Below are 922746 nucleotides of genomic sequence, written 5' to 3'. Positions count from 1 at the left end.
CATTCCTGCGGCATAAGCAGGGGAGATAGGCCCGTATACCACTTCCGGTACCCCCATGCGAACAACTTCTGCTATTCGGCGCAAACTGCTGAAAGCAGACGGTCGTTGGGGTTACTGTCAGTTTCGTGTTCGCTGCAGAACGTCGTCAATTGATCCTCGAAATGGTGCGTGCCAATGGAGCCGTGTCGCTCCGTGAGCTCGCCCGCGTCGTCCAGACCTCCGAAGTGACCGTACGGCGGGACGTGCGCGCACTGGAGGCAGAAGGACTCCTCGACCGCCGGCATGGCGGTGCGGTATTGCCGGGCGGGTTCACGCGAGAATCCGGCTTTCCGCAGAAATCCCATCTCGCGACCGCCGAGAAGACGGCCATCGCCGACCTCGCCGCGAGCTTCGTCGAAGAGGGCGAGGCCATCGTGGTCGGGGCGGGGACCACCACGCAGGAGCTGGCCCGCCGGCTCGCGCGGGTCCCCGGGCTGACCGTCGTCACCAATTCCCTTCTGGTGGCCCAGGCGTTGGCCCACGCGAACAGAGTGGAGGTCGTCATGACCGGTGGCACTCTGCGCGGTTCCAACTACGCCCTGGTCGGCAGTGGTGCCGAGCAGTCCCTGCACGGGCTGCGGGTGTCCAAGGCCTTCCTCTCCGGAAGCGGGCTCACGGCCGAACGCGGGCTGTCCACCTCCAACATGCTGTCGGCGTCCGTCGACCGCGCGCTGGTGCAGGCCGCCGCCGAGGTCGTCGTGCTCGCCGATCACACCAAGCTCGGTTCGGACACCATGTTCCAGACCGTGCCCACGGACGTGATCACCCGCCTCGTCACCGACGAACCACCCGTCCACGACGACCGTGCCGGTACGGAACTGCAGGCCCTGGCCGACCAGGGAGTCCAGATCGCCGTGGCCGGATCGTCGGGCTCCGGCAGCAACTCCCCGGGAAACGGGCCGCAGAGCGGTGAGCAGGTCCCGACGCGCCAACAGCGCCGGGACGTGCCCCTTCCCAACCCGCGCCGGGGACAGCTGCCCGGCGGCGCGGCGGGCCATCCGCTGCGCGGCACGATGCTGGGCGAGCAGCCCGGCGGACCTGGCGAGCGCGAGCGGGAACGGGCCCGGGTGGCGGACCTCCGCCGCCGCTGACCGCCGTACGGGCCGGGCCGTCAGAACCGGGCCGTACGAACCGGGTTGCCTGCGGACCGGGTTACTGGGGTACGGCCTTCAGGCCCCGCAGTGTCAGGGTCAGGAGGCGGTCGGCCAGCTCCGGGTCGTCCGGGGTCGCCTCGGCCGCCAGCGCGATGGCGTTGGTGAGCTGGAGCAGGTCGCCGATGGAGACGTCGGCGCGCAGGGTGCCGGCCTGCTGGGCGCGGGCGAGCAGGGCCGCGCCCGCCTCCCGCATCGGGTTGCTGCACCTGGCCAGGGCCGAGTCGGCGTCGTACGACACCGACATGAGCGCCCGTGCCAGACCTCGGTACTCGCCGGCGTGCCTGACGATCTCGCGCAGCCAGGTCACCAGCGCGGCGCACGGCTCCGGGTCGGTCAGCAGTTCGCGGGAGCGGGCCAGCAGGTCGCTCACCGCGTCCTCGAAGACGGCGCTCATCAGGGCGTGCCGGTTGGGGAAGTGGCGGTAGAGCGTGCCGATGCCGAGGCCGGCGCGCCGTGCCACGTCCTCCAGGGATGCGTCCGTTCCGTGCTCGGCGAAGGCGGAACGCGCCTCGGCCAGCAGCCGTTCGTAGTTGCGGCGGGCGTCGGCACGGAGGCCTGCCGGTGGCTGGGCCATGGGTTCACCTGCCCTTCGTTTGTTTGTTCCGTGGGTTCAGCATGCCACTGGCCAGCCGCCGTGGGGGTGCGGTGCGTGGCGGGCTGACGGTCCGTTGTGGCTTGTCGCGCAGTTCCCCGCGCCCCTGGCTTACGGGCGCTGCGCGCACCGTAAGCCATGAAAAGAGGCGCCCGGCGGACTGATCGCTCAGTCCGCCGGGCGCCTCGCAATCTTGTACGGGTCAGTCCTTGATCTCGCAGATCGGGGCGCCCGAGGTGAGGGAGGCGCCCACCTCCGCTGCCAGGCCCTTGATGGTGCCGGCCTTGTGCGCGTTGAGGGGCTGTTCCATCTTCATGGCTTCGAGGACGACGACGAGGTCGCCCTCCTTGACCTCCTGGCCCTCCTCGACGGCGACCTTGACGATGGTGCCCTGCATCGGGGAGGCCAGGGTGTCGCCCGAGGCGGCTGGGCCGGACTTCTTGGCGGCGCGGCGCTTGGGCTTGGCACCGGCGGCGAGGCCGGTGCGGGCCAGGGACATGCCCAGCGAGACGGGGAGGGAGACCTCCAGGCGCTTGCCGCCGACCTCGACGACCACGGTCTCGCGGCCCGCCTCCTCGTCCGCCTCGACATCGGCGGGCGCGGCGAAGGCCGGGATCTCGTTGACGAACTCGGTCTCGATCCACCGCGTGTGGACCGTGAACGGGTCGGTGGAGCCGGTGAGTTCGGGCGCGAACGCGGGGTCGGCGACGACCGCGCGGTGGAAGGGGATGGCGGTGGCCATGCCCTCGACCTGGAACTCGGCCAGCGCGCGGGCGGCCCGCTGGAGGGCCTGGGCACGGGTGGCGCCGGTGACGATCAGCTTGGCGAGGAGGGAGTCCCACGCCGGGCCGATGACACTGCCGGACTCGACGCCCGCGTCGAGGCGGACACCGGGCCCGGAGGGCGGGGCGAAGGTGGTGACGGTGCCGGGGGCGGGCAGGAAGCCGCGGCCGGGGTCCTCGCCGTTGATACGGAACTCGATGGAGTGACCGCGCAGTTCGGGGTCGCCGTAACCGAGTTCCTCGCCGTCGGCGATACGGAACATCTCGCGGACGAGGTCGATGCCGGAGACCTCCTCGGTGACCGGGTGCTCGACCTGAAGACGCGTGTTGACCTCCAGGAAGGAGATCGTGCCGTCCGTGCCGACCAGGAACTCCACCGTCCCGGCGCCGACGTAGCCGGCCTCCTTCAGGATCGCCTTGGAGGACGAGTACAGCTCCGCGACCTGTGCCTCGGACAGGAACGGGGCGGGGGCCTCCTCCACCAGCTTCTGGTGGCGGCGCTGGAGGGAGCAGTCACGGGTGGAGACGACGACCACGTTGCCGTGGGAGTCGGCCAGGCACTGCGTCTCCACATGGCGGGGCTTGTCGAGGTAGCGCTCGACGAAGCACTCGCCGCGCCCGAAGGCGGCCACGGCCTCACGGACCGCCGAGTCGTACAGCTCGGGTACCTCTTCGAGGGTGCGGGCGACCTTCAGACCGCGTCCGCCACCGCCGAAGGCGGCCTTGATCGCGATGGGCAGGCCGTGCTGCTCGGCGAAGGCGACGACCTCGTCCGCGCCGGAGACCGGGTCGGGGGTGCCGGCGACCAGGGGCGCGCCGGCACGCTGGGCGATGTGCCGGGCGGCGACCTTGTCACCGAGATCGCGGATCGCCTGCGGGGGCGGGCCGATCCAGGTCAGCCCGGCGTCGATGACGGCCTGGGCGAAGTCCGCGTTCTCCGAGAGGAAGCCGTATCCGGGATGGATCGCGTCCGCCCCGGAGTCCTTGGCGGCCTGCAGCACCTTGGCGATGTCGAGATAGCTGCTCGCCGGGGTGTCACCGCCCAGAGCGAACGCCTCATCCGCGGCACGCACATGGAGCGCGTCCCGGTCCGGGTCGGCGTACACGGCCACGCTCGCGATTCCGGCATCCTGACAGGCCCGGGCAACGCGGACAGCGATTTCGCCACGGTTGGCGATGAGCACCTTGCGCACGATTGAGGCTCCCTCCTTGAAACAAGCTGAGTTTAGGGACTGCCGACACGGCGCATCGACCCGTCCCCACTGGTGAGCTTGCCCACACGGAGCGTGATGCGAGGCTCGCCCTACCCGTGAAATCCCTTGTCGCACCTATGTACGCGGGACTCCATCGGGAAACCCTAGCCCCCTGATGTGGTCAAGGTCTCTGTGAGAGCGTGCTGCGGCCCACTCGGTTTTTTTGTGGACACCCTACGAACGGCCCAATGATTCTTCGCCTGCCGAGGAACCTCTCCCGAACCCTTGTCCGCACGTTTACCGGTTAGTAGCGTTCACGATGTACCGAACGTAGTGCCAACTGAACGTACTAGTGGTAACAAGAGCCTTGCTCGTGCGGCGCCCGTGCGGCGTCCGTGCGCAGTCGAAGCGCAGTCGAAAGTGGGTGGGGGCCGGTGGTCCGCAGACCGGTGGCATGGATCGTCGCGATCGTCCTCTTCGTGGAGGCGTTCGGCATAGCCGCCCTGAACTGGCTCCTGGGGATCGTGGCCGACAACCAGCGGATGTCCCTCGCCGGCCTCGACCCGGACATGATGTCCGTGTCCTCGAAGGTCGGCGGCGTGGTCTTCGGCGCCTACTTCGCGCTGTGCGGCGTGGTGGCCCTGCTCGTCGCCTGGCGCGACCGCTCCCCGGCCGGCCTCGGCCGCGTCCTCCTGATCAGTGTGGCCGTCGTGCACGCGCTGCTGGGCGCGTTCGCCTGGGGGCTGGTGGGCGTGCCGGCGTTCCTGACCATGGTCGTGGTGCTGGCGCTGGTCGTGCTCCTGCTGATGACGTACGACAAGCAGACCCCCGCCGCGCCCCAGGCACCCGAGGCACCCGATGCCCCCGATGCCCCTGCGGACACCTCCCCGCTGACGCCCCCGCCGACCCCCAGCACCACCTGACCGTCGGCCGCCTCGATCCCTGCGACTACGCCTCCTGGGGCGTCCACAACTCCGTGATGCCGACGCCCAGTTCGGCGAGCAGCTTGCGTACGAGCGGCAGGCTGATGCCGATGACGTTGCCGTGGCCGCCGTCGATGCCGTCGATGAACGGCGCCGAGCGGCCGTCGAGCGTGAACGCCCCGGCGACGTGGAGGGGCTCGCCCGAGGCGACGTACGCGGCGATCTCCTCGTCCGTCGGCTCGCCGAAGCGGACCACGGTGGACGCGGTGGCGGAGACGGAGCGCCCCGACGCGGTGTCGTGGACGCAGTGCCCGGTCTCCAGGGTGCCCGCCCGGCCGCGCATCGACTTCCAGCGGGCGGTGGCCTCCTCGGCGTCGGCGGGTTTGCCGTACGCCTCGCCGTCCAGGTCGAGGACGGAGTCGCAGCCGATCACCAGGGCACCGTGTGCCTCGGGCCGCGCGGCCACCACGGCGGCCTTGGCCTCGGCGAGAGCGAGGGCCAGTTCGGCCGGGGTCGGCGCGGTCACGGCGTCCTCGTCGAACCCGCTGACGATCACCTCGGGGTCGAGTCCGGCCTGCCTGAGCAGGTTGAGCCGGGCGGGGGACTGGGAGGCGAGCACGAGACGGCGGCGCGGCTGATCATCGGTCATGCGGCCAGGGTATCGGCGGGGTAAGGCGCCCGGACAGGTCCTACAGAACGCCGAGCACGATCATCGCGAGCAGCATGGCCAGCGCCATGAGAAACCCGAGCCGCCGAAGCATCTGCTGCGCGTCGCGCAGTTCCTTCGGCGGCTCGTTCTCGGGGTCGGACCACAGCATGCCACCAGCGTGGGGCTTGGCGGGTGGGGTGCGCCTGAGTAGGGGTACTCAGATCGGCGCCCTTTCCTGTCCTTCTGTGCGCGGTTCCCCGCGCCCCTGAAAGGTCTAGCCCGGCCAGTAGGTGCGGGTCCAGGATGATGGGCCGGGGTGGGGCAGGCGGTGGGTGGCGAGCCTCGCCGGGTCCGCCCACGCGTCCTTCGTGCCCGGTGTGCCGGGCGCCGTGGAGGACGCCGCCACGGCGCGGGCCCGGACCACCGCCAGGGCGGCGGCCAGCTCCTCGGGGGTCGGATTGCCCCGTACGACCTTGATGTTCACAACGGCTCCTGAACGGTCTAGAGGGGGATGTTGCCGTGCTTCTTCGGGGGCAGGGACTCGCGCTTCGTACGGAGCTGGCGCAGCCCCCGTACGACCTGGCGGCGGGTGTCGGACGGCAGGATCACCGCGTCCACGTAGCCGCGCTCGGCCGCGATGTAGGGGTTGAGGAGGGTGTCCTCGTACTCCTGGATCAGCCGGGCGCGGACGACGTCGAGATCCTCCCCGTTCGCCTCGGCCTCGGCGATCGTGCGGCGGTGCAGGATGTTGACCGCGCCCTGGGCGCCCATCACGGCGATCTGCGCGGTCGGCCAGGCGAGGTTGAGGTCGGCACCGAGGTGCTTGGAGCCCATGACGTCGTAGGCGCCGCCGAAGGCCTTGCGGGTGATGACCGTGATGAGCGGGACGGTCGCCTCCGCGTAGGCGTAGATCAGCTTCGCGCCCCTGCGGATGATGCCCGTGTGCTCCTGGTCGACGCCCGGGAGGAAGCCGGGGACGTCCACGAAGGTGATGACCGGGACGTTGAAGGCGTCGCAGGTACGGACGAAGCGGGCCGCCTTCTCCGACGCGTCGATGTCGAGACAGCCCGCGAACTGCATCGGCTGGTTGGCGACGACACCGACCGGACGGCCCTCCACCCGGCCGAACCCGGTGAGGATGTTCGGCGCGAACAGGGCCTGTGTCTCGAAGAACTCGGCGTCGTCCAGGACGTGTTCGATCACCGTGTGCATGTCGTACGGCTGGTTCGCGCTGTCCGGGATCAGGACGTCCAGCTCGCGGTCCTCGTCCGTGACGGCGAGGTCCGCCTCCTCCGGGAACAGCGGGGGCTCGCTGAGGTTGTTGGACGGCAGGTACGACAGCAACTGCTTGACGTACTCGATGGCGTCCTTCTCGTCGCCGGCCATGTGATGGGCCACGCCCGAGGCGGAGTTGTGGGTGCGGGCGCCGCCCAGCTCCTCGAAGCCGACGTCCTCGCCGGTGACCGTCTTGATGACGTCCGGGCCGGTGATGAACATGTGCGAGGTCTGGTCGACCATGACCGTGAAGTCGGTGATGGCCGGGGAGTACACGGCACCGCCGGCGCAGGGGCCCACGACGAGGCTGATCTGCGGGATGACCCCGGACGCGTGGGTGTTGCGGCGGAAGATCTCGCCGTACGCGCCCAGGGACGCGACGCCCTCCTGGATACGGGCGCCGCCCGAGTCGTTGATGCCGATGACCGGACAGCCGGTCTTCAGCGCGAAGTCCATGACCTTGACGATCTTCTGGCCGTACACCTCGCCCAGCGCACCGCCGAACACGGTGAAGTCCTGGGAGAACACGGCGATCGGACGCCCGTCGACGGTCCCGTAGCCGGTGACGACACCGTCGCCGTACGGGCGGTTGTTCTCCAGCCCGAAGTTGGTCGAGCGGTGGGTGGCGAACTCGTCCAGCTCCACGAACGAGTCCTCGTCGAGGAGCAGTTCGATCCGCTCACGGGCCGTCAGTTTGCCCTTCGCGTGCTGCTTCTCGACAGCCCGTCCCGATCCGGCGTGCGTGGCCGCCTCCACGCGGCGCTGCAGGTCGGCGAGCTTGCCCGCGGTGGTGTGGATGTCGATCTGCTGCGGCTGTACCGGCTCGGCCATCGGGATGCGGCTCCCTGCAAAGAGTGACGTGCTCAGAAGGGGGATTGGCTACTCATCCGTAGCGTAGTGGCGCGCCTACCCATCGGCAGTGCGGCGTTTACCACACTCCTCTCCTCTTCACAGAGGGGCAGGGAATATCTCCAGAAGAAGCCACGTGAGCACGCGGCCACGCATATGCTCAAGATGTCGCGGCGGGACACGCCGGAGAGGTGACATCGCGAGAGCGGTCGAGCGCTTGTGAACCTCAGCCCTCACGGGCTGGAATCCATCCCCCTCTGCGGGATGGAGGATGTCAAACCTAGTGTGGCTTGCATGATGGAGACGCCACCGAACGATGAAGGCAACCCGCCCGACGGGCGCGGTGAGCCGAGGTCGGACCGCTGGTCCGACCTCGACCGCCCCCCTCTGAACGCCGTCGGCCTGCGCAGGGCCCTCGTGCGCGAGGGCAGCCTGTGGTCCCAGGTGAACGTGGTGCGGAGTACCGGCTCGACCAACGCCGACCTTGTCGCCCTCGCGGACGCGGGCAAGGCGGAGGAGGGACTGATCCTGCTCGCCGAGGAGCAGACCGCCGGGCGCGGCCGACTGGACCGGCAGTGGACGGCGCCCGCCCGCTCCGGGCTGTTCCTCTCCGTGCTGCTGAAGCCGACGCAGGTCCCGGTGGCCCGCTGGGGCTGGCTCCCGCTGCTCACCGGGGTCGCGGTGGCGACGGGACTGTCACGCGCGGCGGGCATCGATACGTCCCTCAAGTGGCCCAACGACCTGCTGGTGACCGTGGACGGCGCGGAGCGCAAGGCGGGCGGGATCCTCGCGGAGCGGTCCGGTACGGACGCGGTGGTGATCGGCATCGGCATCAACGTCACCCTGCGCGAGGACGAGCTGCCGGTGCCGACCGCGGGGTCGCTGGCGCTGGCCGGGGCGGTGGGCACCGACCGGGATCCCCTGCTGCGGGCGGTGCTGCGGTCGCTGGAGCAGTGGTACGTGCGGTGGCGGTCGGTGGAGGGGGATCCCGCGTCGTCGGGGCTCCAGGAGACGTACGCGGCGGGGTGCGCGACGTTGGGGCGGACGGTGCGGGCGGAGCTGCCGGGGGACCGGAGCGTCGTGGGGGAGGCGGTCGCCGTGGACGGGGACGGACGGTTGGTGCTGGCTACGGGGGAGGGGGTGCAGGAGCCGGTGGGCGCGGGGGACGTCGTGCACCTGCGGCCGGCAACTCCTTAGCCCGTCTGGGGGTCCCCCTCTGGGGGAGTTTGAGGACAAGGCCCGTTCAGGGCCGTAGGGGGTCTGGGGGCGCAGCCCCAGCGAGGCTCACACCAACTCCGGCGCGTCGTCCCTGCTGAACCCGGCGGAGCGAGGCCGTATCGTTGAGGGCGGTCGATATCTGACCGTGACAGATCGGAAGGGCAGCAGGCGTGACCGTCGACGACACGGGCTCCGACACGGCGGGCAGGCGGGCGGACGCTCCCCCACTCTCGACTTCGTTCGAGCGGGGGGACTCCCATGACGCCGACTCCGGCGAGGACCCGCTCGCCCTGCGCCTCGAACAGCTCATCCTGGGTGCCGAGCGGCGCTACACCCCTTTTCAGGCCGCCCGCAGCGCCGGTGTCTCCATGGAGCTCGCGTCCCGTTTCTGGCGGGCGATGGGCTTCGCCGACATCGGGCAGGCCAAGGCGCTGACCGAGGCGGACGTCCTCGCGCTGCGCCGGCTCGCCGGTCTCGTCGAGGCGGGTCTGCTCAGCGAGGCGATGGCCGTGCAGGTGGCGCGGTCCACGGGGCAGACCACCGCCCGTCTGGCCGAGTGGCAGATCGACTCCTTCCTGGAGGGGCTGACCGAGCCGCCCGAGCCCGGAATGACGCGCACCGAGGTGACGTACCCGCTGATCGAGCTGCTCCTGCCCGAGCTGGAGGAGTTCATCGTCTACGTCTGGCGGCGCCAGCTCGCCGCCGCGACCGGGCGGGTCGTGCAGGCCGCCGACGACGAGGAGATGGTCGACCGGCGGCTCGCCGTCTGCTTCGCCGACCTCGTCGGGTTCACCCGGCTGACCCGGCGTATGGAGGAGGAGGAACTCGGCGAACTCGTCGAGGCCTTCGAGACCACGGCCGCCGACCTGGTGGCGGCGAACGGCGGGCGGCTCGTCAAGACGCTCGGCGACGAGGTGCTGTACGCGGCGGACGACGCGGGGGTGGCCGCCGAGATCGCGCTGCGGCTGATCGAGACGATGGCGCACGACGAGACGATGCCCGAGCTGCGGGTCGGGATGGCCTTCGGCACGGTGACCACCCGTATGGGTGATGTGTTCGGGTCGACGGTGAATCTGGCCTCGCGGTTGACGTCGATAGCGCCTCGGGACGCCGTGCTCGTCGACGCGGCGTTCGCCGAGGAGCTGATCCGCACCGGGGACGCGCCCGCCTCCGAGGCGGAGGCCGCCGAGGCCGCCGCCACCGCGGAGAAGGAGGGCGAGGAGCCGCCGCTGTACCGCTTCGCGCTCCAGCCGATGTGGCAGCGGCCCGTGCGCGGGCTTGGCGTGGTCGAGCCCTGGCTGCTGACCCGGCGGACCGGCCCCGTCGCGTAGGACCGGCCGCGCTGCCCGCTTTCCCCCTCCCGCTCAGTGGCGGTGGTCCAGCGCGTCCACGCACAGGCCGATGAGCGGTACGCACACTCCGCCCGGCTTGGCGGGCTGCGGGGCCGGTGCGGGTGCCTGCGGGGGTTCGGGCGTCGGCGCGGGCGCCGGTGTCGCCTGCTGCGGGGGCTGCGGCTGGGGCTGAGCTGCCACCGGGGCCGGTGCCGATGCCGCCGGGCGCGTCTGGCCGGGCGTGGCGGCGGGCGCCGGTGCGTCGGGCCGCTGCGGGATCGTGGTGGCGTCGGCGGCGGGCCCGAGGGACGTGGGGAACGCGCCGACGGGGAAGGGCCGCAGCGGGCCCGTCGCGCTCGGCAGCGCGGTGGGGAGTGCCGTCGGGGGCGTGGTCGGGACGGGGGTCGCGCCACCCATGGGAGCGCTCGCCGACGGGTTCGCCGTGGGGCCGCCGCCGACGGTGGCCGCCGCGTTGCCGGTGCGGTCGGCCGAGGTGTCCGCGCCCGTGTCCGGGTCCGAGTTCGCCCCTGTGTCCGCGTCCGGTTCGGACTGGGCCTGCGCCCTGCCGACGCCCACTCCGCCGTCGGGTGCCAGCCGGACGAGGCTCAGGACCCCGGCGGCCAGCGCGAAGCCGCCCGCCGCGAGCAGGACCTTGCGGGGGCGGGGCTTGCGGTGCCGGCCCCGGGGGCGGTTGAGGAGGGGCGTGGACGGGGCCTCGGGCACGGCAGGCGCGGCGGGAGGCGGGGGCGGGGTCCACGGCCGGGCGGGGGCCTGGAACTGCGGCGGGATCCGCGGCGGGACCTGGGGTGGAGCCTGGGGCGGGAGCTGCGTGTGCCTCGGTGTGCCTGTCCCGACCGGCCTTGTCGTCGTGTCCGTCACGCGATCCCTCCCCGTTGCGCTCGCGCCCCGGGTGCGCCGTGGCGGAGCGCACGTTATGCGCTCCCGGGAGCCGAATTTCAGGAGATCGGCGCCATGTCACCCGAACGAGGAGAGGGTCCCTCCGGGTCCCTTCCCCGCCGCCCGTTCTTCCCCTGGGGGTGGGCGGGCTGCGATGATCGGGGCGGCCGTAGTTAACCTGCGTTAACCAGGAGGGTGTCATGGGCGAGGGACGGTCCGAGGAGCGGTCCGAGGGGCGGCCGGAGGAGCGGTTCGGGGAGTTCGTCGTCGTGCGGCGGCACGGGTTCGTCGCCGAGCTGGTCCTCGATCGGCCGAAGGCCATGAACGCGGTCTCCTCCGCCATGGCCCGGTCCGTCGTCGGCGCGTGTGCCGCGCTGGCCGCCGACCGTGACGTACGCGCGGTGGTGCTCAGCTCCACCCATGAGCGGGCGTTCTGTGTCGGGGCCGACCTCAAGGAGCGGAACTCGATGTCGGACGCCGAACTGGTCCGGCAGCGGCCGGTGGCCCGGGGCGCCTACACCGGCGTACTGGACCTGCCGATGCCGACGGTCGCCGCGGTGCACGGGTTCGCGCTGGGGGGCGGGTTCGAGCTGGCGCTGTCCTGCGATCTGATCGTGGCCGACTCCACGGCGGTGGTGGGGTTGCCCGAGGTCTCCGTGGGCGTGATTCCGGGAGGCGGCGGCACACAGTTGCTGCCCCGCCGGGTGGGCGCGGCGCGGGCCGCCGAGCTGATCTTCACCGCGCGGCGCGTGGAGGCGGGCGAGGCGCGGGAGCTGGGGCTGGTGGACGTACTGGTGGAGGAGGGCCGCGACCGGGCGGAGGCGCTGGCGCTGGCGTCCCGGATCGCCGCGAACTCCCCGGTGGGGGTACGGGCGGCCAAGCGGGCGTTGCGGGTGGGGTTCGGGCTCGATCTGCGGGCGGGGCTTGAGGTGGAGGACGCCGCGTGGCGTTCTGTCGCCTTTTCGGGTGATCGGGCGGAGGGGGTCGCGGCCTTCGCCGAGAAGAGGGCGCCCGTCTGGCCGGGGGAGTAGCCCTCCCGCCTCCGGCGGCCTTGGGGGGCCTCTGTTCGCCCTCTCGATGTCTCAATTACACCCAAACCTTCCTAACCTGGATCAATGGGTGAGGAAAGCCGGCTCCACGCCGTCGTGACACTCGCGCAGGGGATGGCCGCGGCGCAGAGCCCCCGCGAGTCCTGGCGTGCCGCCGCGCTCGGTGCCCGTCATGCCCTGGCCGGGAACTTCGCCGCTCTGTCGGTGTGGGAGCGGGAGCTGGGGCGGCTGCGGGTCCTGGTGAACGTGGGGGAGCGGGCCGCCGACGAGGAGGAGTTCCCGGAGGGCGAGGCCTACCCCGTGCACCAGTTCCCGGAGATCACCGAGTTCCTGCACGAGCGATGGGCGGGCGGCGGTGGGCCCAACGCCTGGGTCGAGACCGCCGAGGGGCCCGCGCGCGGGTCGTCGGCCGGCCGCGCCGGGTACTGCCATCAGCGGGTCGCCGCCCTGCGGCGCAGGGGGCGCGGCTGCTGTGTCGTCGCCCCCGTCGTGCTGCACGGCCGGGCCTGGGGCGAGCTGTACGTCGCCCGGCCCGTCGGTGCCCCCGTCTTCGGCCGCGCCGACGCCGACTTCGCCACCGTCCTGGCCTCCGTCGTCGCCGCCGGGATCGCCCAGACCGAGCGGCTGGAGGAGGCCCGGCGGCTCGCTTTCACCGACGCGCTCACCGGGCTCGCCAACCGTCGTGCCGTGGACGCCCATCTCGACGAGGCGATCGAGCGGCACCGGCGGGAGGGGGTCGTGGTCAGCCTCGTCGTCTGCGACCTGAACGGACTCAAACGCGTCAACGACACCCTGGGGCACGCGGTCGGCGACCGGCTCCTCGAACGGTTCGGGTCGGTGCTGTCGCTGTGCGGGGCCATGCTGCCCGGCGCCCTCGCCGCGCGTCTCGGCGGTGACGAGTTCTGCCTGCTGGTGGTCGGCGCGCCCGCGGACGACGTGGTCCGGGCGGGTGCCGAACTGTGCCGTCGTGCCGCCGAGTTGGAGCTGGGGGAGGGGGTCGCGTGCGGGATCGCGTCCACCGGTGACGGGATCGGGCCGGTGCGGACGGCTCGCCGGTTGTTCCGGCTCGCCGATGCGGCGCAGTACCGGGCGAAGGCGGTGCACGCGGACCGGCCGGTGGTCGCGGGGCGTGAGGGTCCCGACGACCCGGTCGTCCGGCTCGCCGAGGAGCCCTCCGGGGAGGGGGTTGTCGAGCGGCGGCGGTTCCGGGGGCGTCGGGCGTGAGGTGCGGGGTGTGGGTGCGGGCCTCGCTGGGGGCTGCGCCCCCAGACCCCGCTCCGGCCCTGAACGGGCCTCGTCCTCAATCGCCGGACGGGCTGGGGGTGCGGGCCGGTGCTTTGGGTGCGGGCCGGCGCTGGGAGTGCCGGTAAGGGGTGTACCAGCCATCCGGTAGTGACATCTTCGAATTCAGTGGTTACGCTCCTGAATATGGATATGCACACTGTGGTGGTGGGGACGTCCGGGACGTCCGCGGCCGACGTGCTCGCCGTCGCGCGCGGCGGGGCCCGGATCGAGCTGTCCGGGGAGGCCGTCGCCGCTCTCTCGAAGGCCCGCGGGATCATCGACGCCCTGGCCGCCAAGCCCGAGCCCGTGTACGGCGTGAGCACCGGGTTCGGCGCCCTCGCGAGCCGGCACATCAGCCCCGAACTACGGGCCCAGCTCCAGCGCAACATCGTCCGCTCGCACGCCGCCGGCATGGGACCGCGGGTCGAGCGCGAGGTCGTACGGGCGCTGATGTTCCTGCGGCTCAAGACCGTCTGCTCGGGGCACACGGGCGTGCGGCCCGAGGTCGCGCAGACCATGGCCGACGTGCTCAACGCCGGGATCACCCCGGTCGTCCACGAGTACGGCTCCCTCGGCTGCTCCGGCGACCTCGCGCCCCTCTCCCACTGCGCCCTCACGCTCATGGGCGAGGGCGACGCCGAAGGGCCGGACGGCGTCGTACGGCCGGCCGCCGAACTCCTGGCCGAGCACGGCATCGTCCCCGTCGAGCTGCGCGAGAAGGAGGGCCTGGCCCTCCTCAACGGCACCGACGGCATGCTCGGCATGCTGATCATGGCCCTCGCCGACCTCGACACCCTCTACAAGTCCGCCGACATCACCGCCGCACTCTCCCTGGAAGCGCTCCTCGGCACCGAGAAGGTGCTCGCGCCCGAGCTGCACGCCATCCGGCCGCACCCGGGGCAGGCGGCCAGCGCGGCCAACATGCTCGCCGTGCTGAAGGACTCTGAGCTCACCGGGCATCACCAGGACGGCGCGCCGCGCGTCCAGGACGCCTACTCCGTGCGCTGCGCCCCGCAGGTCGCCGGCGCCGGGCGCGACACCATGGCGCACGCGCGGCTCGTCGCCGAGCGGGAACTCGCCTCGTCCGTCGACAATCCCGTCGTCCTGCCCGACGGGCGGGTCGAGTCCAACGGGAACTTCCACGGCGCTCCGGTCGCCTACGTCCTCGACTTCCTCGCCATCGCCGCCGCCGACCTCGGGTCCATCGCCGAGCGGCGCACGGACCGCCTCCTCGACAAGAACCGCTCGCACGGGCTGCCGCCGTTCCTCGCGGACGACGCCGGTGTGGACAGCGGTCTGATGATCGCCCAGTACACGCAGGCCGCCCTGGTCAGCGAGTTGAAGCGGCTCGCCGTGCCTGCCTCGGCGGACTCGATTCCCTCCTCCGCGATGCAGGAGGACCATGTGTCGATGGGCTGGTCGGCGGCGCGCAAGCTCCGTACGGCCGTCGACAACCTCGCCCGGATCATCGCCGTCGAGCTGTACGCGGCCACGCGTGCCATCGAGCTGCGGGAGGGGCTGACGCCCGCGCCCGCGTCCCGGGCCGTCATCGACGCCGTACGGGCGGCGGGTGTCGAGGGGCCCGGACCCGACCGGTTCCTGGCGCCCGACCTCGCCGCGGCGGACGCGTTCGTGCGGAGCGGCCGGCTGGTCGCGGCGGTGGAACCGGTGACGGGGCCGTTGCGGTGACCCCGGTGCGGCAACTCCTCGTGCGGTAACTCCCGTACGGGGGAAGGTGAGCGGGGCCCTGCCGGTGTCGCCGGACAGGGCCCCGAATCGCTTCTTTCGGCTGCTCGCGCTACTTCAGCTTGGCCGACTGTGCCTTCACGACGGGGGCCGAGACGGCGTAGGGCTTCCCGGACACGACCTTGCTGAGGTTGACCGTGGTGTACGCCGCGATGGTGTTCCCGTAGCGCACGACCTCGCCGTACGTGAAGCCGGTCGCGCCGTCCGACTCCTCCGGTTCGCCGGCCGCGGAGAACGCCACGGCCTCGTCACCGGCCCCGGACGTCTTCACCGGCGCGATCTTCGAGTACGTCGTCTTGTCCGTGCCGCCACTGATCGAGAAGCCGCCCGCGCAGCCGGCGACCGCGTCGGAGACGGCCTTCATGGTCTTCTCGGCGCCGTCACCGTCGTACGAGGAGAGCGTGAGGAAGGTGATGTCGATGTTCATGGACTCCGCGAACGAGGCCTGCCACTCCGCGTCGGACAGGTCGTCCGTCGACCCGGAAGCGGCGTCGGCGGGCGTCTTCGCGTCCTGGGTGACCTTGCGTTGCACGACGGCCGCCTCGTCGCCGGGCGCGAAGCCCGAGACGGCGTACGCGATCGGCGCGCAGGCCTTGTCGGCGATCCTGAGGTCGCTCTTGGAGTCCGCGGCCTTCTCCTCGGCCTCCGCCTCAGCGGTGAGCGGTGCGACCTTGTAACCGACCACGTCGGCCGTGGTGACGAGCAGCTTCTCCAGCTCGGCGCCGGTCGCCGCCTTCGCGGTCTTTCCGGCCTGCGTCGTCGCCGACGCCCCGGAGCCCCCGGACTCGCCGGAGTTCCCGCCGCCACACCCCGTGATGAGGGCCAGCGCCAGTACGCCCACGGTTGTCGTGGCGCACACGCGCACCCTCGATGATCTCTTCATGGGCGGACTATGAACCGACGGTCAAATAAACGTCAAATCCTTAAAGTTCCTCAAAAGCCTGACTGCCGGCTCGGAGGCCTGTCAGAACCCCAGACGTTCCCGTCGCAGCGAATACACCACGAACCCGGCGCCCAGAGCGAGGCTGAAGGTGCCCCCGACGACGTACGGCGTGGTGTCGAAGCTGCCGGTGTCGGCGAGGCGGGTGCCGTCGGCGGCCGAGTCCGAGGTCGTGGCGGCCGTGGCCGTGGTGGCGGTCGTACTCGTGCTCGTCCTCAGGCCCGTGCTCGTGCCCGCACTCTTCGCGGTGCCCGTTGTGGAGATCTGCCGGGTCTGTTCCGACATCGTGGACATGGACGTGTCCGCTCTGTGTCGCTGCTGCACCGGCTGCTCGGCCGTCGCGTTGGCGGACGGGACGAACCACAGGGCACCCAGCAGGGTGCCCGCGGCGGTGGCGGTCAACAACGATCGACGTGCGGATGACACGGAATATCGATCCCCTTGTGGCGCTGGCGAATTGGCCGTGACCCCGATGTTAATGACAGGCGTGGGTCGTGGGAAAGTTGCGGGAGCTGTGAGCCGTACGCTCTCCGACCATGAGTACATCAGAGACATCACGTTTTGTACGGCTTCGGCTGGAACTGGTCGTCGAGGTCGACGACGTGGACGCGCTGACGAAGGCCGCGTTGCAGCGGATCGCCGGTGACACCGAGATGCCCGCCGACGAGCGGGTGCACGCCGAGGACACGGTGACGGAGGACACCGCGGAGGCGCTCGCGTACCTCGTGGACCCGTTCGACCTGGTCGGCGAGGTGCCGGGGACCGAACTGGCGCAGGCCTCGTGGAGCAGCGAGGAGATCGACTACGACCCGGATTCGCCGGATTGGGATCTGGACGAGGATGATGAGGCGGACGGCGACGAAATGGTCGGCGAGCGGGTGGACGGCTGAGGCCGCCGGGGAAAAAAGTGACCCCGGGCGGCAACCGCCGACCGGGGTTTCGTCGTCTCAGGAGAAGCAGTGACCGGCAGTGGCACCATGCGACCCGGTGGAGTACGGGACGAGCGGACAGCTCCCTGTGACCCGCGCGACGTGGTGTCCCCCACACATCGATCGAATGTGGAACGGGATGTACCGGTCGTAGCGTTGGGTTGAACCGTGTTACGGGGATCTACAGGTTTCGTACGGGGACCCTCGCTGGTTCTGGTTGGGGATTCGGCAACGATGGAGAAGCGTGTGATGACGGACAGTAGGCGGCGCAAGGGTCTGATGGCCGCGTCCGCCCTGCTCGGTGGCGTGCTGGTGCTCTCTGCGTGCAGCGGAGGCGACAGCGACAGTGCCTCCAAGGGCGACAGCGGCACCGACACCTCGCAGGCCAAGGCCGACGAGGCGGCGGCGGAGAAGGCCTCCGAGGCCCAGATCAAGATCACACCCGGGGACGGTTCGAACAACGCCTCCATCAACAACGCCGCCCAGGTGGCGGTGACCAAGGGCACCCTCACGTCCGTGCAGATGACGACGGCGGACGGTACCGCCGTCGCCGGTGAGATATCTGCCGACAAGACCAGCTGGAAGCCGAGCGCCCAGCTCGAGCGCGCCACCACCTACAAGGTGACGGCGGAGGCCAAGGACGCCGACGGCCGCGCCGCGCACGAGAACGCCTCGTTCACGACGGTCGCCGCCGCGAACAGCTTCGTCGGCTACTTCACCCCCGAGGACGGCTCGACCGTCGGTGTGGGCATGCCCGTGTCGATCAACTTCGACAAGGCGATCACCGAGAAGGCGGCCGTGCAGAAGGCCGTCACGGTCACCTCGACCAGCGGGCAGGAAGTCGTCTGCCACTGGTTCAACGACACCCGCATGGACTGCCGCCCCGACGACTACTGGCAGGAGAACTCCACCGTCACGCTGAAGCTGGCGCTCGACGGCGTGGAGGGCGCGAAGGGCGTCTACGGCGTGCAGCAGAAGACGGTCACCTTCGACATCGGCCGCAACCAGGTCTCCATCGTCGACGCCAAGACGAAGACGATGAAGGTCATGCACAACGGCACGGTCATCAAGACCATCCCGATCTCCGCCGGTTCGCCCGAGAACAAGACGTACGAGGGCAAGATGGTGATGTCGGAGAAGTTCAAGGAGACGCGCATGAACGGCGCGACCGTGGGCTTCACCGACGACGACGGCAAGGGCGAGTACGACATCAAGGACGTGCCGCACGCCATCCGGCTGACCACCTCCGGCACCTTCGTGCACGGCAACTACTGGAGCTCCGACGGCACCTTCGGCAGCGCCAACGTCAGCCACGGCTGCGTCGGCCTGAACGACACCAAGGGCGCCAACGACAAGAACTCCGCGGGCTACTGGTTCTACGAGCACTCGATCATCGGTGACGTCGTCGACGTCCGGAACACCGGCGACAAGACCGTCGACCCGGCCAACGGCCTCAACGGCTGGAACCTGAACTGGGCGGACTGGAAGGCGGGTTCGGCGGTCTGAGTTCCGCACGGCCGGTCTGACACACAGTCACCGCACAGCTTCTCCGATGCCGCCCCCAGGGGCGGCATCGGTGTTTGCCGGGACTTTCCTTGGCTGATCACAGCCTTCTCATGCATCTCTTATGCAGGACTTATCCCGTCATCACGCGGTGTACCTAGCTTGCGGCCATGTTCTTCACCTACCTGAGGCGCGAACTGCGCCGCCGTCGCAAAGCGGCACTCGTCGTCGCCTCCGGGCTCGCGCTCGGCATCGCCCTGGTCATCGTGGTCACCTCCGTGTCCTCGGGCATGTCGAAGGCGCAGGACAAGGTTCTCGAGTCGCTGTACGGACTCGGTACCGACATGACCGTCACCAAGGCCGCCGCGGCCCAGACCGGCACCGCCGACACCCAGCGCCGGCGCTTCCAGTTCGACGCGCAGGACAACGACTCCGACGCGGAGCAGAGCAGCGACCGGGTGATGGTCCAGGGCTTCCAGACCCTGGCCGCCTCCACGGTCACCAAGGTCGGTACGCAGCAGGGTGTTTCGGACGCCGTCGGCGGACTGAGCCTTCAAGTCATCAAGGTCAGCGGCCAGTTCCGCCAGGGCCAGTTCCAGCAGGACCAGCAGGGCAGCGGCGGCAACCAGGGCGGCGGACGCCCCGGCGGGGACTCGACGGCCGCTCCCCAGGGGCGCGTCGAAGGCGGCGGCGCCGAGTTCGACGTCAACAACTACTCGGTGTACGGCACCGACGTCACCAAGCCGGCCCTCGGCCCGCTGACCTCCTCGAAGATCACCAGCGGCCGTACCTTCACGACCTCCGAGACCGACGCCAAGGTCGTGGTCGTCGACGCCTCCTACGCCAAGGAGAAGAAGCTCAAGGTCGGCAGCACGGTCACCATCAAGAGCGTCAAGTACAAGGCCATCGGCATCGCCACCCCCGACAGCGGCGACGCGGCGGCCAACCTCTACATCCCGCTGAAGCAGGCCCAGACCCTCAGCGACTCCAAGGACAAGGTCACCACGATCTACGTCCAGGCGACCGACTCCCAGCAGATCGACGCGGTCAAGTCGACCATCCAGAAGAACATCTCGGGTACGACCGTCACCACGTCCGCCGATCTCGCCAGCACCGTCTCCGGGTCCCTGTCCACCGCGTCCGACCTGGCCTCCAACGTCGGCAAGTGGCTGTCCATCGCGGTGCTCGTCGCCGCCTTCCTGGTCGCGGGCCTGCTCACCTCCTCGGCCGTCTCCCGGCGGGTGCGCGAGTTCGGCACGCTGAAGGCGCTCGGCTGGAAGTCGGGCCGGGTCACCCGGCAGGTCGTCGGCGAGGCCGTCGTCAACGGGCTGGTGGGCGGCGCCCTCGGTATCGCGCTCGGCCTCGCCGGGGCGTACGTCGTCACCGCGATCAGCCCGGAACTCCAGGCTGAGGTGGGCAGTTCGGGCGGCAACGCCGGTCCCGGCGGAGGCGGCTTCCCCGGCGGTGGCGGCTTCGGCCGACAGGCCGCGACCAAGGCCCTGACGGTCGCGCTCACCGCGCCCGTCGCGCTCTCCACCATCACCCTCGCGGTCGGCCTCGCCGTCGCCGGCGGCCTGATCGCCGGTGCCTTCGGCGGCTGGCGCGCGTCCCGCCTGCGCCCGGCGGACGCGCTGAGGCGCGTCGAGTAGCGCGGGGTTCGGCTGTGACCGGAGGGGCTGGACTTTCAGGCACGCGGGGAACCGCGCGACCAGCCCCCACGGCCCGCAGCCGACAAGTGACCGCTACCACCCGAATCCCAGGCAGGAGCCACCATGTACGAACTCAAGGGCGTAACCAAGCGCTACATCCGAGGCAAGGAAACCGTGGACGCCCTCGCGGGCATCGACCTCACCATCGCCGACGGCGACCGCCTCGTCATCCAGGGCCCCACCGGCGGCGGCAAGTCCACCCTTCTGCAAATGCTCGGCGGGCTCGACCGCCCCACCGAGGGCAGTATCGACCTCGACGGCACAGATCTCGCCAAACTGTCCGAGAGCCGCCTCACCAAAGTCCGCAGCGAGAACATCGGCTTCGTCTTCCAGAGCTTCAATCTCATTCCGACCCTGTCGGCCCAGGAAAACGTCGAGACCGCTCTCGTCCCGCTCGGAGTGAAGGGCCGGGAACGGCGCGAACGGGCCGCCGAGGCACTCAAGTCGGTGGGGCTCGGGGAGCGGCTCGGGCATCTGCCCGGGGAGATGTCCGGCGGTCAGCAGCAGCGCGTCGCCATCGCTCGTGCGCTGGTGAAGCAGCCGAAGGTGCTGCTCGCCGACGAGCCCACCGGGAACCTCGACGAGTCGATGCGCGACGAGATCATGGACGTACTCGAAACCATGTGGAAGGAGCTCGGGCTCACTTTCATCATGGTCACGCACGATTCGGCGATCGCGAAGAAAGCCCCGCGGCTGGCCGTCATCCGCAAGGGGAAGATCACCGTGAAGGAGAACGCCGGTTCGTAAAGTCCGTAAGGTCCGTAAGATTTCGTAACTGGCTCGTAACAGCCAAAAGCGCAATCCTCCAGTCTATTGAGCGGCTGATCACCCCTCGGCATAATTCACGGTCGGGGGGTGTGCGCGCATGCGTACGGGACTCCCCCCGGCCGGGTGAACGGGGAACTGCCCGGCACTTCAGCCAGCGCTCCAGGGGGAGACTTGCGCACAGAAGTGAAAAGAGCATGTGCGGCAACCGTGGCCACGGCCGCCGCAGTTGCCCTCGCGGCGGGCATGACCGGCCCGGCGTCCGCGAAGGCCGACGTGAAGGCGGAGCAGCAGCGTGCGACCAGCGCCGCACAGAAGCTCCAGCCCGCGCACCGCATCACACTGATCACCGGTGACCGTGTCGCCGTCGACGCCAAGGGCCGCGTCGTCGGCCTGGAACGGGCGGCGGGACGCGAGAAGATACCCGTGCAGATCCGCAAGGCCGACGGGCACACGCTCGTCATACCGGCCGACGCGGCCCGGCTGGTGTCGAGCGGCAAGCTCGACCAACGGCTCTTCGACGTCACGGAGTTGAACAAGGCGGCGACCCGTAGGTCCCAGCAGAAGGGGCTGAAGGTCATCGTCGGCTACACGGGGGCGGCGACCGCCACCAAGGCCGACGTCCGTGACGCGGGCACACTCCGCCGGACGCTGAAGTTCCTCAACGCGGACGCCGTGCAGACGCCGCAGAAGGACACTCCCGAACTCTGGGACGCGGTGACCAACGGGGACCGGACCGCCGCCGGCATCGCGCACGTCTGGCTCGACGGCACCCGCAAGGCAAGCCTCGACAAGTCCGTGCCGCAGATCGGCGCGCCGAAGGCGTGGGCGGCCGGCTACGACGGCAAGGGCGTCAAGATCGCCGTCCTGGACACGGGTGTCGACGCCACCCACCCGGACCTCAAGGACCAGGTGATCGCGGCCAAGAACTTCTCCACGGCCACGAGCACCACCGACAAGTTCGGCCACGGCACGCACGTCGCGTCCATCGCGGCGGGCACCGGCGCCAAGTCGGGCGGCAAGTACAAGGGTGTCGCACCCGGCGCCAAGATCCTCAACGGCAAGGTCCTGGACGACACCGGCTCCGGTGACGACTCGGGCATCGTCGCCGGTATGGAGTGGGCGGCCGAGCAGGGCGCCGAGGTCGTCAACCTCAGCCTCGGCGGCCAGGACACCCCCGAGGTGGACCCGCTGGAGGCGACGGTCAACAAGCTGTCCGCCGAGAAGGGCATCCTCTTCGCCATCGCGGCGGGCAACTCCGGTCCGGAGTCGGTCGGTTCGCCGGGCAGCGCCGACAACGCGCTCACCGTCGGCGCGGTCGACGACAAGGACCTGCTGGCCGACTTCTCCAGCACCGGCCCGCGGGTCGGCGACGGCGCCATCAAGCCGGACGTGACCGCGCCCGGCGTGGACATCACGGCCGCCTCCGCCAAGGGCAGCCTGATCGAGTCGGAGGTCGGCGAGAACCCGGCCGGCTACCTCACCATCTCGGGTACGTCGATGGCGACGCCGCATGTGGCGGGCGCGGCGGCGATCCTCAAGCAGGAGCACCCGACCTGGACGTACGCCGAGATCAAGGGCGCGCTCACCGGGTCCGCGAAGGGCGGCAAGTACACGCCGTTCCAGCAGGGTTCGGGCCGTATCCAGGTCGACCAGGCCATCAAGCAGACCGTGATCGCCGACCCCGCGTCGGTGAGCTTCGGCACGCAGGCGTGGCCGCACACCGACGACACCCCGGTCACCAAGCCGCTGACGTACCGCAACCTCGGCAAGACCGACGTCACGCTGAAGCTGACGGCGACCGCGACCAACCCGAAGGGCCAGGCCGCTCCGGCCGGCTTCTTCAAGCTGGCCGCGACGACCCTGAAGGTCCCGGCGAACGGCAGTGCCACGGTCGGCTACACCGTCAACACCAAGCTGGGCGGCACTCTCGACGGCGCGTACTCCTCGTACGTGACGGCGACGGCCGGCGCCCAGAGCGTCCGTACGGCCGCGGCGGTCAACCGTGAGGTCGAGTCGTACGACGTCACGATCAAGCACATCGACAAGGCAGGCCAGCCGACGGGCGAGTACAACACGATCCTCCTCGGCTACAGCGGCCTGGCCACCGACCGCGGCTACCAGGTCCCGACGGCGGCCACCGGCACCACGACGATGCGTCTGCCCAAGGGCACGTACCTCCTGGACGGCTGGATCGCGAAGGACTTCACCAAGCCCGACCTGGGCGGCGAGGGCCTCGACTGGGTGGTCCAGCCGAAACTGGCGGTCACCAAGAACCTCTCGGTGACGATCGACGCCCGTACCACCAAGGCGGCCGACATCACGGTGCCGGACGCCGACGCCAAGCCGCAGAGCGCGATGATCAACTACATGTACGACACCCCGGGCATCGGTATCGGCGTGGCTCTCGACTCCTTCGCCAACGTGCGGATGGCCCACCTCGGCGCCGAGGTCACCGGCCTCTCGCAGACCTGGTTCGGCCAGTTCAGCAAGGGCGCGGGCGCGGAGTACGACGCGATCACCACCGCCAAGGTCAAGAAGATCACCGGTGACAAGGTCCGCCACTTCAAGGCGAGCGAGTTCGCCAAGGTGTCGAACCGTCTCGGTGCCGGAGCGCCCAACAAGACCGGCGCCCTCGGCGTGATCGCCTTCCTGCCCGAGGACTTCGCCTTCGGTTCGCTCGTCGAGCAGGCGCTGCCGGGCACCCGTACGACGTACATGTCCACGGGCGAGAAGGTCCAGTGGCTGTTCGACTTCACCCAGTTCAAGGGCAAGGACGCACAGGGCTTCCCGATCCCCGAGGCCTACTACACGCTCGGTATGGCGCAGACGCTGAAGGCGGGCGGCACCTACGCGCGCACCTTCAACACCGCGGTCTTCGGTCCGCGGCTGCTTCCGGACTTCGGCGTCTTCCGTGACGGCAACTACATCTTCGGTGTCGTCCCGCTGTTCTCCGACGGCGCGGGCCACCCCGGCTCGTCCGACTTCACGTCGGTGACGACGACGCTCTACCGCAACGGCCAGAAGATCGGCACGAACGACGACCCGCTGTTCGGCGGGAAGGCGTTCACGGTTCCGGCGGGCGACGCCGCGTACAAGCTGACGACGTCGGTCAAGCGCAGCGTCAAGGTCGCCCAGGCGTCCACGCGGATCGACGCGAGCTGGACGTTCCGGTCGAAGAAGCCGGGAGAGGACGGGGCACAGCTCCCGGTCTCCTCGGTCCGCTTCAACGCGGCCGTCGGCCTGGACAACAAGGTCGCGGCGGGCACGAAGGTCACCTTCCCGGTCGTCGTCGAGGGCGCGGCGCGCGGCAGCAACCTGAAGTCGCTGTCGGTGTACGCGTCGTACGACTACGGCAAGACCTGGAAGAAGCTGACCGTGAAGAACGGGAAGGTCACTGTCGTGAACCCGGCGAAGGGGGCGGCGATCTCCTTCCACGCGAAGATCAGCGACAAGAAGGGCAACAAGTCGACGATCTCCATCTACAACGCCTACTACGGAAAGTAGGCCGCCTCCGACGGAGGCGCCGAGGTGAGGCGTTGACGTCGGTGTCGGCGGACGGCCGGCCGGGGAATCCCCCGGCCGGCCGTCCGTGTGTTTCGGCCCGTCAGGTCAGGAAATCGTGCCGGCCCTGGTCGCGTCCCGGCCCCAGCTGGCAAGCAGGCGCAGGCCCTCCGCCGACGAGGACCCCGGTTCCGCGTGGTAGACGATCAGGGCCTGGTCGCCGTCGTCCGGGAGCCTGAACGACTCGTAGTTCAGGGTCAGTTCGCCCACCAGGGGATGCCGGAACCGCTTCACCCCGTAGTTCTTCTCCTTGACGTCGTGGGTCGCCCACAGCCGCCGGAACTCCTCGCTCTTCACCGACAGCTCACCCACCAGCGCGGACAGCCTCGGGTCCTCCGGGTAGCAGCCGGCGTCCATGCGCAGATGGCAGACGATGTCGATCGCCTTCTGCTCCCAGTCCATGAACAGGTCGTGGTACTCGGGCCGCAGGAACACCAGCCGCGCCCAGTTCCGGTCCTGCGGCGGCAGCTCGGCCCAGTCCCCGAAGAGGGACGAGGCCATCGCGTTCCACGCCAGGACGTCCGTACGCCGCCCGGCGATGTACGCCGGCACCCCGTCCATCGTGTCGAGCAGCTGCCGCAGCGTCCCGCGCACCACCTGTGCCCGTACCGACGGCTTCTTCTTGTGCTGCTTCGGCTTGGCGAGGTGCGTGAGGTGGGCGTGCTCGGCGCTCGTCAGCCGCAGGGCGCGGGCGATGGCGTCGAGGACCTCCGCGGAGACGTTCCGCCCGTTGCCCTGTTCGAGCCGCGTGTAGTAGGCGACGGACACCCCGGCCAGCTGGGCCAGCTCCTCGCGGCGCAGCCCGGGCACCCGGCGGTGCCGCCCGAAGTCCGGCAGCCCCACGTCCTCCGGCTTGAGCCGGGCCCGCCGGGTGCGCAGGAACTCACTGAGCTCGGCACGCCGGTCCAGGGCACCCCCGGCCCCGGCCCCGGCCCCGGGGGTCCGCCCGTTCCCGGAGGCGTCCACCGGATAAGCGCGATCGGCGCGGTCGGGGAGATCGGGGCGATCGGGATGTTCGTCCATACGGTCCATTATTCCCGGTCGTACGAACACGAGCCTGACCCCGCCAGTGGTAGGACCGCTGGACGTACGCAGAAGTGTGGACTGGGTGGATGCAGAAACGTTGGGCACACTGGGTGTCGCACCCGGTCAGAAGGCGGCCGGGCGCGGAATCCCCCTAGGAGAACCCCCGGCATGACCACTGTCGCTGCATACGCCGCCCCCTCCGCCAAGGCTCCCCTGGAGCGCACCACCATCGAGCGTCGCGAGGTCGGCGAGTTCGACGTCCTGATCGACATCAAGTTCGCCGGCATCTGCCACTCCGACATCCACCAGGCCCGCGAGGGCTGGGGCGAGGCCATCTTCCCGATGGTCCCCGGCCACGAGATCGCCGGTGTCGTCGAGGCCGTCGGTGCCGGTGTCACCAAGTTCGCAGTCGGCGACCACGTGGGTGTCGGCTGTCTGGTCGACTCCTGCCGCGAGTGCGAGAACTGCGAGGCCGGCCTGGAGCAGTACTGCCTCAAGGGCGGCGTCGGCACCTACAACGCCCTCGACAAGAACGGTGAGCCGACCTACGGCGGCTACTCCGAGAAGATCGTCGTGGACGAGAGCTTCACCGTCCGCATCCCCGACGGCCTCTCCCTCGACGTGGCCGCGCCGCTGCTCTGCGCCGGCATCACCACGTACTCCCCGCTGAAGCACTGGAACGCCGGCCCCGGCAAGAAGGTCGCGATCCTCGGCATGGGCGGCCTCGGCCACATGGGCGTCAAGATCGCGAACGCGCTCGGCGCCGAGGTCACCGTCCTCTCGCAGTCCCTCCGCAAGAAGGAGGACGGCCTGAAGCTGGGCGCCGCGCACTACTACGCGACCAGCGACGAGGCCACCTTCAAGGAGCTGCGCGGCACCTTCGACATCATCCTGTCCACGGTCTCGGCTCCCCTGAACCTGGACACCTACCTGTCCCTCCTCAAGACGGACGGCGCGTTCGTGAACGTCGGCGCCCCCGAGGAGCCCGTCGCGCTGAACCTCTTCTCGGTGATCGCCGGCCGCAAGACCCTCGCGGGCTCCGGCATCGGCGGCATCCAGGAGACCCAGGAGATGCTGGACTTCTGCGCCGAGCACGGCCTGGGCTCCGAGATCGAGCTGATCAGCGCCTCGGAGATCAACGACGCGTACGAGCGGGTCCTCGCGAGCGACGTCCGCTACCGCTTCGTGATCGACGCGGCGACGATCTAGCTCCGCTGGGTGCGCGTATTCGGCTGCGGGTTCGTTGTGGTTTGGCGCGCCCACGCGGCGGAGCCGCATATCGATACAGCCCCGCGCCCCTGGAGGACGGGGCTGCGCCCCATGTCCCCTAACGAGCTCGTGCACGGTTGGCCGTGCACGAGCTCTTTAGTCGGTCGCCGGGTCCAGGGAAATGGGGGTGTCCTCGCGGAAAGGAACTTCATACACCACCGATACGACGCAGCAGTACTCCGGCGCCGTATCGACGTAGCGCACGATGTGCTCCACCGAACCGTCCCGTGGGCGGGAACACCGTCCCCGGGCCACCCCATCGTGGTATGCGGCGTGCCGGGCCGGCTTGCGGCCCCGCAGCCATGCCTCGCGGTCGGGTCCGTCGGTCACGGCGAGCCCGAGCCCGACGGGGAAGCGGCTGACCGCGTACACGACGAGATCCCCTCGCCCGGCGGTGGCGAAGTGCAGTCGACGGCCGGCCGGGGAGGACGCACTGCGGCCATGGAGTCGACCGCAGTGCGGACAGGGGCCGTCGTCCATGACGACGGCCCCTGGGTCGGCGTCCAGCAGTTGCCCGAGGAGCAGCCGTAGCCCCGCGCGGACCGTGAGGAGGCGCTCTCCTTCCGGGCCTGCCGTCCCCGCGGTGAGGCGGGCCCGTTCGTCGGGGGCAAGCCCTTCGCGCAGGCCTCGACGCTCTTCGGGCGGCAGCGTGGACATCACGAACGTGCGCAGTGCGACGTAGCCGAAGCCTCGGTCGCGCTGCGCGGGGTCGAGATCGAGCGGTGGCGCGGGCAGCGGAGTCCGCTGCCTACCCCAGCCGCCGTCGGGATTTGTCGCGGGCACGATGGGAAATGTCGCAGACGCGGGAGAGGGGTTCGGTTCCAAGGGGTTCATCAGGCCTGGCGCTCCCTCTGTCGGTGCTGCGTCCAGGCTACGAGCTCGTGCCTGGTTAGTGGTGAGACGTCGAGCTCTTGATCGTTGATCATGGTTGTGTGGTCGGGAACTCGACTCGTGCACTGGTCATCGGCAACCGGCGGATCACGGGCCTGACGGCCGATGTGATCGCTGAACTCGCTGCCGAGGTCGGCCCGTTGTGGCATCAACGCCACCAGGCCAGGCTTGCCTCCCGGCAGCGGGAGCGGGCCATAGGCGCCGGCGCGAAGCACCGGCTGGTGTTCGTCGACCGACTGCTGGCCACTCTCGTCCATCTCCGTCACGGAGCCACCCACGACGTGCTGGCCTGCTGGTTCGGCGTGGACCGCTCGGCCATCACCCGGGCCGTCAACGAGGTGCGGCCCCTGCTCGCCGAGCGAGGGTGCACCATCAGCCCCGACGTACGGCTGCGGACTCTGGCCGAAGTCATCGGCCATCTCGGCGGGACCGGAAAGACCGGCATCATCGACGGCACCGAGATCCGGGTCCGGCGCGGCCCAGGGGCGCAAGGACCGGGACAAGTTCATCTCCGGGAAGAACAAGCAGAACGCCGTCAAGTCCATGGTGGTCACGGACGGCGAAGGACGCGTGCTGTGGTGCAGCCCGACCGAGCCCGGGAGTTGCGCGGACATCACCCACGCACGCCAGTTGGGGCTGGTCGGGCTCCTGGCCGGTGGGCCCGCGGTCGAGATCCTCGCCGATGCCGGCTACCAGGGGCTCGGCGCGCAGACCGGCGGACGTGTAGTGACACCACAGCACCGCAAGTTCAAGAAGAACGCCCCGGACTGGTACGAGGAGATGTACGAGCGCCAGCGCAAGGCGCATTCCTCACGCCGCATCCGGGTCGAGCACGGCATCGCACATCTCAAGAACTGGCGGGCGCTGGCCCGCCACCTCGGCCGCCGCGAGCACATGAGCGACACGGTGCAAGCCATCGCCGGCCTGCTGTCCCACCAGCGGACCGCGGATCTGACATCGGCTCAGCAGATGTGACCCCCGGACCCCACCGATGCCCTCGACGTCTCACCGCCAACCATGCACGAGCTCGTAAAGGGTGTCCCGTAAATGATCGTTCTCCCGGGCGAGGTGCGTCCTGCCGACGCGGCGACCGGCCCCTACTCGGCGAGCATGAGGTTGTGCATGCGGGCAATGCCGGATATCGCATGGTGGACGCCGTCACCGCGTAGGCGACAATCGCGCAGGATCTTCCACGCCTTCATGCGGCCGAGGACGTGCTCGACGCGGGCTCTCACCTGCTTGTGACTCTTGTTGTGGGCCTGCTTCCGAGCCGAGAGTTCCTCGCCCTTGCGGCGGCGGTGCGGGAGGACCAGGCCGGTGCCCGGATAGCCGCCGTCGGCGATCGTAGTGGTGTTCCCGACGGCGGCCTTGGCGCCGGACTCGGCCCAGGCTCGGCAGTCGTTGCGATTCCCCGGCAGCGGTCGGCCGACCACGACCACCCGTCGGGTGTCGGCGTCGATGACCACCTGATGGTTGGTGGAGTAGCGGTAATTCTTCGACTGCTCGGCCACCTTGTGGTCCCTGGTCGGGATCAGGGTGCCGTCCACGATCAGCACCGTGTCCTTCGCGCACCGCTTGCGTGGCTGGAGCGCGAGCTTCGGGCCGAGGTGGTCGATGACGCGGTCGGCGGCAGACTTCGACACCCCGAACAGCAAGGCCAGCTGTCGCAGTGTCAGGTTCGTTCGCCAGTACGCCGTCACCAGCAGCACTCGGTCCTCCAGCGACAGCTTCCACGGTCGTCCCCGGCCGGACGCGTCGGCGCCCTCGCGCCGCAGCTGCGCCACCAGCTTGCCGAAGGCCGACGGGCTCAGCCCAGTGAACGGAGCTATCCAGGACGGTTCCGACGTCGTAATCACACCACTCACGTAGTGATCATTCCACTGAGACTATGCATGGCCGCTGTCGTCTCTGACCTGAAAGTCCCATTCCCTACAGGGAATTGTCGGTCTCCACCGTGCCCCGCAGGATCTGGTCCGAATGGACCTGCCCGGGCGAGGAGACGAAGATGATCGAGATCGACCCGCAGGAGCCGGCCGACCGCTACATGGCTCAATGGAATGTGCCCGATGCCGCAGAGCGCCGCGCTGCCATCGAGCGACTCTGGGCCGAGGACGGCACCCACATCCTTCACCCGCCTGCGGAGATACGGGAGACCGCCGCGGAACTCGGCTTCGACCACCCGACTCTGGAGGCACAGGGATACGACGCCATCGAGACCCGAGTGGCGCGAAGCTACGAGCGGTTCGTCGAGAAACAGGGGTTCGCGTTCCGGGCGCGCCCCGGTGCGATACGTCTCGATGGCGTGGTCAGGATCGGCTGGGAGGCGGTGTCCACCGCAACTGGCGACGTGGTGGGTGGTGGTTCGGACGTCCTCGTACTCGACGACAACGGCCGCATCAAGATGGACTACATGTTCCCGGGCTCCTGAGCGGCGGCAGCACAAGCCATTGCCCCGGCGGCTGCTGAGAGAGCCTCGGCAGTCGCCGGGTCGGCCGGCAGGAACGCCTCCAGCTTCAGCTCGGCAAGCGTCACGTCGACGGCGGTCGCGAAGGTTGTCACAGTCGTCATCAGGCGGAGCTCACCGTACGAGGACCGCAGGCGGAGTGGCACCGCGAAACCGAGTTGCCCGGCGGACGGCTCCAGCTCGGGAACGTACCTGGTGAGCTCGGCGCGCAACTCCTCCAGGTGGCCAAGGCGCACCAGGATGTGGCGCGCCCACTCGGCGAGATTGAGGATGCGGGGAGCCAGTCCGTCGGGATGCAGCGCCAGGCGGTAAATATTCGTGCCCGGACCCACCAGCTCGTCAGCCGCGCCCTCGGTGATCAGGTCGAAAGCGGAGTTCGCGGCGATCAGGTCACCGCCCCGGTCCACAACCAGCGCCGGATACGGCAGATGCCCGCGGAGGATGTGGTCGATCGCAGTACGCACGGGGGCCAGCACCGGATCGTCCAGTGAGCTCTCCGGGTAGGCGGGCGCATACCCGGCGGCCAGCAGCAGCTCATTGCGCTCCCGCAGCGGCAGCTCCAGCGACTCGGCCAGGCGCACGACCATGTTCCGGCCCGGAACAGACCTGCCAGATTCAATGAAACTGAGGTAGCGCTGGGTGGTGCCAGCTCGCAGCGCCAGATCGAGCTGGCTGACATGACGGCGGGTACGACGTTCACGAAGCGTACGAGGGAAGTCCACGGGCCTGTTGTAACGGTGGCGGAGGGTCCCAGGCCATTCCCCGCAGGGAATTGTCGCCACTCGTACCGGTCGTGAACATTGCCGCATGAACATCGGTGTACTGCTCCCGACCGGAACCGCCCAGTGGGGCCCTGCCGACGACCCTCGCGAGCTGATTGCCTTCGGCCGCTACGCCGAACGCTCGGGCTTCTCCTCGCTCTTCGCCAACGATTCTCTCATCAGCCCACGCATCGAGGCGCTCACGATGCTGGCCGCACTTGCCCCGGTGACCGAGACCGTGACACTGGGCACAGCGGCACTGATGCCGTTCCTCCGTCGGCCGATCCAGGCCGCGCAGGCACTTGCGTCGATCGACCTGCTGTCCGGTGGCCGGCTCACCGTGACCGTCGGCGCCGGCTTCCCCGGCCGCTTCGGGCGGCCCCTCTACACTCTGTCCGAGCTGCCGTGGGAAAGGCGCTTCGCCCGCCTGGACGAGACTGTTGCACTGTGGCGGGCCCTGTGGGACGGAGCCGACGCCTTCCACGGCGAGATCCTCCGGTTCGATGACGTCCCGCCCACGACCAGGCCGCCCCGAGCCGGCGGCCCGCCCATCTGGCTCGGCGGCGCGTCCCCCGCAGCACTGGCCCGCACTGGCCGACTGTACGACGGATGGCTGCCCTACCCGCCTGACCCCGCCGACTACGCGTCCGGCCTCCGCAACGTCCACAAAGCGGCGACCGAAGCAGGACGCGAGACCGAGGACATCACCCCCGCACTATTCTTCTCGGTACGGATCGACAACGACATCGAGAGCGGCCGTCGGGCACTGGACGACTACGCGCGGGCCACATACGGCATGCCACTGGAGGAGCTGGAAAAGATCCAGGCAGTGGTCACCGGCTCCACGGACCAGGTGCTTGAGCACCTAGGACAGTACGTCGCCGCCGGTGCTCGGCACATCGTCGCCCGCCTCGGTGCCCTGGACCTGCACTCCCAGCGCGACCAGCTCGAACGGATCGCAGACCTGATCCCCGCCGTCCAAGCGGCAGCGGCTCACGCCTCCACCTCGGAAAGCTCCTGAGCCTGGCCCAGCAGACACGAAGCGACGATTACGGGACATCGCTAGGGCTTGCAGATCATCAAGGTGTTGCTTCCCGTCCCATGGCTCGTTGATGTGGTACGCGCATCCCGGACGAGATCTGTGCCCAACTCGCCATGAAGTTCGGGGTGTTGTTCCCGCGTCTGGATGAGCGGCAACGACGGCTGCTGATGGCCGCAGAGGCCCGTGTTCTGGGACACGGTGGTGTTCGGGCCGTCGCGCGGGCGGCTTCGGTGAGTGAGACCACGGTCCGCAAGGGCGTGTCCGAGTTGGAGGCCGGCGAGGAGCCTCTGGGGCGGGTTCGGCGGCCGGGCGGAGGCCGCAAGAGGGTCGCAGATCTCGATCCGGGGCTGCGGCCGGCTCTCCTGGCGCTTGTCGAGCCGGACGAGCGAGGCGATCCGATGTCGCCGCTGCGGTGGACGGTGAAGTCGACCCGCACGCTGGCGCGGGAGCTCGCCCGGACCGGACACAAAGTCAGTGCGGACACCGTCGCGGACCTGCTGCGGGAAGAAGGTTTCAGTCTCCAGGCCAACGCCAAGACCATCGAGGGAAGCCAACATCCCGACCGAGACGCCCAGTTCCGCTGTCTCAACGAGCAGGCCCGTGATCACCGGGACGCCGGCCAGCCCGTGATCGGCGTGGACACCAAGAAGAAGGAACTCGTCGGCGAGTTCAAGAACAACGGCCGCCAGTGGCGGCCTGCGGCTGATCCGGCACCGGTGAATGTCCACGACTTCGCCGACCCCCAGCTGGCCAAGGCCGTCCCGTACGGGATCTACGACCTCGCGGCGAACACCGGCTGGATCAACGTGGGGCACCGATCACGACACCGCCGCATTCGCGGTGGAATCGATCCGCCGCTGGTGGTGCGGCCAGGGTCGGGTCGCCTACCCGCAGGCGACGCGACTGCTCATCACCGCCGACGCGGGCGGCTCGAACGGCTACCGCACCCGGGCCCGGAAGCTCGAACTCGCCCGGCTCGCGGCCGAAACAGGACTGACGATCACCGTGTGTCACCTGCCGCCGGGCACATCGAAGTGGAACAAGATCGAGCACCGGCTCTTCTCACACATCACCATGAACTGGCGCGGCCGCCCGCTGACCAGCCATGAAGTCATTGTCCAGTCCATCGCCGCGACCACCACCCGCACCGGACTACGTGTCATGGCCGAGCTGGACAACAACGTCTACCCCACCGGAGTCCAGATCGGCGACGCGGAGATGGCGTCCCTGCCACTGACCCGACACGCCTTCCACGGCGACTGGAACTATGCCCTGCACCCCCAGCTCTGCCCAGCCATCCCAGCACCCCGGGCTCCGCAGAAGCCGGCCCCGGAGTGGGACCACGCTCTCCTGTCCGACCCCGACCTGACCGGCATGTCCCAGCAGCAACTGAGCGAACTCACTGACACTTTGGCCCTCCACGGCGACGTCAAGCGCGGCCGCCCGCCCCGGCTCACCTTCCCCGACCAAGTCCTGGCAGCCGTCCTTCACCTGCGGGCTGCCCTGGCCGCAGAACCCCTCGCCGTGCTGTTCGACAGCAGTCGGACCGCCATGCACCGCACCCTGCTGAAGATCAGGACGCTGCTGAAGGCGCACAGCATCGTCATCCCGCCGGCGGCCACTCCGCCCTCTGCCCTCACAGCCCTCCAGTCTCGGGTTCGAGCCCTGAGCAGCGACGCCAGCAGCACGATCAAGACAACGTGTTGATGATCTGCAAGCCCTTAGGCGTGATCCAGGCGACGGTTTCCAGGGGCGGCCAGGAGCCACAGCAGGTACGGGCCGCCCACCAGCGCCGTGAGTGCCCCCACTGGGATTTCCAGTGGGGGCAGCAGCGTGCGGGACACCAGATCGGCCCCCACCAGCACCACCGCACCCGTCAACGCCGAGCCGAGCAAAGGCAGTTGAGGCGTACGGGTGAGCCGCCGAGCCAGCTGGGGCGCGGTCAGCGCGACGAACCCGATCGGCCCGGCGGCGCCGGTCGCGGTGGCGGCGAGGACGACCCCGAGAACGGTCAGCCCGAGCTGCGTCCGCTGCACCCGCACCCCGAGAGCGGCGGCGGTGTCGGCGTCGAGCCCTAGGGGCCGCAGCGCCCGGCTCGCCCACACCAGCGCGGGCAGACAGAGCAGCAGTACGACGCCCAACGGCCCCGCCTGCTCCCAGCCCCGCCCGTTCAGACTCCCCGTGAGCCACAGCTTGACCTGCTCGGCGGCCTCCAGCTCGCTGTCGGTGAGGTAGAGCTGGACCACCGCGGAGAGCGCGACGCCGATCCCCACCCCCGTGAGCACGAACCGGCTCGCCTGCATCCCGCGCCGCCAGGCGAGCACGTACACCAGCGTGGCGGCCGCGAGCCCGCCCGCGACGGACACGGCGGGCATGGCCCCCGGGGAGGCGGCCACCCCGGTGGCGAGTGCCAGTACGGTCGCGGCGGCGGCCCCGTGCCCGACGCCGATGACGTCCGGGCTGGCCAGCGGATTGCGCGTCACGCTCTGCACGAGCGCCCCGGCGAGCCCGAGGGCGGCCCCGACGAGCGCCCCGAGCACGATCCGCGGCACCCGCAGCTCGTTGACGACGAGGTCGTACGCCCCGCCCCCGTGCCGGACGGTCGCCCACACCTCCCCGGGCGGAACGTACGTCTGCCCGGCGCACGCGGACACCCCCATCACCAGCGCGAGCAGCGCGAGGAGCCCGGCGGTGACGGCGGCGGACCGCCGGTGCAGGAGAAGGGAGAGCCGGGGCCGCAGCCGCAGGACGGTGACCCCGCGAGGAAGGGAGCCGTCCCGGGCGACGGACGGCCGTACGGGAGCGCCGGTCACGTGTCCGCCACCTTCTTCCGCCGTACGAGCACCACCAGCACCGGTACGCCCACCAGCGCCGTCATGACACCGGCGGGCACTTCGGCCGGGGCCCGTACGACGCGTCCGGCTACGTCGGCTGCCAGCAGCAGGGCCGCGCCCAGCAGGGCGGACAGCGGGAGGACGTGGCGGTGGCCGCCGGGGACGAGGCGCCGGGCCAGGTGGGGCACGGCGAGGCCGACGAACGCGATCGGCCCGGCGGCGGCGACCGCGGCGGCCGTCAGCAGGGTGGCGCCGAGCGCCGCAGCCCCCCGTACGGCATGCACCCGGTGTCCGAGCGCCCGGGCCGTGTCGTCGCCGAGCGCGAGGGCGTCGAGGCCACGGGCGCAGCCCAGCACGAGCAGCGCCCCGCCGAGCAGGAACGGCAGCATGCGCCCCACGGTGTCGGCGTCCCGGCCACTGAGCGCGCCCACCTGCCAGAAGCGGAACTGGTCGAGCGTGGCGGAGGAGGAGGTGAGGACGACGGTGGTGGCGCCGGCGGTCATCGCGGACAGGGCGGTACCCGCCAGCGCGAGTTTCACGGGTGAGGCGCCGCCACGGCCGCGCGCGGCGATGACGTACACGAGACAGGCGGCGGCGACGGCACCGGCGAACGCGTACCGGACGTACCCGCCGAAGCCGTTCGCGAGCCCGAGCGCGATGGCGATCACGACCCCGGCCGCCGCGCCCTGGCTGAGCCCGAGGATCCCTGGGTCGGCGAGCGGATTACGGGTGACGCCCTGCAACGCGGCCCCGGCGAGCCCGAGGGCGGCCCCGGCGGTCAGCCCGATCTCGGTCCGGGGCACCCGCAGCGAACGTACGACCAGCGCGTCCGGAGTGTTCCCGCCGTGCAGCAGCGCGTCGAGGACGGCGGACGGCGGCACGGGACGGGTGCCGACGGCGAGGCTGAGGAGGGCGACGCCGGCGACGGCCAGGAGGGCGAGGACGGCGACGGCGGTGGTGGCCGCGGTACGTCGTGCTGTACGGGCGGTACGCGCTGGACGTGCGGTCACTTGCCGAGGTGCTCGGCGAGCTGCCGTACGACGAGACGGGCGGCGGTCGGACCGGCGTTGAGGTACCAGGGGTCGTCGTCGACCTTGACGGCGTGCCCGGCGGTGACGGCCTTCATCGACTTCCAGAGCGGCCCGGCGACAACACTCGCCGCGTCGGTCCTGTCGGCGTCGCCCTGCACGGAGTAGAAGATCCAGTCGCCGTCGGCGGTGTCGATGCTCTCGGCCCCGATGTCCTCCGAAATGGCCCTGAACTGCTGGGACTTGGGCCGACCGAGACCCATGTCGACGGCGATGGACCCGGTGAAGGAGGAGACGCCGAACATCCGGGTACGGTCGGGTGTGAAGCGGACCATGGAGACGGTGGTGGAGCCGACCGCCTTCCCCTTCTCGGCGGCGTCGGCGGCGATGGTCTCGACGAGCTTCCGGGCTTGCTCCCCCTTGCCGACGGCGTCCCCGACGAGCAGCAGATCCCGCTTCCAGTTGATGCCGTTGCCCGCGGTGACGACGGTCGGGGCGATCTTGGAGAGCTTGGGATAGAGGTCGCCGAGGGAGTCGTTGGCGAGGATGAGGTCGGGCTTGGCGGCGGCGAGGGTTTCGAGGTTCGGCGCCTGCCGGGTGCCCGCGTCGGTCATGGCGGCGAGCTTCGCCTTGTACTGCGGGAAGGCGTCGGCGAGGTAGTCGGGGACGAGCCCGGCGTTGCCGGCGCGGGTGGTGGCGGTGGGGACGAGCCCGAGGGACAGCAGGTCGTCGAGCTGCCCGGTGCTGAGGACGGCGACGCGGGTGGGCGCGGTCTTGAGGGCGGTGGAGCCCTTGAAGTGGGTGACGGTACGGGGGAAGGCGCCGTCCGTGGCGACGTCGGAGCCCATGCCGGTGGCGAGGGCGGAGGGTGCGGCGGAGGGCCCGTCGGAGGAACCCTCCGAGGCCCCGATGACGGGGTGGCGGGCTTCGGCGCCGGCCGCCTCGGCATCGTTGTCAGAGGCCGACGAGCAGCTGGTCAGCAGCCCTCCGGCGAGGATCGCGACCACGAGGGACTGCCACTTCGACGTACGCACTGGTTCACTCCGCTGCTCTGCTTTTCAGCCACTCCGGTATTTCTAAGGCAAGGCTTACCTTAACTTCGCTTTCTGTGTGGAACGGACCCGGGGTCGTGACGTGGACAGGCGGACGAAGTGCGTCCCCCGACGCCGGGAACGCGCGGGGGACGCACTTCGAGGATCGGTCCTCATGGCGGCGGGGCGTGAGCGGGCCTTCGGCCGTCACGTCCCGCCGGTGTCGTCGAACGTCCACACGGCACGGGTGCCCGGGCCGACCACCAGGGCCGAATGCCCGAGCCGTTCCTCGTGCCGGTGGCTCACGGGCCGGTTGAGGGACATCTCGACCCGCCGCATCCCCGCGTGTTCGCGCGCGACGACGTCGTACCGGATCGTGGTGCCGCCGCCCTTCGCGACGATCCCGCCGTCCGCCACCGGCCGGACGGCGAAGCCACCGGCCCGCAGCAGCGGCACGGTGGCGGCGAGGTCGCGTGCGGTGACCGCGAGACGGACCGAGGTGATGTCCCGCATCAGACGGTCGCGGTAGAGGTCGGACAGATAGCGCTCCCGGCCGACGTCACCGGGGAAGGCGGCCGGCTCGGTGTTGCTGCGGGGGTCGGCGAAGTACTCGGGCGTGTACTCCATCGCCCAGGCGCCGTACGCGTCGTACTGGACGGTGGTGAGGACCGCGTCGAACCACGGCACCGGGACGCCGTCACCGAAGTCCCGCGTCTGCCGGAAAAGGACCGGGTCGCTGACCCCCTCCGCCCGCAACCGCTCGATGACGGTGGCCTGATCGCCGGCCCGCTCGGTCGACAGCCCCGTCCCGGCGGAGCCGAGGGTGCCGTCCTGGCCGGGTACGTCGCCGACGCCGAACAGTTCGAGGTAGGTCTCACGGCCCGTCAGATACCGGCCGGTCCAGGTCTCGCCGCCGGCCCCGGTCGTGGTGCGGACCTGGAAGTTGGCGAACTCCCGCAGATAGGCGGAGTGCTCGACGGCGTCGGCGGTCTCCCGGTCGAACACCCCGTAAGCGTGGTTGTAGTAGAGCAACTGCCGTTCGGGTGACGGTGGTTGGTTCCCCCGGGCAGGCGTCGCGCTCGCGACCCCACCCTGCACCGCCGCTGCGAGGGCCACCGCGATGACCATGATCATCCGTAACGTTCTTCGAAGCAGCATGACAGCGATCGTAGGACGGAGGATCTGCGTCCGCCGTTGATTTTCGTGTCGATTCCCGTGACACGCGGGCGCGCAGGTTCGGCCTGCTCAGGGCATCGTGGCGCCGCCGACGAGCACGAACGGGGCGCGCCTCTCGCTGCCGTCCGGCAGGCGCCAGGCGGCGGTGACGTGACCCCGAGCCCCGGTGGTGCCGATGTCGGGGACCTGCTGTGCCGACTCCTCCGGCGGGAGGACGCGGGTCACCTGAACGGTCAGGGTGGCACTCCCCGCCTCGCTGTTTCCCGCAGCCCCGGTCTCCACCACGACGACGGTGCCGCACTCCCCATCGGTGGCGGCGACGGACCCGACCTCGGCGGAAACCCCGGCCCCCGTGAAGGAGCCGGTGACAGAGGGGTCGGGAGTGTCGCTCACGCTCTGGGCCTGCGCCTCGGTACGGCCTTGGAGGAACGCGAGCAACTGGCCGACGAGCACCGGGTCGTGGGCCCCGTCGTACACCCACCGCTTGCCCAGCACCCCGTGCTCGGACGTGCCCACGAGCGCCTCGTCGGCTCCGTCGAGCGGCGCGCCCCGGTAGCTGAGCGGCACGTGATAGGAGACCGGCTCCTCACCCGACGAGTCCGTGACCACCAGGAACTCGATACCCACCTCCCCTTCCGGATCGTCGAGCCGAAACCCCCCGGCCTTGCTCAACTCCGGCCCACGCGCCGCGCCGACATACCAGGGCCGCGTGGGCAGCCATGCCGTGAGGAGCTCCAGCTTGCCGGGGGTCATGGTCGTGCGGTGGATGACAGCCATGCCCTTGCGAACCTCCTCGCCGAACGGAAGATTCCCTGTTCATGCCGAGCCTTGTTCGTCACCCTTCGGGCGCCGCAACCCGCGGTGTCAGGCTGCCCTGACGGTACGTCGGACGTCCGGAGTGCGCCTCGGCGTGCCCGTCCACGTGCCCCGCAGGCCCTCGTCGGGCTGAAACCCGTACGGCGATACTCCCTACTCGTGAGACGTGATGATCTCCGCCGGGGCAGTCCCGGCAATTGGGGGCCCCACGGTCGTCACGCTCAACCAGGCCGTGATGCACACGAGTTGTTCATGTTCTCGTAGCTGATCCTCACACGACGGCGCGGAGCCGAGGACGCGGGACCGATTAGCGTGCCCGGAGGGCGGCGAACCGCACAGTCCCGGCACAGGGACCTGCGTGACATCCGTGCCGCACTCACGACCTGGTTCAGATTTCCGAGTTCAGAGTTCAGAAAACGTTCTGGAGACAAACCCGATGAAACTCGCCAAGCGTCTCATCCTCACCACCGCGACTCTCGCCACCGTGGCCGCCGGTACGCTCCTGAGCGCGACCGTCGGCCAGGCCGCGCCCTCGCAGTCCGCCCGCCCCGGCGTCGACGCTCCCGCCGCACTGAAGGTTCCCGACGGCAACCGGCTGACCGGCGTCTTCTCCGCCGAGGGCGTCCAGACCTACACCTGCACCGACGGCGTCTGGAAGCTGCTGGAGCCCGCCGCCATCCTCTGGGCGAAGAACGACCGCTCCCACCGCACCGTTGCCCTCCACTCCCGCGGCCCCGTCTGGGTCTCGACGGTGGACGGCAGCGCGGTCAACGCCGCCGCGATCGCCAACTCGCCCAAGGCCGGCACGATCCCGGAGCTCCTCCTGCAGTCCACCGCCACTCGCGGCACCGGAGTCTTCGCCGGCGTCTCCTACATCCAGCGCCTCAACACCCACGGCGGCGTCGCCCCCGCCACGGCCTGCACCGGCACCGACCAGGTGAGCGTTCCCTATTCCGCGACGTACGCGTTCTACAAGCCCGCCAAGTGAGGCGGTAGGCGGTAGAGCCATGAGAGGCAGGGCCCTCGGGGCGTTCTCAACGGGCCCTGCCCTGTCGTATGGGCGGGACGAGGTCACGGCAATCCTTCTTGACGCACCGTCGAGTTCGATTTCCCTGGGTCGAAGCTTCCCCTGTGGACTTGGGCACCTGGAGACTGGGACGTGAGGTTCCGGAGGAAACAGAGCCAGGTGGGCAACAAGCAGGGCAAGCGGTACTCGGAGGAGTTCAAGCGGGACGCCGTGGCGTCGGCCCGGTCCGGACGGTCACCGAGGTGGCTCGGGACCTGGGCGTGAGTCCAGCCAATTCGCCACCGGGACAGCAGAGTTGACGATGAGGGCAAGCACCGTACGCACTGGCTGGCGCCACGACATCGCCGCAGCCGAGAGCTTCGGGGCATGTGGGGGCAGGTAGCCCCGCATGGGTTGCTGTCGCAGCCGGGGGCGGTTGCAGAAGATCTCGGATGAAGGAGAAAACCGCGGCGCGGACGGCGACCTGGGTGGGCCGGTGCCGGGTACCGATTTCGGCTTTCCGGACGGACCCAACAACGACATACCCTCGCCGAACAGGAGCGAATGTTCGAGATCGTGGGGAGGGTGCGAGGAAGCACCTCCATGCCTACCGGGCCGACGTGGCCCGTCACGGTTCCAGCGGCACCGTCCGTGGTGCCTGCAGCCAGCGAACCGGCTGTTCCAGGCGTCGTACCGCATGATCGGCAAAGCCGCTAGCCGCCCCTCGGACCGCGTTTGAGATCTGCCGACCAGCTCGCCCGGACGGGCCTCGGGCCGCAGAAGTCAGGTCGTAACCAGCCATGCCAGGTACCAGTCCCGGAAGTCCGGCCCCGGTGTCAGGCCACCCCAGTCAGGATCGTCGAGCCAGACCTGGCCAGCGTTTCTCCCCGTGACGACCAGCCGGTGGAACGTGCCGCAACCGCACTCCCCGATGACCAGACTCCCTCCGACCGAGTAGTTGGCATCACCCTCCTTGCCCCGCCCCGACCACTCGGTGGTGTGCGTAAACGGCGTGGACAGGAAGCCCGTGCGTCGGCCGCCCTCTCGAAGGTCGTGCAGGGACTCTTCGGCGTCCACTTCCTCGGTAAGGCCCAGGAGGCCGTAGTGGGGTCCCGCTCCTCCGTCGGCGACATCCTTGAGGAAGCTGCGGTAGGAGGCGGGCAGCCGGACACCGTGCTGCTGCTCGAACAGCCAGATCGTGTCCTCTGCCAGAGGAGGCCGAAGTCGATATCCATGGTGTGAGGACCCGAAACGCTGGCGCCCAGGGTCTCCTTGGGCCATGGCGGCGATACGGGCACGGACCGCAGCGGCGTCCCAGAGCCCGCGGCGGTCGGCTTTGTCACTGGGCACAGCGGCACGGTACTGGTGTTCTGGCGCGTCACCGCAGCTGGGTAAGCGGTTTGGGTCCAGGCCGAGTTGCAGGTCTGCCCCGCGTCAGGCGGCAGACCATGACCCCGATCATCGCCCAACGGATCATGGGTCTCCGAGTGAGCCGGGCTGCTCTCGCAGTCGCGAGTCATGCGCCGGCGGGCAGTGATCCACGACAGCGTGCGCTCAGTCACCCACCGCTTCGGCTGCACCTGGAAGCCGCGCTGGCCAGCGCCTCAGCCGACGATCCCGAGCTCGCGGCCGAGGATCTGGGAGGTCCAGTCGACCAGACGGCCAACGATGCCCTGTTCGGCCCAGACCTTCCGCACATCAGGGTGGTCGAGGCGGGTCCACAGCAGTGGGTGCTTGGCACCATCGCGATCTTGGATGCCGACCGCTACGACGTGGACCGCCAGGAGCAAGCCGAGGGTGTCGGTGACGAGGAACCGTTTGCGACCTTTGACCTTCTTGCTCGCATCGAAGCCCCGTGTCACCGCAGGGACGGTGTCGGCGGTGCGGACGGACTGGGCCACGGCGCGAAGTCCTTCGGAAGCTGACGCCAAGCGCAGCCGGTCCGCACCGCGTAGAAGATCGCGTCCACGGTCCGTCGCCGCGGATGCTTCTCCCGCCGCCCACCCTTCGGGCCCGCACTCGCCGGCGGCAGCAACGGCTCGACCAACGCCCACGGTTCATCCGCCAGGTCCGACGGATACCCGCCCCCAGTACTGCCCACAGCAAGCTCAACGACCACATCAGCACGGTGACACGACAGATCCCAAACGCGGTCTCAGCAAGTCGAGCCGGGCTGAGGGTGGAATACGTTTGATTGAGGGTCAGCCATCCTGAAGCTGCCGTTGGCGTTCCATGGCCAGATCTTCCGCTTCGCCGGTATCGGACGAAGACCCGGTGCGCGTTCGACCAGGCGTCTTGCCAGGGATTCCCGGATGATCTCGGATGCCCTCTTTCCTCTCTCTGTTGGCATGGATATTCTTGCACCTGCTTTCGCAGCGGCACGGAGTCGGCACTTCGGAGGGGGCGGGCATGGGGTCTCATGCGTATAGCGTGGTTGTGGACGCCTTCGAAGTGTCGGGAGGTTGGCGTGTGCGCTTGTCCGGTCCGATCCACGAAATGCCGAATCGGCTGAAGAATATTGCCCATCGAATTAGTGAAGTTGAGCTCCTCGAGTATCGTGGAGATTCACTCCCGACCTGGTTGAACAGTCTTCCGCTGCTCACCAATCTGGCTGTCTCTTTCGTTGGAGGCGAGCCGCTGGGTGAATTGGCCAATCTTCCGAGGACGCTAACGTCTGTGACGCTTCGAGGTCAGAGATTGACGGATGTTCCCAGCGGAATCATGGAACTTCCACACCTGCGGCGTCTTTCCTTGCAGGGTGTCAGCGTGAAGACGCTTCCTGACTTCTTGGGGAATCTCGGCTCGCTGACAGAATTGATTGTAAATGCGCCACTACTGGAAAGCCTCCCTGGTTCGCTCGGTCGTCTTCAGTGCCTGCGGTCGCTGCGTATAGCGAGCCAACGACTCAAAGTGCTGCCGCCACGACTGGGTCGACTTCCTGACACGATCGACCTAAGGCTCGAATGTCCAGCTCTGTCGGACTCCATCGCCAAATTGTTGGGCAGGGGAGTGCCGGCTCTCCTCACCTACCTCACGAGCCTGGAAGAGCGGGTCGAGGAATTGTATGAGGCGAAACTGGTGGTCATCGGAGAGGGGAATGTAGGAAAATCTTCCCTGGTAGGCGCCTTGCGTGGTCAGGAATTTGTGGCCGACAGGCCAACCACCCACGGAATCGAAGTGGAAGATCTAAGACTCCCTCACCCGGACGGAATAGTGAAGTCTGCCCGGCAACTGCACCTCAATGTCTGGGACTTCGGGGGGCAGGAAGTTTATCGAATCAGTCATCAGTTCTTCTACAGTCAAAGGTCCCTCTACCTGTTGGTCTGGCGTCCACGTGATGGACAGGAAGAGAATGCGGTCGAGGGATGGATAAGGCGCGTCCGGCTGAGAACTGGAGATGGTGCACGGATTATCGTGGTGTCTACCTACAGTGAGTCGGAGGGGCGTCAGCCCGAGTTGGACTACCCCGAACTGAAGAGGAAGTTTGGGCCGGTCCTTGTGGGCCAGTACGCAGTCGACAGCCTCACTGGCGCCGGGATTGGGACGCTGAAGGAGGCGATAGCTCGGGAGGCGGCAAAGCTCCCCCAGATGGGGGAGCTGCTGAGCCAGTACTGGATCCAAGCTCGTGACGTCGTGCTCGAACGAGCCCAGCGTGATCCGTGGATGGGCTGGGAAGAGTTCATCTCCATGTGTCAGTCGATAGGTCTCGAAGATGCTGCCACGGAGACATTGGCGGCGCTGCTTCACGATCTGGGGCACATTATCCACTTCGATCAGGATCAAGGGCTGCGGGACATCATCATCCTGCAACCTGAATGGTTGACCAAAGCCATCGGATACGTGCTGGAAGACAAAATAACGCGGGATGAGGACGGGGTCCTGCGTTACGAGCGGCTGGGTGAAATCTGGGGAAATTCGGCAGGGAGGGAAGGGTACCCTGCCTCATTTCATCCCTACTTTCTGAGGCTTATGGAGAAATTCGACGTCTCCTACCGACTTCCTGGGCGACGGGCTGCCCTTGTCGGTCAACTGGTGCCATACAGTAGACCCTCGGTGCCATGGGATCCGCGACGTCCTGTCCCTTCCGGTGAGCATTCGGCCGCACTCCTGTGCAGTTTCTCCGAGCCCCCGGTCGGTCTTATTGCTTGGCTAACTGTGCGAAACAACAAGTACTGGACCAGCCTGCGGTGGCGTCGTGGTGTCTATCTTCTGTGTGAAGAGTACGGAGCTGGCGCCCTGCTGGAACTGATTAATGACCGCGAGTTGCGTATTTCGGTGCACGGGCCGTCTCCTTATATGTTCCTTGCGCTGCTTCGAGACTCCACCCAGCACCTTGTCAGTGAAAGATGGCAGGGTCTTTCTCCGCAGTTTGCAGTACCGTGTCCCACTCGTTCTCTGCAGGGGGATTCTTGTGCTGGAAGCTTTCCGGTTCCCATATTGGAGAAGCTCAAGAGTAAAGGCGTGGCGTCTGTGGCCTGTCACGCCTGCGCGGAAACCCACGACATCGTAAGTCTTCTGACCGGATTTAGTCCTGATTCGACTTCGGTAGTAGGCCTGCGGGCCCTCAGTCAACAGATTAAAGCGGCGGAAGTACGCACGCAAGAAGGCTTCCAAATGCTTGCCGGGGCCCAGTTGGCCAGTGACTTGCAACTGAAGCGTGGGCTCTCTGAAATCGCCTTTCAGTTTCGCGCGATTCGGCACATGCTCGCCAATGAAATGCACGACTGTCCCAGTCTTTTCGCGTTGTCACGGCAGCGCAGCAAAAATCCACTGGCGAGACGGTATGTGCTCACCTTGTTCTGTGAGGAAACCAATCAGACGCATGCCTGGGTGCCGGCCACATATGAAATCAGGTGTTCCAGATCCGTCGTGAGCGAGATTCAGCCTTTCCTGGCCCTGGTGGTTCCTCTGCTTTCGCTTGCTGTGCCTATCGTGGGGACTCTGGCTTCGAGTTCGGTCTCTGAAAATATGAAGGCTGGTGTGGAAACGCTTGCCACTGGCCGGGATTTTTTGAACGCGCAGGGAAGTGCGACCGAAATTGAGGCGGCTGTGGGTCGATTGGGTGGATCCGCGCATGATGAGGCACGCAGGGGATATCGAACTTTTCGGTACCTTCTGTTGCAGGTGGACCCGGGTCGTGAGTTCGGTGGCCTCATGCGTAGGACAACAGCCGCAGGCGACAGCCTGTGGCTGTGCCCTGAACACCTTCAGGCCTATGACCCAGGGCTCCCTGCCATTGACTAAAGGCTGTCCCGCAATCTCTGGCTGGTTGTTCCAGACGGCGCCTATGGTGCGGCGGCCGACATGCTTGTTGGGTTGGGAGGCGTAGTTGCCTGGCCCGGGATGTCCAGCCATGCGCCGATGCGGGTGACTGCGTCTTCCACGGTGGCGCGCGGGGCGCCGGAGGCTTCGAGCGAGGTACGGGCCACGGCGGCGAGTTGGGGGTCGGTGAGGGCGAGCGCGGTGCGGGCTGTTTCGTACTCCTGCAGCAGACCCGGCCCGAACAGGAGAGGGTCGTCGCGTTGAGGGTGCACCGGACTCCTGCTTGCAGGAGCCGCGCCAGGGGATGCGCAGACAGGGATGCGACGACCCCGAGGGCGACGTTGGAGGTGGGGCAGACGTCGAGGACTATGCCTTCCGCGGCCAGGCGGGCAAGAAGAGCCGGGTCTTCGACTGCCCGTACGCCGTGGGCGATCCGTCGGGCGCCGAGTACGTCGAGTGCGGCGCGCATGCCGGCCGGGCCGGCAAATTCCCCTGCGTGCGGGGCGGGAATCAGCCCGGCATCGCGGGCGATGGCGAACGCCTCAGCGAACGGCTCAGGGGCATGGCGGGCCTCATCTCCGGCCAGGCCGAAGCCGACCACCCCATTATCCGATCGTCTAGCCGCCAGGCGGGCGGCCTCGACCGCTTCCGACGGGTCCGCGTTGCGTCGGGCGAACAACAGGACGCCGAAGCCGACGCCCAGCCGCGCGCCCGCGCGGCGGCCCTCGTCGATCACCGCGTCCAGGACGTCGAGCGCGGCGTCCGGATCGCCCTCATAGGTCAGGGGGTTGAAGTGCGGCTCGATCCATACCGCTCCGTCCGCGGCGGCGTCCTCGACCACCTCGCGTACCAGCCGCAGAAGGTTCCTGCGCGGGCCCTCGCGCACCACCCGGGCAGCGGCGCCGTACAAAGCGCCGAAGTCCTCAAACGAGGTGAAGCCGATTGAATCTGGCAGTCGTTCGCCACGCTCGCCCGCCAGCTCCGCGAGCGTGGCGGGACGCATCGCACCTTCGAGATGGAGATGGAGATGGGCTTTCGGCAGATGGTCCAGGCTTCGCATGGCGCCTCACTCTATGGCCAGCCTCTTGACGGCCGTTGGGAGGTGCAACCATCACTGCGTGGCTGGTGTGATCACGGCGTCGGTGCCGTCATGGATAGAGCCCTTCACGGGTCTGACCCCGCGCTGCTTCGCCAAGCTGGTAGCCGAGGTTCGACGCGAGCAGGCTGCGGATCAACAGCGCGGGCGTCCCTGGAGTCTGCCGCTGGAGGACCGTGTTCTGCTGGTCACGGCTTACTGGCGTACGAACTTGACGATGCGACAGCTGGCTCCGTTGTTCGGGATTTCGAAGTCGGCCGCAGACCGGATCATCGACCGCCTCGGTCCGCTGTTGGCGCTCCGGCAGCGAAGACGGTTCCGTAAGGACACTGTGCTCATCGTGGACGGGACCTAGGTGCCGACCCGCGACCGCACGGTCGCCGAGCAGTCCAAGAACTATCGCTACTCCACAGCCCACCAGGTCGTTATCGACGCCGACACCCGCTTGGTCGTCGTGGTCGGCCGGCCTTTGCCCGGTAGTCGACACGACTCCCGTCGTTGGGAAGAGTCCGGAGCCAAGGCTGCCGTCGGTACCACCATGACGATCGCCGACGGCGGCTACCAGGGGACCGGCCTGGTCATCCCACACCGACGCGAAAAGGGGAGCTACCTGCCGACCTGGAAGGAGGAACACAACCGCTCACACAAGCGAGTTCGCGCCCGCGTCGAGCACACCTTCGCCCGGATGAAGGGCTGGAAGATCTTGCGTGACTGCCGCCTCAAGGGCGACGGCGTCCACCTCGCCATGCTCGGCGTCGCCCGTCTGCACAACCTCGTCCTCGGCGGATAGACAGCGAACAGCCGGTCTCGTCCGCACCAAATCGAAGATCACTTACGGGACAACCTTTAGGGACATCTTCCCTGTGGTGGTGAGCAAGAACATGCTGGGGCGAGGTCCCCGCGCACTTCCTGGATCGATCTGGCCTTTCCTCAAACGCAGTTGGATGTGGCCTGCTCTCGTCGTGCAGCCGCTCAGGCGGCGGCACTGCGCCGAGTGCCGACGGGGGGAAACGGTCGCCCCGCCGAGCCTGTGCGGCCATGTGATCCGAAGAGCCTGATCAGCAGATCTCCCATGCTTCTCCGGGGAGGAACCGCGAGGGATCGTCAGCCCTTCGACGGGGAGGAACACCGGCCGTGTTGTCAGGTGAGCGCCTGCCCGCTGTACACCGATCACCACGCCCGGAGTCGTCAGCCCGTCAGCCATCGAAGACGCCGACGGAGTCGTCGTACACGCGTGGCCCTACGACGGGACGGTGGCGCCCGTGTCCGACTCGTCGGTCCCCGGGTCCTGTGACGGCTCTTGGAGCTGCTCGCGCACGTAGTTCCAGACCACCGCGATCAGTGCGGCGACCGGAACCGCGAGCAGGCTGCCCACGATGCCGGCCAGGTTCCCGCCCAGCGTCACCGCCAGCAGGATCGCCCCTGCGTGGAGGCCGAGTCCGCGACTCTGGATCATGGGCTGGAACACGTTGCCCTCAAGCTGCTGCACCACGACGATGATGGCCAGCACGATCAGCGCGTCCGTCAGGCCGTTGGAGACCAGCGCGATGAGGACCGCGACGAAACCGGCGAACAGGGCACCGATGATCGGCACGAACGCGGAGACGAAGGTCAGGACCGCCAGCGGGAGCACCAGCGGTACGCCGAGAATCCACAGTCCCAGGCCGATCAGGACGGCGTCCAGCAGGCCGACGACCGCCTGGGAACGTACGAACGCCCCCAGCGTGTCCCAGCCGCGCGCGGCCACGGTCGGGACGTCGGTGGCGAGCCGGCCGGGCAGCTGACGGGCGAGCCACGGCAGGAACCGCGGGCCGTCCTTGAGGAAGAAGAACATCAGGAAGAGGGCCAGGACGGCGGTGACCAAGCCGTTGACCACGGTGCTCACTCCCGTGACGGCAACGCCGACCACGCTGCCCAGGCCGTCCTGCGCGCGGGAGACCGCGGTGTCGAAAGCTTTGTCGATCTGGGCGTCACCGATGTTCAACGGTGGCCCGGCGGCCCACTCGCGCAGCTTCTGGATGCCTTCGACCACACCGTCGGTCAACTCGCCGGACTGGGACGCCACCGGAACCGCGATCAGTGCCACGAAGCCCAGGGCGACCAGGAGGAACAGCACGGTCACGGCCGATGCGGCCAGGGCGGGTTTCCATCCGCGACGACGCAGGAAACGGGTCGGCGGCCAGGTCAGTGTGGTCAGCAGCAGGCCGACCACGAGCGGCCAGACGACCGACCACATCCGGCCCAGGATCCACAGAGCCACGGCGAGCGTCAGCAGGACGAGGAGCAACTCGGCGGACGCGCGCGCCGTCGTGCGGAGCGCTGAGCGGGCTCTTGTGGAACTCAACGTGGCAGTCACGGATGCACCCTATGGGTACTCACGTCACACCGACATGGCTGCTCACTTCCGGCCCGGGACCACGCCCGTCGTGCACATCTCCACGGCAGCCGGAGCCATCGCCCCCGCAGCCGCCGGAAGAGCGTGCGCCGTTGCCTGATCGGCCGGCAGGAACGCCTCCAGTTTCAGCTCGGCGAGCGTCACGTCGATCGCGGTGGCGAAGGTCGTCACCGGCTCCGCCGCCCAGGTCAGAGAGCGTCTGGGACAGTACGCAGCCGCCGGTGCTCGCCACGTCGTCGCCCGCCTCGGGGCCCTTGGCCTGCGCTCCCAGCGCGATCAGCTTGAGCGGCTCGCAGAGCTGATTCCCGCTCTGCGAGAGGAGACAGCAGGGTCACCAGCCTCCTGAGGCACTGCTCTCCCGGGCCTCCAGAAGCTCGTCGGCGTGTTCGATCGCCCAGCGGCCGAGCACCGTCATCGGGCCCTCGACCAGACTCTGCCCCAGGCCGGTCAGGACGTACTCGACGCGTGGCGGGGCCTCGGCGTGTGCGTGGCGGTCGAGCAGTCCGGCGGCGAGCAGACGGCGCAGGGACTCGGTGAGGACCTTGTCGCTGATGCCGCCGATCGCGGTGCGCAGCTCACGGCGTCGGCGCGGCCCCAGGCGAAGAGCCGCCAGTACGACGGGATCCCAGGTGTGCGTGAAGAGGTCAGTGGCCGCGCGCAGACGGCAGTCGGCGACGAAGTCGAGGCAGTGAACGTCGTGATCAGTCATCTCGCGGCCCATCATCCCGTGGTGGTCACGTACCGATCGGTGCGCAACGCCCCGCATACCGTGCCTACCCGACCGAGCACTGTTTGAGAGGTGGCGACGATGCGTATCGGGATCCTGGGAACAGGGGTACTTGCGGCGGCCCTGGGCGAGGGGTGGGCGCGGGCGGGGCATGAGGTGGCGATCGGCGGGCGGTCGCGGGTGAAGGCGGAGACGCTTGTCGGGCGGCTGGGGCACGGCGTGCGCGCCGTCCCGCCGCGTGAGGCGGTCGTCGGGCGCGATGCGGTGCTGCTGGCCGTGTCATGGGACGGCGTCGAGGACATGCTGGAATCGGTGCGCGCGGCAGACGGCGTACTCGACGGGACGCCGTTGATCGATCCCACGAACGCTGTGGCACATGGTGTCGGCACCCTGCTCACGGGAAACGGGGAGTCGATGGCGGCGCGGATCGCCGGGCTCGCTCCCGGGGCCCGGGTCGTGAAGGCGTTCCATCTCTTTCCCGCCGGCCGGTGGACGAGCCCGCCCGACGGCGGCCACTCCCGGGTGACGGTGGCGATGTGCGGCGACGACCCGGCGGCGCTGGACGTCGTCGGCGAACTGGTCCGTGACGTGGGCGGGATCCCGGCGACTCTGGGGGCGCTGGATCGCGTCCGCCAGTTGGAGGAGGTGGCGGGCTTCGTCATCGGCCTGGCTTTCGCGGGGTTCGACCCCAACTCCGCCGTCCCTCAAGTCCCCCAAGTCCCCCAGGATCCTCAAGTTCCTCAGGTTCTCTGAGTCGCTTCAGTTCTTTCAGTTCCCTCAGTTCCCTCAGTCCCTTCAGGTGACGGGCTCACCCGCTCACAGAGGTGGCCATGGTGCTGCCTCCGGTTCCGGCGCGATGCCTGCGGGCCCGGCGCTGCCGGTAGTCCCGGTGAGGGGAACGGAATCGCCTGGAGCCCTCGCGTGTTGAGGAGAATGGCCGAGGGATGCCAGGTGGTGTACGAGCCGGGCAGGCCGAGTGGACCGAGTGGACCGAGCCGACAGGAATTGGAGGGGCCTCGATGACTGCGCAGACGCAGAGGGCGGTGCTGGCGGGTGGATGCTTCTGGGGGATGGAGGAGCTGATCCGCCGACTCCCGGGCGTGACGGCGACCCGGGTCGGCTACACCGGCGGGGACGTCCCGAACGCGACGTACCGGAACCACGGCACGCACGCGGAGGCCATCGAGATCCTTTTCGACCCCGCGGGCACCGATTTCCGCGCGCTCCTGGAGTTCTTCTTCCAGATCCACGACCCGAGCACCAAGAACCGCCAGGGCAACGACATCGGCCTCAGCTACCGCTCGGCGATCTACTACGTCGACGACGAGCAGAAGCGCATCGCCGAGGACACGATCGCGGATGTGGACGCCTCCGGGCTGTGGCCGGGCAAGGTCGTCACCGAGGTGGAGCCGGTCGGCCCCTTCTGGGAGGCCGAGCCCGAGCATCAGGACTACCTGCAGCGTTACCCGAACGGCTACACCTGCCACTTCCCCCGCCCGGGATGGCGGCTGCCCGCCCGCACGGAGGGCTGACGAGAGGCGGTTCGCCGGAAGCCGGAAGCCGGAAGCCGGAAGCCGGAAGCCGGAGGGTGGAAGGCGGAAGCGCATGCTGACTGGTCTGGGTCCCGGCGAGCCGCAGTGAGCCGAGTCCACCGGGCGCGGCCGGTATCGGTGGCAGCACCATCGATACCGGCCGCGTTCTGTCGCTCCGGCCGACCCCGGTCAGCTCGCCCCGGCTCCCGCCCCCGCCGCCGTGGCCTGCTGTTCAGCCGCCGCCGACACGACCGCCTGCGCCGACAGGTTCCGGATGTGGCAGTAGCGGGCCGTCATCCGGGTGCCGCGGTAGCGCCACGGCAGGGCGTTCACATGCCCGTCGACCAGCCTGAACTGCTCGATCGCGGCCTCGTCACGGTCCTGGAGGGAAAGGTAGTACGCCAGGAGGTGGCGCAGTTCCGACAGCCGCGGATGGGCCGGGTCGGCCGCCGCGGCGTCGGCGAGACCGGCGTTCACGCGGGCGATCATCTCGGGGGTCCGGTCGGCTTCGACGTCGTCCGACTCGTCATGCTCGAAGTGGGCGATCAGCGGCAGGGCCGTCAACAGGCTGCCCAGCGGTGCGGAGGCCGCCGCCCGCTCGGCGAACCCGGTCGCGAGCTCCTCCGAGCCGCGCCACTTCTTGCACCAGTACTGCAGCGCCGAGAAATGCGCCTCGTAGTGGTGGGGGTCGCGGGCGGTGAGCTCGGACCACAGCCGGTCCATCTCGGAGTGCGGGTAGCCGAGCCCGAGCGCGGTCCAGATCTCCGTGATGTACGGCGTCGGGTCGTCCGGGCTGAGTGCCGCCGCCCTGGCTATCTCCTCGCGGGAGCGCTGCAGCAGGCGGTGGAAGCCCGCGAACTGCTCGCCCGTCGTGTTGTCGGCCCGCTGGGAGCCCCGGATGTTCCAGGCGAGGTTCACCGTGCTCTTGGCGCGGACCATGGCCGCGTCCGGGTCGTCGGGGCCGTCCGGTCCGTCGGCCTCCCAGGCGAGCAGCCAGCTGTCGTCCTCGGCCGCGAGCTTCGCCAGCAGGTTGACGGCGCAGGAACGGCTTTCCCAGTCCCGGCCGATGTCGCGCAGCAGTCCGGCGGCTGCCTTCCAGCCGTCGCCGCCACCCCGGACCGTGTTCAACGCCGCCTCCCAGTCGTCGGGCAGCGGTCCCGCGTACTCGGTGTTCTGCCGTTCGGCGGGCAGCAGCCCGAGTTGTTCGGCCGCCTCGGCACCGCCGTCACCTTCACCGTCCTCGCCGCCGCCCGTTCCCCTGGTCTGGGCGATGAACTCCTTGACGAACACCCCGCCCAGCCAGAGCACGAAGATCAGTGTGGGCACGGCCAGGATGCCCAGGATCCACAGCAGTACGGTCATCGGGGGGCGTCCGTTTCTCGGGGGGAGCGGGGAGCGGGGGGAAGCAGGGAGCGCAGCGGGGCGGTGTCCGGGGAGTCGGCGAGAGCCGTGTCCACGGCGAGGGCGATCGCGGCGTCGAGCCCCGGGGCTCCGTCCTCGGGCGTGCTGCCCGGTGGCGGGAGCAGACGCGCTTTCGCCGACTGTTCCCAGGAGAACTCCCAGCGCATCCGCGACCGCGCGCTGAACTCCGCCATCACCATGCTGTGCAGCGAGTTGTGCAGGGTCGGGCGTACGAACTCGCGGAACGCACGTCCCTTCGCCGCGACCGCCTCGTCCGACAGCGGCAACCGGCGCGCCAGCTGCCACAGTTGGCCGTTGTCGATGAGGGTGAGCAGGGCCGGGAGGGTGGGGCGGTCCTTCGTGTACAGGGCCAGGGCCCGGTGCAGCGGGGTGTTGAGCGCGGCGAGGTTGGCCGCCATCGCTCCGTCGAGGAGCTCCGGCCAGTCGGCGGCGCGCCGCAACTGCCGTACCTCGTCCGTCAGGACCGCGTCCTCCAGTGCGGCGAACGTGCGCTCCTCGTCGGCCAGGACGGCGATGGCCGCGCCGTGGGCCTCGTCCGCGCGGCCGTCGGCGGGAAGCAGCTCGATACGGCGTACGCGGTCCGCGACGGGCGGATGGGAGTCGTACGGCGAGGCCGGCTCCGTGGGCAACTCGCTGCGCAGGCCCGCCAGTTCGAGCTGGCGGGCGGTCAGCATGCGGCCGAAGCCGCCGAACACCTGACCGCGTGGCGGCAGCAGCCCGGCGTCGGTGCCCAGGGTGGCGTAGCTGCGCGCGTAGAACCCGAACGCGCCGGTCAGCACCGGGATTTCGCGCAGTGCGGAGGCGGTCGCGTCGCGTCCGGCGATCCGGGCGGCCGAGGCGTCGGCGGCGTACTCCTGGCGGCGGGAGTCGGCGAGCGTGGCGCGCAGGTACAACTCGGCGTACGCGGTGTAGACCCGGGCCAGTACGCGGTACGTGATGCCCGCGCCGCCCGTGTCGATCTCCCGGCCTTCCTTGCCCCTGGCCACGGCCCTGGCGTTCTTCCGCTCCTGCCGGACCCGCTCCCGGGCCTCCGTGCTGCCGGCTCGCTCCTCGAAGTTTCTTATGGTGCGCAGGAGTTGGACGCGCCCGCGCAGGGTGAGGGCGGCCAGGCGGGTGTCGGAGCCGGCGTAGTGGCCGAGTTCATGGGCGAGGACCGCGTGCAGCTGGGCCTCGGTCAGACCCTGCATGAGAGGTACGCCGAGACAGAGCAGGCGACGGCCGGGGAGGAGGCCGAGCAGCCGGGCGTCCTCGCTGACGGCGGCGTTGACGTCACCGGTGAGGAGAATGCGGGACGGGGCGCGGGTGCCGACCTGGTCGGCCAACTCCCGCACGGTACGCCAGAGTTCCGGCTCGTCCGCCTCGGACACGGGCAGGCCGGCGGGCTCCTCGCCCTTCGGTGTGCGCAGCATGAGCAGGCCACGGACCAACGGAATCGCCAGCAGTACGGAGACGACCGCCAGCTTTGTCGCGACGGCGGCCGGGGCGTGCGCGAAGAGCAGGTAGTCGGTGCCGGCGAGTACTGCCAGCAGGAGCACGCCGAGCAGATAGAAGCCGGCGAGCAGTACGAGAGCGCGCAGCGCGCGCAGGGTCGAGCCCATCGGGCCGGGATCCCTCCACGGGAACGGGGACGGTAGGAAGGGCGCGCGGCCGAGCGGTGGGGACATGACCGGCGGGTGGGGGAAAGCGGAGTATCGCCTACGGGCACGCGGGCAGGCAAGACATGATCATGCCACCGGGTACGGAGCAGGAAAGAAGGCGTCAGGACGGACGATCTCCGCCCCGCTCCCTTCTCCCGGGGCTCTGACTGTCCCCGTCACCCGTCACCCGTCACCGGTCACCGGTCCGCTCCCGTCCTCATCGCAGGAGCGTCGCCGGGCTTCCGCCGTTCGCCTCGTACCCCGCCACCGCCAGCGCCCGGTACACCGCGAACTCCGACGCCGGGTCGGCGGTGAGGGTCCAGGGGAGGGCACCCACGTGGCCGTCGACGTGCACCAGCTGGTTCATCGCCTCCGCCCAGCGCTCGGAGCGCACCAGGAAGAAGATCAGTAGATGGCGTACGTGAGCGAGCATCGGGTCGCCCGGCCGGGCCGCGTGGACCGCGTACAGCGCGCCGTGGATCGACTTCGTCACCACCTCGCTCTGGTAGAAGCCGCTGACCAGGTTCACCTCGGGCATGTGCTCGAAGACCGCGAACAGCGGCATCGCCGCCAGCAGGGAGCCCTGTGGAGCCCGGGCCGCCGCCGCTTCCGTGAACGACATCGCCAGCGCGCGCGAACCGTGCCACTTCTCGCACCAGTAGTGCAGGGCCGCGAGATGCGCCCCCATGTGTTCCGGCGCGCGGTCGAGGATCTTCAGCCAGAGCTGCTCGAACTCCGGCCGGGAGTACCCCAGTCCGCGCGCCACCGACAGTTCGACGATGTACGGGACCGGGTCGCCGGGGGAGAGGAGGGCCGCGTCGGCGCACGCCGCCTTCGCCTCCTCCATGATGATCCGGAACTCGTCCGTCCCGGGCGACGACGTCCGCCACGCCTGCTGCACCAGGAACTCCGCGTGCACCGCCGCGCCGCCCGGGTCCTTGGGCGCCTCCGTCCGCCACACCCGCAGCCACTGGCCGCCCGGCGTCTCGCTCACCCCGCCGGGGCGCTGCCGCAGCTCCAGCGACGCGGCGCCCGCGAAGGCCTGCACGCGCTGCCAGCGCTGCTCGCCGTCCTTCTCCGTGCCGGCGAGCAGCTGCGCCGCCGCTCTGTAGTCCTGCGTGCGCTGCACGACGTCCAGTACGTCCAGCAGGTCCTGGTCGGGGCCGGGCATACGGATGTCCAGCGCCTCCTGCCGGACGAAGCCGTAGTTCGCCGGGTCCGCGGCGTCCGGGTCACCGGGGGCGACCTGCTGAATACCGGCACTCCTGCGCCGCACGAACGGCAACACCACGAAGCCGAGCATGACCAGTGCCATCAGGACCCAGAGAATCTGCATGCCTCCAGCGAACCAGACGCCTCTGACAATTGGCCAACCCGGTCGGGACAAAGGCCTCAGGAAGCCTCCCGGAGCCCCCGGAAACCGCCTCTGACCGGCTGCCCGACCGGCTGCCCGACCGGTCGCCCGACAGGTGCCGACGGGCCCGCCGGCACCCGGCCCGCCCTCAGCCGCCCCGGAAACCCCGGGTACACCCCGGAGAGCCGCTCCGGCCCGCCCCGGGCTCCTTCCGGCCCGCCCGGCCCCGCGCCCCGGGGGCGTGGACGGCAGTGAACGCGTGGGCGGACTACCCTCGGTCCACATGAGCGACAGGCACATCAGTCAGCACTTCGAGACCCTCGCGATCCACGCGGGCAACACCGCGGATCCCCTCACCGGCGCGGTCGTCCCGCCGATCTACCAGGTCTCGACCTACAAGCAGGACGGCGTCGGCGGGCTGCGCGGCGGCTACGAGTACAGCCGCAGCGCCAATCCGACCCGTACCGCCCTCGAAGAGAACCTCGCGGCCCTGGAGGGCGGTCGCCGCGGTCTCGCGTTCGCGTCCGGACTGGCGGCCGAGGACTGCCTGTTGCGTACGCTGCTCAGCCCCGGCGACCACGTCGTCATCCCCAACGACGCGTACGGCGGCACGTTCCGTCTCTTCGCGAAGGTCGTCGCCCGGTGGGGCGTGGAGTGGTCGGTCGCCGACACCAGCGACCCCGCGGCCGTACGGGCCGCCCTCACCCCGAAGACCAAGGCCGTGTGGGTGGAGACGCCCTCCAACCCCCTTCTCGGCATCACCGACATCGCCGCCGTCGCCCAGATCGCCCGCGAGGCCGGCGCCCGGCTCGTCGTCGACAACACCTTCGCCACGCCCTACCTCCAGCAGCCGCTGGCCCTCGGCGCCGACGTCGTCGTGCACTCCCTGACCAAGTACATGGGCGGCCACTCCGACGTCGTCGGCGGTGCGCTGGTCACCGGTGACCAGGAACTCGGCGAGGAACTGGCGTACCACCAGAACGCGATGGGCGCGGTCGCCGGGCCCTTCGACTCCTGGCTGGTGCTGCGCGGCGCGAAGACGCTCTCCGTGCGGATGGACCGGCACAGCGAGAACGCCACGAAGATCGCCGACATGCTCACCCGGCACGCGCGCGTGACGCGCGTTCTCTACCCGGGGCTCCCGGAGCACCCCGGTCACGAGGTCGCCGCCAAGCAGATGCGGGCGTTCGGCGGCATGGTGTCGTTCCAGGTCCAGGGCGGCGAGGAGGCGGCCGTCGAGGTCTGCAACCGCGCCAAGGTGTTCACGCTCGGCGAGTCCCTCGGTGGCGTGGAGTCCCTGATCGAGCACCCGGGACGTATGACGCACGCGTCCGTCGCCGGGTCGGCCCTGGAGGTGCCGGGCGACCTGGTACGCCTCTCCGTGGGCATCGAGAACGTCGACGACCTCCTGGAAGACCTCCAGCAGGCCCTCGGCTAGGGACTGGCCGGGACCCGGTCCCCGCGACCGGCTCTCACCAGCCGTTCAGCGGTGGAGTCGTCTCCGACGGCGGCTCCACCCAGGGCTGTACCGTCGCCGCCCACAGGCTGAAGGCGACCACCGCGACGAACAGCAGCAGCCACATCAGCCGCCGCGCCGCCCGCCTGCGCCGCAGCATGCGGGTGCCGCGCCGTACGACCTCCACGTACAGGTCCGGTGGCACCGGAGGCGGCGTACGCTCCATCCGCTGCCGTGCGGCGGCCTCCCGGTCCCGCCGGCTCACGACGGCACCGCCTTCGGCCCGGCCACGGCCGGCGCCGGGCCCCGCGGCGGATGCAGAAGCGTCGCTGTCGCCCGGTCGCAGATCGCGTGGACGCGCTCCGTGGGCAGTCCGAGCAGCGCCCCCGTCTGCTCCTCACCAACCCCCTCGTACAGCCGCAGGACCAGGATCAGCCGCTGTTGGGGGGTGAGCCGGGCCAGGGCACTGTCGGGGTGCGGGCGGGCCCGGCCGAGACCGCCGTACTGGTGCCAGGCCCCGCGCGCGAAACGAACGGCGAGATACTGGCGGGCCAGGTCGTACGGGTCCTCGCCGCGCATCCGGTCCCAGCACGCGTACGTGTGCGCCAAGGCGTACGTGAGCAGCCGCCGCGCGCGCGGGTTGTCGTGCGGCGCCTCCGCCGTGAGCAGCGTGGCCGTGTGCAGCAGCCGGCCCGCCGCGCCCGCGACGAACGCCTCGAAATCCCTGGCCGCTCCGGCACCTCGGGACACCTGCCGTGCTCGCACCGTGCCTCCCGCCGTGCGACAAGGACCCGGTCTCATCTGAGGCCAGATGCCGCCCGCCGGTCAAGAGCCGGGAAGCAGGAGCTGCCGGGAGCCGGTCAGGAGGCGGACTCCGGCTCGCCCACCGGGATGCCCTGGGAGGCCTGGCGGGCGGAGAGCGCGGTGTTGAAGCGCGTGAGGAGCGTGCAGAACACCTCGCGCTCCTCCGGCGCCCACTCCTGCGTCAGTTCGGCCATCAACTGACGCCTGGACGACCGTACTTCCTCCAGCCGCGAGAGCCCGCGCGGGGACAGCTGGAGGACCACGGCCCGCCCGTCCTCGGGGTGCGAGGTCCGCTTGACGAGGCCCGTGTCGACGAGCGGAGCCACCTGCCGGGTGACCGTCGACGAGTCGATGCCCATGCTCGCGGCGAGCGCCTTGACGCCCATCGGGCCTTCCTTGTCGAGGCGGTTGAGCAGCAGATACGCGGCGCGGTCCATCGAGTTGCGCACCTGCCCGACTCCCCCGAGCCGGGTCTGTTCGGCACGGCGCGCGAACACCGCGACCTCGTGCTGCAACGTGTCGAGGAGACCGCTGTCACCGACGGTCGTCATGTCCATCGACATTTCAGGTGTTGTGGGCATGGCCGGGGGCTCGCTTCATCAAAGGGGGTGCTGGGTTGGGGGACAGGGTACGCGGGAGAAAGGCGGCCCGTACCGACGCTGCGAAAACCGATCTCGGAGCTTGGTCACACCGCGAGCCCGCGCCTGTGAACTGCGAGACTTGGGTCATGAGCTACAGCACGGCTGACTCCTTGCACTCCCTGAGGCCCGTCACCCTGGACGACGTACGCGGTGCCCAGAAGATGCTCATGGGCGTTGCGCGGGTGACGGCCATGGAGGGCAGCCGGTACCTGTCCCAGCTGGTGGGCGCCCCGGTGCACCTCAAGTGCGAGAACCTCCAGCGGACCGGTTCCTTCAAGCTGCGCGGCGCGTACGTCCGTATCGCCGGGCTGCTGGCCGAGGAGCGCGCCGCCGGTGTCGTCGCGGCCAGCGCCGGCAACCACGCGCAGGGGGTCGCGCTGGCCTCCGCGCTGCTCGGTGTCCGTGCCACCGTGTTCATGCCGCAGGGCGCGCCACTGCCGAAGATCAGCGCCACCCGCGAGTACGGCGCCGAGGTGAGGCTGCACGGTCAGGTCGTCGACGAGGCGCTCATCGCCGCCCAGGAGTACGCGGACCGGACGGGCGCGGTGCTGATCCACCCCTTCGACCACGCCGACATCATCGCCGGACAGGGCACGGTGGGCCTGGAGATCCTGGAACAGTGCCCCGAGGTGCGCACGATCCTCGTCGGGATCGGCGGAGGCGGCCTGGCCGCCGGGATCGCGGTCGCCGTGAAGTCGGTGCGGCCCGACGTAAGGATCGTCGGTGTGCAGGCGGCGGGCGCGGCGGCGTACCCGCCCTCGCTGGCGGCCGGTCGGCCGGTGTCGGTCGCCAACCCGGTCACGATGGCCGACGGGATCAAGGTCGGGCGGCCCGGAGACGTGCCGTTCGGAATCATCCGCGAGCTGGTCGACGAGGTCCGCACGGTCAGCGAGGACGAACTGTCGGCCGCGCTGCTGCTCTGCCTGGAGCGCGCCAAGCTCGTCGTGGAACCGGCGGGGGCGAGCCCGGTCGCCGCGCTGCTGAGCGAGCCCGGGGCCTTCGAGGGGCCGATCGTCGCCGTGCTGTCCGGCGGCAACGTCGACCCGGTGCTGCTGGAGCGTATCCTGCGCCACGGCATGGCCGCACAGGGCCGCTACCTGGCGGTTCGGCTGCGTCTGACGGACCGGCCGGGCGCCCTCGCGACGCTGCTCGGGGTGTTGTCAGTGGTGGACGCTAATGTCCTCGACGTGAGCCATGTCCGGACCGATCCGCGGCTCGGGCTCACGGAGGCGGAGGTCGAGCTGCATCTGGAGACCAAGGGGCCGGCGCACTGCGCCGAGGTCGGTCTGGCGCTGCGCGAGGCCGGTTACCTCGTCATCGACTGAGGTCACTCACTCGGACGGGTGGCTCTGGGAAAATGCGTTGAGAGACGCGATACATCGCGTTATGGTGTGTGTCACGCCACTGCGCCGCTCTCTCATCCGCTCCCTGTCCACCTCCCATCCGCTCTCTCGCCCTTCCTTCGCTCGCCGGGCGGGGCGAAGGGGAAAAATCTAGGCTTTTGCGGTAATCCTCAACCACGTGGAGAACTGATATGCCAGGTGCCATCTATGCCGAAGGCCTGGTGAAGACCTTCGGTGACGTAAAGGCTCTGGACGGCGTCGATCTGGACGTCCCCGAGGGCACGGTCCTCGGTCTGCTCGGGCCGAACGGAGCAGGCAAGACCACCGCCGTCCGTTGTCTGACGACCCTGTTGCGGCCCGACCGCGGCTCGGCGGTCGTCGCGGGCATCGACGTCCTGAAGCACCCCGACGCCGTCCGCCGCTCGATCGGGCTCTCCGGCCAGTTCGCGGCGGTCGACGAGTATCTGACCGGCCGCGAGAACCTCCAGATGGTCGGTCAGCTGTACCAGATGAAGTCGAAGGCGGCGAAGGCCCGCGCGGACGAACTGCTGGAGCAGTTCCACCTCACGGACGCCGCCGACCGCCCAGCGAAGACCTACTCAGGCGGCATGCGCCGCCGGCTCGACCTCGCGGCGGCCCTGGTCGTCTCGCCCCCGGTGATGTTCATGGACGAACCGACGACCGGCCTCGACCCGCGCAACCGCCAGCAACTGTGGGAGGTCATCAAGCAGTTGGTCTCCGGAGGGACGACGCTGCTGCTGACCACGCAGTATCTGGAGGAGGCCGACCACCTCGCGCACGACATCGCGGTGGTCGACCACGGCCGTGTCATCGCCCGCGGCACCTCCGACCAGCTCAAGGCCCGTACCGGCGGCGAGCGCGTCGAGGTCGTCGTGCACGAGCGCGAGCACATGACGACCGCGTCCGAGGTGCTCAACGTCTTCGGCAAGGGCCAGGGCGAGGTCACCGTGCAGGAGCACATGCGCAAACTCACCGTGCCCGTCACCGGCGGCGCGAAGCTCCTCGCGGAGGTCATCCGCGAACTGGACAGCCGCGGCATCGAGATAGACGACATCGGCCTGCGCCGCCCCACCCTCGACGACGTCTTCCTCTCCCTGACCGGCCACCTGGCCGAGGTGAAGGACCAGGAGAACGGCAAGCAGAACGGAAAGGAGACCGTCCAGTGAGCGCCGTGAACGATTCCCTGGTCATCGCACGCCGGAACTTGATTCGCATGACCCGGATTCCCGAAATGATTCTGTTCGGGCTCATCCAGCCCATCATGTTCGTGGTGCTGTTCACCTACGTGTTCGGCGGATCCATGCAGATCGGCGACAGCAGCGATCTGGACGTCTACAAGAACTTCCTGATGGCGGGCATCTTCGCGCAGACGGTCACGTTCGCCACCGCCAGTTCCGGCGCCGGCATCGCCGACGACATGCACAAGGGCCTGATCGACCGCTTCCGCTCACTGCCCATGGCGCGTGGCGCGGTGCTGACCGGGCGTACGGTCGCGGACCTGGTGCAGACGGCTCTGACACTGCTCGTCCTCTCGGTCGTCGCACTGCTCGTGGGCTGGCGCCCCGGCTCCGTCGACCCGACCAACGTCGGGAAGATATTGGGCGGCTTCGGCCTCCTGCTTCTCCTGGGATACGCCTTCACCTGGATCGGCGCGCTGATCGGCCTGTCGGTGCGCACCCCGGAGGCGGCCACCTCCGGTGGGCTGATCTGGCTCTTCCCGGTGACCTTCATCTCGAACGCGTTCGTGGACTCCAGCAAGATGACGCCCTGGCTGCGACACATCGCCGAGTGGAACCCGTTCAGCGCGACCGTGCAGGCGTGCCGCCAGCTCTTCGGCGACCCCGGCCTGTCCCCTTCGGACGCCTGGCCCATGCAGCATCCGGTGTGGGCCTCGCTGATCTACTCGGTCCTGATCATCCTCGTCTTCCGCACCCTGGCGGTCCGCAAGTACCGCTCGGCCACGGCATGACGGCGCCTCGGTCGTCCCCGTTGTCCCGGTCGTCCCGGGTATGACGATGTCCCCGGCGCCAGGAGGGCGCCGGGGACATCGCAAGGGCCGAGGCAGGGGATTCCGTCAGGTCCGACGGATCGGTTCCGACAGGTCAGGCCTGGTAGGGCACTGCCTTCAGGATCTTCACGGAGGCGAGCTTGCCGTTGGGCAGCTCGTACTGGGCGTCCGCGCCGACCTTCTTGCCGCTCACCCCGCTGCCGAGCGGAGACTGCGGAGAGTAGGTCTCGATGTCGGAGCTGGCGTACTCGCGCGAGGCGAGCAGGAAGGTCAGCGTGTCGTCCTCGTCGCCGTCGAAGGCAATGGTCACGACCATGCCGGGCGCGACCGAGCCGTTCGCCGCCGGAGCCTCGCCGACCTTCGCGTTCTCCAGGAGCTGGGTCAGCTGGCGCACACGGAGCTCTTGCTTGCCCTGCTCCTCCTTGGCGGCGTGGTACCCGCCGTTCTCGCGCAGGTCGCCCTCCTCGCGTGCAGCGGCGATCTTGGCCGAGATCTCCGTGCGCGCAGGACCAGTAAGGTGCTCAAGCTCGTCCTTGAGCTTGTTGTACGCCTCCTGGGTCAGCCAGGTGACGTTCTCGCTGGTCTGGGTCACAGGTGCTCCTCGTAGGTACTGGGAATACAAAGCATCGCCCTACCAGAAGAATGTTCCTCCACGGATGGGCGAAACCACGAGCCTAACAATTCAGCGGCGGCAGGGGGAGGACATAAGCCATCAGAAAAACGTCGGCGCAGGTCAGTGCTTGTGTGATGAGTGCGACCCCGCCGATGACCCGCGCTGATGACCCGGCGGCTGCCTCAGTCGCTGTGACAGCCGAGCAGCTCGGCCGTGGTCCCCTGGGACGTCGTACGGAGCGTGACGAGCCTGTCGATGCGGGTGGCGTCACCGTCGAAGCGGAAGTCGGCGCGGCCGACCTCGGCGCCGTTCTCGGCCTGGGAGCGGACGGTGCAGTAGCCGTTCGTGCCGGAGTCCTTGCGGACCTCCAGATGAACCTTGACCGAGTCGTCGTACGTCTTGAAGGTGATGATCTCGGCGCTGATCTTGTTGCCGACGACGTAGTGGTAGCCGAACCAGCCGACCACGACGAGCAGTACCGACCCGAGGACCGCGGCGGCGATCCGGAGCCTGCGGTCGGCGCGCTCGTCCGTGGAGCGGCCGTACCGTCCCTCGGGCAGTCGCGTGGTCGCCGTACTCATGATCGTCCCCTCCGCGAGGGCCCTGGAAAGCCGGGCCCCGGAATTATTGGCCGCTCGGTTCGGTCACTATAGAAGTCTCCCACCCGCCACCCGACCGCCGCCCCTCATCGACGTCCCTACGGGACGGCCCCTATTGAATGTCCGCTCACACCGGATGCCGACTTACGAGGATTGAGTCTTGACTGACCAGCTGCGACTGATGGCCGTGCACGCGCACCCCGACGACGAGTCGAGCAAGGGTGCGGCCACCATGGCGAAGTACGTGTCCGAGGGGGTGGACGTGCTCGTCGTGACCTGCACGGGCGGGGAGCGCGGATCCATCCTCAACCCGAAGCTGCAGGGCGACAAGTACATCGAGGAGCACATCCACGAGGTACGCAAGAAGGAGATGGACGAGGCCCGCGAGATCCTCGGCATCAAGCAGGAGTGGCTCGGTTTCGTCGACTCCGGCCTGCCCGAGGGCGACCCGCTGCCGCCGCTGCCCGAGGGCTGCTTCGCCCTGGAGGACGTGGACAAGGCGGCCGGTGAGCTGGTGAAGCAGATCCGCGCGTTCCGCCCGCAGGTGATCACGACGTACGACGAGAACGGAGGGTACCCGCACCCCGACCACATCATGACCCACACGATCTCGATGGCGGCCTTCGAGGGCGCCGCGGACACCGAGACCTACCCCGAGTCGGAGTACGGCCCGGCGTACCAGCCGCAGAAGCTGTACTACAACCAGGGCTTCAACCGGCCGCGCACCGAGGCGCTGCACAACGCGCTGATCGGGCGCGGCATGGAGTCGCCGTACGGGGACTGGCTGAAGCGGTGGGCGGAGTTCGAGCGCACCGAGCGCACGCTGACCACGCATGTCCCGTGCGCGGAGTTCTTCGAGATCCGCGACAAGGCGCTGCTCGCGCACGCCACGCAGATCGACCCCGACGGGGGCTGGTTCCGGGTGCCGCTGGACCTTCAGCGGGAGGTCTGGCCGACGGAGGAGTACGAGCTGGCGAAGTCGCTCGTGGACACATCCCTCCCCGAGGACGACCTCTTTGCGGGCATCCGCGACAATGCCTGACATGAGCGCAAGCGCAAGCCTGGCAATGACGCATCTCCTTCCGTTCGCGGCGGAGGTCGACGAGGACAAGGTCACCCCCGGTGTCCTCGGCTTCATCGTGTTCGCGGTGATGGCTCTCGCCGTGTGGGCCCTGATGAAGTCCATGAACAAGCAGATGGGCAGGATCGAGTTCAAGGAGGCGCCGGACCCCCGGAAGACTCCCGACGCCGCCAGTGAACAGGCCGGGCAAACGGCCACGGGAGCGGCCAAGGGAACGGTCAAGGGCTCCGCGCAGGAGTGAGGCGCGGTCGCCGGGTGCCCGGCACCGGGTGACCACGCTTCCCCTACCGTCGGCCGGCCGCAGCCACCGGCACCCCCATGACCTCCCGGGCGTGCCGGTTCGGGATCATGCCCAGGCGCCACCCCTGCCAGCCCGACTCCAGGGCCACCCCGCGCTCCAGCAGGAGCTGATAGGCATCGACGAAGTCGTCGAGCTTCTCGTCGCGGGACGGATGGCGGCCACGGGAGAGCTGGGCCAGCTCCTCCTGGGCCACCGCCGTGCCGATCTCGACGCCGCCGGGGGCCGCGTACGGCAGGAGCGTGCAGCGCAGGAAGCGCGCCCAGTCCTCGCCGCGCCGGTCGCCGTACGACGTGAACAGGCCGATCGCCTCGTCGCACAGGGCCAGCGCCTGCTGGGTGCGGGCGTTGCCCGCGTCGACGACGGCCAGCTCCAGGCAGGTCCAGGCCTCGCCGTGGGCCACCCCGATGCGCTGGAAGTCGGCGCGGGCGTCCACCAGGAGCTGGCGGGCGAAGCCCGAGTTGCGCAGCGAGCCCGTCTGGACGGCCCGCTGGTCGCGGGTGACGCGGGCGGAGTGATGGCGGGCGCAGGCCAGGCCGTAGACGTCGCGGATGCGGGAGAACATCGTGCGGGAACGTTCCAGCTCGCGGACCGCCAGATCCAGGTTGCCGGTCTCCTCCAGGGACTGGCCCAGGTAGTAGACCGACCAGGCCTCGCCGCGCGCGTCCTCGTTGTCCCGGTGGACCGCCGCCGCCCGGCGCAGCCCGTCCACCGCCGCCGACGCGTCCCCGGCGACCAGCCGGGCCCGGGCCAGCTGGGTCAGCGCCCAGGCCTCGCCACGGGCGTCGCGCGTACGGCCGTACAGATCGAGGGCCGTACGCAGTTCGGACTCGGCGCGCGGGACGTCGCCCATCCGCAGGCCCAGCTGGCCGAGCTGGAAGTGGGCCCACGCCTCGCCGTGGATCGACTCGCCCTCCTTGTGCAGGACGAGGGAACGGGTCAGCAGGTCCCAGGCCTCGGCGAGGCGGGAGCGGTCGCGTTCGACGGCGGCGAGGGCGTGCATCGTCCAGGCGCGGTCGGTCGCCAGCTCGGGCGCCTGCTGGAGGTCCAGGGCCTCCTGGAGCTTCGCCGCGGCCTCGCCCAGGTTGCCCTGGTGGTGCAGCGTGATGCCGAGCGAGCACAGCGCCCGCGCGGCGCCCGCGTCGTGGTGGGCCTCCATGTACAGCTCGACGACCGAGGTGAGCGTCGTACGCGCCTTGTCCAGCTCGCCCAGCTGACGGGCCGCGATACCCGTACGCCACTGCACCGAGCGGACCAGCAGACCCTGGTCGACGGACTCCGCGAGCTCACTGATCTCACCGAGCCGGTAGAGGTCGCCGCGCAGCAGGCAGTAGTCGCACAGGGCGCCCAGCAGGTTGAGCACGGCTGCCCGGTTCACGCCCTCCGCGTGCCGCAGCGTCGCCGTGATGAAGCTCGACTCGTCGTCCAGCCAGCGCAGCGCCTCGTCGAGGGAGGTGAAGCCGTGCGGGCTGAAGCGGTCCGAGCGGGTCGACATGTTGCCGTCGACCAGGCGCAGCACCGAGTCGGCCAGCTCGCCGTAGCTCACGATGAGACGTTCCTGCGCGGCCGTGCGCTCCGCCGGTTCCTCCTCGTCGAGGAGACGGGCCTGCGCGAAGGCGCGGACCAGGTCGTGCAGACGGTAACGGCTGCCTCGGACATGGTCGATCAGGCCCGCGCGGGCGAGCGCGTCCAGCTGACGGGTCGCCTCAGTCCGGTCCGTGGCCAGCAGGGCCGCGGCAGCCGCCGCGCCGAGGGAGGCCCGCCCGGCCAGCGCCAGCCTGCGCAGCAGCCGGCGGGCGGGTTCCGGCTGATCGGTGTAGCGCAGCCACAGCACGCGCTCCACCGGCTCGACCGGACCGTACGCGCCCAGATCGGCGGCCAGCCGGCGCCTGCTGCGCGGGCCGAGCGAGGAGCCCGCGAGGCGCAGCGCCAGCGGCAGCCCACCGCACAACTCCCTTATTCGCTCGGCGGATTCGGCGTCATACGGATCTGATGGACTCGTTGACCCTGAGGACCCTGAGGACCCTGAGGACCCTGAGGACCCTGAGGACCCTGAGGACCCTGAGGACCCTGAGGACCCTGAGGACCCTGAGGACCCCGATCCCGGTTCCGTCTGCGCGGACGCGTTCAGCAGTTCCTCCGCGCCCGCCGCGTCCAGGGGGGTGACGGGCAGCTGATGCACCCAGAAGGGCAGGTCGGCCGGAAGGGCGAGGGGCTCGCGGGAGGTGACGACGACGAGGCTGTCGGAGCGCTCCGGGACGAGGGTGCGGACCTGCTCGGGGTCCTGCGCGTCGTCCAGGACGATCGTCACCGGGACCCCGGTGAGATGCTGGTTGTACAGCTCGCTCAGCCTTCTGACCTGCTGGTCCGGTGACGAACGCTCACGGAAGAGCGACTGCTCGCGGGAGGCGCCGAGCCGGTTCAGCAGGTAGAGAAGGGCGTCACGGGTGGGCAGCGGCGGCTCCTTCGGACTGTCGCCGCGCAGATCCACCACGCACGCGCCCCGGAACTGGTCCCGCAGATCGTGCGCCGCGTGGATGGCGAGCGCGCTGCGGCCACTGCCGGACGCGCCGTGCAGGACGACCAGGGTCGGCCGGGTCTCGGTACTCGCCCGGGCCGCGTGCACCCACTGCCGGATACGGGTCAGTTCCTGCCGTCGGCCCGCGAACGGCTCGTCCGGGTCCGGGAGTTGGGCGAACGACTGCTCAAGGACACTGCGTGTGCGGGCCGCCGCGCTCTTGTCACTGCCGCGCAGCCTCGGCCCCGGCTTCTTCGTCGGCCCGGTGGACGCGCTGAGCACCCGCTGCTGGTCGAGGAACGGCCGGATGCCGCGTACCTCCAGCGCCGTCAGCCAGGCCAGCCGCAGCTGCTCGGGACCGCCGGGCTGGCTCACGGCGCCGGCCCGGTGGTGGGCGGCCGGCACATGGGAAGCGGTCACCTTGAGGACGGTCGCGGCGGCGCCCACGACGCCCACGGTCAGCGCCGCGCCCACGGCGGTGCCCGTGCCGGTGCCGAGGGCCAGGTCGGCGACGCCCGCCGCGAGCGCGGCGACAGCCGCCACCAGCAGGGGAGTTCCGGCGCCCTCCCGGGCGTAGCGCTGCCCGAAGGTGAGCTGTCCGGCCTTCGCCTCGTCGAGCGCCCGCGTGTACGCGGCGTACTCCTCCGCGGACGACTGCGCCATGGTGTCCAGTGCCCCGCGCGCCCGCGTCAGCAGCACACTCCCGTCCGTACGCCCCCCGGACCGCCGTACCTCTTCCTCCACGGCCCGGCCCAACAGCCGCTCGGCTTCCGCCCGGTGGCTGTCCCGCATGGTGTGTCCCCCTCTGGCAGCGATCTGACGGTGATCCGACGGCGATCTGACAGCAACGGCCTGTCCTCGGTGGTTCCTTGGTCAAGTGTCCTGCGGACGGCGCATTGGTGCGAGGGGGCGTGTGGACCTGATCGCCGTGCCGGGCACGCCGGCGATCTGCTCGTGCCGGGCCGACGGGAAGCGGGGCGACCGCTTCCGCCTGACGGCCGACAGGGGCCGCGTCGCCTGCCCCGGCGTCGTCAGCGCGCCGGACAGTGGCGTCGGGAAGCCGGACGTCATCGTCCGGGATACGCCTGCCGTCCGACGGGCCGGGTACTGCGGCAGGATGGACCCCATGCCGAACCGACTGGCCCATGAGACGTCCCCCTACCTCCTCCAGCACGCCGACAATCCGGTCGACTGGTGGCCCTGGTCGGCCGAGGCGTTCGAGGAGGCGCGGCGGAGCGGCAGACCGGTCCTGCTGAGCGTCGGGTACAGCAGCTGCCACTGGTGCCACGTCATGGCTCACGAGTCCTTCGAGGACCGGACCACCGCCGACTACCTCAACGAGCACTTCGTCAGCGTCAAGGTCGACCGCGAGGAGCGGCCCGACGTCGACGCCGTCTACATGGAGGCCGTCCAGGCGGCGACCGGCCAGGGCGGCTGGCCCATGACGGTGTTCCTCACCCCCGACGCCGAACCCTTCTACTTCGGTACCTACTTCCCGCCCGAGCCCCGCAGCGGCATGCCCTCCTTCCGGGAGGTGCTGGAGGGGGTCCGCGCCGCCTGGACCGACCGGCGCGACGAGGTCGCCGAGGTCGCGCAGAAGATCGTGCGGGACCTCGCCGGGCGCGAGATCGGGTACGGCGCGTCCGAGGCGCCCGGTGAGGAGGAACAGGCGCGGGCACTGCTCGGGCTCACCCGGGAGTACGACGCCCAGCGCGGCGGATTCGGTGGGGCGCCGAAGTTTCCGCCGTCCATGGCCCTGGAGTTCCTGCTGCGGCACAGTGCCCGTACGGGTGCCGAGGGGGCGCTCCAGATGGCCCAGGACACCTGCGAGCGCATGGCCCGGGGCGGGATCTACGACCAGCTCGGCGGCGGCTTCGCCCGGTACTCCGTCGACCGGGAGTGGGTCGTGCCCCACTTCGAGAAGATGCTGTACGACAACGCGCTGCTGTGCCGCGTGTACGCGCACCTCTGGCGCGCCACCGGTTCCGAACTCGCCCGGCGCGTGGCCCTGGAGACCGCCGACTTCCTGGTGCGTGAACTCCGCACGAACGAAGGGGGTTTCGCCTCCGCGCTCGACGCCGACAGCGACGACGGGACCGGCAAGCACGTCGAAGGCGCCTACTACGTCTGGACGCCGGCCCAGCTCACCGAGGTGCTCGGCGCCGAGGACGCGGAGCTTGCCGCGCACTACTTCGGGGTGACGGCGGACGGGACCTTCGAGGAAGGGGCGTCCGTTCTCCAACTTCCGCAGCACGAGGGCGTGTTCGATGCCGAGAAGATCGAGTCCGTCAAGGCGCGGCTGCTCGGCGCCCGTCGCGAGCGGCCCGCTCCCGGCCGGGACGACAAGGTGGTCGCCGCCTGGAACGGGCTCGCCGTCGCCGCGCTCGCCGAGACCGGTGCCTACTTCGAGCGGCCCGACCTCGTGGACGCCGCGCTGGCCGCCGCAGATCTCCTCGTACGGGTTCACCTGGACGACCGCGCGCATCTCGCCCGTACCAGCAAGGACGGCCAGGTCGGTCCGAACGCCGGTGTGCTGGAGGACTACGCCGATGTCGCCGAGGGGTTCCTCGCCCTTGCCTCCGTGACGGGGGAGGGGGTGTGGCTGGAGTTCGCCGGGTTCCTGCTCGACCATGTGCTCGCGCGGTTCGTCGACGCCGGGTCGGGGGCCCTGTACGACACCGCCAGTGACGCCGAGCAGCTCATCCGGCGGCCGCAGGATCCGACCGACAACGCGGTGCCCTCCGGGTGGACGGCCGCCGCGGGGGCGCTGCTCGGTTACGCCGCCCAGACCGGGTCCGAGCCCCATCGGGCCGCCGCCGAGCGGGCGTTGGGGGTCGTGAAGGCGCTCGGGCCGCGTGTGCCGCGGTTCATCGGGTGGGGGCTCGCTGTCGCGGAGGCGCTGCTGGACGGGCCCCGGGAGGTGGCGATCGTCGGGCCGGCGCTCGGTGATCCGGCCACGACCGTTCTGCACCGTACGGCGCTTCTGGCCACGGCTCCGGGGGCCGTGGTCGCCGTGGGGGTCGCGGGCGGGGAGGAGTTGCCGTTGCTTGCCGGGCGGCCGCTCGTCGGTGGTGAGCCCACCGCGTATGTCTGCCGCAACTTCACGTGTGACGCTCCGACGACCGATCCGGAGCGGTTGCGTATCGCGCTGGGGGGCTGAGTTCGCTCCCGCCGGCCCTACCCGTCCCGTCCCTGGGGGCTGCGCCCCCGGACCCCCCTTTCGCGCTGATCGCGCTCGTCCTCAAACGCCGGACGGGCTGAGGGTGCGGGACGGCACTGCAGGGGTGCCGACCCGCTGGATGGATGCAGCAGGCGGGTAGGTGCGGTGGGAAAAGAGGTGCTGCCTCGGCTCAATCCGTCGGGAGGCCGTGTTCGAAGACGTTCACCGCGCGGTCCACCAGGTCGGCCAGGTTGTCCCTGAAGTCGTTCTGCGCCCAGTGGACGGTGACCTCCGACAGGCCACCGATCAGGGACATGGCGTAGACGCGGACCTCCAGGTCGGCGGGGTCGCGGCCGGTGCGCTCCGCGATGACACGGCAGAGGAGGCGCCCGATTTCGGACATGCTCTCGATCATGCGGGAGCGGACCGCGGGTACCTCCAGCATCAGCCGGCTGCGCAGCCGGGTCACCTCGGGCTCCTCGGTCCAGTTGGCGCCGACGGCCTTCTTCAGGATGTACCGCAGGGAGTCGAGCCACGGTTCGTCCGCCGGGCGCGCGCGCAGCTCCTCCTCCAGCACGGAGTCGTACTCGTCGGTGAGCACGATGTCCTCCTTGGTGGGGAAGTAGCGGAAGACCGTGGACTGCGACACCTCGGCGCGCTCGGCGATCTGCTCGATCGTCGTGGCGTCGTACCCCTGGTCCTCGATCAGTTCGTACGTCGCGGCACGGATCGCCATCCGGGTCTTGATCTTCTTCCGCTCACGGAGACCCAGCTGGGGGCGGTCGGCGAGGGGAGAGGTGCGTGCGGCCGTCATGCGTTCATTGTCGGCCATCGGGCCGGCCGGCAGGCATGTCGGGGGTTGTGCCCTTGGCTGCGCCAGTAGTTGTGTCCGTGTCCGTGTCGGGTGTGGTGGCAGGGGTGGGGGGTGCCGGGTCCGTCGGTGCGGGAGCGGTGTGCGTCGGAGTGTTCGGGAGGAACGCCCCGGCCAGCAGCGCCGTCACCAGAGCAGCCACCCCGCTCACCAGCAGGACGACTCCCATGCCGTGGACGTACGCGCTGTTCGCGGAGGTCAGCAGCTGTGCCGAGCCGGTCCGCTCCGCGATCAGGTGGGCCGCGACCACCGAGTCGCCGGCCGTGTCCGCGAGGTCGGCGGGCAGACCCGTGACGTCGAGGCGGTCGCGGAAGGTGCTCGCCAGCAGGCTGCCCAGCAGGGCGATACCGATCGCGCCGCCGACCTGGCGCAGCGTCATCAGGAGTCCTCCGCCTCCCCCACTGCCTCAAGGGCGTGGGGGGACCCCCAGCCCGCGCGGTCGGCGGGCAGGGTGGCCAGGGCGCCGTCCATCGCCGGGACGACGGCGAAGCCGAAGCCGAAACCGGCGACGGTCAGCCACAGGGCCGTGTAGCCGTAGCCCGCGTCGACCGTCGTACGGCTGCCCAGGATCGCCGCGAAGGCCAGGACCACCAGGCCGGCGGCCACCGTCGCCCGCGAGCCGAACCGGGCGCCCACGGGCTGTGCCGCCCGTGCGGCCACCGACAGGCCGGCCATCAGCGGCAGCAGCCGTACGCCCGTGCCCAGCGCGTCACCGCCCAGTACCGCCTGGAGATACGGCGGCAGTACGAACATCAGGCCGGACAGGACGAACATCACCAGCGTCGCCGCGATCGTGTTCAGCAGGAAACCCCGCTGGGAGAGCAGCGCCATGTCGAGCATGGGCCGGGTGGCGCGGCGTTCGCGCAGGACGAGGGCCGTCAGGAGTACGGCCGCCAGGGCGAACAGGGTGAGGACCAGCGGGTCGGTCCAGCCCCGGGTGGGGGCTTCGATGATCGAGTAGATGAGCGCGCCCAGGCCTGTCGCCGTGAGCGCCGTGGAGGCCACATCCACCTTGGGGGAGGCCGGGTCACGGGTTTCGGGGAGCAGGAACACGCAGGCCGCGATGCCGATGGCGACCATCGGGACGTTGATCAGGAAGACCGAGCCCCACCAGAAGTGGTTGAGCAGCCAGCCGCCGATGATCGGGCCCAGCGGCATGCCGAGCGCGGAGTCGGCCGAGATGACGCCGACGGCCTTGGTGCGCTCGTGGGGCGGGAAGAGCGAGGGCAGGACGGAGAGGGCCAGGGGCATGACGAGGGCCGCGCCCACGCCCATCAGCGCTCGGGCCGCGACGATCCAGTTCACGTCACCGGCCAGCGCTCCGACGAGCGACCCGGCGAGAAAGACGCCGAGCCCGGCGATCAGCATCCGGCGCCGCCCGAAGCGGTCGCCGAGGAGTCCGGCCGGGAGCATCAGCGCGGCGAACACGACGATGTACGCGTCCGCCATCCTCCCCCAGTGCTAAATGCCTGGGGGGACCCCCAGCTGCTCGCCGGTGGACGCGCCGAGCTGTTCGGCCATCGTCGGCAGCGCGACGTTGAGGATCGTCATGTCGAAGCCGAGGACGAGCATGCTCGCGACCAGGGCGCCCAGGGCCCACCAGCGGCGGGGGTCGAGGGGTGGGGTGGTGTCCGTGCCGGTGTCCGGCCCAGTGACAGTAGCCATGAAATGAGAGTAACTCTCAAAAGGTGGTGACTGTCAATAAGGTTGGGGTGCAAGCGTGCGGAATCTGGGCGCGAGGGCGCGCGAATCGGATGTGCGGGCACAGAAAATGGCCGCGGCTCGGAAGCCGCGGCCATCTCGGGTGAGGGTGAGGGGAAGGGGGTGGAAGGGGAGGGGTCGGGGGGATCACCCGTGCTGGTAAGCCACCATCGAGATGCCGATGTAGTGCGCGACGAAGGCCGCGAGGGTGAGGGAGTGGAACACCTCGTGGAAGCCGAACCAGCGAGGTGACGGGTTGGGGCGCTTGAGCCCGTAGATCACGCCGCCGGCGCTGTAGAGGAGTCCGCCGACGAGGACCAGCACCAGGACGGCGATGCCGCCCGCGCGCATGAAGTCCGGCAGGAAGAAGACGGCCGCCCAGCCCATCGCGATGTAGCAGGGGGTGTAGAGCCAGCGCGGGGCGCCGACCCAGAACACCCGGAAGGCGATGCCGGCCACGGCGGCGCCCCAGATGCCCCACAGGAGCCACTGGCCCTTGCTCGCCGGGAGCAGCAGCATCGTCAGGGGGGTGTAGGTGCCCGCGATGATCAGGAAGATGTTGGCGTGGTCGAGCCTGCGCAGGACGCCGTCCATGCGCGGGCTCCAGGTGCCGCGGTGGTAGAGCGCGCTCACGCCGAACAGCAGGCACGCGGTGAGCGTGAAGATCCCGCAGGCGATGCGGGCCCGGCTGGAACTGGCGAGCGCGGTGAGTACCAGGCCGGAGATGAGTACGGCCGGAAACATGCCGAGATGCAGCCAGCCGCGCAGCTTGGGCTTGATCTCATCGGAATGTGGCAGCGAGAGCGCCAGGGGACCGCGGCCGACGGCCGGCGAATCCAGGGGCGCGTCGGGGACGGACGCAGTCATGACGGCAATCGTACCTACGGAACCGTAAGTTACGCGTCAGTCCGGCGACGGGCCGGTGGAGAAGTGGCCAGCCTCTCATGTGCGATGGGTCGCGCCGCGCCAGGTGAATACGTGGTGGCCCGGAGGAAACGCCTGGGCGGGCGGCGAATGAGTGGTGATGGTCACGTCGCTCAGGTGTGGGGCCCTCTGGACAGATGGGCGCAACGGTCGGATGATCAAATGAGTGCGGTCGGCACCGGATGAGCGCCATTGATCAATACCGTGAAGCATCCGGGTCGCAGCCCCCAAGGGGCAGTCAACAAAAAACCCTCATTCAAGGAGCAGATCGTGGCGCGCGACATCGCGGCTCCCGTTCCCCCTGACACCTTCCTCTCAGGCACCGTCCCGACCAACCACAAGCAACTGGTCTCGTGGGTCAACGAGATCGCAGAACTGACGCAGCCGGACAACGTGGTCTGGTGTGACGGATCCGAGGCCGAGTACGAGCGTCTGTGCGAAGAGCTCGTCGAAAAGGGCACCTTCAGGAAACTGGACCCGATCAAACGCCCCAACTCCTACTACGCGGCCTCCGACCCGACCGACGTCGCGCGTGTCGAGGACCGCACCTTCATCTGCTCCGAGAAGGAGGAGGACGCGGGCCCCACGAACCACTGGAAGGACCCCGCCGAGATGCGGGACATCTTCGCGGGGGACAAGGGCGTCTTCCGCGGCTCGATGAAGGGCCGGACGATGTACGTCGTCCCGTTCTGCATGGGCCCGCTCGGCTCGGACCTCTCCGCCATCGGCGTCGAGATCACCGACTCGGCGTACGTCGCCGTGTCCATGCGCACGATGACGCGCATGGGGCAGCCGGTCCTCGACGAACTCGGTACCGACGGATTCTTCGTGCGTGCTGTACACACGCTCGGGGCGCCGCTGGCCGAGGGCGAGGCCGACGTGCCGTGGCCGTGCAACTCCACGAAGTACATCTCGCACTTCCCGGAGAGCCGCGAGATCTGGTCGTACGGCTCCGGGTACGGCGGCAACGCGCTGCTCGGCAAGAAGTGCTACGCCCTGCGCATCGCGTCCGTCATGGCGCGCGACGAGGGCTGGCTCGCCGAGCACATGCTGATCCTCAAGCTCACGCCTCCGCAGGGCGAGTCGAAGTACGTGGCGGCGGCCTTCCCGTCGGCCTGCGGCAAGACGAACCTCGCGATGCTGGAGCCGACGGTCGGCGGCTGGACCGTCGAGACGATCGGCGACGACATCGCCTGGATGCGCTTCGGTGAGGACGGCCGTCTCTACGCCATCAACCCCGAGGCGGGCTTCTTCGGCGTCGCGCCCGGCACCGGTGAGCACACCAACGCCAACGCGATGAAGACCCTGTGGGGCAACTCGGTCTTCACCAACGTGGCGCTGACCGACGACGGCGACGTCTGGTGGGAGGGCATGACGGAGGAGACTCCGGCCCATCTGACGGACTGGAAGGGCAACTCCTGGACCCCGGAGTCGGGAGTCCCGGCCGCCCATCCCAACGCCCGTTTCACCACCCCCGCCGCCCAGTGCCCGATCATCGCGCCCGAGTGGGAGGACCCGAAGGGCGTGCCGATCTCGGCGATCCTGTTCGGCGGGCGGCGCGCCACCGCCGTACCGCTCGTCACCGAGTCCTTCGACTGGAACCACGGTGTCTTCCTGGGCGCGAACGTGGCCTCCGAGAAGACGGCCGCCGCCGAGGGCAAGGTCGGTGAGCTGCGCCGCGACCCCTTCGCCATGCTGCCGTTCTGCGGCTACAACATGGGCGACTACATGGCGCACTGGATCGACGTGGCGAAGGACAAGGACCAGTCCAAGCTGCCGAAGATCTACTACGTCAACTGGTTCCGCAAGAACGACGAGGGCAAGTTCGTGTGGCCCGGCTTCGGTGAGAACAGCCGGGTCCTGAAGTGGATCGTGGACCGGCTGGACGGGAAGGCCGAGGGTGTCGAGACGCCGATCGGTGTGCTGCCGGCCAAGGGCGCGCTCGACACGGACGGTCTCGAACTCTCCGAGTCCGACCTCGACTTCCTGCTCACGGTCGACAAGGAGGTGTGGCGTGAGGAGGCGGCGCTGGTTCCCGAGCACCTGAACACGTTCGGCGAGCACACTCCGAAGGAACTGTGGGACGAGTACCGGGCGCTGGTGCAGCGCCTGGGCTGAGGCTCGCCCCCATCACTCCGCGGCCGGTCGGACTTGCCCTGACCTGCGACGTCGTCACGACCGGCCGCGGTGCCTCTTCTCGCCCCCGCCGTCCCTACCCGTCCCGTCCTCGGGGGCGCTGCCCCCGAACCCCCGCTCCTCAAACGCCGGACGGGCTGATCTTCAGCCCGTCCGGCGTTTGAGGACGAGGCCCCTTCAGGGCCGAAGCTGGGGGCGGCGGGGGCGAAGAACGTCCGGGTGTGGCTCGGCTACGCGCGGTCCTCCAGGTAGCGGGTGTGTGTCTCCTGGCGTCGGGCCTCCGCCTCCCGGAGGCTCACCGCCAGCCGCTCCGCCTCCTCGTACAGCAGCCCGAGCTGCCGTTCCAGGTGCCGTTCCGGCGCCTCCGCGCCCGGGGCCAGCCGGGTCCACCACCGGGTCCGTACGAAGGTGTCGACGGCCTCCGGCACGTCCTGCCGTACGGCCCGGGAGAGCGTGTGGACGCCCTCCGGGTCGGTCGCCAGCACCTCGCCGGACCAGCCGGGGTCCAGCAGCGCCGTGAGGAGTCCGGTCAGCTCGGTGAGCCGGCCGGCGGCGGCGGGCGGCAGTTCGACGCCGTCGAGGTATGCCAGCAACCGGCCGAAGTCCCCCCGCAGCTCGTCGAGTTGGGCGGAGAGCTGCGCGGACGGGTCCGGGAAGTCCGGCACCGGCTGCCGCTCCGGCGGTGCGATCAGCGCACCCGCGCCGTACAGCCCGGCGACGACGACCGGCCAGTACGGTCCCGCCACACCGGTGAAGGTCAGGCCCAGGCCGACCAGCCCGCACGTGCTCCCGGCGATGTTCTTGCGGGACTCCAGGAACCCCACGATTCCCGTGAACCTACTGGTAGCCACGGATCTCCTTGAACGCGCCGTCGAGCGAGCCGTCCTGGGCGTCGAAGAGACGACCGCCGGTCAGATCGGCGATGTGCGCCAGCTCGGAGCGGTCCGAGTCGCCGAAGAGGATGGGGAAGACGGGTATCTCCCGCTGCCGGACCGGGAGCCGGCGGTAGAAGCCGTCGAACTCCGCCGCCTTCGCGCCCGCCGTGTTCTCGCCGTCCGTCATCAGCACGATCGACGTGAACGTGTCGCGGTCGGCGCCGAGTTGCTCGTACGCCTGCTCCAGTGACGTGTAGATCGCGGTGTCGCCGTCCGCCGCCAGCCCGTCGGTGTCCCGGCGGATCGCGTCGAGTCCGCTCCGCGGATCGGAGGGGCTCACCACATGCGTCCGTACGCTCTTCACGTCCGAGCCGAACGGCATCAGCGTGACCTCCTCACGCTGCCGGAAGTCCCCGGTGAGGCCGCGCAGCGCCTGCTTCAGCCCGGCCAGCCGCCCGCCCTCCATCGAGCCCGAGGTGTCGAGGACGTACACCGTCCGCGAGGGGCGGCGCAGCTCGTTCTCGTACGCGTCGAGCAGGCCGTCGGCGACGGATCGGCTGCCGGGGAAGGGGAGTTCACGGCGGCGGGAGGTGTCGAGACCGGCCGCGGGCGGTACGGAGGCGACGACCGGGCGCCGGTGGGTGACGTCGGTGATCTGACGCTGGATCGCCGGGGTGCGCAGGGCCTCCGTCAGCCGGCGGACCTCCTCCCGGGTCGCGGCGTCCGTCGACGCGAGGGAGGTGACCGGGTAGTCGGCGGTGACGACTCCGTCGCGCGGGCGGATCACCGTGAGGCCCGGAATGCCCTTGAGGACGGACTCGTAGTTGAGCAGGGCGTCGACCGTGCCGCGCCGCTGGTACGCGGCGGCCAGCCAGCCCGACGAACCGGACGTCAGCTTCTGCCCCTTGAAGAACTCCTTCAGGCGCGGCGACGCCTTCGTCACCTCGGCGTCGGTGAGCGCGGACTGTGCCCCCGACAGACCCGAGGCGACCGAAACCAGCGTGGAGAAGCCGGAGTTGGAGCGCGCGGGGTCGGTCATGCCGTACGTCAGCCGCCCGTCCCCTACCGCCTCCTCGACCTGGGACCAGGTGACCTGGTCCGGCTTCCAGCCCAACTCCCTCACCGTGGCGGCCCGTACGCCGATCGCGACCGGGCTCGACATGACGGACGTCTCCGACACGACCTTCTTCGCCGCGTCGGGACGCAGCCGCAGATAGTCGTTGGAGGACAGCCACAGGGCGTCGTACGCCCCGTCCGTCCTCCCCTTCGCCAGCAGGTCGACGGCGTCGAGGGTGCCCATGTAGGTGGGCCGGACCTTGATGCCGGTGTCCTTCTCGACCCGGGCGAGCACCGGCTTCATGTCGGAGAGTTCGCTGGAGGCGAGGACACGGAGGGTGCCGGGCTCCGCGGCGGCCGCGGCGGCCGGGTCCTGGGACGACTCCTGCGCCGTACAGGCGGAGGCGGTCAGGAGGGCGGCGAGTGCGAGAACCGTGGTGGCCGTGAGCCGGCGTCCGATGCTCATACCTGGCCCCCGTCCAGAGCGCTCCGGGACCGGCTGCGTTCCAAGTAGGCGCTCGCGTGCTGGAGTTCGGAGGTCAGCGACTCCACCGTCGCCGCCATCGCCTCGGTCGCCTGGACCTTGTAGGTGTCGATGGTGTCGAGGGTGCGGTAGATCTGCTGGAAGGCGTTGCGGAGGGTCTCCGCCCCGACGGCCGGATCGGCGGCGATCCGCTGGATCTCGCCGCTCTGCGTGGCGAGCATCTCCGCGTTGCCCCGGATGAGGTCCTCGGTCGTCCCGCGCAGCGCGTTGACCTGCTCGATGACCTTCTTCTGGTTGTCGAGGGCGGTGGCCAGCATCACGGAGATGCGCAGCGCGGACACGGTCGTGGTGGCCGCGCGGTCGACCCCCTTGATCAGTTCGTCGTTGTTGCGGCGTACGACGTCCATGGCGAGGTAGCCCTGTGCGCACACCGCGAGCTGGGTCAGCAGGTCCTGGTGCTTCTGCCGGACCGGGAAGAGCACGTCGGCGCGCAGGTTGTCGGCGACCGCCGGGTCGGCCGCCTCGACGCCGCCGATGTGCTGTTCCACCGCGGAGTCCAGGGCTTCCGTCAGGACGACGTACTCCTGGAGCTTGCCCATGGTCTCCCAGAGGCGGACACGTTCGGTCTGCAACGCCGCGCTGTCCCTGCGCAGTTCGTCCTGGCCGCCGCGCAGCGAGCCCACGATCTTGTTCAGGTTCGCCTGCGAGGAGGCGTACTTGGCGACGTGGTCGCGCAGTCTGTTGCCGCCGGGCAGCTTGGAGAGGAACTTCCGCCCCTTGCCCGTGGGCAGGTCACGCGGGTCCAGGTCCTCCACCACGCGCCGGAGTTCGACGAGTGAGCCCGCCACCTGGGACTGGGCGTCCCCGCCCTTGCCCGGCAGGCTGCGGACGGCCCGTTCCAGCATGCGGTTGGACTGCGCGGCGGCGGTCCGCATCTCACCGGCGCCGAGGCCGGTGATCTCCCCTACCCGGCCCGCGAACTCGGGCGAGCGGGCGTCGAGAGCGGCCAGTTGTCCGACGTACTCGGCGGCCTTGCGGGCCATGTCCGTACGGACACCGTCGTCGACGGGGACGAGACCGCCGGCCTTCTCGCGCGGCACGGCCGCGACGGGCTCGGGCGGGGTGAGGGTGAAGATGTCGTCGGCGCTCCGACTGCTGTCCTGGCTCGTGTTCTCGCTCGTGTGCTGTCTGGGCTTCTGGAAGTTCATGTGTGATCCCCCCTGGTTACGACTGTCCTCGGGCCCGGCGCGCCATCTCGTGCAGCACCTCGGAGGTGGGCACGGGCGCCTGCCGGACGCCGGTCAGTCTCTGGTTGAGGTAGGCGGCGTGGGCGGCGGTGGCCGCGACGAACTCGGCGGCGTCACCCTGCGGCCGGAACCCGTGCCGGACGGCGAGCTTGCGCAACACCGGGTCGTCGCTGAGGAGTTCACCGAGTGCGCGGCCCTCTTCGGTCAGCGGTACGACGGTGTGGTCGCTGTTGGCGGTGGTGTCCGGGTAGAGGACGGTGAGGTCGCCGCCGGCGCCCTGCTGACCGTCGGTACCGAGGAGCGAGGCGACCTGCGACTCGTAGACGAGCACCAGCGGGTTTCCGGCGCCGCTCACGAAGTCCCGGAACGCCGCGTCGGAGCTGGGCTGTTGGGCGCCCTGGACGCTGACCAGCTTGTGCATCAGGGGCGCGGTACGGCCGATGTCCGCGTCGCTCGCCACCACCCGGCCGCCGTTCGCCACATAGCTGGTGGCGGCGAGGTAGAGAGCACCCGAGCTGGAACTCTCCGGGTCGGTGGAGGCGATGTAGAGGGTGCCGGTCAACTCCCCGTACTTTGCAGTGCCCTTGAGCTGCTGCCAGGTGCGGTCCTGGTCGGCGGCGGCGAGATAGGCGGCCATCCTCAGGGTGCCGCGGTGCTGCCCCTTGTCGAGCGTCGCGAGTCCGTTGGCGGCCAGCACCTCGGCGGCGTTTCGGTGGGCCACGACGACGAGCGGCGAGTAGAAGGGGCGCGGCAGGGGCTGCCGTGCCTTGTACTTGGCGGCCAGTTCGTCGGCGGGTGCCTGGCTGGACGGGAAGGCGAAGTCGTACCCCTTGAGGTCCAGCCCTTCCATGGCCCACGACCCGGAGGTCTCCGTCCGCACGGTGTAGCCCTTGGCGGCGAGGGCCTTCACCACGTCGGGATCGGCGAAGAACTCCGCCTTCTCCGACCCGATCACTCCACGCACGGTCTTCGTTGCCGTGCTCCGGTCCCCGTTGTCCCGGCCCGCCACGACGGCTGCCACCACGCCGCCGATCAGCAGGACCGCGAGGACAATCCCTGCGATTCGTCTCACGCCCGGAGCGTGCTCCCGGAATCCAACGTTCCCCGGCGAGATGGGTGAACAGAGGGTGAAGCACCCGTCCCGGTACGCCACGCCGCCTTTAAGGGGCGCGGGGAACTGCGCGACAAGCCACAACGGGCCCGCAGCCGCATGCCACGGAACCTCTTAAGGCGAACCGCACCCCGGCCAACGGCACCTCACAACCCGGCGCCACAAGAACCCCCTGCTCAAGCGAACGCGGTGCGGTGGCACCCGGTCCGCGCGTCGCTGCGGGAGCGCGCGGACCGGGGCCGTAGAGGGGAGCCCTGGAGAGGAGTCGGGGGCTCAGCGGGACGCGAGGGCGCGGGGTCCGGTGGCCTCGGCGTGGGCGTCCATGCGCTCGGCGGCGAGAATCGCGGCGGCCGTGTCGGCGCGGGAGGCCGCGACGACCAGGGCCCGTCCGGCGAGCGCGAGGGCGCGCTGGTGCAGGGCGGCGAGGTCGGGGGCGACGGTGGCGGGAGCGGGGGCGCGGACCGGCGTACGGCCGTGGCGCAGTCGGCTCACCTGGCCGGTGAGGCGCTCGGCGGCGTTGTCCAGGTCGGCGGACGGTGCGAGGGCGCGCAGCTCGTCGGTCGCGGTGAGGAGTGCGGCGAGATGACCGGCCAGCTGGATGTCCAGCTCCTCCTCGCGCGACCTGTGGGGGAAGTCCGAGGCGGTGCCGGCCGGTGCGCTGCGGGTGCTGTGGACCGACGGGGTGCGGATCGGTTCGTACATGGGAGACGGCCTCCTGTGCGCTGACAGGAAGCCATCCTAGCTTAGATTCAGTCTAAAGTTGAGCCCGATCGGGGACGGAGGTTTACCGACGCTTTCCGCGGTTTCCACCGCTACGGCTGGCTGTAGCCGTCCAGGAACTTGCCGATGCGGGTCACCGCGTCCCGCAGGTCGCCGACCGTGGGGAGCGTGACGACGCGGAAGTGGTCCTGTTCGGGCCAGTTGAAGCCCGTACCGTGCACGACCATGATCTTCTCGCGGCGGAGCAGGTCCAGGACCATCCGCCGGTCGTCCTTGATCCTGAAGACGTTCGGGTCGAGGCGCGGGAAGAGATAGAGCGCGCCCTTCGGCTTCACGCAGCTGACGCCCGGAATCTGCGTGAGCAGCTCGTAGGCGACATCCATCTGCTCCTTCAGCCGCCCGCCCGGCAGCACCAGGTCGTTGATGGTCTGCCGTCCGCTGAGCGCGGCGACGACACCGTGCTGCCCCGGCATGTTGGCGCACAGGCGCATGTTCGCCAGGATCGTCAGGCCCTCGATGTACGAGTCGGCGTGCGCGCGGGGCCCGGAGATCGCCATCCAGCCGACCCGGTATCCGGCGACGCGGTACGCCTTCGACATGCCGTTGAAGGTGAGCGTGAGGAGGTCGGGGGCGATCTTCGCGGTCGAGGTGTGCGTGGCGCCGTCGTAAAGGATCTTGTCGTAGATCTCGTCCGAGCAGACGAGGAGGTTGTGGCGGCGGGCGATGTCCGTCAGCCCCCGGAGCATGGCGTCGTCGTACACCGCGCCCGTCGGGTTGTTCGGGTTGATGATGACGATCGCCTTGGTGCGGTCGGTGACCTTGCGCTCGATGTCCGCGAGGTCCGGCATCCAGTCGGCCTGCTCGTCGCAGCGGTAGTGGACCGCCGTACCGCCGGAGAGGGAGACCGCCGCCGTCCACAGGGGGTAGTCGGGGGCGGGGACGAGCACCTCGTCGCCGTCGTCGAGGAGGGCCTGCATCGCCATGACGATCAGCTCGGAGACGCCGTTGCCGACGAAGACGTGCTCGACGTCCGTCTCGATGCCGAGGGTCTGGTTGTGCATGACGACCGCCCGGCGCGCCGCCAGCAGCCCCTTCGCGTCGCCGTACCCGTGGGCCGAGGAGACGTTGCGGAGGATGTCCTCCAGGATCTCGGGCGGGCACTCGAAGCCGAAGGCCGCCGGGTTGCCGGTGTTCAGCTTGAGGATCCGGTGCCCCGCCGCCTCAAGCCGCATCGCCTCTTCGAGAACGGGGCCCCGGATCTCGTAACAGACGTTGGCTAGCTTGGTCGACTGGATCAGCTGCATGTCCGTGAGCTTACGGCCGGGTAACGCGTGCCGCCCCGTGTTTTCCACCACTTGGGACGAGGAAAAACAGGACACCGGTCGTCGGCGACCATCGGGTGTCGCGGCCGTCGGGGGCGGGGATGGAGCAGCTCAGGGCACTGCGGCCGGATCGGATCGGGAGAGCCTTCCACTCGACCGAACCTGTCGATTTCCGCTGGGCGATGCGCCGGCTGCGCAGAGTGCCGCAGCCGCGCCGGAACGCGGCTCGCCGGCTGGTCCGCCTGATGTACCGGCCGCTGACGGCAGGGACCAAGATCCGGCTGCTCGGCCTGGCCTCCTCCGTCGCGCTGCTGACCCTGGCCGGAGTCGCCGGAGTGCTCGGGGCGCCGGCCGACACGGACAGGCGGTGGGCCCTGGACTACCTGTTCGCCGACAACACCGATCTGCGGGGCGTGAGCCTGTCCCTGCTTCAGGACCCGGCCGGCCTCGTCGTGCTGGCGGTCGTCTTCGTCACTCCGGTCTTCTGCTGTCAACAGGTGCTGGCCATCCGGGACTTCGTGCAGATGAACGTGCGCAACGGAGGTGCGGAGAGACTGTCCGAGGCGCAGGTCCGGCGGCTCAACCTGCTGGTCAGGCGGACCAACCGGTGGCTGGCCGCGCTCGGCCGCCGGGACGTCTCGCTGGCCGTCGCGGTGGCCATGGCGACAGCCACGTACTTCCTCCACGCCTTCGTCAACACCCATGGCCTCCTGGAGGCGTGGAACCCGACCGGGCTTCCCGACCCGGTCTGGCGCTCCGCGGTCTACGACGGCTGGTGGGCCAACCGCCACACCCATCCCGAGATGGCGGTGGCCCTGTGCGCGGCGGGCACGTACGCCTTCTACTTCCTGGCCAAGCAACTGGTCATGGGTGTGGTCTTCACCGTCTACCTGTACCGCTCCGCGGTGATCGGCTTCGGAGTGACCCCGAACATGAGGTTCGACAGCGACGGCTTCCGGGGGCTGCGTCCCCTGCGCCAGTTCATGCTGTGGACCTACGGCTCCGCGCTCGCCCACCTGATCGGCCTGCTGGTCTTCTTCACGGTCTGGCTGCCGGCGGCGTCGTGGATGGTGTTCGTCGTGCTGGTGGTGATGGTGGTGGACATGCTCGTGATCGTCTACCCCTCCTCGATCGGCTACCACTCCGCGCTGCTCGTCAAGCAGAAGCACGTCAAGTGGCTCTACCGGACCCTCCCCGAGAACGAGCGCGACCCGGCGACAGCCCAGGTCTGGGCCGTCCCGGTCCTCCCGGTCACCACCCGCAGGGCCACAACCGGAATCACCCTCTACCTACTGGTCCCCGCGGTGCCCGCCCTGATCCCCATCATCTTCCAGCGGCTCTGAGCGCGCCGGCGGCGGGCGTGATCGCCCGGTTCGTCGGCCTGGTCGGGTGCGGGGGTCGCCGTCCTGCGGTGGTCGGCGCCCCCGTGTCGGTCCTCAGTCGTGGTGGCGACGCCTGTGCGCAATCTCGCCAACTTCCGGCCGGAAACGATTCCTTGCCCCAGCGGTCCCTTCCGCATCACAATGCGCATGACAAAAAGCGAGCGGCCGGAAAACCTCCGGTCGCTCCTTCGTACGAGGGGACCCCCACATGAACAAGCCTCTCCTTGCCGCGCTCGCAGCCCTGGTGATCACCGGGGCGGGAGCGGCACCCGCGGTCGCCGCGCAGGCCGACACGGCCGCGCCCGTCGCGAAGAGCGCCTCGGTCAAGGCAGCCGCCGCGCCCGCCATCCAGGCCGTCAACTTCGCCGGCACCGTCTCGCTCTCCAACTGTTCCGGCTCGCTCGTCCGCTTCCCGAACTCCGAGGCCGACGACCCGGCGCTGGTCATGTCCAACGGGCACTGCCTGGAGACGGGCTTCCCGGAGGCCGGCGAGGTCATCGTCGACCAGGCGTCCACCCGTACCTTCGGGCTGCTCAACGCCTCGGCGACCCGCGTCGCCACCCTGCGCGCCAGCAAGATCGCGTACGCGACGATGACCGACACCGACGTGTCGATCTACCAGCTCACGACCACCTACGCGGCGATCAAGAGCTCGTACAACATCAGCCCGCTCACGCTCAACACCACCCACCCGGTCGTCGGCACCGCGATCACCGTCGTCTCCGGCTACTGGAAGCGCACGTACGCCTGCAACGTCGACGGCTTCGCCTACCGCCTCAAGGAAGGCGAGTGGACCTGGAAGGACTCGGTCCGCTACACCTCCGCCTGCCAGACCATCGGCGGCACCTCGGGCTCGCCGGTCGTCGACAACGCCACCGGCAACGTCGTCGCCGTCAACAACACGGGCAACGAGGACGGCGGGCGCTGCACCGACAACAACCCCTGCGAGGTGGACGCCAACGGCACGGTGACCGTCCGCCAGGGCATCAACTACGCCCAGGAGACGTACCAGATCCCGGCGTGCTTCGGGCTCGACAACAAGCTGGACCTCAGCGCTAGCGGTTGCACCTTGCCTAAGCCGTAGCGCTCCGCGGCGGGCGGGACCGGTTGTTGCGCGATCTGCTGCGCCGTCGTGGCTGGTCGCGCCCACGCGGCGGAGCCGCACATCGACACAGCCCCGCGCCCCTTAAGGGCGCGGGGCCGACCGGACCGCCCGGCCCGCCAGTACGTCCGTCCTGCGGCCGTCCTCCATCACGAACCGGCCGTCGATCAGGACGTACGGGATGCCCGTCGGGAGTGTGCGCGGCGCCTCGAAGGTGGAGCCCGCCGCCACCGTCGCCGCGTCGAAGAGGACCAGGTCGGCGCGGTAGCCCTCGCGGACCAGCCCCCGGTCCGGCAGCCGTAGCCGGGCCGCCGGGCGCGAGGTCAGATGGGCCACGCACTCCTCCAGGGAGAGGATGCCCAACTCCCTTACGTACCTGCCCAGATACCGCGGGAACGTGCCGTACGCACGCGGATGCGGCTTCGTGCCCTGGAGGATGCCGTCCGAGCCGCCTGTGTGGACGCGGTGGCGCATGATCGCGCGGACGTTCTCCTCGTGGCCGACGTGCTGGAGGATCGTCGTGCCCAGGCGGTCCGCCAGCAACAGGCCGCGCGCCGTCGACCAGGGGGTTTCCCCGCGCGCCCGCGCCGACTCCTCGACCGTGCGGCCCACGAACTCGCTCAGCGCCGGGTCCGTCACCCCCGAGATCTCGATCGTGTCCCACTCGATGGGCACGCCGTGGCAGCCGTCAGCGCCGACCACCTCCAGGTGGTGACGGACACGTTCGGCGGTGTCGGTGTCCGCCAGGCGCTTCAGGACCTCCTCCGGACCGCCTTCGCCCGCCCAACTCGGCAGCATCGCCACGAGCGTTGTGGAGCCGGGCGTGTAGGGATACGTGTCCAGGGTCAGGTCCGCCCCCGCCGCCAGCGCCTCGTCCAGCAGCGACAGCAGCTCCGGCGCCCGGCCCTCGTTCTCACCGAAGTTCATGGTGGCGTGCGCGAGATGGAGCGGGCAGCCCGCCTCGCGGGTCAGGCTCACCATCTCCGCGTACGCCTCCAGCGCCCCCGCGCCGTACGAGCGGTGGTGGGGGCAGTAGTAGCCGCCGTACGACGCCACCACCCGGCACAGCTCGGTCAGTTCCGCGTCCTTGGCGTACATGCCGGGTGTGTAGGTGAGCCCCGACGACATGCCCACCGCACCCTGTTCCATCCCCTCCGCGACCAACTGCCGCATCCGGTCCAGCTCCTGGGGTGTCGCGTCCCGGTCGTCCCAGCCGACGGCGAGCATCCGTACCGTGCCCTGCGGGATCAGATAGGCCGCGTTGACGGCGATGCCCCCGCCGTCGAAGCCGTGGTCGAGACGGTCCAGGTACTCGCCCACGGAACGCCAGTCGAAGTCGATGTCGTCGCCGTGGCCGTTCCAGCCGGCGATCGCGCGGCGGACCTCGGCGAGGGTCCGGTCGTCGACCGGGGCGTACGACAGCCCGTCCTGGCCCAGGACTTCGAGGGTCACCCCCTGCGCGGCCTTCGCACTGTGGTCGGGGTCGCGGAGCAGGGCGAGGTCGCTGTGGGCGTGCATGTCGATGAAGCCGGGGGACAGGGTCAGCCCCTCCGCGTCCAACTCCCTGCGTGCCTCGGGGCGTTGGCAGCCCGCTGCCGCCGCCTCCTGGACGATCGACACGATCCGGCCGCCGTCGACCACCACGTCGGCGCGGTACGACGGCCCGCCGGAGCCGTCCACGACGTCCGCGTCCCGAATGACGAGCTCATCCACGCCGGGCCTCCTCAGCGGTTGGGGATCGTAGATCAGAAGAACGTGCGGATGTATTCGACGACCGTGCCGTCCGCCTCCGCGACCGGGATCAGCTGCCACTTGTCGAACGACGTGCACGGGTGGGACAGGCCCAGGCCCAGCCAGTCGCCGACCTCCAGGTCCGCCTCCGGGGCCGTACGCAGCCAGGCGTGCTGGTCGGAGAGGCCGGTGACCGAGATGCCGGTGGCGGGCCGCTCCGGAGCCCCCTCCCTGCGGACCGCCCGGGCCAACGGCAGGTCGAGGTCGTACGCCGCGTCCCGCTTGCCCGCGTTGACGAAGGCCTGCTCGGGGGTGGGGCGGGAGACGACCTGCGTCCACAGGAGGAAGGCGGGCTCCAGGGCACCCTCCTCGGGAACCCGGTTGAACGGCGTGACCTCGCGGTAGCGGCCGTCGTCGTGCGAGACGTACGCCCCCGAGCGCAGCAACTTCAGTACGGGGAGCGACAGTTCGGGGATCTCCACGAAGACGTCGGCGACCACGTCGAACCAGGCGCTGCCGCCCGCGCTCACCACGATCTCCTCGAGCGACGTGCCGGCGAACCGCCCCGCCTTGTCGAAGTCCGCCGCCAGCGCCACCAGCCGCCGCAGCCACGCCCGCACCCGCTCCGGGTCGGCCCGCGGCACCTCGCCCTCGTACCCGGCGACCCCGACCAGCCGCAGTGACGGTGCGGCGGCCACGGCGTCCGCGACCGCCGCGCACTCCGCCTCCGTGCGCACGCCGGTCCGGGCGCCCTCGCCGGCGCCGAGTTCGACGACCACGTCCAGCGGACGGGTGCCCGCCCCCGCCGCCGGGAGAGCCGCGTCCATCAGTTCCACCCCGCGCACGGAGTCGACGTAACAGACGAAGCGGAAGCCGGGGTCGGCGGCCAGCTCGGCCGCGATCCAGCGCAGGGCCGCCGGGTCGACCAACTCGTTGGCCAGGAAGACCCGTTGGATGCCGAAGGCGCGGGCGACGCGCACCTGGTGGGGGACCGCGAGGGTGATGCCCCAGGCGCCGTGCCCGATCTGGCGGTGGAAGAGCTGCGGGGCCATGGAGGTCTTGCCGTGCGGGGCGAAGGCGAGGCCGTGGCGGGCCGCGTACGTCTCCATCAGTTCCAGGTTGTGGGCGAGACGCTCGGCGGAGAGGGCCAGTACGGGCGTGGTGAAGCCGCCGGTGAAGAGGTTGCGGCGCTGGGCGGCCAGCTCGCCGACGGTCAGACCGTCGGCGTCCGGCGGGAGACCCTTGAAGCGGGCGTCGACCAGTTCGGTGGCCAGCCCGGCGAGCGCCGCCCCGGTGCTCCCGGCACCCTGACCGCCCCCGACGCGCTCCACCTGACCGAAGTGCTCAGCGTGCCCGATGCGCCCGATGTGACCGACGTCCTCGGTGTCCTCTGCGCCCATGGGGTCTCCCTCGTCCAGGTCGTTGCACTCTTTGCAACGCTCATTGCGCATATCGCTTGTCGCTGTCTAACATCTCGCCAACGCGGGGTCAACGGAGCCGCCGTCTCCCCGCACCATCCAGGAGCTACGACGATCGTGACCATCACCGGACCCTGCAATGCCCCCGACGTCGTGGACGTCGTCGCGCTCGGTGAGTCCATGGTCACCTTCCTGCCCTCCCGGCCGGGTCGCCTCGCCGACGTACCGTCCTTCGAGCGTGCCATCGGCGGCGCCGAGTCCAACGTGGCCTGCGCCCTCGCCGCCGCCGGCCACTCCGCCCGGTGGATCGGCCGTGTCGGCGACGACGGCTTCGGCGACCACCTGATACAGGCGATCGGGTCGTACGGCGTGGACGTGGCGTCCGTACGGCGTGATCCGACGCGTCCGACAGGGGTGTACTTCCGTACGGCGGGGGACCGGGCGACCGACGCGCACGAGGTGGCGTACTACCGGGCCGGGTCGGCGGCCTCGGTGATGTCCGCGGCGAACATGGATCTGGCGGCGGCGCGCGCCGGGCGGGTGCTGCATCTGTCCGGGATCACCGCGGCCCTCTCCGCCGACTGTCTCGACCTGCTGTGGGAGCTGACCGAGCCCCGGGCGGGCCGGCCGCTCGTCTCCTTCGACGTCAACTTCCGGCCGGGGCTGTGGGCCGACAGCGACGGTCCCCGGGTGCTGCTGGATCTGGCGCGGCGGGCCGACATCGTCTTCGTGGGCTCCGACGAGGCGGAGGCCGCGTGGGGGCTGCGTGGCGCCGGCGACATCGCGGGGGCGCTGCCCGAGCCGGGACTCGTGGTCGTCAAGCAGGGCAGGGGCGGCGCCGTCGCCTTCGACAAGGGCCCCGGCGCAGTGGCGGGGCCGGCAGGGCCAACGGGCTTGGCAGGACTGGCAGGACTGGCGGGACTGGAGGACGCCGACCGTGTCGCCACGCATGCCCGGGCGCCCCGCGTCGACGTCGTCGCGGCAGTGGGGGCCGGCGACGCCTTCGCCGCCGGGTTCCTCGCCGCGACCCTGCGGGGCCTCCCCGTACGGGACCGTATCCGGCACGGCCACCTCATGGCCGCCGCCGTCCTCACCGTCCCCGGCGACCTCGCCGCGCCGCCCGCCCGCGACCACGCCGACCGGCTGACCGCTCTCGACGAGCGCGCGTGGGAGACACTTCGACTCGGGCCCGGCTGGACGCAGGCCGAGCAGGCCCCGGAGGAGGTACGCACCCCATGAGCCAGACCGTCGACCGCGCGCTGAGCATCCTGCCGTTGCTCGCCGAGGGCCCCGCCGACCTCGGCCGGGTCGCCGACCGGCTCGGCGTCCACAAGTCCACCGCGCTGCGGCTGCTGCGCACCCTGCACGAGCACGGACTCGTCTACCGCCAGTCCGACCAGCGCTACCGCCTCGGCGCCCGCCTCTTCGCGCTCGCCCAGGAAGCCGTCGAGAACCTCGACATCCGGGAGATCGCCCACCCCCACCTCGTACGCCTCAACGAGCACTGCGGGCACACCGTCCACCTCGCCGTGCACGAGGAGGGCGAGGTCCTCTACATCGACAAGGTCGAGAGCCGCTACCCGGTACGCATGTACTCGCGGATCGGCAAGCCCGTCGCCATCACCGTCGCCGCCGTCGCCAAGCTGCTGCTCGCCGACCTGCCGGAGCCCGAACGGCGTGCCGTCGCCGACAAGCTCGACTACCCCATGTACACCTCCCGCTCCACCCCCAACGCCCCTGCTTTCCTGAGGGAGTTGGAGAAGGTGCGCGACCAGGGATGGGCCACCGACCTGGGCGGTCACGAGGAGTCCATCAACTGTGTCGCGGCCCCCATCAGCGGTGCCGACGGACGGGTGGTCGCCGCCATGTCCGTCTCCGCCCCCAACGTCGTCGTCACCGCCGACGAACTCCTCACCCTGCTGCCACTGGTCCGCCGTACGGCGGATGCCATCAGCGGTGAGTACTCCGGAAGAACCCCAGCCGTTTAGGAATCCAGCTGATGACCGAGAAGTCCGAGAAGATCGCCCTCACTCCCAGGACCCACACCACCCCACCCGCCAAGTTCTCCCACGGTGTGCGGAAGGGGAACATCCTGCAGGTGGCCGGGCAGGTCGGCTTCCTGCCCGCCGTCGAGGGGCAGCCCCCCACGCCCGCCGGGCCGACCCTGGCCGAGCAGACCCTCCAGACGCTCGCCAACGTCAAGGCCATCCTGGAGGAGGGGGGCGCGAGCTGGGACGACGTGATGATGATCCGCGTCTACCTCACGGACGTGGACCACTTCGCCGAGATGAACGGCATCTACAACACGTACTTCGAGGAGCAGGCCCTCACCGCGCCCCCGGCCGCCCGGACCACCGTCTACGTCGGTCTGCCCGCCGGCCTCCTCATCGAGATCGACGCGCTCGCCGTACTCGGCTGACCCCCGGCGCTCGTCGACTCCCGCACAGCACACCCCGCGCACCCCGAACGCTGCGCACCCCGCGCACTCCGCACGACGCACCTCGTAAACCGGTACGGCACGGCACGGCGCCCGCCCCGAAGCACCCCTGGGCCGCCGTGCCGCGATCCGCGAGGCCGGCGGGGTCGCGCGGGCGCTCTCCGGATCTCGCCGGATCTCTCTGGCCCCTGCTGTCCCATGACACAGCAATGTCCGCCATACTTCCGCCTGTGGAGCAGCGCATAGGTTCGAGCAGCAAGCCCCTGGAAACCGCCGCGGTCGACCCTGCGGCCATCCCCGGGCTCACTTCACCCGTGCCGGCGAAGCCGGAGGACGGGATTCCGGACCCGGTGAAGGAGGCCGCACCGGAGGATGTTGCTCCGGAGGGGGCCGCCCCCGAGGAGGCCGCCCCCGAGGCGGAAGCGGAGCCGGCGGCAGAGGGAGAGGCGGCGGCCCCCGAGGTCGACGGCCCCGTCTTCGAGGCGTCCGACCGCCGGGCGAAGATCATCGCCGACCACAGTGGCGTACGGCTCTACCTGGACGACCAGGAGTGCGAGTTCCGCTGGGACGAGATCGGGGCCGTGGAGACGGAGACGTCCCGCTTCGGCAAGCGGTTCACGGTGACGGTCCACACGCCGGACCGCCGCTGGTACCCGGTCGAGATCGAGGCGAAGGCGAAGTCCCAGTACCAGGAGTGGGAAACGGAACTGGACGCGGTTCTGGACGCCTACTTCGAGGACTCCGAGGACACAGAGGACGCGGAGGACGCAGCGGACTCGGAGGGCGCAGAGCCCTCAGGGGACTCGGACGCCTCGGACCCCTCAGGGGACTCAGGGGACGCACAAGACACAGAGGGCCTTGAGAAGAGCGCCCCGTAAGGGACGTGGGGAACTGCGCGGCCGGTCACAGCCGGCCCGCAGCTCCCCACCACTTCAGGCGCCCGTCAGGAGCAGTACTGCGTCTGCTTCCCGATGGACCGGTACATGCAGTCCGAGTTCTCCAGCAGTTGCAGCACCGCGTCCCGGTTGCGGGCCGTCTCCCGGTCGATCACCTCGTCGGGCGGATAGAAGCCGCCCCCCGAACTGGACGTCGGATACATCTCGAAGGTGTACGCGAAGATCTTCTGACTGCCCCAGAGGTAGTCGTCGATCGAGCCGTCGGTGATGTACAGGTCGCTGGACTGCTCGGGCGTGTAACCGTTGCTGGCGGCCATCTTCCCGCCGACCGTGGCGAAGGCGTCCCGGTCGTCCTGGGTCATCCCCGTCGTGGTGTTGGCGGTCGTGTACCCGAAGGGCCACAGCACCAGTTCGCTGTACGTGTGGAAGTCGATGCCCGTCTTGATCTGCTGGACGCCGCCCACGACCCGGCTGCGGACGAAGTCGGCGACCACCTTGACCTCGGGCGCGGACTCGGCGGACGGACCGCGGTACGTCTCCGACGAGGTCGAGCCGGAGGAACCGCCACAGCAGCCCCAGCGATAGTTCCAGTTGCGGTTCATGTCCGTGCCGACGTACGACGAACCGCTGTTGGGCTGGCGGTTCTTGCGCCACGAACGGTACTGGCCGCTCGCGATGTCGTACTCGCCGCCGTCCGGGTTGAGGTCCGGGATGATCCAGATCTCACGGGAGTCGATCATCGACTTGACCCGGGAGTCGGTGGCGTAGGTGGAGGTCAGATTGCGCAGCAGGTAGAGCGCCATCTCGACGGTGAGGTGCTCACGGGCGTGCTGGTGGTGGGTGAACAGCACCTCGGGCTCCGCCTCGTCGGTGCCGACGTTGTCGCTGAGCTTGATGGCGACGATGTTCCGGCCCGAGTACGAGGTGCCGATGACCCGCTGGCTGGCGATGGAGGAGTTGGCCGAGACGAGGGAGTTGATCTCCGACGTCATCTCGGCGTAGTTGTGATAGCGGGAGTCGGCGGTGGGGAAGTCGAGCAGCCGTACGTCGTCGGCGCTGCTGGAACGGTCCGGCGCCGAGCCCAACAGGGTGATCTCATAGCCGCGTTGGGCCAGTTTCCTGGCCTGCTCGGCGCGGCCGGAGACCACGACCCGCTCCTCGTCGGCCTCGTCCACGGTCACGCCCGACGCCATGATGTCGGTGCGGACGTCGGACGTGGAGTTCGCGAAGTTGATCTCGTACTGACGGATGTCGTCCGCCGAGGCCGCCGGGCGTGCGGCGCTGGTCGCGGTGGCGTCGTCGGGTGCCGCGGACGTGAGGCCGACGGCGAGGGCGAGCGACAGCAGGCCGACAGCGGCGGCGGACCGTCTGCCGCTGCGGGCACCTGAGCCTCGTGTGCGTAGTCGCATGAAGTCTCCTGTTTTCTCCGGGAGTTCCGGGATCTCCGGAAGCTGGGGAGTGGAGCGGGGGGTGGTTCTTCGGTGCGACGGACTGGTGCGGGTGTGGCGCCATCGTGCGGCTATGACATGGCCAGGTCAAGAGCGCCTGAAGGGTGATGGCGTGAACCGGCTGACGCCCTCTTGTGCACCCCGGCCTCTTTGCGCTTCCTTTACGTACATGGCGGACACCACAGGAAACACCACGGAATCAGGGGCCACGGGCGCCCCAGGTCCCCACTCGGCTCCCCGTAAATCCAGTTGGAAGTACATCGGCCCGGGGATCGTCGTCGCGGCGACCGGGGTCGGCGCCGGCGACCTGGTGGCGACCCTCATCGCCGGCAGCAACTTCGGCTACACCCTCCTGTGGGCCGCCGTACTCGGCTGCCTGGTGAAGATCTCCCTCGCCGAGGCCGCCGGCCGCTGGCATCTCTCCACCGGACGCACCCTCTTCGACGGCTGGGCGAGCCTCGGCCGCTGGACGACGTACTTCTTCGTCGCCTACGTCGTGATCTGGGGCTTCGTCTACGGCGCGGCGGCGATGTCGTCGAGCGCGCTGCCGCTCCAAGCCCTGTTCCCGGACGTCATGGACCTCAAGGCATGGGCGATCCTGTGCGGGTTGTCGGGCCTGGTCTTCGTCTGGTTCAACAAGTACGAGGTCTTCGAGAAGGTCATGACCGTGCTGGTCGGCGTGATGTTCGTCGTCACGGTCTACCTGGCGATCCGGGTCACCCCGAACCTCGGGGACGCCTTCGCCGGCCTGCTGCCCGTCCTCCCCGACGAGAAGGACTCGATCCTCAACACGCTCGGCCTGATCGGCGGCGTGGGCGGCACCATCACCCTTGCGGCGTACGGCTATTGGGTCAACGCGAAGGGCTGGACCAACACCGGCTGGATGAAGGTGATGCGCCTCGATAACCGTGTCGCCTACGCGACGACGGGCATCTTCGTGGTCGCGATGCTGTTCGTGGGCGCCGAGTTGCTGCATTCGGCCAACATCGCGATCGCGAGCGGCGACAAGGGCCTGATCCAGCTGAGCGACATCCTGGAGGACAAGTACGGGACGGCGACCGCGAAGTTCTTCCTGATCGGCTTCTTCGCCACCTCCTACACGTCGCTGATCGGCGTCTGGCACGGCGTGAGCCTGATGTTCGCGGACTTCGTGGAACGCCTCCGCGGTACCCGGACGACAGGCGAGGAGGTCGCCTCGGGCACCCGCGAACGGTCGTGGCCGTTCCGCGCGTACCTGCTGTGGCTGACCTTCCCGCCCATCGTCCTGCTCTTCCAGGGCCAGCCCTTCCGCCTGATCATCCTGTACGGCGTCCTGGGCGCGGCCTTCCTCCCGTTCCTCGCGGGCACCCTGCTGGTCCTGCTCAACTCCTCCCGCACGCCCGCCGAATGGCGCAACCGGCTGCTGAGCAACACGATGCTGGTGATGGCGGGCCTGCTGTTCCTGGTGCTGTGCGTGAAGCAGATCTGGGACCAGCCGTGGTCGGAGTTCTTCTGAGTCCCTCAGGGACCGAGAAGCCCCTCCGCGAGGCTCAGTTGGGGGGCGGCAGCAGTCCCTGCCACTTCGAGTCCGTAGCGATCGTCTTGAGCTGGTCGAGGGTCAGAGCGGGCTTGTCCCGGGTCGGGCCGGTGATCTGGCTCGCGGAGTTGAAGGCGCTGACGACCACCCGCAGACCGTCGGGCCAGAGGGTGTCGGCGGTCCGCATGACGAGCCCCAGACCCTGGTCGTCGCCAACCCCCTGACGGACGACGACCTTGATCCCGTCGGGCCGGGTCACGGCGCCCGAGCCCTCGCCGAAGAGCTGGTCCTCCACGTCACTCATGTTGGGCTGCACATTGATCTGGACGAAGCTCCTGCCCTTGCCGTCGTCGACGACGACATAGGCGTACTCGCTGTCCTCACCACTGCTCTTGCCGACCACGGAGAGGCCCTTCGGGAGCAGACCGGTGAGCGTCGACAAGACGGTGCCGCTGCCGGCCCCCTGAGTCGGGCTCGACGAGGCCGAGGGGACCGACGGGGTTCCCGTCGCGGTGACCACGGGAATGGCGTTGGCCGCCCTGAGCCACGCGGGATCGGTGACGAAGGTCTTCAACTGGCTCTTCGACAGGGGCGGTTCGGGGCGAGTAATGGGCGAGCCCTTCTCGGCGGCGGCGTTCCACTCGCTCACCGACACACGCTCCCCGCCAGGCGTGACCAGGTCCGCCGTCCACAGCTTCGTGTCGACGCGGCGGTCCGGATACTCGTACCCCTTGAGGATCCTGAGCGCCGTGCCGCCGGACAGCGTGCTCCTCGCGCAGTCGTCGTACGGAGTGAACGCCGTGTCCGGGCACTCGGTCGCCTCCCGGGCCTGCACGCTCCCCGGCTCGACCCGGCCGAGGCTGACGGAGAGCGCCGCGGCGCCCTTCCCGTCGTCGAACACGGCATACACGTACGGACCCTGCTTCGCGTCCGTGCCGCGCGCCGACTCCTTGCTGAGTGTGCCCTTCGGCAACAACTCCTTCAGGGTGCTGAGCAGTTGGGCGCCGGAGACGGGGGAGGGCGTGGCGGTGCCGGTGGCATCACCGGGCCCGACCGTGGTCCCGCCGGCCCCCACGGCCCGCTGTCCGCTCCCGTCACCGCCCCAGGGCGCGACCAGCGCACCGCCCACCCCCACCAGCGCGATCGCGGCGGCGCCGCTCACGACAGCGGTCCGGCGGCGCATCCGGAGCCGACGCCCCCGGCTCTCCCCGCCGGCGACGAGGGCGGCACGATCGGCGTCGAAGGCACCGCCGGCGTTGCGCAGGGCGGCGCCGAGCCGGTCCTCGAACTGGTCGTCTCGATGTTCAACGGACATGGGGAACCACCACTTCTGCTGTGTACGGGAATTGTGTACCGGGACGGGGCGGAGCGGGGCGGAGAGAGGTGGGGGAGGGGAGGCGGACGTCAGCGGATCGCGTACTCGCCGAGTTCCTCGCCCAGGAGGGTGCGCAGCCGGGCGAGTGCGCGGACACAACGGGTGCGTACGGCGGCCGAGCTGACGTTCATCGCACTCGCCGTCTCCTCGATGGAACGGTCCTCCCAGTAGCGCAGGACGACCACCGCCCGGTCCTTGGGCGGGAGTTGGGCGAGCGCCTCGACCAGGGTGAGCCGCATGGTCACGTCGGCTCCGGCGGACGGGGCGGGCACCTCGGGCAGCACGTCGGTGGCCCGCTCGGTACTGCTGCGGCGCCGCTGATGCGTGAGAAAGGCGCGGGTGAGCACGGTCTGCGCGTACCCCGCGGGATTGTTGGCCCGGGAGACGCGCCCCCAGTGGACGTACAACCGCCCGAGCGTCTCCTGCACCAGGTCCTCGGCGAGGTATGTGTCCCCGGCGGTGAGCAGACACGCGGAGCGGTACAGATGCCCCGCGCGCGCCACCGCGAACTCCGCGTACTCGTCCGCGCGGACCTTCCTCATACGTTCCCCCTGTTGCCTGCGCCGCGCTCAGGTCGTCAGCGCGTGGACTGCACTCACCTCATTGACGCGGTGGGCACGGGGAAATGTTGCAGGGAACCTCGGAGAGCCTCGGAGCAGCTTCAGAGGAGGTGGTCGGCCTTCCCCGCCTTGATGTCGAGGATGAGCGTACGGAGCGCTTCACGGGTGTCGGTGAGGTAGGCGTCCTCGGCACCGGCTATGGCTATGTAGGCGTTGCCGGTGGGGTCGGTGCCGAGGCGGAAGCAGGAGTTTCCCTCGCCGCAGAACGGCTCTTCCCAGGTGATGTCGTTCATGGATGGCTCCCTCAGAGTTGGCCGGCGATGTCCTGGATGAAGTCGCGCGACGCCTCCGGTGACAGGGCGAGGCCCTCCATCCAGTCCAGGTGGGCACGGTACTTCGCCAACTGGCCCTCTGCGTGGTCGAGGGCGGCGACAGGGGCGTTCCCGCGTGCGTACGACCTGGCCGACATGCTGGCCCCGGCCCTGCAAGCCGTTTCCGAACTCACCGCAACGGCATGCCAGTTCACGGAGTCCATGGACTTCCACCTCGCCCTCCGCTACCGGGCCGCCACGCTCCGAGTGATCGTCTACGACAGCCACCCCCGCCACACCCAGCCGAACCTCGCGACAGCGTGCGACACCCGCCGCCGAGCCTCCCTCCGCGTCCTGGCCTGCGTATGCAGGTCCTGCGAGGGCGACTGGGGCTTCGGCGCGTCCCGCGAACCGGGCGGCGGGACGCGCATGTGGGCGACGCTGCCGCGAGAGACGGCGGCGAAGTACGGGTCGGCGGCGAGCGGACAGCCGCCTCAGCGGTTGACGGCCTGGATCTCCTGAACGACGACGGCCTGCTCGGCCCCGAACTCACCGTCGGGCAGCGGCTGTTCCTGGGGAACACCCGTACCGGTCCAGTGGATCTTCCAGGTGATGGTGGCGCGGAGCGGATAGGTCCCGTCACCGGAGGAACGCAGGTACTTCACACCGCAGGGCGGGGTCTGCTTCGCCTTCCCGGCGGCGTACGGTTCCCCGATCCGCCCGTTGACGAACGTACAGACGCCCGACGCGGGGTAGACCTGCGCGTCGGCGGTACCGGGTTCGATCCTGAGAGAGACAGGCTCGGCGACGGTGGTGGCCTCCATCTGGAGAACCGGGACGGACGCGGTCACGGAGACCGGCTTGAACTGAGCCGCGTCCAGCCAGGCCCAGGTCGGGAGGTTCACCTTGGTGGGGCCGGCGGGGGCGAGGGTCACCTTGGTGGAGGGGACGCGGATCTCGTTGTAGGCGAGTCCGGCGAGGATTTCCGGCGTGATGACGTTGTCGATGTTGGCGGGCGGGGCGTCACCGGTGTCGACCCAGAAGTAGTCCTCCTTGCAGGAGTCCCAGCCCGGCGGGAAGGACTTGTTGACGTAGGAGCCCCACCAGTAGCCCTTGCCGGTCTTGTCCTTGTTGAAGTCCTTCGTGTGGTCGTCCTCGTTGAGGTACTTCTCCCGCTGCTCGGCATCCCACTCATACCCCGTGGACCCCGCCTCCCAGACCGGCACCTTGACCTTCTCAAGCTCCTCGGGGCTGTACGTCGGCGCATACCAGCAAGCGGGCGGCGTCCAACTGCCAGTCGCGGTCACGGGACCGGCCGACTGCCCGGACCCGTTCTTGGAACGGTCGTAGACGACGGCGCCGGCGGTTGCCGTGAGGTTCTGGCCGTCCTGGCCGCCTTCCACGGTCTCGTTGCCGTTGCTGCTGCCGCCATGCCCGTAACCCGCGAACGCCTGCACGGGGCACAACAGCAAGGCGCCCACGGTCAGCGTGACCACTGCAGGGCACCGGTACGTCAGGACTGGCATGCTGAACTCCCCCGTTGCGACGTCAGCGTCTCCGTGATCCAAATGCCGTTCTTGTCGACCCGCAGTCGGCTGGCGTAGAGGACATAACTGTCCTTCGATGCCGGGGTCACATCGGTTTTGCCGGTCTTGAGGCTTTTGTTGTACGCCTTGGTCTGGTCCTCGCAGTAGACCAGACCGGCGGTTCCGTCACCGTTGACGCTCACCTTGGCGTCGAAGTAATGCTTGGCGCCGGTGATGCGGTCTTTGTAGTCCACGAACTCTTGAATGAACTTCTGGGATCCGGCCGCAGCCTCGCCTTCGGAGTAGAACTGGTACGCCTTGTCCAGCGGGTCCTGATTGGCGATCGCCATGTCCACGGCCTTGATGAACTGCTCGCTGTCGTTGAGGACCGCGTCCTTGTCCTTGTCACCCGTCTTGGGCCATTCGAAGGTGTAGGTCAGGTCGGACGGCAACTCGATCTTCGGCCGGTCGGCGGATGCCGCCGAATCCGAGGCGGACGCTGTCGGCGATGCCGAGGTCTCGCTCCCGGTGTCGGCCCCGGCGATCTTGTCGTTGTCCTTGGATCCGCTGTCGTCGCCGCCACAGGCAGTCAACAGCAGGGCGGCGGACGCGACGAGCGCAGCAGCAACGGGCAAAGAGCGGCGCTTCAAAATGGACTCCCCGTGAGACAGATGTGCCAACAAAACCAAGACGCTATCGGTGGGGCCGGTGGTTCCGCCAGGCGACCCAGGTTGCACTGTGGCAACGGCAAAGGACTGGTCGCCGTACACGCTGCTTCGGCTCTACGCTCAGGCCCTGCGCCTGACGCCTCCACAAGTGGACGTGATCTTCGCAACCTTCTGCGCCGCACAGCGTGACCCACATCGCTTCTGATCGGTTCCTTGCCCGTTCCGAGCTTTCCGTCGAACGCTGAAGCGCAGTAAGTTCGCGTGTGTGTACGGGTGTTGTTGAGGATGTTGGCGTGACGGGGGTTGCGGGATGGCGGGGTATCGGCCGGCGGACTGGCATGTGCTGGATCTGGACAGGGACCCGACGCCGGGTGATCCGGATCGTGTCCGTCAGCTGGCTCGTACGTTGCATGACTTCGCGGATGATGTCGCGGATGCGTTGCGGTTGGTGAAGGGGATGGCGTCGGAGAACGAGACGCTGGAGTGGGCGGGGAAGACCGCTGAGGTGTTCCAGGACGAGTTCTCGGATGTGCCGAAGAATCTGAAGAAGCTGAAGAGGTCGTACGACCTGTGCGGTGACGCGCTGGTGGATTACTGGCCGAGGCTGGAGCGGGCGCAGGCGCTGGCGGACCGGGCTTTGGCGAAGGGGCGGGAGGCGCAGGCGGATCTGGCGTCGGCCAAGTCGCGTCTGTCGTCGGCTGATTCGTGGGTGTCGCGGGCGGCGAAGGAGTCGGACAAGTACAAGGACGATCCGACGGGCAGCAGGGCGGCGGAGAAGCCGGACGAGGCGAAGGTCCGGGCGGCCACCCGTGACGCGCAGCACGCCAAGACCGCGCAGGACAGTGCCCGGTCGGACGTCGGCAGCGCGCAGTCGGCGTTGGATGCGGCGAAGAAGATGGCCGAGGACGCGCGGAAGATGCGTGAGGACGCGGCGGGGGAGGCGAAGCGGAGGATCGGCGAGGCGTCGGACGCGGGTATTCAGAACCGGAGTTGGTGGGAGGAGGTCGGGGACTGGTTCGTCGACAACTGGGACACCATCGTCGCGGTCTGCAAGATTGTCGTCGCTGTCGTCGGGGTTGTGGCGATGATTATCGGGGGGCCGATTCTCGGTGCGATCGTGCTGATCGCGGCCCTCGTCGTGTTGGCGGACACGCTCTACAAGTATTCCAAGGGGCAGGCGTCCCTGTGGGATGTGGGTTTTGCCGCGCTGGACTGCATTCCGGGGATGAAGGGGCTGACCACCCTCGGTGGGCTCGCCAAGGGGCTGAAGGCGTTCGGTAAGACCGGTCTCAAGGGCATGGCCATGGGCGTCAAGGGGCTCGGTCCAGGTATGAAGAACCTGGGCCGCCAGATGAAAACGCTCTTCACCTGTGGCGACCCGATCGACATGGCCACGGGCCAGATGGTGATGTCGATTACCGACGTCACTCTGCCCGGAGTCCTGCCTCTGGTCATCGAGCGTAGTCACCGCACTGGGGTGCACTCGGGGCGTTGGTTCGGCGCCGACTGGACGTCCACCCTTGACCAGCGGATCGTCATCGACCGCGACGGCCTCCGGTTCATCGGCGCAGACGGCACCATGCTCTACTACGCGGTTCCGGAGCCGGGCGAGCCGATGCCGCCGGTCTTCGGTCCCAACTGGCCTCTGCGCTGGGACGGCACTCCGGACGGAGAGGTCACCGTCCACCAGCCTCAGAGTGGTACGACGCTCCATTTCCGCCGAGCGCCCGGCGGCCCCACCGCGGAACTCCCGCTGGTCGGCCTCCGGGACCGCAACGACAACGCGATCGACATTCGATACGCGGAGGACGGCTCCCCCTGCGAGGTGGCGCACCGGAGCGGCTACCGGCTCGGAGTCACCGCCTCGTCCGGCCGCGTGACATCCCTGACGCTCCTCAGCGCTCCGGACCGGCCCCGCCTCATGACGTACGAGTACGACGCACAAGGCCGTCTGGTCGGTGCCACAGACTCGTCCGCGGTGCCTCAGCGCTACAGCTACGGCGACCAGCAGCGGCTTACCGGCTGGAGAAGCAGGAACGGCGACTGGTACCGCTACACATACGACGAAGTCGGCCGCTGCGTCCGTACGGGCGGCGACAGCGGTGTGCTCGCGTACTCCTACGCGTATGACGATGAGACACGCACCACCGTTGCGACAGATTCCCTCGACCAGCGAATCACCTACACCTTCGACGGGGACCTCCGCCCTGTCACCGAGACCGATCCGCTGGGACACACCACGACCCGAGACTGGGACGATCACGGTCGGCTGGTGTCTCTGACCGACCCCCTGGGCCGTACGACCCGCTTCGGCCACGACGACGCCGGCAACACCACGCAAGTAGTCCGTCCGGACGGCTGTGTCGTAGCCAAGCGGTACAACGAGTTCGGGCAGGTCACGAAGGTGACCCAGCCGGACGGCAACACCTGGGAGTCGGTCTACGACGAGCGTGGCAACCGTGTGGCGGTCGTCGATGCACTCGGTGCCACAACGGCCTTCACGTTCGACGAGCACGGCGGTCTCACCTGTGTCACTGACGCGCTTGGCCACCGACAGCAGACGCTGACCAACGACGCCGCCGGACTCGTGGTCGCCATGGTCGACACATTGGGGGCGCGGAACTCACTCGTACGTGACGCGTTCGGTCGGATCGTCGAACTCGTCGACCCCTTCGGTGCCGTAACCCGGGTCGGATGGACCACCGAGGGCCGGATCGCGTGGCGCCACTTGCCGAACGGGACCATGGAGGACTGGTCGTACGACGCAGAGGGCAACCCGCTGGACTACACGTCGTCGAACGGCCGCCACACCCGCTTCGAGAACACCCACTTCGATCTCTGCACGCTGCGGGAGAGCGAGGACGGGACACTGGAACGCTTCCGGTACGACACCGAGCTGAGGCTACGGAGCGTCATCAACGCGGTTGGCCAGGAGTGGATTTACACCTATGACGGGGTAGGCCGGGTGACATCCGAAACGGACTTCAATGGTCGGACCTTGACCTACCGTTACGACGCCGGCGGACAGTTGGTCGAGCGAACCAACGGGGCCGGTCAGGTTACCGAGTTCCGGTACGACGCCATCGGCAACGTCATCGCCATGGAGGCTGATGGCACCAACACGACGTATGAGTACGACGTGCTCGGCAGGCTCGTAAAGGCGTGTGGCACGGAAGTCGAACTCTGTACGGAGCACGACGCAATGGGCCGGGTACTCGCGGAGTCGTGGAACGGACGAGAGGTGCGCTCCGAGTACGACCTCATCGGACGGCGCCTCGCGCGTCGTACGCCGAGCGGCGCGATCACCCGGTGGAGCTACGACGCCGAACAGCGCTCCGTCGTACAGCGATCCGGGCGACGCGACGTCATGTTCCAGTACGACATCGCCGGCCGCGAGATCGAACGGGTGCTAGGGGACGCCGTACGTCTGACCCATGAATGGGACGCGGATCAGCTGCGCACCACGCAACGGCTCGTAACGGAGTCCGGCGACGTCCGGCGGCGCACGTTCCAGCACCGTCCCGACGGCATGCTCTCCTCGGTCACCGACTCACGTCTCGGTGAGCGGACCTTCTTGTTCGACGCCGCCGGGAGGGTGACGGCCGCGAGAGGCGGCAGCGACGGCCTGGACGAGATCTACCGGTTCGACGACCTCGGCAACCTCACCGAGTTCAGCACATCAGCTCCGGTGAACGATGAGGAGACCGGTCCCGGCGAGCGTACCTACTCCGGCACTCTGATCGAGCGGGCGGGCCGAACCCGCTACCGTCACGACGAACAGGGCCGCGTAGTGAAGCGGACCACAAAACTGCTGTCCGGCGGCACACGCGTCTGGCGCTACACCTGGAACGCCGAAGACCAGCTCACCGACGTCCTGGCCCCTGACGGTCGCCGCTGGCACTACGTCTACGACCCGGTGGGCCGACGTGTCGCCAAGCAGTTGCTGGGGGACGACGGGGCCACCGTGGCCGAGCAGGTCTCCTTCTTCTGGGACGGTGACAACCTCGCCGAACAGACGGACGGAACCGTCAGCCTGTCGTGGGACTGGGGAGACGGCCCGATCCCGATCGGCCAGCGGGTACGCGCCACCGGTCCGATGATTGGGCCGGACACGGCGCAGGACGAGATCGATGAACGCTTCTACGCCATCGTCACCGACCTCATCGGGACGCCGACGGAACTCGTCGATCCCGGCGGGGCGGTCGTGTGGACGCAGTCGTCGACGCTCTGGGGTGTTCCCACGGAACGGGCCGACGCACCGCGCGTCGACTGCCCACTGCGCTTTCCGGGCCAATATTTCGACGAAGAAACCGGGCTGCACTACAATCTTCACCGCTATTACGAACCTGGTACGGCACGTTATCTGAGCCCCGATCCGTTGGGGCGGACGCCAGCGCCCAACCATTACGCGTACGTGAAGAATCCGCTGCAGTGGAAGGACCCGCTGGGTCTGAAAGCGCCCTGCATGGTGGACCTCTACCACGGGACGACCGGATCCGGAGCGGACAACATTCTTGCTCGCGGGATCGACCCCGGATTCAAGCCGCGGAAGATGGACTTCGGTTCATACGGTTTCTATGTCACCAACAGTCCGCAGCAGGCCGTCGACTGGGCGAAGAGGCTGGGGACCAAGTACAACGATGTTCCTGCGGTTCTGCACTTCCGTGTGCCCAGGAGTGAGCTGGACAACCTGAACAGCAGGATTTTCGAGGGTCCAAGTGATGAGCTCGCCGACTTCATCAGGCATCACCGAAGCGGTGGCGACATGCATGGATATGACATGGTCGAAGGCCCTATGCTGAGAAACGTCCCAGCGTTCCTCAAGGGGAAACCTGGTGTATTTGATGGGCATCAAATTGCGATCTTCACCGATCGTGCAGCCCAGTTGTTTGACAATTCATTCGTACGGAGAGTGGGTCCATCGTGAAGACTGAGGAGTTCCTCATCGAACTTGATGGGGAGATGCTCGAATATTTCCGCGAGATCGCCGAGGAGATGGTCAGCCGGTTCGGAATCTCCCGAGCCGAAGCTGTGGCCAGGATCAACTCGACGTACGAGGGCGCTCGGATCGAGCCGTACCCCGACCTCATGTGTCATGAGATGCCGGAGTACTGGGCCTACGGCCTCTACTTCGAGCCACGGGACGGTCAGTTGCCGTACGGCGCGCCTGGCGAAGATCTCTCCGAGTGGGAAGTGAGGCCCGCTCCTCCCGAGGACTCGCCTTTTTGGACGATCGGAACGTGATTCGCAGCAGCTCCCGCCACTGCGTAACAGCTATGGGCGAAGGTCGGGTATGGCGACCGTTGAGAGCTTTATCGTGAATCCGGAAGCACTCGATTCGCTCTATGGCCATGTCCCGGACCTCGTTGACGTCAGGATCAGATCGATCAATCTGAACTGGCGCGGGCCCACGGTAACGCTCCGCATCGACCTGCCCTACTTTCCCGCTTCGGCACCACAGGAGTGGATCGATGCGGTTATGGACACGGTGCAGTGTCAATTGAAGTTTCTGGCGGTGGAGAACTGACGAGTGCGATCTCTTCTGCGTGCACATCGACGAACGGGACGACTCGGTGACCCTGGGCTTCGACACCAGGGCCTTCCCGGTGAACCTGCCTCCTGAATGGAGGGGGAAGGGCTTCAACGCCTTCGAGTTCCACCTCTTCTTCACGGGTGTGACCGGTCTCCGGGTAACGGGCTGGGGAGCTTCTGAGGCCAGCTGATCGACCTGACCGTCCGCGATGGAGGACACCTCGACGTGGCCCTCGGCTCCGAGGCTTCCGGTATCGCCTTCCTTGCGGCTGCGGTCCGCCTGACCAGAACGCGTGCCTATCTCGCTTCGGACAGCCCCTGAAGGCGAGGGAAAGGCTCCCAGTGCCCGGGTATGCCCTCGAACCGCACCCGCACTCGAACCGCACCCGCACCTGTCTCCAGTGAGGCGCGGAGTATCAGGCTGACCAGCATCCGGGCAGCGGATCAGACGCGAACTGCTCGCACTGTGATGGAGGCCACAATTCCGGAGGTGAGGTTTACGCGCGAAGTTGTCGAAGGTGTGAAAAATCTTGGCAGACCTGCCCTCGAAAGGTGCATCGGCTTCGTCGGGCGCCTCCCGTCAACTACCCTCCCCGGCACCCGACTTGTGGCATATTCGCCTCACTCTCCGTGGATCAAGCTCCACCTTCCGTTAGTTGATCTAGAAGATTCGGTGTTGAGCGGGCCATGCCGTGGATAAGGTGCTGATGCAAGAGGACGTCACAGGGGCGATCTGAGGCGGTGGCCGACCACCCCGCCGCAGTGAACGGGGTGGTGTGCAGCGTGCCGACCGCGATAGCCGTCACCAGTTCCGACCTGGTGCTCCCACCGCATGACCGGCAGACCCCGCCCGCCGCCGTCCCGTCCCTCGACAGCCTCGACGGCGCCCTCATGGGGATGCACACGCTCATCGAGCAGCACGGGTACGTCATCGCCCTCTACCCGGCGTCCACGGACCCGGCTGTCACCCGGCGGCTGCACACGGTGCGTTCCGTCCTGGAGAGCGACCGTATCGCGCTGCTCGCCGTCGATCTGCCGCCGCTCGGACTCGCCCTGCTCGCCCAGCAGTTGCGGCAGCTCTCCATGTGCGACTTCAGCCCGGGGGTGCTCGCCTCCTCCGCCCGGCTGCTCGCCCACTACATCTACGCCGGCGCTCACCTCGGCTCCGTCACCAAGCTCGACCGGGTGCCCGTCTCCCTGAAGTCGCACGCCAAGTCCTGGGTGCCGGGCGCGCAGTTCGCCGTACTGGCCAACCCGCGCGCCCAGCTCGTACGGGTCGGCCAGGAGGAGCTGGCCGGCCCCGAGTTCGGGACGCGGCTGCTCGTGGCGCAGGGGCAGCCGCCCTCCGACTGGGTCACCTCGACCCTCGCACCCGCCTGGCGCGTGCAGGGAGTCGCCCCGGTTCCACTGCCGGCGGAGTCCGCGCGCTGGTGGGGGACCGGGAAGATCGTCGAGTTCGCGGCCGGGCTGCACGATGTCTCCGTGCTCTACCAACTGGTCTCCTCCGTGCGCCGCGAGGAGTGTCACTGGTGCGGCCTCGAACTCATCGGTGACCGCTGCGGATTCTGTGCCGCCCCACTCGCCACGACTTCTGAGCTTCCCGCGGCCCTCGGGCGGGCAGGAACCCCGGCAGGAGCATCAGGAACACCAGTACGAGCACTGCCCCGAGGTACGACGTAAGAGACGTAGAAGACGTGTCCGTCCCCACCCCCGATCGAGGTTGTCCGCGTCATGAACTCACGCCAGCGCCGCGGCGTCATCCTGCTGGTCCTCTCGGTCCTGTGCGCCATCGGCGCCTTCGTCGGAGTCCTCTCGGTGATCCGCGACGTGAACTCCAAGGTCGGTCCGGAGGTGACGGCGTACCGCCTCAAGAGCGACATCGCGCCCTACAAGGAGCTCACGGCCGACCAGTTCGAGAAGATCTCCATGCCGAAGCGGTGGTTGTCGGAGACCGCGGTCACGCGCGTCTCCCAGATCCGCGGCAAGATCGCGGTGACCCGGCTGGAGAAGGGCTCCCTGCTCCAGACCGACATGATCGTCGACCGGCCCGAACTGGAGGCCGGTGAGCAGGAGATCGCGATCCTGATCGACGCGTCGACAGGAGTGGCCGGAAAGATCAACCCGGGGTCGCTCGTCAACATCTACGCCACCTTCGAGTCCAAGGACAGCGAGAAGGGCGTCGACGAGGCCAAGCTGCTCGTCACCAACGCGCGCGTCATCGACGTCGGCAAGCTCACCGCCCTCGAACCGGGGCAGTCGACCAACGAACGCCGGCGTACGGCTACGGAGGCCGTCCCGATCACCTTCGCGCTCAAGACGCCGGACGCCCAACGCGTCGCGTACGCCGAGTCGTTCGCCGAACACGTCCGTCTTTCCCTGGTCGCGGGCGGCGAACTGACGGCCGTCCCCGGTGCCGCCGACCGTACGTACACCCTCGACAAGGACAAGTAGGAGGCGGGCATGAGGTCCGTACGTACGAAGCCGCAGCCCCGGCGGCGGTCGCAGCCGCAGCCTCAGCGGCGGTCGGCGTCGCAGCAGTGCCTGCCGAGGGCGCGCCGATGACCATCCGCATCCTTCCCGCCACCGCGGACATCGAGTCCGCCCGCGCCCTGAGCACCCTCCTCAGCAGGCTCCCCGACGCCGAACCCGCCCCGCCCGTCGCCGACTCGACCGCGCTGCTCGACACCCTGGCCCGGCTGGCCGCCGAGTCCCTCGACGAACTGCCGGAAGTCGTCCTCGTGCACGAGCGGATAGGGCCGGTCCCGGCCCTCGACCTCGTCCGCGATCTCGTGATGCGCTTCCCGGCCGTCGGCGTCGTCCTCATCACCGCCGACCCCAGCACCGGCGTCCTCACCGCCGCCATGGACTCCGGCGCCCGCGGCATCGTCCAACTGCCTCTCAGCTACGAGGCCTTGGCGGAACGCGTCATGGCCGCGGCGGCCTGGTCGTCGGGCATGCGGCGCCATCTCGGCAGCACCGCACCCGAGTTGTACGCGGGACCGGGCGGCACGGTCGTCACCGTCACCGGCGCCAAAGGCGGCGTCGGCGCCACCGTCACCGCGGTGCAACTCGCCCTGGCCGCACGGGCGTCGGGCCACACCGTCGCGCTCCTCGACCTGGACCTCCAGTCGGGGGACGTGGCCTCCTACCTCGACGTCCAGTTCCGCAGGTCGATCGCAGACCTGGCCGCCATCACGGACATCAACCCGCGCGTCCTCCAGGACGCCGTCTTCATCCACGACACCGGCATCGGCCTGCTCCTCGCTCCGGCCGAGGGAGAACGCGGCGAGGAGGTCACCGACAGGGTGACCCGGCAGGTCGTCGCCGCCCTGCGCTCCCGCCACGACGTCGTGATCGTCGACTGCGGCGCCCGCATGGACTCGGCCACGGCCGCCGCCGTCGAGATGGCCGACCACGCCCTGCTCCTCGTCACCCCGGACGTCGTCGCCGTACGCGCCGCCAAACGCATGGTCCGCCTCTGGGACCGCCTCCAGATCCGCAAGGCCGAGGAGACGTTGACGGTTGTCAACAGGCAGTCCAAGGGTACGGAGATCCAGCCCTCCCTCGTGGAGAAGGTCACCGGCACCAAGGTCGCCCGCGCGACGATTCCCGCCGCTTTCAAGGAACTTCAGGGCGTCGTCGACGCCGGACGACTCCAGGACCTGGACGCCCGGTCGACGGTCAAGCAGGCGCTGTGGGCGCTGGCGGGGGAGTTGGGGCTGGTCGTCGTCCAGGAGGGGGGCGGCGGCAAGCGGCGTAAGTCGTCATCGTCGTCCGACCGGGGCGCAATGAGCCTGCGCCGACGAGGGGAACGCGGCGACCGAGGGGCCGTGACGCTCGAATTCGCCGGCATGTTCCCGCTGTTGCTGGTCGTGATGAGCATCCTGTGGCAGTGCGTGCTGTACGGCTACACGTACTCGCTGGCCGGCAACGCGGCGGACGAGGCGGCGCGCGCGGCCACAGCGGCGTACGCCCTCGACCCCGGCGGCTACGAGGGAGCCTGCGAGAGCGCGGGCGGCGAGCACCTCCCCGGAGCCTGGAACGGCGCGGCCATCAGCTGCGGTCCCGAGGGTGAGGTCATGAAGGCCACCGTCAGTGCCCAAGTCCCCCTGTTCTTCCCGGGGTTCGACGTCAACTGGACGGTGAACGGCGAGGCGGGAGCGGCGCTGGAGGGGGACGAGGACTGATGAGGGCGACGACGAGGACGACGACGGGGACGACGACGGGGACGGGAAGCCTTCAGGGCCGACTTGCGAACCGCGTCCGGGAAGGCGGGGACCGGGGTTCCTCCATCCTGGAGTTCACCGGTTTCCTCCCGATCCTCATCCTCATCGGCCTGGCCTGCATCCAGCTCGGCCTGATCGGCTACGGCCTCAGCCAGGCCGGTACGGGAGCCCGCGCGGCGGCACGGACCGCCTCCCTCGACGGCGACGGGGTGGCGGCCGGAGTCGCCTCCGTCAGCGACTGGCTCGATCCGGAGGTGGACGCACCGCTGGGCGCCGGCGACACCACGACCGCCACCGTGGTCGTCCACGTGCCCGCGATCATCCCGATCTTCGGCGACTTCGACCTGGACGCCTCCGCCACCATGCCCAACGACCAGGACGACTGACCGTGCACCGGCAATCAATCGAGAGGAGTTGAGACAGAGACCATGAGCCTGCGCTCCCGCATAGCCTCCGCCGACGACAACGGCAACGGAACCGCGCGCGAGGACGGCCACCTCGTCGCCGTCTACCGTGCCAAGCTCCTCGAAGAGATCGACCTCGCGGAGATGTCCAGCCTCGCGGCAGCGGAACGCCGTGTCCGGCTGGAACGCGTCCTCGGCCACATCATCAGCCGTGAGGGCCCGGTCCTGTCCTCCGCCGAACGCTCCCAGCTCATCCGGCGAGTGGTCGACGAAGCCCTCGGCCTCGGCGTGCTCGAACCGCTCCTCGCCGACGCGTCGATCACCGAGATCATGGTCAACGGCCCCGACTCGATCTTCGTGGAACGGGCAGGACGCGTCGAGCAGCTCCCCATGCGCTTCGCGTCCAGCGAGCAGCTGATGCAGACCATCGAGCGGATCGTCTCCACGGTCAACAGGCGTGTGGACGAGTCGAATCCGATGGTCGACGCCCGACTGCCCACCGGCGAACGCGTCAACGTCATCATCCCGCCGCTGTCCCTCACCGGCCCGACGCTCACCATCCGCCGCTTCCCCCGCGCCTACACGCTCCCGGAGCTGATCGGCCTCGGCTCACTGGACGAGCAGATGCTGATGCTCCTCGCCGCCTTCGTCCGGGCCCGCTTCAACGTCATCGTCAGCGGCGGCACGGGCACCGGCAAGACGACACTTCTCAACGCGCTCTCCGGCCTGGTCCCCTCCCACGAACGCATCATCACCATCGAGGACTCGGCCGAACTCCAGCTCCAGCAGGAGCATGTGATCCGCCTCGAATCGCGCCCGCCGAACGTGGAGGGCAAGGGCCAGATCACCATCCGCGACCTGGTCCGCAACTCCCTGCGCATGCGCCCCGACCGCATCATCGTCGGTGAGGTCCGAGGCGGCGAGACCCTCGACATGCTCCAGGCGATGTCCACGGGCCACGACGGTTCCCTGGCCACCGTCCACGCCAACTCGGCGGAGGACGCGCTGATGCGCCTGCAGACCCTGGGCTCGATGTCCGAAGTCATGATCCCCTTCGAGGCGTTGAAGGACCAGATCAACTCGGCGGTCGACGTGGTCGTCCAACTCGCCCGCCACGTCGACGGCACCCGCCGGATCGCGGAGATCGCCCTGCTGGTGTCCCACGGCCGCGAACAGTTCCGCATCGTGACCGTCTCCCGCTACGTCACCCGCCCGACCGGCCCCGACCGCGTCGCCCAGGGCTACTTCCAACACCTCCCGGTGCCCCGCCAGGTCGCCGAGAAGCTGTACCTGGCGAACGAATCGCTGCCACCGGCGTTCGGAGTGGCCGAGGTACTCGACGTACTGGACTCGAGGCAGGCGATCGGATGACGACCCGGACGAACACAAGGACCACCATGCGTACGGCTCCGGGGACGGCGCCGAGGGCGGCCATGAGGGTGACTACGACGACTGTGCGGAGCGAGCAGCCATGAACAACTCGGTCCCGCTGGCATTGGGCGCCACCATGCTGTGCGGCACGCTCGCGGTCGCGGGCGTGCACACGTACGCCACCGGTCGCGCCCAGCGCCAGGCACTGGAAGACCGCCTGGCCGGCGGCGGTGCCCTGCGTACGGCGGCCGGTCGCGTACGCCGGTTCGCGGCCCTCGACCGCAGGCTGCGCCGCACCCGCCTCGGCCGCACGATCCACCTCCGCCTCTCGGCGACCGGACTGGACCTGACGGCGGGCGAGTTCTTCACGTACGTCGCCGCTGTCGGCGTCGCGCTGTGGCTGCTGGCGGCCACCGTGCTGGCCCCGTTCTTCGGCCCGATCGCCGCGCTGGTGACGATCTGGGGCGCGGCGATCTTCCTCAACTGGCAGCTCCAGAAACGCATCGAGGCGTTCATCAACCAACTCCCGGACGTGGCACGCCTGCTGGCCAACGCCACGGCGGCCGGCCTCGCCCTGCGTACGGCGCTGGCGATGGCGGCGGAGGAACTGGAGGCCCCGGCGGGTGAGGAACTGGCCAGGGTCGCCGACCAGTTGACCATGGGCCGGACGGTCGACGACGCACTGGGAGAACTGGCGGAACGCCTGCCGTCCCGCGAACTGGTGGTTCTGGTGACGACGTTGATCCTCGCCAACAAGGCGGGCGGCTCGGTGGTCAGCTCCCTGCGCAACCTCACCCAGACCCTTGAGGACCGCAAGGAGACGCGCCGAGAGGTCCGCACGATGCTGTCGGAGGTCAACGCGACGGCCTTCACGGTCCCTTGCCTGGGCCTGGGCTCCCTCCTCCTCATCAACTCCTCGAACGAGGGCGCGTTGGAGAAGGTGACCGGGTCCGGCCTCGGCCAGGGCCTGATCCTCCTCTCCCTGGGCCTGTACACGGTCGGCTTCTTCGTCATCCGCCGCCTGGGCAAGATCGAAGTCTGAGGGGAGTGAGTGACCGGATGCTGCCACTGCTACTGGCCTTGGTGATGGCGATCGCCGTCGCGGGCGTCCTGCTGGGCATCCGCATGATCCGAGCCGACGCCAAACTCCCCTCCGACCTGCTCCTCGCCCTGGAGGTGGGCGGCACCCGGGTCTCGAAGGCCGACTCGGCGGTGGACCGCATGGGCATGCGCTTCGCCCCCCTCGTCCTACGCCTGATGGGCCCCCGCCGGGTCGACGCGAAACGCCTGCGCATCGACATGGCGGGGAACCCCGGCGGCCTCACCATCACCCGCTACGCGGCCCGCCGGGCGGTCTACTTCACCTTCGGCATCCTCCTCGGCCTGATCTTCCTCAGCAACGGTCAACTGGTCCTCGCGGTCATCACGTTCGCCTTCGGAGTGACGGCCGCGGACGCGGCGATCTGGCAGGCGGTACGGGAACGCAAGGACGTCATCGACCGCACACTCCCCGACTTCCTGGACGTGCTCGCGGTCGTGGTCTCGGCGGGCCTGGGCTTCCGCCAGGCCCTGGACCGGGTCGCGGAGAAGTACGAGGGTCCCTGGGCCGACGAACTCCGCATCACCCTCCGCCAGATGGACATGGGCGTCAGCCGCCGCCAGGCCTTCGACCAGCTCCGCAAGCGCAACTCCAGCGAACAGGTGGCCCAGTTCGTCTCGGCGCTCCAGCAGGGCGAGGAACTCGGCTCCCCGATCGCCGAGACCCTGATCCAGATCGCCGCGGACATGCGCCGCACGGACGCCCAGGAATCCCGTCGCCGCGCCGCGAAGACGATCCCCAAGGCAACCCTCGTCACCCTGGTGTTCATGCTCCCGGCAACGATGATCCTCATCGCGACGGGCATGTTCCTCGGCTCGGGTACGAACTTCGGCTCCATTCTGGGACGTTGAGGGCGGTGCGGCCGATGAGAGGCACGAAGGCAGAGCAACCCGAGGGACGACAGGGCCGGAACCGGAACCGGAGTCGGTACGGGAACCGGATCCGGAGCCGGGTCCGGGGCTACGACCCGACCGCCGGCTACCTGGCCGACGACGCCCCGGCCCCCGCCACCATCCGCCTCCAACTGAACGCCCTGCAGGCCCTGTGCCGCCAGGCGTTCGCGGTACGCATGACGATGCTGGCCCTCGGCACCCCCTTCGCGATGACCAACACCGCGGAAGGGCCCCCGCGTTACGCGGTCCTGGCGGCGGCGGTCCTGGGCATCACCGCCTCGTACGCCATGTACCGCGACTGGGACCGTCTGGCCCCGCGCCTCCTGGCCCACCCCACTCTCATGGCGGCGGACCTGACGTTCGCGGCGATACTCCTCCTCACCGCGTCCCCGGCCTCCCCCCTCGCCTACGCCACGGTCTGCACCCCTCTTCTCGCCGGCCTCCTCTACGGCTGGCGCGGCTCCGGCGTCTTCACGGGCCTGCAACTGGTGGTGCTCCTCACGGTCTTCCGGGCCTGGGAACACCGGCCGGGCACAGGCACCAGCACCCTCCTCATAGCGGGCTTCTGCGTCGGTGCCGGAATCATCGGCGTCACGTTGCGCAACCTGATGTTCCGCTTCGGCACGGCGAGCGAGGCACTGGCGGAGGCGAACTCCCGGCTGGCGGTGGCCGAGGCGGTGGAGTCGGAACGGGCGCGCCTGGCAAGGGAGATGCACGACTCGGTCACGAAGACCCTGCACGGATTGGCACTTGCGGCGCAGGCCCTGGCGACATCGGCGACGGCGAAGGACGGCACGGACCCGGAGACGGTGGGGCGCAACGCGACCCTGGTGGCCTCGGCCGCCCGCCGAGCGGCAACGGAGTCCCGCGACCTCCTGAAGGACCTGCGTCACCACACGGACCTGACGTCGCCGGACGTGGACCTGATCGCGGAACTGGCCCGGAGGGCAACGGAGTTCGAGCGGAACACGGGCATCCGTACGAGCCTGGCGACGAGCACCGCACGGATCGGCGCCCTCCCGCACCGGACGGCACACCACCTTCTGGCGATCGTGTCGGAGGCACTGGAGAACACGCGCAGGCACGCGAACGCGACCAGGGTGACGCTGGAGGCGACCGCCTCGGGAGAGTGCGTGACCCTCCGCATCCGGGACGACGGAGTGGGCCTGCCCGGCCCCCTGAACCTCGAAGAGGCGGCCAGATCAGGCCACTTCGGCGTGCTCGGCATGGTCGAACGGGCGAGGTCGCTGGGGGCGGTGATTCACGTGGGCCGAGGTGAGCAGGGCGGCACGGAGATCCGCGTGGACGTGACGCCACCCGGACTCGACCACATTCCCCGGCCCCGCCGACAGAAGGAGGCCGCATCCCATGTCCACAGATGAACGGCAGCGGGACCTGCTGAGGGTGCTGGTCGCGGACGACAACCCAGTAGTACGGGCGGGACTGGCGGCGCTGCTGAGCGGTCACCCGGACATGGAGGTGGTCGCGGAGGCGTCGAACGGCACCGAAGCGGTGTCGGCGGCGGAGCGAGTGCACCCTGACGTGGTCCTGCTGGATGTACGCATGCCAGGCACCGACGGCCTGACCGCACTCCCCCGACTGGCCCTGCTGGCCCCGGTGATGATGCTGACGTACAGCAGCGAACCGGAAGTGGTCAGGCAGGCACTGCACAGGGGCGCATCAGGCTATCTGGTCCACGGAGGCTTCACGACAGAGGAGTTGACGGAGGCGGTACGGGCGGTGGGACGCGGGTCGCGGGTCGTGACACAGCCGTCGAGGACCCCGCATGCCTCTGCGGTCCCGAAGATTCCGAGAACTCCGCCCGTTCCAGGTGCTCCTGGTCCGGGTGCCGAGGATTCACTCGGTGTTTCCTACGAACCGACCGAAAGCTCTTCGCATCTGCAACCGCTTATGGCATCGTTGCGGCAGACTCCAAAGACCCGGCTCGGCCAAGCGACGACACTCGCCGCGCGCAACCGCAACCGACCGGACTTCGGCCTGAGTTCAAGGGAGGTGGAGGTCATGGATCTCATCGCCGCCGGCGTGAACAACCAGCAGATCGCCGCCACCTGTTTCATCAGCGAGAAGACCGTCAAGAACCACATCAACCGCATCTTCGCAAAGCTGCACAGCACGACGCGGAGCGAAGCGATCGCTCGGTGGCTGGGTACGGCTCGGGAGGGGTGGGAGTGATGGGGCGTGCTGCGGAGGGAAGTTGGGCCCATGGGCCCACGCGCAGTAGGCGGTGTCTCACATACTGTGCTGAGGTCGGTAGTGGTGTCGGGCGGGAAGGCGCAAGCCATGCTGAAGACAAACAGGTGGATGCGGATCGTTGCCTCCCGGATGCGGGGGAAGGGGCGGGACGCGGGGGCCGGGTTCGTGGAGTACGCGGGCCTCATGATCATCATTGCGGGGATCTTCACGCTGATCGACGGGTTGGGGCTGGACGGGTTGATCTCGGACGCCATCCTCAACGCCGTCCAGGACGTCATCGGAGGCTGACCTCCGCGCACTTTTCGAGCGACAGAGGCCAGACTCTGCCCATCTATATCTGGCTGACGGGGATTCTGCTCTTCGCCGCCGTCGCGTTCTTCGTTTTCGCTCAAGCAGCGTCTGTCCGCAATGGAGCTCAATCCGCGGCAGACGCTGCTGCGTTGGCGGCGGCACAAGACGCCCGTGACGAACTGGTGGAAGCCCTGACGGGCGCGATCGGACAGGGTGACGACTGGCTCGATTGGTTGAACGGTCAGGATCCACCGGGTGCCGGGGCGACCGAGGCCGCACAGGCACTGGCTGCCGAGAACGGCTCAACTGTCCAGGGTGGCGCAGAACCTGTCGTGATGGACGGATACCCGGGGTTCCGCGTCGCCGTGGAGACCATCAACACGGTTGGCGCGTCGATCATTCCGGGCACGGAGGGCATGCACGCCAAGGCCGATGCCATCGCCGTCATCCAGCCTCGCTGTGATTTCGACCCTGCCGCGGATCCCACGCAGCCGATCGTGCTGGACTGCGACGGCCAGATCGTGAACATCGACCCCGTAGATTTCGACCCGGACGACTTGCCCGACGCGTCCGTGCTGTTCGCTGTGCATCTGGCCGAGTGAGAGGAAGCCGTACCGATGGATTTCCGGCGCACCAAGAAGAGCCGCAGGGCGCTGTCGACACTGGCGATTACGACCGGGTTGCTTCTCGCGGTGGCCGGCTGCGGTGGGGGAGGTGACGACTCCGACAATGGCGGGGCGTCCTCGGCCCCTTCGCAGACCAAGAGTGCGAACAGTGACAACGCGGACAAGGAGTCGAAGGCCCCCGAGCCGGAGACGGTGCTGGCCGAGGTCAAGGGCGAGAACGGTGTGACGCTCACGATCGCCTCAGCCGAGCGTGACGAGGGTGGGTTCGTCACCGTCGAAGGCACAGTGACCAACGGCACGGGAAGCGCCTGGTCCGTGGGCAACTGGCGTGGCGACGAGCGCGAGTTGTCCAAGAACGGCGGGTCCATGGCCGGGGCCAGCCTGGTCGATCAGACCGGCAAGAAGAAGTACCTGGTCCTGCGTGACACCGAAGGCCGCTGCCTGTGCACGAGGTTCGAGGGCGGTCTCAGCGAAGGTGAGACAACCCAGTGGTTCGCGCAGTTCCCGGCGCCTCCCACGGATACCGCCAAGGTCGACTTCCAGGTCGGCGGCATGCCCCCGGCATCCATCGAGATCTCTGGGGGCGAATAGTCGTGCTGCCCCGCACTCACTGCCCCACCGCAACCACCCTCACGGCGCTGGCAGTCCTGGTCACCCTCACCCTGGCTGCCCCCGTAGCCCATGCTGACGACGACGACCCGAGCGCACCCCCGGGCAGCGTCACCACATCTCCACCCCCCGAAGTGGACCCGAACAGCCCCGGCCTGAAGCTGGCCGACGGCGCCACGCTCGCCCCGGCCAAGGTCCTCGACATCAAGTCGGTCGTGGAGGACATGGGCGGCGAGGAACGCCGAGTGGAGACGAACGAGAACGTGACGTTCGCGCTCCAGGCGGAGGTCCTGTTCCCGAAGGACAGCTCAAAGCTCAACCCGGAGGCCAACTCCCGCATCCAGGCGATCGCGGACGAGATCAAGGCCCAGAAGGCCACGACCGTCAGGGTCTTCGGCTTCACCGACAACCTGGGCTCGTACGCCCACGGCCTGACCCTCTCCAAGAACCGCGCGGAGCAGGTCCACGACCAACTGGCCGCCAGCCTCGGCGCGGACGTCACCTTCCAGGTACGCGGCTACAGCGAGGACTACCCGATCGCCGACAACTCCTCGGAACAGGGCCGGCGCAAGAACCGGCGCGTGGAGGTGACGTTCCAGAAGGGGGAGTGAGGCCGAATCCTGTGCGTCCTTCCCATGCTGACTGGACGCGGCAGACCGCACCTCCCGAGGCCGATTGCCTCACTCGGTTTCGGCTCGCCGAGTCACGCGCCTTCGGTGGGGCGTCGTGATCCTCCGGTGCGAGCGTGTCAGCAGCGGTGGCCGGCACCAGTAATGGTGTTGTACTGCGCTGCCGCGCTCGATAGGAAGGCCCCATGACCAGCCTCGGCGTCGTCTTCCGCCCCCAGCTCCCGCCCGAACGGCTGCGTGCCGTCGCTCGACTCGCCGATGCCACCGGGATCGAGGAACTGTGGCTCTGGGAGGACTGTTTCCTCGAAGGCGGTGTCTCCGCCGCCGCGGCTGCCCTTGCCTGGACCGAACGTGTTCGAGTCGGTGTCGGCCTGCTCCCCGTACCCCTCCGGAACGTCGCTCTGACCGCGATGGAGGCCGCCACCCTGCACCGTCTGTTCCCGGGGCGGGCCATCCTCGGCCTCGGGCACGGTGTGCAGGACTGGATGGGGCAGGTCGGGGCACGTGTCGCGTCGCCGCTTACCCTGTTGCGGGAGTATCTGCTCGCGTTGCGCCCACTGCTCGACGGTGAACGGGTCACCGTCGACGGGCGGTACGTGAAGCTTGACGACGTCGGCCTCGGCTGGCCGCCCGAGCCGGGGCTGCCCCTTCTCGCCGGGGCCACCGGGCCACGATCGCTGCGGCTGGCCGGTGAGGTCGCCGACGGGACCGTCCTCCATGCCGGTACCGCTCCCGACGGGGTGCGACGGGCCCGGCAACTGATCGAGGAGGGACGAGTGGCCGCCGGCCGGACGGAAGCCGCCGGGTGGACCCACCGTGTCGTCGTCTATCTCCTTGCCGCCACTGGGCCGCACGCCCACGAACGGCTCAGCGCCGAACTGGCCGCCGAAGGACTCGCTTCCGTCCCCGATCTCGGCGTCGCCGGGGACGCCGGTGCCGTTGCCGAGGCTGTGGGGCGCCTCGTCGAGGCCGGTGCCGACACCGTCATCCTTCAGCCGACCGGGGACGACCCCGATCCCGAGGGCTTCGTACGGTTCGTCGCGGAGGACGTTCGGCCGCTGGTCCCCTGACCCACCCCCGGTTCCCCTGACCCACCCAGGTTTCCCGGCCCGTCCCGGTTCCTCTGGTCCCGCTCGTCTTCCACGTCTCCGTCTCAATGTCAGTCCCCCCTGCCAGACTCCCCACCATGACCGACAACGTGACCGGCGACGCGACCGGCGACCTGACCGACGGTGGGTCCGGCAACGACGTGCGGCTCCGTGATGTCGTGGAAGCCGACCTGGAGTTTCTGCTCGCGTGCGAGAACGATCCCGAAGCCGTCCGGCGGTCCCGGTTCACGCCACGACCTCGGGACGCCTTCATGGCGCACTGGAAGTCGAAGATCCTCGGCGACAGCACCGTGTTCGTGCAGACGGTCACCGTGGACACCGAGCCCGCCGGCAGCATCGTCGCCTGGTGGGAGGACGAACAGGGGGAACACGGCGAACTGGGGGAACAGGGCGTCGGTGGACGCCGCCGTCGCTTCATCGGGTACTGGCTCGGGCGGTCGTACTGGGGGAGAGGGACAGGGAGCGTCGCCCTCGGGCAGTTCCTGTTGCGTGAGACCAACCGGCCCCTCTATGCCGATCCCTTCGTCGGGAACACCGCCTCCGTCCGCCTCCTCGAAAAGCACGGCTTCCGTCGCACCGGTACGGTCCGCCACGGCGACATCGAGCACATCCTGCTCGTCCTGGACACCGAGAGGTCATGAAGCCCTCCCTTGCCCGCGTCTCCACTGCCCCCGGTAGCCCGCACCGTCCGCACCGCCTGAACCAGGCAATGAGCATGAGCCCCTGACCTACGACGGTTCGTACTCCCCCGTCGCCCCGTCGATCAGCTCCCGCACGATGTCCATGTGCCCCGCGTGCCGTGCCGTCTCCGCCGTCATGCGGACCAGGACCCAGCGCAGCGAGCACTCGTCGTCCCGCCATGTCGGCTTGCCCAGGGTGTCCAGGGGAAGTTCCGTCAGTACGCGGTCGGCGGCGGCTCGGGCGCGCGCGTAGAAGTCGGTGATCTGGGCCGTGGTCTCCTCCGGGCCCGCGGTCATGTCCTCCCCCAGATACGGGTCGAACCAGAAGGGTTCCGTCTCGCGGCCGAACGTCTCCACGAACCAGCCGTACTCGACCGACGCCAGATGCTTCACCAGCCCCAGCAGACTCGTCCCCGACGGTGTCATCGGCCTGCGGACCTGCTCCTCGCTCAGTCCCTCCAGCTTCCACAGCACCGAGTCCCGCTCCTGGTCGAGCTTCGCGCGCAGCGTCGTCGTCTCGTCATCGGCGTACAGCATGTCCCGGACCACCTCTTCTTCCGTTCTGCTTCCGTCGTGCGGCGGAAATTATCAGCGGCCAGTGACAACTGCCTGCGAACATCGCCCTCATGTCCGCGCCCGAGCCCACCAGCCCCGAGCCCGCCACCCCCGAGCCCGCCACCCCCGTACACACCTCGGCCTTCGAACGACTCCTCGCCGAAGGCGCCGCCGTCCCCACCGACGGATGGGACTTCTCCTGGTTCGAGGGCCGAGCCACCGAGGCGCGGCCCTCCTGGGGATATGCCCGGGCCATGGGGGAGCGGCTGGCCCGTGTGTCCGCCGCCCTCGACGTGCACACCGGGGGCGGCGAGGTGCTCAACACCGCCCCGAAGCTGCCCCCGCTCACCGTCGCCACCGAGGGCTGGCCGCCGAACGTCGCCAAGGCCACAGCCCTGCTCCATCCGCGCGGTGCGGCAGTCGTCGCCGTGCCGGACGACGCGCCGCTGCCCTTCGCCGCCGACGCTTTCGACCTGGTCGTCAGCCGGCACCCCGTCGCCCCGCACTGGACCGAGATCGCCCGCGTCCTGCGACCCGGCGGTACGTACTTCGCCCAGCACGTCGGGCCCGCCAGCGCGTACGAACTCGTCGAGCACTTCCTCGGACCACAACCGGCCGAGCAGCGCGGCGCCCGCCACCCCGACCGTGAGCGGGCCGACGCGGAAGCCGCCGGGCTGGAGATCGTCGAACTGCGCGCAGAGCGGTTGCGGATGGAGTTCTACGACATCGCGGCCGTCGTGCACTTCCTGCGGAAGGTGATCTGGATGGTGCCCGGGTTCACTGTCGACGCCTACCGCCCCCAACTCCGGTCCCTGCACGAGCGGATCGAGGCCGAGGGGTCGTTCGTGGCACACAGCAGTCGCCATCTCTTCGAGGCCCGCAAACCGTCCGGCTGACTGATTCACAGGCCGACCGACCAGCCGACCAGCCGACCAGCCGACCGACCGACCGGCTGCCCCGCAGATCCAGCCGGCTTTCCCGCTCGGCCGGATCGTTCGTCGCCGAATCCCGCCGAATCCCGCCGAATCCTGATTGATCCCATGGAATGGCATGTACTAGCACCGGCCCACACGGCCCCGTCCCGAGCGGCGGCGCCCCTTCCGCCAGAGAGGCAGAACTGGCGAGTAACTGTCGTCCGAGTCGCCGGAGGCCGTCTTGGCTCAGGTGATAGGCAGGGTTCCTCTCCCGTCATACCGTGAATATTTCGGGCGAAGTGTTGCATCTCCCTGCTTATCATCCGCAAACATCCGGATATCGCTCCCACCCGTCCGAATATTGGCGAGAACTCGGCGGAGGGGGTGCCGTCCGGTGTGGCCGCACTCCTCACCTGTGAGACATGTGGGCATATGCCCGAAAAGGTTTCACGAGGTTTCCACATCGTTATCGCGGTGGCCCACAAGTCCGGCGAGGCGTCGCGTAAATTTGGGCAAAGGTAATTCGCGTGAGCAAAGTCGCGCGGACGGCACCGCGCAGAGGAGGGGCCTGCGCGGTGCCCTGCCTCTTCACCCGGCGCTCGCGCCAGGCGGCTCCGCGCCTGTTCAGCAGCCCTCCGGCACTGAATCGTCGGTCAGGATCGTGAGTCGTACACCCCGGCGTACGCCCCACCTCTCCAGAGACCCGGCCTCCGCCTCCAGGACCGAGCGCACCCAGGGGCGGGGCAGTCCAACTCGGCCCGGTCGCATGGTCCTTACCGCCCGGACCCGCGCCTTTCCGTCGAGGTAGGCGACGTCGATCGCGAACCGCATCCCGAACGTGTGCACAGAACTCGCGGGCGTCAGCAGTAGCGCGCCCTCGATTCCGTCCCGGCCCAGCAGCCCGCGTCGCCGTGCCCGTCCCGACTCGGCGACCTCCAGTGGAATCGGCTCCGGTGTCTGAGTGGTGGTGAACGTGGCCATGGCTGTGAAGTTAGCGAGGACGTCAAGCGAGCGTTCGCGACCGGGTCGCTCCTGGGAGGGATGCCGGGCCCGGCGACCCGCGCGAACCCGTCCGGCACCCGAATGGCGGTGGGACGGTCCGGGGTGTTCGACAGGGGGGTGAAACCCGCCCGGTCCCTTTGGATCTCCATAGATCCCGCGATATTTCCTGGGAATCAGCTGCTTTTCAGCCATGATCCGACCGTGAAAACGTACTTCCGAGGCCATCCACGCGTTGCCGGACGACTTCGGAGAGTAGTTTTCCGCGCCGATGTACGCAGCATCACTTACGAAGGGTTATGGTGGAAGCCCCCCCTCGGGCCGGTCCGTCTCCCCCCCACGGACCGGCCCGTTTTTTGTGCCCGGCCGGAGCAGCCGGATACCGCCGCTCTCCGACCCTCTTCCCGACGGCCCCCTTCTCCCTGCCTCTCGGGCGGCAAGCTCCCCTTTCGTGCCCGCGGCCCACGCCCGGCCCATGCCTGGCGCAGCCGTGGCACACCCGGGTGCGAGGCCCCCGTTCCCCCGGGCGCAGGACGCCCCTTCCCGCAGCGGTACGCTTCCCCTCCGGGGATCGCCAACCCCGAGGACCACCACACGGGCAGGAATCGCGCCAGGGATTGCGCCCGGCCGCGCCTGTCCGATCCGTACGGAGGGGCTGACAAAAACGTGAACCTGCGCGACAACCTGCGCCGACTGCTGGTCAGGGTCTACACACGCAGGGTGGAGGGCCACCTCGACCACGACCAGGTGCCGAAGCACATCGGTGTCATCGTGGACGGCAACCGGCGCTGGGCGAAGGCGGCGGGCTCCACCACCGCCCAGGGACACCGGGCCGGCGCGGACAAGATCGAGGAGTTCCTCGGCTGGTGCTCCGAGACCGATGTCGAGGTCGTCACCCTCTGGCTGCTCTCCACGGACAACGTGAACCGTCCGCCGGAGGAACTGGCACCACTCCTGGAGATCATCGAGAACGTCGTGACCTCCCTCGCCGCCGACGGCCGCTGGCGCGTCCACCACGTCGGCAACCTCGATCTGCTCCCCGGGCAGTTGCAGACCCAGCTCAAGGAGGCCGAGGAGGCCACCGCGCACGTGGCGGACGGGATACTGGTCAACGTCGCCATCGGCTACGGCGGCCGGCAGGAGATCGCCGACGCCGTGCGCTCGATGATGCTCGACGCCCACGACAAGGGCACCTCGCTGGAGGAACTCGCCGAGACCGTCGACATCGACCTGATCGGCAAGCACCTCTACACCAGCGACCAGCCCGACCCCGACCTCGTCATCCGTACCAGCGGCGAGCAGCGGCTGTCCGGGTTCATGCTCTGGCAGACGGCCCACTCGGAGTACTACTTCTGTGAGGTCTTCTGGCCGGCCTTCCGCAAGGTCGACTTCCTGCGCGCCCTGCGCGACTACGCGGCCCGCCACCGGCGCTACGGCGGCTGAGCGCTCCGCTGGACGTGCGGTTCTTCCGCCGCGGTCCGATGAGGGCAGGCCGCCCGGTTCGTCGCGCCCTTCGAGGGCTCTGGGACAGAAGTAACAAGGAGTTCACCAGCGCGCCGTCCCGCGGTGTGGCATGGCCGCGCATGTTCGAGGGCATAAGCCAAGCAGGTCGACACCCGAACCACGGGTGTCGTATCTCAGCGGACGGCACGGGGCCGTCCGCCCGGGAGGCCCTTTGCACCAGCCCGACCGTGTGGTCACAGCACGGGCGAACAGGCGGAGGGCCGGTTCTCGGCCCGCGCACAGCGGCCGTCGACCGGTCCAGATCTCCTTCGTCGCTCCCCGACCTCATCCGAGGGGGTACGTCCTTCCGTGGTGACCAGCACAAAGCGCCGTATGCCAGACCGGCGCACCTATGTCATCGACACCAGCGTCCTGCTGGCCGACCCAGGCGCCCTGAACCGCTTCGAGGAGCACGAAGTCGTGCTGCCGATCGTCGTGGTCACGGAACTGGAGGCCAAACGGCACCATCCCGAACTCGGGTACTTCGCCCGGCAGGCGCTGCGCCTGCTGGACGAGTTCCGGGTCCGGTTCGGTCGTCTCGACGCCCCGATTCCGATCGGGGAGCTGGGCGGGACCGTTCGTGTCGAACTCAACCACTCGGACCCCAGCGTGCTGCCAAGCGGCTATCGCCTGGGGGACAACGACTCCCGCATCCTCGCGGTCGCCCGCAATCTGCAGGCCGAGGGGTACGACGTCACGGTCGTGTCGAAGGACCTGCCACTCAGGATCAAGGCCTCGTCCGTCGGGCTCCTCGCCGAGGAGTACCGCGCGGAGCTGGCCATCACGGGCTCGTCCGGCTGGACCGGAATGTCCGAACTGACCCTGCCGGGCGAACAGGTGGACCTCCTCTTCGAGGAAGGGCACGCCTACGTCCCCGAGGCCGCCGACCTGCCGGTGCACACCGGTCTGACGATCCAGTCGGAGCGCGGCAAGGCCCTGGGGCGAGTCACGGCCGAGGGCAACGTCCGCCTGGTGCGCGGGGATCGCGAAGCGTTCGGTATCAAGGGGAGGAGCGCCGAGCAGCGGATCGCACTCGACATCCTTCTCGATCCGGACATCGGGATCGTGTCGATGGGTGGCCGGGCCGGCACCGGCAAGTCGGCGCTGGCGCTGTGCGCCGGTCTGGAGGCCGTGCTGGAGCGGCGGCAGCACCAGAAGGTGATGGTCTTCCGGCCGCTGTACGCGGTGGGCGGGCAGGAACTCGGCTATCTGCCCGGCTCCGAGTCCGAGAAGATGGGTCCCTGGGCGCAGGCGGTCTTCGACACGCTGTCCGCGGTCACCAGCCGCGAGGTCATCGAGGAGATCACCTCGCGCGGCATGCTCGAAGTGCTGCCCCTCACCCACATCCGCGGCCGGTCGCTCCACGACGCGTTCGTGATCGTGGACGAGGCACAGTCGCTGGAGCGGAACGTCCTGCTCACCGTGCTGTCCCGGATCGGCGCCAACTCCCGGGTGATTCTCACCCATGACGTGGCGCAGCGGGACAATCTGCGGGTCGGCCGGTACGACGGTGTCGTAGCCGTCGTCGAGAAGCTGAAGGGACACCCGCTCTTCGCGCACGTCACCCTCAACCGGTCCGAGCGGTCGCAGATCGCGGCCCTGGTGACCGAAATGCTGGAGGACGGGCAGATCTGACCCTGTTGGTCAGATGTTGGGCAGGTGTTGGGCGGATGGGGACCCGCTCGGGCAATTGGGCAATTGCGTCCGGTTACCGGGGAGTTCACAGAACGGGCGCCGTCCGGCAAAGGCGTAGAGCCTAGCCGGGCGGCGCTTCCGCGTCTGCGGCTTTCCTCAAATCACCAGGGACAAACGAGGTGTGAGCTTTCACACGCAACTCGGAATTGCCACCCGGCGTCCGGGTGCGGCAGAGTCTCACTCCTGTCAGGCCCCGCATACGACACATCTGTACCACCAGTAGTACGGCAGCACCGAAGCACCGCCTTCAACTCCATACCGTCGTCGTATGCCGCCCGCGCACCATGCGGCGCTCCCCGTAAAGGAGTTGCCCACCGGGCCCGTGTCTCCCGTGACCCCGCAGTTGGGAGGCCAGTGTCTTGGGGGCAAGATTGCGTCCGCCAGGGTCACCGAAGCGGGCGATGCTGGAAGGAAACCGTGTGAGCCGGATTTCGGTCCGGGGACTCGCAGTGGCTTCGGCCACCGCGGTCACCGCTGTCGGCGCAGTTACAGGTGTGGCCTCGGGCAGCACCGGGACCCCCAACGACGCCGAGGCCCTGGTAGGCGACACCACGCTGCTCACGGACATTCCCGTGGGCTCCCAGGCCGAGGTGCAGACCGCGTCCCTGACGCAGCAGGCCGACATCCAGGCCATCGCCGCCGACGCCACCGCCAAGAAGGACGCCGAGGAGTCTGCCCGCAAGCAGGCCGCCAAGGACGCGGTGGCCAAGCAGAAGGCCGCCGAGAAGGCCGAGGCCGAGGCGAAGGCGCGCAAGGAAGCGGAAGAGGCCGCCAGCCGTTCCGCGACGCGCGACGCGTCCAGCTTCCCGGTGCAGTCCTCGTACACCGTTGCGCAGGTCCAGGAGATGGCGCGCCAGATCGTCCCGGCCGACCAGTTCCAGTGCTTCAGCAACATCGTGGACCACGAGTCCAGCTGGAACTACCAGGCGGACAACCCCAGTTCCGACGCGTACGGTCTCATGCAGGCGCTTCCGGGCTCCAAGATGTCCTCGGCGGGTGCCGACTGGGCGACGAACCCGGCCACCCAGATCAAGTGGGGCCTGAGTTACATGAACGACCGCTACGACAGCCCGTGCGGCGCGTGGAACTTCTGGCAGGCCAACAACTACTACTGAGCCTGCTGCGGCTGCTGCGCCTTCCGCGCGCGGTTGTCTCAACCTTTCCGAGCCCCTCACCGTCCTTCGGTGAGGGGCTTCGGCCATGTACGGTCGCATGTGGACCACTGCTCCCGAGGCTCAAGAGGCTTTGGGGAGAAGGATGGGCAGAGGGAGATACGGGGGACGAGGGCGCATCATGTCGCGAGTGCCGCAGTGGCTCGGCCGGGTCGGAGTCCGGCTCACCGAGATGGGTGAGCGGTTGGACGCGCGCCGGGCCGAGGTGGAGAAGGAGCACGCGGACGACGGGGACCCGTCGTACGGCACTCCCTCGCCGCCGGACACCTCACTGCCGGACACCTCGCCGCCCGAGAGCCGGCAACCGCACCAACAGCACCAGCCCCAGTACGAGTACGAAGGGGAGGAGCAGCCTCCCCGCGCGGCCACGACCACCACCCCGACGGGCCCGGGCATGCTCGCCGTCCGGCCCGAGCCCGCCTCCGTCGTTCCGTGGGGCGTACGGGTCGCGGCCGAGGCGGGCTGGCGGCTGCTGGTGCTCGCGGGCACCCTCTGGGTGCTGATGCAGGTAATCGGCGCGGTCCAGCTCGTCGTCTTCGCCTTCGTGGTGGCGTTGCTCATCACCGCGCTCCTCCAGCCCACGGTCGCCCGCCTCATCCGGTGGGGCGTGCCGCGCGGGCCCGCGACCGCGCTCACCGCGGTCCTCGGGTTCGTCGTGATGGGGCTGATCGGCTGGTTCGTGACCTGGCAGGTCATGGAGAACATCGACAACCTCGCCGACCAGGTCCAGGACGGCATCGACGAACTGCGCAACTGGCTGCTCCGCAGCCCCTTCCACGTCACCGACAAGCAGATCAACAAGATCGCCGAGAACCTGCGCGACGCGGTCGGTGCCAACACGGACCAGATCACGTCGATGGGCCTGGAGGGCGTCACGGTCATCGTCGAGGCGCTGACCGGCATACTGCTGGCCGCCTTCTCGACCCTCTTCCTCCTCTACGACGGCAAGCGCATCTGGGAGTGGACGCTGAAGCTGGTCCCGGCGGCGGCCCGGCCCGGTGTCGCCGGCGCGGGCCCGCGAGCGTGGCGCACGCTGACGGCGTATGTGCGGGGCACGGTGATAGTGGCTCTGATCGACGCCATCTTCATCGGTATCGGCATCTATTTCCTGGACGTGCCGATGGCCGTCCCGCTGGCCGTCTTCATCTTCCTGTTCTCCTTCATCCCGCTGGTCGGCGCGGTCGCCTCGGGCGCCCTCGCGGTGGTGGTGGCGCTGGTGACCCAGGGCGTGTTCACGGCGGTGCTGGTGGTCGCGGTGGTGCTGGCCGTGCAGCAGATCGAGGGCCACGTCCTGCAGCCGTTCATCCTGGGCCGGGCGGTCCGGGTCCACCCGCTGGCGGTCGTGCTGTCCGTGGCGGCGGGCGGCATGGTGGCCGGGATCGGCGGCGCGGTGGTCGCCGTACCGCTGGTCGCGGTGACGAACACGGTCGTCGGCTATCTGCGCGTGTACTCCCAGGCCTACAACAACGCGACGGACGTGCTGCGCCACGCACCGAAGCCGCACGGATCCACGGCGGTGGACATCGCGCTGAACAGGGCCCAGCAGGCTGCCGCGCGGCCCGAGCGGGAAGCGCCGCCGTCCGACGAACCGCCGCCTTCCTAGGCCGCGGGTCCGCACTCGACCTGCCGCCCCCCCCCGCGTGGGCGTCCGCCGACGGCGCCCTCTCAGCGGGTCAGTTGAGGACCTTCAGGGCCGGGCCCAGCGCGATCAGCAGCGGGATCAGCGGTGCCAGGGCCGCCGCGAGCGTCGTCGCCGCGCGATACGGCGCGTCCAGGCGGGGCGGGGGCGCCAGGAGACGCTCGACCCGGTCGCCGAGCTGCCCGCGGGTGCACGCGCAGGACAACACGCCCCGGTGCCGGTTGAGTTCGATCAGGGCGAGCGCGGTGGTGCGGTGGCCGCAGCGCCGGGACGCGGTGTCGTCGGCGGCCAGTTCGATCAGGCGATGCGTCTGGTCCCGGAAGTGCGTGAAGACCGGGACGCGCGGGAAGCCGGTGGCCAGCGCCTGCGAGAGATGCAGCAGCCAGTCGTGGCGGGCGCGGGCGTGACCGAGTTCATGGGCGAGTACGGCGTCCAGCTCGTGGTCGGACAGCCGCCGCAACGCGCCCGTGGTGACGACGAGCTGGGGTGTCGGGCCGGGCAGCAGCCAGGCGTCCGGGTACTCGTCCTCCAGGACCAGCAGCGGCCCCTTGGCGGCCGGGAATCCGGCGGGCAGGTCCGGCGCGCGCTCCCGCAGATGGACGCGCCGCAGCCGGCGCCGCCTGCGCGCCTCGGCGAGTTCCCGGGCGAGCATGGCGACCGTCCAGGCCGCCCCGCAGGCCAGCAGCAGCGTCAGTACGGTGAGCCACACGGGCACCTGCCCCACCTTGTAGGCGGCCGTGACCGAGGGCGGCGTCGGCGCGAAGGCGTGGGCCCGGACGGTCCCGAACGCAGCCGTCGCACCCAGCAGCAGCGCGGCGAGGCAGCACACCAGCACGGTGGAGACCAGGCACTGCCACACCCACAGCCCCAGCACCGGCTCCCGGTCGGGCCAGCCGGCCCGGGTCAGCACACGCGGCAGGACGGCGGCGGCGGTCAGGGCGACGGCGGCCATCAGCGCCAGGGCGACGGTCATTGCGGGTGGCTCCCTCAGTCGGAGGAGGACGGTCCTCGCGGCCGGTACGACGAGGCGGCGACGAACGGAGTGAGGGTCCGCCCATTGTCGGACGTACCGCCTGCCGCGTCCAGTCACCCGCCCAGCCGGGCAGTCACGCGGTCGGCCGGGCGGCTACTCGGCGAGGATCGCCTCCGCGTCCAGCGTCGTGCCGACGGCCTGGACGACCGCCGCGATCCTGAACGCCTCCTGCACCGTCGTCCGGTCGACGCCCGCACCCCGCAGCACCCGCTCGTGCGCGTCGAGACAGGCGCCGCACCCGTTGATCGCCGACACGGCCACCGACCACAGCTCGACGTCGGTCCGCTCGACGCCCGGGTCGCCGAGCACGTTGGCCCGCAGACCGGCGCGCAGTCGCCCGTACTCCGGGTCGGACAGCAGATGGCGGGTGCGGTGGAAGACGTTGCTCATCGCCATCATGGCCGCGGTCGACCGGGCGGCCGTGTACGCCTCCGGGGAGAGGTGCTCCCTGGCCTCCGGACCCAGCTCGCGCAGCACACGCGGTGAGCGGGACGCGATCGCGCAGACCAGCAGGGTGCCCCACAGCCGCTGCGGGGTGAGCCCGGAGCCGTCGACGACCGACCCCAGATTGAGACGCAGGTCCGCCGCGAAGTCCGGCAGCGCGGACTTCAGTTCCGCGAGGCCCATACCCACCCACCGCCATTGATCAGAGGAATCGCTACACTCGGTCGCCTTGATCAGTGAAACCTATCAGTCGAGTGGAGTGTGGGCATGACCGCGGCCAGGAACACCGACGGGCGCCGCCGGCCCAGTCTCGCCCAGCTGCGCGCCTTCGCCGCCGTCGCCGAGCATCTGCACTTCCGGGACGCCGCCGCCGCGATCGGCATGAGCCAGCCCGCGCTCTCGGGCGCCGTCTCCGCGCTGGAGGAGGCCCTCGGCGTCACCCTGGTCGAACGCACCACCCGCAGGGTGCTGCTGTCGCCAGCCGGTGAGCGGCTCGCCGTACGCGCCCGGGCCGTGCTGGAGTCGGTGGCCGCGCTGATGGAGGAGGCCGAGGCCGTGCGGGCGCCCTTCACCGGGGCCCTGCGGCTTGGCGTGATCCCGACCGTCGCGCCCTACCTCCTGCCCACCGTCCTGCGCCTCGTCCACGACCGTTACCCGGACCTCGACCTCCAGGTCCACGAGGAGCAGACCGCCGGACTCCTCGACGGGCTCACCACCGGCCGCCTCGACCTGCTCCTGATCGCCGTCCCGACCGGGCTGCCCGGCATCGTCGAACTGCCCCTCTTCGACGAGGACTTCGTGCTCGTCACACCCCTCGGCCATCCCCTCGGCGGGCACACGGACATCCCGCGCGAGGCGCTGCGCGACCTGGACCTGCTCCTTCTCGACGAGGGGCACTGTCTGCGCGACCAGGCGCTCGACATCTGCCGGGAGGCCGGGCGCGCGGACGCCCCCGCCTCCACCACGGCCGCCGGTCTGTCCACCCTCGTCCAGCTCGTGGCCGGCGGCCTCGGTGTGACGCTGCTGCCGCACACCGCCGTCAGGGTCGAGGCGGGGCGCGGCGACCAGCTCCGCACCGGCCGGTTCGCCGCCCCGGCCCCGGCCCGCCGGATCGGCCTCGCGATGCGCGCGGGCGCCGTGCGGGGCGTGGAGTACGAGGAACTCGCGGCGGCCCTGCGGGAGGCGCTGCGGCCGTTGCCCGTACGGGTCTGGGGCGACTAAAAGAGTGACAGTTCGATCAAATGAGCGTCGAACAAAGACCGTTGAACGGCGAGAGACTTCAACTTCCGTCAGGTAACAAGACACCGGTCTGAATATGCGCCCGGACTGATACACATACCCCCTCAGTGCTACGCGTCAGGCGTCTGTGCGAAATGCCGATGAGCAAGGCCAAGGGGAGTGATGTCGGTCATCCGCGATTCCGTATCCGCATCCGCCCCGGATCCCGAATCCGAATCCGTGTACGCGTCCCCGGATTCCCTTGGCCGGATCGGCTACGACCTGCTGTTGAACGCCCTGGCCGAGTGCGGGCGCGAGGAGTTCACCGGGGCACTGCGCGCGGCCGGCAGCCCCGGCGGGACCTTCCATCTCCGGCGCGGACTCGTCGTCGCCGCGGAGAGCCCCGGCGCCCCCGGCCCCGAGGCGCTGCTGCTGCGCTCCCGCCGGATCAGCGGTGAGGAGTGGGCCGAGCTGGTCCGCGAGGCCGGGGGAGCGCGCTGGCCGGGCACGGAACTGATCAGGCACGGGTACGCGGGCGCCGCCCAGCTGCGGGTCGTCTGCATGATGGCGTTGCGGGACGCCGTCTTCGCGATCGTCGCCGGCCGCGTGGACGCCTGCGAACGCGACCTCGGGGCCGAACCCCTCGCCCCCGTCCCCGTGGGCGAGGGCCCGATCCGCCTGCTCCAGGACGCCAACCGCAAACTGGCCGCCCTCGCCGCCCTGTCCCACCCGGTACGCCCTAACCGCGAGCGCCCGAGCCCGAGTTCGGCGCCGGCCGCGGTGGACGAGGGCCAGCTCACCCCCGTACAGCAGGAGTTGCTGGCCCAGGCCGACGGCCGCCGGACCGCCCGTGACCTCGCGTTCCGTACCGGACGGGGGGTGTACACGGTGACGGTCGAGCTGGCCCGGATGCTCGGTGCCGGGCTCCTGGAGTGCACCGAGGGGGCCGCGCCGCTGCCGGTCGTACGGGTGCCGGAGGGGGGTCTGTGGCAGCGCAGGCCGCCCCCGCCGCCACCGGCCCCGCCACCTCCGCCGATCCCGTACGTCGACCCGGCCGTCGTCACCGCGCTGGCCGCCGTCCTCGCCGCCGACGCGCAGCCGCTTCCCCGGCCGGCGGCGCCACCGCAGGCTCCCGCCTCCGCGCCCGCACTGCCCCGCCGCGACCCCGGCGCCAGTGGCATCACCGAATCTCTCGCCCCGGAAAAGCGCGGGGCGAGCTGGAAAGGGTTCTTTCGCATGAGGAACGGAACCGCCAAATAAGTCCCGACAGAACGCAGAGACGCATGGAAGCTCATGGAAACCCGTAGAAATTCATAGAAACCCATAGGGGAGTTGAGTACATGGACCACAAAGCGCTGGCCATGGAAATGCGCGACCTGCGCGAAAAAGTGGACGGAATCACCGACACGGCGATCGCCGCGACCGACGGACTGCTCATCGCGGCGGACACCGCCGAGTCGATCGACCCCGAGAGCCTCGCCGCCATCGCCGCCGCGGGACTCGGCCTCGCCCGTCGGGCGGCCCAGGCGACCGGCCGGGGCACCCTGCGCCGGACGGTCACCTACGGCAGCCAGGGCTGCGCCGCGTTCTACGCAGTCGGGGACACCGCGCTGATGGTCGTACTCGGAGACGAGGGCGTCGACCTGGACCGGCTGCACCGTGCTACCCAGCCGGCGCTGCGCCGTATCGGCTCGATCCTCACCGCGACGGAATCAGCCGTGGCGACCGAAGGAGTGTGAAGGAAGGATGGCGACGAAACGCATGACCACAGGTTTCTCCGACCAGGTCATGAGCCTGGTCAAGGCGCTCCGTACAGATGCCCCCGAGTGTGTCGCGTCGGGGGTGGTCGACATGTCCACCGGGATGCTGCTGTCCTACGAGACGGTCGACAACCATCCGCCGGAGGTCCTCGACCTGCTGGCGGGCGCGACCCTCGACCTGTTCCAGGGCCGTACGGTCGTGATGATCGAGGACGTCTTCAAGGAACGGCGGGGCACCCCGGGCGATCAGCACTTCTTCCAGGAGATTCTCGTCAACAGCGAGAACCTCACTCACCTGTTCGTGCGGTTGAACGAGCAGCAGGACGTCGTCGCCGTGGTCGTCTGCCGCAAGTCGGTCAACGTCGGCATGCTCTTCGCCCAGGTACGGCGGGTGGTCAAGGAGTACAGCCTCTGAAAGGACCGGATCCGCGAGGAACCGAGGGCGGCTGAGCGGATCGCGGACGGGCCCCTCCCCAGCAGACCGAGGTCCGGGGGAGGGGCCCGTCGGGGGCGGGCACCGCGTGGGCACCGGGCGGACGCGGAGGCGCTACTCCGTGCGCAGACCGTCCGGCCGCATCAGCCGCAGCAGCGGCGGCAGACTCAGCACCGTCACCAGCAGCACGACGCCCGCGCCGATGCCGGTCATCATCAGTACGGCGCCCCAGTCGACGTGGACCGACCTGCTCGTCATCCTCAGCAGGACGGAGCCCAGGGTCAGCCCCACCGCCGAAGACAGCACCAGCCCCAGTCCGATCGGGATCGCGGTCTGCCACAGCACCGACAGGCTCAGGGTGCGCCGCCGGGTGCCGAAGGCGACCAGGGACGACAGCAGCTTCCGGCGCTCGCGCAACTGCTCCAGCTGGGAGACCAGCAGGCTCACCCCGATCAGCAGCAGGACACAGGTCGCGCCGACGAAGAGGCCCGTGCGGATCGAGTTGAACTGCTTGGTGCGATCGCTCGACGTCCAGGTGTCGGGCGAGGTGAGGGGATCGATCAGCGCCGCCGTGTTGCGGACGCGGTCGCGGGCGTCCGGCACCCCGGGATCGATGCCGATGAAGATCCGGCCGGCCGCCCGCGCCACGATCTCCTTGGGCAGGGCACCCGGCGTGGCGAGGATGCCGCCGTGCTCGCTCCCGGACGGGTCCTCGCGCACACCGGACTGTTTGAGGCCGGCAGGCACCGTCCAGGCGACCGACCGGTTCGCCGACTGCGTGTAGTCCGGGCTGATCCACAACTCCCGTCCCGGCTTGACCAGTCGGGGCGTCTGAGTGTCGTACTCGGCGCCCCGCACGGTGAAGGCGTCGCCGTCGCGGCACGAGGGCAGACGGCCCATCTCACGCAGGGCGGCGCAGTCGCCGATGGTCAACTCAACATAGTTTTCCGGGTCCTTGGCCTTCTCGCCGACCGAGGCGAAGGAGATCACGGTGATCTTCCGTACGCCCCTGGTGCTGGAGAGCTGCTGGGCCGCCGAGGCCGGGGAGACGTTGTCGGGAACGCTGAACTCCATCTGGGCCCGGTCGAGGTCCTGGTCCGACGCGGTCGTGTAGGCACCGGAGACCCCGGCGAAGAACATCTGCAGCGCGATCGCACCGGCCACCGCCACCGCGATGCCGTTCACCATGCGAGCCGCTGTACCGCTGCTCAACTGGAGCCGTCGGACGGCCAGTTGCCAGGAGAGCCCGCCGGAGCCGAGCCGGGCGACGGCCGCCTCGACGACCCAGGGCAGCAGCGCGGTCACCCCGATGAGGAGCAGCGTGACACCGGTGATGACGAGGAGGTCGTTGAACTGCCCGGCGTCGTTGCCCTGTCCGATCATGGGGGAGAGCGCCGCGACCCCGCCCAGCGGCATCAGCAGCCGCCACCACAGCCGGCGGCGCGGCGGCCGGGCCGTACGCACCACGCCGAGCGGTTCGATCACCACTCCGCGCAGTGCGAACAGGGTGACCAGCACCGCCGCCACCGGCACCGTGACGCCGACCAGGACGGCCAGCGCGGGCTCCGGATTCACATCGCTGGGGAAGACGCTCATGTCGAGGATCTCGACGTGGCCCGCGGCCTGCCGGCCGATCAGGAAGAAGACGGCGCCGAGGACGAGCCCGACCGCGGCGCCCGCGAAGGCCTCGCCCGAGGCGATCCGCCGGGTCATCCCGACGTCGGCCCCGACCAGCCGCAGGGCGGCCAGCCGCCGGTCGCGCCGCTCACCGCCGAACCGTACGGCCGTGGCGATGAAGACACCGACCGGCATCAGCAGCACCACGAAGACGACGAGGGTGAGGAGGAGCAGGACGGGGTCCATCCCCTCGGAACTCGGATTCAGATCCCCGAACCGGTTGATCCGCGTGTTCACACCGTTGGTGAGGCGCTCCGCGAGATGGTCGGCGCCCCGGTAGAAGGCGAGTTCGGCCGGTCCCCTGAGCCCGTCGCCGTCGATGGTGCCGACGATCCGGTCGGGCAGCCGCTCCCGCAGCAGCTTGCCGTCGCCGGACTTCAGCAGCCGTTCGAGAGCGGGCGAGACGATCATCTCCCCGACCGCGGGGAACCTGTCGACCCCCGGTGGCAGGGGCGCCCGTACGCCTTCGGGTTCCAGTGCCCGCCCGCGTATGTCGTCGGAGCGGTAGGTCGTGTCCGCCACGGCGACGAGCAGCGTGTTGTCGGCCTTCGGCATCTGCTTGTCGACGTACATGATGTTCGTCCGGGCGCTCTCGCGCTCGTGCCGGGCCGACAGGGCGCTCGGGATGGCGGTCGTCAGCAGCAGCAGCGCCACCCCGAGCCCGACCCCGACGGCCGTCAGCAGGACCCGGCCCCAGCCCTCGCGCCCGCCCGTGAAGGCGAACCGGATCCCCATGCCCAGGTCCCTGCTCCGCCCCCACGCGCGGCTCCGCTCGCGCGGGAGGTCCCCCCGTCGAGCACTCATACGACGCGCTCCATGTCCCGCGACTTTCCGTCCCGTACGACGATCTCGCGGTCCGAGTAGGCGGCCACCCGTGCCTCGTGCGTGACGAGCACGACGGCGGCGTTGGTCGACCGGGCCGCCTCGGTGAGCAGCTCCATCACGCGCTCGCCGTTGAGCGAGTCGAGGGCGCCGGTGGGCTCGTCGGCGAACAGCACCCGCGGGCTGGTGACCAACGCCCGTGCGACAGCCACCCGTTGACCCTGGCCGCCGGACACCTCGCCGGGCCGCTTGCCCCTGAGGTCGTCGACCTCCAGCCGCTCCATCCAGGACAGCGCGGTCCGCTCGGCCTCCTTGCGGGAGGTCCCGTTGAGGCGGAGGGGAAGCGCCACGTTCTCGACGCAGGTGAGTTCCGGCACGAGCTGCCCGAACTGGAACACGAACCCGAAGTCGGTGCGCCGCAGCTGACTCCGCTGCCCGTCGCTCATGCCGGCCATCTCGCGGCCGTTGTACGTGATGGACCCGGAGTCGGGCGGCACGATCCCGGCGAGACAGTGCAGCAGGGTCGACTTGCCGGACCCGGACGGGCCCATCACGGCGACGACCTCGCCGGGGTGGATCGAGAACTCGGCGCCGTCGAGCGCGTTGGTCGGGCCGTAGGCCTTGCGCAGTTCGCTCGCGACGAGCAGGGAACCGGGAGGAGCGCTCTTCGGAGAGGTCATCGGGACGTCACCGCCAGAGCGAGCTTGTCCAGACGCGCGGCGGTCAGTTCCAGCCAGCGCAGATCGGCTTCGAGGTGGAACAGGGCGTGGTCGCAGACGAGCTGGTCGGCGAGGTCGCCCCGGCGCTTTCGGTCGGTGAGGATGCGCATCATCCGCAGGTGCTCGGCGCGCTGCGTGTCGAGGATGTCGGCGGCGTTCCGGTGCGTGAGCAGCGCGAGGACGACCTTGGTGTAGAGGGTCGACTGCAGATACGGCTCGGGCTTCTCGGGCGTCGCGAGCCACTGCTCCACGTCGGTGATCCCGGCGTCGGTGATCGCGTACCGCTTGCGCTCGGGCCCGTCGCCGGACTCGACCCCGTCGACCTCGACGAGTCCGTGCTTCAGCAGCCGGGACATCGTCGCGTAGACCTGCCCGTAGTGCAGCGGGCGGTCCTGACCGAACTTCTCGTCGAAGGCCCGCTTCAGGTCGTAACCGTGTCGCGGGCCGGACTCCAGGAGTCCCAGAAGGGTGTGACCGATGGACATGGGGAGGACTATACACAGCAGGTATACGTGATGTGTATACCTGCTGTGCATAGATCGCTGTGCATGGATCGGAGGGGGCATGATCGGCCCGTCCGGCGGGTGAGGGCGAGGCCTTTCAGGCCGACGGGGGTTCGGGGGCGGAGCCCCCGGGTGGCCGCCCGCGGCGCGGGATCGGCCCCGCTTCCCCCGGCAGCCTCCCCGCCTCCGCCAGCGCCCGCCGCAACAGGAACTCGATCTGTGCGTTGGCCGAGCGCAGCTCGTCGCCGGCCCACCTCGCCAGTGCCTCGTACACGGCGGGGTCCAGCCGCAGCAGCACCTGCTTGCGCTGCTGCTGCGGCCGACGCGCGGGACGCTCGGGACGTTCGGGGTTCTCGGCGGCCGGACCCCCGGAAGGGGCGCTCACTGGTACAGGGACCCCGTGTTCACGACCGGCTGCGCCGCGCGGTCGCCGCACAGCACCACCAGCAGGTTCGACACCATCGCCGCCTTCCGTTCGGAGTCCAGCTCCACGATGTCCTGCTCGGCGATGCGGGCGAGCGCGGCCTCGACCATCCCCACCGCGCCGTCGACGATCAGCCGTCGCGCCGCGACGACCGCCCCCGCCTGCTGCCGCTGGAGCATCGCCGAGGCGATCTCGGGAGCGTACGCGAGGTGGGTGAAGCGGGACTCGATGATGTGGACACCGGCCGCCGCCACGCGCGCGTGCAGCTCGACGGCCAGCTTCTCGGTGATCTCCTCGGCGTTGCCGCGCAGCGAGAGCCCGTCCTCCTCGTGGGCGTCGTACGGATACTCGATGGCGATGTGCCGGACGGCCGCCTCGGTCTGAGTGGCGACGAACTCGATGTAGTTGTCCACCTCGAACGTCGCCTGTGCGGTGTCCTTGACCTTCCAGACCACGACCGAGGCGAGCTCGATCGGATTGCCGTAGGCGTCGTTGACCTTGAGGACGGCCGTTTCGTGGTTGCGGACCCGGGTGGAGATCTTCGTGCGGGAGGTGAACGGGTTGACCCAGCGCAGCCCGTCCTGCCGGATCGTTCCCCGGTACCGCCCGAAGAGCTGGACCACCCGGGCCTCACCCGGCGCCACCGTGTTGAGCCCGCGCAGCGAGATGAGAGCCGCGACGAGTACGACGACACCTCCCGCGGGGAATCCCGGGTTCACCGAACCGGCGGCGAACAGGAAGACGGCCGCCAGGAGTCCGGTCAGCCCGAGGAGGAGGGCGAGTCCGCCCCCGATGCTGTGGGCCGCGAACTCCCGGACCTGTGGGTCGGGCATGTCGGGCAGATCGACGTCGGGATCGGTGGGCGGAGTGGAGTCGTGCGTGGTCATGGCTGGTTCCCCCGTTTCGTGGCTGTCGTTGCCGGAGCTTAGCAGGATTCTAGCTAAGTGATATCACTTTAGTAGGTTCGGCAACCTTCCGCAGCCCCCAGCAGTCGGTACCTGTGAGGCAGGTGCTGATTGTCACGTCCGGAAAAGAGGGGATCGAAAGCTCGTCGTCTTATCCGCCGGTGTTAGTTTTCTGAGCTGACCTGTGCCACGAACCTGTGTGAAGAAGGAAGCGGAGCGAAGCGACCCATGGGACGAGCGGACGAGAGACGAGCGCGGCAGCATCGCGGTGGCCGCCGCGCGGCGCCCAAGCGCTCCTCCAGGAATGCGACGACCGAGACCGATACCGGAGCGGGGACCGGTACCGAGGGCGGGCTCGCGACCGCGACCGCGCCGGTGGCCGAGCCGGGAACCACGGGCAGGGCAGCGAGCAGGGCGGCGGCGCGCGGCAGGAGTGCCAAGAACGGCAAGGAAGGTAAGAGTTTTCTCCGTCGGCTCTTCACCTGGAAGAAGATCCTCGGCGCGTTCTTCGGCTTCCTGCTGCTCGGCATGGGCGCGTTCCTCGTGCTGTACATGATGATCGACGTGCCCGCGGGCAACGCCGCCGCGGAGAAGCAGAGCAACGTCTACAAGTACAGCGACGGCACCGTCCTCGCCCGCACCGGCACGGTCAACCGCGAGATCGTCGACCTGAGCGAGGTGCCCAAGAAGGTCCAGCTGACCTTTGTCGCGGCCGAGAACAAGTCCTTCTACAAGGACTCCGGCGTCGACCTCAAGGGCACCACCCGCGGTCTGATCAACACGCTCTCCGGCAAGGGCAAGCAGGGTGGTTCGACGATCACCCAACAGTACGTCAAGAACTACTACCTGGAGCAGGACCAGACCATCTCGCGCAAGCTGAAGGAACTGGTCATCTCGCTGAAGGTGGACCGCCAGAAGACCAAGGACTACATCCTCGCCGGCTACATCAACACCAACTACTACGGCCGCGACTCCTACGGCATCCAGGCCGCCGCCCAGGCCTACTACCGCGTCGACGCCAAGAAGCTCACCGTCGCGCAGGGCGCGTACCTCGCCGCGCTCCTCCAGGCGCCGAGCCAGTACGACTGGGCCGTCGCCTCCGACACCGGCAAGAAGCTGGTCACCGCCCGCTGGAACTACGTACTCGACAACATGGTCGGGGAGGGCTGGCTCGACAAGTCCGAGCGCGACGCCATGAAGTTCCCGGTGCCGAAGGACCCGAAGGGTGCCCCGGGGCTGGAGGGCCAGACCGGCTACCTCGTCGACGCCGCCAAGGCCGAGCTCGCCAGGCAACTCGTCGCGGACGGCACGGCGGACGACACCAACAGCGCGAACGCGCTGGTCGACAAGGGTGGTTGGACGATCACGCTCAACATCGACCGGAAGAAGCAGACCGAGCTGGAAGAGGCCGTCAAGAGCCAGCTCACCAGCAAGCTCGACGCGAAGAAGCGCAAGGTCGACGGCAACGTCCAGGCCGGTGCCGCGTCCGTCGACCCGAAGACCGGGCGGGTGCTCGCGCTGTACGGCGGCACCGACTACTTCAAGCACTACATCAGCAACGCGACCCGGCGTGACTACCAGCCCGCGTCCACCTTCAAGCCGATCATCCTCGCGGCGGCCATGGAGGAGCAGGCGCGTACGCAGGACGGCGATCTGATCACCCCGGACACCAAGTACGACGGCACGAGCGGCCGGCAGGTCGTCGACGACGGCAAGAAGGTCGGCTTCGGCCCGCCCAACGAGGACGACTCGGACTACGGCAACGTCACCGTCCAGACCGCGATGAACAAGTCGATCAACTCGGTGTTCGCGCAGATGGGCGTCGACGTCGGGATGTCCGAGGTCATGAAGGTCGCGGACGAACTCGGCCTGGACACCACCGGGTTGCAGGCGGTGCCCGCGCAGACCCTCGGCACGATGGGCGCGAGCCCGCTGGAGATGGCCGCCGTCTACGCCACTTTCGACAACCACGGCCGCAAGGTCACCCCGGCCGTCATCAAGTCGGCCGAACACAAGGACCGTACGGTCGAGTTCGACTCCCCGATCGGCGAGCAGGTCATCACCCGCGAGGCCGCCGACACGGTCACGTCGGTGCTGACGGGCGTGGTCGACGACGGTACGGCCAAGGTCTCGGTGGCCCAGGCGAAGAACCGCAAGGGCCAGCAGGTGGCCGGCAAGACGGGCACCTCCGACGAGAACAAGTCGGCCTGGTTCACCGGCTACACGCCCGGTCTGGTCACCTCGGTCGGCTTGTTCGGCGAGGACACGAAGGCCAACAAGCAGGTCTCGTTGACGGGCGCCACGGGCCTCATCCAGGCGGGCGGCGGCCGGATCAACGGCGGTGGCTACCCGGCGAAGATCTGGGCGACGTACACCTTCGGCACGATGGGCAAGGTGACCAAGTTCGACCTGGACACCACCCTGGGCGCGGGCGTGAAGCCCACGGCGACGCCGTCCGTGACCCCGTCCGTCACTCCTTCGGTGACGCCGTCCGTGACCCCGTCGGTGACGCCCTCGGTGACCCCGTCGGTGACGCCCTCGGTGACGCCGTCCGTGACCCCGTCGGTCACTCCTTCGGTGACGCCGTCCGTGACCCCGTCGACCCCGGCGGCGACCCCCACGGGCGGGTCGGGGGACATCACCCTGGATCCGCCGGACCCGGGCGCCGGCCAGTAGGCGGTACGTACGAGAGTGGGCTCCCGGTGATCACCGGGAGCCCACTCTCGTACAGGTCGCGACCGCTGCCGCTCAGGTCCGGTTCAGCTCGAACCAGACCACCTTCCCCGTGCTCAGCCGGGTCGCACCCCAGCGCCGGGCCAGCCGGTTGACGAGATACAGTCCCCGCCCGCCCTCGTCCGTTGCCCGTGCCTGCCGCAGCCGCGGCAACTGCGGCACGTCGTCGCCGACCTCGCAGCGCAGTACGTCGGTCCGCAGCAGCCGGAGGGTGATCGGCTTCGTCGCGTAGCGCACCGCGTTCGTCACGACCTCACTGACCAGCAGCTCCACCGAGTCCGTCAGGTCCTCCAGACCCCACCGGGACAGCGCGCGCCGGGCGAGCCGACGGGCCCGGCCGGGCGCCGCGTCCTCCGGGTCCAGATACCAGTACGCGACGTCGCTCGGCGCGATGCCGTCGAAGCGGGCGGCGAGCAGCGCGATGTCGTCGTCCCGGTCGCCCGGGCCGAGCATGTCGAGGACCTCGTCGCACAGCGCTTCGAGGGGCGGCGGATGGTCCGGCCCGGTCAGCTGGGCGGTCGCGGCGAGCTTCTCGCGCAGCTGCTCTATGCCGGTCCACACGTCCCGCAGCCGGGACTCGACGAGCCCGTCCGTGTAGAGGAAGAGGGTGGCACCGGCGGGCGCGTCCAGCTCCACTGCCTCGAAGTCGACACCGCCGACCCCGATGGGGGCGCCGGACGGCACCTTCAGCACCTCGGCCCGGCCGCCCAGGTGCAGCAGGACGGGCGGCGGATGGCCGGCGTTGGCGATGGTGATCCGGTGCGACACCGGGTCGTAGACCGCGTAGAGGCAGGTCGCCATGCGGTCGGTGCCGAGCCGCTGGGCCTGCTCGTCGAGGTGGTGCAGGACCTCCTGCGGGGGCAGGTCGAGCCCGGCGAGGGTCTGCGCGGTCGTCCGCAGCTGGCCCATGATGGCCGCGCTGGTCATGGAGTGCCCCATGACGTCACCGACGACGAGCGCGACGCGGCTGCCGGGCAGCGGGATCGCGTCGTACCAGTCACCGCCGACGCGGGCGGTCTCGGCGGCGGGCAGGTACCGGGACGCCAGCCGCACACCCGTGGGCCGCGGCAGGGTCTCCGGCAGCATCGTGCGCTGCAACTCGTCGGCGATGTAGGCCTCGCGGCCGTACAGCACCGCCTTGTCGATGCCGAGGGCGCTGTGGGTGGCGAGCTGGGCGGCCACGAGGAGGTCGTCCGTCTCGAACGGGATGCGCTCTGGGCGGCGCAGGAACAGCGCGGCCCCGATGACCCGCCGCCGGCCGCGCAGCGGGGCGAGGATCGCGCGCTGTCCGTCCGGTACGTCCAGTTCGCAGCCCTCGCCGAGCAGTTCGGGCAGGGCCGCGCGGGCGGCGGGCGCGTCCGCGAAGACGGGCCGGACGCCGCGCAGCACCTCGGCGAGCGCGCCGCCGGGACGCACCTCGCACAGCTCGGCGCTGACCGGGGACAGCTCGGGCGGCGGCTGGGGGACGGCGGAGGTGGCCAGGAAGCCGTTCTCGGTGTCCCGCTCCTGCGGCAGGCGGTCGCTGCGCCGCAGCCGCAGCACCAGCGGGCCGGTGGGCCGCTCGTCGCCGACCGGCAGCGGGTCGCGCAGATAGACCAGGATCGTGTCGGAGAACGTCGGCACGGTGGCCCGGCACAGCCCCATCACGATCTCGTCGAGGTCGATGCCCCGCGCGATACGCCGGGTGGCGGCGCCGACGAACCGCAGCCGGTCGCCGTCGCGCCGCATCGGCAGGGGAGTGCCGGCGGGGTTGCCCTGGCCGGAACGCCGCTCCTTGCCCGCGAGGGCGCTCGCGGCCGGGGCGGCGCTGTCGCCGTCGGCGGGCCCGTTCACGCTCGCGTGGTTCTCCGTGCCCGGGCGGGCCGTCTCGGCGCCCGGCTGCACCGGGATGCTGTCCGGCGCCGGACGCGGGCGGTGCGCGTCGGGCTCGGTCGAGGACGGCTGGTCGGGCTGCGAGTGCTCGGGCCCGGGGGAGACCGGGGGACCGGCGGGGTTGGGGCCGGTGGAGCCGGACGTACCGGTACCAGTACCCGAGCTGGATGCCATCGCGCCTGTTCCCGCCTCTGTTCCCGCTGTTCCCGCGTCGTGCGCGGCTCTACCGGCGCCACCGACGGTCTCGGGGCTCTCGGAGCCTTTCACGGAGCGGGCGGCGGCCTCCAGCCCACCGGCGGCCCCTCCCTGCCCTGTCGTCTGCTTCGGCAGAGGCTGAGCCGCCGCCTCCGGGGAACGCAGAAGCGCCCCGCGGGTGTCCGCGGGGATGTCCGGCCGTCCGGTGCCCGGCCGACTGTGCTCGTGCGAGGTGGGTTGCTCCGTCACGCGTGTCGAATCCATCCGTCCGGGGCTGCGCGCTGTACACGCAGTTGGTCCCGCCGACTTCCCGATACCCGGAATACGTGTCCCAGGAACGGAAAACCGGCGTGGTCAGAGGTTGTTCCTGGTGCACCGGCAAGCCCTGTTCGGCCTGGCCCGGTGCTGCCCTCGTGCCCCTCGCTCACGTCCTGCCGCCCCTCGGTGACGTATGGTCAGGCCCGGCGCATGTTCCGGCAGTTACGGTCGTGCGCCCTTGCGGAGGACGATCCTACGGTTGTGCACCGGGGGCGCATCAAGGGTCTCATGACGACAAGTGCGCGGGCGTACGGTCCCAGTCCTCCGGCAGTGACGGTACAGCCCATGACGGATCCGGGCGCCAGTGCTGCCAGCCATCCGCGAACGGCGCCCCCCAGGCATGGATGACGTCCACCGCCGAACGCCCCGCTTCCCTTACCCGTTCGGCGAGTTGGGCGTCCATCAGCCCGGCCTGCTGGGCCTGCGCGAACTCGTCCTCGTCGCGCCATTCCCATGTCCGGTCGGGATTCACGGTGATGTCGAGGAAGTGGTCCTCGGAGTCGACCCCGCCGGCCCAACGGGCAAGTGGTTCCTCCAGGTTCACGTACCAGTTCTTGAACTGCCAGCCCGGTTCCCAGAAAAGCCACACCGACCAGGGCTCGGCGGGCCGCGCCAGCTTCAGCACCCCGGTACCGAACCAGCGGTCGCGCAGCACGGTCCGGGGCTTGGTGTACCGCGACTCCAGCGGCTCCACATGAACGGGCGTACCGTCGGCGAGCACGGGCTTGACGCACTCGGTACCCGGTGCCATCCACACGGCGAGCACCTCGGGATCGTCCCGCACGACGGTGACGGGACGCGCGATGTGGAAGCGCTCACCGGAGTTCTCGCGGTACCGCCAAAGGATCTGACTTCCGGGAGACCAGTACGCCGCCGATCCGCCCGCTTCCACTTGTCTCACCGCTCCGTCGTCTGTCATGGAGAGATATTAGGTGCCCCGGGCATACGACGCTGCGGTGCGCGTCACGGTTCTCGCCAGTGGCCGGATGACGTTACGGGCGCGTCATCCGCAGGACATCAAGCGCCGTGTCAAGCTGCTCGACGGTGAGATCACCGCGCTCCACATAGCCCGATTCCAGGACGACTTGGCGAATCGTCTTCTGCTCGGCGAGTGCCTTCTTGGCCACCTTGGCGGCCTCCTCGTACCCGATGTACTTGTTGAGCGGCGTGACCACGGAGGGCGACGACTCGGCGTACTCACGGGCCCGCTCCCGATGGGCGACGATCCCGTCGACGGTCCGATCGGCAAGCAGCCGCGAGACGTTGGCGAGCAGCCGGACGGATTCGAGCACGTTCTTGGCGATCACGGGCAGCATGACGTTGAGCTCGAAGTTCCCGGCCGCACCGGCGGTGGTGACGGTGACGTCGTTGCCGATGACCTGCGCCGCGACCATCAGCACGGCCTCGGGAATCACGGGGTTGACCTTGCCGGGCATGATGGACGACCCCGGCTGGAGATCGGGCAGGCTGATCTCGGCGAGCCCGGTACGCGGCCCGGAGGCCATCCACCGCAGATCGTTGGCGATCTTCGTCAGCCCGACGGCGATGGTCCGCAGCTGCCCGCTCGTCTCGACGATCCCGTCCCGCGCGCCCTGTGCCTCGAAATGATCGCGGGCTTCGGTCAGGGGCAGCCCGGTGGTGCGCGCGACCTCCTCGATCACGGCGGCGGAGAACCCGGGAGGCGTGTTGATCCCGGTCCCGACGGCGGTACCCCCGAGGGGCAGCTCGGCGAGCCGGGGCAGGGAGGCACGCAGCCGCTCCACGCCGTACCGCACCTGGGCGGCGTACCCCCCGAACTCCTGCCCGAGGGTCACGGGCGTGGCGTCCATGAGATGCGTACGCCCCGACTTCACGACGTCGGCGAACTCCTCGGACTTGCGGGTCAGCGCGTCGGCGAGGTGGTCGAGGGCGGGGATCAGGTCGCGGGTGACGGCGGCGGTGGCGGCGATGTGGATGGAGGAGGGGAACACGTCGTTGGACGACTGCGAGGCGTTGACGTGGTCGTTGGGGTGTACGTCCCTGCCCAGCCGCTCACTCGCAAGGGTGGCGATGACTTCGTTGGCGTTCATGTTGGAGGAGGTGCCGGACCCGGTCTGGAAGACGTCGACCGGGAAGTGCTCGTCCCAGTCCCCGGCGGCTACCTGGTCGGCGGCCTCCTGAATCGCCCCGGCGATGTCCTTGTCGACGACCCCGAGCTGAGCGTTGACCTTGGCGGCGGCGCCCTTGATCCGGGCGAGGGCCTCGATGTGAGCCCGCTCGATACGTTGCCCGGAGACGGGGAAGTTCTCGACGGCACGCTGGGTCTGGGCCCGCCATTTGGCGTGGGCGGGGACGCGGATGTCGCCCATGGAGTCGTGTTCGATGCGGTATTCGCTCATGCCGGGTACAGCGATCGGGACATCGCAGATGTTCCGGCCCGTGCGCCGAACGCCTCAGCAGGCCGGGTCGCCCTGGGCCGAGACCGTGCATTCGGTCACGAGGGGATCTATAACGCTCACCTCGAACATCTGCTCGCTGTGCTCGGCGATGCCGTGGACGGTGAAGCCCTTGCCGTTGTTCGTGATCTCCTGGGTGTGGGTGCCCTCGGAATCGACATAGGTGGCCTCGAACGACTTCCAGGTGCAGTCCTGCGTCCCGGAGGTGACCGCGATCCGCAGCCCGCCCGGGGTCGCCCCGTTGCCGAGGTCGATCTTGCGGTGGGCGAAGAACGGCTTCCCGAGGTTCTCCTCCGAGATGGCGAGCGCGACGGGATCGGGGCGCGTCAGGTCGAAGAGCATGCCCTCGTAGCCGCTGCCCCCCTGCCCCACGAAGTCGATGGCCGCGACCGCCCGAGCCGGAGTGCATCTCAGACCCTTGACACGCAGGTCGTTGACGACGAGGCCGGCTTGTCGGTCGCTGAGAAGATCCACCAGCCAGGCTTCCGAGTAAGCGGGAGAGGAGCCCTTCATGGCAGTGGGACGGAGGGGCGCGTAAAAGACGTCCCGCCCGTGGCGGGCCTTCATGAAGGACCACAGGTTGTCGATGTCCGCCACGCCCATGCCGAGCAGCGTGCGCTTTTCCTCGGTGGAGAACGGCTTGTCGAAGAGAGTCGCGTCGGGGTCGCTGGGGTCCCACGCGTCCGCCCGCACGGAGGCCGTGAACGCCGGACCCGCATGATCGATCTTGTCGTCGGCCTCGCTCGCGACCTGTGCGTCGTGCTCGGCGAACAACCAGTCGGCGCTCCTGGCCCCGAGGGCAGCCAGGACCGTGAGCACCGTCCCGCAGGCCAGGCTGACGGCGATCCGCCGGTTGCGGGCCCGCCGCTCCAGCCCGGCCGCCTCGGGCACGACGGTGGCGATGACATCGTCCGCGAGGGAGGACGACGCCACGGGTTGCCGCTCGGGCGGCGGTGTGTCGGTTTCGGACATGAGGCGGGCCCACCAGAATTCGAGAGACCGTGACGAAAAGGGAGTTGATGCTACGTCACGGACCTCGCCGCAGGTGGGCCCGCCTTGGAAGAGCCGGGTTACGCCAGCCCAGGCCCCCGCACGGGGATGGAGGTGAACGTAGGCGCCGGTGCCGGATCCTTGAAGAAGTCGTTGCCCTTGTCGTCGACGACGATGAACGCGGGGAAGTCCTCCACCTCGATCTTCCACACCGCCTCCATCCCGAGCTCCTCGTACTCGACGACCTCGACCTTCTTGATGCAGTCCTGGGCGAGCCGAGCCGCCGGGCCGCCGATCGAGCCGAGATAGAAGCCGCCGTGCGCGTCGCACGCGTTGGTGACCTGCGCCGACCGGTTCCCCTTGGCCAGCATCACCTTCGACCCACCCGCCGCCTGGAACTGCTCCACGTACGAGTCCATACGACCGGCCGTCGTCGGCCCGAAGGAGCCGGACGCGTACCCCTCCGGCGTCTTCGCCGGCCCCGCGTAGTACACCGGGTGGTCCTTCAGGTACTGCGGCATCTCCTCGCCCGCGTCCAGCCGCTCCTTGATCTTGGCGTGCGCGATGTCACGCGCCACGACCAGCGGGCCGGACAGCGACAGCCGCGTCTTCACCGGGTACTTGGTCAGCTCGGCGAGGATGTCGTCCATCGGCTGGTTGAGGTCGATCCTGACCACGTCCGACGCCTCGTCGAGATGCTCGTCCGTCGTCTCGGGCAGGAACCGCGCCGGGTCGGTCTCCAACTGCTCCAGGAAGACGCCCTCCGCCGTGATCTTCGCGACGGCCTGCCGGTCGGCCGAGCAGGACACGGCGATGGCGACGGGACACGAGGCGCCGTGCCTCGGCAGCCGCACCACGCGCACGTCGTGGCAGAAGTACTTGCCGCCGAACTGCGCCCCGATCCCGATCCGCTGCGTCAGCTCGAAGACCTTCTCCTCCAGCTCCTTGTCCCGGAAGCCGTGACCGAGCTCGGACCCCTCGGCCGGGATCTCGTCGAGGTAGTGCGCGGAGGCGTACTTGGCGGTCTTGAGCGCGTACTCGGCACTCGTGCCGCCGACCACGATCGCCAGGTGGTACGGCGGACAGGCGGCCGTACCCAGCGAACGGATCTTCTCCTCCAGGAACTTCATCATGGAGGCCTCGTTGAGGACGGCCTTCGTCTCCTGGTAGAGGAACGACTTGTTGGCCGAGCCGCCGCCCTTCGCCATGAACAGGAACTTGTAGGCGCCCCCGTCGGTGGCGTACAGCTCGATCTGGGCCGGCAGGTTGGAGCCGGTGTTCTTCTCCTCCCACATGGTGAGCGGAGCCATCTGCGAGTAGCGCAGGTTCAGGTTCAGGTACGCGTCGTAGATGCCCTGGGACAGGGCCGCCTCGTCACCGCCCGACGTGAGGACGTTCTGGCCGCGCTTGCCCATGACGATCGCCGTACCGGTGTCCTGGCACATGGGGAGTACGCCCGCAGCCGCGATGTTGGCGTTCTTCAGCAGGTCCAGTGCCACGAACTTGTCGTTGTTCGACGCCTCGGGGTCGTCGATGATCCGCCGCAGCTGCGCCAGGTGGGCGGGCCGCAGATAGTGCTGGATGTCATGGATGGCCTCGGCGGCGAGCTTGCGCAGCGCCTCCGGCTCGACCTTGAGGAACGTCCGCCCGTCGGCCTCGAAGGTGGAGACACCCTCGGAGGTCACCAGCCGGTACGGGGTGGTGTCCTCTCCCATGGGGAGCAGATCCGTGTACGCGAACTCAGGCATCTCGCCCATTCCTCACTCGACGAAGACAGCGGCCTGCCTTCATCGGCGGGCGCCCACCAGCGTAGGACCTGCCGACGCGGAGAAGCTTGTTAGGTAGGACTCAGTTGAGAAGGGGGCGGCTCGAACGAGGGGACCTCCCCCGTCCGTCCGCTTGTTCGTCATGTTCGTCCACACCCCTAGTCGCGATCTATCGCGTTTGGGTACGCTGCTGCCGTGGACCTTCAGAAGCAGACCGAACCGCGCGCGTCCGAACTCCGCGCCTCGGACGCCGACCGTGACCGCGTCGCGGACCTCCTGCGCGAGGCGCTGGCCGAGGGCCGCCTCACGCCCGACGAGCACTCCGAGCGCGTCGAGGGGGTGCTGAGCGCCAAGACGGTCGGCGAACTGGAGGTCTTCGTGCGGGACCTGCCCGCCGGTCACCGGTCCCACGCGCCCCGGGCCGACGCGTGGGGATACGCGCCCGCACCCAACCGCCCCACCCCGGGCGCGATCCCGCTCGACCCCGACGACAGCATGGTGGCGGTATTCAGCGCCGCGGTCCGCAAGGGCCGCTGGCGCGCGGGACGCCGTATGCACGCGTACGCGATCTTCGGCACTGTCGAGGTCGACCTCAGCGAGGCGATATTCGAGTACCAGCAGGTCGTGATCAAGGCGATCTCGGTCTTCGGCAACGTCGAGATCCGCGTCCCGGAGAACGTCTCGTTGCGCGGCACCGGCGGCGGTGTGCTCGGCAACTTCGAGGTGAGCACGCTGGATTCGGGCGATCCCCACGCACCCGTGGTCTATGTGGACGGACTGGCCATACTCGGCAATGTCGAGGCGAAACCCAAGCGGGGCAAGGTGATCGGGGACATCCTCGACCTCGTCTCCCGCAAGGTCGACAGGAGTTTGCGCAAACACCTGGATCATTGACGGTTGTGAATTCGGTCGCACCCGAAGCGATTCGGTCAGGTCACGACGCCCCGGCAGTGCCCTGGAACCTCAGCGGTCGGGAACTCAGTGCATAGGCGCGCGCACAGCGGGTAGGGCTTGCTGCATCGTCTCTTGGAGGGTGCCGTGGGCTTCACGCGGAACCCGGTACGCCCGGCGAGCGAGCGACTTGCGATCGCATGCTCCGGACGCTCCGGGACCGTCGCCCCGGGCCACGTGGGCCCCACGGCTCCCTCCAGCTCGCGAAGAAGCCGTCGTCAGGAGTAGACCGTGCTGCAACCGCCGCATTCGTCCCTGCAGGTCGCCGCCGTTCCGCCCCAGCGGGTGCCAGTGCGGGAAAGGGACCAGGACGCCCCGTGGCACACCGAGGCGGTGTGCCGGCGCGACGAGGCGGGTCTCTTCTTCGCCCCCTCGAAGGAACCGACCGCCGCCCGGCTCTCCCGGGAGCAGGCGGCCAAGCGGGTGTGCGGTGGCTGTCCGGTCATGGTCGAGTGCCGTGAACACGCGCTGCTGCAACCCGAGCCGTACGGCGTCTGGGGCGGCCTCACCGCCGCCGAACGCCGGGTGGTCCTGGCCAGGCGCCGCCGCCGCGAGATGGAGCTCAAGAAGGCCGCCCACGGCACGATAGCGGCGGCGGGCTGACCGACCCGGTCACGCTGGTCATGGAAGAGGGCGCCCTCTCCGCACAGAGGGCGCCCCCTTCTCACGCATGGGCTCTTGAACATAGGGCCACAGGCGCGGGGTTGCGGGAAGCTGCTCGCCGGCGCCGCGCCCCAGGGACGCGGGGAACTGCGCGACAAGCCACGACGCACCCGCACCCACCCACGACCCGAAGTCCCCCACACCGAAGTCGCTCGGCGGGTTACCTGGCGGGTTACTTGGCGCGATCGAAATCGATCGCGCTGTAGGCCCTCAGCTTGCTCAGCCGGTGCTCGGACGAAATCTGCCGGACCGTCCCCGACTTCGACCGCATCACGATCGACTCGGTCGTCGCCGTCTCCGACCGATAACGAACCCCGCGCAGCAGTTCACCGTCGGTGATGCCGGTCGCGACGAAGAACACGTTCTCCCCGGAGACCAGGTCGTCGGTCGTGAGCACGCGGTCGAGGTCGTGCCCCGCGTCCACTGCCCGCTGCCGCTCCTCGTCGTCCTTCGGCCACAGCTTGCCCTGGATGGTGCCGCCGAGGCACTTCACTGCACAGGCCGAGATGATGCCCTCGGGCGTACCGCCGATGCCCAGGAGCAGGTCTACGCCGGTGCCCTCGCGCAGGGCGAGGATCGAACCGGCGACATCGCCGTCGGAGATCAGCTTCATACGGGCGCCGGTCTCCCGGATCTCCTTGATGATGCCGACGTGGCGCGGCCGGTCGAGGATGACGACGGTGACGTCCTCGGGCGTGACCCGCTTGGCCTTGGCGACCCGGCGGATGTTCACCGAGACGGGCGCGTTGATGTCGACGAAGTCGGCGGCGTCCGGCCCGGTGACCAGCTTGTCCATGTAGAAAACTGCGGACGGGTCGAACATCGACCCGCGGTCGGCCGCCGCGAGGACGGCGATGGCGTTCGTCATGCCGTTGGCGGTGAGGGTCGTACCGTCGATCGGGTCGACGGCGATGTCGCACTCGGGCCCGGTCCCGTCGCCGACGCGCTCCCCGTTGAAGAGCATGGGCGCCTCGTCCTTCTCACCCTCACCGATGACGACGACGCCGTTCATCGAGACGGTCGAGACGAGGGTCCGCATGGCGCGCACCGCGGCACCGTCGGCACCGTTCTTGTCACCGCGGCCCACCCAGCGGCCCGCGGCCATCGCTGCGGCCTCGGTCACGCGGACGAGTTCCAGGGCCAGGTTGCGGTCGGGAGCTTCGGAGGGGACTTCGAGTTCGGACGGCAGATGATGATGCTCGGTCATCGAGACGCACCTTTCTGATACGGCGACGGCCGGATGAGGGTGTTGGCCACGACTCTATCGTTAGGCAGACAAAATGAGCAGGGGGCCCCACGGATGAGCGGGCGGGTGCACCTGCGACGATGGGGAGCGTGGCAGGTTCGAACGGCAAGAACGGCAAGCAGAAGACGGCCCGGGACATGATTCTTTCCCTGGGTCTCATCAGTCTCGCGGCGGGAGTGATCTATCTCTTCATTCCGCACGACGACTCCGCTCCCGACCTCAAACGGGTCGACTACCGCGTCGAGCTGCTGACGGCTCGCCGCGCCGCGAGCTACCCGGTGGCCGCGCCCGAGGGCCTGTCGGCCGACTGGAAGGCGACGTCGGTGCGCTTCTCCGGCGAGGACTTCGACAAGTGGCACCTCGGCTTCCACGACTCCGAGGGTGAGTACGTGGCGGTGGAGCAGTCCGCTCAGAAGCCGTCCGTCTTCATCGGCGAAGCCACCCAGAGCGCCCGGGAGACGAAGGTCACCCAGCGCATAGGGGACGCGACGTGGACGCGGTACGAGGGCGACAAGTACGACGCGCTGGTGCTGCGCGAGAAGGGTTCCACGACGGTGGTGGCGGGCACGGCGTCGTTCGACCGCCTCACGAAGATGGCCCAGGCCCTGAGGACGACGTAGGAAACCGGTCTGCGAGTCAGGCGGGCAGGCACGAGTAATGAGTGAGGCCCCCGGCAGAGCCGGGGGCCTCACCCATGAACGCGTCGGTGTACCTCAGACGGTGGTGACGACCTCGTCGTACGCCAGACGCGGGGAGCGCGGGTACCAGGCGTCGGCGCCCGGGTTGCCGATGTTGACGACGACCAGCGGGGTGTGGTCGTCGTCCAGGAACTCCTTCTGGATGCCCGCGAAGTCGGCACCGGTCATCGGGCCGGCGGCGAGGCCCGCGGCACGCACGCCGATGATGAAGTACGCGGCCTGCAGAGCGGCGTTCAGCCCGGCGGCACTCTCACGGGCGGAGCGCTCGCTGAAGAAGAGGTCCTTGGCCTGGGGGAAGGCCGGGAGCAGGGCCGGCAGCTCCTCGTGGAACTCGTTGTCCGCGGAGAGGATCGCGACCAGCGGCGCCGTGGAGGTCTTGGCCTGGTTGCCCTCGGCCATGTGCTGCACAAGGCGCTCGCGGGCCTCGGCGGAGCGGACCAGCGTGATGCGCAGCGGGCTCTGGTTGAAGGCCGTGGGGCCGAACTTGACCAGGTCGTAGATCGCCTGGACCTGCTCGTCCGACACCGGCTCGTCGGTGAAGGTGTTCGCGGTACGGGCCTCGCGGAACAGCAGGTCCTGGGCGGCGGGGTCAAGAACGAGGGACATGGCAAACCTTCTGTAGACGTGCGTCGGACGTCGGATCCGGCGGGATCGGCTGACGATGTCGACAGTACAAAGTGAAAGTTCAAGGTTCAACAAAAGGCGGTCGATGGTGATCCGCTTCACAGGGGGCGGGACGCACCGAACGGCGGGCAGGTCACTCCGCGCCGTCGTCGTCGCTCCCCGCCTCGGAAGGTTCCTCGGACCGCTCCTCGGCCAGGGCCGCGTCGAGCCGCTTGCGCGCCCCCTCCAGCCACTGCCGGCACACCTTGGCCAGCTCCTCGCCGCGCTCCCAGAGGGCGAGGGACTCCTCCAGCGTCGTCCCGCCCACCTCCAGCCGCCGTACGACGTCGATCAGCTCGTCCCGCGCCTGCTCATAGCCGAGCGACTCACTCACTTTGCTGGTCATGCGCCCACCCTAGACATCGACTCGGACAGTGAACTCACCCTCGGCGACCCGCGCCCGCAACGTCTCGTCGGCCGTCACCTCGCCCGGATCCCGGACCACGTGTCCGTCGGCCCGCTGGAGCACCGCGTACCCGCGCCGCAGGGTCGCCGCGGGCGAGAGGCCCACCACGCGCGCGTGGGTGTGGGACAGCTCCGAGTCGGCGCGGTCGAGGAGATGACCGAGGGTGCGCCGCGCCCGTTCGACAAGGGAGACGACATGGTCGGCCCGTTCGTCGATCATCCGGTGCGGATCCTCCATGGAGGGCCGGGCGAGCGCGTGCGCGAGCCCGCGCTCCTCCCGCTCGACGAGGGTGTGGACGGACCGCCGGGCCCGGTCGAGCAGCAGCCGCACCCGCTCGTACTCCTCGCCGACGTCCGGTACGACCTTCTTGGCGGCGTCGGTGGGCGTGGAGGCCCGCAGATCCGCCACGTAGTCGAGGAGCGGACGGTCCGGCTCGTGCCCGATGGCGGAGACGACCGGCGTACGGCAGGCGGCGACCGCCCGGACGAGCTGCTCGTCGGAGAAGGGCAGCAGATCCTCCACGCTCCCGCCGCCCCGGGCCACCACGATCACATCCACCTCGTCGAGATCGTCCAGCTCCTTCACGGCCTGGACGACCTGCGGCACGGCGTGCACGCCCTGTACGGCGACGTTGCGCACCTCGAAGCGCACGGCGGGCCAGCGGCGACGGGCGTTCTCCAGAACGTCCCGCTCGGCGGCCGAGGCCCGCCCGCAGACCAGCCCGACGAGATGGGGCAGAAAGGGCAGCGCCTTCTTCCGCTCGGCGGCGAACAGCCCCTCGTTGCCCAGGGCCTTCTTCAACTGCTCCAGCCGGGCGAGCAGTTCCCCGACCCCCACGGGCCGTATCTCGGTGGCCCGCAGCGACAACTGCCCCCGCGGCGCGTACCACTCGGGCTTGGCGAGTACGACGACCCGGGCGCCCTCGCTCACCACGTCGGCGACGGTGTCGAACACCTGCCGGTAGCAGGTGACGGCCACGGAGATGTCGTGAGAGGGATCACGCAACGTCAGGAACACCACGCCGGCACCGGGCCGCCGCGACAACTGGGTGATCTGCCCCTCGACCCAGATGGCACCGAGCCGGTCGATCCACCCCCCGATGAGCCGCGACACCTCACCGACGGGCAGCGGAGCGTCAGCGGACGTATTGAGACCCATACCGCGAGACTAACGGCCGCCACTGACAACCCCGGGCACCATCCAGCCCGTCCGGCGTTTGAGGACGAGCGTGTTCAGCGCGATGGGGGGCTGGGGGCGCAGCCCCCGGGGGGACGGGACGGGACGGGACGGGTAGGGGCGGCGGGGGCGAACCCCTCACAATCGTTGCCGCACCGAGCGCGGCCTTACGATGGTTCACATGACCGCTTCGCCTGGCCGCCGTGTCCTGCTCGCCGCCCCCCGGGGCTACTGCGCGGGCGTGGACCGCGCCGTGATCGCCGTCGAGAAGGCCCTCGAACAGTACGGGGCCCCCATCTACGTCCGGCACGAGATCGTGCACAACAAATACGTCGTACAGACCCTGGAGAAGAAGGGCGCGATCTTCGTCGAGCGCACCGCGGAGGTCCCCGAGGGGTCCATCGTCATGTTCTCCGCGCACGGTGTCGCCCCTGTCGTGCACGACGAGGCCGCCGCGGGCAGGCTCGCGACCATCGACGCGACCTGCCCCCTCGTCACCAAGGTCCACAAGGAAGCCGTCCGCTTCGCCAAGGAGGACTACGACATCCTCCTGATCGGTCACGAGGGCCACGAGGAGGTCATCGGCACCTCCGGCGAGGCCCCCGACCACATCACCCTCGTGGACGGCCCGAAGGACGTCTCGAAGGTCGAGGTCCGCGACCCGTCGAGGGTCGTCTGGCTGTCCCAGACCACCCTCTCCGTGGACGAGACGATGGAGACCGTCGACGCCCTCAAGGAGAAGTTCCCGCAGCTGATCTCCCCGCCCAGCGACGACATCTGCTACGCCACCCAGAACCGTCAGCTCGCCGTGAAGCAGATGGGCGAGGAGGCGGAGCTGGTGATCGTCGTCGGCTCCAAGAACTCCTCGAACTCGGTCCGGCTCGTCGAGGTCGCGAAGCTCGCCGGCTCCCGCGAGGCGTACCTCGTGGACTTCGCCGACGAGATCGACGAGGCGTGGCTGGACGGCGTGTCGACGGTCGGCGTCACCTCGGGCGCCTCGGTCCCCGAGATCCTGGTCGAGCAGGTCCTGGAGTACCTGTCGCAGCGCGGCTTCGAGGACGTGGAACTCGTCAAGGCGGCCGAGGAGTCCATCACGTTCTCGCTGCCGAAGGAACTGCGCCGCGACCTGCGCGCGGAGGCGGCGGAGCTGGTGGGCCGGCGCACGGGTGCCACGACCGCCGAGACCCCCTCGGGCGAGTGACTGTCTGTCCTACGCCGTAACGTAGAGCCATGCACATCTTCGGCGTGGACATCGGCGGGTCAGGGATCAAGGGCGCCCCTGTGGACCTGGACAGGGGCGACCTCGCGGAGGAGCGCTTCAAGGTGCTCACCCCGCAACCGGCCACACCCGACGCGGTGGCGGACGGCGTGAAGGAGGTCGTCGACCACTTCGGCTGGACGGGCCCGGTCGGCATCACCTTCCCGGGCGTGGTCACCGGCGGCTCGACGATCCGTACGGCGGCGAACGTCGACAAGAACTGGATCGACACGGACGCGCGCGCGTTGCTGAGCGACCGCCTGGGCGGCCTCCCGGTGACCGTGCTGAACGACGCGGACGCGGCGGGCGTCGCCGAGATGCAGTTCGGCGCCGGCCGCGACCGCAGAGGCACGGTCGCCCTCCTCACCTTCGGCACGGGCATCGGCAGCGCCCTCTTCGTCGAGGGCGCGCTGGTCCCCAACACGGAACTGGGCCACCTGGAACTGCACGGGCACGACGCGGAGACCCGGGCGTCCACCAAGGCCAAGGACGACAACGAGCTGACGTGGGAGCACTGGGCCCACCGCGTCCAGAAGTACCTGGCCCATGTGGAGATGCTGTTCTCCCCCGAGTTGTTCATCATCGGCGGCGGTGTCAGCCGCAAGTCCCAGAAGTTCCTGCCGCTGATCGAGGGCATCAAGGCGGAACTCGTCCCGGCTCAGCTGCAGAACAACGCGGGGATCGTGGGCGCGGCGATGCGGGCGTCCAAGGAGGCGTGACCGGGCGTCGTGACAGGGCGTCGTGACCTGTCCGGCGTGACCGGGCGGGGAGCGGCGCCGAGACGCGGGACGGGCGGCCAGGGGACCACCACCAGCCGGGGCAACCATCGCCCCGGCACCTCACACGGGCATACGGGCCCGCCCCGGCCGCCGGTTCATCAGGCGCACCTTCCGGACGGTCGCGATGAGGCCGGCGACCAGCGTCCCCCCGTACAGCCACCCGGCCTCGGTGGCCAGCGCCGTGACGATGCCCATGAGGTGGGAGAAGATCCCGCCGTCCCCGTCGGCCACGGGCAGCAGGCCCACGGTGAAGGCGATGGGTACGACGACGGGCGCGGTCACCAGGTCCGCGCCCCGCACCCAGACCGCGGTGAGCACGCACACCGGCAGGAACAGCACTCCGTACGCCGTCAGGGACGCCCCGAACAGCAACCGGTCGAGACAGCCGAGCGCGAACATCACCGCGGCGCAGAACAGCCCGCCGCCGAGACCGGTGAGCCGGGGATCGGGCATCCGCCGCAGAGCCTGCACCAACGGCGGGGCGGACCGCCGGGCGGCGGCCGGGGGGCGCCGGGATCCGGCCGCCGCCTGCCCTGCGGCACGGCCGCCGCGCGGGTCCGGCGAGGCGCCGCGGCCGGGCCGGGCGGGGCCGGAGTGCGGGGGACGGTGTCGGGTCCTGTGTTGCTCCACTGGACCAACCTAGGTCGGCCTGTACAGGGAACAGCCCCTCAGACACGCCGAACGGATACCGAACCCACGCCCGACAAGCACCCAGGACACGCCGACGGACCGACCCTGGCCAAGCGTTCGATACGCCGCCGGGCGGGGGCTACGACAGCCCTTAGACTGAGGGATCGTCTCCACCCCCTCACCCTCCTCTCGTACGGGAAGTCGCAACGTGTCGCTCACGATCGGAATCGTCGGTCTGCCGAATGTCGGCAAGTCGACCATGTTCAACGCCCTGACCAAGAACGACGTGCTGGCGGCCAACTACCCGTTCGCCACGATCGAGCCGAACGTCGGCGTGGTCGGCGTCCCGGACGCGCGCCTGACGAAACTGGCCGAGATCTTCTCCTCCCAGAAGATCCTTCCGGCGACCGTCGACTTCGTCGACATCGCGGGCATCGTGAAGGGCGCCTCGGAGGGCGAGGGCCTGGGCAACAAGTTCCTCGCGAACATCCGTGAGTCCGACGCGATCTGCCAGGTCATCCGCGCCTTCCAGGACGAGAACGTCGTACACGTCGACGGCAAGGTCTCGCCGAAGGACGACATCGAGACGATCAACACCGAGCTGATCCTCGCGGACCTCCAGACGATCGAGAAGGTCCTGCCGCGCCTCCAGCGGGAGTCGCGCATCAAGAAGGACATCGGACCGAAGGTCGCCGCGGTCGAGGCGGCGAAGGAGATCCTGGAGAAGGGCGACACGCTCTTCTCGCAGGGCATCGTCCAGGGCTCAGGCAACGAGGAACTCCTCCACGACCTGCACCTCCTCACCACCAAGCCGTTCCTCTACGTCTTCAACGTCGACGAGGACGAACTGGTCGACGAGGACTTCAAGGCCGAGCAGCGCGCCCTGGTCGCCCCCGCCGAGGCGATCTTCCTCAACGCCAAGCTGGAGGCGGACCTCGCCGAGCTCGACGAGGAGGAGGCGATGGAACTCCTGGAGTCGGTCGGCGTCGAGGAGCCCGGCATGGCGACCCTGGCCCGGGTCGGCTTCGACACCCTGGGCCTCCAGACCTACCTGACGGCCGGCCCCAAGGAATCCCGCGCCTGGACCATCAAGAAGGGCGCCACCGCCCCCGAGGCCGCCGGAGTCATCCACACCGACTTCCAGAAGGGCTTCATCAAGGCGGAGGTCATCTCCTTCGACGACCTGGTCGAAACGGGCTCGGTGGCCGAGGCCCGCGCCAAGGGCAAGGCCCGTATGGAGGGCAAGGAGTATGTGATGCAGGACGGGGATGTGGTGGAGTTCCGCTTCAACGTGTGACCGATCGATTACCTTGCGTTGATTCGATTCGTTGGGTGTGCGGATTCGGGGCCGGGCTTTCTCATGAGCTCGGCCCCTTCGCCGTTCTCGTGCCGGTCGGGATCGGTCCGGGTGCGCCCGCGTGCTGGACGAATTCAGGCGGAGCTGGGACATTAGTACCGAGTCGTAAATATGTGGCCGTCGAATCTGCGCAGAATTCTTCGGCAAGTGGCTGAACGAGTGACCCTCGATGCTGGAATTTTCCGAATGGAGGACTCAATGGCTGGACTTGTCCATGAATTCACCGATCAGCAAGGATCCTTTTGGTTGTCGAAGTGGCGCACCTACATCACCTCCACGATCTCGCACATATCGCCCCAGGCCTCCGGCATCTGCCCTTTCGGTTTCGAGCTCCTTTCTGATGCATCTTTCCTTGCCCGGGATCTGCGACGGTACTACGTCTACGTTTCGGAACCGCAGATGAAGGGTGAGGAAATATTCGAAAAGTTCATGCTGTGCTTGCAGGGCGATGCGCCGAACTTCTGCGAAAGTATCGGGTTTTTGGTGCACCCGACCGGGCGGCTTGATCGCGACGTTGCCAAGAATCGACTCCTGCATTTCCAGGTGCTCAAACGGAAGCAGTCGATACTCGAAATATACTCTCGCTATGTCGTTGCCTGTCCCGATGTGGTATTAAATGGCACCTTGACGGAAATGAGAGCGTTCGACATCAGTGAGTCTGCTCGCCGGTATGTTTTCCAGCTGACGCTGATGGTGGCGGCGGTCTTCCCTGAAGTCACCCAGTTGACTGAAGCGGAAACCAGTGGACTGGCTCTCTCGATATTGGAGATGTCCAGGACGCACATATCTCAGGCGACCGTAACCCGGCCGCCGAGGCGGGAGGAGGCAGCAATACTGGCCGGTGTGGTTCTCCCCTTCATGCGGAGAGTGCGTCAATATGTCCAGGAAACCCGGGCCTCTGGGGGCGTCGTGCCATATGAATTCGTCGACATACACAGTGACGTGCGGCTGGCGGGCACGATGAATGCAGCTGTAATGGCTGAAAAGATGGAGCTGATCAGGAACTTATACAGCTCCTACCCGCCGCGCGTTTCGAGCGGGCGCTGAGGATTCCTACACCTGTTCCATGGAGTCATATTCCATGACTTCGTCGTTCAGTACGACAAGAGCGATTCCAGCCTGCTTCAGGAGCTCTCGCGTGTCCTCGCCCGCCTGGTATCTGTAGGCGGCGACCACGCGCTCGGCTCCTACGGCGATCACGAGCATTGCGCACGCTCGACATGGCTCCATCGTGCAGTAGAACGTCGAGCTTCCCAGTGTTTGACCGTATCGGGCAGCCTGCGCGATCGCGTTCTGCTCTGCGTGAATGGTGCGTACACAATGAGACCGTGCGCGCCCGTCATCGGAAATCATCTTACGCACGAGATGACCCACTTCGTCGCAATGGTCGACCCCGGGCGGTGTGCCCACGTACCCGGTCGAAATGATCCGTTGATCGCGAACGACTACGCAGGCGCATTTCCCGCGATTGCACGTTGCCCTCAGGCTCACGGCCTCGACGATCGACATGAAGTATTCGTCCCATTCGGGCCTGGTCTGCATAATTATCACAGCCGTTTCGCTAGGTTTTCACTCTGAACAAAAAAGCGAGCCATGTATGTCGAGGAGGAGAATTCCGGTCTGAAGGCCGACCGTGATGGTGGCTCCGTCGGTCGTCCGCCGAAGGTCGGCCTCCCGAGCCGGTTGCTGGAGCAGGGCGTGCACAGGAGCACCCAGGGGAATCGTCCGTATCAGGGAGCCGGTGAACGGGCACCAGAGGCGCACTGTGCCGTCGTGGCCGCCCGATACCAGAAGCATGGAGCCGTCGGGGGAGGTTGCCACCACGAGAGCTCTGACCTGGTCGTCATGCCCGAGCAAATCCGATCCGACCTGGCTGCCCGCATACGGGTCCCAGACGCGGATGACACCGTCGGAGCCTGCCGAGACCAGCGTCGGTGCGTGTGCTGTGCCTCCGGGTAGGAGGGCAAGGGACCATACCCATCCTTTGTGCCCGGGGAGGAGACGCGCACGACGGACCCACGTCGTGGCGTCCCATATGTGAATGGTTCCGTCGTTGCCCGCGGAGGCCAATAGCGCCGGCTGCCCGCCGGACGGTTCCACAAGGCGCAGATCCCTGATGGGAGCATGGTGCGCCCGAAACGTGTGGCGAATACCTTTGTCAAAGGTGAACTCGGTGATGAACCCGGCCGATCCGGCTTCGACGAAGTGACCTCGACCACCTCCCGGTGCAGGCAGATGCCCCACTGTCAGGGCCGAATCACCGTCGATCAGAAGGGAGTCGGCTGCGGTAGGGCTGCCGTGTCGGTCCATCAACTGCACAAGCCCGTTGGTGTGGCAGACAGCCAGAGTCCCGTGGCCATGTTCCCCGAGTGAGGCCACGGCGGAGACCCCCGCCCTCATCCGGATCGGCTCCAGGGCGGTAGTGGCGGCATCCCAGGTCGACAGCGCACCGTTGCTGGTGAGGACAACGCACTGGGTGTCGCTCACCTCCATCGGCGCCAGTGCTCGAACCGTCCTGGAAGACGGCAGGAATGCTTCACCCACGAGTCGTTCCGTCCAGGGGTCCCAGACTCGGACCGTGCCGTCCTCGCCGGCTGTGGCGAGGAGGGCATGCCCGTCCGGATGACCAGTGGCGTCCGACCCCGGTACGACGCGCACATCGAACACGGCGCCGGCGTGACCGTTGAAGGGGGCCCCGAGCTGACGGCCGGCTATCGGGTCCCAAACCCGCACCGTCCCGTCCTCCCCGGCTGTGGCCAGCAGCATGGGAGCCGCTGTGGAGTACCCGGTCGACTTGCCATCTGCGGGCGCCGGGAACGCGCAAACCGCCCATACGCCGCCCGTGTGTCCCACGAGCGGGAGTCCCAGTTGATGGCCTGTCACCGGATCCCAGACACGTACGGTGCCGTCCTCTCCGGTGCTGGCCAGCAGCAGGCCGCTTGCCGCGTCACGCGCGGGGAAGCAGCAGATCCCGAGCGCCCGGCCTTCGTGGCCGGTCAGTGGTGGACCCGACTGGCGGCCGGCGACCGGATCCCAGATCCGCACAGTGCCGTCCTGCCCGGTGGTCGCGAGCAACGTACTTCCGTCCGAGGTCCCGTCGGACCCCCACCCGGGAAGGGTGCATATACCCCGGACCCGGCCTTCGTGGCCGGTCAGTGGTGGACCCGACTGGCGGCCGGCGACCGGATCCCAGATCCGCACAGTGCCGTCCTGCCCGGTGGTCGCGAGCAACGTACTTCCGTCCGAGGTCCCGTCGGACCCCCACCCGGGAAGGGTGCATATACCCCAGACGCGGCCTTCGTGGCCGGTCAGTGGTGGACCCGACTGGCGGCCGACGACCGGATCCCAGATCCGCACAGTGCCGTCCCGGCCCGCAGTGGCAAGTCGGAACGTCCCGGGGTCGGTCCCGTGGTGCTGATTCGGAATAGGGAGCGTGCAAATGCCCAGTACGGCGCCTCGGTGGCCTCCGAGGGTGCGGCCGATCTGGCAGCCAAGGGCGGGGTCCCAGATGCGGACGGTTCCGTCATCGGCAGCGTTCGCCACCAGGGTGGACTTGCCCAGCCCTCGGTTCAGCGGGCTCACCGCGCGTACGCGAACGGCCCGGTCGGCGAAAGGATCGGTTTCTCTGTCCTCGGAGACCGCCGGATCCCAGATCCGTACCGTTCCGTCCTGCCCGGCGCTGGCCAACAGGGAACGCCCGCGGGAGGTCTGTAGTCGCGGAACGGCACAGACACCCATGACGCGTCCGTCGTGCCCGGCGAGCGATGGCCCGATTTGGCGCCCCGCGACGGGATCCCACAGCCGGATCGAACCGTCCTGGCCTGTCGTGGCGAGGAGTGTGCGTTCTGGAATGCCCTCGGCGTTTTCGTTGGTTACTGCGCAGACTCCCCAGACACGGCCGACATGGCCCTCCAGGGGAACACCGATCCGGCGACCGTCCACCGGGTCCCACAGGTGAGTCATTCCGTCGTCACCCGCGGTGGCCAGTATGGAGCGCCCGTCGGGTGCCCACCCGGGCAGCGCGCACATGCTCCGTATCCCGCCGGAGTTCGCGATGATCTGTTCGCCCACCTGACTGCCGGAACCCGGGTCCCAGATCCGTACGGTTCCGTCCTGGCCGCCGGTCGCCAGTAACGTGGTCCGTTCGGGGAACCCGTCAAATCCCCGGCCCGGGAGGGTGCACAGCGACCAGACGCCACCTGTGTGGCCGGTCAACGGAGCGCCCCGTAATTCTCCGCTCATCGGGTCCCACACCCGAACCGTGCCGTCGTCTGCCGCCGCGATCAGGTTCCGGTCGTCCGGATTTCCGTCGGCATCCCATCCAGGAAGAGGGCAAACACCCCAGACGCGGCCTCGATGACCAGTGAGCGGCCCGCCTACCTGGCGACCTGTCGAAAGGTCCCAGATTCGCACTGTTCGGTCACCGCCCGCGCTGGCGAGGAGCGTGCGATCGTTCGGCCCGAGAAAGGCGCAAATATCCTCAATGGTGCCGTGATGGCCATGCATGGGAGGCCCGATCGGAGTGGCGTGCTCCGCGTCCCAGAGCCGGATGGTGCCGTCGTCACCGGCTGAGGCGAGTGTGCTGCGGCCATCGAACAAGGAAAGGCCGCGTACGCGATTTACGGGTGCGGAGTGCCCGCTGAGCTGCGCGTGCACGGTCATATGGCCAATGCGCGCGGAGGCAATCCCCCAGCCGCCCGTGGATTCCTCCGCGATCTGCCGGCCGCTGTACTTGGCCATGGACAGTTGCCGCAACCCCGGCCGATCGCCGGGATGGGCCTTCTCCAGCACTTCGCAGGCTCCGATGACACCTGCCACTGGGGGAGGCACCGCCTTGCGTCCGAACAAGGTACGCAAGGCGTCTGCCGTGATCGCACGCGGCTGAAGACGGTCGAGAACCGAAGGGAGTTCCGCCAGTTGTTCCCAGAGGTCGGCTTCGGCGACGTGGCCCGAGAGGTGACGGGCCAGATAGGCGGGCATGGCCGGCGCCTTCGAACCCGCCGCGATCGAGAGGAGTGCTCGGGCGGCGTTGTGCCGGTCCCGCACCGCCTGCTCGGGATCGCGAGCCAGGAAGTACTCGATGAAGGTGCGGTGCGCCAGCCTGTAGACCGTTTCCCCGCCATGCTCCGCTCGTGCCTGCGTTCCCTCGACTCCCGTGGTGTCGATGACCACATAGGCTGCGGCCCGTTCGAGTAACTCGCCCATCACTTCGGCCCAGGCAATGTCCGAATGCACGCTGTCCGAGGGCGCACCCTGGGACCAGTCCACCCGCATCGTGCTCGGACCGACCGATGCCGCGAGAGCCGCCCAGACGCCGTCGGATTCCGGAACGCCGCGCCCATGGCCCAGTGCCAGCGCTCGGAGCAGAAGAGGATGACGGTCGTTCGTCTGAGCCAGCCTGCCGATGGCTTTGCCGAACAAGTCGTTGTGATCGCCGGCGAGAAGCAGGTCCAGCGACCAGGCCCGCCCGGGTGTGAGCAGCCGCGGGTCCTCCAGGATCTCGTACACCGCCAATCGCGCGTAGAGGAACTCTCGGTCCCTTCGCGCGATGGTGTCGGCCACGCGTTCTATGTCTTCGTCCTGCCAGCCATCGATGATGCCCCTGTTGGCAGCCGTTACGCCTCTGGAACCGTGGTCACGGGCCGTTCTCAGTCGGCGGACCACATACCGGTGGATTGCCTCTGCCTCCCAGGTGACCCGAACGTATTCGATGGCATCCGTGAATGAACTCAGTGCGTCCAGCACGTTCTCATCGCGAGCCGGCACGTCCGGAAGTTCGTTGGTCGAGGCCCGCGTTCCGACCAGGACCCGCACCAGGGGCACAGAGGTCAGCCGAGCCAGCAGCGACCGGGCGGTATCGAGCGGATCCACGGCCTCGTCCAGGGCGTCGGTCAGCACGGTGAACGGCTTGTGGCGTCGCGTCAGTCCGTCAATGAGCCAGTCGAGGTCAGTGGCGAGTCCGGCGTCCTCGCGAATCTGGGAGGGCAAGGGGCCAAGGCCGGCCGCGGTCGCGATCCTTGCGGTGGCCTGGGACAGGGACAGACCACTGAGGTGAATAACTGCATCGAATACGGGGTCGGTTGCGATGCCGTCGTGTTCGTGGGCGCTTATGAGGCCCCGCCGAGCCAGGGCGGAACGAAGTTCGGGCAGGGCATGCACGACCACATTGCCCAGCAACGCGGACTTGCCCGACCCCGCCCGTCCGGTGACAACCAGCATGCCCGTGACTGACTGGCGCAGCCAGCTGTCGATCTGGGCGATCTGCTGCTCACGGCCTTCGAAAAACCAGGAAATCTCGCCGTGCTCCGCGCCTTGTGCCTTGGCCAGGAAATGACGGCGTTCGTCAGGGGACAGGTCGTCGATGACATCTTCCAGATGTCTGATCTCGTCGAGCGGCGCCGACATCCACGACCCTACGGGTGGCATCACAGGAGTCAGTACGGCATCGGTCATGTCACCCAGAACGGTGATCGCGCAGTCGGGCAGCAACCGGTGGAACTGGTTCACGAGGTCGATGAGAGAAATCTCCGCGTCAGCCCTGTAAGTCGTGCTCAGTGCGGCACGCAGGGCGGCCGTGAACCGGCCCAGCGTCGTAGCGCCCTCACCTGAAACCCCCATGAGCAGGACGCGGCGAGGCGGGTTGTGCGCGTTGAGGACAGACGCGAGCCGCTCGACGAAGCGCCGCGACCTGCACGTGTCCACGACGACCATCGTCCAGCCCTGAACTCCCTCGTCGCCCGCACGGAGCAGAGCCAGTGCCTGGCGGGTACGGATGGCATCCGCCAGGTGTTCGGGAGTGACGCCGGCCTCTCCTGTCCGCGCTGGGCTGTCGGCATGCGCCAGGGCCGCGTTCAACCCGTCGGACCAACCGTGACCGACCCAGTACAGCACGGTGTTCGCCGGCGCCTGTGGCTCGCCACCAGCATCCGCCCACTGACGCAGTCGGCGCTCCACGGCTCCCGCTCCGCGCTCACTCGCTGGGGTCGCCCATGGGTGCTGCGCGACGTTGAAGGCCGCGAGCAGGTCGTAAAGGTGCCCAACCTGGGGTTCCGCATCCAAGTCGGGGAGGTGGGGATCGCTGTATTTTCCGATGGCCACAGGAAACACGCCGATTGTCGGCGAGGAATCGGACGTGTCCGGACGCCCTGTGTGAATCGGGAGCGGTCTCACCGCGCTGGCCTTCCCGTATCAGGAGTGACCATCACCATTTGTTGCACAGGAGCGGTTCCGCCACCGTCGGCACTGACGCGGAAGAGTCCGACAGGTAAGGGCGAAACGAGGGCCACCGATACACCGTCGGCGGCCCCCGGTCTTATCTCGGGGATATCCACCACCAGACCTGTAGCGACGTCCACAACTGAGCAGACGGGCTGGCCGGCCCGTTCAGTACCGTTGACCGACGCTTCCCAGGAACTGCCGGCGACGACGACGTCGGGGACGCTCAGCCCCAGCCCACCGCCACCCAACCACGGGCCCCTCCTGCGTTTGGCCAGTACGTGTTCCACCACGATCTGTGAGTCGGAGTGGGACGCCAGGGCGCCGTGCGACTGAGCCAGTGGAATGTCGGCACCATCCGGAATACGGGCTGCGATCATCGGTACCGTGCCGTCACCGCCCAGTGCGACCTTTTGTACGCCGGTCGTGGTCCGTTCGTAGGTGTATTCGTGCCCGGTCACCGCACCCGCTTCGATTGTGAGCGACTGCGTTGTCGGCTGGTTCACGCCGACCACTTGTTCGTGGTGTGGCAGTTGCACCGCCGAGACGGACTCCTGCCAGGAGAAGGAAGTCTCCGCCAACGTGCCGTCACCGCCGACGCCGTCGACATCTGACGCGGTCAGCCGACGAGCCTGCGCACCGTCCGCAACGCAGCGGTAGGTAGGGAGCAGGTCGTACACACCTGGCAGACCGCGTGCGAGTTCCTGGAGTCTCTCCCGCGGTAGAAGCGTTCGGCCGGGCGCGGCCAGCATCTGCACGGCTTTCGGAGCTCCGAAAAACGGGGTCCCCAACGTGACGGTAGCCCTGACTTCCTCCGCGAACCCAGCGCTTCGGCAGGCCTGACGCACCAACAGCCCACCCATGGAATGGGCGACAATCACCAACCGCGCCGGTCTGTCACCTTCGGGGTCCTGGCGGCGGGCGGCCACTTCCTGCTCGCTGTTCCGCCATTCCACAAGGTGCCGAATCGCGAAGTCTGCCAACAGGCCGCCCGTGTAGGCCACCGGGAGCCGCCAGTCGTAAGGGAACTCCTTGACTGCTGCCGGGTAGGTGACGGACCGCAGACTCTTCAGGAGCGCCGAGTAGGGCTCGAAGCCGGCAAGGAAGGGTGCGAAGGCCGGGAACCGCAGTAACCGGCGCGGGGTTATCCGTCCGTAGATACCCTCGGTCTCGTCCGGGGTCATCTCCAGAGCGGACAGGGAAGTCTTCGATGTCCAGGCTGCTACGTACCAACGTGGATCGCCCAGGCCCCAGACAACTCGTCCGTCGGCATCGACGAGTTCGCTGCCCATAGTCCCTGGCACGACGACAACTGCGTCCCGCGACCGTGCTGATGGAGATTTACTCGCGGAGTCACCGGGATCCCCCATGGTGTCAAGTCTCGCATGCCCACGTGGAGGAGACACCAGAGTTCGAGTCGACGGTTGCCTGATCACCCATGTCCTGTGCGAGACAAGCGAGGCGTGATGCCGGTCAAGGCCACCAGACGTGCACGGCAGCCGGTAGTCGGTGGGGCGGGCATCGGCCTCACCGTGCGGGCTGCCTCCGTGGTCGTCATCTGCGAACCTCGGACGACGTGTCGGACACCGAGTTGGCACGCGGATCGGCGAGAAGGAACCGGAGCAATCAGAGGATCGGGCGGCCAGGAGATCAGGTCGGCCGCGTTCCTGGTGGTGCGGAACATCGCGGCGGGTTCGCGGGCTGAGGTGTGTCGGGGCCGGACCGGGTCGACTCGCGGGGGATCACCGTCATGTCGGCCGTGGTGTCCCGTTGGGGGAGTGGCCGGCCGTCCGCCTCGTGGAGGGCGAAGGCGGCGAAGTGGTGGGCGAGGCTGACGATGTCGATCCGTACGGTGGAGAGGGAGGGGACGAACAGGGCGGCCAGGGGTGTGTCGTCGTGGCCGATCACCGCGAGCTCGTCGGGGACGGCGACTCCCGTCCGGATCGCCGCGCCCACCACGGCCGCCGCGCTGTCGTCGTTGTACGCGGCGACACCGGTGATGCCCTCGGCGCGCCAACGCTGGACCGCCGCGCGGGCGGAGTCGTCTCGGTGGTCCACCGGGCGGATGTCGAGCGGATCGAGGCCGAGCCGGGCGGCTGTCTCCTGGGCCGTGTTCACACGGAGGTCGAGCAGGGACGAGTGGGGGCCGGCGGGGGCGGCGAAGGCGATCCGTCGATGACCCTGTTCGTACAGGTGGTTGATCTGAAGGGCTGTTCCCGCGGTGAGGGCGGGCCATTCGGCCGGCGTCGTCGGGTGCTCGGGGGCGGGGACGATCCTGGTGATGCCGCAGGCGCGCATCGAGGTCAGTTCGGCGGCGTCGAAGGCGCTGAATCCGAGTACGACGTCCGGGGTGAGCAGCTCCCACAGGGGACGTGCCCGGCCTGCGGCGTACCGGGGGCAGGTGACCAGGGAATAGCCTGCCTCGTCCAGCGCGAGCGCGGCCTCGTCGAGGTGCTGCTGCATGGGGAGGCCCGACACCCAGTCCGGCAGGACGAACAGGATCACCTTGCTGCTGCCGCGCCGCAGCGTCTGTGCCGCCCGATGCGGGCGGTAGCCCATGCGCGCCGCCTCGGAGAGCACCCGCCGCCGGGTGCTCTCCGGGATCGTCTGCCCCGGGGTGTGGTTCAGGACGAAACCCACGGTGGCTCGCGAGAGACCCAGCGACTGGGCCACGTCCGCCGCCGTGACCCGCTTCTGCCCTGTCGTACCCACAGCGCCTCGCTTCTCGCCTCTCGCCCCGTGTTCCTGGATGGTAGTTGCACGTGTTACTCCGGATTGATCACAGTGGCGCGGATGTCGTCGGAGGCGGCGGCCACGGACACGTCGACCTCGACCGGGTCGCAGTCGGGTGCGGACGCGAGGAGGCTGATCCTGCCGGGGCCGGTCGGGCGGAGGACGGCGAGGGCGCGGCCTTCGTAGGTACGGCGTTCGGTGGCGTCGAAGCGTTCCGTGGAGGCCGGATCGGCGCTGCCGAAGCCCAACAGGACGCCCGAGCCCGTGACTTCGAGGCGCACCGGGCGGTCCGCGGCGGTGTGGAGGGTGCCGTCCGGGTCCGTCAGGGTGAGGGTGATGTACGCGAGGTCGCCGCCGTGCGCGGCGATGGCAGGGCGGTCGGTCTCGGCGCGCAGCCGTACCGGGCCGGTCGCCGAGCGGAGGGTGGTGCGGCCGGTTTCGGTGCCGTCGCGGTAGGTGATCGCGAGGAGTTCGCCGGGCTCGTACGGTGTCTCGAACTCGGTGCGGAAGCGGTGGTCCGCGCCCACCGGTCGGCGCCCCAAGGAGCTTCCGTCGAGGAGGAGTTCGACCTCGTCGGCGTCGCCGTAGACCTCGATGGTGGCTGGTGCGCCCTCGAAGCCGGGCCAGGTCCAGGAGGAGATGGTGTCACTCCATGCCCAGGGTGTCCCCGCCCAGGTCTTGCCGTGGTGCTCGGGTCGGCGGACCGCGATGTAGGGCTCCGCGCGCAGGCCGAAGACGATCTCGCGGTAGTAGGAGGCGGGGCGGCGGTGACCGGTGATGTCGAGGTCGCCGCAGCCCGCGAGCAGGTACGGGTAGGGCGCCGAGTGGGAGGGCCGGGGTGTTTCGGGGGTGAGGTACTGGGGGCGTCCGATGCCGACCTCGCCGAGATAGTCCCAGCCGGTCCAGGTGAAGTCGCCGATGACGTGGGCGTGTTGTCCGACCAGGCGCCAGTTGCCGTCGATGCGGGTGGGGAAGGTCTCGGTGCCGAGGATGATGCGGTTGGGGAACAGGTCGCGGTCCAGGGCGTAGCGGGCCTCGGCGTAGTTCATGCCGGCGACGTCGAGTACGGCGAAGGACTCGGCCGTCCTCTCGGTGACGAGGCCGGAGGCGCTGATCGCGTTCATCATGTCGCCCGCGTCGGCCATGAGGGTGTTGATGCCCGCCCCCTCGCCGTCGCCCGGGTTCTCCTGGGACTGCCCGCCCGGCTTCCCCAGTTCGGACATCACGGCGAGCAGGCCGTTGACCGCGTTGGTGACGTAACGCGTATGGTCCAACGAGCGGACTTTCCCGGCCAGTTTGCGCCCCCACGCGGCGCCGGAGGGCGAGCCGGTCTCGGGGATCTCGTTGCCGATCGAGTACATGATGACGCTGGGGTGGTTGAAGTCCTTGGCCACCATCGCCTCGATGTCGCGCTCCCACCATTCCGGGAAGTCGAGGCTGTAGTCGAACTCGCTCTTGCCGGACGTCCACACGTCGAAGGACTCGTCCACGACGAGCATGCCGAGGCGGTCGCAGGCGTCCAGCATCGGCTTGCTCATCGGGTTGTGGGACATGCGGATCGCGTTGAACCCGGCGTCCTTGAGGAGCCGGACGCGCCGTTCCTCGGCACGGGCGTAGGTCGCCGCGCCCAGAACTCCGTTGTCGTGGTGGACACATGCGCCGCGCAGCTTGACCGTCTCGCCGTTGATGCGCAGACCGTTCTCGGGGTCCAGGCTCAGCGAGCGGATGCCGAAGGCGACGGTCTCCACGTCCACGTCCACGTCGGCGTTGCTGTCCGCTCCGCTGCCCGTGTCCTTCAGCGTCACGGTGGCGGCGTACAGGGCGGGCGTGTCCGGGCTCCACACCAACGGGGCCCGCACGTAGAGGCGTTGGCGTACCGTCGCGGGCTCGCCCGGTAGCACGGTGACCTTCGAGACGTCGCTCGCGACCACGCCCGCGTCGGCATCGCGGATGTCCGTGACAACATCGACCGTACGGATCGCTGTCGAGTCGTTCTCGACCCTCGTCGCAATCTCGACCACCGCCCGCCCGGTGTCGATGTCCGGGGTGCTCACGCGGACGCCGTCGGGGGCGATCCGGACCACTTCGCCGACCAGCATCCACGTGTCGCGGTAGATGCCCGCGCCTGTGTACCAGCGCGAGTCGCGATGGGTGCGGGCCTCGACGCGGATCTCGTTGGCCTCGCCGAAGCGCAGGAAACGGTCCGCGTCGATGTGGAAGTGCGAATATCCGTAGGGCCGTTGACCGGCGTAGTCCCCGTTGATGAACACCACGGCGTCGCGGTGGACGCCCTCGAACTCGAAGAGGATCCGCCTGCCGCGCAGTTCCTCCGGCACGGTGAAGGTCTTGCGGTACTCGTACGTCCCGCCGGGGAAGTACGCGCCGGCGCCGCCCTCCATGGTGACCTCGCCGCCGGGCGCGGTGCGTTCCCGCTCGATCATCGCGTCGTGCGGCAGCGTCACCGGCCGGAAGGGAACCTTCGCGCCGGACAGTTCGGCGAAGGGGCTGACCTTGGGGCGGGTCTCCCAGTCGTCGTTGAAGGGCGTGCGGATCATGGCGTCTCCGTGGGCTCGGGGTCGCCATGACCGTAACTTGCACGTGCTAGTAACGCTACCGCAGGTCCTTCCGTTGGGCCTGGGCACCGGCGAGGGGCGGCGGCCCGCGGCGACCGCCCGTGCCGCCGCCCCTCGCCCCGGCCCGGCGGGCCGCCGGTGTCTGCCGCAGGCCGGGAGCGCTGCGGGCGGTGAGCTGCTGACCTGCGGGGACGCGCCCCCGTACCGTGCAGTCAGCCGCTGCCAGCAGCCGTCAGGCGATGTGTACCGGCGTGTGCAGGACCCGGTCGTGGCCCGCTTCGCGGACCGGGCCGGTGAGGTGGAGGGTGCCGGTGAGGCGGATGTCGGTGCTGGAGGCGCCGAGCATGACGGTGATGTCGCCGGGTTCGACGATGCGGTGGAGGTCGGGGCCGGTGTAGGCGAGCCGGTCGGTGTGGAGGCGGAAGGTCACCCTGCGCTGCTCGCCGGGGTCGAGCCGTACGCGCGTGAAGCCGGTCAACTGGGTCACCGGGCGAGGGAGTCGGGCGACCGGGTCGGCGGTGTAGAGCTGCACGACCTCGGTGCCGGGCCGGTCGCCGGTGTTACGGACCAGGCAGCTGATGTCGACCTCGCCGTCGGTGGGCACGGTGTCGGCGCCCAGGTCGAGGCCGTCGTAGGCGAAGGTCGTGTACGAGAGCCCGTGGCCGAAGGGGTAGGCGGGCGTGGGGTCGAGGTTGCTGACGCCCTCGGTGTTGCCGCCCAGGGGCGCGTGCAGATAGGTGCCGGGCTGGCCGCCCGGGGTTCGCGGGACCTGTACGGGCAGCTTGCCCGACGGGACGACGCGTCCGGAGAGGATGCCGGCCAGGGCGGGGCCGCCCTCCTCGCCGGGGAAGAACGCCTGGACGACCGCCGCAGCCCGGTCGGTGTACGCGCCGAGGGCGTAGGGGCGGCCGGAGACGACGAGGAGCACGACCGGGGTGCCGGTGGCGAGCAGCGCCTCGACCAGGTCGCCCTGGACGCCGGGCAGGGAGAGGTCCTCGGCGTCGCAGCCCTCGCCGGAGGTGCCGAGGCCGAAAAGGCCCGCCCGGTCGCCGACGACGGCGACGCAGACGTCCGCCTCCCGGGCCGCGGCCACCGCCGCGTCGATGCCCGCGCGGTCGGCGTCCTTGACGGGGCAGCCCTGCTCGTACGTGATCAGGGTCCCGGGCAGTTCCATGGCCAGGGCGTCCAGCAGGGAGCGGGCCTCGATGCCGTTGTCGTGGCCGGGATGGTGGGGGAGGACGTGGTTGGGGAAGGAGTAGCAGCCGAAGAAGGCGTTCGGGTCGTCGGCGCAGGGGCCGACGAGGGCGAGGGACGCGGTGCCGGCGGACAGGGGGAGGAGGGCGGCGCGGTTGTCGAGCAGGACGACGCTCTGCTCGGCCAGGTCCCGGGCGAGGGCGCGGTGCTCGGGCGGGTCGAGGTCGATCGGCTCCGTGGCGGCGGTGGGGCTGGTGGCGACGTCCGGGTCGAAGTCGGCGTCCAGGAGGCCCAGTTCGGCCTTCTGGCGCAGTACGCGGCGTACGGCACGGTCGACCAGGTGCTCGGAGACGGTGCCCTCGCGGACGAGTTCGGCGAGGGGCTCGCCGTAGCAGAGGGTGTCGGGGAGTTCGACGTCGATGCCGGCTTCGAGGGCGCGGGCGCCGGCCTCGCCGTAGGTCTCGCCGATGCGGTGCATGGTCCGCAGGAAGGCGACCGACCAGTAGTCGGAGACGACCGTGCCCTCGAAGCCCCACTCGTCGCGCAGAAGCCGGGTGAGCAGCCCGGCGTCAGCGCCCGCCGGTACGCCGTCCACATCGGCGTAGGAGTTCATGACCGAGCGGGCGCCGCCGTCCCGTATCGCCGCCTCGAAGGGGGGCAGGATCACGTCGGCGAGCTCGCGCGGGCCCATGGAGACGGGTGCGTGGTTGCGGGCGCCCCTGGAGGCGGAGTACCCGGCGAAGTGCTTGAGGGTGGCGATGATTCCGGCGCTCTCCAGGCCGCGTACATAGGCGGTACCGGTCGTCGCGACGAGATGGGGGTCCTCGCCGAGTGTCTCCTCGACGCGGCCCCAGCGGTAGTCGCGTACGACGTCCAGTACGGGTGAGAGGCCCTGGTGGACGCCGACCCGGCGCATGCTCGTACCGATGGCGCCCGCCATGCGTTCGACGAGTTCGGGGTGGAAGGCGGCGGCCCAGGCGAGGGCGGTGGGGAAGACCGTCGCGCGGTGCGTGGTGAACCCGGTCAGGCACTCCTCGTGGGCGATGGCGGGGATGCCGAGCCGGGTGCTGTCCATCAACTCACTTTGCAGGGCGGCCAGTTGGTGCGCGCCTTCTGTCGGGTCGACGGGCTTGGTACCGAACGGGCGGGTGAGATGGCCCAGGCCGTCCTTGCTGGCCCGCTCGAACTCGTTGTGGCGGGCGAAGACGTCCTGCATGGGGGCCACGTTTCCGCTGACGTGTTCCACGCCGGGCCAGGCGCTGCCGAGCTGGGCGAGCTTCTCTTCCAGGGTCATCTGGGCGAGCAGTGCCTCGACCCTGTCGTCACGGGGGCAGGCCGGATCGGCCCAAGGCGTGGTCATGGCGTGTCCTCGGGGTGGTAGTCGCGGGGGAGGCGGTCCAGCGGGGGCGCTTCGGGAGGGGGGTCTCAGGAGGGGTTTCCGGAGGGGTCTTTCACGATGAGGTGGCTCAGGAGGAGGCGGGCGGCGGGGCGGTGGACGAGCGGACGACGAGCTGGGTGGCCAACTCGACCCGGTGGCTGTCCAGTGGCTCTCCGGCCGTGAGCCGGAGCAGGGTGCGCAGCGCGGCGCGGCCGATCTCGACGAAGGGCTGGCGGACGGTGGTCAGCGGCGGGGCGGAGGTGCTGGCCGCGGCGGTGTCGTCGAAGCCGACGACACTCAGGTCCTCGGGCACCCGCAGGCCGTGCCGGCGGGCGGCTTCGATGACGCCGAACGCCGACAGGTCGTTGCCGGTGAAGACCGCGGTGGGCGGGTCGTCGAGGGCGAAGAGTTCCAGGGCGGCCCGGTGCGCGGGTTCGAAGCGGAAGTCGCCCTGCTTGATGAGCCGGGGGTCGGGGGTGATGCCGGCGCCGGTGAGCGCGGCCCGGTAGCCGTGCAGGCGTGCGGTGTTGCAGACGGCGTCGTGCCGTCCCTCGATCATCGCGATCCTGCGGTGGCCGAGCTTCAGCAGGTGCTCGGTCGCGGTCATGCCACCGGCGAAGTTCGTCGCACCGATGCTCGGCACACTCTCGTCCGGCACGTTCGTCGGGTCGATCAGCACCACCGGGATGCCGGCCTGCGCGAACTGGGCGCGCTGCCGTGAGGTCAGCTCGGACGTCACCAGGATGACGCCCTCCCGCCCGGCGTTGGCGATCCGCCGGGTCCAGGCGGCACCGAGCGGGTCGTCGGGCGCCGTACCGAGGACGACGTCGACGCCCGCCTCGGCCGCCGCCTCCGTCACACCCCGCGCGATGACCAGGTTGTTGGAGTTGAGCAGCGCGTCGAAGGTCAGGTCGATCGTGCGCACCGGCGACTGCGCGCCACCCGGGCCGCGGGCCACGTAGTCGTGCTCGACCAGCAGTTGCTCGACGCGCGCCCGGGTCTCGGGAGAGACGTCGCTGCGACCGTTGACCACCTTCGACACGGTGGCCACAGAGACCCCGGCCGCTTCGGCGACACCGGTCAGGGTGGTCCGACTCCGCGTAACGGCTCTCTTCGCCATACTGATCCTTTCGATGGTTTACGGGGACGTTAGCGCAAGCTTTCGCAGCGGTCCAGAGCGGAATTGTCCGGAATAATATTCTGCTCGGCGTCTTGACCCCCTCCGCATCCGCACCTACTTTATCGGCCAGAAATCGTAGAGGTTTCGAAAACTTTCGAACCGGATCCTCTGCAGAGCGAAGGAGCTCCCGATGGCCCTGAGAACCCCGATCCGTGTCATGGCCACCGCCTCGGCGGCGGCACTCGCCCTGACTCTCTCCGCCTGCGGCAGCGGCGGACGCGGCGCCGGCGCCGACTCCGGTGACGGCGCGCTGGTCTGGGCGCTGACCCAGGGGTCCGAAGCGACCTTCCGGGCCTCCGCCACGGAGTGGAACAAACAGCACCCGGACAGCCAGGTCACCTACCAGTACTTCCAGAACGACCCGTACAAGCAGAAGCTGCGCACCGCCGTCGGCGCCGGCAACGGCCCGGTCCTCTTCGAGAACTGGGGCGGCGGCGGGCTGAAGAGCTACGTGGACGCGGGCAAGGTCACCGACCTCACCCCCGACCTCGACGCCAGCCCGGAGTGGAAGAACCGGATCTTCCCCTCGGTCCTGAAGTCGGCCACCTTCGACGGCAAGACGTACGGCGTGCCCGTCAACGGCGTGCAGCCGGTGGTCCTGTACTTCAACCAGGAACTGTTCAAGAAGGCCGGCGCCGAGCCGCCGAAGACCTGGGACGACCTGCTCGCCCTGGTGAAGAAGTTCAAGGCCCAGGGCATCGCGCCGATCTCCATGGGCGGCGCCTCCAAGTGGCCGGACCTGATGTGGCTGGAGTACCTCGTCGACCGCGTCGGCGGCCCGGACACCTTCGCCGCCATCGCCGAAGGCGAGAAGGGCGCCTGGTCCGACCCCGCCGTCCTCGAAGCCACCCGGATGGTCAAGCAGCTCGTCGACGCGGGCGGCTTCGCCAAGGGCTTCACCTCGGTCTCCGCCGACACCGGCCAGGCCGAGGCTCAGCTGTACACCGGCAAGGCCGCGATGATCCTCCAGGGCAGCTGGGGATACGGCACCATCGCCACCGGTGCGCCCGAGTTCGTCTCCGCCGGAAACCTCGGCTGGACCGGCTTCCCGGCCGTCACCGGTGGCAAGGGCGACGCGAGCAACATCGTCGGCAACACGGCCAACTTCTTCTCGCTGTCCGCGCAGGCGAGCGCCAAGGAGAAGAAGGCCGCTGTGGCGTACCTCAGGGACGGCGTCTACAACGACACCTACATCGACAGCCTGCTCAAGAACGGCGACGTCCCGCCGGTGAAGGACCTGGACGCCAAGATCGAGGCATCGGCCAACGCGGACTGGTCGTCGTACGTCTACAACCTCACCGGCGACGCCGAGAACTTCCAGCTCTCCTGGGACCAGGCACTCAGCCCCGAACTCGGCAACGACCTGCTCACCCACCTCGACCAGCTCTTCCTCGGCCAGATCGGCCCGGAGGAGTTCTGCGCGCAGATGGACGAGGCGGCGGCGAAGTGAGCACCGCCAAGGCCGCCGCGACGCCCCGGCAGCAGGGCGGCCCGCCCTTCCTCATGGCCCTGCCCGCCCTGCTGCTCTTCGGTGTCTTCGCGCTCGTCCCGATGGGGATCGTCGTCTACCTCAGCTTCACCCACTGGGACGGACTGGGCAGTCCGGCGTGGGCCGGGACCGGCAACTGGCGCGAGGCGCTGACCAGCGACGTCACCCGGCACGCCCTCTGGCTCACGCTCAAGTTCATGCTGGTCTCCTGGCTCGTACAGACCCCGGTCAGCCTGCTGCTGGGCGTCTTCGTCGCCGGCAGGCAGCGCTACCGGGCCCTCCTCGCGGTCTTCTACTTCGTCCCGCTGCTGATCTCCTCGGCGGCCATCGCCATCATCTTCAAGAACCTGCTCGACCCCAACTTCGGCCTGGGCGCGAGCCTCGACCTGCCCCTGCTGAACCAGAACTGGCTGGGCGATCCCGAACTCGCCTTCTACGCGGTCGTGTTCGTCATCGCCTGGCAGTTCGTACCGTTCCACACCCTGCTCTACCAGGCGGGCACCCGGCAGATCCCGGCCTCGCTGTACGAGGCCGCCGCCATCGACGGGGCGGGCCGGCTCGCCCAGTTCTGGCACATCACCCTGCCCCAGCTCCGCTACACCGTCGTCACCTCCTCGACGCTGATGCTGGTCGGCTCGCTCACCTACTTCGACCTGGTGTTCGTCCTCACCGGCGGCGGCCCCGGCTACGCCACCCGCCTGCTCCCGCTCGACATGTACATCACCGGCTTCCAGAGCAACGAGATGGGCCTCGCCAGCGCGATCTCCGTCATCCTGGTCGCCGCCGGGCTCCTTCTCTCCCTGATCGTCGTCCGCTTCTCCGGTTTCTCCCGGATGCGAAGCCAGCAGGCAGGTGTGTGATGTCCGCGCTCTCCCACGCCCCGCAGACCGACTCCGAGGCCCGTGCGCCCCGGTCGTCCGCAGCACCGTCCACGCGGCCGGGCCGCCTCGCCCGGCTGCGCCGCACCAACTCGCCGGGCGCCCTGGGCGGCCTGCTCTGGCTGCTGATCGTCCTCGTACCGGTGTACTGGGTCGTCGTCACCAGCCTCCGCACCCGCGAGGGGTTCTTCGATGCCAACCCCCTCGCGCTCCCGACCCGTCCGACGCTGGAGAACTACCGCCTGGTCCTGGACAACGACTTCGCCCACTTCCTGTGGAACAGCGTCGTGGTGACCACCGGCGCCACGCTGCTGACCCTCGCGGTGTCGTTCCTGGCGGCCTACGCCATCGTGCGCGGCACCAGCCGCGCCCTGCGCTGGACGTTCAGCGTCTTCCTGCTGGGGCTCGCCATCCCGTTGCAGGCCACGATCATCCCGGTGTACTACCTGATCGCCAAGGCGCAGATGTACGACACCCTGGGCGCGATCGTGCTCCCCTCGGCGGCGTTCGCCATCCCGCTCACGGTGATCATCCTCGTCAACTTCCTCCGGGACATCCCGGACGAGCTGTACGAGTCGATGCGTGCCGACGGCGCCGGCCACTGGCGCATGCTGTGGAGTCTGGCGCTGCCGCTCTCCCGGCCGGCGCTGATCACGGTGACGATCTACGACGCGCTCAACGTCTGGAACGGCTTCCTCTTCCCGCTGATCCTGACCCAGAGCCCCGACAAACGCGTCCTGCCGCTGTTCGTGTGGAGCTTCCAGGGCGAGTTCACCATCAACATCCCCGCGATCCTGGCCGCCGTCGTCCTGTCCACCCTCCCGATCCTCGCCCTCTACGTCATCGGCCGCCGCCAGCTGATCGGCGGACTCACCGCGGGCTTCGGCAAGTAGCGGCCGACGACGACGATCCGCCTCCCCGCGGTGGCCCTGACGGCCGCCCACTCACCGCCGGCCCCCAGCATCACCGGGGGCCGGCGCCGTCATGTGAGCGGCCATTCCGGGCCTCTCGGGCGAGCCCGGTACCGACTCACCCACTCGCATCAACAAAGCTGTGCATTATCTTGACGGCCGCAAGAAATCAGCCCTACATTCCTCCACGTCTTCGTTCAGCGCACTGAGCACCTGTCAGGTCCCGCTCCGTAAACCGTCCCCCCACCCCCACAAGGAGCCGCTCCATGCCCGCAGGCACCCGCCCCCGCACCCGCCGCACCGGTTCGCGCATCACCCTGGCCGTCCTGGCCGCGCTGACCTCGGTGGCGCTCACCACCCTCCCCTCGTCCGCCGCCCAGCCGGACGCGGCCGTCGCCGGCCGCCTCACCGGCACCCTCGCCGACGGAGCCACCTGGATCGCCGACGTCCCCGACGACTGGAACGGCACCCTGGTGGTGTTCAGCCACGGCTTCGGCCCCACCATCGCCATGAACGCACCCACGGAGGCCCTACGCGTCGAACTGCTCGCCCGGGGATATGCGCTGGCCGGTTCGTCGTACGACCCGAACGGCTCGATGTGGGCCCTGGACAGCGCCGCACGGGACCAGTTCGCCACCATCGACGCCGTCACAGCGAAGATCGGCGAGCCGTCGCACACCCTGGCCATGGGCACGTCGATGGGCGGGCTCGTCAACGCGCAGCTGGCCCGGGACGGCGGCGGGATCATCGACGGCGCGCTCGGCATGTGCGGCCTGGTCGCGGGCGCCACGGACCTGGAGAACTACCAGCTGGACGCCGAGTACACGATCGCGCGCCTGCTGCTGCCCGAACAGGACGTGAAACTCGTACGGTTCGGCACCCCGGCCGAGGCCGCCGCCACCGCCGACGTGCTCACCAAGGCGGTCACCGCGGCCCAGGCCACCCCGCAGGGCCGCGCCCGGATCGCCCTGGCTGCCGCCTTCCTCAACCTGCCCGCCTGGGCTCCCGGCAAGGACCGGCCCGCCCCGACCGACTGGGCGGGCCAGCAGGAGCAGCAGTACGCGTGGTTCGCGCAGGGCATCCTGTCGTTCGTCGAGTTCGGCCGGTACGCCATCGAGCAGTCCGTCGGCGGCAACAACTCCTGGAACCGGGGCGTCGACTACGCCCGCCTGCTCGCCGGTTCCGTGCACGCCCCCCAGGTCCGCGCCCTCTACCGGGCGGCCGGCCTCGACCTCCGCGCCGACCTGCGCACACTGACCGAGGGCGCCACGATCACCGCCGACCCCGCCGCCGTCCGCACCGCTCAGCGGACCTCCTCCGCCGGTCAGGGGCTTGAGGTGCCCCTGCTCGACATCCACACCACCGCCGACGACCTGGTGCCGGTGGAGCAGGAGACCCGCTTCGCCGCCCGGGTGCGCGCCTCGGGCGACGGTGCACTGCTGCGGCAGGCCTATGTCGAACGGCAGGGTCACTGCGCGTTCACCACCGCCGAGACGGTGGCCGCGCTGCACGCCCTCGAACACCGTGTCGACACCGGCCGCTGGGACGCGGTCGCGACCCCGGCCGAACTCCAGCGGTCCGCCACCGCGCTCGGTCTGGACGGGGCGGCGTACGTCCCCTACCGCCCGGCCCCACTGACGGTCGGCCGCGAAGGACCGGCGCACCCGGCCGGGCACTGACGACGAGGGCCGGAGCACCGGCCGCGTCCCGGGAGTCGTCGGACTCGCGGGACGCGGCCGGTGCTCCGGGGTGTCGGCTCGCCGGTCGGCGCGGCCGAGCCGAGGAGACCGACGGGGCATGTTTCCCGCGCCCTGGGACGGGGACCCGGAGACACAACCGGGCAAACCGGTGTCAGAAGATCGACGTGGACCCCCAACGGGCCGGACGCAGAAGGAAGATGAAGCACCGTGAGTGCCGAAGCCAGGAAGACGAGGACCACTGTCCGCAGGGCCGAGACCGGCTGGGCGAGGGCCCGCCGACTGCGCGGACACGGCGTACGCACCTGTGTGCGGGCCACGTCCGACGGGGACGCCGGGGAGACCTGGCGAAACGGCGAGGGAAACGTCGTCAGGGGCGAGGACTGAAGCCGGACGGGTCGCGTTTCGGCCCGGTGGATGCGTGCGCCCCCGGGGGCCGGCACGGTCCGTCTAGGCTGCTGACGGAGCGTCCGAACGGGTTCGCGCAGTGAGCGGACGGTGGTCTGGAGGAGGGGGTCGACCTCATGAGCAGGGTCTGGTTCATCACCGGTGCGAGCAGTGGCTTCGGGCGGGCTGTCGCCGAGGCGGCGGTCGCCGCGGGTGACGTGGTCGTCGGTGCCGCACGACGGACGGGCGCGCTGGACGCCTTTGTGGCCGCCCACCCCAAACAGGTCCAGGCGCTGCGCCTGGACGTCACCGACCTGGCCGCGGTCGCGACCGCCGTCGAGGACGTCGTCGCGTGGCACGGGCGGATCGACGTGCTCGTCAACAACGCGGGGCGTACGCACGTCGGTGCCGTCGAGGAGACCACCGACGCCGAACTGCGCGACCTGTTCGACCTGCACGTTTTCGGGCCGGCCGCCCTCGTACGGGCCGTGCTGCCGCACATGCGGCAGCGGGGCTCGGGCGCGATCGTGCAGATGAGCAGCGTGGGCGGGCAGATCTCCGCGCCGGGCTTCGGGGCGTACAGCGCGACGAAGTTCGCGCTGGAGGGCATGTCCGAGGCGCTCGCGGCGGAGGTCCGGCCGTACGGGATCAAGGTGCTGATCGTCGAACCGGGGTCCTTCAGGACCGAGCTGTTCGACAGCGGCCGTGCGGGCGCCAGCCGGGATCTCGGCGTCTACGTCCGTACGGTCGGCGCTACCCGCCGGATGGTCACCGAGGGTGACGGAGCCCAGCCCGGCGACCCGGCGAAGGCGGCTGCCCTGATCCTCGCCGCACTCGACGCCGAGGACACACCGCTGCGGCTCCCCCTGGGCGACGACGCGGTCACCGGCGTACTCGGTCATCTGGAGCAGGTACGGGGTGACGTCGTCGGCTGGGAGAAGCGCGCGCGGGCGACGGGGTTCGACGCGGACTGAGGCCGGTCGGGGCGGGTCCCGGGCCGGTGTCGGACCGGCGTCGGGCCGGTGTCAGACCGACGGCGCCAGGCCCGTCTTGAGTCCCGCCCCGCACAACGGCACCACCGCCGTTCGCGCCCCGAGCGCCTCCTCCCGCACCGCCGCCCAGCAGGCCACCCCGGTCGACTCCACGTACAGCCCCTGGGACGCCAGGTCCCTCTGCGCGTGCCGGATCTGATCCTCCGTCACCGTCAGGAACGTGCCGCCCGAGTCGCGCACCGCGCGCAGGATCTGGCGGGCCCGGGGCGGCCTGGGGATCGCGATGCCCTCCGCGAGGGTGGGCGACACCGGCGGCGGGACGACGCCGGTCAGGTCGGTGGCGCCCTCCTCCCAGGCGTGCGCCAGCGGGGCGACCGCCGCCGACTGGACGGCGTACAGCGCGGGCCGCCGGTCGATGAAACCCGCCGAGTGCAACTCGGCGACGGCGAGTGCCGCGCCCAGCAGCAGGGTGCCGTTGCCGACCGGCACGACGAGGACGTCCGGGAGGCGGCCTCCCATGTCCTCCCACAGCTCGTGGACGTACGTCTTCGTGCCGTGCAGGAAGTACGGGTTGTAGACGTGGGACGCGTAGAACGTGCCCGGCGCGTCCGCCGCCTCGCGGGCCGCAGCCGCGGCGGCCTCCCGGTCACCGTCGATCACCCGCACCTTCGCCCCGTGCGCCTCGATCTGCTCCAGCTTCTTCGGGGAGGTGCCCTCGGGGACGTACACCGTGCAGGGCAGCCGGGCGCGGGCGCAGTACGCGGCGATCGCCGTCCCCGCGTTGCCGCTGCTGTCGGCGACGACCTGGGCGGGGTTCAGCCGGAGGGCCAGTTCGGCCAGGAGCACCGCGCCCCGGTCCTTGAAGGAGAGGGTCGGCATCAGGAAGTCGAGCTTCGCCGAGATGCCGTCGCGCAGTTCCACGAGGGGGGTGCGGCCCTCGCCGAGGCTTGTGGTGGGGGCGGGGAGGGGGAGCGTCTCCGCGTAGCGCCAGAGGGAGTTGACCCTGCCGGTGAGGGACTTGAGGGACGCCGGGGTGGGTGCGAAGTCGAGATCCAGGGGGCCCCGGCAGAGGGGGCAGCACCAGGCGAGGGTGCCTCCGGGGACGCGGGTGCCGTCCGTGGGGCAGTAGCAGTCCGGCAGTGGGGTCATGTACGCAGAGTAGTTGCGTACGGGGTTCGGCACAGGTTCAGGCACTCCCGGTCCGTCCGGGGCGGTAGGGGCGGCAGGGGCGAAACTCCCTTACCATGCGCCAAGTCGCACGCCAGTTCACATGACCCGACGAGGAGCCCGGCACCCGTGGCCATACCCCCGCCCCCCGGACCCGACCAGCCGTCGGCGCCGTCGCCGTACCCCTCGTACCCGGGCCAGCCCCACCCCCACCCCTACCCCCAGGGTTCCCACCCTCCTTACCCTCAGGGCCCTTACCCCCAGGGCCCCTACGCCCCCTGGCCCCAGGGCTACTCCCCGTACAACCGCCCGACCCCCGTCAACGGCGTCGCCATCGCCTCCCTCGTGCTCGGCATCCTCTGCTTCCTGCCGGCGCTGGGCCTCGTCCTGGGGACCGTCGCCCTCGTCCAGATCCGGAAGAAGGGCGAGCGCGGCAAGGGCATGGCGGTCGCCGGATCCGTGCTGTCGACCGTCGGCCTCGCGCTGTGGGCGCTGCTGCTCGGCACCGGCGGCCTGACCGAGGCCTGGGACGGCTTCAAGGACGCCGCCAGGGAGAACAACAGCACCTTCTCCCTTGTCAAGGGCGACTGCTTCGACTCGGTGGACGGCTCCCTGGAGGGCCTCACCTACGACGTCGACAAGGTCCCCTGCGCCGGTACGCACGACGGCGAGGTGTTCGCCTCCTTCAAGCTGCCGGCCGGTGCCTACCCGGGTGACGACCGCGTCACCGAGGTCGCCGACGACAAGTGCTACGCCCTTGAGGACCAGTACGCGATGGACACCTGGGCCCTGCCCGACGAAGCCGACGTCTACTACCTCACCCCGACCAGCCAGAGCTGGCGCCTCGGCGACCGCGAGATCACCTGTGTCTTCGGCAGCGTCGATCCGGACGGCACCCTCACCGGCTCGCTGCGCAGGGACGAGACGACGCTCGACGCCGACCAGCTGACGTATCTGAAGGCGGCCCAGGTCCTGAACAGGGCGATGGACTCGGCGCCCGACGAGGAGTACGTCGACGACGACCTGCCGGGGCACAAGGCGTGGGCGGGGCGGGTGACGGACGCGCTCGACGAGCAGACGCGCCTGCTGACCGGACACCGGTTCGCCGCCAAGGCCTCGCCCAGCGTCGCCGCCCTGGTGAAGGACCTGCGCAGCGCGCGCGAGGAGTGGGCGAAAGCGGCCGAGGCCACCGACGTCGACACCTTCTACGACCACTACGACACCGGCAGCACACTGCTCGACGCCGAGCGTACGGTCACCCCGCGCAAGGCTCTCGGCCTTGCGACGACCCCGCCCGAGTACGACCCGGAGGGCACCGGCGAGGGTACTGGCGAGGACAACGGAGGGGACGCCGGGATCGATGTGTGACGGCGGCCGGAGTGGGGAGAACATCCCTCCGTGACGCGCCCGCGCGAGCACGCGTCCCATGCCCCACCGCGGCACAAGTCATCACATTGAGTGATTCTCTGGCCTTTGCTTGCGTGTCACAACCCATGGTTGCCAGGCTGTTGCTGTCTGTACAACCTGATGGGAGTGGCCCGTGACATTCGGTGAACAGCCGGCCTACCTGCGTGTCGCGGGTGATCTGCGGAACAAGATCGTCGACGGTTCACTGCCACCGCACACCCGCCTCCCCTCCCAGGCCAGGATCAGGGAGGAGTACGGCGTCTCGGACACGGTCGCCCTGGAGGCACGCAAGGTGCTCATGGCCGAGGGCCTCGTCGAGGGCCGCTCCGGGTCGGGCACGTATGTGCGTGAGCGACCCGTGCCGCGCCGGATCGCGCGCTCCGGCTTCCGGCCGGACGGCGGCGCGACACCGTTCCGCCAGGAGCAGTCCGACGCGGAGGCGCGCGGCACCTGGGAGTCCAGCAGCGCGCAGGTCGGGGCGAGCGACGCCATCGCGGAGCGCCTCTCCCTCCTGCCCGGCGACCGCGTCATGTGCACGAAGTACGTCTTCCGGGACGCCGGTGAGGTGATGATGCTGTCCACCTCCTGGGAGCCCCTCGCCGTCACCGGCCGGACGCCGGTGATGCTGCCCGAGGAGGGCCCGCTCGGCGGGATGGGTGTCGTCGAGCGCATGGCGGCCATCGACGTGATCGTGGACAACGTCACGGAGGAGGTCGGCGCCCGCCCCGGCCTCGCCGAGGAACTGCACGCCCTGGGCGGTGTCCCCGGGCATGTGGTGCTCGTCGTGCACCGCACGTACTACGCCTCGGGGCGCCCGGTCGAGACGGCCGACGTCGTGATCCCCGCGGACCGCTACCAGGTGGCGTACCACCTGCCGGTGAAGTAGCCCCGCCGCCCCTGGGTCCAGTGAAGTAGCCCACATTCAGGGGCGGTTGACCTCTCGAACGCTCCCCCTTCACCGCTGCCCCGCCCATCGCCGCCGTCCGCCGGGCCGTTGGATTCTGGCCGTTTTCGCAGGTCGTCCCAAGGGGCGCGGTGGGCCGCTGACCGGACACACCGTGCTCTTTCGGCGGCGCGTTCGCCGCCACGCGCCCCTCGCCGCTGGCCGGTTGGCGTACCTCTTTGTGAAAAGCCGTGTTCGCTGCGTAAAGGTAAGGCGTAGGCTCGGGCATATGCGGATTGCGGTTTCCTTGGCGGGCGGGGCGCGGCGCAAGCCGGGGGCGGGAAGTGGAGGGGCTCCATGACTGACGGGACGATCACTCTTCCCTGGCTCGTCATACGGCAGGACGACAACGGCAATCGCTACCGCGTGGGCCGGTACGCGACCCGTGCGGAGGCTCAGAAGATCGCCGACAGCCTTGATGACCGCGGCCACAAGCAGCTCTACTGGGTAGAGCGGATCGGGCAGAACGGGCAGAACGGAACCCGGTGATCCGGCTCCCGTAGGCTCCCGTCCATGACGGAACGGACGGAACCGGCGGCGGGTTCGGAGCATGCGGTCGAGGCGCGGGTCGTGGTCGTGGGCGCCGCCCTGCTGCGCGACGGACGCCTCCTCGCCGCCCGCCGCAGCGCACCCCCCGAACTGGCGGGCCGCTGGGAGCTGCCCGGCGGCAAGGTCGAACCGGGCGAGGCGCCACAGGACGCCCTCGTGCGCGAACTGCGCGAGGAACTGGGCGTCGACGCGGAACCCGTCGAACGCATCCCGGGGGAGTGGCCCCTGAGGGCGCCGTACGTCCTGTGGGTCTGGACCGCGCGGCTCCCGGCCGGCTCGGCCGAACCGAAGCCCCTCCAGGACCACGACGAACTGCGCTGGCTGACCCCGGCCGAGATCTGGGACGTGGACTGGCTGGATCAGGACGTGCCGGCGGTACGGGAAGCGGCCGCCCGGCTGCGGTGACACCCACCGGGTCGACGGGCGGCTCGTGCGATGTGTGAGGCGCCCGGTGTGCGCGCCCCGTACGCCGTTCGTGCCACAGTGCGCCCTTAGAGGCGGTAATCGGTGCTGAATATCGGGTATGTGCCCATTAACCCCACGAAACCGGACATGGGTGGGTCGCTTGCCTGGGAAGTGATCGGCGTGATCGACACCGAAGGCGACTGTGCCGAGTGGACCTTTCCCGCGGAGCCCGGCGCCGTCCGAGCGGCCCGGGCGGTCGTCCGCGGCCAACTGCGCGACTGGGGGCTCGACGCTCTCGGTGACATCGCCGCGCTGCTGGTCAGCGAGCTGGTGACCAACTCCCTGAGGCATGCCACGGGGCCCATCGGTGTCCGGCTGGTGCGGCCCGCCGGGAGCGTGGCCGCGCTCCTGGTCGAGGTCTCCGACCCACTGCCCGACCCGCCCCGCGAACGCGTCGCGGGCCCCGAGGAGGAGGGCGGCCGGGGGCTCCGGCTCGTCGCCCACTCGTCCAGCCGCTGGGGCACCCGTCCCGGCGGCGCGGGCAAGACGGTGTGGTTCGAACTGCCGGTACCGGGATGAGACCCGGCCGGACAGGGAACCCGGCGTTCTGACCACCACCGACCGCGCGCCGGGGTGAACCGCGGTTGTACGCCCGCCCCGCACTGTCGACCGTGTGGTTCAGGCCACTGGCAGTTGTCGCCAATAGGGGTTCGACCGGTGGTCCCCTGGTTAGAAGACTGGGAGTGTTGTCGCGGGCCGGTCCGAAAAGCATCGGGATTGTCCCGTGATCGTGAACACCGTGTTGTGGGGCGCCGTAGTGCTGGATACTGCGGGCAGCCGCCCCCGGTGACCGGTGCCGGACGCGGTGAGCTGGAGGGGACGGTTCGCGTGAGCGAGATACCAGCGAAGGCCACGGAGTCCAAGGACCCGTCGGGCGGCGCGAGTGCGGCGGGTGCGGGTGATGCCGCGACCGGTGCGTCCCGCCGTGCGCCGGGCGCCGGGGGCACCGTCGGCGGTGACGCGATACGCGATGCGACACGTGAAACCACGCGTGACACCATGGGCGATCCGGTGCACGAGACGACACGTGACACCGCGCAGGACCACGCGCGTGATGTGACAGGTGACCCCATGTGGCAGAGCAGCCCTCCCGGCTCGATCTACGACTACATCAAGGTGGCGTCCTTCTCCATCGGTCCCGACGGCCTCGTCGACCAGTGGAGCCTGCGCGCCGAGAAGATCTTCGGCATCCCCGCCGCACGAGCCGTGGGCATGGACCCCATCGAGGCCTTCATCGACCCCGATCTGCGCGAGCGCGGCCAGCGGAAGATGGCGGAGATCCTCGACGGCCGGGAGTGGACCGGCGTGGTCCCGTTCCGCGTCCGTGAGCCCGGGCTGGGTGAGGAGGGCCGCCGGGAGGGGCTCGCCGAGGTCTATGTGATGCCCACGCGGACGGAGGAGGGCGAGCGGGCCGCCGTGTGCATCGTCGTCGATGTCCGGACGCTGCGGCAGATCGAGACCGACCTCGCCGCCTCGCAGGCGATTTTCGGACAATCTCCGTTCGGCTTTCTGCTGATCGACACCGACCTCAAGGTCCGGCGCGCCAACCAGCGTTTCGCCTCGATCTACGGCGGCGACGTCGACGACCACCGAGGCCGCGGTGTGTACGACTACCTGCGCTCTCCCGAGGCAGAGCGCGTCTCGGCGACGCTCCGGCGGGTCCTGGAGACCGGTGACTCGATAACGGACATGCACATCAGCGGCATTGTGCCCGGCTCGGACGAGCGCCGGCACTGGTCGGTGAACCTGTACCGCGTGCACAGCGGCACCGGCCGCCCCATCGGTGTCGCCTGGCTCGCCCTCGACATCACCGCCCGCCGTGCCGCCGCCCGCGAGGCCGCCGCCGCACGGCGCAATCTCGCCCTTCTGAACGAGGCCGGCTCCCGCATCGGGAACTCCCTGGACCTGGAAACGACAGCGCGCGAACTCCTGGACGTCGTCGTCCCCGGCTTCTGCGACCTCGCGACCGTCGACCTCTACCAGGGGCTGCTGGCCGGCGACGAGACCCCGCCCGGGCTCGCCGACGGCAGTGCCGAACTCCGCCGCGTCGCCTTCGCCAGCGCCGTCTCCGACGCGCCCTTCGCCGGCGGCGGGGCGCCGGTGTCCGTCGGTGCCGTGCACCACTTCCCGTTCAACTCGCCCTGCGCGGACGCCCTGCGCACCGCGCGCCCGCAGTTCGTCCCCGCCGAGGACAACGGCGCCATCCAGTCCACGCTGGCCGTCCCGATGGTCGCCCACGACACCGTCGTCGGCCTCGCGCAGTTCTCCCGTACGAAGGGCAGCGAGCCGTTCGGGGAGCGGGACCGGTCGCTGGCCTGGGAGCTGGCCGCGCGGGCCGCCGTCTGTATCGACAACGCCCGGCTGTACCGGCGTGAGCACGAGCGGGCGCTGATCCTCCAGCGCTCCCTGCTGCCCCCGGGCGACCCGGAGGCCTCCGGCCTCGACATCGCCTGCCGCTACCTGCCCGGCAACGCGGCCACCGAGGTCGGCGGCGACTGGTTCGACGTCATCGAACTTCCCGGCAACCGCACCGCGTTGGTGGTCGGTGACGTGATGGGGCGGGGGCTGCGCGCCGCCGTCGCCATGGGTGAACTCCGCACCGCCGTCCGCACCCTGGCGCTTCTCGACCTCGAACCGGCGGAGGTCCTCTCGGCGTTGGACGAGATCGCGCGCGGCCTCGGCACCCCCGGCGGCGTCCAGCAGGCCACCCGCGCCGCCCGCCAGCCCAAGGACGCCGACCTCGCCGAGGTGTACCTCGCGACCTGTATCTACGCGGTCTACGACTCGGTGACCCGCCGGTGCACCTTCGCCAACGCCGGCCATCTGCCGCCCGTGCTCGTCGAACCGGGCGAGGACGCGCTGATGCTCGACGTGCCGCCGGGCATGCCGCTGGGTGTCGGCGGCGAGCCGTTCGAGGAGGTAGAGGTCGAACTGGCCGAAGGTTCGCTGTTGGCGCTCTACACGGATGGACTGGTCGAATCGCGCGACCACCCCCTCGACGAGGGACTGCAGGCGTTCGTCGGCGCCCTCAGCGACCCATCCCAGCCGCTGGAGGACGTCTGCGACCACGTCCTCAGCACCCTCGACACCCACCACGGCGAGGACGACATCGCCCTGCTGATGGCACGCGTCCAGGGGCTGCCCGCCGATTCCGTCGGCGACTGGACCCTGCCGCGCGAACCGCGCAGCGTGGGCCGGGCCCGCGAGTACACCCGCACCCAGCTCACCTCCTGGGGCCTCGAAGCCCTCATCGACACCACGGAGTTGCTGGTCAGCGAGCTGGTCACCAACGCCCTGCGCTACGGCGAGGGCGAGATCCGGCTACGGCTCCTCCTCGACCGGATGCTGGTGTGCGAGGTGTGGGACGCGGGCCTCGTCCAGCCGCGCCGCCGCCGCGCCCGCGACACCGACGAGGGCGGACGCGGACTCCAGCTGGTCGGCCTGCTCAGCGCGGCCTGGGGCTCCCGCAGGACCCCCCGGGGGAAGACGGTGTGGTTCGAGCTTCCCTTGCCGGACGCGGGAACGGTTCTCGCGGACCCGGCGGAGGCACTGCTGAGTCTGTTCTGACGAGGCCCTGCCGGGTTCGGCTGTGGGGAACCTGCGGGTTCGTCGTGGCTTGTCGCGCCCACGCGGCGGAGCCGCAAATGTCACAGCCCCGCGCCCCCTGGAGGGGCCTGCGGCCCCGTCACCTCGGCCCGCTCAGGCCCTCTTACGGGATTCCCGGCGAGTTCTTACGCGGCGGGGCCGGACCCCGCCGCGCACGTGTGGCGGGGCCGCCGAACGAGCCCGGCGCGCCGCCGGTGAGCGCCTCGGCCGCCGCGTCCGGCAGATCGCCGAGCAGGATCCCGCCGAGGACCGCCCCGGCGACCCCGTTCGTGTGCTCGGGCCGCCCGCCGTACGGATTCCCGTGCGCGCGCACGTCTTGTTCGGCCAGCTCGCGGGCCCGCAGCGCGAAGGCGTCGGCCTCCGCCGGATCCCGGTCCAGCAGCCGGCGCGCCTCGGCCAGCCGGGTCCGGGCCTCGGCGCCCACCGCGCCCCGGTGCGTGCCCACGAAGCCGTCCGCCGCGTCGGTCGCCAGACGCGCGACGAGCCGTACGGCACCGGGCACCGCCCCGAGGGGCGCGGCCACCACCGCGACCCGGCGCAGGGCCTCCAGGGGGTCGTAGGGCCCGGCGGCGGCCTCTTCCCGTACGGCGGTCAGCGCGGCCCCGGCGCGACGGACATGACCCTCCAGCGCGCCGTCCGGCACCCCCGCCCGCTTCCCCTCGGCGACCCGCTCCCGCGCCTCCACGACCGCGGCCTCCACCTCGTCCAGCGTGTCCGGAACCGCCTGTGCGGCGGCGGCCAGCGCGGAAGCGAGACGGTCGACGCCGTCCACGAACACCTCGGCCTGGGCGATCGCGCCCTCGGCGGCGCGCAGATGCAGCACCGCCCTGTCCGGTTCGCCCAGGTCGGCCGACTGACGGGCCCGGTTGAGCCCGGTCGTGGCGAACACCAGCCGGTCCTTCGCCTGTTCGACCTGACCGTCGACGGAGCGGGCGGCGGCGGGCGTGTACCGCTCGGCGAGCTCGGCGAGGGTGGCCGCGGCGGCCCCCGTACGGCCGGTCAGTTCCCGGAAGCGCACCTCGGCGTGTCTGAGCGAGCCGGTCAGATCCTGCTCCAGGGCGCGCAGCCGGTCGAAGCCGGCGGCCTCCGCGTCCAGTCGCCGCCCCGCGTCCACACACCGGGCGACGATCTCGTCGAGGGTGCTCCGGGAGGCGTCCGTCGGGTTGTCGTCGTACGCCTGGCGCAGTTGGAAGGCGGCCGACAGCTCGGACTCGGCGTACCGCAGGGCCTCGGTGAACGGCAGGACCGTCTCGGCCCCGAGCAGTCCCTCCACGAAGCCGAGTTCCTCGCGGCTGGTGCGGACACAGTCGTCCGCCGCGACCAGCGACTTGCGGGCCTGCCGGTCGAGTTCGGGGGTGGTGGGCTGCGCGACAGGAGGCAGAGCGGAGGGCGCGGGAGCCGTACGGGTCCTGGTACGGCGTCTCCGGCGGGCGTAGGCGTACCCGGCCACCGCGATCGCCGCGCCCGCCACCACGAGGGGCAGGACCAGATCGCCGCTGGAACTCTCCTCCTCCGGAGCCGCGACGGCACCGGACACGGCCGGTGCGCTGCCCACCACCGACACGGGCACCTCGTACCGCCCGTACCTCTCGTGCTCCGCCGTCACCCCGGGCAGCACCAGCCACATCACCCCGATCACCCCGCCCAGCGCGGTGTGCGCCACGCGCGCGGGTATGTGGGAGGCGGCTCGCCGCGGCCGGCCCCGGGTAGGAGAGGGCGTCACGTTTGTGAGCGTATGGGGGTGATCGCACTCGCGCGACCGGGGCGGGGCAGGGGTGGCGGGAGAGCAGGAATGGGTAGGGTCCGCGCAGACGTGTTCGAAGGGGGCGGGGGATGTACGAGTACTTGTCGGTGACGGCCGCACTGCTGCTGGGCGCCATGGCCTTGTGCGGCGTGATGGCGGTCGCTACCGGCTGGCTGCTGCCGTGGTTGCGGCGCCGGACCCTGCGGCCCGCACTGTGGGGATACGGAACGGTTCTCTTCAGCGGGGGCGTGCTCCTGAGCATGTCGTACGGGACGTTCGGCGTGTTCGACGATTCCCCGGCCCTTGTCGATGCCGCCTTTGTCGCCACCATGGTGATGATCGTGGCGGGTGGCTACCTCCAGATGCTCTCCACGCGCGAACGCGTCGACGGGTGACCGGCGCGCCCGCAAGAAGCTCACCCGCGCCGGCCCCGCCCCCGTACCGGGAACTCATGAACTCTCCGACCGCCTCCTGATCTTCGAGCCCAGCCACACCAGCGGGTCGTACTTGCGGTCGACCGCCCGTTCCTTCAGGGGGATCAGGGCGTTGTCCGTGATGTGGATGCCCTCCGGGCACACCTCGCTGCAGCACTTGGTGATGTTGCAGTAGCCGAGGCCGTGTTCGTCCTGGGCGGACTTCTTGCGGTCCAGGCCGGACTCCGCCGCCGCGTCCAGGGGGTGCATGTCGAGTTCCGCGACGCGCATCAGGAAGCGCGGGCCGGCGAACGCGGGCTTGTTCTCCTCGTGGTCGCGGACCACATGGCAGGTGTCCTGGCACAGGAAGCACTCGATGCACTTGCGGAACTCCTGCGACCGGTCCACGTCCTCCTGCATCATCCGGTACTCACCGGGCCCCACCCCGTCCGGCGGCACGAAGGACGGCACCTCGCGGGCCTTGGTGTAGTTGAACCCGACGTCGGTGACGAGGTCCCGGACAACGGGGAAGGCCCGCAAGGGAGTCACGGTGATCGTCTCCTCGCGGGTGAACACCGACATCCGGGTCATGCACAGCAGCCGGGGACGCCCGTTGATCTCCGCCGAGCACGAACCGCACTTGCCCGCCTTGCAGTTCCAGCGCACGGCGAGGTCCGGGGCCTGGGTCGCCTGGAGCCGGTGGATGATGTCGAGGACCACCTCGCCCTCGTTCACCTCGACCGCGAAGTCCCTGAGCCCGCCGCCCTTCACATCGCCGCGCCACACCTTGAAGCGGGCCTCGTAGCTGCTGCTCACGCTGCTGCTCACTCGTAGAGCTCCTCGTCGGTGAGGTACTTGACCAGCTCCTCTTTCTCGAAGAGGGCGAGCAGGTCGGGGCGGACGGGGTCGGTGGTCTCGCGGGTGAGGGTGATCAGGCCGTTCGCCTGGTCCGTGGCCGCCAATCCGCTCGCGGGATCGGATAGTTGGCACAGCAGGTTCACGTTGCGCCACTCGCGGTCCATCACCGGATGGTCCTCACGGGTGTGGCCGCCGCGCGACTCGGTGCGCTCCAGCGCCGCCAGGGCCACGCATTCGCTGACCAGCAGCATGTTCCGCAGGTCGAGGGCGAGATGCCAGCCCGGGTTGAACTGGCGGTGCCCCTCGACACCGGCGCGGTGGGCCCGTACCCGCAGCTCGGCCAGTTTCTCCAGCGCCTGCTCCATCTCGCCCTCGCGGCGGATGATGCCGACCAGGTCGTTCATGGTCTGCTGGAGCTCCTGGTGGAGGGTGTACGGGTTCTCCGCCGGGCGGCTGTTCTCCCCGCCCGGGGCCGGTTCCTCCGCCGAGAAGGGACGCAGGGCCTCCGCCGCCGCCGAGTCGATCTGGGCGTCGTCCACGGGTGGGCGGTCGGCGGCCAAGATCGCGTACTCGGCCGCGTGCAGGCCCGCGCGGCGGCCGAACACCAGCAGGTCGGAGAGGGAGTTGCCGCCGAGCCGGTTGGAGCCGTGCATCCCGCCCGCGACCTCACCGGCCGCGAACAGGCCCGGTACGCCGCGTGCGGCAGCGGTGTCGGACTCGACCGCGATGCCGCCCATCACGTAGTGGCAGGTGGGCCCGACCTCCATCGCCTCGGCGGTGATGTCGACGTCCGCCAGCTCCTTGAACTGGTGGTACATGGAGGGCAGTCGGCGCCGGATCACCTCGGCGGGCATCCGCGTCGAGACGTCCAGGAAGACGCCGCCGTGCGGGGAGCCGCGGCCCGCCTTGACCTCGGAGTTGATGGCGCGGGCCACCTCGTCCCGGGGGAGCAGTTCGGGGGGCCGGAGGTTGTTGTCGGGGTCCTCGTACCAGCGGTCGCCCTCGGCCTCCGACTGGGCGTACTTCTCCTTGAAGACGTCCGGGATGTAGTCGAACATGAACCGCTTGCCCTCGGAGTTGCGCAGCACCCCGCCGTCGCCGCGCACCGACTCCGTGACGAGGATGCCCTTGACGGACGGCGGCCAGACCATGCCCGTCGGATGGAACTGCACGAACTCCATGTTGAGCAGCGGCGCCCCGGCGAGCAGCGCCAGCGCGTGGCCGTCGCCCGTGTACTCCCACGAGTTCGACGTCACCTTGAAGGACTTGCCGATACCGCCGGTCGCGATCACGACGGAAGGGGCTTCGAGGACGAAGAAACGGCCGGTCTCACGCTCGTAGGCGAAGACGCCGGAGACCCGGTCGCCGTTCTTCAGGACGCGGGTGACCGTGCACTCCTGGAAGACCTTCAGCCGGGACTCGTAGTCGCCGGTCTCCTTCTTGTCCTGCTGCTGGAGGGAGACGATCTTCTGCTGGAGAGTGCGGATGAGTTCGAGCCCGGTGCGGTCGCCGACGTGCGCGAGGCGCGGGTACTCGTGGCCGCCGAAGTTGCGCTGCGATATCCGGCCGTCCCGGGTGCGGTCGAAGAGGGCGCCCCAGGTCTCCAGCTCCCAGACCCGGTCGGGGGCCTCCTGCGCGTGCAGCTCCGCCATCCGCCACTGGTTGAGGAACTTGCCGCCGCGCATGGTGTCCCGGAAGTGGACCTGCCAGTTGTCACCCGAGTTGACGTTTCCCATTGCGGCGGCGATCCCGCCCTCGGCCATCACGGTGTGCGCCTTGCCGAACAGGGACTTGCAGATCACGGCCGTACGGGCGCCGCGCTCGCGTGCCTCGATGGCGGCGCGCAGCCCGGCGCCACCGGCGCCCACCACTACGACGTCCCATTCCTGTCGATCGACCACGGACATCAGAAGGCACCTCCCAATCTAAAAGAAGCGCGGATCATCGAAAGCACCGGAGGCGACGAGGTACACGTAGAAGTCGGCGAGCGCCACGCTCACCAACGACGCCCAGGCGAGCAGCATGTGACGGGCGTTCAGTTTCCCGACCCACTGCCAGGCGCGGTACCGCACCGGGTGCTTGGAGAAGTGCTTGAGTTTGCCGCCGACGATGTGCCGGCAGGAGTGGCAGGAGAGCGTGTACGCCCAGATCAGCGTGATGTTGAGCAGGAAGACGAGCGTGCCGAGGCCCATGTGGCCCCAGTCGTAGTGCTCGTCGCGGAAGGACAGCACCGTGTCGTAGGTGAGGATCCCGGCGACCAGCAGTGCCGCGTAGAAGAAGTAGCGGTGGATGTTCTGAAGGACGAGCGGGAAGCGCGTCTCACCCGTGTACTTCTTGTGCGGCTCGGCCACCGCGCAGGCGGGCGGGGACGCCCAGAAGCCCCGGTAGTAGGCCTTGCGGTAGTAGTAGCAGGTCAGACGGAAGCCCAGCGGGAAGATCAGGATGATGATCGCGGGGGAGATGCCCCACCAGCCGCCGAACAGATCGGCGTTGGGGCCGTGCCGCATGGGCGCGCAGTTGTCCGCCAGACAGGGCGAGTAGAACGGCGAGACGTACGGGGCCGCGTAGTAGTCGGCGTTCGCGAACGCCCGCCAGGTCGAGTACACGATGAAGGCGAGCAGACCGGCGGCCGTGGCGGCGGGCGCCAGCCACCAGCGGTCGGTCCGCAGGTGCGGGGCGTCGATGGCGGCGCGCGTAGGGGTGCGCACACCGCCGATGTTCGGATGGGACTCCGTGTCCGGGGGTTCGGTGCCGGTGGCCAAGGCGGGCTCCGCTCAGTGGTTGGGGCCGTGGTGCGCGCCGAGGCCCTCGTCGTCCGAGTCCGTCCACAGTGCTTTGTCGTACGGGGTGTCGGGGATCGTCACGAGGTCGGGGCGGCGGGGCTGGGCGAGCGCGGGGGCGGCCTCGCGGAGCAGCGCGAGGCTTTCGCGCAGATGGTTGGCGTCGCTGCGGAGGCGGCGCATTTCCAGGCCGCCCTTGCCGATCTGCTGTTCCAGGCGGCCCATCGAACGCAACAGGTCGTCCAGACAGCGCTGTACTGACGTCAGTTCGTCGTGCACGGACATGACGTGACCTCACTTCCGGGCCGCTGGGCCCTGGGCGGAGACGTTCATGCGCCTGAGAGTGTTGCGCGTCACACCTGCCGGTGGGAAGCGGTGTGCATGGATTGGCTGAGGGAGGGGGGCGCGGGGGTACGTCGGGGTGCGCATCCCCGGGGACTCCGCCCCAGACCCCCGGGCCGCGCTGAAGGCGCTTGTCCTCAATCGCCGGACGGGCTGGAAATGCGGGCCGGCGCCAGAGCGTCAAGGTCAGCTGGTGATCGGGACGAAACCGGTGGGTGGGTGGGAAAGGCTGTTGCTCCAAACGGTTGGGCTTCGCGCGGCCCGCCGCCGTGTCGCCCTCCGCTGCCGAACCCTTTCCTCTTCAGTGGCCGTACATCTGATCAGCCAATTAACGCGCCACCGGAGGTAGACCTGATGTCCCACCACGGCGTCGGACTGCGCGCGGTCACTCGCTCGGTCGCCTTCCTCACCGCCGGCGTGCTCGCCGTGCCGCTGGTCACCGCGTGCGGCGGTGACCAGGACGAAGAGAGCAAGCCGCTCGCCGGGCAGGACATCGCGCCCGCCGCCCGCGCCGAGCTCGCCGACGGCGGCACTCTGCGCTGGGCCGTGGACTCCGTACCGGAGACGCTCAACACCTTCCAGGCGGACGCCGACGCGGCGACCACCCGGGTCGCGCAGGCCGTGCTGCCGTCGATGTACCGGCTCGACGTGAACGGGCGGCCCCAGCGCAACGCCGACTTCCTGGAGTCCGCCAAGATCGTCGAGACCGAGCCCAGGCAGGTCGTCCTCTACAAGCTGCACCAGCAGGCCGTCTGGAGCGACGGCCGGGAGATCGGTGCCGCCGACTTCGCCGCCCAGTGGCGTGCCCTGTCCGGCAGGGACTCCGCGTACTGGACCGCCCGCAACGCCGGGTACGACCGCATCGAGAAGGTGCAGCGCGGCGCGAACGACCTTGAGGTCAAGGTCACCTTCAGCCGGCCCTACGCCGACTGGAAGTCGCTGTTCTCGCCCCTGTACCCCAAGGAGGTCATGGGCACCCCGGACTCCTTCAACGACGGGGCGCGGCGCAGGCTGAAGGTCACCGCCGGGCCCTTCGGCCTCAAGAAGGTCGCCAGGGCGGACGGCGACGTCGTCCTCGTACGCAACCCGCGCTGGTGGGGGCGTACCCCCCGGCTCGACGGGATCGTGCTGCACGCCGTACCGCGTGACAAGCGCGCCGAGGCGCTCGCCGCCGGCAAGGTGGACGTCGCCGAGATCGACCCCGCCGAGGCCGAGCGCATCGTTCTCGCCGCGCGCGGCAAGTCCACCCCCCTCCAGGGCCCCGGCGCCGCGCTCACCCCGGCCCGAGCCCTGCGCTCCTGGGCCCTCGCGCACGGTTCCGACGACGAAGCGGCCGGGGCGGAGGCCGGCGCCCGGCGCAAGCAGCGCGCCGCCGCCGCCGAGTACGCCGAGCAGCAGCAGTCGCTCAGCGCGTTCGAGGTGCGCAAGTCCCTCGAACCGGCCTACACACAGCTCGCCCTCAACGGCGCCGACGGCCCCCTCGCCGACGAACGCGTCCGCCGCGCGATCGCCCGTGCGCTGGACCGCGAGGAGATCGCCGGCCTCGTACTCAAGCCGCTGGGGCTGCCCGCCGTACCCGTCGGCAGTCATCTCGCGCTCTCCGGGCAGGCCGCCTACGCCGACAACAGCGGCGCGCTCGGCGGCCAGGACACCGACGAGGCCGAGGCGCTCCTCGCCGACGCGGGGTGGGTGCACGGCGGCCCGCTCGGGAAGCCGAGGAAGAAGGACGGCGAGAAGGTCGCCGGAGGTGAGGGGAAGAAGGCCGGCGGCAGGTCCGCCGCGCCCAAGGCGTCCCCGAAGGCGTCCCCGAAGACTTCCGCCAAGGCGTCGCCCAAGGCCGGTGAGGGCAGCGGTGACGACGACGGGACCTATGTCGTCGGCGACGACGACAAGCCGTACGGCGAGCCCGTCCGCGAGGACCACCAGAACCCGCAGGACCACCGGGACCACCGGGACGGTGCCGGGAAGAAGAACCTCGCCCAGGACGGGAAGCAGTCCGTCCGCAAGCACCCGGAACAGGGCGGTGCACCCGGTGCCTACGCGCCCAAGGGCACCCCTGCTCCCGCCGGGGCCGCCGGGGCGCTCGCCAAGGACGGCAAGCCGCTGACCTTGCGGTTCGTGCTCCCCTCGGGGCCGGGCTCCGCCACGCTGCGGGCCGTGGGCGAACGGATCGCGCGGATGCTCGACCGGGTCGGTATCCGTACCGCTGTCACCAAGGTGTCCGACGACAGCTACTTCAAGGACCACATCGCCAGCGGACAGTACGACCTGGCCCTGTACTCGTGGCCCGCGTCCGCCTTCCCGGCCACCGACGCGCGGCCCATCTACGCCAAGCCGGTGCCCGCCGCCGACGGGTCGCTGAACGTCGAGCAGAACTACACCAGGGTCGGCACCGACCAGGTGGACCAGCTGTTCGACCAGGCCATCGCCACCCTGGACGAGGGCAGGTCGGCCTCGCTGGTGCGGAAGGCCGACGCCCGGATCTGGGCGGCCGGCGGGTCCATTCCGCTCTTCCAGCGGCCCCAGCTCACGGCAGTGCGGAAGAACGTCGCCAACCTGGGTGCCTTCGGCTTCCAGACCCCCCTCTACGAGGACATGGGATTCCTGAAGAAGGGCGTCACCCCGGGCAGCAGGCCGTCGTCCCGACCGTGACGGTCGCCTCATCGGTACGGCCCGGCGAGCCCCTACCGCGCCGGGCCCGTACCATGGGGTAAGGCCGTGGCATGTTCAGCCCGGCAGGGCCCGCGTGACGCAGTCGTACGCGCAGGCCGTCCTCAACTCCGGGAGTACGCCGCACTATGGCCACGCGCCACGACATCCGCAACGTCGCCATCGTCGCCCACGTCGACCACGGGAAGACGACACTGGTCGACGCCATGCTGAAGCAGGCCGGTGCCTTCGCCGCGCACGCCGCCGAGTCGCTCGACGACCGCATGATGGACTCGAACGACCTGGAACGTGAGAAGGGCATCACGATCCTCGCCAAGAACACGGCGGTGAAGTACCACCCGAAGGACGGGGGGGACGTCATCACCATCAACATCATCGACACCCCGGGCCACGCCGACTTCGGTGGCGAGGTCGAGCGCGGTCTGTCGATGGTGGACGCCGTGGTTCTGCTGGTCGACGCCTCCGAGGGGCCGTTGCCGCAGACCCGTTTCGTGCTGCGCAAGGCGCTCCAGCAGCGTCTGCCGGTCATCCTCTGCATCAACAAGACCGACCGCCCGGACTCCCGGATCGACGAGGTCGTCAACGAGACGTACGACCTCTTCCTGGACCTGGACGCCGACGAGGAGCAGATCGAGTTCCCCATCGTCTACGCGTGTGCGCGTGACGGTGTCGCCTCGCTGACCAAGCCGGAGGACGGCACCGTCCCGGCCGACAGCAACAGCCTGGAGCCGTTCTTCTCCACGATCCTGTCGCACGTCCCGGCCCCGCTGTTCGACGAGGAGGCCCCGCTCCAGGCGCACGTCACCAACCTGGACGCGGACAACTTCCTCGGCCGTATCGCGCTGCTCCGGGTCGAGCAGGGCGAGCTGCGCAAGGGCCAGACCGTCACGTGGATCAAGCGTGACGGCACGATGTCCAACGTCCGCATCACCGAGCTGCTGATGACCGAGGCGCTCACCCGCAAGCCCGCCGAGATGGCCGGCCCGGGTGACATCTGTGCCGTCGCCGGTATCCCGGACATCATGATCGGCGAGACCCTGGCCGACCCCGAGCGGCCGATCGCGCTGCCGCTCATCACGGTCGACGAGCCGGCGATCTCCATGACCATCGGTACGAACACCTCGCCGATGGTCGGCCGCGGCGGCACCGGCAAGGGTGCCGAGAACAAGGCAGTGGTCAAGGACCGCAAGGTCACCGCCCGGCAGGTCAAGGACCGTCTCGACCGCGAGCTGATCGGTAACGTCAGCCTCCGTGTCCTCGACACCGAGCGTCCCGACGCCTGGGAGGTCCAGGGCCGTGGTGAGCTGGCGCTCGCCATCCTGGTCGAGCAGATGCGCCGTGAGGGCTTCGAGCTGACCATCGGCAAGCCGCAGGTCGTCACCCAGATCATCGACGGCAAGGTCCACGAGCCCGTCGAGCGCATGACGATCGACGTGCCCGAGGAGCACATGGGCGCGGTCACGCAGCTCATGGGTGTCCGCAAGGGCCGGATGGACAACATGTCCAACCACGGCTCCGGCTGGGTGCGCATGGAGTTCGTCGTGCCCTCGCGCGGTCTCATCGGCTTCCGTACGGAGTTCCTGACGGGCACGCGCGGCACCGGCATCGCGCACTCCATCCACGAGGGCCACGAGCCCTGGTTCGGCGTGCTGGCGACCCGTAACAACGGTTCGCTGGTCGCCGACCGGGCCGGCGCCGTCACCGCGTTCGCGATGACGAACCTCCAGGAGCGCGGTGTGCTGTTCACCGACCCCGGCACCGAGGTGTACGAGGGCATGATCGTCGGCGAGAACTCTCGCTCCGACGACATGGACGTGAACATCACCAAGGAGAAGAAGCTCACGAACATGCGGTCGTCCTCGGCCGACTCGTTCGAGGCGATCGTCCCGCCCCGCAAGCTCTCCCTGGAGCAGTCCCTGGAGTTCTGCCGCGACGACGAGTGCGTCGAGGTCACCCCGGAGGCGGTTCGCATCCGCAAGGTGAACCTGGACGCCCGTGAGCGCGCCCGCTCCGCCAGCCGCGCCAAGCACGGCTGATCAGGGGCTGAGCCTGCTCTGATCCGACGTCACGAGGACCCGGTTCCCCACCGGTGGGGGCCGGGCCTTCGGCATGTCCGCGATGCCTCGTCGAGAACGACGTCTCCGCCCTGCCGGCGCGACTGGCCCATACCCGTCCACCTGTCTGTCCGCGAGCTGTGCGACGCTGTTCGGATACCGGTGAACCAACGATCAAGTTTCGGACATGTAAACAGAAAACCATCCCTTTATGTCCGTTTGGTGGATTTACTGTTTGACGTGTCAAGCGCGCGCAGGTGTCAATCTTTGCAATTTTTGCTCAAAATTTCGACGGTAGGGAGATCCCTATGCCTTCCGGCCTTGACGCGCGTTGACTTACTTGGCGAAAGTTCCCCCAAACCACAGAACCCGCCGGTATCTGTGCTGCGCTCAACTCTCCAACCCCCCGGGGGAAGAACACACATGACCAGTCCAGCCAAGGCTGAAGGCGCCGGGCCCTCGATCGCCTTGGACCCCGAGCTCGATACGAAGACCGAGCCCGCCAAGGGGCCGAAGAAGCTTGAGGGTCGTTCTCCCGGGCAGTTGATGTGGCAGCGCTTCAAGCGTGACCGTACCGGTGTCATCTGCGCCTGCGTAGTGATTTTCTACTTCGTCATCGCGCTGGCGGCGCCTCTGCTGACGAAGCTCAGCGGGACGAACCCCTACACGCTGTACGGCCAGGACCCCACGTACGCGGACAGCCCCGTCCTGGACGAGTTCGGGCTGCCGCTCGGCTACTTCGGCGGCGTCTCGGGGACCCACTGGTTCGGCGTGGAGCCGCAGCTGGGCCGTGACGTCTTCGCCATGCTGATGTACGGCATGCGCACCTCGCTGTTCATGGCGGTGGGCGTGACCGTGCTGGTCATGATCACGGGCATCCTCATCGGTCTGATCGGCGGCTACGTCGGCGGTCGTACCGACTACTGGATCGGCCGGGTCACGGACTTCTTCCTCTCCTTCCCCTCACAGCTGTTCTTCATCGCGTTCATGCCCGTCGTGACCGCGTTCTTCGTGGATCCGCGGGAGGAAACCCCCACGTACCTCCGCGCGGTGGCGATGCTGATCGTTCTGTGGGTGCTGGGCTGGATGGGCATGGCCCGTCTGATCCGCTCCACGGTGCTGTCCCTGCGAGACCGTGAGTTCGTGGAGGCGGCCAAGGTCGCGGGCGCCTCTCCGTGGCGGATCATCCGCAAGGAGATCCTGCCCAACGTGGTCTCGCCGATCCTGGTGCAGTTCACATACCAGCTGCCCAGCACGATTCTCACCATCGCGTTCCTGTCCTTCGCGGGCGTCGGCTTCGTCGAGCCGACCCCCGACTGGGGGCGGATGTTCGCCGCCGGTGCCGGGTACGCGGAGCCCGATCCGTCCTTCATGTTCTTCCCGGGCCTGGCTCTGGTGATCTTCATCCTGTGCTTCAACCTCCTCGGAGACTCCGTACGGGATGCGTTCGACCCCAAGTCCGGGCGCTGAACCGTCCATTGGTGGGGGGTGACTGCCGCCCCCGCGTGGCCTGTCGGTCACGTCAGGCAGTACTCATGGATAACAACTGACAGGTAGGTATTCGCCAAAATGAAGTCGCTCAATTCGCGTAGAACGCGGGCCATCGTGGTCGCCATCGCGGCCGGCTCCCTCGCGCTCACCGGTTGCTCCGAGAACAAGGGCGGCAGCTCCGGCAAGGACTCCAAGGAGGACCAGTCCAAGGCTGCCGAGCAGTCGAAGGCGGTCGTCTACGCCGACGCAGCCGCGTCGACCGGCCCCGCCGAGGAGGTCGCCGGCGCCAAGAGCGGCGGTACCGTCCAGGTCTACCAGGAGTCGGGCCTCACCCACCTGGACCCGGGCCAGATCTACGTCTCGGACGCCGGCCAGGTCGCCAACCTGCTGTACCGCGGCCTGACCAACTTCGAGGAGGACGGCAAGGGCAACGTCTCGGTCGTCGGTGACCTCGCGACCGACTCGGGCAAGTCCTCGGACGGCGGCAAGACCTGGACCTACACGCTGAAGGACGGCGTCAAGGACCAGAACGGCAACGTCATCACGTCCGCCGACATCCGCCACACCATCGAGCGCCAGTACGCCGCGTTCATCTTCGACGGCCCGACCTACCTGCAGACCTGGCTGAGCGGCCCGAAGTACCGCGACACGCTGAAGGACGGCGGCTTCGGCTCCAAGCACCTGCCGTCCACGGTTCTGGACACCCCGGACGCCAAGACTGTCGTCTTCCACTTCGACACGGCGCGTCCGGACCTGCCCCAGACGCTTGCCATGCCGGGCTACTCGGTCGTCCCCGAGAAGACCGACACGAAGGAGAAGTACGACGCGGCTCCGGTCTCGACCGGCCCGTACAAGATCGCCGAGTACAAGGTCGGCAAGTCCATGAAGCTCGTCAAGAACGAGAACTGGGACCCGAAGACCGACTCCGTGCGCCACCAGTACGTTGACGGCTTCAACTTCGACTTCGGTGTCACCGAGTCGACGCAGACCAGCCGCCTGATCGCCGACCAGGGCGACTCCAAGAACGCCATCCAGCTCACCGGTGGCGTCGAGGCGACCCAGATCCAGAAGGTCATCAGCGACGCGGCCGTCAACAAGCGCACGATCAAGGGCTACCAGCCCTACGTCATGACGCTGACGTTCAACCTGGACCGGGTGAAGAACAAGGCCGTCCGTGACGCGATCACCTACGGCGTGAACTCCAAGTCGCTCATCGCCGGCGAGGGTGGCGCCTACGGTGGCGACCCGGCCCCGAACCTGTTCGCCCCGACCCTGCCCGGCTACGAGGCCACGTACGACCCGTACGGCCGTCTGAAGACGCCCCAGGGCAACATCGCGAAGGCCAAGGAGCTTCTGAAGGACGTTCCGGCCGCCGAGAAGAAGCTCGTCTACGCGTACTCCAACAGCGAGGCCGGCCAGAAGCGCAAGGTCGCCATCGAGGACGCGCTGACGAAGATCGGCATCGACGTCGTCGCCAAGGAAGTCGACTCCGCGAGCTACTACGAGCAGATCGGCAAGGTCAAGAACCCGTACGACATGTACGTCACGGGCTGGGGCCAGGACTGGCCGTCGCCGGGCACGGTCGTCACGCCCATCTACGACGGTGACCAGGTCGCCGACGGGTCCGCGAACTACTCGCACATCAACGACCCGAAGGTCCAGGAGCTCATCAAGAAGGCCCTGACCCAGGAGCCGACCGCCGCTGCCGCGACCTGGAAGGAAGCGCAGCACTACATCCTGGAGAAGGTCAACCCGGCCGCTCCGCTCTGGTACACCAAGCAGTTCCAGCTCTACGGTTCGAACATCGGCGGTGCCCGCTACAGCACCGAGTCGAGCTACATCGACATCACCCGACTGTTCCTGAAGTCGTAACTCTCTACGGCTGATCGCGGGGGTGCGCACCAGGCGGAGCGCACCCCCGCGGTTCCGTGAACCCGTCCCATCCCGTCTCCGCACGTCTCCGCAGAGAGCAGCCCCCCGCCATGTTTCAGTTCATCCTCCGGCGTACGGTCGGTGCCGTCGTCACCCTGTTCCTGATCGGCGCCACCACGTTCTTCCTGTTCGTCGCGGCGCCCTCCGACTACGCCTCACTGGCCTGTGGCAAGGACTGCTCGCCCGCGAGACTCGAAGACATCCGTACTGCCCTTGGGCTCAACCTGCCCATCGCGCAGCAGTTCTGGGACTTCATGTCTGGCATCGTGACCGGCCGTGACTTCCCGCAGGGCCACTGCAGCGCACCCTGCCTCGGACAGTCGTTCTACTACAACGACATGGTCTGGAACCTCATCAAGGACCGCTTCCCGCTGACCCTGTCGCTGACGATCGGCGCGCTGGTCGTCTTCCTGGTCGTGGGCCTCGGCGCGGGCATGCTCTCCGCCTACAAGCGTGGCTCCCTGGTGGACAAGATCTCCACCGGCGCGTCCATGGTGCTCAGCTCGTTCCAGATCTACTTCCTCGGACCGATCGCGCTGATCGTCTTCGTCTACAGCACCGGCTGGATGGAAGACCCGAAGTACGTGCCGTTCACCGAGGACCCGGTCGGCTGGCTCGTCGGACTGTCCATCCCGATGGTCGTCATGGCCACCATCTTCACCGCGCAGTACACGCGTATGGCGCGCGCCTCGATGATCGAGCAGCTCGCGGAGGAACACGTCCGCACCGCCCGCGCCAAGGGCATGTCACAGAAGTACGTCTTCTTCCGCTACGCCTGGCGCGGGTCGCTCATCCCGATCGTCACCGTGCTCGGCATCGACGTCAGCGCCCTGCTGGGCGGCGGTGTCGTCACCGAACTGACCTTCTCCCTCCAGGGCATCGGCCGCCTGGCCGTGGACGGCGCGGTCCAGAAGGACCTCCCGCTGACGATGGGCATCATGTTGTTCGGGGCCTTCTTCATCCTGATCCTGAACATCCTTACCGACATCGTGTACGCCTATATCGACCCGCGCGTCCGGCTCTCCTAGGAAGAACGAACCACCGTGACCACACTGACCAAGCCAGAGGACGCACCGGCCCCGACCGGTCCGGACAGCTTCCTCTCGGTCCGCGATCTCAAGGTGCAGTTCTCCACCGAGGACGGCATCGTCAAGGCGGTCGACGGGCTCTCCTTCGACGTCGAGCGCGGCAAGACCCTGGGTATCGTGGGCGAGTCGGGATCCGGCAAGTCCGTCACCAACCTGACGATCCTCGGTCTGCACAACCCCCGGACCAGCACTGTCGACGGCGAGATCGTCTTCGACGGCAAGGAGCTCGTCACCGCCACGGAGAAGGAGCTGGAGCAGCTCCGCGGCAACAAGATGGCGATGATCTTCCAGGACCCGCTGACCGCGCTCTCCCCGTACTACACGGTGGGCCGTCAGCTGTCCGAGCCGTACATGAAGCACCGGGGCGCCTCCAAGAAGGAGGCCAAGGACCGGGCCGTGCAGATGCTGGAGAAGGTCGGCATCCCGCAGCCCAAGACGCGCTTCGACGACTATCCGCACCAGTTCTCCGGCGGTATGCGCCAGCGCGCGATGATCGCCATGTCGCTGATGTGCGACCCCGACCTGCTGATCGCCGACGAGCCCACCACCGCGCTGGATGTGACGGTGCAGGCCCAGATCCTGGACCTGCTCAAGGACCTCCAGCAGGAGTTCGGCTCCGCGATCATCTTCATCACGCACGACCTCGGCGTCATCTCGAACGTGGCCGACGACCTGCTGGTGATGTACGCGGGCCGGGCCGTCGAGCGCGGCAGCGTGAAGGAAGTGCTCCGCACGCCGAAGCACCCGTACACCTGGGGTCTGCTCAGCTCCATGCCGCGCCTGGACGGCAACATCCACGAGGCGCTGACGCCGATCCCCGGCTCGCCGCCCTCACTGCTCAACCCGCCCTCGGGCTGCCCCTTCCACCCGCGTTGCGCCTTCACCGGCGAGGTCTCGGGCAACCGCTGCACCGACGAACGGCCGTCGCTGGCGGACGGGCGCGCCTCCGCGTGCCATCTGACGGCGGAGCAGAAGCAGACCATCTTCATCGACAAGATCCAGCCCCGGCTGCGCTAGGGAGCACCGAGACATGAGTGACAACCTCACCCTCCCCACACAGCAGGGTTCCACCGGTACGTCGACCGAGGAACTGCTCAAGGTCGAGGGCCTCACGAAGCACTTCCCGATCTACGGCGGCTTCCCGATCAAACGGAAGGTCGGCGCCGTCCAGGCGGTCGACGGCATCGATCTGACCATCGGTGTCGCCGAGAGCGTCGGCATGGTGGGCGAGTCCGGCTGCGGCAAGTCGACCGCGGGCCGGCTCCTCACCCGGCTGCTGGAGCCGACCGGCGGCAAGATCACGTACTCCGGCCAGGACATCACGCACGCCTCGCGCAGGCAGCTGGCGCCGGTCCGGTCCGAGATCCAGATGATCTTCCAGGACCCGTACAGCTCCCTGAACCCGCGGCAGACCGTCGGTACGATCATCAAGTCGCCGATGGAGGTCAACGGGATCGAGCCGTCGGGCGGCCGGGAGAAGCGGGTCCGGGAGCTGCTGGAGCTGGTCGGGCTCAACCCCGAGCACTACAACCGCTTCCCGCACGAGTTCTCCGGCGGCCAGCGCCAGCGCATCGGGGTGGCCCGCGCGCTCGCCCTGAAGCCCAAGCTGATCGTGGCGGACGAGCCGGTCTCCGCGCTGGACGTCTCCATCCAGGCCCAGGTGGTGAACCTCCTCAAGAAGGTCCAGGAGGAGATGGGCATCGCGTTCCTGTTCATCGCCCACGACCTGGCGATCGTCCGGCACTTCTCGCAGCGCGTCGCGGTGATGTACCTCGGCAAGATCGTCGAGATCGGCGACCGGGACTCGATCTACAACCGCCCGCGTCACCCGTACACGCACGCCCTGCTGTCCGCCGTCCCCGAGGTGGCGATGGAGGACGAGGCTGACGCCCGTGAGCGCATCCGCCTCGCCGGTGACGTCCCCTCGCCGATCCACCCGCCGTCCGGCTGCCGTTTCCGTACGCGCTGCTGGAAGGCCCAGGACAAGTGCGCGAGCGAGGAGCCCCCGCTGGTCCAGATCTCCGGCAACCGTGACGGCCACATGACGGCCTGCCACTTCCCGGAGGAGCCGACGACGGAGGCCCGCGACGAGGACGTCGTCCTCGACCCGGCGCTGAAGGCGCTGGAGGCGGACGCCACGGAGGACTGAGGTCGCGGGAACGCGGTGAGGCCGGGGGTGAGGAGCAGTGGCTCCTCACTCCCGGCTTTTATTCGCTCGACACACGGCGCCGGGTCGGGGACGCTCGCACGCGGTATCCCTCACATGGCCTGGAGGCCTCGTTGTCTTTCCCGACGATCCACAACATCACCTTCGACACCACCGGTGACCCCTACGACCTCGGCCTGTTCTGGAGCGCGGTGTTCGGCCGCCCGCTGGCCGACGACGACAAGCCCGGTGACCCGGCGGCGGAGATCGAAGACCCGGACGGCGGGCCCAGGCTGCTGTTCATCCAGGTGCCGGAGGGCAAGTCGGTGAAGAACCGCCTGCACTTCGACCTACGACCGCACGGGCGCACCCGGGACGAGGAGGTCGAGCGGGTGGTGTCCCTCGGCGCCCGGGTCGTCGCGGACCACCGCAGGCCGGACGGCGGCGGGTGGGTGCTCATGGCCGACCCGGAGGGCAACGAGTTCTGTGTGGAGCGCGGGGAGCTGGGCTGACCGTCGGGGGGCGTTCAGCTCGGGTCGTTCCCGGCCTTCCCGTAACGGCGGAACGTGTGGGTCTGCACGGTCCAGGGGCCGACCGGCACCGCGTCACCGAAGATGTAGGGGTCCTTGCGCTCGTAGCGGCCCTTGCACGGGTCTGAATGCACCTCGATGGTGCCCGTGCGGGGATCGACGATCATGTAGTGGGCGATGCCCATCGCGGGGTACTCGGCCAGCTTCTCGCCGTAGTCGTTGTTCGGGTTGGACGGCGAGACGACTTCGATGACGGCCAGCACCTGGGTCGCGTCGACAGCGAGTCCCTCCTCGTCGAGGACCTCCTCGGGGATGACGACGGCATCGGGGCGACGCATACGGCTTATGGCTGGGTGCTCGATCTCGGGGCCGTTCTCGCAGACATAGCCGGGGTGCGTGTCGGGCAACTGGGCGTTGAGCTGGTTACGGATGCGCCGGACTGTGCCCTCGTGACGCTTCGACGGGCTCATCATGGCCAGGAAGGGGCCTGAAGGGCCGATCTCGACGTTCCAGGTCCCTTCGAGCTCTTCGGCGTAGGCCGTGAGCTCCTCGGCGATCGCGCGCATCTTCGCGTAGTCCATACCTAGAGGGTAGCGATCAGGCTCTCCCTGTCATCCGGGGTTCACGCCCACGTAGTCGGCGTGGTACTCCACGCGCTGCGCCGGCGTCAGATGGCAGGCCGCGCCATGGGCGGGCGTCCGGGGCAGGTAGGGGCGCCGGCTCGCGCAGTGGCCCTCCGGGGTCTGTTCGGTGAACGCGCAGCGCGGCTCGAAGCGGCAGCCCGGGAGCGGGTCGAGGAGTGACGGGGGAGTGCCCGGGATCGGCGACAGCGGCACGTCCACCGGGGCGCGCAGCGTCGGCATCGAGTCCAACAGGCCCCAGGTGTAAGGGTGTTCGGGCGTCCTCAGTACTTCGTTGCGGGTGCCTCGCTCCACCGCGCGGCCCGCGTACATCACCAGGATGTCGTCCGCCATACGGGAGATGACGCCGAGGTCGTGGGTGATGAAGACGATCGACGTGCCGAACTCCTGCTGGAGGTCCCTCAGCAGGTCCATGATCTGGGCCTGGACCGTGACGTCCAGGGACGTCGTCGGCTCGTCGGCGATCAGGAGTTCCGGGTCGCAGACCAACGCCATGGCGATCACCGCCCGTTGGCGCATACCACCGGAGAACTGGTGGGGGTAGTCGTCGGCCCGGAGCGCTGGCTGCGGGATGCCGACGCGCCTCAGCATTTCCACCGCGCGGGCCCGGGACTCCCGGCGGGACGCGCCCGTGTGCTTGGCGTACGTCTCCGCGATCTGGCGGCCCACGGTGTGGAACGGTGACAGGGACGCCAGCGCGTCCTGGAAGATCATCGCCATCCTGTTGCCGCGGAGCCTCTCCAGTTCCCGTTCCCGCGCCGTCAGCAGTTCCCTGCCGTCCAGCACGATCTCCCCGGCCAGCGTGGTCCGCGTACGGTCGTGCAGGCCCAGGATCGCCAGGTTCGTCACCGACTTGCCCGAGCCGGACTCGCCGACGATGCCCAGGGTCCGGCCGCGCTCCACGTCGAAGGACAGGCCGTCCACCGCCCGCACCACACCGTCGTCGGTGGCGAAGTGCACCTTCAGGTCCCGTACGGAGAGGAAGGGCTCGGCCGGCGGCGGGCCGGGCGGTGAGGTCATCAGGTCTCCCTACGCCAGCCTGATCCGCGGGTCGATCAGCGCGTACACCGCGTCCACGACGATGTTCGCCACGACGATCGCCGCCGCGGCCACCAGGACCACCCCCAGCAGCAGCGGCAGGTCGTTGTCCCGTACCGCCTTGATGGACAGGGCGCCGATGCCGTGCAGGCCGAAGGTCTCCTCGGTGATGATCGCGCCGCCGAGCAGATAGCCGATGTCGAGGCCCAGGATCGTGACGATCGGGCCCATGGCGCCCCGCCAGGCGAACCGGAAGAACACCGTGCGGCGGGACAGGCCCTTGGCGCGGGCCGTACGGACGTAGTCCTCGGCGAGGGTCTCCACGAGCTGGGAGCGGGTCATCCGGGTGTAGTTGGCGGTGAAGATGATCGCGAGGACGAACCAGGGCAGCAGCAGTCCCTTGAACCAGGCCACCGGGTCCTGGGTGAAGCCGACGCTGTCCTGGGGGCGGGGGAGGATGCCCCACTGGTCGGAGAGGTAGTACATGGCGACCACGCCGACGATGTAGATCTGCAGGGACGAGCCGATCAGCGAGAGCGACGACGCGATCTTGTCCAGGGGCCGGCCCTGCTTCACCGCCGCGAGCATGCCCGTGCCGACGCCGAGGACCACGAAGACCACCGTGCTGCCCAGGGCGAGGGAGAGCGTGGTGGGGAAGCGGTTGGTGATCAGACCGAGGACCGGCTCGTGGTTGGTGAAGGAGTAGCCGAGGCAGGGTGCCGCGCAGTGCCCGAGGCCCGTGTAGTCACGGCCCACGAACACGCCCGCCAGCCAGTGCCAGTACTGCACCGGCAGCGGTTCGTCGATGCCCAGGTTGCGCCTGACCAGCGCGAGCGTCTCCGGTGTGCAGAGCTTGCCGCAGGCGCTGCGGGCCGGGTCGCGCGGGGCGACGTAGAAGAGGACGAAGGTGATCGCGCTGATGACGAGGAGGATCATCAGCGCGCTGAGCGTCCGGCGGAGGATGAAGCGGAACATGGCGATCGGATTCCCTGGCGGAACCCCCGGCACCGGTCCCTGGTGGGTGGGACCGGTGCCGGAGTGGTCGGGTGGGAGGAGGGCGGGGGTATCGATGGACTCCGGTGCGGTAACGCGCCCCTTCAGGGGCGCGGGGAACTGCGCGACCAGCCCCCACCGGCCCGCAGCCGAAGAACCGCAGTTCCAGCTCTACTTCGCGTACAGCTTGTAAAGGACGAACGACGAGTTCAGGGGGTCGTACTCCGTGCCACCCACCTTGCTGCCGTACAGGTAGAAGCGGCGCTGGTACGTCTCCGGGATGATCGGCGCCTCCTTCTCCATGAGCTCCTTGTCCAGGGCCGCCCACGCCGCGTTGGCCTTCGTCGGGTCGGTGATCGCGGCGGCCTTGTCGATCGCCGCGTCGACCCAGTTCACCTTCAGCTGGGAGACGTTGTTGGCGCCGTTGGCGATGACCCGGCCGTCGAAGAGGGGCTGGAGCATGGTGTAGCCGGTGGGCCAGTCGGGGGACCAGCCGAACCACATCACGTCGAAGGAGTTGTCGATCTGCTGGATCTGGTCGTAGTAGCTGGTCGACTCCACCGGCTTGATCACCGGGTCGAAGCCCGCCGCCTTCAGGGCGTTGGCGATGACGACCTTCGTCTTCTCGTAGGCGTCGTTGCCGCCCTGCGGGTAGGTGTAGACGATCTTCTGGCCGAGCTTGCCGGCCTCCTTCAGCAGCGCCTTCGCCTTCGCGGTGTCGCCCTGCGGCTTCGCCAGCTTGCCGTAGATGTCGAACTTCACCCGGCCCGCCATGTCCGGGCCGAGGATCGTGGTCGCGTAGTCGCCGGCGGACGGGCCGCCGTAGATGGTCCGGATCTGCTGCAACGGCCAGGCGTAGTTGAGCGCCTGACGGACCTTCAGGTCGGTGATCCGCTTGCAGTTGATGGCGTAGTAGTACAGGCCGGTCAGCAGTCCGTCGACGGTACGGCTCTTCAGCGCGGGCGTCGTCAGCACCTTCTGGATGCGCTCGGCGGGCACCCCGCTGTACGCCATCACGGCGTACTGGTCGGTCCCGGAGTCCGCGATCAGCCGGTCGGTGCTCTGGAGCGCCTCGGGGCCGAACTCGAAGGCGAAGGAGTCCGGGTAGGCGTTGCGGATCGGGTCGGTCGCCGGGTCCCAGTGGGTGTTGCGGACCATCGTCAGCGACTTGTCGACGGAGTGCTGCGAGAGCCGGTAGGGCCCGCAGGAGAACGGGTCCTTGTCGTACTTCTCCTTGGTGTCGTGCTTGGCGGGCACCGCCCCGTACGACTGCATCGCCAGCGTCCAGTTGAGGTCGGGGCGGGCCGTCTTGAGGTGGAAGGTGATCGTCTTCTTCGCGGTGTCCGTGACGACCGAGTCGAGGTGCTTGCCGTCGTACGGGCCCTTGTAGACCGAGCGGAAGTCGTTGGTGCCGGTCAGCGCGGCCTGGAGGTAGGTGGCGCCCTCGGTGGTGAAGGAGGCGAAGCCGCGCTCGATGCCGTGCCGTACGTCCTCGACGGTCAGCTCGCTGCCGTCCTCCCACTTCAGTCCGTCCTTCAGGGTGAAGGTCCAGGTCCTGCCGCCGTCCGACATGGTGCCGGTGTCGGTGGCGAGGTCGCCGACGAGCTTCATCGCGCCGCCGTCGATGCGGTAGCCGGTCAGACAGCGGATGTAGAGGTTGCCGACCTCGGAGTTCCACGAGTAGTAGATGCGCTGCGGGTCGAGGTGCGAGAAGTCCTGCGGGCCGATCGGCCGGATCGTGCCGCCCTTCTTCGCCCCCGGGATCTCCGGCGAGGGCCCCGTGGAGTCCTCCTTGGTGCCGATGGTGACCGTCGCGAACTTGCCGGTCCCGGCCGCGTCGCCGCCCCCCGACGTACCGCCACCGCCTCCCCCTCCGCTGCTGCACGCGGACAGGACCATGGAGCCGCCGGCGGCTACGGATGTGGCGATGACGAAGTTTCTGCGGGAGAGAGACATGGGGTGTCCTGCCTGAATCAGGGAGAAGGGGTGTTTCCCGTGCGGGGGAGGAGGCCGGTGCTGCTGTTCAGCGCCTGGTCTTCGGGTCCAGTGCGTCGCGCACGGAGTCGCCGAGGAGGTTGAAGGCGATCACGAAGATCACCATCGACAGGCCGGGGAAGAGCATGTAGGTGATGTCGTTCTGGTAGACCTGCGCCCCGCGCTGGATCATCACGCCCCAGTCGGGCGTGGGGTCGCTGAGCCCGACCCCGAGGAAGGCGAGCGCCGCCTCGGTGGTGACGTACATGGGCAGCGCGAGGGTGGCCTGGATGAGGATCGGGGTCCACAGGTTGGGCAGCAGTTCCCGGAAGATGATCCGGGCCGGGGAGGCGCCGGTGACCTTGGCGGACTCGACGAACTCCCGTTCACGCAGGGCGAGTACCTCACCGCGCAGCAGCCGGGCGATGGGCGCCCAGCCGAACGCGGTCATCACGGAGATGAGGCTGACGACGGTCAGCCAGGTCGGGGTGTTCTCCTCCGGCGACACGAAGACGGAGATCATCACCGGCCAGAAGGCGATGAAGAACAGGGTGGAGGGGAACGCCAGCAGGATGTCGATGACCCGGCCGACGAAGCCGTCGATGCGCCCGCCCAGATAGCCGGCCGTGAGACCGACGGCGATGCCGAACAGGGTGACCAGCGCTGTCGTCACCGTGGCGATGAGCAGCGAGTTGCGGATGCCGTACAGCAGCAGGGTGAAGACGTCCCGGCCGAGCTGCGGCTCGACCCCGAACCAGAAGTCGCCGCTGATGCCGCCGTTGGGCCGGATCGGGAACCCGAACTCGTTGAGGAGACCGGTGCCGTTCTGGCCGTACGTCGTGTACGGGTCCTTGCCGTAGACCTTGGCGATCAGCGGGGCGCCGATGCCGGCCGCGAAGAACAGCACGACCACGACGGCCGAGACGACCCCGGTGCGGTCGCGCCGGAAACGCAGCCAGGCGATCCGCCCCGGCGAGCGGCCGGTGCCGCCGCGGGCCGGCGCGGATGGCGCCGGCGGCACGGCACCGGAATCGGCCGCCACCTGGGGTGCGGTGGCGGAAGGCATAGGCGAGGTCATGGTGCTCCAGGCCCGGAGTGGTGAAGGGCCCCGCGTACAGCAGAACAGCGGGCTGAATACGACTTTTCAGCGCGGGTTCAGTCGGCGTCAATGCTTCATTGACGCCTTTGATCTGGACTTTTGCCCTTTGACTCAGGGGTGGTGCGTCACTTGGGTCGGCTTTGGGCCGCCATGACCAAAGCGGGAGGTAAACCCGTACGGGCCGAGTAGACGTGCGGTATGGGTGCTGTGCACCGATATTTGCCGGTAACGGTACGGCGCACTGAACTGGAGGCACTCCATGCGTGGAGCCACGCACGCCCGATGGGCCGCATGCGCGGTGGCGGTCGCCCTCACGGCGACCGCCTGCGGGGGCGGTGACGACGACAGCGGCGGCGGCAGCGGCTCCGGCGACGGCTCCGGCATCCTCAGCTCGTCCTGGGGCGACCCGCAGAACCCGCTGGAGCCCGCCAACACCAACGAGGTGCAGGGCGGCAAGGTCCTCGACATGATCTTCCGCGGTCTGAAGCGGTACGACGCCAAGACCGGCAAGGCCGACAACATGATGGCCGAGAAGATCGAGACGACCGACTCGCAGAACTTCACCGTCACCATCAAGAACGGCTGGAAGTTCAGCAACGGCGAGGCCGTCACCGCCAAGTCGTTCGTCGACGCCTGGAACTACGGCGCCAGTCTGAAGAACAACCAGAAGAACGCCTACTTCTTCGGCTACATCGACGGCTACGACAAGACCCACCCCGAGGACGGCGGCAAGCAGACCGCCGACACGCTCTCCGGGCTCAAGGTGACCGGCACCAACACCTTCACCGTCAAGCTCAACCAGAAGTTCTCGACGTTCCCCGACACCCTCGGCTACGCGGCCTTCTCGCCGCTGCCCCAGGCCTTCTTCGACGATCACGCGGCCTGGGTGAGCAAGCCCGTCGGCAACGGCCCGTACTCGATCGACTCGTACACCAAGGGCTCGCAGATGTCCCTGCGCAAGTGGGACGCCTACTCCGGCCCGGACAAGGCCCAGAACGGCGGCGTCGACCTCAAGGTCTACACCGACAACAACACCGCCTACACCGACCTGATGGCCGGCAACCTCGACCTCGTCGACGACGTGCCCGCCGCCCAGCTGGGGAACGTCAAGAGCGACCTCGGCGACCGGTACATCAACACCCCCGCCGGCATCATCCAGACCCTCGCCTTCCCGTTCTACGACAAGGACTGGGACAAGCCCGGCATGGAGAAGGTCCGCACCGGGCTCTCCCGGGCGATCAACCGCGAGCAGATCACCGACACGATCTTCCAGAAGACCCGCACCCCCGCCACCGACTGGACCTCACCGGTCCTCGGCGAGGAGGGCGGCTTCAAGGAGGGCCTGTGCGGCGACGCCTGCGAGTACGACCCCGAGGAGGCCAAGAAGCTCATCGAGGAGGGCGGCGGGTTCCCCGGCGGACAGGTCAAGATCTCGTACAACGCGGACACCGGCTCGCACAAGCAGTGGGTCGACGCGGTCTGCAACAGCGTCAACAACGTGCTCGGCAATGACAAGGCCTGCGTCGGCAACCCCGTCGGCACCTTCGCCGACTACCGCAACCAGATCACCTCGTCGAAGATGTCGGGCCCCTTCCGGGCCGGCTGGCAGATGGACTACCCGCTCATCCAGAACTTCCTCCAGCCGCTCTACTACACCAACGCCTCCTCCAACGACGGCAAGTGGACCAGCAAGGAGTTCGACAAGCTCGTCGACGAGGCCAACGCGGAGACCGACCGCGCCAAGGCCGTCGAGCTGTTCCAGCAGGCCGAGGAGGTCCTGCGGGACGACATGGGCGCCATCCCGCTCTGGTACCAGAACGGCAGCGCCGGCTACTCGGAGCGCCTCTCGAACGTGGCACTGAACCCGTTCAGCCTGCCCGTGTACAGCGAGATCAAGGTCAGCTGACCGGCTGAGCCGTCGCGGGGCGGGCCTCTCGGAACCTCTTGGAGCGCCCGTCCCCACAACCTCCGGAGCCCTCATGGGACGGTATGTGATCCGGCGTCTGCTGCAGATGATCCCGGTCTTCATCGGCGCCACACTGTTGATCTTCCTGATGGTGAACGTGATGGGCGACCCCATCGCGGGCCTCTGCGGCGACCGGCAGTGCGACCCGGCCACGGCCGCCCAGCTCCGCAAGGAGTTCGGCCTCGACAAGCCCGTGTGGCAGCAATACCTGACCTACATGGGCAACGTCTTCACCGGCGACTTCGGCACCGCCTTCAACGGCCAGAAGGTCACCGAGCTGATGTCGACGGCGTTCCCCGTCACCATCCGGCTCACCATCGTGGCGGTGGTCTTCGAGGTCGTCATCGGCATCACCCTGGGCGTGGTCACGGGCCTGCGCCGGGGCAGGCCCGTCGACACCGGCGTCCTGCTGGTCACCCTGGTCGTCATCTCGGTGCCGACCTTCGTCACCGGTCTGCTCCTCCAGCTCCTGCTGGGCGTCGAGTGGGGCTGGATCAAGCCATCGGTGTCGACGGACGCCCCCTTCGACGAACTGATCGTGCCGGGCCTGGTCCTGGCCTCGGTCTCACTGGCCTACGTGACCCGACTCACGAGGACCTCGATCGCGGAGAACAGACGCTCCGACTACGTCCGTACGGCGGTCGCCAAGGGTCTGCCCAGGCGCCGGGTGATCACCCGCCACCTGCTGCGCAACTCCCTGATCCCCGTGGTCACCTTCATCGGTACGGACGTCGGCGCGCTGATGGGCGGGGCGATCGTCACCGAGCGGATCTTCAACATCCACGGCGTCGGCTACCAGCTCTATCAGGGCATCCTCCGCCAGAACACCCAGACGGTCGTCGGCTTCGTGACCGTCCTCGTCCTCGTCTTCCTGGTCGCCAACCTGCTCGTCGACCTCCTGTACGCCGTACTCGACCCGAGGATCCGCTATGCCTGAACCCCAGTCCACGGGCGACACGGGCGCACCCGAGGGCGCCATCGCCGCGACCGGCATGGGCGGCGCCATGGACCTCGCCGCGAGCGAGGCGGAGACCCTGGAGAAGGGCCCGGGGGCCGGGCGGGGCGGAGACCCGGCCGACAAGCCCCGCTCCCTCTGGTCCGACGCCTGGCAGGACCTGCGCCGCAACCCGGTCTTCCTGATCTCCGCGCTCGTCATCCTCTTCCTGGTCGTCATCTCGATCTGGCCCTCGCTGATCGCCTCCGGCAACCCCCTGAAGTGCGATCTCACCAACGCCCAGAAGAGCTCGGGCCCCGGCCACCCCTTCGGCTACGACGGCCAGGGCTGCGACGTCTACACGCGCACGGTCTACGGCGCCCGTACGTCCGTCACGGTCGGCGTCTGCGCCACGCTCGGGGTCGCGGTCCTCGGGTCGGTCCTCGGCGGGCTCGCCGGGTTCTTCGGCGGGATCTGGGACTCGGTGCTGTCCCGCATCACCGACGTCTTCTTCGCGATCCCGGTCGTCCTCGGCGGTCTGGTCCTGCTCTCCGTGGTGACCAGCTCGACGGTCTGGCCGGTCATCGGGTTCATGGTGCTCCTCGGCTGGCCGCAGATCTCCCGGATCGCCCGCGGCTCGGTCATCACCGCCAAACAGAACGACTACGTCCAGGCCGCCCGCGCCCTCGGCGCCTCCAACTCCCGCATGCTGCTGCGCCACATCGCGCCCAACGCCGTGGCGCCCGTGATCGTCGTGGCGACCATCGCGCTCGGCACGTACATCGCCCTGGAGGCCACCCTGTCGTACCTGGGCGTCGGTCTGAAGCCGCCCACGGTCTCCTGGGGCATCGACATCAGCGCGGCCTCCCTCTACGTCCGCAACGCCCCGCACGCCCTCCTGTGGCCCTCCGGAGCGCTCGCGGTCACCGTGCTCGCGTTCATCATGCTCGGCGACGCGGTGCGCGACGCCCTCGACCCGAAGCTGAGGTGACCGGCGCCATGCTCCTCGAAGTACGCGACCTCCACGTGGAGTTCAGAACCCGGGACGGGGTCGCCAAGGCCGTCAACGGCGTCACCTACGCCGTGGACGAGGGCGAGACCCTCGCCGTGCTCGGCGAGTCCGGCTCCGGCAAGTCGGTGACGGCCCAGGCGGTCATGGGCATCCTCGACACGCCCCCCGGCAAGATCACCGGCGGCGAGATCCTCTTCCAGGGCGAGGACCTGCTCACCTTCAAGGAGGAGGACCGCCGCAAGGTCCGGGGCGCGAAGATGGCGATGATCTTCCAGGACGCCCTGTCCTCCCTCAACCCGGTCCTCTCCGTCGGCGAACAGCTCGGCGAGATGTTCACGGTCCACCGCGGAATGTCCCGGAAGGACGCCAGGACCAAGGCGGTCGAGCTGATGGACCGCGTCCGCATCCCGGCCGCCGCCCAGCGTGTACGGGACTATCCGCACCAGTTCTCCGGAGGCATGCGCCAGCGCATCATGATCGCCATGGCGCTGGCCCTGGAACCGGCCCTGATCATCGCCGACGAACCGACGACGGCTCTCGACGTCACCGTCCAGGCCCAGGTCATGGACCTGCTCGCGGAGTTGCAGCGCGAGCTGAACATGGGCCTGATCCTCATCACCCACGACCTCGGGGTCGTCGCGGACGTCGCCGACCGGATCGCCGTCATGTACGCGGGCCGGATCGTCGAGTCGGCGCCGGTCCACGACATCTACAAGGCGCCCGCCCACCCGTACACCAAGGGCCTGCTGGAGTCGATCCCGCGCCTCGACCAGAAGGGCCGCGAGCTGTACGCCATCAAGGGCCTCCCGCCGAACCTGATGAACATCCCGCCGGGCTGCGCCTTCAACCCGCGCTGCCCGATGGCCCAGGACATCTGCCGCACGGACGTACCCCCGCTCGCCGAGGTGGACTCGGCGGACGGGGTCCGCAGGAGCGCCTGCTTCTTCTGGAAGGAGACGCTCGATGCCCGCAACCACTGAGCCCGTCGCGGCCACTGAGCCGGTTCTCGATCCGATTCTCGAAGTGACCGGGCTGGTCAAGCACTACCCGCTCACCCAGGGCATCCTCTTCAAGAAGCAGGTGGGCGCCGTCCGGGCGGTCGACGGAGTCGACTTCGCGCTCGGCGCCGGCGAAACCCTGGGCATCGTGGGCGAGTCGGGCTGCGGCAAGTCGACGGTCGCCAAGATGCTGGTCAACCTGGAGAAGCCGACCGCCGGGACGATTCTGTACAAGGGCGAGGACATCACCAGGATGTCCGGCAAGGCGCTGAAGGCCGTACGCCGCAACATCCAGATGGTCTTCCAGGACCCGTACACCTCCCTCAACCCCCGGATGACGGTCGGCGACATCATCGGGGAGCCCTACGAGATCCATCCCGAGGTCGCGCCCAAGGGCGACCGGCGCCGGAAGGTCCAGGACCTGCTGGACGTGGTCGGCCTCAACCCCGAGTACATCAACCGCTATCCGCACCAGTTCTCCGGCGGCCAGCGTCAACGCATCGGTATCGCGCGGGGGTTGGCGCTGCGTCCCGAGATCATCGTGGCCGACGAGCCGGTGTCGGCGCTCGACGTCTCGGTGCAGGCGCAGGTGATCAACCTCCTGGACCGGCTCCAGAGCGAGTTCGCCCTCTCGTACGTCTTCATCGCCCACGACCTGTCGATCGTGCGGCACATCTCGGACCGGGTCGGGGTGATGTACCTCGGCCGGATCGTGGAGACGGGCCGCGACGCCGAGATCTACGACCATCCGACGCACCCCTACACCCAGGCGCTCCTCTCCGCCGTGCCCGTCCCCGACCCCGAGGCCCGTGAACACCGGGAGCGCATCATCCTCACCGGTGACGTGCCCTCCCCGGCCAACCCGCCCTCCGGCTGCCGCTTCCGCACCCGCTGCTGGAAGGCCCGGGAACGGTGCGCCCTGGAGGTTCCGCTGCTGGCGGTCCCCGCGGAGTTCCGGCTGACGACGGGTCCGGCGGCGCATGCCTCGGCCTGCCATTTCGCGGAGGAGAAGCATGTCGTACCCACGGCGGAACCCCCGGACGATCTTGTTGACGGGGTGAAATAAGCGCATAAGTATGCACGAAACGCGTTAACACGCAGGCAACTTGGCCGACCCGGTCTCGATATATGGACGGTCCACTCTGAACGACGTACGGCCGTGCGGGTGCCGTAAACGGGCCGGGGCTCGCCATGTAGCCCCGGCCCGTTGCCGTGCCCGCACGACACCCGCACGAGGCCTACGCCGGTCCCAACGCCCGCTTCAGGAAGTCCACCTGAAGCAGCAGCAGGTTCTCGGCGACCTGTTCCTGCGGGGTCATGTGCGTGACGCCGGACAGCGGGAGCACCTCGTGCGGGCGGCCCGCGGCCAGCAGGGCCGAGGAGAGCCGCAGCGCGTGCGCGAAGACCACGTTGTCGTCGGCGGTGCCGTGGACGACCATCAGCGGCCGGTGCGGCTCGGCGGGTGACGAGAGGCCTTCGTCACCGACGAGCGAGCTGTTCGCGTACGCCTCCGGAGCCGCCGCCGGGTCGCCGAGGTACCGCTCCGTGTAGTGCGTGTCGTACAGCCGCCAGTCCGTCACCGGGGCGCCCGCGATACCCGCGTGGAAGACGTCCGGGCGCCGCAGCACCGCGAGACCCGCGAGCCAGCCGCCGTACGACCAGCCCCGGATCGCCACCCGGGAGAGGTCGAGCGGGTGGCGCTCGGCGAGGTCGAGCAGGGCGTCGACCTGGTCGTCCAGCGACACCGTGAAGTCCCCGTGGACGGCTTTCTCCCAGGCGGGCGACCGCCCCGGCGTGCCCCGTCCGTCGGCCACGACCACCGCGAAACCCTGGTCGGCGAACCACTGCGAGGTGAGGTGCGCGTTGTGCGCGGCGACCACACGGGGGCCGTGCGGACCACCGTAGGGGTCCATGAGGACAGGGAGGGGAGTGACGCCGTCGTAGTCGGTGGGCATAAGCAGGGCGCATGGAATTCGGCGTGCGCCCCCCTCGGTGAAGGTCACGCGCGGGGACAAACCGGGGTCTTCGGCGTACGAGGTGACGGTCGCCACCTGCTTCCCGTCCCGCAGCACCTGCACCTGGGCCCCCGGCCGGTCCGGCACCGCCGACACGAGCACGGTCACGCCCCCGGCGCGAACCGCCGAGTGCACGCCAGGCTCTTGCGAGACGCGCTCCAATCCGAGCTCATTCACTCGGTAGACGTGAATTTCGCCGATCTCGGAACCGACCGCGGCCTCACCTGCCGACGCCGACACGAGCACGTCGTCGGCCGTGACGTCCAGCACCGCCCGGATGTGCAACTGGGCGCCTGTCAGGGGCCGTTCGCCGACCGCCAGCACCCTGGCGCCGCCCTCGTCGGCGATGCGCACGAGCTGTCCGGACGGGCTCCAGCAGGGCACACCGGGGAAAAGATCCAGCCAATGTGGATCTTCTTCCGCGTGCACCATCCGGGTCACCCCGGTGTCCGGGTCGACGGCCAGGAAAAGCTGCCCGCGCTGATCCCGCGACTGCACCAGAATCAGCGGCGCACCCGCCCCTGACCAGTGCACACGTGCCAGATAGGGGTACTTCTTCCGATCCCAGACGACCTCGGTGCGCACCCCCTCAAGGGTGAGTACGAAGAGCCGGACGTCCGCGTTCGGGGTGCCCGCCGCCGGATACCCGACCCGCTGCGGCTCGCGTTCCGGATGCGCCGGATCGGCGATCCACCAGCGGTTCACGGGCGCGTCGTCGGCCCTCGCGACCAGCAGCCGGTCGGACTCCGGGGACCACCAGAAGCCGCGCGACCTGGCCATCTCCTCGGCCGCGATGAACTCGGCCAGCCCGTACGTCACCGTCTCCGACTCGGGCTCCGCCAGGACACGGGCCCACTCGCCGGCCAGGTCGGTGAGGCACAGGGCGCCGTCCGCGACGTACGCGACGAGCCGTCCGTCGGGGGAGGGGCGCGGGTCGATCACCTGCCCCCGGGCGGGGATCTCGCGCACCGTCCCGGCCCGCAGTTCGGCCACGAAAAGCCGCCCGGACAAGGCGAATGCGGCCAGTTCGACGGCCGAATCGGTGGCGTAACCGACGATCCCGGCGCCGCCCTCACGGCTGCGCTCCCGACGCGCGCGCTCCTCGGCGGACAGGTTCTCGTCGGCCCCGCCGAGAAGCACGAACGGGTCGGCGGCGACCCTCTCCGAGCCCTCGGCCGGGGGGACCCCCGTCCCGCTTCGCCCGCCGCCCTCCGGGAGGTCGAGCACCCACAGCTTGTTCGCCCGGTCGTCACCGGCGGAGGACCGCAGGTAGGCGACCCGCGAACCGTCGGGCGCCACGGTGAAGGCACGAGGCGCGCCGAGCGTGAATCGCTGGGTGCGGGCGTGCCGACGGGGGAAGGACACAGGCTCGGTCGTCATGCCTCGACCATATTGGCCATGCGCCCCCTTGTGCGGCCGTGCGCCGACCGATGCGCGCGGGCGAATAGTTATGATCACTGGCGGCAAGTGGGTATGAACCTGCTGGCCACTGTATGGATTTCCTGCCCCCATAGTCCGACCCCCGGTCCCTGGGCCCTTTGGAGGTGAGCCGCCGTGGCGCTCTCGATTTCGGCGGTAGTGCTGCTGGCGATCATCGTCTTCTTGCTGATCAAGAAGTCGGGTCTCAAGGGAGGGCATGCGGTGGTGTGCATGCTGCTGGGGTTCTACATGGCCTCATCGACCTTCGCCCCGACGATCAGCGACCTGACGACAAGCATCGCGGGCATGATCGGCGACCTGAAGTTCTGACCGGCGTCTGCTGAGCAGCGCCGGTGGGTGGGCTCCGGAAGGTTGATGGCCGGAGCCCGACCCCGGTGACGTGTTCCGCGTCACTCGGCCCGCCCACGACCGTAAGCTTGACGGAATTGGGTCAAGCGAAGGTCGAGGCGGGGGCGCGTGGACGGACACAACGCTGACGATCGGCTCCGTGAGCTGGCGAAGGCATCACCCAACTTCGGGCGCCTGTACGGGTATCAGCCGCTCCTGGCGATCTACGGGTCGCAGGCGGAACTCACCGTCCTGACCAACCCGAACGCCGCGTACGTCAGCGCCGGGCAGTTCGCCGAGGTCCTGGCCGAGGAGTTCGTCACCCGGACCGGTACGCGCGTCGAGGGCACCCGGCAGGTCGACCGCCTCAACGCGCTGACCCGGGAGGGCGTGCTCGTTGGCTGGAGCCGTGGCGCCTTCGACAAGTTGCGCCGGGGCCGTAACGACGCCGCGCACAATCATCTCTTCGATACGACGAAGGCGCTCGAAGCGCTGGAGCTGTGCTGGCAGCTGGGCGATCTCTTCGACCGTGCCATGGGCGGGACGCGGACCGTCGCCGCGTTCGTCCCGCCGACGCTCCCGGTCGAGATGCCGGCCGCCGACCCCGAGGAGATCGCCGAACTCCAGAAGGCGTTGCAGGGGCACCGCAGTGCGCTTGCCGAGTCGCGGATCAAGCTGTCGGAGACCAGCGACCGCCTGGAGGCCGCACGTAGGGCCCGCGCCGAGTCCGAGGCTCTCATCGCCCGCGCCGAGCAGACCAGGGCCGCGGACGCCGCCCGGATCGAAGAGTTGACGGCTCAGGTCGCCGAGCTGCGTGTCACGCACCAGCAGCGGTACGACCGTGAGCGCCTCCGGCCCCGCAAGGTCGCCTCCGCCGCCCGGGACGCCATCGTGGAGCGCGCCCAGCGCCCCGCGCCGCTCAACGAGGTCCAGGCGCGTGTGAGGATCGACGCGATGCTCTCCGACGCGGGCTGGCTGATCCAGGACAAGACGGACGCCAACCCGCTGGCGGGCAGGGGAGTCGCCATCCGCGAGTTCACCGTCGCCACAGGCCGTGCCGACTACGTCCTGTACGTCGACGGCCGGATCGTCGGCGTCATCGAGGCCAAGCGCGAGGGAACACCGCTCGCCGGAGCCCTCGCCCAGAACGAGCGGTACGCGGCGGGCGTGCTCAAGGAACACGCGATGGCCGTATGGCGCCGCGAGGAGCCCTTCGCCTTCCGCTACGCCACCACGGGCACGGAGACGTATTTCGTCAACCGTGTCGACCCTGACGCCCGCTCCCGCGAAGTCTTCGCCTTCCACCGCCCCGAGACCCTCGCCGCCTGGATGAGGACGTCCGACGAGAACCCGGAATCGCCCACCTTCCGGGCAGCCCTGCGCACGAGCATGCCGCTCCTGGAGACGCACGGTCTACGGATGGCCCAGGTCGACGCCATCACGGGCCTGGAAGGCTCTCTGGCCGCAGACCGCCCCCGTGCCCTGATCCAGATGGCGACGGGAGCGGGCAAGACCTTCACGGCGGTCACCGAGACCTACCGCCTGCTGCGTCACGCGGGCGCCCGCCGGGTTCTATTCCTCGTTGACCGCAACAACCTCGGCCGCCAGGCACACGCGGAGTTCGACAAGTACCGCACACCGGACGAGAACCGGAAGCTCACGGACCTCTACAACGTCGACATGCTGGGCCGGGGCGGGATCCAGGAGACGTCCTCCGTGGTGATCTCCACGATTCAGCGGATGTACGCCCTCCTCAAGGGCGAGGCGATCACGGACGAGCCGGGGGCTGCGGACCGGGAAGACGGTAAGGACAGCGAGGAAAACGCTGAGGGCGGTGGGAACACCGGGATCGCGACGACCTCGACCCCGGCGACTTCCACCTCGGCCCTGGACGAGACCTACGAGGCGGACGAGCCGATCACGGTCGAGTACAACCCGGACATCCCGATCGAGTCCTTCGACGTGATCGTGATCGACGAGTGCCACCGTTCCATCTACGGCCTGTGGCGCGGAGTCCTGGAGTACTTCGACGCCCACCTCGTCGGCCTCACGGCCACGCCCACCCGCCAGACCAAAGGCTTCTTCGACAACAACCAGGTCTCGCAGTACACGTACGAGCAGGCCGTGGCCGACGGCGTCAACGTCGACTTCGACATCGTTCGCCTCAACACCGACCTGCGCGAGGACGGCGGTGCGAAGATCGAGGCTGGCACGACCGTCCGCATCCGCGACCGGCAGACGCGCGCCCAGCGCTACGAGGAACTCGACGAGGACTTCACCTACACGACCTCGCAGCTCGGCCGCACGGTGATCTCCGAGGACGAGATCCGGGCCGTCCTGACGACGTACAAGAACAACTGGCAGCGCTGGTTCCCGGGCCGTGCCGACCTCCCCAAGACCCTCGTCTTCGCGGCTGGCGACGACCACGCGGAAGAGGTGCTCAAGCAGGTCAAGGAGATCTTCGGCCGGGGCGACGAGTTCGCGAAGAAGATCACCTATCGGTCGCGCGAGAACGGGGACGACCCCGACTCGCTCATCAACGATCTGCGCAACTCGCCCAGGCTGCGCGTCGCGGTGACGGTCGACATGATCGCCACGGGCACAGACGTGAAGCCCCTCGAATGCGTGATATTCCTCCGCGCGGTGAAGAGCCCGGTGCTCTTCGAGCAGATGAAGGGCCGGGGCGCCCGTTCCATCGACGCGGACGAGCTGAAGGCGGTTACGCCGGAGGCGGCGCCGGACCTGGCCAAGGACCGGTTCGTACTGATCGACGCGGTGGGCGTCACCGACTCGCCTCTTGTGGACGCCAGGCCGCTGATCCCGGCGGGGGAGCAGCGAGGCGTGTCGCTGGCGAAGCTACTCGACAAGGCCGGCACGCTGTCGTTGACGGCAGACGAGGCGGAGACGCTGGGGCGTCGGCTGGCCCGCATCGACCGTCAGCTCGGGCAGGAGGAGAGAGGACTGCTGACGCAGACGTCCGGGGGAGCCTCTCTGGCTGACATCGCCCGTCGTATCGCCGACGCGGTGGACGTCGACACCCAGGACCGAGCCCGGCATGAGGGTGGTTCCGAACTCGCCCGGAAACTGGTCCAGGACGCGGTGTCCCCGCTGACCTCCCGGCCGGAGCTGCGCAAGCTGATCCTGGAGATCCGCCACCAGCAGGACCTGACGTACGACGAGACGACAGAGGTGCGGATAACTGCACTGACGGAGGTCCCGCGAGAAGAACGGGCCCGCAAGGAGCTCGCCGAGTGGAACACGCTCCTCACGAAGGAGCAGCGGGACGAGAACGCGGCGATCAGGGTCGCGCTGGGAAGTGGTACGCGCCGGTTCACTCCGCGCGAGGCACGGGACGCACTGAAGGAACTCGCGGGCAGGATCCGGGCGACGAATCGTTCCTGGACGACAGGTGTCCTCTGGGACCACTACGACCAACTCGGCAAGGCCGCCGCGAGCCCGGGCAAGGAGGCTGGACTCGGCGACCTCCTGCGGCTCATCCGCTTCGAGCTCGGCGCCGACGACGAGCTGCGCCCGTACCGTACGGTGGTCGAGGAGCGCTTCGAGGGCTGGCTGATGCGGCAGCAACAAGCGGGCGTGGAGTTCACGGAGGACCAGCTGTGGTGGCTGGACCGCATCAAGAACGCCATCGCCGCCGACATCGGCATCGAGCCGGGAGACTTCGGACACGCGCCTTTCTCCGAGCGCGGCGGAGGCCGAGGCTTCATGAAGGCGTTCGGGGACAAGGACAAGGCGTTGGAACTGTTGGCTGAGCTGAATCAGGAACTGGCTTGAGCGTGAGTATGGATGGGGAGCGGGAACTTCCGGCGGGGTGGGCTTGGGCTGAGCTGGGGGACATTGCTGATACGGCGCTCGGCAAGATGTTGGACAGGAAGCAGTCCACTGGCCTGAATCCAACGCCATACCTGCGCAACATCAATGTCCAGTGGGGCAGGATTGATACTGGCGATCTACTGACGATGGACATCGAACCGGACGAGATTGGTCGGTTCACGGTGGCGAAGGGCGATCTGGTCGTCTGCGAAGGTGGAGAGATCGGCCGGTGCGCCATCTGGAATGCGGATGAGCCGATCGCTTACCAGAAGGCGTTGCATCGTGTGCGTCCGTCGTGGGCGCTGGATACCAAGTATCTTCGCTACTACCTTGAATATGCGGCTATTTCCGGACGGCTGACGCGGTTTGCGACCGGCAGCACCATCAAGCATCTGCCGCAGCAGCGGATCCGTGAGATTCCGGTTCCCTTGCCGCCGCTCGTGGAGCAGCATCGCATTGTCGAGGCCCTCGAAGAGCAGTTGTCTCGGCTTGAAGCGGCTGAGGGGAGTGTTCGCGGAGCTCTGAAACGCATCAGCCGCCTACTCGACAAGGCCACCGACTTCATGGCTGGCGTCTCCCTGAAGCCTGACGAACCAGCCGCGCCGTTTCCTGCCGTGACCAACTCGATTGACGGGGAGCTTCCCAGAATCCCCTCGGGCTGGCAGTGGATGCGCCTCGGGGATTTGGCCGAGGTGGTCGGCGGGGTGACGAAGGACGCGAAGAAGCAATCCGATCCGCAGTTCCCCGAGGTGCCGTACCTTCGCGTCGCGAATGTCCAGCGCGGTCACCTTGAACTCGACCACATCGCGATGATCCGAGTCCCGCAGAAGAAGGCGGATCAACTGCGGTTGAAATCCGGAGACGTGCTGATGAACGAGGGAGGTGACCGCGACAAGCTGGGCAGGGGATGGATCTGGCAGGGACAGGTTCCTGACGTAATTCATCAGAACCATGTTTTCAGGGCCAGGATTCATCAAGATCTACTCAAACCGGAACTATTGTCGTGGTATGCGAATGGCGCGGCGAAGTGGTTTGAGGTCAATGGTAAGCAGAGTACGAACCTTGCTTCCATCAGCCTGACCAAGATTAAGAACCTCCCGGTTCCTGTGCCTCCACAGGCTGAGCAGCAGGGAATGGTAGAGCGAATCGAAGTGCGCCTTGTCCAACTGAGGCATGCCCGAGAGGCGAGCGAGCAAGTGCTGAGGCGAGGCAGGGCACTGCGCAACGCTCTCCTGCGTAAGGCATTCGAAGGGGGGCTCGTGCACCAAGACGTGCATGACGAACCCGCTGCGGATCTGCTCGCCCGCATCACCGCCGAGCGTGCTGCCCAACCGGCGGCCAGGCGTTCCCGCCGGGCCACGGCCAAGATGCCTTCCCAGGTTCCCGCCCCCGAGCCAACCTCCGCCCCCGCCCTCGCCGTACAGCAGGAGTTCGACCTGTGACCGCCCCAGCAGACGTCCCGCAGCCCGCAACAGAGCCCGCCGAGAAGGCCAAGGCCGTCGCCCAGACGAACACCCTGGTCTCCAAGCTCTGGAACTACTGCAACGTCCTCCGCGACAACGGCATGTCCACCATCGAGTACGTCGAGCAGCTCTCGTACCTGCTCTTCCTCAAGATGGTGGACGAGATTCAGAGCGACCCCTGGGGCGGCCAGGACATGAGCGGGATCGTTCCCGCCGAGTACAACTGGCAGTCACTCGTGGGCAAGCGTGGTGTCGAGTTGGAGAAGCACTACACCGACACTCTCGAACACCTGGGCCGCCACCCCAAGACCACCATCGGAACGATTTTCGACGGCGCCCAGAATCGCATCACCAAGCCCGCCCTCTTGGAGAAGCTGGTCGTTGAGCTGATCGGCCGGGAGGAGTGGACTCTCCAGGGTGCGGACCTCAAGGGCGACGCCTACGAGGGGCTGCTGAACAAGGGGGCCTCGGATACCAAGACCGGCGCCGGCCAGTACTTCACGCCCCGCGCGCTCATCGACGCGATGGTCGACGTCACTCAGCCCGGTCCTGACGACACCGTCACCGACCCGGCCTGCGGTACCGGCGGCTTCCTCATCGCGGCTCACTCCTACATCCGCGACCACCACATGAAGAAAATGTCGCTGGACGAGCGGATGGCCTACGACAGTGGCCGCAAGATCTGGGGCAACGAACTCGTCACTGGCACCGCCCGCCTCGCTGCGATGAACATGCTCCTCCATGGCATCGGCAAGAGCGACGGGCCCAGTCTTATCAGCGTCGGCGACGCGCTCGCCGAGAAGCCCAGCGGACGGCATGCCACCCTCGTCCTCGCCAACCCTCCCTTCGGCCGCAAGTCCGCAATCACCGTGATCGGCCAGGACGGCGATGTCGAGAAGGAGGACATTCAGTACGACCGTGACGACTTCACCGCGACGACCACGAACAAGCAGCTGAACTTCCTGCAACACATCATGTCGCTCACGGCAGTTGGTGGACGCGCCGCTGTCGTCCTGCCCGACAACGTCCTCTTCGAGGGCGGGGCCGGTGAAAAGGTCCGGCGCAAGCTGCTCGACGAGTTCGACCTCCACACCATCCTGCGCCTGCCGACAGGCATCTTCTACGCCGGTGGCGTGAAGGCCAACGTCCTCTTCTTCGACAAGAAGCCCCCGCGCGCCGACGGCAAGCCGCACACCATCGAGACCTGGATCTACGACTTCCGCGTCGGCCAGCACTTCACGCTCAAACAGCGCCCCCTCACCCGAGCTCACCTAGACGACTTTGTGGCGGCTTACCGCGTCGGCGAGCCCAGGTCCTCCCGCGTCGAGTCCGAGGACGACAACGGGCCGTTCAGGAAGTTCAGTTACGAGGATTTGATCGCTCGCGACAAGGTCAACCTCGACATCACCTGGATGAAGGATCCGGCCCTTGACGACGCCGACAGCGGTCTGGCGCCCGAGGTGATCGCAGAGGAGATCGTCCGCGACCTTCAGGCCGCCCTGAACGAGTTCACGGCCATCGCCCGCTCCCTGGGCGCCGAGGTCGATGTACCGGAGGCGGAGATCGAGTAGACCGAGCCTTCGGCCTTGAGAGGGGATGAGTGGAGCCAGATCGCGCGCGATAGTCACCCGTGCCATTCAAGGGACCGGCTCTTGAACGACTCGTCTTCCGCGTGCGCGGGCGTCCTGGGTCGTGACGAGCAGCGTCGAATGGAGAACGCGCATGAGTAAACGGCACGCAGAAACACGGCCACCGCTCATCCCGCAGCCGCTGAGCACCCGCGACGCCCTGCGTCAGGCAGTCAACCAGGTGGTGCTCGCCAGGCTTCCCGTGTTCGACCGTGACCTTGGTGAAGCCTCCGAGCATGCCATCCAGCTCTCGTCGATCACACCGATGCGGCTGTTCCTGGAGAAGTGGGCAACGCTCGTCGCCATCGAGCGCCACCCCGAGCAGGCGCGCATGATGCGCGAGGCCGAGCGGACCATCGCCGATCCGAGCGCCCCGGAGGACGCTTTCCGCAAGGCCCAGGCAGCTGTCACTCGCATACTCGACACGGCAGCTGAGGAGGCCGGAGTCGCTTTGTGGTGAACGAACGGCAAGGCATTGAGGATGACATCACAGGCTGGGCTTGAGAGCCCGATCCGAACGCCTGGGAGGCCGGGCTCGCCGTGCCCACGCGGCGAGTCGGTTAGCGTCCGGTCGAGTACGGCACGAAAGCGGTCCAAGTGGCAGGGGTGAAGGCCAGATGGGGGCCGTCCACGACGATCTTGGAATCACGTACGTGGATGGTGCCGGGAGTGGTGGCGATCTCGACGCATGAGTCGCCGTCTGGACCGCTGCTGTAGCTGCTCTTGAACCACGCCAGTTCGGAGGCGTCCCCGGCGGAGGTCTTGCGGATCATGTTTCTCCCAGCAGTTGTTCGATGAGGGTCAGTGACTCCCCCGGTGGGAGAGCCAGTGCCCGAATGGTGCCAAACCGCAGCTCAAGGATCCTCAGCTGCTTCGGTTCGTAAATCGGGCGGCCGTTGAACGCGCCGTCGGAGCGCCCAACCGCCGTGCCGTCCGCGAACTTCAGCAACTCAATCCTGCCACCCATACCGGGGTGGGGTGCACTGTCCATCGGCATCACCTGAAGCGTGACGTTGCGCAACCGTCCCATCTCTAGCAGGCGTTCGAACTGCTGTCGTCGCTCCATTGTGCCTCCGACTCGGCGTCGGAGCGTTGCTTCTTCCTGGACGAAGTTGAGGGCGGGGGCGGGGTCACGGTCGAAGATCGACTGGCGGGCCATACGAGCCGACACGCGACGTTCCATCTCCTCTTTTGAGTACGACGGTTGCCACACCTCGAACAATGCTCGCGCATGCTCAGGCGTCTGCAACAGGCCGACGATGTTGCTGCACTCGTATACCCCGACCTCCACCGCCTTCGCCTCCATCTTCGCGATGGCCCGTACCTTCTTCGGGTACCGGACCTTCTCCAAGTCCTCGTTCATCGCGGAGAGCAGCCCGCCCGCCCCCAGCAGCTCGTCGGCCTTCACCATGTACTCGGGCCGGGGGATGCGCTTCCCGCCTTCGATCTTGTAGACGATGTCCTCGCCGTACCCGAGCGCCCTGCCGAAGTCGGCGGCCCGCATCCCCGCTGCCTCGCGCCGCAGCTTCAACTGACGTCCGACGGTCGCCACGACCGCCACACCCCACTCGTCGTCCGGGTCCACCTCCCAACCCGGCTCGTCCGCCTCACCCTTGAGCTGCCCCGCGTCACTGTCCACGCTCATGCCCGCGCCCCTCCGTCGTACCGCGCTGTACTGCCCCGCCCCTACCCGTACGCCCCGTCCCGACAGCCCGGACACGACCGGACAAGCTCCGGACAGTCACCGTACGCAACAGCGAAGTCACTGATCACGGTAGGCATATACGGCCACTCTGAGTGATGTGAACCAACAAATCGCCGCCCCCGAGGCCCAACCCGTAGACGCCTTCCGCAACTTCAGCGTGCGCCTGTCCCCCACACCCCGTGGCGCCCGCCTGGCCCGGCTGCTCACCGCCGAGCAACTCCGCTCCTGGGGACTCCCTCTGGACCCAGCCCGCCAGATCGTCGCCGAACTGGCAGCGAACGCGGCCACCCACGGACGCGTCCCGGGCCGCGACTTCCGGCTCACGGTGTACGTCATCGGCGCCACCTTGCGCATCGAGGTGACTGACACGTGTGGTGACCGACCGCCGTGTCCTCAACCTCCGTCCGACGACGCGGAGTCCGGGCGGGGCCTCGCCCTGGTGGAGGCGCTTGCCGACCGTTGGGGGTGGGAGCCAGTGCTGCGCCCGCGTAAAACGGTGTGGGCCGAGGTCGTACTCCCATCGGATGCGATGGCCTCGAAACGCGAACACCTGACGTAGGACGCGCCCTGGTGATTCCCGGCTTGCGCGGGATCCGGCACGCTGCGGCCTGCCTGGCCGAAACCCGTACGCACTGTTGAACGCGCCTGCGAAGCCCCTGAAGATGGTCATGAGCGCCCCGCCCCACCGGGACAAGGGGGAGCGGGCGGATGACGCGGTGCCGGCGGTTCGAGGCTGGTGAAACGGGGGCTGAGCGGTGCTGGCGGGTGGCGACATGGTCGGGAGCGGTGCCGGGTGAGGAACCGCTTTCAGGTCGCGCTCCAGATCATGCTGGCTCTCGTGGCCTGCTTACTGGGGATCGCCACCAACTACGCGACCAGCACCGATGAGGCTCCCTGGGTACTGGAGGCGATTCAGCGGTTCTCCGTCCCGGCTATCGGGCTGCTGATCGTGGCGCTGGTGGTCGGGCAGGTCGTCGTCTACCGGCTGGAGAATCCCGCGCCGCCCCGGACCGTGTGGCCGCGTCAGCGGGTTCCGTACCCGGGCCTCGACGCATTCGACGAGGACGAGGCAGCCGTCTACTTCGGCAGGGACACACAGGCCGCCGAGCTGGCCCGAAGGCTGAATTCCACCGCGAACCGCCCCGGGGACCGGTTCCTGGTGCTGATCGGGGCGTCCGGGAGCGGGAAGTCCTCACTGGTCAGGGCCGGGGTGATGCCCCGGCTTCGGGAGCGCCGCTGGACCGTCGTACCGGCCTTCGCCCCCGGACCCAACCCGCTGGGTGCTCTCGCGGGCGCGCTGGCGGCCGTCGCCGACGGGCAGGAACCGGCGAGTGCCGTACTGCGCAGGCTGCGCCAGGGGCCGGACGCTCTGCGTGCCGAGCTGTCACGGCTGCGTGGCGGCCGGTTCCGGCGGATACTCCTCGTCGTCGACCAGTTCGAGGAGATCGTCACCCTGGCGGGTGAGCGTGAACGCGCCCAGTTCCTTGAAGCATTACGTATCTGCGTGGAACAGGACTCGGCGGTCCGTGTGCTGGTCACTCTCCGGGTGGACCTCCTCGGTCGGCTCCTTGGCACCGGACACGCGGAACTCCTTCAACATCCCGTCGCCATCGGCACATTGGGCAGAGCACAGCTCGCCGACGTTGTGGAGCGACCTGGCGCCCTCGTCGGCCTCAGCTTCGAGCCCGGAGTCGTCGACTCCATCGTGAGTGAGACCGGGACGGACGACGCACTACCGCTGCTCGCCTACCTCCTCCAGGAGTTGTACTTCGCCTCCGGCCCTGGCGGGACTGTCACCGAGGAGTTGTACCGGCGGCTCGGCGGAGTGCCTGGCGCGCTGGCGCGCCAGGCGGACAACACCGTGACCGGGCTCGGCGAGGGTGTGGGTATCGACTCAGTCCTCCGCGTCCTGCTCAGATTCGTCACAGTCGAGGGCCAGGACGTGGCCCGACGCCATGTGCCGTTGTCCGAACTCGATGACCGGGACCGGTATGTGGTCGATGCCTTCGTCGAGGCGCGGCTCCTGCGTACGGACGCGGCGGGCGGCGGTTCCGCACCCGTCAGGGAGCCTTATGCGCAGGTGACGCACGAAGCCTTGTTCCGACAGTGGGCCCCGCTGCGGCAGGAGGTCGAGGCGCGGGCCGAACGACTTCGCGAGCGCGCCGAACTGGAGCGATGGGCGGCCGACTGGGAGCGGGCCGGACGCAGCGACGACTATCTCCTCACCGGGGAGCGCCTCACGGTTGCCCGGCGCTGGCTCGAAGCATTGGAGGAGTCCGGGCAGGCGTCCACGCCCACCCGCGCTCTCGTCGAGTCCTCACAGCGCCACGACCTGACCTTCCTGAGCCGGGTCTCCGAAAGTATCGGCCGTCAAGTCCTTGTCAGCGCGGAGAGCGAGCCGGAGCGCTCCCTGCTGCTCTCGCTCGCCGCGCTCGGCGAATGCACGCCCACACCCTCGGCCCGGCGCGGACTGATGGCGGTGCTGGCAGCGAGTCACCTCCGTTCCCGGCTCGACGGGCACACCGACACTGTTCGGCACATCGCGTGGTCCCCCGACGGGCGCATGCTGGCCACGGCGTCCAGAGACGGCACGGCCCGCGTTCACGACGCACGGTCCGGGCGCAGTCTGCTGGTGTTGCCCTGCGACGGGGTCATGGTCGAGTCCGTCGCCTGGTCGGCGGACTCGGCGCGAGTGGCGACCGCCGGCCGTGACCGTGTCGTACGCATCTGGGACGCCACGTCGGGGGAGCCGGTTCGGCTGCTCACGGGAGCCGGAGACATCAACCGACAGGTGGCCTGGTCGCCGAGCGGGCAGCATCTGGCGGCGAGTTGCAAGGATCGGATCGTGCGGGTCTGGGAGGCCGATACCGGACGGCTCGTGCACGAACTGGACGGGCACGGCGAGGACGTGTGGGGTGTGGCCTGGTCGCCGGAAGGCAACCGCCTTGCCTCCGCCTCACACGACCAGACCGCGATCGTGTGGGACCTGACGACCGGACGAGCGGCCGTCACACTCACCGGGCACTCCGACTTCGTCGAAGGCATCGCCTGGTCGCCGGACGGTCGGCAGATCGCAACCGGCTCCGGGGACCACACCGCCCGTATCTGGGACGCTGGGACCGGCGACCTGCGCCTGCTGGTACGGGGACACACCGACTACGTGTGGAACCTGGCCTGGTCGCCGGACGGGCGGATGCTGGCCAGTGCATCCTCCGACCGCACCGTGCGCATCGTCGGAACCGAGGACGCCAAGGTCCTGGCTGTTCTGCGTGGCCACGCCGACACCGTGTGGGGCGTGACCTGGTCACCCTGCGGGACCATGCTCGCCACCAGTTCCACCGACGGTACCGGCATGGTGTGGGACCTGCGCCCTCGTGGCGCCGAGGCCGTACTGGCCGACGGCCACCGAGCCCCGGTCAACCAGGCCGCGTGGTCCGGGGACGGTGCCCTCTTCGCCACGGCTTCGGACGACGGCACCGTACGGGTGTGGGACGCGGCCACCGGTGCTCCGGCGGGACCGGTGACGGAGTTGGAGGCCCGGGTGTGGGCCGTCGCCTGGGCCCCGCACGGGCAACGGCTTGCGTTCGGCACCAACGACGGCCTGTTCCGAATGACCGACGGGCGCGGCGGCACAGTGTTCGAACGGCAGGGTGAGGTCGTCGAGGGGTGTGCCTGGTCGCCGAACGGCGGACGCATCGCCACTGGCGGCCACGACGGCACGGTGCGTGTCCTGTCCGCGCCGGACGGGACCGAGCTGTTGGAACTGACGGAACACCAGGACTGGGTGGGGCGCGTGGCCTGGTCGCCGAGCGGACGCCTACTCGCCAGTTGTTCCGACGACCGGACGTGCCGACTATGGGACATCGGGGAGGGGCGGCAGTTCACAGTGCTGCGCGGCCACGACAACTACGTGGAGGACGCGGCCTGGTCCCCGGACGAGACGAGGATCGCCACCGCTTCCGGCGACTGGACGGCAGCCGTGTGGGACGTCCCCACCGGGCGGCGCATCGAGGTGCTGAAGGGACATGAGGGACGGCTTCGTGCCGTTGCCTGGTCACCCGACGGCCGACACATTGCCACGGGCGCCGACGACCGCACCGTACGGGTCTGGTCCGCTGCCACCTTCGAGGAGATCGCCGTCGTCGGTGTGCACCAGGACAAGGTGACCTCCGTGGCCTGGTCCCCGGACGGCACGAGGCTGCTCACGGGATCGGCCGACGGGACGGCGCGCGTGTGGCGGGCCGAGCCGGACTATGACCGGCTGGAGGCGGTCGCCCGGGGAAGGGTCTTCCGTACCCTCACCCGCGAGGAGCGGCGGCATCATCTGCTGCCGCTCGACCCCGCGTGACCGGGTGATCAGTAGGCCGGTTCGACCGTGCGCTCTTCGGTGTGGACAAGGTAGTCGTCCGGATCCAGGCTCATGGCTTCGCGCTCGGGCGACGCCCAGTACAGCGCGTTGCGTTCCGCGAATGTCTCGGGGCCCTCGTACGAGATCAGCCAGAAGAACTGGCTGTGCTCCCGGTCCACCCAGGCCCCTCCGATCGTGAATCCCAACTCCAGCCGCAGCGGCACGATTTCCTTCCGCCACCGCTCCACCCACTCGTCGAGCCGACCGTCCCGAACGGTGTACGTACGCAACTGTGTGGTCTTCGGCATGCCAGACATCCTCTCCTGCCGGAACGTGATCCCGCTCCGGAACCTGGCCGAGTGGGTTTCGGTGCGACCGGCGCTCTTTTCAAAGGAACATCTGGAGAGAAAGAACCCCAACCAAACCCCACCTCTCCCGCCCGCCGGGACGCCTCTGGGGCCCTCGTTGCTGCCGCCGCGAAACTCACTCGGGCGAGTGAACATCAGCAACTCGGCTGGATTCGGGACCGGTTGCCTGCCCTACGCTCGGCGCAGCAACATCAGCGACTTCACAGACAACCGCAGACATGCGACGGCCCTCGCCGGGAAGGCAATCCCGAGGCGAGGGCCTGACCACCGAGGAAGAGGCAACTTCCCGATGAATGGGAAAAACCTTAGCGTGCCCTCGCACGCCCAAGCCCGTATCCCGGGCAAGAACCACCGTTCCTAGGGACTGAGCGGGAGTGGGTCCTGTTGCCAGAACTCATGCTCAGTCGAACGCCCCGGACGGTGTTGGGCGTTCTGGTTGCCCGCGTTCGCCCGGCGTCCGGCGCCGACGGATCGTGTCCGTGGTCCGGGGATGCGGGGGCGGGTTCCCTCACGCCCAGGAACACCCAGTCTGGCCTGGACGGTCCGATGCCCCGCACGATCACTCCGGTCGTGTGGGGGCGGTGCCGTCCGTCGCCGGATCGGGTGTCCCTGGGCGCGCCTTCCGATCGCCACGGCAGCAGCATCATGGCGAGTGGTCTTACGTGTCGTGGTGGTGAGGGGTTTCTGCCAGTGCTGGGCACCCCAGCGGCTGGTGTAGGCCGGGTCGACGGCGATGACTGCGATACCCGTGGCGTCGGCCATCGAAGACAAGCGGGCTCGGAGCTTGCCTGTGGGCATGCCGGAGATCAGCTGCCGGAAGCGTTTCCTGCGGCCGTGCTTCTCCCGGGTCTTCTCCGCGGTGAAGTCCAGGTCCTCCACCGCGATCGCCTTCACCCCGCACGTTTGCACCCAGTGCAGGAGGCGGGTCAGGGCGTGACGGACCTGCGCGTCACGGTGCTCGGCAGTGCCAGAAAGGTCGTAGAAGAAGCGGCGCGGGTTGCCGGTCGGGTTGCCGTGGGTGTCGAGGCGCCAGGCGGCAAGGTGGTCGGTGTTCATGTCGACGCCGATCACACCGTGCGCGAGGGCGACCTCCATCGGGACGGTCTGTGTAATCGGGAGTTGCCAGGATGCGGTCACATACCAGCGGTCCCGGCCCGTGTCGTAGTGGATGCGGTAGGCGGTCGCCCGGTTGGCCGCGACACGGTCCGCCCACTCCACGCCCCGGTGCGCGAACACGACCCGGCAGGCCAGGACGTACCGGCCGTACGGGGCGTTCGCCAGATGAGCGAGCCGGGCGGGGAGTTTGATGCTCACCTCGCCGTCGGGGCTGATACGGATGGTCTCGTTGCCGTAGCGCTTGCCGGACTCCCCGTCCGCCTGGCAGAACCAGCGCTCCGCCTCCCAGCCCCGGCGCCACTGCGACTCCGTCAGCTGGGCCTCGGCCAGGTGATGCCTGGCACGGGCCAGCCGTTTCCCGCCACGTACGACGTGCACGATGCCGGCCTCGCGGTCGGCGCGGGCGGCGGCCAACCGGTCCTCAAGCACCCGCAGCCGCCTCGACTTCGCATGCCACTCCCGCTGGGACCGATAACCCCCGGGCGCCTTCTTCGTCCCCTTCTGCCCGACCGGCAGCGACAACCGCTGCTCGATGGTGCGAACGCCCGCTTCCAGGTTCTGTAGATGCGCCGACTGGCAGCGGCGGGCCAGCGCCCACTGGTCATGCGTGGCATTGGTGATACTGCCCGCCCACCGCGACGACGACAGCGGCGTCAGCTCCCGCTTACGCACCGCCCACGCCTCACCGGAATGCGACAGACCGTCTTGGCAACGCGTCTTCAGATCCTTCGAGGCCAGCGACCCCAGATGCCCGCCGACCAGCCGCAGCACCTTCTCATCGTCCGGCGTCAGCTGCTTGAGACGGGTCCGCACGGCCACACCGGACGGACCCGACGCGACGAACGACGCCGCCACACTCCTCAGCTCACCCACCCCGTCACCCCCGCCCGATGCCACCCGACGATCCCGTCGTCATGGGAAACGAGCACCACTCGTAAAGGTCACGCATTCGATGAGGGAACATCAGTTCCCAGCTTCAACCAAACCCACAGCCGACGTACGCAACACGACACACAGACCAGCAGCACTCGCATTCGGAGGGGCGGGATCCGGAAGCCAACGGACCGGAATCAGACACCTTCGTCCAGGTATCGCGAACTCGCTTGACTGTCCCCCGTACGGCTCGGGAATCGTGATCGTAGCCACAGCGATGGCGACGACAGATGAGTACACGGGGGTTACGCATGGCCATTCCCAGACCGCAGACGCGCCAGTTCGAGGCGTTCATGACGAACCTGTCGTACGCCCGGCGCATGGTCGAGACGGGCCGGATGCTCACCCCCCTCAGGTCGCCCACGATCGATATTGACGACTTCTACCGGGCGGCCTGGGTGCAGGCAGTCGGGGCGATCGATCACTGGCTGCATGAGGAAGTGCTGCGCCGCGTCGCGGAGTTGGCGGCCAAAGACAGCCCCGACATGCCGTACCAGCTGCGGATGTACGAACTGCCGCTGTTCCGGGTCGAGGCGGTGCGTCGGGGTGATGTGACGCTGGCGGAGGCCGTCGTCGAGCATCTGCGCGACAAGCTGGCCGGCCAGGCGCTTCAGCACCCGGGGAAGATCTCCGAGGCGCTCAAGCTCGTGACGGAGAAAAAGGTCTGGTATGAGGCGGCGGGGCGGATCAACGAGTGGTTCCAGGGCCGGACCACCCTGAACGAGAAGAAGCTCCGCAGTCGCTATCTGGAGATCACCCAGCGGCGCAACAAGATCGCGCACGACGCCGACCTGATCGACGGTGACCTCAAACAGCGCCGCCCGATAGACGAGGCCGAGGTCACCGACGCCATCGACTGGATCGAACGTATCGCGCTGGCCATCGTCCATGTGCTCGACGACGATGCTGACGATGACCACGAGGAGTGAAGGACGGGCAGGCATCAGTCCGACCGCCACCGCCTCGTAGGCTGACCCCATGACGGAACTGCCCGACCGGCGTCTTCTTCTGGTGCACGCGCACCCGGACGACGAGTCGATCAACAACGGCGCGACCATGGCCAGGTACGCGGCAGAGGGCGCCCGGGTGACCCTGGTCACCTGCACCCTCGGTGAGCGTGGTGAGGTCATTCCGCCCGAGCTCGCGCATCTCACCGGGGCCGCCCTCGGCGCGTACCGGCTGCGTGAGCTGGACGCGGCCATGCGTGCCCTCGGCGTGGCCGACCACCGGCTGCTCGGCGGACCCGGCCGGTACGGGGACTCCGGGATGATGGGGCTCGCTGACAACGACGACCCCGGCTGCTTCTGGCAGGCGGACGTCGACGAGGCGGCCGGGTACCTCGTCGAGGTGATCCTTGAGGTCCGCCCGCAGGTCGTCGTGACGTACGACCCGGACGGCGGCTACGGCCACCCCGACCACATCCAGGCCCACCGCGTCGCCATGCGGGCGGTGGAACTGGCCGCCGAGGCCGGCTGGAGCGTCCCCAAGGTGTACTGGAACCGGGTGCCCCGTCCGGTCGCCGAGGAGGGCTTCGCCCGGCTCCGGGAGGCGCTGCCCGGCCTGCCCTTCGCGAAGGCCGGCGCGATCGACGACGTACCGGGTGTCGTGGACGAGGACCGCGTCACCACCGCCGTCGACGGGACCGCGTACGCCGCCGCCAAGGCCGCCGCCATGCGCGCCCACGCCACGCAGGTGGAGGTGGCCGAGCCCTGGTTCGCCCTCTCCAACCAGCAGGCCCAGCCGCTCTTCACCGACGAGTACTACGAGTTGGTACGTGGTGAGGGTGTTGAGCGGGATGCGGGTGTTGAGCGTATTTCCGTACGTGAGACCGATCTGTTCGACGGGATCGCAGTGACTGCGGAGGGTGGTGCGCGATGAGTGCGAACGGGAAGGCCCCCGTCGGCGAAGCCCGCGGGAAGGGTGCGGCCGGGGGCAGTCTGATGGCCCAGCCGCTCGTCGCGCCCCCTCCGGGGCGTGCGGCGGGCTACCTGGGGCTCTTCGTCCTCGGGGCCGTCGTGGGGGGCGCGGGCGCGCTCGTGCAGGCCGCGTGGTTCCCGGGCGGGCTGCTGCTCGCGCTGGGCGGGGCGGGCGGGCTGTTCCTCGGCGGGGCGCGTGCCGTCGGCACACGCGCCGGGGCGGTCGCGCCCGCGGCCGGCTGGATGGTCGCCGTCGTCCTGCTCACCGCAAGCCGCCCGGAGGGAGACTTCGTGTTCGCCGCCGGAGTCGGCTCGTACCTCTTCCTCCTCGGCGGGATGGCCGTCGCTGTGATGTGTGCCACGCTCGCCCGGACGCGGCAACCGGACGGTTCCGCTGTCCGACTTGGCAAGTGACGTACTACTTCGCCGTCGCAACCGCGTGGGGGTCCCGTGATGGTTTCTCCGGCGGTCGTGGGATACGCGCCAGACGTGGCCAGTATGGTGGTGCGCGCCGCCGAGCTGCCCGCGTGAGGTCGCGTCGGGCGGCGGAGCCAACCGGGAGAACCTGCCTTGAGTCGTGAAACTGACAGTCCGTCCTCCGGGCCCAACGGGCGCGGAGGTGCCGCCTACCCCTCGGGGACACCGCCGTACGGCACGCCCATGGCGTCCGACGGCGGTGCGGACGCGGGCCGTTCGTCGGCCGCGGAGCCGGACGGACCCAAGACCGAGACCACGCTGACGACCCGGATCCGGATCAACATCCCCGGATCCCGGCCGATTCCGCCGGTCGTCCTGCGGACGCCCGTCGCTGACACCGAGTCCGCCGAGGACACCGGGACCCATGCGCGGCCCGGGGCGGGAGGCGACGGCAGAACGCCGGGCGCGCCCCTGTCCAACGGCGCCGCCGAACCGTCCGCCGAATCCCCGGGCGAGTCCGGGGAGAAGACCAGCGACTGGTTCGCGCCGCGCAAGTCCGGTGCGCCGAAGGCCGGTCCAGGCGGTGGCGAGAGCAACGGGGCGGGTCTGCCCGGTGTTTCGGGTCCCGCGCCCGCAGGTGCCCGTCCAGGCGGCCCCAACGGCACCGGACCGGCGGGTGCTTCCCCTCCCCGCGTTCCAGGCGGCGTTGGTTCCTCGGGCTCGCGCCCCGGTCTGGGCGTCATGGGCGCCGCGGGCAACGCGGGCGGCCCACGCGCCGCCGGTGGCGGCGGTACGAAGGGTGCCGGGCTCGGCGGTGCCACCGGCGCCGGTCCCGTCGCGCCCGGGCACGGCGGTGGCACCGGTTCCTTCGACGTGTCCGCGCTGGCGGCCGGGGCGGCCCCGTCGTCGCCGGGCACCTCCGCCTACCCGCCGGCCGGCAAGTCCCGCAACCAGGGAGGTCCTGGCACTCCGGCCGGGGTTCCCGACGGCCGTGGCGAGCCGCGCCGCGACGACCTGCCCTACTTCTCGGACAACGGGCAGGGCGGCCAGAACGGCCGGAACGGCCAAATTGGTCAGGGTGGCCCGAACGGCCCGGGCAGCCAAAGCGGTCCAGGCGGCCAGGGTGGTCACAACGGCTTCGGCGGTCAGAGCAACGGGTTCGGTCCCCAGCACGACTTCGCCGCCCAGAACGACTTCACTGCGCCCAACGACTTCACTGCGCCCAACGACTTCGGCGACTTCGGCGGCGCTCCGAACGGCCAGAGCGGCCAGAGCAGTCGGAACGGCCAGAACGGCTTCGGGGGGCCCGGCGCTCCGGGCGGACGCGGTCCCGCCGGCCCGACCGGCGGTCCCGTCACCGGGGACGGCCCGGTCGTCCCGCCGTTCGTCGGCGACGGCAGCATGGCCCCCGGTGTCTCCGGCACGGGCGGGTTCGCCGCCGGGCTCAGCGACGACACCGCGATCCTGACCCCGCAGAAGCATGTCCCCGGCCCGGGCGCCGAGGCCTACGGCGGCTACGGCGGCTCCGTGGACAACGTCTCCAGCTCCACCCTCACCAGCGGCATGCCCGTCGTCCCGACCGACCGGAACTCCCCGTTCGGGCCGGGCACGCACTCCGACGGACCGCTTCCGCACACCCCGCCGAAGCTGCCCGAGCCGGTGTCGCCGAGCACGCCCGCCGCTGCCGCGCCCAAGGGCAAGAAGGCGAAGAAGAAGGGCCGCAGCAAGGTGACGCTGCTCTTCGCCGGCGTCATCGTCATCGGCGGTGGCGTTTACGGTGCCGGGCTGCTGATGAACCACTCCGACGTGCCCAAGGGCACCACCGTGTTCGGCGTCGACATCGGCGGCGGCACCCGTGACGAGGCCGTCAAGAAGCTCGACGACGCCTTCGACGGCCGGATGACGCAGGCGCTGAAGCTGTCAGTCGACGGAAAGACGGTCGAGCTCAAGCCGGACCAGGCGGGGCTCCAGTTCGACACCCAGGCGACGGTCCGGGCGGCGGCGGTCAGCGACTACAACCCGGTGTCGGTGATCGGCTCGCTCTTCGGGCAGCAGCGGGTCGTCGAACCCGTCATGCCGGTCGACGAGGAGAAGCTCGCCGCCGCGCTCCAGCGGGTGGCGGGCGGGGCCAGTTCGGCGAGCGACGGCACGATCAGGTTCGTGTCCGGCAAGGCCGTCGCCGTCTACGGCAAGGCAGGCAAGGGCATCGACGCCGCCGCGGCCGCGGAGTCCGTCGAGAGCGCCTACCGCAGCCAGGTGGAGAGCGGCACGAGCACGCCGGTCCAGGTGCCCACCAAGGCGCAGGAGCCGACGATCACGAACGCCGAGGTCGACCGGATGATGAAGAAGTTCGCCACTCCGGCGATGTCCGCCAACGTCACCGTCCGCCCGGACACCGGTGCGCCGGAGCTGGAGTTCAGCCCGAAGAACTCCCTGTGGAAGTTCCTCCAGGTGAAGGCGGTCAACGGCACACTCGTCGAGGCCTACGACAAGGAAGCGCTCAAGGACCTGTACGGCGGCACCTTCAGCCAGGTCCTGATCACCCGCGGCAACGGCAGCAAGACCCCGGTCACCGTCGAGGACGTCATCGGCGCGTTGCGCCCGGCCCTGGTCAGCACGACCGACCGGGTCGGCATCATCGAGACCAACCCCTCGTAGCCGCACGGCCGTACGGCCACACGGCAGCGCAGGTCAGGAGGGGCGCCCGGGACACCGGGCGCCCCTCCTGACGTACGGGCAGGTCACCCTCGTACGACCGTCCCGCCCATGACATCTGTCATCCGCGAGTCAGGATCACCGGCACTGCCGGGCGGACCGGGTCCGCGGCCACGATGGATGCCATGGACCCCATGGAAACCACCCCAGTGGTCGCGTTCGACCAGGTCACCAAGAGCTACGGCGAGGTCCGGGCCGTCGACGGGCTCACGCTCACCCTCCGGCCCGGCGAGACCGTGGCGCTCCTGGGCCCCAACGGTGCCGGGAAGTCGACCACCCTGGACCTGCTCCTCGGGCTGAAGCAGCCCGACAGCGGCACGGTCGGTGTCCTCGGCCGCAGTCCCCGGGACGCCATCGTCGGCGGGCATGTCGGTGCCATGCTCCAGAGCGGCGGCCTGATGGACGAGGTCACCGTCCGCGAGCTCGTGTCGCTGGTCCGCGCCCTGCACCCGCGCCCCTTCCCGGTGGGCGAGGTCCTCTCCCGGGCCGGGATCACCCAGCTCGCCGACCGCAAGGTCAACAAGCTGTCCGGCGGGCAGGAGCAGCGCGTCCGGTTCGCGCTCGCCACGGCCGGGGACAGCGCCCTGATCGTCCTGGACGAGCCCACGACCGGCATGGACGTCACCGCCCGCCAGGCCTTCTGGGCGACCATGCGCGAGCAGGCGGACCAGGGCCGTACGGTCCTGTTCGCCACCCACTACCTGGAGGAGGCGGACGCGACAGCGGACCGCGTCCTCGTCCTGCACCGGGGCCGGCTGCTGGCCGACGGCACGGCCGCCGAGATCAAGGCGAAGGCGGGCGCCCGCCGGATCTCCTTCGACCTGGAGACCGGGGCGACCGGGGCGACGGGGGCGAGCGGGGAGGCCCCGGCGGAGGAGGCGGTACTGCGCACCCTGCCCTTCCTCACCTCCCTCGACGTGTCCGGTCAGAAGGTCCGCATCCAGTCCTCCGACGCCGACGCGACCGTCCACGCCCTGTACGGGCTCGGCCTCTACCCGCGCAACCTCGAAGTGGCCGGCCTGGGCCTTGAACAGGCGTTCGTCACCCTCACCGCCGCGGCCGAGGAGGCGCGCACAGCATGAACGACCTCATCAGGCTCGAAATCACCCGGGCCCTGCGCAACCGCAAGTTCCTGTTCTTCTCGGTGATCTACCCCTCCGCGCTGTTCCTGCTGATCGCGGGCAGCGCCGACAGCACCACGAAGGTGACGGGCACCGATCTCAATCTCCCGACCTTCTTCATGGTCTCCATGGCCTCCTTCGGCGCCCTCACGGCCGTCCTGATGGGCAACAGCGAGCGCATCGCCAAGGAGCGCGAGAGCGGCTGGGTACGGCAGTTGAGGCTGACCCCGCTGCCGGGCCGGGGCTATGTGCTCGCGAAGACGGCGAGCGCGGCCGTGATCAGCCTCCCGTCGATCGTGATCGTCTTCGTCGTCGCGGCGGCCGTGAAGGACGTACGCCTGGACGCCTGGAAGTGGCTGGCGCTCACCGGCGCGATCTGGGTGGGCAGCCTCGTCTTCGCGGCCCTGGGGGTCGCCATCGGCTATCTCGCGAGCGGGGACGCGGTCCGTCCGATCACGATGATCGTGTACTTCGGCCTGTCCATGCTCGGCGGCCTGTGGATGCCGACCACGACCTTCCCGCAATGGCTCCAGGACATCGCGAAGTGGCTGCCCACGCACGCGTACGCTGCCCTGGGGCGGTCCATCGAGCTGGGCGACGCCCCGCAGGCGAAGGATGTGGCGATCCTGGCCGTCTCGTTCGTCCTCTTCGCGGGCGGCGCGGCCTGGCTGTACCGGAAGGACACGCTGAAGGCGTGAGCAGCGTCGGCATCGGGCAGCGCCCGGCGACCCCCAAGCGGCGGGTCATGAAGTCCCTGTGGATCGGCGTCTGGCTGGTCTACCTGGGCGCACCGGTCGGCGACCTCCTCCACGGCGGCCACAGCACGGGCGTACGGGTCCTCGGCTGGCTGGGCCTGGCGGTCTTCGTCGCCTGGTACGCGGCCCTGGTCTTCCGCACGGGCCGCGGCGAGACCACCCGCCTGGTGGTGGCCTCCCTCGCCGTCCTCGCCGCCCAGGCGAGCGTCCTGGCCCTCAGCCTGGGCCGCGAGTGGCTCGTCCTGTTCGTGTACGTCTCCACCTCGTCCGGCGCCGCCCTGCCGCTGCGCATGTCCCGCTGGGCGATCGCCGCCACGTCGGCCCTGATGTCGGCGGTCGCGCTGACCGTCCCCGGCGGCCACTCCTATCTGGCCTCGCTCCTCGTCCCGGCCCTGCTCGGCGGCGCCGCCATGGCGGGAGTACGGCAACTCGTGCGCACGACCATCGAGTTGCGCGAGGCCCGCGCCACGGTCGCCCAACTGGCGGCGAACGAGGAACGCCTGCGCCTGGCGAGGGACCTGCACGACCTGCTGGGCCACTCCCTCTCCCTGATCACCCTGAAGAGTGAACTGGCGGGCCGGATGCTCCCCGACCACCCCGAGAAGGCGGCCCAGCAGGTGGCCGACATCGAGCAGGTGAGCCGCCAGGCCCTGGTGGACGTACGCGAGGCGGTGAGCGGCTACCGGCGCCCCCGGCTGGCCGGTGAACTGGCGGGCGCGCAGGTCGCGTTGGCGGCGGCGGGCATCACGGCCGCCCTGCCCCCCGACCTGGACCCGGTCCCCGCCGACGTCGACGAGGAGGCGGAGTCCGCCCTCGCCTGGGCGCTGCGCGAGGCGGTGACGAACGTCGTACGGCACAGCGGGGCCCGGCGCTGCACGGTGGAGGTGCTGAGCCGCCAGACCCTGGGCGGCCCGGTGCTCGAACTGTCGGTCGAGGACGACGGCTCGGGCAACGGCTCGGCCGGTACCTCCGGCACCCCGGGCAACGGTCTCACCGGCCTCGCGGAGCGCCTGGAGAAGGCGGGCGGCTCCCTGGAGACGTCCCGCACGAAACACGGCTTCCGCCTGGTGGCAAGGGTTCCGGCGGGCACCGCGTCCACTCCGGCGGACGTAGGATCCGGTTCATGAGCCGCATGATCAAGGTCCTGTTGGCGGAGGACCAGTCGATGGTCCGCGAGGCGCTGGCCGCGCTGCTCGGTCTGGAGCCCGACATCGAGGTCGTGGTCCAAGTGGCGCGCGGCGACGAGGTGTTGCCGGCCGCCCGGGCCCACGCCGACCTGGACGTGGCCCTCCTGGACATCGAGATGCCGGGCGCCACGGGCATCGAGGCGGCGGCCCAGCTGCACCGGGAGTTCCCGTCCCTGAAGCTGGTCGTCCTCACGACCTTCGGCCGCCCCGGCTATCTCCGTACCGCCATGGAGGCCGGCGCCGACGCCTTCCTGGTCAAGGACGCCCCGGCCGCCCAACTCGCGGCAGCGGTACGCAAGGTGCTCGCCGGGGAGCGCGTCATCGACCCGACCCTGGCGGCAGCCGCGCTGGCGGACGGAGCCAACCCGCTGACCGACCGCGAACGGGAGGTCCTGCGCGCGGCAGCGGACGGCGCGACCAACGCCGAGCTGGCGAAGACCCTGCACCTGTCCCAGGGCACGGTCCGCAACTACCTCTCCACGGCCATCCAGAAACTGACGGCAAGGAACCGGACGGAGGCAGTGCGGATAGCGAGAGAGAAGGGCTGGTTGTAGAGGTCTTTCGGCGGGCTGGTGGCACGGTCACTTACCAACAGGGGCTGCGGTGACGGACCTGGGGGCGCGGGGAACTGCGCGACAAGCCACAACGCACCCGCCCACGAACAGATACCCCTATGCCGCTTGGGCGATCAGGTCAGTTGAGGCGGGCCCGAGCCGCTCGGGCCTGCCCCCGCATCCGATCAGCCGCGGGCAGGTCGAACGTGGAGACAACCTCCGCGTACCCCTCCAGCTCGGCCGCCCCCGCCAGGAACTCCCCCCTGCGCACCAGCAACTGAGCCCGCTCGTACCGCAACCGGGCCGGATGCGAGGGCAACAGCAACGCCAACTCCACCGCCCACAAGGACACTTCCGACCGCTCCGGCCGCGCCGCCCCCCACGCCCGGACATTGTTCAGCACCCGCAACACCACATCCAGCGGATCCGCGGGCGCCAGCATCGACGGGTCCAACGCCTCGCCCGTGGCCCCGGCCACCAGCAACTCCGCGTCCCCGCTGCTCAGTACCCGTCCCCCGTCGAAGGGATCGGCAAGCACCTGCTCGTCGACCGGACCGAACCCCACGACGAAGTGCCCGGGCAGCGCCACCCCGTACACGGGCGCCCCCGCCCGTCGGGCGACCTCCATCCACACCACGGACAGCAGGATCGGCAACCCCCGCCGCCGCACCAGTACTTCGTGCAGCAGCGAGGACTCCAGCCGCTGATAGTCGGCGGGGCTGCCGCGGAACCCGTGGCGCTCGCCCAGGAGTTCGTGCATGGCCGTCGCCCAGGAACGCGGCCCGCCCGGTCGGAACGGCAACTGTCCGGCCAGCCTGTCGAGTTCCATCTGCACGCCGTCGATCCCGGTCTCGTCGAGCGCCCGGTCCGCTACCGCGCCCATCAGCAGGCACAGCGTCGTCAGATCGGGCCGCTCGGACCGGGCCTCGTCGGCGAACAGCCGCCGCAACTCGGCGGACCGTCCGGGCTCCGGCGGATGTGGCAGGGGATGTGGGAAACGCATAACAGGGCCGTGCCCTCTCACACCGATCGGTAGTGGTGGTAGGAGTGATGCGCTGCGAACCCCATCCTGGCGTACAGCGCACGCGCTCCCACGTTGTCGGCCTCCACCTGGAGCCAGGAGGCCGACGCCCCCTCCTCCAGCGCCCGCCCGGCCAACGCCGCCATGACAGCCGTCGCCAGCCCTCGCCGCCGCTGAGCGGGATCCACCTCGACGGCGCCGAACCCGGCCCAGCGCCCGTCCACGACACACCGCCCGATGGCGGCCGGCGGCTCGCCCTCGCCGCCGGGCACGGTCGCGAACCACACCGAGGGTCCGCTTCCCAGTACCGCCAGCGCCGCGTCACTCACACCCTTGCGCTGATACCGCGCGAGCCACGCCTCGTCGGCCTCCCGCGACAGCACCACCGCACCCGCGTCCCCCTGATCGGCGACGGGCGCCAGCCCGCCGACCCACAGCTCGGCCGTCACCTCACGCGTCCAGCCGCGCTCCTCCAGCTCCGCGCACAGCAGCTCCTGCGTGCCCTCGGCGCCGGTGGCGGTCTGGACGTAGGCGGGCAGACCGCGCTCGCCGTACCAGCGTCGTACGACGGCCAGCGCCTCGTCGAGCGGCAGACCGGGGTCGCCGACCGGCAGCACCGAGTTGGCCCGCCGGGTGAAACCGGAGGCTGCCCGCAGCTCCCAGTCACCCAACCGCTCGCTCTCCACCGGCTGCCAGGACCGCGCGGAGACCCGCGCCAGCTCCTCGTACGAGGCGGCGGGACCGTGGCGGCGGGCGGGGGCCGCCGGGACGACCTTGCCCGCCACCAGGGACGCTTCCGTGACCCGGACGCGCTCGCCGTTCCGCCGTGTGATCAGAAGCACACCCGCCTTTTCGTCCCATGATGTGAGAACACCGACCGTGTCGGTGAACCTCTCACTACCGGGAGGCTCTTCGTTCAGCCGTCGAACAGAGACACGTTTGCCCACGTCAGCAGCGGTTATACGGACTTCGAGACGGCCGGCCGCGGAGATTTCCACAGGTCAGTTCACCCCTCCTGTATGGATCATGCCTGGGAACGGAGATACTAGGTGCGGGCATCGACGACGCCGCGCTCCCGCGCGCCAGGTGGCGGAGCCTGAACGGCTCGCCAGCGCCCTATCGAGGAGGAACGACAGCGTGACCTACGTCATCGCGCAGCCTTGTGTCGACGTCAAGGACAAGGCGTGCATTGAAGAGTGCCCGGTCGACTGCATCTACGAGGGCTCCCGGTCCTTGTACATCCACCCGGACGAATGCGTCGACTGCGGAGCCTGTGAGCCGGTCTGCCCGGTAGAGGCGATCTTCTACGAGGACGACACTCCGGAGGAGTGGAAGGACTACTACAAGGCGAACGTCGAGTACTTCGACGAGCTCGGCTCGCCCGGCGGCGCCAGCAAGCTGGGGCTGATCGAGCGCGATCACCCCTTCATCGCCGCGCTCCCGCCGCAGAACCAGAACGGCTGAGAGCGGCCCGCAGAGCCTGCGCCGCCCCGGTCCCGTACGGCCCGATCACCTTGATCGTGATCGCCGTACGGGACCGAGGCGTTTGCCGTACGCATCCGTACGCATGTACGTGACGCGGGTGCGTGACGCCGTTACGTGTACTTCGTACTCGAAAGTGAGCCAGATCCCGTGTCCGCAGTCTCCGACCGCCTCCCCACCTTCCCCTGGGACAAGCTGGAGCCGTACAAGAAGACGGCCGCCACACACCCGGACGGCATCGTCGACCTGTCGGTCGGCACGCCGGTCGACCCGGTTCCCGAGCTGATCCAGAAAGCACTGGTCGCCGCGGCCGACTCGCCCGGGTACCCGACGGTCTGGGGCACGCCGGAACTGCGCGACGCGCTCACCGCCTGGGTCGAACGCCGGCTCGGCGCCCGGGACATCACCCACCGCCACGTCCTGCCGGTCGTCGGCTCCAAGGAACTGGTCGCCTGGCTCCCGACCCAGCTGGGCCTGGGCCCGGGGGACAAGGTCGCGTACCCCCGCCTCGCCTACCCGACGTACGAGGTCGGCGCCCGCCTGGCCCGCGCCGAGTACGAGGTCTACGACGACCCGACCGAGCTGGACCCCACCGGCCTGAAGCTCCTCTGGCTCAACTCGCCCTCGAACCCCACGGGCCGGGTGCTGGGCAAGGAGGAGCTGACGCGGACGGTCGCCTGGGCCCGCGAGCACGGCGTGCTGGTCTTCTCCGACGAGTGCTACATCGAGCTGGGCTGGGAGGCCGACCCGGTCTCCGTACTCCACCCGGACGTGTGCGGTGGCTCGTACGAGGGGATCGTGTCCGTCCACTCCCTCTCCAAGCGCTCCAACCTCGCCGGCTACCGCGCCGCCTTCCTCGCCGGTGACCCCGAGGTCCTCGGCCCGCTCCTGCAGATCCGCAAGCACGGCGGCATGATGACCTCGGCACCCACCCAGGCGGCGGTCGTGGCAGCGCTCGGCGACGACACGCACGTACGCGAGCAGCGCGAACGGTACGTCGCCCGGCGTACTGCCCTGCGCGAGGCCCTGGTACGGCACGGCTTCCGCATCGAGCACAGCGAGGCCAGCCTCTACCTGTGGGCCACCCGGGACGAGTCCTGCTGGGACACCGTCGCCCACCTCGCCGACCTGGGCATCCTGGTCGCGCCGGGCGACTTCTACGGCACGGCCGGCGAGACGTTCGTCCGCGTGGCCCTGACGGCGACCGACGAGCGGGTGGCGGCGGCCGTCGCCCGCCTGTAGTCAGTACGACCGGCGATACGGCGACCGGCGATACGGCGACTGTCAGTGCGACGGCTGTCGGTGCGACGGAGGGGCCCGGGGAAGTTCCCCGGGCCCCTCCGCCATCACCTGGTCACCGCTGCTCGGGTCAGCCCAGCGGCAGGCCGTCCAGGGGCAGCTGACCGGCGCCCGGCAGGCCCTTCGTGGGGAGGGCGTCCGTCGGCAGACCGCCCTTCGTGGCCGTCTCGGCGGTGTCGCCGAGGATGCCACCGGCGTCGCCCGCCGCCGGCACGGACTTCTTGACCGCGTCGCCGCCGGTCTGGCCCGCCAGCCCGGAGACGTTCTGAGCCGCACCGTCGACGGTGTTGCCGACGTTCGCCCCGTCCAGGGCGGTCAGGCCGCCCAGGTTCGGGGTGGCAGGCAGCCCGGCGGGCGCCGCGCTGGCGGCGCCTGCCGCACCGACCCCGGCTGCCGCTCCGGCTGCGACGAGCAGCGCTGCACGGGCGATCCGGCGGGTCAGGGGGAGGGACATGATGCTCCTGAGTGTCGGTTGACTGTTGATCGTCCGGACTCGGACGCAGTGACTACCGCTCGAAGGCCCCTGAAGTTGCGGCGCCCCAATGTAAAGAGTTGGCAATGCGTCGCATAATCGGCTGCGGATAAAAACGGGCAAAGGCCACCCGGTCCGAAAGTCGGGTGAATCCTTGTGACGGGTTACAGCCCTTTGTTCGCAAGGGTTCTGACGGACAGTGCGCGGATGTGGGGGCGACTCGGCGAAAACCCGTGCAGACTCCCACCGGGACCCGGCAGGAGTAACCCTCCCGGGTGACGTCCCGTACTCCTGCCCGTACTACTGGGCGGTGACGATCCGGACCACGTCGGTGCCCTTCTCCGAGTCCCTGTCCGAGCCCTCCTCCGACTCGACCGGGCGCCACTCGCTGTCGGTGTTGCCGGCCGTCCAGCGGCGCCCCGCGTACGAGACGTTCTCGATGTGCAGCGCGGAGGCGTTGGCCACCGCCCAGTGCGCCAGCTGCCAGCCACGCTGACGGACCGTCGTCCCGGTGGCGGTGTCGGTGTCCGAGGGCACCGGAAGCGTCACGGTCCGCCGCTCGGCCGCCGTCGCGGTGGGGGAGGGGGACGGGGTGGCGGCGGCCTTACGGCCCACCTCCGCGCCGGCCACGGCCAGCACCTCGCGGCCGAAGTCCCGTACGAGCGCCGCCCGTACGGCGTCCGTGCCGCCGGTCGGGGTGGCGTCCGGGCGGCCCTCGCAGGTCAGGGTGGCCGCCGCGCGCCCGGTCAGAGCCGCCGCCAGCAGCGTGGCGTCCTGCTCGTGCTTGGCGTACGCCTCCGGATACCCGCTGCGCTGCACGCGCTGCGCGGCCACCGTGAGGGGGAGGCGTGAATAGCCGGAGACCTTCACGAGATGGTCGTAGAACTCGCCCGCCGCATAGGTCGGGTCCAGGATCTCCTTCGCCGTGCCCCAGCCCTGCGAGGGCCGTTGCTGGAACAGGCCCAGTGAATCCCGGTCGCCATGGGTGATGTTGCGCAGCCCCGACTCCTGGAGGGCGGTCGCCAGCGCGATGGCCACGGCCCGTTCGGGCAGTCCGCGCGCGGTACCGACCGCGGTGATCGTCGCCGCGTTGACCGCCTGCTCGGGGGTGAACTCGTACGTGGCTCCGTCGCCGCCCGCCGAGACGACCTCGCAGGCCGGATCCCCGGTGCCACCGGTGACGTACTGCACCGCGAGATAACCCGCGACGGCGAGCAGGACCAGGAAGGACGCCCCACGACGGAGGAGGCGGCCACGACGCGTCTGGGTGGGGGACGACTCCGGCATCCGTCCAAGGTACTGGAGAGTAGGGAGTGCGGCTTGCGTGTCGGGTGAGGAGAGAGGTCGGAAGGGAGTGAGGGGACGGTGTGCGCTGGTCCCGTGACCCCGTGACCCCATGGCCCGGTGAGGTGGTGTGAGGTGGGGCGGTGCTCGGCAGGTGGGCGGGGCGGCGCGTTAGGGTCGTCCGCATGGCCGATACCCCGCTTGACCTCACATTGGACGCCGCTCGACTGACCGCGTGGCTCGTCGACTTCCCCTCGGAGAGCGGCAGCGAGAAGCCGCTCGCGGACGCGATCGAGACGGCGCTGCGCGGACTGCCGCATCTCACGGTCGAGCGGTACGGGAACAACGTCGTGGCCCGGACGAACCTGGGCCGTGCCCAGCGCGTGATCCTGGCCGGCCACATCGACACGGTCCCGATCGCCGACAACGTGCCGTCGCGGCTGGACGACGACGGGGTCCTGTGGGGCTGCGGCACCTGCGACATGAAGTCGGGGGTCGCGGTCCAGCTGCGGATCGCGGCCACGGTGCCGGAACCGAACAGGGACCTGACGTTCGTCTTCTACGACCAGGAGGAGGTCGCGGCCGACCTGAACGGCCTCAAGCACGTGGCCGAGGCGCACCCGGATTGGCTGGAGGGCGACTTCGCGGTCCTGCTGGAGCCGTCCGACGGCCAGGTCGAGGGCGGCTGCCAGGGCACCCTGAGGGTGCTGCTGAGGACGGCCGGCGAGCGGGCCCACTCCGCGCGCAGCTGGATGGGCTCCAACGCGATCCACGCGGCGGCCCCGATCCTGGCCAAACTGGCCTCGTACCAGCCGCGTTACCCGGTGATCGACGGCCTGGAGTACCGGGAGGGCCTCAACGCGGTCCGTATCGGCGGCGGAGTCGCGGGCAACGTCATCCCCGACGAGTGCGTGGTCGCGGTCAACTTCCGCTACGCGCCCGACCGTTCGGAGGCCGAGGCCCTCGCGCACGTACGGGAGGTGTTCGCGGACTGCGGAGTGGCCGAGTTCGTCGTCGACGACCACAGCGGCGCCGCCCTCCCCGGTCTCTCCCACCCCGCGGCGGCTGCCTTCATCGAGGCGGTGGGCGGCACCCCGCAGCCCAAGTACGGCTGGACGGACGTGTCGCGCTTCAGCGCGCTCGGCATCCCCGCGGTCAACTACGGCCCCGGGAACCCGCACTTGGCGCACAAACGTGATGAACGGGTGGAAACCGGAAAGATTCTCCTGGGTGAGGAACGGCTGCGGGCCTGGCTGACGTCATGACCCGGCAGGGGACCCGAGGAAGCCGGGAGGCGGCGCTTCCCGGTGGACATGCTCGCGTCCCCCGTCCGTAACCGGCGGAGATCTACGCTGAGGCGGAACGACCGTAGGCGGAGGAAGGGAGCGGCCATGAACAACGGCAACCCCGAGGACAGGAAGCAGCCACCGGGGGAGCAGCGGCTCGGGCCGGTGCTTCGCAGGCGCGGGCAGGTCCAGGCGAGCACCACCGACCAGCGTCTCCTCGACGCGGGCGGTCCCTCCGACTGGGTCCACACGGACCCCTGGCGGGTGCTGCGCATCCAGTCGGAGTTCATCGAGGGCTTCGGCACACTGGCCGAACTCCCGGCCGCGATCAGCGTGTTCGGCTCGGCGCGGACGAAGGCCGACTCACCGGAGTACGAGGCGGGCGTCCGCCTCGGCCGCGGACTGGTGGAGGCCGGGTTCGCGGTGATCACGGGTGGCGGCCCGGGGGCGATGGAGGCGGCCAACAAGGGCGCGTGCGAGGCGAAGGGCGTCTCGGTGGGGCTGGGTATCGAGCTCCCCTTCGAGCAGGGGCTCAACCCCTACGTCGACATCGGCCTGAACTTCCGTTACTTCTTCGTCCGCAAGATGATGTTCGTGAAGTACGCGCAGGGCTTCGTGGTCCTGCCCGGAGGCCTGGGCACCCTGGACGAACTCTTCGAGGCGCTGACCCTGGTGCAGACGCAGAAGGTCACGCGCTTCCCGATCGTCCTCTTCGGCAGCGAGTACTGGGGCGGCCTGGTGGACTGGCTGAAGAACACGCTGATCGCCCAGGGCAAGGCGTCCGAGAAGGACCTGATGCTGTTCCACGTCACGGACGACGTGGACGAGGCGGTGGCGCTGGTGTCCAAGGAGGCGGGGCGCTGAGCGCGCTCGTCCTCAAGCGCCGGACGGGCTGGTATTTCAGCCTCTCCGGCGTTTGAGGAGCGGGGGTTCGGGGGCAGCGCCCCCGAGGACGGGACGGGTAGGGGCGGCGGGGGCGAGGAACTCCTACGCCAGCCCCCGCCGCGCCACCGCCGGTGGCCGGTGGCCGGCGATCGACGTCACCATGTCGAGTACCTGCCGCGTCTCCGCGACCTCGTGGACGCGGTACACCCGCGCCCCCAGCCACATCGACACCGCCGTCGTCGCCAGCGTCCCCACCAGCCGTTCCTTCACCGGCCTGTCCAGCGTCTCGCCCACGAAGTCCTTGTTGGACAGCGACACCAGCACCGGCCACCCCGTCTCCACCATCTCCTCCAGCCGCCGCGTCGCCTCCAGACTGTGCCGCGTGTTCTTCCCGAAGTCGTGCCCGGGATCGATCAGCACCGACTCCCGCGGCACCCCCAGCGCGACCGCCCGCTCGGCCAGCCCGACGGTCACGCGCAGGATGTCGGCCATGACGTCCTCGTACGCCACCCGATGCGGACGTGTCCGCGGCTCCGCACCGCCCGCGTGCGTGCACACCAGGCCCGCTCCGTAACGCCCGGCGACCTCCGCGAGCCCCGGATCGACGCCGCCCCACGCGTCGTTCAGCAGATCCGCGCCGGCCTCGCACACGGCCTCGCCCACGTCGGCCCGCCAGGTGTCCACGCTGATGATCACCTCGGGGAAACGGCGGCGCACCTCCGCCACGAAGCCGACCGTCCGCCGTGCCTCCTCCGCGGCCGTCACCTCCTCGCCCGGTCCCGCCTTCACCCCGCCGATGTCGATGATGGCGGCGCCCTCCGACACCGCCTGCTCCACGCGCGCGAGTGCCGGCTCGTCGCGGAAGGTGGCTCCCTGGTCGTAGAAGGAGTCCGGGGTCCGGTTCACGATCGCCATGATCACCGGCTCGTGCGCGCCGAACTCACGCCTGCCCAGCCTGAGCGTCCGCTGTGATCTCACCGTGTGCGTCTCCCAGTACGTTCCTGTGCCCGGCCCGGCAATCAGCCCTGTATTCGGCTGCCTGCGACCATAACTGCCAGACTCGCATGGCACGATCGGACCCTGCCGCATGCGGCACAGGCCCGCCGATCAACCTGATCAACCCGATCCATCCGTTCAACCCGATCCATCCGAATCCCGTGGGGACCCAGCGATGTTGATGTTCTTGTTCCTGGTCGTCGCGCTCGCCGTCGTGGTCACCGCCGTGACGCTGGCCGTGTTGGGCGGCGGCGAGAGTGCCGTTCTGCCGGAGGCCGCGCCCGAGCGGCTCCAGGACCTGCTGCCGCCCGACCGCCCGGTGGGCCGTGACGACGTCGAGTCCCTCCGCTTCCCGGTCGCTGCCCGCGGCTACCGCATGTCGGACGTCGACGACGCGCTCACCCGCCTCGGTGCCGAACTCGCCGAGCGGGACGCCCGTATCGCCGACCTGGAGTCCGCGCTGGCCGGCGCCCAGGCCGCGCCGCGGGTCAGCATGGACAAGCAGGCCGAGAGGAACGAACAGTGAGCGACGCCGGCGTGGCCCTGGCCGGCCCCGACGGGGCGCTGCGCTGCCCCTGGGCGCTCTCCACCGAGGACTACGTGGCGTACCACGACGAGGAGTGGGGCCGCCCGGTCCACGGCGACGACGCCCTCTTCGAGCGGCTCTCCCTGGAGGCCTTCCAGTCCGGCCTCTCCTGGATCACCATCCTGCGCCGCCGGGCGGGCTTCCGTACCGCCTTCGCCGACTTCAAGATCTCGTCCGTCGCGGTCTTCACGGACACCGACCGCGAACGGCTCCTCGCCGACGCCGGCATCATCCGCAACCGCGCGAAGGTCGACGCGACGATCGCCAACGCGCGCGTGCTGGCCGAGTGGGCCCCGGGGGAACTGGACGAGCTGATCTGGTCCCACGCCCCGGACGCGGCCTCCCGGCCGGCTCCGCGGACCCTGGCCGACGTACCCGCGGTCACCGACGCGTCGACCGCCCTGTCCAAGGCGCTGAAGAAGCGCGGGCTGCGCTTCGTGGGCCCCACGACCGCGTACGCGCTGATGCAGGCCTGCGGACTGGTGGACGACCACCTGGAGACGTGCGTCGCGAGAAGCGCCCCGTGAGGGACGCCTCCGACGGCGCTCCCGCCCCGGACTAACGCCCCAGGTACTTCGCCTTCTCCTTGTTGACGAACGCCTGCACCGCGATCGCGTGGTCCTCCGACGCGCCCGCGCGTGCCTGGAGTTCGTCCTCCTTCTCCAGGGTCTCCGCGAGGGAGTGGGTGAACCCGTACGCCATGGCCTCCTTGAGGGCCGCGTACGCCACCGTGGGGCCCTCGGCCAGGGCCCGTGCCGTCTTCTCGGCCTCGGCCCGCAGCTCCGCCGCCGGGACGACCCGGTTCGCGATGCCCAGCTCGTACGCCTCCTGCGCCTTGACGCTGCGCGGGAACAGGAGCAGGTCGGCGGCGCGGCCGGGGCCCACCACGCGCGGGAGCGTCCAGGAGACCCCCGAGTCGGCGGTCAGCGCCACGCCCGCGAACGACGTGTTGAAGGCTGCCGTGTCCGCCACGACCCGGTAGTCGGCGGCGAGTGCGAAGCCGAAGCCGGCCCCAGCCGCGACGCCGTTGACGCCCGCCACCACCGGCTTGGGCATGCTCGTCAGCGCCCGCACGATGGGGTTGTAGTGCTCCCGGACCGTCGTCATGGTCTGGCCCGTGCCGGCCGCGCGGTCGGCGGCCAGCAGCCCGATGTGTTCCTTGAGGTCCTGGCCCACGCAGAACGCCCGGTCGCCGGCGGCGGTCAGCAGTACCGCCCGTACGGCTTCGTCCGTGGCCGCTGCCTGGACCGCCTCGCGGAGTGCGACCTTGGTCGCGATGCTCAGCGCGTTCATCGCCTCGGGGCGGTTCAGTGTGATCGTCGCCAGCCCGTCGTGCACCTCGTAGAGCACGGTGTCGGCCATGGGGTCCCCTCCGGTGTCGCGGCTGCGTCGTCCTGCGTACTGATCAGTACGTACTCGTCCCATGACAGCATGGCGGAGATCACGCGCAGAGGAGAGGACCGGTCATGTGACCTGCGTCAAAGAATTCCGGTTCGGTCTCGGTCGGCCGAGAGCGCGCGCGGCGGCGAAGTATCGCAGTCACACCGCCGAATTGAGTGGTTTTGATCGCGCGCGTTGCCCAAGCGATGCCGACTGATGTTGGTCATAGGGTCCTGAGATGCGGGATAATGGCTGGGAAGCAATGTGTTCGATGCCGGTGACGTGCCTCTCATGAGGGGAAGCGCGTGCCCTCCCAAGGGGCCGTCGGCGACGATGAGCTGGTTTCAGGAAGGGGAACGAGCATGGCGGCCATGAAGCCGCGGACGGGCGATGGCCCGCTCGAGGTGACAAAGGAGGGGCGGGGCATTGTCATGCGCGTTCCGCTCGAAGGCGGCGGTCGACTCGTCGTCGAGCTGACCCCTGACGAGGCCGACGCGCTGGGCGATGCCCTCAAGAAGGTCGTCGGCTGACGCGCGGACGCGTCCATACCCTTTCAGCTGCCCCGGCACCGTGAACATACGGTGCCGGGGCACTGTTCTGCAGCCCGTCTGTCGTCTGCCCGTGTGCCTGTCCTTCCGTCTGCCCGTCCGTGCGCCGCGGGACGCGAGTGCTCAGCGCTTGACCGCGCACAGCAGGCCGTCGCCCACGGGCAGCAGGGACGGCACCAGTTCCTGGCTCTCGCGCACGGCGCGCAGCAGCTCCCGCAGCCGTATGACCTCGGTGGGCTGGGGCCCCGAGTCGACGGTCCTGCCGTTGGCGAAGACGCCCTCGAAAACCACCAGGCCACCCGTACGGAGCAGACGCAACGATTCAGCTAGATAGTCCAGGCACTCCAGCCGGTCGCCGTCGCAGAAGACGAGGTCGTAGCCCGCGTCCGTGAGCCGGGGCAGCACGTCCAGGGCGCGGCCGGGGATGAAGCGGGCGCGGTTGCTGGCGAAGCCGGACGCCCGGAAGGCCTGGCGGGCGAACTGCTGGTGGTCCGGCTCGGGGTCGACCGTCGTCAGGACGCCGTCCGGGCGCATGCCCTGGAGGAGGTACATCCCCGAGACGCCCGTCCCGGTCCCGATCTCCGCCACCGCTTTCGCGTCCACCGAGGCGGCCAGCAGCCGTAGCGCGGCACCCGTGCTGGGCGCCACTGAGCGCAGCCCTGCCTCGCGGGCCCGGTCACGGGCCCAGCGCAGTGCTTCGTCCTCGGCGACAAAGGCGTCGGCGAACGCCCAGCTCGTCTGCCGGTTGCCGGTAATGACCCTCTCCTGTCCCCGCGGTTGCCTGGGCGTGACTGTATCCGTTGCGCCCGGGAACCCGCAGATGGGACCAGTCGTTTAGAGGGGTGCGGGACGAGGTGGTGCAGACAGGGCGACTACATGGGGGATGAGCTGATGAGCCGGCACACGGTGAATACGGAGAACTCGGTGCAGCTGCTGGAACGGCCGTGGGAGCCGGGTCGGCGTACATCAATTTCTCAGAAAACCGCTTATCCGGAGCTAACGGGCGAGGTGGCTATGGTAGGGGCTCCACTGGACACCACCAGAGCCGACAGGGGAGGTGCGGCTGCGCCTGTGGATCGGGGAGGAGCGCTGAGGCGCCTTCTCGGATCAGCGGGTAGGCCGAAATCCGTGAACAACACCGCTGCTGACCCCAGCCACGCCGCTGACCGAGCCCAGACCGCGACCTTCTCCACCGACGCGGACGGGCAGGCGTGGACTCCGCCCTCGTGGGAGGAGATCGTCAGCACGCACAGCGGCCGCGTCTACCGCCTGGCCTACCGCCTGACGGGCAACCAGCACGACGCCGAGGACCTCACGCAGGAGGTCTTCGTCCGCGTCTTCCGCTCGCTGTCGACGTACACGCCCGGCACCTTCGAGGGCTGGCTGCACCGCATCACCACCAACCTCTTCCTGGACATGGTCCGCCGCAAGCAGCGCATCCGCTTCGACGCCCTCGGCGACGACGCGGCCGAGCGCCTGCCCAGCCGCGAGCCTTCCCCGCAGCAGGTCTTCAACGACGCGCACTTCGACGCGGACGTCCAGCAGGCGCTGGACACGCTGGCGCCGGAGTTCCGCGCCGCCGTCGTCCTGTGCGACATCGAGGGACTGTCGTACGAGGAGATCGCCGCGACTCTCGGCGTGAAGCTCGGCACCGTCCGCTCCCGTATCCACCGAGGCCGCTCCCAGCTCCGCAAGGCCCTCGCGCACCGCTCTCCGGAGGCCCGTGCCGAGCGCCGCTTCGCGGTGCCACGGGTGGCCGCGCTGGGAGGAGGGGGCGCGACCGCGTGAGTGCATCACGGCCGTACTCTGCCGAGCGTCGACTCGCCGAGCAGCATCTGGGAGACCGGCTCTCCGCCCTCGTGGACGGGGAACTCGGTCATGAGACGCGTGAGCGCGTCCTGGCGCACCTGGCCACCTGCGCGAAGTGCAAGGCCGAGGCCGACGCACAGCGCCGTCTGAAGAACGTCTTCGCGGAGATGGCTCCGCCACCACCCTCCGAGAGCTTCCTGGCCCGCTTGCAGGGCCTTCCCGGCGGAGGTGATTCCGACTCCGGCGGCTCTCCGCTGGGCGGGGGAGGATTCACCGACGGGCTCTCCGGCTTCCCCGGAAGCCCAGGAGCCGGCTCAGGAGTCTTCGGGGTGAAGGGGGAGGGGTTCGGGTACGTTCCCGCCCGGCCGCACACCTCGGTGCTCCCGTCCGCTCCCGGCCGTGGCTTCCGCATCCACGACGTCGGCCGTCACTATGCCGACCGGTCGTCCTCGCGCAGCCTCCGGTTCGCCTTCGCCGCCGCCGGCGCGGTGTCGTTGGCCGCGATCGCGCTGGGCGGTGTGTCGACGGGCGTTCCCGGTGACACGACGGACGCCCGGGGCACCGCCGGGGGCAGCAATGTGACGCCGATGCGTCCGCAGGGCGGGGGGACCTCCACGGTTCCTGACAGCCAGCGGCGCCGGACGGTCGGTCCGCTGTTCTCCCAGGGAATGGGGCAGGGGACGTTCGGACAGTCACCGGTGGCGCCGACGGAGGTGTCCGCGCCGCTGCTGCCGGGCATCCCGGCACCGCCCTCCGGGGGCCGGGAGCGCGAGGCCATGCACCAGCTGACCGCGCCGGTCGTGGCCGCCGCCGCTGTGCTGTCCCCGCTCATACGCCCGCTGACGGCCCCGCAGGTCGCCCTGACCTCCTGGTCGACGGCGCCCGAGTCGGCGGTCCAGGGCCTGCTCACGGCACCGGCGCCCGACTCATCACCCTCACCCTCACCGTCCGGTTCCCCGTCCATGTCGGACACCGTCCGCTGATCCCACGAACCTGGTTGAATCCGAGGTGCGGACCGCGCACCGGCGGTCCGCACAACAGCGGTCGGCGGAGCGGCGGTTCGCGGCGTCGGCGGCCCTCGGCCAGCGCCGACGAGCCGTCAGGCGGGCCAGGTGTGGGGAGAGCATGGACGAGGGGAAGCCCGCGAAGGCCAACTGGTGGAGCCGGCCCGGCGGGCGATCGGCGCCCGGTCAGGATGAGCCGGCCTCGGGTCAGGAGGCTCCGGCCCCAGCTCCGGCTCCCGGTGAGGGAGAGTCCGGGGCGGGAACGGCCCGAGCCGACGCCGGGACCGGCACAGGGGCCGACACCGGGGGCGACTTCGAGTTGGTGCGGCCCCGGGCACTGCCCGGTGAGGCCGGCGGCAGTGGCGCCGGGGGCGGTGCCGGTGAGGACGCCGGCGACGAAGGGGACTTCGAGCTGCCGCTGCCCGTAGCGGCACCCGGACCCGTACCCGCCGTCCAGGCGGACCCCGCGCCCCCGCACGACCCCGCCGCACCCCTGCATGGCCCTGAACCCCTGCATGACCCCGCACTGCTGCATGACCCCGCACCCCTGCGGGACCCTGATTCCTTGCACGACCCCGATCCCTACAGCACCCCGCCGTACGGCCACCCCGGCCCCTGGGCGCCCGCTCCGCCGGTCCAGCACCCCGTGGTGACCCCGGCGCACGGTACGGCCGTACCGGAGCCCCTGGCGCCCGCCGACGACCCCTGGCGCCGCTACGACCCGTGGGCGCCCGTCGCGCCGTCCCCTCTCCAGCAGAACGGAGCCGTCCCTGTCGACGGCCGGCCGAGGCCGCGCAGGCGCGCGCTGGTCGTCGGGGCCCTGCTGCTCGCGCTGCTCTCCGGGGGCATCGGCGGGGCCGTCGGGTCCTATCTGGAGCGCCATGACGGGGACGGCGACCGCATTCGGCTGTCGCAGACGGACAGGGACGAGTCCGTCGGACGGGCACCGGACAGCGTGGCCGGGATCGCCGCGCGGGCGCTGCCCAGCGTGGTGACACTGCATGTGCGCGGCGGCGGCGCGGAGGGCACCGGAACCGGGTTCGTGCTCGACGGTCGGGGACACATCCTCACCAACAACCACGTCGTCGAGGCCGCCGGTGCCGACGGCAAGGTGACGGTGACGTTCAGCGGCGGTGAGACCGCCGAGGCCGAGGTCGTCGGGCGGGACAGCGGCTATGACCTCGCCGTCGTCAGGGTGAGCGGGGTCGACGGGCTCCGGCCCGTGGTCCTCGGGAACTCCGACAACGTGGTGGTCGGCGATCCCGTCGTCGCCATCGGGGCCCCCTTCGACCTCGCCAACACCGTCACCTCCGGCATCATCAGCGCCAAGGAACGGCCCATCACCGCCGGGGGCGAGAGCGGGGACGGCAGCGACGTCTCGTACGTCGACGCGCTCCAGACCGACGCGTCCATCAACCCGGGCAACTCCGGCGGGCCACTGCTGGACACCGAGGCCAGGGTCGTCGGGATCAACTCCGCGATCCGTTCCGCCGACGGCGGCTCGGGGCTGGACGGCACACAGGCCGGTTCGATCGGGCTCGGGTTCGCCATCCCCATCAACCAGGGCAGGCGCGTCGCCGAGGAACTCATCAACACCGGCAGGGCGACCCACCCCGTCATCGGCGTCACCCTCGACATGGACTACACCGGCGACGGCGCCCGCGTGGGCACGCAGGGCAACGACGGCGGGCCCCCGGTGACCAAGGGCGGCCCCGGCGACCGGGCGGGACTACAGGCCGGTGACGTCATCACCGTGGTCGACGGGCGGCGGGTCCACTCCGGTGAGGAGCTGATCGTCAGGATCCGCGCCCAACGTCCCGGCGACCGGCTGGAACTGTCCCTGCTGCGCGGAGGCAGGCAACGGACGGTCTCCCTCGTCCTGGGCTCCTCCGGCGGCAACTGACAGAAACTTCACAGACGGCGGGCCCTCACCGGCTCCCACAAGGCAAACATCCCGGAAAACCGCTCGTGTACACCCACTCTTGGGCCCCGGGACGGTACCGGTGGGACAGGATGGCCGGGTACCGTGGAACCGGCCCGGACCACGGAAGACCGCGAAGACCGCACGGACCACCGAGGGCCGAGGGCCGAGGACATCGCAAGGAGCTTCAGGTGTTCAATGACATAGGACCGCTCGAGCTGGTGACGCTCGTGCTCCTCGCCGTGCTCGTCTTCGGTCCGGAGAAGCTTCCGAAGATGATCCAGGACGTCACGCGCACCATCCGCAAGATCCGGGAGTTCTCGGAGGGCGCGAAGGAAGACATCCGCTCGGAGCTGGGCCCCGAGTTCAAGGACTTCGAGTTCGAGGACCTGAACCCCAAGACGTTCATCCGCAAGCACCTGGACAACGACGAGCTGGGGCTCAAGGAGATCCGCAACGGCTTCGACCTGAAGAAGGAGATGGCCGAGGTCACGGACGCGGTCCACGGCCGCGAGTCGGACACGTCGTCCTCCTCCAGCACGTCGGGTTCCTCCGGTGGCACCGTCGACATGACGAAGAAGCCCGAGCCGGACGAGCGCCCGCCCTTCGACGCGGACGCCACCTGACCGTCGTAGGCCCGCGCGTGACGTGTCTCATACTCCGACCGGGCCTCTGACGGCCTGATCCGGACGTCCGCGCGGCCCGCGCGCCGGGCGCTTTCCCTGCTGCTCGGAGCGGTGTGGCTATGCTGCCGAGTTGTTGTGGGGCCGTACATGGGCGAACAACGCCGCCCGATGGGGGGCGGGCCGCTCCGGCCCGACGAGAACGAGGAGGCGTCCGGACACATGGAGACGACAAGTCGGGTGGGCGCGCAGGCGCCGGCCGCGGAGGGCGGACAACAGGTCCCCTCCGCCCGGCGCACGGTCGACGGCTATCTGCTGGCGCCCTTCCCCTGGTACGGCCTCGACGAGGCCTTCACGGGACCGCGCTGGCTGATGCAGGTGGGTACGGCGGCCGACGGCGCCGTCGAGCACGGTTCGATCGGGCACGGCGACGAACCCTCCGTACGGCACGAGACCATCGGGGAGGACAAGGAGCGGTTCGCGGTGGTGGTCACCGTGGCCGCGAACCCCGTACGGCGCAGCGCGGACGGCACGGGGCTGCTGGAGGCCACCTCGGTCTCGTCGGCGGCCTGGCTGGCCGGTGTGGGGCTGCTGTCCTTCACCTGGCCCGGTCAGATGGACCACACCCTGCGCGACGACTGGCTCGACCAGCAGACGGAGACGGCGTGGGTCCTCGCGGACGATCTCGGCGGCGATGACTGGTCCACCCTCTCCCTCCCGGTCGACGGGGTGCCTACGCCCTTCCACTACCGCGAGTCCGAGTTCGGCTGGGTCCTCGCCGGATCGACCCAGGAGGGCGTCCACGTGGGCGCGTACGGGCGTGGGATGAGTGCGTACGGGCTGGGCTTCGCCGTGATCAAGGATATTGGCGAGTACGCGTGAGAGAGGGGCGCCGTTTGTTTTCGGCGCCCCTTCGTCGTGGGTCTTCAGGTGCGTGGGCGACTGCGGGCCCGGTGGGGGCCGGTCGCGCCCGCGCGGCGGAGCCGCAAATGTCACAGCCCCGCGCCCCCAAAGGCAAAAGCCCCGGCTGACCCCCGTCAGAACTTGTTTCTCGGGGTGATGCCCAGCGACATGCCCGACAGGCCTCGTGCCCTGCCTCCCAGCTTGCCCGCGATCGCGCGCAGCGCGGTGCCCGCCGGGGAGTCCGGGTCCGTCAGGACGACCGGCCTGCCGTCGTCCCCGCCCTCGCGCAGGCGGACGTCGATCGGGATGGAGCCGAGGACCGACACCGTCGCGCCGGTCGTCCTCGTAAGGCCGTCCGCGACGCTCTGGCCGCCGCCCGTGCCGAAGACGTCGACCATCTCGCCGCAGTGCGGACAGGGCAGCCCGGCCATGTTCTCGACCACGCCGACGATCTTCTGGTGGGTCTGGACGGCGATGGCACCCGCCCGCTCGGCCACCTCGGCCGCCGCCTGCTGAGGCGTCGTCACGACCAGGATCTCGGCGTTCGGGACCAGCTGGGCCACCGAGATCGCGATGTCGCCCGTGCCCGGCGGGAGGTCCAGGAGGAGTACGTCCAGGTCGCCCCAGAACACGTCCGCCAGGAACTGCTGGAGGGCCCTGTGGAGCATCGGGCCGCGCCAGACGACCGGGGCGTTGCCCGGGGTGAACATGCCGATGGAGATGACCTTCACGCCGTGCGAGGACGGCGGCATGATCATGTTCTCGACCTGGGTCGGACGCCCCTCGACGCCCAGCATCCGGGGCACGCTGTGCCCGTAGATGTCGGCGTCGACCACGCCCACCTTGAGTCCGTCGGCCGCCATCGCCGCCGCCAGGTTGACGGTGACCGACGACTTGCCGACGCCGCCCTTGCCCGACGCGACCGCGTACACGCGCGTGAGGGAGCCCGGTTTGGCGAAGGGGACCTCGCGGTCGGCCTGGCCGCCGCGCAGGGCTGACGCCAGCTCCTTGCGCTGGCTGTCGCTCATGACGTCGAGCTCGACGTCGACGCGGGTGACGCCCTCGACCCGCGAGACCGCCTCCGTCACGTTCTTCGTGATCGTGTCGCGCATCGGGCAGCCGGAGACCGTCAGGTACACGGCCACCGCGACCGCCCCGTCCGCGCCGATCACCACCGACTTCACCATCCCCAGCTCGGTGATGGGTCGCTGGATCTCGGGGTCGTTCACCGTCGACAGTGCTTCACGCACCGCGTCTTCCGTAGCCATGACCCCGATGGTACGGGGCCGCACAGGGCCCCCGGAAAGCCTGTCACCGGTCTTCTGCGTCACGCCCCCGCGGCCGTTCTGCCGGGAATACCATCGGTTTGCCGGAGTGGTGCCCGCCCTCGTACCGCTCCGCACGCCGCTCTTCCAGCTCCTTGACCAGGTCCTGGAGCTCGGACCGGATCCAGTCCCGGGTCGCGACCTCGCCGAGCCCGGCACGCAGGGAGGCGACCTCGCGGGTCAGATACTCGGTGTCGGCGATCGACCGCTCGTTCTGCTTGCGGTCCTGTTCGAGGTTGACCTTGTCGCGGTCGTCCTGCCGGTTCTGCGCGAGCAGGATCAGCGGGGCCGCGTAGGAGGCCTGGAGCGACAGCATCAGCGTCAGGAAGATGAACGGGTAGTGGTCGAAGCGCAGGTCGGCCGGTGCGGACACGTTCCACACCACCCACAGGATGATGACGACCGTCATCCAGACGATGAACCGCCCGGTGCCGAGGAAACGCGCGATCCGTTCGGACAGCCGTCCGAACGCCTCCGGGTCGTACTCGGGCCACAGCCGGCGCCGGGGCGCACGCGGCTGGTCGAGGCGCACCCGGGGCCGGGAGGCCGCCGTGGAGCCGCTCACCGCGCGCTCGCGGGTGCCGGGCTCACGCTCAGGAGTCATGACCACCCGCTCTCTCGGACTCATTCTCGCCATCGGAATCGCCAACGTCATCGCCATGGGAGTCGTCATCGCCATGGGAGACGCCGTCGCCGTCGTCATCGGTGTCGGTGGCGCTCTCGGCCAGGTGGAACTCCGCCTCCCGCCAGTCCTCGGGCAGCATGTGGTCGAGGACGTCGTCCACGGTCACCGCGCCCAGCAGCGATCCGCTCTCGTCGACCACCGGCGCCGCCACCATGTCGTACGTCGCGAAGAAACCGGCGACCACCGGCAGTTCGGCGTCCGGGCGGAGCGGTTGCAGATCGTCGTCGACGAGCGAGCCGACCAGGGTGTACGGCGGGTCGCGCAGCAGCCGCTGGAAGTGGACGGCGCCCAGGTACTTGCCCGTCGGCGTCTCGTCCGGCGGCCGGCACACGTACACCTGGGCGGCGAGCGCGGGGGAGAGGTCGGGGTTGCGGACCCGGGCCAGCGCGTCGGCGACCGTCGCGTCGGGGCGCAGCACGATCGGCTCGGTCGTCATCAGACCGCCCGCCGTGTCCTCCCGGTACGCCATCAGCCGGCGCATGTCGGCCGCGTCGGAGGGCTCCATCAGGCTGAGCAGCCGCTCCTGGTCGTCCTCGGGCAACTCGCCGAGCAGGTCGGCGGCGTCGTCCGGGTCCATCGCCTCCAGGACGTCGGCGGCGCGCTCCTCCTTGAGCTTGCCGAGGATCTCGATCTGGTCGTCCTCGGGCAGCTCCTCCAGTACGTCGGCCAGCCGGTCGTCGTCGAGGGCGGCGGCGACCTCCGCGCGCCGCTTCGGGGAGAGGTGGTGCAGGACGTTCGCGAGGTCGGCGGGGCGCAGCTGCTCGAAGGTGGCGAGGAGGCTCTCGGCGCCCTGGCCGTCCTCCTCCAGGGAGAAGCCGGTGACGGCGGACCAGTCGACGGTCAGCGTCTCGCCGGTGTTGCGCCGGAAGGCACCGCCGCGGCCCTTCTTCCGTACGAAGACCCGCTCGATCTCCCAGTCGCGGCGGGCCGGCAGCTGGCGTACCGCCACATCGAGGACGGTGACCTCCTCGCCGGTCTCGTTGAGCGTGACGCGCCGGTCGAGGAGTTCGCCGAGGACGAGCCGCTCGGTGGGGCGCTGCTCGAAGCGCCGGACGTTCAGCACGCCCGTCGTGATGACCTGGCCGGACTCGATGCCGGTGACGCGGGTCATGGGCATGAAGACGCGGCGCCGGGTGGTGAGTTCGACGACGAGGCCGAGCAGCCGGGGCGGACGGTTGCCGACACGCAGCATCGCGATGAGATCCCGCACGCGGCCGACCTGGTCGCCGTTCGGGTCGAAGACGGCCATACCGGCGAGGTGCGAGACGAAGACACGGGATGAGCCTGCCGCCATGCCACGCCTCCTGCTTCGGTGTGCCGCTTCGATGGGCGCTGCGGGAAGCGCGTCGGATTGCGTCCGGTGGTTCCGAATTGCCTGCTCGGGTGCGCTTCAGGCTAGCCCGTCCGGTTCGGCGGCGCCTTGGTGGGGGGTCCGGACGGACTGGCTCCGCCGGGGGCCGACGGCACCGGTACGCTGCCGTCCACACCCCTCAGGACACCCGTACGAGAGGCAGCCCCACCTGTGTCTGCGATTCCCCGCGGCCGTACCCGCAGCGCCGGACTGGTGAGCGCGATGTGCGCACTGCTCGTGTCGGGGACGGGACTGACCGCATGCAGTGCCGACCCTGACGAGGGCACGAACGGGGTCGGCAAACTGCCCGCCGACACCATCCAGACGAAGACCCGTACGGCAGCCCGGTCCGCCGACGCCGTACGCCTCTCCGGGACCGTGGTGACCAGCGGGACCACGTACACCCTCGACATGAGCCTCAAGGACGACGGCGGCAGCGGCTCGGTCTCCGCGAAGGGGTCGACGTTCCGGCTGCTGCGGGTCGGGGAGCACCTGTTCCTGAAGGCCGACGCCGCGTTCTGGAACCACGAGGACGGCGGCAAGGGGAAAGACGACGCGTCGGACACGGCAGCCGCCGCGAAGCTCGGGGGCCTCTACGTGAAGGTGCCGACCGGCGACCCCTCGTACAAGAAGTTCAGCGGCTTCACCGACAAGGACGAGCTCCTGGACGGCCTGCTCACCCTGCACGGCAGCCTCGCCACGGACGGCCACCACGAGCAGTCGGGCGTCCGCACGATCCGCATCACCGGCGACAAGGGCGACGGCGGCACCCTGGACGTCTCCCTGGAGGGAGCCCCCTACCCCCTGCGCCTGGTCCGCGCGGGCGGCGCGGGCACCCTCCTGCTGAGCGACTGGGGCAAGGACTTCCCGCTGAAGGAGCCGGCGAAGAACGAGACAGTGGACTACGGGCAACAGCTCCCGTCGTCCTGAAGGGGCGCGGGGAACTGCGCGACCAGCCCCCACGGGCCCGCAGCAAACGAACCACCTACCCCGCGGAGCGCTTCCGCTTCTTGAAGAGCAGCCGAGGCAACCCTGCCGGGATCGGCTCCCTGGTAGTCGCCGACGTAGGCAACGGCGGCGCGGCCAACGACCCCTCCGGCAGAGGGCGTGAGCCCTCCGCGCGCGGCACCAGCCGCACCACCCGGCATTCCCGCGCCCACCGATCGGTCATCGCCTCCCCGTCCGGCGCGTTCAGCCGCTTCCCCTTCAGCTCGGCGACCGAGGCCTCCCACTCCGGGGAGTGCGGGGCCAGTTCCACGACCGTCGCCGGCCAGGTGACGAGCCGCCCGCCCTTGTCCTTGCTGCGGACGGTGACCTCCGCGTCGGCCCCCTCGACCAGGCCGGGCAGCGGCTGCTCACCGGGCCCGTCGCCGACGAGAACGGCCGCCCCCTCGTGCCAGACGTGCCACATCGCGCGGGCCGGGATGCCATGGCCCGCGATGTGCGGCGCGGGCACGCCGTTGCCCTTGACCCAGATGAGCCCGGACTTCTTGGTGGCCTCCTCGACGAGGGCCCGGTCGAGCAGCGTGTCAGTCATGGGCAGAAGGGTAGCGATGCCGTCCGACGCCCCGGGCCGCCGTCACAGCCAGCCGTTGCGCTTCAGCGTGCGGTGGATGCCGACACACATGCCCACCATGGCCGTCATGACCACGGGGTAGCCGAACTTCCAGTGCAGCTCCGGCATGTAGTCGAAGTTCATGCCGTAGACGCCGCACACCATCGTCGGTACGGCGATGATCGCCGCCCAGGACGTGATCTTCCGCATGTCCTCGTTCTGCGCGACGGACGCCTGCGCGAGGTTGGCCTGGAGGATCGAGTTGAGCAGCTCGTCGAAGCCGATCACCTGCTCCTGGACCCGGGCGAGGTGGTCGGCGACGTCGCGGAAGTACTTCTGGATGTCGGGGTCGATCAGCCGCATCGGGCGCTCGCTGAGCAGCTGCATGGGCCGCAGGAGCGGCGAGACGGCCCGCTTGAACTCCAGGACCTCACGCTTGAGCTGGTAGATCCGGCCGGCGTCCGTACCGCGCGGGGTGCCCTTGCGGCCCGGCGAGAACACCTCCGTCTCGACCTCGTCGATGTCGTCCTGCATGGCGTCCGCGACCGCGACATAGCCGTCGACGACGTGGTCGGCGATGGCGTGCAGGACGGCGGAGGGGCCCTTGGCGAGCAGGTCGGGGTCGTCCTGGAGACGGTGGCGCAGCGCCCGCAGGGAGCCCTGACCGCCGTGCCGGACGGTGATGAGGAAGTCCCGCCCGGTGAAGCACATCACCTCGCCGGTCTCCACGACCTCGCTGTTCGCGGTGAGTTCGGTGTGGTCGACGTAGTGGATGGTCTTGAAGACGGTGAAGAGCGTGTCGTCGTACCGCTCCAGCTTGGGCCGCTGGTGGGCCTGGATCGCGTCCTCCACGGCGAGCGGGTGGAGCCCGAACTCGCTGGCGATACCGGAGAACTCACCCTCCGTCGGCTCGTGCAGCCCGATCCACACGAAGCCGCCGTCGCGGCGCACCTTGCGCATCGCCTCGTGCGGGGTCAGTGCCTTCGGGGTCTCGACCCGGGCGCCGTCGCGGTAGACGGCGCAGTCGACGACGGCGGAGGGCGTCGAGGGGTCGCGGGTGGTGTCGTAGCTGCTGCCGTCCTTGCGCAGGGAGGGACGGGACGGGCGGACGGCGGCACGCAGGTTGTTGATCATCGACATTGGCAGGTTCCTTCGCTACAGGCAACGAAAGACCGCCGACAACGGTTGGAACTGCCCGGAATGGGGACGTCCTGACTGGGGATGTTTGGCACGTCCACAAAGCGGGGAGCACCGCACCGTCGCGGTGGTGAGTTTCGCTACCGATTCAGAACTGACGCAGATCACATGGATCAGGCAAAACGAAACCAAGTGCTCTTCCGCGATGACGCGAATGCGAGAGGTGACAGCCAGCCGGAGAAGCCGGAGCGACTGGATCAGCGGGCGGAAGAGCGGGTGCTACTGCACGGATGACTTCGATCCATTGCAGCCCCACCTCCTCCGGCCGGTCCCTCGTGAGGGACGATCCATTCCCCTTCGAGGGGAGCCCCCCAAGGGGGAACTTCAGCGCTGCCGGGACTTGATCGCGACGCTTCTGCGTGCTGCCCCGAACCCGGCCAAGGGTAACAGCCGACTGAACTGTCAAGGTGCGCGTTTGCCCGCAACTGACGAGTTCTATGCTCGGCGCATGTCTGATGTTCTTCCTCTGGTCGAGGCCCGGCTGCGTACGACACTGGGCGAACCGGACGCGCGCGCCGCGGTCACCTTCCTCGGCACGGACCGCGTCGAGGTGCTGCGTTTCCAGGACCGCGACCAGGACGGGGAGATCGTCCGCTACGCCACCCTCGGCATGTCCGCGCTGCCGATGGCGGACCCCACCGAGGTGCTCGCCGACCCGGTGAAGGGCCCGCGCGCCGAACTGGTCATCTCCGTCCGGGCCGGTCTCGCCGACACCGACAAGGTGCTGCGCCCGCTCGCGGTTCTCGCCGCTTCCCCGCAGGTCGAGGGTGTGATCGTCGCTCCCGGTGCCTCGCTCGACGTCGGGGAGCCGCTGTGGCCCGGTGCGCCCTTCACCTCGGTCCTGGTCGCGGAGCCGGGGGGCCTGGTCGAGGACCTGGAGCTCGACGCGCCCCTGGACCCGGTGCGTTTCCTGCCCCTGCTCCCGATGACCGCGAACGAGGCCGCCTGGAAGCGCGTCCACGGCGCCCAGGCCCTCCAGGAACGCTGGCTCACGAACGGGACGGACCTACGGGACCCGGCCCGCAGGTCCGTCCCGCTGGACTGACCCTCGTACATCGCCCCGGAGTGACCGATGTCACCAACCGGCCCTCGAAAGAAGCCAGTTGGGCAGCGCCCCCTTAGGGGTGCGGGGAACTGCGCGACAAGTCCCCACCGGCCCGCGGGCAAACCGCCGTGCTCAACTCGCGAAGACACCGACACTGTCCTCCGCGGCGTGCCGAACCTCCAGCTCCTCCACCTCGTGGGTGAGCGACTTCCGCCGCACGACAACCACCACCGCGCCGAGCACCGCGGTCACCGCCGCGACCACGAACGGCATGTGGATGTCGCTCCACTCCTCGATCTTCGGCGCGAAGTAAGGGGCCGCTGCCGCCGCGAACCACCGCACGAAGTTGTAGCCGGCGCTCGCCACCGGGCGCGGCGCGTCCGAGACTCCCAGCGCCAGCTCGGTGTAGACCGTGTTGTTCACGCCGATGAACGCGCCGGACAGGATCGTGCAGACGACGGCGGTGGTGTGGCTGCCGTAGCCGAGAACCAGGACGTCGACGGCGAGCAGTACCAGCGAGCCGCCGAGCACCGTCAGCGAGCCGAACCGCCGCTGGAGACGCGGTGCCACGAGCACCGACGAGACGGCCAGCAGGAGACCCCACGCGAAGAACACGGCCCCCGACCTGTAGGGCGTCATGTCGAGCACGAACGGGGTGAAGGCCAGCACGGTGAAGAACGTGTAGTTGTAGAAGAAGGACGAGACGGCGGCGGAGGCCAGGCCCCCGTGGCCGAGCGCCTTGAGCGGGTCGAGCAGTGAGGTCTTCCGGGCCGGCTTCGGCTGTTCCCTGAGGAACACCGTGATGCAGAGGAAGCCGACGGCCATCAGGAACGCGGTGCCGAAGAAGGGGTAGCGCCAGCTGGCGTTGCCGAGCAGCGCGCCCAGCAGGGGGCCGCACGCCATGCCGAGGCCCAGGGCGGATTCGTACAGCAGGATCGCCGCCGCGCTGCCGCCGGCCGCCGCGCCGACGATGACCGCGAGGGCCGTCGAGACGAAGAGCGCGTTGCCGAGGCCCCAGCCGGCCCGGAACCCGACCAGTTCGGCGACCGATCCGGAGGTGCCGGCCAGGCCCGCGAAGACCACGACGAGCGCGAGGCCGAGCAGCAGGGTCTTCTTGCCGCCGATCCGGCTGGAGACGAAGCCGGTGACCAGCATCGCCACGGCGGTGATCAGGAAGTACGAGGTGAAGAGCAGGGAGACCTGGCCGGCCGTGGCGTCCAGGCCCTTGGCGATGGACGGGAGGATCGGGTCGACGAGTCCGATGCCCATGAAGGCGACGACCGACGCGCCGGCGGTCGCCCAGACGGCCTTCGGCTGCCGGAGGAGTCCGCCGGCTCCCGCGTCGAAGGGGTCCGCTTCGGCGGGACCTCCCGTGCTTCCCGCCGCTGTGCTCGTTGCGCTGCTGTGCATGCCTGCTCCTTCACGACTCGCGGGCCCAACCCGCGGAGAGGTCGTTGGTATATGCACATAGTAAGTTAGCCAGGCTAATTAATGCAAGCTACATCTAATTTCACCTGGTGGAAGGGCTGGAGACGTGTCACTCCGGACGGGTGATCGTCCTTGACGGGAAGAAGGACTGGGAGGACCGTGGGGCTCTATGAGGGGCGAACCCAGTTGCCCGAAGTGTGGTGGCCGGGTCAGGGCTCCCGGACTCTTTGCCGACTCCTGGCAGTGCGATGTGCACGGGACGGTGCATCCGCTTCAGCCCGTGATCCCGCCCAGCGTCGAGGCCCTCAGTGTCGTGGTGCACCGCACGCAGGTTCCGGTGTGGATGCCGTGGCCGCTGCCGGTCGGCTGGCTGTTCACCGGCGTGGTCTGCGCGGGTGACGACCGCAGTGGAGGCCGTGCGACGGCGGTGGCCTGCACGGGGCCCGGTCCGCTCGGGGGCATGGGTGAGCTGATCCTGGTCGCCGAGGAGCTCGGCGTCGGCCTCGGTGCGCGGTACGCGGGCATCGACGGGCCGGACCCGGGGCCGTACATGAACGTCGAGAAGCCCGCCGAGGCGAAGGTGCTGGCGGCCGGGCGGCCCACTCCGATGTGGCATGTCGCGGGTGGGCCCGACGACCGCGCGGTGTTCGCGGGTGAGGCGCTCGGCCTGTGGTTGTGGGCGGTGGTATGGCCCGAGCAGTCGGGGCTGCTGATGTACGACGAGCTGGTGCTCACGGATTTGCGCGACGCGGGGGCGGAGCTGGAGCTGGTGCCCTGCGGGGCGTTGTCGCCCCGGTTGCTCCAGCCGTAGCGCGCCGCTGGGTTTCGGGGCGTACGGGCTCGTCGTTGCGTGCGGATCCGTGGGGGCCTGTCGCGCGGTTCCCCGCGCCTCTGATCGGGGCGCTCCTGTAAGGGTCGGTCGCGAGGTTCAGGTGTGACGAGTCGCCCTCCGGGGCCGTTATGCTTGGCGCGTCTCGTTCGTCCCGTCGTCGCCTGGAGCCCGCACCGTGCGCATAGACCTGCACTGCCACTCCACCGCCTCCGACGGTACGGACACCCCCGCCGAGCTGGTGCGCAACGCCGCCGCTGCCGGGCTCGACGTCGTCGCGCTGACCGATCACGACACGACCCGCGGGTACGCCGAGGCGATCGCCGCGTTGCCCGCCGGGCTCACGCTGGTCACCGGGGCCGAGCTGTCCTGCCGGCTCGACGGGGTCAGCATGCACATGTTGGCCTACCTGTTCGATCCCGAGGAACCCGAGCTGCTCGCCGAGCGCGAGCTGGTGCGGGACGACCGGGTGCCGCGGGCCAAGGGGATGGTGGCCAAGCTCCAGGGGCTGGGCGTGCCCATCGCCTGGGAGCAGGTCGCGCGGATCGCCGGTGACGGATCCGTGGGCCGACCGCATGTCGCCACCGCGCTGGTCGAGCTGGGCGTCGTACCGACGGTGAACGACGCCTTCACCGGCAACTGGCTGGCCGACGGCGCCCGGGCCTACGTACCGAAGCACGAGACCGACCCCTTCGAGGCGCTGCGGCTGATCAAGGGGGCCGGCGGGGTGGCCGTGTTCGCGCACCCGGCCGCGAGCAAGCGGGGGCGGACCGTTCCGGAGTCCGCGATCGCGGAGCTGGCCGCCGCCGGGCTCGACGGCATCGAGGTCGACCACATGGACCACGAACCGGCGACCCGGGCGCGACTTCGCGGCCTCGCGGCGGAGCTGGGGCTGCTGGGCACCGGATCCTCCGACTACCACGGCAGCCGCAAGACCTGCGTGCTCGGGGAGTACACGACGGACCCCGAGGTGTACGGCGAGATCACACGGCGGGCCACCGGGGCGTTCCCGGTACCGGGGACCGGCGGGGCCTGAGGCCTCGGATCAGGCCCCTCCCGCTCGCCCTCCGCCCTTCCCCGCATCTACGCAAGGCTCGCCCACCCATGTTCGACGTCGCTGTCTTCGGCTCGCTCTTCCTCACCCTCTTCGTGATCATGGATCCCCCGGGGATCACCCCGATCTTCCTCGCGCTCACCGCCGGCCGGCCCGCCCGTGTGCAGAAGCGGATGGCGTTCCAGGCCGTGTGCGTGGCCGGCGGTGTGATCACCGTGTTCGGGCTGCTCGGGCACCAGATCCTGGACTATCTGCATGTCTCCGTGCCCGCCCTGATGATCGCCGGCGGGCTGCTGCTCCTGCTGATCGCCCTCGACCTGCTCACCGGCAAGACGGACGAGCCCAAGCAGACCAAGGACGTGAACGTCGCCCTCGTCCCGCTCGGCATGCCCCTGCTCGCCGGGCCCGGTGCGATCGTGTCGGTCATTCTGGCCGTGCAGAAGGCGGACGGCGTGGCCATGCAGGTGTCGGTGTGGGCGGCGATCCTGGCCGTCCATGTCGTGCTGTGGGTGGTCATGCGGTACTCGCTGCTGATCATCCGTGTCATCAAGGACGGCGGCGTGGTCCTGGTGACCCGGCTCGCGGGGATGATGCTGTCCGCGATCGCCGTGCAGCAGATCATCAACGGCGTCACCCAGGTGATCCAGCAGAGCTGACGCCTGCGGCACGCGCCCGGGGCTCACGCCGGGATCCACAAGCAGAACCCCCGTACGGCATGGGTGCCGTACGGGGGTTCCGAAGTCTGCTCGTCGTGTGCGAGCGTCGTCCGCGCGTTATGAGGCCGAGGTGTCGGCCGGGCGGATCCAGAGACGCTGCCCTATCGAGGCTGCTTGCTGCACGATCCGGTTGACGGAGGCGGCGTCCACGACCGTACTGTCCACGGGGGTTCCGTCGACGTCGTCAAGACGCATGATTTCGAAGCGCATGGGCTTCTCCCTTCGTCTGGTCATCCTCCTGAGGAGAACTACTTGGTTACGTACCTAGTCAACTACCCGCGTGTTACGAACATTCCCTACGCTAAGGAAATTTTTCGAACGTCTAACTACCGCTCTGTAAACGCGGGCGTCCGGAAGGAGGCGCAGGAGACTGACCGGGACCGGTTGTGTTCGAAGCGTGACCGCCGAGACAATGGAGGTATATGAACAACGACGACCACGCGGAGCTGAGCGCCCGCATCGACCGCACGAACGAACTCCTCCACCGCATGCTCGCAGAGGTGGCGAAGACACCCTCGACACATGCGATCTTCGTCGACGCGGGATATCTGTACGCGGCGGCGGGACGGCTCGTCGCCGGAACCGAGGACCGCCGCTCCTACGAGCTGGACGCGGAAGGTCTCATCGAAGCGCTCATCGACAAGGCCCGCACGATCTTCGCGGACAGCCGGCTGCTGCGGGTCTACTGGTACGACGGCGCCCGGCGCCGCATCCACACGATCGAGCAGCAGTCCATCGCGGAACTCCCCGATGTGAAGGTTCGCCTGGGCAACCTCAACGCCAACAACCAGCAGAAGGGCGTCGACTCCCTGATCCGTACCGACCTGGAGTCGCTGGCCCGGCACCGCGCGATCAGCGACGCCGCGCTCATCGGCGGCGACGAGGACCTGGTGTCTGCGGTCGAGGCAGCACAGGGGTACGGCGCACGCGTCCACCTCTGGGGCATCGAGGCGCCCGAGGGCCGCAACCAGGCCGAGCCCCTGCTCTGGGAGGTCGACAGTCAGCGCACCTTCGACCTCGACTTCTTCAAGCCGTACGTCGCCCGGCGCACGGCCACGTCCTACGAGTCGTCGCCGGGGACGCGCCCCACGCGCGAGGGAGTGCGGTTCGTGGGCGCCCAGGTCGCGGCGAAGTGGCTCGCCGCGCGGGGGCGCGAGTCGCTGGTCGACCTGCTGCCCGGGCATCCGTATCTGCCCGGTTCCGTCGACCAGGACCTGCTGGTGGAGGCGGAAGGGCTGCTCCAGTACTCGCTGCGCGGGCAGGCCGAGCTGCGGCGGGCGTTGCGGGACGGCTTCTGGGAGCACCTGCAGACGCAGTACTAGCAGTACCAGCACCGGCCGTACCGGTGGTGGTGCCGGCCGTACCGGTGCGTTGTTCGACCGTCGCTACTGATCGAGGGTGTCCCAGAAGTCGGCCAGGGCGCGCGCGGTCTCCAACGGGCGATCCGTGTTGGGGGAGTGCTCGGCTCCCGCGATGACGGTCCGGTGCGCGTGCAGTCGTACGGCCATGTCGTCGAGGAGCGGGACGGCCCAGGTGCCGTCCTCGGCGCCGGACAGCACGTGGAAGGGCATCGGGACGGCGGCGAGCTCCGCGACCCTGTCCGGCTCGGAGCACAACTGGCGCCCGGTGGCGACGAGTTGGGCCGGGCTGTTGCCCATCCAGCGGCGCCGCAGGTCCTCGCGGTCGTCGAGCCCGGCATCCAGGGCGTCCACCGAGTCGAGGTCACCGCCGCCGGCCTGCGGGGCGTCCATGGCCTGGATGGCCTCCCAGACGTCGGCCATGCTCATCACGGCGAGCGCGTCGCGCAGCAGTTTCGCGCGCTGCTGCTGGGCCTCGGAGATCTCGGCGGGGCCCGAGGAGATGAGGGTCAGCGACAGGAACGGGGAGCGGTCCCGGAGCACGGCGGCCCGGGCGATCTGCCCGCCGAGCGAGTGCCCGACGAGGTGCACGGGGGTGCCCACGGCCGCTGCCTGCGCGAGCACGTCCTGGGCCAACTCGGCCTGTGCGTAAGCCGATTCGTCGTCCCGGGGGCCGGGCGACTCGAACTGACCGCGTCCGTCCACGGCGACGGTACGGTACCCGCGCGCGGCCAGCGGCTCGTGCGTCGAGATGAAGTCCTCCTTGCTGCCGGTGAACCCGGGCAGCAGCAGAACGGTCCCCTTCGGCTCGACGCCGGCCGCCACGGAGGCATCGATGACGGCGAACTCACCACGCGCGGTACGCAGGGCGTACGCACGGGCGCCGGGGGGCGGGGCGAAGGTCGAAGGCCTGCTCATGTGCCGAGGTTATCCGGCGCGCCTGGGAGGGAGCGCGGCGGCTCGGGCGGACGAGGGGCGGTGCGGGCCGCCGAGCACCGCCGAGGGCCGGCGAGGGCACGGTCGGGGGCATGTCCGGCGGTACCGGTCGGAGGAAGGCCGACGGCGCCTCGTCGGCGTACGGGAGCGGGGCGCGGGGAACCCCGACGGCCCGGCCACCTGGTGGGGTGGGCCGGGCCGTCGGGGTGTTGCCGGTGGTGCCGAGGGCCGGGGCCCTCGCGGTGGTCAGGCCTCCACGGAGTCCGTGGCCGGCGTGCTGACCGTGGCCTTGCGGGTGGCGCGGCGCCTGGGCTTCGCCTCGGCGGCCTCCGGTGCCGTCTCCACCACGACCGCCGGTTCGGCGGTCTTGCGGGCCGTCCGGCGGCGCGGCTTGGTCTCCGTCTCGTCCGCCGCCTGGGCGGGGATGTCGGCGACGACCTCGACCGCCTTGCGGGCCGTCCGGCGGCGGGGCTTGGCCTCGACGCCTTCGGCGGTGTCGACAGCGGCCTCGGCGGCCGGTGCCGTCGCCTTGCGGGCCGTCCGGCGCGGCTTCGGCTCGGTGGCTTCCGGCTCCGTGCCGACCGGGGCCTCCACGGCCTTGCGGGTCGCCCGGCGGCGGGGCTTGGCCTCGACGCCTTCGGCGGTGTCCACGGCGGCCTCGGCGGCCGGTGCCGTCGCCTTGCGGGGCGTACGGCGCTTCGGCTCCGGGGTCTCGGCCGAGGCCGGCTGGGCCGGGATGTCGGCCGCTTCCGTCACGACCGCCGGTTCGGCGGCCTTGCGGGTCGCCCGGCGACGGGGCTTGGCCTCGACGGCCTCGGCGGTGTCGAGAACCGCCTCGGCGGCCGGTGCGGTCGCTGTCGTAGTCCTGCGGGTCGCACGACGCGGCTTGGTCTCGGTCGCCTCGGCCGTTTCCACGGCGGTCACCGCGGCCGCCGCGGTCTTGCGCGTCCGGCGGGGCTTCGTGACCTCGGCCTCCGGAGCCTCCGGGGCGGCCTCGACCACGGCCACAGCGGGCTCGGCCGCCTTGCGGGTCACCCGGCGACGGGGCTTGGCCTCGACTGCCTCCGCGGTGTCGAGAACCGCCTCGGCGGCCGGTACCGCTGCGGTCGCCCTGCGGGCGGTCGTCCGGCGCGTCGGCTTGGCCTCGGCGACTTCCGCTCCTTCCGCCGTGTCCAGGACGGCTTCGGCGGTCACCGTCGCAGCCGGTGCCGTGGTCCCGCGGGTGGCGCGGCGCGGCTTGGTCTCCGTGACGACCGGCACCTCGACGGCGTCGACGACCGGCTCCGCCGTCCTGCGGGCACGGCGGCGGCGCGGCTGCTCCTCCGGCGTTTCCGCCTCGGGGAGCGCCGGTGCCTCGACCGGGACGACCTGGGCCGGAGTCGTCAGCGAGGGCTCCGCCGTCCTGCGGGTCCTGCGACGGCGCGGCTGCTCCTCCGGTGCCACGGCATCGGGGACGACCGGGGCCTCGACCGGAGCGACCTCGACCGGAGCGACCGGGGCGGCAGGTGCGATCTCCGCCGTCCTGCGGGTGCGTCGGCGGCGCGACCTGTCCGTGGCCTCGGGGGCCGGGTCCTGCACCGGCACCGCGGCGGCCTCGGCCGGCGGCTCGACGAACGTCGTCGTGGGGGCCACCACCGCTTCCGGGGCGGCACCGCGCGTACGGCGACGGCGGCGCGGCGTACGGCGCTCGGTGGGCTGCTCGGAGGAGGCGAGCGCCTCGTTGACCGGGGTGGCCGACGCGACCGGAGTCGCCGGCGCGTCCGAGGCGGCACCGCCACGGGTACGGCGGCGACTGCGCGGCGTACGCGCCGGGCGCTCACGTTCCGCCGCCGGTGCGGCGGCAGCCGCCGGGCCGGCGGAGTGGCCGCCGCGTCCGCCGCGACCGCGCGGGCCACCACGTCCGCCCGTCTCACCGAGGTCTTCGACCTCCTCGGCACCCAGGCCGGCGCGCGTGCGCTCCGAGCGCGGCAGGACACCCTTGGTGCCGACCGGGATGCTCAGCTCCTCGAACAGGTGCGGCGACGTGGAGTACGTCTCCGGCGGGTCGTTGAAGTTCAGCTCCAGCGCCTTGTTGATCAGCTGCCAGCGCGGGATGTCGTCCCAGTCGACCAGCGTGATCGCGATGCCCTTGGCACCCGCGCGGCCCGTACGGCCGATGCGGTGCAGGTACGTCTTCTCCTCTTCGGGAGACTGGTAGTTGATGACGTGGGTGACACCCTCGACGTCGATACCGCGCGCCGCCACGTCGGTGCAGACGAGGACGTCGACCTTGCCGTTGCGGAAGGCGCGCAGCGCCTGCTCGCGGGCACCCTGGCCGAGGTCGCCGTGGACGGCGCCGGAGGCGAAACCGCGCTGCGCGAGCTGGTCGGCGAGGTCCGCCGCCGTGCGCTTCGTACGGCAGAAGACCATGGCCAGTCCCCGGCCGTCGGCCTGCAGTATCCGCGCCACCAGTTCGGGCTTGTCCATGTTGTGCGCGCGGTAGACGTACTGCGCGGTGTTCGCGACCGTCTTGCCCTCGTCGTCCGGCGCGGCGGCGCGGATGTGTGTGGGCTGTGACATGTAGCGGCGCGCCAGACCGATGACCGCGCCCGGCATGGTCGCCGAGAACAGCATCGTCTGACGGCGGGGCGGCAGCATGTTCATGATCTTCTCGACGTCGGGCAGGAAGCCCAGGTCGAGCATCTCGTCGGCCTCGTCGAGGACGAGCGCCCGGATGTGCTTGAGGTCGAGCTTCTTCTGGCCCGCGAGGTCGAGGAGACGGCCCGGGGTGCCGACGATGACGTCGACGCCCTTCTTGAGGGCCTCGACCTGGGGCTCGTACGCCCGGCCGCCGTAGATGGCGAGAACGCGCACGTTACGGACCTTGCCGGCCGTCAGCAGGTCGTTCGTGACCTGCTGGCACAGCTCGCGCGTCGGGACGACGACGAGGGCCTGCGGGGCGTCGGTGAGCTGCTCGGGCTTGGCGCGGCCGGCCTCGACGTCGGCGGGGACGGTCACGCGCTCAAGGAGCGGGAGTCCGAAGCCGAGCGTCTTGCCGGTGCCGGTCTTGGCCTGGCCGATGACGTCCGTGCCGGTGAGGGCGACGGGGAGCGTCATCTCCTGGATGGGAAAGGGGGTGATGATGCCGACGGCTTCGAGCGCCTCGGCGGTCTCGGGAAGAATTCCGAGATCCCGGAAAGTCGTAGTCAGGGCAATGCCTCTTCTGTGTACGCGGTGCGAGGCGAGCGCGGGGGTCGTGTCGGGACCGGGCCGGGAACTTCGGCCGCCTCGCGGGCGGGCCGAGTGGCACGGGACCACTGCCGACGCTCGAGCGCTCGTACCGCTGAGGGTCCCTCCGAACTCCGTACGCATGGTGCCGTACGGGTGAGGAGAGCTGTCGGGTCGGAGCCGATCGGGCCACCGACCGGGCATCCTCATTCGTGTGGCCCGTTGAGATACGTCTTTCAACTCAGCGGGCGCATTACCACCATACCCCGGAATCGCGCACATGCGATGGCCGATTCGGTCACGTAGTGGTCGTCACACTGATTGAGCAGGGACTTCCGCCTTGCGGTGAGCGGGCTATTGTGCGCTTCATGACGACGTCTGACAATGCCTCCGGTAGCTCCGCGACCCCCGACGAAAGCACGGCAGAGACCGCGGCCGACGCCGCTCCCGCACCCACCGGAATCGCCGCCCAGGACTGGGCACAGGCCGCCACCGACCCGCAGTACCGTGCCGCGGTCGTGGACCTGCTGGGCGCGCTCGCGTACGGCGAACTGGCCGCGTTCGAGCGGCTAGCCGAGGACGCCAAGCTGGCGCCGACGCTCGTCGACAAGTCGGAACTGGCCAAGATGGCGTCGGCGGAGTTCCACCACTTCGAGCAGATCAGGGACCGGCTCACCGAGATCGGCGCGGACGCGACACAGGCGATGGAGCCGTTCGTCGCCGCGCTCGACGGCTTCCACAAGCAGACGGCCCCCTCCGACTGGCTGGAGGGACTCGTCAAGGCGTACGTCGGTGACTCGATCGCCAGTGACTTCTACCGTGAGGTCGCGGCCCGCCTCGACGCGGACACCCGTCAGCTGGTGCTGGCGGTCCTCGACGACACCGGGCACGCGAGCTTCGCCATCGAGAAGGTGCGCGCGGCGATCGACGCGGAGCCGCGCGTGGGCGGACGGCTCGCGCTGTGGGCGCGGCGGCTGATGGGCGAGGCGCTGTCACAGTCGCAGCGGGTCGTGGCGGACCGGGACGCGCTGTCCACCATGCTGGTCGGCGGTGTCGCGGACGGGTTCGACCTCGCGGAGGTCGGCCGGATGTTCTCCCGGATCACCGAGGCGCACACGAAGCGGATGGCTGCGCTGGGCTTGGCCGCGTAGGTGTCTTCGTCCGCGGGTCAGCTGTGGCTCGTCGCGCGGTTCCTCGCGCCCCTGTCGGCGACGGCTACGCCGTCGCCGATGACCGGCGGAGCCTCGCCTTAGGGCGGAGCAGCAGGGAGAGGGAGGCGGCCGACACGGCCGCCGCACCCAGCAGGATCAGCACGAAGTGGCCGGAACTCAGCGCGCTGTGCGTGATCAGAGCGCCGAAAAGGGCTCCGGCCGCACCGGTCGACAGGACCAGGGGGCGTGCGGGGAGCCGGTCGGGAAGTCGGCGGGCCGCCGCCCACGCGAGCGCCAGGCCGAGGATCGCGGAGCCGAGTGCTTCCAAGAACATGTCGGGGTCCCTCCCACAGCCTGTGTGCGCGTGACGTTCTCAGCCCGTCATACCCGTGACCTGCGCAGGGCAATCCCTTTGTAAGGGTGACGTGTGGTCAACCTGTGGATCCGGACCATGGATCCGAACCCCGGTGACGGGGCAGGGCCAGGGGCACGTACAGGGCCACGGGCAGGGTTATGAACATGGGTGGGGCCCGGCGGTTCAAACCGCCGGGCCCCACCCGCGTGCGTGTCCCTACGTGTCCTACAGCGCGCTGAAGCCCACCTTGCGGACCGTCGGCTCGCCCAGCTCGACGTACGCGAGACGGTCTGCCGGGACCAGGACCTTGCGGCCATGGTCGTCGACGAGGCTCAGAAGCGCCGACTTGCCGGCCAGCGCCTCGGATACGGCTCGCTCGACCTCCTCGGCGCTCTGACCGCTCTCCAGAACGATCTCGCGGGGCGCGTGCTGCACGCCGATCTTGACCTCCACGGCTATGTCCCTCCGACGGTCAGTGAAGTGCGCGGGCGTCCGCGCCGTACCCAGCACACATTAGCCCGGTGAGGGGACGTACATGTTCCGGCCGGGAACGCCAGGAGCGAACAGCCGACGGGAACAAACGGGCGGTCAGTGGTGCTCGGTGCCGTGCAGCGGGAAACCGGCGATGCCGCGCCAGGCGAGGGAGGCCAGCAACTGGACCGCCTGATCGCGCGGGACACTGCGGTCGCTGTGCAGCCAGGACCGTGCCACCACCTGGGAGAGGCCGCCCAGGCCGGACGCCAGCAGCATCGACTCCGAGGGCGAGAGGCCGGTGTCCTCGGCGATGACCTCGGAGATCGCCTCCGCGCACTCGTTCGTCACCTTGTCGACGCGCTCGCGCACGGCGGGCTCGTTCGTCAGGTCGGACTCGAAGACCAGGCGGAAGGCCCCGCCGTCGTCCTCCACGTAGGCGAAGTACGCGTCCATCGTCGCCCGGACGCGCTGCTTGTTGTCGGAGGTCGAGGCCAGCGCCGTGCGGACCGACTCGATCAGTGCCTCGCAGTGCTGGTCCAGCAGCGCGAGGTAGAGGTCGAGCTTGCCCGGGAAGTGCTGGTAGAGCACCGGCTTGCTGACGCCGGCCCGCTCGGCGATGTCGTCCATCGCGGCGGAGTGGTAGCCCTGCGCCACGAACACTTCCTGGGCGGCGCCCAGCAGCTGGTTCCGTCGGGCGCGACGCGGCAACCGCGTGCCCCGAGGGCGTGCCGCCTCAGTTTGCTCGATGGCTGTCACGCCGCCTCCCAATTTCGTCCACATGCGGGTGTGCGCCGCGCCGCCATCGTACTTTTCGGTAACCCCGGTGTGCGCGGTGCGAGCACAGAAATTCCTCGACCGAGCGACTGTATGTTCCGGGCTATCCGCTCAAATGGCAACAAATCCTGCGCTTGGTACGGAGAACGACGGCGGCTATCGGTAGTCGTCCTCGTCCAGTTTCACGACGCGGGCCTGTTCCGCGAGGTCGGCCTCGTTCGCGCGGTCGGTGTTCTCGCCGGTCAGTGGAGCGTCGTGCTGCGGGGTGACGTCCGTGCGCTGTTCGGCGGCGTCGGCCTCGGGGGCTTCGACGTCGAACTCGGTGGCGTTGTCCTCGCCCTCGTAGTCCTCGGGGTGCCTGGTTTCCTCGAAGATCTCGGGGTCGGTGGGGTCGACGTCCATGGTGGGCTCCCTTCCCGGGTTGCGGTTCCACTGCGGGTGCCCTGTTACGAGCGTAGGAGACACGGGATCGGGGCGCCAGGTGATGAGGGCGCCAGGTGATGGGGGTGCGTGACATCCGAGCCCATGAGATCGGGATCGTCGGCCTGTGATGCCGAACACACGAACCACTGCGTGATCGTCTCGTAACATTGCCGCATGTCTTCGACCGAGCCGCCGTACATGCCGGCCACCAATGTGCTTCCGAAGGTGGCGCCCGTCAGGGTCGCGGAGGGCGAGCGGCTGCGCTCGGTCGGTCTGCCGGGGATCACGCTGACCGTGCGGTCGCGTCCCCCCGCGCGCGAGGGACTGCCGCCCGCGCTGTACGTCCATGGCCTGGGCGGTTCCTCGCAGAACTGGTCGGCGCTCATGCAGCTGCACGACGATCTCGTCGACAGCGAGGCTCTCGACCTGCCGGGCTTCGGCGACTCCCCGCCGCCGGACGACGGCGACTACTCGGTCACCGGGCACGCGCGTGCCGTCATCCGGTACCTCGACGCCTCCGGGCGCGGTCCCGTCCACCTGTTCGGCAACTCGCTGGGCGGCGCGGTCTCGACGCGCGTCGCGGCGGTGCGGCCAGACCTCGTCAGGACGCTCACGCTCGTCTCTCCCGCGCTGCCGGAGATCCGCGTGCAGCGCAACGCGGTGCCGACCGGACTGCTCGCCCTGCCCGGCATGGCCCGCCTGTTCACCCGGTTGACCGCGGAGTGGAGCGCCGAACAGCGCGTCCGCGGGGTCACGGCGCTCTGTTACGGGGATCCTGGGCAGGTGACGCCCGAGGGATTCCGCAACGCGGTCGAGGAGATGGAGAGACGGCTGCAACTGCCGTACTTCTGGGATGCGATGGCGCGTTCCGCGCGCGGGATCGTGAACGCCTACACGCTCGGCGGGCAGCACGGGCTGTGGCGCCAGGCCGAGCGGGTGCTCGCGCCGACGCTCCTCGTCTACGGGGGCCGTGACCAGCTCGTCTCCTACCGAATGGCCCAGCGTGCGGCGCGCACCTTCCGCGACTCGCGGCTGCTCTCGCTGCCCGACGCCGGGCACGTGGCGATGATGGAGTACCCGGAGACGGTGGCGTCGGCGTTCCGCGAACTGCTTCAGGACACACACGAGTTGACAGCGGATGCCGGTAGTGTGGCAGCGAGGACGGTCGGCAATCGGGCCGACGCCGCGAACGCGGGGAGCTGAGACGCCAGGTGGGACGTCACAGCCGTCGCGGTCGAACCGGCGGCAGCGCGAGTACGGGCGACGCGGCGAACATCCCCGTCACCCCGCAGGGGAAGCGACCCCAGCCGGGCCAGGGTGCGCCCCGTTTCACCATTCCTGACGGCACGCCCGCCCATGGGTTCCCGCGTCTCCCGGAGGGCACCCCCGCGCACGGCTTTCCCCGTGTCCGGGGAGGCGGGCATCCCGAGCAGCGCGAAGCCGGCGGTGGCTGGGGCGAGTTCGGCGGGCGGCCCGGAACCGGGCCCGCCATACCGCGTCAGCGTCCCGCACCACCGATCGCCCCCGGACCCCGGCAGGCGTACGTCGACGCCTTCGACCGAGCCGGCCTGCCCGGCACCGCCGTCGACGACCCCGACCGTTTCGCGCCCCGCCCCCGTGCGCCGCACCCGGCCGGCGCGTACGCCCCGGCCGCCCAGGTGGCGGCCAAGGGCAAGGGCGGCATGGGGCGGGCGTTCACCGGGATCGCGGCTGCCGCCGTCACCACCGTGCTGGCTGTCGTCGTGGCCGGACAGGTCACCAACGGCCAGGACGACGACGGCGGTGTGCGGACACAGACCGCGATCGGCTCGGGCCAGGACGTCCAGGGCTCCGGTGACTCCGCGGCGCGCGACGACGGCCTCCCCGCCGCGTCCGACGCGCCGGCCGCGGTCACGACACTGACGTACGACCAGAAGATGGCCAGGACGTACGCGCTCGGAGCCGCCCTCACGGGTTCGGGGAAGTTCGACGCGATCCGCGGGTTCGCCAAGGCGCCGGGAACCGGGCGGAAGTACAGGTACCGGGTGGATGTCGAGCAGGGGCTCGGGCTCGACGGGGAGTTGTTCGCGCAGGCCGTGCAGAAGACGCTCAACGACAAACGGAGCTGGGCCCACAACGGCGGCCGTACGTTCGAGCGGATCTCCTCCGGCAAGCCCGACTTCGTGATCACCCTGGCGAGCCCCGGCACCACCGCCTTCTGGTGCGCCAAGTCGGGTCTCGACACCACCGAGGACAACGTGTCCTGTGACTCGGCCGCCACCGACCGCGTGATGATCAACGCCTATCGATGGGCGCAGGGGTCCGAGACCTACGGCGACAAGATCTACGCGTACCGGCAGATGCTGATCAACCACGAGGTCGGTCATCGCCTCGGCTACGGGCATGTGACCTGCGACAAGGACGGCGACCTCGCCCCGGTCATGCAGCAGCAGACCAAGTTCCTCGACCATGACGGGATCCACTGCCGGGCCAACCCCTGGCCGTATCCGGGGAGTTGACACGCGGCTCAGGGGCCACGTTGACATGGGTGGAAAGTTCGTTCATATTTTTGCGCATGTGGTCTAGTCATGTTGCCGAGCGCGTCGCCATCGAGCTGGCGCTGATCGGCGTGACCGCTCTCTGTGTAGCCGACATTCTCTGTCGCTGACACCCGCCCTCGGGCGCGCGTGTCGCGACGTTCACCTTTGCCGTCACCGACTGGCCTCAGCCGTCGGCGGTGGTTCTCGACGACCTGACGCGACCTGACGCCCGGGCGGACGTGTGTGTACTCCCGTCTCATTCCCCGTCATTCCGTCTCATCATTCGAGAGGTCGTCTTCGTGATGCGCCAACCGTCCGTCAGAGCGCGCCGCGTGGCAGCGGTGTCCGTCAGCCTGGTTCTGGCCGCGGGCGCCGCCGCGTGCGGTCCGAAGGACAACGATGCCAAGGGCGCGGGGAGCGGCGGCTCCGAGCCGCACAAGGGCGGCACGCTCACCGTCCTGAACTCCAACCCGCAGGACGACTTCGACCCCGCCCGGCTGTACACCTCCGGCGGCGGCAACGTCCCCTCGCTCGTCTTCCGCACGCTCACCACGCGCAACCGCGAGAGCGGGGCGGCGGGCGCCAAGGTCGTGCCCGACCTGGCCACCGACACCGGGCGCCCGAGCGAGAACGCGACCGTGTGGACGTACACCCTCAAGAAAGGGCTCAAGTACGAGGACGGTACGGCGATCACCAGCGCCGACATCAAGTACGGCATCGAGCGCTCCTTCGCCCCCGAACTCTCCGGCGGCGCGCCCTACCTGAGGGACTGGCTGATCGGCGCCGCCGACTACCAGGGGCCCTACAAGGACAAGGGCAAGGGCCTCGACGCGATCGGGACACCGGATGCCCGCACGATCGTCTTCCACCTGAACAAGCCCGAGGGGGAGTTCCCCTACCTGGCCACGCAGACGCAGTTCACGCCGGTCCCGAAGGCCAAGGACACCGGCACGAAGTACGAGGAGCACCCGATCTCGTCGGGCCCCTACAAGGTCGTCAGCAACGAGGGCGACGGCGAGCGGATCGTCCTGGAGCGCAACACCTACTGGTCCGCCGCCACGGACGCGGAGCGCAAGGCCTACCCGGACAAGATCGACGTACGGTCCGGGCTCGACTCCTCGGTGATCAACCAGCGGCTGTCGGCGTCCCAAGGGGCGGACGCGGTGTCCGTCACCACGGACACCAACCTCGGCCCGGCCGAACTCGCCCAGGTCACCGGCGACAAGCAGTTGGCCGCGCGGGTCGGCACGGGGCACTTCGGCTACACCGACTACATAGCGTTCAACCCGAAGATCAAGCCGTTCGACAACATCAAGGTGCGGCAGGCGATCTCGTACGCCATCGACCGTACGAGCGTCATCAACGCGGCCGGCGGCTCGTCGCTCGCCGAGCCCGCCACCACCTACCTGCCGAACCAGAAGTCCTTCGGGTACACGCCGTACGACCACTTCCCGGCGGGCGCGTCCGGGAACCCGGCCAAGGCCAAGGAGGTGCTGAAGGAGGCCGGTTACCCGAACGGGCTGACCGTCACCCTGACCCACTCCAACGCCAAGGACTTCGAGACCAGCCCGGAGATCGCGACCGCCGTCCAGGACGCGCTCAAGAAGGCCGGCATCACGGTGAAGCTGGACGGGCTGGAGGAGAACGACTACTCCGACACCATCCACGACGTGAACAAGGAGCCCGGCTTCTTCCTCGCCCACTGGGGTGCCGACTGGCCCTCCGGCGGTCCGTTCCTCGCCCCGATCTTCGACGGCCGGCAGATCGTCAAGGACGGCGCGAACTTCAACTCCGGCTTCCTCAACGACAAGTCGGTCAATGCCGAGATTGACGCGATCAACAAGTTGACCGATCTTGACGCCGCCGCCAAGAGGTGGGGCGCACTGGACAGCAGGATCGGCGAGCAGGCGCTGACCGTGCCGCTGTTCCACCCCGTCTACAAGCGTCTGTACGGCAAGGACGTCAAGAACATCGTGATCAGCGACTGGACGGGTGTCCTGGACATCTCCCAGGTCGCGGTGAAGTGACGACACCGTGAGTGAGGTCCTTCTCTCCTCCCGGGCCGCCGGGACGGGTACGGCACCCGTCCCGGCGGCCTCGGGGGCCCGGCAGTTCTGGCGGCGGCTGCGTGCGCAGCGCGCCGCCCTCGTCGCGGCGGCCGTCGTCGTGCTGCTCGTCCTGGTCGCGCTCGCCGCACCGCTGCTCACCGCGCTCGCGGGCCAGGACCCGACCACCTACCACCCGGCCCTCGTCGACTCCGCGCGCGGAGGCGTCCCGATCGGCTCCTTCGGCGGGATCAGCGGTGAGCACTGGCTCGGCGTCGAACCGCAGACGGGCCGCGACCTGTTCGCCCGGCTCGTCTACGGCGCCCGGGTCTCGCTGGGCGTCGCGCTCGCGGCGACCCTCGTCCAGGTGTTGATCGGCGTCGTGGTCGGCGTTGCGTCCGCCCTCGGCAGTCAATGGGTTGATCAACTGTTGAGCCGTCTCACCGATGTCATCATCGCCCTGCCGCTCATGATCATGTCGTTGGCCCTGTTGGCGATCGTGCCCGGCAGCTTCCCGCGGCCCGTTCTCGTCGCCCTGGTCATCGGACTGATCGCCTGGGGCGGGATCGCGAAGATCGTGCGCGCCCGGACGCTCACCCTCAAACAGCTCGACCACGTGGCCGCGGCCCGGCTCAGCGGCTGGGGTTCCTGGCGGATCGCCCGCCGCGAACTGCTGCCCGGCCTCGCCGCGCCCGTCATCACGTATGCCGCGCTCCTCGTCCCGTCGAACATCACGGTCGAGGCCGCCCTGTCGTTCCTCGGCGTCGGTGTGAAGCCGCCGACGCCGTCCTGGGGGCAGATGATCACCGCCGCCGACGTCTGGTACCAGGCGGCACCGCAGTACCTGCTGCTGCCCGCGGGCGCCCTCTTCGTGACCGTCCTCGCCCTCACCGTCCTCGGCGACGGCATCCGCAGCGCCCTCGACCCGCGCGCGGCCTCGCGCCTGCGCATCGGGACGGGCCGCAGGCGCGAGACCAAGGCGGCCAAGGGCGCCAACGCCACCAAGGCCGCGGCTGTCACGGCGGAGGAGCAGACCGAGGTCACGACGGGGAAGAAGGGGGCAGACGCATGAACATCTCCGGTCTCGGCGGGTTCGCGGCCCGCCGGGTCGTCGGCGCGATCGTCACCCTCTTCGCCATCTCGGTGATCATCTACGTCGTCTTCTACGTCGCCCCCGGCGACGTCGCACAGATCACCTGCGGTCCGCGCTGTTCCCCCGCCCAGGTGCACCAGGTCACCGAGCAACTGCGTCTCGACGACCCCCTCTACCTGCGCTACTGGCACTTCCTCCAGGGCGTCTTCGTCGGCCGGGACTACTCGACCGGCACATCCGTCGAGCACTGCTCGGCGCCCTGCCTCGGCCTGTCGTACCAGAGCGACCAGCAGGTCACCGAGCTGATCCTGGCGAAACTGCCGGTCACCGGCTCGCTCGCGCTCGGCGCGATGGTGCTGTGGCTGCTCATCGGCGTCGGCACCGGAGTGCTCTCCGCCTGGCGGCGCGGCCGGCCCACCGAGCGCGTCCTGACCTGGCTCACGCTGGCCGGCACGGCCACGCCCGTCTTCGTCATCGGCCTGATCCTCATGATCGTCGTCTGCGGCCAGCTGGAGCTGCTGCCGTTCCCGCAGTACGTGCCCTTCGCCGACGATCCCGAGCAGTGGGCCTGGAGCCTGCTGCTGCCCTGGCTGTCGCTGGCCCTCATCGAGTCCGCCAAGTACGCCCGCCTGACCAGGGCGTCGATGCTGGAGACGCTCGCCGAGGACCACGTACGCACCTTCCGCGCGTACGGCGTGGGGGAGCGGTCCGTCATCGGGCGGCACGCGCTGCGCGGTGCGGTGGCGCCCCTGATCGCCCTGAGCGCCACGGACTTCGGATCGATGTTCGGCGGCGCGGTGCTCACCGAGACGCTCTTCGGCCTGCCCGGCCTCGGACAGGAACTCGTCGAGGCGGTCAAGGTCGTCGACCTGCCGGTGGTCGTCGGCATGGTCCTGGTCACCGGTTTCTTCGTGGTCATCGCCAACGCCGTCGCGGATGTGCTGTACGCGGTGGCCGACCGACGGGTGGTGCTCGTATGAGCTCGGACAAGGCCTCGGTCGAGGTCCCGGTGGAGAGCACGGAGGGCGGGCCTCTCCTGGAGGTCGACGGACTGACGGTCGCCTTCGGCCCGCTGCGGGCCGTGGACGGGCTGTCGTTCCGGCTCGCGAAGGGCGCCGCGCTGGGCCTGGTCGGCGAGTCCGGGTCCGGCAAGTCCACGGTCGCGTCCGCCCTGCTCGGGCTGCACCGCGGTACGGGAGCGGAGGTCGGCGGCACGATCCGGGTCGCCGGAACCGACGTACGGCAGGCGTCCGAGGCCGAGCTGCGGCGGCTGCGCGGGGCGAAGGCGGCGATGGTCTTCCAGGACCCGCTGTCCTCCCTCGACCCGTACTACGCGGTGGGCGACCAGATCGCCGAGGTGTACCGGGTGCACACGAGGGTGTCCCGGCGGGCCGCACGCGCGCGTGCCGTCGACGTACTGGACAGGGTCGGGATTCCGGACGCCGTACGACGGTCCCGGTCCCGGCCGCACGAGTTCAGCGGCGGGATGCGCCAGCGCGCGCTGATCGCCATGGCGCTCGCCTGCGAACCCGGCCTGCTGATCGCCGACGAACCGACGACCGCGCTGGACGTGACCGTCCAGGCCCAGATCCTCGACCTGCTGCACACGCTGCGCGAGGAGACCGGCATGGGCCTGCTCCTGGTCACGCACGACGTGGGCGTCGCGGCGGAGAGCGTCGACGACGTGCTGGTGATGCGGCACGGGCGCGCCGTCGAGTACGGCCCGGTCGCCGCCGTACTGGGGGCGCCCGCCCAGGCGTACACGCGTGAACTGCTCGCCGCGGTACCGCGCGTGGACGCGCGGCGCGTCCGCGCGGACGCCTCCGGCTCAGGCTCAGGCTCAGACGCCGGCTCCGGTTCCGGTTCCGGCTCCGAAGAGGTCGTGCTGGAGGCCGTCGGTCTGCGGCGCGAGTTCGGGCGCGGGAAGCGGGCGTTCGCGGCCGTGGACGACGTGTCGCTGACCGTGCGCCGGGGCGAGACCCTGGGGATCGTCGGCGAGAGCGGCAGCGGCAAGACGACGCTCGGGCGGATGCTGGTCGGGCTGCTGGAGCCGACGGCGGGCGAGGTGCGCTACGAGGGGCGCGTGCGGTCCGGGGCCGGCCCGGCGGTGCAGATGGTCTTCCAGGACCCGGTCGCCTCCCTCAACCCCCGCCGCAGCGTGGGCGAGTCGATCGCCGACCCGCTGCGGGCGCGGGGCGAGAGGGACGAGGGGCGTGTCCGGGGGCGCGTGGGAGAGCTGCTGGAGCGCGTGGGACTCGACCCGGCGCACTTCGGCCGCTACCCGCACGAGTTCAGCGGGGGCCAGCGCCAACGCGTCGGCATCGCGCGGGCGCTGGCCGCCGAGCCGCGCGTCATCGTCTGCGACGAGCCGGTATCGGCGCTCGACGTCACGACCCAGGCCCAGGTGGTCGCCCTGCTCGGCGAGTTGCAGCGCGAACTCGGCCTCGCGCTGGTGTTCGTCGCCCACGACCTCGCCGTCGTGCGCCAGGTCAGTGACCGCGTCGCGGTGATGAAAGGGGGTCGTATCGTCGAATCGGGCCCCGCCGACCAGGTGTACGACAATCCGAGCGCTCCGTACACCCGGCAGCTGCTGGCCGCCGTACCCGCTCTCGACCCGGAGACCGCGACCCGGCGACGCACCGCCCGACAGGAGTTGACCCGGGCGTGACCGCACAGACGTTCGTAACGATGCGTGCGCGAATGATCTCTTAGCGCGACCGAACGCGAGCCGCACGGGAAAGTTACGACCGTTCACCCCTTTTGGTGGTGCGACGGACAACCGTCCGTCGCACCACCGTCATGTCCGCATACGTTCGTCCCGCTGCGAGCCGCCGGGTCAACGGCGGCTCCCCATACGGGAGATCGGGGGTGTGCTCGTGCGCATCGGACTGCTGACGGAAGGTGGCTATCCGTATGTGAGCGGTGACGCCAGACTCTGGTGCGACCGGCTCGTGCGCGGGCTCGGTGGACACGAGTTCGACATCTACGCGCTCAGCCGCAGTGAGCGGCAGGAGGACGAGGGGTGGATCGAACTTCCGCCGCAGGTCAGCCGGGTCCGGACCGCTCCACTGTGGACGGCCGAGGACGACGGGGTGGTCCACGGGCGCCGTGCGCGCCGGCGATTCGCCGAGGCCTACGGAGAGCTGGCCGCGGCCCTGTGCGGCGGCCCCGACACGGGGACCACGTCGGACGGCGCGGACCCGGCCACCGCTGAGGCGGACCGTTTCGGCAGCGCGCTGTACGGGCTCGCCGAACTCGCCCGGGACGAGGGCGGCCTGGTGGGAGCACTCCGCTCCGAAGCCGCCGTACGCGCTCTGGAGCACGCCTGTCGTGCGCCCGGCGCGCAGGGAGCGGCGCGCGAGGCGCGCGTCCCGGATCTGCTCGCCGTAGCCGCGCACCTGGAACGCGCCCTGCGCCCCCTCTCGCTCGACTGGTACGAGGACGACGGGCTCGGCTCGGTCGACCTGTGCCATGCCGCGGCCGGCGGCCCGGCCGCGCTCCCCGGACTCCTCGCCCACCACTTCTCCGGGGTACCCCTGCTGGTCACCGAGTACGGAGTGCCGCTGCGGGCGCACTACCTGGCCTCGGGTGCCGACGACAGCGCCCCGGCCGTACGGTCCCTGCTCGCGGCCTTCCACGGCAGGCTGGCCTCGGAGGTCTACCGGCGCGCCGCGCTCGTCACCCCCGGCAACACGCACACCCGCCGCTGGCAGGAGAGATGCGGGGCCGACCGGGAGAAGCTGCGGACCGTGTACCCGGGTATGGACGCGTCCCACTTCGCGGAAGTGGGCGAGTCGCCGGAGAGCGCGGACCCCGACACGCTGATCTGGGTCGGCCGTATCGAGCCCGCCAAGGACCTGGTCTCCCTCCTGCACGCCTTCGCGGAGATCCGCAAGGAGGAGCCGAAGACCCGCCTGCGGATCATCGGCGCCGCCACGGGAGCCGAGAGCGAGGCGTACCTCGGCCACTGCCGGGCGCTCGCCGCGCAGCTCTTCCCCGACGAGGCCGAGGGCATTCACGCGGTCGGCGACAACCCCGTGTCCTTCGAGGAGATCGGCGGCCCGGAGGCGCCGACGCTCGCGGAGGCGTACGCGGCCGGCGCGGTCGTCGTCCTGTCGAGCGTGGTCGAGGGCTTCCCGATCAGCCTGGTCGAGGCGATGTTCTGCGGCCGGGCGACCGTGTCGACGGACGTGGGCGCGGTGGTCGAGATCATCGGCGGTACGGGGCTCGTGGTGCCCCCGCGCAATCCGCGGGCGCTCGCGGAGGCGTGCGTGGCGCTGCTGCGCGACCCGGCGCGCCGTGAACGCCTGGGCGCCGCCGCCCGCGCCCGTGCCCTCGAACTGTTCACCGTCGAGCAGAACGTCGAGGCATTTCACGGCATTTACCTGGAGGTCGTCTCGCGCTGCCCCGTCCGCAGAGTGGTTCTCGACGCCACCGGCGAACCGCTCCCGTTCGCCGCCCCCGCAGAAGCCCACGTGCCCGGCCACTGGACGCACGCCGACATACGCGTGGTGGCCCGGGGCGGGCCCAGCTGGGCGACAGGACGCGCTTCCGCACCGGTACAGGCGACCCCCGTACCCGCCGGGGAGGGCGCGCGATGAGCGAGCTGGGAGAACTGGACCGCCCGGGGACACCGAACAACCCCGGAGCCTGGGACGAGCACTCGGAGGAGTGGCTCATGGGCGCCGCGGAGACGAACGTACGAGCCGCGGACACAGACGCAGACACGGACACGGACACAGACGCAGACACGGGCACGGGCACGGGCACGACGACGCGGACACAGTCACAGACCACCGCGCCCTCCTCCACCCGTACCGCGCGCCGAGGGACCGGGGACCCCGTGAAGGCGCTCATGCACAGACACCGTGAGCTGTGCGAGCGGGCCGTGGACCCCCTGGAGATCGCCGCCGGCCTGGAGGCCCACGGCGTGACCGACCGCACTGCCGCCCGCTTCCGCCACCGGGACGTGTTCTCCCTGGCCGAGGAGATGTACGCCCGGGTCTCCCGGGAAGCGGAAACGGCACCGCGACCCACCCCGGCACCCGCCCCCGGCGTACGGGCCGACTGGGTCCTGCTCTCCCTGCTCCCGGGCGCCCTGTGCGCGGCGACGGTGACGGGCCTGAACCTCACCGAGGGCCGGGTCCGGCTTGCCGTGGCGACGCTGGGTGCCCTGGCCGTGGCGCTGGCCGTGCGCGCGGCACTGGGCCGGGGGCCACTGGGCCCCAGGTCCCACCCGGCGCCCCCCGGCACCTACCCGAGCCACACCCCGGGCTCCACGCGCGCGTGGACCTACTGGCTCCTCGCGTACGCGCTCCTCGGTGACGACCTGCTCACCGCCGCGCTGACAGGCGGCCCCGACGGATTCCCGGCCGCCGTCCGGGACCTGTCCACCGCCCCTGTCATGGCCCTCACCCTGGCCTGTGCCCCGGCGGCCTGGTGCGCCCACCTCTTCGCGGCGGGAGCCCGTCGCAAGCTGGCCGCCAGTCGTGGCCTGGCGGACTTCACGGCAGCTGTGAAACCCCTCCTCCTGGGCGCGTTCGCCCTATTCCTCTGCACGTCGGCGGCGCTCGCGGCGATCTCCGCGAAGGTCCTGCACGAACCGGCGGCCTACACCACGACGGTCACCCTGGGGGCCCTGCTCCTCCTGGCCCGTCTCCTCACCGCACACGGCTTCACCCACGCCCCGGCGGTGGTCCTCGGCGCGGCCACCGCGACGGAGGCGACGGCCCTGGCCACCGCCTTCGCGTCCCACCTCCCCGGCTGCGCCTTCCTGGCCATCCCGGTGGACACGGTCGTGGCCGCCTGGAGCACGGCAGCCGTCCCCGCCGTGGCCTGCGGGGTCGCCGCCCTGATCCTCCTGCTCCACGCCACTCGCACGCTGACCAGGGCGTCGGCGCACGCGATGCCGGGTGAGCCCGGATGACCCTCCCGGAGCACGACCACGACCACGGCGGACAACCGATTCCGCGATACCCGGCCCTCCATCACGAACGAACCCGCAACCCCCGAAGGAGTACACCGATGATCACCTCCCGACCCGGAGCCGGAGAGTCCGCCGAGGGAGCCGTCCGATGAGGGTTCTGCTGATCGGAGCCAACGGCTATCTCGGCCGCTTCGTCGCCGACCGGCTGCTCGCCGACCCGGCCGTGCAGCTCACCGTCCTCGGCCGCGGCGACGACGCCGACGTCCGATTCGACCTCGCGTCCGGCAGCCCCGGCGCACTCACCCGCTTCCTCGACGCCGTCCACCCCGGAGTCGTCGTCAACTGTGCGGGCGCCACCCGCGGCGGGGCCCGCGAACTCACCCGCCACAACACCGTCGCCGTCGCCACCGTCTGCGAGGCCCTCAGGCGCAGCGGCTGCGGCGCCCGTCTGGTCCAGCTCGGCTGCGGCGCCGAGTACGGCCCCAGCCAGCCCGGTTCCTCCACGGCTGAGGACGCTGTACCCCGCCCCGGCGGCCCGTACGGCGTCAGCAAGCTCGCCGCCACCGAACTGGTCCTCGGCTCCGGCCTCGACGCCGTCGTCCTGCGCGTCTTCTCGCCGGCCGGGCCCGGCACACCCGCCGGCTCCCCGCTCGGCCGTCTCGCCGAGGCTATGCGCCGCGCGATGCAGTCCGGCGACGGCGAGCTCAAGCTCGGCGGCCTGGGCGCGCAGCGCGACTTCATCGACGTACGCGACGTGGCTCGGGCCGTGCACGCGGCCTCGCTCTCGGCCGCGCAGGGTGTCATCAACATCGGCTCCGGCCGCGCGGTGCGCCTGCGCGACGCCGCCTCCGTCCTCGCCCGCGTGGCCGGGTACGGCGGCGCGCTGCACGAACTCGACGGCCCGCCCGGTCCGCTGAGGGCGTCCATCGGCCACCCCCGCACCGACCCGGACCACGCCGCCCCGGTCGCGTACCCGTACCCGGACGGCTGCGGCAGCTGGCAGCAGGCCGACGTACGCACCGCACGCGACCGGCTCGGCTGGCGGCCCAGGATCAACCTGGAGGAGTCGCTGGCGGACATCTGGATGGAGGCGGCATGCCGCATCTGACCAGTGCCAGGGCGGGCACCGCGAGCACCGGCGTACGCACAGGCTTCGGTATCCCGGGCTTCGCGCACCCGCTCGTCGCCCCGGCCGAGTGGGCTGAACTGACCCGCCCGGGCACGCCCCTGCACTGGGTCGTCCTCAATGTCGCCGACGGCCCGGGCAGCCGCCCCGATCCGCACTGCCTGGAGGCCGTCGGCCGCCTGCGCAACGCGGGTGTCCGCGTCCTCGGCCACCTCGACACGGCCCACGGGGCCCGCGCACACGGTGAGTTGGCCGCCGAGGCACAGCGGTACCGCGACTGGTACAAGGCCGACGGCTTCCTCCTGGACCGATGCCCGACCGACCGCACCGCGCTCCCGGAGATCCGCCGCACGGTCGGCACGATCCGCGCGGCGGACGGTGACGCGCACATCGTCCTGGGCCACGGCACCCATCCGCATCCCGACTATGCCGAGCACGCCGACCAACTCGTCACGTTCTCCGGGCACTGGAGCGACTACCGCTGGTCGCAGGTGGCCGAGTGGACCGCCGACCATCCGCCCGAGCGCTTCTGCCACTTCGTGCACGGACTGCCGCTCGGCCATCTCGAAGAGGCGCTGCGCGTCGCCCGCTGGCAGGGCGCCGCCACGATCTACTTCACCGACCGCACGGCACGCGGTGGCCGCGCGGACCCCTGGGAGACCATGCCCGGCTACTGGGACGACATTGTCTCGCGCCTCGGAACGGGTGTCTCGGAATGAAGAAGGGCGTGGCAGTGTTACGGGGAGAACAACTGTAGTGATTGACCGACCAACGGAGTCCCCGTGTCGCTGCCACCCCTGGTCGAGCCCGCTGGCGAGCTCACCGTAGACGAGGTCCGCAGGTACTCCCGCCACCTGATCATCCCCGATGTGGGGATGGACGGGCAGAAGCGGCTGAAGAACGCCAAGGTGCTCTGTGTGGGCGCCGGCGGCCTGGGCTCGCCGGCGCTGATGTACCTGGCCGCGGCGGGCGTGGGCACGCTCGGCATCGTGGAGTTCGACGAGGTCGACGAGTCGAACCTGCAGCGCCAGATCATCCACAGCCAGGCGGACATCGGCCGCTCCAAGGCCCAGTCCGCCCGTGACTCGGTGCTGGGCATCAACCCGTACGTCAACGTGGTCCTTCACGAAGAGCGGCTCGAAGCCGAGAACGTGATGGAGATCTTCGGTCAGTACGACCTGATCGTCGACGGCACGGACAACTTCGCGACCCGCTACCTGGTCAACGACGCGTGCGTGCTGCTGAACAAGCCGTACGTGTGGGGTTCGATCTACCGCTTCGACGGCCAGGCCTCCGTCTTCTGGTCCGAGCACGGCCCCTGCTACCGCTGCCTCTACCCGGAGCCCCCGCCGCCCGGCATGGTTCCCTCCTGCGCCGAGGGCGGCGTCCTGGGCGTGCTGTGCGCGTCCATCGGATCCATTCAGGTCAACGAGGCCATCAAGCTCCTCGCGGGCATCGGCGAGCCCCTCGTCGGCCGTCTGATGATCTACGACGCTCTGGAGATGCAGTACCGCCAGGTCAAGGTCCGCAAGGACCCGGACTGCGCGGTCTGCGGCGAGAACCCGACCGTCACCGAGCTCATCGACTACGAGGCCTTCTGCGGCGTCGTGTCCGAGGAGGCCCAGCAGGCGGCGGCCGGCTCGACGATCACTCCCAAGCAGCTCAAGGAGTGGATCGACGACGGCGAGAACATCGAGATCATCGACGTCCGCGAGATCAACGAGTACGAGATCGTCTCGATCCCCGGCGCCAAGCTGATCCCGAAGAACGAGTTCCTCATGGGCACCGCCCTGGCGACACTCCCGCAGGACAAGAAGATCGTCCTGCACTGCAAGACGGGTGTCCGCAGTGCGGAGGTTCTCGCGGTCCTGAAGTCCGCCGGTTTCGCGGACGCGGTCCACGTCGGCGGCGGTGTGATCGGCTGGGTCAACCAGATCGAGCCGCACAAGCCGGTCTACTGACCCGCGGTCCATCACACCGGTTGTCCCGTTACTCCGGTTCGGCCCGTTCCCTCTGCTCGGTCGGCGGGGGTCTCGCGCACCACAGGTGCCCGGGGCCACCGCCGCCGTCATGAACAGACCTTGCCGTCCGGCGGCACCGTCCCGTCCAGCAGATACGCGTCCACCGTGGAGTCGACACACTCGCTCCCACTGCCGTACGCCCCGTGCCCCTCGCCCTTCCACGTCAGCACCACGCCCACGCCCTTGCCCAGCTCGTCCGCCATCTTGCGCGTGCCCTCGTACGGCGTCGCCGGGTCCCTGGTGTTGCCGACCACCAGGACGGGTGCCGCGCCGGGCGCGCCGACCTCCGGTGTGTCGTACTGGCCGGCCACCGGCCAGTCGTGGCACCAGCCGGCCGTGTCCCAGCCCATGAACTCCCCGAACACGGGCGAGATCCTGCGGAATTCGGGCAGCAGCTTCCTGGTCTGCGCCGCGGTCGGCCGCTGCTTGTCGTCCAAGCACGATATGACCCGTTGGGCATGTGTCGTCGTGCCGTAGTGACCTGACGCGTCGCGGTCGTTGTAGCTGTCCGAGAGCGCCAGCAGGTCCGATCCGTCGCCCTCCTCGGCCGTGTCCAGGGCGCTGGTGAGTGCCGGCCAGCTCTGCTTGCTGTACAGCGGCAGGACGAGGCCGGTGACGGCCAGGCCCTGGGTGAGCTTCCGCCCGGAGGAGGTGGGCAGCGGCTCGGCGTCGATCCGCTTCAGCAGCGCAGAGATCTTCCGCGAGCCCTGGTCCGGGTCCTGGCCCGTCGACTTCAGGTAGTCGTCGAGGGCGCGCTGAAAGCCCCGGGCCTGGTTCTTCGCGTGTCCCACCATGTCGGCGCTCGGGTCGACGACGGCGTCGAGGACCAGCCGCCCCACGTTCTTCGGGAACAGGTGGGCGTAGACGCCGCCGAGTTCGGTGCCGTAGGAGATGCCGAAGTAGTGCGTCTTCGTGTCGCCGAGGACCTGGCGCATCAGGTCCATGTCGCGGGCGGAGTCGGTCGTCGAGACATGGGCGAGGAGCTTTCCGGCGGACTTCTCACAGCCCTTCCCGAAGCTCGCCGCGTCCTGGAAGTACGCCTGCTCCTCGGCCGGGTCGTCCGGCGTCGGGTCCACCGACTCGGCGGCCTGGATCTCCTTGTCGCCGCGGCAGCGCACGCCCTCGCTGGCCCCGACCCCGCGCGGGTCCCAGCTCACCAGGTCGTAGCGTTCGCGGAGCGCGGAGACCGTCCCGGCGTAGGAGGGCATCACGGAGATGCCCGACTGGCCCGGTCCGCCGAAGTTGAACAGGAGGGACCCGATGCGGTTGCCTCCGGTGGCCTTGGCGCGGATGAGCGCCAGGCCGATGGTCTCGCCACCCGGCTTCGCGTAGTCCAGCGGCACCTTGAGCGTCGCGCACTGCCAGTCGCTGCCGGGTGTGGGGGAGTCGGACGTGCCCTCGCAGCGGCCCCAGTCGAGCTTCTGCGAGGTCAGCGAGGCGGGCAGCCCCGGCGAGGCCCGGGACGAGGAGGCCGGCGGCGAGGGCGTGGCGGCGGACCCCTTGCCGTCACCGCTGTCGGACGTGCTGTCGCTGCAGCCGGCCACCAGCAGCACGGCGGCGGCAGCGGCCGTCCAGCGTACGAAACGAGACATGCGCACTTCCCCCCTGCGAGCCGTCCGCCCGGACCAGCGGATGGCGGTCCGGCCATATTAGGCGGATCACGCCGAGGCCGTATCAGCCTGTGGATAACGTTCTGACCTGGTCTTTCAGGAGCATACGGTGCCCTTCGCCGGTACCTTCCCGGTCAGCAGGTAGCCGTTCACCGCCGTGCGCACGCAACGGTTCCCGCTGTCGTACGCGCCGTGCCCCTGCCCCTTGTACGTCAGCTCGACGCCCACACCCTCACCCAGCGCACCCACCATTTTCCGCGCGCCCTCGTACGGCGTGGCCGGGTCGCCGGTGTTGCCGATGACGAGGATCGGCGCCGAACCGGTCGCGCTGACGTCGGGGTGCCCGGCGGCGCCCCGCACGGCCCAGTCGGTGCAGCTGACCATCGACCAGACCAGGAAGTCGCCGAACAGGGGAGAGGCGGCGCGGAACCCGGGCAGCCTCGCCTCGACGTCCGCGACGGTGTAACGCTGCTTCTGGTCGGAGCAGTTGATGGCGATGTTCGCCGCGGTGATGTTGCTGTACTCGCCGTTCTGGTTGCGCCCGTTCATCGAGTCGGACAGCAGCATCAGGACCTTGCCGTCACCGTCGTACGCCCGTTCGAGTCCCTCGGTGAGGTACGGCCAGAAGTCCTGGGAATACAGCGCCTGCGCGATGCCGTTGGCCGCCGCGCTCTGGGTCAGTTCGCGCGGGAAGAGGCCCGGGATCGGCTTCGCGTCGAGGTCCTTGAGGAGCTTGGCGATCCGGTCCTCGACATCTTGTGCGGTGTCGCCCACCGGGCAGTCCTCGGTCTTGGAGGTGCAGTCCTCGGCGAAGTTGCCGAGCGCGAGCTGGAAGCCCTTGGCCTGCCCGAGGGAGCCCTGTTCAGGTGTCTGGGTGGGGTCGACGACCGCGTCGAAGACGGCACGGCCCACCCTCTTGGGGAACAGGTGGGCGTAGACGCCGCCGAGTTCGGTGCCGTACGAGATGCCGAAGTAGTACAGCTTGTCGTCGCCGAGGACCTGGCGCATCAGATCCAGGTCCCGGGCCGCGTCGGTGGTACGGACATGCGGGAGCACCCTCTTGGAGTTCTTCTCGCAGGCCGCGTTGAACTTCCTGGTGTTGTCCAGCAGTTCGGATCGTTCGGCGGCATTGTCGGGCGTCGCGTCCTGCTGGAAGTACGCGTCGAGCTGTTCGTCGTCCTCGCACCGCACACCGGCGCTGCGGCCGACCCCGCGCGGGTCGAAACTCACCAGGTCGTAGCGCGTGCGCAGGCTCGTGTAGTCCGTGCCGAACGCGGGAAGCGTGGTGACTCCGGAGCCGCCGGGCCCGCCGAAGTTGAAGATCAGGGATCCGATGCGCTTGTCCGCGTCGCCGTCGGCCTTCGCCCGGATCAGCGCGAGTCCGATGGTCTCGCCCTTCGGTTCGGCCCAGTCCAGCGGGGCCTTCATGGTGGCGCACTGCCAGGCGCCGCCGCCCGGCAGCGGGGACGGGGCCTCGCCGCCGCCCTCCGATCCGGACGGCGCCGGGCAGTCCTTCCAGCTCAGCTTCTGGGCCGACGGATCCTCGTCCGTGGGGCCGGAATCGTCGCTGCACCCCGCCATGAGCGACGTCAGCAGGAGTGCGGTGGCCGTCAGAGCAGCGGCACGCGGCCGGAAGGGGTTGGGCATGCCCCCATCCTGCGGTCGCACCCGGTGGGGCGCTCGGGGCGCGAGCCGTACGAGGTACCGCGCACGCCCCGGGGAGCACCGGCGCGAGGCCGCACTCTCAGAGGGAGCCCTTCCGGGTCAGGTGGTTGAAGAACAGCCAGCCCGGCAGCACCGGGATCCAGAGGGTGAGCAGCCGGTAGAGCAGCACGGCGGGGGCCGCGACCTCCTTGGGGAGACCGACGGCGATCAGACCGACCGTCAGGGTCGCCTCGACCGCGCCCACACCACCGGGGGTCGGAGCCGCGGAGCCGAGCGCGTTGCCGGCGAGGAAGACGACGGCGACGCTGGCGAGGCTGAGCGAGGTCGACTCGTCGCCGAACGCCCGGATCGACGCGTCCAGGCACATCACGAAGCACGCGGTCAGCAGCAGCATGCCGCCGATACCGGTGACCAGCTTCTGGGGCCGCTGGAGAACGTCCAGCATGCGCGGTACGACACCGGCGAACAGCGACCTCACGCGCGTGACGACGAACTTCCGCAGGAACGGCACCGAGGTCACCACGAGGACGAGCACCGCGACGGTCAGCAGGCCCGCGATGACCGTCCGGGACGGTGACAGCGACGGCGTCTTCTCGGTGCCCGTCAGATAGCCGAACGACAGCAGCATCAGGATGTGGCAGCCGAGCCCGAACAGCTGCGACGCGCCGACACTGGCCACCGCGAGCCCCGGACGTACTCCCGCGCGTTGCAGGAAACGTGTGTTGAGGGCCACACCGCCGACCGCCGCCGGCGCCACGATCTTCACGAACGACCCGGCGACCTGCGCGGCCACGGTCCGCATGAACGGCACCCGTTCGGGGACGAAACCGAGCAGACTCATCGCCGCGGCGAAGTAACTCAGCGCCGAGAACAGCACGGCCGCGATGACCCAGCCCCACTCGGCTTCGTCGAACAGGGTGGCGAACTCGATGTGGGTGAGCTGGGAGAGCAGGAAGTACGCGCCGAACGCGCCCGCGATGAAACTGATCAGGGTGCGCGGTCTCACCCGTTCCAGCCGGGCCGGTTCGACCGGTGCCTGCGGTCTGATCAGCAGCACCTGGTGGCGGATCTGGGCGAGCAGATCCTCCTCGCGGGCACCCTCCAGAGCCTCGTCGATGGCCCGCTTCTCGGCCCGCTGTTCCGCCCGCACGGCCTTCTTGCCGGACTTCTCCAGCGCGACTGGCCCGGGGTCGGGATGGGCCGCCTCAAGCCGGGCCTGTTTGGCCAGCTGGGACGCCTCCAGGACCGCCTCGCGCTGACGCTGGGCGCGCTCGCGGGCGAGTCTGCGCAGCGTCCCGCGTGTGGAGCGCGACAGCGCGATGGGCTGGAGCATCGGCAGACAGTCCGCCACGGCGTCCGGGCCGAGCACTCCGACCGCGGACGTCACCGCGCGTTCGGCACCCACGCGCAGACCCAGTGTCGACACCAGCTGGGCGATGTCCATGCGCAGCAGCAGGTCGCCGGCCGCGATCTCGCCGACCCGGAGGTCGGTGAGGATCACCTTGCCGGAACGATCCACCAGAATGGCGTCGGCGACGAGCCTGCGATGCGCGATGCGCCGCGACTGAAGCGCCTTCACCTGGTGCCAGGTGTTGCGCAGCAGCTCGTCGGTGATCTCCTCGTCCTCCAGCGAGTCGAGCGTGCGACCCCCGGTGTGCTCGTAGACGAGCATGACGGCGTCGGGGCCGAGCTCCGAGGTCGCGATGAGCTTGGGCGCGTTGGCTCCGGCGGCGATCGCCGCGTACGCGAGGAGAGCCTCCTGTTCCAGTGCCTGGCGCAGCGACTGGAGGCTGCTGCGGGTGGCCAGACCGCGCAGTGTGATGTTGCGCCACATGCGGTAGAAGAAACCCTGCGCCTGCTGCTCGCGGTCGACCACGGTGACGTCCAGCGGGGGACCGTCCTCCAGGGTGACGAAGTAGCGCCGGCCGCGGTCACCGCTGTCCGTGGCCTCCGGCACCTCCTCACGGGCCGCGCTCACCGGGTGGAAGCCGACGTGCCGCAGGCCCGCCATCAGGTTGCGCCCGGTGGGACGCACGTTCGGCGAGCCGACCGCGTACAGGGTTCCGTACGCCACCGACCAGCCGATCAGCACTGTCAGGATGATCGAGAACGGTGTCGTGTAGCCGGTGACCAGCATCGAGAAGGCGTCGAGCATCAGCACCACCCACAGCACGGCGCGCCAGCGGGGCCGCCGGGACATGCCGACGGCCGTCATGTACGCGATGACCGGGGCGAGATAGCCGTGCACCGGGTCGGTGAGCGCGTGGATGTCGCCGGGGGAGGGCTGGGTCAGCGCCTCCTGGATGGAGTCCGGGGCGGCCTTGGCGACCCACAGGTCGGTGGCGAGGGTCACCCCGTGCGCGAGGACGGCCGCGAGCACACCGTCGGCGATGCGCAGCCCGTCCCGCTTGATCAGCCGTTCGATCGCGAAGGCGACCGGCACCAGGAGGATCGCGATGCTCGACGCCAGTCCCGCGATCTTGATCAGCAGATCGGGTGCCTGGCCGGTGCCCTTGTTGATGTCCTGTTCGAGCCCGGACGTGGTGCCGTGCGCGAACGCGGCGATGGCGAGCAGGACGACGATCGCGAAGACGCCGGCCAGGAGCCGCATGAGATCGGAGGGGCGGTGCACGCGCGCGGGGAGCAGCGGTTCGTCGCCCTCGACCTCCTCGACGTGGGCGTCTTCGTCGGCGCAGTCGACGGCCGGTCCGCCCGGTGTCCGCTCGTGCTCGTGGCCGGTGCCGTCCGCACCGGGACGCGACGAGACCTCAGAGGTGTCCTCCGTGCCTTCGGGGTGCACGCCCTGCTGCTTCATGGTCTCTTCTTGGTCTCGTATCACCGGTCACCGCCCGCACGATGGTGGCATGCCCCACTGACACACAGGGGCATCAGGGTGCAATGCGGGGGCGCACAGTCTGCCGCAAGCGCCGCTCCGGGGCGAGGAATACCCAGGGTCGCCGTCTCGTCACATTGTCGGTGGGGTGGGGCAGGATGGGCCGGATGAGCAACGAGAGCCGTCCGGCGGACGCCCTGCCGGAATACGCCGAGCGTGCCCTGGAGGCCGCGGAAATGATCCCGCCCGGGCGTGTCATGACGTACGGCGATGTCGCCGAGTGGCTGGAGGAGGGCGGACCGCGCCAGGTCGGGCGGGTGATGGCCCTCTACGGAGGTGCTGTTCCGTGGTGGCGTGTCGTCCGGGCGGACGGCGTCCTGCTCCCCGGCCACGAACTGGAGGCCCTCGGCCACTACCGCGCGGAGGGCACGCCCCTGAAAGAGGCGAGCAGGGCCGCCGAGGGGCATCTGCCGCGCCTCGACATGAGACGGGCGCGGTGGGACGGCGAGCGGGCGGATGGTCACACCTGACAGCTTCCGCCATCGGGCGGGCATCAGGGGGCCCTGTGGCCCGTACGGGGTAAACCGGGCACGTCCGTGCCATGGCGTACGTTCGTGGGGCGAGGGGCCCGGGTGACGCTCGGGGCGGAAGGGAACAAGCGGAAGGCCTGCTTCCGAACCACCCGTCGGCGTACCGTCTGCTGCACCCACCCCCCTCACTTCCCGGCCACCGTCCTCCACGCGGTCAGCCAACCAGCACACCCACCAGGACCGGCGAACCACGTGAGCTCCTCTTCCTCCACCAGGCGCCTGTCGCACCCCCAGGGTCGACAGGGGAACCGTGGCGCTTACCGGCTGGTGCGCACCCCGCCCACGCGGCAGGATCCCCCTCATCTGGACGCCGCACAGCGCGCGGTGGTTGACCACACACGGGGCCCACTGCTCGTCCTCGCAGGTCCGGGTACCGGGAAAACCACCACCCTCGTCGAATCCGTGGCGGCCCGGATCGCCCGCGGCGGGGACCCCGAGCGGATCCTCGTGCTGACGTTCAGCCGCAAGGCGGCCGTCGAACTGCGCGACCGCATGGCACTGCGCATCGGAGCCGCCCGCGCTCCCCGCGCGACCACCTTTCACTCCTTCTGCTACGCCCTGGTCCGCGCCCACCAGGACAGCGACCTGTTCGTGGAACCCCTGCGGCTGCTCTCCGGCCCCGAACAGGACGTGGCCGTACGCGAGCTGCTCGCCGGCCAGCCAGACCTGGAGCGCCTCGGCCTCGCCCATGTGCGCTGGCCGGACGAACTGCGCGCCTGCCTCACCACCCGCGGCTTCGCCGACGAGGTCCGCGCGGTCCTCGCCCGCAGCCGCGAACTGGGCCTCGGCCCGGACGCCCTGGACGCCTTCGCCCGGCGCATCGGCCGCCCCGACTGGCGCGCCGCCGCCGCCTTCCTCGCCGAGTACCTCGACGTGCTCGACATGCAAGGAGTGCTCGACTACGCGGAACTCGTGCACCGCGCCGTCCTCCTCGCGAGCCGCCCCGACACCGCCGGGCAGCTCGCCGCCCGCTACGACGCCGTCTACGTGGACGAGTACCAGGACACCGACCCGGCCCAGGTACGGCTGCTGGACGCGCTCGCCGGGGGCGGACGGACACTCGTCGCCCTCGGCGACCCCGACCAGTCGATCTACGCGTTCCGTGGCGCGGACGTCAACGGCATCCTGGACTTCCCGGACGTCTTCCCGCGCGCGGACGGCCGCCCCGCCCCGGTCGAGGTCCTCAGGACGTCCCGACGCTCCGCCGCCGTCCCGCTGACCGCCACCCGCCTCCTCACCCAGCGCATGCCCCTGAGCCGCCTCCCGGCCGAGAAGGTCCGCGCCCACCGCGGAATCGCCCCGGTCCGCGACGGAGGCCGCGTCGAGGTCTGCACCTACCCGACGTCCGGTACGGAGCTGGAGAACATCGCCGACATCCTCCGTCGCGCACACCTGGAGGACGGTGTCCCCTGGAGCGAGATGGCCGTCCTGGTGCGTGCCGGCGGCCGTACGATCCCGACGGTCCGGCGCGCCCTCACGTCCGCCGGGGTCCCCCTGGACATCGACGGCGACGACCTGCCCCTGCGCCACGAACCGTCGGTGGCACCGCTCCTGACGGCGCTCCGGGCGGTGGCGACTGCGGCCGAGTCGGGCGCGGGGCAGGCGGAGACGGACGTCGAAGGGGCAGCTGCCGGCGAGAGCGAAGACCCCGAGGCCGCCCTGCCGGGAGCCACCGCCTGGCTCGGTACCGAAACAGCCCTGACCCTCCTCACCTCGCCCCTCGCCGGCATGGACGCCGCCGACCTGCGCCGCCTCGGCCGCGCCCTGCGCGAGGAGGAGCGGACCGCGGGCAACCCCGTACCACCGCCCTCGGACGAACTCCTGGCCCGCGCGCTGGCCGAACCGGAACGCCTGGTCGTCCACGACCCGGCGTACGCGCGCGGTGCACAGCGCCTCGGCGCGCTGCTCGGCAAGGCACGTGAGCGCCTCGCGGACGGCGGCACGGCGGAGGAAGCCCTCTGGGACCTGTGGAACGGCACACCCTGGCCAGGACGGCTTGCGCGGGCCGCCCGGCGCGGCGGCGCCGCCGGACGCAACGCCGACCGCGATCTCGACGCCGTGTGCGCGCTGTTCGCGACCGCCGCGCGCGCGGAGGAGCGCACCGGCGGCCGTGGCGCACTCAACTTCCTGGAGGAGATCGACGCCGAGGACATCGCCGCCGACACCCTCACCCGCCGTGCCGTACGCCCCGACGCCGTACGCCTGATGACCGCTCACCGCTCCAAGGGCCTCCAGTGGCGCCTCGTGGTCGTCGCCGGCGTCCAGGAGGGTCTGTGGCCCGACCTGCGCCGCCGCGGCTCCCTCCTGGAGGCCGACCGCATCGGCCGCGACGGCCTCGCCGAACCGCTCACACCGGGCGCACTGCTCGCCGAGGAACGGCGGCTGTTCTACGTGGCCGCCACGCGCGCGCGGGAACGCCTGGTCGTCACCGCGGTGAAGGCCCCCGCCGACGACGGTGACCAGCCGTCCCGCTTCGTCACCGAACTCGGCGTCGAACCCAAGGACGTGACGGGCCGCCCGCGCCGCCCCCTCTCCGTTGCCGCCCTCGTCGCCGAACTGCGCGCGACAACGGTCGACCCGCGTGTGTCCGCCTCCCTGAGAGAGGCCGCCGCCCGCCGCCTGGCCCGGCTCGCCGCGCTCACCGACGAGGAGAGCCGCCCACTCGTACCGTCGGCCCACCCCTACCGCTGGTGGGGGATGTACGAGCCGACCGAGAGCAAGGTCCCGCTGCGCGACCGCGACCAGCCCGTCGTGCTCTCCGGCAGCGCTCTCGACCAACTCGCCAACACCTGCGCCCTGCAGTGGTTCCTGGGCCGCGAGGTGAAGGCCGACGCCCCCGCGACCGCCGCCCAGGGCTTCGGCAACGTGGTGCACGTCCTCGCCGACGAGGTCGCCTCCGGACACACCCCCGCCGACCTCGCCGTCCTCATGGAACGCCTCGACTCCGTGTGGAACGCGCTCGCCTTCGACGCGCCCTGGAAGTCGACGCAGGAGAAGGAGCACGCGCGTGTGGCGCTCGAACGCTTCCTGACGTGGCATGTCGCCTCCGGCCGCACCGGCCGCACCCCCGTGGCCAGCGAGCACGACTTCGACGTGACCCTCGGAGCCGGCGACTACGAGGTCCGCATCCGCGGTTCCATGGACCGCGTCGAGACCGACGGCGAGGGCCGCGCCTACGTGGTCGACTTCAAGACCGGCAAACAGACGCCCACCGCAGCCGAGGTGGCCCGTCACCCTCAGCTCGCCGTCTACCAGCTCGCCGTCCGCGAAGGCGCCGTCGACGAAGCCTTCGACGGGGTGCGCCCCGAACCGGGCGGCGCCGAACTCGTCCAGTTGCGCCAGGGCGCCGCCAAGAAGGACGGCGGCGAGACACTGCCCAAGGTGCAGGCGCAGCCACCCCTTGAGGAAGGGACAGGGACAGGAGGGGAGGGGGAGTGGGTCGGCGATCTGCTGGCCACCGCCGCCGGCAAGGTGCTCGACGAACGGTTCACCCCGACCGCCGGCCAGCACTGCGCGCACTGCTCCTTCCGGGCCTCGTGCAGCGCCCGCCCGGAAGGCCGGCACGTCGTCGAGTGACACCCGCCGGACCTGTACGAGGGTGACGCCCGGCCAGGAGTGATGTACGGCACCCACCGTGCCGACCTGCGCTTCCGCCGCCCCGGACGGCGAACCTGGCCTCCACTGTCAGTGGCCGCCGCTAGCCTCTCTGACGTGCCAGCCAGTATCAGCGACCCCGAGCAGCTCAAAGAGCTCCTCGGCATCCCGTTCACCCCGGAGCAGACGGCCTGCATCATCGCGCCGCCCGCCCCGCAGGTGATCGTGGCCGGAGCCGGGTCGGGCAAGACGACGGTGATGGCGGCACGCGTGGTGTGGCTCGTCGGCACCGGCCAGGTCGCCCCCGAACAGGTGCTCGGCCTCACCTTCACCAACAAGGCCGCCGGTGAACTGGCCGAACGCGTCCGCAAGGCGCTCGTCCGGGCCGGCGTCACCGACCCGGACGTCATCGACCCCGACAACCCGCCCGGCGAACCGGTCATCTCGACCTATCACGCCTTCGCCGGCCGCCTCCTGAAGGACCACGGCCTGCGCCTGGGCCTCGAACCCACCGCCCGGCTCCTCGCCGACGCGACCCGCTACCAGCTCGCCGCGCGCGTACTGCGCGAAGCCCCGGGCCCCTACCCCGCGCTCACGCGCTCCTTCCCGGACCTCGTCAGCGACCTCCTGACCCTCGACGCGGAACTCGCCGAACACCTCGTCCGCCCCGGGGAACTGCGCGCGTACGACGCCGAACTGCTGCGCGCCCTGGAGGGCGCCAAACTCACCAACGCGGACCTGCGCAGGGTCCCCGAGACGGCCGCGGCACGCCGTGAACTCACCGAACTGGTCACCCGCTACCGGGCCGCCAAGCGCGAGCGCGACCTCCTCGACTTCGGCGACCAGATCGCCCTCTCCGCGACGCTCGCCGACATCCCCGAAGTGGGCCGCGTCCTGCGCGACGAGTTCCGGGTGGTGCTCCTCGACGAGTACCAGGACACGTCCGTGGCCCAACGCGTCCTCCTGGCAGGACTGTTCGGCGGCGGCACCGGACACCCGGTGACCGCGGTCGGCGACCCCTGCCAGGCGATCTACGGCTGGCGCGGCGCCTCCGTCGCCAACCTCGACGACTTCCCAGAGCACTTCGCCCATGCCGACGGCGGGCCGGCGGCCCGCCAGTCGCTCAGCGAGAACCGCCGCAGCGGAGGCCGCCTCCTCGACCTCGCCAACGGCCTCGCGGAGCCCCTGCGCGCCATGCACGCGGGCGTGGAGGCCCTCCGCCCCGCACCAGGAGCCGAGCGCGACGGCCAGGTGCGCTGCGCGCTGCTGGACACCCACGCCGAGGAGATCGACTGGCTCGCAGACTCCATCGCCCACCTCGTACGCACCGGCAAGGCACCCGGCGAGATCGCCGTCCTGTGCCGCACCGCCACCGACTTCGCCGAGATCCAGGGCGCGCTCGTCGCCAGGGACGTCCCCGTCGAGGTCGTCGGGCTCTCCGGGCTGCTGCACCTGCCCGAGGTCGCCGACCTGGTGTCCGTCTGCGAGGTGCTCCAGGACCCCGGGGCCAACGCGTCCCTGGTCCGGCTGCTGACCGGACCGCGCTGGCGCATCGGCCCCCGCGACCTCGCCCTCCTCGGCCGCCGGGCCCGCTTTCTCGTGTCCCACACGCGCGTGGGCGACGCCGACGACCCCGACCGCCGGCTCGCCGAGGCCGTCGAGGGGGTCGATCCCGCCGAGGTGATATCGCTCGCGGACGCTCTCGACACCTTCCTGGAGACATCTCTGAGAGGCGAGGGCGACGACGACGGGCTGCCCTTCTCGCCGGACGCGCGTGTGCGGTTCGCCCGGCTCGCCACCGAACTGCGCGACCTGCGCCGCTCACTCGCCGACCCGCTGATGGACGTACTGCACCGCGTGCTCGCCGTCACCGGTCTGGAGGTGGAGCTGTCGGCGTCCCCGCATGCCCTGGCCGCCCGCCGCCGCGAGACCCTTTCCAACTTCCTGGACATCGCCGCCTCGTTCGCAGCCCACGAGAGCGAGGCGAGCCTGCTCGCCTTCCTCGGCTTCCTGCGCACGGCCGCGCAGTACGAGAAGGGCCTCGACAACGCCCTGCCCGGCGGCGAGAACACCGTCAAGGTGCTCACCGCCCACAAGTCCAAGGGCCTGGAGTGGGACGTCGTGGCTGTCCCCGGCCTGGTCACCGGCACCTTTCCCAGTGACCGGGGCCGCGAGAAATGGACCTCGCAGGCCAAGGTCCTGCCGCACGCACTGCGCGGCGACACCGACACGCTGCCCGACATCGACGCCTGGGACTCCCGTGGCATGAAGGCCTTCCAGGAGGCGATGAGGGACCACCAGCGCACCGAGGAACTCCGCCTCGGTTACGTCACCTTCACCCGCCCCCGCTCCCTCCTGCTCGGCTCCGGCCACTGGTGGGGGCCCTCCCAGAAGAAGCCCCGCGGCCCCTCCGACTTCCTGCGAGCACTCCACGACCACTGCACGGCCGGGCACGGCGAGATCGAGGCCTGGGCGGACGAACCGGAGGAGGACGAGGAGAATCCGGCCCTGCACGCGACGACCGCCGACCAACTGTGGCCCCTGCCCCTGGACGACGACGCGTTCCGCCGCCGCAGGGCCGCCGCCGAGACGGTCCTCGCCCATCTGGAGACCCTCGCTTTCCACGACGACAGCCACCCCGCGGCCGCCGACGACCCCGACGCGTACGACGACCCGGACTGGCCCCCGCCGCCGGACGACGAGCCTCCCTACGGGGCCGAGCCTCCCTACGAGGACGACGAGCCCCTTGACGACGGCCCGCTCGACGAAGACGTCCCTTCCCCCGTCGAGGACGACGGAGACTGGGACGCCTGGACCACGGCCCGTCCTGAACCGCCCGCACAGACCTCGTCCCCCGCGCGGGAGACGCACACCGCACACGACCGTCCCCGCCCGCCCGCCGTGCCCCACGCCCGCAGACACCCCGACGAAGCCGGTCTCACCCCCGAGGAGGCCCGTGCCGTCGCCTCCTGGGACCGCGACCTCGACGCGCTCACCGGGGAACTGCTGCGCGCGCGGGAGAGCGTCACCGACGTCCCCCTGCCCCCGACACTGACCGCGTCCCAGCTGATGCTCCTGGCCGCCGACCCGGACGCCCTCGCGCAGGAACTCGCCCGCCCCATGCCGCGCCCGCCACAGCCCGCCGCCCGCCGGGGCACCCGCTTCCACGCCTGGGTCGAGGCCCGCTTCGAGGAACTGCGGCTCCCCATGCTGGAGCCCGAGGAACTCCCCGGCAGCGACGCGGAGATCGCCGACGAACGCGACCTTCAGGACCTCAAGGACGCCTTCGAGCACACCGTGTACGCCCACCGCACGCCCTACCGGGTCGAGGCGCCCTTCCAGCTCGACATCGCCGGACGCGTCGTCCGGGGCCGGATCGACGCCGTCTACAAGGAAGGCGACGGCGAGGAAGCGACGTACGAGATCATCGACTGGAAGACCCACCGCGCCCACACCGCCGACCCCCTCCAGCTCGCCGTCTACCGCCTGGCCTGGGCCGAGCAGCAGGGTGTCCCCCTGGAGGCCGTCGGCGCCGCCTTCCTTTATGTGCGCAGCGGCGAGGTCGTGCGGCCGGACGACCTCGCCGACCGGGCCGCGCTGGAGCGGCTGCTGCTGGACGAGCCCACCGCGTTCGAAGTACCGGACGAGGATGTCAGCGCGGGCCGATAAGCTCATGACCATGAGCCAGGCCCCGGACAGCGCCGTCCGCACGTACATCGAGCAGCACCGCGTCGCCTTCCTCGACGACCTCGCCGAGTGGCTGCGCATCCCGTCCGTGTCGGCCCAGCCCGACCACGCTCCCGATGTGCGCCGCAGTGCCGACTGGCTCGCCGCCAAACTCCGGGAAACCGGCTTCCCGACCGTCGAGGTCTGGGCGACACCGGGCGCCCCGGCGGTCTTCGCCGAGTGGCCCGCCGACGACCCCGCCGCCCCCACGGTCCTCGTCTACGGCCACCACGACGTGCAGCCCGCCGCCCGCGAGGACGGCTGGGACAGCGACCCCTTCGAACCGGTCGTCCGGGGAAACCGCCTTCACGCGCGCGGGGCCGCCGACGACAAGGGCCAGGTGTTCTTCCACACACTCGGCGTCCGCGCACACCTCGCCACCACCGGCCGCGCCGCGCCCGCCGTCCATCTGATGATGCTCGTCGAGGGCGAGGAGGAGTCGGGCTCAGTCCACTTCCGTTCCCTCGTCGAGGAGCACGCCGACCGGCTCGCCGCCGACGCCGTGATCGTCTCCGACACCGGCATGTGGGCCGAGGACACCCCCACGGTGTGCACCGGCATGCGCGGCCTCGCCGAGTGCGAGATCCAGCTCCACGGACCCGACCAGGACATCCACTCCGGCTCCTTCGGCGGCGCCGTGCCCAACCCGGCGACCGCCGTCGCCCGCCTCGTCGCCGCACTGCACGACGAGCACGCGCGCGTGACGATCCCCGGTTTCTACGACGGCGTCACCGAACCCACCGACCGCGAGCGCGAACTCCTCGCCGAACTGCCCTTCGACGAGGAGCAGTGGCTGCGCACCGCCAAGTCGTACGCCACCCACGGCGAAGCCGGACACACCACCCTGGAGCGCGTGTGGACGCGTCCCACCGCCGAGGTCAACGGCATCGGCGGCGGTTACCAGGGCCCCGGCAGCAAGACGATCGTCCCGGCCTCGGCCATGGTGAAACTCTCCTTCCGACTGGTCGCCGGCCAGGACCCCGACCACATCGAGAAGATCGTCCGTGACTGGACCGCGACCCGCGTTCCCGCCGGGATCCGCTACGAGATCACGTTCGCGGCGGCCACGCGCCCGTGCCTGACCCCACTGGACCACCCCGCCCTGCAGTCGGTCGTACGCGCCATGAGCCGCGCCTTCGAAAAGCCGGTCCGCTACACGCGCGAGGGCGGCAGCGGCCCGGCCGCCGACCTCCAGGACGTCCTCCGTGCCCCCGTGCTCTTCCTGGGCATCTCCGTCCCGTCCGACGGCTGGCACGCCCCCAACGAGAAGGTGGAGATCGACCTGCTCCTCAAGGGCGTCGAGACCACCGCCTACCTGTGGGGCGACCTGGCGGGGACCTGGCGCCATGAGTCCTGACGACCCGGTGCGGTCCGGTCCGGCAGCCGCCCCGGGGCAGACTGGAAGCACGGCCCCGCACGCACGTGAACCCGCCCGAAAACCGCCGCCCCCCATGCGTCCCCACCCGTATCCCGCTGAACCGACCGCCGAAATATCCGTTCCACTGGGGGAGTTGGAAGCACCTGTGACCACCTGGACCGACCACACCGCCGACCGTCCCATCTCGCTCACGGCCCCCAGCGGCATCGACCGGGCCGCACACCACCGGCTCGACGAGGCCTGGCTCGCCGCAGCGTGGAGCCACCCCACGACCCGCTGCTTCGTGGTCTCCGGCGGCCAGGTCCTCATCGACGAGACGTCCGAGGGGCGTACCGAACTCGTCATGACCCCCTCCTTCGAAGCCCCCCTCACCGAAGCGCACCGTTACTTCCTCGGCAGTGACGACGACGGCACCAGCTACTTCGCCCTCCAGAAGGACGCCCTGCCCGGCCGCATGGACCAGTCCGCGCGCCCCGCGGGCCTGCGCGAGGCCGGCCTGCTCCTCTCGCCCCGCGACGCGGGTCTGATGGTCCACGCCGTGGCCCTGGAGAACTGGCAGCGACTGCACCGCTTCTGCTCCCGCTGCGGCGAACGCACCGTCATCGCCGCCGCCGGTCACATCCGCCGCTGCCCGGCCTGCGGCGCCGAGCACTACCCGCGCACCGACCCGGCCGTGATCATGGCCGTCACCGACGAGGAGGACCGCATTCTCCTCGGCCGCCAGGTCCACTGGCCCGAGGGCCGCTTCTCGACGCTCGCCGGTTTCGTCGAGCCCGGCGAGTCCATCGAACAGTCGGTGCGCCGCGAGGTGTTCGAGGAGGCCGGCATCCACGTCGGCCAGGTCGAGTACGTCGCCAGCCAGCCCTGGCCCTTCCCGTCCAGTCTCATGCTCGGCTTCATGGCCCGCGCCACCTCCACCGACATCGAGGTCGACGGCGACGAGATCCACGAGGCCCGCTGGTTCTCCCGCGAGGACCTGCGTGCGGGCTTCGAATCCGGCGAGGTCCTCCCGCCGTACGGCATCTCGATCGCGGCCCGCCTGATCGAACTCTGGTACGGCAAGCCGCTCCCGAAGCCGAACAGCGCGCTCTGACCCACGAGGCCGGCCCCGAGCAGGTCCCGCCGACGCGCCGGGCACGCGAAGACCCCCGCACGGCCGCCGGGCCGGTCGGGGGTCGAGGAAACGCGGGGTCAGGCGCCGAGGGCCTGCTTCACCTGCGCGAGACTCGGGTTCGTCATCACGACCTCGGGGCCGTCGTTCGAGGGGATCACCAGCACCGTCGGAACCGTCTGGTTGCCGCCGTTCGCCTTCTCCACGAACGCCGCGGACTCCGGGTCCTGCTCGATGTTGATCTCGTTGTACGCGATGCCCTCGCGGTCCATCTGGCTCTTCAGCCGACGGCAGTATCCGCACCACGTGGTGCTGTACATCGTCACAGTGCCCGGCATGTCTCTCGCGCTCCTCAGCAGTTCGGGGGACGGGTGCTCGCTGTGGTGGAACGCACGCGGCCCGGCCGCCATTCCCGCTGGGGGTATGGGGTATCAGGAGACGCCTGCCGTATTAGTACGACTGCAAGGGGCTGCCTGTGGACAACCGGCTCACCCGTCTCCGGCGACCTGGCAGCATGGCGGTGTGACAGCAGCAACGCACTCCACCCTCTTCCCGCAGGTTCCGGACTCGGCCGACGCGGTGCTCGACGGACTCGATCCCGAGCAGCGCGCGGTGGCCACCGCCCTGCACGGTCCGGTGTGCGTGCTGGCAGGCGCCGGTACGGGCAAGACCCGGGCGATCACCCACCGCATCGCCTACGGCGTACGCGCCGGAATGCTCCAGCCCTCCAGCGTGCTCGCCGTCACCTTCACCAACCGCGCCGCCGGTGAGATGCGCGGGCGACTGCGCCAGCTCGGCGCCGGCGGAGTCCAGGCACGCACCTTCCACTCGGCCGCGCTCCGCCAGCTCCAGTACTTCTGGCCGAAGGCCGTCGGCGGCTCCATGCCCCGCCTCGTCGACCGCAAGATCCAGCTTGTCGCCGATGCCGCCGCCGCCTGCCGCATCCGCCTCGACCGGGGCGAGCTGCGGGACGTCACCGCCGAGATCGAATGGTCCAAGGTCACACAGACCGTGCCCGCCGACTACGTGCCCGCAGTCGCCAAGTCCGGCCGCGTCGCACCCCGTGACCCGGCCGAGATCGCCCAGCTCTACGCCACCTACGAGGACCTGAAGCGGGACCGCTCCGTCATCGACTTCGAGGACGTCCTGCTGCTCACCGTCGCCGTTCTCCAGGACCGCCACGACATCGCCGAGCAGGTCCGCTCCCAGTACCAGCACTTCGTGGTCGACGAGTACCAGGACGTCAGCCCGCTCCAGCAGCGACTGCTGGAGCTGTGGCTCGGGGAGAGGGACAGCCTGTGCGTGGTCGGCGATGCCAGTCAGACGATCTATTCGTTCACAGGAGCAACTCCTGACCATCTGCTCGACTTCCGCACCCGCCATCCCGGTGCCACCGTCGTCAAGCTGGTCCGCGACTACCGCTCCACGCCCCAGGTCGTCCACCTCGCCAACGGCCTGCTCGCCCAGGCCCGGGGCCGCGCCGCGGAACACCGCCTGGAACTGATCTCCCAGCGCGGCCCCGGACCCGAACCCGCCTATGCCGAGTACGCCGACGAACCCGCCGAGGCCGAGGGTGCGGCCCGCCGCATCCGGGACCTCGTCGCCGGCGGCGTGCCGGCCAGCGAGATCGCCATCCTGGTTCGGACGAACGCCCAGTCCGAGACCTACGAACAGGCGCTCGCCGACGCAGGTGTTTCCTACCAGCTGCGCGGCGCCGAACGGTTCTTCGACCGGCCCGAGGTGCGCAAGGCCATCAGCGCGCTGCGCGCCGCCGCCCGCTTCGGGGCCAACGACTCACTCCTGGACGACGTCGTCGACCTGCCCTCCCAGGTCCGTGCCGTGCTGTCCGGCGAGGGCTGGACCAGTGAGCCGCCTGCGGGCTCCGGGGCCGTCAGGGAGCGCTGGGAGTCGCTGGCCGCGCTGGTGAACCTCGCGCAGGACTTCACTGCTGCGAAGTCGAGTGCCACGCTCGCCGACCTCGTCGCCGAACTCGACGAGCGGGCGAACGCCCAGCACGCCCCGACCGTGCAGGGCGTCACCCTCGCCTCCCTCCACTCGGCCAAGGGCCTGGAATGGGACGTGGTCTTCCTGGTCGGAGTCGCCGAGGGCATGATGCCGATCACCTACGCGAAGACCGATGAACAGATCGAGGAGGAGCGCCGCCTCCTGTACGTCGGAGTGACCCGCGCGCGAGAACGCCTCCACGTCTCCTGGGCGCTCTCCCGCTCGCCGGGGGGCCGGCCGAACCGCCGGCCCAGCCGCTTCCTCGACGGCCTGCGCCCCGGCTCCGTCAACACCGCCGCCCGGACGGGCACCGCCGGCCCTGGTGGCATCGAGCGCGGCTTCGGAAGCAGCCCCGGTGCCGTCCCGCGCCGGACGCAGAGAACCCCGGCCCGCTGCCGGGTCTGCGGGCGCACGCTGACCGACGCGGGCGAGATGAAGCTGATGCGCTGCGACGAGTGCCCCTCCGACATGGACGAGGGCCTCTACGAGCGGCTGCGCGAGTGGCGGGCGGTCCAGGCGGTGCGCAGCGGGCAGCCGGCCTTCTGTGTCTTCACCGACAGGACCCTGATGGCGATCGCGGAGACCGTTCCGGACGAGGAAGGGGATCTGGCCCGCATCCCCGGCGTCGGGGTGCGCAAGCTCAACCGGTACGGATCCGATGTTCTGGCCATCTGCGCAGGTCAGGAAGTAGAGGGGGAGGTCGGCGGTGACTGATTCAAACTCGTCGGAAAAATAGTTTGCGCATGCCCCGGGAATCCCCATAGGTTCTTAGCCACGGGAACAGAGTCTTCTCAGAAGCCCTGGCCCTGTGCTGTACTTCATAGTCGTATATCCGTTGGACTGGTTCACCCCAGTCCCCCAAGACGCCGAGAGGAGGCGAGTCCAGTGATCAGCATCAACACCAGCTCTGTCAGCACGGTCAAAATGACCGATCTCTCGACCGTCTCCCTGTGCATGCTCGGCGTCTCGAACCTGGGCACCGGTCTGTCCGGCATTCCTGCCGTCCGGCCGGCGTCCTCCGTGTCTCTCGCGGGTCTCCCTGTCCGCGAGCGCAATGAGCGACCGAGCAAGGCACTGGAAGCAGGAGCAGTACAGGCAAAGGCCCCGGCCTATGCCTTTGCGGCCGGTGCCGGATCCCTCAAGCAGACGACGCAGCACCACACGATGTGGGCCTTCCGTGGGCCAGAACCCTGGAGTGATCCAGCCTGATTGATCAGGCCGGCGCCTTCAGGGCCGCGGAACCCCATCCGGGATCCGCGGCCCTTCTGTTTTCCCCGAACGGGGACGACGGAGCGAAGGGGCCTCGGGACAAGAGAAAACCCGCCGGTACCAGCCGCACCCGGCCCAACAGGGCCGGAACGACCAGACGAGGAAAACAACCCGTGCAACTCGAAGCGCACGCCCCGTCCGTACCGCCTTCCGAAACGATCCCCCCGCCCGGCCTCACGGAGGACTGCACCTTGATCCCGCTCACTGCGCTCACCGCGCTCGACGACGCCATCGAGAACCTCGGCGTACCCGTCCCCTGCCGTTCCTACGACCCGGAGGTCTTCTTCGCCGAGTCGCCGGCCGATGTCGAGTACGCCAAGTCCCTCTGCCGTACCTGCCCGCTGATGGAGGCCTGCCTCGCCGGCGCCAAGGAGCGGCGTGAGCCCTGGGGCGTCTGGGGCGGCGAACTGTTCGTCCAGGGTGTCGTCGTGGCCCGCAAGCGGCCCCGTGGCCGTCCGCGCAAGAACCCGGTCACAGCATGAACATCACAGGAACGATCGACCGCCCCTTCACGCACGACCCCAAGAAGCAGGCCCCGATGACGCCGACCACCAGCGAGCCCGTCGGCTCCGCGACCCCGGACTTCACCACCACCGGTGCGAACGACTCGCGCCAGAACAGGACCCGAGAGATGCAACTCATCCCAGAAGCCTTGGCTCGTGCGCATATGCACGACCGCCTTCAGGAAGCCGAGCGGGAACGCCGCGCGCACCGCGTGGTGACCGCCCGTCGGCTCCAGCGCCGGGCAGAGCGCGCTTCGCTGCGTGCCCGCCGCGCGCTGGCCATGGCGGTCATGCAGTAACGACCACGGCAGCTCCGTAGTAACAGCAGCAGCCTCCCGCGGGGGCCGGTCCGTCCGAACGGACCGGCCCCCGCGGTGCGTTGTGCCCTCTCCGCCGCCGGTCACGGCGATATCGTCGCCTGGTGACGAGTCTTCCCGGTAGCAGTGACGTTCCCGGTGGCGGTGACGACGGCGGTTCCTCGACGGACCCCCGGTCTGTCGTGTGTGCCCGATGCGGCACGCGGGCCGAGAGTCCGCAACTGACCTGGACCTGCTCGGTGGAGAACGGAACGCGTCACTACCTCTGCGACACGTGTGCCCGGGAGAACCTCAGGGCGATCGAGGGGCGGCTGGACCCGGCCTGGTGGTGAAGCCGGGTCACGCCTCGGCGACCGCGGCCTCCTCCTCGGCCTCCGGCAGGAATCCCGGCAGCCACTCCTCCAGTTCCGCGCGCATGCGGACCGTCGCTCCCAGTTGGCACAGGACACCGATGGTGCTCAGGGTCACCCGGTGTATCAGCAGGTACGACGGGGGCAGGTTGAGGCGCTTGCCCAGTTGGTGTGCGGGGGAGCGCGGGTCGGCTATGCGGGCCGCCTGGCTGCGCATCCAGCCTCGGGTGAAGGTGAACTCGTCCGCCTGGGCCGGTTCGATGATCGGCAGCAGGTAGTCGAGTACCGCGTCGGGGTCCAGGTCGATCGAGTCCTTGACGAAGCCCTCCGCCCGGAGGGCTTCGTAGACCGCTTCGGCCCGGCCGTCCAGGGTCAGACGCAGTGAGTCGCCGATCGTCGTGGGCAGCCCGCCCGGGAGGCGGTCTACCGTGCCGAAGTCCAGCACGCCCAGACGCCAGTCGTCCTTGCCGGCCGGGCCGCCGGGCAGCAGGCGGAAGTTCCCGGGGTGCGGGTCGGCGTGCAGGAGGCCGGTGCGGGCGGGACCCGAGAAGAGAAACCGGGCCAGCAGCTGGCCCGCGCGGTCGCGCTGCTCCCGCGTACCGTCGGTGATCACCTCCGACATGGGTATGCCGTCGATCCACTCCGTCACCAGGACCTGCTCGCACTGGTGGACGACGGCCGGTACCACGACGTCCGGATCGTCGGTGAACTCGTCCGCGTGGGTCCGCTGGGCCTGGGCCTCCAGGCCGTAGTCGAGCTCCTCCGAGACGCGGTCCCGGAGTTCGGCGATGAGCGGCTTGATGTCCATCCCGGGGATGAGGGGCCCCAACAGACGGGCGAAGCGGCTCAGCTGGTTCAGGTCGGAGAGCAGTGCCTCGCCGGCGCCCGGATACTGCACCTTGACCGCGACCTCGCGTCCGTCGTGCCACACCCCGCGGTGCACCTGACCGATCGAGGCCGCCGCGGACGGCTTGTCCTGGAACTCCAGGAACAGGTCCTGCCAGTCCGCGCCGAGCCGTGCCTCCAGCACCGAGTGCACCGTGCGCGTCGGCATCGGCGGGGCCGCTTCCTGGAGCTTCGTCAGCGCCGCGCGGTAGGGGCCCGCGACCTCCTCGGGCAGGGCCGACTCGAAGACGGACAGGGCCTGCCCGAACTTCATCGCGCCGCCCTTGAGCTCGCCGAGCACCTTGAACAGCTGTTCCGCCGTGCGCTGCTGCAGTTCACGGCCGACGATGTCCGCCGACTCGCCGACGATCCGTTTGCCGAGTCCCCAGGTCGCCCGCCCGGCGATGCCGAGCGGGAGCGCGGCCAGTTTGGCGGTACGGGTGACCGCTTTCCGGGGCAGATCAGACATGAGCCCTCCAAGTTCCGGACAGCCGCGCCGTGTGTGCCTTACGGCGTAACTCCGTCGACGGCCGTTGCCCGGCCATTGTCTCGTGCGACTCCCCGTCCTCCGAGGCGTGTTCCTCCTTCTTACTCTTCTCCTCTGCACCGCAGGGGCATGCGGGGTGTGCCCAGACCGGGCGCGCGTGCCAGTCGAGCCCGGGTACGGAGACCTCCCAGCGGGCGCCCGCGGTGGACGGTGTCCTACCGTCCAGGAAGGCGAGCGCGTGGCTCGCGGTCAGTCCCGCGACCGTCGTCGCCAGGGCCAGGTCGCAGGCCCTGACCTGGCGCGGACGTGCGGAACGCCACTGTGCCACCAGGCGTGGCCAGACAGGGTCCCGGTCGACGCGCCACTGGTCCAGACACCCGGCGCACGCCGTCTCGCCCGGCAGGACCAGCGGGCCCACGATGCCGGTTCCCTCCACCACGCCCGCGTACAGATGCGGTGTGCCCGAGGTCACGAGTGGTTCTGCGGCGGCCGGGTCCGGGGCGTGCACGGCGAGGTCGTCACGCGGGGCGAGGATCACCAGGGAGAGACCGGGGTCGTGCTCGCCGGACGGCGACCGGGCGGCCGTACGCCGTGGCGGGCGGTCCGGGGCCGCCCGTCGGGCAGCGCGCCGCGCGGACTCGTCGCGGCGTTCGCCGACGGAGTCGACGGGCAGGCCACCGGGTGCGACGTCCCACGGCTCGACCACGCCGCCGTCGCGGACATCGACGTGTCCCACGCCGGCGCCCGCCAGCAGGGAGGCCACCACCGCGCCCACCCGGCCCGCGCCTCGGACCTGCACGCGCAGTGACCTGCGAGCGGCCAGTCGTGCCATCGCCTCGCCCGGTTCCCGAGCGATCAGGGAGAGGGAGGCCAGATCGGGACCCAGCCGCTCCAGAACCTTCTTCTTGCCGCGCAAGGTCTCGACGGCAGGGCCGCCGCCTGTCGCGTCGTCCAGGAGGCCGGCCTCGCTCAGCCGCTCCACCAGCCCGTCGACATGGGCGGCCGGCAGGTCCATGCGGTGCCCTTCGTCATGGAGGCGCGGCAGTCCGCGTGTGCCGTCGAGCAGGGTCAAGAAGCTGCCCGTCGCCGTGTCCATCGGACCGAGTGTCATCGCGTGGGCGGGTGTCATCCCGAACTGCACCGTGTTCAGATCCCGCCAGCCGCTGCGCAGCGCGGCCTTCATCATCGGGTGGGCGACCCGCGGGCGGGTGTCGTCCGAGCGGCTTGTGGCCGACAGCGCGACAGCAGTGTCCGGCGCGGGCGCAGGTGTGGTGGTTGCACGCATGGCAGGCCCCCGTAGTCAGGAAAGTTCCCGGTGAAAGTCCTTGTTTGTCGGTGGATGTCAGTGCTCGTCCGCCGGCGATTGCCAGCATGACCGGTTTGCTCGTCGGGCGTCGAAAGTTGTCCACAGGCGGTGAGTATTAGTCGTACAAATCAAACGCATGGTGGGGATCGCCGCCGAACCGCGCCGGAGTCAAGACTTCCTCCATGCACAGCGGGTAACGTCGTGCCGTGCCCGCCGACCCACTGCACCGCGCCGGAAACCCACAGCGCAGTACGACGAGCCAGCCGCCGAGCGGCTCGGGGGCGAGCGCGATCGAGGTTCGCAGGAGCGACCGGCGACGCCGGACGGTCTCCGCGTACCGCGAGGGCGATCGCACCGTCGTGCTCATCCCCGCCCGGATGTCCGCGGCCGAGGAACAGCGCTGGGTGACTGTCATGCTCGACAAACTGGCCGCCCAGGAGAACAAGCACAAACGGGTGCCCGGTGACAGCGAGCTGGCCGAGCGCGCCGAGCAACTGTCGGCCCAGTACTTCGACGGCCGCGCCCGGCCCGCCTCGGTGCGCTGGGTCACCAACCAGAACACGCGCTGGGGCTCGTGCACCCCGGCCGAGGGCAGTATCCGTCTGTCGCACCGGCTGCAGGGCATGCCCGAGTACGTCGTCGACTACGTCCTCCTGCATGAGCTGGCGCATCTGCTGGTGCCCGGGCACGGGCCCCGTTTCTGGCGGCTCCTCGACGCGTATCCACGGACCGAGCGGGCCCGTGGATACCTCGAAGGAGTGGTCGCCGCCGACCGGTTGCCGCATCCGCCCTCCGCGCGCGGGGAGTGACCTGCGGGCCGTGGGCGCGCGGTGGTGACGGGGCGTTGTGTACCGGGTTTGTACCGGCTCGGGTCACGTCCGGAATTAGCCGTTAGCCTGACCCGACGCATTCGGCATTCGGGATGGGGGACGGTCGGTACGCATGGCCAGGGAATTCCAACGCGGCCACAAGGCCAGGATCAGTGATCTCACAGCGGGCACGGATCTGTACGTAGGCGTACAGATCTCCGGACCGGGGCTGACCTTCGACATCAGCTGCTTCGGCCTCGACGCCGACGAGCAGCTCTCGGACGACCGCTACTTCGTCTTCTTCAACCAGCCGAAGTCCCCCGAGGAGTCCATCCAGATCCTGGGCGCTCAGGCGGGCGACACGGAGTCCTTCCGCGTCACGCTCGACCGGATCCCGCCGCAGATCCAGAAACTGTCGTTCACGGCCACGCTCGACGGCGCCGGGCAGATGTCGCAGGTCGCCCCCGGGTACATCCGCATCGTCGCCGGCGGCGAAGAGGTGGCCCGCTACTCCTTCGACGGCTCGGAGTTCACCACCGAGCGTGCCGTGATGCTGGGCGACTTCTACCTGAAGGACGTGTGGCGGTTCGCCGCGGTCGGACAGGGTTTCGACGGTGGCCTGGACGCGCTGCTGAAGAACTTCGGAGGGGAGGTCGCCGAGGAGGCGGCGCCCGCTCCGCAGCAGCCCCAGACCGGTGCCGCTCCCGGCTTCGCGCCGCCCGCGTTCGGCGCTCCGGCTCCGGCCGCTCCGCAGCCCGCCCCGCAGGGTTTCGCGCCCCCTCCGGGAGCCACCGCGCCCCCGGCTCCGGCCCCCGCGCCGTCGGTGCACGCGGCCCCCACCATCGTCGCGCCCCTGACACCGCCCGGCGGTGCCCAGGTGCCGCCCCCGGCTCCGGCGCCCGCGCCGTACGGACAGCCGGGTCATCCGCAGGCCCCGTACGGCCAGCCGCCCGGCCAGACCGGCTCGCTGCCTCCGGGCTACGGCCAGCCCCAGGCACCCCAGGCCCCGCCCGGCCCACCCGGTTACGGGCAGCCGACCGCGCCCCCGGGCTACGGCCAGCAGCCCCCGTTCGGGCAGGCCCCCGGCCAGCAGGCCACCTACGGCGTACCGCAGGGCGCCGGGCAGGGTGCCGGTGTCACAGCCGCGCTCCAGCAGTTCAAGGAGACGCCGACCGGGCAGCGCTGGACACAGCAGAACAAGAAGCTGATCCGCGTCGACCTGGGCATGGGCGGTCAGCCCGTGCTGGCCAGGCAGGGCAGCATGGTGCTCTACCAGGGCAAGGTCGACTTCAGCTACAAGGGCGCCGGATTCGCCGGCCGCGTCGTGGGCGGCGCGACCGGCCAGGAGATGCAGCTGATGCGCTGTACCGGCCAGGGCCAGGTGTTCCTCGCCGACAACTCCACGATGCTGCACCCCATCGAGCTGCAGGGCGACGGCATCTGCGTGTCCGCTGAGAGCGTCCTGGCGTTCGACGAGAGCCTCCAGTACGAGGTGCGTCGCGTCGAGGGACACGGCATTCCCGGCGGTGCCCTCTTCACCATGCTGTTCACGGGCACCGGCACCATCGTCGTGAAGACGCACGGCGTCCCCGTCGTCCTGCCCGTCACCCCCACCACGTTCGCCGACTGCAACGCCGTGGTCGCCTGGTCCGCCGCCTCCCAGGTGGTCGTCTCCAGCCAGGTGCGGATGCGCCGCAACGCCTACCCCGGCGACACCGGGGAGGGCGTCAACCTCCAGTTCCGGGGCGCGCCCGGGAACTTCATCGTCGTCCAGCCGTACGAGGTCTGAGGGAGTCCGTCATGAACCAGCCACTCGCGGGCTACGCTCCCGCACCCGTCACCGCCCGCATGGAGAACCACGGCAACCACATGCTGAAGGTCGCCATGCAGACCGGAAACGACCTCCTCGCGCGCGTGGGGTCGATGGTCGCCTACGAAGGGTTCGTCCAGTACGAGCCCAACCCGCCGGCCGTGCGCCAGATCGCCAAGGACTGGATGACCGGCGAGGGCGCGCCCCTGATGAAGTGCTCGGGGGACGGCCTGCTCTATCTCGCCGACTACGGCGCGAACGTGGTCGTGATCAACCTCAACGGCGACGGCATCTCCGTCAACGCCACCAACCTGCTCGCCTTCGACGCACACCTCACCTGGGGTGTCGAGCGGGTCAAGGGGCTGGCGAAGTTCGCCGGGCAGGGTCTGTGGAACACCAGGATCTCCGGGCAGGGCTGGGTCGCGCTGACCTCCCGGGGCAAGCCGATCGTCGTCGACTGCGGTGGCGGCGACGACGAGACGTACGTCGACCCGGACGCGCTCGTCGCCTGGTCCCCGAACCTCAAGGTGAAGGGCAAGCGCAGCTTCAAGGCGCAGTCGCTCATCGGCCGGGGCAGCGGCGAGGCCTACCAGATGGCCTTCTCCGGCCAGGGCATTGTCGTCGTCCAGCCCAGCGAGGACAGCACCGACCGCCTCCGGTTCCGGGGCTGAGGGGGAGTCAGAACGTCATGCAGAGCCCACTTTTCGCGCACAACGACTCGCAGACCCAGGAACGCTGGAGTCTGCAGAGCAAGCAGATGCTCCGGGTCACCCTGGAGGGCCACGACGACATCCTCGCCCGCAAGGGCACGATGGTCGCCTACCAGGGTCTGATGGAGTTCGACGCCGAGTACCAGAGCAGCAACCAGGGCCGCTCGCGGGCGCACACGGGCGAGGGCCTTGACCTGATGCGCTGCCACGGGCAGGGCACGGTCTATCTCGCCAACCTCGCCCAGCACATCCATGTGATGGACGTGGAACAGGACGGACTGACGGTCGACAGCAGTTACGTGCTGGCGATGGACTCCGGGCTGCACCACGAGGTCATCGCCGTGGACAGCCTGTACGGCATCTCCGGATCCGGGAAGTACCAGCTCAACATCACCGGCCGCGGCAGGGTCGCCCTGATGACCTCGGGCGCGCCGCTGATGATGCAGGTGACGCCGGACAAGTACGTCAACTGTGACGCCGACGCCATCGTCGCCTGGTCGACCGGCCTGCGCGTGCAGATGCAGGCCCAGACGCACACCTCCGGAGTGTGGCGGCGCCGCGGCAACACCGGCGAGGGCTGGGAGCTCAGCTTCATGGGCTCCGGTTACGCGCTGGTCCAGCCCAGCGAGTTGCTGCCCCCGCAGAACGCCCAGATCGGCCAGGGCGCCGCAGCCCAGTTCGGCATGGGCCAGCACGGTGCCCGGGCACAGAACCAGGGCAACGTCTGGAGCTAGCCGCACCGGACAGGTAAGGGGCGACCACCATGGGCGGTCGCCCCTTACGCGTTCACAGTCCGGCGCGGGTCGCTTCGAGCAGTCGTACGACCGAGTCGTCCGCCACGTCCGCCACCTCGGCGTAGGCGAACCAGCGCAGGTCCAGGGACTCGTCGCTGATCGTCGCCACGGCTCCCCGTGGGGCCACCGCCGCGTACTGCACGTCCAGGTGCCAGGCACAGGGCGTGTGGTGCCGGTCCAGGCGGACCGGAGTGCTCCGGAGCAGACGCAGCGAGGGGATGCCGGACTCCTCCGTGGCCTCGCGGAGCGCGGCATCGGCGAGCGTGTCGTCGCTCCGCTCGCAGTGCCCGCCCATCTGGAGCCACATCCGCAGCTTCTTGTGGAGCGTGAGCAGGACCCTTTCACGCTCCGGGTCGATCACCAGAGCGCTGGCTGTGATGTGCCCGTCCTCGCAGTCCTTCCACATCCCGTCGGGATGGCCGTCCAGATGGTCCAGGTAGAGCTGACGGAGTTCCTGCTGATCCTCGTACTTCTCCAGCACCTGGACCGCGTTGCCGTGGAGAGTCACTCTGAGTCGTCGTCCTTCTTCAGGTTCGGCTTCTCGGCGGAGCCGCTCGCCGCCTCACCGAGCATCTTGTCCAGCTCGGAGAAGTCCAGCTGCTCGCGGTGCACGAAGCCGTCCGGGTCGTCCAGGTCGGAGGCCGTAGGCAGCATGTCCGGGTGGGCCCACAGGCCGTCCCGGCCGTCGACACCGCGCGCGTCCGTCAGCGACGCCCACAGACGCGAGGCGTCCCGCAGACGACGGGGGCGCAGCTCCAGGCCGATCAGCGTGGCGAACGTCTGCTCGGCAGGGCCGCCCGAGGCACGCCGGCGGCGCAACGTCTCGCGCAGCGCGTCCGCGGACGTCAGCCGGGGCTTCGCCGCAGCGTGCACGACCGCGTCCACCCAGCCCTCCACGAGGGCCAGCGCCGTCTCCAGACGGGCCAGGGCAACCTTCTGCTCCGGGGAGTCCTCCGGCTGGAACATGCCCTGCTGGAGCGCTTCCTGAATCTGCTCCGGGTTCTGCGGGTCGAACTGGCCGACCACGTCCTCCAGCTTGGCCGTGTCGACCTTGATCCCGCGCGCGTAGCCGTCGACCGCGCCGAACAGGTGCGAGCGCAGCCACGGCACATGGGCGAACAGGCGCTGGTGGGCGGCCTCGCGCAGGGCGAGATACAGCCGCACCTCCTCCTGCGGCACGCCCAGGTCTTTGCCGAACGCCTCGATGTTCGCCGGCAGCAGTGCGGCCCGGCCCGCCGGGCCCAGCGGCAGACCGATGTCCGTCGAGCCGACGACCTCGCCCGCGAGCACCCCGACGGCCTGTCCGATCTGCGAACCGAACATGGCACCGCCCATGGAGCGCATCATGCCGATCAGCGGGCCCGCCATGGCCTGCATCTCCTCCGGCAGGACATCGCCCATGGCCGCGCCGACACGCTCGGCGACCGGGTCGACCAGTTCCTTCCAGGCGGGCAGGGTCGCCTCGACCCACTCCGCGCGGCTCCACGCCACGGCGGAGCCGGCACCGGACGGCAGCGACGTCGCATCGTCCAGCCACAGGTCCGCCAGGCGGACGGCCTCCTCGACCGCGGTGCGCTCGGCGGGGCCGATGCTGGAGTCCTTGACGCCGTCGGACGTCCCCTGGGAGACCGTCTGGCGGGCGATCTGCTTGGCCATGTCCCAGTTCACCGGACCGCCCTCGTACGAGAGCATCTGGCCCAGCTGCTGGAACGCGGCGCCCAGGTCGTTGGGGTTCATGGAACCGAACATGGCTGCGAGCGGATTGTCGCCTCCGGGACCGCCGAAGCCGGGCAGTCCGAAACCGAACGGTCCCTGACCACCACCGCCCTGCTGGTCCTCCTGCTTGCCCTCGTCGCCGTTCTCCGGCTCCTCCGGCGGAAGGCCGAAACCGAATGGGGTGTCACTCACGGGATTCCTCGGCTGGTAAGGCCGTCGGCTCTTTCGACGGCGGCTGCCCGACAACACCACCCAGCCTAGACACCGTGGCCGGTTGGGGGCTCGGTGCTCCGCCGACTCCTGGCCTGCGGCAGGATGGATGTCACCTGGTACGTACGCGTCACGCGCGTCCTTACTGAAGACAACCGCTGGAGACGCCGGTGAGTTCCCCAGATCCGCAGGTTCGCGCAGCGCGAAACCACTCAACCAACCCGGCCCTACGCGGGCCGGTCGTCGCGGTCACCGGTGCCGCGACGGGCATCGGAGCGCTGCTCACCGAGCGGCTCGCCGCGTCCGAGGAGATCAAGCAGGTCGTCGCCATCGACGAGCGCCGCGGCGAGTGCGCGGCGGCGCAGTGGCACATCCTCGATGTGCGTGATCCGGCCATCGCGGAGAAACTGCGGGGCGCCGATGTCGTGGTCCATCTGGCCCTCGACCTGGACCTGGAGACGGACGGGGCGGCCCGTACGGCGTACAACGTGCGCGGGACGCAGACCGTGCTGACGGCAGCCGCGGCGGCCGGGGTGCACCGGGTCGTGCTGTGCACCTCCGCGATGGTCTACGGGGCGCTGCCGGACAACGAACTGCCGCTGGCGGAGGACGCCGAACTGCGGGCGACGGCCGAGGCGACCGGGGTCGGGGACCTGCTGGAGATCGAGCGGCTCGCCCGGCGCGCACCGCGAGCACACCCCGGGCTCAATGTGACCGTTGTCCGGCCCGCGGTGCTGGTCGGCGGCACCGACACCGCCCTGACCAGGTACTTCGAGTCGCCAAGGCTGCTTGTCGTGGCCGGGTCGCGGCCCGCCTGGCAGTTCTGTCACGTCGAGGATCTGTGCAGCGCCCTGGAGTACGCGGTGCTGGAGAAGGTCGACGGCGAACTTGCCGTCGGGTGCGACGGGTGGCTGGAGCAGGAGCAGGTCGAGGAGATCAGCGGGATCCGGCGCATGGAGCTGCCGTCCGCTGTCGCGCTGGGCGCGGCCGCCCGGCTGCACCGGATCGGGCTCACGCCCTCACCGGCCGGGGATCTGGCGTACACGATGTATCCCTGGGTGGTGAGCGGGAGTCGGCTGCATGATGCCGGGTGGCGGCCCCAGTGGAGCAACGAGGAGGTTCTCGCGGAGTTGCTCGAAGAGGTCGCGGGGCGCCATACGCTGGCCGGGCGGCGGCTTGGGCGGAAGGACGCGACTGCGGCGGGGGCCGCGGGGGCGACGGTGGCGTTGCTGGGTACGGCCGCGTTGGTGCGGCGGGCTCGGAAGGCTCGGCGCCGGATCTGAGGGTGGGGGCGGGCGTGGGGTTTTCGCCCCCGCCGCCCTTACCCGTCCCATCCCGTTTCTGGGGGCAGTGCCCCCAGACTCCCCTTCGCGCTGAACGCGCTCGTCCTCGAACGCCGGACGGGCTGGACGGTGCCGGGCGGGCTGGATGGTGCCGGCCGGGAAGTGGGGCTGGGGTGGCACCATGGGGGTATGGCATCCCTCAGTGATCATCCCGGTGAGCAGGCAGCCCTGGAGCCCATCAAGCTCGTTGCCGTTCGGGAGGCGCCGCTCTCCCTGGACGAGGTTTTCCGGGCTGTGGGGGACGACTCCGCCGGGGGGACCGCCCTGTTCGTGGGGACCGTGCGGAATCACGACGGTGGTGCCGATGTCGAGGCGCTCGGCTATTCCTGTCACCCAAGTGCCGAGGCCGAGATGCGGCGTGTCGCCGAGAAGGTCGTCGCCGAGTTCCCGGTGCGGGCGCTCGCCGCTGTGCACCGGGTCGGGGACCTGGCAGTGGGGGACCTCGCTGTCGTGGTCGCCGTGTCCTGTCCGCACCGGGGGGAGGCCTTCGAGGCCTGCCGGAAGCTGATCGACGACCTCAAGCACGAGGTGCCCATCTGGAAGCACCAGACGTTCTCCGACGGGACCGAGGAGTGGGTCGGCGCGTAGCGTCGCCGTTGAGGGGTGGTGGTCGGGCGGCGGGAGGGCGGCTCGGCGCCTGCTGAGCCGGGCGAGTGACCCCGTGGGTGAGGCGTCTCCGGTTGCGTAACCGCCCCCCGGGCGTGAGCGTTGACACGGCGGAGGTTAATCTGCTGATCAGTCAGTTGCGGTCGCTCTTTGGGGTTGGGAGGTCGGCATGGCGGCACTCGCCTGGTTGCTGATTCCGCTTGTGGCTGCGATCGGCGCCGGTCTGTGGGGCAGTTGGGCCAACCGGACGCGCAGGACGCGCGGTGACGGTCCCGAGCTCGACGGCTACGTGCGGTTCCGCGAGGCCATGGAGAAGTCCCGTACCTGAGCCTCCGTACGGGCGGCCCTGACGGTGCGCCGACAGGACCGTCCCGTACTGTCGTGCCATGCCACGCCGCACCGCGACGCTGCTCGCCTCCACCCTGATGCTGATCGTGCTCCTGTGCGCCGGAGTGTTCATCAACGTGCCGTATTCGGAGCTTTCGCCGGGGCCGACCGTGAACACTCTCGGGGACCACGGCGGCGAGCCGGTGCTGCAGATCTCCGGGCGCAAGACCTACGCGACCAGCGGGCACCTGAACATGACCACCGTTCGGGTCACCAGCGCCGACTACAAGATGAACCTTGTGGAGGCCGTGTTCGGGTGGCTCACGCACGACAGCAAGATCGTGCCGCACGACACGCTCTACCCGGACGGCAAGACCGAGGAAGAGTCGACCCAGGAGAACGCCGAGGAGTTCAGCCAGTCCCAGGAGAGCGCCAAGGTCGCGGCTCTGGAGGCACTCGACGTGCCGGTGCAGTCCTGGGTGATCGTCTCCACTGTCCTGAAGGGGTCCCCGGCCGAGGGCGCGCTGCACGCCGGTGACGTCATCAAGGCTGTCGACGGTGCGACGGTCAAGGAGCCCGACGACGTCGCCAAGCTGGTGACCAAGCACAAGGCCGGCGAGAAGGTCGTCTTCACGATCGTGCCCGCCGCGGAGCAGGCAGCCGCCGAGAAGGCGAAGCGGGCGGCCACCAGGACACAGGACGTCACCATCACGACCACGAGGTCCGCCGATGGCAACGCCGAGCGCGCCATCGTCGGGATCTCCGCCGGGACCGACCACACCTTCCCCTTCACCATCGACATCAAGCTCGCCGATGTCGGGGGGCCGAGCGCGGGGCTCATGTTCGCCCTCGGTATCTACGACAAGCTGACGCCCGGAAGCCTCACGGGCGGCAAGTTCGTGGCCGGCACCGGCACCATCGACGACGACGGCAAGGTCGGTCCCATCGGTGGGATCGAGATGAAGACCGTCGGCGCCCGGGACAAGGGCGCCCAGTACTTCCTGACGCCGGCCGAGAACTGCGAGGCCGCCGCGAAGGACACCCCCAAGGGGCTCACGCTCGTCAAGGTGGGCACCATCGGTGAGGCGTTGAACGCCCTCAAGGACATCCGCTCCGGCGACACCGGTGAACTGCCGAAGTGCAGCACCAAGTAGCGGGGAACACGGCTGAGCGGTCCGTCGGACCGCTCACCCGCACCTTGTTCCCCCGTTAGTCCGCGAACGTCGCCGACAGCGCTTCCGCCAGGCCCGGTACCAGGCCCGAGCCCGTCAGCACCTCTGTGGCCGCGTCCTTCTCGCGCAGGCGCACCGCCGAGTCCCGTGTGCCGTCGCGCAGGACCGCGACCGTCATCCGGACCTCCTGGCGGTCCGGGTGCGCGGCGACCCAGGCCGCCAGCTTCTTCTCGCTCAGTCCTGACGGAACCGACGCCTCCGCGGACGGCGGGAGCATCAGGCGCTCGACGGTGAGGGCGCAGCCGACCACAGCGTCCGGCCAGGCGATGGTGGCGAGGAACTCGTCCAGCGGCTTGCCCGCCGGGATCTCGTCCTGCTCGATCGGGGTGAGACCGGTGGTGGTCGCCTGCTCGTCCGCCAGGCCGAGCTGGGCTGCGAGAGCGGGTTCCTGGACCCGCAGGCGGGCGGTGTCGACGAGAGCGAAGAGGCGGGCCGGCTGGTCCCAGCCGAGGCCGGAGGCGTACTCGTCGATCTCGAGTACGGCCCGGGTGAGCGGGTTCGCCGCCATGGGAGTGTTGGACATGGTCACAATCCTGCCTCGTTCATGGCCCGAAGCGGGAACCGAGTAAAGCGTGAGTAAGTTGCATAGGTGAGGCCCCTGCGATCACGGGCCCTGACGGATGGTCCGCGATCATGGGGCCTGACGGACCGACAGCGACTTGTGAGGTGCCAACCTTGGCTTTCCAGATGCCGGACCGCGGCGGAGGCCCGCAGGGGCCACGGATCAGAGTGGGCCGCCCGTCCCGGCGCGTCCGGACCCTGCTCATGACAATGGGTGTCCTTGCCGTTCTCGGCATGGCGTTCATCATGTTCGCGGGCTTCTGGACGGACTGGCTCTGGTACCGCTCGGTCAACTACTCATCGGTCTTCACGACCACTCTGTGGACCAAGATCGGTCTCTTCTTCGTCTTCGGTCTGCTGATGGCGACCGCGGTGGGGGTGAACATCTGGCTGGCGCACCGGCTGCGCCCGCCACTGAGCGCCATGTCGATGGAGCAGCAGAGCCTCGACCGGTACCGCATGGGCATCGCCCCGTACAAGAAGTGGCTGCTGCTCGGTATCACGGCCCTGGTCGGCCTCATCGCGGGCGCGTCGGCGTCCGGGCAGTGGCGGACCTGGCTGATGTGGGTCAACGGAGTGTCCTTCGGACAGAAGGACCCCCAGTTCGGTCTTGACGTGTCCTTCTACGCCTTCGACCTGCCCTGGTACCGCTTCCTGATGGGCTTCGGCTTCGCAGCCGCGATCCTCTCCCTGATCGCCGCCGCCCTCACCCACTATCTGTACGGCGGACTGCGCATCACCAGCCCGGGCGCGCGCGCGACGGCCGCGGCGACCGGCCATCTGTCCGTGCTGCTGGGCATCTTCGTCGCCCTCAAGGCGGTCGCGTACTGGCTCGACCGGTACGGCCTCGCGGTGAAGTCGAGCGACTTCAAGGCGACCGGCAACTGGACGGGTCTGCGGTACGTCGACGCCAACGCCTACCTGCCGGCCAAGACGATCCTGTTCTGCATCGCCATCATCTGCTCGCTGCTGTTCTTCGCGACCCTGTGGCGGCGCACCTGGCAGCTGCCCGTCATCGGCTTCGGACTGATGGTCCTCTCGGCCATCCTCATCGGCGGGCTGTACCCGGCGATCGTGCAGAAGTTCCAGGTCCAGCCGAACGAGCAGGCGAAGGAAGCCCCGTACGTCGAGAAGAACCTGAAGGCGACGCGCGAGGCGTACGGCATCGACGGCGCCAAGGTCAGCGAGTACGCCGGGCGCAGTGACACCGAGGACAAGACCAAGCTGCGCGACGACGTCGACGCCACGGCGAGCATCCGCATCGTGGACCCGAACATCGTGTCGCCGACGTTCCAGCAGCTCCAGCAGATCAGGAACTACTACGCGTTCCCGACCAACCTGGACGTCGACCGGTACAGCAAGGACGGCAAGGACCAGGACACGGTCATCGGTCTGCGCGAGCTGAACCTCAACGGCATTCCGAAGAACAACTGGATCAACGACCACTTCCGCTACACGCACGGGTTCGGCGTGGTCGCGGCCAAGGGCACCACGGGGGACGCCCAGGGACGCCCGGTCTTCACCGAGTCCGACCTGCCGTCCACGGGTGACCTCGGGACGTACCAGCAGCGGATCTACTACGGCGAGAAGACCAGCCAGTACTCGATCGTCGGCGGCCCGCAGAAGGAGATCGACTACTCCGACGACAACGGTGAGAAGACCACCAGCTACCGGGGGAAGAGCGGTGTCAGCCTCTCCAACCCGATAAACCGTGCCGCGTACGCCGTCGCGTTCGGTGAGCCGCAGATCCTCTACTCCGGTGCCATCGGCGAGGGCTCGCGGGTTCTGTACAACCGCACGCCCAAGGAGCGCGTGGAGGCGGTGGCGCCCTGGCTGACCATCGACGGTGACGCCTACCCGGCCGTCATCGACGGTGAGATCCAGTGGATCGTCGACGCCTACACGACGACGAACGGCTATCCGTACGCCTCTCGCACCACCCTGGGCGACACGACGGCCGACTCGCTCACCGCCGGCAACAACCAGCGTGCGGTGGTGGCCCAGCAGAACCAGGTCAACTACATCCGCAACTCGGTGAAGGCGACCGTCGACGCGTACACCGGCGAGGTCAAGCTCTACCAGTGGGACACCAAGGACCCCGTCCTGAAGACCTGGATGAAGGCCTTCCCGGACACGGTCGAGCCGAAGAGCGACATCTCGGCCTCTCTGATGGCCCATCTCCGGTACCCGCAGGACCTGTTCAAGGTCCAGCGCGAGCTGCTGACCCGCTACCACGTGGCGGACGCGGAGACGTTCCTCAGCGGCTCCGAGGTGTGGCAGGTGCCGGACGACCCGAGCAACAAGTCGGGCGACGCGGTGCCGCCGTACTACCTGAGCATGAAGATGCCGGACCAGCAGGCACAGGCGTTCTCCCTGACGACGACGTTCACGCCGAACGGCCGGGACAACCTGAGTGCCTTCATGTCCGTCAACGCCGAGGCGGGGACGAGCGATTACGGCAAGATCAGAATCCTGAAACTGCCGACGAGCGGAACCGTCAGCGGACCCAAACAGGTCCAGAGCCAGTTCAACTCCGAACAGGACATCGCCGAGACCATCAGGCTGCTGAGAGGCGGGGACTCGGAGATCGAGTACGGCAACCTGCTCACCGTGCCGCTCGACGGCGGACTGCTGTACGTGGAACCCGTCTACGTACGAGGCAGCGGACTCAAGTACCCGCTGTTGCGGAAGGTGTTGGTGACCTACGACGGCCAGACCGCCTTCGAGGACACACTCGACGCCGCGCTCGACAAGGTCTTCGGGGCGGAGGGCACGACCACCGAGCCGCCTGACGACGGCGGTGGTACGACAACGCCGCCGCCGACGTCCGACAACCCGACGGTCCAACAGGCCCTCGACGATGCCCAGAAGGCCTTCGACGACGGCCAGGCCGCTCTCAAGAAGGGCGACTGGGAGGCGTACGGCAAGGCGCAGGCGGATCTTGAGGCCGCGCTCAAGCGGGCCGAGGACGCACAGGCCGCGGCCGACAAGAAGACCGGCAGCGGTTCCTCCGCCGGTGCGAGCCCCAGCCCCAGCGGTAGTCCGAGCAGCAGTCCAAGTAGCAGTCCCAGCAGTACTTCCACCAGTAGTTAGCGCTGGTCGGAGGCCTGCTGAGGCTGCGGCTCCCGCTCCTCCCGCGCCGTGGTACGGTTGCAACACAACGGCGCGGGGTGGAGCAGCTCGGTAGCTCGCTGGGCTCATAACCCAGAGGTCGCAGGTTCAAATCCTGTCCCCGCTACTGATCGCGAAGGCCCGGATCCTCCAAGGATCCGGGCCTTCGCGTTGTGCGAACGCATGTGCCGACCTGGTGAAGGTCGCGCCTTCCCGGGGCAGTTGAGGGTAATTGTGTTTCACTTGTCTCTCTGTGGGCATGTCGACAAAACGCTGTAGAGACCTCACTGGCTGCGGTATACCAGGTGTACCCAGGTTGCAGGTGGTGCGACGATGGACGTTATGGGGGACAAGGCAACTCTGTTGGAGACAGGGCGATTTGTGCAGCCTTCCGACCGGGACGAAACCGGCGAGGCGGTAGAAGAGGCACGCAGGCGGCTCGCGGCCGAGGCCGGTGACGTCGAGGCGATGAGTGTCCTCGGAGCCATGCTGCTGCGCCGCGGTGATCTCGACGGAGCCGAGCCTCAGCTGCGTGCCGCCACCGCCGCAGGCGACCGCGCCGCGGCGAACAACCTCGGCGTCCTCCTCCACCAGCGCGGGTACGCCGACGACGCCGCCGGCTGGTGGCGGATCGCCGCCGTCGCCGGCTCCGCCCCCGCCGCGCACGCACTCGGCCGCCACCACCGCGAGCGCGGCGACGAGCCGGCCGCCGAGTACTGGCTGCGTCAGTCCGCAGAGCAGGGGCACGTGCTGGGCGCGTACGCCCTCGCCGATCTGCTGGAGCACCGCGGGGACACGGCCACGGAGCAGTGGATGCGGGTCGCCGCCGAGCGGGGACACCGGGAGGCCGCGTACCGGCTCGCCCGCGCGCTCGACCGCAAGGCCGCGGAGCACGCGGAGAGCGCGGGCGCCGAGGACCGTGCGGGTGACGCTGGTGGCGGGGAGGTCGAGCAGTGGTACCGGCAGGCCGCCGCCCGGGGGCATCAGCGGGCCGCCCTGCATCTCGGGGCGATTCTGGAGCGGCGCGGTGAGCTCAAGGAGGCCGGGCGCTGGTATCTGACGTCCGCCAAGGACGGTGAGGCGCGGGCAGCGTGTGCGCTCGGGTTCCTGCTGCGCGACGCGGGGGACGCCGAGAGTGCCGCCGTGTGGTGGCTGCGCGCTGCCCAGGACGGGGACGGCAACGCGGCCAACGCGCTGGGCGCGCTGCACGCCGAGCGCGGTGAGACCCAGACCGCCGAGCGCTGGTACCGGGCGGCCATGGACGCCGGGGACGTGAACGGCGCGTACAACCTCGGTCTGCTCTGCGCCGAGCAGTCGCGTACCGCGCAGGCCGAGCAGTGGTACCGGCGGGCCGCGTACGCCGGGCACCGCGAGGCCGCGAACGCGCTCGCCATTCTGCTGTTGCAGGGCGGGGACGCGTCCGGGGCCGAGCCGTGGTTCTCCAAGGCCGCCGAGGCGGGCAGTGTCGACGCCGCCTTCAACCTCGGGATTCTGTATGCCGGGCGCGGCGAGGACGTGGCCGCGCTGCGGTGGTACGAGCGTGCCGCCGGCGCCGGTCACACCGAGGCGGCGCTTCAGGTCGGGATCGCCCGGCTGCGGGAGGGCGACGAGCGGGAGGCCGAGCGGTATCTGCGGTGCGCGGCGGGCGGGGGCAGCCCCGAGGCCGCGTATCGGCTGGCCTCGGTGCTCGACGCGCGGCGTCCGCAGGCGCCCGCGCATGAGCTCGGTGAGATCGCGCACGAGAAGACGGAGTGCGAGGAGTGGTACGAGCGGGCGGCTTCCCAGGGGCATCGGCGGGCGCAGGTGCGGGTGGGGATGCTGGCGTCGGCTCGTGGGGACGTGGTGGAGGCGGCTCGGTGGTACCGGGCCGCGGCCGAGGCGGGGTCTCGTAACGGGGCGTTCAATCTGGGGCTGTTGCTGGCCCGCGAGGGGAGTGAGCCCGAGGCCGCGGTGTGGTGGGCCAGGGCGGCCGAGGCGGGGCACGGGCGGGCCGCGTTGCGGCTGGCGCTGGTGTATGCGCGGCGGGGGGAACTGGCGGAGGGGCAGCGGTGGGCCGATCTGGCGGTGTCCTTGGGGCCGGGGGAGGTCGCCGAGCGGGCGGCTCGGTTGCGGGACGCGTTGCGGGAGGAGCTTTCCGCCTGACGGTGCGGTGGGTGGGGGTGGGCATTGGCTTTTCGCCCCCGCCCCCGCCGCCGCTACCCGTCCCGTCCTGTTGCTGGGGGCTGCCGCCCCAGACCCCCGCTTCGGCCCTGAAGGGGCCTTGTCCTCAAGCGCCGGACGGGCTGGAATGACCCGGCCTGGCTGCTGGTGGTCCAGTGATTTGCCTTCGCAGGTGGGGCTGACGTAACGTTGTGTTTACCGACGCGGGGTGGAGCAGCTCGGTAGCTCGCTGGGCTCATAACCCAGAGGTCGCAGGTTCAAATCCTGTCCCCGCTACTTGAGGCCGAGGGCCGGAGTCCGATACAGGACTCCGGCCCTCGGTGCGTTCTTCGTTCAGGCGGGCGCGTGCTGTCGCACCGGGGCCCAGCAGCGGATTATGTCGCGGACCGAGACGATGCCCGTGGGCTCGCCGCCGTCGAGGACGATGAGATGGCGGAAGCCGCCGTGGGCCATCGCCTGTGCGGCCTCCTCCAGGGTCCAGAAGGGTGTGGCGAAGACGACGTCGTTGGTGGTGTGGGCGTGGGCGCGTTCCATGTCGGGGCTCTGGCCGAGGCCGACGGAGTTGAGGATGTCGCGTTCGGTGAGGATGCCGATGGCGCCGGCGTCGGGGTCGAGGACCACCGCCGCGCCGATACGCCGGGCGGCCATCAGCGCGGCTGCCTGGCGGAGTGTGTGATCGGGACCGATGGTGAGGACCACGGTGCTCATGGCGTCACGTACGAGCATGGGGTGGAGCCACCTCCTAGAGAGTTCCCGCCCCTGTTCACCGCCTTGTTCGGCGTTTCACAAGTTCACAAGTGGGGGGAGCTTCAGAGTGGCAGTTAAAGAGACGGTCAACAAGAGGGCGTGTGCGGCTGTTACAGGGCGTGCGGGGAACAGGGCCGGGATCTAGTAGCGCTGGTTCAGGTACCCCAGCATCTCGTCGTGCAGGTGGCCGTTCGACGCCGCCGCGTCGCCGCTGTGCGGGCCCGGGCGGCCGTCGAGGCCGGTGAACGTGCCGCCGGCCTCCGTGACGATGATCGCGTTGGCCGCCATGTCCCACAGGGACAGCTCCGGCTCCGCGCAGATGTCGATCGAGCCCTCGGCGACCATCATGTACGGCCAGAAGTCGCCGTACGCGCGCGTGCGCCACACCTCGCGGGTCAGGTCGAGGAAGCCGCCCAGCACGCCGCGGTCCTCCCAGCCGGTGAGCGACGAGTACGCGAACGACGCGTCCGTCATCTTCGAGACGTTCGAGACGCGCAGCCGGGACGACGAGGAGAGGCTGCGGCCGGTGAACGCGCCGTGGCCCTTCGCCGCCCACCAGCGGCGGCCCAGAGCGGGAGCGGAGACCAGGCCGACCACCGGCTGGAAGCCGCCCTCGCCCGCCTCCATCAGGGAGATCAGCGTCGCCCAGACGGGCACCCCGCGGACGTAGTTCTTGGTGCCGTCGATCGGGTCGATCACCCAGCGGCGCGGGCCGGTGCCCTCGGTGCCGTACTCCTCGCCGATGATCGCGTCGCGCGGACGGGCCCGCTGCAACTGGCCGCGCATCAGTTCCTCGGCCGATTTGTCCGCCTCGCTGACCGGAGTCATGTCCGGCTTGGTCTCGACCTTGAGGTCGAGTGCCTTGAACCGGGCCATCGTCGTGGCGTCGGCAGCGTCCGCGAGGACGTGGGCAAGGCGCAGGTCATCGAGATAGTCGGGCATAGGCGAACCGTATCTTTCGCGGCTGCCGCCGGGCTACAGGGGGCGGCGGGTGCGATGCCCCACGGTTGTCCGGCTCCTCCGACGCCGCCGGCTCCGGACGGGGCGCGAATGTCGATACGCGCTCCCCGGTGCTGTCGCGAACCCTTGACAGTGACTCCGTGCGCGTCAAACCTGGGGCCCAGAGCCGCTCGCCCCTGGGAGGCGGATGATGCCTGCAGCGCGGGAATCCTTGCTGGATGCCGCTTACACGGCGCTCGCGCGGCGTCCGTGGTCCGCGGTCCGAATGGTCGACGTCGCGGCGCTGGCCGGAGTGTCCCGGCAGACGCTGTACAACGAGTTCGGCAGCAAGGAGGGGCTCGCCAGGGCCCTGGTGCGCAGAGAGGCCGACGCCTACCTCGCGGGCGTCGAGCGGGCGCTGACCGGGCCCGCCGACCCCGGTGCCGGTGCGCGGGACCGGCTCACCGCCACCGCCGAGTGGACCGCGTCGATCGCCCGCGACAACGTCCTCGTACGGGCCCTGCTGACCGGCTGCTGGAGCGAGCGGCTGCCCGCGCCGACGCTGTCCGCCGTGCCGTCCTCCGCCGCGGTGCCCGCGCAGCGGCGGGCCGACGGGCCGCTGCCCTCGCCCGGCGACTTCGTGGCCCTCGTCCGGGACCGTGCCGTGACCGTGCTGTCCGGCACCGGCGCCGCCAAGTCGGACGTGGCCGAGATGTCCCGGACCTGCGAACTGGCCGTCCGGCTCGCCCTGTCCTGTGTCGCCGCGCCCCCGGGGGAGGGCGGCATCGCCGACCTCGTAGGGAGTGTGTTGCGGCCCTCGAAGGCCGCTGTGTGGAACTGAGTGCGCGGAGCCGTCCCGGCGGGGACGGCTAGTGCGACGAGCCCGACAGCTGGAGGCCGATCACGCCGATGATCACCAGGCTGATCGAGACGATCTTCAGGACGGACACCAGGTCGTCGAGGAAGATCATCCCGTAGATCGCGGTGCCCGCCGCGCCGATGCCGGTCCACACCGCGTACGCCGGGCCCACGTCGAGCTTCTTCAGGGAGAGGGTCAGCAGACCGAAGCTGCCGAGGGCGAAGATGCAGAACGCGACCGTCGGCCACAGACGGGTGAAGCCGTGGGAGAGCTTCAGACAGACGGCGAAGCCGGTTTCCAGGAGTCCCGCCACAACGACCAGCAGCCACGCCATGTCTTGTCCTCCCGTGTACCGCGTCGACTGCTTCGTCTGCTGTGCCGGATGCGCCTGTTACGTCGTGCTCGGATCCGGCTCGGTGCGATTATGCACTTACCGGCCGCCGCCCCGGCCAAACAACGCGGAGGTCAGTCGCCTTCCGTCCGCTCCCTCGTCGACAGCAGCCTGCGCAGGGAGTAGAGCCGCGCCGGATCGGCGTGCCCCTTCTCCACCCACTCGTCCAGCGCGCAGTCCGGCTCGTCGTGACTGCACGCGCGCGGGCAGCCCTCCGTGCCCGGTTCCAGGTCGGGGAAGGCGTGGATCACGAGGGACGGGTCGACATGGTGCAGCCCGAACGAACGTACGCCCGGGGTGTCGACCACCCAGCCCGCGTCGCCCGGGAGGGGGAGGGCCAGCGCGGAGGTGGTGGTGTGGCGGCCCCGGCCCGTCACCGCGTTGACGATTCCCGTCGAGCGCCGTCGGTCGGTCGACACCAGGGCGTTGACCAGGGTCGTCTTTCCGACGCCCGAGTGGCCGACGAACGCCGTGATCTTGCCGTCCAGTTGCTCGCGTACACGGGCCACGGCGGCCCCGCTCTCCAGCTCCTGGCGGCTCGTGACGACGTACGGGATGTCCAGGGCGCCGTACAGCTCCAGGAGCTCGTCGGGCGGGGCCAGGTCCGACTTGGTCAGGACCAGGAGCGGGGTCAGGCCGCCGGCGTACGCCGCCACCAGGCAGCGGTCGATCAGTCGCGGGCGGGGCTCGGGGTCCGCCAGGGCCGTCACGATGGCCAGTTGGTCGGCGTTGGCCACGACCACCCGCTCGTAGGGGTCGTCGTCGTCCGCCGTGCGGCGCAGCAGCGAGGTACGCGCCCCGATGCGGACGATGCGGGCCAGAGTGTCCTTCTTGCCGGAGAGGTCGCCGATGACGGACACGTGGTCGCCGACCACCGCGGCCTTGCGGCCCAGTTCACGGGCCTTCATCGCCATGACGATCCGGTCGTCGACCAGGACGGTCAGCCGGCCCCGGTCGACGGTGAGGACCATGCCGTCGGCCGCGTCCTCGTGCTTCGGACGGATGTTCGTACGGGGTCGGTTGCCCTTGGGGTTCGGGCGGGAGCGGATGTCGTCCTCGTCGGTGTTCTTGCCGTAGCGCCGCATGATCCAGGTCCGCCCGTCAGTTCCCGAGCATTCCGGTCCACAGTTCGGGGAAGTCCGGGAGGGTCTTCGCCGTCGTCGCCACGTTCTCGATCCGTACGCCCTTCACCGCCAGGCCGATGATCGCGCCGGCCGTCGCCATGCGGTGGTCCTCGTACGTGTGGAAGATGCCGCCGTGCAGCGGGCGCGGGCGGATGTGCAGGCCGTCGGCCGTCTCGGTCACGTCACCGCCGAGTTCGTTGATCTCCTTGGTCAGGGCCGCCAGGCGGTCCGTCTCGTGGAGGCGCAGATGGGCCACCCCGGTGAGGGTGGAGGGGGAGTCCGCGAGGGCCGCGACCGCCGCGATGCCCGGGGTCAGCTCGCCGACCTCGCTCAAATCCACGTCGATGCCGTGGATCGCCCCGGAGCCCGTGAACTCCAGCCCGTAGTCGGTGAGTTCGCAGGAGCCGCCCATCGCCGTGAAGATCTCGCGGAGCCGGTCGCCGGGCTGGGTGGTGCGGGCCGGCCAGTCGGGGATCGTCACCTTGCCGCCGGTCACCAGGGCCGCCGCCAGGAACGGCTGGGCGTTGGAGAGGTCCGGCTCGACGGTCAGGTCACGGCCGAGCAGCGCGCCCGGCGTGACCCGCCAGACGTCCGGCTCGCCGCCCGACTCCGGGGTGTCCACCTGGGCGCCGACCGCGCGCAGCATGTCGACGGTCATCCGGATGTGGGGGAGGGAGGGCAGGGTCGCACCCGTGTGACGGACCTCCACGCCCTGGTTGAAGCGCGGGGCGGAGAGCAGCAGGGCGCTCACGAACTGCGACGACGAGGACGCGTCGATCGACACCGGGCCGCCGTCCAGGGCGCCGCTGCCGTGCACCGTCAGGGGGAGCGCGCCGCGGCCGTCGTCGTCGATGCGGGCGCCGAGGGCGCGCAGGCCGTCGATCACGCCGTGGAGCGGACGCTCGTACGAACGCGGGTCGCCGTCGAAGCGGATGGGGCCGTCGGCGAGGGCGGCGACCGGCGGCAGGAAGCGCATCACCGTGCCGGCGTTGCCGACGTCGACCGTGGCGGGGCCGTGCAGACCGGACGGGATCACGCGCCAGGCCTCGCCGGAGCCGGAACCGTCGGGGGCCCCCGCGACGGACGAACTCGACGACACCGTCTCCTCGATACCCACGCCCATCGTCCGCAGGGCGCCGGCCATCAGCAGGGTGTCCCGGGAGCGGAGGGGGCGGCGCAGCCAGCCGGGCTCCGAGGCGAGGGCCGCGAGGACGAGGGCGCGGTTGGTGACGGACTTGGACCCGGGCACGTGGACCGTCGAGTGGACGGCTCCGCTCGCGTGCGGGGCGGGCCAGAGGGCGGGGTCTGCGGGGTTCGGGGCCATAGGTTTACTTTAGTGGGCGGCCGTTATTCGGGTGCTGCGCCGTTGTGGCTGGTCGCTGCCCACTCTCGGCTTCGCTCAAGCGGGGGGACCCCCATCGCGGCGGAACAGCGAACAGATACGGCCCCGCGCCCCTGAACACCGCCCCTGCGGGGTGTGTTCACACCTCCAGCAGCCAGCGCCCCCCGCCGATCAGCGAGCACAGGCTCACCGCGTGGAACAGGAACAGCCACAGCCCCGCCGGTACATGCGTCAGCCGGGACAGCTGGTCCGCGTCCGAGTCGCCCGCTCCGCCCCTGCGGCGCTTGGCCTGGAGCTCGAAGGCCGGGCGGACTCCGCCCAGCAGCAGGAACCACACCACCGCGTAGGCGAACGCCGCCTGGATCTGGGGGCCGGTGAGCCAGGACACCGCCACGAAGGTGCCGCCGGAGACGAACACCGTGAGGGCGCCGTACGCGTTGCGGATCATCACCAGCATCGCCACCAGCAGCACCGTCGCCAGCCACAGGAGGGCCGTGATGTGGCCGGCGGCGAGGAGCGCGGCGCCGCCGAGGCCGAGCAGTGGGGGAGCGGTGTAGCCGAAGGCGGCCGTCAGGATCATGCCCAGGCCGTGCGGCTTGCCCCGGCTGACCGTGAGGCCGCTGGTGTCGGAGTGCAGGCGGATGCCGGTGAGGGTGCGGCCGGTCAGCAGCGCGACCAGACCGTGGCCGCCCTCGTGCGCGATGGTGATCGCGTTGCGGGAGAGGCGCCACAGCGGATGCGGGACGATCACGGCGAGTGCGGCCACCATGGTCGCGAACACCACCCACAGGTCGGGGTCGGGCTGGCTGCCGAATATCTCGTCCCAGAGGCCGGCCAGCGAGGTGGATGCGGTGCTGTCCATTGTCTGCGGAGGCTCCCTAGCGTCGCTTCGAATCTGGCAGTGTGGCACGTATGTGCGGTAGGTATGCAGCGAGTCGTGCGCCCGAGGATCTCGCAGGAATCTTTGAGGTCGAGATGGGGGTCCCCCCAGGGCGAGGGGATTCGAGCCACTGGGGGAGGGAGCCCGAGGAGACATTCGCCCCTGACTACAACGTGGCCCCGACCAAAGAGGTCTACGCGGTCCTCGACCGTCCTCTCAAGGACGCCGACGATCCGGATCCGGTTCGGCAGCTGCGGAAGCTGAAATGGGGGCTCGTCCCGTCCTGGGCCAAAACCCCCGAGGGCGGTGCCCGGATGATCAACGCGCGCGCGGAGACTGTCCACGAGAAGCCCTCGTTCCGGCGTGCCTTCACCACCCGGCGCTGCATCCTGCCCGCCGATGGCTACTACGAGTGGGTCACCGCGGCCGGCGAGCGGGAACTGGAGGTCGAGGGGAAGAAGAAGCGGCCACGGAAGCAGCCGTACTTCGTGACGCCCGCCGACGGGTCGGTCTTCGCGATGGCGGGCCTGTACGAGTTCTGGCGGGACCGGACCCTGCCCGACGACCACGCCCTGGCCTGGTGGGTGACCTGCTCGGTCATCACCACCGAGGCCGAGACCACCCCGCTCGCGGCGGCTCCCGCCGAGGGCCCGCGCGCCCTGGCCGACATCCACCCCCGGATGCCCCTGATGCTCACCCCCGACCACTGGGACGCCTGGCTCGACCCGGCCCGCACCGACGTGGACGACCTGCGCGGACTGCTCGCGCCGCCGCCGGGCGGGCTGCTGCGCGCGTTCCCCGTCTCCACGGCCGTGAGCAACGTCCGCAACAACGGACCGGAGCTGCTGACCGAGCTGGAGGGGCCCGAGGAGGGCACACTCTTCTGACGTGAGCACCAAGAAACCCACCGAGACCACCGAGGCCACTGAGACGACGGAGGTCGCTGAGGCCACCGGGGTCGTCGAGACTGTCGAGACCGACGCGGGCACCGCCCGCATCACCTGGCGTCCGGCCGCGCGGGCCCGGTTCGTCCTCGCCGTCAGCCATGGCGCCGGCGGGGGCATCGAGGCGCGGGACCTCCAGGCGCTCGCCGGGGAGCTGCCCGCGCACGGCGTCACCGTGGCGCTCGTCGAGCAGCCCTGGCGGGTGGCCGGGAAGAAGGTGGCGCCCGCGCCGGGGACGCTGGACGTGGGGTGGCGGGGCAGCTGGCCCGCGCTCGCGAGGCCCGGGCTGCCGGTGATCGCGGGCGGGCGGAGCGCCGGGGCCCGCGTGGCCTGTCGTACGGCCGGGGAACTGGGCGCCGTGGCCGTGCTCGCGCTCTCCTTCCCGCTGCACCCGCCGGGCCGGCCCGAGAAGTCGCGGGCCGCCGAACTGCTCGGGGCCGGGGTGCCCACCCTGGTCGTCCAGGGCGGCAACGATCCGTTCGGGAAACCGGCCGAGTTCCCGCCGGGGGAGCACGAGCTGGTGGAGGTCCCGTACGGCGATCATGGTTTCGTCGTGCCGAAACGGGCACCCATTGGGCAGGAGGAGGCGCTTGCGGTGATCACCGGGCGGGTCGTGGAGTGGACCGCGTCACTCGGGTGAGGGCCGGGAATGCCGGGCGGCGGACCGATGTTGTGCGGATCAGACACCACGAGCGTGTGGTGACCGTCCGTACGAGAGGAAGTCCGCCGCATGGGTTCGACCATCTGCCCGAATCGTCGCAGCAGCGCTGACCTGGACTGGACGGTGCTGCACGCGACGAAGACCGCCCCTATTCGGGCGGCGGGCGGACACGATGTTCGTCTATCCTCCGATTCGAGTGGGATCGGTTTCGGTCCTACCACGGCACTGGAGGAGGTGGGTCCGGTCACTGGGACCGACGCAGGGACCGAACACGGCCAGGCGGAGCAGCCCGAGGGTCCGGGCAGGAGTGAGTCGACCGCGGAGCGCAGTGCGCGCTTCGAACGGGACGCGCTCGAATTCCTCGACCAGATGTACTCCGCCGCGCTGCGCATGACACGCAACCCGGCAGACGCCGAGGACCTGGTGCAGGAGACGTACGCCAAGGCGTACGCGTCCTTCCACCAGTTCCGTGAGGGCACCAACCTCAAGGCGTGGCTGTACCGGATTCTCACGAACACGTTCATCAACTCGTACCGCAAGAAGCAGCGCGAGCCCCAGCGCAGCGCCGCCGAGGAGATCGAGGACTGGCAGCTCGCGCGTGCCGAGTCGCACATGTCCACCGGTCTGCGCTCGGCCGAGTCGCAGGCGCTCGACCACCTGCCCGACTCCGACGTCAAGGAAGCGCTTCAGGCCATCCCGGAGGAATTCCGGATCGCGGTCTATCTCGCGGACGTAGAGGGCTTTGCGTACAAGGAGATCGCGGACATCATGGGGACACCCATCGGTACGGTGATGTCCCGGCTGCACCGCGGTCGCCGTCAGCTGCGCGGCATGCTGGAGGACTACGCCCGTGACCGTGGCCTGGTCCCGGCCGGTGCCGGAGAGTCGAACGAAGCGAAAGGCTCGGGCTCATGAGCTGCGGAGAGCCGCACGAGACGGACTGCAGTGAAGTACTCGATCATCTCTACGAGTTCCTCGACCGGGAGATGCCGGACTCGGACTGCACCAAGTTCGAGGTCCACTTCGAGGAGTGCTCTCCGTGCCTGGAGAAGTACGGGCTCGAACAGGCGGTGAAGAAGCTCGTCAAGCGCTGCTGCGGTCAGGACGACGTGCCGACCGACCTGCGCGCCAAGGTCATGGGACGGCTGGACATGATCCGCTCCGGGCAGGCCGTGCCCGACCACGACGTGGCTGCCGAGAGCTGACACCGCCGGACGTCGTCGGCCCCGCTGCTGTCGCGCGGGGCCGATCGTCGTTCTTCTTCCCTTTCGTGCCTGGGACCTCAGACGTCCAGGCCGTTCTCGATCCTCTTCAGGCTGTGCCGCGCCAGCGCCAGGTTGCTGCGCGACCGGTCGAGCGCGATGTACAGGAAGAGCGCGCCCTTGCTGCTGGCCAGCGGCCGGATCAGGTGGTACTGCTTGCCCAGCGTGATGAGGATGTCCTCGATGGTGTCGTCCATGTCCAGCGAGGCCAGCGTGCGCATCTTCGCCCGTACGACCTCGGTGTTGCCCGCCGCCGCGAGCTCCAGGTCCAGACCGGGGCCGCCGCCGAGCGTGCCGAGCGACATGCCGCTGTCGTAGTCGACGAGCGCCACGCCGAGCGCTCCGTCCACGGTCATGGCTTCCTTGAGCGCTGTCTCGATGTTCATTCTGCTGCCCCAATTCCTCAGTGATGCTGACCGGTCGCAGTCCGTGCAACTACGATCGAACTCGGACGACCCGTGGGTCGCAAATCATCAACTTTGGTGTGCGTTACGAAAGTTGTCGTTCAAAGTACTGTGCAGCGGTCGTACGCGAAGGGGGAATGGCGAAATGTCGACGGCAGTTGAGGCTTCGCTGGCCCGGTTCCTCGACTCCCCCGGCGTCACCGGTGTCGCCCTCGTCGACGCTGTCACCGGCCTCACCTACGGAGCGGCGGGGGACATCGCCGAGGCCGGGGACGGCTCGGAGAGCTGCGAGTTCGCCGCCCTCGTCGCCGAACGGCTGGGCCGGGCGGGCGCCGAGGGCGAGCTGGAGAGCGTCGTCACGACCAGCGTGCGACGCCATCAGGTCCTGGTCACGGTGGGCCGCCCGGCCGGCGATCCGCTGCTGCTGACGGCCGGACTCGACCGGGAGCGGGCCAACCTCGCACTCGCGGCACGCAGCATGGGCGACCTGGCGGGCGAGGTGCTGGCATGACAGGCCCGGCCGGTGTGGGCGGACCCACTCGTACGAGCGGCACGAGAGCGCGGGTGGATGCATGAGCGCGTCCGCCGCACGCAATCTGCCCGCGCTGCTGCAGGGGCTGCGCGAAGAGGGGTTCAACGGCACGGTACGGGTCGCGGGCAGCCCGGGCGGCACGCTCCACCTGCGCGACGGCCTGGTGGGCGCGATCGAGACCCCGGGGGCGCCGACCGCGACCTCGGCCCTGCTCGCCTCGGGCCGGATCGGCGACGAGGACTGGCTCGCCGCGTGCGCCGCACAGCGCGACGCGGACCTGCTCGGTGAACGCCTGGTCGCCGACGGACTGGTGGGCGCCGCCGAACTCGAAGTCATCTGCACGGCCGCCGTGTTCGACGCGGCCTTCGCCCTGTCGCTGGGCGCGCCGGGCAGCTGGGAGCTGAGCGACCCGGAACCGTCACTCGTCGTCCGGCCGGGCCTGGAGCCACGGAAGCTGACCGACGAGACCACGCGGCGCATCTCCCTGCTCATCCGCCTGTGGGGACCCCCGGGCGAGCTGGCCCGCGTGCGCCCCGTACCGGGCGTGGGGGTTGTGGAGGGGCCGCTGTCCAGTCGGCACGAGGACGTTCTGAACCAGGTCAACGGGCGCCGTACGGCCCGTGACATCGCCTTCGCGCTGGGGCGCGGGCTGTACGCCGTGATGCTGGACCTGATCCGCATGCGGACGCTCGGGTTCCTCCGGTGGGAGACCCCGACCGTCCCCGGCGGCCGGCCCAGCACGGCGCCACGTGTCACCCCTGGCCGTACGCCGGCCGCCGGCCCGCCGCCGTCGAGAACCGAGCCGCTGCCGAGGCGTATGCCCCGTGGCGGAGAGAAAGGGGGGAAGTGAGTGCGGACGATGGAAGAGATGACCCATGCACCGACCGAAGTGCCGACAGGAGCACCGACCGAAGCGCTGACGGGAACGACGAGGGACGCGACGAGGGAATCGCGGACCACGACGACCCGGGCGTGAGCACACCCCCTCTGCCCGTACGGAAGCCGCTTCCCGTACGGGGTGCGGCGAACCCGGCCCTGCTGGGCCCCTCGGCCGAAGAACTGGCCGCCGACCAACCCTCTGTCGAGACGCTGCGGCGGGTCCGCCATGCGTTGCGTGCTCTCCCCGAGCCCGACTGACCGCAAGGAGTACGTCCCATGGGTCCCCTGAGCCCTCCGAGCCCTCTCGGCGACAGTCCCGAGCCGCCCCAGTCTGCCCAGTCCTCCCAGTTGACCGACATCCTGATCTCGTTGCGGGACCGGGTGATGGGAGTCTCGGAGAGCGTTCTGTCCACGGTGGACGGCCTTCTCGTCGTGGCCGACGCGGACACCGTGCACCCCGAGTCGGTCGCGGCGCTCGCCGCCGCGACGCTCGGGGTGAGCCGTCGTATCGCCGAGCAGGCGAAGGTCGGCGCCCTGCGCGAGGTGGTCGCCCGGTGCGGCTCCGGGCACGTCATCGTCCTGGCCGTCGGCGAACGCGCGCTGCTGACCGTCATGGGCGACGACGGGCTGGACATCGCCGCGTTCCAGCGTGAATCCCCGGCCACGATCGAGGAGTTGGCCAAGGTCCTGGCGGCGGACGTGGCGTACTGAGCCGATATGCCGGCACCCCGCGACGCCTCACCCTAACGGGCTAATCTGCGGCTCCTGAGGCCTGAGATTCGGCCAATGCCTCCGTACGGCCGCCGTCGGCCGCCCTATCCTCCATGTCCCGGAGCCTGAACAGGCTTGTGCCGCACATCAGCCCGGGCCGGCCCCGGTCCGGTACACGGGGGAGGGAGCGCCATGCGGTCGATCACACCGTGGGCGCGTGTCTACGTCATCGCCGTCGCCGTGGGGGCCGCCCTCTGCGCGGCGCCCGTCCGGTCCGCGCACGCCCCCTGGGGCGCCGTGGCGCTGTTCGCCGCGCTGTGCGCCGCGTGCGAGCAGCTCGCGGCCGGCCGGTTCGGCGGAGCCCGCGGATACGAGGGTCCGGGCGCCGCCGGTCCCGGGGGCGCCGGTGCCGGGCCGCCCCGGTGGCACACGCCCGTCCTGCTCGCCGCCGCCTTCCTGCTGCCGCCCGCGGCCGCCGCCCTCGTGCCGCTGCCGGGCGCGCTGCTGGTCCGGGGCGGCGAGCGGACGCCCTGGCCGCGCCGGCTCTGGCGGGCCGGACAGCTCGGGATCGGCGCCTGGACGGCTTCCCGGGTGCACTGGTCGCTCGGCGGACCGGACACGGTGGTCTCCTCCAGTTTTCCGTACGCGCTGGTCACCGCGGGGGCGGCCGTGGTCGCGTTCTGCCTGGTCCTGGCCCTGCTCGACGGAGGCATCCTGGCGCTCGCCGAACGGGTGCCGGTGCGGCTGGCCTGGCGGGGGCTGTTCGTACGGTCACTGGTGCCGGTCGGCGTGCACGGGCTCGCGGGGCTGATGATGGCCGTCCTGTGGCGCGGCCCGTACGGGCCCGTGGCCGCGCTGCTCGTGCTGCTGCCGATGTGGGTGTCGTGGTGGGTGTTCGCGCAGTACCACCGGGAGCGGGCGGCCCACCAGGCGACGATCAGGGCGCTCGTGCAGGCCGTCGACATCAAGGACGGGTACACGCGCGGGCACAGCGAGCGGGTCGGACAGGCGTCGATGATGATCGCGCGGGAACTGGGCATGGACGACGAGCGGGTGGAGGTACTGCGGTTCGCCGGGATCCTGCACGACGTGGGCAAACTGGGCGTTCCCACCCGGCTGCTGCGGAAGGACGGGCCGCTGACCCCGGAGGAGCGGCGGGTGATCGAACTGCACCCGGAGTACGGACACGAGATGGTCCGGGGGATCGGCTTCCTCGGGGAGGCGCGGTCGGCGATCCTGCACCATCACGAGCGGCTGGACGGCAGCGGGTACCCCTACGGGCTTGTCGGCGGCCAGATCCCGGAGTTCGCGCGTGTGGTCGCCGTCGCGGACGCCTTCGACGCGATGACGTCGACCCGGTCGTACAGCAGGGCGCGGCCGGTGCGGGTTGCTCTGGCGGAACTGGAGAGGTGCGCGGGGACGCAGTTCGATCCGGTGATGGTGGGGGCGTTGGCGCGTGCGCTTGGCCGGCGGGGTGGGTGGCATCCGGCGGTGACGGCTGACGGAGTCCAGCCCCGTCGTGATCACCCACCCGCTCCGCTCGTTTCCAGTCGGCCACCAACGTGCGCCGATCCCGATCCCGGTCCCGGCCTTGATTCCGACTCCGGCTCCGGCCCCGTTGCCCTTCCCCGTCCCGGGCAGGTTCGTAGTGAAGGTGGGGTGGCATGAGGCCCCTCGTTCATGCCACCGCCGGTCTTCTCGCGTTTCTCTCTCTCGCCCATACCCTCTGGTCCGGCCTCGACGGGCGGGCCGTCGCGCTCTCCTTCGGGGTGCTCGTCGTGCTCGGGGAGCTGACCCGGTGGAGCGGGCCCGAGTCGCGGGAGGCGGCGCCGCTCGCCGCCGCCGGGGCGCTGTCGTACGCGCTGCTCGGGGAGGACGCCGGGCGGGCCACGCACCACGGCGCCCTCCAGGTCGTCGCCGTCGTCGTCGCGGCCACCCTCGTCGGGTGCGTACCGCACGTCGCGCGCGGGCAGGGGCCGACCGCCGACCACCTCGCCCGCCGGGTGCTCACCGCCGGGTTCGCCGCCACCTGCTTCCAACCCCTGTACAACCAGGGTGTGTTCGAGGCCTGGGGTGGCCCCGCGTACGTCCTGCTGCTTGTCGCGCTGCTCGTGCTCACCGCGCTCTGCGACGCGGTGCTCGCCGCCGCGCTCGCCCACTCGCGCACCGGCTGGCCCTTCGGTCCGCTGCTGCGGGACGAGTTGCGGGCCACCCTGGGGATCGGGACCGCCGTGTGCGCCACCGGGGTGGTCATGGCGCTCGCCGTCGCCGTCGTCGGACTCTGGGCGCTGCCCGTCTTCTCGCTGCCGCTGCTCCTCACCCAGCTCGCCTTCCGGCGGTACGCGGCCGTGCGGGCCACCTATCGGCAGACGATCGCCTCGCTGGCCCGCGCCACCGAGATCGCCGGGTACACGCCTGCCGGGCACGCCCGTCGCGTCGCGGTGCTCAGCCGGGCGGTGGGGCGGGAGCTGGGGCTGTCCGAGGCGGAGCTGACCGTGCTGGAGTACGCGGCCCTCATGCACGACATCGGGCAGCTCAGCCTCGTCGACCCGGTACCGGCCGGGGCCACCGCCGTACTCCCCGTGGAGGAACAGCGCCGGATCGCGCTGCTCGGCGGGGCCGTCGTACGGCAGACGGGGGTGGCCGCGGCGGTCGCCGTGGTCGTGGAACGGCAGGCCGATCCGTACCGGGAGCAGCCGGTCTCCGCGCGCATCGTGCGGGCCGTCAACGCCTACGAGGAGAAGGTGCGGGACGCCGGAGCGGGCGGTCCGCTGCGGGCGCTCGAAGAGCTGCGGCTCGGCACCGGGCGGGACTATCAGCCCGAGGTGGTGGAATCCCTCGGCAGGGTACTCGCCAGGAATGGCGGAGTCGTGGGGGAGCACATCGGTTGAAGATGGTGGTGGGAGAGGGGTGGACGGTCTTACGCTGCCCTCGGTTGGGTAACCCATGGGTAATGAGCGCCCCTCCAGCGGTCCGTGGTTGGATGCGAGGGAGAGGCTGTACGGGGGCAGAAGCCGGCCCATTCCACGGCACTGGCAGGCGGGAATCGTGAGGATCTTCGGCAAGGGGCGGCACCGGCCCTCCGCCTCATGGCGGCAGGCCACCGACCGCGCGTTCACGCTGATCGGCGACGGGCGGTACGAGGACGCGGGCGCACTGCTGACACGTGCCGCCGATCTTGAACCCTGGCTGTCCGAGTCCTGGTTCAACCTCGCCCTGCTGCACAAGTTCCGGCACGACTGGGAGCAGGCCCGGGCGGCCGGTCTGCGCGCCGTCGCGCTGCTCGACCGGGAGACCGGGGCCCCCGATTGGTGGAACGTGGGCATCGCTGCCACCGCCCTCCAGGACTGGCCGCTGGCCCGGCGGGCCTGGCAGGCGTACGGGCTGCGGGTGCCCGGGGGTGCCACGGCCGCCGGTGAACCCGCCGGGATGGACCTGGGCAGCGCGGCCGTACGGCTGTCGCCGGAGGGCGAGGCCGAGGTCGTGTGGGGGCGGCGGCTGGACCCCGCCCGGATCGAGGTGCTGTCGATTCCGCTGCCGTCCTCCGGGCGGCGCTGGGGCGAGGTCGTGCTGCACGACGGGGTGCCCCACGGGGAGCGGACCACCGCGGCCGGGCACTCCTACCCCGTGTTCGACGAGATCGAGCTGTGGGCGCCCTCGCCCGTGCCCACCTGGGTGGTCCTTCTGGAGGCCGCCGCCGAGGAGGACCGGGACGCGCTGGAGCGGCTGGCGTCCGACGCCGGGTTCGCTGCCGAGGACTGGTCGTCGTCGGTGCGGTTGCTGTGCCGGATGTGTTCGGAGTCCCGGATGCCGTCCGACGAGGGTGACGGGGAGCATCTCGATCCGCACGATCACAGTGAGCCGGGGCACCCCGGGCCGCTGGGGCATCGTACGGACGGGCAGCTGTGGGCGCCGGAGCGGGAGTGTGGGATCGCGGCCCCGGCGACCCTCGTACGGGGGTTGCTGGACGGGTGGGTCGCCGACAGTCCGGAGACTCGGGACTGGCGGGATCTCGAAGAGGTTTGCTAGGTACCTCGCCGACCGCGGGTCCGTCGTGGCTTGTCGCGCCCGCGCGGCGGAGCCGCAAATCGGCGCAGCCCCGCGCCCCCGCGGGGGCGCGTCCACGTACCCTGTAGCAGCAACTTCACCCCCTGATTGTTTGAGAGGCATCGTCGGTCATGGCGCAGCAGGACACCGATCAGCAGCACGTGGGCGTGCTTCCCGTGGACGACGAGGGCTTCGTCATCGACACCGAGGACGGCGAGGAGCGCGAGGCCGCCTGGCGTGAGCGCGGGACCTCGCTGCCCATCACGGTCGTCGGCAACCCGGTGCTGCACAAGGAGTGCCAGGACGTCACCGAGTTCGGCCCGGAACTGGAGCAGCTGGTGGCGGACATGTTCGCCAGCCAGCGCACCGCCGAGGGCGTCGGTCTGGCCGCCAACCAGGTGGGCGTCGACCTGAAGGTCTTCATCTACGACTGCCCCGACGACGAGGGCGCCCGGCACACCGGTGTCATCTGCAACCCGAAGCTCGTCGAACTGCCCGCCGACCGGCGCCGGCTGGACGACAGCAACGAGGGCTGCCTCTCGGTGCCCACCGCCTACGCGCCGCTGGCCCGGCCCGACTACGCCGAGGTGACCGGGCAGGACGAGAAGGGCAACCCGATCAAGGTCCGCGGCACCGGCTACTTCGCGCGCTGTTTGCAGCACGAGACGGATCACCTGTACGGGTACCTGTACATCGACCGGCTCTCCAAGCGCGAGCGCAAGGACGCGCTGCGGCAGATGGCCGAGAACGAGCCCCGGTACCCCGTGGTCGCGAACGGCTGACCACTTCTGACAACGTCTGAGACGGACGTGCACACGAACGGCTCCTGCTCAGGGTGATGCCCTGAGCAGGAGCCGTTCGTGTGTCTGTCGCACGTTCGATCGAAACGCGGACTCAAGTGCGTCCGTAGTGATCCAGAACCAGTCAGGCGAGCGGCGAATCTCGGCAGCTTGGGGTAGTGAAGGAAGCAAATCCGTTCCCAGAACGGTCAGTTGTAGGGCTGAATGGGAACTGCGGGGATACGCAACGGCGCACGCCCGGCACAGCGGGAGGGGTGTTGCGCCAACTCGCGGCTGAGAGGGGTTTGTTCGTGCCTGCTTTCCCACGCAGCACCTCACCGGCGACACCAGCGGTAGCGATCCCACCGTCACTGGCCCTACCGGTGATCGAGGCGGCGTTTCCCCGGCAACTGCATCCGTATTGGCCCCGACTGCAGGAGAAGACCAAGGGCTGGCTGCTGGAAAAACGCCTCATGTCGGCGGACAAGGTCGCCGAATATGCCGACGGCCTTTGCTACACCGACCTCATGGCCGGGTACTACCTCGGCGCCCCGGACGACGTACTCCAGGCGATAGCGGACTTCAGTGCCTGGTTCTTCGTCTGGGACGACCGCCACGACCGGGACATCGTGCACGGCCGTCCCGCTTCCTGGCGACATCTCAAAGGCCGGCTCCACGCGGCGCTGGACGCACCCGGGCTGTATCTGTACCACCGGGACCCGCTGGTCGCGGGGTTCGCGGACAGTGTGCTGCGCCTCTACTCGTTCCTTGGCAGGAGGTGGAACGCCCGCTTCGCGCGGCACTTCCACGAGGTGATCGACGCGTACGACCGCGAATTCCGAAACCGTACAAACGGAACCGTGCCGAAGGTCGAGGAATACCTGGAACTCAGGCGGCTCACCTTCGCGCACTGGATCTGGACCGACCTCCTGGAACCGAGCGCGGGATGCGAACTCCCCGGTGTGGTGAGGAAACACCCCGCATTCCGCCGGGCGGCGCTGCTGAGCCAGGAATTCGCCGCCTGGTACAACGACCTCTGCTCGCTCCCGAAGGAACTCGCGGGCGACGAGGTGCACAATCTCGGGATCAGTCTTATCCGGCATGAGGGACTGACACTCGAAGAGGCCATCACGGAAGTCAGGGGACGGGTCGAGAGGTCCGTCCTGGAATTCCTCGCGGCGGAACAGGAAGTGCACAGGTTCGCCGAATCGATCGACGACGGCAGCGCGCGGGGAAAGCAAATCAGCACCGCCGTGAGTGCCTGCCTCGGCAATATGCGGAACTGGTTCAGTTCCGTCTACTGGTTCCACCACGAGTCCGGCCGTTACATGGTCGACAACTGGGACGACCGCTCCACACCCCCGTACGTCAACAACGAAGCGGCAGGTGAGAAATGACCGTCGAATCAGTACGTCCCGCGTCTCCCCACGCCGGGGAGCTGCCCGATCCGCCCTTCGCGGGCGGCGGTGTCCCGCTCCTCGGCCACGGCTGGCAGCTGGTCCGCGACCCGCTGGGCTTCTTCGCCCGGCTCCGCGACCACGGCGACGTCGTACGGCTGAAACTCGGCCCCAAGACGGTGTACGCCGCCACGTCCCCGGAACTGGTCGGGGAACTCGCGCTGAACCCCGCCTACATCATCGGCGGCCCGCTGTGGGAGTCCCTCGAAGGGCTGCTCGGCAAGGAGGGCGTGGCCACCGCCAACGGACCCACCCACCGGCGTCAACGGCGCACCATCCAGCCCGCGTTCAGACTGGACGTGCTCCCCGAGTACGGGCCGATCATGACGGAGGAGGCACAGGCGTTCGCCCGGCGCTGGCAGCCCGGCGAGGTCATCGACTGCACCGCGGAGTCCTTCCGGATCGCCGTGCGCATCGCGGCCCGCTGTCTGCTGCGCGGCGACTACATGGACGAGCGGGCCGAACGGCTGTGCGCCGCGCTCGCGACGGTGTTCCTGGGGATGTACCGGCGCATGGTGATCCCTGCGGGACCCCTCTACCGGCTTCCGCTGCCGGCCAACCTCAAATTCAACCGGGCGCTGGCCGATATGCATCTTGTCGTCGACGAGATCGTGGCCGAGCGCCGGGCATCCGGTCAAAATCCGGACGATTTGCTGACGGCTTTGCTGACCGCGAAGAACGAGAATGGCGAGCCCATAGGCGAACAGGAGATCCATGACCAGGTCATCGCCATAGTCACCCCGGGCGCCGAAACCGTCGCCTCCACGATCATGTCCCTGCTCCAGGTCCTCGCCGAACAGCCGGAACACGCCGACAAGGTCGCCGAGGAGGCCGAATCGGTCGGGTCCGACCGGGCGGTCGCATTCGCGGACGTCCGCAAGCTGGCGTACACGAACAATGTCGTCGTCGAGACGATGCGTTTGCAGCCGCCCGTATGGATTTTGACGCGGCGGGCGGTGGCCGGGACCGAGCTGGGCGGCTATCGGATTCCGGCCGGTGCCGATCTCGTGTACAGCCCGTACGCGATACAGCGCGATCCGCGTTCGTACGAGCGGAACACCGAGTTCGACCCCGACCGCTGGCTTCCGGAACGTGTCAAGGACCTGCCCAAGTACGCGATGACCCCGTTCGGCGTGGGCAACCGCAAGTGTCCGAGTGACCATTTCTCGATGGCCATGCTGACCATTCTCACGGCCGAGGTGGCCAGGAAGTGGCGCTTCGAACGGGTGCCCGGATCACGCGACGCGGTCCGCGTGGGCATCACCCTGCATCCGGACCGGATGCTGCTGCGGGCGATACCCCGCTGAAGGGGGCCGGGTGGTGGAACGGGCGTACGTTCAGGCGGCCTCCGGGCCCTTGAACGTACGCCGGTACGCCTGCGGGGTGGTCCCCAGCGACCGTACGAACTGGTGGCGCAGCGCCGCCGAGTTGCCGAACCCGGTGCGCCAGGCGATCGCGTCCATCGTCTCGTCCGTCGCCTCCAGCAACTGCTGCGCCAGCAGCACGCGTTGCCGCAGGATCCAGCGGTAGGGCGTGGTGCCGGTCTCCTGCTGGAAGCGGCGGGCGAAGGTGCGCGGCGACATGTGGGCGCGCTCGGCGAGCTGCTCGACCGTCACCTCCTCGTCGAGATGGCGCTCCATCCACACCAGCACCTCCCCGACGGTGTCGCACCGCGACCGGGGCAGAGGCCGCTCGATGTACTGGGCCTGCCCGCCGTCCCGGTGCGGCGGTACGACCATCCGGCGGGCGATGGCGTTGGCGACCTCGGGCCCGTGCTCCTGCCGGACGAGGTGCAGACAGGCGTCGATCCCGGCGGCCGTACCGGCGGAGGTGATCACCGGCCCGGCGTCGACGTACAGCACGTCCGGCTCGACCCGGACCCGTGGATAGCGCCGGGCCAGCTCGTCGGCGTGCCGCCAGTGCACCGCACACCGCCGGCCGTCCAGCAGGCCCGCGGCGGCGAGCACGAAGACCCCGGAACAGACGCTGAGCACCCGGGCCCCGCGCTCCACGGCTCGCCGCAGCGCGTCCAGCAGCTCCGGCGGATACTCCCGGTCCGCGTAGGTCTGCCCGGCCGGTACGGCGATCAGATCGGCTGTCTCAAGCCGCTCCAGCCCGTGTTCCGTACCCACCGTGAAGCCCGCGTGGGTGCTCAGGGTCGGGCCCTCGGCCGAGGCGACCGCGAAGTCGTACACCGGCAGGTTCTCGTCGCTGCGGTCGAGGCCGAAGACCTCGCAGACGACGCCGAGTTCGAAGGGGTGCACTCCGTCGAGCAGTACTACGGCCACGTTTTCGAGCATGTCCCCAGTGTGCCTCGGCATTGGCAGGAAATCGAGGGTGTGCGGCAGTCCTGCCACTGACAGTCAGGAGTATTCGGCGCGAGACTGATGTCCATGAACACAGCAACGGACAACATCGTCGGAATCCTCGTCGTCGTCGCGATCTTCGTGGCCCTCGCCCTTCCGTCCCTGATCGGCCTGGCGCACGACCGGCGCGTCGACCGCCAGCTCCGCGAGGCATGGAGGACCCGCCGGGAGATCGAGCGAGTCGGCCCCAGGGCGCTCCCCGCACGGCGGCCGCGCTACTTCACCACCACAGTGACCCGCCACTCCTGAATCCCCCGGCACGAGACCTGGCCGGTCCGGGCGGCGCACAGTGGCCGCGTGGACTCCAGCCGGGTCCTGCCTGCCGATACGGCCTCGAAGGCGGCGCTCGCGTCGCCGGGTGGCAGGACGAGCCCGCTGTTGGTGGCCGTCAGGCCGGGACCGCTCAGGGTGACCGGTTTCCAGGGCCGCTCGGAGGTGCCGTCCAGGCTGATGCGGACCGTGTCGCCGACCGCCAGGCACACCGTACGGCCGCTGTCGCGGGCGCCGAGCGTCGTCACCGCCGTACAGCCCACGGAAGTCGGCACGCTGTCGCCGCCGTCCTTGCCACTGCCACTGCCACTGCCACTGCCACTGCCGGTCCGGTCGGCGCAGCCTGCGACGGTGAGTGCGAGTGTGAGTGTCACGAGGGCGCGGACGAGGGTCGTGCGGCGGCGGATCGTTCGGCACATGATTGGGCCTCCTCTTTCCTTCGACGTGTCACCCGCACGTCCGGATCCCACACCTGCCCCACACGTGTCCCACGACTGACCCCGCACCGGAGCCCCGGCCGCGAAGGCGGCGACCGGGGCCCGGGGTGCGGTGGTGGTCAGCTGGTCGTGACGGCGGTGTCGTCGAGGACGAAGCTGGTCTGGAGCGAGGAGTCCTCGACACCGCTGAACTTCAGGGTGACGGTGGAGCCGGCGTACGAGGACAGGTCGAAGGACTTCTGGGCGTAGCCCGAGGCGGCGTTGAGGTTCGAGTACGTCGCCAGGGTGGTCGAGCCGGCGGTGACCGTCAGCTTGTCGTAGGCGGTGCTGGTGGAGGTCTCCTTGGTGTCGACGTGCAGGTAGAAGGTGAAGGTGGCCTTGCAGCCGCTGGGCACCGTCACCGACTGGGACAGCGTGTCGGTGTGCGCGGAGCCGTAGCCGTCCAGCCAGGCGTAGTACGAGCCGGCGTGCGCCGCCTCACTGGTGGAGTTGCCGATGACGCTGGTGGAGGCGGTCCAGGTGGTGTTGCCCGACTCGAAGCCGGGGTTGCCGAGCAGCTGGGACGAGGTGCAGGTGCTGCTGCTCGACCCGACGGTCCAGCTGAAGGAGGCGGAGCCGGAGGCGCCGGTGCTGTCGCTCGCGGTCACGGTGACCTGGTAGGTGCCCGCGGTGGACGCCGTACCGGAGATCAGGCCGGTCGAGCTGCTGATCGACAGCCCGGTCGGCAGACCGCTCGCGCTGTAGGTGAGGGTCGCCGACGCACTGTCGGTCGCGCTGATCTGCAGGCTGACCGAGCTGCCGGTGGTGGTCGACCGGCTGCCCGGGTTGGTGACGGTCACGGTGTTGCCCGTGCTGGTGCCCGAGGTGAAGGCGGTGGTGCCGTTGGGGGTGCCCCAGCCGGTGGGACCGTCGTAGCCGGTGGCCGCGGTGCAGAAGTACGAGGTCGAGCAGGAGCCGTTGTTGCCGCTGGTGACGTCGTACAGGTTGCTCGTGTGGCTGTAGGGGTACTTCGCCGGGTAGTCACTGGAACCCGGGGTACCGGCCAGCGCGTACACGCCCGCGATGATCGGCGCCGAGGCGCTCGTGCCACCGTAGACGGCCCAGCCGGAACCGCCGTAGGTGTCGTAGACGGCCACGCCGGTGGCGGGGTCGGCGACGGCGGAGACGTCCGACTCCATGCGCTTGGCGCACCCGGTGTCGGTCTGCCAGCTCGGCTTGGCGTCGTACGCCGAGCAGCCGGACCCGGTCCCCTCGGTGCTGCTGGTCTTCCACACGGACTCGGTCCAGCCGCGGGAGTTGGAGGACGTGGAGAGGGCGGTGCCGCCGACGGCGGTCACGTACTGGGAGGTTGCCGGGTACTCGGCGCCGTACGCGCTGTCACCCGCGCTGACCGTGATCGCGACACCGGGGTGCTTGAAGTACGAGGTGTCCTCGGTCGTCTGGGAGGACGCCTCGTCGCCGCCCCAGCTGTTGGACACGAACTTCGCGCCGAGCGCCACGGCCTCGTTCTCGGCGGTGCCGAGGTCGGAGTCGGTGGCGGAGTTGGCCTCGACGAGGATGATGCTGCAGTTGGGGCAGACGGCGCTGACCATATCGATGTCGAGCGCCTCTTCGCCGGCCCAACCGGTGTCGTTGGTCGGCAGCGAGGTCGTCGAACCGGTCTGACTCACCTGCTTGAAGCAGCCGTTGGCCTTGGTGCAGGCGGACAGGCCGTACGTCGAACGGTAAGTGGCCAGGTCAGCCTCGGCGTTGGGGTCGTTGTACGCGTCGACCACGGCAACTGTCAGGCCGGAGCCGCCCGTTGACGGGAGGTTGTAGGCGCTGTGCAGATTGGCCGGGCTGAGCCCGGAGGGCGCGGCGGCGACCGCGGCGGCCAGCCGCTGCTTGATGTCGGTCCGGCGCTGGGCGAAACAGGACACCTGGCCGGGCTTGGCGGTGGCGCAGAGATGTGTGGTCGGCACCTTCTGGCCGGCCTTGCCGGTCGAGTGGAACGTCTGCCGGTCCGGGGAGGTGAGGGCCTTGGAGTTCTGGGTGACGTGCGAGGTGGGCGCGGTCGCGTGTGCTGCGGGCGCCGCGTGTGCCGGCACCGCGACGAGTCCGGCGAGGCCGAGGGCGGCGGCGGGTATGGCGGCGACCAGGAGTCTTCGCAGGCTCCGGCCGGGCTTACCGGTGGGTGTCTTACGCATGGGGGTACTGCCTCCGTCGTGGGAGTGGGGTTCTCGACGCTGGTGGCAGGCCTGTGACGCGCGTAGCGGCGGCAGAGCGCGTTATCGTCAGGGGCATGACACTTTGGACGTTCCGTGATGCCGTTGTGCGCATGACAGGATGGCCAGAAAGTAGCCGGGGCCGACAAGACCGGAACAGATGCGTCGGAAGAACTTTGCCGCTCCATAGGAGGTCCATGGACGGCCGATGGACGGTCCATGGACGACGCCTCGCGCTTCATGGTGCCGGGCTTACCCTTCGGTAAGCCCGGCACCATCGGTGACATGGCGTCAGAAATCCTCGTCGAGGTCGACCGTGCCCTCCACCGCCACCTGGTACGCCGACGGGCGCCGCTCGAAGAAGTTGGTCAGCTCCTGCACCCCTTGCAGCTCCATGAAGGAGAAGGGGTTCTCGGAGCCGTACACCGGGGCGAAGCCGAGGCGGGCCAGCCGCTGGTCGGCGACGCACTCCAGGTACTGGCGCATCGACTCGGTGTTCATCCCCGGCATGCCCTCACCGCACAGGTCGCGGCCGAACTGGAGCTCCGCCTCGACCGCCTCCCGCATCATGTCGGTCACCTGCTGCTGAAGCCGCTCGTCGAACAGCTCCGGCTCCTCCTTGCGGACGGTGTCGACCACCTCGAACGCGAAGCTCATGTGCATGGTCTCGTCCCGGAAGACCCAGTTCGTGCCGGTGGCCAGGCCGTGCAGCAGACCCCGGCTGCGGAACCAGTAGACGTACGCGAAGGCCCCGTAGAAGAACAGGCCCTCGATGCACGCGGCGAAGCAGATCAGGTTGAGCAGGAACCGGCGGCGGTCGGCCTGTGTCTGCAGGCTCTCCAGCTTCTCGACCTCGTTGATCCACTTGAAGCAGAACTCCGCCTTCTCGCGGATTGACGGGATGTTCTCCACCGCGTCGAACGCCGCGGCCCTGTCCTCCGGGTCGGGGAGATACGTGTCCAGGAGCGTCAGATAGAACTGGACGTGCACGGCTTCCTCGAACAGCTGCCGGCTCAGGTAGAGCCGCGCCTCGGGGGAGTTGATGTGCTTGTACAGCGTCAGCACCAGGTTGTTGGCCACGATCGAGTCGCCCGTCGCGAAGAACGCGACCAGCCGGCCGATCATGTGCTGCTCGCCCTCGGACAGCTTCGCCAGGTCGGAGATGTCCGAGTGGAGGTCTACCTCCTCGACGGTCCAGGTGTTCTTGATGGCGTCCCGGTAGCGCTCGTAGAAGTCCGGGTAGCGCATGGGGCGGAGGGTCAGTTCGAAGCCCGGGTCGAGCAGGTTCTTCTCAGCGGCGGTGGTCATTACTGGCAGGCCTCGCAGGACTCGGGGTTCTCAAGGGAGCAGGCGACGGCGTCGGGGTCGGCGGCCTGCTGGACGGGGACACTCGCTTGCGCGGCGCGCGCGATGCGGGTGGCCGGGCGCGAGCGCAGGTAGTACGTCGTCTTCAGGCCCGACTTCCAGGCGTACGCGTACATCGAGGAGAGCTTGCCGATGGTCGGCGTCTCCAGGAACAGGTTCAGGGACTGCGCCTGGTCCAGGAACGGGGTCCGGGCCGCCGCCATGTCGATGAGCCCGCGCTGCGGGAGCTCCCACGCCGTGCGGTACAGGGCCCGTACGTCGGCCGGGATCCACGCGAAGTCCTGCACCGAGCCGTTCGACTCGCGCAGCGCCTCCCGGGTGCGGGCGTCCCACACACCGAGGTCCTTGAGCTCCTTCACCAGGTACGAGTTGACCTGGAGGAACTCGCCGGACAGCGTCTCGCGCTTGAACAGGTTGGAGACCTGCGGCTCGATGCACTCGTACACCCCGGCGATCGAGGCGATGGTGGCGGTGGGCGCGATCGCCAGGAGCAGGGAGTTGCGCATCCCGGTCGAGGCGATACGTTCCCGCAGCGCCGACCAGCGCTCGGGCCAGGCCAGCTCGACGTCGTAGTGGTCGGGGTGCAGCACACCGCGGGCCGTACGGGTCCTCTCCCAGGCCGGGAGCGGGCCGTTGCGCTCGGCGAGGTCGGCGGATGCCTCGTACGCGGCGAGCATGATCCGCTCGGCGATGCGCGTGGAGAGGGCCTTCGCCTCGGGCGAGTCGAAGGGGACGCGCAGCTTGAAGAAGACGTCCTGGAGGCCCATCGCGCCCAGGCCGACCGGGCGCCAGCGGGAGTTGGAGCGGCCCGCCTGCTCGGTCGGGTAGAAGTTGATGTCGACGACCCGGTCGAGGAAGGTGACGGCGGTACGGACCGTCTCGTCCAGCCGCTCCCAGTCGATGTCACCGGCCGCCGTGTCGACGAACGCGCCGAGGTTGACCGAGCCCAGATTGCAGACCGCGGTCTCCCCGTCGTCCGTGACCTCCAGGATCTCGGTGCACAGGTTCGAGGAGTGGACGACACTGCCCGGCTCGGCCGTCTGGTTGGCGGTGCGGTTGGCCGCGTCCTTGAAGGTCATCCAGCCGTTGCCGGTCTGCGCGAGGGTGCGCATCATCCGGCCGTACAGATCGCGGGCCGGGATGGTCTTCCGGGCGAGCCCGTCCTCCTCGGCCCTGCGGTAGGCGGCGTCGAACTCGGCGCCCCACAGGTCGATCAGTTCGGGCACGTCGGAGGGGGAGAAGAGCGACCAGAGCGCGTCCGCGTCCACCCGGCGCATGAACTCGTCCGGGATCCAGTGCGCGAGGTTCAGGTTGTGCGTACGGCGGGCGTCCTCACCCGTGTTGTCGCGCAGCTCCAGGAACTCCTCGATGTCGGAGTGCCAGGTCTCCAGGTACACCGCGGCGGCACCCTTGCGCCGGCCGCCCTGGTTCACGGCGGCGACGGAGGCGTCCAGCGTCTTCAGGAACGGCACGATGCCGTTGGAGTGCCCGTTGGTGCCGCGGATCAGCGAACCGCGGCTGCGGATACGGGAGTACGACAGGCCGATGCCGCCGGCGTGCTTGGAGAGGCGGGCGACCTGGTGGTAGCGGTCGTAGATGGAGTCCAGCTCGTCCAGCGGGGAGTCGAGGAGGTAGCAGGACGACATCTGGGGGTGCCGGGTACCGGAGTTGAAGAGGGTGGGGGAGGAGGGGAGGTAGTCGAGGCGGCTCATCAGCCGGTAGAGCGCCGCGACTTCGTCCAGCCCTCGAACGCCCGTTTTTGCGTCAAGCGCAGTGTCCTCGGCAAGCCCGCTCGCGACGCGCAGCATGAAGTGCTGGGGCGTCTCGACGACCCGGCGCGTGATCGGGTGGCGCAGGAGGTAGCGGCTGTGCAGGGTGCGCAGGCCGAAGTAACCGAAACGGTCGTCGCCCTCGACGTCGATCAGGGCGTTCAGCCGGTCCGTGTGCACCCGTACGAACTCGGCGGTGCGGTCGGCGATCAGGCCCTCCCGGTGGCCGGCCGCGACCGACTCGGAGAAGGACGTGACACCCTGCGAGGCGGCTTCCGCGGCGATGGTGACGGTCAGCAGCCGGGCGGCCAGCCGGGAGTAGACGGGGTCCTCGGAGATGAGACCGGCCGCCGCCTCGGTGGCCAGCTCGCGCAGCTCCGACTCGTCGGCCCGCGCGGACCGGCCGCGCAGCGCGACGGCGGCGACCCGGCCGGGGTCGGCGTCGGGAAGGTCGGCGGTCAGCTCGGTCAGGATCCGCAGCAGCGCGGTACCCGGACCGTCCGTCTCCACTGGGGCCAGTGGGGCCACTGCGGTCGCTGAAGCCGGTTCGGCTGGCGCGATGGTCACGTGGGGGCTCTCCCTCGCTCGGCACGGGGCCTTGCGGAGGGCAGCGGGGCACACGGACGCCTTACGGGTACGCGCGCGTCCACCGGCCCACTCCACGAGGCCCGGACGTCAGGCACCCGGACCGGTCGGCCGGGCGCACTGTCGACAGGTCCTCGGACTGGACACGCGCACGAACATGCACGAGTACACCGTTGCGGGACAGTTCCGGATTCGCACCGGATTCCCCTGCGGCGACAGCGAGCATGAGCATACATCTTGTGCCGGGCCCTGGAAGCACCCCCACATGTTGTGTCGTATCGCCGAGTTGAGGGGATTGGAGGAGTACGACAAGGGGCCGCCGGACTTCTCCGGCGGCCCGATGGCGCCCCTTAAGGGGCGCGGGGAACTGCGCGACAAGCCCCCACGGGCCCGCAGTGGACGAACCACGGACCCTGCGGAGCTCAGTGCGCGGAACCCGCCGTCGCCGACGGCAGTTCCACCGCCACGCCCGGATCCCCCGCGTCCGCCGTGTAGTCCGCCGGCTTCGTCTCGTCCACGCCGTCCGGGGCCTTCAGCGCCTTCAGCACGAAGGTGAGGACCACCGTGACGGCGACGTTCAGGACGAACGCCGTCAGACCGATGTAGCCGATCTCGCCGATCCCCGGGATCTCCTTCGAGCTGCCGCCGAAGTGCTTCTGCGTCGGGGACGCGACCCCGTACGCAGCCAGCGTGCCGTACAGCATGCCGACCGCCCAGCCGGCCAGCAGGGCCCAGCGGTGGAACCAGCGGGTGAACAGGCCGCCGACGAGGGACGGGAAGGTCTGGAGGATCCAGATGCCGCCCAGGAGCTGGAAGTTGATGGCGACGGTCTTGTCCATGGTCAGGACGAAGATCAGCGCGCCCACCTTCACCAGGAGCGAGACCAGTTTGGAGACCTTGGTCTCCTGCTCGGGTGTCGCGTCGGGCTTGAGGAAGTCCTTGTAGATGTTGCGGGTGAAGAGGTTGGCCGCCGCGATGGACATGATGGCCGCCGGGACGAGGGCCCCGATGCCGATCGCCGCGAAGGCCACCCCCGCGAACCAGGACGGGAACATGTCCTCGAAGAGCTGCGGGATCGCCAGCTGGGGGTTGGTGACCTTGACCCCGGCCGCGATCGCCATGAAGCCCAGCAGCGCGAGCAGCCCGAGCATCAGGGAGTACAGCGGCAGGATCGTGGTGTTGCGGCGGATCACCTCACGGCTCCGGGAGGACAGCGTCGCCGTGATCGAGTGCGGGTACATGAACAGCGCGAGCGCGGAACCCAGCGCCAGCGTGGCGTAGGTCCACTGTCCGGCCTCGGCCGGGATCAGGGCGCCCGCCTTGGCGGCGGTGTACTTCTCGCTCGCCGCGCCGAAGACCTCGTCGAACCCGCCCAGTTTGATCGGGATGTAGATGATCGCCACCGCGATGACGACGTAGATCAGCGTGTCCTTCACGAACGCGATCAGGGCGGGGGCCCGCAGACCGGAGGAGTACGTGTAGGCCGCCAGCACGCCGAACGCGATCAGCAGCGGGAGGTCCTTCACGAACCAGTTCGTGTTCTCGCCGCCGCCGACGCCCATCACGTCGAGGACCGCCTGGATGCCGACCAGTTGGAGCGCGATGTACGGCATGGTCGCGAGGATGCCGGTGACCGCCACCGCCAGCGACAGGCCCTTCGAGCCGAAGCGGCCGCGTACGAAGTCCGAGGTCGTCACGTATCCGTGCTTGTGGGAGACCGACCACAGGCGGGGCAGGAACGTGAAGATCAGGGGGTACACCAGGATCGTGTACGGCACCGCGAAGAAGCCGGCCGCGCCCGCCGCGTAGATCGCCGCCGGTACGGCCACGAAGGTGTACGCCGTGTAGAGGTCGCCGCCGAGCAGGAACCAGGTGACCCAGGTGCCGAACGACCGGCCGCCCAGGCCCCATTCGTCGAGGCTGTTCTCGTTCTCGGCCCTGCGCCAGCGGGAGGCCATGAAGCCGATGACCGTGACGGCCAGGAAGAAGATGATGAAGACGGCGAGTGCCACGCCGTTCACTCCGTCGTTCACGCGGACGCACCCCCGTCCTTGGTGGCCGCGGAGGCAGAGGCCGAAGTCGCCCTGCGGGCCCGCTGGTCACGCTGCCAGAGCTGGTACGCGGTCATCGTCAGCGCGGTGGAGACGAGCACCCACAGCATCTGGTACCAGTAGAAGAACGGGATGCCGATGAAGGCCGGATCCACCTTCGCGTACGAGCCCACCCACAGCATCGCGACGAAGGGTGCGAAGAGGCAGAGCCCGATGACGACGCGGATCGGAGTCACCACCGGCTGTGCTGTCACCGGTTGTCTCGCCTCAGGCGCTTCTGGCATGTCACGGCTCCGTCCCCTCGCTGATTCCCGTGATCACTTTCCTGTGATCACTGGTGCAACGCGCAGGAATCTAAGGGACGGTTCCGTCTTATGTAACCCCGCCCGCATAACGGATGGCCCGTACAGGTGAGGGGAATGTGTCAGAGCGCGGAGGTCGGGCGGGGGATCAGTCGATCGGCCGCTTGAGCCGCGCGACGAACTTGTACCGGTCGCCCCGATAGACAGACCGCACCCATTCCACCGGCTGGCCGTCCTTGTCCAGCGAGTGCCGGGACAGCATCAGCATCGGCAGGCCCACGTCGGTGCCGAGCAGACCGGCCTCGCGCGGGGTGGCCAGCGAGGTCTCGATGGTCTCCTCGGCCTCCGCGAGGTGGACGTCGTACACCTCGGCGAGGGCCGTGTAGAGGGACGTGTACTTCACGAGCGACCTGCGCAGGGCGGGGAAGCGCTTCGCGGAGAGATGGGTGGTCTCTATGGCCATCGGCTCGCCGTTCGCCATCCGCAGCCGCTCGATCCGCAGGACGCGCCCGCCCGCCGTGATGTCGAGCAGCCCGGCGAGGGCGTCGTCGGCGGTGATGTAGCCGATGTCGAGGAGCTGCGAGGTGGGTTCGAGGCCCTGGGCGCGCATGTCCTCCGTGTACGAGGTGAGTTGCAGCGCCTGGGAGACCTTCGGCTTGGCGACGAAGGTGCCCTTGCCCTGGATGCGTTCGAGCCGGCCCTCGACGACCAGTTCCTGGAGGGCCTGGCGGACGGTGGTGCGGGAGGTGTCGAACTCCGCCGCCAGCGTGCGCTCGGGCGGGACCGGGGTGCCGGGCGACTGGGTCTCCGTCATGTCGAGCAGATGCTTCTTCAGACGGTAGTACTTGGGCACGCGCGCGGTACGGACGGTAGCCCCACCCTCGTTCTCCGCACTGCTCACGTCGGTGCTCATGCTCCGCCTTCCCGGCTCCTGGTGCTGCCACGGCCGGCATCCCGCCGGTCCACGTCCACATCGTGGCACGGTCGGCGCCGTCATTGACCTGTGAATGGTCTCTGCGGACCCTCACGCGCTCCGTGATCCCCTCTGTATACCTTCACGCCCCTCGCTGGTCTAGTCCACCGCAGGGAAAGCCCCGCCCAAGGCCGCGCCTCGGCGCTCCTTCGAAGTGGTCTACCTCGTGCCGGATGGGTGTGCGGGGTATTTCCGCCACTTTCTTACTTAAAGGTTCCTGCATATGTAGGTCGCATAACGGCTGGTCAAAGGCTTTCCCGCACCCTTGACACGTTGTTTGGTCTGAGCCAAGCTCCGCCTACTGGTCTACACCATTGGTCCAGCTCCTGAGGAGGTTGGCGTGAAGCGCAAGCTGATAGCCGCGATCGGTATCGCGGGCATGATGGTCTCCATCGCGGCATGCGGGGACAGTGATGGCGGCGGCTCGGACAACTCGGGCGCTGACGCCAAGGAGCTGACCGTCTGGCTGACCGTGGACGCGCAGAACAACTGGCCGGAGCTGGTGAAGGCCGCCGACGCCACCCTGACGAAGAAGCACCCCGGGATCAAGATCAACCACGAGTACTACGGCTGGCCCGACAAGAACGCCAAGCTCGACGCCGTCCTCGCCACGGACAAGGCCCCCGACGTTGTCGAGATGGGCAACACCGAGATGCTCGGCTACATGGTCAAGGGCGCCTTCGCCCCCCTGGACCCGGCTAGGTTCGACAACTCGGCAGCCTGGCTGGACGGCCTCAAGGCCTCCGTCACCTACGACGGCAGGACGTACGGCGTTCCTTACTACGCCGGTGGCCGCGTCGCCAACTGGCGCAAGGACGTGGCGGCCTCGGTCGGCGTCAAGTCCGTGCCGAAGACGTACGCCGAACTCACCTCCGCCCTGGACAAGATCCAGAAGAAGGAGGGCGACAAGTACAACGCCTGGTACCAGCCCACCCGTGACTGGTACGCCGCCATGTCCTTCGTCTACGACGCCGGCGGCTCGATCGCCGAGGAGTCGGGCGGCCAGTGGAAGGCGAGCCTCTCCTCCCCGGAGTCCGTCAAGGGCCTCACCGAGTTCAAGAACGTCATCGACAAGTACATGCACGGCGACAAGACCAAGGATGAGTCCGACCGCTACATCGTCTACGGCCAGGGCAAGACGAGCATGATCTTCGCCGCCGCCTGGGAGGGCGCGACCGCCGAGACGCCGGAGAACGACAAGACCGGCAAGCTCAAGGGCAACACCGAGAACTTCGTGATGCCCGGCCCGTCCGGCAAGAACATGCCGGTCTTCCTGGGCGGCTCGGACCTCGCCGTCCCGGTGAAGTCGAAGGCGCAGACGCTCGCCGCCGAGTGGATCAACGCCTACACCGGACCGAGCGGCCAGAAGGGCCTGATCGCCAAGGGCAACCTGCCCAACAACAAGACCGACCTAGCCACCCTCAAGAGCGACCCGGCGACGGCGGTCCCGGCCACGGCGGCCGAGTCCAACTGGTTCGTGCCGATGGCACCGGGCTGGGGCCAGGTCGAGAAGGCCCAGATCCTGCAGACCATGTTGCAGAGCATCGGCACCGGCAAGAAGTCGGTCGAGGCCGCCGCGAAGGAAGCGGACGCGGCGATCGACAAGGTCATCAACGTCAAGTAGCGAGCCGAGGCGGGGCCCTGTCACGGGGAGGGCCCCGCTCGCCGCAGGACCTGGACGACCGCAACGACCGTACGACCTGAGGGACCGCTGAGGAGCGCGCGGATGAGTGCCGCTGAAACGACAACCCCTGCCAAGCTGCCGCCGTCGACGCGGCACACACCGCCGACCCCGCCGCCCGGCACCGACGCACCACCCGCGAGGCGGACCCCGAGGGCCACCGCCGCGATTCCGTGGGCCCTGCTCGCCCCCTGTCTGCTGATCCTCGCGCTGGTCCTCGGCTATCCCCTCGTACGTCTGGTCACCCTGTCCTTCCAGAAGTTCGGGCAGTCCCAGCTGTGGGGCTTCCAGCCGGCCGAGTCGGTGGGCTTCGACAACTTCGGCAAGGTGCTCGGCGACAGCGAGTTCTGGGACGTCGTCGTCCGCACGATCGTCTTCGCCGTCGGGTGCGTGGTCCTCACGATGGTCGGCGGCATGCTGATCGCCCTGCTGCTCCAGCGGGTGAGCGGCTGGATGAAGACGCTCATCAACATCGTCCTGGTGGCCGGCTGGGGCATGCCGATCATCGTGGCGACCACCGTCTTCAAGTGGCTGTTCGACTCCGACTACGGGATCGTCAACGCGCTGCTGAGCAGGCTGCCCGGCGTCGAGCTGATCGGCCACAACTGGTTCGCGAGCGGACCGCAGGGCCTGGCCGTGATCATGCTGCTCGTCGTCTGGGGCGCGGTGCCGTTCGTGGTCATCACCCTCGGCGCGGGCCTCACCCAGGTCCCGAAGGAACTGGAGGAGGCGGCCCGGCTGGACGGCGCGGGCGCCTGGGGCGTCTTCCGTTACGTCACCCTCCCCATCCTCAAGCCGATCATCGTGATGCTCACGACCCTGTCGGTCATCTGGGACATGGGTGTCTTCCCCCAGGTGTTCGTCATGCGGAACGGCCACCCTGAGGCCGAGTTCCAGCTCCTGACCACCTACTCCTACGACCGGGCCTTCGCCGTCAACGACTACGCCCAGGGCTCGGCGATCGCCCTGCTCACCGTGGTGCTGCTGCTCGGTGTCGTCGCCGTCTACATGCGCCAGATGCTGAAGATCGGAGACGTCGAATGAGCGGCATGAGCGCGGCAGCCCCTGCGCTGTCCCGGAAGCCCCGGAAGTCGAAGGCCGGCTGGAACCTGCTGGGCCTGCTCGTCTTCCTGACGGCCGGCTTCCCCGTGTACTGGATGCTGAACACGGCGTTCAAGCCGGCGAAGGACGCGATCGACCCCGACCCGAGCCTGCTGCCGACGGGCTTCACCCTCGCCAACTTCCGCCGCGCGCTGAACATCGCCGACTTCTGGGGCCCGGTCGGCCGCAGCCTCGTCGTGTCCCTGACGGTGGTGGTGATCGGCATCGTCGTGGGCATGCTGGCGGCCCTCGCCATCTCGCGCTTCGCCTTCCGCGGCCGAAAGGTCGTCATCGTCGGCATTTTGGCCGTGCAGATGGTCCCCCTGGTCGCGATGATCATTCCCGTGTTCCTGCTGCTCAACGACCTCGACCAGTACGACCGGCTGTCCGGTTTGATCATCACCTACCTCACCTTCATCCTTCCGTTCACGGTGTGGACCCTGCGCGGCTTCATCGTCAACATCCCGAAGGAACTGGAGGAGGCCGCGATGGTCGACGGCTGCTCCCGCACCACCGCCTTCCTCCGCGTCGTCTTCCCCCTGCTGGCCCCCGGCCTGGTCGCCACCTCGGTCTACGGCTTCATCCAGGCCTGGAACGAGTACCTGTACGCCCTGATGCTGATGAGCCAGAAGAACCAGACCGCCACCGTCTGGCTCGGCAACTTCACCACCAAGCACGGCACCGAGTACGCCCCGATGATGGCCGGTTCCACGATGATGGCCGTGCCGATCGTCGTCCTCTTCCTCCTCGTCCAGCGCAAGATGGCCGCGGGCCTGACCGCGGGCGCCGTGAAGGGATAACCCCACCCGATGACGACACTCGCCCGCCGCCCCGACACCCTCACCCGGGACGCGCTCACGGTCCTCCAGCCCGGCTTCACCGGCACCACGGCCCCCGACTGGCTGCTCCGCCGCCTCGGCGAAGGCCTGGCCTCCGTGGGCCTGTTCGGCCGCAACATCACATCCCCCGACCAACTGGCCGCCCTCACCGCCCGGTTGCGCACCGAACGCGACGACGTCCTGGTCGCGATCGACGAGGAGGGCGGTGACGTCACCCGCCTGGAGGTCCACACCGGTTCCTCCTTCCCCGGCAACCACGCCCTGGGCGCGGTCGACGACGTCGAGCTGACCCGGCAGGTGGCGTACGAACTCGGCCACCGTCTCCGGACCTGCGGGGTCAACCTCAACTGGGCCCCGTCGGCGGACGTCAACTCCAACCCCGCCAACCCCGTCATCGGTGTCCGCTCCTTCGGCGCCGACCCGGAACTGGTCGCCCGCCACACCGCGGCATACGTCACCGGCCTCCAGACGGCGGGCGTCGCCGCCTGCACGAAGCACTTCCCGGGCCACGGCGACACGTCGGTCGACTCCCACCACGCCCTCCCGCGCATCGACGCGAGCCGCTCGGTGGTGCTCGACCGTGAACTCGCCCCCTTCCGCGCCGCGATCGCCGCCGGCACCAGGGCGGTGATGAGCGCCCACATCCTGATCCCGTCGCTGGATCCCGACCGCCCGGCCACCCTCTCCCACCCCGTCCTCACGGACCTCCTGCGCGGCGAACTCGGCTACACCGGGCTGATCGTCACCGACGGCATGGAGATGCGGGCCATCGCGGGCACCTACGGCATCGAACGCGGCAGCGTCCTCGCCATCGCCGCCGGTGCCGACGCCATCTGCGTGGGCGGCGGCCTCGCGGACGACGAGACGGTACGCCTCCTGCGCGACGCCCTGGTCAGGGCCGTCCGCACGGGCGAACTCCCGGAAGAACGCCTGGCGGACGCGGCGGAACGCGTCCGGACCCTGGCCCGCTGGACGGCGACACCACCGCAGGAGCCCGCCGCCCGGCGGCCCGCCGACGTCGGCCTCCTCGCCGCCCGACGCGCCGTGGAGGCGACGTACCCGGCGGACTCCGCGCCGTTCGAACCCCTCCGCGAACCCCCGTACGTGGCCGCCTTCACCCCCGTGGCGAACTTCGCCGTCGGCAACGAGACCCCGTGGGGTGTGGCGGCCGAGCTGGTACGCCTGCTGCCCGGCACCCGCACCGGTACCTTCACCGGCGAGGCCGCGGCCCGGGCGGCCCTGGCCGAGGCGGGACCGAGCCGCATCGTGGCCGTGGTCCGGGACGAACACCGTCACCCATGGATGTCGGCGGCCCTCGACACCCTCCTCGCCGCCCGCCCCGACACGATCGTCGTCGAGATGGGCGTCCCCCAGTCCCCCCGCCGAGGCGCCGTCCACCTCGCGACCCACGGCGCGGCCCGAGTCTGCGGCCGGGCGGCGGCGGAGATCATCACGGGGGAGTAGGCCGGACGACGGCAAGAACGCCGGTCCCCCTCCAGGAGAGGGGGACCGGCACCTGTTTCTAGGGGCGCGGGGAACTGCGCGACAAGCCACAGCGGACCCGCACCCAGCGGAAAACCGAACCCGGCAGACGCACAGATCCCTTAAATCCCCTGCCAGTCAGGCTTGTTGACAAAGGTGTGCCGAAAATAATCCGCAAGCTTCAACTTCGAAGCCGCACCCTCGTCGACGACCACCGTCGCGTGCGGATGCAGCTGAAGCGCAGACGCGGGGCACACCGCGGCAACGGGCCCCTCCACGGTCGCCGCGACGGCATCGGCCTTACCCTCGCCAGTCGCAAGCAGCACCAGATGCCGAGCCTCGAGAATCGTGCCGATGCCCTGCGTGATGACGTGATGCGGCACCTGACCGATGTCGCCGTCGAAGAACCGCGCGTTGTCGATCCGGGTCTGCTCGGTCAGCGTCTTGATCCGGGTCCGCGAGCGCAGCGACGAGCACGGCTCGTTGAACCCGATGTGTCCGTCGGTCCCGATCCCCAGCAACTGCAGGTCGACGCCGCCGGCCTCGGCCAGCGCCCTGTCGTACGCCTCGCACGCCCCCCGCACGTCCTCGGCGGTCCCGTCGGGGCCCATGAACGCGTCCATGCCGATCCCGAGCGGCTCCAGCACCTCGCGCCGCAGCACCGAACGGTACGACTCCGGATGGTCGGCCGGCAGTCCCACGTACTCGTCGAGCTGGGCTATCCGCGCCCGGGACACCTCCACCGCACCGGAACCCACCTGGGCCGCGAGCGCCTGGTAGATGGGCAGCGGCGTCGAACCGGTGGCCACGCCGAGCAGGGCGGTCGGCTTGTGCCGGAGCAGCTGTGCCATGGCCCCGGCGATGAGCTCGCCACCCGCCTTGGCGTCCGGAACGATGACAACTTCCACGCTGGGCCTGCCGATCTGGATTGAGCCGTGTGGTTTAGACCAATCTAACAGACTGTGGTAACGGCGGAAATTGGCCCGGCGATCCACCCCCGCACAGGAACCAACAGGGCTAGGCTGCATGCTGGAAGCTTGGACGTCCGACTAGTTCCCCCGGGTGGCCCTCAGGTGTCGGGCCCGCTCGTGAAGGCACAACAACAAACACTCTCCAACGCGTGGACACAACCTATGGTCTAGTCCACAATACGTAGAGAGACATACGACCAGAGCCTCCGTCTTCCCCGCACAGGAAGACGGATCGAGGAACCGGGGCTCTCTGCCCTGACTGCGCCGGCTCCTCATCCATCGGCCGACCGGGACCGCACACCCCACGGCCGTTGCTGCTCCGGGCTGCGGTGCCGGGAGGGCTGAGGGTCCCTCTCAGGCGCCGCGGCCCGCGGGTGTTTCCGGGCCCGCTTCGAGGCCCCGGCGGCCTGTGCTTTCCGGCCATGTCCGGACCGGCGGGTACGCTCGCACACGTGCCCTCCATGAACGAACTCGTACGCCAGCACACCGCCCTCAGCGACTCCGACCTGGAGTGGCTGCACCTGCTGGTGTCGGAGTGGCAACTGCTCTCCGACCTCTCCTTCGCCGACCTCGTCCTGTGGGTCCCCACGAGCGACGGCACCCGCTATGTCTCGGTCGCCCAGATGCGGCCCAACACCGGCCCGACCTCGTACCAGGACGACATGGTCGGCCACCTCGTACCCCGTGGCCGCCGCCCCATGCTGGACGCCGCCCTGGACGAGGGCCGGATCGTGCGCGAGGGCGACCCGGAATGGCGCGAAGAGGTCCCTGTCCGCGTCGAGTCGATCCCCGTGCGCCGGGAGGGACGCGTCCTCGGGGTCATCGCGCGCAACACCAACCTCCTCACCGTCCGGACCCCGAGCCGACTGGAGCTGACGTATCTCCAGAGCGCCTCCGACCTGGCCCAGATGATCGCCGCCGGATCGTTCCCCTTCTCCAATCAGGTGGTCGACATGGACGCCTCGCCGCGGGTCGGCGACGGACTGATCCGGCTCGACGCCGACGGCATCGTCCAGTACGCCTCGCCCAACGCGCTGTCCGCCTACCACCGCCTCGGCCTCGCCGCCGACCTCGTCGGCCACCACCTGGGCGTGACCACCGCCGAGCTCGCTCCGTCCCGGGGCCCGGTGGACGAGGCGCTCTCCAAGGTCGCCAGCGGCTGGGCGCCGCGCGAGTTCGAGATCGAGTCCGTCGACGGGGTCATCCAGTTCCGCGCCATTCCCCTCAAGCCCAAGGGCACGCGCATCGGTTCGCTCGTCCTGCTCCGGGACGTCACCGAACTGCGCCGCCGCGAGCGAGAGTTGATCACCAAGGACGCGACCATCCGGGAGATCCACCACCGGGTCAAGAACAACCTCCAGACGGTGGCCGCCCTGCTGCGCCTCCAGGCCCGGCGTATCGAGTCGGAGCGCGGGCGCGAGGCCCTGGAGGAAGCCGTGCGGCGGGTCGGGTCCATCGCGATCGTGCACGAGACGCTCTCCCAGAACCTGGACGAACGCGTGGAGTTCGACGAGATCGCCGACCGTGTGCTCGCGATGGTCTCCGAGATCTCGCCGGGCACGGTCACCGGCCGGCGCACCGGGCGCTTCGGCATCCTGGACGCGGAGGTCGCGACCCCGCTCTCCATGGTGCTGACCGAGATCCTGCAGAACGCCCTGGAGCACGGCTTCGGACCGGGCGACACCGGCTCGGTCGAGGTCTCGGCGGTCCGCGGCGGCACGAGCAAGGAGGCCCGCCTCCTCGTCACCGTCCAGGACGACGGCGTGGGCCTGCCCGAGGGCTTCGACCCGCACCGCTCCGGCAACCTCGGCCTGCAGATCGTACGGACGCTGGTCGAGGGGGAGTTGGGCGGCACCTTCGACATGGTGCCGGCGCCCGAGCGGGGTACGCAGGTGATCCTCGACATCCCGGTGCGCGCCAACAAGTAGCGCGCGCACGGCGGCTGAGCCCGAGTGCGGGGACGGGCCCGGGTACAGCGATGAGCCCCGGACCATGGGACGGTCCGGGGCTCAGATGCTTGTTGTCATGCGCATCGGGGGCACTGCGCGCTGCGGCTCGGGGGCGGGAGATGCGTACTCGCTGTACGCGCCGCCAAGCTCAGGCTGTTACGGGGTGGGTTGTCAGGCGGTTGCCTGGCGGGCCCGGTTGCGGGCGGCGCGACGCTTCATGGCACGGCGCTCGTCCTCGCTGAGACCACCCCAGACGCCGGAGTCCTGGCCGGACTCAAGCGCCCACTGCAAGCACTGCTCCATGACGGGGCAGCGGCGGCAGACGGCCTTGGCTTCCTCGATCTGCAGCAGCGCAGGACCGGTGTTGCCGATGGGGAAGAAGAGTTCCGGGTCTTCCTCGCGGCAAACGGCGTTGTGACGCCAGTCCATGGCTGCTACCTCTCCTTGGTATTACATGCACGTTGCTTGTGAATGTGAACGCTTTCACGAATCCCCCAACAAGTGAAGGGCCGATCATCAGACGGACTGATGTGGTCCTTTGAAGTGAGGAGGGGTTCTGGCTCTCTGTGGTGGCCGGTGTTGCGGGCCGTCCCGAGCGCCACGTAGAGACTCGCAAACCTCAGCGGCGGATACAACCCCTACCGGAAAGTTTTTTTTGATTCCTCGGTGTCGGCTCAGTCACAGCCGTACTTCCATGGGGTGGACCCTGGCCTAAACGTTCGAGTGGAAGGACTTTAGCCCGTTCCGCTCACACAATCACACGCAGTGCACGGCGTACGCCTGTGAACGTCAAGCTCGTTCGCAGTCCCAGGTGGTCGCCGTCCATCTGGAGGGGCAGAGGGACCTTCGAATGCAAGGTGAAGTCCGTCAGGTCGTGCAGGGAGGTGGCGTGCCTGCCATGGGGTCCCCGTTCGGGGGACGAAGTGAGCAACTGCATGCCATACCGGGCAACCGCGCCCGTCGACATGCGGCTGAGACCGAGTACGTCGAGCCCGGTATCGAACGAAGCCTTAGGTGACGCGTACACCGGACGATTGCCCAGATACGTCCACGGGGACGTGTTGCAGACTATGGACAGCACCAGATCCGTCACCGGATCAATGCCCGGCTGTTCCAGGGTGATTGTGCCGTGCCGGCGGTTGGCCTCTCCGAGGAATTGGCGCACAACCTGCCGCAGGTAAAGGGAATGTGTGGATTTACGGCCGCGTTCCCGCTGCTGTTCCACCCGGCCGATCACACCTGCGTCGAACCCCAGTCCGGCACAGAAAGTGAACCAGCGCTCCGGCACCGACTCGTCCTCGGTGCCCTGTGTGCCTCTCGCGACACCGAGGCCCACCGTGCGCTCCCGGTCCTCGCGCAGGGCGTCCAGAAGGACGCCGGTGGCCTCCACGGCGTCGTTGGGCAGACCGAGGGCGCGGGCGAAGACGTTCGTGGAGCCGCCGGGGACCACGGCCAGACGGGGCAGCCGGTCCGGGTCGGGCCCGTTGTGCAGAAGGCCGTTCACGACCTCGTTGACCGTCCCGTCGCCGCCGAGGGCGACGACCAGCTCGATGTCCTTGCTCTCCGCCGCCTGGCGGCCGAGGTCACGCGCGTGCCCCCGGTACTCGGTGGTGACCGCCTCGAGTTTCATCTCGCTCGCGAGAGCATGGGTCAGCACATCGCGCGTACGTGCGCTTGTGGTGGTAGCCGCCGGATTGACCACGAGAAGTGCACGCATGCGAAGCAGGGTACCTACTCGGTGGTACTCGGCCCAGGGCAGGTTAGGGATCAGTAAGAAGCAGGGGGCGTGAGCCGGGCGCTCCGCGGGAAACGCCGCAGGAGGCCGCGGGTGCGTTGTGGCCGGTCGCGCCCCGCGTTGGAGCCGCGATGTGTCACAGCCCCGCGCCCCCATGGGCGCGGGCCGAGCGCCCTGACGTCCAGGGCTACCCTTCTCGGGTGAGCGCTGAGCAGACCCCCGCCCCGGAAACCCTCGAACCGACGGGGCCGCGGCCCCTGCGGCTGACCGCGGCGGCCGTGCTCGCCGCTCTGGAGGGGCTCGCCCTGATGGTCGGCGGGGCCTTCATCCTCGTCCTGGGGCTGACGGGCGACCCGGACGACCGGCAGCAGGCCGTCACCGGCGGCGTCACACTGATCGTGCTCGCGCTGCTGCCGCTGCTCGCCGCGCGCGGGCTGCTGGGGCGGCGGAGCTGGAGCCGGGGGCCGGCCGTCATCACGCAGATCATGGCGCTGCCCGTCGCCTACAACCTGCTCCGGGCCGACAGTGTGGCCATCCCGGGCGGGATCGTGCTGGGTGTCGTGGCGGTCACCGCGCTGGTGCTGCTGGTGAACCAGGAGACGACCCGGGCCCTCGGGATCCGGGGGCCCGGCAGGGAATCCGAGTAGATCCCGAGGGGATGCCCTTCGGGTTACTCCTCCACCAGGAGCTTCTCGCGCAGCTGGGCCAGGGTCCGGGCCAGCAGGCGGGAGACGTGCATCTGGGAGATGCCGACCTCCTGCGCGATCTGCGACTGCGTCATGTTGCCGAAGAAGCGCAGCAGCAGGATGCGCTTCTCGCGGGGCGGGAGATCCTCCAGGAGAGGCTTGAGCGACTCGCGGTACTCGACGCCCTCCAGGGCCTCGTCGTACGAGCCCAGGGTGTCCGCGACGGCCGGGGACTCGTCGTCCGTGTCGGGAACGTCCAGGGACAGCGTGGAGTAGGCGTTGGCCGACTCCAGGCCCTCCAGGACCTCCTCCTCCGAGATGCCCAGCTTCTCGGCGAGCTCGTGGACCGTGGGGGAGCGGCCGTGCCGCTGCGAGAGCTCCGCGGTCGCCGTGGTGAGCGAGAGGCGCAGCTCCTGGAGCCTGCGCGGGACGCGGACCGCCCACCCCTTGTCACGGAAGTGCCGCTTGATCTCGCCGACGACCGTCGGGGTCGCGTACGTCGAGAACTCGACACCGCGGTCCGGGTCGAAGCGGTCGACCGACTTGATCAGGCCGATCGTCGCGACCTGGGTCAGGTCGTCCAGCGGCTCACCGCGGTTGCGGAAGCGGCGCGCGAGGTGCTCGACGAGCGGCAGATGCATACGGACCAGCCGGTTGCGCAGCTCCGCGTACTCGGCGCTGCCGTCCGGCAGTGCGCGCAGCTCGTAGAAGAGGGCGCGCGCTCCGCTGCGGTCCGTCGGGGAGTGCTGTGCGGCCTGCGCCGACGGCTGTGCCGTCTGCTGTGTGCCCTGCGCGTCGTCTCGTTCGTGCTCGCTCATCGTCCCGCCCGTCGACCCTCCCGGAGTCCGAGCGTCGGCTCGAACAGGGGAGAGCTCACTTGGCCCTTCCAGGGGCGCACTCTGCACGGCACCTTCCCGATCCAGCTGCCCGTCGTCCATGAAGCCCGCCTCCGGGGGGTTCTCCTCCGGGTGCGGCCGGGCCTGCTCGGGGATGCCGGAGATACCGGCGATGCCGGAAATGGCGTCCGCCGTGCTCCGCTGCCCGTCCGGGCCGTCGCTGCCCGCCGCGGGCAGCTCCCGTGTGCCGCGCTCTTCGTCCCGCACCGGCCCGTCCCCGTTCCTCACGCCGGCCCGGGTCCCGCGCCGCGCTTCTTGTAGAGACTGATCGACACGGTCTTGTCCTCGGCCACGGTCGAGTCGACCTGGCCGGCGAGGGCCGACAGGACGGTCCACGCGAAGGTGTCGCGCGCGGGGGCGTGACCGTCCGTGGTCGGGGCCGAGACCGTGACCTCCAGGGAGTCGTCGATCAGTCGGAACACACAGCTGAGTACGGAGCCGGGCACGGCCTGCTGAAGCAGGATCGCGCAGGCCTCGTCCACCGCGATGCGCAGGTCCTCGATCTCGTCGAGGGTGAAGTCCAAACGGGCCGCGAGGCCGGCCGTGGCCGTACGCAGCACCGACAGGTAGGCACCCGCGGCCGGCAGCCGGACTTCGACGAAGTCCTGGGTCGCGGGCTCGCCTGCGAACTGGGACACCCTCACCTCCAAGGTGGTACAAGCTCTTTCGGGGGCCGAGGGTCGCCCCCCGGGTAACGCGATAGGTGGTTCAGCGGTGACGCTACCGCGCTCTCGACTTTCCTGTCCCGGGACCCCAGCCCTTTGTCGTCACTCATAGTAAACCTGTGAATACGCACAGTGGCTAGGGGTCTGCGGGCCCAATTGGGAAGAGCGCGCGCCGGGTTGACGTACCCAGACGTCAGACGGTCGAACCGTCCGGATCCAGAGTCACACGAGTACGCCCTCGGTCACCAATGCCCCTGCTCACACGGGCCGGAGGTCATACGAGGACGTGGTCGACGAAGCACCAGCGCCAGCTCTCGCCGGGTTCGAAGGTCCGCATCACCGGGTGCCCGGTCTCCTTGTGGTGCTCTGTCGCGTGGCGCATCGGCGAGGAGTCGCAACAGCCGACATGGCCGCATTCCAGGCAGAGGCGCAACTGCACCGGGTGGGTTCCGGCCGCCAGGCACTCCGGACAGGTCTCGTTCTGCGGCTGGGGTTCCGGGAGCGGCAGCGCGTCGGCATGCGTGCACTGTTTCATGATTGCCAGGTTACGACGGCTGTGCGGTGGGCCGCGCGGAAAGCCGGAGTGCGCGGATGCCAGGGTGGGTGGAAACGAGAGTGGGCCGAAACCGATGCATGTGATGCCACTGCTCCTGCTGGTCGCGGGCAGCGCCGCCATTGCCGCCGCGGGCCGCCGCACCCCTGTTCCGCCCCCGCTGCTGCTGGTCGCCGCCGGCCTGGTGTTCGCGTACGTCCCCTGGGTGCCCGACTACGCGCTCGACCCGCATGTGGTCCTGCCGCTGATGCTGCCCCCGCTGCTGTACACGGCGGCCGTCGACAGCTCGTACCTCGACCTGCGCGCGCAAGTGAGGCCCGTGGCACTGCTGTCGGTGGGGTACGTGCTCTTCGCGACCCTCGTCGTCGGCTGGGCCGCCTATGTGATCGTGCCCGGGCTGCCGCTGACCGCCGCGCTGGTGCTCGGTGCGGTGGTGGCCCCGCCGGACGCCGTCGCGGCGACGGCGATCGCGCGCCGGGTGGGGCTGCCGTCGCGGGTCACCACCATTCTCCAGGGCGAGTCCCTGGTGAACGACGCCACCGCGATCACCGCGTACCGCGTCGCTCTCGCGGCGGCCGTCGGGGAGGGCGCGACCTGGGCGGGCGGGATCGGCGAGTTCCTGCTCGCGGCCGTCGGCGGCATCGGGATCGGGCTGGTCCTGATGATGCCGATCCACTGGCTGCGCACCCACCTGAAGGAAGCGCTGCTCCAGAACACCCTCTCCCTGCTGATCCCGTTCGCGGCGTACGCGGTCGCCGAGGAGGTGCACGCCTCCGGGGTCCTCGCGGTGGTGGTCGTGGCGCTCTATCTGGGTCACCGCGCGTGGGAGGTCGATTTCGCGACCCGCCTTCAGGAGGAGGCGGTCTGGAAAATGGTCGCCTTCGTACTCGAATCGACCGTCTTCGCCCTGATCGGGCTCCAACTGCCGGTCGTCCTGGAAGGACTTGGGGAGTACGAGGGTGCCGACGCCGCCTGGTACGCGGTCGCCGTCTTCGTCGTGGTCGTCGTCACCCGGTTCGCCTGGGTCTATCCCGGGACGTTCGTGCCCCGGCTGCTGTCGGCGCGGATCCGGGAACGCGAACCGAACCCGACCTGGAAGGGCGCGTTCGTCATCTCCTGGGCCGGGATGCGGGGGGTCGTCTCGCTGGCCATCGCCTTCTCGATCCCGCTCACGATGGAGGGCGGCGAGGCGTTCCCGGAACGGAACCTGGTGCTCTTCCTGACCTTCACGACGGTCATCGGCACCCTGGTCGTCCAGGGTCTGACACTCCCGCCCCTGCTCCGGCTGCTGAAGCTGCCCGGGCGGGACGCGCAGGCCGAGACGCTCGCGGAGGCGAACGCCCAGGCGCAGGCGTCCAGGGCGGCACAGCGGCGCCTGGAGGGCCTGCTGGAGGACGAGAGCAACACGCTGCCGCCCCCGCTGGCCGACCGGCTGCGCATGGTGCTGGAGCGCAGACAGAACGCCGTCTGGGAGCGGCTGGGCTCGGTCAACCCCGTGACCGGCGAGACGGTGGACGACACCTACCGGCGGCTGTCCCGCGAGATGATCAGCGCGGAGCGGGAGGTGTTCGTGCGGCTGCGGGACGGCCGCCACATCGACGACGAGATGCTGCGGACCCTGCTGCGACGGCTGGACCTGGAGGAGGCGGCGGCGTTCAGGGAGGCGGAGTAGACGCAGGCCCGTTCCGGTCGGCTACGGGAACGGGCGGCCCGTGATCACCGCCGCGACGGTGGTTCCGTTCGCGAACGCGCCCTCCTCGGCGAGGGTGACAAGTCCGTAGAGCATCTTGGCGACATAGAGACGTTCCACGGGTACGTCGTGACGGGCCTCGAAGTCGTCGGCGAAGGCGTGCAGTTCGGGAGGCGTACGGGCGTAGCCGCCGAAGTGGAAACGGTCGTCGAGGGTCCAGGAGCCGCGGGGCCCGCCGAAGGTGAGGTCCTGGAGGGCGCGTATCTCCGCGTCCAGGAAGCCCCCCTTGAGGACCGGGACGCCGAGGGCGCGCTGCTCCGGGGCGAGGCCGGCGGCGAGGCCGGCGAGGGTGCCGCCGGTGCCGCAGGCCACGACGACGACGTCGGCGTGGCCGCGCAGCTCCTCTCCCAGAGCGCGGCAGCCGCGTACGGCGAGAGGGTTGCTGCCGCCCTCCGGCACGACGTACGCGTCCTCGGCGCCGGCCGCCCGCAGGACGGCGGTGAGGGTGTCGGGGTCGGTCTTGTGCCGGTACGTCGTTCTGTCGACGAAGTGCAGGCGCATGCCGTTCGCCGCGCAGTGGGCGAGGGAGGGGTTGAGGGGGCGGCCGGCGAGTTCCTGACCGCGGACCACGCCGACCGTGGGCAGGCCCAGGAGGCGGCCGGCGGTGGCTGTGGCACGCAGGTGGTTGGAGTAGGCGCCACCGAAGGTGAGGATCGGCCGGCCGGCGGCGGCGTCCAGGTTGGGGACCAGCTTGCGCCACTTGTTGCCGATCAGGTCCGGGTGGATCAGGTCGTCGCGCTTGAGGAGCAGCCGGAGGGAGCGACGGGCGAAGCGGGGGTCCGCGAGTTCCTGGAGGGGGCTGGGGAGAGGCACGGGGCCATTGTCGACCGGTCCGGGGTTCAGGACACGAGACACGGGTGCGGTCTCCAGTGTCGGCGCGCCCCCGCCGGCCCGTCCGGCGTTTGTGGACGGGGCCCTTCAGGGCCGGCAGCGGGGGCCCGGGCGCGCAGCCCCCGGGAACGGTAGGGGGATGGATGGGGATGGGGTGGGGCGGGCAGGGGCCGCGGCGCGGGGGCGGGGAAAGCCCCTACTTCAAACGGTCCCGTACCCGTTCCCTCAGCCACTGCATGGTGAAGCCCCGGGGATCGATCTTGCCGGGCTGCCATTCGAGATGCCCGATCACCGACCGTTCCGTCCAGCCGTGGTGGCGGCACACCGCCGCGGCGACCTTCTCGATGGCGTCGAGCTGGGCCTGCGGCCAGGGATCCGCCCCGTCACCGAGGTTCTCGCACTCGAAGCCGTAGAAGTGCCGGTTGCCGTCGGTGTTGGCCTCGTTGTCCGGCGGCAGCGCCTTCTCCGCGATCACCGCGCGCAGGACGTCGTCGTCGCCCAGGCCCGCGTGGTTGGCCCTGCCGTAGCCGACCAGATGGACACGGCCGTCCTTGGTGATGACGCCGTGACACAGGGGGCCGGGCAGCTCGGCGTAGCCCGCCCGGCAGAGTTCCACCGTGTACTCGCTGCCCTCGGTCACCGTGTGATGGATCATCACGCCGTGGACCGGGCCCCAGGGACCCTTGTGGTTGCGGTTGTGGTGGACCCAGTCGCCCACTTCGACGACGACGACGCCTTCTTCCCTGAGCCGGTCCAGGAAGTCGGCAGCGGACATGGGTGGGGCCATGACCGTCTCCTTCGCGCTGCGCGACGGTCACCGGTCGTGACCGCCTCATACCGCAGCTTGTACCGGAATCCGACGGTCGGGGGCCAGTTGTTCGCACGGCGTGCGAGCCGATCCGGTCAGCGGCGCCGATACGGCGTCACCGGCTGTCACTGGTGCAGGAACGAGTCCCCGTGCACCGCGATGTGGCTCTCCAGGGCCTGAAGGGCCCGCTGTGTCGCGTCGGGGGAACCACTGCCGCGTCGCTCCGCGTAGTACGCCGCGCCCACCTTCTTGAGCAGGTCGCCGCCGGCCCGCTGGGCCTGCACCTCGTCGAGCTTCTGCTTGCCCTGCGTCAGGCCGCGCTGTGCCTGTTCCTTGGCGCGGTCCAGGAAGCCTGCCATCGGTGTCTCCTCAGTTCGTCGTCCGTCGTCTGTTCCAACGGCCGGCCCGATCTTGAAGTTCCCCTGGAGAGGCATTTCCCGTTCGCCGGGTCGAACGAGCTGGCGAAGAACTCCCATGTGCCCACTTCGGCAATGATCCATTCCCGCTCATTCGTGTAATAGCACTGACACGCTCGGTGAGGAAGGCTGGTGCGCGCAGGCGTCCGATGCGGAGCACACCCGAGGGGGGTCGCCGCACCGGCGCATTACGCGTTAATGGGAGGGCAGTTCTTTATGTCGGTAGGCGAAGAGATCCGCACGGAGCAGGACAAGCCGCAGCAGAGTCTCGGCACTTCGGCCGCGCGGAATCTGGCCACCACCACCAAATCCGTACCCCAGATGCAGGAGATCAGCTCACGCTGGCTGCTGCGGATGCTTCCCTGGGTGAACGTGCAGGGTGGTGCATACCGTGTGAACCGGCGGCTCACCTACTCCGTGGGAGACGGCCGTCTGACGTTCGTGAAGACGGGCGACCGCGTGGAAGTGGTCCCCGCCGAACTGTCCGAGTTGCCGGCGCTGCGGGACTACGAGGACGAGGAGGTGTTCGCCGAACTGGCCAGGCGTTGCCAGCAGCGGGAGTTCGCACCCGGCTCGGAGATCGCCTCCTTCGGCAGCGCGAACGACGAGGTGTTCCTGCTGGCCCACGGCAAGGTCGAGAAGATCGGCACGGGCCCGTACGGCGACGACACCGAACTCGGCATGCTGGCCGACGGCGCCTACTTCGGCGACCAGGCGCTCCTCGACCCCGATGCCCTGTGGGAGTACACGGCCCGCGCGGTCACCACATGCATCGTGCTGACACTCTCCCGTCAGCACTTCGAGCAGGTCGCCGAGCGTGCCGACTCGCTGCGCGAGCACCTCCGGGCGCTGAGCGCGATCCCGGAGCAGAGCGCCAACAGGTACGGCGAGAAGCAGATCGACCTCGCGGCCGGTCACCACGGCGAGGCGGACATCCCGCGCACGTTCGTCGACTACGAGGCGAAGCCCCGCGAGTACGAACTGAGCATCGCCCAGACGGTGCTGCGCATCCACTCCCGCGTGGCCGACCTCTACAACCAGCCGATGAACCAGACCGAGCAGCAACTCCGGCTCACGGTCGAGGCACTGAAGGAGCGCCAGGAGCACGAACTCATCAACAACCGGGAGTTCGGGCTCCTCAGCAACTGCGAGTACGACCAGCGGCTCCAGCCGCACGACGGCGTGCCCAGCCCCGACGACCTGGACGAACTGCTCAGCAGGCGGCGCGGGACCAAGTTCCTGCTCGCCCACCCGCGCGCGATCTCCGCGATCGGCCGTGAGCTGAACAAGCGCGGACTCGTCCCCGAGACGATCGACATGAGCGGCAACCGCATCCCCACCTGGCGCGGGGTGCCGATCTTCCCGTGCAACAAGATCCCGGTCACCGAGGCCCGTACGACCTCGATCATCGCCATGCGTACCGGCGAGGACGAGCAGGGGGTCATCGGGCTCCAGCAGGCCGGCATCCCGGACGAGATCGAGCCCAGCCTGTCCGTGCGGTTCATGGGCATCAACGAACAGGCGGTCATCAACTACCTGGTGACGGCCTACTACTCGGCGGCAGTCCTGGTGCCGGACGCCCTCGGAGTGCTGGAGAACGTCGAGATCGGCCGCTGGCGATGACCCGGGCCCACGGCCCGGCCGAGACCATCGGGACTCTGGATCCGGAGAGGCGGAACCCCATCGGCAGTCCGGCGGAGAGGCCTTCGGAGCGATCACCGGAGTCCGGGGGACGGGAGCGGCCGGCCGTGGGCACAGGGCACGCGAGGCAGGGGGGATCATCCCCCGTACCCGTACGGGGGAAGGGGGAGGAGAGGACGGCGTCCGGCGGGGCGGACGGGCAGGACGCCGCTCTCATCCTGGAACAGTCCCGGACCGTGGTCGATCCCGCGCTGCGCGCGGCGATCGAGTCGCTGCCCGGGTCCATGCGCCGCGTCGCCCTCTACCACTTCGGGTGGGAGCACGCGGACGGCAGTCCGGCGGCGGGCAACGCGGGCAAGGCCATCCGCCCGGCCCTCGTGCTGACCGCCGCCGCGGCACTCGGCGGCCGGCCGGAGGCGGCCGTGCGAGCGGCTGCCGCGGTGGAACTGGTCCACAACTTCACCCTGCTGCACGACGACGTCATGGACCGGGACACCACCCGCAGACACCGGCCCACCGCGTGGACCGTGTTCGGCGACGCCGACGCGATCCTCGCGGGGGATGCCCTGCAGGCCCTGGCGCTGAGGCTGCTCGCCGAGGACCCGCATCAGGCGTCGGCCACCGCCGCCGCCCGGCTCGCGTCCTGCGTCGTCGAACTGTGCGAGGGGCAGCACGCGGACACGGCCATGGAGAAGCGGGGCCCCGACGAGGTCACCCTCGACGAGTGCCTCGTCATGGCCGAGGCCAAGACGGGCGCACTGCTCGGCTGTGCCTGCGCGCTCGGGGCGCTGTACGCGGGCGGGTCGGCGGAGGACGTCGAGGCGATGGACGCGTTCGGCCGGGAGGCCGGGCTCGCCTTTCAGCTCATCGACGACGTGATCGGGATATGGGGGGACCCGAGCCGCACCGGCAAGCCGGCCGGGGCGGATCTGGTCGCCCGCAAGAAGTCCCTGCCCGTGGTCGCCGCACTGGCCTCCGGCACACCGGCGGCCACCGAACTGGCCGAGTTGTACGGAGTTCCGTACGACGAGGGGCAGGAAGGGGCGCTGGAGCGGACGGTGCTCGCCGTCGAGCGGGCGGGCGGCCGGGACTGGGCGCAGCTCCAGGCGGCCGACCGGATGGCCCGCGCGATACACGAACTGTCCCGCGCGGTCCCCGACCCGGAGGCGGCCGGCGGCCTGCTGTCCCTGGCGGAGTTCGTGACCCGCCGCACCACCTGAGACCCCGGAGCCACCCGCGGCGGGGCGTACGGCCCTGACTCCGTACGTCCCGGCGCGGCGCTCCGGTCTGGCGGGTCCCGCACATCCCCACGGTGTGCGGGCCCCGTCACACATCCCTCACCCGTTAGGCTCAACCGCCGTAAGATCAACGGCGGTTGAGACAAAAGGGGCGGGCATGGGCGTGGCGATACGTACGGCGGGCGAGGACGACCGGGAGCTGGTCGTCCGGCTGCTCGACGGGGCGTTCCAGGACGATCCGGTGAGCGGCTGGGTCTTCCCGGACCCGGATCACCGCCGCGCGACGCATCCCAGACTGATGGCCGCCTTCCTGGACATCGTGCTCGCCGAGGGCCGCGTCGACCTCACCGAGGACGGCACGGCATGCGCGCTGTGGCTGTCCGTCCCCGCCGACACCCACGCGGAGAACGCGGAGAACGACGGGGAGGAGAAGGAGGAGGGAGTAGAGGGGGAGACCGGGCAGGGCGACGACGCCGCCCGGATGCGTGAGGCAGTCGATCCCGACAACGAGCGCGTCGAGCTGATCGCGCAGCTCACGGCCGGGATACACCCCTCCGGACGTGCCCACGAATACCTGTGGATGATCGGCGTCGCACCGGACAGCCAGGGCCGGGGACTGGGTACCGCCCTCGTCCAGCACGTCCTGGACCGCTGCGACCGGGAGGGACTGGCCGCCTACCTGGAGGCCAGCAGCGCCCGCAGCCGCACGCTGTACGAGCGGCTCGGCTTCGACCTCCTCGACAGCCCCCTCGAACTCCCGGACGGCCCCCGTATGTGGCCCATGTGGCGCGAGCCCCAGCCCTGATCCCCGGGCCCTGATCGCCGGCCCTGGTCCCCACCAGCCGCCTCCGGCGCGACCCCCGGCAGAAAACCCCGAACCGGTGGGGAGCGCCCCGGTCCCTCCGGCAATACCCTGATTGCATGGGCAGAGAAGAGCACGACTGTCCCGTCTGCGGGCAGCACGTGACCACGGTGGTGCGGCGGTACAAGACCCTGGGCGCATGGGTGCCCAAGTGGGTCGCCGGGCCGTGCCGGAACACCGAGTGCGAGGCGTACGTCGACCCGGAGGCCGAGGCGGAGGCCGCTGCCGGTTCGGCGGCGAAGAGCCGGCCCGCCACGGAGAAACCCTGAGGCCGGGTCCGGGCCGCGAGCCGTGCCGGGAGCACCGGTCGGCCGGTGTACGCGCGGCACGGGCAGGCCCGTAGGTTGGGTTCATGTCCTCATCGCACATACTCCACATCACCGAACGCTCCCTCTGGGACGCGGCCCGCGAGCAAGGCGCGTACGAGATGTCGACGCGTGGCCGCACCCTCCGGGAGCAGGGCTTCGTCCACTGCTCGACCCGAGCCCAACTCCCGGCCGTGGCAGCCTTCCTGTACGGCTCCTACGACGGCCCCGACGACCTGGTGGTGCTGGTCGTGGACCCCGCACTGCTCGACGTGCCCCTGAAGTACGAGGCCCCGGACCCGGGCGGCGAGGAGTTCCCGCACGTGTACGGGCCGATCCCGGTGGCAGCCGTGGTCGACGTCGAGGCCTGGGGGTGAGCCGCGGGCCGTCGCGAAGCGCGGGCGGTTGTTGAGGTCCGGGTGGTCGCGGTGGCCGTCGGGGGTGCGCTCACGGTGTGGCTGCGGGACTCGGCGGCGGAGCAGCCGGACAGGACGGGCGACAGCGATCCTGGGCCGGCGCCGCGGCAGGACACGGAGTACGCGTGCCCGCCGCGCCGGGAGGTCACCCGGAGGCGGCGCCTGAGGCCGCTCCGACGCTCGTGGCGTGTGCATACGGGATCGGTCGCTGGGCGGGATCGGCCGTGGGCGTCGCCTTCGGCAGCCCGCCGGTCTCCGGGTCGCGGCCGGTGAGGCAGTACGTGCCGCCCGCCGGGTCGCGCATGACCGTCCAGTGGGCGTGCCGGGCGACGACCGTGGCCCCCAGCTGCCGGTGGCGGGCGCCGGTCGCCCCGATGTCGGCGCAGGCCAGGTCCAGGTGGGCGGAGGCGGCGGGCCGCTCGGTGCCGAGGCGCTGAAGGAGGATGCGGACCGGGAGGCCGGCCGGAGGCCTGAGCACGTGGAACTCCGGGAGCGAGCCGGCGAGGGAGTCCCAGGCGGTGAGGCGCTCCCAGAAGGCGACTTCCGTGCCGTGGGCGGCGGGCGGGATGTCGATGGACACCTGGTCGAGGCGGCTGCCGTCCACCACGGCGGGCCGTACCGCCTCCCCGTGCCAGGGCACGGCGCAGAACAGCTGCCCTGCGGGTGAGCGCAGCACGGACCAGCCGTCGTACGCCCCGACGACCGTCGCCCCGAGCGCCGACGCCGCTCCGACGAAGGCGTCGACGTCCTCGACGGCGAAGTCGAGATGGGCGCCGCCGTCCCCGGAGGCCACCCCCTGGACCTTGACGCAGGCGTCGCCCGTGCCCGGCAGCAGGGTCACGAACTCGCCCTGCTCACCCCGGGTCTCGGACACCCGGGTGCCCGTGACGGCGGCCCAGAACGCCTGGGCGGCGCCGAGATCGCCGACGGGCCGGTCGACGAAGGCGTAGGTCCAGCGGATGCCGCTGTCGGTGCCGAAGCCGTTGCTCATGGCGTGATCGTAAGGTGACGGTCGTCCACGTCACCTGCGTTTTTTCCAGGAACAGGCTTTGCCCGCAGTTCGTCGCGAGTACGCCTGCGCTTGCTTCCATCGAACGCATGGACCACATCACGTTCCTGGTGGCGGTCGTCATCGTGACGGCCCTGGCCTTCGCCTCCACCAACGGGTTCCACGACACGGCGAACGCGATGGCCACCTCCATCGCCACCGGCGCCCTGAAGCCGAGAACCGCGGTCCTGCTCGCCGGTGTCCTCAACATCGTCGGCGCCTTCCTGACCACCGAGGTCGCGAAGACGATCTCCGGCGGCATCGTCGACGACACGCTCGTCACCCCGGGGATGATCTTCGCGGGGCTGGTCGGGGCGATCCTGTGGAACCTGATGACCTGGCTGGTGGGGCTGCCGTCGAGCTCCTCGCACGCCCTGATCGGCGGGCTGATCGGCGCGGTGTGGGTGGGTGCGGGCGCCGAGGGCGTGCACTTCACCAAGGCCGTCGAGAAGGTGCTGATCCCGGCGCTCGCCTCACCGCTGGTGGCCGGGATCGCGGCGCTGATCGCCACGTACCTCGCCTACAGGCTCACGGCCCGCGCCCGGAAGGACTCGGTGACCAGGGTGGCCGCGGTGAGCCTCGGAGCCACCGTCGCCGTGGTCGGCGCCTTCGCCTTCGGCGTCCTCGGACTCGCCCGGGTCGAGAGTGCGCGTGAGAATGACGGAGGTACCCACGCGCTCGGGTTCGCCCAGGCGGGGCTGTGCTTCCTGGCGTGCGCGGCCGTGGTCGCGTACGGCATCTGTCTGATCGTGCCGCAGTTCCACGGACCGCCACTGACCACTACCGATGACTATCGACCGCTACTGACTGTCACTGATCGTCATTGACCGCTGATGTTGATGCCAAGGAGGCCGACGGTATGACACCGCTGATGTCCGGACTGAAGGTCGACTACAGCGACCTCGACGAACCCGTCCTCGTCCGGCCGGACGGCACGCCGGTCGACACCTGGCGGGAGAACTATCCGTACTCCGAGCGCATGGAGCGCCGGGAGTACGACCTGCACAAACGGCTCCAGCAGATCGAACTGCTGAAGCTGCAGAGCTGGATCAAGCAGACCGGACGCCGGCTCGTCGTCGTCTTCGAGGGCCGGGACGCGGCCGGAAAGGGCGGCACGATCAAGCGCTTCACGGAGCATCTCAACCCGCGCGGCGCCCGCGTGGTGGCTCTGGAGAAGCCCACCGAACGCGAACGCGGCCAGTGGTACTTCCAGCGGTACGTCGAACACCTCCCGACCGCCGGCGAGATAGTCCTCTTCGACCGCTCCTGGTACAACCGGGCCGGCGTGGAACGGGTCATGGGCTTCTGCACGGACGACGAGTACCGCCGCTTCACCCGCCAGGCCCCGCTGTTCGAGCGCATGCTCGTCGACGACGGCGTCGACCTGATCAAGTTCTGGTTCTCGGTCTCCCAGGGCGAGCAGCGCACCCGCTTCACGATCCGCCAGGTCGACCCCGTACGGCAGTGGAAGCTGAGCCCCATGGACCTCGCCTCCCTGGACCGCTGGGACGACTACACGGCCGCCAAGGTCGCCATGTTCCGTGCGACGGACACCGAACAGGCCCCCTGGACGGTGGTGAAGAGCAACGACAAGAAGCGCGCGAGGGTGGAGGCGATGCGCAGCGTCCTGGCCCGCTTCGACTACACGGGCAAGGACGAGGAGGTCGTCGGCAGCCCGGACCCGAGCATCGTGGGCTCGGCGGTGAACCTGCTGGAGGCGGGGGAGGATGACGACGGCGTGTGAACGCCGCCCCACCCGAACCCGGGAGCCGCTGACGTGACCGACCGCACCCCATCCACATCCGCATCCACCTCCGCATCCATGTCCGCCTCCGCGTCCGCCTCCGTCGGCACCGAGCGAGTCCGCCTCGCCGAGAGCGCGTACGGCAGCGACCGGGACCTGGCCGCCCGGCAGTCGATCTACCAGTGGCAGACGCCCCGTCACGACCTGCCGGGCATCGTCGTCGAGCAACTGGGCGGGGTGCGGGCGAGCGGGCGCGTGGTCGACGTCGGCTGCGGCAACGGCAAGTACGTCCAGCGGCTGCGCGAGGACCGGCCCGACCTGTCCGCACTGGGTCTGGACATCTCACCCGGCATCCTCGCCACGGTCCCCGGCCCGGTCGCCGTGGCGGACGTCACGCGGCTGCCGCTGGCCACGGGGAGCGTCGACGCGGCCCTGGCGATGCACATGCTCTACCACGTGCCCGACATCCCGCAGGCGGTAAGGGAGCTGGCACGCGTCGTCGCGCGGGACGGGGTGGTGATCGTCTCGACCAACAACGACCGGGACAAGGCCGAACTGGACGACCTGTGGCACCGGGCCGTCGGCGACGTGCTCGGCACCGGGCAGGAGCCGGCCCGGTTCTCGATCGGTGGCCGCTTCTCCCTGGAGAAGGCTCCGGACTTCCTCGGGGCGGAGTTCGGCCGGGTGCGGACGATCGAACTGCCCAGCACCGTCACGGTCCGCGAGCCCGAGCCGGTCGTCGCGTACCTGGCGTCCTACCGGGCCTGGGCGGACCAGTACGGCACGCCCTTCGACGCGACCGTCGAGCGGGCCCGTGCCATCGTCACCGACCGGATCGCCCGCGAGGGGAAGTTCGAGGTCGGCTGCCGGGCGGGGATTCTCGTCTGCCGGCGCTGAACGGGCCGACGTCGCCCGGGCGGAAGAATGGGAGAAGGGCCGGTCAGCCTTCGACCGGCCCTTCGAAGAAGGCTTGCATCAGGCCTTCTTCGTCTCCCAGAAGATCTTGTCGATCTGGGCGATGTAGTCCAGCGCCTTCTGGCCCGTCGCCGGGTCCACGGACGCCTTGGCGGCCGAGAGGGCCTTCAGGGCGTCGTTGACCAGCTGGTGCAGCTCCGGGTACTTCTCGAAGTGCGGCGGCTTGAAGTAGTCGCTCCACAGGACCGAAACGTGGTGCTTGGCGAGCTCTGCGCGCTGCTCCTTGATGACGGTGGCGCGCGCCTGGAAGTGCGGGTCGTCGTTGGCTGCCATCTTGTCCTGCACGGCCTTCACCGACTCCGCCTCAATGCGGGCCTGGGCCGGGTCGTACACACCGCAGGGCAGGTCGCAGTGAGCGCTGACCTTGACCTTGGGGGCAAACAGGCGGGAAAGCATGGAGCGTTCCTTCCTCGTGATCGTCTTCTCAGGTTGGACATTACTCCCTGAGAGAGGGGTTTTCGCGAGTGCCCCCATGGGCTTAGGACAAAAGTAGGGCGTCAGACTGGTACTCGTGGAGGATGGACCGGGGAGGTGCCGGGATGCCGGAGCTGTCGCAGGAGAGCGAACACGGAAGTGAACACGGGAGCGAACCCGGGAGCGAGCGCGGAGGGGCCGCGAAGCCCTTCGGCTGGGTCTCCGTGACCGGACCGTCGATGGTGCCCACGCTGTATCACGGTGACTTTCTCGTGGTGCGGTACGGGAACCGGGTCAGGGCCGGGGACATCGTCGTCCTGCGTCATCCGTTCCAGCAGGACCTGCTGGTCGTCAAACGGGCGGTGGAGCGCCGTGAGGGCGGCTGGTGGGTGCTCGGGGACAACTCCTTCGCCGGCGGCGACAGCACCGACTACGGCACCGTGCCGCACGATCTGATCCTGGGCAGGGTCCGGTTCCGGTACCGGCCGCTCAAGCCCGGTCAGCGTTCGCCGCTGACGCTGCTGCGCTGGGCGGTGTCGGCGGCCAGGCCCGTCTTCTCGGACCGGTCCGCCTCCAGGCGCTTGCGGGCACGGTAGGCGGCCACGTTGGCCCGCGTCGCGCAGCGGTCGGAGCAGTAGCGGCGGGAGCGGTTCGTCGAGGTGTCGAGGTAGGCGTTGCGGCAGGGCGGCGCCTCGCACAGGCCGAGGCGGTCCACGCCGTACTCGGTGAGGTGGAAGGCCAGGCCCATGGCGGCGATGGCCGCGAAGCCCGCCGTCGCGTTCGACGGGTGGTCGGCGAGGTGCATGTGCCACAGCGGGCGTCCGTCGTCGTCCCGGAAGTCGTGCCCGGAGATCTGCGGGCTCACCGGGAACTCCAGCAGGAGTGAGTTCAGCAGGTCCACCGAGAGCGTCTCGTCGCCCGTGTCCGCCGCCTCGAAGACCGCGCGCAGACGGGCCCGTACGGAGCGGAACCGGGTCACGTCGGCGTCGGTGGCGCGGCGGGCGGCCTGCTGGTTGGCGCCGAAGAGATCGCGGACGGCGTCGATCGAGGTCAGCGAGTCCTTTCCGCGGGCCGGTTCCTCGGTGTTGACGAGGCGCACGGCATAGTCCGAGTAATAGGCCAGTTCCACTTGTAGTCCTTACGAGGGCGCTCTATGGTCGTGAATGCGAGGAAGTAACGGCTGATATTGCTTCCAGGGTATTACGCATGCGTGCGAAGCGGGCGACTGAGCGACCGACGGGGAGGGGTTCTCCATGACGACCACCACTGGCACCACCGACACCACCGGGACAGACGCCGGAACCGACTGGCATGCCTGGCAGACGAGCTGGGACCGGCAGCAGGAGTGGTACATGCCGGACCGCGAGGAACGGTTCCGGATCATGCTCGACATGGTCGAGGCCCTCGTCGGCCCCGCCCCGCGCGTACTCGATCTCGCCTGCGGCACGGGAAGTATCACGTCCCGGCTGCTCGACCGGTTCCCGGAGGCCACCAGTACCGGCGTCGACCTCGACCCGGCGCTCCTCGCCATCGCCGAGGGCACCTTCGCGGGCGACGACCGCGTCACCCTCGTCACGGCCGACCTCAAGGACCCGCGGTGGACGAGCGGGCTGCCGTACGACTCGTACGACGCCGTTCTGACCGCCACCGCCCTGCACTGGCTGCACAGCGAACCCCTCGCGGACCTCTACGGCCGGATCGCGGAGCTCGTCCGCGGCGGCGGTCTGTTCATGAACGCGGACCACATGATCGACGACAGCACGCCCCGGATCAACGCGGCGGAGCGCGCACTGCGCCACGCACGTATGGATCAGGCCAAACACGACGGCGCCGTCGACTGGGCGGAGTGGTGGCGGCTCGCCGCGCAGGACCCCGCCCTCGCCGGCCCGACCGCCCGCCGCTTCGAGATCTACGGCGAGCACGCCGACGGCGACATGCCCTCCGCCGGGTGGCACGCGCGCGTGCTGCGCGAGAAGGGGTTCGCGGAGGCACGGCCGGTGTGGTGCTCGCCGTCGGACACGCTGCTGCTCGCGCTCAAGTAGCCCGGCACGGCGCAGGGGGCGGTACGAGGATCTCGTACCGCCCCCTGCGCGTGTCCGCTGCCGTCTCTGCCGGTGTCAGAGCACCTTCGACAGGAACGACTGCGTGCGCTCGTGCTGCGGGTTCGTCAGGACGTCGCGCGGGTTGCCGGACTCGACGACCACGCCGCCGTCCATGAAGACCAGGCTGTCGCCCACCTCGCGGGCGAAGCCCATCTCGTGGGTGACGACGACCATCGTCATACCGGACTCGGCCAGGTCCCGCATGACGTCGAGGACGTCACCGACCAGCTCCGGGTCCAGCGCCGAGGTCGGCTCGTCGAACAGCATCAGCTTCGGGTCCATCGCGAGGGCCCGGGCGATGGCGACGCGCTGCTGCTGGCCGCCGGAGAGCTGCGAGGGGTAGTTGCCGGCCTTGTCGGCCAGGCCCACGCGCTCCAGGAGCTGGCCCGCACGCTCACGGGCCTGTGCCTTGCCCACGCCCTTGACCTGGACCGGGGCCTCCATGACGTTCTCCAGCGCCGTCATGTGGGGGAACAGGTTGAAGCGCTGGAAGACCATGCCGATGTCCCGCCGCTTCAGCGCGACCTCGCTGTCCTTCAGCTCGTACAGCTTGTCGCCCTTCTGGCGGTAGCCGACCAGCTCACCATCGACGTACAGGCGCCCGGCGTTGACCTTCTCCAGGTGGTTGATGCACCGGAGGAACGTCGACTTGCCGGAGCCGGAGGGGCCGATGAGGCAGAACACCTCGCCCGACTTCACCTCCAGGTCGATGCCCTTGAGGACCTCGACGGGGCCGAAGGACTTGTGGACGCCCTCCGACTTGACCATCGCGACGCCGTCCGCGGACCCGGTGACCTTTTCCGTGCTCATGGTCAGCGCCTCCAGCTTCCGAGCGACAGCATGTTCGCCTTGATCTTCTGGAACGGCGTGTCCGCGAGCGTACGGCTGGAACCGCGCGCGTAGTACCGCTCGATGTAGTACTGGCCGACGCTGAGGACCGAGGTGAGGATCAGGTACCAGGCGGCGGCGAGGAAGTACATCTCCACCGGGGCACCGGACGTCTGCCCGATGTCCTGGGCGTAGCGGAACAGTTCGGCGAACTGGACCACCGACACCAGCGAGGTCGTCTTGAGCATGTTGATGACCTCGTTGCCCGTGGGCGGCACGATCACGCGCATCGCCTGCGGGATCACGATCCGGCGCAGGGTCTTGGCGTGGCTCATGCCCAGGGCGTGCGAGGCCTCGGTCTGGCCCTCGTCGACCGACAGGAGGCCCGCGCGGCAGATCTCCGCCATGTAGGCGGCCTCGTTCAGGCCCAGGCCCAGGAGCGCCGTCAGGAGCGGCGTCATGAAGCTGGACCAGTAGTCCTTGTAGATCGGACCGAGGTTGATGTAGGTGAAGACCAGGCCCAGGTTGAACCAGACCACGAGCTGGACCAGGACCGGGGTGCCGCGGAAGAACCAGATGTAGAACCAGGCGATGGTCGAGGTCACCGGGTTCTTCGACAGTCGCATGACGGCGAGCAGGATGCCGCCGACGATGCCGATCACCATCGAGAGGACCGTCAGCAGGAGGGTCTTCCCGACGCCCGTCATGATGCGGTCGTCGAAGAAGTAGTCCGGTACGGCGCCCCAGTTGATGTTGCCCTGGGCGAACGCGTAGACGATCGCGACGAAGATCGCGATGGCGATCACGGCCGAGACGTACCGCCCGTAGTGCCGGACCGGGATGGCTTTGATGGCCTCCGGTCCGGCCGGGGGAGTGTCCGCCGGTCCTGTCGCCTTGTCGATGTCAACAGTCACGGATGTTGCCTTTCAGTGCCCGTACTTCCGTGAGCCTCGGGTCACTTGCCGCCGTTGACGGTGGCCGAGGTCACGGCACCGTCCTCGACGCCCCACTTGGCGATGATCTTGGCGTACTCGCCGTTCTTGATGATCGCGTCGAGCGCGGCCTGCAGGGCGTCCCGCAACTGCGTGCTCGACTTGGCGACCGCGATGCCGTACGGCGCCGCCTCGACCTGCTCGCCGACGACCTGGAAGTCGTTGCCGCCGCCCGAGGTCTTCACCGCGTACGCCGTGACCGGGAAGTCGGAGGAGCCGGCGTTGGCGCCGCCCGCGCGCACCCGGGTCTGGGCCTGCTGGTCGTTGTCGTACGACTCGATGGCGATCTTCTTGCCACCCGTGCACTTCTTCGTCTCGGCCTTGGCGAGGTCCTCGGAGACCGTGCCGCGCTGGACCGCGATCTTCTTGCCGCACAGGTCGGACCAGCTCTTGATGCCCTGGTCGTCGCCCTTCTTGGTGTAGATCGAGACACCGGCGGTGAAGTAGTCGACGAAGTCGACGCCCTCGCCGACCTTCTTGCCGTTCTCGGTGCCCTCCTGGCGGTCCTTGGTGTCGGTCATCGCGGACATGGCGATGTCGTACCGCTTGGAGCGCAGACCCGTGATCAGGGTGTCGAAGGTGCCGTTCTGGAACTCGAACTTCACACCGAGCTGCTTGCCCATGGCGTCCGCGATGTCCGGGTCGAGACCGACCGTCTTGCCGGAGTCGTCCTTGAACTCGACCGGCGCGTACGCGATGTCCGAGCCGACCGTGACGACTCCCTTGTCCCGGATCGCCTGGGGCAGCTTGTCGGCCAGCGGGGCGGAGCTCGTCGAGGCGCTCTCCGAGCCGCTGTCCTTGTCCTTGGTCTGGTCACCGCACCCGGTGAGCAGCAGGGCGCCCGCGACCGCGATCGCACCGACCGCGGCTAGCCGGTTCTGCGCAGCGGTCGTACGAAGGGTGGAGCTTGCGGTCATGGTGGGTTCCTCCGGCGGATGGATGGCGAGCCATTGGGGCCGGCGTCCTCCCAGGGGGCGGACGATGCCGGCGGTTCGGTCGACTGGTGCACACATCTTTGAGTGTCGCGACCTTGTGTGATTACGGCATCTTGCCATTCGGACGAGGTCATTCAGACGACCGGCTATGTCAAAATCGGATAACGGGTGACCCCCGTAGAGCGTCAGGTCGGTGCATCAGAGCCGGACCTTCCCGGATCTTCTACGGGAATCATTCGTTCCGGCCGGAAGATCTTCGGTGCATCTCGCCAGGTGAGCGGCTGTTGCATCCGTACGCACGGCCGCGGGAGGACTCCGCCGCGCCCCGTGGGCCGACTCGTGGTCCGGATCGGGGCCCGGTTCGTGACCCCGCCCGGTCTCGACTTGGTCTCGTTCGCGGTGCCGGTCTCGTCGTCGACCCGCTTCTCGATTTGATCGATCATGCCCGGGTATGTGGTCATGTGTGGTGATGAGTCATGTCGCCCCCGTGTGACCTTCGCGTTATGGGGTCGTCGTCGGTGTCCTCCGTCCGGTAAGAAGGTTCTTTACACCCCTCATCAGGGGCTCAGGGCGCGTGTGCGGCGCGCCCGTCGCGTTCGTGCCCGTGCGCATCACTCACCGGGGCCTTGCGCGGTGCCCGCCCACCCCTCACCAGGAGTGGCCACCCTCAAACCGTGAAGACCTAAGGGGTACAACAAAGTGGCAGCGGAGATCGTCAATCCTCGCAGCGACATCGACACGGACAGCGACGCCGGTGAGTTCGACCCGGCGTTCGCCCTGCACCGGGGCGGCAAGATGGCCGTGCAGGCCACCGTGCCGATCCGTGACAAGGACGACCTGTCCCTCGCGTACACACCCGGTGTGGCCCGGGTGTGCACCGCCATCGCCGAGCAGCCCGACCTCGTCAACGACTACACCTGGAAGTCGTCCGTCGTCGCGGTCGTGACGGACGGTACGGCGGTCCTCGGACTCGGGGACATCGGTCCCGAGGCCTCCCTCCCGGTGATGGAGGGCAAGGCGATCCTGTTCAAGCAGTTCGGCGGCGTGGACGCGGTCCCGATCGCGCTGGCCTGCACGGGCGTGGACGAGATCATCGAGACGGTGGTCCGGCTGGCGCCGTCCTTCGGCGGGATCAACCTGGAGGACATCTCGGCACCGCGGTGCTTCGAGATCGAGCGGCGGCTCCAGGAGCAGCTGGACATCCCCGTCTTCCACGACGACCAGCACGGCACGGCTGTCGTCACGCTGGCGGCCCTGCGCAACGCCGCGCGGCTCACCGGGCGGGAGCTCGGGGAACTGCGGGGCGTGATCTCGGGCGCGGGCGCGGCGGGCGTCGCCATCGCGAAGTTCCTCCTTGAGGCGGGGCTCGGCGATGTCGCGGTCGCCGACCGCAGGGGCATCGTCTCGGCGGACCGGGACGACCTCACACCGGTCAAGCGCGAGCTGGCCGAGCTGACCAACAGGGCCGGGCTGACGGGGTCGCTGGAGAGCGCCCTGGCGGGCGCCGACGTCTTCATCGGTGTCTCCGGAGGTACGGTCCCGGAGGCCGCGGTGGCTTCGATGGCCAAGGACGCGTTCGTGTTCGCGATGGCCAATCCGGACCCCGAGGTGCACCCCGACGTGGCGCACAAGTACGCGGCGGTCGTGGCGACCGGGCGCTCGGACTTCCCGAACCAGATCAACAACGTGCTGGCGTTCCCGGGGATCTTCGCGGGGGCGCTGCAGGTGCGGGCTTCGCGGATCACGGAGGGGATGAAGATCGCGGCGGCGGACGCGCTTGCGGGCGTCGTCGGTGAGGATCTGGCCGCCGACTACGTGATTCCGTCGCCGTTCGACCCGCGGGTCGCTCCGGCGGTGACCGCGGCGGTCGCCGCGGCGGCTCGGGCGGAAGGTGTCGCTCGCCGCTGAGCGTGGCTTCCCAGGGTGGCTCCGTCGGTTGCGGCGGGGCCATTTCTGTCTCGCCCGCGCCGCCCCTACCCGTCCCGTCCGTTCCTGGGGGCTGCCGCCCCCAGACCCCCGCTTCGGCCCCGAAAGGCCTCGTCCTCGAACGCCGGACGGGCTGAGTAGTCAGCCCCTCCGGCGTTCGAGGAGCGGGGGTTCGGGGGCGGAGCCCCCGAGGACGGGACGGGTAGGGGCGGCGGGGGCGAAATCAACAGGGCGTGTGTCACAGTGCCGCCTCGTTCCCCCGGCTCCGCCGGGCCCCTATCGTCAAGGTCATGTTCGCTGCCTACGCCGCCCGTATCGACCCCGGCCACCCGCTCGACGGGCTGGAGTTGGGCGACCGCCCAGCCCCGGAGGCGCGCCCCGGCTGGACGACGGTCGACGTCAGGGCCGCCTCGCTCAACCACCACGACCTCTGGTCCCTGCGCGGGGTCGGACTCCCCGAGGACCGTCTGCCGATGATCCTCGGCTGCGACGCCGCCGGCGTCGACGCGGACGGCAACGAGGTCGTCCTGCACTCCGTCATCGGCCAGACCGGCCACGGCGTCGGCCCCAGGGAACCCCGCTCCATCCTCACCGAGCGCTACCAGGGCACCTTCGCCGAGCAGGTCGCCGTACCGACGTGGAACGTCCTGCCCAAGCCCAAGGAGCTCTCCTTCGCGGAGGCCGCCTGTCTGCCCACGGCCTGGCTGACGGCGTACCGGATGCTCTTCACCAACGCGGGCGTACGCCCCGGCGACTCGGTGCTCGTGCAGGGCGCCGGCGGTGGTGTCGCGACCGCCGCGATCGTGCTCGGCAAGGCGGCGGGCCTGCGGGTCTTCGCCACCAGCCGCGACGAGGCGAAGCGGAAGCGGGCGATCGAGCTGGGCGCCGTCGAGGCGGTGGAGCCCGGGGCGCGGCTGCCACAGCGCGTGGACGCCGTGATCGAGACGGTCGGGGCGGCCACCTGGTCGCACTCGGTCAAGTCGCTGCGGCCCGGCGGCACGCTCGTCATCTCGGGTGCCACCAGTGGCGACCGCCCCTCGCACGCCGAACTGACCCGCATCTTCTTCCTCGAACTCAAGGTCGTCGGCTCGACGATGGGCACGAAGGACGAGCTGGAGGACCTGCTGTCGTTCTGCGCCACCACCGGCGTACGTCCCGTCATCGACGAGGTGCTGCCGCTGGACCGGGCCCGCGAGGGCTTCGAACGCCTTGAGTCCGGTGACCTGTTCGGCAAGATCGTCCTCACCACGTCCTGATCACCGTCACGCGTGTCCTCCTGCGGCGGGTCCGGGTTTCCGGGCCCGCCGCTCGCGTGTCCGCACACTCCGGAATGTCAATCAAGGTTGACATCCATCCGCGTGTCAACTTAAGTTGACGTCATGACCGAAGCAACAGATCTCGCCGAGCGCGCGGGTGACCGCGATCCGCGGATCGGGCTGCGGGCCGTCTCCGCGCTGCGGAAGCTGGTCGAGCAGCTGGAGTCCGTGCAGGTGTGCAGTGCGCGCAATCAGGGCTGGTCGTGGCAGGAGATCGCCGCGGAGCTCGGTGTCAGCAGGCAGGCCGTGCACAAGAAATACGGGAGGCAGTGATGTTCGAACGGTTCACGAGCGATGCGCGCGCCGTGGTGCGGGGTGCCGTCGAGCACTCCGAGCGTGCCGGCAGTCGGTCCGTCGACGCCGAGCACCTGCTGCTCGCGCTGCTCGACCGCGAGGCCGGCCGGGCCTCCTTCGCGCTGGCCTCGCTCGGACTCGCCGGCCGGAAGGAGTCGGTGCGGGCCGCTCTGGCCGACGCCAGGCGCCGCGCCGGACTGTCCCAGGCCGAGGCCGATGCCCTCGCCGGGCTCGGGATCGACGTGTCCGACATCGTCTCCCGGATCGAGGAGGTGCACGGCGTCGGTGCGATGTCCGGCGACCGCCGGAGCCGGGGGCGGCTGTCGTCCGGGCGCCGCACCTTCAGCCGGGACGCCAAGGAGGTGCTGGAGAGGTGCCTGCGGATCGCGGTGGCCCACCGGGACCGGCGGATCGGCGACGACCACATCCTCCTCGCCCTCACGGCCCGCCCCGGCGTGCCGGCGGAGGTCCTCGCCGACCAGGGGGTCACGCACGAGGTCCTGAGCCGTGTGCTGTACGGCGGAGGCGAGGCGAAGGCGGGCTGACGGTCCGTCGGGTGCGGTGCCGAAGGTGGTGCAACTCGCCGCGGGCTCACGGGGGATGACGGGTCGTAATTCACGGGCCGACCGACCGGAATGGTGATCCCCGGCAACCCCCGGCCATCTTTTTTTCGTGCTACCCAAGGGTAACAACACCCTTGATTCGCAAAGAAGTTGCCTAATCCTCCCTTTGTTTACAAGGCGTCAGTCGCGGGTCGCGACTGAAAGTCGACTCGTCTACTAGGTCGACATCACGCTGTACCGGGACGGTGTCACCCGGTGTGCGGCGGCGCGCAGTTGGGCCGGACGAGTGATACGGGTTCTCGCCCTGCCACCCGGTACAGTTCCCTTTAGCTCCTCTCTGAGCCGGTTCCTGTGGGCGCCGTACGGGTTCATCCGGCCCGGTCCCCAACAGAGAGGAGAGAGGTCCGTGGCAGGCTCTGAACGGCCAAGCGATGGGGATGACGATGTCCCTCCCGAACCGCGCGGCCCCGAAGAGCCGGACCGCGGTAGCGCGCCGCGCAGAGGCCGAGCACGCATGGCCGGGGAGTGCCTGTACTGGCTCATCCGGCTGATGTTCGATCTGTACGACAACGGCGGATGAGGTTGGCCCCTCACCCGCCGTCAGTTACCGAATAGCCGGCCGCGTGGGCCCGTGCTCAGGATCGCCACCGGACACGGGCTCACGGTCGTTTCGGTAAGTCGTCGCGGAGTGACGCGTTCCGGAGTCGTCCCGCTGTGGAGATCCCCCTGGAAAGCCGCCCCCGCGTGTTCCTCAATCCTCACCGCTGTGCCGTGCGGCGGGAATCCAAAACAATGCTAAGCGGTACCACGCTACGGGGCCGAAGCGAGATTTCGGCTTCGTAGCGTGTCCCTGGCACTCTCCAGAGTGAATCCATGGACACGCTTCCGAACCTAAGCGGTACCTTTTATCGTACTGCTAGTTGAAGGGGTAACGAGAGGGGGTGGGGTGAGTGGCCCGTGGGGCGGTGGACTTCGACGGTGACGCACTGCGCTTCGCGCGGCTCACACGCGCTGTCGACGGCGAGTTCCTCAGCGCCGACGCGGTCGCGAAACGGCTCGGTACCTCGAAGAGCCGCGTCCTCGCCTACGAGAACAACATCTCCAAGCCGGACCCCCGGCGCATCGCCGAGATCAGCGCCCTGTTCGACATCCCCGCACGTGAACTCCGCAGAAAGCGCGCCCTGGCGGACATCCAGGGGCTGCGCTGCCAGGCCGGGCTGACGATCGCGCAGGCGGCCGACGAGGTCGGCATCAGCCGCAGCGGCTACACGAACATCGAACGGTTTGCCCGGCTTCCCGTACGGGACGACGGAACCGTACGGATGGATCTCGCCCGTGTCTTCGGGGTGAACCCCGCCGTCATCGACCGCGCACTGCTCCGCCACCCGGTGGCCGTCGAGCGGCTGGCCGAGTTGACCGACCATCTGGGCGTCGTGTTCCAGCGGGCCCACCTGGAGCACAGGCTCGCCGTCATCGACGCCGACGACCCCCTCCTGCAACTGATCGCTCCACTGCTGCAACGCTCGCCCGGAGTCGCCTGCCGACTCCTCAACGCGGAACTCGACACCTATCGCGAACTGCTGCGCGACCGGGCCCGTATGGAGGTCGACGAAGCCTTCGCGCAGACCGAGTCCGATGCCGAGCGGGCCCGCGAGCGCCGTACCCGCATCGAGTTCCATGTGAAGAACGCCGCACCGACCGCCGCACGCAGCCTGCACCGGTTCCTGTCCGAGGCGATGAACGTCCGTCAGTGGCGGCTGATGGTCGCGCTGGCCAACGCCGGCATCGACGGCATAGTCCTCGCCAGCACCTCCCGCTACGCCTCCGCCGAGGACATCGAGGCCCTTCGGATACGCCAGTACGCCACTGTCGTTCAGCGCGGTGACCAGATGTACGCCGTAGCCACGCACGAGGGTCTCGCCATCGTCCGCAAGCACTACTCCCGCTACGGACGGCTGTATCCGCGCGTGCCGACCCCCAGCCTGAGCCACTACCGGGACCAGCGGCGGCGCCCGAGGGCGGTTGTCCGGCCCGAGTGGGCGACCGGCGAACGATAGAGGTCCGCCGCTCGCCAGAGGGGTCGCCGCCTACTTCTCAGGCGTCCGCAGTGCCGCCTCCACCAATGCCGCCGCCGCGGACAAGTGGCCGCGGATCTCGTGGAGTTGAGGCTCCGTGACGCTGTGGTCGCGGGCCGAGTCGCGGATGCCGTCGCGGAAGCGGTCGAGGAGGCGGTCCAGGTCGCGGGCCGGGTCGCCGGTGAAGTCCTCGTGGGCCCAGGACGGTTCGTAGCCGGCCGGGAAGTCCGGGGGAGTGTCCGTGTACTGCGGGCGCTCCGGTTCCGGTGCCGTGGCGGTCGTGGTGCCGCCGGGGCGCGCGAAGCCGAAGTCCTTGCCCAGGCCCTGGCCGAGGTTCTTGCCGAAGTCCTTTCCGAACTCGCCGAACTCCTTGGCCAGTTCGGTCAGGCCCTCGCGGACCCCCGTCGGCCAGTCGCCCCGGCTGAAGTGGTCCTGGACCTGTTCCTGGACGTGCCTGGCGATGCGCTGCACCTCCTCCTGGGCCTGCGCGCGGGCGTTGTCCTGGGCCTCCTTGGCCTGGCGCCTGGCCCGCTGGGCCTCCTCACGGGCCCGGCGGCTCTCGTCCTTCGCGCGCCGGGCCTGCTCCTTCCACTCCTGCTTGGCGCGCCGCATCTCCTCCTTCGCGGCACGCCACGCCTCCCTGTCGCCGAGGTCGGTGAGGCCCCCGTACTCGCCGGGTTCTCCGAACGGGGCGCTCGGCGCGGCTCCGGGGGACCTGCGGGCCTCGCTCGCCGCCGCGCGCACCTCGCGCCGCAGGTCGCCCGCCGCGCCCCGGACGTCGGCCCGGATCTCGGCGGCGAGTTCGGCGACCGAGTCGCGGATCTCCAGTTCGAGGTCGGCCAACTCGCCGCTGCGGTCGGCCAGTTCGGCGCGGCCCGCGTCCGTGATGGAGTACACCTTGCGGCCGCCCTCCGTGGTGTGCGTGACCAGCCCCTCGGTCTGCAGCTTGGCCAGGCGGGGGTACACGGTGCCCGCCGACGGCGCGTACAGCCCCTGGAAGCGCTCCTCCAGGAGGCGGATCACCTCGTAGCCGTGGCGGGGAGCCTCGTCCAGCAGCTTCAGCAGGTAGAGGCGCAGGCGGCCGTGGGCGAAGACGGGAGGCATGTCAGAGCACCTTCTTGTTCGTCGGGCCGGAGGTGTCACCGGAACTGTCACCGGGAGTGTTCCCGGGGGTGGAGTCCGCCGGTTCGTCATCCTGTTGAGGGCGGCGGAGCAGGGCGATCGAGCCGGAGACCGTCGTCGCCCGGAGTTTGCCCGTGCCCGCGCCCAGGCGGCCCGTGACGCGGTGGGCGCCCCACTGGCCGTGGACGCGGAGGTCGTCGAAGGCGTTGGAGATCCTGCCGCTCGCCGTGTTCGCCTCCACCTCGGCGTCCGCCGGATGCGGGAGCCGGATGGCGATCTCGCCCGAGACGTTCGTCAGCCGCACGTCCGTCGGGCCCTCCGGGTCGAGGTCGACGATCATGGCGCCGCTCACCGACTCCGCGCGCACCGACGGGCCGGAGCCCTCGATGACGGTGAGGTCGCCCGAGACGGAGTTGAAGTGCAGGTCGCCCGTGACCGCCTGGGCCTCCAGGCTGCCCGAGACGGTGTCGGCGCGGACGGGCCCGGAGAGCCCGACGAGTGTCGTGTCGCCGGTGACGCCCATCACCACCGTCTCCCCGGCGACCCCCGAGACGACCGCGGCGGCGCCCACCACGCCCACCTCGACGCGCGCTGAGGCCGGGACGGTCAGGGTCACCACCGCGCTGCGGCGCCAGCTCCTGCGGTCCAGCCACTTGAGGAATCCTTTCCAGGGCAGATCCTCGTAGGCCACTGTCAGGACCCCGGCCTCCTGGGTCACCACCAGGGGTGGGCCCTCGATCTCGGTGACCTCCAGGCGGGCGGAACTCTCGTCCGTGCCCACCACGTTCACCGTTCCGTTGACGATGCGTACCTGCAGGCCCGTGACGGGCTCGGCGAAGTCGAGGCTGCCGGGCTCTTTGACGGACCACTCGGACGCGGCTGTGGTGGACATGATGCGGACCCCCTTGGTGAACGGACGGGCTGACGAACGGCAGGCCGACGACCGGGTACGTCACGACACGCCATATCGCGTCTTCCGCTATTCACGATATATCGCGGTCACGGAAAGTCAAGACACCCGGATCGGAGCCGCTCGCCATGCCCGCCTGCGCCCTGCGCCCTGTGCGTTACTCGTTACTCGTCGTCCTCGTCGTCCAACCGCGCCAGCCAGGTGGCCAGGCGCTCCACCGGCACCTCGAAGTCGGGATTGAGGTCGACGAAGGCCCGTAGCTGCTCGGCGAGCCACTCGAAGGTGACCTCCTCCTCGCCGCGCCGCTTCTCCAGCTCTTCGATGCCTCGGTCGGTGAAGTACACGGATGTTCTCCTGGGGAATGCTGGGACTGGTCGGACTGGTCGGACTGGTCGGACTGGTGGTGAGGACTGGGCTCGGGGCCGGGGACGGGCCGCCGGGCGAGCCTCTCCAGGTTATGCGTACATTTCCGGGGCCCTGATGACAAAGGGCCCGGCGCCGGATCTCTCCGGTGCCGGGCCCTCGTACCTCAACCGTGTTCGGTGGAGGCGGGTCGAGCCCTACGCCTCGAACACCTCACGCACCAGCTGCTCCTGCTCCGCCTGGTGACGCTTGGCCGAACCCACTGCCGGGGACGAGCCGGCCGGGCGCGAGATGCGCCGCAGACGCTCGCCGTGCGGGATGTCCGCGCCGACCGCGAGGTCCAGGTGGTCGATCAGGTTGAGGGCGATGAAGGGCCACGCGCCCTGGTTGGCCGGCTCCTCCTGGGCCCACAGGTACTTCTCGGCGTTCGGGTACTTGGCGATCTCCGCCTGGAGTTCCGCACCCGGGAGCGGGTACAGGCGCTCGATGCGGATGATCGCCGTGTCCGTGATGCCGCGCTTCTTACGCTCGGCCTCAAGGTCGTAGTACACCTTGCCGGCGCAGAAGACGACCTTGCGGACGTCGGCCGGGGCGGCGGACTCGTCGCCGATGACCGGGCGGAAGGAGCCCGTCGTGAACTCCTCCGTCTTCGAGGCCGCCGCCTTGAGGCGCAGCATCGACTTCGGGGTGAAGACCACCAGCGGCTTGTGGTGCGGGTTGTGCACCTGCCACCGCAGGAGGTGGAAGTAGTTCGACGGCAGCGTCGGCTGCGCGACCATCATGTTGTTCTGGGCACAGAGCTGGAGGAACCGCTCGATGCGGGCCGAGGAGTGGTCCGGGCCCTGGCCCTCGTGGCCGTGGGGGAGGAGCAGGGTGACGCCGGACGTCTGGCCCCACTTCTGTTCCGCGGCCGAGATGTACTCGTCCACCACCGACTGCGCGCCGTTGACGAAGTCGCCGAACTGCGCCTCCCACATCACGAGCGCGTCGGGACGAGCCAGCGAGTAGCCGTACTCGAAGCCCATGACCGCGTACTCGGAGAGCAGGGAGTCGTAGACGTTCAGGCGGGCCTGGTCGTCCGACAGGTACTGGAGCGGGGTGTAGTCCTCGCCGGTGACCCGGTCGATCAGGACCGCGTGACGCTGGCCGAAGGTGCCACGCCGGGAGTCCTGGCCCGAGAGGCGCACCGGGGTGCCCTCCAGGAGCAGGGAGCCGATCGCGAGCGTCTCGCCCATGCCCCAGTCGATCGTGTCGTCCTCGATCATCGCCGCCCGGCGCTGCAACTGCGGGATCAGCCGCGGGTGCACGGTGACGTGGTCGGGGATGTTGACCTGGGACTCGGCGATGCGCTTGATGACCTCCTGGGAGACCGCGGTCTCCACGGCCACCGGGAACTCGGCCCGGGGGTCGCCGACATGGGCCTCGGCCGGCGCGGAGATGGCCTCGCGGACCTCCGTGAAGACCTTCTCCAGCTGGCCCTGGAAGTCCTGGAGCGCCTGTTCGGCTTCTTCGAGGGTGATGTCGCCGCGGCCGATGAGGGACTCGGTGTAGAGCTTGCGCACCGAGCGCTTCTTGTCGATCAGGTCGTACATCAGGGGCTGCGTGAACGCCGGATTGTCGGACTCGTTGTGTCCGCGGCGGCGGTAGCAGATGAGGTCGATGACGACGTCCTTGTTGAACGCCTGGCGGAACTCGAAGGCCAGGCGAGCGACGCGGACGACGGCCTCGGGGTCGTCGCCGTTCACATGGAAGATCGGCGCCTCGATCATGCGGGCGACGTCGGTCGCGTACATGGAGGACCGCGAGGACTCGGGCGCCGCGGTGAAGCCGACCTGGTTGTTGATGACGATGTGGACCGTGCCGCCGGTGCGGTAGCCGCGCAGCTGGGACATGTTGAGCGTCTCGGCCACCACGCCCTGGCCCGCGAAGGCCGCGTCACCGTGCAGGGCGACCGGCAGGACCGTGAAGTCCGTGCCGCCCTTGTTGATGATGTCCTGCTTGGCGCGGGCGATGCCCTCGATGACCGGGTCGACCGTCTCCAGGTGGGACGGGTTGGCGGCCAGCGAGACGTTGATCTGCTCGCCGTCCAGGCCCGTGAACACGCCCTGGGCGCCCAGGTGGTACTTCACGTCGCCGGAGCCGTGCATCGACTTCGGGTCGAGGTTGCCCTCGAACTCCCGGAAGATCTGGGCGTACGACTTGCCGACGATGTTCGCGAGCACGTTGAGCCGGCCGCGGTGGGCCATGCCGATGACGACCTCGTCGAGGCGCGACTCGGCCGCCGAGTCGATCACGGCGTCCAGCAGCGGGATGACGGACTCGCCGCCCTCCAGCGAGAAGCGCTTCTGGCCGACGTACTTGGTCTGCAGGAAGGTCTCGAAGGCCTCCGCCGCGTTCAGCTGGCGCAGGATGCGCAGCTGCTCCTCGCGCTCCGGCTTGCTGTGCGGGCGCTCGATGCGGTCCTGGATCCACTTGCGCTGCCTGGGGTCCTGGATGTGCATGAACTCGACGCCCGTGGTGCGGCAGTACGAGTCGCGCAGCACACCGAGGATGTCGCGCAGCTTCATCAGGGACTTGCCGGAGAAGCCGCCGACCGCGAACTCGCGCTCCAGGTCCCAGAGGGTGAGCCCGTGTTCGGTGATGTCCAGGTCGGGGTGCTTGCGCTGGCGGTACTCCAGCGGGTCGGTGTCGGCCATGACGTGGCCGCGGACCCGGTAGGAGTGGATCAGCTCGAAGACGCGGGCGGGCTTGGTGACGTCGTCGTCGTGCGAGGCGTCGATGTCCTTGAGCCAGCGGACCGGCTCGTAGGGGATGCGCAGCGCCTCGAAGATCTCGTCGTAGAAGCCGGCCTCGCCGAGCAGGTAGTTCGCGACGACGCGCAGGAACTCGCCGGAGGCGGCGCCCTGGATGACCCGGTGGTCGTAGGTCGACGTGAGCGTCATGACCTTGGAGATGCCGAGCTTGTTCAGGGTGTCCTGGGAGGTGCCCTGGAACTCCGCCGGGTAGTCCATGGAACCGACGCCCATGATGACCGACTGACCGGGCATCAGACGCGGGACCGAGTGGACGGTGCCGAGGCCGCCGGGGTTGGTCAGGGAGACCGTGACACCGGTGAAGTCGTCCATCGTCAGCTTGCCCTCGCGGGCGCGGCGGACGATGTCCTCGTAGGCCTGCCAGAACTCGAAGAAGTTCAGCGTCTCGGCCTTCTTGATGCCGGCCACGACGAGCTGGCGGTCGCCGTTGGGCTTCACCAGGTCGATGGCCAGACCGAAGTTGACGTGCGCCGGCTTGACGAGGGTCGGCTTGCCGTCCTTCTCCGCGAAGGAGTAGTTCATCGACGGCATGGCCTTGATGGCCTGCACCATCGCGTAGCCGATGAGGTGGGTGAAGGAGATCTTCCCGCCCCGGGCGCGCTTCAGGTGGTTGTTGATGACGATGCGGTTGTCGAAGAGCAGCTTCACCGGGACCGCGCGCACGGACGTGGCCGTGGGCACCTCGATCGAGGCGTTCATGTTCTTCGCCACGGCCGCGGACGGGCCGCGCAGTGTCACGAACTCCGGGCCGTCCGCGGCCTCGGCGGCGGGAGCGGCCTTGGGCTTGGCGGCGGCCGGTGCGGGCGCCGCGGCGGCGGGCTTCGACGCTGCGGGCTTCGCGGCCGGTGCGGGCGCGGTGGCCGGGGGAGCCGCCGCGGCAGCCGGCGCCGGTACGGACGGCGTCACGGGAGCCGCGGGCGCGGCCGGAGCCGCTGGGGCGGTCGTGGTGGTCTCTGCGGCCCCCGCGGCCGCAGCACCCGCCGTAGCCGGCGAGGCGGCGGGCGCCCCGGGCTTGTAGTCGGCGAAGAAGTCCCACCAGGCACGGTCTACCGAATTCGGGTCCTGGAGGTACTGCTGATAGATCTCGTCGACGAGCCACTCGTTGGGGCCGAACGCCGCCGCAGGGTTACCTGCGGGTTCGTCGGTCGAGATGCTCGATGAGTTACTGGGGGACTGTGCAGACACGGCGGCAACCGCCCTCTTCCGCTTCACAAGGTGATGGACAGCGGGAATTAAGGCTACGCCCCCGTGGCCGAAAGGTCAGTCCGGGTCCGTTCATCGTCGCGTAAGTCACATCGGGAATCGGGTTTCGGGGGGTGAAATGGCGGGAAACAAGCGGGGTTCCGGTCCGAAAGGGACACCTGAGGGAAGCCCAAATTGTCGGCCGGGCGCACCAAATGCGCGGGCCTGTGAGCAATCACACGTGTCCACGCGCGTCCGTCAGCGCGGATGCCAGGTGGATCTTGCGGCTCCGCTTCGAACTTTACGTCAACTTGGAACGGATGACTCTCCCGGAAGGGTGACCAAAATCCGGCAACCTCGCTCGGATTCGGCCACACCGATCCGGCCGCCGTGCAGATCGACGGCCCAGCGCGCGATGGCCAGGCCGAGGCCCGTACCGCCGTCGCTGCCCGGCCCGTGCGGCGCGCTGACGCCACCGCGGTTGAACCGCTCGAACACCCGGTGCCACTCCGAGCGCGGGATGCCCGGGCCCTCGTCCAGGATCTCCAGCTCCAGCGACTCGGTCAGCGTCCCGCGCCGCGCCTTCACCGTGACCCGGCCGTGCGCGGGGCTGTGCTTGACCGCGTTGTCGATCAGGTTGGCGACGACCTGGTGGAGGCGCTCCGGGTCCGCGTGCGCGACCAGCTCGGGCGGATTGACGTCGAGGTGCAGATGGACGTCGTTGCGGGTGTGCCCGCCGGAGCCCGACGCGATGCCCGCGCGCGTGGAGGCGAGCATGTTCGCCTCCTTGAGCACACCGGAGAGGTAGGGCCAGACCTCGAACCGCCGTTTGCGCAGCGGTACGACCCCGTTGTCGAGCCGGGAGAGGTCCAGCAGGGTCTCCACCAGCCGCCCGAGGCGCTCGGTCTGCTTGAGCGCCGTGCGCATGGTCTCGGGATCGGCGGCCGAGACGCCGTCCACGACGTTCTCCAGCACGGCACGCAGACCCGCGATGGGGGTGCGCAGCTCGTGCGAGACGTTCGCCACCAGCTCCTTGCGCTGACGGTCCTGGGCCTCCAGCTCGTCGGCCATGACGTTGATCGTCTGGGCCAGGTCGCCCAGCTCGTCCCAGCGGTTCTCGCGCACCCGGCGCGTGTAGTCGCCGTGCGAGATGGAGCGCGCCACGGCGTTCATGTCGTCCAGCGGCGCGGTGAGCGAATGGGCCACGAACTGCGTAATCAGCAGTGTGGCGATCATCGAGAAGACCGTGATGAAGCGGAGCTCCGTCTTGGTGTGCACCGCGATCATCGACAGGCCGGTGGTGATCAGCACCGAGACGACCACCAGTGCGCCCAGCTTGGTCTTGATCGAGAACGGGCGTACGCCGCCCCAGGGTTCTCCGGGGCTCCTCCGTGCGGCCGGCCGCCCGCGGTTCATGGCGTCGGTGTCTCCAGTGCGTACCCGACCCCGTGCACCGTACGGATCCGCTCGGCGCCGATCTTCCGGCGCAGCGCCTTGATGTGGCTGTCGACGGTGCGGGTGCCGGAGGCGTCCGCCCAGTCCCACACCTCCGCGAGCAGCTGCTCGCGGGAGAGGACGGCGCGGGGGGTGTTGGCGAGACAGACGAGCAGGTCGAACTCGGTGGGCGTGAGATGCACGTCCTCGGAGCGCACCCGCACCCGTCGCTGCGCGTGGTCGATCTCCAGCTCGCCGAGCCGCAGGATGCCGGAGCGGGGTGTCGACGCGGCGATGGCGGCCCGCTCCACCCGGCGCAGCAGCACATGCACCCGCGCGGCCAGCTCGCGCATGGAGAAGGGCTTGGTCATGTAGTCGTCGGCGCCGACACCGAGCCCGACCAGCATGTCGGTCTCGTCGTCGCGCGCGGTGAGCATCAGGACGGGCACGGCCCGCTGGGCCTGTACCCGCCTGCATACTTCGAGCCCGTCGAAGCCGGGCAGCATGATGTCGAGGATCAGCAGGTCGGGCTGCCATGCCTCGGCGGTGTCGACGGCGGCCGGGCCGTCACCGGCGGTCTGCACGAGAAATCCCTCGGCACGCAGACGGGCCGCGATGGCGTCGACGATCGTCGGATCGTCCTCGACCACGAGTACCCGGCGCTGGGCGCCGGGGGTCGCCGTCGCGCCGTTCTGGGAGGTGTGTGTCTGCTCCATCGCCCGTCCCTGAAGTGTGCTTTCCGGAACCAGTGGGGTGGTTCCTTGGCTGCGCTTGTCCGCGCATGACTGCGATTGACGCACGACTGATCGGATGAGTGATCGGCGTCAGGGAAGCAGAGTACGGGCAGTCACCGCGAGGGGTCTATCCAGGTCGGACGGCGAGGTGGACGACGTCGGGGACTCCCCGGGCAACGGCGATCTCTTCGGTGCGTACCGACCGGAATCCGGCATTCCGTAGAGTTCCCTCAAATTCCCGTGAGGGTTGCGCGGACCACACCGCGAGCACCCCGTCCGGCCTCAACACCCTTGCGCAGCTTGCCAGTCCGGCCTGCGAATACAGGCTCTGGTTGTCCTCCGTGACGGTCCAGCCGGGCCCGTTGTCGATGTCGAGACACAGCGCGTCGAATGTGGCGGAGGTCTCATTGACGTATCTCACGAGATCGGCTTCGACGATCCTGGTACGGGGATCGGCGAGGGCGTCGGAGGAGAGCGGGGCGAGCGGTCCGTCCCGATGCCATCCGATGACCGCCGGTTCGCGTTCGACGACGGTGATGCCGCCCCAGTGGGGGTCGGCCGCGGCGTGCACGAGCGAGAACCCGACGCCGAGGCCGCCGATGAGGACGTGCGGGGCGGAGTCCCGGGTGCCGGGGGTGAGGGCGTCGAGGGCCGCGTCGACGAGGAGGCGCTCGGACCGGCCGTCCGAAGTGTCCATCAGGAAGCACCCGTTGGCGATGATCTGCAGTAACTCCCCGTGTCGCCGCAGGACGACCTCGCCGTACGGGCCCTCGCGGCGGTCCAGGACTTCGGGGGTGTCGTGGGCGGCGGTCGGGTGGGTCATGGGGACATCTTGGCGCAGTGCGCCTCGAATGAGCGCGGCCTTTATGAGGCCTGTCGGATTGCTGTGAATCGGCCGAGGCGTGGTGCGGGTCACAGACAACCGTGCGGGTGGAGGCGAAGGGTGGGGCGAAACGGAAGGAGAGCCTCACCGTGGAACGGGTCGATGCGAAGGGTGATGTGACGGCGGGTCCGTCGGCGCCCCCGGACGCGCCCGTCGCGGAGGGCGTACGGCTGCTGGACGGGATGCCGAGGCAGCGAGGACCGGTGGAAGCCGTGCCCGTGCGGCCCGCGGCGCCCGAGGGGGCTGCCCCCGGGAGGCGGGTCCTCCGTCCCTGGCGCCTCCTCCCCACTCCCACCGGAACCCCGTTCACCCTCACGTTCGCGGCGGTCCTCCTGGTCACGGCCTTCGTCGCCGAGCACGCCGACCCCGCCCTCGTGCACGCCCTCCACCAGGGCTCCAGCACCGATGTCGCCCATCTCCTGCGGACCCCCGTGTTCGTGCTGGTCGCCAGCGCGCTGTGGGTCGTGGGTGGCGTGACATCGCCGTACGCCGTGCTCTTCCTCCTCGTGCTGACCGCGCTGGAGCGGCGGATCGGCGGGCTGCGTACCGCAGGGGTGTTCGCACTGGGGCATGTGCTGGCCACCCTCGCGACCGAGGTGCCGGTGGGGCTCGCGGTGCTGGTGGGGTGGCTGCCCGTGAGTTCCCTTCACCGGCTCGACTACGGGATCAGTTTCGGGGTCGCGGCGAGTGCGGGGGCGCTGGCGGGCCTGCTGAGGCCCTGGCTGGGGTGGCCGTTGCTGCTGGTGTTCGGCGGGACGCTGGTGCGGGACCTGATCGCCTACACCGATCCGATGACCAACTGGGGGCATGTGACGGCGCTGGCCATCGGCGTCGCCACCTGGCCCTGGGTGCGGCGACGGCGGAGGCCGGCCCGGCTTGATCTTTAACGTCCGGCGCCCGTCCCCATGAACTTCGCGCTCGTCAGAAGCGCCTCGGCCCGCCAGCCCAGCGCCTCGTACAGCGCCCGTCCGTCCGGTGTTCCGGCCAGTACGCCTCTCTCCGCGCCCTGTGCGACGGCCTCCTGGGCCAGCGTGCGCATCACGAACGAGCCGAGTCCCCGGCGCTGGTGCGCGGGGGAGGTCGCCACCTGGTCGACGACCGCTGTACGGCCCGTCGGGGCGAGCTGGCCGCGGGCCGCCCAGGAGCCGTCGGGTGCCGTGAGCAGGACGCGGGTCACCCCGCCGCGCGTCCACACGCGGGCCCGGTAGCCGTCCGGGACGGCCGGGGGTGCCGCGGCGGTCAGGGGGGCCGACATCAGGTAACCCGGATCGGGGGCGACCCACCAGCCCTCGCCGAGCCACCCGCCGACCGTCGCCGGGTCGGCGAAGACCTTGAGCCACACGCCTTCCCCGGTCACCGCGTCGGCCACTTTCCGGACGGTCCGCTCCTCGACGCCGTCGTTCACCGCGTCGAGGACGTGCCGGGTGACGTGCTCGGCCGTGCCCACGTCGATCGTGTATCCCCAGGGCTCGACCAACGGCGGCGACGCCCCGCGCGAGACCACCCAGCCGTCGACCCAGGCCCGCACGGTTCCGTCCACGCCAACTCCCGAGGTAATGGTTGAAGTTCAGTAATGAGTATTACGTACGAGACTGTATGCGCAGGTCCGGTCGTCGCGGCAGAGGTGATCGCTCACGGCGAACACGGACCGGGGAACAATCGGCCTCCGCCGTGCATTGAGTCGGCATAGCTCAACTTGAGTGCCGAAGGGGAGATCATGGCTACTGAGTCCACGGCGTTCACACCGCTCACGCTGCCCGTGCTGCCGCTCGACGACGAGGTCGTGCTGCCCGGCATGGTTGTTCCGCTGGACCTGAACGACGCCGAGGTGCGTGCCGCGGTGGAGGCCGCCCAGGCCGCCGCCCGCACCGAGCCCGGCAAGCCCAGGGTTCTGCTCGTGCCGCGCATCGACGGGACGTACCCGGGCACCGGTGTGCTCGGTACCGTCGAGCAGGTCGGCCGGCTGGCCGACGGGGATCCGGGCGCCCTCATCCGGGCCCGGGGACGGGTGCGGATCGGCGCCGGGACCACCGGCCCGGGGGCCGCGCTGTGGGTCGAGGGGACGCGGATCGACGAGACCGTGCCGGACCCCGTGCCCGGTCACGTCACCGAACTTGCCAAGGAGTACAAGGCTCTCGCGACCGCCTGGCTGCGCAAGCGCGGCGCCTGGCAGGTCGTCGACCGCGTACAGGCCATCGACGACGTCTCCGCCCTTGCCGACAATTCCGGTTACTCGCCCTTCCTCAGCACCGACCAGAAGATCGAACTGCTGGAGACCACCGACCCGGTGGCCCGGCTGAAGCTCGCCACCCAGCAGCTGCGCGACCACCTCGCCGAGCAGGACGTGGCCGAGACCATCGCGAAGGACGTCCAGGAGGGCGTCGACAAGCAGCAGCGGGAGTTCCTGCTGCGCAAGCAGCTGGAAGCCGTACGCAAGGAGCTGCGCGAGATCAACGGCGAGCGGGACGGCGAGGAGTCCGACGACTACCGGACCCGCGTCGAGGCCGCCGATCTGCCCGAGAACGTGCGCGAGGCGGCTCTCAAGGAGGTCGACAAGCTGGAGCGGTCCTCCGAGCAGTCACCCGAAGGCGGCTGGATCCGGACCTGGCTCGACACCGTTCTCGAACTGCCGTGGAACGAGCGGACCGAGGACTCCTACGACATCCAGGGCGCCCAGGCCGTGCTCGACGCCGAGCACGCGGGGCTGGAGGACGTGAAGGAGCGCATCACCGAGTACCTCGCCGTGCGCAAGCGGCGTGCCGAGCGCGGGCTGGGTGTTGTCGGCGGGCGTCGTGGTGGCGCCGTGCTCGCCCTCGTCGGGCCGCCCGGGGTCGGCAAGACCAGCCTGGGTGAGTCCGTCGCGCACGCCATGGGGCGGAAGTTCGTCCGCGTGGCGCTGGGCGGGGTCAGGGACGAGGCCGAGATCCGCGGGCACCGGCGTACGTATGTCGGCGCGCTGCCCGGGCGCATCGTGCGGGCCATCAAGGAGGCCGGGTCGATGAACCCCGTCGTCCTCCTCGACGAGATCGACAAGGTCGGCTCCGACTTCCGGGGCGACCCGGCCGCGGCCCTGCTCGAAGTCCTCGACCCGGCGCAGAACCACACCTTCCGCGACCACTACCTCGAAGTCGAACTCGACCTGAGCGACGTGGTGTTCCTCGCCACCGCGAATGTCCTGGAGGCCATCCCCGAGGCCCTGCTCGACCGGATGGAACTCGTCCGGCTGGACGGCTACACGGAGGACGAGAAGGTCGTCATCGCCCGGGACCACCTGCTGCCCCGGCAGTTGGAGCGGGCCGGCCTGGAAGGCGCCGAAGTCGCCCTCGACGAGGGCGCGTTGCGCAAGCTGGCCGGCGAGTACACCCGGGAGGCCGGGGTCCGGAACCTGGAGCGGTCCATCGCGCGGCTGCTGCGCAAGGTCGCCGCACAGCACGAACTCGGTGAGCGCAAGCTGCCGTTCACCGTCACGGAGGACGACCTGCGCGGCCTCATCGGGCGGCCCCACCACGTGCCCGAGTCCGCCACCGACCCGGCCGAGCGGCGCACCGCCGTACCGGGCGTGGCGACCGGGCTCGCGGTCACCGGGGCCGGGGGTGACGTCCTCTACGTCGAGGCGTCGCTCGCCGATCCGGAGACCGGCGCCGCCGGACTGACCCTCACCGGGCAGCTCGGCGACGTCATGAAGGAGTCCGCGCAGATCGCGCTCTCCTTCCTGCGCTCGCACGGCGCCGAACTGGAACTGCCCGTGGGCGACCTGAAGGACCGGGGCGTGCACATCCACTTCCCGGCGGGTGCCGTGCCCAAGGACGGTCCGAGCGCGGGCGTCACCATGACGACCGCCCTCGCCTCGCTGCTCAGCGGACGGCTCGTCCGGACGGACGTCGCCATGACCGGCGAGGTCTCGCTGACCGGACGGGTGCTGCCCATCGGCGGTGTGAAGCAGAAGCTGCTCGCCGCGCACCGGGCCGGCGTCACCACCGTGATCATCCCGAAGCGCAACGAGGCCGACCTGGACGACGTCCCGGCCGAGGTCCTGGAGAAGCTCGACGTCCATGCCGTCACGGACGTCCGCCAGGTCCTCGAACTGGCGCTCACCCCGGCTCAGAACCCGGCGGAGGTGAGGGTTCCGGCAGCGGCGTGACGGACGCTGCCGGTCGGCGAGGGCCCGGGTCCCCGGAAGGAAGGGGGGTCCGGGCCTTCCCGTACCCGTGCCCGGGGCCTGCGGGGGGACCTGGGTGACGTCGTTGCTCCTGGCCTGCGAAATACTGTCCGAGCTGCGGCAACGGCGGTGTGTGGCGGAAATCTTCAGAGCGGCGAAACCGGATCAGGGGTGCTGACGTGCACGAGGACGGGAACGGCGAGGGGAACCTCGGCGGGCGGCGTGTCGAGTCCGCGATGTCCGGGCGCGGGGTCGAGCGGGAGTTCCTCGCCCTGGAGCGCGAGTTGACGGTGTTCCTGCGGCGTGCCCGGGCCAACTCCGGGGAGATGGCCCGCGAGGTCCACCCCGACCTGGAGTCGTCGGCGTACGGGCTGCTGGTGCGGCTCGACGAGTGCGGGCGTCAGCGTGCCACCGAGCTCGCGGCCTACATCGGTGTCGGCAAGGCCACCATGTCCCGTCAGCTGCGCGCGCTGGAGGAGCTGGGCCTGATCGCCCGCGAGCCGGACCCGGCCGACGGACGTGCCTGGCTCGTCCACCTCACGGACGAGGGCCGGGTCCGTTTCCGTAGCGTCCGGGAGGCGCGACGGGAGCGGTACGTGCGCAAGCTGGCCGCCTGGGACCGTGTCGAGGTGGCCGAACTGGCCCGGCTGCTGCACCAGCTCAACGTCGGCATGGAGAAGTAGGCCCGCCGCACCGGCGGTCAGTGGTTCCCGGCCGTCACAGCTCCACGTACACGACCGTCGCGTCGTCGTGCGTCTTGCTGCGGCCCAGGCGCGGCCGGCCCCCGTCCGCGTCCGCCCGTTCCAGCTCCCGTACGCGGTTCACCAGCGCCGCCGGGCCCTCCTTGCGTACGGCGGTGAAGCAGGCCGTCCAGTCGCCCTCGGTGAACCTCTCCACCCAGCGGGTCGCGCCGTCCGTCAGGGCGGCCAGGGCGCGGACCTCGGCGCGCGGGAGTGAACCCGTCACCGCGCGGGACGCCACCGACGGATCGGCCGCCGCCGTGAAGAAGCCGCCCTCCCTGTTGCGTACCGTCGCGTCGGCGATCGCGTCCGTGACCAGGGAGGCGCGGGGGACGAGGGACAGGCGGTCGTCCAGGTGCGCGGTGACCGTGCCGTCCGGGGACTCGGTCAGCAGGGCCGAGTCGGACAGGACCAGGTGCTCGACGGCGGCCGGTGACCAGCGGGCCAGAACCACGGTCGCCTGCGGGGTGCGTGGGTGAGAAAGGTCACAGGTTTGCCTGTGGGCCCCGGCGGTGCGGGAGATCGCGGCCGCCAGGACCTCGGTGAGGGGCATATCCCGCCGTGAAACAGACAGTTCGGTCAGTGCGCCGCCGAGCCGGGCCGTGTACCAGGGGACGGAATGCAGACAACCCGTTCCGGAGCCGGGGGGAGTCACCCCGTCCAGCAGGACGAGCGAACCGCCCTGCCCGGAGGCGGGGAGTCCGATCGCCGCGAAGTCCTCATTGGGGCGGGCCGGATCGCCGGGCTCCGTGACGAGTTCAGTGCGCATCCGGCCAGTCTGCACGAGCCCTTCACAAGCTTCCCGAAAGGCTGGCAACAATCGTCCGAACAACGTGTACTCGCTGGTCAGACGCCTGTTTTGGGGGAGAATGATCCACCCGGTGAATACGTAACAGCGGATAATGTCAAAGCCCGCCGCCCACGTCCAACCGGGCCGCCGGTCACGGTGGGTGCACAGGCCGGAGGAACTTGCCGCCAACTCCCCGCCGATGTTGACTCCTTGATGTTCACTCCTTTGAGTGGCGGGTCGGGTGACGCGCGCTCCCTGCCCGTCGGCATGGGAGGGTCGGGAGCCGGACTGTGCCGGAGAACCGGAGTCGTACCGGGTGAGCGGCAGGCCAGAACCATCCGGGCGGCCGTGCAGTTGACGGATCGTCATCCGGGTCCCGATGGATCGTCACCCGGGCCCATGGGCACACGAGTCAGGAATGCGAGCACCGGTGCAGAAGACGCGGCCTCGGCGCACAGGCAGGCAGACAGCTCCCGCAGGGGGCGCTACCGGTGACGCCCCGACCGATCCCGCGGGCCGGGGTCGTCCCGCCCACGTCCGCAACCGGCTCATCGTGGCCGTCGCCGTCGTGGCCGCCGCGATCGCCGGAGCCGGTGCCCCGTCCGTGGTGGCGGCCTCCTCGCAGCTCCACGACTCGCAGGATCTGGTGACGCTCGCGACGCAGACCCAGGACGCCCTGACCCTCGCCCACTCGCTCGCCGACGAACGCGACGAGGCCACCGTCTACATCGCCGCCGGCCGCCCCAAGGGCAAGGCGCCCTCCGAGCAGCGGGCCGCCCGCGTCGACCGGGAGGTCGGCGACCTGCGCGCGAACCCCGACACCCCGGCCGCACTGGTCGCGGACCTCGACGCCATCGCGGCGCTGCGCACGGAGGCGCTCACCGGGAAGAGCACCGCTCTCCAGTCGCACGAGGCGTACTCCGCCGCCATCACCGGGCTGCACCGTCTCGCCGAACAGCTGGCCGAGAAGCAGCCGCCCCGCGCGGGCGCCGGCGCGTACGCCCTCGCCGAACTCGACTCCGCCGTCCAGCAGGCCGCCGCCGCCCGTGGTCTCCTCCTCGCCGCGCTCAGTGTGCCGACGTCCACCGAGAACGTGTACGACCCGGTCACCGGGCTGTCGTCCGAGCAGACCGTCACCGCGCCGGCCGATGCCAGGACCCGGGCCGCGCTCAGCGCCGCCGCCCAGCAGGCCCGGCTCCGCTCGGACGCGGCGATCACCGACTTCCGCGAGACCGCCCCCGAGGCCGCCGTCGGCAGCTACGACTCCACGGTCACCGGACCCGAGGTCGACAGCGCCGACAAGTACCTCGCCTCGCTCACCGACCAGCCCACGCTGTCCACGAGCGAACTCGCCACCAGCCTCAGCGGCGTCGACGCGGCCGTCTCCGCCCGCCTCGAACTGATGCGCGGCGTCGAGTCCTCCCTCTACGACCGCCGCACCAAGGCCCTCACCAAGCTCCGCGACGACGACGTCACCGTGCTGGAGATCCGGATCGCCGCCCTCGGCGCCCTCCTCCTGGTCGCCGTCGGTATCGCCACCGCCATGGCCCGCTCCCTCACCCGACCGCTCTCCGTGCTGCGCCGGGGCACCGCCCGGCTGGCCGGGGCAGCCGACCCGCTCGCCGAGGAACCGGTCAGGTTCACCGGCCGCAACGACGAGTTCGCCCAGGTCGTCCGCTCGGTCAACGCCCTGCACGCCCGTGCCCTCGCCGTCCACGAGCGCATCGCCACCCTGGAGTCCGACCGCAAGCACCTGGTCGGCCAGCGCCAGAAGATGGCCGACGCCCGCGAGGAACTGCGCACCGAACTCGCCGACGCAGCCGACCAGTTGACGCGCACCCGGCACAGCATCCACGGCACCTTCGTGAACCTCGCGCTGCGCACCCTCGGCCTGGTCGAGCGTCAACTCGCCGTCATCGAGGGACTGGAGGAGCGCGAGCAGGACCCGGACCGGCTCGCCACCCTCTTCAAGCTCGACCACTTCGCCACCGTCATGCGCCGGCACAGCGAGAACCTCCTCGTCCTCGCCGGCGCCGAACACGGCCACCAGCACGCGGGTCCGGTCCCGCTCGTCGACGTGGTCCGCGCCGCCGTGAGCGAGATCGAGCGGTACGAGCGGGTCCGCATCTCCGCGCTGCCGCCGCACGCGCATCTCGCCGGGTTCGCCGCCGACGACGTCAGCCATCTGCTGGCCGAACTCCTGGAGAACGCCACCTCGTTCACCCCGCCCGAGCTTCCGGTGGAGATCTCCGGCTGGCTCCTGGAGAGCGGCGAGATCATGCTCTCCGTCCAGGACGAGGGCATCGGTATGACCGCCGACCGCCTGGTCCGCCTCAACTCCCGCCTCGCCGACTTCGATCCGGACGTCCCGCACGACGCGTACGGGACAGGGGAGACGGGCGAGGCCGCCGAGAGCGAGGACGCCGACGGGATCGGCCTCGGGCTGTACGTCGTCGCGAGGCTCGCCCACCGGCACGGGGTGCGGGTGCAGCTGCGGGAGCAGAAGCAGGGTGGTGTCGCGGCGGTCGTCGTCCTGCCGAAGGCGCTGCTGGCCCCGGACCCGGCCGCCGTACCGCCGTCGGCCACCTCGACGCTCGCCGGTTCCGCACTCTCCTTCCCCGGGGCCGACGCCGAGGTCAACTCCAATGTCCTGCAAGGGCGTTCGGAGGCCGAGGAACCGGACCCGGAACCCGACGGCGAGCCGGGCGAGAGGCCGGCCGACGCCCCGGTCCCGGCCGACGCACCCGACCCGATGATCGCGCTGGCGGAGCGGGCCGTACGGAACGCGGAGGCCGACGCCGAAGCGGACGCGGACGAGCCGGAGCCCCTGCCCGCGTCCGAGATCACCATGGAACTGCTCGTGCCGGAACCCCCGGCCGAGGACACCCACGAGCCGGCCGTCCCCACGGCTCCCGACAGTGACAGCGACCGCGACACCCACGCCGTGTCCGCGACCGCGAGCGAAACCACCACCCCGGGCCCCTACGCCATCGGCCCCGACACGCATGAGCGCGTCGAGGAGGAACCGGTCACCGACAAGGGGCTGCCCAAGCGGACCCCGAGAATCACCGCGCCCGCCACGCCGCCCAGACCACGGATGGGATCCGTCGACGCCGAGGCACTGCGCCGCAGGCTCGGCGGCTTCCACCGGGGCGCGCGCGACGGGCACCGTGACGTGGAAGCGGAGATCGCGCAGCAGGCGGGGCGGACGGCGCGTACGGCAGAGCCGGCACGTGCCGAAGAAACCACGGGGGGACCAGTCGAGGAGGCAAGCAGTTGACCGCGCCCAGTACCTTCGGCCTGAGTAGTGAAGCCCGCAACCTGCACTGGCTGCTGAGCAATCTCGTCGAGGAGGTGCCGGGACTCACGTCGGTCGCGGTGGTCTCCTCGGACGGACTGCTCCTGCTCTCGTCCGACCCAGACAGGAACGCGGAACGCCGGCCCGACCGGCCGACCGGCCCCAGAGGCTCCGCCGCCGACCTCGCCACGATCGTCTCCGGCATCGGCAGCCTCACCATCGGCGCCGCCAAGCTGATGGACTACGGCGGCGTCAAGCAGACCATGGTCGCGATGGAGGACGGCACCCTCTTCGTGATGTCGATCAGCGACGGCTCGCTGCTCGGTGTGCACGGCTCCCCGGACTGCGACATGAGCGTGGTGGCGTACCACATGGCGCTCTTCGTGGGCCGCGCCGGACACGTCCTGACGCCCGAACTCCGCAGTGAGCTCCGGGAGTCGATCGAACGCGGGACGGCGGACGGCGAGCCGGCGGCGGTCGGCCCGATGGCTGTCCGGTCCGTGAAGGGCCGTTCGGCGGAGGTCGCCGAATGAGCGGCACCCCGGACGCGCCCAGGCTCCCGGTCCGTGGCGGCGACCGCAAACCGGCCCGGGTACGCCCGTACTCGCTGACCGGCGGCCGGACCCGCTTCGGCCATGTCCTCCTCGTCGAGACGTTCGTCGCCGCGATCGAGGCGCCCGAGGAGCGCAAGGAGCTGGCGAATGGTTCCCTCAGCACCCGGGTCATGCCGGAGCTGCGGGCCATCGTCGAACTGTGCCGCCGGATGCGTACGGTGGCCGAGATCGCCGCGCTGCTGAGGATGCCGCTGGGCGTGGTCCGCGTGCTCCTCAGCGACCTCGCGGACCAGGGAAAGATCCGTGTGTACGGAACCGGTCACGGGCCGGGGCAGCCGGACCGCGCGCTGCTGGAAAGGGTGCTGAGTGGACTCCGTCGTCTCTGACGTCGCCCGTGGTGTGTCCCCGCTTCTCCGACTGTCGCCCGACGAGGAGGAGTTGCGGCCGTGGCAGCAGGACCGCACCCGCGCGCCGATCGCCACGAAGATCGTGATCGCGGGCGGTTTCGGTGTCGGCAAGACCACGATGGTCGGCACCATCTCGGAGATCGAGCCCCTCCAGACGGAGGCGCTGATGACCGAGGCGAGCGAGGGCACCGACGACCTCACCGCGACCCCGGACAAGCAGACGACCACCGTGGCCATGGACTACGGCCGCGTCACGCTCGACGACGATCTGGTGCTCTACCTCTTCGGCACGCCGGGCCAGCAGCGGTTCTGGTTCATGTGGGACGACCTGGTGCGCGGCGCGATCGGCGCCGTGGTGCTGGCCGACACCCGGCGGCTGAAGGAGTGCTTCCCGGCGCTCGACTACTTCGAGAGCTGCGGGCTGCCGTACATCGTGGCCGTCAACCACTTCGACGGCAGTGCGGAGTTCGACCCCGAGGATGTGCGGGAGGCGCTCACCGTGCCCGCGCACATACCTGTCATGATCATGGATGCGCGGCGCCGCCTCCCGGTGATCGAGACCCTGCTCGCCCTGGTGGGCCACGCGCTGGACGTCAGTCCCGAGTAAGTCGACGTAACTGCGACGCAACTGCGACAAGGGGAGAGACCAGACCGTATGCGGAAGATACTCGTCGTGGGAGCCGGTCAGGCCGGCCTTCAGACAGCCCTCGGACTCCAGTCGCACGGGTACGAGGTCACCCTGATGTCCAACCGGACCTCGGACGAGATCCGGTCCGGCCGGGTCATGTCCACGCAGTGCATGTTCCACACCGCCCTCCAGCACGAGCGCGATCTCCAACTGAACTTCTGGGAGTCCCAGGCCCCGAAGATCGAAGGACTCGGCGTCTCGGTCGCGGCCCCCGGCTCGCACGACCCGGGCCCGACACAGCGCGCGATCGACTGGGTGGGCACGCTCGACGGCCACGCCCAGTCGGTCGACCAGCGGGTGAAGATGGCCGGCTGGATGGAGACGTTCGCCCAGCGCGGCGGCCAACTCGTCATCCACGGCGCGGCGGTCGGCGACCTCGACTACTTCTCCCGCACCTACGACCTGGTCCTGGTCGCCGCGGGCAAGGGCGAACTGGTGTCGATGTTCGCCCGCGACCCGGAGCGCTCCCCGTACCGCGAGCCGCAGCGCGCGCTCGCCGTCGCCTACGTCCACGGCCTGGGCCCGCGCCCCGAGCACCCGGACATGGAAGCCGTCCGCTGCAACCTGGTCCCGGGCGTCGGCGAGCTGTTCGTCATGCCGACACTCACCACCTCGGGCCGCGCCGACATCCTGTTCTGGGAGGGCATACCCGGCGGCCCCCTCGACGTCTTCAACGGCGTCCGCGACCCGGCCGAACACCTCTCCCTGACCCTGGAACTCATGGAGAAGTTCACGCCGTGGGAGTACGCGCGGGCCACCAAGGCCGAACTCACCGACGCGGGCGGTACGCTGGCCGGCCGCTACGCCCCCACCGTCCGCAACCCGGTCGGCCGCCTCCCCGGCGGCGGCCTGGTCCTCGGTGTGGCCGACGTGGTCGTGGCCAACGACCCGATCACCGGCCAGGGCTCCAACTCCGCCTCGAAATGCGCGGCTTCCTACCTCGCCTCGATCCTCGAACACGGTGAGAAGGAGTTCGACGAGACCTGGATGCGGGCCACCTTCGACCGCTACTGGGACACCGCCCAGCACGTCACCAAGTGGACCAACGCGATGCTCGGCCCGCCGCCGGAGCACGTCATCAACCTCCTCGGCGCGGCAGGCCAGTTGCCCCCGGCAGCCGACCGCTTCGCCAACGCCTTCGACGACCCGTCGGACTTCGAGAACTTCTTCTACGAGCCCGAGAAGACGGCCGCCTACCTGGGGTCGATCGCAGGGGCGTAGCCGGCGGTGCCCGTGGGGCCGGCGGGGCCGGTGGCCCGGGTGGGCTCGGTGGCGAGGGAGTAGCCCTCGTCCGGGCCGGCCGTGGCGTCGGCGGGGAGCTTCGGCGGTGTGTACCGCCGCAGGGGCTCCCCGTCCGGGTCCGGCCGTACGGCGCCCAGCACCGGGTTGGCCGCGATCGGCGACACCTTCACCTTCGCGCCCGGCCGCGGGGCCTGCACGACCATCCCGTCCCCGAGGTAGAGGGCCACGTGCGTCGCCCCGGGGAAGTAGACGACCAGGTCACCGGGTCGCAGCTCGGCCAGTGGGATGTGCGGCAGCCGCGCCCACTGCTGCTGGCTGGTCCGGGGGACGGGCCGCCCCGCCGCCTCCCAGGCCTGCGAGGTCAGCCCCGAGCAGTCGAACGACGCCGGCCCCTCGGCACCCCACTCGTACGGCTTCCCGAGCTGCGCAACGGCCTGCCGCAGTGCCCGCTCACCCTCCTCGGTCGGCTTACGGCCGGCGCTGAGGGCACCCGAGGTGATGAACTCCCGCTGCTCCCCGGTCACTTCGCCGCGCTCCAACTCGGCCAGTTCGGCGAGCTGTTCGGTGCTGAGGGTGGCGAGCAGTTCCTCGACCTCCCTGAGCCGTTCCCGTACGGCGTCCCGGTCCCGCTTCTGCTGTCCGGCGAGGGTGAGCTGCCCGTCCAGGGCGGCACGGGCCGCGCGCGCCAGACCGTCGGTGCGCCGCTCGCCGCCGACCAGCCGGCCCACGGTCTCGGCCCGCTCCAGCGACAACTGCCGGATCACATGGCCCTGTTCGAGCGCGTGCTGCGGATCGCGGGCCAGCAGCAGCTGGACGTACGGGGAGATGCCGCTGCTGCTCTGGTACTGCTGCCGGGCGAGCCGGCCGAGGGCGCCGCGCCGCTCGTGCAGGGAGAGACGGGCGCGCACGAGCTGCGCGTCCAGCCGCCGCACCTCGGCGCGCTGCCGCTTCAGCCGTCCGGCGGTGGCCTCGTAGGTCCGGGTGGCCCGCTCGGCCTCGCGGTACAGCCGCTGAAGATCCGTCAGGAGTGCGGCGACGGATGGTTCTTCCTCCGCGGTGGGCTCGGCGGGGGAGCCGGTCGTCGAGGGGACCGGGTCCGGCACGGCCAGTGCGGGGACGGGGGCGAGGAGTGTGCCGGCCGCCATCGCCGCCGTACAGACCAGACGCAGAAGCCTTCCTGACACGTCATCACCTCCGGTGCGGGGCAGCCCTTCCGCTCCGCACCGCGAGCCTGTGACGCGGGCGCGAGGTCCGCGCGCCGAGCGTGCGCGGTTCGGCCCAACCCCGTCACCCGTCGGTGTCGTCCGGCTTGCCCTGCGGCGTGGCGGCTGGTGGTGTGGCCGGTTTCGACCACGGCCAGCGGAGCCTGCCGTCGCCCGCCGTGTCGCCCTCGGGGTCGTACGCGTACTTCCAGCCCGGGTGGAGGCCCAGCTTTCCCGGTCGGCCCTTGGGGGCACGCCGGTAGACCAGTACGGTCGGGGGGCCGCCGGCCGCGTCCGGTACCGGGACCTTGTACGTCTTCGGCGGGTGGCCGGTCGGCCCGAGCAGGACGGGCAGCACACGGCCGTCCAGGGGGCCGCCCTCGAAGGCGGTGTCTTGGCTCTTCACGGGTTCAGTTTCCGGTATCCGCGCCCAGCGCGTCGCGTACGACCGCCGCGGTCTGCGGGTCGCGTCCGGCGGTCACCGTGAGTGCCGCCGCGAACTGCTCCACCAGCCAGTCCCGCAGCTCGTCGACCGGCGGCTGTTTGTCCTCGTCCAGCCAGATCAGCGAGGCCGCCTCGACCGAGGTGATCCACATCCGTACGGTCATCCGCAGCCGTGGGCCGGGTGCCGCGACCCCGAGATGGCTGAGGATGTGCTCGGCGGCGGTACGGCGGACCCGGTCCACTATGGCCGTCGTACGGGACGTCTCGACGACGCTGCCGCCCTGGAGGAGGGCGCTGAAGCCGGCGTCGTGCTCGTCGACGAAGGCGAGATAGCGGTCCAGCGCGCGGGACAGGCGCTGGGGGAGCGGGCCCACGGGGGGTTCGTCGAAGCAGAGTTCCAGTTCCTCGGCGGCGGAGCGGAGCGCGCCCTCGTACAGCTGCTGCTTGCCGCCGGGGAAGTAGCGGTACACGAGAGGGCGCGAGACGCCGGCCGCCTCCGCGACGTCGTCCAGTGAGACGTCCTCCGGGGGGCGGTGCGCGAAGAGGGAGAGCGCGGCTTCCAGCAGTTGGTGTCTCCGTTCCTCGACGCCGAGTCGTCGGTATGCGGGAGTGGAGGTCATGGGGGCAGCGTAATCGGGTGCCGCCCACACGCATGCCCGCGGCTACGAGGGGCCGGAGGGCGCCAGCAACCCGGACGCGATCCACAGCCGCCGCCCCACTCCCCGCAGCACCCCGATGTCGTCCAGGAAGTCGGTGAGCCGCCGTGCCCCCGTCTGCATCACCTCGCGCCGGTGTCCGCTCGCCCGGACCTGCGCCACCGCCTCCGCCTTGTCCAGGCCGACGTTCGCGTAGACGTCCGGGTTGACGAACGCGACCGAGAAGATCCGGGCGAACTCGCCGGACGAGACGCGCGTGTACTCCTGGGACCACCTCGGGGCCGTCACCATCTGGAGGCGGAGTTCCTCGCGGGCGTAGCGGACATGGCGGGCCTCCTCCACCACGTGGATCCTCGTCACGCCCCTGATCAGCGGCTGGACGCGCTCGTCGGGGAACGTCAGCCGCTGCATCCAGTCGAGCACCTCCTCCCCGAGCAGGGTCGCCGTGAAGGAACCGGGGGTGGTGGACACCGTCTTGAAGAAGCGGCCCAGGTTCTGGTGCGTCCGGCTGACCGGGTAGTACGGGGTGCCGCCGCGGCTGATCAGCCGGGCGAACATCTTCGAGTGACGGCACTCGTCCTCGATCTCCGTCAGGGCGTAGCGGACGTGCGCGCTCGTCGCCGCCTTGTCGTAGATGTGCCGTACGAGGAGCTGCATCAGGATGATCTCGAACCAGATGCCGAGCGAGGCGAGCGCCGCCGCCTCGTGCCGGGAGAGCAGGATGCGCTGCTCCTCGCTCATCCGTTTCCACAGCGGAGTCCCGTAGAGGGACACCAGCTCGGGCGGCCAGAACCACTTGCCGTCCTCGAAGGGGGCGTCCCAGTCCAGTTCCTTGTCCGGGTCGAAGGAGTGCCTGGCGGACGCGTCGAGCAGCCGTTCGGCGACCTGCTCCCGGTCCTTGAGCACGCCAAGCGCGTCGCGGAGTATCTCGGCTTCCGTCACTGTCGTCACATTCTTATGAGACCGCTTGTCAGCAAGTCGGTCAATCCCCTGGGAGCCACCAACGCGAAGACCTGTACGTAGTCTTATGCGCGGCTTACACGGTCACCCGGGTGCAGTAGCGTGCTGGCGTGTCCACGACTCCGCCGCCCCAGCCGCCCGACAACCCCTACGGTCCGCCCCCTTCGGGGCCCTACGGCCAGCAGCCGCCCCAGCCGCCCCAGCCGCCCTATCCGGGTCCGCCTCCGGGGCCGTACGGCCAGCAGCCGCCGCCCCCGTTCGCCTACGGCCCGCAGCAGCCCTACGGCGCACCCGCCCCCGCTCCCTGGGGTGCGCCGCCTCCGCCGCCCGGGAAGAGCCGGCTCGGACTCGTCCTCGGCATCATCGGCGGCGTCGTCGTGCTGGCCGTGGTCGGCGTGGCCGTGCTCTTCTGGGTCGCGACGAAGTCGGACACCGGCTTTCCCGAGGCCGAGTACAAGCTGACCCTGCCGCAGAAGGTGCTCGACGAGAAGTACGAGCTGGCCGGTGACCTCTCCAGCTCCGAGGGCAAGGCCATCGAGGAGGAGGCCGACGGCGCCTGGGACGCCCGGGACACCAAGGCGGTGGTCGGTCAGTACAGCCTCGGCGGCGACCAGGCACAGGGCACGCTGGTGATCTCCGGGATGTACGGACGGTTCAAGAACACCGGTCTCGCCCGGGACAACATGATGAAGGGCGCGGCAGGCGGCGCCGGTGCCCAGGTGGCCGTCAAGCCCAAGGACTTCAAGCCGGCCGGCTCCGACGTCACGGTCACCTGCGAGGTCCTCGTCCAGAACCAGTCCGGCACGGAGCTCACCATCCCCATCTGCGGCTGGGTCGACGGCAACACCGGTGCCTCCATCGCCGAGATCACCGCCGACACGGTCACGAAGAAGCCCGCCGAGGTGGACCTGGCGGCTGCCGCCGAGACCGCCGTCAAGATCCGCGACGAGATCAGGAAGCCGATCGGCTGAGCGACTCCGGTGCCTGGTCCGGTACCGGGCTCGCGGGGCCCGGCGGGAACGACGTACGCAGGGTGAACGCGTACTCCGTCGGTCCGTGCGCACGCAGATGGAGGAGGCGGGTCTCCGCCTCCTCCACCGTCGGCCGGTGTCCCGCCGGCACCCACCACAGAGCCGTGACCGCCTCTGCCGGCCGCTCGAAGAACTCCCGGCGGCGCGCCAGCAACTCCCGGTGCTGCCCCTGGTACATGAACGCCGTCAGGGCGTTCGTGTCCCGCCACACCGACATGTTCACCAGGATCCACTCGTCGTCGAACATGCGCGTGTCGGTCGCGTCGCCCGTCTCGCCCTGCAACCGCCAGACGAATCCGTCCGAGGCGTCCGCGACGGCGTTGACGGGGTCGAGGCCGTCCGCGAACGGCTTCAACGGGGCTGAGTCCAGAGGGGCTTTGAGGCGGCCGATGTTGACCTGGGCGAGTTCGTACGCGGCTTTGGGGGCTGATGACGTCATGGCCGCACGGTAGGTCGGGGGTACGGCCCCCGCACCCCCTTTTCTCATCGTCGCTCGCGTCCTCCGAGCACCGCCTCCATCACCGCCCGCGCGATCGGCGCCGCCGTCCCGCCCCCGCTGATGTCCGTACGGTCGGCGGAGGCGTCCTCGACCACCACCGCGACGGCCACCGTCGGCTCGACGTCCCGTTCGCCCTGCGCCCAGGAGATGAACCAGGCATACGGCGTACCGGAGTTGCCGATGCCGTGCTGGGCCGTCCCGGTCTTGCCGCCGACGGTGGCGCCGGGGATCGCCGCGTTCGTGCCGGTGCCCCGCTCCACGACGTCCCGCATCAGCTCGCGCATCCGTACGGCGGTCGACGGACTCATCGCCCGGAGCCGGTTCCGTACGCCCGGGCTCGCGACTGTCCTGCCGTGCGCGGTGGTTGTCCGCTCCACCAGGTACGGGGCGGGCACCTGGCCGCCGTTGGCGACCGCCGCCGCGACCATCGCCATCTGCAGCGGTGTGGCCCGCGTGTTGTACTGGCCGATCGCGGACAGCGCCAACTGCGCCTTGTCGACGTGTGTGTCGAAGGTGCTCCGCGCCACCGAGAAGGGGATGCGAAGCCCCGCGTCGTTGAAGCCGAACCCGTCCGCCGTGGCCGCCAGATCGGCGACGCCCACGTCCACGCCCAGCTTGGCGAAGACCGTGTTGCACGACCAGGTGAACGCCTCCCGCAACGAGACGTCCGCACACCCGTCGCCCTCGTTCGTCAGCGCCGTGGACGTACCGGGGAGGCGGTACGGGTCGGGGGAGCGCGTCGGCTCGTCCAGATCGGTGACCACCCCCGCGTCGAGGGCCGCCGCCGCGGTGACCACCTTGAACGTCGAACCCGGTGGATACGTCTGCCGCACCGCCCGGTTGAGCATCGGTTTGTCCGGATCGGCGTTCAGCCGCCGCCAACTCCGCTCCACGGCAAGCCCGTTGCCGGACAGCGCCGCCGGGTCGTACGACGGTGCGGAGACCAGGGCCAGGACGCGTCCGGTCGACGGCTCCACGGCCGCCACCGCGCCCTTCCGCAGGCCGAGACCCTCGTAGGCGGCCAGCTGGGCGGCCGGGTCGACGGTGGTCACCACCTCGCCGCCGGGGTTCTGCGCGCGCGTCACGTCGTTCCACAGCGGGAACGGCGAGAGCAGTGGATCGGTGCCCGACAGGATGCCGTCCTCCGCGTGCTCCAGGAACGTCGTGCCGTACACCTGGGAGGCGAAGCCGGTCACCGGGGCGTACAACGGGCCGTTCTTGTACGTCCGTTCGTAGCGGAGCTGCTCGCCGGTGTCCCTTGACCCGGTGACCGGCCGGTGGCCGACCAGGATGGCGCCGCGCGGCCGGCCGTAACGGGCGATCACCAGGCGGCGGTTGGCCGTGTTGTCGTCGTAGCGCTGGGCCTGGACGACCTGGACGCGGGTGATGTTGACGAGGAGGGCGAGGAGCAGCAGGGCGCAGAAGAGGGCGGCGTGCTTGATGCAGCGCGTCATCTGCCGTGGTCTTCTTGCCCGTTCGGGCTGTCTCGTCATGGTGTGCGCTGCCCGTCGTCGACTTCGTTGTGCTGTCGCCGGGCCGAGTCGCTGATCCGGATCAGCAGCGCCACGATGATCCAGTTGGTGACCACGGACGAGCCCCCCTGCGCCAGGAACGGCATCGCCATACCGGTGAGCGGGATCAGGCCCGACACCCCGCCCGCGATCACGAACACCTGGAGCGCCACGATCGAGGCGAGGCCGACGGCGAGCAGCCGCCCGAAGGGGTCGCGGAGGGACAGTCCGGCCCGGTAGCCGCGCTCCACCAGGAGGGCGTAGAGGATGACGATCGCGGAGAGACCGGCCAGCCCGAGTTCCTCGCCCGCCGTCGCCAGGATGAAGTCCGACTTGGCCGCGAAGCCGATCAGGATCGAGTGGCCGAGCCCGAGGCCGGTGCCGAGGATGCCGCCGGCCGCGAACGCGAACAGCGACTGGGAGAGCTGGTTGGGGCCCTGACCCGCCTCGATCGTCGCGAAGGGATGCAGCCAGTCCTCGACGCGGCTGTGGACGTGCGGTTCGAGGGTGCCGACGGCGAAGGCGCCCAGCGCGGCCAGCAGCAGCCCGACCGCGATCCAGCCGGTGCGGCCCGTGGCGACGTACAGCAGCACCACGAAGAGGCCGAAGAAGAGGAGCGAGGTGCCGAGATCGCGCTCCAGGACCAGTACGCCGACGCTGAGCAGCCAGATCGCGACGATCGGGCCCAGGACCCGCCCGGTGGGGAGCTGGAGCCTGCTGAACCGCCAGATCCGGCGGCCCGTGTACGCGAGCGCGCCCCGGTTGGCGGCGAGGTACGCGGCGAAGAACACCGCCAGCAGCACCTTCGCGAACTCGCCCGGCTGGAAGGAGAACCCGGCGATCCGGATCCAGATACGGGCCCCGTTCACCGCCGGGAAGAAGATCGGGAGGGTGAGCAGGACGAGGGCGGCGGCCACACAGACGTACGCGTACCGCTGGAGGACCCGGTGGTCGCGCAGCAGGACGACGACCACGATGAACAGCGCCACGCCGACCGTGGACCAGACGAGTTGGGCGGGGGCCGCCCGATGGCCCGGTGTCTCCAGGTCGAGCCGGTAGATGAGGACCAGGCCGAGGCCGTTGAGCAGCACGCCGATGGGCAGCAGGAGCGGGTCGGCGCAGGGGGCGCGGCGGCGCACCGCGAGATGGGCGAGGAGCGCGAGCACGCCGAGCCCGGCGCCGTAACCGGCGGCGCCGGGCGGGACGGTGCCGTTCTTCGCGAGGCCCACATCGCAGTAGCCGAACACGGAGAGGAGGACGGCGACGACGATGAGGGCCAGTTCGATGCCACGGCGCCGGGGGACGCGCGGGGCGGGAGCGGAGGGATCGGCGGGCTCCGACAGCCAGGGCTTCGGGGATTCCTCGTACTCCGCCGCCACGGTGGTTCCGGGCTTCGTCATGCCCGGAATCTACCCAAAGTGGGCGGAATGTTGCGTGATGCTGCGCCGGGGCAGGGCCGGGGTCAGCAGAAGCGCGGTGCGGCGCCGATGTTGTCGATGTAGCGGGCGGCGCCCCAGGCCCAGGTGCCGTCCGTGAGGAGGTACCAGAGCGAGTTGCCGTCGACGTTCTCGCCGCCGGTCTTGCAGAAGATGTTGACGATCGAGCCCTTCGGGGCGACCCGGATGATCGCGCTGCCGCGGTTGGGCGCGCTGCGCAGCCGCAGTCCGCCGTTGGCGGTGACGATCCCCTTGTAGAGGACGGCGTTGCTGCTGCTGCTGGTGTTGTTGTGCTGGCCCCAGTCGCCGTTGCCGCTCTGCTGGCTGTTGCTCTGCTGGTTGCTGTTCTGCGGGTTCCAGCTGTTGCCGCTCTGCTGCTGCCCGCCGCCGTCGCTGTTCTGGTTGCTCTGGCTGTTCTGTTGCTGCTGGTTCCAGCTGGTGCCCCAGTCGTCGTCGGCGGGGCTCGCGAGTGCCGGGGTGACGGCGCCGACGGAGAGTGCGGTGGTGGCGGCGGCTATGCCGAGGCGGGTCAGGGTGGTCCGCGGTGACATGTGGGCTCCTTTGGCAGGACAGAGCTGACTAACCGCCACGCTAGGAGCGGGTCGTGTAAGGCGCCCGTCACGCTGGGCCGTTGGTGGCCGGCCCCCGGGATTCGGCCAGTGTGAGCGTCGCCAGAGCGCCACCGCCGTCACTCTCCGGCACGTTGGCGAAGGTGAGCCGGGCGCCCAGTACCTCCGCCTGGCCCAACGCGATCGTCAGCCCGAGCCCGTGTCCGGTCGCCCCGCCCTCCGTACGGAACCGCTGCGGCCCGTGCTCCACCAGGTACTCCGGAAAGCCGTCACCGTGGTCCCGCACGGTCACGACCGGCCCGTCGACGGTGAGCGTCACGGGCGTACGTCCGTGCCGGTGGGCGTTGGCGACCAGATTGCCGAGCACCCGTTCGAGACGGCGCCGGTCGGTGTCGACGAGGGCGTCCCGGGCGACGACGATCTCCGTGTCGGCTCCGGTGGCCCCGGAAGCCCGTACGACCCGTTCGGCGAGGGCGCCGAGCGCCTCCGTCTCGGCCTCCAGCCGCTCCTTGCCCGTGTCCAGCCGGGAGATTTCGAGCAGGTCCTCGGTGAGCGTACGCAGTGCGGCGACCCGGTCCCTGACCAGCTCGGTCGGCCGCCCGGCGGGCAGCAGTTCGGCCGCGGCGTGCAGCCCGGTGAGCGGGGTGCGCAGCTCGTGGGCCACGTCGGCGGTGAAGCGCTGTTCGCTGAGCAGTTTCCGTTGCAGCGAGGCGGCCATGCTGTCGAGGGCGGCGGCGACGGCGGCGACCTCGTCCGGCGAGCGGTTCGGGTCCTGCGTACGGGCGTCGCCGACGCGGGCGTCCAGGTCGCCGGCGCTGATCCGGCGGGCCACCTGGGCGGTCGCGTGCAGCCTCCGGGTCACCCGGGTCACCGCGAACGCGCCGACCAGCAGCGTCGCGCCGATGGCGAGGCCCGACGACCACAGGATGGCCCGGTCGAGGCCCTCGATCGTACGGGCGCTCTGCGAGTAGTCGAGGGCCACGGCGAGCGCGTGCCCGCCGTCCGCGGGCCCCGCCGCCCACATCGTCGGCACCCCGTCGTGGTCGGTGACCATCGTGCCGCGCTCCCCGGCCGCCGCGAGATTCCGCAGCGCCTTGGGCAGCCCCTCCGGATCGATGCCGGTGTGGGGCCGCAGCGCGTCCCCGGCCTCGTACGCGGCAGTGGCCTCCACCAGGCGGGACAGGGCGCGGTCGCGGGCCTGGTCGACGGTCTGGTGGGTCACCGAGACATGCACGAGGACGCCGAGCAGGGCGGCGAGGGCGCAGCACATCCCGGTGATGAACAGCGCGGCCTTCGCGGCGAGGGTGCCTGCCCACCCGGGCAGCGAGACCCTCACCGGGCACTCGCGGAGGAGGGCAGGGGCGAGGGGGCAGCCGAGGCGAGGCGCTTGGGTTTGCCGGTACGCAGGAACTCGTCCCGGGTGAGCAGCATCGCCTTCTGGTCGGCGTCCCAGGTCCACTGCGTGCGGTACTCGTACCCGGGGATCTGCGACGGCGAGCGGATGATCACGGCCCGGCCGGCCAGCTCCACGGCGGTCACGGCGTCGTCGTTCGCCATGATCTGCACCAGCCGGTGCCGCTGGAAGGTGTACACGCGTACGGCCGTCCCGTTGCCCGGCAGCAGCCGGAAACCGAGGGCCATGTCGTCACGGCCGTCGCCGGTGAGGTCGCGGTAGTAGGCCCTGAGGACGGGACAGGCGCCGCTACCGCCGCCGGTATCGGTACCCGTGTGCCCCTTCCGGTCGCAGGCCGCCATTCCGGCGGCCGTCCCGGTGTACGGGGCACCGTCGGCGGTGTACGTGTCGGCATGCCTGGCGATCTCCGCCCGTACGACGGCCACCGGGTCGACCTTGTGGATGTCGTCGCCGGGGGCGGTGACGCCCTTCACGGTCTCGGTCTCGGCCTCGCCGTAGTCCCAGGCGGGGCTGGAGGCGGCGGGCAACTCGGGCCAGAGCCGGGCGGGGCTGACGGCGGTGGCGGTCGGCCCGGCCCCGCGCAGCCCGCCGGCGTCACCGCAGGCTGAGGTGGCGAGAGCGAGGGCGAGGACGGCGAGGGAGACGCGCGAGGCCCGGGCGGCGGGGGAGGTGCGGGCAGCGCGGGAGATGCGGCTGGCGTCCACTGCACTCCTGCGTCGGCGTCGGTGTCGGAAAGGGTGTGACGGGCGACGGCAGATGAGTCGCCTCGTGCACGACACCCTATTCATTCGCAGGGAAGTCGCATTTCGCCGGGCGGGCCGCACGGGTCATGCGGGCCGCACAGGTCATGCGGGCCGCACAGGTCATGCGGGCCACGCGGGCTACTCCGTCAGTTCCTCCAGCAGCCGGGCCGTGGACAGGCCCGTCCGCAGATACTCCACGAACCGTTCGTTGTGCAGGGCCCACGGGGAGCGGCGGGATCTGATGAGGCGGATCGCCTCCTCGATGTCGTACCCGTCCAGGACCAGGGCGTGCGCGACGACGAGCCCCGACCGGTTGTAGCCGCTGTAGCAGCGCACCAGCACCTTGCGCCCGTCCTCAAGTGCCGCGCACACAGCCTCGGCGAGCCGGATCACGCCGGCGAGCTGGGTCCCGTCGAGCGGCCCGTCCGGGATGGACCACACGTGGTGCTCGACGCCGGGATCCGGCCCGTACCCGGGCAGCCTCAGCAGGGTCATGACCAGGTCGAACTCATCGTGCACGACGGCGAACTCGATCTCCCCCGGGCGACGCGTGAACTCGTGTCCGCCCATCCACAGCCCGGGCACGATCTCGCTCCACGGCTTGCCCGGAGCCGGCACGTCGGGCTCCTTCCCGCGGGTCCGCAACTTCGCCGCCTCCCCCACTCGGGCACCCAACTCCGCCCCGACTCCCTTCAAAGGTAACCGGGTCCTTGCCCCCGCAGCACCCCGCCTGTTCCCATGGCCATGCGGGGATTGGGGTGATGGTGGATGAGCGGACTGCGTGTCGTACCGGCCTGGCGGCAAGGTCACGAGCGGCTGTACGTGTGCCTGACGGACGGGCGGAACATCGCCTGGTACGACCGTGAGTCGTCCCGGGTCAACCTGCTGAGCGACGACCTCAGAGGGGACGTACTGGAAGCCCTGGGCCCGTTCCTGACGGGCCCGGTGACGGTGGGCCCGCCCCCGGTCCCCACCCCGGCGGAACTGGCCCGCCTCTCCCTCCATCCCGACGACGACCTGGCCCCGAACCGTCCCGGCGAGGCCCTCCAGATCGCCCTGGACCGCGACCCCGGACCGCCTCACCGCCTCCGCCCGGACCCCCGACGGCGGGCCCTGGCGGCGGAACAGGCGGTGGGCGACGCCCTGGAGGCGCTGGAGGGCGCGGGCTGGCACACCCTGCACTCGCTCCCGCTTCCCGGCGGTGACCGGATCCACCACCTGGTGATCGGCCCCGGAGGACTGTTCGCGGTGCACACGCTGTACGCCCGCAAGCAACGGGTACTGGTCGCCGACCCCATGGTCTCCCTGGGCCGCCGGGACCCCCGCCCACTACTGCGCCGGGTTCGTTCCGACGCCGACCGGGCCTCGTACGCGCTGACGGCCGAGGTCCACCCCGTCCTCGCCCTGGCAGGCCCGGCCGACCTGAGGATCACGGTTCCACTGCGGGAGGTCAGGGTTCTCCAGGACACGGACCTGTCGGGACTGGCGAGGCTGGGGGGCGTGCTCAAACCGGCCGATGTGGAGGCGCTGCACGCGGTGGCGCGGGACCGGGGGACCTGGGGACGGGTGTGACGGCGGCCGGGCGGCGGCTCCGCTCGATCGCGGCCAACTCCCTCGGAACGCGCCGCACTTGATATTCGAGTGACCGTGCGGGACGGGTTGCGTAGGGTGACGGCCGTGGACCCAGCCGACTTCTACACCGGGATCGTCGCGGACCTCTACGGACCGCTGAAATCCTCGTCCCAGGACCCCGAGCCCTACGCGGACTTCATCCGGCAGGCCGGCACGCCGGCGCTGGAGCTGGGCTGCGGGGACGGTGATCCCCTGCTCGACCTGCGTCGACGCGGCCTGGATGTCGAGGGTGTCGACTCCTCCGCGGACATGCTCGAACGCCTCCGTCGCCGGGCGGATGAACAAGGCATCCGCGCCACCGTGTTCCACCAGCGCATGGAAACCCTCGACCTGCCCCGCCGCTACCGGGCGATCTTCCTCGCCGGGCCGACCTTCACCCTGCTCCCCGACGACGGCGCGGCCCTGGCCGCCCTGCGCGGCATCCGCGCTCACCTGACGGAGGGCGGCACCGCCCTCGTGCCCCTGTTCACCCCCGCGCCGACCCCGGCCGAACAGATCGGCCACGTGCGTACGGCTGCCGCACCCGACGGCGCGGAGTTGCGGTTCTCCGTCGTCGCCGAAGAACACGACGAGACAGCGCGGACCCGGACGACGCTTCTGCGCTACGAGCGCCACCACGGCTCGGACAGCAGCGTCGTGGAGCGCCCGTGGGTCCTGCACTGGTACACCCGGGACCAGTTCGACAAGCTGGCCACGACCGCCGGCCTGACGGTGACCGCGGTCACCGACCCCGACGGCAAGCCCGTCTCCGCCGACGACACCGGACTGCTGCACTTCCGGCTCCGGGCCGGCTGACCCCCTCTTCCTCGGGCAGGTCAGGGACGTCCGTTGGGTGTCAGCCCTCCAGCAGGGGTGCCAGCAGGTCGCCGTGCGCCTGGAGACGGGGGCCGATGTCCGGTGCCCCGAACGCGAGTTGGGCCGGATCGGTGCACCCCGCCACCTCCTCCCACGTCACCGGTGCCGACACCGTCGGCTCCGCGCGAGCCCTCAGCGTGTACGGCGTCGCCGTCGTCTTCCGGGCCGCGTTCTGGCTGTAGTCGACGAAGACCTTTCCGGGGCGCAGGCTGCGGTTCATGCGGTGGACGACCAGGTGGGGGAGGGCGCGCTCCGCCTCGACCGCGAGGTCCTTCGCGTACGCCGTGATCTCGCCGGACGGGGTCCGGGTCGCCGGTGCCGCCAGGAGGTGCAGGCCCTTCGAGCCGGACGTCTTCGCGTACGCCTCCAGCCCGTCCGCCGCCAGCCGCTCCCGCAGCCACAGCGCGACCTCGCAGCACTCGACGATCGTCGCCGGGTGGCCGGGGTCCAGGTCGAGGACCAGGCGGTCGGCCTCGCCGGGGGCGTCGATCAGCCACTGCGGGGTGTGGAACTCCGTGACCAGGTTCGCCGCCCACATCAGCGAGGGCAGGTCCTGGACCAGGACCATGCGCGCCGGGCCCTCCGAGCGGGGGACCTCCGCCGTCGTGACCCAGTCGGGCGTACCGGGCGGCACGTTCTTGGCGAAGAAGACCTGGCCGTCGGGGCCGTCCGGGTAGCGGAGGAAGGAGACCGGGCGGTCGTGGAGGTGGGGGAGGAGGACGTCCGCGGTGGTGGCGTAGTAGTGGAGCAGTTCCCCCTTGGTGAAGCCTGTCGCCGGGTGGATCACCTTCTCCAGGTTGGAGAGGACCACCCTTCGCCCCTCCACCTCCGTGATCGGCGTCATACGATGAGAATCCCACGAAAGCGGGGCAAAGCCACCCTCGGAGGAAGGTTCCCCTCGTGCGATCCATATGGAACGGCGCCATCTCCTTCGGGCTGGTCAGCATCCCGATCAAGCTCGTCAACGCCACCGAGAGCCACTCGATCTCCTTCCGGCAGATCCATGTCGAGGACGGCGGGCGCATCCGGTACCGCAAGGTGTGCGAGATGGAGGACCGCGAGGTCCGGGGGGACGAGATCGGCAAGGCGTACGAGGGCGCCGACGGGACGATGATCCCGATCACCGACGACGATCTGGCGTCGCTGCCCCTGCCCACCGCCAGGACCATCGAGATCGTCGCCTTCGTGCCCGGTGACCGTATCGATCCGCTTCAGATGGACACCGCCTACTACCTTTCCGCGAACGGGGTCCCGGCCGCCAAGCCCTACATCCTGCTGCGCGAGGCCCTGAAGCGCAGCCGGAAGGTCGCCATCGCCAAGTTCGCGCTCCGGGGGCGGGAGCGGCTCGGCATGCTGCGGGTCGTAGACGACGTCATCGCCATGCACGGGCTGCTCTGGCCCGACGAGATCCGGGCCACGGACGGTGTCGCGCCGGAAACCGGCGTCACCGTGCGGGACCGGGAACTCGATCTCGCCGACGCCCTCATGGCCACCCTCGGCGAGGTCGATCTCGCCCACCTCCACGACGACTACCGCGAAGCCGTCGAGGAGCTCATCGCCGCGAAGGCCGCCGGGGAGGAGGCTCCGCACGCCCCGGCACCGAGCGGTGGTGGCAAGGTGCTCGATCTGATGGCCGCGCTGGAGAAGAGCGTCCGGGAGGCCAAGGAGTCGCGGGGCGAGCAGGAGAAGGCGGCGGAGGGCGAGGTCCAACCCCTGCGGGGACGTCGTCCCCCTGCCAAGGCCACCCCCAAGGCCGAGCCCGGGAAGAAGTCGACCTCCACAGCGAAGAAGACCACGGCCAAGAAGACCACAGCGAAGAAGACCACCACCGGCGACAAGCTGACCGGCACCGCCAGGAAGAGCCCGGCCAAGAAGGCCGCCGCCAAGAAGACGGCCTCCCGCAAACGTTCGGCGTGACAGCGCCCCGACAGGGGCGCGGGGTACTGCGCGACAGGCCCCCACTGGCCCGCAGCCAACGAACCGCCTATCCGGCGAAGCGCTCGCGCCGCAACGCCAGTACCGCGTTGTGGCCGCCGAACCCGAACGAGTTGCTGAGGGCCAGGTCGCCGTGGTCCGGGAGCGGGCGCGGGGTGCCCCGCACCACGTCCAGGTCGATCGCCTCGTCCTGGTCGCCGTTCGCGCAGCCGATCGTCGGCGGGATCGTGCCGTGGTGCAGGGTCAGGACCGTCGCCACCGCCTCCACCCCGCCCGCCGCGCCCTGGAGGTGTCCGAGGTGTCCCTTCAGGGCGGTGACGGGGGCCGGGGTGGTGCCCAGTACCGCCCGCAGCGCGCCGGCCTCCGCCAGGTCGCCGTCGATCGTGGCCGTGGCGTGGGCGTTGACGTGGACCACGTCGGCGGGGTGGCCGCCGGCGTCGCGCAGGGCGCGGCGGATGGCCAGGGCCACTCCGGTGCCGGACGGGTCGGGCGCCGCCATGTGGTGGGCGTCGGCCGACAGGCCCCAGCCGGCCGCCTCGCAGTAGACGCGGGCGCCCCTCGCCCGGGCGTGCTCCTCGGACTCCAGGAGCAGGAAACCCGCGCCCTCGCCGTTGACGAAACCGTCCCGGTCCCGGGCGAACGGGCGGGACGGCAGCTCCCCGGCGGCGCGCGTCGACAGGGCGCGCATCGCGGCGAAGGACGCCATGATCGCCGGGGTGACGACAGCCTCGGCGCCTCCCGCGAGGGCGACGTCGACATGGCCGTACCGGATGCGGTCGATGGCTTGGCCGATCGCCTCGGTGCCCGACGCGCAGGCGCTGGTCACCGTGCGGGCCTCGCCCGTGATGCGCAGGGCCAGCGAGATCTGGGAGGCGGTCTGCGACGGCACCGTCATGGGGGTGGTGAGCGGCGAGACCGCCCGGGGGCCCTGCTCGCGCAGTCTGCGGTCGCCGCCGACCAGGACCGAGGCGTCGCCGAGGATCGCGCCCACCGACACCCCCACCCGCTCGGGGGACAGGCCGCTCGCCTCCGTGCCCGAACCGTCGAAGCCCGCGTCCCGCCAGGCCTCCCGTGCCGCCAGTACGCCGAACTGCGCGGACCGGTTCATCCGGCGGGCCTGGGGGCGGGGGAGCAGTCCTGCCGTGTCCACGGGGACCGTGCCCGCCACCCGGACGGGCAGACCGGCGAACTCCTCGCCGGTCAACTCCCTTATTCCGCAACGGCCTTCGAGAAGTCCTCGCCAGAGGTCGGGGACGCCCACGCCGAGCGGGGTGACGGCGCCGAGGCCGGTGACGACGACCCGGCGGGCGCCGACGCGACTGAGGTGTTCGGGGGCATCCGGCTCGGAACGCATGGCGGGGCTGCCTCCCGGGGTGCGGCGCGGGACGGTCGGCGCACCTCAACTCTGCCCGTGCCAGGGGCAATTCATGCCGGGGTGGTACAGACTTCAATCGTTAACGTGCGTTCACTGGTTGGACGTGACGGCGGTGGCGCCCCGCCGGCCGGCCGCTCATTCGCGGGGCCACGGCCGTCCGTCCAGTCGCTCCACGTCACGGTTGAGGCGGCTCAGCCGGGCGGCGAAGTCCGCGATCTCCTCGGCCGTCCAGTCGGTCATCACCTTGGCCAGGCCGTCCAGGTTCTCCGCGCGGTGGGCGGCCAGGCGGCGCTCGCCCTCCCCCGTCATCGCGAACTTGCGCGCTATGCCCCCGTCGGGGTCGGGGATGCGTTCGACGACTCCGGCCCGGAGCATCGCGGCGGTCTGCCGGTTGAGGGTGGACGCGTCGAGACCGAAAGCGGCGCTGAGCTGGCCGATGGACATCGGCCCCTCCGCCTGGATACGGCTGAGAAGGATGTACGCGCTGCGGTCGAGCCGCCCCAGTGCGCCGCGCGCTTTCGGTGAGAGCAGGTGCATGTGGCGGCCGAGGAGCATGATCTCGAACTCGACCAGGTCGACGGGTTTGTCCATGACGCCGTCCGTGACGCCCTCCGCGACATTGTTCATGGCGTTGTTCGTGGTCTCGTCCGCGACGCTGTCGACGGCGTCGTCGACGTCGCTGTCGACGCGGTCGTCCTCGGGCTTGTCCATGCGGCTGCTTCCTTCGGCTCCTGAACGGGTCTTCCCCTCGGCGGACCCTCTCCCAAGTTAGTGCGTCCATCAGGGATATGTATGATGCACTTCTCGTGCATGATGCACATCTCTGAGGGAGCGACCAAGTGGACAGTTCCAAGCCCGACGCCGGCCCCGGCAAAGTCGTCGGCATCCTCGCCTTCGCCGGCATCGTGGCCGCGATCACGCAGACCCTCGTGGTCCCGCTGATCGGGGAGCTGCCGACCCTGCTCGACACCTCCGCCTCGAACGCCTCCTGGGTGATCACCGCCACCCTGCTGGCCGCCGCGGTCGTGACCCCGGTCGCCGGCCGACTCGGTGACATGTACGGCAAGAAGCGCATGCTGCTCGTCTCCCTCGTGCCGCTCGTCCTGGGCTCCGTCCTCTGCGCGCTGTCCTCCTCCGTGCTCCCGATGATCGCCGGGCGCGGACTTCAGGGCATGGGCATGGGTGTCGTACCGCTGGGAATCAGCCTGCTGCGTGACGTCGTACCGGCGGAGAAGCTCGGTTCGTCCATCGCGATCATGAGCGCGTCCATGGGTGTCGGTGGCGCGCTCGGGCTGCCGTTCTCCGCGGCGATCGCCGAGAACGCCAGCTGGCGGGTGCTGTTCTGGGTCGTGGCCGCGCTTTCCCTCGCCGTCGCCACGCTGATCGCCCTCTTCGTGCCCGCCGGGCGCGAGAACACCTCCGCCGGACGCTTCGACGTGCTCGGCGCGCTCGGGCTCGGCACCGCGCTGATCTGCCTCCTCCTCGCCGTGTCCAAGGGTGCCGACTGGGGCTGGGGGAGCGGCACCACCCTCGGGCTGTTCGCCGGTGCCGTGGTCGTGCTGCTGGCCTGGGGCCGCTGGGAGCTGCGCAACACCGAACCGCTGGTGGACCTGCGCGTGACCGCACGTCCGCAGGTGCTGATGACCAACGTGGCCTCGGTCCTCGTCGGGTTCGCGATGTACGCGCAGTCCCTGGTCATCCCCCAGCTGATGCAGCTGCCCGAGGAGACCGGCTACGGGCTCGGCGAGTCCATGCTCGCCATGGGGCTGTGGATGGCTCCGGCCGGCCTGATGATGATGGTCATGTCGCCGATCGGCGCCATGCTCTCCGCCAAGTCCGGCCCCAGGATCACGCTCTCCGTCGGCAGCCTGGTCATCGCCGTCGGGTACGGGATCTCCCTGCCGCTCGTCGGCTCTGGCTCCGTCTGGGGGCTGCTCGCGGTGACCGTCGTCATCAACACGGGTGTCGGCTTCGCCTACGGCGCCATGCCGGCGCTCATCATGGGCGCGGTCCCGCAGTCCGAGACCGCCTCGGCCAACAGCTTCAACACCCTGATGCGCTCGATCGGCAGCTCGGTCTCGGCCGCCGTCATCGGCGTCGTCCTGGCTCAGATGACCACCGACTTCGGCGGCTTCGCGCTGCCCTCCGAGGCCGGATTCCGGGCCGCCATGACGCTCGGCTGCGGACTCGGCCTCGCGGCGGCGGTCGTCGCCTTCCTCATCCCGGTCCGCCCGGCGGAGGCCCCCGCGGCGCCCGATGCGACGGCCGACGAGACCCCGGACGCCCTCGCTCCCGAGGAGTCCCAGGCGTCCCGGGTGTCCGAGGCCAAGGCCTGACGGCGACCGACCGGCCCCCACGACGAGCCGACCTCCCCGGGTTCCCGCCGGGGAGGTCGGCTCGTTCTGTCGTGTCCCGCCTCTTGTTCAGGAAGGGGACGTGGAATTAGATGGTCTGTCAGTGTCGCCGGGCCGGGTCCTTTGGCCGTGCCGAAGGAGCCTCTCAGGCATGCCCGGATTCGGCCGCCGCGATGCGGACATGAAGAATTTACAAGGTTTCCTTCGCCTGCCCAACGTGTTTCCGAGGCGTGAGGCGGAAGTGAATTCAATCGGGTTTCTGACAACTGGCTGACAGCAAAGGCGCGTGGCTGGGTCTGCGGCGATGTCGAAACTGCTTGGAATTGGGCGGTTTTTCGACACTTGGGGCGGCTGGACGGTGGTGGCCGAATGGAATCGGCCGCATACGGAAAGTTCCACGCCATGTTGACTCGCGAGTAATGTCGGCGCTAGCTTCCCGTTGGTTTCCCCCTGAAGTGAAGTTCCTTCGCGCCACACAAAACCCCCACCGTGCAGTTTCACCGAATATTTCGGAGAATCATGACGTCTGCCGTGCGCGCCGTTGACATGATCATTGGAGTCACCCCGTTCGGTGAGCCCGACGCCAGGCTCGCCGCCGCCGTCAGCCGGGCAGGCGGTCTGGGGATACTCGATCTTGGCCTCGGCGACCGGAGAGCCAGAGACGCGCTGGCGCGAATAAGCCGCCTCGCAGCCTCCTCCTCTCCCTCCTCTCCCCCGGTCCCCCCTGCTCCCTCCGCTCCCACTGCCCCCGCCGTCCCCGGCTTCCGCTACGGCGTACGAATCGGCCCCCACTGCCGGCTCACCCCCGCCGACCTGGCCGGTGACGGCGGCCCCGACACCGTGATCCTCGCCCCCGACGCCGCCGACGCGTTCCGGCCGGGCGCCGGGATCACCGCCCGTCATCGCGTCCTCGTCGAGGTCACCGACCTGGCGGAGGCCCTCGCGGCCGTCCGCGCCGGTGCGCACGGGCTGATCGCCCGGGGCAGCGACGGCGGCGGCCGGATCGGTGACCTCAGCACCTTCGTCCTGCTGCAACGGCTCCTCGCCGAACCCGGCATCGACCTCCCCGTCTGGGCCCGCGGCGGCATCGGCCCCCGTACGGCCGCCGCCGCGATCGCCGGGGGAGCGGCGGGCGTCGTGCTCGACAGCCAGCTCGCCCTGCTCGCCGAGTCCTCGCTGCCGGAGACGACGGCTGCCGCGCTGCGCTCGATGGACGGCTCGGAGACCGTCGTCGTGGCCGGTCACCGCGTACTGCACCGGCGCGGCCCCGACGCCCCGGCCGTCCCGGCCGGTGATCCGGCGGCGGTCGCGGCGATGCTCGGCGCCCAGGACCTGCGCACCCAGCTCCTCCCGGTCGGCCAGGACGGTTTCCTCGCCGCCCGCTTCGCCGACCGATGGGGCGACACCGCCCGCACGGTCCGCGCCCTCACCGACGCGGTGCGCGATGTCGTACGGGATGTCGTACGAGGCGACGGTTCCGTACGTGCGTTGCGCGCCGGTTCCCCGATGAGCCGGGCTCTGGGCACCCAACTCCCGGTCGCCCAGGGGCCGATGACCCGCGTCAGCGACCAGGCGCAGTTCGCCGCGGCCGTCGCCGGGGCCGGCGCGCTGCCGTTCGTCGCGCTGGCCCTCGCCAGTGGCGAGCAGACCCGGACCATGCTGGCCGAGACCCGGGAAGCCGTCGGGGACGACCGGCCCTGGGGCGTCGGCGTACTCGGGTTCGCACCCGAGGAGCTGCGAAACGCCCAGCTCGAAGCCGTACGGGAGCTGCGGCCCACGCACGCCGTCATCGCGGGCGGCCGGCCCGCCCAGGCGGAGGCGCTGGAGCGGGCCGGGATCAGCACCTTCCTGCACGTGCCCTCGCCGGGCCTGCTGAAGCAGTTCCTGGAAGCGGGGGCACGCCGGTTCGTGTTCGAGGGGTCCGAGTGCGGCGGGCATGTCGGACCGCGCGGCAGCTTCCCGCTCTGGGAGGCCCAACTCGCGGTCATCGAAGACTACTTGGCCGGGGCCAACGGCAGCGACGCCGAACGGATCGAGGTGTTCTTCGCGGGCGGTGTCCACGACGAGCGGTCGGCCGCGATGGTCGCCGCCCTCGCCGCTCCGCTGACCGCGCGCGGTGCTTCCGTGGGCGTCCTCATGGGCACCGCCTATCTGTTCACCGAGGAGGCCGTGGCCTGCGGAGCCGTCCAGCCGCTCTTCCAGCGGCAGGTCGTCGACGCGACCAGTACCGCGCTGCTGGAGACGGCACCCGGTCATGCCACCCGATGCGTACCCAGCCCGTTCAGCGACAACTACCGTGATTTCGAGGCGGAGTTGAGGGCGAGCGGGGTACCCGAGCGGCAGATCTGGGAGCGGCTGGAGCGGCTCAACGTCGGACGGCTGCGGATCGCCAGCAAGGGCATCGAGCGGGACGCCGGCGGTGACCTGGCCGCCGTGGACGAGCAGCGGCAGCTCGCCGAAGGCATGTTCATGGCCGGGGAAGTGGCCGTGCTGCGTTCGGCGACCACGACCGTCGACGCGCTGCACCACTCCGTGGCGGACGGCGCCGCCGACTTCCTCACCCACCGGGCGGCCCGGCTGCGGGAGCGGCTCGGCGTGCCGGTGGCCGAGGAGGACACCGGGACTCCGGCACCCGCGCCCCTCGACGTCGCCGTCGTGGGCATGGCCTGCATGTTCCCGGACGCCCCCGACCTCGCCGCCTTCTGGGCGAACGTCCTCGGCGGTCACGACGCGGTGAGCGAGGTGCCGGCCGACCGCTGGGACCCCGCCGTGCACTATTCGGCGGAGGCCGGGGACGGTGGCGTCACACCGTCCAAGTGGGGCGGCTTCCTGCCCCGCATCCCCTTCGACCCGCTGTCGTACGGCATTCCGCCCACCTCGCTGGGCAGCATCGAGCCCGTCCAGCTGCTGGCGCTGGAAGCGGCCCGGCGAGCCCTGGCGCACGCCGGATACGGGGACCGCGGGCGGGAGTTCGACCGCTCGCGCACCTCGGTCGTCTTCGGCGCGGAGGCGGGCAGCGACCTGTCCAACGCGGGCACGCTGCGGGCCGTGCTGCCCTCCTACTACGGCAAGGTGCCGGACGGGCTCGCGGAGCAGTTGCCCAGGCTCACCGAGGACTCCTTCCCCGGCATGCTCTCCAACGTGATCTCCGGCCGGATCGCCAACCGGCTCGACCTCGGCGGCGCCAACTACACGGTCGACGCCGCCTGCGCCTCGTCCCTGGCCGCCGTCGACGTGGCCTGCAAGGAACTGGTGGGCGGCACCAGCGACGTCGTGCTGTGCGGCGGCGCCGATCTGCACAACGGCATCAACGACTACGTGCTCTTCTCCTCCGTGCACGCCCTCTCGCCGACCGGGCGTTCCCGCGCCTTCGACAGCTCGGCGGACGGGATCGCGCTGGGGGAGGGCGTCGCGTGTGTCGTCCTCAAGCGGCTGGCGGACGCCGAGCGCGACGGCGACCGGATCTACGGGGTCATCAAGGGTGTCGGCAGCTCCAGCGACGGGCGTTCGCTCGGGCTGACGGCCCCCCGGCCCGAAGGGCAGCGGGCCGCGCTGCAACGGGCCTACCGCAACGCCGGGGTGTCGCCCGCCGAGGTCGGGCTCGTCGAGGCGCACGGCACCGGGACCGTGGTCGGCGACCGCACCGAACTCACCATCCTGAGCGAGGTGTTCAGCGAGGCAGGGGCCAAGTCGGGCGCCGTCGCCCTCGGTTCGGTCAAGTCGCAGATCGGGCACACCAAGTGCGCCGCCGGACTCGCCGGCCTCATCAAGACCGTGCTCGCCCTGCACACCGGTGTCAAGCCGCCCACCCTGCACGTCAGCAAGCCCAACTCGGCCTGGGAGGCGGACAGCAGCCCGTTCGTGTTCCACGGGCAGGCGCGGCCCTGGGCGGCTCCGGCGAGCGAACGAATCGCGGGGCTCAGCGCGTTCGGCTTCGGCGGCACCAACTTCCATGTGGTGCTGGAGGCCTACGCAGACTCCGCCCCGCCCGCCCACGGGCTCGACGCCTGGCCCGCCGAACTGTTCACCTTCCGGGCCGCCGACCCGGCGGGAGCCCGGCGGGCCATCGAGGACGTGCTGAAGGCCGCCGAGGACGAGCGGTCCTGCTGGCGGCTGCGCGATCTCGCCCTCGCCGCCTCGCGCCGCTCCGACGCCCGCCACGAACCCGTGCAGGTCGCGGTCGTGGCGACCGACACGGCAGGGCTCGTCGGCCGGTTGAGGCGGGCACTGGCGGGGGAGCACGACCCGCGCGCCGGCGTGCACCTCGCGGCCCGGCACCCCGAGGAGACGGCGGGCCAGGTCGCCTTCCTCTTCCCCGGGCAGGGCAGCCAGCGGACCGGGATGCTCGCCGACGTGTTCGTCGCCCTCCCCGAACTCCAGTACTACCTGGAACTCGGCAGCGACCACGCCGACCTCCTCTACCCGCCCACCGCCTTCGACGACACCGCCCGCGACCGCCAGCACACGGCGCTCACCGACACCCGCGTCGCCCAACCCGCCCTGGGCATCGCCGGCCTCGCCGCGCACGCCCTCCTCACCACGGCAGGCGTACGCCCGGACATGGCCGCCGGACACAGCTACGGCGAACTCGTCGCCCTCAGCGCGGCCGGCGCCCTCGACCCGGAGGCGCTCCTCGCCCTGAGCGCCGAGCGCGCGACCGCGATCCTCTCCGCCGCGGGCGAGGCCAACGGCGACGACCCGGGCACCATGGCTGCCGTATCGGCGGGCGCCGAGGACGTCACGGCCGCCCTGCGCGCCGCCGACGCGCCTGCCTCGGTGGTCGTCGCCAACCGCAACTCGCCCAAGCAGACAGTGATTTCGGGACCGACGGAGGCGGTTGACGAGGCCGTACGGCTGCTGCGAGCCGCCGGGCTCGGCGCGAAGCGCATCCCCGTCGCCTGCGCCTTCCACAGCCCGCTGGTCGCCGGGGCCGGGGAGCGGTTCGCGACAGCACTTGCCCAACAGCCGGTGCGGGCACCCGAGTTCACGGTGTGGTCCAACCGGACGGCCACGCCGTACGGCACCGACGCCGACGCGGTGCGTGCCGAACTCGCCGCCCAGATCGGTGCCCCGGTCGGCTTCGTCGCCCAGATCGAGGCCATGTACGAGGCGGGCGCCCGGATCTTCGTCGAGGCCGGACCCGGTTCCGTACTGACCCGGCTGGTCGGTCAGATCCTCGGCGACCGCCCGCACCGCACGGTCGCCTGCGAACCGCGTGCCGACAGCGGACTGCGCGGCTGGCTCGACGCCCTGGCCCAACTGGCCGTCGCGGGGCTGCCGGTGCGCACCGGATGGCTGTTCCACGGGCGCGACGCCGTCGACGCGACCCGGACCAAGGCACCGAAGCGGCCCGGCTGGACGGTCGACGGCCATCTGGTCCGCACCGCCGCGGGCGAACTCCTCCCCGGTGCCCTCGCACCGGCCCGACGCGTAGTGGAGACGACGACAGTGACCGCGAATCACCAGGACGGTGCCCCGGCCGGTGGCAGAGACGCGCTGATCTCCGAGTTCCTGCGCGCCAGCCGTGAGATGGTCGCCGCCCAACGGGACGTACTCCTCACGTACTTCGGCGCCGCGCAGGGCCAGTGGATACCCGGGCCGGCGGCACCGGAGCCCCTGCGGACGGCACTCGACCAGGTCCAGCAGGCGGCGCCCGCGCCCACCTACCCGCCCACGCTCTACGCCGTGCCGGCGCCTGTTCCCGTCTCCGCCCCGGTGGGGTTCGGGGAGGCGGATGTGCTGGGGGTGGTGCTGGAGATCATCAGTGAGCGGACCGGGTATCCGGTGGACATGATCGAGCCGGATCTCGATCTGGAGGCCGATCTGAGTGTCGACTCGATCAAGCGGGCCGAGATCGCGGGTGAGTTGGCGCAGCGGTTGGGTGTGGGGGGTGGTGACCTCACGGTGCTCGGTGATGCCGAGTTGGAGGAACTCGCCAAGGCCCGTACGGCGGCGTCCGTGACGGCGTGGCTCACGGCGCGGCTCACGACGGCCGTGTCCCAGCCGGCGCCTGTTCCCGTCTCCGCCCCGGTGGGGTTCGGGGAGGCGGATGTGCTGGGGGTGGTGCTGGAGATCATCAGTGAGCGGACCGGGTATCCGGTGGACATGATCGAGCCGGATCTCGATCTGGAGGCCGATCTGAGTGTCGACTCGATCAAGCGGGCCGAGATCGCGGGTGAGTTGGCGCAGCGGTTGGGTGTGGGGGGTGGTGGTGACCTCACGGTGCTCGGTGATGCCGAGCTGGAGGAACTCGCCAAGGCCCGTACGGCGGCGTCCGTGACGGCGTGGCTCACGGCGCGGCTCACCGGCCCCGGCGAGGCCGAGGAACAAGGAGCGGCACCTCGGCCTCTCCGGCCGGAGGCGCCCGACGCGTCCCCGGAGGTCACCGGTGAGGCGCCGAAGCGCTTCCAGCTGCGGCCCGTGCTCCTGGAGCAGCAGGACGGGACGGGGGCCGTCGACCCCGCCGCCGTACTCGCCGGAAAGCGGTTCGCGCTCCTCGGTGACGACGACCAGGGCGCGGTGGCCCAGGAGGTCGTGGCGCGGCTCGCCGTACACGGCGCCGAGGCGGTGGCCCTCGGGCCCGAGCATCTGCTGACCGGGGCGGACGGTCCGGTGGACGGGGTGCTGTACCTCGACCCGCTGGCCTCGTCCCGGCCGCCGGTGCTGCCCGACGCGTTCCCCGTGTTCAAGGCGGCCCTGGGGCTCGACCCGCGCCTGCTGTTCGCCGTACGGGTGGTTCCGGAAGGCGGACCGGACGAGGCCGGGCTGAGGTCGGCCGGCCTGCACGGGCTCTTCCGCACCGTCGCCCGGGAGTACCCGGAGACGGACGCGCGGATCATCGACGTGACCGGCGCCGACACGGGTGCCGGAGCCGTCGCCGACGCGCTGCTCGGCGAGCTGCTCGCCTCCGACCGCACCCCGGTCGTCCTGCGAACCGCAGCCGGACGGCACGGACTCGAACTGGTCGAGACCCCGCTGGGCGCACTCGGCACCACCGGCGCCGGACCCGCCGGGGACGGGGCCGCGGAGGCCGCCGCCCTCGGACTGGACCGGGACAGCGTGGTCCTGCTGGTCGGCGGGGCGCGGGGCATCACCGCGAAGTTCGCCGCCGCGCTGGCGTCCGCCTCCCGCTGCCGGATCGAACTGCTCGGCCGGACACCCGCACCGGAGGGCCCCGAGGACCCGGCCACGGCAGCCGCCGGCACCCGGACGGAACTGCGCTCGGCCCTCGCCGCCCGGGGCGGACTGACCCCCGCCGACATCAACCGCGAGACCGAACTCCTGCTCGCCCAGCGGGAGATCACCGCCACCCTCGACGAACTCAGGGCCCTCGGCAGCCCCGCCCGCTACCACTCCGTCGACTTCAGGGAACAGGACGCGGCGCTCCAGGCGGTGAAGGAGATCCACGCCGAACACGGCCGCCTCGACGGGGTCGTCTACGCGGCCGGGGTGATCGAGGACCGCCTGATCGCCGAGAAGACCACCGAGTCCTTCCAGCGCGTCTACGGGACGAAGACCACCGGCGCCGAGACACTCCTCGCGGCGCTGCAGCAGCTCCCCAACAGCCCTGCTTTCGCCGTCCTGTTCGGCAGCATCTCCGCCGTCCTCGGCAACCGGGGCCAGGTGGACTACGCCGCCGCCAACGACGCCCTCCAGAGCCTCGGTGCCGTCTGGGCGGCCCGTACCGGGCAGCGGGCCCTGACCGTGCACTGGGGGCCGTGGGCGCCGACCGGCGGTCACACCGGCATGGTGACCCCCGAGCTCGGGCGCGAGTACGCCAGGCGCGGGGTCAGGCTCATCGACCCCGAGGAGGGCACGGCAGCACTGCTCCGTGAACTGGCCTGGGGCGAGGAGTCGGCAGGCGCCGTCGTCTACACCTCGTCGGGCTGGTAACCGACATGACGGATCGTCATACCGGTTCGGCGGGCGGCACGTCGACGCCCGTGGCCATCGTGGGCATGTCGGTGCTGCTGCCCGGCGCCGCCGACCTCGACTCCTACTGGCGGAACCTGCTCGCCGGTACCGACGCCATCACCGACGTACCGGACGGGCGGTGGGACGCGGACGCCTACTACCGGCCCGACTCCGCCGGTGGCCGTGCCGTCGCCGACCAGGTGTACTGCCGGCGCGGCGGGTTCGTGGACGGGCTGGCGGAGGTGGAGGTGACCCGGTTCGGGATCATGCCGAACTCCGTCGCCGGCACCGAGCCCGACCAGCTCATCGCCCTCAACGTGGCCGCCGCCGCCCTCGCCGACGCGGGCGGCGACGACCACCTGCCCGACCGGCACCGCATCGGAGTGGTCCTCGGCCGGGGCGGCTACCTCACCCCCGGCCTGGTCCGGCTCGACCAGCGGGTCCGTACGGCAGGCCAACTCGTCCGCACACTCGGGGAGTTGATGCCGGACCTTAATTCCGCCCAACTCGACCGTGTCCGTACGGCGTTCACCGAAAAACTCGGTCCGGACAGTCCCGAGTCGGCGATCGGGCTCGTCCCCAACCTCGCCGCCTCCCGGGTCGCCAACCGGCTCGACCTGCGCGGACCCGCGTACACCGTGGACGCGGCCTGCGCCTCCTCGCTGGTCGCCGTGGACCAGGCGGTGAACGAACTGGCGTCCGGGCGCTGCGACCTGATGCTGGCCGGCGGTGTCCACCACTGCCACGACATCACCCTGTGGAGCGTCTTCTCCCAGCTCCGCGCCCTCTCGCCCAGCCAGCGCATCCGCCCCTTCCACCGGGGCGCCGACGGCATCCTGATCGGTGAGGGCACCGGCGTGGTCGTCCTCAAGCGCCTCGCCGACGCCGAGCGCGACGGAGACCGGATCTACGCCGTCATCCGGGGCACCGGTGTGGCCAGCGACGGCCGCGCCGCCGGGCTCGTCAACCCCGACCCCGGCGGCCAGACCCACGCCGTACGCCAGGCCTGGCGGGCCGCCGGACTCGACCCCGCCCGGCCCGGTTCCGTCGGCCTCCTGGAGGCCCACGGCACGGCGACGCCCGCCGGTGACGCCGCCGAACTGGCCACGCTGGCCGAGGTGTTCGGGCCCGGGGAGAGCGAAGAGGCGGGCGGCAGCGCTCCGGCGGTGATCGGCTCCGTGAAGTCGATGATCGGGCACACCATGCCCGCCGCCGGGGTCGCGGGCCTGGTCAAGGCCGCCCTCGCCGTCCACCACGGCATGCTCCTGCCCACCCTCCACTGCGACGACCCGCACCCGGCCCTCGCGGCCACCCGTTTCCGCCCGCTGGACCGGGCGGCGCGCTGGGAGACGACGGCCGAGCAGCCCGTACGGCGGGCGGCGGTCAACGCGTTCGGGTTCGGCGGGATCAACGCCCATGTGGTGCTGGAGGAGGCACCCGGGGCGCGTGCGAACAGGACGGCTTCCCCGGAGCCCTCCCGCGAGTCCCACCTGGTGCCGCCCTCCGGACCTTCCCGCGGGTCTGGGTCTGCCCTCGGGCCCTCCGCCGGACCACGGGTGACCGTCGTCGAGCCCGAGCGTGTCCTCCTGCTCGCCGCCGACACCCCCGAGCGCCTCGCCGCTCTGCTCGACGCGGACGACACGGCCGTACTCGCCACCGGCCTGGACGCCAACCGTACGCATCATCCGCAGGCCGGGCCCGCCCGGCTCGGCATCGTCGACCCGACCGCGAAACGGCTCACGCTGGCGCGCCGGGCGATCGCCAAGGGGCGCGCGTGGCAAGGGCGCAGCGACGTCTGGTTCCGGCCGGAGCCGCTGTGCGCGGACGTGGAAGGGGCGTTGGGAGGCCTGGCCTTCGTCTTCCCCGGCCTCGAAGGTGACTTCGAGCCCCACGTCGACGACATCGCCGACCACTTCGGTCTCACCGACGTCCTCCCGACCGGTGAGCGGGCCGAGGTCGGGGACGTGGGCCGGCACGGGTTCGGGGTCGTCGGGGTCGGCCTGCTGCTCGACCGGGCACTGCGCCGCATGGACGTCGTCCCCGACGCGGTGGCCGGGCACAGCGTCGGCGAGTGGACGGCGATGACGGCCGCCGGGCTGTACGACGGCGACGAGGTCGGCGCCTTCATGGCGACCTTCGACCCCGACACGGTGACTGTCCCGGGGCTGGCGTTCGGCGCACTCGGCGCGTCCGCCGAACGGGTCCTCGCGGCGCTCGCCGAGGAGACCTGGACGGACGCCGGGATCGTCCTCTCGCACGACAACGCGCCCGGCCAGTCGATGGTGTGCGGCCCCGCTTCGGCGGTCGAGGAGTTCGTCCGGGCGTTCCGCGCCCGGGGCGTGCTCAGCCAGGTGCTGCCCTTCCAGTCCGGCTTCCACACACCGATGCTGGCGCCCTACCTGGCCCCGATCGAGCAGGCCGCGAGCCGCTTCCGGCTCCAGCCGCCGACGGTTCCCGTCTGGTCGGGGACGACGGCGGCGCCCTTCCCGGCGGGCGAGTCGGCGGTGCGTGAGCTGTTCGTACGGCATCTGCTGGAACCGGTGCGCTTCCGGCAACTGGTCGAGGCGATGTACACGGCCGGGCACCGGACCTTCGTCCAGGTCGGCACCGGCCAGCTCGGCTCCCTCATCGGCGACACACTGTCGGGGCGCGATCATCTGGTCGTCGCCGCGAACTCCCCGCATCGCAGCGGACTCGCGCAACTCCGGCGCGTGGCAACGGCGTTGTGGGTGTCGGGCCGGACGACGGCACCGGCGCTGCCGCGCCCCGCCACCACTGACGCCTCCGCAACCTCCGGTTCCCGCGCTGCCGGTCCCTCCTCGCGGTCCACACGACCGGCCCGCGCCGGGATTCCCGTACCGGCACTGCCGGGCGCGGTTGCCCCCGGCTCCGCCTCCCACGCCGCCGGTCCCTCCGACCGCTCCACGGAACCGGCCCGCGCCGGGAACTCCGTGCGGGGGGACCGGCCGTCCGGACGCCCACCCGTGCGCCTCGACCTGGGCGGCGCCCTCGTCTCCTTCGACGAACCGACGCTCACACGACTGCGCGCGGAACTGGGTTCGGGGCTGAACCCCGCAGGGGCTTCGGGAGCCGGGGCTCCGGTTCCCGCCGCGCCGCCGGGTGCCAGTCCGTCGCCGCTCACCTCCCCGGCTCCGGTGACGGCCCAACAGAGGCGGGCCGCAGGGGTGTTGGGCTTCCCGGAGACCCCCGGTGCCGCCGGCCTGCCGAGTGTCGCCGGGCTGACGTCGTCCCTCGACGCCCTCGCGGGTCGCTTCCCGGCCGCCGCCGAACTCGGCGCCCTGCTGCGGGAGACGGCGGACACCGCCGCCGAGCTGATCGGCGCGGGCAGTCGCCGTCCGGGTTCGGCCGCGGCCTACGCCGGGGGCGCCGGACCGCGTCCGGGCGACCCCGCCGGGGACACCGGCCCCGCAGGCAGCGCACTCACCGGAACTTCCCGGCAGGCCCCCTCGCCACCCGCCGGGGTTGCGCCCCAGGCCTACCGCACAGCCACAGGCCTGTCCGCACCGCCCACGGCGCCCCACCCCGCTCCGGGCGGCAGGCTCCCCACCGCCGCTCACCCCACCCCCACGCCTCTGTCCCCGCAGGCAGGCGTCCGGCCGGCCACCCCCGGCACACGACCGCTCCCGCCGGCGCCGCCCGCAGCTGCGCCCGCCGGGGCCACCCCGCCCTCCTGGCGCACCACGGTCCACGTGTCCCCCGACACCATGCCGTACCTCCTCGACCACTGCTTCTTCCCGCAGCGTCCCGGCTGGCCGGACGTGGCCGACCGGTGGCCGGTGGTCCCGGCGACGACGATCGTGCAGCACATGATGGATGAGGCGCTGCGGGCGGCGGAGCGGACCGGCCCCGGAACCCGGGCCGTCGCTGTCGCCGTCCACGGCGCCCGCTTCGACCAGTGGCTCACCGCCACCCCGCCCCGCGACGTGGAGGTGACAGTCACCCCCGTCCCCGCGACCCCCACCCACCGCGCCGTCTCCTTCGGTCCCCGAGCCCGGGCCACCGTCGAACTCGCCACCGCCTACCCGGAGTCGGCGGCCCGCCCCGCCCCCTGGCCCACCGACCCCACCACCGAACGCACCCCCGACCACACCGCCGCCCAGCTCTACGCCGAGCGCTGGATGTTCCACGGCCCGGCGTTCCAGGGGGTCACCGAACTCACCGCGCTGGGCGAGGCGCACGTACGGGGAGTCATCACGACCCCGCCCGCGCCCGGCTCGCTCCTCGACAACGTCGGGCAGATCCTCGGGTACTGGATCATGGCGACGCGCACCGAGCGGACGGTCGTCTTCCCGGTCGGGATGCGGGAGATGAGGTTCTACGGGCCGCACCCCGAACCCGGCACCGACGTCGACTGCTTCGTCCGGATCACCTCGCTCACCGACACCGTCCTCGAAGCCGACGTCCAGCTGACCGTCGGCGGCCAGGTCTGGGCCGTGCTGAGCGGCTGGCACGACCGGCGCTTCGACAACGACCCGCAGACCAGGCCCGTCGAACGCTTCCCCGAGCGCAACACCCTCTCCCAGGCCCGGCCGGACGGCTGGGTACTCCTCCACGAACGCTGGCCCGACCTCGCCTCGCGCGACCTCATCATGCGCAACTCCCTCGGCGGGGAGGAGCGTTCGCAGTACGAGCGGCACGCGCCGCGCGGCCGTCGGCAGTGGCTGCTCGGCCGGATCGCCGCGAAGGACGCCGTACGGCGGTGGCTCTGGGAGAAGGAGGGCGAGGGGGACGTGTTCCCGGCGGAGATCCGGGTGCACAACGACGCGACCGGGCGGCCGTACGTCACCGGGACGCACGGCCGGACCCTGCCCCTGCTGGACATCTCGCTGGCCCACCGGGCCGAGGCGGGGGTGGCGATCGTACGGCGGCACAGGCCGGGGTCCGCCCCCGGCGCGGGTCCGGGTGCGGGGCCCGGCATCGACATCGAGGAGGTCGTCGAGCGGGACGCCTCGACCCTGGCCACCGCCCTGGGTCCGGCCGAACTCGCCCTGCTCCGAGCCAAGTCGACTGCCGGCGGCGAGTCCGAGGCGCTCTGGTTCACCCGCTTCTGGGCCGCCAAGGAAGCGGTCGCCAAGGCGGAGGGCACCGGGTTCGGCGGCCGGCCGAGGGACTTCGCGGTAACGGAGGCCACGGACGCGGGCGACCGGCTCACGGTCTCCGGGCGGCTAGCCCCCGCCTACACCGTGCACTGCGAGCAGACGGGCAATCCCCCCGGACTGCCCGACAGGGAGTACGTCGTGGCCTGGACGACCGGACCGGCCGAAGAAGTCGCATCAGAAGAAGGGGAGTTGGAGCGATGACCAGCCTCAACGGGCACACGAGCGGAACCGGTACCGGTAGCGAGGAGGCGGTGCTGGCCGACATCACGGGCATGCTCGCGGTCCTCCTCGACGAGTACGGCCTCGACGACGTCGAGATCCGGATGGACACCACCTTCAACCGCGACCTCGAACTGGAGAGCATCGACCTGGTGACCCTGGCCGGGCTCCTGGAGGAGAAGTACGGCAACCGGGTCAACTTCGCCGAGTTCCTGGCCAACATGGACTTCGACGAGATCATCGAACTCACCGTCGGACGGCTCGTCGAGCACGTCGTCGCCAGCCTCAAAGCGGCGGAGGCGAACTGACCATGGCGATCGTCGACATCGGCGGCGGTCTGCGACTGCACGCCCAGCGCATCGGCCCGCGCGGCGACCGGCCGGTCACCGCGACCGCCGTACTCGTGCACGGCCTGCTCACCGACAGCCTGGCCAGCTACTACTTCACCGTGGCACCGGCGTTCGCCGCCTCCGGCATCGACGTCGTCATGTACGACCTGCGCGGCCACGGCCGTTCCACCCGCCCCGCCACCGGCTACACCCTCGACGACAACATCGACGACCTGGAGGCACTCCTCGACCGTCTGGAGGTGACCGGCCCGGTCCATCTCGTCGGCAACTCCTACGGCGGGACCGTCGCGTTCGGATACGCGGCCCGCCACCCCGAGCGCGCCGCCAGTGTCTCCCTCATCGAGTCGGAACCGGCCACCGCCGCCTGGGCGGGCAAACTCGACGGCATCCTCGGCCGGGTCATGCACGAACTCGCCCACAACGAGGCCGACGCCATCGCCTGGATCACCGCCAACCGCAGCCAGAACACCGCCCGCCTCGCCAAGGGCGCCGCCCGGCTGGCCCGCGAGACCACCCTCGCCCAGGACATCCCGGCCAGCCGCGTACTGACCGAGGACGAGATGAGTTCCGTACGCTGCCCGGTCCTCGGTGTGTACGGGGGTGACTCCGACCTCGCCGAACTGGCGCCCTGGATGGAGTCCGTGCTGCCCGACTGCCGGACCGTCGTCGTGCCGGGGCACGAACACTCCGTGCTCGTCGAGGCGTCGGGGACGGTCGGCGGGCACATCCTGTCGCTCATCCTCGGCGCGACCGTTCCGGTGCAGCTGGCGGGGGCGGAAGCGCGGTGAGCCGGTTCCTGTTCGTCGTGCCGCCGCTCGTCGGGCACATCAACCCGGCCGTCGGTGTCGCCGCCGAACTCGCCGCACGTGGACATGAGTCGGCCTGGGCATGCGCCGATCCGGGACTCGTGCGGCGGCTCGCGGGGAAGGGCGCCACCGTCTTTCCGTGCGCCGGGCCCGTCCCCGGCTCGGGCGACGGCGTACGGCCACCGGATCTGCGGGGGCCGGAGGCGCTGAAGTTCCTCTGGGAACGGTTCCTCGCCCCGCTCGCCGAGGAGATGGCTCCCGGAGTCGCCGCCGCCGTCGGGGAGTTCGGGCCGGATGTCGTCGTCGCCGACCAACAGGCCCTCGCCGGCGGGCTCGTCGCCGAGCGTCTGGGTCTGCCCTGGGCGACCTCGGCCACCACCTCCGCCGAGTTCACCGACGTACTGTCCGGCATGCCCAAGGTCGCGGAGTGGCTGGACGGGCTGCTCGCGGGACTCAGGGACCGCGTCGGTGACAGCACGGGCACGGCGGACCCACGGTTCTCCCCGCACCTCGTACTCGCCTTCAGCACACCGGAGTTCGTCGGCCCGGACGCCCGGACGGGCGACCAGATCCGGTACGTCGGCCCGTCCGTCGCCGACCGGCCCGCCCCGCCCGGTTTCCCCTGGGACTGGCTCGACCCGGCCCGCGCCACGGTCCTCATCACCCTCGGCACCGCCAACACCGATGTCGGCGAACGCTTTCTGACCGAGTGTCGGGCCGCCGCACGGGAGCGGGCGGACCGGATGCAGACGGTGATCGTCGACCCGGCGGGCGTACTCGGCGGCACCCCGGGCGACCAGGACGACAAAAGCGTCCTGGTCGCCGCCTCGGTGCCCCAACTCCCGCTCCTCGAAAGGGTCGACGCCGTCGTCTGCCATGGCGGGCACAACACCGTGTGCGAGGCGCTCTGGCACGGTGTGCCGCTCGTCGTCGCGCCCATCCGGGACGACCAGCCCGTGGTCGCCGGGCAGGTCGTGGCGGCCGGGGCGGGCATCCGGGTGCGGTTCGGGCGGGTCACCGCGCCGAAACTGGGCGCCGCGATCGACGCCGTACTGCACGAGCCCGGACACCGCGCCGCGGCGAACCGGATCCGCACCGCGTTCCGGGCCGCCGGAGGTGCCTCCGCCGCGGCCACCCATCTTGAGCAACTCGCCATCGGCGCGCCCGCCAAGGAGACGGTATGAGTGACGACGAGCACGGGACCAACGCACCGACGGCACCGGAAGCCCAGGCCGGCGCGACCCGTACCGAGCAGGTGGCCGCCCTCCGGCCCGCCTATCAGGCCGACCTGGCCTCCGGCACCGACCGGTTCTTCGAACCCCCGCGCACCGATTGCCCCTGGTGCGGCTCGGCCCGGCTGGAGACCCGGCTGCGGACCACCGACCTGCTCCAGCACAAGCCCGGCCGGTTCGTCCTCGACCGCTGCCAGGACTGCCGGCACACCTTCCAGAACCCCCGGCTCAGCGCCGCCGGGCTGGAGTTCTACTACCGCGACTTCTACGACGGACTCGGCGAGAAGCAGCTCGGCAACACCTTCGCGAGCCGCACGAAGATGTACGAGCAGCGCGCCCGCGCCCTGCTCCCCTTCGACGACTCGCCCAAGAACTGGCTCGACGTCGGCACCGGCCACGGCCACTTCTGCGAGGCGGCCCGGGGCGTCCACACCGGCACCACCTTCGACGGGCTCGACTTCACCGACGGCGCCGAACTCGCCGAACGGGCGGGGCGCGTCGAGCGCGGCTACCGGGGCAGCTTCACCGAACTGGCCCCCGAACTGGCCGCCCACTACGACGTCGTCAGCATGTTCCACTACCTGGAGCACAGCACCGAACCCCCGCTCGAACTGGAGGCCGCCCGGCAGGCCATCCGGCCCGGCGGACACCTGGTGATCGAGGTCCCCGACCCCGACAGCCGTTACGCCAAGCTGCTCGGCCGCTGGTGGCTGCCCTGGCTCCAGCCCCAGCACCTGCACTTCGTCCCCGTCGACAACCTCCGGCAGCGGCTCACCGACCTCGGCTTCACCGTCGTCCTGGAACAGCACGCCGAGCCGCACGACCCCGTCGACCTGCTCGCCGCCGTCTGGCTGGCCCTCGACAACGCCGCCCCGCGCGACAACCTCCCGTGGCTCCCGCACCCCCCGAACGCCCTGCGCCGCACCCTGCGTGGAGCCCTGCTGCTGGCCGGCGTCCCGGCGCTGATCCTGGGCACCCTGCTGGACCGCTTCGCCGTCCGGCCGATCTCCCACCGCCTCGGCGTCTCCAACGCGTACCGTCTGGTGGCCCGCCGGGACTGACACCCCCTTCCGGGGGCCACAACACCGGCACCCAGGTCGCGGCCCCCGGACCCCGCCCGGCACGGAGAACAGGCCGGCGCGGGCAGGGACAGCCGCTGCGGACGCCGCGGCACGAACCCGAGCGAACACACCGTGCGCGTCACGACCCACCGGCGCGGCACAGGGCACGGGCGCACAGGGCACGGGCGCGCTACAGCGACCGGGCGCGGCACAGAACCTGCTCGGGCACAGAACCTGCTCGTGCCACGGGACCTGCGCGCGTCACAGGGCCCGGCCGCGGCACGGAGCACGGTGCGCGGCACGGAACACGGTGCGCGGCACAAGATCCGGTGCTGGTCACAGCACCTGGTGCGCGGCACCCCACCTGGTGCTGGTCACAGCACCTTGGCGCGCACCAGCATCGACAGCACGAGGGCGCCCGGCAGCAGCGGCAGCCAGACCGTCAGGACACGGAAGCCGACGACGGCCGCGGTGGCCAGGGACAGCGGGGCGCCCATCGCGGCCAGCGTGAACACGAGCGCCGCGTCGACGGGACCGATCCCGGCCGGCGCGGGTACGGCGCCGACCGCGGCGCTCGCGGCGAGGTAGGCGAAGACGACGTCCGGCCAGGCGATCGGCAGCCCCAGCGAGGCACCGACGCAGGCCAGCACCGCCGCCTGGCACAGCGAGAACCCGGCGGCACCGCCCCACAGCGCGGCGACCCGGACCGGCCGGGTGTGCAGCCGCCGCGCGTCGGTCAGCGCGGTGCGCACACCGTCGAGCAGGGGGCGCCGCAGCGGACGTACGAAGGTCAGAACCAGCGTCACCACGACCACCGCGCCGGTCACGCCCATGGCGATGGGCAGCAGCGTCTCCTGGTCGGGGAGGAGGTCGGTGGTGCCCAGGGAGGTCGGGAAGGTCGCCAGGAGCGCGAGGATCAGCAGGAGTTTCGCGACCGGCTTGACCAGCGAGTACAGGGCGAGGGACGCGGTGGCCCGGGCCAGCGGGATGCCACGGCCGGTCAGGAAGCGCAGGGTGACGGCGTGGGCGCCGAGACCGGCCGGAAGGACGTTGTTGGCGGCGCCGGCGGCGAACTGCGAGGCCAGCAGCAGTCCGGGCGGCAGCCGCTCCGGGATCGCGCCCTGCCGGGCGAAGGCGGCGGACACCCAGCACAGGAACGTGAACGCGGCCCCGATCGCGAGCCACCCGGGGTCGGCGGTGGTGAGCTGCCGGGCCCCGTCGTGCAGGACCCGCCAGTTGTCGGCAGCCCAGACCCCGATGAGCACGAGCGGCAGCAGACAGAGCACCCGGCGGGCGTGCCGGGCGGCGGGGAACCGGGCACAGAAGGAGGCGCGGGAAGCCGCGACGGGACAGTCCGCGGTGCCCTGGGGAGGGGCCTGGACCGTCGGAGCGGGCGGGGCGATGGGAACTATGGGCAAAGAGGACACAGCGCGCGTCGTCCTTCCACGTTGCGCCCACGCGCTGCGGGGGCGGACGGGGGGAATTGAAGAGCGAAGCAAGGGGGGACGGCAAGAGCGTTCCCAGTCCGCGTGACGGGGTGATGTCCGGGAAGAGAAGGGGTGAGGGCGGACGGGCGACACAGATGATGCCTGAAGCTTTCTGTCGAAGTCTCCCCTCGTTGCCTCCTGTCAACCTGTCAATACGTCCTTTTCGCTACGCACGTTCAACGCCTTCGCGCGGCCATCGGTTCCGGCCCCGCCGCCGAACTCGTTCAGCGCGCCCGCGACGATCTCCTCCAACCGGGCGTGGTGCGCACCCCGCCAGTACAGACGCTCGCACGTCGCACACTGCGCGAAGACGTCGTACGTACGCCGGGTGCCGTCCTCCAGCCGGTCGCCGACCGTCTGCTTGTCGGCCCGCCGCAGCCGTCCGTTGCAGGCGGTGCACCGGGTCCACGGGGCGAGTGCGGGCGCGAACCGGCCGAGTACGTCCCGGAGCTGGTCGTCCGGACGGTCGCTGTAGACGTACGCGCCCGCCCACAGCTCCCGGCGCCGCAGCAGACCCCGGTCCCGGGAGAGCAGCACGCGCCGCTCGGCCGCCGACAGCGCGGCCAGCGCCGGATCACCGATGTCCTCGCTCTCGTACGCCGCGTCGACACCCAGGAGCCGCAACCGGCGGGCGAGCGTGCCCAGATGCACGTCGAGCAGGAAGCGCAGCGGCGCCCCCGGCACCGGCTGCGGCCGGACGACGGCACGGACCTCCACCTTCTCGCCCGCGCCCGGCACATGGGACACCGGCACCTCCCGGCCGTCGACCAGCAGCCGCCCGGCCTCGGTGAGCGGCACGCCCAGCGACTCCACCACGTGCCCGAGCGAGGACGATCCGTCGGTGGCCACGGTCGTCGGGCCGGCGCGTCGCTCGGAAGGGACGAAGAGACGCAGCTCAGGGGCGAAACTGATGACGATCTCCGGTCTGCTCACCCGGTCAGCATGTCATCGCACCGACCGGGCGCGCCCGCCGGTTTCCCGTGCACTACTCTCGGCGCTCTCAACACCCCGGTCCGGTACCCCCGGCCGGGGCGGTCGGCCTCGCTGGTGGGGGAGTACGGCAGCATGCAGTTCGAACGTACGGGCGTGCCCGGCTACGAGGTCGTCGAGGTGCTCGGCCAGGGCGGTTTCGCCACCGTGTACCGGGCCCGCCAGCTTGCCGTGGGCCGCGAGGTCGCCCTCAAGATGGACAGCCGCGTCCTGGCCACCGACCGCGACCGGCAGCGGTTCCTGCGTGAGGTCACCGCGGCGGGTCAGTTGTCGGGCCACCCGCATGTGGTGGCGGTGTACGACGCCGGGGTGCTCGACGACGGCCGCCCGTACATGGTCCTGGAGCTGTGCCCCGGTGGGTCGCTCGGCGACCGCCTCCACCAGCGGGGTCCGTTCCCGGCCGCCGAGGCGCGCGACATCGGCATACGCGTCGCCGACGCGCTGGCCGCGGCCCACGCCGGCGGCGTACTGCACCGCGACATCAAACCGGGCAACATCATGATCGACCGGTACGGAAACGTCGGCCTCGCCGACTTCGGGCTGGCCGCGATGCCCCGCCCCGGCCAGGAACTGTCGGTCACCCGGGAGGCGCTGACACCCGCGTACGCCCCACCGGAGGCGTTCCGGCTGGCCGAGCCCACCCCCGCCGGTGACGTGTACTCCCTCGCCGCCACGATCTACGCCCTCGTGCACGGCAGACCCCCGCACTTCCCGGCGGAGGGCAGCCTGGGCATCGCGGAGGTCATCGTCCGGCACACCTGGCCCCTGCCGGACCTCCCCGGAGTGAACCCCCGCTTCACCGAGGTCCTCCGCCACGCCATGGCCCCGGACCCCGCCGACCGGCTGCCGAGCGCCGCGGCGCTCAGGGACGCACTGGCCGCCGTGGACCTGACGGACACGGGCGGAGCCGCCCCGGGTCCCGCTTCCGTCCTCACCCCGACGTTCGCGCCGCCCTCCCCCCTGGCCACCACCGTCCCGCCGGCCGCCGCCTCCCCGCGGCGGCGGACGAAGGTGAGTGTGCGGCTGTCCGTCGCGGCCGTGGCGGTGGCCGTCGTAGGGACGGGCGGAACAGTCGCGTACCAGTACCTGCCGCCGTCGACGACCGAGTCGCCCACCACCGGACCCTCCACATCCGCCTCAGCCTCCGCCACGGGCGGGGCGGCCCAGGCCGCGAACGCCGGTTTCGGCGTACCGACGACGACCGAGAACTGCCCGGCGACCGGCGTCGCCGGCATGGACGGCCGCTGCACCACGACCGCCGAATGCTGGGGCGGCATGGTCGTCACCGTCGGCATCGTCAGCGTGAACCGCTCCGACTGTGTGGTCGAGCACCCGTGGGAGACCTTCGCGATAGCCCCGCTCCCGTCCGACGGGATGACCAACAACCAGCGGGAACTGGAGAACCACCCGGACGTCCGCAGACTCTGCTCCCGCGAGGTCCTGGCCGAGTCCAGACAGGGCACCGCACTCAAGATCGACCCCGCCCGCTGGACCATCGACGTACTCCCGCCCACCCAGACCGAGTACGCCGACGGTCTGCGCGTCCTGCGCTGCGTGGCCACGATCACCGGGGAGCAGTCGACGGAGGCGCACTTCCGGCCCAGGAGATGAGCCGCGAGTGGGCAACTGAGGGTGGTGCAGGGCGCGGAGGCCGGGCTGTCAGGCCAACGCGCCCTGAAGCAGGCTCACTTGTGGTCGGCGAGTGACGATGTCCCGCGCCCGCTGGTGGCCTTGGCGGCGGCTCGGGTGATGTTGCGGGCCATGCCGCCGAAGACGACCGCGTGGAAGGGGGAGACGGACCACCAGTAGACGTGGCCCAGCAGACCGCGTGGGTGGAACAGGGCACGCTGGCGGTAACGGGTGCGGCCCTCGCCCGCTGTCTCGACGTACATCTCCAGCCAGGCGAGGCCGGGCAGGCGCATCTCGGCCCGCAGCCGCAGCAGCCGTCCGGGCTCGATCTCCTCGACCCGCCAGAAGTCCAGCGAGTCACCGACCCGCAGGCGCTCGGCGTCGCGTCGCCCGCGGCGCAGGCCGACACCCCCGGCGAACCGGTCCAACCAGCCCCGGACCGCCCAGGCCAGCGGAAAGGAGTACCAGCCGTTGTCGCCCCCGATGCCCTCGACCACCTTCCACAGGGCCTGCGGGGACGCGTCGACCGACAGGCGCCGCTCGTCCTGGTAGAGGCTGCCGCCCGCCCAGTCCGGGTCGGTGGGCAGGGGGTCACTGGGCGCACCCGGCAGGGCGGCGGACGACCAGCGGGTGGCGACCTGCGCCTCCCGCACCCTCCGCAGCGCCAGGGCCAGCGCCTCGTCGAAGGGCAGCGGCCGGCCCGGAAGGTCGGGAACGTACCGGGCGATGTCGTGCTCGTGGCAGACGACCTCGTGGCGCAGCGACTCCGTGAGCGGCCGGGCCAGGGAGGCGGGCACGGGTGTGACGAGACCGACCCAGTGGCTGGACAGCCTCGGGGTCAGGATCGGAACCGGCACGACGAGCCGTTTCCGCAGTCCCGCGACGACGGCGTAACGGCTCATCATCTCCCGGTAGGTCAGGACGTCCGGGCCGCCGATGTCGAACGCCCGGTTGACGTCGTCCGGCATGGTGGCCGAGCCGACGAGGTAGCGCAGCACGTCCCGTACCCCGATGGGCTGGGTGCGGGTGTGCACCCAGCTCGGGGTGACCATCACCGGCAGCCGCTCGGTGAGGTAGCGCAGCATCTCGAAGGAGGCCGACCCCGAGCCGATGACGACCGCCGCCCGCAGCACGGTGGCGGGTACCGGCGCGTCGAGGAGGATCCGCCCCACCTCGGCCCGGGACCGCAGGTGCGGGGACAGCGAGTCCTCGGGTACGCCCCGCGGGGTGAGCCCGCCGAGATAGACGATCCGCCGTACGCCCGCGGCCTGTGCCTGCTCGGCGAAGACGCGCGCGGCGCGGCGGTCGGTGTCCTCGAAGCCGGAGCCGGAGCCGAGGGCGTGCACCAGGTAGTACGCGACGTCGATGCCGCGCATGGCGGCAGCGACCGACTCGGGGTCCGTGACGTCCCCGCGAACCGGCTCGACGTCTCCCGCCCAGGGGTGGTCACGGAGCTTGTCCGGGGAACGGGCCAGACACCGTACCCGGTGGCCCGCCTCCAGCAGCTCCGGCACCAGGCGCCCGCCGATGTAGCCGGACGCTCCGGTGACCAGGCAGCGCAGCCTCTCGGCCCCGCGGCCACCGTGTCCCTCCGCCGCGTCCGGCCCCTTCCGCTCTCCATCCGTGCTCACGACCGTGCCTCCACGCGCTCGCTCCTACGCTGTTGCCCCGTCGTCCGATCATTGCCGCTACGGGCCCACCGTGCCCGTCGTCGCGAAGCGGCCCGGGAGTCCCGGGAAGTCCGGGACTCCCGGGTGCCCGGATGCGCTGCCGTCACGCCGGAGGCTTCGGCCCGGCCCTGTTCCCGTCGGCGTCGCGGGCCAGGGAACTCGGCCACCACGCCCGCGGACCGATGTCGATCACCAGGGCGGGCACCAGCAACGAGCGGACGACGAGCGTGTCGAGCAGGACGCCGAAGGCGACGATGAACGCGATCTGGACCAGGAAGGCGAGCGGGATCACCATCAGGGCAGCGAAGGTCGCGGCGAGCACCACGCCGGCCGAGGTGATCACTCCGCCGGTCGTGGTCAGCCCGCGCAGCACGCCCCACCGCGTGCCGTGGGCGAGCGACTCCTCCCGTACCCGGGACATCAGGAAGATGTTGTAGTCGACGCCGAGCGCCACCAGGAACACGAACCCGTACAGCGGTACCGACGCGTCCGTGCCGCTGAAGCCGAGGAGATGCTCGAAGACGAGCGCCGACACCCCGAGCGTCGCGAGGAAGTTGAGCGCGACGGTGGCCACCAGCAGCACCGGTACCAGCAGTGAGCGCAGCAGCAGCATCAGGATCAGGAGGATGATGGCGAGCACGACGGGCACGATGACGGTACGGTCGCGGGCGGCCGTCCGCTGGGTGTCGTACTGCTGCGCCGTGTACCCGCCGACCAGCGCGTCGGCCCCGGACACGGCGTGCAGGTTCGCGCGCAGCCGCACGACGGTCCTCTTGGCGGCAGCGCTGTCCGCCGTCGCTTCCAGGGTGGCGTCGATCCGGACACGGCCGTCGACGACGAGCGGCTTCCCGGCGTCCGGCCGCCCCGACGCGGAGACCGTGCCGGCCGACGCCACCCCCTCGGTGCGCCTCGCCGCGGCCGTCACCTGAGCGGCACGCCCGGCGTCGGCGATGATGACGGCGGGGTTGCCGGATCCGCCGGGGAAGTGCTCACCGAGCGTGTCCTGCGCGGCGACCGAGGACGCGTCACCCACGAAGATCTCGTCGAGCGGGACGCCCTTGGCGGACAGGGACGGCGCGAAGGCCGCGAAGACGGCCAGGACAAGTGCGGTCACCACCCACGTCCGCCGAGGTCGCGCGTCCACGGTCGCGGCGACGCGACCCCACACCCCGTGCCGTCCAGCCACCGCGCCGGACGGGTCCGCCACATCCGACGGGTCCGACGCGTCTGCCGGGTCCGGCGATCCCGGTAGGGAAGGCCAGTAGGCGGCACGGCCCAGCAGGGCCAGCACGGCCGGCAGGAAGGTGAGTGCGGAGAGCACGGCGCACACGATGCCGATGGCCCCGACCGGGCCCAGGGCGCGGTTGTTCGTGAGGTCGCTGGCAAGCAGCGCCAACAGGCCGAGCGCCACGGTCGCGGCGCTCGCGGTGATCGCACCGAACGAGCGGCGTACGGCGGCCACCGCGGCCTCGACCCGGTCCCCGCGCACGGCGAGCTCCTCGCGGAAACGGGCGACCAGCAGCAGCGCGTAGTCGGTGGCGGCACCGATCACCAGAATGGACAGGATGCCCTGCACCTGACCGTCCACCCTCACCATGTCCCGGTCCGCGAGCGCGTAGACGACGGCACAGGCCAGTCCCAGGGCGAACACGGCGCCGAGGATGATCAGGAACGGCAGGAGGACACTCCGGTAGACGAGCAGCAGAATCAGCAGCACGGCACCGAGCGCCACGCCCAGCAACAGCCCGTCGATACCCGCGAACGCGTCCGACAGATCCGCCTGGCTCGCCGCCGGGCCCGCGATCCGCGCCGTGGTCCCCGGCACACTCCCCGCCGCCGCACGCACCGTGTCGAGGACGTCCGGAAGCTTCTCTCCGAGATCGGCCCTCAGCTGTACGACAGACTGCATCGCCTGCCCGTCCTCGGAGAGGAGAGCGGGGGAGGGCAGCCCGACCACTCCGGGCCGTCCGACGAGTCCGCCGACCGCACGGTTGGCGTCGGCCTGCTGCTCCTCACCGACCAGCCGGCTCCCGACCACCCGTTTCCCGTCCACCGTCCAGACGACGATCGCAGGCAGGGTCTCGGACTGGGACCGGTCGAACGCCTCACGCGCCTTGAGCACCCGGGTCGACTCGGCGCTCTGTGGCAGAAACGCGGCCTGGTCGTTGGTGGCCACCTCGCCCAGTTTCCCGGCGTAAGGACCGAGAGTCCCGCCCACGCCCAGCCAGACGAGGAGCAGGACGAGCGGTACGAGCCATCGGGCCCGGCGCGGTGTGGTTCCCATGAGCATCCTCAGGCGACAGAGAAGGTAAGTCACTGATTAAGTATCTCAACGATCGAGAGAACATATACTGGGATCATGCCCGTCAACAACTCCTCGTCCCCCCTTCCCGGAGACGACCCGACGGGGTTGCAGTCCTTCGCCGTCCTTCTGCGGGCAATGAACGCGGAGTTCAACCGCATCGCCCACAAGTTCGCCCAGGCGCAGGGCCTGCACCTCACCGACGTACTGGCCCTGATCGCGATCCTGGACGCCGACGCGGACGACGGCCCCATGACCCCCGGCCGACTTCGCGAGCGGCTCAGCCTCACGTCAGGCGCGGTGACGGCCTGCATCGACCGCCTGGAGAAGGCGGGCCACATCCAGCGCATCCGGGCGGTCGACGACAGGCGTGTGGTCCACCTCCACTACGCGGAGGCGGCCAGACGCGTGGCCGCCGACTACTTCCGACCGCTGGCTCGGAGCACCGGAGCCGCCTGCGACCGCTTCACGGCCGACGAACTGGCGGTGGTCGTCCGGTTCCTCGCCGAAATGAACCGGGAACTCGCCCTCCTGAGCCGCTGACAACCAGAAGCACAGAGGGCGAACAAAGACGAACAAACCACCGGAGGAGACCCCCACCCTCGGCTACTGCGCCGCTGGCGGGGTCTTCGGCCACCTTCTCCAAGGTGCCCCTGGCGGGCTCCGAACCCGCGACGGCCGGCCGGTCCGATGGATGCGGCCGTGATGCGTTCCTTGCTGACAGCGCTGCGGCTCAATTGAGGACGGCGCGGCAGTGGCGGCTGAGAGGCATCGACACAAGCCCAAGGTCCTGTCAACGGCAGGCGATACAAGCGGAGCCTGGCAACGTCCGCTGACCTGTTGCACAGCCACTCAAGATCGACGCGCCACTGCAGCGCGATCACTATCAAACGGCTGCTTTCGACGGCACCCGCCTGCACACACGCGAAGACCCCGTCCTCAGCTGAAGCGCTGATGGCGGGGTCTTTAGGCACCTCATTCAAGGTGCCCCCGGCAGGATTCGAACCTGCGCACACGGCTCCGGAGGCCGTTGCTCTATCCCCTGAGCTACGGGGGCGTGTCTGGCGCGTTGCGCGGCGACGAGTAGAACCCTACCAGCTCGTTCGGGGTGATCAGGAACGGGTTTTGGAGGTCGTGGCGGACGGGGCCGGCGCTCGATCGGACCGGTGGAAGTGGCGAAAAGCCGGACGCGCCGGCCGGTCTCGACCTACCCTCGACTTGTGCCAGGCGTGTCCGGTCGGGTGCTTGTTGTGGACGACAACAAGGTCATCCGGCAGCTGATCAGGGTCAACCTCGAACTGGAGGGTTTCGAGGTCGTGACCGCGGCTGATGGTGCCGAGTGTCTGGATGTTGTTCATCAGGTGCGCCCCGATGTCGTCACCCTCGACGTTGCGATGCCTCGCCTCGACGGTCTGCGCACCGCCGCCCGGCTGCGCGCCGATCCCCGTACGCGCGACCTGCCCCTCGCCATCATCAGCGCGTGTACTCAGTACGAGGTCGAGGCCGGGCTTGAGGTCGGCGTCGACGCGTTTCTCGCCAAGCCCTTCGATCCTGCTGAACTCATCAGCCTCGTAAGGCAGTTGGCCGAGCGGGGGCAGGATGACGCTTCCTTCGAGAGTGCCCTCGGACCGGCCCTGGGATCAGCCATCGGCTCCCTCGGCGCCCCTACCGAAGCCGAGCGCGCCGGCCGAGGCGCCGGCGGCTGACCCGAGGTACCGCTCCGCCCGGGCACCCCTCCCTCGGAACCCGCGCACCGGTCCGCCCTGAACCCGGCACCGCCCGCCCGAGCCCGTGCACCCTTCGGCCCCGAATCCGGCACCGCCCCGCTGGAGCCCCTGCATCCCTCGGCCCGAACCCCGGCTCCGCCCCTGCTCCCGTCTCCCCGCGCCCTCCCGCCTCCGGTCCGCCACCTCCCGCCTGCGGTCCGCCCCCCTCCGTCCACATAGCGGAATTGCCGCCCCCGCCCCCAAACCGAGTGGCCTGCCCACCCCCCTCCTCCCATACGCTTGTCCCGTGACCCCCGTCGAGCTCTCCCGTACCGTGCTCTGCGCGGTGCGCCGTGCTGTCGACGCGGGAGAGCTGAGTGTCGCCGTCCCCGTACGTGCCGGTGTCTCCGCGCCCGGGCCGGGTGGTTCCGGGGACTACGCCACGAACATCGCGCTACAGCTGGCCCGGCCCGCCGGGCGCACCCCCCGCTACGTCGCCGAGGTCCTGCGCGAGCGGATCAGTGCCGCCCCCGGCGTCCGTGGCGTCGAGATCACCGGGCCCGGATTCCTCAACATCAGCCTCGACAGCGCCGCCCCCGCAGCTCTCGTACGCGAGATCCTCGCCCAGGGCCTGCGCTACGGACACAGCGACGCCCTCGCCGGTCAGGTGCTGTCGGTACGGCTGCCGGTCGCGTACGAACCCCGGGCCGATGCCGTCGCCGACGCGGTCGCACGCATCGTCGCCACCCAAGGCGCCCGAGTCCGTCTCCACCGCGGCAGCGGTGAACAGGCCGGAGGGACCGGACCCGGCGGACCGGGTGGACGGGGTGGACAAGGTACTGAGGCGGGCCGGATTCTCGATCTTCGGGCTCTTCCTCCCGCCCCCTGTGATCCGGCGTCCCTCGGCCCCGACGCCGGCCGCTGGGCGCTTCTCCATCCCGCGGCGCGCGACCGGCCCCGTATCGGTGCCGAACACCTGGTCCAGCGGGAGAGCAACCCCTTCTTCCGGGTGCGTTACGCCTACGCGCGGACCCGCGCCCTCGGCCGCAATGCCGCCGACCTCGGTTTCGCCGCGTACGCCGGTGACCTCGCCGACGTACCGGCTCCTCTTCAGCTCGCTCTCGCCGACCACCCCCGACTCCTCCTCGGCGCCGCCACCCACCGCGCCCCGGACCGGCTCGCCCGGCATCTCGTCACCCTTGCCGATGCCACGCTCGCCTTCCTCCCCACCGTGCTGCCGCTCGGCGACGAGAAACCCTCGGCCGCCCACCGGGCCCGGCTCGCGCTCGTCGAAGCCGCCGGGACGGTGCTGGCCGGCGGCCTGTCCCTGCTCGGTATCGACGCACCCGAATACCTTTGAAACTGAAATACCTCTGACACACCGAGGAAGCCACCCAGCCATGAGCCGTTCCGCACACCCCGCCGGGCCCCGCCACGCCGATGTCCTGCCCGAGGGGCACCCCTCCGCCCCGCCCGCCGACCTCAACCACCTGGACCGGAAGGTCTGGGCGTCGACCGTCACCCGTACGCCCGACGGTGTCGTCAGTGTCGGAGGCGTCGAGGTGACCCGGCTCGCCGAGGAATTCGGTACTCCCGCCTATCTCCTCGACGAAACCGACTTCCGTGAGCGGGCTCGTGCGTGGCGTACCGCCTTCGGGGCCGACGCCGACGTCTTCTACGCAGGCAAGGCGTTCCTCTCGCGTGCCGTCGTGCGGTGGCTGCACGAGGAGGGGCTCAATCTCGATGTCTGTTCCGGCGGGGAGCTCACCACCGCCCTCTCCGGCGGTATGCCCGCCGATCGCATCGCCTTCCACGGCAACAACAAGTCCGTCGAAGAGATCGAGACCGCCATTCGCGCCGGGGTCGGGCGGATCGTGCTCGACTCCTTCCAGGAGATCGTGCGCGTCGCGCATGTCGCGCAGTCCCTCGGCAAGCGGCAGCGCGTGCAGATCCGTATCACCGTCGGGGTCGAAGCCCATACGCATGAGTTCATCGCCACCGCCCACGAGGACCAGAAGTTCGGTATTCCCCTTGCCGGCGGGCAGGCCGCGGAGGCCGTGCGGCGGGCGCTTCAGCTTGATGGGCTTGAGCTGATCGGTATTCACTCGCACATCGGGTCGCAGATCTTCGACATGTCGGGCTTCGAAGTCGCCGCGCACCGCGTTGTGGGGCTGCTCAAGGACATTCGTGACGAGCACGGGGTCGAGCTGCCCGAGATCGACCTCGGGGGTGGGCTCGGTATCGCCTACACCAGCGACGACGACCCGCGCGAGCCGCACGAGATCGCCAAGGCGCTCAACGAGATCGTCAGCCGGGAGTGCGAGGGGGCCAGGCTCCGTACTCCCCGTATCTCCGTCGAGCCGGGGCGGGCCATCGTCGGGCCCACCGCCTTCACCCTCTACGAGGTCGGCACCATCAAGCCGCTGGACGGGCTGCGCACGTATGTCTCCGTGGACGGCGGGATGTCCGACAACATCCGCACCGCTCTGTACGACGCCGAGTACAGCGTCGCTCTCGTCTCCCGGACCTCCGAGGCCGCGCCCATGCTCGTGCGGGTCGTCGGCAAGCACTGCGAGAGCGGGGACATCGTCGTCAAGGACGCCTTCCTGCCCGCCGACCTGGCGCCGGGCGACCTCATCGCCGTGCCCGCGACCGGCGCCTACTGCCGGTCCATGGCCAGCAACTACAACCACGCCCTCCGTCCGCCCGTCGTCGCGGTGCGGGACGGGGAGGCCCGGGTGATCGTCCGGCGCGAGACCGAGGAGGATCTTCTCCGGCTCGACGTGGGGTGACGGCAGAATCGCAGAAGGCGGCGGAAGATCTCCTGTCTTCCGCCGCCCGGAAAACGAAATAGACATCTCACGATCCGGACGATTGATAGAAACTTCAGTCCGGTGAGTGAGACTTATGAACCGTAGACGGTATGAGGAAACGAGGTCGGATGATGCGTACGCGTCCGCTGAAGGTGGCGCTGCTGGGCTGTGGGGTAGTCGGCTCAGAGGTGGCGCGCATCATGACGACGCACGCCGACGATCTCGCCGCGCGCATCGGTGCTCCCGTCGAGCTTGCCGGGGTCGCCGTGCGGCGGCCCTCCAAGGTGCGTGAAGGCATCGACCCCGCCCTCGTCACCACCGACGCCACCGCCCTCGTCAAACGCGGCGACATCGACGTCGTCGTCGAGGTCATCGGCGGTATCGAGCCGGCGCGCTCCCTCATCACCGCCGCCTTCGAGCACGGTGCGTCGGTCGTCTCCGCCAACAAGGCGCTCCTCGCCCAGGACGGCGCCGCCCTCCACGCCGCCGCCGGGGCCCACGGCACGGACCTCTACTACGAGGCCGCCGTCGCCGGCGCCATCCCGCTCATCCGGCCGCTGCGCGAGTCCCTCGCCGGGGACAAGGTGAACAGGGTGCTCGGCATCGTCAACGGCACGACCAACTTCATCCTCGACAAGATGGACTCCACGGGGGCCGGCTATCAGGAGGCCCTTGATGAGGCCACCGCCCTCGGGTACGCCGAAGCCGACCCGACCGCCGACGTCGAGGGGTTCGACGCCGCCGCCAAGGCCGCCATCCTCGCCGGAATCGCCTTCCACACGCGCGTGCGTCTCGACGACGTCTACCGCGAGGGGATGACCGAGGTCACCGCCTCCGACTTCGCCTCCGCCAGGAACATGGGCTGCACCATCAAACTGCTCGCCATCTGCGAGCGGGCCGGGGACGGCCAGTCCGTCAGCGCGCGCGTGCACCCGGCCATGATCCCGCTGACGCACCCGCTGGCCTCCGTGCGCGGCGCCTACAACGCGGTGTTCGTCGAGTCCGACGCCTCCGGCCAGCTGATGTTCTACGGGCCCGGGGCCGGCGGGGCGCCGACGGCGTCCGCCGTGCTCGGTGACCTCGTCGCCGTGTGCCGCAACCGGCTCAGCGGGACGACCGGGCCGGGCGAGTCGGCGTATGCCGCGCTGCCCGTTTCGGGCATGGGCGATGTGGTCACTCGCTATCACATCAGCCTTGACGTCGCCGACAAACCGGGTGTTCTCGCCCAGGTGGCCACTGTGTTCGCCGAGCACGGTGTCTCCATCGATACGGTTCGGCAGACGGGCAAGGACGGCGAGGCCTCCCTCGTCGTCGTCACCCATCGTGCGTCCGACGCCGCCCTGGGCGGAACAGTCGAGGCGTTGCGCAAGCTCGACACCGTGCGGGGTGTCGCAAGCATCATGCGGGTTGAAGGAGAGTAACCAGCAATGACCCACCAGTGGCGCGGAATCATCGAGGAGTACCGGGACCGGCTGCCCGTCTCCGCCAGCACGCCGGTCGTGACGCTCCGCGAGGGCGGCACGCCCCTCGTCCCCGCGCAGGTGCTCTCCGAGCGCACGGGCTGCGAGGTCCACCTCAAGGTGGAGGGCGCCAACCCGACCGGTTCCTTCAAGGACCGCGGTATGACCATGGCCATCACCCGGGCCAAGGAGGAGGGCGCGAAGGCGGTCATCTGTGCCTCCACGGGCAACACGTCTGCCTCCGCCGCCGCGTACGCCGTGCGCGCGGGCATGGTCTCGGCCGTTCTCGTGCCGCAGGGCAAGATCGCCCTCGGCAAGATGGGACAGGCGCTGGTCCACGGCGCCAAGATCCTCCAGGTCGACGGCAACTTCGACGACTGCCTCACCCTCGCCCGCTCGCTGAGCGACAACTACCCTGTGGCGCTGGTGAATTCGGTCAACCCGGTGCGTATCGAGGGACAGAAGACGGCGGCCTTCGAGATCGTCGACATGCTCGGCGACGCGCCCGACATCCACGTCCTGCCGGTCGGCAACGCGGGCAACATCACCGCGTACTGGAAGGGCTACACCGAGTACGCCGTCGACGGCATCGCCCGGCGCACCCCGCGCATGTGGGGATTCCAGGCGGCCGGCAGTGCCCCGATCGTGCGCGGCGAGATCGTCAAGGACCCCTCGACGCTCGCCACCGCGATCCGCATCGGCAACCCGGCCTCCTGGAAGCAGGCGCTGGCCGCGCGCGACGAGTCGGGCGGCCTCATCGACGAGGTGACGGACCGTGAGATCCTGCGCGCCTACCGGCTGTTGGCCGCGCAGGAGGGCGTTTTCGTCGAGCCGGCGTCCGCCGCGTCCGTCGCCGGTCTGCTGAAGATGGCCGAGCAGGGCAAGGTCGACCCGGGCCAGACCATCGTCTGCACGGTCACCGGCAACGGCCTGAAGGACCCGGGCTGGGCCACCGAGGGCGCGCCGAAGCCGGTCGTCGTCCCGGTGGACGCCGCGACGGCCGCCGAGCGACTCGGACTCGCGTAGACCGGGTACTGATCGCCCGAACCGGGGTACTCCCTACGACGGGTGCACAGGGGGCTTACGACACGCATCGTGCGCCTCCTGTGCGCCCTATGTCGCCACAGAACCTTCCTTCGATAAGCTGGGGTGAACCCGCCCGCCGCATATGCCCCCGCGTATGGCGCGGCGCCCCGTTGCCTCAGCGGCCTGAGGGTCTCCCCGTAGGTTCTCAGCCGTTTTCAGTAGCCGTTCTCCAGTGTCGTATCGCATGTCTTCGACGAAATCGCAGCTCAAGGAGAGTCATCGAGCGATGGCCGGTCCAGCGTTCCGAGCCGCCGCCGTACGGGTGCGCGTCCCCGCCACCAGCGCCAATCTCGGTCCGGGCTTCGACGCCCTGGGCCTGTCGCTGGGGTTGTACGACGACGTGGTCGTCCGGGTGGCCGACTCCGGGTTGCACATCGACATCGCGGGCGAGGGCAGCGAGACCCTCCCGCGCGACGAGAACCACCTCCTCGTACGGTCTCTGCGCACCGCCTTCGACCTGCTCGGCGGACAGCCGCGCGGTCTGGAGATCGTGTGCGCCAACCGCATTCCGCACGGGCGGGGACTCGGGTCCTCCTCGGCCGCCATCTGCGCCGGCATCGTCGCCGCGCGGGCCGTCACCATAGGTGGCGACAGCCGTCTCGACGACGAGGCGCTGCTCGAACTCGCCACCGAGATCGAGGGACACCCCGACAACGTCGCCGCCTGTCTCCTCGGCGGGTTCACGCTCTCCTGGATGGAGTCCGGAGCCGCCCGCGCGATCAGGATGGAACCCGCCGACTCGGTCGTTCCGGTGGTGTTCGTCCCCGGCAAGGCGGTACTCACGGAGACCGCGCGCGGCCTCCTGCCGCGCACCGTCCCGCACGTCGACGCCGCGACCAACGCGGGGCGCGCCGCTCTGCTCGTCGAGGCCCTGACCAGGCGTCCCGAGCTGCTGCTGCCGGCCACCGAGGACCGGTTGCACCAGGACTACCGCGCCCCCGCCATGCCGGAGAGCGCGGCGCTGGTGGAGCGGCTGCGGGCCGACGGCATCCCCGCGGTGATCTCCGGCGCCGGGCCCACGGTCCTGGCGCTGACCGACGAGGCCACCGCCGACAAGGTGTCCCGGCTGGCGGGCGAGGGCTGGGCCGCCAACCGGCTCGGACTCGACGCCCGGGGCGCGAGCGTTCTGCCGCTCGCGGCCCCCGGAGAGAGCTAGGCGACGACATCAACGGGGCGCGCACCAGCGAACTTACGAGATCCGGCACTGCCGCGTTCGGCGCCGCCTCCGACGGCTCGTCCGACGCGTCGGACGGGTCGGCATTCATCGCTGCGGCATTCGGCGCTGTGACATTCAACTACATACGGTTGCCGGATTTGGAGAGGGGGAATGTTTGTTGGATCCGGTAGTGTTAACCTCAAGTCTGCACCCGACCCCACCATGGCGAGGTGCTTTGTGTCCCCGTCCGGGACAGACATTCTTCCGGGAGCCCCCCAAGCCACTCTGTGTTTCATGCGGCGTTCGTTTCGTCGTGTGCAGGCGCTGAGTGGCATTCAGGGCACGCTCCGGAACCGGTGTGACCAAGCCACCTGACACGGAACTCAGTGTCACGGCTTTGGGAAACGCCATCACCAGAAACCTCTTCCGCCGCTTCGGCGGACCACCGCCCCGGCACGGTCCACTCATGAAGGACCGCAGCCGGACAGCAAAACCGGTCGCCGTGCCAGACAGGCCGACGTCCGCTCCAGGGAAGGACCCTTCGTGAGCGACACCACCGATCTGATGGGCGCACGTGTCGAGGAGACCGCTGCGGCGCCCTCCACGGACGCCTCCGCGCCTGCCACGGGTGCCGGCTCCCGGCGGCGCCGCGGTACCGGCCTCGACGGCATGGTGCTGGCCGAACTGCAGCAGGTCGCATCCGGCCTCGGTATCAAGGGCACCGCGCGGATGCGCAAGAGCCAGCTGATCGAGGTCATCAAGGAGGCGCAGGCCGGGGGCGGGACCCCCAAGGCCGCCGCTGCCCCTGCCGGGGACGCCGCCGAGACCAAGCCCAGGCGCCGCGCCACCTCCAAGGCCCGCACGGGCGAGGACGCCGCGCCCGCCGCCGCCGAGAAGAAGGCGGCCGTGCAGGTCGTCGAGGCGCCCGTCGAGAAGGCCGTGGCCCAGCAGCAGATCGAGATTCCCGGCCAGCCCGCCAGCGAGGACGCCCCGGCCGAGCGCCGCAGGCGCCGCGCCACCGCCGAGGCAGGCAGCCCCGAGACGATCGTCGCCGAGGTGAAGAGCGAGCCGAAGGCCGAGACGCAGGCCGCGCAGGCCGGTGACGCCGACGGTGACGGCCGCCAGGGCCGTCGCGACCGCCGGGACCGCGGCGACCGCGGCCGGGACCGCGACCGCCGGGGCAACAAGACCGAGGAGCAGGGCGCCGCCCAGCAGCGCGGGACCCAGCAGGGTCAGCAGCAGGCCGGCGGTCGTCAGGACCGCCAGGACCGTCCCGAGCGCCAGGACCGGCAGGACCGTCAGGACCGCCAGCAGCGGGACACCGGGCCGCGCGACAACGGTCCACGTGACAACGGTCCGCGGGCCGATGAGGACGGGGACGACTTCGACGGCGGACGCCGTGGCCGTCGCGGACGCTACCGCGACCGCCGTGGCCGTCGTGGGCGCGAGGAGTTCGGCCCGAACGAGCCGCAGGTCGCCGACGACGACGTCCTGATCCCCGTCGCGGGCATCCTCGACATCCTCGACAACTACGCCTTCATCCGCACGTCGGGATACCTGCCGGGCCCCAACGACGTGTACGTCTCCCTCGCCCAGGTCCGCAAGAACGGCCTGCGCAAGGGCGACCACGTCACCGGCGCGGTCCGTCAGCCGAAGGACGGGGAGCGCCGCGAGAAGTTCAACGCGCTGGTGCGCCTGGACTCGACCAACGGCATGGCCCCCGACTCCGGTCGCGGGCGCCCCGAGTTCAACAAGCTGACCCCGCTCTACCCGCAGGACCGCCTCCGTCTGGAGACGGACCCGGGCGTCCTCACCACCCGCATCATCGACCTCGTCGCGCCGATCGGTAAGGGCCAGCGCGGTCTGATCGTGGCCCCGCCGAAGACCGGCAAGACCATGATCATGCAGGCGATCGCCAACGCGATCACGCACAACAACCCCGAGTGCCACCTGATGGTCGTCCTGGTCGACGAGCGTCCGGAAGAGGTCACGGACATGCAGCGGTCGGTGAAGGGCGAGGTCATCTCCTCGACCTTCGACCGCCCGGCCGAGGACCACACCACGGTCGCCGAGCTGGCCATCGAGCGCGCCAAGCGTCTGGTGGAACTGGGCCACGACGTCGTCGTACTCCTGGACTCGATCACGCGTCTGGGCCGTGCGTACAACCTCGCCGCCCCGGCCTCCGGCCGCATCCTGTCCGGTGGTGTCGACTCGACCGCCCTGTACCCGCCGAAGCGCTTCTTCGGTGCTGCCCGCAACATCGAGGACGGCGGCTCGCTGACCATCCTCGCCACCGCGCTGGTGGACACCGGGTCCCGCATGGACGAGGTCATCTTCGAGGAGTTCAAGGGCACCGGAAACGCCGAGCTCAAGCTCGACCGGAAGCTCGCCGACAAGCGCATCTTCCCGGCGGTGGACGTGGACGCGTCCGGTACCCGTAAGGAAGAGATCCTGCTCGGCAGCGACGAGCTCGCCGTCACCTGGAAGCTGCGCCGGGTGCTGCACGCGCTCGACCAGCAGCAGGCGATCGAGCTGCTTCTCGACAAAATGAAGCAGACGAAGTCGAACGCCGAGTTCCTGCTCCAGATCCAGAAGACGACGCCGGGCGGCAACAACGACTGACGGCCGGTAAACGGTCGGCAAGCAGTCCACAAAGGGCCACCCCCTGTTAAGGGGGTGGCCCTTTGTGGTGTATGGGACAGGTGTACGATCGCGCTCTTCGGGCCGATTCTCGTGGTGTGCCCGAACTGACGATCCCTAGGGGGGACTTGAGTGGGTATATCCCTGGCCGGTGAAGGCCGCCACAGACGCCGTGTGCGGATCGCCGTTCCCGTGATCGCCGCCGGCCTCGCCGCCGCGGTCACCGGCGCGCTGATGATGTCGTCCGCGAACGCGGCCACCGCCCTGCCGAAGCCCACCACGGACCTGAGCCGCAGCGCGCCGAGCACGGCGGAGCTCAAGCAGCGCGTCGCGGGTGCGGCCGCCGGTGACGGCACCCTGGCTTCCAAGAAGACGGCGTTCACCGCCGGCTCCGTCGGCGGCACCAAGGACGCGAAGATCATCGGTGGTTCGACGACCACCATCTCGGCGGCCCCGTACATGGCCCAGCTCTGGTACTACGACGACAAGGGCACCCCGGACGCGACCGGCGACGACGTCGACTTCTTCTGCGGCGGCGCGGTCATCGCGCCGACGAAGGTCCTCACCGCCGCGCACTGCGTCAAGGGCTACAACTGGAACGCCAACGGTGCCGTCATCACCGGTACCGCGACGCTTCCGGACGCCGACGGGAACACGAACGGGACCGTCTCTGGCGTCTGGCGCCAGTGGAGCAACCCGTCGTACAGCTCGGTGACGTTCGACAACGACATCGCCGTCCTGACACTCGCGTACCCCGTCAAGGCCCCGCCGATCCGGATGACGACGTCCGGCGACACCACCTCGTACAAGGCGCTCACCAACGCCAAGGTCTACGGCTGGGGGCGCACCAGCTCCACCACCCAGGACATCTCCGCGACCCTGAAGACGGCCACGCTGCCCATCCAGTCCGACGCCACCTGCGCGGGCAAGTACGGCAGCGACTTCGTCAAGGGGCACATGGTCTGCGCGGGCAAGCCCGCCACCGGAAGCGACACCGGTACCACCACGACATGCAACGGCGACTCCGGCGGCCCGCTCGTGGTCGCGGGCAAGGTCGTGGGCGTTGTGTCGTGGGGTGTGACGGACTGCGTCGAGACGGGCGCCTACAGCGTCTTCTCGAAGGTCACCTCGTACGTCGGCGCCGTGTACCCGCGGGTCGAGGACGCGAACCTCAGCGGCGACCAGATGGCCGACCTGTGGCTGCGCCGCGCCTCCACCAAGGTCGGCTACGAGAAGGACTCCAAGGGCACCAGCTTCGGTGCGAGCGAGCCCTGGGGCAACTGGGACGGCGTCAACGTCGTCCTCCAGACCGACCTGAACCGGGACGACTACCAGGACCTGGTGATCCGCGACAGCGGCTCCGGTGCCGTCTACTGGATGCACTACGTGCCCAATGCCGACGGCAGTGCCGGAAGCTGGGCCACGAAGACGATCTTCGCCAACTGGAAGACCCGCACCCGGATCATCACCCCGGGTGACGTCACCGGCGACTACAAGCCCGACGTCCTCTCGGTCGACTCCGCGGGCGCCCTGTGGATCTACCCGGGCAACGGCAACGGCACCTTCGGGACGCCGTCGAAGGTCTCCACCGGCTGGAACCAGTACAGCTCGATCGTCGGCCACGGCGACTTCACCGGTGACGGCAAGGCCGACCTGCTGGCCCGCACCAGGACCGGCGGGGTCGGTTACCTCCTCAAGGGCAACGGCAAGACCGGCTCCCAGGCCTTCGCGGCCCGGGTCAAGGTGCGCACCTGGAGCGGCTTCAACACCCTGGTCACCCCCGGTGACGTGACCGGCGACGGAAAGGCCGACCTCCTGGCCCGTACGCCCGCCGGGACGATGTACCTCTACCCGGGTACCGGCAAGGGCACGAGCGAGATCTTCGGCACACCGAAGTCCGTCGGAACCGACTACAAGCAGTGGGACATCATCAGCTGAATCCGCAGGTGAACGGGGTCTTCTGAGCGATTCGCGAGGAACGTCCCGAGCGTTCGGTCACGCGCTGTGCCCTTCGCATCACGCGAAGGGCACAGCGCGTTGTGCAACCCTTTTTCCGTAATGACCGTCTGACTGACCGGTTACGACGGAAACAGGACTGTCCCTGAAAGCAGGGGGTAACCGACCGGACGAGACCGAAGGAAGCACATGTCCGCCGAGAGCAATCCGCTTGATCCAGCCAAGCCAGGGACGCCACAGGCACCAGGGGTGCCAGGAGCGCCGGGTAAGCGAGGCAGCCGCCGCAAGCCCCGGGGCAAGCACTCCAGGGCCCTGCTCGTCACGGCCTGGATCGCCGCCGCCATCGTCGTGCTCGGCGGCACCGGTCTCGGATACGTGTACTTCAAGCTCAACGGCAACATCAAGAGCGTCGACATCAACCAGGTCCTGGGCACCGACCGCCCGACCAACGTCGACAACGGCTCCGAGGACATCCTGGTCCTGGGCTCGGACACCCGCTCCGGCGCCAACAAGAAGCTCGGCGGCGGCGCGGACGACGGCAGCGCACGCTCGGACACCGCGATGATCGTCCACGTGTACGAGGGCCACAAGAAGGCGAGCGTGGTCTCCATACCCCGGGACACGCTCGTCGACCGCCCCCTGTGCACCGACGCCAAGGGCGTCACGCACGACCCGGCCTCCGGCGTGATGTTCAACTCCGCCTACTCCACGGGCGGCGCCGCCTGCGCGGTGAAGACCGTCGAGTCGCTCACCGGTATCCGCATGGACCACTACATCGAGGTCGACTTCACCGGCTTCCAGAAGCTCGTCGACGAACTGGGCGGCGTGCAGGTGACCACGACGAAGGACATCAAGGACTCCGACAGCCACCTGAACCTGAAGGCCGGTACGCACAAGCTGAACGGCGTGCAGGCGCTCGGCCTGGTCCGCACCCGCCACGGCGTCGGCGACGGCTCCGACCTCGGCCGCATCCAGCTCCAGCAGGCGTTCATCAAGGCCCTCGTCGACCAGATCAAGGACGTAGGGGTCCTCAGCAACCCCAAGAAGCTCTTCGACCTGGCGGACACCGCCACCAAGGCCGTCACGACCGACTCCGACCTGGGCTCGGTCCGGTCGCTGACCTCCTTCGCGACGGGCCTCAAGAGCATCAGCTCCGCCCACATGACTATGATCACCATGCCGGTGGAGTACGACCCGGCCAACCCCAACAGGGTCATAGTCGACAAGGCCAAGGCCCGCCTGGTCTGGAACGCACTCAAGGCCGACCGGCCCATCCCGGCAGCCGCGACAAAGGGCACGGCGAAGGGCGACGCGGCGGGTGTGGTGAGCTAGGAAAGCAGGGGCTGCGCCCCTGCTTTCCCAGGGGCGCGGGGCTGTGACATTTGCGGCTCCGCCGCGTGGGCGCGACAAGCCACAGCGCACCCGCACCTGCCCGCGAACGCAACTCCACCACCCCCTCCCGCACCCCCGGGGAATATCCAACCCCCGCCCCCGGTTTTGGGGGATGCGCCCAGTCCTGGCAGACTGGTACGTCGGCCCCGGTTCACGCACCCGCATCCCGCGGAGGCGACCCGGAGCCCTCCCGAAACTAGGAGAACCCCTTGAAGCGCGAAGTCCACCCCGAGTACGTCGAGACGCAGGTCAGCTGCACCTGTGGCGCGTCGTTCACCACCCGCAGCACGATCACGAGCGGCACCATCCGCGCCGAGGTCTGCTCCGAGTGCCACCCGTTCTACACGGGCAAGCAGAAGATCCTCGACACCGGTGGCCGCGTGGCCCGCTTCGAGGCCCGCTTCGGCAAGGCCGCTGCCGGCTCCACGAAGTAGCGAGGCACCAGCGCCGGTCCATGGTCGCCCCCCGGGGCGTACCTGGACCGGCGTTTTTGGTCGCCCGCCGTCCCCCACGCACCACACGTTTTCAGGAGCCCCCATGTTCGAGGCCGTCGAGGATCTGCTCACCGAGCACGCCGACCTGGAGAAGAAGCTCGCCGACCCGTCGGTGCACGCCGACCAGGCCAACGCGCGCAAGCTCAACAAGCGCTACGCCGAGCTGACCCCGATCGTCGGGACCTACCGCTCCTGGAAGCAGACCGGGGACGACATCGGCACGGCGAAGGAGTTCGCTGTCGACGACCCCGACTTCGCCGCCGAGGTCAAGGAACTGGAGAAGCAGCGCGAGGAGCTCACCGAGAAGCTGCGCCTGCTGCTCGTTCCGCGTGACCCCAACGACGACAAGGACGTGATCCTGGAGGTCAAGGCCGGCGCGGGCGGCGACGAGTCCGCCCTGTTCGCCGGTGACCTCCTGCGGATGTATCTCCGGTACGCCGAGCGCGTCGGGTGGAAGACCGAGATCATCGACGCCACCGAGTCCGAGCTGGGCGGCTACAAGGACGTCCAGGTCGCGGTGAAGACCAAGGGCGGCCAGGGTGCCACCGAGCCCGGCCAGGGCGTCTGGGCCCGGCTGAAGTACGAGGGCGGGGTGCACCGCGTGCAGCGCGTGCCCGCGACCGAGTCCCAGGGCCGTATCCACACCTCCGCGGCCGGTGTCCTGGTCACCCCCGAGGCGGAGGAGGTCGACGTGGAGATCAACCCGAACGACCTCCGCATCGACGTGTACCGCTCCTCCGGTCCCGGCGGACAGTCCGTCAACACGACCGACTCCGCGGTGCGCATCACGCACGTTCCCACCGGAGTCGTCGCCTCCTGCCAGAACGAGAAGAGCCAGCTGCAGAACAAGGAGCAGGCGATGCGTATCCTGCGCTCCAGGCTCCTCGCGGCAGCCGTGGAGGAAGCGGAGAAGGAGGCCGCCGACGCCCGCCGCAGCCAGGTCCGCACCGTCGACCGCTCCGAGAAGATCCGTACGTACAACTTCCCGGAGAATCGCCTCTCGGACCACCGCGTCGGCTTCAAGTCGTACAACCTCGACCAGGTGCTGGACGGCGACCTCGACGCCGTCATCCAGGCCTGTGTCGACGCGGACTCCGCAGCGAAGCTCGCGGCAGCGTAAGCCCCGTACGAGCCCCGTACGAGTGACGAGTACCGGAGGACCAGCGTGCAGCAGAACATTGGGGGACGGCCCCCGAGCCCCCGCAGCTTGCTGCTCGCGGAGGTGGCCCAGGCCACCCAGCGGCTGGCCGACGCGGGCGTGCCCTCGCCGCGCAACGACGCGGAGGAACTCGCCGCGTTCGTGCACGGCGTGAAGCGCGGCACGCTGCACACCGTCAAGGACGTGGACTTCGACGCCCGCTACTGGGAGGTCATCGCCCGTCGCGAGGCCCGCGAGCCGCTCCAGCACATCACCGGACGCGCCTTCTTCCGCTACCTGGAACTCCAGGTCGGACCGGGCGTGTTCGTACCCCGTCCCGAGACCGAGTCGGTCGTCGGCTGGGCCATAGACGCCGTCCGCGCGATGGACGTCGTCGAGCCGCTGATCGTCGACCTGTGCACCGGTTCCGGCGCCATCGCGCTCGCCCTCGCCCAGGAGGTCCCGCGCTCCCGGGTGCACGCCGTGGAGCTGTCCGAGGACGCCCTGGCGTGGACCCGCAAGAACATGGAGGGGTCCAGGGTCGACCTGCGGCAGGGCAACGCCCTGGACGCCTTCCAGGACCTCGACGGCCAGGTCGACCTGGTCATCTCCAACCCGCCGTACATCCCGCTCACCGAGTGGGAGTACGTCGCCCCGGAGGCCCGGGACCACGATCCCGAACTCGCCCTGTTCTCGGGCGAGGACGGCCTCGACCTCATCCGGGGCCTCGAACGCACCGCACACCGTCTGCTGCGCCCCGGCGGCGTCGTCGTCGTCGAGCACGCGGACACCCAGGGCGGCCAGGTGCCGTGGATCTTCACCGAGGAGCGGGGCTGGGCCGACGCGGCCGACCACCCGGACCTCAACAACCGCCCGCGCTTCGCGACGGCCCGCAGGGCAACGCCGTGAGCGACACCCAGACTTCCTACCCCCAGCAGTACGTGTACGAGGAGGCCCGCTAAATGGCTCGGCGATACGACACCAACGACGCGACCGACCGCACGACCGGTCTGCGCGAGGCCGCGTCCGCCGTCCGCCGCGGCGAGCTGGTGGTCCTCCCGACCGACACGGTCTACGGCATCGGTGCCGACGCGTTCTCCTCCGAGGCCGTCACCGACCTGCTGGAGGCGAAGGGCCGTGGTCGTGGCATGCCCACGCCCGTCCTGATCGGCTCCCCGAACACCCTGCACGGCCTCGTCACGGACTTCTCCGAGATGGCCTGGGAGCTCGTCGACGCCTTCTGGCCGGGCGCCCTGACCCTCGTCGCCAAGCACCAGCCGTCCCTCCAGTGGGACCTCGGGGACACTCGCGGCACGGTCGCCGTACGCATGCCGCTGCACCCGGTGGCGATCGAACTGCTGACCGAGGTCGGCCCCATGGCGGTCTCCTCCGCCAACCTGACGGGCCACCCGTCCCCCGAGGACTGCGACGCCGCCCAGGAGATGCTCGGCGACTCCGTCTCCGTCTACCTGGACGGCGGCCCCACGCCCGGAATCATCCCGTCGTCGATCGTCGACGTCACGGGCAAGGTGCCGGTCCTGCTGCGCGCGGGCGCACTGTCGGCCGAAGAGCTGCGCAAGGTGGTCCCCGACCTCGAGGTGGCGAATTGACAGCCCCTGACGCGGGGCGTGGCATAGGCATGCGCACGGGGGTCACGGGGGCTCAGCACTGGAACGGGGCCTCGCGGGACGCCTTCCGCATCCTCTATGTCAGCACCGGAAACGTCTGCCGCTCACCGATCACCGAGCGGCTGACCCGGCATGCCCTGGCGGACCGGCTCGGCGACCCGCTGTGGGGCGGCCTCATCGTGGAGAGCGCCGGTACGTGGGGCCACGAGGGCGCGCCCATGGAGGCCAACGCGGAGGCGGTCCTCGCGGAGTTCGGCGCGGACCCCTCCGGCTTCACCGGGCGCGAGCTGCTCGACGAGCACGTCATCCGGGCCGACCTGGTGCTGACGGCCACGCGTGACCACCGCGCGCAGGTCATCTCCATGGGCCACTCGGCGGGCCTGCGCACCTTCACGCTGAAGGAGTTCACCCGCCTGGTGAAGGCGATAGACCCGGCGACCCTGCCCCCGCTCGACGACGGCATGATCGAACGGGCGCGCGCACTGGTCCGCGCCGCGGCGGCTCTACGCGGGTGGCTCCTCGCGCCCACCGCGGAGGCGGACGAGGTGTACGACCCGTACGGGGCGCCCCTGACCTTCTTCCGGTCGATCGGGGACGAGATACAGCAGGCGTTGGATCCGGTCGTGACGGCGTTGACCGGGGTGCCTGCGAAGGCCTGAGCGCCCACTGACCTGCCTCGGCGGGTCGTCGTGCGGCTTGCGGGTCCGTCGTGGCTGATCGCGCAGTTCCCCGCGCCCCTCCGGGGCGCGTTTCCGTGGGCGCGGACGATGACGGGCCGGGAGCGGAGCTTGTCGCGCCCGCGCGGCGGAGCCGCGTATTGGCACAGCGCCGCGCCGATCAGGGCGCTGCGGCCTACATTGGACGTACGTCACCGTCGACGCCCGGAGCCCATCATGTCGGTCACGCATGCCTTTGAGAGCGATGGCGCTGTTGACGTACTGCGCCGGCAGGACCCCGAGCTGGCCGAGGTGCTGCTCGGGGAGGCCGAACGGCAGTCGACGACGCTCCAGCTGATCGCCGCCGAGAACTTCGCCTCGCCCGCCGTGCTCGCCGCGCTCGGCTCGCCGCTCGCCAACAAGTACGCCGAGGGCTATCCCGGCGCCCGGCACCACGGCGGCTGCGAGATCGTCGACGTCGCCGAGCGCCTCGCCGTGGAGCGGGCCAGGGCCCTGTTCGGCGCCGAACACGCCAACGTCCAGTCCCACTCCGGGTCTTCGGCCGTTCTGGCCGCCTACGCCGCCCTCCTGCGCCCCGGTGACACCGTCCTAGCCCTCGGGCTGCACCACGGCGGGCATCTCACGCACGGGTCGCCCGCAAACTTCTCCGGCCGCTGGTTCGACTTCGTCCCCTACGGCGTCGACGCGGAGAGCGGCCTCATCGACTACGAGCAGGTGCGCGCCCTCGCCCGTACGCATCGACCCAAGGCCGTCGTCTGCGGGTCCATCGCCTACCCCCGGCACATCGACTACGCCGCCTTCCGCGAGATCGCCGACGAGGCGGGCGCCTACCTCATCGCGGATGCCGCGCACCCCATCGGACTCGTCGCCGGGGGAGCGGCGCCCAGCCCCGTGCCGTACGCCGACGTCGTCTGCGCGACCACCCACAAGGTGCTGCGCGGACCGCGCGGCGGAATGCTGCTGTGCGGCGCCGAGCTCGCGGAACGGGTCGACCGGGCGGTTTTCCCGTTCACCCAGGGGGGCGCGCAGATGCACACGATCGCCGCCAAGGCAGTCGCCTTCGGCGAGGCGGCGACCCCGGCCTTCACGGCGTACGCCCATCAGGTGGTCGCCAACGCCCGGGTGCTGGCGGCGGGGCTGGCCGCCGAGGGGTTCGTGGTGACGACAGGCGGGACGGACACGCACCTGATCACGGTCGACCCGGCGCCCCTGGGCGTGGACGGACGTGCCGCGCGAGGCCTGCTTTCCGCCGCAGGAGTGGTTCTGGACTGCTGTCCGCTGCCCCACGGGGAGGCGCGCGGGCTGCGGCTGGGGACGGCCGCGCCGACCACCCAGGGGATGGGGGAGGCGGAGATGGCGCGGATCGCGGTGCTGCTGGCGGATGTGCTGCGTGGGGCTGTCGAGAGCGGTGGGGCGCGTGACGAAGTGCGGGAGCTGACCGGTAGATTTCCGCCGTATCCCGGGCGATGAGGGGTAGTCGTCAACCTGTGCACAGGCGCGCGTGCAACCATCTTCGCTACCCGGAAGTCCCTATCCCTATGCGTCCCTCGCTAGGGTGTGGGGCCTGGATGGCCAGCGAGACCTGTGGGGAAGCCTGTGCGTGAATACCTGCTGACGCTCTGCATCACGGCCGCGGTGACGTATCTGCTGACCGGGCCGGTACGGAAGTTCGCGATCGTGGCCGGAGCGATGCCGGAGATCAGGGCCCGTGACGTGCACCGGGAACCCACTCCGCGGCTCGGCGGGATCGCGATGTTCTTCGGGCTGTGCGCCGGACTGCTGGTCGCCGACCACCTCACCAACCTCCACGAGGTCTTCAAGAACTCGAACGAGCCGCGGGCACTGCTCTCCGGCGCCGCGCTCATCTGGCTGATCGGCGTGCTGGACGACAAGTTCGAGATCGACGCCCTGATCAAGCTGGGCGGCCAGATGATCGCCGCCGGCGTCATGGTCATGCAGGGTCTGACGATCCTGTGGCTGCCGATCCCGTCCGTGGGCAACGTCGCGCTGACGCAGTGGCAGGGCACCCTGCTGACGGTGGCGCTGGTCGTCATCACCATCAACGCCGTCAACTTCGTCGACGGCCTGGACGGTCTCGCGGCCGGCATGGTGTGCATCGCCTCGGCGGCGTTCTTCCTCTACGCCTACCGCGTCTGGGTCTCGTACGGCATCGAGGCCGCCGCCCCGGCCACCCTGTTCTCGGTGATCCTGATGGGCATGTGCCTCGGCTTCCTGCCGCACAACATGCATCCCGCCCGGATCTTCATGGGCGACTCCGGGTCGATGCTCATCGGCCTGGTGCTGGCCGCCGGCGCGATCTCCATCACCGGGCAGATCGACCCCGACGCGATGAACCTGTTCTCCGGGTCCGAGCGCAACACCGTGCACCAGATGGTGCCGGTCTACATCCCGCTGCTGATGCCGCTCACCATCATCGCGATCCCGGCCGCCGACCTCGTGCTGGCCATCGTGCGGCGCACCTGGCGCGGACAGTCGCCGTTCGCGGCCGACCGGGGGCATCTGCACCACCGGCTGCTGGAGGTCGGGCACTCGCACAGCAGGGCCGTCCTGATCATGTACTTCTGGTCGGCGCTGATCGGCTTCGGCGCCCTGTCCTACTCGGTCAACAACGCGTCCATGTGGATCGTCCTCAGTGTGGTGGCACTGAGCGCGATCGGACTCGTACTCCTGCTGCTGCCGCGCTTCACGCCGCGCACCCCGCGCTGGGCCGAGCGGTTCGTGCCGCCGCGCTACCGGCGCGGCCGCACGGCGGAGGAGGCCGGTGCGACGGCGCCCGCCGCCTCGGTGCCGGCCATGGCCGACGAGGAGGCCGCCCCCGAACACCGCGCTCCGGTGCGGGCCGGCGTCTCGGGTGTCAACGGAGCGACGGCGATCGGCCCCCGTTCGCGGCTCCTTGACCGACGTAAAGCCGGGTCGTCGCGCTGACGCAAGGTAAGAATCTGACTAATGCTTTGCTTGAAACAGAGAGAGCACGGAGCGGACGAAGCGCTCCAATACCAGACAATTCGGCGCTGGTTCTGCACAGGTGGGCAGGTTCACTCTCATGTGTGACACCGAGCACACCATCCAGGTAAAGACCTCATCAAATAGTTTGTGATACGGTTCACGAGAACCCCGGACAGAACCGAAGGACCGCAGTGCGACGGTCCATTGGCGCGAGTTTCTCTGCTCGAACCGGGGACTACGCTCGTCCATGACGACACCTGCCCCCCTGTGAAAGCGGAGTTGCCGCCATGCCGTCCAATGACGTCCGGATCCTGCTTCAAGCCGCTGTGCCCACAGCTGCCGTCGGCGCACTTGCCGCCGTCGTCAGTGCCGTGGTCGCTGGTGCCGAAGGCGCGATCGGGGCGGTCGTGGCGACGCTGGTCGTGATTCTCTTCATGGGTATCGGGTTCTACGTTCTGCAGCGCACTGCCAAAACGCTTCCGCATCTGTTCCAGGCAATGGGCCTGATGCTGTACGCGGCGCAAATTCTTCTGCTGTTCATCTTTCTCGCGGCGTTCAAGAACACGACGCTGTTCAACCCCAGGGCCTTCGCGCTCACGCTGGTCGCAGGCACGCTCGCCTGGATCGCGGCGCAAGCTCGTGCCCACATGAAGTCGAAGATCCTCTACGTTGAACCCGACTCCACGATGGGGGACAGGCCCGAAAAGACAGGGCACTCGTCGTGAGAGGTAGGGCCGGGATAAGCGGGTGCGAGAGATCCTGCTATCGTCCGGTGCCAACTGCGGCATCGCGGGCGCGGGCATCTGAGCTGACGCCTGCTCAATCGCGAGGCTTGATGCCCCACAGCCGCCCCCACATCCGTAACACCAGTCCAGTGCCGAACCGCGGCTGCGCGCCGTGCCGACACAACGAGGTTGCCGTACCCATGCGTCACGCCGAAGGAGCCCGTGGTGAGTGCTGACCCGACGCAGGTGCTCGCCTTCGAGACCGATTGCCACCTCTTCGACGGTTGTGGCTTCCCGGCTCCGGGCCTGCATTCGTTCATGTTCGAGCCGCTTTGGGGCGACGCCGACGGCAACGGGCTCTACTTCAACAAGCCCATGCTGCTCGCGCTGCTCGGGTCCATCATCGTGGTGGGGTTCTTCTGGGCCGCGTTCCGTAAGCCCAAGATGGTTCCCGGCAAACTGCAGATGGTCGCCGAGGCCGGTTACGACTTCGTCCGGCGCGGCATCGTCTACGAGACGATCGGCAAGAAGGAGGGCGACAAGTACGTACCGCTTGCCGTCTCGCTCTTCTTCTTCATCTGGATGATGAACATCTGGTCGATCATCCCGATCGCCTCGTTCCCCGTGACCTCGATCATCGCCTACCCGGCGGTTCTCGCGGCCATCGTCTACATCACCTGGGTCTCACTGACCTTCAAGCGGCACGGTTTCGTCGGCGCCTTCAAGAACTTCACCGGCTACGACAAGACGTTGGGCGCGGTGCTCCCGCTGGCCATGACGATCGAGTTCTTCTCGAACCTGGTGGTCCGCCCGTTCACGCACGCCGTGCGACTGTTCGCGAACATGTTCGCCGGTCACACCCTGCTGCTGCTCTTCACGATCGCCAGCTGGTACATGCTGAACGGCATCGGCATCGCGTACTCGGGTGTCTCCTTCGTGATGGTCATCGTGATGACCGCCTTCGAACTCTTCATCCAGGCAGTGCAGGCGTACGTCTTCGTCCTCCTGACCTGCACCTTCATCCAGGGCGCGCTCGCCGAGCACCACTGAGTCGTCCGCCCTACCAAGAGACATCCGGTGGCCAACCCCCACCGGTCACTGAAAGAGAAGGAAGAACCGGCATGTCCGCTCTCCAGACCCTTGCTGCGGTCGAAGGCAACCTCGGCTCCATCGGTTACGGCCTCGCCGCGATCGGCCCGGGCGTCGGCGTCGGCATCATCTTCGGTAACGGCACCCAGGCCCTGGCCCGTCAGCCCGAAGCGGCCGGCCTGATCCGCGCCAACCAGATCCTCGGCTTCGCGTTCTGTGAGGCGCTGGCCCTCATCGGCCTCGTCATGCCGTTCGTCTACTAAGACGAATCACGACGACAGCCCCATTCGACGAAAGGCACTGATGTGAACCACGCACTGGTTCAGCTGGCGGCCGAGGCGGAGAAGGAAAACCCTCTCATTCCGCCGTGGCCGGAGCTTGTCATCGGCCTGATCGCCTTCGTCATCGTCTTCGGCTTCCTCGCCAAGAAGCTCCTCCCGACCATCAACAAGGTTCTGGAAGAGCGGCGCGAGGCCATCGAGGGCGGTATCGAGAAGGCCGAGGCCGCTCAGACCGAGGCCCAGAGTGTCCTCGAGCAGTACAAGGCCCAGCTCGCCGAGGCCCGGCACGAGGCCGCGCGTCTGCGCCAGGAGGCGCAGGAGCAGGGCGCCACGCTCATCGCGGAGATGCGCGCGGAAGGCCAGCGGCAGCGCGAGGAGATCGTCGCCGCCGGTCACTCCCAGCTCGACGCCGACCGCAAGGCCGCCTCGTCCGCGCTTCGCCAGGACGTCGGCAGGCTCGCCACCGAGCTGGCCGGCAAGCTCGTCGGTGAGTCCCTTGAGGACCACGCCCGGCAGAGCCGTGTGATCGACCGCTTCCTCGACGACCTCGAGGAGAAGGCCGAGGCGACTCGATGACCGTGCACGGAGCCAGTCGCGAGGCTGCCGCCGCCGCACGGGAGCGTCTCGACGCGCTGACGGACTCGACGTCCGCCGACGCGAAGAAGCTGTCGGAGGAGCTGGCTTCGGTCACCGCGCTGCTGCACCGCGAGGTGTCGCTGCGTCGGGTCCTCACCGACCCGGCGCAGCCCGGAGAGGCCAAGGCCGAGCTGGCCCAGCGTCTCTTCGGCAGTCAGGTCGGCGGGCCCACCACCGACCTGGTGGGCGGCATGGTGCGCTCCCGCTGGTCGCGTTCGCGCGACCTGGTGGACGCGCTGGAGGAGCTGGCGGACCTCGCCGACCTCACGGCCGCCCAGCAGGCGGGCGCGCTCGACAACGTCGAGGACGAGCTGTTCCGGTTCGGCCGGATCGTCTCCTCGAACACCGAGCTGCGCGCCGCGCTGACCGACCGTGCCGCGACCACCGGCGCCAAGAGCGAGCTGCTGCGCAGCCTGCTCGGGGGCCGGGCCGCGCCCACGACCGAGCGTCTGGTGACGCGCCTTGTGACCGCGCCGCGGGGACGTAGCCTGGAAGCGGGACTCGAGTCCCTGTCCAAGCTCGCTGCCGAGCGCCGGGACCGCATGGTCGCCGTCGTCACCTCGGCGGTTCCGCTGAGCGACCCGCAGAAGCAGCGCCTCGGCGCCGCCCTCGCGAAGCTCTACGGCCGTCAGATGCACCTGAACCTGGACGTGGACCCCGAGGTCCTCGGCGGAATCCGGGTGCTGGTCGGCGACGAGGTCATCAACGGCAGCATCGCGGACCGTATCGAGGACGCCGGCCGCCGCATGGCGGGCTAGCCCGCCCGGCAGCCACACAGCACGCAGCAACTCAATACTCGTAGTACGTACTTGAATACGGCCCTGGTTGGGCCGTGCAGAGGATTCACCTCTTTTTGGGGGGAGTCCCCATCCCCCCAAGTGAAACTTCGGGCCCAACAAGGAGAGCAGGGAACCCAGATGGCGGAGCTCACGATCCGGCCGGAGGAGATCCGGGATGCGCTGGAGACCTTTGTCCAGTCGTACAAGCCGGACGCGGCCTCGCGCGAGGAGGTCGGTACGGTCACCCTTGCCGGCGACGGCATCGCGAAGGTAGAGGGCCTCCCCTCGGCCATGGCCAACGAACTGCTGAAGTTCGAGGACGGCACCCTCGGCCTCGCGCTCAACCTCGAAGAGCGCGAGATCGGTACCGTCATCCTCGGCGAGTTCAGCGGCGTCGAAGAGGGCCAGCCGGTCACCCGTACCGGCGAGGTCCTGTCCGTGGCCGTCGGCGAGGGCTACCTCGGCCGCGTCGTCGACCCGCTCGGCAACCCGATCGACGGCCTCGGCGAGATCGAGACCAGCGGTCGTCGCGCCCTGGAGCTGCAGGCTCCGGGCGTCATGGCGCGCAAGTCGGTGCACGAGCCGATGGAGACGGGCTACAAGGCCGTCGACGCGATGACCCCGATCGGCCGTGGCCAGCGTCAGCTGATCATCGGCGACCGTCAGACCGGCAAGACCGCTCTGGCCGTCGACACGATCATCAACCAGCGCGACAACTGGCGCTCCGGTGACGTCAACAAGCAGGTTCGCTGCGTGTACGTCGCCATCGGTCAGAAGGGTTCGACCATCGCCTCCGTGCGTGGCGCCCTCGAAGAGGCCGGCGCGCTGGAGTACACGACCATCGTCGCCGCCCCGGCGTCCGACCCGGCCGGCTTCAAGTACCTTGCGCCGTACACCGGTTCGGCCATCGGCCAGCAGTGGATGTACGAGGGCAAGCACGTCCTCATCATCTTCGACGACCTCTCGAAGCAGGCCGACGCCTACCGCGCCGTGTCCCTGCTGCTGCGCCGCCCGCCGGGCCGTGAGGCCTACCCGGGTGACGTCTTCTACCTGCACTCCCGTCTGCTGGAGCGCTGCGCGAAGCTCTCCGACGAGCTGGGCAAGGGCTCGATGACCGGTCTGCCGATCGTCGAGACGAAGGCCAACGACGTCTCGGCGTTCATCCCGACCAACGTCATCTCCATCACCGACGGCCAGTGCTTCCTGGAGTCGGACCTGTTCAACGCCGGTCAGCGCCCCGCGCTGAACGTCGGTATCTCCGTCTCCCGAGTCGGTGGTTCCGCGCAGCACAAGGCGATGAAGCAGGTTTCCGGCCGACTGCGCCTCGACCTCGCCCAGTACCGCGAGCTGGAGGCGTTCGCCGCCTTCGGTTCCGACCTGGACGCCGCGTCGAAGTCCCAGCTGGAGCGCGGTCAGCGACTGGTCGAGCTGCTCAAGCAGGCTCAGTACCAGCCGATGGCCACCGAGGACCAGGTCGTCTCCGTCTGGGCCGCCACCACCGGCAAGATGGACGAGGTGCCGGTCAACGACATCCGCCGCTTCGAGAAGGAGCTCCTGGAGTACCTGCACCGCAAGGAGCAGGGCCTCATGACCTCCATCAAGGAGGGCGGCAAGATGTCGGACGACACCCTCACCGCCATCGCGGACGGCATCGCGGACTTCAAGAAGCAGTTCGAGACGTCGGACGGCAAGCTGCTCGGCGAGGACACCCCTGCCGCCGCGGCCAAGTGACGACGGAAGGGACCTGACTCATGGGAGCCCAGCTCCGGGTCTACAAGCGTCGCATCAAATCCGTCACCGCGACCAAGAAGATCACCAAGGCGATGGAGATGATCGCCGCCTCGCGAGTCGTCAAGGCGCAGCGCAAGGTGGCGGCCTCCGCGCCGTACGCGACCGAGCTCACCCGCGCGGTCACGGCGGTCGGCACAGGCTCGAACACCAGGCACCCGCTGACCACCGAGGCCGAGACGCCGACCCGTTCCGCGGTGCTGCTCCTCACGAGCGACCGCGGTCTGGCCGGTGCCTTCAACTCCAACGCGATCAAGGCCGCCGAGCAGTTGACGGCGCGCCTTGAGGCGGAGGGCAAGGAGGTCGACACGTACATCGTCGGCCGCCGCGGTCTGGCCCACTACAACTTCCGCGAGCGCAAGGTCGTGGAGTCGTGGTCGGGCTTCACCGACCAGCCCACGTACGCGGACGCCAAGAAGGTCGCGGCTCCGCTCATCGAGGCCATCGAGAAGGAGACGGCGGACGGCGGCGTGGACGAACTCCACATCGTCTACACCGAGTTCGTCTCGATGATGACGCAGAACGCGGTCGACGGCCGTCTGCTGCCGTTGCGTCTCGACGAGGTGGCCGCGGAGTCGGCGGGGAAGGGCGAGATCCTTCCGCTGTACGACTTCGAGCCGTCGGCGGAGGACGTCCTCGACGCCCTGCTGCCGCGGTACGTCGAGAGCCGTATCTACAACGCGATGCTCCAGTCGGCCGCTTCCAAGCACGCCGCCACGCGCCGCGCGATGAAGTCGGCCACCGACAACGCGGGAGACCTCATCACGACGCTCTCCCGACTTGCCAACGCGGCCCGACAGGCCGAAATCACCCAGGAAATCAGCGAGATCGTCGGTGGCACCGCAGCCCTGGCCGACGCGACCGCGGGGAGTGACAGGTAATGACGACGACAGTTGAGACGGCCGTTGCCACGGGCCGCGTCGCCCGGGTCATCGGCCCGGTCGTCGACGTGGAATTCCCCGTCGACGCCATGCCGGAGATCTACAACGCCCTTCACGTCGAGGTGGCCGACCCGGCCCTCGACGGCGCGAAGAAGACGCTGACCCTGGAGGTCGCCCAGCACCTGGGTGACGGCCTGGTCCGCACCATCTCCATGCAGCCCACCGACGGTCTGGTCCGGCAGGCCGTGGTCACCGACACGGGTACGGGCATCACCGTCCCCGTCGGCGACTTCACCAAGGGCAAGGTTTTCAACACCCTCGGCGAGGTGCTGAACTCCGACGAGACGTACTCGGGCGAGCGCTGGTCCATCCACCGCAAGGCCCCGCGTTTCGACGAGCTCGAGTCGAAGACCGAGATGTTCGAGACCGGCGTCAAGGTCATCGACCTTCTCACCCCGTACGTCAAGGGTGGAAAGATCGGCCTGTTCGGCGGTGCCGGCGTCGGCAAGACGGTGCTCATCCAGGAGATGATCTACCGCGTCGCCAACAACCACGACGGTGTCTCCGTGTTCGCCGGTGTCGGTGAGCGCACTCGTGAGGGCAACGACCTCATCGAGGAGATGTCGGAGTCCGGCGTCATCGACAAGACCGCGCTGGTCTTCGGCCAGATGGACGAGCCCCCGGGCACCCGTCTGCGCGTGGCCCTGGCCGGTCTGACCATGGCGGAGTACTTCCGCGATGTGCAGAAGCAGGACGTGCTGTTCTTCATCGACAACATCTTCCGCTTCACGCAGGCCGGTTCCGAGGTCTCGACCCTGCTCGGCCGTATGCCCTCCGCGGTGGGTTACCAGCCGAACCTGGCCGACGAGATGGGTCTCCTCCAGGAGCGCATCACCTCGACCCGTGGTCACTCGATCACCTCGATGCAGGCGATCTACGTCCCCGCGGACGACCTGACCGACCCGGCCCCGGCCACCACGTTCGCCCACCTCGACGCGACGACGGTTCTCTCCCGTCCGATCTCCGAGAAGGGCATCTACCCGGCCGTGGACCCGCTGGACTCCACGTCCCGCATCCTGGACCCCCGCTACATCGCGGCGGACCACTACAGCACGGCCATGCGTGTCAAGGGTGTCCTCCAGAAGTACAAGGACCTCCAGGACATCATCGCGATCCTCGGTATCGACGAGCTGGGCGAGGAAGACAAGCTCACCGTCCACCGTGCCCGTCGCGTGGAGCGCTTCCTGTCCCAGAACACCCACGTCGCCAAGCAGTTCACCGGCGTCGACGGGTCGGACGTACCGCTGGACGAGTCGATCACCGCGTTCAACGCGATCATCGACGGCGACTACGACCACTTCCCGGAGCAGGCGTTCTTCCTCTGCGGTGGCATCGAGGACCTCAAGGCCAACGCCAAGGAGCTGGGCGTCTCCTGACCCCCGCGCTTCTTGGGAGAGGGGCAGGGGAGCACCCTTCGCGGGGTGCGTCCTGCCCCTCTCGCCACACCCACCGCTGAATCATCCCGGGGCCGTGTCATTCGCGGCCGGCGCCGCGCGGCCCCGGACCCCCAGCCGAAAGCCTGGGGGGAGGCCCCGGCACTTCGGTGCTCGGAGCCCTACTAGACTTATACGCAACACCCGGTGACCTAGCCGGGTGGTGACCCGAGGAGCCAACCTTGGCTGCTGAGCTGCACGTCGAGTTGGTCGCTGCCGACCGTCAGGTCTGGTCCGGCGAGGCCACCCTGGTCGTCGCGCGCACCACGTCCGGCGACATCGGCGTCATGCCCGGTCACCAGCCGCTGCTCGGTGTGCTGGAGTCGGGCCCGGTGACCATCCGTACGAGTGATGGTGGAACGGTCGTCGCCGCGGCGCACGGCGGTTTCATCTCGTTCGCCGACAACAAGCTGTCGCTGCTGGCGGAGGTCGCCGAGCTGGCGGACGAGATCGACGTCCAGCGCGTGGAGCGGGAGCTCGAACGCGCGAAGGCGGAGGGCGACGCCTCCGCCGAGCGGCGTGCGGACGTCCGACTGCGGGCCGTGGCGGCGCGCTGACATCTGGGGGTCCCGCCCAGGCCGTTTAGGCTCTGGGGGAGCACAGTGTGACGCTTTGCCTCAGCCGCGGCTGGGACCGGTTTGCGCCGGTCCTGGCCGCGGCTGAGGCGAATCCGGATGTTTTTTCTTTTCCGTTACCTAGGAGACGAGGAGGTCGGTGTCGATGATCCTCGCTCTGACTGTGTGCGGCTTGGTAGTGGCGGTCGTGGTGGTCGGCCTGTTCGTCTTCGGCCTGCGCCGCCGGCTCATCCAACGCTCCGGCGGTACGTTCGACTGCAGCCTGCGCTGGGACGTACCCGAGAAACCCGACCCCAGCGGCAAGGGCTGGGGCTACGGTGTCGCCCGCTACAACGGCGACCGCATCGAGTGGTACCGCGTCTTCTCGTACTCCCCGCGTCCGCGCCGTGTCCTGGAACGCTCGTCGATCGAGGTGGCCGGCCGCCGTGCCCCCGACGGCGAGGAGGAGCTGGCCCTGCTCTCGGACGCGGTGGTGCTGGCCTGTCTCCACCGGGGGACGAGACTCGAACTGGCGATGAGCGACGACGCGCTGACCGGTTTCCTCGCCTGGCTGGAGGCGGCGCCTCCCGGGCAACAGGTGAACGTGGCCTGACGGCCTGACTAACTTGTCGCCCGGTTCCCCGTGGTCCGCGGGCACACCGACCCGTCGTAGGGGATGGCGGTGCCGGGCTGGGCGGAGACCGCGAGCGGTGCCGGCGCGCCGAATGTCACGGTGATGGTTGCCGGGGCCAGGGCCATGAGGGCCGCTATCGCCCCTCCCGCGAGCGTGCCGACGGCTCTGGTGGTCGTCGCCGTGATCCTGCGGGGCGTCCTGTTCCTGGTCCTGCGGGTCATGAGTTCCCCCGAGTGAGACGTTTTGCCTGGTGGTTCGTGGTCCAAAGTGTTCCCGGTGAACGGCCGGACGGCGCCTGACATCCGGCCCTCCGAGGGGACCGAAGGTCCCGGAGCTGAGTGCGCCGGGGGCGTGCGCGGCGCACAGAGCAGCCGCGGACAGACCTGGAGGTCCGTCCGCGGCTGCTCTGCCGCTGCCGAGGGGATCAGCCCAGGCCGCCGCTGATCGCGCTCACCAGCTCCCCGTTGCTCGTGTCGCCGCTGAACTCCCAGAAGAACGCGCCGCCCAGGGCCTGGTTCTTGGCCCAGGTCATCTTCCCGGCGATCGTCGCGGGGGTGTCGTACGACCACCAGTTGTTGCCGCAGTACGCGTAGGCGGTGCCGGCGATCGTCCCGGTGGCCGGGCACGAGTTCTTGAGGATCTTGTAGTCCTCGATGCCCGCCTCGTAGGTGCCCGGTGCCGCGCCGGTCGCCGTGCCGCCGGGGGCGGACTGGGTGACGCCGGTCCAGCCGCGGCCGTAGAAGCCGATGCCCAGCAGGAGCTTCGCCGCCGGGACGCCCTTCGCCTTGAGCTTGGCGATGGCGTCGGCGGAGTTGAAGCCGGCGGCCGGGATACCGGCGTACGACGTGAGCGGTGAGTGCGGGGCGGTCGGGCCGTCCGCGTCGAAGGCACCGAAGTAGTCGTACGTCATCACGTTGTACCAGTCGGCGTAGGCGGAGGCGCCGCCGTAGTCGGCCGCGTCGATCTTGCCGCCGGAGGAGCCGTCGGCGGTGATGGCCGCGGTGACCAGGTAGTTCGCCCCGAACGTCGAACGCAGTGCCGACAGCAGGTTCTTGAAGGACGCGGCACCGGACGTGTCACAGGTCAGGCCGCAGGCGTTCGGGTACTCCCAGTCGATGTCGATGCCGTCGAAGACGTCCGCCCAGCGCGGGTCCTCGACGACCGCCTTGCAGGAGGCGGCGAAGGCGGCCGGGTTGGCGGCGGCCTGCGCGAAGCCGCCGGAGTAGGTCCAGCCGCCGAAGGAGTACAGCACCTTGATGTTCGGGTACTTGGCCTTCAGCTGGCGCAGCTGGTTGAAGTTGCCGCGCAGTGGCTGGTCCCAGGTGTCGGCGACGCCGGACACCGACTGGTCGGCGGTGTAGGCCTTGTCGTAGGCGGCGTAGGTGTCGTCGACGACGCACTTGCCGTCCTTGACGTTGCCGAACGCGTAGTTGATGTGCGTGATCTTCGACGCCGAGCCCGAGGTCACCAGGTTCTTGACGTGGTAGTTGCGGCCGTAGACGCCCCACTCGGTGAAGTAGCCGAGCTTGACCTTGGAGCCGGTGGGCGGCGGGTCCGTGGTGCCGCCGGTGGTGCGCACGGCGACCGCGCCGCTCACCGGGCCGGTCTGGTCGGCGGTGTCCCGGGCCTGCACGGTGTAGGAGTAGTCCGTGCCGGCGGTCAGACCCGTGTCCGTGTACGAGGTGGCCGTCACCGTCGCGACCTTGGTGCCGCCGCGCAGCACGTCGTAGTTCTTGATGCCCTTGTCGTCGGTGGCCGCGCCCCAACTGAGCTTCACCGAGGTGTTGGTGACGCCGGAGGCCGTCGGAGTGCCGGGCGCCGAGGGGGCGTTGTCGCCGGGGACCGAGCCGCCGTCACAACTGCCGCCGTTCAGCTTGCAGTTGGCGGGAGCACCGGAACCGGCGCCGTTGAAGCCGAAGGAGACGGCGGCGCCCGGGGCGAGGGTGCCGTTCCACGACTTGTTCTTGGCGGTCCAGTGGGTGCCACTGGAGGTGACATCGGCGTCCCAGGCCGAGGTGACGGACGTACCCGAGGGGAAGTCCCACTCGACCGTCCATGAACTGATCGATGTGGTGCCGGTGTTGGTGACCGTCCACCTGCCCTCGAAACCGGTGCCCCAGTCCTGGGTCTTCGCGTAGGTCGCGGTGGCCGAGGTGGCCGCCTGTGCCGGGCTCGCCAGGCCCACCAGGGCGGCGAGGGGGAGCAGCAGGGTGGTCAGGCCTGCCGTACATCTTTGTCCGAAGCGCATGCCGCGCCTCCTTGGAGGTGTCAGGGGGGCGCGACTGAGCCTTCGCACCCACAGTGCCGCGAGAATAGGAAGGTCTGGACCACGGGTCAATAGGTCTGGACCACTTCGCGGAAAGCCTCCACCGATCCGTTAAACCCCCAACTCCTGCGTCGGCACCGCCGCTTGCGCCCGACTGCGCAGCCCCGGCCTGCCCGGCAACCGGCTGACGTGCGTCTTCACCGTCGCCTCGGTCATGTCGAGGCGGATCGCGACGTCCGTGTTGGACAGTCCCTCGCCGAGACGCGACAGCACCGCGCGCCACCTCCGTACCGGCCTCGATCAGGTCCTTCGTCAGCGCTCCCCGCCCGGGACCCACAGGACGTCCCCGACCGCCTTGTTGGCGGTCCGCGCCAGGATGAACAGCAGGTCCGACAGCCGGTTGAGGTAGGTCGCGGTGAGCGGGTTCATCACCTCCGCGTGGACCTCCAGGGCCGCCCAGGTCGAGCGCTCGGCCCGGCGTACGACCGTGCACGCCTGGTGCAGCAGAGCCGCGCCGGGGGTGCCGCCGGGGAGGATGAACGAGCGCAGCTTCTCCAGGTCTTCGAGGAACCGGTCGCAGTCCGCCTCCAGCTTGTCGATGTAGGACTGCTCGACCCGCAGCGGAGGGAACTCCGGGTTCTCGGCCACCGGCGTCGCCAGGTCCGCGCCCACGTCGAACAGGTCGTTCTGCACCCGCGTCAGCACCTTGACGACCTCCGCCTCCAGCCCGCCCAGCGCGACGGCGGTCCCGATCACCGCGTTCGCCTCGTTGGCGTCGGCGTACGCCGAGATCCGCAGATCGGTCTTGGCGACCCGGCTCATGTCGCCGAGGGCGGTGGTGCCCTTGTCGCCGGTCCTCGTGTAGATGCGCGTCAGATTGACCATGTGGCCAGGGTAGTGACCAGCTCCGACGACCGCTCAACTAGGCCGTACGAGGGGTGGAATGAGACACGTCGGTGTGATGTCCGTCAGATGAGACGTGACGCGCATTACTTACCGGTCACACAGCACCCTCACGACCGCTAGGGTCCGCCGAAGAGGCCCAATACACGAGGCATGCATAAACAGCGCGTCAGGGGAGTCGCACAGTGGCACGGAAGCTTGCCGTCATCGGAGCCGGCCTGATGGGTTCCGGCATCGCCCAGGTATCCGCCCAGGCGGGCTGGGACGTCGTACTGCGCGATGTCACCGACGAAGCGCTCACCCGTGGCACCGACGGCATCAAATCCTCGTACGACCGGTTCGTCGGCAAGGGCAAACTGGCCGCGGCCGACGCCGAGGCCGCCCTCGGACGCATCACCGCGACGACCGACCTGGACGCGGTCGGCGACGCGGACATCGTCGTCGAGGCGGTCTTCGAGAAGCTGGAGGTCAAGCACGAGATCTTCCGCGCGCTCGACAAGATCGCGCGCGAGGACGCCGTGCTCGCCTCCAACACCTCAGCCATCCCGATCACCAAGATCGCCGCCGTCACCGACCGCCCGGACCGGGTCGTCGGCACGCACTTCTTCTCGCCGGTGCCGATGATGCAGCTCTGCGAGCTGGTCCGCGGCTACAAGACGAGCGACGAAACCCTCGCGACCGCACGGGAGTTCGCCGAGTCCGTCGGCAAGACCTGTGTCGTCGTCAACCGGGACGTCGCCGGATTCGTGACGACCCGGCTGATCTCGGCGCTCGTCGTCGAGGCGGCCAAGCTGTACGAGTCCGGTGTCGCCACCGCGGAGGACATCGACCTGGCCTGCAAGCTCGGCTTCGGGCACGCCATGGGCCCGTTGGCCACCGCCGACCTCACCGGGGTCGACATCCTGCTGCACGCCACCAGCAACATCTACACCGAGTCCCAGGACGAGAAGTTCGCTCCTCCGGAGCTGATGCGCCGGATGGTTGACGCCGGTGACATCGGCCGTAAGAGCGGGCAGGGCTTCTACAAGCACTGAGCGGTATCGCGGGTAGTCAACAGGCACGGAAACCGCACGAACCCCTGGGGTATCACCCTGTGGGGTGAATTGAGTATCGGTTCGCTCACAGACGGCAACCTGACCGCCTCTCAGGCAGTCAGACGTTGCATCACCTACCGACGCGGAGCACGACACGCACTCACGGGAGCGCATATGTACATCAGGGGCGACCACGCCGAGCTGGTCGTCGGGGGCCGCCTCGACGTCCGCAGCGCGGCGGACGCCCGTACGGTCCTGCATACGGCCGTCGACACAGGCGTCGGCGATCTCGTGCTGGACCTGTCCGAGCTGGACTCCTGGGACGCCACCGGACTCGGCGTGATCATGGGAGCCCACCGGCGGTGCGGGCGGTGCGGCAGACGGCTCGTGCTGCGCGACGTACCACCGCAGATGCAGCGCCTGCTGGTGGCCACCCGGCTGCACCGGATCCTGGCGATCGAGGGCGGTATCGGGGTGGAGTCGCTGCCCAGAGTGTGAACCGGTGAGTGTGAAAACGCGCTTCACTCGCAATCCTCACGAGACTGTGACGTCTCGGACGGCGCGGTACCCCGGCCTGTCATAGATACTGTGCGAAGGTTTAGGGTTCGGTCGCCCGCTGCCTGACATCCCACGAGCGGGCCCGGACCAGAAGCGACAGCGCAGTGTGCAGCAAGGCCGGGAGGGGCCTGGGTCCTGTCGACCCGCACACGACGCTTTTGGGGGGCTTGAACCTTATGGACCCGAACAGCCAGGGCTCCGAGGAGTACGGCCAGGACGCCGACGGCAGCACGCCGCGTCAGCGCCCGCCTCGTGACGCCCTCACCAACGACTTCGGCCAGCACACACCGGCGCTCGCCCGCACGGCGCAGCTCGTCTCGGGCGACTACCTGCTCACCGTCAACCCGGTCGACGGCAGCGAGATAGAGGTCTGCCCGCCCGGCGAACGGCCCGGCAGGCCCGTCAAACTCACGGCCGCCGAGCGCGCCGAGATCAGCCGCGCCGCCAGACCACCCGTACTGCCCGGGCCCGCACAGCCCGAACTGCCGCTGCTGGAGCGCGACGGCGAGCGCGAACGGCTGGTGCGGCTGCTGGCCCGCGGCCGTTCGGTTCGCCTCACCGGCCCGGCCGGCGCCGGCCGCACCACGCTCCTCGACGCCGTCGCCGCGGACTGCGCGGACCTCGCCCCCGACGGCGTGGTCCGCCTCACCGGCTTCCACCGCACCCAGACCGATCTGCTCTACGACCTCTTCTACGCCGTCTACAGCGCACCTCTGTACCGGCCGGAACCGGACGAACTGCGCGCCCTCGTCCGCGAGGCCGGCGCGGTCGTCGTCCTCGACGACGTGGAGTTCGGCGGCGCCGCGCTCGACGAACTCCTCGACGCGACCCCCGAGTGCGCCTTCCTGATCAGCGCCACCCCCGACGTGCCCGCGCCGTCCGCCGACGCGCTGATCGAGGAACTGTTCCTCGACGGCCTCGACCGGGCCGGCGGCCTGGAACTCCTGGAGCGCGCCGTCGGCCGCGTCCTCACCGAGGAGGAGGCCAACTGGGCGGGCGACCTCTGGTTCGAGTCCGAGGGCCTGCCCCTGCGGTTCGTCCAGGCAGGCGCCCTGCTCAGGCAGCGCGACAAACTGCGCGCCCGCGCCGACGCGTTCGACGAGTTCGGCGTCTTCGAGGACGCCCCGGCCGACACACCGGTCGACGCGCCCTTCGACACCGGCGACGAGGACGACGTACCGCTGCCCTCGCTCGCCGAGGGTGCCGCGCCCGCGCCGCTGCTCGCGTCCCGGCTCAGTGCGTCCGCGCGGGAGACCCTGCGGTTCGCCGTCGCGCTCGGCGGCGAGGTGCCCCACCAGGCGCATCTGCCCGCGCTGGTCGGCGACACCCACGCGGACGCCGCCCTCGGTGAGCTGCTGGGCTGCGCCCTCGTCTCCCCGGTCGGCTCCCACTACCGGCTCGCGGCCGGGGTACGGACCCAGCTGGAGGCCGCCGGATACGGCGAAGGCGCCCAGGACCGGGCGTTCACCGCCGCCCAGCACTACGCCTGGTGGGCCGGACACCCCTCCGTGACCCCCGAGCGGGTCTGCGCCGAGGCCGACGCCCTGCTCGCCGCCCTCGACGTGCTGGTCCCCACGACCACACCGCCGGGGGAGGACGAGGAGAGCACGGCCGTGCAGCTGGCCCGCACGGCGGCGCCCGCCTTCGCGGCCGGCCTGTACTGGAGCGCCTGGGAACACGTCCTGCACTCCGGCGCCGAGGCTGCCCGGCTCGCCGGGGATGTCTCGGAACAGGCCTATTTCCACCATGAGTTGGGCATCCTCGCGCTCTGCGGCGAACAGCTCGACCGGGCCCGTAGCGAGTTGGAGGGCGCCATCGGGCTGCGCGGTGCCGTCGCCGACAAGCGCGGGACGGTCGCGGGCCGCCGCGCCCTCACCCTGGTAGCCGACCGGTCCGGCGACACCCCTGGGCTCGGCTCCGGCACGGGTTCCCCGGCGGGCGAGGAGGTGCCGGACGCGCGGTACGAGGAGTCGGCGTCGCCGCCCGGCGGCGTCCCGGCCGTCTTCGGGGCCGCGGGCTACCCGCCGCTCAAGGCGTCGCCCGCGGGTTCCGGTTCGGCTTCCGGTTCGGGTTCCGGCTACGGGGGCGGTGACTTCCCGGCGACGGTGATCACGTCCCGGTCCGGTGGCGGAGGGGCGCACAAGGCCTCGGCCGTCCAGCGGCTCGTGGGCGGTGCCCGGCGCAACCTCGTGGCGGTCGGCGCGGGCGCCCTGCTCGCGGCGGTCCTCGGCACGGTGGTGACGCTGGGGGCGACCTCGAACCCCAACGACGCGCCGTCCGACCAGGTCGGCGTCAACCCGTCCGCCAGTGCGGGCAGCGACGACGACAGCCTGGGCGCCGACAAGGCCGACAACGGCGGCAGCGACAGCAACGGCGACACCGGGACGGCCACCAGCCGGCCGACCGACCCGGGACCCGACGGGACGATGGGCACCTCGGACGACCCGACGCCGCCGCCCGCGGACGGCCAGACGCCGTCGGACGACCCCACGGGGACGAGGACGCCGGGGGGCGGGGGGAGCACCGGCGGCGGGACCAAGCCGCCCAAGCCGACCACGTCCGCGTCCACGTCGCCCAGCTCCAACCCGTCGACGTCGACCTCTCCGTCCACGCAGCCGTCCGACACGGCCACGCCCACTCCGTCGGCGTCCGACTCGGTCGAGCCGACCGCGTCCACGTCGCCCTCGGACCCCCCTGCCTCGGCCTCCAGCCCGGTCCAGAGCGAGACGGCGAGCGAGTCGGCGAGTGCCCCGGCCGCCGACACCAGCGCACCGGTGATCTGACAGCACGAGGAAGGGGGCGGGCCCGTTGTCACGGGCCCGCCCCCTTCCTCGTACAGCTGTGAACGGACGTCAGAACAGCCGGAGTTTGTCGTCCTCGATGCCGCGCATCGCGTTGTAGTCCAGGATCGCGCAGCCGATGCCCCGGTCCGTCGCGAGGACACGGGCCTGGGGCTTGATCTCCTGGGCGGCGAAGATGCCGCGGACCGGCGCGAGGTGCGGGTCGCGGTTCAACAGCTCCAGGTAGCGCGTGAGTTGCTCCACGCCGTCGATCTCACCGCGTCGCTTGATCTCGACCGCGACCGTCGCGCCGTCGGCGTCACGGCACAGGATGTCGACCGGGCCGATGGCCGTCATGTACTCGCGGCGGATCAGGGTGTAGCCGTCGCCGAGGGTCTCGATGCGGTCGGCGAGCAGTTCCTGGAGGTGCGCTTCCACGCCGTCCTTGATCAGGCCGGGGTCCACGCCCAGTTCGTGCGAGGAATCGTGGAGGATCTCCTCCATCGTGATGATGAGCTTCTCGCCCGCCTTGTTGATGACGGTCCAGATCCCCTCCTCTTCTCCTGCCCCCTCCTTCAACGTGCAGGGCGGAGACATCCAGTTGAGAGGCTTGTAGGCGCGGTCGTCCGCGTGGATCGAGACGCTGCCGTCAGCCTTGACCAGGATGAGGCGGGGGGCCGACGGGAGATGAGCGGTGAGCCGGCCCGCGTAGTCCACGGAACAGCGCGCAATGACGAGACGCATGGTCGGCAACGCTACTCGACGCGCGGTGGTCCACGCGATTCGCCCACCTCAGAAGCGCTGACGGGGATTTCGTGGGCCGAAGGAACATGCCAGTGGCAACTGTTCGTTGTTGGCTGATTGTGTGCCTACGCGGACGCTTCTGACCGGTCCTGTATCCGCGTTTTCCTGGTGCTGTAACGGCCCGTTGCCTACGGTAGTAAACGGGAGGTCGCGATGTGTGTACGGAGCGTGCTCGGTTTCGCGGGCTCCCTTTCCCTGTCAGGCAACCCCCGTGACCCGGGGGTGCGAGAGGAGAACTCATGTCGCTCGACGTCTCACCGGCCCTACTCGAACAGGCCGAGCGAGGCGAGGTCGACGAAGCGGAATTCGTCGACTGCGTCCGGACCTCCCTGCCCTACGCATGGGAGATGATCAGCTCCCTGGTGGCCCAGCTGAAGGTGGACGGCGGAGACTTCGCCGACAACCAGACGCCGCCGCCGGACGAGCAGGCACGGGGCCAGCTGCTGCGCGCGCTGGCGAGTGACGCGATACGCGGAGCGCTGCAGCGGCACTTCGGTGTGCGGCTGGCCTTCCAGAACTGCCACCGGGTGGCGGTGTTCCCGCTGGACTCCTCGGTGGACGTCAAGCTGGCCCGCTTCACCTCGGTGCGCAGTCAGTTGCTGAACCAGTCCCCGGAATTCCGGGACTGCTGACGCGATTGGGGGCAACGGCTTGCCGCTCCGTACGCGGGAGGTGTTCAGTACGGAGCGGCAAGCTCCCTGCGGCAGCCGGGTGTTCGGCCCCGGCGGGTGTTCAGCGCAGCTGGGTGAGCACCTCGGTCCCCAGCCGTCGTACGTTCTCCTCCGTGGCCGCCAGGTCGCCGGAACCCTCGACGAGCAGGGCGAAGCGGGAGATGCCCGTCCGTTCGGAGGTCGCCGCGAGCCGGTCGGCGCAGAGCCTGGCCGTGCCCACCGGGTGCAGTCCGCAGAGGAGTTCGGTGTACGCCACCGGGTCCCGCATCGAGCGCTGGCGGCCGTCCACCGTGACATGCGCTTCCAGTCCCTGTCGCAGCCAGCCCGGCATCGCCTTCATCAGGGTCTCGACCGCGTCCGTGCGCCGGTCCGCGATCTGGCAGACGCCGGCCGACACATGGGCGGCACCCCGGATCTCGTCCCCCGGGCGTCGCGCCGCACGCGCGTACCGCCGCCACAGGGCGACCATCTCGGCCTTCTCCTCGTCCCCGACATGCATCCCGAGGAGCATCGGCAGCCCGCGCTCGGCGGCCAGCCGCACGCTCGACGGCGAGGTGCACGCGACGACGACCTCCGGCCCCGCGGTGTCCGTCAGAGACTCCGACGGGCTGGGTACGACGGGCACTTCGCGGAACCTGAACCGGTCGCCGTCGGCCGACACGGACGGTTCGCGCAGCCAGCGCAGCAGCAGATCGAGTGATTCGGGGAACGCTTTCTCGTACGCCGCGAGCCCCGTCCCGAAGACCTCCAGGTCGACCCACGGCCCGCCGCGCCCCACGCCCAGCGTGAACCGCCCGCCGGACGTCAGATGCAGCAGCGCCGCCTGTTCGCCGAGCGCCACGGGGTGGGTGGTGGGCAGCACGCTCACCGCCGTACCGACCCGGATGCGCCGGGTGCGGCCCAGCAGCAGAGCGGCCAGGGTGGTCGCGGACGGGCAGGCGCCGTACGGCACGAAGTGGTGCTCCGCCAGCCAGACCGTGTCGAGACCCGCCTCCTCGGCGACCTCGGCGGACCTGACAGCTCGGTGCAGCGCCTCCCCCTGGCCCTGGCCCGGGAACTGGGCCGCCAGCACAAAACTTCCTACGCGCATTGCTCTTTTCCTGCTTCCTAGGCCCCGACACGGAGCTCCCCCGCACGGCATAACCGCTCGACACGTGCCGAAGTCACGGCTTGGCGGAGAGATAGGCGGATTGTCTGCAGAATCGAGCAGCCGGGCGGAAGAGGCCGGGGTGCCGATGGCGAGCCGACGGGGGATTCGAGAGGAGGTTCGAGAGAGGTGACGCTGAGGCCGTGACTTACCTTTACCCCGGATCGCGCCGCGTAGGCTGGAGGGGAATCGTGCCCCCTGAACCGCTCCGTGAGGTGTCCTGTGTCCCCGCGTCGCAACCGCCCCCAAGGCCCCGGCGGCTCGTCCGGCCGGAGCGCCGACGGGGAGGACTCCGGCCGCTACGGCGGCTTCCACTCCTCGGAGAACTGGCAGGGCGAGAACTGGAACGTCCGGCATGTGGCGGGCGCCGGCGCCCAGGGCAAGACGTACCGCTGCCCCGGCTGCGACCAGCTGATCCCGTCAGGTGTCCCGCACGTGGTCGCGTGGGCCGAGCACGCGGGCGTGGACGAACGGCGGCACTGGCACAAGGCGTGCTGGAACGCGAAGGACCGCCGCACCACGCGGGTGCAGCGGTCCCGTAACGCGCCGAGGTTCTGACCGGGCTCCCGAACTCGCCCAGTGGTCAGGAGAGTTCACGCGTCCGGGTGAATCACACGTCCCGGCGGTCCAGCAGCACGAAGGCACCGGCGATCGCCGCCGCGGTCACCCCGGCGAGCAGGCCGAGCTGGGCACCGCCGTTGCCGTTCTCGCTGTCCAGCTGGAAGATCCTGGCGAGGGCGTTGGGCGCGTTGTACTCCATCATCTTCTCGCCGATCGTCCGCATGCTGTCGGAGAGCAGGAGGAACGCGGGCAGGATCGCCGGCACCAGCACGAGCCCCAGCATCGCGGTGATCGCGCCCGCCGAGTGACGCAGCATCGAGCCGACCGCGAGGGCGAGTACCCCGAGCAGCGAGACGTACAGCGCGCCCATGACGACCGTGCCGCCCCACGCCTTGCCGGCGCCGTCGTTGTGCATCGACTCGGTCACCAGACCGACGAAACCGATCGCGAACGCGGACACGACGAACGCGACCGCGAAGAAGATGATCAGCTTGGCGGCGAGCACCCGGTGACGCTGCGGCGAGGCGGTGAACGTCGTACGGATCATGCCCGTGCCGTACTCCGACGAGATGACCAGCACGCCCAGCGTGATCAGGCAGATCTGCCCGAGGACCAGCCCGAAGAACGCCGGGATCGTGTACGGCACATCGCCGAAGTCCTCTTCGGTCGTCTGCACGGCGACCAGCAGGCCGATGCCGATGACGAGGAGCAGGAAGACTCCGAGCGTCCACAGCGTGGAGCGCACCGACTTGATCTTCGTCCACTCGGAGGCCAGGGCATGCCCGAGGTGCGTGCGCGTGACCGGGATCGGCGAGGTGTAGGGGGCGTACGCAGTGCCGGGCGCGGCCTGCGGTGACAGCTGCTGCGTCGGGGGCTGCTGGGGCGTGCTCATCGGGCGTCCTCGGGCTTGGTCAGGGCGGGAGAGGCGGGAGCGCCCGGCGCCTGCTGCGGGGCGGCGGCCGGCTGCGCGTAAGGGTTCACGTGGCCGCCGTCGGGAGCGCCGGGGCCGCCAGGGGCGCCGTACGGGCCCGCGGGCTGTCCCGGCCGGCCGTACTGGCCGGGGTCCCCGAACGGCGGCTGACCGCCCTGCTGGGGCGGCGGCGGGGCGTACCAGCCCGGCTGGCCCTGACCCGGGACCGGCATCTGCACCGGCGGCTGCGCGCCCGGCGGCAGCGGCTGCTGGAGCCCGGCCTTCTGGTCGACGGTCGAGCGGTAGTCGACGGCGCCCTGCGTCATCCGCATGTACGCCTCCTCCAGCGACGCCTGGTGCGGCGACAGCTCCCACAGGCGTACGTCGGCGGAGTGCGCGAGGTCGCTGATGCGGTGCAGGGGCAGGCCCATGACGCGCAGCGCGCCGTCCTGCTCGGGCAGCACCTGGCCGCCCGCCTCGGTCAGCGCCGCCGTCAGCTTCTCGCGCTGCTGCGGCTCGGTCTCCGGCGTGCGCACGCGCGCGAAGTCGGCCGAGTTGGTGGAGATGAAGTCCTTCACGCTCATGTCGGACAGGAGCTGCCCGCGCCCGATCACGATGAGGTGGTCGGCGGTCAGCGCCATCTCGCTCATCAGGTGGGAGGAGACGAACACCGTCCGCCCCTCCGCCGCGAGCGCCTTCATCAGGTTGCGCACCCAGAGGATGCCCTCGGGGTCGAGGCCGTTGACCGGCTCGTCGAAGAGCAGCACCTGGGGGTCGCCGAGGAGCGCGGCGGCGATGCCGAGCCGCTGCCCCATACCGAGCGAGAACCCCTTGGAGCGCTTGCGGGCCACGTCCTGGAGCCCGACCACCCCCAGCACCTCGTCCACGCGCCGCGCCGGAATGCCCGACAGCTGGGCCAGGCACAGCAGGTGGTTGCGGGCGTGCCGGCCGCCGTGCACCGCCTTGGCGTCGAGCAGCGCACCGACCTGGCGGGGGGCGTTGGGCAGCTTGCGGTAGGGGAAGCCGCCGATCGTCACCTGGCCCGAGGTGGGCTGGTCCAGGCCGAGGATCATCCTCATCGTCGTCGACTTGCCCGACCCGTTGGGGCCGAGGAAGCCGGTGACGGACCCCGGCCGCACCTGGAAGGAAAGGTTGTACACGGCCGTCTTGTCGCCATAGCGCTTCGTCAGGCCGACTGCCTCGATCATGCTCCGCACCCACCGAAAAATTCAGGACAGCAGGGCACACGCCCCCGTAAGGGTTAGGAGCTTATCCGGGCGCTGACGGTTCCCCCGAGGAAGCATCAAAAATGTCGGGTCCATGACCGCGCGAGGGGCTGCGCGAGGGGCCTGCGCGAGGGGACGGGCTCAGGCGTCCCGCTTCTTCAGCAGCACGTACCCGCCCAGCAGGGCCACGACGACCCACGCCAGCATGATCGTGAGCCCGCCCCAGGGACCGTACGGAGTGTCGTTGTCGACCGGGGTGACCACCTGCATGATCTTGCTGCCGGCCTGGTCGGGCAGATAGCGGGCGACCTTCTTCGTCGCCGAGACGGCTCCCAGGATGTTGGAGATCAGGAAGAAGAACGGCATCAGCACACCCAGCGACAGCATCGGGCTGCGCAGCATCGCGGCCACGCCCATGGAGAACAGGGCGATGAGCGTCATGTAGAGCGCCCCGCCGATGACCGCGCGCAGCACGCCCGGATCACCGATGGACGTCGAACGGTCGCCCAGCATCGCCTGCCCGAGGAAGAACGCGGCGAAGCTGGTGACGACGCCGACCGCGAAGGCCAGCCCGGCCGCCACCGTGAGCTTGCCGGCGAGGAACGTGCCGCGCTGCGGCACGGCGGCCAGCGAGGTGCGGATCATGCCGGTGCTGTACTCGTTCGACACGACGAGCACCCCGAACACGATCATCGCGAGCTGCCCGAGGCTCATCCCCGCGAAACTCGTGTAGGTCGGATCGAAGGACAGCCGGTCCTTCTCGCTGAGGTCGCTCCACTGGTTCTTGAAGAGCAGCGAGATCAGCGCGCCGAGCGCGATCGTCACCACGGCCGCGAGACCGAGCGTCCACACCGTGGACGCCACCGACCGGATCTTGGTCCACTCGGACCGGATCACCTGAACAGCCGTCATGACCGTCCTTCCTGCCAGCCGTCGCCCCACGCCCCCGCCGGGGAATCGGGCGGGGAACGGTGCGGGGGACCGGCCGGGAGGCCGGACGGGTCAGGTGCGCCGGAGTGCGCGTGGTACTCGACCGACTCGGCGGTCAGCTGCATGAACGCCTCCTCCAGGGATGCCTGCTGGGGGCTCAGCTCATACAGGACGAGGTGGTGCTGCGCGGCCAGCTCACCGATCTGCTCGGCCTTCCCGCCGTCCACTTCGAGCGTCTCGCCGCCCGCCTGCACCGCGGTGATCCCGGCGGCGTACAGGACATCGAGCAGCCGTTCGCGCTGGGGGGAGCGGATACGGACGTACGAACGCGAGTTCTGCTCGATGAAGTCCGCCATGGAGGTGTCGGCGAGCAGCCGGCCCTGTCCGATGACGACCAGGTGGTCGGCGGTCAGCGCCATCTCGCTCATGAGGTGCGAGGAGACGAAGACCGTGCGGCCCTGGGCGGCCAGCGATTTCATCAGGTTGCGGATCCAGTGGATGCCCTCGGGGTCGAGACCGTTGACCGGCTCGTCGAACATCAGGATTCGCGGGTCACCGAGGAGCGCGCCCGCGATACCGAGGCGCTGCCCCATGCCGAGCGAGAACCCCTTCGCCTTCTTCCGGGCGACCGCCGAGAGCCCGACGGTGTCGAGCACCTCGTGCACGCGGGAGGAGGGGATGCCGTTGCTCTGCGCGAGACAGAGCAGGTGGTTGAAGGCGCTGCGTCCGCCGTGCACGGCCGTGGCGTCGAGGAGGGCGCCGATGTACTTGAAGGGGTCCTTGAGCCGGTCGTAGTGCTGACCGTCGATCCGGACGTCGCCGGCGGTGGGGCGGTCGAGGCCGAGCATCATCCGCATGGTGGTGGACTTGCCGGCGCCGTTGGGGCCGAGGAAGCCGGTCACGATGCCCGGTCTGACGGTGAAGGTCAGGTGGTTGACCGCCATCTTCTCGCCGTACCGCTTGGTCAGCCCCTCAAGCTCGATCATGCGGCCACGCTAGTTCGAGGGGTCGAACGCTGCCAGTTGGCTCTGCCGGACGGGAGGTGACGCGTGCGGCAACTTCCGGTGACCGCGGGTTCGTGTCGGGGGCCGGTCGTTGCGCGTCGGGTGCGGCGCCGTCGTGGCTTGTCGCGCCCACGCGGCGGAACCGCGAATGTCACAGCCCCGCGCCCACAAAAGGCCCGGCACCCCTCGGAGGAGGGGTGCCGGGCCTTTTGGAACCGCTGCTTACCGGGACTGCTGGGCCGGCACTCCGCGGGTGATCGGCTCGTCGTCCGCGACCGGGGCGCTCGCGGCGGCGACCGCGGCTCCGGTCAGGGTGGCCAGCATCTCGCGGACGTTCGTCAGCTGGGCGTTGATCGAGTCGCGGCGGTTGGTGAGAGCCGCCAGCTCGCGCTCCGATTCCGAACGGATCCGGTCGGCCTTGGCGTTCGCGTCGGCCACGATGTCCTCGGCCTGGCGCTGGGCCGTCTCGACGGTCTGGCGGGCGCGGCGCTCGGCGTCCGTGCGCAGCTTCTCGGCCTCCAGGCGGAGCTGCTCCGCGCGGTGCTCGATCTCCGCGAGGCGCTTCTCGGCCTTGGCCTGACGGGACGCGAGGTCGCGCTCCGACTGCTCACGGCGCTTGGCGAGGTTCGTCTCGAAGTCCGCGGCGGCCTGGGCGGCCTTGGCGCGGGTCTCCTCGAAGAGGGCGTCCGCCTCCTCGCGCTTGGACTGCGCGTCCTTCGTCGCCTCCTGGCGCAGCTGAGAAGCGTCGCTCTTGGCCTTCTCGACGATCCGGACGCCCTCGTCCTCCGCCTTGGACTTGCGGTCCGCAGCGAACGATTCTGCGTCGTTGCGCACCTGCTGGGCCGCCGACTCGGCGAGCTCACGGTGCTGCTCGGCCGCGCGACGGGCCTCCTCGCGCAGGTCCTTCGCTTCCTCCTCGGCGAGACGGAGGATCTTCTCGACGCGCGCGCCGAGACCGGCGTACGACGGCTCTGCGTCGCTGACCTGGGCCTGGGCGTTCTGCGTTTCGAGGTGGAGCTCCTCGATGCGCTTTTCCAGAGCAGTGATACGAGCCAGAGCGCTGTCACGGTCGGAGACGAGCTTCGAGATGCGTTCGTCCACCTGAGCGCGGTCGTACCCACGCCGCACAAGCTCGAAGCCGTAGGGGGAAGTGTCGCTCATGGGGTTCCTGTCGAATGAGACCGGTGAGGTGATAGGTGGAATCCTAGGGGGCCGAGCGGCGTGTCATAGAGCAGAAGCCCGATTGATATGGAGAATCAGACCCCTTTTGAGTGGCTAACCGGCGGACTCCTTGCCAAAGAATTGGTCAAAGACCCCAGAAAGCCACACAGAATGCACGCAACGCGCCCTCCGCGCTAGCCATCTGACGACTTGCCACCCGTACGAGTGACGCCTACGGCGGCTCCCGCCTTGACGCCGCCGTCCTTCGTCGCCGACGGGGCCTCAAAAGACTCCAACGCTTCCAGCACGTCCTGGACACGGGAGATCTCCGCCTGAATGTCCTCGCGGCGCCGGACGAGGATCTCCAGCTCGCGCTTGCCCTCCTCGACGGTGGCCTTCGCCTCGCGGATCGCCTCGGCTCGCAGTTCCTCGGCCTCCCGGATCAGCGAGCTCTTCTTCTGCTCGGCCTCCTTCAGGAGCCCCTCGGCCTTCTTGACGGCGGCGATGCGGACCTTGCCCGCCTCGGAGTTGGCCTCCGACACCAGGTCCCTGGCCTTCGCCTCCGCCTTGGCGAGCTGCTCCTCGGCGGCCGTGATCAGCGCGTCGCAGCGGTCGCCGGTCGACCTCATGGTCTCGGCGGCCTCACGGCGGGCCCGCTCGTGCAGGCTCTCGATCTCGGCCGTGATGCGGTCGCGCAGCTCCTCGGCGCGCTCCCTTATGGCGGTGGCGTCCCGGCGCGCGCCGACGAGCAGCTCGTCCGCGTCCGTGCGGGCCTTCTCCACCGTCGAGTTGCCCCGGGCCGTCGCCTGGGCCAGCAGCCGGTCCGCCTCGTTGCGGGCGGCGCCCACCATCGAGTCGGCCTGCGCCTCCGCCTCCGCGGTCGTCTTCTGCGCGGCCTGCTGCGACTCCGACAGAAGCTTGTCGGCCTCGGCGGCCGTCTCCGTGATGAGCGTGTCGACCTGCTCGGCCGCCTCGGAGCGCCGCTTGTTGGCCTCCTTGCGGGCCTCGTCCAACGTGGTGTCGGCCTCGTCGCGCGCGGTCGACATCAGCCGGTCGGCCTCCGCCGCCGCCTCGGCCTTGACCCGCTGCGACTCCATACGGATCCGCTCCGCCTGCTGCTGTGCCGAACCGACCGTCTCGGCGGCCTCGGCACGCAGCCGCTCCGCTTCCCCGGTCGCCTCGGCGAGCAACTGCTCGGCCGCGGCCACGGACTCGGCCCGGACCCGCTCCGCCTCGGCGTTGGTCTCCTCGGTGAGGCGCTCCGCCTCGGCCGTCACCTCGGTGATCAGCGTGTCGGCCTGCGTCGCCGCGTCCGAACGGATCCGGTTGGCGTCCTCGCGCGCCTCCGCGCGGCTGCGTGCCGCGTCCTGCTCGGCGCCCGCGATGGTGTCCGACGCCTCGGTACGCACCCGCTGGGCGTGCGCGGCGGCGTCCTGGCGCAGCCGCTCCGCCTCGGCGATCGCCTCGCCCACCGTGCGCTCGGCGAGCGCCTTGGCGTGCTCCGCGGCCTCCGACGCCTCGCGCCGCACCCGGCCGGCGTCCTCCGAGGCCCGCTCCCGCTCGGAGTAGGCGTCGGCGCGGACCCGGTCCGACTCCTCGGACGCCTCGCGCCGCATCCGGTCGGCGACGTGCTCGGCGGCGGAGCGCAGCCCCTGGATCTCCTCCTGGGCCTGCTCGTGCAGCCCGGACACCGACTCCCGCACCTGCTGGGCGTGCTGCTCGGCCGCCGACACCATCTCGTTGGCACGGCGGTCCGCCTCCTCGACCAGCCGTACGGCCTCGGCCTGGGCGTCCTCCACGCGCCGGCGCGCGGACGCCAGCAGCTCCTCGCTCTGCTCGCGGGCCCGCTCGCGTTCCTGGTCGGCCTCCTGGCGGGCGGAACCGAGGGTCTCCTCGGCCTCGCGGCGCCGCCGGGTGGCCTCCTCCTGGGCGGCGGCGAGCGTCTCCGTCGCCTCCGTCGCCAGTCGCTCGGCAGCGGCCTGCGCCTCCGCCCGTACCCGGTCGGCGGTGTCCTGGGCCTCCGTCTTCAGCCGCTCGGCCTCGGCCGCGGCCTCGGACCGCAGGCGTACGGCGATGGCCTCGCCCTCCGCGCGGGACGCGGACGCGTCCGCCGCCGCCTCGTCGCGCAGCCGCTGGATCTCCGCGTCGGCCTGCGCCTGGAGGCTGCGGATGCGTTCGGCGGCCTCCGAACGAAGCCGCTCCGCCTCCTCGGACCCCTCGCGGCGGGTCCGGTCGGCCTCCGTGCGGGCGTCGGTGAGTGCCTGCTCGGCGGCGGTGAGCCGGTCCTCGGCCTCCGTGTGCAGCCGGGTCAGCTCGGCGGCGGCCTCGTCGCGGCGCGCCTCTATGCCCCGCTCGGTGTCCTCGCGCAGCTCGCGCGCGGCCTGCTCGGCGTCCGCCGCGATGCCCTCGGCCTGCTCGACGGCCTCCGCGCGGTGCCGCTCGGCCTCCTTGCGGGTCCGCTCCAGGGTCTCCTCGGCCTGCCGGCGCAGCGTTGTCGCGCGCTCGATGGCCTCCGTACGGACCTTCTCGCTGTCCGACTGGGCGGTCTGGCGCGTCTCGTCCGCGTCCGCCTTCGCCTTGGCGAGCAGCTCCTCGGCGGTCCTGGCCGCCTCCTCGATCTGCTGGACGGCCTCACGGCGCGCCTCCGCGCGGATGCGCTCGCCCTCGGCGACCGCGTCGGCGCGCAGCTGCTCGGCCTCGCCGCGCAGCCGCCGGGCCTCTTCCTGAAGCTCGACGGTCTTGGCGCGGTACTCCTTGGTGTCGTCCTTCGCCGTGCCCTTGAGCTGCTCGGCGATGTCGTGCGCCTCGGCGCGCAGCCGGTCGGCCTCCGTCTCGGCCTCGGCGCGGATGCGCTCGGCCTCCTCGGTGGCCGCCCGGGTGGTCGCCTTCGCTTCCTCGGACGCCCGGTTGAGGACGTCCTCGGCGGTGCGGGCCGCCTTGGCGAGCTGGGAGGCGGTCTCCTCGGCGGTGAGACTGCGGGCGGTCTCCTCGGCCTCCGCGACGATCTTCTCGGCCTTGGCCTTGGCGTCGGCGACGATCTCCTCGGCGGACGCCTTGGTGGCCTCGGCCTCCTGGCTGGCCTCGGTGACCAGTCGGGCGACCTGCTCCTTCGCCGTACGGGTGCGCTGCTCGTTGGCCGACTCCGCGCTGGAGATCGCCTTGCTCGCGGTCTCCTTCGCCTCGCTGAGGACCTTCTCCGCCTCGGCGCGCGCCTCGCGCAGGGCGGCCTCGGCCTCCTGCATCCGGGCCTCGGCGGCGCGGCTCAGCTCGGTGGCCTGACGGCGGGCGCTGTCCGACTCGGTCACCGTGGAACTGCGCAGCTGCTCGGCGTGGTCGGCGGCCTCGCGGGCCTCGGAGGTCGCGCTGTTCAGGAGGCGCTCGGCCTCGGCACGCGCCCGGCGCAGCAGCTGTTCGGCCTCCGCGCGCGCGGACTCGCCCTCGCTCTGCAGCCGCTGCCTGGCCTCGTTCGCGACCCGCTCGGCCTCGGCGCGGGCGGCGGCCAGCGCCTGCTCGGCCTCGGCCCGCGACTCGTCGACGAGCCGGCGCGCCTGGGACTCGCTGCGGGCCCGCAGCTGCTCGGCCCACGCCACGTTCTCGTTGACGTGCGACTCGACGGTCTGGCGCCGCTCGGACAGCTCCTGGTCGAGCTGCTGGCGACGGGTGACCGCCTCCTGGTGCAGCTCGGCCTGCAACCGGGCCGCCTGCTCGGCGTGCTCCTGCAGGATGCGCTGCGTCTGGGCGCGCGCCTGGGACATCTCGCGCTCGGCGTCCTGGCGCAGCTGGTCCGCCTGGATCTGCGCGTTCCGCAGCAGCTGCTCGGCCTGATAGCCGATGTCACCGCCGTCGTAGGCGGGCCGGGACATGAGGGTGCGGCGCGCCTCGTGAAGCTTGGCGCGCAGCACCTCGACCTGGTAGCCGAGGTCCTCGGCATGCTGGATCGCCTTTTCCCGCTCGGTCTTCAGCCGCTCCATCTCGGCCTCGAACCGAGAGAGGTGGTCGACGTCAGCCGCCGGCTCTCGCTCCTGGCGTTCGTAGCCCCGCACTGCGCGGTCCCATCCGTCCCCTGGTCGCAACCTTCTCCGAACGAGCCACGTCCATCCGCCGGACGGGGCCCCCGGGGAATGGTGTCAGATCAACGGCGAAGCACGGACTTCCGCCCTCACCCTCGGCCCCCGAAACCTGTACCCCGGCCCTCGGATCCCGCACCTCCACACACCGGGACCCGGACCGCTTCCCGACAACAGGGGAGCGGCCGTGCCCAACCCTACCGGCCCATATGTACGAGGGTCAGTGCTCAGGTGACTCAACAGGCGCCGAAGTGACCAGTTCTGTCAGTACTCCGTGGCAATCCTTGGGGTGCAGAAAAGTGATCCGCGACCCCATGGAGCCGCGCCGTGGCTCGTCGTACAGAACGCGTACGCCCTTCTCGCGGATGTCCGCGGCTTCCTCATCGACATCCGCCGTACCGAAAGCGATGTGGTGGACGCCCTCCCCGTTCTTGGCGAGCCACTTGCCCACCGCGGAGTCCTCGCGGGTCGGCTCCAGGAGCTGGAGGTAGGAGGCGCCGCCGTCGTCCGTGTTGTTGATCTTCAACATGGCCTCGCGCACGCCCTGTTCCTCGTTGACCTCGGAGTGGTACACCTCGAAGCCGTACGTGGCCCGGTAGAACTCGACAGTCGTGTCGAGGTCGAAACAGGCGATCCCGATGTGGTCGATTCGCGTCAGCATGGTGTCAGTGCAGCGCTCCGGAGACGGTTACGCAACGTGCGCGCGATCACACCGACGGCCCGATGACGGCGGGACTACCGCTCAGTACATTCCTAGTAAACCCTCGTTCACACTCCTCAGCTCCCCAGCTGAAAGGGGATCGCACCTCATGTCAGGAACGAACAGCAGTACCTCGGTGATCGTCGCGGGCGCGCGTACGCCCATGGGACGGTTGCTGGGCTCGCTGAAGACCTTCTCCGGAGCCGACCTCGGCGGCTTCGCGATCAAGGCCGCCCTCGACCGTGCGGGTATCGGTGGCGACCAGGTGCAGTACGTGATCATGGGCCAGGTCCTCCAGGCCGGCGCGGGCCAGATCCCGGCCCGCCAGGCCGCGGTCAAGGCCGGCATCCCGATGAACGTCCCGGCGCTGACCATCAACAAGGTGTGTCTGTCGGGCCTGGACGCGATCGCGCTGGCGGACCAGCTGATCCGCGCCGGCGAGTTCGACATCGTGGTGGCCGGTGGCCAGGAATCGATGACGAACGCCCCCCATCTGCTCCCCAAGTCCCGTGAGGGCTTCAAGTACGGCGCGATCGAGATGCTCGACACGATGGCGCACGACGGTCTGACCGACGCCTTCGAGAACATCGCCATGGGCGAGTCGACGGAGAAGCACAACACCCGCCTGGGCCTCCTGCGCCCCGAGCAGGACGAGATCGGGGCCCTCTCCCACCAGCGCGCGGCGGCGGCCCAGAAGAACGGCGTCTTCGAGGCGGAGATCACCCCGGTCGAGATCCCGCAGCGCAAGGGCGAACCGATCGTTTTCAGCCAGGACGAGGGCATCCGGGCGGAGACGACGACGGAGTCACTGGGCAAGCTGCGCCCCGCGTTCACGAAGGACGGCACGATCACGGCGGGCACGTCGTCGCAGATCTCGGACGGCGCGGCGGCCGTGGTCGTGATGAGCAGGGCGAAGGCCGAGGAGCTCGGTCTGGAGTGGATCGCGGAGATCGGCGCCCACGGCAACGTGGCGGGCCCGGACAACTCCCTCCAGTCCCAGCCCTCCAACGCCATCCTGCACGCCCTCAAGAAGGAGGGCCTGGGCGTCGAGGATCTTGACCTGATCGAGATCAACGAGGCCTTCGCGGCGGTCGCGGTCCAGTCAATCAAGGACCTCGGGGTGTCCACGGATCGGGTGAACGTCAACGGCGGTGCGATCGCCCTGGGCCACCCGATCGGAATGTCCGGCGCACGGCTCGTACTCCACCTGGCCCTGGAACTGAAGCGGCGCGGCGGTGGCGTGGGCGCGGCGGCCCTGTGCGGGGGCGGCGGCCAGGGTGACGCGCTGATCGTGCGGGTACCCAAGGCGTAGCAGGGCGGCCGTGCGGCCCTGAGACCGGCCGCACGGCTCGTACGTCCGAGATCGGAACGGAGTTGTGATGCAGGACGTCCCCACGCTGGTGGCCCAGGCCAGGGAAGGCCGGCCGCGGGCCGTGGCCAGGCTGATCTCCCTGGTGGAGGGGGCGTCCGGACAACTCCGCGAGGTCATGGCCGCGCTGGCCCCGCTGGCGGGCAACGCGTACGTGGTCGGCCTGACGGGATCACCCGGCGTGGGCAAGTCGACGTCCACGTCGGCTCTGGTCACCGCGTACCGGCGGCAGGGCAGGCGGGTTGGCGTGCTCGCCGTCGACCCGTCGTCGCCGTTCTCCGGCGGCGCGCTGCTCGGCGACCGGGTGCGGATGTCGGACCACGCGTCCGACCCCGGCGTCTACATCCGCTCGATGGCGACCCGCGGTCACCTCGGCGGTCTGGCCTGGGCGGCCCCGCAGGCGATCCGCGTCCTGGACGCGGCGGGCTGCGACGTGATCCTGGTCGAGACGGTGGGCGTCGGCCAGTCCGAGGTGGAGATCGCCGCACAGGCCGACACCAGCGTGGTGCTCCTCGCGCCCGGGATGGGCGACGGCGTCCAGGCGGCCAAGGCGGGCATCCTGGAGATCGGCGACGTGTACGTCGTCAACAAGGCGGACCGGGACGGCGCGCACTCCACCGCCCGCGAGCTGAACCACATGCTCGGCCTGGGCGCGTCCAGATCCCCCGGCGACTGGCGCCCCCCGATAGTGAAGACGGTCGCGTCGCGGTCGGAGGGCGTCGACGAGCTGGTCGAGGCCCTGGAGAAGCACCGCGCGTGGATGGAGGAGCACGGCGTCCTCGCCGAGCGCCGCCGCGCCCGCGCGTCCCACGAGGTCGAGACGATCGCCGTCACGACCCTCCGCGAACGCATCGGCGACCTCCACGGCGACCGCCGCCTGAGCGCCCTGGCGGAGCGGATCGTGGCGGGCGAACTGGACCCCTACCGGGCGGCGGACGAACTGGTCGCGGGCCTGACGGAGCGGTGAGGGGAGAGGACAGGTGCGTGGGTCAACACGGCCACCAACGCGGGGAGCACGATCGGCGCGGCGGGAGCCGGAGTTCTCGCCGGGCACCTGCCGGTGGGCGCCTGCTTCGCCCTGACCGGCGTGACGGTCCTGCTGACGGGGGCATTCCAGCCTGTCTGGGGGTCCCCCCTCTGGGGGAGATCGAGGACCGGGCCCGTTGCGGGCCGCAGCCCTCAGGTGCGGTACGGGACGGGCAAGGACGGCGAGGGTGTTCTCAGTCGTCGGAGTGGTCTCGCGTGACCTTGCCCGTGTCGAGGGCGACCTTCCACTCGCTCGCCCTGCCGTCCTTCACGGTCTCCACGTTCCACGCCACCGCGCCGTTCCCCTCGTCGGCGCCGACCTCGGTGACCGTACCCTTCGACGCGGCGGCAAGGGCGGCCTCCCGGGCGTCGGACTTCGCGCCCTTCAGCGCGGCGAACTCGGCGCGGTCGTCGCTGTCGCTGTCGTCGTCGGTGTCACGGTGCGCCCCCAGCACCTTCCCGGTGCCGGAGACCTTGACGTCGTACTCGGTCCCGTCGCCCCGCACGACCTCCACGCCCCACGTGCCGGCGTCGGCGCCGTCGTCCTCCAGCTCGGCGGAGACCGCGGTCCCCGTGGTGTGCCGCAGGGCCGCCGCGACGGCCTCGGCGGCGGTGACGGCGCTGCTGCGAACAGCCGTACGATCGTCGGCCGCGTCCTCGGCCGCGTCGTCGTCCCGGTCGGAGACCACCTGCACGTTCGTTCCCGCCCGGTCCCGCGCCGCCGGCCCGTCGCCGCCCGCCGCGAAGGCCGCGACGGTGCCGCCGGCCAGGGCGGTGGCGGTGAGGGTGGCGATGACGATGTTCCGCTTCATGGAAATTCCTGCCTCTTCGCTCGGTTCGGTCGGTTCAGCGGCGATTCGCTCCGCCCCGATGACGAGAACCAAGCTGCCCGACGGCGGCTGAAGCGGACCTGAAGGCACCTGAAGGCGTCTTCAGCTTCGTTTTGCGAGGCTGTACGCATGCGACTGTTGATCGTCGAGGACGAGAAGCGACTGGCCCTGTCGCTCGCCAAGGGCCTGACCGCCGAGGGATACGCCGTGGACGTCGTCCACGACGGCCGCGAGGGCCTGCACCGGGCCTCCGAGACGCCCTACGACCTCGTGATCCTCGACATCATGCTGCCCGGCCTCAACGGCTACCGCGTCTGCGCGGCCCTGCGCGCCGCCGGCCACGACGTACCCATCCTCATGCTCACCGCCAAGGACGGCGAGTACGACGAGGCGGAGGGACTCGACACCGGCGCCGACGACTATCTGACCAAGCCCTTCTCCTACGTCGTCCTGGTCGCCCGGGTGAAGGCGCTGCTGCGCCGACGCGGGTCGGCGGGGGGCTCGCCCGTCCATGTGGTCGGCGAGCTGACGGTCGACACCGCGGCCCGCCGCGTCCATGTCGGCGAGAGCGAAGTCACCCTCACGGCAAAGGAGTTCGCCGTCCTGGAGCAGCTCGTCGTGCGGGCCGGAAAGGTGGTGTCCAAGGCACGGATCCTGGAGCACGTCTGGGACTTCGCGTACGACGGCGACCCCAACATCGTCGAGGTGTACGTCAGCACACTGCGCCGGAAACTCGGCGCCCCGCTGATCCGGACCGTGCGCGGCGCCGGGTACCGGCTGGAGGCGCCGCGGTGAGACGCGCTCTCGGTTCGGTACGGGCCCGCGCCACCCTCGGCGCCACCGTCGTCGTCGCGGTCGCGCTGGTCGCCGCCGGGACCGCCGTACTGCTCTCCCTGTGGTCCAACCTCAGCGGCCAGGCCGGTACGCAGGCGGAACGGACCGCGCGGGCGGTCGCCGCCGACCTGGCGGCCGGGACGCCGTACGACAAGCTGTCGCTCGACGCGGACGACCGGCCCGTCCAGGTCGTCGACGCCTCCGGACGGCTCGTCGCGGCCAGCGAGGATCTGGAGCGGATCAGCGGCACGGGTGTCGCGGCCGTGCGCCCGCAGGTGCCGGCGGGCAACGCACGCGACGACGAGGGGTCCGGGGACGGGTCCGGGGACGGGAGCGACGATGACGACGGCGCCCTCTCGCCCGGCGAGATCGACGAGGACGTCTCCTTCTCCGACGGGTCCGCCACCGTCGACGGCGACGAGGCCGACTACCGGTTCGCGGCCGTACGGGTCGAGGTCGACGACAAGGGGACGCTCACCGTCCACGCCGGCGCACCGCTCTCCGCCGAACAGAGCGCCGTCAGCACCGCGTTGACCGTCATGCTGATCGGGTTCCCGCTGCTCCTCGGTGTCGTCGCGGGCGTCACCTGGCTGGTCACCCGGCGCGCGCTGCGCCCTGTCGAGGGCATCCGGGCCGAGATGGCCGCGATCACCGCCTCCGAGGACCTGGCCCGGCGCGTCCCGGTGCCGGACACGCACGACGAGGTGGCCAGGCTCGCCCGCACCACGAACGAGACGCTGGCCGCCCTGGAGACCTCCGTGGAACGCCAGCGCCGGTTCGTCGCCGACGCCTCGCACGAGCTCCGCAGCCCCATCGCCTCCCTGCGTACCCAGCTCGAAGTCGGCTCCGCACACCCGGAGTTGCTGGACGTGGAAGGGGCGGTCGAGGACACCGTACGGCTGCAACGCCTCGCCGCCGACCTGCTGCTGCTCGCCCGGCTGGACGCGGGGGAGCGGCCCGCCGACGCGCGCTTCGACCTCGCGGAGCTGGTCCGGGAGCAGGCGGACGGGAGGGCGGGTGTGACGACGGAGACGGAGGCTGTCGTGGAAGTGGCCGGGTCCCGGACGCAGTTGGGGCGGCTGGTCGCCAATCTGCTGGACAACGCGCAGCGGCACGCCCGGTCGGCGGTCACCGTGTCGGTGCGGCGGGAGGGCGCGCGGGCCGTGGTCGAGGTCGCCGACGACGGGGACGGGGTTCCCCCGGAGGACCGGGAGCGGGTCTTCGAGCGGTTCGTACGGCTCGACGCCGCGCGCAGCCGGGACGACGGCGGTGCCGGGCTCGGACTGGCCATCGCCCGGGACGTCGCCGTACGGCACGGCGGGACGCTGACCGTGCGTGAAGCGACCGCGGGCGGAGCCCTGTTCGAGCTCCGCCTGCCGGTCACCTGATCCGTGGCACGGGTTCCCCCGGTGCTACGGCCTGCCCCGCTGGTCGCGCAGGTGCTGCGCGATCGGCTTGAGCGACGTGCTGAGCTCGGCCAGGGCCTCCGGGGTCAGCAGATCGATGAAGTGCCGCCGCACGGACGCCACATGATGGGGCGCGACCTTGTTCATCGTCTCCATGCCCTGCTCGGTGAGCACCGCGTACAGGCCCCGCCGGTCGGACTCGCAGTTCTCCCGGCGGACCAGGTTCGCGTTCTCCATGCGGGTGATCTGGTGGGAGAGCCGGCTCTTGGACTGGAGGGTGGCGGACGCGAGGTCGCTCATCCGCATGCGCACATCTTCGGATTCGGAGAGGTTCACGAGGATCTCGTAGTCGTTCATCGTCAGGCCGAACGGTTGCAGGTCCTTTTCGAGCTGGTATGCCAGCAGCCTGTTGACCTCCAGGTGGGTGCGCCAGGCGCACTGCTCCGCGTCGGTCAGCCAGCTTGTGGCCGTCTCGGTCTCCATGAATGAAGTCTACCTAAAAGGTTGAAAGGCGAACTAGTGAGGGTGGCGTGACGGCGCGCACATGTTCGACGTCACACTCCGCAGACTACCGCTCACAGCCCGAAGCGACGCTGGAGGTCACCTAGCTGTCCGGGAAGGCGCGGTGCACCCGGTTGCTGTGGATGACCTGTGGGAGCCCCGCCGCCGCCCGGTACCCCGGGCTCGTGCGGAACCAGCCCCGTGGCCTGCTCGGCCATGAGTGTCTCGCTGGACTGGAGCAGCACCGTGCCGGCCCCGACGAACTCGAACTGGTGCTCCTCGCCCGATGCCCCGCCGATGCCCGTCATCGCACGTAGACCGCCCATCAGGCCCGTCATGTACCCATGGTCGTAGTGGTGGCAGGGGGAGGGGCAGTCGGCCCAGCCGACCAGGGCCTGCGGGTCCACCCGGATCGGGGGTTCCATGAACACCACCGGGCCGTTCGACGCGGCCACGAACTTGCCCGTTCCGATGAGGGTGAGGAAGCCCGGCACGATCGACTGCTTGAGCGCGAGACTTGGCTGAAAAGCGAGAAGGTTGCCCGAGCGAATGGTCAGGTTGCCCTCCTCCAGATCGTACGAATTCACGTCGAAGGCCCGGTCGGCGAGGAGCATCTTGCCCGAGCCCTCGGCCACGACCCAGTCGCTCGCGTGCAGAGGCGAATGAAAAGACGTCCGGACAAGACGGTCCAGACGGCCGTGTCCGATGCCGTTGAAGTCGATCGAGCCGTAGTAGGCGATCATCTTCCCCTTCTGCAGGAACCACTGGCTCCCCTTGAGCTCCACGCAGAAGGTGTAGTTGTTGACGTTGTCGTCGGACGGCAGCGTCATCGGGTCGTGGACAACGGGCCCCGCGCCCGGGTAGGTGGTCACAGCTTCTCCTCCGACGCCTGGACGTACACCGCACCGCTGCCGCTGAGCTCCAGCTGGAACGCCTCGCCCGAGCCGCGGCCCACCATGTCGCGCCAGCCCAGCGCGGTGGACAGCTTGTTGCGGACGTCGCCGTGGTGCGCGACGTACGCCTGCGGGTCGACGTGGACCGGGCGCTGGGGGGTGATCGGCACCTCGATCACCCCGCCGTGGGCCATGACCGCGACCGAGCCGTGCCCCTTGAGGGTGGTGGTGAACAGCCCCTGCCCCGTCACCTGCCCCCGGACCATGCCCATGACGCCGCCCTGCGAGCCCATGAACATCGTGCCCTGCTGGAGTGTGCCGTCGAAGGCGAGGAGGCGGTCCGCCTCGACGAACAGCGTGTCCCCGGTGAGGCCGATGACCTGGATGTGGTGGCCGCCGTGCCCGAACAGGACCGTGCCGTTGCCCTCGACCGTCATCAGCGGGGTGGCCTCGTTGGCGACCCGGCGGCCGATCATCGACATGATCCCGCCCTGGCCGCCCTGCATGTTGGGCGTGAAGGACACCTCGCCCTTGTAGGCGAGCATCGCCCCGCGCTGGCTGAAGACGCGCTGGCCGGGCATGAGGGTCGCCTCGACCATCTTGGAGTTGATCTCACGGAAGGGCATGTCACACATCCCCGGCGATCGTGTTGCGCTCACTGGGCTGGACGTACACCAGGCCGTCGCCCTCGAAGCGGATCTGGAAGGCCTCGCCGCCACCCTCGCCCATGAGCGTGCGGAACGTCACACCGGACTGGAAGGACTGCCTGACGTTGCCCTGGTGCGCGATGTACGCCCCCGGGTCGACGGTCAGCGGGAACTGCGGGCTCACCCGCAGCACCACCGCCGGCCCGTCCGACATGATCGCCGCCTGGCCGTGCCCCTCGACGGTCGTCGTGAACAGGCCGTTGCCCTGCGAGGCGCCGCGCATCCCGGTGAAGGACGTGCCCGTGCGCAGGCCCGAGTCGGTCGCCAGCAGGTTGCTCGACTCGACGTACAGCTTGTCCCCCTGGAGGCCGACGAGGTTGATCTCGGAGGCGCGGTCCGCGAACCAGCACGTCCCGTGCCCCTTCACCTCCATCAGTGTCATCTGCTCACCGGTGATCCGCCGGGTGACCATCCCCCGGATGCCCTCACCGCCGCCGCTGAGCTTCTTGAAGTCCATCTGGCCGTCGTACGCCACCATCGAGCCGTTCTTCGCCTTGACGGCGTCCCCGGTCATGTCGATGGCCAGCACCTTGCTGCCTTGAAGTCGAAACATCGCCACGGGGCGAAGGTAGCCCGCCGGGCACCCCCGGCAACAGATCCCGAAGGTGGAGATCGCCCCTGAACCTCCCCCTAGGGGCCGATCTCGCGTCCACCCCTCCGGCCGCGCCTTCGTCCACACCTCCCTCCGCGCCTCCCTCCACACCCCCGTCCCGGTCGCCCGGGACGCCGATGTCACAATGGAGAACGTTTGTGCGCTCATTCACAAAGTGACCCCCTCGCACCCACCGAAGGTGACCCGTGGACATCAAGACCGCCTCCGCCCTCCGCCGCCTGCGCCTGGTCTCGGCCCCCGAAGCCGTTTCCTTCCTCGTCCTGCTGGTCTGCTCGGTGCTGAAGCGGACCACGGACTTCAACGCGGTGCCCGTCATGGGCGCGGTCCACGGACTCCTCTTCGTCCTCTACGTGATCTTCTGGGCGGACGCCTGGTACCGCGCCAGGTGGTCCCTGAAGATCGCCGGCCTCTACTTCGTCCTCTCCGTCCTGCCGACCGGCGGCTTCTTCGCCGAGCGCAGGCTGCGCCGCGAGACCGAGAACGCGGTCGACGCGGCCATCGCCTCCCGCGCCCGCCAGGAGCAGGACGGGGCGGTCAAGGCATGATCGTCGCCTTCTCCGTGACGCCGCTCGGCGTCGGCGAGGACGTGGGGGAGTACGTCGCCGAAGCCGTCCGCGTCGTCCGCGAATCCGGCCTGCCCAACCGCACCGACGCCATGTTCACCTCCATCGAGGGCGACTGGGACGAGGTCATGGACGTCGTCAGACGCGCCGTCGCCGCCGTCGAGGAACGCGCGCCGCGCGTCTCCCTCGTCCTCAAGGCGGACATCCGCCCCGGCGTGACCGACGGTCTGACCACCAAGGTGGAGACGGTGGAGCGCCACCTCTCCCCGTCACCCGCATCCGGTGACAGGGCACCCCTGGACCGGTAAACCACGCCCGCACACGCTCACCCGTCCGGACGCACCCAGTTCGACTCGCCGTCATATCTCCACTTTGGTGGGGACATCGGCTCGTTCGATCACTGGAGGGCGCTGTGCGGCCGGAGGGCTACGACTACGACACCCACAGCCGGCTCGCCGGACCCCTGACCGAGGCGCCGGCCGGAACCCCGTACCAGGTGCGGTACACCTCGCTCCTCTCCCGCGAGCCGCGCCGAATACGCGCCGTTCTGCTCATGACCCTCGCGCCCCTGCTCACCGGCGCCCTGCTCGTCTACCTCGTCTGGCCCACCCACTGGGTGGAGCGCGAGGCCGGTGAGGCGTGGATGGTCGATCTCGACATCGTGATGCTCGTCGCCATCGGGCTGATCGAGCTGTTCATGGTCGTCAACGTGGCGTCCATCGCCCACGCCACCATGGTCGCCCGCGATCCCGTCCCCGTCGTGCCCGAGTCCGGCACCCGCGTCGCCTTCCTCACCACGTACGTCCCCGGCAAGGAACCCCTCGCGATGGTCCGGGCCACCCTGGAGGGCGCGGTCCGCGTCCACCACACCGGCCCCGTGGACGTCTGGCTCCTCGACGAGGGCGACGACGAACAGGCCAGGGCGCTCTGCGCCGAACTGGGCGTACGGCACTTCAGCCGGCACGGGGTCCCCGAGTGGAACCGGACCAGGGGCGTCCACAAGGCCCGTACCAAGCACGGCAACTACAACGCGTGGATCGCCATGCACGGCGACGAGTACGACTTCTACGCCTCCGTCGACACCGACCACGTTCCGCTCCCCAACTTCCTGGAGCGGATGACGGGCTTCTTCCGTGACCCGGACATCGCCTTCGTCGTCGGCCCGCAGGTGTACGGCAACTACACCCACCCCGTCACCAAGGCCGCCGAGTCGCAGCAGTTCCTCTTCCACGCGCTCATCCAGCGCGCCGGCAACCGCTACCGCGCCCCCATGTTCGTCGGCACCAACAACGTCGTACGCATCGCCGCCGTCAAGCAGATCGGCGGGCTGTACGACTCGATCACCGAGGACATGGCCACCGGGTTCGAGCTCCACCGCCGCCGCAATCCGCGCACCGGGCGCCACTGGCGGTCCGTCTACACGCCCGACGTGCTCGCCGTCGGCGAGGGGCCCGTCTCCTGGACCGACTTCTTCACCCAGCAGATGCGCTGGTCGCGCGGCACCTACGAGACGCTCTTCAAGCAGTACTGGAAGGCGCCCTTCACCATGCCCCCGGGCCGGCTCTTCTCGTACACGCTCATGCTCGTCTACTACCCGATGACCGCCGTCAACTGGTTCCTCGGCATCCTGAGCTGCTTCCTCTTCCTCTGGTTCGGGGCCTCCGGCACCCAGGTCGCCGCCTCCGTCTGGCTGATGCTCTACAGCGACGCCGCCGCCCTCCAGATCGGGCTGTACCTGTGGAACCGGCGGCACAACGTCTCGCCCCACGAGCCCGAGGGCTCCGGCGGGCTCGCCGGCATGGCGATGTCGGCGCTCTCCGCGCCGATCTACCTGAAGTCGTTCGGCGCGGCCCTGCTCCGCCGCCCCAGCCGGTTCGTCGTCACACCCAAGGGCGGCGACGCCAGCCCCGACCGGCTGCTCACCTTCCGCGTCCACCTCTTCTGGGCCGCGCTCCTGGCGACGTCACTCGTCGCCTCCGTCCACCTCGGCCACACCCATGTGGCCATGCGTACCTGGGCCGTCCTCGCCATGGCGATCTCCCTGGCCCCGGTCGGGGTGTGGCTCGCCACCCGGCTCAAGGACCGCAGGGAGAGCGGAGAGGACAGAGAGAGCAGAGAGAGCAGAGAGATCAGGGAAAGCAGGGAAAGCAGGGAAAACCGGGAGTGCGAGGAACCGGCGCTCGCCACCGGTGCCGTCGCCCCGGTCTCCGGCACCCCGACAGGAGGCAACTAGGCCATGGCCTTCCAGCCGTCGAAGAAGACCAAGAAGACCGTCCTGGGCATCGGAGGCGTCGCCCTCCTCGCCGGTCTCAACGCACCCGCCGTGCTCGGTTTCGCCGGTGAGCGGTACCACGAGTACAAGATCGCCCAGCCCGGCTACCAGGCGAAGTACGGCTCCTGGAGCTCGGTCGACATCCCGAAGGAGTTCCGCACCAACGCCATCCACGCGGCCCTGCTCCACACCGGCAAGGTCCTGGTCGTCGCGGGCTCGGGGAACGAACAGAAGAAGTTCGACAAGGGTTCCTTCGACACGATCCTCTGGGACCCGGGAACGGACACCTTCAAGAAGATCGCCACCCCCGACGACTTCTTCTGCGCCGGACACGCCCAACTCCCCGACGGACGGCTCCTGGTGGCCGGCGGCACCGCCCGCTACGAGCTTCTCGACGGCGAGGTCGAGCGGGCCGGCGGCGGGATGCGCGTCAAGAACGAGAACCCCGACAAACCGGTGGTCCTGAAGAAGGGCACCCGGTTCCGCTCGCCCGCCGGGGTCGAGTACGTCAGCCGGTTCGACGTCACCGTCCCCAAGGCGAAGCGCACCCAGAAGATCACCTACAACGCGGCCGGGGTCATGCAGCCCTGGGTGACGAAGGTCGTCCCGAGCGAGGCCCGCGTCTTCGTCGAGGCGGCCGAGGCGGGGCCCGTGTCGATCACCGCCAGGCAGGCCCAGTACGAGATCGTCGGCCTGAAGGGCAAGGACGCCGACAACACGTACGGCCTCTCCGAGAAGATCACCATGGACAAGCAGGACTTCCAGGGGATCAGGGCGGCCTACGAGTTCGATCCGAAGGCCGAGAAGTACATCCCGGTCGATCCGATGGACAAGGCGCGCTGGTACCCGACCCTCGTCGGTCTCGACGACGGGCGGGTCCTGGCCGTCTCCGGTCTCGACGACGTCGGCGCGATCGACCCCGGGGACAACGAGATCTACGACCCCAGGACCAAGAAGTGGACCCCGGGGCCGAAACGTTACTTCCCCACCTATCCCGCCCTCTTCCTCACCAAGGGCGGCAAGCTGTTCTACCCGGCCTCCAACGCCGGCTACGGGCCCGCCACCATGGGCCGCGCGCCGGGTCTGTGGGACCTGAGGACGAACACCTTCGAGAAGGTGCCGGGCCTCACGGACGCCGACGAGACCGAGACCTCCGCGTCCGTCCTGCTCCCGCCCGCGCAGGACCAGAAGGTGATGATCCTGGGCGGCGGAGGCGTCGGCGAGTCCAAGAAGGCGACGCGGCGCACGGCCGTGGTCGACCTGAAGAAGGACAACCCGGTCTTCGAGGCCGGCCCCGACCTCCCCCAGGGCACCCGCTACCTGAACAGCGTCCTGATGCCGGACGACACCGTGTTCACGTCCAACGGCTCCGCCGACTACCGGGGCCGCAGCGGCAGCAACATCCTCAAGGCGCAGTTCTACGACCCCAAGGCCAACGCGTTCCGCGCGGCGGCCTCCCCGAAGGTGGGCCGCAACTACCACTCCGAGGCGCTGCTCCTGCCCGACGGCCGGGTCGCCACCTTCGGCTCCGACCCGCTCTACGACAACCAGCAGAACACCAAGCTCGGTCACTTCGAGCAGCGGATGGAGATCTTCACCCCGCCCGCGCTGCACAGGAACGGCAAGAACCGTCCCGTGCTGGGGGACGGCCCCCAGGAGACCGACAGGCTCGGCCGCGCGACCTTCGCCACCACCCACCCCGAGCGGGTCGCGAAGGCCCGCCTGATGCGCCCCAGCGCGGTCACCCACACGACGGACGTCGAACAGCGCTCCATCGACCTCCCCCTCAGCAAGGACCGCACCTCGGTGACGGTCGACGTACCGAAGGACCGGACGCTCGTGCCGCCCGGCTGGTACATGCTGTTCGTGACGGACGCGAAGGGGACACCGTCGGAGGCGAAGTGGCTCCAGGTGAAGTGACCGGCGTGCTTCCGGGCGAAGTGAACAGCCGTAACGGGCCTACCGAGTAAGGGAGTTGCGGGCCTACCGCTTACGGGAGTCGCGGGCCTACCGCGTACGGGAGTTGCGGGCCAGCCCGAGCGCGTACTCCGGCCACCACCGCCCGGCCGCCGGTCCGCCCCGGCACTCGCCGTCCGACTCGCCGGGCCGCTTGATCCACAGGTAGGCGTCGAGGGCGGGCTCGCCGGTGCGGGTGGTGGGGCGGGTGCCGAGGGCGCGTCCCGGCGGGTTGCACCAGGCGTCGCTGCGGTCGCCGCCCAGCGGGCCGTTCCCGTTGCGGCTGGTGTCGACCACGAAGTGCTTGCCGCCGAGGGCGCGGGAGAGAGCGACGCCGTACTTCCGGGTGGCCGCGTCCGTCTGGAAGTTGGAGACGTTGAGCGCGAAACCGTCGGCCCGCGCGATCCCGGCCCGCCGCAGCGGTTCGACGAGCTTCGACGGATCCTCGATCCAGTCGGGGTTCCCGGCGTCCAGGTACACCTTCGTACGCGGCTGCCGCTTGAGCCGCGTCACGGCCTCCCCGAGCAACCGCTCGCGCTCCGCGTGGTATTCGCCGGGCGTACAGCCGTCCACGATGTGCGCGACCGCGTCCGGTTCGAGGACGACCAGCGCCCGGCTGTCCCCGAGGGCCCCGGCGAACCGCCCGATCCACGCCCGGTAGGCGTCCGCGTCGCCGGCCCCGCCCGCCGAGTGCTGACCGCAGTCGCGGTGCGGAATGTCGTACGCCACGAAAAGGGTCGTACGCCCTTCCCGGGCCGCCGCCTCGGTGGCGGCGCGGATCACCGGTACCGGATCGTCGCCGGCCGGCCACAGCGCGGCGGGCTGCTCGGCGATCCGGCGCAGCAGTCGCGCCTCCTGCCCGCGGCCCTGCCGCTGCCAGAGCCGGACCTGACGGGCGGCGGGGCCCGCCGGATCGACCCAGAACAGCCGGTCGCCGTCGGTGGAGGCCTCCTTGGTGGCACCGCTGACGACGGCGGCCTCGCCCACCTCGGGCGCGGCGGCGCAACCAGCCGCGAGCCCGAGAGCCGCGAGCACCGCGAGGGTGGGCATCAGCCGGGACATACGGCCCCCTTGGGCGAGGTGACGACGAGTCAGCAATCGTGGCATAAACGGAGTAAACGGTGCCGATACGACACCGGGGCGGCCGTGTTCCCCGCAGGGCCGGACCGAAGGGCGAGACGGGGCTGACCGCGATGTGACCGGCCGGTAAGGTCTGGTGCCGTGCCGAAGCCGCTCAGTCTTCCCTTCGACCCCATCGCCCGCGCCGACGAACTGTGGAAGCAGCGCTGGGGAAACGTCCCGTCCATGGCCGCGATCACCTCGATCATGCGCGCGCAGCAGATCCTGCTCGCGGAGGTCGACGCGGTGGTGAAGCCGTACGGCCTGACGTTCGCGCGGTACGAGGCGCTGGTGCTGCTCACCTTCTCCAAGGCGGGCGAGCTGCCGATGTCCAAGATCGGCGAGCGTCTGATGGTCCACCCGACGTCGGTCACGAACACCGTGGACCGCCTCGTGAAGTCGGGCCTGGTCGCCAGGCGTCCCAACCCGAACGACGGCCGGGGCACCCTCGCCACGATCACCGAGAAGGGCCGCGAGACGGTCGACGCGGCGACCCGCGACCTGATGGCGATGGACTTCGGCCTCGGTGTGTACGACGCGGAGGAGTGCGCGGAGATCTTCGCGATGCTGCGGCCGTTGCGGACCGCCGCCCGGGATTTCGAGGACGAGTAGGTTTTTCCGGTCGGAGTGCCGCTCCCCGCCGACGCGGGAGTGGTCCGAAAAGGGTGTTCACCCGGTACCGGGTGATTGCCTCGTCCCCGCCGACGCGGGGTTTTTCCGGGCGGTTACGCTCGTATCCATGAAACGAAGCGTGCTGACCCGCTACCGGGTGATGGCCTACGTCACCGCCGTCATGCTGCTCGTGCTGTGCACCTGCATGGTGTTCAAGTACGGCTTCGACATGGGCGAAGACGTCACCCTGGTCGTCTCCCAGGTCCACGGCTTCCTCTACATCGTCTACCTGGCCTTCGCCTTCGACCTCGGCTCCAAGGCCAAGTGGCCGTTCGGCAAGCTCCTGTGGGTCCTGCTCGCCGGCACCATCCCCACGGCCGGGTTCTTCGTGGAGCGGAAGGTCACCCGCGAGCTGGCGGGGCGGATTGTGGAACCGGAGCCGGTGGCAGCCAAGGCGTGACGGGCGTGGCCCCTACTGGTTGCGGGCCAGCCCCAGCACCAGCACCCGGGTGAAGGCCTGCGCCCACTCCGGGTCCACCGGTTCCGCGCTCACCAGCGTCCGGTGCACCACCGCGCCCGCGACCATGTCGAAGATCAGGTCGACCGTGCGGGCGGCTTCCCCCGGATCCGGCTCCGGGGGGAGCTCGCCGCGCTGCTGGGCCCGTGAGCGGCCTTCCAGGACCAGGCGCTTCTGCCGGTCCACGATGGACGCGCGGATGCGTTCGCGCAGCGCGTCGTCGTGCGTCGACTCCGCGACCACCGCCATCAGCCCGCTCTTCGTCTCCGGGCGCACCAGGATCGCCGCGAACTGGAGGACGACGCCCTCGATATCGGCGGCGAGGCTGCCCCGGTCGGGCATCTCCAGTTCGTCGAAGAGCGCCGCCACCGCGTCGACGACCAGTTCGTTCTTGCCGGGCCAGCGGCGGTAGAGGGTCGTCTTCGCCACCCCGGCGCGCGTCGCCACGTCCCCCAACGTCAGCTTGGACCAGCCCAGTTCGACCAGCGCCTCCCGCGTCGCCGCCAGGATCGCGGTGTCCGCGGTGGCGCTACGGGGGCGTCCCGTACGGCTGACGGGGGTGCGGCTCTGCATGACATGACCATAACCGGCCATTCCCGTCCCGTGAGGCAGTGAGGGAGGTCACTCCGGGGTACTTCCCAGAAGGTTCCCACTGCCGTTACGCTACGGCTCGTAGCGAAAGCAGTGTCCATCGACCAGGACCGCATTTCACTACGGCTTTCACATGTGCGCGCCGAACGGGGGAGGATAGACGCATGCAGCCACGGAACATGTCCATGAGCGGGGTCGTCGACCTCGCCGCGGTGAAGGCGGCCCAGGAGGCCAAGTCGAAGGCGGAGCAGGCGCGCGCCGAAGCCGCCCGGCAGGGCGGGGGAGGTGCTGTCTCGCCGGCCGACCTCGTCATCGACGTCGATGAGGCCGGGTTCGAACTCGACGTCCTGCAGCGGTCCACCGAGGTGCCCGTCGTCATCGACTTCTGGGCCGAGTGGTGCGAGCCGTGCAAGCAGCTGAGCCCCGTTCTCGAGCGGCTGGCCGTCGAGTACAACGGGCGCTTCGTCCTCGCCAAGATCGACGTCGACGCCAATCAGATGCTGATGCAGCAGTTCGGCGTCCAGGGGATTCCCGCCGTCTTCGCCGTCGTCGCCGGGCAGGCGCTGCCCCTCTTCCAGGGCGCCGCCGGTGAACAGCAGATCCGCCAGACCCTCGATCAGCTCGTGCAGGTCGCCGAGCAGCGCTTCGGCCTCACCGGCCTCGTCGTCGACGCGGACGCCGAGCCGGGTGACCGCCAGGCCCCCGCTCCCCAGGCCGCCCCGGTCGGGCCGTACGACGCGCTGCTCGAAGCCGCCGTGCAGGCCCTGGACGCAGGGGACCTGGGCGGTGCGGTGCAGGCCTACAAGAACGTGCTGAGCGACGACCCCGGGAACACGGAGGCCAAACTCGGCCTCGTGCAGGCCGAGTTGCTTCAGCGGGTGCAGGGAGTCGATCCGCAGCAGGTGCGCAAGGACGCCGCCGAGAAGCCGGGGGACCCGACGGCGCAGATCGTCGCCGCCGACCTGGATCTGGTGGGCGGCCATGTCGAGGACGCGTTCGGCCGGCTCATCGAGACGGTGGGGCGTACGGCGGGCGACGACCGGGATGCGGTACGGCTGCGGCTGCTGGAGCTGTTCGAGGTCGTCGGCGCGGACGACCCGCGGGTCGCGGCGGCCCGGCGGGCGCTGGCGCGGGCGTTGTTCTGACCGGTCGGTCGGGGTGGGTGACGGGTCGCTGTTCGATCAGTGGCCTGACCTGTCGCTAAACACTGCGACGCGTGTTGTCAGCGTGAAGAATTTGTCGATTGGGTGCCCGTGCGGCCGCACTTTGCCAAATCTTGGTAATTGCGGCCGCTGTTACTTGGAGTAAAGCGAGGGTGTCTCGCTGTCGGGTTTGGGTCGGGAAGCTACCGGTTTGTCACCCCCTTGAGGGCCACCCAGCGTTGTTGAGCGACATCCGTGGGTCGCTGCTCGGTTATCTGCCCGTTACTAGCCAGTAACGAACCCCCTTGTGCGGGCGGCGAGAATGCACCACGATCGGCGTCGCTCGGTCCTATCCCGTACACCGACAGCCAGTCGGGCGGACGGGAGTTGTTGGGTCCCCACCGGGCAGAGTCGGCGGCAGTGGCGCCGACTCTCGGACAGGGGGGTCTTCGCCTTCGGGTGGAGCCTGTCCGGCAAGGTTGTGCGTGATGTGCGTCAGGCGCGACCAGTGGTTGTCGCTCGGGGGTGATCGCCGGTGATTCGGGCGCTGTTCGCGCCGTCGAGCGCGGGCGCTCTCCTTACCGAGGACGTAGCACTTCTCCCATCCCTGCCCGGCTGAGCCGCCGTTCTGGGGCAGTCAGGGCCAGGAGATGTACGTCCGAGAAGGAGGAAATATGCAGTCCCAGGTGCGTGGCGGGACCAGATGGAAGCGCTTCGCTGTGGTCATGGTGCCCAGCGTTGCCGCTACGGCATGTATAGGTGTTGCCCTCGCGCAGGGTGCTCTCGCCGCTTCGTTCAGCGTGTCCGGTCAGTCCTTCAAGGTGAAGGCGGACCTGCTCGAAGGTAAGGGTTTCTCGCAGTACGGCGCGATCGACGTTGGCCCTGGTGGGTCGATCAAGCCCGTCGCGGTCTCGGCGTTCAACTCGGCCGACATCACCAAGATGTGCCAGTCCGTGGTCACGCCGAACATCCCGGTCCTGGGTTCGGTCACTCTCCGGCTGGAAGCCGGCGGGGGCGGGACCCCGGTCCATGCCGAGAACCTGTACATCGATGTCCAGGACCTCAAGGCCGATGCGGTGTTCAGCAACATCGACATCGGCGTGGCCGCCGGTTCCATCACCAAGGGACCGAAGGTCAAGGACGAGGAGCTCAAGTCCGGGCGGGCCAGCAGTGCCGGCTTCGCCCAGCAGGCCGACGAGGCGACGCTCACCGGCGTGGAGCAGACGGCGTGGGCCACCACTGCCGGAACCTTCAAGCTCAGTGGTCTGTCGATGAAGCTGTCGGCGGGCACCAAGGCCGAGTGCTTCTAGGCGCTCAGTGACGGGCGGGGCCCGATGGTGCCCCGCCCGTTCGCTCTCTTACACCAGCAACAACACTCATCACGGCAACACCGCTCCAGGGAGCTGTTTTCCATGAACGCCGAGTCGCCCGCGCAAGACGAGCACTATCTTCGCGTCTTCAAGCTGAAGTTCCGCGACTGGCGGGGCGCCCGTCCGTTCTGGGCAGGGCTGCTGGTCCTCCTCGGCGGCTTCCCGATCATGTATTTCCCGTATTTCGACATCAAACTCGGCAGTCTGACGATGGCGATGTCGACGACGGCCGGAGCCGGGTCACTGATCATCGGCGTGCTGCTCGTCGTACTCGGAATCAGCCTCTGGTTCCAGAAGCACGTACGGACCTTCGCCGGCACCGCCGCGATCCTGCTGGCCCTGGTGTCCCTCCCGGTCTCCAACTTCGGCGGGTTCTTCATGGGCTTCCTGCTGGCCATGGTCGGCGGCGCGCTGGCCATCGCCTGGGCGCCCGGTGAGTCGGAGCCGGAGTCGAGGTACGGAGTACCCGCGGGCAACGGCACGGACGCGGCCCCCGCCGCTGAGGCCCCTGAGGCTTCTGAGGCCCCTGTGTCCGCCGAGGCCACCGACGGAGATGACGCGGTGGCCGAGCCCGGCGAACTGGACACGGCCAAGCCGAACGAGCCGTACGAGCCGAACGATCTGTCAGGAACGAGCCCGGTGAACGGGGCGAACGGGAGGCAAAGTGCCGGCTGACGAGGTGATCCACGGGACTGATGTGGACGAGTCCCGCGGGAGAACCGGGCCGCGGCACGCGGCTCCGAGGAAGCCGCTGTTCACCAGGTTCCACATGCCGGCCGGCAAGGCGATAGCCCTGGCGGCGATGCCCACCGCCGTCCTCATGGGCATGGGGTTCACGCCCACGCTCGCCAACGCCGACGATCAGCCGGCGTCGAACGCCCAGCAGGCCGAGGAGTACAAGGCCTGCGTGGCGGCGATGACGGACGACGCCTCGGCGTCGACGAGCACGGCGGAGACCTCCTCGGAGAGTTCGTCCGAAGAGGCTTCCGACGAGGCGACATCGACTCCGTCGGCCTCCGCCGGCGACTCGAACTCGGGCGACGACTCGGCCTCGGGTGACTCCCCTTCGTCGGATTCAGGTTCCGACGACGAGGCCACACCGACGCCGACGCCTTCCGCGAGCAAGACGACGTCCAGCGGCAGCACCGGCGGCGGCAGCGAGACGGCCACGCCCACGCCCTCGGCGAGCGCGAGCGCCACCGAGGAGAGCGGCAACCTGCTGGAGACCATCGGCGACGCGATCGTGGACATCTTCACGGGCGGCAGCGACTCGTCGACCGACACGGCGTCCACGACGACCTCCACGGAGTCGACGGAGACCACCGAGTCGACCGACACCGCCACCCCGACGCCGACCGCGTCCCCCGCTGCGACCGCGGAGGCGGCCGACAAGGACACGACCGCCACCACCACGGTCAAGGACACGACGCCGAAGGTCACCGAGGTCCTCAAGGACACCACCGACACGGCGGCCAAGGCGACCGAGGTGACCACGAAGGCCGCCGAGGCGGCAGCCGACGAGGCCACCGCGTCCCCGAGCCCTTCGGCGAGCGAGACGACGGACGCGGAGAACTGCGTGGCCGCGACCGAGGACGAGGGTGGTGTCGACAACACCATCCGGCTGCCTGTCGACCCGTGGACCCTGGAGGCGAGTTCGCTGCTGCTCACGGGCGCGGACTACCAGGGCATCGTCAAGGTGCGCACCGCCGACGGCACGGTCAAGGAGGTCCTGAAGTACGTGATCTCCGGTGGCACGGAGATCGGTGACCTGCACCAGCTGGTCAAGGACGACACGTCCGGCAAGACCTACCACGTGCAGGCGGCCAAGGGCTCGAAGTCCACGATCAAGGACGGCAAGACGGTCATGTACACGGAGAGCATCTCCGGCAACCTCTTCGGCCTGATCCCGGTGACGTTCAGCCCGAAGAGCCCGCCGCCCCTGAACATCCCCCTGATCTACTTCACGAACGTGAAGGTCATCCAGGCAGGCCAGTTCGGCGGCACGCTGACTGTTCCCGGCCTGCAGCAGTACACGACCTGAGCGCTCACCACCCCGTTCGGGAGCCGCACCGAGACCTGTGGCCCGGCCCACCGCCCGCTGGCGGGGCCGGGCCACAGGTCTGTCCGGAGGCGAGAGCAATGTTCGAATGTAATAGCGAATTAAGGGTTTCGTAAACGGCTTCTCGCTGTCATGATGATCCAGTCCCTGTGGGAAGGGGGCCACGGGGGGCGCGTGTTGACCGCACGCGCAGCAGAGACGGGGGTCTCAGAACTTCCTGACTTTCCTACGCGGCAGGCCGCCGGTGACACCACCGGGCGGTCGTGGCCGAGTGTTCGTCGTGCCTTCTTCCTGCCGGACGAGACCGATCATCCGGACCGACCATCCAGGCAGGCACCGACGTGCGCAAAACTCCGAGAAGACCTCGACGAAGCCGTCCGCAAAGAGGGTTCGCGGCCGTCGCGCTCGCGACCGCCGCCGCTGTGCTCGGCGGACTGGTGACCGCCGCTCCCGCGGCCTCCGACGAGCCGGGGGACAACCCGACCAACCCGTACGAGCGCACCCTCCGTATCAGCCTCGGTGAGCAGGCCCGAAAGGACCGCTGCCAGGCTGGGCGGGCCGTGCACTTCGGTGGGCCCGAGCTGGATTCGGTAGCGGGGGCGAAGCTCACCGGCACGGACGCCGGGCTGCGCGAGTTCGTGAGGCAGGATGTCCTCCTGGGTGAGTGGGGCCAGGCGAGCACTCGTGACAGAGACGCGGGAATCGCCGCGCTGCACGCTTTTCAGGACCGCCAAGAGAAGCTGAACACCGCCAACAAACCGTATGCCCATGAGAACTCGACCGGTGGCCGGGACTACTGGGCGCCGGAGTTCGGCAAGGACATCGTCGCCTTCACCCTCGGCACACAGCAGGATCTGTACAGCAAGGCTTCGGAGAACCCCACCCCGAGACCCGGCCAGGCCGCACTGGACCAGGCGAAGAAGGTGCTCGACGCGTTCGGCACCGGCGGCGACACCTGGGCAGCCGCATACAAGGACTTCGCCGGGAGGGAACTGCTCGACACGACCAACCTTGGCTACTCCTCGGCCAACGACGTAGCGACCTTCCTGCGCTTCGGCGGCTTCGCGACCAAGGCCCCCGAGCCGGACTCGTTGGAGTTCCGTACCGAGGTCGAGGCGTTGAAGACGGCCTGGGCGGCCTGTGACAGCGCCAACCCGATCGACCACTACCGGGTGCTGACCGGACCGGTCCTGGTGGCCTATTCGGAGTGGGAGACGGAGTACGCCGGTCAGGCCGAGCAGCGGAAGGCGATCGTCACCGCCAAGGCCGCCGCGGCGAAGGAAGTCCGGGTCGCCACGGACGCGATGATCGAGGCGGTGCGGCAGGCCTGGCAGGCGGACCAGATCCTGTACTGGCAGAAGTACTGGGCCGCGCACAAGGACTCCATCAACTACCCGGCGAAGGCCGTGTTCACCAAGGCCACGACAGACCTGAACGCGGCGAGGACCAAGGCCGCCGCGCAGGTCGCCCTGGCGGACGCGGCGGCAACCCGGGCCAAGACGGCCGCGGACGCCGCGGGCGCCCAGCAGACCAAGGCGTGGGCTATCGCGGACGCGGCGAAGCTGCCCCGCGGCCGGGGTCTGCTCTACGCGCAGCAGTCCGTGCAGGTCGCCAAGGCGTCGGCCGCGGCCACCCTGGCGGCTGCGAAGGCCACGCTGACGGCGTCGAACGCGGCGAAGGCCACGGTGGCGGATTCCCAGACGTTGCTGGCGCTGGCGAAGACCCAGACGCACGCTCTGAACACGGAGTTCCGCAAGACCGCCGCGCTTGAGGCCAAGGCGCAGGCCAAGGCCGCGGCCGAGTCGGCCGCCAAGCTCGCCACGGAGGCCGCGGCCAACGCCGCCACCGCGAAGACCGCCCGTGCGACCGCCGAGAAGGCCGAGCAGACCGCCATGACCCAGGCGGCCGAGGCGAAGCGGCAGCGCGGCATAGCGGAGGCCGAGAAGGCCACCGCGGAGCGGGAGCGCGACCTCGCGGCGAGCGAGCGCGCGAAGGCAGGCGCGGCCGAGGAGCGGGCGAGGGACGAGCAGACCAGGGCCGGCCAGGCCCGCACGGCTGCGGAGACGGCCGGGGCGACGGCGGCGGAGAAGCTGGCGGCGGCGGAGGACGCCGAGGTGCGTGCGTTCCTCGCCCGCAACAAGGCGGTCACGGCCGAGCGGGACAAGAACGCCACCGCGTCGCGTGCGGCTGCCCTGGAGTCAGCCGCTGCTGCGGCCGAGGGCACCAGCGCCGCAGGGGAGACCCGCCAGGCAGCCACCGAGGCCCGCTCCGCGGCCACCGCCGCGGCAGGCGCGGCGACCCGGGCCCGTACTGCGGCGAACGAGGCGACCACGGCGGCGGTGAACGCCCGAGCGGCGGCAACCCGGGCCGAAGGCGCGGCGAAGCGTTCCCGCTCCGCCGCCGACGCGGCCCAGTCGGCGTACACCAGGACGCACGCGGCTGCCACGACCGCCCACGCGGCTGCTGCCGAGGCGATCGACGCGGCAGCAGCCGCGAAGGAGAACGCCAAGCAGGCGGACGTCGAGGCGAAGAAGGCCCAGGCCGCGGCGATCACCGCGCGCAAGGAGGCCACCGCAGCGCTGGCCGAGGCTGCCAAGACGGCTGCCTGGTCGGCGAAGACCGCCGGGTACGCCCTCGCCACGGCCCAGTACGCGCAGGGAGCCCGGGATGCGGCGACCGCGACGACCAAGGCGGCCGACGAGGCGATCACCGTCGGCTCTCCGTACCGTGAGACGGACACCTCGGCGGCGTACGCGGTGCTGATCGGGCAGACCTCCAAGACCCTCGCCGAGCAGCAGGCCTCCGCGGCCAAGGCGAAGTCGGACGAGGCGAAGAAGGCGGCGGCCACGGCCAAGGCGCTCGCAGACAAGGCCGCCGGCGACGCGAAGATCGCGCTCCAGGCGGCGGCTGACGCAGCGGACTATGCCGTGCAGGCCGTCAACTCCGCTGCGGCGGCCAACGCATCCGCTGCCGCGGCGGCGATCGATGCGGCAGCAGCGAAGAAGGCCGACGCGAACGCCCAGAAGTACGACGCGCAGGCGGGTACGGACGCGTTCTACGCCAACTTCGCGGCAGGCGAGGCCGAGTCGGCGGCGGCCCAGGCCGACCGTGATGCCACACAGGCCGAGCGAGACGCTGCGAGCGCCCGTTCGTCGGCCACCAACGCCGAGACCGCCTCAGCCGAGGCCGACCGGATTGCCACCTACGCCGAGTCGGACGCGGTCAAGGCCGAGTCTGCGGCGGTCAACGCCGACAGTCTGGCCAAGGACGCCGACGCCGCCGCCGACCGCGCTGAGAAGGCCCAGCGCGAGGAACTGGAGGCGCTCCGCAAGAAGCGCGCCGACCAGGCATACGATGCCCCCGACCTGCCCGGAGACCTGGAAGCGGCCCTGCTGCGTGTCTGCGGCCAGGAATGCGTGGACCAGTACCGCGCGGCGCAGGCACTGGCCTCCATGGACCTGCTGGCATGGGTCAAGGAGAACGGCGGTGCGATCCTCCTCGACTACATCGGCTGGACCGACCTGAAGAACTGTCTGACCAAGGGTGACGTCGAAGCCTGCCTGTGGACCCTGGTCAACGCGATCGGCGCAGCTCTCCCGGTCCTCAAGTTCCCCGCGGTGGCCAAGGCGGTCATCAAGATCTCCAGTGGTGTCGTGGGCTTCTTTGAGAAGTCGGCTACGGCGAAGCGGACGCTGGACAAGCTGCGCAAGTTGGCGGAGAAGGCGAAGAAGGAGCCGGACCTTCCCGCATGCATGAAGAAGGCGTCGTTGAAGACCGCCGTGCTCGCAGTGGCACCGGCGTCCGCCTCGATGTCGATGTCCGCCGCAGCCTCGGACGACGAGCCGGATCTGTGCAACCTGAACCCGTTGGCGGGCCTGTCCGACGAGATCCTGAACCATCTGGACGAGAAGTACGGGACCGACGTGGCGGACGGTATCGAGTACCAGTGGCAGCGGATGATGGGGAACAGTAGCGAGGCCGCTGACCACAACATCCCCGGCATCGGCCGTGATCTGCCAGCCATGGCCGAGTACTTCAAGAAGTATCGCGGGAAGGGCACCCACAAGGACTCGACGACCGGCAAGTCCGTCGCCTACGACGACCAGAAGGGCGTGATCATTATCATCACGGCCCGGTTCATCCATGGCTACAAGCTGTCCAAGGTCGACTTCCTGAGGGGCAACCGATATGTGCCGAACTCGTAGTGACACGGGAGTGTGACCGTATGAGAACCCGCATCACGCTCACCCGCGACGGCGACATGTTCGTCGCCCGGATTTCGGTGGAACAGGCCATGGCCTGCTCCGAGGCGCTGGCCTTCCTCCGCGGTCGGGGTCTGGGGACCACCGCTCTGGCCGTACAACTCGGTGCGAGCCCAGAAACGGTCGGTGCCCTCGCCGAACGCCTCGCGGGTGGGCAGCCGGAGTCCTTCGAGCTCCGGCTCACCACCCACGAGTTGCACATCCTGCACAGCGCACTGACCGCCGCAGCAACCATGTTTGTGTCGCACGGCAGGTTCTCGCAGGAGCCCTTCCACATCCGGCTGGGTTTCTTCCGGGAAACCTTCGACGCGCTAGCACTCGGCATCGTTGAGGCAGTGAGCGAGGTGTCCGCATGAGGAGTCGTATCAAGCTCACCCATGACGCTGGGACATTCCTCGCACGGCTCACCCCGACTCAGGCTGAGGCCTGCCACCGGGCGCTGGCCTTCCTCCGCGGTCGGGGTCTGGGGACCACCGCTCTGGCCGTACAACTCGGTGCGAGCCCAGAAACGGTCGGTGCCCTCGCCGAACGCCTCGCGGGTGGGCAGCCGGAGTCCTTCGAGCTCCGGCTCACCACCCACGAGTTGCACATCCTGCACAGCGCACTGACCGCCGCAGCAACCATGTTCCTGGACCGCGGCGTGCTCTCGGAGAAGGAGTTCCACCAGCAGATGACCTTCTACCGGGAGAACTTCGACGCCCTCGCGCTCGGCATCGTCAAGGCGGTCTCCGAGGTGTGACGCACCGCGGACGGGCTTGAGAGGCCCTGCATTTGTGGGGTGCTGGTTAGTTCGGGCCCGGTTACTTCGCCTCGTTGAGCTGACGCTCGGCGGGGCGAAGTGCTGCGAAGTGACTGGCGCGGGTCCGGACCCCCGTAGTTCGATGAGGTGGGCGAGGGTGATGGCGGCGCCAGTAACCGCCTCACCCCCTTCCAGCCCGCACCCCGGCAAACTCGCGGGCCCCTGCCCAGGGCAGCACGGCCCACATCCGTGTCCCTCCTCCCGGCTCCCGAGCCTCCCCGAACCCCCACTCCCCGCCGCACCCCTCCACGACGCACCCCAGTACCCGCAACGCATTCCCCCTCCGCTCATCGCAGGCCGCAGCCAGCCGGGGATGAACATGCCGCCGGTGACCGTCGTAGAGAACCACCTGCAACTCGTCCTCCCACCACCGCAGCGACACATACACCGACGCATCCGCAGCGAACCGGAAAGCACACGCCGTCAGCTCCCCCACCACCTGAACCGCAGCGTCCGCCATCTCCTCCAGCCCATGCGTCTGGAGAACAACCCGGGTCGTAGCCCGGGCAACCCGCGAACTCGCCGCCTCGGCGGGCAGGGTGAACCCGTACGTGAGCGTGTCGGGGCCGGGCGGCGGGGCCTTCGTGAGGTCGGTCGAGATGGGGCAGGCCGAGGCGGCGAGTGAAGCGGGCATGGTGAACTCCCTTGCTGGACAGCGGACTTGACGCAGTCGACGTACACCTGACCGGTGGCCTGTCTCCCTGGCGCGAGCGTGCCCCTCCCAGGGAAGGAGGATGCGGGCAGGCTCGCGCGATGCGCTTCCGGGCGATGTCGGGTAGTAAGCGACTCGTCACCAACTGTAGGGGTTGATGGGGTACGTGTGCCACATTCTATTGCGCATTGCCTCCATCGAAGTGGACCAGTACATGGCTGACGCGGCAGACTGACTCCCAACCAACCGGGGAGGAAGGTGCAGATGCCGACACGGCCCGCGCCGACAGAACGTCAGAAGCGCCTGGGTGCCGAGTTGCGCAAGATGCGGCTCGCGGCCGACAGAACCACCCAGTACGCTGCCGGGCTCCTCGGGCTCGACCGGACGAAGGTGTCCAACATGGAGTCGGGCGTGCGAGCCACCTCGCCCGAGCGGATCCGGATACTCGCAAGCAACTACGACTGCGCGGACGAGGATTACGTCAACGCGCTCGTGGCCCTGGCCGACTCACGCAGTCGCGGCTGGTGGGAGAGGTTCAGGGGCGCTCTCCCTCAAGGGCTGCTGGATGTGGCCGAGTTGGAGTGGTTCGCCACCCGGCTGCGCAGCTACCAGACCGTCCACATCCCGGGTCTGCTTCAGCTCGGCAGCTACGCCCGGGCCGTCTTCGACGCGGCTCTGCCCCCGCTGCCCAGGTCGGAGGTGGAACTACGCGTCGTGCAGCGACTGCAACGCCAGCAGGTGCTCGACCGCGACAACCCCGTCGACTACGTCGCGTACGTGCACGAGTGGGCGCTGCGCATGCAGTTCGGCGGGCGCCGGTCCACCCGCGAGCAGCTCACCCACCTGTGCGAGGCGTCCGAGCGCAAGCACGTCGACGTACGCGTGCTACCCGTCGAGGCCGGAGCCTTCCCCGGCGCCGGGCACGCCGTTCTGTACGCCGACGGTGCCGTCCCGCAACTGGACACCGTGCAGCTGGACTCCGCCCACGGCGGCGAGTTCACCCACGCCGATTCCCAACTCGCCAAGTACCGCGCCCACATGGACTGGTGGCACTCCCACACCCTGAGCCCTCAGGACTCGCGCGACCTCATCCACGCCATCGCCCAGCAACTCTGAGGAGAGCCACCATGCCCGACATCACCTGGGAAGAGCCCTACTGCGCTGAAGGAAACAACTGCTTTCGCATAGGCACCGACCCCCACGGCAACGCCTACATCGCCATCGCCGGCCAGGAGGACACCTACCTCACCGACACCCGAGACGCCCTCCGCACCCTCATCCAGGACATCAAGGCCGGCAAAGCCGACCACCTCCTGTGACCAGGTCGCCAAGGCCTTCTGCCGAATTCCGCGCGAGTTCGACGTCCTACCGCGGGTCCTCCGAGGAGTCGGGCAGGGCCTGGTTCTGGTCCTGGGCATGATCCGGTGCCTTCTGGATCGGATGGAGTGTGACCTCTCGCTCCTCCGGCAGCCAGTCGGCGTCGTCCTGGCCGAGCCGGATCGCGGCGGCGACGAGTTTGCCCGTGTCGACGTGGTAGGCGCCGTCCTCGTCCGGTTCCGTCTGCATCACCGCGTCGGTGATCGGGACCGAGACGTACCGCTCCTCGACGACCGTACGCCGCAGTCTGAACGACACCGAATAGCTCGCCATGATCTCCCCCTGTAGCCGTTGCTCGCCGTCCCCGGCAGGTCGAACGCCAACCTATGACACCTCCCGGGGCTCGGAAACGCGGAAGGGCGCCCCCTGTCACAGGAGGCGCCCTCACAGCCGTACAGGCTGCTGTACGACAGTCACGTCAGGCGTGTTCGCCCTCGCCCAGGTGATGCACGCGGACCATGTTCGTCGTGCCCGGGACGCCGGGCGGGGAGCCGGCCGTCATGACGACGATCTCGCCGATGTTGAAGCGGTTCAGCTTCAGCATCTCCTGGTCGACCAGGGAGACCATCTCGTCCGTGCTGTTGACGAACGGGACGACGTAACTGTCGACGCCCCAGCTCAGGGAGAGCTGGTTGCGGGTGCCCTCGTCGGTGGTGAAGGCGACGATCGGCTGGGCCGCGCGGTAGCGGGAGAGGCGGCGGGCCGTGTCGCCGGACTTGGTGAAGGCCACCAGGCCCTTGCCGCCGAGGAAGTCGGCGATCTCGCAGGCCGCGCGGGCGACCGAGCCGCCCTGCGTCTTCGGCTTCTTGCCGGGGACGAGGGGCTGGAGGCCCTTGGAGAGGAGCTCCTCCTCGGCCGCGGCCACGATCTTCGACATCGTGCGGACCGTTTCGAGCGGATACGCGCCGACCGACGACTCCGCGGACAGCATGACCGCGTCCGCGCCGTCCAGGATCGCGTTCGCCACGTCGGACGCCTCGGCGCGCGTCGGGCGGGAGTTGGTGATCATCGACTCCATCATCTGGGTCGCGACGATCACCGGCTTGGCGTTGCGCCGGCACAGCTCCACGAGGCGCTTCTGCACCATCGGGACCTTTTCGAGGGGGTATTCGACGGCGAGGTCGCCGCGGGCCACCATCACTCCGTCGAAGGCCGCGACGACCGCGTCCATGTTGTCGACCGCCTGCGGCTTCTCCACCTTGGCGATGACCGGGACGCGGCGCCCCTCCTCGTCCATGATCTTGTGGACGTCGTCCACGTCGCTCGCGTCGCGGACGAAGGACAGGGCGACCAGGTCGCAGCCCATGCGCAGGGCGAAGCGCAGGTCGTCGATGTCCTTCTCGGAGAGGGCCGGGACGTTCACGGCCGCGCCGGGCAGGTTGATGCCCTTGTGGTCCGAGATGACACCGCCCTCGATGACGATCGACTTCACCCGCGGACCCTCGACGTCCACGACCTTCAGCTCGACGTTGCCGTCGTTGATCAGGATCTGGTCGCCGCGCGACACATCACCCGGGAGGCCCTTGTACGTCGTACCGCAGATGGTCTTGTCACCGGGGACGTCCTCGGTGGTGATGACGAACTCGTCGCCCCGCACCAGCTCGACGGGGCCCTCCGCGAACGTCTCCAGGCGGATCTTCGGGCCCTGGAGGTCGGCGAGGACACCGATGGCCCGGCCGGTCTCCTTGGCGGCGGCACGGACCCGGTCGTACCGGCCCTGGTGCTCGGCGTGCGAGCCGTGGCTGAAGTTGAAACGGGCCACGTTCATGCCGGCCTCGATCAGCGACACGAGCATTTCGTGGGAGTCGACCGCGGGGCCGAGAGTACAAACGATTTTCGAACGGCGCATGGGGTGATCCTATCGGTTTGTTTCGCTTCGGAATATTCCGCCTGGTGGACGACGTAGAAGGCATGCACTGAACACAAAGGGGCGGGATAGCGCTCAGGTGAGGCTCTCCCATCAATATCCGCCAAGTGTCGTCAGTTGTCCGTTTCGCAGTCCGTTCCTACCAGCGCGTACGTCTGTGTCGCGATCTCCAGCTCCTCGTCCGTCGGGACGACCGCCACCGCGACCGGGGAGCCCGCGGGCGAGATCAGGCGGGCCTCCTGGCTCCGTACGGCGTTCAGGGCGCCGTCCACGGCCACTCCGAGGCCCTCCAGGCCCGCCACCGCCGCCTCGCGCACCGGCGCCGCGTTCTCGCCCACTCCGGCCGTGAACGCGATGGCGTCCACCCGGCCGAGTACCGCGTAATAGGCGCCGATGTACTTCTTCAGACGGTGGATGTAGATGTCGAAGGCCAGCCGGGCCGCCGGGGCGTCCGCGCCGCCCTCGTCGATACGGCGGCGGATTTCCCGCATGTCGTTGTCTCCGCACAGACCGAGCAGGCCGCTCTTCTTGTTGAGAAGAGTGTCGATCTCGTCCGTGGACATTCCCCCAACACGCGTCAAATGGAAGATGACGGCCGGGTCCAGGTCACCGGACCGGGTTCCCATGACCAGTCCCTCCAATGGCGTCAGCCCCATGGAGGTGTCCACGCACCTGCCGCCCCGTACGGCGGAAGCGGACGCCCCATTGCCCAGATGCAGCACGATCACGTTCACGTCCTCGGGTGCCCGGCCCAGGAGCCGCGCCGTCTCCCGGGACACGTACGCGTGGGACGTGCCGTGGAACCCGTACCGCCTGATGCGGTGCTCGTCGGCCGTCTTCACGTCGATCGCGTAGCGGGCCGCCGAATCCGGCATCGTGGTGTGGAAGGCCGTGTCGAAGACCGCTACCTGCGGGAGGTCGGGGCGCAGCGCCTGTGCCGTACGGATGCCGGTCAGGTTCGCCGGGTTGTGGAGCGGGGCCACCGGGATCAGGCGCTCGATCTCCGCGAGGACCGTGTCGTCGATGACCGTCGGCTCGGTGAAGGTCAGACCGCCGTGCACGACCCGGTGGCCGATGGCCGCCAACTCCTTTGATTCCAGGCCGAGTCCGTCCTTCGCCAGTTCCTCCGCCACCGCCTTGAGGGCGGCCTCGTGGTCGGCGATCGGGCCGGTGCGCTCGCGGGACGCGCCGCCCGTCGCCAGCGGGGTGTGCTTCAGGTGGGACGTCTCCTCGCCGATGCGCTCCACCAGGCCCACGGCGAGCCGGCTGCTGTCGCTCATGTCGAGCAGCTGGTACTTCACCGACGAGGAGCCGGAGTTGAGGACGAGGACGCGGGTCGCGGTCACTGCGCGGAAGCCTTTTCGGTAGGGGTGGAAGCGGCGGTGTCGCTGGCGGTGGCTGTCTGGGCCTGGATCGCCGTGATCGCGACCGTGGTGACGATGTCCGGGACCAGGGCGCCCCGGGACAGGTCGTTGACGGGCTTGCGCAGGCCCTGGAGGACCGGGCCGACGGCGATCGCGCCGGCCGAACGCTGCACGGCCTTGTAGGTGTTGTTGCCGGTGTTGAGGTCCGGGAAGATCAACACGCTTGCCTGGCCCGCGACTTCGGAGCCCGGGAGCTTGGTGGCGGCCACGGTCGGCTCAACGGCCGCGTCGTACTGGATCGGGCCTTCGATACGGAGGTCCGGGCGCCGCGAGCGCACCAGCTCGGTCGCCTCCCGCACCTTGTCGACGTCGGCCCCCGACCCGGACGTACCCGTCGAGTACGACAACATCGCGATCCTCGGCTCGACGCCGAACTGCTCGGCGGTCGCGGCCGACTGGATGGCGATGTCGGCCAACTGCTCGGCGTTCGGGTCGGGGTTGACCGCGCAGTCGCCGTAGACGAGGACCTTGTCGGCCAGGCACATGAAGAAGACCGAGGAGACGATGTCGGCGTCCGGCTTGGTCTTGATGATCTCGAAGGCGGGCCGGATCGTCGCGGCCGTGGAGTGCACCGACCCCGACACCATGCCGTCGGCCAGGCCCTCCTGGACCATCAGGGTGCCGAAGTAGTTGACGTCGGAGACGACGTCGTAGGCCAGCTCGACCGTGACGCCCCGGTGGGCGCGGAGGGCGGCGTACTTCTCGGCGAAGGAGTCCCGGAGTTCGGAGGTCGCCGGGTCGATCAACTGACAGCCGCCGAGGTCGATGCCCAGGTCGGCGGCCTTCTTGCGGATGCCGTCGACCGGGCCGAGCAGCGTCAGGTCGCACACGCTCCGGCGCAGCAGTACCTCGGCGGCGTGCAGGACGCGTTCCTCGGTGCCCTCGGGGAGGACGACCCGGCGCTTGTCGGCGCGGGCGCGTTCGAGGAGCTTGTGCTCGAACATCATCGGCGTGACACGGTCGCTGCTGGGTGCCGAGACGCGGGTGAGGAGTTCCGTGGTGTCCACGTGCCGTTCGAAGAGCCCCAGTGCCGTCTCCGCCTTGCGCGGGGTGGTCGCGTTCAACTTCCCCTCCAGGGAGAAGAGTTGGGCGGCGATGGGGAAGCTCGTGCCGGCCACGGAGACGACCGGGGTGCCCGGGGCGAGGCGGGCGGCCAGGGTGAGGACCTCGTTGCTGGGGCGCTCGTTCAGGGTCAGCAGGACGCCCGCGATGGGCGGCGTCCCGGCACTGTGCGCGGCCAGGGCGCCGACGACCAGGTCGGAGCGGTCACCGGGCGTGACGACCAGGCAGCCGGGGGTCAGTGCCGCCAGGAAGTTGGGCAGCATCGCGCCGCCGAAGACGAAGTCCAGCGCGTCACGGGCGAGGCCCGAGTCGTCGCCGAGGAGCACCTTGCCGCCGAGCGCGTGGGTGATCTGGGCGACCGTCGGCGCGGAGAGGGCGGGCTCGTCGGGGAGGACGTAACAGGGCACGGGGAGGCGGGAGCCGAGGCCCTCGGCGATACCGGCGCGGTCCTCGCGGGCGACGCGGTTGGCGATCATGGCGAGGACGTCGCAGCCCAGCGCCTCGTACGCGCGGTACGCGTTGCGCGTCTCGGCGAGCACCGACTCGGCGGTCTGGTTGCGTCCGCCGACCACCGCGACGACGGACGCGCCGAACTCGTTCGCGAGGCGCGCGTTGAGGGCCAGCTCGTCCGGGAACTGGGTGTCGGCGAAGTCGGTTCCCAGGACGAGGACGACGTCGTACTCGCGGGCGACGCGCAGGAAGCGGTCGACGAGGGTGGAGACGAGCTCGTCGGTGCCCTGCTCGGCCTGGAGCGCGGACGCCTCCGGGTAGTCCATGCCGTACACGGTCGCCGGGTCCTGGGAGAGGCGGTAGCGGGCGCGCAGCAGCTCGAAGAGGCGGTCCGGGTTGTCGTGCACCAGGGGGCGGAAGACGCCCACGCGATCGACCTGCCGGGTCAGGAGTTCCATGACCCCCAGCTCGACGACCTGGCGGCCGTCGCCCCGGTCGATACCGGTCACGTACACGCTGCGGGTCGTCACGCGTGCTCTCCGTTTCCATGCTCGCGAACAGGGCTCACCGCGGTGAGCGGAACCCTCTTGACAGTACCCGCGGCGCTGGCTACGGCGCCCGCCAGGATCGAGGGCCGGGCCAGGGCGTGAAACAATTGCAGTGACTCACCGGCATCACCGGCAAGCAGCGCCATCACAGCGATCAGAACGATCAGAGCCAGCAAAGCGATCAGGAGACACAGCACGATGCGCATCGGAGTTCTCACCGCAGGCGGCGACTGTCCGGGCCTGAACGCAGTGATCCGGTCGGTCGTGCACCGGGCGGTCACCCAGTACGACGACGAGGTCATCGGCTTCGAGGACGGTTACGCGGGGCTGCTCGACGGCCGCTACCGCACCCTCGACCTCGACGACGTCAGCGGCATCCTCGCCCGCGGCGGCACCATCCTCGGCTCGTCCCGGCTCCAGCGCGACCGGCTGCGCGAGGCCTGCGAGAACGCGCAGGACATGGCCCGCGAGTTCGGTATCGACGTCCTGATCCCGATCGGCGGCGAAGGCACGCTGACGGCGGCACGGATGCTGAGCGACGCCCGCCTGCCGGTGGTCGGCGTCCCGAAGACGATCGACAACGACATCTCGTCGACGGACCGCACCTTCGGCTTCGACACGGCGGTGGGTGTCGCCACGGAGGCGATGGACCGCCTGAAGACCACCGCCGAGTCCCACCAGCGGGTGATGGTCGTCGAGGTCATGGGTCGGCACGCGGGCTGGATCGCCCTGGAGTCCGGCATGGCCGCCGGCGCCCACGGCATCTGCCTCCCCGAACGGCCCTTCGACCCCGCCCACCTCGTGAAGATGGTCGAGGCACGGTTCGCCCGCGGCAAGAAGTTCGCGGTCATCTGCGTCGCCGAGGGCGCGCACCCCGCCGAGGGCAGCATGGACTACGGCCACGGCGCGATCGACCAGTTCGGCCACGAGCGCTTCCAGGGCATCGGTACGGCACTCGCGTACGAGCTGGAACGCCGGCTCGGCAAGGAGGCCAAGCCGGTCATCCTCGGCCACATCCAGCGCGGCGGCACGCCCACCGCGTACGACCGCGTCCTCGCGACCCGGTTCGGCTGGCACGCGGTGGAGGCCGCGCACCAGGGCCAGTTCGGACGGATGACGGCGCTGCGCGGGACGGACGTGGTGATGGTGCCGCTGGCGGAGGCGGTCACCGAGCTGAAGACGGTCCCGAAGGACCGGATGGACGAGGCGGAGTCGGTCTTCTAGGCCGCGTAGCCCTCGTAGGACGAGTGGTCGGTCTGGTTGTCCTCGTTGGTCCGGTCGGACTGGTTGTCGTTGTTGGTCTCCGGCCGGTCAAGGGGTGTTGGGGGCGAGGGAGTCGACCCTCGCCCAGAAGTGCTCCACGATCCGGTCGAGGAAGTCGCGGCCGGTGTGACTCGCCTCGGTCGTCGCCGCTGTTGCCGCGGCGCCGTCCGACCAGGTCAGGTTGGCGGCCAACTGCCCCTGGTAGTAGCGATGCAGCTCCTGGAGGGTGCTCTCCAGGAGCCGCCGGTTCAGCGGCACCATCTTGTTGACGGGGCGGACGTACGCCTGCCAGCGCGTCGTGACCGCGCTGCGCAGCAGGCCCGCGAGCTTGCCGTCGAGGCCGGTGAGAGCCATGAAATCGGCGAGCGAGAGTTCGAGCACCTCGGCGAGGATCGCGGACTGCCGTTCGGTTCCGCGCCACTCGCCGCTCTCCTCCATCCGTATGTAGACGAGGAGTTCGAGCCCGACGGCCCGGGCGACGTCCTCGGCGCCGAGTCCGCGCGTGGCACGGTGCTCGCGCAAGGTGCGGGGACGGCCGATCAGTTCGCAGGGTGCACACCACAACACACCGGCTAGAGCGGTGAGTTCGCTGGTGCCCGGGGCCATGATGTTGCGTTCCCAGGCGATCACGTGGTCGGGCGTGACGTACGGCAGCCCGTACGAGACCCGCATCCCGTACGCGACGTGTTCGGGGCCCATCCCGAGGGCCACACGGAGTCTGCGGGCGGCGTGGGCGTCGAAGGGCGGGGTCGGCGGCGTGGGCGGTGGGGGTGGAACTGGGGGTCGGCGCACGCGCCACAAGCTAGGGGTGCGGAGCGACGGTGACTACGTTCTGTTCGGCCACAATCACGGATTGTAGGAAGCTACGGGTTCGGGGCCGATTCGGGCTGGTCCGGTGCCGGCCGGAGCGCGTGGGGTGGGGGGTGGACGAGGAGTGCGTGGTTGCCTTCCGCGGGTGGCGGATCGTGCGAACGGCAAGGTGGTGGGGCATATGCGCGAGCGTTCGGCGGTGGGGTGGGCGAGGGCTTGAGACGGTGAGGTATCGGCACTGTGAGTGGGTGTCGAAGGTGGGTGCGGTGTGGTGGAGGGTTCGGTGGGGCGGGGTGGGGCGGGTGACTGGTGAGTAGGGGCGGCGCGAATTGAGCGGTCCGCCGGAGGGTCGCCGGTGTCCTGTCGTCGTTGCCTCGGCTGTCGTGGGGGTCGTCACTCCTTTGTGTCCGATGGGCGTGCGAGCGTCAAGTACGTGTTCAGGCGGGCATGTTGGGATTCCTGGAAGGCAGGGGGCACGTACCGTTGCCGAAAGCCGCGGGCCGCGGTCAGGATGGGCCGGGCTGCCGCGGCGGCCGGTCCGGCGGGCTTCTGAGCGCGTCGAGCGGCGTCGAGTGGCGTAGTGCGGCATCGGCTGACATCGGCCGGCATTGGGTGGCATCGGAAAGTGGTGGGGTGGTCCTGTGAGTGGTAAGACGGAGAAGATCGAGGGGCACATACGGGAGCGGCTGCTCGCCCCGAACTTCTGGCACCTCGCGACGGTCGGTGCGGACGGGATGCCGCAGGTGTCGCCGATGTGGGTCGACATCGAGGGCGACCACGTCATGGTCAACACGGCCATCGGCCGCGTGAAGGAGGAGAACCTCCGTATCAATCCCAACGTGTCGCTCTCGCACCACGACCCCGAGAACCCGTACGACCGTGCGGAGATCCGGGGGCGCGTGGTGCGGTTCGTCGAGGGCGAGGAGGCGGAACGTTCCATGGACCGGCTCACCAAGAAGTACATCGACCAGGACCGGTACCCGTGGCTGCTGCCGGGGGAGCGGCGCGTGATGCTGCTCATCGAGGTGACACGGGTGCGGCGGGTTGTGGGGGTGGAGCCGTTCAGGCCTGGGGTGCTGCCCGAGGCCTGAGGAGGTTTTCCGGCGGCGGGGCCGGCGGCTGTGGCGACGCGCGATCTGTGGCGGAGTTCCCGCGAAGTCGATCAGTGCGTCACCGATCTGCCGGCCTTCTGCCTCGTCCCGCTCGCCGGTCTCGCTGTCCACTGGGCGGGAGGTCGGGGCAGTCCCGCTCAACTCCCTTTCTCCCGCTGGCCCTTCACCCACCGGTACTGCAACTCCGGCCGCCCCACCTGCCCGTACTGCGGGCTCCGCGCCGCTCGGCCCGCGTCCACCAGGTGTTCCAGGTAACGCCGGGCCGTGATGCGCGAGATGCCTACCTCCTCGGCGACCCCGGCCGCGGTGAGGCCCTCGGTGCTGGCCCGGAGAGTCAGTGTGACCCGTTCCAGCGTGGGGGCGCTCAGGCCCTTGGGGAGGGCGGCGGGGCCCGGTGCGCGCAGGGTGGCCAGCGCGCGGTCGACCTCGTCCTGGCCGCTCGCCTCGCCCGCCGACGCGTGGTACTCGGCGTACCGCACCAGCCGGTCCCGGAGGGTCGCGAAGGTGAACGGCTTGAGCACGTACTGCACGACCCCCAGCGAGACCCCCTCCCGGACCACCGCCAGGTCCCGTGCCGACGTCACCGCTATCACGTCCGCGTGATAGCCGGCCGCCCGCAGCGAGCGGGCCAGCTGAAGCCCGTGTCCGTCGGGCAGGTGCAGGTCGAGCAGGAGCAGGTCGACGGGCGTACGGTCCAGCGCGCGCCGCGCCTCCGCGCCCGTGTGCGCCTTGCCCACGGCGGTGAACCCGGGCACCCGGCCGACGTACATGACGTGCGCGTCGGCGGCGACCGGGTCGTCCTCCACGACGAGAACGCGGATGGGGTCGGTCGTCGTGTCTCTGCGCGTCGTGTCTCTCGGGTCTCTCGGGTCGGTCATGCGTCGCCTCCTGGCAAGGCGGGCTCGGTGTGCTCGGCGGTCTCGGCGGTCTCGGCGGTCTTGGCAGTTGCGGTGGTCTTGGCGGTTTCGGTGGTTTCAGGGGCCTCAGTGCCGGGCTCGGTAGTGGTGGAGCCGATGGGAGCGTGACGTCCCGGAGCGTTCGTTGCCGGAACCGGCACGGGCGCCGCCACCTTAGGCAACGGCAGCCGTACCTCGAACTCCGCCCCGCCGCAGGCCGCTTCGGCCACCGTCAGCGTCCCGTCGTGCCGTGCCACCGCCTGCCGTACCAGAGCGAGCCCCAGACCCCGACCGCCCGGTCCCGCGGGCTTCGTCGTGAAACCCCGCTGGAAGACCGCCTCGGCGTGGGCCGGGTCGACGCCGGCGCCCGTGTCCGACACCCGCAGCACGAGCAGGGAGTCCTCCGTCAGGGCCGTCACCGTCACCCGGGACGCCCCCATGCCGCCCTCCACGCTTCCCTGGGCCGCGTCCACCGCGTTGTCGATGAGGTTGCCCAGGATGGTGACCAGGTCGCGGGAGGGGAGCGTGTCGGGGAGGAGGCCGTCGTCGAGGCTGCTGTCCTCCGACACCACCAGCTCCACGCCCCGTTCGTTCGCCTGCGCCGTCTTGCCGAGCAGCAGGGCGGCCAGCACCGGTTCGCTGACCGCCGCGACCACCTGGTCGGTGAGCGCCTGGGCCAGTTCCAGTTCGGCGGTCGCGAAGTCCACGGCCTCCTCGGCCCGGCCCAGCTCGATCAGGGACACGACGGTGTGGAGGCGGTTCGCGGCCTCGTGCGCCTGTGAGCGCAGCGCCTGCGTGAAACCGCGTTCGGAGTCCAACTCGCCCATCAGGGACTGGAGTTCCGTCACATCGCGCAGGGTGACGACCGTGCCCCGGCGCTCGCCGCTCGACACCGGGGAGGTGTTGACGACCAGGACCCGGTCGGCGGTCAGATGCACCTCGTCGACACGCGGCTCGGCCGACAGCAGCGCACCCGTCAGCGGCGCCGGCAGCCCCAGTTCGGCCACGGACCGGCCGACGACGCTTCCCGAACCCGAGCCCGAGCCCGAACCCGAGCCCGAACCTGCACCCGTACCCGTACTCGCGCCCGAACCCGCGCCCGCGCCTTCCTCCGGGACGCCCAGCAGCTCCCGCCCGCCGTCGTTCATCAGCGCCACCTTGTACTGCCCGTCCAGCATCAGCAGCCCCTCGCGTACGGCGTGCAGGGCGGCCTGGTGGTAGTCGTGCATACGGCTCAGCTCGGCCGCGTTCATCCCGTGCGTGTGGCGGCGCAGGCGCGCGTTGATCACGTACGTGCCGATCGCGCCCAGCGCCAGCGCGCCCACCGCGACCCCGATCAGCGCCGTGACCTGGTCCTGGACCCGGGCACTGATCTCCTCGACCCGGATACCGGCGCTGACCAGCCCGATGATCTCGCTGTCGGGGTTCTCGGAGCCGTCGGCCCGGATCGGGGTCACCGCGCGGACGGACGGGCCGAGCGTGCCGGAGAACACCTCCGTGAACGACTCGCCGCGCAGCGCGCGCTCCCGGTGTCCGAGGAAGCGCTGCCCGATCTGCTCCTTGTCGGGGTGGGTCCAGCGGATGCCCTCGGGGTTCATGATCGTGATGAAGTCGACGTCCGTGTGCTGCTGCACCTGGAGGGCGTACGGCTGGAGCAGCGTCGTCGGTTCGGGAGCGGTGAGTATCGCCTCGCGCACCGAGGGGGCGTCCGCGACGGAACGGGCGACGGCCATCGCCTGGCGGCCCGCCGCGTCCTCGGCCTGACTGCGGTCGCTGAGGTACGTGAACAGCGCACATCCGGCCACCACGACCGCGATCAGCACGGCCTGCATCGCGAACAGCTGGGCGGCCAGGCTGCGGGGTCCGGGGACGCGGGGGAAGCGCATGGTGTCAGTCTGCCTCTCCTTATAAGTGTGAACTAAATGAACGGAAGGGTGACCGCCCTCACAGGCCGCGGGATAGTCACGGCATCGCAGGGACGCGATTCACGGGCCTTGGCCTGTTTTCGGTCGCCGCCCGCGACCCCGAAGCACCATCGCATTCCCAGCACAACTTTCTCCCCATCCCCCGGACGTGAGCCGCACGCCGGTGATGCCGACGACGACGTCAAGGAGGGCAGCCGTGGCCACCTCATCCTCAACGGCACCTGCCGCACCCGCCGCCAAGCGGGACCGTACCCACTACCTCTACATCGCGGTCATCGCCGCGGTGGCCGCCGGTATCGCCGTGGGCCTGATCGCCCCGGACTTCGCCGTCGAGCTGAAGCCGATCGGAACCGGCTTCGTGAACCTGATCAAGATGATGATCTCGCCGATCATCTTCTGCACGATCGTGCTCGGTATCGGTTCGGTACGGAAGGCCGCGAAGGTCGGCAAGGTCGGCGGTATCGCGCTCGGCTACTTCGTGCTCATGTCGTTCGTCGCGCTGGGCATCGGCCTCGTCGTCGGCAACATCATCGAGCCGGGTACCGGCCTCGCGCTGACCGACGCCGTCAAGGAGACCGGCCAGGCGCAGGTCGCGGCCGAGGCCAAGGACACCACCGAGTTCCTGCTCGGGATCATCCCGACCACGTTCGTCTCCGCCTTCACCGGCGGGGAGGTCCTCCAGACGCTGCTCATCGCCCTGCTCGCCGGGTTCGCGATCCAGGCCATGGGCTCGACCGGCGCGCCGATCCTGCGCGGTGTCGAGCACATCCAGCGGCTCGTCTTCCGCATCCTCGGCATGGTCATGTGGGCCGCCCCCATCGGCGCGTTCGGTGCCATGGCCGCGGTGACCGGGTCCGCAGGTGTCGACGCGCTCAAGCAGCTCGCCGTCCTGATGCTGTCCTTCTACCTCACCTGTTTCCTCTTCGTCTTCCTGGTGCTCGGTGCGCTGCTGAAGATCTTCACGGGCCTCAACGTCTTCACGCTCTTCAAGTACCTGGGCCGTGAGTTCCTGCTGATCCTCTCGACCTCCTCCTCCGAGTCCGCGCTGCCGCGCCTCATCGCGAAGATGGAGCACCTGGGCGTCAGCAAGCCGGTCGTCGGCATCACCGTCCCGACCGGCTACTCGTTCAACCTCGACGGCACCATGATCTACATGACCATGGCGTCCCTGTTCATCGCCGACGCCATGGGCACGCCGATGTCGGTCAGCGAGCAGATCCCGCTGCTCCTCTTCCTGCTCGTCGCCTCGAAGGGCGCGGCGGGTGTCACCGGCGCCGGTCTCGCGACCCTGGCCGGCGGCCTCCAGTCGCACAAGCCCGCCCTGGTGGACGGCCTCGGCCTGATCGTCGGCATCGACCGCTTCATGAGCGAGGCCCGCGCCCTCACGAACTTCGCGGGCAACGCGGTCGCCACGGTCCTGATCGGCACCTGGACCAACGAGATCGACAAGGAGCGCGTCGCGGAGGTTCTCGCCGGCCGGCACCCGTTCGACGAGAAGACGCTCATCGACGAGAACGACGGCTTCCACCCGGACCCCGCCGACACCGAGGTCACCGAGCCGGGCGGCGAGAAGGAACTCGCCAAGGCCTGATCCGAGGCCCGATCCGAGGCCCGATCCCAGGTCCGAGAGCGATCCTGAGACCGATCCTGATCCCAGGCCTGATCCAAAGGCCAGGTCCCGGGATCGGACCGGGTCGGTCCGGCTCCGTCGACTCCGGGCGGCTGAGGTGCTCCCCCGTCCCTCAGCCGCCCGGGCACAGGCCCCGGGCGCACGTTCCACGCCGGGCAGGCTCCCGCTCTCCCGGACTCGGAACGACAGTCAGATCCCGGAAACCCCGGATGGCACGGACACTCCCCAGTAGTCCAGTCACCCGGCCTGGGGCCCCCGGCAGGTCCGCCGGAGCCCCAGGACCTCGAAAAACGCCGAGCGGCCAGGCACTCCCCCGAAGCCTGGCCGCTCGGCCGTTTCCGTGTCCGGTGACAGCAGTTCGTCGGCAGTGCAGTTCGCCGAGACGACGGTTCGCCGAGACGACGGTTCACCGGTACCGCGGTTCGCCGGTACGGCGGTGAGCCGACCCGCTGCCCAGCCGATACGCCGCCGTTCAGCCGACAGGCCGTTCGGCCCGCGCGTCGCTCAGTTCGGCCACCAGCGCGGTGGCCCGGGCGACGGGGACTCCCGCCGCGGCCAGCAGGGTGACCGCGGCCGAACGGCCCGCCTCCTCCGCCCCGAGGAGCCCGTCGTTCACGGCCTCCATCAGCGCGAACAGCATCTGCTCGTGCACGTACGCCAGTGCCGGCGCGGGCAGGGACGAGGTGAAGACGCCCTCCTCCAGGCCTCGCCGGAGCACTTCGACAGCAGCCTCGCGGACCGGGGTGAACCGGTCGCGGATGCCCTGCACGGTGACGCTGCGCTGGGCGAGCCCGACGAGGATGCGGTAGCGGTCGGCGACCTGCCAGACCGCGAGCGTGGACCGGGCGACACACTCCGCCGGGTCCTCCGCCGCGCCCTCGGTCCCCTCGGCGTGCGCGGCGGCCACCGCCTCCACGGCGCCGTCGAGCAGCGTGCTGATCAGCGCCTCCCGGCTCGGGAAGTGCCCGTACACAGTCCGTCGTACGACACCCGCGGCGCGCGCGATCTGGTCCATCGAGGCGTCGGGGTCGCGCAACAGTTCGGCGAGGGCGACGTCGAGAATGCGGCGGCGATTCGTGTCGGCGCGGCTGGTGGAACCCGTGGTCATGGCTGACATTGTGCCTTCCTTTCCTTCTATTTGCACACCACTGTGCATCGGGGTATGTTGCACATTATTGTGCAACTGCACGTCGCTGTGCAAAACGATCAGTCACCAGCCGGTGATCACAGCCAGTAAGGAAGGCGCTCCCGTGGCCATGCGACTCTTCAGGACGGAACCCGTCGAGGGGATGACCCGCCCCTACGCCCGGCGCTGGTGGGCGCTCCTCGTGCTCTGCCTCAGCCTGCTGATCATCGTGATGGCGAACACCGCCCTCACTGTCGCCGCCCCCGACATGACCCAGGACCTGGGCCTGTCCAGCGCCGACCTCCAGTGGGTCATCGACGGCTACACCGTCCCGTACGCGGCCCTGATGCTGCTGCTCGGCGCGATCGGCGACAAGTACAGCCGGCGCGGGGCGCTCGTCCTCGGTCTGGTCGTCTTCGGCGCCGGGTCGGTCGCGGGCTCGCTGGTCGGTTCGGCCACCGGGGTCATCGCGGCCCGTGCCGTCATGGGCGTGGGCGCGGCGCTGATCATGCCCGCGACGCTCTCCCTCCTCGCCGCGACCTTCCCGCGCGCCGAACGCGCCAAGGCGATCACCCTGTGGACCGCCACCGCCGGCCTCGCCATCGCGGCCGGTCCGCTGGTCGCGGGCGCACTGCTGGAGGACCACGGCTGGGCCTCGACGTTCCTGATCAACGTGCCGATCGCCGTGCTCGCGATCATCGGCGCCTTCGTCCTCGTACCGCCGTCCAAGGCGGGCCACCACGACCGGATCGACTACGTCGGCGGTCTGCTGTCCGTGGTGTGGATCGGCGCGCTGGTCTACATGATCATCGAAGGACCGCACTTCGGCTGGGGCGTCAAGGCGGTCACGGCGGCGGTCGCCGCGGGTCTCGGCCTCGTCCTCTTCGTCGTATGGGAACTGCGCCACCCGCGCCCCGTCCTCGATGTACGACGCTTCACCCAGCGCCGGTTCGCGGGCTCGAACCTCGCTGTCGCCCTGTTCTTCCTCGCTGTCTTCGGCGCGTTCTACTACCTCACCCAGCACCTCCAGTTCGTGCTCGGCTACGACGCCCTGGACACCGGCCTGCGCATGCTGCCCCTCGCCGGCGCGGTCTTCGTCGGCTCGGCCCTCACCGCCTACTTCACCCCGCGCGTCGGCATGAAGGTCACGGTCACGGCGGGCATGGTCGGCGGTACGGCGGCCCTCGCCCTGCTCTCGCAGGTGGACTCCGGTTCGTCGTACGGGACTTTCGTCGCGCCTCTCGTCGTCCTCGGCCTCGCGATCGGCCTGGCACTCTCCCCGTGCACGGACGCGATCATGGGGGCGTTCCCCGAGGCCGAACTGGGCGTCGGCGGCGCGGTGAACGACACCTCGCTGGAACTCGGCGGCTCGCTCGGCATCGCGATCCTCGGCTCACTGCTCTCCACGTCGTACGCCTCCCACCTCACCGACGCGACGAGCGGCAGCAAGCTGCCGACGGACGCGCTGAGTTCGGCCCAGGACTCGGTCGGCGCGGGCTACCAGGTGGCCCAGGCGATCGGCGCACAGGCCCAGCAGCTCGCGGCACAGGCGTCGCAGGCGGCGAGCGCGGGAAACACCGCGCAGGCGGCCGAGTTGAAGGCGCAGGCGACTCAACTCGCCCAGGGGGCGCGGCAGATGGCTGACGCCGTCGGCTCGTCCTTCTCGGACGCGGTGGCCCACACCAGCCTGATCGGGGCGGTGATCCTGGGGGTGGGCACGGTGCTGGTCGCTGTTCTCCTGCCGGGGAAGTCGCACCTCGGTGAGCAAGCGGCGGAGGCAGTGACGGAAACGGGCACGGAGACGGTGACGGAGGCGGAGGCGGAGGCGCGGACGGAAACGGAAACGGAGAAGATGGTCGAGACGGAGACGGTGACGGAGACCGGGACGGGGACGGAAGCCGAAGTCTCCGGCGAGGCGTCCGAGCTCACGCGTACGGGTCGGTGATCTCCCTCAACAAGGTGAGCGCCTCGCGGAGTTGAGTCATCCGGCGCTTGCCGAGATGGGCCTCCCACTCCGCCTCCACCTCGGCCACCACCCTGGCGGCGACGGGCTGCGCGGCACGCGCCCGCTCCGCGAGACACACCAGTCGGGCCCGTCTGTCGGACGGGTCCGGCTCCCGCGTGACATAGCCCGCCTTCTCCAGCTGGTCGACCAGGAATCCGGCGGTCTGCTTGGTGATCTGGGCCTGTTCGGCCAGTTCGGTGAGCCGGGTGCCGTCCGGGCCGACGCGCTGGAGCACGCGGGCCTGGGCGGGCGTGAAGTCGTCGAAACCGGCCTCGGCGAGCACGGCGAAGATACGGCTCTCCAACGCCCGGTACGGGAGGAAGAGGAGCAGCCCGGTGCTGAGCTCACTCTCGGGTACGGCGGATGCGGCAGCCATGGTCGGCACTCTCCTCCGGCTTGACTTTGGTAAGAGACTCTGACTAATTTGGTCAGGGAAGCTTACCACTTGAGGCGGCGGTGATCCCCATGGGAGTCGTGCTGGAGACGGACGAGCGCTGGCAGGTCGTCGACGACGAGCGCGCGAGCCTGGCGGAGCTGCTGGCGGGACTGAGCGCGGCGGAGTGGGAGCGGCCCACCCGGTGCGGTGACTGGCGCGTACGTGATGTGGCCGCGCATCTGACCATCGCGGCACGTATGTCGTACGGCACGGTGGCACGGGAATTCGTCCGCGCCCGGGGGAACGTCGACCGGATGATCCACGACACGGCGGTCCAGGAGGCGCGGCTGCCGGTCGAGGAGATCGTCGCCAACCTGCGCGCGACCGTCGGCTCCCGTCGGCTGGCACCCGGTACGACCCGTCGCGAACCCCTGATCGACATCCTCGTCCACGGCCAGGACATCGCACGGGCGCTGGGCAGGGAGCGCGTGATGCCTCCGGCGGCGGCGCGGGACGCGGCCGACCGGGTGTGGACGATGCGGTTTCCGCCGCGCCCGTGGCCGTTGCCGGAGGCGCGGCTGGTCGCTACGGACATCGAATGGACGCGGGGGGAGAAGGACCGCAGGGAGATCCGCGGCCCGATCTCGGCACTGCTGCTTCTTCTCACGGGACGGGACGGGTAAAAGACAGACAGCGGCAGGCAGGGGCAGGCAAGGGCAGAGGGTGGCAGGCGGGGACGGCGGGGGCGAGGGCCTCAGGGGCGGAGGTCCGCCACGAGGCGGAACCGTTCCAGTACCACCGCTGTCGCGTCCGCCACGGTGAACCCGGGATCGCCCAGAGCCGCCCGCATCTCCGCGCTGTGCCAGAACCGCTCGTGACCGGCCCGCCACGCGGCCACGTCGGCATACCCCTCGCCCTCGTCCAGCGCGTGGGCGAGATCCACCTCGGCCAGCGGGACCACCCGTACGCCCGTGACCTCGATGATCCCCACCGGCCGGTCCTCGGAGTCGACGACCACCGAACGACTCCCGGTCTCCGGCAGAGCCTCACCGTCGTGCTCGTACTCCACGACGAGCCCGGTCGTGGACGTCTTCGAACCGTCGAGAATCGCGGCGACGAGCCGGTCGCGCAGCGGACCGGGAAAGGCGAACTCGGCCTTGGGGAGACCCTCGGGCGTCGGAAGGCCGGCGGGCTGGGACGGCGGAGAATGCTGCGGCTCGGAGGGCGTCATGGGGTCACACTAGGGGCCGGCGCCGACTCCGTTTCCTGGCACGCCAATTGCGTGCCGTACCGCGCTTCACCTCCCCCTTCCCGCCTCCGCGGCAAGCATCTCGGCGACAGCTCGCGGCAGCCATTCCTGGACATGGCCGAAGGTGAACCCGAGTTCGGTGGCCCGGGAGTTGTCCATGCCGTACGAGCGGGAGAAGGAGAACGGGGAGACCTTGCCGACGTCGACGTTCTGGAAGACGGTCCTGCCGTCGGGGATGTGCAGGGCCACGGCCGCGCACAACTCCTCGGTGGTCAGCAGGCCGTGGGATGCCGCGTTGACCGGCCCGGTGAAATTCTCGCCCACCGCCCAGAACAGGAAGTCGGCGATCTCCTCGACGTGGATATAGGTCGCGGGCCGGTTCTCGGTCGGTACGGCGATCGGGGTGCCGGTACGGATGCGCCGGGCATAGTGGTCGAGTCTGCCGGTGAAGTCGTCTTCCCCGCCCAGGACATGGGCCACGCGTACGGCGGTGTACGGAAACGGGAGCTCCGCGGCGTCGGCCGCCGGGTCGCCCGAGGCGTCGGTGCCGTCGGGGTCGGCGCCGGTGGACGCGAGGACCGCCTCGGCCTGGCGTTTCCCCTCGCCGTAGTGCGTCTCGCGGAACTCCGGCTTGTGCCAGGGGAGTTCGAGCCGGACGGGGACGGTACGCGGATCGACGGCGTCCTCGCGCACGGGGACAACGGTGTCTTCGTAGACGAGGGAGTCCTCGTACTCGTACACCTCGACCGTGGACGTCAGCACATAGCGGCGGGTACGGCCGCCGGAGAAGACGCGCCGGGCGGTCGCCGCCTGGCGGGGTGTGTAGCAGACCTGGTCGACGACGGCGTCGAAGGCGCGGTCGCCGAGAGCGGAATTCAGCGCGGCCTCGTCGTCCCGGTCGGCGACTAGGTGAATTGCCCCGGCAGGCGGTGAAGCGGAACCCCGGTTGAGAACAGTCACCCGGTCTCCGGCCGCCATCAGCCGGTCGATGAGCCGCTTTCCGAAATAGCGATTACCGCCGATGACCAATACGTCACGCATGACGTCCCCTCCCCGTTGTTGACCTTGCGATCATAATTCTCCTGACGCACCAGTGAGTTCTGAAGGGGGAGTCATGGGACATACGGCCGGGGTACCGAAAGAACCACGGCAGTCGCGGGCCGCGGCCAACGAAACGGCGGTGGCCTTCGACGCGCTGGACCGGCAGATCCTGGGGCTCCTCCAGACCGACGGCCGGATCAGACTGAGCGAGCTGGGCAGGAGGGTGCGGCTGAGCCCGGCGGCGGTCACGGAGCGCGTACGCCGGCTGGAGTCGGCGGGCGCGATCACCGGATACGGCGCCCGTGTCGCCCCCTCGCGCCTCGGCTACGGCATCCAGGCCTTCGTCCGGGTCAATCCGCACGGGGGCTACACCCTCAAGCACCCCAGGACCCTGGAGCAGCTCGCCCGCCCCGAGATCACCGAGGTGCACCACGTGGTCGGCGAGGACTGCTGGATCCTCAAGGTGGCCGTGGAGCACACGGTCCACCTGGAGGACATCCTCGAACAGACGTCGGCGCTGGGCCGGACGACCACGTCGATCGTCCTCTCCTCCCCGGTAGTGGGGAAGCCGCTGCTGCCACCGGGGTGAGCCCGCGGAGGTTGCCTTGACGTCGGCGTCAAGGACTACGTTCGTACGTATGCGAATCGGCATGCGGATCGGCGAGCTGGCGGCTCGGGCCGGGACCACCACACGGACCCTGCGGTACTACGAGTCGCGGGGGCTGCTGCCCGCGCGGCGCGCGGACAACGGCTACCGCGCCTACGACGAGGACGACCTGAGGCTGCTCCGGCAGATCCGGACCCTCCAGGACTTCGGGTTCGACCTGGAGGAGACCCGGCCCTTCGTGGACTGCCTGCGGGCGGGTCACCCGGAGGGTGACTCCTGCCCGGCGTCACTAGCCGTCTACCGCCGCAAGCTGTACGAACTCGACGCGCTGATCGGTGAGTTGCAGTCGGTACGGGCCAAGGTCGGCGAACAGCTGACGCGGGCCGAGCGGGCGCGCGACGAACTGGCGGCCGAGGCGACGGTTCCGGGCGGTCCGGAACCGGCATGCGAATGGGGAGGACCAACACGATGATCAAGGCGGCGGGTGTGGCCGAGGTGACGGACGCGGACTTCGAGGCGGAGGTGATCGGGGCCGAATTGCCGGTCCTGGTGGAGTTCACGGCCGACTGGTGCCCACCGTGCCGCCAGATGGCCCCGGTGCTGAGCGCCCTCGCGGCGGAGGAGTCCGACCGTCTGAAAGTGGTCCAGCTGAACGTGGACACCAACCCCCTGACGACCAACGCGTACCGGGTGCTGTCCATGCCGACGTTCATGGTGTTCCGGGGCGGGGAGCCGGTGCGGTCGATGGTGGGGGCCCGGCCGAAAAGGCGGTTGCTGGAGGAGCTGTCCGACGTGTTCTGACGCACTCCGGGCCACGGACCAAGAAAGAAATCCCCCGGGCGATTGCGCCCGGGGGATTTCTTTGCGTATATTCAATGGTTCGCGACTTTGCTTGAATCGGGTCACGAGAAGTTCATTGAGCAGAGTATATCCGAGCGGGAGCGGAATTGTCAAACAGGGGCGCAAACAAGGAATCAACTCGCGATGAATTGCGGATTGAGCAGGAATTCGTCGACGGGCTCTACACCCGCGTGGACGCCCTGCGCGGCGACACCGAGCACTCCGTCACGGACGCGCTCGCGCAGGGCAGTACGCCGATGCAGGCCCGGCTCGAACGGGACGTGCTCGTCGCCGAGCGGTCGGGACTGCTCGCCGCGCTGAACGCCGTCGACGGGTCGCTCTGCTTCGGGCGGATCGATCTCACCTCCGGTGTCACGCACCACATCGGCCGGATCGGACTGCGCGCCGACGACGCCGAGCGGACCCCGATGCTCATCGACTGGCGGGCCGAGGTCGCCCGGCCGTTCTATCTCGCCACCGGACACACCACGATGGGGCTGCGCCGGCGTCGGCACATCAGCACCGACGGGCGGAACGTCACCGGACTGCACGACGAGATCCTCGACCTCGGGGACGAGACGCGCACCGGCTACGAGGACCCCTCCGGCGACGCCGTACTGTTCGCCGCGCTCGACTCCGCCCGCACCGGCCGGATGAACGACATCGTGCAGACCATCCAGGCCGAGCAGGACGAGATCATCCGCGCCCCGCACCGGGGTGTGCTGGTGGTGGAGGGCGGGCCCGGTACCGGCAAGACCGCCGTCGCACTCCACCGGGCCGCCTACCTCCTCTACGAACACCGTGAACTCCTCGCCAAGCGGGCCGTGTTGATCGTCGGCCCCAACCCCGCCTTCCTCGGCTACATCGGCGAGGTGCTGCCCTCGCTCGGTGAGACCGGTGTCCTGCTGGCGACCGTCGGCGAGCTGTTCCCGGGCGTGAAGGCCACCGCCGCCGACACGGCCGAAGCCGCTGTGGTCAAGGGGCGGGCCCGGATGGCCGACGTGCTGGCAGCCGTCGTACGGGACCGGCAGGGGCTGCCCGACCCCGTCATCGCCATCGAGCACGACCGGGACATCCTCATGCTCGACGCCGGACTGGTGAGCGTGGCGCGGGAGCGCACCCGCGAGGCGAAACTGCCGCACAACGTCGCGCGCGAGCATTTCGAGGGGCACATCCTCAACACGCTGACCGAGATGCTCGCGGAGCGGATCGGCACCGACCCCTACGACGGCAGCAATCTCCTCGACCCGAGCGACATCACCCAGATCCGCGACGACCTCGCCGAGAACCGTGAGGTCTGGGCCGCCATCGACCGGTTGTGGCCCCGCGTCACACCGCGGCGACTGGTCGCGGACTTCCTCGCCGCACCGGACGGGTACGTGTCGGAGGCCGACGCGGATGCCATTCGGCGGCCCGTGACCCGGGCCTGGACGACGGCCGACGTAGCGCTGCTCGACGAGGCGGCGGAACTGCTCGGCGAGGACGACCGGCCGGCCCGGGCACGGGCGGAGCGCGAGCGCAGCAGCCAGGTCGCCTACGCGCAGGGCGTGCTGGACGTCTCGTACGCCTCCCGCACGTACGAGTTCGAGGACCTGGACGCGGAGGACTCCGAGATCCTGTCCGCGCACGACATCATCGACGCGGAGCGGTTCGCCGAGCGGCACGAGGAGGACGACCTGCGCAGCGCCGCCGAACGGGCGGCCGCCGACCGGACCTGGGCGTTCGGGCACATCATCGTCGACGAGGCGCAGGAGCTGTCGCCGATGGCGTGGCGCCTCCTCATGCGCCGCAGCCCGACCCGGTCGATGACCCTGGTCGGCGATCCCGCGCAGACCGCCGAGCCGGGCGGTGTCGGATCCTGGGAGGACATCCTCGCGCCGTACGTCCAGGACCGCTGGGAGCATGCCCGACTGGGCGTCAACTACCGGACTCCGGCCGAGATCATGGACCTCGCGGCGGCCGTGGTACGGGCGGAACGGCCGGACTTCGAGCCGCCCGCGTCCGTACGGTCCACCGGGGTACGGCCGTGGGTGCGGGCGGTCCACACCGATCTGGCGGCGGCTGCCGAGAAGGCCGTCGGTGAACTGGCGCCCGTCGAGGGGCGGCTCGCGGTGATCGCGCCGCGCGAGCTGCACGGCGAGCTGGCCGCGCGGCTGGACGGTGTGGAGGCGGGGGCGGAGCCCGACCTGACGAGGGATGTCGTACTCCTCGATCCACGGCAGGCCAAGGGGCTGGAATTCGACTCCGTGCTGGTGGTCGAACCGGGTGCCTTCGGCACGAGCGACCTGTACGTGGCGCTGACCCGCGCCACCCAGCGCGTCGGCGTGCTGTACCAGGGGGAGTTGCCGGGGGCGCTGGCTGATGCCGGGGCCTGAGGGGACACGTGACGCCTGCACCAGGAGTCACCAAGGCGTAACAGTTCGCGCCATGGTCACTGCACGTGTGCGGCTGGTGCGGTATGCGTGTGCGTATGGAAGCCCATCCGTTCGCGACCGCGCCGGCCGACAGCCCCGCGCTTGAGTCGTTGCCTGTGGAACCGCTGTTGACGTCGGAGTTCGACGCCGACCCGGGCGGGGTCTACGCGCGACTTCGGCGCACCTACGGACCCGTGGCGCCGGTGGGGCTGATGGGCGTACCGGTGTGGCTGGTTCTCGACTACCGCGAGGTGCTGGAGGTACTGCGGAACGAGAGTGTCTGGCGGCGGGACGTGCGGTACTGGCGGGCCAGGGCGCAGGGTCGGCTGCCACCGGACTGGCCGCTGCTCGCGGGCTACGAGGTGCGGCAGACGATGTTCATGGACGACGAGGAGCACCTCGCCGCCCGGCACACGCACCATGCGGCGCTGCGGCCGTTCCAGGACGGACAGACCCCGCAGGGCTGGGAGTTGCGGGCGACGGTCGCGCGGTACGCCGACGAGCTGATCGGGATGCTGGCGGCCGAGTCGGGCACGGCGGGGTTCGCCGACCTCGGGGCGCAGTACACGCGGCCGTTGCTGCTGATGGTCACCACGAAGCTGTTCGGGTGCCCTGTCGAGCTCGGGGACGAGCTGGTCATGGACCTGTGGCGGATGCTGGACGCCGGGCCGGACGCGGGACCGGCGACGGGGCGGGCGCTGGCCGCGATGACGCGGCTGGCCGCGCACCGGCGGGCGCGGCCCGGGGACGACCTGACCTCCTACATGCTGCTGGCCGACCCGGAGCTGTCGGACGAGCAGTTGGGGCGCGAGCTGTTCATGAACGCGGTGTACCTGAACGACATCACCGGGAACATGGTGCTGAACACGCTGCTGGAGGTGTTGCGCGGAAACGCGACAGTGCGGCGCAGTCTGTCGGCCGGGCAGCTCGGGGAGACCGTGAACAGGGCGGCGCTGGTGAATCCGCCGGTCGCCAACATGTGCTTCCGGTTCGCGGCGCGGGACGTGGCGCTGGGGAACTTCTGGATCCGGGGCGGGGACATCGTCTCGCCGTCGGCCGCGGCGGCGCACGGGGACCTGATGGCGATCGGGGCGTCTCACCTGGTCGGGGCGACGGTGAGCACGCGGGCGCATCTGGGGTGGGGGGCCGGGCCGCATCAGTGTCCCAGCGCGGCACGGGAGTTGGGCGGGATGATCGTGAGTACGGCGGTGGGGCGGATCTTCGAGCACCTGACGAAGGCCGAACTGACCCTGCCGGCGGATCAGTTGCCGTGGCGGTCGGGGCCGGTGGTGCGAGGGCTGCGGTTGTTGCCGGTGAGATATGAGTTGAGCGGTGAGGTGGGGCGGGGGGTTGCCGGTGGTGGGGTTCGGGGGGAGACGGCTGTGGTGGGGGAGGCGGTGGTGTCCGGCGGGGACGGTCAGGTCAGGGGGCTGCTGGGGGCGTTGCGGAGGTTGATGTTCGGGGGGCGGTGAGGCGGGGGGTGCGGTGGGTTCGTTCCGCCCCCGCCCCCGCCGCCCCTACCCGTCCCGTCCTGTCCCGTTCCTGGGGGCCGCGCCCCCGGACTCCCCTTCGCGCTGAACGCGCTCGTCCTCAGACGCCGGACGGGCTGAAGGGTGCCGACCGGGGCGGGAAGGTGCCGCGTGCTACGCCGGGCGCAGCCAGATCGTCGCCAGTGGGGGGAGGGTCACGCGGATGCTGGCCGGGCGGCCGTGCCAGGGCTGGGGGTCCGGTTTCAGGGGGTCCGGGTTGTGGATGTCGGCGCCGCCGTAGCGGGACGCGTCCGTGTTCAGGGTCTCGTGCCAGGCCGGGACCGTGTCCGGGACGCCGATGAGGTAGTCGCTGCGGACGACCGGGGAGAAGTTGCTGATCGACACGAGAGGGGTGCCCTCCGCGTCGTAGCGGACGAAGGCGAAGACGTTGTCCTCCGCCGCGTCCCCGACCAGCCATTCGAAGCCCGAGGGGTGGGTGTCCTTCTGCCAGAGGGCCGGCGTGTCCCGGTACACGGTGTTCAGGTCGCGGACCAGGTCCCGTACGCCCCTGTGGTCCGCCTCCGCACCGTACGCGGGGTCCAGCAGCCACCAGTCGGGACCATGGGCCTCCGACCACTCCGCGCCCTGCGCGAACTCCTGGCCCATGAACAGCAGTTGCTTGCCGGGGTGCGACCACATGAAGGCCAGGTACGCCCGCTCGGTGGCCCGTTGCTGCCACCAGTCGCCGGGCATCTTCGACACCAGCGAGCCCTTGCCGTGGACGACCTCGTCGTGGGAGATGGGCAGGACGTAGTTCTCGCTGTACGCGTACACCATGGAGAAGGTCATCTCGTGGTGGTGGTGCTTGCGGTGGACCGGGTCGTGCTGGACGTAGCCGAGCGAGTCGTGCATCCAGCCCATGTTCCACTTCAGTCCGAAGCCCAGGCCGCCGAACCCGCCGGGCCCCGTGTGGTGCGTGGCCCGGGTGACGCCGTCCCACGCCGTCGACTCCTCGGCGATCGTCACGACCCCGGGGACCCGCCGGTACACCGTGGCGTTCATCTCCTGGAGGAAGGTGACCGCGTCCAGGTTCTCCCGGCCGCCGTGCTCGTTCGGCGTCCACTGGCCCGGCTCACGCGAGTAGTCGAGGTAGAGCATCGAGGCGACCGCGTCCACCCGCAGGCCGTCTATGTGGAACTCCTCGCACCAGTAAACGGCGTTCGCCACAAGGAAGTTGCGGACCTCACGCCTGCCGAAGTCGAACTCCAGGGTGCCCCAGTCGGGGTGTGCGGCCCGCAGCGGATCCGAGTGCTCGTAGAGCGGGCGGCCGTCGAACTCGGCCAACGCCCAGTCGTCGCGCGGGAAGTGGGCCGGGACCCAGTCCATCAGGACGCCGATGCCGGCGCGGTGGAGGGCGTCCACCAGGTACTTGAAGTCGTCCGGAGTGCCCAGCCGGGCCGTGGGCGCGTAGAAACCGGTGACCTGGTAGCCCCACGAGCCGCCGAAGGGGTGCTCCGCCACCGGCATCAACTCCACGTGCGTGAAGCCCAGGTCCCGTACATAGGCGGGGAGCTGGTCGGCGAGCTGACGGTACGTCAGGCCCGGTCGCCAGGACGCCAGATGGATCTCGTAGATCGACATCGGGGCCTCGTGCGCCGGGGCCTTCGCCCGCCGGTCCAGCCACTCCCCGTCCTCCCACTCGTGGCGCGAACTGTGCACGATGGACGACGTGTTGGGCGGAACCTCGGTCCGGCGGGCCATCGGGTCCGCGCGCTGTGTCTTCGAGCCGTCCGGGCGCGTGATCTCGAACTTGTACAGCTCACCCTCGCCGATGCCCGGCACGAACAGCTCCCACACCCCGGTGCCGCCCAGCGACCGCATCGGATACGCCGTGCCGTCCCAGAAGTTGAAGCCCCCGGTCACCCGTACCCCGAGCGCGTTCGGCGCCCAGACGGCGAAGCGGGTGCCGGTGACGCCCTGGTGGGTCATCGGCTCGGCGCCCAGCGCCTTCCACAGCTCCTCGTGCCGGCCCTCGCCGATGAGATGCAGGTCCAGGTCGCCCAGCGCGGGCAGCAGCCGGTACGCGTCCTCGGTCTCCTGCACCTGGTCCCCGTACGCGATGACCAGCCGGTATTCCGGGACGCCCCGCAGCGGCAGCGCACCCGAGAAGAAGCCGTCGCCGTCGTCGTGCAGCTCGGCCCGCAGATCGCCGGCCACGACGGTCACCGACAGGGCGTACGGCCGCAGCACCCGGAAAGCGACCCCGCCCGGCAGCGGATGCGCGCCCAGGACGGAGTGCGGGTCGTGGTGCGTGCCGGCCAGCAGCCGCCCGCGGTCGGAGGCGTCCAGCACGGGGGAGGGGAGGAGAACGGTCTCCTTCGGAGCGGCCTCGACCGGTTCCGGGACCGGCTTCTCCACCACCGCTTTCGGCACGGCCACGGCCACGGATACCGGCTCCGGCACCGGCTCTGTCACCGGTTTCGTCACCGCCTCCGTCTCCGTCTCCGGTGTCGTCTCCCGTGTCGTTTCTGGGTTCGTTTCCGGTGCCGTCTCTGACGTCGTCTCCGGCTTGGGCTTCGACTCCTTCTCCGGCCCGTTCCCCAGCCCTGTCTCCAACGTCTTCTCCAACTCCTTCGCCGCCGCCTTCGCCGCCTGCTTCGCCGCCTTTTTCCCAGGGTCCTTCTTCGCGGACGTCTTCTTCTTCGGGTTCTTCGAGCCGCTGGACGGGGAGTGCGGGGTCACGGGCGGGGGCCTTTCGGAGGTGAGTCAGGGTGGGGGAGGTGCCGCGGGCGGGTTGCCGCGGGAGGTCAGCCGGGTGCGGCCAGGCGCTGTACCGCCGACATCGGTACCGGAAGCCAGTCCGGGCGGTGCCGTGCCTCGTACACCACCTCGTACACCGCCTTGTCCGTCTCGTACGCCCGCAGCAGGACGGGATCGGTACGCGGGTCCCGGCCGGCGACCTCCGCGTATCCGGCGCAGTACGCCGCCCTGCACACCGCCGCCCAGCCGGGCGGCCGGGGGTGGAGCGAGTGGGCCGCGTAGTCGAAGGAGCGGAGCATGCCCGCGATGTCCCGGGCCGGAGGCTGCGGCAGCCGCCGTTCCGCGAGTGGCTTGGACGGCTCGCCCTCGAAGTCGATCAGCGACCACTCCCCGGACGGCGAACGCAGGCACTGCCCGAGGTGCAGATCCCCGTGGATGCGCTGGGCCGTCCAGGTCTGGCCCTCGGCCGCGAGATCGGACAGCGCCTCGTACGCCGAGCGCAGGCCGGGCGCGTACGGGTGGAGGGCAGGTACGGCCTGGACCGCCGCGTCCAGGCGGTCGGTCATGCCGTCGATCAGCGGGCGCAGCTGCGCGTGGCCCAGGGTCACGGTGGGCAGGGCACGGGCGAGCGCCAGGTGCACCTCGGCGGTCGCCCGCCCGAGCGCCCGGGCCTCCGCGCTGAAGTCCTCGCCCTTGGCCAGCTCGCGCAACGCCAGCTCCCAGCCGTCGGTGGCACCCCGTACGAAGGGCTGGAGGACACCGAGTACGTAGCTGTCCTCGGCGTTCGGCTTCGCGTCGGGGTCGGTCGTCCCGGCGGTGTCGGTGTGTATCCACGCCACCGGGGCCGGTACCCGGGGGCAGCCCTCGCGGGCCAGCGCCAGCGGGAGTTCCAGGTCCGGGTTGACGCCCGGCATGACCCGGCGGAGCAGCTTCAGAATGAACGTATCGCCATAGACGATCGACGAGTTGGACTGCTCCGCGGTCACCATCCGGGCCACCAGTCCCGCCGGTATCCCGCCCTCGCCCCCGCTGTCGTCACCGTCCCGGTCGAAGCGCAGCGCGCCGATCCGGGCCCGGGTCCGCATCGCCTCCAGGAGCACTGCGGCCGGCCGGGCGTCGTACAGGGCGTCGTACACCGTGCGTCCGGCCAGCGGGCCCTGGTCCACGTGCCCGATCAGCGCGGGCGCCAGCCGGGGCGGCAGCGCCTCGCGCGTGCCTATGAGGAGCTGGTAGCAGTCTCCGGGGCCCTGAAGCGCGGGCTGACGGGCGCGTACGAGGAGGTGGTACAGGCCGAGCTGGGTGGTGACCGGCAGCAGTTCGGTGGCCGCCACCAGGGAGAAGCCGGTGACCGGACGTCCTTTGCCCGCGAACCAGCGCTGTCTCGGCAGCCATTCGCGCAGCAGTGGTTCCAGGGACGTGAGGAGGCCGGGACTTGTCGTGGCGGAGCGGGTGATGGCTTCCGACATGGCGGCGCGTCCTTTCCCCAGGGGCGGGGTGTGACTGTTGCGTGCCCCGGGCGGGACGGGAGAAACCGGCCCGCCGGGGTTCCGCACATACGACCACGTACGTGCAGGTAAAACCAGGTTCTACCCGGCGTCCTTCGCGTCCTTCCGCAGTCGGAACCAGTAGAAGCCGTGGCCGGCCAGGGTGAGGAGGTAGGGGAGTTCGCCGATGGCGGGGAAGCGGACTCCGCCGATCAGCTCGACGGGGTGTGCGCCGCTGAACGCCCGTAGGTCGAGTTCGGTGGGCTGGGCGAAGCGGGAGAAGTTGTGGACGCACAGGACGAGGTCGTCCTTGTGTTCGCGCAGGAAGGCGATCACGGCGGGGTTGGAGGACGGAAGCTCGGTGTAGGAGCCGAGACCGAAGGCGGGGTTCTGCTTGCGGATCTCGATCATGCGCCGGGTCCAGTGCAGGAGCGAGGACGGGGACGACATGGACGCTTCGACGTTGGTGACCTGGTACCCGTAGACGGGGTCCATGATCGTGGGCAGGAAGAGGCGGCCGGGGTCGCTGGAGGAGAAGCCGGCGTTGCGGTCGGGGGTCCACTGCATGGGGGTGCGGACGGCGTCGCGGTCGCCGAGCCAGATGTTGTCGCCCATGCCGATCTCGTCGCCGTAGTAGAGGATCGGCGAGCCCGGGAGGGACAGCAGCAGGGCGGTGAACAGCTCGATCTGGTTGCGGTCGTTGTCCAGGAGCGGGGCCAGGCGGCGGCGGATGCCGATGTTGGCGCGCATACGCGGGTCTTTCGCGTATTCGGCCCACATGTAGTCGCGTTCCTCGTCGGTGACCATTTCCAGGGTCAGCTCGTCGTGGTTGCGCAGGAAGATGCCCCACTGGCAGTTCGAGGGGATCGCGGGGGTCTTGGCGAGGATCTCCGAGACCGGGTAGCGCGATTCGCGGCGGACGGCCATGAAGATGCGGGGCATGACGGGGAAGTGGAACGCCATGTGGCATTCGTCGCCGCCGCTGCCGTAGTCGCCGAAGTAGTCGACGACGTCCTCGGGCCACTGGTTCGCCTCCGCCAGCAGCACCGTGTCCGGGTAGTGGGCGTCGATCTCCTTGCGCACGTGCTTGAGGAAGTCGTGCGTGGCCGGGAGGTTCTCGCAGTTGGTGCCCTCGGCCTGGTAGAGGTACGGGACCGCGTCGAGCCGGAAGCCGTCGATGCCCAGGTCCAGCCAGAACCGCAGCGCGGAGATGATCTCCTCCTGCACGGCCGGGTTCTCGTAGTTGAGGTCCGGCTGGTGGGAGAAGAAGCGGTGCCAGTAGTACTCCTTGCGGACCGGGTCGAAGGTCCAGTTGGAGGCCTCCGTGTCGACGAAGATGATGCGGGCGTCCTGGTACTGGTCGTCCTTCTTCGCCCACACGTAGTAGTCGCCGTAGGGGCCTTCGGGGTCGTTCCTCGACTCCTGGAACCACGGGTGCTGGTCGCTGGTGTGGTTCATGACGAAGTCGATGATGACGCGCATGCCCCGCTGGTGGGCGGCGTCGACGAACTCGACGAAGTCGGCCAGGTCCCCGAACTCGGGGAGGACGGCGGTGTAGTCGGAGACGTCGTAGCCGCCGTCACGCAGGGGTGACTTGAAGAAGGGGGGCAGCCAGAGGCAGTCGATGCCGAGCCACTGGAGGTAGTCCAGTTTGGCGGTGAGGCCCTTGAGGTCGCCGATTCCGTCGCCGTTGCTGTCCTGGAAGGAACGGACGAGGACCTCGTAGAAGACGGCGCGTTTGAACCACTCGGGGTCCCGGTCCTTGGCGGGAGTGTCCTCGAAGGTGTCCGGGACAGGCTCGTTGACGATCATGTTGTGGGTGACCCTCCGATCTGCGGGGTGGACGGTCGCAGGACGGTCAGGATGTGCGCGGGGCGCGTACCCGGTTCCAGGCGCACGTAGTTCGTCCTGCCCCATTGGTAGGTCTCACCGGTGAGCTCGTCGCGCACCGGCAAGGACTCGTGCCAGTCCAGGCCGAGTTGCGGCATGTCCAACGAGACCGTCGCCTCCTGGGTGTGGTGCGGATCGAGGTTCACGACCACCAGAACCGTGTTCGATCCCCGGCGTTTCGAGTAGACGATCACCGCCTCCTGGTCCGCCTCGTGGAAGTGGAGGTCGCGCAGTTGCCGCAGGGCCGGGCTGCGCCGCCGGATCGCGTTGAGCGTGCCGATCAATGGCGCGATGCTACGTCCGTCACGTTCCGCCGACTCCCAATCACGGGTACGCAGTTGGTATTTCTCGGAGTCCAGGTATTCTTCGCTGCCCTCGCGCAGGGGGGCGTTCTCGCACAGTTCGTAGCCGCTGTAGACGCCCCAGGTGGGCGAGAGCGTCGCGGCCAGCACGGCACGCGCCTCGAACGCCGGACGGCCGCCCTGCTGAAGATACGCGTGCAGGATGTCGGGGGTGTTGACGAAGAAATTCGGCCGCATGTACGCCGCCGCCTCACCCGACAGTTCGGTCAGGTACTCGGTGAGCTCCGCCTTGCTCGTACGCCAGGTGAAGTAGGTGTACGACTGCTGGAAGCCGACCTGGGCCAGCGTGTGCATCATCGCCGGCCGGGTGAACGCCTCCGCCAGGAAGATCACGTCCGGGTCGGTGCCGTTGATCTCCGCGATCGCCTGCTCCCAGAAGACCACCGGCTTGGTGTGCGGGTTGTCGACCCGGAAGATCCGCACCCCGTGCGCCATCCAGTGCCGCAGCACCCGCACCGTCTCCGCGACCAGACCCGGCAGGTCGGCGTCGAAGGCGATGGGATAGATGTCCTGGTACTTCTTCGGCGGGTTCTCCGCGTACGCGATCGTCCCGTCGGGCCGGTGATGGAACCACTGCGGATACTTCTGCACCCACGGATGGTCCGGCGAGCACTGCAACGCGAAGTCCAGCGCCACCTCCAGCCCGTGCCGGGCCGCCTCAGCGACGAAGAAGTCGAAGTCCTCCAGCGTCCCCAGATCCGGGTGCACGGCGTCGTGTCCGCCCGCCTCGGAACCGATCGCCCACGGCACCCCCACATCCTGCGCGGACGCCGACAGCGTGTTGTTGGGACCCTTGCGGAAGGTGTGCCCGATCGGATGGATCGGGGGCAGGTAGAGGACGTCGAAACCCATCCCGGCGATCGCCGGCAACCGCCGTGCCGCCGTCCGGAACGTCCCGTGCGGCTGCTCCGGTGTCCCCTCCGAACGAGGGAAGAACTCGTACCACGCCCCGTACAGCGCCCGCTCCCGCTCCACCACCAGCGCCAGCGGCTCACTCGACGTGACCAGCTCACGCAGCGGATACCGGCGCAGCACCTTGTCCACCGCCGGGGTGAGGGCAGCCGACAGACGGGCCGGCGCCGGGCGTCCGACGTCCCGGAGGGCCTCGGCGGCGGCCAGGAGCACGTCCCGTTTGCCCTTGTTCTTCGGTACGCCGGCCGCGGCACGCTCGTAGAGCTGCGCGCCTTCCTCCAGTACCAGTTCCGTGTCGATCCCGGCCGGGATCTTGATGCCGGCGTGATGCCGCCAGGTAGTGATCGGGTCGCCCCACGCCTCCACGGTGTACGTCCAGTCACCGGGCGCGTCGGCCTCGACGGTGGCGCCCCAGCGGTCGGTGCCCGGAGCCAGCTCACGCATCGGCGTCCAGCGGCCGGGGCGGCCCTTCGGGTCGCGGAGCACGACGTTGGCGGCGACCGCGTCATGGCCCTCGCGGAAGACCGTCGCGGTGACCTGGAAGGTCTCGCCGACCACCGCCTTCGCCGGCCGGCGCCCGCCCGTGACGAGGGGCCGGACATCCAGGACGGGGATACGGCCGACCGCGGTGCCTGTGGCGGTGGGGCGGGGCGGACCGCCCTGGGGGGCCGGGGCGGTGGCCGTGGCCCGGGCCGGTTTGTCCGTGGCGAAGGGTGTGCCCGGGGTCGGCCGGTCCTTGGCGGAGCGTGTGCCGGGGGTCGGCGGACCCGGGTCGGAGGGTTGCTCCGGGGTCGGGGGCCGGGCGGCGGAGGCGGAGGCCTCCGGGGCGGTGGACCGGGCGGCGCGCGGGGTCTCCGGGGCCGGAGAGGGTGTCTCCGGGGTGACCGGTGGGACGGCGGTGTCCGTCGGGCGTATCGGGGGAGTGCCGGAGGTGGGTGTCGGGGGTGGTGACGAGTGGTGCGTGGCGGGCATTACCGCTCCTGTCCGCGTCAACGTGGGTGGGCGGATGGATGTGGGGAGGGTGTCCTGCGTGGTGTACCCCAGTCGTGTACCGGGGGAGCCTTCCCACCCTATTCGGGTAGGCAATCCGGCACTTTGCCAACTACTCGCGCGTATGTCCGTACCCAGGATCAGCCAGGTCGGCGAACGACGTCGGCCCCGTCCGGTGGACGGGGCCGACAACGGCACAGTGCTTCTAGGAGAGCGGTGTTCGCAGGAGTTTGTTCGGTGAACCGGCCTTCTTGTCGGAGACTTTCCCGGACGTCGCCAGAGCCGTCAGTGCCTTGGAAACCTGCGCCGGACTGGATTTCGGTCGTTCCGCCAAGTAGAGGGCCGCCGCGCCCGCCACGTGCGGCGCCGCCATCGATGTGCCCGAATAGGTCACCCGGCCGGTGTCGCTGGCATACGACGCCGAGGTGATCGAGACACCCGGGGCGAACAGGTCGAGCGCCGAACCCCAGTTCGAGAAGGCGGCCCGGGCGTCCGTCGGCCCGGTCGCGCCGACCGTGATCGCCGACTTGACGCCGGCCGGAGAGTACGCGTCCGCCGGCTCGTCGGCGTTCCCGGCGGCGACCGTGTAGGTCACCCCGGACGCGATCGAGTTCCGTACGGCCGTGTCCAGCTGGGTGTTGCGGTAGCCGCCGAGGCTCACATTGGCGACGGCGGGCTTCCTCGCGTGCTTCGTCACCCAGTCGATACCCGCGATGACCTGCGCCGTCGTGCCGCCGCCCGCGTCGTCGAGGACGCGTACGGAGACGACCCTGGCCTTCTTCGCCACACCGAGGGCCGTGCCGGCGATCGTCGCCGCGACATGCGTGCCGTGGCCGTTTCCGTCGCCGGCCCATCTGTCGTCGTCGACGAAGTCCCAGCCGTAGCTCGCCCGGCCGCCGAAGTCCTTGTGCGAGATACGGATGCCGGTGTCGATCACGTACACCGTGACGCCCGAGCCCGCCGACCGCGGCCAGGTGTAGCCGCCGTCGAGCGGCAGGTCGGCCTGGTCGATCCGGTCCAGCCCCCAGGACGGCGGGATCTGCCGGCCGCGTGAGGAGGCACCGTCGGAGGTGATCCGGCTGTCCTGGGCGACCGAGGCGACGCGGGAGTCCGCCGCGAGGCGCCTGGCCTGTTTCTCGTTGGCCCGAATGGCGTAGCCGTTCAGGACGGTGCTGTAGGTGTGGCTTATTTTCGCTCCGTACTTCGCGGCGAGACTCCTGCCGTCCGCCGACGAAGCGGTCGTACCTCCCTTGAGTGTCACCAGGTAACTTCCGTCGACGGTGCCGGGTTCACCGGCGCCGGCTATGCGCCCCTCCGGGGCGGCCTGCGCTGGTGCGGTGGCCGAAAGCACCGAAAGCGCCGAAAGCACGGTCACCGTGGTCAGGCCCGCAGTCCAGCGCAGACGTCTGGTACGCGTCCGTTTCATGCCTGGAGTTCCCCCTCCTCGGCCGCCGACACCGGGCGGCCTTCTGGGCAGCCTCTCGTGCGGGGAGAAGTGTCACAAGGTGGCCTACGGGGGTGGAATCGGCCATATCGGCAGTCGGCCCTGACGGGGGGCCCGCCGGACGCGCCATGGTTCCCGCGCTCCCTCACCGATACCGTCAAGGGGATGATGACGGGACGCACACGGCCGTGCGTCCCGGTACGTACAGGTTTGACATCACGCACGACCACCGAGGTGGCATGTGAAGGCGATCCGTCGGTTCACCGTCCGTCCCGTTCTCCCCGAGCCCCTCCGGCCGCTCAGCGATCTGGCCCGCAACCTGCGCTGGTCCTGGCATGCGGAGACACGCGAGCTCTTCCAGTCCGTCGACCCCGAGCGCTGGACCGACTCGGAGTGCGACCCCGTACGGCTCCTCGGCAGCCTCTCGCCCGAGCGGCTCACCGAGCTCGCCGAGGACCACCGCTTCCTGCGCCGCCTCACCGAGGCCGCCGACGACCTCCACGACTACGTGACCGGCAGCCGCTGGTACCAGGCGCAGACCCAGAATCAGGGCCAGGGGCAGGGCCATGGGGGTGAACTGCCCGCAGCCGTCGCCTACTTCTCACCCGAGTTCGGGATCACGGCCGCCCTGCCGCAGTACTCCGGCGGCCTCGGCATCCTCGCCGGGGACCATCTGAAATCGGCCAGCGACCTCGGCGTACCGCTGATCGGCGTCGGACTCCTCTACCGGCACGGCTACTTCCGCCAGTCGCTCTCCCGGGACGGCTGGCAGCAGGAGCAGTATCCGGTCCTCGACCCCAACGAACTCCCCGTCGCCCTCCTCAAGGAACCCGACGGCTCCCCGGCCCAGGTCGCCCTGGCCCTGCCCGGCGGCCGGCAGTTGCGGGCCCGGATCTGGCTGGCCCAGGTGGGCCGCGTGCCTCTTCTCCTCCTCGACTCGGACGTGGAGGAGAACGACCTCGGCGAGCGGGGCGTCACCGACCGGCTCTACGGGGGCGGCAGCGAGCACCGGCTGCTCCAGGAGATGCTGCTCGGGATAGGAGGAGTGCGCGCGGTCCGGACGTACTGCCGTCTCACCGGCCACCCCGCCCCCGAGGTGTTCCACACCAACGAGGGCCACGCGGGCTTCCTCGGCCTGGAGCGGATCGCCGAACTCTGCGACGAGGGGCTGGACTTCGACGCGGGTCTGGAGACGGTCCGCGCGGGGACGGTCTTCACCACGCACACACCCGTCCCCGCAGGCATCGACCGCTTCGACCGCGAACTGGTCGCCCGCCACTTCGGCTCCGACGCCGAACTCCCGCGCATCGACGTGGAACGTGTACTGGGTTTGGGCATGGAGACCTACCCCGGTGGCGAGCCGAACCTCTTCAACATGGCGGTGATGGGCCTGCGGCTGGGCCGCCAGGCGAACGGGGTGTCCCTCCTCCACGGCCAGGTGAGCCGGGAGATGTTCGCGGGGCTGTGGCCGGGCTTCGACCCTGCCGAAGTCCCGATCACCTCGGTCACCAACGGTGTGCACGCGCCCACCTGGGTCGCGCCGGAGGTGTTCCGGCTCGGTGCCCGCCAGATCGGCGCGGAGCGCACCGAGGAAGCGCTGACGGTCGGCGGCTCGGACCGGTGGGACGCGGTCGCGGACATCGCCGACCAGGACATCTGGGAGCTACGACGTTCCCTGCGTGAGCAGCTGGTCGTGGAGGTACGGGAGCGACTGCGGGCCTCCTGGCGTCAACGCGGCGCGGGCAGCGCGGAGTTGGGCTGGATCGACGGGGTGCTCGACCCGGACGTCCTGACCATCGGATTCGCCCGCCGTGTCCCCTCGTACAAACGCCTGACCCTGATGCTGCGCGACCGCGACCGGCTGCTGGATCTGCTCCTGCACCCCGAGCGGCCGATCCAGATCGTGATCGCGGGCAAGGCGCACCCGGCGGACGACGGCGGCAAGCGGCTGATCCAGGAGCTGGTGCGCTTCGCGGACGACCCGCGCGTCCGCCACCGCATCGTGTTCCTCCCGGACTACGGCATGGCGATGGCGCAGAAGCTCTACCCGGGCTGCGACATCTGGCTCAACAACCCCCTGCGCCCCCTGGAGGCGTGCGGCACGAGCGGGATGAAGGCGGCGCTGAACGGCTGCCTCAACCTCTCGGTCCTGGACGGCTGGTGGGACGAGTGGTTCCGGCCCGAATTCGGCTGGGCCATCCCGACGGCGGACGGCGTCGCGGGCACCGACCCCGACCACCGGGACGACGTCGAGGCCGCCGCCCTGTACGACCTGCTGGAGCAGCGCGTCACCCCGCGCTTCTACGAGCACGGCGAGACGGGTCTGCCCGACCGCTGGATCGAGATGGTCCGCGAGACCCTGACCCACCTGGGCCCGAAGGTCCTGGCCGGCCGTATGGTCCGCGAGTACGTGGAGCGCCTGTACGCTCCCGCGGCCCGCGCCCACCGCACCATGACCCCGGACACGGCAAGGGAGTTGGCGGCCTGGAAGTCCCGGGTCCGCTCCGCCTGGCACACGGTGACGGTCGACCACGTCGAGACCTCGGCGGCGACCGCCCCCGCGTTGACGGCGGAACTGGGGAGCACGCTCTCGCTCCGGGTGCGGGTGGCACTCGGTGAACTGTCCCCGGACGACGTCGAGGTCCAGGCGGTCTCGGGGCGGGTCGACTCGCAGGACAGCATCACCGACGCGACGACGGTGCCGCTGAAGGCGGTCGGCGGCCCGGACCCGGAAGGGTGCTGGACGTACGAGGGGCCCTTGTCGCTGCATCGGACGGGGCCCTACGGGTACACGGTGCGGATCCTGCCGGCGCACCGGCTGCTGGCGTCCAGCGCGGAGATGGGGCTGGTGGCGGTGCCCTCGGAGGAACTGGGGGAGGGGGCCGGTGTTCTGATGCGGTGACCGCCGGACCTGGTCGGCTGGTCCTGACGGGATGACGGTGCGTCAGGACCAGCTCCACGCCTGGTTGCTGTTGCCCGCGCAGCTCCATCCCTGCACCGCCCGGCCCTCCTGGCCCGAGGTGGCGGCCTCCGCGTCCAGGCAGTAGCCGTTCGGGATGCTGACGAGTGTCTGCCCGTCGTTCTCACCGGCGTCGCCGAGCCGCCAGTGCTGGGCGCTCAGGCCGTCGCAGACCCTGGCGCCGATCTTCTGGCCGTTCGCGGAGCTGGTGCCCGCGTCGGCGTCCAGGCAGCGGTGGGTGCCCTGGTCGACGACGAGGTATGTGGCGGCCGGACCTGGCACGCGGTACAGGGCCCACTTCTGGGTGGACGTGCCCTTGCAGGTCCACACCCCGACGGTCGGGCTGTCGCGGGCATCGAGGCATCTGGCGACCAGGGCGCCGTTGTTCTCGACAACCGTCAGGGAACCGGTGCGGACCGGGCCGCGAGCCGTGGCGTACAGGGCTTCCTTGGTCTGGGCGCCGACCCTGCCGTCCACGGTGGTCCCGGCCTCCGTCTGGAAGGCCTTCACCGCCGCGAGGGTCTCCGGCCCGAACCGGCCGTCCACCGTGACGTACAGACCGTGGCCGCCGAGGAGGAGTTGCAGTGCCTCGACGCAGTCGCCTGCGGAGCCCGACCCGAGCTCGGCGGCGCACGCGGCGGACCGGAGGTCCAGCGTCGCGGGGTTCTGGACGGTCGTCGGGCTCGAATCCTGCCGCGGTGTTGGGTCGACCGGCTTCGAGGGGGTCGGCACAACCGCGTTGCGAGGGGTGGCGGACGCGGTTCCCGTCGCGGGCGGGGACGTCTCCGGCGACGCGGCAGCCGACGTACCGGCACCGGTGTCGGGAGCGGCGGCGGCCGGTGTCCGGTCGTCGTCCTGTTCCAGGAGTGCCAGGGCGACGCCTCCGGCGGCCAGGAGGACTGCCGCGGCGACGGCGACTGCCGTCATCCTCCTGCGATTTCCGCTCCCTGCCGGTGTGGCGGGTGCGGCGGGCAGGGCGGGTTCGGCGGCCCGGGGCGGCGCTTCGGGAAGGACTTTCGGCCCGGGCCTGCTCGTGGGCGACTGCGACGGTGTCGCCGACATCTGGTGCCCGATGGCCGTCCTGAACACCGTCTCCGGCAGCGGGCGCCGTTCCGGATCCTTGTCCAGGCAGGTGCGGATGAACGCGGCCAGTTCCGCGTCGACGGTCTCCACCTGGTCGAGGATCTCCTCGCGGGGTGGCTCGAAGGCCACTCCGAAGAGAACGTCGACGCCCGTTCCCTCACCGAACGGCGCGTGCCCCGTGACGGCGTACGTCAGCGTCGAGGCCAGCGAGAAGACGTCGGAGGCGGCGGTCACCTCGCGGCCCCTCGCCTGTTCCGGGGACATGTAGGCGGGCGTTCCGACGTTCTGGCCCGTGGCGGTGATCGCCGTGCCGTCGGGGGCCTGGACGACGCCGAAGTCGATGACGCGGGCACCGTCGGCGCCCAGGATCACGTTGGACGGCTTGAGGTCGCGGTGGACGAGCCCCGCCTGCCAGATGGCCTCGATCGCGCGCCCCACGTCGGCCAGCAGCCGCCAGGCCGCCGCCGGGGCGATCGGCCCGCGCGCGTTGACGACGTCGGCGAGGGTGGGCCCCGGTATGTACTCGGTGGCGACCCAGACCAGGTCCTCCTCGCAGCCGCTGCCCAGCAGCCGCACGATGTGCGCGCCCCGGACGCTGTCCAGCGCGCCGACCTCGCGCTCGAAACGCTTTCGGAAGAGGGGGTCCTCCGCGTACTCGGGCCGGATCACCTTCACGGCGGCCGGTCCCGTGCCGCCGGTGGTGTCCCGGCCCAGATAAACGCGGCCCATGCCGCCGGTGCCGAGCAGCGACTCCAGCCGGTACGGGCCGGCCTGCCTCGGATCGTTCCTGCGCAGCGGGACCACGGGGGGTGGTTCCATACCGGCTGCCGCATAGGCCAACTCTTCGGTGCGGCTGCGCTGTTGGGGTGGCATGAGGGCCCTGGTCTCTCGGGTGGCACGTGTGATCGAGAGATTAGCGCAGCACGCCTGTGCGAAACGGGGAGTTGGGCCGGTTCCGTGGCCAGGAATTCGCGCAGCGGCCGGTCCGGCTCAGCCCGCCCCGAACCGGGTGAGTCCGTGCCGGTCGGCGGCCGGTCCGCGTCAGGCTTCCTCGTAGCCCTCGCACAGCCGCCGCAGTGTCGCCCCGCACCGCCGTGCATAGGCATGCTGGAATCCCCGCGTCGCTGGCCCGCCCGCCTTGGCGTACCACTTCGCGGGGCGGCTGAACGCGCTTATCGTCAGCCACACGGTGCCGTCGCCCGTGCGGTCCACGACGAACGACTCCTCGCCGCACTCCGGGTGACCGGCCAGGGTGCCGTACGCCCAGCCGGCGCGGCGGTACTCCTCCACTGTCCACACCACGCGGCAGGGGGCCTTTATCACCCCGGCGAGAGTGACGGTCACATCCACGTCGGGGGCCGCCCGTTCCGAGGTGGTGTCGATGCCCACGCCCATCGCGCGGTGCATCTCCCAGGTGAGGACGGCCTCGGCCGCGCGTCGGAAGACCGCCTCGCCCTCACCGAGGCGGGTGCGCACATGCATGGGGCGGAAGCCGGGCGGACAACGGAAGCCGCGCTCGCGGGTCGCGCCGACGTCCGCGTACGTGAAGGACATGGGACCCAAGGGTAGGGCGGGGGGTGCGAGCGGCTGTGCGGCGGGGTGCGGGACGCGGACACACGTACGACGGGGCGGTCCCCGGAAATGCCTTCGTTCCGGGTACCGCCCCGCCGTTCACCTGCTTACCTGCTTACCTGCTTACCTGCTCACCTGCTCACCTGCTCACCTGCCGCTCGTGCCGAGCGGCCCGTGGCACTCGTCAGGCGGTGACGTTGACCGCGGCCCAGGCCGCGTTGACCGCCGCGTACTCCGTGCTGCTGGCGCCGTACAGGGCCGAGGCCGCCGACAGGGTCGCCGTGCGGGCGCCCTTGTAGTTGGTCGTCGACGTCATGTAGGTGGTCAGCGCCTTGTACCAGATCTGGACGGCCTTGGCGCGACCGATACCCGTGATCGTGGAGCTGTTGTAGGTCGGGGAGTTGTAGCTGACCCCGTTGATCGTCTTCGAACCGCTGCCCTCGGAGAGAAGGTAGAAGAAGTGGTTCGCGGGACCCGACGAGTAGTGGACGTCGAGGTTCTTGACCGTGGACGACCAGTAGTTGGCCGAGCCGCCGTCCTTGCTCGGCTGGTCCATGTAACGCAGCGGCGAGCCGTCGCCGTTGATGTCGATCTTCTCGCCGATGAGGTAGTCACCGACGTCGGAGGAGTTCGCCGCGTAGAACTCGACGGCCGTGCCGAAGATGTCGGACGTCGCCTCGTTCAGGCCACCGGACTCGCCCGAGTAGTTGAGGCCCGCCGTGTTGGCGGTGACGCCGTGGGTCATCTCGTGCCCGGCCACGTCCAGCGAGGTCAGCGGGTTGACGTTGCCCTCGCCGTCGCCGTACGTCATGCAGAAGCAGCTGTCGTCCCAGAACGCGTTGACGTACGCGTTGCCGTAGTGGACGCGGGAGTACGCGGCGACACCGTTGTTCTTGATGCCGGAGCGGCCGAACGTGTCCTTGTAGAAGTCCCACGTCTTCTGCGCGCCGTACGCGGCGTCGACGGCCGCGGTCTGGTCGGTGGTCGAGCTGGAGGCGGCGCCGGTGCCCCAGGTGTCGTCGGCGTCGGTGAACAGGGTGCCGGCGGACGTGGTGGTGGCGTGCGCCTTGTTGTACGTCTTGTGGCCGCCGCGGGTGCCGTCGGTCAGCTGGTACGTCGAGCCCGACAGCGTCGTGCTCAGGGAGACCGTGCCCGAGTACAGGCTCTTGCCGGTGCCGGTCTCGATGCCCTGGTACTCGTACAGCTTCTTGCCGGTGGCCGCGTCGGTGATGACGTGCAGCTCGTTCGGGGTGCCGTCCTCCTGGAGGCCGCCGACGACGGTCTCGTAGGCGAGGGTCGGGGTGCCCGAGGCCGCCCAGATCACCTTGCGGGGGGCGTTGGACGCCTCCGACTTGGTGGAGCCGGCCTTCTTGGCGAGCGTGACGGCCTGCTTCTCGGCGACGGCCGTGGTGACCTCGGGGGTGAGGTCGGCGACCTTGATGGCCGCGTTGTGCGCTCTGGTCACACCCTTGGTCACGCCGGCCGCGTTCTCGTGCACGACGAGGTCGCCGCCGAGGACCGGCAGGCCCGCGTAGGTGCGCTCGTAGCGGGTGTGCAGCGTGCCGTCGGCGTCCTTGACGACGTCACGGACGACGAGCTTCTCCTTCGCGCCGAGGCCTATCTCGTCGGCGGTCGCCGGGGCTTCGGCGGCGGCTTCCTTGATGAGGGCCGTGCGAGCGGCGGGGGACAGCGTCACCGGGACGGCGGAGACCTTGGCCTTGGCGCCGGCCGGCTCGCTCTGCGCGGAGGCGCCGGTGGTCAGGCCGGTGGTGATGAGGGCTCCGGCGGCGACAGCGGTGGCGATGGCCAGGGTGGTGCGGTTGTGACGCGCGTAGAGGGGGGTCACACGGACTCCTTTTGTGGGGGCTCCGGGCGGTCTTGGGGTGATCGGCCGGAGGTGGTTGTGGAGTTGGAGTGCTGCTGCGGCGTGCGGTGGAAGAGTGACATTGGCGCCCTGTACATGTCAGGACCCCAAAGTGATGTTGGCTGAAAATCGACTGTCCGGTGAACGTTTCATGTATGTAACACGGCGCGATCTTGGTAAAGCGACAACAAAGGCCGGGCAGTGTGCCAACAAAAGCGCAGTACGGGGGCGGTAAAGGCGGCGCCGCCCCGGTGAGTTGATCCACCGGGGCGGCGCCCTGCCGGTAACGGGTCCTGAACGCCGCGCGAACGGGCCCTCAACCGCTGTGTGTTCAGGCCGACGGGAAGGTGATCTTCCAGCCGTTGATCCTGCCGGTGTCCTGGGCCGCCTTGTCCTGGACCCTCAACACCCAGGTCCCGTTGGCGACCTCGGAGGAAGCGTTGACCGTGTACGCCTCGGTCACGTTGTCCGCCGAGTCCGAGGAGCTGAACGGCTTCAGGTTGTAGACCGAGCCGTCCGGTGCCACCAGGTCGACGACGAGGTCGCCGCGCCAGGTGTGCGTGATGTTCGGCGTGACCACCAGGTTGGCCGGCGCGTTGCCGGTGATGCCGGTGACCGCGAGCGACGAGGTCACGGCGGCACCGTTGTCCGGAATCGATACGACGGTCGTGGACTCGAAGGAGGTGCCGGTACCGCCGCCACCGCCGCCCGGACGCGTACCGACGCTGACCCCGGCCCACGCGTTCTGCACGGCCGTGTACTCGGCGCTCGTCGTGCCGTACAGCTCACCGGCCGCCGCGAGGGTGCCGGTGCGGGCCGCCGCGTAGTTGGTGGTCGTCGTGAACTTCGTGGTGAGCGCGCGGAACCAGATCTTCTCCGCCTTGTCCCGGCCGATGCCGGTCACCGGGAGCCCGTCCGAGGTGGCCGAGTTGTAGCTGACGCCGTTGATGGTCTTGGCGCCGCTGCCCTCGGAGAGGAGGTAGAAGAAGTGGTTCGCGGGACCCGACGAGTAGTGCACGTCGACCGACCCGATGCCCGAGTACCAGCTGTCCTTGGACGAACCGTCCTTGCTCGGCTTGTCCATGTAACGCAGCGGCGTGCCGTTGCCGTTGATGTTGATCTCTTCGCCGATGAGGTAGTCACCGACGTCGGAGGAGTTGTTCGCGTAGAACTCGACGGCGGTGCCGAAGATGTCCGAGGTGGCCTCGTTGAGGCCGCCGGACTCGCCCGAGTAGTTGAGGCCGGCCGTGTTGGCGGTGACGCCGTGGGTCATCTCGTGGCCGGCCACGTCGATGGAGGTCAGCGGGTTGGTGTTGCCCGACCCGTCGCCGTACGTCATGCAGAAGCAGCTGTCCTGCCAGAAGGCGTTGACGTACGCGTTGCCGTAGTGGACGCGCGAGTACGCGCCCACGCCGTCGCCCCTGATGCCCGAGCGGCCCTGGACGTTCTTGTAGTAGTCCCAGGTCAGCGCGGCGCCGTAGTGGGCGTCGGCACCGGCCGACTCCAGGTTGGACGCGAGGCCGTTGCCCCAGATGTCGTCGGCGCCCGAGAAGAGGGTGCCGGTGCCGGAGGTGCCGCGGTTCAGGTTGTACGTCTTGTGGCCGCCGCGCGCGCCGTCGGTCAGGTTGTACGTCGAACCCGACTGCGTGGTGGTGAGGTCGACCGTGCCGCTGTACACCGTGTTGCCGGTGCCGGTCTCGACGCCCTGGTATTCGAAGAGCTTCTTGCCGGTGGCCGCGTCGGTGATGACGTGCAGCTCGTTCGGGGTGCCGTCGTGCTGGAGACCGCCGACGACCGTCTCGAACGCGAGCACCGGGGTCCCGGAGCCGGCCCAGACGACCTTCCTGGGCTCCTTGCTGAGCTTGGGGCTCTTCGACTCGGCCTTCGCGGCGGTCAGCGCCTGCTGCTCCGCCTTCGCGACGGGCAGCGAGGCCGTCGTCGTCGCGACCTTGATGGTGGCGCGGGACGCCTTCACGACGCCTTCCGTGGCACCCGACTTGGCGGTGTCGACGATCAGGTCGCCGCCGAGGACGGGGAGGCCGTCGTACGTGCGCTCGTACCGTGTGTGCACGGTGCCGTCGCCGTCCTTGAGGACGTCACGGACGACGAGCTTCTCCTTGGCGCCCAGGCCGAGTTCCCTGGCCGTGTCCACCTTGGTGGCGTTGGCCTCGGCCAGCAGCGCGGCGCGCTGGGCGGGGGACAGCTTGACGGACTCGGCGCCCGGTATGACCCTGCCCGCGGCCGACGGTGCCTTCTCCGGGGCTGCGGTGGCGGCACCGGACTGAACTGCCGCTGCCAGTAGGGCTGTTACCGCGACGAGGGCGCCGGTGGCGACCCGTCGCTGCGTCGAGCGGGAGAACTCGGTGGGGGTGGCGTGGGGGGCGCGTCTGTGGGACTGGCGTCTCAACACTGACTCCTTCTGCTTGGCCGCCGGTCGAACGGCCAGGGGGGACCGAACGGTGGTCGTCCGTCCGGGGCAGAACAGGTGCGTGCGGATGCGCGACGACGAACACAGCCTTGTTGCTGTGGAGTGGCTGTGAAGGTGCCGTGGGAAGAGTGGCAGGCAGGGCCGTACGCTGTCAGGACCGCGTCAATAAGTTGGCTGGAAAAGGTTCGTTGTCCGGTTGGTCATGTTCGCTATACGGGCTATTCAACCTTCTGCAACGAATCGATCTTCTCCGCCGAAGCGGGCTGCTGCTCCCCGTGCCACGACCGCCACAGCGCCGAGTACGCCCCGCCCGCCGCCACCAGCCCCTCGTGCGTGCCGAGTTCGGTGATCAGCCCGTCCTCCATCACGGCCACCCGGTCCGCGTCGTGCGCGGTGTGCAGCCGGTGCGCGATCGCGATCACCGTCCGCCCCTCCAGTACGGCGGCCAGCGCGCGCTCCGTGTGCCGCGCGGTCGTCGGATCGAGCAACGCCGTCGCCTCGTCCAGGATCAGCGTGTGCGGGTCCGCCAGCACCACACGGGCCAGGGCCAGTTGCTGGGCCCGCGAACCGTCGGTCGACTCCCCGTCGGGGCCCAGCCCGGTGTCCAGCCCGGCCGGCAGCTCGCGCACCCAGCCGGCGGCGCCGACAGCGGCCAGCGCCGCCCACAACTCGGCGTCCGTGGCGGCCGGTTCGGCGATCAGCAGATTGTCCCGGACCGTGCCCAGGAAGACATGGTGCTCCTGCGTGACGAGCACGACCTGCCGCCGCAGCTCCTCCGGCCCGAGCGAGGAGATCGGTACGCCGCCCACGGTCACCGTGCCCGAACGCGGCTCGTCGACTCCCGCCAGCAGCCGGCACAGCGTCGTCTTGCCCGCCCCCGACGGCCCCACCACCGCGAGCCGTTCACCCGGCCGCACCGTCAGATCGACCCCGCGCAGCACCTCGCCCCCACGGTCGTACGCGTACCGCACCCCCGTCACGTCGATCCGGTCGTCCACCGGCACCGGCGACGCCTGCGACCCGCCCTTCGGCGCCCGCCCGAGCCCCTCCACCCGCGCGAACGAGGCGCTGCTGGACTGCAGTTGCTCCATCCACGTCAGCACCTCGTCGAGCGGCGCCTCCAACTGCCGCAGATACAGGGCCGCCGCCACGACCGCGCCCAGACTGATCGCCCCCTGCCCGTGCAGCGCGCCGCCCACCACCAGCACGACGACCACGGGAAGGACGTACGACACCTCCACCGGCGGAAAGAACACCGTCCGCAGATACAGCGTGTGCAGACGCCTGCGCCGGGAGTGGTCCAGTGCCTCCCGGCTCACCGCGACCCGCCGCTCCGCCAGCCCGAACGCGTCGACGGTGCGGGCCCCCGAGGCGGTCGCCGAGAGAATTTCGGCCACTTCGGAGTTGGCGGAACCCTCGGCGAGATACGCGTCGCGTGCCCGGCGCAGATACCAGCGCAGCGCGAACCAGATGCCGGTCTGCGCGAGCACCGCGGCCAGACCGAGCAGCGGATCGAGCGCGAACACGGCGCCGACGATGAACACGCACTGCACCGAGGCGATGAGCAGGTCCGGCCCGGCATCGCGCAACGTCGTGCCGACCGTGCTGACGTCGGCCGTCCCCCGGGCCGTCAGATCACCGGTCCCGGCCCGCTCCACCACCGACGCGGGCAGCGCGAGCGCCCGGTCGACGAACTCCTCCCGCACCCGGGCGAGCGTCCGCTCCCCGAACCGGTAGCCGACGTACCGCGCCCAGCGCGCCAGCAGCAACTGGGCCACCGCGCACGCCACGATCACCAGCCCGAGCCGGTCCACGGCCGAGACCCCGGCGCCCGCCCGCACCTCGTCGATGATCCGCCCGAGCAGCCAGGGCGCGACGAGCCCGGCACCGGCGGCAGCGGAGTTCAGCAGCAGAAGCGCGGTGAAGGCGCGGCCGTCGGCGCGGATCAGCCGGACGGCGGCCCGGCGGACGTCGGCCGCCGTGGCGACGGGCAGGTGGGCACTCACCGTGCGGGCTCCTCGACGCTCTCCAGGCCTTCCTCGCCGGCCACCAGGTCTCCCGGGCTCTCTTCCTCGTCCGTCTCGTCCGCGTCGCGCGCCACCAGGGCCCGGTATCCCGGTTCCTCCGCGAGCAGCCGCTGATGGCTGCCGACGGCCGCCACCCTGCCGTCGACCAGGTAGTACACGTTGTCCGCCCGGTCCAGCAGCAGGGGCGAGGTGGACGCCACGACGGTCGCACGGTCCGCGCGCTCGCCGCGCTCGGCGCGCAGCCGGTCGGCGACGGCGGCCTCGGTGTGCGCGTCCAGCGCCGAGGTCGGCTCCACGGCCAGCAGCACCTCGGGGTCGGCGAGCAGCGCCCGCACCAGCCGTATCCGCTGCCGCTGCCCGCCCGAGAGGTTGCGGCCCTGTGCGTCGATCGCCGAGTCCAGCCCCTCCGGCAGCCCGAGGACGATGTCGTCGGCGACGGCGGCCCGCACCGCCCGCGCGACGGCCTCCTCGCCGGGCTCCCCGCGCCCGGAGACCAGTTCGCGCAGGGTCCCGGCGAACAGGTCGGCCTCGTTGTCGGCGACCAGGATGCGGGCGCGCACCTGGGCGAGGGCGACCTCGTCGAGCCGTACGCCGCCCCAGGTCGCCGCCGACGGCGTGAACCGGCCGAGCCGGTCGACGACGGCGGCGGCATCGGCGGGCCGGGCACCGGCGAGCGCGGTCAGCCGCCCCGGCACGACGGTCACCCCGGACTCGGGGTCGTGCAGCGCGGACGGCGACGCGGGCGCGTCCAGCCCCCGGCCGCCGCTGTCGTCGTCGGGCTCAAGTGCCAGGAACCGTACGACCCTTCGGGCGGCCACCAGGGCGCGGCTGATCTGGAAACCGCACTCGATGAAGAACGCCACCGGCATGATCAGCACGGCGACATAGCCGTACACCGACACCAACTCGCCCACGCTGATGGACCCCTGGGCGGCCAGCCGGGCCGCGAGCCAGGTCACCAGGGCCAGGAACAGCGTCGGCAGCCCGACCCCGAGTGCCTGGATCCAGCTGCTCACCGCCCCGACCCGGTACCCCTGCTCCTGGAGGCGGCGCGAGTCACGGCGGAAGGCGTCGGCGAACAGCCCTTTGCCGCCAAGGCCGTTGAGGACGCGCAGCCCGCCCGAGAGGTCCCCGATCCGGGCGGTCAGGACGCCCTGCCGCTCCCGGTACGACGACTCCACCCCCTGGAGCCGGCCGAGCAACGGCCCGACGAGGACGGCGACAACGGGCACGCCGAGCAGGATCACCGCGGCGAGCGTCGGTGACACCGCCAGCAGCAGTCCGGCGACCACACCGTAGGAGACCATCGCGCCGATGCCGGGCCCGACGAAGGTCAGCGACTGGCCGATCGTCTGCACGTCACCGACGCCGATCGTGACGACCTCACCGGCCCCGGCCTGCCGGGGCAGCGCCGCCCCGAGCCGCACGGCCTGCCCGACCACGACCTTCACCGTGCGGAAGTTGGCGTCCATCCGGACCCGGGTCATCGTGCGGTGCCGCATGATGCTCAGCCACGCACTGAACGTCCCGGCGGCGAGCATCCCACCGGCCCAGCCCGCCAGCACGGCCTGGTCACCCGGTTCGAGACCCTCGTCGACGGCCCGGGACATCAGATACGGCGACAGCGCCATCAGCGTCGTCCAGCTGCTGGCCAGCAGCGCCCCGACCGCACACCGCCGCCACTGCTGCCGCACCAGCCACAGCAGATAGCGGGCGGGACCGCGGGAGTCGGGCGTGCCGGGATCCTCGTACGCGTCGATCATTTCTCTGCCGTCCCCCGTCCCGTCCTCCGCAGACAAGCACCGGCGCGCCCGCTCGCGGACGCACCCACGCACTCACACCAGGCTGTCCCGCCAGGCCCGGTGCAGATCAGCGAACCGGCCCTTACCGCCGATGAGTTCGGCCGGGGCGCCGTCCTCGACGACCCGCCCGTGCTCCATCACCAGCACCCGGTCGGCGATCTCGACGGTCGACAGCCGGTGCGCGATCACGACGGCCGTACGCCCCCTCAGGACCGTCGACATCGCGCGCTGCACGGCCCGTTCACCCGGGATGTCGAGCGAACTGGTCGCCTCGTCGAGGATCAGCACCGCCGGGTCGGCGAGCAACGCCCTTGCGAACGCGACCAGTTGGCGCTGCCCGGCGGAGATACGGCCACCCCGCTTGCGTACGTCCGTGTCGTAGCCCTCGGGCAGTGAGGTGATGAAGTCGTGGGCGCCGATCGCCTTGGCCGCGTGCTCGATCTCCTCGCGCGAGGCGTCCGGGGCGCCGATGGCGATGTTGTCGGCGACGCTCCCGGAGAACAGGAAGGCCTCCTGCGTCACCATCACGACCCCGCGCCGCAGGTCGGCGCCCGACAGGTCCCGCAGGTCGACGCCGTCGAGGCGGACATCTCCCTCGGTGGGGTCGTAGAAGCGGGCGAGCAGCTTGGCCAGGGTGGACTTGCCGGCGCCGGTCGAGCCGACGACCGCGACGGTCTGCCCGGCCGGGAGGGTGAGGTCGAAGCGGGGCAGCACCTCGCCGCCGGTGCGGTAGGCGAACCGGACCCCGTCGAAGACGACCTCGCGACCCGGGTGCTCCGACTCCAGTACCGGCAGCTCCCGCGGAGCCGACGGCTCCGGGACGGAGGGCGTCTGGGACAGCAGCCCGGAGATCTTCTCCAGGGAGGCCGTGGCCGACTGGTACGAGTTGAGGAACATGCCGAGCCGGTCGATGGGGTCGTACAACCGGCGCAGATACAGCACGGCGGCGGCCAGCACACCCAGTTCGAGCGAGCCGTCCGCGACCCGGTGGGCGCCCCACAACACCATCGCCGCGACAGCGGAGTTGGCGACGACCCGGGACCCGACGACGTAACGGGCCATCTCCAGGATCGCGTCGCCGTTCTTCCGCTCGTGGTCCCGGTTGAGGCCCTCGAACTCCATGTCGTTGGCGGCCTCGCGGCGGAACGCGCGCACCGGCCGGATGCCGTTCATCGTCTCCACGAACTTGACGATGACGGCGGCGATCGCGGTGGACCGCAGCGCGTACACCCGGCCGGCCCGGCGCCGGTAGAGCCGGACCAGCAGGTACAGCGGCACGAACGAGGCGATGGCGAGCGCCCCGAGGCTCAGATCCAGCCAGAGCAGGACGGCCGAGATGTAGGCGAACGACAGCGCGATGGTGACGAGTTCCTGGAGCCCGTCGTTCAGCAGCTCGCGCAGCGACTCGACGTCAGCCGTGGAACGGGAGATCAGCCGGCCCGAGGTGTAGCGCTCGTGGAAGTCGAGGCTGAGCGCCTGCGCGTGCCGGAAGATGCGCCCGCGCAGATCGAGCAGCGCGTCCTGACTGACCCGAGCGGCGGCGGAGATGAACCAGTACTGCAACGCGCCCGACGCCAGCGCGCAGAGCAGATAGCCGACCGCGACGGCGACGAGCGGCCCGTTGTCGTGGTCGCGGAAGGCCGGAACGGCACGGTCGATGGCGTACGCGACGAGCAGCGGGCCCGTCTGGACGGCCGCCTGCTGAAGCAGCAGAAGTACGGCGGTCAGGGCGACCCGGCCCTTCATCGGGGCGAGGAGGGACCGGAGCAGGCTCGCGGTGGCGCCCTTGGGGGTGGGCAGGTCGTCCTGGTCGAAGGGGTCGCCGGGGGTGGGGGACCGGGGGGCGGCGGGGGCGGCCGCGGTGTCCGGCGAGGTGTGCGGTCCGGCGGCCGTTCCGGAGGCCGGGCCGCCGTCCGGCCCGGAGGGCTGTTCGTCGTCGGGGGTCGGCGCGGTGGTCGTGGGCGCCGTCATCGGGCGGCCTCCTCGAAGCTGTCGGTGCTGTCGGTGCCGTGGGGGGTGCCGCCGCGGTCGCTCTCCTCGTCCGCGCCGGCCATCAGCCAGGCGTACTCGGAGTTCGTCCGCAGGAGTTCGTGATGCGTGCCCACGGCGGTGATCCGGCCGCCGGACAGAAGGGCGACGCGGTCGGCGAGCAGGACCGTGGACGGGCGGTGCGCCACGATCAGGGCCGTGGTGTCGGCGAGGACCCGGCGCAGCGCGGCCTCGATGGCGGCCTCCGTGCGCACGTCCAGCGCGGACAGCGGGTCGTCGAGGACGAGGAACCGGGGACTGCCCACGACCGCCCGGGCCAGCGCGAGCCGCTGCCGCTGGCCGCCGGACAGACTGAGTCCCTGCTCGCCGACCTGGGTGTCCGTGCCCTGCGGAAGCGAGTGCACGAAGTCGGCCTGGGCCACGGCCAGCGCGTGGTGCAGCTCGGCCTCGCCGGCGGAGTCCTGGGCCCCCATGAGGACGTTGGCGCCGACGCTCGCCGAGAAGAGGGTGGGTTCCTCGAAGGCGACGGCCACCAGTTCGCGCAGCTCCTCCCTGGGCAGGGCGGAGATGTCGTGTCCGTCGAGGGTGATGCGCCCCGAGGTCACCTCGTGCAGCCGGGGGACGAGCGCCGTGAGCGTGGTCTTGCCGCTGCCGGTCGTGCCGACGAGGGCCATGGACTCGCCGGGCCGGATGTGGAGGTCGACGCGGTCGAGGACGGGAGGGGAGCCGGCGGGGGCGTCGGGATACCGGAACGAGACACCGTGGAAGCGGAGCCCACGGTCGGCGTCGGCGGAAGCCGCAGAGACAGCGGCCGAGGCGGAGACAGAGGCAGAGGTCGAGGCCGAAGCGGGGGCCGGGGCGCGGGCGTCCGCGGGAGCGACCTCCCCCACGTCCTCCGGGTCCTCGTCCATCACCTCGAAGTAGCGTTCCGTCGCGGTGGCCGCGTCCTGGCTCATCGCGAGGAGGAAGCCGATGGAGTCGACGGGCCAGCGCAGGGCGAGGGCCGTGGACAGGAAGGCGACCAGTGTCCCGGCCGACAGATCGCCGTCGGCGACCTGCACGGTCCCCAGCACGAGCGCCGCCCCGATCGCCAGCTCCGGCAGCGTGACGATCACCGCCCAGATCGCCGACAGCAGCCGGGCCTTGTGCAGTTCGGTCCCGCGCAGCGTCCGCGACAGCTCCTGGAACGCCCGCGCCTGACTCCTGTGCCGCCCGAACCCCTTGATGATCCGGATGCCGAGCACGCTCTCCTCGACGACCGTCGTCAGGTCGCCCACCTGGTCCTGGGCGCGCCGGGCGACGAGGTGGTAGCGCCGCTCGAAGACGATGCACACGATCAGGACGGGGACGGCGGGCCCCAGGATCACCAGCCCCAGCGACCAGTCCTGGACCAGCATGATGGTCACGCCGGCCAGGATCGTCACCGCGTTGACGAACAGGAACGTCAGCGGGAAGGCGAGGAACATCCGCAGCAGTTGCAGGTCCGACGTCGCCCGGGACAGCAGCTGACCGGACGGCCACCGGTCGTGGAAGGCGACCGGCAGCCGCTGGAGCCGCCGGTACAGGCTCGCCCGCATCGCCGCCTCGACCCCGGCCAGCGGCCGGGCCACCAGCCACCGCCGCAGCCCGAACAGCACTGCCTCCCCGACCCCGAGCAGCAGCAGCCACAGCGCCCCGAGCCACACACCGCGCGAGTCACGGTCGGCGATCGGCCCGTCCACCATCCACTTCAGGACGAGCGGGATCACCAGCCCCATGCACGAGGCGAGCACGGCGATGAAGGCGGCGGTGAACAGCCGTGCCCGCACCGGCCGCACATAGGGCCACAGGCGCAACAGGGTGCGTACGGCGGAACGGCCGGCGTGGGATTCCGGGCCCTTTGCGGTTGCACGTGTCGTGGACATCCATCCGAGCCTACAAACCACCACTGACAGTGCCTACCGAGTTTTGACCCGAACTCGGTCGGCCGAAGGTCCTACGACCTGCGTGTTCGAGAAGTCGTACGCGCGCATCAACCGATCGGCTGATGCCGGTCCGAGCGCGTCGGCCGATGTGCCGCCCCGTCCCGCGCCGCGACGCTGGTTGCATGTCCGTCATCGAAGTGAACGACCTGCGCAAGTCCTACGGCGGCCGTCCCGTCGTGGACGGCGTCTCCTTCGCCGTCGAGGAGGGCGAGATCTTCGGCATCCTCGGCCCGAACGGCGCCGGCAAGACCACCACCGTCGAATGCGTCGAGGGCCTGCGCCTTCCCGACTCCGGCCGGGTCCGGGTCACCGGCCTTGACCCGGTCACCGACCACGAGGCCACCAGCCGGGTCCTCGGCGCCCAGCTCCAGCAGAGCGAACTGCAGGCCAAGCTGACCGTCCGCGAGGCCCTGGAGCTGTACGCGGCCTTCTACCCCCGCCCGGCCGACTGGCGCCCGCTGGCCGAGCGGCTTGGCCTGACCGACCGTCTCGACGCCAGGTTCGGCAAGCTCTCCGGTGGCCAGAAACAGCGCCTGTTCATCGCACTCGCGCTCATCGGCAACCCGCGGGTCGTCGTCCTCGACGAACTGACCACGGGCCTCGACCCACGCGCCCGCCGGGACACCTGGCAGCTCATCGAGGACGTACGGGAGAGCGGGGTCACCGTTCTCCTCGTGACGCACTTCATGGAGGAGGCGCAACGGCTCTGCGACCGGATCGCCGTGATCGACAAGGGGCGGATCGCCGCCCTGGACACCCCGGCCGGTCTGATCCGCCGCTCGGCGGGTGCCACGGTGATCAGCTTCACGCCGTCCGCCCCGCTGGCCGATGACGCTCTCAACGCGCTTCCCGCGCTCGCGTCGGTCGACCACAGGGACGGCCGCGTCACCCTCTCCGGTACGGACGAGACCGTCAACGCGGTCATCACCCTCCTCGCCCGCAGCCATGTCACCGCCCACCAACTCCGCGTCACCGACGCCACGTTGGACGACGCGTTCCTCGACCTGACGAAGGGGGAAGCCGCATGAGCGCCATGAACACGTCCGTCGTCGACACCGCGGTACTGAGGACCGAGATCCGCCTGTTCCGCCGTGAACCCGGCGCCCTCTTCTGGATCCTGCTGTTCCCGACGCTCCTCCTGGTGATCCTCGGCTCGATCCCCGCGTTCGGCGACCGGCAGGCCGACCTGGGCGGCCTGCGGACGATCGACGTGTACGTGCCGGTGGCCGTGCTGCTCGGCCCGATCGTCGGCGGGCTCCAGTCCATGCCGCAGACCCTCACCGGCTACCGCGAGCGCGGCATCCTGCGCCGGATGGCCGCCACCCCGGTCCGCCCGGCCGCCCTGCTCTCCGCGCAGATGCTGGTCTACGGCGGGGCGGCCCTGGCCTCGTCGCTGCTCGCCCTCGCGATCGGGCGCCTCGCCTTCGACGTACGACTGCCACGGCAGCCCTTCGGCTACGCCCTGGCCCTCGTCCTGACCGTGCTGGCCGCCCTCGCGCTCGGCGCGGTGGTCTCGGCGCTGTCCCGGACGACGAAGATCGCGGGTGCGATCGGCTCGGCCGTGTTCTTCCCGGCGATGTTCTGCGCGGGCCTGTGGGCGCCGGTGCAGACCATGCCGGACGTGCTGGCCGGCATCGTCGGCCGCACCCCCTTCGGCGCGGCGGCCGAGGCACTGAACCGGGCGGCGGCGGGGGACTGGCCCGGCTGGGGCCACCTGGGCGTGCTGGTGGCGTGGACGGTACTGCTCACGGCGGGCGCCGCGCGCTGGTTCCGGTGGGAGTAGGGGACGGCCGGCGGTCCGTGCAGACTGGGGACATGACCGCGGCGGACACAGGCATCGACCGGCGCATGGAGCACCTGCACATCTGGGGGCCGTACGGGCTGCTCGGTGTCAGCGTGGTCCTCGCTGGGGTCTCCGCCGACCTGATCGAAGGCCCCGTCGAGTGGCAGGCCGCCGGGGCGCTGGTCGGCGCCGCGCTCGCGCTCCAGCTCTGGTGGCACGGCACCCGCTCCCGGCGGGCGAACCGCGGCCGGACCCCGTCCCGGGCGGGCACGGCGTACTACGTCGTGCGCTGGGCGATCGCCTTCCTGCTCACCTGGATCAACCCGTTCTTCGCGTTCTACGCCGCCACCGGCTACATGGACGCCGACGAGCTGATCCCGGGCATGTGGCGGCGGCTCGGACTGTTCGCCAGCGCGGTCACCGTGGCCGCCGCGCAGGCCGGCGGGCTGTTGTTCGACAGCGGGGTCCAGTGGGCCGCGTTCGCCGCGCTGCTGGCCGTCAACTTCGGTCTTCAGGCGCTGGTCGCCCACGCCACCGAGCAGGAGGAACAGCGCTCCCGCGACCGGGCCGTCACCATCGTCGAACTCGAACGCACCAACACGGCGTTGCAGCAGGCCCTCGACGAGAACGCCGCCCTGCACGCCCAACTCCTTCACCAGGCAAGGGAGGCGGGCGTCGCGGACGAACGCCGTCGGCTGGCCGCCGAGATCCACGACACCATCGCCCAGGGCCTGACCGGGATCATCGCCCAGCTCCAGGTGGTGACGAACACCCCGGACCGGACCCTGGCGCGCGAACACGTGGACCGCGCCATGAAGTTGGCCCGCAGCAGCCTCGGCGAGGCCCGCCGCTCCGTGCAGAACCTGGCCCCCGTGGCCCTGGAGAGCGACGACCTGCCGGAGGCCCTGAAGAAGACGGTCGCGGACTGGGCCGAACGGACGGGCGTACGCGCCGAGTTCACGGTCACCGGCCCGGCGGAACAGCTCCACGCGGAGCTCGCGGCGACCCTCCTGCGCATCGCTCAGGAAGCCCTGTCGAACGCCTCCCGTCACGCCCGGGCGTCACGGGCCGGCGTCACCCTGACCTTCCTCGGCGACGAGGTGATCCTCGACATCCGCGACGACGGCGACGGCTTCGACCCGCTCACGGTCCGTGAACGCAACGGCACCGGCGGCTTCGGCCTCGACGGCATGCGTGCCCGCGCCGAACGCGTCGCGGGCACGCTCACCGTGGAGTCCGGGCCTGGTCACGGCACGGCGGTCTCGGCCCGCGTACCTTTGGTCCCCCATGACTACTGACGCGCCCATCACCCTGCTGATCGTCGACGACCATCCCGTCGTACGGGACGGTCTGCGCGGCATGTTCGAGTCGGCGCCGGGCTTCACGGTGCTGGCCGAGGCGTCGAACGGCGTGGAGGCGGTGGGACTGGCCGCCGCCCTCGACCCCGACGTCGTCCTGATGGACCTGCGGATGCCGGGCGGCGGCGGAGTCGACGCGATCGCCGAACTGACCCGCCGCCGGTCCCGGGCCCGGGTCCTCGTCCTGACGACGTACGACACGGACTCCGACACCCTCCCCGCGATCGAGGCGGGCGCGACGGGCTACCTCCTGAAGGACGCCCCGAGGGACGAACTCTTCACGGCGGTACGGGCGGCGGCCCAGGGCCGCACGGTCCTCTCCCCGGCGGTGGCCTCCCGTCTGGTCTCCGCGGTCCGCGCCCCGGGCAACGAGCCCCTCTCGGCCCGCGAACGCGAGGTTCTCGCCCTGGTCGCCAGGGGCACGTCGAACCGGGAGATCGCCCGCGTCCTCTTCATCAGCGAGGCCACGGTGAAGACCCATCTGACGCACCTGTACACCAAGTTGGGCGTGAAGGACCGCGCGGCGGCGGTGGCGACGGCCTACGAGCGAGGCATCCTCGGCCCGCACAGCCCCTGACCCGGGGACGGCAGCAGCCCGTTCGCGATCGTCTCCCACGCGGCTGTCAGCTCGGCGAGCAACTCCGGCTTGTCGGGCGCCGGATCGGCCTGCTCGCGCCGGTCGGCGGCCAGGTTGCAGAGGCGCTCTGCCTCATCTGCGTGTAGTTCTCGACCAAGCCGTCGGTGTACTGGTTGAGGGCCTGCTGACTCGACAGCCACGTCCACCTTCTGGTGAACCTCCCGCCCAAGGTCGCCGTCACCAAGCTCGTCAACTCCCGCAAGCTGTCTCCTACAGCCGCCTGCGTCAGGAGTTCCCCGACCTGGTACGCCACCACTGACGGTCCAACAAGCTCTGGTCCGGTTCCTACTTCGCCGGAACCGTCGGCGGCGCCCACTCTCCGCGGTCAAGCAGTACATCGAACAGTGCAACCGCCCTGCGTGAGCGGCGCCCGGCTCCGCCTCGCGACGCTCCGCGCCACGGGCGAGGAACACCCCATCCGGCTCCGCCGGACAAGAACCCGCGACGCTCAGCGTCGCAACCTCGGACCTGCTTCACCACCGGGCCGAAGCCCGATGCACTGCAAACGAATCCCGGTGGGGCAGATCCTGGTACTCGGCGTTGCCCTCGTACAGGTCGTGGTCGCCGAGTTGCCCCAGCGGGGAGGACGGGGGCGTCAAGAAGGTGTCCACGGACCGGAACCGACGCTGAATTCGCGCGACAGGACGGCCACGACTCTGGAACCGTACGGGGTCGGCAGCGTCTCCCTGTTCTGGATCGGTGATCGATGAGCCTCACGCTGGACGGACCGGTTCTGGAGGGCTCGCTCGTCCGCCTGGAGCCCTTGGCCCACCGTCACGCCGCGGACCTGGCGAGGGCCGCGGAGGAGGACCGCGGTTCGTACCGGTTCACCTGGGTGCCGAGGGCGGCCGAGGTCGGCGGGTACATCGACGCCCAGCTCGCCCGCGCCGCCGAGGGGAAACTGGCTCCGTACGCGCAGGTGGACCGGGCGTCGGGACGCGCGGTCGGGGCCACGGCCTACTGGGACCCGCGGCCGTGGCCGGAGGGCGAGGGACTGTGCGCGGTCGAGGTCGGCTTCACCTGGCTCGCGGCATCCGCCCAGGGCACCGGCGTGAACACCGAGGCCAAGTACCTGCTGTTCCGGCACGCCTTCGAGAACTGGGACGTGGCACGCGTCGACCTGAAGACCGACGCGCGCAACGCCCGTTCACGGGCCGCGATCGAGCGGGCGGGCGCCCGCTTCGAGGGCGTCCTGCGGAACTGGTCCCGCTCCTGGGTACCGGGCGAGGACGGCCGGCTCCGTGACTCCGCGATCTTCTCGATCACCGCGGAGGAGTGGCCGGCCTGCCGGGCGGGCCTCGAACGACGCCTCACACGGGTGACACCGGGGCCGACCCTCACCTGACCACCCGCAGCAGCAGAACGGCCCGCCCCGGCACCCCGATCGCGTCCCCCGCCCGGTATCCCACCCCCGGCGCCTCCCCCTGCTCCTCCCGTGACGTGTCGACGACGACCTCGTACCGCTCGGCCCAAGGGGAGCCCGGCAGTGCGAAGTTCGTCGGGGTGTCGCCCGTGTGGAGGATCGCGAGGAAGCTGTCGTCGGTGATCGGTACCCCCCGGGCGTCCCGGCCGGGGATGTCGAGGCCCGAGAGGTACATGCCCAGCGTCTCCGCCGGCGCGTACCAGTCCCGTTCCGTCATCTCCGCGCCCCGGGCGGTGAACCAGGCCAGGTCCCGCAGCCCGTCGGCCGAATGGGCCCGGCCGGAGAAGAACGCCCGGCGGCGCAGTACGGGATGGCGGTGCCGCAACTCGATGAGCCGGGCGGTCAGTTCGGTCAGCGCGCGCCAGCCCGGGTCCTCCAGCAGGCTCCAGTCCACCCAGCTGATCTCGTTGTCCTGGCAGTACGCGTTGTTGTTGCCCCCCTGCGTACGCCCCAGCTCGTCGCCCGCGACCAGCATCGGAACACCCGTCGACAGCAACAGGGTTGTCAGCAGGTTCCGCAACTGGCGCCGCCGCAGGGCCAGTATCTGCTCGTCGTCGGTCTCGCCCTCCACACCGCAGTTCCAGGAGCGGTTGTCGTTCGTGCCGTCCCGGTTGCCCTCCCCGTTGGCCTCGTTGTGCTTCCGCTCGTACGACACCATGTCCCGGAGCGTGAAACCGTCGTGCGCCGTCACGAAGTTGACCGAGGCGTAGGGGCGCCGACCGCCCCACGCGTACAGGTCGCTCGACCCCGACAGGCGGTATCCCAGGTCCCGCACGTCCGGCAGCGCGCCCCGCCAGAAGTCCCGTACCGCGTTGCGATAGCGGTCGTTCCACTCCGTCCACAGCGGGGGGAACGCGCCCACCTGGTAGCCGCCGGAACCGACGTCCCACGGCTCCGCGATCAGCTTCACCCGGCGCAGCACCGGGTCCTGCGCGATCACCGCCAGGAAGGGGGAGAGCATGTCGACGTCGTGCATCGAGCGGGCCAGGGCCGCGGCCAGGTCGAAGCGGAAACCGTCGACCCCCATCTCCGTCACCCAGTACCGCAGCGAGTCGGTGATCAGCCGCAGCACGTGCGGCTGGACCACGTGGAGCGTGTTCCCGCAGCCCGTGTAGTCCGTGTAGCGGCGCGCGTCGCTCTGCAGCCGGTAGTAACCCCTGTTGTCCATGCCCCGCAGCGACAGTGTCGGGCCGTGTTCGTCCGCCTCCGCCGTGTGGTTGTAGACCACGTCGAGGATGACCTCGATGCCCGCCTCGTGCAGTGCGCGCACCATGCGCTTGAACTCGCCGACCTGCTGGCCCGCCGTACCCGTCGCCGCGTACCCGGCGTGCGGGGCGAAGTAGCCGATCGAGTTGTAGCCCCAGTAGTTCTTCACACCCCGGCGCAGGAGATGGTCCTCGTGAGCGAACTGGTGCACCGGCAGCAGTTCCACCGCCGTCACGCCCAGCTTCGTCAGGTGCGCTATCGCCGCCGGGTGCGCCAGGCCCGCGTAGGTGCCCCGCAACTCCTCCGGGATGCCCGGGTGCAGCTTGGTGAAGCCCTTGACGTGGACCTCGTAGATCACCGAGTCCGCCCACGGGGTCTTCGGGCGGCGGTCGTCCGCCCACTCGTCGTCGGGGGCGTCGTCGTGCACGACGACGCCCTTCGGGACGAACGGCGCCGAGTCGCGGTCGTCGCGCACGGTGTCCGCGACCTGCTGCTGGGGCCAGTCACGGACGTGCCCGTACACCTCGGGGGGCAGGTCGAAATCGCCGTCCACCGCGCGCGCGTACGGGTCGAGAAGCAGCTTCGCCGGGTTCCAGCGGGCGCCCGTCCACGGGTCCCAGCGGCCGTGCACGCGGTAGCCGTACCGCTGGCCCGGCCCGACCCCGGGCACGAAGCCGTGCCAGATCTCGTGCGTCAGTTCGGTGAGGGGGATGCGGGTCTCCACCTCCGCGCCGCCCCCGTCGCCCTCCTCGACCTCGCCGAACAGGCACAGCTCCACCGCTTCCGCGCCGCCCGCCCACAGCGCGAAGTTGGTGCCCGACACCCCGTCGGGGCCCGTGCGGAAACGTGCGCCGAGGGGCATCGGCGTCCCCGGCCACACGGGCACGGCGGGCAGCGCGGCGCGTGACGTGCCGTTCAGCGCGCTGTCGGTATGGGGACCGGGATCGAGATCGATGTCGGGCAACACGGCTTCGGGGCGCCTCTCCTCGACGGTGCGCTGTTTGGCGACCGCCTTCTGCTCGGCTGCGCTGGACACCTCTCCGCCTCCCGCGACTCATGGGACGAGTGAAACGAGTAAAACGAAGCGAGCACAGCAAGAACAAGTGTGCGGCGTCCCGGCCGCGGCGCCCTGTTGCGTTGTACTTCGCGTCGTTTCTCCCCCCTGTTCTGCCCAGAGCATGGCTCGCACTCACGTTTCCCCGGGGCGGGCCGCGTCGTTGGGTGCGGTGTGAGGCACGTACAAGGGCGCGCTGGGCGCGCGAGGGCCGGGCTGGTCGCCGTACTGACATGGGCAGGACTGCTGGCCGGAGTCGCCGGCTGCACTTCGGAGGGGGTGGGCGGCGCGGACTCGGTGTTCGGGAAACCCAGGGCGCCGCAGGATGTGATCGACGTCTCGCCCGCCGACGGCAGCCGTTCCGTGCGCCCCGGCAGCCCCCTTCTCGTCCGGGTGCCCAGTGGGCGCCTGGAGTCGGTGAAGGTCGTCAGCGCACAGGACGCGCAGGAGTCGGAGGTGTCCGGGCGGATCTCCGAGGACGGGCTGTCCTGGCGGCCCGACGACGCGCGGCTCGCGCTGGCCGCCAGGTACACGGTCGACGCCGTGGCGCTCGACGCCCACGGACGCCGTTCGGCCCGGCACACGACCTTCACCACGTACGTGCCCGATGAGCGGTTCATCGGGTACGTCACCCCGGAGAACCGTGCCACCGTCGGCACCGGAATGATCGTGTCGCTGGAGTTCAACCGCGAGATCAGGAACCGGGCGGCCGTGGAACGCGCCGTGCGCGTCACCGCGGAGCCCCCCGTCGACATCCGGCCGCACTGGTTCGGCTCCGAACGCCTCGACTTCCGGCCCGAGGAGTACTGGGCGCCGGGGACCAGGGTCACCGTCGAGCTGGCGCTGCGGGACGTCGAGGGGGCTCCTGGGGTCTACGGGATCCAGCACAAGACGTTCGCCTTCACCGTCGGCCGCAGCCAGGTCTCGCTGGTCGACGCCGCCGCGCACACCATGGAGGTGCGGCGCGACGGCGACCTGCTCGCCACGGTGCCGATCACCGCGGGGTCGCCGAAGAACACGACGTACAACGGGAAGATGGTGGTCTCGGAGATGCTCGAAGTGACCCGGATGAACAGCCGCACGGTCGGCTTCGGCGGCGAGTACGACATCCCGGACGTGCCGCACGCGATGCGCCTGACCACCTCCGGAACCTTCCTGCACGGCAACTACTGGGCGCCGGACGCCTTCGGCAACACCAACGTCAGTCACGGCTGCGTGGGGCTCAAGGACGTGAAGGGCGGCAGCGCCGACAGCCCGGCGGGCTGGTTCTTCGACCGCAGCCTTGTCGGGGACGTCATCGAGGTCGTCCACAGCAAGGACAAGAAGGTCGCCCCCGACAACGGGCTCGGCGGCTGGAACATGGGCTGGAAGGAGTGGACGGCGGGCAGCGCGGTGAAGTAGCGGGACGCCGAACGACGTCGTAGTGGTCACCGAAGCGCTGTAACGGTCACGGGGGTGACCTGAACGGTCGGGTCCGACAATCTGATGATGTTGGGACGGAATGGTGACCTTCAGGGGCCGCCGGGGGGCGTGACCTTGTGGTTAATATGCGCCCGGGGTGCGCGGGACGCGCCGGGGAAGCGGGCCTGAGTCAGGCCACGGGGAGGGGAGAAAGCTTGAACACGCGACCGATATCGGGGGCTTCGGCTGCGGCACGGCGAGGCAGGACCAAGGCGGCCGGGACACGCGGCATACGTGGCGGCAGAGGACCACTGGCGCTGCTCGCCGGTGTCCTGCTCGTCGCCGTCACCGCGTGCGGCGGGGGTGGCGGCGGCTCGGACTCCGGGTCCGACGACGCCAAGCCGAAGGGCAAGGACTCCACCACCGCGCAGACCCAGCAGTCGCAGGCGGTCGTCACCATCGCGCCCAAGGACGGCGCCAGGTCGGTGGACACCAGCGGCGCACTCAACGTCAGCGCCGCCAAGGGCAAGCTGACCGAGGTCAAGGTCGAGGACTCCAAGGGCAACGCGGTCGCGGGCGCGCTGACCGCCGGCGACACCAAGTGGGCGCCGTCGACGCATCTCGCCGCGTCGACCACGTACAAGGTGCACGTGGTGGCGAAGGACGCCGAGGGGCGGACGGCGGCGGAGGAGTCCTCCTTCACCACCCTCACCCCGAAGAACACGTTCGTCGGCACGTTCACGCCCGAGGACGGTTCGAAGGTCGGCGTGGGCATGCCCTTCTCGATCCGCTTCACGCGGGGCATCACACACCCCGAGGACGTCGAGAAGGCCATCACGGTCAGGACCGAGCCGGCCGTCGACGTCGAGGGCCACTGGTTCGGCAACGACCGCCTCGACTTCCGCCCGGAGAAGTACTGGACGCCGGGCACGAAGGTCACCGTCGCCCTCGCCCTCGACGGCGTCGAGGGACGGCCCGGTGTCTACGGCAAGCAGGCCAAGCAGGTCTCCTTCACCATCGGCCGCAGCCAGGTCTCCACGGTCGACGTCAAGACCAGGAAGATGGTCGTACGACGGGACGGCAAGGTCATCAAGACCATCCCCGTCACCACCGGCAAGCCCGGCTACGACACCTGGAACGGCCAGATGGTCATCACCGAGCGCCTCGAAGTGACCCGGATGAACGGCGAGACGGTCGGCTACGGCGGTGAGTACGACATCAAGGACGTCCCGCACGCCCAGCGTCTGACCGACTCCGGCACCTTCATCCACGGCAACTACTGGGGCGGCGACGCCTTCGGCAACTACAACGCCAGCCACGGCTGCATCGGCCTCCGGGACGTGCGCGGCGGCTACGACAGCGGTGTGTCGGCGGCCTGGTTCTTCAACCGTTCGATGATCGGCGACGTGGTGATCGTGAAGAACTCCAACGACCGGATCGTCGACCCGGACAACGGGCTCAACGCCTGGAACATGTCCTGGGAGAAGTGGAAGGCGTAGCCCCTCCCCGTCCTCTCCGCTCCTCTCTCCGCCACGACGCTCCGCGGGCCCGGTGTGACTGACAGCACCGGGCCCGTTGTCGTTAGTGTTCGTTAACCTGCGTACATGACTGTGCATCTCGAAGTCGCCGAGGGCGTCGGCACGATCCGGCTGGACCGGCCGCCCATGAACGCGCTGGACGTCGCCACCCAGGACCGCCTCAAGGAACTCGCGGAGGAGGCCACCCGCCGGGACGACGTACGGGCGGTCGTCGTGTACGGCGGGGAGAAGGTGTTCGCGGCCGGCGCGGACATCAAGGAGATGCAGGCGATGGACCACGCGGCGATGGTCGCCCGGTCCAGGGACCTGCAGAACTCCTTCAGTGCCGTGGCCCGTATCCCCAAGCCCGTCGTCGCCGCGGTGACCGGCTACGCGCTCGGCGGCGGCTGTGAGCTGGCGCTCTGCGCGGACTACCGCATCGCCGGCGACAATGCGAAACTCGGTCAGCCGGAGATCCTGCTGGGAGTGATCCCCGGCGCGGGCGGTACGCAGAGACTGTCCCGGCTGATCGGCCCGTCCCGGGCCAAGGACCTGATCTTCACCGGACGGATGGTCAAGGCCGACGAGGCGCTGGCGCTCGGCCTGGTCGACCGCGTGGTACCGGCAGCGGACGTGTACACCGAGGCACACGCGTGGGCGGCGAAGCTCGCGCAGGGACCGGCGATCGCGCTGCGCGCGGCGAAGGAGTCGATCGACGCGGGTCTGGAGACGGACCTGGAGACAGGGCTCGCGATCGAGCGGAACTGGTTCGCGGGCCTGTTCGCGACGGAGGACCGGGAGATCGGGATGCGGAGCTTCGTGGAGGAGGGCCCCGGTAAGGCGAAGTTCCTCTGACTCTCGCCGAGTTCCGCCAGGTTCCGCCGATTTTCTCGAACAAAGTACTTGCAGTTGACGCGATGTCTTATCCGGGTCCCTCGATCGGGCGGTTTATGGGAGCCTTAAGCGAGCCTTAAGCCTGTCTTGTCGAGGGGGCCTGTCGCTTGCCCGAAAGTGAGCTTCCGTCGCAGGTCGGAGGTCCTTCGGGGCCCGACGTGATGCCAACGGCATATGCCGAACGGCCTATTCGGAATGACGTGTTCCGGGGGGCGTATTCCCGCGGAACAGCCCCCGAGGGCGGCTCGGGCGGCCATGATGGGGGCATGGCGGGGCTGGAGGGCATGGAACAGCCGCGGGGACACGGTCGTGCGACGGCGGCGCGGTGGTCGCCTGCGGTGGAGGACGAACGAGCGCTCAAGGCGCTCGAGTTGTTCGGAGACCCGACGGAGGCCGAGGTTCCGCTGCCGTCCCGCCCCGAGTCCGCCGCGACCGCGCGCCGCCTCGCCCAGGTCGTCGTACTGCGTCACTGGGGACTGTCCCCCAAGATGACCGAGGACGCCGTGCTGCTCGTCTCCGAACTGGTCGGCAACGCGGTGCGTCACACCGGCGCGAGAGTCTTCGGCCTGCGCATGCGCCGGCGCCGCGGATGGATCCGGGTGGAGGTCCGGGACCCCTCACGGGGACTGCCGTGTCTGATGCCGGTCCAGGAGATGGACATCAGCGGGCGGGGACTGATGCTGGTGGACAAGCTCTCCGACCGCTGGGGCGTCGACCTGCTGCCGCGCGGGAAGACGACGTGGTTCGAGATGCGGGTCGCCGACCGGTAGAGCACGCGACCGGGCGCGAGGGTGCCTGGCCCTACGAGTGGTGGCCGTACGGGCGGTTGCCGTGCGGGCGGTTGCCGTACGGGGGGTGACCGTATGTGGGCGGGCCGCCGATCGGGCTAATCGCCTGTTTTCCGGACCGACCCCCCTTAAATGGTGCGGTGACCACGACCGACCGTCGGGCGGTGCTGCGCGCGGGCGCCGGAATCGTTGCCTCGGGGGTGCTGACCAGCGGGTGCGCGACCAGTGACGCCACCGGCGGTGCCGCCGCTCAGCCCGTCGCCCCCTCAGCCACCGCCCCGGCCTCCCGTACCCCCGCCCCCGCTCCCGCACCGCTCCTCCGCTACCCCGCCCAGATCCCCCACGGCCCCCGCGACCGCCCCCGGGTCGCCCTCACCTTCCACGGCGACGGCGACCCCGCCACCGCGCACGCGCTGCTCGACGCCGCCGAGGAACACGGCTCCCGCGTCACCGTGTTCGCCGTCGGGACCTGGCTCGACGCCCACCCCGGCCTGGCGCACCGCGTCCTCGACGGCGGTCACGAACTCGGCAACCACACCCTCCGGCACCTCGACATCAACACCATGCCGGAGGCGGACGCCGACGCCGAGATCAGAGGGTGCGCCGAGCGACTGAAAAGGCTCACCGGCTCCATCGGCACCTGGTTCAGGCCCTCGCGGGCCGCCCGCGCCTCCCCGCTCGTCGAACGGCTCGCCCACCGGGCCGGCTACCCGCACGTCCTGTCCTACGACGTCGACTCCCTCGACTTCACCTCGCCGGGCGCCCCCGCCGTCGTACGCAACGTCATGGCCGGCATCCGCGCCGGATCGATCGTGAGCCTGCACCTCGGCTACGCGGACACGGTCGCCGCGTTCCCCGGCCTCCTGCACGAACTCGACCGCCGCGGCCTGCGCGCGGTGACCACCACGGAGTTGCTGACCTGATGCCCCCCACCGCCATCACCCGCGCCCTCGTCACGGGGGCCGCTCTCGCCGTCCTCGCCGGAATCGCCGGCTGCGGCACCGAGCCCCGCACCGAGTCCCGCACCGAGACCCGCACCGAGACCCGCACCGAGTCCCGCACCGAGGCCGGCGAACAGCCGAACAGGGCCCGCGGCACGGTCGGGGCCGCCCGGCCCGCCGTCCCCGCCGCGCCCGTGGTCCGGGGACTGCCCGGGATGCCGCCCGTCCTCCACCCGCGTGACGTGTACGCCGCCGACCGGCCGAACAGACTCTCCCCGGTCGTCCGGGACTTCCCGTCCCGGGTCTACGTGCCCAACACCGAGTCCGACACCGTCTCCGTCATCGACCCGAGGACGTACGAGATCGTCGAGACGATCCACGTCGGGCGCCAGCCGCAACACGTCGTGCCCTCCTGGGACCTCAAGACCCTCTGGGTCAACAACAACCGCGGGCACACCCTCACGCCCATCGACCCGAGGACCGGGAAGGCGGGCGAACCGGTCGACGTCCACGACCCATACAACCTCTACTTCACGCCCAACGGCAGATACGCCGTCGTCATGGCCTCCCTGGACCGCGAGCTCGTCTTCCGCGACCCGCACACCATGAAGATCGCCAAGACCGTGCCCGTCAGCTGCTACGGCGTCAACCACGCCGACTTCTCCCTCGACGGCCGGTACTTCGTCGTGTCCTGCGAGTTCAGCGGCGAACTGCTGAAGGTCGACACGGAGAAGATGAAGGTCGTCGGGCAACAGAAGCTGCCCTTCGAGGGCGCGATGCCCCAGGACGTCAAGATCTCGCCCGACGGCAAGCGGTTCTACGTCGCCGACATGATGGCCGACGGCATGTGGGTCCTGGACGGCGACAGCTTCGCCCGGCCCACCCTCCTGCCCACCGGCAAGGGCACCCACGGGCTGTACGTCAGCCGCGACTCCCGCGAGATGTACGTCTCCAACCGGGGCGAGGGCACCGTCTCCGTCTTCGACTTCGAGAAGGGCGAGGTCACGAAGAAGTGGCGGCTGCCCGACGGCGGCAGCCCCGACATGGGCGGCGTCTCCGCCGACGGCAGGGTCCTCTGGCTGTCCGGCCGTTACGACGACGAGGTGTACGCCATCGACACCCGGACCGGCAGGCAGCTCGCCCGCGTCAGCGTCGGCCGTGGCCCGCACGGTCTCGCCGTCTACCCGCAGCCCGGCCGCTATTCACTCGGACACACGGGCATCTTCCGCTGATCCCCGGCCCGCCCTCAGTTCGGCGACCCGGTCAAGGCGGCCGTCGACCGCCGCGTCGGCGTCGGCCGGGACGTCTACGGGGCGAGCAGCAGCGCCTCCCCGCCCACCGGCACGAACCCGGCCGCCTGGAACGCCCGCACACTGCGGGCGTTGCCGGGAGCCAGTTGCGCCCACACCGGCTCCCCGCCGCTCAGCTGCCTGGCGGCAGCCGCCAGCGCCCGCCCCAGCCCCCGGTGCCGTACCGTCTCCGCCACCTCCACCGCGGCCTCCAGCCGCCCCGCGACCCCGCGCCCGAGGATGAGCACCCCGCCGTCGGCCGCCCACACCCGCACGTCGTCGCGGTGCTTGTGGGCCCGGGCGATCCGGTGATGCCCGAGGCCGTCGATCTCCGTCAGCGGCAGCGGCGGGTCCCCCTGGACCGGGGAGGCGACCGCGAGGAGGTCGATGGTCTCGTTCGAGCGGCCCGTACGGTCCATGAGGGCGGCCAGGAAACGCGGGTTCATCGGCGCGGAGAGCGCGTCGCTGTCGACGCCGGCCAGGGTCCGGCGTACCCAGTCCGGGTCCTCGTCCGTGAAGACGACGGCGTGCGCGGTGAAGGCGATGACCCCGGCGTCGCGGTGGGAGGCCTGGGGCACGATCGTCGTGCGGCCGTCGGGAGGCGGGAAGACACCCCGCGCCGCCGAGTCGAGAATGTCCTTCAGCGTTTCCCCCACAGCGCCCCTCCCGGCCTCTTGAGTCTCCACCCACTGGAAGGCCCAGACTCGCCAACATGATCGACGACGGCACCGGACATCTCACCATCGGCGAACTGGCCCGGGCCACCGGGCTGACCGTACGGACCATCCGCTACTGGTCCGACGAGGGCGCCCTGCCGCCCGTCACCCGGTCGGCCGGCGGGTACCGGCTGTACGACGCCGGCTCCGTGGCCCGCCTCGAACTGGTCCGCACCCTGCGCGAACTGGGCCTCGGCCTGGACCACGTACGCGCCGTGCTGGCCGGGGAGACGACGGTCGCGGAGGTGGCCGCCGCGCATGTGGCGGCGCTGGACGCGCAGATCCGGACGCTGCGGGTGACCCGTGCGGTGCTGTCGTCCGTGGCGAGACGCGGTTCCACCGCGGAGGAGACGACACTCATGAACAAGCTGGCGCGGCTGTCGGCCGCCGAACGCAAACGCATCCTGGAGGAGTTCGTGGACGAGATGTTCCACGGCCTCGACACGGCGGACCCGGCGATCCGCGACCGGATGCGGAACGTCGCCGCCGACCTGCCCGACGACCCGACGCCCGAACAGGTCGACGCCTGGGTGGAGTTGGCCGAGCTGCTGAGTGACCCGGAGTTCAAGGCGCGGATGCGCGCGGTGGCCGAGTTCAACGCCGCCGACCGCGGCCACGACGCCGAGGAGGGCGCGTCCCTGTGGTTCGCCCAGCGGATGGTCAAGCTGGCGGCCGATGCCCGTGCGCGGGGTGTCGCCCCCGACGACCCGGAGGCCGCGGAGGTACTGCGGGACCTGCTGGGCGACGCCGACCCCGCCGACGTACTCGCGCGCCTGGAGTCGCCGACGAACGACACGGTCGCCCGCTACCGCGAGTTGCTCGTCGCGGTGAAGGGACAGGAACCGCCGGCCGCGCACCGTGCGGAGTTCGGGTGGGTGGTCGCGGCGCTGCGTGCGCGCTCGGCCAGCTAATCTGACCTCGTCAGTAGTACGTACATGAAGGGGCGGGTCCCGGTGGCGGACATCGAGGAAGCACGCAAGCAGTTCGAGCGGATCGACACGAACGGTGACGGGTTCATCACGGCCGCCGAGTTCAAGACCGCCCTGGCACAGGAGGGCGACTGGAACGTCACCGAGTCCGTGGCCGAGGTCATCATCGCCTCCCGCGACCTCGACGGCGACAAGCTCCTGTCGTTCGACGAGTTCTGGACGTACCTGAACAAGTAGCGCCGATCAGTACGTGAAAGGGGCGCCCACCGGACCGCCGGCGGGCGCCCCTTTCACGTCCCCGCGAGGGTGTTGGGGGCACCCGGATGCGCGGAGAACGTGTCGGACGTAAGCGTCAGTTGAAGGCTGCCCACTCCTGCAGGGCCTTCTTGGTCGCGAAGTCGCCGACGTTCGTGTCGACCGGGTCGTCGGTGTACTGGTGGAAGCGCCATGTCGCCTGGATACGGGGCTCGCCGGCCGTCACGTAGTCGGCTATCCACAGTCCGTCGCCCGCGTAGGAGGTCGTATCGACGTTCAACCAGTAGTTCCTGTTGCAGTAGAGGACGACCCGGTTGTCCGGCCGGAGTTCCTTCACTTTGCGGATGAAGGTGTCCTTCTCGGCGTTCGAGGCGTGGGTGCCGTCGCCCGTCGTCTCCCAGTCGACGGCGAGGATGTCGGCATTCGCCCGCTCCGAGGCCCTGCTGAGGAAGTACTCGGCCTGGGCGGTCAGGTTGCCGGGCCAGAGGAAGTGGTAGAAGCCGACCACGCAGCCGGCGTCGCGGGCCCGTTCCGTCTGCGCGGCGAGCTTGGGATTGACGTACGAACGGCCCTCCGTCGCCTTGATGAAGACGAAGGAGAGGCCGTCCGTGTCGTAGGCGGAGGACTGGTACGCGCTCACGTCTATGCCGCGCAGCATGGGGTGCTCCCTGAAGTGCCGGTGGGGGGACAGGAATTGCTGGTTTCCCACCTTTGCACAAGTGATTCCGCGGCACGGGGGATTGCCGGTTCAGCCTCTTGCCGATCGCGGTGGAGACCCCTGCCCCGCCGGTCATGACCAGGACGCTGCGCCTCGTCTTGGTCGGCCCGTTTCCACGTCAAGGGACTCCAGGAACGGCAGGTACGCCGCCTCAACCCGCCGGGCGTCGCGGCGGACGTATGTGCGGACGTCGTTCCGCGGTGTGCCGTCGTAGATGTCGGTGAGGAGAGCGGTGGGCCTGACATCGAGGAAGACGTCCTGCCAGGGGTAGCGCCTGCGCGCACCGGGCGGCCCGATGACGGCCCAGGCCCAGTGCAGCGCCAGCAGCGCGGTGGCGGGGTCGGGGTCCTTTGCCGATTCGCCCCCGCGGGCGGCTCGGACGACGGCCGCGTGGTCGCTCCGGCCCATGGCCTCCCACGTGACACGGGATTCCTCGCGCATCCACCGCTGATCCGGCATCAGGACTCCTCACCGTTCACCGATCATCGGGTTTCGCTCCGTGACGGTCGGCGGGCAGGGCGTATCGCCTCAGCACTCGATGATGTTCACCGCGAGCCCGCCCCGCGCCGTCTCCTTGTACTTGACGTACATGTGGACGGCTACTGATCATGGGGTTGACCTGCGGTTTTGATATACCCAGGCTTGCCTTGAATCACGTCAGGGACTTTTTGGGGACTTTTTGTCGGGGCTGATTACAACGTATTCGATGCTGCGTGAGACGCCTGTGGGGTTGGGTCGTTGATGCTCGGGCGGCACCCGATGACTTCGGTGAGCCCCGCACTCGTAATGCGTACGTCTTGGGTTCGCCTTGAAGCCTGGCCGGTCGGCCGGGTCTGGTTCATGACCACGCGAGGGTCGCCGAACTCCAAGTGAGGCTGATGGCATCGTCGTTGAGAAGTGTGTCGGCGAAGGCGGTGACCTGTCGGACGACGTCGGTGAAGCGTTCGGGGTAGCCGGTCGCGGCGGGGCCCTGTCTCCGGCGCCAGGCGGTGTACGAGGTCTGGCGGCGCTCGCCGAGGTCGCTGATGGCGGTGCTGAGGGGTTTCAGGGTGATGCCGCGGTGTGCGGCGGTGGCGGTCAGCGCGGTGGTGAGTTCCTGGCCGTCGAGGTCGTTGAGGGTGAGCAGCCGGTAGAGATCGCCGTAGTCGCGGTCGCGGGTGTTGAGGTCGCCGAGTGAGACGGCGGTGGAGAGCTTCTCGGCGATGACGGTGGCGAGTGGGTAGCCGAGGAGCTGGAAGCTGTCCGTCGTGAGCTGCTGTGGGTAGTCGATGATCCGGGGGCCGGGAGTGACTGGATCGCCGAAGCTGACATCAAGTTGGAGCTTGAGTCGTGCTCGGGCGACGGAGGCGCCCATGGACAGACGCAGACCGTGGTACTCGTCCTCCTCGCGGATGGGCACGGTCTTGAGCGTCGCGGGATCGAATGCGACGCCGTCGTCGATCTCGGTGGCGGCGATGCCGGCGATCCTGCGAATGATCTCCGCTTCGTCGCCTGGAAAAGAGCGGCCGAGGATGTCGATGTCGCGGGTCATCCGGCGTGCGCCGAACTGGGCGAGGAGCAGGCCGCCCTTGAGTACGAAGTGTTCGCGGCCGAGGGGTGACGCGGCCAGGCGGTAGAGGAAGCGTTCGAGGACGTACTCGACCATGATCTCGTCCGTGGACCGGCTGGCGTGGCGAGCCAGGTTGCGCAGGTCGTTGTAGACGCGGCCGGCGGTGGTGTCACGAGTGGGGTTGGCCATCAGGCGAGCACCGCCTCAACGGCAGGGCGGATAACGGAGAGAGCACCCAACTCGCGCGCGACGTCCTGGAGTTCGCCGATGTTACGGCGTCCGCCCTGGCGCAGATAGCGGCCGAGCGCGGACAGGGCGAGGGTCTCGCCGATGCGGCTGCGGTGGCGCATTGCGTCGACGACGCTGCGGGCGGCGCTGTACACGGGGATGGTTTCTCCTGGGGCTGCTTCGAATCGTTCGACGCCGAGAGCGAAGGTCGTCGGGGCGTACTGCGCCACTACGGTGGGCGGGTAGGAGATCGTGGGGCGGCGTGTACCGCGCGGCACGGCGATGTGTACCGCTGCGGGGATGTCGTCGATCAGCTCGTGCAGGGCCAGAGCGGACTCGCCGCACACGACGGCGCGAGGAGCCCGTGCGCACACGGCCAGCAGATCCGCGTGCGCGGTCTCTGGTGCGTCTGCCCGTCGGTAGACCCCTCGGGACAGTTCGTCTATCTCTCCCTCCGCGACCAAGGACGCCAGATCACGAGGGGAGAGCAGGACCTGACGTGCTTGCGCCGTAGTGAACGTGGGGGAGAGGCCGGTCAGCCGCTGCTCCAAGCGCGGGTTCTCCGCAGCACTCATGTATCGAATAGTACCCCTCTGGAGGTTTCAGGGGATCGATTTGATACATCCTGGCGACGGTTGGCGGTCAGGGCGAGTCGGAACAGCGATCGAAGAGGTTACGAACCTCCAGGTCAGGCTCCCGCCCATGGGATTTCCTGGGGACTTTTCGGGGACTTTCAAGCCTGTCTCAGGGAGTTTTCGGGGACTTCCCGCCGAGTAAGCAGGGAAGGCCCCGACAGCACCGAAAGACACGAACGTGCTGGTTAGGGCCTGTTGCCTCAGCACTCGATGATGTTCACCGCGAGCCCGCCCCGCGCCGTCTCCTTGTACTTGACGCTCATGTCGGCGCCCGTTTCCTTCATCGTCTTGATGACCTTGTCCAGGGACACCTTGTGCGAGCCGTCCCCCCGCATCGCCATCCGGGCCGCCGTGACCGCCTTCACCGCGGCCATGCCGTTGCGTTCGATGCACGGGATCTGGACCAGGCCGCCGACCGGATCGCAGGTCAGGCCGAGATTGTGTTCCATGCCGATCTCGGCCGCGTTCTCGACCTGTTCGGGGCTGCCGCCGAGCACCTCGGCCAGTGCGCCCGCCGCCATCGAGCAGGCCGAGCCCACCTCGCCCTGGCAGCCGACCTCCGCGCCGGAGATGGACGCGTTCTCCTTGAACAGCATGCCGATCGCGCCTGCGGCGAGGAGGAAGCGGACCACGCCCTCCTCGTCGGCGCCCGGCACGAAGTTGATGTAGTAGTGCAGGACCGCCGGAATGATGCCCGCGGCCCCGTTCGTCGGGGCCGTCACGACCCGACCGCCCGCCGCGTTCTCCTCGTTCACCGCCATCGCGTACAGCGTGATCCACTCCATGGCGCGGGCCAACGGCTCGCCCTCCGCGCGGAGTTGACGTGCCGACATGGCCGCGCGCCGGCGGACCCGGAGCCCGCCCGGCAGGATGCCCTCGCGGGACATGCCGCGTGCCGTGCACGTCTGCATCACACGCCAGATGTCCAGCAGCCCGGAGCGGATCTCGTCCTCGGTGCGCCAGGCCCGCTCGTTCTCCAGCATCAGCGCGGAGATCGACAGGCCCGTCTCCTTCGCCAGGCGCAGCAGTTCGTCGCCCGTGCGGAAGGGGTACTTGAGGGCCGTGTCGTCGAGCTTGATCCGGTCGGCGCCGACGGCGTCCTCGTCGACGACGAATCCGCCGCCCACCGAGTAGTACGTCTTCGAGAGGAGTTCGGCGCCCGAGGCGTCGTACGCCCACAGGGTCATGCCGTTCGCGTGGTAGGGGAGTGTCTTGCGGCGGTGGAGGATCAGGTCGTCGTCGAAGGAGAAGGCGATCTCATGGTCGTCGAGGAGCCTCAGCCGGCCCGACTCCTTGATCTGTTCCACCCGGGTGTCCGCGCCCTCCACGTCCACCGTGCGCGGTGAGGCGCCCTCCAGGCCGAGCAGCACCGCCTTGGGAGTTCCGTGGCCGTGTCCGGTCGCGCCCAGGGAGCCGTACAGCTCCGCGCGGACCGACGTCACCGCCCCGAGGACCTCCTCGTTGCGCAGTCGGCGCGCGAACAGCCGGGCCGCGCGCATCGGGCCGACCGTGTGGGAGCTGGACGGGCCGATACCGATCGAGAACAGGTCGAAGACCGAGATGGCCACGGGAACTCCTCAGAACGGGGGCGGTGGGCTCCGCACCGGGCGGAGCCCACGCACTCCAGGGGTACTACTTGGTCAGGCCGGGGTACAGCGGGTGCTTGTCGGCCAGCGCCTTCACGCGGGCCTTCAGGCTTTCGGCGTCGTAGGACGGCTTGAGGGTCTCGGCGATGACGTCCGCGACCTCCGTGAAGTCCTCGGTCGTGAAGCCGCGGGTGGCCAGCGCCGGGGTGCCGATCCGCAGGCCCGACGTCACCATCGGGGGCCGCGGGTCATTGGGGATCGCGTTCCGGTTGACGGTGATGCCGACCTCGTGGAGCCGGTCCTCCGCCTGCTTGCCGTCCAGCTCGGAGTCGCGCAGGTCGACGAGGACCAGGTGGACGTCCGTACCGCCGGAGAGGACGGACACGCCGTGCTCGGCGACGTCCGCGCGCACCAGGCGCTCGGCGAGGAGTTGCGCGCCCTCGACCGTACGGCGCTGGCGCTCCTTGAACTCCTCGCTCGCCGCGACCTTGAAGGAGACCGCCTTCGCCGCGATCACGTGCTCCAGGGGGCCGCCCTGGAAGCCCGGGAAGACGGACGAGTTCAGCTTCTTCGCGAACTCCTGCTTCGCCAGGATGATGCCGCCGCGCGGGCCGCCCAGCGTCTTGTGGGTCGTGGAGGTGACCACGTCCGCGTAGGGCACCGGGTTCGGGTGCAGGCCCGCCGCGACCAGACCGGCGAAGTGCGCCATGTCGACCCAGAGGTAGGCCCCGACCTCGTCCGCGATGCGGCGGAACTCCGCGAAGTCCAGCTGCCTCGGGTACGCGGACCAGCCCGCGATGATCACCTTCGGGCGGTGCTCCTTGGCGAGCTGCTCCAGCTCGGCCATGTCGACCAGGCCGGCCTCGTCCACGTGGTAGGCGACCACGTCGAACTGCTTGCCGGAGAAGTTCAGCCGCATCCCGTGGGTGAGATGGCCGCCGTGGGCCAGGTCCAGGCCGAGGATGGTGTCGCCGGGCTGGGCCAGCGCGAACAGCGCGGCCTGGTTGGCGGAGGCGCCCGAGTGCGGCTGCACGTTGGCGTACTCGGCGCCGAACAGCTCCTTGACCCGGTCGATCGCGATCTGCTCGGCGACGTCGACGTGCTCGCAGCCGCCGTAGTAGCGGCGGCCGGGGTAGCCCTCGGCGTACTTGTTGGTGAGGACCGAGCCCTGGGCCTCCATGACCGCGACCGGAGCGAAGTTCTCCGAGGCGATCATCTCCAGGGTGGACTGCTGGCGGTTCAGCTCGGCGTCGACGGCGGCGGCGATGTCGGGGTCGAGTTCGTGCAGGGGAGTGTTCAGAAGCGACATGGGGTCAGTACGTCCTTACGTCCTTGTGCCTGGAAATCTCAGCCCGGAGTCTCAGCTGCCGGAGAACGCGGTGTACTCGTCCGCGGAGAGCAGGTCGCCCGGCTCCTCCGAGACACGCACCTTGAAGAGCCAGCCGCCTTCGAACGGGGCGGAGTTCACCAGTGACGGATCGTTGGAGACGTCCTCGTTGACCTCGGTGACCTCACCGGTGACCGGGGAGTACAGGTCGCTGACGGACTTGGTCGACTCCAGCTCACCGCAGGTCTCGCCCGCGGTCACCGCGGCACCGACCTCGGGAAGCTGGACGTACACGACATCGCCGAGCGCGTTGGCCGCGTGCTCGGTGATACCGACCGTCGAGACGCCGTCCTCGGCGCCCGACAGCCACTCGTGCTCCTTGCTGTAGCGCAGCTGCTGGGGGTTGCTCATGGCCTGAATTCTCCTGTACGCGGGGGACTGGTCATGCATGGGGTGCTACGGGGGAAAAACCGCCTGCCTGTCAGCAGGCAGGACACGGCTCGCTCACGACACCGGAACGAGGACCGGGGCTACTTCCGGCGCTTGTAGAAGGGCAGCGCCACGACCTCGTACGGCTCGTGGCTGCCCCGGATGTCCACGCCCACGCCCGCCGTACCCGGCGCCGAGTGCGCGGCGTCGACGTACGCCATCGCGATCGGCTTCCCGAGCGTGGGGGAGGGGGCGCCCGAGGTGACCTCGCCGATCACCCGGCCGCCGGCGACGACCGCGTATCCGGCGCGCGGGACACGACGGCCCTCGGCGACCAGTCCGACGAGTACCCGCGGCGGCTCGTACGAAGCGCGCTCGGCGGCCTCGCGCAGCGCCGCGCGGCCCACGAAGTCGCCCGCCTTCTCGAACTTGACGACCCGGCCGAGCCCGGCGTCGAAGGGGGTGAGGGAGGTGGTCAGCTCGTGCCCGTACAGCGGCATGCCGGCCTCCAGGCGCAGTGTGTCCCGGCAGGACAGGCCGCAGGGGACGAGCCCGGCGGGCGTGCCCGCGTCGGTCAGCGCCTGCCACACCTTCTCCGCGTCCTCCGGCGCCACGAACAGCTCGAAGCCGTCCTCGCCGGTGTACCCGGTGCGCGCGATCAGGGCAGGGGCGCCGGCGACCGTGCCGGGCAGACCCGCGTAGTACTTCAGGCCGTCGAGATCGGCGTCGGTGAGGGCGGCGAGGATGCCGGGGGCCTGAGGGCCCTGGACGGCGATCAGCGCGTAGGCGTCCCGGTCGTCGCGGACCAGCGCGTCGAAGCCGTCGGCGCGCTCCAGCAGGGCGTCGAGCACCACCTGCGCGTTGCCGGCGTTGGCCACGACCAGGTATTCGGTCTCGGCCAGGCGGTAGACGATCAGGTCGTCGAGGATGCCGCCGTCGGCCCGGCAGATCATCGTGTAGCGGGCGCGGCCCACGGCGACGGACCCGATGTCGCCGACGAGGGCGTGGTCGAGGAGGGCGGCTGCTTCCGCCCCCGTCACGGTGATCTCACCCATGTGGGAGAGGTCGAAGAGGCCGGCCTTCGTGCGCACGGCCAGATGCTCGTCGCGCTCGGAGCCGTACCGCAGGGGCATGTCCCAGCCGGCGAAGTCGGTCATGGTGGCGCCGAGCGAACGATGCAGGGCATCGAGCGCGGTCGGACGCGGAGGGGTGCTGCTCATCGGTAGTGCTCCCAGGGCATGACGGCGAGGTCGTTCCTCCCCATCTGTCATCGGAACCTGAGAGGTTCGTCATGACCGTCGGCGAAACGCCTGGTCACTGACTTGCACCTTGGGTGGAGCCACCGGTCATGACGACCCGCGGCCCGCTTTTCAGATGTGCCTCGCCCGCGCGGTAACGGGGCCTGAGAGATTCAAGGGAGGGACTTGCTCCTTCGGCGCCCGGGTACCCGTAGGTGCCCGGAACTCTCCCGCGCGGATTCAAGCGGCCGGTATGCAGTTGGCGGGCACATCATCGCACGCATTCCTTCGGCCCGGCAGGGGGACCCTTCACAGAAGGGACACAGCCACGCCACGGGCGTACATATCGCCCTGTAGCAGGCCTGTTGCAGTAAGCGGACCCAAACGAGAGACACCGCGTATTACCTTCTCTTTACACTCGACGGGGACGGTACTTCCCGACCCCATGGGAGGACGATCACGGTGAACAGGACCACGGTGTATGCGACGACCTCGGCCCTCGCACTGACCGACGCGCTGCCCAAGCAGCCGGCCGCCCCCGTCCGGGAGGCATGCGCCTCGCGGCCGGAACCCGTGATCCGCGACCTTCGGGAGCGCGCGGGCCACAGCCCGCACGGCCTCACCTTCGGCGCCCGCGACCTCGTCGTGGTCACCGGCCTGCCCGGCAGCGGCAAGTCCACACTGATGCGCCGGGCGGTGCGCGCCACCGGCATCGACTCCCAGAACACCCGCGACCACTGGGACGCCCTGACACCCTCCTTCCTCCCCTACGCCGTCTACCGGCCCCTTGTCCGCCTCGCCCACTACGCCGGACTGCGCAGCGCCCTGCGCTCCGGTGCCGGAGTCGTCGTGCACGACTGCGGTACGCAGGCCTGGGTGCGCGGCTGGCTGGCCCGCGAGGCCCGCCGCCGGGGCGGCACCCTGCATCTGCTCCTCCTCGACGTCACCCCGGACGAGGCCCTTGAGGGCCAGCGCGAACGCGGCCGGGGCGTCTCGCGGTACGCGTTCCTGCGCCACCGCCGGGCCGCCTCACGTCTGCTGCGCTCGGTGGAGAAGGGGAATCTGCCCGAGGGCTGCGGCTCGGCGGTCCTGATCGACCGGGACGCGGCGGACACCCTCCGCAGGATCGACTTCGCCGACTGACAGCCGTACTTGCCGGGGCCGGTTAGGGTTTTGCCCATTAAGGGACTCCCACCCAGGGACCCAGGGCAGCGGTTCACAGCAGGCGGTAGGCAGATGGACATCCCGGCGGACTTCCCCCCGGACTTTCCCGGCGGTTTCCCCGCGCAGGTACACCCGCACTCGCACGGCGGCTGGCCCGGCAACGAGCTGGAGGAGGTGCTCTCGGCATCCCTCGGGGTCCCCGGCGCGGGCGCCCGTATCGTCGAGGTCCTCGGCCGCAGCTTCGTCTGGGTTCCCCTGCCGTCCGGCGGCGGCCCCTACACCGGCCCTCTCGACCTGCCCACGATGGACATCCAGGGCCAGGCCTACGTGCCGGTCTTCAGCTCGGAGGAACAGTTCCGGCAGGTCGTCGGCGGCCATGTGTCGTACACCGTGGCCCCGGCCGTCGAGTTCGCGCGCGGTCTGCCGCCCCAGGTCGGCATCGCCGTGAACCCGGACGGTGTGGTCGGCGTCCCGCTGCCCCCGCAGGCCGTGGCCCAGCTCTGCCGCTCCGGCCGCACCGTCCTCGACGGCGCCGGCGGCGGACGGGTCCGCCTCTACGAGCCGAACTGGCAGGAGGACCCGGTCGACTTCCTCACCGCCGCGGCAACGGAGTTCGCGGGCACGGGCGTGGTCCGGACGGCCCGCCGCTGCCTGGCGGCGATCGAAACGGCCGCCCCCGTCCTGTTCGTCGGCGTCGAACTCTCCCCCTGGGACCCGCTGGCCCGCACAATTCCCATGGACGCGGTGGGCAGGGCGCTGGGGCGATCGCCCTCACCCTGGCCGGTGAACCTGGTCTTCCTGGACGCGGCCCAGGACCCGGTGACCGACTGGCTGAGGGACAGGGTCCGCCCCTTCTATCAGCATGGATACTGACGAACGCGCCCCAGGGGCAACCCCCCGGGGGCGCGGGGAACTGCGCGACAGGCCACGAATCACCCGCACTCCGCCGACAACACCAGGCCCCGAGCTCTCAACGGCCTGACCAGCGGAGCGCATAAGCTAGAACGCACAACTCGGTCAGGGTTACGAAGGGGCGGTAATGGTGAGCGCGTCGGGCACGGCCGCGGCCGGTCAGGTCGAGCACATGCTGCGCCAGGTGACGCCCGGGCGTTACGACGCCTACGAGGCGCTCCTGCGTGCCCTCGCGACCCCGTCCTCCGGCCAGATCTGGATGCTGCTCTGGCACGGCCAGGCCGGTTCCCCCGACGCGCAGTACGGAAACATGCAGGTCGACGGGTACGGATACGCGCCCTGTGTGACCTCCGCCCAGGAACTGTCGGTCAGCGGCTGGAACAGGTCGTACGAGGTGGTCGACGGCCTCGACGTGGCCCGCACCCTCTATCCGGACCAGTACGGCCTCTGGCTCAACCCGCACTCCCCGGGCGGCGGCGTCGGCATCCCCTGGCTCGACCTGCGCCGGATCGCGACAGGCCTGGAGCGCCAGCCCGCCGGCCCCCTGCGGCTGGCCGAACCCGGCATCGAGATCCCGCAGTTCTACGCCCTCCTCTCGCAGAACGCCCACCGCACCCCGGCGGTCCGCTCCCTGCGCCGCGCCTGGGTGCAGCCCGCGCTCGGCGCGCCGTATCTGGCCATCGGACTGGACGTGTACGACACCTCGCCGCCCGCCGTGGACTCGGTGCGCGCGATGATGCAGCAGTCGATCGGGGCGGTCCCCGACGGGTTGCCGGTGTCGACGGTCGCGATGTCGGACGAGCACGACCCGGTCGTGATGTGGCTGCGTGCGAACGCCCGGCCGTTCTACGACCGGGAGGCCCACGCCATCGCCGCCCCGCCCCAGGCCCCACAGGCTCCGGCGGGCGGATACGGGTATCCGCCCGCGCGGGGTCGTTACTGAGCGGATCTTCACCCGTACGGCCGAATTCGCGCGCCACTGTCTTCGCGCGTAGATGACGACGGATAGTCGCGATAGTATTCGGATGTCCCTTCTGTCCCAACTGCCCCGCGTCCGAGGGTCGTTACCCGCTGTTCGGATAACGGAATCCCCAGGACAGCATCACGGTTGCGCATACTTTCGCCGACAGGCCTTTCACGTGATCGCCGAATCACTGAAGACTCGCCTGTCAGACGATGGGGTCATCGATCCTGCGGGCGGCGGCGCATGGCTAAGTCGACTAATCAGCACGGATCGTCAGCAGGAACGAACAGCCGGTTCACCGGGCCGCACCATCTGCGGCCCGTGTCCGGCGAGCAAGTGAATCAAGCCGCAGACAGCGGCAGGCGTAGGCCGGTCACCACCGGCGAGAGGGGTCGGGTCCTGTGACCGCACCGATCGAGACCACCGCAGCGGCAGCCGAGGTACAGCCGGAGGCTGTGCTCGCCGGTGCCGGCAAGGGGCAGATCGAGGGCCGATCCCTGGGGCAGATCGCCTGGTCCCGGTTCAAGAGGGACAAGGTGGCGGTCGCCGGCGGCGTCATCGTCATCCTGCTGGTCCTGCTCGCGATCCTCTCCCGGCCCATCCAGGCGCTGTTCGGCCTCGACCCCAACGCCTTCAACCAGGATCTGATCGACCCCAACAGTTCCCTCCCCACGAGCGGCTTCGGCGGCATGAGCTGGGACCACCCGCTCGGTGTCGAACCGAAGTTCGGGCGCGACATCGCCACCCGCATCCTGGAGGGCTCCTGGGTCTCGCTGGTCGTCGCCTTCGGCGCGACGATCCTGTCCAACGTGATCGGCACGGTCCTCGGTGTGGTGGCCGGCTTCTACGGCGGACGGGTCGACACGATCATCAGCCGGCTGATGGACACCTTCCTCGCCTTCCCCCTCCTGCTCTTCGCCATCGCCATCTCCGCCACGCTCCAGGGCGGCGCGTTCGGCCTGGAGGGGCTGCCCCTTCACATCAGCGTGCTGATCTTCATCATCGGCTTCTTCAACTGGCCCTACCTGGGACGCATCGTCCGCGGCCAGACCCTGGCCCTGCGCGAGCGCGAGTTCGTCGACGCCTCCCGGGGGATGGGCGCGAAGGGGCCGTACATCCTCTTCCGCGAGCTGCTCCCGAACCTGGTCGGCCCGATCATCGTCTACTCGACGCTGCTCATCCCGACCAACATCCTCTTCGAGGCCAGCCTGAGCTTCCTGGGCGTCGGCATCCAGCCCCCGCAGGCGTCATGGGGCGGGATGATCAGCGAGGCCGTCACCTACTACGAGGTCGATCCGCAGTTCCTGATCGTGCCCGGCCTCGCGATCTTCGTCACCGTGCTGGCGTTCAACCTGCTCGGCGACGGTCTCCGCGACGCTCTCGACCCGCGCAGTCGCTGATCAGCGGTCGCGCCGAGAGTCCATCAAGTTTCCAACAATGGAGGAAGCAGACCATCATGCGAAGGTCAGCGCTGGCCGCGGTTGCGGCCATCGGTTCTGTGAGCCTGCTGCTTGCAGGTTGCAGCAAAGCCGATGACAACGAGGGAAATGACGGAACGAAGTCGGCTGGGGCCAACGCAGCGACCAAGGACGTCGTCAACGCCTCGACCAAGACAGGCGGGACGGTCACCTACGAGTACTCCGACGTCCCGGACTCCTTCGACCCCGGCAACACGTACTACGCGTACATGTACAACCTCAGCCGGCTGTACGCCCGCCCGCTGATGACCTTCAAGCCCGGTCCGGGCGACAAGGGCAACGAGCTGGTCCCGGACCTCGCCGCGAGCGCCGGTGTACCGAGCGACGGCGGCAAGACCTGGACGTACAAGCTCCGTTCGGGGCTGAAGTACCAGGACGGCACCGCGATCACCTCGAAGGACGTCAAGTACGCCGTCGAGCGCTCCAACTTCGCGCGTGACGTGCTCTCCCTCGGCCCGAACTACTTCCAGCAGTTCCTGGCCGGCGGCGACAAGTACAAGGGTCCCTACAAGGACAAGAGCGCCGGGGGCCTGGCCTCCATCGAGACGCCGGACGACACGACGGTCGTCTTCAAGCTCAACCGCGCCTTCCAGGAGTTCGACTACCTGGTCGCCACGCCGCAGACGGCTCCGGTGCCGCAGGCCAAGGACACCGGTGTCGACTACGTCAAGAACATCGTGTCCTCGGGCTCGTACCAGTTCGAGAGCTACCAGGACGGCAAGCAGGTCACCCTCGTCCGCAACAAGAACTGGGACGCGTCGACCGACCCGCTGCGCAAGCAGTACCCGGACAAGATCGTCGTCAAGCTGAAGGTCAACGCCGAGACGATCGACCAGGACGTCATGGCCGGCAACGCCATCGACCTGGGCGGTACGGGTGTCCAGGCCGCGACGCAGGCGAAGGTCGTCAACTCCGCCGCCCTGAAGGCCAACACCGACAACGCCTACGGTGGCCGTCTCGTCTACCTGGCGATCAACACCAAGCTCGCGCCGTTCGACAACGTCGCCTGCCGCAAGGCCGTCGAGTACGCGGTCGACAAGGTCTCGGTGCAGACCGCCGAGGGCGGCCCGATCCGCGGTGACATCGCCACGACCGTCCTCCCGCCGGACATCCCGGGCTACGAGAAGGCGGACGTCTACGCCACCGACGGCAACAAGGGTGACGTGGCCAAGGCCAAGGAGCAGCTCCAGGCCTGCGGCAAGACGACGATCAGCACGAACATCTCCGCGCGCAGCGACCGTCCGGCGGAGATCGACGCGGCCACCGCGATCATCAACTCGCTGAAGGCCGCCGGCATCAACGCCAGCCTGAAGCAGTACCCGTCGGGCAAGTACTTCACCGACAACGCGGGTGTCCCCGAGTTCGACAAGAAGAACAACATCGGTCTGATGATGATGCAGTGGGGTGCCGACTGGCCTTCCGGCTACGGCTTCCTGCAGCAGATCCTGCACGGTGACGCGATCGGCGCGTCCGGCAACACCAACCTGTCGCAGCTCGACAACGCCGATGTCAACAAGACGCTGGAGACGGCGATCGGCACCGAGGACAAGGCGGCGCGTGACGCCCTGTACACCGAGGTCGACAAGAAGGCCATGGACGAGGCCGCCCTCGTCCCGCTGACCTACTTCAAGGTCCTCCTGTACCGCCCGGCCGGCTTCACCAACCTCGTCTCCTCCTCGGCCTTCAGCGGTCAGTACGACTACCTCAACATCGGCACGACCAAGAAGTAGCCCCGGAAGGCAGGTGAAGGCATTGGTGCCCGCGGGCTTAGCGGCCCGCGGGCACCGGCGCCGGTCCCCGTGATCTCGTACATCCTCCGCCGGATGGCTGCGGCAGTGATCCTGCTGCTGGTCGTCACCGCGGTCACCTTCGCCATCTTCTTCGTACTGCCGCGGTTCGCCGGTCAGACCGCCGACTCGCTGGCCCAGCAGTACATCGGGAAGAACCCGTCGGCGGCCGACATCGCCGCGGTCAAGCACAACCTGGGACTGGACCAGCCCCTCTATGCCCAGTTCTGGCACTTCATCAAGGGGATCGTGGTCGGTGCCACCTACGACCTCGGCCCCACCACGGCGCACTGCAACGCGCCCTGCTTCGGCTATTCCTTCAAGACCCACCAGGCGGTCTGGCCGGAGCTGACCTCCCGCATTCCGGTGACGGTCTCGCTGGCCGCCGGTGCCGCGGTGCTCTGGCTGGTGTCCGGTGTCACGGCCGGTGTGGTCTCCGCGCTCAAGCCGCGCTCGTTCCTCGACCGCACCTTCATGGGCATCGCCCTCGCCGGCGTCTCGCTGCCCATGTTCTTCACGGGCAACCTCGCACTGCTGCTCTTCACCTACCAGTGGCCGATCTTCGGCCGCACGTACGTCCCGTTCACCCAGAACCCCGCGGAATGGGCCAACACCCTCTTCCCCGCGTGGTGCTCGCTCGCTCTCCTCTACTCCGCCATCTACGCGCGGCTCACCCGCTCGGGCATGCTGGAGACGATGAACGAGGACTACATCCGTACGGCACGCTCCAAGGGCCTGCGTGAGCGCAAGGTCGTGTTCAAGCACGGACTACGGGCCGCCCTGACCCCGATCATCACGATCTTCGGCATGGACCTCGGTCTGCTGCTCGGCGGAGCCGTGATCACCGAGAGCGTGTTCTCGCTGCCCGGCATCGGCCAGTACGCGGTACAGGGCATCACCGACAACGACCTGCCCAAGATCCTCGGCGTCACCCTGCTCGCCGCTCTCTTCGTCGTGATCGCAAATCTTCTGGTGGACCTGCTCTACGCGGCCGCCGACCCGCGGGTGAGGCTCTCGTGACCGAACTGACTCCTTTGCCCGCGAACAGCACCGCGGTGGGCGAACCCTCGCCCTCGAACGCGCCCAGCGCCTTCCTCGAAGTCCGCGACCTCAAGGTCCACTTCCCGACCGACGACGGCCTGGTCAAGTCCGTCGACGGACTCAGCTTCCAGCTGGAGAAGGGCAGGACCCTCTCCATCGTGGGCGAGTCCGGCTCCGGCAAGTCCGTCACCTCGCTCGCCATCATGGGCCTGCACCGGCTCGGCGCACGCGGCAAGAACGTGCGGATGTCCGGCGAGATCTGGCTCGACGGCAAGGAACTGGTCGGCGCCGCCCCGGACGAGGTGCGCAAGCTGCGGGGCCGCGAGATGGCGATGATCTTCCAGGATCCGCTGTCCGCGATGCACCCGTACTACACGATCGGCAACCAGATCGTGGAGGCGTACCGCGTCCACCACGACGTCAGCAAGAAGGTGGCCCGCACCCGGGCGATCGAGATGCTCGACCGGGTCGGCATCCCCGAGCCCGGCAAGCGCGTCGACGGCTATCCGCACGAGTTCTCCGGCGGTATGCGCCAGCGCGCGATGATCGCGATGGCGCTGGTCAACAACCCCGAACTGCTCATCGCGGACGAGCCGACCACCGCCCTCGACGTGACCGTCCAGGCGCAGATCCTCGACCTGATCCGCGATCTGCAGAAGGAGTTCGGCTCCGCGGTCGTCCTCATCACGCACGACCTCGGCGTGGTCGCCGAGATCGCCGACGAGGTCCTGGTGATGTACGGCGGCCGGTGCGTGGAGCGCGGTCCGGTCGACGAGATCTTCGAGCAGCCGCAGCACCCGTACACCTGGGGTCTGCTCGGTTCCATGCCCCGCATCGACCGGGAGACCTCCGACCGGCTGATCCCCGTCAAGGGCCAGCCGCCGAGCCTCATCAACGTCCCCTCGGGCTGCGCCTTCCACCCGCGCTGCCCGTACGCGGACATCCCGAAGGGCGACGTCACCCGTACCGTGCGCCCGGAGCTCCAGCAGGTCGCCGGCGGGCACTTCTCCGCCTGCCACCTCTCGCCGGAGGACCGTACGCGGATCTGGACCGAAGAGATTGCGCCGAAGCTGTGAGCGAGACGAAGAAACCCGAGGCGGCGACCGCTGTGGCGGCTTCCGACGAGCGCGAGGTGCTGCTCAAGGTCGAGGGCCTGGTCAAGCACTTCCCCATCAAGAAGGGGATCCTGCAGCGCCAGGTCGCCGCGGTGAAGGCCGTCGACGGCATCGACTTCGAGGTGCGCAAGGGCGAGACCCTCGGCGTGGTCGGTGAGTCGGGCTGCGGCAAGTCGACCATGGGCCGGGTCATCACCCGCCTCCAGGAACCGACGGGCGGGTCGATCCACTTCGAGGGCCAGGACATCACACGGCTGAACTCGGCCGGGATGCGTCCGCTGCGGCGGGACATCCAGATGATCTTCCAGGACCCGTACGGCTCCCTGAACCCGCGCCACACCATCGGCTCGATCGTCTCGGCGCCCTTCCGGCTCCAGGGCGTCGAGCCCGAGGGCGGGGTGAAGAAGGAGGTCCAGCGCCTCCTGGAGCTGGTGGGCCTCAGCCCCGAGCACTTCAACCGCTACCCGCACGAGTTCTCCGGCGGTCAGCGCCAGCGCATCGGCATCGCCCGCGCGCTCGCCCTGAAGCCGAAGCTGGTCGTGGCGGACGAGCCGGTGTCCGCGCTGGACGTGTCGATCCAGGCGCAGGTCGTGAACCTGATGGACGACCTCCAGAAGGAACTCGGCCTGACCTACGTGATCATCGCGCACGACCTGTCCGTCGTGCGCCATGTCTCGGACCGTATCGCGGTGATGTACCTCGGCAAGATCGTCGAACTCGCCGACCGGTCCTCCCTGTACGAGGCTCCGATGCACCCGTACACCAAGGCACTGATGTCGGCGGTGCCGGTACCCGACCCCAAGCGCCGGGGCACCAAGAGCGAGCGCATCCTGCTCAAGGGCGATGTCCCGTCGCCGATCGCGCCGCCGAGCGGCTGCCGGTTCCACACCCGGTGCTGGAAGGCGACGGAGATCTGCCGGACGACCGAGCCGCCGCTCCTGGAGCTGAAGCCCGGCCAGCAGGTCGCCTGCCACCACCCGGAGAACGCGGCGGACCAGGCGCCGCAGGACACGGTGCTGCTGTCGGCGGCGAGGGAGGCGGTCGAGCTGGTGACTCCGGCCGCGAAGGCGGACCCGCAGACGAAGGCGGACGACGTCGCCCCCACCGCACCGCCGGAGGCGGAAGCGGAAGACGACCGTCAGGAGTCAACTGACAAGTAAGGCATGACGAGTTGGCAAAGTCATGCACATGTTCGAACGGGAGAGCGCAGAGTCGTCCGTGTCCGTCTTGTCCGACCGGTACACGCTCGAAAGGGACGACCCATGGCACTCTCCCGTTCGCACTCTCCCGTTCGGCACGTTTAGGGGCCGTCGCCACCGCGGCGGCCTCCTTCCTCGTCATCGCCGCTTCCTCCGCCCCGGCCCCCGGCGCCGACGGCATCGGTGACTCCTGCTTCCCGCAGCTGGGCAACGGCGGCTTCGACGCCCGCCTCCCCCAGCTCTCAACTTCGTTCGACCCGGGGGGACCCCCATCGCCCTCGACCTCGCGTACGACCCGGACACCGACCGACTCGACGGCCGTACGACCATCACCGCCCGCGCCACCCAGAACCTCTCCTCCTTCGATCTGGACCTCCAGAAGCTCGATGTCACGAAGGTCGAAGTGAACGGCAGACGCGCCCAGTTCACGCGCGACGGCGACGAGATCCGCATCACGCCTCGCGGCCGGCTGTCCAAGGGGCGGGACTTCGAGGTCGCCGTCACCTACGGCGGAGTGCCCGAACCGCTCGGCGGGCCCATCGTCTTCGGCTCCAGCTGCGGGTGGATGAAGACCACCGACGGCGTCTTCGTCGCCTGTGAGCCCAACGCCGCCTCCACCTGGTTCCCGTCCAGCGACCACCCCTCCGACAAGGCATCCTTCGACATCCGGATCAAGGCGCCGAAGGGGCTGACCGCCGTCTCCAACGGCCGGCTGGTCTCGACGTACGACAAGGGCGGCTCGACGTACACCCACTGGCGCGAGAAGAAGCAGATGGCGACCTACCTCGCCACCGCCACCATCGGGAAGTTCGACGTGAAGACGGGCGTCACGCCCGGCGGGACGCCGATCTACGTGGCGATCGACCCGGTGCTGGCCAACGGCAACAGCGTCGACGTGTACGCCGTGACGGCCGAGGCCACCGACTACTGGTCGAAGGTCTTCGGGCCCTACCCGTTCGAGGAGACCGGCGCGATCGTCGACGACATGCCGGCCGCCGGGTTCTCGCTGGAGACGCAGACGAAACCGGTCTACTCGGCCGTGCGCAGCGAGACGACCATCGTGCACGAGCTGGCCCACCAGTGGTTCGGCGACTCCGTGTCGACCGAGCGCTGGAAGGACATCTGGCTCAACGAGGGGTTCGCGACCTACGCCCAGTGGCTGTGGGCCGAGTACAAGGGCACCCGCTCGGCGCACGACTCCTTCCTGGCCGGTTACAACGCCCGCCCCGCCGACAGCGCCTTCTGGCAGATCGTCGTCGGTGATCCGCAGCGCGACACCATGTTCGCCTCGGCCGTCTACCAGCGCGGCGCTATGACCCTCCAGATGCTCCGCGAACGCATCGGCGACCCCGCCTTCTTCAAGCTCCTGCCCACCTGGACCGAACTCCACCGGTACGGCAACGCGAACACCGACGACTTCGTCCGGCTCGCCGAGAAGATCAGCGGCAAGCAGCTCGACGACCTCTTCCAGACGTGGCTCTTCACGACCGGCAAGCCCGTCATCTAAGCAGTAGAGCCATCTGGCCTTGCTTTGTAAGGCGCACGCCCGATTCCAGGTAAGAATATGGGGGTGATTCAGCAGCTCTTCAGTCCCTCCGTCCAGCACACCCTGGACCTCGTCGGCATCTTCGTCTTCGCGATCTCCGGCGCTCTGCTCGCCGTCCGGAAGAACTTCGACGTCTTCGGGATCGCCGTACTCGCCGAGGTCACCGCGCTGGGCGGCGGGCTGCTGCGGGATCTGGTCATCGGGGCGGTGCCCCCGGCGGCGTTCACGGATCTCGGGTACTTCCTGACGCCGCTGTTCGCCGCCCTGCTCGTCTTCTTCCTCCACCCGGAGGTGGAGCGCATCCAGGCGGGCGTGAACGTGTTCGACGCGGCGGGCCTCGGGCTGTTCTGTGTCACGGGCACGGTGAAGGCGTACGACTACGGTCTCGGCCTCACCGCCTCCGCCGCCCTCGGTCTCGCGACCGCCGTGGGCGGCGGAGTGCTGCGTGACGTGCTCGCCAACGAGGTTCCCTCACTGCTGCGCTGGGACCGCGACCTGTACGCGGTTCCGGCGATCGTCGGCTCCGCGCTGGCCGTCCTCTGCATCCGCTACGACATCCTCAACCCGTTCACCAGCGGGTTCGCGATCGTCACGGCTTTCGTACTGCGGCTGCTCGCGATGCGGTTCCACTGGCGAGCTCCGCGTGCGTGGCACCGGCGGTCGACGGCTCGTGACGAGGAGTCCGCCGGGTAGAGCCGGTCGCGAGGCCGTCGCTCGCCTTCCGGCCGCCCGCGTCGAACTGCTGGGTCAGCCAGCGGAACACCGTGGTGATCTGGGGCCGCCACAGCGCCATGTTGTGCCCGCCGTCGCTGCGCGGCAGATATACCACGTCCACCGCGGTCGGTGCCTTCGCCACCTTCTGAAGGGCCAGGCCGGCCTCGTAGCCGTCACCGGACTCGCCGGAGACGTAGAGCGCGACGGCGGGCGGCACGCGGTCGTGCTTGAGGATCAGGTACGGGTTGTTCGCGGCCCGCAGCTGCGGGGTCCGGGCGGCCAGCGAGAGGGGTTCCCCGGCCGGGTCGTTGTAGCCGGACATGGACACCGCGGCCCGGTAGCGGTCGGGGTGCGCGACGGCGAGCTTGGCCGCGCAGTGCGCTCCGGCCGAGTACCCGGCGACGGCCCAGCCGCCCGGCCCGCCCTCGGCGCGGAAGTTGTCGGTGACCATCTTCGGTACGTCGACACTGAGCCAGGTGTCCGCGTCGACCCGGCCCGCGATGTTGGCGCAGCCCGTGTCCGCGTCGGCGATGAGGGTCGTGCGCGGCGACACCAGGATGAAGGGCGTGATCTGGCCGCTCCTCATCAGCGGCAGCAGCTGCTGGGGAGCGTGCAGTGAGCCGAACCAGGACTTCGCCGAGCCCGGGTAGCCCGGCAGCAACTCGACCACGGGGAACCTGCGGTGCCGGTAGGCGGCCTGGTGGTACTGCGGCGGCAGCCAGACGTAGACCTCGGCGTCGACGCCCGAGACCTGGCCCCTGAGATCGGTGACCTCGACGCCGCCGGCCGCGTGCATGCCGGGCCCGTCGGCCTCGCGGAACGTCTGCCTCACCTTCGGCAGTCTGCGCAGCGAGATACCGCCGGTGCCGTCGGGACCGAGGTCGGCGGCGGCCTGGACATGGTCGCCGGTGCCGAGGAGGTCGCCCCAGTTGTCGTACAGGTTGTTGGAGTTGTTCACCAGCAGGAACACCAGGGTGACCGCCGTGGCCTGGGCGAACAGCACCATCAGCAGCCGGGCGGCGCCACGCACGAGCGCGGGCCCGCGCACCCGGGACCAGAGGGCGAGGGGCAGCAGTACGGCGACGGCGACGAGCGCGATCGTCGTGAGGAGGAACGGCGTACCGGTGAGGCTCATGTCTGGAAGGAGGACGATCCGACGCCGGAGGTCACGGCTGCGGACGAACCCTTACCCAAGACATTCCGGTCACTTACCAAGAGGCGGCACCGCCCGCACCCGACAAAAGCTACCGCTTAGTATTGCTCTGCTGTACCGTTCACACATGCCAGAAGCAGCTTCCGCGCAGACCGCGCGAGCCACCATCGGTGACAGTGAGTTCGACCGCGACACCGCCGTCACCCGGCGCGCGCCCGGGGTCTACGACACCGAACTCTCCGCCGGCTGGACCGTCATCGGTGCCGTCAACGGCGGCTATCTGCTGGCGGTGCTGGGCCGCGCCCTCGCGGACGCCCTCCCGCACGGCGACCCGTTCAGCGTCTCCGCGCACTACCTCACCGCGTCCCGTCCGGGTCCGGCCGTCGTCCGCACGGACGTGGTCCGCACCGGACGCTCACTGTCCACCGGCACGGCCTCGCTCTTCCAGTACGACGACGACGGCCAGGAGGTCGAGCGGATCCGCGTCCTCGCCTCCTACGGCGACCTGGACACCCTCCCCGACGATGTCCGTACGACCGCCGAGCCGCCCGCGCTGCCGCCCATGCACCAGTGCTTCGGCCCGCAGGACGCGCCCGCCCCCGTCCCCGGCAGCTCCGCCATCGCCGACCGGCTGATGCTCAAGCTCGACCCGGCCACCCTCGGCTGGGCGCTCGGCGCACCCTCAGGCAAGGGGGAGATGCGGTCCTGGTTCGGGCTCGCCGACGGCCGTGACGCCGACCCGCTCGCGCTGCTTCTCGCCGTCGACGCGCTGCCGCCGACCGCGTTCGAGATCGGCCTCTCCGGCTGGGTCCCGACGGTCGAACTGACCGTCCATGTGCGCTGCCGGCCCGCCCCGGGTCCGCTGCGGGTCTCCATAACGACCCGCAACATGGCCGGCGGCTTCCTTGAGGAGGACGCCGAGGTCTGGGACAGCGCGGACCGACTCGTCGCCCAGTCAAGGCAGTTGGCGAGCGTACGGCTCGGATGAGGGCCGCGCGGCGGCTTCTGTCACGGACCTGTATCAGTGGGTAGTTGGCTCTCCGGAGAGAAAGGCCAGGTCAGGCGCGTTCCTGTAGACGCGCTTTACCTGGCGCACAGGCAGTGAACAGGGCGTACTCAAGGAAGAACCAGGTGTCGTTGATTCGATGCCCGCCTCGAAACTCTTTCATCTTCCTGGAGTTGTTTCTCATGAAGCGTGTGCGTCTCGTTCCCGCCGTGGCCCTGCTGGCGCTGTCCCCGCTGCTCGCCGCCTGCGGTTCCGGTGACTCGTCGTCCTCGAACAGCAGCAACTCCGGTACTTCCGGACAGAGTTGCCAGGCCCCCTCGGGCATGCCGTCCGGTGCGCCCAGCGGCGCCCCGTCAGGAGCCCCGGCCGCCGGTGCCTCGGGGGCCCCATCGGGCGCGCCCACCGGCGCGGCTCCGTCCGGTGCGCCCTCGGGCATGCCGTCCGGTGGCCCCGGCGGTGGTGGCGGCCAGGGCGGCGGCGGTGGCTGCGGTGGTGGCCCCGGCGGCGGCCAGGGCGGCGGGCAGGGCCAGCAGGCTCAGCAGCAGGGCTGACGGCGGCGGGGCCAGGGGCCTCGCGGGTACGACATGGGCGGCGCGCTCGACGGACGGGCGCGCCGCCCACGTGCGTTCCGGGGGGTGTTCCAACGGCGCTCCAGGGGCGTTCCAGGGGGGGGCAGGAGGGTTCCGCGCCGGTCAGGCCAGCCAGTGTCCGCGGCCGATGGCGATCAGCCGCATCCGGCGCGTCGCAAGGTGGGCCACCTGCTCGCGCCGTGCCGCCGGGGCGTCCAGCGTCTCCAGGAACTGGGAGGCCGTCACCAGCATCTGGTCGACGTACAGGCCCGCCAGCATCAGCAGGTCCTCGTCGGTCCAGCCCTCGGACTCGGGCTGTTCGGCGAGCGCGTCCCGCACCTCCTCGGCGAACCGGGCCAGTTGGTCCCGGATGGCGTCGCGGACCGGCTGGACCCCGCCGTGCCGCTCGCGCGCGATGAAGCGGACGTGGGCGGGCTGCGTCCGGACGTGACCGGCGATCAGGTCGACCGCGCGGACTATGCGCTCCTCGCTGTCGCCGGACCCGGAGACCGTCGTACCGATCATCGGGTGGAGGCTGCCGAGCGCCTCCTCGACGAGGGCGACGCCGAGGTCGGCGGTGGAGCGGAAGTGGCGGTAGAAGGCGGTCGGGGCGACGCCGACGGCGCGGGTGACCTCACGCAGACCGAGGCTGCTCAGGCTCTGGTCCTCCAACAGGCCGAGCGCCGCGTCCAGGAGCGCCTGCCGGGTCTTCTGCTTCTGGGCCTGTCGGATGCCGAGAGTGTGACTCATGCCATGCAGTTAACAACTGTTCTCTGTAATTGAAAAGCCGGGAGACGCGCTAGACTCAAGAGTCAGTGAACAAGTGTTACTACAATCGTTCACTGAACTGTAACGAACGAAAGGGATCTCCTCCCATGTTCTTCCTCGTGGCCGTTCTTCTGCTGCTGGGCATGGTGCTGGGCACCGTCGCCCATCTCCCGGTCTCGTTCACCGTCCTGGCCGCCGCCGGCATCGCCGCCTGGCTCGGCATCTTCGCGCTCCGTGAGCGCCTCGCCCGTCGGAGCTGATCACCATGCAACTCACCGCATCGGCCACCGGCCGTACCGAGCGCACCGCCCCCCGCGACGCCGACGGCATGGCCGTCGCGTCCTTCGTCCTGGGCCTGATCGGCCTGCTGGTCCTCAACGTCTTCCTCGGCCCCGTCGCCATCGCGCTGGCCGTCGTCGCCCTCTGGCGCGGCACGAAGAGGCCCGGACGGGCCTGGCTCGGACTCGGTCTCGGCGTCGCCGACCTGGTCGTACTGGTCACCCTCATGCAGCTGGACAACACCGTGTCGTGGAGCTTCTGACCGCCGTCCGAGGACGGTCAGGCATGCCGTGAGCGGTAGAGCGCGGCCTTGGCCCGGTTGCCACAGCGCGTCATGTCGCACCAGCGCCTGGAACCGCGGTGGGACCGGTCGACGTACAGACGGGTGCAGCCGGCCGCCGCGCACTCCTTCACCTGCTCCGGGGTGCGGGTGATCAGCTCGACGGCGTCCCGGGCCAGCGTCGACAGGACGGCCCCGATCGTGCCGTGGCGTAGGACAGTGCCGTCGGGCAGCAGTTCGCAGCGCACCGGGCCGGGCTCGGTGGCGCGGTTGACGACGGAGCAGTCCTCCGGGGTGAAGGGGGATCCGTCGGTCGAGGCGAGCGTCAGCCGGTAGATCGCCTCCCGCAGGTGCACGGCCCGGGTGAGGTCCCCCCCGGTCGCCGGTGCGGGGGCGTCGAGGACTCCCGAGGCCACGGCCCATTCGGTGAGGTCGGCCGGTGTGGTGAGCAGGTCCAGCGGGGCGTCGCGCCGGCTCTGCACGGTGCCGGCGAAGTCCAGGGCCGCGCTGCCGCTGACGAATGCGAACTTCATCCCCCGAGGGTAGCCCCACGCGTAACCGCATTGACCGGTTCGGCGGGTGCCCATAGAGTCCAAGTAACCTGATTGACTGGTTACTTCTCGTGGGGGGCACCCTGTGGCGGAACGCGACGACCCTGACCTCGCCGAAGCCGGGGTCAGGGGTAGGGGCGAGGCCGGGGCCGAGGCGGACGCCGGGTCCCGTGCGGTGGTGGCCGCCGACGCCCCGCACCGGGCCTCCGCGGCGATCCCCGCCGTCTTCGTGGTCCTCTGGAGCAGCGCGTTCATCGCGGCGGTCATCGGCACCGACGCCGCCCCGCCCCTGCTGCTGACGTTCTCCCGCTTCGCGGTCGCCGGTGTCCTGCTCACGATCGTCGCCCTGGTCACCGGGGCGCCCTGGCCCAGGGGCCGGACGCTGCTCCATGTGATCGTCGTCGGTCTGCTGATGCAGGCCGTGCAGTTCGGCGCCTTCTACACGGCCATCGGCGCGGGCCTGCCCGGCGGTGTCGTCGCGCTCATCCAGGGCTTCAACCCCGTACTGATAGCCCTGCTGGCCGGGTTCCTGCTGGGCGAGGAGATCACCAGGAGGCAGTGGCTCGGTTTCGCCGTCGGCGGCGCCGGGGTCGCGCTGGCCGTCGCCGGGGCGCTGCACTTCTCCACCGGTGCCGTCGTGCTGTCCTTCGTCGGGCTGCTCGGCCTGAGCGTCGGCACGGTCTACCAGAAGCGCTGGACCCAGGGTGTGGACGTCCGCAGCGGCACCGCCGTGCACTTCCTCGCGGGCGCCCCGGTGATGGGCGTGATGACTCTGGCCCTGGAGGACCCCGAGGTCACCGACTGGGGTGCCTTCGGCGGCGCGCTGGCCTGGATCGTGCTGGTCAACTCGGTGGGCACGTTCCTGCTGCTCAACTTCATGCTGAAGACGCAGGACGCCAGCCGCGTCGGCACGCTCTTCTTCCTGACCCCGGCCGTCACCGCGCTGCTCGCCCGGATCGTCATCGGCCAGACGCTCAGCCTGTCGGCGGTCGCCGGCCTGGTCCTGGGTGGCGTGGGCGTACTGCTCGCGGCACGCAAGTAGCGCCCGGATCCCTTCGGCGCGCAGGGAGGGGAGGCGAGGGGCCGCCTTCGTCCGGCGCGTCGGTCCTCCCGGCCTCCCGGCCTCCCGGCCTCCCGGCCTCCCGGCCTCCCGGCCTCCCGGCCTCCCGGCCTCCCGGCCTCCCGGCCTCCCGGCCTCCCGGCCTCCCGGCCTCCCGGCCTCCCGGCCTCCCGGCCTCCCGGCCTCCCGGGTGTGCGGCGACGGGTGCGCGGTGGGTTCCGGGCCGACCCGTCCGGTCGGCGGGTTCGGTGGCGGCCGGACGGGCCCCGGGGCCGCCGGCTCCCGACGGACGGTGCCGGGTCGGCGGCAGTAGGGCCTCGGCCGTGGGCGGGGCGTCGGGGCGCCGTAGAATCACGGGACCATGGCATACCTCGACCACGCCGCGACCACCCCGATGCTTCCGGAGGCGGTCGAGGCAATGACCGCGCAGCTGGGCGTCACCGGAAACGCCTCCTCACTCCACGCGGCCGGCCGGAGAGCCAGGCGCACGGTCGAGGAGGCCCGGGAGACGCTCGCCGAGTCGCTCGGCGCCCGGCCCAGCGAGGTCGTGTTCACCTCCGGCGGCACCGAGGCCGACAACCTCGCCGTCAAAGGCCTGTACTGGTCCCGGCGGGACGCCGATCCGGCCCGCGTCCGCGTCCTCGCCAGCCCCGTCGAGCACCACGCCGTCCTCGACGCCGTGCACTGGCTCGGCGAGCACGAGGGCGCCGTCGTCGAGTACCTGCCGGTCGACCCGCACGGCCGGGTCCACCCCGACGCCCTGCGCGAGGCCATCGCCCGCGACCCCGGCAGTGTGGCCCTGGCCACCGTGATGTGGGCCAACAACGAGATCGGCACGATCATGCCGGTCCGTGAACTCGCCGACGTGGCAGGCGAGTTCGATGTCCCCCTGCATGCCGACGCCGTGCAGGCCTTCGGCCAGGTGCCCGTCTCCTTCGCCGACTCCGGGCTCGCCGCGATGACCGTCTCCGGCCACAAGATCGGCGGCCCGTACGGCATCGGGGCGCTGCTGCTGGGCCGCGAGTACAGCCCCGTACCCGTGCTGCACGGCGGTGGGCAGGAGCGGCACGTACGCTCCGGGACCCTCGATGTGCCGGCCGTCGCGTCCTTCGCTGTCGCGGGGCGGATCGCCGCCGAGCAGCAGGAGTGGTTCGCGCAGGAGATCGGCGCCCTGCGCGACTCCCTGATCGAGGAGGTGCGCAGGGCGGTGCCGGACGCCGTCCTGGGCGGCGACCCGGTCGGCCGGCTGCCCGCCAACGCGCACTTCACCTTCCCCGGCTGCGAGGGCGACTCCCTGCTGCTGCTCCTGGACGCCCAGGGCATCGAGTGCTCGACGGGGTCCGCCTGCACGGCCGGTGTGGCCCAGCCCAGCCATGTCCTCCTGGCCGTCGGCACGGACCCCGACCTGGCCCGCGGCACCCTCCGCTTCTCCTTCGGTCACACCTCCACCCAGGCGGACGTGGAGGCGGTGGCGAAGGCGATCGCCCCCGTGGTGGAGCGGGCGCGGGCGGCCGGGCTGAGTTAGCCGGGGGCGGCCTCGGCGGCGGGTCCGTCAGGTGGCGCCGCCGAGGCCGCCGGGCGGGTCGAAGGGCTGCCCGGCGGGGCCGCCGCCCTTCGGGGCCGTCGGCAGGCGCTAGCTGTCCGTCACCATGAGGGCGGCCATCATGCCCTCGTCCTCGTGCTGGAGCAGATGGCAGTGGAGCATGTACATGTACGTGTCGTCGGTGAAGTCGGTGAACTTCATCGCGATCTTGATGGAACCACCGCCGACCACCTCGTAGGTGTCGAACCAGCCCAGGTCGGTGCCGGTGGGCGCCACGCCGTTGATCTCGATCAGCTGGAACGGCACGTCGTGCAGATGGAAGGAGTGTTCCAGCTGCGTGGAGTTGGTGACCGTCCAGATCTCCTCGGCGTCGAGGGTGGTCGAGATCATCGCCATCGAGGACATGGAGGTGCCGGCCGAGCCGTTGATGAGCATCGTCGTGCCCCGCTGCCCGAGGGTGATCGTGCGGGCGGTGAAGTCCGTCGTGTCGTAGCGGGTGATCGTGTTGAGCGTGCTCGGCAGGTCCGCCGGGGTGTCGGAGGCGTCCGGAGTGACGGTCAGGAAGTCGTAGGTGCCGCTGCCGCCGCGTACCCAGCCGGTGGTGACGACGGTCTGAAGGGTCACCGCATCGGTGAGGTCGAGGAGGAACTCGGCGCGGGCGCCCGCCACCAGCCGGATGGAGGTCACCTCGGCGGACTCGGTCAGATAGCCCTGGTCGGTGGCGATCTGGGTGAGCGTTCCGCCGTCGCTGCGCTGGAGGGTCAGGATGTCGGAGGGGGAGGCGTTGAGCACCCGGAACCGTGTACGGGTCTTGGTGGCCGTGAAGCTGAGGGTGGTGGCGTCGACGTTGGTGCCGTTGCACAGGACCGGATAGACCAGGCCGGAGGAGAGGTAGCCGGTCAGGTCGTACTTGACGTCGCCCGAGGTGTCGGAGGCCAGGCACTGGAGGATCAGCGGGATGTCGTCGACGCCGTACTCGCTGGGCAGCGCGGCCGAGGCGTCCGATTCGTCCTCGACGATGATCATCCCGGCCAGGCCGTGGACGACCTGCTCGGCCGTGGTGCCCAGGGCGTGCGGGTGGTACCAGAGGGTCTTGGCCTCGTCCTTGATCTCGAACGTGGGCGACCAGGTGGTGCCGTCGGCGAAGGCGTTCTGCGGGCCGCCGTCCATCTTGGGCGGGATGTGGGCGCCGTGGAAGTGGACGGTGGTGTCGGCGCCCAGGTCGTTGGTGATGTTCAGCAGGACGGTGTCGCCGTTGGTCCACTTCATGGTCGGGCCCAGGTACGAGCCGTTGTAGCCGGCCGACGTACTGGTGACGCCGCTGACCACCTCGTGCGTCCCGGTCTGCGCGGTCAGGGTAAACGTGGTGGTGCCGTCGGCGGTGGTGCCCTCCAGCAGGTCCGGGATGTTCAGGGTGTTGTCGGCCGCTGAGGCCTTGAAGGTGTTGCCGTCGGTCAGCAGTGCGAAGGTCCCCCCCGCCGCACCGACCGCTGCCAGACCAACTCCGGCCATGCCGCCGAGGAACTTCCGACGGTGCAGGCCCTTGCCCTTGCTCTTCGTTTCGCTCATGGCAGCGGAGCTTTGGGCTAAGGACTGTGTAAAGACTGGGGCGAACTTTTGAAGTCCCACGGGAACCTGTGGAAACCGGAAGCCCCAATTCGATCCTCAACTGCATGAGAGCGAAGGCGAGTTGGTGTCGCGCAGGTCAGGATCGGCGGACGGGACACTTCGGGCGGCCGACGCTCATGGGCCACTCACGATCTCGGCGACTGTGACATGCGCCACAATGATCTTCAGGTGGTCGCGGTGGCGGCCTCTTCGACGAGCCGCAGATACCGCTTCCAGTCCCACCCCTTCCCCGGATCGGTGTGGTCCGTGCCCGGTACCTCCACATGCCCGATGATGTGCTCCCGGTCGACGGGTATGCCGTACCGCGCGCAGACCCTGGCCGTCAGTCGCGCCGAGGCGGCGTACATCGCGTCCGTGAAGTCCTCCGGCTTCTCCACGAAGCCCTCGTGCTCGATGCCGACGCTCCGCTCGTTGTACTCCCGGTTGCCCGCGTGGAACGCCACGTCCAGCTCGCGGATCATCTGCGTGACCTGCCCGTTCCTGCGGACTATGTAGTGTGCCGCCGCACGGTGCTCCGGGTCCTGGAAGACCTTCACCGCGCTCGCGTAACTGCCCTGCGTGACATGGATGATCACCCGGTCCACGCCGTAGTCGTCGGGCCGGTCCGCCATCCGCCAGTTCGCCGACGAGGCCGCGACCCAGCGCGCCCCCGCGTAGTCGACCTCGCCCTCCTTGCGCGGCTTCGCCACTCCGGGCACCCGCCACCACAGGCGCGTCAGTTCGTCCCGCGCGAGCACGCCCGTGGCGACGGCGGCCACCGCCCCGCCGATGAGCAGCGCGCGCCGCCCGATGCGCCGGTCGCCGTCGCGCGGAGCCTGTGTTTCCTTCATGTGATCGTCAACGGATACTCGCGCGCCCCGGTTCCCGGCGCCCCTTACCCTTGAGGGGTTATGACTCACACCTCGCAGCAGCCCCTCCGCGTACTGGCCGCCATGTCCGGCGGCGTGGACTCCGCCGTAGCCGCCGCCCGCGCGGCAGAAGCCGGCCACGACGTCACAGGCGTCCACCTCGCCCTGTCCGCGAATCCGCAGTCGTTCCGCACGGGCGCGCGTGGCTGTTGCACCATCGAGGACTCCCGGGACGCCCGCCGCGCGGCCGACGTCATCGGCATCCCCTTCTACGTGTGGGACCTCGCCGACCGCTTCCGCGAGGACGTGGTGGACGACTTCGTCGCCGAGTACGAGGCGGGGCGCACCCCCAACCCGTGCCTGCGCTGCAACGAGAAGATCAAGTTCGCCGCGCTCCTCGACAAGGCCCTCGCCCTCGGCTTCGACGCGGTCTGCACGGGCCACTACGCGCAGGTGATCGTCCATGAGGACGGCACCCGCGAACTGCACCGCGCCTCCGACATGGCCAAGGACCAGTCGTACGTCCTCGGGGTGCTCGACGACCGCCAGCTCGCCCACGCGATGTTCCCCCTCGGCGACACCCTCACCACGAAGGACGAGATCCGCGCGGAGGCCGAGCGGCGCGGCCTCGCGGTCGCCAAGAAGCCCGACTCGCACGACATCTGCTTCATCGCCGACGGCGACACCCAGGGCTTCCTGGCGAACCGTCTGGGCCGCGCCGAGGGCGACATCGTCGACGAGTCCGGCGCCAGGATCGGCTCGCACGAGGGCGCGTACGGCTTCACCATCGGCCAGCGCAAGGGCCTGCGCATCGGCACCCCGGCCGCCGACGGCAAGCCGCGCTACGTCCTCGACATCTCCCCGGTGAACAACACGGTGACGGTCGGCCCGGCCGCCGCCCTCGACGTCGACGCCCTCACCGCGATCAGGCCCCGCTGGTGCGGCGCGGCCCCCACCGGCCCCGGCACCTACACCGCCCAGCTGCGCGCCCACGGCGGCGAGACCGAGGTGACCGCCGAACTCGTCGACGGCACCCTGGAGGTCACGTTCACCGAGCCCGTCCGCGGGGTGGCACCGGGCCAGGCGATCGTCCTGTACGACGGCACCCGCGTCGTCGGCTCGGCGACGATCGCCACGACGAACCGGGCTGCGGCGGGCGTGGTCGGCTGAGGGGAACCCGGCAGGCAGACGGGCCGCTTCGATTTTGTTCGGGGGCGACGAACTCCGCTGTCATCGGGGTCGACACGTCCGGCTGTCTGCCGTCCTCATGATGGTGCGCCTCGTGGACCCGAAACAGGGAGACAGCGTCTACGACCTCTGCGCGGGCTCCGGCGGCATACTGATCGCCGCCCACGAGCAGGTCGACGAGGGCGGCGGCCCGGACGACTTCAACGGGCCGTCCCGGGAAGTCGGAGCGTCCGCGCGAATTCGTCCAATGCCTCCATCGCGGCGGCGATCAGTTCCGGATCGTCGTGGTGGCCGCGGAGGACGACGTCGGGGAGGCCCGGCGGGGTGTGCCAGTGGTATGTCACCGAGGTCATCATGATGGTGCTGTCCGCAGGGTAGGAGCGCGTGATCCGGAGCCCGTCCGCGCCCAGGTACGGAGAGGCGAAGGGCGTGCTGCCGGTTCGCTGCTGCCACTCGGGGATTTCCGGGTTCGGCACCGTGAACGCGGTGCTTCCCTCGCAGGAGGCCGCGTCACGGGCCTCGCACTGGAGGCGGGTGGCGTGCATCACCAGCGGCATGTAGGTCAGTGGAACGGGGTGGTAGACGAATGCCTCGTCGGCCTGGAGCTTGTCCCGGAGCGTGACGATTGTCTGCTCGTAGAAACTCTTGTGGAAACGCCGCAGTTTGCGGGTGAGCTCGATGTCGTGGACGGCGGCCAAGCCGATCAGGTGCAGATCCAGCCATTCCTTGAAGGTCTTCTTGTCGATCTGGAGATGGATATAGCCCCAGATGTCTGGGCTGGCATCCGTGTCGATGTGGAGCGGGGCGCCGAGGTCGGTGCTCCACAGGGTGCCTTCGGACATGGGCGGTCTCTTTCTTCGGAGGTACGGCAGAAGAGAGCCTTCAGGCGTAGGTCCAGCGGAAGGTGCCCATCACGGCATCGAACAACTCCACGAGGGTGTCGTAGAAGGCGGGATCCGAGCCGGGCGCGATCAGGGCGCTGAAGGAGAAGGTGAGGTACTGGTCGGGGGCGCTGTCCGGGACCGGAACGAAGTACTGGACCCGGCGGTGAGCGACATCGACGCCCTGCGCCGCGTTGGCCGGTACGTCTCGCTCCGAGCGCAGGGCCGCGGTGTCGTCCAGTGTCCGCGTCTCGGCACCGGGGATCTCGGAGGCGAGCGCGGCCAGGACCGCCTCCGGACCGCTGTCCGGCCTCACCCGGGGGATCTCGATCGGCTCCGAGGCCACGAACGAAACGGGCAGCGCGATGCCGTGGAGACGTTCGGTGGGGAGGTAGAGGGTCATGCCTCCCTTGGCGCTGGCGCGGCGGACGACCTTCTTCATCTCCTGAATGAGCTTCATCCGGGCTTTTGGAATGTCGTCCTTGGGAAATCCGACGGGCAATTGTGCGACGGCCTTCCGGACGATGCGGTCCATCGCTTCCTTGGTGCCCGCGCGAAGCGGAATGACGTCCCAGCCGGGCGGCGGCACCAGGTTGAAACCGTTCGGGGGCGGACGGTGCTCAACGGTGGTCATTGCGCCCCCGTGTCACTTCCACGGCGTAGGCAACGCCCACGAAGAGTGCCCACGCCGGAGCGGCGATCATGCCAGGCCAGAAGCCGAAGAACAGCGAGGGCAGGAAGAAGCCGCCGCCCATGGCGAGATCCCGGGTGAGGTAGGGCGGACGGTCCGTGAGTCGAGGATATTTCCCGAAAACCCACACATAATGCATGAGGCAGCCGATGATCGCGGCCTCATAGACGTAGAGCACTTCGTTCATCAGGGACTTCGGCACCAGGATCATGATTCCCAGTACCGGCAGGAAAAGCGGCATCCCGATGAACAGCGTCAGCCGAAGCCGCCGGTTGGGGCCGGTGCCGAGACCGGTACGCGCGGCTTCGGCCTCGACAATGCGATGCGCCGAGTTGAGGTCCATTGTCATTCCTCACCAGTGGGTGTCGGGGGCGGGCTTCAGGGTGTTGTCCTTCCAGTCCGAGTACACCGCGTTGTACGGCTTCTCACCGGTGCCGAACTTCTCGTGGGTCCAGCTTGTCAGGTCGCTCTTCCCCAGCGCCTTGTCCATGACGTCCATCCCCATGCCGGTCCAGGCGATGCCGAGGCCAACCTGATAGGACTTGTACGCCTTGTTCGCCGCAGCACCTGCGGCCTCCGGGAAGGCAGCTCTGTTGGCCTGCAGCATCTTGGCCATACCGGCCATCTCCTTGTCGCCGAGGTGCACCAGCGTCGACAACGGACTGACCCTCAGCGGATTCTTGGCGACCAGGCCGACGTTCCGGGAGATGGACTTGCGCATCGCGTTTCGAGCCGCGCCAAGTGCCTGTCGCCCGGTCCCTTCTGGCAATCTGGTCATCAACCGCCCCGTGTCGTCCAGGATGCCCTTGACACCAGCCAGTCCTCGGCTCAGGCCTGCGGTCCGGGCTGCCTGAGCGGCGCCCACAGTGGCCTTGGCGCCGCTGGCGAGTTTCGCGGCGGCCCCGAGGCCGCCCACGACGAGGAGTCCACCCACGACGTCGAAGATGACATCCGTCCAGGTGGCGTCGCCGGATGCCACCAGTAGGAGTCTGAGTCCGATCGTGAGCGCTGCGATGCCGATGACGAGCAGGTTCAAGCCGGGAATGGCCAGCGCCACGAAGCCTGCCACCGTTGCGACCCAGCCGAGAACATCCATGAAGGCCTTGATCCCGTCCGCATGCTCATGGACCCAGCCCTTGACGTCGTCCCACCACGAGTCCTCGATCACGTCCTCGATCTCGTCGCGGATCTTCCCGGCATGGTGCTCGGCCCGGCTGTCACGATCGTCGGTGATCGTGTTCAGCTGATTCCGGTACGTCAGATGCGGATCCTGGTCGGTTCCGCCGCCGGCGGGCTTGGGAGTGCCCTTGTCACCGGAGTCGGCCTCGTTGGCCTTCTCGGCCTCAAGTTCGTCCTGTCTCTCCTTGGCCCGGCGCAGGACCTTGTCGGCCTCGGTCTGGAAGTCCTCCAACTCGTTGGACCAGGTGGTGAGATGGCCGTGGACACGCTCGTAACGGCTGGCCACCTGCCGCATGTGCTTCTCCAGCGTGGAGGACTCCTCCCGCAGGCGTTTGACGTACTTGCCCTTGAGGGTGTCCTCGTTGCTGATTGTCTGGAGGCTCTTGGCCTGGTCTCTCAACTTCTGGGCGACCGAGACCATGTGCCGGACCTCGGCGCGGATCTCCTCCGGATCTCCGGGCACCGGGTCGGAGTCGCGGAGTGGCTGCCAGTCCAGCGGACGGCGCTTGGATGTCGTTGTCACTTCTTCTTCTCGTCGCACTTGGCCAACTGGTTGTCGAGATCCTCGAACGCCTTCTTGGTCCCGGCCACCATCTGGCCGACGGAGTCGAGGCTTTCTACGAGTCTGGTGCGGTAGTCGTCCCAGTTGTCCACGAAATCCGTCATGACATCGGCAATTTTTCCGGAACCCCAGTGCTCGCGCATATCGTCGCGCTGGTTCTCGATGTCCTCGAACGTCTTCTTGAGCTGGCTGAGCTTTTTCTCGGACCCGGCGAGAAAATCGTAGTCGACCGTGAGATCCGAGTCGGACACTCAGAATCCTCCCCCTGTGTGTTGCGGTTCTGTGCTTACTGGTTGACGACCTGGATCTCCTGGACGGTGACGCCCTGGTCGCTGCCGAACGTTGCTGTGGGGAGGTCGCCACCCATACCGGTGGTTCCGGTCCAGGTGATTTCCCACGTGATCGTGGCCTGGAGTTTGAAGGTGCCGTCCCCGGAGGAGCACAGGTACTTTATGTCACACGGCGGGGTCTGGACGGATCTGCCTTCGCCGTATGGTTCGCCGATCGGGCGGCGGCGTTGATTGCGCACTCGCCTGAGGCGGGGTAGGTCTCGGCGTCACTCGTGCCCGGCTCCAGCTTGAGGGAGACCGGCTTCGCAGTCGTCGTCGCCCGGATGTTGAGACCGGCGACGTTCCAAGCCGCAGTGACGGAGACTTCCTTGAACCGGGCCTTGTCGAGCCAGTCCCAGGTGGGGCGGTTGACCTTGGTGAAATTCAAGGGCGCGAGGGTCACTTGGCAGTCAGGCAGTTGGAACGCGTTGTAGGCAGCCTCAGAGAGAATCCGAGGGCTGACTGCCTGCTCAACCCCGGGATCCTCGGCGTTCTTCACCCAGAAGGGAAGCTTGTCGCACTCCATACTGGCGGGATCGTCCACCCGGTCGGGATTCTGGACAGCAATCCACCCATTTCCCTCGTCGGCCTCTTCCTTGTTGTATTCCTTGAATTCCCCGTCCTTTTAGAAGTTCCGGGACTGACCAACAGCAGCCTTGGCGTAGTTGGCCTGGCCGGGAGTATTGATCGTCTCGTTGTGCATCGTCTCGACGTAGTCGCTGAACTCCGCGACGGAACGGGATTCGTACCAGCAGGCCGGCGGCGTCCGGTTGCTGACGGGCTGGATGGCAGCACTGGTGGCACCCGGACGCGTTCTGTAAATGACGTACGAGTCGTCGTTCACCTCGGTCTTGTAAACCTTTTTCGACTTGCGGTCTTTCGCGAAGGCATTGCTCTGGTCCTCGCAGTGGACGACGCCTGCCGACACCGAGTCGAAGACATCGATCTTGGCGTTGTAGGAGCGGCTGACGCCCGTGATGGAGTGGCCGTCTCTCATGAGTGACGCGACCCAGTCCTTGGCGTCTGCCAGAGCGCCGCCGCCGTAGTGGAAGGACAGTGCCGACAGGTCGGGATCACCCTGATTGTCATTCTCCGTGGCGCCGTCACCCCCTCCCCCCACAAGCCGACAGCAGCAAGGCGGCGGAGGCGGCAGGAGCGGCGGCGACGGGCAGGGGGCGGCACTTCACAGTGGGCTCCGTGTGTTGGCAGTTCAGTCGAACGGGCCAAGGGTATCGGTGAGCTTCTCGGCTTCACTGCAGCGAAACTTCCCTGAGGAGTTGCGCTATTTGGGGCGTTGTTGCTCGGGTGGGCATGCGTTGACGCCTGATCGTACGATCGCCTTTCTGGTCATCGGCCAGTCCGCCGGGGCCTGGGTGGACCGGATCAGCCACCGCCGGGTACTGGTTGTCGCCGACCTGTGCCGCGCTCTGCTCTACGCCTCCGTGTCACTGGCCTGGCGGCTTGACGCCCTGCCCCTGGTCCAGCTCTATGCGGTCGTCCTGCTCAAAGGCTGCGCGACGGTGTCCTTCGACGCGGGTTCGCAGAGTGTGCTGCCTCAACTGGTGTGCAAAGAAACGGTGGTTCGGGCCAACGCCGACATCAACACGCTGATGGCGGCGCGCAACGTCCTGGGCCGCAGCGCGGGTGGCGCCCTGGTCTCGCTGCTCACCGCACCGGCAGCCGTACTCGTCACGGCCGGTACCTATCTGGCCTCCGGCCTCGGCCTGGTCGCCATCTGCCGCACCCCACCGGCCGACAGGGCCCGAACCGGGGCGGGCAAACGGCTTGGTACCCAGATCGCCGAAGACGTACGACACGTCTTCGGCAACCGGGAGCTACGGGCCCTGGTGCTCACCGCGGCCCTCGCCAACCTCGGCTCGGCCGTCGTCAACCTCATGCTGCCGATCTGGTTCGTCCGCGAACTCGGCCTGCCCGGCGCCGCGTTGGGCCTGTTCTGGGGAGCGGGCAGGATCGGCCTGCTGATCGGTGCCCGCAGCGCTCGGCCCGTCGCGGCGCGGCTCGGCTTCGGCCGTACGCTCGGCCTCACCGGGGATGTTCCTGGCTGCTGCGGGACTGCTTGTACCCCTCGTCGGCCGGTGACCGTGGCTGTATGTCGCGGGCGCCGGATGATGCCTGGCCATGTCCAAGGTGGGCAGGGGCAACGTCCTCGGCTTCGGTCTGCGGCAGCGGACGACCCCCGGCTCACTGCTCGGCCGGATGAACGCGACGTTCCGCTTTCTGCTGACAGGAGCGCTGGCTATCGGCGCCGCGATCTCCGGCGTGCTCGGCGAACTGGTCGGCATCCAGGCCGCGTTGTGGGTGGGCGGGCCTTTCTGCCGGTCTTCCTCTCGCCGGTCGGGGTGCGCAGGACCCTGCCGGACCCGGTCCAGGAGCCGCCCCGCAAGCAGCGGACTCAGGGGGCGCAGGGGTCACAAGGGCGCCGACTACGCCCGAGTGAACTCCACCTCGTATTCGTAGAAGCAGAGGTGGTCCTTTATCCGCGCGACCTCCGGCTTCGGATCGGGGTACGCCCAGACGAGGTCGGCGGCGTCCGGGAGGGACCAGTAGGACGCCGTGCCCTTGAAGGGGCAGTAGCTGTGGGTCTCGGAGGGAGTCAGCAGGTCGAGCCGGACGTCCTCGGCAGGGATGTAGTAGCGCGGCGGACAGCCCGTCTCGTGGAGTACGAGGGCGCGCCCGCTCTCGGCGAGCACCTGGCCGCCGTGGACGGCCCGTACGCGGTCGGTGGCCTGCTCGATGGTGATCGTGTGTCCTTCGGTCATGTCTGAGCAGCGTTCGCGGAGCCCGGGTTGTTCCGGATCCGCCCGCGTACGGTGACAGCATGAACATCTGTGTCTTCCTCTCCGCCGCCGACCTGGACGACCGTTACACGCGCCCCGCGCGGGAGTTCGCGAGACTGCTCGGCAAGGGCGGGCACACCCTGGTCTGGGGCGGCTCGGACGTGGGCCTGATGAAGGTGGTCGCGGACGGAGTCCAGGAGGCGGGCGGCCGACTGCTGGGCGTCTCGGTGGACTTCCTCGCGGCGAAGGCACGGCCGGGCGCCGACGAGATGGTGATCGCGCGGGATCTCGGGGAACGCAAGCGGCTCCTGCTGGAGAAGGCGGACGCCGTCGTGATCATGGTCGGCGGCACCGGAACGCTCGACGAGGCGACGGAGATCCTGGAGCTGAAGAAGCACGGCAGGACGGACATGCCGGTGGTGCTGCTGAACACGGCCGGCTTCTACGACGGCCTGAAAGAACAGTTCCGCCGTATGGAGACCGAGGGATTCCTGCCCCGCCCGCTCGCCGACCTGGTGTTCTTCGCGGAGGAGCCGGTGGGGGCGCTGGCGTACCTGGAGGAGAGCCGGGGAGTGGTGTGACGGCCGTCCCCGTGATGCGAGCATGGCGGCCATGGCTACTCATGTGATCACCGGGGCGGGTTCGGGCATCGGTGCGGCGGTCGCGAGGCGGCTGCACGCGCGCGGGGACGAACTCGTGCTGCACGCGCGTGACGCGGGGCGGGCGAAGGAGTTGACGGCGGAGTTTCCGGGGGCGAGGACCCTGGTGGGCGACCTGGCCGACCCGGATCGCCTCTCCTGGGCGTTCTCGCACCAGACGCTGCCGGAACGGGTGGACTCCCTGCTGCACATCGCGGGCGTGGTCGATCTCGGCCCGGTGGGCGAACTGACCCCGAAGACCTGGCGCCACCAGCTGAACGTCAACCTGATCGCCCCCGCCGAACTGACCCGGCACTTCCTGCCCCAACTCCGGGTCTCCCAGGGACAGGTGGTGTTCGTCAACTCGGGTGCGGGCCTGAACGCGCATGCCGACTGGTCCGCGTACGCCGCGTCCAAGCACGGACTCAAGGCCCTGGCGGACTCGTTGCGCCACGAGGAACACGCGGCCGGGGTGCGGGTGACCACGGTGTATCCGGGGCGGACGGCGAGTCCGATGCAGGCGAAGGTGCACCAGCAGGAGGGCAAGGAGTACGACCCGTCGAAGTGGATCGACCCGGAGTCGGTGGCGACGACGATCCTGCTGGCCCTGGACCTGCCCCGCGACGCGGAGATCAACGACGTGACGGTACGCCCGGGCCGCTGACACCGGCTTCTCGCCCCCGCCGCCCCTACCCGTCCCGTCCCTGGGCGCTGCGCCCCCAGACCCCCTCCGGCCCTGAACGGGCCTTGTCCTCAAACGCCGGACGGGCTGGATATCAGCCCCTCCGGCGTTTGAGGAGCGGGGTCTGGGGCGGAGCCCCAGAAGGACGGGACGGGTAGGGGCGGCGGGGGCGAAGAAACATAGGCTGCTCCACGTGAACGCGAACCCCACCTTCGGCCCCGCCACCGGCATCGGTTCCCTGCCCGGCGGCGACGCCCGGGAAGCCGTCAAGGCGGCCACCGGGACCTTCGACGACTTCCCCTTCCTGCCCGAACTCCCCGCCCGCGGCCCCGGCGCCGACATGATCGGCCGCACCGCCGGAATGCTCGTCGAGATGTACGCGCGCGTGGAGCCCAGTGGCTGGCGTCTCGGCGACCGCCCGGGCCGGGACACCAAGCGGGCCCGCTCCTGGCTCGGCGAGGACCTCGACGCCCTGGAGGAGTTCACGCAGGGGTACGAGGGCCAGGTGAAGGTGCAGGCCGTGGGCCCCTGGACGCTGGCCGCCGCCCTCGAACTCAGGAACGGCGAGCTGGCCCTCTCCGACCTCGGCGCCTGCCGCGACCTCGCCGGTTCCCTCGCCGAGGGCATCCGCCTCCACCTCGACGAACTGCGCCGCCGCATCCCCGGCGCCCAGCTCGTCCTGCAACTCGACGAACCGTCCCTGATGGCCGTGCTGCGTGGCCAGGTGCGGACCGCCAGCGGCTACCGCACCCACCGGATCCCCGACCGCCAGATCGCCGAGGCGACCCTCCGGGAGGTCATCGGCGTGCACGGTGACGGGCCCGTCGTCGTCCATTCCTGTGCGCCGGACGTCCCGTTCGCCTTCCTCCGCAGGGCCGGCGCCGACGCCGTCTCCTTCGACTTCTCGCTTCTCACCGAGCGTGACGACGACGCGATCGGTGAGGCGGTGGAGGGCGGCACCCGGCTCTTCGCCGGTGTCGTGCCCGGCACGGACGGCCCATTGTCAGACCCTGCCGGTAGCGTCAGTGGTGTCAGAACGCTGTGGCGCAGGCTGGGGCTGCATCCGGGGCTTCTCGCGGAGGCGGTCACGGTCACTCCGTCGTGCGGACTCGCGGGCGCTTCCCCGCGGTACGCATGGGAGGCGCTCGCCCACTGCGTCCAGGCGGCGAGATCACTCGCGGACAACCCAGAGTAACGGGAGGACAATACGGTGGCCGGCGAACAGCACGCACAGACCACATCGGTGCCCGCCGAGGCGCGCGACAGGCACGCCCAGCTCGCCGAGCGCATCGAGGAGCACCGCTTCCGGTACTACGTGAACGACGCTCCCGTCGTCAGCGACGCGGAGTTCGACAAGCTCCTGCGCACCCTGGAGGCGCTGGAGGAGGAGTATCCGGAGCTGCGCACACCCGACTCCCCGACCCAGAAGGTCTCGGGGGCGTACGAGACGGAGTTCACCTCCGTCGAGCACCGCTCGCGCATGCTCTCCCTCGACAACGCCTTCGACGACCTGGAACTGGCGGCCTGGGCGGAGCGCGTCCACAAGGACGTCGGTGCCTCCGAGCACCACTTCCTGTGCGAATTGAAGGTCGACGGCCTCGCCGTCAACCTGACGTACGAGCACGGGCGTCTCACGCGCGCGGCGACCCGCGGCGACGGCCGCACGGGCGAGGACATCACGCCCAACGTGCGCACGATCGCCGAGATCCCGGACCGGCTGACGGGCGACCGCGTCCCGGACCTGGTGGAGATCCGCGGCGAGGTCTACTTCCCGATGGAGAAGTTCGAGGAGCTGAACGCCCGTCTGGTCGAGGGCGGCGACAAGCCGTTCGCCAACCCGCGCAACGCGGCGGCCGGTTCGCTCCGCCAGAAGGACCCGCGCGTCACCGCGACGCGCCCGCTGCACATGGTGGTCCACGGCATCGGCGCCCTGGAGGGCTACGACCCGCTGACCCGCCTCTCCGAGGCGTACACCCTGCTGCACGAGTGGGGCCTGCCGACCACGCGGTACGCGAAGCGGGTCGACGACCTCGACGGCGTACGGGAGTTCATCGCGTACTACGGCGAGAACCGGCACTCCGTGGAGCACGAGATCGACGGGGTCGTCGTCAAGCTCGACGAGATCCCCCTCCAGGGCCGCCTCGGCTCGACCTCGCGCGCCCCGCGCTGGGCGATCGCCTGGAAGTACGCGCCCGAGGAGGTCAACACCAGGCTCATCAACATCCGCGTGGGCGTGGGGCGTACGGGCAGGGTCACGCCGTACGCGCAGGTCGAGCCGGTGACGGTGGCGGGCTCGGAGGTCGAGTTCGCCACCCTGCACAACCAGGACGTGGTCAAGGCCAAGGGCGTGCTCATCGGCGACACCGTGGTGCTGCGCAAGGCCGGTGACGTGATCCCGGAGATCCTCGGTCCGGTCGCCGACCTGCGCGACGGCACGGAGAAGCCCTTCGAGATGCCGGCCGAGTGCCCCGAGTGCGGTACGCCGCTGCGGCCCATGAAGGAGGCGGACGTCGACCTCCGCTGCCCCAACGGGCAGAGCTGCCCCGCCCAGTTGAGGGAGCGGCTGTTCTATCTCGGCGGTCGCAAGTGCCTGGACATCGAGAACTTCGGGTATGTGGCCGCCGCCGCGCTCACCAAGCCGCTGGAGCCGTCCGAGCCGCCGCTCCTCGACGAGGGCGACCTCTTCGACCTGACCATCGAGCGGCTGCTGCCCATCAAGGCGTACGTCCTGGACCAGGACAGCGGGCTGCCCAAGCGGGATCCGAAGACCGGCGAGGAGAAGATCGCCACGGTCTTCGCCAACCAGGACGGCGAGCCCAGGAAGAACGCGGTCGCGATGCTCGCCAACATCGCCGCCGCCAAGGACCGTCCGCTGGCCCGGATCATCACCGGTCTGTCGATCCGGCACGTCGGGCCGGTCGCCGCCGAGGCACTGGCCCGGGAATTCCGCTCGATCGAGCGCATCGAGCAGGCCTCCGAGGAGGAGTTGGCGACCACGGACGGGGTCGGCCCGATCATCGCGGCCTCGCTCAAGGAGTGGTTCGCGGTGGACTGGCACCAGGAGATCCTGCGCAAGTGGCGGGCCGCCGGAGTCCGGATGGAGGAGGAGAGCTCCGGCGAGGACGAGGGGCCGCGCCCGCTCGAAGGGCTCACCGTGGTCGTGACCGGCACGCTCGAACACCACACCCGGGACGGTGCGAAGGACGCATTGCAGAGCCGTGGAGCAAAAGTGACCGGTTCTGTTTCGAAGAAGACGTCTTTCGTGGTTGTGGGTGACAATCCTGGTTCGAAGTTCGACAAGGCCATGCAGTTGAAGGTGCCTGTTCTGAATGAGGACGGCTTTGCCGTACTGCTCGAACAAGGACCCGAGGCGGCGGCCGAAGCAGCGCTTCCGAACGAGGAGTAGGGGTTGAAGACCACCCGATCGGCGCATACCAGATGCATACGGGTGGCCGGGTCGCATTCGGGCAACCGTCGACGACCGCTGCCCGTGGAAGCCTTCTGCGGCCTACTGTTGACGTATGCGCCTGCCGTGCCCGGATGCGGTTTCGGACGCGGTGCCGTTGCCGGTTGACGGACATCGGACCGCGTGGCGTGGGCACCGCCGGCTGTGAGAGGGACGGGAATGGAACCGACCGATAGCGCCGCCCCTCCCTCAAGGCTGCGCGGACGCCGGATATCCGGCGTCTGGCGCTGGGGCTCCACCCGCCTCGCGGGTCGTTCCGAGCCCGGCCGCGAACCGGGTGAGGGCCGCCGGACGGCACGGTTCCTGGAACGGGCGGGCGTCGGCCTCCGGACGACCGGACCGGCGGGCAGGACAGGTGCGCCGGGCGGCACCGGCCGGCGCATCGTCGCCGACAGCAGGGTGTCGACCCCGCTGACGGCCCACCTCAGCGCCGAGGAACGCGTCGCCCACCTGCACGCCCACGACCCGGCGCGCCAACTGTCCTGGCCCGCACTGCCCGCGGCGGTCGTCGCGTCGGCAGGCTTCGTCCTCGGCGCCGGCTTCTACCGCGGCTTCACCGGGCACAGCGCGCTCTTCCCTTCCGGCACCGTCGGCTGGGCCCTCGCCGTGCTCACCGGTGTCATCGTCGGCCACCTCGTCGCCCTCGGCCGCGCCCGCTGGTGGGGCGGCACCGGCTCGGGCGCCGCCCTCACCCTCTCCGTGCTCCTGCTGTTCGGGTGGGTACCGGCCGGCATGGTCAGCCTCACCGTCGTCGTCCTGGTCGGCGTGGCCCGGCGCCACCGCTGGCGGCAAGGTCTCCTGCACGGCGCGGTGGACATCCTCGGCATCGGCGCCGGCGCCCTGGTGCTCGCCGCGTTCGGCCGGGTCCCGTCCGTCGAGACGCCCTGGAATCCGCAGACCTGGAGCGTCTACACGGCACCCGAGGTGGTGCTGGTCGCGGTCACCTACCTCGCGCTCACCCGCACCCTGCTCTGGTATCTGCACACCCCGCGCGGCGGACTGCCCACCGTCGCCCGCTCCGCCCTGGTCAGACAGGGCCTGGTCGCGGTCGCGCTGCTCGCCATCGCGCCGCTGATCTGCGTCGTCGCCGTGGCCCTGCCGATCCTGCTGCCCCTGTTCGCCATCCCCCTCATCGCCCTCGACTCCACCCTGTGGATAGCCAGGGCCCGGGCCGAGGAACAGCTGCGCGACCCGCTGACCGGACTGCCCAACAGACAGTGGCTCCTGGAACGGACCTGGACGGCCCTCGACGATGCCGAACGCATCGATGCGCGGGCCGCGTTGATGCTCATAGACCTCGACCGCTTCCGCTCCGTGAACGACACGCTGGGCCACCTCGCCGGTGACCGCCTCCTGCTCCAGATAGCCGACCGGCTGCGCCTCGCACTGCCGCGCGGCGCGGAGGCCGCACGGCTCGGCGGCGACGAGTTCGCCGTTCTGCTGCCGGTCGTCGACTCCACGACGTCGGCCACCCGCGTCGCCCGCAACCTGGTCACCGTCCTCGGCTCCCCGCTCGACCTCGACGGACTCACGCTCGTCCTGGAGGCCAGCGCCGGCCTCGCCGTCTTCCCCGACCACGCGCTCGACGCCGAGGGGCTGCTGCGGCGCGCGGACGTCGCGATGTACCAGGCGAAGCGGGACCGTACGGGCGTCGAGGTGTACGAGTCCAAGCGGGACTCGAACACCCCGGACCGGCTCGGTCTCCTGGGCGACCTGCGGCGCGCGCTCGACGCGCACGAGGTCGAACTGCACTACCAGCCCAAGGTGCGCTTCGACGGGCAGGTCGCCGGCCTGGAGGCGCTGGTGCGCTGGGTGCACCCGGAGCGCGGGAAGGTGCCGCCGGACGAGTTCATAGCGATCGCCGAGTCGTCCGGACTGATGCCCCACCTCACGGAGTACGTGCTGGAGACGGCGCTCGCACAGGTCGCGAAGTGGCGCTCCCAGGGGCTGTTCGTCCCGGTCGCCGTCAACGTCTCCCCGCGCGACGTCCACAGTCCCGGCTTCGCCGGTTCCGTCGCCGCGCGGCTGGCCCGGCACGGGGTCCCGGCGGGGGCGCTCCAGCTGGAGATCACGGAACACGTGCTCCTGGAGGATCCGCAGAAGGCCGCGGACACGCTGGCCGCGCTGACCGGGCACGGCGTGAAGATGTCCCTGGACGACTTCGGGACCGGGTACTCGTCGCTGGTGCATCTGCGGCGGCTGCCGGTGAGCGAGCTGAAGATCGACCGGTCGTTCGTGGCGCGGCTGGCGGTGGACACGGAGGACGCGGAGATCGTGCGGTGCACGGTCGATCTCGCGCATTCCCTCGGGCTGCTCGTGGTCGCCGAGGGCGTCGAGGACGACGAGACGTGGGAGCGGTTGCGGGACATGGGGTGTGACGCGGTGCAGGGGTGGCTCGTCGCCGCGGCGATGCCTCCCGAGGAGGCCACGGCGTGGTTGCTGGCGCGGGGGACCCGTGGGTGGCAGCGGCCCCGGGCGGCCCTGCCCGCCGCGGAATCATAGGGAGATCTCCCACCCGCACACCGCCCGTCAAGAGGCTGACGTCTCCCGTGGGGGCTCTCGCCGTCGGTGGCCTCGGGTGCGATGGGATCAACCCGTGCGCGGGTCGGCCCGTCCGCCCCCTAGGATTGGGGCCAAAACCCACACCGCACTCACCCCAGAGGATCGCTGCATGCCTGGCATCACGCGCGAGGAGGTCGCCCACCTCGCACGGCTGGCGCGTCTGGAGCTGAAGGGCGAAGAGCTCGACCACTTCGCAGGACAGCTCGACGACATCATCGGCGCGGTCGCCCGCGTCAGCGAGGTCGCCGACCAAGACGTACCGCCGACCTCGCACCCGCTGCCGCTGACGAACGTCATGCGCGCGGACGAGGTCCGTCCGTCGCTCACCCCCGAGCAGGCGCTCTCCGGCGCCCCCGCCCAGGAGCAGCAGCGTTTCAAGGTGCCGCAGATCCTGGGGGAGGACTAATCACCATGTCGGACAACAGCAACGTCAACATCATCCGGCTCACCGCCGCCGAGACCGCCGCGAAGATCGCGTCCGGCGAGCTCACCGCCGTACAGGTCACCGAGGCCCACCTGGCCCGGATCGAGGCCGTCGACGAGAAGGTGCACGCCTTCCTGCACGTCGACCGGGAGGGCGCGCTCGCCCAGGCCCGTGCCGTCGACGCCAAGCGCGAGCGCGGGGAGACGCTGGGCCCGCTGGCCGGCGTACCTCTCGCGCTCAAGGACATCTTCACCACCGAGGGGATCCCGACCACCGTCGGGTCCAAGATCCTTGAGGGGTGGATCCCGCCGTACGACGCGACCGTCACCAAGCGGCTGAAGGCCGCCGACGTCGTCATCCTCGGCAAGACCAACATGGACGAGTTCGCCATGGGGTCGAGCACCGAGAACAGCGCGTACGGGCCGACCGGCAACCCCTGGGACCTGACCAGGATCCCCGGTGGTTCCGGTGGCGGGTCGAGTGCCGCCCTCGCCTCCTTCCAGGCGCCGCTGGCCATCGGTACGGACACCGGCGGTTCCATCCGGCAGCCCGCCGCCGTCACCGGCACGGTCGGCGTCAAGCCGACGTACGGGGCCGTGTCGCGGTACGGCATGGTCGCCTTCTCGTCCTCCCTCGACCAGGGCGGGCCCTGCGCCCGTACGGTCCTGGACGCCGCGCTCCTCCACGAGGCCATCGCCGGGCACGACCCGCTCGACTCGACCTCGATCGACGCGCCGGTCCCGCCGGTCGTCGAGGCCGCCCGCAACGGCAGCGTCCAGGGCATGCGCGTCGGCGTCGTCAAGCAGTTCCGCGGCGAGGGCTACCAGGCCGGCGTCATCCAGCGCTTCGACGAGGCGGTGGCCCTGCTGAAGGACCTCGGCGCCGAGATCGTCGAGCTGGACTGTCCGTCGTTCGACCTGGCGCTGTCCGCGTACTACCTGATCGCGCCCTCCGAGTGCTCGTCCAACCTCGCCCGCTTCGACGGGCTGCGCTACGGCCTGCGCAGCGGTGACGACGGCACGCACTCCGCCGAGGAGGTCACCTCGCTCACCCGGGCGGAGGGCTTCGGTCCCGAGGTCAAGCGCCGCATCATGCTCGGCACGTACGCGCTCAGCTCCGGCTACTACGACGCGTACTACGGCAGCGCCCAGAAGGTCCGTACGCTCATCACCCGCGACTTCGAGAAGGCGTTCGAGTCGGTGGACGTGATCGTCTCCCCGACGACGCCCACCACCGCCTTCCCGATCGGCGAGCGTGCCGACGACCCGATGGCGATGTACCTCGCGGACCTCTGCACCATCCCGACCAACCTGGCCGGCAACTCGGCCATGTCCCTGCCCTGCGGTCTCGCGCCGGAGGACGGACTTCCGGTCGGGCTCCAGATCATCGCCCCGGCGCTCCAGGACGACCGCCTTTACAAGGTCGGCGCCGCCGTCGAGGCCGCCTTCGTGGAAAAGTGGGGGCACCCGCTGCTAGAGGAGGCTCCGTCGCTGTGAGCAATGCTCTTTCGAAGGCCAAGGGCTTCAAGAAGTCCAGGTCCGGCACGTACCTGTCCATCGCGACCACCGCGTTCGGAGCGCTCAGCGTCGCCAAGCAGGCCAAGAAGGCCCGCTCGGAGAACGACACGCTGCGCCTCATCGACGCGGCCGTGTCCGCCGCCGCCATCGTCACCGGCCTCGCCATCCTCTACCGCGAGCTGAAGCGGCTGGGCGACGACGACGTCCTGCTGGGCTGAGAGGGAACTTTTCACCGTGACCACCACGACCGACGAGTTGGTGTCGTACGAGGACGCCCTGGCGACGTACGACCCCGTCATGGGCCTCGAAGTCCACGTCGAACTCGGCACCAAGACCAAGATGTTCTGCGGCTGTTCGACCGAGCTGGGCGGCGAGCCCAACTCGCAGACCTGCCCGACCTGCCTCGGCCTGCCCGGCGCGCTTCCGGTCGTCAACGCGATCGGCATCGAGTCGGCCATCAGGATCGGCCTCGCGCTGCACTGCGAGATCGCCGAGTGGTGCCGCTTCGCCCGGAAGAACTACTTCTATCCGGACATGCCGAAGAACTTCCAGACCTCCCAGTACGACGAGCCGATCGCCTTCAACGGCTACCTCGACGTCCAGCTGGAGGACGGCGAGACCTTCCGCGTGGAGATCGAGCGCGCCCACATGGAGGAGGACACCGGCAAGTCGCTGCACGTCGGCGGCGCGACGGGCCGTATCCACGGCGCCTCGCACTCGCTCCTCGACTACAACCGCGCCGGCATCCCCCTCATCGAGATCGTCACCAAGCCGATCGAGGGCGCCGGCGAGCGCGCTCCCGAGGTCGCCAAGGCGTACGTCGCCGAACTGCGCGAACTCATCAAGGCGCTCGGTGTCTCGGAAGCCCGCATGGACCAGGGGCAGATGCGCTGCGACGTGAACCTTTCGCTGCGCCCGCACGGCCGGGAGAAGTTCGGCACCCGCAGCGAGACCAAGAACGTCAACTCGCTGCGTTCCGTGGAGCGTGCCGCCCGCTTCGAGATCCAGCGGCATGCCGCCGTACTGAACTCGGGCGGGACGATCGTCCAGGAGACCCGGCACTTCCACGAGGACACCGGGTCGACGACCTCGGGCCGCGTGAAGGAGGAGGCCGAGGACTACCGGTACTTCCCCGAGCCGGACCTGGTGCCGGTGGCCCCCTCGCGTGAGTGGGTCGAGGAGATCCGCGCCGGACTGCCCGAACTGCCGCTGGCCCGCCGCAACCGGCTCCTCGCGGAGTGGGGCGTCACGGCGACCGACATGCAGTCGATGCTCAACGCCGGTGCCATCGACCTCATCGTCAGCACCATCGACGCCGGTGCCGACGCCGCCTCCGCCCGCAAGTGGTGGATGGGCGAACTCGCGCGCAGCGCCAACGAGTCGGGCACCGCGATCGACGAACTGGCCATCACGCCCGGGCAGGTCGCCCGGGTCGCCGCGCTGGTCACCTCCGGCGACCTGAACGACAAGCTGGCCCGCCAGGTCATCGAGGGCGTTCTCGCGGGCGAGGGCACCCCGGACGAGGTCGTCGAGAAGCGCGGTCTGAAGGTCGTCTCCGACGACGGCGCGCTCAACACGGCCGTCCAGGAGGCCATCGCCGGCAACCCGGGCATCGCCGACAAGATCCGCGGCGGCAAGGTGGCCGCGGTCGGCGCCCTGGTCGGCGCGGTCATGAAGGCGACCCGCGGTCAGGCCGACGCGGCCCGCGTCAAGGAACTGATCCTTGAACAGCTGGGCGTCAGCGAGGGCTGAGCCGGGCAGTGAAGCTGAGGGGCGCATCGGAAACCCGATGCGCCCCTCAGCTGTTGTCAGGTCACGTACGACGTCCCACGACCCGGACGAAGCCCAGGGACCGGCCCTGGTCGGCGTGCAGCAGCTCCACCGAGTCGCGGGCCATGGCCGCCATGAACTCCTCGGTGCTCTCCTCGGCGCAGACCTCGCTCCACAGCAGCCAGTCGCGCCAGCCGTCGGGCAGCCAGTCGGCGGCCTCCACCGTCACGGCTCCGCTCCGCGTCCACTGCCGTCGCCACCACTCGGCGGTGTGGAACGACCAGAACCCGGGGTCCCAGAACGGCTTGAGGTGTTCCGGCGGCTCCACACCGTCCGGCTCCTCGCGCAGCGCCGGTACGACGACACCGATCCGTCCGCCCGGCTTCAGCAGCCGGGTGAGGCTGGGCAGATACAGGTCGTTCGTGCCGAAGTACTGGTACGCGTCGATGCTCACGATCGCGTCGAACGACCCGTCGCCGAACGGCAGTCGGTGTGCCTCGGCGAACACGGGCAGCACCCGGTCGGCGACGCCCGCCTCATTGACCCGGCGCGCGTTCTTGGCGGGCTCGATCCACAGGTCGGCGGCTGTGACCTGGACGTCGTACTCCTTGGCGAGGAAGACCGACGTCATGGCCTTGCCGCAGCCAAGGTCGAGCACCCGGGCGCCCGGCGGGAGGGTGTCGAGGCCGAGCGCGGGGGCCAGCCACTCCAGCAGCCACAGGGCGTGCGGGCCCATCTGGTTGTCGATGGTCCAGCGGGCGTCGTACCGGCTGCTGCGCGGGTAGCGCGGGTGGTTCAGGCGGTCATTTCCGGAGGTGATGTCGGACATCGGTGAACGGGCTCCTCGGGTTCTGCGGAAGGGAAGAACGGGACGCTTCGGAGCTCGGTCGGACCTTCAAAAAATGCACCTGCTCGGGTCACCGGCGAAGCCGGATACGGACAGTCGACGGCCGGACGCTAGCAGTGGGCCCGCGCGACCCGCATCCGAATTCTCAGCTGGGCGCGCTACGCTCCCGCGCCATGGACGAGAAGGACGGGACCGACGAGTACGAGGGGGAGTACGGGGACGCGGCGCTGGACGCGCGGCGCGCCCGCTGGGCGGCGACCGGGACCGGGGTGCTGCTGGCCCTGGTGGGGCTCGCCGCCTCGACGCTCCGCCTCACGGGCTCCGCGCCCATGCTGGTACCGGGTGCGTACGCATTCGGCGCCGCCGTCTGTGGGCTCGCGTCGGTGCTGGGGGCGCGGGGGCGGACCAGACGAGCCCTGTGGCTGCTGATCGTCGGCGTGATGGTGATGGCGCTCGGGGACCAGTTCGACTGAGTTGCTTATCGCGCTTTTATCCAGGCGACAGAGTTCATGTGATTGTCCTGTGATGTGACTCGCATTCTTGTGAGTAAAGGCACTAACGGCTCAAACGATCACTGGCGCCTGTAACAGTGGTTCGGCATCTCTCTTGCCTTTTTTCGTTTCTTTGCGGGCTGTTCTGTTCATTCACGACTGTTCCCGGTCAAAGATCCACATTTAATCCAGGGAGCACGTCTGTGGCAGTCCTCGCACGCTGGTGTGTCAGGCACCGCCTCGTCGTCGTACTGATCTGGCTCGCCGCCCTCGCCGGTGTGACCGCCGCCGCAGCCGTCGCGGGTTCGGCGTACTCGAACGACTACGAGGTCCCCGGCACCGAGTCGGGCCGCGCCGCCCAGTTGCTGGAGAAGGGTTTCCCCGGGCTCGGCGGCGACACGGACACCGTCGTCTGGCACACCGCCTCCGGCACGGTTCGCGCCACCGACGTCGAGCAGACGATGACCCGCACCCTGGACCGCATCGCCGACCTGCCCGGAGTCGCCTCGGTCGTCAGCCCCTACGAGGGCCGCGACACCGGCCGCATCAGCGCCGACGGGCGTACGGCGTACGCCACCGTCACCTTCGACAAGTCCGCCGAGGACATCGGCGAGGGCGAGGCGCGGGCCGTCGTCGACGTGGCCGGGACGGCACGGGCCGACGGGCTCCAGGTGGAGCTCGGCGGCAGTGCCATCGCGCTCACCGAGTCGTCCGGCGGCCACCTCGCGGAAGTCGTCGGAGTGGTCGTCGCGGCCGTCGTGCTGTTCCTCGCCTTCGGCTCGCTCGCCGCCTCCCTGCTGCCGATCGCCACCGCCCTGGTGAGCGTCGGCACGGCGTACGCCGGGATCGTGCTCCTCGGGCACGTGATGACCGTCGCCGACTTCGCGCCCATGCTCGGCATGCTGATCGGGCTCGGCGTGGGCATCGACTACGCGCTGTTCATCGTCACCAGGCACCGGCGCGGTCTGCTGCGCCTCCCGGGGGCGCGACCCCCGGACCCGCGGCGGAAAGGCGGGTCGGCCGGGGCAGCCGGGGCGGGCAGTAAGGGCAGTGCGGGCGGTGCGGGGCAGACCCGAGTGGGACTCCGACTGTCCGTCGACGAGGCCGCCGTCAACGCGGTCAGGACCACCGGACGCGCGGTCGTCTTCGCGGGTGCGACCGTTTGCATCGCCCTACTGGGGATGCTGATCCTGCGGCTGGGCTTCCTCAACGGGGTCGCGATCGCGGCCTCCCTGACGGTGGTCCTGACCGTCGCGGCCTCCGTGACCCTGCTCCCCGCCCTGCTGTCGTTCATCGGGCCGCGCGCCCTGAGCCGGCGCGAGCGGCGCAGGCTGGCCGAGCACGGGCCCGGGCCGGAGCTGCCCACCGGGTTCGCCGTCCGCTGGTCCGCGTTCGTCGAGCGGCACCCCAAGGTGCTCGGCGCCGCCGCCCTGGGCGTCGTCGCGCTGCTCGCCCTGCCCACCTTCTCGCTCCACCTCGGCACCTCCGACCAGGGCAACAACCCGAGGACGACGACCACACGCCAGGCCTACGACCTCCTCGCCGACGGCTTCGGCCCCGGCGTCAACGGCCCGCTCACCCTCGTGACGCCCGTCTCCGACGCCGAGGACAAGCTCGTCCTCGACAACCTCGCCGCGACCCTCCGGACCACCGAGGGCGTCGCGTCGTCCTCGCCGGTCACCTACAGCGCCGACGGCTCCACCGGGTACCTCACAGTGGTACCGGAGTCCTCCCCGCAGTCCGCGCGCACCAGTGACCTGGTGGAACGGCTGCGTGAGAGGGTGCTCCCGCGCGCGGAGACCGGCACCTCGCTCGACCTGCACGTCGGCGGGGTCACGGCGAGCTACGACGACTTCGCGGATGTGATCGTCGACAAGCTGCCGCTGTTCGTCGGTGTCGTGATCGGCCTCGGCTGTCTGCTGCTCCTGCTCGCGTTCCGCTCGATCGGCATCCCGCTCAAGGCCGCCGCGATGAACGTCGCCGCCGTCGCCTCCGCGTTCGGTGTCGTCGTCGCGATCTTCCAGTGGGGCTGGGGGAGCGAACTGCTGGGCCTCGGCAGCGCGGGCCCGATAGAGCCCTTCCTCCCCGTCATCATGGTCTCGGTCCTCTTCGGGCTCTCCATGGACTACCAGGTCTTCCTGGTCAGCCGGATGTACGAGGAGTGGCTGGAGACCGGCGACAACCGGCGGGCGGTCCGGGTGGGCCTCGCCGAGACCAGCCGCGTGATCAACTCCGCGGCCGTCATCATGATCTCCGTCTTCCTCGCCTTCGTCCTCTCCGGCGACCGGGTGATCGCCATGTTCGGCATCGCCCTGGCCGCCGCCGTCGCCCTCGACGCCTTCGTCCTGCGCACCCTCCTGGTGCCCGCGCTGATGCACCTGCTCGGCGACGCCAACTGGTGGCTGCCCCGCTGGCTGGACCGGCGCCTGCCGCGCATCAGCATCGAGCCGCCCGAGTGCCGGAGCACCGCCGCGCAATTGCCGGGCGCCGGCGAGGCCGCCCGTGCGAGCATTCCGGACGTACTCGACGTACTCGACGTACTCGACATGGACGTCATGGATGACATGGACGTCATGGACGTACTGGTGAAGGAGCGACCGCAGGATGTACGCGATATCCCTGGGTGACGACGGCGCGCAACTACGGCCCCTGGAACCCTGGCACGCCGAGGAGTTCCTCGCGCACCTCGACCGGGGGCGGGACTTCATCACCCGGCACGTCCCCTTCGGCATGAAGTCCACCGACGTCGACTCCGCGCGGGAGCAGCTCCAGCGGTACGCCGACCAGCGTGCCGCCGACACCGGTTCGCTGCACGGGATCTGGCTGGACGGGAAGCTCGTCGGCGGGGTGCTGTTCCTCAACTTCAGCGCGGAGCAAGGCAACTGCGAGGTCGGCTGCTGGCTGGAACCGGCCGGCACCGGACGCGGACTGATCACGCGCGCGATGCGTGTCCTCATCGACTGGGCGATTGACGAACGTGGCATGCACCGTGTGGAGTGGCACGCGTCGTCCGTCAACGAAGCGAGCATCAACGTGGCGCGGCGACTGGGCATGAGCCGTGAGGCCCTGCTGCGGGAGAGCTATCCGCACCGGGGTGTCCGCGCGGACACCGAGATCTGGTCGGTACTCGCGCCCGAGTGGCGTGCGGCACGCGCGCGTGCCGCTCACAAGGAGCATTAAGGAACTTCTCAGACGACGTCCGTACGGTGCGAGGCATGGGAACCAAGACAGCAGACGAGACCGGCTCCGAGACCGGTACCGAGGCGAAGAGCGACGACGTGAAGAGCGGTAACGAGACGGTGGACATCACCAAGGACGAGCAGCCGGCGGAGGCCGCGGCCGACACCGGGGCCGAGGTCCTGGGCGACGCGGACGAGTACGAGGGCGACGGCCTCACGGACCTGGACGCGGCAGGACTCGCGGCCGAGCAGGAAGGTCCCTCCGGTGTGGGCCAGGGCGCTGCCGCCGTCGTGTCCGCCGTCCTCGGTTTCGTCTCGCTGACCGGCAGCTGGCTGGGCACGGTGGCCGGCGCGCGCGAGACGCTCGTGGGCCAGCTGGAGACCGCGTCCTCGGCGAGCGTCGCCACCCAGATCAAGGAGGTCTACGGCGACGCCTGGCAGACCACCGCGCTGTGGGGCGGCATCTTCGCGCTGCTCGGTCTGCTCGTCGCTGTCGCCGCCCTCGCCCGGCCCGCGTTCGGCGCCCCGGCCAAGCCGCAGGCCGGCTGGATCAAGTCGGTTTCCTGGGCGGGCGTGGCCCTCGGCATCCTCGGACTGCTCCTCGCGGTCCTGAAGTACACCGACGTGCTGCTGGGTCTGCCGTCGGCGCCCTGACACGGGAGCGGAATCACCGCAGGTCATGAGGGGCCTTAGGCCGGTCGTAAGCACCTTACGGCCGGTCTGGGGCCCCTCTTACGTTCCTAAGGCCCCCACCCCCTCGGAAGATGCGGAACTCTCCCGATGTGGCGGACCCACCTGGGAGACGAAGGTTGAGACATCGCAGAAAGCGAAGACCGACCGAACTCACCAGGACCCGAGGGGCATCACATGTTCGAGTACGAACTCCACCAGATCCGTTCCGCCGAACTGCGCCGCGAGGCCGCGGACGAGCGCCGGGCCCGGGAAGCGGTCCGCGGCGCCCGTGCCGCCCGCCGCGAGGCAGCCGGCCGGGCCGCCGAGGGCGAGGTGCATACCGACCGCACGCGCCGGCACTGGTTCACCCGGGCCGCGTGAGCACCGCGGGACGGGCGGACGGCTCTCCCACGGCGTCGCTCCTCCCCGCGCACGCCGCGGCCGTCCACCCCACGACCCACCACGGGCCGGTCGCCGTCTCGGCGACCGGCCCGTCCGGCACGTTGTTGTCCACCACTTCGCCGGTAACCCCGCCCGTCACCCCGTCCGTCGGCCCGATAACCAGTCCCGCGATGTCAGAGCCCTGTGCGATGCTCTGGCCCGTGGAGACCAGGTCCGTCTGTCCGGTGTTCGTCGGTCGTGGTGACGAGTTGGGGGTGTTGCACGACGCGCTCGCCCGTGCGGCCGACGGTGAGCCGCAGGCACTGCTGCTCGGCGGGGAGGCCGGGGTCGGCAAGACGCGGCTGGTCGAGGAGTTCGCCGAAGCGGCCCTGGGCCGGGGTGCCGTCGTCGCGCTCGGCGGCTGCGTCGAGATCGGCGCCGACGGGCTGCCCTTCGCGCCCTTCTCCACCGCGCTGCGTGCCCTGCGACGCGCGCTGCCCGACGAGCTGGCCGCCGCCGCTGCCGGGCAGGAGGAGGAACTGGCCCGGCTGCTACCGGAGTTGGGCGAGACCGGCGTCGGACGGCACGACGAGGAGGGCATGGCCCGCCTCTTCGAACTGACCGCACGCCTGCTGGAACGCGTCGCCGCCGACCGCACGGTCGTCGTCGCCCTCGAAGACCTCCACTGGGCCGACGCCTCCACCCGCCACCTCCTCGCCTACCTCTTCCGCACCCTGCGCACCGGCCGCCTCGTCGTCCTCGCCACCTACCGCGCCGACGACGTCCACCGCCGTCACCCACTGCGCCCCCTGCTCGCCGAACTGGACCGGTTGCGCACCGTCCGCCGCATCGAGCTGAGCCGCTTCAACCGCGCCGAAGTGGGCCGCCAGATCGCCGGCATCCTCGCCGCCGAACCCGAACCGGCCCAGGTCGACGAGATCTTCGACCGCTCCGACGGCAACGCCTTCTTCGTCGAGGAACTCGCCGTCGCCGCCCACGAGGGCTGCCGCACCCGGCTCACCGACACCCTCCGGGACCTGCTCCTCGTCCGCGTCGAAAGCCTGCCCGAGAGCGCCCAGCGGGTCGCCCGGATCGTCGCCGAGGGCGGCTCCACCGTCGAGTACCGGCTGCTCGCCGCCGTCGCCCGGCTCGCCGAGGACGACCTCATCGAGGCGCTGCGCGCGGCCGTCGGCGCCAACCTCCTGCTCGCCACCCCGGCCGGCGACGGCTACCGCTTCCGCCACTCCCTGGTCCGCGAGGCCGTCGCCGACGACCTGCTCCCCGGCGAACGCTCCCGCCTCAACCGCCGCTACGCCGAGGCCCTGGAAGCCGACCCGACGCTCGTCCCCGCCGACGAACGCACCATGCGTCTGGCCAGCTACTGGTACCACGCCCACGACCCGGCCAAGGCGCTCCCCGCCGTCCTGGACGCCTCGGTCACCGCCCGCCGCCGGTACGCGTACTCCGAGCAACTGCGGCTCCTGGAACGGGCGATGGAGCTGTGGGACGCCGCCCCCGACGCCGTACGGACCACACTCCGGCCCGTCGACTACACCGAGGTCTACCCGCCCTGCGGCTGCGACCCGGCCACCACGCCCCTGCCCTACCTCGACCTCATGGCCGAGGCCGCCGTCGCGGGCCGGCTGTGCGGGGAGCGCGAACGCGCCCTGAAGATCATCAAGCGTGCGCTGCACCTCCTGGAGGACGACGGAGACCCCCTGCGCGCCGCCTGGTTCTGGTGCCAGCGCTCCCGCCTGGTCCAGTCCCTGTCCCGGGGCGACGGCTGGAAGGAACTGGACACCGCCCAGAACCTCGTACGGGGCCTGCCGCCCTCGGAGGTCCACGCCGACGTCCTGGCAAGCGCCGCCGTCTGGTCGATGCTGCACTGCCCGGGCCCCGACGCCCTCGCCGCCGCCGAGAAGGCCGTCGAGTACGCGCGCATGGTGGGCGCCCACGAGACCGAACTGCACGCCCGGCTCACCCACGGCGGCCTCCTGATCGACGCCGGTGCCACGGAGACCGGGTTCGAGGAGATGCACGCCATCAAGGAACGGGCGGTCGCTGAGGACATCTTCCTCGTCGCCGGGCGGGCATACGTCAACCTCCCCTCCGGACTCGAAGGCGTCGGCCGCTCCCGGGACGCCGTCCCCATCCTGGAGGAGGGCGTCGCCTACACCCGCAGGTTCGGGCTGCTGGACTCCGAGGCCTGGGTGTGGGGCAACCTCTCCGAATCGCTGTACTCACTCGGCCGCTGGGACGAAGCCGCCGAGGCCGCGGCCAACGCGCTGCGGCGCGGCCACAGCAACAAGCCGCAGGGCGCCGGTGCCATCTGCCTGGCCAGGCTCGCTCTCGACCGGGGCGACCTGCCCGAGGCCGCGCGCCAACTGGCCACCGCCCACGAGCACTTCGGCACCCACGACCCCATGCCCCAGCACGACCTGCTGCTCGCCCTGGTCGGCATCGGCGTCACCGTCGCCGAGGGCCGCCTCCTCGACGCCCGCACCGAACTCGGCCACGTCCTGGACACCGGCTTCCCGCCCGGCACCCACCGCTACGGCTGGCTGCTGCTCCTCGCCGCCGCCACCGCGGAGGCCGATGCCCGCGCCCTGTCCACCGTGGACGCGGGCCGCCCCGAGGCCTGCGCCCGCATCCTCGACACCGCGAAGAAGCTCACCACGGGCGCCCCCGTCTGGCTCGCCCACGAGCAGTGGGTCCGCGCCGAACTCCAGCGCGCCGACGGCACCGCCACCCCGGACACCTGGTCACGGCTCGTCACCGCCTTCGAGGCCCTGGACCGCCCCTACGACCTCGCCCGGGTCCGCCACCGCCTCGCCGAGTCCCTGCTCACGGACGGCGCCGAGCCCGACGACCGCGACCGGGCGACCGAACTCCTCCGGCTGTCCGCCACCGTCGCCGGTCACCTGGGCGCCCGCCCCCTCGCCGACGCCGTCACCCTCCTCGCCCAGCGCGCCCGCCTCACCCCGACCCGCGCCTCGTCCCGTCCCGCGGCGGACCCGGCCGAATCCCTGGGCCTCACGAGCCGCGAACGGGACGTCCTGCGCCTGGTCTCCGCCGGCCGCACCAACCGGCAGATCGCCGAGGAACTCTTCATCTCGCCGAAGACGGCGAGCGTCCACGTCTCGAACATCCTGGCCAAACTGGGCGTCTCGGGCCGGGGAGAGGCGGCTGCGGTCGCCCACCGGCTGGGGCTGTTCCCGCCCGGGGCGGTCCCGGTCCGGACGACCGGGTGAGGACGGGAGCTACGCTGCAAGGAACCCAGGCCCCTGGGAGGCCCCGTGTTCAACATGTTCGAGGAGCTCTTCGCCCCGGGACGCAAGCACACGCGCGACGAGCAGAACCGCCTGGAGCTGACCCGCACGGACGTCGGCGACGGCGACCCCGGACGCGGCCCGATAGACCTCGCGTCCGGAAAGGTCGTCGTACGCCGGTCGGAGCAGCCGGAAGAACCGGAGCGGCCGGAGGCTTCTCAGGAACTCTGACACCGGCTGGGGCTGTTCCCGGTCGGTGCACGCCGACCGCCTCGACGCGGGATGCTGGCAGCAGGACAAACTCCTCGGAGGAGCCGTGTTGTACCAGATCGAGTTCACCGAGCGTGCCGCCGCACAGCGCGACACGCTTCCCGAAGACCGACGCAAGCTCCTGGAGCGCGGGCTGCTGAAGCTGGCCGAGGATCCCTTCACGCCCGTGTCCCAGGCCGTCAGCGGCGAGGACATCCGTGTGGTGTCCGTCGCCCCGGGGCTGACCGCCGGCTACATGGTCCACCGGGCGTTCCTGATCCTGCTCTCGGTGGCACTCCTCGACCAGTCGTTGATAGACGAATAAGCCACTGCCGGACAGCTACGTCACCTGAAGCTCCAGAATCCGGTCGTCCCCGCCCTCCGGGGACCCTCTGCCGTCCGTCTCGCTCGTCACCAGCCACAGCTTGTCGCCGCCCGCCGACACGACCGTACGGAGCCTGCCGTACTCGTCCTCCAGGAACGCCTGCGGGTCGGCCGAGGTCTCCGTGCCCTTCAGCGGGACGCGCCACAGACGCTTGCCCTTCAGCCCCGCCATCCATATCGAGCCCTCGGCGTAGGCGACGCCGCTGGGGGACGCGTCGTCCGTGTGCCACTGGGCGACGGGGTTGTGGAACGCGTCGTCGTCGCTGTCGCCCTCCGCCTCGGGCCATCCGTAGTTGTCGCCCGGCTCGATCTGGTTCAGCTCGTCCCAGGTGTCCTGGCCGAACTCCGAGGCGAACAGGCGCTGCTTCGAGTCCCAGGCGAGGCCCTGCACATTGCGGTGGCCGTAGGAGTACACCGGGGAGTCGGGGAAGGGGTTGCCCGGGGCGGGCTCGCCCTCCGGGGTCAGGCGCAGGATCTTGCCGCCCGACGAGGCCTTGTCCTGCGACAGACCCGTCTCACCGCTCTCGCCCGTGCCCGCGTACAGCATCCTGTCCGGGCCGAAGGCGATCCGGCCGCCGTTGTGGATGTAGCCCTTCGGGATGCCCCGGAAGACCGTGTTCGGGGCGCCCAGCTGCTCGCCCGCCGGCTTCTCCTCCTCGTACAGCATCCGGGCGATACGGTTGTCCGAATCGGTGGTGAAGTACGCGTAGACCATGTGATCCGACGAGAAGGACGGGGACAGTGCGAGGCCCAGCAGACCGCCCTCACCGGCCGCGGAGACGCCCGGCACCTCGCCCACCTCGGTCTTCCTGCCCGTCTCCGTGTCGACGCGCGTGATCGTGCCCTCGTCACGGGAGGAGACCAGCAGATCGCCGTCCGGCAGCGGGGCCAGGCCCCAGGGCGTCTTCAGGCCCTCGGTGACCGTGCGCACCACCTTCACCGAGCCCTTGGCGGGCGGGGTCTGCTCGGCCCCCCGCGCCGGGGGCGACGACTCCGGGCTCGTACGTCCCGGTGACGCGCTGTCGTTGCCGCCCGGCCCACCGCCGTCCCCGCTCCCTCCCTCGTCGGAGGAGCAGCCGGCCGTGAGCAGGAGCGTGGCCGCGGCCAGTACGGCCGTCACAGCTCTACGTTGCACGATCATGGTCCTTTCGACGCGGCGGGTTCTCCTTGTCATACACCGCTCGCGCCTCACGAGTTCCCGATCACGGGTTCCCGATGCCCGCGGCCCGGTTCCGGCGTCAGTCCCACGACCCCTGTGCCCCGGGCAGTGCCGCCACCTCGGCCAGGTCCGCCGCCGACAGCCGCAGCCGCGCCGCCACCGCGTTCTCGGCCACCCACCGTTCCTGCTTCGCCCCGGGCACGGGCACCACGTGCCGGCCCTGCGCGAGGACCCACGCCAGCGCCACCTGGGCCGGGGTGACCTCCGGGCCGATCCGTGCCGCCACGCGGCGCAGGCCCGCCACGATCGGCTGGTTCGCCGCCATCATGTCGGCCGTGAAGCGGGGATGGCGGGCGCGGATGTCCTCCGGTTCGAAGCCCCCGCCCGGGGTCAGCGTCCCCGTCAGGAAGCCGTTGCCCAGGGGCATCGCCGCCAGGAAGCCGATGTCGCGGGCCGCGCACCACGGCAGCAGCGCGTCCAGCGCCTCCCTCGACCACACCGACAGCTCGGCCTGCACCGCGCTGACCGGAAACACCTGCTGCACCCGCTCCAGCTGGCGGATCGTCGCGTCGTGCAGCCGCGCCCCCGGCCGGCGCCCGGACCGCGCGCCCATCGCGGACAGCCCCAACGCCCTCACCTTTCCCGCCCGTACGAGTTCCGCCAGCGCGCCCCAGGTCTCCTCGACGGGTACCTCCGGGTCCGCGCGGTGCAGGTGGTAGAGGTCGATGACGTCCGTCTGGAGCCGGCGCAGCGAGGCGTCGCACGCCCGCTTCACGTATCCCGGGCGGCCGTTGGCCACGATGTGCTGATCACCCACCAGCAGACCGACCTTCGTCGACACGAAGGCGTCCCGGCGCCGCTCCTTCAACACCCGTCCCACCAGCAGTTCGTTGGTGAACGGGCCGTACATGTCGGCGGTGTCCAGGAGCGTCGAGCCCTCGTCCAGGGCCCGGTGCACGGCCCGCACCGACTCCTCGCCACGCTGCCGGGAGGCGCTGTACGCCCAGGTCATCGGCATGCACCCGAGGCCGACGGCCCCCACTTCGAGCGCCGCCGCGCCGATCGTCCTGCGCTCCACCTGGTCGTGAACCTCTCTCTCCTTGCCCCCCAAACCTAACCTCTGTACGCACAGGGGTTCGCCTACGCTCGTGACCATGACTGCTGACGTGTGGCTCCCCATCCCGCCGGAGGAGATCGAGGGCCTCCCCGAAGGGCCCGGCTACCTTTTCTGGAACGGCGACGACGACTACCCCGGGGACCCGGCCGACTGCGCGTTCTACGTCGTGCCGTACATGAAGCCCGTCGAGGTCTGTGTACGTCCCCTGCCGGAGATGACCCGCGTCCAGGTGCTTCAGACGCTGTCGGCGGGCGTCGACAACATCCAGCCCGGGCTCGGGCGGCTGCACCCGGGCGTGCGGCTGTGCAACGCGCGCGGTGTGCACGAGGCGAGCACCGGTGAGCTGGCCCTCGCCCTGATCCTGGCCTCGCTGCGCGGCATCCCCGACTTCGTGCGGGCACAGGACAAGGGGGAGTGGCGGGGCGGCTTCCGGCCGGCGCTCGCCGACAAGAGCGCCCTCATCGTCGGCTACGGATCGATCGGCGCCGCGATCGAGGACCGGCTCGCGCCCTTCGAGCTCGCGCGGGTGGCGCGCGTCGCGCGCTCTGAGCGCACCACGGCGCGCGGACCGGTGCACCCGCTCACCGAACTGCCCGCCCTGCTGCCCGAAGCCGACATCGTGATCCTCGCCACACCCCTCACCGATCAGACAAGAGGGCTGGTGAACGCCGATTTCCTGGCCCGGATGAAGGACGGCGCACTGCTCGTGAACGTGGCCCGCGGGCCCGTCGTCGACACCAAGGCGCTGCTCTCCGAGCTGGAATCCGGGCGTCTGACGGCCGCCCTCGACGTCACCGATCCGGAGCCGCTGCCTCCGGGCCACCCCTTGTGGCAGGCACCCGGCGTGCTCATCAGCCCGCACGTCGGCGGCCCGACCTCCGCGTTCCGGCCGCGCGCCGAGAGGCTGCTGGCGGACCAGTTGAGCCGTTTCATGAACCAGGAGCCGTTGCGGAACGTGATCCTTACGACGGGGGCGGTCGACGCATAGTCCGGTTCGGGCACCCTCCGCATTCCCCCGTATGCGGGGTGTGTCGGCACAGCCGTCGGCCGTTACGGAGAGTAGAGGAACTATGTCCCTGAGTGACGAGACTGGTGTATCGTCCCGACAGGGGCTGCGCCGCGAACCGTTCGGCGCCGGGGATGGACATTGCAGACTGTGAGGGGGGCGACGGGCGATGCACGGCCTATGGACGAACGATCCGACGCGGCGGGGCCGCCGACGGCGACCCTGGTGCACGGCCGCGCGCAGACGCGGCCACAGCAGCCATCACCAGCACCGCCGACACGGCGGTCGCCGGAGGCACACCCACACCGCGCCCCCGGCCCCCACCGCGCACCCGGCGCGACGGGGCGCGCGGGACGCGGTCGCGGTGCGGGCCCGGAGTGTCCGGTGAGTTCCCCCGGGGCACTGCTGGCCCGCCGGCCGGTCTTCGGCGGCGGGACGAACCTGGTCTCGCAGCTCGTGCTGGCCCTGGTGTGCGCGGGATACGCCGTCGGTTCCGCGCTCGGCTGGGGCTCCCCCCGACTCGCCCTGATCATGGGCGACTTCGGACTGAGTGTCGCGGCGGGCGCCGCGGCCGTGTCGTGCTTCCTCTACGCCCGGCGCCGCATCCGCTTTCGGCCCGCCTGGCTGCTGTTCGCCCTGTCGTCCGCCATGGCCTCCCTGGGCAACCTCGTCTGGGGCTGGTACGAGGTGGTGCTCGACCGGGCCGTGCCCAGCCCCAGCTTCGCCGACCTGTTCTTCCTGTGCTTCGCCCCGCCCGCCATCGTGGGACTCCTGGTCCTGGCCAAGCGGCCCGTGACGAAGGCCGGCTGGGTCTGCATGGTCCTCGACGCCTGGCTGATCGGCGGCTCGCTCCTCACCCTGTCCTGGAGCCTCGCCCTGGCGCAGGCCGCGAAGGCCGACGGGCCCAGCGTCGCGCACACCGCGCTGTCGCTGGCCTACCCGCTGCTCGACATCGCCCTCGTCAGCATGGTCCTCGCGCTGCACTTCCGGCGCTCCACCGTGAACCGCTCCGCCGCGAACACCGCGATCGGCGCGCTCGCCCTGACCGTGGGCTGCGACGCCCTGTTCACCTCGCCCCTGATGCACAACAACTACCACTCGGGCCAGCTGCTCGACGCGGGCTGGTTCGCGGGCTCGCTGCTGCTGGCGTACGCCCCATGGGTCGGCTCCGGGCACGGCGGCCCGGGCGAGTCCGACGGGCACACGCGTGTGGTGCACGAACACCGCCCCGGACGGCAGCACCCGGGCAGGCCCGACGGACGCGGGCCCGCACCCCGCCAGGGCCGGGCGCCCGCCCCCAGGCAGGGGCATCCGCCCGCACCGGGAGGCGATCACGGCAGGTATCCGTTCACCCGGCCCATCACCGGGTCCCTGGCCGCGCTCACGCCGTACCTGGCCGCCGCCGTGTGCACGCTGGGCGTCCTCTACAACGTTCTCAACGGCCGCAGCCCCGACCGCGTGGTGCTCATCACCGCGGGTGGCGTCGTCCTCGCGCTGGTCGTGCGCCAGGGCATCATGCTGCTCGACAACATCACCCTCACCCAGGAACTGGCCCAGAAGGAGAACCACTTCCGCTCCCTGGTGCAGGGCTCCAGCGACGTCATCATGATCGCCGCTCCCAACGGGATTCTGCGGTACGTCAGCCCGGCCGCCGCCGGGGTCTACGGACGGTCCGCGGAGGAACTCGTAGGCACCGAACTGGCCCACCTCATCCACCCCGAGGACCTGGGCTGCGTGGTGCACGAAGTGCGCCGCTTCCTCGCCGCCAGCCCCGACGACGAACCCACCACCCGCATCGAGTGCCGCTTCAAGGCCGGCGGCGGGGGGACCTCCCGGCCGGAGGCTGGGGGAGAAGCCGAGAGCGGGGGAGGCTGGCTGAACGTCGAGTCCACCGTCAACCGGCACCACGGCGGCCTCATCTTCAACAGCCGGGACGTCACCGAACGGGTGCGGCTCCAGGCCCAGTTGCAGCACAACGCCGAACACGACCCGCTCACCGACCTGCCCAACCGCGCCCTGTTCACCCAGCGCGTGCAGCAGGCCCTGTCCGGCCGCCGTTCCACCGACCGCGGCACGGCCGTCCTCTTCATCGACCTCGACGGCTTCAAGGCCGTCAACGACACGATCGGACACCAGGCGGGCGACGAACTGCTCGTCCAGGCCGCCCGCAGGCTCCAGGACTCGGTCCGGTACGGGGACACCGCCTCCCGGCTCGGCGGCGACGAGTTCGCCGCCCTGATCGTCGGGGACGGCACCCGGGACCGTGCCGCGCGCGAACGCCAGATAGGGGAGCTGGCCGACAGACTGCGGCTCACCCTCTCGCAGCCCTACGAGATCGACGGCAACGATGTCCGGGTCAACGCCTCGATCGGTGTCGCCTTCGCCGAGCCCGGCCTCGGCGCGGGCGAGCTGCTGCGCAACGCCGACCTGGCGATGTACCGGGCCAAGGCCTCCGGCAAGGGCCGCGTCGAGCTCTACGCGCCCCAGATGCAGCAGGACGTCGTACGGAAGGCGGAACTGGCCACCCGGCTGCGTGCCGCACTGCACGACGGCGAGTTCACGCTGCTGCACCAGCCCGTGGTGGAACTGGACAGCGGCCGGATCACCTCGGTCTGTGCCCAGGCGCGCTGGCGCTCCTCCCAGGGAGTGCTCTTCACGCCCGCCGAGTTCCTGCGCGTCACCGAGGACAGCGACAGGACCGCCGAGCTGGACCGCTGGATGCTGGAGCAGGCCGTCGAACAGGCCGCCGAACGCGCCGCGACCGGGCTCGCCGTACCCGTCGCCGTCCGGATGAGTGCCCGGCGGCTCCTCGACCGCTCGCTGCCCCTCGGGTCGATCGAGACCCTGCTGACCCGCCACGGGCTCCCCACCGGCGCCCTGGAGATCGAACTGACGGACACCGACCCCCGGATCTCCCTGGACGAACTGGAGCGCCGGCTGAACGCCTTCAGATGCCTCGGCGTCCGGATCGCGCTGGACGGCTTCGGCAGCGGCTACGCGCCGATCACGGCACTGCGGAGACTCCCCGTCGACGTGCTGAAACTCGACCGCGGTCTGGTCGAGGGCGTCGTCGAGTCCCCGCGGCTGCACAAGATCACCAGCGGCCTGCTCAGAATCGCCGCCGACCTCGGGCTGCCGTCCGTCGCCGACGGCGTGGACCTGCCGGACCAGGTGGTCGCCCTGCGCGCGATGGGCTGCACGCACGGGCAGGGCATGGCGTTCTCCGGGCCGCTGGACGAGTACCGGCTGCGCCGGGCACTGTCCACCGGCCGCTACCCGGTGCCGAACGGTCCGGCCGAGCCCGCGTTCGCGGGCGGCGGCAGCGGGGTGTACACAAGTACAGGTGTGCCCGCTGTTTTCGGGGGCGGAACCGCCCTCCGTTCACATAATGAGACTCCCGTCCCACCCACTTGACAGTCGGTGCGTGCCGGGGGGAGGGTCGACCCCATGCGCACCCGAATTCTCGTACTTGGAAAGCGCGTCGGCTGACGCTGGTGAACGTTTCGGACGGACCCGGAACTTCCAGCGACCGCACCCGGCGCGCTCCCCTCGCTTGCCTCACGGCACGAGGGGTTTTTTGTTGCACCGGCGCAGGTCGGGCCGCAACGCACACCGTACAAAACTCGCAAAAACCCTCAGCATCGAGAAGAGAATGCCGATGACCGAGCAGGCCACCGGGGCCCATCACCCGCAGCCGCGGCCCCGTTCCGGAGGACAGCAGTCCGCCCCCGAGCACGTCACGGGTGCGAAGTCCCTCATCCGCTCGCTTGAGGAGGTCGGGGCCGAGACGGTATTCGGCATTCCCGGCGGTGCGATCCTTCCCGCGTACGACCCGCTGATGGACTCCACACGGGTGCGGCACGTGCTCGTGCGGCACGAGCAGGGCGCGGGTCACGCGGCCACCGGCTACGCGCAGGCCACCGGCAAGGTCGGCGTCTGTATGGCGACCAGCGGCCCCGGTGCCACCAACCTGGTGACCCCGATCGCCGACGCGCACATGGACTCGGTGCCGCTCGTGGCGATCACCGGGCAGGTCGCGTCCAAGGCGATCGGCACGGACGCCTTCCAGGAGGCGGACATCGTCGGCATCACGATGCCGATCACCAAGCACAACTTCCTGGTCACCAAGGCCGAGGACATCCCCAAGACCATCGCCGAGGCCTTCCACATCGCCTCCACCGGCCGCCCCGGCCCGGTCCTGGTCGACATCGCCAAGGACGCCCTCCAGGCCCAGACCGTCTTCCAGTGGCCGCCGGTCACCGACCTGCCCGGCTACCGCCCGGTGACCAAGCCGCACGCCAAGCAGATCCGCGAGGCGGCCAAGCTGATCACCGCCGCCAAGCGGCCGGTGCTGTACGTCGGCGGCGGTGTCATCAAGGCCAAGGCCACCGCCGAGCTGAAGGTCCTCGCAGAACTCACCGGAGCGCCCGTCACCACCACCCTGATGGCGCTCGGCGCATTCCCCGACAGCCACCCGCTGCACGTGGGAATGCCGGGCATGCACGGTGCGGTCACCGCCGTCACCGCGCTGCAGAAGGCCGACCTGATCGTCGCCCTCGGAGCCCGCTTCGACGACCGTGTCACCGGCAAGCTGTCCAGCTTCGCCCCGCACGCCAAGATCGTCCACGCCGACATCGACCCGGCGGAGATCGGCAAGAACCGCGCCGCCGACGTCCCGATCGTCGGGGACGCCCGCGAGGTCATCGCCGACCTGGTCCAGGCGGTCCAGAAGGAGCACAGCGAGGGCCAGACCGGCGACTACGCCGCCTGGTGGAAGGACCTCAACCGCTGGCGCGAGACCTACCCGCTGGGCTACGAGCAGCCGGACAACGGCTCGCTCTCCCCCCAGCGGGTCATCGAGCGCATCGGACAGCTCGCCCCCGAGGGCACGATCTTCGCGGCGGGCGTCGGCCAGCACCAGATGTGGGCCGCGCACTACATCCAGTACGAGAAGCCCGCGACCTGGCTGAACTCCGGCGGCGCCGGAACGATGGGCTACGCGGTCCCCGCCGCGATGGGAGCCAAGGCCGGCGCACCGGACCGTACGGTCTGGGCGATCGACGGCGACGGCTGCTTCCAGATGACCAACCAGGAACTCACCACCTGCGCGCTCAACAACATCCCGATCAAGGTCGCCATCATCAACAACGGCGCCCTCGGGATGGTCCGCCAGTGGCAGACCCTGTTCTACAACCAGCGCTACTCCAACACGGTGCTGCACTCCGGGCCGGACGACGTCAATCCGGCGGCCAGGGGCACCCGTGTCCCCGACTTCGTCAAGCTGTCCGAGGCGATGGGCTGCTACGCGATCCGCTGCGAGTCCCCCGACGACCTCGACAAGGTCATCGAGGAGGCGAACTCGATCAACGACCGCCCCGTCGTGATCGACTTCATCGTCCACGAGGACGCCATGGTGTGGCCGATGGTCGCCGCCGGCACCTCGAACGACGAGATCATGGCCGCCCGGGACGTCCGCCCCGACTTCGGCGACAACGAAGACGACTGAGCGAGAGAGACGTAAAGAGACATGTCCAAGCACACCCTCTCCGTCCTCGTCGAGAACAAGCCAGGTGTCCTCGCCCGGATCACCGCCCTGTTCTCCCGGCGCGGCTTCAACATCGACTCGCTCGCCGTCGGCGTCACCGAGCACCCCGAGATCTCCCGCATCACCATCGTGGTCAACGTGATCGAGGCACTTCCCCTCGAACAGGTCACCAAGCAGCTCAACAAGCTCGTCAACGTGCTGAAGATCGTCGAACTGGAATCCGGCTCGGCCGTTCAGCGTGAACTCGTTCTGGTGAAGGTGCGCGCGGACAACGAGACGCGTTCCCAGATCGTCGAGATCGTCCAGCTGTTCCGTGCCAAGACGGTCGACGTCTCCCCGGAGGCCGTCACCATCGAGGCCACCGGCAGCAGCGACAAGCTGTCCGCGATGCTCAAGATGCTGGAGCCGTACGGCATCAAGGAACTGGTGCAGTCCGGCACGATCGCGATCGGGCGCGGCGCGCGCTCGATCACGGACCGGTCCCTGCGGGCCCTCGACCGGTCGGCATAGCCGGCGTCAAGGACGGCGGATACGGGCGGCCGGGTGATACCGGCCGCCCGTATACCGAGACCCCCGAACCTCACTTCCGCCCGCCGTCATACGGTGGGACGCAACACCTGCACTCAAGGAGAGAACCCAAAGTGGCCGAGCTGTTCTACGACGCCGACGCCGACCTGTCCATCATCCAGGGCCGCAAGGTCGCGGTCATCGGTTACGGCAGCCAGGGCCACGCCCACGCGCTGTCGCTCCGTGACTCGGGTGTCGACGTCCGCGTCGGTCTGCACGAGGGCTCCAAGTCGAAGGCGAAGGCCGAGGAGCAGGGCCTGCGCGTGGTGACCCCGGCCGAGGCCGCCGCCGAGGCCGACGTCATCATGATCCTCGTCCCGGACCCGATCCAGGCCCAGGTCTACGAGGAGTCCATCAAGGACAACCTCAACCAGGGCGACGCGCTGTTCTTCGGTCACGGCCTGAACATCCGCTTCGACTTCATCAAGCCCCCGGCCGGCATCGACGTCTGCATGGTCGCCCCCAAGGGCCCGGGCCACCTCGTGCGCCGCCAGTACGAGGAGGGCCGCGGCGTTCCGTGTATCGCGGCCGTCGAGCAGGACGCGACCGGCAGCGCCTTCGCGCTGGCCCTCTCGTACGCCAAGGGCATCGGCGGCACCCGCGCCGGCGTCATCAAGACGACGTTCACCGAGGAGACCGAGACCGACCTGTTCGGTGAGCAGGCCGTTCTCTGCGGTGGTACGGCCGCGCTGGTCAAGGCCGGTTTCGAGACGCTGACCGAGGCCGGCTACCAGCCCGAGATCGCGTACTTCGAGTGCCTGCACGAGCTGAAGCTGATCGTCGACCTCATGTACGAGGGCGGCCTGGAGAAGATGCGCTGGTCGGTCTCCGAGACCGCCGAGTGGGGCGACTACGTCACCGGCCCGCGGATCATCACGGACGCCACCAAGGCCGAGATGAAGAAGGTCCTCGCCGAGATCCAGGACGGCACGTTCGCGCGTGAGTGGATGGCCGAGTACCACGGCGGTCTGAAGAAGTACAACGAGTACAAGTCCCAGGACGAGAAGAGCCTCCTGGAGACCACGGGCAAGGAGCTGCGCAAGCTCATGTCCTGGGTCGACGACGAGGCGTAGGTCTTCGGGGAATGGGGCCGCGGCGCATGCTGCGGCCCCATTGCCGAACCCCCGGTAAGGCCTTGTCCGCGCTGACCGGTCACGGATGAGTGATCCTTCCGCAAGGGCGGGAGCCGCCCTTCGCCGCGCCACTACACTGCCGTACTACCAACGCGTCAGGCCCACAGCGTCGTGCGTCTTCCACGCGGTAGCACCTCCACCGCCTGCGGCCGTCGGGACGGCCGTCCGCATAGGACTGAGTGAGGACCTCACGTGAGCTCGAAACCTGTCGTACTCATCGCTGAAGAGCTGTCGCCCGCGACTGTCGACGCGCTCGGCCCGGACTTCGAGATCCGGCACTGCAACGGAGCGGACCGAGCCGAACTGCTCCCCGCCATCGCCGACGTCGACGCGATCCTGATCCGCTCGGCCACCAAGGTCGACGCGGAGGCGGTCGCCGCCGCCCGCAAGCTGAAGGTCGTCGCACGAGCCGGCGTCGGCCTGGACAACGTGGACGTCTCCGCCGCCACCAAGGCCGGCGTGATGGTCGTCAACGCGCCCACCTCGAACATCGTCACCGCCGCCGAGCTGGCCTGCGGTCTGCTGCTGGCGACCGCACGCCACATCCCGCAGGCCAACACCGCGCTCAAGAACGGCGAGTGGAAGCGCAGCAAGTACACCGGCGTCGAGCTGGCCGAGAAGACCCTCGGTGTCGTGGGCCTCGGGCGCATCGGCGCGCTCGTCGCGCAGCGCATGTCCGCGTTCGGTATGAAGGTCGTCGCCTACGACCCGTACGTCCAGCCTGCCCGGGCCGCGCAGATGGGCGTCAAGGTGCTGTCCCTGGACGAGCTCCTGGAGGTCTCCGACTTCATCACCGTGCACCTGCCGAAGACGCCCGAGACCCTCGGTCTCATCGGTGACGAGGCGCTGCACAAGGTCAAGCCGAGCGTGCGCATCGTGAACGCCGCGCGTGGCGGGATCGTCGACGAGGAGGCGCTGTACTCGGCGCTCAAGGAGGGCCGCGTCGCCGGCGCCGGTCTCGACGTGTACGCGAAGGAGCCCTGCACGGACTCCCCGCTGTTCGAGCTGGACGAGGTCGTCTGCACCCCGCACCTCGGCGCGTCCACGGACGAGGCGCAGGAGAAGGCCGGTATCGCCGTCGCCCGTTCGGTGCGTCTCGCCCTCGCCGGTGAGCTGGTCCCGGACGCGGTGAACGTCCAGGGCGGTGTCATCGCCGAGGACGTCAAGCCGGGTCTGCCGCTCGCCGAGAAGCTCGGCCGCATCTTCACCGCGCTCGCGGGCGAGGTCGCGGTCCGTCTCGACGTCGAGGTGTACGGCGAGATCACCCAGCACGACGTGAAGGTGCTCGAACTCTCCGCGCTGAAGGGCGTGTTCGAGGACGTCGTCGACGAGACCGTGTCGTACGTCAACGCCCCGCTGTTCGCCCAGGAGCGCGGCGTCGAGGTGCGGCTGACGACCAGCTCGGAGTCGGCCGACCACCGCAACGTCGTGACCGTGCGCGGCACGCTCAGCAGCGGCGAGGAGGTGTCGGTCTCCGGCACCCTGGCCGGTCCCAAGAACCACCAGAAGATCGTCGCGGTCGGCGAGTACGACGTCGACCTCGCGCTCGCCGACCACATGGTCGTGTACCGGTACGCGGACCGGCCGGGCGTCGTCGGCACGGTCGGCCGGATCTTCGGCGAGGCCGGGATCAACATCGCCGGGATGCAGGTGTCCCGGTCGGTGGCGGGCGGTGAGGCGCTGGCCGTCCTGACCGTCGACGACACGGTTGCCCCCGGTGTGCTGGCGGAAGTCGCCGAGGAGATCGGGGCGACGTCTGCCCGCTCGGTCAACCTGGTCTGAGGTGACCGTCGTCCGGGGGCTGCCGCCCCCGGGCCCCCGCTGCGGCCTGAACGGCCTCGTCCTCAATCGCCGGACGGGCTGGGATTGCCGGGCGGCGCTGAAAAGTAACCGTTGGCCAGGCCGCAAGTGGTCGTCGGCCAGGTCTGGAACGCGAACGCCGGGTGGACTGGGTAATCCCAGTCCACCCGGCGTTTTCAGTCGCCCTGGACGCAGTAGTCCTCCGCCTCTTCCACGACCGTCTCCCGCACAGTCACCCCACGGAGCGCCCGCGCCGCCAGCACCGCCGCCCCCAGCAACACCACCACCCCCGCGATCGCAGCCGCCTGCATTCCATGGGCGTACGCCTCCCTGGCCGTCGTGATCAGCGCGTCTCCCGTGCGCGCCGGAAGCTGCCGGGCCACTGCCAGTGCGCCGCCCAGGGTCTCCTGGGCCGGGGCGGGTGCCGAGGCCGGGATGCCGTGGCGGTAGACCGCCGTACCGATCGAGCCCAGTACGGCCATGCCGAGCGCGCCGCCGAACTCCGAGCCCGTCTCCAGCAGGGAGGCGGCGGCGCCCGACTTGTCGAGGGGGGCGGTGCTCAGGCCCAGGTCCATCATCTGGGACATCACGGTGACGATGCCGGCGGCGAGGACGCCCGCGCCGGCCAGCACCAGCCACAGCGAGTCCGTGCCGACCAGGGCCAGCAGCCCGTATCCGCAGGCCGCCGTGACGAAGCCGCCGGCGACGACATGGGCGCGCTCCACGCCCCGCTGGACGAGGGCGGCGGCGACGGGGGCCGCGATGCCGACCAGGACCGTCGGCAGCAGGCCCCACAGCGCGGCCTCGACCGAGCTCTTGCCGAGGACCGACTGGAGGTACTGCGTGGTGAAGTACGCCGAGCCCATCATCGCGAACGCCGCGAGCAGGTTCAGGACCACGGCCGGGCCGAAGCCGCGGCCCCGGAACAGCGCGGGGGAGATGAGGGGCGAGGCGGACGTGCGCTGGCGCTGGACGAAGAGGTGGGCGAAGAACAGGCCCACGGTGACGGACAGGACGTACTGCGGGTGCCAGCCCTCCGACGGGATCTCCTTGAGGCCGTAGATCACGGGGAGGACGGCGGCCATCGACAGGGGCACGCCGAGGAGGTCGAAGCGGCCGGGGTCCGGGTTCTTCGACTCGGGGAGCAGGATCGGGCCCAGGACCAGCAGGAGTGCCATCGCGGGCAGGTTGACCAGGAAGACCGAGCCCCACCAGAAGTACTCGACCAGCAGTCCGCTCATCACCGAGCCGAGGGCGATGCCGCCGGTCATCACGCCGGACCACATGCCGATCGCCCTGGCGCGCTGGCCGGGGTCGCGGAACATCGTGCGGACCAGGGCCATCGTCGACGGCATCAGGGTCGCGCCGCCGATGCCGAGGACCGCGCGGGCCGCGATCAGGGTCTCGGCGCTGTTCGCGTAGGCGGCGAGCAGCGAGCCCGCGCCGAATGCGGCGGCGCCGACGAGGAGGAGCCGGCGGCGGCCGATGCGGTCGCCGAGCGAGCCCATCGTCATCAGCAGACCGGCCAGGACGAAGGCGTAGATGTCGAAGATCCACAGCTGCTGGGTGCCGGTCGGCTCCAGGTCCGCGCTGATTGCGGGAACGGCGAAGTAGAGGACGGAGACGTCCATGGAGACCAGCAGCAGCGGCAGCATCAGCACGCCCAGCGCGGTCCATTCGCGGCGGCCGGCACGAGGGCCGGGGGAGGTGGTCGTGCTCGTCGGGTTCGGCGGGTTCGTCATGGCAGGGAATATACGGCCGTATTAAACGACTGTCTAGAACGGTCGTGTAATTCACTTGTCTAGGACGGTCGTATGGACCGTGGGTAGGGTGGTCGCATGGGACATCGCGAGGATCTGCTCGAAGGCGCCAAGCGCTGCCTTCTGGAAAAGGGCTTCGTGCGCACGACCGCGCGCGACATCGTCAAGGAGTCAGGCACCAACCTGGCGTCGATCGGCTACCACTACGGCTCGAAGGACAAGCTCCTCGCGGAGGCGTACGTCTCCCTCGTGGAAGGGCTCTCCGACGACTTCGCCCCCGCCGTGGAGACGGCCGGCGGCACCGGGCCCGGCTCGCTCGACCGGTTCCAGGAGGTCTGGTCGAACATCATCGCCACCATGCGGCAGCCTGGCTCGCTGTGGCGCCTGAGCGTGGAGATCGTGGCCATGGGGGACCAACTGCCGACCGTCCGCGACCACTTGGCGCAGGCCCAGCGCGAGGCGGGGCGCGGCATCATCCCGCTGTTCCTCGGGGGCAAGGAGGAGGACGTGTCGGAGGACGACGTCGACTCCGTCGGCCAGTTCTACAACACCCTGATGACCGGGCTCATCTGCCAGTACGTCTTCGATCCGGCGACGGCGCCGACCGGTGAGCAGCTCACCGAGGGGCTGCGCCGGGTCATCGGGTCGGCTCAGGCCGCCCAGGGGCCGCTCTAGAGCCGGGCCCCCTTCAGCGCCATGTGCAGCAGCAGGCGGTCCTCGCCGTCGTCCAGGTCCAGGCCCGTCAGCTGCTCCACCCGGGACAGGCGGTAGTACAGCGTCTGGCGGTGGATGCCCAGCTCCGCCGCCGTGCGGCCCGCCTGGCCCGCGCGGTCCAGGTAGACCTCCGCGGTGCGGGCCAGTTCCTGGTGGGCGGGGGAGAGCAGGGTGCGTACCGCGGGGTCCTGGGCCGTGTCCGGGGGCAGCGCCGTGAGCAGGCGGTACGGGCCGATCGCGCCCCACTCCGCGACCGGGCCGAGGTGCGGTTCCGCCAGGGCCGCGCGGGCCGCCGCCGAGGCCTCCTGCCAGCCGGTGCCCAGACCGGCCAGGCCGGTGCGCGGGGCGCCGACCCCGGCCGCCACCCGGCCCTGCGTCTCCTTCAGCAGCCGGGCCGCCGCCGAAAGCGCCGGGGCGGGCACCTCCGTCGCGCGCAGCCTGATCAGCAGCGCCAGGCTCTGGGCCGCCGAACCCCACGGCACCGTGCACACCGCCGTCGCGTGCGGCACCGTACGGGCCGACGGGGCGTCTTCCGGATCCGCCGACGGCCACGGCGCCACGCACACCACCGCGTGCGGGCCCTCGCCCCGAGTCCCCAGGGCCGTACGCAGCGCCGCCACCGCCATGTCGCGCTGCCAGCCGCGCTCGGCGGTCAGCACCGTCCGGAACTCGCGGGTCAGGTCGGCGCCCGCCTGCGCGTCGTCCGCGAGCAGCGCGCCGATCCGGTCCGCCACCTCCATGGCCGACGCCAGCTGCTCCGCCTGGGGCCCCGGATCGTCGTCCAGCAGCCAGACGTAACCGAGCACGACACCCCGATGGCGTACGGGGAGACAGATCCGCCCCCGGTAGACCCCCGCCTCCGGGGTGGGCGGGATGCGCACCGGGCCGCTCGCGCGCGTGATGCCGAAGCCCTCGAACCACGCGCGCACCGCCGGCGTCGAGCGGCGGGTCAGGATCGAGCGGGCGCGCACCGGGTCCAGCGCCGACGCGTCCAGTTCGCCCTCGCTGTCGTACGCGCCGAAGGCGAGCAGCTCGAAGTCGCGGTTCTCCAGCGTCGCGGGGGCGCCGAGAAGCTCCGAGATGTCGTCCACCAGGTCCTGGTAGTCGCCGTGGTGGTCGCCGCTCGCCTGGCTCATGGGGGCATTCTTGCGCATTCCGGCACCTCCTTCAGACATCTGTATGAGATCTGGGGCACGGATGCGTGACAGCTGTCGATGGCCCACGCTCGGAGAGATCCCTAGGTTTCACGGTGGTTCTCCGGTTTTCCGGTTTCTCCGGTTCTTCGTCTTCCGGCCTTTTGTGGAGGTGCCCCGTGCTGGGTCCCGTGATTCTCGCCGCCTCGCGCAGCGACCGGATGCGCCGGCTGATCTCGGCCGCCCCGGTGACCAGGCCGGTCGTCGACCGCTTCATCCCCGGCGAGACGGTCGACGACGTCGTCCCGATCGTCCGGGACCTCACCGGCCGGGGACTGGAAGTCACCCTGGACGTGGTCGGCGAGGACATCACCACCCCCGAACAGGCCGCCGCCGCCCGGGACGCCTATCTGGAGCTGGTCGAGCGGCTCGGGGAGCTCGGACTGGGCACCCGCGCCGAGATGTCCGTCAAGCTGTCGCTCTTCGGCCAGGCCCTGCCGGACGGCCATGAGCTGGCCCTCGCCAACATCCGGCCCGTCGTCGAGGCCGCCGCCGCGATCGGCACGACGGTCACGCTCGACGCCGAGGACCACACCACCCTCGACTCGATGTTCGCGATCCACGAGGAACTCCGGAAGGACTTCCCGCAGACCGGCTGCGTCATCCAGGCCTACCTGTACCGCACCGAGGCCGACGCCCACCGCCTCGCCGACAGCGGCAGCCGCGTGCGGCTGGTCAAGGGCGCGTACAAGGAGCCCGCCGAGGTCGCCTACCAGCAGAAGTCCGAGACCGACAAGGCGTACGTCCGCATCCTGAGGATCCTGATGGAGGGCGAGGGGTACCCGATGATCGGGTCCCACGACCCGCGCCTCATCTCCATCGCCCAGGAACTCGCCCGGCGCGCGAGCCGCAAGCCCGACGAGTACGAGTTCCAGATGCTGTACGGGATCAGGAGCGACGAGCATCTGCGCCTCGCCGCGGAAGGGCACCGGATGCGCGTCTACACGGCGTACGGGACGGACTGGTACGGGTACTTCATGCGGAGGCTGGCCGAGAAGCCCGCCAACCTGCGTTTTTTCGCCCGCAGCATGCTCACCCGAGGCTGAGGGATGACAGTCGCTGAAGGATTCGGCCGGGGGTCCGGGGGTTGGCCCCCGGGTGAGCACAGCGGCCGCTCGATCCTCACCAAGGGCTGAGACCAAGGGATTTGGTCCCCGACAACACCCGCTCACTCACCCCCCAAGGAGATTCGGAACCCATGGACGCCGTCACCCAGGTCCCCACCCCCGTCAACGAGCCGGTGCACGGCTACGCCCCCGGGTCGCCCGAGCGGGCCCGCCTGGAGGTCAAGCTCAAGGAGCTGGCCGAGAACCCCGTCGACCTGCCGATGACCATCGGCGGCGTACGGCGCATGGGCGGCGGCGAGCGGTTCGACGTCGTACAGCCGCACCGTCACGAGGCCCGTCTCGGCACCTACGCCAACGCCACCCGGCAGGACGCCCAGGACGCGATCGACGCGGCGCTCGCCGCCGCGCCCGCGTGGCGCGCGATGTCGTTCGACGACCGTGCCGCGATCATCCTGCGTGCCGCCGAACTGCTGGCCGGCCCCTGGCGCGAGACCCTCGCCGCCTCCACCATGCTCGGCCAGTCGAAGACCGCCCAGCAGGCCGAGATCGACTGTCCCTGCGAGCTGGTCGACTTCTGGCGCTTCAACGTCAAGTACGCGCGCGACCTGCTCGCCGAGCAGCCGCCCGCCAACTCCCCGGGCGTCTGGAACCGTCTCGACCACCGCCCTCTCGAAGGCTTCGTCTACGCGATCACGCCCTTCAACTTCACGGCCATCGCCGGCAACCTGCCCACCGCGCCCGCCCTCATGGGCAACGTGGTGGTCTGGAAGCCGTCCCCGACGCAGACCCACTCCGCGGTCCTCCTCATGAGCCTGCTGGAGGAGGCCGGGCTGCCCAAGGGCGTCATCAACCTCGTCACCGGTGACGGCATCGAGGTCTCCGGGGTGGCCCTGGAGCACCGCGATCTGGCCGGCATCCACTTCACCGGATCGACGAAGACCTTCCAGTACCTGTGGAAGACGGTCGGCGCGAACATCGAGAAGTACCGCTCGTACCCGCGTCTCGTCGGCGAGACCGGCGGCAAGGACTTCGTCGTCGCGCACCCGAGCGCCGACCGCGCGGTCCTGAAGACGGCCCTCACCCGTGGTGCCTTCGAGTACCAGGGCCAGAAGTGCAGCGCGACCTCCCGCGCCTACATCCCGGCCTCCATCTGGAACGACGGCTTCCGTGAGGAGTTCGCCGCCGAGGTCGACCATCTGACCATGGGTGACGTGACGGACCTCGGCAACTTCATCGGCGCGGTCATCGACGAGCGCGCCTTCGCCAAGAACAAGGCCGCCATCGACCGCGCGAAGTCCGACCCGACGTGCACGATCGTGGCGGGCGGCACGTACGACGACTCGGTCGGCTACTTCGTCCGGCCGACGGTCGTGGAGTGCACGGACCCGGCCAACCAGGTCTTCACCACCGAGTACTTCGGCCCGTTCCTCGCCGTGTACGTGTACGACGACAGCTCGGCCGACACGTACGACGCGATGCTGACCCAGATGGAGTCCGTGTCCGACTACGCGCTGACCGGCTCGGTCATCTCCGGCGACCGCGCGGCAGCCGCGTACACGATGGAGAAGCTGCGCTACGCGGCCGGCAACTTCTACATCAACGACAAGTCGACCGGCGCGGTCGTCGGCCAGCAGCCGTTCGGCGGGGGGCGCGCCTCCGGCACCAACGACAAGGCGGGCGCCCCGCAGAACCTGATGCGCTGGACCCTGACCCGCTCCATCAAGGAGACCCTGGTCGCCCCGACCGACTACCCGTACCCGCACATGGGCTGACCTCCACCCCTGAGACTCCGGGCCGGGTGGCCGCCGAACCGTTCGGCGGCCACCCGGCCCGCGTGCGACCGGTCCGCCGTCTCAGATAGTAGGAAGTCCGAGTAATTGTGGAGACAGATGCCCGGTCCTCGCCTAGCTTTGTAGAAGCCGAACGTCTCGCTGGACCAAGCGAATGACGGTTGTGAGCCGGTACCCCGTGCAGGCAACCCCTGCGGTACCGCTGCTTCTCCGTCCCACCCGGCGTCTCGAATCTCCCCGCCGTACTCCCGGATTCCTTGAAGGAGTCGATTTCCCATGGCCGAGACGACCGTCCGCCGCCGAGTCCGCCACGTCTCTCCGACGAGCGAATCGGACCGCAAGAACGCCGCCGCAGCCCTCCAGCGCGCCCTCGACCGCCGGGACAACGGCGGCCAGACGGGTCACTGAGGACCGCCGTCGGGCGCGAGGCGCCTCACCCGCGCCGCACCTCGAAGTGGTCGATCCGCTCCCCGCTCTGCGCCAGCGCCGACACCGTGAGCCGGGGAGCCGTGCCCGGTACGCCCGCTCGCGCCTCCACCGAGAGGTACGAGTAGCCGGTGTAGCGCACCCGTGACCACTCCACGGTGTCCTCGTGCCGTTCCCGCGACTTCGTCCAGTGGTAGGTCTCCACCGACTCCCGGTCGGCGACCTTCCCCTCGAAGCTGTCCTTCACCCCGTACGGGAAGCCGTACAGGCTCTGGCCCGCGCCGCCCGCCGTGACGTACACGGTGCCGTCCCGCGTGGGGTCGGTCGACGCGCCGACCGGTACCCGTCGGCCCACCCGGCCGCCCCTGAGGGCGTCCGACCGCTCGTACACATGGTTGTGGCCGTTGATCACCAGATCCACCTGGTGCTTGTCGAAGAGCGGCACCCAGGCGTCCCGTACGCCCCCGTCGGAGCCGTGCGTGGACGTCGAGTACGCGCAGTGGTGGAAGAAGACCACGACGAAGTCGACCGCGTCCGAAGCCCTCAGCTCGGCCAGCCGCCGGTCCAGCCACGCCGTCTGGCGGCCGTCCGTGTGGCCCAGGTTGGCCGGGATCTCGTAGGACACGTCGTTCGCGTCGAGTGCCACGACGCCGACATTGCCGTACGTGAACGAGTAGGCGCCCGGGGTGTTCCGGGCGTCGAAGCCGTTGTCGGGGAGTGACCAGCGGGCCGACTGGCCGCCGTAGCCGTTCGGCGAGTACCACGCCTCCATGTCGTGGTTGCCGGTCGTCACCATCCACGGCACCGACCTCGCGACCGTCTCCGTCTGCTTCAGGAACAGGTCCCAGGCCGTCGGGTCGTAGCTGTCCGACTTCTCGCCGTGGCCGGTGACGTCCGCGTAGCAGATGTCCCCCGCGTGCAGATGGAAGGCCGGGTTCCGGCCGAGGATCCCCTTGTCGTTGGCGAGCGCGTCGGGGGTGACGCCCTGGTCGCCGAAGGCCGTGAAGACGAAGCTCGCGGGGCCGGTCGCCGGGGCTGTGCGGAACGTGCCGAGGGTCCGCCTGTGCGCGCCGGACGCCGGGTCGAACCCCTCGTGGCCGACGCCGTAGCAGTAAGTCGTCCCGGGGCGCAGACCGTCGAGCGCCGCGTGCACGTAGTACTGGTCCAGGTCGAGGCGTACGCCCGTCACGCCCGGCGTGTGCAGCGGGCGGACCTCGGCCTCGACGCGGCGGCCGAGGTCGCCGGGCGTCGGTCCGATGCGCACGTACGGCTTCCGCACCGCGAACGGGACCTGCCAGGAGACCCGCATCTGTGTCTTCGGGTCGGCCCCGAAGGCGAGGTGGCGGCCGAAGGGGGTGACGGCCGAGCCGGGGACCCTGCTGGTCGCGGGGTTCGCCGTGCCCGTGCTCGACGAGCAGCCGGTGAGCAGGCCGCCGGCCAGCGCGCCCGCCGTCACCAGCGCGCGGCGCCGGGTGAACCGCGCCCGCAGGTACTCGTACTGCTCGGCCATGCTCATCCGGCGGGCCTGCAACGGCGGAATGCCGACGTCGGGGGTGTCCGGGGGACTGTCCATGGGAGGGAACCTCCCAGCAATCCCCGACGTCCGCCAGACGTACAGGTGAACGCCGGTCGAAGAGCGGTGGTTGACCGGCGGCCCCCGGTCCGGGTGCTGTCCGTATCGCGGACACGGTGTGTCATCCCATGGGACCCGGAGTACGGTGCCGTCATGTCTCGCAGCATCAATCTCGCAGTGATTCCCGGTGACGGCATCGGCCAGGAGGTCGTGGCCCAGGGGCTGAAGGTGCTCTCCGCCGTCCTTCCGCAGGATGTGAAGCTGGAGACCAAGGAGTTCGACTTCGGCGCCCGGCGCTACCGCGCCACCGGTGAGACCCTCACCGACGCCGACCTGGACGCCCTCAAGCAGCACGACGCCATCCTCCTCGGCGCCATCGGCGACCCGAGCGTGCCCTCCGGCGTCCTGGAGCGCGGCTTCCTGCTGAAGCTCCGCTTCGCCTTCGACCACCACGTCAACCTGCGTCCGTCGAGGCTGCTCCCCGGGGTCGCCACCCCGCTGGCCGGGCAGCCCGAGATCGACTTCGTGGTCGTCCGCGAGGGCACCGAGGGCCCGTACACCGGCAACGGCGGCACCATCCGCCAGGGCACCCCGCACGCGGTCGCCACCGAGGTGTCGCTGAACACCGCCTTCGGCATCGAGCGGGTCGTCCGCGACGCCTACGCCCGCGCCCAGGCCCGCCCCCGCAAGAAGCTGGCGCTCGTCCACAAGAACAACGTGCTCGTGCACGCCGGTCACCTGTGGACGGACATCTTCAACAAGGTGGGCGAGGAGTTCCCCGACGTCACCACCGAGTACATGCACGTGGACGCGGCGACGATCTACCTCGTCACGCAGCCCGAGCGCTTCGACGTGATCGTCACCGACAACCTCTTCGGCGACATCATCACCGACCTCGCCGCGGCCGTCTCCGGCGGCATCGGCGTCGCCGCGAGCGGGAACATCAACCCGTCCGGCGAGTACCCCTCGATGTTCGAGCCCGTGCACGGCTCGGCCCCGGACATCGCCGGTCAGGGCAAGGCCGACCCCAGCGCCACCGTCCTGTCCGTCGCCCTCCTGCTGCGCCACCTCGGCTACGAGTCCGAGGCCGCCCGCATCGAGGAAGCCGTCACCGCCGACCTCGCGGAACGCGGCACCACGGCCCGCACGACCGACGAGATCGGCGACGCCCTCGCCGTACGAGTAGCCGGCTGACCCGCGGCGCTCACTCGATCTCCCGAAGATCTTTCGAAGCCGCCGGGTCGCATACGCACCCGGCGGCTTCTCTTATGTCCCCGCCGGGTGTCACCATCATCCCCTGGGTCGCATTCACGCCCTTTTCGTCCATGGCCCCGCCCGCGTGATAATCGAACGCGGAGCCGTGGACCGAGGGAATGCTCGGACGTCCTAACACTGACCGCCAGCCATGTGGTCACGGGCGTGGGCGCGGCCCGTCACACACAAAACCGGTGAAGGACACCCACTCATGACGACGCCCACGATCGAGCTCAAGCCCTCGGCCTCGCCACTTTCCGGCGCGGAGCGCGAGGCGATCCTGGCCAGCCCCGGCTTCGGCCGCCACTTCACCGACCACATGGTGACGATCAAGTGGACCGAGGGGCGCGGCTGGCACGACGGCCAGCTCGTCCCGTACGGCCCGCTCTCCATCGACCCCGCGAACATGACCCTGCACTACGCGCAGGAGATCTTCGAGGGACTCAAGGCCTACCGTCGGCCCGACGGCTCCGTCGCCACCTTCCGGCCGGAGAAGAACGCCCTGCGCTTCCAGCACTCCGCGCGCCGCCTCGCCATGCCCGAGCTGCCCGTCGAGACGTTCATCGACGCCATCGACGCGCTGGTGCGGCAGGACCGGGACTGGGTGCCCGCGCACGGCGGCGAGGAGTCCCTCTACCTGCGCCCCTTCATGATCGCCACGGAGATCGGCCTCGGCGTCAAGCCGGCCAACGAGTACCTGTTCCTGGTGATCGCGTCCCCCGCCGGCGCCTACTTCCCCGGTGGCGTCAAGCCCGTCTCCATCTGGCTCTCCGAGGACCGCGTCCGCGCCGTCCCCGGCGGCATGGGCGACGCCAAGACCGGCGGCAACTACGCGGCCTCCCTCCTCGCCCAGGCCGAGGCCGCCGAGCACGGCTGCGCCCAGGTCTGCTACCTCGACGCCGTCGAGCACAAGTGGATCGAGGAACTCGGCGGCATGAACCTGTACTTCGTGTACGGGGACCGCATCGTCACCCCCTCCCTCACCGGCTCCATCCTGGAGGGCGTCACCCGTGACTCCCTCCTCACCGTCGCCCGCGACCTCGGCTACACCGCCGAGGAGGGCCGCATCTCCATCGACGACTGGCAGCGCGACGCCGAGAACGGCACCCTGACCGAGGTCTTCGCCTGCGGTACGGCGGCCGTCATCACCCCCGTCGGCACGGTCAAGCGCACCGGCGTCGAGTGGCAGCAGAGCGGTGGCGAGCCCGGCAAGGTCACACTGCGGCTGCGCGAGGCACTGCTCGACATCCAGCGCGGCACGGCGGAGGACACGCACGGCTGGATGCACGTTCTCGGCTGAGGGCTCGGCAGGGCGGGCGGTTCTTCGGCGGCGGGCCGGTGGGGGCTGCTCGCGCCCCGCGGCGGAGCCGCAGATCGATACAGCCCGCACCCCTTTGGCGCGCGATCTCACACCCGGCATAACGCCTTCCCCCGGTGGGTATCCACTCATTCCACCGGGGGGAAGGGGAACGTATGACCGCACGGCCACCGCGCCGCTCGCGTCTGCGCGGTCTCCTGCGTGAACTGCGCAAACCCCGGCGCCCGCAGAGCCTCTCCGTCCTCGTCCTGCTGGCCGCCCTGGCCGGATTCCTGCTCTGGGACAGCTCGGGCATGGACAACTACGGCCAGAACCTCGCCCTCAACCTCGGCACCGACATCCTCGGAGTCGCGGTCACCGTCTTCGTGATCGGTCCGCTGATCAGCCGCGCCCAGGAAGGACGGGTCCGCGAGCACACCCGGCTCGACTACGAGTGGTTCAGCGCCCAGGTGCACGGCTCGAACTCCAACGTGAAGATCCTCGACACCTTCTCCAACGTCTTCGGTCCCCAGTTCTCCGAGCGCCTCTTCCGCGGCATCCGCTCCGCCACGGCGCACGGCGCCCGCGTACAGATCCTGCTCCTCGACCCCGACTCCCTCGCCGTCATCCTGCGCGGCCAGGAACTGGGTGAACGGCACGCCGACATCCGCCGGGACATCCTGCGCAACCTCCGTACCCTCCAGTCCTTCCGGGACCGCCTCGACGCCCACGCCCGCACCCTGCTCGACGTACGGCTGTGCTCTACCTCGCCCGGTGTGACCCTCTACCGCTGGGACGGCCGCTCCCTCGTCTCCTTCCTCACCGTCGGCCGCCTCTCCGGCGAGGGCGTCCAGCTGGAGGTCGCCGTCCGCTCGCCGTTGGGCGCGTTCGTCGAGCAGCGGTTCGACGAACTGTGGCAGCAGAGCAAACCCATGGACCGCTTCACCCACATGCCGGTCACCCTGGTCGACGAGGCCGCCACCCGGCGGGAGTTCACCTGCCGGTTCGTGACCGTCGACGAACGGTGGTACGTCGCCGGACACGACCTCGTGTCCTACCTGGCGCGCCACCGCCTCGACCAGCTCTCCGCGTACAGCGCCGCCCTGGGGACACCCTCGGCCGCGTACGAGGTGCTCGTGGTCGACGACGAGACCGAGCTGCACACGCAGCTCACCGCGCACTACGCGGAGAAGTACGATGCACCGGCGGCGGCCTTCGTCTGGCTGCGACCGCCGGCCCTGGTCACGGAATAGAGGCCCCAGCACAGCATGAGCTCAGCGCACGACCTGGCCCCGCGCGGCGGCCCGAGATTCCGCGCCCTCACTCCTCGTGACCTGGACGGCCTGCTCCGGCGCGCCGGCTGCTTCTCGCCCGCCGACCGGACGGCGCTGCGCGCCGTCGCGACGGTGCTGCCCTTCCGTACGAACTCCTATGTCGTCGACGAGTTGATCGACTGGTCCGCCGTACCGGACGGCGACCCGGTCTTCCGGCTCACCTTCCCGCAGACGGGAATGCTCCCCGCGCCCGACGTGCGGGAGATCGCGGACCTGCTGGCCGCCGGAGCCCCGGCCCGCGAACTCCAGCGCGCCGCCCACGAGATCCGGATGCGCCTCAACCCGCACCCCTCCGGCCAGCTGGACGCCAACGTGCCCGTGCACGAGGGTGTCCGGCTGCCCGGCCTCCAGCACAAGTACCCCGAGACGGTGCTCGTCTTCCCGCGCCAGGGCCAGACCTGCCACGCCTACTGCACGTACTGCTTCCGCTGGCCCCAGTTCGTCGGCGAGTCCGAACTCCGCATCGCCACCGACGACATCGCCACCACCACGGCCTACCTCCGCGCCCACCCGGAGGTCAGCAGCGCGCTCATCACCGGCGGCGACCCGCTGGTGATGAGCACGGAGGTACTGAGCCGGTACGTCGACCCGCTGCTGGAGATCGATCACCTCCGCTCGATCCGCGTCGGCACCAAGTCGCTCGCCTTCTGGCCCTACCGCTTCACCACCGACCGGGACGCCGACGACCTGCTGCGGCTGTTCGAGAAGGTCGTGGCGAGCGGTCGCCACCTCGCCCTGATGGCCCACTTCACCCACCCGCAGGAACTGCGCCCGGCCGTGGTACGGGAGGCGATGCGGCGGGTGCGCGACACGGGCGCGGTGATCCGCTGCCAGGGGCCACTGGTGGCCGGGATCAACGACAGCGCCGACGCCTGGGCCGAGCTGTGGGAGGAGACGACGACGCTGGGCGCGGTGCCCTACTACCAGTTCGTGGAACGGGACACCGGCCCGCAGGGCTACTTCGGGGTCCCGCTGGTCCGCGCCCACCGGATCTTCCGGGACGCCCACGCCCGGGTCTCCGGCCTCGCCCGTACCGTGCGCGGCCCGGTGATGTCGGCGATGCCCGGCAAGGTGAGCGTGGACGGGGTCGCGGAGGTGGCCGGGGAGAAGGTCTTCGTGCTGCACCTGATCCAGGCCCGCGATCCCGCTCTGGTCGACCGCCCGTTCTTCGCCGCGTACGACGAGGACGCGACCTGGTTCACCGACCTCAAACCGGCGTTCGGGGCGGGGGAGTTCCTGCCCGGGCTGGAGGCGGGGTGAGGCGCCCCGACGCCGTCCGGAGCCCGCAGGTTCCCGGGGCCGACGAGGACCACACAGACGCGTGAACCCTCGTCCAGGTTGTACGCAATAAGACCGATTGACCCCTACCGTGAAGGTGCGTTTGCATCGCAGTGAGCCCTCGGCACGGGGCCGGGGGAGCAGTGCGCAGGGGGACATGCGCACCGGGGGAAACGGGGAAACACATGACCAGCAGAGCCATGCGGTTCGTGCGGGCGACGACCATCGCCGCGCTCGCCGCCGGCACACTCGCACTTCCCGGGAACGCGGCCACGGCGTCGTCGGCGCCCGGGAAGGCACCGCGACCGGGCGTCACCGAGCGGGTCACCGTGTCGGCCGCGGGCGCGCAGTCCGACGGCGACTCGGGCGGGCCGACTCTCAGCGCCGACGGCCGCTTCGCCGCGTTCACCACCTACGGCACGACCATCGTGCCGGGCGACACCAACGGGGACGCGGACGCGTTCGTGCGCGACCTGCGCACCGGAAAGGTGACCCGCGTCAGCGTCGCCCCGGACGGCACCCAGTCCGAGGGCGGCGACACGCACAGCGCGACCATCAGCGGCAACGGCCGGTACGTCGCCCTCTCCTCCGACGCGACGAACCTCGTCGACTGGGGCGGAAGGCCGCCGAGCGGCTACTCCCACACGGACGTCTACGTCCACGACCGCCGCACCGGCCGCACCGAACGGGTGAGCACGACACCCGACGGCGGGACCGCCAACGCGTACGGCAGCCTCGGCATCTCCGACGACGGCCGGTACGTCGCCTTCAACGCGCCGGTCGCCCGCATGGAAGGCGGGACGAGCTACCAGCTCGCCGCGTACGTCACGGACCGCCGCACCGGCAAGGTCACCCGGATCAGCCACGACCATCCGGAGTGGTCGGTCTCCAGCACCGGGATCAGCGGCAACGGCCGCTACGTCCAGTACGTCATCCGCCACCCGCGCGGCGGGCGGAGCGAGTTGATGGTCTTCGACCGCCGGACCGGCAAGGAGGAGCAGGCCAACGTCGACAGCGCCGGCACGCCGTCCCAGGCAGACGCGGGCGTCGTCGGCGGGTCGCTCTCGGACGACGGCCGGTACATCGCCTTCAGTTCCCTCACCGACCTGGTGGGCGACCCGACTCCGAACGGCTTCCACCTCTTCGTACGCGACCTGCGCACGGACGTCACCCGCCGCGTCCGCCACGAGGGCCCGGGGGAGCGGAGCCTGAGCGGCAACGTCCTCAGCGGCGACGGACGGTACCTGGCGTACAACTTCCCGGTGCGGACGCCGGGCGGTGATCACGTCGACAACGTCTACCTGCACGACCTGCGCACCGGAGCCACCCGGCTCGTCAGCAGGACGATCACGGGAGGCATCGCGACGGAGCCGGAGGGCTACAGCGCGCCCTCGTCGCTCAGCGGCGACGGGCGGACCGTGGGCTTCCTGTCGTCCGCGACCGACATCGTCCGGGGAGACACCAACGGTCACTCGGACGGGTTCGTGCGCCGTATGCGCTGAGCATCCCGGGTTCGCATACTGAGACACCCATGAGCGCGGGGGCGGTGCTGTGCCAGACTGCCCCCGTGCTCTCGTTCGCCACGATTATTGGCAGCAGGCGCGCCGGTCCGCAGTGACCGCCACGTACTACCAGGTACGGGCGGCCCCTTCGTCCTCGACCCGCGCGCAGACCTCTCGCACCCGCGAGGGGTTTTTCGCTTTTCTGGCCCACCTTCAGCCGGAGAAGGAGCGCGAGGGATCATTGAGGGACGGTGGAGCCGGTCATTCCGGTACAGACCGAGATCGACATCCTCAGGAGCCTTGAGATCATGACGGAACCCAGCGGACCCGACGACTCGTTCCACGTCTTCGACACCACCCTGCGCGACGGCGCCCAGCGCGAGGGCATCAACCTCACCGTCGCCGACAAGCTGGCCATCGCACGGCACCTGGACGACTTCGGCGTCGGCTTCATCGAGGGCGGCTGGCCGGGCGCCAACCCGCGCGACACCGAGTTCTTCGCCCGCGCCCAGCGGGAGATCGACTTCAAGCACGCCCAGCTGGTGGCCTTCGGCGCCACCCGCCGGGCCGGCGGCAAGGCGAGCCAGGACCCGCAGGTCAAGGCGCTGCTGGACTCCGGCGCGCCCGTCATCACCCTGGTCGCCAAGTCCCACGACCGGCACGTGGAGCTGGCGCTGCGCACGACGCTCGACGAGAACCTGGAGATGGTCCGGGACACCGTCGCCCACCTCCGCTCCCAGGGCCGCCGTGTCTTCGTCGACTGCGAGCACTTCTTCGACGGCTACCGCGCGAACCCCGAGTACGCGAAGGCCGTCGTCCGGGCGGCGTCCGAGGCCGGCGCCGATGTCGTCATCCTCTGCGACACCAACGGCGGCATGCTCCCGGCCCAGGTCCAGGCGGTCGTCGCCACGGTCCTCGCCGACACCGGCGCCCGCCTCGGCATGCACGCCCAGGACGACACGGGCTGCGCGGTCGCCAACACCCTCGCCGCCGTCGACGCGGGCGCGACCCACGTCCAGTGCACGGCGAACGGCTACGGCGAGCGCGTCGGCAACGCCAACCTGTTCCCGGTGGTCGCGGCCCTGGAGCTGAAGTACGGCAAGAAGGTCCTGCCCGACGGCGCGCTGCGCGAGATGACCCGTATCTCCCACGCCATCGCCGAGGTCGTCAACCTGACGCCGTCCACGCATCAGCCGTACGTGGGAGTCTCGGCCTTCGCCCACAAGGCGGGACTGCACGCCTCGGCCATCAAGGTGGACCCCGACCTCTACCAGCACATCGACCCCGAACAGGTCGGCAACACCATGCGGATGCTGGTCTCCGACATGGCGGGCCGTGCCTCGATCGAGCTCAAGGGCAAGGAGCTCGGCGTCGACCTCGGAGACGACCGCGAGCTCGTCGCCCGGGTCGTCGAGCGCGTGAAGGAGCGCGAGCTCCAGGGCTACACGTTCGAGGCGGCCGACGCGTCCTTCGAGCTGCTGCTGCGCGCGGAGGCCGAGGGCAGGGCCCGTACGTACTTCGAGGTCGAGTCCTGGCGCGCGATCGTCGAGGACCGCCCCGACGGCAGCCACGCCAACGAGGCCACGGTCAAGATCTTCGCGAAGGGCGAGCGCATCGTCGCGACGGCGGAGGGCAACGGCCCGGTGAACGCCCTCGACCGCGCCCTGAAGGTGGCCCTGGAGAAGATCTACCCGCCGCTCGCCAAGCTGGAGCTGGTCGACTACAAGGTCCGCATCCTGGAGGGCAAGCACGGCACGCAGTCCACGACCCGCGTCCTCATCTCCACCTCGGACGGCAAGGGCGAGTGGTCGACGGTGGGCGTCGCCGACAACGTGATCGCCGCGTCCTGGGAGGCGCTGGCGGACGCCTACACGTACGGGCTGCTGCGGGCGGGCGTGGAGCCCGCGAAGTAGGGAGACCCGATCCGGGCAAAGTGGCGCGCGGCCTGTTCGGCACCTTGACGGCTCACAGGGGCACTTGTTGACTCACGGCGTGTTCCCGGCCGTGAGTGCACACGAGGTGTTCAAGTGGACTCAAGGCCTCAAGGACTCCTAGAGCCGAGGGAAGGTCCATGCGACGAACCGCCCTGCTCGTCTGCGCCACTCTGCTGACCGGGCTGCTGCCCCTGGCCGCCGCGGGCACGGCGGCCGGGGCGGACGACCCCGCCCCCGTCCCGGTGGACCGCTTCGAGGGCGAGGTCCCCTTCGCCTCCCCGCCCGCCGGAGGCATCTTCACCTGGGGCGGCGACGCCGACGACCCGCCCCGGCTCGCCCTCACCGAACGGGCGGACGCCCCCGAGGGCACCAGGGTCCTCACCGGCACCTACGACATCAGCGGCTACGGCGGCTTCACCCACGACTTCGCCTTTGCCGAGCCCGCCCACGACTGGTCGGCGAGCAAGGGTGTCCGCTTCTGGTGGGAGGGCCGCGACAACGGCGGGAAGGTCAGTTTCGAGCTGAAGGACGGTGGCGCCAACGGCGAGGCCTCCGAACTCTGGACGACCTCCTTCACCGACGACTTCACCGGCTGGAAGCGGATCGAGATCCCCTTCACCGACTTCGTGTACCGCACGGACTACCAGCCGGTCGGCGGTATCGACCAGATCCTCGGCCTCACCGAGACCTGGGGGTACGCCCTCACGCTCCCCGTCGGGATCAGCGACCGGTTCGCCATGGACGGCGTCGAGCTCTACGGCAGGGCGGACCAGTCGCTGCGCGCGTCCGTCACCACCGACTCCGCCGTGTACCCGGTGAAGGAGGGCGGCACGGCGACGGTCGGCGTCACCCTCGGCACGACCGGTTCGGCCCCGCTCACCGACCCCGTGACGGTCACGTACGAGACGACGACGGGCGGTACGGCGTCGGACGGCGCCGACTACACGCCCGTCCGCGGCGAGTTCACCTTCCCCGCGGGCACCGCCTCCGGCACCTCCCGCACGATCCAGGTCCCCACCCGCAGGGACCGGGCGGCGGAACCGGCGGAGACGATCCCCCTCAAGCTCACGGTCACCGGAGCCAGGGCCCCGGCCGAGACCCCGCAGATCGTCATCGACGCGCACGGACTCCCGTATCTGAACAGCAAGTTGCCCGTGAAGCAGCGGGTCGCCGACCTGCTCTCCCGGATGTCCCTCGCGGAGAAGGCCGGCCAGATGACCCAGGCCGAGCGCGGCGCGGTAGCGGCGACGCCCGGTGACATCGCCGCCTACGACCTCGGCTCGCTGCTCTCGGGCGGCGGCTCGACACCCACGCCCAACACCCCGGCGGCCTGGGCGAAGATGATCGACGGCTTCCAACTCCGGTCGCAGGCAACGCGGTTCCAGATCCCGCTGATCTACGGGGTGGACGCGGTGCACGGCCACAACAACCTCACCGGCGCCACGATCCTGCCGCACAACATCGGCATCGGGGCCGCCCGCGATCCCCAACTCGCCTACGGGGCAGGGAAGGTGACGGCGGCAGAGGTCCGCGCCACGGGCATCCCCTGGGACTTCGCGCCCTGCCTCTGCGTGGCCCGTGACGAACGCTGGGGGCGGACGTACGAGTCGTTCGGCGAGGACCCGGCGCTCGTCGAGTCGATGGAGACGGTGATCCAGGGCCTCCAAGGGCGCGCGAACGGCACGCAGTTGAAGGACAACGACAAGGTCCTGGCCACCGCCAAGCACTTCGTGGGCGACGGCGGAACGACATACGGCTCCTCCACCACAGGCTCGTACACCATCGACCAGGGCGTCACCGAAGTCACCCGGCAGCAACTGGAGACGGTCCACCTGGCGCCGTACCAGGACGCCGTCGACCGGGGCGTCGGCTCGGTCATGCCGTCCTACTCCTCCCTCGACATCGCGGGGGACGGTCAGGGCCCGGTGAAGATGCACGCCCGCGCCGACATGATCAACGGCGTGCTGAAGGGCCGTATGGGCTTCGACGGCTTCGTCATCAGCGACTGGCAGGCCATCGACCAGATCCCCGGCGACTACGCCTCCGACGTCCGGACGTCCGTCAACGCGGGCCTCGACATGATCATGGTTCCGTACGCCTACAAGGACTTCCGCACCACCCTCGTGGGCGAGGTGAACGCCGGCCGGATCAACGGCAAGCGGATCGACGACGCCGTCTCCCGCATCCTCACCCAGAAGTTCAGGCTCGGCCTCTTCGAGCGCCCGTACGCCGACACGAGCGGCGCGGCGGACATCGGATCGGCCGAACACCGCCAGGTGGCAAGGGAGTTGGCGGCGAAGTCGCAGGTGCTGCTGAAGAACTCGCAGGGCCTGCTGCCGCTGAGGAAGTCCCAGAAGGTGTACGTCGCCGGGTCCAACGCCGACGACATCGGCAACCAGACCGGCGGCTGGACGGTCACCTGGCAGGGCTCCTCCGGGAACATCACCCAGGGCACGACGATCCTGGAGGGCATGCGCGGCGCGGGCGGCGACATCACCTACTCCAAGGACGCCTCCGCCCCGACAGCCGGATACGACGTGGGCGTCGTGGTCGTCGGCGAGACCCCCTACGCCGAGGGCATCGGCGACGTCGGCAACGGCAACGACCTGGAGCTGAGCGACGCCGACAAGGCGGCGGTCGACCGGGTGTGCGCGGCGATGAGGTGCGCGGTGCTGGTCGTCGCCGGGCGCCCCCAGCTCATCGGCGACCGGCTCGGTGACATCGACGCCCTGGTCGCCTCCTGGCTGCCGGGCACCGAGGGCGACGGCGTCGCCGACGTGCTCTACGGCAGGCGGGCGTTCACCGGCCAACTCCCGCTCACCTGGCCGAAGTTGGAGGCCCAGCTACCGATCAACGTGGGCGACGCGACGTACGATCCGCAGTTCCCGTACGGCTGGGGACTCACGACGAGGACCAAGGTCGTGGAAGGTGGCGAGAAGACCCTGAAGTCGCTGACGGTCGCGGCGGGCGTGGCCGAGCGGGCGCACGACGGGAGGACGGGACGCACTCTCGTCACCCAGGCGCGGCTGATCGTGCAGCAGAAGATCGGACAGGACATCACGCCGACCGTCGCCAAGCCCTTCGCGGACGCCGACCATCTGCTGCTGACCGGGCGCTACGGCGCGGCCGTGGAGAAGCTGAGGGCCGCGTACCGGGCGGCCTGAGCGATGCGGGAGCGGTCCTGGTGAGGTCGGGGGGAGCGGGAGCCCCACCAGGACCGATGTCCGTTTCTCCCCCGAGTCGGGTAGCTTCGAAGACATGAAGGCCGTACTGGTCCGTCCTCTCGTACGCCTGCTGCTGGTGCCCTTCGTCGCGACACTCGCGGTACTCGCGCTGCTGACGGCCGCCGCGCCCGGCGCGCACGCGGCCACCGACCTCTCGAAGATCGCCGAGGCGCTGCGCGCGGGCCCGGTGTACGTGGACCCGGCCGCCTCCGGCCTGTTGTCCTCGTCCGACGCCGACGCGCTCGCCGCCAGGATCAAGGACGCGGACAAGCCCGTGTTCGTGGCCGTACTCCCGGCCGGCTACCCGACCGAGAACCTCTTCACGAACCTCCGCACGGAGACGGGCATCACGGGTCTGTACGCCGTCCGCCTCGGTGGCAGATTCGACGCGCGGGCCGACAGCACGGTGCTGAACGAGTCGGCGGTCGGCAACCTAGTGACGGCGGTCCGGACCGCGGGCGACACGAAGGCACAGCTCAACGACTTCGTCGACGCGGCGCTGCGCGGCACCGTCGGCGGTTCGGCGCCCGCCACCTGGAGCGGCTCGGGTGCTGGCGACGAGGGCGGGGTGAACACGGGGGCGCTGATCGCCTTCGGCACGGTGCTGGCGGCCGGTGGCGTGGGCGCGTACGCGCTGGTCCGGCGCAACCGCGCACGGCACGAGGAGGAGCGGCGGGCCGCGCTCGCCAAGCTCACGGTCGTCGTCGACGAGGACATCACCGCGTTCGGCGAGGAACTCGACCGGCTCGACTTCCACCCCGCCGAGGCGGGCGCCGACGACGCGATGCGCGCCGACTACGAGCGGGCGCTGGACGCGTACGACAAGGCGAAGTCGCTGATGGCGGCCACCCGGCGGCCGGAGGAGGTGCGCGCGGTGACCCAGGCCCTGGAGGACGGCCGGTTCTCGCTCGCGCAGCTGGCGGCGCGCCGCGAGGGCCGCCCGCTGCCCGAACGCCGGGGCCCCTGCTTCTTCGACCCGCGCCACGGCCCCTCGGTCGCCGACGCGACGTGGACCCCCGCGGGCGGTGAACCCCGCGAGGTCCCGGTCTGCGCCGCCGACCGCGCCCGCCTGGCCGACGGCCACGACCCGGCGGTCCGCGAGGTGGAGACCCCCTCGGGGCCTCGCCCCTACTGGGACGCCGGTCCGGCGTACGGCCCCTGGGCGGGCGGCTACTTCGGCGGCGGCGTCCTCCCCGGTCTCCTCGTCGGCACGATGCTCGGCAGCATGATGGCCACCCCGTCCTACGCGGCCGACTACGGCGGCGGATACGGCGACTTCGGCAACTCCGGTGGCTTCGAGGGCGGTGACATGTCCGGCGCGGACTTCGACCCCGGGGACTTCGGGGGAGGGTTCGGCGGAGGGGACTTCGGGGGCGGCGGGGACTTCGGCGGGGGCTTCTGAGCAGATGCCGGAAATCCAGCCTCTTGGGGTCCCCTCTGGGGGAGTTCGAGGAGCGGGGGGTTCGAGGGCGGTGCCCCCGAGGACGGGACGGGTGCGGGCGGCGCTGCGACTCACCTGCCGGCACGGGCACGGGCCCGGCGCGGAACGGCGCCGGGCCCGTGGACGTCGTACGGGATGCGATGAGGACGAGGGTCAGAGAGTCGACGCCGCCGAGGCGATGGCCGAGGCGAAGGTCGAGACCTCGCTGTAGACGCCGGGGGCATTGGCCCGGGCGCAGCCGTCGCCCCAGCTGACGATGCCGACCTGGATGAAGGCACCGGCGTTGTCCTTGCGGAACATCGGGCCGCCGGAGTCGCCCTGGCAGGTGTCGACGCCGCCCGAGGCGAAGCCGGCGCAGATCTCTTCGCTCGCGACGAGCCCGCTGTAGCTGCCGCCGTACGCCTTACAGGTGGCGTCGCTGATGAACGGCACCGTGGCCTTGAGCATGTAGCGCTGCTGAGCGCCGCCCTCGCGGGCCGCACCCCAGCCGGCGACGGTGAAGTCACCGGTGTTGTACTGCGTGGTGGTGGCGATCTTCAGTGTCGGCAGGTTGATCGGAGTGGCGAGCTTGATCAGCGCCCAGTCCTTGCCGGTGCCGTTGTAGCCGGGGGCCTGGAGGACCCGGGTGGACCTGACCTGGACACGGCCCGAGGTGGACTGGAGGTCCACGACACCGGCGGTGGCCGTGATGCTCGTGTTGGCTCCCGAGCCGCTCACACAGTGCGCGGCGGTGAGCACGATCTGCTGCGTGTACAGCGCGCCGCCGCAGCCCATGGAGAGCCGGACCATGAAGGGGAACTCGCCCTGCGCGGCACGGGTTCCGCCGACGACGGGCGCCGGAGCGGCCTGCGCGGAGGTGAGGGGCTGCAGGCTGATGATCGCGAGCGCGGCGGCGCCGGCGGCAGCGGCTCTCTTGAACGCGGTGATGAGCTTCTTCAACGTGATGCCTTCCGTGGGGGGTTGGACATACGCAGAAATGTCAGGCCCATGCCAAATGAACAGAAAGAACTCGTGCTTTTGCTGGCATGAGCTGGTCAAATTCTGTTGAAGGATTATGGGAACGCTGTGAGTGCGCCCACAAGGGGCGAATTCAGGCCGCGCCTATCGGGCCACAGGGCCGGGGGGCCGGATCGGGGCCGGCCACCCGTGTCCGGTGTCCGGCGTCCCGTGTCCCATGTCCGGTTTCCCGTGCCTCGCGCCTCGTTCCCCGTGCCCCTGTGCGGGGTCATTCGGCGGCGTCGGGAAGCCGCAGCCACTCCGCCCAGGAGAGGTCCCGCCCGATGAACCGAGGCTTCACGAAGGGCCAGCCGTCGGCGATCCACTGCGGTACGAGAGCGTCGAGGGCCTGCTCCACCGCACCTCCCACGGCGCTGTCCACCACCCACCAGGAGATCTCGGCGTCGGCACCGGCCTTCTCGGGCGGATCGATGTACACGCACCCGAGTTCGACGGTCTCGTCCTCGTTGAGCAGCACGTAGTTGAAGGACTCGTGAGCGTCCGCCTCGGCGGCGTGCCGCTCCAGATCGGCGAGATTCGCCTCGTACGTGATGGTGGCGGCCGGCCACCCCCAGGCCTCCCCGAAGATGCCCCACAGCCGCTCGCGCGAGCCCATGACGGTCGGATAGTCGATGGCGGCGTCGGCCCCGCGAATCGGCCGCAGGTGATACCCACCGGGTACGTCGACGCGCAGCGGATGGACGAAGTCAGGGGGGAGCCAGGTCATGGTCGGAGGCTAACTCGCGGGCGGGGGCCCCGCACCGGGTTATTCGGGCGGCGGCGGAGCCGACCACCGACGGCCGTACCGCTCCCCGGCGGCGTGCCACCAGGCGGGCGGCGAGAAGCCGCCACCGCGCGCGGTCGGCTGCCCGGGATGAAGCCCGAGCCCGCGCAGTGCGTCCGCCCTCACGTACACGGTGAACCATCCGCGCGGGCGCCCGTCGGCATCCGGGCCGCACGTGAGGTCGTACCGGACCTCGTCCACCGCGAACGGCATCCAGTCGATGCCGTGTTCGCGCAGTCAACCGCGCAGGGCGGCAAGCGGCCCGGGCCGCCGGGGAAGGTTTTCGCACGAGGTGACGACGACCCACTCGGTGTTGTCCATGCTCACGTCCACGTCGAGAGGTGTACAGCACAGGGGGCGGCCGGTGCAGCCGATCGCCCGTTCATAGGACAGTAACTGTCCTATATCCCTCCTACTGTGCCCTCATGACCACCCCACCCGACAGTGCCCCCGGCCGGCCCACCGACGCCCTCGGCGGTGTGCCGGTCATGTCCTTCGCCGACGCGCCCGCCCTCGACGCCTGGCTGACCGCCCACCGGGCCCCCGGCGCCGTCGGCCTCTGGGTGAAGGTCGCGAAAAAGGGCTCGGAGCCGGCCTCCGTCACCGCCGGAGAGGTCAACGACATGGCCCTCTGCCATGGGTGGATCACCGGGCAGCGCAAGGGCCTCGACGCCTCGCACTTCCTGCAGAAGATCACCCCGCGTCGGCGGGGCAGCGTGTGGTCGATGGTCAACGTGCGGCGGGTGCCGGAGCTGGCGGCGGCCGGGCTGATGCGGCCCGGGGGCTTCGCGGAGGTCGACGCCGCGAAGGCGGACGGGCGTTGGGAGGCGGCGTACGAGTCCCAGCGCAACGCCTCCGTCCCGGACGACCTCGTCGCCGCGCTGGAGCGCGACCCGCGAGCCGGGGCGGCCTTCGGGGCGCTCGGCAGGACGGACCGGTACCGGGTCGTACTGCCGCTGCTCAAGGCCCGTACGCCGGACGTCCGGGCCGCGCGCCTCGCGGCAGCCGTGGCCGCACTGGCGGGAGGGTCCCCAAGTCCGGCGTCCTGAGGGGGAGTCGGGAAAGGCGTCGGGGCCTCGACACACGTCCGCCCGCCCGGTCGTGGAGCGACCGGGCGGGCGGTTCGTCTCCGCTCCGCGGCTGCCGGCGTCGCGGCATCCGGAGCGGTGGGCGTCGTGTCACGCGTTCCTGATGGCCGAGATGTCGAAGTTCAGCTTGATCTTGTCGGACACCAGCACGCCACCCGTCTCCAGCGCCGCGTTCCAGGTCAGGCCCCACGCCGAGCGCAGGATCTCCGCCTTGCCCTCGAAGCCCACGCGCTCGTTGCCGAACGGGTCCTTCGCCGCGCCGTTGAACTCCAGGTCGATGGAGATCGGCTTGGTGGTGCCCAGGATCTCCAGGTCGCCGGTGATGCGGTAGTCGGAGCCGCCCAGGGACTCCGCCTTGGTGGAGCGGAACGTCATCGTCGGGAACTCGTCGGTGCGGAAGAAGTCCGCGCTCTTCAGGTGGCCGTCACGGTCGGCGGAGCCCGTCTCGATGCTGTTCATCGTGATGTCGAGGGACGCTGTCGAGTTGGCGGGGTCGGTGCCGTCGAGGTGCAGGGTGCCCTCGAACTCCTGGAAGCTGCCCTTGACGTTCGTCACCATGGCGTGGCGGGCGACGAAACCGATGGTCGTGTGGGACGGGTCGATCGTGTAGTCGCCGGTCAGCGCGGCGAGCTCGGGGGCCACCGCGGTCGCCACGGACGAGGTGGCGGCGTCGCTGTCGGCGGTGGTCTTGCGGCCGAAGATGCTCATGACGTGACTCCTTGGGGACGGGTTGTTGAATCTTTAATCAGTCCAACGGGATGAACCATAGCTCTATTCCGTTCAATGTTCAACCTTATCCGGAGAGTGTTCGTGATGTTACTTCAAGTGGCGTAGTCCCGTCCGGCGGGCTTCGGTGTGGCGTCACACGGCTCGCGTCCCCCTTGTGGCCGACGCGGGCCTCGCTCGCCGTTCATGTGACGGCTTTGTGGGAACCCCACAAGCCGCACGGCCCCTGAACAGTCGGGTCGCGTGCATGCCGGTGTTCTTCTGTTCAGGGGTACCAGGAAAACGCGCCGGAGACTGTACGGAGTCGACGGACCGGTTTTTCGCTCCGCTTCGTAAGGTCGCTACATGACCGTTTTGGATGAGGCGCAGGGTGAGTCCACGGGCGAGCCGACGGGGGAGCCGACGGACGCACGCGGGCGCGTGGCCGAGCTGCACCAGATCCGTGCGCAGGCTCTGGCCGGCCCCAGTGAGAAGGCGACCGAGGCGCAGCATGCCAAGGGCAAGCTGACCGCCCGGGAGCGCATCGAGCTGCTCCTCGACCCGGACTCCTTCAACGAGGTCGAGCAGCTGCGCCGGCACCGCGCGACCGGTTTCGGCCTGGAGGCCAAGAAGCCGTTCACCGACGGTGTCATCACCGGCTGGGGCACGGTGGAGGGCCGTACGGTCTTCGTCTACGCCCATGACTTCCGCATCTTCGGCGGCGCGCTGGGCGAGGCCCACGCCACGAAGATCCACAAGATCATGGACATGGCCATCGCGGCCGGGGCCCCGCTGGTGTCGCTCAACGACGGCGCCGGCGCCCGTATCCAGGAGGGCGTCTCGGCCCTGGCCGGGTACGGCGGCATCTTCCAGCGCAACACCAAGGCCTCCGGCGTCATCCCGCAGATCAGCGTGATGCTCGGCCCGTGCGCCGGCGGCGCGGCCTACTCGCCCGCCCTCACCGACTTCGTCTTCATGGTCCGCGAGACCTCACAGATGTTCATCACCGGCCCGGACGTCGTCAAGGCGGTCACCGGTGAGGAGATCACCCAGAACGGCCTCGGCGGCGCCGACGTGCACGCCGAGACCAGCGGCGTCGCGCACTTCGCGTACGACGACGAGGAGACCTGCATCGCCGAGGTCCGCTACCTCCTCGCGATGCTGCCGCAGAACAACCGGGAGAACCCGCCGCGGGTCGATTCCGAGGACCCCGCCGACCGGCGCGGTGACGTCCTGCTGGACCTCGTCCCGGCCGACGGCAACCGGCCGTACGACATGACCAAGGTCATCGAGGAGCTCGTCGACGACGGCGACTACCTGGAGATCCACGAGCGCTGGGCCCGCAACATCATCTGCGCGCTCGGCCGGCTCGGCGGCCAGGTCGTCGGCATCGTCGCCAACCAGCCGCAGAGCCTCGCCGGGGTCCTGGACATCGAGGCATCGGAAAAAGCTGCGCGCTTTGTCCAGATGTGTGACGCTTTCAACATCCCGATCGTCACGCTGCTGGATGTCCCCGGCTTCCTGCCGGGCGTCGACCAGGAGCACGGCGGGATCATCCGGCACGGCGCGAAGCTGCTCTACGCCTACTGCAACGCGACCGTTCCGAGGATCTCGCTGATCCTGCGCAAGGCGTACGGAGGCGCGTACATCGTCATGGACAGCCAGTCCATCGGCGCCGACCTCACCTACGCCTGGCCGACGAACGAGATCGCCGTGATGGGCGCGGAAGGTGCCGCCAACGTCATCTTCCGCCGTCAGATCGCGGACGCCGAGGACTCCGAGGCGATGAGGGCTCGGATGGTCAAGGAGTACAAGTCCGAGCTGATGCACCCCTACTACGCCGCCGAGCGCGGTCTGGTCGACGACGTCATCGACCCGGCCGAGACGCGTTCGGTGCTCATCAGGTCGCTCGCGATGCTGCAGACCAAGCACGCCGACCTGCCTTCGCGAAAGCACGGCAACCCCCCTCAGTGATTCCGCTCGGTAACCCAGCGGATCCTTCGCGGTCCATCCGCGGAAACCTCTCTCACGGAGACTGTGACCTATGAACACTTCTGACATTCGCGTCGAGAAGGGCCACGCCGGGCCCGAGGAAGTCGCCGCCATCACGGCCATCCTGCTGGCCCGTGCGGCGGCGGCACCGGCGGCGGCCCCGGCCCACCGCGGACGCCCGAAGGCCGGCTGGCGCCGCCTGGAGCGCGAGGGCGGCTTCCGCGCCCCGCACAGCTGGCACTGACTCACTGACTCTGCCGTACGACAAGAAGGGCCCCTCTCGTCGAGAGGGGCCCTTCTCGCGCCTTCAGGGGCGCGGTGAACCGCGAGAACAGCTGCCGACCGCCTGGAGAACCGGGAACGGCCACTGGCTGCCCGCGGACGGCCCGTGACCGTCAGAGAGGCAGCCAGTGGCCGCACAACAGCTGCTGCCTACTACCGCAGGCGAGCCATCAGCGCGTGCTCCACAAGGGTGATGAGCGCGCTCTTGGCGTCCGCACGATGACGGGCGTCCGTCGTGATGATCGGAGTGTCCGGCCCGATCTGGAGCGCCTCGCGCACCTCGTCGGGGTTGTACGGCTGACTTCCGTCGAAGCCGTTGAGGGCGATGACGAAGGGCAGGCCGCTGTTCTCGAAGTAGTCGACCGCCGGGAAGCAGTCCGCCAGCCGACGGGTGTCGACCAGGACGATCGCGCCGATCGCACCGCGCACCAGGTCGTCCCACATGAACCAGAAGCGGTCCTGGCCGGGCGTACCGAAGAGGTACAGGATCAGGTCCTGGTCCAGGGTGATACGGCCGAAGTCCATGGCCACCGTGGTGGTGGTCTTGTCCCCGGTGTGCGTCAGGTCGTCGATGCCCGCGGACGCGGACGTCATGACGGCCTCGGTACGCAGCGGATTGATCTCCGAGACGGCCCCGACGAACGTGGTCTTGCCCACGCCGAAGCCGCCCGCCACCACGATTTTCGCGGACGTGGTGGAGCGGGAAGGCCCTCCGCTAGAGCTTGCGAAGTCCACTGAGCACCCTTTCGAGCAAAGTCACGTCTGGCTGCCCGCCGGCGCTTTCGTCGCCGCCGGGCTGATGGATGGCGACCAGGCCTGCCTCCGCCAAGTCGGCGACGAGGATCCTGGCCACGCCGAGGGGGATGGTCAGCAACGCCGAGATTTCGGCCACCGACTTGATCTCTCGGCAGAGGTTGCAGATGCGCTGATGCTCGGGCAACTGGCCCTGCATCTGGTGCGGCTGCGCAGTGGTGTGCACCAGCGCCTCGATGGCGAGCTGGTAACGGGGGCGGGTCCGGCCGCCGGTCATGGCGTACGGACGCACCAGGGGATTGCTTGCGCCCCCGGCGGGCGACGGCTCCGAGGAGCGGCGCTGCGGCTGCACGGGCTGGATGCGCGGCGCCGCCGGCTGGTCGTACGGCGAGGGCCCGGGACCCTGCGGGTTCTGGGGCGCGTACGGCTGCTGCCGGCGGTGACTCGGTGCGGAGGGGAAGTTGTACCGGTTCTGGTCACCCTGGCCCTGACCCTGGCCAGGGCCGTACGACCAATTGCCCGAGGGCGAACCGCCTGGGGGTGTTGCCACTTTCTTCTCCTCCTCCGACTGTGCCGGGCACCGCATCACTGTGGAGCCGCGTCCGAAACCTACCGCCCCGGGACGCCAAAACGCACCGTCTGACTGTTAGTTGAGAATGCTCCCTTGGAGCTCCGCACGCAGATCGGGTGTCAGGACCGTACCGGCACGGTCGACCAGAAGCGCCATCTCGTACCCAATGAGACCGATATCGGCCTCCGGATGTGCAAGCACCGCGAGGGAGGAACCGTCGGAAACGGACATGAGGAAGAGGAATCCCCGCTCCATCTCCACCACTGTCTGGTTCACGCTCCCGCCCTCGAAGATGCGCGAGGCACCCGCGGTGAGGGAGGTCAGACCGGAGGCGACAGCGGCGAGCTGGTCCGCACGGTCTCGCGGAAAGCCTTCGGACATCGCCAGAAGGAGTCCGTCGGCGGAGACCACCACCGTGTGCGACACCCCAGGGGTGTTGTCCACGAAGTTGGTGATCAACCAGTTCAGGTTCTGCGCCGCCTGGCTCATCGGACTCACACTAACGCTCCTGGTTGTAGGTGCTGTCAGGCCCACCGTGGTGATTCCTGGTGGCCTGGCCGTTCGTCTCACTACCTGCGGTGCGTCCCCGCTGGACGCCCCGGCGCAGGTTGCTCAACCTGCCCCGGATGTCCTCGGGGGCGCGGGAGACCGACGGACCGCCCTGGAGAGTCGCTTCCGCGGCACCCTCGATCAGGTTGGCCTTCGGTACCCGGCGCGGCAGGCCGGAGGAGGTCACCCCGCCCGCCTTGGGCTTGCGGAGCTGTGCGGCCTGCTGCCAGCGCTCGTCGTTGGCCGAGCGCCAGTCGTCGGGACCGGTTCCGTTCCCGTTCGCGTTGCCGTTCTGCTCCGCGGGGACGGGGACGGGGACCGGTGTCTCCTGGCCCACGTGCTGCCGGGAGGTGCCGTTGCTGGTGCCGTTGCCGCTCGTGGTGGATCCACGGCGGGGGAGCCCGGCATCGGTCAGCGCGTGGGCGGCGGAGGGCGCCGGTCCCGGACGCTCGAAGCCTACGTGATTCCGCTCACTCACGTCAGCGGCCTGCACGGATTCCGCTTCGGGAGCGTACTCGGAGCTGTGCCCGTTCTGGTAACCGTCCGGCTGCGGCCAGTCATCCTGGAACCGCCGCTCCTCGAAGGCCGAGAAGTTCTCCGGGGCGGAGGCGTGGGCCGGGGCGGCCTCCTCCTGGACGGGTTCCGTGTACGCGGGCTCCGGGTAGCCGCCGTTCGTCGCCGGGTACTCGCTGCCGGCCGACGTGAAGTCGTCCGTCTGCTGGAAGCCGTTGCTCCCGTTGCCGTTCCCGTTGAAGTACGGCTCCTCGTACGACGGCTGCTGCCGCTCCTCGTACGCCGTCTGCTGGTCGTAGCCCGCGAAGGGCTCCTCCAGGGCCGGCGGCCGGCCGTTCGGCGCGCTGAAGTCGTCGCCGTACGCGGGAGCCTCGTTGGCCTCCTGCTGGCCGGACTCGGGGTGCGCCTGGGCCTCCAGCTGCGCCCGGCGCTCCTCACGCATCAGGGAGCGGCCCACCGGGTCCAGCTCGCGGATGTCGTCCGGGACCTCGGTGTAGCGGCTGTCGTCGAAGCCGAGCTCGGCCGCCGTACGCATCGGCTGCATCTGGGATGCCTGGAAGTTCTCGCCGATGTACTGCTGTTGCTGCTGCTCGGGAATGATCTGCGAGACGGTGAACTCGTCGCGCTGCATCTGCTGTTCGCCACCGCCACCGTGGGTGATGGCGTCCGGGAGCATGACCAGCGAGGTCGTACCGGCCTGCTCGCCCGAGGGGCGGAGCTGGACGCGGATGCCGTGCCGGTCGGACAGCCGGCCGACCACGAACAGGCCCATGCGCTGGGAGATCGCGGCGTCCACGGTCGGCGGGTTGGCCAGCTTGTGGTTGATGTCCGCGAAGTCCTCGGCGGTGAGGCCGATGCCCTTGTCGTGGATCTCGACCATGATGCGGCCGTCGGGGAGACGGGTCGCGGTGACGCGGACCTTGGTCTGCGGGGACGAGAACGTGGTGGCGTTCTCCAGGAGCTCGGCGAGCAGGTGCACGAGGTCGGTGACCGCGCGGCCGTGGATCTCGGCCTCCGGAACGCCCGACAGCTCGACACGCTCGTACTGCTCCACCTCGGAGGAGGCGGCGCGCAGGACGTCGACCAGCGGGACCGGCTGGTCCCAGCGGCGGCCCGGCTCCTCGCCGGCGAGAACGAGGAGGTTCTCGCCGTTGCGGCGCATACGGGTCGCGAGGTGGTCCAGACGGAAGAGGTTCTCCAGCTGGTCCGGGTCGGCCTCGTTGTTCTCCAGGTCGGTGATCAGGGTCAGCTGGCCCTCGATCAGGGACTGGTTGCGGCGCGACAGGTTGGTGAAGATCGCGTTGATGTTGCCCCGCAGCAGGGCCTGCTCGGCGGCCAGTCGGACCGCCTCGCGGTGGACCTGGTCGAAGGCGCGGGCGACCTCGCCGATCTCGTCCGTGGTGTTGATGGGGATGGCGGCGACACGGGTGTCGACGCGTCCGGGGTCGGTGCGCGAGAGCTGGTCGACCAGCATCGGCAGCCGCTGCTCGGCGATACCGAAGGCGGCGTTGCGCAGCTGGCGCATCGCGCGGCTCATCTGGCGGGCCACCATGCCGGCCAGGATGAACGCGGCGAGCAGGGCGACCACGACGGCCGCACCCACGATGAACGCGTCACGCTTGGCGTCGTCGGAGATGGTCGCTGCCTCGTCCACCGCGTTCTGCGAGAGGTCCGACTCCAGCTTCAGATACATGTTGTATTTGAGCGTGTTGACCGCCCACCAGTTCTGCGGCGTGATGCCGCTCGCTGCGAGGTTGGCGCGGTCACTGGCGTCGGTGGTGGGGAGCGCGGCGAGGGCCCCGATCATCTTGCTGGGGTCGGACGGCGGGGCGACATACGTCTCGCCCTTGGCCGCGGCGGCCTGTGCGGCCTGCTCGGCCATCTCCTTGCCCTGGGCCGTGACCTGGGCGCTCGCGTCCTGCAGCTTCTTGGCGTCCGCAGAGGTACCGCCGCCGATGTACTCGGCGATGGCGATCCGCTCCAGGTACGCGTACGAGGAGAGCGCGATGCGCTGGCTCTGGAAGCTCTCCGGGGTGGGGCCGGGCTTGATCAGCAGGTGCATGCCGATGGCACGCTCCAGCGACAGCGCGGCCTTGGTCAGCGAGAGGGCGTAGACGACACGTCCGTAGGAGGTCGAGTACGTCTTGTTGCCCGTGCCCAGGCCCAGCTCGTTGGAGAACTCCATCAGGGTGTGCGTGATGGCGGTGTAGCTCTCCTCGGACTGCACACCGGTGAGCTTGGAGGTGTAGGCCGCCGCACGGACGGTCTGCAGCTGGGGCTCGACCTCGCGGAACAGCTCCAGACGGCGCTCCAGGCTCGCCCGCTCCGGAATGTTCTGGGCGGCGGCGTCGAAGGCGTCAGCGGCCTTGTCGGTGACCGCGCGGGCCTTGACGACCGTCTCGTCGTCCTCGCCCTTGCCCTGGAGCAGGGGTGCCGCGGTGATGTCGCGCTCCTGGAAGAGGGCGTCGCCGTAGACCAGGGCGGCCTGCACCAGGCGCGCGGTCTTCTCGGCGTCCTCGGCCTGCTGCCAGGTGTCGATCGAGCTCTTCACCTGGAAGCCGCCCATTATCAGGCCGACCACCACCGGTATGAGCAGGATCGCGTTCAGCCTGGTCGGCACGCGCCAGTTGCGCGGGGAGAACCGGCTGCCGCTCGGAGCGGGTGGCGCCATCGGCTCCGAGCCGGGCACAGGGGCGGGCGCCGCTCCGCGCGGCGGCGGGGTGAAGTTGCCCCGTGCCGACGGCTCGGGACCGTTCTTGCTTCGCCTCACTCGACCAACAACCTCTCGGCGGAAGGCACCAACGTTGTGCCGCAGTCTCTCAGAGCCGGTAAGTCAAAGACCCTCTACACGGGTACGTCTTTGACTATTAGGCAGTTCAGGCATTCCAGCACGTAGGCCTTCGCTCTTCCAAACGTCGGAATGTGAAGATCCATAGCGATGTAAGCCCCAGATAAAACGGTCATAAAGAACGAGCCCCGCCAAAAGGCGGGGCCGATGTGAGCACAGCGAGACCGGGCGACCGCGACGCGTGGCCATACCACCAGATATCTCTGTCGAAACGTTATGAACACCGGGGCCGACCGTGTCAAAGGCCACAGCCGGCTCCGGTGTATCTACGACAACTGCCGTAGGGCAGAGTCGAATTGCGCTACCGCAGGCGCGCCATGAGCGCATGCTCGACCAGGGTGATCAGCGCACTCTTCGCGTCCGAGCGGTGCCGGGCGTCCGTCGTGATGATCGGGGCGTCCGGGCCGATCTGGAGCGCCTCGCGCACCTCTTCGGGGTTGTACGGCTGGTGCCCGTCGAAGCCGTTGAGGGCGATGACGAAGGGCAGGCCGCTGTTCTCGAAGTAGTCGACCGCGGGAAAACAGTCCGCGAGCCGGCGGGTGTCGACCAGGACCACGGCGCCGATCGCGCCGCGCACCAGGTCGTCCCACATGAACCAGAAACGGTCCTGACCCGGCGTACCGAAGAGGTACAGGATCAGGTCCTGGTCCAGGGTGATACGGCCGAAGTCCATGGCCACCGTGGTGGTGGTCTTGTCCCCGGTGTGGGTGAGGTCGTCGATACCCGCGGAGGCCGACGTCATGACGGCCTCGGTACGCAGCGGGTTGATCTCCGAGACGGCGCCCACGAACGTGGTCTTGCCCACGCCGAACCCGCCCGCGACCACGATCTTCGCGGAGGTGGTGGCCCGGCCCCCGTCAGAGCTTGCGAAGTCCACTGAGCACCCTTTCGAGCAGTGTCACCGCTGGTGCACCGCCGTTGTTCTCGTCGCCGCCCGGCTGGTGGATGGCGACCAGTCCGGCCTCGGCGAGGTCCGCGACGAGGATGCGGGCCACACCGAGGGGCATGGCGAGGAGCGCCGACACCTCGGCCACCGACTTGACCTCACGGCAGAGGTGGCAGATGCGCTGGTGTTCGGGCAGCAGACCCATCAGCTGGGCCGGGTCGGCCGTCGTGCTGATCAACGCCTCGATGGCGAGCTGGTAGCGCGGCCGGGTCCGGCCGCCGGTCATGGCGTACGGCCTTACCAGCGGCTGGTCGCCCTCATCCTCGTACGTATGAGCGTACGGATCATGAGAGGCGGTGGGCGGGGTCATGAATCCTCCGGGCGGGACAGCGTCGGTCAGTCGTGCCGTCTGACAGGGCCGGTGGGGGAGATGTGGCGGCCGGACGGTGTTTTGGTGAGGCGGGTGGATCCGGAGCGGTCAGTGGAGCAGACTGCCCTGTAGTTCGGCACGCAGGTCGGGGGTGAGCACTGCGCCCGCCCGGTCGACCAGAAGCGCCATCTCGTAGCCGACAAGGCCGATGTCGCACTCGGGGTGGGAGAGAACCGCCAACGACGACCCGTCCGAGACGGACATGAGGAAGAGGAATCCCCGCTCCATCTCGACGACCGTCTGGGCCACCGTGCCGCCCTCGAAGATGCGCGAGGCACCCGCGGTGAGCGAGGTGAGCCCGGAGGCGACCGCTGCCAGCTGGTCGGCGCGGTCCCGGGGGAAGCCCTCCGACATCGCCAGAAGGAGTCCGTCGGCCGACACGACGACGGTGTGGGACACACCGGGGGTGTTGTCCACGAAGTTGGTTATCAACCAGTTGAGGTTCTGCGCCGCCTGGCTCATCTGGCTCAACTATCGCTCCTGCTGGTGAGTGGGGCTGGGGAAGCTGCCCGTCTGGTCGGAGCCGGAACCGGCCTGGCGACCCTGGGCGATGCCCCTACGGAGATTGGTCAGTCGGCCGCGCACGTCATCGGGCGCGCGCGAGACCGCCGGACCGCCTTGGTGCTGTTGCTGCTGAGCCGTACCCGGTACGAGGTTCGCACGCGGGACCCGGCGCGGAAGGCCGGAAGTAGTGACGCCACCGGCGGCCGGCTGGCGGACCCGCTCGGCCTGCCGGACCAGCTCGTCGTTGGGAGAGGTGCGCCAGGAGCCGGTCGTGGCCGGCGCGCTCGCCGGACGCGGGGGAGCCGGCACGGAGGACGGCTGCGACGACGCCGAACCAATTCCGTTGCTCCCGTTGCTGCTGCCGTTGGACGGCGGCTGCCCCTGCTGGCCCTGACCCTGCCCGTGGAACCAGTTGGTCTCCAGGGTGTCGTACAGCGGCGTCCGCCCGTCACCGGGGCCGCTCGCCGGCGGCAGTGCCTCCGGCTGCGGCGGGCGCGGCGGCACCGGCGGACGGGAGCCGCCGAAGTCGGCGGGGCCACGGCCCGCGCCCGGCTGCGGGCGCTCGAACTGGCCGGTGGACGACGGATCCTGCGGACGCCGGGGCACCGGGCCCCGACTGTCGAAACCTGAGGGCGCGGGGAACTGGCCGGTCGAGCCGGAGTCGTACCCGGTCGGCGCGGGGAACTGGCCCGTCGAACCGCTGTCGTACGACGACGGCGTGAACTGCCCGTTGTTCTGCGGGTTCTGCGGTGCGCCGGGCGGGGCGCCGAAGACGTCCGAGCGGACGTACGACCCGTTGTTCTGCTGGCCGTTGGTGTCGCCGGAGCCGTTGTAGCCGGGCAGCGGGAACTGGCCGGTGTCCGAAGGGCCGCCCGGACGCGGGGCGTTGAAGTCGGGGCGCGCGAACTCGGAGGTGACACCCGGGTTCTGGCGATCGTCGAGACGGGGAATCGCCGGCATCTCCGACGTCGAGGCCGGGCCGTGCCGGTCGTCGACGCGGGGCATCCGCGAGGTGGAGTCCGGCTCCTCGTGACCGCGCGGGGTGTCCAGCGAGGCGCGCGGCACCGGAGGCTGCGCGTTCTCGTCGCTCCAGCTCGGACGCGACGGCGCGTTGCCACCGGGCAGCTCCGGACGCGTCGCACCGCCACGCGGCGGGAGCTGCGGACGGCGCCCGCCGCCCTGTCCCTCCCCGCGCTGCGGGGTCGCGGGGCCGCGCGAGCCGCCGAAGGCGTCCTGGCGTCCGCCGTTGTTGCCGAAGGCGTCCTGTCCCTGACGCGGACCGGCGCTGTCGCCGAAGCCGCCGGCGGCCTGGAGGCCCTGCGGAGCACCCGGCGCCTGACCGCCGAAGCCGCCCGCGCCCGCACCTGCCGGAGCCGGCCTGCCACCCTGCTGAGGAGCACCGGGACCCTGCGGTCCACGCGGCGCTCCGCCCGGTCCACCCGGGCGACCGCCCGCGTCCCGGCCGGGCAGCGCGGCCCGTGCACCCTGGCCGGAGCCGACCTGGCTGCGCGGTGCGGCACCGGCGCCGAGGAGCCCGCCACCGGCGGGAGCGCCCTGGCCACCGCTCCGGCGAGCCGCGGCCACACCGGCGGCGGCCTGCGCCGCGGCGGGACCGCCCGCGGGGGCACCGCCCTGGCCGGCCTTGCCCGGAGCGGGCTTCTTGCCGCCCTGGGCGACATCGACGGGGAGCATGACCAGCGCGGTCGTACCACCGGAGTCGGAGGGACGCAGCTGGATCCGGATGCCGTGGCGCTGCGAGAGGCGGCCGACCACGAACAGACCCATGCGGCGGGAGACCGACACGTCCACGGTGGGCGGTGCGGCGAGCCGCTCGTTGATCGCCGCGAGGTCCTCGGGCGAGAGGCCGATGCCGGTGTCGTGGATCTCGATCAGGACGCGGCCGTCGGGCAGCGCGTGACCGGTGACCTTGACCTTGGTCTGCGGGGAGGAGAACGACGTGGCGTTCTCCAGCAGCTCGGCGAGCAGGTGGACGAGGTCGTTGACGACCCGGCCGGCCACTTCGGTGGTCGGCACGGACGACAGCTCGATGCGCTCGTACTGCTCCACCTCGGAGGCGGCGGCGCGGAGCACGTCGACCAGCGGGACCGGACGGGTCCAGCGGCGGCCGGGCTCCTCACCGGCGAGGACGAGGAGGTTCTCGCCGTTCCGGCGCATACGGGTCGCGAGGTGGTCGAGCTTGAAGAGGGAGGACAGCTGGTCCGGGTCGGCCTCGCGGGACTCCAGTTCGGAGATGAGCGACAGCTGACGCTGGATGAGGCCCTGGGAGCGGCGCGAGAGGTTGGTGAACATCGCGTTGACGTTGCCTCGCAGGAGGGCCTGCTCGGCGGCCAGCCGGACGGCCTCGCGGTGCACGTCGTCGAAGGCCGCGGCCACCTGGCCGATCTCGTCCCGGGAGTGCACACCGACCGACTCGACGGACGTGTCGACGTCCTGCGGGTCGGACTCGGACAGCTGCTTGACCAGCTCGGGCAGCCGGTCCTGGGCGACCTTGGTGGCCGTGTCCTGGAGCCGGCGCAGCGAGCGGATCATGGACCGGGCGACGACGAAGGCGCCGACCAGGGAGACACCGAGCACGAGCAGGATCAGCGCACCGGAGATGATCGCTTCCCGCTCGGCCTCGTTGCGCAACTCACGAGCCTTCTGCTCCATCTGGTTGAGCAGCGTGATCTCGATGGTCTTCATCTGCTGGATCTTCGCCGAGTCGTCGTCGATCCAGTCCTTGTACGAGCGCTTCTGCAGCCCCTGGATGCCGTCCCTGCTCTCCAGGATGCGCTTGGCGTAGAGGTCGGCCGCCGTGATCGTCGGGCTGCCGTCGTCGATCGACTTGAGGAGTTCCTCGGAGCCGTCGCCGTAGATGCTCTTGAAGCTGTCGAGTTCGGAGTCCTGGCTGTTCAGCGCCGACTCGGCGTAGAGCCGGTCGTTCTCCGACAGTTTGCCGAGCCTCTTGTTGTCCTCGGGCAGCGCCGCCGCGATGACCGCGCGCTGGATCGACGCGTACTCCTTGGCCGAGGAGAAGGCGGCCAGCGAGCGCGTACGCGTGATCATCTCGGGGTTGCTGGTCGCCTCGGCCATGTCCTGGGAGAGGTCGAGCAGCTGGGTGACGAGCCGGTGGTAGGACTCGACCGTCTGCGTCGAGTTGTTCGGGTCCTCGAAGGCGTTGCTGCGGACCTCGCTGAGATCGCCGAGCGCGGAGACGAGGCCCACCAGGCTGTCGCGGACACCCTGGAGGGTGCCGCTCTTGCTGGCGGCGTCGATCTCCTCGGAGCCGTCGATGAAGTTGGCGAGGGCCCGGTCGGTCTTGTCGCGTACGCCCTTGACGCCGAGGTCGCTTGCGGGCGCGCCGTGCGCGAGCGGGCCGGCCGACTGGTCGCGCTCCTCCTGGAGCGCGGCGGAGAGCTCGGTCGCCTGCTTGGTGATGTCCGTCAGCAGCCGCATGTTGTCGAGCTGCTGGATGTCGTCCATGTTGTCGCTGATGCGCAACGCGCCGAGCGAGGTCGCCGCGACCACGGGGAGTGCGAGCAGCGAGACCAGACGGGTCGAGATGCGCCAGTTGCGCAGGGCTATTCGCGCGCCCGGACCGGTCGGGCCCTTGGCGGGCTTCGCGGGCGGCACGGCGGGCGCGGGCCCACCGGTGGCCGTGCCCTTGCCGCCGGGCGCACCACTGCCGAGGCGCGTCGACCGCTCGCCGTTGTCGCCGGTCAGAGCTGCCTGGCCCGGGTTCTGGGCGTGCTGGGGGGAGGAACCGTTACCGGCTCCGTTGTGTGGCTCCGGCTCCGCCGAAGCGCTGCCATCCCTCTTGAAACGTCCCTGCACTAGCGTCGCAACCTCTGGACCAGGCGCCCTTCCGGGTGAACGGACGGACGGTGTCGGCGTATAGGGGGCGCCCTGAAATACGCCCCCCATGGTGGTCGTGAGTAACCCGGCGCGGTTCCCCCTAACGTGCCGCCGCTCGGCGCTGTCTTCGCGCCCCCTGTGCGCCGGCTCGTGAATCCCGCGGCGGTCCGTGGAATTCCAGCACAGTGCCGGATCTCCAACAAGGCCAATGGGTCACGGTGTGACGACGATGACACCTCGTGAGCAGCACGTCACGAGGTGTGGAATGCGATTCCCTACATACCGGACGAAATCCCACGTGTCGCATGGATAGTCACGGTGTCCAGGTCGCCATGATCAGGAGCGGAATGAGGGCTTCAGTGAAGCAATGTCCGTTTCGTGGAGGGAGGTCGGTTGTCCGAATTGGCCGTATTGTCCATGGATTCGTGAGCAAACTCACATGCTCTTCAGGGGGTCTCCGCGACTTCCCGAGGGAATCGCATGTTTAGCCTGACGCTTTACAGAGATGGCAAATCCGACAACCCGTGCGCGGACGGCGGCTTCACGCCTGTCCGGGCGCCCGGACATGACAGGGTCGAGGACTACAACAGTGAAGACGACGACGATGTTCCACAACATCGCAAACCCGCGGCGCACGACGCTGGCGCACCTGACGGACGCCGACGAGATGACACCCGTCGAGCAGCCGGAGCACTCCGTAGACCTCCCCACCCAGACCGCCAACCCCCGCCGCACCGTTCTCATGGACGCCCCGGTCGCGGCCTCCGTCGCGGACTAGTACGCGCGAGCGCCGCCCGTTGCTCAGGGCGGACACCGAGAATGTCCGCGTGTCAAGGGCGCCTCTGCCTCTCGGACCCGGTCTCCGCCGCGCGGAGGCCCGCGAAGGGCATGGGCGCCCTCGCCTTTATTGCGCGGGACGCCCGCCCACGGCGCGTTAGCCTGGACCCTCAGACTCCAGCCGGACCAGCAGCAGAGGGGCGCAGGAACCCGTGCGCATCGCCAGATTCTCCATCGACGGGAATGTCGCCTTCGGCGCGGTCGAGGGCGACAGGCCGGACGAACTAGTCCTGGACATCATCAAGGGCATCCCGTTCGCCGACTTCGAGCTCTCCGGCACGAAGGTCCCCCTCGACAAGGTCCGGCTGCTGCCGCCGGTACTCCCCAACAAGGTCGTCGCCTACGGCCGCAACTACGCGGAGCACGCGAGGGAACTGGGCAACGAGGTGCCCGACGTCCCGTTCGCCTTCTTCAAGCCGTCCACCTCGGTGATCGGCTCCGGCGACGACATCCAGTACCCCTCCTTCTCCGAGGAACTGCACCACGAGGCCGAACTCGCCGTGGTCATCGGCCGGATGTGCCGAGAGGTCCCGCGCGAGCGCGTCAAGGACGTCATCCTCGGCTACACCTGCGCCAACGACATCACCGCGCGGGACGTCCAGAAGCGTGAGAAGCAGTGGGCGCGGGCGAAGGGCTTCGACACCAGCTGCCCCCTCGGCCCCTGGATCGAGACGGACCTCGACCCGTCCGACCTCACGATCCAGCTCACGGTCAACGGCGAGCAGCGACAACTGGGCCGCACCAGCGAGATGATCCACTCCGTCGAGGACCTGATCGTCAACATCACCGAGGCCATGACGCTGCTTCCCGGCGACGTGATCCTCACGGGCACCCCGGCAGGCGTCGGACCGCTCACCGTCGGCGACGAGGTCGCCGTCACCATCGAAGGCATCGGCACTCTCACCAACAAGGTTGTCAAGCGTGGCTAGCGCACCCGCCCCCGCCGTCCGAGTACGGTTCTGCCCGTCGCCCACCGGTAACCCCCACGTGGGCCTGGTCCGTACGGCCCTGTTCAACTGGGCCTACGCCCGCCACACCGGCGGCACGTTCGTCTTCCGCATCGAGGACACCGACGCGGCCCGCGACTCCGAGGAGTCGTACGAGCAGTTGCTGTCCTCGCTGCGCTGGCTGGGCTTCGACTGGGACGAGGGCCCCGAGATCGGCGGCCCGCACGCCCCGTACCGCCAGTCGCAGCGCATGGACACCTACAAGGACGTGGCGGCCAGGCTCCTGGAAGCGGGCCGCGCGTACTACTGCTACTGCTCCACGGAGGAGCTGGACGCCCGCCGCGACGCCGCCCGCGCGGCCGGCAGGCCCTCCGGGTACGACGGCCACTGCCGCGCCCTCACCGACGAGCAGGTGTCCGCCTACACCGCCGAGGGCCGTACGCCGATCGTCCGCTTCCGGATGCCCGACGAGACGATCACCTTCACGGACCTGGTCCGCGGCGAACTGACCTTCACGCCCGAGAACGTCCCGGACTACGGGATCGTACGAGCCAACGGCGCGCCCCTGTACACGCTGGTCAACCCGGTCGACGACGCGCTGATGGAGATCACGCACGTCCTGCGCGGCGAGGACCTGCTGTCGTCGACGCCGAGGCAGATCGCCCTGTACAAGGCGCTGATCGAACTGGGCGTCGCGAAGTCCGTGCCCTCCTTCGGTCACCTGCCGTACGTGATGGGCGAGGGCAACAAGAAGCTCTCGAAGCGCGACCCGGAGTCGTCGCTGAACCTCTACCGGGAGCGCGGCTTCCTCCCCGAGGGACTGCTCAACTACCTCTCGCTGCTCGGCTGGTCGCTCTCGGCCGACCAGGACATCTTCACGATCGACGAGATGGTCGCCGCCTTCGACGTGTCGGACGTGAACCCCAACCCGGCCCGCTTCGACCTGAAGAAGTGCGAGGCGATCAACGCCGACCACATCCGGCTGCTGGACGTGAAGGACTTCACGGAGCGCTGCGCGCCCTGGCTCCGGGCCCCCTTCGCGCCTTGGGCGCCGGAGGACTTCGACGAGTCGAAGTGGCTGGCGATCGCCCCGCACGCCCAGACCCGTCTCAAGGTCCTCTCGGAGATCACGGACAACGTCGACTTCCTGTTCCTGCCCGAGCCGGCCTCCGACGAGGCGTCCTGGACGAAGGCGATGAAGGAGGGCAGCGACGCCCTGCTGATCACGGCGAGGGAGAAGCTGGAGGCCGCCGACTGGTCCTCCGCCGACTCCCTGAAGGAGGCCGTCCTGGCCGCCGGCGAGGCCCACGGCCTCAAGCTCGGCAAGGCCCAGGCCCCCGTCCGCGTCGCCGTCACCGGCCGCACGATCGGCCTGCCGCTCTTCGAGTCCCTGGAGATCCTGGGCAAGGCGAAGACGCTGGCGCGGATCGACGCGGCTCTGGCCCGACTGGCCGCGTAGTCACGGCACTTGGGAGGGCGGCGTCCGATCCGGGCGCCGCCCTCCAGCATGCCCGGCCCGGCCGTTCCCCCGGATTCCAGTGGGTCCCCGCGGCTATCCCGCAGCTCCCGCCCAAACGGAGCCCGTCCCTCCGTACAACTCTCCCTCCCCGGCCCGAGTCTGTGTGCGTGATGTGCCCCTCGTTGACAGGGGGGTTCCGGATTCGAGGGGGAGAAACGCGATATGACCCGTTCGCGGAGTCCTGTCAGGCTGGTCGCGTTCGCCGGAGCGGTGGCGCTGGCGTGCACCGTGCCGGCCATGCCCGCCCAGGCGGCGCCCACGGCCGACACACCGGTCGGCACCGTCACGCTCAAGTCGGCGAGAGAGGCCGATCCGACGTACAGGTGGGCGGGCGCGTCCGGATTCCAGTACACGGCGTGGGGCGCGGACCCGGTATGGGTGGACTACAAGGGCGTGGTCCCGCCCGCCCACGCGGGCCCCGACGACCTGCCCTCGGGCACGGACGTGGTCAGCACCGTGACCGGCTCCACCGTGACCCAGAAGCACCGCTCCACCGGTGTGACCGCCACCGTCACCCTTCCGGCCGGCCAGACCTACAAGGCCGCCTCGGGCTGGAGCGTGCTGACCGAGGACGCCGCCGGTACCCCGCACGTGCTGCGCGCGACGGCCGACGGCACCACGGACCTGACCGTCAAGGGCCTGCCCGCGGGCGCCCGGCCCGTGAAGTACGTCAACGGCGGCTCGGTCCGTCGCATCGGCCTCGTCTACCTGCTGGACGGCAAGCGGTCCGTGGGCCTCGTCGATCTCGCGGACGGTGCCTTCCGTACGTACGTCAGCGGCACCGACGAGTTCGCGGCGGTCACCTTCAACGACCGTTGGCTGGTGGCCGACTGGAAGTCGGTACGCGTGGACGCGCCGCCCGGCACCGAACCCACCGCGCTCCCCGTCACGGCCTTTCCCTGGGAGCACTTCGCGGTTGTCGGCGACCAGCTGCTCATCGGCTATCCGGTCAACTACGGTGTCACCGGCCCGGCGCTGACCGCCCGCTCACTCGTCACCGGCGCCACGTCGACCGTGCTCGCCCAGTCGTACATGTCGTTCGCACCGACCGCTGACGGCGGCGCGCTCGCCACGGCCGGACCCTCCGGCCTCGACTGGCACGTGTACCGCATCACGCCCACCGCGGCCGGTACCACCGCCGCCGAGGAGGTGACCCAGCTGCCCACGAACGTGTCGTACGTGCCCGCGCTGGCCCTCGCCGGCGGCGAGTTGTTCCTGTACGGCGACTCGCCGAACGCCAGCGTCTTCAGCAGCTTCGCCCTGGACGCCACAGGCCGGCCCGTGGGTCCGCAGACCCTCCGCAGCCCCGAAATCTACGCGTACGACTGCATCGCGGGCGACGTCACCTGTCCCCAGATCCAGGCACTCGGCGACGGCCGGACCACCACCAACTGGAGCGTCTGGCCCGACATGGACAACGCGGGGCCGCAGAACGTGCGGGTCACCGGGCTGGACACGAAGACCCAGGTCAACGCCGCCACGGGGAGCAGGCTCGGGCGTATCACGAGCGGCAGCGGCCGTTACGTCCTCTACAACGGCGGCACCACCAATGTGCAGAAGGTCATCGACTTCCCCAACGGCGCCACCGCCGGCACGGTCGTCCTCACCCGTACCCGCACGCCCGCGTCGGTCTGGGGCCAGGTCCTCTGGTCGACCGGCGGCACCAAGGGATCCGTCGTCGGACTCAACCTCAAGACCAAGAAGACCGTCGCCACCATCGCCACCGGCGCGCCCTGCAAGCCCACCGACGTCCAGGCCGTCAACACCTGGCTGTACTGGTCCTGCGGCGCGGCGGGACCGGCGGGCGTCTACGACCGCGCGGCCAGGCGCTCCATCCCGGTCCCGTCCGGAGCCGCCCCGGCCCGCCTCGCCGACGGCTACCTCGTCCGCGAGGACCGCGCCACCCACGAGCTGCGGCTCACCGACTTCCACACAGGTCGGGCGACGACCCGTACGGTGGCCGTCCTGCCCGAGCAGGACGTGACGCGCGGCGGCAGCAACGGGCGCTGGGCCGTGGACCGGTTCGGCGGGCACATCGCCTATCAGAAGGAGTCGCGCGGCGAGGTGGCGATCGTCAGGAGCGGGGTTCCGGCCTCGTCGCTCGCTCAGACGGAGGCCCAGACGGCACCTCGGGCGGGCGGGCCGACCGCCGCGAAACCGTGGGTGCCCGTCTGGCAGCTCAACAAGCCCGCCGCCTGGACCCTGACGCTCACCGACGCCGCCGGAACCAGGGTCCGCGCCCTCACCGGCGACACCTTGGGAGCCGCGGTACGTGCCTCCTGGGACGGTCTGCGGTCCGACGGACAGCGGATCAAGGGCACGTACACCTGGAGGCTCAGCGCCACCCCGCGCGACCACCAGGGCCCCACCCTGACCCTCACGGGCACGACCGTCGTCAACTGAGTCACCGGGGGCGCCCGTTGGCTGTTCTGGCTGTTTCCTGTGCGCATGATGCGTGTGCGCACTCCGTTGTGGGATCTACCGGCGAGGAAAGATGAACCGTTCACGAAGACTTGCCAACGCTGTGCTCGGCGGAGCCGTGGCGCTGTCCTGCGCCACGCTGACCGTGCCCGCACAGGCGGCGCCCGCCGTCGATCCGCCGGCCGGCACTGTCCGGCTCGCCTCCGAGAAGCCGGCCACCGTCGCCTACCGGTGGGTCGGCTCGTCCGGCTTCCAGTACACGTCGACCGGCACCGATCCCATCCTGTCGGTCGACTACCCGGGCACCGTCCCGCCCGAGCACGCGGGCCCGGACGACCTGGCCAGTGGCACCGATGTCATCAGCACCTTCAGCGGCTCCACCGTCACGCAGAGGCACCGCTCCACGGGCGTGACCGCCACCTTCACCATCCCGGCCGGGCAGAGCGTCAAGTCCGCCCCCGGCTGGAGCGTGCTGACCCGCGACACCGCCGGCACCCTGCACGTCCTGCGCGCCGCCGCGGACGGTGCCACCACTGACATACCGGTCACCGGCCTTCCCGCGGGCGCCGAACCGACCACCTACGTCAAGGGCGGCTCGGTCCTCCGGCTCGCCGTCGTCTACACCCTGGACGGTGTGACCTCCGTGGGCCTGGTCGACCTCGCGGACGGCTCCTTCCGCACCTATGTCACCGGCGTGGCGACCAGCCCCCCGGTCCGCTTCAACGACCGCTGGCTGGTGGCCGACTGGAAGTCCATACGCGTCGACGCCGAGCCCGGCACCACGCCCACCGGCCTCAACCGCTGGGGCGCCGATCTCGAAGCCGTCGTCGGTGACCAACTCCTCATCGGCAACCCGGACTTCGTCGTCGCCGGCACCAAGCCCGAACTGACCGCCCTCTCACTCGTCACCGGCGCGACATACACCGCCCTCGCCGACTCGGACGGCTCCTTCACCCCGACTCCGGACGGCGGCGCGCTCGCCACGGCCGGGCCGTCCAGCCTCGACTGGAACGTCCACCGCGTCACCCCCACCGACGACGGCCGCACGGCCACGGAGAAGGTCGTCAACATCCCCGCCTATTCGACCCAGGTGGACGGACTAGCCCTCGCCGGCGGCGAGTTGATGCTGTACGGAGCCACCCCCGGGGGACTCGGCTCCTACCGCTACAACAGCTTCCAACTGGACCCCTCGGCCAAGCCGGTCGGCGGACAGACCAAGCGCGGCCCGGCCATGAGCGGGACGACCTGCCTGACCGGCGACGCCGCCTGCCCCCAGCTGGAGGCGCTCGGCGACGGCAGGGTCGCATCCCTGTGGACCTCCGTGAGTGGCGACCAACTGGTGACGATCGCCGGCCTCGATGCCACCACGGTCGTCAACGCCGCCACGGGAGACTCCGCGGGCCGCATCCCGAGCGGCACCGGCCGCTACGTCCTCTACAACGGCGGCACCCCCGGCGTACAGAAGGCCTTCGACTTCCCGCGCGCCGCCACCGCCGGTACGGTCGCGCTGACCCGCACCCGCACGCCCGCGGCCGTCTGGGGCCAGGTCCTGTGGACGACCGGCAGCACCCAGGGGACGGTCGTCGGAACCCACCTCAAGACCCAGCAGACCGTGGCCACCCTCGCGACCGGCGCGCCCTGCACCCCGACCGACATCCAGGCCGTCAACACCTGGCTGTACTGGACCTGCGGCACGGCAGGACCCGCCGGCGTCTACGACCGGGCGACCAACCGCACCATCCCGGTCCCGTCCGATCAGGCGCCGGCCCGCCTCGCCGACGGCTACCTCCTGCGCGAGAACCGAACCACCCACCAACTGCTGCTCACCGACTTCCACACCGGCGCGGCCACCACCCGCACAGTGGCCTCCCTGCCCACGGCGGACCAGAACACCGGGGGCAGCAACGGCCGTTGGGCCGTGGACCGGTTCGGCGGCGACATCGCCTACCTCACCTCCACCTACGGTCAGGTGGCGCTCGTGGACAGCGGGGTCCCGGCGTCGTCGCTGGCACAGCTGGAGGCCCAGACGGACCCCCGGCCGGGCGGCCCCACCACCGGGTCCCCCTGGCTGCCGGTCTGGCAGCTCAACAAGCCCGCGACCTGGACCCTGACCCTGGCCAACAGCTCCGGAACGACGGTCCGCACGATCACCGGCAGCACCACGGCGGCCGCGGTGCGCGCCTCCTGGGACGGCCTGTGGTCCGACGGCCGCCGCGCCTCCGGCACCTACACCTGGAAACTGACCGCCGTACCCGACGACACCCAGGGCCCGGCCCTGAACCTCACGGGAACCACGACGGTCGGCTGAGGGACGGCGGCGGGGTTCCCGTGACCCCGCCGCCCCGGGCTCTCGGCCGGTCGGTGGGTACCGTGGAGGGCATGACGATCCGAGCCGTTGTCTGGGACATCGACGACACGATCTTCGACTACACCACGGCGGACCGCGTCGGCATGCGGGAGCAGCTCGCGGCAGAGGGCCTGCTCGACGGGTACGCGACCATCGAGGAGGCCCTTGTCCGCTGGCGGGAGGTCACCGACCGGCAGTGGGCGCGGTTCGCGGCGGGGGAGACCGACTTCCCGGGGCAGCGCCGGGAGCGGGTGCGGATGTTCCTGGGCGAGAACCTGACCGACGCCGAGGCCGACGCCTGGTTCGACCGCTACATCGGGCACTACGAGGCAGCGTGGGCGCTCTTCCCGGACGTACTGCCCGTCCTCGACCTCCTGGCCGCCAGCCACCGGCACGGGGTGCTCTCCAACTCCAGCATCCGGGTCCAGGACCGCAAGCTGCGCGTGCTCGGCGTACGCGACCGCTTCGAGGCCGTGCTGTGCGCGGCCGAGCTCGGCTTCCACAAGCCGGACGCCCAGGCCTTCCACGCGGCCTGCGACGCCCTGGGCCTGTCCCCGGAGCAGGTGGCGTACGTCGGTGACCACCCGGAGATCGACGGGCGGGGTGCCGTCGACGCCGGGCTGCTGTCCGTGTGGATCGACCGCACCGGCCCCACCGTCGTCGAGCGGGCCGCCGGGGGGCCGCACCGGATCGCCTCCCTCGCCGAACTCCCGGCGATCCTCGGCACCGATACCCGTTTTGGAGCGCCGTCCACCTTCGGGTAATGTTCTTCCTGCGCCGCCGGAGAGCGGGTCGAAAGGCCGGGAACCGAAGGCGCAAGCTAGAACAGGGGCTCCGCAGGGGCTCGCGTTCCAGTGGCCTATGGTGTAATTGGCAGCACGACGGTTTCTGGTTCCGTTAGTCTTGGTTCGAGTCCAGGTAGGCCAGCTCGCAGATTGCTTCAAATCTGCACCCGTGGAGATCAGAATCCACACAAGCCCCCGTTGTGTAGCGGCCTAGCACGCTGCCCTCTCACGGCAGTAGCGCCGGTTCGAATCCGGTCGGGGGTACAGATCCTTCCCGGAGGGTCAGTTCGGGTCGCACCCGCTGGCTCTCACGCAGGATCGCTAGGGCCCCCGTTGTGTAGCGGCCTAGCACGCTGCCCTCTCACGGCAGTAGCGCCGGTTCGAATCCGGTCGGGGGTACGCTTCACCTTGAATTGCCTTGGTCTATGGTGTAATTGGCAACACTACGGTTTCTGGTACCGTCATTCTTGGTTCGAGTCCAGGTAGACCAGCTCGGATCTGCGGCAGTGTAGTTGCATGCGCCGCAGGATCCTTGCCCCCGTTGTGTAGCGGCCTAGCACGCTGCCCTCTCACGGCAGTAGCGCCGGTTCGAATCCGGTCGGGGGTACGTCAGGCACGGTGGCCCTCCGCTTCGGCGGAGGGCCACTTTGCATGGACGGGGTGTGGGGCAGGTCCGGCCGGGCTGCGCCCACGTGCCAGGCCGCCCGCCTACAGCCCGTACCGTCGCGCCGACTCCTCCTCCTGGGCCAGCCGGTGCAGAGCCGTGAGCACCGGTTCGAAGAGCACGGTCGCCGCGACCGCCGTCTCGACCCGCTCCGCGTCCGACGCGTGCGTCTCCAGGAAGTCCAGGTCCCGTCTCGCCACCTGGTGCATCAACTCCGCGTACGGCGCCATCAGTTCGGCGTCCCAGGAATAGCCCAGCCGGATCAGCGCGGCCACCGCCACCACCAGCGAGCGGTGCACGGGGGAGAGCGGGCTCAGCTCGCGCGCGGTCTCCCAGCCCAGGCTCACCAGCAGCCGGTCCACCTCCCGGCGGGCGGCGGCCACGGCGGGGTCCTCCTCGTCCGGCCCGGCGCCCTGCGGCAACGCCCACAGGGCCGCGCCCAGACGGATCGTGCGGCCCAGTGACTCGTCGTCGACGTGGCCGAGCACCTCACGGGCGGTGGCGACGGGGATACGCCCCACCTGGATCATCGCGCGGACCAGTCGCAGCCGGCGCAGATGACCCTCGTCGTACTCCGCGGTCGTCGTGTTGATCTGCAGGCCGGGCGCCAACAGGCCCTCGCGCAGGTAGTACTTGATCGTCGCGGTGGACACACCGCTGCGCTCGCTCAACTCGGCCAGCCGCATGCCTTGCGCCTTTCCTCGGACGACGGCACGATCCAAGCACGCGGTGGTCGGATAGTGCCGCTAGCCAACGGGACGCGCAGTCCCGACGGGGGAGGTCCCATGTTCGCGAAGCCCAACGCGGGCCGTACGACAGCGGCAGCCGAAGGAGACGTCGTCGTCCTGCTCATCGGGATGCGCATCAACCACTTCTGGGCCGTGCACCACTGGTTCCCGGTGTTCATGGCCATGCCGCGGATGCTGCGGGAGCTGGCGAAGGACCCTTCGCGCGGGCTGCTCAAGCACGTGCTGCTGACGGCGTCGCCACGGACGTACTACGTCGTCCAGTACTGGGAGTCCAAGGAGAAGCTGTACACGTACGCCGCCGCGTCCGACATGTTCCATCACAAGGCGTGGGCGAGGCTCAACCGCAAGGAGCGGGAGGGGAAGGTCCGGCAGCACGTGGGGCTGTGGCACGAGACGTATGTCGTACCCGAGGGGTCCTACGAGTCGATCTACGCGGACATGCCGGCCTTCGGGCTGGCGGCGGCGCACGGGGTGCTGCCGGTGGAGAGGCGGGGGCGCTCCGGCAAGGAGCGGTTCGCTCATCGGTCGGCGTCGTAGAGGTTCTGCCGTGGGTGCGGGTGCGTTGTGGCTGGTCGCGCGGTTTCCCGCGCCCCTGGGCGGGTGACCTCGCCCCTGGTATGGAAGCGCTCTGGGGGAAGCGGCCTGCCGCGGCGTTGAGGCCTGCCGGGTTCCCGAGGCTGTGCGTTTTCCGGGTCAGCCCGTGCGGCGCAGTGCTTCCGAGAGGCGGGCCGCCGCGTCGATGACCGCCTGGGCGTGCATGCGGCCGGGGTGGCGGGTCAGGCGTTCGATGGGGCCGGAGACCGAGACGGCGGCCACGACGCGGTTCGACGGGCCCCGGACGGGAGCGGAGACCGAGGCGACGCCCGGCTCGCGCTCGCCGATGGACTGGGCCCAGCCCCGGCGGCGTACGCCCGACAGCGCCGTCGCGGTGAAGCGGGCGCCCTGGAGGCCGCGGTGCAGGCGCTCCGGCTCCTCCCACGCCATCAGGATCTGGGCCGACGAGCCCGCCTTCATCGTCAGCGTCGAGCCGACCGGGACCGTGTCCCGAAGGCCCGAGAGGCGCTCGGCCGCGGCGACGCAGATGCGCATGTCGCCCTGGCGGCGGTAGAGCTGCGCGCTCTCGCCCGTCAGATCGCGGACATGGGTGAGCACCGGGCCGGCGGTCGCCAGGAGGCGGTCCTCGCCCGCTGCCGCCGCAAGTTCCGCCAGGCGGGGGCCGAGAATGAAACGGCCCTGCATGTCGCGCGCCACCAAGCGGTGGTGTTCCAGCGCCACGGCGAGACGATGTGCCGTGGGTCGTGCCAGTCCGGTCGCCGCGACCAGACCCGCGAGGGTGGCCGGACCGGACTCCAGAGCGCTCAGGACAAGGGCTGCCTTGTCCAGAACGCCGACGCCGCTACTGTTGTCCATGAAACGATACTCGCGTCTCACTCTGTGAAACGCAAGTTCATTTTCCGGTGGAACGCGCCACTCTGGAAGACACAGTGGCCCGCCGACCAACGGGCCCGGCGGCGGATGCCCGGACAAGGGGTACGGGCGGTCGCCGCCACAAGATCTCTATCTAGTTGGGCCGGCGCCCGTACAGGCCGGCCGGAGGGAAAGCGATGGGTAGGACACTCGCGGAGAAGGTCTGGGACGACCACGTCGTCCGGCGCGCGGAGGGCGAGCCCGACCTCCTCTTCATCGACTTGCACCTGCTGCACGAGGTGACCAGCCCGCAGGCCTTCGACGGTCTGCGTCAGAACGGCCGTAAGGTGCGGCGCCTCGACCTCACCATCGCGACCGAGGACCACAACACCCCGACCCTCGACATCGACAAGCCCATCGCCGACCCCGTCTCCCGGGTCCAGCTGGAGACGCTGCGCAAGAACTGCGCCGACTTCGGTGTCCGGCTGCACCCGCTGGGTGACGTCGAGCAGGGTGTCGTCCACGTGGTGGGACCGCAGCTGGGGCTGACCCAGCCGGGAACCACCGTCGTCTGCGGTGACTCCCACACCTCCACGCACGGTGCCTTCGGCGCGCTGGCGTTCGGCATCGGCACCTCCCAGGTCGAGCACGTGCTGGCCACCCAGACGCTGCCGCTGGCCCGCCCCAGGACCATGGCCATCACGGTCGAGGGTGAACTGCCCGACGGCGTCACCGCCAAGGACCTGATCCTCGCGATCATCGCGAAGATCGGTACGGGCGGCGGCCAGGGCTACATCCTGGAGTACCGCGGCCCCGCCATCGAGAAGCTCTCGATGGAGGCCCGGATGACCATCTGCAACATGTCGATCGAGGCCGGCGCCCGCGCGGGCATGATCGCCCCCGACGAGACCACCTTCGAGTACCTCAAGGGCCGCCCGCACGCGCCCGCCGACGCGGACTGGGACGCGGCGGTGGAGTACTGGAAGACGCTGCGCACCGACGACGACGCGGAATTCGACGCCGAGGTCGTCATCGACGGCGCCGCGCTGTCGCCGTTCGTCACCTGGGGCACCAACCCCGGCCAGGGCGCGCCGCTTTCGGCGGACGTCCCCGACCCTGCTTCGTACGAAGACGCATCGGAGCGCCTCGCCGCCGAAAAGGCCCTGGAATACATGGGGTTGGAGGCCGGTCAGTCGCTGCGCTCCATCAAGGTGGACACCGTCTTCGTAGGTTCGTGCACCAACGGCCGCATCGAGGACCTGCGCGCCGCCGCCGAGATCGTCGGGGGCCGCAAAGTCGCCGACGGCGTACGGATGCTGGTCGTCCCCGGCTCGGTGCGGGTCGGTCTCCAGGCCGTCTCCGAGGGCCTGGACGTGGTCTTCAAGGAGGCCGGCGCCGAATGGCGGCACGCGGGCTGCTCGATGTGTCTGGGCATGAACCCCGACCAGCTGGCCCCCGGTGAGCGCTCCGCGTCCACCTCCAACCGCAACTTCGAGGGCAGGCAGGGCAAGGGCGGCCGTACGCACCTGGTGTCGCCGCAGGTCGCCGCCGCGACGGCCGTACTGGGCCACCTGGCCTCCCCGGCCGACCTGTCCGACGCCGACACCCGTACGTCCGCTGGAGTCTGATCAGCCATGGAAGCATTCACCGCGCACACCGGCCGGGCCGTCCCGCTGCGCCGCAGCAACGTCGACACCGACCAGATCATCCCTGCTCACTGGCTCAAGAAGGTCACGCGGGACGGGTTCGAGGACGGGCTGTTCGAGGCCTGGCGCAAGGACGAGAACTTCATCCTCAACCAGCCCGAGCGCAAGGGCGCCACGGTCTTGGTCGCGGGCCCCGACTTCGGTACGGGCTCCTCGCGCGAGCACGCCGTCTGGGCGCTTCAGAACTACGGCTTCAAGACCGTCATCTCGTCGCGCTTCGCCGACATCTTCCGTGGCAACTCGCTCAAGAACGGCCTGCTCACGGTGGTTCTGGAGCAGAAGACCGTGGACGCGCTCCAGGTGCTCACGGAGAACGACCCCGAGGCCGAGATCACGGTCGACCTGGAGGCCCGCGAGGTGCGCGCCGAGGGCATCACCGCGGCCTTCGAGCTCGACGAGAACGCCCGTTGGCGGCTGCTGAACGGGCTGGACGACATCTCCATCACCCTGCAGAACGAGGGCGAGATCTCGGCGTACGAGGCGAAGCGCCCCTCGCACAAGCCGTGGACCCTCAAGGTCTGAGCCGGACGGCCCTTCGCAAGTAGGGTTTCGGCCACTGCAACACCCCGTCTGTACCCCCGATCGCCACGATTGGGGGTACAGCTGTTTCTGCCTCCGGACCCTCTCGGGCACCTTGCCGGGGCGTCCCAACTTCCCATGTTAGAAAGGGTGTTGATGGGGTACCCGGGTCTTGACACCGCGACTCCCAGGTGGATGCGGAAGGCCGTTTGAGGCAGCAGTTGCCCCCTGAGCAGGCGACAACTCGCCCCAGATGGCACAATCTGTGCATGGAACACGACGGCCAACTCGAGCTCTACACGGCGGTCGCGGCCCAACTAAAGGAAGCGCACACAACAGTGCGCGCACTGCAAGTCCCGGAGGGCGTACGGATGGCGCTGACCCGGAAGCTGCTGGTCATTACGGCCGCGGCCAAGCACGATCTCGCCGACGCGACAAGGCGGCTGGAACGCTTCATGGCGGACCTCGACGAGGGTCGAATCCCCGACGAGGACCGCTGAGGAACTCCATGACAGCCCGAGTTCGTTGCGGCACAAGGGTGATTAGCCCGTTTCGTGTTTGATTTGCGGTATATATCTGCCTAACGTGCGAAAAAGCTTGAACACTTTCGTTCTGGCAATGTCTCCGAAGGGGAAGACGTGAACAAGGCGCAGCTCGTAGAAGCCATTGCGGACAAGGTCGGTGGCCGTCAGCAGGCCGCCGAGGCGGTCGACGCGGTCCTGGACGCCATCGTCCGCGCGACGGTCAGTGGGGACCGGGTCTCGGTCACCGGGTTCGGATCCTTCGAGAAGGTCGACCGTCCGGCCCGTTACGCCCGCAACCCGCAGACGGGCGAGCGGGTTCGGGTCAAGAAGACCTCCGTCCCGCGCTTCCGTGCCGGCCAGGGCTTCAAGGACCTGGTGAGCGGCTCGAAGAAGCTCCCGCGTGGCGGCGAGGTCGCGGTCAAGAAGGCGCCCAAGGGCAGCCTGACCGGCGGCAGTGCTGCCGCAACGGTCAAGAAGGCCGCGGCGAAGAAGGCCACCACCGCCAAGAAGGCGACGGCGGCGAAGAAGACCGTGGCCAAGAAGGCGACGCCGGCGAAGAAGACGACGGCGACGGCGAAGAAGACCACGGCCAAGAAGACCACCGCGAAGACCGCGGCGGCGAAGAAGACCACCGCCACGGCGAAGAAGACCGCCGCCAAGAAGGCCCCGGCGGCCAAGAAGGCGACGGCTGCGACAAAGGCCCCGGCCCGCAAGTCCGCGGCCCGCACCACCACCGCCAAGAAGGCCACCGCCCGCACCAAGTAAGGGCGCAAGGGCATACACGCGCCGGGCCGGACTCCCCGAGGGAGTCCGGCCCGCGGCGTGTCCGGACCCTTTGGGGGCGCTCAGAAGGTCTTCAGAAGGTCTGCAGAGTGACGAGCGTGATCCGGGAGGAGCTTCCCTCCCCCTCCACCTCGATGCGCACCCGCTGTCCGGGCCGCAGCAGCCTCAGCCCGCCCGCGTCGAACGCCGGCGCGTCGAAGGGAACGGGGGTGCCGTCGTCGAGCAGCACACTGCCGCTGCGTGTCCCGGCGTCGTACGTGTACGCGGTCGCCTGCATGGCGGCAGCCTACTGGCCCGCCATCAGCAGCCCCTCGACGGCGGTCGCCGTCCGTGTCCCCACGCCCAGGGCGAGCGCCGCCCGCAGATCGTCGCCGGTGTCCACGTCCTGGCGTACGGAATTCACCGAGGCGAGCCCGAGTTCCGCGGCGCCGGAGTCGCGGTGGCGGATTCGGGAATGCGGACCGAAATGCGGAAGCAATTCCTGACCGGGGCGGGCGGTCAGCAGAGTGGTGCCGACCGTGGCCGCGTCCGTGAGGAAAGCGCGGGGAAATGCGGTGGCGGCATCCAGGACGCGGGCCAGTTCCAGGGGGCGCAGCGCCGGCAGATCGGCGTTCAGGGCCGCTACGGGGCTGTCGGGCCGTAGCGTCCGTACGGCCGCCGTTCCGTGCGTCAGGGCGGCGTTCAGGCCGCCCAGGGGCTCGTCGGAGACGATCGCGGCCCCCAGGGCTGCCAGCTCTCGGGCGGCCAGGGCGTCGTTCGTGACGACCGCCACATCGCGGACCGCCGCGCAGGCGAGCACCGCTGCCACCGTGTCCAGGGCGAAGGCCAGGGCGAGGCCGGGGCGCAGCCCGTCGTCGGCGGTGTCGGCGAGCCTGCTCTTGGCCCGGGCCAGGGGCTTGAGGGGTATGACCACTGTCCACTGCACGAGCGTTCCGTCCCTCCCTCGTTCCACCCGGCTGCTCCTCCGGTGCTCTCCCGGCCGCAACCATTGTCACCTGGCTGTCATCAAAGCCCATCCGGCGGTGTCGGTACCGGGGCGTACGGTGTTCTCGACAGACCGGAAGCCCGGGGCGACACTTGTGCGGCCCCCGGGTCCGTCGGCAGAGGTCCTGGTCCAGGCCTTAGAGGAAGGTGTCCCGCGTGCCCCGCCGCAGAATCGGCTTCTGGTACCGCCTCGCTGCGGTCATCTGCAAACCGCCGCTGGTGGTTCTGATCAACCGGGACTGGCGCGGAATGGAGAACATTCCGGCGGCGGACGGATTCATCACCGCGGTGAACCACAATTCGCATGCGGACCCCTTCGCCTACGCGCACTACCAGTACAACAGCGGCCGTGTTCCACGTTTTCTGGCGAAGAGCGGGCTTTTCAAGAAGGGATTCGTCGGCACCATGATGCGCGGTACCGGACAGATCCCCGTCCACCGCGAGACCACCGACGCGCTGAGCGCCTTCCGCTCCGCGATCGACGCCGTCGAGCGCGGCGAATGCGTCGTCTTCTATCCCGAGGGCACGATCACCCGCGACCCGGACCAGTGGCCCATGACCGGCAAGACCGGCGCCGCCCGGGTCGCCCTGCAGACCAGGTGCCCGGTGATCCCGGTGGCCCAGTGGGGCGCGAACGAGCTGCTGCCGCCGTACGCCAGGAAGCTCAACGTCCTTCCGCGCAAGACCCACCACGTCCTCGCGGGCCCGCCCGTGGACCTGACACGGTTCTACGACAGGGAGATGAGCCCCGACCTCCTGAAGGAGGCGACGGAGGTCATCATGGCCGACATCACCCGCCTGCTGGAGGAGATCCGCGGCGAGAAGGCGCCCGCGACTCCCTACGACCCGCGCGAGGAGCGGATCGAGCAGCGCCGCCGCACTGCCGCGGAAGAGGCGCAGGACGCGTTGGACGCGCACGAGAGGGCCGTCGCCGAGGCGGCCGGCGAAGGACCGCGGGCACGACCGGCGGCGGCACACGAAGCCGCAGTGCACGAAGCAGAGGTGCACGAAGCAGAGGTGCACGAAGCCGCAGTACAAGAAGAAGCAGTACGAGAAGCCGCAACGCCAGAAGCAGCACACGTACGGGAAGTTCAGGAAGAGGGGCAGGGCAAGTGAGCGAGCCGGTCAAGGCGGCGGTGTTCAGCGCTGGATCATGGGGGACCGCCTTCGGCATGGTGCTCGCCGACGCCGGCTGCGAGGTGACCCTGTGGGCCCGCCGCCCGGAACTCGCCGAGGCGATCAACTCCACGCGTACGAACCCGGACTACTTCCCGGGTGTCGAACTCCCGGAGAACCTCCGCGCCACCACGGACCCGGCGGAAGCCGCGCGCGACGCCGACTTCACGATCCTCAGCATCCCCTCGCAGACCCTGCGCGGGAATCTCGCCGAGTGGACCCCCCTGCTCGCCCCCGACACGGTCCTCGTGTCCCTCATGAAGGGCGTCGAACTCGGCTCCGCGATGCGGATGAGCGAGGTCATCGAGGACGTCGCCAAGGTGGGCCAGGACCGCATCGCGGTCGTCACCGGCCCCAACCTCGCCCGGGAGATCGCCGCCCGGATGCCGGCCGCCGCCGTGGTCGCCTGCACGGACGACGCCGTGGCCCAGCGACTCCAGAGCGTCTGCCACACCCCGTACTTCCGCCCGTACACCAACACCGACATCGTCGGCTGCGAACTCGGCGGCGCGGTCAAGAACGTGATCGGGCTGGCCGTCGGCATCGCGGACGGCATGGGACTGGGCGACAACGCGAAGGGCTCGCTCATCACGCGCGGCCTCGCCGAGACGACCCGCCTCGGTCTCGCGATGGGCGCCGATCCGCTCACGTTCGCCGGACTCGCGGGCCTGGGCGACCTGGTGGCGACCTGCTCCTCGCCCCTCTCCCGCAACCACACCTTCGGCACCAACCTCGGCAGGGGCATGACCCTCCAGGAGACCATCGCGGTCACCAAGCAGACCGCCGAGGGCGTCAAGTCCTGCGAGAGCGTGCTGGATCTGGCCCGCAGGCACGGCGTCGACATGCCGATCACGGAGACGGTCGTCGGCATCGTGCACGAGGGCAAGCCGCCCGTCGTGGCCCTCAAGGAACTGATGTCGCGCAGCGCCAAGCCCGAACGACGCTGAGCAACAGCGGTCTGCGGGCGCTGACTCAGCCCCCTACCACCGGGTACCCTCAACGCGATATGAGCACCGAGAACCTCCCCCAGAGCCCCGGGCAGCCGTCCCGCAAGCCGCGTGTGGCCGTCGTCTTCGGCGGTCGCAGTTCCGAACACGGGATCTCCGTGGTCACCGCCGGCGCCGTGCTGCGTGCCATCGACCGGACGAAGTACGACGTCCTGCCGATCGGCATCACCCAGGACGGCCGCTGGGCGCTCACCGCGGACGAACCGGAGCGCATGGCGATCGTCGACCGCACGGCGCCGAACGTCGACCAGCTCGCCGAGTCGAGCGAGGGCGGCGTGGTGCTCTCCGTCGACCCCGCGAACCGCGAAGTCGTCTACAGCGAACCGGGATCGGTGCCCAAGGCCCTCGGCGAGGTGGACGTCGTCTTCCCCGTCCTGCACGGCCCGTACGGCGAGGACGGCACTCTCCAGGGTCTGCTGGAGCTCTCCGGAGTCCCGTACGTCGGCGCGGGTGTGCTCGCCTCGGCCGTCGGCCAGGACAAGGAGTACATGAAGCGGGTGTTCACCTCGTTCGGCCTCAAGGTGGGCCCGTACATGGTGATCCGGCCGCGCGAGTGGGAGCGCGACGAGTCGGCCGCCCGCAAGAAGATCATCGACTTCGCCGGTGAGCACGGCTGGCCGCTGTTCGTGAAGCCCGCGCGCGCGGGATCGTCGTTCGGCATCACCAAGGTCGACGACCTGAGCGGCCTCGACGAGGCGATCGCCGAGGCCCAGCGCCACGACCCGAAGATCATCGTGGAGGCCGCGCTGCGCGGGCGCGAGATCGAGTGCGGGGTGCTGGAGTTCGAGGACGGCCCCCGTGCCTCCGTACCCGCCGAGATCCCGCCCGTACAGGCGCACGCCTTCTACGACTTCGAGGCCAAGTACATCGACTCGGCCGACGGTATCGTCCCCGCCCCGCTCACCGACGAACAGACGGCGGAAGTGCGCCGTCTCGCGGTCGAGGCCTTCGACGCGGCGTCCTGCGAGGGCCTCGTCCGCGCGGACTTCTTCCTCACCGAGGACGGCGAGTTCGTCATCAACGAGATCAACACGATGCCCGGCTTCACCCCGATCTCCATGTACCCGAGGATGTGGCAGGAGACGGGCGTCGGCTATCCCGAGCTGGTGGACAGGTTGGTACAGGCGGCCCTGCGCCGCTCAACAGGCCTGAGGTGAGACGCCCCCAAGGGGGCGCGGGACTGTATTCGATATGCGGCTCCGCCGCGGGTGCGCGACCAGCCACGACAGACGCGCACCCGACAACGCAACAGCCCCACTAAGGCGCCTAGTCGGCAATGCCCACAGGAACCGTCTTCTTGATGGCGGCAGCCAGATCGACCAACGCCCCCGAGGTGTCCCGACCCGACGGGACAGTCACCTCGACATAGGCGAGCCGCGAGGATGTGGTGAACCGGGACGACCCGTCGTCCCGCTTCTCCATGAGCCAGCCGACCCCGTTCACCTCACCCCCCACCGCATCCGGATCCGCGCCGGTGGCGACCTTGGGGTCGGTCATCCTGGGCGGCCGTACGACACCGCAGCGCAGTATGATCGCCGGGCTGCTGCCCCAGCCCGCGGTCAGTGCGGACCGGGGCTCGGGATCGTCCCGGCTCAGGCCGTCCACCTTCGCCGGAAGCGCCTCTTCCAGGTTCCGGCACAGCTTCGTGGCCTTCCCGTCCGGCTCGGGAACCGTGACCGCGGCGTTGTCGTCTGCTGAGGAGCAGCCTGTGACCACGATCAACAGTGCGAGCGCGGGCAGAGCGAGCGGCCGGTGACGGAAGAGGTTCACCGGCACAGGGTAGACGGGGGCTACAAGTGCACCACCGGGCAGGTCAGGGTACGGGTGATGCCGTCCACTTGCTGGACCTTGGCGACCACCAGGCGGCCGAGATCGTCCACGGTGTCGGCCTGGGCGCGCACAATCACGTCGTACGGTCCTGTCACGTCCTCGGCCTGGGTCACCCCCGGGATCTTGCTGATCGTCTCGGCGACGGTCGACGCCTTACCGACCTCGGTCTGGATCAGGATGTACGCCTGTACCACGGAACCTCCAGGGCGGCCACGAGGATCATGTGGGGAAAAGGAACGCCACGGTATCGCGTCGCCACGCGCCACGGGGAGACCTGCGGCGGCCGGGAACCCGCACCGGGGTGCGCACGCGGTACAGGTTGACGGTCACCTCGACCGTACAGAGGTCCACGGGGCCTCGCGACCGGGCAGGGACAGCAACGGGGACAGCACCAGAAGGGGACGTACGACTATGAAGGGCACTGTGGGCGAGCTGGGGGAGTTCGGGCTCATCAGGGAGCTCACCTCCCGGCTCACCACCACCCCGGCGGTCCGGGTCGGCCCCGGCGACGACGCCGCCGTGGTCGCCGCGCCCGACCGCAGGGTCGTGGCGAGCACCGACATCCTCCTGGAGGGGCGGCACTTCCGCCGCGACTGGTCCACCGCGTACGACGTGGGCCGCAAGGCAGCCGCCCAGAACCTCGCGGACATCGCCGCCATGGGTGCCGTACCGACCGCGCTGCTCCTCGGCCTGGTCGTCCCCGCCGAACTCCCGGTCACCTGGCCCGTCGAACTGATGGACGGCCTGCGGGACGAGGCCCAGGTCGCGGGCGCCGCCGTGGTGGGCGGTGATGTCGTACGAGGGGACACGATCATGGTCTCCATCACCGCGCTCGGCGATCTGCGCAACCACGAGCCGGTCATCCGGGGCGGTGCCCGGCCCGGTGACGTCGTCGCCGTGACGGGCTGGCTGGGCTGGTCGGCGGCCGGGCACGCGGTGCTCTCGCGCGGCTTCCGCTCGCCGCGCGCCTTCGTCGAGGCCCACCGCCGTCCCGAACCGCCGTACCACGCGGGCCCGGCGGCGGCCGGCCTCGGCGCGACCGCGATGTGCGACGTGAGCGACGGGCTGATCGCCGACCTCGGGCACATCGCGGAGGCCAGCAAGGTTCGTATCGACATCCGTTCGGGCGCGATCGACATCCCCACCCAGATGAACGACATCGGGCAGGCCGTCGGCGTCGACCCCATGCAGTGGGTGCTCACCGGGGGCGAGGACCACGCGATCGTGGCGACCTTCCCGCCGGACGTGAAGCTGCCCGCCCGCTGGAAGGTGATCGGCGAGGTCCTCAACCCGTCGGCGCTGCCCCAGGTGACGGTCGACGGGGCGCCGTGGACCAGCAAGGGCGGCTGGGACCACTTCGCGGACATCGAGTCGTGACCGTGCCTCTCGTGACCGCGCCTCCGCGCGTGCTCACGGTCGCGGGCTCCGACTCCGGGGGCGGCGCCGGGATCCAGGCAGACCTGAAGACGATGCTGGCGCTCGGGGTGCACGGCATGAGCGTGCTCACGGCGGTCACCGCGCAGAACTCCCTCGGCGTACAGGGCGCCTGGGAGCTGCCGGTGGAGGCGGTGCGGGCGCAGTACCGCAGTGTCGTCGACGACATCGGCGTGCAGGCGGTCAAGACCGGCATGCTCGCCTCGGCCGAACTCGTCGAGGCGGTCGCCGAGTTGATCACGGCGACGGACGTGCCGGTGGTCGTCGACCCGGTGGGCGTCTCCAAGCACGGGGACCCGCTGCTGGCGGCGTCGGCGCTGGATTCCGTACGCACGAAACTACTGCCGGTGGCGACCGTGGCGACCCCGAACCTCGACGAGGTGGCCCAGCTCACGGGTGTACGGGTCGAGGCGGAGGGGCAGTTGCGCGAGGCCGCGGCGGCCGTGCTGGCGTACGGGCCGCAGTGGGCGCTGATCAAGGGCGGGCATCTGCCGGGCGAGGCCGTGGACCTCCTCACGGACGGGTCCGAGGAGTACTGGCTGCGCGCCCCGCGCCACGACAACCGGCACACGCACGGCACGGGCTGCACGCTGGCGTCGGCCGTCGCGGCGGGGCTCGCGAAGGGCGAGCCGGTGCCGGAGGCGGTGGCGGCGGCGAAGGAGTACGTCACCGGGGCGATCGCGGCCGGGTTCGCGCTGGGGGGCGGGATCGGGCCGGTGGACCACGGGTGGCGCTTCCGGACGTAGCCGACCCCAGTGATCCATGAGCTGCGTGGACCACGGGTACGGCAAAAAGCCGGTCCACCGAGGTGGACCGGCTCTGAGCAGCGAACCAACAGTGGCCGCGCGCTAGCTGATCGTCAGCGCGAGACCTTGCCGGCCTTGATGCACGAGGTGCAAGCGTTCACGCGCTTCGGCGTCCCACCGACCACGGTACGTACGCGCTGGATGTTCGGGTTCCAGCGACGGGGTGTACGGCGGTGCGAGTGGGAGATGCTGTTGCCGAAGCCCGGCCCCTTGCCGCAGACGTCGCAGTTGGCAGCCACGGGTCACTCCAAAGACTTCAGATGCTCTTACGGGTTGATCCCGGCACGCCGGGATCAGGATCGGAGGATCTGAGTGGCAGTACCAGGGAGAAGGCCCGATGTGCGATGACCATCTGATGACGGCCTTCTCGATCGGGCAACCGGAGCAGCATACAACGACTGCGCCAGTACAACGAAACTACCATGGCTGATCAGGGCCTCACTCCCGGCCCCGGGCCACCCGGCATTCACCCGGGGTCTACGCTGCGTGCCACGTCCAGCAGCCCAAGGAGGCGCAGGTGCCGCAGGTGCCGCAGACATTCTTCGATGCTCTCGCGGTCCGCACCTGGTGCGGACTCGCGCTGGCCGCGCTCGGGCGGGCGCGCGAGGAGATCGACGCGATCAATGTCTATCCCGTCGCCGACGGGGACACCGGCACCAACCTCTATCTGACGCTGGAATCGGCGTGCGCGGCGGTCGAGGCCGCCTTCGCCGGACACGAGGCGGGGGCCGGGCCGGGTGGTGCCTCCGGGGCTCCCGCGGTTCCCACGCTGGCCGACGCGACCCGGGCGATGGCCCACGGCGCCCTCATAGGGGCGCGCGGAAACTCCGGCACGATCCTGGCGCAGCTGCTGCGCGGCATGGCCCAGGTGCTGGCCGTCGACGCGGACGGCGGCAGCGCCCGCATCGACGGCCCAGGCCTGTGCCTGGCCCTGCGGCACGCGGCCGACGCCGCCCGGCAGGCGGTGGCCCACCCGGTCGAGGGCACGGTCCTCACGGTCGCCTCGGCCGCCGCCGACGCCGCCACGCAGGCGGCGGGCGACTGCGGGACGGTGGCCAGAGCCGCCTATGAGGGTGCCTCGGCCGCGTTGGCCGCCACCCCGGACCAGCTGGCCGTCCTGGGGCGGGCGGGTGTCGTCGACGCCGGCGGGCGGGGACTGGTCGCGGTGCTCGGCGCGCTGGTGGAGACGTTCACGGGGGAGGCGCCGGGAGGCGGCGCGACGGGGGCGGCACGCGTGCGTGTGCCGGTTCGGTCCGAGACGGCCCGGGCGTCGGCACCCGACGGGCCCGACGAGTGCGCGGACGACGTCTCCGGGCCCGCCTTCGAGGTCATCTACCTCCTGGAGGCCGGGGACGCGGCCGTCGACCGGCTCCGCGAGCGGCTCGACCGGCTCGGGGACTCGCTCGTGGTGGTCGGGGGCGACGGGCTGTGGAACGTGCACGTCCACGTCGACGACGCGGGCGCCGCCGTGGAGGCCGGCGTCGAGGCAGGGCGGCCCTACCGGATCCGGATCACGCACTTCGGGGTCGGTGACGTCCACACCGGTGGCGCCGGACGGCCGCCCCGGGAGCGGGTGCAGCGGGCCGTCGTGGCCGTCGTGCCCGGGGTGGGGCTGGCCGGGCTGTACGGCGAGGCCGGCGCCACCACCGTGCTCGCGCGGCCCGGGGAGCCACCGGCGAGCGGGGAGCTCGTCGAGGCGGTGCGGCGGGCCCACGCGCGCGAGGTCGTCCTGCTGCCCAACGACGCCGACCTGCGCCACACCGCCGCCGCGGCTGCCGAACAGGCCCGCACGGAGGGCATCCGCGTGGCCCTGATCCCGACCCGCTCGGCGGTCCAGGGCATCGCCGCGCTCGCCGTGCACGAACCGGAACGCCGGTTCGACGAGGACGTCGTCGCGATGACCTCCGCGGCCGGTGCGACCCGTTACGCCGAACTCGCCGTCGCGGAACGGCAGTCCTGGACGATGGCCGGCATCTGCCAGACCGGTGACGTCCTCGGTCTCATCGACGGCGACGTCGCCGTGATCGGCTCGGACGTCAGGGCCACGGCGGAGGCCGTCATCGACCGCATGCTCCAGGCGGGTGGTGAGATGGTCACCCTCGTCCTCGGCGACGAGGCGCCCGAGGACATCGCCGCGCACCTCGAAGCGCGGGTGCGGGAGGGATACCTCGCCGTCGACACCGTGGTGTACCGGGGTGGACGGCAGGGGGCGTTGCTGCTCATCGGGGTGGAGTGAGGGAGTCCGCCCCCTGAACGGGCCTTGTCCTCGGTCTCCCCGGAGGGGACCTCCGGACGGGCCGGATCAGTCGGACTCCTGCTCCTCCATCAGCTGGAGCATCTGTTCCGCCTCGGCCCGTCGGGACCGAACCGTTTCTGCCTCCTCCTCGTAGGGCTCGACGTTCTCGTACGCGGCCAGCACCCCGCGCGCGCGTGCCGCGGCCTCCGACGGGCGGCTCAGGTCCGCCTCCAGCCAGCCGGCGGCCAGTTCGGCGCCGGTGCGGCCGTGCAGGCCCTCCTCGCCGAGGGAGGAGAACACGGCGATCGCCTTCGTCATCTGGGCCAGCGCCGCCTCGAACGCGGCCTCGATCGCGCCGTCCTCGGCGTCCTCGGCGGCGGAACGCGCCAGCATGTCGCCGAACTGGCGGTGGGTGTGCGCGAGTTCGGCGCCGAGCTGCTCACGGGACTCCAGCTCCTCCGCCTCGGACTGGGCCCGCGCGCACTCCCGGATCGCTTCCGACATCCGCTGCCGGGCCCCGTCGAGACCCGCCTCCATGCGCAGCGCGAGCCACGCGCGGGCGCGCAGGGCACGCACCAGGCCGTGCACGTTGCCGAGCGAGCGCCACAGGTCGCCGGCGCGTTCATAGGCCTGGTCGGCCTCGTCGGGCAGCCCTGCCAGGCCGAGGGACTCGGCGGCCAGATGCGCGAGGGTCGCGTGGTCCTGCTGCTCGGGCCAGTGCCGGGCGATCTCCGCGGCCCGCAGCCGGCGTTCGGCGGACTCACGGTGCTCGCCCAGCTCGCCCAGACAGTCACCGAGCCACCACAGCGTCTGGACGACCGCGCCGTCGCCGTGCGTCTCGGTCCCGAGGTCGGGCAGCGCCGACTCCAGCACCTCGGCCGCCTCCGCCCACCGGCCCTGCCGCAGCAGGAAACCGCCGAGCAGATGCCGGGCCCAGGCGCCCAGGGTCGGGCCCTCGCCCGCCTCGTCGGCCCAGTGCGCGGCCTCCAGAGCGCGGTCCGCGGCCTCGGCGACCTCGTCGCGCGACCCGAGGATCTCGGCGAGCTGCAGGTTCAGCTGGGCCTGGCCCGCCGCCTCCAGGTACGCCCCGCCGTGCTCCAGGGCCCCCCGCAGCGCCCGCTCGGCCCCGGCGATGTCCCCGAGGTGGTGGGCGAGTCCGGCCAGCCGGGCCTCGTACTCCACCGCGAACCACGGCAGCCCCGCCGCGACGAACGCCTCCGTGGCCCACCCGAACAGCTCCGCGGCGCCCTCCAGGTCCCCGGTGCGCGTCGCCAGCTCCCCGAGCATGGCCTGGGCCTCCGCGCCGCGTGAGGCGAGCCGTACATCGTCCCCGGCGTGCCCGTCGACGAGCGCCAGGAGCTCCCGTACGGCGTTCTCGGCGGCGGCCAGGACCTGGTCGGTGCCGTCCTCCTCGACCTGCCGCATGAGGATGCGGGCGCGTCCCATCAGGACGGCCGCGGCCTGCCGTACGCCGGTGCGCTCGTCGGAGTAGAGGGCGAGGACCTCCTCGTACGGTTCGGAGACGGCCGCCAGGGCCTCGTCGATGTCGCCCTCCAGCGCGCGTGCGTACGCGGCGCGGGCGCGGGCGGCCAGCGCCTCGCCGGGGTCGCCCGCCTCGGCGTACAGCTCGGCGGCCCGCTCGAAGAGCGCGATGCCCTCAGGACCGCCCTCCATCGCCCTGTGATCGACGATCTCCGCCCGGTCGGCCGCCGGTAGGTCCACGTCCTCGGCGGCCCGCCACACGGCCGCCCACGCCTCCATGGCGTGCGGAAGCAGCCCGTCCGACATCCGGCGCGCTTCGGCGAGCAGCGCGGGCAGGTCGCCCGGGGCGTCGGCCGGCTTCTCCGCGTGGTCCATGGACGTCGCGGCCACCATGGACCCCGCGGGCGCCCTGCGGGGTGCCGGGATCCCCCTCGCCGCCCGCACGCCCAGCGGCAGCCGGTCCACCAGCGGAGCCTGGTCCATGCGCGCGCGGATGTCGTCGCCGACGTAGGAGGTGCCGTTGCGCAGGTCGAAACGCGCCGCCAGGGAAAGGGCCTCCTCGCGCGCGTGGACGGCGAGTTCGCGGGCGGTCCAGGCGCGCTCGGCCGGGCCTGGCACCGACTGGGCGCCCAGCCCCACGGCGGTCAACCGGTCCATGAGCAGGGTCACGGCGGCCAGGAAGTCCAGTTGGCTGCGCGGCTGCCCGGAGTCGGTGAAGTACGCGGGGCGCTCCGCGAGGAGTTCCAGGCCGCGTGCCTCGTTGCCGGTCAGCGCGCAGAACTCGACGTGGTCCGCGTACGCGCCCCGCATGCTCTCCATGGGCCGCACCAGCCGGAAGCCCCGCAGGTGATGGGCGCGGGCCTCGTCCAGCCGGCCCAGGCGCAGCAGGGGGCCCAGGGAGGACGCCAGGACGGTGTGCGGTTCGTGGGCGCAGGTGAACTCGCCCTCCAGGACCGGCCGCCACAGATCGATCGCCTCGGCGTCCGCGCCCCGCTCGGCCTGCCACCAGCCCTGGCTGTGCAGTTCGCAGGCGTGGCAGTCGGCCATGCTGTCGCGGTCGGCGGCCAGCCACGCGGCGTACGCCCGTTCGGCCCGCGCCAGGTCGCCGACATGCGCGGCCACACTGAACTCGGCGCCGCGCACCGCCCGCTCGGAGTGCCCGGCGAGCCGGTAGCGGTGCTCCATCTCGCCGAGCCACTTCTCGATGGAGGCCAGCGGGATGTGCGGCTGGTCCAGCATGCCCGTGGTCATCCACTTGAAGACCCAGTGCAGCGTGTGGACCTCGTACTCGTCGAAGTCCTCCGGCCGCTCGTCCCACATGCGCAGCAGACGCGCGAAGGGGACGAACATCTTGTCCTTCTCGGAGCTGTAGTTGTAGGCCTTCAACTGGTGCCCGAGCGCCTCGATCACGGCGAGCGGGATGTTCAGCTTCTCGGCCTCGGCCAGCAGCTGCTCCGCGCGCGCGTTGCGGGCCGGACCCTCCGGCTGCTCCGAGTTCAGCGCCATTGCCTCGCGGAGGGCGTCGAAGTCCTTGATCTCGCTCATCGCCGGCCGTCCTCCGTGGGCTCCGTGGGATCGCTGTGGGTGGCCCACTCCAGGAGGCCGATGAACGCACGGTTCAGCAGCGCGGAGTCCGCGGGCCGCAGCGGGCGCTGCGCCATGAGCAGGGCCTGTCCGTACAGGGACTCCGTGGCGGTGCCGATCAGTTCCCGGTCCTCCAGCGAACTGATCCGCCGGATCAGCGGGTTGAGGTGGTTGAGCACCAGCCGCGCGCGCGGGGCGCTGCCGCGCAGCGAGCCGAGGATGCCCGCCCACAGGTCGTCGGCCCGCTCCTCGGCCTCCGCGCGTGCCTGCTCGTGCCGGGCGGCCCGGTCGTCCAGGTGCAGCGCGGGCACGGACAGCGGGTGGAAGGCGCGCAGGACGACATCGCACCCCAGGGGGTCGAGTTTGGCGCGCGCGGCCCCCAGGAAGGCCGCCAGGGCCAGCTCCTCGGCCGGGTCGACCGCGTCCAGGTGCGCGGTCACGGTGTCGGCGTCCAGCTCGGCGACCACACTCCCCGGGCGCACCGACGGCAGCGCCTCGATCAGCTCGCTGTCGTACGTGTAGCCGCCGTTGATGACACCGACACCCTGCGCGGACGCGATCGGCGCGACCTGCCGGTACTCCTCGACGGTGCGGGTGAAGTGCACCACCGGATGCCGCTGCGCGAACTCCTCCAGGGACACCTGCCCGTCGGTCGTCTCGAAGGGGAGCCACGGCAGCATCGTGCGCAGCATCTCCTTGTCGTGCCTGGCCAGCGACTTGACGCCCAGGTGGTGCACCGACAGGAACGCGGCCAGCCGCTCCGGATCCCCGGCGGCGAGGCCGGTGAGCCAGGAGCGAATCCTTTCGCCCAGGGCCTCCCGTACGGCGGCCAGCGTCTCGTCCTCATACAGCGACTCGCGCGAGGCCGTCGGCCGCAGGCTGTCGGTGTCGAGCACGCACCGCACGAAGAACGCCCAGTCGGGCAGCAGCTGTTCGGCCCGCTCGGTGAGCAGCATGCCCTTCAGGTGCACCCGGTGACTCGCGCGCTGCGCCGGGCTGACGGACGAGGGCAGGACGTACGCCACCCCGCGAATACCGGCGAGCGGCACGTCCAGGTCGATCGAGTCCAGCGGAGTGAACCCGAACAGGTCGTGACAGTGCCGCTGAAGGGCCACCCTTCGTGTGGCGGGCGACGGGTAGGGGCGGTTCCAGGGCGCCGGGAGATCGGTGACGGCCTCGTCGCCCACCCGTACGTCGTACGGCAGCAGCGAGCCGAAGTCCCGCGCCAGCGCCAGCACACGCTCCTCGGTGAGCCACTCGCCGGCGCCGGGCCGCGCCACCAGGTGCACGGTGGTGCCCGGTTCGGGCCGGGCCTCGTCGGGGAGCGTCCGCACGGTGTACGAACCGTCGTCCGCCGCCGTCCACTCCACGGGTGGCGCGTCCGGCGTACGGGCGCTGCGGCTGACGACCCTGATCCGCTCGGCCACGACGAAACAGGCCAGCAGCCCGATGCCGAACTGGCCGAGGAACTCCGAACGCGCCTCCTGGATGCCGCCGGGATCCGCCCGCTTGGAACTGCGGCCGATGGTCGCGAGAAGGCTGTGCACGTCCGCCTCGGTGAGGCCGACCCCGGAGTCCTCGACCCGCAGGGTGCCGCCCTCGGCGTACAGCCGCACCCGCGCCGGGGCGTCGGGCTGCCCGGCGCGCCGGGCGGTGATCGCGTCCACGGCGTTCTGCAGCAGCTCGCGCAGATAGACCTTGGGGCTGGAGTAGAGGTGATGGGAGAGCAGGTCCACGAGGCCGCGCAGGTCGACCTGGAACGTATGCGGTGACTGGGATGCCTGGGATGACTGTGAGGTCTGGGAGTCCATCGTCGCAGCGCCGGAGGGGGGACCAGGTTCTGGCGACGGCGCGGGGTAGGGCGGTCCCGGTGAGGCGGTGACCGCGGGGGATGGCCGGGCGCGCCATCCTAGGCCCCGAACGAGCCGTCTGACCAGCGGATTCCCAGTACATATACGGCAATGTCAGTGGCGTGGTGTGCAATGGATCTCGTGCCCGCACTGGAAGAACCACTGAAACAACCACTGAAGTCAGTGCTCGGCCCCGCCACCGCGAAGGTGATGGCCGAGCACCTCGGCCTGCACACCGTCGGCGACCTCCTGCACCACTATCCGCGCAGGTACGAGGAGCGGGGCCAGCTCACCCACCTGGCCGACCTCCCCATGGACGAGCACGTGACGGTGGTCGCGCAGGTGGCCGACGCACGCCTGCACACCTTCGCGTCCTCGAAGGCCCCCCGGGGCAAGGGGCAGCGCCTGGAAGTCACCATCACGGACGGCAGCGGCCGGCTCCAACTGGTCTTCTTCGGCCACGGAGTCCACAAACCCCACAAGGAACTCCTCCCCGGCACCCGAGCACTGTTCGCCGGCAAGGCCTCGGTCTTCAACCGCCGCCTCCAACTGGCCCATCCGGCGTACGAGTTGCTGCGCGGCGACACCGACGAGGCGACGGAGGCTGTCGACTCCTGGGCGGGCGCCCTGATCCCGCTCTACCCGGCCACCGCGAAGCTGGAGTCCTGGAAGATCGCCAAGTCGGTGCAGCTGGTGCTGCCCAGCGCCCAGGATGCCGTCGACCCGCTGCCCCCCTCCCTCCGGGAGGGCAGGGGCCTGGCCACTCTCCCCGAGGCCCTGCTGAAGATCCACCGCCCGCACACCAAGGCGGACATCGAGGACGCGCGCACCCGCCTCAAGTGGGACGAGGCCTTCGTCCTCCAGGTCGCACTGGCCCGCCGCCGCCACGCGGACGCCCAACTCCCGGCGGTCCCGCGCCGACCGTCCCCGGACGGCCTTCTCACCGCCTTCGACGCGAAACTCCCCTTCACCCTCACGGAGGGCCAGCAGAAGGTCTCCAAGGAGATCTTCGACGACCTGGCGGCGGAACACCCGATGCACCGGCTGCTGCAAGGGGAGGTCGGTTCGGGGAAGACGATGGTGGCCCTGCGCGCCATGCTCGCCGTCGTGGACGCGGGCGGCCAGGCCGCGATGCTCGCGCCCACCGAGGTGCTCGCCCAGCAGCACCACCGGTCGATCACCGAGATGATGGGGGAGTTGGCGGAGGGCGGAATGCTCGGCGGCGCCGACAGGGCCACCAAGGTGGTCCTCCTGACCGGCTCCATGGGCACCGCGGCCCGCCGTCAGGCGCTGCTCGACCTCGTCACCGGTGAGGCGGGGCTCGTGATCGGCACGCACGCGCTGATCGAGGACAAGGTCCAGTTCCACGACCTGGGGCTGGTCGTCGTCGACGAACAGCACCGCTTCGGCGTCGAACAGCGCGACGCCCTGCGCGGCAAGGGCAAACAGCCCCCGCACCTCCTCGTGATGACGGCCACGCCGATTCCGCGCACGGTCGCCATGACCGTCTTCGGCGACCTGGAGACGTCGGTCCTGGACCAGCTCCCGGCCGGACGCTCGCCGATCGCCAGCCATGTCGTCCCGGCCGCCGACAAACCCCATTTCCTGGCGCGCGCGTGGGAGCGCGTGCGCGAAGAGGTGGGCAACGGCCATCAGGCGTACGTCGTCTGCCCCCGTATCGGCGACGAGGAGGACGACCCCAGGAAGGCCGGCAAGAAGAAGTCCCCCGAGGACGAGGCCGAGAAGCGCGCGCCGCTCGCCGTCGTGGAGGTGGCCGACCAGCTCACCCGGGGCCCTCTCCAGGGGCTGCGGGTCGAGATCCTGCACGGCAGGATGCACCCCGACGACAAGGACGCCGTGATGCGCCGCTTCGCCGCCGGGGAGACGGACGTCCTGGTGGCCACGACGGTCATCGAGGTCGGCGTCAACGTGCCCAACGCGACAGTGATGGTGATCATGGACGCCGACCGCTTCGGTGTCTCCCAGCTCCACCAGCTCCGGGGCCGCGTCGGCCGCGGCTCGGCCGCCGGTCTCTGCCTCCTGGTCAGCGAGATGCCCGAGGCGAGCCCCGCCCGCCAGCGCCTCAACTCCGTCGCCGGCACCCTCGACGGCTTCGAGCTGTCCCGCATCGACCTCGAACAACGCCGCGAGGGCGACGTCCTGGGCCAGGCCCAGTCCGGCGCCCGCACCTCCCTGCGGATGCTCGCCGTCATCGACGACGAGGAGATCATCGCGGAGGCGAGGGAGGAGGCGACGGCAGTGGTCGCCGCAGACCCGGACCTGGAGAACCTCCCGGGCCTGCGCACAGCGTTGGACGCCCTGCTGGACGAGGAGCGGGAGCAGTACCTGGACAAGGGGTGAGCCATGTGTCCCCGCCCAGGGGCAGCGCGCCCTGAAGGGACGCGGGGAACTGCGCGACCAGCCCCCACCGGCCCGCAGTCGCCAACACGACAGCGCACCCCCCACCCCCTCCTGCGAAACTGAACCCAGCCCATCCCTCATCCCTCGGACAAGGACCCCCACATGACCCGCGTGATCGCCGGCACAGCCGGCGGACGACGCCTGGCCGTCCCCCCGGGCACCGGCACACGCCCCACCTCCGACCGCGCCCGCGAGGGCCTCTTCTCCACCTGGCAGGCCCTCCTCGGCGGCCCCCTGGAGGGTGAGCGCGTCCTCGACCTGTACGCCGGGTCGGGCGCCGTCGGCCTGGAGGCGCTCAGCCGCGGTGCCGGGCACAGCCTGCTCGTGGAGGCCGATGCCCGTGCCGCCCGCGTCGTCCGCGAGAACGTGAAGGCGCTCGGGCTGCCCGGTGCCGAGGTCCGGGCGGGCAAGGCGGAACAGGTTGTTCAGACCCCGTCCACACAGCCGTACGACATCGTCTTCCTCGACCCGCCGTACGCCGTCCCGGACGACGATCTTCGCGAGATTCTGCTCACACTCCGGGCCGGGGGCTGGCTCGCGGCCGAAGCCCTCGTCACCGTGGAGCGCAGCACCAGAGGCGGCGCGTTCCCTTGGCCGGACGGCTTCGAAGCGCTCCGGTCCCGTCGTTACGGCGAGGGAACGTTTTGGTACGGTCGCGCCGCCTCTACGTGCGAAGACGCACGATGACCGGACCGGAGAGCGAGGGATCACTAGTGCGCCGCGCCGTCTGTCCCGGGTCGTTCGACCCGATCACCAACGGACACCTCGACATCATTTCCCGCGCCTCCCGTCTGTACGACGAGGTCTACGTCGCGGTCATGATCAACAAATCCAAGAAGGGCCTCTTCGAGGTCGACGAACGGATCGACCTGATCCGCCAGGTCACCGCCGAGTTCGGAAACGTCCGGGTCGAGTCCTTCCACGGCCTCCTCGTCGACTTCTGCAAGCAGCGCGACATTCCGGCCATCGTCAAGGGCCTGCGTGCCGTCAGCGACTTCGACTACGAACTCCAGATGGCCCAGATGAACAACGGGCTGTCCGGCGTCGAGACCCTCTTCGTGCCGACCAACCCCACCTACAGTTTTCTCTCCTCCTCGCTCGTCAAGGAGGTCGCCGCCTGGGGCGGGGACGTCTCCCACCTCGTGCCGCCGCTCGTCCTGGAAGCCCTGGACGGACGCCTCAAGAAGACCTGACGGACGGTCTGGCGAAGAACCGGCGAGGGGCCGGCAAACCGTCACTCGGTGTCGGGCGGGCCGGCAGGAGTCGTACAGTCGACCCGTCCGTCTTCATCACAGCTGTAGAGAGTGGCGAGCACACGGTGGACGTGCAGAAGAAGCTCGACGAGATCGTCTCCGCGGTCTCCAGTGCCCGGTCGATGCCCATGTCGGCCTCGTGCGTGGTCAACCGCGCCGACCTGCTCACGATGCTGGAAGAGGTGCGCGCGGCTCTGCCCGGCTCTCTCGCACAGGCGCAGGAGCTGATCGGCGACCGGGAACAACTCGTCGAGCAGGCGCGCCAGGAGGCCGACCGGATCATCCGGACCGCCCACGAGGAGCGCGGCTCCCTGATCTCCGACACGGAGGTCGCCCGCCGCTCCCAGAACGAGGCCGACCGCATCCTCGCCGATGCCCGCAAGGAGGCCGAGGACGTCCGCGCCGAGGCCGACGACTACGTCGACTCCAAGCTCGCCAACTTCGAGGTCGTCCTCACCAAGACCCTCGGCTCGGTCGGCCGCGGCCGCGAGAAGCTGCTCGGCACGGGCCCCGGCCTCGACGACCAGGGGTACGAGGACGAGGACGCCCCCGAGCGCAGCCACGACCCCGAGACCCTGCGCGTCAACGCCGACAAATACGTCGACGTGAAGCTCGGCGCCTTCGAGGCCGTCCTCGCCAAGACCCTTGAGGCGGTCGGCCGAGGCCGGCAGACCCTGCACGGCCGCATCGCCAGCGACGACCTCGGCGCCCTCGGCCAGGACGACGACGGCACCCCCAGGCAGCACACCAGCGACGCCGACTACCTGGCCGACCTCGCCGACTCCCCGGACTCCCTCGGGGAGCAGCCCCGGACGGCGGAGATCCCGGCCCAGCAGCAGTACGGCCAGCAGGACCAGTACGGCTACCAGCAGCCCGCCGACCCCTACGGCGGCTACCAGCAGGCGTACGCCCAGCAGCAGGACCAGTACGGCTACCAGGCGTCCGCCGACCCGTACGCCTACCAGGCGTACGACGGCTCGCAGGCCGCCTACGACCCCTCCCAGGTCCAGCAGGGCTACGTCCAGCCGGAGCAGCACCAACAGCAGCAGCCGCACGCCCTCGACGAGACCAGTCTCTTCGACACCGGCATGATCAGCGCCGAGCAGCTGCGCGCCTACGAACAGGGCCGCGGCGGGCAGTGAACGCCCGCGCGGGGACCGGATTGGGCCGTGGGCGGAAGGTCCAGTATCCTGGCTCTTCGGTCGCGTGTAACTCGGCGATCACCGCTGCCCGGAGGACGAGCAGCTGAGCATCGAAGATCGAAAGCAGGAATGGCTCTGAACGCCCGCCTCGACCACCGCAACCCACTCGTGTTCGACACGCACGAACTGGGTCGGCGTCCTGGCGCGCTGCAGCGCCTGACCCGTGAGATCGACGCTCCCAAGGATCTCGGGATCCAGGGAGTCATCGGAGTGCCGGAAGGTACGCCGATGGTGCTCAAACTCCGCCTGGAGTCGGTCATGGAAGGTGTGCTTGTCACAGGCACCGCCCGTGCACGGGCCAAGGGGGAGTGCGTAAGGTGTCTGGAGCCGCTTGAGCAGGAGCTCACGGCGGACTTCCAGGAGATGTTCTCGTACCCTGACGCCGACGACCGGGGCCGTGTGAAAGCGGAGCCGGCCGACGACGCCGAGGACGACGAGGACGTGCTCTTCATCGAGGACGGCTTGTTCGACCTCGAATCCGTGCTGCGTGATGCGGTGGTGCTCGCACTGCCGATGCAGCCGGTGTGCCAGGACGACTGTCCCGGCCTGTGCTCCGAGTGCGGAGCGCGGCTGGCGGACGACCCGGAACACCACCATGACGCCGTCGACATCCGTTGGGCGGCGCTGCAGGGACTCGCAGGTTCACTCGAACCCGGCGAGAAGGACGAGATCAGCGACGCCGAAGCGGAAGCGGGCGTCGACGAGAAGCAGGAGAAGTAGCCGTGGCTGTTCCGAAGCGGAAGATGTCGCGCAGCAACACGCGCCACCGCCGGTCGCAGTGGAAGGCTGCGGTCCCCACCCTGGTTGCGTGCGAGCGCTGCCACGAGCCCAAGCTGCAGCACATCGCGTGCCCGTCTTGCGGCACTTACAACAAGCGCCAGGTCCTCGAGGTCTGAGCGGCCGGTGAGAGGCTCCATGTCTGACGCCCAGGCGGACTCGACCGCCAAGAAAAAGGCGGACACGGCCTCGTCCCACACGCTTCTGGAAGGGCGGCTCGGCTACCAGCTGGAGTCCGCCCTTCTGGTGCGTGCGCTGACCCATCGTTCGTACGCGTACGAGAACGGCGGTCTGCCGACCAACGAGCGGCTGGAGTTCCTCGGGGACTCCGTGCTCGGTCTGGTGGTCACGGACACGCTGTATCGCACCCACCCCGACCTCCCAGAAGGCCAGTTGGCCAAGCTGCGGGCCGCGGTGGTCAATTCTCGTGCACTCGCGGAGGTGGGCCGAGGGCTCGAACTCGGCTCCTTCATCCGGCTCGGCCGCGGTGAAGAGGGCACGGGCGGGCGGGACAAGGCGTCCATCCTCGCCGACACCCTTGAAGCGGTGATCGGCGCTGTCTATCTCGACCAGGGTCTCGACGCGGCGGGCGAACTCGTCCACCGTCTCTTCGACCCGCTGATCGAGAAATCCTCGAACCTCGGTGCCGGCCTGGACTGGAAGACCAGTCTCCAGGAGCTCACCGCGACCGAAGGACTCGGCGTGCCCGAGTACCTGGTCACGGAGACCGGTCCGGACCACGAGAAGACCTTCACTGCTGCCGCCCGCGTCGGAGGCGTCTCGTACGGCACCGGCACCGGCCGCAGCAAGAAGGAGGCGGAACAGCAGGCCGCGGAGTCGGCCTGGCGTTCCATCCGTGCTGATGCGGATGAACGTGCGAAGGTCGCTGCCGCTGAGGCGGCGGCCGCGGTGCCTGTTGAGGATGACGTTGAGGCGTCTTCCTCCACGTCTGCCTGAGTTTGTGTGCGTGCACCAGTGCCTGTCCCTGACGGGACGGCACTGGTGTTTTTCGGTTGTTCCTTGGCCGCGGGTTCGTTGTGGCTTGTCGCGCAGTTCCCCGCGCCCCTAACAACAGGGGGTTTCTGTGCCGGAGTTGCCTGAAGTCGAGGTCGTGCGGCGGGGGTTGGCCCGGTGGGTTGCTCAACGCACCGTTGCCGACGCCGAGGTGCTGCATCCTCGGGCCGTGCGGCGGCATGTCGCCGGTGCCGATGACTTCACGCATCGCCTCAAGGGGCATCGCATCGGTACGCCCAGCCGGCGCGGGAAGTACCTGTGGCTGCCGCTGGAGGACACCGGGCAGTCGGTGCTGGCGCATCTCGGGATGAGTGGGCAGCTTCTGGTGCAGCCGCACGAGGCCGCCGACGAGAAGCACCTGCGTATTCGCGTCCGGTTCGCGGACGACCTCGGTACCGAACTCCGCTTCGTCGACCAACGCACCTTCGGTGGGCTGTCGTTGCATGACAGCACCCCCGACGGCCTGCCCGACGTCATCGCCCACATCGCGCGCGACCCCCTCGACCCGCTGTTCGACGACGAGGCCTTCCATCAGGCGCTGCGGCGGAAGCGTACGACCATCAAACGGGCCCTGCTCGACCAGTCGTTGATCAGCGGCGTCGGCAACATCTACGCGGACGAGGCCCTTTGGCGCTCCCGCGTCCACTACGAACGGCCGACCGCGGGCTTCACCCGCCCGCGCACGGCCGAACTCCTGGGCCATGTACGGGACGTGATGAACGCCGCGCTGGCCGTGGGCGGCACGAGTTTCGACAGTCTGTACGTCAACGTCAACGGCGAATCGGGCTACTTCGACCGCTCGCTCGACGCGTACGGACGCGAGGGCCTGCCCTGCAGGCGCTGTGCGACGCCGATGTTCCGCCGCGCCTGGATGAACCGGTCCAGCTACTTCTGCCCGAAGTGCCAGCGGGCGCCGCGCGTTTCGGCGTAGACGGGCACGGGTGTCAGCGGCGAGGGGCGCGTGTCTCGTCGTACCTCTGGCGTGCCGCCAGTACGGAGTCCATGCGGCCCTCCACGAAGTGGATGAGCGCCAGCAGGCGTTCGGCGACCTCGTGGCCCAGCGCCGTCAGCTCGTAGTCCACGCGGGGCGGGTTCGTCGGCTGTGCCTCGCGGTGGACCAGGCCGTCGCGCTCCAGGGCCTGGAGGGTCTGGGAGAGCATCTTCTCGCTCACGCCGTCGACGCGACGGCGCAGCTCGTTGAAGCGCAGCGAGCCCTCCTGAAGGGCGCCGAGTGTGAGCGCGCCCCAGCGGCCCGTGACGTGCTCCAGCGTGCCGCGCGACGGACAGGCCTTGGCGAACACGTCGTAGGGGAGGGGCTGCTCCTCCGTGGCGTTCATCATGACCCCAGCGTACGGCAGCGCAGCGCTGACTTGAAGATTGCGCTAACCAATAGTTAGTGCAATCTTCGGGTGGCTGGGCTCGGGCGGTCGCGCCGCTCGGTGCTCAGTAGCCGAAGTCCTGCGTCCACCAGGGGCCGCCCGAGCCGAAGTGGACGCCCACTCCCAGGGTCTTGAAGTCGCAGTTCAGGATGTTCGCCTTGTGGCCGGGGCTGTTCATCCAGGCCTCCATCACCGCGGCCGCGTCGGCCTGGCCCCGGGCGATGTTCTCGCCGCCGAGGCTGGTGATGCCGGCCTTGTCCGCCCGGTCCCAGGGGGAGAGGCCGTCGGGGTCGGTGTGGTCGAAGAAGTCCCGGGCGGCCATGTCCTCGCTGAACGCCTCCGCCAGGTCCCGCAGCGCGCTGTTCGCGGACACCGCGCTGCAGCCCACCTTCGCCCGCTCCTCGTTGACGAGCTGGAGCACCTCCGCCTCGGCGGCGGCCTGCGCGGACACCGTGATGGGGGCGGAGGTCTGCTGCCTCGACGTCTCACTCGCCTTCGTCGGGGTGGGCGCCGGAGCCGTCTCCGGCGCCTCGCTGGGCGTGACCGCCGACTTCTTCGGCGGGGCCTCGGTCGTCGGGGCGGCCGACGCGGTCGACTGCGAGGGGGACGGGGAAGCGGGGGACGTGTCACGGTCCGCGTCGCGGCTCGTCGACGTACCGCTGTCGCGGTCCTCGTCGGCGTTGCCGGACGTACCGCCCTGCTGGGTCTCGGCGTTCGTCGGGGAGTCCGCGGCCTGCACCTTGTCGCCGCTGCTGCTGCCGCCGATCGTGTACTTGTCACCGCCGGGCAGTACGCCGGTGGCGACCGCGACCGTGCCCAGCGCGACCGCGGCGGAGACGCCCAGCAGGCCCGTGCGGACCGGCCTGGAGGACCGCTTCTTGCGGCGCCGGCGGCTGCCGCCGTTCCCGGGCCCGTCGAAGTGGCCGCCGACGTTCAGCGCGGAGTGGGCGCCCGTGTCGTCCGGGGCGAAGAGGTAGGCGTCGCTCCGCGCGTAGGCGTCGGAGTTCGCCTCGGGGTTCAGATACGGGGCGATGCCCACCGTGGTGGGCGCGTCCTCCCACAGCGTGCTGTACGCGGTGTGAGGGGTGTGGGGGACAGGGGAGTCGTAGGGTCCGTGGCCGGATCCATAACCACCCGTGTCCGAATCGTATGTTTCCGTGACCCCCGTGGCGCGACCTGTGGTGGCGCTTCCGGCGGCGGAGCGTCGGTGGCGTCCCATGTTTTGGCCTTCCTCGTCCTTGCGGTCAGGGTTACTCACTCGAACGAGTGAGTTTCATATGAGATTCGTTGGGTGGGGACGGTACCCCATGGCGCAAGAGGAGGAAGTGTTCAGAGAGACATTGGCCCGTTAGCGTGCATCCATGAACGAGGATGTACGGCTGGTCGCCTGGGTGCGCGGACGTGTCCAGGGCGTGGGTTTCCGCTGGTTCACGCGGGCCAGGGCGCTGGAGATCGGCGGGCTGAGTGGTTTTGCTCTCAATTTGGACGACGGACGTGTGCAAGTGGTCGCGGAAGGCCCGCGTCAGGGCTGCGAAGGACTGCTCGACTGGCTGCGCGGTGACGACACGCCCGGGCGCGTGGACGGCGTCACCGAGATCTGGGACACACCCCGCCGGATCTACGACGGCTTCGCCATCCGCTGAGGCGGTTCTGTAAAGCGGCCCGGGCGGCACACCGTAGACATGCCACGACATGCCACACGCGCCTGTCCACAGCGGAAACCCGCTGGTGGTTGCCAAGAGGCGCAGGTCGTGGCAGGCTCCGCAGAAAACGCTTGTCGCCGCGCCCTCGGGCCCCGCCGACGCCGCCGCGCCGCCCGTCAGACGCCGCGCGCCCCGTGCCGCCCGCCAATACAGGGCGTGATCGTGTTGACCGTCAAACTTTTTGGTGAGACGCTGAAAGCCCCGCGCACCTTAGCTGTTTGGCATGTAAGAACGGCAGTAAAAACTCAAGCAAGAGCACCACAGTGCCAAGCAACGCGGGTGCGATTCCCTCACGACCCACACCGCTTCGGTCGGTCACTCAGTGTGGAGGACCATCCATCATGGCAAAGGCGCTTCTCGGTTACGTCGGCGGCTCTGACCCGCGACTCCTCGCCGAGATGCGACGGCTCCAGCAGCGCGTACAGGACCTGGAATCCGAACTCGGACGCATCCAGGCGGAGAACGACGAGCTGACGGCTGCCGCTTCTCACGATTCGCTTCTCGAGAGCATCGACGCACGCCAGGCGGAGCCCGCGCTCACCTGATCACTGCATCGTCAACGCATTGCATCAGCACTGCGCATCCCACCAGGCACCCAGTGGTCGAACTGCTCCAATCGGCCGCTGAGCTGTCGGAGTTTGGCCAGAGTATTGCAAGGGACGCTTCGGCGTCCCTTCTTTATTTCCCCGTGCTGCCCGTCTGCTCCCCCATGGTCCAGAGTGGTTGCTTCCCCGAGGGTGTCCACTCTCTTTAACGTCTGATGTGCCCTGCACGTTCATCGGTGAAACCGCCGGGGGGTATCCAGGGGTTCATCGTGTGACATAACGGCGGAAGGTAGAGTCCAGCGGCGTGCACCTCAAGGCCCTGACCCTCCGAGGGTTCAAGTCGTTCGCCTCGGCGACCACACTCCGGTTCGAGCCGGGCATCACGTGCGTCGTGGGGCCCAACGGCTCGGGCAAGTCCAACGTCGTGGACGCGCTCAGCTGGGTCATGGGCGAGCAGGGCGCCAAGTCGCTGCGCGGCGGCAAGATGGAGGACGTCATCTTCGCCGGTACCACCGGGCGCCCGCCGCTCGGCCGCGCCGAGGTGTCCCTCACCATCGACAACTCCGACGGCGCGCTGCCCATCGAGTACGCCGAGGTCACCATCACGCGGATCATGTTCCGCAACGGCGGCAGCGAGTACCAGATCAACGGCGACACCTGCCGTCTGCTGGACATCCAGGAACTGCTGTCCGACTCCGGCATCGGCCGCGAGATGCACGTCATCGTCGGCCAGGGCCAGCTGGACTCCGTACTGCACGCCGATCCGATGGGCCGCCGCGCCTTCATCGAGGAGGCGGCGGGCGTACTGAAGCACCGCAAGCGCAAGGAGAAGGCGCTGCGCAAGCTGGACGCGATGCAGGCGAACCTCGCCCGTGTCCAGGACCTCACCGACGAACTGCGCCGCCAGCTGAAACCGCTGGGACGGCAGGCGGCGGTCGCGCGCCGGGCCGCGGTCATCCAGGCGGACCTGCGCGACGCCCGGCTGCGGCTCCTCGCCGACGATCTCGTACGGCTGCGGGGAGCCCTCCGGACGGAGGTCGCGGACGAGGCCGCGCTCAAGGAGCGCAAGGACGCGACGGAGGCCGAGCTGAGGAAGGCCATCCAGCGCGAGGCGCTGCTGGAGGACGAGGTACGGCAGCTCACACCGCGCCTCCAGCGCGCGCAGCAGACCTGGTACGAGCTCTCTCAGCTCGCCGAACGGGTGCGAGGCACCGTCTCGCTGGCCGACGCGCGCGTGAAGAGCGCCACCTCCGCCCCCGACGAGGAGCGGCGCGGGCGTGAGCCCGAGGACATGGAGCGCGAGGCCGCGCGCATCCGCGAGCAGGAGGCCGAGCTGGAAGCGGCCCTGGAGGCGGCCGAACACGCGCTGGAGAACACGGTCGAGCACCGGGCCGGGCTGGAGCGCGAACTCGCGGTCGAGGAGCGGCGCCTGAAGGACGTGGCCCGCGCGATCGCCGACCGCCGTGAGGGCCTGGCCCGGCTGAACGGCCAGGTCAACGCCGCCCGGTCGCGCGCGGCCAGCGCCCAGGCCGAGATCGACCGCCTCGCCGCCGCCCGCGACGAGGCCCAGGAACGGGCGGTCGCGGCCCAGGAGGAGTACGAGACCCTGCAGGCCGAGGTCGACGGCCTCGACGCGGGAGACGCGGACCTGGCGGAGCGGCACGACGCGGCGAAGGCCGCCCTCGCCGACGCGGAAGCTGCCCTCACGGCGGCCCGTGAGGCGGCCACAGCGGCGGAACGCCGGCGCGCGGCCACCCAGGCCCGCCACGAGGCCCTGGCCCTCGGCCTGCGCCGCAAGGACGGGTCCGGCGCGCTGCTGGCCGCACAGGACCGCCTCACCGGCCTGCTCGGGCCGGCTGCGGAACTGCTGACGGTCACCCCGGGCCACGAGGTCGCCGTGGCCGCCGCCTTCGGCGCGGCGGCGGACGCCATCGCGGTGACGACCCCGGCCTCCGCGGCGGCGGCGATCCGGCTCCTGCGCAAGCAGGACGCGGGGCGCGCTTCGCTGCTGCTGGCGGGGGCGCCGGACGAGGCGGAGGACCAGGAGGGCGGGCTGTGGTCGTCGGGCGGTCCTGGCTCCGGGCAGGGGTCGGTGGTGCCCGCGTACGACCGATCCGGCGCCGCGGACGTGGGAGGCGCCGAGGCTGTGGGCGGTCCGGGTGCGGCCGGGGCCCGGGGCGACGGCTCCGGGCCGGCCGGGGCCGCTGCCTCCGCCGAGGCGCACGATGCCGATGCCGCCGTCGGCCGGGGCTCCGCGCCCGGTGTGCGTCCGGGAGCCCAGGGACGCGGGCCGAGCGGACCGCTTCCCGCCGCCGGCCTCGTCCGTGGCCCCGCCGAACTCATGCCCGCCGTACGCCGGTTGCTGCGCGGGATCGTGGTCGTCGGGACGCTCGAGGACGCCGAGGAACTGGTGTACTCACGGCCGGAGCTGACCGCCGTGACCGCTGAAGGGGACCTGCTGGGCGCCCACTTCGCGCACGGCGGGTCCGCCGGGGCGCCGAGCCTGCTGGAGGTGCAGGCCTCCGTCGACGAGGCCGCCGCGGAGCTCGATGAACTGGCCGTGCGGTGCGAGGAGCTGGCCGGGGCGCAGCGGCTCGCCGGGGAGCGGCGCAAGGAGTGTGCCGCGTTCGTCGAGGAGCTGGGGGAGCGGCGGCGGGCCGCCGACCGGGAGAAGTCGGCGGTCGCCCAGCAGCTCGGGCGGCTCGCCGGGCAGGCCAGGGGAGCCTCCGGAGAGGCCGAGAGGTCCACCGCGGCTGCGGCGCGGGCGCAGGAGGCGCTGGACAGGGCCGTACAGGACGCCGAGGAACTCGCCGAGCGGCTGGCTGTCGCCGAGGAGATGCCCGTGGAGGAGGAACCCGACACGGGAGTACGGGACCGGCTCGCCGCCGACGGCGCCAACGCGCGGCAGACCGAGATGGAGGCCCGGCTCCAGGTCCGTACGCACGAGGAGCGGGTCAAGGGGCTGGCGGGACGGGCCGACTCGCTCGACCGGGCCGCGCGTGCCGAACGGGAGGCACGTGCGCGTGCCGAGCAGCGGCGGGCGCGGCTCAGACACGAGGCTGCCGTCGCCGAAGCCGTCGCCTCCGGGGCGCGGCAGCTCCTCGCGCACGTCGAGGTCTCCCTGTCCCGCGCCGACGAGGAACGCACCGCGGCCGAGGCCGCCAAGGCCCGGCGTGAGCAGGAGCTGACCGCCGCTCGCGCCGCCGGCCGTGATCTCAAGGCCGAACTCGACAAGTTGACGGATTCGATGCACCGCGGTGAGGTACTCGGCGCCGAGAAGCGGCTGCGGATCGAGCAGCTGGAGACCAAGGCGCTGGAGGAACTCGGTGTGGAACCGGAGGGGCTGGTGGCCGAGTACGGTCCGCACCAGCTGGTGCCGCCCTCGCCCCCCGCCGAGGGCGAGGAACTGCCCGAGGACCCGGAGGACCCGCGCAACCAGCCCAAGCAGTTCCACCGGGCCGAGCAGGAGAAACGGCTCAGGGCGACCGAGCGGGCCTACCAGCAGCTCGGCAAGGTCAATCCGCTGGCGCTGGAGGAGTTCGCGGCACTGGAGGAACGCCACAAGTTCCTCAGTGAGCAGCTTGAGGATCTGAAGAAGACGCGCATTGATCTGCTTCAAGTGGTGAAGGAGGTCGACGAGCGGGTCGAGCAGGTCTTCACGGAGGCCTACCGGGACACCGCGGTGCAGTTCGAGGGTGTGTTCAGCCGGCTGTTCCCCGGTGGCGAGGGACGGCTGATCCTGACCGATCCCGACAACATGCTCACCACGGGTGTGGACGTGGAGGCCCGGCCGCCGGGCAAGAAGGTCAAGCGGCTGTCGCTACTCTCCGGTGGCGAGCGCTCGCTCACCGCCGTAGCGTTGCTGGTGTCGATCTTCAAGGCCAGGCCGAGTCCCTTCTACGTGATGGACGAGGTCGAGGCGGCCCTCGACGACACCAACCTCCAGCGGCTCATCCGCATCATGCAGGAGCTCCAGGAAGCCTCGCAGCTCATCGTGATCACGCACCAGAAGCGGACGATGGAGGTGGCCGACGCGCTGTACGGCGTCTCCATGCAGGGCGACGGTGTGTCGAAGGTGATTTCACAGCGGCTCCGCTAGCCCGCCCGCCCTCTCCTTCTCTACCTCCCCTGTCTCCTTCTCCTCTGCGATATTTCAAGACTTGAACACACTTCAGTCACGAATGCCTCTCATCTCACACCCATCGCCGTCTTGACTTCGAAACTTGAAGGAATAGTCTCGGCAACGTTGTTTTTACCTTCAGGTACCACCTACCTGGGAGTTGTACGTGACCAGCGCTGAGCAGACACTCAAGTCACGAGCCGGAACGGCTCAACCCGAGCATCTCGGGCATGTCATCTTCATCGCGGCGGCTGCCGCGATGGGTGGCTTCCTCTTCGGCTACGACAGTGCCGTGATCAACGGCGCCGTCGAGGCCATCCGGAGCCGCTACGACGTCGGCTCGGCCGCTCTGGCCCAGGTCATCGCCATCGCGCTGATCGGCTGCGCCATCGGTGCGGCCACCGCGGGGCGCATGGCCGACCGCATCGGCCGTATCCGCTGCATGCAGATCTCCGCCGTGCTCTTCACGATCAGCGCCGTCGGTTCGGCGCTGCCCTTCGCGCTGTACGACCTCGCCTTCTGGCGGATCATCGGCGGCTTCGCCATCGGCATGGCCTCTGTCATCGGCCCCGCCTACATCGCCGAGGTCGCTCCGGCCGCCTACCGGGGACGGCTCGGCTCCTTCCAGCAGGCCGCGATCGTCATCGGCATCGCCATCTCGCAGCTGGTGAACTGGGGCATCCTGAACGCGGCGGGCGGCGACCAGCGCGGCGAGCTGCTGGGCGTCGAGGCCTGGCAGGTCATGCTCGGTGTGATGGTCGTACCGGCGGTGCTGTACGGGCTGCTGTCCTTCGCGATCCCCGAGTCGCCGCGCTTCCTGATCTCCGTCGGGCGGGACGAGCGGGCCCGTGAGGTGCTGCGCGAGGTCGAGGGCGACACCATGGACCTGGACGCCCGGGTCGCCGAGATCGAGCACGCCATGAAGAGCGAGCACAAGTCGACCTTCCGGGACCTGCTCGGCGGCACCTTCTTCTTCAAGCCGATCGTCTGGATCGGCATCGGGCTCTCGGTCTTCCAGCAGTTCGTCGGCATCAACGTCGCGTTCTACTACTCCTCGACGCTGTGGCAGTCGGTCGGCGTCGACCCGACGGAGTCGTTCCTCTACTCCTTCACCACGTCGATCATCAACATCATCGGCACCGTGATCGCCATGATCTTCGTCGACCGGATCGGCCGCCGGCCGCTCGCGCTCGTCGGTTCCGTCGGCATGGTCGTCGGGCTCGCCCTGGAGGCCTGGGCCTTCTCCTACGACCTCGTCGACGGCAAACTCCCCGCCACGCAGGGCTGGGTCGCCCTGGTCGCCGCCCATGTGTTCGTACTCTTCTTCGCCCTCTCCTGGGGTGTCGTCGTCTGGGTCTTCCTCGGCGAGATGTTCCCGAACAGGATCCGTGCCGCCGCCCTGGGCGTGGCCGCCGCCGCCCAGTGGATCGCCAACTGGGCCATCACCGCGAGCTTCCCGTCACTGGCCGACTGGAACCTCTCCGCGACCTACGTGATCTACACGGTCTTCGCCGCGCTCTCGATCCCGTTCGTGCTCAGGTTCGTCAAGGAGACCAAGGGCAAGACACTGGAGGAGATGGGGTAGTCCGCCGCCCCTCCACGACTCGGGGAGAAGGGCCAAGTCCCCGCCGCCCTTCTCCCCGTATCCGCCGCTTCCGGCTCGGCCACTGCCCGAGCCGGGAGCGGCTTTCCCATAGGTGCGTCAGGCCGCCAGTGCCGGCACGACCCGCTCCCCGAACAGCCGCAGACTCCGCCACCCCTCGTCCACCGGCATCCCGCCCGACAGCGGATGCAGCACGTGGTTGTCCAGCCCCTGCGCCACGCACTCCTCGGGCGTCACCATCCGGTAGACGCCCTCGGCACGCAGCTCCTCGACCGTCGTGGCCGCCGACTTCACGGCGGACCGTATGTCGCCGGACTGCCATGAGGCGTACGTCCGGGCCTCGTGCAGGAAGTGGTGGCCGTACTCGGCCCACGCCCGGTCCGGGTCCTCGGTGATGTGCAGCAGCGGCGTCTCCGCGGCCGGCATCATCGTCCAGCCCTCCGTGCCGTACTCGACGAGCCGTTCCTTGTAGTAGGCCTCCAGCTCGGGCAGGTGCGCGCTGGGGAAGAGGGGGAGCCCGAGCCGGGCCGCCCTTCTGGCCGCCGCCTTCGACGAGCCGCCCACCAGAAGGAGCGGGTGCGGGTCGGTGCACGGGCGCGGAGTGACCCGTACCGTCCGGCCCCGGTACGTGAACTCCTCCCCGGTCCAGGCCTTCAGGAGCGTCTCCAGCAGCTCGTCCTGGAGCTTGCCGCGCCGCTTCCAGTCGGTGCCGAAATGGGCGTACTCCTCGGGCCGGTACCCGATCCCGGCGACCGTGACCAGCCGTCCGCCGCTCAGCAGATCGAGTACGGCGATGTCCTCGGCGAGCCTCAGGGGGTCGTGCAACGGGCCGATCACCGCCGACACGGTCACCGCGATCCGCTTCGTCGCCCCGAACACGGCTCCCGCGAAGGTGAACGGCGACGGCAGCCAGTTGTTGGCGACGCCGTGGTGCTCCTCGGTCTGGACGGTGGTGACTCCGTGGGCGTCGGCGTACGCGGCCATCTCGATCGCGGCCCGGTAGCGGGCGCGGAGATCGGCGGGGGTGGCGTCGGGGGCGACCAGGTTGAAACGTACGACGGTGACGGGCATGGGACCGATCCCCTTCGTCGGCGGTGTGGAGGGGACGGTAACTGACGGATCGTCAGGTGGCCAGGGCGTGAGCGTGCGAGGTGCCGGGCGCTGTCGGCGGGGAGGGCGGGGCACGGGCCGCCGGATGGGTCGTGGCCCACCCTGGGGCCCCTTCTTCGCGTGCCCGGGCTGCGGCCCCGCGTGGAGAGCGAACGCCTGCGCGGGAGGTCGCGCCATACTGGCGTTGTTATGGAAACCATCATCCTTGCTGTAGTCATCGCCGTGGTCGTGCTCGGTGTGCTCGGCGGGCTCGTCGTCGGCAGCCGCAGGAAGAAGCCGCTGCCCCCGGCGCCCCCCACGGCACCCGACCTCACCACCCCTCCGGCCGAGCCGCACATCGGCGACGAGGCCGAGACGCCGCGCGACGAACCGCGCCGCACGATAGAGGAAGTGGATCTACCGGGGACCGCGGACGGCTCGTCCGTCGTCGTCGAGGAACCTCCCGTCGCTCCCGCGATCGAGGTGCCGGAGCCCACCGCCGGCCGGCTGGTCCGGCTGCGCGCCCGGCTCTCCCGGTCGCAGAACGCGCTCGGCAAGGGGCTGCTCACGCTCCTCGCGCGCGAGCACCTCGACGACGACACCTGGGAGGAGGTCGAGGACACCCTCCTCACCGCCGACGTCGGGGTCCGGCCCACCCAGGAACTGGTCGAGCGGCTGCGCGAGCGCGTGAAGGTGCTCGGCACCCGCACGCCCGCCGACCTGCGCGAACTCCTGCGCGAGGAGCTGCTCCAGATCCTCGAACCCGGGTTCGACCGGACGGTGAAGACCGACTCGAACCTCGACACCCCGGGCATCGTGATGGTCGTCGGCGTCAACGGCACCGGCAAGACCACCACCACCGGCAAGCTGGCGCGTGTGCTGGTCGCCGACGGGAAAAACGTTGTTCTCGGTGCCGCCGACACCTTCCGGGCCGCCGCCGCCGACCAGCTCCAGACCTGGGGCGACCGCGTCGGCGCCCGTACCGTGCGCGGTCCCGAGGGCGGCGACCCCGCGTCGATCGCCTTCGACGCCGTCAAGGAGGGCATCGAGGCCGGTGCCGACGTCGTACTGATCGACACCGCCGGACGACTGCACACCAAGACCGGGCTCATGGACGAGCTGGGCAAGGTCAAGCGCGTCGTCGAGAAGCACGCCCCGCTGGACGAGGTGCTGCTGGTGCTCGACGCCACCACCGGGCAGAACGGCCTCGTCCAGGCCCGCGTCTTCGCCGAGGTCGTCGAGATCACCGGCATCGTGCTCACCAAGCTCGACGGCACCGCCAAGGGCGGCATCGTCATCGCCGTACAGCGCGAGCTGGGCGTGCCGGTGAAGCTGATCGGCCTCGGTGAGGGGGCCGACGATCTGGCGCCGTTCGAGCCGGAGGCGTTTGTTGACGCACTTATCGGAGAGTGATCGGCATCCTGGTCACCGTCTCCGGAAATCCGTAGGTCCGCGAAGAGGCGCCCGCCCCCAAGGTGCAGTTGGGGACGGGCGCCTTGCTGTGCGGCCCCGCGCCGTGGACTCGGGCGCTACGCCCGCGACCGGTGCGCCACGTAGGCCAGCGTCCCCAGCAGCAGCCTGGCCGCCGGAGGCCTGGTCGCCGTGTCCAGGGCGGGCGGGCGCAGCCAGGTGACCGGGCCGAGGCCGCCCCGGTCGGAGGGGGGTGCCGTGAGGTACGTACCGGAGCCCAGGCCGTGCAGGTCGAGGGCCGCGTCGTCCCAGCCCATGCGGTAGAGGAGTTCGGGGAGTTCGGCGGCGGCGCCGGGGGCGACGAAGAACTGGGCGCGGCCCTCCGGGGTGGCGGTGACCGGGCCGAGGGGGAGGCCCATGCGTTCCAGCCGGACCAGGGCCCGGCGGCCGGCCGGTTCGGCGACCTCGATCACGTCGAAGGCGCGGCCCACGGGGAGCATGACCGCGGCGCCCGGGAACTGGCCCCAGGTGTCGGTGACTTCGTCGAGGGTGGCGCCGGCCGCGACCCGGGGCGCGAAGCTCAGGGGGTGGGCGCCCGGCGCGGGGCAGTCGGTCAGGCCGCAGGAGCAGGCGCCGCCGGCCGCGCGGGCGCCGGCGGCCACGTCCCAGCCCCAGAGGCCGGTGTACTCGGCCACGGCGGTGCACTCGGACGACCGGCCGCGGCGACGCGTGCCGGTCCGGATCTCGCGGATACCCCGGCTGCTGCCGATCGTGAAGCCCATGCCCCCTCCAACGGGTCCGACGCGCCGGTGGTTACGAGCTGCGACCAGAACGTAACCCTGCGTTTCCGGCTGCCCGTCACCCCTGTCCGCCCTCACCGGCTCCGGTCGGCGCCCAGAAGTGCCTCGGGTGGTGCGCTCGGCGGTGCGCGCCCTCGCGTGCACCGCTCCGCCCACTCCCAGCCGTCCTCTGTCAAGTGAATCCTGTGCAGCCGCCCGTGAGTTCATTCGAAGGGGTGGCGAATGGTGGCGTTTCCTGGATCCCCATGGCCGGAGGCGTGATCGTAGGATTACTTTGAGTGCACGAGACCTGGGAGCACATGCGCTCGTGGGTATGCCGGAGGCAACTCGGCTTCCCGTTCGAAGGGTGAGAACTGTCGGACACGGAGCCTATTTACCGGCATTCTGATAGGGCTTGGCGCACTCGGCGAACAAGTGGTCTCAGGGATGGGGGCGTTCCAGTGGGCGGCAACGGCGGAAGCGCGACGACACCGGCCAGCGCCGACAAGCGCCCGAATGAGCTGCTCGGCTCGTGGTTCGTGCGCAGCGGCTGGTCCAAGGGCGAACTGGCGCGCCAAGTGAACCGCCGGGCACGCCAGTTGGGTGCCAACCACATCTCGACGGACACCTCACGGGTCCGGCGCTGGCTGGACGGGGAGAATCCGCGCGAGCCGATCCCGCGCATCCTGTCCGAACTGTTCTCCGAGCGCTTCGGCTGTGTCGTCTCCGTCGAGGACCTGGGGCTGCGCGCCGCCCGCCAGTCGCCGTCCGCGTCCGGTGTCGACCTGCCCTGGACGGCCCCCCAGACCGTGGCCCTGCTCAGCGAGTTCTCGCGCAGCGACCTGATGCTGGCGCGACGCGGCTTCCTCGGGACCGCCCTGTCCCTCGCCGCCGGACCCACCCTCATCGAGCCCATGCAGCGCTGGCTCGTCCCGGTGCCCCCCGCCCCGCCCGAGGAACCCGAGCACCCGACCGCCGCGCGCCGGGCCGGCCGCCTCTCCAGGCCCGAACTGGAGCTGCTGGAGTCCACCACCGCGATGTTCCGGCAGTGGGACGCCCAGTGCGGCGGTGGCCTGCGCCGCAAGGCGGTGGTCGGACAGCTGCACGAGGTGACGGACCTCCTCCAGGAGCCCCAGCCCGAGGCCACCAGCCGCAAGCTGTTCAAGGTCGCCGCCGAGCTGGCCGAACTCGCCGGCTGGATGTCGTACGACGTGGGGCTCCAGCCGACCGCCCAGAAGTACTTCGTCCTGGCTCTGCACGCGGCCAAGGAGGCCGGGGACAAGCCCCTGGGCTCGTACGTCCTGTCGTCCATGAGCCGCCAGATGATCCACCTCGGCCGGCCGGACGACGCACTCGAACTGATCCACCTCGCGCAGTACGGCAGCCGCGACTGCGCGAGCCCCCGCACCCAGTCCATGCTGTATGCGATGGAGGCACGCGCATACGCCAATATGGGACAGCCCGGGAAGTGCAAGCGGGCCGTGCGCATGGCCGAGGACACGTTCGCGGACGTACACGATTGGGACGAGCCCGATCCCGACTGGATCCGCTTCTTCTCCCGGGCCGAGCTCTACGGCGAGAACTCCCACTCGTTCCGTGACCTGGCCTACGTCGCGGGCCGCAGCCCCACCTACGCCTCCCTCGCCGAGCCCCTGATGCGGAACGCCGTCGACCTGTTCGCGAAGGACACCGATCACCAGCGTTCGTACGCACTGAACCTGATCGGCATGGCCACGGTCCACCTTCTCCAGCGGGAGCCCGAGCGGGCCGCGGTGCTGGCCATGGAAGCCATGGAAATCGGCAAGAAGGTGCGCTCCGAGCGCGTCAACACTCGTATCCGAAAGACCGTCGACACGGCGGTGCGCGAGTTCGGGGATCTCGCCGAGGTCGTGGACCTGACGGACCAGCTCGCGATCGATCTGCCCGAGACCGCCGAGGCGGTCTGAACCCCCGGAACCCCGGCCGCGGCAGGCCTTCCCGACAGCCCGACTCGGCTCCCCCGCCAGGTCATCGGAAGGTCGGCCGCGGTCGGCCCACCACCACGGGCGAAGGTTGCGCCACGATAACGATCGGCGCGTCCAACATCCGGCAGTTCATCGATCCGTAACACGCGAGGCACCTTCGTCACTGCGGCGAAACATCGAGGGGCGTCGACCGAAACGGCGCTGCGTCAATGTCTGGCGCATAACCGGCCCACCCCTCAATCCGCTCAGGCTTCGCCCGCACGGGGCCGTACCAATGACGAGGAGACGCCGATGGCATCAGCCGCCATCACGCTAGCCGCAGAGGCTCCCAAGCTCTCTGCCGCGAACACCGGGTTCATGCTGATCTGTTCGGCACTGGTGTTGCTCATGACCCCCGGACTCGCCTTCTTCTACGGAGGCATGGTCCGGGTCAAGAGCACCCTGAACATGTTGATGATGAGCTTTATCAGCATCGGCATCGTCACCCTTCTGTGGGTGCTGTACGGCTTCTCCCTCGCGTTCGGCACCGACAAGGGCAGCCTCATCGGCTGGACCTCGGGCTGGGTCGGCCTCAGCGACATCGGCACGACCGATCTGTGGGACGGCTACAACATCCCGATCCTGACGTTCATGGTCTTCCAGATGATGTTCGCGGTCATCACCCCCGCCCTGATCAGCGGTGCCATCGCGGACCGCGTCAAGTTCTCGGCCTGGGCGCTGTTCGTCGCCCTGTGGGCCACCGTCGTGTACTTCCCCGTCGCCCACTGGGTCTGGGGCGCGGGCGGCTGGGCCTTCGAGCTCGGTGTCATCGACTTCGCCGGTGGTACGGCGGTCCACATCAACGCGGGTGCCGCGGCGCTCGGCGTGATCCTGGTCATCGGCAAGCGCGTCGGATTCAAGAAGGACCCGATGCGCCCGCACAGCCTCCCGCTGGTCATGCTCGGTGCCGGTCTCCTGTGGTTCGGCTGGTTCGGCTTCAACGCCGGTTCGTGGCTGGGCAACGACGACGGCGTCGGCACGCTGATGTTCGTCAACACGCAGGTCGCCACCGCCGCCGCCATGCTCGCCTGGCTCATCTACGAGAAGATCCGCCACGGCGCGTTCACCACCCTGGGTGCCGCCTCCGGCGCGGTCGCGGGTCTGGTCGCCATCACCCCCTCGGGTGGTGCGGTCTCCCCGATCGGCGCGATCGCGGTCGGCGCCATCGCCGGTCTGCTGTGCGCCATGGCTGTCGGCCTCAAGTACAAGTTCGGTTACGACGACTCGCTCGACGTCGTCGGCGTCCACCTCGTCGGTGGTGTCGTCGGCTCCCTGCTCATCGGCTTCTTCGCCAGCGGCAAGGGCCAGTCGGAGGTCGAGGGCCTCTTCTACGGCGGCGGCCTCGACCAGTTCTGGAAGCAGTGCGCGGGCGTCTTCGCCGTCCTCGGCTACTCCCTGGTCGCCTCCGCGGTCCTCGCCTTCCTCCTCGACAAGACGATCGGCATGCGCGTCTCCGAGGACGACGAGATCGCCGGCATCGACCAGGCCGAGCACGCCGAGACCGCATACGACTTCAGCGGCGCCGGCGGCGGCGCTGCCCGCACGTCCGTCACGGCGGCCGTCGGTGGCGAGAGCAAGAAGGTGGACGCATGAAGCTCATCACCGCCGTTGTGAAGCCCCACCGGCTCGACGAGATCAAGGAGGCCCTCCAGGCCTTCGGGGTCCACGGTCTGACGGTCACCGAGGCGAGCGGCTACGGTCGTCAGCGGGGCCACACCGAGGTCTACCGCGGTGCCGAGTACACGGTCGACCTGGTTCCCAAGATCCGTATCGAGGTTCTGGCCGAGGACGACGACGCCGAGGGTCTGATCGACGTCATCGTCAAGGCGGCCCGGACCGGCAAGATCGGTGACGGCAAGGTCTGGTCCATCCCGGTCGACACCGCCGTCCGGGTCCGGACCGGTGAGCGCGGCCCGGACGCGCTCTGAGGCAGCAAAGACGAACAGGAGTCGCTGGGTGACGAGTACGGACGTGCGCAAGGATGCAGAGGACTCGGGACCCAGCGGCTATGCGGCGGCCCGGCTGCGCCTCCTCACCGAGGGGGCGCGGTCCGGGCCGCCGCGCCGTGCGGCCCTGGCCGAACTGACCGACGAGTGGCTGACCGGCCTCTTCACGGCCGCTTCCGAAGGCCTGCAAGGACTGCGTGGAGTCTCCCTGGTCGCCGTCGGCGGCTACGGCAGGGGTGAACTCTCCCCGCGCAGCGACCTGGACCTGCTCCTCCTGCACGACGGCAGCGACTCCGCCGCCGTCGCCGCCCTCGCGGACCGCCTCTGGTACCCCGTGTGGGACCTGGGCCTCGCCCTGGACCACTCCGTCCGGACCCAGTCCGAGGCCCGGAAGGTGTCGGGCGAGGACCTCAAGGTGCAGCTGGGCCTGCTGGACGCCCGCCACCTGGCCGGCGACCTCGGCCTCACGGCCGGCCTGCGCACCGCCGTCCTCGCCGACTGGCGCAACCAGGCCCCCAAACGCCTCCCCGAACTCCAGGAACTCTGCGCCGAACGCGCCGAACGCCAGGGCGAGCTCCAGTACCTCCTCGAACCCGACCTCAAGGAGGCCCGCGGCGGTCTGCGCGACGCCACCGCCCTGCGCGCGGTCGCGGCCTCCTGGCTGGCCGACGCCCCCCGCGAGGGCCTCACGGACGCCCGGCGCCGCCTGCTGGACGTCCGCGACGCCCTCCACCTCACCACCGGCCGCGCCACCGACCGCCTCGCCCTCCAGGAACAGGACCAGGTAGCCGCCGAACTCGGACTCCTCGACGCCGACACCCTCCTGCGGCAGGTCTACGAGGCGGCACGCGTCGTCTCGTACGCGAGTGACGTGACCTGGCGCGAGGTGGGGCGCGTGCTCCGCTCGCGCGCCGTACGCCCGCGCCTGCGCGCCATGCTGGGCGGCGGCAAGCCCGTGGCGGAACGTTCACCCTTGGCCGAGGGCGTCGTCGAGCAGGACGGCGAGGTGGTCCTCGCCCGTGCCGCGCGCCCCGACCGCGACCCCGTACTCCCGCTGCGCGCCGCCGCGGCAGCCGCCCAGGCGGGTCTCCCGCTGTCCCTGCACGCGGTCCGCCGGATGGCAGCCGCGGCACGGCCGCTGCCGACCCCCTGGCCGGCCGAGGCGAGAGAGCAACTGGTCACGCTGCTGGGCTCGGGCAGCCCGACCATCGAGGTCTGGGAGGCGCTGGAGGCCGAAGGCCTGATCACCCACTTCCTCCCCGACTGGGAGCGGGTCCGCTGCCGCCCGCAGCGCAACGCCGTCCACATCTGGACGGTCGACCGCCACCTGATCGAAACGGCCGTCCGGGCCTCCGAGTTCACCCGCCGGGTCAGCCGCCCCGACCTCCTCCTGGTCTCCGCGCTGCTCCACGACATCGGCAAGGGCTGGCCCGGCGACCACTCCGTCGCGGGCGAGATCATCGCCAAGGACGTGGCCGCCCGTATCGGCTTCGACCGCGCCGACGTGGCGGTGCTGGCCACCCTCGTACGCCACCATCTGCTCCTGGTCGACACCGCCACCCGGCGTGACCTGGAGGACCCGGCCACCGTGCGCTCGGTCGCCGAGGCGGTCGGCACGCAGAGCACGCTGGAACTCCTCCACGCGCTCACCGAGTCCGACGCGCTGGCCACGGGCCCGGCCGCCTGGTCGACCTGGCGCGGCTCACTCGTCGCCGACCTGGTCAAACGGGTCGCCGCCGTGCTCGCCGGGGACGCCCCCGAGGAGCCCGAGGCCGCCGCGCCCACCGCCGAACAGGAACGGCTCGCCATCGAGGCGTTCCGCACCGGCGGCCCGGTGCTGTCGCTGCGCGCCCAGACGGAGGCCCCGGCGGACGCGTCGCCGGAGGAGTCCCCGTCGCCGGACGCGGGCGAACCCGAGCCGCTCGGCGTGGAACTCCTGATCGCCGTACCGGACCAGCCCGGCGTACTGCCCGCGGTGGCCGGCGTCCTCGCCATGCACCGGCTGACCGTGCGTACGGCGGAACTGCGCGCACTGGACCTCCCCGACGGTGTCGAGGGCGCGGTCCTGCTCCTCGACTGGCGCGTGGCCGCCGAGTACGGCTCCCTGCCCCAGGCGGCCCGCCTGCGCGCCGACCTCGTACGGGCGCTGGACGGCTCCCTGGACATCGCGGGCCGCCTGGCCGAGCGCGACGCCGCGTACCCGCGGCGCCGGGGCGTCGTGGCGCCGCCTGCCCGGGTGACCGTACATCCGGCCGCCTCCCGGCAGGCCACGGTGATCGAGGTGCGCGCGCAGGACGCCCCGGGGCTGCTGCACCGGATCGGGCGGGCGCTGGAGGAGGCCGGGGTGCGGGTGCGGAGCATGCACGTCAGCACGCTGGGTTCCAACGCGGTGGACGCCTTCTACGTGACCAGCCGCAAGGGCGCGCCGCTGCCGGGGGACGAGGCGTCCACGGTGGCACGGAAGCTGGAGGAGATGATCCGGGCGTCGTGACCGCCCGCGCGGGGATTCCGTCCCCGTCTGCCGAATCAGCAGGCGGGGGCGATTTGCTTGCGAGGCCGGATACCCTGGAGAACAGCCCACTCTGCCCCCTACTCCGAGGACCGACGCCGCCGTGTTCGATACTCTCTCCGACCGCTTGTCAGCGACTTTCAAGAACCTGCGCGGCAAGGGGCGCCTGAGCGAGGCGGACATCGACGCCACGGCCCGCGAGATCCGTATCGCGCTCCTCGAAGCCGACGTGGCCCTGCCGGTCGTGCGGACGTTCATCAAGAACGTCAAGGAGCGTGCCCTCGGGGCCGACGTCTCCAAGGCGCTGAACCCCGCCCAGCAGGTCCTCAAGATCGTCAACGAGGAACTCGTCACGATCCTCGGCGGCGAGACCCGGCGCCTCCGCTTCGCCAAGCAGCCCCCGACCGTGATCATGCTGGCCGGTCTCCAGGGTGCCGGTAAGACCACCCTCGCGGGCAAGCTGGGCAAGTGGCTCAAGGACCAGGGGCACTCGCCCCTCCTCGTCGCCGCCGACCTCCAGCGCCCCAACGCCGTCAACCAGCTCAGCGTCGTCGCCGAGCGCGCCGGGGTCGCGGTCTACGCGCCCGAGCCGGGCAACGGGGTCGGTGACCCGGTCAAGGTCGCCAAGGACTCCATGGAGTTCGCGAGGACCAAGGTCCACGACATCGTGATCGTGGACACCGCCGGCCGCCTCGGTATCGACGCCGAGCTGATGCGGCAGGCCGCGGACATCCGGGACGCGGTCTCGCCCGACGAGATCCTCTTCGTCGTCGACGCGATGATCGGCCAGGACGCCGTCAACACGGCCGAGGCCTTCCGGGACGGCGTCGGCTTCGACGGTGTCGTCCTGTCGAAGCTCGACGGTGACGCCCGTGGTGGTGCCGCGCTCTCCATCGCCTCGGTGACCGGCAAGCCGATCATGTTCGCGTCGAACGGCGAGAAGCTCGACGACTTCGACGCGTTCCACCCTGACCGGATGGCCTCCCGCATCCTCGACATGGGTGACCTGCTCACCCTGATCGAGCAGGCGGAGAAGACGTTCAGCCAGGAAGAAGCCGAGGCCATGGCCTCCAAGCTGGCGTCCAAGAAGGGCCAGGACTTCACCCTGGACGACTTCCTGGCCCAGATGGAGCAGGTCAGGAAGATGGGGTCGATCTCCAAACTCCTCGGCATGCTGCCCGGCATGGGGCAGATCAAGGACCAGATCAACAACCTCGACGAGCGCGATGTCGACCGTACGGCGGCCATCATCAAGTCGATGACCCCGGCCGAGCGTCATGAGCCGACGATCATCAACGGCTCGCGCCGCGCCCGTATCGCCAAGGGTTCCGGTGTCGAGGTCAGCGCGGTCAAGGGCCTGGTCGAGCGGTTCTTCGAGGCGCGCAAGATGATGTCCCGCATGGCCCAGGGCGGCGGTATGCCGGGGATGCCCGGGATGCCGGGCATGGGTGGCGGTCCCGGCCGCTCCAGGAAGCAGCCCAAGCAGGCCAAGGGCAAGCAGCGCTCCGGCAACCCGATGAAGCGCAAGCAGCAGGAGCAGGAGGAGGCCGCACGCCGGGCCGCCGGTGCCCAGGGTGCTCCGGGCGGCGCGTTCGGTCTGCCGGGCCAGCAGGGCGCGCAGGACTTCGAGCTGCCGGACGAGTTCAAGAAGTTCATGGGCTGAGAAGCCGGCCGGCCGGGAAGCCGATCAACCGATTCGAGACGTCCGTACGTCGTCCAGGGCGCCCTTCTCCTGAGGGGCGCCCTGACGCGTTCCGCGCGTCCCCGCGCGCGGGGGTGCGTCGTCGGTGGGATGTGCCCCGGCCGCGCCGGTCGACCGCACACGCCGGCCGAGGCGCTGGGAGGGCCCTGGGCGGGGCAGCCGGCGCAACGGCTGCCACGGGTCACCTCACGCGGTCCGGGCGATGAGGTACCGGAAGACGTTCGGCATCCATATCGTCCCGTCCCTCCGCTGATGCGGATGCAGTGCCTCCGCCAGCTCCTTGTCCACCTGCTCCTGGCCGGTCGCCGCGATCGCCGCGTCGAACAGCCCCGTCGACAGCAGCCCGCGTACGGCGCTGCGCATGTTCGCGTACCCGAACGGGCAGGACACCCGCCCGGAGCCGTCCGGGCGCAGGCCCGTCCGCTGGGCGACCCTCTCCAGGTCGTCGCGGAGCGAGGGGCGCCAACTGCCCGTGACGCGCAACGGATCGGCGAGCCGGGCCGCGACCCGCAGTACGGCCGACGTGGCGCAGCGCTCCGGTGGACCCCAGCCGACCAGCACCACCGGCGAGCCCCGGCCGACCGACGGCAGCGCCGCCGCGAGCGTCCTGCCGAGCTCCTCGGAGTCGCCCGCGCGACAGCCGATCGGCTCGAACGCGGTCACCAGGGTGTACGCGGGGGTGCCCGTCTCGGGGAGTCTCGTCACGAGCCGGGCGTCGGCACGCGCGCGTACGGGCGCCGATTCGGGCAGTAAACGCTCCCGCGCCAGGCTCAGCCGCTGCGGTGACGACGCCTCGACACCGGTAACGGCGGCGCCTCGCGAGGCCGCCATCAACAGGGCCAGGCCCGAGCCGCAGCCGAGGCCGAGCAGTCGCGTGCCGTTGCCCACTTCCAGCCGCTCGTAGACGGACTCGTAGAGCGGTACGAACATCCGCTCCTGGATCTCCGACCAGTCACGCGCGCGTGCGCACAGGTCCACACGGGTCGCCGGACCCGTGTGAGGCAGGTGCTGCCGCACGAGTGTAGGTGTCATCGAAAGCGCCCCAATCCGCCGAGAGTTGCCCTTGGTTCCGATGTGGTGGCCCCCGTTGCCGTGCGCGCTCGCACTTCCCCCGTATGCCAGGTAACTCCGCACCCGAGCCGCCGTCCAGGGGTTGTGAGGCCGAGGTTGTGCGCTCGCTGTGCTCACGAAAAGAATTCACATGCCGGCAACGTGGGCCCGTAGCATCGCGCCATGGCAAAGGCACCCGTACTCACGCCTCAGGCAATTGACTTCCCCCGCTGGTACCAGGATCTGGTCGCCAAGGCCGAGCTGGCCGACAACGGTCCGGTGCGGGGCACCATGGTCATCCGACCGTACGGGTACGGGCTGTGGGAGCGGATGCAGGCCGAGATGGACACGCGGATCAAGGAGACGGGCGCGCAGAACGCCTACTTCCCCCTGCTGATCCCGCAGTCGTACTTCGCCAAGGAGGCCGAGCACGTCGAGGGTTTCGCGCCTGAACTGGCCGTGGTCACGCACGGCGGCGGCAAGGAGCTCGAAGAGCCCGCGGTGGTCCGCCCCACCTCCGAGATGATCATCAACGACTACTTCTCGAAGTGGGTGCAGAGCTACCGCGACCTGCCCCTGCTGATCAACCAGTGGGCGAACGTGGTGCGTTGGGAACTGCGCCCCCGGCTCTTCCTCCGCACGAGCGAGTTCCTGTGGCAGGAGGGCCACACCGCGCACGCCACCCAGGAGGACGCCCGCGACTTCGCCGCGCACATCCACCGGAACGTCTACGAGGACTTCATGGTCAACGTCCTGGCGATGGACACCGTTCCCGGCCGCAAGACGGTCAAGGAGCGCTTCGCCGGCGCCATCAACACCCTCACCCTCGAAGGCATGATGGGCGACGGCAAGGCCCTCCAGATGGCCACCAGCCATGAGTTGGGCCAGAACTTCGCCAAGGCCTTCAACACCCGCTACCTGTCGAGGGAAGGCAGGCAGGAACTCGTCTGGCAGACGTCTTGGGGCTCGACGACCCGCATGATCGGCGCCCTGGTGATGGCACACGGCGACGACAACGGCCTGCGGATCCCCCCGCGCCTCGCCGCGATCCAGGCCGTGGTCGTCGCGATCAAGGGCGACGAGGCGGTTCTGGCCAAGGTCCGCGAGATCGGCGACCGGCTGAAGGCGGCGGGCGTACGCGTACACGTGGACGACCGCACGGACGTGCCCTTCGGCCGCCGCGCCGTCGACTGGGAGCTCAAGGGCGTACCGGTACGCGTCGAGGTCGGCCCCCGTGACCTGGAGAGCGGCACGGCGATGCTCGTCCGCCGCATCCCGGGCGGCAAGGAACCGGTGGCCTTCGACGCGCTCGTACGGCTGCTGCCCACCGTCCTCGAAGAGGACCAGGCGCTGCTGCTGGCCCAGTCGCGCGAGCGCCGGGAGTCCCGGACCTCGGACGTGTCGACGTTCGAGGAGGCCGTCGAGGCGGCGACCGCCGGTCGCTGGGCGCGCGTCCCCTGGGCGGTGCTCGGCGAAAACGGCGAGGCCAGGCTCGGTGAGCACGCGGTGACCGTACGCTGTCTGGTCGCGGCGGACGGGTCGGTCCCCGAGACCGATGACGCACGGGGTAACGTCGCCATTGTCGCCCGCGCCTACTGAGGCGGCGACGAGAGCGACCGAAACGCCTCTTGCGCACCGGACGACCACAGGTACCCCGGCGCGCGGACAACGTCTACGCGCCGGGTCGTACGTGGGGCTACGCACCGGCTTGGTATGAGCTGTGAGGCTTCTCCGCAGATCAGCGCACCCGCCCTCGTCCGGACGCATCAGCGGCAACTGACGGGTACGTGCAAATTATTTGGGATGGCCCGGAATCGGAACACAGCGGCACTCAGGCTCGTTGTCATTACGTGAGCACGACACAGACACCACCTGTACTCGCCGCAGAACTGGCGCAGGCGTGGGCCGACATTCAGCGGTACCACCCCGAGCTGCCCGATCTTGCCGCGCCCGAGTCCCTGATCGGAGAGTCGTCGTCCGCCTGCGGGCACGCGCTCTCCTTCGAGCGACTGCTTCATGAGGCAGTCCATGGCATCGCAGCCGCCCGTGGAGTCCGCGACACCTCCCGGGCCGGCCGCTACCACAACCGCAGATTCCTCGCGATCGCCGAGGAGCTGGGCCTGGACCACCCTGAGGAACCGCACCCCAGCAGCGGCTTCTCGCTGGTCACGCTCAACCCCGAGGCCAAGCGGCGCTACCGCCCCACCATGGAGCGGCTGCAGCGCGCCCTGAAGGCGCACACCGTGGCCACCACCACCGACACGACCCGCACCTTCCGCGGTCCGGCCGCCCGCCACGGCTCCTCCGGGGGAGGGGTGCGTGTGAAGGCCGTCTGCGACTGCGGCCGCAACGTGCGCGTCGTCCCGTCGGTGCTGGCACAGGCTCCGATCGTGTGCGGCGGCTGCGGCAAGCCGTTCCGCATCCCCGAGATCGTGGGCGCGGGCGCCGCCTGACACCCCGTCCCGTCGCGTGATCGAGCCCGGCATCTCGTGGGTGCCGGATGAACACGTGGGGGAGTGCGCGGTCCTCGGGCGGTCGCCTGTATGGGCACCCGGAGTGCCGGGTGCCCATACAGGCCTGGCCAAGTGCTGCCCGGGTACGGCGCGACCCGCAGGGTGTGGCAGAATGGCCAGCTGTACTCGACAGCCGCACAGGAACCCTCTCGCCTCCGGCTGACGCGTCCATCGGGCACTCGGGTACCGCAACCCCACGCGGCAATCTCGCCGTGCCCAACCACGTCAAATCCAGGAGAACCCACTCCCGTGGCAGTCAAGATCAAGCTGAAGCGTCTGGGCAAGATCCGTTCGCCTCACTACCGCATCGTCGTCGCCGACTCCCGTACCCGCCGTGATGGCCGGGCCATCGAGGAGATCGGCCTGTACCACCCGGTGCAGAACCCCTCGCGCATCGAGGTCGACACCGAGCGTGCGCAGTACTGGCTGGGTGTCGGCGCGCAGCCGACCGAGCCGGTTCTCGCCATCCTCAAGCTGACCGGCGACTGGCAGAAGTTCAAGGGCCTGCCGGCCCCGGCTCCGCTGCTCGTGGCCGCTCCGAAGCCCGCCCGTCCGCTGTTCGAGGCCCTGGGCGGCGACAACGAGGGCAAGGGTGAGGCCATCACCCAGAAGAAGAAGGCCGAGAAGAAGGACGAGGCTCCGGCCGAGTCCTCTGCGGCTGCGCCGACCGAGGCCTGAGCATGCTCGAGGAGGCTCTCGAGCACCTCGTGAAGGGCATCGTCGACAACCCCGACGAAGTGCAGGTCGCCTCGCGCGAGCTGCGTCGTGGGCGCGTTCTGGAGGTCAGGGTTCACCCAGACGACCTCGGTAAGGTGATCGGCCGCAACGGCCGTACCGCGCGTGCCCTGCGAACCGTCGTGGGTGCCATCGGCGGACGCGGTGTCCGTGTCGACCTCGTCGACGTGGACCAGGTTCGCTGATCACCACGTAGCACCGGCTCGGGCCGGGGATGGCCACTTGGGCCGTCCCCGGCCCGTAGTCGTCTGCGCAGCAATGCCGTAGGCACACGACAGGAGATTCCAGAAAGTGCAGCTCGTAGTCGCGCGTGTGGGCCGCGCCCACGGCATCAAGGGCGAGGTCACCGTCGAGGTCCGTACCGACGAGCCGGAACTGCGGCTCGGTCCGGGTGCCGTCCTGGCCACCGACCCCGCCACGGCGGGCCCGCTGACCATCGAGACCGGCCGCGTCCACAGCGGCCGGCTTCTGCTGCGCTTCGAGGGCGTACGCGACCGGACCGGCGCCGAGGCCCTCCGCAACATCCTGCTGATCGCCGACGTCGACCCCGAGGAACTGCCCGAGGGCGAGGACGAGTACTACGACCACCAGCTGATGGACCTGGACGTGGTCCTGGTCGACGGCACCGAGATCGGGCGCATCACCGAGATCTCGCACCTGCCCTCCCAGGACCTGTTCGTCGTGGAGCGCCCCGACGGCAGCGAGGTGTACATCCCCTTCGTCCAGGAGATCGTCGTGGAGATCGACCTGGAGGAGCAGCGGGCGGTCATCGACCCGCCGCCGGGCCTGATCGACGACCAGGCGGAAGTCGTCTCTTCCCGGGAAGACGAAGACTCCTCGGGAGCCGACGCCTGATGCGTCTCGACGTCGTCACGATCTTCCCCGAGTACCTCGAACCCCTGAACGTCTCGCTCGTCGGCAAGGCACGCACGCGTGGACAGCTGAATGTGCACGTGCATCATCTTCGGGACTGGACGTACGACCGCCACAACAAGGTCGACGACACGCCCTACGGCGGCGGCCCGGGAATGGTCATGAAGACCGACCCCTGGGGCGACGCCCTGGACGACGTACTCGCCGACGGATACGAGGCCGGCTCCCGGACACCCGCACTGGTCGTGCCCACGCCCAGCGGCCGGCCCTTCACCCAGGCACTCGCCGTCGAACTGTCCGAGCGCCCCTGGCTGGTGTTCACACCCGCCCGCTACGAGGGCATCGACCGGCGTGTCATCGACGAGTACGCCACGCGGATGCCGGTGTACGAGGTGTCCATCGGCGACTACGTGCTCGCCGGCGGGGAAGCGGCCGTACTGGTGATCACCGAGGCCGTGGCGCGACTGCTGCCCGGGGTCCTCGGCAACGCCGAGTCGCACCGGGACGACTCCTTCGCGCCGGGTGCCATGGCCAACCTCCTGGAGGGGCCCGTCTTCACCAAGCCGCCCCAGTGGCGTGGCCGGGAGATCCCCGACGTGCTGCTCAGCGGCCACCACGGAAAGATCGCGCGCTGGCGCCGGGACGAGGCGCTGCGCCGTACGGCGGCCAACCGGCCCGACCTGATCGAACAGACCGCGGCGTCGGCCTTCGACAAGAAGGACCGCGAAACGCTCTCCATCATGGGGTGGCATCCGTCAGCCGACGGCCGATTTTGGCGTAGGCCGACGGGCGTGGAAGAATAGGTCGCTGTTGTGCGTCGTCCGGCGTGCGCCCCTGCCACGGGGGGACACGACGCCCGCCCCGGCACGGACAGCATCCTTCCGAAATTCAAGCTCCCGTTGATGACCTGTGGCATCAGCGAAGAAAGCAGACGAAATGTCTCACCTGCTCGACTCCGTCGACTCCGCGTCGCTGCGCACCGACATCCCGGCCTTCCGCCCGGGTGACACCGTCAACGTCCACGTCCGCGTCATCGAGGGCAACCGCTCCCGTGTGCAGCAGTTCAAGGGCGTGGTCATCCGCCGCCAGGGCGCCGGTGTCCGTGAGACCTTCACGGTCCGCAAGGTCTCGTTCTCCGTCGGCGTGGAGCGCACCTTCCCGGTGCACACCCCGATCGTCGAGAAGATCGAGCTGGTCACGCGTGGTGACGTGCGTCGCGCCAAGCTGTACTACCTCCGTGAGCTGCGCGGCAAGGCCGCGAAGATCAAGGAGAAGCGCGACAACTGAGCTTTCGGCGAGCCCGATACAAAGAAGGCTCACATCGGGGCCGGATAACATCCTGCCCCGATGGACACCGAAGCACAGCCGACGGAGCGCGACCGCTCCTCCCGCCCTGCTCGATCCGAGGAGATCTCGGACACCGAGGGGCCGGAGGACCGGTCGCGTTTTGCGTTGGTGTCCAGGGCGGCCGAGTGGCTCCCGGGCGGAAGGTTCACCCTGACCGTGCTGGTTTTTCTGCTGTTTCTGCTCCTCTTCAGCAGGTTCGTCATCCAGCCGTTCGAAATTCCCAGCCGCTCGATGGAGGGCGGATTGAGGATCGGGGACCGCGTTCTCGTAAATAAGTTCGCGTACCGTTTCGGTGCCGAGCCGCAGCGCGGTGACGTCGTCGTGTTCGACGGAACCGGCTACTTCGGGCACGCCGACTACATCAAGCGCGTTGTGGGTGTGGGGAGAGACCACGTGCTCTGCTGCGACAAGGAGGGGAGAATCGAGGTGAACGGCCGGTCGGTCGACGAGTCGACGTTCCTTTACCCCGGTGACAGCCCGTCCACGGTGTCCTTCGACGTGGTGGTGCCCGAGGGCGCGCTCTTCCTCCTGGGAGACCACCGCAGCGACTCCAGCGACTCCCGCGACCATCTGGGTTCGCCGGGCGGCGGCATGGTTCCCGTCGGCAGAGTGATCGGCCGGGCCGACTGGATCGGCTGGCCCAGCGAGCACTGGACCCGTCTGCACCGACCCGGCGCGTACGCGCGTGTGCCCGCCGCGGACGGTGTCCATGGGTAATCGCGGCAAACCGCGCGGCGCTCCCAGCACCGTCGCAGACCAACTGCTGCCCACCGGCTCGCGCCGGGCCTCCGGTGCCGCCGCAAGGCCGGGACGGGCCGAGCGGCGCAAGCTCCAGCGCAAGGTCAAGCGGCGCAGACGGCGCTCGGCCGTCAAGGAGATACCCCTCCTGGTCGGTGTCGCGGTCCTCATCGCGCTGGTCCTGAAGACCTTCCTCGTGCAGGCGTTCGTCATCCCGTCGGGTTCGATGGAGAACACGATCCAGATCGGCGACCGGGTCCTCGTGGACAAGTTCACCCCCTGGTTCGGCTCCAAGCCCCAGCGCGGCGACGTCGTCGTCTTCAAGGACCCCGGCGGCTGGCTCGACGACGAGCCGACCACCGCGAAGAGCGAGGACCCCATCGTCGTCAAGCAGGTCAAGCAGGGGCTCACCTTCATCGGCCTGCTGCCCTCGGACAACGAGAAGGACCTCATCAAGCGGGTCGTCGCGGTCGGCGGCGACACCGTCAAGTGCTGTGACTCCGAGGGCCGCGTGACCGTCAACGGCATGCCGCTCAACGAGACGACCTACATCCACCCCGGCAACAAGCCGTCCTCGTTCACCTTCGAGGTGAAGGTTCCCGAGGGACGCCTCTTCGTCATGGGCGACCACCGGGCCAACTCCGCCGACTCCCGCTACCACCGCACCGAGGCGTACAGCGGCACCGTGTCCGAGAGTTCCGTCGTGGGCCGGGCCATGGTCATCGCCTGGCCGTTCGGCCACTGGACCCAGCTGGAGGAGCCGGACACGTTCTCCTCGGTGCCGGGTGGGTCGGCCACCGCCCTCGGCTCGTCGCATAGGGTGGCTTCCGCGGATCGGTATGGATCGATCCCGCTCCCGACCCCTGCGGAACTCCCGCTCGTTATGGGAGTGGTGGGCCTGCGTCGCATCCGGCGCAGGCGGCGGTTCGGAGTGAGGAGTGGACGTGGGGGATTTGGCGGTCGGCGCACGGTCCGGACAGGACGGCCCCGAGGAACAGCGCCCCGCGGAGCCGGTTCCACCGGCCGCAGAGGACACCGTCCCCGCCGAGAGTGACTCCGGGGCCCCAGGGCTTGTCGGCAGCGGCTCAGGGTCCTCCGGGACGGGCAGCGGGGACTCCGGGGACGACACGGCGCGGGACCTCGACGAGTCCGGCCACAAGCCCAGGAAGCAGCGCTCCTTCTGGAAGGAGTTGCCGCTGCTCATCGGCATCGCGCTGGTGCTCGCGCTGCTGATCAAGACCTTCCTCGTCCAGGCGTTCTCCATCCCCTCGGACTCCATGCAGCACACGCTGGAGCAGGGCGACCGGGTCCTGGTCGACAAGCTCACCCCGTGGTTCGGCTCCGAGCCCGAGCGCGGTGAGGTCGTCGTCTTCCACGATCCCGCCGACTGGCTGGCCGGCGAGCCGACCGTCGAACCGAACCCCGTGCAGCGGGTCCTCGGCTGGATCGGCCTGATGCCGTCCGCCAACGAGAAGGACCTCATCAAGCGCGTCATCGGCGTCGGCGGCGACACCATCGAGTGCAACGGGACGGGCCCGCTGAAGGTCAACGGCAAGGCGCTCGACGAGCCCTACGTGTACGCGGGCAACACCCCGTGCAGCGTCGACGACCAGGGCGGCCAGTTCAAGGTGACGGTACCCACGGGCAAAATCTGGGTCATGGGTGACCACCGGCAGAACTCGCTGGACTCCCGGTACCACCAGGAGGACAAGAACGCGGGCTTCGTCCCCGTGGACAACGTGGTGGGCCGCGCCATCGTGGTCGCCTGGCCGCCCACCCGCTGGGACACGCTGCCGATTCCCGACACGTTCGACCAGAACCTGAGCGCCGCCGCTCCGGGCGCGCTGGGCCTCGCGGGCGCCGTCCCGCTGGTCCTGTGGCGCAGGCGTCGCGCGGGCGGTCGTCCTGCCGCTCCCGTTACCGTCGGAAACTCCGGTGTTCCCGGGTCGGGTACCGCCGGGTAGGGTGCCGTCCCAGACAGCCGATCTTCCGTGGCCCCGCCAGTCGGCACAGGGGCCACGGGGATCGCTTCTCCGAACTGGGGGAACACTGGGATGAGCAGCACGACGGCACGTACGGACGAGGGCCATGGACGGCTCGGCAGCAAGCTGTCGGGACTGGCCATGGCCCTCGGCTGTGTGCTCTTCCTCGGCGGTTTCGTCTGGGGCGCGATCCTCTACCGGCCGTACACCGTGCCGACGGACTCCATGTCGCCCACCATCGTGGCCGGTGACCGGGTGCTGGCCCAGCGGGTCGACGGCGACGAGATCAAGCGCGGTGACGTCGTGGTCTTCAGGCAGGCGAGTTGGGGCGACATGCCCCTGGTCAAGCGGGTCGTGGCCGTGGGCGGCGACACGGTCTCCTGCTGCACGGACGGCAAGCTGGTCGTCAACGGCAAGCAGATCCAGGAGTCCTACCTGCGCAAGGGCCAGCTCGCCGAGCTGACCGGCATCCCGTCGATCACGGTCCCCAAGGGACGCCTGTTCCTGCTCGGCGACGAACGCACCGGCTCCCTGGACTCCACGGCCCACCTGACGGAGGCCTTCAACGGCACGGTGGACCGCAGCGGGGTGGAGGCCCGCGTCGACGCGGTGGTGTGGCCCATGAACGGCATGCTGGCCCGTCCCACGGGCTTCGAATCGCTGGGGGGCCTGTCCACGCCGGGTCCGCTGCGGCTGCTCACCGTCGCGATCGTGGTGGGCGGGGTGCTCGTCCTGGGCGGCGGTGCCTACGGGGCGATCGCCGACCGGGCGGCGAAGAAGCGGCGCTCTGCCGTGGTGGCGGAGCCTGCCGGTGCCCGCTGAGCCGGTGGGCGCTGCCGACGACTCGCACGCCGGCGGTGTACGCAGGGTGTCCCGGATCGTGCTCCTCGACCCCCGGGATCGGATTCTGCTGCTGCACGGGCACGAGCCGGACGATCCGGCCGACGACTGGTGGTTCACTCCCGGCGGCGGTCTGGAGGGCGCCGAGACGCGCGAGGAGGCCGCACTGCGGGAACTCGCGGAGGAGACCGGCATCACCGAGGTCGAACTCGGTCCGGTGCTGTGGCGGCGCAGGTGCTCCTTCCCGTTCGCGGGGCGGCGCTGGGACCAGGACGAGTGGTACTACCTGGCCCGTACGGAGAGAACGGAGACCCGGGCCACGGGTCTCACGGAGCTGGAACGGCGAAGTGTCGCCGGAGCGCGCTGGTGGACGTGCCAGGAACTGACCCGGGCACATGAGACGGTGTATCCGACCAGACTCGCCGAGCTCCTGCGCAAGGTGCTCGACGAAGGTCCCCCGGCCATGCCCGAGACCCTCGACACGGAAATCGTCTAGTGGCTCGCGGCACTGGCGCACAATGGGGGGACGCACGGCTGAAGGGGAACATGCCATGAGCGCCGAGGACCTCGAGAAGTACGAGACCGAGATGGAGCTGAAGCTCTACCGGGAGTACCGCGATGTCGTCGGTCTGTTCAAATATGTGATCGAGACCGAACGGCGCTTCTACCTCACCAACGACTACGAGATGCAGGTGCACTCGGTCCAGGGCGAGGTGTTCTTCGAGGTGTCCATGGCGGACGCCTGGGTGTGGGACATGTACCGGCCGGCCCGGTTCGTGAAGCAGGTACGGGTACTCACGTTCAAGGACGTGAACATCGAGGAGCTGAACAAGAGCGATCTGGAGCTCCCGGGCGGCTGACCTTCACTCGTGCGGGTGGCGGAGTTTTCCACAATGCCGAGGTTGTCCACCAAGATCCAATAGCTCGCCGCACTGCCCGCATCGTTGGCGCCGGAGGTGGTGCCGACATGAACACACGTCATGCGCGAAACGGCGGACAGGGCGACGGACGGAGCGCCGCGCGGGGCAACGCGCAGCGCGGAGCACTGGGCAGGTACGGCGAGGAACTGGCCGCGCGGCGGCTGACCGAGGCCGGGATGACGGTCCTGGACCGCAACTGGCGCGCCGGCCGGACCGGCGAGATCGACATCGTGGCCCGGGACGGCGACGCTCTCGTCGTCTGCGAGGTCAAGACCCGCCGGGCGGCCGGACCGGCGGGGGCCTTCCAGCACCCGATGGCGGCTGTCACACCGGCCAAGGCGGAACGGCTGCGAGGCCTCGCCGAGCGCTGGGTCCAGGAACACGGGGGAGCGCCACCCGGCGGGGTCCGCATCGACCTGGTCGGTGTTCTGCTGCCCGAGCGCGGCGCGCCCGTGGTGGAACACGCGCGGGGGGTGGCGTGATGGGATTCGCCCGTACGTGTTCGGTGGCGCTGGTGGGTGTCGAGGGTGTGGTCGTCGAGGTTCAGGCGGATCTCGAACCCGGCGTCGCCGCGTTCACCCTGGTGGGACTGCCCGACAAGAGCCTGACGGAGAGCCGGGACCGGGTCCGGGCCGCGGTCGTCAACTCGGGAGCCGCCTGGCCGCAGAAGAAGCTCACGGTGGGGCTCAGCCCGGCGTCCGTGCCCAAGAGCGGCAGCGGGTTCGATCTCGCCGTCGCGGCGGCCGTGCTCGGGGCCGCCGAGCGGATCGATCCCCGGGTCCTGGCGGACATCGTGATGATCGGAGAGCTGGGCCTCGACGGCCGGGTGCGACCCGTACGGGGCATCCTGCCGGCGGTGCTGGCGGCGGCCGACTCGGGATACGAACAGGTGGTCGTGCCGGAGTGCTCCGCCGCCGAGGCCGCGCTGGTCCCCGGGGTGTCGGTGCTCGGCGTGCGCAGTCTGCGGCAACTGATCGCCGTCCTCACGGACGAGCCCGTACCCGAGGAGGAACCGGACGAGCACGGCCGCCCGGACCCGCTCATGGCGGGCCTGCGCATGCCGGGCACCGGGGCGGCCACGGGCATGCACGGCACGGGTGCCGCCCCGTACGACAACGGTCACGACCTGGCCGACGTCGTGGGCCAGTACTCGGCACGCACGGCGATGGAGGTGGCCGCGGCCGGCGGTCACCACGTGTTCCTGGAAGGGCCACCAGGCGCCGGCAAGACGATGCTCGCCGAGCGGCTGCCCGCTGTCCTGCCCCGACTCACCCGGGAAGAGTCGCTGGAGGTGACCGCCGTGCACTCGGTCGCGGGCCTGCTGCCACCGGGCAAACCCCTGATCGACACGGCGCCCTACTGCGCCCCGCACCACTCGGCCACCATGCAGGCACTCGTCGGCGGTGGACAGGGCGTGGCCAGGCCCGGAGCCGTCTCGTTGGCTCACCGCGGAATTCTCTTTCTGGACGAGACTCCGGAGTTCGGCAGTCGGGTGCTGGACGCCCTGCGCCAGCCCCTGGAGGCCGGGCATGTGGTGATCGCGCGGAGCGCGGGGGTCGTGCGGTTCCCGGCCAGGTTCCTGATGGTCCTCGCGGCCAATCCGTGCCCGTGCGGCCGTTTCTCCCAGCGGGACACCCTCTGCGAGTGCCCGCCCTCCGTGATCCGGCGCTACCAGGCCCGGCTCTCCGGGCCACTGCTCGACCGGGTCGACCTGCGGGTGGAGGTGGACAGGGTCACGCGCTCCCAGCTCATCGAGCGCGGGGCACGGGGCGAGTCCACGGCGACGGTCGCCGAGCGGGTGCGGGCGGCCCGGGAGCGGGCGGTGGCGCGGCTCGTGGGGACCCCGTGGCGGACCAACAGCGAGGTGCCGGGACGGGAACTGCGCAGCCGCTGGCATGCCGTGCCCGGCGCCATGGAGGAGGCCGAGCGGAATCTGGAACGGGGCGTGCTCACCGCGCGCGGCATCGACCGCGTCCTGCGGGTCGCCTGGACCGTCGCGGACCTCGTCGGCCACGACCGGCCCGACGCGACGGACGTCGCCCTGGCACTGCAACTGCGTACGGGAGTGCCGCGCGGGGTGCCGATGGCCATCGGGGCGCTGACATGACGGGGCATGCGGCAGGGGACGCGACCGGCGGCCGGCCGGGTGGGGAGCCGGACGGCCGGCTGAGCGCGGACGGACTCGCCCGGATCTTCCTCACCCGGGTCGTCGAGCCGGGGGACGAGGTCGCCGGGCGGTGGGTCCGGGAGCGCGGAGCCGTGGAGGTGGTGCGGCGGCTGCGGGACGGCGGTCCGATGCCGACCGGGGTCACCGCGACCCGGTGGGCGGGGCTGTGCGCGCGGGCGGCACGGGCCGAGCCCGAGCGGGATCTCGCCGTCGCGCGGGCGGCGGGGGTGCGGTTCGTGTGGCCAGGCCTGCCGGAGTGGCCGGCCCAGCTCGACGACCTCGGGGACGCGCGGCCCACGGGACTGTGGGTGCGCGGGCGGCCCAGCCTGCGGATGTGGGCGATGCGGTCCGTCGCCGTGGTGGGAGCCCGGGCCTGCACCGAGTACGGCGCCCACATGGCGGCCACGCTCGCCGCCGGGCTCGCGGAGCGCGGGTGGGTGGTGGTGTCGGGCGGCGCGTACGGGGTCGACGGGGCCGCGCACCGGGGTGCGCTCGGTGCGGGCGGTGCCACCGTCGCCGTACTCGCCTGCGGAGTCGACCGGCCCTACCCGCGCGGACACACCCAGTTGATCACCAGAATCGCCGAGCAGGGCTTGGTGGTCGGCGAGTTGCCGCCCGGTGATCATCCGACGCCGAGCCGGTTCGTGACGCGGAACCGGGTGATCGCGGCCCTCACCCGGGGGACCGTGATCGTCGAGGCCGCGTACCGCAGCGGTTCGCTCGTCACGGCGCGGGCGGCTCAGCGGCTGGGGCGGTTCACGATGGGGGTGCCGGGGCCCGCCACCAGCGGACTCTCCGCGGGGGTGCACGAGCTCCTTCGCGGCGAGGCCGTGCTGGTCACCGACGCGGCGGAAGTCGCCGAACTGGTCGGGGACATGGGCGAACTGGCGCCGGACCGGCGTGGGCCGGTGCTCCCGCGCGACCTGCTGGAACCGGCGGCGGAACGCGTTCTGGCCGCGCTGCCGGCGCGCGGGACGGCGGCGGTGGACGACATCGCGCGGGGAGCGTCGACGACCGAGGACGACGCGGTCGCCAGACTGTACGAGCTCCGATCACTTGGTTACGTCGAACGACACGGCGACGGCTGGAAGTTGACACGCCAGGCGATGATCTCCGTCCGGGCCGGCCGGGAGCGGTGCTGACCGAGCGTGTTCGGCCGTCCGGGGGATGCCCGACGCCCTTGGTAATTCCCGCAGTTGGTCCGCTCCGATGGTCACACAGGGCAACGGGCATGCCCCTGAGGGACGTCAAGCGGAACGTATCTGCGTACGCCCTGTCCCCCCGACCTCGCACACTGCGACACCTCAGTCACGCTACGCTCGCGTGGATTCCGGTGCAGACCGGCAGTCGGGCAGGCAATTGGACCAGACGGGTAATTCGACATCAGACCGCTACAGACCGACGGCCCATCCGGGCACTCCTCCAGACACCACCGGTTCACGGCAGAACGGCACAAGGCGACGTATGCCCCAGCACACCTCCGGGTCCGACCGGGCGGCGGCCCCACCGGCAGCCCGCGACGGCGGTAGCGTGCGCCCGCCCGCGCCCTCGACGCTCGACGAGCTGTGGCGTTCGTACAAGACGACGGGCGACGAGCGGCTGCGCGAGCAGCTGATCCTGCACTACTCGCCGCTCGTGAAGTACGTCGCCGGCCGGGTGAGCGTCGGGCTGCCGCCCAACGTCGAGCAGGCGGACTTCGTCTCCTCCGGGGTGTTCGGGCTGATCGACGCGATCGAGAAGTTCGACATCGAGCGGGAGATCAAGTTCGAGACGTACGCGATCACTCGCATCCGGGGCGCGATGATCGACGAACTGCGGGCGCTGGACTGGATTCCGCGGTCGGTGCGCCAGAAGGCGCGGAACGTGGAGCGGGCGTACACGACGCTGGAGGCGCGGCTGCGGCGCACGCCGACGGAGGGCGAGGTGGCCGCGGAGATGGGCATCGCGGTCGACGATCTCCACGCCGTGTTCAGCCAGTTGTCGCTGGCGAACGTGGTGGCTCTGGAGGAGTTGCTGCACGCGGGGGGCGAGGGCGGGGACCGGCTGAGCCTCATGGACACCCTGGAGGACACCGCCGCCGACAACCCGGTCGAGGTGGCCGAGGGCCGGGAGCTGCGGCGGTTCCTGGCGCGGGCGATCAACACGCTGCCCGACCGGGAGAAGACCGTGGTGACGCTGTACTACTACGAGGGACTCACCCTCGCGGAGATCGGCAACGTGCTGGGCGTGACCGAGAGCCGGGTCAGCCAGATCCACACCAAGTCGGTCCTGCAACTGCGCGCGAAGCTGGCGAGCTTCGGTCGCTGACCCGACCCGACCTGGCCTGACCTCACCCGACCTGGCCGGTCGGCGACCGGGGTGACCCGAGTCTCTCCCCTCCGGGGCGGTCCGTCCGTACAGTGGTTGACGTGCCAAGGATTCGAGCGGCCTCCGTGGCCGAGCACCGGTCGATGCAGCGAGCCGCCCTGCTGGACGCGGCCAGGTCCCTGCTGTCCGAGGGCGGGACGGATGCGCTGACGTTCCCGGCCCTGGCCGAGCGGACCGGGCTCGCGCGGTCGTCCGTCTACGAGTACTTCCGGTCGCGGGCGTCCGTCGTCGAGGAGCTGTGCGAGGTCGACTTCCCGCTCTGGGCGGCCGAGGTCGAGGCGGCGATGGCGGCGGCCGAGGGGCCCGAGGGCAAGGTCGAGGCCTATGTGCGCCGACAGCTCGCCCTGGTGGGCGACCGGCGGCACCGGGCCGTGGTGGCGATCTCGGCGAGTGAGCTGGACGCGGGGGCCCGGGAGAGGATCCGGGCGGCGCACGGAGGGCTCGTCGCGATGGTGGTCGAGGCGCTGCGGGACATCGGGCACGCGCAGCCCCGGATGGCCGCGATGCTGTTGCAGGGGATCGTCGACGCGGCCGTGCGGCGGATCGAGTTCGGCGTCGCCGAGGATCCCGCGGTGATCACGGACGCGGCTGTGGTGATGGCTCTGCGGGGTGTGCGGGGCTGAGCCTGGCTGCGGTTGGGGCCGGCGTGAGTCGCGCAGTCCGGCGCTGTCGGAGTGCCGCCCGCGCTTTTCGGCGCCGCCCCTGGCGGCACGCGTGCCCGCAGGTCGTGGGGACCGGCACGCCCTGTACCGGCAGGAGGCGTGAGGGGCCCCTGCGCAGCAGCCATGGAGGCAGGAGTGTGAGCGGGTCCAGGTAGGTGTCGCCCCTCAGCAGGCCCCAGTGCACGCACGTCGTCGTCGCGCAGTGGCTGTTTCCCGCCTCGACCGTGCCCACCACCTCGCCCGCCGCAACCTCGGCGCCCTCCTTCACCGCTGCCGTCACCGGTTCGTACGTTGTCCGTAGGGGCGGAGCCCCCGTGCCCGTGAGTTCGACCGAGACGACCCCCCTTCCCGCCACCCGGCCGGCGAAGTGCACCCGGCCGGCGGCCACCGCGCGAACCGGGGCGCCCGGGGCCGCCGCCAGGTCCACGCCCCGGTGGCCCCTGGCGTAGGGCGTCGGGGGCGGTTCCCAGGCACGCAGGACCAACGGACGTGTTCCCACCGGCCAGGTGCGGGCGATCGTGGGTGTGGGCGGGGCGTCCGCCGCGGGTGACGGTCCGGTCGGCGGGGGCTCCCCGGCTCCCCGCGCCGTCGACGCCGTCAGCGTCACTGTCAGCGTCAGCATCAGGGGCAGCAACAGGCCCAGGCCCGCACGTCGCACTCCTCGTTTCGCTCGCATGGGCGGAGCCTGCCGCGATTCCGGGCGGTATAGGCGGGCCTGTGGAGTACTGACCGGTTGTGGATATCGGCGTCACCCGGGGCCTCGCGGGTCCCGTACACTTCCTTTGGCGATCCGGGTGACCGGGTCGACTTCGCACGCCCCGACATCAGGCCCCCAAAGGGTGGGTGTCAACGCCTCTCGGTCCCTCGCGGCAAGGCGTATTCGGGCGTCAGGCGCGGGCGCCGTCCGGTACCCGCGGCACAACCGAGAAACACAAGGAGAACGGCCATGGCCGTCGTCACGATGCGGGAGCTGCTGGAAAGCGGCGTCCACTTCGGTCACCAGACCCGTCGTTGGAACCCGAAGATGAAGCGCTTCATCTTCACGGAGCGCAACGGCATCTACATCATCGACCTGCTCCAGTCGCTGTCGTACATCGACCGCGCCTACGAGTTCGTCAAGGAGACCGTCGCCCACGGCGGCACGGTCATGTTCGTCGGCACGAAGAAGCAGGCGCAGGAGGCGATCGCCGAGCAGGCGACCCGCGTCGGCATGCCCTACGTCAACCAGCGCTGGCTGGGCGGCATGCTCACCAACTTCTCGACCGTCTACAAGCGTCTGCAGCGCCTCAAGGAGCTTGAGCAGATCGACTTCGAGGACGTCGCCGCGTCCGGTCTCACCAAGAAGGAGCTTCTCGTGCTCTCGCGCGAGAAGGCCAAGCTGGAGAAGACCCTCGGTGGTATCCGCGAGATGTCCAAGGTGCCCAGCGCCGTCTGGATCGTGGACACCAAGAAGGAGCACATCGCGGTCGGTGAGGCCCGGAAGCTCAACATTCCGGTCGTCGCCATCCTCGACACCAACTGCGACCCCGACGAGGTCGACTACAAGATCCCGGGCAACGACGACGCGATCCGCTCCGTCACCCTGCTCACCCGCGTGATCGCCGACGCCGTCGCCGAGGGCCTCATCTCCCGTTCCGGCGTCAACACCGGTGACAAGGGCGAGAAGGCCGTCGCGGAGCCTCTCGCCGCGTGGGAGCGCGACCTCCTTGAGGGCGAGAAGAAGGCCGACGACGCCGAGGCGCCCGCCGCCGAGGCTCCGGCCGCTGCTGAGGCTCCCGTCGAGGCCGCCGAGGCCGAGGCTGCCGCTGAGGCCCCCGTCGAGGCTCCCGTCGCCGAGGCTCCGGCCGCGGACGCCGAGCAGGCCTGACCCTCACCCCTTCGGGTTGTCGACGGCGGGGGCACCTCCATCGGGCCTCCGCCGTTCGATCCGCAGATCTTTCAGACTTCGAGAGAGACTCCGAGAATCATGGCGAACTACACCGCCGCCGACGTCAAGAAGCTCCGTGAGCTCACCGGCGCCGGCATGATGGACTGCAAGAAGGCGCTGGACGAGGCCGAGGGCGATGTCGACAAGGCCGTAGAGGCCCTGCGCATCAAGGGCCAGAAGGGCGTCGCCAAGCGCGAGGGCCGTTCCGCCGAGAACGGCGCCGTCGTCTCGATCATCGCCGACGACAACACCTCCGGTGTTCTCGTCGAGCTGAAGTGCGAGACGGACTTCGTCGCCAAGGGTGACAAGTTCCAGGCCGCCGCCAAGGCGCTCGCCGAGCACGTCGCCAAGACCTCCCCGGCCGACCTGGAGGCGCTGCTCGCCTCCGAGATCGAGGCCGGCAAGACGGTTCAGGCGTACGTCGACGAGGCCAACGCCAACCTGGGCGAGAAGATCGTCCTGGACCGCTTCGCGCAGTTCGCGGACGGTTTCGTACTGGCGTACATGCACCGCACGATGCCCGACCTGCCCCCGCAGATCGGTGTCCTCGTCGAGCTGGACAAGCCCAACGCCGAGGTCGCCAAGGGCATCGCCCAGCACATCGCCGCCTTCGCGCCGAAGTACCTCTCCAAGGAGGACGTGCCGGCCGAGGTCGTCGAGACCGAGCGTCGTGTCGCCGAGGAGACCACCCGCGCCGAGGGCAAGCCCGAGGCCGCCCTGCCGAAGATCGTCGAGGGTCGCCTCAACGGCTTCTTCAAGGACGCCACGCTGCTCGGCCAGCCGTACGCCCTGGACAACAAGAAGTCCGTCCAGAAGGTCCTGGACGAGGCCGGTGTCACCCTGAAGCGCTTCACGCGCATCAAGGTCGGCATCTGAGTCCGTACCGCGATCGACGCGCGGCCCGCGTAGGGATACCTATAGGGTCGACGGCAGTCGCGCGCGTACGCCGTCACGCACGCGCGCGTGGCGGACGACAGCAGATCTGACGAGGAGGCCATTGCCGAGCATGGGATGCGATCGACACCCCATCGGCAGTGGCCTTCTTCGTATGTGTGACCACGTGAAGAGGCGAGATTCTCCATGACCACCAAGGCCCAGAAGAGCGACGACGGCAAAGTACGCGGCCGGTACATGCTGAAGCTGTCCGGAGAGGCCTTCTCCGGTGGCGGGGGCCTGGGCGTCGACCCCGACGTGGTGCACAAGATCGCCCGCGAGATCGCGGCCGTCGTGCGCGACGGCTCCCAGATCGCCGTCGTCCTCGGCGGCGGCAACTTCTTCCGCGGCGCGGAACTCCAGCAGCGCGGCATGGACCGGGCCCGCTCGGACTACATGGGCATGCTCGGCACCGTCATGAACTGCCTCGCTCTCCAGGACTTCCTGGAGAAGGAGGGCATCGACAGCCGGGTCCAGACCGCCATCACCATGGGCCAGGTCGCCGAGCCGTACATCCCGCTGCGCGCCGTACGGCACCTGGAGAAGGGCCGTGTGGTCATCTTCGGTGCCGGTATGGGCATGCCGTACTTCTCCACCGACACGACCGCCGCGCAGCGCGCCCTGGAGATCGACGCCGAGGCGCTGCTGATGGGCAAGAACGGCGTGGACGGGGTCTACGACTCCGACCCGAAGACCAACCCCGAAGCCGTCAAGTTCGACTCGCTCGGGTACGGCGAGGTCATCACCCGGGACCTCAAGGTCGCCGACATGACCGCGATCACCCTCTGCCGGGACAACAAGCTCCCGATCCTCGTCTTCGAGCTTCTGACCGAGGGCAATATCGCGCGGGCCGTCAAGGGTGAGAAGATCGGCACACTCGTCGGTGAACAGGGCAGCCGGGACTGACCGGGGATCAGCCCTGCCCGGGGACGGACCCTGAGCGGGGGATGGACAATGTCCTGCCGGTCGGGAACCGTGCAGGAAGAAGACGCGACGCAGCCGGCCGCGGACCGCGAAGAGCAGCCGGGCCTACTCAAGACACGCAGGAGCAAGTGGTGATCGAAGAGACCCTCCTCGAGGCCGAGGAGAAGATGGAGAAGGCCGTCGTGGTCGCCAAGGAGGACTTCGCCGCGATCCGTACCGGTCGTGCGCACCCGGCGATGTTCAACAAGATCGTGGCCGACTACTACGGCGCGCTGACGCCGATCAACCAGCTGGCCTCGTTCTCCGTGCCCGAACCGCGGATGGCGGTGGTGACCCCGTTCGACAAGAGCGCGCTGCGCAACATCGAACAGGCGATCCGCGACTCCGACCTCGGCGTCAACCCGAGCAACGACGGAAACATCATCCGCGTGGTGTTCCCCGAGCTCACCCAGGAGCGCCGCAAGGACTACATCAAGGTGGCCCGCACCAAGGCCGAGGACTCCAAGATCTCGATCCGGGCCATCCGTCGCAAGGCCAAGGACGCCATCGACAAGTTCGTCAAGGACGGCGAGGTCGGCGAGGACGAGGGCCGTCGCGCGGAGAAGGAGCTCGACGACACCACCGCGAAGTACGTCGCGCAGGTGGACGAGCTTCTCAAGCACAAGGAAGCGGAGCTTCTCGAAGTCTGATGAACGACTCTTCCTGGGGGGCGCCGCCCCACGCCGGGTACTGGGGGCCGTCCGACGGAGGGCCTGTCCAGGGGGCTGCCCCGGCGGGTCCCGCCTACGATGCGCACCACGCGCCTCAGACTCGCCCCATGCCCATCGTGCCCGACGTACCCGCACATGGCGGAAACCAGGATGACGACCGGGGGGCCGCCCGGCCGGGCGGCCCCCTGTTCCGCGACGAGATGCCGCATGCACAGCCCTACGGGGCGGTGCCGCAGAAGCCGGATTCCATGCCCACGCCCGACGACGCCCAGCCGCCCGCCCCCGCCCCGCAGAAGAAGTCCGCGGGCCGGGACCTCGGCGCGGCCATAGGGGTCGGTGTCGGACTCGGCGCGGTGATCATCGCGTCGCTGTTCGTCGTCAAGGCGGCCTTCGTCGGCGTGATCGCGGTCGCCGTCGTGGTCGGCCTCTGGGAACTGACGTCCCGGCTCCAGGAGCGCAAGGGCATCAGGGCACCCCTGGTGCCGCTCGCGCTCGGCGGCGCCGCGATGGTCGTGTCCGGATACGTCCGGGGTCCCGAGGGCGCGTGGGTCGCGATGGCGCTCACCGCGCTCGCGGTCCTGGTCTGGCGTATGACGGAACCTCCGGAGGGCTACCTCAAGGACGTCACCGCGGGCGTCTTCGCGGCCTTCTACGTCCCGTTCCTGGCCACGTTCGTCGCGATGATGCTCACCGCCGACGACGGTGCGCGGCGCGTCATGACGTTCCTGCTCCTGACCGTCGTCAGCGACACCGGCGCGTACGCGATCGGCTGGCGCTTCGGCAAGCACAAGCTCGCCCCGCGCATCAGCCCCGGCAAGACCCGCGAGGGTCTGTTCGGCGCTGTCGGGTTCGCGATGGTGGCGGGCGCGGTGCTGATGGAGTTCGTGATCGACGACGGCACCTGGTGGCAGGGTCTGCTGCTGGGCCTCGCGGTCGCGGTGAGTGCCACGCTCGGCGACCTCGGCGAGTCCATGATCAAGCGGGACCTGGGCATCAAGGACATGGGCACGCTGCTGCCGGGACACGGCGGCATCATGGACCGGCTGGACTCGCTGCTTCCCACGGCTCCCGTCGTGTGGTTGCTGTTCGTCGCCTTCGTGGGCTGAGGGCGGCCGGAATGTTCCAGTACGGTCCGGGTTTCCTTTGAAACACCTACGTCGGCCTGAAACCACCCCTTTCGAACCTAAGATCGACTTCAGTGCGGTCGATCTGTCCGGAAGGGGTGGCGTGCATGTGGGGACGTAGTCGTGCCAGACGCCAGCGGCAGGCCGAGGGGCTGGCGGCTGTCGCCGGTCCCGTCGAGGCGGCCGACGCGGCTCACCAGGCCCTGCTGGAGCTGCGACGAGCGGTACGGGGAGAGCTGGCCCGGATCGAGGCGCTGCTCGATCAGGGCGACGGCCTGCCCTCGGACACCATCCGCGAGCAGACGAACGGGGCGGTGAGTGTCTTCGCCGACCTGGACGGCGTGTCCCGCCACTACGAGGAGATCCGTACCGGAGCCGTCGAGGCCGCCGAGCACGGAGTCGAGGCGACCGTGCCCTGGCTGGACGCGCTCGGGGAGCAGGCCAGGTCGATGACCGAGCTGGGGGAGACCTTCTCCGGGGTCGGCGAGTCCCTCGCCTATCTGCGCGAGCGCACCGAACGGCTGCGTACCGACCTGTTCCCCCTGCGCCAGGCGGCCCACGGGGCTCTGCGCGCGGCCCAGGACGAGCTGGCCGACGCCCGGGGCGCCGACGGCTGGCACCGCTGGCAGACGGACCTCACCGCCCTGGGCGACCGGCTGACCGAACTCGACGGGGGCCGCGTCATACCGACGGCCCGACGCAAGGTGAGCGACCACTACCGCGACCTGGAGCGGGAGGTGACGCAGCTGAGAGGGGTGATGGCTGCGGCGCCCCGGTGAGTGCGTGGTAGCCGGCTGAGCTGGGCTTTTCCGGCCGTGCCGGACTCTGTCCACAGGGCGGCGAGGGGCTGTCCGGATGTCTGAGACACTGGTATGGCCATGCCTAAGCCCGGAGAACTCACATTCGTCGCCCCGCGCGGAGCTCAGAAGCCGCCGCGGCATCTTGCCGATCTCACGCCCGCCGAGCGCAAAGAGGCCGTTGCCGCGATCGGTGAGAAGCCGTTTCGTGCCAAGCAGCTCTCGCAGCACTACTTCGCGCGCTTCGCGCACGACCCGGCCGAGTGGACGGACATCCCGGCCGCCTCGCGCGGCAAGCTCCAGGAGGCGCTGCTTCCGGAGCTGATGACGGTCGTCCGCCATCTGTCGACCGACCAGGACACCACCCGCAAGACGCTCTGGCGGATGGTCGACGGGACGCTCGTCGAGTCGGTGCTCATGCGCTACCCGGACCGGGTGACCATGTGCATCAGCTCGCAGGCCGGGTGCGGGATGAACTGCCCGTTCTGCGCGACCGGGCAGGCCGGACTGGACCGGAATCTGTCCACCGGCGAGATCGTCCACCAGATCGTGGACGGCATGCGTGCGCTTCGGGACGGGGAGATCCCCGGGGGGCCCGCGCGGCTCTCCAACATCGTCTTCATGGGCATGGGTGAGCCCCTCGCCAACTACAAGCGTGTCGTCGGTGCCATCCGCGCCCTGACCGACCCGGCGCCGGACGGCATGGGTCTGTCGCAGCGCGGGATCACCGTCTCGACCGTCGGACTGGTGCCGGCCATCCACCGGTTCTCCGACGAGGGCTTCAAGTGCCGGCTCGCCATCTCCCTGCACGCGCCCGACGACGAACTGCGCGACACCCTCGTCCCCGTCAACACGCGCTGGAAGGTGCGGGAGGTCCTCGACGCCGGATGGGAGTACGCGGCCAAGTCGGGGCGCCGGCTGTCCATCGAGTACGCGCTGATCCGGGACATCAACGACCAGGCCTGGCGCGGTGACCGCCTCGGGCGGCTGCTCAGGGGCAAGCCCGTGCACGTCAACCTGATCCCGCTGAACCCGACTCCGGGGTCCAAGTGGACCGCCTCGCGGCCCGAGGACGAGAAGGCGTTCGTCGAGGCCATCGCCGCGCACGGGGTGCCCGTCACCGTTCGGGACACCCGGGGGCAGGAGATCGACGGGGCGTGCGGGCAGCTCGCGGCCACCGAGCGGTAGGCTTACGCCGTACCTACATATCTTCATATTCCGACAGGGGAGCGCCACAGCGCTGAGAGTGCGGGACAGACCGCAGACCCTCTGAACCTCGCCCAGGTCATTCTGGGTAGGAAGTTCGGTCATCACTCAAGCTGTTGCGCCCTGCCCGGACCCCTTCACGGGGTCCGGGCAGGGCCGCGTCTCTTCCTGGTCATCCCAGGAGGAACCATCCGTGAGCACCACCAGTACCAAGAAGTCGCGCGGCACCAGGAAGTCGCTGGCCGTCGCCGTCGGGCTCGGGCTTGTCACGCTGTCCGCGTGCGGGTCGTCCGACGACGGGGCTCCCGGCGGGTCCAGGACCGTCACCCTCGTCAGCCATGACTCGTGGGCCGTCTCGAAGAGCGTCCTCGCGGCCTTCGAGAAGCAGTCCGGGTACACCGTCAAGGTCCTCAAGGACGGCGATGCCGGGCAGGCCGTCAACAAGGCGATCCTGACCAAGGACAACCCGCAGGGCGATGTCCTCTTCGGCGTCGACAACACCCTGCTCTCCCGCGCGCTCGACAACGGGCTGTTCCAGTCGTACGAGGTGAAGGACGCCGACGCGATCCTGCCCGCGTACCGGACCGACGAGGACAAGCACCGGGTCACGCCGATCGACACCGGCGACATCTGCGTCAACTACGACAAGGCCTGGTTCAGCGAGCACAGGCTGACCCCGCCCCAGTCCTTCGACGATCTGGTCAAGCCCGCCTACAAGGATCTGCTCGTCACCGAGAACGCCTCCACCTCCTCGCCCGGACTCGGGTTCCTGCTCGGCAGCGCCGCCAAGTACGGCGACGACGGCTGGGCCGGCTACTGGACGAAGCTCAGGGCCAACGGCGTGAAGGTCGTCGACGGCTGGGAGCAGGCCTACAACGAGGAGTTCTCCGGATCGGCCGGCGGCAAGAAGGCCAAGGCCGACCGGCCGCTCGTCGTCTCGTACGCCTCCTCGCCGCCCGCCGAGGTGATCTTCGCCGACCCGAAGCCCACCACCGCTCCGACCGGCGTCGCGACGGGCACCTGCTTCCGGCAGATCGAGTACGCCGGGCTGCTCAGCAACGCTGGCAACAGCGAGGGCGGCAAGGCGCTGCTCGACTTCCTCGTCGGCAGGACCTTCCAGGAGGACATGCCGCTCAACATGTTCGTGTATCCCGTGCGGGAGGGCGCCAAGGTGCCCGCCGAGTTCACCGAGTTCGGGCCGCAGGCCAAGGATCCCGAGACCATGGACCCCGCGAGGATCGCCGAACACCGTGACCAGTGGGTCAAGTCGTGGACATCGCTCGTACTGAAGTAGCCCCGGCGGCCGGGCGGGGGAAGGGCGCCGCTCTGCGCGGGGCCCTGCTCGCGGTGCCCGTCGTCTTCTTCGTGCTCTTCTTCGCCTATCCCGTCGCCGCGATCGTCGCGCGCGGACTGCACGTCGACGGGGTCTGGCGGCTGGGGCAGGTGGGCGACGTGCTGGGGGACCCCGGCATCAGGCACGTCCTCTGGTTCACCTTCTGGCAGGCGCTCGCCTCCACCGCACTCACGCTGCTGATCGCACTCCCCGGCGCGTATGTCCTCGCACGCTTCGATTTCAGGGGCAAGCAGATACTGCGGGCCGTGGTGACCGTGCCCTTCGTCCTGCCGACCGTCGTCGTCGGTACGGCGTTCCTGGCGCTGCTCGGGCGCGGCGGGCTGCTCGACGAGCTGTGGGGCGTACGGCTGGACACGACGGTGTGGGCGATCCTGCTCGCGCACGTCTTCTTCAACTACGCCGTGGTCGTACGGACCGTCGGCGGGCTCTGGGCGCAGCTCGACCCGCGGCAGGAGGAGGCCGCGCGGGTGCTCGGCGCCTCGCGGTTCGCGGCCTGGCGGCAGGTCACCCTGCCCGCCCTCGCACCCGCCGTGGCCGCCGCCGCGCTCATGGTCTTCCTCTTCACCTTCACCTCGTTCGGCGTGGTGCAGATCCTCGGCGGACCGACCTTCGCCACGCTCGAAGTGGAGATCTACCGGCAGACCTCGGAGATCTTCGACCTCGGCACGGCCGCCGTGCTGACCATCGTCCAGTTCGTCGCGGTGGGCGCGGTCCTCGCCGTGCACGCCCGGACGGTACGGCGGCGCGAGAGCGCGCTGCGGCTCGTGGCGCCGGAGACGACGGCGCGCCGGCCGCGCGGCCGGGGGCAGTGGGCACTGCTCGGCGGGGTGCTGGTGAGCATCGCCGTCCTGCTGGTGCTGCCGCTGGCCGTGCTCGTGCAACGGTCGTTCGGTACGCCCGGTGGGGCCGGCCTCGGCTACTACAGGGCGCTCACCCGCGACGACTCCGGCATTTTTCTCGTGGCGCCGATCGCCGCCGTCGGGAACTCGCTCCAGTACGCCGTCGCCGCCACCGGTATCGCCGTCGTCGTGGGGTCGCTGGCCGCCGTGGCGCTCACCCGGCGCGAGGCCGGGCGGATCGTGCGGGGATTCGACGCGCTGCTGATGCTGCCGCTCGGGGTGTCGGCGGTGACCGTCGGGTTCGGGTTTCTCATCGCGCTCGACGAGCCGCCGCTGGATCTGCGCGGCAGCTGGATCCTCGTACCGCTCGCGCAGGCGCTGGTCGGGGTGCCGTTCGTCGTGCGGACCATGCTGCCGGTGCTGCGGGCCGTGGACGGGCGGTTGCGGGAGGCGGCGGCCGTGCTCGGGGCCTCGCCCTGGCGGGTCTGGCGCGAGGTCGATCTGCCGATCGTGCGGCGGGCCCTGCTGGTCGCGGCCGGGTTCGCGTTCGCCGTGTCGCTGGGCGAGTTCGGGGCGACCGTGTTCATCGCCCGGCCCGACACCCCGACCCTGCCGGTCGCCGTGGCCCGCTTGCTGGGCCGCCCGGGTGACCTCAACTACGGGCAGGCGATGGCCCTTTCGACGATCTTGATGGTGGTGTGCGCGGTGGCCCTGCTCGTGCTGGAGCGGCTGCGGACCGACCGGACGGGAGAGTTCTGACCATGCTCAGTCTCGACGCAGCGACCGTACGGTTCGGGACGCGGGCCGTGCTCGACGGCGTCGGCCTCGATGTCGACGAGCACGAGATCGTGTGTGTGCTCGGCCCCAGCGGCAGCGGGAAGTCGACGCTGCTGCGGGCGGTCGCCGGACTCCAGCCCCTGGACGCGGGGCGGGTGTTGCTCGACGGCCGTGACCTCGCCGGAGTGCCCGCGCACAGGCGCGAGGTCGGCCTGATGTTCCAGGACCACCAGCTGTTCCCGCAGCGGGACGTCGGCGGCAACGTCGCCTTCGGGCTCCGCATGCACCACGTACCCAGGGCCCAGCGGGACGTACGCGTGCGGGAGTTGCTGGAGCTGGTCGGGCTGCCGGGTGCCGAGGGGCGTGCCGTGGCCGCGCTCTCGGGTGGGGAACAGCAGCGCGTCGCCCTCGCCCGCGCTCTCGCGCCCCGTCCCCGGCTGCTGATGCTCGACGAGCCGCTGGGCCAGCTGGACCGCTCGCTGCGCGAGCGGCTCGTCGTCGAACTCCGGGAGCTCTTCGGCCGGTTGGGCACCACCGTGCTCGCCGTCACCCACGACCAGGCTGAGGCCTTCGCCCTCGCCGACCGGGTGATCGTGATGCGCGACGGCCGGATCGCCCAGTCCGGTACGCCACTTGACGTCTGGCAGCGCCCCGCCGACGAGTTCGTGGCACGCTTCCTCGGCTTCGACAACGTCGTCGAGGCGACGGTGAGCGGGCAGGTCGCGGACACCCCCTGGGGCAAGGTGCCGGTCCCCGAGGGCGCCGAACAGGGTATGCGCACGCTGCTCGTACGGCCCGCCGGGGTGCGCCTGGTGCCCGCCGACGAGGGCCTGCGCTGCACCGTCGCCGCACGTACCTTCCGGGGTACGCATGTCGCCGTCCAGCTCCAGCCCGGGGACGCGCCCCGCCTGGAGGCCGCGTGCGCGCTGCGCGAGGCGCCGGAGCCGGGGGACGAGGTCGGGGTGGCCTTCGACGCGGCCGAAATTGCCGTGCTCGGGTGACGGGACCGCCCCTAGTGTGCGGAGCATGACGACACTCGCACATGACCGCTATTGCGACGAAATCGCCCATCAGGTCGCGCAGTTGAGGGCGGTGGTGACCTCCGGCGCCGATCTGTCCGCGACCGTGCCGACCTGCCCGGACTGGTCCCTGGAGCAGCTGGTGCGGCACACCGGGGGTGCCCTGCGCTGGGCGGAACTGCTGGTGCGCACACGGGCCGAGAAGGATGTCGGGGAGGAACAGGTACCGCTGGGCGGCGGCCCGGAGCCGACGGGTGACCCGGCCGCGCTGGACGCCTGGCTCGCCGAGACCGGTGATCTGCTGGTCGGCACCCTGCGTGAGGCCGGGCCCGACGCGACGGTGTGGACGTGGGGCTGGGAGCGCAGCTCCGGGTTCTGGGCGCGCCGGATGGCCCACGAGATCACCGTCCACCGCGCGGACGCGACGCTCACCGCGGGGCTGCCGTACGAGGTCGCTGCCGACATCGCCGCCGACGCGATCGACGAGTGGCTGCAGATCGTCGAGTTCGGGCGGCGGACCGACCCGGACGACCCGGCGAACGAACTGCGCGGACCGGGCCGCAGCATCCATCTCCACGCCACCGACGGTTCCCCCGAGTCGAACGCGGAGTGGTTCGTCGAGTTCGCCGAGGACGGCTTCGCCTGGCGGCGCGGCCATGAGAAGGCCACGGTGGCCCTGCGCGGCCCGCTCACCGACGTCATGCTCGCGTTCTACCGCCGGCTGCCGCTGGACAGCCCGGGCCTGGAGATCCTCGGGGACCGTGAACTGCTGGAGTTCTGGCTGGCGCGGGCCACCTTCGGATGACGCACGACCGGTGACAGCGGAGTGGCCCGCCCCCTGATCCGGGGACGGGCCACAACGTACAGCCGGGTACTGCGGATACGGCGAGCGGAACGTCAGCCGTTGCTGGACGCCCCACGACGACGCAGGCCGAAGAAGACGGCGCCGCCGCCGACGGCGACCAGGGCAGCCGCGATGCCGGCGATCACACCGGTGTTCGAGCTGGCGCCGGTCTCGGCGAGGTTGGAGCTACCGCCCGCGGGCGTCGGAACGCCGCTCGCGGGGGCGCCCGGGGTGCTCTCGGAGGCCGACGGGGTCGGGGTGGCGGACTCCTCGGGCTCCGAGGCCGACGGCGTCGGGGTGGCGGACTCCTCCGGCTGCGAAGCCGACGGGGTCGGCGTCGGAGTCGGGGTGGACTCCGGGGTGCAGGCCTCGTCCGGGGTGTTCACGCCCGACTTGATGTCCTCGTCGACCTGGTTGCCGGCCTTGACGTGAACGCGGTACGTCGTGTTCGGCGCCCAGTCCTCGGCGAAGTCGATGGTGACGCCCTCGCGGCTGCCCACGACGTCCTGGGTGCCGATGAGCTTGTCGCCCAGGTAGACGGTGACCGTGGCGGGGGTGCCCGACGGGTCCTTGTCGGTGACGCTGATGACACCCTTTTCGCCGTCGCACTTGGCGACGGCGGAGAACTCACTGATGTTGCAGGCGAACGCGTTGCCCGCGACGCCCAGCGCGAGCGCGGCCGAGGCGGAGGCAACACCGAGAATGCGCACAGAACGCGCGGTACGGAGAGATATGGACACGGTTGCCCTTCACGGGATGCACAACTGAGGGGGGTGGCGGGGGCGAAGAGACCTCATCACCTCATCGCTCCCTGGAGTCTCACAGGTTTATAAGCGCAGCATAAGAACTGTCAATCTGTATGCAGGCTCCAGCCATTTGTTTTGCCTACCCGTTAACCGGCGAGGCGTTTCAAGGCCTCCGGAGCGTCCTCAATCCGGTCGACCAGGGCGATTCGGTCCTCCATCGCCCGCCCCCGCGCCAGTGATTGGAGCAGCGGCCAGGCGGGCAGCCGTTCGGTCCAGTGGGCGCGGTCCACCAGGACCATGGGCGTGGGCTCGCCGCGCGACTCGTAGTAGTTCGGGGTCGCGTCGTCGAAGACCTCCTGTACGGTCCCGGCGGCGCCCGGCAGGAAGACGATCCCCGAGTTCGAGCGGGCCAGCAGCCCGTCCTCGCGGGTGGCGTTGGCGAAGTACTTGGCGATGTGCGAGGCGAAGGCGTTCGGCGGCTCGTGCCCGTAGAACCAGGTCGGGATGCCCACCGAGCCGGCCCCCCTGGGCCAGCGGGCGCGGACCTCGAAGGCGGCGCGTGCCCAGTCGGTGATCGAGGGCGTGAACGACGGTGCCCCGGCGAGGATTTCGCACGCCTCGTCGAGCATGGCGTCGTCGAAGGGCGCCGCGTACGCGCCGAGGTTCGCCGCCTCCATCGCGCCCGGACCACCGCCCGTGGCCACCGTGAACCCGGCACGCGTCAGCTCGCGCCCCAGGCGCGCGGCACCGGCGTACGCCTGCGTACCGCGTGCCATCGCGTGACCCCCCATCACCCCCACCACGCGTGTCGCGCGCAGGAGTTCGTCGAGGGCGTCGGAGACGGCGTCGTCGTGGACGGAGCGCAGCATCGAGGCGAAGATGTCGCCGTCGGCCTTCGTGCGCTGGAACCAGGCGTACCCGAGGGCGTCGGGTGTCCGCTCGTAGCCGTCGTCGAGGCCGGCGAACAACTCGTCCGGTGAGTAGAGATGGCCGCGGTACGGGTTGACGGGCAGGTCCGGGAGGGGCGGGAAGACCAGGGCGCCGTCCGCGCGGACCTTCGTCGTCGCGTCCGGACGCATCGCGCAGCCGAGGAAGACGGCACCAGTGGTGTCGCTGGTCAGCAACTCCTTCGTACGGTCCGTCAGATCGACGGCCTGGACGCGGAATCCGGCCAGGGTGCCGCGGGCCGAGACGGTCGCGTCGAACTCCTGGAGGGTCTCGATCTCACGGTCGTCGTGGTGGGCCGCATGGGCGGGGCTCGTCTGCACCCGCCCATGTAAGCACGGCAGGCCCTAGCTCTGGACGGCCGCCGGGTCCATCCACATGACCTCCCAGGTGTGGCCGTCGAGGTCGTCGAACGCACGGCCGTACATCTGACCGAAGTCCTGCGCCTCGCGCGGTTCGGTGCCGCCCGCCGCGAGCGCGCCGTCGACCAACTCGTCGACCTTCGCGCGGCTCTCGGCGCTCAGACAGATGAGGACCTCGCTGGTCTTCGTCGAGTCCGCGATCTCCTTGTTCGTGAAGTCGGAGTAGCGGGGCTTGCTCAGCAGCATCGCGATGATGGTCTCGCTGATCACGACACAGGCGCAGTCGTCGGTCGTGAACTGCGGGTTGATCGTGTACCCGAGCTCGGTGAAGAACTTCTTCGAGGCGGCGACGTCGCTGACGGCCAGGTTCACGAAGATCATCTGCTGGTACTCGCTCATGAGGGTCTCTCCCGTCGGTGTGGTGCTGTTCGGTGGGGTAGACCCGGGGGCCGGGCGGAACTCATCGGAGGCGCGGGACTTTTTCGTACGGGTTTCCGTACGGGTTCCCCTGAGCTCTCCTACGGGTTCCGTTCGAAGGCCAGGCGGCCAGGCGGCCAGGCCGTCAGGCGGTCAGCGGCAGCGCCGCCAGCTCCGCGATCAGCAGGGTCAGCGGGGCGAACAGGGCGATGAGGGCGGCGGCGCGGAGGCCGGCGGCGGTGCGCAGTGTCGTGGCCGGTGCGCCCAGGCGGACCAGGGCCGCGGTGGTGTCCGCGCGGGCGCGCCGGGCCTCGGCCGCCGCCGTGAGGAGCGTGGCGACGGCGCAGCCCGCCACGACCAGGGCGCCCAGGGTGGTGAGGGGGCCGAGCGACGGGTCGTCGGCGTCGTACAGGGCGGCCATGGCGTACGCGCCCGAAGCGACCGCGCAGACGACGCCCAGGGGGCGGCCGATGCGGGTGGCCTCCTCCATCAGGACTCGGCCGGCGAGGAGGCGGAGGGCGCCGGGACGGACGGCCTGGAGCAGGCGTCCGCAGAGGTGGGCGAGGCCGGGGCCGGCCAGGGCGAGGCCCAGGGCGGTGAGGGTCCAGCCGACGAGTACGGCGGCGGGGCTGCCGGCGGCTCCGCCGGGCATGGCGAGGCGGGTGTGGGGGGCGCGGGCGGCGTATGCCTCCACGGCGAGACCGGCTGCCAGTACGGCGATGCCCCAGGGGAGGTCCCGTGGGGTGGTGCGAGGGGCGGGGAGGGCATGCGGGTCGGTGGTGGGGGCGGAGTCCTCGTCCGGGGTTTCGGAGGTGTCCGCGACCGGTGCTGATGGGGGGGCGGACGCGCGAACCGGCGCCGTACGGGGTGCCGCGCTCCTCGGGACGCGTGCCGTCGCAGCCGCACGACTGCCCGTGGCCCGGGGCCGACGGGCGTCCCGGGGGCGCAGGACCAGGGCGACAGAGATCGACGCCGCCACCGGGACCAGGGTCAGCAGGGTCAGGGCGGCCGGGAGGGGGAGGGGCCGGTCGGCGGCCAGGAAGTCCGCCGCGTCGCCGTCGAACGGCATGCCCGTCAGGTCGCCCCGCAGGTGGAGGAAGAACAGGAGGGCCAGCATCGAACCCAGGGTGCAGGACAGGGCGGTTGTCGTGGCCGAGACGGCCATCAGACGGCCCGGGCCGAGGCCGATCGCCGACAGGCCGGGGCGCGGTCTCGTGCCGGGGTCCGTGCGGGCCACCGTCACCGCGAAGTAGACCGTGGCCGCCAGCGGGGCCACGCACCAGGCCAGACGGAGGGCCGAGCCGCCGGGGGAGTCCTGGTGGGCGAGGGCGTGGCCGAGGGTGCCGAGAAGGAGGAATCCCGTGGCCGCGGACGCCGTCGCGACCAGCAGACGGCGGAGCTGGACGCCGGGGTGGGCGCCGCGGGCTAGACGGAGAGCGAGCACGCGGCCCGGCCTTCCGCATCGGTCCCGGTCCCGGCCCCGGTGCCGGTCTGCGTGTCGTTCGCGCCGACCGGGGGCAGGTGGACGGTGTTCACGCGCCGCCCGTCGAGCAGCGAGACCGTGCGGTCCGCCAGCGACGCGGTGTCCGCGTCGTGCGTCGCGAGGATCACCGTGATGCCGTGCGAGCGGGCCGCTGTCGTCAGCGTCCGCAGTACCTGGGCCCGGTCCGCCTGGTAGAGGGGCGCCGTCGGTTCGTCGGCGAAGAGGACCGTGGGGGCCGGGGCCAGCGCCCGGGCGATCGAGACGCGCTGGCGTTCGGACTGCCGCAGCTCGTACGGGCGTTTGCGGGCCAGGCCGCCGATGTCCAGGCGTTCCAGCCACTCCAGGGCCGCCGTCTTGGCGCGCCGGCGGCTGGTGCCGCGCAGCATGAGGGGCAGGGCGGCGTTCTCCCAGACGTTCAGCTCCGGTACGAGGACCGGGGCCGGGTCGATCCAGCCGAACCGGTCGCGGCGCAGCCGTTCGCGGGAGAGCGGGCCCATCGTGTGCACGGGCACGCTGTTGAACCAGACCTCGCCCCGCAGCGGGCGTACCAGGCCCGAGAGGCAGCGCAGCAGGGTCGTCTTGCCGCTGCCGCGCGGACCGCTGACCGCGAGGATCTCGCCCTCCCGGACGCCGAGCGAGACGCCGCTCAGCGCGGGCGAGCCGTCGTTGTGCTGGAAATGCAGGGCGCGTGCCCAGAGCACGTCGTTGTCCGGCGGGGCCACCATCGCGTACACCTCGTTCTGGTCCGTTGTGCCTTGCAGTCCTCCGTGCGGGGGAACGAAAGCAGGGCCGATCGGTTACCAGGCACGCTAAAGATCCTGGGCGTGCACCCCGGACAGCACGCGGCCCGGGGTGCGCCCTTCTCACTTGTATGGGTGCAATCCCGGGCCGTGACGAGCGGCTGAACCACCGAACCGCCGGAGGCTACAGCTTCGTCCACGCCTCCGTCAGGGTCGCGCGCAGGATCTGTTCGATCTCGTCGAACGTCTCCTGGGTCGAGACCAGCGGCGGGGCGAGCTGCACGACCGGGTCGCCGCGGTCGTCGGCACGGCAGTACAGGCCGTTCTCGAAGAGGGCCTTGGAGAGGAAGCCGTAGAGGATACGTTCCGTCTCGTCCGCGTCGAAGGACTCCTTGGTCGCCTTGTCCTTGACCAGCTCGATGCCGTAGAAGAAGCCGTTGCCGCGGACGTCACCGACGATCGGCAGGTCGTGCAGCTTCTCCAGGGTCGAGCGGAACGCGCCCTCGTTGTCCAGCACGTGCTGGTTGAGGCCCTCGCGCTCGAACAGGTCGAGGTTGGCCAGGCCCACCGCCGCCGACACCGGGTGGCCGCCGAAGGTGTAGCCGTGCAGGAAGGTGTTGTCGCCCTGGTAGAACGGCTCGGCCAGCCGGTCCGAGATGATGCACGCGCCGATCGGGGAGTAGCCCGAGGTCATGCCCTTGGCGCAGGTGATCATGTCCGGTACGTAGTCGAACTTGTCGCAGGCGAACATCGTGCCGAGGCGGCCGAAGGCGCAGATGACCTCGTCCGAGACGAGCAGGACGTCGTGGCGGTCGCAGATCTCGCGGACCCGCTGGAAGTAGCCCGGCGGGGGCGGGAAGCAGCCGCCCGCGTTCTGGACCGGCTCCAGGAAGACGGCGGCGACCGTGTCCGCGCCCTCGAAGAGGATCTCCTGCTCGATCTGGTCGGCGGCCCAGCGGCCGTAGGCCTCCGGGTCGTCGCCGTGGATCGGGGCGCGGTAGATGTTGGTGTTCGGGACCTTGTGGGCGCCGGGGACCAGCGGCTCGAAGGGGGCCTTCAGGGCCGGCAGGCCGGTGATGGACAGGGCGCCCTGCGGAGTGCCGTGGTAGGCGACGGCGCGTGAGATGACCTTGTACTTGGTGGGCTTGCCGACCAGCTTGAAGTACTGCTTGGCGAGCTTCCAGGCGGTCTCGACGGCCTCGCCGCCGCCGGTGGTGAAGAAGACCTTGTTGAGGTCGCCGGGCGCGTAGTCGGCCAGCCGTTCCGCCAGTTCCACGGCCTTCGGGTGGGCGTACGACCACACCGGGAAGAACGCCAGCTCCTGCGCCTGCTTGAAGGCCGCCTCGGCCAGCTCCACGCGGCCGTGGCCGGCCTGGACCACGAACAGCCCCGCGAGACCGTCGAGGTAGCGCTTGCCCTTGTCGTCGAAGATGTAGGTGCCCTCACCCCGGACGATCGTCGGGACGGGGGCGTTCTCGTACGACGACATGCGGGTGAAGTGCATCCACAGGTGGTCGTACGCCGTCCGGCTGAGGTCCTTGGGGCTGGAGCCGGAACTGGGGTTGTCGGTGGTCGTCACGGTTATCGGGTTCCCCACATGTAGGTCTGCTTCTTGAGCTTGAGGTAGACGAAGCTTTCGGTGGAGCGCACGCCGGGCAGGGCCCGTATGCGTTTGTTGATGACGTCCAGCAGGTGGTCGTCGTCCTCGCAGACGATCTCGGCGAGGATGTCGAAGGAGCCCGCGGTCATCACCACGTACTCGACTTCCGACATGGCGCTCAGGCCGTCGGCCACGGGGTCCAGGTCGCCGTCGACGTTGACGCCGACCATCGCCTGCCGGCGGAAACCCACGGTGAGCGGGTCCGTGACGGCGACGATCTGCATCACGCCCTGGTCGAGCAGCTTCTGGACGCGCTGGCGCACGGCCGCCTCGGAGAGGCCCACCGCCTTGCCGATCGCCGCGTAGGGCCGGCGGCCGTCCTCCTGGAGCTGTTCGATGATGGCGAGGGAGACGGCGTCCAGCTGGGGAGTGCCGTTCCTGGACTCGCGGGAGTCCCTGTGCTCTGCGCTTCGACTGGCCACGCGCTCACTGTGCACGAGGAGTCGACGGTTTCGCAAGGCTCGATCGATGAAATTCGTTGTTCATGGACGCTTGTCTTGCGGATTTCGCAGCCCGAGGGGGATCGGGGGTGTTGAAAACGTCGGGCTGCGGAATAGGGTGGGTGTCTCAGTCAATGGACACCCGAATCTGGAGGGCCGGCAGTGAGCACCGAGCTGCGTCGTCTGCGCAACTACATCGATGGTGAGTTCCGGGACGCCGCCGACGGGCGGACCACCGAGGTGGTCAACCCCGTGACGGGCGAGGCGTACGCGACCGCGCCGCTGTCCGGGCAGCCGGACGTCGACGCCGCCATGGCGGCTGCCGCCGCCGCGTTCCCCGCCTGGCGCGACCGGACCCCGGCCGAGCGGCAGAAGGCCCTCCTGAAGATCGCGGACGCGTTCGAGGAGCGCGCCGAGGAACTCATCGCGGCCGAGGTGGAGAACACCGGCAAGCCGATCGGGCTCACCCGGTCCGAGGAGATCCCGCCGATGGTGGACCAGATCCGCTTCTTCGCGGGTGCCGCCCGGATGCTGGAGGGGCGCAGCGCCGGCGAGTACATGGACGGGATGACGTCGATCGTCCGCCGGGAGCCGGTCGGGGTCTGCGCGCAGGTCGCGCCCTGGAACTACCCGATGATGATGGCCGTGTGGAAGTTCGCCCCGGCCATCGCGGCCGGCAACACCGTGGTGCTCAAGCCGTCGGACACGACGCCCGCGTCCACGGTTCTCATGGCGGAGATCATCGGTTCGATCCTGCCCACGGGAGTCTTCAACGTCATCACCGGGGACCGTGACACCGGCCGGCTGATGGTGGAGCACCCGACTCCGGCGATGGCGTCGATCACCGGTTCGGTGCGGGCCGGAATGCAGGTCGCCGAGTCGGCGTCGAAGGACCTCAAGCGCGTCCACCTGGAGCTGGGCGGCAAGGCGCCGGTCGTGGTGTTCGAGGACACCGACATCGCCAAGGCCGTCGAGGACATCTCGGTCGCGGGCTTCTTCAACGCGGGCCAGGACTGTACGGCGGCCACGCGCGTCCTCGTCCAGGAGTCCATCCACGACGAGTTCGTCGCGGCGCTCGCCAAGGCCGCCGCCGAGACGAAGACCGGGCAGCCGGACGACGAGGACGTGCTGTACGGGCCGCTCAACAACCCGAACCAGCTCAAGCAGGTCTCCGGCTTCATCGAGCGGCTGCCCGCCCACGCCAAGGTCGAGGCGGGCGGTCACCGGGTCGGCGAGAAGGGCTACTTCTACGCCGCGACCGTCGTGTCGGGCCTCAAGCAGGACGACGAGATCATCCAGAACGAGGTCTTCGGCCCGGTCATCACGGTCCAGTCCTTCTCGGACGAGGAGCAGGCCGTCGAGTGGGCCAACGGCGTGGACTACGCCCTCGCGTCGTCCGTGTGGACGAAGGACCACTCGCGCGCGATGCGGATGTCGAAGGTCCTGGACTTCGGCTGTGTGTGGATCAACACCCACATCCCGCTGGTCGCGGAGATGCCCCACGGCGGCTTCAAGAAGTCCGGCTACGGCAAGGACCTCTCGGGGTACGGGTTCGACGACTACACGCGGATCAAGCACGTGATGACGTCCCTCGGCGGCTGAGAGCGGCCCGGAGGTTTTCTGTGGCGTGCGCGCGGCCCCGGGCGGGAGTTCTCCGCCCGGGGCCGCGCCCCTGCGGCGGTCCGGTCGGCTCGTCCGTCGTCGACAGGATGTCGCGTCGGCGCCGTACCGCTCCGCACGGCGTCGATTGCCCGGGCCCGCTTACGGCGGGCATGCTGCCCGGATGCCAGTGTCACGCGTCTCCGCGGCCCTCGACCGACGGTCCCTGCTGCGCGCGTTCGGAGCGGTCGGTGGGGGTGCGGCGCTCGCCGGATGCGGGGTGCCCGCCGCCTATGTTGCCCCGGGGGAGCGCGCCGGGGTCGATCTGTCCGCCCGGGACAAGCGGCTGACCTGGGCGAACTGGCCCCTCTACATCGACACCGACGACGAGGACACGACGCGGCGGCCCACGCTGGAGCGGTTCGAGAAGCGGACGGGGATCGCCGTCGACTACGTCGAGGAGATCAACGACAACGACGAGTTCTTCGGGAAGATCAGCCCGGCGTTGATGAACCACCAGCGGACCGGCCGCGATCTCGTCGTCATCAGCGACTGGATGTGCGCTCGGTTCGTCCGGCTGGGCTGGGTCCAGGAGATGGACCGCGCCCGGCAGCCGAACGTCGCCGAGTACCTTGACCCGCAGCTCCGTTCACCCGCCTTCGACCCCGGCCGCCGGTTCGCGGTGCCGTGGCAGTCGGGGATCACCGGTATCGCGTACAACCGCCGCAGGGTCGGCCGGGAGCTCCGGCGCGTCTCCGACCTGTGGGCGGACGACCTCAAGGGGCGCGTCACCCTTCTCTCCGGGCTGGACGAGGCGTTCGCGCTGCTCATGCAGGGCAACGGGGTGGATGTCACCAGGTGGACGGCGGACGACTTCGAGCTGGTCTGCGAGCAGGTCGCCGCGCGGGTGCGCGGCGGGCACATCCGCCGCTTCACCGGCAACGACTACATCAAGGACCTCGCGAGCGGTGACGTACTCGCCTGCCAGGCCTACTCGGGCGATGTGATCCAGCTCCAGGCGGACGACCCGGACATCCGGTTCGTCGTCCCGGAGGAGGGCGCCGAACTGTGGTCGGAGTCGCTGATGATCCCGAACCTCGCCCGGCACAAGGCGAACGCGGAAGCGCTGATCGACTACTACTACCGGCCCGAGGTCGCCGCCGAACTGGCCACGTGGGTCAACTACGTCTGCCCGGTACCTGCCGCGCAGGACGTCCTGGCGTCCGCCAAGGACGAGGAGACCGCGGCCCTCGCCGAGGACCCGCTGATCTTCCCCGACACCGCCATGCGCGGACGGCTCGCGATCGCCCGGGACATCACCGGGAAGGAACGGGTGGGGTTCGCCGAGCGGTGGAACGCGATCGTGGGGCTGTAGCGCCACGAACGAGCCGACTGTCCAGGGCCCAGGGGTTCGGTCCTCCTCCGGCGGTGACCGGACCAGGCGCACCCGCGCTTTTGAACGTGTTCAACTCGGGCGTATGCTGCCTCCATGAGCGACAGAGCCGCCCTGCTCAAGGGCATCCGCGCCTGGCTGGTTCTCTTCGTCGTGTGTCTGGTGCTCAGCGGCGCCACGGCCTTCCCCCTCGTGCACGAACTGCGCTGGACCGAGAGCCTGTTGAAGGCCCTGTCCGTCCCCGAGCACCTGCCGGGGCTGATGGACTGGGTGACGCGCGTACGCGAAGGCCTCGACGCCACCGACGAGCGCTACCCCTTCGTCCTCTACGGCACGGACTGGCTCGCCTTCGCCCACCTCGTCATCGCGGTCGCCTTCTACGGGCCCTACCGCGACCCCGTACGCAACATCTGGGTCGTCGAGTTCGGGATGATCGCCTGCGCCGGGATCATCCCGCTCGCGCTGATCTGCGGGCCGGTCCGGGGAATTCCCTTCTGGTGGACGGTGATCGACATGTCGTTCGGCGTGTTCGGGGTCATCCCGCTCTACGTCGTACGGAAACGCATCAAGCGGCTGGAGGCGCTGACGGCGGCGCCTCCAGCCGTTGGCGCTGTCACCGTATGAAGGCCGCCTGGGCGATGCGCGCGGCGACCGGATTCAGGCCCTGGCCCTTCGCGTCGGTGGAGTTGACGCTGTAGACGAGGGTGCGGGACAGGTCCCGGGTGGCCGCGATGACCGAGTTGTAGCCCCACCGGCCACCCGACTTCAGCCACACCTCCGTGCCGTCGGGGGTGACATACCGCTGGAGACCCGCGCTCATCGTGGCGCCGGGTCCGCCGCCCGCCCGCTCACCAGGTCGTGCACCCCCGCGCTGCCGCGCCAGCCACCGCCGGTGCCTCCGACCCGTACGAGAGCAGCCGTCGCGTCCGCGTCCGGTAACCCGGCGAGCGCGGCCCGCAGCGCCTCGGTGTCCGGCGCCGTGCCCCGGGCGGTCGCCGCGTCGGGGGCGGCCGGCGGGGGAGTGGCAAGGGCGCCGGCCGGCAGGGCGAGCGTGAGAGTGAGGACGGTCGCGAGGGCTGTGGCTCGGGCGGCGGTACGCGTGCGCATGTGCATGGGCTTCTCCAGGTGGCGGCCGGTGTCGATGGTCACATCCTTGATCCTTTCGCGGCGGCACGGATCGTCACCGGGGATGACGCCGACCCTGGTCCTGACCCGAGGCCAACTGGCTTACCGCGTCCGGATCTTGTCGGGGATCGCACCTAGGGCCCGCGCCCCGGGCGGCCACCGAGGGGGCAAAAACTGTTATCGGCGGCGCCCCCGGTCCGTCTCCTCCCGCGACCTGACGGGGGAACCGGTGTGCGACAGGGCGACGTAAGGTGCACACACGTACGAGAAGGGGCTTTTGTGGACGGGCGCCAGTGGAGTTCCACCATCGCTGCGGCGCAGGCCGGTGACCGGCGGGCGCTGGACGAGCTGGTCGCGGGCTGGCTGCCGTTGGTCTACAACATCGTCGGCCGGGCCCTGAACGGTCACGCGGACGTCGACGACGTCGTGCAGGAGACGATGCTCCGGGCCGTCGACAACCTCGGCTCGTTGCGCGACCCGGACAGCTTCCGGTCCTGGCTCGTCGCGATCGCGATGCGGCAGATCCGGGACCGCGCCCGTCGCCGCACGACCGACACCCTGCGGGACGAGACCGCCGACGGAGCTGCCGACTTCGCCGAACTCACCGTGCTGAGGCTCCAGTTGGAGGGTCAGCGACGCGAGGTCGCGGAGGCGGTGCGCTGGCTCGACGACGAGGACAGGCAGCTGCTGTCCCTGTGGTGGCTGGAGGTGGCGGGCGAACTCACCCGGCGTGAGCTGGCGGCTGCCGTCGGGATCAGCCGGCAGCACGCCGCCGTGCGCGTCCAGCGGATGAAGGAGCGCCTGGAGGCCTCGCGCGGAATCGTCCGCGCGCTCGACGGCGCCTGCCCCGGCCTGCGGGAACTGACCGCCCGCTGGGACGGCGACCCGGACTCGGTGTGGCGCAAGCGGCTGGCCCGGCACATCAGGGGGTGCGCGTACTGCGCGAGCCCCGGCGAGGCGGTCGTCGTACCGGCGGAACGGCTCCTCGTCGGCATCGCGCTCGTCCCGCTGCCCGTCGGCTTCACCCTGTCGCTGGCCCTCGGCGGCAAGACGGCCGCCGCCGCCACCGCCGGCGCCTCCGTCGGCTGGTCGGGCAAGGTGCTCGGCGCCCTCGCCAAGCCGGCCGTCGCCCTGAGCGCCGGGGCGACGATCGTCGCGGGCGGCGCCTACGTCATGACGTACCCCGTCGAGGACCCGCCGCCTGCCGTCGCGGCACCCACGGCCCGCCCCCAGCCCCAGGCGCCCGTCACCTCCCCGCCCCGGTCCCCGTCGGCGTCCCCCTCCTCCCCTTCCGCCCCGGCCTCACCCACTCCGTCGGCGACGCGGCCGAAGCCGGACCTGTACGGCACGGTCGTCGACGCCGTCGACACGGCACCCGACCCGAACGCGCGGCCCGCCGCCCTCCCGCACCGGCCCGAGGCCGGGATCACCAGCACCGGCGGCGCGCACGCCACCATGAACCACCGCGGGGACAGCGTCACGCTCACCGGCCAGGGCTATGTCCTCGTCCGCTGGCAGATCTCGCCGCAGTACCGGGCCGGCGGCCTGGTCATGCCGACCTGGACCGGCCTGAGGGGCAGGCTCTTCCACGTGGCCTCGGGCGGTGGCCGGCGCATGGACGACCGGGTCAGCGGCACCGACAGTTCCGCCACCGGCATGGGCAACTCGACCACCGGCTACGCCGTCCCGCCGCCGGGCACCCAGCAGATGTGGCAGAACGAGTACTTCTACGTCGACGGCAGTGTCACCCTCACCGTGAACGAACGGGGCGCCGACTACGGCCTGAACGTCTTCCCGACGACCTGGGACAACGCGGAGGCCGATGTCGTCACCGGCCCCCCGGAGGGCGCCACGCGCTACGGCCTGGTCCGCGACACCGGCGGGGACGACACCCCCGTCCCGCAGTACGTCACCCGGGACACCCCGGCCGACCCGGCGACCGTGGCCCAGGAGTCCCGCGTGTAGGGAGGCGTCAGCGGCCGAGCCGCGTCAGCCCTTTCGCAGCGCGCACAGTGCGTCGATCCGGTTGGTGGTGATCGAGTCGACACCGGCGTCCAGCAGCCGGCGCATGGCACGGTGGGTGTCCGGGGTCCACACCGACAGCAGGTGGCCGCCCCGGTGCACCCGCGCCACCAGGGCCCGGTCGACGAGGGTGAAGCGGTAGTTGAGCCAGCGCGGACGTACCGTCGCGAGGAGGGCGGGGCGCGGCGGTGCGAGGGTCTTCCAGGTCAGGGCGATCTCGGCGGCCGGGTCGGCCGCGCGCACCGCGAGCATCGCCGGGGCGTCCGCGCAGTAGTACACGCGTTCCTCCGCCGCGCACTCCCGGACCACGTCCGTCACCCGCCGTACCGCCCGCACATCGGGCGACCCCGGCAGATCGATCATCACCCGGGTGCCCTCGGTGACGGCCAGCGCCTCCGCGAGCGTCGGCACCCCGCCCTCCGTGAGCCCCCGGACCTCGGCCGCCGACAGTACGGCCAGCGGCCGGTCCCGTTCCCACAGCCGCTTCAGCGTCGAGTCGTGCAGCAGCACGGGCACGCCGTCCCGGGTGAGCCGTACGTCGATCTCGACCGCGTCCGCGCCCAGGTCGAGCGCGGAACGCAGTGAGTCGGTCGTGTTCTCACGGACGCGATAGGGGTCGCCGCGATGGGCCACGGCGGTCACGTTCTGCATGGGCCCATTGTGCGTGGGCGGGGCCTGTGGTGTTTCTCAGGGGGCCAGCCATGCCGAGGTGTAGGTGTCGATCTCGGCGGCCAGCGCTGCCTTGCCCGCCGGGTCTAGGAAGGAGGCCTCGACGGCGTTCTTGGCGAGGTCGGCGATACCCCACTCGTCGAGGTCGAGCAGCCGGGCGGCGACCGCGTACTCGCTGTTGAGGTCGGTGCCGAACATCGGCGGGTCGTCGGAGTTGATCGTGACGAGGACGCCGGCCCGCACGAACTCCCTGATGGGGTGCTCGTCGAGCGTACGGACCGCGCGCGTGGCGATGTTGGAGGTCGGGCAGACCTCCAGGGCGATGCGCTGCTCGGCGAGGTGCGCGAGCAGCGCGGGGTCCTGCGCGGAACTCGTGCCGTGCCCGATGCGTTCCGCGCGCAGGTGGTTCAGCGCGTCCCAGACCGTCTCCGGGCCGGTGGTCTCGCCCGCGTGCGGCACCGACCGCAGCCCGGCGGCGATCGCCCGGTCGAAGTACGGCTTGAACTGCGGCCTGGGAACGCCGATCTCGGGCCCGCCGAGCCCGAACGAGACCAGCCCCTCCGGGCGCAGCCGGTCGTCGGTGGCGAGCCGCACCGTCTCCTCGGCCGATTCGAGCCCGGCCTCGCCCGGGATGTCGAAGCACCAGCGCAGCACGGTCCCGAACTCGGCCTCGGCCGACTTCCGGGCGTCCTCGATCGCGTCCATGAAGGCCCGCTCGTCGATCCCGCGCCGGACGGAGGAGAACGGGGTGATGGTCAGCTCGGCGTACCGGACCTGCTGCCGGGCCATGTCCCGGGCGATCTCGTACGTCAGCAGCCGTACGTCCTCGGGCGTGCGGATGAGGTCGACGACGGACAGGTACACCTTGATGAAGTGGGCGAAGTCCGTGAACGTGAAGAAGTCCGCCAGGGCCTCGGGATCGGTGGGCACCTGGGAGTCGGGGTGGCGGGCGGCCAGCTGCGAGACGATCCGGGGAGAGGCGGAACCGACGTGGTGGACGTGCAGTTCGGCCTTGGGCAGCCCGGCGATGAAGGCGTGCGGGTCGTCGCCGACGGCTGCGGCAGGCTGGTGTTGGTCGGTCAAGGGTTCCTCCCCGGGAACGGCGCCCCGGATCGTGCGAAGGTCGGCGGGACGCGGGTGATCGGCTGATCGATGACTCGGGGATCATCGTAGGCCGGGCCCGCCGGTGGACGCCTGTGGATTCCGTCCGAGGGCGGGGCCGGGTGCACGAGGGAGACAGGGGGAGGCAGGGGGCGGGGAGGGCGGAGGTGCCCCGTCGCCCCGTGATCGCGGGCCGTAGCATGACGGAACGCACGAACGAGGGGACCCCACGCATGTCCGACGCCGCGCAGCCGCCGCACCCACCGGAGCACGTCCCCGCGGAGGGGGCGAGTTCAGAGGGCGCGGCGACCGGCGAAACCGCCAGCGAAAGCCCCGCGAACGGCATACCTGCGAGGGTCCCGCTGGACAAGCCTCCGGCCGGGTCCGCCCCCGGCGGCACGACGGGTTCCGAGCCCGAGTTCGATCCCTGGGCGCCGCCGGCAGAGGACGCCCCTCGCTCGGGTTCCGCCCCTGAGGGCCCCGGCAGCACGGTGTTCTGGAACAACGGCGACACCACCCCGCCACCAGCCGGCGTCCACCACCCCACGGCCGTCACGCCCCCGCCCGGCGCCCACAACGGCCCGCCCGCACCCCACGCCTCCCAGCCCTGGGCCAACCCCTTCGCCGCACCCGGCGCTCCCCCGGCCGGGACCCCGCAGGACAACCCCTTCGCGTCCCCCACCCCGCACGCGTCCTACGCCCAGCCCGCCGCCCCCGGCGATCCGGTGCCCCCGCCGCCCATAGCACCCGACGGCCCCGGACAGGCCCCGTACGCCTACCCGTCCTACCCGTCCGGGCGGCAGGACTACGGCTACCCGGAGCAGTCCGGATACGCCGGATACGCCGTTTCCGGCCCCGCGCATCCCGTGCCCCCGTTGTACGGAGGCGGCCCCGGTTACGGCTGGGCCCCCATGGCACCCCAGCCGATGAACGGCCTGGGCACGGCCTCGCTCGTGGTCGGCATCGTCTCCGCCGTCCTCTTCTGCATCTGGCCGCTGGCGATCATCCTGGGCATCCTCGCCGTGGTGTTCGGCCTGATCACCCGTGGCAGGGTCCGCCGGGGCCAGGCGACCAACGCCGGCCAGGCGCTGGCCGGGATCATCTGCGGTGTCGCCGGCATCATCCTCGCCACGGTGTTCGGCGTCCTCCTCATCGCGTTCGGCGAGGAGGGGTCCGCCGACGACATCGACGGCAGTTTCTCGACCTCCCTGTCACAGCAGGTCTAGCGGGCAGTTCGGGCAGTTCGGGCAGTTCGGGCAGGTCGGGCGAGCGGGCCGAGCTGGCCGAGCTGGCCGATCGGGCGGTGCCGGGGCCCCGGAGGACGGTCTGCCCGGCGCTGTGCAGGAAGCGGCCCGGCCGGTCGCCCGGCCTCTCCCACTCGACCCGCGCGCGATCCGCACCGCTCCTCCGCGCCGACCGCGTCCGGGCGGAACCCGGGGAGCCGCTGGAGTCCCGCGTACGGGGGCGCGACGAGTGCTGCTTCGGTTTCCGCAGCCCTACCGGCCCACGGCAGGCGCAAAGCACCGTCAGCGGAGCGATGCCTGACCCGCCCGAAGCCGCTCCCGTGCCGCCATCAGCGCGAACCCCAGCAGGTTCGGGCCCCGCCACCGCTCGGGGTCCATCGCCGCCTCGTCGTCCGCGGCGAGGCCGATGCCCCACACGCGGTCGACCGGGCTGGCCTCCACCAGCACGCGCTCGCCGGTGCCCAGCAGAAACCCCCGCAGGTCACTGTGCGCGGCGAACTTGTGGACGCTGCCCTCGACCACGATCCCGAACCGCTCGCGCCTCCACACGGCCTCGTCGAAGCCGCGCACGAGGCGGCCGGCCTTCTTCGCCAGTGCCGGGTTCGGTGCCGTGATCGCCTGCCGCTCCGCCTCGGCGTCCTCGAACAGGCGGGCCTTGGCGGCCATCATCCAGTGCTCGGCCGTCGCGTAATCCACCCCGGCGACCGAAAACGCGGCCGGCCACCACTGGCTGAGACAGCTCGCTCCCACACGGCCGTCCGGGCGGGGCCGGTGCCCCCAGAAGTGCAGGTACTTGACCCGGGCCCCCGCACGGACTTCCCTGGTCAGGGCCTCCAACGAATCGATCTGCCCCGACTTCCCCGTATCACCCGAGATTTTCCCCATGCACGCGAGTCTGGCAGCCACCACTGACATCGCGTCCCCCCATTTCCCGTCCCACTAGACACCTGGTCGACAGATTCCGTCGCGTAACCAAAAGGAAACAACGGAATCCCTTGTTGGAGGACATTTCCTCTGTCAGGATCGGCACTCAAATCGACCTGGAGCTACGTTGACCCCCGCTGTAAGGGGAGGGCCACGGAGGAGAGCGACATGCACAATCCGGGCCATCGCTTCCCGGCGCAGGAGCGGCTCGCGGCCGGCGCGCAGTACATCGCGGGCCGTCCGACCCGCGGCACCTCGGGCCGTACGCACGCGGTCGTCGACCCCGCCACCGGCGACGAGGTCTACACGTACGAGCTGGCCGGTCACGCCGACGTGGACGCCGCCGTCGCCGCCGCACGCGAGGCCTTCCCGGGCTGGGCCGGGGCCACCCCGGGCGAGCGGTCCGACGCGCTGCACCGCTTCGCCGCCGTCCTCGCCGAGCGCGCCGAGGAGTTCGCCCGCGCCGAATCCCTCCAGTGCGGCAAGCCGCTCAAGCTGACCCGCGAGTTCGACGTACCGGGGACGATCGACAACACCGCCTTCTTCGCCGGCGCCGCCCGACACCTCCAGGGGCAGTCGGCCGGGGAGTACTCCGGCGACCACACCTCGTACGTCCGCCGGGAACCCATCGGTGTCGTCGGCTCCATCGCGCCCTGGAACTATCCCCTCCAGATGGCCGCCTGGAAGATCCTCCCGGCGATCGCGGCCGGCAACACGATCGTGCTCAAGCCCGCCGAGCTGACCCCGCTGACCTCGCTCCTCTTCGCCGAGGCGGCCACCGCGGCCGGGATTCCGGACGGGGTGATCAATGTCGTCACCGGGACCGGCAAGGAAGCCGGTGAGTATCTCGTCGGGCATCCCGATGTCGTCATGACCTCCTTCACCGGGTCCACCGCCGTCGGCAAGCGGGTCGCCGAGGTCGCCACCGCCACCGTCAAGCGGCTCCATCTGGAACTGGGCGGCAAGGCACCCTTCGTCGTCTTCGACGACGCCGATCTCGAAGCGGCCGTCAACGGTGCCGTCGCGGGCGCGCTCATCAACACCGGGCAGGACTGCACGGCCGCCACGCGCGCGTACGTGCAGCGGCCGCTGTACGAGGAGTTCGTCGCGCGAACGGCCGCCCTCATGGACACCGTCCGGCTCGGTGATCCGTTCGCCCCGGGCACCGATCTCGGGCCGCTCATCTCGCACGCGCAGCGCGACCGGGTCGCCGGTTTCGTCGAGCGGGCGCGTGCCTACGCGCGCGTGGTGGCCGGCGGCGAGGCTCCCCAGGGGGAGCTGAAGAGCGGCGCCTACTACCGGCCCACCCTGGTCGCCGACGCAGCCCAGGACAGCGAGATCGTCCAGTCCGAGATCTTCGGGCCCGTGCTCGTCGTCCTCCCCTTCGACAGCGACGACGAGGGCATCCGGCTCGCCAACGACACGCCCTACGGTCTCGCCGCCTCCGCCTGGAGCCGGGACGTCTACCGGGCGAACCGCGCGACCCGCGAGATCAAGGCGGGCTGCGTATGGGTCAACGACCACATTCCGATCATCAGCGAGATGCCCCACGGGGGTTACAAGGCGTCCGGCTTCGGCAAGGACATGTCCACGTACTCGTTCGATGAGTACACGCAGATCAAGCACGTCATGTTCGACAACACCGCGGTTGCCCGCAAGGACTGGCACCGCACGATCTTCGGGGACCGCTGACAGGACACAGGCCGACCGACCAGCGGCCGCACACCCTCCCGAAAGGGCATCACGCGCATGGAGCAGTACGAGCCCGACCGCCTTTCCCCGGCCCAGGTGGCCGCCATGCGGCGCAGCTTCCGCAATGGCAGGGCCGCCCTGACCCGCCGGTCACTGCTGCGCGCCTCCGCGGGCGGTGCCCTGGTGGCCGGCGGCCTCGGCGCGCTGACCGGCTGCGGCATCCCCGCGGCCGGCAAGACCGCGGGAGGCGTCTCCGCCGACGACCACTCGGCCAAGGAGAAGACCGTCAACTTCTCCAACTGGACCGAGTACATGGACGTCGACGAGAGCGAGAAGCACCATCCCACGCTCGACGCGTTCACCGAGCGGACCGGCATCAAGGTCAAGTACACCGAGGACATCAACGACAACGTCGAGTTCTTCGGCAAGATCAAACCGCAGCTCGCGGCGGGCCAGGACACCGGCCGGGACATCATCGTCCTCACCGACTGGCTGGCTGGCCGGCTGATCCGGCTCGGCTGGGTCCAGAAGCTGGACGCCTCGAACCTCCCGCACGCCTTCGCGAACCTGTCGGAGCAGTTCCGCAGCCCCGACTGGGACCCGGGCCGCGCCTACTCGTATCCCTGGCAGGGCATCTCGACCGTCATCGCCTACAACAAGAAGGCGCTGGACGGCGTCGAGGTGAAGTCGGTCTCCGACATGCTCGACAACCCCAAGCTGAAGGGGCGCGTCGGGTTCCTCTCCGAGATGCGCGACAGCATCGGCATGACCCTGCTCGACATGGGCAAGGACCCGGCGAAGTTCACCGACGACGACTACGACGCGGCGATCGCCCGCCTCCAGAAGGCCGTCGACAAGGGCCAGATCCGCCGCTTCTCCGGCAACGACTACACGGCCGACCTGACCTCGGGCGACTTCGCGGCCTGTATCGCCTGGGCGGGTGACGTGGTCCAGCTCAAGGCGGACAGCCCGGACATCGACTTCCTCATCCCGGACAGCGGCTACATCACGTCGAGCGACAACATGCTGATCCCCAACAAGGCGCGGCACAAGACGAACGCCGAGCGGCTCATGGACTACTACTACGAGCCCGAACCGGCCGCCGAACTGGCCGCGTACATCAACTACGTGTGTCCCGTCGACGGAGTGAAGCCGTACCTCGCGAAGATCGACAAGGACGCGGCGGACAACCCGCTGATCATTCCCGACGCGGCGATGGCCGCGAAGTCCCACGCCTTCCGGTTGCTGAGCCAGAAGGAAGAGACGGCGTACGAGGAGAAGTTCGCGAAGTTGACAGGGGCGTAGCCACGCCTGCTCCCAGCGGTGCGAAACCCCTCCGACTCCCCAAGGACCACACCATGACCAGCACAGCAGACCACGGCGGCGACGTCCGTCTCTCCGGGATCAGCAAGACCTACGGCTCCTTCACCGCCGTACACCCCCTCGACCTCACCGTCCCGCAGGGCTCCTTCTTCGCCCTGCTCGGCGCCTCCGGCTGCGGCAAGACGACCACCCTGCGGATGATCGCCGGCCTGGAGGAACCTTCCTCCGGGACCGTCTTCCTCGGTGACCAGGAGGTCACGAACCTGCCGCCGTACAAGCGGCCGGTGAACACCGTCTTCCAGTCGTACGCCCTCTTCCCGCACCTCGACATCTTCGAGAACGTCGCCTTCGGCCTGCGCCGGCGCGGCATCAAGTCGGTGAAGAAGCAGGTCGAGGACATGCTGGAGCTCGTACAGCTCGGTGAGCAGGCGCGCAAGAAACCGCACCAGCTCTCCGGCGGCCAGCAGCAGCGCGTCGCCGTGGCCCGCGCCCTGATCAACCACCCCAAGGTGCTGCTCCTCGACGAACCGCTCGGCGCCCTCGACCTCAAGCTGCGCCGCCAGATGCAGCTGGAGCTGAAGCGCATCCAGACCGAGGTCGGCATCACGTTCGTCCATGTCACGCACGACCAGGAGGAGGCCATGACGATGGCCGACACGGTCGCCGTGATGAACGCGGGCCGGGTCGAGCAGCTCGGGTCGCCCGCCGATCTCTACGAGAACCCGCAGACCACCTTCGTCGCGAACTTCCTCGGCACCTCCAACCTCATCGAGGCCGAGGTGGACGCCAAGAGCGGCGACGAGATCGTCCTCAAGGCGGGCGGCGGCAAGCTGCTGCTCCCCGAGGCCCGCTGTTCCGCCCCGACGAGAACCGGCGGCAAGGTACTGGTCGGGGTCCGCCCCGAGAAGATCTCCCTCACACACGCGGACGACGCGGGCGACATCCCGGCCGGCCGCAACCGCATCACCGGAAAGATCGCCGCGACCAGTTTCATCGGCGTCTCCACGCAGTACGTCATCGACAGCCCCGTCTGCCCCGAGTTCGAGGTGTACGTCCAGAACATCGACCGTGACGCCCGGTTGGCCCCCGGCGCGGAGGTCGTCCTGCACTGGAACCCGGCCCACACCTTCGGCCTGGACGCCGACCAGGACATAGACGCGGGCGTCGGGACGGTCGACGACGAGGCGGCCCTCTGATGGCCACCGCGACCCCCGAAGCGCCGCCCCTGGCGCCCGCACCGGCGAAGAAGCCCCCACGGAGAAGAGGCCGCTGGACGCCGTACTGGCTGCTCCTGCCCGGCCTTCTCTGGCTGTTCGTGTTCTTCGCGCTGCCGATGGTCTACCAGGCCTCCACGTCCGTGCAGACGGGCTCCCTGGAGGAGGGCTACAAGGTCACCTGGCACTTCGCGACCTACTGGGACGCCCTGACCGACTACTGGCCGCAGTTCCTGCGCTCGGTGCTGTACGCCGGGTCCGCGACGATCCTCTGCCTGGTGCTGGGCTATCCGCTCGCGTATCTGATCGCGTTCCGCGCGGGCCGCTGGCGCAACCTGATCATGATCCTCGTCATCGCGCCCTTCTTCACCAGCTTCCTGATCCGTACGCTCGCCTGGAAGACGATCCTCGCGGACGGTGGCCCGGTCGTCGGCGCCCTCAACTCGCTGCACGTCCTGGACGTCACCAGCTGGCTCGGCATCACGGCGGGCGACCGGGTGCTGGCCACGCCGCTCGCGGTGGTCTGCGGTCTGACGTACAACTTCCTGCCGTTCATGATCCTGCCGCTCTACACCTCGCTCGAACGCATCGACGGACGGCTGCACGAGGCGGCCGGCGACCTCTACGCCAGGCCGTTCACGACCTTCCGCAAGGTCACCTTCCCGCTGTCGATGCCGGGTGTCGTCTCCGGCACGCTGCTCACCTTCATCCCGGCGAGCGGCGACTACGTCAACGCCGACCTGCTCGGCTCCACCGACACGCGCATGATCGGCAACGTCATCCAGACGCAGTTCCTGCGCATCCTCGACTATCCGACGGCCGCCGCGCTCTCCTTCATCCTCATGGCCGCGATCCTCATCATGGTCACCCTCTACATCCGCAAGTCCGGGACGGAGGACCTGGTTTAAATGGCCTTCGTGAATTCGATCGGGCGCTGGCTCAAGAGCCATTTCGTCGTCATCGCGGGACTGATCACCCTCGGCTATCTCCTCCTGCCGAACATCGTCGTCACGGTGTTCTCCTTCAACAAACCGAAGGGCCGCTTCAACTACGAGTGGCAGCAGTTCTCGACGGACGCCTGGCGTGACCCCTGCGGGGTCGCCGACATGTGCGGCTCGCTCTCGCTCAGCCTGCGGATCGCCTTCTGGGCGACCATCGGGGCGACCGTCCTCGGCACGATGATCGCCTTCGCGCTGGTGCGGTTCCGCTTCCGCGCGCGGGGCGCCGTCAACTCCCTCATCTTCCTCCCGATGGCGATGCCCGAGGTCGTCATGGCGGCCTCGCTGCTCACCCTGTTCCTCAACCTGGGCGCCCAGCTGGGCTTCTGGACGATCCTGATCGCCCACATCATGTTCTGCCTCAGCTTCGTCGTCGTCGCCGTGAAGGCGCGCGTGATGTCCATGGACCCACGGCTGGAGGAGGCCGCCCGGGACCTCTACGCGGGCCCGGTGCAGACCTTCGTACGCGTGACCCTGCCCATCGTGGCCCCCGGGATCGCGGCGGGTGCGCTGCTCGCCTTCGCGCTCTCCTTCGACGATTTCATCATCACCAATTTCAACGCGGGCTCGACCGTCACCTTCCCCATGTTCGTCTGGGGTTCGGCACAGCGCGGAACGCCCGTTCAGATCAATGTCATCGGTACGGCCATGTTCCTGATCGCCGTACTGTTCGTACTGACCGGAATGGTCATCGGCAACCGCCGGAACAGGCAGAAGAGCGCATAGCCCCGTTCCCGGCAATTCGCGTCCACAGTCATTCGTAGGGAGTTGGAATCATGGCCCCAAGCGCCATGACCCATGGAAACGTAAATCGCTGGACCAAGTCTCTTTCCGACGCCCAGCCGGTCGCGTACTGGCTGGACGACCCCGGCAGGCCGCACCCCGAGCCCGCCCTCACCGGCGGCGAGAGCTGCGATCTGCTGGTGGTGGGCGGTGGGTACAGCGGGCTGTGGACCGCGCTGATCGCCAAGGAGCGCGACCCGCAGCGGGACGTCGTGCTCGTCGAGGGCCGCGAGGTGGGCTGGGCCGCCTCGGGCCGCAACGGCGGCTTCTGCGCCGCCTCCCTCACCCACGGCCTGGCGAACGGCCTCGCCCGCTGGCCGGACGAGATCCACCGGCTCCAGGAACTCGGCGCGCGCAACCTCGACGAGATCGAGAAGTCGGTCGCCCGGCACTCCCTCGACTGCGACTTCGAACGCACCGGCGAGATCGACGTCGCCACCGAACCGCACCAGGCCGCCGAACTCCGCGCCTGGTACGAGGAACTGGACCGCAAGGGCCTCGCGACCGGCACCGAGTTCCTGGACACGGAGGCGGTACGGGAACAGGTCGCGTCCCCCACCTTCCTGGCCGGCCTGCACGACCGCACCGGCGTCGCGATGCTCAACCCGGCGAAACTGGCCTGGGGGCTGAAGCGGGCCTGCCTGCGCCTCGGCGTCCGCGTGTACGAGCACACCCCGGCCCTCACCCTGCGGCCGTACGGCGCCGGCATGGCCGTACGCACGCCGTATGGGTCGATCCGGGCCCGCCGGATCGCCCTCGGCACGAACATCTTCCCGAGCCTGGTCAAGCGCGTGCGGGCGTACACGGTCCCGGTCTACGACTACGCGCTGATGACCGAACCCCTGAGCGAGGCGCAGCTCGCCGACATCGGCTGGCGGAACCGCCAGGGCCTCGGGGACAGCGCCAACCAGTTCCACTACTTCCGGCTGAGCGCCGACAACCGCATCCTGTGGGGCGGCTACGACGCGATCTATCCCTACGGCGGCCGGGTGCGCGCCGAGTACGACGACCGCCCGGAGACCTACGCCAAGCTGGCCGACCACTTCTTCACCTGCTTCCCGCAACTGGAGGGCGTCCGCTTCACCCACGCGTGGGGCGGCGCGATCGACACCTGCTCACGCTTCTCGGCGTTCTTCGGCACCGCGCACGCGGGCCGGGTGGCGTACGCGGCGGGATTCACCGGCCTCGGCGTCGGCGCGACCCGCTTCGGCGCGGACGTGATGCTCGACCTGCTGGCGGGGGAGCGCACGGAGCGGACATCGCTGGCGATGGTCCGCAGGAAGCCGTTGCCGTTCCCGCCCGAGCCGTTCGCCTGGACGGGCATCGCCCTCACCAAGTGGTCACTGGCACGGGCGGACGCACACGGCGGCCGGCGCAACCTGTGGCTGAGGACGATGGACCGACTCGGGCTGGGGTTCGACAGCTGAGGCCGCCCTGGGGCGCGTGCGGAGCGCGTTGATCCACAGGCGTACGCCCAGCTCATAGGCTGTGATCTGATTCACTCCCACGGTATGGCGGAACCCGCGTAATGCTCCCGGGAAACCTCCCTCTCCCTCGTGACGCGACCAGCGTTCACAGAGAAAGGGAGGTCCCTCATGGCAGGGGCGAAAACGGCGGTCGAGTGGCTGGCGTCCGTTGCTCCGGATCCCGAGGCCTGCCGTTGGGAATGGGAGCGCAATCCCCTGGGGATCGCGCTGCTTCCCGCCGGCAAGGCCTGGGACGTACTGATCCTGCCGGGTGAACTCGGCTACCCCACCCTCGACGTCCTCTCCCGTGTCATCGACCAACCCGGCCCGGTGCTCGTCGACTTCGGCGACTCCCGGATGGGGTTCTTCGTGCCACCGGGCACCGCGGCCCGCTGGCTGGGCACGGGGGTGCGTACGGCGGGACGCGGCACCTGGATCGTCGTCCCGTACCCGGGCCGTGCCACCGGCGGCGTCCGCTGGCTGATCCCGCCGGACGGCTCCGGCACCCTCACCGATCCGGCACTCCTCGAACTGGCCATACACGAGGCGGCGGCGGATCTGGCTACCGACGAAGACAGGTGATGCCCGGGACTCTCGCGGTTGTCTGATCCCCGCGTGACCACGCTCTCGTCGGCCGTCCGTGCGGTCGACGCGAACCGTGGGCATGCGGGTGCGTAAGCATGTCCCCGGAGAGAACGGCTGCAGCCGACAGGACCGTTATCAGGGAGAGGGAGAGGGAGACTACGAGGAAGAGGACGAGCGAGGGGGAGAAGGCGAAGGCCTGCGGGCGAACAGACACAGCAGGATCAGCAGTGCCCCGCACAGGCACCAGCTCGCCACCACGTCCAGCGGCCAGTGGAAACCCCGGATCACCAGCCCGACGGCGACGGCTGCGTTGAGGGCGAGGCAGCCGGCCAGGACGAGCCGACGGACGTACGCACGGTGCAGCCATGGCAGCAGGAGCAGTGTGGCGGAGCCGTAGGCCACGACCGCCGTCGCGGTGTGACCGGAGGGGTAGAACCCGGTGCCGGGGCCCATCACCGGCGGCCCGGGACGGGCGACCAGCTCCTTCATCGGTACGACGATCGCTGGTACGGCCGCCATCAGCAGGCCCGCGCCGACCGGTTCGCGCCACCAGCGCTCCGTACCCGCCCGGCGTGCGCGCAGACCGACGTACACCAGGACGACGGCGAGGACGGGAACGGCGACGACGATGCTGCCGAGGTCGGCGAGGAGGGCCCAGCCGCGGGACGGGTGGACGAGAGAGTCGCTGAGGTGTTCGTCCGCACGGGCGAGGGGGCCGTGGACGGCGACCTGCCAGGTGATCAGCGCGAGGAGAAGGACCGCGAGGGCCAGTCCGGAGAGAAGACTCCGAGAGGTCGGCCACCCTGGAACAGGGGGGGGAGCTCCAGGGTGGCCGATCAGATCGGGTCGTCGCACGCCCCGGGGGGTTTGGGGCGGGCGACTGTCCGACCGGTGAGGAGACCCGGAGCCGGAGGCTCCGGTGGTGTGCGCGAGGGCACGACCGGATCGAAGCTGGGGAGGCCCCGACCAGGCACCACCCACAGTTTCCTGCGAGCGGGGTGTATCTCTCATCTGGATAGAACCTACGTCAGGGGATGGGTCTCGGACAGACAGAATGACATCCCGCCATCCTCCTCGCACACCTTCTTCACACGCTCTGACGGTGCCCGCGCGGGCCCGGAAAACAAGCGGAATCCGGGCCGGACGGCCGGTACGTACGAACCGGACGAAGGGGCGGCGGGCGCCGAGGACGCGTCAGACGCTGGTGAAGGCCTGCTCGATGATGTCGAGGCCCTCGCCCAGGAGGTCCTCGCCGATCACCAGCGGGGGCAGGAAGCGGAGGACGTTGCCGTAAGTGCCACAGGTGAGGACCACCAGACCCTCCTGATGACAGGCCTTGGCCAGAGCGGCGGTCGCCTCCGGGTGGGGCTCCTTGGTGGTGCGGTCCTTGACCAGCTCGATGGCGATCATGGCGCCCCGGCCGCGAATGTCACCGATGACCTCGTACTTCTCGGCCATGGCGGTCAGCCGTGCCTTCATGACGGCCTCGATGCGCTTGGCCCGCGCGTTGAGGTCGAGCTCCTTCATCGTCTCGATCGAGCCGAGCGCGCCCGCACAGGCGACCGGGTTTCCGCCATAGGTGCCGCCCAGGCCACCCGCGTGCGCGGCGTCCATGATCTCGGCGCGCCCGGTGACGGCGGCGAGCGGCAGCCCGCCCGCGATGCCCTTCGCGGTGGTGATCAGGTCGGGCACGATGCCCTCGTCCTCGCACGCGAACCACTGCCCGGTCCGGCAGAACCCCGACTGGATCTCGTCGGCGACGAAGACGATGCCGTTGTCGGCGGCGAACTTCCGGATCGCCGGCAGGAACCCCTTCGCGGGCTCGATGAAGCCGCCCTCGCCGAGCACCGGCTCGATGATGATCGCTGCGACGTTGTCGGCCCCGACCTGCTTGCTGATCTGGTCGACGGCCTGCGCGGCGGCCTCGGGCCCGGCGTTCTCGTGGCCGGTGGGCCAGCGGTAGCCGTAGGCGACGGGCACGCGGTACACCTCGGGCGCGAACGGCCCGAAGCCGTGCTTGTACGGCATGTTCTTCGATGTCAGGGCCATGGTGAGGTTCGTACGCCCGTGGTAGCCGTGGTCGAACACGACGACGGCCTGCCGCTTGGTGTACGCCCGCGCGATCTTCACGGCGTTCTCGACGGCCTCGGCGCCGCTGTTGAAGAGGGCGCTCTTCTTGGCGTGGTCGCCCGGGGTCAGCTCGGCGAGCGCCTCGGCGACCTCGACGTACCCCTCGTACGGCGTGACCATGAAACAGGTGTGCGTGAAGTCGGCGAGCTGGGCGGAGGCCCGGCGCACGACCGCCTCGGCGCTGGCGCCGACCGACGTCACGGCGATGCCCGACCCGAAGTCGATCAGCCGGTTCCCGTCGACGTCCTCGATGATCCCGCCGCTCGCCCGCGCCGTGAACACGGGCAGCACCGAGCCGACACCGGCCGCGACGGCGGCGAGCCGTCGGGCCTGGAGCTCCTGCGACTTGGGGCCGGGGATCGCGGTGACTACGCGGCGCTCCTGGGGGAGGGGCGGAAGGGCGGTCATGAGGGCTCCTGGGGGCGTGGCGGAGGCGGGTCTTTGTCTGCACCTTTCTCCGCAGGCTAGGCCTGAGGGAAGGGGGGAGGCATGCACCGTTTGGGAGTGGTGGGGGTGTGTCGTTGTCCTCGGTGGACAGGGGCGGGGTGGGCGATTCCTGCTTCTGCCCGGAGGGTGGGCGGTGATCTCGTGGTGACTCGCGAAGAAATGACCTCTGCTTGGCCTGGAGTTCATTAATAGTTCATGTGTGCGTCGCCCATAAGTTCCCAAAAGTTCGTCAGCCTGTCCCGCCTGTGTGTGGCGTCTGTTGGCGGGGGTGCAGTGGTGGGGCGGGGATTGCGTGCGGGGGCTCTTGTCATGGCTGCGGTCATGGCGGGCATGGGAGTGGCGGAAGGCGCGGCCGTCGCCGTGCCGTGGGCCCAGCGGGAGTCGGCCGGCGGCCAGCGGCCCGAGCAGCGGTGGGGTACGGCCGCGGAGCGGTCGCACGAAGCAGCCGCCGACGCGACGGATGCCACCGCGGGCGGGGGCCGTTCGGAGCATGTGAGCGGCAAGGGTGAACTGGCCCTCGACACCGGATTCCCCGTGCAGCCCCTGATAGCGGGCGCGCCCTCGGTCGAGGCCGAGAGCGCCGATCCGGTGGGCGCTCCCGAGGTTCCCAAGGTCAAGGGCTTCGATCCGAGGACGAGCCGTGAAGTGACCGGCGAGCGCACGTCCCAGGGGCGCACCTACCGGAACACCGACGGCACCTACACCACCCAGTACTACGACGAGCCGGTCAACTTCCGTGACGAGAAGGGGAGCTGGCAGTCGATCGACACCTCCCTGACCCAGCCCGACGGCACCCGCACCATGAGCGTCGCCGCACCGCTCTGGGAGACCAGCTCGACCGAGGTGACCATCGGGTTCGCGGGTCACGCGGATGCCGACCCCGTGGCCCGACTGGACCTGGGGGAACACGGATCGGTCGGATTCGCCGTGTCGGGCGCCGCGCACAGCGCCGGCCAGGTCGACGGCAGCACGATCACCTACCCGGACGTGCGGACCTCGTCCGACATCGAGTTCCTCGCCGGGAACGCGTCGGTCAAGGAGACTCTGATCCTCAAGGGGCCCGAGGCTCCCACCGAGTGGAGTTTCCCGCTGGCGACCGCAGGCCTGGCCGCCCGGCTGGAGGACTCCGGCGCGGTGGTCTTCGAGGACGCCGAGGGCGCGGAACGGGCCCGGATCCCGCAGGGCTGGATGGAGGACTCCCGCCTCGCCGAGAACGCCAACGAAGGCGCGATCTCCACCGGAGTCACCTACAGCCTGGCGGCGGAGTCGGGCCGTCAGGTCCTGCGGGTGTCCCTCGACCAGCAGTGGCTGCACGACCCCACCCGGGTCTTCCCGGTCCGGGTCGACCCCTCCGTCGCGGGCGTGAGCGCGACCTCGGGCACCTATGTGCAGGCCCCGTACAACACGAACTTCTCCACGGACACCGTGCTCAAGACCGGTACGTACGACGCGGGCTCGCACAAGGCGGCGTCCTTCCTCCACCGCCTACGGCTACGACAGCGCGGGCTATGTCGACTGGACCTGGGACTCCGTCACCGGCAAGGACATCTGGTACGACTTCGACGCCGCGGGCCGCCCGAGGCTGGAGCAGTACGCGTCGAAGGCCGACGCCGGCGCGTCGTACACGGTCACCGCCAAGCGCACGTACACGTACGACACCCTCGGCCGCCTGAGCGGGGATGCCGTGACGACCCCCGACGGTACGACGACGGTCGCCTCCACGGCCTACGGCTACGACCGCGACGACAACCTGACGTCCAAGCAGACGACGGGCACGGCGGGCGCGGGCCAGCAGTCCTACGGCTACGACCAGGCGGGCCGCCTGACCTCCTGGACGAAGGACGGCACCACGACGTCGTACGAGTGGGACGCCGCCGGCAACCGCACCAGGGCCGGCTCGACGACGTCGACGTTCGACGCCCGCAACCGCCAACTGACGGCGGGGGCGCAGACGTTCACGTACACGGCACGGGGGACGCTGTCGTCGGTCGACGCCGGCACGGGCGCGCTCCGCAATCTGACCTTCGACGCCTTCGAGCGCAAGGTGACGGACGGTGCGACGGCTTACCGCTACGACTCCATGGACCGCGTCCAGACCCGAGGCTCGACGACGCTCACCTACGACGGAGGCTCCAACAATCTCGCGAGTGACGGCACGACCACGTACAACCGCACTCCGGAGGGCAGCCTCCTGTCCTACGAGGTCGGGGCCAGCGGCCAACTGGCGCTCACCGACCGCCACACCGACCTGGTCGCGGGCCTGAACACGGACGCCACGGGGGTCATCGGCTCCACGTCCTACGACCCGTTCGGCACGGAGACCGCGACCAATGGCACGACTCCGGAGATCGGCTACCAGTCCGGCTGGACGGACCCGACCAACGGGGACGTCAATATGGCGGCACGGTGGTATCAGCCGGGGACGGGGGCGTTCGCGTCTCGGGACACGTGGCTGTTGGACCCGACGTCGTCGGTACAGGCAAACCGTCACGTCTACGGCAGTGCCAGCCCGCTGATCCACATCGACCCCCTCGGGCACGACGTCATCGCTCCGGGGAGGACACGTGTGCCCTACTCCAGCGGTTCCGGCAGCCTGTACAGCTCCGGAGGCTGGAGCCAGCTCAGGAGCCTGAGCCGGTGGGCCGGGGGCATGTTCATGAGGAACAACCTGTTGGGCCGTGCGTTGAGCCTGATCTCCTTGTTCTCGTCGGAAAGCACCACTACCGGTCACTTCGGGACTGTCTATCCGTCGGGCACGGGCGCAGGCGGGGGCGGAAGCCCGGCGTCTCAGCCTGCCGGTAGTTCGAGTCTGGTCTGCACCGGCAGCTGTGGTGGTGGCAGCAAGGTGCCCACGAGCTCCGCCGGTGCTGGAGGCGGTGGTGGTGGAGGCGGTGGCGGAGGCACCGGATGCGCGCCGAACTGCGTCGTCACGCCACCCAAGCCGCCCATCGACCAGAACCCCAACAACGGCCCGAACCCGATACCGGCTCCCACCCTTCCGCCGGGCCAGGTGGACTGGACGTCGGCGGTGTGGGGTGCGGGGCAGGGGGTGAGTGAGACTTACACGTCGCAGGCCATCCTCGACATGTTGGCTGTTGCGATCTTCACGCCGAATGTGGTCGATGGCCTAGAAATCTTTCCCTTTGCGGAACCCTCCCATCTTCCAGGAGGCGGGAGCCGGGGGCGGTCACGTAGCGACAACAAGTGCGATGACGGGCCGGGAACCAGTGCAACTGGCCATGTCACGTACCTTCCCCGGGAGCGCTACTACGACAACTTCTCCAAGCAGGAGGAGTGCCGGGCGATCGGCATATACGGATTCATTGACAAGTCGGATCTGACGACCAAGGCACACCCCGGGCCGGGCACGAGTACGGGAAGCAGCAAGAAGCCACCCGGGTACGAGGAGATTCGCAGTCAGGGATATATGCCGAACAATGGTCACCTGCAGCCCAAGTTGGGAGGTGGCGACGGCAAGGACTTGAGAAATCGCGTGCCCCAATACCATGATGTGAACAGTCCTTATATCAGGGATGGAGTCGAGGCGGATATTCGAGCCTCCCTGGAAGCTGGGCACACGGTCTCTCTGTCGATCACTCCGCGCTACGGGAACGTGAATTCGGGTATACCGGGCCTCATTGAGTACAACTACACTGACCTCAGTACGGGCGTAGCGAAACACTGTGTCGTCCACAATCAGGGCTCGGGTGGGCGTACCGCCGGCTCCAGTAACTGTCCCAACGTGCCCTAGGAGAGAGTGATGTCGCGAAATTATGTGGACCTGGTGATCGCCATGATGGGATCTCCCGAGAACCTCCATGCCGCTGACTCCGCTTGGCGTGCGTTGGAATCTGAACTCGGTGTGCAGTTTCCGGTCGACTACAGGCTGCTTGTCGATGGGTATGGGCCCATTCAAGTCAATGGTCATCTCTATCTTTCCCATCCGGCAACGGAGCGTTGGAATCTGGGTAGATGGATCTCGTCGACGATCGCCGCATTCGAGCGTAGTGATCTCTCTGGTGCTGAATGTCCGGGATTCGAAAATGGACCGATCTTTGGTGGCCCCGACGGCTTGATTCCCTTGGCGAGTACCGACCGTGGTGAGTACGTTTTTGGCGCAATTCGAAGGGGCGATTCAAAGTGGAGAATCCTCGCTTGTGACGGAGATGAGCAAGACTTCTATGAGTATCGGATGGGCTTCTCGGAATGGCTTTACGGGTACCTGTCCGGTGGGGATATGTTCGGCCCGGACAGTGCGGCCTTCTATCCGGGACCGCTTTTGCTGGAGAGCATGCCGTTGACCGTCGAGGATCGCTCAATTTCTTGGCGCGGCCCGCAGCGGGGGATGTGATTTTCTTTCATGGATAAATCTCTGCGGTTGTTGTATGGGAGTCCATGAGTGGTGCGGTAATTGGTGGTGCTGTACGTGCGAGTTGTCGTGAATCATTTGTTCAGTCGGCTTGTCGAGGGGGGATCTGTATATCGGGTGTATCTGAGCCAATTCTGGGTAAAGGGAGACGGCTCGGCCCGGCCGGCCCGGAGGCGTGGAGTGCTGTTGAGGAGTGGCTGGAAACGGAGCTTCCCGTCGACGCCGGATAGTTCATTGATGTGAGAACGCCTATTCAAAGCATCCTTTCTGGGTGGGGTAGGGTCGGCGTATTGTGAGGTGAAAATGTGAGAGTGAATCACCTGCGGAGAGTTCTGGACATGCTCGGCGACCCGCTGATTCGGTATCAGAATCCTGCAGCGTGGCGGGATGTCGAAAAAGATCTCGGTATCGATATCCCGGCGGACCGTAAGGAGATCGTCGACGGCTGTGCGCCAGTCCAGATCAACCATCGTCTTTTACGCGTCACGGGGAGCGCTGGGCAGGGGGTCGCTCTTCATCGAGAACGGTGAGGGCGAGTTCTTCGAGTATTCGATGGGGTTCGCAGAGTGGTTGTACCGGTGGCTCATCGGAGATGAGGTGACGGGTCCGGGTGGAGGTGCCTTCCATCCGGGTCCCGTGGGATGTGAGCGATGATTTCGATAACCGATGAAGGGCCATTCAGAATTTCTGGGACTCAGCGCAGATCAAACACCATCGCGTCGTACGCCGGCGCCTCGTTCCACGGTTGTGATCGCCCGACCTTCCGGCAGCCCATGATGCGTATGCGTATGCGGACTGTGCTGCGGCGGCCTACGGTCCGGGACGCATGGTCAGCGTGATCCGTTCCACCGGCAAGCCCTCAAGCAGGTGCGCGTGGACGGCGGCGGCGATTCTGCGGCGGCGCCAGGGATTGCGTACGTCGAGCTCGATGATGACGTACGTCCGCTCTCCGCCCTCGCGGGTGAAAGCCTCCGGCCGAGGCTCCAGCAGGTTCTTCCACCAGCGTGCGTCCGCCGGCAGTCGGTAGCCGACCACAGTGCGTCGGCTGCTCGCCGAGGATGCCGAACCGCTCGGGCCCGGCGAGCTGGACACGTACCTCAGCACGCTGCGTGGGCACATGCGGCTGCTCATCCCCGAGGTCGGGATGGCTGCGGGGCGGCAGCCCAAGGACGACATCCCTCGATACTGTGCGCTTGCGTGCGTGGGCGAGACGCGTGTGAAGCCCGACATCGAAGTGGGTGCCGGTTGAACCACGGCATCGCACACGCGAGGCGTCTTGCCCGCTCCGTCAACGCCTTGTGCGCCCGCTACGAGAACCTCGGTGCCGCGAGCACAGTGGACCGCCGGTGAGTGCTGCCAGAGCCACGGACGATCCGACGTTGTCCGCTGAGTGCCCGGTCGCGAAACTGCCCGGCTGTACGGACATGCATCTCCGGTGCCGCCAGACCGAGGACGTACCGCTGCCGCACAGCAATGGACTGCTGCTCCGATCCCGGTGCGGTTGTTCCTGCCATGGGCGTACCGAGGGTGCCTCGTGACCGACACCGGTTGGGTTCCTCGGCCGCTCCGTGCACCACCATCCGCACGGATCTAGGACTCCGGGACCGGTCAAGCGGTGAACTCCCCTTGTCGGAGCGTTAGATTGGCCGTTGGCGACCGATGGTGGTCGGAACGGCTGGTCAGGGGGCAGGGCGATGGACAGCGACGGGACGCAGGACGCGCGGGGTACGCATGCGAATCCTGTGCCGCGTCCGGCGGGGCCGCCGGGCGTGCCCTCCGTGCCGCCCCGGCCGGGGCGGGCTCCGCGGGCCGTCGGGCAGGGGGCGCCGCAGGGTGTGCCCGCGCGTGCGTCCGTCGCCGAGTGGCTGAACGAGCCTCGGCCCGAGGCGAGGCCCGGGATCTGGCGGTACGGGTACCGGTTGCCCAAGGGGGCGCAGGCGGCGGAACGGCTCTCCCCGGTCACCGTCGTCGGGTTGCTGGTGCCCCTCGTTGTCGGGTTGTTCCTGTGGTCCCTCTGGCGGCGGGGCGCCATGCCGTACGAGTCGGTGCTGCTGAAGCTGTTCACGCCGGAGGACTGGTGGTGGGGCGGGACCGTCGCGCCCAAGGGGTGGGAGGGCAGCGCGGCCGTCCTCGTCTACAACGGTGTTTTCTTTCTGGTGCTGCTCTATGGGATGGGGCGGCTCGGCAGCTGGCCCGACATCGCCCGGCATTTCGTCGGGCGTCGGCCGCAGCCCGCGCGGGCTCTGCTCGCGGCGCTCGGGGCTCTCGTCACGCTCAGTTTCGTGTTCCCGAACGCCTTTCCGGGCGTCGGCTGGGACGCCCTGCCGATCGTCGACGCGGTCGTCGCCCTCGTCGCGCTGGTCTCCGGCGGTTTCGACGTGTTCGCCTCGACCGTCTTCAAGGTCGGCCTCTACACCGTCATCACCCTGCTCGTCGTGTGGCCGTTCGCGCGGATCGGCGGTTGGTGGGCGTACGCGAAGGAGCGGCTCGCCGCGCGCAAGGCCGCGGCCGGGCCCACCGGTCCCGCGCCCGCCGACCGGCCGCGCGAGCAGTGGCCCGACCTGCGGGAGGCCGGTCAGTACGAGGCCGCCGAGCTGCTCACCGCCGAGGTGGCCGGTGGGCGTATGAACGACGTGGACTGCGCCCGGGTCGAGCACGCGTGGGCGGTCGCGAGGCGCGACGGGGCGCTCCCGGGCTTCCGGGACACCGTGCTGCGGCAGGGCGCGGCGGCCTGGGCCCACCCCTCCGGGGCCCGGGACCTGGCCCGGCGCACCGCGCCCCACGACCTGGCCGCGGGGCAGGTGCGCATCGGGCGGTGGGTGGCGGCCGAGCGGGCCCCCCTCGTCTATCAGGGCGCCGGCGCCGCTCTCGGGCCCGACGTACTGGGCACCTCCCTGCTCGCGGTCGGGCCGTCGGGGGCGGGCAAGACACGACATCTGATCGAACCGGTGACCGAGGCGCTGGCACTGCGGGCGCTCACCGGGCAGTGCGCGTTCGTCGCGGTCTCGGCTCCGGGGGCGCCGTTCGTCGCGGACTCGGCTTTCGACGTGGTCGTACGGATCGGGGACCGTTCCTCCGTCCACGACCTCGACCCGTACGCCGACTCCGACGACCCCGACGAGGCGGCCTCCTTCCTCGCCGAGGCGCTGGTCGGCGACCTCGACACCGTCGCCACCGAGAGCGCCGCCACCGCGCTCGCCCAGGTGCTCGGACCGTACCGGGCGGCGTACGGCGGTTTCCCGGCCCTGCCGGTGCTGCGGGAGCTGCTGGAGAGCGACCCGGCCGCGCTGTCCGGCCTGCGGGACGCCCTGGCGGGGGACGAGTTCACCGTCATGCGGCGCGAACTCGACGTACGCATCCGGCAGGCGGCGAGCCCGGCGGACGTCGGCCGGGCCCTCGCCGACCGGCTCGCGCTGCTGAACCGGCCGGTCTTCGACGGCTTCCTCGGCGGAGACGGCCCGGCCAGGCCCTTCTCCCTGCGCTCCCTCGCCCGGTACCCGCTGCGTGTCCGCGTCGACCTGCCCGAGCACGGCCACGAGGAGGCCGCCCGGCTGATCACCCGGCTCGTCCTCGCCCAGTTCACCGCCGTCGTACGCGACGGACGGCGCCCCCACTTCGCCTGCCTCGTCCTCGACGACGCCACCGGGACGGTCACCGCCGGTTCGGTACGCCGTATCCAGCGGCTGCGCACCCAGAACGCGGGCGTCGTCCTCTCCCTGCGGACCATCGGCGACGTCCCGGAGGCGCTGCACGGGCCGCTCTTCGGTGCCGTCGGCTGCCGTATGGCGTTCTCCGGTGTGACGACCTGGGACGGTGGCCGGTTCGCCCAGGCCTGGGGCACCGCCTGGGTGGAGACCCGGGACGTGGCCAAGCACACCGTCTTCGCCGACCAGCCGATGACCCGCGCCATCCACGCCCTGCGCAAGCTGGTCACCGGCAAGGCCGTCACGACCGATGCCGTGACCGTACGTACGGTCGAAAGGGAGCGCTGGTCGGCGTCCGAACTCGCGCACGAGGTGCCGCCCGGGCACGCGGTCCTGTCCCTCACGACGGTCGAGGGTGAGCACGCGCCTCCGCTACTGGTGAACCTGCGGGGCTGAGGAGAGGGACTCGCGGGTGCGGAGCACGCGGTACGTACGGTGAGGCAGAATCGGCACAGGCTGTTCATACCTGGCGGCCAAAAGTTCACGGAGATCACACAGACCTGAAGGCCTCATGCCCCCGACGCTCGCCTCGCTCGTCCACCACTCCGCGCTCAAGCTGACCGTGCGGGCGGGCGCGGACCGCCTGGACGTACCCGTGCGCTGGGCACATGTCAGCGAACTGGCCGACCCCGTCCCGTACATGGAGGGCGGGGAACTGCTCCTGATCACCGCGCTCAAGCTGGACGCCGAGGATCCCGAGACCATGCGGCGCTATGTGAAGCGGCTGGTCGGGGCGGGAGTCGTCGGACTCGGCTTCGCCGTAGGGGTCAACTACGCGGACATCCCGAAGGCGGTCGTCGAGGCGGCGGAGCAGGAGGGGCTCCCGCTCCTCGAAGTCCCGCGCCGCACGCCCTTCCTCGCCATCAGCAAGGCGGTGTCGGCAGCCATCGCCGCCGACCAGTACCGGGCGGTGACCGCCGGATTCGCGGCGCAGCGCGAACTGACCCGGCAGGCGCTCAGCGACGGTCCGGAGGGCCTGCTCGCCGCGCTCGCCTCACAGGTCGACGGCTGGGCCGCGCTGTACGACGCCTCGGGCGCCGTCGTCGCCACCGCGCCCGAGTGGGCCGGGCGGCGGGCGGCACGGCTCACGGCCGACGTGGAACGGCTGCGGGAGCGGCCCGCGCCGGCGAGCGCGGTGGTGGGCGCGGGCGGCGGGGCCGACGACGGGGAGCGGGACCGGGTCGAGCTGCACTCCCTCGGCACCGGGCGACGGCCGCGCGCCGCGCTGGCGGTGGGGACGGCCGCCACGCTGGGTACGGCGGAACGGTACGCACTCCACTCGGCCATCGCCCTGCTGACCCTCACCACCGAGCGGTCCCGTTCCCTCCAGGCCGCCGAGCAGCGCATCGGGGCCGCCGTCCTGCGCATGCTGCTGGCCGGCGAACCCGACCACGCGCGCGCCGTCGCCGGGGGCCTGTACGGCGAACTGCTCGACGCGCCGTACCGGATCGTCGTAGCCGAGTCGGCGTCCCCTCCGGCGGGGGCGACGGCGCCGGAGGAGGCGAGGGCGGTGAGCAGGCCCACGGCCGGTGCTCTGGTCGCAGCCGACACCAACGGCGATCCGCTGGGCGGGCTCACCGAGTGCCTGGAGTCGGCCGCCGCGCGGGCCGGGGAGGCGGTGCTGGTGGTGCCCGAGGGGGAACGGCTGGTGGTGCTCGCCGTGGACGGGGGTGCGGCGGTGGGGGCCTGCGAGGAGTTCGCCGCGGCCTTGGAGGGGGCGCGGGCGGAGGTCAGGGGGCGGGCTGCGGACGCCTCGGTTCCGTCAGCAGGTTCTTCCGGTTCCTCTGGTTCCCCTGGTTCTTCCGGTTTCTCCGGTGCCTCCGGTGCCGGTGGTTCCGCCGGTGACGAGGACGAGCTTGTGGTGGGGATGTCCGGGCCGGCCGGGCCCATCGCCGCGGCTGCCGCCTACAAGCAGGCCGAGCAGGCCCTGTCGGTGGCCCGGCGGCGGGGGCGGGTACTGGTCGGGCACGAGCAGCTGGCCGCGGGGTCCGTGGTGCCGTTGCTCGCGGACGACGCGGTGCGGGCGTTCGCGGACGGGTTGCTGCGTCCGCTGTACGCGCACGACGCGACAGGACGGGGCGACCTGGTGGCGTCGTTGCGGGCGTGGCTGTCCCGGCACGGGCAGTGGGACGCGGCTGCGGCGGACCTCGGGGTGCACCGGCATACGCTGCGGTACCGGATGCGGCGGGTCGAGGAGATCCTGGGGCGGTCGCTGGATGATCCGGATGTGCGGATGGAGTTGTGGCTGGCGCTGAAGACGACGGCGGCAGTGGGGGAGTGAGGAGGGGGCGTTGCCCCCGCATCCCCGCTCCTCAACCGCCGGAGCGGCTGAAGCACGCCGAACCGTCCCACCCTCCGCCCCCACCACTCCACCCCGGACAAACAACCCCCCGCCCTCCCCGCCCTACCGTGGACCCATGACCTCCACGCCCGTCACCCACGCCTTCTGGCTCGCCGGCCGCCAGGCCACCGGCGAGACCACCTTCGATGTCACCTCCCCCTGGGACGGACGCCTCGTCGGCAAGGTCGGCGTGCCGACCGAGGACCAGGTCGAGGAGGCCGTCGCCGCCGCGTACGCCGTCCGCGACGAGTTCGCCGCCACCCCCGCCCATGTCCGCGCCGCCGCCCTCGACCACGTCAGCCGGCGTCTCGCCGAGCGCACGGAGGAGATCGCCCAGCTCATCTCCGCCGAGAACGGCAAGCCGATCAAGTGGGCCCGCGGCGAAGTCGGCCGAGCCGTCTCCGTGTTCCGGTTCGCCGCCGAGGAGGCCCGGCGCTTCAACGGCGGCGAGGCACAGCGCCTCGACACCGACCTCGGTGGTCAGGGCCGCCTCGCCCTCACCCGGCGCTTCCCCAAGGGCGTCGTCCTCGGCATCGCGCCCTTCAACTTCCCCCTCAACCTCTGCGCCCACAAGATCGCCCCGGCGATCGCGGCGGGCGTCCCCATCGTCCTGAAGCCGGCCCCGGCCACGCCCCTCTCCGGCCTGGTCATCGGCGAACTCCTCGCCGAGACCGACCTGCCCGCCGGTTCCTGGAGCGTCCTCCCGGTCGCCAACGACCGCATGCCCGCCCTCGTGCAGGACCCGCGACTGCCGGTGATCTCGTTCACCGGGTCGGAGAAGGTCGGCTACGCGATCATGGACTCCGTGCCGCGCAAGCACTGCACCCTCGAACTCGGCGGCAACGGCGCGGCGGTCGTCCTCGGCGACTACACCTCCGACGCCGACCTCGACTGGGCGGCGACCCGTATCGCCACGTTCTCCAACTACCAGGGCGGCCAGTCCTGCATCTCCGTGCAGCGGGTCATCGCGGACGCCTCCGTGTACGACCGGCTGCTGCCCCGCATCGTCGCCGCCGTCGAGGCCCAGGTCACGGGCGACCCGGCCGATGGTGCCACCGACGTGGGGCCGCTGGTCAGCGAGGACGCCGCCAAGCGGGTCGAGGCGTGGGTCGACGAGGCCGTGGCGGCCGGCGCGAACCTCCTCGCCGGCGGCAAGCGCGACGGTGCCTCCTACGCGCCGACGGTCCTGACCGACGTACCCGCCGATGCCACGATCTCCTGCGAGGAGGTCTTCGGGCCGGTCCTCACCGTGCGGAAGGTGGACGGCGAGGCCGAGGCATTCGCCGCCGTGAACGACTCCAAGTACGGCCTCCAGGCAGGGGTGTTCACCCACGACCTGCAGGCCGCCTTCCGGGCGCACCGGGCCCTGGAGGTCGGCGGTGTCGTCATCGGTGACGTGCCTTCCTACCGCGCCGACCAGATGCCGTACGGCGGCGTCAAGCAGTCCGGTGTCGGCCGCGAGGGCGTCAGGTTCGCGATGGACGACTACACGTACGAGCGCGTTCTCGTACTGACGGGCCTTGCCCTCTAGATAATGGGAACCGTTTCCACATACACTCGCCGATGACGCGAACGCGCCGTCACGAAAGGGTCCGGCACCGATGCCTTCCGGTGCCGGACCCCTTCCATGCGCCGACCGCTCCGGACCCTCAGCCGGAGAAGCCGACGTGCGCCAGCCGCAACGGGCCGCGCAGCCTGAGGCGGACGTCGCGTACGCCGTCGGTGGTGAGGGCGGCCCGGACCGTCGTGTAGTCGTACGGACCCGCGGTCGCGGCCGGGGTCAGGACGGTCGCCTTGTCGCCGCCGTCCAGTACGACCTCCACCACTCCCTCGCCCGCGACCTCGACCGTGACCTCCGTGACGCCCGCCCCGAAGTCGCAGTCCCGGTAGAGCAGTTCGGCCTCTCCGGCGCCCGCCGGTGTCACCGAGTCGCCCGACACCTTCGTACGGTCGACGATCTCCGCACCGCTCTGCTCGTCGAAGTCGGCTGCCGCGAGGCCCCGTTGGCGGACCGGACGGGGCAGGGACAGGGTGCCGGCCAGCCGGACCGTCGTACGCGCGCGGATGTCCTCGCTCGACGCGCCCGCCAGGAGTTCGTACGGGCCCGGTGCGAGGCGTCGGGCGCCGATCGCCACGTCCCAGAACTCCAGGCAGCCGAGCGGGAGTTCGAAGGAGACCGTCGCGGACTCCCCCGGAGTCAGGGTGATCCGGCGGTGGGCCAGCAGTTCCCTGCGCGGCCGGGTCACCGGCGAGTCCGGCGCCCTCGTGTACAGCTGCGCCACCTCGTCCGCCGTGACGTCCCCGGTGTTGGTCACCGTGAACGACACCCGCAGTGTCCCGTCGTCCGCCGTCCCGGCCGTCAGGTCGGCGTACGCGAACGACGTGTACGACAGGCCGTGGCCGAAGGGGAACAGGGGGGTGCCCTCGAAGTAGAGGTACGTCTGCCGGGAGCCGATGATGTCGTAGTCCAGCAGGCCGGGGAGGTCGGCGTCGTCCGCGTACCAGGTCTGCGGGAGGCGGCCCGCCGGGGAGACGTCGCCCGCCAGGACGCGGGCCAGTGCCGTGCCCGCCGCCTGTCCGCCGTGCGCGGTCCACAGGGCGGCCGGGATGTCCGCGACGTCGACCGCGTACGGGTACGCCGAGGTCAGGGCAAGGACCGTCCGGGGGTTCGCGGCCCGGGCGGCGTCCAGCAGGCGCTGCTGGTGGGCGGGGAGGCGCAGGGTCGTGCGGTCCTCGGTCTCGCGGCCGTTGATGTGCGGGTCGTTGCCCGCGACCACGACGACCACGTCCGCCCGGGCGGCCACGCTCTTCACCGATTCCTCACCGCGTTCGGCGATGATCAGCTCGAAGATCTCCGGAGGGGTTTCGTTCTCGTCGACAACCTTCGCGCCGTCGGCGGCGACGGAGACGTGACGACCCGTACCGATGTGCCTGAGGAGGTGACGGTTCACGTGCGACCCCTGAGACCCCGGCGACCCGTGGGGCTCCAGGCGGAACGTCTCCTGGACGATCCAGCCGCCCGGCTGGTCCGCCGACGCCCGTACGCGGCCGTCCTCCGCCACCGAGAGGTAGCGGCCGTCGGGCGCCCGCAGCGTCAGGACCCCCTCGCCCCAGTCGATCAGCGCGAACTCGGTGCCGTCGGCGTCGGCCGTGAGCGCCGGCAGGTCGGTGCGACCCGCGAGGAGGGCCGGGTCCAGCGCGCCCTCCGCGCCCCGGGCGACGTCCGGCGCGTCCTCGGCGGGCGGCACGTGCAGGAACGTACCCGCGGACGTCCGAAGCCGTACGCGGTCCACGCCCTCCGCGAACTCGACGTGCTCGGCGCCGAAGCGGTCGTACAGCGCCTCCAAGGGTGTCGAGCGGTGGATGAGGGTGCCGCTGTACCAGTCGACCTTGCACTCGTCGGCGAGCAGGCCGACGACCGCCACCCGGGTGCCGGGGGCCAGTGGGAGCGTGCCGGCGTCGTTCTTCAGCAGGACGACCGCCTGTTCCGCCGCCTCCTGGGCGAGGGCACGGTGGGCCGGGGTGTCGAAGTCCGAGGTGTCGGCGTACGGGTCGTCCCGCGGGTCGAACTCGCCGAGCCGGAAGCGGACCGAGAGCTGGCGGCGGACCGCCCTGTCGATGTCCTCCTCGGTCAGCAGGCCCTGGGACAGCGCGCCCCGGAGGCGGGCGACGATCTTCGAGCTGTCCGTGCCGTGGTCGGTGAAGCTGTCCACGCCGGCCAGCAGGGAGGCGGCGGTCGCCTCCTCGTGGGTGTCGTAGTAGTGCTCGGAGTCGACCAGGTTGGAGGGCGCGCCCGCGTCCGAGCAGATCAGCAGGTCCTCGTCCGTCCAGGTGCGCAGCTGGTCGCCCAGGTGCGGCGAAACATGGTTGGGACGGCCGTTGACCAGGTTGTACGCGGGCATCACCCCGGCCACCGCACCCGCCTCGACCGTCTCGCGGAAGGCGCGCAGATCGTACTCGTGGAGCACGCGCGGGCGGACCGAGCTCGACGCGGTCGCCCGGTCCGTCTCGTTGTTGTGGGCCAGCCAGTGCTTGAGGACCGGGGCCGTGCGCCAGTAGACGGGGTGGTCGCCGCGCAGGCCGCGGGTGTAGGCGGTGGCGATCGCCGAGGTGAGCTTCGGGTCCTCCGAGTAGCCCTCCTCGTTGCGGCCCCACAGGGGGTGGCGCAACAGGTTGACGGTGGGCGCCCAGACATTGAGGCCGACGCGGTCGTCGCGGGCGCGCATCGCCCGGACCTCCTTGGACACAGCCTCGCCGACGCGGTGCACGAGTTCCTCGTTCCAGGTCGCGCCGAGGCCGACCGACTGCGGGAAGACGGTCGCCGGGCCCATCCAGGCGACCCCGTGCAGCGCCTCCTGTCCGGTACGGAAGGCGGCGACGCCCAGGCGCTCGACCGCGGGCGCGAACTGGTGCAGGAACGCCACCCGTTCGTCGAGGGTGAGGCGCGACAGCAGATCGTCGATGCGCTTCGCGATCGGCAGCTGCGGATCGCGGAATGGCGGCGAAGGCGGCGTTTGTGCGGTCACGTGGGGTTCCCTTTGCGATGGAGCGGCCAGGCACATTCGAAGCGCTTCGATGCTCATTCGACGTGGGGGTGGGTGTCAAGAGACCCAGGCGCAACAACTCCGTTTCCCGCCCGTGATGTCAAGCGGCATACGGGGGCGCTCCGGGCCGTTCCGCAGGGCCCCGCACCTCGGAGGAATCTTGGAACCGACCCTTGTGCACCCTCAGGTGTTCACTTAACCTCGCAGCAACATCGAAGCGCTTCGACTACGGATAGCCGATGCACTGGTTGAAGGAACGCTTCAGCTCAGCCAGTCTCACTCAAGACACTCAAGACACCGCAGCCGACGGCTCCACCGCCGGGTGTCCTGGTGCGCCATGAAGGGTTGACGCAATGACGCCGAATGCCGCTGCCCCCTCCACCGGTCCCTCCGGGCCGAGCCGGAGAAGCTTCCTCGCCTCGACGGCGGTCGCCACCGCAGCGGTGGCGGGCGGGATGCCGCTGCTTGCCGCCTGCGGGGGTTCGGGCGGCGGCGAGCGCGAGGGAACCACATCGGGCAAGGCCGCGGACAAGCTGCTCCCGGCGTTCGTCGCCAGCACGGTGGCCAGGCCGGACATTCCGTCGAAGAACGGTTCGTCCGCCGGCTACACCGGCAAGGTCGACCTCGCGGCCCTCACCGCCTCGGTCCCGGACAAGCTGGGCACCGGCGCCACCTTCAAGATCATGTCCCCGTTCTGGGGCTCCCCGCCGAAGGCCGACTGCGCCTACTACACGGCACTCGACGCCGCGGCGGGCACCAAGATCACCTGGCAGAACCAGGACGGCAACACCTACGGCCAGAAGCTGGGCGCCGTCCTCGCCTCCAGCTCCATCCCCGACATGGTGGTCGTGCCCGGCTGGGAACTGGTCGGCAAGATCCCGAACGCCGTCACCGCGAAGTTCATGGACCTCGGCCCCTACCTGGCGGGCGACAAGGTCAAGAAGTACCCGAACCTGGCCGCGATCCCCTCCGACGCCTGGCGCAGGAGCATCTTCGGCGGCGCGCTGCGCGGCATCCCGATGCCGGCCGCCGCCGCGTCCTTCATCGTGCCCTACTACCGCAAGGACATCTTCGACAAGAAGGGCTACTCCGTACCGAAGTCGCCCGACGAGTTCCTCAGCTGGGCCAAGGAGGCCACCAGCGCCAAGGCCAAGGTGTGGGCCTGCGGTGACATGTCCTGGAGCGCCTTCAACTTCTTCGGTGTCCGCCCCTCCGGGTCGCTCGGCTGGAACATCGGCTCCGACGGCAAGCTGACGTACCGCTCTGAACAGCCCGAGTACCTGGAGGCCCTGGAGTGGACCCGCAAGCTGTTCGACGCGGGTGTGGTCCACCCCGACGACAAGGCGCGCTCCGGTGACGCGGGCAACCGGTTCACCGCGGGACAGATCCTGGCCTACAACATGGACATGTCCCACTGGTACGGGAAGACCTCCGAACAGGCCGCGTCCAACCCGGACTTCCAGATCGAGGGCATGGACATCTTCGGCGCGGACGGCGGCGACCCGACGCTGTGGGCGGCCCAGCCCGCCAACATCTGGTCGATGATCCGCAAGGGCGCCTCGAAGACCACGATCGAGAACGCCCTGGCCGCCGCCGACTTCGCGGCCGCGCCCTACGGCACCAAGGAGCGGATGCTCGTCGACTACGGCGTCGAGGGCACCCACTACACGGTCAAGGACGGCGTCCCGGTCAAGAACGACCTGGGCAACTCCGAGGTGGTCAACGCCTGGGTGATGCTGTCCGCGCCGGCCCCCTACTACGCCCACCCCGACTTCCCCGACGTCGCCCGCAAGCAGGTCGAGTGGCAGCAGCGGATGGGCGCCTTCATGAAGAAGTCGTCCACGTACGGTATGAACATCGTCGAGCCGACCCGCTGGGCGAACCTCTCCAGCCAGTTCGAGCAGCTGGAGATCGACTACGTGCGCGGCAACCGCAAGCTGTCGGACGTACAGGCGGCCATCTCCACCTGGAAGTCCTCCGGCGGCGACAAGCTGCGCGACTGGTACCAGCAGCTCATCGACAAGAACGGCAGCGGCAACTGATGTCTCTCACGGCCGGGAGCAGGCCCGACGGGACTCGTTCTCCCGCGGCCGTCGAGGAACCGACGGCCGCGGTCGCCGCAACGACGGCGACGGAACGGGTGCCGCGCAAGGCCCGCAGGGCAGGCAGGGCGAGCAAGGTGAGCAAGGTGAGCAAGGCGGGCAGGGTTCCCTGGCGGGTCCGGCTGCGCCGTGACCGCGCGCTCATCCTGATGACGCTGCCCGTCATCCTCCTGCTCCTCCTCTTCAACTACATCCCGCTGCTCGGCAACGTCGTCGCCTTCCAGGACTACGACCCCTACGTCTCCAGCAACGGCGTCACGGCGATCTTCCACAGCCCCTGGGTCGGCGTGGAGCAGTTCTCGCGGATGTTCGACGACCCGCTGTTCTGGGGCGCGGCGAAGAACACCATCGTGCTGTTCGTGCTCCAGCTGGTGCTGTTCTTCCCGATCCCCATCGTGCTCGCGCTGGTCATCAACAGCGTGATCCGGCCCCGGGTGCGGGCCGTGGCACAGGCGATCATGTACCTGCCGCACTTCTTCTCGTGGGTCCTCGTGGTCACCGTCTTCCAGCAGATCTTCGGCGGCGCGGGCATCATCGCCCAGACCCTTGAGGACCACGGGTGGAGCGGGTTCGACCTGATGACCAACGCGGACCTCTTCAAGTACCTGGTCACCGCACAGGCCGTCTGGAAGGACGCCGGCTGGGGGATCATCGTCTTCCTCGCCGCGCTGGCCGCCGTGAGCACCGACCTGTACGAGGCCGCCGCCATGGACGGCGCGGGGCGCTGGCGCCGCATGTGGCACGTGACGCTGCCCGCGCTGCGCCCGGTGATCGCCCTGCTGCTCGTCCTGCGGGTGGGCGACGCGCTGAGCGTCGGATTCGAACAGTTCCTGCTCCAGCGGGACGCGGTCGGCGTGGGGGTCAGCGAGGTCCTCGACACCTACGTGTGGAACATGGGTATCCAGAACGGCGACTTCAGCTATGCCGCCGCGGTCGGTCTGGTCAAGGGAGCCATCGGAGTGTGTCTCGTCCTGGGTGCGAACAAGTTCGCGCACCTGCTCGGTGAGCAGGGGGTGTACAAGAAGTGAGCCTCAACACGCAGCTCGTCCGCAGCCTCCAGGCCCCTGCCCGCCCCGCGTGGGAGGAGGAGCCCAACAAGGCCGGGATCACCGCCAAGAGCGTCTTCCTCGCGCTCTGCTGTCTGGGGGTGCTCGGGCCGCTGTGGATCGTGATCGTCACCAGCCTCTCCCCGAAGCCGGTGATCGACCGTGTCGGCGGTCTCGTGGTGATCCCCCAGGGCATCACCTTCGTCAACTACACGGAGCTGCTCAGCGGCGGCCAGGTCAGCCGGGCGATCACGATCTCGGTCGGTGTCACGCTCGTCGGCACGGTGTTCTCGATGGTGGTGTCGGTGCTCGCGGCCTACGGGCTGTCCCGGCCCGGCAGTGTGGGGCACCGGTTCTTCCTGCTCACCATGATGGCGACCATGTTCTTCGGGGCCGGCCTCATCCCGACGTACCTTCTGGTGCAGTCGCTGGGGCTCACCGACACCTATCTGTCGCTGATCCTGCCCAGCGCGGTCAGTGTCTTCAACATCCTCGTCCTGCGCGCCTTCTTCATGGGGATCTCGCCCGAGCTCACCGAGTCCGCGCGGATCGACGGGGCCGGGGATCTGCGGATCCTGCTGACCATCATCATGCCGCTGTCCCGGGCGGTGCTGGCGGTGATCTCCCTGTTCTACGCGGTCGGGTACTGGAGTGCCTGGTTCAACGCGTCCATCTATCTCAGCGACCAGGACATGATGCCGTTGCAGAACGTGCTCATCCAGCTGGTCCAGAAGAACACCGCGTCGCCCACGGGGCTGCAACAGGCGGTCCGTACCGGGCAGTTGTCGGCGCTGGGGTTGCAGATGGCCGTGATGGTCCTCGCGTTGATCCCGGTCGCGGTGGCGTCGCCCTTCGTGCAGCGGCACTTCAAGAAGGGCATGCTGACCGGCGCGGTCAAGGGCTGACGTCCAGGTTCGCTGTACTGGGTGCCCCCTTGCGGTCTGGTGGCGGCTGCGGGGCCGATGCGGTCGATCGAGCAGTTCCCCGCGCCCCTTCGGGGGCGCGTCCTCCCCCCTCTTTTTCCTTCAGATCGAGGTAAGTCATGCCTGCGTCCCGTCCGAGTAGACGTGCCGTTCTTGCCGCGACCGCTGCCGTCGCCGCGGTCTCCGCCGTATCCGTCTCCGGTACGGCGGCTCAGGCGGCCTCCGCTGCCGCGGCTGCCCCCGCCTACCGCTGGCGCACCGCCGTCATCGGCGGCACCGGATTCGTCACCGGAGTGCTCTTCCACCCCTCCGTCCGCGGTCTCGCCTACGCCCGTACCGACATCGGCGGCGCCTACCGGTGGGACGAGCGCGCCGCGCGCTGGACCGCGCTCACCGATCACCTCGGGTGGGACGACTGGAACCTCCTCGGGGTCGAGGCGATCGCCGTCGATCCCGCGCACCCCGACCGGGTGTACCTCTCCCTCGGCACCTACGCCCAGTCGTGGGCCGGAAACGGTGCCGTCCTGCGGTCCGAGGACCGGGGCAGGACCTGGGCCCGTACCGACCTGACCGTGAAGCTGGGAGCCAACGAGGACGGGCGGGGCGCCGGCGAGCGGCTGCTCGTCGACCCGCGGGACAGCGACACCCTGTGGCTGGGCACCCGGCACGACGGACTCCTCAAGTCCACCGACCGGGGCGCCACCTGGGCACCCGCGACCACCTTCCCGGCCACCCCGAGCCCGAGCGGCCAGGGCGTGGTCTTCCTGGTCGCGGCCGGCCGTACCGTCTACGCCGGCTGGGGAGACGGCGACGGCAAGGGCACCGCCGGCACCGCCAACCTGTACCGCACCTCCGACGGCACCACCTGGGAAGCCGTGCCCGGCCAGCCCGTCGGTGTCACCTCGGCCAGGGTCCCGATCCGCGCCGCCTACGACAAGCACACCCGCGACCTGTACGTGACGTACGCCAACGCGCCCGGGCCCAACGGTCAGTCGGACGGCAGCGTGCACAAGTTGCGCACCACCACCGGCAGTTGGACGGACGTGACCCCGGTCGAGCCGGGCGGGACCACCGCCGACGGCTCCGCCGACAACTTCGCCTACGGCGGGGTCGCCGTCGACGCCTGCCGGGCCGGCACCCTCGTCGTCTCCACCAACAACCGCTGGGCCGACATCGACACGGTGTTCCGCTCCACGGACGGTGGCCGTACCTGGACGTCCCTCAAGGACACCGCGGTGTTCGACGTGTCCGAGACCCCCTTCCTCACGTTCGGCAAGGACAAGCCGAAGTTCGGCTGGTGGATCCAGGCGCTCGCCGTCGACCCCTACGACTCCCGGCACATCGTGTACGGGACCGGTGCGACCCTCTACGGCACCCGCGACCTCAAGCACTGGGCCCCGCAGATCCGCGGCCTGGAGGAGACGTCCGTACGCCAGCTCGTCTCGCCCCCGACCGGGGAGGCGCACCTGCTCAGCGGGCTCGGGGACATCGGCGTGATGTACCACGAGCGGCTCACGGCGTCCCCCTCACGCGGCATGGCGTCGAACCCCGTGTTCGGATCGGCGACGGGACTCGCCCAGGCCGCGGCCAAGCCGTCGTACGTCGTCCGGACCGGATGGGGCGACAACGGCAACGGGGCCTTCTCGAACGACGGCGGACGGAGCTGGGCACCCTTCGCCACCCAGCCCGCCATCGCCAAGAACGCGCCGGGGCCGATCGCCGCCAACGCCGACGGCAGCGTGCTGCTGTGGACCTTCGTGCACTGGGACGGCACGAAGTACCCGGCCCAGCGCTCCACTGACAACGGCACGACCTGGTCCGAGGTCTCCTCGATCCCGAAGGGCGCCACACCGGTCGCCGACCCGGCCGACCCGACCCGGTTCTACGCCTACGACACCGACACCGGAACGCTGTACGCCAGCACAGACAGCGGCCTCACGTTCACCGCCCGGGCGAGCGGACTGCCCTCCGGCGACAGCCAGTTCGAGCTGGCCGCGGCGCCCGGACGCTCCGGCGACCTGTGGCTGAGCGTCAAGTGGAACGGGCTGTACCGGTCCACCGACGGAGGGGGCACCTTCACCAAGGTCGCCAGCTGCTGGGCCTCGTACACGCTCGGGTTCGGCCGGGCCGCCCAGGGCGCCGACTACCCGGCGGTCTACCTGGTCGGTTCCACCGGGACCATCACCGCCATCCACCGCTCCGACGACGAAGCGAGGACCTGGACGCGGATCAACGACGACGCCCATCAGTGGGGCTGGACCGGCGCCGCGATCACCGGCGACCCGCGCATCCACGGCCGTGTCTACGTCGCCACCAACGGGCGGGGCATCCAGTACGGGGAGCCCGTCTGATGCCCGGGCTCGGTGACGCCACCCGGGGGCGCGTCCTCTTCGGCGGTGACTACAACCCCGAGCAGTGGCCCGAGGAGACCTGGCCGGAGGACGTCCGGCTGATGAAGGACGCCGGGGTCAACTCCGTCACGCTCGGCGTCTTCTCCTGGGCGAAGCTCGAACCCCGCCCAGGCGCCAGGGAGTTCGGCTGGCTGGACCGGCTGATGGACCTGATGCACGAGAACGGCATCGGTGTCGTCCTCGCGACGCCCACCTCCTCGCCGCCGCCCTGGATGGGCCGGCTGCACCCGGAGACCCTGCCCGTCGCCGAGGACGGGCGCGTCGAGTGGTGGGGCGGGCGCCAGCACTTCGCGCACTCCAGCGCCGCCTACCGCCGCTACGCCGCCGCCATCACCGAGGACCTGGCCGCCCGCTACGGCGGCCACCCCGCCCTCATCATGTGGCACATCAACAACGAGTACTGCACCTACGACTGGGGCGACGAGTCGGCCGCCGCCTTCCGGCGCTGGCTCCAGGACAGGTACGGCACCCTGGACGCCCTCAACACCGCCTGGGGAACGGCGTTCTGGAGCCAGGGATACGGCGACTGGTACGAGATCCTGCCGCCGCGCCTCCCGCACTACATGCGCAACCCCACCCAGGTGCTCGACTTCAAACGCTTCACCTCCGACGCGCTCCTGGAGTGCTACCTCGCGGAACGCGACATCGTCCGCCGTCACACCCCGCACCTCCCGGTCACCACCAACTTCATGCCGATGTGGGCGGGCCAGGACGCCTGGCGCTGGGTCCAGGAGGAGGACGTCGTCTCGGTCGACATGTACCCCGATCCCCGCGACCCGTTCGGTGCCCAACAGGGCGCACTGATCCAGGACATGACGCGTTCGCAGGCACGCGGCCCGTGGATGCTGATGGAGCAGGCGGCCGGTCCGGTCAACTGGCGGGGTGTCAACCACCCCAAGCCGCGCGGCCTCAACCGGCTCTGGTCGCTCCAGGCGGTGGCGCGTGGCGCCGACGCCGTCTGCTACTTCCAGTGGCGCCAGTCCCGGCAGGGCGCCGAGAAGTTCCACTCCGGCATGGTCAGCCACGCCGGCGAGCAGGGCCGCACCTTCCAGGAGGTCAAGCAGCTCGGTGCCGAACTCGCCGCCATCAGCCGTGAGGTGACGGACAGTCACACCCCGAACGACATCGCCGTTCTGCACGACTGGCACGCCTGGTGGGGCGGCGCCCAGGACGGGCGGCTCTCCTCCGAGGTGGACTACCCGCAGGTCGTACGGGCCTGGCACCGCGCCCTCTGGGAAGCACACCTCACCACCGGCTTCGCCCACCCCGAGCACGACCTGTCCGCCTACCGGCTCGTCGTCGTACCGCAGCTGTACCTGCTCACGGACGCGGCCATCGACAACCTCCAGGCGTACGTACGCGGCGGCGGCACCCTCGTCTGCGGATTCCTCACCGGTGTCGCCGACGAGGACGACCGGGTACGGCCCGGCGGCATGGACGCCCGGCTGCGCGAGCTGTTCGGCCTGGGCACCCTGCACGAGTGGTGGCCGCTGGACGCGGGCGAGACCGTCGAAGTGGACGGCTTCCAGGGCCACCTGTGGTCCGAGGAACTGGAGGCCGACGGCGCCGACGAGGTCACCCCGTACAAGGGCGGCGAACTCGACGGGCTGCCGGCGGTGCTGCGCAAGGGACGCGCCTGGTACGTCTCCACCCTCCCCGAGCCCGACGCGCTGCGGGACCTCCTCGCGCGGATCGGCGCGGACGCCGGCGTCCGCCCGGTCCTGGACGGACTGCCCGCCGGGGTCGAGGCGGTCCGGCGCGGTGAGCTGCTCTTCGTGCTCAACCACGGGTCCGACCCGGTGGCCGTCCGCGTACCCGGCGTCCACCGGGACCTGTTGACCGGCGGGATCGTCATGGACGAGGTGTCGCTGGACCGGTACGGAGTGGCGGTGCTGAAGCCATGACATCCGACGAACCGGTCCACGGACCCGTCCACGGAACCTGGGAACCTCGCCCCGCCGCCCGCTGGGAGGACGGCTATCTGAGCGGCAACGGCAACCACGGCGCCCTGGTCTTCGGCGACCCGGAGAGCGAACGTGTCGTCGTCACGCACCACTCCCTCGTCCGCCCGAACGGCGGCGAGCGGGCACGTCCACCGGAGCTCGCGGACCGGCTGACCACCCTCCAGGACCGGTTGCTGGCCGGTGACACCACCGCCGCCGAGGACTTCACGGACGGGCGTGGGCTGCAATGGGTGCAGCCCTTCCATCCGGCGTTCCAGGTGCGGCTGCGCGGCGGAGCACCGGCGGGGCGGCAGCGTGACTACCGGCGGTCCGTCGACTTCACCACCGGCGTCACCGACGCCGGGTGCGAGGGCTGGCGCAGCCGGGTCTTCGTGTCCCGCGCGGACGACGTCATCGTCCAGTACGTCACCGGCGACACCGGTGTCGCCGACGGTCCCGGCCTCACCCTCGACATCACCCTCGACCACCGACTCCCGGGCGCCCCGGCGGAGTTGGGCGTCGGCCAGAGTGTGGTGCGCACCCCTGAGGGCGCCCTGCTCACCCTCCGCGCCCGCTACCCGGACAGCGACCGCGCATACACCGGGGTGACCCTCGTCGTGCCCACGGGCGGGGACACGACCCTCACCCCGCCCGGCGTCCGGGTCGAGGGCGCGCGGTCCGTGCTGCTGCTGACCCGCGTCGTCCGGCACACCGGCGAGCTGGACACGGCCGACCACGCCCGTGACCTGCGGGAACTCCTGCCGGACGCGGACGGTGAGCCATGGTCGGGGGACCAGACATACGACCGTCTCCTCGCCCGTCACACCCCCCTCCACCGCACCGCCTACGACCGTGTCACCCTCGACCTCGCCGCCGACGAGACCGAACGCGCCCTGCCCGGAGCCGAGTTGCTGACCCGCACGAAGAGCCCGGCCCTGCTGGAACGTCTCTTCGCCGCCGGCCGCTACCACCTGCTCTCCGCCAGCGGAATGCTTCCGCCCCGCCTGGTCGGCCTGTGGACCGGCGACTGGAACACCGCCTGGTCCGGCGCGTTCACCACCGACGCCAACCTCAACCTCCAGACCGCGTCCGCGGCGGCCGGAGCGCTCCCCGAAGTCACCGCGGCCCATGCGTCCCTGATCCACAGTCAGGTGGACGACTGGCGGGAGAACGCCCGCGCGGTCTTCGGCGCCCGGGGCGTGGCCGCGCCCGCACACACCGACGGAGAGTCCGGGCTGATCTACCACTTCAGCCGCGAGTACCCGCTCCACCTGTGGACCGCCGGCGCCGACTGGCTGCTGAAGCCCCTCGTCGACCACGACGACACCGAGGGCGTCCGTGACCCGCGCACGGCCGCCCTGCTCGCCGAAGTCGCCCTGTTCTACGAGGACTTCCTCACCCGCACCGACCCTGACGGACACCTCGTCGTCGTCCCCTCCTACTCGCCCGAGAACCGTCCCGCCAACGCGAGCTGGGGCGCCGTCAATGCCGCCATGGACCTCTCGGCGGCCCGGCACGCCCTGCTCACCGCCGCCGACCACCACCCCGACGACCCCGAACGGGCCGACCGCTGGCGGGCGTTGGCCGACCGGCTCCCGCCGCACCGGGTCAACGCCGACGGCGCGCTCGCCGAATGGGCGTGGCCCGGCCTCGACGACACCTACGACCACCGTCACCTCAGCCACCTCTACGGTGTCTGGCCCCTCGACGAGATCAACCCGTACGACACCCCCGACCTCGCCGCCGCCGCGTACCGCGCCCTCCAGCTCCGGGGCGCCGAGAACGACTCGGCCCACGGACACCTGCACCACGCGCTGATCGCCGCCCGGCTCCGCGACGGCGAACGGGTCACCCACGCCCTCGGCCAGGTGCTCGACGGCGACTTCTTCCACGCCTCACTGATGAGCGCCCACTACCCGGAGCGGGACGTCTACAACGCCGACGCGGCACACACCCTGCCGGCGGTGCTCATCGAGGCGATCGTCCAGTCGACCCCCGACCGGCTGGTCCTCCTGCCCGCGCTCCCCGCGTCCTGCCCCACCGGCCGGCTCCGGGGCGTACGCACGCGCTTCGGCGCGGAGGTGGACCTCGACTGGGGACCGGGGCGGGGCCGGGCCGTCGTACGCCCGACCCGCAGCCACCGGATCGACCTCAGAACCTCCTCCGGCTCACGCACGCTCGATCTCGTCGCCGGAGAGGACCGCGTCCTCGACCTGGGGCCGCGGTAACCGCACCGAGGAACAGCGCGACAGAAAGCAGCACACCAACCCCCACCCCCCACCCGCATTTCCCCCCACCCATGGAAGGAACCCCCATGGCAACACGCACCCGCACCCTGAGCCGGATCACCAAGGTCCTGCTGGCCCCCGCCCTCGCGCTCGGCGCCACCGTCGGCCTCGCCTCCGCCCCCGCCTCCGCGGCCGTCTGGAGCTCCTGCGACCAGTGGGGCAACACCTCGCTGAACGGCTACACCCTCTACAACAACATCTGGGGCTCCGGCGCCGGAAGCCAGTGCATCTGGGCCAACTCCGGCACGAACTGGGGCGTCAACGCCAACCACCCCAACACCGGCGGCATCAAGTCCTACCCCAACTCCAAGAAGGTGATCAACAAGACGATCACCTCGCTCGGTTCGCTCTCCAGCAGCTACAACGTCTCGGTCCCGTCGTCCGGCGCGTACAACACGTCGTACGACATCTGGGACACCGACTACGACTACGAGATCATGCTCTGGGTCAACAAGACCGGAGCCGTCGGGCCGCTCGGCACCTCGCAGGGCAACGTGACGCTGGGCGGCCACAGCTGGACCGTCTACAAGGGCAGCAACGGAGCGAACGAGGTCTTCTCGTTCATCCGTACCTCGAACTCGTCGTCCGGCACGGTCAACATCCTGCCGATCCTCAAGTGGATCAAGGACACCAAGGGCTGGTTCGGCAACGAGACGATCGGTGACGTGCAGTTCGGGTTCGAGATCACCTCGTCCTCCGGCGGCCTGAACTTCACCACCAACAACCTGACGGTCAGCAGCAGCTGACGTCGGCAGCCAGGTGACAGGGCCGGGGCCGGCCGCGCCGTTCAGGCGCGGTCGACCTCGGCCCGCAGGGTGTTGTAGTCCGCGAAGGCCGTCTCGACGTCGGCGCGGGTCAGGCCGTAGCGGGACAGGTCGTAGCGGTGGGGGCGGCTGCCCCTGAGGTGGGTGCTGACCGTGGGGAGCCGGGCCGCGTCGGCGTCGGTCCAGGGGGCGCCGACGGCCGCGTAGAGCTTCGGTGCGCCCGCGGCCGGGTCGGAGCCGAGCCAGGAGTACGGCACGTCCACCACCTCCTCGCGGGGGATGCCGGCCCGGGCCGCGAGGCCGCGCCGCACGGAGCGGCTGAGCAGGTCGAGCCAGGTGGCGCCGAGGGCGTGCAGGTCCACCGTGCGCCGGGAGAGGGCCATTCCGCACTCGACCAGGCTGCAGAACGAGGCGACGGCGGTCGCCGGGTCGCGGTGGGTCCACACGAGCGTGGCGTCGGGGAACACGGTGCGCAGGGCGTCGAGATTCCCGGTGTGCATGGGGGACTTGAGGATCCAGCGGCGCCGCGGCCGACCGTACTGGAGCACCTGGAAGCACTCCTTGAGGTGCCGGTAGTCGGGGACGAAGTCCCGCTCGAACTGCCGGGCGTGGTACTCCGGGAGCCGGGCCTGGGACAGCGGCACCAGGGCGTGCGGCAGGAGGAAGGTGCACTCCTCGGGGCCCTCGGCGGTCATGGGGTGGATCTCGCGGAAGCGCGGGCTGAGCAGATACGTGCCGTCGAGCGTCCGGCGCGCGGTCGTGACCGCCTTCCGCCGCTCGCCGGGCGACGGTTCGAGGCCGGGGGCGAGCAGTTCCCACAGCCGGGGGCAGCGGTGCTCGTCGGAGAGGGACAGCACGCTGTGGGTGAGCGTGGTGGCGGTACGCGGGAGACCCACCACGAACACGGGCTTCTCGATGGGCTCCTGGGCTATCGCGGGATGCTCGGCGATCAGCCGCCGGACCCGGGCCCGGTTGGTGAGATGCCTGCGGACGTGGGCCTGAGCGGACTGCCAGCCGACCGGCGACAGTTCCTCGTCGGCCGCCCACTCGGCGAGCAGCGGCCGGAACCCCTCGACGAACGCCTCGTCCCCGTCCGCTCGCCCCGCCTTGCCGGCGATCCGGTCGAACACCCGGTCCGGATCGCGCCGGGATCCCAACGAGGGCCGCAGTAACAGGTTCGCCAGCGTGAGGGCGAGGGGAGCACTGGACACGAGACAGTTTTCCTTTCCAAGGGAACACCAGGACTGGTTCGCCTGACCAGTCTGCAAAGAGCGCAAGTTGACGCACCCACCGCCCCCCCCGGGGACACGCCCTACAGGCGCGCCGTGAACCGCCCGCCAAACCACAACAACCCCTCCCACGAGCCGACGGCAACCACGACTCCCCGACCGGGGGACCGCCCCTACAGGGGCGCGGGGAACTGCGCGCCAAGCCACCACGCTCCCGCACCCACCGCTGAACCGAACCACCTGTTCCCCAAGCCGGCCCGGCAGCCACGACTCCCCGACCGGAAGACCGCCCCCACAGGCGCGCGGGGAACTGCGCGCCAAGCCACCACGCTCCCGCACCCACCGCTGAACCGAACCACCTGTTCCCCAAGCCGGCCCGGCAGCCACGACTCCCCGACCGGAAGACCGCCCCTACAGGGGCGCGGGGAACTGCGCGCCAAGCCACCACGCCCCCGCACCCACCCCCGAACCGAACCACCCGTTCCCCGAGCCGGCCCGGCAGCCACGACTCCCCGACCGGGGGACCGCCCCTACAGGGGCGCGGGGAACTGCGCGCCAAGCCACCACGCCCCCGCACCCACCGCCGAACCGAACCACCCCTCCCACCAGCCGGCGGCAGCCGCTACTCGACGATCGGGAGCCTCGCCCCATCCCGCAGAAACAGCGGGATCCGCTCCAGCGGCGCGTCCACCGTCACGGCCGCACCACCCGCATACGTCTCACCGCTCCACGCGTCCGTCCAGGCCGCCCCCGCCGGGAGGTACGCCGTACGGGTCGTCGCGCCCGCCGTCAGGACCGGGGCGACCAGCAGGTCGGGGCCGAAGAGATACGCGTCGTCGACCGACCACGCCGCCGGGTCGTCCGGGAACTCCAGGAACAGCGGGCGCATCACCGGCAGCCCCTCCTCGTGCGCCTCCCGCATGACCCGCAGCACGTACGGCTTCAGGCGCTCGCGCAGATGGACGTACCGCTCCAGGATCGCGCCGGCCTCCGCACCGTACGACCACACCTCGTTGGGACCGCCGGTCATGTCGGGACCCAGCGGCATGCCCGGGTCACGGAACCCGTGCAGACGCATCAGCGGCGAGAACGCGCCGAACTGGAACCAGCGGACCATCACCTCGCGGTACGCCGGGTCGTCCGGGTCGCCCCCGTGGAAGCCGCCGATGTCGGTGTTCCACCAGGGGATGCCGGAGAGGGCGGTGTTGAGACCGGCCGCGATCTGGCGGCGCAGGGTCGGGAAGTCGACGCCGATGTCACCGGACCACAGGGCGGCGCCGTAGCGCTGACTGCCCGCCCACGCCGAGCGGTTGAGGCTGATCACCTCGTCCTCGCCGGACGCGACCAGGCCCTCGTAGAAGGTGCGGGCGTTCTCGACCGGGTACAGGTTGCCGACCTCCAGGCCGGGGCCCGCCCAGTACCGCAGGTTCTCCGGGAAGCCCGGCTTCAGCTCCGGCTCGCAGGCGTCCAGCCAGAAGGCCGTGATGCCGTACGGGGCAAGGTAGTTGTCCCGGATCTTCGACCACACGAACTCGCGGGCCTCCGGGTTCGTGGCGTCGTAGAAGGCGACCTGGACGGTGGACGCGACACCCTTGTCCGGCCAGTCGGCGTGCGCCATCGGGCCGTACTGCGTGCCGATGAGGTAGCCGCGCTGCTCCATGAGCTGATGGTTCTCGGAGAGCGGCGACACCGAAGGCCACACGGAGACGACGAGTTTGACACCCATCTCCGCCAACTCCGCGACCATGGCGGCCGGGTCGGGCCACTCGGCCGGGTCGAACTTCCAGTCGCCCAGATGCGTCCAGTGGAAGAAGTCGCACACGATGGCCCGCAGCGGCAGCCCGCGCCGCTTGTACTCCCGTGCCACGTCGAGGAGTTCGTCCTGCGTGCGGTAGCGCAGCTTGCACTGCCAGAAGCCCGCCGCCCACTCCGGCAGCATCGGTGTACGTCCCGTCACCGCGCTGTAGCGCCGCTGGGCGTCGGCCGGCTGCCCGGCGGTGATCCAGTAGTCGATCTGCCGGGCCGAATCCGCCACCCAGCGCGTCCCGTTGCCCGCCAGCTCCACCCGCCCGATTGCCGGGCTGTTCCACAGCAGGGTGTAGCCACGGCTGGAGGTGAGCACGGGCACGGACACCTCGGCGTTGCGCTGCACCAGGTCCAGCACGACACCTTTCTGGTCGAACAGGCCGTGCTGGTGCTGGCCGAGGCCGTACAGCTTCTCGTCCTCGTAGGCGGCGAACCGCTGCTCAAGGCGGTGGTAGCCGTTGCCGACGGCCGTGTAGAGACGCGAGCCCGGCCACCAGAAGTGCGCCCGCTCCTCGGCGAGCAGCTCGGCCGAGTCATCGGTGCGCAGGAACCGGATCAGGCCCTCGGCGCTCACCTCGACGGTCAGCGCGCCGACGGTCAACCGCCCCTGCCCGTCCTCGATCTTGACGGTGTACGGCGTCGACTCCGGCTCGTCCAGCAGGGCACCCGGCAGCCCCTCCAGGACCGGTCCGCCGAGCCGGGTCCGGACCCGGACCGCGTCCGGGCCCCAGGGCTCTATCCGTACGGTCTCCTGACGGCCGCTCCACTCCAGCGCACCGTCCCGCTCACGGAACGTACCGACGGTGGGGGAGGACTGCGCGAGGCTGACCGCGCCTGACGGGGGCAGGGATTCGGCGGACTGGTTCACGTGGCGGCTCCTGAAGGAAGGAGTGGGGGAGGGGCGGCTGTGCGGGAACCCGGCACGGCTCTGGCGGGCCGGTCCGGGACAGGCAGGGGTGCCCCAACGGCCTTGAGACGTCGAGGCGTTGGGTGTGTGCTCGGGTGAGGTCTTCGGTTGTGGTGGTCGGTTCCGGACGAGGCCGGCCGACGCGGGCGGGACGTGGGGGGATCAGTGTGTGGGGACAGGAATCAGGGAGCGGGGATCAGGAAGTGGCCGGTGCCGGGGCCGGCCCCGTACTCGCACGCACCGTCAACTCGGGTGCGATCAAAGCGACTTCGTCGCTCCCGTGCCCTTCCAGCTTGGCGATCAGCAGTTCCACCGCGCGGCGCCCCATCTCCTGCGCCGGAATGGCGACGGACGTCAGCCGCACCGAGGCCTGGGTGGCGACCTGGTCAGGACAGACGGCGATGACCGACACGTCCTCCGGCACCGCCCGCCCTTGCTGGCGCAACAGCGCGAGCAGCGGTTCGACCGCCGACTCGTTCTGCACGACGAACCCCGTGGTGCCCGGCCGTTCGTCGAAGATCCGGGCCAGGGTCACCGTCATCGCGTCGAACCCGCCCTCGCACGGCCGGTGCAGCACGCGCACCCCCAACTCCCTCGACCGGGAACGGAGTCCGTCGAGCGTGCGCTCGGCGAAACCGGTGTGCCTTTCGTAGACCGCGGGCGCCTCGCCGATGACAGCGATGTCGCGGTGCCCGAACTCCGCGAGGTGCTCGGCGCACAGCGCGCCCGTGGCCCCGAAGTCGAGGTCGACGCAGGTCAGGCCCTCGGTGGCGGCCGGCAGTCCGATGAGCACGGACGGCTGGTCCGTCCCGCGCAGCAACGGCAGCCGCTCGTCGTCGAGTTCGACGTCCATCAGGATCATCGCGTCGGCGAGCCCGCTGCCGGTCACGCGGCGCACGGCGTCGGGGCCCTCCTCACCGGTGAGCAGCAGTACGTCGTACCCGTAGGTGCGGGCGCTGGTGGCCACGGCGATGGCGATCTCCATCATCACCGGCACGTACATGTCCGTACGCAGCGGCACCATCAGGGCGACGATGTTGGAGCGACTGCTCGCCAGCGCCCGGGCGCCCGCGTTCGGGTGGTAGCCGAGCTGTTGGATGCTCTGCTCGACCCGCTGCCGGGTGCCCACGGAGATGGACCGCTTGCCGCTGAGGACATAGCTCACCGTGCTCGCCGAGACTCCGGCGTGCTGGGCGACCTCGGCGAGGGTGACCATCCAGCTCTCCAAGTATTGTGTGAAGCGCTTCGACAGTGCGCGTAACGGATAACGGCGACGGATAACGGCGAGTGAGGGTGGAACGACAGTAACCCCACCCGGGTTGGGTGTCCATATGTTGTCGAAGCGCTTCGACAAGGTTTTCGGGGCCTTCTCGGCCACCATGGCAACTTTCCCACCTGGGGGTGCCCGCTGAGGAGTGCTGGGCGGAACATCCCCCGTCACCGTCGTGTGGAGAGGGCGCCGGGGGCCAGTCCCGGCCGATGGCCGCGCGAGGACTGGTGGGGGCGCCCGTAATCGGGTACCAACGATCGAGTAGCACCGATCAGTAACGTACGGTCCTCAAGATCCCGATTCGCGGCGAGGTGTGCCTCATGTCCGCAAGCCCAGTCAAGCCCCCAGCCAAACCCACCGTCACCGAGCGGGAGGCCCGCCAGGTGGCGGAGGCCGCCCGGGAACAGGGCTGGCGCAAGCCCAGCTTCGCCAAGGAACTGTTCCTCGGCCGCTTCCGGCTCGACCTCATCCACCCGCACCCGCTCCCGCCCGCCGAGGACGCGCGGCGCGGCGAGGAGTTCCTCGCCAGGCTGCGGGACTTCTGCGAGACGAAGATCGACGCGGCCCGCATCGAACGCGAGGCCCGGATCCCGGACGAGGTCGTGAACGGGCTCAAGGAGCTCGGCGCCCTCGGTATGAAGATCGACACCAAGTACGGCGGCCTCGGCCTCACCCAGGTCTACTACAACAAGGCCCTCGCCCTGGTCGGCTCCGCGAACCCGGCGCTCGGCGCGCTGCTCTCCGCCCACCAGTCGATCGGCGTACCGCAGCCGCTGAAGCTCTTCGGCACCCAGGAACAGAAGGACGAGTTCCTGCCGCGCTGCGCCCGCACCGACATCTCGGCGTTCCTGCTGACCGAGCCCGACGTCGGCTCAGACCCGGCGCGGCTCGCCACCAGCGCGGTACCGGACGGCGACGACTACGTCCTGGACGGGGTGAAGCTCTGGACGACCAACGGAGTCGTCGCCGACCTCCTCGTCGTCATGGCCCGCGTCCCGAAGTCCGAGGGCCACAAGGGCGGCATCACCGCGTTCGTCGTCGAGACCGCCTCCGAGGGTGTCACCGTCGAACACCGCAACGCCTTCATGGGCCTGCGCGGCCTGGAGAACGGTGTCACCCGCCTCCACCAGGTGCGCGTCCCGGCCGCCAACCGGATCGGCCCCGAGGGCGCCGGCCTCAAGATCGCCCTGACCACCCTGAACACGGGCCGCCTGTCGCTGCCCGCGATGTGCGTCGGCGCCGGGAAGTGGTGCCTGAAGATCGCCCGGGAGTGGTCGGGCGTACGGGAGCAGTGGGGGAAGCCCGTCGCGCTGCACGAGGCGGTCGGCGCGAAGATCAGCTTCATCGCGGCCACCACCTTCGCCCTCGAAGCGGTCCTGGACCTCTCCTCCCAGATGGCCGACGAGAACCGCAACGACATCCGCATCGAGGCCGCCCTCGCCAAGCTGTACGGCTCCGAGATGGCCTGGCTGATGGCCGACGAGCTGGTCCAGATCCGTGGCGGACGCGGCTTCGAGACCGCCGAGTCGCTCGCCGCCCGCGGGGAACGGGCGGTCCCCGCCGAACAGATGCTGCGAGACCTCCGCATCAACCGCATCTTCGAGGGCTCCACGGAGATCATGCACCTGCTGATCGCCCGCGAGGCCGTCGACGCCCATCTGACGGTCGCGGGCGACCTCATCGACCCCGACAAGTCCCTGTCCGACAAGGCGAAGGCGGGCGCGAACGCCGGTGTCTTCTACGCCAAGTGGCTGCCCAAGCTGGTCACCGGAGCCGGACAACTCCCGGGCTCGTACGCCGAGTTCAAGCGCGAGGGCGTCGACCTCTCGCCCCATCTGCGCTACGTCGAGCGCAGTGCGCGCAAGCTGGCCCGCTCCACCTTCTACGCCATGTCCCGCTGGCAGGGCCGGATGGAGACCAAGCAGGGCTTCCTCGGCCGGATCGTCGACATCGGCGCCGAACTGTTCGCGATGAGCGCCGCCTGCGTACGCGCCGAACTCCTGCGCGCCCAGGGCCAGAACGGCCGCGAGGCCTACCAACTGGCCGACGCCTTCTGTCGCCAGGCCCGCGTCCGCGTCGAGGAACTCTTCGGCCGCCTGTGGACCAACACCGACGACGTCGACCGCGCGGTGGTCAAGGGCGTCCTCGCCGGCACGTACACCTGGCTGGAGGAGGGCGTCGTCGACCTCTCGGGCGAGGGCCCCTGGATCGCGGACGCCACCCCCGGCCCGACGAAACAGGAGAACGTCCACCGCCCCATCCGCTGAGGCCGAGGCCGAGGCCGGGACCCCGCGCCCCGAAGGGGGCGCGGGGCTGTGCCGATCCGCGGACAACGGACCGCCCGGCCGGCGCAGCTAGCAGTACTTGTCGCTCGGGTCGCTGGTCGTCCACTTGCAGTCGTCGACCTTCGACCCGTTCGCTCTCGTCAGGATCGCCGTGTCGCTGGTGTTGTTCCAGACGTACCAGGAACGCTTCTGGAACTTGGTCGCCGCGCTGTCGGTCCCCTTGCCGGTGCGGATCTTCATGGTCTTGCCCGCGCCGATCTTCAGATTGGCGAAGGTGTACTTGTGGTTGGCGACGTCCTTCAGGATCCAGCCCCTGAGGGAGATGGACGCGGAGCTGGTGTTCTTGATCTCCACCCACTCCCCGTTGAGGGAGGCGTTCGAGCCGTTGTCCGAGCCCGGACTGTCGAACCACACGTGCCGGATGACCACCCCGCCGGCCGCCTCGGCCGGAGTGCTGAGAACCGCGCCGGTCAGAGCCACGGCGCCCGCGAGTGCGGGCAGGGCTGTGCGTCGAATGCGCATCGAGATCCCCCCAAGGATTTCGTCCACGACTGGCCGGTCGTCCACCAGCCAGGAAAGAAGTGTTATCACACGATCTTTATGTGGGTTTCACCTATGGACACTCCACCGGGGGTGCCCTGTCCTCACTGTCGGTGGCAGCGGCCACAATGGAGGGATGACCGACAGTCCAGCCCCACTCGCAGACCCGCACCTCGTCTTCGACCCCGTGGCCGGAGACGGCTCCAGGGACGTGGTGATCCTCGGTTCCACCGGGTCGATCGGCACCCAGGCCATCGACCTGGTGCTGCGCAACCCGGACCGCTTCCGGGTCACCGGGCTCTCCGCCGCGGGCGGTCGGGTCGAGCTCCTCGCCGAGCAGGCGCACCAGCTCCGCGTGCGCACGGTCGCGGTGGCCCGCGAGGACGCCGTACCGGCCCTGCGTGAGGCGCTGAGCACGCGATACGGCACGGGGGAGCCGCTCCCCGAGATCCTCGCCGGACCGGACGCGGCCACCCATCTCGCCGCCTCCGGCTGCCACACCGTGCTGAACGGCATCACCGGCTCCATCGGCCTCGCCCCCACCCTCGCCGCCCTGGAGGCGGGCCGCACCCTCGCGCTCGCCAACAAGGAGTCGCTCATCGTCGGCGGCCCGCTGGTCAAGGCGCTCGCCAAACCGGGCCAGATCATCCCGGTCGACTCCGAGCACGCGGCCCTGTTCCAGGCCCTGGCGGCCGGCACCCGGTCCGATGTGCGCAAACTCGTGGTCACGGCGTCCGGCGGCCCCTTCCGCGGCCGTACGAAGGCACAGCTGGCGGACGTGACGGTCGAGGACGCGCTCGCGCACCCCACCTGGGCGATGGGCCCGGTGATCACGATCAACTCCGCGACGCTCGTCAACAAGGGCCTGGAGGTGATCGAGGCACACCTCCTCTACGACATTCCCTTCGACCGCATTGAGGTGGTCGTGCACCCCCAGTCGTATGTCCACTCGATGGTTGAGTTCACGGACGGATCGACACTGGCCCAGGCCACGCCCCCCGACATGCGCGGCCCCATCGCGATCGGCCTCGGCTGGCCGGAGCGCGTCCCGGACGCGGCACCCGCGTTCGACTGGAGCAGGGCGTCGACGTGGGAGTTCTTCCCCCTCGACACCGAGGCGTTCCCGTCGGTCGGCCTCGCCCGGCATGTCGGGCAGCTCGCGGGCACGGCCCCCGCGGTGTTCAATGCGGCGAACGAGGAGTGCGTCGAGGCGTTCCGGAGCGGCGGGCTACCGTTCAACGGAATCATGGAGACCGTGACCCGGGTGGTCGAGGAGCACGGCACCCCTCGTACGGGAACTTCCCTGACCGTCGCGGACGTCCTTGAAGCGGAGTCCTGGGCACGGGCGAGGGCCCGGGAACTGACACAACAGACGAAGACAACGGCGGAGGCCCGTGCATGACGACACTGATGATGGTCCTGGGCATAGTCGTCTTCGTGATCGGCCTGCTGGTGTCGATCGCCTGGCACGAGCTGGGCCACCTCTCCACCGCGAAGCTCTTCGGCATCCGCGTCCCGCAGTACATGGTCGGCTTCGGCCCGACGATCTGGTCGCGCAACAAGGGTGAGACCGAGTACGGCATCAAGGCGATCCCGTTCGGCGGCTACATCCGCATGATCGGGATGTTCCCGCCGGGCCCGGACGGCCGGATAGAGGCCCGCTCGACCTCCCCCTGGCGCGGGATGATCGAGGACGCGCGCGCCCAGTCCTTCGAGGAGATCCTGCCGGGCGACGAGAAGCGCCTGTTCTACACGCGCAAGCCGTGGAAGCGCGTCATCGTGATGTTCGCGGGCCCGTTCATGAACCTGATCCTCGCGGTGGCACTCTTCCTCATCGTCCTCATGGGCTTCGGCGTCTCGCAGCAGACCACCGACGTCAGCTCGGTCTCCCAGTGCGTCATCGCCCAGAGCGAGGGCCGGGACGCCTGCCGCAAGACCGACGCGGCCTCCCCGGCCGCGGCGGCCGGCCTCAAGGCGGGCGACAAGATCCTCTCCTTCGGCGGGGTCCAGGTCGACACCTGGAACAAGCTCTCGGACGAGATCCGCGCGAACCCCGGCAAGGAGGTGGCGATCGTCGTCGAGCGCAAGGGCGAGCAGGTCACCCTCCACGCGAAGATCGCCACGAACCAGGTCGCGAAGAAGGACTCCAGCGGCCAGATCGTCCAGGGCGAGTACGTCACGGCGGGCTTCCTCGGCTTCAGCGCGGCCAACGGCATCGTCCGCCAGGACTTCGGCGACTCGGTGACCTGGATGGGCGACCGGATGGGCGAGGCCGTCGACTCCATCGCGAGCCTGCCCGGCAAGATCCCCGCCCTGTGGAACGCGGCCTTCGACGGCGGCGAACGCGCCTCGGACTCTCCGATGGGCGTGGTCGGCGCGGCCCGCGTGGGCGGCGAGATCTTCACCCTGGACATCCCGCCGACCCAGCAGCTGGCGATGGCGTTGATGCTGGTGGCGGGCTTCAACCTGTCCCTCTTCCTGTTCAACATGCTCCCGTTGCTGCCCCTCGACGGCGGCCATGTCGCGGGCGCCCTGTGGGAGTCGCTGCGACGGAACACGGCGAAGGTGCTGAAGCGCCCGGACCCGGGCCCGTTCGACGTGGCGAAGCTGATGCCGGTCGCCTATGTGGTGGCGGGACTCTTCATCTGCTTCACCCTGCTGGTCCTGGTGGCGGACGTGGTCAACCCCGTGCGAATCTCCTAGCCACACGGGATTTCCCACGGATTCACGGCGGATTCACTACGGCCGGGCACAGCGGAAGGACCTCGCTGTGCCCGGCCGTTCCCCAATGAGTGGGTTTAGGCGCTGGATGTGCTCGGGTCTGGGCCTGTGCCGTAATCTCGAAGCCTGGAGCCCGTTGTTCCCGGGGCCGGACCTTGAACCACAACTTGGGGTTGCACAGCACATGACTGCGATTTCTCTCGGCATGCCGACCGTTCCGACCAAGCTCGCCGAACGCCGGAAGAGCCGACAGATCCAGGTCGGTTCGGTGGCGGTGGGCGGAGACGCGCCGGTGTCGGTGCAGTCGATGACGACGACGCGTACGTCGGACATCGGGGCCACGCTCCAGCAGATCGCCGAGCTGACGGCGTCCGGCTGCCAGATCGTGCGGGTCGCGTGCCCCACGCAGGACGACGCGGACGCCCTGTCGACGATCGCGCGCAAGTCGCAGATCCCGGTGATCGCCGACATCCACTTCCAGCCGAAGTACGTGTTCGCCGCGATCGAGGCCGGCTGTGCCGCGGTGCGGGTGAACCCCGGCAACATCAAGCAGTTCGACGACCAGGTCAAGGAGATCGCGCGCGCCGCCAAGGACCACGGCACGCCGATCCGCATCGGCGTCAACGCCGGTTCGCTCGACAGGCGACTGCTCCAGAAGTACGGCAGGGCCACCCCGGAGGCGCTCGTCGAGTCGGCGCTGTGGGAGGCGTCGCTCTTCGAGGAGCACGACTTCCGGGACATCAAGATCTCCGTCAAGCACAACGACCCGGTGATCATGGTCAACGCCTACCGGCAGCTCGCCGAGGCCTGCGACTACCCCCTCCACCTGGGCGTCACCGAGGCCGGTCCCGCCTTCCAGGGCACGATCAAGTCGGCCGTCGCCTTCGGCGCGCTGCTCAGCGAGGGCATCGGCGACACGATCCGGGTATCCCTGTCCGCACCGCCGGTCGAGGAGATCAAGGTCGGCAACCAGATCCTGGAGTCCCTGAACCTGCGCCAGCGCGGCCTGGAGATCGTGTCGTGCCCGTCGTGCGGGCGCGCCCAGGTCGACGTCTACAAGCTGGCCGAGGAGGTCACGGCCGGTCTGGAGGGCATGGAGGTTCCGCTGCGCGTCGCGGTCATGGGCTGCGTGGTGAACGGCCCCGGCGAGGCCCGCGAGGCGGACCTCGGCGTCGCCTCCGGCAACGGCAAGGGGCAGATCTTCGTGAAGGGCGAGGTCATCAAGACGGTCCCCGAGTCGAAGATCGTCGAGACCCTCATCGAGGAAGCACTGAAGATCGCCGAACAGATGGAGGCGGACGGGATCGCCTCCGGGGAGCCCTCGGTGTCCGTCGCGGGTTGATTCGCGCCCGCCGCCCCTACCGGTCCCATCCTTCTGGGGCTCCGCCCCGGACCCCGCTCCTCAAACGCCGGAGAGGCTGAAATGCCGGCGCGGGCCGGTATTCCCAGCCCGTCCGGCTTTGAGGACGAGGCCCTTTAAGGGCCGAAGAGGGGGGTCCGTGGGGCGCAGCCCCCGGTGACGGCAAGCGAGCGGCACCCACCCACGGGGCGACGCCGCTCGGCTTCCGCAGGTACAGTGCGGAGATCAGCAGACCGCATTGGTGAGGCCCCGTACGTGTTGACGCAGACCACCTCCCGGGTGCTCGACCCGGGCGACCTGGACGCCGCGCTCGCTGTCCTCGGCCGCGAGCCGGTCGCGAACGCCTTCGTGACGTCCCGTGTCCAGGTGGCAGGCCTCGACCCCTGGCGCCTCGGCGGCGAGATGTGGGGCTGGTACGAGGACGGCATGCTCACCAGCCTCTGCTACGCGGGCGCCAACCTCGTTCCGATCTGCGCCACCCCGCGTGCCGTACGCGCCTTCGCCGACCGCGCCAGGCGGGCGGGCCGCCGCTGCTCCTCCATCGTCGGCCCCGCCGAAGCCACCACCCAGCTGTGGCGGCTGCTCGAACCGAGCTGGGGCCCGGCCAGGGAAGTCCGCCGCCACCAGCCGCTCATGGTGACCGACCGGCTGCCCGACCCCGCCCTCATCACCCCGGATCCGTACGTCCGCCGCGTCCTCAAGGACGAGATGGAGACGATCATGCCGGCGTGCGTGGCGATGTTCACCGAGGAGGTCGGAATCTCGCCACTCGCCGGCGACGGCGGCCTCCTCTACCAGGCCAGGGTCGCCGAGCTGGTCGGCTCCGGCCGCTCCTTCGCCCGCCTCGACCAGCACGGCAAGGTCGCCTTCAAGGCCGAGATCGGCGCCGCGACCCCGCAGGCCTGCCAGATCCAGGGCGTCTGGGTGGCCCCCGAGTACCGTGGCCAGGGCCTCGCCGCCCCCGGCATGGCCGCCGTACTGCGCTACGCCCTCGCGGACGTGGCCCCGGTGGTCAGCCTGTACGTGAACGACTTCAACACCCCGGCCCGCCGGACGTATCTGAGGGTGGGCTTCCAGGAAGTCGGCGCGTTCATGAGCGTCCTGTTCTGAGGATTCCTGTCCCGAAGCGTTCTGAGCTGAAGCGTTCTGTGCTGAAACGGCCGCCGTTGTCCGGGTGGTCCGGGGGAGTGGGGGTCAGCCACATCCGGCCCACGCCCCGCGAGGACGCTGCGCACCCCCTGTAGTCTCCCGGCATGCCGCGCTTCCCCGGTCAGGACCACCGTCACCGCCGCCCCCACGACGTGGTCGTCGGCCCCCTCGACCTCGCCGCCCGGGTCGACGAGGCGCTCGCCGTCCAGGCCGTGGCGTTCGGGCTCGGCCCCGACGAGGTCGCCGTACGCAGGCAGATCGTCCTGCGGCATCTCACTTATCCCGGGGCCCGCGCGCTCGGCGCGACCACCCCCGAGGGACGGCTCGCCGGGTTCGTGTACGGCATGCCGAACGACCGTACGCACTGGTGGTCCACCGTCGTCGAGCCGTACCTGCGCAGACAGGGCCACGACGCCTGGCTCGACGGCTCCTTCGTGATCACCGAGCTGCACGTCCACCCGACCTCCCAGAACATCGGCGTCGGCCGCGCCCTGATCACCGCCATCACCGGCACCGCCGCCGAACCCCGCTCGATCCTCTCCGCGATCGACACCGACAGCCCGGCCCGCGGCCTCTACCACTCCCTCGGCTACGAGGACCTGGCCCGCCAGGTCCTCTTCCCCAGCGCCCCGAAGCCGTACGCGGTGATGGGCGCCCCGCTTCCGCTGCGCCACCGATAAGGACTGGCTGCCGGGCGCGGGCGTACCGATTTCCACCGTCCCGCACCCCCCGGCTAACCTCCTGCCATCACCCTTAAGCAGCAGGAGTCGAGAATCATGGCCCAGGCCCAGGTCCAGCGCATGTCCCGTTTGATGGTCAAGACACTGCGTGACGACCCCGCCGACGCCGAGGTGCTCAGCCACAAGCTCCTGGTCAGGGCCGGTTATGTGCGCCGTACCGCCGCCGGTCTGTGGTCCTGGCTGCCGCTCGGCAAGAAGGTCCTGGCCAACGTGGAGCGCGTCGTCCGCGAGGAGATGGACGCCATCGGCGCCCAGGAGGTCACGCTGCCCGCCCTGCTGCCGAGGGAGCCCTACGAGGCGACCGGCCGCTGGGACGAGTACGGCCCCGAGCTGTTCCGCCTCAACGACCGCAAGGGCGGCGACTACCTCCTCGGCCCGACCCACGAGGAGATCTTCACCCTCCTGGTCAAGGACCAGTGCACGTCCTACAAGGACCTGCCCGTGATCCTCTACCAGATCCAGAACAAGTACCGCGACGAGGCCCGCCCGCGCGCCGGCATCCTGCGGGGCCGCGAGTTCCTGATGAAGGACTCGTACTCCTTCGACACGGAGGACGAGGGCCTGGCCAAGTCGTACGCCCTGCACCGTGAGGCGTACCAGAGGATCTTCGCGCGTCTCGGCCTCGACTACCGCATCTGCGCCGCCACCGCGGGTGCCATGGGCGGCTCCAAGTCCGAGGAGTTCCTCGCCCCGGCCGCCGCCGGCGAGGACACCTTCGCGGACTGCCCCAACTGCGACTACGCCGCCAACACCGAGGCGATCACGTACGCGCTCCAGCCGGTGGACGGGTCGGCCGTCCCGGCCCTCGAAGAGATCCCCACCCCCGACACCCCGACCATCGAGACGCTCGCCGCGTACCTGGAGGTCCCCGCCTCCGCCACCCTCAAGAACCTCCTCATCAAGGTGGACGGCGAGATCGTCGCGATCGGCGTCCCCGGTGACCGTGAGGTCGACCTGGGCAAGGTCGAGGCGCACTTCGCGCCCGCCGCCGTCGAACTCGTCACCGCCGAGGACTTCACGGGCCGCGACGACCTGGTACGCGGTTACGTCGGCCCGCAGGGTCTGGAGAAGGTCCGCTACTTCGCCGACCCGCGCGTCGCCCCCGGCACCGCGTGGATCACCGGCGCCAACAAGGCGGGCGTGCACGCGAGGAACGTTGTCGCCGGCCGGGACTTCGAGGTCGACGAGTACATCGACTCCGTGGTCGTCCAGGAGGGCGACCCCTGCCCGGCCTGCGGCACCGGCCTCAAGCTGGACCGCGCCATCGAGATCGGCCACATCTTCCAGCTCGGCCGCAAGTACGCCGACGCCCTCAGCCTCGACGTCCTCGGCCAGCAGGGCAAGCCGGTCCGCGTGACCATGGGCTCGTACGGCATCGGTGTCTCCCGCGCGGTCGCGGCCCTCGCCGAGCAGCACGCCGACGAGCAGGGCCTGTGCTGGCCCAAGGAGATCGCCCCGGCCGACGTCCACGTCGTCGCCGCAGGCAAGGCCCTCCAGATCGAACTGGCCCTCGACGTCTCCGACAAGCTGGCCGCGGCCGGCGCCCGCGTCCTGGTCGACGACCGCGCCGGGGTCTCCCCGGGCGTCAAGTTCACGGACGCCGAGCTGATCGGCGTACCGAAGATCCTGGTGGCGGGCCGCCGTTCGGCCGAGGGCGTCCTCGAACTGAAGGACCGCCGGACGGGCGAGCGCGAGGAACTGACGGTCGAGGAAGCGATCGCCCGGCTGACCGCCACCGCCTGACGACGCGCGTGATTTAAATCCGGCTCTCAGAGAGTTCTCGGGAGGCGTATGGGCGCCTCACAGACTTCTCTCAGGCTGGTCCCCGAACGTAGGGCGTGACACAGAGTCACGTCCTACGGAGGGGAACGGCCATGACGGTCAGGGAGCAGGATCGGGGAGCCGCCGCGGCGGTGCGCAGAGGGGTACGGCGCACGGCGGCCGTGGCGGCGGCGGTCTCGCTGGCCGCGGCGGCCGGGATGTTCGCCCTCGTCGGCACGATGGAGTCGGACGCGGCGACGACCGCGAGCAGCACCTCGGACTCGACGTCCAGTTCGAGCACCAGCTCAAGCACGGACAGCAGCTCAAGCACCGACACCGGCACGAGTACCGACACCAGCACGGACACCTCCTCCTCGTCGACGGACTCGTCCACGTCGGACAGCTCGTCCGCCGGCCTCCAGTCCTCCTCGGACGGCCTGACCTCCTCCGACTCCAGCGGCTCCGCCGACTCCACCTCGGGGGCGTCGTGATGACCACCGCCGTCCGCCCCACGGCCGCCGCCGACTGGCGTGCCCTCGGCACCAGCGTCCGGCTCGTCACCACCGACCCGGCCCTGCTGGACTCCTGCAACCTTCTCCTGGCCCGCCATCTGGCCGAGGTCGACGCCACCTGCAGCCGCTTCCGCGCCGACTCCGAACTCTCCGCCCTGGACGACAGCGACGGCCGCCCGACCCTGGTCAGCCCGCTGCTCGCCGAGGCCCTGGCAGTGGCCCTGCGCGCGGCCGAGGCGACCGACGGAGCCGTGGACCCGACGGTCGGCTCGGCGCTGGAAGCGCTCGGCTACGACCGCGACTTCACCCTCGTCCAGGAGGACGACCGCCCGGTACGGCTCAGCGTGCGGCGCGTTCCCGGCTGGCGCCGGATACATCTGGACCGCGCGACCGGCACGGTCACCGTCCCGTCCGGCATCCGACTCGACCTGGGCGCCACCGCGAAGGCCTGGGCCGCCGACCGGGCCGCGCGAACACTCGCCCGGGCCGCCGGGTGCGGAGTCCTGGTGAGCCTGGGCGGCGACACGGCGGTCGCGGGCGAACCCCCGGCGGGCGGCTGGCGCATCCGCGTCCAGGACGTCACCGGCCCGGCGGAGGCACCGCCCGCCCAGGGCCCGTACGCCACGATCGGCCTCCACAGCGGCGGCCTCGCCACCTCCGGCACGGCTGCCCGCCACTGGCGCCGGGGCGAGCACACCCTCCACCACATCATCGACCCGGCCACGGGCCTCCCCGCCCGCACCCCCTGGCGCACGGTCTCCGTGGCGGCGGCCAACTGCGCCGACGCCAACGCGGCGACCACGGCGGCCCTGGTGAAGGGCCCGGGCGCGGAACGCTGGCTGACGGGGCTGGGCCTCCCGGCGAGGCTGGTGGCGAGGGACGGAACGGTCGTGACGACGCCGGGCTGGCCCGCTCCCGCCTTTCCGGTGATCGGGGACGAGCCCGTGCAGCCCGAAGGGGGGCCGGCGTGACCTCGGAAACCCTCTGGTACGCCAACCGGGCGACAGGTGCCGTATGCCTGGTCCTCTTCACCGTCGTCGTCCTGCTCGGCATCGCCGTGAGGCTGAGAGGCAGGCTCCCGGGTCTCCCCAGATTCGGCACCGTGAGCCTCCACCGCACCCTCTCCCTCTCCGCCACCGCCTTCCTCGTCCTCCACATAGCCGCCGCGGTGATCGACGGATACGTCGACATCACCCCCCTCGACGCCCTCGTCCCCTTCGTCTCCGACTACCAGCCCCTCTGGCTGGGCCTCGGCACGGTCGCCCTCGACCTGATGCTCGCGGTACTGGTCACCAGCCTCCTGCGCGCCCGCCTCGGCCACCGCACCTGGCGTGCCGTGCACTGGCTCGCGTACGTCTCCTGGCCGGTGGCCCTCGTCCACGGCATCGGCATCGGCACGGACACCGGAGCCGACTGGATGACCTGGCTGACCGTGTCCTGCGTCGCCGCCGTGCTCCTCGCCTTCGGCATCCGCACGGCCCATGCGGCACGCGCCTCCCGCCGGACCCCGGCAGCCCTGCTCCACACACCGGAACGCACGCTCGAAGGGGCCCGCTCATGACCGCCACGTACACCGAGGTCCTCATGTCGCCCCGCCTCCTGGCTCCCGGCGGCGCCCCGGCCGACCTCACCACCCACGAGCAGCGCTACGGGCCCGTCTCTTACGGCAACCCACCCCAACTCCTGCATTCCGTCGCCGAGTCGGGCCTCACCGGCCGCGGCGGAGCCGCCTTCGCCACCTACCGCAAACTCGTCTCCGTGGCCGACGCCGGCCGCCGGACCGGCCGTGCCCCGGTGGTCGTCGCCAACGGTGCCGAGGGCGAGCCCGCGAGCCGCAAGGACAAGACGCTGCTGCATCTCTCACCCCATCTCGTCCTGGACGGGCTCCAGTTGGCGGCCGAGGCGGTCGGTGCCGCAGAGGCGTACCTCGCGGTGGAGGCGGGCGCGAGCCATCTGGAGGCCGCCCTCGCCGAGCGCCGTCGCGACCCGCTGTCCGTCAAGGTCGTCCGGGTCCCCAGGCGGTTCCTGTCCGGCCAGTCCTCCGCGCTCGCCTCGTACGTGTCGGGTGGCGCCGCCCTTCCGCAGCACCAGCGCCCGCCGGTGCGGGAGCGCGGGGTGCACCGGGCCCCCACCCTCGTCCAGAACGTCGAGACGCTGGCCCACCTGGCGCTGATCGCCCGTTACGGCGCCGACTGGTTCCGGGCCGCCGGTACGCCCTCGGAACCCGGCAGCGCGCTCTGCACGGTGCATGTGCCCGGGCGTGAAGTACGGGTCGTCGAGGCCCCGTTCGGGATGCCGATCGGGAGGCTGCTGCCACTGGGTCCCGCCGACTCGGTCCTCGTCGGTGGCTACCACGGCACCTGGATACCGGCCCCTGAGGCGGCCCAACTCCCGCTCGACACGATGCATTTGGGTGCGGGTGTGCTCGCCGTACTGCCCGCCGACCACTGCGGCCTCGCCGAAACCGCCCGCGTCCTGCGGTACTTGGCCCTGGAGTCGGCAGGTCGGTGCGGCCCCTGTCTCAACGGCCTGCCCCGGATCGCCGCCGCCTTCCAGACCCTGGCCGCCCCCGGGCCCCAGGGCACGGTCCGCGCGGACGTCGCCCGCTGGGCCGGCCTCGTCGAGGGCCGCGGAGCCTGCCATCACCCCGACGGCACGGTCCGTCTGGTCCGCTCGGCCCTGACCACCTTCGCCACCGAACTCGACGCCCACGCGACCGGCTACTGCACGGCGACGGATGCGACCCCGCTGCTGCCCGTGCCCGACGAGAGGAGCTGACATGCCCCAGAGCCACGAGACGACGACGATCGACATCGACTGGACGTCCTGCAAGGCCCACGGCCTGTGCGCCGAACTGCTCCCGGAACACATCACGCCGGACGAATGGGGCTACCCACTCGTCGACGGCACCCCGATCCCCGCCCGCACGCTGAAACGAGCCCGCAGAGCGGCGGCCGACTGTCCCGTCCTGGCCCTCGGACTCACGGTCGGGTGACCTGCCCGGGGCGCGGGACGGCAAGTCCTCAGAGCCACCCGGCGAACTCCAGCAACAACTCCGCGTCCTTGGGCCGCCCCACCCGAAGCGCCCGAACCCCCGACTCCACAGCCCTGAACAGCGTCCACCCCCGCAGCCGCTCCTGATCCACGTCCAGCGACTCGGCGAGCCGCTTCACCCGCCGCCGGGTGATGCCCGCCCCCGACGACGACCCGATCAGGTCCTCCACCCGATCCCGAACCAGTCGCGCCAAATCGAACGCGCACTCACCGACCACCGGATCCGGCCCCACCGCGAGCCAAGGCACCCGCTCCGCGGCCAACACCTTGCTCTGCCGGAACGTACCGTGCAGCAACCGTGTCTCGGGCGGCGCGACCAGCAACTCCTCGCGCGCGGAGAGCGCCGCCTCGACCAGGGTCGCCACCTCGGAGTCCGTACCGGCGCTCGCCGACATCGCCTCGGCCTGCCGCCCGGTCCGCGAGGCCACCGTCTCGAACACCGCCTCCGAGCCGGCGGGCGGCTCGACCCACAGCCGCCGCAGCGTTCCCGCCGCCTCCAGCAGGGCCTTCGCCTCGGGCAGTGACCGCACCGACACATCCGGATGCAGCCGCTCCAGCAGCAGCACACCCTCGCCGCTGAGACCGCCGGAACCGTCCGCCGGCTCCAGCAACTGCACCGCACCCGCCCCGCCCCAGTGCGCCAGCGCCATCCGCTCGCTCTCCGGCCGGGCCCTGCGCGGCGCCAGCTTCAGGACGGCGGGCGTACCGTCAGCCCGCCGCACCAGCACCACCAGGCTGCTGCGACCGCCCGGAACCTGCACCCGCTCCACGGTCAACACGCGTAGATCCACGGCCTGTTGAGCCATCACGGGCAGCCGCGCCAGCCAGTCGTCACCGTCGGGTCGCGTCTCGCGGAGCGCCCTCACCAGACGGGACGGCGGTTCGAAAGCCATGCGCGAGTCGTTTCCTTCCGGTACGCGGGATGCGGGACGGGCTACGCCGTGGGTGTCGCCGACGCCGTGGCCGGTGCCGACGCGGAGCCGGACCGCTCGGCAAGACCAGGGAAGGGTACGCTCCCGCCCCGCCACCGCACCGCCCGCACCGCGGCTTCCCGCAGGCCCTCGGCGCCCGTCCGGCGCCGATCGCCCCCGGTTGCCCGGACCAGGTCGGAGTACACCCCGGCGACCCGCTTCTCCAGCTCGGCGGCGAGACGGACGGCGCCGTCCGAGTCCGACACGGGGAACGGCAGGGCGTACCCGGCCGCCGCGGCCACCGGCGTGCCCCCGAGGTTCCGCACCGCGCGCGCCAGCTCGTCGCGCCGGGCCCGATGGGCGTCGTAGGCGGCCCGCGCCTCGGTCCGGCGGGCCTCGCCGATCAGCCCGCCGACGACTCCGTACCCGTACACCGCCGCGTGCTCGGCGCCGAGGGCGGCCTGGAGGGCGGTCAGCTCGGCAGAGTCCTTCTCGGCCTTCCGGCCCTTCTCGGTCCTGTTCGACTTCGCCCCGCTCACTTCGCGCCCTCCGTCAGCAGATACACGTGCGCGGCCCCGGCAGCCGCCACCGAGGCCAGCAGCCGCGCCAGCTCGCCCGGCATCTCCAGGAGCGCCTTCGTGCGCCGGTCCACGAGGGTCCGCTCGGCGGCGGCGAGGCCGGCGAGGGCCTCCCGCTCACTCCGCGGCGCCGCAGAAGCCGAAGGGGACGCGGATGCCGTGGTGGGCGTGGCTGTGGGCGTGGGCGTCGGCGTGGGTGTCGGCTCGCCGCCGCCGAACGACTCCGCGTGCCGTACGACCTCCGCCCGCAGCTCCGACAGCCGCTCCGCCAGTGCCGGAAACGCGGCGATCGCCGCGTCGTACTGCTGTACGAGCCCCGCGCTGTCGCGTTCCGCACGCGCGCGTGTGCGTTCGGCGACCGACGGGCTGCCGGCGCTCGTGGCCGTCGTGTCGGGTTCGGCGGTGCAGCCCACGAGGAGGGCGGCGCCCGCGGCCGACGCGAGCAAGGTCCTTCGGCGTGGACCGGGAGGGGCTCCCAGCGGGGTGCGCGACGGTGGGGGGAACGGCACGGCAGTCGTCCTCGGAGGGCTCGTACGAACGGGACACCAGGGAAGGGCAGCACGCCCGTGATCACCGTACCCGCGCCCCGGCCCGCCGCCCGCCACCGGCGCAGCCGGGCGACGGGTGGCGTCCCGGTGGACGGCAACACCCCCTGGGACCGGATACCCTTTGACCTGACACGCGACATACCCACAACAGCACACGCGGCCGAGGAGTCACCCGGATGAGCACCACCCAGAGCGAGAGGCTTCGAGAGCTCCTGGAGCCGCTCGTCAGCTCGCAGGGTCTCGATCTCGAAGAGATCGCAGTGGATTCCGTCGGACGCAAGAGAGTGCTGCGGGTCGTCGTCGATTCCGACGACGGCGCCGATCTGGACGCGATCGCCGATGTGAGCCGCGCGCTCTCGGCGAAACTCGACGAGACGGACGCGATGGGCGCGGGGGAGTACACCCTGGAGGTCGGCACCCCCGGCGCCGAGCGCGAACTCACCGAGCACCGGCACTACGTCCGTGCCGTCGAGCGGCTGGTGAGGTTCCAGCTCACCGAGGGCGGCGGCGAAGTGGTCGCCCGGATCCTGACCGTGGACGACGACGGCATGGACCTCGAAGTGCCGGGCGTGAAGGGCCGGAAGGCCACCGCCCGCCGGCTCGCCTTCGCCGACATCGACAAGGCCCGCGTCCAGGTCGAGTTCAACCGCAAGGACAAGCAGGAGAAGTTGGACGAGCAGGACATGACGGAAGAGGAGGAGGCGTAGCCGTGGACATCGACATGAGTGCCCTGCGGGGCTTGGTGCGGGAGAAGGAGATCTCCTTCGACCTGCTGGTCGAGGCGATCGAGTCGGCCCTCCTCATCGCCTACCACCGCACCGAGGGAAGCCGCCGCCAGGCGCGCGTGAAGCTCGACCGGGAGACCGGTCATGTGACCGTGTGGGCGAAGGAGGACCCCCAGGAGCTGGAGGAGGGGCAGGAGGCCCGCGAGTTCGACGACACGCCGTCGGACTTCGGCCGGATCGCCGCCACCACCGCCAAGCAGGTGATCCTGCAGCGCCTGCGGGACGCCGAGGACGACGCGACGCTCGGCGAGTACGCGGGCCGCGAGGGCGACATCGTCACCGGTGTCGTCCAGCAGGGCCGCGACCCGAAGAACGTGCTCGTGGACATCGGCAAGCTGGAGGCCATCCTGCCGGTGCAGGAGCAGGTCCCCGGGGAGACCTACACGCACGGGCTGCGGCTGCGGTCGTACGTCGTCCGTGTGGCGAAGGGCGTGCGCGGTCCGTCCGTCACCCTCTCGCGCACGCACCCCAACCTGGTGAAGAAGCTCTTCGCGCTGGAGGTGCCCGAGATCGCGGACGGTTCCGTCGAGATCGCGGCCATCGCCCGTGAGGCCGGCCACCGCACGAAGATCGCCGTGCGGTCGACGCGCAGCGGCCTGAACGCCAAGGGGGCCTGCATCGGCCCCATGGGCAGCCGGGTGCGCAGCGTCATGGCCGAGCTGAACGGTGAGAAGATCGACATCGTCGACTGGTCGGACGACCCGGCCGACATGGTGGCGAACGCGCTGTCCCCGGCCCGGGTCAACAAGGTGGAGGTCGTCGACCTCGCCACCCGTTCCGCGCGCGTGACGGTCCCCGACTACCAGCTGTCGCTGGCGATCGGCAAGGAGGGCCAGAACGCCCGGCTCGCGGCCCGGCTGACCGGCTGGCGGATCGACATCCGCCCGGACACCGAGCAGCCGTCCGAAGGGTCCTCCGAGCGGCCGTCCGAACGGTCGTCCGAGCGGCCCGCTCGCCAGCCCCGGGACTAGCGGGGGAATAGATCCAAGCCGCAGGTGGCTGAGATCACGACAACAGCCGTTCGATTCTTGCCCCAAAGGGGTGAGGTCGCTGCGGGGAGGTAGACTTAGGAGTGTCTGGCCGGACGCGTGCCCGCGTATGCCCTGAACGCACCTGTGTGGGGTGTCGGGAGCGAGCGGCCAAGAAGGATCTGCTGCGCATCGTGGCGGTCGAGGGTGAATGCGTCCCCGATCATCGCGGTACGCTGCCCGGCCGGGGTGCGTACGTGCATCCCGCCCTGGTCTGCCTCGACCTGGCGGTCCGCCGCCGGGCATTTCCACGGGCACTGCGTGTCCAGGGAGCGCTCGACGTGGTGGCGTTGCGCCGGTACGTCGAGCAGGAAACACCGTAAAACGTGTCGCGCGGAACCCCGTGCGGCTCTGGTACCCCCGCGAGTTGGAAGTAGGTCGAGATTGCGATGAGCACTCGATGAGCACGCGATGAGTACGCCCATGAAGTAGCGACGGTCCGGCCGCAACCCGGACCTAAAAGGAGCGAAGTGGCTAAGGTCCGGGTATACGAACTCGCCAAGGAGTTCGGGGTGGAGAGCAAGGCTGTCATGGCCAAGCTCCAGGAACTCGGTGAATTCGTCCGATCGGCATCCTCGACGATCGAGGCGCCAGTAGTACGCAAGTTGACAGACGCCTTCCAGGGCGGGAGCAGCGCCAAGCCCGGCGCCCCCCGCAAGGCGGCTCCCAAGCCCGGCGCGCCCTCCCCGGCGCAGTCGGCCCGTCCGGCTGCCCCGCGGCCGCCGGCTCCCAAGCCCGCCGTGGCGGAGAGCCCCGCGGCTCCCGTCGCGCCCAGTGCGCCGAGCGCCCCGGTCACTCCGGCCGCCCCGGCCGCCCAGGGCTCACGTCCGACGCCGGGCCCCAAGCCCGCGCCGAAGCCGGTTGTCGCCGCGCCGGCCGCGCCGGAGTTCACCGCTCCGCCGTCGGCCCCGGTCACTCCGGCCGCCGCACAGGCTCCGCGTCCCAGCACCGGTGCCCGTCCGGGTGCCCCGCGTCCCGGCGCCCGTCCCTCGGGTCCCGGTCAGGACCGGGGGCAGGGTCAGGGCCAGGACCGCGGTCAGGACCGTGGCCAGGGCCGCGGTGAACGTCCGGGCGCCCCGCGTCCGGCCGGCCAGGGCGCTCCGCGTCCCGGCGGTGCCCGTCCGGCCGGTCCTCGACCGGGCAACAACCCCTTCACGTCCGGTGGTTCCACCGGGATGGCGCGTCCGCAGACGCCCCGTCCGGGCGGTGCCCCGCGTCCCGGCGGCCAGGGTGGCCCCGGTGCTCCCGGCGGCGCTCCGCGTCCGCAGGGCGCCGGCGGCGGCCAGGGCGCTCCCCGTCCGCAGGGTGCGGGTGGCGGGCGTCCGAGCCCGGGCGGCATGCCTCGTCCGCAGGGTGGTCCCGGTGGCGCTCCGCGTCCCGGTGGCGGCCCCGGTGGCAACCGTCCCAACCCCGGCATGATGCCGCAGCGTCCCGCTGCGGGCAGCCCGCGTCCCGGTGGCGGCCCTGGTGGCCGTGGTCCCGGTGGCGGCGGCGGTCGTCCCGGTGGTCCCGGTGGCGGTGCAGGCGGTCGTCCCGGTGGCGGTGGCGGCGGTTTCGCCGGCCGTCCGGCCGGTCCCGGTGGCGGCGGTGGCGGTTTCGCCGGTCGTCCCGGTGGTCCCGGTGGCGGTGGCGGCGGTTTCGCCGGTCGTCCGGGTGGTCCCGGTGGTGGCGGTGGCGGTCGTCCCGGCTTCGGTGGCCGTCCCGGTGGTCCGGGTGCCCGTGGTGGCACGCAGGGCGCCTTCGGCCGTCCCGGTGGTCCCGCGCGTCGCGGTCGCAAGTCGAAGCGGCAGAGGCGCCAGGAGTACGAGGCCATGCAGGCCCCGTCGGTCGGCGGCGTGATGCTGCCGCGCGGCAACGGACAGTCCGTCCGCCTGTCGCGTGGTGCCTCCCTGACCGACTTCGCCGAGAAGATCGGCGCCAACCCGGCGTCGCTCGTCGGCGTGATGATGAACCTCGGCGAGATGGTCACCGCCACGCAGTCCGTCTCCGACGAGACGCTGAAGCTCCTCGCGGACGAGATGAACTTCGTCCTCGAGATCGTCAGCCCCGAGGAGGAGGACCGCGAGCTGCTCGAGTCCTTCGACATCGAGTTCGGCGAGGACGAGGGTGGCGAGGAGTTCCTCGTCGCGCGTCCGCCGGTCGTGACCGTCATGGGTCACGTCGACCACGGTAAGACCCGCCTTCTCGACACCATCCGCAAGACGAACGTCGTCGCGGGCGAGGCCGGCGGTATCACGCAGCACATCGGTGCGTACCAGGTCGCGACCGTCGTCAACGACGAAGAGCGTCGCATCACCTTCATCGACACCCCCGGTCACGAGGCGTTCACCGCCATGCGTGCCCGTGGTGCCAAGTCGACCGACATCGCGATCCTCGTGGTGGCGGCCAACGACGGTGTGATGCCCCAGACGATCGAGGCGTTGAACCACGCCAAGGCGGCCGGTGTGCCGATCGTGGTCGCGGTCAACAAGATCGACGTCGAGGGCGCCGACCCGACCAAGGTGCGCGGTCAGCTCACCGAGTTCGGTCTGGTGGCCGAGGAGTACGGCGGCGACACGATGTTCGTCGACATCTCCGCCAAGCAGGGCCTCAACATCGAGGCTCTTCTGGAGGCCGTGGTCCTCACCGCGGACGCCTCGCTCGACCTGCGGGCCAACCCGGAGCAGGACGCGCAGGGCATCGCGATCGAGTCCCACCTGGACAAGGGCCGCGGCGCCGTCGCGACCGTCCTGGTCCAGCGAGGCACCCTGCGGGTCGGCGACACCATGGTGGTCGGCGACGCGTACGGCCGTGTCCGCGCGATGCTCGACGACAAGGGCGACAACGTGGAAGAGGCGGGTCCCTCGACCCCGGTCCTCGTCCTCGGTCTCACCAACGTCCCGGGCGCCGGCGACAACTTCCTCGTCGTCGACGAGGACCGCACGGCGCGTCAGATCGCCGAGAAGAGGGCGGCGCGCGAGCGCAACGCCAACTTCGCCCGCCGGGGTGTCCGGTTCTCCCTGGAGAACCTGGACGAGGCCCTCAAGGCCGGTCTGGTGCAGGAACTCAACCTCATCATCAAGGGCGACGCGTCCGGTTCGGTGGAGGCTCTCGAGTCCTCGCTGCTCCAGCTCGACGTCGGCGAAGAGGTCGACATCCGCGTCCTGCACCGCGGTGTGGGTGCCGTCACCGAGTCGGACATCGACCTGGCGACCGGCTCCGACGCCATCGTCATCGGCTTCAACGTCCGCGCTGCGGGCCGCGCGGCACAGATGGCGGAGCGCGAAGGCGTGGACGTCCGGTACTACTCGGTGATCTACCAGGCCATCGAGGAGATCGAAGCGGCCCTCAAGGGCATGCTCAAGCCGGAGTACGAAGAGGTCGAGCTCGGCACGGCGGAGATCCGCGAGGTCTTCCGCTCGTCCAAGCTGGGCAACATCGCCGGTGTGCTGGTCCGCTCCGGCGAGGTCAAGCGCAACACCAAGGCGCGGTTGCTGCGCGATGGCAAGGTCATCGCGGAGAGCCTCACCATCTCCGGTCTGCGTCGCTTCAAGGACGACGTCACCGAGATCCGCGAAGGCTTCGAGGGCGGTATCAACCTCGGAAACTTCAACGACATCAAGGTCGACGACGTCATCGCGACGTACGAGATGCGGGAGAAGCCGCGCGGCTGAGCAGGCTGTGTGTGATCAGGCTGGCCGGCGGGGAGAAGTCCCCGCCGGCCAGCCTGGCCTTTGTCGGGGGCAGTGCCCCCGGGGACGCGACGGGCCGGGGCGGCGGGGGCGGGAACAATCCCGTCGAGCGACCGCCCCGTTCGTTGTACGGTTCTTGATGTCCCCGCCCACACCGTCGGCGGGGCCATCGATCCCGCACCGGCGGGTCATCCGGATACACACATGTACGTGGGGACTCTGTCCTTCGACCTCCTGCTCGGCGACGTACGCTCGCTGAAGGAGAAGCGCTCCGTCGTCCGCCCGATCGTCGCCGAGCTCCAGCGCAAGTACGCGGTGAGCGCGGCCGAGGTCGAACACCTGGACCTGCACCGAAGAGCCGGCATCGGCCTGGCGGTCGTGGCCGGGGACGTGGGGCACATCACCGATGTGCTGGACCAGTGCGAGCGACTGGTGGCCGGGCGCCCCGAGGTGGAACTGCTGTCCGTACGACGGCGCCTCCACGGCGACGACGACTGACACCGGACGAATGACTTGCAGAACCGCAGAACCGCAGAACCGCAGAACCGCGGAACAGAAAGAACGGGAGACGGACCAGTGGCCGACAACGCGCGGGCGAAGAGGTTGGCTGACCTCATCCGAGAGGTGGTGGCCAAGAAGCTGCAGCGCGGGATCAAGGACCCGCGGCTCGGCACCCACGTCACCATCACGGACACCCGGGTCACCGGGGACCTCCGGGAGGCGACCGTCTTCTACACGGTCTACGGCGACGACGAGGACCGGGCAGCAGCCGCCGCCGGCCTGGAGAGTGCCAAGGGCGTCCTGCGTTCCGCCGTCGGTCAGGCCGCGGGCGTGAAGTTCACGCCGACCCTGACCTTCATCGCGGACGCGCTCCCGGACACCTCCAAGAAGATCGAGGACCTCCTCGACAAGGCCCGGGCGTCCGACGAGCAGGTGCGCCAGGCGTCCGCGGGCGCCGCGTTCGCCGGTGACGCGGACCCGTACAAGAAGCCGGACGACGAGGACGACACCGCAGGGACGGACGACACCGCCGAATGACGCAGAAGAACACCAGGACGCCCGACGGGCTTGTCATTGTCGACAAGCCGTCGGGCTTCACTTCGCACGACGTGGTCGCCAAGATGCGCGGGATCGCCAGGACCCGCCGCGTCGGACACGCCGGAACCCTCGACCCCATGGCCACGGGCGTGCTCGTCCTCGGAGTGGAACGGGCGACCAAGCTCCTCGGCCACCTCGCGCTGACCGAGAAGGAGTACCTGGGCACCGTCCGCCTCGGACAGAACACGCTCACCGACGACGCCGAGGGGGACATCACCTCCTCCACCGACGCCTCCGGGGTCACCCGCGAGGCCGTCGACGCCGGCGTCGCCAAGCTGACCGGCCGCATCATGCAGGTGCCGTCCAAGGTCAGCGCCATCAAGATCAACGGCGTGCGCTCCTACAAACGGGCCCGTGAGGGCGAGGAGTTCGAGATCCCGGCCCGCCCGGTCACCGTCTCCTCCTTCGCGGTGTACGACGTCCGGGAAGCCGTCGCCGCCGACGGCACCCCCGTACTCGACCTGGTCGTGTCGGTGGTGTGCTCCTCCGGTACGTACATCCGTGCGCTGGCCCGGGACCTGGGCGCCGATCTCGGGGTCGGCGGTCACCTCACCGCGCTGCGCCGGACGCGGGTCGGCCCGTACAAGCTGGACGGCGCCCGGACGCTCGACCAGTTGCAGCAGGAGCTGACGGTGATGCCGATCGCCGAGGCGGCCACCGCCGCGTTCCCGCGCTGGGACGTGGACGAGCGGCGGGCGCGGCTGCTGACGAACGGCGTACGGCTGGAGATGCCCGAGCAGTACACGGGTGCGGGTGCTGTGGCCGTCTTCGACCCCACCGGGCAGTTCCTCGCCCTGGTGGAGGAGGAGAAGGGCAAGGCGAAGAGCCTCGCCGTCTTCGTCTGAGGTCCGACGAGGTCCCACCTGGTCCGACGAGGTCCGAAGAGGTTCCGAGCCGTGGAGCGGCGATCACGGGGACACGTTCCCGCCGCTCCACGGTTCCCCCCTCGGTTCCCCCACCCAGAGGTGTGTCCATCCTTCACCCTTCATTCACCCGTCCGGGCAGGCGCTCGGAGTGAACCGAGGGGGCGGAAGGGGGCGCGTTCGTCGCAAGCTCTGTCCGGCTGATCATCGGATGCCTACCGTCGTCAGTAGACGCGTGCGTACGCAGGCTCGCGTGTTCGGCGGGGAGGTCGACGATGGCGGGACGGGGCCCGCGCGCCGGGGGCGGCCGTCGGCCGTCGGCCGGTGCGCGCGAGACACGGGAGGGCGAAACCGTCGGCGAGCCCGCCGGCGCGTCGCTCGTGAAGGTGTGCGACCTGGCCGGACGCCTTCGCGGCACGGGCTTCGTGGCCGACCACCACGGCACGCTGATCACCAGCCACGAGGCGGTCGACGGCTTGGCCCGGCTGGTTCTGCACGGCGCCGCCGACCGCGTGTGCGTGGTGTCCGCGGCGGATGCCGTGACCCCCCTTCCGGCTCTCGGTCTGGCCCTGGTGCACACCGAGGGCCTGGGCGCCGACCCGCTTCCCGTCTCCGTCCGGGACCGCGTCGCGACCGGAACATATGTACGGATCGCGGCGGGCGGCTGGCGCGAGGCGCGGGTGCTCGGCACGACCGACGTCATGTACACGGCCACGGACCGCTTCCATCTCCTCCCCGACGCCCTGGAGTTGGCGATCGGCACGGCGGGCAGCGACGCGCTGCGACTGGGCGGCGGCGCGGCCGGGGGACCGGTGCTCGACCGTACGACGGGAGCGGTGCTGGGGGTACTGGGCACCGCCCTGCTGCCGCAGCCCACGGGCGAGCCGGCGGAACCGGCCGGACACCGCGCGGCCGGGTTCGCGATCCCGTTGCGCGACCGGCGGGCAGCCGGGCTCGGACCCCTCGCCGACCTCCTCGCCCGCAACGCGGCGACGGTGCCGGCCTACGGCGCCGACCTCAACCTCGCGGGCGTCCTGGAACTGACGGCCACCTCGGTGGGCTCGGACGGACCGCCGGGCGCCCTGGCGGGCTTCGTGGGCCGCGCCTCGGGCGGCCTGGACGCGGGCGCGGTCGAGCCGGTCGAACGGGCGGAACTGGCAAGGGAGTTGAAGGATTTCACGGCCGCGCGAGAGTCCCCGGCCGTCGTCCTCGGCCTGGTCGGGGCCCCGGGCAGCGGCCGTACGACGGAACTCGCGGCCCTGGCCGCCCGCCGCCACCGGGACACGGAACCGGCCCCCACCCTGTGGCTGCGCGGCGCCGACCTGCGCGACGACGACACGTCGGTGGCGGACGCGGCCCGCCGCGCGCTGGACCGCGCGGGCCGGATCGTGGCCGCGTCGGGCACACCCGGCGCCGACCCGGACGACATCACCCCGGAAGCCCTGGCCCGCCTCGCCCACGACAACGGCCGCCCCCTCCTGCTCCTCCTCGACGGCCCCGAGGAAATGCCGCCGCTCCTCGCGCACCGTGCCCCCGAATGGACGAGGGCGACGGAGGAATGGCTCCACGAAGCGAACGCCCGCCTGGTGATGGCCTGCCGCCCGGAGTACTGGGAACAGACGGGCACCCTGTCCTCGGCCCGTCCGGGGGTCCCCCCTCCGGGGGAGCCTGAGGACGAGGCCGTTCAGGCCGAAGGGGGGTCCCCCAGAGGGGGCCGCGCGGGCGAAACCACCACACGCCCACCACACCCCCCGCGCCACCGCCACCTCCACCTCACCGACCTCACCGAAGCTGAAGCCCACCAGGCCCGGACCCGCTACGCCGTCCCCCCGACCGCCCTCACCCCCGAGGACGCCCGCCACCCCCTCACCCTCCGCCTCCTCTCCGAGGTCCGCGCAGCTCTCCCCGCCCTTCCCGACAGCCCCACCACCCCCCGCCTCGACCGCCACGACGTCTTCACCGCCTACCTCGACCTGATGTGCCTCCGCATCGCCGTCCGCCTCGCCGCCGAGAACGGCCTGCGCGGCACCCCCGTACGCCGCCTCGCCGCCAAGGTCTCCGGCCAGATCCACGAGGCCGCCCGCCGCAGTCTGGGACCCGGACAGGGCGAGCTGGACCGGGCCTCCTTCGAGTCCGTGTTCCCCTGGGGCCCCGCACCGGCCCGCCTGGGCGGCGGCACCGGCTGGGCGTCCGCCGTCCTCACCGAGGGTCTCCTCGTCCCCGCAGGCACCGGCTACCGCTTCGCCCACGAGGAACTCGCCGACTGGATCCAGGGCATGCACCTGGACCTCGACGAGGCGCTGCACGCCCTGGTCCACCGGCGCCGCCCAGGGAACGGCAAGGACACGGCCCCCGTCCCCGTACCGCACCACCGCATCGGGCCCGTCGTCCAGTCCCTCCTGCTCCTCGCCCGACAGCACGGAGCACCCGAACTCGCGCACCGGCTGCGGGAGTTGGTGCAGGCACTTGACCCCGGGCCCGCCTCCCGCACCCCGGCCTCGGCCTGGTGGGCGATTCACCTCCTCACCGAAGCGCTCCGCCACGTCCCCGACGCGACCCCGTACACCCATGTCCTGCGGCTCCTCGCCGACCACATCGTGGCCCGCCGCCGACAGAACCGGACGGTGCCACCGGAGTTGGGTCCCCCCTTCTGGACCGCGCTCCGGCTCCCCGAAGCCGCCCGCTTCGACCTGCTCCGCCGACTCGTCGTCGGCGACGAACCTCCGGCCCGGTCCGACCAGCCCCGCTACCTGGACGCCGTGGCCCAGCTGCTCGCCGCCGACCCCACCGCCGTACAACCGCTCCTCGCCCGCTGGTTCGACGACGAGCGTCCGCTGCCCGCGACGCCCGACGCGACCGTGGCGACCGCCGCCCAGGCACTGCTCCACACCCACCGTCACCGGGCCCCGGACGACCTGCTCGAAGCGCTCGTCGACAGCGCGCACCCGCGCGGGGACGAACTCCTCGCCGTACTCGCCGAGGAGGAGCCGTCCGCCGTCTGCCGGGCCGTGGACCGGTGGGCGCACGACGAGCGGCCGGCCCGGCGGGTCGCGGCGGTGGCGTACGGGCCGCGTGCCGCGTCCCATGTGCGCACGGAAGCCGACCGCGACCTCCTGAGCTACGCCGCCCTCGCCCTGCTCGCCCGTCCCGCCGACCGCACGCTGCACGGCGGTGCGCTCGCGCTCCTCGTCCATGATCCGCGCACCCGGGAGCGTCATCTCCCGCAGGCGTTGCGGCACTTCACTTCCGGCGACCCCCAACTGCCGCCGAGCGCCCTGATCGTCGCCCTGGCGACCCACCCCGAACCGGTCCTCGACGCGTTCCGGGCCAGGCTGCTCGGGCCGGCGCCGGGCGACACCCTGAGCACCCTCGCCGACGCCACGACCCCGGCCCTGGCCCACCGGGTCGCCACCCTCGTAGGGGAGGTGGTGGAACGGCGCCCGGAGACCGCCGGGCACCTGGCCGCGTACGTCAACGGGCGCCTGGACCACGGCCCCACCGTCCGGCCCGTACTCCTCCCACTGGTCGACGGCCTCCTCGACGGCGGCCCGGCACCGGTCCGCGCGGCCCTCGCGACCGTGCTGGCCGGGCCCGGGGCCCCCGCCTCCCACGCCCTCCGTCATGAACTCCTCGAAGCCCTCCTGTCCCGGGAGCACGACCCCACCGTCCTCGACGCGCTGCTCCGCGCCGTCGTGGGGGGCGCGACCGGCCACGACGAGTCGCGCACCCGGGGACTCGTGCACCGCTGCGGCCTGCTCCTCGTACGCACTCCGGACGGGGCGACGCGTTTCGACTGTGTCCTGGTCGAGTTGGCCCGTCGGGTGCCCGGATTCGCGGCGCTGATGGCGGGCTGGCTGACCGACACACCCGGGGAGTGGGCAGCCGTGGTCGGCCCCAGCACCCACCGCATGATCGAGAACCTGGCGGGGGTACGGGTCCCCGCGTGACCGAGCCCGGAAGCACCCTCGCCGACGGCTTCCGAAGCGGTTTCCGCGGAGTGCTCCTAAGCGGCTTCCGAAGCGGTTTCCGGAGCGACATCCATGACAACAGTCGACAATCGGTCACGTGCGCCCCGTCACAGCCTCCATGCCGATGCGAGCGGGGCGCGCTCGGCATGGCACCCTTAGACCTGCGTAAGAAGACCTGCGTAAGAGGCAGACACGGACACGGGTTCGACGAGGAGCGGTCACAGTGCAGCGCTGGCGTGGCTTGGAGGACATCCCCGAGGACTGGGGACGCAGCGTCGTCACCATCGGCTCCTACGACGGAGTCCACCGCGGACACCAGCTGATCGTCCGGCACGCCGTGGAGCGCGCCCGCGAGCTGGGCGTTCCGTCGGTCGTCGTCACGTTCGACCCGCACCCCAGCGAGGTCCTGCGCCCCGGCAGCCACCCGCCGCTGCTGGCCCCGCACCACCGCCGCGCCGAACTGATGGCCCAGCTGGGTGTCGACGCGGTCCTGATCCTCCCGTTCACCAAGGAGTTCTCGAAGCTCTCCCCGGCCGACTTCGTGGTCAAGGTCCTGGTCGACAAGCTGCACGCCCGGGCGGTCGTCGAGGGCCCGAACTTCCGTTTCGGCCACAAGGCGGCCGGCAACGTGGGGTTCCTGACCGAACTCGGCCGCACCTACGACTTCGACGTCGAGGTCGTCGACCTGTACGTGTCGGGCGAGGCGGGCGGCGGCGAGCCGTTCTCGTCCACGCTGACCCGTCGGCTGGTCGGCGAGGGTGACGTCGGGGGCGCCGGGGAGATCCTCGGCCGCCCGCACCGCGTGGAGGGCGTTGTCGTCCGGGGCGCCCAGCGAGGCCGTGAACTCGGCTTCCCGACCGCCAACGTCGAGACGCTGCCGCACACCGCGATCCCGGCCGACGGCGTCTACGCGGGCTGGCTGCACGCGGACGGCGAGAAGATGCCGGCCGCGATCTCCGTCGGCACGAACCCGCAGTTCGACGGCACGGAGCGGACGGTGGAGGCGTACGCCATCGACCGCGTGGGCCTCGATCTGTACGGCCTGCACGTCGCCGTCGACTTCCTGGCGTTCGTGCGCGGCCAGGCCAGGTTCGACTCACTGGACGCACTGCTCGTCCAGATGTCCGAAGACGTGAAGAAGTGCCGCGAGCTGATCGCGGCGGCGGAATAGCGCCGAGCGCAGGTAGCAGGTAGTCGGTTGCAGGAACAAGGGAAGGCGGCCGGTGCTCTCGGGCACCGGCCGCCTTCCCTCGTTCGTTCGCTCCCGCCTACTGCTGCTGCGGGGAACCGGGCTGCGGGGGCTGCTGCTGAGGCGGCTGGTAGGGCTGCCCGGGCTGCGGCGGGTAGCCGTACGGCTGCTGCGGCGGCTGATACGGCTGACCGGGCTGCTGCGGCGGCGGGTACTGCCCCGGCTGACCGGGCGGCGGCGGAACCTGCTGACCCTGCCCCGGAGCGGGCGGGGCCGGGTACGGCTGTCCCTGGACCGGATGTCCCGGAAACTGCTGCTGTCCCGGCATCGGCGGGGCCGCGACCGGGGGCGGGTTGCCGTCCGACGTCCACAGCCCGTGCATCTGCTGGTGGCGTACGAAGTCCTCGGCGATCATGGCGGCGAGGTTGAAGTAGGCCTCGCGCACCTTGGGCCGCATCATGTCGAGGTCGACCTCGGCACCGGCGGCGAGATGCTCGTCGAAGGGCACCGTGATGACGCCCCGGCAGCGTGTCTCGAAGTGGGAGACGATGTCCTCCACCTTGATCATCTTGCCGGTCTCGCGCACACCCGAGATGACGGTGAGGGACCGCGAGACGAGGTCCGCGTACCCGTGGGCGGACAGCCAGTCCAGCGTCGTACTGGCGCTGCTGGCACCGTCCACGGACGGCGTCGAGATGATGATCAGCTGATCGGCGAGGTCGAGTACGCCGCGCATGGCGCTGTAGAGCAGACCGGTACCGGAGTCGGTCAGGATGATCGGGTACTGCCTGCCCAGTACGTCGATCGCGCGCCGGTAGTCCTCGTCGTTGAAGGCCGTGGAGACGGCCGGGTCGACGTCGTTGGCGATGATCTCCAGCCCCGAGGGCGCCTGGGACGTGAACCGCCTGATGTCCATGTACGAGTTGAGGTAGGGGATCGCCTGGACGAGGTCGCGGATGGTGGCCCCGGTCTCGCGCCGCACGCGGCGGCCGAGCGTGCCGGCGTCCGGGTTGGCGTCGATGGCGAGGATCTTGTCCTGCCGCTCGGTGGCGAGGGTCGAGCCGAGCGCGGTGGTCGTGGTCGTCTTGCCGACACCGCCCTTGAGGCTGATCACGGCGATGCGGTAGCAGGACAGCACCGGCGTGCGGATCAGTTCGAGCTTGCGCTGCCGCTCGGCCTCCTCCTTCTTCCCGCCGATCTTGAACCGGGAGGACCCGGCCGCGGGCCGGCCGCTCTTCGCCTTCTGCTTCTTGTTGTTGAGCAGCCGGTCGGAGGACAGCTCGACGGCCGCGGTGTAACCGAGCGGCGCGGCACCGGGGTTGGTCATCTGCCGCTGGTCGTGCTGTATCGGCTGCGGCCAGGCGGCCCCGGTACGCGGATCCACGGGCGGCTGCGGCCCGGCGGGCTGCCCGGGCTGCGGAACCCCCGGCATGGGCTGGCCGTACGCCGGCTGCGGAGGTGACGCGGGAACGGCACCCGGGACCTGCCCCGGCATGTAGGGGGGCGCCTGAGGCCCGGCGTGCGGCTGGGGTGGTTCGGGCTGCTGCGGCACCTGAGGCTGCGGCGGTGTCTCCTGCGCGGGAGCCTGCGGGAAGGGGAACCCGTACCCACCGGGCGCCCCGGCGGGTCCACCGGGCGCGACAGGCTGCCCGGGGTGCGGGAATCCGTACCCGGGCTGCGGCGGACCGGCGGGGGGCGGGAAGCCGTACCCGTCCTGGGGGTTGGGCGCGGGGCTCGGGGGTGCGGCGACGGGGGCCGGGGCCGGGGGAGTGGAGTCATCCGGGGTGCCGGGAGCCGGAGGCTGACCGGCGGGCCGGGGGGAGTCGTGAGCGCCGTGGGGGTCGGGGGCGGCCGGTGCCGGGGCCGAGGTGCCGGCGGGCGGGAATCCGTAGCCGCCTGGGGCGTTGGGGTCTACCGCGTCCGGGGCTGGTGCTGCGGCCTGGGGCAAGCCGTAGCCGCTCTGGGGAGGGGCAGCCGTGGGTGCCTGGCCCGCGGTAGCGGCGGGGCTGCCGGGTGCGATGGGCTGCCCGGGGTGCGGGAAGCCGTGTCCGGCGGGAGGCGCATCCGGCGCGGGGGCGGGAGCGGAGGTGCTCTGGCCGGGGGTGCCGGGGTGCGGGAATCCGTACCCGCCTTGGGCGTTGGGGCCTGCCGGGTTGGGGCTGGGCGTGCCGGGCCGGGGGAAGCCGTACCCGACTTGGGGGTGGGGAGCTGTGGGCGCCGGGCCCGCGGTGTGGGCCGGGCCGGCGACCGGTGCTGCCGGAGGCGGGAAGCCGTACCCGGCGGCGGAGGCGTCCGGCACGGGGGCCGGGGCCGGGGCGCCGGGGGGCAGCAGGAAGTCATGCCCGCCCTGGGCGTTGGGGCCCACCGGATCGGGGGTGGGTGCGCCGGGCTGGGGGAAGCCGTGGCCGTCCTGGGGGTCGGGGCCCGCAGGGTTCGGAGCGGGCGGGCCCTGTTGGGGGAAGCCGTAGCCGCTCGGAGTGTTCGGAGCTGGGGTGCCCGGGGCGGGGAAGCCGTAGCCGCCTTGGGCGTTGGGGCCCGCCGGGTTCGGGGCGGGCGCGTTCGGCGGAGGGAAGCCGTACCCGTCCTGGGCGTTGGGGCCCGTGTTCGTGGCCGGCGTTGCCTGCGGCGGGAATCCATAGCCGACGGGTGGCGAACCCGGTGCCGGGGCGGGGGCCCCTGCGGCCGGGTGGGGAGGCGGGAAGCCGTACCCCGCCTGCGGGCTTGCCGGAGCCGGTGCCTGCGGCGGGCCGTTCCAGGCGGCGGGCGCGGGCTGCGGGGCCTGCGGCTGGAAAGGGGGCTGTATCGACGGTACGGGCGGCTGCTGCCCTGGCACGGCGGGAGCCTGAGGCTGCTGGCCCGGCGCCGGGGCTGCCGACGCGGCCTGTGGTTGAACGGGCGCCGCTTCCGGCTGCGTCGGCGGCTGAGGCTGCGGCTGCGCGGGCCACTGTCCCGCTGTGGCGGGGGCGCCGGCCGGCTGGAACGACGGAGGCAGCGGCGGCAGCCCGCCCTGGGACGTCGAGGAGGGGGCCCACGAGGGCGGCACGGTCCCGGGCGCGCCCTCCGGCAGCGGGGGCAGGACGAGCGGCGCTCTGGGCACCGAGCCCGGCGCGGGCCCGACCGGCGCGGAGCCTCGTACGTCGTCGACCGCGTCCGGCACCGGCGCCGCGTCCGCGAGTTCGGCGGCAGCCTCGGGTTCCGCCTCCTCCGGCTCGGCGGCCTGCGGCTCCCCGGCCGAATGTCCCTCGGGTTCCACGTCGACAGGTGTCACTTCGACGACCTCCACGACCTCGGCTACGGCCTCGGCGTCCTGAGCGTCGGTGTCCGCGTGCGCGTTCGCCGGCTCGACGTCCTGGGGCGTTGCGGCGTCGGCGGTGGCGTGCTGCTCCTGGGGCTCGTCCTCCTGGAGTTGGAGGGGGGGCACCCCGTGGTCCACCGCTTCGGCGGCCTCGCTGACGTCCGTACCCGCGTCGCTCTCGTCCCCGGGTCCAGCCCCGTCCTCGACCACCTCAGCCTCTGCGACGGGCTCGACCACGTCATCCGCGGACTCCGGGACGCTCGCGGCGACGACAGCCTCGCCCTCCACGGCCGCACCCACCGAGTCGTCACGGGCCTCACCGGCCTCACCGGAATTACCGCCGCCGTCAGCCACGATCACCGGCTGCTGCGGTTCCTCGACGGCTGCCCGCTCCGCGAAGTCGCGTTGCGCGGCGCCAGGGGAGATCCGCATCGTCGAACCGCTCTCCAGATCGCCGTCCCCGACCACATCAGCCGGCGGCGCGGGCGGAGCCGGAGGCAGCGGAGGGGTCCACTGGCCCGGGAACCCGCTCACGGGAAAACCGGGGACAGCCGTAGGACTCGCGGGACCGCCGGCAGGCGCCCCGGCCGGAGGCGCCGACTGCGCCACCGCGGGCTGGAACCCACTGCCCACAGGGAGCCGGGGCACAGCCGCAGGACTGGCGGGAGAGGGAACAGGCGCGACAACAGGCACAGGCGCAGGCGCGGAACCGAGGGCGGAACCTTCTCCATCGGCACCCGAACGATCGGCCGTATCCCCATCCAGGTCCGCATGCGCACCCGTGTCATCGGCCGACTCGGCATCCGACTCGGCGTTCGACGCGGCACTGATCTCGTCGTCCCTCGACGCCGACGCCCCCGACCCTCCCGACGCGTTCTGCGTGTACCAGGCAGGCGTCGCGTAATCGATGGTGAACTCGCCCGTCATCTCGCTGGCGGACTCCGCGTCGGACTGGTCATCGCCGGGCGTGGCCCAGCCCCCGCGGTTCCCGTCCCGATCGCCGTTCACAATTCCTCCTGGTGTGGTCGAGCACCCTCTTGCCGTGCTGGGCGACCATTTCTCGTCTGTATTCGTCTCGTCCGAAGCCGGTATTCCCACGGGGCGTGCCCACGTCGTCCGGCAACGGGCGGTGGAGGTCGTCCGATCTGCCCGGCTTTCCCCCCGGTACGCCGGTGCCCGGTCCACGGGTTCCGGCGTCGCGCCGGTCCCAGCCTAATCACCACGCCCCCTGCCCCGGCAGGCCCGTCCACCCCCCAGTGACCGTCCATTACGTCACAGCCTGACCGGAACCGATCCCGTCCGTGCCCGAACCGCCTTCTCTCGCAAGAGAGTTGACAGGACCGCTACTACATCTGTCCCACCGGCGCCATAACCTCACATGCATAGTAGGCGGCCCCTCTGACAACGAGCTTTGACGGAAATGCGCAGGAAAAAGAGGGGCGGGGCCGGCGCACTGCACCGGCCCCGCCCCTCGATCCATCACTCAGGACGGCTGAGCGAGCTACTCCACGTCCCCGTCCGAATCCGTACTCGCACCCGAACCCGCACCCGGGTCGGAGTCCGAAGGCCCGGCCTCGGCCGCCGCGAGCCCGCCGTTGAGCTCCGTCGGCTCCAGATCGAACTCTCCGTCGCGCGCACCGAGCACGAACGCCGTCCACTCCGCCTCCGTGTAACGGAGGACGGTGTCATGGTCCAGGGACGACCGCATGGCCACCGCGCCCTCGGGAAGGTAGGCGATCTCGACCCGCTCCTCGTGCTCCTCCGTACCGGGGGCGCTGTGCCACTCGACGCCCGAGATGTCGAGGGAGTACAGCTCGTCCCGCTCCCGCTCCTTGCGCGCCTTGACGTCCTCGTCCTGCACGGCCGTGGTGTCCTGAGCGCCCTGTGCCTCCGCCATGGCGAAGCGACCCCTTCCCGACGTACGTCATACGACTACTACGAGTGTTGCGGTACGTAACTACGATCTACGATCTACGTTCTCACCCTAGTGGCCGAGCCCTCGCCGCCCGGCCTGTTTGTCCACCGCGGTGAAGATGGCTGCTGCCTGCTGCTATCCTGGGCGACGGCCGTTTGTGTACGCACCCCTGGAGTCAGCGACTCCGGAGGCCGCGCTCAGCGGATTCCCGCCTCCCGAGTTACAGAAGCTCCCCTGAGAAGTGGACCAGGGGCACTCGGTGGCTACTACAAAGACTACGAGGAGCACGCGTGTCGCTCGACGCCGCAGTGAAGAAGCAGCTCATCTCCGAGTTCGGTACCAAGGAGGGCGACACCGGCTCCCCCGAGGTCCAGGTCGCGATGCTCTCGCGCCGTATCTCGGACCTGACGGAGCACCTCAAGACGCACAAGCACGACCACCACTCCCGTCGTGGTCTGCTGATCCTCGTCGGTCAGCGTCGCCGCCTTCTCCAGTACCTGGCGAAGAAGGACATCCAGCGCTTCCGTGCGCTGGTCGACCGCCTGGGCATCCGCCGCGGTGCGGCGGGCGCCAAGTAAGACGCCGTGGAGGGAGCGGTTCCCACTTTTAGGGGACCGCTCCCTTTGCTGTACGTGCGGAGTGTCACTGCCTCTTTGTAGTGTGGTAGCACAACGCAATACGCAGGACACAAACGCAGGACGCAAACGCACGACACGAACGAGGAGAAGTGCACCTCGCCGCCGCCGGTCCTCGGTAGTGGCCCCCGGGACTGAACCCCGGGTGCTTCGATCGAAGACCGGCCCGCAATCAGAAGGCGCGCTTCTCCGACCCCACGTCCCTCTGCCACACGGGCAGGACGGGACAAAAGACGAAAAAGTATCGGAGAAAACGCTAGTGGAGAACGAGACCCACTACGCCGAGGCCGTCATTGACAACGGTTCCTTCGGCACCCGCACCATCCGCTTCGAGACGGGCCGCCTGGCCAGGCAGGCCGCCGGCTCCGCCGTGGCGTATCTGGACGACGACACCATGGTGCTGTCGGCCACCACCGCCTCCAAGAACCCCAAGGACCAGCTCGACTTCTTCCCCCTCACGGTGGACGTCGAGGAGCGCCAGTACGCGGCCGGGAAGATCCCCGGTTCCTTCTTCCGCCGTGAGGGCCGGCCCTCCGAGGACGCGATCCTCACCTGCCGCCTGATCGACCGCCCGCTGCGCCCGTCCTTCAAGAAGGGCCTGCGCAACGAGATCCAGGTTGTCGCCACGATCATGGCGCTCAACCCCGACCACCTGTACGACGTCGTGGCGATCAACGCCGCCTCCGCGTCCACGCAGCTGGCCGGTCTGCCCTTCTCCGGCCCGATCGGCGGCGTCCGCGTCGCGCTGATCAACGGCCAGTGGGTCGCGTTCCCGACGCACACCGAGCTCGAGGACGCCGTCTTCGACATGGTCGTCGCCGGTCGCGTCCTCGATGACGGCGACGTCGCGATCATGATGGTCGAGGCCGAGGCCACCGAGAAGACCATCGCGCTGGTCGCGGGCGGTGCCGAGGCGCCGACCGAGGAGGTCGTCGCCGCCGGTCTGGACGCCGCGAAGCCCTTCATCAAGGTGCTCGTCAAGGCCCAGGCCGACCTCGCCGCCAAGGCCGCCAAGCCCACCGGCGAGTTCCCGGTCTTCCTCGACTACCAGGACGACGTCCTGGAGGCGCTCACCGCCGCCGTCAAGGACGAGCTCTCCCAGGCGCTCACCATCGCGGGCAAGCAGGACCGCGAGGCCGAGCTGGACCGCGTCAAGGGTCTCGCCGCCGAGAAGCTGCTCCCGCAGTTCGAGGGCCGCGAGAAGGAGATCAGCGCGGCCTACCGCTCGCTGACCAAGTCCCTGGTCCGTGAGCGCGTCATCAAGGACAAGGTCCGCATCGACGGCCGCGGCGTCACGGACATCCGTACGCTCGCCGCCGAGGTCGAGGCCATCCCGCGGGTGCACGGTTCGGCGCTGTTCGAGCGTGGCGAGACCCAGATCCTGGGCGTCACCACCCTCAACATGCTCCGTATGGAGCAGCAGCTCGACACCCTTTCCCCGGTGACGCGCAAGCGCTACATGCACAACTACAACTTCCCGCCGTACTCCGTCGGCGAGACCGGCCGCGTCGGCTCCCCGAAGCGCCGCGAGATCGGCCACGGCGCGCTCGCCGAGCGCGCGATCGTGCCGGTCCTGCCGTCGCGCGAGGACTTCCCGTACGCGATCCGTCAGGTGTCCGAGGCCCTCGGCTCCAACGGCTCGACGTCCATGGGCTCGGTCTGCGCGTCCACCATGTCGCTGCTGAACGCCGGTGTGCCGCTCAAGGCCCCCGTCGCCGGTATCGCCATGGGCCTGATCTCCCAGGAGATCAAGGGTGAGACGCACTACGTCGCCCTCACCGACATCCTCGGTGCGGAGGACGCCTTCGGCGACATGGACTTCAAGGTCGCCGGCACCAAGGAGTTCGTGACCGCCCTCCAGCTCGACACCAAGCTGGACGGCATCCCGGCCTCCGTCCTGGCCGCCGCTCTCAAGCAGGCCCGTGACGCCCGCCTCCACATCCTCGACGTGATGATGGAAGCGATCGACACGCCGGACGAGATGTCTCCCAACGCCCCGCGGATCATCACCGTCAAGATCCCCGTGGACAAGATCGGCGAGGTCATCGGCCCGAAGGGCAAGATGATCAACCAGATCCAGGAGGACACTGGCGCCGAGATCACGATCGAGGACGACGGCACCATCTACATCGGTGCCCAGGTCGGCTCGCAGGCCGAGGCGGCCCGCGCGACGATCAACTCGATCGCCAACCCGACCATGCCGGAGGTCGGTGAGCGCTACCTGGGTACGGTCGTCAAGACCACCACCTTCGGCGCGTTCGTGTCGCTGCTCCCGGGCAAGGACGGACTGCTGCACATCTCGCAGATCCGCAAGCTCGCCGGTGGCAAGCGCGTGGAGAACGTCGAGGACGTCGTGGCCGTCGGCTCCAAGGTCCAGGTCGAGATCGCCGAGATCGACTCCCGCGGCAAGCTGTCGCTCATCCCCGTCATCGAGGGTGAAGAGAACGCCGAGGACGACAAGAAGGACGACGGCGACAAGTGACGTCGACCAGCTCCACGGCGACGGCCCGCACCTCTTCGGAGGTGCGGGCCGTCGCCCGTACGCAAACCCTGATCAAGGGCACCAACGGCATCGGCACGGTCCGCAAGACCACCCTCCCGGGCGGCCTGCGCATCGTCACCGAGACCCTGCCGTCGGTCCGCTCCGCGACGTTCGGCATCTGGGCCCACGTGGGCTCCCGTGACGAGACGCCGACCCTGAACGGCGCCACGCACTACCTGGAGCACCTGCTCTTCAAGGGCACCACGCGCAGGTCGGCGCTGGACATCTCCTCCGCGATCGACGCGGTCGGCGGCGAGATGAACGCGTTCACGGCGAAGGAGTACACGTGCTACTACGCGCGCGTGCTCGACACCGACCTGCCGCTGGCCATCGACGTCGTCTGCGACATGCTCACGGGCTCCCTGATCCTCGAAGAGGACGTCAACGTCGAGCGCGGTGCCATCCTCGAAGAGATCGCGATGACGGAGGACGACCCGGGCGACTGTGTGCACGACCTGTTCGCGCACACCATGCTCGGCGACACCCCGCTCGGCCGCCCGGTCCTGGGCACGGTCGACACGGTCAACGCCCTCACCGCGGACCGCATCCGCCGCTTCTACAAGAAGCACTACGACCCGACCCACCTCGTCGTCGCGGCTGCCGGCAACGTCGATCACAACAAGGTCGTACGCCAGGTCCGCGCGGCCTTCGAGAAGGCGGGCGCCCTCAAACGCCTCGACGCCACGCCGATCGCCCCGCGCGACGGCCGCCGCACCCTCCGGACGACCGGCCGGGTCGAACTCCTCGGCCGCAAGACCGAGCAGGCCCATGTCGTCCTCGGCATGCCGGGCCTGGCCCGCACGGACGAGCGCCGCTGGGCACTGGGCGTGCTCAACACGGCCCTGGGCGGCGGTATGTCGTCCCGCCTCTTCCAGGAGGTCCGGGAGAAGCGGGGCCTTGCGTACAGCGTGTACTCGTACACGTCCGGCTTCGCCGACTGCGGTCTCTTCGGCGTGTACGCGGGCTGCCGGCCCTCGCAGGTCCACGACGTGCTGAAGATCTGCCGCGACGAACTCGACCACGTCGCCGAGCACGGCCTCTCCGACGAGGAGATCGGCCGCGCCATCGGCCAGCTGCGGGGTTCGACGGTCCTCGGCCTGGAGGACACGGGCGCGCTGATGAACCGTATCGGCAAGAGCGAACTGTGCTGGGGCGACCAGATGTCCGTCGACGACATGCTGGCCCGGATCGCCGAGGTCACCCCGGACGCCGTCCGTGAGGTCGCCCGCGAGATCCTGGGACAGCGACCGTCGCTGGCGGTCATCGGCCCGCTCAAGGACAAGCAGGCGGCGCGTCTGCAAGAGGCCGTCGCCTGACAGCCGTATCCGGTCCACACCCGCATCCGTCCGGTAAGGAAGCAAGAACATGAGCAAGCTGCGCGTGGCGGTCCTCGGCGCCAACGGCCGTATCGGTGCCGAGGCGGTACGGGCGGTCGAGGCCGCCGAGGACATGGAACTGGTCGCCGCCCTCGGCCGGGGCGACAAACTGGAGACGCTCGTCGACACCGGTGCCCAGGTCGCCGTCGAGCTGACCACCCCCGCCTCGGTGATGGGCAACCTCGACTTCTGCGTGCGCCACGGCATCCACGCGGTCGTCGGCACCACCGGCTGGACCGACGAACGCCTCGCGCAGCTCACCGGCTGGCTGGCCCAGTTCCCGGAGACGGGCGTGCTCATCGCACCCAACTTCTCCATCGGGGCCGTACTGACCATGAAGTTCGCGCAGATCGCGGCGCCCTACTTCGAGTCGGTCGAGGTCATCGAGCTGCACCACCCGAACAAGGTGGACGCGCCCAGCGGCACCGCGACGCGTACGGCGCAGCTCATCGCCGAGGCCCGGGCCAAGGCCGGCTCGGCCCAGGCACCGGACGCCACCGTGACGGCGCTCGACGGCGCCCGGGGCGCGGACGTCGACGGGGTGCCCGTGCACTCCGTCCGCCTGCGCGGCCTCCTGGCACACCAGGAGGTTCTGCTGGGCGGCGAGGGCGAGACGCTGACCGTCCGCCACGACTCGCTCCACCACAGCAGCTTCATGCCGGGCATCCTGCTCGGCGCGCGTCGCGTCGTGGACACCCCCGGCCTCACCTTCGGCCTGGAACACTTCCTCGACCTCGGCTGAGGCACCTCATGCGCGCGAAACTCTCCTACGCCCTCACGGCCGCCGTCCTGGTCTTCTACTTCGTCCTGGTCGGCAGCCGCGGGGTCATGCTCATACAGACCGGCACGCTCCTGACCGTCACCTTCGGTGTGGCGGTCCTGGTCCTGCCGGGGATCGGCGTCTGGTTCCTCTGGAAGAACACGCAGTTCGTCCGTGCCGCCAACCGCCTCGCCGCCGAACTCGAAGCCGAGGGCGGCCTGCCCGTCGACGAGTTGCGCCGCACCCCGAGCGGCCGGGTCGACCGCGACTCTGCCGACGAGGTCTTCGCCAGACGCAAGGCCGAGACGGAGTCCGCCCCCGACGACTGGCGCAACTGGTTCCGCCTCGCCGTCGCCTACCACGACGCCCGCGACACGCCACGCGCCCGCAAGGCGATGCAACGCGCGATCGCCCTGCACGCCGGCAAGTCCCCGGCCCAGGCGGCCTGAACACAGAACGTGGCGAGACGGTGAGAGGGCCGTCCCCCGGTTGGGGGACGGCCCTCTCACCGTGCTCCGCGCTGTTCCGGTGGCCGGTTCTGCTTCTAGCCCCGCCCGAACTCCGCGGCCCACGCCTCGATGCTGTCCGCGGCCCGGTCGAACGCCGCCGTACGGCCCAGGAAGTCGGCGTTGTGCGTGGTCATCAGCGGCGCCAGGTCGTCCGCGGCCCGGTCCCGCCGTACGAGGAGCAGCGCCTGCCCCTGAACGGTGCGCGGCAGGCCCAGCCAGCGCACCGGCTGCTGCGCCGTCCGGACGGCGACGACCTTCTCCCAGCGCGTTGTCCGAGTACCGAGGAAACCCACACGGCGCAGCCCGTGCGCACTCACCCACACGCCGGTACGCAGCAGTCGCAGTGCCACGGCGATGACGGCCAGCGCCACGCCGAGACACACGGCGCCGCCGGACACCTCGCCGGTGGCCGCGATGATGACCGCCGCGAACAGCACGTACGAGGCGAGCAGCAGCAGGAGCGCCGCCGTACCCACCCGCCAGGGGCCGGGCCGGTAGGGGCGCCGCCAACGGTCGCGGTCGTCGAACGGCAGCGCGTGACCGGCCGCGGCCTCGTCGGAGGCGCGGTCGGCCGTCAGGAAGGGCAGGGGCACGGCTGGTCCTCACTCAGTTCCATGCGCGGGCTGTGCCCGGTGAGGTTATACAGCCGGCCGCCCAGTCACCAGCCTTGGGGGCCCGAGGGCGGCAGGTCCACGCCATTCGGCCGCAGTCCGGCGGCGCTCAACGGCTGTCGGTCGCCTCGGATTGCTGCGTGTGCCCGGCCGACTGATCGACCGACAGCGCGGGCATCCCGAGTATCAGGGAGCCCGCGAGCCCGGCGACGACGGTGAGCCCCAGGAGCCAACGCCCGGCTATGTCAGCGGCGGACGCGCGCTCACGGGGCGGGGGAGCGACATTGCTGCGGAACCTGTCGGCTTCGGCGATGAAGGCGAACGGAATGGGCTCGCGCCGACGGAACATGGGAGCGCTTCTCCTTGGGGATCGAACGAATCGCTGTTGTTTGTACAGACGAGCGAAGGCCCCAAGTGGTGCCCGGTTTCGCCGATTTAATTAACTCTGTGACGATGGTGGCCGTCCCGCTGGTGGGTCGTAGAGTGGCGTCGCCAAGTGCCGAGATCGGAAGGACCCTCCAGACCGTGAGCCCCACTCCCGACGACGAGTTCAAGATCGACCTGCGCAGCGAAGTGACCGTCGAGCTGGTCAAACACAGCGCGGCCGACTCCGACGTGCTGTTCGCGGCCCGTGTGTCGACCGTCGGGGAGCAGTCCCTGGACGAGTTGGGCAAGGACGCGGAGCGCTCGACGGGGCTGATCAACTACCTCATGCGCGACCGGCACGGCAGCCCGTTCGAGCACAACTCCATGACGTTCTTCATCAGCGCTCCGATCTTCGTCTTCCGCGAGTTCATGCGACACCGCGTGGGATGGTCGTACAACGAGGAGTCCGGGCGCTACCGGGAGTTGCAGCCCGTGTTCTACGTGCCGGACACGTCGCGCAAGCTCGTCCAGAAGGGGCGACCGGGCAAGTACGTGTTCGTCGAGGGCACCCCCGAGCAGCACGAACTCGTGGAACACGCCATGGAGGACTCGTACCGCCAGGCGTACCGGACCTACCAGCAGTTGCTCGCCCAGGGCGTCGCCCGTGAGGTCGCCCGCGCGGTCCTCCCGGTCGGCCTGTTCTCGTCGATGTACGCCACCTGCAACGCGCGCTCCCTGATGCACTTCCTCGGTCTGCGCACGCAGCACGAGCTGGCGAAGGTGCCGTCGTTCCCGCAGCGGGAGATCGAGATGGTCGGCGAGAAGATGGAGGCGGAGTGGGCGGGTCTCATGCCGCTGACCCACGCGGCCTTCAACGCCAACGGCAGGGTCGCGCCGTAAGGCACACGCACGCGTGTTTCGCCACTGGGCACAGATGTACGGATCAGCCTCGCGAAGTGTCCGTATTGCGGTATTTCGGGAGGTTCATCTAGCCTGATCAAACGGACCCGGCACTGCTTGAACCCCCGAGCAGGCAGTGCCGGGCTCCATCTTTGTCATGACTTTTCCCGCACCCCTAGGGCAGACCGCGCCCTGAGCACCGAGTAGCGTGGTACCCATGGCTCCGACCTCCACTCCGCAGACCCCCTTCGGGCGGGTCCTCACCGCCATGGTCACGCCGTTCACGGCGGACGGCGCGCTCGACCTCGACGGCGCACAGCGGCTCGCCACCCACCTGGTGGACGCAGGCAATGACGGCCTGGTCATCAACGGCACCACCGGTGAGTCGCCGACCACCAGCGACGCGGAGAAATCGGATCTCGTACGAGCCGTACTGGAAGCGGTCGGAGAGCGGGCCCACATCATCGCGGGCGTCGGCACCAACGACACCCGTCACAGCATCGAACTGGCCCGCGCGGCGGAGAAGACCGGCGCCCACGGCCTCCTGACCGTGACGCCGTACTACAACAAGCCGCCGCAGGAAGGCCTGTACCGGCACTTCGCGGCCATCGCCGACGCCACCGAACTCCCGGTCATGCTGTACGACATCCCCGGCCGCAGCGGCGTCCCGATCAGCACCGAGACGATCGTCCGGCTGGCCGAGCACCCCCGGATCGTCGCCAACAAGGACGCCAAGGGCGACCTCGGCCGGGCCAGCTGGGCCATCGCCCGCTCCGGCCTCGCCTGGTACTCCGGCGACGACATGCTGAACCTGCCGCTGCTCTCCGTGGGCGCGGTCGGCTTCGTCTCGGTCGTCGGCCATGTCGTCACGCCCGAGCTGCGCACCCTCGTCGAGGCCTACGTCTCCGGGGACGTCCAGAAGGCCACCGAGATCCACCAGAAGCTGCTGCCCGTCTTCACGGGCATGTTCCGTACCCAGGGCGTCATGACCACCAAGGCCGCGCTCGCCCTCCAGGGCCTGCCCGCCGGACCGCTGCGCGCTCCGATGGTCGAGCTGTCGGCCGACGAGATCGCCCAGCTCAAGATCGATCTTGCCGCAGGCGGGGTACAGCTCTGACATCAGACTTCACAACTGAATACGCGGGACATCCGTGTCCGCAGTCCACATCCAACAACTGCTTTTGCACGAACGTCATGCACGCCACGTGCCTTGCCGGTACGTGGCGTGCATGGTGAGGAGAGTCTTTTGAGTCATCCGCATCCCGAACTCGGCGCTCCGCCGAAGCTCCCGGAGGGCGGCCTCCGGGTCACCCCGCTGGGCGGCCTCGGCGAAATCGGCCGCAACATGACAGTCTTCGAGTACGACGGTCGCCTGCTGATCGTCGACTGCGGCGTGCTCTTCCCCGAGGAGGAGCAGCCCGGAATCGACCTGATCCTGCCGGACTTCACGTCCATCAGGGACCGCCTCGACGACATCGAGGGCATCGTCCTCACGCACGGCCACGAGGACCACATCGGTGCCGTCCCCTACCTCCTGCGGGAGAAGCCGGACATCCCGCTGATCGGCTCCAAGCTGACCCTCGCCTTCATCGAGGCGAAGCTCCAGGAGCACCGGATCCGTCCGTACACCCTTGAGGTGACGGAGGGGAACCGTGAGCGCATCGGCGCCTTCGACTGCGAGTTCATCGCGGTCAACCACTCCATTCCGGACGCCCTCGCGGTCGCCATCCGCACCCCTGCGGGCATGGTGGTCCACACGGGCGACTTCAAGATGGACCAGCTCCCGCTGGACGGCCGCCTCACGGACCTCCACGCCTTCGCGAGGCTGAGCGAAGAGGGCATCGACCTTCTTCTCTCCGACTCCACGAACGCCGAGGTCCCGGGCTTCGTCCCACCCGAGCGCGACATCTCGAACGTGCTGCGCCAGGTCTTCGCGGGCGCCGGCAAGCGGGTCATCGTGGCGAGCTTCGCCAGCCACATCCACCGCATCCAGCAGATCCTGGACGCGGCCCACGAGTACGGCCGCAGGGTCGCCTTCGTCGGCCGCTCGATGGTCCGCAACATGGGCATCGCCCGGGACCTGGGCTATCTGAAGGTCCCGCCGGGGCTGGTGGTGGACGTCAAGACCCTCGACGACCTCCCGGACCACCAGGTCGTGCTGGTCTGTACGGGGTCGCAGGGCGAACCGATGGCCGCGCTGTCCCGCATGGCCAACCGGGACCACCAGATCCGCATCGTCCAGGGCGACACGGTGATCCTGGCCTCGTCCCTGATCCCCGGCAACGAGAACTCGGTGTACCGAGTGATCAACGGTCTGACCCGCTGGGGTGCGAAGGTCGTCCACAAGGGCAACGCCAAGGTGCACGTCTCCGGCCATGCCTCGGCCGGCGAGCTCCTGTACTTCTACAACATCTGCAAGCCGCGCAACCTGATGCCGGTGCACGGTGAATGGCGCCATCTGCGGGCCAACGCCGAGCTGGGCGCCATGACGGGCGTCCCGCACGACAGGATCGTCATCGCCGAGGACGGCGTGGTCGTCGACCTCATCGAGGGCAAGGCGAAGATCTCGGGCAAGGTCCAGGCCGGGTACGTGTACGTCGACGGACTCTCGGTCGGAGATGTCGGCGAACCAACCCTGAAGGACCGCAGGATCCTCGGCGACGAGGGCATCATCTCGGTCTTCGTGGTGATGGACTCGTCCACGGGCAAGATCACAGGCGGCCCGCACATCCAGGCCCGTGGCTCGGGCATCGACGACTCCGCCTTCACCGACGTCGTCCCGAGGATCGCCGAGGTCCTGGAACGGTCGGCACAGGACGGGGTTGTGGAGCCCCACCAGATGCAGCAGCTCATCCGCCGCACCCTGGGCAAATGGGTGTCGGACACATACCGTCGCCGCCCGATGATCCTTCCGGTCGTCGTGGAGGTCTGACGGCCACGGAGGGCGCCTGAGCTGCCCTTCGTGCGCGTGAACCCGGAGCGGGGCTCCTCGATTTGCATCGAGGAGCCCCGCTCCAGTAGGTTTACGGCTCCGCCAGCGAGGGAACCCGACGCCACTGTGCGCCGGGAACCAGCCCGAGCAGGGCGGAAATTCCGACTCAGAACTTCTGATAAAGTCGGAGTCGCCGGAAAGGGAAACGCGAAAGCGGGAACCTGGAAAGCACCGAGGAAATCGGATACGGAAACGGTCTGGTAGAGTCGGAAACGCAAGACAGCGAAACAGCAGGACAGTACAACAGCAAGAATAGTAGGACCGAAGGGAAACTGCCCGGAGGAAAGCCTGAGAGTGTTCTTGGGTGAGTACGAAGGAAGCGTCCGTTCCTTGAGAACTCAACAGCGTGCCAAAAATCAACGCCAAGTTTGTTGATACCCCGGCTCACGGGCTTTTGTCTGTGGGTTGAGGTTCCTTTGAAGTAGTAAACACAGCGAGGACGCTGTGAACGGTCGGGCTTATTCCGCCTGACTGTTCCGCTCTCGTGGTGTGACCCGATTACGGGTTGACATTCACGGAGAGTTTGATCCTGGCTCAGGACGAACGCTGGCGGCGTGCTTAACACATGCAAGTCGAACGATGAACCCGCTTCGGTGGGGGATTAGTGGCGAACGGGTGAGTAACACGTGGGCAATCTGCCCTTCACTCTGGGACAAGCCCTGGAAACGGGGTCTAATACCGGATAATACTCCCGCAGGCATCTGTGGGGGTTAAAAGCTCCGGCGGTGAAGGATGAGCCCGCGGCCTATCAGCTTGTTGGTGAGGTAGTGGCTCACCAAGGCGACGACGGGTAGCCGGCCTGAGAGGGCGACCGGCCACACTGGGACTGAGACACGGCCCAGACTCCTACGGGAGGCAGCAGTGGGGAATATTGCACAATGGGCGAAAGCCTGATGCAGCGACGCCGCGTGAGGGATGACGGCCTTCGGGTTGTAAACCTCTTTCAGCAGGGAAGAAGCGCAAGTGACGGTACCTGCAGAAGAAGCGCCGGCTAACTACGTGCCAGCAGCCGCGGTAATACGTAGGGCGCAAGCGTTGTCCGGAATTATTGGGCGTAAAGAGCTCGTAGGCGGTCTGTCGCGTCGGATGTGAAAGCCCGGGGCTTAACCCCGGGTCTGCATTCGATACGGGCAGACTAGAGTGTGGTAGGGGAGATCGGAATTCCTGGTGTAGCGGTGAAATGCGCAGATATCAGGAGGAACACCGGTGGCGAAGGCGGATCTCTGGGCCATTACTGACGCTGAGGAGCGAAAGCGTGGGGAGCGAACAGGATTAGATACCCTGGTAGTCCACGCCGTAAACGGTGGGAACTAGGTGTTGGCGACATTCCACGTCGTCGGTGCCGCAGCTAACGCATTAAGTTCCCCGCCTGGGGAGTACGGCCGCAAGGCTAAAACTCAAAGGAATTGACGGGGGCCCGCACAAGCAGCGGAGCATGTGGCTTAATTCGACGCAACGCGAAGAACCTTACCAAGGCTTGACATACACCGGAAAGCATCAGAGATGGTGCCCCCCTTGTGGTCGGTGTACAGGTGGTGCATGGCTGTCGTCAGCTCGTGTCGTGAGATGTTGGGTTAAGTCCCGCAACGAGCGCAACCCTTGTTCTGTGTTGCCAGCATGCCCTTCGGGGTGATGGGGACTCACAGGAGACTGCCGGGGTCAACTCGGAGGAAGGTGGGGACGACGTCAAGTCATCATGCCCCTTATGTCTTGGGCTGCACACGTGCTACAATGGCCGGTACAATGAGCTGCGATGCCGTGAGGCGGAGCGAATCTCAAAAAGCCGGTCTCAGTTCGGATTGGGGTCTGCAACTCGACCCCATGAAGTCGGAGTTGCTAGTAATCGCAGATCAGCATTGCTGCGGTGAATACGTTCCCGGGCCTTGTACACACCGCCCGTCACGTCACGAAAGTCGGTAACACCCGAAGCCGGTGGCCCAACCCCTCACGGGGAGGGAGCTGTCGAAGGTGGGACTGGCGATTGGGACGAAGTCGTAACAAGGTAGCCGTACCGGAAGGTGCGGCTGGATCACCTCCTTTCTAAGGAGCATTTCTTACCGGGGCCTTTCGGGGTTCCGGTCAGAGGCCAGTACATCGGCGGATGTCCGATGCTGGTTGCTCATGGGTGGAACGTTGATTATTCGGCCGGTTTCACGGGTCGGAGGCTTGCAAGTACTGCTCTCGCAAGAGGGCGTGGAAAGCATGATCTCCGGGCGGGGACGGGTCGGGCGCGCTGTTGGGTGTCTGAGGGTACGGCCGGCTTGTCTGGTCGCCTTCAGTGCCGGCCCCAGTGAACTCGCCCGTTTGTGGGTGGGGTGGTGGGTGGTTGGTCGTTGTTTGAGAACTGCACAGTGGACGCGAGCATCTGTGGCCAAGTTTTTAAGGGCGCACGGTGGATGCCTTGGCACCAGGAACCGATGAAGGACGTGGGAGGCCACGATAGTCCCCGGGGAGTCGTCAACCAGGCTTTGATCCGGGGGTTTCCGAATGGGGAAACCCGGCAGTCGTCATGGGCTGTCACCCACATCTGAACACATAGGGTGTGTGGAGGGAACGCGGGGAAGTGAAACATCTCAGTACCCGCAGGAAGAGAAAACAACCGTGATTCCGGGAGTAGTGGCGAGCGAAACCGGATGAGGCCAAACCGTATGCGTGTGAGACCCGGCAGGGGTTGCGTATACGGGGTTGTGGGATCTCTCTTTCATGGTCTGCCGGCCGTGAGACGAGTCAGAAACCGTTGGTGTAGGCGAAGGACATGCGAAAGGTCCGGCGTAGAGGGTAAGACCCCCGTAGTCGAAACATCAACGGCTCGTTTGAGAGACACCCAAGTAGCACGGGGCCCGAGAAATCCCGTGTGAATCTGGCGGGACCACCCGTTAAGCCTAAATATTCCCTGGTGACCGATAGCGGATAGTACCGTGAGGGAATGGTGAAAAGTACCGCGGGAGCGGAGTGAAATAGTACCTGAAACCGTGTGCCTACAAGCCGTGGGAGCGTCGCTGTATGTGCTTGCACATACAGTCGTGACTGCGTGCCTTTTGAAGAATGAGCCTGCGAGTTTGCGGTGTGTTGCGAGGTTAACCCGTGTGGGGAAGCCGTAGCGAAAGCGAGTCCGAATAGGGCGTTTTAGTAGCGCGCTCAAGACCCGAAGCGGAGTGATCTAGCCATGGGCAGGTTGAAGCGGAGGTAAGACTTCGTGGAGGACCGAACCCACCAGGGTTGAAAACCTGGGGGATGACCTGTGGTTAGGGGTGAAAGGCCAATCAAACTCCGTGATAGCTGGTTCTCCCCGAAATGCATTTAGGTGCAGCGTCGTGTGTTTCTTGCCGGAGGTAGAGCACTGGATAGGCGATGGGCCCTACCGGGTTACTGACCTTAGCCAAACTCCGAATGCCGGTAAGTGAGAGCACGGCAGTGAGACTGTGGGGGATAAGCTCCATGGTCGAGAGGGAAACAGCCCAGAGCATCGACTAAGGCCCCTAAGCGTACGCTAAGTGGGAAAGGATGTGGAGTCGCACAGACAACCAGGAGGTTGGCTTAGAAGCAGCCACCCTTGAAAGAGTGCGTAATAGCTCACTGGTCTAGTGATTCCGCGCCGACAATGTAGCGGGGCTCAAGCGTACCGCCGAAGTCGTGTCATTCCAGCTTTAGGGCCAACGCCTGCTGGGATGGGTAGGGGAGCGTCGTGTGCCGGGTGAAGCTGCAGCGGAAGCTAGTGGTGGACGGTTCACGAGTGAGAATGCAGGCATGAGTAGCGATACACACGTGGGAAACGTGTGCGCCGATTGACTAAGGGTTCCTGGGTCAAGCTGATCTGCCCAGGGTAAGTCGGGACCTAAGGCGAGGCCGACAGGCGTAGTCGATGGATAACCGGTTGATATTCCGGTACCCGCTGTGAAGCGTCAAACAGTGAACCAGGCGATGCTAAGTCCGTGAAGCCGCCCCGGAGCCTTCGGGCAAGGGGGAGTGGTGGAGCCGACGGACCAGACCTGTAGTAGGTGAGTGATGGGGTGACGCAGGAAGGTAGTCCATCCCGGGCGGTGGTTGTCCCGGGGTAAGGGTGTAGGACGTCAGGTAGGTAAATCCGCCTGGCACATAGTCTGAGACCTGATGCCGAGCCGATTGTGGTGAAGTGGATGATCCTATGCTGTCGAGAAAAGCCTCTAGCGAGTTTCATGGCGGCCCGTACCCTAAACCGACTCAGGTGGTCAGGTAGAGAATACCGAGGCGTTCGGGTGAACTATGGTTAAGGAACTCGGCAAAATGCCCCCGTAACTTCGGGAGAAGGGGGGCCATCACTGGTGAGGAGACGTGCTCTCCGAGCTGGGGGTGGCCGCAGAGACCAGCGAGAAGCGACTGTTTACTAAAAACACAGGTCCGTGCGAAGCCGTAAGGCGATGTATACGGACTGACGCCTGCCCGGTGCTGGAACGTTAAGGGGACCGGTTAGTCACATTTCGGTGTGGCGAAGCTGAGAACTTAAGCGCCAGTAAACGGCGGTGGTAACTATAACCATCCTAAGGTAGCGAAATTCCTTGTCGGGTAAGTTCCGACCTGCACGAATGGCGTAACGACTTCTCGACTGTCTCAACCATAGGCCCGGTGAAATTGCACTACGAGTAAAGATGCTCGTTTCGCGCAGCAGGACGGAAAGACCCCGGGACCTTTACTATAGTTTGATATTGGTGTTCGGTTCGGCTTGTGTAGGATAGCTGGGAGACTGTGAAGCCTGGACGCCAGTTCGGGTGGAGTCGTCGTTGAAATACCAGTCTGGTCGTGCTGGATGTCTAACCTGGGTCCGTGATCCGGATCAGGGACAGTGTCTGATGGGTAGTTTAACTGGGGCGGTTGCCTCCTAAAGAGTAACGGAGGCGCCCAAAGGTTCCCTCAGCCTGGTTGGCAATCAGGTGTTGAGTGTAAGTGCACAAGGGAGCTTGACTGTGAGACCGACGGGTCGAGCAGGGACGAAAGTCGGGACTAGTGATCCGGCGGTGGCTTGTGGAAGCGCCGTCGCTCAACGGATAAAAGGTACCCCGGGGATAACAGGCTGATCTTCCCCAAGAGTCCATATCGACGGGATGGTTTGGCACCTCGATGTCGGCTCGTCGCATCCTGGGGCTGGAGTCGGTCCCAAGGGTTGGGCTGTTCGCCCATTAAAGCGGTACGCGAGCTGGGTTTAGAACGTCGTGAGACAGTTCGGTCCCTATCCGCTGCGCGCGCAGGAACATTGAGAAGGGCTGTCCCTAGTACGAGAGGACCGGGACGGACGAACCTCTGGTGTGCCAGTTGTCCTGCCAAGGGCATGGCTGGTTGGCTACGTTCGGGAGGGATAACCGCTGAAAGCATCTAAGCGGGAAGCCTGCTTCGAGATGAGTGTTCCCACCCACTAGATGGGGTAAGGCTCCCAGTAGACGACTGGGTTGATAGGCCAGATCTGGAAGCCCGGTAACGGGTGGAGGTGACTGGTACTAATAGGCCGAGGGCTTGTCCTCAGTTGCTCGCGTCCACTGTGTTGGTTCTGAAACCACGAACAACCCCGCCCGGGGCCACTGGGTGGTGCGGTTGATATGTGTTTCACCGTGTTTCGGTGGTCATAGCGTGAGGGAAACGCCCGGTTACATTCCGAACCCGGAAGCTAAGCCTCACAGCGCCGATGGTACTGCAGGGGGGACCCTGTGGGAGAGTAGGACACCGCCGAACAATTATTGAAAGGGTTGGATCCTGAACTTCGGTTCGGGGTCCAACCCTTTTTTGTTGTGCGTCACTTGGCGTTCACGTCTCGCGCCCAACATCCAGAGCATGAGTACTGCTGCAATGCTCAGGGCCGCCGGCGTCGGAGTCGGTGACGAGGTCGTCGTGCCGGCCTTCGGGAACGTCGAAGTCGCCGAGGCCGTGATCCTGGCCGGTGCGCTACCGGTGTTCGCCGACATAGATCCGGTGACCTACTGCCTGGACGTGTCAGGTGTCGAAGCCGCCACAACTCCTCGGACGGCGGCCGTCGTTGTCGTACACCGCTTCGGGCGGCCGGCCGACATGGGGAGGCTCATGGAGGTCGGGCAGCGGCGCGGGCTTCTGGTGCTCCAGCACGGGGAGTCCGAGGCGCCGTACGACGAGATCGCTCAACGGCGGCAGCGGGCTGCGTATCTTGATCTGAAGCTGAGGGGTGTGCGGACGCCCGACGACGGGGACGGGCACACCTATCAGCAGTACGTGGTGCGGGTGCCCGGCAATGGGCGGCCCGACCGGGATGCCTTCGCTCGGGCCCTGCGGGCCAGGGGAGTTGACTGCCGGGTGCCGGTGAAGGCGCCGGTGCATCGCATGCCCGCGTTCCGCTGCTGTGTCTCGCTGCCCGAGACCGAGCTGGCCGTCGACGAGACGCTGGCGCTGCCGGTGGATGCCTCGTTGACCAAGCGGGACATGCAGCGGATCGTGTCCGCGTGCAACTCGCTCGGGGGTCTGTTGCAGCCCGCCTTCTGATCGTGCGGGCGTAGTTGGGAGCACGGGTCTGTTCGGGGTATGATCTCTTTCGTTGCCGCGAGGGAAACCTCGAAAAGTAACTGGCCCCCCTAGCTCAGTCGGCAGAGCGTCTCCATGGTAAGGAGAAGGTCAACGGTTCGATTCCGTTGGGGGGCTCCATGCAGAAGGCCCCGCCCGATTGGGCAGGGCCTTCTGCATGCTCGTCGTCGGGCCGTCAGTCTTTCTGGAGGCCCGGCACGCGCATCGCCAGGATCGCCATGTCGTCGGACGGGGCGTCGGAGGCGAAGCGTTCGACGGCGCGCATGATCCGGGCCGCCACCGCGCCGGCCGTCAGGCCCGTGCACGTCGTCAGGACGTCCGCCAGGCCGTCGTCGCCCAGCATGCGGGTGCCCTCGCGGCGTTCCGTGACGCCGTCCGTGACGCACAGGAGGACATCGCCGGGGTCGAGGGTGATCGTCTGCTCGTACAGCTCCAGGTCCTCCAGGACGCCCAGGAGAGGCTGGGGTTCCGCTGCCGGCTCCACCGTGCCGTCCTGGCGCAGGCGGAGCGGGAGGGGATGGCCGGCGCAGACCACCTTCAGTACGGCGCTGCCGTCCTCCTGGGGCCACAACTCGCCGTACAGGAGGGTCAGGAAGCGGCTGCGGGCGCCCTCGTCGAGGATCGCCGAGTTGAGGCGCTCCAGGACCGCCGGGCCGCCGAAGCCCTCCCTTGCCAGCAGGCGGAGCGCGTGGCGGGCCAGTCCCGTCACCGCCGCGGCTTCCGGGCCCGTACCGCAGACGTCGCCGATGGCGAAGCCGTAGGCGCCGTCGCGGATGGGGAAGAGGTCGTAGAAGTCGCCGCCGACCTCGTTGCCCTCGCCGGCCGCGCGGTAGATGACCTCCACCTCCACGCCGTCGATCTCCGGCAACTCCGGAGGCAGAAGGCTGCGTTGGAGGGACTGGCTGATCGCGGTGCGTTCCGAGTAGAGGCGGGCGTTGTCCAGGGCCAGGGCGGCCCGGCGGCTCAAGTCCTCGGCCAGTTCCAGGATTTCCTGACGGAAGTGTTCGTCCGTCGGCTTGCCGAGGGTGAGCATGCCGATCACACGGTTGCGGGCGACCAGGGGGAGGACGACCGTCTCACCGCCGACTGCCGCCGCCGTGGCGAGAGTTGTACCGATGCCCGAACTGACCGAGGTGGGCGAGTTGAGGCCCAGGCTGCGCATGGACGTACGCAGGGCCGCCTGATGGGCTGCTCCTGCGGGGGCCGACCAGACGCGGGCGCCGGGAGTGGGGACCGGGTCCGGTGGGGCGATCTTCGACAGGAGGGCCTTGAGACCGTCGATGCGGTCCTCGTCCTCGTGCAGGACGTACGACAGGTACGGCTCCGAGGCCTGGTCGGCGATCGTGTAGACCGCGCACCAGGTCGCCAGGGTCGGGACCGTCATCTGGGCCATGAGCGCGAGGGTCTGGTCGCGGTCGAGTGTTCCGGCGAGGAGATCGGAAGCTTCGACCAGGAAGCTGAGAGAACCCCGCCGCAGGCGTTCCAGTTCGCCGAGACGTGCCGACTCCACCGCCAACGCGATGCGGTCCGCGGCGAACTGGAGGCGCAGCGCCTCCTCGTTCGTGAAGCGGGCGGGGGACTCGGCGGCGATGCCCAGGGAGCCGGTGAGGCGGCCTTCCACCTTCAGGGGGACGGTGATGACGGAGCGCATGCCCGTGCCGCTCAGGAGGGGGACGGCCCCCGGGACTGCCGAGAGGTCGTCGTGGACGGCCGGCATACGGGCCGAGCCGTAGCGGCCGGGGCCCGCCTCGACCGGGACGCGGGCGAAGCGCTGGCGGGCGGAGGGGAGGCCCGTCGAGGCCCGGACCTCCAGCTCGGTCTCGTCGTCCGTGGCGAGGAGCAGGAAGGCGGCGTCCGCGTCGAGCATGTCGCGGGCGCGTTCCACCGTGCGCTGGAGCAGACCGTCGAGGTCGTCCGGGGCCGGGGAACCGATGAACACCTCGAAGGGATCGGTGTTCGGGCCCTCGGAGCTCGACGTCGTGTCGGAGGAGCTGCCGCGCAACGGGGTCTGCAGGACCGCCCGTTCGTGGTCGCGTACGAGGAGGCAGACCGTCGAGGGCTCGCCGTCCGTGTCGCGGACGCGGAGGTGGGAGGCGTACACCGGGATGACGCGGCCGGTGGCGCCCCTTATGCCGTAACTGCCTTCCCAGCGGGAGAGCTGGAGGGCCTCGGCGATACCGGTGCCGGTGCCGGGGGTGTGCGGCCAGGCGGCGAGGTCGGTGAGAGGTTTGCCGATGACCGACTCGGGCGCGTAGCCGAAGAGTTCGTCGGCGTCCTCGTTCCAGGCCGCGATGGAGCCGGTGCGGTCGATCTGGACGACCGCGACCCGGACCCGGCCGTCGGCCAGCGGGAGGAGGGCGGCGGGGAGGGCCGGGCCCGCGGAACGGGTGCCCACCGCGCGTTCCGGGAGGTCGAGTTGGAACCAGACCTGTTTCTGCGTGGACGTGTACTCGACGCCCCAGCGTCCGGCCAGCGCCGCGCACAGCTGGAGGCCGCGGCCTCCCTCCCGGTCGGGGCTGCCCATGTTGACGGGCGACCCCTGGAGAGGGATCTCGCGCTCGGGGTAGCGGTCGGCCACCTCGATGCGGACGCCGTCGTCACTGCGTAGACACAGGACGTCCGCGGAGGTGCCCGCGTGGATCACCGCGTTGGTCACCAGTTCGCTCGTGAGGACCACTGCGTCGTCGATGATGTCGGCGAAGCCCCAGCCCTGCAGGGTGTCGCGGACGAAGGAACGGGCGGTCGCTACGGATCGCCCGACGGGGGCGAAGGTGGCGGCCGCGCGCGCGGTGATCACAGAACTCCTCGTCCGGTTGTCGGCATGCAGTGTGCCGGGGCCGACCCGTTCCTGCCGGGGCAGGGTCTGGTTCCCCGTCGGCCGGGGATCCTGGGGTGTTTCCCCGGGATGCAGTCCGGTGGTCATGGTGCGGTGCCCCTCCGATGCCTGCCCGCTCGTGGTCGTGCCACCGCCCAGACCGGACGGACCGGTGTGGCTGGACAGCCGTATGCCAGGTTACTTACCTTCGCGGTCCATGCGGATGCAGGTCTGCAGTGTTTACGTCCCCAGAGTGTGCGGACGGTGTGCGAAGCTGCCGAACTGTTATGGCCGGGTTCGGACAGGGTGAAACACTGGGCAGGCTCCAGGAGAAGGTCTAGGCACGACTGGCAGTATCCGGGTACGCCCGGGTGACGGCAGCAGAGCACCCAGAGCAGTAACGGTCGACCCCTGCGGGAGGGACACAGTGGAGTCTGGCGCAGCGACGCGGGGCACGAAAACGCGCGCGAAAGGCGGACAACCCCTGAGTAACCGTCGTAAACCACGCAATGGAACGACCGAGGTGGACACGGCTTCTCTGGATCGGCTGCTGTCGGCCCTGGAGTCGATGCGCGACGGGAACTTCCGGAAACGCCTCACGGTGTCCGGTGACGGTGTCATGTCGGAGATCTCCGCGGTCTTCAACGAGGTGGCCGACCGTAATCTCCATCTGACGGGTGAATTGTCGCGTGTGCGGCGCATGGTGGGGCGCGAGGGGAAGCTGACCGAGCGGCTGGAGGCGGGTGCCAGCGAGGGCTCGTGGGCCGTGGCGATCGACGCCTCGAACGCGCTGGTCGACGATCTCGTACGTCCGGTCTCCGAGGTCGGCCGGGTGCTGAGCGCGGTCGCGGAGGGCGATCTGTCGCCCCGGATGGAGCTGCGCGCGCCGGCCGCGGACGGCAGCGGGCACCCGCTGCGCGGGGAGTTCCTCAAGGTCGGGCGCACGGTCAACAACCTTGTCGACCAGTTGTCGACCTTCACCGACGAGGTCACTCGGGTGGCCAGCGAGGTCGGTACGGAGGGCAAGCTGGGCGGTCAGGCCCAGGTGCGCGGGATGTCCGGTTCGTGGCGGGACCTCACGGACTCGGTCAACACCATGGCGTACCGGCTGACGGCGCAGGTGCGGGACATCGCGCTGGTGACGACGGCGGTCGCCAAGGGTGATCTGTCACGGAAGGTCACGGTTCACGTGGCCGGCGAGATGCTGGAACTGAAGAACACCGTCAACACGATGGTCGACCAGTTGTCGTCCTTCTCCTCCGAGGTGACGCGAGTCGCGCGCGAGGTGGGTACGGAGGGTGAGCTCGGCGGTCAGGCGCAGGTGCCTGGTGTGGACGGGGTGTGGAAGGACCTCACCGATTCGGTGAACCTCATGGCCGGCAACCTGACGGCCCAGGTGCGCGGGATCGCGCAGGTGACGACCGCGGTCGCCAACGGTGATCTGTCGCAGAAGGTGACGGTTTCGGCGCGCGGCGAGGTCGCCCAGCTCGCCGAGACGATCAACCAGATGACCGAGACGCTGCGGACGTTCGCGGACGAGGTCACCCGGGTCGCCAACGAGGTCGGTGGCGAGGGGCGGCTCGGCGGGCAGGCGAATGTGCCGGGTGCGGCGGGTACATGGAAGGACCTGACGGACTCCGTCAACACGGTCTTCCGGAATCTCACCACCCAGGTGCGGGACATCGCCGCCGTGACGACCGCTGTGGCCAGCGGTGACCTGTCGCAGAAGGTCAGCGTCGAGGTCGCCGGCGAGATGCTGGAGCTGAAGAACACCGTCAACGGGATGGTCGACCAGCTGTCCGCGTTCGGTGCCGAGGTCACGCGGGTGGCGCGGGAGATCGGTGTCGAGGGTGAGCTGGGCGGCCAGGCCCAGGTGCCGGGTGCGGCGGGTACGTGGAAGGACCTGACGGACTCCGTCAACACGGCGTTCAGGAACCTCACCGGACAGGTGAGGAACATCGCCCAGGTGACGACCGCTGTGGCCAACGGTGACCTGTCCCAGAAGGTCACCGTCGACGTCTCCGGCGAGATGCTTCAGCTGAAGAACACCGTGAACACGATGGTGGACCAGCTGTCCAGCTTCGCCGACCAGGTGACGCGGATGGCCCGTGACGTGGGTACGGAGGGCCGCCTCGGCGGTCAGGCGCGCGTGGACGGCGTGTCCGGTACGTGGAAGGAACTCACCGACTCCGTCAACTTCATGGGCGGCAACCTGACGTCCCAGGTGCGGCAGATCGCCCAGGTGACGACTGCCGTGGCCCGGGGTGACCTGTCCCAGAAGATCGATGTCGACGCGCGCGGCGAGATCCTTGAGCTGAAGAACACGATCAACACCATGGTCGATCAGCTCTCGGCCTTCGCCGACCAGGTGACCCGGGTCGCCCGTGACGTGGGTACGGAGGGCCGCCTCGGCGGTCAGGCGCAGGTGCCCGGCGTCGCCGGTGTGTGGCGGGATCTCACCGACTCCGTGAACGGCATGGCCGGCAACCTCACGGCCCAGGTGCGCAACATCGCCCAGGTGGCGACCGCGGTGGCCCGGGGCGACCTGTCCCAGAAGATCACCGTGGACGCGCGCGGGGAGATCCTGGAGCTCAAGAACACCCTGAACACGATGGTTGATCAACTGTCGTCGTTCGCCCAGGAGGTCACGCGAGTCGCGCGCGAGGTGGGTACGGAGGGCATGCTCGGCGGTCAGGCCGAGGTGCAGGGTGTCTCCGGCACCTGGAAGGACCTCACGCAGTCCGTGAACTTCATGGCGAACAACCTGACGATCCAGGTGCGCAACATCGCCGAGGTCACGACCGCCGTCGCCAAGGGCGACCTGTCGAAGAAGATCACTGTTGACGCGAAGGGCGAGATCCTCGAACTCGTCACGACGGTCAACACCATGGTTGATCAACTGTCGTCGTTCGCCGAGCAGGTGACCCGGGTGGCCCGCGAGGTGGGCACCGAGGGCATCCTCGGCGGCCAGGCCCACGCGTCCGGCGTCACGGGCATCTGGAAGGACCTCACCGACAACGTCAACCTGATGGCCAACAACCTGACCGTGCAGGTGCGGAACATCTCCCAGGTCGCGGCGGCCGTCGCCAACGGCGACCTGACGCGGACGGTGACGATCGAGGCGCGCGGCGAGGTCGCGCAGCTCGCCGACACCTTCAACACCATGGTGAAGACACTGAGTTCGTTCGCCGACCAGGTCACCAAGGTGGCCCGTGAGGTGGGTACGGACGGCATCCTCGGCGGACAGGCGCGGGTGCCGGGTGTGGCCGGTACCTGGAAGGACCTCACCGAGTCGGTGAACGGGATGGCGTCCAACCTGACCGGTCAGGTGCGCAACATCGCCATGGTGACGA

At 70.1% G+C, this 922746-nt stretch carries 775 protein-coding genes, 9 tRNA genes, 3 rRNA genes, 15 pseudogenes and 3 riboswitches (1 of these 805 only partly in view); of the genes and pseudogenes, 489 read left to right on the top strand and 313 right to left on the bottom strand.

The window, feature by feature from the left end; all coding sequences use genetic code 11:
- Positions 1-125: 125 nt before the first annotated feature.
- Positions 126-1130 (top strand): DeoR/GlpR family DNA-binding transcription regulator, encoded by a 1005-nt coding sequence (locus OG595_RS13925; RefSeq protein WP_329271723.1) that lies wholly within the window; start codon positions 126-128, stop codon positions 1128-1130.
- 61 nt (positions 1131-1191) lie between these two features.
- On the opposite strand, the gene OG595_RS13920 is transcribed toward OG595_RS13925, so the two are convergent.
- Both OG595_RS13920 and OG595_RS13915 read right to left on the bottom strand, forming a co-directional pair.
- Entirely contained in the window at positions 1192-1767 is a 576-nt protein-coding gene (locus tag OG595_RS13920; protein ID WP_329271722.1) for a TetR/AcrR family transcriptional regulator, read from the bottom strand.
- A 220-nt stretch (positions 1768-1987) separates the two neighbouring features.
- Positions 1988-3760 (bottom strand): acetyl/propionyl/methylcrotonyl-CoA carboxylase subunit alpha, encoded by a 1773-nt coding sequence (locus OG595_RS13915; protein WP_329271720.1) that lies wholly within the window; start codon positions 3758-3760, stop codon positions 1988-1990.
- Between the two features lie 434 nt (positions 3761-4194).
- Here OG595_RS13915 and OG595_RS13910 point away from each other — a divergent pair, with 434 nt between their 5' ends.
- Positions 4195-4683 (top strand): hypothetical protein, encoded by a 489-nt coding sequence (locus tag OG595_RS13910; protein WP_329271717.1) that lies wholly within the window; start codon positions 4195-4197, stop codon positions 4681-4683.
- A 25-nt stretch (positions 4684-4708) separates the two neighbouring features.
- Here the strand turns inward: OG595_RS13910 and OG595_RS13905 are convergent, their stop codons facing one another.
- The 4 genes from OG595_RS13905 to OG595_RS13890 all read right to left on the bottom strand — a co-directional run bounded on the left by OG595_RS13905 (position 4709) and on the right by OG595_RS13890 (position 7438).
- A complete protein-coding gene (locus OG595_RS13905) occupies positions 4709-5332 on the bottom strand; it encodes a nucleoside triphosphate pyrophosphatase (RefSeq protein ID WP_329271714.1) in 624 nt (207 codons plus the stop codon).
- Positions 5333-5372: 40 nt separating this feature from the next.
- The gene (gene mmpB / locus OG595_RS13900; protein WP_268240764.1) at positions 5373-5501 is read right to left on the bottom strand and encodes a morphogenic membrane protein MmpB; all 129 of its coding nucleotides are present in this window, start codon (positions 5499-5501) and stop codon (positions 5373-5375) included.
- Positions 5502-5606: 105 nt separating this feature from the next.
- Positions 5607-5816 carry an acyl-CoA carboxylase subunit epsilon gene (locus tag OG595_RS13895; RefSeq protein WP_329271707.1) on the bottom strand — a complete coding sequence of 70 codons (210 nt, stop codon included), beginning with the start codon at positions 5814-5816 and terminating at the stop codon, positions 5607-5609.
- A 17-nt stretch (positions 5817-5833) separates the two neighbouring features.
- The gene (locus tag OG595_RS13890; protein WP_329271705.1) at positions 5834-7438 is read right to left on the bottom strand and encodes an acyl-CoA carboxylase subunit beta; all 1605 of its coding nucleotides are present in this window, start codon (positions 7436-7438) and stop codon (positions 5834-5836) included.
- Between the two features lie 315 nt (positions 7439-7753).
- Here OG595_RS13890 and OG595_RS13885 point away from each other — a divergent pair, with 315 nt between their 5' ends.
- Positions 7754-8653 carry a biotin--[acetyl-CoA-carboxylase] ligase gene (locus OG595_RS13885; RefSeq protein ID WP_329282871.1) on the top strand — a complete coding sequence of 300 codons (900 nt, stop codon included), beginning with the start codon at positions 7754-7756 and terminating at the stop codon, positions 8651-8653.
- Positions 8654-8844: 191 nt separating this feature from the next.
- Positions 8845-10005 (top strand): adenylate/guanylate cyclase domain-containing protein, encoded by a 1161-nt coding sequence (locus tag OG595_RS13880; RefSeq protein ID WP_329271703.1) that lies wholly within the window; start codon positions 8845-8847, stop codon positions 10003-10005.
- A 33-nt stretch (positions 10006-10038) separates the two neighbouring features.
- Here OG595_RS13880 and OG595_RS13875 read toward each other — a convergent pair whose 3' ends face one another.
- Entirely contained in the window at positions 10039-10884 is an 846-nt protein-coding gene (locus OG595_RS13875; protein ID WP_329271699.1) for a hypothetical protein, read from the bottom strand.
- A gap of 218 nt (positions 10885-11102) precedes the next feature.
- On the opposite strand from OG595_RS13875, the gene OG595_RS13870 reads away from it, so the two are divergent.
- The 3 genes from OG595_RS13870 (at position 11103) to hutH (ending at position 14924) form a co-directional block, all read left to right on the top strand.
- Positions 11103-11933, top strand: coding sequence for an enoyl-CoA hydratase/isomerase family protein (locus OG595_RS13870; protein ID WP_329271697.1), 831 nt, complete (start codon positions 11103-11105; stop codon positions 11931-11933).
- Positions 11934-12017: 84 nt separating this feature from the next.
- Positions 12018-13175, top strand: a complete 1158-nt coding sequence (locus OG595_RS13865) for a GGDEF domain-containing protein (protein WP_329271694.1) — start codon at positions 12018-12020, stop codon at positions 13173-13175.
- A 210-nt stretch (positions 13176-13385) separates the two neighbouring features.
- On the top strand, positions 13386-14924 hold the full coding sequence (gene hutH / locus OG595_RS13860) for a histidine ammonia-lyase (protein WP_329282869.1): 1539 nt from the start codon (positions 13386-13388) through the stop codon (positions 14922-14924).
- Positions 14925-15033: 109 nt separating this feature from the next.
- On the opposite strand, the gene OG595_RS13855 is transcribed toward hutH, so the two are convergent.
- Positions 15034-15864 carry a hypothetical protein gene (locus tag OG595_RS13855; RefSeq protein ID WP_329271691.1) on the bottom strand — a complete coding sequence of 277 codons (831 nt, stop codon included), beginning with the start codon at positions 15862-15864 and terminating at the stop codon, positions 15034-15036.
- Positions 15865-15945: 81 nt separating this feature from the next.
- Positions 15946-16347 (bottom strand): cell wall protein, encoded by a 402-nt coding sequence (locus OG595_RS13850; RefSeq protein ID WP_329271688.1) that lies wholly within the window; start codon positions 16345-16347, stop codon positions 15946-15948.
- A 110-nt stretch (positions 16348-16457) separates the two neighbouring features.
- Between OG595_RS13850 and OG595_RS13845 the strand changes: the two genes are divergently transcribed.
- The 5 genes from OG595_RS13845 to OG595_RS13825 all read left to right on the top strand — a co-directional run bounded on the left by OG595_RS13845 (position 16458) and on the right by OG595_RS13825 (position 24334).
- Positions 16458-16811, top strand: coding sequence for a hypothetical protein (locus tag OG595_RS13845; protein ID WP_329271686.1), 354 nt, complete (start codon positions 16458-16460; stop codon positions 16809-16811).
- A 273-nt stretch (positions 16812-17084) separates the two neighbouring features.
- The gene (locus OG595_RS13840) at positions 17085-18356 is read left to right on the top strand and encodes a L,D-transpeptidase (RefSeq protein WP_329271684.1); all 1272 of its coding nucleotides are present in this window, start codon (positions 17085-17087) and stop codon (positions 18354-18356) included.
- A 167-nt stretch (positions 18357-18523) separates the two neighbouring features.
- Entirely contained in the window at positions 18524-20002 is a 1479-nt protein-coding gene (locus OG595_RS13835) for an ABC transporter permease (RefSeq protein ID WP_329271683.1), read from the top strand.
- 123 nt (positions 20003-20125) lie between these two features.
- Entirely contained in the window at positions 20126-20809 is a 684-nt protein-coding gene (locus OG595_RS13830) for an ABC transporter ATP-binding protein (RefSeq protein ID WP_329271681.1), read from the top strand.
- A gap of 264 nt (positions 20810-21073) precedes the next feature.
- Positions 21074-24334, top strand: a complete 3261-nt coding sequence (locus tag OG595_RS13825; RefSeq protein ID WP_329282866.1) for a S8 family peptidase — start codon at positions 21074-21076, stop codon at positions 24332-24334.
- Positions 24335-24439: 105 nt separating this feature from the next.
- On the opposite strand, the gene OG595_RS13820 is transcribed toward OG595_RS13825, so the two are convergent.
- Positions 24440-25414 carry a helix-turn-helix domain-containing protein gene (locus OG595_RS13820; RefSeq protein WP_329271679.1) on the bottom strand — a complete coding sequence of 325 codons (975 nt, stop codon included), beginning with the start codon at positions 25412-25414 and terminating at the stop codon, positions 24440-24442.
- A gap of 171 nt (positions 25415-25585) precedes the next feature.
- On the opposite strand from OG595_RS13820, the gene OG595_RS13815 reads away from it, so the two are divergent.
- A complete protein-coding gene (locus OG595_RS13815) occupies positions 25586-26626 on the top strand; it encodes an NAD(P)-dependent alcohol dehydrogenase (protein ID WP_329271677.1) in 1041 nt (346 codons plus the stop codon).
- Positions 26627-26782: 156 nt separating this feature from the next.
- On the opposite strand, the gene OG595_RS13810 is transcribed toward OG595_RS13815, so the two are convergent.
- Positions 26783-27469, bottom strand: a complete 687-nt coding sequence (locus OG595_RS13810; RefSeq protein WP_329271675.1) for a hypothetical protein — start codon at positions 27467-27469, stop codon at positions 26783-26785.
- Positions 27470-27618: 149 nt separating this feature from the next.
- On the opposite strand from OG595_RS13810, the pseudogene OG595_RS13805 reads away from it, so the two are divergent.
- Together OG595_RS13805 and OG595_RS13800 are read left to right on the top strand one after the other, a co-directional pair.
- Positions 27619-27885: pseudogene (locus OG595_RS13805) on the top strand (helix-turn-helix domain-containing protein); the annotation flags it as partial.
- Positions 27886-28120: 235 nt separating this feature from the next.
- Positions 28121-28552: a transposase family protein gene (locus tag OG595_RS13800; RefSeq protein WP_329271673.1), complete on the top strand. Its 432-nt coding sequence runs from the start codon at positions 28121-28123 to the stop codon at positions 28550-28552.
- Between the two features lie 122 nt (positions 28553-28674).
- On the opposite strand, the gene OG595_RS13795 is transcribed toward OG595_RS13800, so the two are convergent.
- Positions 28675-29442: a transposase gene (locus OG595_RS13795; RefSeq protein WP_329271671.1), complete on the bottom strand. Its 768-nt coding sequence runs from the start codon at positions 29440-29442 to the stop codon at positions 28675-28677.
- Positions 29443-29582: 140 nt separating this feature from the next.
- On the opposite strand from OG595_RS13795, the gene OG595_RS13790 reads away from it, so the two are divergent.
- A complete protein-coding gene (locus OG595_RS13790) occupies positions 29583-30005 on the top strand; it encodes a hypothetical protein (RefSeq protein ID WP_329271668.1) in 423 nt (140 codons plus the stop codon).
- On the opposite strand, the gene OG595_RS13785 is transcribed toward OG595_RS13790, so the two are convergent.
- On the bottom strand, positions 29984-30763 hold the full coding sequence (locus OG595_RS13785) for a helix-turn-helix domain-containing protein (RefSeq protein WP_329271666.1): 780 nt from the start codon (positions 30761-30763) through the stop codon (positions 29984-29986). The genes OG595_RS13790 and OG595_RS13785 overlap by 22 nt on opposite strands.
- 85 nt (positions 30764-30848) lie before the next feature.
- Here OG595_RS13785 and OG595_RS13780 point away from each other — a divergent pair, with 85 nt between their 5' ends.
- Both OG595_RS13780 and OG595_RS13775 read left to right on the top strand, forming a co-directional pair.
- Positions 30849-31823, top strand: a complete 975-nt coding sequence (locus OG595_RS13780) for an LLM class flavin-dependent oxidoreductase (RefSeq protein ID WP_329271664.1) — start codon at positions 30849-30851, stop codon at positions 31821-31823.
- Positions 31824-31957: 134 nt separating this feature from the next.
- A pseudogene (locus tag OG595_RS13775) lies at positions 31958-33551 on the top strand (ISAzo13 family transposase).
- A gap of 14 nt (positions 33552-33565) precedes the next feature.
- Here the strand turns inward: OG595_RS13775 and OG595_RS13770 are convergent.
- The 5 genes from OG595_RS13770 to OG595_RS13750 form a co-directional block, all read right to left on the bottom strand.
- Complete coding sequence (locus tag OG595_RS13770) at positions 33566-34657, bottom strand: FecCD family ABC transporter permease (protein WP_329271663.1); 1092 nt, start codon at positions 34655-34657, stop codon at positions 33566-33568.
- Entirely contained in the window at positions 34654-35688 is a 1035-nt protein-coding gene (locus OG595_RS13765; RefSeq protein WP_443073028.1) for a FecCD family ABC transporter permease, read from the bottom strand. Before OG595_RS13765 ends, OG595_RS13770 begins: the two co-directional genes overlap by 4 nt.
- Positions 35685-36740, bottom strand: coding sequence for an iron-siderophore ABC transporter substrate-binding protein (locus OG595_RS13760; protein WP_329271662.1), 1056 nt, complete (start codon positions 36738-36740; stop codon positions 35685-35687). Before OG595_RS13760 ends, OG595_RS13765 begins: the two co-directional genes overlap by 4 nt.
- A 204-nt stretch (positions 36741-36944) precedes the next feature.
- Positions 36945-37871 carry a DUF5829 family protein gene (locus tag OG595_RS13755; RefSeq protein WP_329282862.1) on the bottom strand — a complete coding sequence of 309 codons (927 nt, stop codon included), beginning with the start codon at positions 37869-37871 and terminating at the stop codon, positions 36945-36947.
- A 111-nt stretch (positions 37872-37982) separates the two neighbouring features.
- Entirely contained in the window at positions 37983-38690 is a 708-nt protein-coding gene (locus tag OG595_RS13750; protein WP_329271658.1) for a maltokinase N-terminal cap-like domain-containing protein, read from the bottom strand.
- A gap of 475 nt (positions 38691-39165) precedes the next feature.
- On the opposite strand from OG595_RS13750, the gene OG595_RS13745 reads away from it, so the two are divergent.
- Entirely contained in the window at positions 39166-39717 is a 552-nt protein-coding gene (locus OG595_RS13745; RefSeq protein ID WP_329271655.1) for a DUF3455 domain-containing protein, read from the top strand.
- An 801-nt stretch (positions 39718-40518) separates the two neighbouring features.
- Here the strand turns inward: OG595_RS13745 and OG595_RS13740 are convergent.
- The 3 genes from OG595_RS13740 to OG595_RS45355 all read right to left on the bottom strand — a co-directional run bounded on the left by OG595_RS13740 (position 40519) and on the right by OG595_RS45355 (position 41836).
- Complete coding sequence (locus tag OG595_RS13740) at positions 40519-41085, bottom strand: SMI1/KNR4 family protein (RefSeq protein ID WP_329271652.1); 567 nt, start codon at positions 41083-41085, stop codon at positions 40519-40521.
- Between the two features lie 254 nt (positions 41086-41339).
- On the bottom strand, positions 41340-41636 hold the full coding sequence (locus tag OG595_RS13735; protein ID WP_329271649.1) for a transposase: 297 nt from the start codon (positions 41634-41636) through the stop codon (positions 41340-41342).
- A complete protein-coding gene (locus OG595_RS45355; RefSeq protein WP_443073337.1) occupies positions 41594-41836 on the bottom strand; it encodes a transposase in 243 nt (80 codons plus the stop codon). Before OG595_RS45355 ends, OG595_RS13735 begins: the two co-directional genes overlap by 43 nt.
- 335 nt (positions 41837-42171) lie before the next feature.
- Here OG595_RS45355 and OG595_RS13730 point away from each other — a divergent pair, with 335 nt between their 5' ends.
- Positions 42172-44979, top strand: coding sequence for a COR domain-containing protein (locus tag OG595_RS13730; RefSeq protein WP_329271646.1), 2808 nt, complete (start codon positions 42172-42174; stop codon positions 44977-44979).
- 41 nt (positions 44980-45020) lie between these two features.
- On the opposite strand, the gene OG595_RS13725 is transcribed toward OG595_RS13730, so the two are convergent.
- Positions 45021-45269, bottom strand: coding sequence for a hypothetical protein (locus OG595_RS13725; protein WP_329283642.1), 249 nt, complete (start codon positions 45267-45269; stop codon positions 45021-45023).
- Positions 45270-45313: 44 nt separating this feature from the next.
- Positions 45314-46000 (bottom strand): annotated as a pseudogene (locus OG595_RS13720) (adenosine deaminase family protein); the annotation flags it as partial.
- Between the two features lie 115 nt (positions 46001-46115).
- On the opposite strand from OG595_RS13720, the pseudogene OG595_RS13715 reads away from it, so the two are divergent.
- A pseudogene (locus OG595_RS13715) lies at positions 46116-46883 on the top strand (transposase).
- 450 nt (positions 46884-47333) lie between these two features.
- Here OG595_RS13715 and OG595_RS13710 read toward each other — a convergent pair.
- From OG595_RS13710 to OG595_RS13700, 3 genes and pseudogenes are all read right to left on the bottom strand, one after another.
- Positions 47334-48449, bottom strand: a complete 1116-nt coding sequence (locus OG595_RS13710; RefSeq protein ID WP_329271643.1) for an AI-2E family transporter — start codon at positions 48447-48449, stop codon at positions 47334-47336.
- A 42-nt stretch (positions 48450-48491) separates the two neighbouring features.
- A pseudogene (locus OG595_RS13705) lies at positions 48492-48659 on the bottom strand (hypothetical protein); the annotation flags it as partial.
- Between the two features lie 160 nt (positions 48660-48819).
- Positions 48820-49197 (bottom strand): winged helix-turn-helix transcriptional regulator, encoded by a 378-nt coding sequence (locus OG595_RS13700; RefSeq protein ID WP_329271641.1) that lies wholly within the window; start codon positions 49195-49197, stop codon positions 48820-48822.
- A gap of 99 nt (positions 49198-49296) precedes the next feature.
- Between OG595_RS13700 and OG595_RS13695 the strand changes: the two genes are divergently transcribed.
- Together OG595_RS13695 and msrA are read left to right on the top strand one after the other, a co-directional pair.
- Complete coding sequence (locus tag OG595_RS13695) at positions 49297-49968, top strand: NADPH-dependent F420 reductase (protein WP_329271638.1); 672 nt, start codon at positions 49297-49299, stop codon at positions 49966-49968.
- 266 nt (positions 49969-50234) lie between these two features.
- Entirely contained in the window at positions 50235-50747 is a 513-nt protein-coding gene (gene msrA, locus OG595_RS13690; protein WP_327697351.1) for a peptide-methionine (S)-S-oxide reductase MsrA, read from the top strand.
- A gap of 189 nt (positions 50748-50936) precedes the next feature.
- Here msrA and OG595_RS13685 read toward each other — a convergent pair whose 3' ends face one another.
- The 3 genes from OG595_RS13685 to OG595_RS13675 form a co-directional block, all read right to left on the bottom strand.
- Entirely contained in the window at positions 50937-52109 is a 1173-nt protein-coding gene (locus OG595_RS13685; protein ID WP_329271633.1) for a hypothetical protein, read from the bottom strand.
- Entirely contained in the window at positions 52106-53767 is a 1662-nt protein-coding gene (locus OG595_RS13680) for a M48 family metallopeptidase (RefSeq protein ID WP_329271631.1), read from the bottom strand. The genes OG595_RS13685 and OG595_RS13680 overlap by 4 nt, the downstream gene beginning before the upstream one ends.
- Positions 53768-54023: 256 nt before the next feature.
- Positions 54024-55142 carry a hypothetical protein gene (locus OG595_RS13675; protein ID WP_329271629.1) on the bottom strand — a complete coding sequence of 373 codons (1119 nt, stop codon included), beginning with the start codon at positions 55140-55142 and terminating at the stop codon, positions 54024-54026.
- A gap of 301 nt (positions 55143-55443) precedes the next feature.
- Here OG595_RS13675 and OG595_RS13670 point away from each other — a divergent pair, with 301 nt between their 5' ends.
- Positions 55444-56598: a cystathionine gamma-synthase gene (locus OG595_RS13670; RefSeq protein ID WP_329271626.1), complete on the top strand. Its 1155-nt coding sequence runs from the start codon at positions 55444-55446 to the stop codon at positions 56596-56598.
- Positions 56599-56632: 34 nt separating this feature from the next.
- Here OG595_RS13670 and OG595_RS13665 read toward each other — a convergent pair whose 3' ends face one another.
- The 3 genes from OG595_RS13665 to OG595_RS13655 form a co-directional block, all read right to left on the bottom strand.
- Positions 56633-56881, bottom strand: a complete 249-nt coding sequence (locus tag OG595_RS13665) for a hypothetical protein (protein WP_329271623.1) — start codon at positions 56879-56881, stop codon at positions 56633-56635.
- Positions 56878-57381 carry a sigma factor-like helix-turn-helix DNA-binding protein gene (locus OG595_RS13660; RefSeq protein WP_329271621.1) on the bottom strand — a complete coding sequence of 168 codons (504 nt, stop codon included), beginning with the start codon at positions 57379-57381 and terminating at the stop codon, positions 56878-56880. Before OG595_RS13660 ends, OG595_RS13665 begins: the two co-directional genes overlap by 4 nt.
- Before the next feature lie 95 nt (positions 57382-57476).
- Complete coding sequence (locus OG595_RS13655; protein WP_164315801.1) at positions 57477-57983, bottom strand: MarR family winged helix-turn-helix transcriptional regulator; 507 nt, start codon at positions 57981-57983, stop codon at positions 57477-57479.
- A gap of 164 nt (positions 57984-58147) precedes the next feature.
- Between OG595_RS13655 and ilvA the strand changes: the two genes are divergently transcribed.
- The 3 genes from ilvA (at position 58148) to OG595_RS13640 (ending at position 61394) form a co-directional block, all read left to right on the top strand.
- Positions 58148-59386, top strand: a complete 1239-nt coding sequence (ilvA, locus tag OG595_RS13650; RefSeq protein ID WP_329271619.1) for a threonine ammonia-lyase — start codon at positions 58148-58150, stop codon at positions 59384-59386.
- A gap of 209 nt (positions 59387-59595) precedes the next feature.
- A complete protein-coding gene (locus OG595_RS13645; protein WP_329271617.1) occupies positions 59596-60591 on the top strand; it encodes an ATP-binding cassette domain-containing protein in 996 nt (331 codons plus the stop codon).
- Complete coding sequence (locus tag OG595_RS13640; RefSeq protein ID WP_329271615.1) at positions 60588-61394, top strand: ABC transporter permease; 807 nt, start codon at positions 60588-60590, stop codon at positions 61392-61394. Before OG595_RS13645 ends, OG595_RS13640 begins: the two co-directional genes overlap by 4 nt.
- Positions 61395-61527: 133 nt before the next feature.
- Here the strand turns inward: OG595_RS13640 and greA are convergent, their stop codons facing one another.
- Both greA and OG595_RS13630 read right to left on the bottom strand, forming a co-directional pair.
- On the bottom strand, positions 61528-62025 hold the full coding sequence (gene greA, locus OG595_RS13635) for a transcription elongation factor GreA (RefSeq protein ID WP_329271612.1): 498 nt from the start codon (positions 62023-62025) through the stop codon (positions 61528-61530).
- 203 nt (positions 62026-62228) lie between these two features.
- Entirely contained in the window at positions 62229-62627 is a 399-nt protein-coding gene (locus tag OG595_RS13630; protein ID WP_329271610.1) for a DUF4307 domain-containing protein, read from the bottom strand.
- Positions 62628-62826: 199 nt separating this feature from the next.
- On the opposite strand from OG595_RS13630, the gene mca reads away from it, so the two are divergent.
- Both mca and OG595_RS13620 read left to right on the top strand, forming a co-directional pair.
- The gene (gene mca / locus OG595_RS13625; protein WP_329282860.1) at positions 62827-63687 is read left to right on the top strand and encodes a mycothiol conjugate amidase Mca; all 861 of its coding nucleotides are present in this window, start codon (positions 62827-62829) and stop codon (positions 63685-63687) included.
- Positions 63680-63967 (top strand): hypothetical protein, encoded by a 288-nt coding sequence (locus OG595_RS13620; RefSeq protein WP_329271607.1) that lies wholly within the window; start codon positions 63680-63682, stop codon positions 63965-63967. The genes mca and OG595_RS13620 overlap by 8 nt, the downstream gene beginning before the upstream one ends.
- Before the next feature lie 43 nt (positions 63968-64010).
- Here OG595_RS13620 and OG595_RS13615 read toward each other — a convergent pair whose 3' ends face one another.
- Positions 64011-67334: a tetratricopeptide repeat protein gene (locus OG595_RS13615; RefSeq protein ID WP_329271605.1), complete on the bottom strand. Its 3324-nt coding sequence runs from the start codon at positions 67332-67334 to the stop codon at positions 64011-64013.
- 334 nt (positions 67335-67668) lie between these two features.
- Here OG595_RS13615 and OG595_RS13610 point away from each other — a divergent pair, with 334 nt between their 5' ends.
- Positions 67669-69702, top strand: coding sequence for a thioredoxin domain-containing protein (locus OG595_RS13610; RefSeq protein ID WP_329282858.1), 2034 nt, complete (start codon positions 67669-67671; stop codon positions 69700-69702).
- A gap of 190 nt (positions 69703-69892) precedes the next feature.
- On the opposite strand, the gene OG595_RS13605 is transcribed toward OG595_RS13610, so the two are convergent.
- The 3 genes and pseudogenes from OG595_RS13605 to trhA all read right to left on the bottom strand — a co-directional run bounded on the left by OG595_RS13605 (position 69893) and on the right by trhA (position 73141).
- A complete protein-coding gene (locus OG595_RS13605; protein ID WP_329271603.1) occupies positions 69893-70516 on the bottom strand; it encodes a TetR/AcrR family transcriptional regulator in 624 nt (207 codons plus the stop codon).
- Positions 70517-70520: 4 nt separating this feature from the next.
- Positions 70521-72238 (bottom strand): annotated as a pseudogene (locus OG595_RS13600) (MFS transporter).
- A gap of 183 nt (positions 72239-72421) precedes the next feature.
- Positions 72422-73141: a PAQR family membrane homeostasis protein TrhA gene (gene trhA / locus OG595_RS13595; RefSeq protein WP_329271601.1), complete on the bottom strand. Its 720-nt coding sequence runs from the start codon at positions 73139-73141 to the stop codon at positions 72422-72424.
- Positions 73142-73468: 327 nt separating this feature from the next.
- Here trhA and OG595_RS13590 point away from each other — a divergent pair, with 327 nt between their 5' ends.
- A complete protein-coding gene (locus OG595_RS13590) occupies positions 73469-75316 on the top strand; it encodes a phosphoenolpyruvate carboxykinase (GTP) (RefSeq protein ID WP_329271598.1) in 1848 nt (615 codons plus the stop codon).
- A gap of 248 nt (positions 75317-75564) precedes the next feature.
- Here the strand turns inward: OG595_RS13590 and OG595_RS13585 are convergent, their stop codons facing one another.
- The 6 genes from OG595_RS13585 to OG595_RS13560 form a co-directional block, all read right to left on the bottom strand.
- Complete coding sequence (locus OG595_RS13585) at positions 75565-76185, bottom strand: hypothetical protein (RefSeq protein WP_329271596.1); 621 nt, start codon at positions 76183-76185, stop codon at positions 75565-75567.
- Positions 76172-77731 carry a substrate-binding and vWA domain-containing protein gene (locus OG595_RS13580; RefSeq protein ID WP_329271594.1) on the bottom strand — a complete coding sequence of 520 codons (1560 nt, stop codon included), beginning with the start codon at positions 77729-77731 and terminating at the stop codon, positions 76172-76174. Before OG595_RS13580 ends, OG595_RS13585 begins: the two co-directional genes overlap by 14 nt.
- On the bottom strand, positions 77728-78957 hold the full coding sequence (locus tag OG595_RS13575; RefSeq protein ID WP_329271591.1) for a toxic anion resistance protein: 1230 nt from the start codon (positions 78955-78957) through the stop codon (positions 77728-77730). Before OG595_RS13575 ends, OG595_RS13580 begins: the two co-directional genes overlap by 4 nt.
- 16 nt (positions 78958-78973) lie before the next feature.
- Entirely contained in the window at positions 78974-80068 is a 1095-nt protein-coding gene (locus tag OG595_RS13570) for a hypothetical protein (RefSeq protein ID WP_329271589.1), read from the bottom strand.
- A 312-nt stretch (positions 80069-80380) separates the two neighbouring features.
- Positions 80381-80809, bottom strand: a complete 429-nt coding sequence (locus tag OG595_RS13565) for an SCO4983 family protein (RefSeq protein WP_329271587.1) — start codon at positions 80807-80809, stop codon at positions 80381-80383.
- A 110-nt stretch (positions 80810-80919) separates the two neighbouring features.
- The gene (locus tag OG595_RS13560; protein WP_329271585.1) at positions 80920-82131 is read right to left on the bottom strand and encodes a pyridoxal phosphate-dependent aminotransferase; all 1212 of its coding nucleotides are present in this window, start codon (positions 82129-82131) and stop codon (positions 80920-80922) included.
- Positions 82132-82250: 119 nt separating this feature from the next.
- Here OG595_RS13560 and OG595_RS13555 point away from each other — a divergent pair, with 119 nt between their 5' ends.
- Both OG595_RS13555 and OG595_RS13550 read left to right on the top strand, forming a co-directional pair.
- Positions 82251-83492: a hypothetical protein gene (locus tag OG595_RS13555; protein ID WP_329271582.1), complete on the top strand. Its 1242-nt coding sequence runs from the start codon at positions 82251-82253 to the stop codon at positions 83490-83492.
- Positions 83493-83739: 247 nt separating this feature from the next.
- Positions 83740-84615: a S1 family peptidase gene (locus OG595_RS13550; RefSeq protein ID WP_329271579.1), complete on the top strand. Its 876-nt coding sequence runs from the start codon at positions 83740-83742 to the stop codon at positions 84613-84615.
- Positions 84616-84717: 102 nt separating this feature from the next.
- Here OG595_RS13550 and OG595_RS13545 read toward each other — a convergent pair whose 3' ends face one another.
- On the bottom strand, positions 84718-86346 hold the full coding sequence (locus OG595_RS13545) for an N-acyl-D-amino-acid deacylase family protein (protein WP_329271576.1): 1629 nt from the start codon (positions 86344-86346) through the stop codon (positions 84718-84720).
- 32 nt (positions 86347-86378) lie between these two features.
- A complete protein-coding gene (locus tag OG595_RS13540) occupies positions 86379-87764 on the bottom strand; it encodes an amino acid deaminase (protein WP_329271573.1) in 1386 nt (461 codons plus the stop codon).
- A gap of 135 nt (positions 87765-87899) precedes the next feature.
- Between OG595_RS13540 and OG595_RS13535 the strand changes: the two genes are divergently transcribed.
- The 4 genes from OG595_RS13535 (at position 87900) to OG595_RS13520 (ending at position 91097) form a co-directional block, all read left to right on the top strand.
- Positions 87900-89021 (top strand): sugar kinase, encoded by a 1122-nt coding sequence (locus OG595_RS13535; RefSeq protein ID WP_329271571.1) that lies wholly within the window; start codon positions 87900-87902, stop codon positions 89019-89021.
- Positions 89018-89770, top strand: coding sequence for an IclR family transcriptional regulator (locus tag OG595_RS13530; protein ID WP_329271569.1), 753 nt, complete (start codon positions 89018-89020; stop codon positions 89768-89770). Before OG595_RS13535 ends, OG595_RS13530 begins: the two co-directional genes overlap by 4 nt.
- Positions 89771-89781: 11 nt before the next feature.
- Complete coding sequence (locus OG595_RS13525) at positions 89782-90201, top strand: RidA family protein (RefSeq protein WP_329271567.1); 420 nt, start codon at positions 89782-89784, stop codon at positions 90199-90201.
- Positions 90202-90449: 248 nt separating this feature from the next.
- Complete coding sequence (locus OG595_RS13520; RefSeq protein WP_329271565.1) at positions 90450-91097, top strand: hypothetical protein; 648 nt, start codon at positions 90450-90452, stop codon at positions 91095-91097.
- Positions 91098-91162: 65 nt separating this feature from the next.
- Here the strand turns inward: OG595_RS13520 and OG595_RS13515 are convergent, their stop codons facing one another.
- A complete protein-coding gene (locus OG595_RS13515) occupies positions 91163-92524 on the bottom strand; it encodes a M14 family metallopeptidase (RefSeq protein ID WP_329271563.1) in 1362 nt (453 codons plus the stop codon).
- Positions 92525-92732: 208 nt separating this feature from the next.
- On the opposite strand from OG595_RS13515, the gene OG595_RS13510 reads away from it, so the two are divergent.
- Complete coding sequence (locus tag OG595_RS13510; RefSeq protein ID WP_329271560.1) at positions 92733-94058, top strand: Nramp family divalent metal transporter; 1326 nt, start codon at positions 92733-92735, stop codon at positions 94056-94058.
- Between the two features lie 34 nt (positions 94059-94092).
- Here OG595_RS13510 and OG595_RS13505 read toward each other — a convergent pair whose 3' ends face one another.
- The 4 genes and pseudogenes from OG595_RS13505 to OG595_RS13490 form a co-directional block, all read right to left on the bottom strand.
- Entirely contained in the window at positions 94093-95394 is a 1302-nt protein-coding gene (locus OG595_RS13505; protein WP_329271556.1) for a hypothetical protein, read from the bottom strand.
- A gap of 89 nt (positions 95395-95483) precedes the next feature.
- Entirely contained in the window at positions 95484-95996 is a 513-nt protein-coding gene (locus OG595_RS13500) for a SigE family RNA polymerase sigma factor (RefSeq protein WP_329271553.1), read from the bottom strand.
- Between the two features lie 119 nt (positions 95997-96115).
- Positions 96116-96307 carry a hypothetical protein gene (locus OG595_RS13495; RefSeq protein WP_329271552.1) on the bottom strand — a complete coding sequence of 64 codons (192 nt, stop codon included), beginning with the start codon at positions 96305-96307 and terminating at the stop codon, positions 96116-96118.
- Between the two features lie 11 nt (positions 96308-96318).
- Positions 96319-96426: pseudogene (locus OG595_RS13490) on the bottom strand (transcriptional regulator); the annotation flags it as partial.
- Positions 96427-96481: 55 nt separating this feature from the next.
- On the opposite strand from OG595_RS13490, the gene OG595_RS13485 reads away from it, so the two are divergent.
- Entirely contained in the window at positions 96482-96847 is a 366-nt protein-coding gene (locus OG595_RS13485) for a hypothetical protein (protein ID WP_329271549.1), read from the top strand.
- Here OG595_RS13485 and OG595_RS13480 read toward each other — a convergent pair.
- A complete protein-coding gene (locus tag OG595_RS13480) occupies positions 96820-97851 on the bottom strand; it encodes a hypothetical protein (RefSeq protein WP_329271547.1) in 1032 nt (343 codons plus the stop codon). The genes OG595_RS13485 and OG595_RS13480 overlap by 28 nt on opposite strands.
- Positions 97839-98501 (bottom strand): hypothetical protein, encoded by a 663-nt coding sequence (locus tag OG595_RS13475; RefSeq protein ID WP_329271544.1) that lies wholly within the window; start codon positions 98499-98501, stop codon positions 97839-97841. Before OG595_RS13475 ends, OG595_RS13480 begins: the two co-directional genes overlap by 13 nt.
- Positions 98502-98976: 475 nt before the next feature.
- Here OG595_RS13475 and OG595_RS13470 point away from each other — a divergent pair, with 475 nt between their 5' ends.
- The 19 genes and pseudogenes from OG595_RS13470 (at position 98977) to OG595_RS13380 (ending at position 118163) form a co-directional block, all read left to right on the top strand.
- Positions 98977-103446: an RHS repeat-associated core domain-containing protein gene (locus OG595_RS13470; RefSeq protein ID WP_329271542.1), complete on the top strand. Its 4470-nt coding sequence runs from the start codon at positions 98977-98979 to the stop codon at positions 103444-103446.
- Positions 103443-103763, top strand: a complete 321-nt coding sequence (locus OG595_RS13465; RefSeq protein WP_329271540.1) for a hypothetical protein — start codon at positions 103443-103445, stop codon at positions 103761-103763. The genes OG595_RS13470 and OG595_RS13465 overlap by 4 nt, the downstream gene beginning before the upstream one ends.
- A gap of 49 nt (positions 103764-103812) precedes the next feature.
- Complete coding sequence (locus OG595_RS13460; RefSeq protein WP_329271537.1) at positions 103813-104046, top strand: Imm50 family immunity protein; 234 nt, start codon at positions 103813-103815, stop codon at positions 104044-104046.
- 10 nt (positions 104047-104056) lie between these two features.
- A pseudogene (locus OG595_RS13455) lies at positions 104057-104242 on the top strand (Imm50 family immunity protein); the annotation flags it as partial.
- A gap of 592 nt (positions 104243-104834) precedes the next feature.
- Entirely contained in the window at positions 104835-105731 is an 897-nt protein-coding gene (locus OG595_RS13450) for a hypothetical protein (protein WP_329271532.1), read from the top strand.
- 51 nt (positions 105732-105782) lie between these two features.
- Positions 105783-106502 carry a Flp pilus assembly protein CpaB gene (gene cpaB, locus OG595_RS13445; RefSeq protein ID WP_329271530.1) on the top strand — a complete coding sequence of 240 codons (720 nt, stop codon included), beginning with the start codon at positions 105783-105785 and terminating at the stop codon, positions 106500-106502.
- 107 nt (positions 106503-106609) lie between these two features.
- Positions 106610-108238 carry an AAA family ATPase gene (locus tag OG595_RS13440; RefSeq protein WP_329271528.1) on the top strand — a complete coding sequence of 543 codons (1629 nt, stop codon included), beginning with the start codon at positions 106610-106612 and terminating at the stop codon, positions 108236-108238.
- Positions 108238-108663 (top strand): TadE/TadG family type IV pilus assembly protein, encoded by a 426-nt coding sequence (locus OG595_RS13435; RefSeq protein ID WP_329271525.1) that lies wholly within the window; start codon positions 108238-108240, stop codon positions 108661-108663. The genes OG595_RS13440 and OG595_RS13435 overlap by 1 nt, the downstream gene beginning before the upstream one ends.
- Positions 108664-108705: 42 nt before the next feature.
- Positions 108706-110052: a CpaF family protein gene (locus OG595_RS13430; protein WP_329271523.1), complete on the top strand. Its 1347-nt coding sequence runs from the start codon at positions 108706-108708 to the stop codon at positions 110050-110052.
- A gap of 100 nt (positions 110053-110152) precedes the next feature.
- Entirely contained in the window at positions 110153-111094 is a 942-nt protein-coding gene (locus OG595_RS13425) for a type II secretion system F family protein (RefSeq protein WP_329271521.1), read from the top strand.
- A 17-nt stretch (positions 111095-111111) separates the two neighbouring features.
- On the top strand, positions 111112-112002 hold the full coding sequence (locus tag OG595_RS13420) for a DUF5936 domain-containing protein (protein ID WP_329271518.1): 891 nt from the start codon (positions 111112-111114) through the stop codon (positions 112000-112002).
- A gap of 14 nt (positions 112003-112016) precedes the next feature.
- Positions 112017-113426, top strand: coding sequence for a sensor histidine kinase (locus OG595_RS13415; RefSeq protein WP_329271515.1), 1410 nt, complete (start codon positions 112017-112019; stop codon positions 113424-113426).
- The gene (locus tag OG595_RS13410) at positions 113413-114237 is read left to right on the top strand and encodes a response regulator transcription factor (protein ID WP_329271513.1); all 825 of its coding nucleotides are present in this window, start codon (positions 113413-113415) and stop codon (positions 114235-114237) included. The genes OG595_RS13415 and OG595_RS13410 overlap by 14 nt, the downstream gene beginning before the upstream one ends.
- Before the next feature lie 108 nt (positions 114238-114345).
- Positions 114346-114546 (top strand): hypothetical protein, encoded by a 201-nt coding sequence (locus tag OG595_RS13405; RefSeq protein ID WP_329282856.1) that lies wholly within the window; start codon positions 114346-114348, stop codon positions 114544-114546.
- Positions 114543-115151 (top strand): pilus assembly protein TadG-related protein, encoded by a 609-nt coding sequence (locus OG595_RS13400; RefSeq protein ID WP_329282854.1) that lies wholly within the window; start codon positions 114543-114545, stop codon positions 115149-115151. Before OG595_RS13405 ends, OG595_RS13400 begins: the two co-directional genes overlap by 4 nt.
- Positions 115152-115166: 15 nt before the next feature.
- Positions 115167-115766: a hypothetical protein gene (locus OG595_RS13395; RefSeq protein WP_329271511.1), complete on the top strand. Its 600-nt coding sequence runs from the start codon at positions 115167-115169 to the stop codon at positions 115764-115766.
- Positions 115767-115768: 2 nt separating this feature from the next.
- A complete protein-coding gene (locus tag OG595_RS13390; protein WP_443073026.1) occupies positions 115769-116395 on the top strand; it encodes an OmpA family protein in 627 nt (208 codons plus the stop codon).
- A gap of 203 nt (positions 116396-116598) precedes the next feature.
- Positions 116599-117483 (top strand): LLM class flavin-dependent oxidoreductase, encoded by an 885-nt coding sequence (locus tag OG595_RS13385; protein WP_329271509.1) that lies wholly within the window; start codon positions 116599-116601, stop codon positions 117481-117483.
- A 116-nt stretch (positions 117484-117599) separates the two neighbouring features.
- Positions 117600-118163, top strand: a complete 564-nt coding sequence (locus tag OG595_RS13380) for a GNAT family N-acetyltransferase (RefSeq protein WP_329271508.1) — start codon at positions 117600-117602, stop codon at positions 118161-118163.
- 87 nt (positions 118164-118250) lie between these two features.
- Here OG595_RS13380 and OG595_RS13375 read toward each other — a convergent pair whose 3' ends face one another.
- A complete protein-coding gene (locus OG595_RS13375; protein ID WP_329271506.1) occupies positions 118251-118739 on the bottom strand; it encodes a DinB family protein in 489 nt (162 codons plus the stop codon).
- Positions 118740-118828: 89 nt separating this feature from the next.
- Between OG595_RS13375 and OG595_RS13370 the strand changes: the two genes are divergently transcribed.
- Positions 118829-119653, top strand: a complete 825-nt coding sequence (locus tag OG595_RS13370) for a class I SAM-dependent methyltransferase (protein WP_329271504.1) — start codon at positions 118829-118831, stop codon at positions 119651-119653.
- Between the two features lie 642 nt (positions 119654-120295).
- Here the strand turns inward: OG595_RS13370 and OG595_RS13365 are convergent.
- Entirely contained in the window at positions 120296-120652 is a 357-nt protein-coding gene (locus OG595_RS13365; protein WP_329271502.1) for a DUF192 domain-containing protein, read from the bottom strand.
- 684 nt (positions 120653-121336) lie between these two features.
- Here OG595_RS13365 and OG595_RS13360 point away from each other — a divergent pair.
- From OG595_RS13360 to OG595_RS13345, 4 genes are all read left to right on the top strand, one after another.
- Positions 121337-122113: an isoprenyl transferase gene (locus tag OG595_RS13360; RefSeq protein WP_329271500.1), complete on the top strand. Its 777-nt coding sequence runs from the start codon at positions 121337-121339 to the stop codon at positions 122111-122113.
- A gap of 369 nt (positions 122114-122482) precedes the next feature.
- On the top strand, positions 122483-123808 hold the full coding sequence (locus OG595_RS13355; protein WP_329271498.1) for a PhoH family protein: 1326 nt from the start codon (positions 122483-122485) through the stop codon (positions 123806-123808).
- Between the two features lie 461 nt (positions 123809-124269).
- The gene (locus OG595_RS13350; RefSeq protein ID WP_443073025.1) at positions 124270-124983 is read left to right on the top strand and encodes a transglycosylase SLT domain-containing protein; all 714 of its coding nucleotides are present in this window, start codon (positions 124270-124272) and stop codon (positions 124981-124983) included.
- 178 nt (positions 124984-125161) lie between these two features.
- A complete protein-coding gene (locus OG595_RS13345) occupies positions 125162-126643 on the top strand; it encodes an AI-2E family transporter (protein ID WP_329271494.1) in 1482 nt (493 codons plus the stop codon).
- A gap of 70 nt (positions 126644-126713) precedes the next feature.
- Here the strand turns inward: OG595_RS13345 and OG595_RS13340 are convergent, their stop codons facing one another.
- Together OG595_RS13340 and OG595_RS13335 are read right to left on the bottom strand one after the other, a co-directional pair.
- Positions 126714-127652 carry a M56 family metallopeptidase gene (locus OG595_RS13340; RefSeq protein ID WP_329271491.1) on the bottom strand — a complete coding sequence of 313 codons (939 nt, stop codon included), beginning with the start codon at positions 127650-127652 and terminating at the stop codon, positions 126714-126716.
- Positions 127653-127805: 153 nt separating this feature from the next.
- Positions 127806-128339, bottom strand: coding sequence for an alkyl hydroperoxide reductase (locus OG595_RS13335; RefSeq protein ID WP_329271488.1), 534 nt, complete (start codon positions 128337-128339; stop codon positions 127806-127808).
- An 84-nt stretch (positions 128340-128423) separates the two neighbouring features.
- On the opposite strand from OG595_RS13335, the gene OG595_RS13330 reads away from it, so the two are divergent.
- The 4 genes from OG595_RS13330 to OG595_RS13315 all read left to right on the top strand — a co-directional run bounded on the left by OG595_RS13330 (position 128424) and on the right by OG595_RS13315 (position 131549).
- A complete protein-coding gene (locus OG595_RS13330; protein ID WP_329271486.1) occupies positions 128424-129377 on the top strand; it encodes a hydrogen peroxide-inducible genes activator in 954 nt (317 codons plus the stop codon).
- Positions 129378-129614: 237 nt separating this feature from the next.
- Positions 129615-130634 (top strand): MarR family transcriptional regulator, encoded by a 1020-nt coding sequence (locus OG595_RS13325; RefSeq protein ID WP_329271484.1) that lies wholly within the window; start codon positions 129615-129617, stop codon positions 130632-130634.
- Positions 130635-130714: 80 nt separating this feature from the next.
- On the top strand, positions 130715-131113 hold the full coding sequence (locus tag OG595_RS13320) for a roadblock/LC7 domain-containing protein (RefSeq protein WP_329271482.1): 399 nt from the start codon (positions 130715-130717) through the stop codon (positions 131111-131113).
- Between the two features lie 7 nt (positions 131114-131120).
- The gene (locus tag OG595_RS13315; protein ID WP_329271480.1) at positions 131121-131549 is read left to right on the top strand and encodes a hypothetical protein; all 429 of its coding nucleotides are present in this window, start codon (positions 131121-131123) and stop codon (positions 131547-131549) included.
- A gap of 132 nt (positions 131550-131681) precedes the next feature.
- On the opposite strand, the gene OG595_RS13310 is transcribed toward OG595_RS13315, so the two are convergent.
- The 5 genes from OG595_RS13310 to OG595_RS13290 form a co-directional block, all read right to left on the bottom strand.
- Positions 131682-134048 (bottom strand): ABC transporter permease, encoded by a 2367-nt coding sequence (locus OG595_RS13310; protein WP_329271478.1) that lies wholly within the window; start codon positions 134046-134048, stop codon positions 131682-131684.
- Positions 134045-134746, bottom strand: a complete 702-nt coding sequence (locus tag OG595_RS13305; RefSeq protein WP_329271475.1) for an ABC transporter ATP-binding protein — start codon at positions 134744-134746, stop codon at positions 134045-134047. Before OG595_RS13305 ends, OG595_RS13310 begins: the two co-directional genes overlap by 4 nt.
- A complete protein-coding gene (locus OG595_RS13300) occupies positions 134743-135270 on the bottom strand; it encodes a PadR family transcriptional regulator (RefSeq protein ID WP_164315716.1) in 528 nt (175 codons plus the stop codon). The genes OG595_RS13305 and OG595_RS13300 overlap by 4 nt, the downstream gene beginning before the upstream one ends.
- A gap of 115 nt (positions 135271-135385) precedes the next feature.
- Entirely contained in the window at positions 135386-135673 is a 288-nt protein-coding gene (locus OG595_RS13295) for a hypothetical protein (RefSeq protein WP_329271470.1), read from the bottom strand.
- Positions 135670-136599, bottom strand: coding sequence for an SPFH domain-containing protein (locus OG595_RS13290; RefSeq protein WP_329271468.1), 930 nt, complete (start codon positions 136597-136599; stop codon positions 135670-135672). Before OG595_RS13290 ends, OG595_RS13295 begins: the two co-directional genes overlap by 4 nt.
- A gap of 246 nt (positions 136600-136845) precedes the next feature.
- Here OG595_RS13290 and OG595_RS13285 point away from each other — a divergent pair, with 246 nt between their 5' ends.
- A complete protein-coding gene (locus OG595_RS13285; RefSeq protein WP_329271465.1) occupies positions 136846-139293 on the top strand; it encodes a transglycosylase domain-containing protein in 2448 nt (815 codons plus the stop codon).
- A 72-nt stretch (positions 139294-139365) separates the two neighbouring features.
- On the opposite strand, the gene OG595_RS13280 is transcribed toward OG595_RS13285, so the two are convergent.
- The 5 genes from OG595_RS13280 to OG595_RS13260 all read right to left on the bottom strand — a co-directional run bounded on the left by OG595_RS13280 (position 139366) and on the right by OG595_RS13260 (position 146908).
- Positions 139366-141396 carry a SpoIIE family protein phosphatase gene (locus OG595_RS13280; protein ID WP_443073336.1) on the bottom strand — a complete coding sequence of 677 codons (2031 nt, stop codon included), beginning with the start codon at positions 141394-141396 and terminating at the stop codon, positions 139366-139368.
- 565 nt (positions 141397-141961) lie between these two features.
- Complete coding sequence (gene fomD / locus OG595_RS13275; RefSeq protein WP_329271462.1) at positions 141962-142654, bottom strand: cytidylyl-2-hydroxypropylphosphonate hydrolase; 693 nt, start codon at positions 142652-142654, stop codon at positions 141962-141964.
- 73 nt (positions 142655-142727) lie between these two features.
- The gene (locus OG595_RS13270) at positions 142728-144113 is read right to left on the bottom strand and encodes a class II fumarate hydratase (RefSeq protein ID WP_329271460.1); all 1386 of its coding nucleotides are present in this window, start codon (positions 144111-144113) and stop codon (positions 142728-142730) included.
- A 54-nt stretch (positions 144114-144167) separates the two neighbouring features.
- On the bottom strand, positions 144168-145142 hold the full coding sequence (locus OG595_RS13265) for a hypothetical protein (protein ID WP_329271458.1): 975 nt from the start codon (positions 145140-145142) through the stop codon (positions 144168-144170).
- Between the two features lie 98 nt (positions 145143-145240).
- Positions 145241-146908, bottom strand: a complete 1668-nt coding sequence (locus OG595_RS13260; RefSeq protein ID WP_329271454.1) for a fumarate hydratase — start codon at positions 146906-146908, stop codon at positions 145241-145243.
- Positions 146909-147121: 213 nt separating this feature from the next.
- On the opposite strand from OG595_RS13260, the gene OG595_RS13255 reads away from it, so the two are divergent.
- Both OG595_RS13255 and OG595_RS13250 read left to right on the top strand, forming a co-directional pair.
- Entirely contained in the window at positions 147122-147820 is a 699-nt protein-coding gene (locus tag OG595_RS13255) for a DUF1707 SHOCT-like domain-containing protein (RefSeq protein ID WP_329271452.1), read from the top strand.
- Positions 147821-148108: 288 nt separating this feature from the next.
- A complete protein-coding gene (locus tag OG595_RS13250; protein WP_164408180.1) occupies positions 148109-148480 on the top strand; it encodes a WhiB family transcriptional regulator in 372 nt (123 codons plus the stop codon).
- A gap of 232 nt (positions 148481-148712) precedes the next feature.
- Here the strand turns inward: OG595_RS13250 and glpX are convergent, their stop codons facing one another.
- A complete protein-coding gene (gene glpX, locus OG595_RS13245) occupies positions 148713-149747 on the bottom strand; it encodes a class II fructose-bisphosphatase (protein ID WP_329271447.1) in 1035 nt (344 codons plus the stop codon).
- A gap of 128 nt (positions 149748-149875) precedes the next feature.
- Here glpX and OG595_RS13240 point away from each other — a divergent pair, with 128 nt between their 5' ends.
- Positions 149876-150406 carry a DUF4245 domain-containing protein gene (locus OG595_RS13240; protein ID WP_443073023.1) on the top strand — a complete coding sequence of 177 codons (531 nt, stop codon included), beginning with the start codon at positions 149876-149878 and terminating at the stop codon, positions 150404-150406.
- 93 nt (positions 150407-150499) lie between these two features.
- On the opposite strand, the gene OG595_RS13235 is transcribed toward OG595_RS13240, so the two are convergent.
- From OG595_RS13235 to xseA, 3 genes are all read right to left on the bottom strand, one after another.
- A complete protein-coding gene (locus OG595_RS13235; protein ID WP_329271442.1) occupies positions 150500-151090 on the bottom strand; it encodes a malonic semialdehyde reductase in 591 nt (196 codons plus the stop codon).
- A gap of 151 nt (positions 151091-151241) precedes the next feature.
- The gene (locus OG595_RS13230) at positions 151242-151493 is read right to left on the bottom strand and encodes an exodeoxyribonuclease VII small subunit (RefSeq protein WP_329271440.1); all 252 of its coding nucleotides are present in this window, start codon (positions 151491-151493) and stop codon (positions 151242-151244) included.
- Positions 151494-151502: 9 nt separating this feature from the next.
- The gene (gene xseA / locus OG595_RS13225; RefSeq protein WP_329271439.1) at positions 151503-152711 is read right to left on the bottom strand and encodes an exodeoxyribonuclease VII large subunit; all 1209 of its coding nucleotides are present in this window, start codon (positions 152709-152711) and stop codon (positions 151503-151505) included.
- Between the two features lie 190 nt (positions 152712-152901).
- On the opposite strand from xseA, the gene OG595_RS13220 reads away from it, so the two are divergent.
- Positions 152902-153930 carry a 4-hydroxy-3-methylbut-2-enyl diphosphate reductase gene (locus OG595_RS13220; protein ID WP_329271437.1) on the top strand — a complete coding sequence of 343 codons (1029 nt, stop codon included), beginning with the start codon at positions 152902-152904 and terminating at the stop codon, positions 153928-153930.
- 29 nt (positions 153931-153959) lie between these two features.
- The gene (gene ppgK, locus OG595_RS13215) at positions 153960-154706 is read left to right on the top strand and encodes a polyphosphate--glucose phosphotransferase (protein WP_329271435.1); all 747 of its coding nucleotides are present in this window, start codon (positions 153960-153962) and stop codon (positions 154704-154706) included.
- Positions 154707-154826: 120 nt separating this feature from the next.
- Here ppgK and OG595_RS13210 read toward each other — a convergent pair whose 3' ends face one another.
- Complete coding sequence (locus OG595_RS13210) at positions 154827-155396, bottom strand: DUF6542 domain-containing protein (protein ID WP_329271433.1); 570 nt, start codon at positions 155394-155396, stop codon at positions 154827-154829.
- Between the two features lie 208 nt (positions 155397-155604).
- Here OG595_RS13210 and ychF point away from each other — a divergent pair, with 208 nt between their 5' ends.
- On the top strand, positions 155605-156693 hold the full coding sequence (gene ychF, locus OG595_RS13205; protein ID WP_329271431.1) for a redox-regulated ATPase YchF: 1089 nt from the start codon (positions 155605-155607) through the stop codon (positions 156691-156693).
- Between the two features lie 258 nt (positions 156694-156951).
- A complete protein-coding gene (locus OG595_RS13200; protein ID WP_329271428.1) occupies positions 156952-157800 on the top strand; it encodes a hypothetical protein in 849 nt (282 codons plus the stop codon).
- Positions 157801-157806: 6 nt separating this feature from the next.
- Here the strand turns inward: OG595_RS13200 and OG595_RS13195 are convergent, their stop codons facing one another.
- The 7 genes from OG595_RS13195 to OG595_RS13165 all read right to left on the bottom strand — a co-directional run bounded on the left by OG595_RS13195 (position 157807) and on the right by OG595_RS13165 (position 172966).
- On the bottom strand, positions 157807-158295 hold the full coding sequence (locus OG595_RS13195) for a deoxycytidylate deaminase (RefSeq protein WP_329271426.1): 489 nt from the start codon (positions 158293-158295) through the stop codon (positions 157807-157809).
- A gap of 27 nt (positions 158296-158322) precedes the next feature.
- Complete coding sequence (locus OG595_RS13190; RefSeq protein ID WP_329271424.1) at positions 158323-163851, bottom strand: WD40 repeat domain-containing protein; 5529 nt, start codon at positions 163849-163851, stop codon at positions 158323-158325.
- Between the two features lie 68 nt (positions 163852-163919).
- Entirely contained in the window at positions 163920-165260 is a 1341-nt protein-coding gene (locus OG595_RS13185) for a lipase/acyltransferase domain-containing protein (protein ID WP_329271421.1), read from the bottom strand.
- 358 nt (positions 165261-165618) lie between these two features.
- Positions 165619-166680 (bottom strand): LacI family DNA-binding transcriptional regulator, encoded by a 1062-nt coding sequence (locus OG595_RS13180; RefSeq protein WP_329271419.1) that lies wholly within the window; start codon positions 166678-166680, stop codon positions 165619-165621.
- A gap of 53 nt (positions 166681-166733) precedes the next feature.
- On the bottom strand, positions 166734-169256 hold the full coding sequence (locus OG595_RS13175) for a glycoside hydrolase family 2 TIM barrel-domain containing protein (protein ID WP_329271417.1): 2523 nt from the start codon (positions 169254-169256) through the stop codon (positions 166734-166736).
- A 250-nt stretch (positions 169257-169506) separates the two neighbouring features.
- Positions 169507-171828, bottom strand: coding sequence for a glycoside hydrolase family 3 N-terminal domain-containing protein (locus OG595_RS13170; protein ID WP_329271414.1), 2322 nt, complete (start codon positions 171826-171828; stop codon positions 169507-169509).
- 106 nt (positions 171829-171934) lie between these two features.
- The gene (locus tag OG595_RS13165; RefSeq protein ID WP_329271412.1) at positions 171935-172966 is read right to left on the bottom strand and encodes a LacI family DNA-binding transcriptional regulator; all 1032 of its coding nucleotides are present in this window, start codon (positions 172964-172966) and stop codon (positions 171935-171937) included.
- 190 nt (positions 172967-173156) lie between these two features.
- Here OG595_RS13165 and OG595_RS13160 point away from each other — a divergent pair, with 190 nt between their 5' ends.
- The 6 genes from OG595_RS13160 to OG595_RS13135 all read left to right on the top strand — a co-directional run bounded on the left by OG595_RS13160 (position 173157) and on the right by OG595_RS13135 (position 179362).
- Positions 173157-174476 (top strand): extracellular solute-binding protein, encoded by a 1320-nt coding sequence (locus OG595_RS13160; RefSeq protein WP_329271410.1) that lies wholly within the window; start codon positions 173157-173159, stop codon positions 174474-174476.
- On the top strand, positions 174473-175375 hold the full coding sequence (locus tag OG595_RS13155; RefSeq protein ID WP_443073022.1) for a carbohydrate ABC transporter permease: 903 nt from the start codon (positions 174473-174475) through the stop codon (positions 175373-175375). The genes OG595_RS13160 and OG595_RS13155 overlap by 4 nt, the downstream gene beginning before the upstream one ends.
- On the top strand, positions 175375-176286 hold the full coding sequence (locus OG595_RS13150) for a carbohydrate ABC transporter permease (RefSeq protein ID WP_329271408.1): 912 nt from the start codon (positions 175375-175377) through the stop codon (positions 176284-176286). Before OG595_RS13155 ends, OG595_RS13150 begins: the two co-directional genes overlap by 1 nt.
- A gap of 284 nt (positions 176287-176570) precedes the next feature.
- Complete coding sequence (locus OG595_RS13145; protein ID WP_329271407.1) at positions 176571-177983, top strand: DUF6351 family protein; 1413 nt, start codon at positions 176571-176573, stop codon at positions 177981-177983.
- Between the two features lie 228 nt (positions 177984-178211).
- Complete coding sequence (locus OG595_RS13140) at positions 178212-178388, top strand: hypothetical protein (RefSeq protein ID WP_329271405.1); 177 nt, start codon at positions 178212-178214, stop codon at positions 178386-178388.
- A gap of 137 nt (positions 178389-178525) precedes the next feature.
- On the top strand, positions 178526-179362 hold the full coding sequence (locus OG595_RS13135) for an oxidoreductase (protein WP_329271402.1): 837 nt from the start codon (positions 178526-178528) through the stop codon (positions 179360-179362).
- Positions 179363-179413: 51 nt separating this feature from the next.
- Here the strand turns inward: OG595_RS13135 and OG595_RS13130 are convergent, their stop codons facing one another.
- Positions 179414-180529: a threonine synthase gene (locus tag OG595_RS13130; protein WP_329271400.1), complete on the bottom strand. Its 1116-nt coding sequence runs from the start codon at positions 180527-180529 to the stop codon at positions 179414-179416.
- A gap of 147 nt (positions 180530-180676) precedes the next feature.
- Between OG595_RS13130 and OG595_RS13125 the strand changes: the two genes are divergently transcribed.
- The 6 genes from OG595_RS13125 to OG595_RS13100 all read left to right on the top strand — a co-directional run bounded on the left by OG595_RS13125 (position 180677) and on the right by OG595_RS13100 (position 187478).
- The gene (locus OG595_RS13125; protein WP_329271398.1) at positions 180677-181915 is read left to right on the top strand and encodes a DUF4190 domain-containing protein; all 1239 of its coding nucleotides are present in this window, start codon (positions 180677-180679) and stop codon (positions 181913-181915) included.
- 172 nt (positions 181916-182087) lie between these two features.
- A complete protein-coding gene (locus tag OG595_RS13120) occupies positions 182088-182840 on the top strand; it encodes a GntR family transcriptional regulator (protein ID WP_329271396.1) in 753 nt (250 codons plus the stop codon).
- Between the two features lie 354 nt (positions 182841-183194).
- The gene (locus tag OG595_RS13115) at positions 183195-183386 is read left to right on the top strand and encodes an SPOR domain-containing protein (RefSeq protein WP_329271393.1); all 192 of its coding nucleotides are present in this window, start codon (positions 183195-183197) and stop codon (positions 183384-183386) included.
- Positions 183387-183410: 24 nt separating this feature from the next.
- A complete protein-coding gene (locus tag OG595_RS13110) occupies positions 183411-183851 on the top strand; it encodes a (deoxy)nucleoside triphosphate pyrophosphohydrolase (protein ID WP_329271391.1) in 441 nt (146 codons plus the stop codon).
- A gap of 147 nt (positions 183852-183998) precedes the next feature.
- A complete protein-coding gene (locus tag OG595_RS13105; protein ID WP_329271389.1) occupies positions 183999-184430 on the top strand; it encodes an ATP-binding protein in 432 nt (143 codons plus the stop codon).
- A gap of 309 nt (positions 184431-184739) precedes the next feature.
- Complete coding sequence (locus OG595_RS13100) at positions 184740-187478, top strand: SpoIIE family protein phosphatase (RefSeq protein WP_329271388.1); 2739 nt, start codon at positions 184740-184742, stop codon at positions 187476-187478.
- 142 nt (positions 187479-187620) lie between these two features.
- Here OG595_RS13100 and OG595_RS13095 read toward each other — a convergent pair whose 3' ends face one another.
- Positions 187621-189240: a hypothetical protein gene (locus OG595_RS13095; protein ID WP_329271387.1), complete on the bottom strand. Its 1620-nt coding sequence runs from the start codon at positions 189238-189240 to the stop codon at positions 187621-187623.
- Positions 189241-189350: 110 nt separating this feature from the next.
- Here OG595_RS13095 and OG595_RS13090 point away from each other — a divergent pair, with 110 nt between their 5' ends.
- Positions 189351-189656: a hypothetical protein gene (locus tag OG595_RS13090; RefSeq protein ID WP_329271384.1), complete on the top strand. Its 306-nt coding sequence runs from the start codon at positions 189351-189353 to the stop codon at positions 189654-189656.
- A gap of 54 nt (positions 189657-189710) precedes the next feature.
- On the opposite strand, the gene OG595_RS13085 is transcribed toward OG595_RS13090, so the two are convergent.
- Genes OG595_RS13085 through OG595_RS13070 form a run of 4 tightly spaced genes read right to left on the bottom strand, consistent with a single transcriptional unit; the run spans position 189711 to position 193597 of the window.
- Complete coding sequence (locus OG595_RS13085) at positions 189711-190502, bottom strand: succinate dehydrogenase/fumarate reductase iron-sulfur subunit (RefSeq protein WP_329271381.1); 792 nt, start codon at positions 190500-190502, stop codon at positions 189711-189713.
- Positions 190499-192439, bottom strand: coding sequence for a fumarate reductase/succinate dehydrogenase flavoprotein subunit (locus tag OG595_RS13080; RefSeq protein WP_329271379.1), 1941 nt, complete (start codon positions 192437-192439; stop codon positions 190499-190501). Before OG595_RS13080 ends, OG595_RS13085 begins: the two co-directional genes overlap by 4 nt.
- Positions 192440-192457: 18 nt before the next feature.
- Positions 192458-193294 (bottom strand): hypothetical protein, encoded by an 837-nt coding sequence (locus tag OG595_RS13075; RefSeq protein WP_329271377.1) that lies wholly within the window; start codon positions 193292-193294, stop codon positions 192458-192460.
- Between the two features lie 12 nt (positions 193295-193306).
- Complete coding sequence (locus OG595_RS13070) at positions 193307-193597, bottom strand: hypothetical protein (protein ID WP_329271375.1); 291 nt, start codon at positions 193595-193597, stop codon at positions 193307-193309.
- Positions 193598-194008: 411 nt separating this feature from the next.
- Here OG595_RS13070 and OG595_RS13065 point away from each other — a divergent pair, with 411 nt between their 5' ends.
- The 8 genes from OG595_RS13065 to OG595_RS13030 all read left to right on the top strand — a co-directional run bounded on the left by OG595_RS13065 (position 194009) and on the right by OG595_RS13030 (position 205547).
- Positions 194009-196306: an ABC transporter family substrate-binding protein gene (locus OG595_RS13065; protein ID WP_329271373.1), complete on the top strand. Its 2298-nt coding sequence runs from the start codon at positions 194009-194011 to the stop codon at positions 196304-196306.
- A gap of 146 nt (positions 196307-196452) precedes the next feature.
- Positions 196453-198360: a translational GTPase TypA gene (gene typA / locus OG595_RS13060; protein ID WP_329271371.1), complete on the top strand. Its 1908-nt coding sequence runs from the start codon at positions 196453-196455 to the stop codon at positions 198358-198360.
- Positions 198361-198801: 441 nt separating this feature from the next.
- Positions 198802-199848, top strand: a complete 1047-nt coding sequence (locus OG595_RS13055; RefSeq protein ID WP_329271370.1) for an ABC transporter permease — start codon at positions 198802-198804, stop codon at positions 199846-199848.
- A gap of 99 nt (positions 199849-199947) precedes the next feature.
- Entirely contained in the window at positions 199948-201741 is a 1794-nt protein-coding gene (locus OG595_RS13050; RefSeq protein ID WP_329271367.1) for an ABC transporter substrate-binding protein, read from the top strand.
- 110 nt (positions 201742-201851) lie between these two features.
- Complete coding sequence (locus tag OG595_RS13045; protein ID WP_329271364.1) at positions 201852-202829, top strand: ABC transporter permease; 978 nt, start codon at positions 201852-201854, stop codon at positions 202827-202829.
- A 15-nt stretch (positions 202830-202844) separates the two neighbouring features.
- Positions 202845-203906: an ABC transporter ATP-binding protein gene (locus tag OG595_RS13040; RefSeq protein WP_329271362.1), complete on the top strand. Its 1062-nt coding sequence runs from the start codon at positions 202845-202847 to the stop codon at positions 203904-203906.
- Positions 203907-203919: 13 nt separating this feature from the next.
- Positions 203920-205038 carry an ABC transporter ATP-binding protein gene (locus tag OG595_RS13035; protein ID WP_329271360.1) on the top strand — a complete coding sequence of 373 codons (1119 nt, stop codon included), beginning with the start codon at positions 203920-203922 and terminating at the stop codon, positions 205036-205038.
- A 131-nt stretch (positions 205039-205169) separates the two neighbouring features.
- Positions 205170-205547: a VOC family protein gene (locus tag OG595_RS13030; protein ID WP_329271357.1), complete on the top strand. Its 378-nt coding sequence runs from the start codon at positions 205170-205172 to the stop codon at positions 205545-205547.
- 14 nt (positions 205548-205561) lie between these two features.
- Here the strand turns inward: OG595_RS13030 and OG595_RS13025 are convergent, their stop codons facing one another.
- The 5 genes from OG595_RS13025 to OG595_RS13005 all read right to left on the bottom strand — a co-directional run bounded on the left by OG595_RS13025 (position 205562) and on the right by OG595_RS13005 (position 211277).
- Positions 205562-206146, bottom strand: a complete 585-nt coding sequence (locus OG595_RS13025; RefSeq protein ID WP_329271355.1) for a Uma2 family endonuclease — start codon at positions 206144-206146, stop codon at positions 205562-205564.
- Between the two features lie 30 nt (positions 206147-206176).
- Positions 206177-207226, bottom strand: a complete 1050-nt coding sequence (locus OG595_RS13020; RefSeq protein WP_329271353.1) for an ABC transporter ATP-binding protein — start codon at positions 207224-207226, stop codon at positions 206177-206179.
- A gap of 9 nt (positions 207227-207235) precedes the next feature.
- On the bottom strand, positions 207236-208219 hold the full coding sequence (locus OG595_RS13015; RefSeq protein ID WP_329271351.1) for an ABC transporter permease: 984 nt from the start codon (positions 208217-208219) through the stop codon (positions 207236-207238).
- Positions 208220-208408: 189 nt separating this feature from the next.
- On the bottom strand, positions 208409-210193 hold the full coding sequence (locus tag OG595_RS13010; RefSeq protein WP_329271349.1) for an ABC transporter substrate-binding protein: 1785 nt from the start codon (positions 210191-210193) through the stop codon (positions 208409-208411).
- 67 nt (positions 210194-210260) lie between these two features.
- Complete coding sequence (locus OG595_RS13005) at positions 210261-211277, bottom strand: ABC transporter permease (protein WP_329271347.1); 1017 nt, start codon at positions 211275-211277, stop codon at positions 210261-210263.
- A gap of 292 nt (positions 211278-211569) precedes the next feature.
- Here OG595_RS13005 and OG595_RS13000 point away from each other — a divergent pair, with 292 nt between their 5' ends.
- The 5 genes from OG595_RS13000 to OG595_RS12980 all read left to right on the top strand — a co-directional run bounded on the left by OG595_RS13000 (position 211570) and on the right by OG595_RS12980 (position 217286).
- Positions 211570-213216 (top strand): peptide ABC transporter substrate-binding protein, encoded by a 1647-nt coding sequence (locus OG595_RS13000; protein WP_329271344.1) that lies wholly within the window; start codon positions 211570-211572, stop codon positions 213214-213216.
- A gap of 73 nt (positions 213217-213289) precedes the next feature.
- Complete coding sequence (locus OG595_RS12995) at positions 213290-214213, top strand: ABC transporter permease (RefSeq protein WP_329271341.1); 924 nt, start codon at positions 213290-213292, stop codon at positions 214211-214213.
- Positions 214206-215201, top strand: coding sequence for an ABC transporter permease (locus tag OG595_RS12990; protein WP_329271339.1), 996 nt, complete (start codon positions 214206-214208; stop codon positions 215199-215201). The genes OG595_RS12995 and OG595_RS12990 overlap by 8 nt, the downstream gene beginning before the upstream one ends.
- An 8-nt stretch (positions 215202-215209) precedes the next feature.
- Entirely contained in the window at positions 215210-216202 is a 993-nt protein-coding gene (locus OG595_RS12985) for an ABC transporter ATP-binding protein (protein WP_329271337.1), read from the top strand.
- Entirely contained in the window at positions 216186-217286 is a 1101-nt protein-coding gene (locus tag OG595_RS12980) for an ABC transporter ATP-binding protein (RefSeq protein ID WP_329271335.1), read from the top strand. Before OG595_RS12985 ends, OG595_RS12980 begins: the two co-directional genes overlap by 17 nt.
- Positions 217287-217458: 172 nt before the next feature.
- On the opposite strand, the gene OG595_RS12975 is transcribed toward OG595_RS12980, so the two are convergent.
- The gene (locus OG595_RS12975) at positions 217459-219615 is read right to left on the bottom strand and encodes a S9 family peptidase (RefSeq protein ID WP_329271334.1); all 2157 of its coding nucleotides are present in this window, start codon (positions 219613-219615) and stop codon (positions 217459-217461) included.
- 174 nt (positions 219616-219789) lie between these two features.
- Between OG595_RS12975 and OG595_RS12970 the strand changes: the two genes are divergently transcribed.
- The 5 genes from OG595_RS12970 to OG595_RS12950 all read left to right on the top strand — a co-directional run bounded on the left by OG595_RS12970 (position 219790) and on the right by OG595_RS12950 (position 227384).
- A complete protein-coding gene (locus tag OG595_RS12970) occupies positions 219790-219984 on the top strand; it encodes a hypothetical protein (RefSeq protein WP_006375723.1) in 195 nt (64 codons plus the stop codon).
- A gap of 147 nt (positions 219985-220131) precedes the next feature.
- On the top strand, positions 220132-223794 hold the full coding sequence (locus OG595_RS12965; protein WP_329271331.1) for a type I restriction endonuclease subunit R: 3663 nt from the start codon (positions 220132-220134) through the stop codon (positions 223792-223794).
- Between the two features lie 2 nt (positions 223795-223796).
- A complete protein-coding gene (locus OG595_RS12960; protein ID WP_329282848.1) occupies positions 223797-225275 on the top strand; it encodes a restriction endonuclease subunit S in 1479 nt (492 codons plus the stop codon).
- Positions 225272-226867, top strand: a complete 1596-nt coding sequence (locus OG595_RS12955) for a type I restriction-modification system subunit M (RefSeq protein WP_329271330.1) — start codon at positions 225272-225274, stop codon at positions 226865-226867. The genes OG595_RS12960 and OG595_RS12955 overlap by 4 nt, the downstream gene beginning before the upstream one ends.
- Positions 226868-227018: 151 nt before the next feature.
- Positions 227019-227384, top strand: coding sequence for a hypothetical protein (locus OG595_RS12950; protein ID WP_329271328.1), 366 nt, complete (start codon positions 227019-227021; stop codon positions 227382-227384).
- A gap of 100 nt (positions 227385-227484) precedes the next feature.
- On the opposite strand, the gene OG595_RS12945 is transcribed toward OG595_RS12950, so the two are convergent.
- Positions 227485-227697 (bottom strand): DUF397 domain-containing protein, encoded by a 213-nt coding sequence (locus OG595_RS12945; RefSeq protein WP_329271325.1) that lies wholly within the window; start codon positions 227695-227697, stop codon positions 227485-227487.
- Positions 227694-228569, bottom strand: a complete 876-nt coding sequence (locus tag OG595_RS12940) for a helix-turn-helix domain-containing protein (protein WP_329271323.1) — start codon at positions 228567-228569, stop codon at positions 227694-227696. Before OG595_RS12940 ends, OG595_RS12945 begins: the two co-directional genes overlap by 4 nt.
- Positions 228570-228726: 157 nt before the next feature.
- Here OG595_RS12940 and OG595_RS12935 point away from each other — a divergent pair, with 157 nt between their 5' ends.
- Together OG595_RS12935 and OG595_RS12930 are read left to right on the top strand one after the other, a co-directional pair.
- Entirely contained in the window at positions 228727-229188 is a 462-nt protein-coding gene (locus tag OG595_RS12935) for an ATP-binding protein (protein ID WP_329271321.1), read from the top strand.
- A 234-nt stretch (positions 229189-229422) separates the two neighbouring features.
- Positions 229423-232977, top strand: a complete 3555-nt coding sequence (locus OG595_RS12930) for an nSTAND1 domain-containing NTPase (RefSeq protein ID WP_329271319.1) — start codon at positions 229423-229425, stop codon at positions 232975-232977.
- 8 nt (positions 232978-232985) lie between these two features.
- Here the strand turns inward: OG595_RS12930 and OG595_RS12925 are convergent, their stop codons facing one another.
- Positions 232986-233285 carry an NIPSNAP family protein gene (locus OG595_RS12925; protein ID WP_329271317.1) on the bottom strand — a complete coding sequence of 100 codons (300 nt, stop codon included), beginning with the start codon at positions 233283-233285 and terminating at the stop codon, positions 232986-232988.
- 417 nt (positions 233286-233702) lie between these two features.
- Positions 233703-235334, bottom strand: a pseudogene (locus OG595_RS12920) (IS200/IS605 family accessory protein TnpB-related protein).
- A 311-nt stretch (positions 235335-235645) separates the two neighbouring features.
- Here OG595_RS12920 and OG595_RS12915 point away from each other — a divergent pair.
- The 8 genes from OG595_RS12915 (at position 235646) to OG595_RS12880 (ending at position 244059) form a co-directional block, all read left to right on the top strand.
- The gene (locus OG595_RS12915) at positions 235646-236323 is read left to right on the top strand and encodes a hypothetical protein (protein WP_329271315.1); all 678 of its coding nucleotides are present in this window, start codon (positions 235646-235648) and stop codon (positions 236321-236323) included.
- Between the two features lie 49 nt (positions 236324-236372).
- Positions 236373-237272: an N-acetyl-1-D-myo-inositol-2-amino-2-deoxy-alpha-D-glucopyranoside deacetylase gene (mshB, locus tag OG595_RS12910; RefSeq protein WP_329271313.1), complete on the top strand. Its 900-nt coding sequence runs from the start codon at positions 236373-236375 to the stop codon at positions 237270-237272.
- Positions 237269-237724, top strand: a complete 456-nt coding sequence (locus OG595_RS12905) for a DUF6113 family protein (protein WP_443073020.1) — start codon at positions 237269-237271, stop codon at positions 237722-237724. The genes mshB and OG595_RS12905 overlap by 4 nt, the downstream gene beginning before the upstream one ends.
- Positions 237725-237880: 156 nt before the next feature.
- Positions 237881-240385: a hypothetical protein gene (locus OG595_RS12900; protein WP_329271311.1), complete on the top strand. Its 2505-nt coding sequence runs from the start codon at positions 237881-237883 to the stop codon at positions 240383-240385.
- A gap of 182 nt (positions 240386-240567) precedes the next feature.
- Positions 240568-241524, top strand: coding sequence for an ABC transporter ATP-binding protein (locus tag OG595_RS12895; protein ID WP_329271308.1), 957 nt, complete (start codon positions 240568-240570; stop codon positions 241522-241524).
- Positions 241521-242261, top strand: coding sequence for an ABC transporter permease (locus OG595_RS12890; RefSeq protein ID WP_329271305.1), 741 nt, complete (start codon positions 241521-241523; stop codon positions 242259-242261). Before OG595_RS12895 ends, OG595_RS12890 begins: the two co-directional genes overlap by 4 nt.
- Positions 242258-243445: a sensor histidine kinase gene (locus OG595_RS12885; protein WP_329271302.1), complete on the top strand. Its 1188-nt coding sequence runs from the start codon at positions 242258-242260 to the stop codon at positions 243443-243445. The genes OG595_RS12890 and OG595_RS12885 overlap by 4 nt, the downstream gene beginning before the upstream one ends.
- A complete protein-coding gene (locus OG595_RS12880; protein WP_329271299.1) occupies positions 243442-244059 on the top strand; it encodes a response regulator transcription factor in 618 nt (205 codons plus the stop codon). Before OG595_RS12885 ends, OG595_RS12880 begins: the two co-directional genes overlap by 4 nt.
- A 139-nt stretch (positions 244060-244198) precedes the next feature.
- Here the strand turns inward: OG595_RS12880 and OG595_RS12875 are convergent, their stop codons facing one another.
- Positions 244199-245062, bottom strand: a complete 864-nt coding sequence (locus OG595_RS12875) for a transglutaminase-like domain-containing protein (protein ID WP_329271297.1) — start codon at positions 245060-245062, stop codon at positions 244199-244201.
- A gap of 17 nt (positions 245063-245079) precedes the next feature.
- Entirely contained in the window at positions 245080-246078 is a 999-nt protein-coding gene (locus tag OG595_RS12870) for a GNAT family N-acetyltransferase (RefSeq protein WP_329271295.1), read from the bottom strand.
- 139 nt (positions 246079-246217) lie between these two features.
- On the opposite strand from OG595_RS12870, the gene fdxA reads away from it, so the two are divergent.
- Positions 246218-246544: a ferredoxin gene (gene fdxA / locus OG595_RS12865; RefSeq protein WP_319092146.1), complete on the top strand. Its 327-nt coding sequence runs from the start codon at positions 246218-246220 to the stop codon at positions 246542-246544.
- Between the two features lie 168 nt (positions 246545-246712).
- Positions 246713-247804 (top strand): bifunctional succinyldiaminopimelate transaminase/glutamate-prephenate aminotransferase, encoded by a 1092-nt coding sequence (locus OG595_RS12860; RefSeq protein WP_329271289.1) that lies wholly within the window; start codon positions 246713-246715, stop codon positions 247802-247804.
- 127 nt (positions 247805-247931) lie between these two features.
- Here OG595_RS12860 and OG595_RS12855 read toward each other — a convergent pair whose 3' ends face one another.
- Both OG595_RS12855 and OG595_RS12850 read right to left on the bottom strand, forming a co-directional pair.
- Positions 247932-248315, bottom strand: a complete 384-nt coding sequence (locus OG595_RS12855; RefSeq protein ID WP_329271287.1) for an ATP-binding protein — start codon at positions 248313-248315, stop codon at positions 247932-247934.
- A 318-nt stretch (positions 248316-248633) separates the two neighbouring features.
- On the bottom strand, positions 248634-249620 hold the full coding sequence (locus OG595_RS12850) for a heavy metal transporter (protein ID WP_329271285.1): 987 nt from the start codon (positions 249618-249620) through the stop codon (positions 248634-248636).
- A gap of 182 nt (positions 249621-249802) precedes the next feature.
- On the opposite strand from OG595_RS12850, the gene dapE reads away from it, so the two are divergent.
- Together dapE and OG595_RS12840 are read left to right on the top strand one after the other, a co-directional pair.
- Positions 249803-250882, top strand: a complete 1080-nt coding sequence (gene dapE, locus OG595_RS12845; RefSeq protein WP_329271283.1) for a succinyl-diaminopimelate desuccinylase — start codon at positions 249803-249805, stop codon at positions 250880-250882.
- A gap of 126 nt (positions 250883-251008) precedes the next feature.
- The gene (locus tag OG595_RS12840) at positions 251009-251767 is read left to right on the top strand and encodes a TIGR00730 family Rossman fold protein (protein ID WP_329271281.1); all 759 of its coding nucleotides are present in this window, start codon (positions 251009-251011) and stop codon (positions 251765-251767) included.
- 123 nt (positions 251768-251890) lie between these two features.
- Here OG595_RS12840 and folP read toward each other — a convergent pair whose 3' ends face one another.
- Positions 251891-252703, bottom strand: coding sequence for a dihydropteroate synthase (folP, locus tag OG595_RS12835; RefSeq protein ID WP_329282844.1), 813 nt, complete (start codon positions 252701-252703; stop codon positions 251891-251893).
- Between the two features lie 256 nt (positions 252704-252959).
- Here folP and OG595_RS12830 point away from each other — a divergent pair, with 256 nt between their 5' ends.
- On the top strand, positions 252960-253310 hold the full coding sequence (locus OG595_RS12830) for a DivIVA domain-containing protein (protein WP_329271279.1): 351 nt from the start codon (positions 252960-252962) through the stop codon (positions 253308-253310).
- The gene (locus tag OG595_RS12825; protein ID WP_329271278.1) at positions 253307-253897 is read left to right on the top strand and encodes a DNA-3-methyladenine glycosylase I; all 591 of its coding nucleotides are present in this window, start codon (positions 253307-253309) and stop codon (positions 253895-253897) included. Before OG595_RS12830 ends, OG595_RS12825 begins: the two co-directional genes overlap by 4 nt.
- A 31-nt stretch (positions 253898-253928) precedes the next feature.
- Here OG595_RS12825 and OG595_RS12820 read toward each other — a convergent pair whose 3' ends face one another.
- Positions 253929-254732: an enoyl-CoA hydratase/isomerase family protein gene (locus tag OG595_RS12820; protein WP_329271277.1), complete on the bottom strand. Its 804-nt coding sequence runs from the start codon at positions 254730-254732 to the stop codon at positions 253929-253931.
- Between the two features lie 380 nt (positions 254733-255112).
- Between OG595_RS12820 and OG595_RS12815 the strand changes: the two genes are divergently transcribed.
- Positions 255113-255280: a DUF3117 domain-containing protein gene (locus OG595_RS12815; protein ID WP_003966491.1), complete on the top strand. Its 168-nt coding sequence runs from the start codon at positions 255113-255115 to the stop codon at positions 255278-255280.
- 141 nt (positions 255281-255421) lie between these two features.
- Here the strand turns inward: OG595_RS12815 and OG595_RS12810 are convergent, their stop codons facing one another.
- Positions 255422-256120, bottom strand: coding sequence for an O-methyltransferase (locus tag OG595_RS12810; protein ID WP_329282842.1), 699 nt, complete (start codon positions 256118-256120; stop codon positions 255422-255424).
- A gap of 192 nt (positions 256121-256312) precedes the next feature.
- On the opposite strand from OG595_RS12810, the gene sigE reads away from it, so the two are divergent.
- The 5 genes from sigE to OG595_RS12785 all read left to right on the top strand — a co-directional run bounded on the left by sigE (position 256313) and on the right by OG595_RS12785 (position 261537).
- Positions 256313-257086, top strand: a complete 774-nt coding sequence (gene sigE, locus OG595_RS12805; RefSeq protein WP_327697519.1) for an RNA polymerase sigma factor SigE — start codon at positions 256313-256315, stop codon at positions 257084-257086.
- On the top strand, positions 257083-258090 hold the full coding sequence (locus OG595_RS12800) for an anti-sigma factor family protein (protein ID WP_329271273.1): 1008 nt from the start codon (positions 257083-257085) through the stop codon (positions 258088-258090). Before sigE ends, OG595_RS12800 begins: the two co-directional genes overlap by 4 nt.
- Before the next feature lie 142 nt (positions 258091-258232).
- Positions 258233-260014 carry a S1C family serine protease gene (locus OG595_RS12795; RefSeq protein WP_329271270.1) on the top strand — a complete coding sequence of 594 codons (1782 nt, stop codon included), beginning with the start codon at positions 258233-258235 and terminating at the stop codon, positions 260012-260014.
- A gap of 209 nt (positions 260015-260223) precedes the next feature.
- Positions 260224-260658 carry a sec-independent translocase gene (locus tag OG595_RS12790; RefSeq protein WP_329271269.1) on the top strand — a complete coding sequence of 145 codons (435 nt, stop codon included), beginning with the start codon at positions 260224-260226 and terminating at the stop codon, positions 260656-260658.
- Between the two features lie 219 nt (positions 260659-260877).
- The gene (locus tag OG595_RS12785) at positions 260878-261537 is read left to right on the top strand and encodes a hypothetical protein (protein ID WP_443073019.1); all 660 of its coding nucleotides are present in this window, start codon (positions 260878-260880) and stop codon (positions 261535-261537) included.
- A gap of 155 nt (positions 261538-261692) precedes the next feature.
- Here the strand turns inward: OG595_RS12785 and OG595_RS12780 are convergent, their stop codons facing one another.
- Genes OG595_RS12780 through OG595_RS12770 form a run of 3 tightly spaced genes read right to left on the bottom strand, consistent with a single transcriptional unit; the run spans position 261693 to position 264862 of the window.
- Positions 261693-262826 (bottom strand): Mrp/NBP35 family ATP-binding protein, encoded by a 1134-nt coding sequence (locus OG595_RS12780; RefSeq protein ID WP_329271264.1) that lies wholly within the window; start codon positions 262824-262826, stop codon positions 261693-261695.
- A 43-nt stretch (positions 262827-262869) separates the two neighbouring features.
- Complete coding sequence (locus OG595_RS12775; protein WP_329271261.1) at positions 262870-263487, bottom strand: DUF1003 domain-containing protein; 618 nt, start codon at positions 263485-263487, stop codon at positions 262870-262872.
- Positions 263477-264862 (bottom strand): magnesium transporter MgtE N-terminal domain-containing protein, encoded by a 1386-nt coding sequence (locus tag OG595_RS12770; RefSeq protein WP_329271259.1) that lies wholly within the window; start codon positions 264860-264862, stop codon positions 263477-263479. The genes OG595_RS12775 and OG595_RS12770 overlap by 11 nt, the downstream gene beginning before the upstream one ends.
- 279 nt (positions 264863-265141) lie before the next feature.
- Here OG595_RS12770 and OG595_RS12765 point away from each other — a divergent pair, with 279 nt between their 5' ends.
- Entirely contained in the window at positions 265142-265849 is a 708-nt protein-coding gene (locus tag OG595_RS12765) for a hypothetical protein (RefSeq protein ID WP_443073335.1), read from the top strand.
- A gap of 55 nt (positions 265850-265904) precedes the next feature.
- Here OG595_RS12765 and OG595_RS12760 read toward each other — a convergent pair whose 3' ends face one another.
- A complete protein-coding gene (locus OG595_RS12760) occupies positions 265905-266456 on the bottom strand; it encodes a hypothetical protein (RefSeq protein WP_329271255.1) in 552 nt (183 codons plus the stop codon).
- A 42-nt stretch (positions 266457-266498) separates the two neighbouring features.
- Entirely contained in the window at positions 266499-267614 is a 1116-nt protein-coding gene (locus OG595_RS12755) for a magnesium and cobalt transport protein CorA (protein WP_329271253.1), read from the bottom strand.
- A 505-nt stretch (positions 267615-268119) separates the two neighbouring features.
- Between OG595_RS12755 and OG595_RS12750 the strand changes: the two genes are divergently transcribed.
- Entirely contained in the window at positions 268120-268716 is a 597-nt protein-coding gene (locus tag OG595_RS12750) for a suppressor of fused domain protein (RefSeq protein WP_329271252.1), read from the top strand.
- A gap of 132 nt (positions 268717-268848) precedes the next feature.
- Here the strand turns inward: OG595_RS12750 and OG595_RS12745 are convergent, their stop codons facing one another.
- A complete protein-coding gene (locus OG595_RS12745; protein WP_329271250.1) occupies positions 268849-270126 on the bottom strand; it encodes an MFS transporter in 1278 nt (425 codons plus the stop codon).
- 187 nt (positions 270127-270313) lie between these two features.
- Between OG595_RS12745 and OG595_RS12740 the strand changes: the two genes are divergently transcribed.
- The 3 genes from OG595_RS12740 (at position 270314) to OG595_RS12730 (ending at position 272683) form a co-directional block, all read left to right on the top strand.
- A complete protein-coding gene (locus tag OG595_RS12740) occupies positions 270314-270955 on the top strand; it encodes a DUF6758 family protein (RefSeq protein ID WP_329271249.1) in 642 nt (213 codons plus the stop codon).
- Between the two features lie 196 nt (positions 270956-271151).
- On the top strand, positions 271152-272009 hold the full coding sequence (locus OG595_RS12735; RefSeq protein WP_329271247.1) for a PHP domain-containing protein: 858 nt from the start codon (positions 271152-271154) through the stop codon (positions 272007-272009).
- Positions 272010-272077: 68 nt separating this feature from the next.
- A complete protein-coding gene (locus OG595_RS12730; RefSeq protein ID WP_164324508.1) occupies positions 272078-272683 on the top strand; it encodes a MarC family protein in 606 nt (201 codons plus the stop codon).
- A 117-nt stretch (positions 272684-272800) separates the two neighbouring features.
- Here the strand turns inward: OG595_RS12730 and OG595_RS12725 are convergent, their stop codons facing one another.
- The gene (locus OG595_RS12725) at positions 272801-272953 is read right to left on the bottom strand and encodes a hypothetical protein (RefSeq protein WP_006374340.1); all 153 of its coding nucleotides are present in this window, start codon (positions 272951-272953) and stop codon (positions 272801-272803) included.
- Positions 272954-273165: 212 nt separating this feature from the next.
- On the opposite strand from OG595_RS12725, the gene OG595_RS12720 reads away from it, so the two are divergent.
- The gene (locus OG595_RS12720) at positions 273166-274065 is read left to right on the top strand and encodes an NYN domain-containing protein (protein ID WP_329271243.1); all 900 of its coding nucleotides are present in this window, start codon (positions 273166-273168) and stop codon (positions 274063-274065) included.
- A gap of 63 nt (positions 274066-274128) precedes the next feature.
- Here OG595_RS12720 and OG595_RS12715 read toward each other — a convergent pair whose 3' ends face one another.
- A complete protein-coding gene (locus tag OG595_RS12715) occupies positions 274129-275019 on the bottom strand; it encodes an alpha/beta fold hydrolase (protein WP_329271240.1) in 891 nt (296 codons plus the stop codon).
- 264 nt (positions 275020-275283) lie between these two features.
- On the bottom strand, positions 275284-278133 hold the full coding sequence (locus tag OG595_RS12710; RefSeq protein WP_329271238.1) for a DEAD/DEAH box helicase: 2850 nt from the start codon (positions 278131-278133) through the stop codon (positions 275284-275286).
- A gap of 470 nt (positions 278134-278603) precedes the next feature.
- On the opposite strand from OG595_RS12710, the gene OG595_RS12705 reads away from it, so the two are divergent.
- The gene (locus OG595_RS12705) at positions 278604-279395 is read left to right on the top strand and encodes a ferritin-like fold-containing protein (protein WP_443073017.1); all 792 of its coding nucleotides are present in this window, start codon (positions 278604-278606) and stop codon (positions 279393-279395) included.
- Between the two features lie 64 nt (positions 279396-279459).
- Here the strand turns inward: OG595_RS12705 and OG595_RS12700 are convergent, their stop codons facing one another.
- From OG595_RS12700 to OG595_RS12685, 4 genes are all read right to left on the bottom strand, one after another.
- Positions 279460-279729, bottom strand: a complete 270-nt coding sequence (locus tag OG595_RS12700) for a hypothetical protein (protein ID WP_329271233.1) — start codon at positions 279727-279729, stop codon at positions 279460-279462.
- 246 nt (positions 279730-279975) lie between these two features.
- Positions 279976-280203 (bottom strand): DUF3107 domain-containing protein, encoded by a 228-nt coding sequence (locus OG595_RS12695; protein ID WP_164409182.1) that lies wholly within the window; start codon positions 280201-280203, stop codon positions 279976-279978.
- A 135-nt stretch (positions 280204-280338) separates the two neighbouring features.
- The gene (locus OG595_RS12690; protein WP_318322545.1) at positions 280339-280980 is read right to left on the bottom strand and encodes a TetR/AcrR family transcriptional regulator; all 642 of its coding nucleotides are present in this window, start codon (positions 280978-280980) and stop codon (positions 280339-280341) included.
- A gap of 174 nt (positions 280981-281154) precedes the next feature.
- Positions 281155-281400 carry a hypothetical protein gene (locus OG595_RS12685; protein WP_329271228.1) on the bottom strand — a complete coding sequence of 82 codons (246 nt, stop codon included), beginning with the start codon at positions 281398-281400 and terminating at the stop codon, positions 281155-281157.
- 195 nt (positions 281401-281595) lie between these two features.
- On the opposite strand from OG595_RS12685, the gene OG595_RS12680 reads away from it, so the two are divergent.
- The 12 genes from OG595_RS12680 (at position 281596) to moeZ (ending at position 296091) form a co-directional block, all read left to right on the top strand.
- Complete coding sequence (locus OG595_RS12680; RefSeq protein ID WP_329271227.1) at positions 281596-282624, top strand: alpha/beta fold hydrolase; 1029 nt, start codon at positions 281596-281598, stop codon at positions 282622-282624.
- 8 nt (positions 282625-282632) lie between these two features.
- Positions 282633-283919, top strand: coding sequence for a DUF3152 domain-containing protein (locus OG595_RS12675; RefSeq protein WP_329271225.1), 1287 nt, complete (start codon positions 282633-282635; stop codon positions 283917-283919).
- Positions 283920-283975: 56 nt separating this feature from the next.
- Positions 283976-284068 carry an Ms4533A family Cys-rich leader peptide gene (locus OG595_RS12670; protein ID WP_329282840.1) on the top strand — a complete coding sequence of 31 codons (93 nt, stop codon included), beginning with the start codon at positions 283976-283978 and terminating at the stop codon, positions 284066-284068.
- A gap of 174 nt (positions 284069-284242) precedes the next feature.
- The gene (locus tag OG595_RS12665) at positions 284243-285967 is read left to right on the top strand and encodes an ABC transporter substrate-binding protein (RefSeq protein ID WP_329282838.1); all 1725 of its coding nucleotides are present in this window, start codon (positions 284243-284245) and stop codon (positions 285965-285967) included.
- Between the two features lie 7 nt (positions 285968-285974).
- On the top strand, positions 285975-287057 hold the full coding sequence (locus OG595_RS12660; RefSeq protein WP_329271224.1) for an ABC transporter permease: 1083 nt from the start codon (positions 285975-285977) through the stop codon (positions 287055-287057).
- A 2-nt stretch (positions 287058-287059) separates the two neighbouring features.
- A complete protein-coding gene (locus tag OG595_RS12655; RefSeq protein WP_329282836.1) occupies positions 287060-288058 on the top strand; it encodes an ABC transporter permease in 999 nt (332 codons plus the stop codon).
- Positions 288055-289746, top strand: a complete 1692-nt coding sequence (locus OG595_RS12650; protein ID WP_329271223.1) for an ABC transporter ATP-binding protein — start codon at positions 288055-288057, stop codon at positions 289744-289746. The genes OG595_RS12655 and OG595_RS12650 overlap by 4 nt, the downstream gene beginning before the upstream one ends.
- Before the next feature lie 208 nt (positions 289747-289954).
- Positions 289955-291679: a DUF3492 domain-containing protein gene (locus OG595_RS12645; protein ID WP_329282835.1), complete on the top strand. Its 1725-nt coding sequence runs from the start codon at positions 289955-289957 to the stop codon at positions 291677-291679.
- Positions 291676-293004, top strand: a complete 1329-nt coding sequence (locus OG595_RS12640; RefSeq protein WP_329271222.1) for a hypothetical protein — start codon at positions 291676-291678, stop codon at positions 293002-293004. Before OG595_RS12645 ends, OG595_RS12640 begins: the two co-directional genes overlap by 4 nt.
- A gap of 148 nt (positions 293005-293152) precedes the next feature.
- The gene (locus tag OG595_RS12635) at positions 293153-294112 is read left to right on the top strand and encodes an NAD-dependent epimerase/dehydratase family protein (protein WP_329271220.1); all 960 of its coding nucleotides are present in this window, start codon (positions 293153-293155) and stop codon (positions 294110-294112) included.
- Complete coding sequence (locus OG595_RS12630; RefSeq protein WP_329271217.1) at positions 294100-294849, top strand: spherulation-specific family 4 protein; 750 nt, start codon at positions 294100-294102, stop codon at positions 294847-294849. The genes OG595_RS12635 and OG595_RS12630 overlap by 13 nt, the downstream gene beginning before the upstream one ends.
- Positions 294850-294912: 63 nt before the next feature.
- Positions 294913-296091 (top strand): adenylyltransferase/sulfurtransferase MoeZ, encoded by a 1179-nt coding sequence (gene moeZ / locus OG595_RS12625; protein WP_329271215.1) that lies wholly within the window; start codon positions 294913-294915, stop codon positions 296089-296091.
- A gap of 107 nt (positions 296092-296198) precedes the next feature.
- On the opposite strand, the gene OG595_RS12620 is transcribed toward moeZ, so the two are convergent.
- From OG595_RS12620 to OG595_RS12610, 3 genes are all read right to left on the bottom strand, one after another.
- Positions 296199-297743: an alpha/beta hydrolase gene (locus OG595_RS12620; RefSeq protein WP_329271213.1), complete on the bottom strand. Its 1545-nt coding sequence runs from the start codon at positions 297741-297743 to the stop codon at positions 296199-296201.
- Positions 297744-297857: 114 nt separating this feature from the next.
- Positions 297858-299408 (bottom strand): alpha/beta hydrolase, encoded by a 1551-nt coding sequence (locus OG595_RS12615; protein ID WP_329271211.1) that lies wholly within the window; start codon positions 299406-299408, stop codon positions 297858-297860.
- 97 nt (positions 299409-299505) lie between these two features.
- Positions 299506-302241: a lysylphosphatidylglycerol synthase transmembrane domain-containing protein gene (locus OG595_RS12610; protein WP_329271208.1), complete on the bottom strand. Its 2736-nt coding sequence runs from the start codon at positions 302239-302241 to the stop codon at positions 299506-299508.
- A 176-nt stretch (positions 302242-302417) separates the two neighbouring features.
- Between OG595_RS12610 and OG595_RS12605 the strand changes: the two genes are divergently transcribed.
- From OG595_RS12605 to nudC, 5 genes are all read left to right on the top strand, one after another.
- Entirely contained in the window at positions 302418-302789 is a 372-nt protein-coding gene (locus tag OG595_RS12605) for an MGMT family protein (RefSeq protein WP_329271206.1), read from the top strand.
- A gap of 252 nt (positions 302790-303041) precedes the next feature.
- Positions 303042-306425, top strand: a complete 3384-nt coding sequence (locus OG595_RS12600) for an ATP-dependent helicase (RefSeq protein WP_329271204.1) — start codon at positions 303042-303044, stop codon at positions 306423-306425.
- Between the two features lie 135 nt (positions 306426-306560).
- A complete protein-coding gene (locus tag OG595_RS12595) occupies positions 306561-310112 on the top strand; it encodes an ATP-dependent DNA helicase (protein ID WP_329271201.1) in 3552 nt (1183 codons plus the stop codon).
- A gap of 4 nt (positions 310113-310116) precedes the next feature.
- Complete coding sequence (locus tag OG595_RS12590; protein WP_329271199.1) at positions 310117-311526, top strand: dipeptidase; 1410 nt, start codon at positions 310117-310119, stop codon at positions 311524-311526.
- Positions 311527-311692: 166 nt separating this feature from the next.
- Positions 311693-312640 carry an NAD(+) diphosphatase gene (gene nudC / locus OG595_RS12585; protein WP_329271196.1) on the top strand — a complete coding sequence of 316 codons (948 nt, stop codon included), beginning with the start codon at positions 311693-311695 and terminating at the stop codon, positions 312638-312640.
- Positions 312641-312738: 98 nt separating this feature from the next.
- On the opposite strand, the gene OG595_RS12580 is transcribed toward nudC, so the two are convergent.
- On the bottom strand, positions 312739-312996 hold the full coding sequence (locus OG595_RS12580) for a mycoredoxin (protein ID WP_329271194.1): 258 nt from the start codon (positions 312994-312996) through the stop codon (positions 312739-312741).
- Positions 312997-313180: 184 nt separating this feature from the next.
- Between OG595_RS12580 and OG595_RS12575 the strand changes: the two genes are divergently transcribed.
- The 5 genes from OG595_RS12575 to OG595_RS12555 all read left to right on the top strand — a co-directional run bounded on the left by OG595_RS12575 (position 313181) and on the right by OG595_RS12555 (position 317083).
- Entirely contained in the window at positions 313181-315376 is a 2196-nt protein-coding gene (locus OG595_RS12575; RefSeq protein WP_329271192.1) for an ATP-dependent DNA helicase UvrD2, read from the top strand.
- A 171-nt stretch (positions 315377-315547) separates the two neighbouring features.
- Complete coding sequence (locus OG595_RS12570; protein ID WP_329271190.1) at positions 315548-315871, top strand: hypothetical protein; 324 nt, start codon at positions 315548-315550, stop codon at positions 315869-315871.
- Between the two features lie 173 nt (positions 315872-316044).
- Positions 316045-316413: a WhiB family transcriptional regulator gene (locus OG595_RS12565; protein ID WP_189147026.1), complete on the top strand. Its 369-nt coding sequence runs from the start codon at positions 316045-316047 to the stop codon at positions 316411-316413.
- Positions 316410-316733, top strand: a complete 324-nt coding sequence (locus OG595_RS12560) for a hypothetical protein (protein WP_164409200.1) — start codon at positions 316410-316412, stop codon at positions 316731-316733. Before OG595_RS12565 ends, OG595_RS12560 begins: the two co-directional genes overlap by 4 nt.
- 122 nt (positions 316734-316855) lie before the next feature.
- A complete protein-coding gene (locus OG595_RS12555) occupies positions 316856-317083 on the top strand; it encodes a hypothetical protein (RefSeq protein ID WP_329271185.1) in 228 nt (75 codons plus the stop codon).
- A gap of 7 nt (positions 317084-317090) precedes the next feature.
- Here the strand turns inward: OG595_RS12555 and OG595_RS12550 are convergent, their stop codons facing one another.
- Positions 317091-318455, bottom strand: coding sequence for an ABC1 kinase family protein (locus tag OG595_RS12550; protein ID WP_329271184.1), 1365 nt, complete (start codon positions 318453-318455; stop codon positions 317091-317093).
- Positions 318448-319659 carry a TOMM precursor leader peptide-binding protein gene (locus OG595_RS12545; protein WP_329282833.1) on the bottom strand — a complete coding sequence of 404 codons (1212 nt, stop codon included), beginning with the start codon at positions 319657-319659 and terminating at the stop codon, positions 318448-318450. The genes OG595_RS12550 and OG595_RS12545 overlap by 8 nt, the downstream gene beginning before the upstream one ends.
- A gap of 326 nt (positions 319660-319985) precedes the next feature.
- Here OG595_RS12545 and OG595_RS12540 point away from each other — a divergent pair, with 326 nt between their 5' ends.
- The 4 genes from OG595_RS12540 to OG595_RS12525 all read left to right on the top strand — a co-directional run bounded on the left by OG595_RS12540 (position 319986) and on the right by OG595_RS12525 (position 323842).
- Positions 319986-320588 carry a M48 metallopeptidase family protein gene (locus OG595_RS12540; RefSeq protein WP_329271182.1) on the top strand — a complete coding sequence of 201 codons (603 nt, stop codon included), beginning with the start codon at positions 319986-319988 and terminating at the stop codon, positions 320586-320588.
- Positions 320589-320721: 133 nt separating this feature from the next.
- Complete coding sequence (locus OG595_RS12535; protein WP_329271178.1) at positions 320722-322377, top strand: TerD family protein; 1656 nt, start codon at positions 320722-320724, stop codon at positions 322375-322377.
- Positions 322378-322388: 11 nt separating this feature from the next.
- Positions 322389-323069, top strand: a complete 681-nt coding sequence (locus OG595_RS12530; RefSeq protein ID WP_329271175.1) for an AIM24 family protein — start codon at positions 322389-322391, stop codon at positions 323067-323069.
- A 17-nt stretch (positions 323070-323086) separates the two neighbouring features.
- Entirely contained in the window at positions 323087-323842 is a 756-nt protein-coding gene (locus tag OG595_RS12525) for an AIM24 family protein (protein WP_329271173.1), read from the top strand.
- A gap of 52 nt (positions 323843-323894) precedes the next feature.
- Here the strand turns inward: OG595_RS12525 and OG595_RS12520 are convergent, their stop codons facing one another.
- Both OG595_RS12520 and OG595_RS12515 read right to left on the bottom strand, forming a co-directional pair.
- On the bottom strand, positions 323895-324410 hold the full coding sequence (locus tag OG595_RS12520; protein ID WP_329271171.1) for an NUDIX hydrolase: 516 nt from the start codon (positions 324408-324410) through the stop codon (positions 323895-323897).
- Complete coding sequence (locus tag OG595_RS12515) at positions 324407-325810, bottom strand: zinc-dependent metalloprotease (protein ID WP_329271169.1); 1404 nt, start codon at positions 325808-325810, stop codon at positions 324407-324409. The genes OG595_RS12520 and OG595_RS12515 overlap by 4 nt, the downstream gene beginning before the upstream one ends.
- 188 nt (positions 325811-325998) lie before the next feature.
- Here OG595_RS12515 and OG595_RS12510 point away from each other — a divergent pair, with 188 nt between their 5' ends.
- From OG595_RS12510 to OG595_RS12495, 4 genes are all read left to right on the top strand, one after another.
- Positions 325999-327111 (top strand): SDR family oxidoreductase, encoded by a 1113-nt coding sequence (locus tag OG595_RS12510; RefSeq protein WP_329271167.1) that lies wholly within the window; start codon positions 325999-326001, stop codon positions 327109-327111.
- A 189-nt stretch (positions 327112-327300) separates the two neighbouring features.
- Entirely contained in the window at positions 327301-327759 is a 459-nt protein-coding gene (locus tag OG595_RS12505) for a molybdenum cofactor biosynthesis protein MoaE (RefSeq protein WP_329271165.1), read from the top strand.
- A gap of 187 nt (positions 327760-327946) precedes the next feature.
- Positions 327947-328105 (top strand): hypothetical protein, encoded by a 159-nt coding sequence (locus OG595_RS12500; protein ID WP_189147013.1) that lies wholly within the window; start codon positions 327947-327949, stop codon positions 328103-328105.
- A gap of 58 nt (positions 328106-328163) precedes the next feature.
- Positions 328164-329258 carry a YlbL family protein gene (locus tag OG595_RS12495; protein ID WP_329271160.1) on the top strand — a complete coding sequence of 365 codons (1095 nt, stop codon included), beginning with the start codon at positions 328164-328166 and terminating at the stop codon, positions 329256-329258.
- A gap of 55 nt (positions 329259-329313) precedes the next feature.
- Here OG595_RS12495 and OG595_RS12490 read toward each other — a convergent pair whose 3' ends face one another.
- Positions 329314-329859: a PPA1309 family protein gene (locus OG595_RS12490; RefSeq protein ID WP_329271158.1), complete on the bottom strand. Its 546-nt coding sequence runs from the start codon at positions 329857-329859 to the stop codon at positions 329314-329316.
- 164 nt (positions 329860-330023) lie between these two features.
- Between OG595_RS12490 and OG595_RS12485 the strand changes: the two genes are divergently transcribed.
- The 4 genes from OG595_RS12485 (at position 330024) to OG595_RS12470 (ending at position 335444) form a co-directional block, all read left to right on the top strand.
- Positions 330024-332990 (top strand): UPF0182 family membrane protein, encoded by a 2967-nt coding sequence (locus OG595_RS12485; protein ID WP_329282830.1) that lies wholly within the window; start codon positions 330024-330026, stop codon positions 332988-332990.
- A 71-nt stretch (positions 332991-333061) separates the two neighbouring features.
- Positions 333062-333135 (top strand) — tRNA-Met (locus OG595_RS12480).
- A 206-nt stretch (positions 333136-333341) separates the two neighbouring features.
- The gene (locus tag OG595_RS12475) at positions 333342-335150 is read left to right on the top strand and encodes a tetratricopeptide repeat protein (RefSeq protein WP_329271156.1); all 1809 of its coding nucleotides are present in this window, start codon (positions 333342-333344) and stop codon (positions 335148-335150) included.
- 220 nt (positions 335151-335370) lie between these two features.
- Positions 335371-335444 (top strand) — tRNA-Met (locus OG595_RS12470).
- Positions 335445-335501: 57 nt separating this feature from the next.
- Here OG595_RS12470 and OG595_RS12465 read toward each other — a convergent pair.
- Together OG595_RS12465 and hisN are read right to left on the bottom strand one after the other, a co-directional pair.
- Entirely contained in the window at positions 335502-335894 is a 393-nt protein-coding gene (locus OG595_RS12465) for a CBS domain-containing protein (protein WP_329271153.1), read from the bottom strand.
- A 162-nt stretch (positions 335895-336056) separates the two neighbouring features.
- Positions 336057-336857, bottom strand: coding sequence for a histidinol-phosphatase (gene hisN / locus OG595_RS12460; protein WP_329271150.1), 801 nt, complete (start codon positions 336855-336857; stop codon positions 336057-336059).
- 208 nt (positions 336858-337065) lie between these two features.
- Here hisN and OG595_RS12455 point away from each other — a divergent pair, with 208 nt between their 5' ends.
- Complete coding sequence (locus OG595_RS12455) at positions 337066-337695, top strand: TetR/AcrR family transcriptional regulator (RefSeq protein ID WP_329271147.1); 630 nt, start codon at positions 337066-337068, stop codon at positions 337693-337695.
- A 28-nt stretch (positions 337696-337723) separates the two neighbouring features.
- On the opposite strand, the gene OG595_RS12450 is transcribed toward OG595_RS12455, so the two are convergent.
- The 4 genes from OG595_RS12450 to OG595_RS12435 form a co-directional block, all read right to left on the bottom strand.
- Entirely contained in the window at positions 337724-338047 is a 324-nt protein-coding gene (locus OG595_RS12450; RefSeq protein ID WP_329271143.1) for a DMT family transporter, read from the bottom strand.
- A gap of 131 nt (positions 338048-338178) precedes the next feature.
- Positions 338179-339189 (bottom strand): ribosome small subunit-dependent GTPase A, encoded by a 1011-nt coding sequence (gene rsgA / locus OG595_RS12445; protein WP_329271141.1) that lies wholly within the window; start codon positions 339187-339189, stop codon positions 338179-338181.
- A gap of 16 nt (positions 339190-339205) precedes the next feature.
- Entirely contained in the window at positions 339206-340552 is a 1347-nt protein-coding gene (gene aroA / locus OG595_RS12440) for a 3-phosphoshikimate 1-carboxyvinyltransferase (protein WP_329271138.1), read from the bottom strand.
- A 157-nt stretch (positions 340553-340709) separates the two neighbouring features.
- The gene (locus OG595_RS12435) at positions 340710-341432 is read right to left on the bottom strand and encodes a M50 family metallopeptidase (protein ID WP_329271137.1); all 723 of its coding nucleotides are present in this window, start codon (positions 341430-341432) and stop codon (positions 340710-340712) included.
- 50 nt (positions 341433-341482) lie between these two features.
- On the opposite strand from OG595_RS12435, the gene OG595_RS12430 reads away from it, so the two are divergent.
- The 4 genes from OG595_RS12430 (at position 341483) to rsrA (ending at position 344260) form a co-directional block, all read left to right on the top strand.
- Positions 341483-342337, top strand: a complete 855-nt coding sequence (locus OG595_RS12430) for an SOS response-associated peptidase (protein WP_329271135.1) — start codon at positions 341483-341485, stop codon at positions 342335-342337.
- Positions 342338-342446: 109 nt separating this feature from the next.
- Entirely contained in the window at positions 342447-343034 is a 588-nt protein-coding gene (locus OG595_RS12425) for an alpha/beta hydrolase family protein (protein WP_443073334.1), read from the top strand.
- 255 nt (positions 343035-343289) lie between these two features.
- The gene (gene sigR, locus OG595_RS12420) at positions 343290-343970 is read left to right on the top strand and encodes an RNA polymerase sigma factor SigR (protein ID WP_055524911.1); all 681 of its coding nucleotides are present in this window, start codon (positions 343290-343292) and stop codon (positions 343968-343970) included.
- Entirely contained in the window at positions 343967-344260 is a 294-nt protein-coding gene (rsrA, locus tag OG595_RS12415; protein WP_327697582.1) for a mycothiol system anti-sigma-R factor, read from the top strand. The genes sigR and rsrA overlap by 4 nt, the downstream gene beginning before the upstream one ends.
- Before the next feature lie 77 nt (positions 344261-344337).
- Here the strand turns inward: rsrA and OG595_RS12410 are convergent, their stop codons facing one another.
- Positions 344338-344703, bottom strand: coding sequence for a hypothetical protein (locus tag OG595_RS12410; RefSeq protein WP_329271126.1), 366 nt, complete (start codon positions 344701-344703; stop codon positions 344338-344340).
- A gap of 163 nt (positions 344704-344866) precedes the next feature.
- On the opposite strand from OG595_RS12410, the gene OG595_RS12405 reads away from it, so the two are divergent.
- From OG595_RS12405 to OG595_RS12360, 10 genes are all read left to right on the top strand, one after another.
- Positions 344867-345232: a hypothetical protein gene (locus OG595_RS12405; RefSeq protein WP_329271125.1), complete on the top strand. Its 366-nt coding sequence runs from the start codon at positions 344867-344869 to the stop codon at positions 345230-345232.
- A 61-nt stretch (positions 345233-345293) separates the two neighbouring features.
- On the top strand, positions 345294-346103 hold the full coding sequence (locus OG595_RS12400; RefSeq protein WP_329271123.1) for a hypothetical protein: 810 nt from the start codon (positions 345294-345296) through the stop codon (positions 346101-346103).
- Between the two features lie 122 nt (positions 346104-346225).
- Positions 346226-346390 (top strand): hypothetical protein, encoded by a 165-nt coding sequence (locus OG595_RS12395; RefSeq protein ID WP_329271121.1) that lies wholly within the window; start codon positions 346226-346228, stop codon positions 346388-346390.
- An 18-nt stretch (positions 346391-346408) separates the two neighbouring features.
- Complete coding sequence (locus OG595_RS12390) at positions 346409-346843, top strand: roadblock/LC7 domain-containing protein (RefSeq protein WP_329271119.1); 435 nt, start codon at positions 346409-346411, stop codon at positions 346841-346843.
- A 192-nt stretch (positions 346844-347035) separates the two neighbouring features.
- Positions 347036-348511: an HD domain-containing phosphohydrolase gene (locus tag OG595_RS12385; protein WP_329271117.1), complete on the top strand. Its 1476-nt coding sequence runs from the start codon at positions 347036-347038 to the stop codon at positions 348509-348511.
- Positions 348508-349734: an HD-GYP domain-containing protein gene (locus tag OG595_RS12380; RefSeq protein ID WP_329271114.1), complete on the top strand. Its 1227-nt coding sequence runs from the start codon at positions 348508-348510 to the stop codon at positions 349732-349734. Before OG595_RS12385 ends, OG595_RS12380 begins: the two co-directional genes overlap by 4 nt.
- Before the next feature lie 157 nt (positions 349735-349891).
- Positions 349892-350872: a tetratricopeptide repeat protein gene (locus OG595_RS12375; protein ID WP_329271111.1), complete on the top strand. Its 981-nt coding sequence runs from the start codon at positions 349892-349894 to the stop codon at positions 350870-350872.
- 149 nt (positions 350873-351021) lie between these two features.
- Entirely contained in the window at positions 351022-351672 is a 651-nt protein-coding gene (gene def, locus OG595_RS12370) for a peptide deformylase (protein ID WP_329271108.1), read from the top strand.
- A gap of 308 nt (positions 351673-351980) precedes the next feature.
- A complete protein-coding gene (gene cyc1, locus OG595_RS12365) occupies positions 351981-353066 on the top strand; it encodes an epi-isozizaene synthase (protein WP_329282828.1) in 1086 nt (361 codons plus the stop codon).
- Positions 353063-354433: a bifunctional albaflavenone monooxygenase/terpene synthase gene (locus OG595_RS12360; RefSeq protein WP_329271105.1), complete on the top strand. Its 1371-nt coding sequence runs from the start codon at positions 353063-353065 to the stop codon at positions 354431-354433. Before cyc1 ends, OG595_RS12360 begins: the two co-directional genes overlap by 4 nt.
- A 30-nt stretch (positions 354434-354463) precedes the next feature.
- Here the strand turns inward: OG595_RS12360 and OG595_RS12355 are convergent, their stop codons facing one another.
- Positions 354464-355426: a GlxA family transcriptional regulator gene (locus tag OG595_RS12355; protein WP_329271103.1), complete on the bottom strand. Its 963-nt coding sequence runs from the start codon at positions 355424-355426 to the stop codon at positions 354464-354466.
- Between the two features lie 93 nt (positions 355427-355519).
- Between OG595_RS12355 and OG595_RS12350 the strand changes: the two genes are divergently transcribed.
- Positions 355520-355741: a hypothetical protein gene (locus tag OG595_RS12350; RefSeq protein WP_329271101.1), complete on the top strand. Its 222-nt coding sequence runs from the start codon at positions 355520-355522 to the stop codon at positions 355739-355741.
- On the opposite strand, the gene OG595_RS12345 is transcribed toward OG595_RS12350, so the two are convergent.
- The 7 genes from OG595_RS12345 to OG595_RS12315 form a co-directional block, all read right to left on the bottom strand.
- Positions 355708-356181 carry a hypothetical protein gene (locus OG595_RS12345; protein ID WP_329271100.1) on the bottom strand — a complete coding sequence of 158 codons (474 nt, stop codon included), beginning with the start codon at positions 356179-356181 and terminating at the stop codon, positions 355708-355710. The genes OG595_RS12350 and OG595_RS12345 overlap by 34 nt on opposite strands.
- Before the next feature lie 137 nt (positions 356182-356318).
- Positions 356319-358385 carry a putative Ig domain-containing protein gene (locus OG595_RS12340; protein WP_329271098.1) on the bottom strand — a complete coding sequence of 689 codons (2067 nt, stop codon included), beginning with the start codon at positions 358383-358385 and terminating at the stop codon, positions 356319-356321.
- A gap of 309 nt (positions 358386-358694) precedes the next feature.
- Entirely contained in the window at positions 358695-359711 is a 1017-nt protein-coding gene (locus tag OG595_RS12335) for a ribonucleotide-diphosphate reductase subunit beta (protein ID WP_329271096.1), read from the bottom strand.
- Positions 359711-362104 carry a ribonucleoside-diphosphate reductase subunit alpha gene (locus tag OG595_RS12330; RefSeq protein WP_329271094.1) on the bottom strand — a complete coding sequence of 798 codons (2394 nt, stop codon included), beginning with the start codon at positions 362102-362104 and terminating at the stop codon, positions 359711-359713. The genes OG595_RS12335 and OG595_RS12330 overlap by 1 nt, the downstream gene beginning before the upstream one ends.
- Before the next feature lie 126 nt (positions 362105-362230).
- Positions 362231-362354, bottom strand: a riboswitch (cobalamin riboswitch).
- 190 nt (positions 362355-362544) lie between these two features.
- The gene (gene mctP, locus OG595_RS12325) at positions 362545-364155 is read right to left on the bottom strand and encodes a monocarboxylate uptake permease MctP (RefSeq protein WP_329271092.1); all 1611 of its coding nucleotides are present in this window, start codon (positions 364153-364155) and stop codon (positions 362545-362547) included.
- Positions 364152-364457, bottom strand: a complete 306-nt coding sequence (locus tag OG595_RS12320) for a DUF3311 domain-containing protein (protein ID WP_329271091.1) — start codon at positions 364455-364457, stop codon at positions 364152-364154. Before OG595_RS12320 ends, mctP begins: the two co-directional genes overlap by 4 nt.
- Positions 364458-364623: 166 nt before the next feature.
- Positions 364624-365388 carry a GntR family transcriptional regulator gene (locus OG595_RS12315; RefSeq protein WP_329271089.1) on the bottom strand — a complete coding sequence of 255 codons (765 nt, stop codon included), beginning with the start codon at positions 365386-365388 and terminating at the stop codon, positions 364624-364626.
- Positions 365389-365788: 400 nt separating this feature from the next.
- Between OG595_RS12315 and OG595_RS12310 the strand changes: the two genes are divergently transcribed.
- From OG595_RS12310 to OG595_RS12295, 4 genes are all read left to right on the top strand, one after another.
- The gene (locus tag OG595_RS12310) at positions 365789-367072 is read left to right on the top strand and encodes an extracellular solute-binding protein (RefSeq protein WP_329271087.1); all 1284 of its coding nucleotides are present in this window, start codon (positions 365789-365791) and stop codon (positions 367070-367072) included.
- Between the two features lie 102 nt (positions 367073-367174).
- The gene (locus OG595_RS12305) at positions 367175-368173 is read left to right on the top strand and encodes a carbohydrate ABC transporter permease (RefSeq protein WP_329271085.1); all 999 of its coding nucleotides are present in this window, start codon (positions 367175-367177) and stop codon (positions 368171-368173) included.
- The gene (locus tag OG595_RS12300) at positions 368170-369030 is read left to right on the top strand and encodes a carbohydrate ABC transporter permease (RefSeq protein ID WP_329271083.1); all 861 of its coding nucleotides are present in this window, start codon (positions 368170-368172) and stop codon (positions 369028-369030) included. Before OG595_RS12305 ends, OG595_RS12300 begins: the two co-directional genes overlap by 4 nt.
- A gap of 9 nt (positions 369031-369039) precedes the next feature.
- The gene (locus OG595_RS12295) at positions 369040-370533 is read left to right on the top strand and encodes a glycoside hydrolase family 3 protein (protein WP_329271080.1); all 1494 of its coding nucleotides are present in this window, start codon (positions 369040-369042) and stop codon (positions 370531-370533) included.
- A gap of 140 nt (positions 370534-370673) precedes the next feature.
- Here OG595_RS12295 and nagB read toward each other — a convergent pair whose 3' ends face one another.
- Complete coding sequence (gene nagB / locus OG595_RS12290; protein WP_329271077.1) at positions 370674-371459, bottom strand: glucosamine-6-phosphate deaminase; 786 nt, start codon at positions 371457-371459, stop codon at positions 370674-370676.
- A gap of 515 nt (positions 371460-371974) precedes the next feature.
- Here nagB and OG595_RS12285 point away from each other — a divergent pair.
- A complete protein-coding gene (locus OG595_RS12285) occupies positions 371975-373450 on the top strand; it encodes a sensor histidine kinase (RefSeq protein ID WP_329271075.1) in 1476 nt (491 codons plus the stop codon).
- Between the two features lie 192 nt (positions 373451-373642).
- Here OG595_RS12285 and OG595_RS12280 read toward each other — a convergent pair whose 3' ends face one another.
- Both OG595_RS12280 and OG595_RS12275 read right to left on the bottom strand, forming a co-directional pair.
- Positions 373643-373900 (bottom strand): WhiB family transcriptional regulator, encoded by a 258-nt coding sequence (locus OG595_RS12280; protein ID WP_006380970.1) that lies wholly within the window; start codon positions 373898-373900, stop codon positions 373643-373645.
- A 319-nt stretch (positions 373901-374219) separates the two neighbouring features.
- Positions 374220-375188: a diacylglycerol/lipid kinase family protein gene (locus OG595_RS12275; RefSeq protein WP_329271071.1), complete on the bottom strand. Its 969-nt coding sequence runs from the start codon at positions 375186-375188 to the stop codon at positions 374220-374222.
- A 218-nt stretch (positions 375189-375406) separates the two neighbouring features.
- On the opposite strand from OG595_RS12275, the gene OG595_RS12270 reads away from it, so the two are divergent.
- The gene (locus OG595_RS12270) at positions 375407-375853 is read left to right on the top strand and encodes a hypothetical protein (protein WP_329271068.1); all 447 of its coding nucleotides are present in this window, start codon (positions 375407-375409) and stop codon (positions 375851-375853) included.
- Between the two features lie 23 nt (positions 375854-375876).
- Here OG595_RS12270 and OG595_RS12265 read toward each other — a convergent pair whose 3' ends face one another.
- The 3 genes from OG595_RS12265 to OG595_RS12255 all read right to left on the bottom strand — a co-directional run bounded on the left by OG595_RS12265 (position 375877) and on the right by OG595_RS12255 (position 377988).
- A complete protein-coding gene (locus OG595_RS12265) occupies positions 375877-377016 on the bottom strand; it encodes an RNA polymerase sigma factor SigF (RefSeq protein ID WP_329271066.1) in 1140 nt (379 codons plus the stop codon).
- On the bottom strand, positions 377013-377426 hold the full coding sequence (locus OG595_RS12260) for an anti-sigma regulatory factor (RefSeq protein WP_053744517.1): 414 nt from the start codon (positions 377424-377426) through the stop codon (positions 377013-377015). The genes OG595_RS12265 and OG595_RS12260 overlap by 4 nt, the downstream gene beginning before the upstream one ends.
- A gap of 301 nt (positions 377427-377727) precedes the next feature.
- Entirely contained in the window at positions 377728-377988 is a 261-nt protein-coding gene (locus OG595_RS12255) for a UBP-type zinc finger domain-containing protein (RefSeq protein WP_329271061.1), read from the bottom strand.
- A 94-nt stretch (positions 377989-378082) separates the two neighbouring features.
- On the opposite strand from OG595_RS12255, the gene OG595_RS12250 reads away from it, so the two are divergent.
- A complete protein-coding gene (locus OG595_RS12250; protein ID WP_329271058.1) occupies positions 378083-379678 on the top strand; it encodes a Na+/H+ antiporter in 1596 nt (531 codons plus the stop codon).
- Positions 379679-379699: 21 nt separating this feature from the next.
- Here the strand turns inward: OG595_RS12250 and OG595_RS12245 are convergent, their stop codons facing one another.
- From OG595_RS12245 to OG595_RS12235, 3 genes are all read right to left on the bottom strand, one after another.
- Complete coding sequence (locus OG595_RS12245) at positions 379700-380569, bottom strand: 1-aminocyclopropane-1-carboxylate deaminase/D-cysteine desulfhydrase (protein ID WP_329271055.1); 870 nt, start codon at positions 380567-380569, stop codon at positions 379700-379702.
- A 214-nt stretch (positions 380570-380783) separates the two neighbouring features.
- The gene (locus tag OG595_RS12240; protein WP_329271052.1) at positions 380784-381374 is read right to left on the bottom strand and encodes an N-acetylmuramoyl-L-alanine amidase; all 591 of its coding nucleotides are present in this window, start codon (positions 381372-381374) and stop codon (positions 380784-380786) included.
- Between the two features lie 146 nt (positions 381375-381520).
- On the bottom strand, positions 381521-381754 hold the full coding sequence (locus tag OG595_RS12235; RefSeq protein WP_329271049.1) for a hypothetical protein: 234 nt from the start codon (positions 381752-381754) through the stop codon (positions 381521-381523).
- 273 nt (positions 381755-382027) lie between these two features.
- On the opposite strand from OG595_RS12235, the gene OG595_RS12230 reads away from it, so the two are divergent.
- The 5 genes from OG595_RS12230 to OG595_RS12210 all read left to right on the top strand — a co-directional run bounded on the left by OG595_RS12230 (position 382028) and on the right by OG595_RS12210 (position 386234).
- The gene (locus OG595_RS12230; RefSeq protein ID WP_329271046.1) at positions 382028-383434 is read left to right on the top strand and encodes a family 2B encapsulin nanocompartment shell protein; all 1407 of its coding nucleotides are present in this window, start codon (positions 382028-382030) and stop codon (positions 383432-383434) included.
- Complete coding sequence (locus tag OG595_RS12225) at positions 383425-384672, top strand: family 2 encapsulin nanocompartment cargo protein polyprenyl transferase (protein WP_443073333.1); 1248 nt, start codon at positions 383425-383427, stop codon at positions 384670-384672. Before OG595_RS12230 ends, OG595_RS12225 begins: the two co-directional genes overlap by 10 nt.
- A 175-nt stretch (positions 384673-384847) precedes the next feature.
- The gene (locus tag OG595_RS12220; protein WP_329271041.1) at positions 384848-385495 is read left to right on the top strand and encodes a GNAT family N-acetyltransferase; all 648 of its coding nucleotides are present in this window, start codon (positions 384848-384850) and stop codon (positions 385493-385495) included.
- A 116-nt stretch (positions 385496-385611) separates the two neighbouring features.
- On the top strand, positions 385612-385821 hold the full coding sequence (locus OG595_RS12215) for a hypothetical protein (protein WP_329271039.1): 210 nt from the start codon (positions 385612-385614) through the stop codon (positions 385819-385821).
- Positions 385822-385904: 83 nt separating this feature from the next.
- The gene (locus tag OG595_RS12210) at positions 385905-386234 is read left to right on the top strand and encodes a DUF952 domain-containing protein (RefSeq protein ID WP_329271037.1); all 330 of its coding nucleotides are present in this window, start codon (positions 385905-385907) and stop codon (positions 386232-386234) included.
- Between the two features lie 184 nt (positions 386235-386418).
- On the opposite strand, the gene OG595_RS12205 is transcribed toward OG595_RS12210, so the two are convergent.
- Positions 386419-387264 (bottom strand): VOC family protein, encoded by an 846-nt coding sequence (locus OG595_RS12205; protein ID WP_329271035.1) that lies wholly within the window; start codon positions 387262-387264, stop codon positions 386419-386421.
- A 107-nt stretch (positions 387265-387371) separates the two neighbouring features.
- On the opposite strand from OG595_RS12205, the gene OG595_RS12200 reads away from it, so the two are divergent.
- The 3 genes from OG595_RS12200 to OG595_RS12190 all read left to right on the top strand — a co-directional run bounded on the left by OG595_RS12200 (position 387372) and on the right by OG595_RS12190 (position 389962).
- Positions 387372-388148: an inorganic phosphate transporter gene (locus OG595_RS12200; RefSeq protein ID WP_329271032.1), complete on the top strand. Its 777-nt coding sequence runs from the start codon at positions 387372-387374 to the stop codon at positions 388146-388148.
- Positions 388149-388180: 32 nt separating this feature from the next.
- Positions 388181-389065 carry a polyphosphate kinase 2 gene (gene ppk2 / locus OG595_RS12195; RefSeq protein ID WP_329271029.1) on the top strand — a complete coding sequence of 295 codons (885 nt, stop codon included), beginning with the start codon at positions 388181-388183 and terminating at the stop codon, positions 389063-389065.
- A gap of 78 nt (positions 389066-389143) precedes the next feature.
- Complete coding sequence (locus OG595_RS12190; protein ID WP_329271027.1) at positions 389144-389962, top strand: class I SAM-dependent methyltransferase; 819 nt, start codon at positions 389144-389146, stop codon at positions 389960-389962.
- Between the two features lie 78 nt (positions 389963-390040).
- Here the strand turns inward: OG595_RS12190 and sodN are convergent, their stop codons facing one another.
- Complete coding sequence (gene sodN / locus OG595_RS12185; protein ID WP_329271025.1) at positions 390041-390436, bottom strand: superoxide dismutase, Ni; 396 nt, start codon at positions 390434-390436, stop codon at positions 390041-390043.
- A gap of 143 nt (positions 390437-390579) precedes the next feature.
- Here sodN and sodX point away from each other — a divergent pair, with 143 nt between their 5' ends.
- Positions 390580-391050 carry a nickel-type superoxide dismutase maturation protease gene (gene sodX / locus OG595_RS12180; RefSeq protein WP_329271023.1) on the top strand — a complete coding sequence of 157 codons (471 nt, stop codon included), beginning with the start codon at positions 390580-390582 and terminating at the stop codon, positions 391048-391050.
- On the opposite strand, the gene OG595_RS12175 is transcribed toward sodX, so the two are convergent.
- Positions 390954-391583: a CGNR zinc finger domain-containing protein gene (locus tag OG595_RS12175; RefSeq protein WP_164322472.1), complete on the bottom strand. Its 630-nt coding sequence runs from the start codon at positions 391581-391583 to the stop codon at positions 390954-390956. The two genes, sodX and OG595_RS12175, sit on opposite strands and share 97 nt — an antisense overlap.
- Before the next feature lie 124 nt (positions 391584-391707).
- Between OG595_RS12175 and OG595_RS12170 the strand changes: the two genes are divergently transcribed.
- Entirely contained in the window at positions 391708-392496 is a 789-nt protein-coding gene (locus tag OG595_RS12170; protein ID WP_329271019.1) for a class I SAM-dependent methyltransferase, read from the top strand.
- Positions 392497-392571: 75 nt separating this feature from the next.
- Here OG595_RS12170 and OG595_RS12165 read toward each other — a convergent pair whose 3' ends face one another.
- The 3 genes from OG595_RS12165 to OG595_RS12155 are packed head-to-tail and all read right to left on the bottom strand — an operon-like array spanning position 392572 to position 395293.
- Positions 392572-393366, bottom strand: coding sequence for an amino acid ABC transporter ATP-binding protein (locus OG595_RS12165; protein ID WP_329271017.1), 795 nt, complete (start codon positions 393364-393366; stop codon positions 392572-392574).
- A 2-nt stretch (positions 393367-393368) separates the two neighbouring features.
- Positions 393369-394298 carry an amino acid ABC transporter permease gene (locus tag OG595_RS12160; RefSeq protein ID WP_329271015.1) on the bottom strand — a complete coding sequence of 310 codons (930 nt, stop codon included), beginning with the start codon at positions 394296-394298 and terminating at the stop codon, positions 393369-393371.
- Between the two features lie 41 nt (positions 394299-394339).
- Positions 394340-395293 (bottom strand): ABC transporter substrate-binding protein, encoded by a 954-nt coding sequence (locus OG595_RS12155; RefSeq protein ID WP_329271014.1) that lies wholly within the window; start codon positions 395291-395293, stop codon positions 394340-394342.
- Positions 395294-396010: 717 nt separating this feature from the next.
- Here OG595_RS12155 and OG595_RS12150 point away from each other — a divergent pair.
- From OG595_RS12150 to OG595_RS12130, 5 genes are all read left to right on the top strand, one after another.
- A complete protein-coding gene (locus OG595_RS12150) occupies positions 396011-397219 on the top strand; it encodes an NAD(P)-dependent malic enzyme (RefSeq protein WP_329271013.1) in 1209 nt (402 codons plus the stop codon).
- A gap of 308 nt (positions 397220-397527) precedes the next feature.
- Positions 397528-398493, top strand: coding sequence for a zinc-binding dehydrogenase (locus OG595_RS12145; protein WP_329271012.1), 966 nt, complete (start codon positions 397528-397530; stop codon positions 398491-398493).
- Between the two features lie 123 nt (positions 398494-398616).
- Positions 398617-398826: a helix-turn-helix domain-containing protein gene (locus OG595_RS12140; RefSeq protein WP_329271011.1), complete on the top strand. Its 210-nt coding sequence runs from the start codon at positions 398617-398619 to the stop codon at positions 398824-398826.
- Positions 398826-399392 (top strand): Clp protease N-terminal domain-containing protein, encoded by a 567-nt coding sequence (locus OG595_RS12135; protein ID WP_329271009.1) that lies wholly within the window; start codon positions 398826-398828, stop codon positions 399390-399392. Before OG595_RS12140 ends, OG595_RS12135 begins: the two co-directional genes overlap by 1 nt.
- 968 nt (positions 399393-400360) lie before the next feature.
- On the top strand, positions 400361-401467 hold the full coding sequence (locus tag OG595_RS12130) for a helix-turn-helix transcriptional regulator (RefSeq protein WP_329271006.1): 1107 nt from the start codon (positions 400361-400363) through the stop codon (positions 401465-401467).
- A 30-nt stretch (positions 401468-401497) separates the two neighbouring features.
- Here OG595_RS12130 and OG595_RS12125 read toward each other — a convergent pair whose 3' ends face one another.
- The 7 genes from OG595_RS12125 to OG595_RS12095 form a co-directional block, all read right to left on the bottom strand.
- Positions 401498-402589, bottom strand: a complete 1092-nt coding sequence (locus OG595_RS12125; protein WP_329271004.1) for a helix-turn-helix transcriptional regulator — start codon at positions 402587-402589, stop codon at positions 401498-401500.
- A 1-nt stretch (position 402590) separates the two neighbouring features.
- Positions 402591-403499, bottom strand: a complete 909-nt coding sequence (locus OG595_RS12120) for a DUF4097 family beta strand repeat-containing protein (RefSeq protein ID WP_329271000.1) — start codon at positions 403497-403499, stop codon at positions 402591-402593.
- 182 nt (positions 403500-403681) lie between these two features.
- A complete protein-coding gene (locus OG595_RS12115) occupies positions 403682-403861 on the bottom strand; it encodes a DUF6104 family protein (protein ID WP_153482227.1) in 180 nt (59 codons plus the stop codon).
- A 216-nt stretch (positions 403862-404077) separates the two neighbouring features.
- Positions 404078-407878 carry a multifunctional oxoglutarate decarboxylase/oxoglutarate dehydrogenase thiamine pyrophosphate-binding subunit/dihydrolipoyllysine-residue succinyltransferase subunit gene (locus tag OG595_RS12110; RefSeq protein WP_329270997.1) on the bottom strand — a complete coding sequence of 1267 codons (3801 nt, stop codon included), beginning with the start codon at positions 407876-407878 and terminating at the stop codon, positions 404078-404080.
- A 303-nt stretch (positions 407879-408181) separates the two neighbouring features.
- Positions 408182-409291, bottom strand: a complete 1110-nt coding sequence (locus OG595_RS12105; protein WP_329270994.1) for a HAMP domain-containing sensor histidine kinase — start codon at positions 409289-409291, stop codon at positions 408182-408184.
- Positions 409288-410025, bottom strand: coding sequence for a response regulator transcription factor (locus OG595_RS12100; RefSeq protein WP_006383578.1), 738 nt, complete (start codon positions 410023-410025; stop codon positions 409288-409290). The genes OG595_RS12105 and OG595_RS12100 overlap by 4 nt, the downstream gene beginning before the upstream one ends.
- 145 nt (positions 410026-410170) lie before the next feature.
- Positions 410171-410866, bottom strand: coding sequence for a spermidine synthase (locus OG595_RS12095; protein ID WP_329270990.1), 696 nt, complete (start codon positions 410864-410866; stop codon positions 410171-410173).
- A 149-nt stretch (positions 410867-411015) separates the two neighbouring features.
- Here OG595_RS12095 and OG595_RS12090 point away from each other — a divergent pair, with 149 nt between their 5' ends.
- A complete protein-coding gene (locus OG595_RS12090; RefSeq protein ID WP_329270987.1) occupies positions 411016-411813 on the top strand; it encodes a rhomboid-like protein in 798 nt (265 codons plus the stop codon).
- Here OG595_RS12090 and OG595_RS12085 read toward each other — a convergent pair.
- Positions 411810-412466 (bottom strand): GNAT family N-acetyltransferase, encoded by a 657-nt coding sequence (locus OG595_RS12085; protein WP_329270984.1) that lies wholly within the window; start codon positions 412464-412466, stop codon positions 411810-411812. The genes OG595_RS12090 and OG595_RS12085 overlap by 4 nt on opposite strands.
- A gap of 177 nt (positions 412467-412643) precedes the next feature.
- Between OG595_RS12085 and lon the strand changes: the two genes are divergently transcribed.
- Together lon and OG595_RS12075 are read left to right on the top strand one after the other, a co-directional pair.
- Complete coding sequence (gene lon / locus OG595_RS12080; protein ID WP_329270983.1) at positions 412644-415067, top strand: endopeptidase La; 2424 nt, start codon at positions 412644-412646, stop codon at positions 415065-415067.
- A 197-nt stretch (positions 415068-415264) separates the two neighbouring features.
- On the top strand, positions 415265-415768 hold the full coding sequence (locus OG595_RS12075; protein ID WP_329270981.1) for a MarR family winged helix-turn-helix transcriptional regulator: 504 nt from the start codon (positions 415265-415267) through the stop codon (positions 415766-415768).
- 34 nt (positions 415769-415802) lie between these two features.
- Here OG595_RS12075 and OG595_RS12070 read toward each other — a convergent pair whose 3' ends face one another.
- Positions 415803-416594 carry a hypothetical protein gene (locus tag OG595_RS12070; RefSeq protein ID WP_329270979.1) on the bottom strand — a complete coding sequence of 264 codons (792 nt, stop codon included), beginning with the start codon at positions 416592-416594 and terminating at the stop codon, positions 415803-415805.
- Positions 416595-417033: 439 nt separating this feature from the next.
- Between OG595_RS12070 and OG595_RS12065 the strand changes: the two genes are divergently transcribed.
- Genes OG595_RS12065 through OG595_RS12045 form a run of 5 tightly spaced genes read left to right on the top strand, consistent with a single transcriptional unit; the run spans position 417034 to position 422783 of the window.
- Entirely contained in the window at positions 417034-419895 is a 2862-nt protein-coding gene (locus OG595_RS12065) for a sensor histidine kinase (RefSeq protein ID WP_329270977.1), read from the top strand.
- Positions 419892-420446 (top strand): roadblock/LC7 domain-containing protein, encoded by a 555-nt coding sequence (locus tag OG595_RS12060; RefSeq protein ID WP_329270975.1) that lies wholly within the window; start codon positions 419892-419894, stop codon positions 420444-420446. Before OG595_RS12065 ends, OG595_RS12060 begins: the two co-directional genes overlap by 4 nt.
- A complete protein-coding gene (locus tag OG595_RS12055; RefSeq protein WP_329270973.1) occupies positions 420443-420853 on the top strand; it encodes a DUF742 domain-containing protein in 411 nt (136 codons plus the stop codon). Before OG595_RS12060 ends, OG595_RS12055 begins: the two co-directional genes overlap by 4 nt.
- On the top strand, positions 420834-421481 hold the full coding sequence (locus OG595_RS12050; RefSeq protein ID WP_329270971.1) for a GTP-binding protein: 648 nt from the start codon (positions 420834-420836) through the stop codon (positions 421479-421481). Before OG595_RS12055 ends, OG595_RS12050 begins: the two co-directional genes overlap by 20 nt.
- A gap of 48 nt (positions 421482-421529) precedes the next feature.
- Entirely contained in the window at positions 421530-422783 is a 1254-nt protein-coding gene (locus OG595_RS12045) for a styrene monooxygenase/indole monooxygenase family protein (RefSeq protein ID WP_329270969.1), read from the top strand.
- Here the strand turns inward: OG595_RS12045 and OG595_RS12040 are convergent.
- The 4 genes from OG595_RS12040 to OG595_RS12025 form a co-directional block, all read right to left on the bottom strand.
- The gene (locus tag OG595_RS12040) at positions 422756-423988 is read right to left on the bottom strand and encodes a C40 family peptidase (protein ID WP_329270967.1); all 1233 of its coding nucleotides are present in this window, start codon (positions 423986-423988) and stop codon (positions 422756-422758) included. The two genes, OG595_RS12045 and OG595_RS12040, sit on opposite strands and share 28 nt — an antisense overlap.
- 103 nt (positions 423989-424091) lie before the next feature.
- Positions 424092-424412 (bottom strand): hypothetical protein, encoded by a 321-nt coding sequence (locus tag OG595_RS12035; RefSeq protein ID WP_329270965.1) that lies wholly within the window; start codon positions 424410-424412, stop codon positions 424092-424094.
- Positions 424413-424416: 4 nt separating this feature from the next.
- Entirely contained in the window at positions 424417-425070 is a 654-nt protein-coding gene (locus OG595_RS12030; RefSeq protein ID WP_329270963.1) for a TetR/AcrR family transcriptional regulator, read from the bottom strand.
- Positions 425071-425112: 42 nt separating this feature from the next.
- Positions 425113-426057 (bottom strand): AurF N-oxygenase family protein, encoded by a 945-nt coding sequence (locus tag OG595_RS12025; protein WP_329270961.1) that lies wholly within the window; start codon positions 426055-426057, stop codon positions 425113-425115.
- A 119-nt stretch (positions 426058-426176) separates the two neighbouring features.
- Here OG595_RS12025 and OG595_RS12020 point away from each other — a divergent pair, with 119 nt between their 5' ends.
- The gene (locus OG595_RS12020) at positions 426177-427037 is read left to right on the top strand and encodes a hypothetical protein (RefSeq protein ID WP_329270959.1); all 861 of its coding nucleotides are present in this window, start codon (positions 426177-426179) and stop codon (positions 427035-427037) included.
- Here OG595_RS12020 and OG595_RS12015 read toward each other — a convergent pair.
- The 7 genes from OG595_RS12015 to OG595_RS11985 form a co-directional block, all read right to left on the bottom strand.
- Positions 427018-427536 (bottom strand): DUF3291 domain-containing protein, encoded by a 519-nt coding sequence (locus tag OG595_RS12015; protein WP_329270957.1) that lies wholly within the window; start codon positions 427534-427536, stop codon positions 427018-427020. The two genes, OG595_RS12020 and OG595_RS12015, sit on opposite strands and share 20 nt — an antisense overlap.
- A gap of 44 nt (positions 427537-427580) precedes the next feature.
- Entirely contained in the window at positions 427581-429050 is a 1470-nt protein-coding gene (locus tag OG595_RS12010; protein WP_329270954.1) for a penicillin-binding transpeptidase domain-containing protein, read from the bottom strand.
- 35 nt (positions 429051-429085) lie between these two features.
- Positions 429086-430507, bottom strand: a complete 1422-nt coding sequence (locus OG595_RS12005) for an FtsW/RodA/SpoVE family cell cycle protein (RefSeq protein ID WP_329270950.1) — start codon at positions 430505-430507, stop codon at positions 429086-429088.
- A gap of 62 nt (positions 430508-430569) precedes the next feature.
- Positions 430570-431094: an SH3 domain-containing protein gene (locus tag OG595_RS12000; protein ID WP_329270947.1), complete on the bottom strand. Its 525-nt coding sequence runs from the start codon at positions 431092-431094 to the stop codon at positions 430570-430572.
- 67 nt (positions 431095-431161) lie between these two features.
- Positions 431162-432448 (bottom strand): HAMP domain-containing sensor histidine kinase, encoded by a 1287-nt coding sequence (locus OG595_RS11995; protein ID WP_329270944.1) that lies wholly within the window; start codon positions 432446-432448, stop codon positions 431162-431164.
- On the bottom strand, positions 432445-433230 hold the full coding sequence (locus tag OG595_RS11990; protein WP_443073013.1) for a hypothetical protein: 786 nt from the start codon (positions 433228-433230) through the stop codon (positions 432445-432447). The genes OG595_RS11995 and OG595_RS11990 overlap by 4 nt, the downstream gene beginning before the upstream one ends.
- A gap of 177 nt (positions 433231-433407) precedes the next feature.
- The gene (locus tag OG595_RS11985; RefSeq protein WP_329282824.1) at positions 433408-433914 is read right to left on the bottom strand and encodes a protein-tyrosine phosphatase family protein; all 507 of its coding nucleotides are present in this window, start codon (positions 433912-433914) and stop codon (positions 433408-433410) included.
- Between the two features lie 123 nt (positions 433915-434037).
- On the opposite strand from OG595_RS11985, the gene OG595_RS11980 reads away from it, so the two are divergent.
- Both OG595_RS11980 and OG595_RS11975 read left to right on the top strand, forming a co-directional pair.
- Positions 434038-434841, top strand: coding sequence for a nuclease-related domain-containing protein (locus OG595_RS11980; protein WP_329270942.1), 804 nt, complete (start codon positions 434038-434040; stop codon positions 434839-434841).
- Positions 434842-434946: 105 nt separating this feature from the next.
- Complete coding sequence (locus tag OG595_RS11975; RefSeq protein ID WP_329270939.1) at positions 434947-435696, top strand: class I SAM-dependent methyltransferase; 750 nt, start codon at positions 434947-434949, stop codon at positions 435694-435696.
- A 40-nt stretch (positions 435697-435736) separates the two neighbouring features.
- Here OG595_RS11975 and ligD read toward each other — a convergent pair whose 3' ends face one another.
- Positions 435737-436600: a non-homologous end-joining DNA ligase gene (ligD, locus tag OG595_RS11970; RefSeq protein ID WP_329270937.1), complete on the bottom strand. Its 864-nt coding sequence runs from the start codon at positions 436598-436600 to the stop codon at positions 435737-435739.
- 56 nt (positions 436601-436656) lie between these two features.
- Here ligD and ku point away from each other — a divergent pair, with 56 nt between their 5' ends.
- Positions 436657-437673: a non-homologous end joining protein Ku gene (ku, locus tag OG595_RS11965; protein ID WP_329270935.1), complete on the top strand. Its 1017-nt coding sequence runs from the start codon at positions 436657-436659 to the stop codon at positions 437671-437673.
- A gap of 67 nt (positions 437674-437740) precedes the next feature.
- Here the strand turns inward: ku and OG595_RS11960 are convergent, their stop codons facing one another.
- Together OG595_RS11960 and OG595_RS11955 are read right to left on the bottom strand one after the other, a co-directional pair.
- Entirely contained in the window at positions 437741-439045 is a 1305-nt protein-coding gene (locus OG595_RS11960; RefSeq protein WP_329270933.1) for a beta-ketoacyl-[acyl-carrier-protein] synthase family protein, read from the bottom strand.
- A gap of 156 nt (positions 439046-439201) precedes the next feature.
- A complete protein-coding gene (locus OG595_RS11955) occupies positions 439202-439657 on the bottom strand; it encodes a MarR family winged helix-turn-helix transcriptional regulator (protein ID WP_329282823.1) in 456 nt (151 codons plus the stop codon).
- Positions 439658-439905: 248 nt separating this feature from the next.
- On the opposite strand from OG595_RS11955, the gene OG595_RS11950 reads away from it, so the two are divergent.
- From OG595_RS11950 to OG595_RS11920, 7 genes are all read left to right on the top strand, one after another.
- Entirely contained in the window at positions 439906-441402 is a 1497-nt protein-coding gene (locus OG595_RS11950) for an MFS transporter (RefSeq protein ID WP_329270931.1), read from the top strand.
- A gap of 564 nt (positions 441403-441966) precedes the next feature.
- The gene (locus OG595_RS11945) at positions 441967-449313 is read left to right on the top strand and encodes an SDR family NAD(P)-dependent oxidoreductase (protein ID WP_329270929.1); all 7347 of its coding nucleotides are present in this window, start codon (positions 441967-441969) and stop codon (positions 449311-449313) included.
- A gap of 5 nt (positions 449314-449318) precedes the next feature.
- Complete coding sequence (locus tag OG595_RS11940; RefSeq protein ID WP_329270927.1) at positions 449319-454655, top strand: polyketide synthase; 5337 nt, start codon at positions 449319-449321, stop codon at positions 454653-454655.
- Entirely contained in the window at positions 454652-454981 is a 330-nt protein-coding gene (locus OG595_RS11935) for an acyl carrier protein (protein WP_329270925.1), read from the top strand. Before OG595_RS11940 ends, OG595_RS11935 begins: the two co-directional genes overlap by 4 nt.
- A 2-nt stretch (positions 454982-454983) precedes the next feature.
- On the top strand, positions 454984-455811 hold the full coding sequence (locus OG595_RS11930) for an alpha/beta fold hydrolase (RefSeq protein WP_329270922.1): 828 nt from the start codon (positions 454984-454986) through the stop codon (positions 455809-455811).
- Complete coding sequence (locus OG595_RS11925; RefSeq protein ID WP_329270920.1) at positions 455808-457013, top strand: glycosyltransferase; 1206 nt, start codon at positions 455808-455810, stop codon at positions 457011-457013. The genes OG595_RS11930 and OG595_RS11925 overlap by 4 nt, the downstream gene beginning before the upstream one ends.
- Positions 457010-458122, top strand: a complete 1113-nt coding sequence (locus OG595_RS11920) for a class I SAM-dependent methyltransferase (protein WP_329270918.1) — start codon at positions 457010-457012, stop codon at positions 458120-458122. The genes OG595_RS11925 and OG595_RS11920 overlap by 4 nt, the downstream gene beginning before the upstream one ends.
- Positions 458123-458496: 374 nt before the next feature.
- Here the strand turns inward: OG595_RS11920 and OG595_RS11915 are convergent, their stop codons facing one another.
- A complete protein-coding gene (locus tag OG595_RS11915; protein ID WP_329270915.1) occupies positions 458497-459549 on the bottom strand; it encodes a lysylphosphatidylglycerol synthase transmembrane domain-containing protein in 1053 nt (350 codons plus the stop codon).
- 201 nt (positions 459550-459750) lie between these two features.
- Positions 459751-460542 carry a Mut7-C RNAse domain-containing protein gene (locus OG595_RS11910; RefSeq protein WP_329270912.1) on the bottom strand — a complete coding sequence of 264 codons (792 nt, stop codon included), beginning with the start codon at positions 460540-460542 and terminating at the stop codon, positions 459751-459753.
- Positions 460543-460674: 132 nt separating this feature from the next.
- On the opposite strand from OG595_RS11910, the gene OG595_RS11905 reads away from it, so the two are divergent.
- Positions 460675-462210 carry a serine/threonine-protein kinase gene (locus OG595_RS11905; RefSeq protein WP_329270910.1) on the top strand — a complete coding sequence of 512 codons (1536 nt, stop codon included), beginning with the start codon at positions 460675-460677 and terminating at the stop codon, positions 462208-462210.
- A 74-nt stretch (positions 462211-462284) separates the two neighbouring features.
- Here the strand turns inward: OG595_RS11905 and OG595_RS11900 are convergent, their stop codons facing one another.
- Both OG595_RS11900 and OG595_RS11895 read right to left on the bottom strand, forming a co-directional pair.
- On the bottom strand, positions 462285-463859 hold the full coding sequence (locus tag OG595_RS11900) for an SDR family oxidoreductase (RefSeq protein WP_443073012.1): 1575 nt from the start codon (positions 463857-463859) through the stop codon (positions 462285-462287).
- A 142-nt stretch (positions 463860-464001) separates the two neighbouring features.
- Positions 464002-466182 (bottom strand): MMPL family transporter, encoded by a 2181-nt coding sequence (locus OG595_RS11895; RefSeq protein ID WP_329270908.1) that lies wholly within the window; start codon positions 466180-466182, stop codon positions 464002-464004.
- 75 nt (positions 466183-466257) lie between these two features.
- Between OG595_RS11895 and OG595_RS11890 the strand changes: the two genes are divergently transcribed.
- Positions 466258-466743, top strand: a complete 486-nt coding sequence (locus OG595_RS11890) for a MarR family winged helix-turn-helix transcriptional regulator (RefSeq protein ID WP_329270906.1) — start codon at positions 466258-466260, stop codon at positions 466741-466743.
- Positions 466744-467185: 442 nt separating this feature from the next.
- Here OG595_RS11890 and OG595_RS11885 read toward each other — a convergent pair.
- Positions 467186-467257: transfer RNA gene (locus tag OG595_RS11885), tRNA-Arg, on the bottom strand.
- Positions 467258-467420: 163 nt separating this feature from the next.
- Between OG595_RS11885 and OG595_RS11880 the strand changes: the two genes are divergently transcribed.
- The 26 genes from OG595_RS11880 to OG595_RS11755 all read left to right on the top strand — a co-directional run bounded on the left by OG595_RS11880 (position 467421) and on the right by OG595_RS11755 (position 496152).
- On the top strand, positions 467421-467906 hold the full coding sequence (locus tag OG595_RS11880; RefSeq protein WP_329282817.1) for a response regulator: 486 nt from the start codon (positions 467421-467423) through the stop codon (positions 467904-467906).
- A 307-nt stretch (positions 467907-468213) separates the two neighbouring features.
- Complete coding sequence (nrtL, locus tag OG595_RS11875) at positions 468214-469266, top strand: ArgS-related anticodon-binding protein NrtL (protein ID WP_329270905.1); 1053 nt, start codon at positions 468214-468216, stop codon at positions 469264-469266.
- Positions 469267-469306: 40 nt separating this feature from the next.
- Positions 469307-470698, top strand: a complete 1392-nt coding sequence (gene lysA / locus OG595_RS11870; protein ID WP_329270902.1) for a diaminopimelate decarboxylase — start codon at positions 469307-469309, stop codon at positions 470696-470698.
- Between the two features lie 149 nt (positions 470699-470847).
- Positions 470848-472140, top strand: coding sequence for a homoserine dehydrogenase (locus OG595_RS11865; RefSeq protein ID WP_329270899.1), 1293 nt, complete (start codon positions 470848-470850; stop codon positions 472138-472140).
- Between the two features lie 6 nt (positions 472141-472146).
- A complete protein-coding gene (gene thrC, locus OG595_RS11860; protein ID WP_329270897.1) occupies positions 472147-473205 on the top strand; it encodes a threonine synthase in 1059 nt (352 codons plus the stop codon).
- 286 nt (positions 473206-473491) lie between these two features.
- Positions 473492-474421 carry a homoserine kinase gene (gene thrB, locus OG595_RS11855; RefSeq protein ID WP_329270895.1) on the top strand — a complete coding sequence of 310 codons (930 nt, stop codon included), beginning with the start codon at positions 473492-473494 and terminating at the stop codon, positions 474419-474421.
- Between the two features lie 543 nt (positions 474422-474964).
- A complete protein-coding gene (rho, locus tag OG595_RS11850) occupies positions 474965-477043 on the top strand; it encodes a transcription termination factor Rho (protein ID WP_329270893.1) in 2079 nt (692 codons plus the stop codon).
- Between the two features lie 192 nt (positions 477044-477235).
- A complete protein-coding gene (locus OG595_RS11845) occupies positions 477236-478999 on the top strand; it encodes a trypsin-like serine protease (protein ID WP_443073011.1) in 1764 nt (587 codons plus the stop codon).
- A gap of 207 nt (positions 479000-479206) precedes the next feature.
- Positions 479207-480349 carry an LCP family protein gene (locus tag OG595_RS11840; protein WP_329270890.1) on the top strand — a complete coding sequence of 381 codons (1143 nt, stop codon included), beginning with the start codon at positions 479207-479209 and terminating at the stop codon, positions 480347-480349.
- A 269-nt stretch (positions 480350-480618) separates the two neighbouring features.
- Complete coding sequence (gene rpmE, locus OG595_RS11835) at positions 480619-480843, top strand: 50S ribosomal protein L31 (RefSeq protein ID WP_329270887.1); 225 nt, start codon at positions 480619-480621, stop codon at positions 480841-480843.
- 103 nt (positions 480844-480946) lie between these two features.
- A complete protein-coding gene (gene prfA, locus OG595_RS11830) occupies positions 480947-482023 on the top strand; it encodes a peptide chain release factor 1 (RefSeq protein WP_329270884.1) in 1077 nt (358 codons plus the stop codon).
- Positions 482024-482110: 87 nt separating this feature from the next.
- Positions 482111-482950: a peptide chain release factor N(5)-glutamine methyltransferase gene (gene prmC / locus OG595_RS11825; RefSeq protein WP_189149666.1), complete on the top strand. Its 840-nt coding sequence runs from the start codon at positions 482111-482113 to the stop codon at positions 482948-482950.
- A 53-nt stretch (positions 482951-483003) separates the two neighbouring features.
- Entirely contained in the window at positions 483004-483651 is a 648-nt protein-coding gene (locus tag OG595_RS11820; protein ID WP_329270882.1) for an L-threonylcarbamoyladenylate synthase, read from the top strand.
- The gene (locus OG595_RS11815) at positions 483648-484328 is read left to right on the top strand and encodes an arsenate reductase/protein-tyrosine-phosphatase family protein (RefSeq protein ID WP_329270880.1); all 681 of its coding nucleotides are present in this window, start codon (positions 483648-483650) and stop codon (positions 484326-484328) included. The genes OG595_RS11820 and OG595_RS11815 overlap by 4 nt, the downstream gene beginning before the upstream one ends.
- A 234-nt stretch (positions 484329-484562) precedes the next feature.
- On the top strand, positions 484563-485816 hold the full coding sequence (gene glyA, locus OG595_RS11810; RefSeq protein ID WP_329270877.1) for a serine hydroxymethyltransferase: 1254 nt from the start codon (positions 484563-484565) through the stop codon (positions 485814-485816).
- A gap of 126 nt (positions 485817-485942) precedes the next feature.
- Positions 485943-487292, top strand: a complete 1350-nt coding sequence (locus tag OG595_RS11805; RefSeq protein ID WP_329270874.1) for an MraY family glycosyltransferase — start codon at positions 485943-485945, stop codon at positions 487290-487292.
- Positions 487293-487600: 308 nt separating this feature from the next.
- Positions 487601-488038 carry a hypothetical protein gene (locus tag OG595_RS11800; RefSeq protein ID WP_329270872.1) on the top strand — a complete coding sequence of 146 codons (438 nt, stop codon included), beginning with the start codon at positions 487601-487603 and terminating at the stop codon, positions 488036-488038.
- A gap of 225 nt (positions 488039-488263) precedes the next feature.
- On the top strand, positions 488264-489088 hold the full coding sequence (gene atpB, locus OG595_RS11795; protein ID WP_006381668.1) for a F0F1 ATP synthase subunit A: 825 nt from the start codon (positions 488264-488266) through the stop codon (positions 489086-489088).
- Positions 489089-489159: 71 nt separating this feature from the next.
- Positions 489160-489390, top strand: a complete 231-nt coding sequence (gene atpE, locus OG595_RS11790; RefSeq protein ID WP_006381669.1) for an ATP synthase F0 subunit C — start codon at positions 489160-489162, stop codon at positions 489388-489390.
- Between the two features lie 42 nt (positions 489391-489432).
- Positions 489433-489984 carry a F0F1 ATP synthase subunit B gene (locus OG595_RS11785; RefSeq protein ID WP_329270867.1) on the top strand — a complete coding sequence of 184 codons (552 nt, stop codon included), beginning with the start codon at positions 489433-489435 and terminating at the stop codon, positions 489982-489984.
- 2 nt (positions 489985-489986) lie between these two features.
- Positions 489987-490802 carry a F0F1 ATP synthase subunit delta gene (locus OG595_RS11780; protein WP_329282811.1) on the top strand — a complete coding sequence of 272 codons (816 nt, stop codon included), beginning with the start codon at positions 489987-489989 and terminating at the stop codon, positions 490800-490802.
- Between the two features lie 159 nt (positions 490803-490961).
- A complete protein-coding gene (atpA, locus tag OG595_RS11775) occupies positions 490962-492554 on the top strand; it encodes a F0F1 ATP synthase subunit alpha (RefSeq protein WP_329270865.1) in 1593 nt (530 codons plus the stop codon).
- A gap of 20 nt (positions 492555-492574) precedes the next feature.
- Positions 492575-493492, top strand: a complete 918-nt coding sequence (locus OG595_RS11770) for a F0F1 ATP synthase subunit gamma (RefSeq protein ID WP_329270864.1) — start codon at positions 492575-492577, stop codon at positions 493490-493492.
- Complete coding sequence (gene atpD, locus OG595_RS11765) at positions 493492-494928, top strand: F0F1 ATP synthase subunit beta (protein ID WP_329270861.1); 1437 nt, start codon at positions 493492-493494, stop codon at positions 494926-494928. Before OG595_RS11770 ends, atpD begins: the two co-directional genes overlap by 1 nt.
- Before the next feature lie 239 nt (positions 494929-495167).
- Positions 495168-495542, top strand: coding sequence for a F0F1 ATP synthase subunit epsilon (locus OG595_RS11760; protein WP_105970735.1), 375 nt, complete (start codon positions 495168-495170; stop codon positions 495540-495542).
- Positions 495543-495705: 163 nt separating this feature from the next.
- Positions 495706-496152 (top strand): DUF2550 domain-containing protein, encoded by a 447-nt coding sequence (locus tag OG595_RS11755; protein ID WP_329270854.1) that lies wholly within the window; start codon positions 495706-495708, stop codon positions 496150-496152.
- Positions 496153-496597: 445 nt separating this feature from the next.
- Here OG595_RS11755 and OG595_RS11750 read toward each other — a convergent pair whose 3' ends face one another.
- The 3 genes and pseudogenes from OG595_RS11750 to OG595_RS11740 all read right to left on the bottom strand — a co-directional run bounded on the left by OG595_RS11750 (position 496598) and on the right by OG595_RS11740 (position 499324).
- On the bottom strand, positions 496598-498421 hold the full coding sequence (locus OG595_RS11750; RefSeq protein WP_329270851.1) for a glycoside hydrolase family 18 chitinase: 1824 nt from the start codon (positions 498419-498421) through the stop codon (positions 496598-496600).
- A gap of 129 nt (positions 498422-498550) precedes the next feature.
- Positions 498551-498727, bottom strand: a pseudogene (locus OG595_RS11745) (helix-turn-helix domain-containing protein); the annotation flags it as partial.
- A gap of 24 nt (positions 498728-498751) precedes the next feature.
- On the bottom strand, positions 498752-499324 hold the full coding sequence (locus OG595_RS11740) for a cob(I)yrinic acid a,c-diamide adenosyltransferase (RefSeq protein ID WP_329270847.1): 573 nt from the start codon (positions 499322-499324) through the stop codon (positions 498752-498754).
- Positions 499325-499527: 203 nt separating this feature from the next.
- On the opposite strand from OG595_RS11740, the gene OG595_RS11735 reads away from it, so the two are divergent.
- From OG595_RS11735 to OG595_RS11725, 3 genes are all read left to right on the top strand, one after another.
- On the top strand, positions 499528-500376 hold the full coding sequence (locus OG595_RS11735) for a 3-hydroxyacyl-CoA dehydrogenase family protein (protein ID WP_329270844.1): 849 nt from the start codon (positions 499528-499530) through the stop codon (positions 500374-500376).
- 174 nt (positions 500377-500550) lie between these two features.
- Positions 500551-500874 (top strand): STAS domain-containing protein, encoded by a 324-nt coding sequence (locus OG595_RS11730; RefSeq protein ID WP_006382151.1) that lies wholly within the window; start codon positions 500551-500553, stop codon positions 500872-500874.
- Between the two features lie 236 nt (positions 500875-501110).
- The gene (locus OG595_RS11725) at positions 501111-503717 is read left to right on the top strand and encodes an ATP-binding protein (RefSeq protein WP_329270838.1); all 2607 of its coding nucleotides are present in this window, start codon (positions 501111-501113) and stop codon (positions 503715-503717) included.
- 69 nt (positions 503718-503786) lie between these two features.
- Here OG595_RS11725 and nucS read toward each other — a convergent pair whose 3' ends face one another.
- Entirely contained in the window at positions 503787-504458 is a 672-nt protein-coding gene (gene nucS / locus OG595_RS11720; protein WP_329270835.1) for an endonuclease NucS, read from the bottom strand.
- Positions 504459-504757: 299 nt separating this feature from the next.
- Between nucS and OG595_RS11715 the strand changes: the two genes are divergently transcribed.
- A complete protein-coding gene (locus OG595_RS11715) occupies positions 504758-505150 on the top strand; it encodes an SCO5389 family protein (protein ID WP_006381684.1) in 393 nt (130 codons plus the stop codon).
- A 100-nt stretch (positions 505151-505250) separates the two neighbouring features.
- On the opposite strand, the gene OG595_RS11710 is transcribed toward OG595_RS11715, so the two are convergent.
- Positions 505251-506279, bottom strand: a complete 1029-nt coding sequence (locus OG595_RS11710) for an LLM class flavin-dependent oxidoreductase (RefSeq protein WP_329270832.1) — start codon at positions 506277-506279, stop codon at positions 505251-505253.
- 279 nt (positions 506280-506558) lie between these two features.
- Here OG595_RS11710 and OG595_RS11705 point away from each other — a divergent pair, with 279 nt between their 5' ends.
- On the top strand, positions 506559-506894 hold the full coding sequence (locus OG595_RS11705) for an ATP/GTP-binding protein (protein WP_329270830.1): 336 nt from the start codon (positions 506559-506561) through the stop codon (positions 506892-506894).
- A 52-nt stretch (positions 506895-506946) separates the two neighbouring features.
- On the opposite strand, the gene OG595_RS11700 is transcribed toward OG595_RS11705, so the two are convergent.
- The 7 genes from OG595_RS11700 to mce form a co-directional block, all read right to left on the bottom strand.
- Entirely contained in the window at positions 506947-507789 is an 843-nt protein-coding gene (locus OG595_RS11700; RefSeq protein WP_329270828.1) for an ABC transporter permease, read from the bottom strand.
- Complete coding sequence (locus OG595_RS11695; RefSeq protein ID WP_329270827.1) at positions 507786-509015, bottom strand: ABC transporter ATP-binding protein; 1230 nt, start codon at positions 509013-509015, stop codon at positions 507786-507788. Before OG595_RS11695 ends, OG595_RS11700 begins: the two co-directional genes overlap by 4 nt.
- Positions 509016-509174: 159 nt before the next feature.
- A complete protein-coding gene (locus OG595_RS11690; RefSeq protein WP_329270826.1) occupies positions 509175-509945 on the bottom strand; it encodes an ABC transporter permease subunit in 771 nt (256 codons plus the stop codon).
- Complete coding sequence (locus tag OG595_RS11685) at positions 509942-510949, bottom strand: ABC transporter ATP-binding protein (RefSeq protein ID WP_329270825.1); 1008 nt, start codon at positions 510947-510949, stop codon at positions 509942-509944. The genes OG595_RS11690 and OG595_RS11685 overlap by 4 nt, the downstream gene beginning before the upstream one ends.
- Positions 510950-511189: 240 nt before the next feature.
- Positions 511190-512128 carry a cellulose-binding protein gene (locus OG595_RS11680; protein WP_329270823.1) on the bottom strand — a complete coding sequence of 313 codons (939 nt, stop codon included), beginning with the start codon at positions 512126-512128 and terminating at the stop codon, positions 511190-511192.
- 194 nt (positions 512129-512322) lie between these two features.
- Positions 512323-516171, bottom strand: a complete 3849-nt coding sequence (gene scy, locus OG595_RS11675; RefSeq protein WP_329270821.1) for a polarized growth protein Scy — start codon at positions 516169-516171, stop codon at positions 512323-512325.
- A 244-nt stretch (positions 516172-516415) separates the two neighbouring features.
- Positions 516416-516856 (bottom strand): methylmalonyl-CoA epimerase, encoded by a 441-nt coding sequence (gene mce, locus OG595_RS11670; protein WP_329270819.1) that lies wholly within the window; start codon positions 516854-516856, stop codon positions 516416-516418.
- A gap of 148 nt (positions 516857-517004) precedes the next feature.
- On the opposite strand from mce, the gene OG595_RS11665 reads away from it, so the two are divergent.
- Together OG595_RS11665 and meaB are read left to right on the top strand one after the other, a co-directional pair.
- Positions 517005-518207, top strand: coding sequence for an acetyl-CoA C-acetyltransferase (locus tag OG595_RS11665; RefSeq protein ID WP_329270816.1), 1203 nt, complete (start codon positions 517005-517007; stop codon positions 518205-518207).
- 67 nt (positions 518208-518274) lie between these two features.
- Positions 518275-519231, top strand: coding sequence for a methylmalonyl Co-A mutase-associated GTPase MeaB (gene meaB, locus OG595_RS11660; protein WP_329270814.1), 957 nt, complete (start codon positions 518275-518277; stop codon positions 519229-519231).
- A gap of 253 nt (positions 519232-519484) precedes the next feature.
- Here the strand turns inward: meaB and OG595_RS11655 are convergent, their stop codons facing one another.
- Positions 519485-520102, bottom strand: a complete 618-nt coding sequence (locus OG595_RS11655; protein ID WP_329270812.1) for a PepSY domain-containing protein — start codon at positions 520100-520102, stop codon at positions 519485-519487.
- Between the two features lie 147 nt (positions 520103-520249).
- On the opposite strand from OG595_RS11655, the gene OG595_RS11650 reads away from it, so the two are divergent.
- Positions 520250-520915 carry a response regulator transcription factor gene (locus OG595_RS11650; protein WP_329270808.1) on the top strand — a complete coding sequence of 222 codons (666 nt, stop codon included), beginning with the start codon at positions 520250-520252 and terminating at the stop codon, positions 520913-520915.
- Complete coding sequence (locus OG595_RS11645) at positions 520912-522342, top strand: sensor histidine kinase (RefSeq protein ID WP_329270806.1); 1431 nt, start codon at positions 520912-520914, stop codon at positions 522340-522342. The genes OG595_RS11650 and OG595_RS11645 overlap by 4 nt, the downstream gene beginning before the upstream one ends.
- 24 nt (positions 522343-522366) lie before the next feature.
- Here the strand turns inward: OG595_RS11645 and OG595_RS11640 are convergent, their stop codons facing one another.
- From OG595_RS11640 to OG595_RS11625, 4 genes are all read right to left on the bottom strand, one after another.
- Positions 522367-522843 carry a MarR family winged helix-turn-helix transcriptional regulator gene (locus OG595_RS11640; protein WP_329270804.1) on the bottom strand — a complete coding sequence of 159 codons (477 nt, stop codon included), beginning with the start codon at positions 522841-522843 and terminating at the stop codon, positions 522367-522369.
- A 92-nt stretch (positions 522844-522935) separates the two neighbouring features.
- On the bottom strand, positions 522936-523733 hold the full coding sequence (locus tag OG595_RS11635) for an AIM24 family protein (protein ID WP_329270802.1): 798 nt from the start codon (positions 523731-523733) through the stop codon (positions 522936-522938).
- Positions 523730-524380, bottom strand: coding sequence for an AIM24 family protein (locus tag OG595_RS11630; RefSeq protein WP_329270800.1), 651 nt, complete (start codon positions 524378-524380; stop codon positions 523730-523732). The genes OG595_RS11635 and OG595_RS11630 overlap by 4 nt, the downstream gene beginning before the upstream one ends.
- A 1-nt stretch (position 524381) precedes the next feature.
- The gene (locus OG595_RS11625; protein WP_189149669.1) at positions 524382-525014 is read right to left on the bottom strand and encodes an AIM24 family protein; all 633 of its coding nucleotides are present in this window, start codon (positions 525012-525014) and stop codon (positions 524382-524384) included.
- 245 nt (positions 525015-525259) lie between these two features.
- On the opposite strand from OG595_RS11625, the gene OG595_RS11620 reads away from it, so the two are divergent.
- From OG595_RS11620 to OG595_RS11605, 4 genes are all read left to right on the top strand, one after another.
- Positions 525260-525619: a DUF3817 domain-containing protein gene (locus OG595_RS11620; protein WP_329270798.1), complete on the top strand. Its 360-nt coding sequence runs from the start codon at positions 525260-525262 to the stop codon at positions 525617-525619.
- Positions 525616-525945: an MTH1187 family thiamine-binding protein gene (locus tag OG595_RS11615; RefSeq protein ID WP_329270796.1), complete on the top strand. Its 330-nt coding sequence runs from the start codon at positions 525616-525618 to the stop codon at positions 525943-525945. Before OG595_RS11620 ends, OG595_RS11615 begins: the two co-directional genes overlap by 4 nt.
- A gap of 104 nt (positions 525946-526049) precedes the next feature.
- Positions 526050-527870 (top strand): glycosyltransferase family 2 protein, encoded by a 1821-nt coding sequence (locus tag OG595_RS11610; protein ID WP_329270793.1) that lies wholly within the window; start codon positions 526050-526052, stop codon positions 527868-527870.
- A gap of 3 nt (positions 527871-527873) precedes the next feature.
- On the top strand, positions 527874-529829 hold the full coding sequence (locus OG595_RS11605; protein ID WP_329270791.1) for a kelch motif-containing protein: 1956 nt from the start codon (positions 527874-527876) through the stop codon (positions 529827-529829).
- Positions 529830-529916: 87 nt separating this feature from the next.
- Here OG595_RS11605 and OG595_RS11600 read toward each other — a convergent pair whose 3' ends face one another.
- On the bottom strand, positions 529917-530927 hold the full coding sequence (locus OG595_RS11600; RefSeq protein ID WP_329270789.1) for a glycoside hydrolase family 6 protein: 1011 nt from the start codon (positions 530925-530927) through the stop codon (positions 529917-529919).
- Between the two features lie 159 nt (positions 530928-531086).
- Here OG595_RS11600 and OG595_RS11595 point away from each other — a divergent pair, with 159 nt between their 5' ends.
- Together OG595_RS11595 and OG595_RS11590 are read left to right on the top strand one after the other, a co-directional pair.
- Positions 531087-531596 carry a MarR family winged helix-turn-helix transcriptional regulator gene (locus OG595_RS11595; RefSeq protein ID WP_329270786.1) on the top strand — a complete coding sequence of 170 codons (510 nt, stop codon included), beginning with the start codon at positions 531087-531089 and terminating at the stop codon, positions 531594-531596.
- Positions 531597-531723: 127 nt separating this feature from the next.
- The gene (locus OG595_RS11590; protein ID WP_329270784.1) at positions 531724-532056 is read left to right on the top strand and encodes a DUF3817 domain-containing protein; all 333 of its coding nucleotides are present in this window, start codon (positions 531724-531726) and stop codon (positions 532054-532056) included.
- A 12-nt stretch (positions 532057-532068) separates the two neighbouring features.
- Here OG595_RS11590 and OG595_RS11585 read toward each other — a convergent pair whose 3' ends face one another.
- On the bottom strand, positions 532069-532686 hold the full coding sequence (locus OG595_RS11585) for a TetR/AcrR family transcriptional regulator (protein ID WP_329270781.1): 618 nt from the start codon (positions 532684-532686) through the stop codon (positions 532069-532071).
- Between the two features lie 182 nt (positions 532687-532868).
- Here OG595_RS11585 and OG595_RS11580 point away from each other — a divergent pair, with 182 nt between their 5' ends.
- The 7 genes from OG595_RS11580 (at position 532869) to OG595_RS11550 (ending at position 542276) form a co-directional block, all read left to right on the top strand.
- Positions 532869-533849, top strand: coding sequence for a tetratricopeptide repeat protein (locus tag OG595_RS11580; protein ID WP_329270779.1), 981 nt, complete (start codon positions 532869-532871; stop codon positions 533847-533849).
- A gap of 671 nt (positions 533850-534520) precedes the next feature.
- The gene (locus OG595_RS11575; protein WP_329270776.1) at positions 534521-535156 is read left to right on the top strand and encodes a DUF6230 family protein; all 636 of its coding nucleotides are present in this window, start codon (positions 534521-534523) and stop codon (positions 535154-535156) included.
- A 102-nt stretch (positions 535157-535258) separates the two neighbouring features.
- Positions 535259-535891, top strand: coding sequence for a DUF6114 domain-containing protein (locus tag OG595_RS11570; protein ID WP_329270772.1), 633 nt, complete (start codon positions 535259-535261; stop codon positions 535889-535891).
- Positions 535881-537257: a hypothetical protein gene (locus tag OG595_RS11565; protein WP_329270771.1), complete on the top strand. Its 1377-nt coding sequence runs from the start codon at positions 535881-535883 to the stop codon at positions 537255-537257. The genes OG595_RS11570 and OG595_RS11565 overlap by 11 nt, the downstream gene beginning before the upstream one ends.
- A 455-nt stretch (positions 537258-537712) precedes the next feature.
- Positions 537713-541480 (top strand): hypothetical protein, encoded by a 3768-nt coding sequence (locus tag OG595_RS11560; protein ID WP_329270769.1) that lies wholly within the window; start codon positions 537713-537715, stop codon positions 541478-541480.
- 20 nt (positions 541481-541500) lie between these two features.
- Complete coding sequence (locus OG595_RS11555; RefSeq protein ID WP_329270767.1) at positions 541501-541893, top strand: hypothetical protein; 393 nt, start codon at positions 541501-541503, stop codon at positions 541891-541893.
- Entirely contained in the window at positions 541890-542276 is a 387-nt protein-coding gene (locus tag OG595_RS11550) for a hypothetical protein (RefSeq protein WP_329270764.1), read from the top strand. The genes OG595_RS11555 and OG595_RS11550 overlap by 4 nt, the downstream gene beginning before the upstream one ends.
- 181 nt (positions 542277-542457) lie before the next feature.
- Here the strand turns inward: OG595_RS11550 and OG595_RS11545 are convergent, their stop codons facing one another.
- A complete protein-coding gene (locus OG595_RS11545; RefSeq protein ID WP_329270762.1) occupies positions 542458-542970 on the bottom strand; it encodes an ATP-binding protein in 513 nt (170 codons plus the stop codon).
- Between the two features lie 282 nt (positions 542971-543252).
- Here OG595_RS11545 and OG595_RS11540 point away from each other — a divergent pair, with 282 nt between their 5' ends.
- Both OG595_RS11540 and OG595_RS11535 read left to right on the top strand, forming a co-directional pair.
- Positions 543253-544104 (top strand): helix-turn-helix domain-containing protein, encoded by an 852-nt coding sequence (locus OG595_RS11540; RefSeq protein WP_329270759.1) that lies wholly within the window; start codon positions 543253-543255, stop codon positions 544102-544104.
- Positions 544105-544115: 11 nt separating this feature from the next.
- Entirely contained in the window at positions 544116-544307 is a 192-nt protein-coding gene (locus OG595_RS11535) for a hypothetical protein (protein ID WP_329270756.1), read from the top strand.
- Between the two features lie 46 nt (positions 544308-544353).
- On the opposite strand, the gene OG595_RS11530 is transcribed toward OG595_RS11535, so the two are convergent.
- From OG595_RS11530 to OG595_RS11510, 5 genes are all read right to left on the bottom strand, one after another.
- Complete coding sequence (locus OG595_RS11530; protein WP_329270753.1) at positions 544354-544638, bottom strand: hypothetical protein; 285 nt, start codon at positions 544636-544638, stop codon at positions 544354-544356.
- Positions 544639-544783: 145 nt separating this feature from the next.
- Positions 544784-546214, bottom strand: coding sequence for a pyruvate kinase (gene pyk, locus OG595_RS11525; protein WP_329270751.1), 1431 nt, complete (start codon positions 546212-546214; stop codon positions 544784-544786).
- A gap of 131 nt (positions 546215-546345) precedes the next feature.
- Positions 546346-547578 carry an acetate kinase gene (locus tag OG595_RS11520; protein WP_329270748.1) on the bottom strand — a complete coding sequence of 411 codons (1233 nt, stop codon included), beginning with the start codon at positions 547576-547578 and terminating at the stop codon, positions 546346-546348.
- Positions 547575-549698 carry a phosphate acetyltransferase gene (gene pta / locus OG595_RS11515; RefSeq protein WP_329270746.1) on the bottom strand — a complete coding sequence of 708 codons (2124 nt, stop codon included), beginning with the start codon at positions 549696-549698 and terminating at the stop codon, positions 547575-547577. Before pta ends, OG595_RS11520 begins: the two co-directional genes overlap by 4 nt.
- Positions 549695-549922 (bottom strand): hypothetical protein, encoded by a 228-nt coding sequence (locus OG595_RS11510; protein ID WP_329270744.1) that lies wholly within the window; start codon positions 549920-549922, stop codon positions 549695-549697. Before OG595_RS11510 ends, pta begins: the two co-directional genes overlap by 4 nt.
- On the opposite strand from OG595_RS11510, the gene OG595_RS11505 reads away from it, so the two are divergent.
- Positions 549915-550940, top strand: a complete 1026-nt coding sequence (locus tag OG595_RS11505; protein WP_329270742.1) for an ATP-dependent 6-phosphofructokinase — start codon at positions 549915-549917, stop codon at positions 550938-550940. The genes OG595_RS11510 and OG595_RS11505 overlap by 8 nt on opposite strands.
- 87 nt (positions 550941-551027) lie before the next feature.
- Here OG595_RS11505 and OG595_RS11500 read toward each other — a convergent pair whose 3' ends face one another.
- Positions 551028-551771: a helix-turn-helix domain-containing protein gene (locus OG595_RS11500; protein ID WP_329270740.1), complete on the bottom strand. Its 744-nt coding sequence runs from the start codon at positions 551769-551771 to the stop codon at positions 551028-551030.
- 659 nt (positions 551772-552430) lie between these two features.
- Here OG595_RS11500 and OG595_RS11495 point away from each other — a divergent pair.
- Positions 552431-552880 (top strand): PPOX class F420-dependent oxidoreductase, encoded by a 450-nt coding sequence (locus tag OG595_RS11495; RefSeq protein ID WP_329270738.1) that lies wholly within the window; start codon positions 552431-552433, stop codon positions 552878-552880.
- 158 nt (positions 552881-553038) lie between these two features.
- Here OG595_RS11495 and OG595_RS11490 read toward each other — a convergent pair whose 3' ends face one another.
- Entirely contained in the window at positions 553039-553779 is a 741-nt protein-coding gene (locus tag OG595_RS11490) for a response regulator (protein ID WP_329270736.1), read from the bottom strand.
- Positions 553776-555683, bottom strand: coding sequence for a sensor histidine kinase (locus tag OG595_RS11485; protein WP_329270733.1), 1908 nt, complete (start codon positions 555681-555683; stop codon positions 553776-553778). The genes OG595_RS11490 and OG595_RS11485 overlap by 4 nt, the downstream gene beginning before the upstream one ends.
- A gap of 205 nt (positions 555684-555888) precedes the next feature.
- Here OG595_RS11485 and OG595_RS11480 point away from each other — a divergent pair, with 205 nt between their 5' ends.
- Positions 555889-557313, top strand: a complete 1425-nt coding sequence (locus OG595_RS11480) for a cation:dicarboxylate symporter family transporter (RefSeq protein ID WP_443073332.1) — start codon at positions 555889-555891, stop codon at positions 557311-557313.
- Positions 557314-557824: 511 nt separating this feature from the next.
- Here the strand turns inward: OG595_RS11480 and OG595_RS11475 are convergent.
- Positions 557825-558469, bottom strand: coding sequence for a TetR/AcrR family transcriptional regulator (locus tag OG595_RS11475; RefSeq protein ID WP_329270727.1), 645 nt, complete (start codon positions 558467-558469; stop codon positions 557825-557827).
- 139 nt (positions 558470-558608) lie between these two features.
- Here OG595_RS11475 and OG595_RS11470 point away from each other — a divergent pair, with 139 nt between their 5' ends.
- The gene (locus tag OG595_RS11470) at positions 558609-560423 is read left to right on the top strand and encodes an MFS transporter (RefSeq protein WP_329282808.1); all 1815 of its coding nucleotides are present in this window, start codon (positions 558609-558611) and stop codon (positions 560421-560423) included.
- On the opposite strand, the gene OG595_RS11465 is transcribed toward OG595_RS11470, so the two are convergent.
- Entirely contained in the window at positions 560404-560859 is a 456-nt protein-coding gene (locus tag OG595_RS11465) for a MarR family winged helix-turn-helix transcriptional regulator (protein ID WP_329270725.1), read from the bottom strand. The genes OG595_RS11470 and OG595_RS11465 overlap by 20 nt on opposite strands.
- A gap of 89 nt (positions 560860-560948) precedes the next feature.
- On the opposite strand from OG595_RS11465, the gene OG595_RS11460 reads away from it, so the two are divergent.
- Positions 560949-561542 carry a maleylpyruvate isomerase family mycothiol-dependent enzyme gene (locus OG595_RS11460; RefSeq protein ID WP_329270723.1) on the top strand — a complete coding sequence of 198 codons (594 nt, stop codon included), beginning with the start codon at positions 560949-560951 and terminating at the stop codon, positions 561540-561542.
- Between the two features lie 71 nt (positions 561543-561613).
- Here the strand turns inward: OG595_RS11460 and OG595_RS11455 are convergent, their stop codons facing one another.
- Together OG595_RS11455 and OG595_RS11450 are read right to left on the bottom strand one after the other, a co-directional pair.
- Complete coding sequence (locus OG595_RS11455) at positions 561614-562090, bottom strand: ASCH domain-containing protein (protein WP_329270720.1); 477 nt, start codon at positions 562088-562090, stop codon at positions 561614-561616.
- Between the two features lie 66 nt (positions 562091-562156).
- Positions 562157-563149 (bottom strand): NAD-dependent epimerase/dehydratase family protein, encoded by a 993-nt coding sequence (locus OG595_RS11450; RefSeq protein ID WP_329270718.1) that lies wholly within the window; start codon positions 563147-563149, stop codon positions 562157-562159.
- Between the two features lie 73 nt (positions 563150-563222).
- On the opposite strand from OG595_RS11450, the gene OG595_RS11445 reads away from it, so the two are divergent.
- From OG595_RS11445 to OG595_RS11425, 5 genes are all read left to right on the top strand, one after another.
- Positions 563223-563738 carry an Lrp/AsnC family transcriptional regulator gene (locus OG595_RS11445; RefSeq protein ID WP_443073009.1) on the top strand — a complete coding sequence of 172 codons (516 nt, stop codon included), beginning with the start codon at positions 563223-563225 and terminating at the stop codon, positions 563736-563738.
- Positions 563739-563799: 61 nt separating this feature from the next.
- Complete coding sequence (locus OG595_RS11440) at positions 563800-564228, top strand: MerR family transcriptional regulator (protein WP_329282804.1); 429 nt, start codon at positions 563800-563802, stop codon at positions 564226-564228.
- Between the two features lie 14 nt (positions 564229-564242).
- A complete protein-coding gene (locus OG595_RS11435) occupies positions 564243-564557 on the top strand; it encodes a thioredoxin family protein (protein WP_329282802.1) in 315 nt (104 codons plus the stop codon).
- A gap of 188 nt (positions 564558-564745) precedes the next feature.
- Positions 564746-566971 carry a HelD family protein gene (locus OG595_RS11430; RefSeq protein WP_329270716.1) on the top strand — a complete coding sequence of 742 codons (2226 nt, stop codon included), beginning with the start codon at positions 564746-564748 and terminating at the stop codon, positions 566969-566971.
- Between the two features lie 95 nt (positions 566972-567066).
- Entirely contained in the window at positions 567067-568482 is a 1416-nt protein-coding gene (locus OG595_RS11425) for a cytochrome (protein WP_329270713.1), read from the top strand.
- 171 nt (positions 568483-568653) lie between these two features.
- Here the strand turns inward: OG595_RS11425 and glgB are convergent, their stop codons facing one another.
- The 5 genes from glgB to OG595_RS11400 form a co-directional block, all read right to left on the bottom strand.
- Positions 568654-571221 (bottom strand): 1,4-alpha-glucan branching enzyme, encoded by a 2568-nt coding sequence (gene glgB / locus OG595_RS11420; protein ID WP_329270711.1) that lies wholly within the window; start codon positions 571219-571221, stop codon positions 568654-568656.
- A gap of 65 nt (positions 571222-571286) precedes the next feature.
- Positions 571287-572705, bottom strand: coding sequence for a maltokinase N-terminal cap-like domain-containing protein (locus OG595_RS11415; RefSeq protein ID WP_329270708.1), 1419 nt, complete (start codon positions 572703-572705; stop codon positions 571287-571289).
- 120 nt (positions 572706-572825) lie between these two features.
- Complete coding sequence (treS, locus tag OG595_RS11410) at positions 572826-574535, bottom strand: maltose alpha-D-glucosyltransferase (RefSeq protein ID WP_329270707.1); 1710 nt, start codon at positions 574533-574535, stop codon at positions 572826-572828.
- The gene (locus tag OG595_RS11405; RefSeq protein ID WP_329270705.1) at positions 574532-576859 is read right to left on the bottom strand and encodes an alpha-1,4-glucan--maltose-1-phosphate maltosyltransferase; all 2328 of its coding nucleotides are present in this window, start codon (positions 576857-576859) and stop codon (positions 574532-574534) included. The genes treS and OG595_RS11405 overlap by 4 nt, the downstream gene beginning before the upstream one ends.
- A 223-nt stretch (positions 576860-577082) precedes the next feature.
- Entirely contained in the window at positions 577083-578303 is a 1221-nt protein-coding gene (locus OG595_RS11400) for a S8 family peptidase (protein ID WP_329270702.1), read from the bottom strand.
- Positions 578304-578562: 259 nt separating this feature from the next.
- On the opposite strand from OG595_RS11400, the gene glgP reads away from it, so the two are divergent.
- The gene (gene glgP, locus OG595_RS11395; RefSeq protein WP_329270701.1) at positions 578563-581223 is read left to right on the top strand and encodes an alpha-glucan family phosphorylase; all 2661 of its coding nucleotides are present in this window, start codon (positions 578563-578565) and stop codon (positions 581221-581223) included.
- Between the two features lie 42 nt (positions 581224-581265).
- Here glgP and OG595_RS11390 read toward each other — a convergent pair whose 3' ends face one another.
- The 8 genes from OG595_RS11390 to OG595_RS11355 all read right to left on the bottom strand — a co-directional run bounded on the left by OG595_RS11390 (position 581266) and on the right by OG595_RS11355 (position 595949).
- The gene (locus OG595_RS11390; RefSeq protein WP_329270699.1) at positions 581266-583182 is read right to left on the bottom strand and encodes a protein kinase domain-containing protein; all 1917 of its coding nucleotides are present in this window, start codon (positions 583180-583182) and stop codon (positions 581266-581268) included.
- A gap of 222 nt (positions 583183-583404) precedes the next feature.
- Positions 583405-583917 (bottom strand): DUF1990 domain-containing protein, encoded by a 513-nt coding sequence (locus OG595_RS11385; RefSeq protein ID WP_329270697.1) that lies wholly within the window; start codon positions 583915-583917, stop codon positions 583405-583407.
- Positions 583918-584119: 202 nt separating this feature from the next.
- On the bottom strand, positions 584120-585781 hold the full coding sequence (locus OG595_RS11380; protein WP_329270694.1) for a M4 family metallopeptidase: 1662 nt from the start codon (positions 585779-585781) through the stop codon (positions 584120-584122).
- A gap of 349 nt (positions 585782-586130) precedes the next feature.
- Positions 586131-588209 (bottom strand): M4 family metallopeptidase, encoded by a 2079-nt coding sequence (locus tag OG595_RS11375; protein WP_329270692.1) that lies wholly within the window; start codon positions 588207-588209, stop codon positions 586131-586133.
- A 236-nt stretch (positions 588210-588445) separates the two neighbouring features.
- The gene (locus OG595_RS11370; protein WP_329270690.1) at positions 588446-590233 is read right to left on the bottom strand and encodes an ABC transporter ATP-binding protein; all 1788 of its coding nucleotides are present in this window, start codon (positions 590231-590233) and stop codon (positions 588446-588448) included.
- Positions 590230-592017, bottom strand: coding sequence for an ABC transporter ATP-binding protein (locus OG595_RS11365; protein ID WP_329270688.1), 1788 nt, complete (start codon positions 592015-592017; stop codon positions 590230-590232). The genes OG595_RS11370 and OG595_RS11365 overlap by 4 nt, the downstream gene beginning before the upstream one ends.
- A gap of 72 nt (positions 592018-592089) precedes the next feature.
- Positions 592090-594027: an ABC transporter ATP-binding protein gene (locus OG595_RS11360; protein WP_329270687.1), complete on the bottom strand. Its 1938-nt coding sequence runs from the start codon at positions 594025-594027 to the stop codon at positions 592090-592092.
- Positions 594024-595949: an ABC transporter ATP-binding protein gene (locus tag OG595_RS11355; protein ID WP_329270684.1), complete on the bottom strand. Its 1926-nt coding sequence runs from the start codon at positions 595947-595949 to the stop codon at positions 594024-594026. Before OG595_RS11355 ends, OG595_RS11360 begins: the two co-directional genes overlap by 4 nt.
- 182 nt (positions 595950-596131) lie before the next feature.
- On the opposite strand from OG595_RS11355, the gene OG595_RS11350 reads away from it, so the two are divergent.
- From OG595_RS11350 to OG595_RS11330, 5 genes are all read left to right on the top strand, one after another.
- Positions 596132-597037 (top strand): ABC transporter ATP-binding protein, encoded by a 906-nt coding sequence (locus OG595_RS11350; RefSeq protein WP_329270682.1) that lies wholly within the window; start codon positions 596132-596134, stop codon positions 597035-597037.
- Between the two features lie 5 nt (positions 597038-597042).
- A complete protein-coding gene (locus OG595_RS11345) occupies positions 597043-597792 on the top strand; it encodes an ABC transporter permease (protein WP_329282800.1) in 750 nt (249 codons plus the stop codon).
- A gap of 32 nt (positions 597793-597824) precedes the next feature.
- The gene (locus tag OG595_RS11340) at positions 597825-599090 is read left to right on the top strand and encodes a sensor histidine kinase (RefSeq protein ID WP_329270679.1); all 1266 of its coding nucleotides are present in this window, start codon (positions 597825-597827) and stop codon (positions 599088-599090) included.
- Positions 599080-599727, top strand: a complete 648-nt coding sequence (locus OG595_RS11335; protein WP_329270676.1) for a response regulator transcription factor — start codon at positions 599080-599082, stop codon at positions 599725-599727. The genes OG595_RS11340 and OG595_RS11335 overlap by 11 nt, the downstream gene beginning before the upstream one ends.
- Before the next feature lie 766 nt (positions 599728-600493).
- Positions 600494-601132, top strand: a complete 639-nt coding sequence (locus OG595_RS11330; RefSeq protein ID WP_329270674.1) for a GNAT family N-acetyltransferase — start codon at positions 600494-600496, stop codon at positions 601130-601132.
- On the opposite strand, the gene glgX is transcribed toward OG595_RS11330, so the two are convergent.
- Positions 601125-603452 (bottom strand): glycogen debranching protein GlgX, encoded by a 2328-nt coding sequence (glgX, locus tag OG595_RS11325; RefSeq protein ID WP_329270672.1) that lies wholly within the window; start codon positions 603450-603452, stop codon positions 601125-601127. The genes OG595_RS11330 and glgX overlap by 8 nt on opposite strands.
- A 192-nt stretch (positions 603453-603644) precedes the next feature.
- On the opposite strand from glgX, the gene OG595_RS11320 reads away from it, so the two are divergent.
- The 6 genes from OG595_RS11320 (at position 603645) to OG595_RS11295 (ending at position 610243) form a co-directional block, all read left to right on the top strand.
- Positions 603645-604871, top strand: coding sequence for a L,D-transpeptidase (locus OG595_RS11320; RefSeq protein ID WP_329270670.1), 1227 nt, complete (start codon positions 603645-603647; stop codon positions 604869-604871).
- A 215-nt stretch (positions 604872-605086) separates the two neighbouring features.
- Complete coding sequence (locus OG595_RS11315; protein ID WP_329270668.1) at positions 605087-606370, top strand: L,D-transpeptidase; 1284 nt, start codon at positions 605087-605089, stop codon at positions 606368-606370.
- 105 nt (positions 606371-606475) lie between these two features.
- Entirely contained in the window at positions 606476-607243 is a 768-nt protein-coding gene (locus OG595_RS11310; RefSeq protein WP_329270665.1) for an enoyl-CoA hydratase/isomerase family protein, read from the top strand.
- A 305-nt stretch (positions 607244-607548) separates the two neighbouring features.
- A complete protein-coding gene (locus OG595_RS11305) occupies positions 607549-608052 on the top strand; it encodes an ATP-binding protein (RefSeq protein WP_329270663.1) in 504 nt (167 codons plus the stop codon).
- A gap of 158 nt (positions 608053-608210) precedes the next feature.
- Complete coding sequence (locus tag OG595_RS11300; protein WP_329270661.1) at positions 608211-608993, top strand: polysaccharide deacetylase family protein; 783 nt, start codon at positions 608211-608213, stop codon at positions 608991-608993.
- A complete protein-coding gene (locus OG595_RS11295; RefSeq protein ID WP_329270659.1) occupies positions 608993-610243 on the top strand; it encodes a YVTN family beta-propeller repeat protein in 1251 nt (416 codons plus the stop codon). The genes OG595_RS11300 and OG595_RS11295 overlap by 1 nt, the downstream gene beginning before the upstream one ends.
- A 74-nt stretch (positions 610244-610317) precedes the next feature.
- Here the strand turns inward: OG595_RS11295 and OG595_RS11290 are convergent, their stop codons facing one another.
- A complete protein-coding gene (locus OG595_RS11290; RefSeq protein WP_329270657.1) occupies positions 610318-610956 on the bottom strand; it encodes a GNAT family N-acetyltransferase in 639 nt (212 codons plus the stop codon).
- Between the two features lie 56 nt (positions 610957-611012).
- Between OG595_RS11290 and OG595_RS11285 the strand changes: the two genes are divergently transcribed.
- Both OG595_RS11285 and OG595_RS11280 read left to right on the top strand, forming a co-directional pair.
- Positions 611013-611927, top strand: coding sequence for a helix-turn-helix domain-containing protein (locus OG595_RS11285; RefSeq protein ID WP_329270655.1), 915 nt, complete (start codon positions 611013-611015; stop codon positions 611925-611927).
- Positions 611928-611969: 42 nt separating this feature from the next.
- On the top strand, positions 611970-612182 hold the full coding sequence (locus OG595_RS11280) for an EF-hand domain-containing protein (RefSeq protein WP_329282798.1): 213 nt from the start codon (positions 611970-611972) through the stop codon (positions 612180-612182).
- A 115-nt stretch (positions 612183-612297) separates the two neighbouring features.
- Here OG595_RS11280 and OG595_RS11275 read toward each other — a convergent pair whose 3' ends face one another.
- The 8 genes from OG595_RS11275 to gcvT form a co-directional block, all read right to left on the bottom strand.
- The gene (locus tag OG595_RS11275) at positions 612298-612858 is read right to left on the bottom strand and encodes a glycoside hydrolase family 25 protein (protein ID WP_329270653.1); all 561 of its coding nucleotides are present in this window, start codon (positions 612856-612858) and stop codon (positions 612298-612300) included.
- A 132-nt stretch (positions 612859-612990) separates the two neighbouring features.
- Complete coding sequence (locus tag OG595_RS11270; RefSeq protein ID WP_329270652.1) at positions 612991-613377, bottom strand: hypothetical protein; 387 nt, start codon at positions 613375-613377, stop codon at positions 612991-612993.
- Between the two features lie 379 nt (positions 613378-613756).
- Entirely contained in the window at positions 613757-614656 is a 900-nt protein-coding gene (locus OG595_RS11265; RefSeq protein ID WP_329270650.1) for a nucleotidyl transferase AbiEii/AbiGii toxin family protein, read from the bottom strand.
- Complete coding sequence (locus OG595_RS11260; RefSeq protein WP_329270649.1) at positions 614656-615270, bottom strand: type IV toxin-antitoxin system AbiEi family antitoxin domain-containing protein; 615 nt, start codon at positions 615268-615270, stop codon at positions 614656-614658. Before OG595_RS11260 ends, OG595_RS11265 begins: the two co-directional genes overlap by 1 nt.
- Before the next feature lie 260 nt (positions 615271-615530).
- Positions 615531-616898: an L-serine ammonia-lyase gene (locus tag OG595_RS11255; protein ID WP_329270647.1), complete on the bottom strand. Its 1368-nt coding sequence runs from the start codon at positions 616896-616898 to the stop codon at positions 615531-615533.
- Between the two features lie 64 nt (positions 616899-616962).
- Positions 616963-618225: a serine hydroxymethyltransferase gene (gene glyA, locus OG595_RS11250; protein ID WP_329270644.1), complete on the bottom strand. Its 1263-nt coding sequence runs from the start codon at positions 618223-618225 to the stop codon at positions 616963-616965.
- 51 nt (positions 618226-618276) lie between these two features.
- Positions 618277-618654: a glycine cleavage system protein GcvH gene (gene gcvH, locus OG595_RS11245; RefSeq protein ID WP_055529952.1), complete on the bottom strand. Its 378-nt coding sequence runs from the start codon at positions 618652-618654 to the stop codon at positions 618277-618279.
- 119 nt (positions 618655-618773) lie between these two features.
- A complete protein-coding gene (gene gcvT, locus OG595_RS11240) occupies positions 618774-619892 on the bottom strand; it encodes a glycine cleavage system aminomethyltransferase GcvT (protein ID WP_329270640.1) in 1119 nt (372 codons plus the stop codon).
- Between the two features lie 34 nt (positions 619893-619926).
- Positions 619927-620052, bottom strand: a riboswitch (glycine riboswitch).
- A riboswitch (glycine riboswitch) is annotated at positions 620053-620153 on the bottom strand.
- 213 nt (positions 620154-620366) lie between these two features.
- Here gcvT and OG595_RS11235 point away from each other — a divergent pair.
- From OG595_RS11235 to OG595_RS11190, 10 genes and pseudogenes are all read left to right on the top strand, one after another.
- Complete coding sequence (locus OG595_RS11235) at positions 620367-621053, top strand: AAA family ATPase (RefSeq protein ID WP_329282796.1); 687 nt, start codon at positions 620367-620369, stop codon at positions 621051-621053.
- A 93-nt stretch (positions 621054-621146) separates the two neighbouring features.
- Positions 621147-621947, top strand: a complete 801-nt coding sequence (locus OG595_RS11230) for an enhanced serine sensitivity protein SseB (RefSeq protein ID WP_329270638.1) — start codon at positions 621147-621149, stop codon at positions 621945-621947.
- 169 nt (positions 621948-622116) lie between these two features.
- The gene (locus tag OG595_RS11225) at positions 622117-622929 is read left to right on the top strand and encodes an enhanced serine sensitivity protein SseB C-terminal domain-containing protein (RefSeq protein ID WP_329282794.1); all 813 of its coding nucleotides are present in this window, start codon (positions 622117-622119) and stop codon (positions 622927-622929) included.
- Between the two features lie 422 nt (positions 622930-623351).
- On the top strand, positions 623352-624350 hold the full coding sequence (locus OG595_RS11220; RefSeq protein WP_329270637.1) for an ABC transporter permease: 999 nt from the start codon (positions 623352-623354) through the stop codon (positions 624348-624350).
- A gap of 56 nt (positions 624351-624406) precedes the next feature.
- Positions 624407-626158: an ABC transporter substrate-binding protein gene (locus OG595_RS11215; RefSeq protein ID WP_329270635.1), complete on the top strand. Its 1752-nt coding sequence runs from the start codon at positions 624407-624409 to the stop codon at positions 626156-626158.
- Positions 626159-626227: 69 nt separating this feature from the next.
- The gene (locus OG595_RS11210) at positions 626228-627235 is read left to right on the top strand and encodes an ABC transporter permease (protein WP_329270631.1); all 1008 of its coding nucleotides are present in this window, start codon (positions 626228-626230) and stop codon (positions 627233-627235) included.
- Positions 627232-628332, top strand: coding sequence for an ABC transporter ATP-binding protein (locus OG595_RS11205; protein WP_443073008.1), 1101 nt, complete (start codon positions 627232-627234; stop codon positions 628330-628332). The genes OG595_RS11210 and OG595_RS11205 overlap by 4 nt, the downstream gene beginning before the upstream one ends.
- Entirely contained in the window at positions 628329-629531 is a 1203-nt protein-coding gene (locus OG595_RS11200) for an ABC transporter ATP-binding protein (protein WP_329270629.1), read from the top strand. The genes OG595_RS11205 and OG595_RS11200 overlap by 4 nt, the downstream gene beginning before the upstream one ends.
- Before the next feature lie 179 nt (positions 629532-629710).
- A pseudogene (locus OG595_RS11195) lies at positions 629711-631077 on the top strand (M1 family metallopeptidase).
- Positions 631078-631140: 63 nt separating this feature from the next.
- The gene (locus tag OG595_RS11190; protein WP_329270627.1) at positions 631141-631809 is read left to right on the top strand and encodes a trimeric intracellular cation channel family protein; all 669 of its coding nucleotides are present in this window, start codon (positions 631141-631143) and stop codon (positions 631807-631809) included.
- On the opposite strand, the gene OG595_RS11185 is transcribed toward OG595_RS11190, so the two are convergent.
- Entirely contained in the window at positions 631706-632965 is a 1260-nt protein-coding gene (locus OG595_RS11185) for an alpha/beta hydrolase (RefSeq protein WP_329270625.1), read from the bottom strand. The genes OG595_RS11190 and OG595_RS11185 overlap by 104 nt on opposite strands.
- Positions 632966-633110: 145 nt before the next feature.
- Between OG595_RS11185 and OG595_RS11180 the strand changes: the two genes are divergently transcribed.
- Complete coding sequence (locus tag OG595_RS11180; RefSeq protein ID WP_329270621.1) at positions 633111-633971, top strand: thioesterase family protein; 861 nt, start codon at positions 633111-633113, stop codon at positions 633969-633971.
- 200 nt (positions 633972-634171) lie between these two features.
- Complete coding sequence (locus OG595_RS11175) at positions 634172-634540, top strand: hypothetical protein (protein ID WP_329270619.1); 369 nt, start codon at positions 634172-634174, stop codon at positions 634538-634540.
- A gap of 141 nt (positions 634541-634681) precedes the next feature.
- Here OG595_RS11175 and OG595_RS11170 read toward each other — a convergent pair whose 3' ends face one another.
- Entirely contained in the window at positions 634682-635308 is a 627-nt protein-coding gene (locus OG595_RS11170) for a TetR family transcriptional regulator (RefSeq protein ID WP_329270617.1), read from the bottom strand.
- A gap of 125 nt (positions 635309-635433) precedes the next feature.
- On the opposite strand from OG595_RS11170, the gene OG595_RS11165 reads away from it, so the two are divergent.
- Both OG595_RS11165 and OG595_RS11160 read left to right on the top strand, forming a co-directional pair.
- Positions 635434-635586: a hypothetical protein gene (locus OG595_RS11165; protein ID WP_329270615.1), complete on the top strand. Its 153-nt coding sequence runs from the start codon at positions 635434-635436 to the stop codon at positions 635584-635586.
- A 5-nt stretch (positions 635587-635591) separates the two neighbouring features.
- On the top strand, positions 635592-635867 hold the full coding sequence (locus tag OG595_RS11160; RefSeq protein WP_329270613.1) for a DUF4190 domain-containing protein: 276 nt from the start codon (positions 635592-635594) through the stop codon (positions 635865-635867).
- Positions 635868-635884: 17 nt separating this feature from the next.
- Here the strand turns inward: OG595_RS11160 and OG595_RS11155 are convergent, their stop codons facing one another.
- Entirely contained in the window at positions 635885-636418 is a 534-nt protein-coding gene (locus OG595_RS11155; protein WP_329270611.1) for a CGNR zinc finger domain-containing protein, read from the bottom strand.
- 103 nt (positions 636419-636521) lie between these two features.
- Between OG595_RS11155 and OG595_RS11150 the strand changes: the two genes are divergently transcribed.
- A complete protein-coding gene (locus OG595_RS11150) occupies positions 636522-637478 on the top strand; it encodes a DMT family transporter (protein WP_329270609.1) in 957 nt (318 codons plus the stop codon).
- Between the two features lie 379 nt (positions 637479-637857).
- Positions 637858-639021, top strand: a complete 1164-nt coding sequence (locus OG595_RS11145; RefSeq protein ID WP_329270607.1) for a cysteine desulfurase family protein — start codon at positions 637858-637860, stop codon at positions 639019-639021.
- A gap of 108 nt (positions 639022-639129) precedes the next feature.
- On the opposite strand, the gene OG595_RS11140 is transcribed toward OG595_RS11145, so the two are convergent.
- A complete protein-coding gene (locus OG595_RS11140) occupies positions 639130-640608 on the bottom strand; it encodes a multicopper oxidase family protein (RefSeq protein ID WP_329270604.1) in 1479 nt (492 codons plus the stop codon).
- Positions 640609-640832: 224 nt separating this feature from the next.
- A complete protein-coding gene (locus OG595_RS11135; RefSeq protein ID WP_329270602.1) occupies positions 640833-641498 on the bottom strand; it encodes an N-acetylmuramoyl-L-alanine amidase in 666 nt (221 codons plus the stop codon).
- 60 nt (positions 641499-641558) lie between these two features.
- On the opposite strand from OG595_RS11135, the gene mnmA reads away from it, so the two are divergent.
- Together mnmA and OG595_RS45350 are read left to right on the top strand one after the other, a co-directional pair.
- Positions 641559-642686 (top strand): tRNA 2-thiouridine(34) synthase MnmA, encoded by a 1128-nt coding sequence (gene mnmA, locus OG595_RS11130; protein ID WP_329270601.1) that lies wholly within the window; start codon positions 641559-641561, stop codon positions 642684-642686.
- 97 nt (positions 642687-642783) lie between these two features.
- Positions 642784-642873: pseudogene (locus OG595_RS45350) on the top strand (N-6 DNA methylase); the annotation flags it as partial.
- A 31-nt stretch (positions 642874-642904) separates the two neighbouring features.
- Here OG595_RS45350 and OG595_RS11125 read toward each other — a convergent pair.
- The 7 genes from OG595_RS11125 to OG595_RS11095 all read right to left on the bottom strand — a co-directional run bounded on the left by OG595_RS11125 (position 642905) and on the right by OG595_RS11095 (position 647466).
- Positions 642905-643546 carry a hypothetical protein gene (locus OG595_RS11125; protein ID WP_329270600.1) on the bottom strand — a complete coding sequence of 214 codons (642 nt, stop codon included), beginning with the start codon at positions 643544-643546 and terminating at the stop codon, positions 642905-642907.
- 40 nt (positions 643547-643586) lie between these two features.
- A complete protein-coding gene (locus tag OG595_RS11120) occupies positions 643587-644219 on the bottom strand; it encodes a hypothetical protein (RefSeq protein WP_329270598.1) in 633 nt (210 codons plus the stop codon).
- Positions 644206-644619, bottom strand: a complete 414-nt coding sequence (locus OG595_RS11115; protein WP_329270596.1) for a hypothetical protein — start codon at positions 644617-644619, stop codon at positions 644206-644208. The genes OG595_RS11120 and OG595_RS11115 overlap by 14 nt, the downstream gene beginning before the upstream one ends.
- Before the next feature lie 9 nt (positions 644620-644628).
- Complete coding sequence (locus tag OG595_RS11110) at positions 644629-645978, bottom strand: hypothetical protein (RefSeq protein ID WP_329270595.1); 1350 nt, start codon at positions 645976-645978, stop codon at positions 644629-644631.
- Positions 645975-646268: a hypothetical protein gene (locus tag OG595_RS11105; protein ID WP_329270593.1), complete on the bottom strand. Its 294-nt coding sequence runs from the start codon at positions 646266-646268 to the stop codon at positions 645975-645977. Before OG595_RS11105 ends, OG595_RS11110 begins: the two co-directional genes overlap by 4 nt.
- Before the next feature lie 199 nt (positions 646269-646467).
- On the bottom strand, positions 646468-646890 hold the full coding sequence (locus OG595_RS11100) for a hypothetical protein (RefSeq protein WP_329270591.1): 423 nt from the start codon (positions 646888-646890) through the stop codon (positions 646468-646470).
- 81 nt (positions 646891-646971) lie between these two features.
- Positions 646972-647466, bottom strand: coding sequence for a hypothetical protein (locus tag OG595_RS11095; protein ID WP_329270590.1), 495 nt, complete (start codon positions 647464-647466; stop codon positions 646972-646974).
- Between OG595_RS11095 and OG595_RS11090 the strand changes: the two are divergent.
- Positions 647441-648370, top strand: a pseudogene (locus OG595_RS11090) (MFS transporter); the annotation flags it as partial. The gene OG595_RS11095 and the pseudogene OG595_RS11090 sit on opposite strands and share 26 nt — an antisense overlap.
- 420 nt (positions 648371-648790) lie before the next feature.
- On the opposite strand, the gene OG595_RS11085 reads toward OG595_RS11090, so the two are convergent.
- Positions 648791-649126 carry a DUF427 domain-containing protein gene (locus tag OG595_RS11085; RefSeq protein WP_329270588.1) on the bottom strand — a complete coding sequence of 112 codons (336 nt, stop codon included), beginning with the start codon at positions 649124-649126 and terminating at the stop codon, positions 648791-648793.
- A gap of 59 nt (positions 649127-649185) precedes the next feature.
- Between OG595_RS11085 and OG595_RS11080 the strand changes: the two genes are divergently transcribed.
- The 9 genes from OG595_RS11080 to gatB all read left to right on the top strand — a co-directional run bounded on the left by OG595_RS11080 (position 649186) and on the right by gatB (position 660185).
- A complete protein-coding gene (locus OG595_RS11080) occupies positions 649186-649725 on the top strand; it encodes a TIGR00730 family Rossman fold protein (protein WP_329270586.1) in 540 nt (179 codons plus the stop codon).
- Positions 649726-649747: 22 nt separating this feature from the next.
- Entirely contained in the window at positions 649748-650446 is a 699-nt protein-coding gene (locus tag OG595_RS11075; protein WP_329270583.1) for an SDR family oxidoreductase, read from the top strand.
- Positions 650447-650657: 211 nt separating this feature from the next.
- Complete coding sequence (locus tag OG595_RS11070; protein WP_329270582.1) at positions 650658-651659, top strand: methionine synthase; 1002 nt, start codon at positions 650658-650660, stop codon at positions 651657-651659.
- Positions 651660-651674: 15 nt separating this feature from the next.
- The gene (gene ligA, locus OG595_RS11065; RefSeq protein WP_329270580.1) at positions 651675-653870 is read left to right on the top strand and encodes an NAD-dependent DNA ligase LigA; all 2196 of its coding nucleotides are present in this window, start codon (positions 651675-651677) and stop codon (positions 653868-653870) included.
- 219 nt (positions 653871-654089) lie between these two features.
- The gene (locus tag OG595_RS11060; protein ID WP_329270578.1) at positions 654090-656432 is read left to right on the top strand and encodes a putative bifunctional diguanylate cyclase/phosphodiesterase; all 2343 of its coding nucleotides are present in this window, start codon (positions 654090-654092) and stop codon (positions 656430-656432) included.
- A gap of 169 nt (positions 656433-656601) precedes the next feature.
- Positions 656602-656898, top strand: a complete 297-nt coding sequence (gatC, locus tag OG595_RS11055) for an Asp-tRNA(Asn)/Glu-tRNA(Gln) amidotransferase subunit GatC (RefSeq protein ID WP_015036350.1) — start codon at positions 656602-656604, stop codon at positions 656896-656898.
- Between the two features lie 5 nt (positions 656899-656903).
- The gene (gene gatA / locus OG595_RS11050) at positions 656904-658412 is read left to right on the top strand and encodes an Asp-tRNA(Asn)/Glu-tRNA(Gln) amidotransferase subunit GatA (RefSeq protein ID WP_329270576.1); all 1509 of its coding nucleotides are present in this window, start codon (positions 656904-656906) and stop codon (positions 658410-658412) included.
- On the top strand, positions 658409-658651 hold the full coding sequence (locus tag OG595_RS11045; protein ID WP_329270574.1) for a hypothetical protein: 243 nt from the start codon (positions 658409-658411) through the stop codon (positions 658649-658651). Before gatA ends, OG595_RS11045 begins: the two co-directional genes overlap by 4 nt.
- 16 nt (positions 658652-658667) lie before the next feature.
- Positions 658668-660185 carry an Asp-tRNA(Asn)/Glu-tRNA(Gln) amidotransferase subunit GatB gene (gene gatB / locus OG595_RS11040; RefSeq protein WP_329270572.1) on the top strand — a complete coding sequence of 506 codons (1518 nt, stop codon included), beginning with the start codon at positions 658668-658670 and terminating at the stop codon, positions 660183-660185.
- A gap of 61 nt (positions 660186-660246) precedes the next feature.
- Here gatB and OG595_RS11035 read toward each other — a convergent pair whose 3' ends face one another.
- On the bottom strand, positions 660247-661032 hold the full coding sequence (locus OG595_RS11035) for an SAM-dependent methyltransferase (RefSeq protein ID WP_329270571.1): 786 nt from the start codon (positions 661030-661032) through the stop codon (positions 660247-660249).
- A 191-nt stretch (positions 661033-661223) separates the two neighbouring features.
- Here OG595_RS11035 and OG595_RS11030 point away from each other — a divergent pair, with 191 nt between their 5' ends.
- From OG595_RS11030 to OG595_RS10995, 8 genes are all read left to right on the top strand, one after another.
- Positions 661224-661523: a hypothetical protein gene (locus OG595_RS11030; protein ID WP_329270568.1), complete on the top strand. Its 300-nt coding sequence runs from the start codon at positions 661224-661226 to the stop codon at positions 661521-661523.
- 221 nt (positions 661524-661744) lie between these two features.
- Entirely contained in the window at positions 661745-664168 is a 2424-nt protein-coding gene (locus OG595_RS11025) for an MMPL family transporter (RefSeq protein WP_329270566.1), read from the top strand.
- The gene (locus OG595_RS11020; RefSeq protein WP_329270563.1) at positions 664146-664721 is read left to right on the top strand and encodes a GNAT family N-acetyltransferase; all 576 of its coding nucleotides are present in this window, start codon (positions 664146-664148) and stop codon (positions 664719-664721) included. Before OG595_RS11025 ends, OG595_RS11020 begins: the two co-directional genes overlap by 23 nt.
- A gap of 35 nt (positions 664722-664756) precedes the next feature.
- Positions 664757-665374 carry a hypothetical protein gene (locus OG595_RS11015; protein WP_329270562.1) on the top strand — a complete coding sequence of 206 codons (618 nt, stop codon included), beginning with the start codon at positions 664757-664759 and terminating at the stop codon, positions 665372-665374.
- 213 nt (positions 665375-665587) lie between these two features.
- A complete protein-coding gene (locus tag OG595_RS11010; protein WP_329270560.1) occupies positions 665588-665773 on the top strand; it encodes a hypothetical protein in 186 nt (61 codons plus the stop codon).
- Positions 665774-665982: 209 nt separating this feature from the next.
- Positions 665983-669024 carry a helix-turn-helix transcriptional regulator gene (locus tag OG595_RS11005; protein ID WP_329282791.1) on the top strand — a complete coding sequence of 1014 codons (3042 nt, stop codon included), beginning with the start codon at positions 665983-665985 and terminating at the stop codon, positions 669022-669024.
- 45 nt (positions 669025-669069) lie between these two features.
- The gene (locus OG595_RS11000; protein ID WP_329270558.1) at positions 669070-669273 is read left to right on the top strand and encodes a DUF6191 domain-containing protein; all 204 of its coding nucleotides are present in this window, start codon (positions 669070-669072) and stop codon (positions 669271-669273) included.
- A gap of 85 nt (positions 669274-669358) precedes the next feature.
- Positions 669359-669616, top strand: a complete 258-nt coding sequence (locus OG595_RS10995; RefSeq protein WP_329270556.1) for a type II toxin-antitoxin system RelE family toxin — start codon at positions 669359-669361, stop codon at positions 669614-669616.
- A 15-nt stretch (positions 669617-669631) separates the two neighbouring features.
- Here OG595_RS10995 and OG595_RS10990 read toward each other — a convergent pair whose 3' ends face one another.
- Together OG595_RS10990 and OG595_RS10985 are read right to left on the bottom strand one after the other, a co-directional pair.
- Positions 669632-670816, bottom strand: coding sequence for a PQQ-dependent sugar dehydrogenase (locus OG595_RS10990; RefSeq protein WP_329270554.1), 1185 nt, complete (start codon positions 670814-670816; stop codon positions 669632-669634).
- A 97-nt stretch (positions 670817-670913) separates the two neighbouring features.
- Positions 670914-671912, bottom strand: coding sequence for an aldo/keto reductase (locus OG595_RS10985; protein WP_329270552.1), 999 nt, complete (start codon positions 671910-671912; stop codon positions 670914-670916).
- Positions 671913-671988: 76 nt separating this feature from the next.
- On the opposite strand from OG595_RS10985, the gene OG595_RS10980 reads away from it, so the two are divergent.
- From OG595_RS10980 to serA, 6 genes are all read left to right on the top strand, one after another.
- Complete coding sequence (locus OG595_RS10980) at positions 671989-672939, top strand: 2-hydroxyacid dehydrogenase (protein ID WP_329270549.1); 951 nt, start codon at positions 671989-671991, stop codon at positions 672937-672939.
- 402 nt (positions 672940-673341) lie between these two features.
- Positions 673342-676371: a putative bifunctional diguanylate cyclase/phosphodiesterase gene (locus OG595_RS10975; protein WP_329270547.1), complete on the top strand. Its 3030-nt coding sequence runs from the start codon at positions 673342-673344 to the stop codon at positions 676369-676371.
- Between the two features lie 238 nt (positions 676372-676609).
- Positions 676610-678463 (top strand): acetolactate synthase large subunit, encoded by a 1854-nt coding sequence (locus OG595_RS10970; protein ID WP_329270544.1) that lies wholly within the window; start codon positions 676610-676612, stop codon positions 678461-678463.
- A gap of 21 nt (positions 678464-678484) precedes the next feature.
- Entirely contained in the window at positions 678485-679012 is a 528-nt protein-coding gene (gene ilvN, locus OG595_RS10965; RefSeq protein ID WP_053739835.1) for an acetolactate synthase small subunit, read from the top strand.
- Positions 679013-679143: 131 nt separating this feature from the next.
- Positions 679144-680142, top strand: coding sequence for a ketol-acid reductoisomerase (gene ilvC / locus OG595_RS10960; protein WP_329270538.1), 999 nt, complete (start codon positions 679144-679146; stop codon positions 680140-680142).
- Between the two features lie 252 nt (positions 680143-680394).
- The gene (gene serA, locus OG595_RS10955; RefSeq protein ID WP_329270536.1) at positions 680395-681984 is read left to right on the top strand and encodes a phosphoglycerate dehydrogenase; all 1590 of its coding nucleotides are present in this window, start codon (positions 680395-680397) and stop codon (positions 681982-681984) included.
- 194 nt (positions 681985-682178) lie between these two features.
- Here serA and OG595_RS10950 read toward each other — a convergent pair whose 3' ends face one another.
- Positions 682179-683744 carry an MFS transporter gene (locus OG595_RS10950; RefSeq protein WP_329270535.1) on the bottom strand — a complete coding sequence of 522 codons (1566 nt, stop codon included), beginning with the start codon at positions 683742-683744 and terminating at the stop codon, positions 682179-682181.
- Between the two features lie 96 nt (positions 683745-683840).
- On the opposite strand from OG595_RS10950, the gene OG595_RS10945 reads away from it, so the two are divergent.
- A complete protein-coding gene (locus tag OG595_RS10945; protein WP_329270533.1) occupies positions 683841-684437 on the top strand; it encodes a TetR/AcrR family transcriptional regulator in 597 nt (198 codons plus the stop codon).
- Here OG595_RS10945 and OG595_RS10940 read toward each other — a convergent pair.
- Complete coding sequence (locus OG595_RS10940; protein WP_329270530.1) at positions 684434-685630, bottom strand: PucR family transcriptional regulator; 1197 nt, start codon at positions 685628-685630, stop codon at positions 684434-684436. The genes OG595_RS10945 and OG595_RS10940 overlap by 4 nt on opposite strands.
- A 158-nt stretch (positions 685631-685788) precedes the next feature.
- On the opposite strand from OG595_RS10940, the gene OG595_RS10935 reads away from it, so the two are divergent.
- The 3 genes from OG595_RS10935 (at position 685789) to OG595_RS10925 (ending at position 688934) form a co-directional block, all read left to right on the top strand.
- Positions 685789-686715, top strand: coding sequence for a proline dehydrogenase family protein (locus OG595_RS10935; protein WP_329270527.1), 927 nt, complete (start codon positions 685789-685791; stop codon positions 686713-686715).
- A 152-nt stretch (positions 686716-686867) separates the two neighbouring features.
- Positions 686868-688508: an L-glutamate gamma-semialdehyde dehydrogenase gene (gene pruA, locus OG595_RS10930; protein WP_329270526.1), complete on the top strand. Its 1641-nt coding sequence runs from the start codon at positions 686868-686870 to the stop codon at positions 688506-688508.
- A gap of 294 nt (positions 688509-688802) precedes the next feature.
- Complete coding sequence (locus OG595_RS10925; RefSeq protein ID WP_006374903.1) at positions 688803-688934, top strand: hypothetical protein; 132 nt, start codon at positions 688803-688805, stop codon at positions 688932-688934.
- A 25-nt stretch (positions 688935-688959) separates the two neighbouring features.
- On the opposite strand, the gene OG595_RS10920 is transcribed toward OG595_RS10925, so the two are convergent.
- Complete coding sequence (locus OG595_RS10920) at positions 688960-690525, bottom strand: purple acid phosphatase family protein (RefSeq protein ID WP_329270520.1); 1566 nt, start codon at positions 690523-690525, stop codon at positions 688960-688962.
- Between the two features lie 153 nt (positions 690526-690678).
- Between OG595_RS10920 and OG595_RS10915 the strand changes: the two genes are divergently transcribed.
- The 8 genes from OG595_RS10915 to OG595_RS10880 all read left to right on the top strand — a co-directional run bounded on the left by OG595_RS10915 (position 690679) and on the right by OG595_RS10880 (position 703750).
- Positions 690679-691719 (top strand): 3-isopropylmalate dehydrogenase, encoded by a 1041-nt coding sequence (locus OG595_RS10915; protein ID WP_329270518.1) that lies wholly within the window; start codon positions 690679-690681, stop codon positions 691717-691719.
- Positions 691720-691990: 271 nt separating this feature from the next.
- Entirely contained in the window at positions 691991-693079 is a 1089-nt protein-coding gene (locus OG595_RS10910) for a branched-chain amino acid aminotransferase (protein WP_329270515.1), read from the top strand.
- A 173-nt stretch (positions 693080-693252) separates the two neighbouring features.
- Complete coding sequence (locus OG595_RS10905; protein WP_329270513.1) at positions 693253-694329, top strand: hypothetical protein; 1077 nt, start codon at positions 693253-693255, stop codon at positions 694327-694329.
- Between the two features lie 15 nt (positions 694330-694344).
- Positions 694345-695670 carry a KamA family radical SAM protein gene (locus tag OG595_RS10900; protein ID WP_329270511.1) on the top strand — a complete coding sequence of 442 codons (1326 nt, stop codon included), beginning with the start codon at positions 694345-694347 and terminating at the stop codon, positions 695668-695670.
- A 203-nt stretch (positions 695671-695873) separates the two neighbouring features.
- Positions 695874-697190: a TolB family protein gene (locus OG595_RS10895; protein ID WP_329270509.1), complete on the top strand. Its 1317-nt coding sequence runs from the start codon at positions 695874-695876 to the stop codon at positions 697188-697190.
- Positions 697191-697498: 308 nt separating this feature from the next.
- Positions 697499-699103, top strand: coding sequence for a citramalate synthase (gene cimA / locus OG595_RS10890; RefSeq protein WP_329270507.1), 1605 nt, complete (start codon positions 697499-697501; stop codon positions 699101-699103).
- 158 nt (positions 699104-699261) lie between these two features.
- Complete coding sequence (locus OG595_RS10885; protein ID WP_329270506.1) at positions 699262-702288, top strand: glycoside hydrolase family 3 protein; 3027 nt, start codon at positions 699262-699264, stop codon at positions 702286-702288.
- A gap of 94 nt (positions 702289-702382) precedes the next feature.
- On the top strand, positions 702383-703750 hold the full coding sequence (locus OG595_RS10880) for a hypothetical protein (RefSeq protein WP_329270505.1): 1368 nt from the start codon (positions 702383-702385) through the stop codon (positions 703748-703750).
- Between the two features lie 192 nt (positions 703751-703942).
- Here the strand turns inward: OG595_RS10880 and OG595_RS10875 are convergent, their stop codons facing one another.
- From OG595_RS10875 to OG595_RS10865, 3 genes are all read right to left on the bottom strand, one after another.
- Positions 703943-704728 (bottom strand): S1 family peptidase, encoded by a 786-nt coding sequence (locus OG595_RS10875; protein ID WP_329270504.1) that lies wholly within the window; start codon positions 704726-704728, stop codon positions 703943-703945.
- 286 nt (positions 704729-705014) lie between these two features.
- Complete coding sequence (locus tag OG595_RS10870) at positions 705015-705512, bottom strand: GNAT family N-acetyltransferase (protein WP_329270502.1); 498 nt, start codon at positions 705510-705512, stop codon at positions 705015-705017.
- Between the two features lie 39 nt (positions 705513-705551).
- Positions 705552-705782 carry a hypothetical protein gene (locus tag OG595_RS10865; protein ID WP_329270500.1) on the bottom strand — a complete coding sequence of 77 codons (231 nt, stop codon included), beginning with the start codon at positions 705780-705782 and terminating at the stop codon, positions 705552-705554.
- A 212-nt stretch (positions 705783-705994) separates the two neighbouring features.
- Between OG595_RS10865 and OG595_RS10860 the strand changes: the two genes are divergently transcribed.
- A complete protein-coding gene (locus OG595_RS10860) occupies positions 705995-706618 on the top strand; it encodes a YdeI/OmpD-associated family protein (RefSeq protein ID WP_443073006.1) in 624 nt (207 codons plus the stop codon).
- A gap of 129 nt (positions 706619-706747) precedes the next feature.
- Here OG595_RS10860 and OG595_RS10855 read toward each other — a convergent pair whose 3' ends face one another.
- Positions 706748-707365, bottom strand: a complete 618-nt coding sequence (locus tag OG595_RS10855; protein ID WP_329270497.1) for a YceI family protein — start codon at positions 707363-707365, stop codon at positions 706748-706750.
- A 363-nt stretch (positions 707366-707728) separates the two neighbouring features.
- Here OG595_RS10855 and OG595_RS10850 point away from each other — a divergent pair, with 363 nt between their 5' ends.
- Positions 707729-709336 (top strand): acyl-CoA carboxylase subunit beta, encoded by a 1608-nt coding sequence (locus OG595_RS10850; RefSeq protein WP_329270495.1) that lies wholly within the window; start codon positions 707729-707731, stop codon positions 709334-709336.
- Between the two features lie 70 nt (positions 709337-709406).
- The gene (locus tag OG595_RS10845) at positions 709407-709598 is read left to right on the top strand and encodes an acyl-CoA carboxylase subunit epsilon (protein WP_329270493.1); all 192 of its coding nucleotides are present in this window, start codon (positions 709407-709409) and stop codon (positions 709596-709598) included.
- 191 nt (positions 709599-709789) lie between these two features.
- On the opposite strand, the gene OG595_RS10840 is transcribed toward OG595_RS10845, so the two are convergent.
- The 8 genes from OG595_RS10840 to OG595_RS10805 all read right to left on the bottom strand — a co-directional run bounded on the left by OG595_RS10840 (position 709790) and on the right by OG595_RS10805 (position 720524).
- On the bottom strand, positions 709790-710371 hold the full coding sequence (locus OG595_RS10840; protein WP_006375305.1) for a GTP-binding protein: 582 nt from the start codon (positions 710369-710371) through the stop codon (positions 709790-709792).
- Positions 710352-710939 (bottom strand): DUF742 domain-containing protein, encoded by a 588-nt coding sequence (locus OG595_RS10835; protein WP_329270491.1) that lies wholly within the window; start codon positions 710937-710939, stop codon positions 710352-710354. Before OG595_RS10835 ends, OG595_RS10840 begins: the two co-directional genes overlap by 20 nt.
- A 96-nt stretch (positions 710940-711035) precedes the next feature.
- Positions 711036-711449 carry a roadblock/LC7 domain-containing protein gene (locus OG595_RS10830; protein ID WP_164323062.1) on the bottom strand — a complete coding sequence of 138 codons (414 nt, stop codon included), beginning with the start codon at positions 711447-711449 and terminating at the stop codon, positions 711036-711038.
- Between the two features lie 10 nt (positions 711450-711459).
- Entirely contained in the window at positions 711460-714792 is a 3333-nt protein-coding gene (locus tag OG595_RS10825) for a sensor histidine kinase (protein ID WP_329270489.1), read from the bottom strand.
- A gap of 379 nt (positions 714793-715171) precedes the next feature.
- Positions 715172-715747, bottom strand: a complete 576-nt coding sequence (locus OG595_RS10820; protein ID WP_006375318.1) for a GTP-binding protein — start codon at positions 715745-715747, stop codon at positions 715172-715174.
- Positions 715728-716126, bottom strand: a complete 399-nt coding sequence (locus tag OG595_RS10815; protein WP_006375303.1) for a DUF742 domain-containing protein — start codon at positions 716124-716126, stop codon at positions 715728-715730. Before OG595_RS10815 ends, OG595_RS10820 begins: the two co-directional genes overlap by 20 nt.
- A gap of 108 nt (positions 716127-716234) precedes the next feature.
- Positions 716235-716648, bottom strand: a complete 414-nt coding sequence (locus tag OG595_RS10810) for a roadblock/LC7 domain-containing protein (protein ID WP_010984127.1) — start codon at positions 716646-716648, stop codon at positions 716235-716237.
- Positions 716649-716657: 9 nt separating this feature from the next.
- Positions 716658-720524 carry a sensor histidine kinase gene (locus OG595_RS10805; RefSeq protein ID WP_329270482.1) on the bottom strand — a complete coding sequence of 1289 codons (3867 nt, stop codon included), beginning with the start codon at positions 720522-720524 and terminating at the stop codon, positions 716658-716660.
- Between the two features lie 610 nt (positions 720525-721134).
- Between OG595_RS10805 and OG595_RS10800 the strand changes: the two genes are divergently transcribed.
- From OG595_RS10800 to OG595_RS10750, 11 genes are all read left to right on the top strand, one after another.
- Positions 721135-721323 carry a hypothetical protein gene (locus OG595_RS10800; protein ID WP_329270479.1) on the top strand — a complete coding sequence of 63 codons (189 nt, stop codon included), beginning with the start codon at positions 721135-721137 and terminating at the stop codon, positions 721321-721323.
- A 211-nt stretch (positions 721324-721534) separates the two neighbouring features.
- Positions 721535-722311: a fumarylacetoacetate hydrolase family protein gene (locus OG595_RS10795; RefSeq protein ID WP_329270476.1), complete on the top strand. Its 777-nt coding sequence runs from the start codon at positions 721535-721537 to the stop codon at positions 722309-722311.
- Positions 722304-723788: a glutamate--tRNA ligase gene (gene gltX, locus OG595_RS10790; protein WP_329270474.1), complete on the top strand. Its 1485-nt coding sequence runs from the start codon at positions 722304-722306 to the stop codon at positions 723786-723788. Before OG595_RS10795 ends, gltX begins: the two co-directional genes overlap by 8 nt.
- 222 nt (positions 723789-724010) lie before the next feature.
- Complete coding sequence (locus OG595_RS10785) at positions 724011-726251, top strand: hypothetical protein (RefSeq protein WP_329270471.1); 2241 nt, start codon at positions 724011-724013, stop codon at positions 726249-726251.
- Positions 726252-726342: 91 nt separating this feature from the next.
- Positions 726343-728577, top strand: a complete 2235-nt coding sequence (locus tag OG595_RS10780) for a FlgD immunoglobulin-like domain containing protein (RefSeq protein WP_329270469.1) — start codon at positions 726343-726345, stop codon at positions 728575-728577.
- Between the two features lie 71 nt (positions 728578-728648).
- Entirely contained in the window at positions 728649-729380 is a 732-nt protein-coding gene (locus OG595_RS10775; RefSeq protein ID WP_329270467.1) for an HAD family hydrolase, read from the top strand.
- A gap of 91 nt (positions 729381-729471) precedes the next feature.
- Positions 729472-729543: transfer RNA gene (locus tag OG595_RS10770), tRNA-Gln, on the top strand.
- Between the two features lie 49 nt (positions 729544-729592).
- A tRNA-Glu gene (locus OG595_RS10765) sits at positions 729593-729665 on the top strand.
- A gap of 62 nt (positions 729666-729727) precedes the next feature.
- Positions 729728-729800, top strand: a tRNA-Glu gene (locus tag OG595_RS10760).
- Between the two features lie 20 nt (positions 729801-729820).
- Positions 729821-729892: transfer RNA gene (locus OG595_RS10755), tRNA-Gln, on the top strand.
- Between the two features lie 43 nt (positions 729893-729935).
- Positions 729936-730008 (top strand) — tRNA-Glu (locus OG595_RS10750).
- Between the two features lie 101 nt (positions 730009-730109).
- Here OG595_RS10750 and OG595_RS10745 read toward each other — a convergent pair.
- Positions 730110-730751, bottom strand: coding sequence for a MerR family transcriptional regulator (locus tag OG595_RS10745; protein WP_329270464.1), 642 nt, complete (start codon positions 730749-730751; stop codon positions 730110-730112).
- 99 nt (positions 730752-730850) lie between these two features.
- Here OG595_RS10745 and OG595_RS10740 point away from each other — a divergent pair, with 99 nt between their 5' ends.
- A complete protein-coding gene (locus OG595_RS10740; protein ID WP_329270461.1) occupies positions 730851-731351 on the top strand; it encodes a DUF4188 domain-containing protein in 501 nt (166 codons plus the stop codon).
- A 156-nt stretch (positions 731352-731507) separates the two neighbouring features.
- Here OG595_RS10740 and ndgR read toward each other — a convergent pair whose 3' ends face one another.
- The gene (ndgR, locus tag OG595_RS10735; protein WP_164323372.1) at positions 731508-732224 is read right to left on the bottom strand and encodes an IclR family transcriptional regulator NdgR; all 717 of its coding nucleotides are present in this window, start codon (positions 732222-732224) and stop codon (positions 731508-731510) included.
- Positions 732225-732418: 194 nt separating this feature from the next.
- Here ndgR and leuC point away from each other — a divergent pair, with 194 nt between their 5' ends.
- The 4 genes from leuC (at position 732419) to OG595_RS10715 (ending at position 735735) form a co-directional block, all read left to right on the top strand.
- Positions 732419-733849 (top strand): 3-isopropylmalate dehydratase large subunit, encoded by a 1431-nt coding sequence (gene leuC, locus OG595_RS10730; protein WP_329270457.1) that lies wholly within the window; start codon positions 732419-732421, stop codon positions 733847-733849.
- A 6-nt stretch (positions 733850-733855) separates the two neighbouring features.
- Positions 733856-734449: a 3-isopropylmalate dehydratase small subunit gene (leuD, locus tag OG595_RS10725; protein ID WP_329270454.1), complete on the top strand. Its 594-nt coding sequence runs from the start codon at positions 733856-733858 to the stop codon at positions 734447-734449.
- 266 nt (positions 734450-734715) lie between these two features.
- A complete protein-coding gene (locus tag OG595_RS10720; RefSeq protein ID WP_329270452.1) occupies positions 734716-734946 on the top strand; it encodes a hypothetical protein in 231 nt (76 codons plus the stop codon).
- Between the two features lie 138 nt (positions 734947-735084).
- Entirely contained in the window at positions 735085-735735 is a 651-nt protein-coding gene (locus OG595_RS10715; protein ID WP_329270450.1) for an HU family DNA-binding protein, read from the top strand.
- A gap of 91 nt (positions 735736-735826) precedes the next feature.
- Here the strand turns inward: OG595_RS10715 and OG595_RS10710 are convergent, their stop codons facing one another.
- On the bottom strand, positions 735827-736030 hold the full coding sequence (locus tag OG595_RS10710) for a hypothetical protein (protein WP_329270448.1): 204 nt from the start codon (positions 736028-736030) through the stop codon (positions 735827-735829).
- A 9-nt stretch (positions 736031-736039) separates the two neighbouring features.
- Positions 736040-736678, bottom strand: a complete 639-nt coding sequence (gene cofC / locus OG595_RS10705; RefSeq protein ID WP_329270446.1) for a 2-phospho-L-lactate guanylyltransferase — start codon at positions 736676-736678, stop codon at positions 736040-736042.
- Between the two features lie 215 nt (positions 736679-736893).
- Here cofC and OG595_RS10700 point away from each other — a divergent pair, with 215 nt between their 5' ends.
- Genes OG595_RS10700 through OG595_RS10690 form a run of 3 tightly spaced genes read left to right on the top strand, consistent with a single transcriptional unit; the run spans position 736894 to position 740077 of the window.
- Positions 736894-737853: a lysophospholipid acyltransferase family protein gene (locus tag OG595_RS10700; RefSeq protein ID WP_329270443.1), complete on the top strand. Its 960-nt coding sequence runs from the start codon at positions 736894-736896 to the stop codon at positions 737851-737853.
- Entirely contained in the window at positions 737850-738860 is a 1011-nt protein-coding gene (locus OG595_RS10695) for an NAD(P)H-dependent glycerol-3-phosphate dehydrogenase (RefSeq protein WP_329270440.1), read from the top strand. Before OG595_RS10700 ends, OG595_RS10695 begins: the two co-directional genes overlap by 4 nt.
- A 59-nt stretch (positions 738861-738919) precedes the next feature.
- Positions 738920-740077, top strand: coding sequence for a D-alanine--D-alanine ligase family protein (locus OG595_RS10690; RefSeq protein WP_329270439.1), 1158 nt, complete (start codon positions 738920-738922; stop codon positions 740075-740077).
- Positions 740078-740186: 109 nt separating this feature from the next.
- Here the strand turns inward: OG595_RS10690 and OG595_RS10685 are convergent, their stop codons facing one another.
- Positions 740187-740690 carry a DUF3515 domain-containing protein gene (locus OG595_RS10685; RefSeq protein ID WP_329270437.1) on the bottom strand — a complete coding sequence of 168 codons (504 nt, stop codon included), beginning with the start codon at positions 740688-740690 and terminating at the stop codon, positions 740187-740189.
- 20 nt (positions 740691-740710) lie between these two features.
- On the bottom strand, positions 740711-740944 hold the full coding sequence (locus tag OG595_RS10680; protein ID WP_164418296.1) for an Lrp/AsnC family transcriptional regulator: 234 nt from the start codon (positions 740942-740944) through the stop codon (positions 740711-740713).
- Between the two features lie 217 nt (positions 740945-741161).
- Between OG595_RS10680 and OG595_RS10675 the strand changes: the two genes are divergently transcribed.
- Both OG595_RS10675 and thiD read left to right on the top strand, forming a co-directional pair.
- Positions 741162-742127: a thiamine-phosphate kinase gene (locus OG595_RS10675; protein ID WP_327697919.1), complete on the top strand. Its 966-nt coding sequence runs from the start codon at positions 741162-741164 to the stop codon at positions 742125-742127.
- Positions 742128-742138: 11 nt separating this feature from the next.
- Positions 742139-742930: a bifunctional hydroxymethylpyrimidine kinase/phosphomethylpyrimidine kinase gene (gene thiD / locus OG595_RS10670; RefSeq protein ID WP_329270429.1), complete on the top strand. Its 792-nt coding sequence runs from the start codon at positions 742139-742141 to the stop codon at positions 742928-742930.
- A gap of 113 nt (positions 742931-743043) precedes the next feature.
- Here the strand turns inward: thiD and rpmB are convergent, their stop codons facing one another.
- Positions 743044-743229: a 50S ribosomal protein L28 gene (gene rpmB, locus OG595_RS10665; protein ID WP_073491182.1), complete on the bottom strand. Its 186-nt coding sequence runs from the start codon at positions 743227-743229 to the stop codon at positions 743044-743046.
- Positions 743230-743507: 278 nt separating this feature from the next.
- Between rpmB and OG595_RS10660 the strand changes: the two genes are divergently transcribed.
- Entirely contained in the window at positions 743508-745226 is a 1719-nt protein-coding gene (locus OG595_RS10660) for a DAK2 domain-containing protein (RefSeq protein WP_329270426.1), read from the top strand.
- Between the two features lie 66 nt (positions 745227-745292).
- On the opposite strand, the gene OG595_RS10655 is transcribed toward OG595_RS10660, so the two are convergent.
- Together OG595_RS10655 and OG595_RS10650 are read right to left on the bottom strand one after the other, a co-directional pair.
- On the bottom strand, positions 745293-748253 hold the full coding sequence (locus tag OG595_RS10655) for a tetratricopeptide repeat protein (RefSeq protein ID WP_329270424.1): 2961 nt from the start codon (positions 748251-748253) through the stop codon (positions 745293-745295).
- Positions 748250-750103, bottom strand: coding sequence for an HSP90 family protein (locus tag OG595_RS10650; RefSeq protein ID WP_329270423.1), 1854 nt, complete (start codon positions 750101-750103; stop codon positions 748250-748252). The genes OG595_RS10655 and OG595_RS10650 overlap by 4 nt, the downstream gene beginning before the upstream one ends.
- Before the next feature lie 171 nt (positions 750104-750274).
- Between OG595_RS10650 and recG the strand changes: the two genes are divergently transcribed.
- From recG to mutM, 8 genes are all read left to right on the top strand, one after another.
- Positions 750275-752503 (top strand): ATP-dependent DNA helicase RecG, encoded by a 2229-nt coding sequence (gene recG, locus OG595_RS10645; RefSeq protein ID WP_329270421.1) that lies wholly within the window; start codon positions 750275-750277, stop codon positions 752501-752503.
- A 162-nt stretch (positions 752504-752665) separates the two neighbouring features.
- A complete protein-coding gene (rsmD, locus tag OG595_RS10640) occupies positions 752666-753250 on the top strand; it encodes a 16S rRNA (guanine(966)-N(2))-methyltransferase RsmD (protein ID WP_329270418.1) in 585 nt (194 codons plus the stop codon).
- A 26-nt stretch (positions 753251-753276) separates the two neighbouring features.
- Positions 753277-753756 (top strand): pantetheine-phosphate adenylyltransferase, encoded by a 480-nt coding sequence (gene coaD / locus OG595_RS10635; protein ID WP_329282788.1) that lies wholly within the window; start codon positions 753277-753279, stop codon positions 753754-753756.
- A gap of 125 nt (positions 753757-753881) precedes the next feature.
- Positions 753882-754958 carry an ATP synthase F0 subunit B gene (locus tag OG595_RS10630; protein WP_329270416.1) on the top strand — a complete coding sequence of 359 codons (1077 nt, stop codon included), beginning with the start codon at positions 753882-753884 and terminating at the stop codon, positions 754956-754958.
- Positions 754959-755087: 129 nt separating this feature from the next.
- Complete coding sequence (locus tag OG595_RS10625) at positions 755088-755738, top strand: YceD family protein (RefSeq protein WP_329270413.1); 651 nt, start codon at positions 755088-755090, stop codon at positions 755736-755738.
- A gap of 2 nt (positions 755739-755740) precedes the next feature.
- A complete protein-coding gene (gene rpmF / locus OG595_RS10620) occupies positions 755741-755914 on the top strand; it encodes a 50S ribosomal protein L32 (protein ID WP_007493396.1) in 174 nt (57 codons plus the stop codon).
- A 19-nt stretch (positions 755915-755933) separates the two neighbouring features.
- A complete protein-coding gene (rnc, locus tag OG595_RS10615; RefSeq protein WP_443073004.1) occupies positions 755934-756752 on the top strand; it encodes a ribonuclease III in 819 nt (272 codons plus the stop codon).
- Between the two features lie 127 nt (positions 756753-756879).
- Complete coding sequence (gene mutM / locus OG595_RS10610; RefSeq protein ID WP_329270408.1) at positions 756880-757740, top strand: bifunctional DNA-formamidopyrimidine glycosylase/DNA-(apurinic or apyrimidinic site) lyase; 861 nt, start codon at positions 756880-756882, stop codon at positions 757738-757740.
- 13 nt (positions 757741-757753) lie between these two features.
- Here mutM and OG595_RS10605 read toward each other — a convergent pair whose 3' ends face one another.
- Positions 757754-758149 carry a winged helix-turn-helix transcriptional regulator gene (locus OG595_RS10605; protein WP_443073003.1) on the bottom strand — a complete coding sequence of 132 codons (396 nt, stop codon included), beginning with the start codon at positions 758147-758149 and terminating at the stop codon, positions 757754-757756.
- Between the two features lie 103 nt (positions 758150-758252).
- Entirely contained in the window at positions 758253-759407 is a 1155-nt protein-coding gene (locus OG595_RS10600; protein ID WP_329270404.1) for a CAP domain-containing protein, read from the bottom strand.
- Between the two features lie 142 nt (positions 759408-759549).
- Between OG595_RS10600 and OG595_RS10595 the strand changes: the two genes are divergently transcribed.
- The 4 genes from OG595_RS10595 to OG595_RS10580 all read left to right on the top strand — a co-directional run bounded on the left by OG595_RS10595 (position 759550) and on the right by OG595_RS10580 (position 766141).
- A complete protein-coding gene (locus OG595_RS10595; RefSeq protein WP_329270401.1) occupies positions 759550-759831 on the top strand; it encodes an acylphosphatase in 282 nt (93 codons plus the stop codon).
- Between the two features lie 401 nt (positions 759832-760232).
- Positions 760233-760436 (top strand): hypothetical protein, encoded by a 204-nt coding sequence (locus OG595_RS10590; RefSeq protein ID WP_006375438.1) that lies wholly within the window; start codon positions 760233-760235, stop codon positions 760434-760436.
- Positions 760437-760740: 304 nt separating this feature from the next.
- The gene (locus OG595_RS10585) at positions 760741-764535 is read left to right on the top strand and encodes an AAA family ATPase (protein ID WP_329270397.1); all 3795 of its coding nucleotides are present in this window, start codon (positions 760741-760743) and stop codon (positions 764533-764535) included.
- A gap of 187 nt (positions 764536-764722) precedes the next feature.
- The gene (locus OG595_RS10580; RefSeq protein WP_329270395.1) at positions 764723-766141 is read left to right on the top strand and encodes a sugar porter family MFS transporter; all 1419 of its coding nucleotides are present in this window, start codon (positions 764723-764725) and stop codon (positions 766139-766141) included.
- Between the two features lie 117 nt (positions 766142-766258).
- On the opposite strand, the gene OG595_RS10575 is transcribed toward OG595_RS10580, so the two are convergent.
- Positions 766259-767230, bottom strand: coding sequence for an LLM class flavin-dependent oxidoreductase (locus OG595_RS10575; protein ID WP_329270393.1), 972 nt, complete (start codon positions 767228-767230; stop codon positions 766259-766261).
- A gap of 228 nt (positions 767231-767458) precedes the next feature.
- Between OG595_RS10575 and ftsY the strand changes: the two genes are divergently transcribed.
- Positions 767459-768661: a signal recognition particle-docking protein FtsY gene (gene ftsY, locus OG595_RS10570; protein WP_329270391.1), complete on the top strand. Its 1203-nt coding sequence runs from the start codon at positions 767459-767461 to the stop codon at positions 768659-768661.
- A 116-nt stretch (positions 768662-768777) separates the two neighbouring features.
- Here the strand turns inward: ftsY and OG595_RS10565 are convergent, their stop codons facing one another.
- Positions 768778-769440, bottom strand: a complete 663-nt coding sequence (locus OG595_RS10565; RefSeq protein ID WP_329270388.1) for a bifunctional DNA primase/polymerase — start codon at positions 769438-769440, stop codon at positions 768778-768780.
- Between the two features lie 458 nt (positions 769441-769898).
- Here OG595_RS10565 and nsdA point away from each other — a divergent pair, with 458 nt between their 5' ends.
- The 5 genes from nsdA to ffh all read left to right on the top strand — a co-directional run bounded on the left by nsdA (position 769899) and on the right by ffh (position 777558).
- Positions 769899-771383, top strand: a complete 1485-nt coding sequence (gene nsdA / locus OG595_RS10560) for a transcriptional repressor NsdA (protein ID WP_329270386.1) — start codon at positions 769899-769901, stop codon at positions 771381-771383.
- A gap of 309 nt (positions 771384-771692) precedes the next feature.
- Complete coding sequence (locus OG595_RS10555) at positions 771693-773033, top strand: ammonium transporter (RefSeq protein WP_329270384.1); 1341 nt, start codon at positions 771693-771695, stop codon at positions 773031-773033.
- Positions 773030-773368, top strand: a complete 339-nt coding sequence (locus tag OG595_RS10550; RefSeq protein WP_329270382.1) for a P-II family nitrogen regulator — start codon at positions 773030-773032, stop codon at positions 773366-773368. The genes OG595_RS10555 and OG595_RS10550 overlap by 4 nt, the downstream gene beginning before the upstream one ends.
- A 28-nt stretch (positions 773369-773396) precedes the next feature.
- Positions 773397-775877, top strand: coding sequence for a [protein-PII] uridylyltransferase (locus tag OG595_RS10545; RefSeq protein ID WP_329270381.1), 2481 nt, complete (start codon positions 773397-773399; stop codon positions 775875-775877).
- Positions 775878-775998: 121 nt separating this feature from the next.
- Positions 775999-777558 (top strand): signal recognition particle protein, encoded by a 1560-nt coding sequence (gene ffh, locus OG595_RS10540; RefSeq protein ID WP_329270379.1) that lies wholly within the window; start codon positions 775999-776001, stop codon positions 777556-777558.
- 225 nt (positions 777559-777783) lie between these two features.
- Here the strand turns inward: ffh and OG595_RS10535 are convergent, their stop codons facing one another.
- Positions 777784-778629 carry an SAM-dependent methyltransferase gene (locus tag OG595_RS10535; protein ID WP_329270376.1) on the bottom strand — a complete coding sequence of 282 codons (846 nt, stop codon included), beginning with the start codon at positions 778627-778629 and terminating at the stop codon, positions 777784-777786.
- 201 nt (positions 778630-778830) lie between these two features.
- Between OG595_RS10535 and proS the strand changes: the two genes are divergently transcribed.
- The 18 genes from proS to OG595_RS10445 all read left to right on the top strand — a co-directional run bounded on the left by proS (position 778831) and on the right by OG595_RS10445 (position 793752).
- Positions 778831-780246 carry a proline--tRNA ligase gene (proS, locus tag OG595_RS10530; RefSeq protein WP_329270374.1) on the top strand — a complete coding sequence of 472 codons (1416 nt, stop codon included), beginning with the start codon at positions 778831-778833 and terminating at the stop codon, positions 780244-780246.
- A 251-nt stretch (positions 780247-780497) separates the two neighbouring features.
- Positions 780498-781100 (top strand): hypothetical protein, encoded by a 603-nt coding sequence (locus tag OG595_RS10525; protein WP_329270372.1) that lies wholly within the window; start codon positions 780498-780500, stop codon positions 781098-781100.
- Positions 781101-781409: 309 nt separating this feature from the next.
- Complete coding sequence (gene rpsP / locus OG595_RS10520) at positions 781410-781838, top strand: 30S ribosomal protein S16 (protein ID WP_329270370.1); 429 nt, start codon at positions 781410-781412, stop codon at positions 781836-781838.
- A 2-nt stretch (positions 781839-781840) separates the two neighbouring features.
- Complete coding sequence (locus OG595_RS10515; protein WP_055524122.1) at positions 781841-782080, top strand: RNA-binding protein; 240 nt, start codon at positions 781841-781843, stop codon at positions 782078-782080.
- A gap of 106 nt (positions 782081-782186) precedes the next feature.
- Positions 782187-782750 (top strand): ribosome maturation factor RimM, encoded by a 564-nt coding sequence (gene rimM, locus OG595_RS10510; protein WP_329270367.1) that lies wholly within the window; start codon positions 782187-782189, stop codon positions 782748-782750.
- Positions 782750-783571, top strand: coding sequence for a tRNA (guanosine(37)-N1)-methyltransferase TrmD (gene trmD, locus OG595_RS10505; protein WP_329270365.1), 822 nt, complete (start codon positions 782750-782752; stop codon positions 783569-783571). Before rimM ends, trmD begins: the two co-directional genes overlap by 1 nt.
- A gap of 133 nt (positions 783572-783704) precedes the next feature.
- On the top strand, positions 783705-784055 hold the full coding sequence (gene rplS, locus OG595_RS10500) for a 50S ribosomal protein L19 (RefSeq protein WP_046258836.1): 351 nt from the start codon (positions 783705-783707) through the stop codon (positions 784053-784055).
- A 60-nt stretch (positions 784056-784115) separates the two neighbouring features.
- Positions 784116-784832 (top strand): signal peptidase I, encoded by a 717-nt coding sequence (gene lepB / locus OG595_RS10495; RefSeq protein ID WP_329270362.1) that lies wholly within the window; start codon positions 784116-784118, stop codon positions 784830-784832.
- The gene (gene lepB / locus OG595_RS10490; RefSeq protein WP_329270359.1) at positions 784825-785907 is read left to right on the top strand and encodes a signal peptidase I; all 1083 of its coding nucleotides are present in this window, start codon (positions 784825-784827) and stop codon (positions 785905-785907) included. Before lepB (OG595_RS10495) ends, lepB (OG595_RS10490) begins: the two co-directional genes overlap by 8 nt.
- A complete protein-coding gene (lepB, locus tag OG595_RS10485; RefSeq protein ID WP_329270358.1) occupies positions 785798-786817 on the top strand; it encodes a signal peptidase I in 1020 nt (339 codons plus the stop codon). Before lepB (OG595_RS10490) ends, lepB (OG595_RS10485) begins: the two co-directional genes overlap by 110 nt.
- A 90-nt stretch (positions 786818-786907) precedes the next feature.
- Complete coding sequence (gene lepB / locus OG595_RS10480) at positions 786908-787657, top strand: signal peptidase I (RefSeq protein WP_329270355.1); 750 nt, start codon at positions 786908-786910, stop codon at positions 787655-787657.
- Positions 787647-788171: an NUDIX hydrolase gene (locus OG595_RS10475; protein ID WP_329270352.1), complete on the top strand. Its 525-nt coding sequence runs from the start codon at positions 787647-787649 to the stop codon at positions 788169-788171. The genes lepB (OG595_RS10480) and OG595_RS10475 overlap by 11 nt, the downstream gene beginning before the upstream one ends.
- 55 nt (positions 788172-788226) lie before the next feature.
- Positions 788227-788535, top strand: a complete 309-nt coding sequence (locus OG595_RS10470) for a DUF2469 domain-containing protein (RefSeq protein ID WP_003965949.1) — start codon at positions 788227-788229, stop codon at positions 788533-788535.
- A gap of 107 nt (positions 788536-788642) precedes the next feature.
- Positions 788643-789077 (top strand): YraN family protein, encoded by a 435-nt coding sequence (locus tag OG595_RS10465; protein ID WP_329270350.1) that lies wholly within the window; start codon positions 788643-788645, stop codon positions 789075-789077.
- Positions 789077-790702 carry a YifB family Mg chelatase-like AAA ATPase gene (locus tag OG595_RS10460; RefSeq protein ID WP_329270347.1) on the top strand — a complete coding sequence of 542 codons (1626 nt, stop codon included), beginning with the start codon at positions 789077-789079 and terminating at the stop codon, positions 790700-790702. Before OG595_RS10465 ends, OG595_RS10460 begins: the two co-directional genes overlap by 1 nt.
- Positions 790699-791904, top strand: coding sequence for a DNA-processing protein DprA (gene dprA, locus OG595_RS10455; RefSeq protein WP_329270345.1), 1206 nt, complete (start codon positions 790699-790701; stop codon positions 791902-791904). Before OG595_RS10460 ends, dprA begins: the two co-directional genes overlap by 4 nt.
- Before the next feature lie 322 nt (positions 791905-792226).
- Positions 792227-793069, top strand: coding sequence for an RNA polymerase sigma factor WhiG (gene whiG / locus OG595_RS10450; protein ID WP_329270343.1), 843 nt, complete (start codon positions 792227-792229; stop codon positions 793067-793069).
- Positions 793070-793194: 125 nt separating this feature from the next.
- Entirely contained in the window at positions 793195-793752 is a 558-nt protein-coding gene (locus OG595_RS10445) for a TetR/AcrR family transcriptional regulator (RefSeq protein ID WP_329282778.1), read from the top strand.
- Positions 793753-793858: 106 nt separating this feature from the next.
- Here the strand turns inward: OG595_RS10445 and OG595_RS10440 are convergent.
- Positions 793859-794413 (bottom strand): annotated as a pseudogene (locus OG595_RS10440) (M23 family metallopeptidase); the annotation flags it as partial.
- 324 nt (positions 794414-794737) lie between these two features.
- On the opposite strand from OG595_RS10440, the gene rpsB reads away from it, so the two are divergent.
- The 11 genes from rpsB to OG595_RS10385 all read left to right on the top strand — a co-directional run bounded on the left by rpsB (position 794738) and on the right by OG595_RS10385 (position 806206).
- A complete protein-coding gene (gene rpsB / locus OG595_RS10435) occupies positions 794738-795658 on the top strand; it encodes a 30S ribosomal protein S2 (RefSeq protein ID WP_329270342.1) in 921 nt (306 codons plus the stop codon).
- A 99-nt stretch (positions 795659-795757) separates the two neighbouring features.
- Positions 795758-796594, top strand: a complete 837-nt coding sequence (gene tsf / locus OG595_RS10430; protein WP_329270339.1) for a translation elongation factor Ts — start codon at positions 795758-795760, stop codon at positions 796592-796594.
- Positions 796595-796798: 204 nt separating this feature from the next.
- Positions 796799-797557: a UMP kinase gene (pyrH, locus tag OG595_RS10425; RefSeq protein ID WP_327697978.1), complete on the top strand. Its 759-nt coding sequence runs from the start codon at positions 796799-796801 to the stop codon at positions 797555-797557.
- Positions 797558-797706: 149 nt separating this feature from the next.
- Positions 797707-798264 (top strand): ribosome recycling factor, encoded by a 558-nt coding sequence (gene frr, locus OG595_RS10420; protein ID WP_189149901.1) that lies wholly within the window; start codon positions 797707-797709, stop codon positions 798262-798264.
- The gene (locus OG595_RS10415) at positions 798264-799391 is read left to right on the top strand and encodes a phosphatidate cytidylyltransferase (RefSeq protein WP_329270334.1); all 1128 of its coding nucleotides are present in this window, start codon (positions 798264-798266) and stop codon (positions 799389-799391) included. Before frr ends, OG595_RS10415 begins: the two co-directional genes overlap by 1 nt.
- A 125-nt stretch (positions 799392-799516) precedes the next feature.
- Positions 799517-800188: a hypothetical protein gene (locus OG595_RS10410; RefSeq protein WP_329270333.1), complete on the top strand. Its 672-nt coding sequence runs from the start codon at positions 799517-799519 to the stop codon at positions 800186-800188.
- 99 nt (positions 800189-800287) lie between these two features.
- Entirely contained in the window at positions 800288-801394 is a 1107-nt protein-coding gene (rlmN, locus tag OG595_RS10405; RefSeq protein WP_329270332.1) for a 23S rRNA (adenine(2503)-C(2))-methyltransferase RlmN, read from the top strand.
- A 211-nt stretch (positions 801395-801605) separates the two neighbouring features.
- Positions 801606-802706, top strand: a complete 1101-nt coding sequence (locus tag OG595_RS10400) for a thiamine ABC transporter substrate-binding protein (protein WP_329270329.1) — start codon at positions 801606-801608, stop codon at positions 802704-802706.
- The gene (locus OG595_RS10395) at positions 802682-804364 is read left to right on the top strand and encodes an ABC transporter permease (protein ID WP_329270327.1); all 1683 of its coding nucleotides are present in this window, start codon (positions 802682-802684) and stop codon (positions 804362-804364) included. Before OG595_RS10400 ends, OG595_RS10395 begins: the two co-directional genes overlap by 25 nt.
- 2 nt (positions 804365-804366) lie before the next feature.
- Positions 804367-805383, top strand: coding sequence for an ABC transporter ATP-binding protein (locus OG595_RS10390; protein ID WP_329270325.1), 1017 nt, complete (start codon positions 804367-804369; stop codon positions 805381-805383).
- A 25-nt stretch (positions 805384-805408) separates the two neighbouring features.
- Positions 805409-806206 (top strand): maleylpyruvate isomerase N-terminal domain-containing protein, encoded by a 798-nt coding sequence (locus OG595_RS10385; protein ID WP_329270322.1) that lies wholly within the window; start codon positions 805409-805411, stop codon positions 806204-806206.
- A 92-nt stretch (positions 806207-806298) separates the two neighbouring features.
- Here OG595_RS10385 and OG595_RS10380 read toward each other — a convergent pair whose 3' ends face one another.
- The 7 genes from OG595_RS10380 to OG595_RS10350 all read right to left on the bottom strand — a co-directional run bounded on the left by OG595_RS10380 (position 806299) and on the right by OG595_RS10350 (position 813035).
- Positions 806299-806985, bottom strand: coding sequence for an LAETG motif-containing sortase-dependent surface protein (locus OG595_RS10380; RefSeq protein ID WP_329270320.1), 687 nt, complete (start codon positions 806983-806985; stop codon positions 806299-806301).
- A gap of 152 nt (positions 806986-807137) precedes the next feature.
- The gene (locus OG595_RS10375) at positions 807138-808259 is read right to left on the bottom strand and encodes an LOG family protein (protein ID WP_329270318.1); all 1122 of its coding nucleotides are present in this window, start codon (positions 808257-808259) and stop codon (positions 807138-807140) included.
- Positions 808260-808283: 24 nt separating this feature from the next.
- Positions 808284-808697 carry a VOC family protein gene (locus OG595_RS10370; protein ID WP_329270315.1) on the bottom strand — a complete coding sequence of 138 codons (414 nt, stop codon included), beginning with the start codon at positions 808695-808697 and terminating at the stop codon, positions 808284-808286.
- A 163-nt stretch (positions 808698-808860) separates the two neighbouring features.
- The gene (locus tag OG595_RS10365) at positions 808861-810159 is read right to left on the bottom strand and encodes a hypothetical protein (RefSeq protein ID WP_329270313.1); all 1299 of its coding nucleotides are present in this window, start codon (positions 810157-810159) and stop codon (positions 808861-808863) included.
- Positions 810141-810923 carry an ABC transporter ATP-binding protein gene (locus OG595_RS10360; protein ID WP_329270311.1) on the bottom strand — a complete coding sequence of 261 codons (783 nt, stop codon included), beginning with the start codon at positions 810921-810923 and terminating at the stop codon, positions 810141-810143. Before OG595_RS10360 ends, OG595_RS10365 begins: the two co-directional genes overlap by 19 nt.
- Before the next feature lie 199 nt (positions 810924-811122).
- Entirely contained in the window at positions 811123-812442 is a 1320-nt protein-coding gene (locus OG595_RS10355) for an aspartate aminotransferase family protein (RefSeq protein WP_443073331.1), read from the bottom strand.
- Between the two features lie 77 nt (positions 812443-812519).
- The gene (locus OG595_RS10350; RefSeq protein WP_329270306.1) at positions 812520-813035 is read right to left on the bottom strand and encodes an Lrp/AsnC family transcriptional regulator; all 516 of its coding nucleotides are present in this window, start codon (positions 813033-813035) and stop codon (positions 812520-812522) included.
- Positions 813036-813200: 165 nt separating this feature from the next.
- Between OG595_RS10350 and OG595_RS10345 the strand changes: the two genes are divergently transcribed.
- The 3 genes from OG595_RS10345 (at position 813201) to OG595_RS10335 (ending at position 816654) form a co-directional block, all read left to right on the top strand.
- Positions 813201-814640 carry a gamma-aminobutyraldehyde dehydrogenase gene (locus OG595_RS10345; protein ID WP_329270305.1) on the top strand — a complete coding sequence of 480 codons (1440 nt, stop codon included), beginning with the start codon at positions 813201-813203 and terminating at the stop codon, positions 814638-814640.
- Between the two features lie 181 nt (positions 814641-814821).
- Positions 814822-816012: a polyamine ABC transporter substrate-binding protein gene (locus tag OG595_RS10340; RefSeq protein ID WP_329270303.1), complete on the top strand. Its 1191-nt coding sequence runs from the start codon at positions 814822-814824 to the stop codon at positions 816010-816012.
- A gap of 114 nt (positions 816013-816126) precedes the next feature.
- On the top strand, positions 816127-816654 hold the full coding sequence (locus tag OG595_RS10335; protein WP_329270301.1) for a hypothetical protein: 528 nt from the start codon (positions 816127-816129) through the stop codon (positions 816652-816654).
- On the opposite strand, the gene OG595_RS10330 is transcribed toward OG595_RS10335, so the two are convergent.
- Both OG595_RS10330 and OG595_RS10325 read right to left on the bottom strand, forming a co-directional pair.
- Complete coding sequence (locus tag OG595_RS10330) at positions 816644-816850, bottom strand: hypothetical protein (RefSeq protein ID WP_329270299.1); 207 nt, start codon at positions 816848-816850, stop codon at positions 816644-816646. The genes OG595_RS10335 and OG595_RS10330 overlap by 11 nt on opposite strands.
- Positions 816847-817179: a hypothetical protein gene (locus OG595_RS10325; protein ID WP_443073000.1), complete on the bottom strand. Its 333-nt coding sequence runs from the start codon at positions 817177-817179 to the stop codon at positions 816847-816849. The genes OG595_RS10330 and OG595_RS10325 overlap by 4 nt, the downstream gene beginning before the upstream one ends.
- A 255-nt stretch (positions 817180-817434) precedes the next feature.
- On the opposite strand from OG595_RS10325, the gene OG595_RS10320 reads away from it, so the two are divergent.
- Positions 817435-819120 (top strand): RNA polymerase sigma factor, encoded by a 1686-nt coding sequence (locus OG595_RS10320; protein ID WP_329270296.1) that lies wholly within the window; start codon positions 817435-817437, stop codon positions 819118-819120.
- A gap of 24 nt (positions 819121-819144) precedes the next feature.
- On the opposite strand, the gene OG595_RS10315 is transcribed toward OG595_RS10320, so the two are convergent.
- On the bottom strand, positions 819145-819828 hold the full coding sequence (locus OG595_RS10315; RefSeq protein WP_329270293.1) for a glycerophosphodiester phosphodiesterase: 684 nt from the start codon (positions 819826-819828) through the stop codon (positions 819145-819147).
- Between the two features lie 36 nt (positions 819829-819864).
- The gene (locus tag OG595_RS10310) at positions 819865-820929 is read right to left on the bottom strand and encodes an adenosine deaminase (RefSeq protein WP_443072998.1); all 1065 of its coding nucleotides are present in this window, start codon (positions 820927-820929) and stop codon (positions 819865-819867) included.
- A 251-nt stretch (positions 820930-821180) separates the two neighbouring features.
- Here OG595_RS10310 and OG595_RS10305 point away from each other — a divergent pair, with 251 nt between their 5' ends.
- Positions 821181-822173 (top strand): DUF4190 domain-containing protein, encoded by a 993-nt coding sequence (locus tag OG595_RS10305; RefSeq protein WP_329270291.1) that lies wholly within the window; start codon positions 821181-821183, stop codon positions 822171-822173.
- Between the two features lie 300 nt (positions 822174-822473).
- On the opposite strand, the gene OG595_RS10300 is transcribed toward OG595_RS10305, so the two are convergent.
- Entirely contained in the window at positions 822474-823106 is a 633-nt protein-coding gene (locus OG595_RS10300; protein WP_443072997.1) for an NADAR family protein, read from the bottom strand.
- A 177-nt stretch (positions 823107-823283) separates the two neighbouring features.
- Here OG595_RS10300 and OG595_RS10295 point away from each other — a divergent pair, with 177 nt between their 5' ends.
- The 7 genes from OG595_RS10295 to OG595_RS10265 all read left to right on the top strand — a co-directional run bounded on the left by OG595_RS10295 (position 823284) and on the right by OG595_RS10265 (position 831173).
- Positions 823284-824807: a gamma-aminobutyraldehyde dehydrogenase gene (locus OG595_RS10295; RefSeq protein ID WP_329270286.1), complete on the top strand. Its 1524-nt coding sequence runs from the start codon at positions 823284-823286 to the stop codon at positions 824805-824807.
- 57 nt (positions 824808-824864) lie between these two features.
- Entirely contained in the window at positions 824865-826112 is a 1248-nt protein-coding gene (locus OG595_RS10290) for a polyamine ABC transporter substrate-binding protein (protein WP_329270285.1), read from the top strand.
- Positions 826113-826165: 53 nt separating this feature from the next.
- Entirely contained in the window at positions 826166-827326 is a 1161-nt protein-coding gene (locus OG595_RS10285) for an ABC transporter ATP-binding protein (protein WP_329270283.1), read from the top strand.
- Positions 827326-828252: an ABC transporter permease gene (locus OG595_RS10280; RefSeq protein WP_329270281.1), complete on the top strand. Its 927-nt coding sequence runs from the start codon at positions 827326-827328 to the stop codon at positions 828250-828252. The genes OG595_RS10285 and OG595_RS10280 overlap by 1 nt, the downstream gene beginning before the upstream one ends.
- Complete coding sequence (locus OG595_RS10275) at positions 828253-829068, top strand: ABC transporter permease (RefSeq protein ID WP_329270278.1); 816 nt, start codon at positions 828253-828255, stop codon at positions 829066-829068.
- A 50-nt stretch (positions 829069-829118) separates the two neighbouring features.
- Entirely contained in the window at positions 829119-830552 is a 1434-nt protein-coding gene (locus OG595_RS10270) for an NAD(P)/FAD-dependent oxidoreductase (protein ID WP_329270275.1), read from the top strand.
- Between the two features lie 168 nt (positions 830553-830720).
- A complete protein-coding gene (locus OG595_RS10265) occupies positions 830721-831173 on the top strand; it encodes a hypothetical protein (protein WP_329270273.1) in 453 nt (150 codons plus the stop codon).
- Between the two features lie 159 nt (positions 831174-831332).
- Here OG595_RS10265 and OG595_RS10260 read toward each other — a convergent pair whose 3' ends face one another.
- Together OG595_RS10260 and gabT are read right to left on the bottom strand one after the other, a co-directional pair.
- Positions 831333-832031, bottom strand: a complete 699-nt coding sequence (locus OG595_RS10260) for a phosphatase PAP2 family protein (RefSeq protein WP_329270270.1) — start codon at positions 832029-832031, stop codon at positions 831333-831335.
- Positions 832032-832370: 339 nt separating this feature from the next.
- Positions 832371-833714 carry a 4-aminobutyrate--2-oxoglutarate transaminase gene (gabT, locus tag OG595_RS10255; protein ID WP_329270267.1) on the bottom strand — a complete coding sequence of 448 codons (1344 nt, stop codon included), beginning with the start codon at positions 833712-833714 and terminating at the stop codon, positions 832371-832373.
- Positions 833715-834062: 348 nt separating this feature from the next.
- Here gabT and OG595_RS45345 point away from each other — a divergent pair, with 348 nt between their 5' ends.
- Genes OG595_RS45345 through OG595_RS10245 form a run of 3 tightly spaced genes read left to right on the top strand, consistent with a single transcriptional unit; the run spans position 834063 to position 838104 of the window.
- Positions 834063-835904 carry a hypothetical protein gene (locus OG595_RS45345; RefSeq protein WP_443072995.1) on the top strand — a complete coding sequence of 614 codons (1842 nt, stop codon included), beginning with the start codon at positions 834063-834065 and terminating at the stop codon, positions 835902-835904.
- Entirely contained in the window at positions 835834-837504 is a 1671-nt protein-coding gene (locus OG595_RS10250) for an RHS repeat-associated core domain-containing protein (protein ID WP_443073330.1), read from the top strand. The genes OG595_RS45345 and OG595_RS10250 overlap by 71 nt, the downstream gene beginning before the upstream one ends.
- 9 nt (positions 837505-837513) lie before the next feature.
- The gene (locus OG595_RS10245) at positions 837514-838104 is read left to right on the top strand and encodes an SMI1/KNR4 family protein (RefSeq protein ID WP_329270263.1); all 591 of its coding nucleotides are present in this window, start codon (positions 837514-837516) and stop codon (positions 838102-838104) included.
- Positions 838105-838932: 828 nt separating this feature from the next.
- Here the strand turns inward: OG595_RS10245 and OG595_RS10240 are convergent.
- Positions 838933-839214, bottom strand: a complete 282-nt coding sequence (locus tag OG595_RS10240) for a hypothetical protein (RefSeq protein ID WP_329270261.1) — start codon at positions 839212-839214, stop codon at positions 838933-838935.
- On the opposite strand from OG595_RS10240, the gene OG595_RS45340 reads away from it, so the two are divergent.
- The 4 genes from OG595_RS45340 to OG595_RS10225 all read left to right on the top strand — a co-directional run bounded on the left by OG595_RS45340 (position 839159) and on the right by OG595_RS10225 (position 845698).
- Positions 839159-839371 carry a DUF6415 family natural product biosynthesis protein gene (locus OG595_RS45340; RefSeq protein WP_443072994.1) on the top strand — a complete coding sequence of 71 codons (213 nt, stop codon included), beginning with the start codon at positions 839159-839161 and terminating at the stop codon, positions 839369-839371. The two genes, OG595_RS10240 and OG595_RS45340, sit on opposite strands and share 56 nt — an antisense overlap.
- A gap of 445 nt (positions 839372-839816) precedes the next feature.
- Positions 839817-842222, top strand: a complete 2406-nt coding sequence (locus OG595_RS10235; protein WP_329270260.1) for an ATP/GTP-binding protein — start codon at positions 839817-839819, stop codon at positions 842220-842222.
- A 115-nt stretch (positions 842223-842337) separates the two neighbouring features.
- Positions 842338-844107: a PucR family transcriptional regulator gene (locus OG595_RS10230; protein ID WP_329270258.1), complete on the top strand. Its 1770-nt coding sequence runs from the start codon at positions 842338-842340 to the stop codon at positions 844105-844107.
- Positions 844108-844243: 136 nt separating this feature from the next.
- The gene (locus OG595_RS10225) at positions 844244-845698 is read left to right on the top strand and encodes an aldehyde dehydrogenase family protein (protein WP_329270255.1); all 1455 of its coding nucleotides are present in this window, start codon (positions 844244-844246) and stop codon (positions 845696-845698) included.
- A 118-nt stretch (positions 845699-845816) separates the two neighbouring features.
- Here the strand turns inward: OG595_RS10225 and OG595_RS10220 are convergent, their stop codons facing one another.
- Complete coding sequence (locus tag OG595_RS10220) at positions 845817-848693, bottom strand: glycoside hydrolase family 3 C-terminal domain-containing protein (protein ID WP_329270253.1); 2877 nt, start codon at positions 848691-848693, stop codon at positions 845817-845819.
- A gap of 371 nt (positions 848694-849064) precedes the next feature.
- Here OG595_RS10220 and OG595_RS10215 point away from each other — a divergent pair, with 371 nt between their 5' ends.
- From OG595_RS10215 to OG595_RS10185, 7 genes are all read left to right on the top strand, one after another.
- Positions 849065-850753: an extracellular solute-binding protein gene (locus tag OG595_RS10215; protein ID WP_329270251.1), complete on the top strand. Its 1689-nt coding sequence runs from the start codon at positions 849065-849067 to the stop codon at positions 850751-850753.
- A complete protein-coding gene (locus tag OG595_RS10210) occupies positions 850753-851841 on the top strand; it encodes an ABC transporter permease (protein ID WP_329270250.1) in 1089 nt (362 codons plus the stop codon). Before OG595_RS10215 ends, OG595_RS10210 begins: the two co-directional genes overlap by 1 nt.
- Positions 851838-852764: a carbohydrate ABC transporter permease gene (locus OG595_RS10205; protein ID WP_329270247.1), complete on the top strand. Its 927-nt coding sequence runs from the start codon at positions 851838-851840 to the stop codon at positions 852762-852764. Before OG595_RS10210 ends, OG595_RS10205 begins: the two co-directional genes overlap by 4 nt.
- A 137-nt stretch (positions 852765-852901) precedes the next feature.
- Complete coding sequence (locus tag OG595_RS10200) at positions 852902-855133, top strand: 1,4-beta-glucanase (RefSeq protein WP_329270246.1); 2232 nt, start codon at positions 852902-852904, stop codon at positions 855131-855133.
- Complete coding sequence (locus tag OG595_RS10195) at positions 855133-857097, top strand: beta-galactosidase (RefSeq protein WP_329270244.1); 1965 nt, start codon at positions 855133-855135, stop codon at positions 857095-857097. Before OG595_RS10200 ends, OG595_RS10195 begins: the two co-directional genes overlap by 1 nt.
- A complete protein-coding gene (locus OG595_RS10190; RefSeq protein WP_329270242.1) occupies positions 857094-859364 on the top strand; it encodes a glycosyl hydrolase family 95 catalytic domain-containing protein in 2271 nt (756 codons plus the stop codon). The genes OG595_RS10195 and OG595_RS10190 overlap by 4 nt, the downstream gene beginning before the upstream one ends.
- A gap of 86 nt (positions 859365-859450) precedes the next feature.
- Positions 859451-860170 carry a glycoside hydrolase family 12 protein gene (locus OG595_RS10185; protein ID WP_329270240.1) on the top strand — a complete coding sequence of 240 codons (720 nt, stop codon included), beginning with the start codon at positions 859451-859453 and terminating at the stop codon, positions 860168-860170.
- A gap of 41 nt (positions 860171-860211) precedes the next feature.
- On the opposite strand, the gene OG595_RS10180 is transcribed toward OG595_RS10185, so the two are convergent.
- From OG595_RS10180 to OG595_RS10170, 3 genes are all read right to left on the bottom strand, one after another.
- Positions 860212-861399, bottom strand: coding sequence for a sulfotransferase family protein (locus OG595_RS10180; RefSeq protein ID WP_329270238.1), 1188 nt, complete (start codon positions 861397-861399; stop codon positions 860212-860214).
- Between the two features lie 640 nt (positions 861400-862039).
- On the bottom strand, positions 862040-864091 hold the full coding sequence (locus tag OG595_RS10175; protein ID WP_329270236.1) for a glycoside hydrolase family 31 protein: 2052 nt from the start codon (positions 864089-864091) through the stop codon (positions 862040-862042).
- Between the two features lie 235 nt (positions 864092-864326).
- Entirely contained in the window at positions 864327-865346 is a 1020-nt protein-coding gene (locus OG595_RS10170) for a LacI family DNA-binding transcriptional regulator (protein ID WP_329270233.1), read from the bottom strand.
- Between the two features lie 374 nt (positions 865347-865720).
- Between OG595_RS10170 and OG595_RS10165 the strand changes: the two genes are divergently transcribed.
- Complete coding sequence (locus OG595_RS10165) at positions 865721-867667, top strand: acyl-CoA dehydrogenase family protein (protein WP_329270230.1); 1947 nt, start codon at positions 865721-865723, stop codon at positions 867665-867667.
- A gap of 87 nt (positions 867668-867754) precedes the next feature.
- Here the strand turns inward: OG595_RS10165 and OG595_RS10160 are convergent, their stop codons facing one another.
- Positions 867755-868207, bottom strand: a complete 453-nt coding sequence (locus OG595_RS10160) for a lamin tail domain-containing protein (protein WP_329270227.1) — start codon at positions 868205-868207, stop codon at positions 867755-867757.
- A 154-nt stretch (positions 868208-868361) separates the two neighbouring features.
- Here OG595_RS10160 and dxr point away from each other — a divergent pair, with 154 nt between their 5' ends.
- The 6 genes from dxr (at position 868362) to OG595_RS10130 (ending at position 875938) form a co-directional block, all read left to right on the top strand.
- Complete coding sequence (gene dxr / locus OG595_RS10155) at positions 868362-869627, top strand: 1-deoxy-D-xylulose-5-phosphate reductoisomerase (RefSeq protein WP_329270223.1); 1266 nt, start codon at positions 868362-868364, stop codon at positions 869625-869627.
- A gap of 8 nt (positions 869628-869635) precedes the next feature.
- Entirely contained in the window at positions 869636-870928 is a 1293-nt protein-coding gene (locus OG595_RS10150; RefSeq protein WP_329282777.1) for a M50 family metallopeptidase, read from the top strand.
- A 202-nt stretch (positions 870929-871130) separates the two neighbouring features.
- Positions 871131-872288 (top strand): flavodoxin-dependent (E)-4-hydroxy-3-methylbut-2-enyl-diphosphate synthase, encoded by a 1158-nt coding sequence (ispG, locus tag OG595_RS10145; RefSeq protein WP_329270220.1) that lies wholly within the window; start codon positions 871131-871133, stop codon positions 872286-872288.
- Positions 872289-872561: 273 nt separating this feature from the next.
- Entirely contained in the window at positions 872562-873416 is an 855-nt protein-coding gene (locus OG595_RS10140; protein WP_329270218.1) for a GNAT family N-acetyltransferase, read from the top strand.
- 143 nt (positions 873417-873559) lie between these two features.
- Entirely contained in the window at positions 873560-874135 is a 576-nt protein-coding gene (locus OG595_RS10135) for a GNAT family N-acetyltransferase (protein WP_329270215.1), read from the top strand.
- 96 nt (positions 874136-874231) lie between these two features.
- Positions 874232-875938 carry a proline--tRNA ligase gene (locus OG595_RS10130; RefSeq protein WP_329270213.1) on the top strand — a complete coding sequence of 569 codons (1707 nt, stop codon included), beginning with the start codon at positions 874232-874234 and terminating at the stop codon, positions 875936-875938.
- Positions 875939-876044: 106 nt separating this feature from the next.
- Here the strand turns inward: OG595_RS10130 and OG595_RS10125 are convergent, their stop codons facing one another.
- Positions 876045-876431 (bottom strand): hypothetical protein, encoded by a 387-nt coding sequence (locus OG595_RS10125; RefSeq protein WP_329270211.1) that lies wholly within the window; start codon positions 876429-876431, stop codon positions 876045-876047.
- 15 nt (positions 876432-876446) lie between these two features.
- Here OG595_RS10125 and OG595_RS10120 point away from each other — a divergent pair, with 15 nt between their 5' ends.
- The 4 genes from OG595_RS10120 to OG595_RS10105 are packed head-to-tail and all read left to right on the top strand — an operon-like array spanning position 876447 to position 879463.
- Positions 876447-877439, top strand: a complete 993-nt coding sequence (locus OG595_RS10120) for an FAD:protein FMN transferase (protein ID WP_329270210.1) — start codon at positions 876447-876449, stop codon at positions 877437-877439.
- Positions 877436-878029 carry a ferric reductase-like transmembrane domain-containing protein gene (locus OG595_RS10115; protein WP_329270208.1) on the top strand — a complete coding sequence of 198 codons (594 nt, stop codon included), beginning with the start codon at positions 877436-877438 and terminating at the stop codon, positions 878027-878029. Before OG595_RS10120 ends, OG595_RS10115 begins: the two co-directional genes overlap by 4 nt.
- Positions 878026-879246: an NADH-ubiquinone oxidoreductase-F iron-sulfur binding region domain-containing protein gene (locus OG595_RS10110; protein ID WP_329270205.1), complete on the top strand. Its 1221-nt coding sequence runs from the start codon at positions 878026-878028 to the stop codon at positions 879244-879246. The genes OG595_RS10115 and OG595_RS10110 overlap by 4 nt, the downstream gene beginning before the upstream one ends.
- Before the next feature lies 1 nt (position 879247).
- On the top strand, positions 879248-879463 hold the full coding sequence (locus OG595_RS10105) for a ferredoxin (RefSeq protein ID WP_329270203.1): 216 nt from the start codon (positions 879248-879250) through the stop codon (positions 879461-879463).
- 28 nt (positions 879464-879491) lie between these two features.
- On the opposite strand, the gene OG595_RS10100 is transcribed toward OG595_RS10105, so the two are convergent.
- Genes OG595_RS10100 through OG595_RS10090 form a run of 3 tightly spaced genes read right to left on the bottom strand, consistent with a single transcriptional unit; the run spans position 879492 to position 881520 of the window.
- Complete coding sequence (locus tag OG595_RS10100) at positions 879492-880415, bottom strand: aminoglycoside phosphotransferase family protein (RefSeq protein WP_329270201.1); 924 nt, start codon at positions 880413-880415, stop codon at positions 879492-879494.
- A 41-nt stretch (positions 880416-880456) separates the two neighbouring features.
- Positions 880457-880972, bottom strand: a complete 516-nt coding sequence (locus OG595_RS10095) for a ferritin-like domain-containing protein (protein WP_329270198.1) — start codon at positions 880970-880972, stop codon at positions 880457-880459.
- The gene (locus OG595_RS10090; RefSeq protein WP_329270195.1) at positions 880969-881520 is read right to left on the bottom strand and encodes a hypothetical protein; all 552 of its coding nucleotides are present in this window, start codon (positions 881518-881520) and stop codon (positions 880969-880971) included. The genes OG595_RS10095 and OG595_RS10090 overlap by 4 nt, the downstream gene beginning before the upstream one ends.
- Positions 881521-881735: 215 nt before the next feature.
- On the opposite strand from OG595_RS10090, the gene rimP reads away from it, so the two are divergent.
- The 9 genes from rimP to OG595_RS10045 all read left to right on the top strand — a co-directional run bounded on the left by rimP (position 881736) and on the right by OG595_RS10045 (position 894143).
- The gene (rimP, locus tag OG595_RS10085; protein ID WP_329270193.1) at positions 881736-882266 is read left to right on the top strand and encodes a ribosome maturation factor RimP; all 531 of its coding nucleotides are present in this window, start codon (positions 881736-881738) and stop codon (positions 882264-882266) included.
- 2 nt (positions 882267-882268) lie between these two features.
- Positions 882269-883315: a transcription termination factor NusA gene (gene nusA, locus OG595_RS10080; protein ID WP_329270190.1), complete on the top strand. Its 1047-nt coding sequence runs from the start codon at positions 882269-882271 to the stop codon at positions 883313-883315.
- 101 nt (positions 883316-883416) lie between these two features.
- Entirely contained in the window at positions 883417-883695 is a 279-nt protein-coding gene (locus tag OG595_RS10075; protein WP_079054056.1) for a YlxR family protein, read from the top strand.
- Positions 883696-883842: 147 nt separating this feature from the next.
- Positions 883843-887025 carry a translation initiation factor IF-2 gene (gene infB / locus OG595_RS10070; RefSeq protein ID WP_329270186.1) on the top strand — a complete coding sequence of 1061 codons (3183 nt, stop codon included), beginning with the start codon at positions 883843-883845 and terminating at the stop codon, positions 887023-887025.
- 222 nt (positions 887026-887247) lie between these two features.
- Positions 887248-887541, top strand: coding sequence for a DUF503 domain-containing protein (locus OG595_RS10065; protein ID WP_044472747.1), 294 nt, complete (start codon positions 887248-887250; stop codon positions 887539-887541).
- Between the two features lie 78 nt (positions 887542-887619).
- On the top strand, positions 887620-888081 hold the full coding sequence (rbfA, locus tag OG595_RS10060; protein WP_164418579.1) for a 30S ribosome-binding factor RbfA: 462 nt from the start codon (positions 887620-887622) through the stop codon (positions 888079-888081).
- Entirely contained in the window at positions 888078-888986 is a 909-nt protein-coding gene (gene truB, locus OG595_RS10055; RefSeq protein ID WP_329270181.1) for a tRNA pseudouridine(55) synthase TruB, read from the top strand. Before rbfA ends, truB begins: the two co-directional genes overlap by 4 nt.
- A 293-nt stretch (positions 888987-889279) precedes the next feature.
- A complete protein-coding gene (locus OG595_RS10050) occupies positions 889280-892951 on the top strand; it encodes a serine protease (RefSeq protein WP_329270180.1) in 3672 nt (1223 codons plus the stop codon).
- 244 nt (positions 892952-893195) lie between these two features.
- On the top strand, positions 893196-894143 hold the full coding sequence (locus OG595_RS10045; protein WP_329270179.1) for a bifunctional riboflavin kinase/FAD synthetase: 948 nt from the start codon (positions 893196-893198) through the stop codon (positions 894141-894143).
- Between the two features lie 97 nt (positions 894144-894240).
- Here OG595_RS10045 and OG595_RS10040 read toward each other — a convergent pair whose 3' ends face one another.
- Positions 894241-897990 (bottom strand): AAA family ATPase, encoded by a 3750-nt coding sequence (locus OG595_RS10040; RefSeq protein ID WP_443073329.1) that lies wholly within the window; start codon positions 897988-897990, stop codon positions 894241-894243.
- A gap of 247 nt (positions 897991-898237) precedes the next feature.
- Here OG595_RS10040 and OG595_RS10035 point away from each other — a divergent pair, with 247 nt between their 5' ends.
- The gene (locus tag OG595_RS10035; protein ID WP_329270178.1) at positions 898238-898360 is read left to right on the top strand and encodes a hypothetical protein; all 123 of its coding nucleotides are present in this window, start codon (positions 898238-898240) and stop codon (positions 898358-898360) included.
- Positions 898361-898383: 23 nt separating this feature from the next.
- Here the strand turns inward: OG595_RS10035 and OG595_RS45335 are convergent.
- A pseudogene (locus OG595_RS45335) lies at positions 898384-898464 on the bottom strand (SCO5717 family growth-regulating ATPase); the annotation flags it as partial.
- 493 nt (positions 898465-898957) lie between these two features.
- On the bottom strand, positions 898958-899353 hold the full coding sequence (locus OG595_RS10030) for a DUF397 domain-containing protein (protein ID WP_329270176.1): 396 nt from the start codon (positions 899351-899353) through the stop codon (positions 898958-898960).
- 308 nt (positions 899354-899661) lie between these two features.
- On the opposite strand from OG595_RS10030, the gene rpsO reads away from it, so the two are divergent.
- From rpsO to OG595_RS10005, 5 genes are all read left to right on the top strand, one after another.
- Positions 899662-899949, top strand: coding sequence for a 30S ribosomal protein S15 (rpsO, locus tag OG595_RS10025; RefSeq protein ID WP_189149835.1), 288 nt, complete (start codon positions 899662-899664; stop codon positions 899947-899949).
- A gap of 316 nt (positions 899950-900265) precedes the next feature.
- Positions 900266-902488, top strand: coding sequence for a polyribonucleotide nucleotidyltransferase (locus OG595_RS10020; RefSeq protein WP_329270170.1), 2223 nt, complete (start codon positions 900266-900268; stop codon positions 902486-902488).
- Complete coding sequence (locus tag OG595_RS10015) at positions 902485-903864, top strand: M16 family metallopeptidase (RefSeq protein WP_329270168.1); 1380 nt, start codon at positions 902485-902487, stop codon at positions 903862-903864. Before OG595_RS10020 ends, OG595_RS10015 begins: the two co-directional genes overlap by 4 nt.
- 49 nt (positions 903865-903913) lie before the next feature.
- Entirely contained in the window at positions 903914-904666 is a 753-nt protein-coding gene (dapB, locus tag OG595_RS10010; RefSeq protein ID WP_329270165.1) for a 4-hydroxy-tetrahydrodipicolinate reductase, read from the top strand.
- An 8-nt stretch (positions 904667-904674) separates the two neighbouring features.
- A complete protein-coding gene (locus OG595_RS10005; protein WP_329270162.1) occupies positions 904675-905133 on the top strand; it encodes a hypothetical protein in 459 nt (152 codons plus the stop codon).
- Between the two features lie 95 nt (positions 905134-905228).
- On the opposite strand, the gene OG595_RS10000 is transcribed toward OG595_RS10005, so the two are convergent.
- Both OG595_RS10000 and OG595_RS09995 read right to left on the bottom strand, forming a co-directional pair.
- Positions 905229-905786 (bottom strand): PH domain-containing protein, encoded by a 558-nt coding sequence (locus OG595_RS10000; RefSeq protein ID WP_329270160.1) that lies wholly within the window; start codon positions 905784-905786, stop codon positions 905229-905231.
- Positions 905787-905913: 127 nt separating this feature from the next.
- Positions 905914-906153 (bottom strand): hypothetical protein, encoded by a 240-nt coding sequence (locus OG595_RS09995; RefSeq protein WP_329270158.1) that lies wholly within the window; start codon positions 906151-906153, stop codon positions 905914-905916.
- Positions 906154-906329: 176 nt separating this feature from the next.
- Here OG595_RS09995 and thyX point away from each other — a divergent pair, with 176 nt between their 5' ends.
- The 8 genes from thyX (at position 906330) to OG595_RS09955 (ending at position 916698) form a co-directional block, all read left to right on the top strand.
- Positions 906330-907070: an FAD-dependent thymidylate synthase gene (thyX, locus tag OG595_RS09990; protein ID WP_329270155.1), complete on the top strand. Its 741-nt coding sequence runs from the start codon at positions 906330-906332 to the stop codon at positions 907068-907070.
- Between the two features lie 217 nt (positions 907071-907287).
- A complete protein-coding gene (gene dapA / locus OG595_RS09985) occupies positions 907288-908187 on the top strand; it encodes a 4-hydroxy-tetrahydrodipicolinate synthase (protein ID WP_329270154.1) in 900 nt (299 codons plus the stop codon).
- Positions 908188-908316: 129 nt separating this feature from the next.
- Positions 908317-910002, top strand: coding sequence for a ribonuclease J (locus OG595_RS09980; RefSeq protein WP_329270152.1), 1686 nt, complete (start codon positions 908317-908319; stop codon positions 910000-910002).
- 571 nt (positions 910003-910573) lie between these two features.
- Positions 910574-912102: ribosomal RNA gene (locus tag OG595_RS09975) — 16S ribosomal RNA — on the top strand.
- Between the two features lie 329 nt (positions 912103-912431).
- Positions 912432-915554, top strand: a 23S ribosomal RNA gene (locus OG595_RS09970).
- A 91-nt stretch (positions 915555-915645) separates the two neighbouring features.
- Positions 915646-915762: ribosomal RNA gene (gene rrf, locus OG595_RS09965) — 5S ribosomal RNA — on the top strand.
- The 16S, 23S and 5S rRNA genes sit together here, the layout of an rRNA operon.
- Positions 915763-915876: 114 nt before the next feature.
- On the top strand, positions 915877-916539 hold the full coding sequence (locus tag OG595_RS09960) for a DegT/DnrJ/EryC1/StrS family aminotransferase (protein WP_329282773.1): 663 nt from the start codon (positions 915877-915879) through the stop codon (positions 916537-916539).
- An 83-nt stretch (positions 916540-916622) separates the two neighbouring features.
- Positions 916623-916698 (top strand) — tRNA-Thr (locus tag OG595_RS09955).
- Between the two features lie 55 nt (positions 916699-916753).
- On the opposite strand, the gene OG595_RS09950 is transcribed toward OG595_RS09955, so the two are convergent.
- A complete protein-coding gene (locus tag OG595_RS09950; protein WP_329270150.1) occupies positions 916754-919501 on the bottom strand; it encodes a SpoIIE family protein phosphatase in 2748 nt (915 codons plus the stop codon).
- A 319-nt stretch (positions 919502-919820) separates the two neighbouring features.
- Here OG595_RS09950 and OG595_RS09945 point away from each other — a divergent pair, with 319 nt between their 5' ends.
- Positions 919821-922746, top strand: the 5' portion of a protein-coding gene (locus OG595_RS09945) for a HAMP domain-containing protein (RefSeq protein ID WP_329270148.1). It continues 2546 nt past the right edge of the window; only the first 2926 of its 5472 coding nucleotides appear in the window; the start codon lies at positions 919821-919823; its stop codon lies beyond the right edge, outside the window.

Origin of the sequence: Streptomyces sp. NBC_01451 (assembly GCF_036227485.1) — a bacterium.
GTDB lineage: Bacteria > Actinomycetota > Actinomycetes > Streptomycetales > Streptomycetaceae > Streptomyces.
The sequence above is the reverse complement of the archived record's forward strand: the minus strand, read 5'-3'. Positions and strand labels throughout refer to the sequence as shown.

What these genes read in the sequence shown, in the direction of transcription:
- OG595_RS13920 (WP_329271722.1), bottom strand. Translation starts at nt 1,767, where the DNA reads ATGGCCCAGCCACCGGCAGGCCTCCGTGCCGACGCCCGCCGCAACTAC.
- OG595_RS13905 (WP_329271714.1), bottom strand. Translation starts at nt 5,332, where the DNA reads ATGACCGATGATCAGCCGCGCCGCCGTCTCGTGCTCGCCTCCCAGTCC.
- mmpB (WP_268240764.1), bottom strand. Translation starts at nt 5,501, where the DNA reads ATGCTGTGGTCCGACCCCGAGAACGAGCCGCCGAAGGAACTGCGCGAC.
- OG595_RS13890 (WP_329271705.1), bottom strand. Translation starts at nt 7,438, where the DNA reads ATGGCCGAGCCGGTACAGCCGCAGCAGATCGACATCCACACCACCGCG.
- OG595_RS13885 (WP_329282871.1), top strand. Translation starts at nt 7,754, where the DNA reads ATGGAGACGCCACCGAACGATGAAGGCAACCCGCCCGACGGGCGCGGT.
- OG595_RS13870 (WP_329271697.1), top strand. Translation starts at nt 11,103, where the DNA reads ATGGGCGAGGGACGGTCCGAGGAGCGGTCCGAGGGGCGGCCGGAGGAG.
- OG595_RS13865 (WP_329271694.1), top strand. Translation starts at nt 12,018, where the DNA reads ATGGGTGAGGAAAGCCGGCTCCACGCCGTCGTGACACTCGCGCAGGGG.
- hutH (WP_329282869.1), top strand. Translation starts at nt 13,386, where the DNA reads ATGCACACTGTGGTGGTGGGGACGTCCGGGACGTCCGCGGCCGACGTG.
- OG595_RS13855 (WP_329271691.1), bottom strand. Translation starts at nt 15,864, where the DNA reads ATGAAGAGATCATCGAGGGTGCGCGTGTGCGCCACGACAACCGTGGGC.
- OG595_RS13845 (WP_329271686.1), top strand. Translation starts at nt 16,458, where the DNA reads ATGAGTACATCAGAGACATCACGTTTTGTACGGCTTCGGCTGGAACTG.
- OG595_RS13840 (WP_329271684.1), top strand. Translation starts at nt 17,085, where the DNA reads ATGGAGAAGCGTGTGATGACGGACAGTAGGCGGCGCAAGGGTCTGATG.
- OG595_RS13835 (WP_329271683.1), top strand. Translation starts at nt 18,524, where the DNA reads ATGTTCTTCACCTACCTGAGGCGCGAACTGCGCCGCCGTCGCAAAGCG.
- OG595_RS13830 (WP_329271681.1), top strand. Translation starts at nt 20,126, where the DNA reads ATGTACGAACTCAAGGGCGTAACCAAGCGCTACATCCGAGGCAAGGAA.
- OG595_RS13825 (WP_329282866.1), top strand. Translation starts at nt 21,074, where the DNA reads ATGACCGGCCCGGCGTCCGCGAAGGCCGACGTGAAGGCGGAGCAGCAG.
- OG595_RS13820 (WP_329271679.1), bottom strand. Translation starts at nt 25,414, where the DNA reads ATGGACGAACATCCCGATCGCCCCGATCTCCCCGACCGCGCCGATCGC.
- OG595_RS13815 (WP_329271677.1), top strand. Translation starts at nt 25,586, where the DNA reads ATGACCACTGTCGCTGCATACGCCGCCCCCTCCGCCAAGGCTCCCCTG.
- OG595_RS13800 (WP_329271673.1), top strand. Translation starts at nt 28,121, where the DNA reads ATGGTGGTCACGGACGGCGAAGGACGCGTGCTGTGGTGCAGCCCGACC.
- OG595_RS13790 (WP_329271668.1), top strand. Translation starts at nt 29,583, where the DNA reads ATGATCGAGATCGACCCGCAGGAGCCGGCCGACCGCTACATGGCTCAA.
- OG595_RS13780 (WP_329271664.1), top strand. Translation starts at nt 30,849, where the DNA reads ATGAACATCGGTGTACTGCTCCCGACCGGAACCGCCCAGTGGGGCCCT.
- OG595_RS13755 (WP_329282862.1), bottom strand. Translation starts at nt 37,871, where the DNA reads ATGATCATGGTCATCGCGGTGGCCCTCGCAGCGGCGGTGCAGGGTGGG.
- OG595_RS13750 (WP_329271658.1), bottom strand. Translation starts at nt 38,690, where the DNA reads ATGGCTGTCATCCACCGCACGACCATGACCCCCGGCAAGCTGGAGCTC.
- OG595_RS13745 (WP_329271655.1), top strand. Translation starts at nt 39,166, where the DNA reads ATGAAACTCGCCAAGCGTCTCATCCTCACCACCGCGACTCTCGCCACC.
- OG595_RS13700 (WP_329271641.1), bottom strand. Translation starts at nt 49,197, where the DNA reads ATGACTGATCACGACGTTCACTGCCTCGACTTCGTCGCCGACTGCCGT.
- OG595_RS13695 (WP_329271638.1), top strand. Translation starts at nt 49,297, where the DNA reads ATGCGTATCGGGATCCTGGGAACAGGGGTACTTGCGGCGGCCCTGGGC.
- msrA (WP_327697351.1), top strand. Translation starts at nt 50,235, where the DNA reads ATGACTGCGCAGACGCAGAGGGCGGTGCTGGCGGGTGGATGCTTCTGG.
- OG595_RS13685 (WP_329271633.1), bottom strand. Translation starts at nt 52,109, where the DNA reads ATGACCGTACTGCTGTGGATCCTGGGCATCCTGGCCGTGCCCACACTG.
- OG595_RS13680 (WP_329271631.1), bottom strand. Translation starts at nt 53,767, where the DNA reads ATGGGCTCGACCCTGCGCGCGCTGCGCGCTCTCGTACTGCTCGCCGGC.
- OG595_RS13675 (WP_329271629.1), bottom strand. Translation starts at nt 55,142, where the DNA reads ATGCAGATTCTCTGGGTCCTGATGGCACTGGTCATGCTCGGCTTCGTG.
- OG595_RS13670 (WP_329271626.1), top strand. Translation starts at nt 55,444, where the DNA reads ATGAGCGACAGGCACATCAGTCAGCACTTCGAGACCCTCGCGATCCAC.
- OG595_RS13655 (WP_164315801.1), bottom strand. Translation starts at nt 57,983, where the DNA reads ATGTCGATGGACATGACGACCGTCGGTGACAGCGGTCTCCTCGACACG.
- ilvA (WP_329271619.1), top strand. Translation starts at nt 58,148, where the DNA reads ATGAGCTACAGCACGGCTGACTCCTTGCACTCCCTGAGGCCCGTCACC.
- OG595_RS13645 (WP_329271617.1), top strand. Translation starts at nt 59,596, where the DNA reads ATGCCAGGTGCCATCTATGCCGAAGGCCTGGTGAAGACCTTCGGTGAC.
- OG595_RS13630 (WP_329271610.1), bottom strand. Translation starts at nt 62,627, where the DNA reads ATGAGTACGGCGACCACGCGACTGCCCGAGGGACGGTACGGCCGCTCC.
- mca (WP_329282860.1), top strand. Translation starts at nt 62,827, where the DNA reads ATGGCCGTGCACGCGCACCCCGACGACGAGTCGAGCAAGGGTGCGGCC.
- OG595_RS13620 (WP_329271607.1), top strand. Translation starts at nt 63,680, where the DNA reads ATGCCTGACATGAGCGCAAGCGCAAGCCTGGCAATGACGCATCTCCTT.
- OG595_RS13615 (WP_329271605.1), bottom strand. Translation starts at nt 67,334, where the DNA reads ATGCGGGACAGCCACCGGGCGGAAGCCGAGCGGCTGTTGGGCCGGGCC.
- OG595_RS13610 (WP_329282858.1), top strand. Translation starts at nt 67,669, where the DNA reads ATGCCGAACCGACTGGCCCATGAGACGTCCCCCTACCTCCTCCAGCAC.
- OG595_RS13605 (WP_329271603.1), bottom strand. Translation starts at nt 70,516, where the DNA reads ATGACGGCCGCACGCACCTCTCCCCTCGCCGACCGCCCCCAGCTGGGT.
- trhA (WP_329271601.1), bottom strand. Translation starts at nt 73,141, where the DNA reads ATGACTGCGTCCGTCCCCGACGCGCCCCTGGATTCGCCGGCCGTCGGC.
- OG595_RS13580 (WP_329271594.1), bottom strand. Translation starts at nt 77,731, where the DNA reads ATGAGCATCGGACGCCGGCTCACGGCCACCACGGTTCTCGCACTCGCC.
- OG595_RS13575 (WP_329271591.1), bottom strand. Translation starts at nt 78,957, where the DNA reads ATGAACTTCCAGAAGCCCAGACAGCACACGAGCGAGAACACGAGCCAG.
- OG595_RS13565 (WP_329271587.1), bottom strand. Translation starts at nt 80,809, where the DNA reads ATGTACGAACCGATCCGCACCCCGTCGGTCCACAGCACCCGCAGCGCA.
- OG595_RS13560 (WP_329271585.1), bottom strand. Translation starts at nt 82,131, where the DNA reads ATGCAGCTGATCCAGTCGACCAAGCTAGCCAACGTCTGTTACGAGATC.
- OG595_RS13555 (WP_329271582.1), top strand. Translation starts at nt 82,251, where the DNA reads ATGGAGCAGCTCAGGGCACTGCGGCCGGATCGGATCGGGAGAGCCTTC.
- OG595_RS13550 (WP_329271579.1), top strand. Translation starts at nt 83,740, where the DNA reads ATGAACAAGCCTCTCCTTGCCGCGCTCGCAGCCCTGGTGATCACCGGG.
- OG595_RS13540 (WP_329271573.1), bottom strand. Translation starts at nt 87,764, where the DNA reads ATGGGCGCAGAGGACACCGAGGACGTCGGTCACATCGGGCGCATCGGG.
- OG595_RS13530 (WP_329271569.1), top strand. Translation starts at nt 89,018, where the DNA reads ATGAGCCAGACCGTCGACCGCGCGCTGAGCATCCTGCCGTTGCTCGCC.
- OG595_RS13525 (WP_329271567.1), top strand. Translation starts at nt 89,782, where the DNA reads ATGACCGAGAAGTCCGAGAAGATCGCCCTCACTCCCAGGACCCACACC.
- OG595_RS13515 (WP_329271563.1), bottom strand. Translation starts at nt 92,524, where the DNA reads ATGCGACTACGCACACGAGGCTCAGGTGCCCGCAGCGGCAGACGGTCC.
- OG595_RS13510 (WP_329271560.1), top strand. Translation starts at nt 92,733, where the DNA reads ATGGCGGACACCACAGGAAACACCACGGAATCAGGGGCCACGGGCGCC.
- OG595_RS13505 (WP_329271556.1), bottom strand. Translation starts at nt 95,394, where the DNA reads ATGTCCGTTGAACATCGAGACGACCAGTTCGAGGACCGGCTCGGCGCC.
- OG595_RS13500 (WP_329271553.1), bottom strand. Translation starts at nt 95,996, where the DNA reads ATGAGGAAGGTCCGCGCGGACGAGTACGCGGAGTTCGCGGTGGCGCGC.
- OG595_RS13495 (WP_329271552.1), bottom strand. Translation starts at nt 96,307, where the DNA reads ATGAACGACATCACCTGGGAAGAGCCGTTCTGCGGCGAGGGAAACTCC.
- OG595_RS13485 (WP_329271549.1), top strand. Translation starts at nt 96,482, where the DNA reads ATGCTGGCCCCGGCCCTGCAAGCCGTTTCCGAACTCACCGCAACGGCA.
- OG595_RS13480 (WP_329271547.1), bottom strand. Translation starts at nt 97,851, where the DNA reads ATGCCAGTCCTGACGTACCGGTGCCCTGCAGTGGTCACGCTGACCGTG.
- OG595_RS13470 (WP_329271542.1), top strand. Translation starts at nt 98,977, where the DNA reads ATGGCGTCGGAGAACGAGACGCTGGAGTGGGCGGGGAAGACCGCTGAG.
- OG595_RS13460 (WP_329271537.1), top strand. Translation starts at nt 103,813, where the DNA reads ATGGCGACCGTTGAGAGCTTTATCGTGAATCCGGAAGCACTCGATTCG.
- cpaB (WP_329271530.1), top strand. Translation starts at nt 105,783, where the DNA reads ATGAACTCACGCCAGCGCCGCGGCGTCATCCTGCTGGTCCTCTCGGTC.
- OG595_RS13440 (WP_329271528.1), top strand. Translation starts at nt 106,610, where the DNA reads ATGACCATCCGCATCCTTCCCGCCACCGCGGACATCGAGTCCGCCCGC.
- OG595_RS13435 (WP_329271525.1), top strand. Translation starts at nt 108,238, where the DNA reads ATGAGGGCGACGACGAGGACGACGACGGGGACGACGACGGGGACGGGA.
- OG595_RS13430 (WP_329271523.1), top strand. Translation starts at nt 108,706, where the DNA reads ATGAGCCTGCGCTCCCGCATAGCCTCCGCCGACGACAACGGCAACGGA.
- OG595_RS13425 (WP_329271521.1), top strand. Translation starts at nt 110,153, where the DNA reads ATGAACAACTCGGTCCCGCTGGCATTGGGCGCCACCATGCTGTGCGGC.
- OG595_RS13420 (WP_329271518.1), top strand. Translation starts at nt 111,112, where the DNA reads ATGCTGCCACTGCTACTGGCCTTGGTGATGGCGATCGCCGTCGCGGGC.
- OG595_RS13415 (WP_329271515.1), top strand. Translation starts at nt 112,017, where the DNA reads ATGAGAGGCACGAAGGCAGAGCAACCCGAGGGACGACAGGGCCGGAAC.
- OG595_RS13410 (WP_329271513.1), top strand. Translation starts at nt 113,413, where the DNA reads ATGTCCACAGATGAACGGCAGCGGGACCTGCTGAGGGTGCTGGTCGCG.
- OG595_RS13405 (WP_329282856.1), top strand. Translation starts at nt 114,346, where the DNA reads ATGCTGAAGACAAACAGGTGGATGCGGATCGTTGCCTCCCGGATGCGG.
- OG595_RS13395 (WP_329271511.1), top strand. Translation starts at nt 115,167, where the DNA reads ATGGATTTCCGGCGCACCAAGAAGAGCCGCAGGGCGCTGTCGACACTG.
- OG595_RS13385 (WP_329271509.1), top strand. Translation starts at nt 116,599, where the DNA reads ATGACCAGCCTCGGCGTCGTCTTCCGCCCCCAGCTCCCGCCCGAACGG.
- OG595_RS13380 (WP_329271508.1), top strand. Translation starts at nt 117,600, where the DNA reads ATGACCGACAACGTGACCGGCGACGCGACCGGCGACCTGACCGACGGT.
- OG595_RS13375 (WP_329271506.1), bottom strand. Translation starts at nt 118,739, where the DNA reads ATGCTGTACGCCGATGACGAGACGACGACGCTGCGCGCGAAGCTCGAC.
- OG595_RS13370 (WP_329271504.1), top strand. Translation starts at nt 118,829, where the DNA reads ATGTCCGCGCCCGAGCCCACCAGCCCCGAGCCCGCCACCCCCGAGCCC.
- OG595_RS13365 (WP_329271502.1), bottom strand. Translation starts at nt 120,652, where the DNA reads ATGGCCACGTTCACCACCACTCAGACACCGGAGCCGATTCCACTGGAG.
- OG595_RS13350 (WP_443073025.1), top strand. Translation starts at nt 124,270, where the DNA reads ATGCTGGAAGGAAACCGTGTGAGCCGGATTTCGGTCCGGGGACTCGCA.
- OG595_RS13345 (WP_329271494.1), top strand. Translation starts at nt 125,162, where the DNA reads ATGTCGCGAGTGCCGCAGTGGCTCGGCCGGGTCGGAGTCCGGCTCACC.
- OG595_RS13340 (WP_329271491.1), bottom strand. Translation starts at nt 127,652, where the DNA reads ATGACCGTCGCCCTGGCGCTGATGGCCGCCGTCGCCCTGACCGCCGCC.
- OG595_RS13335 (WP_329271488.1), bottom strand. Translation starts at nt 128,339, where the DNA reads ATGGGCCTCGCGGAACTGAAGTCCGCGCTGCCGGACTTCGCGGCGGAC.
- OG595_RS13330 (WP_329271486.1), top strand. Translation starts at nt 128,424, where the DNA reads ATGACCGCGGCCAGGAACACCGACGGGCGCCGCCGGCCCAGTCTCGCC.
- OG595_RS13320 (WP_329271482.1), top strand. Translation starts at nt 130,715, where the DNA reads ATGGACCACAAAGCGCTGGCCATGGAAATGCGCGACCTGCGCGAAAAA.
- OG595_RS13315 (WP_329271480.1), top strand. Translation starts at nt 131,121, where the DNA reads ATGGCGACGAAACGCATGACCACAGGTTTCTCCGACCAGGTCATGAGC.
- OG595_RS13310 (WP_329271478.1), bottom strand. Translation starts at nt 134,048, where the DNA reads ATGAGTGCTCGACGGGGGGACCTCCCGCGCGAGCGGAGCCGCGCGTGG.
- OG595_RS13305 (WP_329271475.1), bottom strand. Translation starts at nt 134,746, where the DNA reads ATGACCTCTCCGAAGAGCGCTCCTCCCGGTTCCCTGCTCGTCGCGAGC.
- OG595_RS13300 (WP_164315716.1), bottom strand. Translation starts at nt 135,270, where the DNA reads ATGTCCATCGGTCACACCCTTCTGGGACTCCTGGAGTCCGGCCCGCGA.
- OG595_RS13290 (WP_329271468.1), bottom strand. Translation starts at nt 136,599, where the DNA reads ATGACCACGCACGACTCCACTCCGCCCACCGATCCCGACGTCGATCTG.
- OG595_RS13285 (WP_329271465.1), top strand. Translation starts at nt 136,846, where the DNA reads ATGGGACGAGCGGACGAGAGACGAGCGCGGCAGCATCGCGGTGGCCGC.
- OG595_RS13280 (WP_443073336.1), bottom strand. Translation starts at nt 141,396, where the DNA reads ATGGCATCCAGCTCGGGTACTGGTACCGGTACGTCCGGCTCCACCGGC.
- fomD (WP_329271462.1), bottom strand. Translation starts at nt 142,654, where the DNA reads ATGACAGACGACGGAGCGGTGAGACAAGTGGAAGCGGGCGGATCGGCG.
- OG595_RS13270 (WP_329271460.1), bottom strand. Translation starts at nt 144,113, where the DNA reads ATGAGCGAATACCGCATCGAACACGACTCCATGGGCGACATCCGCGTC.
- OG595_RS13265 (WP_329271458.1), bottom strand. Translation starts at nt 145,142, where the DNA reads ATGTCCGAAACCGACACACCGCCGCCCGAGCGGCAACCCGTGGCGTCG.
- OG595_RS13260 (WP_329271454.1), bottom strand. Translation starts at nt 146,908, where the DNA reads ATGCCTGAGTTCGCGTACACGGATCTGCTCCCCATGGGAGAGGACACC.
- glpX (WP_329271447.1), bottom strand. Translation starts at nt 149,747, where the DNA reads ATGACCGAGCATCATCATCTGCCGTCCGAACTCGAAGTCCCCTCCGAA.
- OG595_RS13235 (WP_329271442.1), bottom strand. Translation starts at nt 151,090, where the DNA reads ATGTCCCTCGTTCTTGACCCCGCCGCCCAGGACCTGCTGTTCCGCGAG.
- OG595_RS13230 (WP_329271440.1), bottom strand. Translation starts at nt 151,493, where the DNA reads ATGACCAGCAAAGTGAGTGAGTCGCTCGGCTATGAGCAGGCGCGGGAC.
- xseA (WP_329271439.1), bottom strand. Translation starts at nt 152,711, where the DNA reads ATGGGTCTCAATACGTCCGCTGACGCTCCGCTGCCCGTCGGTGAGGTG.
- OG595_RS13220 (WP_329271437.1), top strand. Translation starts at nt 152,902, where the DNA reads ATGGTTCACATGACCGCTTCGCCTGGCCGCCGTGTCCTGCTCGCCGCC.
- ppgK (WP_329271435.1), top strand. Translation starts at nt 153,960, where the DNA reads ATGCACATCTTCGGCGTGGACATCGGCGGGTCAGGGATCAAGGGCGCC.
- OG595_RS13200 (WP_329271428.1), top strand. Translation starts at nt 156,952, where the DNA reads ATGGCTGGACTTGTCCATGAATTCACCGATCAGCAAGGATCCTTTTGG.
- OG595_RS13195 (WP_329271426.1), bottom strand. Translation starts at nt 158,295, where the DNA reads ATGCAGACCAGGCCCGAATGGGACGAATACTTCATGTCGATCGTCGAG.
- OG595_RS13185 (WP_329271421.1), bottom strand. Translation starts at nt 165,260, where the DNA reads ATGGGCAGCGAACTCGTCGATGCCGACGGACGAGTTGTCTGGGGCCTG.
- OG595_RS13175 (WP_329271417.1), bottom strand. Translation starts at nt 169,256, where the DNA reads ATGATCCGCACGCCCTTCAACGACGACTGGGAGACCCGCCCCAAGGTC.
- OG595_RS13170 (WP_329271414.1), bottom strand. Translation starts at nt 171,828, where the DNA reads ATGACCACGCCTTGGGCCGATCCGGCCTGCCCCCGTGACGACAGGGTC.
- OG595_RS13165 (WP_329271412.1), bottom strand. Translation starts at nt 172,966, where the DNA reads ATGGCGAAGAGAGCCGTTACGCGGAGTCGGACCACCCTGACCGGTGTC.
- OG595_RS13160 (WP_329271410.1), top strand. Translation starts at nt 173,157, where the DNA reads ATGGCCCTGAGAACCCCGATCCGTGTCATGGCCACCGCCTCGGCGGCG.
- OG595_RS13150 (WP_329271408.1), top strand. Translation starts at nt 175,375, where the DNA reads ATGTCCGCGCTCTCCCACGCCCCGCAGACCGACTCCGAGGCCCGTGCG.
- OG595_RS13145 (WP_329271407.1), top strand. Translation starts at nt 176,571, where the DNA reads ATGCCCGCAGGCACCCGCCCCCGCACCCGCCGCACCGGTTCGCGCATC.
- OG595_RS13135 (WP_329271402.1), top strand. Translation starts at nt 178,526, where the DNA reads ATGAGCAGGGTCTGGTTCATCACCGGTGCGAGCAGTGGCTTCGGGCGG.
- OG595_RS13130 (WP_329271400.1), bottom strand. Translation starts at nt 180,529, where the DNA reads ATGACCCCACTGCCGGACTGCTACTGCCCCACGGACGGCACCCGCGTC.
- OG595_RS13115 (WP_329271393.1), top strand. Translation starts at nt 183,195, where the DNA reads ATGACTGACGGGACGATCACTCTTCCCTGGCTCGTCATACGGCAGGAC.
- OG595_RS13110 (WP_329271391.1), top strand. Translation starts at nt 183,411, where the DNA reads ATGACGGAACGGACGGAACCGGCGGCGGGTTCGGAGCATGCGGTCGAG.
- OG595_RS13105 (WP_329271389.1), top strand. Translation starts at nt 183,999, where the DNA reads ATGGGTGGGTCGCTTGCCTGGGAAGTGATCGGCGTGATCGACACCGAA.
- OG595_RS13090 (WP_329271384.1), top strand. Translation starts at nt 189,351, where the DNA reads ATGTACGAGTACTTGTCGGTGACGGCCGCACTGCTGCTGGGCGCCATG.
- OG595_RS13080 (WP_329271379.1), bottom strand. Translation starts at nt 192,439, where the DNA reads ATGTCCGTGGTCGATCGACAGGAATGGGACGTCGTAGTGGTGGGCGCC.
- OG595_RS13070 (WP_329271375.1), bottom strand. Translation starts at nt 193,597, where the DNA reads ATGTCCGTGCACGACGAACTGACGTCAGTACAGCGCTGTCTGGACGAC.
- OG595_RS13065 (WP_329271373.1), top strand. Translation starts at nt 194,009, where the DNA reads ATGTCCCACCACGGCGTCGGACTGCGCGCGGTCACTCGCTCGGTCGCC.
- typA (WP_329271371.1), top strand. Translation starts at nt 196,453, where the DNA reads ATGGCCACGCGCCACGACATCCGCAACGTCGCCATCGTCGCCCACGTC.
- OG595_RS13055 (WP_329271370.1), top strand. Translation starts at nt 198,802, where the DNA reads ATGACCAGTCCAGCCAAGGCTGAAGGCGCCGGGCCCTCGATCGCCTTG.
- OG595_RS13050 (WP_329271367.1), top strand. Translation starts at nt 199,948, where the DNA reads ATGAAGTCGCTCAATTCGCGTAGAACGCGGGCCATCGTGGTCGCCATC.
- OG595_RS13045 (WP_329271364.1), top strand. Translation starts at nt 201,852, where the DNA reads ATGTTTCAGTTCATCCTCCGGCGTACGGTCGGTGCCGTCGTCACCCTG.
- OG595_RS13035 (WP_329271360.1), top strand. Translation starts at nt 203,920, where the DNA reads ATGAGTGACAACCTCACCCTCCCCACACAGCAGGGTTCCACCGGTACG.
- OG595_RS13025 (WP_329271355.1), bottom strand. Translation starts at nt 206,146, where the DNA reads ATGGACTACGCGAAGATGCGCGCGATCGCCGAGGAGCTCACGGCCTAC.
- OG595_RS13020 (WP_329271353.1), bottom strand. Translation starts at nt 207,226, where the DNA reads ATGACCTCACCGCCCGGCCCGCCGCCGGCCGAGCCCTTCCTCTCCGTA.
- OG595_RS13015 (WP_329271351.1), bottom strand. Translation starts at nt 208,219, where the DNA reads ATGTTCCGCTTCATCCTCCGCCGGACGCTCAGCGCGCTGATGATCCTC.
- OG595_RS13010 (WP_329271349.1), bottom strand. Translation starts at nt 210,193, where the DNA reads ATGTCTCTCTCCCGCAGAAACTTCGTCATCGCCACATCCGTAGCCGCC.
- OG595_RS13005 (WP_329271347.1), bottom strand. Translation starts at nt 211,277, where the DNA reads ATGCCTTCCGCCACCGCACCCCAGGTGGCGGCCGATTCCGGTGCCGTG.
- OG595_RS13000 (WP_329271344.1), top strand. Translation starts at nt 211,570, where the DNA reads ATGCGTGGAGCCACGCACGCCCGATGGGCCGCATGCGCGGTGGCGGTC.
- OG595_RS12995 (WP_329271341.1), top strand. Translation starts at nt 213,290, where the DNA reads ATGGGACGGTATGTGATCCGGCGTCTGCTGCAGATGATCCCGGTCTTC.
- OG595_RS12990 (WP_329271339.1), top strand. Translation starts at nt 214,206, where the DNA reads ATGCCTGAACCCCAGTCCACGGGCGACACGGGCGCACCCGAGGGCGCC.
- OG595_RS12985 (WP_329271337.1), top strand. Translation starts at nt 215,210, where the DNA reads ATGCTCCTCGAAGTACGCGACCTCCACGTGGAGTTCAGAACCCGGGAC.
- OG595_RS12980 (WP_329271335.1), top strand. Translation starts at nt 216,186, where the DNA reads ATGCCCGCAACCACTGAGCCCGTCGCGGCCACTGAGCCGGTTCTCGAT.
- OG595_RS12975 (WP_329271334.1), bottom strand. Translation starts at nt 219,615, where the DNA reads ATGACGACCGAGCCTGTGTCCTTCCCCCGTCGGCACGCCCGCACCCAG.
- OG595_RS12950 (WP_329271328.1), top strand. Translation starts at nt 227,019, where the DNA reads ATGAGTAAACGGCACGCAGAAACACGGCCACCGCTCATCCCGCAGCCG.
- OG595_RS12945 (WP_329271325.1), bottom strand. Translation starts at nt 227,697, where the DNA reads ATGATCCGCAAGACCTCCGCCGGGGACGCCTCCGAACTGGCGTGGTTC.
- OG595_RS12940 (WP_329271323.1), bottom strand. Translation starts at nt 228,569, where the DNA reads ATGAGCGTGGACAGTGACGCGGGGCAGCTCAAGGGTGAGGCGGACGAG.
- OG595_RS12925 (WP_329271317.1), bottom strand. Translation starts at nt 233,285, where the DNA reads ATGCCGAAGACCACACAGTTGCGTACGTACACCGTTCGGGACGGTCGG.
- OG595_RS12915 (WP_329271315.1), top strand. Translation starts at nt 235,646, where the DNA reads ATGGCCATTCCCAGACCGCAGACGCGCCAGTTCGAGGCGTTCATGACG.
- mshB (WP_329271313.1), top strand. Translation starts at nt 236,373, where the DNA reads ATGACGGAACTGCCCGACCGGCGTCTTCTTCTGGTGCACGCGCACCCG.
- OG595_RS12905 (WP_443073020.1), top strand. Translation starts at nt 237,269, where the DNA reads ATGAGTGCGAACGGGAAGGCCCCCGTCGGCGAAGCCCGCGGGAAGGGT.
- OG595_RS12895 (WP_329271308.1), top strand. Translation starts at nt 240,568, where the DNA reads ATGGACCCCATGGAAACCACCCCAGTGGTCGCGTTCGACCAGGTCACC.
- OG595_RS12890 (WP_329271305.1), top strand. Translation starts at nt 241,521, where the DNA reads ATGAACGACCTCATCAGGCTCGAAATCACCCGGGCCCTGCGCAACCGC.
- OG595_RS12880 (WP_329271299.1), top strand. Translation starts at nt 243,442, where the DNA reads ATGAGCCGCATGATCAAGGTCCTGTTGGCGGAGGACCAGTCGATGGTC.
- OG595_RS12875 (WP_329271297.1), bottom strand. Translation starts at nt 245,062, where the DNA reads ATGCGTTTCCCACATCCCCTGCCACATCCGCCGGAGCCCGGACGGTCC.
- OG595_RS12855 (WP_329271287.1), bottom strand. Translation starts at nt 248,315, where the DNA reads ATGTCCCTCCCCCTGACCCGCCGGATCGCCCGTGCAGCGCTGCTCGTC.
- OG595_RS12850 (WP_329271285.1), bottom strand. Translation starts at nt 249,620, where the DNA reads ATGCCGGAGTCGTCCCCCACCCAGACGCGTCGTGGCCGCCTCCTCCGT.
- dapE (WP_329271283.1), top strand. Translation starts at nt 249,803, where the DNA reads ATGGCCGATACCCCGCTTGACCTCACATTGGACGCCGCTCGACTGACC.
- OG595_RS12840 (WP_329271281.1), top strand. Translation starts at nt 251,009, where the DNA reads ATGAACAACGGCAACCCCGAGGACAGGAAGCAGCCACCGGGGGAGCAG.
- folP (WP_329282844.1), bottom strand. Translation starts at nt 252,703, where the DNA reads ATGGCGATCGTGAACCGGACCCCGGACTCCTTCTACGACCAGGGAGCC.
- OG595_RS12830 (WP_329271279.1), top strand. Translation starts at nt 252,960, where the DNA reads ATGTTGATGTTCTTGTTCCTGGTCGTCGCGCTCGCCGTCGTGGTCACC.
- OG595_RS12820 (WP_329271277.1), bottom strand. Translation starts at nt 254,732, where the DNA reads ATGGCCGACACCGTGCTCTACGAGGTGCACGACGGGCTGGCGACGATC.
- OG595_RS12815 (WP_003966491.1), top strand. Translation starts at nt 255,113, where the DNA reads ATGGCGGCCATGAAGCCGCGGACGGGCGATGGCCCGCTCGAGGTGACA.
- sigE (WP_327697519.1), top strand. Translation starts at nt 256,313, where the DNA reads ATGGTAGGGGCTCCACTGGACACCACCAGAGCCGACAGGGGAGGTGCG.
- OG595_RS12795 (WP_329271270.1), top strand. Translation starts at nt 258,233, where the DNA reads ATGGACGAGGGGAAGCCCGCGAAGGCCAACTGGTGGAGCCGGCCCGGC.
- OG595_RS12785 (WP_443073019.1), top strand. Translation starts at nt 260,878, where the DNA reads ATGGAGACGACAAGTCGGGTGGGCGCGCAGGCGCCGGCCGCGGAGGGC.
- OG595_RS12780 (WP_329271264.1), bottom strand. Translation starts at nt 262,826, where the DNA reads ATGGCTACGGAAGACGCGGTGCGTGAAGCACTGTCGACGGTGAACGAC.
- OG595_RS12775 (WP_329271261.1), bottom strand. Translation starts at nt 263,487, where the DNA reads ATGACTCCTGAGCGTGAGCCCGGCACCCGCGAGCGCGCGGTGAGCGGC.
- OG595_RS12770 (WP_329271259.1), bottom strand. Translation starts at nt 264,862, where the DNA reads ATGGCGGCAGGCTCATCCCGTGTCTTCGTCTCGCACCTCGCCGGTATG.
- OG595_RS12765 (WP_443073335.1), top strand. Translation starts at nt 265,142, where the DNA reads ATGTGCGCACTGCTCGTGTCGGGGACGGGACTGACCGCATGCAGTGCC.
- OG595_RS12760 (WP_329271255.1), bottom strand. Translation starts at nt 266,456, where the DNA reads ATGACTGACACGCTGCTCGACCGGGCCCTCGTCGAGGAGGCCACCAAG.
- OG595_RS12755 (WP_329271253.1), bottom strand. Translation starts at nt 267,614, where the DNA reads ATGTCGATGATCAACAACCTGCGTGCCGCCGTCCGCCCGTCCCGTCCC.
- OG595_RS12750 (WP_329271252.1), top strand. Translation starts at nt 268,120, where the DNA reads ATGTCTGATGTTCTTCCTCTGGTCGAGGCCCGGCTGCGTACGACACTG.
- OG595_RS12745 (WP_329271250.1), bottom strand. Translation starts at nt 270,126, where the DNA reads ATGCACAGCAGCGCAACGAGCACAGCGGCGGGAAGCACGGGAGGTCCC.
- OG595_RS12740 (WP_329271249.1), top strand. Translation starts at nt 270,314, where the DNA reads ATGAGGGGCGAACCCAGTTGCCCGAAGTGTGGTGGCCGGGTCAGGGCT.
- OG595_RS12730 (WP_164324508.1), top strand. Translation starts at nt 272,078, where the DNA reads ATGTTCGACGTCGCTGTCTTCGGCTCGCTCTTCCTCACCCTCTTCGTG.
- OG595_RS12725 (WP_006374340.1), bottom strand. Translation starts at nt 272,953, where the DNA reads ATGCGCTTCGAAATCATGCGTCTTGACGACGTCGACGGAACCCCCGTG.
- OG595_RS12720 (WP_329271243.1), top strand. Translation starts at nt 273,166, where the DNA reads ATGAACAACGACGACCACGCGGAGCTGAGCGCCCGCATCGACCGCACG.
- OG595_RS12715 (WP_329271240.1), bottom strand. Translation starts at nt 275,019, where the DNA reads ATGAGCAGGCCTTCGACCTTCGCCCCGCCCCCCGGCGCCCGTGCGTAC.
- OG595_RS12710 (WP_329271238.1), bottom strand. Translation starts at nt 278,133, where the DNA reads ATGACGCTCCCCGTCGCCCTCACCGGCACGGACGTCATCGGCCAGGCC.
- OG595_RS12700 (WP_329271233.1), bottom strand. Translation starts at nt 279,729, where the DNA reads ATGTTCTTGGAAGCACTCGGCTCCGCGATCCTCGGCCTGGCGCTCGCG.
- OG595_RS12685 (WP_329271228.1), bottom strand. Translation starts at nt 281,400, where the DNA reads ATGGACGTCGACCCCACCGACCCCGAGATCTTCGAGGAAACCAGGCAC.
- OG595_RS12680 (WP_329271227.1), top strand. Translation starts at nt 281,596, where the DNA reads ATGTCTTCGACCGAGCCGCCGTACATGCCGGCCACCAATGTGCTTCCG.
- OG595_RS12670 (WP_329282840.1), top strand. Translation starts at nt 283,976, where the DNA reads ATGTGGTCTAGTCATGTTGCCGAGCGCGTCGCCATCGAGCTGGCGCTG.
- OG595_RS12665 (WP_329282838.1), top strand. Translation starts at nt 284,243, where the DNA reads ATGCGCCAACCGTCCGTCAGAGCGCGCCGCGTGGCAGCGGTGTCCGTC.
- OG595_RS12650 (WP_329271223.1), top strand. Translation starts at nt 288,055, where the DNA reads ATGAGCTCGGACAAGGCCTCGGTCGAGGTCCCGGTGGAGAGCACGGAG.
- OG595_RS12640 (WP_329271222.1), top strand. Translation starts at nt 291,676, where the DNA reads ATGAGCGAGCTGGGAGAACTGGACCGCCCGGGGACACCGAACAACCCC.
- OG595_RS12635 (WP_329271220.1), top strand. Translation starts at nt 293,153, where the DNA reads ATGAGGGTTCTGCTGATCGGAGCCAACGGCTATCTCGGCCGCTTCGTC.
- OG595_RS12630 (WP_329271217.1), top strand. Translation starts at nt 294,100, where the DNA reads ATGCCGCATCTGACCAGTGCCAGGGCGGGCACCGCGAGCACCGGCGTA.
- OG595_RS12620 (WP_329271213.1), bottom strand. Translation starts at nt 297,743, where the DNA reads ATGTCTCGTTTCGTACGCTGGACGGCCGCTGCCGCCGCCGTGCTGCTG.
- OG595_RS12615 (WP_329271211.1), bottom strand. Translation starts at nt 299,408, where the DNA reads ATGCCCAACCCCTTCCGGCCGCGTGCCGCTGCTCTGACGGCCACCGCA.
- OG595_RS12610 (WP_329271208.1), bottom strand. Translation starts at nt 302,241, where the DNA reads ATGAAGCAGCAGGGCGTGCACCCCGAAGGCACGGAGGACACCTCTGAG.
- OG595_RS12605 (WP_329271206.1), top strand. Translation starts at nt 302,418, where the DNA reads ATGGGCCGGATGAGCAACGAGAGCCGTCCGGCGGACGCCCTGCCGGAA.
- OG595_RS12590 (WP_329271199.1), top strand. Translation starts at nt 310,117, where the DNA reads ATGACCATGAGCCAGGCCCCGGACAGCGCCGTCCGCACGTACATCGAG.
- OG595_RS12580 (WP_329271194.1), bottom strand. Translation starts at nt 312,996, where the DNA reads ATGCCGGGCACTGTGACGATGTACAGCACCACGTGGTGCGGATACTGC.
- OG595_RS12560 (WP_164409200.1), top strand. Translation starts at nt 316,410, where the DNA reads ATGAACATCACAGGAACGATCGACCGCCCCTTCACGCACGACCCCAAG.
- OG595_RS12550 (WP_329271184.1), bottom strand. Translation starts at nt 318,455, where the DNA reads ATGTCTGATCTGCCCCGGAAAGCGGTCACCCGTACCGCCAAACTGGCC.
- OG595_RS12545 (WP_329282833.1), bottom strand. Translation starts at nt 319,659, where the DNA reads ATGATGAAGGCCGCGCTGCGCAGCGGCTGGCGGGATCTGAACACGGTG.
- OG595_RS12535 (WP_329271178.1), top strand. Translation starts at nt 320,722, where the DNA reads ATGGCCAGGGAATTCCAACGCGGCCACAAGGCCAGGATCAGTGATCTC.
- OG595_RS12530 (WP_329271175.1), top strand. Translation starts at nt 322,389, where the DNA reads ATGAACCAGCCACTCGCGGGCTACGCTCCCGCACCCGTCACCGCCCGC.
- OG595_RS12525 (WP_329271173.1), top strand. Translation starts at nt 323,087, where the DNA reads ATGCAGAGCCCACTTTTCGCGCACAACGACTCGCAGACCCAGGAACGC.
- OG595_RS12505 (WP_329271165.1), top strand. Translation starts at nt 327,301, where the DNA reads ATGGCATCCCTCAGTGATCATCCCGGTGAGCAGGCAGCCCTGGAGCCC.
- OG595_RS12500 (WP_189147013.1), top strand. Translation starts at nt 327,947, where the DNA reads ATGGCGGCACTCGCCTGGTTGCTGATTCCGCTTGTGGCTGCGATCGGC.
- OG595_RS12495 (WP_329271160.1), top strand. Translation starts at nt 328,164, where the DNA reads ATGCCACGCCGCACCGCGACGCTGCTCGCCTCCACCCTGATGCTGATC.
- OG595_RS12490 (WP_329271158.1), bottom strand. Translation starts at nt 329,859, where the DNA reads ATGTCCAACACTCCCATGGCGGCGAACCCGCTCACCCGGGCCGTACTC.
- OG595_RS12485 (WP_329282830.1), top strand. Translation starts at nt 330,024, where the DNA reads ATGCCGGACCGCGGCGGAGGCCCGCAGGGGCCACGGATCAGAGTGGGC.
- OG595_RS12475 (WP_329271156.1), top strand. Translation starts at nt 333,342, where the DNA reads ATGGACGTTATGGGGGACAAGGCAACTCTGTTGGAGACAGGGCGATTT.
- OG595_RS12465 (WP_329271153.1), bottom strand. Translation starts at nt 335,894, where the DNA reads ATGCTCGTACGTGACGCCATGAGCACCGTGGTCCTCACCATCGGTCCC.
- hisN (WP_329271150.1), bottom strand. Translation starts at nt 336,857, where the DNA reads ATGCCCGACTATCTCGATGACCTGCGCCTTGCCCACGTCCTCGCGGAC.
- OG595_RS12455 (WP_329271147.1), top strand. Translation starts at nt 337,066, where the DNA reads ATGCCTGCAGCGCGGGAATCCTTGCTGGATGCCGCTTACACGGCGCTC.
- OG595_RS12450 (WP_329271143.1), bottom strand. Translation starts at nt 338,047, where the DNA reads ATGGCGTGGCTGCTGGTCGTTGTGGCGGGACTCCTGGAAACCGGCTTC.
- rsgA (WP_329271141.1), bottom strand. Translation starts at nt 339,189, where the DNA reads ATGCGGCGCTACGGCAAGAACACCGACGAGGACGACATCCGCTCCCGC.
- aroA (WP_329271138.1), bottom strand. Translation starts at nt 340,552, where the DNA reads ATGGCCCCGAACCCCGCAGACCCCGCCCTCTGGCCCGCCCCGCACGCG.
- OG595_RS12435 (WP_329271137.1), bottom strand. Translation starts at nt 341,432, where the DNA reads ATGGACAGCACCGCATCCACCTCGCTGGCCGGCCTCTGGGACGAGATA.
- OG595_RS12430 (WP_329271135.1), top strand. Translation starts at nt 341,483, where the DNA reads ATGTGCGGTAGGTATGCAGCGAGTCGTGCGCCCGAGGATCTCGCAGGA.
- rsrA (WP_327697582.1), top strand. Translation starts at nt 343,967, where the DNA reads ATGAGCTGCGGAGAGCCGCACGAGACGGACTGCAGTGAAGTACTCGAT.
- OG595_RS12410 (WP_329271126.1), bottom strand. Translation starts at nt 344,703, where the DNA reads ATGAACATCGAGACAGCGCTCAAGGAAGCCATGACCGTGGACGGAGCG.
- OG595_RS12405 (WP_329271125.1), top strand. Translation starts at nt 344,867, where the DNA reads ATGTCGACGGCAGTTGAGGCTTCGCTGGCCCGGTTCCTCGACTCCCCC.
- OG595_RS12400 (WP_329271123.1), top strand. Translation starts at nt 345,294, where the DNA reads ATGAGCGCGTCCGCCGCACGCAATCTGCCCGCGCTGCTGCAGGGGCTG.
- OG595_RS12390 (WP_329271119.1), top strand. Translation starts at nt 346,409, where the DNA reads ATGGGTCCCCTGAGCCCTCCGAGCCCTCTCGGCGACAGTCCCGAGCCG.
- OG595_RS12385 (WP_329271117.1), top strand. Translation starts at nt 347,036, where the DNA reads ATGCGGTCGATCACACCGTGGGCGCGTGTCTACGTCATCGCCGTCGCC.
- OG595_RS12380 (WP_329271114.1), top strand. Translation starts at nt 348,508, where the DNA reads ATGAGGCCCCTCGTTCATGCCACCGCCGGTCTTCTCGCGTTTCTCTCT.
- def (WP_329271108.1), top strand. Translation starts at nt 351,022, where the DNA reads ATGGCGCAGCAGGACACCGATCAGCAGCACGTGGGCGTGCTTCCCGTG.
- OG595_RS12360 (WP_329271105.1), top strand. Translation starts at nt 353,063, where the DNA reads ATGACCGTCGAATCAGTACGTCCCGCGTCTCCCCACGCCGGGGAGCTG.
- OG595_RS12355 (WP_329271103.1), bottom strand. Translation starts at nt 355,426, where the DNA reads ATGCTCGAAAACGTGGCCGTAGTACTGCTCGACGGAGTGCACCCCTTC.
- OG595_RS12350 (WP_329271101.1), top strand. Translation starts at nt 355,520, where the DNA reads ATGAACACAGCAACGGACAACATCGTCGGAATCCTCGTCGTCGTCGCG.
- OG595_RS12345 (WP_329271100.1), bottom strand. Translation starts at nt 356,181, where the DNA reads ATGTGCCGAACGATCCGCCGCCGCACGACCCTCGTCCGCGCCCTCGTG.
- OG595_RS12340 (WP_329271098.1), bottom strand. Translation starts at nt 358,385, where the DNA reads ATGCGTAAGACACCCACCGGTAAGCCCGGCCGGAGCCTGCGAAGACTC.
- OG595_RS12335 (WP_329271096.1), bottom strand. Translation starts at nt 359,711, where the DNA reads ATGACCACCGCCGCTGAGAAGAACCTGCTCGACCCGGGCTTCGAACTG.
- OG595_RS12320 (WP_329271091.1), bottom strand. Translation starts at nt 364,457, where the DNA reads ATGCCAGAAGCGCCTGAGGCGAGACAACCGGTGACAGCACAGCCGGTG.
- OG595_RS12315 (WP_329271089.1), bottom strand. Translation starts at nt 365,388, where the DNA reads ATGAGCACCGACGTGAGCAGTGCGGAGAACGAGGGTGGGGCTACCGTC.
- OG595_RS12305 (WP_329271085.1), top strand. Translation starts at nt 367,175, where the DNA reads ATGAGTGCCGCTGAAACGACAACCCCTGCCAAGCTGCCGCCGTCGACG.
- OG595_RS12300 (WP_329271083.1), top strand. Translation starts at nt 368,170, where the DNA reads ATGAGCGGCATGAGCGCGGCAGCCCCTGCGCTGTCCCGGAAGCCCCGG.
- OG595_RS12295 (WP_329271080.1), top strand. Translation starts at nt 369,040, where the DNA reads ATGACGACACTCGCCCGCCGCCCCGACACCCTCACCCGGGACGCGCTC.
- OG595_RS12280 (WP_006380970.1), bottom strand. Translation starts at nt 373,900, where the DNA reads ATGGACTGGCGTCACAACGCCGTTTGCCGCGAGGAAGACCCGGAACTC.
- OG595_RS12275 (WP_329271071.1), bottom strand. Translation starts at nt 375,188, where the DNA reads ATGCGTGCACTTCTCGTGGTCAATCCGGCGGCTACCACCACAAGCGCA.
- OG595_RS12255 (WP_329271061.1), bottom strand. Translation starts at nt 377,988, where the DNA reads ATGAAACAGTGCACGCATGCCGACGCGCTGCCGCTCCCGGAACCCCAG.
- OG595_RS12250 (WP_329271058.1), top strand. Translation starts at nt 378,083, where the DNA reads ATGCATGTGATGCCACTGCTCCTGCTGGTCGCGGGCAGCGCCGCCATT.
- OG595_RS12240 (WP_329271052.1), bottom strand. Translation starts at nt 381,374, where the DNA reads ATGGCCCCACCCATGTCCGCTGCCGACTTCCTGGACCGGCTCAGGGAA.
- OG595_RS12235 (WP_329271049.1), bottom strand. Translation starts at nt 381,754, where the DNA reads ATGGCAGGCTTCCTGGACCGCGCCAAGGAACAGGCACAGCGCGGCCTG.
- OG595_RS12230 (WP_329271046.1), top strand. Translation starts at nt 382,028, where the DNA reads ATGTCGGTAGGCGAAGAGATCCGCACGGAGCAGGACAAGCCGCAGCAG.
- OG595_RS12220 (WP_329271041.1), top strand. Translation starts at nt 384,848, where the DNA reads ATGGGCGTGGCGATACGTACGGCGGGCGAGGACGACCGGGAGCTGGTC.
- OG595_RS12215 (WP_329271039.1), top strand. Translation starts at nt 385,612, where the DNA reads ATGGGCAGAGAAGAGCACGACTGTCCCGTCTGCGGGCAGCACGTGACC.
- OG595_RS12210 (WP_329271037.1), top strand. Translation starts at nt 385,905, where the DNA reads ATGTCCTCATCGCACATACTCCACATCACCGAACGCTCCCTCTGGGAC.
- OG595_RS12205 (WP_329271035.1), bottom strand. Translation starts at nt 387,264, where the DNA reads ATGAGCAACGGCTTCGGCACCGACAGCGGCATCCGCTGGACCTACGCC.
- OG595_RS12200 (WP_329271032.1), top strand. Translation starts at nt 387,372, where the DNA reads ATGGACCACATCACGTTCCTGGTGGCGGTCGTCATCGTGACGGCCCTG.
- ppk2 (WP_329271029.1), top strand. Translation starts at nt 388,181, where the DNA reads ATGACACCGCTGATGTCCGGACTGAAGGTCGACTACAGCGACCTCGAC.
- OG595_RS12190 (WP_329271027.1), top strand. Translation starts at nt 389,144, where the DNA reads ATGTCCGCCTCCGCGTCCGCCTCCGTCGGCACCGAGCGAGTCCGCCTC.
- sodN (WP_329271025.1), bottom strand. Translation starts at nt 390,436, where the DNA reads ATGCTTTCCCGCCTGTTTGCCCCCAAGGTCAAGGTCAGCGCTCACTGC.
- sodX (WP_329271023.1), top strand. Translation starts at nt 390,580, where the DNA reads ATGCCGGAGCTGTCGCAGGAGAGCGAACACGGAAGTGAACACGGGAGC.
- OG595_RS12170 (WP_329271019.1), top strand. Translation starts at nt 391,708, where the DNA reads ATGACGACCACCACTGGCACCACCGACACCACCGGGACAGACGCCGGA.
- OG595_RS12165 (WP_329271017.1), bottom strand. Translation starts at nt 393,366, where the DNA reads ATGAGCACGGAAAAGGTCACCGGGTCCGCGGACGGCGTCGCGATGGTC.
- OG595_RS12155 (WP_329271014.1), bottom strand. Translation starts at nt 395,293, where the DNA reads ATGACCGCAAGCTCCACCCTTCGTACGACCGCTGCGCAGAACCGGCTA.
- OG595_RS12145 (WP_329271012.1), top strand. Translation starts at nt 397,528, where the DNA reads ATGTTCGCTGCCTACGCCGCCCGTATCGACCCCGGCCACCCGCTCGAC.
- OG595_RS12140 (WP_329271011.1), top strand. Translation starts at nt 398,617, where the DNA reads ATGACCGAAGCAACAGATCTCGCCGAGCGCGCGGGTGACCGCGATCCG.
- OG595_RS12135 (WP_329271009.1), top strand. Translation starts at nt 398,826, where the DNA reads ATGTTCGAACGGTTCACGAGCGATGCGCGCGCCGTGGTGCGGGGTGCC.
- OG595_RS12125 (WP_329271004.1), bottom strand. Translation starts at nt 402,589, where the DNA reads ATGCCTCCCGTCTTCGCCCACGGCCGCCTGCGCCTCTACCTGCTGAAG.
- OG595_RS12120 (WP_329271000.1), bottom strand. Translation starts at nt 403,499, where the DNA reads ATGTCCACCACAGCCGCGTCCGAGTGGTCCGTCAAAGAGCCCGGCAGC.
- OG595_RS12105 (WP_329270994.1), bottom strand. Translation starts at nt 409,291, where the DNA reads ATGAACCGCGGGCGGCCGGCCGCACGGAGGAGCCCCGGAGAACCCTGG.
- OG595_RS12100 (WP_006383578.1), bottom strand. Translation starts at nt 410,025, where the DNA reads ATGGAGCAGACACACACCTCCCAGAACGGCGCGACGGCGACCCCCGGC.
- OG595_RS12095 (WP_329270990.1), bottom strand. Translation starts at nt 410,866, where the DNA reads ATGACCCACCCGACCGCCGCCCACGACACCCCCGAAGTCCTGGACCGC.
- lon (WP_329270983.1), top strand. Translation starts at nt 412,644, where the DNA reads ATGGCTACTGAGTCCACGGCGTTCACACCGCTCACGCTGCCCGTGCTG.
- OG595_RS12070 (WP_329270979.1), bottom strand. Translation starts at nt 416,594, where the DNA reads ATGCGCACTGAACTCGTCACGGAGCCCGGCGATCCGGCCCGCCCCAAT.
- OG595_RS12065 (WP_329270977.1), top strand. Translation starts at nt 417,034, where the DNA reads ATGCGAGCACCGGTGCAGAAGACGCGGCCTCGGCGCACAGGCAGGCAG.
- OG595_RS12055 (WP_329270973.1), top strand. Translation starts at nt 420,443, where the DNA reads ATGAGCGGCACCCCGGACGCGCCCAGGCTCCCGGTCCGTGGCGGCGAC.
- OG595_RS12045 (WP_329270969.1), top strand. Translation starts at nt 421,530, where the DNA reads ATGCGGAAGATACTCGTCGTGGGAGCCGGTCAGGCCGGCCTTCAGACA.
- OG595_RS12030 (WP_329270963.1), bottom strand. Translation starts at nt 425,070, where the DNA reads ATGACCTCCACTCCCGCATACCGACGACTCGGCGTCGAGGAACGGAGA.
- OG595_RS12015 (WP_329270957.1), bottom strand. Translation starts at nt 427,536, where the DNA reads ATGACGTCATCAGCCCCCAAAGCCGCGTACGAACTCGCCCAGGTCAAC.
- OG595_RS12010 (WP_329270954.1), bottom strand. Translation starts at nt 429,050, where the DNA reads ATGACGCGCTGCATCAAGCACGCCGCCCTCTTCTGCGCCCTGCTGCTC.
- OG595_RS12005 (WP_329270950.1), bottom strand. Translation starts at nt 430,507, where the DNA reads ATGACGAAGCCCGGAACCACCGTGGCGGCGGAGTACGAGGAATCCCCG.
- OG595_RS12000 (WP_329270947.1), bottom strand. Translation starts at nt 431,094, where the DNA reads ATGTCACCGCGGACCACCCTGACCCGCCTCGGCATAGCCGCCGCCACC.
- OG595_RS11980 (WP_329270942.1), top strand. Translation starts at nt 434,038, where the DNA reads ATGAGCGGACTGCGTGTCGTACCGGCCTGGCGGCAAGGTCACGAGCGG.
- ligD (WP_329270937.1), bottom strand. Translation starts at nt 436,600, where the DNA reads ATGACGCCGATCACGGAGGTGGAGGGGCGAAGGGTGGTCCTCTCCAAC.
- OG595_RS11960 (WP_329270933.1), bottom strand. Translation starts at nt 439,045, where the DNA reads ATGCGTTCCGAGCCGGATGCCCCCGAACACCTCAGTCGCGTCGGCGCC.
- OG595_RS11955 (WP_329282823.1), bottom strand. Translation starts at nt 439,657, where the DNA reads ATGGACAAACCCGTCGACCTGGTCGAGTTCGAGATCATGCTCCTCGGC.
- OG595_RS11945 (WP_329270929.1), top strand. Translation starts at nt 441,967, where the DNA reads ATGATCATTGGAGTCACCCCGTTCGGTGAGCCCGACGCCAGGCTCGCC.
- OG595_RS11940 (WP_329270927.1), top strand. Translation starts at nt 449,319, where the DNA reads ATGACGGATCGTCATACCGGTTCGGCGGGCGGCACGTCGACGCCCGTG.
- OG595_RS11935 (WP_329270925.1), top strand. Translation starts at nt 454,652, where the DNA reads ATGACCAGCCTCAACGGGCACACGAGCGGAACCGGTACCGGTAGCGAG.
- OG595_RS11930 (WP_329270922.1), top strand. Translation starts at nt 454,984, where the DNA reads ATGGCGATCGTCGACATCGGCGGCGGTCTGCGACTGCACGCCCAGCGC.
- OG595_RS11920 (WP_329270918.1), top strand. Translation starts at nt 457,010, where the DNA reads ATGAGTGACGACGAGCACGGGACCAACGCACCGACGGCACCGGAAGCC.
- OG595_RS11905 (WP_329270910.1), top strand. Translation starts at nt 460,675, where the DNA reads ATGCAGTTCGAACGTACGGGCGTGCCCGGCTACGAGGTCGTCGAGGTG.
- OG595_RS11895 (WP_329270908.1), bottom strand. Translation starts at nt 466,182, where the DNA reads ATGGGAACCACACCGCGCCGGGCCCGATGGCTCGTACCGCTCGTCCTG.
- OG595_RS11890 (WP_329270906.1), top strand. Translation starts at nt 466,258, where the DNA reads ATGCCCGTCAACAACTCCTCGTCCCCCCTTCCCGGAGACGACCCGACG.
- lysA (WP_329270902.1), top strand. Translation starts at nt 469,307, where the DNA reads ATGAGCCGTTCCGCACACCCCGCCGGGCCCCGCCACGCCGATGTCCTG.
- OG595_RS11865 (WP_329270899.1), top strand. Translation starts at nt 470,848, where the DNA reads ATGATGCGTACGCGTCCGCTGAAGGTGGCGCTGCTGGGCTGTGGGGTA.
- thrC (WP_329270897.1), top strand. Translation starts at nt 472,147, where the DNA reads ATGACCCACCAGTGGCGCGGAATCATCGAGGAGTACCGGGACCGGCTG.
- thrB (WP_329270895.1), top strand. Translation starts at nt 473,492, where the DNA reads ATGGCCGGTCCAGCGTTCCGAGCCGCCGCCGTACGGGTGCGCGTCCCC.
- OG595_RS11840 (WP_329270890.1), top strand. Translation starts at nt 479,207, where the DNA reads ATGTCCGCCGAGAGCAATCCGCTTGATCCAGCCAAGCCAGGGACGCCA.
- prfA (WP_329270884.1), top strand. Translation starts at nt 480,947, where the DNA reads ATGTTCGAGGCCGTCGAGGATCTGCTCACCGAGCACGCCGACCTGGAG.
- OG595_RS11820 (WP_329270882.1), top strand. Translation starts at nt 483,004, where the DNA reads ATGGCTCGGCGATACGACACCAACGACGCGACCGACCGCACGACCGGT.
- glyA (WP_329270877.1), top strand. Translation starts at nt 484,563, where the DNA reads ATGTCGGTCACGCATGCCTTTGAGAGCGATGGCGCTGTTGACGTACTG.
- OG595_RS11800 (WP_329270872.1), top strand. Translation starts at nt 487,601, where the DNA reads ATGCCGTCCAATGACGTCCGGATCCTGCTTCAAGCCGCTGTGCCCACA.
- atpE (WP_006381669.1), top strand. Translation starts at nt 489,160, where the DNA reads ATGTCCGCTCTCCAGACCCTTGCTGCGGTCGAAGGCAACCTCGGCTCC.
- atpA (WP_329270865.1), top strand. Translation starts at nt 490,962, where the DNA reads ATGGCGGAGCTCACGATCCGGCCGGAGGAGATCCGGGATGCGCTGGAG.
- OG595_RS11770 (WP_329270864.1), top strand. Translation starts at nt 492,575, where the DNA reads ATGGGAGCCCAGCTCCGGGTCTACAAGCGTCGCATCAAATCCGTCACC.
- atpD (WP_329270861.1), top strand. Translation starts at nt 493,492, where the DNA reads ATGACGACGACAGTTGAGACGGCCGTTGCCACGGGCCGCGTCGCCCGG.
- OG595_RS11755 (WP_329270854.1), top strand. Translation starts at nt 495,706, where the DNA reads ATGATCCTCGCTCTGACTGTGTGCGGCTTGGTAGTGGCGGTCGTGGTG.
- OG595_RS11750 (WP_329270851.1), bottom strand. Translation starts at nt 498,421, where the DNA reads ATGCGCTTCGGACAAAGATGTACGGCAGGCCTGACCACCCTGCTGCTC.
- OG595_RS11740 (WP_329270847.1), bottom strand. Translation starts at nt 499,324, where the DNA reads ATGGTCAATCTGACGCGCATCTACACGAGGACCGGCGACAAGGGCACC.
- OG595_RS11730 (WP_006382151.1), top strand. Translation starts at nt 500,551, where the DNA reads ATGTACATCAGGGGCGACCACGCCGAGCTGGTCGTCGGGGGCCGCCTC.
- OG595_RS11725 (WP_329270838.1), top strand. Translation starts at nt 501,111, where the DNA reads ATGGACCCGAACAGCCAGGGCTCCGAGGAGTACGGCCAGGACGCCGAC.
- nucS (WP_329270835.1), bottom strand. Translation starts at nt 504,458, where the DNA reads ATGCGTCTCGTCATTGCGCGCTGTTCCGTGGACTACGCGGGCCGGCTC.
- OG595_RS11715 (WP_006381684.1), top strand. Translation starts at nt 504,758, where the DNA reads ATGTCGCTCGACGTCTCACCGGCCCTACTCGAACAGGCCGAGCGAGGC.
- OG595_RS11710 (WP_329270832.1), bottom strand. Translation starts at nt 506,279, where the DNA reads ATGCGCGTAGGAAGTTTTGTGCTGGCGGCCCAGTTCCCGGGCCAGGGC.
- OG595_RS11700 (WP_329270828.1), bottom strand. Translation starts at nt 507,789, where the DNA reads ATGAGCACGCCCCAGCAGCCCCCGACGCAGCAGCTGTCACCGCAGGCC.
- OG595_RS11695 (WP_329270827.1), bottom strand. Translation starts at nt 509,015, where the DNA reads ATGATCGAGGCAGTCGGCCTGACGAAGCGCTATGGCGACAAGACGGCC.
- OG595_RS11690 (WP_329270826.1), bottom strand. Translation starts at nt 509,945, where the DNA reads ATGACGGCTGTTCAGGTGATCCGGTCCGAGTGGACCAAGATCCGGTCG.
- OG595_RS11685 (WP_329270825.1), bottom strand. Translation starts at nt 510,949, where the DNA reads ATGATCGAGCTTGAGGGGCTGACCAAGCGGTACGGCGAGAAGATGGCG.
- OG595_RS11680 (WP_329270823.1), bottom strand. Translation starts at nt 512,128, where the DNA reads ATGAGCGACACTTCCCCCTACGGCTTCGAGCTTGTGCGGCGTGGGTAC.
- mce (WP_329270819.1), bottom strand. Translation starts at nt 516,856, where the DNA reads ATGCTGACGCGAATCGACCACATCGGGATCGCCTGTTTCGACCTCGAC.
- OG595_RS11665 (WP_329270816.1), top strand. Translation starts at nt 517,005, where the DNA reads ATGTCAGGAACGAACAGCAGTACCTCGGTGATCGTCGCGGGCGCGCGT.
- meaB (WP_329270814.1), top strand. Translation starts at nt 518,275, where the DNA reads ATGCAGGACGTCCCCACGCTGGTGGCCCAGGCCAGGGAAGGCCGGCCG.
- OG595_RS11655 (WP_329270812.1), bottom strand. Translation starts at nt 520,102, where the DNA reads ATGAAGCGGAACATCGTCATCGCCACCCTCACCGCCACCGCCCTGGCC.
- OG595_RS11650 (WP_329270808.1), top strand. Translation starts at nt 520,250, where the DNA reads ATGCGACTGTTGATCGTCGAGGACGAGAAGCGACTGGCCCTGTCGCTC.
- OG595_RS11640 (WP_329270804.1), bottom strand. Translation starts at nt 522,843, where the DNA reads ATGGAGACCGAGACGGCCACAAGCTGGCTGACCGACGCGGAGCAGTGC.
- OG595_RS11630 (WP_329270800.1), bottom strand. Translation starts at nt 524,380, where the DNA reads ATGCCCTTCCGTGAGATCAACTCCAAGATGGTCGAGGCGACCCTCATG.
- OG595_RS11625 (WP_189149669.1), bottom strand. Translation starts at nt 525,014, where the DNA reads ATGTTTCGACTTCAAGGCAGCAAGGTGCTGGCCATCGACATGACCGGG.
- OG595_RS11615 (WP_329270796.1), top strand. Translation starts at nt 525,616, where the DNA reads ATGATCGTCGCCTTCTCCGTGACGCCGCTCGGCGTCGGCGAGGACGTG.
- OG595_RS11605 (WP_329270791.1), top strand. Translation starts at nt 527,874, where the DNA reads ATGGCCTTCCAGCCGTCGAAGAAGACCAAGAAGACCGTCCTGGGCATC.
- OG595_RS11600 (WP_329270789.1), bottom strand. Translation starts at nt 530,927, where the DNA reads ATGTCCCGGCTGATGCCCACCCTCGCGGTGCTCGCGGCTCTCGGGCTC.
- OG595_RS11590 (WP_329270784.1), top strand. Translation starts at nt 531,724, where the DNA reads ATGAAACGAAGCGTGCTGACCCGCTACCGGGTGATGGCCTACGTCACC.
- OG595_RS11585 (WP_329270781.1), bottom strand. Translation starts at nt 532,686, where the DNA reads ATGCAGAGCCGCACCCCCGTCAGCCGTACGGGACGCCCCCGTAGCGCC.
- OG595_RS11580 (WP_329270779.1), top strand. Translation starts at nt 532,869, where the DNA reads ATGCAGCCACGGAACATGTCCATGAGCGGGGTCGTCGACCTCGCCGCG.
- OG595_RS11575 (WP_329270776.1), top strand. Translation starts at nt 534,521, where the DNA reads ATGCAGTCCCAGGTGCGTGGCGGGACCAGATGGAAGCGCTTCGCTGTG.
- OG595_RS11570 (WP_329270772.1), top strand. Translation starts at nt 535,259, where the DNA reads ATGAACGCCGAGTCGCCCGCGCAAGACGAGCACTATCTTCGCGTCTTC.
- OG595_RS11555 (WP_329270767.1), top strand. Translation starts at nt 541,501, where the DNA reads ATGAGAACCCGCATCACGCTCACCCGCGACGGCGACATGTTCGTCGCC.
- OG595_RS11550 (WP_329270764.1), top strand. Translation starts at nt 541,890, where the DNA reads ATGAGGAGTCGTATCAAGCTCACCCATGACGCTGGGACATTCCTCGCA.
- OG595_RS11545 (WP_329270762.1), bottom strand. Translation starts at nt 542,970, where the DNA reads ATGCCCGCTTCACTCGCCGCCTCGGCCTGCCCCATCTCGACCGACCTC.
- OG595_RS11540 (WP_329270759.1), top strand. Translation starts at nt 543,253, where the DNA reads ATGCCGACACGGCCCGCGCCGACAGAACGTCAGAAGCGCCTGGGTGCC.
- OG595_RS11535 (WP_329270756.1), top strand. Translation starts at nt 544,116, where the DNA reads ATGCCCGACATCACCTGGGAAGAGCCCTACTGCGCTGAAGGAAACAAC.
- OG595_RS11530 (WP_329270753.1), bottom strand. Translation starts at nt 544,638, where the DNA reads ATGGCGAGCTATTCGGTGTCGTTCAGACTGCGGCGTACGGTCGTCGAG.
- pyk (WP_329270751.1), bottom strand. Translation starts at nt 546,214, where the DNA reads ATGCGCCGTTCGAAAATCGTTTGTACTCTCGGCCCCGCGGTCGACTCC.
- OG595_RS11505 (WP_329270742.1), top strand. Translation starts at nt 549,915, where the DNA reads ATGCGCATCGGAGTTCTCACCGCAGGCGGCGACTGTCCGGGCCTGAAC.
- OG595_RS11510 (WP_329270744.1), bottom strand. Translation starts at nt 549,922, where the DNA reads ATGCGCATCGTGCTGTGTCTCCTGATCGCTTTGCTGGCTCTGATCGTT.
- OG595_RS11490 (WP_329270736.1), bottom strand. Translation starts at nt 553,779, where the DNA reads ATGACCGACCCGAGAGACCCGAGAGACACGACGCGCAGAGACACGACG.
- OG595_RS11485 (WP_329270733.1), bottom strand. Translation starts at nt 555,683, where the DNA reads ATGCGCTTCCCCCGCGTCCCCGGACCCCGCAGCCTGGCCGCCCAGCTG.
- OG595_RS11480 (WP_443073332.1), top strand. Translation starts at nt 555,889, where the DNA reads ATGCCGACGACGACGTCAAGGAGGGCAGCCGTGGCCACCTCATCCTCA.
- OG595_RS11475 (WP_329270727.1), bottom strand. Translation starts at nt 558,469, where the DNA reads ATGTCAGCCATGACCACGGGTTCCACCAGCCGCGCCGACACGAATCGC.
- OG595_RS11470 (WP_329282808.1), top strand. Translation starts at nt 558,609, where the DNA reads ATGCGACTCTTCAGGACGGAACCCGTCGAGGGGATGACCCGCCCCTAC.
- OG595_RS11465 (WP_329270725.1), bottom strand. Translation starts at nt 560,859, where the DNA reads ATGGCTGCCGCATCCGCCGTACCCGAGAGTGAGCTCAGCACCGGGCTG.
- OG595_RS11460 (WP_329270723.1), top strand. Translation starts at nt 560,949, where the DNA reads ATGGGAGTCGTGCTGGAGACGGACGAGCGCTGGCAGGTCGTCGACGAC.
- OG595_RS11455 (WP_329270720.1), bottom strand. Translation starts at nt 562,090, where the DNA reads ATGACGCCCTCCGAGCCGCAGCATTCTCCGCCGTCCCAGCCCGCCGGC.
- OG595_RS11450 (WP_329270718.1), bottom strand. Translation starts at nt 563,149, where the DNA reads ATGCGTGACGTATTGGTCATCGGCGGTAATCGCTATTTCGGAAAGCGG.
- OG595_RS11445 (WP_443073009.1), top strand. Translation starts at nt 563,223, where the DNA reads ATGGGACATACGGCCGGGGTACCGAAAGAACCACGGCAGTCGCGGGCC.
- OG595_RS11440 (WP_329282804.1), top strand. Translation starts at nt 563,800, where the DNA reads ATGCGGATCGGCGAGCTGGCGGCTCGGGCCGGGACCACCACACGGACC.
- OG595_RS11425 (WP_329270713.1), top strand. Translation starts at nt 567,067, where the DNA reads ATGGAAGCCCATCCGTTCGCGACCGCGCCGGCCGACAGCCCCGCGCTT.
- OG595_RS11415 (WP_329270708.1), bottom strand. Translation starts at nt 572,705, where the DNA reads ATGTCGGAAGCCATCACCCGCTCCGCCACGACAAGTCCCGGCCTCCTC.
- treS (WP_329270707.1), bottom strand. Translation starts at nt 574,535, where the DNA reads ATGATCGTCAACGAGCCTGTCCCGGACACCTTCGAGGACACTCCCGCC.
- OG595_RS11405 (WP_329270705.1), bottom strand. Translation starts at nt 576,859, where the DNA reads ATGCCCGCCACGCACCACTCGTCACCACCCCCGACACCCACCTCCGGC.
- OG595_RS11400 (WP_329270702.1), bottom strand. Translation starts at nt 578,303, where the DNA reads ATGAAACGGACGCGTACCAGACGTCTGCGCTGGACTGCGGGCCTGACC.
- OG595_RS11390 (WP_329270699.1), bottom strand. Translation starts at nt 583,182, where the DNA reads ATGGAACCACCCCCCGTGGTCCCGCTGCGCAGGAACGATCCGAGGCAG.
- OG595_RS11385 (WP_329270697.1), bottom strand. Translation starts at nt 583,917, where the DNA reads ATGTCCTTCACGTACGCGGACGTCGGCGCGACCCGCGAGCGCGGCTTC.
- OG595_RS11365 (WP_329270688.1), bottom strand. Translation starts at nt 592,017, where the DNA reads ATGATCGACGCGTACGAGGATCCCGGCACGCCCGACTCCCGCGGTCCC.
- OG595_RS11360 (WP_329270687.1), bottom strand. Translation starts at nt 594,027, where the DNA reads ATGACGGCGCCCACGACCACCGCGCCGACCCCCGACGACGAACAGCCC.
- OG595_RS11355 (WP_329270684.1), bottom strand. Translation starts at nt 595,949, where the DNA reads ATGTCCACGACACGTGCAACCGCAAAGGGCCCGGAATCCCACGCCGGC.
- OG595_RS11350 (WP_329270682.1), top strand. Translation starts at nt 596,132, where the DNA reads ATGTCCGTCATCGAAGTGAACGACCTGCGCAAGTCCTACGGCGGCCGT.
- OG595_RS11345 (WP_329282800.1), top strand. Translation starts at nt 597,043, where the DNA reads ATGAACACGTCCGTCGTCGACACCGCGGTACTGAGGACCGAGATCCGC.
- OG595_RS11340 (WP_329270679.1), top strand. Translation starts at nt 597,825, where the DNA reads ATGACCGCGGCGGACACAGGCATCGACCGGCGCATGGAGCACCTGCAC.
- OG595_RS11335 (WP_329270676.1), top strand. Translation starts at nt 599,080, where the DNA reads ATGACTACTGACGCGCCCATCACCCTGCTGATCGTCGACGACCATCCC.
- OG595_RS11330 (WP_329270674.1), top strand. Translation starts at nt 600,494, where the DNA reads ATGAGCCTCACGCTGGACGGACCGGTTCTGGAGGGCTCGCTCGTCCGC.
- OG595_RS11310 (WP_329270665.1), top strand. Translation starts at nt 606,476, where the DNA reads ATGACTGTGCATCTCGAAGTCGCCGAGGGCGTCGGCACGATCCGGCTG.
- OG595_RS11305 (WP_329270663.1), top strand. Translation starts at nt 607,549, where the DNA reads ATGGCGGGGCTGGAGGGCATGGAACAGCCGCGGGGACACGGTCGTGCG.
- OG595_RS11295 (WP_329270659.1), top strand. Translation starts at nt 608,993, where the DNA reads ATGCCCCCCACCGCCATCACCCGCGCCCTCGTCACGGGGGCCGCTCTC.
- OG595_RS11285 (WP_329270655.1), top strand. Translation starts at nt 611,013, where the DNA reads ATGATCGACGACGGCACCGGACATCTCACCATCGGCGAACTGGCCCGG.
- OG595_RS11275 (WP_329270653.1), bottom strand. Translation starts at nt 612,858, where the DNA reads ATGCTGCGCGGCATAGACGTGAGCGCGTACCAGTCCTCCGCCTACGAC.
- OG595_RS11270 (WP_329270652.1), bottom strand. Translation starts at nt 613,377, where the DNA reads ATGCCGGATCAGCGGTGGATGCGCGAGGAATCCCGTGTCACGTGGGAG.
- OG595_RS11265 (WP_329270650.1), bottom strand. Translation starts at nt 614,656, where the DNA reads ATGGCCAACCCCACTCGTGACACCACCGCCGGCCGCGTCTACAACGAC.
- OG595_RS11260 (WP_329270649.1), bottom strand. Translation starts at nt 615,270, where the DNA reads ATGAGTGCTGCGGAGAACCCGCGCTTGGAGCAGCGGCTGACCGGCCTC.
- glyA (WP_329270644.1), bottom strand. Translation starts at nt 618,225, where the DNA reads ATGTCGCTTCTGAACACTCCCCTGCACGAACTCGACCCCGACATCGCC.
- gcvH (WP_055529952.1), bottom strand. Translation starts at nt 618,654, where the DNA reads ATGAGCAACCCCCAGCAGCTGCGCTACAGCAAGGAGCACGAGTGGCTG.
- gcvT (WP_329270640.1), bottom strand. Translation starts at nt 619,892, where the DNA reads ATGAGCAGCACCCCTCCGCGTCCGACCGCGCTCGATGCCCTGCATCGT.
- OG595_RS11230 (WP_329270638.1), top strand. Translation starts at nt 621,147, where the DNA reads ATGGACATCCCGGCGGACTTCCCCCCGGACTTTCCCGGCGGTTTCCCC.
- OG595_RS11215 (WP_329270635.1), top strand. Translation starts at nt 624,407, where the DNA reads ATGCGAAGGTCAGCGCTGGCCGCGGTTGCGGCCATCGGTTCTGTGAGC.
- OG595_RS11185 (WP_329270625.1), bottom strand. Translation starts at nt 632,965, where the DNA reads ATGAGCCTCACCGGTACGCCGTTCCTCCTCACGACGATCGCGCTCGTC.
- OG595_RS11180 (WP_329270621.1), top strand. Translation starts at nt 633,111, where the DNA reads ATGCCAGAAGCAGCTTCCGCGCAGACCGCGCGAGCCACCATCGGTGAC.
- OG595_RS11175 (WP_329270619.1), top strand. Translation starts at nt 634,172, where the DNA reads ATGAAGCGTGTGCGTCTCGTTCCCGCCGTGGCCCTGCTGGCGCTGTCC.
- OG595_RS11170 (WP_329270617.1), bottom strand. Translation starts at nt 635,308, where the DNA reads ATGAGTCACACTCTCGGCATCCGACAGGCCCAGAAGCAGAAGACCCGG.
- OG595_RS11165 (WP_329270615.1), top strand. Translation starts at nt 635,434, where the DNA reads ATGTTCTTCCTCGTGGCCGTTCTTCTGCTGCTGGGCATGGTGCTGGGC.
- OG595_RS11160 (WP_329270613.1), top strand. Translation starts at nt 635,592, where the DNA reads ATGCAACTCACCGCATCGGCCACCGGCCGTACCGAGCGCACCGCCCCC.
- OG595_RS11155 (WP_329270611.1), bottom strand. Translation starts at nt 636,418, where the DNA reads ATGAAGTTCGCATTCGTCAGCGGCAGCGCGGCCCTGGACTTCGCCGGC.
- OG595_RS11145 (WP_329270607.1), top strand. Translation starts at nt 637,858, where the DNA reads ATGGCATACCTCGACCACGCCGCGACCACCCCGATGCTTCCGGAGGCG.
- OG595_RS11140 (WP_329270604.1), bottom strand. Translation starts at nt 640,608, where the DNA reads ATGAGCGAAACGAAGAGCAAGGGCAAGGGCCTGCACCGTCGGAAGTTC.
- OG595_RS11135 (WP_329270602.1), bottom strand. Translation starts at nt 641,498, where the DNA reads ATGAAGGAAACACAGGCTCCGCGCGACGGCGACCGGCGCATCGGGCGG.
- mnmA (WP_329270601.1), top strand. Translation starts at nt 641,559, where the DNA reads ATGACTCACACCTCGCAGCAGCCCCTCCGCGTACTGGCCGCCATGTCC.
- OG595_RS11125 (WP_329270600.1), bottom strand. Translation starts at nt 643,546, where the DNA reads ATGTCCGAAGGCACCCTGTGGAGCACCGACCTCGGCGCCCCGCTCCAC.
- OG595_RS11120 (WP_329270598.1), bottom strand. Translation starts at nt 644,219, where the DNA reads ATGACCACCGTTGAGCACCGTCCGCCCCCGAACGGTTTCAACCTGGTG.
- OG595_RS11115 (WP_329270596.1), bottom strand. Translation starts at nt 644,619, where the DNA reads ATGGACCTCAACTCGGCGCATCGCATTGTCGAGGCCGAAGCCGCGCGT.
- OG595_RS11085 (WP_329270588.1), bottom strand. Translation starts at nt 649,126, where the DNA reads ATGACCGAAGGACACACGATCACCATCGAGCAGGCCACCGACCGCGTA.
- OG595_RS11080 (WP_329270586.1), top strand. Translation starts at nt 649,186, where the DNA reads ATGAACATCTGTGTCTTCCTCTCCGCCGCCGACCTGGACGACCGTTAC.
- OG595_RS11075 (WP_329270583.1), top strand. Translation starts at nt 649,748, where the DNA reads ATGGCGGCCATGGCTACTCATGTGATCACCGGGGCGGGTTCGGGCATC.
- OG595_RS11060 (WP_329270578.1), top strand. Translation starts at nt 654,090, where the DNA reads ATGGAACCGACCGATAGCGCCGCCCCTCCCTCAAGGCTGCGCGGACGC.
- gatC (WP_015036350.1), top strand. Translation starts at nt 656,602, where the DNA reads ATGCCTGGCATCACGCGCGAGGAGGTCGCCCACCTCGCACGGCTGGCG.
- gatA (WP_329270576.1), top strand. Translation starts at nt 656,904, where the DNA reads ATGTCGGACAACAGCAACGTCAACATCATCCGGCTCACCGCCGCCGAG.
- OG595_RS11035 (WP_329270571.1), bottom strand. Translation starts at nt 661,032, where the DNA reads ATGTCCGACATCACCTCCGGAAATGACCGCCTGAACCACCCGCGCTAC.
- OG595_RS11030 (WP_329270568.1), top strand. Translation starts at nt 661,224, where the DNA reads ATGGACGAGAAGGACGGGACCGACGAGTACGAGGGGGAGTACGGGGAC.
- OG595_RS11020 (WP_329270563.1), top strand. Translation starts at nt 664,146, where the DNA reads ATGTACGCGATATCCCTGGGTGACGACGGCGCGCAACTACGGCCCCTG.
- OG595_RS11015 (WP_329270562.1), top strand. Translation starts at nt 664,757, where the DNA reads ATGGGAACCAAGACAGCAGACGAGACCGGCTCCGAGACCGGTACCGAG.
- OG595_RS11010 (WP_329270560.1), top strand. Translation starts at nt 665,588, where the DNA reads ATGTTCGAGTACGAACTCCACCAGATCCGTTCCGCCGAACTGCGCCGC.
- OG595_RS11005 (WP_329282791.1), top strand. Translation starts at nt 665,983, where the DNA reads ATGCTCTGGCCCGTGGAGACCAGGTCCGTCTGTCCGGTGTTCGTCGGT.
- OG595_RS10990 (WP_329270554.1), bottom strand. Translation starts at nt 670,816, where the DNA reads ATGATCGTGCAACGTAGAGCTGTGACGGCCGTACTGGCCGCGGCCACG.
- OG595_RS10980 (WP_329270549.1), top strand. Translation starts at nt 671,989, where the DNA reads ATGACTGCTGACGTGTGGCTCCCCATCCCGCCGGAGGAGATCGAGGGC.
- OG595_RS10970 (WP_329270544.1), top strand. Translation starts at nt 676,610, where the DNA reads ATGCCGATGACCGAGCAGGCCACCGGGGCCCATCACCCGCAGCCGCGG.
- ilvN (WP_053739835.1), top strand. Translation starts at nt 678,485, where the DNA reads ATGTCCAAGCACACCCTCTCCGTCCTCGTCGAGAACAAGCCAGGTGTC.
- OG595_RS10950 (WP_329270535.1), bottom strand. Translation starts at nt 683,744, where the DNA reads ATGACGAACCCGCCGAACCCGACGAGCACGACCACCTCCCCCGGCCCT.
- OG595_RS10945 (WP_329270533.1), top strand. Translation starts at nt 683,841, where the DNA reads ATGGGACATCGCGAGGATCTGCTCGAAGGCGCCAAGCGCTGCCTTCTG.
- OG595_RS10940 (WP_329270530.1), bottom strand. Translation starts at nt 685,630, where the DNA reads ATGCGCAAGAATGCCCCCATGAGCCAGGCGAGCGGCGACCACCACGGC.
- pruA (WP_329270526.1), top strand. Translation starts at nt 686,868, where the DNA reads ATGGACGCCGTCACCCAGGTCCCCACCCCCGTCAACGAGCCGGTGCAC.
- OG595_RS10925 (WP_006374903.1), top strand. Translation starts at nt 688,803, where the DNA reads ATGGCCGAGACGACCGTCCGCCGCCGAGTCCGCCACGTCTCTCCGACG.
- OG595_RS10920 (WP_329270520.1), bottom strand. Translation starts at nt 690,525, where the DNA reads ATGGACAGTCCCCCGGACACCCCCGACGTCGGCATTCCGCCGTTGCAG.
- OG595_RS10915 (WP_329270518.1), top strand. Translation starts at nt 690,679, where the DNA reads ATGTCTCGCAGCATCAATCTCGCAGTGATTCCCGGTGACGGCATCGGC.
- OG595_RS10910 (WP_329270515.1), top strand. Translation starts at nt 691,991, where the DNA reads ATGACGACGCCCACGATCGAGCTCAAGCCCTCGGCCTCGCCACTTTCC.
- OG595_RS10905 (WP_329270513.1), top strand. Translation starts at nt 693,253, where the DNA reads ATGACCGCACGGCCACCGCGCCGCTCGCGTCTGCGCGGTCTCCTGCGT.
- OG595_RS10900 (WP_329270511.1), top strand. Translation starts at nt 694,345, where the DNA reads ATGAGCTCAGCGCACGACCTGGCCCCGCGCGGCGGCCCGAGATTCCGC.
- OG595_RS10895 (WP_329270509.1), top strand. Translation starts at nt 695,874, where the DNA reads ATGACCAGCAGAGCCATGCGGTTCGTGCGGGCGACGACCATCGCCGCG.
- cimA (WP_329270507.1), top strand. Translation starts at nt 697,499, where the DNA reads ATGACGGAACCCAGCGGACCCGACGACTCGTTCCACGTCTTCGACACC.
- OG595_RS10885 (WP_329270506.1), top strand. Translation starts at nt 699,262, where the DNA reads ATGCGACGAACCGCCCTGCTCGTCTGCGCCACTCTGCTGACCGGGCTG.
- OG595_RS10880 (WP_329270505.1), top strand. Translation starts at nt 702,383, where the DNA reads ATGAAGGCCGTACTGGTCCGTCCTCTCGTACGCCTGCTGCTGGTGCCC.
- OG595_RS10870 (WP_329270502.1), bottom strand. Translation starts at nt 705,512, where the DNA reads ATGACCTGGCTCCCCCCTGACTTCGTCCATCCGCTGCGCGTCGACGTA.
- OG595_RS10865 (WP_329270500.1), bottom strand. Translation starts at nt 705,782, where the DNA reads ATGCCGTTCGCGGTGGACGAGGTCCGGTACGACCTCACGTGCGGCCCG.
- OG595_RS10860 (WP_443073006.1), top strand. Translation starts at nt 705,995, where the DNA reads ATGACCACCCCACCCGACAGTGCCCCCGGCCGGCCCACCGACGCCCTC.
- OG595_RS10855 (WP_329270497.1), bottom strand. Translation starts at nt 707,365, where the DNA reads ATGAGCATCTTCGGCCGCAAGACCACCGCCGACAGCGACGCCGCCACC.
- OG595_RS10850 (WP_329270495.1), top strand. Translation starts at nt 707,729, where the DNA reads ATGACCGTTTTGGATGAGGCGCAGGGTGAGTCCACGGGCGAGCCGACG.
- OG595_RS10845 (WP_329270493.1), top strand. Translation starts at nt 709,407, where the DNA reads ATGAACACTTCTGACATTCGCGTCGAGAAGGGCCACGCCGGGCCCGAG.
- OG595_RS10830 (WP_164323062.1), bottom strand. Translation starts at nt 711,449, where the DNA reads ATGAGCCAGGCGGCGCAGAACCTGAACTGGTTGATCACCAACTTCGTG.
- OG595_RS10815 (WP_006375303.1), bottom strand. Translation starts at nt 716,126, where the DNA reads ATGACCCCGCCCACCGCCTCTCATGATCCGTACGCTCATACGTACGAG.
- OG595_RS10810 (WP_010984127.1), bottom strand. Translation starts at nt 716,648, where the DNA reads ATGAGCCAGGCGGCGCAGAACCTCAACTGGTTGATAACCAACTTCGTG.
- OG595_RS10785 (WP_329270471.1), top strand. Translation starts at nt 724,011, where the DNA reads ATGACCCGTTCGCGGAGTCCTGTCAGGCTGGTCGCGTTCGCCGGAGCG.
- OG595_RS10780 (WP_329270469.1), top strand. Translation starts at nt 726,343, where the DNA reads ATGAACCGTTCACGAAGACTTGCCAACGCTGTGCTCGGCGGAGCCGTG.
- OG595_RS10775 (WP_329270467.1), top strand. Translation starts at nt 728,649, where the DNA reads ATGACGATCCGAGCCGTTGTCTGGGACATCGACGACACGATCTTCGAC.
- OG595_RS10745 (WP_329270464.1), bottom strand. Translation starts at nt 730,751, where the DNA reads ATGCGGCTGGCCGAGTTGAGCGAGCGCAGCGGTGTGTCCACCGCGACG.
- OG595_RS10740 (WP_329270461.1), top strand. Translation starts at nt 730,851, where the DNA reads ATGTTCGCGAAGCCCAACGCGGGCCGTACGACAGCGGCAGCCGAAGGA.
- ndgR (WP_164323372.1), bottom strand. Translation starts at nt 732,224, where the DNA reads ATGGACAACAGTAGCGGCGTCGGCGTTCTGGACAAGGCAGCCCTTGTC.
- leuC (WP_329270457.1), top strand. Translation starts at nt 732,419, where the DNA reads ATGGGTAGGACACTCGCGGAGAAGGTCTGGGACGACCACGTCGTCCGG.
- leuD (WP_329270454.1), top strand. Translation starts at nt 733,856, where the DNA reads ATGGAAGCATTCACCGCGCACACCGGCCGGGCCGTCCCGCTGCGCCGC.
- OG595_RS10720 (WP_329270452.1), top strand. Translation starts at nt 734,716, where the DNA reads ATGGAACACGACGGCCAACTCGAGCTCTACACGGCGGTCGCGGCCCAA.
- OG595_RS10710 (WP_329270448.1), bottom strand. Translation starts at nt 736,030, where the DNA reads ATGCAGGCGACCGCGTACACGTACGACGCCGGGACACGCAGCGGCAGT.
- OG595_RS10690 (WP_329270439.1), top strand. Translation starts at nt 738,920, where the DNA reads ATGAGCACCGAGAACCTCCCCCAGAGCCCCGGGCAGCCGTCCCGCAAG.
- OG595_RS10675 (WP_327697919.1), top strand. Translation starts at nt 741,162, where the DNA reads ATGAAGGGCACTGTGGGCGAGCTGGGGGAGTTCGGGCTCATCAGGGAG.
- OG595_RS10655 (WP_329270424.1), bottom strand. Translation starts at nt 748,253, where the DNA reads ATGAGCGAGATCAAGGACTTCGACGCCCTCCGCGAGGCAATGGCGCTG.
- OG595_RS10650 (WP_329270423.1), bottom strand. Translation starts at nt 750,103, where the DNA reads ATGGACTCCCAGACCTCACAGTCATCCCAGGCATCCCAGTCACCGCAT.
- recG (WP_329270421.1), top strand. Translation starts at nt 750,275, where the DNA reads ATGGATCTCGTGCCCGCACTGGAAGAACCACTGAAACAACCACTGAAG.
- rsmD (WP_329270418.1), top strand. Translation starts at nt 752,666, where the DNA reads ATGACCCGCGTGATCGCCGGCACAGCCGGCGGACGACGCCTGGCCGTC.
- OG595_RS10625 (WP_329270413.1), top strand. Translation starts at nt 755,088, where the DNA reads ATGGCTCTGAACGCCCGCCTCGACCACCGCAACCCACTCGTGTTCGAC.
- rnc (WP_443073004.1), top strand. Translation starts at nt 755,934, where the DNA reads ATGTCTGACGCCCAGGCGGACTCGACCGCCAAGAAAAAGGCGGACACG.
- OG595_RS10605 (WP_443073003.1), bottom strand. Translation starts at nt 758,149, where the DNA reads ATGATGAACGCCACGGAGGAGCAGCCCCTCCCCTACGACGTGTTCGCC.
- OG595_RS10600 (WP_329270404.1), bottom strand. Translation starts at nt 759,407, where the DNA reads ATGGGACGCCACCGACGCTCCGCCGCCGGAAGCGCCACCACAGGTCGC.
- OG595_RS10595 (WP_329270401.1), top strand. Translation starts at nt 759,550, where the DNA reads ATGAACGAGGATGTACGGCTGGTCGCCTGGGTGCGCGGACGTGTCCAG.
- OG595_RS10590 (WP_006375438.1), top strand. Translation starts at nt 760,233, where the DNA reads ATGGCAAAGGCGCTTCTCGGTTACGTCGGCGGCTCTGACCCGCGACTC.
- OG595_RS10575 (WP_329270393.1), bottom strand. Translation starts at nt 767,230, where the DNA reads ATGCCCGTCACCGTCGTACGTTTCAACCTGGTCGCCCCCGACGCCACC.
- ftsY (WP_329270391.1), top strand. Translation starts at nt 767,459, where the DNA reads ATGGAAACCATCATCCTTGCTGTAGTCATCGCCGTGGTCGTGCTCGGT.
- OG595_RS10565 (WP_329270388.1), bottom strand. Translation starts at nt 769,440, where the DNA reads ATGGGCTTCACGATCGGCAGCAGCCGGGGTATCCGCGAGATCCGGACC.
- OG595_RS10555 (WP_329270384.1), top strand. Translation starts at nt 771,693, where the DNA reads ATGGCATCAGCCGCCATCACGCTAGCCGCAGAGGCTCCCAAGCTCTCT.
- OG595_RS10550 (WP_329270382.1), top strand. Translation starts at nt 773,030, where the DNA reads ATGAAGCTCATCACCGCCGTTGTGAAGCCCCACCGGCTCGACGAGATC.
- OG595_RS10535 (WP_329270376.1), bottom strand. Translation starts at nt 778,629, where the DNA reads ATGACACCTACACTCGTGCGGCAGCACCTGCCTCACACGGGTCCGGCG.
- proS (WP_329270374.1), top strand. Translation starts at nt 778,831, where the DNA reads ATGGCAAAGGCACCCGTACTCACGCCTCAGGCAATTGACTTCCCCCGC.
- OG595_RS10515 (WP_055524122.1), top strand. Translation starts at nt 781,841, where the DNA reads ATGCTCGAGGAGGCTCTCGAGCACCTCGTGAAGGGCATCGTCGACAAC.
- trmD (WP_329270365.1), top strand. Translation starts at nt 782,750, where the DNA reads ATGCGTCTCGACGTCGTCACGATCTTCCCCGAGTACCTCGAACCCCTG.
- rplS (WP_046258836.1), top strand. Translation starts at nt 783,705, where the DNA reads ATGTCTCACCTGCTCGACTCCGTCGACTCCGCGTCGCTGCGCACCGAC.
- lepB (WP_329270362.1), top strand. Translation starts at nt 784,116, where the DNA reads ATGGACACCGAAGCACAGCCGACGGAGCGCGACCGCTCCTCCCGCCCT.
- lepB (WP_329270359.1), top strand. Translation starts at nt 784,825, where the DNA reads ATGGGTAATCGCGGCAAACCGCGCGGCGCTCCCAGCACCGTCGCAGAC.
- lepB (WP_329270355.1), top strand. Translation starts at nt 786,908, where the DNA reads ATGAGCAGCACGACGGCACGTACGGACGAGGGCCATGGACGGCTCGGC.
- OG595_RS10470 (WP_003965949.1), top strand. Translation starts at nt 788,227, where the DNA reads ATGAGCGCCGAGGACCTCGAGAAGTACGAGACCGAGATGGAGCTGAAG.
- OG595_RS10465 (WP_329270350.1), top strand. Translation starts at nt 788,643, where the DNA reads ATGAACACACGTCATGCGCGAAACGGCGGACAGGGCGACGGACGGAGC.
- OG595_RS10460 (WP_329270347.1), top strand. Translation starts at nt 789,077, where the DNA reads ATGGGATTCGCCCGTACGTGTTCGGTGGCGCTGGTGGGTGTCGAGGGT.
- dprA (WP_329270345.1), top strand. Translation starts at nt 790,699, where the DNA reads ATGACGGGGCATGCGGCAGGGGACGCGACCGGCGGCCGGCCGGGTGGG.
- whiG (WP_329270343.1), top strand. Translation starts at nt 792,227, where the DNA reads ATGCCCCAGCACACCTCCGGGTCCGACCGGGCGGCGGCCCCACCGGCA.
- rpsB (WP_329270342.1), top strand. Translation starts at nt 794,738, where the DNA reads ATGGCCGTCGTCACGATGCGGGAGCTGCTGGAAAGCGGCGTCCACTTC.
- tsf (WP_329270339.1), top strand. Translation starts at nt 795,758, where the DNA reads ATGGCGAACTACACCGCCGCCGACGTCAAGAAGCTCCGTGAGCTCACC.
- pyrH (WP_327697978.1), top strand. Translation starts at nt 796,799, where the DNA reads ATGACCACCAAGGCCCAGAAGAGCGACGACGGCAAAGTACGCGGCCGG.
- OG595_RS10415 (WP_329270334.1), top strand. Translation starts at nt 798,264, where the DNA reads ATGAACGACTCTTCCTGGGGGGCGCCGCCCCACGCCGGGTACTGGGGG.
- OG595_RS10410 (WP_329270333.1), top strand. Translation starts at nt 799,517, where the DNA reads ATGTGGGGACGTAGTCGTGCCAGACGCCAGCGGCAGGCCGAGGGGCTG.
- rlmN (WP_329270332.1), top strand. Translation starts at nt 800,288, where the DNA reads ATGCCTAAGCCCGGAGAACTCACATTCGTCGCCCCGCGCGGAGCTCAG.
- OG595_RS10390 (WP_329270325.1), top strand. Translation starts at nt 804,367, where the DNA reads ATGCTCAGTCTCGACGCAGCGACCGTACGGTTCGGGACGCGGGCCGTG.
- OG595_RS10385 (WP_329270322.1), top strand. Translation starts at nt 805,409, where the DNA reads ATGACGACACTCGCACATGACCGCTATTGCGACGAAATCGCCCATCAG.
- OG595_RS10370 (WP_329270315.1), bottom strand. Translation starts at nt 808,697, where the DNA reads ATGAGCGAGTACCAGCAGATGATCTTCGTGAACCTGGCCGTCAGCGAC.
- OG595_RS10360 (WP_329270311.1), bottom strand. Translation starts at nt 810,923, where the DNA reads ATGGTGGCCCCGCCGGACAACGACGTGCTCTGGGCACGCGCCCTGCAT.
- OG595_RS10355 (WP_443073331.1), bottom strand. Translation starts at nt 812,442, where the DNA reads ATGCACTTCACCCGCATGTCGTCGTACGAGAACGCCCCCGTCCCGACG.
- OG595_RS10340 (WP_329270303.1), top strand. Translation starts at nt 814,822, where the DNA reads ATGCCAGTGTCACGCGTCTCCGCGGCCCTCGACCGACGGTCCCTGCTG.
- OG595_RS10335 (WP_329270301.1), top strand. Translation starts at nt 816,127, where the DNA reads ATGAGCGACAGAGCCGCCCTGCTCAAGGGCATCCGCGCCTGGCTGGTT.
- OG595_RS10330 (WP_329270299.1), bottom strand. Translation starts at nt 816,850, where the DNA reads ATGAGCGCGGGTCTCCAGCGGTATGTCACCCCCGACGGCACGGAGGTG.
- OG595_RS10315 (WP_329270293.1), bottom strand. Translation starts at nt 819,828, where the DNA reads ATGCAGAACGTGACCGCCGTGGCCCATCGCGGCGACCCCTATCGCGTC.
- OG595_RS10305 (WP_329270291.1), top strand. Translation starts at nt 821,181, where the DNA reads ATGTCCGACGCCGCGCAGCCGCCGCACCCACCGGAGCACGTCCCCGCG.
- OG595_RS10300 (WP_443072997.1), bottom strand. Translation starts at nt 823,106, where the DNA reads ATGTCAGTGGTGGCTGCCAGACTCGCGTGCATGGGGAAAATCTCGGGT.
- OG595_RS10295 (WP_329270286.1), top strand. Translation starts at nt 823,284, where the DNA reads ATGCACAATCCGGGCCATCGCTTCCCGGCGCAGGAGCGGCTCGCGGCC.
- OG595_RS10290 (WP_329270285.1), top strand. Translation starts at nt 824,865, where the DNA reads ATGGAGCAGTACGAGCCCGACCGCCTTTCCCCGGCCCAGGTGGCCGCC.
- OG595_RS10285 (WP_329270283.1), top strand. Translation starts at nt 826,166, where the DNA reads ATGACCAGCACAGCAGACCACGGCGGCGACGTCCGTCTCTCCGGGATC.
- OG595_RS10280 (WP_329270281.1), top strand. Translation starts at nt 827,326, where the DNA reads ATGGCCACCGCGACCCCCGAAGCGCCGCCCCTGGCGCCCGCACCGGCG.
- OG595_RS10275 (WP_329270278.1), top strand. Translation starts at nt 828,253, where the DNA reads ATGGCCTTCGTGAATTCGATCGGGCGCTGGCTCAAGAGCCATTTCGTC.
- OG595_RS10270 (WP_329270275.1), top strand. Translation starts at nt 829,119, where the DNA reads ATGGCCCCAAGCGCCATGACCCATGGAAACGTAAATCGCTGGACCAAG.
- OG595_RS10265 (WP_329270273.1), top strand. Translation starts at nt 830,721, where the DNA reads ATGGCAGGGGCGAAAACGGCGGTCGAGTGGCTGGCGTCCGTTGCTCCG.
- gabT (WP_329270267.1), bottom strand. Translation starts at nt 833,714, where the DNA reads ATGACCGCCCTTCCGCCCCTCCCCCAGGAGCGCCGCGTAGTCACCGCG.
- OG595_RS45345 (WP_443072995.1), top strand. Translation starts at nt 834,063, where the DNA reads ATGGCTGCGGTCATGGCGGGCATGGGAGTGGCGGAAGGCGCGGCCGTC.
- OG595_RS10250 (WP_443073330.1), top strand. Translation starts at nt 835,834, where the DNA reads ATGGACCGCGTCCAGACCCGAGGCTCGACGACGCTCACCTACGACGGA.
- OG595_RS10245 (WP_329270263.1), top strand. Translation starts at nt 837,514, where the DNA reads ATGTCGCGAAATTATGTGGACCTGGTGATCGCCATGATGGGATCTCCC.
- OG595_RS10235 (WP_329270260.1), top strand. Translation starts at nt 839,817, where the DNA reads ATGGACAGCGACGGGACGCAGGACGCGCGGGGTACGCATGCGAATCCT.
- OG595_RS10230 (WP_329270258.1), top strand. Translation starts at nt 842,338, where the DNA reads ATGCCCCCGACGCTCGCCTCGCTCGTCCACCACTCCGCGCTCAAGCTG.
- OG595_RS10225 (WP_329270255.1), top strand. Translation starts at nt 844,244, where the DNA reads ATGACCTCCACGCCCGTCACCCACGCCTTCTGGCTCGCCGGCCGCCAG.
- OG595_RS10215 (WP_329270251.1), top strand. Translation starts at nt 849,065, where the DNA reads ATGACGCCGAATGCCGCTGCCCCCTCCACCGGTCCCTCCGGGCCGAGC.
- OG595_RS10210 (WP_329270250.1), top strand. Translation starts at nt 850,753, where the DNA reads ATGTCTCTCACGGCCGGGAGCAGGCCCGACGGGACTCGTTCTCCCGCG.
- OG595_RS10200 (WP_329270246.1), top strand. Translation starts at nt 852,902, where the DNA reads ATGCCTGCGTCCCGTCCGAGTAGACGTGCCGTTCTTGCCGCGACCGCT.
- OG595_RS10195 (WP_329270244.1), top strand. Translation starts at nt 855,133, where the DNA reads ATGCCCGGGCTCGGTGACGCCACCCGGGGGCGCGTCCTCTTCGGCGGT.
- OG595_RS10190 (WP_329270242.1), top strand. Translation starts at nt 857,094, where the DNA reads ATGACATCCGACGAACCGGTCCACGGACCCGTCCACGGAACCTGGGAA.
- OG595_RS10185 (WP_329270240.1), top strand. Translation starts at nt 859,451, where the DNA reads ATGGCAACACGCACCCGCACCCTGAGCCGGATCACCAAGGTCCTGCTG.
- OG595_RS10170 (WP_329270233.1), bottom strand. Translation starts at nt 865,346, where the DNA reads ATGGTCACCCTCGCCGAGGTCGCCCAGCACGCCGGAGTCTCGGCGAGC.
- OG595_RS10165 (WP_329270230.1), top strand. Translation starts at nt 865,721, where the DNA reads ATGTCCGCAAGCCCAGTCAAGCCCCCAGCCAAACCCACCGTCACCGAG.
- OG595_RS10160 (WP_329270227.1), bottom strand. Translation starts at nt 868,207, where the DNA reads ATGCGCATTCGACGCACAGCCCTGCCCGCACTCGCGGGCGCCGTGGCT.
- dxr (WP_329270223.1), top strand. Translation starts at nt 868,362, where the DNA reads ATGACCGACAGTCCAGCCCCACTCGCAGACCCGCACCTCGTCTTCGAC.
- OG595_RS10150 (WP_329282777.1), top strand. Translation starts at nt 869,636, where the DNA reads ATGATGGTCCTGGGCATAGTCGTCTTCGTGATCGGCCTGCTGGTGTCG.
- ispG (WP_329270220.1), top strand. Translation starts at nt 871,131, where the DNA reads ATGACTGCGATTTCTCTCGGCATGCCGACCGTTCCGACCAAGCTCGCC.
- OG595_RS10135 (WP_329270215.1), top strand. Translation starts at nt 873,560, where the DNA reads ATGCCGCGCTTCCCCGGTCAGGACCACCGTCACCGCCGCCCCCACGAC.
- OG595_RS10130 (WP_329270213.1), top strand. Translation starts at nt 874,232, where the DNA reads ATGGCCCAGGCCCAGGTCCAGCGCATGTCCCGTTTGATGGTCAAGACA.
- OG595_RS10120 (WP_329270210.1), top strand. Translation starts at nt 876,447, where the DNA reads ATGACCACCGCCGTCCGCCCCACGGCCGCCGCCGACTGGCGTGCCCTC.
- OG595_RS10110 (WP_329270205.1), top strand. Translation starts at nt 878,026, where the DNA reads ATGACCGCCACGTACACCGAGGTCCTCATGTCGCCCCGCCTCCTGGCT.
- OG595_RS10105 (WP_329270203.1), top strand. Translation starts at nt 879,248, where the DNA reads ATGCCCCAGAGCCACGAGACGACGACGATCGACATCGACTGGACGTCC.
- OG595_RS10100 (WP_329270201.1), bottom strand. Translation starts at nt 880,415, where the DNA reads ATGGCTTTCGAACCGCCGTCCCGTCTGGTGAGGGCGCTCCGCGAGACG.
- rimP (WP_329270193.1), top strand. Translation starts at nt 881,736, where the DNA reads ATGAGCACCACCCAGAGCGAGAGGCTTCGAGAGCTCCTGGAGCCGCTC.
- OG595_RS10065 (WP_044472747.1), top strand. Translation starts at nt 887,248, where the DNA reads ATGTACGTGGGGACTCTGTCCTTCGACCTCCTGCTCGGCGACGTACGC.
- truB (WP_329270181.1), top strand. Translation starts at nt 888,078, where the DNA reads ATGACGCAGAAGAACACCAGGACGCCCGACGGGCTTGTCATTGTCGAC.
- OG595_RS10050 (WP_329270180.1), top strand. Translation starts at nt 889,280, where the DNA reads ATGGCGGGACGGGGCCCGCGCGCCGGGGGCGGCCGTCGGCCGTCGGCC.
- OG595_RS10030 (WP_329270176.1), bottom strand. Translation starts at nt 899,353, where the DNA reads ATGGCGGAGGCACAGGGCGCTCAGGACACCACGGCCGTGCAGGACGAG.
- dapB (WP_329270165.1), top strand. Translation starts at nt 903,914, where the DNA reads ATGAGCAAGCTGCGCGTGGCGGTCCTCGGCGCCAACGGCCGTATCGGT.
- OG595_RS10005 (WP_329270162.1), top strand. Translation starts at nt 904,675, where the DNA reads ATGCGCGCGAAACTCTCCTACGCCCTCACGGCCGCCGTCCTGGTCTTC.
- OG595_RS09995 (WP_329270158.1), bottom strand. Translation starts at nt 906,153, where the DNA reads ATGTTCCGTCGGCGCGAGCCCATTCCGTTCGCCTTCATCGCCGAAGCC.
- dapA (WP_329270154.1), top strand. Translation starts at nt 907,288, where the DNA reads ATGGCTCCGACCTCCACTCCGCAGACCCCCTTCGGGCGGGTCCTCACC.
- OG595_RS09960 (WP_329282773.1), top strand. Translation starts at nt 915,877, where the DNA reads ATGCTCAGGGCCGCCGGCGTCGGAGTCGGTGACGAGGTCGTCGTGCCG.
- OG595_RS09950 (WP_329270150.1), bottom strand. Translation starts at nt 919,501, where the DNA reads ATGACCACCGGACTGCATCCCGGGGAAACACCCCAGGATCCCCGGCCG.